The organism is Labrenzia sp. R5_0 (assembly GCF_017743835.1).
GTDB lineage: Bacteria > Pseudomonadota > Alphaproteobacteria > Rhizobiales > Stappiaceae > Roseibium > Roseibium algicola.
Window position 1 is genome coordinate 230,687 of record NZ_JAGHRK010000003.1, and the last position, 747,309, is coordinate 977,995.

At 59.8% G+C, this 747,309-nt stretch carries 690 protein-coding genes, 5 tRNA genes, 1 other RNA gene, 2 pseudogenes and 1 riboswitch (1 of these 699 running past the window's edge); of the genes and pseudogenes, 406 read left to right on the forward strand and 292 right to left on the reverse strand.

All coding sequences use genetic code 11. The features are described 5' to 3' along the window. The 7 genes from J7447_RS16405 to J7447_RS16435 all read left to right on the forward strand — a co-directional run. Positions 1-1,872: the 3' portion of a ParB/RepB/Spo0J family partition protein gene (locus tag J7447_RS16405; RefSeq protein WP_209170255.1), read on the forward strand. 186 nt of this gene lie to the left of the window's left edge; the window shows 1,872 of its 2,058 coding nt (coding positions 187-2,058); the start codon falls outside the window, past its left edge; the stop codon is at positions 1,870-1,872. A 94-nt stretch (positions 1,873-1,966) separates the two neighbouring features. Further along, a complete protein-coding gene (locus tag J7447_RS16410; RefSeq protein ID WP_209170256.1) occupies positions 1,967-3,007 on the forward strand; it encodes a toprim domain-containing protein in 1,041 nt (346 codons plus the stop codon). 355 nt (positions 3,008-3,362) lie between these two features. Then, positions 3,363-4,301 carry a DUF2493 domain-containing protein gene (locus tag J7447_RS16415; RefSeq protein WP_209170257.1) on the forward strand — a complete coding sequence of 313 codons (939 nt, stop codon included), beginning with the start codon at positions 3,363-3,365 and terminating at the stop codon, positions 4,299-4,301. 110 nt (positions 4,302-4,411) lie between these two features. Next, positions 4,412-4,879 carry a hypothetical protein gene (locus tag J7447_RS16420; protein ID WP_209170258.1) on the forward strand — a complete coding sequence of 156 codons (468 nt, stop codon included), beginning with the start codon at positions 4,412-4,414 and terminating at the stop codon, positions 4,877-4,879. Positions 4,880-5,421: 542 nt separating this feature from the next. Beyond that, positions 5,422-5,976, forward strand: a complete 555-nt coding sequence (locus J7447_RS16425) for a hypothetical protein (RefSeq protein WP_209170259.1) — start codon at positions 5,422-5,424, stop codon at positions 5,974-5,976. Between the two features lie 106 nt (positions 5,977-6,082). Next, entirely contained in the window at positions 6,083-7,861 is a 1,779-nt protein-coding gene (locus tag J7447_RS16430; protein ID WP_209170260.1) for an SIR2 family protein, read from the forward strand. Then, the gene (locus J7447_RS16435; protein ID WP_209170261.1) at positions 7,858-9,288 is read left to right on the forward strand and encodes a hypothetical protein; all 1,431 of its coding nucleotides are present in this window, start codon (positions 7,858-7,860) and stop codon (positions 9,286-9,288) included. Before J7447_RS16430 ends, J7447_RS16435 begins: the two co-directional genes overlap by 4 nt. A gap of 500 nt (positions 9,289-9,788) precedes the next feature. Here the strand turns inward: J7447_RS16435 and J7447_RS31335 are convergent, their stop codons facing one another. Continuing rightward, the gene (locus tag J7447_RS31335; protein ID WP_286189213.1) at positions 9,789-9,923 is read right to left on the reverse strand and encodes a hypothetical protein; all 135 of its coding nucleotides are present in this window, start codon (positions 9,921-9,923) and stop codon (positions 9,789-9,791) included. Between J7447_RS31335 and J7447_RS16440 the strand changes: the two genes are divergently transcribed. Then, positions 9,922-10,254, forward strand: coding sequence for a DUF736 domain-containing protein (locus J7447_RS16440; protein WP_209170262.1), 333 nt, complete (start codon positions 9,922-9,924; stop codon positions 10,252-10,254). The genes J7447_RS31335 and J7447_RS16440 overlap by 2 nt on opposite strands. Before the next feature lie 50 nt (positions 10,255-10,304). On the opposite strand, the gene J7447_RS16445 is transcribed toward J7447_RS16440, so the two are convergent. Beyond that, positions 10,305-10,523 (reverse strand): helix-turn-helix transcriptional regulator, encoded by a 219-nt coding sequence (locus tag J7447_RS16445; RefSeq protein ID WP_209170653.1) that lies wholly within the window; start codon positions 10,521-10,523, stop codon positions 10,305-10,307. A 173-nt stretch (positions 10,524-10,696) separates the two neighbouring features. Between J7447_RS16445 and J7447_RS16450 the strand changes: the two genes are divergently transcribed. The 12 genes and pseudogenes from J7447_RS16450 (at position 10,697) to J7447_RS16500 (ending at position 19,802) form a co-directional block, all read left to right on the forward strand. After that, entirely contained in the window at positions 10,697-10,972 is a 276-nt protein-coding gene (locus J7447_RS16450; protein ID WP_209170263.1) for a DUF2285 domain-containing protein, read from the forward strand. 129 nt (positions 10,973-11,101) lie between these two features. Then, positions 11,102-11,254: pseudogene (locus J7447_RS31540) on the forward strand (DUF6499 domain-containing protein); the annotation flags it as partial. 76 nt (positions 11,255-11,330) lie between these two features. Continuing rightward, positions 11,331-11,816, forward strand: a complete 486-nt coding sequence (locus J7447_RS16455) for a DUF2285 domain-containing protein (protein WP_209170264.1) — start codon at positions 11,331-11,333, stop codon at positions 11,814-11,816. 202 nt (positions 11,817-12,018) lie between these two features. Beyond that, a complete protein-coding gene (locus tag J7447_RS16460) occupies positions 12,019-12,738 on the forward strand; it encodes a hypothetical protein (protein ID WP_209170265.1) in 720 nt (239 codons plus the stop codon). A 157-nt stretch (positions 12,739-12,895) separates the two neighbouring features. Further along, the gene (locus J7447_RS16465) at positions 12,896-13,180 is read left to right on the forward strand and encodes a helix-turn-helix domain-containing protein (protein WP_209170266.1); all 285 of its coding nucleotides are present in this window, start codon (positions 12,896-12,898) and stop codon (positions 13,178-13,180) included. Next, positions 13,177-13,683 carry a DUF2840 domain-containing protein gene (locus J7447_RS16470; RefSeq protein WP_209170267.1) on the forward strand — a complete coding sequence of 169 codons (507 nt, stop codon included), beginning with the start codon at positions 13,177-13,179 and terminating at the stop codon, positions 13,681-13,683. The genes J7447_RS16465 and J7447_RS16470 overlap by 4 nt, the downstream gene beginning before the upstream one ends. Then, positions 13,680-14,258: a S26 family signal peptidase gene (locus J7447_RS16475; protein ID WP_209170268.1), complete on the forward strand. Its 579-nt coding sequence runs from the start codon at positions 13,680-13,682 to the stop codon at positions 14,256-14,258. Before J7447_RS16470 ends, J7447_RS16475 begins: the two co-directional genes overlap by 4 nt. A 12-nt stretch (positions 14,259-14,270) precedes the next feature. Next, positions 14,271-14,618 carry a DUF736 domain-containing protein gene (locus J7447_RS16480; RefSeq protein ID WP_209170269.1) on the forward strand — a complete coding sequence of 116 codons (348 nt, stop codon included), beginning with the start codon at positions 14,271-14,273 and terminating at the stop codon, positions 14,616-14,618. Then, positions 14,605-15,324, forward strand: a complete 720-nt coding sequence (locus J7447_RS16485; RefSeq protein WP_209170270.1) for a lytic transglycosylase domain-containing protein — start codon at positions 14,605-14,607, stop codon at positions 15,322-15,324. The genes J7447_RS16480 and J7447_RS16485 overlap by 14 nt, the downstream gene beginning before the upstream one ends. Before the next feature lie 247 nt (positions 15,325-15,571). Beyond that, positions 15,572-17,329 (forward strand): DUF3363 domain-containing protein, encoded by a 1,758-nt coding sequence (locus tag J7447_RS16490; RefSeq protein ID WP_209170271.1) that lies wholly within the window; start codon positions 15,572-15,574, stop codon positions 17,327-17,329. Positions 17,330-17,352: 23 nt separating this feature from the next. Then, positions 17,353-19,362: a conjugal transfer protein TraG gene (locus tag J7447_RS16495; RefSeq protein ID WP_209170272.1), complete on the forward strand. Its 2,010-nt coding sequence runs from the start codon at positions 17,353-17,355 to the stop codon at positions 19,360-19,362. Positions 19,363-19,370: 8 nt separating this feature from the next. Next, positions 19,371-19,802 (forward strand): CopG family transcriptional regulator, encoded by a 432-nt coding sequence (locus J7447_RS16500; RefSeq protein ID WP_209170273.1) that lies wholly within the window; start codon positions 19,371-19,373, stop codon positions 19,800-19,802. 63 nt (positions 19,803-19,865) lie between these two features. On the opposite strand, the gene J7447_RS16505 is transcribed toward J7447_RS16500, so the two are convergent. Continuing rightward, positions 19,866-20,657 carry a phytanoyl-CoA dioxygenase family protein gene (locus tag J7447_RS16505; protein ID WP_209170274.1) on the reverse strand — a complete coding sequence of 264 codons (792 nt, stop codon included), beginning with the start codon at positions 20,655-20,657 and terminating at the stop codon, positions 19,866-19,868. A 371-nt stretch (positions 20,658-21,028) separates the two neighbouring features. On the opposite strand from J7447_RS16505, the gene trbB reads away from it, so the two are divergent. From trbB to J7447_RS16560, 11 genes are read left to right on the forward strand one after another with little or no spacing between them, the layout of a single operon-like run. Continuing rightward, positions 21,029-22,012, forward strand: coding sequence for a P-type conjugative transfer ATPase TrbB (gene trbB / locus J7447_RS16510; protein ID WP_209170275.1), 984 nt, complete (start codon positions 21,029-21,031; stop codon positions 22,010-22,012). Beyond that, positions 22,009-22,338, forward strand: a complete 330-nt coding sequence (locus J7447_RS16515; RefSeq protein ID WP_014132718.1) for a TrbC/VirB2 family protein — start codon at positions 22,009-22,011, stop codon at positions 22,336-22,338. Before trbB ends, J7447_RS16515 begins: the two co-directional genes overlap by 4 nt. Then, positions 22,338-22,607, forward strand: a complete 270-nt coding sequence (locus J7447_RS16520) for a VirB3 family type IV secretion system protein (protein WP_209170276.1) — start codon at positions 22,338-22,340, stop codon at positions 22,605-22,607. Before J7447_RS16515 ends, J7447_RS16520 begins: the two co-directional genes overlap by 1 nt. Before the next feature lie 3 nt (positions 22,608-22,610). Continuing rightward, a complete protein-coding gene (gene trbE / locus J7447_RS16525) occupies positions 22,611-25,070 on the forward strand; it encodes a conjugal transfer protein TrbE (RefSeq protein WP_209170277.1) in 2,460 nt (819 codons plus the stop codon). Further along, positions 25,063-25,803 (forward strand): P-type conjugative transfer protein TrbJ, encoded by a 741-nt coding sequence (trbJ, locus tag J7447_RS16530; RefSeq protein ID WP_209170278.1) that lies wholly within the window; start codon positions 25,063-25,065, stop codon positions 25,801-25,803. Before trbE ends, trbJ begins: the two co-directional genes overlap by 8 nt. 4 nt (positions 25,804-25,807) lie before the next feature. Beyond that, on the forward strand, positions 25,808-26,080 hold the full coding sequence (gene trbK-alt / locus J7447_RS16535) for a putative entry exclusion protein TrbK-alt (RefSeq protein WP_209170279.1): 273 nt from the start codon (positions 25,808-25,810) through the stop codon (positions 26,078-26,080). 3 nt (positions 26,081-26,083) lie between these two features. Next, on the forward strand, positions 26,084-27,379 hold the full coding sequence (trbL, locus tag J7447_RS16540; RefSeq protein WP_209170280.1) for a P-type conjugative transfer protein TrbL: 1,296 nt from the start codon (positions 26,084-26,086) through the stop codon (positions 27,377-27,379). Next, positions 27,379-28,062, forward strand: coding sequence for a conjugal transfer protein TrbF (gene trbF, locus J7447_RS16545; protein ID WP_209170654.1), 684 nt, complete (start codon positions 27,379-27,381; stop codon positions 28,060-28,062). The genes trbL and trbF overlap by 1 nt, the downstream gene beginning before the upstream one ends. Further along, positions 28,059-29,090: a P-type conjugative transfer protein TrbG gene (gene trbG, locus J7447_RS16550; protein WP_209170281.1), complete on the forward strand. Its 1,032-nt coding sequence runs from the start codon at positions 28,059-28,061 to the stop codon at positions 29,088-29,090. The genes trbF and trbG overlap by 4 nt, the downstream gene beginning before the upstream one ends. Next, entirely contained in the window at positions 29,087-30,277 is a 1,191-nt protein-coding gene (locus J7447_RS16555; RefSeq protein WP_209170282.1) for a TrbI/VirB10 family protein, read from the forward strand. Before trbG ends, J7447_RS16555 begins: the two co-directional genes overlap by 4 nt. A gap of 3 nt (positions 30,278-30,280) precedes the next feature. Then, positions 30,281-30,547: a DUF2274 domain-containing protein gene (locus J7447_RS16560; protein WP_209170283.1), complete on the forward strand. Its 267-nt coding sequence runs from the start codon at positions 30,281-30,283 to the stop codon at positions 30,545-30,547. On the opposite strand, the gene J7447_RS16565 is transcribed toward J7447_RS16560, so the two are convergent. Genes J7447_RS16565 through J7447_RS16575 form a run of 3 tightly spaced genes read right to left on the reverse strand, consistent with a single transcriptional unit; the run spans position 30,527 to position 32,725 of the window. Continuing rightward, positions 30,527-31,540 carry a LysR family transcriptional regulator gene (locus tag J7447_RS16565; protein WP_286189215.1) on the reverse strand — a complete coding sequence of 338 codons (1,014 nt, stop codon included), beginning with the start codon at positions 31,538-31,540 and terminating at the stop codon, positions 30,527-30,529. The genes J7447_RS16560 and J7447_RS16565 overlap by 21 nt on opposite strands. 3 nt (positions 31,541-31,543) lie before the next feature. Continuing rightward, on the reverse strand, positions 31,544-31,765 hold the full coding sequence (locus J7447_RS16570) for a hypothetical protein (protein WP_209170284.1): 222 nt from the start codon (positions 31,763-31,765) through the stop codon (positions 31,544-31,546). A gap of 3 nt (positions 31,766-31,768) precedes the next feature. After that, positions 31,769-32,725 carry an EamA family transporter gene (locus J7447_RS16575; RefSeq protein ID WP_209170285.1) on the reverse strand — a complete coding sequence of 319 codons (957 nt, stop codon included), beginning with the start codon at positions 32,723-32,725 and terminating at the stop codon, positions 31,769-31,771. 79 nt (positions 32,726-32,804) lie between these two features. Between J7447_RS16575 and J7447_RS16580 the strand changes: the two genes are divergently transcribed. Further along, positions 32,805-34,199 carry a PLP-dependent aminotransferase family protein gene (locus tag J7447_RS16580; RefSeq protein WP_209170286.1) on the forward strand — a complete coding sequence of 465 codons (1,395 nt, stop codon included), beginning with the start codon at positions 32,805-32,807 and terminating at the stop codon, positions 34,197-34,199. Between the two features lie 124 nt (positions 34,200-34,323). Here J7447_RS16580 and J7447_RS16585 read toward each other — a convergent pair. Then, positions 34,324-34,400: transfer RNA gene (locus J7447_RS16585), tRNA-Arg, on the reverse strand. A gap of 487 nt (positions 34,401-34,887) precedes the next feature. Here J7447_RS16585 and J7447_RS16590 point away from each other — a divergent pair. Continuing rightward, the gene (locus J7447_RS16590) at positions 34,888-36,444 is read left to right on the forward strand and encodes a cryptochrome/photolyase family protein (RefSeq protein ID WP_209170287.1); all 1,557 of its coding nucleotides are present in this window, start codon (positions 34,888-34,890) and stop codon (positions 36,442-36,444) included. Between the two features lie 358 nt (positions 36,445-36,802). Here J7447_RS16590 and J7447_RS16595 read toward each other — a convergent pair whose 3' ends face one another. Then, on the reverse strand, positions 36,803-37,219 hold the full coding sequence (locus J7447_RS16595; protein WP_209170288.1) for a septal ring lytic transglycosylase RlpA family protein: 417 nt from the start codon (positions 37,217-37,219) through the stop codon (positions 36,803-36,805). Positions 37,220-37,560: 341 nt separating this feature from the next. Here J7447_RS16595 and J7447_RS16600 point away from each other — a divergent pair, with 341 nt between their 5' ends. Beyond that, positions 37,561-39,654: a GGDEF and EAL domain-containing protein gene (locus J7447_RS16600; protein WP_209170289.1), complete on the forward strand. Its 2,094-nt coding sequence runs from the start codon at positions 37,561-37,563 to the stop codon at positions 39,652-39,654. A gap of 63 nt (positions 39,655-39,717) precedes the next feature. Here the strand turns inward: J7447_RS16600 and gyrB are convergent, their stop codons facing one another. The 8 genes from gyrB to mutM form a co-directional block, all read right to left on the reverse strand. Next, the gene (gene gyrB / locus J7447_RS16605; RefSeq protein WP_168686551.1) at positions 39,718-42,171 is read right to left on the reverse strand and encodes a DNA topoisomerase (ATP-hydrolyzing) subunit B; all 2,454 of its coding nucleotides are present in this window, start codon (positions 42,169-42,171) and stop codon (positions 39,718-39,720) included. Positions 42,172-42,303: 132 nt separating this feature from the next. Then, complete coding sequence (gene recF, locus J7447_RS16610) at positions 42,304-43,452, reverse strand: DNA replication/repair protein RecF (protein WP_206908538.1); 1,149 nt, start codon at positions 43,450-43,452, stop codon at positions 42,304-42,306. 38 nt (positions 43,453-43,490) lie between these two features. After that, entirely contained in the window at positions 43,491-44,609 is a 1,119-nt protein-coding gene (gene dnaN, locus J7447_RS16615) for a DNA polymerase III subunit beta (RefSeq protein ID WP_022999149.1), read from the reverse strand. 260 nt (positions 44,610-44,869) lie between these two features. After that, positions 44,870-46,345 (reverse strand): chromosomal replication initiator protein DnaA, encoded by a 1,476-nt coding sequence (gene dnaA / locus J7447_RS16620; protein ID WP_022999148.1) that lies wholly within the window; start codon positions 46,343-46,345, stop codon positions 44,870-44,872. A gap of 154 nt (positions 46,346-46,499) precedes the next feature. Continuing rightward, entirely contained in the window at positions 46,500-46,910 is a 411-nt protein-coding gene (locus J7447_RS16625) for a rhodanese-like domain-containing protein (protein WP_152504881.1), read from the reverse strand. A gap of 674 nt (positions 46,911-47,584) precedes the next feature. Further along, on the reverse strand, positions 47,585-47,851 hold the full coding sequence (gene rpsT / locus J7447_RS16630; protein ID WP_022999146.1) for a 30S ribosomal protein S20: 267 nt from the start codon (positions 47,849-47,851) through the stop codon (positions 47,585-47,587). Positions 47,852-48,026: 175 nt separating this feature from the next. Further along, positions 48,027-48,800, reverse strand: a complete 774-nt coding sequence (locus J7447_RS16635) for an enoyl-CoA hydratase (RefSeq protein WP_022999145.1) — start codon at positions 48,798-48,800, stop codon at positions 48,027-48,029. Between the two features lie 155 nt (positions 48,801-48,955). Beyond that, on the reverse strand, positions 48,956-49,849 hold the full coding sequence (gene mutM / locus J7447_RS16640) for a bifunctional DNA-formamidopyrimidine glycosylase/DNA-(apurinic or apyrimidinic site) lyase (RefSeq protein WP_209170290.1): 894 nt from the start codon (positions 49,847-49,849) through the stop codon (positions 48,956-48,958). A 241-nt stretch (positions 49,850-50,090) separates the two neighbouring features. Between mutM and ubiE the strand changes: the two genes are divergently transcribed. Next, positions 50,091-50,894 carry a bifunctional demethylmenaquinone methyltransferase/2-methoxy-6-polyprenyl-1,4-benzoquinol methylase UbiE gene (gene ubiE / locus J7447_RS16645; protein ID WP_286189216.1) on the forward strand — a complete coding sequence of 268 codons (804 nt, stop codon included), beginning with the start codon at positions 50,091-50,093 and terminating at the stop codon, positions 50,892-50,894. A gap of 3 nt (positions 50,895-50,897) precedes the next feature. Further along, a complete protein-coding gene (ubiB, locus tag J7447_RS16650) occupies positions 50,898-52,478 on the forward strand; it encodes a 2-polyprenylphenol 6-hydroxylase (RefSeq protein ID WP_022999141.1) in 1,581 nt (526 codons plus the stop codon). A 23-nt stretch (positions 52,479-52,501) separates the two neighbouring features. Here the strand turns inward: ubiB and J7447_RS16655 are convergent, their stop codons facing one another. After that, a complete protein-coding gene (locus J7447_RS16655) occupies positions 52,502-53,122 on the reverse strand; it encodes a GntR family transcriptional regulator (protein ID WP_209170291.1) in 621 nt (206 codons plus the stop codon). 82 nt (positions 53,123-53,204) lie between these two features. On the opposite strand from J7447_RS16655, the gene J7447_RS16660 reads away from it, so the two are divergent. Continuing rightward, positions 53,205-53,675, forward strand: coding sequence for an OsmC family protein (locus tag J7447_RS16660; RefSeq protein WP_209170292.1), 471 nt, complete (start codon positions 53,205-53,207; stop codon positions 53,673-53,675). Positions 53,676-53,679: 4 nt separating this feature from the next. Here J7447_RS16660 and J7447_RS16665 read toward each other — a convergent pair whose 3' ends face one another. Both J7447_RS16665 and J7447_RS16670 read right to left on the reverse strand, forming a co-directional pair. Continuing rightward, a complete protein-coding gene (locus J7447_RS16665) occupies positions 53,680-54,303 on the reverse strand; it encodes an alpha-ketoglutarate-dependent dioxygenase AlkB (RefSeq protein ID WP_209170657.1) in 624 nt (207 codons plus the stop codon). A gap of 19 nt (positions 54,304-54,322) precedes the next feature. Continuing rightward, positions 54,323-55,156 (reverse strand): hypothetical protein, encoded by an 834-nt coding sequence (locus tag J7447_RS16670; RefSeq protein ID WP_209170293.1) that lies wholly within the window; start codon positions 55,154-55,156, stop codon positions 54,323-54,325. 355 nt (positions 55,157-55,511) lie between these two features. On the opposite strand from J7447_RS16670, the gene dnaK reads away from it, so the two are divergent. From dnaK to pnp, 30 genes are all read left to right on the forward strand, one after another. Next, the gene (gene dnaK, locus J7447_RS16675) at positions 55,512-57,434 is read left to right on the forward strand and encodes a molecular chaperone DnaK (protein WP_022999135.1); all 1,923 of its coding nucleotides are present in this window, start codon (positions 55,512-55,514) and stop codon (positions 57,432-57,434) included. Positions 57,435-57,596: 162 nt separating this feature from the next. After that, positions 57,597-58,727 carry a molecular chaperone DnaJ gene (gene dnaJ, locus J7447_RS16680; protein WP_022999133.1) on the forward strand — a complete coding sequence of 377 codons (1,131 nt, stop codon included), beginning with the start codon at positions 57,597-57,599 and terminating at the stop codon, positions 58,725-58,727. Positions 58,728-58,832: 105 nt separating this feature from the next. Further along, entirely contained in the window at positions 58,833-59,495 is a 663-nt protein-coding gene (locus tag J7447_RS16685; protein ID WP_083660359.1) for an rRNA adenine N-6-methyltransferase family protein, read from the forward strand. A gap of 125 nt (positions 59,496-59,620) precedes the next feature. Next, on the forward strand, positions 59,621-60,196 hold the full coding sequence (locus J7447_RS16690) for an NAD(P)H-dependent oxidoreductase (protein WP_209170294.1): 576 nt from the start codon (positions 59,621-59,623) through the stop codon (positions 60,194-60,196). A gap of 174 nt (positions 60,197-60,370) precedes the next feature. Beyond that, a complete protein-coding gene (hslV, locus tag J7447_RS16695; RefSeq protein WP_006935406.1) occupies positions 60,371-60,931 on the forward strand; it encodes an ATP-dependent protease subunit HslV in 561 nt (186 codons plus the stop codon). Between the two features lie 6 nt (positions 60,932-60,937). Next, positions 60,938-61,456, forward strand: a complete 519-nt coding sequence (locus tag J7447_RS16700) for a GNAT family N-acetyltransferase (protein ID WP_209170295.1) — start codon at positions 60,938-60,940, stop codon at positions 61,454-61,456. A 3-nt stretch (positions 61,457-61,459) separates the two neighbouring features. After that, entirely contained in the window at positions 61,460-62,764 is a 1,305-nt protein-coding gene (gene hslU, locus J7447_RS16705; RefSeq protein WP_022999128.1) for an ATP-dependent protease ATPase subunit HslU, read from the forward strand. Between the two features lie 89 nt (positions 62,765-62,853). Beyond that, on the forward strand, positions 62,854-63,348 hold the full coding sequence (locus J7447_RS16710) for a universal stress protein (protein ID WP_031268712.1): 495 nt from the start codon (positions 62,854-62,856) through the stop codon (positions 63,346-63,348). 190 nt (positions 63,349-63,538) lie between these two features. Beyond that, positions 63,539-64,096 carry a NifU family protein gene (locus J7447_RS16715; protein WP_031268711.1) on the forward strand — a complete coding sequence of 186 codons (558 nt, stop codon included), beginning with the start codon at positions 63,539-63,541 and terminating at the stop codon, positions 64,094-64,096. A gap of 180 nt (positions 64,097-64,276) precedes the next feature. Next, positions 64,277-64,954 carry a tRNA (adenosine(37)-N6)-threonylcarbamoyltransferase complex dimerization subunit type 1 TsaB gene (gene tsaB, locus J7447_RS16720; RefSeq protein WP_055659262.1) on the forward strand — a complete coding sequence of 226 codons (678 nt, stop codon included), beginning with the start codon at positions 64,277-64,279 and terminating at the stop codon, positions 64,952-64,954. Then, positions 64,951-65,439, forward strand: coding sequence for a ribosomal protein S18-alanine N-acetyltransferase (gene rimI, locus J7447_RS16725; RefSeq protein WP_022999124.1), 489 nt, complete (start codon positions 64,951-64,953; stop codon positions 65,437-65,439). The genes tsaB and rimI overlap by 4 nt, the downstream gene beginning before the upstream one ends. Positions 65,440-65,493: 54 nt before the next feature. After that, complete coding sequence (locus J7447_RS16730) at positions 65,494-65,943, forward strand: Fur family transcriptional regulator (protein ID WP_209170296.1); 450 nt, start codon at positions 65,494-65,496, stop codon at positions 65,941-65,943. Continuing rightward, a complete protein-coding gene (locus tag J7447_RS16735; RefSeq protein ID WP_209170297.1) occupies positions 65,936-66,802 on the forward strand; it encodes a lysophospholipid acyltransferase family protein in 867 nt (288 codons plus the stop codon). Before J7447_RS16730 ends, J7447_RS16735 begins: the two co-directional genes overlap by 8 nt. Before the next feature lie 234 nt (positions 66,803-67,036). Continuing rightward, positions 67,037-68,452 carry a tRNA (N6-isopentenyl adenosine(37)-C2)-methylthiotransferase MiaB gene (gene miaB, locus J7447_RS16740; RefSeq protein ID WP_286189366.1) on the forward strand — a complete coding sequence of 472 codons (1,416 nt, stop codon included), beginning with the start codon at positions 67,037-67,039 and terminating at the stop codon, positions 68,450-68,452. Between the two features lie 84 nt (positions 68,453-68,536). Then, positions 68,537-69,598: a PhoH family protein gene (locus J7447_RS16745; RefSeq protein WP_209170299.1), complete on the forward strand. Its 1,062-nt coding sequence runs from the start codon at positions 68,537-68,539 to the stop codon at positions 69,596-69,598. 16 nt (positions 69,599-69,614) lie between these two features. Then, a complete protein-coding gene (gene ybeY / locus J7447_RS16750; RefSeq protein WP_209170659.1) occupies positions 69,615-70,130 on the forward strand; it encodes an rRNA maturation RNase YbeY in 516 nt (171 codons plus the stop codon). Positions 70,131-70,165: 35 nt separating this feature from the next. Beyond that, the gene (locus J7447_RS16755) at positions 70,166-71,362 is read left to right on the forward strand and encodes a hemolysin family protein (protein ID WP_022999118.1); all 1,197 of its coding nucleotides are present in this window, start codon (positions 70,166-70,168) and stop codon (positions 71,360-71,362) included. Positions 71,363-71,519: 157 nt separating this feature from the next. Continuing rightward, positions 71,520-73,136, forward strand: a complete 1,617-nt coding sequence (gene lnt, locus J7447_RS16760) for an apolipoprotein N-acyltransferase (RefSeq protein WP_209170301.1) — start codon at positions 71,520-71,522, stop codon at positions 73,134-73,136. A gap of 190 nt (positions 73,137-73,326) precedes the next feature. Continuing rightward, positions 73,327-73,731 (forward strand): helix-turn-helix transcriptional regulator, encoded by a 405-nt coding sequence (locus J7447_RS16765; protein ID WP_023014432.1) that lies wholly within the window; start codon positions 73,327-73,329, stop codon positions 73,729-73,731. Positions 73,732-73,843: 112 nt separating this feature from the next. Next, the gene (gene metK / locus J7447_RS16770; RefSeq protein ID WP_022999115.1) at positions 73,844-75,016 is read left to right on the forward strand and encodes a methionine adenosyltransferase; all 1,173 of its coding nucleotides are present in this window, start codon (positions 73,844-73,846) and stop codon (positions 75,014-75,016) included. Positions 75,017-75,096: 80 nt separating this feature from the next. Then, positions 75,097-75,783, forward strand: a complete 687-nt coding sequence (locus J7447_RS16775) for a tRNA (guanine(46)-N(7))-methyltransferase TrmB (protein WP_022999114.1) — start codon at positions 75,097-75,099, stop codon at positions 75,781-75,783. A gap of 300 nt (positions 75,784-76,083) precedes the next feature. Further along, positions 76,084-76,677 (forward strand): ribosome maturation factor RimP, encoded by a 594-nt coding sequence (rimP, locus tag J7447_RS16780; protein ID WP_031268707.1) that lies wholly within the window; start codon positions 76,084-76,086, stop codon positions 76,675-76,677. A gap of 67 nt (positions 76,678-76,744) precedes the next feature. Then, positions 76,745-78,400 (forward strand): transcription termination factor NusA, encoded by a 1,656-nt coding sequence (gene nusA / locus J7447_RS16785; RefSeq protein ID WP_022999112.1) that lies wholly within the window; start codon positions 76,745-76,747, stop codon positions 78,398-78,400. A 140-nt stretch (positions 78,401-78,540) separates the two neighbouring features. Further along, entirely contained in the window at positions 78,541-79,176 is a 636-nt protein-coding gene (locus J7447_RS16790; protein ID WP_031268706.1) for an RNA-binding protein, read from the forward strand. A 29-nt stretch (positions 79,177-79,205) separates the two neighbouring features. Next, positions 79,206-81,938 carry a translation initiation factor IF-2 gene (gene infB, locus J7447_RS16795; protein WP_022999109.1) on the forward strand — a complete coding sequence of 911 codons (2,733 nt, stop codon included), beginning with the start codon at positions 79,206-79,208 and terminating at the stop codon, positions 81,936-81,938. A 243-nt stretch (positions 81,939-82,181) separates the two neighbouring features. Beyond that, the gene (rbfA, locus tag J7447_RS16800; RefSeq protein WP_055657070.1) at positions 82,182-82,607 is read left to right on the forward strand and encodes a 30S ribosome-binding factor RbfA; all 426 of its coding nucleotides are present in this window, start codon (positions 82,182-82,184) and stop codon (positions 82,605-82,607) included. A gap of 163 nt (positions 82,608-82,770) precedes the next feature. Then, complete coding sequence (locus J7447_RS16805; protein ID WP_209170302.1) at positions 82,771-83,247, forward strand: hypothetical protein; 477 nt, start codon at positions 82,771-82,773, stop codon at positions 83,245-83,247. Positions 83,248-83,355: 108 nt separating this feature from the next. Further along, on the forward strand, positions 83,356-84,300 hold the full coding sequence (gene truB, locus J7447_RS16810) for a tRNA pseudouridine(55) synthase TruB (RefSeq protein WP_209170305.1): 945 nt from the start codon (positions 83,356-83,358) through the stop codon (positions 84,298-84,300). Positions 84,301-84,509: 209 nt separating this feature from the next. Then, entirely contained in the window at positions 84,510-84,779 is a 270-nt protein-coding gene (gene rpsO / locus J7447_RS16815; RefSeq protein WP_006935430.1) for a 30S ribosomal protein S15, read from the forward strand. Between the two features lie 352 nt (positions 84,780-85,131). Further along, positions 85,132-87,261 (forward strand): polyribonucleotide nucleotidyltransferase, encoded by a 2,130-nt coding sequence (pnp, locus tag J7447_RS16820; protein WP_031268705.1) that lies wholly within the window; start codon positions 85,132-85,134, stop codon positions 87,259-87,261. A gap of 81 nt (positions 87,262-87,342) precedes the next feature. On the opposite strand, the gene J7447_RS16825 is transcribed toward pnp, so the two are convergent. Further along, positions 87,343-90,099, reverse strand: a complete 2,757-nt coding sequence (locus J7447_RS16825; RefSeq protein ID WP_209170307.1) for an EAL domain-containing protein — start codon at positions 90,097-90,099, stop codon at positions 87,343-87,345. A gap of 500 nt (positions 90,100-90,599) precedes the next feature. On the opposite strand from J7447_RS16825, the gene dapB reads away from it, so the two are divergent. Both dapB and J7447_RS16835 read left to right on the forward strand, forming a co-directional pair. Then, on the forward strand, positions 90,600-91,412 hold the full coding sequence (gene dapB / locus J7447_RS16830) for a 4-hydroxy-tetrahydrodipicolinate reductase (protein WP_200863749.1): 813 nt from the start codon (positions 90,600-90,602) through the stop codon (positions 91,410-91,412). 29 nt (positions 91,413-91,441) lie between these two features. After that, the gene (locus tag J7447_RS16835; protein ID WP_022999102.1) at positions 91,442-92,062 is read left to right on the forward strand and encodes a 2,3-bisphosphoglycerate-dependent phosphoglycerate mutase; all 621 of its coding nucleotides are present in this window, start codon (positions 91,442-91,444) and stop codon (positions 92,060-92,062) included. On the opposite strand, the gene J7447_RS16840 is transcribed toward J7447_RS16835, so the two are convergent. Then, the gene (locus J7447_RS16840; protein WP_209170308.1) at positions 92,059-92,259 is read right to left on the reverse strand and encodes a hypothetical protein; all 201 of its coding nucleotides are present in this window, start codon (positions 92,257-92,259) and stop codon (positions 92,059-92,061) included. The genes J7447_RS16835 and J7447_RS16840 overlap by 4 nt on opposite strands. Positions 92,260-92,344: 85 nt before the next feature. On the opposite strand from J7447_RS16840, the gene J7447_RS16845 reads away from it, so the two are divergent. The 4 genes from J7447_RS16845 (at position 92,345) to J7447_RS16860 (ending at position 96,467) form a co-directional block, all read left to right on the forward strand. Further along, complete coding sequence (locus J7447_RS16845; RefSeq protein WP_209170310.1) at positions 92,345-93,268, forward strand: hypothetical protein; 924 nt, start codon at positions 92,345-92,347, stop codon at positions 93,266-93,268. A gap of 14 nt (positions 93,269-93,282) precedes the next feature. Beyond that, positions 93,283-95,268 carry a VWA domain-containing protein gene (locus J7447_RS16850; protein ID WP_209170312.1) on the forward strand — a complete coding sequence of 662 codons (1,986 nt, stop codon included), beginning with the start codon at positions 93,283-93,285 and terminating at the stop codon, positions 95,266-95,268. After that, positions 95,265-95,942 carry a hypothetical protein gene (locus tag J7447_RS16855; protein ID WP_209170314.1) on the forward strand — a complete coding sequence of 226 codons (678 nt, stop codon included), beginning with the start codon at positions 95,265-95,267 and terminating at the stop codon, positions 95,940-95,942. Before J7447_RS16850 ends, J7447_RS16855 begins: the two co-directional genes overlap by 4 nt. 132 nt (positions 95,943-96,074) lie before the next feature. Then, complete coding sequence (locus J7447_RS16860) at positions 96,075-96,467, forward strand: hypothetical protein (RefSeq protein ID WP_022999097.1); 393 nt, start codon at positions 96,075-96,077, stop codon at positions 96,465-96,467. Positions 96,468-96,510: 43 nt separating this feature from the next. On the opposite strand, the gene J7447_RS16865 is transcribed toward J7447_RS16860, so the two are convergent. The 4 genes from J7447_RS16865 to J7447_RS16880 all read right to left on the reverse strand — a co-directional run bounded on the left by J7447_RS16865 (position 96,511) and on the right by J7447_RS16880 (position 100,892). Beyond that, the gene (locus J7447_RS16865; protein ID WP_353653798.1) at positions 96,511-98,457 is read right to left on the reverse strand and encodes an alpha/beta hydrolase; all 1,947 of its coding nucleotides are present in this window, start codon (positions 98,455-98,457) and stop codon (positions 96,511-96,513) included. Between the two features lie 11 nt (positions 98,458-98,468). Next, on the reverse strand, positions 98,469-99,488 hold the full coding sequence (locus tag J7447_RS16870; RefSeq protein WP_209170317.1) for a hypothetical protein: 1,020 nt from the start codon (positions 99,486-99,488) through the stop codon (positions 98,469-98,471). Beyond that, complete coding sequence (locus tag J7447_RS16875) at positions 99,485-100,060, reverse strand: LemA family protein (RefSeq protein ID WP_209170320.1); 576 nt, start codon at positions 100,058-100,060, stop codon at positions 99,485-99,487. The genes J7447_RS16870 and J7447_RS16875 overlap by 4 nt, the downstream gene beginning before the upstream one ends. A 121-nt stretch (positions 100,061-100,181) precedes the next feature. Continuing rightward, entirely contained in the window at positions 100,182-100,892 is a 711-nt protein-coding gene (locus tag J7447_RS16880; RefSeq protein ID WP_209170321.1) for a LuxR family transcriptional regulator, read from the reverse strand. Positions 100,893-101,040: 148 nt separating this feature from the next. Between J7447_RS16880 and J7447_RS16885 the strand changes: the two genes are divergently transcribed. Continuing rightward, positions 101,041-102,366 (forward strand): hypothetical protein, encoded by a 1,326-nt coding sequence (locus J7447_RS16885; protein ID WP_209170322.1) that lies wholly within the window; start codon positions 101,041-101,043, stop codon positions 102,364-102,366. A 114-nt stretch (positions 102,367-102,480) separates the two neighbouring features. Beyond that, positions 102,481-102,948, forward strand: coding sequence for a hypothetical protein (locus J7447_RS16890; RefSeq protein ID WP_209170323.1), 468 nt, complete (start codon positions 102,481-102,483; stop codon positions 102,946-102,948). Between the two features lie 163 nt (positions 102,949-103,111). Here J7447_RS16890 and J7447_RS16895 read toward each other — a convergent pair whose 3' ends face one another. The 4 genes from J7447_RS16895 to J7447_RS16910 form a co-directional block, all read right to left on the reverse strand. Continuing rightward, a complete protein-coding gene (locus J7447_RS16895; protein WP_209170324.1) occupies positions 103,112-105,358 on the reverse strand; it encodes a xanthine dehydrogenase family protein molybdopterin-binding subunit in 2,247 nt (748 codons plus the stop codon). A gap of 12 nt (positions 105,359-105,370) precedes the next feature. Next, positions 105,371-105,817, reverse strand: coding sequence for a (2Fe-2S)-binding protein (locus tag J7447_RS16900; RefSeq protein ID WP_152504859.1), 447 nt, complete (start codon positions 105,815-105,817; stop codon positions 105,371-105,373). A gap of 294 nt (positions 105,818-106,111) precedes the next feature. Next, entirely contained in the window at positions 106,112-107,479 is a 1,368-nt protein-coding gene (locus J7447_RS16905) for an MFS transporter (protein WP_209170325.1), read from the reverse strand. Next, positions 107,463-108,176, reverse strand: coding sequence for a dihydrofolate reductase family protein (locus tag J7447_RS16910; protein WP_209170326.1), 714 nt, complete (start codon positions 108,174-108,176; stop codon positions 107,463-107,465). The genes J7447_RS16905 and J7447_RS16910 overlap by 17 nt, the downstream gene beginning before the upstream one ends. 439 nt (positions 108,177-108,615) lie before the next feature. Between J7447_RS16910 and J7447_RS16915 the strand changes: the two genes are divergently transcribed. Then, complete coding sequence (locus J7447_RS16915) at positions 108,616-109,458, forward strand: alpha/beta hydrolase (RefSeq protein WP_286189368.1); 843 nt, start codon at positions 108,616-108,618, stop codon at positions 109,456-109,458. 48 nt (positions 109,459-109,506) lie between these two features. On the opposite strand, the gene J7447_RS16920 is transcribed toward J7447_RS16915, so the two are convergent. From J7447_RS16920 to J7447_RS16930, 3 genes are read right to left on the reverse strand one after another with little or no spacing between them, the layout of a single operon-like run. Continuing rightward, positions 109,507-111,603 (reverse strand): PAS domain S-box protein, encoded by a 2,097-nt coding sequence (locus tag J7447_RS16920; RefSeq protein ID WP_209170328.1) that lies wholly within the window; start codon positions 111,601-111,603, stop codon positions 109,507-109,509. A 14-nt stretch (positions 111,604-111,617) separates the two neighbouring features. Next, positions 111,618-111,989, reverse strand: a complete 372-nt coding sequence (locus J7447_RS16925; protein ID WP_022999083.1) for a response regulator — start codon at positions 111,987-111,989, stop codon at positions 111,618-111,620. After that, on the reverse strand, positions 111,979-112,641 hold the full coding sequence (locus J7447_RS16930) for a response regulator transcription factor (protein WP_022999082.1): 663 nt from the start codon (positions 112,639-112,641) through the stop codon (positions 111,979-111,981). The genes J7447_RS16925 and J7447_RS16930 overlap by 11 nt, the downstream gene beginning before the upstream one ends. 164 nt (positions 112,642-112,805) lie before the next feature. On the opposite strand from J7447_RS16930, the gene J7447_RS16935 reads away from it, so the two are divergent. The 6 genes from J7447_RS16935 to J7447_RS16960 all read left to right on the forward strand — a co-directional run bounded on the left by J7447_RS16935 (position 112,806) and on the right by J7447_RS16960 (position 121,147). Further along, a complete protein-coding gene (locus tag J7447_RS16935) occupies positions 112,806-113,666 on the forward strand; it encodes an alpha/beta hydrolase (protein ID WP_209170330.1) in 861 nt (286 codons plus the stop codon). A 228-nt stretch (positions 113,667-113,894) separates the two neighbouring features. Beyond that, complete coding sequence (locus J7447_RS16940; RefSeq protein WP_055657103.1) at positions 113,895-114,344, forward strand: DoxX family protein; 450 nt, start codon at positions 113,895-113,897, stop codon at positions 114,342-114,344. 117 nt (positions 114,345-114,461) lie between these two features. After that, complete coding sequence (locus tag J7447_RS16945) at positions 114,462-115,571, forward strand: alpha/beta fold hydrolase (protein ID WP_286189220.1); 1,110 nt, start codon at positions 114,462-114,464, stop codon at positions 115,569-115,571. A 102-nt stretch (positions 115,572-115,673) separates the two neighbouring features. After that, positions 115,674-116,561, forward strand: a complete 888-nt coding sequence (locus J7447_RS16950) for a DMT family transporter (RefSeq protein ID WP_209170332.1) — start codon at positions 115,674-115,676, stop codon at positions 116,559-116,561. Between the two features lie 308 nt (positions 116,562-116,869). After that, positions 116,870-117,964 (forward strand): efflux RND transporter periplasmic adaptor subunit, encoded by a 1,095-nt coding sequence (locus J7447_RS16955; RefSeq protein ID WP_209170334.1) that lies wholly within the window; start codon positions 116,870-116,872, stop codon positions 117,962-117,964. A gap of 15 nt (positions 117,965-117,979) precedes the next feature. Next, positions 117,980-121,147: an efflux RND transporter permease subunit gene (locus tag J7447_RS16960; RefSeq protein ID WP_209170336.1), complete on the forward strand. Its 3,168-nt coding sequence runs from the start codon at positions 117,980-117,982 to the stop codon at positions 121,145-121,147. A gap of 118 nt (positions 121,148-121,265) precedes the next feature. Here the strand turns inward: J7447_RS16960 and J7447_RS16965 are convergent, their stop codons facing one another. The 6 genes from J7447_RS16965 to J7447_RS16990 form a co-directional block, all read right to left on the reverse strand. After that, on the reverse strand, positions 121,266-121,661 hold the full coding sequence (locus J7447_RS16965; protein WP_022999075.1) for a cupin domain-containing protein: 396 nt from the start codon (positions 121,659-121,661) through the stop codon (positions 121,266-121,268). Positions 121,662-121,689: 28 nt separating this feature from the next. Beyond that, on the reverse strand, positions 121,690-122,328 hold the full coding sequence (locus tag J7447_RS16970) for an NAD(P)-binding domain-containing protein (protein WP_209170338.1): 639 nt from the start codon (positions 122,326-122,328) through the stop codon (positions 121,690-121,692). A 50-nt stretch (positions 122,329-122,378) separates the two neighbouring features. After that, complete coding sequence (locus tag J7447_RS16975) at positions 122,379-123,140, reverse strand: carboxymuconolactone decarboxylase family protein (RefSeq protein ID WP_209170340.1); 762 nt, start codon at positions 123,138-123,140, stop codon at positions 122,379-122,381. 112 nt (positions 123,141-123,252) lie between these two features. Continuing rightward, positions 123,253-124,149, reverse strand: a complete 897-nt coding sequence (locus tag J7447_RS16980; protein WP_055659269.1) for a LysR family transcriptional regulator — start codon at positions 124,147-124,149, stop codon at positions 123,253-123,255. Between the two features lie 87 nt (positions 124,150-124,236). Continuing rightward, positions 124,237-125,247, reverse strand: a complete 1,011-nt coding sequence (locus tag J7447_RS16985) for a PQQ-dependent sugar dehydrogenase (RefSeq protein ID WP_286189223.1) — start codon at positions 125,245-125,247, stop codon at positions 124,237-124,239. Continuing rightward, positions 125,237-125,692 (reverse strand): cupin domain-containing protein, encoded by a 456-nt coding sequence (locus J7447_RS16990; protein WP_152504849.1) that lies wholly within the window; start codon positions 125,690-125,692, stop codon positions 125,237-125,239. Before J7447_RS16990 ends, J7447_RS16985 begins: the two co-directional genes overlap by 11 nt. 379 nt (positions 125,693-126,071) lie before the next feature. Between J7447_RS16990 and J7447_RS16995 the strand changes: the two genes are divergently transcribed. Both J7447_RS16995 and J7447_RS17000 read left to right on the forward strand, forming a co-directional pair. Next, complete coding sequence (locus tag J7447_RS16995) at positions 126,072-126,425, forward strand: cyclophilin-like fold protein (RefSeq protein WP_209170342.1); 354 nt, start codon at positions 126,072-126,074, stop codon at positions 126,423-126,425. 185 nt (positions 126,426-126,610) lie between these two features. Beyond that, a complete protein-coding gene (locus tag J7447_RS17000) occupies positions 126,611-127,363 on the forward strand; it encodes an SDR family oxidoreductase (RefSeq protein ID WP_031268692.1) in 753 nt (250 codons plus the stop codon). 63 nt (positions 127,364-127,426) lie between these two features. Here the strand turns inward: J7447_RS17000 and J7447_RS17005 are convergent, their stop codons facing one another. After that, a complete protein-coding gene (locus tag J7447_RS17005) occupies positions 127,427-128,905 on the reverse strand; it encodes a winged helix-turn-helix domain-containing protein (protein WP_209170344.1) in 1,479 nt (492 codons plus the stop codon). A gap of 242 nt (positions 128,906-129,147) precedes the next feature. Here J7447_RS17005 and J7447_RS17010 point away from each other — a divergent pair, with 242 nt between their 5' ends. Continuing rightward, entirely contained in the window at positions 129,148-130,626 is a 1,479-nt protein-coding gene (locus tag J7447_RS17010; protein WP_209170345.1) for a pyridoxal-dependent decarboxylase, read from the forward strand. A gap of 154 nt (positions 130,627-130,780) precedes the next feature. Beyond that, on the forward strand, positions 130,781-132,133 hold the full coding sequence (locus J7447_RS17015) for an amidase family protein (RefSeq protein WP_209170346.1): 1,353 nt from the start codon (positions 130,781-130,783) through the stop codon (positions 132,131-132,133). A 49-nt stretch (positions 132,134-132,182) separates the two neighbouring features. On the opposite strand, the gene J7447_RS17020 is transcribed toward J7447_RS17015, so the two are convergent. Genes J7447_RS17020 through J7447_RS17030 form a run of 3 tightly spaced genes read right to left on the reverse strand, consistent with a single transcriptional unit; the run spans position 132,183 to position 134,883 of the window. Next, positions 132,183-133,184, reverse strand: coding sequence for an adenosine kinase (locus tag J7447_RS17020; RefSeq protein ID WP_209170349.1), 1,002 nt, complete (start codon positions 133,182-133,184; stop codon positions 132,183-132,185). 32 nt (positions 133,185-133,216) lie between these two features. After that, positions 133,217-134,107: a prephenate dehydratase gene (locus tag J7447_RS17025; protein WP_022999063.1), complete on the reverse strand. Its 891-nt coding sequence runs from the start codon at positions 134,105-134,107 to the stop codon at positions 133,217-133,219. A gap of 29 nt (positions 134,108-134,136) precedes the next feature. Next, positions 134,137-134,883, reverse strand: a complete 747-nt coding sequence (locus tag J7447_RS17030) for a 3-deoxy-manno-octulosonate cytidylyltransferase (RefSeq protein WP_209170350.1) — start codon at positions 134,881-134,883, stop codon at positions 134,137-134,139. A gap of 185 nt (positions 134,884-135,068) precedes the next feature. Here J7447_RS17030 and J7447_RS17035 point away from each other — a divergent pair, with 185 nt between their 5' ends. The 7 genes from J7447_RS17035 (at position 135,069) to J7447_RS17065 (ending at position 145,183) form a co-directional block, all read left to right on the forward strand. Further along, complete coding sequence (locus tag J7447_RS17035) at positions 135,069-135,620, forward strand: cytochrome c family protein (RefSeq protein ID WP_022999061.1); 552 nt, start codon at positions 135,069-135,071, stop codon at positions 135,618-135,620. Between the two features lie 157 nt (positions 135,621-135,777). Then, the gene (locus J7447_RS17040; RefSeq protein ID WP_209170351.1) at positions 135,778-137,199 is read left to right on the forward strand and encodes a diguanylate cyclase; all 1,422 of its coding nucleotides are present in this window, start codon (positions 135,778-135,780) and stop codon (positions 137,197-137,199) included. 109 nt (positions 137,200-137,308) lie between these two features. After that, entirely contained in the window at positions 137,309-139,189 is a 1,881-nt protein-coding gene (locus J7447_RS17045; protein WP_022999059.1) for an extracellular solute-binding protein, read from the forward strand. Continuing rightward, positions 139,186-141,081 carry an extracellular solute-binding protein gene (locus tag J7447_RS17050; RefSeq protein ID WP_209170352.1) on the forward strand — a complete coding sequence of 632 codons (1,896 nt, stop codon included), beginning with the start codon at positions 139,186-139,188 and terminating at the stop codon, positions 141,079-141,081. The genes J7447_RS17045 and J7447_RS17050 overlap by 4 nt, the downstream gene beginning before the upstream one ends. A gap of 63 nt (positions 141,082-141,144) precedes the next feature. Further along, entirely contained in the window at positions 141,145-142,269 is a 1,125-nt protein-coding gene (locus tag J7447_RS17055; protein WP_022999057.1) for a microcin C ABC transporter permease YejB, read from the forward strand. A 3-nt stretch (positions 142,270-142,272) separates the two neighbouring features. Beyond that, positions 142,273-143,541, forward strand: coding sequence for an ABC transporter permease (locus tag J7447_RS17060; RefSeq protein WP_022999056.1), 1,269 nt, complete (start codon positions 142,273-142,275; stop codon positions 143,539-143,541). Between the two features lie 10 nt (positions 143,542-143,551). Further along, positions 143,552-145,183 (forward strand): ABC transporter ATP-binding protein, encoded by a 1,632-nt coding sequence (locus J7447_RS17065; RefSeq protein ID WP_055659277.1) that lies wholly within the window; start codon positions 143,552-143,554, stop codon positions 145,181-145,183. 93 nt (positions 145,184-145,276) lie between these two features. Here J7447_RS17065 and J7447_RS17070 read toward each other — a convergent pair whose 3' ends face one another. The 7 genes from J7447_RS17070 to J7447_RS17100 form a co-directional block, all read right to left on the reverse strand. Beyond that, on the reverse strand, positions 145,277-145,915 hold the full coding sequence (locus J7447_RS17070; protein ID WP_209170356.1) for a hypothetical protein: 639 nt from the start codon (positions 145,913-145,915) through the stop codon (positions 145,277-145,279). A 90-nt stretch (positions 145,916-146,005) separates the two neighbouring features. After that, on the reverse strand, positions 146,006-146,620 hold the full coding sequence (locus J7447_RS17075) for a hypothetical protein (protein ID WP_209170358.1): 615 nt from the start codon (positions 146,618-146,620) through the stop codon (positions 146,006-146,008). 181 nt (positions 146,621-146,801) lie between these two features. Beyond that, the gene (locus tag J7447_RS17080) at positions 146,802-148,067 is read right to left on the reverse strand and encodes a SulP family inorganic anion transporter (protein ID WP_022999052.1); all 1,266 of its coding nucleotides are present in this window, start codon (positions 148,065-148,067) and stop codon (positions 146,802-146,804) included. Positions 148,068-148,247: 180 nt separating this feature from the next. Next, positions 148,248-149,462: a lytic murein transglycosylase gene (locus J7447_RS17085; protein WP_031268687.1), complete on the reverse strand. Its 1,215-nt coding sequence runs from the start codon at positions 149,460-149,462 to the stop codon at positions 148,248-148,250. Positions 149,463-149,528: 66 nt separating this feature from the next. Further along, positions 149,529-150,107: a histidine phosphatase family protein gene (locus tag J7447_RS17090; RefSeq protein ID WP_209170359.1), complete on the reverse strand. Its 579-nt coding sequence runs from the start codon at positions 150,105-150,107 to the stop codon at positions 149,529-149,531. Further along, positions 150,107-151,057 (reverse strand): NAD(+) diphosphatase, encoded by a 951-nt coding sequence (gene nudC / locus J7447_RS17095; RefSeq protein ID WP_168686514.1) that lies wholly within the window; start codon positions 151,055-151,057, stop codon positions 150,107-150,109. The genes J7447_RS17090 and nudC overlap by 1 nt, the downstream gene beginning before the upstream one ends. 162 nt (positions 151,058-151,219) lie before the next feature. Next, complete coding sequence (locus J7447_RS17100) at positions 151,220-151,639, reverse strand: HIT family protein (protein ID WP_022999048.1); 420 nt, start codon at positions 151,637-151,639, stop codon at positions 151,220-151,222. Positions 151,640-151,770: 131 nt separating this feature from the next. Between J7447_RS17100 and ffs the strand changes: the two genes are divergently transcribed. The 3 genes from ffs (at position 151,771) to J7447_RS17115 (ending at position 152,648) form a co-directional block, all read left to right on the forward strand. Beyond that, an RNA gene (gene ffs, locus J7447_RS17105) (signal recognition particle sRNA small type) lies at positions 151,771-151,868 on the forward strand. Positions 151,869-152,002: 134 nt separating this feature from the next. Beyond that, a complete protein-coding gene (locus J7447_RS17110; RefSeq protein ID WP_022999047.1) occupies positions 152,003-152,263 on the forward strand; it encodes a hypothetical protein in 261 nt (86 codons plus the stop codon). After that, positions 152,250-152,648: a hypothetical protein gene (locus J7447_RS17115; protein ID WP_209170361.1), complete on the forward strand. Its 399-nt coding sequence runs from the start codon at positions 152,250-152,252 to the stop codon at positions 152,646-152,648. The genes J7447_RS17110 and J7447_RS17115 overlap by 14 nt, the downstream gene beginning before the upstream one ends. A gap of 13 nt (positions 152,649-152,661) precedes the next feature. On the opposite strand, the gene J7447_RS17120 is transcribed toward J7447_RS17115, so the two are convergent. After that, a complete protein-coding gene (locus J7447_RS17120) occupies positions 152,662-152,982 on the reverse strand; it encodes a hypothetical protein (RefSeq protein WP_209170363.1) in 321 nt (106 codons plus the stop codon). A gap of 215 nt (positions 152,983-153,197) precedes the next feature. Here J7447_RS17120 and J7447_RS17125 point away from each other — a divergent pair, with 215 nt between their 5' ends. From J7447_RS17125 to recR, 3 genes are all read left to right on the forward strand, one after another. Then, positions 153,198-155,057 (forward strand): DNA polymerase III subunit gamma/tau, encoded by a 1,860-nt coding sequence (locus tag J7447_RS17125; RefSeq protein WP_209170663.1) that lies wholly within the window; start codon positions 153,198-153,200, stop codon positions 155,055-155,057. A gap of 89 nt (positions 155,058-155,146) precedes the next feature. Continuing rightward, positions 155,147-155,467, forward strand: coding sequence for a YbaB/EbfC family nucleoid-associated protein (locus J7447_RS17130; RefSeq protein ID WP_006935456.1), 321 nt, complete (start codon positions 155,147-155,149; stop codon positions 155,465-155,467). A gap of 152 nt (positions 155,468-155,619) precedes the next feature. Further along, the gene (gene recR, locus J7447_RS17135) at positions 155,620-156,228 is read left to right on the forward strand and encodes a recombination mediator RecR (RefSeq protein ID WP_209170365.1); all 609 of its coding nucleotides are present in this window, start codon (positions 155,620-155,622) and stop codon (positions 156,226-156,228) included. Between the two features lie 48 nt (positions 156,229-156,276). Here the strand turns inward: recR and J7447_RS17140 are convergent, their stop codons facing one another. Beyond that, positions 156,277-157,023, reverse strand: a complete 747-nt coding sequence (locus tag J7447_RS17140; RefSeq protein ID WP_209170367.1) for a class I SAM-dependent methyltransferase — start codon at positions 157,021-157,023, stop codon at positions 156,277-156,279. Between the two features lie 183 nt (positions 157,024-157,206). Here J7447_RS17140 and J7447_RS17145 point away from each other — a divergent pair, with 183 nt between their 5' ends. The 8 genes from J7447_RS17145 (at position 157,207) to J7447_RS17180 (ending at position 164,416) form a co-directional block, all read left to right on the forward strand. Continuing rightward, complete coding sequence (locus J7447_RS17145; RefSeq protein ID WP_022999041.1) at positions 157,207-157,887, forward strand: sulfate transporter family protein; 681 nt, start codon at positions 157,207-157,209, stop codon at positions 157,885-157,887. 130 nt (positions 157,888-158,017) lie between these two features. Continuing rightward, positions 158,018-158,953, forward strand: coding sequence for a glutaminase (locus J7447_RS17150; RefSeq protein WP_022999040.1), 936 nt, complete (start codon positions 158,018-158,020; stop codon positions 158,951-158,953). 277 nt (positions 158,954-159,230) lie between these two features. Next, positions 159,231-159,629, forward strand: a complete 399-nt coding sequence (gene sdhC, locus J7447_RS17155; RefSeq protein WP_055657171.1) for a succinate dehydrogenase, cytochrome b556 subunit — start codon at positions 159,231-159,233, stop codon at positions 159,627-159,629. Between the two features lie 10 nt (positions 159,630-159,639). Further along, the gene (gene sdhD / locus J7447_RS17160) at positions 159,640-160,023 is read left to right on the forward strand and encodes a succinate dehydrogenase, hydrophobic membrane anchor protein (protein WP_022999038.1); all 384 of its coding nucleotides are present in this window, start codon (positions 159,640-159,642) and stop codon (positions 160,021-160,023) included. A gap of 5 nt (positions 160,024-160,028) precedes the next feature. Next, positions 160,029-161,855 carry a succinate dehydrogenase flavoprotein subunit gene (gene sdhA, locus J7447_RS17165; protein WP_055657173.1) on the forward strand — a complete coding sequence of 609 codons (1,827 nt, stop codon included), beginning with the start codon at positions 160,029-160,031 and terminating at the stop codon, positions 161,853-161,855. 12 nt (positions 161,856-161,867) lie between these two features. Beyond that, entirely contained in the window at positions 161,868-162,713 is an 846-nt protein-coding gene (locus tag J7447_RS17170; RefSeq protein ID WP_031268686.1) for an FkbM family methyltransferase, read from the forward strand. A 59-nt stretch (positions 162,714-162,772) separates the two neighbouring features. Further along, positions 162,773-163,555, forward strand: coding sequence for a succinate dehydrogenase iron-sulfur subunit (locus J7447_RS17175; RefSeq protein ID WP_209170381.1), 783 nt, complete (start codon positions 162,773-162,775; stop codon positions 163,553-163,555). Positions 163,556-163,624: 69 nt separating this feature from the next. Then, positions 163,625-164,416 (forward strand): nucleotidyltransferase domain-containing protein, encoded by a 792-nt coding sequence (locus tag J7447_RS17180; protein ID WP_209170383.1) that lies wholly within the window; start codon positions 163,625-163,627, stop codon positions 164,414-164,416. Between the two features lie 27 nt (positions 164,417-164,443). Here J7447_RS17180 and J7447_RS17185 read toward each other — a convergent pair whose 3' ends face one another. Together J7447_RS17185 and J7447_RS17190 are read right to left on the reverse strand one after the other, a co-directional pair. Continuing rightward, positions 164,444-165,268, reverse strand: a complete 825-nt coding sequence (locus J7447_RS17185) for a methyltransferase domain-containing protein (protein WP_208997790.1) — start codon at positions 165,266-165,268, stop codon at positions 164,444-164,446. Beyond that, positions 165,229-166,419, reverse strand: coding sequence for a hypothetical protein (locus J7447_RS17190; protein WP_209170384.1), 1,191 nt, complete (start codon positions 166,417-166,419; stop codon positions 165,229-165,231). Before J7447_RS17190 ends, J7447_RS17185 begins: the two co-directional genes overlap by 40 nt. 249 nt (positions 166,420-166,668) lie before the next feature. Here J7447_RS17190 and creD point away from each other — a divergent pair, with 249 nt between their 5' ends. From creD to J7447_RS17215, 5 genes are all read left to right on the forward strand, one after another. Continuing rightward, the gene (gene creD, locus J7447_RS17195) at positions 166,669-168,135 is read left to right on the forward strand and encodes a cell envelope integrity protein CreD (protein WP_209170385.1); all 1,467 of its coding nucleotides are present in this window, start codon (positions 166,669-166,671) and stop codon (positions 168,133-168,135) included. Between the two features lie 178 nt (positions 168,136-168,313). Beyond that, a complete protein-coding gene (locus J7447_RS17200) occupies positions 168,314-168,697 on the forward strand; it encodes a VOC family protein (RefSeq protein WP_209170664.1) in 384 nt (127 codons plus the stop codon). Positions 168,698-168,731: 34 nt separating this feature from the next. Next, complete coding sequence (locus J7447_RS17205; RefSeq protein WP_075281688.1) at positions 168,732-169,109, forward strand: VOC family protein; 378 nt, start codon at positions 168,732-168,734, stop codon at positions 169,107-169,109. 354 nt (positions 169,110-169,463) lie between these two features. Then, complete coding sequence (gene msrA / locus J7447_RS17210) at positions 169,464-170,060, forward strand: peptide-methionine (S)-S-oxide reductase MsrA (protein WP_208984511.1); 597 nt, start codon at positions 169,464-169,466, stop codon at positions 170,058-170,060. A gap of 137 nt (positions 170,061-170,197) precedes the next feature. Next, a complete protein-coding gene (locus J7447_RS17215) occupies positions 170,198-170,719 on the forward strand; it encodes a hypothetical protein (protein WP_022999027.1) in 522 nt (173 codons plus the stop codon). A 29-nt stretch (positions 170,720-170,748) separates the two neighbouring features. Here J7447_RS17215 and recQ read toward each other — a convergent pair whose 3' ends face one another. The 3 genes from recQ to J7447_RS17230 all read right to left on the reverse strand — a co-directional run bounded on the left by recQ (position 170,749) and on the right by J7447_RS17230 (position 174,182). Then, positions 170,749-172,638 (reverse strand): DNA helicase RecQ, encoded by a 1,890-nt coding sequence (gene recQ / locus J7447_RS17220; RefSeq protein WP_022999026.1) that lies wholly within the window; start codon positions 172,636-172,638, stop codon positions 170,749-170,751. A 155-nt stretch (positions 172,639-172,793) separates the two neighbouring features. After that, a complete protein-coding gene (locus tag J7447_RS17225; RefSeq protein WP_022999025.1) occupies positions 172,794-173,687 on the reverse strand; it encodes a 1-acyl-sn-glycerol-3-phosphate acyltransferase in 894 nt (297 codons plus the stop codon). A 117-nt stretch (positions 173,688-173,804) separates the two neighbouring features. Then, the gene (locus J7447_RS17230) at positions 173,805-174,182 is read right to left on the reverse strand and encodes an MAPEG family protein (protein WP_022999024.1); all 378 of its coding nucleotides are present in this window, start codon (positions 174,180-174,182) and stop codon (positions 173,805-173,807) included. 234 nt (positions 174,183-174,416) lie between these two features. Between J7447_RS17230 and J7447_RS17235 the strand changes: the two genes are divergently transcribed. From J7447_RS17235 to J7447_RS17245, 3 genes are all read left to right on the forward strand, one after another. Beyond that, entirely contained in the window at positions 174,417-174,872 is a 456-nt protein-coding gene (locus tag J7447_RS17235; RefSeq protein ID WP_022999023.1) for a hypothetical protein, read from the forward strand. Positions 174,873-174,972: 100 nt separating this feature from the next. After that, complete coding sequence (locus J7447_RS17240) at positions 174,973-175,494, forward strand: protease inhibitor Inh/omp19 family protein (RefSeq protein WP_022999022.1); 522 nt, start codon at positions 174,973-174,975, stop codon at positions 175,492-175,494. A gap of 74 nt (positions 175,495-175,568) precedes the next feature. Beyond that, a complete protein-coding gene (locus tag J7447_RS17245; RefSeq protein WP_022999021.1) occupies positions 175,569-176,351 on the forward strand; it encodes a hypothetical protein in 783 nt (260 codons plus the stop codon). Between the two features lie 303 nt (positions 176,352-176,654). Here J7447_RS17245 and J7447_RS17250 read toward each other — a convergent pair whose 3' ends face one another. Further along, positions 176,655-177,212, reverse strand: coding sequence for a GrpB family protein (locus J7447_RS17250; RefSeq protein ID WP_209170388.1), 558 nt, complete (start codon positions 177,210-177,212; stop codon positions 176,655-176,657). A 172-nt stretch (positions 177,213-177,384) separates the two neighbouring features. Between J7447_RS17250 and zapE the strand changes: the two genes are divergently transcribed. The 12 genes from zapE to J7447_RS17310 all read left to right on the forward strand — a co-directional run bounded on the left by zapE (position 177,385) and on the right by J7447_RS17310 (position 193,439). Then, positions 177,385-178,542 (forward strand): cell division protein ZapE, encoded by a 1,158-nt coding sequence (gene zapE, locus J7447_RS17255; protein ID WP_031268680.1) that lies wholly within the window; start codon positions 177,385-177,387, stop codon positions 178,540-178,542. A gap of 173 nt (positions 178,543-178,715) precedes the next feature. Next, positions 178,716-179,678, forward strand: a complete 963-nt coding sequence (gene mdh / locus J7447_RS17260; protein WP_022999018.1) for a malate dehydrogenase — start codon at positions 178,716-178,718, stop codon at positions 179,676-179,678. Positions 179,679-179,753: 75 nt separating this feature from the next. Next, entirely contained in the window at positions 179,754-180,947 is a 1,194-nt protein-coding gene (gene sucC / locus J7447_RS17265) for an ADP-forming succinate--CoA ligase subunit beta (RefSeq protein WP_022999017.1), read from the forward strand. A 2-nt stretch (positions 180,948-180,949) separates the two neighbouring features. Then, positions 180,950-181,543, forward strand: a complete 594-nt coding sequence (locus J7447_RS17270; RefSeq protein ID WP_209170390.1) for a hypothetical protein — start codon at positions 180,950-180,952, stop codon at positions 181,541-181,543. Continuing rightward, positions 181,544-182,452, forward strand: a complete 909-nt coding sequence (gene sucD, locus J7447_RS17275) for a succinate--CoA ligase subunit alpha (RefSeq protein ID WP_022999015.1) — start codon at positions 181,544-181,546, stop codon at positions 182,450-182,452. It begins immediately after the preceding gene. A 206-nt stretch (positions 182,453-182,658) separates the two neighbouring features. After that, the gene (locus tag J7447_RS17280; protein ID WP_022999014.1) at positions 182,659-185,646 is read left to right on the forward strand and encodes a 2-oxoglutarate dehydrogenase E1 component; all 2,988 of its coding nucleotides are present in this window, start codon (positions 182,659-182,661) and stop codon (positions 185,644-185,646) included. Positions 185,647-185,710: 64 nt separating this feature from the next. Next, on the forward strand, positions 185,711-187,237 hold the full coding sequence (gene odhB, locus J7447_RS17285; protein WP_022999013.1) for a 2-oxoglutarate dehydrogenase complex dihydrolipoyllysine-residue succinyltransferase: 1,527 nt from the start codon (positions 185,711-185,713) through the stop codon (positions 187,235-187,237). Between the two features lie 136 nt (positions 187,238-187,373). Beyond that, positions 187,374-187,988, forward strand: a complete 615-nt coding sequence (locus J7447_RS17290; protein ID WP_022999012.1) for a LysE family translocator — start codon at positions 187,374-187,376, stop codon at positions 187,986-187,988. Between the two features lie 47 nt (positions 187,989-188,035). Next, a complete protein-coding gene (locus J7447_RS17295) occupies positions 188,036-189,454 on the forward strand; it encodes a caspase family protein (RefSeq protein ID WP_022999011.1) in 1,419 nt (472 codons plus the stop codon). A gap of 22 nt (positions 189,455-189,476) precedes the next feature. Continuing rightward, a complete protein-coding gene (locus J7447_RS17300; RefSeq protein WP_022999010.1) occupies positions 189,477-190,235 on the forward strand; it encodes an SDR family oxidoreductase in 759 nt (252 codons plus the stop codon). A 42-nt stretch (positions 190,236-190,277) separates the two neighbouring features. Further along, on the forward strand, positions 190,278-191,681 hold the full coding sequence (gene lpdA, locus J7447_RS17305; RefSeq protein WP_031268678.1) for a dihydrolipoyl dehydrogenase: 1,404 nt from the start codon (positions 190,278-190,280) through the stop codon (positions 191,679-191,681). Positions 191,682-191,978: 297 nt separating this feature from the next. Continuing rightward, positions 191,979-193,439: a hypothetical protein gene (locus tag J7447_RS17310; protein WP_209170392.1), complete on the forward strand. Its 1,461-nt coding sequence runs from the start codon at positions 191,979-191,981 to the stop codon at positions 193,437-193,439. A gap of 99 nt (positions 193,440-193,538) precedes the next feature. On the opposite strand, the gene J7447_RS17315 is transcribed toward J7447_RS17310, so the two are convergent. Continuing rightward, on the reverse strand, positions 193,539-193,958 hold the full coding sequence (locus J7447_RS17315; RefSeq protein WP_209170394.1) for a helix-turn-helix domain-containing protein: 420 nt from the start codon (positions 193,956-193,958) through the stop codon (positions 193,539-193,541). Between the two features lie 84 nt (positions 193,959-194,042). Between J7447_RS17315 and J7447_RS17320 the strand changes: the two genes are divergently transcribed. Then, on the forward strand, positions 194,043-194,681 hold the full coding sequence (locus J7447_RS17320; RefSeq protein ID WP_031268677.1) for a cation transporter: 639 nt from the start codon (positions 194,043-194,045) through the stop codon (positions 194,679-194,681). 22 nt (positions 194,682-194,703) lie between these two features. On the opposite strand, the gene J7447_RS17325 is transcribed toward J7447_RS17320, so the two are convergent. The 3 genes from J7447_RS17325 to J7447_RS17335 all read right to left on the reverse strand — a co-directional run bounded on the left by J7447_RS17325 (position 194,704) and on the right by J7447_RS17335 (position 196,587). After that, positions 194,704-195,657, reverse strand: coding sequence for a metallophosphoesterase (locus J7447_RS17325; RefSeq protein ID WP_209170401.1), 954 nt, complete (start codon positions 195,655-195,657; stop codon positions 194,704-194,706). Between the two features lie 173 nt (positions 195,658-195,830). Further along, positions 195,831-196,064, reverse strand: coding sequence for a hypothetical protein (locus tag J7447_RS17330; RefSeq protein WP_139314047.1), 234 nt, complete (start codon positions 196,062-196,064; stop codon positions 195,831-195,833). A 118-nt stretch (positions 196,065-196,182) separates the two neighbouring features. Next, entirely contained in the window at positions 196,183-196,587 is a 405-nt protein-coding gene (locus tag J7447_RS17335) for a hypothetical protein (RefSeq protein WP_055657199.1), read from the reverse strand. Positions 196,588-196,711: 124 nt separating this feature from the next. Here J7447_RS17335 and J7447_RS17340 point away from each other — a divergent pair, with 124 nt between their 5' ends. After that, positions 196,712-197,221 carry a GNAT family N-acetyltransferase gene (locus J7447_RS17340; RefSeq protein WP_209170403.1) on the forward strand — a complete coding sequence of 170 codons (510 nt, stop codon included), beginning with the start codon at positions 196,712-196,714 and terminating at the stop codon, positions 197,219-197,221. On the opposite strand, the gene J7447_RS17345 is transcribed toward J7447_RS17340, so the two are convergent. After that, complete coding sequence (locus tag J7447_RS17345) at positions 197,218-198,177, reverse strand: tyrosine recombinase XerC (RefSeq protein ID WP_206908642.1); 960 nt, start codon at positions 198,175-198,177, stop codon at positions 197,218-197,220. The two genes, J7447_RS17340 and J7447_RS17345, sit on opposite strands and share 4 nt — an antisense overlap. Before the next feature lie 263 nt (positions 198,178-198,440). Further along, positions 198,441-199,094, reverse strand: a complete 654-nt coding sequence (gene fsa, locus J7447_RS17350) for a fructose-6-phosphate aldolase (protein WP_022999000.1) — start codon at positions 199,092-199,094, stop codon at positions 198,441-198,443. Positions 199,095-199,371: 277 nt separating this feature from the next. Between fsa and J7447_RS17355 the strand changes: the two genes are divergently transcribed. From J7447_RS17355 to J7447_RS17380, 6 genes are all read left to right on the forward strand, one after another. Continuing rightward, complete coding sequence (locus tag J7447_RS17355; protein ID WP_209170405.1) at positions 199,372-201,567, forward strand: primosomal protein N'; 2,196 nt, start codon at positions 199,372-199,374, stop codon at positions 201,565-201,567. A 478-nt stretch (positions 201,568-202,045) separates the two neighbouring features. Next, positions 202,046-202,606 carry a F0F1 ATP synthase subunit delta gene (locus J7447_RS17360; protein ID WP_022998997.1) on the forward strand — a complete coding sequence of 187 codons (561 nt, stop codon included), beginning with the start codon at positions 202,046-202,048 and terminating at the stop codon, positions 202,604-202,606. After that, a complete protein-coding gene (gene atpA, locus J7447_RS17365) occupies positions 202,606-204,135 on the forward strand; it encodes a F0F1 ATP synthase subunit alpha (protein WP_022998996.1) in 1,530 nt (509 codons plus the stop codon). The genes J7447_RS17360 and atpA overlap by 1 nt, the downstream gene beginning before the upstream one ends. A 31-nt stretch (positions 204,136-204,166) precedes the next feature. Further along, positions 204,167-205,051 (forward strand): F0F1 ATP synthase subunit gamma, encoded by an 885-nt coding sequence (locus J7447_RS17370; RefSeq protein WP_023014438.1) that lies wholly within the window; start codon positions 204,167-204,169, stop codon positions 205,049-205,051. A gap of 16 nt (positions 205,052-205,067) precedes the next feature. Further along, on the forward strand, positions 205,068-206,501 hold the full coding sequence (gene atpD / locus J7447_RS17375; RefSeq protein ID WP_173013971.1) for a F0F1 ATP synthase subunit beta: 1,434 nt from the start codon (positions 205,068-205,070) through the stop codon (positions 206,499-206,501). A gap of 93 nt (positions 206,502-206,594) precedes the next feature. Next, positions 206,595-207,005: a F0F1 ATP synthase subunit epsilon gene (locus J7447_RS17380; RefSeq protein ID WP_022998993.1), complete on the forward strand. Its 411-nt coding sequence runs from the start codon at positions 206,595-206,597 to the stop codon at positions 207,003-207,005. 157 nt (positions 207,006-207,162) lie between these two features. Here J7447_RS17380 and J7447_RS17385 read toward each other — a convergent pair whose 3' ends face one another. The 7 genes from J7447_RS17385 to J7447_RS17415 all read right to left on the reverse strand — a co-directional run bounded on the left by J7447_RS17385 (position 207,163) and on the right by J7447_RS17415 (position 216,577). Beyond that, positions 207,163-210,537 (reverse strand): PAS-domain containing protein, encoded by a 3,375-nt coding sequence (locus J7447_RS17385; RefSeq protein ID WP_209170407.1) that lies wholly within the window; start codon positions 210,535-210,537, stop codon positions 207,163-207,165. Positions 210,538-210,932: 395 nt separating this feature from the next. Continuing rightward, on the reverse strand, positions 210,933-211,139 hold the full coding sequence (locus tag J7447_RS17390; RefSeq protein WP_022998990.1) for a hypothetical protein: 207 nt from the start codon (positions 211,137-211,139) through the stop codon (positions 210,933-210,935). A gap of 291 nt (positions 211,140-211,430) precedes the next feature. Continuing rightward, positions 211,431-213,047: a molybdopterin-binding/glycosyltransferase family 2 protein gene (locus J7447_RS17395; RefSeq protein WP_209170409.1), complete on the reverse strand. Its 1,617-nt coding sequence runs from the start codon at positions 213,045-213,047 to the stop codon at positions 211,431-211,433. Continuing rightward, positions 213,044-213,739: an XdhC family protein gene (locus tag J7447_RS17400; protein ID WP_209170411.1), complete on the reverse strand. Its 696-nt coding sequence runs from the start codon at positions 213,737-213,739 to the stop codon at positions 213,044-213,046. Before J7447_RS17400 ends, J7447_RS17395 begins: the two co-directional genes overlap by 4 nt. Positions 213,740-213,742: 3 nt before the next feature. Continuing rightward, positions 213,743-214,369: a LysE family translocator gene (locus J7447_RS17405; RefSeq protein ID WP_209170413.1), complete on the reverse strand. Its 627-nt coding sequence runs from the start codon at positions 214,367-214,369 to the stop codon at positions 213,743-213,745. A gap of 17 nt (positions 214,370-214,386) precedes the next feature. Beyond that, entirely contained in the window at positions 214,387-214,722 is a 336-nt protein-coding gene (locus tag J7447_RS17410) for an XdhC family protein (protein ID WP_022998985.1), read from the reverse strand. Between the two features lie 244 nt (positions 214,723-214,966). Then, the gene (locus tag J7447_RS17415) at positions 214,967-216,577 is read right to left on the reverse strand and encodes a phosphoenolpyruvate carboxykinase (protein WP_152508676.1); all 1,611 of its coding nucleotides are present in this window, start codon (positions 216,575-216,577) and stop codon (positions 214,967-214,969) included. A gap of 501 nt (positions 216,578-217,078) precedes the next feature. On the opposite strand from J7447_RS17415, the gene J7447_RS17420 reads away from it, so the two are divergent. The 15 genes from J7447_RS17420 to J7447_RS17490 all read left to right on the forward strand — a co-directional run bounded on the left by J7447_RS17420 (position 217,079) and on the right by J7447_RS17490 (position 237,826). Beyond that, complete coding sequence (locus J7447_RS17420; RefSeq protein ID WP_031268674.1) at positions 217,079-217,777, forward strand: response regulator transcription factor; 699 nt, start codon at positions 217,079-217,081, stop codon at positions 217,775-217,777. A 103-nt stretch (positions 217,778-217,880) separates the two neighbouring features. Next, positions 217,881-219,698: a sensor histidine kinase gene (locus J7447_RS17425; protein WP_209170415.1), complete on the forward strand. Its 1,818-nt coding sequence runs from the start codon at positions 217,881-217,883 to the stop codon at positions 219,696-219,698. Further along, on the forward strand, positions 219,695-220,162 hold the full coding sequence (locus tag J7447_RS17430) for a serine/threonine protein kinase (protein ID WP_209170419.1): 468 nt from the start codon (positions 219,695-219,697) through the stop codon (positions 220,160-220,162). The genes J7447_RS17425 and J7447_RS17430 overlap by 4 nt, the downstream gene beginning before the upstream one ends. A gap of 136 nt (positions 220,163-220,298) precedes the next feature. Next, positions 220,299-220,703, forward strand: a complete 405-nt coding sequence (locus tag J7447_RS17435; protein WP_022998980.1) for a PTS sugar transporter subunit IIA — start codon at positions 220,299-220,301, stop codon at positions 220,701-220,703. 7 nt (positions 220,704-220,710) lie between these two features. Beyond that, complete coding sequence (locus J7447_RS17440; RefSeq protein ID WP_022998979.1) at positions 220,711-220,995, forward strand: HPr family phosphocarrier protein; 285 nt, start codon at positions 220,711-220,713, stop codon at positions 220,993-220,995. 105 nt (positions 220,996-221,100) lie between these two features. After that, on the forward strand, positions 221,101-222,408 hold the full coding sequence (locus tag J7447_RS17445; protein ID WP_055657223.1) for a cyclopropane-fatty-acyl-phospholipid synthase family protein: 1,308 nt from the start codon (positions 221,101-221,103) through the stop codon (positions 222,406-222,408). A 205-nt stretch (positions 222,409-222,613) separates the two neighbouring features. Beyond that, the gene (gene ahcY / locus J7447_RS17450) at positions 222,614-224,002 is read left to right on the forward strand and encodes an adenosylhomocysteinase (RefSeq protein WP_022998977.1); all 1,389 of its coding nucleotides are present in this window, start codon (positions 222,614-222,616) and stop codon (positions 224,000-224,002) included. A gap of 312 nt (positions 224,003-224,314) precedes the next feature. Continuing rightward, positions 224,315-226,759: a PAS domain-containing sensor histidine kinase gene (locus tag J7447_RS17455; RefSeq protein WP_209170425.1), complete on the forward strand. Its 2,445-nt coding sequence runs from the start codon at positions 224,315-224,317 to the stop codon at positions 226,757-226,759. 8 nt (positions 226,760-226,767) lie between these two features. After that, a complete protein-coding gene (tsaE, locus tag J7447_RS17460; RefSeq protein ID WP_209170426.1) occupies positions 226,768-228,294 on the forward strand; it encodes a tRNA (adenosine(37)-N6)-threonylcarbamoyltransferase complex ATPase subunit type 1 TsaE in 1,527 nt (508 codons plus the stop codon). 39 nt (positions 228,295-228,333) lie between these two features. After that, positions 228,334-229,068, forward strand: coding sequence for a nucleotidyltransferase family protein (locus J7447_RS17465; protein ID WP_031268670.1), 735 nt, complete (start codon positions 228,334-228,336; stop codon positions 229,066-229,068). 2 nt (positions 229,069-229,070) lie between these two features. Beyond that, a complete protein-coding gene (gene addB / locus J7447_RS17470) occupies positions 229,071-232,217 on the forward strand; it encodes a double-strand break repair protein AddB (protein WP_209170429.1) in 3,147 nt (1,048 codons plus the stop codon). Further along, entirely contained in the window at positions 232,214-235,720 is a 3,507-nt protein-coding gene (gene addA / locus J7447_RS17475) for a double-strand break repair helicase AddA (RefSeq protein ID WP_209170431.1), read from the forward strand. Before addB ends, addA begins: the two co-directional genes overlap by 4 nt. A gap of 85 nt (positions 235,721-235,805) precedes the next feature. After that, positions 235,806-236,126: a thioredoxin gene (gene trxA / locus J7447_RS17480; RefSeq protein WP_152508668.1), complete on the forward strand. Its 321-nt coding sequence runs from the start codon at positions 235,806-235,808 to the stop codon at positions 236,124-236,126. 145 nt (positions 236,127-236,271) lie between these two features. Beyond that, positions 236,272-236,895: a nucleotide exchange factor GrpE gene (grpE, locus tag J7447_RS17485; RefSeq protein WP_022998970.1), complete on the forward strand. Its 624-nt coding sequence runs from the start codon at positions 236,272-236,274 to the stop codon at positions 236,893-236,895. A 310-nt stretch (positions 236,896-237,205) separates the two neighbouring features. Beyond that, entirely contained in the window at positions 237,206-237,826 is a 621-nt protein-coding gene (locus tag J7447_RS17490) for a trimeric intracellular cation channel family protein (RefSeq protein ID WP_209170665.1), read from the forward strand. Between the two features lie 413 nt (positions 237,827-238,239). Here J7447_RS17490 and J7447_RS17495 read toward each other — a convergent pair whose 3' ends face one another. The 5 genes from J7447_RS17495 to J7447_RS17515 form a co-directional block, all read right to left on the reverse strand. Continuing rightward, positions 238,240-239,148, reverse strand: coding sequence for an ornithine cyclodeaminase (locus J7447_RS17495; RefSeq protein WP_055657231.1), 909 nt, complete (start codon positions 239,146-239,148; stop codon positions 238,240-238,242). Between the two features lie 15 nt (positions 239,149-239,163). After that, the gene (locus J7447_RS17500) at positions 239,164-239,529 is read right to left on the reverse strand and encodes a lipopolysaccharide assembly protein LapA domain-containing protein (protein ID WP_022998966.1); all 366 of its coding nucleotides are present in this window, start codon (positions 239,527-239,529) and stop codon (positions 239,164-239,166) included. Positions 239,530-239,593: 64 nt separating this feature from the next. Then, positions 239,594-239,893: an integration host factor subunit beta gene (gene ihfB / locus J7447_RS17505; RefSeq protein ID WP_006940254.1), complete on the reverse strand. Its 300-nt coding sequence runs from the start codon at positions 239,891-239,893 to the stop codon at positions 239,594-239,596. 15 nt (positions 239,894-239,908) lie between these two features. Then, positions 239,909-240,895 (reverse strand): signal peptide peptidase SppA, encoded by a 987-nt coding sequence (gene sppA / locus J7447_RS17510; protein ID WP_062490767.1) that lies wholly within the window; start codon positions 240,893-240,895, stop codon positions 239,909-239,911. A 146-nt stretch (positions 240,896-241,041) separates the two neighbouring features. After that, entirely contained in the window at positions 241,042-241,965 is a 924-nt protein-coding gene (locus J7447_RS17515) for a MurR/RpiR family transcriptional regulator (RefSeq protein ID WP_055657235.1), read from the reverse strand. Between the two features lie 169 nt (positions 241,966-242,134). Between J7447_RS17515 and J7447_RS17520 the strand changes: the two genes are divergently transcribed. From J7447_RS17520 to J7447_RS17530, 3 genes are read left to right on the forward strand one after another with little or no spacing between them, the layout of a single operon-like run. Beyond that, positions 242,135-242,644, forward strand: a complete 510-nt coding sequence (locus J7447_RS17520) for a TRAP transporter small permease subunit (RefSeq protein ID WP_022998963.1) — start codon at positions 242,135-242,137, stop codon at positions 242,642-242,644. Then, positions 242,641-243,924: a TRAP transporter large permease gene (locus J7447_RS17525; protein WP_022998962.1), complete on the forward strand. Its 1,284-nt coding sequence runs from the start codon at positions 242,641-242,643 to the stop codon at positions 243,922-243,924. Before J7447_RS17520 ends, J7447_RS17525 begins: the two co-directional genes overlap by 4 nt. 35 nt (positions 243,925-243,959) lie before the next feature. Beyond that, positions 243,960-245,006: a DctP family TRAP transporter solute-binding subunit gene (locus J7447_RS17530; RefSeq protein WP_031268661.1), complete on the forward strand. Its 1,047-nt coding sequence runs from the start codon at positions 243,960-243,962 to the stop codon at positions 245,004-245,006. A gap of 166 nt (positions 245,007-245,172) precedes the next feature. Here J7447_RS17530 and J7447_RS17535 read toward each other — a convergent pair whose 3' ends face one another. The 6 genes from J7447_RS17535 to J7447_RS17560 form a co-directional block, all read right to left on the reverse strand. Next, positions 245,173-245,601 carry a peptidylprolyl isomerase gene (locus J7447_RS17535; protein ID WP_022998960.1) on the reverse strand — a complete coding sequence of 143 codons (429 nt, stop codon included), beginning with the start codon at positions 245,599-245,601 and terminating at the stop codon, positions 245,173-245,175. A gap of 235 nt (positions 245,602-245,836) precedes the next feature. Next, positions 245,837-246,835 (reverse strand): isopenicillin N synthase family oxygenase, encoded by a 999-nt coding sequence (locus J7447_RS17540; protein WP_209170433.1) that lies wholly within the window; start codon positions 246,833-246,835, stop codon positions 245,837-245,839. A 110-nt stretch (positions 246,836-246,945) separates the two neighbouring features. Beyond that, the gene (locus tag J7447_RS17545; protein ID WP_209170435.1) at positions 246,946-248,349 is read right to left on the reverse strand and encodes an amidohydrolase family protein; all 1,404 of its coding nucleotides are present in this window, start codon (positions 248,347-248,349) and stop codon (positions 246,946-246,948) included. Continuing rightward, positions 248,346-249,197, reverse strand: a complete 852-nt coding sequence (locus tag J7447_RS17550) for an ABC transporter permease (RefSeq protein WP_286189231.1) — start codon at positions 249,195-249,197, stop codon at positions 248,346-248,348. Before J7447_RS17550 ends, J7447_RS17545 begins: the two co-directional genes overlap by 4 nt. Then, positions 249,197-249,976, reverse strand: coding sequence for an ABC transporter ATP-binding protein (locus tag J7447_RS17555; protein WP_209170437.1), 780 nt, complete (start codon positions 249,974-249,976; stop codon positions 249,197-249,199). The genes J7447_RS17550 and J7447_RS17555 overlap by 1 nt, the downstream gene beginning before the upstream one ends. A 7-nt stretch (positions 249,977-249,983) precedes the next feature. Further along, positions 249,984-250,946, reverse strand: a complete 963-nt coding sequence (locus J7447_RS17560; protein ID WP_286189372.1) for an ABC transporter substrate-binding protein — start codon at positions 250,944-250,946, stop codon at positions 249,984-249,986. Positions 250,947-251,373: 427 nt separating this feature from the next. Between J7447_RS17560 and J7447_RS17565 the strand changes: the two genes are divergently transcribed. Then, a complete protein-coding gene (locus J7447_RS17565; protein WP_209170439.1) occupies positions 251,374-251,868 on the forward strand; it encodes a nucleoside deaminase in 495 nt (164 codons plus the stop codon). A gap of 43 nt (positions 251,869-251,911) precedes the next feature. Here J7447_RS17565 and J7447_RS17570 read toward each other — a convergent pair whose 3' ends face one another. Continuing rightward, positions 251,912-252,391, reverse strand: coding sequence for a MarR family transcriptional regulator (locus tag J7447_RS17570; protein WP_023014439.1), 480 nt, complete (start codon positions 252,389-252,391; stop codon positions 251,912-251,914). 268 nt (positions 252,392-252,659) lie between these two features. Here J7447_RS17570 and J7447_RS17575 point away from each other — a divergent pair, with 268 nt between their 5' ends. After that, positions 252,660-254,591, forward strand: a complete 1,932-nt coding sequence (locus J7447_RS17575) for an FAD-binding monooxygenase (protein ID WP_209170441.1) — start codon at positions 252,660-252,662, stop codon at positions 254,589-254,591. A 67-nt stretch (positions 254,592-254,658) separates the two neighbouring features. Here J7447_RS17575 and J7447_RS17580 read toward each other — a convergent pair whose 3' ends face one another. The 4 genes from J7447_RS17580 to aroA all read right to left on the reverse strand — a co-directional run bounded on the left by J7447_RS17580 (position 254,659) and on the right by aroA (position 259,088). Then, on the reverse strand, positions 254,659-254,955 hold the full coding sequence (locus tag J7447_RS17580; protein ID WP_022998951.1) for a hypothetical protein: 297 nt from the start codon (positions 254,953-254,955) through the stop codon (positions 254,659-254,661). Between the two features lie 184 nt (positions 254,956-255,139). Then, positions 255,140-256,837: a 30S ribosomal protein S1 gene (gene rpsA / locus J7447_RS17585; protein ID WP_031268654.1), complete on the reverse strand. Its 1,698-nt coding sequence runs from the start codon at positions 256,835-256,837 to the stop codon at positions 255,140-255,142. A gap of 272 nt (positions 256,838-257,109) precedes the next feature. Continuing rightward, on the reverse strand, positions 257,110-257,736 hold the full coding sequence (gene cmk, locus J7447_RS17590) for a (d)CMP kinase (RefSeq protein WP_022998949.1): 627 nt from the start codon (positions 257,734-257,736) through the stop codon (positions 257,110-257,112). Continuing rightward, positions 257,733-259,088, reverse strand: a complete 1,356-nt coding sequence (gene aroA / locus J7447_RS17595; protein WP_173017255.1) for a 3-phosphoshikimate 1-carboxyvinyltransferase — start codon at positions 259,086-259,088, stop codon at positions 257,733-257,735. The genes cmk and aroA overlap by 4 nt, the downstream gene beginning before the upstream one ends. A 324-nt stretch (positions 259,089-259,412) precedes the next feature. On the opposite strand from aroA, the gene J7447_RS17600 reads away from it, so the two are divergent. The 8 genes from J7447_RS17600 (at position 259,413) to J7447_RS17635 (ending at position 266,593) form a co-directional block, all read left to right on the forward strand. After that, complete coding sequence (locus J7447_RS17600; RefSeq protein ID WP_209170444.1) at positions 259,413-259,811, forward strand: TIGR02300 family protein; 399 nt, start codon at positions 259,413-259,415, stop codon at positions 259,809-259,811. A gap of 151 nt (positions 259,812-259,962) precedes the next feature. Then, positions 259,963-260,038: transfer RNA gene (locus tag J7447_RS17605), tRNA-Ala, on the forward strand. A 382-nt stretch (positions 260,039-260,420) separates the two neighbouring features. Beyond that, a complete protein-coding gene (locus J7447_RS17610; protein ID WP_055657252.1) occupies positions 260,421-260,954 on the forward strand; it encodes a GtrA family protein in 534 nt (177 codons plus the stop codon). Positions 260,955-260,964: 10 nt separating this feature from the next. Further along, positions 260,965-261,753, forward strand: coding sequence for a glycosyltransferase family 2 protein (locus tag J7447_RS17615; protein ID WP_209170446.1), 789 nt, complete (start codon positions 260,965-260,967; stop codon positions 261,751-261,753). Between the two features lie 10 nt (positions 261,754-261,763). Continuing rightward, positions 261,764-262,702 carry a lysylphosphatidylglycerol synthase domain-containing protein gene (locus tag J7447_RS17620; protein WP_209170448.1) on the forward strand — a complete coding sequence of 313 codons (939 nt, stop codon included), beginning with the start codon at positions 261,764-261,766 and terminating at the stop codon, positions 262,700-262,702. Beyond that, positions 262,699-264,171, forward strand: a complete 1,473-nt coding sequence (locus J7447_RS17625; protein WP_209170450.1) for a hypothetical protein — start codon at positions 262,699-262,701, stop codon at positions 264,169-264,171. Before J7447_RS17620 ends, J7447_RS17625 begins: the two co-directional genes overlap by 4 nt. After that, complete coding sequence (locus tag J7447_RS17630; protein ID WP_022998942.1) at positions 264,171-264,929, forward strand: glycosyltransferase family 2 protein; 759 nt, start codon at positions 264,171-264,173, stop codon at positions 264,927-264,929. The genes J7447_RS17625 and J7447_RS17630 overlap by 1 nt, the downstream gene beginning before the upstream one ends. Continuing rightward, positions 264,926-266,593 (forward strand): hypothetical protein, encoded by a 1,668-nt coding sequence (locus J7447_RS17635; RefSeq protein WP_209170451.1) that lies wholly within the window; start codon positions 264,926-264,928, stop codon positions 266,591-266,593. Before J7447_RS17630 ends, J7447_RS17635 begins: the two co-directional genes overlap by 4 nt. Before the next feature lie 70 nt (positions 266,594-266,663). Here J7447_RS17635 and J7447_RS17640 read toward each other — a convergent pair whose 3' ends face one another. Then, positions 266,664-267,191, reverse strand: coding sequence for an HAD hydrolase family protein (locus J7447_RS17640; protein WP_230057641.1), 528 nt, complete (start codon positions 267,189-267,191; stop codon positions 266,664-266,666). Positions 267,192-267,364: 173 nt separating this feature from the next. On the opposite strand from J7447_RS17640, the gene J7447_RS17645 reads away from it, so the two are divergent. The 7 genes from J7447_RS17645 (at position 267,365) to J7447_RS17675 (ending at position 275,507) form a co-directional block, all read left to right on the forward strand. Then, the gene (locus J7447_RS17645; protein WP_022998939.1) at positions 267,365-268,735 is read left to right on the forward strand and encodes an extracellular solute-binding protein; all 1,371 of its coding nucleotides are present in this window, start codon (positions 267,365-267,367) and stop codon (positions 268,733-268,735) included. Between the two features lie 65 nt (positions 268,736-268,800). Next, positions 268,801-270,108 carry a sugar ABC transporter permease gene (locus J7447_RS17650; protein WP_022998938.1) on the forward strand — a complete coding sequence of 436 codons (1,308 nt, stop codon included), beginning with the start codon at positions 268,801-268,803 and terminating at the stop codon, positions 270,106-270,108. A 13-nt stretch (positions 270,109-270,121) separates the two neighbouring features. Beyond that, positions 270,122-270,949, forward strand: coding sequence for a carbohydrate ABC transporter permease (locus J7447_RS17655; RefSeq protein ID WP_022998937.1), 828 nt, complete (start codon positions 270,122-270,124; stop codon positions 270,947-270,949). Further along, a complete protein-coding gene (locus tag J7447_RS17660; protein WP_055657263.1) occupies positions 270,949-272,007 on the forward strand; it encodes an ABC transporter ATP-binding protein in 1,059 nt (352 codons plus the stop codon). Before J7447_RS17655 ends, J7447_RS17660 begins: the two co-directional genes overlap by 1 nt. Continuing rightward, positions 272,007-273,488 carry a glycerophosphodiester phosphodiesterase family protein gene (locus tag J7447_RS17665; RefSeq protein ID WP_209170452.1) on the forward strand — a complete coding sequence of 494 codons (1,482 nt, stop codon included), beginning with the start codon at positions 272,007-272,009 and terminating at the stop codon, positions 273,486-273,488. Before J7447_RS17660 ends, J7447_RS17665 begins: the two co-directional genes overlap by 1 nt. Positions 273,489-273,499: 11 nt before the next feature. Then, complete coding sequence (locus J7447_RS17670; protein ID WP_209170453.1) at positions 273,500-274,528, forward strand: LacI family DNA-binding transcriptional regulator; 1,029 nt, start codon at positions 273,500-273,502, stop codon at positions 274,526-274,528. 148 nt (positions 274,529-274,676) lie between these two features. Continuing rightward, on the forward strand, positions 274,677-275,507 hold the full coding sequence (locus tag J7447_RS17675; protein WP_209170454.1) for a PD40 domain-containing protein: 831 nt from the start codon (positions 274,677-274,679) through the stop codon (positions 275,505-275,507). 19 nt (positions 275,508-275,526) lie between these two features. Here J7447_RS17675 and J7447_RS17680 read toward each other — a convergent pair whose 3' ends face one another. Then, complete coding sequence (locus J7447_RS17680) at positions 275,527-276,447, reverse strand: DMT family transporter (RefSeq protein ID WP_286189240.1); 921 nt, start codon at positions 276,445-276,447, stop codon at positions 275,527-275,529. A 147-nt stretch (positions 276,448-276,594) separates the two neighbouring features. Here J7447_RS17680 and J7447_RS17685 point away from each other — a divergent pair, with 147 nt between their 5' ends. After that, positions 276,595-277,446 carry a LysR substrate-binding domain-containing protein gene (locus J7447_RS17685; RefSeq protein ID WP_152504799.1) on the forward strand — a complete coding sequence of 284 codons (852 nt, stop codon included), beginning with the start codon at positions 276,595-276,597 and terminating at the stop codon, positions 277,444-277,446. 33 nt (positions 277,447-277,479) lie between these two features. On the opposite strand, the gene J7447_RS17690 is transcribed toward J7447_RS17685, so the two are convergent. The 7 genes from J7447_RS17690 to J7447_RS17720 form a co-directional block, all read right to left on the reverse strand. Continuing rightward, positions 277,480-277,830 carry a carboxymuconolactone decarboxylase family protein gene (locus J7447_RS17690; RefSeq protein WP_022998930.1) on the reverse strand — a complete coding sequence of 117 codons (351 nt, stop codon included), beginning with the start codon at positions 277,828-277,830 and terminating at the stop codon, positions 277,480-277,482. A gap of 209 nt (positions 277,831-278,039) precedes the next feature. Beyond that, positions 278,040-278,726, reverse strand: a complete 687-nt coding sequence (locus J7447_RS17695; RefSeq protein WP_209170455.1) for a metal-binding protein ZinT — start codon at positions 278,724-278,726, stop codon at positions 278,040-278,042. A 350-nt stretch (positions 278,727-279,076) separates the two neighbouring features. Further along, the gene (locus J7447_RS17700; protein ID WP_209170456.1) at positions 279,077-279,655 is read right to left on the reverse strand and encodes a glutathione peroxidase; all 579 of its coding nucleotides are present in this window, start codon (positions 279,653-279,655) and stop codon (positions 279,077-279,079) included. A 101-nt stretch (positions 279,656-279,756) separates the two neighbouring features. Then, on the reverse strand, positions 279,757-280,323 hold the full coding sequence (locus J7447_RS17705) for a DUF1190 domain-containing protein (protein WP_022998927.1): 567 nt from the start codon (positions 280,321-280,323) through the stop codon (positions 279,757-279,759). A 90-nt stretch (positions 280,324-280,413) separates the two neighbouring features. After that, positions 280,414-280,824, reverse strand: coding sequence for a DUF350 domain-containing protein (locus tag J7447_RS17710; protein ID WP_022998926.1), 411 nt, complete (start codon positions 280,822-280,824; stop codon positions 280,414-280,416). Positions 280,825-280,844: 20 nt separating this feature from the next. Beyond that, positions 280,845-281,492, reverse strand: a complete 648-nt coding sequence (locus tag J7447_RS17715; protein WP_022998925.1) for a DUF2491 family protein — start codon at positions 281,490-281,492, stop codon at positions 280,845-280,847. Next, positions 281,473-282,528 (reverse strand): ion channel, encoded by a 1,056-nt coding sequence (locus tag J7447_RS17720; protein ID WP_022998924.1) that lies wholly within the window; start codon positions 282,526-282,528, stop codon positions 281,473-281,475. The genes J7447_RS17715 and J7447_RS17720 overlap by 20 nt, the downstream gene beginning before the upstream one ends. Positions 282,529-282,691: 163 nt before the next feature. Between J7447_RS17720 and J7447_RS17725 the strand changes: the two genes are divergently transcribed. Genes J7447_RS17725 through J7447_RS17735 form a run of 3 tightly spaced genes read left to right on the forward strand, consistent with a single transcriptional unit; the run spans position 282,692 to position 285,019 of the window. Continuing rightward, the gene (locus J7447_RS17725; RefSeq protein ID WP_022998923.1) at positions 282,692-283,132 is read left to right on the forward strand and encodes a DUF2170 family protein; all 441 of its coding nucleotides are present in this window, start codon (positions 282,692-282,694) and stop codon (positions 283,130-283,132) included. 33 nt (positions 283,133-283,165) lie between these two features. Continuing rightward, the gene (locus tag J7447_RS17730) at positions 283,166-283,837 is read left to right on the forward strand and encodes a PspA/IM30 family protein (protein WP_055657285.1); all 672 of its coding nucleotides are present in this window, start codon (positions 283,166-283,168) and stop codon (positions 283,835-283,837) included. Between the two features lie 15 nt (positions 283,838-283,852). After that, complete coding sequence (locus J7447_RS17735) at positions 283,853-285,019, forward strand: glutathionylspermidine synthase family protein (protein WP_209170460.1); 1,167 nt, start codon at positions 283,853-283,855, stop codon at positions 285,017-285,019. Positions 285,020-285,182: 163 nt separating this feature from the next. On the opposite strand, the gene J7447_RS17740 is transcribed toward J7447_RS17735, so the two are convergent. The 3 genes from J7447_RS17740 to J7447_RS17750 all read right to left on the reverse strand — a co-directional run bounded on the left by J7447_RS17740 (position 285,183) and on the right by J7447_RS17750 (position 287,185). Beyond that, positions 285,183-285,365: a hypothetical protein gene (locus tag J7447_RS17740; RefSeq protein WP_022998920.1), complete on the reverse strand. Its 183-nt coding sequence runs from the start codon at positions 285,363-285,365 to the stop codon at positions 285,183-285,185. A gap of 243 nt (positions 285,366-285,608) precedes the next feature. Further along, on the reverse strand, positions 285,609-286,094 hold the full coding sequence (locus J7447_RS17745) for a flavin reductase family protein (RefSeq protein WP_075284360.1): 486 nt from the start codon (positions 286,092-286,094) through the stop codon (positions 285,609-285,611). Further along, a complete protein-coding gene (locus J7447_RS17750; protein ID WP_209170461.1) occupies positions 286,094-287,185 on the reverse strand; it encodes an LLM class flavin-dependent oxidoreductase in 1,092 nt (363 codons plus the stop codon). The genes J7447_RS17745 and J7447_RS17750 overlap by 1 nt, the downstream gene beginning before the upstream one ends. A gap of 121 nt (positions 287,186-287,306) precedes the next feature. On the opposite strand from J7447_RS17750, the gene J7447_RS17755 reads away from it, so the two are divergent. Then, positions 287,307-287,837 carry a winged helix DNA-binding protein gene (locus J7447_RS17755; protein WP_209170462.1) on the forward strand — a complete coding sequence of 177 codons (531 nt, stop codon included), beginning with the start codon at positions 287,307-287,309 and terminating at the stop codon, positions 287,835-287,837. A 37-nt stretch (positions 287,838-287,874) separates the two neighbouring features. On the opposite strand, the gene J7447_RS17760 is transcribed toward J7447_RS17755, so the two are convergent. Beyond that, positions 287,875-288,783, reverse strand: a complete 909-nt coding sequence (locus tag J7447_RS17760; RefSeq protein WP_209170464.1) for a LysR family transcriptional regulator — start codon at positions 288,781-288,783, stop codon at positions 287,875-287,877. A gap of 154 nt (positions 288,784-288,937) precedes the next feature. Here J7447_RS17760 and J7447_RS17765 point away from each other — a divergent pair, with 154 nt between their 5' ends. From J7447_RS17765 to J7447_RS17780, 4 genes are all read left to right on the forward strand, one after another. Then, complete coding sequence (locus J7447_RS17765) at positions 288,938-290,665, forward strand: adenine deaminase C-terminal domain-containing protein (protein ID WP_209170465.1); 1,728 nt, start codon at positions 288,938-288,940, stop codon at positions 290,663-290,665. 170 nt (positions 290,666-290,835) lie between these two features. Beyond that, complete coding sequence (locus tag J7447_RS17770) at positions 290,836-291,525, forward strand: DUF6198 family protein (RefSeq protein WP_152508631.1); 690 nt, start codon at positions 290,836-290,838, stop codon at positions 291,523-291,525. Between the two features lie 147 nt (positions 291,526-291,672). Beyond that, on the forward strand, positions 291,673-292,065 hold the full coding sequence (locus J7447_RS17775; protein WP_209170467.1) for a VOC family protein: 393 nt from the start codon (positions 291,673-291,675) through the stop codon (positions 292,063-292,065). A gap of 96 nt (positions 292,066-292,161) precedes the next feature. Then, positions 292,162-292,677: a GNAT family N-acetyltransferase gene (locus tag J7447_RS17780; protein WP_075284362.1), complete on the forward strand. Its 516-nt coding sequence runs from the start codon at positions 292,162-292,164 to the stop codon at positions 292,675-292,677. Here J7447_RS17780 and J7447_RS17785 read toward each other — a convergent pair. Together J7447_RS17785 and J7447_RS17790 are read right to left on the reverse strand one after the other, a co-directional pair. After that, entirely contained in the window at positions 292,661-293,941 is a 1,281-nt protein-coding gene (locus J7447_RS17785) for an MFS transporter (protein WP_077290955.1), read from the reverse strand. The two genes, J7447_RS17780 and J7447_RS17785, sit on opposite strands and share 17 nt — an antisense overlap. Further along, a complete protein-coding gene (locus J7447_RS17790) occupies positions 293,938-294,615 on the reverse strand; it encodes a FadR/GntR family transcriptional regulator (protein WP_022998913.1) in 678 nt (225 codons plus the stop codon). Before J7447_RS17790 ends, J7447_RS17785 begins: the two co-directional genes overlap by 4 nt. 372 nt (positions 294,616-294,987) lie before the next feature. Here J7447_RS17790 and J7447_RS17795 point away from each other — a divergent pair, with 372 nt between their 5' ends. Beyond that, positions 294,988-295,821: a hypothetical protein gene (locus tag J7447_RS17795; RefSeq protein ID WP_077290953.1), complete on the forward strand. Its 834-nt coding sequence runs from the start codon at positions 294,988-294,990 to the stop codon at positions 295,819-295,821. A 64-nt stretch (positions 295,822-295,885) separates the two neighbouring features. Here the strand turns inward: J7447_RS17795 and J7447_RS17800 are convergent, their stop codons facing one another. After that, positions 295,886-296,920, reverse strand: coding sequence for an aldo/keto reductase (locus tag J7447_RS17800; RefSeq protein WP_209170468.1), 1,035 nt, complete (start codon positions 296,918-296,920; stop codon positions 295,886-295,888). A gap of 16 nt (positions 296,921-296,936) precedes the next feature. Then, on the reverse strand, positions 296,937-298,124 hold the full coding sequence (locus J7447_RS17805; RefSeq protein WP_209170469.1) for an MFS transporter: 1,188 nt from the start codon (positions 298,122-298,124) through the stop codon (positions 296,937-296,939). Between the two features lie 100 nt (positions 298,125-298,224). On the opposite strand from J7447_RS17805, the gene J7447_RS17810 reads away from it, so the two are divergent. Continuing rightward, positions 298,225-299,130, forward strand: a complete 906-nt coding sequence (locus J7447_RS17810; RefSeq protein WP_075284367.1) for a LysR family transcriptional regulator — start codon at positions 298,225-298,227, stop codon at positions 299,128-299,130. Positions 299,131-299,150: 20 nt separating this feature from the next. On the opposite strand, the gene J7447_RS17815 is transcribed toward J7447_RS17810, so the two are convergent. After that, on the reverse strand, positions 299,151-300,698 hold the full coding sequence (locus J7447_RS17815) for a hypothetical protein (RefSeq protein WP_209170470.1): 1,548 nt from the start codon (positions 300,696-300,698) through the stop codon (positions 299,151-299,153). Between J7447_RS17815 and J7447_RS17820 the strand changes: the two genes are divergently transcribed. Beyond that, positions 300,697-300,924, forward strand: coding sequence for a hypothetical protein (locus tag J7447_RS17820; protein ID WP_209170471.1), 228 nt, complete (start codon positions 300,697-300,699; stop codon positions 300,922-300,924). The genes J7447_RS17815 and J7447_RS17820 overlap by 2 nt on opposite strands. Before the next feature lie 15 nt (positions 300,925-300,939). Here the strand turns inward: J7447_RS17820 and J7447_RS17825 are convergent, their stop codons facing one another. Continuing rightward, positions 300,940-301,560 (reverse strand): ferric reductase-like transmembrane domain-containing protein, encoded by a 621-nt coding sequence (locus J7447_RS17825; RefSeq protein ID WP_209170472.1) that lies wholly within the window; start codon positions 301,558-301,560, stop codon positions 300,940-300,942. A gap of 19 nt (positions 301,561-301,579) precedes the next feature. Next, entirely contained in the window at positions 301,580-302,068 is a 489-nt protein-coding gene (locus J7447_RS17830; RefSeq protein WP_209170473.1) for a twin-arginine translocation pathway signal, read from the reverse strand. Positions 302,069-302,615: 547 nt separating this feature from the next. Between J7447_RS17830 and J7447_RS17835 the strand changes: the two genes are divergently transcribed. The 3 genes from J7447_RS17835 to J7447_RS17845 all read left to right on the forward strand — a co-directional run bounded on the left by J7447_RS17835 (position 302,616) and on the right by J7447_RS17845 (position 304,889). Beyond that, positions 302,616-303,275, forward strand: coding sequence for a matrixin family metalloprotease (locus J7447_RS17835; RefSeq protein ID WP_152508623.1), 660 nt, complete (start codon positions 302,616-302,618; stop codon positions 303,273-303,275). Between the two features lie 193 nt (positions 303,276-303,468). After that, positions 303,469-304,017, forward strand: a complete 549-nt coding sequence (locus J7447_RS17840; RefSeq protein ID WP_209170474.1) for a PRC-barrel domain-containing protein — start codon at positions 303,469-303,471, stop codon at positions 304,015-304,017. Positions 304,018-304,214: 197 nt separating this feature from the next. Further along, positions 304,215-304,889 (forward strand): DUF2161 family putative PD-(D/E)XK-type phosphodiesterase, encoded by a 675-nt coding sequence (locus J7447_RS17845; protein ID WP_209170475.1) that lies wholly within the window; start codon positions 304,215-304,217, stop codon positions 304,887-304,889. A gap of 5 nt (positions 304,890-304,894) precedes the next feature. Here the strand turns inward: J7447_RS17845 and J7447_RS17850 are convergent, their stop codons facing one another. Next, on the reverse strand, positions 304,895-305,290 hold the full coding sequence (locus tag J7447_RS17850) for a VOC family protein (protein WP_209170476.1): 396 nt from the start codon (positions 305,288-305,290) through the stop codon (positions 304,895-304,897). A gap of 181 nt (positions 305,291-305,471) precedes the next feature. On the opposite strand from J7447_RS17850, the gene J7447_RS17855 reads away from it, so the two are divergent. Next, a complete protein-coding gene (locus J7447_RS17855; protein WP_209170477.1) occupies positions 305,472-306,179 on the forward strand; it encodes a YafY family protein in 708 nt (235 codons plus the stop codon). A gap of 11 nt (positions 306,180-306,190) precedes the next feature. On the opposite strand, the gene J7447_RS17860 is transcribed toward J7447_RS17855, so the two are convergent. Continuing rightward, a complete protein-coding gene (locus J7447_RS17860) occupies positions 306,191-306,910 on the reverse strand; it encodes a spermidine synthase (RefSeq protein WP_286189245.1) in 720 nt (239 codons plus the stop codon). A 1-nt stretch (position 306,911) separates the two neighbouring features. Further along, positions 306,912-307,910, reverse strand: coding sequence for an aldo/keto reductase (locus J7447_RS17865; RefSeq protein WP_209170478.1), 999 nt, complete (start codon positions 307,908-307,910; stop codon positions 306,912-306,914). A 322-nt stretch (positions 307,911-308,232) separates the two neighbouring features. Here J7447_RS17865 and J7447_RS17870 point away from each other — a divergent pair, with 322 nt between their 5' ends. The 3 genes from J7447_RS17870 (at position 308,233) to J7447_RS17880 (ending at position 311,294) form a co-directional block, all read left to right on the forward strand. Beyond that, positions 308,233-308,604 carry a hypothetical protein gene (locus tag J7447_RS17870; protein WP_209170479.1) on the forward strand — a complete coding sequence of 124 codons (372 nt, stop codon included), beginning with the start codon at positions 308,233-308,235 and terminating at the stop codon, positions 308,602-308,604. Positions 308,605-309,456: 852 nt separating this feature from the next. Then, a complete protein-coding gene (locus tag J7447_RS17875) occupies positions 309,457-310,083 on the forward strand; it encodes a hypothetical protein (protein ID WP_209170480.1) in 627 nt (208 codons plus the stop codon). Between the two features lie 200 nt (positions 310,084-310,283). Next, on the forward strand, positions 310,284-311,294 hold the full coding sequence (locus J7447_RS17880; protein ID WP_209170481.1) for a hypothetical protein: 1,011 nt from the start codon (positions 310,284-310,286) through the stop codon (positions 311,292-311,294). A 207-nt stretch (positions 311,295-311,501) separates the two neighbouring features. Here J7447_RS17880 and J7447_RS17885 read toward each other — a convergent pair whose 3' ends face one another. The 3 genes from J7447_RS17885 to J7447_RS17895 all read right to left on the reverse strand — a co-directional run bounded on the left by J7447_RS17885 (position 311,502) and on the right by J7447_RS17895 (position 317,284). Beyond that, positions 311,502-314,891, reverse strand: a complete 3,390-nt coding sequence (locus J7447_RS17885; protein ID WP_353653799.1) for an error-prone DNA polymerase — start codon at positions 314,889-314,891, stop codon at positions 311,502-311,504. Positions 314,892-315,267: 376 nt separating this feature from the next. After that, positions 315,268-316,734: a DNA polymerase Y family protein gene (locus J7447_RS17890; RefSeq protein ID WP_209170482.1), complete on the reverse strand. Its 1,467-nt coding sequence runs from the start codon at positions 316,732-316,734 to the stop codon at positions 315,268-315,270. After that, positions 316,688-317,284, reverse strand: a complete 597-nt coding sequence (locus tag J7447_RS17895; RefSeq protein ID WP_209170483.1) for a hypothetical protein — start codon at positions 317,282-317,284, stop codon at positions 316,688-316,690. The genes J7447_RS17890 and J7447_RS17895 overlap by 47 nt, the downstream gene beginning before the upstream one ends. Positions 317,285-317,434: 150 nt before the next feature. Here J7447_RS17895 and J7447_RS17900 point away from each other — a divergent pair, with 150 nt between their 5' ends. The 6 genes from J7447_RS17900 (at position 317,435) to J7447_RS17925 (ending at position 324,378) form a co-directional block, all read left to right on the forward strand. Further along, a complete protein-coding gene (locus J7447_RS17900; RefSeq protein ID WP_209170484.1) occupies positions 317,435-318,127 on the forward strand; it encodes a hypothetical protein in 693 nt (230 codons plus the stop codon). A 508-nt stretch (positions 318,128-318,635) separates the two neighbouring features. Continuing rightward, positions 318,636-319,946: an extracellular solute-binding protein gene (locus J7447_RS17905; protein WP_031268865.1), complete on the forward strand. Its 1,311-nt coding sequence runs from the start codon at positions 318,636-318,638 to the stop codon at positions 319,944-319,946. 270 nt (positions 319,947-320,216) lie between these two features. Continuing rightward, positions 320,217-321,098, forward strand: a complete 882-nt coding sequence (locus J7447_RS17910; RefSeq protein ID WP_055657334.1) for an ABC transporter permease subunit — start codon at positions 320,217-320,219, stop codon at positions 321,096-321,098. Positions 321,099-321,109: 11 nt separating this feature from the next. Further along, entirely contained in the window at positions 321,110-321,952 is an 843-nt protein-coding gene (ugpE, locus tag J7447_RS17915; protein WP_022999630.1) for a sn-glycerol-3-phosphate ABC transporter permease UgpE, read from the forward strand. A 13-nt stretch (positions 321,953-321,965) separates the two neighbouring features. Beyond that, the gene (locus J7447_RS17920; RefSeq protein ID WP_022999631.1) at positions 321,966-323,042 is read left to right on the forward strand and encodes a sn-glycerol-3-phosphate import ATP-binding protein UgpC; all 1,077 of its coding nucleotides are present in this window, start codon (positions 321,966-321,968) and stop codon (positions 323,040-323,042) included. Positions 323,043-323,241: 199 nt separating this feature from the next. Beyond that, the gene (locus J7447_RS17925) at positions 323,242-324,378 is read left to right on the forward strand and encodes a DNA alkylation repair protein (protein ID WP_209170485.1); all 1,137 of its coding nucleotides are present in this window, start codon (positions 323,242-323,244) and stop codon (positions 324,376-324,378) included. A gap of 7 nt (positions 324,379-324,385) precedes the next feature. On the opposite strand, the gene J7447_RS17930 is transcribed toward J7447_RS17925, so the two are convergent. Both J7447_RS17930 and J7447_RS17935 read right to left on the reverse strand, forming a co-directional pair. Then, complete coding sequence (locus tag J7447_RS17930) at positions 324,386-325,573, reverse strand: MFS transporter (protein ID WP_209170486.1); 1,188 nt, start codon at positions 325,571-325,573, stop codon at positions 324,386-324,388. Continuing rightward, positions 325,563-325,922, reverse strand: a complete 360-nt coding sequence (locus J7447_RS17935; RefSeq protein WP_168686457.1) for an MmcQ/YjbR family DNA-binding protein — start codon at positions 325,920-325,922, stop codon at positions 325,563-325,565. The genes J7447_RS17930 and J7447_RS17935 overlap by 11 nt, the downstream gene beginning before the upstream one ends. Before the next feature lie 167 nt (positions 325,923-326,089). On the opposite strand from J7447_RS17935, the gene J7447_RS17940 reads away from it, so the two are divergent. The 5 genes from J7447_RS17940 to J7447_RS17960 all read left to right on the forward strand — a co-directional run bounded on the left by J7447_RS17940 (position 326,090) and on the right by J7447_RS17960 (position 329,714). After that, positions 326,090-326,908, forward strand: a complete 819-nt coding sequence (locus J7447_RS17940; protein ID WP_209170487.1) for an RNA polymerase sigma factor — start codon at positions 326,090-326,092, stop codon at positions 326,906-326,908. Between the two features lie 93 nt (positions 326,909-327,001). Continuing rightward, the gene (locus J7447_RS17945) at positions 327,002-327,490 is read left to right on the forward strand and encodes a DUF4440 domain-containing protein (RefSeq protein ID WP_145903640.1); all 489 of its coding nucleotides are present in this window, start codon (positions 327,002-327,004) and stop codon (positions 327,488-327,490) included. Between the two features lie 457 nt (positions 327,491-327,947). After that, the gene (locus J7447_RS17950; protein ID WP_055657346.1) at positions 327,948-328,808 is read left to right on the forward strand and encodes a LysR family transcriptional regulator; all 861 of its coding nucleotides are present in this window, start codon (positions 327,948-327,950) and stop codon (positions 328,806-328,808) included. Between the two features lie 160 nt (positions 328,809-328,968). Then, positions 328,969-329,397, forward strand: a complete 429-nt coding sequence (locus J7447_RS17955; protein WP_006934007.1) for an Hsp20 family protein — start codon at positions 328,969-328,971, stop codon at positions 329,395-329,397. A 32-nt stretch (positions 329,398-329,429) separates the two neighbouring features. Continuing rightward, on the forward strand, positions 329,430-329,714 hold the full coding sequence (locus J7447_RS17960; protein ID WP_031268868.1) for a DUF1150 domain-containing protein: 285 nt from the start codon (positions 329,430-329,432) through the stop codon (positions 329,712-329,714). A 232-nt stretch (positions 329,715-329,946) separates the two neighbouring features. Here J7447_RS17960 and J7447_RS17965 read toward each other — a convergent pair whose 3' ends face one another. After that, positions 329,947-331,227, reverse strand: a complete 1,281-nt coding sequence (locus J7447_RS17965) for an OpgC domain-containing protein (RefSeq protein ID WP_208993848.1) — start codon at positions 331,225-331,227, stop codon at positions 329,947-329,949. A 43-nt stretch (positions 331,228-331,270) separates the two neighbouring features. Continuing rightward, positions 331,271-332,656: a tetratricopeptide repeat protein gene (locus J7447_RS17970; protein WP_209170488.1), complete on the reverse strand. Its 1,386-nt coding sequence runs from the start codon at positions 332,654-332,656 to the stop codon at positions 331,271-331,273. 243 nt (positions 332,657-332,899) lie between these two features. On the opposite strand from J7447_RS17970, the gene J7447_RS17975 reads away from it, so the two are divergent. Further along, positions 332,900-334,051 (forward strand): YeeE/YedE family protein, encoded by a 1,152-nt coding sequence (locus J7447_RS17975; protein ID WP_209170489.1) that lies wholly within the window; start codon positions 332,900-332,902, stop codon positions 334,049-334,051. 93 nt (positions 334,052-334,144) lie between these two features. Beyond that, positions 334,145-334,624 (forward strand): DUF302 domain-containing protein, encoded by a 480-nt coding sequence (locus J7447_RS17980; RefSeq protein WP_209170490.1) that lies wholly within the window; start codon positions 334,145-334,147, stop codon positions 334,622-334,624. A gap of 394 nt (positions 334,625-335,018) precedes the next feature. On the opposite strand, the gene J7447_RS17985 is transcribed toward J7447_RS17980, so the two are convergent. Beyond that, the gene (locus tag J7447_RS17985; protein ID WP_022999646.1) at positions 335,019-335,780 is read right to left on the reverse strand and encodes an SDR family oxidoreductase; all 762 of its coding nucleotides are present in this window, start codon (positions 335,778-335,780) and stop codon (positions 335,019-335,021) included. 281 nt (positions 335,781-336,061) lie between these two features. On the opposite strand from J7447_RS17985, the gene J7447_RS17990 reads away from it, so the two are divergent. The 4 genes from J7447_RS17990 (at position 336,062) to J7447_RS18005 (ending at position 341,150) form a co-directional block, all read left to right on the forward strand. Next, complete coding sequence (locus tag J7447_RS17990; RefSeq protein ID WP_209170491.1) at positions 336,062-336,847, forward strand: ion transporter; 786 nt, start codon at positions 336,062-336,064, stop codon at positions 336,845-336,847. A 123-nt stretch (positions 336,848-336,970) separates the two neighbouring features. Beyond that, complete coding sequence (locus J7447_RS17995; RefSeq protein ID WP_209170492.1) at positions 336,971-337,837, forward strand: hypothetical protein; 867 nt, start codon at positions 336,971-336,973, stop codon at positions 337,835-337,837. 407 nt (positions 337,838-338,244) lie between these two features. Continuing rightward, a complete protein-coding gene (locus J7447_RS18000) occupies positions 338,245-339,537 on the forward strand; it encodes a CoA transferase (protein WP_209170493.1) in 1,293 nt (430 codons plus the stop codon). Then, positions 339,534-341,150, forward strand: a complete 1,617-nt coding sequence (locus tag J7447_RS18005) for a thiamine pyrophosphate-binding protein (RefSeq protein WP_022999650.1) — start codon at positions 339,534-339,536, stop codon at positions 341,148-341,150. The genes J7447_RS18000 and J7447_RS18005 overlap by 4 nt, the downstream gene beginning before the upstream one ends. 43 nt (positions 341,151-341,193) lie before the next feature. Here J7447_RS18005 and J7447_RS18010 read toward each other — a convergent pair whose 3' ends face one another. Continuing rightward, the gene (locus J7447_RS18010) at positions 341,194-341,889 is read right to left on the reverse strand and encodes a DUF4336 domain-containing protein (RefSeq protein WP_209170494.1); all 696 of its coding nucleotides are present in this window, start codon (positions 341,887-341,889) and stop codon (positions 341,194-341,196) included. Between the two features lie 50 nt (positions 341,890-341,939). Here J7447_RS18010 and J7447_RS18015 point away from each other — a divergent pair, with 50 nt between their 5' ends. Continuing rightward, complete coding sequence (locus J7447_RS18015) at positions 341,940-342,518, forward strand: TetR/AcrR family transcriptional regulator (protein WP_209170495.1); 579 nt, start codon at positions 341,940-341,942, stop codon at positions 342,516-342,518. A 210-nt stretch (positions 342,519-342,728) separates the two neighbouring features. Continuing rightward, entirely contained in the window at positions 342,729-343,817 is a 1,089-nt protein-coding gene (locus tag J7447_RS18020) for a cache domain-containing protein (RefSeq protein WP_168686447.1), read from the forward strand. A gap of 12 nt (positions 343,818-343,829) precedes the next feature. On the opposite strand, the gene J7447_RS18025 is transcribed toward J7447_RS18020, so the two are convergent. The 3 genes from J7447_RS18025 to J7447_RS18035 all read right to left on the reverse strand — a co-directional run bounded on the left by J7447_RS18025 (position 343,830) and on the right by J7447_RS18035 (position 347,721). Further along, positions 343,830-345,809, reverse strand: a complete 1,980-nt coding sequence (locus tag J7447_RS18025) for a cellulose synthase catalytic subunit (protein WP_209170496.1) — start codon at positions 345,807-345,809, stop codon at positions 343,830-343,832. A gap of 1 nt (position 345,810) precedes the next feature. Continuing rightward, positions 345,811-347,004, reverse strand: coding sequence for an HlyD family efflux transporter periplasmic adaptor subunit (locus J7447_RS18030; RefSeq protein WP_209170497.1), 1,194 nt, complete (start codon positions 347,002-347,004; stop codon positions 345,811-345,813). 354 nt (positions 347,005-347,358) lie between these two features. Further along, the gene (locus J7447_RS18035; RefSeq protein ID WP_152504761.1) at positions 347,359-347,721 is read right to left on the reverse strand and encodes a helix-turn-helix domain-containing protein; all 363 of its coding nucleotides are present in this window, start codon (positions 347,719-347,721) and stop codon (positions 347,359-347,361) included. Positions 347,722-347,768: 47 nt separating this feature from the next. Here J7447_RS18035 and J7447_RS18040 point away from each other — a divergent pair, with 47 nt between their 5' ends. Both J7447_RS18040 and J7447_RS18045 read left to right on the forward strand, forming a co-directional pair. Next, positions 347,769-348,230, forward strand: a complete 462-nt coding sequence (locus tag J7447_RS18040) for a VOC family protein (RefSeq protein ID WP_209170498.1) — start codon at positions 347,769-347,771, stop codon at positions 348,228-348,230. A 138-nt stretch (positions 348,231-348,368) separates the two neighbouring features. Next, a complete protein-coding gene (locus J7447_RS18045) occupies positions 348,369-349,784 on the forward strand; it encodes a carotenoid oxygenase family protein (RefSeq protein WP_209170499.1) in 1,416 nt (471 codons plus the stop codon). Positions 349,785-349,803: 19 nt separating this feature from the next. Here the strand turns inward: J7447_RS18045 and J7447_RS18050 are convergent, their stop codons facing one another. Continuing rightward, the gene (locus J7447_RS18050; RefSeq protein ID WP_209170500.1) at positions 349,804-351,003 is read right to left on the reverse strand and encodes a hypothetical protein; all 1,200 of its coding nucleotides are present in this window, start codon (positions 351,001-351,003) and stop codon (positions 349,804-349,806) included. 266 nt (positions 351,004-351,269) lie between these two features. Between J7447_RS18050 and panC the strand changes: the two genes are divergently transcribed. The 3 genes from panC to J7447_RS18065 all read left to right on the forward strand — a co-directional run bounded on the left by panC (position 351,270) and on the right by J7447_RS18065 (position 354,281). Further along, complete coding sequence (gene panC / locus J7447_RS18055) at positions 351,270-352,121, forward strand: pantoate--beta-alanine ligase (RefSeq protein WP_209170671.1); 852 nt, start codon at positions 351,270-351,272, stop codon at positions 352,119-352,121. 36 nt (positions 352,122-352,157) lie between these two features. After that, positions 352,158-352,967 (forward strand): 3-methyl-2-oxobutanoate hydroxymethyltransferase, encoded by an 810-nt coding sequence (gene panB, locus J7447_RS18060; RefSeq protein WP_022999661.1) that lies wholly within the window; start codon positions 352,158-352,160, stop codon positions 352,965-352,967. Between the two features lie 249 nt (positions 352,968-353,216). Further along, complete coding sequence (locus J7447_RS18065) at positions 353,217-354,281, forward strand: trifunctional transcriptional activator/DNA repair protein Ada/methylated-DNA--[protein]-cysteine S-methyltransferase (protein ID WP_152504756.1); 1,065 nt, start codon at positions 353,217-353,219, stop codon at positions 354,279-354,281. 35 nt (positions 354,282-354,316) lie between these two features. Here J7447_RS18065 and J7447_RS18070 read toward each other — a convergent pair whose 3' ends face one another. Genes J7447_RS18070 through J7447_RS18090 form a run of 5 tightly spaced genes read right to left on the reverse strand, consistent with a single transcriptional unit; the run spans position 354,317 to position 357,418 of the window. Beyond that, the gene (locus J7447_RS18070; protein ID WP_209170501.1) at positions 354,317-355,435 is read right to left on the reverse strand and encodes an energy transducer TonB; all 1,119 of its coding nucleotides are present in this window, start codon (positions 355,433-355,435) and stop codon (positions 354,317-354,319) included. Then, positions 355,432-355,830 (reverse strand): biopolymer transporter ExbD, encoded by a 399-nt coding sequence (locus J7447_RS18075; RefSeq protein WP_075284450.1) that lies wholly within the window; start codon positions 355,828-355,830, stop codon positions 355,432-355,434. The genes J7447_RS18070 and J7447_RS18075 overlap by 4 nt, the downstream gene beginning before the upstream one ends. A gap of 8 nt (positions 355,831-355,838) precedes the next feature. Beyond that, positions 355,839-356,213 carry a biopolymer transporter ExbD gene (locus tag J7447_RS18080; RefSeq protein ID WP_209170502.1) on the reverse strand — a complete coding sequence of 125 codons (375 nt, stop codon included), beginning with the start codon at positions 356,211-356,213 and terminating at the stop codon, positions 355,839-355,841. Further along, positions 356,203-356,916 (reverse strand): MotA/TolQ/ExbB proton channel family protein, encoded by a 714-nt coding sequence (locus J7447_RS18085; protein WP_031268875.1) that lies wholly within the window; start codon positions 356,914-356,916, stop codon positions 356,203-356,205. Before J7447_RS18085 ends, J7447_RS18080 begins: the two co-directional genes overlap by 11 nt. A gap of 22 nt (positions 356,917-356,938) precedes the next feature. Then, positions 356,939-357,418 (reverse strand): hypothetical protein, encoded by a 480-nt coding sequence (locus tag J7447_RS18090; RefSeq protein ID WP_209170503.1) that lies wholly within the window; start codon positions 357,416-357,418, stop codon positions 356,939-356,941. 787 nt (positions 357,419-358,205) lie between these two features. On the opposite strand from J7447_RS18090, the gene J7447_RS18095 reads away from it, so the two are divergent. Together J7447_RS18095 and J7447_RS18100 are read left to right on the forward strand one after the other, a co-directional pair. Beyond that, on the forward strand, positions 358,206-359,342 hold the full coding sequence (locus J7447_RS18095) for an iron-containing alcohol dehydrogenase (RefSeq protein WP_055657394.1): 1,137 nt from the start codon (positions 358,206-358,208) through the stop codon (positions 359,340-359,342). Between the two features lie 329 nt (positions 359,343-359,671). Further along, entirely contained in the window at positions 359,672-360,529 is an 858-nt protein-coding gene (locus J7447_RS18100; protein WP_145903644.1) for a hypothetical protein, read from the forward strand. A gap of 284 nt (positions 360,530-360,813) precedes the next feature. Here J7447_RS18100 and J7447_RS18105 read toward each other — a convergent pair whose 3' ends face one another. Together J7447_RS18105 and J7447_RS18110 are read right to left on the reverse strand one after the other, a co-directional pair. After that, positions 360,814-361,401, reverse strand: a complete 588-nt coding sequence (locus J7447_RS18105; RefSeq protein ID WP_081713246.1) for a glutathione S-transferase family protein — start codon at positions 361,399-361,401, stop codon at positions 360,814-360,816. A 783-nt stretch (positions 361,402-362,184) separates the two neighbouring features. Continuing rightward, positions 362,185-362,274: transfer RNA gene (locus J7447_RS18110), tRNA-Ser, on the reverse strand. Positions 362,275-362,959: 685 nt separating this feature from the next. Between J7447_RS18110 and J7447_RS18115 the strand changes: the two genes are divergently transcribed. From J7447_RS18115 to pabB, 5 genes are all read left to right on the forward strand, one after another. After that, positions 362,960-363,274, forward strand: a complete 315-nt coding sequence (locus tag J7447_RS18115) for a hypothetical protein (RefSeq protein WP_145903647.1) — start codon at positions 362,960-362,962, stop codon at positions 363,272-363,274. A 181-nt stretch (positions 363,275-363,455) separates the two neighbouring features. Continuing rightward, positions 363,456-364,121: a peptide-methionine (S)-S-oxide reductase MsrA gene (gene msrA, locus J7447_RS18120; RefSeq protein ID WP_209170504.1), complete on the forward strand. Its 666-nt coding sequence runs from the start codon at positions 363,456-363,458 to the stop codon at positions 364,119-364,121. Positions 364,122-364,417: 296 nt separating this feature from the next. Beyond that, the gene (locus J7447_RS18125; RefSeq protein ID WP_022999673.1) at positions 364,418-364,741 is read left to right on the forward strand and encodes a hypothetical protein; all 324 of its coding nucleotides are present in this window, start codon (positions 364,418-364,420) and stop codon (positions 364,739-364,741) included. Continuing rightward, entirely contained in the window at positions 364,738-366,249 is a 1,512-nt protein-coding gene (locus tag J7447_RS18130; RefSeq protein WP_062490604.1) for a methyl-accepting chemotaxis protein, read from the forward strand. The genes J7447_RS18125 and J7447_RS18130 overlap by 4 nt, the downstream gene beginning before the upstream one ends. A gap of 202 nt (positions 366,250-366,451) precedes the next feature. Further along, the gene (gene pabB / locus J7447_RS18135) at positions 366,452-368,308 is read left to right on the forward strand and encodes an aminodeoxychorismate synthase component I (RefSeq protein ID WP_209170505.1); all 1,857 of its coding nucleotides are present in this window, start codon (positions 366,452-366,454) and stop codon (positions 368,306-368,308) included. Between the two features lie 33 nt (positions 368,309-368,341). Here the strand turns inward: pabB and J7447_RS18140 are convergent, their stop codons facing one another. Continuing rightward, positions 368,342-368,986 carry a nucleotidyltransferase family protein gene (locus J7447_RS18140; RefSeq protein ID WP_075284418.1) on the reverse strand — a complete coding sequence of 215 codons (645 nt, stop codon included), beginning with the start codon at positions 368,984-368,986 and terminating at the stop codon, positions 368,342-368,344. A gap of 135 nt (positions 368,987-369,121) precedes the next feature. Here J7447_RS18140 and J7447_RS18145 point away from each other — a divergent pair, with 135 nt between their 5' ends. The 3 genes from J7447_RS18145 to J7447_RS18155 all read left to right on the forward strand — a co-directional run bounded on the left by J7447_RS18145 (position 369,122) and on the right by J7447_RS18155 (position 370,408). Continuing rightward, the gene (locus J7447_RS18145; protein ID WP_286189256.1) at positions 369,122-369,496 is read left to right on the forward strand and encodes a hypothetical protein; all 375 of its coding nucleotides are present in this window, start codon (positions 369,122-369,124) and stop codon (positions 369,494-369,496) included. Between the two features lie 48 nt (positions 369,497-369,544). After that, positions 369,545-369,865, forward strand: a complete 321-nt coding sequence (locus J7447_RS18150) for a hypothetical protein (protein WP_353653800.1) — start codon at positions 369,545-369,547, stop codon at positions 369,863-369,865. A gap of 204 nt (positions 369,866-370,069) precedes the next feature. Next, the gene (locus J7447_RS18155) at positions 370,070-370,408 is read left to right on the forward strand and encodes a hypothetical protein (RefSeq protein ID WP_145915833.1); all 339 of its coding nucleotides are present in this window, start codon (positions 370,070-370,072) and stop codon (positions 370,406-370,408) included. Positions 370,409-370,465: 57 nt separating this feature from the next. On the opposite strand, the gene pheT is transcribed toward J7447_RS18155, so the two are convergent. Genes pheT through pheS form a run of 3 tightly spaced genes read right to left on the reverse strand, consistent with a single transcriptional unit; the run spans position 370,466 to position 374,702 of the window. Next, positions 370,466-372,883, reverse strand: a complete 2,418-nt coding sequence (gene pheT / locus J7447_RS18160) for a phenylalanine--tRNA ligase subunit beta (protein WP_022999680.1) — start codon at positions 372,881-372,883, stop codon at positions 370,466-370,468. Positions 372,884-372,941: 58 nt separating this feature from the next. After that, on the reverse strand, positions 372,942-373,595 hold the full coding sequence (locus J7447_RS18165; protein WP_022999681.1) for a hypothetical protein: 654 nt from the start codon (positions 373,593-373,595) through the stop codon (positions 372,942-372,944). A 24-nt stretch (positions 373,596-373,619) separates the two neighbouring features. After that, positions 373,620-374,702: a phenylalanine--tRNA ligase subunit alpha gene (pheS, locus tag J7447_RS18170; RefSeq protein ID WP_062490595.1), complete on the reverse strand. Its 1,083-nt coding sequence runs from the start codon at positions 374,700-374,702 to the stop codon at positions 373,620-373,622. A gap of 473 nt (positions 374,703-375,175) precedes the next feature. On the opposite strand from pheS, the gene J7447_RS18175 reads away from it, so the two are divergent. Beyond that, positions 375,176-376,129, forward strand: a complete 954-nt coding sequence (locus tag J7447_RS18175; RefSeq protein WP_031268882.1) for a YihY/virulence factor BrkB family protein — start codon at positions 375,176-375,178, stop codon at positions 376,127-376,129. Positions 376,130-376,153: 24 nt separating this feature from the next. Here the strand turns inward: J7447_RS18175 and J7447_RS18180 are convergent, their stop codons facing one another. After that, on the reverse strand, positions 376,154-377,071 hold the full coding sequence (locus J7447_RS18180; protein WP_209170506.1) for a LysR substrate-binding domain-containing protein: 918 nt from the start codon (positions 377,069-377,071) through the stop codon (positions 376,154-376,156). Between the two features lie 134 nt (positions 377,072-377,205). Here J7447_RS18180 and J7447_RS18185 point away from each other — a divergent pair, with 134 nt between their 5' ends. After that, entirely contained in the window at positions 377,206-377,343 is a 138-nt protein-coding gene (locus J7447_RS18185; RefSeq protein ID WP_167579506.1) for a hypothetical protein, read from the forward strand. A gap of 208 nt (positions 377,344-377,551) precedes the next feature. On the opposite strand, the gene J7447_RS18190 is transcribed toward J7447_RS18185, so the two are convergent. Next, entirely contained in the window at positions 377,552-377,956 is a 405-nt protein-coding gene (locus J7447_RS18190; protein WP_209170507.1) for a tautomerase family protein, read from the reverse strand. A gap of 102 nt (positions 377,957-378,058) precedes the next feature. Here J7447_RS18190 and J7447_RS18195 point away from each other — a divergent pair, with 102 nt between their 5' ends. Then, positions 378,059-378,898 carry a LysR family transcriptional regulator gene (locus J7447_RS18195; RefSeq protein ID WP_209170508.1) on the forward strand — a complete coding sequence of 280 codons (840 nt, stop codon included), beginning with the start codon at positions 378,059-378,061 and terminating at the stop codon, positions 378,896-378,898. Between the two features lie 42 nt (positions 378,899-378,940). On the opposite strand, the gene J7447_RS31340 is transcribed toward J7447_RS18195, so the two are convergent. Both J7447_RS31340 and lepA read right to left on the reverse strand, forming a co-directional pair. Next, on the reverse strand, positions 378,941-379,525 hold the full coding sequence (locus tag J7447_RS31340) for an alkylphosphonate utilization protein (protein ID WP_286189258.1): 585 nt from the start codon (positions 379,523-379,525) through the stop codon (positions 378,941-378,943). 43 nt (positions 379,526-379,568) lie between these two features. Then, a complete protein-coding gene (gene lepA / locus J7447_RS18205) occupies positions 379,569-381,374 on the reverse strand; it encodes a translation elongation factor 4 (RefSeq protein WP_022999689.1) in 1,806 nt (601 codons plus the stop codon). A 236-nt stretch (positions 381,375-381,610) separates the two neighbouring features. Between lepA and J7447_RS18210 the strand changes: the two genes are divergently transcribed. Beyond that, entirely contained in the window at positions 381,611-382,129 is a 519-nt protein-coding gene (locus tag J7447_RS18210) for a GNAT family N-acetyltransferase (RefSeq protein WP_286189259.1), read from the forward strand. Between the two features lie 17 nt (positions 382,130-382,146). Here the strand turns inward: J7447_RS18210 and mepA are convergent, their stop codons facing one another. The 3 genes from mepA to J7447_RS18225 form a co-directional block, all read right to left on the reverse strand. Beyond that, positions 382,147-383,178: a penicillin-insensitive murein endopeptidase gene (mepA, locus tag J7447_RS18215; protein WP_022999691.1), complete on the reverse strand. Its 1,032-nt coding sequence runs from the start codon at positions 383,176-383,178 to the stop codon at positions 382,147-382,149. A gap of 126 nt (positions 383,179-383,304) precedes the next feature. Then, entirely contained in the window at positions 383,305-384,390 is a 1,086-nt protein-coding gene (locus J7447_RS18220; protein ID WP_022999692.1) for a patatin-like phospholipase family protein, read from the reverse strand. 239 nt (positions 384,391-384,629) lie between these two features. After that, a complete protein-coding gene (locus tag J7447_RS18225) occupies positions 384,630-385,433 on the reverse strand; it encodes an alpha/beta hydrolase (protein ID WP_286189260.1) in 804 nt (267 codons plus the stop codon). A 219-nt stretch (positions 385,434-385,652) separates the two neighbouring features. On the opposite strand from J7447_RS18225, the gene J7447_RS18230 reads away from it, so the two are divergent. Then, a complete protein-coding gene (locus tag J7447_RS18230; RefSeq protein WP_022999695.1) occupies positions 385,653-386,696 on the forward strand; it encodes a M20/M25/M40 family metallo-hydrolase in 1,044 nt (347 codons plus the stop codon). A 143-nt stretch (positions 386,697-386,839) separates the two neighbouring features. Here J7447_RS18230 and J7447_RS18235 read toward each other — a convergent pair whose 3' ends face one another. The 7 genes from J7447_RS18235 to J7447_RS18265 all read right to left on the reverse strand — a co-directional run bounded on the left by J7447_RS18235 (position 386,840) and on the right by J7447_RS18265 (position 393,599). Beyond that, entirely contained in the window at positions 386,840-387,511 is a 672-nt protein-coding gene (locus J7447_RS18235) for a hypothetical protein (RefSeq protein ID WP_022999696.1), read from the reverse strand. A gap of 44 nt (positions 387,512-387,555) precedes the next feature. After that, entirely contained in the window at positions 387,556-388,236 is a 681-nt protein-coding gene (locus J7447_RS18240; protein ID WP_209170509.1) for a dienelactone hydrolase family protein, read from the reverse strand. A gap of 16 nt (positions 388,237-388,252) precedes the next feature. Beyond that, positions 388,253-389,518, reverse strand: coding sequence for a TCR/Tet family MFS transporter (locus J7447_RS18245; protein WP_206904013.1), 1,266 nt, complete (start codon positions 389,516-389,518; stop codon positions 388,253-388,255). 48 nt (positions 389,519-389,566) lie between these two features. Further along, a complete protein-coding gene (locus J7447_RS18250) occupies positions 389,567-391,168 on the reverse strand; it encodes a B12-binding domain-containing radical SAM protein (protein WP_055657417.1) in 1,602 nt (533 codons plus the stop codon). 120 nt (positions 391,169-391,288) lie between these two features. Next, positions 391,289-392,602, reverse strand: a complete 1,314-nt coding sequence (locus tag J7447_RS18255; protein ID WP_209170510.1) for a tetratricopeptide repeat protein — start codon at positions 392,600-392,602, stop codon at positions 391,289-391,291. A gap of 68 nt (positions 392,603-392,670) precedes the next feature. Beyond that, positions 392,671-392,871 (reverse strand): cold shock domain-containing protein, encoded by a 201-nt coding sequence (locus J7447_RS18260; RefSeq protein WP_031268890.1) that lies wholly within the window; start codon positions 392,869-392,871, stop codon positions 392,671-392,673. 269 nt (positions 392,872-393,140) lie between these two features. Continuing rightward, the gene (locus tag J7447_RS18265; RefSeq protein ID WP_022999702.1) at positions 393,141-393,599 is read right to left on the reverse strand and encodes a YtoQ family protein; all 459 of its coding nucleotides are present in this window, start codon (positions 393,597-393,599) and stop codon (positions 393,141-393,143) included. Positions 393,600-393,810: 211 nt separating this feature from the next. Between J7447_RS18265 and J7447_RS18270 the strand changes: the two genes are divergently transcribed. Beyond that, entirely contained in the window at positions 393,811-394,446 is a 636-nt protein-coding gene (locus J7447_RS18270) for a peroxiredoxin (RefSeq protein ID WP_022999703.1), read from the forward strand. A 91-nt stretch (positions 394,447-394,537) separates the two neighbouring features. On the opposite strand, the gene J7447_RS18275 is transcribed toward J7447_RS18270, so the two are convergent. From J7447_RS18275 to J7447_RS18295, 5 genes are all read right to left on the reverse strand, one after another. After that, positions 394,538-395,395, reverse strand: a complete 858-nt coding sequence (locus J7447_RS18275) for an SDR family NAD(P)-dependent oxidoreductase (RefSeq protein ID WP_168686422.1) — start codon at positions 395,393-395,395, stop codon at positions 394,538-394,540. A 5-nt stretch (positions 395,396-395,400) separates the two neighbouring features. Then, on the reverse strand, positions 395,401-396,228 hold the full coding sequence (locus tag J7447_RS18280; protein WP_209170511.1) for an RNA methyltransferase: 828 nt from the start codon (positions 396,226-396,228) through the stop codon (positions 395,401-395,403). Continuing rightward, a complete protein-coding gene (locus tag J7447_RS18285) occupies positions 396,225-397,178 on the reverse strand; it encodes a class I SAM-dependent methyltransferase (RefSeq protein WP_353653801.1) in 954 nt (317 codons plus the stop codon). The genes J7447_RS18280 and J7447_RS18285 overlap by 4 nt, the downstream gene beginning before the upstream one ends. A gap of 261 nt (positions 397,179-397,439) precedes the next feature. Beyond that, positions 397,440-399,875, reverse strand: coding sequence for a HAMP domain-containing methyl-accepting chemotaxis protein (locus J7447_RS18290; protein WP_209170512.1), 2,436 nt, complete (start codon positions 399,873-399,875; stop codon positions 397,440-397,442). 194 nt (positions 399,876-400,069) lie between these two features. Further along, a complete protein-coding gene (locus J7447_RS18295; RefSeq protein WP_209170513.1) occupies positions 400,070-400,828 on the reverse strand; it encodes an SDR family oxidoreductase in 759 nt (252 codons plus the stop codon). 125 nt (positions 400,829-400,953) lie between these two features. On the opposite strand from J7447_RS18295, the gene J7447_RS18300 reads away from it, so the two are divergent. Beyond that, entirely contained in the window at positions 400,954-401,196 is a 243-nt protein-coding gene (locus J7447_RS18300; protein WP_062490562.1) for a (2Fe-2S)-binding protein, read from the forward strand. Positions 401,197-401,311: 115 nt separating this feature from the next. Beyond that, complete coding sequence (gene bfr / locus J7447_RS18305) at positions 401,312-401,797, forward strand: bacterioferritin (protein ID WP_209170514.1); 486 nt, start codon at positions 401,312-401,314, stop codon at positions 401,795-401,797. 167 nt (positions 401,798-401,964) lie between these two features. Here bfr and J7447_RS18310 read toward each other — a convergent pair whose 3' ends face one another. The 4 genes from J7447_RS18310 to J7447_RS18325 form a co-directional block, all read right to left on the reverse strand. After that, complete coding sequence (locus J7447_RS18310; protein ID WP_209170515.1) at positions 401,965-402,642, reverse strand: ATP-binding cassette domain-containing protein; 678 nt, start codon at positions 402,640-402,642, stop codon at positions 401,965-401,967. An 8-nt stretch (positions 402,643-402,650) separates the two neighbouring features. Continuing rightward, a complete protein-coding gene (locus J7447_RS18315; RefSeq protein WP_353653802.1) occupies positions 402,651-404,354 on the reverse strand; it encodes an ABC transporter permease subunit in 1,704 nt (567 codons plus the stop codon). Between the two features lie 10 nt (positions 404,355-404,364). Next, positions 404,365-405,588, reverse strand: coding sequence for an ABC transporter substrate-binding protein (locus J7447_RS18320; protein ID WP_209170516.1), 1,224 nt, complete (start codon positions 405,586-405,588; stop codon positions 404,365-404,367). A gap of 120 nt (positions 405,589-405,708) precedes the next feature. After that, positions 405,709-406,164 carry a winged helix-turn-helix transcriptional regulator gene (locus J7447_RS18325; protein WP_022999714.1) on the reverse strand — a complete coding sequence of 152 codons (456 nt, stop codon included), beginning with the start codon at positions 406,162-406,164 and terminating at the stop codon, positions 405,709-405,711. A gap of 141 nt (positions 406,165-406,305) precedes the next feature. Between J7447_RS18325 and putA the strand changes: the two genes are divergently transcribed. Continuing rightward, on the forward strand, positions 406,306-409,446 hold the full coding sequence (putA, locus tag J7447_RS18330) for a bifunctional proline dehydrogenase/L-glutamate gamma-semialdehyde dehydrogenase PutA (protein WP_286189267.1): 3,141 nt from the start codon (positions 406,306-406,308) through the stop codon (positions 409,444-409,446). Positions 409,447-409,535: 89 nt separating this feature from the next. On the opposite strand, the gene J7447_RS18335 is transcribed toward putA, so the two are convergent. The 5 genes from J7447_RS18335 to J7447_RS18355 all read right to left on the reverse strand — a co-directional run bounded on the left by J7447_RS18335 (position 409,536) and on the right by J7447_RS18355 (position 415,620). Continuing rightward, complete coding sequence (locus J7447_RS18335) at positions 409,536-410,417, reverse strand: hypothetical protein (protein WP_209170517.1); 882 nt, start codon at positions 410,415-410,417, stop codon at positions 409,536-409,538. Between the two features lie 100 nt (positions 410,418-410,517). Further along, a complete protein-coding gene (gene hrpB, locus J7447_RS18340; protein WP_209170518.1) occupies positions 410,518-412,989 on the reverse strand; it encodes an ATP-dependent helicase HrpB in 2,472 nt (823 codons plus the stop codon). 12 nt (positions 412,990-413,001) lie between these two features. After that, positions 413,002-414,042, reverse strand: coding sequence for an ROK family protein (locus J7447_RS18345; RefSeq protein ID WP_152504732.1), 1,041 nt, complete (start codon positions 414,040-414,042; stop codon positions 413,002-413,004). After that, on the reverse strand, positions 414,039-414,470 hold the full coding sequence (locus tag J7447_RS18350; RefSeq protein WP_022999719.1) for a methylglyoxal synthase: 432 nt from the start codon (positions 414,468-414,470) through the stop codon (positions 414,039-414,041). Before J7447_RS18350 ends, J7447_RS18345 begins: the two co-directional genes overlap by 4 nt. Before the next feature lie 295 nt (positions 414,471-414,765). Then, complete coding sequence (locus J7447_RS18355) at positions 414,766-415,620, reverse strand: DUF1194 domain-containing protein (RefSeq protein WP_209170519.1); 855 nt, start codon at positions 415,618-415,620, stop codon at positions 414,766-414,768. Positions 415,621-416,547: 927 nt separating this feature from the next. Between J7447_RS18355 and J7447_RS18360 the strand changes: the two genes are divergently transcribed. From J7447_RS18360 to J7447_RS18415, 12 genes are all read left to right on the forward strand, one after another. Next, positions 416,548-417,531 carry a sugar-binding transcriptional regulator gene (locus J7447_RS18360; RefSeq protein WP_022999723.1) on the forward strand — a complete coding sequence of 328 codons (984 nt, stop codon included), beginning with the start codon at positions 416,548-416,550 and terminating at the stop codon, positions 417,529-417,531. A gap of 68 nt (positions 417,532-417,599) precedes the next feature. Then, on the forward strand, positions 417,600-418,601 hold the full coding sequence (locus tag J7447_RS18365; RefSeq protein ID WP_022999724.1) for a BMP family ABC transporter substrate-binding protein: 1,002 nt from the start codon (positions 417,600-417,602) through the stop codon (positions 418,599-418,601). 86 nt (positions 418,602-418,687) lie between these two features. Then, positions 418,688-419,680: a BMP family ABC transporter substrate-binding protein gene (locus J7447_RS18370; protein WP_022999725.1), complete on the forward strand. Its 993-nt coding sequence runs from the start codon at positions 418,688-418,690 to the stop codon at positions 419,678-419,680. Between the two features lie 72 nt (positions 419,681-419,752). Beyond that, entirely contained in the window at positions 419,753-421,309 is a 1,557-nt protein-coding gene (locus tag J7447_RS18375) for an ABC transporter ATP-binding protein (protein ID WP_209170520.1), read from the forward strand. Beyond that, on the forward strand, positions 421,306-422,412 hold the full coding sequence (locus J7447_RS18380; protein ID WP_055657446.1) for an ABC transporter permease: 1,107 nt from the start codon (positions 421,306-421,308) through the stop codon (positions 422,410-422,412). The genes J7447_RS18375 and J7447_RS18380 overlap by 4 nt, the downstream gene beginning before the upstream one ends. A 2-nt stretch (positions 422,413-422,414) precedes the next feature. After that, positions 422,415-423,383, forward strand: a complete 969-nt coding sequence (locus J7447_RS18385; RefSeq protein WP_031268896.1) for an ABC transporter permease — start codon at positions 422,415-422,417, stop codon at positions 423,381-423,383. Further along, the gene (cdd, locus tag J7447_RS18390; protein ID WP_022999729.1) at positions 423,380-423,778 is read left to right on the forward strand and encodes a cytidine deaminase; all 399 of its coding nucleotides are present in this window, start codon (positions 423,380-423,382) and stop codon (positions 423,776-423,778) included. The genes J7447_RS18385 and cdd overlap by 4 nt, the downstream gene beginning before the upstream one ends. 16 nt (positions 423,779-423,794) lie before the next feature. Further along, positions 423,795-424,604, forward strand: coding sequence for a purine-nucleoside phosphorylase (locus J7447_RS18395; protein ID WP_209170521.1), 810 nt, complete (start codon positions 423,795-423,797; stop codon positions 424,602-424,604). Then, positions 424,601-425,383 carry a deoxyribose-phosphate aldolase gene (gene deoC / locus J7447_RS18400; RefSeq protein WP_209170522.1) on the forward strand — a complete coding sequence of 261 codons (783 nt, stop codon included), beginning with the start codon at positions 424,601-424,603 and terminating at the stop codon, positions 425,381-425,383. Before J7447_RS18395 ends, deoC begins: the two co-directional genes overlap by 4 nt. Positions 425,384-425,406: 23 nt before the next feature. Beyond that, positions 425,407-426,723: a thymidine phosphorylase gene (gene deoA / locus J7447_RS18405; RefSeq protein ID WP_075283141.1), complete on the forward strand. Its 1,317-nt coding sequence runs from the start codon at positions 425,407-425,409 to the stop codon at positions 426,721-426,723. 84 nt (positions 426,724-426,807) lie between these two features. Next, a complete protein-coding gene (locus J7447_RS18410; RefSeq protein WP_209170523.1) occupies positions 426,808-428,028 on the forward strand; it encodes a phosphopentomutase in 1,221 nt (406 codons plus the stop codon). Positions 428,029-428,149: 121 nt separating this feature from the next. Then, positions 428,150-429,154: an adenosine deaminase gene (locus tag J7447_RS18415; RefSeq protein WP_022999734.1), complete on the forward strand. Its 1,005-nt coding sequence runs from the start codon at positions 428,150-428,152 to the stop codon at positions 429,152-429,154. Between the two features lie 376 nt (positions 429,155-429,530). Here the strand turns inward: J7447_RS18415 and J7447_RS18420 are convergent, their stop codons facing one another. After that, entirely contained in the window at positions 429,531-430,787 is a 1,257-nt protein-coding gene (locus J7447_RS18420; RefSeq protein WP_022999735.1) for an MFS transporter, read from the reverse strand. Positions 430,788-430,934: 147 nt separating this feature from the next. On the opposite strand from J7447_RS18420, the gene J7447_RS18425 reads away from it, so the two are divergent. The 7 genes from J7447_RS18425 (at position 430,935) to J7447_RS18455 (ending at position 438,177) form a co-directional block, all read left to right on the forward strand. Beyond that, positions 430,935-432,176 (forward strand): DUF1688 family protein, encoded by a 1,242-nt coding sequence (locus J7447_RS18425; protein WP_209170524.1) that lies wholly within the window; start codon positions 430,935-430,937, stop codon positions 432,174-432,176. Between the two features lie 65 nt (positions 432,177-432,241). Beyond that, positions 432,242-432,871, forward strand: coding sequence for a uracil phosphoribosyltransferase (gene upp, locus J7447_RS18430; RefSeq protein ID WP_022999737.1), 630 nt, complete (start codon positions 432,242-432,244; stop codon positions 432,869-432,871). 107 nt (positions 432,872-432,978) lie between these two features. Then, positions 432,979-433,878: a ribokinase gene (locus J7447_RS18435; RefSeq protein ID WP_209170525.1), complete on the forward strand. Its 900-nt coding sequence runs from the start codon at positions 432,979-432,981 to the stop codon at positions 433,876-433,878. A gap of 66 nt (positions 433,879-433,944) precedes the next feature. Next, complete coding sequence (locus tag J7447_RS18440; RefSeq protein ID WP_209170526.1) at positions 433,945-434,451, forward strand: TIGR02281 family clan AA aspartic protease; 507 nt, start codon at positions 433,945-433,947, stop codon at positions 434,449-434,451. A gap of 64 nt (positions 434,452-434,515) precedes the next feature. Beyond that, entirely contained in the window at positions 434,516-436,015 is a 1,500-nt protein-coding gene (locus J7447_RS18445; RefSeq protein ID WP_152504725.1) for a phosphomannomutase/phosphoglucomutase, read from the forward strand. A gap of 80 nt (positions 436,016-436,095) precedes the next feature. Further along, positions 436,096-437,094, forward strand: a complete 999-nt coding sequence (locus J7447_RS18450; RefSeq protein WP_209170527.1) for an aldose epimerase family protein — start codon at positions 436,096-436,098, stop codon at positions 437,092-437,094. A gap of 54 nt (positions 437,095-437,148) precedes the next feature. Further along, on the forward strand, positions 437,149-438,177 hold the full coding sequence (locus J7447_RS18455) for a histone deacetylase family protein (protein ID WP_022999743.1): 1,029 nt from the start codon (positions 437,149-437,151) through the stop codon (positions 438,175-438,177). Between the two features lie 84 nt (positions 438,178-438,261). On the opposite strand, the gene J7447_RS18460 is transcribed toward J7447_RS18455, so the two are convergent. After that, positions 438,262-438,882: an HAD family phosphatase gene (locus J7447_RS18460; protein WP_209170528.1), complete on the reverse strand. Its 621-nt coding sequence runs from the start codon at positions 438,880-438,882 to the stop codon at positions 438,262-438,264. A gap of 84 nt (positions 438,883-438,966) precedes the next feature. Here J7447_RS18460 and phnD point away from each other — a divergent pair, with 84 nt between their 5' ends. Then, the gene (gene phnD / locus J7447_RS18465) at positions 438,967-439,911 is read left to right on the forward strand and encodes a phosphate/phosphite/phosphonate ABC transporter substrate-binding protein (protein WP_209170529.1); all 945 of its coding nucleotides are present in this window, start codon (positions 438,967-438,969) and stop codon (positions 439,909-439,911) included. Between the two features lie 27 nt (positions 439,912-439,938). Here phnD and J7447_RS18470 read toward each other — a convergent pair whose 3' ends face one another. The 5 genes from J7447_RS18470 to J7447_RS18490 all read right to left on the reverse strand — a co-directional run bounded on the left by J7447_RS18470 (position 439,939) and on the right by J7447_RS18490 (position 444,371). Beyond that, a complete protein-coding gene (locus J7447_RS18470) occupies positions 439,939-441,123 on the reverse strand; it encodes an acetate/propionate family kinase (protein WP_209170676.1) in 1,185 nt (394 codons plus the stop codon). Between the two features lie 2 nt (positions 441,124-441,125). Beyond that, entirely contained in the window at positions 441,126-442,538 is a 1,413-nt protein-coding gene (locus J7447_RS18475) for a bifunctional enoyl-CoA hydratase/phosphate acetyltransferase (protein ID WP_022999747.1), read from the reverse strand. A 195-nt stretch (positions 442,539-442,733) separates the two neighbouring features. Continuing rightward, positions 442,734-443,231 carry a hypothetical protein gene (locus tag J7447_RS18480; RefSeq protein WP_209170530.1) on the reverse strand — a complete coding sequence of 166 codons (498 nt, stop codon included), beginning with the start codon at positions 443,229-443,231 and terminating at the stop codon, positions 442,734-442,736. A 94-nt stretch (positions 443,232-443,325) separates the two neighbouring features. Beyond that, on the reverse strand, positions 443,326-443,880 hold the full coding sequence (locus tag J7447_RS18485; protein ID WP_209170531.1) for a TadE/TadG family type IV pilus assembly protein: 555 nt from the start codon (positions 443,878-443,880) through the stop codon (positions 443,326-443,328). A 29-nt stretch (positions 443,881-443,909) separates the two neighbouring features. Beyond that, on the reverse strand, positions 443,910-444,371 hold the full coding sequence (locus J7447_RS18490; protein ID WP_152504718.1) for a pilus assembly protein N-terminal domain-containing protein: 462 nt from the start codon (positions 444,369-444,371) through the stop codon (positions 443,910-443,912). A 527-nt stretch (positions 444,372-444,898) separates the two neighbouring features. Here J7447_RS18490 and J7447_RS18495 point away from each other — a divergent pair. From J7447_RS18495 to J7447_RS18535, 9 genes are all read left to right on the forward strand, one after another. Further along, entirely contained in the window at positions 444,899-445,078 is a 180-nt protein-coding gene (locus tag J7447_RS18495) for a Flp family type IVb pilin (protein ID WP_152504717.1), read from the forward strand. Positions 445,079-445,232: 154 nt separating this feature from the next. Beyond that, a complete protein-coding gene (locus J7447_RS18500; protein ID WP_152504716.1) occupies positions 445,233-445,739 on the forward strand; it encodes a prepilin peptidase in 507 nt (168 codons plus the stop codon). Positions 445,740-446,131: 392 nt separating this feature from the next. Further along, a complete protein-coding gene (cpaB, locus tag J7447_RS18505) occupies positions 446,132-446,902 on the forward strand; it encodes a Flp pilus assembly protein CpaB (protein ID WP_031268903.1) in 771 nt (256 codons plus the stop codon). Between the two features lie 38 nt (positions 446,903-446,940). Next, the gene (locus J7447_RS18510) at positions 446,941-448,350 is read left to right on the forward strand and encodes a type II and III secretion system protein family protein (RefSeq protein WP_209170532.1); all 1,410 of its coding nucleotides are present in this window, start codon (positions 446,941-446,943) and stop codon (positions 448,348-448,350) included. Positions 448,351-448,366: 16 nt separating this feature from the next. Beyond that, positions 448,367-449,071 (forward strand): CpaD family pilus assembly protein, encoded by a 705-nt coding sequence (locus J7447_RS18515; RefSeq protein WP_209170533.1) that lies wholly within the window; start codon positions 448,367-448,369, stop codon positions 449,069-449,071. 9 nt (positions 449,072-449,080) lie between these two features. Then, the gene (locus J7447_RS18520; RefSeq protein ID WP_286189280.1) at positions 449,081-450,388 is read left to right on the forward strand and encodes a CpaE family protein; all 1,308 of its coding nucleotides are present in this window, start codon (positions 449,081-449,083) and stop codon (positions 450,386-450,388) included. Between the two features lie 31 nt (positions 450,389-450,419). Continuing rightward, positions 450,420-451,940 (forward strand): CpaF family protein, encoded by a 1,521-nt coding sequence (locus J7447_RS18525; RefSeq protein ID WP_209170534.1) that lies wholly within the window; start codon positions 450,420-450,422, stop codon positions 451,938-451,940. 7 nt (positions 451,941-451,947) lie between these two features. Further along, positions 451,948-452,967, forward strand: coding sequence for a type II secretion system F family protein (locus J7447_RS18530; protein ID WP_152504713.1), 1,020 nt, complete (start codon positions 451,948-451,950; stop codon positions 452,965-452,967). An 8-nt stretch (positions 452,968-452,975) separates the two neighbouring features. Further along, entirely contained in the window at positions 452,976-453,950 is a 975-nt protein-coding gene (locus J7447_RS18535) for a type II secretion system F family protein (protein WP_152504712.1), read from the forward strand. Between the two features lie 177 nt (positions 453,951-454,127). On the opposite strand, the gene J7447_RS18540 is transcribed toward J7447_RS18535, so the two are convergent. Continuing rightward, positions 454,128-454,904, reverse strand: coding sequence for a tetratricopeptide repeat protein (locus tag J7447_RS18540; protein WP_051990112.1), 777 nt, complete (start codon positions 454,902-454,904; stop codon positions 454,128-454,130). 188 nt (positions 454,905-455,092) lie between these two features. On the opposite strand from J7447_RS18540, the gene J7447_RS18545 reads away from it, so the two are divergent. The 3 genes from J7447_RS18545 (at position 455,093) to J7447_RS18555 (ending at position 457,810) form a co-directional block, all read left to right on the forward strand. Further along, on the forward strand, positions 455,093-456,481 hold the full coding sequence (locus J7447_RS18545; RefSeq protein ID WP_209170535.1) for a leucyl aminopeptidase family protein: 1,389 nt from the start codon (positions 455,093-455,095) through the stop codon (positions 456,479-456,481). Between the two features lie 72 nt (positions 456,482-456,553). Then, entirely contained in the window at positions 456,554-456,904 is a 351-nt protein-coding gene (locus tag J7447_RS18550; protein ID WP_006934185.1) for a MarR family transcriptional regulator, read from the forward strand. 33 nt (positions 456,905-456,937) lie between these two features. Then, positions 456,938-457,810, forward strand: coding sequence for an NlpC/P60 family protein (locus J7447_RS18555; protein WP_209170536.1), 873 nt, complete (start codon positions 456,938-456,940; stop codon positions 457,808-457,810). Positions 457,811-457,903: 93 nt separating this feature from the next. On the opposite strand, the gene J7447_RS18560 is transcribed toward J7447_RS18555, so the two are convergent. After that, positions 457,904-458,470: a hypothetical protein gene (locus J7447_RS18560; RefSeq protein ID WP_209170537.1), complete on the reverse strand. Its 567-nt coding sequence runs from the start codon at positions 458,468-458,470 to the stop codon at positions 457,904-457,906. Between the two features lie 78 nt (positions 458,471-458,548). Further along, a complete protein-coding gene (gene rmuC, locus J7447_RS18565; protein ID WP_209170538.1) occupies positions 458,549-459,736 on the reverse strand; it encodes a DNA recombination protein RmuC in 1,188 nt (395 codons plus the stop codon). 161 nt (positions 459,737-459,897) lie between these two features. Here rmuC and def point away from each other — a divergent pair, with 161 nt between their 5' ends. The 5 genes from def (at position 459,898) to truA (ending at position 463,575) form a co-directional block, all read left to right on the forward strand. After that, the gene (gene def, locus J7447_RS18570; RefSeq protein WP_031268905.1) at positions 459,898-460,416 is read left to right on the forward strand and encodes a peptide deformylase; all 519 of its coding nucleotides are present in this window, start codon (positions 459,898-459,900) and stop codon (positions 460,414-460,416) included. Positions 460,417-460,454: 38 nt separating this feature from the next. Then, positions 460,455-461,087, forward strand: coding sequence for an NAAT family transporter (locus tag J7447_RS18575; RefSeq protein WP_055657472.1), 633 nt, complete (start codon positions 460,455-460,457; stop codon positions 461,085-461,087). 157 nt (positions 461,088-461,244) lie between these two features. Next, positions 461,245-462,183 (forward strand): methionyl-tRNA formyltransferase, encoded by a 939-nt coding sequence (gene fmt, locus J7447_RS18580; protein ID WP_209170539.1) that lies wholly within the window; start codon positions 461,245-461,247, stop codon positions 462,181-462,183. A gap of 22 nt (positions 462,184-462,205) precedes the next feature. Beyond that, positions 462,206-462,745, forward strand: a complete 540-nt coding sequence (locus J7447_RS18585; RefSeq protein ID WP_152504708.1) for an N-acetyltransferase — start codon at positions 462,206-462,208, stop codon at positions 462,743-462,745. After that, entirely contained in the window at positions 462,745-463,575 is an 831-nt protein-coding gene (gene truA, locus J7447_RS18590) for a tRNA pseudouridine(38-40) synthase TruA (RefSeq protein ID WP_075283128.1), read from the forward strand. Before J7447_RS18585 ends, truA begins: the two co-directional genes overlap by 1 nt. Before the next feature lie 19 nt (positions 463,576-463,594). Here the strand turns inward: truA and J7447_RS18595 are convergent, their stop codons facing one another. Then, positions 463,595-464,359, reverse strand: coding sequence for a DUF2189 domain-containing protein (locus tag J7447_RS18595; RefSeq protein WP_022999770.1), 765 nt, complete (start codon positions 464,357-464,359; stop codon positions 463,595-463,597). A 439-nt stretch (positions 464,360-464,798) separates the two neighbouring features. Then, entirely contained in the window at positions 464,799-466,982 is a 2,184-nt protein-coding gene (locus tag J7447_RS18600) for a mechanosensitive ion channel family protein (protein WP_022999771.1), read from the reverse strand. Between the two features lie 295 nt (positions 466,983-467,277). On the opposite strand from J7447_RS18600, the gene J7447_RS18605 reads away from it, so the two are divergent. From J7447_RS18605 to J7447_RS18615, 3 genes are read left to right on the forward strand one after another with little or no spacing between them, the layout of a single operon-like run. Next, positions 467,278-467,703 (forward strand): DUF805 domain-containing protein, encoded by a 426-nt coding sequence (locus J7447_RS18605; protein ID WP_031268909.1) that lies wholly within the window; start codon positions 467,278-467,280, stop codon positions 467,701-467,703. A 43-nt stretch (positions 467,704-467,746) separates the two neighbouring features. Further along, positions 467,747-468,919 carry a succinyl-diaminopimelate desuccinylase gene (gene dapE, locus J7447_RS18610; RefSeq protein WP_209170540.1) on the forward strand — a complete coding sequence of 391 codons (1,173 nt, stop codon included), beginning with the start codon at positions 467,747-467,749 and terminating at the stop codon, positions 468,917-468,919. Beyond that, positions 468,916-469,509, forward strand: a complete 594-nt coding sequence (locus J7447_RS18615) for a hypothetical protein (RefSeq protein ID WP_022999774.1) — start codon at positions 468,916-468,918, stop codon at positions 469,507-469,509. Before dapE ends, J7447_RS18615 begins: the two co-directional genes overlap by 4 nt. 75 nt (positions 469,510-469,584) lie before the next feature. Here the strand turns inward: J7447_RS18615 and dapD are convergent, their stop codons facing one another. Further along, positions 469,585-470,439 carry a 2,3,4,5-tetrahydropyridine-2,6-dicarboxylate N-succinyltransferase gene (gene dapD, locus J7447_RS18620; protein ID WP_088665171.1) on the reverse strand — a complete coding sequence of 285 codons (855 nt, stop codon included), beginning with the start codon at positions 470,437-470,439 and terminating at the stop codon, positions 469,585-469,587. 262 nt (positions 470,440-470,701) lie between these two features. Here dapD and J7447_RS18625 point away from each other — a divergent pair, with 262 nt between their 5' ends. Together J7447_RS18625 and J7447_RS18630 are read left to right on the forward strand one after the other, a co-directional pair. Next, on the forward strand, positions 470,702-471,607 hold the full coding sequence (locus J7447_RS18625) for an EamA family transporter (protein WP_022999776.1): 906 nt from the start codon (positions 470,702-470,704) through the stop codon (positions 471,605-471,607). Between the two features lie 163 nt (positions 471,608-471,770). Then, positions 471,771-474,446, forward strand: a complete 2,676-nt coding sequence (locus J7447_RS18630; protein WP_075283123.1) for an EAL domain-containing protein — start codon at positions 471,771-471,773, stop codon at positions 474,444-474,446. Positions 474,447-474,481: 35 nt separating this feature from the next. Here J7447_RS18630 and dgoD read toward each other — a convergent pair whose 3' ends face one another. Together dgoD and J7447_RS18640 are read right to left on the reverse strand one after the other, a co-directional pair. Further along, the gene (gene dgoD / locus J7447_RS18635) at positions 474,482-475,630 is read right to left on the reverse strand and encodes a galactonate dehydratase (protein WP_209170541.1); all 1,149 of its coding nucleotides are present in this window, start codon (positions 475,628-475,630) and stop codon (positions 474,482-474,484) included. A gap of 52 nt (positions 475,631-475,682) precedes the next feature. Further along, positions 475,683-476,432, reverse strand: coding sequence for a FadR/GntR family transcriptional regulator (locus tag J7447_RS18640; protein ID WP_088665178.1), 750 nt, complete (start codon positions 476,430-476,432; stop codon positions 475,683-475,685). A 224-nt stretch (positions 476,433-476,656) separates the two neighbouring features. On the opposite strand from J7447_RS18640, the gene J7447_RS18645 reads away from it, so the two are divergent. The 10 genes from J7447_RS18645 (at position 476,657) to J7447_RS18690 (ending at position 486,323) form a co-directional block, all read left to right on the forward strand. After that, positions 476,657-477,640: an arabinose ABC transporter substrate-binding protein gene (locus tag J7447_RS18645; RefSeq protein WP_055657489.1), complete on the forward strand. Its 984-nt coding sequence runs from the start codon at positions 476,657-476,659 to the stop codon at positions 477,638-477,640. 68 nt (positions 477,641-477,708) lie between these two features. Further along, positions 477,709-479,214: an L-arabinose ABC transporter ATP-binding protein AraG gene (gene araG / locus J7447_RS18650; protein ID WP_209170542.1), complete on the forward strand. Its 1,506-nt coding sequence runs from the start codon at positions 477,709-477,711 to the stop codon at positions 479,212-479,214. A 15-nt stretch (positions 479,215-479,229) separates the two neighbouring features. Then, positions 479,230-480,171: an L-arabinose ABC transporter permease AraH gene (gene araH / locus J7447_RS18655; RefSeq protein ID WP_152508502.1), complete on the forward strand. Its 942-nt coding sequence runs from the start codon at positions 479,230-479,232 to the stop codon at positions 480,169-480,171. Continuing rightward, complete coding sequence (locus J7447_RS18660; RefSeq protein ID WP_209170543.1) at positions 480,171-481,064, forward strand: aldose 1-epimerase; 894 nt, start codon at positions 480,171-480,173, stop codon at positions 481,062-481,064. The genes araH and J7447_RS18660 overlap by 1 nt, the downstream gene beginning before the upstream one ends. After that, positions 481,057-481,836 carry an SDR family oxidoreductase gene (locus tag J7447_RS18665; protein ID WP_209170544.1) on the forward strand — a complete coding sequence of 260 codons (780 nt, stop codon included), beginning with the start codon at positions 481,057-481,059 and terminating at the stop codon, positions 481,834-481,836. Before J7447_RS18660 ends, J7447_RS18665 begins: the two co-directional genes overlap by 8 nt. 108 nt (positions 481,837-481,944) lie before the next feature. Next, entirely contained in the window at positions 481,945-482,718 is a 774-nt protein-coding gene (locus tag J7447_RS18670; RefSeq protein ID WP_022999785.1) for an SDR family oxidoreductase, read from the forward strand. Between the two features lie 167 nt (positions 482,719-482,885). After that, the gene (locus tag J7447_RS18675) at positions 482,886-483,356 is read left to right on the forward strand and encodes a MerR family transcriptional regulator (RefSeq protein WP_083660681.1); all 471 of its coding nucleotides are present in this window, start codon (positions 482,886-482,888) and stop codon (positions 483,354-483,356) included. Between the two features lie 90 nt (positions 483,357-483,446). Further along, positions 483,447-484,004, forward strand: a complete 558-nt coding sequence (locus tag J7447_RS18680) for a MarR family transcriptional regulator (protein ID WP_022999787.1) — start codon at positions 483,447-483,449, stop codon at positions 484,002-484,004. Positions 484,005-484,179: 175 nt separating this feature from the next. Next, positions 484,180-484,827: a DUF4166 domain-containing protein gene (locus tag J7447_RS18685; RefSeq protein WP_022999788.1), complete on the forward strand. Its 648-nt coding sequence runs from the start codon at positions 484,180-484,182 to the stop codon at positions 484,825-484,827. Positions 484,828-484,829: 2 nt separating this feature from the next. After that, positions 484,830-486,323 (forward strand): TIGR01777 family oxidoreductase, encoded by a 1,494-nt coding sequence (locus J7447_RS18690; RefSeq protein ID WP_209170545.1) that lies wholly within the window; start codon positions 484,830-484,832, stop codon positions 486,321-486,323. 316 nt (positions 486,324-486,639) lie between these two features. On the opposite strand, the gene J7447_RS18695 is transcribed toward J7447_RS18690, so the two are convergent. Beyond that, positions 486,640-487,398 carry an IclR family transcriptional regulator C-terminal domain-containing protein gene (locus J7447_RS18695; RefSeq protein WP_286189291.1) on the reverse strand — a complete coding sequence of 253 codons (759 nt, stop codon included), beginning with the start codon at positions 487,396-487,398 and terminating at the stop codon, positions 486,640-486,642. A gap of 204 nt (positions 487,399-487,602) precedes the next feature. On the opposite strand from J7447_RS18695, the gene J7447_RS18700 reads away from it, so the two are divergent. The 3 genes from J7447_RS18700 to pcaF are packed head-to-tail and all read left to right on the forward strand — an operon-like array spanning position 487,603 to position 490,208. Continuing rightward, on the forward strand, positions 487,603-488,334 hold the full coding sequence (locus J7447_RS18700) for a 3-oxoacid CoA-transferase subunit A (protein WP_209170546.1): 732 nt from the start codon (positions 487,603-487,605) through the stop codon (positions 488,332-488,334). A 1-nt stretch (position 488,335) separates the two neighbouring features. Continuing rightward, positions 488,336-489,004 (forward strand): 3-oxoacid CoA-transferase subunit B, encoded by a 669-nt coding sequence (locus J7447_RS18705; RefSeq protein ID WP_023002267.1) that lies wholly within the window; start codon positions 488,336-488,338, stop codon positions 489,002-489,004. Position 489,005: 1 nt separating this feature from the next. Beyond that, positions 489,006-490,208 carry a 3-oxoadipyl-CoA thiolase gene (gene pcaF, locus J7447_RS18710; RefSeq protein WP_209170547.1) on the forward strand — a complete coding sequence of 401 codons (1,203 nt, stop codon included), beginning with the start codon at positions 489,006-489,008 and terminating at the stop codon, positions 490,206-490,208. A 66-nt stretch (positions 490,209-490,274) separates the two neighbouring features. On the opposite strand, the gene J7447_RS18715 is transcribed toward pcaF, so the two are convergent. From J7447_RS18715 to rpmH, 12 genes are all read right to left on the reverse strand, one after another. Next, the gene (locus tag J7447_RS18715) at positions 490,275-490,655 is read right to left on the reverse strand and encodes a hypothetical protein (RefSeq protein WP_209170548.1); all 381 of its coding nucleotides are present in this window, start codon (positions 490,653-490,655) and stop codon (positions 490,275-490,277) included. A gap of 130 nt (positions 490,656-490,785) precedes the next feature. Next, entirely contained in the window at positions 490,786-491,649 is an 864-nt protein-coding gene (locus J7447_RS18720; protein ID WP_023002264.1) for a LysR substrate-binding domain-containing protein, read from the reverse strand. 63 nt (positions 491,650-491,712) lie between these two features. After that, positions 491,713-492,615 (reverse strand): DUF817 domain-containing protein, encoded by a 903-nt coding sequence (locus J7447_RS18725; protein WP_209170549.1) that lies wholly within the window; start codon positions 492,613-492,615, stop codon positions 491,713-491,715. A 133-nt stretch (positions 492,616-492,748) separates the two neighbouring features. Next, positions 492,749-493,492, reverse strand: a complete 744-nt coding sequence (locus tag J7447_RS18730; RefSeq protein WP_023002262.1) for a pyrimidine 5'-nucleotidase — start codon at positions 493,490-493,492, stop codon at positions 492,749-492,751. Next, a complete protein-coding gene (gene argB, locus J7447_RS18735) occupies positions 493,489-494,376 on the reverse strand; it encodes an acetylglutamate kinase (protein WP_023002261.1) in 888 nt (295 codons plus the stop codon). The genes J7447_RS18730 and argB overlap by 4 nt, the downstream gene beginning before the upstream one ends. Before the next feature lie 98 nt (positions 494,377-494,474). Beyond that, on the reverse strand, positions 494,475-495,122 hold the full coding sequence (gene yihA, locus J7447_RS18740) for a ribosome biogenesis GTP-binding protein YihA/YsxC (protein ID WP_023002260.1): 648 nt from the start codon (positions 495,120-495,122) through the stop codon (positions 494,475-494,477). 136 nt (positions 495,123-495,258) lie between these two features. Then, positions 495,259-495,939, reverse strand: coding sequence for a CatB-related O-acetyltransferase (locus tag J7447_RS18745; RefSeq protein WP_168686389.1), 681 nt, complete (start codon positions 495,937-495,939; stop codon positions 495,259-495,261). Positions 495,940-496,167: 228 nt separating this feature from the next. Beyond that, the gene (locus J7447_RS18750) at positions 496,168-496,827 is read right to left on the reverse strand and encodes a transglycosylase domain-containing protein (protein ID WP_023002258.1); all 660 of its coding nucleotides are present in this window, start codon (positions 496,825-496,827) and stop codon (positions 496,168-496,170) included. Between the two features lie 227 nt (positions 496,828-497,054). Beyond that, a complete protein-coding gene (locus tag J7447_RS18755; RefSeq protein WP_209170550.1) occupies positions 497,055-498,059 on the reverse strand; it encodes a hypothetical protein in 1,005 nt (334 codons plus the stop codon). Between the two features lie 465 nt (positions 498,060-498,524). Beyond that, the gene (gene yidC, locus J7447_RS18760) at positions 498,525-500,345 is read right to left on the reverse strand and encodes a membrane protein insertase YidC (protein ID WP_286189295.1); all 1,821 of its coding nucleotides are present in this window, start codon (positions 500,343-500,345) and stop codon (positions 498,525-498,527) included. Next, on the reverse strand, positions 500,342-500,752 hold the full coding sequence (gene rnpA / locus J7447_RS18765; protein ID WP_023002254.1) for a ribonuclease P protein component: 411 nt from the start codon (positions 500,750-500,752) through the stop codon (positions 500,342-500,344). Before rnpA ends, yidC begins: the two co-directional genes overlap by 4 nt. 59 nt (positions 500,753-500,811) lie before the next feature. Continuing rightward, a complete protein-coding gene (rpmH, locus tag J7447_RS18770; RefSeq protein ID WP_006934271.1) occupies positions 500,812-500,946 on the reverse strand; it encodes a 50S ribosomal protein L34 in 135 nt (44 codons plus the stop codon). Between the two features lie 325 nt (positions 500,947-501,271). Here rpmH and J7447_RS18775 point away from each other — a divergent pair, with 325 nt between their 5' ends. From J7447_RS18775 to J7447_RS18790, 4 genes are all read left to right on the forward strand, one after another. Further along, positions 501,272-502,093, forward strand: a complete 822-nt coding sequence (locus J7447_RS18775) for a TVP38/TMEM64 family protein (RefSeq protein ID WP_023002253.1) — start codon at positions 501,272-501,274, stop codon at positions 502,091-502,093. Positions 502,094-502,129: 36 nt separating this feature from the next. Then, positions 502,130-503,560, forward strand: coding sequence for an FAD-dependent oxidoreductase (locus J7447_RS18780; protein WP_209170551.1), 1,431 nt, complete (start codon positions 502,130-502,132; stop codon positions 503,558-503,560). Positions 503,561-503,642: 82 nt separating this feature from the next. Next, a complete protein-coding gene (locus J7447_RS18785) occupies positions 503,643-505,115 on the forward strand; it encodes a HAMP domain-containing sensor histidine kinase (protein ID WP_209170552.1) in 1,473 nt (490 codons plus the stop codon). Between the two features lie 215 nt (positions 505,116-505,330). Next, positions 505,331-505,407, forward strand: a tRNA-Arg gene (locus J7447_RS18790). 547 nt (positions 505,408-505,954) lie between these two features. Here J7447_RS18790 and J7447_RS31545 read toward each other — a convergent pair. The 4 genes and pseudogenes from J7447_RS31545 to J7447_RS18810 all read right to left on the reverse strand — a co-directional run. Continuing rightward, positions 505,955-506,920: pseudogene (locus J7447_RS31545) on the reverse strand (recombinase family protein); the annotation flags it as partial. After that, the gene (locus J7447_RS18805) at positions 506,917-507,252 is read right to left on the reverse strand and encodes a hypothetical protein (RefSeq protein ID WP_209170553.1); all 336 of its coding nucleotides are present in this window, start codon (positions 507,250-507,252) and stop codon (positions 506,917-506,919) included. The gene J7447_RS18805 and the pseudogene J7447_RS31545, both read right to left, overlap by 4 nt. Before the next feature lie 161 nt (positions 507,253-507,413). After that, positions 507,414-507,536, reverse strand: coding sequence for a hypothetical protein (locus tag J7447_RS31350; RefSeq protein ID WP_286189298.1), 123 nt, complete (start codon positions 507,534-507,536; stop codon positions 507,414-507,416). Between the two features lie 102 nt (positions 507,537-507,638). After that, a complete protein-coding gene (locus J7447_RS18810; RefSeq protein WP_209170554.1) occupies positions 507,639-508,415 on the reverse strand; it encodes a hypothetical protein in 777 nt (258 codons plus the stop codon). 598 nt (positions 508,416-509,013) lie between these two features. Between J7447_RS18810 and J7447_RS18815 the strand changes: the two genes are divergently transcribed. The 8 genes from J7447_RS18815 (at position 509,014) to J7447_RS18850 (ending at position 520,041) form a co-directional block, all read left to right on the forward strand. After that, on the forward strand, positions 509,014-509,748 hold the full coding sequence (locus tag J7447_RS18815) for a hypothetical protein (RefSeq protein ID WP_209170555.1): 735 nt from the start codon (positions 509,014-509,016) through the stop codon (positions 509,746-509,748). Beyond that, on the forward strand, positions 509,741-510,355 hold the full coding sequence (locus J7447_RS18820; protein WP_209170556.1) for a hypothetical protein: 615 nt from the start codon (positions 509,741-509,743) through the stop codon (positions 510,353-510,355). Before J7447_RS18815 ends, J7447_RS18820 begins: the two co-directional genes overlap by 8 nt. A gap of 76 nt (positions 510,356-510,431) precedes the next feature. After that, complete coding sequence (locus J7447_RS18825; protein WP_209170557.1) at positions 510,432-513,716, forward strand: UvrD-helicase domain-containing protein; 3,285 nt, start codon at positions 510,432-510,434, stop codon at positions 513,714-513,716. Between the two features lie 16 nt (positions 513,717-513,732). After that, positions 513,733-514,275 (forward strand): hypothetical protein, encoded by a 543-nt coding sequence (locus tag J7447_RS18830; RefSeq protein ID WP_209170558.1) that lies wholly within the window; start codon positions 513,733-513,735, stop codon positions 514,273-514,275. Beyond that, complete coding sequence (locus tag J7447_RS18835; protein ID WP_209170559.1) at positions 514,275-514,727, forward strand: hypothetical protein; 453 nt, start codon at positions 514,275-514,277, stop codon at positions 514,725-514,727. The genes J7447_RS18830 and J7447_RS18835 overlap by 1 nt, the downstream gene beginning before the upstream one ends. Next, a complete protein-coding gene (locus J7447_RS18840; protein ID WP_209170560.1) occupies positions 514,717-515,205 on the forward strand; it encodes a Mov34/MPN/PAD-1 family protein in 489 nt (162 codons plus the stop codon). Before J7447_RS18835 ends, J7447_RS18840 begins: the two co-directional genes overlap by 11 nt. Next, on the forward strand, positions 515,202-516,593 hold the full coding sequence (locus J7447_RS18845) for a hypothetical protein (protein ID WP_209170561.1): 1,392 nt from the start codon (positions 515,202-515,204) through the stop codon (positions 516,591-516,593). Before J7447_RS18840 ends, J7447_RS18845 begins: the two co-directional genes overlap by 4 nt. Positions 516,594-516,690: 97 nt before the next feature. Then, positions 516,691-520,041 (forward strand): DEAD/DEAH box helicase family protein, encoded by a 3,351-nt coding sequence (locus J7447_RS18850; RefSeq protein WP_209170562.1) that lies wholly within the window; start codon positions 516,691-516,693, stop codon positions 520,039-520,041. 302 nt (positions 520,042-520,343) lie between these two features. Here J7447_RS18850 and J7447_RS18855 read toward each other — a convergent pair whose 3' ends face one another. Genes J7447_RS18855 through J7447_RS18875 form a run of 5 tightly spaced genes read right to left on the reverse strand, consistent with a single transcriptional unit; the run spans position 520,344 to position 524,258 of the window. Beyond that, positions 520,344-521,810, reverse strand: a complete 1,467-nt coding sequence (locus J7447_RS18855; RefSeq protein WP_209170563.1) for a TraM recognition domain-containing protein — start codon at positions 521,808-521,810, stop codon at positions 520,344-520,346. Further along, positions 521,807-522,037, reverse strand: a complete 231-nt coding sequence (locus tag J7447_RS18860) for a hypothetical protein (RefSeq protein WP_209170564.1) — start codon at positions 522,035-522,037, stop codon at positions 521,807-521,809. Before J7447_RS18860 ends, J7447_RS18855 begins: the two co-directional genes overlap by 4 nt. Beyond that, a complete protein-coding gene (locus tag J7447_RS18865) occupies positions 522,034-522,555 on the reverse strand; it encodes a hypothetical protein (RefSeq protein WP_209170565.1) in 522 nt (173 codons plus the stop codon). Before J7447_RS18865 ends, J7447_RS18860 begins: the two co-directional genes overlap by 4 nt. Before the next feature lie 12 nt (positions 522,556-522,567). Continuing rightward, positions 522,568-523,839, reverse strand: coding sequence for a relaxase/mobilization nuclease domain-containing protein (locus J7447_RS18870; RefSeq protein WP_209170566.1), 1,272 nt, complete (start codon positions 523,837-523,839; stop codon positions 522,568-522,570). Next, positions 523,836-524,258 (reverse strand): hypothetical protein, encoded by a 423-nt coding sequence (locus J7447_RS18875; RefSeq protein WP_209170567.1) that lies wholly within the window; start codon positions 524,256-524,258, stop codon positions 523,836-523,838. Before J7447_RS18875 ends, J7447_RS18870 begins: the two co-directional genes overlap by 4 nt. 869 nt (positions 524,259-525,127) lie before the next feature. Here J7447_RS18875 and J7447_RS18880 point away from each other — a divergent pair. After that, positions 525,128-525,436 carry a hypothetical protein gene (locus J7447_RS18880; RefSeq protein ID WP_209170568.1) on the forward strand — a complete coding sequence of 103 codons (309 nt, stop codon included), beginning with the start codon at positions 525,128-525,130 and terminating at the stop codon, positions 525,434-525,436. Between the two features lie 82 nt (positions 525,437-525,518). After that, on the forward strand, positions 525,519-526,025 hold the full coding sequence (locus J7447_RS18885; RefSeq protein WP_209170569.1) for a GNAT family N-acetyltransferase: 507 nt from the start codon (positions 525,519-525,521) through the stop codon (positions 526,023-526,025). Between the two features lie 150 nt (positions 526,026-526,175). Here the strand turns inward: J7447_RS18885 and J7447_RS18890 are convergent, their stop codons facing one another. Together J7447_RS18890 and J7447_RS18895 are read right to left on the reverse strand one after the other, a co-directional pair. After that, positions 526,176-526,427, reverse strand: a complete 252-nt coding sequence (locus J7447_RS18890; protein ID WP_209170570.1) for a hypothetical protein — start codon at positions 526,425-526,427, stop codon at positions 526,176-526,178. Positions 526,428-526,554: 127 nt separating this feature from the next. Further along, positions 526,555-526,764 (reverse strand): cold-shock protein, encoded by a 210-nt coding sequence (locus J7447_RS18895; RefSeq protein ID WP_023002246.1) that lies wholly within the window; start codon positions 526,762-526,764, stop codon positions 526,555-526,557. A 449-nt stretch (positions 526,765-527,213) separates the two neighbouring features. On the opposite strand from J7447_RS18895, the gene J7447_RS18900 reads away from it, so the two are divergent. Continuing rightward, complete coding sequence (locus J7447_RS18900) at positions 527,214-528,785, forward strand: alpha/beta hydrolase (protein WP_209170571.1); 1,572 nt, start codon at positions 527,214-527,216, stop codon at positions 528,783-528,785. Between the two features lie 101 nt (positions 528,786-528,886). On the opposite strand, the gene J7447_RS31550 is transcribed toward J7447_RS18900, so the two are convergent. Further along, positions 528,887-529,153 (reverse strand): BA14K family protein, encoded by a 267-nt coding sequence (locus J7447_RS31550; protein WP_023002244.1) that lies wholly within the window; start codon positions 529,151-529,153, stop codon positions 528,887-528,889. A gap of 165 nt (positions 529,154-529,318) precedes the next feature. Next, positions 529,319-530,020 (reverse strand): Crp/Fnr family transcriptional regulator, encoded by a 702-nt coding sequence (locus tag J7447_RS18910; RefSeq protein WP_023002243.1) that lies wholly within the window; start codon positions 530,018-530,020, stop codon positions 529,319-529,321. A 124-nt stretch (positions 530,021-530,144) separates the two neighbouring features. Here J7447_RS18910 and J7447_RS18915 point away from each other — a divergent pair, with 124 nt between their 5' ends. The 5 genes from J7447_RS18915 (at position 530,145) to J7447_RS18935 (ending at position 536,101) form a co-directional block, all read left to right on the forward strand. Then, positions 530,145-530,663, forward strand: coding sequence for a FecR family protein (locus tag J7447_RS18915; protein WP_075284314.1), 519 nt, complete (start codon positions 530,145-530,147; stop codon positions 530,661-530,663). Next, on the forward strand, positions 530,660-532,531 hold the full coding sequence (locus J7447_RS18920; protein ID WP_209170572.1) for an adenylate/guanylate cyclase domain-containing protein: 1,872 nt from the start codon (positions 530,660-530,662) through the stop codon (positions 532,529-532,531). The genes J7447_RS18915 and J7447_RS18920 overlap by 4 nt, the downstream gene beginning before the upstream one ends. A gap of 381 nt (positions 532,532-532,912) precedes the next feature. Next, positions 532,913-534,265, forward strand: a complete 1,353-nt coding sequence (locus J7447_RS18925; RefSeq protein WP_023002240.1) for an aspartate aminotransferase family protein — start codon at positions 532,913-532,915, stop codon at positions 534,263-534,265. Next, positions 534,262-535,350: an anhydro-N-acetylmuramic acid kinase gene (locus J7447_RS18930; protein WP_209170573.1), complete on the forward strand. Its 1,089-nt coding sequence runs from the start codon at positions 534,262-534,264 to the stop codon at positions 535,348-535,350. The genes J7447_RS18925 and J7447_RS18930 overlap by 4 nt, the downstream gene beginning before the upstream one ends. A gap of 133 nt (positions 535,351-535,483) precedes the next feature. Then, entirely contained in the window at positions 535,484-536,101 is a 618-nt protein-coding gene (locus J7447_RS18935; protein ID WP_023002238.1) for a GntR family transcriptional regulator, read from the forward strand. Here the strand turns inward: J7447_RS18935 and J7447_RS18940 are convergent, their stop codons facing one another. Together J7447_RS18940 and J7447_RS18945 are read right to left on the reverse strand one after the other, a co-directional pair. Continuing rightward, positions 536,102-536,506, reverse strand: a complete 405-nt coding sequence (locus J7447_RS18940) for an MAPEG family protein (protein ID WP_209170574.1) — start codon at positions 536,504-536,506, stop codon at positions 536,102-536,104. It lies immediately after the preceding gene. 83 nt (positions 536,507-536,589) lie between these two features. Then, positions 536,590-537,984 (reverse strand): L-serine ammonia-lyase, encoded by a 1,395-nt coding sequence (locus J7447_RS18945; protein WP_031269831.1) that lies wholly within the window; start codon positions 537,982-537,984, stop codon positions 536,590-536,592. A gap of 249 nt (positions 537,985-538,233) precedes the next feature. Between J7447_RS18945 and kynU the strand changes: the two genes are divergently transcribed. After that, positions 538,234-539,454, forward strand: coding sequence for a kynureninase (gene kynU / locus J7447_RS18950; protein ID WP_209170575.1), 1,221 nt, complete (start codon positions 538,234-538,236; stop codon positions 539,452-539,454). Here the strand turns inward: kynU and J7447_RS18955 are convergent. Continuing rightward, entirely contained in the window at positions 539,447-541,525 is a 2,079-nt protein-coding gene (locus tag J7447_RS18955) for a bifunctional diguanylate cyclase/phosphodiesterase (RefSeq protein ID WP_077290832.1), read from the reverse strand. The genes kynU and J7447_RS18955 overlap by 8 nt on opposite strands. Positions 541,526-541,952: 427 nt before the next feature. On the opposite strand from J7447_RS18955, the gene kynB reads away from it, so the two are divergent. The 10 genes from kynB (at position 541,953) to J7447_RS19005 (ending at position 551,279) form a co-directional block, all read left to right on the forward strand. Continuing rightward, positions 541,953-542,582, forward strand: coding sequence for an arylformamidase (kynB, locus tag J7447_RS18960; protein WP_062491934.1), 630 nt, complete (start codon positions 541,953-541,955; stop codon positions 542,580-542,582). A gap of 69 nt (positions 542,583-542,651) precedes the next feature. Then, the gene (locus J7447_RS18965; protein WP_023002232.1) at positions 542,652-543,422 is read left to right on the forward strand and encodes an ABC transporter ATP-binding protein; all 771 of its coding nucleotides are present in this window, start codon (positions 542,652-542,654) and stop codon (positions 543,420-543,422) included. After that, positions 543,419-544,126: an ABC transporter ATP-binding protein gene (locus J7447_RS18970; RefSeq protein WP_023002231.1), complete on the forward strand. Its 708-nt coding sequence runs from the start codon at positions 543,419-543,421 to the stop codon at positions 544,124-544,126. The genes J7447_RS18965 and J7447_RS18970 overlap by 4 nt, the downstream gene beginning before the upstream one ends. Positions 544,127-544,131: 5 nt before the next feature. Beyond that, complete coding sequence (locus tag J7447_RS18975; protein ID WP_023002230.1) at positions 544,132-545,004, forward strand: branched-chain amino acid ABC transporter permease; 873 nt, start codon at positions 544,132-544,134, stop codon at positions 545,002-545,004. 15 nt (positions 545,005-545,019) lie between these two features. Further along, the gene (locus J7447_RS18980; protein WP_023002229.1) at positions 545,020-546,006 is read left to right on the forward strand and encodes a branched-chain amino acid ABC transporter permease; all 987 of its coding nucleotides are present in this window, start codon (positions 545,020-545,022) and stop codon (positions 546,004-546,006) included. A gap of 93 nt (positions 546,007-546,099) precedes the next feature. After that, entirely contained in the window at positions 546,100-547,305 is a 1,206-nt protein-coding gene (locus tag J7447_RS18985) for an ABC transporter substrate-binding protein (protein WP_055657548.1), read from the forward strand. A 320-nt stretch (positions 547,306-547,625) separates the two neighbouring features. Next, a complete protein-coding gene (locus tag J7447_RS18990; protein WP_209170576.1) occupies positions 547,626-548,804 on the forward strand; it encodes an NAD(P)/FAD-dependent oxidoreductase in 1,179 nt (392 codons plus the stop codon). 200 nt (positions 548,805-549,004) lie between these two features. Then, a complete protein-coding gene (locus J7447_RS18995) occupies positions 549,005-550,072 on the forward strand; it encodes a LacI family DNA-binding transcriptional regulator (protein WP_209170577.1) in 1,068 nt (355 codons plus the stop codon). Positions 550,073-550,173: 101 nt separating this feature from the next. Then, positions 550,174-550,638 carry an Rrf2 family transcriptional regulator gene (locus J7447_RS19000; RefSeq protein ID WP_075283567.1) on the forward strand — a complete coding sequence of 155 codons (465 nt, stop codon included), beginning with the start codon at positions 550,174-550,176 and terminating at the stop codon, positions 550,636-550,638. A 425-nt stretch (positions 550,639-551,063) separates the two neighbouring features. Next, a complete protein-coding gene (locus J7447_RS19005) occupies positions 551,064-551,279 on the forward strand; it encodes a hemin uptake protein HemP (RefSeq protein ID WP_031269825.1) in 216 nt (71 codons plus the stop codon). A 117-nt stretch (positions 551,280-551,396) separates the two neighbouring features. Here the strand turns inward: J7447_RS19005 and J7447_RS19010 are convergent, their stop codons facing one another. Next, positions 551,397-552,590 (reverse strand): HD domain-containing phosphohydrolase, encoded by a 1,194-nt coding sequence (locus J7447_RS19010; protein WP_055657554.1) that lies wholly within the window; start codon positions 552,588-552,590, stop codon positions 551,397-551,399. 176 nt (positions 552,591-552,766) lie between these two features. Here J7447_RS19010 and J7447_RS19015 point away from each other — a divergent pair, with 176 nt between their 5' ends. Both J7447_RS19015 and J7447_RS19020 read left to right on the forward strand, forming a co-directional pair. Continuing rightward, positions 552,767-554,020, forward strand: a complete 1,254-nt coding sequence (locus J7447_RS19015; RefSeq protein ID WP_023002222.1) for a TIGR03862 family flavoprotein — start codon at positions 552,767-552,769, stop codon at positions 554,018-554,020. Then, a complete protein-coding gene (locus tag J7447_RS19020) occupies positions 554,017-554,472 on the forward strand; it encodes a YaiI/YqxD family protein (protein WP_023002221.1) in 456 nt (151 codons plus the stop codon). Before J7447_RS19015 ends, J7447_RS19020 begins: the two co-directional genes overlap by 4 nt. A 34-nt stretch (positions 554,473-554,506) precedes the next feature. Here J7447_RS19020 and J7447_RS19025 read toward each other — a convergent pair whose 3' ends face one another. After that, complete coding sequence (locus J7447_RS19025) at positions 554,507-555,397, reverse strand: hypothetical protein (protein WP_023002220.1); 891 nt, start codon at positions 555,395-555,397, stop codon at positions 554,507-554,509. A gap of 309 nt (positions 555,398-555,706) precedes the next feature. Next, positions 555,707-556,072: a BA14K family protein gene (locus tag J7447_RS19030; RefSeq protein ID WP_023002219.1), complete on the reverse strand. Its 366-nt coding sequence runs from the start codon at positions 556,070-556,072 to the stop codon at positions 555,707-555,709. Positions 556,073-556,455: 383 nt separating this feature from the next. Here J7447_RS19030 and J7447_RS19035 point away from each other — a divergent pair, with 383 nt between their 5' ends. Continuing rightward, positions 556,456-556,668, forward strand: a complete 213-nt coding sequence (locus J7447_RS19035) for a cold-shock protein (RefSeq protein ID WP_006934329.1) — start codon at positions 556,456-556,458, stop codon at positions 556,666-556,668. A 289-nt stretch (positions 556,669-556,957) separates the two neighbouring features. Here J7447_RS19035 and choV read toward each other — a convergent pair whose 3' ends face one another. The 3 genes from choV to J7447_RS19050 all read right to left on the reverse strand — a co-directional run bounded on the left by choV (position 556,958) and on the right by J7447_RS19050 (position 559,868). Then, positions 556,958-558,001: a choline ABC transporter ATP-binding protein gene (gene choV / locus J7447_RS19040; protein ID WP_209170578.1), complete on the reverse strand. Its 1,044-nt coding sequence runs from the start codon at positions 557,999-558,001 to the stop codon at positions 556,958-556,960. Next, positions 557,998-558,840, reverse strand: coding sequence for a choline ABC transporter permease subunit (choW, locus tag J7447_RS19045; protein WP_055657561.1), 843 nt, complete (start codon positions 558,838-558,840; stop codon positions 557,998-558,000). Before choW ends, choV begins: the two co-directional genes overlap by 4 nt. 83 nt (positions 558,841-558,923) lie before the next feature. Continuing rightward, positions 558,924-559,868, reverse strand: a complete 945-nt coding sequence (locus J7447_RS19050) for a choline ABC transporter substrate-binding protein (protein ID WP_023002216.1) — start codon at positions 559,866-559,868, stop codon at positions 558,924-558,926. 364 nt (positions 559,869-560,232) lie between these two features. Here J7447_RS19050 and betI point away from each other — a divergent pair, with 364 nt between their 5' ends. The 4 genes from betI to J7447_RS19070 all read left to right on the forward strand — a co-directional run bounded on the left by betI (position 560,233) and on the right by J7447_RS19070 (position 565,607). After that, positions 560,233-560,835, forward strand: coding sequence for a transcriptional regulator BetI (betI, locus tag J7447_RS19055; RefSeq protein ID WP_023002215.1), 603 nt, complete (start codon positions 560,233-560,235; stop codon positions 560,833-560,835). Between the two features lie 15 nt (positions 560,836-560,850). Continuing rightward, positions 560,851-562,509 carry a choline dehydrogenase gene (gene betA / locus J7447_RS19060; protein ID WP_152504677.1) on the forward strand — a complete coding sequence of 553 codons (1,659 nt, stop codon included), beginning with the start codon at positions 560,851-560,853 and terminating at the stop codon, positions 562,507-562,509. A gap of 45 nt (positions 562,510-562,554) precedes the next feature. After that, positions 562,555-564,018, forward strand: a complete 1,464-nt coding sequence (betB, locus tag J7447_RS19065) for a betaine-aldehyde dehydrogenase (protein WP_023002213.1) — start codon at positions 562,555-562,557, stop codon at positions 564,016-564,018. 305 nt (positions 564,019-564,323) lie between these two features. After that, complete coding sequence (locus J7447_RS19070; RefSeq protein WP_023002212.1) at positions 564,324-565,607, forward strand: adenylate/guanylate cyclase domain-containing protein; 1,284 nt, start codon at positions 564,324-564,326, stop codon at positions 565,605-565,607. Between the two features lie 73 nt (positions 565,608-565,680). Here J7447_RS19070 and J7447_RS19075 read toward each other — a convergent pair whose 3' ends face one another. Continuing rightward, the gene (locus J7447_RS19075; protein ID WP_209170579.1) at positions 565,681-566,469 is read right to left on the reverse strand and encodes a glycosyltransferase family 2 protein; all 789 of its coding nucleotides are present in this window, start codon (positions 566,467-566,469) and stop codon (positions 565,681-565,683) included. Positions 566,470-566,554: 85 nt separating this feature from the next. Then, the gene (locus tag J7447_RS19080; RefSeq protein WP_031269821.1) at positions 566,555-568,225 is read right to left on the reverse strand and encodes an alpha-glucosidase family protein; all 1,671 of its coding nucleotides are present in this window, start codon (positions 568,223-568,225) and stop codon (positions 566,555-566,557) included. A gap of 582 nt (positions 568,226-568,807) precedes the next feature. Here J7447_RS19080 and J7447_RS19085 point away from each other — a divergent pair. Next, complete coding sequence (locus J7447_RS19085) at positions 568,808-569,974, forward strand: acetyl-CoA acetyltransferase (RefSeq protein ID WP_023002209.1); 1,167 nt, start codon at positions 568,808-568,810, stop codon at positions 569,972-569,974. Positions 569,975-570,191: 217 nt separating this feature from the next. Further along, positions 570,192-571,919 carry a HAMP domain-containing methyl-accepting chemotaxis protein gene (locus tag J7447_RS19090; RefSeq protein ID WP_209170580.1) on the forward strand — a complete coding sequence of 576 codons (1,728 nt, stop codon included), beginning with the start codon at positions 570,192-570,194 and terminating at the stop codon, positions 571,917-571,919. 168 nt (positions 571,920-572,087) lie between these two features. Here J7447_RS19090 and J7447_RS19095 read toward each other — a convergent pair whose 3' ends face one another. Beyond that, complete coding sequence (locus tag J7447_RS19095; protein ID WP_209170581.1) at positions 572,088-573,194, reverse strand: hypothetical protein; 1,107 nt, start codon at positions 573,192-573,194, stop codon at positions 572,088-572,090. Positions 573,195-573,556: 362 nt separating this feature from the next. Between J7447_RS19095 and cysG the strand changes: the two genes are divergently transcribed. From cysG to J7447_RS19130, 7 genes are all read left to right on the forward strand, one after another. Further along, the gene (cysG, locus tag J7447_RS19100) at positions 573,557-575,020 is read left to right on the forward strand and encodes a siroheme synthase CysG (RefSeq protein ID WP_209170582.1); all 1,464 of its coding nucleotides are present in this window, start codon (positions 573,557-573,559) and stop codon (positions 575,018-575,020) included. Between the two features lie 21 nt (positions 575,021-575,041). Further along, positions 575,042-575,341 carry a DUF2849 domain-containing protein gene (locus tag J7447_RS19105; protein ID WP_055657573.1) on the forward strand — a complete coding sequence of 100 codons (300 nt, stop codon included), beginning with the start codon at positions 575,042-575,044 and terminating at the stop codon, positions 575,339-575,341. A gap of 62 nt (positions 575,342-575,403) precedes the next feature. Further along, entirely contained in the window at positions 575,404-577,062 is a 1,659-nt protein-coding gene (locus J7447_RS19110) for a nitrite/sulfite reductase (protein ID WP_023002203.1), read from the forward strand. After that, entirely contained in the window at positions 577,049-577,810 is a 762-nt protein-coding gene (locus J7447_RS19115) for a phosphoadenylyl-sulfate reductase (RefSeq protein ID WP_023002202.1), read from the forward strand. The genes J7447_RS19110 and J7447_RS19115 overlap by 14 nt, the downstream gene beginning before the upstream one ends. 34 nt (positions 577,811-577,844) lie before the next feature. Next, on the forward strand, positions 577,845-578,378 hold the full coding sequence (locus J7447_RS19120) for a DUF934 domain-containing protein (protein ID WP_209170583.1): 534 nt from the start codon (positions 577,845-577,847) through the stop codon (positions 578,376-578,378). 472 nt (positions 578,379-578,850) lie between these two features. After that, positions 578,851-579,624 (forward strand): SDR family oxidoreductase, encoded by a 774-nt coding sequence (locus J7447_RS19125; RefSeq protein WP_023002200.1) that lies wholly within the window; start codon positions 578,851-578,853, stop codon positions 579,622-579,624. A gap of 299 nt (positions 579,625-579,923) precedes the next feature. Beyond that, positions 579,924-581,351, forward strand: coding sequence for a sensor domain-containing diguanylate cyclase (locus J7447_RS19130; RefSeq protein ID WP_209170584.1), 1,428 nt, complete (start codon positions 579,924-579,926; stop codon positions 581,349-581,351). A 20-nt stretch (positions 581,352-581,371) separates the two neighbouring features. On the opposite strand, the gene J7447_RS19135 is transcribed toward J7447_RS19130, so the two are convergent. Then, positions 581,372-581,998: a TetR/AcrR family transcriptional regulator gene (locus tag J7447_RS19135; protein ID WP_209170585.1), complete on the reverse strand. Its 627-nt coding sequence runs from the start codon at positions 581,996-581,998 to the stop codon at positions 581,372-581,374. Between the two features lie 94 nt (positions 581,999-582,092). Here J7447_RS19135 and J7447_RS19140 point away from each other — a divergent pair, with 94 nt between their 5' ends. Continuing rightward, complete coding sequence (locus J7447_RS19140; RefSeq protein WP_209170586.1) at positions 582,093-582,887, forward strand: MipA/OmpV family protein; 795 nt, start codon at positions 582,093-582,095, stop codon at positions 582,885-582,887. Between the two features lie 213 nt (positions 582,888-583,100). On the opposite strand, the gene J7447_RS19145 is transcribed toward J7447_RS19140, so the two are convergent. From J7447_RS19145 to J7447_RS19175, 7 genes are all read right to left on the reverse strand, one after another. Then, entirely contained in the window at positions 583,101-583,484 is a 384-nt protein-coding gene (locus tag J7447_RS19145) for a VOC family protein (protein ID WP_031269808.1), read from the reverse strand. A gap of 140 nt (positions 583,485-583,624) precedes the next feature. Continuing rightward, complete coding sequence (locus tag J7447_RS19150; protein ID WP_209170587.1) at positions 583,625-584,869, reverse strand: RNA polymerase sigma factor; 1,245 nt, start codon at positions 584,867-584,869, stop codon at positions 583,625-583,627. Next, positions 584,838-585,230 carry a YciI family protein gene (locus J7447_RS19155; RefSeq protein WP_023002194.1) on the reverse strand — a complete coding sequence of 131 codons (393 nt, stop codon included), beginning with the start codon at positions 585,228-585,230 and terminating at the stop codon, positions 584,838-584,840. The genes J7447_RS19150 and J7447_RS19155 overlap by 32 nt, the downstream gene beginning before the upstream one ends. Positions 585,231-585,397: 167 nt before the next feature. Continuing rightward, on the reverse strand, positions 585,398-586,381 hold the full coding sequence (gene mbfA, locus J7447_RS19160) for an iron exporter MbfA (RefSeq protein ID WP_023002193.1): 984 nt from the start codon (positions 586,379-586,381) through the stop codon (positions 585,398-585,400). Between the two features lie 184 nt (positions 586,382-586,565). After that, positions 586,566-587,960 (reverse strand): aspartate aminotransferase family protein, encoded by a 1,395-nt coding sequence (locus tag J7447_RS19165; protein WP_023002192.1) that lies wholly within the window; start codon positions 587,958-587,960, stop codon positions 586,566-586,568. 31 nt (positions 587,961-587,991) lie between these two features. Next, positions 587,992-589,398 (reverse strand): glutamine synthetase family protein, encoded by a 1,407-nt coding sequence (locus tag J7447_RS19170; RefSeq protein ID WP_031269805.1) that lies wholly within the window; start codon positions 589,396-589,398, stop codon positions 587,992-587,994. A 152-nt stretch (positions 589,399-589,550) separates the two neighbouring features. Next, entirely contained in the window at positions 589,551-590,228 is a 678-nt protein-coding gene (locus tag J7447_RS19175; protein ID WP_023002190.1) for a GntR family transcriptional regulator, read from the reverse strand. A 200-nt stretch (positions 590,229-590,428) separates the two neighbouring features. On the opposite strand from J7447_RS19175, the gene J7447_RS19180 reads away from it, so the two are divergent. From J7447_RS19180 to J7447_RS19210, 7 genes are all read left to right on the forward strand, one after another. Continuing rightward, on the forward strand, positions 590,429-591,817 hold the full coding sequence (locus J7447_RS19180; protein ID WP_023002189.1) for a glutamine synthetase family protein: 1,389 nt from the start codon (positions 590,429-590,431) through the stop codon (positions 591,815-591,817). A gap of 150 nt (positions 591,818-591,967) precedes the next feature. Then, positions 591,968-593,062, forward strand: a complete 1,095-nt coding sequence (locus J7447_RS19185) for a polyamine ABC transporter substrate-binding protein (RefSeq protein WP_031269801.1) — start codon at positions 591,968-591,970, stop codon at positions 593,060-593,062. A gap of 81 nt (positions 593,063-593,143) precedes the next feature. Continuing rightward, entirely contained in the window at positions 593,144-594,301 is a 1,158-nt protein-coding gene (locus J7447_RS19190) for an ABC transporter ATP-binding protein (RefSeq protein ID WP_152508445.1), read from the forward strand. A 9-nt stretch (positions 594,302-594,310) separates the two neighbouring features. Beyond that, positions 594,311-595,240: an ABC transporter permease subunit gene (locus J7447_RS19195; protein ID WP_209170588.1), complete on the forward strand. Its 930-nt coding sequence runs from the start codon at positions 594,311-594,313 to the stop codon at positions 595,238-595,240. After that, positions 595,237-596,061: an ABC transporter permease subunit gene (locus J7447_RS19200; protein WP_023002185.1), complete on the forward strand. Its 825-nt coding sequence runs from the start codon at positions 595,237-595,239 to the stop codon at positions 596,059-596,061. The genes J7447_RS19195 and J7447_RS19200 overlap by 4 nt, the downstream gene beginning before the upstream one ends. Positions 596,062-596,200: 139 nt before the next feature. Next, entirely contained in the window at positions 596,201-597,355 is a 1,155-nt protein-coding gene (locus tag J7447_RS19205; protein ID WP_209170589.1) for a GNAT family N-acetyltransferase, read from the forward strand. Between the two features lie 5 nt (positions 597,356-597,360). Next, on the forward strand, positions 597,361-598,515 hold the full coding sequence (locus tag J7447_RS19210; RefSeq protein ID WP_209170590.1) for a GNAT family N-acetyltransferase: 1,155 nt from the start codon (positions 597,361-597,363) through the stop codon (positions 598,513-598,515). Positions 598,516-598,525: 10 nt separating this feature from the next. On the opposite strand, the gene J7447_RS19215 is transcribed toward J7447_RS19210, so the two are convergent. Continuing rightward, positions 598,526-598,771, reverse strand: coding sequence for a DUF6460 domain-containing protein (locus tag J7447_RS19215; RefSeq protein ID WP_006940008.1), 246 nt, complete (start codon positions 598,769-598,771; stop codon positions 598,526-598,528). A gap of 298 nt (positions 598,772-599,069) precedes the next feature. On the opposite strand from J7447_RS19215, the gene J7447_RS19220 reads away from it, so the two are divergent. The 3 genes from J7447_RS19220 (at position 599,070) to J7447_RS19230 (ending at position 602,963) form a co-directional block, all read left to right on the forward strand. Further along, positions 599,070-599,765 carry a CoA transferase subunit A gene (locus J7447_RS19220; protein WP_209170591.1) on the forward strand — a complete coding sequence of 232 codons (696 nt, stop codon included), beginning with the start codon at positions 599,070-599,072 and terminating at the stop codon, positions 599,763-599,765. 13 nt (positions 599,766-599,778) lie between these two features. After that, positions 599,779-600,408 carry a CoA transferase subunit B gene (locus tag J7447_RS19225; protein ID WP_023002181.1) on the forward strand — a complete coding sequence of 210 codons (630 nt, stop codon included), beginning with the start codon at positions 599,779-599,781 and terminating at the stop codon, positions 600,406-600,408. 386 nt (positions 600,409-600,794) lie between these two features. After that, the gene (locus tag J7447_RS19230; RefSeq protein ID WP_209170592.1) at positions 600,795-602,963 is read left to right on the forward strand and encodes an EAL domain-containing protein; all 2,169 of its coding nucleotides are present in this window, start codon (positions 600,795-600,797) and stop codon (positions 602,961-602,963) included. A gap of 28 nt (positions 602,964-602,991) precedes the next feature. Here the strand turns inward: J7447_RS19230 and ftsH are convergent, their stop codons facing one another. The 5 genes from ftsH to J7447_RS19255 all read right to left on the reverse strand — a co-directional run bounded on the left by ftsH (position 602,992) and on the right by J7447_RS19255 (position 613,659). Further along, positions 602,992-604,818, reverse strand: a complete 1,827-nt coding sequence (ftsH, locus tag J7447_RS19235; RefSeq protein ID WP_023002178.1) for an ATP-dependent zinc metalloprotease FtsH — start codon at positions 604,816-604,818, stop codon at positions 602,992-602,994. A gap of 116 nt (positions 604,819-604,934) precedes the next feature. Then, complete coding sequence (locus tag J7447_RS19240; RefSeq protein WP_152504661.1) at positions 604,935-606,623, reverse strand: iron ABC transporter permease; 1,689 nt, start codon at positions 606,621-606,623, stop codon at positions 604,935-604,937. A gap of 285 nt (positions 606,624-606,908) precedes the next feature. Further along, positions 606,909-607,952 (reverse strand): Fe(3+) ABC transporter substrate-binding protein, encoded by a 1,044-nt coding sequence (locus J7447_RS19245; protein ID WP_055657594.1) that lies wholly within the window; start codon positions 607,950-607,952, stop codon positions 606,909-606,911. A 269-nt stretch (positions 607,953-608,221) separates the two neighbouring features. After that, positions 608,222-608,914 carry a DUF4336 domain-containing protein gene (locus tag J7447_RS19250; protein WP_286189320.1) on the reverse strand — a complete coding sequence of 231 codons (693 nt, stop codon included), beginning with the start codon at positions 608,912-608,914 and terminating at the stop codon, positions 608,222-608,224. Between the two features lie 26 nt (positions 608,915-608,940). Continuing rightward, a complete protein-coding gene (locus J7447_RS19255; RefSeq protein WP_209170594.1) occupies positions 608,941-613,659 on the reverse strand; it encodes an ATP-binding protein in 4,719 nt (1,572 codons plus the stop codon). 261 nt (positions 613,660-613,920) lie between these two features. Here J7447_RS19255 and J7447_RS19260 point away from each other — a divergent pair, with 261 nt between their 5' ends. The 6 genes from J7447_RS19260 (at position 613,921) to J7447_RS19285 (ending at position 618,684) form a co-directional block, all read left to right on the forward strand. Further along, entirely contained in the window at positions 613,921-614,307 is a 387-nt protein-coding gene (locus J7447_RS19260) for a phasin (protein WP_031269792.1), read from the forward strand. A 366-nt stretch (positions 614,308-614,673) separates the two neighbouring features. Next, positions 614,674-615,192, forward strand: coding sequence for a phasin (locus J7447_RS19265; RefSeq protein WP_023002171.1), 519 nt, complete (start codon positions 614,674-614,676; stop codon positions 615,190-615,192). A 226-nt stretch (positions 615,193-615,418) separates the two neighbouring features. Next, positions 615,419-615,495, forward strand: a tRNA-His gene (locus tag J7447_RS19270). A 350-nt stretch (positions 615,496-615,845) separates the two neighbouring features. Next, positions 615,846-616,604: an SDR family oxidoreductase gene (locus J7447_RS19275; protein WP_075284606.1), complete on the forward strand. Its 759-nt coding sequence runs from the start codon at positions 615,846-615,848 to the stop codon at positions 616,602-616,604. Between the two features lie 254 nt (positions 616,605-616,858). Next, a complete protein-coding gene (ada, locus tag J7447_RS19280; RefSeq protein ID WP_209170595.1) occupies positions 616,859-617,935 on the forward strand; it encodes a bifunctional DNA-binding transcriptional regulator/O6-methylguanine-DNA methyltransferase Ada in 1,077 nt (358 codons plus the stop codon). After that, the gene (locus tag J7447_RS19285) at positions 617,932-618,684 is read left to right on the forward strand and encodes a 2OG-Fe(II) oxygenase (protein ID WP_209170596.1); all 753 of its coding nucleotides are present in this window, start codon (positions 617,932-617,934) and stop codon (positions 618,682-618,684) included. The genes ada and J7447_RS19285 overlap by 4 nt, the downstream gene beginning before the upstream one ends. 77 nt (positions 618,685-618,761) lie before the next feature. Here J7447_RS19285 and J7447_RS19290 read toward each other — a convergent pair whose 3' ends face one another. Next, a complete protein-coding gene (locus J7447_RS19290; RefSeq protein WP_023002166.1) occupies positions 618,762-618,956 on the reverse strand; it encodes a hypothetical protein in 195 nt (64 codons plus the stop codon). Positions 618,957-619,204: 248 nt separating this feature from the next. On the opposite strand from J7447_RS19290, the gene J7447_RS19295 reads away from it, so the two are divergent. After that, complete coding sequence (locus tag J7447_RS19295) at positions 619,205-619,693, forward strand: hypothetical protein (protein WP_209170597.1); 489 nt, start codon at positions 619,205-619,207, stop codon at positions 619,691-619,693. Between the two features lie 16 nt (positions 619,694-619,709). Here the strand turns inward: J7447_RS19295 and J7447_RS19300 are convergent, their stop codons facing one another. The 3 genes from J7447_RS19300 to J7447_RS19310 all read right to left on the reverse strand — a co-directional run bounded on the left by J7447_RS19300 (position 619,710) and on the right by J7447_RS19310 (position 621,530). Continuing rightward, the gene (locus J7447_RS19300; protein ID WP_023002164.1) at positions 619,710-620,015 is read right to left on the reverse strand and encodes a GNAT family N-acetyltransferase; all 306 of its coding nucleotides are present in this window, start codon (positions 620,013-620,015) and stop codon (positions 619,710-619,712) included. 115 nt (positions 620,016-620,130) lie between these two features. Beyond that, positions 620,131-620,835 carry a pirin family protein gene (locus J7447_RS19305; protein WP_152508418.1) on the reverse strand — a complete coding sequence of 235 codons (705 nt, stop codon included), beginning with the start codon at positions 620,833-620,835 and terminating at the stop codon, positions 620,131-620,133. A 128-nt stretch (positions 620,836-620,963) separates the two neighbouring features. Continuing rightward, positions 620,964-621,530, reverse strand: a complete 567-nt coding sequence (locus J7447_RS19310) for a DUF3291 domain-containing protein (protein WP_062490375.1) — start codon at positions 621,528-621,530, stop codon at positions 620,964-620,966. 187 nt (positions 621,531-621,717) lie between these two features. On the opposite strand from J7447_RS19310, the gene J7447_RS19315 reads away from it, so the two are divergent. The 3 genes from J7447_RS19315 (at position 621,718) to J7447_RS19325 (ending at position 623,692) form a co-directional block, all read left to right on the forward strand. Next, the gene (locus J7447_RS19315) at positions 621,718-622,545 is read left to right on the forward strand and encodes a sulfite exporter TauE/SafE family protein (protein WP_023002161.1); all 828 of its coding nucleotides are present in this window, start codon (positions 621,718-621,720) and stop codon (positions 622,543-622,545) included. 132 nt (positions 622,546-622,677) lie between these two features. Further along, complete coding sequence (locus tag J7447_RS19320; protein ID WP_023002160.1) at positions 622,678-623,379, forward strand: AzlC family ABC transporter permease; 702 nt, start codon at positions 622,678-622,680, stop codon at positions 623,377-623,379. Continuing rightward, positions 623,372-623,692, forward strand: a complete 321-nt coding sequence (locus J7447_RS19325) for an AzlD domain-containing protein (RefSeq protein WP_023002159.1) — start codon at positions 623,372-623,374, stop codon at positions 623,690-623,692. Before J7447_RS19320 ends, J7447_RS19325 begins: the two co-directional genes overlap by 8 nt. A 1-nt stretch (position 623,693) precedes the next feature. Here J7447_RS19325 and J7447_RS19330 read toward each other — a convergent pair whose 3' ends face one another. Continuing rightward, the gene (locus J7447_RS19330; RefSeq protein WP_209170598.1) at positions 623,694-625,244 is read right to left on the reverse strand and encodes a bifunctional aminoglycoside phosphotransferase/ATP-binding protein; all 1,551 of its coding nucleotides are present in this window, start codon (positions 625,242-625,244) and stop codon (positions 623,694-623,696) included. A gap of 128 nt (positions 625,245-625,372) precedes the next feature. On the opposite strand from J7447_RS19330, the gene J7447_RS19335 reads away from it, so the two are divergent. Both J7447_RS19335 and J7447_RS19340 read left to right on the forward strand, forming a co-directional pair. Further along, positions 625,373-625,753: a hypothetical protein gene (locus J7447_RS19335; RefSeq protein WP_023002157.1), complete on the forward strand. Its 381-nt coding sequence runs from the start codon at positions 625,373-625,375 to the stop codon at positions 625,751-625,753. Between the two features lie 381 nt (positions 625,754-626,134). Then, the gene (locus tag J7447_RS19340) at positions 626,135-627,799 is read left to right on the forward strand and encodes a thiamine pyrophosphate-binding protein (RefSeq protein ID WP_209170599.1); all 1,665 of its coding nucleotides are present in this window, start codon (positions 626,135-626,137) and stop codon (positions 627,797-627,799) included. Positions 627,800-627,873: 74 nt separating this feature from the next. On the opposite strand, the gene J7447_RS19345 is transcribed toward J7447_RS19340, so the two are convergent. Genes J7447_RS19345 through J7447_RS19355 form a run of 3 tightly spaced genes read right to left on the reverse strand, consistent with a single transcriptional unit; the run spans position 627,874 to position 630,780 of the window. Next, positions 627,874-629,229 carry a TRAP transporter large permease subunit gene (locus J7447_RS19345; RefSeq protein WP_023002155.1) on the reverse strand — a complete coding sequence of 452 codons (1,356 nt, stop codon included), beginning with the start codon at positions 629,227-629,229 and terminating at the stop codon, positions 627,874-627,876. 1 nt (position 629,230) lies between these two features. Then, complete coding sequence (locus J7447_RS19350) at positions 629,231-629,746, reverse strand: TRAP transporter small permease subunit (protein ID WP_023002154.1); 516 nt, start codon at positions 629,744-629,746, stop codon at positions 629,231-629,233. Then, on the reverse strand, positions 629,746-630,780 hold the full coding sequence (locus J7447_RS19355) for a TRAP transporter substrate-binding protein (RefSeq protein ID WP_209170600.1): 1,035 nt from the start codon (positions 630,778-630,780) through the stop codon (positions 629,746-629,748). Before J7447_RS19355 ends, J7447_RS19350 begins: the two co-directional genes overlap by 1 nt. A gap of 384 nt (positions 630,781-631,164) precedes the next feature. Here J7447_RS19355 and J7447_RS19360 point away from each other — a divergent pair, with 384 nt between their 5' ends. Both J7447_RS19360 and J7447_RS19365 read left to right on the forward strand, forming a co-directional pair. Then, positions 631,165-632,880 carry a thiamine pyrophosphate-requiring protein gene (locus J7447_RS19360; protein WP_286189327.1) on the forward strand — a complete coding sequence of 572 codons (1,716 nt, stop codon included), beginning with the start codon at positions 631,165-631,167 and terminating at the stop codon, positions 632,878-632,880. A gap of 164 nt (positions 632,881-633,044) precedes the next feature. Continuing rightward, positions 633,045-633,920 carry a bifunctional allantoicase/(S)-ureidoglycine aminohydrolase gene (locus J7447_RS19365; RefSeq protein ID WP_209170682.1) on the forward strand — a complete coding sequence of 292 codons (876 nt, stop codon included), beginning with the start codon at positions 633,045-633,047 and terminating at the stop codon, positions 633,918-633,920. Positions 633,921-634,068: 148 nt separating this feature from the next. Here the strand turns inward: J7447_RS19365 and bhcR are convergent, their stop codons facing one another. Beyond that, positions 634,069-634,929 (reverse strand): HTH-type transcriptional regulator BhcR, encoded by an 861-nt coding sequence (gene bhcR, locus J7447_RS19370; protein ID WP_062491919.1) that lies wholly within the window; start codon positions 634,927-634,929, stop codon positions 634,069-634,071. 170 nt (positions 634,930-635,099) lie between these two features. On the opposite strand from bhcR, the gene bhcA reads away from it, so the two are divergent. The 5 genes from bhcA to J7447_RS19395 all read left to right on the forward strand — a co-directional run bounded on the left by bhcA (position 635,100) and on the right by J7447_RS19395 (position 640,811). Continuing rightward, positions 635,100-636,290 carry an L-aspartate--glyoxylate aminotransferase BhcA gene (gene bhcA / locus J7447_RS19375; RefSeq protein WP_209170601.1) on the forward strand — a complete coding sequence of 397 codons (1,191 nt, stop codon included), beginning with the start codon at positions 635,100-635,102 and terminating at the stop codon, positions 636,288-636,290. After that, the gene (gene bhcB, locus J7447_RS19380; protein ID WP_209170602.1) at positions 636,287-637,279 is read left to right on the forward strand and encodes a beta-hydroxyaspartate dehydratase BhcB; all 993 of its coding nucleotides are present in this window, start codon (positions 636,287-636,289) and stop codon (positions 637,277-637,279) included. The genes bhcA and bhcB overlap by 4 nt, the downstream gene beginning before the upstream one ends. Before the next feature lie 97 nt (positions 637,280-637,376). Continuing rightward, positions 637,377-638,540 carry a 3-hydroxy-D-aspartate aldolase BhcC gene (gene bhcC / locus J7447_RS19385; protein WP_209170603.1) on the forward strand — a complete coding sequence of 388 codons (1,164 nt, stop codon included), beginning with the start codon at positions 637,377-637,379 and terminating at the stop codon, positions 638,538-638,540. 307 nt (positions 638,541-638,847) lie between these two features. Beyond that, positions 638,848-639,813: an iminosuccinate reductase BhcD gene (gene bhcD, locus J7447_RS19390; RefSeq protein WP_209170604.1), complete on the forward strand. Its 966-nt coding sequence runs from the start codon at positions 638,848-638,850 to the stop codon at positions 639,811-639,813. Positions 639,814-639,827: 14 nt separating this feature from the next. Further along, a complete protein-coding gene (locus J7447_RS19395) occupies positions 639,828-640,811 on the forward strand; it encodes a glyceraldehyde 3-phosphate dehydrogenase NAD-binding domain-containing protein (RefSeq protein ID WP_209170605.1) in 984 nt (327 codons plus the stop codon). A gap of 422 nt (positions 640,812-641,233) precedes the next feature. Here the strand turns inward: J7447_RS19395 and J7447_RS19400 are convergent, their stop codons facing one another. From J7447_RS19400 to puuE, 3 genes are all read right to left on the reverse strand, one after another. Further along, positions 641,234-642,670 (reverse strand): nucleobase:cation symporter-2 family protein, encoded by a 1,437-nt coding sequence (locus tag J7447_RS19400; RefSeq protein ID WP_023002143.1) that lies wholly within the window; start codon positions 642,668-642,670, stop codon positions 641,234-641,236. Positions 642,671-642,742: 72 nt separating this feature from the next. Then, positions 642,743-643,240, reverse strand: a complete 498-nt coding sequence (locus tag J7447_RS19405; protein ID WP_023002142.1) for an ureidoglycolate lyase — start codon at positions 643,238-643,240, stop codon at positions 642,743-642,745. Next, positions 643,237-644,631: an allantoinase PuuE gene (gene puuE / locus J7447_RS19410; protein WP_209170683.1), complete on the reverse strand. Its 1,395-nt coding sequence runs from the start codon at positions 644,629-644,631 to the stop codon at positions 643,237-643,239. Before puuE ends, J7447_RS19405 begins: the two co-directional genes overlap by 4 nt. Positions 644,632-644,857: 226 nt before the next feature. Here puuE and uraH point away from each other — a divergent pair, with 226 nt between their 5' ends. Continuing rightward, positions 644,858-645,211: a hydroxyisourate hydrolase gene (gene uraH / locus J7447_RS19415; RefSeq protein ID WP_209170606.1), complete on the forward strand. Its 354-nt coding sequence runs from the start codon at positions 644,858-644,860 to the stop codon at positions 645,209-645,211. Positions 645,212-645,216: 5 nt separating this feature from the next. Here uraH and J7447_RS19420 read toward each other — a convergent pair whose 3' ends face one another. From J7447_RS19420 to J7447_RS19435, 4 genes are all read right to left on the reverse strand, one after another. Then, positions 645,217-645,630, reverse strand: coding sequence for a hypothetical protein (locus tag J7447_RS19420; RefSeq protein ID WP_209170607.1), 414 nt, complete (start codon positions 645,628-645,630; stop codon positions 645,217-645,219). Positions 645,631-645,684: 54 nt separating this feature from the next. After that, positions 645,685-647,013 carry a mechanosensitive ion channel domain-containing protein gene (locus J7447_RS19425; RefSeq protein ID WP_209170608.1) on the reverse strand — a complete coding sequence of 443 codons (1,329 nt, stop codon included), beginning with the start codon at positions 647,011-647,013 and terminating at the stop codon, positions 645,685-645,687. 140 nt (positions 647,014-647,153) lie between these two features. Continuing rightward, on the reverse strand, positions 647,154-647,924 hold the full coding sequence (locus J7447_RS19430) for a Stf0 family sulfotransferase (RefSeq protein WP_209170609.1): 771 nt from the start codon (positions 647,922-647,924) through the stop codon (positions 647,154-647,156). Positions 647,925-648,496: 572 nt separating this feature from the next. Further along, the gene (locus tag J7447_RS19435) at positions 648,497-648,784 is read right to left on the reverse strand and encodes a hypothetical protein (RefSeq protein WP_209170610.1); all 288 of its coding nucleotides are present in this window, start codon (positions 648,782-648,784) and stop codon (positions 648,497-648,499) included. A gap of 62 nt (positions 648,785-648,846) precedes the next feature. Between J7447_RS19435 and J7447_RS31360 the strand changes: the two genes are divergently transcribed. Then, positions 648,847-648,969, forward strand: a complete 123-nt coding sequence (locus tag J7447_RS31360; RefSeq protein ID WP_268257695.1) for a hypothetical protein — start codon at positions 648,847-648,849, stop codon at positions 648,967-648,969. A 31-nt stretch (positions 648,970-649,000) separates the two neighbouring features. On the opposite strand, the gene J7447_RS19440 is transcribed toward J7447_RS31360, so the two are convergent. Continuing rightward, positions 649,001-649,921, reverse strand: a complete 921-nt coding sequence (locus J7447_RS19440; protein WP_209170611.1) for a LysR family transcriptional regulator — start codon at positions 649,919-649,921, stop codon at positions 649,001-649,003. A 122-nt stretch (positions 649,922-650,043) separates the two neighbouring features. On the opposite strand from J7447_RS19440, the gene J7447_RS19445 reads away from it, so the two are divergent. After that, positions 650,044-651,306 carry a urate hydroxylase PuuD gene (locus tag J7447_RS19445; RefSeq protein WP_209170612.1) on the forward strand — a complete coding sequence of 421 codons (1,263 nt, stop codon included), beginning with the start codon at positions 650,044-650,046 and terminating at the stop codon, positions 651,304-651,306. Positions 651,307-651,431: 125 nt separating this feature from the next. Here J7447_RS19445 and J7447_RS19450 read toward each other — a convergent pair whose 3' ends face one another. Both J7447_RS19450 and J7447_RS19455 read right to left on the reverse strand, forming a co-directional pair. Next, positions 651,432-654,161, reverse strand: a complete 2,730-nt coding sequence (locus J7447_RS19450) for a GNAT family N-acetyltransferase (RefSeq protein WP_209170613.1) — start codon at positions 654,159-654,161, stop codon at positions 651,432-651,434. Positions 654,162-654,412: 251 nt separating this feature from the next. Beyond that, entirely contained in the window at positions 654,413-655,246 is an 834-nt protein-coding gene (locus J7447_RS19455) for a universal stress protein (RefSeq protein ID WP_055657672.1), read from the reverse strand. 155 nt (positions 655,247-655,401) lie between these two features. Between J7447_RS19455 and J7447_RS19460 the strand changes: the two genes are divergently transcribed. From J7447_RS19460 to J7447_RS19480, 5 genes are all read left to right on the forward strand, one after another. Further along, the gene (locus J7447_RS19460) at positions 655,402-657,222 is read left to right on the forward strand and encodes an ATP-binding protein (protein ID WP_209170614.1); all 1,821 of its coding nucleotides are present in this window, start codon (positions 655,402-655,404) and stop codon (positions 657,220-657,222) included. Then, positions 657,219-658,613 (forward strand): sigma-54 dependent transcriptional regulator, encoded by a 1,395-nt coding sequence (locus tag J7447_RS19465; protein WP_209170615.1) that lies wholly within the window; start codon positions 657,219-657,221, stop codon positions 658,611-658,613. The genes J7447_RS19460 and J7447_RS19465 overlap by 4 nt, the downstream gene beginning before the upstream one ends. 440 nt (positions 658,614-659,053) lie before the next feature. Beyond that, positions 659,054-660,070, forward strand: a complete 1,017-nt coding sequence (locus J7447_RS19470) for a C4-dicarboxylate TRAP transporter substrate-binding protein (protein ID WP_023002122.1) — start codon at positions 659,054-659,056, stop codon at positions 660,068-660,070. Positions 660,071-660,146: 76 nt separating this feature from the next. Then, entirely contained in the window at positions 660,147-660,791 is a 645-nt protein-coding gene (locus J7447_RS19475) for a TRAP transporter small permease (RefSeq protein WP_023002121.1), read from the forward strand. Next, positions 660,788-662,158: a TRAP transporter large permease gene (locus tag J7447_RS19480; protein WP_023002120.1), complete on the forward strand. Its 1,371-nt coding sequence runs from the start codon at positions 660,788-660,790 to the stop codon at positions 662,156-662,158. The genes J7447_RS19475 and J7447_RS19480 overlap by 4 nt, the downstream gene beginning before the upstream one ends. A 93-nt stretch (positions 662,159-662,251) precedes the next feature. Here the strand turns inward: J7447_RS19480 and J7447_RS19485 are convergent, their stop codons facing one another. Further along, a complete protein-coding gene (locus tag J7447_RS19485; protein WP_023002119.1) occupies positions 662,252-662,848 on the reverse strand; it encodes a DUF805 domain-containing protein in 597 nt (198 codons plus the stop codon). A gap of 120 nt (positions 662,849-662,968) precedes the next feature. Beyond that, complete coding sequence (gene xseA / locus J7447_RS19490) at positions 662,969-664,531, reverse strand: exodeoxyribonuclease VII large subunit (RefSeq protein ID WP_353653803.1); 1,563 nt, start codon at positions 664,529-664,531, stop codon at positions 662,969-662,971. Positions 664,532-664,729: 198 nt separating this feature from the next. Here xseA and J7447_RS19495 point away from each other — a divergent pair, with 198 nt between their 5' ends. The 3 genes from J7447_RS19495 (at position 664,730) to J7447_RS19505 (ending at position 668,126) form a co-directional block, all read left to right on the forward strand. Beyond that, the gene (locus tag J7447_RS19495; protein WP_209170616.1) at positions 664,730-665,488 is read left to right on the forward strand and encodes a 16S rRNA (uracil(1498)-N(3))-methyltransferase; all 759 of its coding nucleotides are present in this window, start codon (positions 664,730-664,732) and stop codon (positions 665,486-665,488) included. A gap of 344 nt (positions 665,489-665,832) precedes the next feature. Next, a complete protein-coding gene (locus J7447_RS19500) occupies positions 665,833-667,206 on the forward strand; it encodes a glutamate--cysteine ligase (RefSeq protein WP_023002115.1) in 1,374 nt (457 codons plus the stop codon). 146 nt (positions 667,207-667,352) lie between these two features. After that, entirely contained in the window at positions 667,353-668,126 is a 774-nt protein-coding gene (locus J7447_RS19505) for a DUF937 domain-containing protein (RefSeq protein WP_075284586.1), read from the forward strand. Positions 668,127-668,252: 126 nt separating this feature from the next. Here J7447_RS19505 and J7447_RS19510 read toward each other — a convergent pair whose 3' ends face one another. Next, the gene (locus J7447_RS19510) at positions 668,253-668,567 is read right to left on the reverse strand and encodes a DUF1127 domain-containing protein (protein WP_023002113.1); all 315 of its coding nucleotides are present in this window, start codon (positions 668,565-668,567) and stop codon (positions 668,253-668,255) included. A gap of 263 nt (positions 668,568-668,830) precedes the next feature. Here J7447_RS19510 and J7447_RS19515 point away from each other — a divergent pair, with 263 nt between their 5' ends. Continuing rightward, positions 668,831-669,706, forward strand: a complete 876-nt coding sequence (locus J7447_RS19515; RefSeq protein WP_006935582.1) for a LysR substrate-binding domain-containing protein — start codon at positions 668,831-668,833, stop codon at positions 669,704-669,706. Between the two features lie 171 nt (positions 669,707-669,877). Beyond that, entirely contained in the window at positions 669,878-670,768 is an 891-nt protein-coding gene (locus tag J7447_RS19520) for a LysR substrate-binding domain-containing protein (RefSeq protein ID WP_055657693.1), read from the forward strand. A gap of 39 nt (positions 670,769-670,807) precedes the next feature. Here the strand turns inward: J7447_RS19520 and J7447_RS19525 are convergent, their stop codons facing one another. Further along, positions 670,808-671,725 (reverse strand): DMT family transporter, encoded by a 918-nt coding sequence (locus tag J7447_RS19525; protein WP_023002111.1) that lies wholly within the window; start codon positions 671,723-671,725, stop codon positions 670,808-670,810. A 156-nt stretch (positions 671,726-671,881) separates the two neighbouring features. On the opposite strand from J7447_RS19525, the gene J7447_RS19530 reads away from it, so the two are divergent. Next, positions 671,882-672,580: a type 1 glutamine amidotransferase gene (locus J7447_RS19530; protein ID WP_209170617.1), complete on the forward strand. Its 699-nt coding sequence runs from the start codon at positions 671,882-671,884 to the stop codon at positions 672,578-672,580. A gap of 55 nt (positions 672,581-672,635) precedes the next feature. Here the strand turns inward: J7447_RS19530 and J7447_RS19535 are convergent, their stop codons facing one another. Continuing rightward, complete coding sequence (locus J7447_RS19535) at positions 672,636-673,613, reverse strand: threonine dehydratase (protein ID WP_209170618.1); 978 nt, start codon at positions 673,611-673,613, stop codon at positions 672,636-672,638. Positions 673,614-673,742: 129 nt separating this feature from the next. On the opposite strand from J7447_RS19535, the gene J7447_RS19540 reads away from it, so the two are divergent. Beyond that, positions 673,743-674,543, forward strand: coding sequence for a helix-turn-helix transcriptional regulator (locus J7447_RS19540; protein WP_209170619.1), 801 nt, complete (start codon positions 673,743-673,745; stop codon positions 674,541-674,543). A 4-nt stretch (positions 674,544-674,547) separates the two neighbouring features. Here J7447_RS19540 and J7447_RS19545 read toward each other — a convergent pair whose 3' ends face one another. Then, complete coding sequence (locus tag J7447_RS19545; protein ID WP_023002107.1) at positions 674,548-675,684, reverse strand: alpha-hydroxy acid oxidase; 1,137 nt, start codon at positions 675,682-675,684, stop codon at positions 674,548-674,550. 17 nt (positions 675,685-675,701) lie between these two features. Next, the gene (locus J7447_RS19550; RefSeq protein WP_023002106.1) at positions 675,702-676,469 is read right to left on the reverse strand and encodes a FadR/GntR family transcriptional regulator; all 768 of its coding nucleotides are present in this window, start codon (positions 676,467-676,469) and stop codon (positions 675,702-675,704) included. Between the two features lie 196 nt (positions 676,470-676,665). Between J7447_RS19550 and J7447_RS19555 the strand changes: the two genes are divergently transcribed. Beyond that, positions 676,666-677,964 (forward strand): DUF3422 domain-containing protein, encoded by a 1,299-nt coding sequence (locus tag J7447_RS19555; protein WP_062490338.1) that lies wholly within the window; start codon positions 676,666-676,668, stop codon positions 677,962-677,964. Positions 677,965-678,013: 49 nt separating this feature from the next. On the opposite strand, the gene J7447_RS19560 is transcribed toward J7447_RS19555, so the two are convergent. Beyond that, a complete protein-coding gene (locus J7447_RS19560; protein ID WP_235814916.1) occupies positions 678,014-678,652 on the reverse strand; it encodes a TetR family transcriptional regulator C-terminal domain-containing protein in 639 nt (212 codons plus the stop codon). 80 nt (positions 678,653-678,732) lie between these two features. Here J7447_RS19560 and J7447_RS19565 point away from each other — a divergent pair, with 80 nt between their 5' ends. Both J7447_RS19565 and J7447_RS19570 read left to right on the forward strand, forming a co-directional pair. Beyond that, on the forward strand, positions 678,733-680,091 hold the full coding sequence (locus J7447_RS19565; RefSeq protein WP_209170620.1) for a DHA2 family efflux MFS transporter permease subunit: 1,359 nt from the start codon (positions 678,733-678,735) through the stop codon (positions 680,089-680,091). 52 nt (positions 680,092-680,143) lie between these two features. Next, entirely contained in the window at positions 680,144-680,599 is a 456-nt protein-coding gene (locus J7447_RS19570) for a DUF2267 domain-containing protein (protein ID WP_055657704.1), read from the forward strand. A 143-nt stretch (positions 680,600-680,742) separates the two neighbouring features. Here the strand turns inward: J7447_RS19570 and J7447_RS19575 are convergent, their stop codons facing one another. Next, positions 680,743-681,138, reverse strand: coding sequence for a cytochrome c family protein (locus J7447_RS19575; RefSeq protein WP_055657706.1), 396 nt, complete (start codon positions 681,136-681,138; stop codon positions 680,743-680,745). A 140-nt stretch (positions 681,139-681,278) separates the two neighbouring features. Further along, complete coding sequence (locus tag J7447_RS19580; RefSeq protein WP_055657709.1) at positions 681,279-682,223, reverse strand: LysR family transcriptional regulator; 945 nt, start codon at positions 682,221-682,223, stop codon at positions 681,279-681,281. 155 nt (positions 682,224-682,378) lie between these two features. Here J7447_RS19580 and J7447_RS19585 point away from each other — a divergent pair, with 155 nt between their 5' ends. Genes J7447_RS19585 through J7447_RS19595 form a run of 3 tightly spaced genes read left to right on the forward strand, consistent with a single transcriptional unit; the run spans position 682,379 to position 685,480 of the window. Then, complete coding sequence (locus J7447_RS19585) at positions 682,379-683,875, forward strand: FAD-linked oxidase C-terminal domain-containing protein (RefSeq protein WP_209170621.1); 1,497 nt, start codon at positions 682,379-682,381, stop codon at positions 683,873-683,875. Between the two features lie 22 nt (positions 683,876-683,897). Then, a complete protein-coding gene (gene glcE / locus J7447_RS19590; protein ID WP_209170622.1) occupies positions 683,898-685,076 on the forward strand; it encodes a glycolate oxidase subunit GlcE in 1,179 nt (392 codons plus the stop codon). A gap of 44 nt (positions 685,077-685,120) precedes the next feature. Next, positions 685,121-685,480, forward strand: coding sequence for a DUF4870 domain-containing protein (locus J7447_RS19595; RefSeq protein WP_023002100.1), 360 nt, complete (start codon positions 685,121-685,123; stop codon positions 685,478-685,480). A 73-nt stretch (positions 685,481-685,553) separates the two neighbouring features. Here the strand turns inward: J7447_RS19595 and J7447_RS19600 are convergent, their stop codons facing one another. Further along, entirely contained in the window at positions 685,554-686,183 is a 630-nt protein-coding gene (locus J7447_RS19600; protein WP_209170623.1) for a hypothetical protein, read from the reverse strand. A gap of 268 nt (positions 686,184-686,451) precedes the next feature. Between J7447_RS19600 and glcF the strand changes: the two genes are divergently transcribed. Then, positions 686,452-687,789, forward strand: coding sequence for a glycolate oxidase subunit GlcF (glcF, locus tag J7447_RS19605; RefSeq protein ID WP_168691324.1), 1,338 nt, complete (start codon positions 686,452-686,454; stop codon positions 687,787-687,789). Between the two features lie 44 nt (positions 687,790-687,833). Here glcF and clcA read toward each other — a convergent pair whose 3' ends face one another. The 3 genes from clcA to J7447_RS19620 form a co-directional block, all read right to left on the reverse strand. Next, positions 687,834-689,195 carry a H(+)/Cl(-) exchange transporter ClcA gene (gene clcA / locus J7447_RS19610; RefSeq protein ID WP_209170624.1) on the reverse strand — a complete coding sequence of 454 codons (1,362 nt, stop codon included), beginning with the start codon at positions 689,193-689,195 and terminating at the stop codon, positions 687,834-687,836. Between the two features lie 155 nt (positions 689,196-689,350). Beyond that, the gene (locus J7447_RS19615; protein WP_286189341.1) at positions 689,351-690,148 is read right to left on the reverse strand and encodes a L,D-transpeptidase; all 798 of its coding nucleotides are present in this window, start codon (positions 690,146-690,148) and stop codon (positions 689,351-689,353) included. A 239-nt stretch (positions 690,149-690,387) separates the two neighbouring features. Continuing rightward, positions 690,388-691,113, reverse strand: a complete 726-nt coding sequence (locus J7447_RS19620) for a DUF2927 domain-containing protein (RefSeq protein ID WP_023002095.1) — start codon at positions 691,111-691,113, stop codon at positions 690,388-690,390. Positions 691,114-691,411: 298 nt separating this feature from the next. Between J7447_RS19620 and J7447_RS19625 the strand changes: the two genes are divergently transcribed. Further along, positions 691,412-692,116, forward strand: coding sequence for a protein phosphatase CheZ (locus J7447_RS19625; protein WP_208993393.1), 705 nt, complete (start codon positions 691,412-691,414; stop codon positions 692,114-692,116). Positions 692,117-692,260: 144 nt separating this feature from the next. Next, positions 692,261-692,941, forward strand: coding sequence for a DNA-3-methyladenine glycosylase I (locus J7447_RS19630; protein ID WP_023002093.1), 681 nt, complete (start codon positions 692,261-692,263; stop codon positions 692,939-692,941). Between the two features lie 249 nt (positions 692,942-693,190). Here J7447_RS19630 and hisG read toward each other — a convergent pair whose 3' ends face one another. The 3 genes from hisG to hisS are packed head-to-tail and all read right to left on the reverse strand — an operon-like array spanning position 693,191 to position 696,779. Then, entirely contained in the window at positions 693,191-694,159 is a 969-nt protein-coding gene (gene hisG, locus J7447_RS19635; RefSeq protein ID WP_055657728.1) for an ATP phosphoribosyltransferase, read from the reverse strand. Continuing rightward, a complete protein-coding gene (locus J7447_RS19640; protein ID WP_209170625.1) occupies positions 694,156-695,310 on the reverse strand; it encodes an ATP phosphoribosyltransferase regulatory subunit in 1,155 nt (384 codons plus the stop codon). The genes hisG and J7447_RS19640 overlap by 4 nt, the downstream gene beginning before the upstream one ends. Positions 695,311-695,312: 2 nt before the next feature. After that, entirely contained in the window at positions 695,313-696,779 is a 1,467-nt protein-coding gene (hisS, locus tag J7447_RS19645) for a histidine--tRNA ligase (RefSeq protein ID WP_152508370.1), read from the reverse strand. A 473-nt stretch (positions 696,780-697,252) separates the two neighbouring features. Between hisS and J7447_RS19650 the strand changes: the two genes are divergently transcribed. The 4 genes from J7447_RS19650 to J7447_RS19665 all read left to right on the forward strand — a co-directional run bounded on the left by J7447_RS19650 (position 697,253) and on the right by J7447_RS19665 (position 701,778). Further along, positions 697,253-698,389, forward strand: coding sequence for a glycosyltransferase family 2 protein (locus tag J7447_RS19650; RefSeq protein ID WP_209170685.1), 1,137 nt, complete (start codon positions 697,253-697,255; stop codon positions 698,387-698,389). A gap of 9 nt (positions 698,390-698,398) precedes the next feature. After that, positions 698,399-699,898, forward strand: a complete 1,500-nt coding sequence (locus tag J7447_RS19655) for a glycosyltransferase family 39 protein (RefSeq protein WP_209170626.1) — start codon at positions 698,399-698,401, stop codon at positions 699,896-699,898. A 108-nt stretch (positions 699,899-700,006) separates the two neighbouring features. After that, positions 700,007-700,804 (forward strand): ChbG/HpnK family deacetylase, encoded by a 798-nt coding sequence (locus J7447_RS19660; RefSeq protein WP_209170627.1) that lies wholly within the window; start codon positions 700,007-700,009, stop codon positions 700,802-700,804. Positions 700,805-701,088: 284 nt separating this feature from the next. Further along, a complete protein-coding gene (locus tag J7447_RS19665) occupies positions 701,089-701,778 on the forward strand; it encodes a Crp/Fnr family transcriptional regulator (RefSeq protein WP_023002086.1) in 690 nt (229 codons plus the stop codon). 56 nt (positions 701,779-701,834) lie between these two features. On the opposite strand, the gene J7447_RS19670 is transcribed toward J7447_RS19665, so the two are convergent. Further along, on the reverse strand, positions 701,835-702,266 hold the full coding sequence (locus J7447_RS19670) for an Rrf2 family transcriptional regulator (RefSeq protein ID WP_075284384.1): 432 nt from the start codon (positions 702,264-702,266) through the stop codon (positions 701,835-701,837). A gap of 97 nt (positions 702,267-702,363) precedes the next feature. Here J7447_RS19670 and J7447_RS19675 point away from each other — a divergent pair, with 97 nt between their 5' ends. The 3 genes from J7447_RS19675 to J7447_RS19685 all read left to right on the forward strand — a co-directional run bounded on the left by J7447_RS19675 (position 702,364) and on the right by J7447_RS19685 (position 703,689). Then, the gene (locus J7447_RS19675) at positions 702,364-702,867 is read left to right on the forward strand and encodes a group III truncated hemoglobin (RefSeq protein WP_209170628.1); all 504 of its coding nucleotides are present in this window, start codon (positions 702,364-702,366) and stop codon (positions 702,865-702,867) included. Then, complete coding sequence (locus J7447_RS19680; RefSeq protein ID WP_209170629.1) at positions 702,858-703,079, forward strand: hypothetical protein; 222 nt, start codon at positions 702,858-702,860, stop codon at positions 703,077-703,079. Before J7447_RS19675 ends, J7447_RS19680 begins: the two co-directional genes overlap by 10 nt. A 265-nt stretch (positions 703,080-703,344) precedes the next feature. After that, on the forward strand, positions 703,345-703,689 hold the full coding sequence (locus J7447_RS19685) for an acyl-CoA thioesterase (RefSeq protein ID WP_051990218.1): 345 nt from the start codon (positions 703,345-703,347) through the stop codon (positions 703,687-703,689). A 155-nt stretch (positions 703,690-703,844) separates the two neighbouring features. Here the strand turns inward: J7447_RS19685 and J7447_RS19690 are convergent, their stop codons facing one another. Further along, positions 703,845-704,144, reverse strand: coding sequence for a hypothetical protein (locus J7447_RS19690; RefSeq protein WP_139314296.1), 300 nt, complete (start codon positions 704,142-704,144; stop codon positions 703,845-703,847). 41 nt (positions 704,145-704,185) lie between these two features. After that, positions 704,186-704,310, reverse strand: a riboswitch (SAM-I-IV-variant riboswitch). Between the two features lie 97 nt (positions 704,311-704,407). Between J7447_RS19690 and J7447_RS19695 the strand changes: the two genes are divergently transcribed. Next, on the forward strand, positions 704,408-705,097 hold the full coding sequence (locus J7447_RS19695; protein ID WP_158514212.1) for a YoaK family protein: 690 nt from the start codon (positions 704,408-704,410) through the stop codon (positions 705,095-705,097). 28 nt (positions 705,098-705,125) lie between these two features. On the opposite strand, the gene J7447_RS19700 is transcribed toward J7447_RS19695, so the two are convergent. The 4 genes from J7447_RS19700 to J7447_RS19715 all read right to left on the reverse strand — a co-directional run bounded on the left by J7447_RS19700 (position 705,126) and on the right by J7447_RS19715 (position 708,476). Next, positions 705,126-705,875, reverse strand: coding sequence for an ABC transporter ATP-binding protein (locus tag J7447_RS19700; RefSeq protein ID WP_209170630.1), 750 nt, complete (start codon positions 705,873-705,875; stop codon positions 705,126-705,128). After that, the gene (locus J7447_RS19705; protein ID WP_209170686.1) at positions 705,872-707,110 is read right to left on the reverse strand and encodes an ABC transporter permease; all 1,239 of its coding nucleotides are present in this window, start codon (positions 707,108-707,110) and stop codon (positions 705,872-705,874) included. The genes J7447_RS19700 and J7447_RS19705 overlap by 4 nt, the downstream gene beginning before the upstream one ends. Further along, positions 707,107-708,120, reverse strand: a complete 1,014-nt coding sequence (locus J7447_RS19710; protein WP_209170631.1) for an efflux RND transporter periplasmic adaptor subunit — start codon at positions 708,118-708,120, stop codon at positions 707,107-707,109. The genes J7447_RS19705 and J7447_RS19710 overlap by 4 nt, the downstream gene beginning before the upstream one ends. Before the next feature lie 143 nt (positions 708,121-708,263). Then, entirely contained in the window at positions 708,264-708,476 is a 213-nt protein-coding gene (locus tag J7447_RS19715; RefSeq protein ID WP_023002075.1) for a SlyX family protein, read from the reverse strand. 200 nt (positions 708,477-708,676) lie between these two features. Here J7447_RS19715 and J7447_RS19720 point away from each other — a divergent pair, with 200 nt between their 5' ends. Beyond that, positions 708,677-709,381 carry a glutathione S-transferase N-terminal domain-containing protein gene (locus J7447_RS19720; RefSeq protein ID WP_209170632.1) on the forward strand — a complete coding sequence of 235 codons (705 nt, stop codon included), beginning with the start codon at positions 708,677-708,679 and terminating at the stop codon, positions 709,379-709,381. Positions 709,382-709,398: 17 nt separating this feature from the next. On the opposite strand, the gene J7447_RS19725 is transcribed toward J7447_RS19720, so the two are convergent. From J7447_RS19725 to J7447_RS19760, 8 genes are all read right to left on the reverse strand, one after another. After that, a complete protein-coding gene (locus tag J7447_RS19725) occupies positions 709,399-709,602 on the reverse strand; it encodes a hypothetical protein (protein ID WP_023002073.1) in 204 nt (67 codons plus the stop codon). A 103-nt stretch (positions 709,603-709,705) separates the two neighbouring features. Beyond that, positions 709,706-710,380, reverse strand: a complete 675-nt coding sequence (locus tag J7447_RS19730) for a YceI family protein (RefSeq protein WP_209170633.1) — start codon at positions 710,378-710,380, stop codon at positions 709,706-709,708. Positions 710,381-710,585: 205 nt separating this feature from the next. Next, the gene (locus tag J7447_RS19735) at positions 710,586-711,377 is read right to left on the reverse strand and encodes an isocitrate lyase/phosphoenolpyruvate mutase family protein (RefSeq protein ID WP_209170634.1); all 792 of its coding nucleotides are present in this window, start codon (positions 711,375-711,377) and stop codon (positions 710,586-710,588) included. 340 nt (positions 711,378-711,717) lie between these two features. After that, positions 711,718-713,358, reverse strand: coding sequence for a chaperonin GroEL (gene groL, locus J7447_RS19740; RefSeq protein WP_031269757.1), 1,641 nt, complete (start codon positions 713,356-713,358; stop codon positions 711,718-711,720). A gap of 54 nt (positions 713,359-713,412) precedes the next feature. Beyond that, positions 713,413-713,700, reverse strand: coding sequence for a co-chaperone GroES (gene groES / locus J7447_RS19745; protein ID WP_006935644.1), 288 nt, complete (start codon positions 713,698-713,700; stop codon positions 713,413-713,415). 278 nt (positions 713,701-713,978) lie between these two features. Continuing rightward, positions 713,979-714,545, reverse strand: a complete 567-nt coding sequence (locus J7447_RS19750) for a hypothetical protein (protein WP_209170635.1) — start codon at positions 714,543-714,545, stop codon at positions 713,979-713,981. Between the two features lie 181 nt (positions 714,546-714,726). Beyond that, positions 714,727-716,217, reverse strand: a complete 1,491-nt coding sequence (locus J7447_RS19755; protein ID WP_055657767.1) for a sigma-54 dependent transcriptional regulator — start codon at positions 716,215-716,217, stop codon at positions 714,727-714,729. A 214-nt stretch (positions 716,218-716,431) separates the two neighbouring features. Then, positions 716,432-717,238 carry a hypothetical protein gene (locus tag J7447_RS19760; protein WP_209170636.1) on the reverse strand — a complete coding sequence of 269 codons (807 nt, stop codon included), beginning with the start codon at positions 717,236-717,238 and terminating at the stop codon, positions 716,432-716,434. A 376-nt stretch (positions 717,239-717,614) separates the two neighbouring features. Between J7447_RS19760 and J7447_RS19765 the strand changes: the two genes are divergently transcribed. Beyond that, entirely contained in the window at positions 717,615-719,177 is a 1,563-nt protein-coding gene (locus J7447_RS19765; protein ID WP_209170637.1) for an EAL domain-containing protein, read from the forward strand. A 345-nt stretch (positions 719,178-719,522) separates the two neighbouring features. Here the strand turns inward: J7447_RS19765 and J7447_RS19770 are convergent, their stop codons facing one another. The 5 genes from J7447_RS19770 to ileS all read right to left on the reverse strand — a co-directional run bounded on the left by J7447_RS19770 (position 719,523) and on the right by ileS (position 726,827). Beyond that, a complete protein-coding gene (locus J7447_RS19770; protein ID WP_055657773.1) occupies positions 719,523-720,851 on the reverse strand; it encodes a pitrilysin family protein in 1,329 nt (442 codons plus the stop codon). A 2-nt stretch (positions 720,852-720,853) separates the two neighbouring features. After that, the gene (locus J7447_RS19775) at positions 720,854-722,329 is read right to left on the reverse strand and encodes a pitrilysin family protein (RefSeq protein WP_353653804.1); all 1,476 of its coding nucleotides are present in this window, start codon (positions 722,327-722,329) and stop codon (positions 720,854-720,856) included. A gap of 196 nt (positions 722,330-722,525) precedes the next feature. Next, positions 722,526-723,233: a hypothetical protein gene (locus tag J7447_RS19780; protein WP_161633267.1), complete on the reverse strand. Its 708-nt coding sequence runs from the start codon at positions 723,231-723,233 to the stop codon at positions 722,526-722,528. Between the two features lie 78 nt (positions 723,234-723,311). Then, the gene (gene lspA / locus J7447_RS19785; RefSeq protein ID WP_023002062.1) at positions 723,312-723,845 is read right to left on the reverse strand and encodes a signal peptidase II; all 534 of its coding nucleotides are present in this window, start codon (positions 723,843-723,845) and stop codon (positions 723,312-723,314) included. A gap of 21 nt (positions 723,846-723,866) precedes the next feature. Further along, the gene (gene ileS / locus J7447_RS19790; RefSeq protein WP_055659384.1) at positions 723,867-726,827 is read right to left on the reverse strand and encodes an isoleucine--tRNA ligase; all 2,961 of its coding nucleotides are present in this window, start codon (positions 726,825-726,827) and stop codon (positions 723,867-723,869) included. A gap of 380 nt (positions 726,828-727,207) precedes the next feature. On the opposite strand from ileS, the gene J7447_RS19795 reads away from it, so the two are divergent. After that, the gene (locus J7447_RS19795; protein WP_209170638.1) at positions 727,208-728,491 is read left to right on the forward strand and encodes a glycosyltransferase family 87 protein; all 1,284 of its coding nucleotides are present in this window, start codon (positions 727,208-727,210) and stop codon (positions 728,489-728,491) included. On the opposite strand, the gene J7447_RS19800 is transcribed toward J7447_RS19795, so the two are convergent. From J7447_RS19800 to J7447_RS19810, 3 genes are all read right to left on the reverse strand, one after another. Further along, positions 728,483-729,418, reverse strand: coding sequence for a DMT family transporter (locus tag J7447_RS19800; RefSeq protein WP_209170639.1), 936 nt, complete (start codon positions 729,416-729,418; stop codon positions 728,483-728,485). The genes J7447_RS19795 and J7447_RS19800 overlap by 9 nt on opposite strands. A 248-nt stretch (positions 729,419-729,666) precedes the next feature. Continuing rightward, the gene (locus tag J7447_RS19805; protein WP_209170640.1) at positions 729,667-730,665 is read right to left on the reverse strand and encodes a bifunctional riboflavin kinase/FAD synthetase; all 999 of its coding nucleotides are present in this window, start codon (positions 730,663-730,665) and stop codon (positions 729,667-729,669) included. Positions 730,666-730,850: 185 nt separating this feature from the next. Continuing rightward, on the reverse strand, positions 730,851-731,297 hold the full coding sequence (locus J7447_RS19810; RefSeq protein ID WP_023002057.1) for a MaoC family dehydratase: 447 nt from the start codon (positions 731,295-731,297) through the stop codon (positions 730,851-730,853). A gap of 250 nt (positions 731,298-731,547) precedes the next feature. On the opposite strand from J7447_RS19810, the gene J7447_RS19815 reads away from it, so the two are divergent. Both J7447_RS19815 and J7447_RS19820 read left to right on the forward strand, forming a co-directional pair. Next, entirely contained in the window at positions 731,548-731,931 is a 384-nt protein-coding gene (locus tag J7447_RS19815) for a response regulator (protein ID WP_006935666.1), read from the forward strand. Positions 731,932-732,104: 173 nt separating this feature from the next. After that, positions 732,105-732,797 carry a protein phosphatase CheZ gene (locus J7447_RS19820; protein WP_023002056.1) on the forward strand — a complete coding sequence of 231 codons (693 nt, stop codon included), beginning with the start codon at positions 732,105-732,107 and terminating at the stop codon, positions 732,795-732,797. A gap of 200 nt (positions 732,798-732,997) precedes the next feature. On the opposite strand, the gene J7447_RS19825 is transcribed toward J7447_RS19820, so the two are convergent. Then, positions 732,998-736,123: an efflux RND transporter permease subunit gene (locus J7447_RS19825; protein ID WP_209170641.1), complete on the reverse strand. Its 3,126-nt coding sequence runs from the start codon at positions 736,121-736,123 to the stop codon at positions 732,998-733,000. Beyond that, positions 736,120-737,493: a hypothetical protein gene (locus J7447_RS19830; protein WP_209170642.1), complete on the reverse strand. Its 1,374-nt coding sequence runs from the start codon at positions 737,491-737,493 to the stop codon at positions 736,120-736,122. Before J7447_RS19830 ends, J7447_RS19825 begins: the two co-directional genes overlap by 4 nt. A gap of 201 nt (positions 737,494-737,694) precedes the next feature. On the opposite strand from J7447_RS19830, the gene J7447_RS19835 reads away from it, so the two are divergent. Continuing rightward, positions 737,695-738,267 (forward strand): TetR/AcrR family transcriptional regulator, encoded by a 573-nt coding sequence (locus J7447_RS19835; RefSeq protein ID WP_158514211.1) that lies wholly within the window; start codon positions 737,695-737,697, stop codon positions 738,265-738,267. Between the two features lie 28 nt (positions 738,268-738,295). Here J7447_RS19835 and J7447_RS19840 read toward each other — a convergent pair whose 3' ends face one another. Then, positions 738,296-739,171, reverse strand: a complete 876-nt coding sequence (locus J7447_RS19840; RefSeq protein ID WP_023002052.1) for a TIGR01459 family HAD-type hydrolase — start codon at positions 739,169-739,171, stop codon at positions 738,296-738,298. A gap of 114 nt (positions 739,172-739,285) precedes the next feature. Between J7447_RS19840 and mutL the strand changes: the two genes are divergently transcribed. Together mutL and J7447_RS19850 are read left to right on the forward strand one after the other, a co-directional pair. Then, positions 739,286-741,178, forward strand: coding sequence for a DNA mismatch repair endonuclease MutL (mutL, locus tag J7447_RS19845; RefSeq protein WP_209170643.1), 1,893 nt, complete (start codon positions 739,286-739,288; stop codon positions 741,176-741,178). Between the two features lie 63 nt (positions 741,179-741,241). Beyond that, complete coding sequence (locus tag J7447_RS19850) at positions 741,242-742,120, forward strand: alpha/beta hydrolase (protein WP_209170644.1); 879 nt, start codon at positions 741,242-741,244, stop codon at positions 742,118-742,120. Positions 742,121-742,197: 77 nt separating this feature from the next. Here J7447_RS19850 and J7447_RS19855 read toward each other — a convergent pair whose 3' ends face one another. Beyond that, positions 742,198-743,382, reverse strand: a complete 1,185-nt coding sequence (locus J7447_RS19855; protein WP_055657792.1) for a porin — start codon at positions 743,380-743,382, stop codon at positions 742,198-742,200. A gap of 162 nt (positions 743,383-743,544) precedes the next feature. Beyond that, positions 743,545-744,006, reverse strand: a complete 462-nt coding sequence (locus tag J7447_RS19860; protein ID WP_286145704.1) for a nucleoside deaminase — start codon at positions 744,004-744,006, stop codon at positions 743,545-743,547. A 218-nt stretch (positions 744,007-744,224) separates the two neighbouring features. On the opposite strand from J7447_RS19860, the gene J7447_RS19865 reads away from it, so the two are divergent. Both J7447_RS19865 and rsmD read left to right on the forward strand, forming a co-directional pair. After that, positions 744,225-745,643 carry a pseudouridine synthase gene (locus J7447_RS19865; protein ID WP_208997775.1) on the forward strand — a complete coding sequence of 473 codons (1,419 nt, stop codon included), beginning with the start codon at positions 744,225-744,227 and terminating at the stop codon, positions 745,641-745,643. Continuing rightward, entirely contained in the window at positions 745,640-746,197 is a 558-nt protein-coding gene (rsmD, locus tag J7447_RS19870; protein ID WP_209170645.1) for a 16S rRNA (guanine(966)-N(2))-methyltransferase RsmD, read from the forward strand. The genes J7447_RS19865 and rsmD overlap by 4 nt, the downstream gene beginning before the upstream one ends. Before the next feature lie 57 nt (positions 746,198-746,254). Here the strand turns inward: rsmD and J7447_RS19875 are convergent, their stop codons facing one another. Beyond that, positions 746,255-747,115 carry an MBL fold metallo-hydrolase gene (locus J7447_RS19875; RefSeq protein ID WP_209170646.1) on the reverse strand — a complete coding sequence of 287 codons (861 nt, stop codon included), beginning with the start codon at positions 747,113-747,115 and terminating at the stop codon, positions 746,255-746,257. Positions 747,116-747,309 lie beyond the last annotated feature (194 nt).

Here is a 747,309-nt window from a genome sequence, read left to right on the forward strand (position 1 = left end):
GCGGAAACCGGCATGTTCGAGATCCCCGCCGGCGGACGCCGCTACCGAGCGCTCGAATTGCTGGTGAAACAGAAGCGGCTCAATCGCACGGCGCCCGTGCCCTGCATCGTGCGCACGGACGGCCTGGCTGAAGAAGACAGTCTCGCCGAGAATGTTCAGCGGGCGCCGCTCCATCCGCTCGACCAGTTCCGCGCCTTCCAGGCGATGCGGGAGAAGGGCAAGAGCGAGGAAGAGATCGCGGCGGCCTTCTTCGTCTCGGCGAATGTCGTCAAGCAGCGGCTGAAGCTCGCCGCCGTCGCGCCGTCGCTCCTCGACGCCTATGCCGAGGAGGAAATGACGCTCGACCAGCTCATGGCCTTCACGGTCAATCCCGATCATGAGCGGCAGGAACAGGTCTGGGAAACGATCAAGCGGACCTACGCGAAACAGCCCTATGAGATCCGTCGCATGCTGACCGAAGGTGCCGTGCGCGCCTCCGACCGGCGGGCGCAGTTCGTCGGGCTAGACGCCTATGAGGCGGCCGGCGGCGTCATCCTTCGCGACCTCTTCCAGTCCGATGATGGCGGCTGGCTGCAGGACGCAAGCCTGCTTGCGAAGCTCGTCGACGAAAAGCTCGAAACAGAGACGCAAGCGATCCGTGCCGAAGGCTGGAAATGGATCGAGATCGGCGCCGACTTCCCTTACGGCCACACCTACGGTCTGCGCCGGATTATCGGCGAGCCCGAGCCGATGAGCGACGAGGAGACGGCCAGCTTAGAAGCGCTCAAGGCTGAATACGATCGGCTCGAAGACGAGTACGCCGGCGCCGAGGAGGTCCCGGAAGAGATCGACATCCGGCTCGGCGAGATCGAAACGGCGATGGAAGCTTTGCAGGAGCGACCTGTCCGCTTCGAGCCGGACGAAATCGCCATGGCCGGCGTTTTCGTCAGCATCGGTCATGACGGCCGTTTGCGTGTCGAGCGCGGCTATGTCCGCCCGGAGGACGAGCCCCCGGTTGAGACCAATGGGCAGGATGAGGCCGATGGGATCGACGCCTCCGCCGACGAGGAGGTCGATCACACCACGGCCGCGGAGACCAGCGAGGAGACCGAAGAGGAAGAAGATGGCCTGAAGCCGCTATCCGACCGCCTCGTCATGGAGTTGACGGCGCATCGCACGCTTGCCCTGCGCGACACGCTGGCCAACGATCCGCAGACGGCTTTCCTTGCCGCTCTGCATGCAATGACGTTGCGGCTCTTCTACCACTATCCGCTGGATAGCTGCGTCGAGATCACGCCGCACAGCTCAAGTCTGGGTACTCAGGCGTCGGGTCTCGCCGACACAGCCTATGCGCTCAATATTGATGCTCGCACCGAAAGGTGGCTCACTGCGCTTCCCAAAGCGCCGGAGGATCTGTGGGAGGCACTGGTTGGCTTCGATAGTGATAGCCGCGAGGCTCTGTTCGCGCATTGCGTCGCCATGACCGTCAACGCCGTCCATGAACCCTACAACCGCCGGCCGCGGGCGCTCGCCCATGCGGACGTGCTGGCGGCAGCGCTCGGGCTCGACATGGCGGCGGCCGGCTGGACGCCGACGGGCGAGAGCTATCTCGCGCGCGTCACCAAGGCCCGCATTCTGGAGGCCGTGCGCGAAGCCAAGGGCGATGAAGCCGCCGACCGCATCGCGGGTCTCAAGAAGCCGGACATGGTCGCGGCGGCCGAAGAGCTCCTCAGCGCGAGCGGTTGGCTGCCCGAAGTGCTGCGCATGCCGGGCCTTCCCGAGGGCGAAGCGCAATCGGCGGAGAACGGCGGCGAAACGGCCATGGGCGATTCCGCCGTCATCGCCGATGATGAACCTGTCACCGGCAACGCCTTCGCCACCGCGGCCGAGTGACCGGGAGCCATTCCCCCGTGGCTCCCGCAGCCGCCCCTGGAGCCCGCCCATCGTGGCGGGCTCCTTCTTTCTTGCTGTCAGTATGGAGGCGTGGATGACCGATACAACATCCGACATCACGCGACGGCTCGCGCGCGAGGCGGAGGCCGTTTGTCGCCATTATCTCTCCAACGGACGCAGACAGGGCCGCTACTGGATCGTCGGCGACGCCCGAAACACGCCCGGGCGCAGTCTCTATGTGCGTCTGACAGGACCAACTCATGGTCCAGGCGCTGCCGGGAAATGGACCGACGCCGCCACGGGCGAACATGGCGATTTGCTCGACCTCATTGCTTCCGCACAGCAACTCCACACCTTCGGGGATACGCTCGATGAGGCGCGACGCTTCCTGAGTCTGCCGCGCACCGAACCGCCACGACGTGATAGCCAATCCGCACCCGCCGGATCATCGGAGGCGGCACGCCGTCTTATCGCTATGGGAAGGCCGGTCGGTGGAACGCTCGCCGAACGCTATCTCCATCGGCGTGGTCTTGCTCGACTTGGCGATGCGCCAGCGCTGCGGTTTCATCCGCATTGCTATTATTGGCGCGAAGGTCAGCCGAAAGAGGCGCTACCAGAGGCCTGGCCCGCATTGCTTGCGAAGGTCACGGACGGACACGGCAATCTCACCGGCGTCCATCGGACCTGGCTCGATCCGGCGACAGCACGCAAGGCGCCGCTCGACCCGCCGCGCAAGGCGATGGGGAATCTGCTCGGCCATGGCGTGCGGATCGGGGCCGCGAACGACATTCTTGCTGCCGGCGAAGGGTTGGAAAGCACGCTGTCACTGCGCATGGGGTTACCCGACCTGCCGGTCATCGCCGCGTTATCGGCCAACCATCTCGCCGCGATGATCCTACCGGCAGGGCTTCGGCGTCTCTATATCGCGGCCGACGCCGACGAAGCAGGCGCCATGGCGGCTGACAAACTGACGGAACGCGCAGATGCCGTCAGCATCGATACGATCCGGCTTTCTCCCATTGGCAATGACTTCAATGAGGACCTCCGCAAGCTCGGGCGGGACGGCCTACGGGCGCGTCTGGGGCGGCAACTGGCCACGGCCGATTTATCGCGGCTGCTTTCCTGCGACACCTGAGCAGTTGAACAGGACAGTCATCACTCTCACCTGCGTCATCACGGTGTCTCGCTATCCGAGAGCCACGCCTTCGGCCTTCCGAGAGGAGCGAGACGGAGCGGAGCCCGGCCGGGCCGGCAACGGCTGCGGCGGCGCTCTTTTCCGCCGCCGGGCCCACCCCACGCGTTTCGCGTGGGGACACAAACCATATCTGCGCCCGGCTTTGCAGCGCGAAACAAAAGAGCCCCGCCTCCGCCGTCCTCCGCCTTTGGCTCCGGCCGCCGGGATCGGCGGTGCAGTCCCGGCCAGCCCCCGCTTTTCCGTCGCTCGAGAAGGCCGCGAGACGCGCGGCTCATGCCGAACAGGAGACGATCCCATGACAGCCGAGACCACCGAACCAATGGCCAGTTCCGCAACCGCCATCGCGCTCGAAGAATTGCAGCTCTACGGCTACCGGTCTTTCGCCGACGAGCCCGATCCGAGGCCCTTACCTGAAGCCGATGCCCTCCTGGCTGCGATGGCCGAAATCTTCAACGCACTCGCCGCAACGCTGAGCGATACGCGTCTGGAACCGGACCTCGAAGACCTGCTCTGGTCCGTGACGAACCTGTTTCATCGCACGGCGGCCCGTATCGATCGCGAGCTCGACGACAACGAACAGGCCCAGAAACGCTCGCACAGCGAACAGGACGGATCGGAAGTGCGCTCTGTCGAGCTCGAAGCCCTGACGGCGCAGGGCGTCACGCTGATCGAGCGGCGCAATGCCTACGAACTCATGCGCGACATCGCCGCCGACCACTTCGAGACCCATATCGGCCAGCCCTGGCGTCCGCACTCGGGATCACGGATCAGTCGCCGCACGCTGACGGCCGCCATGATCGACAGCCGCGACTATCTGACAGCGAAGCGGCGCGCCGAGATCGAGCCTCTCCTGCCAACTGGCCCACGCGTGGCTTTCTCCGGCGGGCTCGACGTCACCGACCATCACGCCATCTGGGCGGCGCTCGACCGGGTGAAGACCAAGCACGCCGACATGGTGCTCCTGCATGGCGGATCGCCCAAAGGCGCCGAGAAGATCGCTGCTTGCTGGGCCGACGCCCGAAAATGCCAGCAGATCGTCTTCAAGCCCGACTGGAAACGCCATGGCAAGGCCGCCCCGTTCAAGCGCAACGACGCACTCCTGGAGGCGATGCCCATCGGGCTTATCCTCTTTCCGGGGTCCGGCATTACCGACAACCTGGCCGATAAAGCCAAAAAGCTCGGTGTACCGCTCTTCGATTTCCGGTCTCCGAAACGCACCACGCAGCCAGCGTGATGCATCGGATGCATCACCCGATGCGCGCGCCGGTAATTTCCGGCGCGCTGCTTTGCGTTATGCTTCAAATGGCGGCTGGCAGAGGCGCTCCGTCCACAAGGAGACCGCCCATGTTCCTGTCCGCGTTTTTGAGCATCATCGGGCTCGGTTTTCTGTGCTGGCTGCTGTTCAGCCTGGCCGTCTATGCGATGCCCATTTTTGTCGCCGTCACCGTCGGCATGCATGTCCATGACAGTGAGGCCGGTCTAGCCGCCGCCTTCGTCTCGGCCTTTCTCGCAGGCGGGGCGACACTCGTCGTGGGTCAGATCGCGTTCGCGACAATCAAGTCCAGCCTCGTCAAGCTCGCCATCGGCGCGCTCTACTCGGCACCTGCGGCCGTCTCCGGTTACCACGCCATCAAGGGCCTTTCCGAGATCGGCGGCGCGGGCGAGACTTGGACGCTAGTCTTCGCGTGGACCGGCGCCGTCATCGTTGGTGGCACGGCCTGGGTGCGGATCGCCTCGCTCGTAGGGCCGGACGACGGCGCGCCGGCAGCACACCACGCAATGACCGGCGAGCGCCCAGCCCACGACGGATGAGAGCCCGAGCCGCCAGAGTTAAGTGCCGAAACCATCGATAGCTGCACAAAGATCGAAACAGGTGGTTCGGCCCTGTGCCGCCCTTTTTCCGTCGTGCCCCACTGCTCAAAAAGCCGCTTTGATCGCTCGCCCCTGTCCCCCTGCACCCCAGGAGCACCGGGAGCACATTGAGAGCACGCGAGCACGGGATCACCAAGAGCACTGGCGGATTTCTGGCAACCCTTTGAAATGACGTCCTGTTTCAGCTTCATCGCGCGCGATCGCTATCCATACAATCATTGAATTGACAACAAATGTTGTCGACTGGCATCCTGAGTGCGCGCGGTTTATACGTTACTCGGAAAGGAAATATCTTATTAAGTCATTGTTTTTGCTGTTATTGTCGATCATATTCAAAGCATCGGAGGGTGGGGCTGGCAAGCGTGGGGTCCAAACCACGTCAAGCCAGCGCACCACACAACCGGCCAGGGCGGCGGCACACATCACTCTGAAGGGCCGGGGGTCCACACCTCGGCCCGCCCCCAACAAGGAAGGACTATACAATGGCTACTGCCAGTAAGAAACGCGTCAGCAAGATCGCCCGCCAGAAGCTTGCCCTTAGGGAAGAGCTCTGGCCTGGCCTGGATATGACCCGACTTTGGGATCGAGAGAAATCCGACGGCTGGCTCAGCGTGCCTCGCGCCATGCCGCTGCTCTTGCAGATCATGGACAGCCTGTCCAAAGGCAAGCCCGTCTCATCCACGTATTTGGATCTCTGGTGCCGGACGTATGACGATGCTTTCATCATCGCGAACAAGGAACGAGAGATGGCGTTCTTTTCAGGATTTACCGGCGAGCGTGCCGTGCGGACCTGGGCCTCGCGCATGCGCATCCTGAAGGATCTGGGGTTCATCGACATCAAAGAGGGACCCAGCGGCCCGATCAGTTACGTGCTGCTGTTCAACCCCTATCATGTGGTACGCGACCACTATGAGAATCGGCACGTGAACGAAGCCTTCTTTAATTCTCTCAAGCAACGCATGATCGAAATTGGCGCAAATGATCTTGATGCACCGCCTGTGACAAAGAAAAGAGCGAAACAAGCTGTCTCAAATTAAAGGAATGACCTTGAACACCGAATCTTGTGTGATCCTATGGAAATCAACTTGAAGTAGATACTTTATATTTAATGACCATAGAAACGAGATAAAGTAGGAATCCAGAATGCACGACGGCAAGCCGACAACCACGCGGGACGAGAACGCACACATGGATGTCGCCGCTTTTCTTCGTGCCTATCAGATGCGTGCCGGCAACGTTATGTGGCTTCTTGGCGCCGGTGCCTCACGAGCCGCCGGCATCAAAACAGCTGGCGACATGATCTGGGATTTTAAGCAGAACCTATATCGCTCGCAGAAGAAGCTGCCGCCGAATGCGATCACCGATGCCGGTGACCCGGCCGTGCGGCGCAAACTCCAGAGGTACTTTGACGACCTCCCGGGCTTCCCGGCCGATGGTGCGGCTGACGAGTACGCCCGTTTCTTCGAGGCGACGTACCCCAACGCGAACGATCGACGCGCCTATCTCGACAAGCTCATCAAGCTTGGAAAGCCAACCTACGGGCATCTGGCACTCGCGCTTCTGATGCGGGAGCAATGTTGCCGCATCGTCTGGACAACCAATTTCGACAAGACCGTCGAGGACGCCGCGGCCAAGATCTATGGTTCGACGAACGACCTTGTCGTGGCCGATCTTGGTGACTCGAAGAAGGTTGCCGATGCGCTGGATGCCAAACGCTTTCCAATCTACGGCAAGCTGCACGGCGACTACCACTCCGTCGAACTCAAGAATACCGACGACGAACTTCGGGAGCAGGACGCAGAGATGCGTCGGGCCCTGGTGCAGGCGTGCAAGGGCAATGGCCTCGCCGTCATCGGCTACAGCGGCCGCGATGCGTCGGTGATGGACGCTCTGCGGGAGGCGCTGGACGGCGGCCGCGGCTTCCCGAATGGACTCTTCTGGTTCAAGCGATCCGGTGAAGCATCGTTCGAGGCGGTAACCGAATTGATTGACGAGGCGCGCCGCCTCGGTGTGGACGCCCATATAGTCGACAACGAGACCTTTGACGAGTTGCTCTCGGATTTGGTGCGATTTCTGCCCGAGACCGCCAACAAGCTCGGAGATATCGAAGGGGCGAAGCCGCCGCGGCTCGGGACTAGACCGCTAAAGGCGCCGGGCGCAAAGGTGCCGTCGATCCGCACCAACGCATTGCCCATTATCTCACACCCCGTGATGTGCAAGCTGATCGATTGCGACATTGGTGGCTGGAAAGATATCCAGGCAGCAGTCGAAAAGGCCGGTGTCGATATCGTGGCAAGACGTACCAGGGATGGTGTCATCGCCTTTGGCCGAGATCCTCACGTTCGCGCGGCCTTTGAACCCTTCGGCATAAAGCGGTTCGACACGCGCGCCATTTCCGACACAAGCCTCACTTTCGAGAGCGAGGAACGCCGCCTCATCCGGGATGTGCTCATGCGCGCGCTCAGCGACCGGCCCGACATCGAGATACTTCGCCGAGGCTGGCGGGTCTTAGCCCTTCCGAACTCGCAAACCGTCAAGCCGAGTCACTTTAGGAACGAGAACATCAACCCTGTTGACCGGTTGAGCGGCATGGTGGGTAACACGGGTATTCGCTGGACCGAGTGCTGCGAATTGCGCCTCGACTACAAGCTCGATCGGCTCTGGCTCCTGATGGACCCGTGCATCCACCGAGATGTTCCTGAAGGGGCAACGGTCGAGCAAATCGACGAGTCCAAAGAGTTCGTGCGTGCCCGATTGGCAGGGCGCTTCAATCCAAAAGCCAACGCCATGTTAAGCGGATGGGCGCGGCTGCTTCTCGGCACTGATCGAACTGTCACGCTGAAGAGTTTCGGGATTTCCGATGGCATGGATGCGACCTTCGAAATGTCGACGATTACCGGATTCAGTGGGGTGAGCCGATGACCGAATCCCCCCAGCCTTTTCACTTGCCCGGCTACGCGGTGCTCCAAGAACAGGAGCTGCGCTTCGGCGCTGAGGATTCGAAAGCGGTCGATCCACACCCGTTACAGGGGTTGCTTCGATTTGGCCCGTATTCCCGAGACAAGCTGGCGGCGATCGCCGACCCGATCCGTGTCGCGATTATCGCGCCCGCCGGACAGGTTGAGCGGGTCAACGACCTCTTGCGGGAGCTTCAGCAGTCGCATCAGCCGCGCGAACGACGTCAGTATCTTCCCGGCTTTCCGGGCTTCTCAAAGGTCTTTCATGTGAACATGGGGCCGGCCGGCCCGCAGGCGAATGTGGAATTGCCCGCTGATCTGACCGAACAGATAAGGCGCGCCGAAAAACCCCACCTCAAGCTTGCCGAAGCGCTCCAACATGCGCTGCGCGCGCTCCGACATCAGCGCGACGCCTTCGATGTCGTCTACATCCTGTTGGACAAAGCATGGGAGCCTGGCTTCTTTGGCGGGGATGGGGACGATTTCAACCTCCATGACTACGTGAAGGCCATTGCCGCGTTCGATGGCATACCTACCCAGTTTCTCAACGAAGACCGTTCACTGGCTTACCATTGCCGCGCCAGCGTGATGTGGCGCCTAGGCATCGCCCTCTACACCAAGGCCGGCGGGGTGCCGTGGGTGTTGGCCAACATTGATCCGGGTACGGCGTACATCGGTATCGACTATGCGCTACGGCCGAACACAGACGCGGATTCCAAATTCGCGATCTGTTGCAGTCAGGTATTCGACGCTGAAGGCTCAGGGCTGGAGTTCGTCGCCTATGAGGCCAGTGGCGTGCGCATGTTCGGGAAGAACCCATTCCTGCATCGCGACCAGATGATGAAGGTCATGGCCCGCAGTCTGGCCGTCTATCAGCGCAAGCATAACGGGGCGGTTCCGTCCCGCATCGTCGTCCATAAGAACACGGAGTTTAAGCCCTATGAGATTGATGGGGTTTTTGACGCCTTCCCAAACACGGACAACATCGAGCTCGTTCACGTGCAGCAGAACAGCGGATGGCGTGGCGTTTACATCCCCAAGCCCCAGCAGCCGAATGGCTATCCGTGTCTACGAGGCAGCGCATTCCAGCTTGGCCAGCACACCTCTTTGCTGTGGACGCAAGGCGATCTTCCTGCTGTCGCCAATGGCAAGTCGTACTTCAAGGAAGGGAAGGGCACGCCCGAACCTCTTATCCTGAACCGCTATGCCGGGCGCGGTGCGATGGATGACCTGTGCAAAGAAACCCTCGCGCTCACCAAGATGGACTGGAACAACGACGGTCCCTATGACCGTATGCCTGTAACGCTCAACTTTGCTGGTTCCCTCGCATCCGTCGTTAAGCAAATGCCGAAACTCGAGCCGCATTCGTACCCTGTGCGATTGCTTATGTAGGAACGGTAAGGGGCCGCTCTTCCTCCCATCAGCAAATAATCTCTTAGTCGCGGGCGCGCAGCCAAAGATGGATAAGGTCGTCTTGCCCCCCTCTTTCTGCATGCTGACCGTTCGCCGTAATCTTCGTTAGGAAAGAGGGGCAGGTCGACGCTCGAGGTAACGTTGCGAATCGCCGTTCGAGCTTGGGAGCTGGTGAGCCAACGCCGCGCATCGGTCCGAAGGATCGGTCCGGGGCGCGATTCTGGTCTCCCACCCTCCTGACCGGGACGATATGTCTCCGCCAGTCTGCACGCCGCCGCCTGTCTTCGCACGACACCCGTTGCCGGGATATTGCCGGTCGCACGATGTGGCTGTCAGGTCTTCTCCCATGTCCCCATCACCCGCCTCCGTCACGGCCTCTCATGGGCTGATCTGGCCGGGGCCGGCTGACGCCTCGACCGCCTCGGCCGCAACGGCGGGGCCGGACTTTCTTCCCCTAGGCTTCGCCCATTCCTCGCGCGTCAAGAAACTCCGGCCCCGCCGTCCTCCGCATCCGCTCCGTGTCCATGGACTGCGTCGGCGGTCGCCCCGGCCTTGTCGATCGCCATCGAGGCCGCGACGGGCGCGGGCTCGAAAGCCAAAAGGAGAACTGACATGGCCACCATCGGAACCTTCAAGAAGACCGGCAACGAGTTCGTCGGCGAGATCGTCACCCTGAACGTTCAGGCGAAGAATGTCCGCATTGTCCCCGAAGAGGACCGCACGAACGACAAAGCTCCCTCTCACCGCGTCGTCGTCGGGAGCGCCGAGATCGGCGCCGCCTGGTCCAAGCGCTCGAACGAGGGCCGCGACTATCTGAGCCTCAAGCTCGATGATCCGAGCTTCTCCGCGCCGATCTACGCCAACCTCTTCGACGATACCGTCATCGAGGGTAGCGAAAGCTTCAGCCTCATCTGGTCGCGATCCCGCCGTCAGAACGGCGACTGACGCCTCCGGCGCTCCGCCCGAAAACCCGGGCGGGGCGTCTTTCATGGCTTTCAACCCTCCCGCTGATCGTCCAGAAGCGCCGCCGGTTTAACGTCAAGCGCTTCGGCCACATGCCAGAGCGTAATGATGGTGACGTTCTGCTGGCCGCGCTCCATGGCGCTTATGTGTGCGCGATCAACGCCCATCCTGTCTGCCAAGGCGGCTTGGCTGAGACCTGCTTTCTCTCGAAAAAACTGAAGGTTCGCGCCGAAAACTGTTCGAATATCCATCCGCAATGAAAATGCGGATCGCGTATTTTGATGCGACGTATTATAATACGCGGCCCCGAGGGTCACTCGGCCACGTGGCTGCGGTCAGTACCGCAATTTTCAACCGACCGGCGCTTGCGCGCATCGTGGTTTCCGGTTCATTAATAAAGTTGCTCGATCTGCGAGGAAGCTGAATGCCCGCCACCCAGCTAGAGATCGCCGATGCACCACCGGACAAACGGGCCGTGACGGCTTACGATCAGGATCATCTCAAGCTTTACATGCGGCTTCTCGACGCCGAAGCGGCTGGCGCCACGCTAGAAGAGGTGTCAGCGGTGCTGCTCGGTATCGACGCCAAGGCGGAGCCTGAACGTGCTCGCCGTGTCCACGAGAGTCATTTATCCCGTGCGCGTTGGATGACCGAGCACGGGTATCGCGACCTTCTCAAAAGTGGCTTTCCCGTCCGCTAAGCGGTGAGTGATGCATAAGATGCATCGCATGATGCATGCAGCCAAGCTATGCAATCACAGATTTACAGCGAAACATCCCAAGCAACTGGCGTCGTTATTTTTTCGGCGCCCTATTGGGAGAAGTTCGCCATGGCGGCCGATTGGCGCGACGATAACCAATACGCTCATTTCGACGAACTCGGCATCTCGGGCCTCGCCTGGGAATGCCTTCGGCGGAACACGCACTATCGCAAAGACTACGACATGATGCAGGAGGGCGGCGGCGCTCCAGCCGATTGGGGGTTGCGATTTCCCGGTAGACCCAGAGCTCAACGCGCTTGGCGCTCCCGTCTTCTGGCTGCCTTCCGCTGCACCCGCCGTGGTTCACCTGATCGCGTCTCTGCCCGACATCGGCCTGACCGCCGCCATTCCTACCGACAGCATCACAGAGCGCAGAACGGGCGCCGACGGACTGTCATGGATGCGACTGGAGAACGGCGCCAATCTTGTCGGCGATCAGGCCGATGATCAGCCCGTAGGTCTCCTTCTTCCTCTCGATGACGCCTGGCCCGTGCGGCTTGCCGCCGCTGACCGGCTGTATCGCCAACTCATCGACCGCGACGCCGATCCGCCGATTACGCCGCATCGGCGCGAGCGTCTGAAACGCGCCCTGCGCACGATCGATGGGCGACAGAGCGGCGCCAGCTATCGTACTATTGCTACGGCTTTCTTCGGCGCCGATCGCGTCGCCGCCGAACCGTGGAAGACCAGTTCGCTCAAGGCCCAGGTTGCACGCCTGGCCTCGTACGGCCGAATGATGATCGATCGCGGCTATCGCCAACTTCTTCAGGGCAAAGGCCGCTGAGGCCGCCAATACTTCACAGTGACTGTGCGCCACGGAGGGTTTTCGGTATGTTCATCGGATGACGCAGCCTTCGCAAGACCTTGATTCCAGCCTTCCCAGGATTATCGGACGCACGCGCCGGCTGCCGTCTCAGCAACGAGCTGTCTTTGACCAGATATTTCATAGTGGAGGCGGCTACGTTCTCGACTTCTCCGACCGAACGATGGCCGAGTGGTTCGAGGAAAATTTCGACATCCAGATCTTCCAGGAGCGCTTCCAGGTCGAAGGCGCGAGCAAGGGCAAGACACTCAGAGGCTTCGTCGAAGTCGCCGAACCGCGCCTCGTCGCTCAGGTTCTTCGCGTCTTGTGGACGTATCGCTGCAGTCTCGATGGCTACGTGGATGCGGACGCCGAGAAGGAAGAGCGCCTGAAAGCATGGCTTGAGCAGTTCACGAGTGAGCTTGAAAATGCGTCTACGCTGAACCTCGACGACGCCTTCAAGGACTTCTCGCGCGACACAACGCTTCCCAAACTGCGTGCGTCCATCGCTGCCGATCTTGTCGCAGAAAAACCGGATGTCGCACTGGATCGTGTGCATACCTACTGCGTCAAACGATTCCGCGATCTGCTCGCCTCGCGGAACCAGGCCGTCGATGCAAAGACTCCGCTCGACGCCATATTCGGCGCATACGGCAAGGCCTTACGTGATGAAGGCGCGGTGAGCGAATTCGCCCTGCCGACCCTCCGTGTTCAGCACAGACTGTTCGACAGCCTGAACCAGGCCCGCAACAAGCGCTCCTTCGCACACGACAATGAGCTTCTTGAGGTTTCGGAAGCGCAGTTCATCATCGATTGCGTCCTCGCCTCGCTTGCATTCATCAAGCGCATAGAAGCCTCGCGGCAGACACCGGCCGCCGATTTGGGTGACGAAATCCCGTTCTGATCGAGCCCGCTGCAGTGTCATTTACTGCCGTCATTTAGGGGGTGACGTTTTCGCTGTACGCTGATCGTCATCCCTCCCGGCGGCGCTTCTCCGCTTTTCTCGTCTCCGACAGTCCCGCGCATCCTGCAGCGGGACGGCCTAACCGGAGACGCGACCCATGCCAGACCCCAATGCCGGACTTCCCCCACGCTATCTGCGAACGCCCGAGGCGGCCCGTTTTCTCGGCCTGTCGGGCAGAACCCTCGAAAAGCACCGCACCTATGGCACGGGGCCGCGCTATTCGAAGATCGGCGGGCGTGTGGTCTATGCGATCGAGGATCTGCAGGCCTGGGTCAGCCGCGGCGAGAAGCATTCAACCTCGGATGACACGGGCCAAGAGGTTCTGCCCGCCAAGCGGCATTCCGCGATCTCGCCCGCTCATGTGCGGAAGGCCCGCTCATGAGTGGCGGCGCCGCAGTCGAACTCGTCTGGATCGAGAAGCGGATCGAGCACTGGATTCGCTTCGGTCGAATCGTGCGGACTACGATTCAGAGCCGCAGTCGCAGCACCGCCGCCTTCGGTGCCGGCGCCATCTTCGCCTTCGTCCGCTGGCAGGCAAATGACTTCGGCACCGCGGTAAGCCGGATCGACATCCTGAGCGCGCCCCGACCGGGTGAGCCCTATGCGACCGTGCCGCATGTGACGCCCGGCGGCGACAGTCTGCTGCGCCTGTCCGGCTGGCCCAAGGTCGAACGGGTACTCCAGATCGTCGATGCGATCGAAGCGCTCGGCATCGACCCGGCGGACGCCGCGCCGGACTACTGGCGCCACGTTCACAACAGACTGTCTGCGGGCCTGGAGCCCCGCAGTTACACAGCCGCTCAACATCGCGCCTGGCTGCTGCGCCAGACCTGTCCGCCCGATCCCCAGACTTTGCGCGCCGCATCGGCGGGGAGCGCGTCATGACCCGGCTCGGCTACGTCATGTCGACCTGTTTCTCAGTGCTTGCGATCGGCGGGCTGGCCTTCGTCCATGTCAGTCCGAGGCTGATCTGGAACGCCTCCGCGAGCGCGCCCATCGGGCTGTACGCCGTCGCTTCGGACGAAGATCTTTCCGCCGGCGATCTCGTCGTTGTCGATCCTCCCAGACCCCTTGCGAGTTACCTGGACGAGCGCGGCTATCTGCCCGACGGCGTGCCTCTCCTCAAGCATATCGCCGCGCTTCCCGGACAGTGCATTTGTCGTGACGGCGCTGTCGTCACGGTCGACGACATTAACATGGCGCAGGCGCAACCAAGCGACCGCTTCGGACGCGACCTGCCCGTATGGCAGGGATGCCATATCGTCGCCGAGACAGAATTCTTCCTCCTGAATCCCAACCATCCCGACAGCCTCGACGGTCGTTATTTCGGCGCGCTCCCGGCGGACGCCGTGATCGGACGTGCCGTCCCGATCCTCACCGATGAAGACGGTGACGGCCGTTATGTCTGGCGCACCGACCGCAACGCCGGCGCTCTTCCAAACTCTTCCGACCGCAAATGAAAGGAACCTCCCATGGCTCAGATCGGTCAATTCGCCCGCACGGAAACCGGTTTCGTCGGACAACTGCACACGCTCATTCTCTACCGCGAACTCACCCTCGTCCCGGCAGCGCCATCGGAAAGCGAGAACGCTCCCGACTATCGCATCCATCATGGTGGTGATGATGGGCCGGAGATCGGTGCCGGCTGGAAACGCACCGGCGAGAAGGCCGGCGAATATATCTCTCTGCAGATCGATGACCCGACATTCGCTCTGCCGATCCGCGCCAATCTCTTCGAGACGGACGCCGAGGACGGACATTGGGCGCTGCATTGGAACCGTCCCGCAAAGCGCCCCGAGAAGCGCGATGACCGCCGCTAAACCCTCTCGGTGCTGCGCGTTGGTGGCGCGAATAGTCCTCAGCGGTCTGCTCGCGGGCGCCGTCATTCCCGGCGTCGCGCTTGCAGAAACTGCGTCCTCCAGGACGACACAAAGCAGCAATCCCCATGCGGCCTATATCGCCGAAGCTGCGCAGCGGTTCGGCATCCCGGCGCACTGGGTCGCCGCCGTCATGCGCGTGGAAAGCGCCGGGGATGCGCACGCCGTCAGCGCGAAAGGCGCCATGGGGCTGATGCAGATCATGCCCGGCACCTGGGGTGAGCTGCGCGCGCGATACGAGCTGGGGCGCAATCCATTCGATCCGCGCGACAACATTCTCGCCGGCGCCGCTTACCTGCGTGAACTGCATGACCGCTTCGGGTCGCCGGGTTTTCTCGCTGCCTACAATGCGGGACCGACGCGCTATGCCGAGCACCTGGCGACCGGCCGCCCGCTACCCCGTGAGACCCGCGCCTATGTGGCGTTGCTCGAACCGCTCATCGGTCTTCCGGATGCAGCAGAACCACAACAGCAGAGCGCTGTCGTGGTCGTGGACTGGCGCGCGGCGCCACTCTTCGCCACGCATGCTGACCGACAAAACTCTGCCGATGCAACGCGCCCGAGCGGCGGTGCAGGCGTTTATCCTCCGCACACATCCGGTGCTTCGGACAGCCTGTTCCCGCCAAATGGAACCGGGGATCAGCAATGAGACCGCTGGTCGCATTCCAGCGCGGTCCGTCGCGCATCAGCGCGTTTCCGGAAGAAAGGACGGAGACGGACGGCGCAACAACGACGGGAGGGCGAGATAAAAGGCGCGGCACTGATGCGCGCTATGTCGTTGTTGTTGCTGGATATTTGGCCCGCCGCAGCCATGTACACAGTGCCACCCAACCGCCCAACCCCTTGTTTTCACGTGGGTTTCCCCGTGCCGCGCGCTTTCAGGCGGGCATTTTGTCATGAGCGACCGCGACAATGATCTGCGTATCCGGCCGGGGCGCATCCGCAATAAGGGGACGAGCTCTCGCAAAGTGCAGAGCTTCGTCGGCCAGGTCATGGGCGCCGCCCGTAAGGCGGGACACACGGGCTACAACCTCAGCGGATCGAAGGGTCGCGGACGGGGCTCGCAATTCGGACGCGGCCGGTTCGCCGGTGCAGCGCGCGGACTGTCACGCACCCAGCGGCGCGTCGTCGTCAAGGCGCGCGTCGTTCGCCATCGCGGTGCACGCTTTCGCTCCGCGCCGCTCGCCAAGCATATCGCCTATCTCAAACGCGAGGGCGTGACGCGCGACGGTCGTGATGCCGGTATGTTCAGTACCGGCGCGGACAGTGTCGATGATCGTGCCTTCGTCGGGCGATGCGAAGAGGATCGGCATTATTTCCGCTTCATCGTCTCGCCCGAAGACGCCGACCGTCTCGAGGATCTGCGCGCCCTCACACGCGACCTGATGAAACAGGCCGAGCGCGATCTCGGCACCCAGCTCGACTGGATCGGAGTCGATCATTGGAATACCGACAATCCGCATGTGCACGTGCTGGTGCGCGGCCGTGCCGAGAACGGAAAAGACCTCGTCATCTCTCGCGACTATATCAGCCGGGGTCTTCGCGGCCGCGCCGAGCAATTGGTCGAACTGGAGCTCGGTCCGCGCAACGAACGCGAAATTGCCGCGGGGCTTCAGGCCGAGGTCACGGCCGAGCGCTGGACAGGCCTCGATCGCGCGCTGCAGGGGCTTGCCGATGACGCCGCCGGCGTCGCCGATCTACGGCCCGGCGCACCGGAGCCGCGCGATCCGGAATTGCACAAACTGCTGATCGGCCGCGCACAGACACTGGAACGGCTCGGTCTCGCGGACAGGCTCGACCCCGCGGTCTGGTCACTGAAGCCTGGCGCAGAACAGACGCTGCGCGGTCTTGCCGAGCGTGGCGACATCATCAAGACCATGCACCGCGCCATGGGGGGTGGCCGCGAACGGGCGCAGGAGGATTTCGCGATCGAGGCTGCGCCGGACACTCCCGTGCTCGGTCGGCTGGTCGAACGCGGCCTTCATGACGAACTGAGCGGCGAAGCCTATGCCGTGATCGACGCCGTCGACGGCCGGGTCCATCATCTGCGGTTCCACGATCTCGACGCCACGGGCGACACGCCCGAAGGCGGCATAGTCGAAACGCGGGTCTGGCGTTCGGGCGGCAGCGGTCGCCAGCGCATGGCCCTGGTCGGCCGCTCCGATCTTAACCTCGAAGCACAGATCGGCGCCAGCGGCGCGACCTGGCTCGACCGCCTGCAACTCGCCAGGGAACGCGCGCCACTCAGCATGGGCGGGTTTGGCGCCGAAGTCCGCGAGGCGCTGGAGCGGCGCGGCGATCATCTCGTCGCCGAAGGGTTGGCGACCAGGAACGGCCGGCGCATCACCTTCGCCCGCGATCTTCTGCAGACGCTGCGCGAACGAGAGCTCGACGCGACGGCGGCGAGAATCGAAGCCGAGACGGGCCTGCCGCGCCGCAAATCCGCCGAGGGCGAGCGCATCGCCGGAACCTATCGCCAGCGCCTCGATCTCGCCTCGGGCCGTTTCGCCATGGTCGACGATGGCCTCGGCTTCGAACTGGTCCCCTGGAAGCCCCAGCTCGAACGCCATCTCGGTCAGACCGTGTCGGGGACGATGACACCCGGCGACGGGATCGACTGGAGCCTCGGTCGCAAGCGGGGTCTCAGCCTCTGAGCGCTGCACCGGAAGGAGAAGACATGCCGATCAAGACCCAGCAAACACAGGCCGCCAGAATCCTCTGGGGCCAGATCATCATCGTCACTCTGGTCGTGCTCAGTTTCATCTGGGTGGCAACACAGTGGACCGCATGGCGGCTCGGCTTCCAGCCGCAGCTTGGCGCGCCGATGACGGACATCCTCGGCTGGCCGGTCTATCCGCCCTGGAACTTCTTCGTCTGGTGGTATTTCTACGACGCCTATGCGTCGCGCGTGTTCGTCGAAGGCGCCATCATCGCCGGCAGCGGCGGGATCGCCGCGATCGCCGTCGCCATTTTCCTTTCCATCCTGCGCGCCCGCGAGACGCGGGACGTGACCACCTATGGCTCGGCCCGATGGGCGGAACGCAGGGATGTCGAGGCCTCCGGGCTGCTCGCTCCGGACGGCGTGGTGCTCGGCCGTTTCGAGAACCGCTATCTCCGTCACGACGGGCCCGAGCATGTGCTGTGTTTCGCGCCGACCCGCTCCGGCAAAGGCGTCGGGCTCGTGGTGCCGAGTCTTCTGACCTGGCCGGGATCAGCTATCGTCCATGATATCAAGGGCGAGAACTGGGATCTCACGGCCGGCTGGCGGTCGCGCTTTTCCCGCACCCTACTGTTCGATCCGACCGACGCGAAGAGCGCGGCCTACAATCCGCTGCTCGAAGTCCGGCGCGGCGACAGCGAGGTGCGCGACGTTCAGAACATAGCCGATATCCTGGTCGATCCCGAAGGCCTGCTCGAGCGCCGGAATCATTGGGAGAAGACCAGCCATTCGCTGCTTGTTGGCGCGATCCTCCATGTCCTCTATGCCGAGGCCGACAAGACGCTCGCCGGCGTCGCCGCCTTGCTCTCCGATCCAGGACGACCGGTCGAGTCGACGCTTGCGGCCATGATGCGCACACCCCATCTCGGCGACCGGCCGCACCCGGTCGTGGCGCAAGCCGCCCGCGAACTGCTCAACAAGGCCGAGAACGAGCGCTCGGGCGTGCTGTCGACCGCGATGAGCTTCCTCAGCCTCTATCGTGACCCGGTCGTCGCCAAGGTCACCAGCCGCTGCGATTGGCGGATCGAGGACCTTGTTTCTGGAGCCCAACCGACAACGCTCTATCTCGTCGTGCCGCCCTCCGACATCAGCCGCACCAAGCCGCTGGTCCGGCTCGTGCTCAACCAGATCGGGCGCAGACTGACCGAAGAACTGAACACCGATCGCAGGCGCCATCGCCTGTTGCTGATGCTCGACGAGTTTCCGGCGCTCGGACGACTCGACTTCTTCGAAAGCCAGCTCGCCTTCATGGCGGGATACGGCCTCAAGGCCTTCCTCATCGCCCAGTCCCTCAATCAGATCGAGAAAGCCTATGGCCAGAACAACGCCATCCTCGACAACTGCCATGTCCGGGTGAGTTTCGCGACCAATGACGAGCGAACCGCCAAGCGGGTCTCCGACGCCCTCGGCATGGCGACCGAGATGCGGGCCATGAAGAACTATGCCGGGCACAGATTGTCGCCCTGGCTCGGCCATCTCATGGTCTCGCGACAGGAAACAGCGCGCGCGCTGATGACTCCCGGAGAGATCATGCAATTGCCGCCAGACGATGAGATCGTCCTCGTATCCGGCGCACCGCCGATCCGGGGGAAGAAGGCGCGTTACTATACCGACCCGCAGTTCAAATCACGCATCGTCGAACCGCTGCACCTGGTTGCCGATCGTGCCGCGCCCGATAAACCGCGAACGGATGATTGGAGCGGAGGAGCTATTATCGCTGCACCCAAGGCCGGGAAGAAGGCCTTCCGCTACGGGAGTGAGGACAGTGACGGCGGCATCCGTCGCGAACCGGAACTGCCCGAGCATGAAGACATCGCACCGGAACGAACGGCGCCGGCACGGGAGGAATTCGCAGGTCTCGACGATGAGCCGGATGATGATGCGCAACGTGCCCGGAAGATGCAGGGGCGGTTTAAAAGCGTAGCGCGCCAAGCCTCGCTCGATCCCGATGACGGCATCGAGCTCTGAGGTTCGCCATGAAGAAGGACCGGCTCAATGTGTATTTCGACCCATCGCTGACAGCAGAGCTCGAAGCGTTGGCAGCACGCCGAAAGGTTTCCAAATCGCAGATCGTCGAAGCCGCGCTCGCGTCCTATCTCTCACCGGATGCCGCTGACCAGCGAGAGGCCGCCATCACCCGGCGTCTCGATCGCCTGACCCGCGCCGTCGAACGTTTGGAGCGCAACCAGACCATTACCACCGAAGCGCTGGCGCTCTTCGTCCGGTTCTGGCTCACCACGACTCCGCCGCTACCCGATACGATGCGCGAGGCGGCGCAAGCGAAAGGTCGAGAGCGTTATGAGGGCTTTGTGGAAACGCTCGGTCGGCGGCTCGCAAAGGGGAACACGCTGACCAAGGAAGTCTCGGAGGATGTTGCAGGTCTTCGATCGGAGCAATGGCGGCAGTGAGCCCTTCCATAACATTCGTGGCGAGGTTCCGGAACCGACCTGCGGTCCCTGAACCCCTTCACTTTATATCGTCAGACCGCACGCCTTCCGGATGGCGATCTGGACTGGCGACGGTGCCAGTTTCGGATCGAATTCCATGCTGGGCACCAGCGGCGGCTGGGCCATGAAGCGCGGCTCGCTCCCATGATGCGACTGTGCTGCGTGAACCACGAAGGGATGGCACAGGTAGACCGTCCCAGCCGCTCCGGTGGCGAGAGCGATCTCGCACTCTTGCGTGGAAGCGTAGCCCTCGGCCGAAAGCTGCCTGAGCGTCGCACCGGCCTTGCCGTAGGGCAGAAGCTCGCGGGCGATGGTGGTATGTGATCCCTTCCGTATCCGCGTGGGAGCATCATCAGGGCCTACATCCGAAAAAAGGAAGAGCATCAGCAGTGCCCTTCCGCTGCTCATGACGTTCGCCCGCCATTCCATGAAGTCGGGGGTCTCGGTCCCGAAGCTTACGTCTACATGCCAGCCATCATCCCCGGCGCTTTCGTTCGACGGAAAGCGGATCGGGAAGGTTCCGAGCCCCTGAGGGGCCAGCCACCGGTCTTCACCGACGAGAGTGTCATAGGCGGCATGCAGGCGCGGCGTATTGGCGGCAGCCACGAAAGATGGCGATGATTTCGAGCCAATACGAACGACCGGTTCGGTCCAGGTCTCGGGCCGATCCGGCGAGAGGCCCATATCGGCCCACAACTCGTCTCGGCAATCTTGGGCGAGGTCGCGGCTGAAGCCGTCCTCCACCTTCACGAAGCCGTCCTTGATGAAACTTTCGACCTGATGCGGAGTCAGGTCCAACCCTACGGGAATGGACATTTTACGTCCTCCTTATCGGCTGTCGCGATGCGAAGCCGTCACGATTCTATAAGCACTGGAGCGCCTGCGACGCGGGTCGCTCAGAATCGCGGGAAGAACGTGGACGTAAACATCATGAGCCTTGGCTACTGCTGCTACTCGGATATGTCAAGGTCGCCGTTCCCGATACCGCCGCGAGGCCGCTCCCGATTAGGCACCTTCATGACTGAACCAAGCGTCTGCTTCGTCCGCAAAGCCGCCTTCATTCAACCCTGCGACCTACGCGATTTCCTGCCTTCACACGCCCTTCTACTACTACGCCTTCTAGACTGTTGCCGATGACCAAATAACGGTCTTCTTGATGAGCCCCGTAACCAATTGCGGGACCGCGAATGACCGACCAACCTTTCAGAACCGAAGCGATCGAGCGCGGCTCCCGCATGCTTCGAACGGCGCTTGGGCCGCATGTCGCCACCTGGCTTGCGGACCCGGCCGTCGTCGAGGTGATGCTCAACCCCGACGGCCGCCTGTGGGTCGACCGGCTGAGCGAAGGGTTGGCCGATACGGGCGAAAAGCTTTCGGCGGCCGATGGCGAACGTATCGTGCGACTGGTCGCGCACCATGTCGGCGCGGAAGTTCATGCCGGAGCCCCGCGTGTATCCGCGGAGCTGCCAGGAACAGGGGAGCGGTTCGAGGGCCTGTTACCGCCCGTGGTCGCCGCGCCGGTCTTTGCGATCCGCAAACCGGCCGTCGCAGTCTTTACGCTCGAAGATTATGTCGGCGCCGGGATCATGCCGGACGATGCAGCGGCGGCATTGCGCGACGCCATCGCGTCGCGCGCCAATATCCTCGTCGCCGGAGGCACCTCGACCGGCAAGACTACGCTCACAAACGCCCTGCTGGCGGAAGTCGCCAAATCCTCCGACCGCGTCGTTCTGATCGAGGATACGCGCGAACTCCAATGCCTGACGCCAAACCTCGTCGCGCTGCGGACGAAGGACAGCATCGCGTCGCTTTCCGATCTTGTCCGCTCCTCGCTACGCCTTCGGCCCGACCGCATTCCGATCGGCGAGGTGCGTGGCGCCGAAGCGCTTGATCTTCTGAAAGCCTGGGGCACCGGCCATCCGGGCGGGATCGGCACCATCCACGCCGGCTCGGCCCTCGGCGCGCTGCGCCGCCTCGAACAGCTCATCCAGGAAGCCGTCATCACCGTGCCCCGCGCAATGATCGCCGAGACGATCGACCTGATCGCGGTCCTCTCGGGACGCGGCTCGGCGCGGCGATTGTCCGAACTCACCCGCGTCGAACGCCTCGATACGAGCGGCGACTATCGGCTCCAGCCCCTTCTTCACCCCAAAACAGGAGACCATCCATGACGAGAACCACCATTCTCTATCCACGCTGGCCGCTCTATGCGACGGCCCTCGCCGTCGGCGTTCTACTTGCTGCGCCCGCCCATGCAGCCGGGTCGGGCATGCCCTGGGAGGCGCCGCTGCAATCGATCCTGGAATCCATCGAAGGACCGGTCGCCAAGATCGTCGCCGTGATCATCATCATCATTACCGGTCTGACGCTCGCTTTCGGCGACTCGTCGGGCGGGTTCCGCCGGCTGGTGCAGATCGTCTTTGGCCTGTCGATCGCCTTCGCCGCGTCGAGCTTCTTCCTGTCCTTCTTCTCCTTCGGCGGCGGAGCGTTGATCTGATGGAGGGCGCGGCCGAAATCCCGGGCTTTTACGCGCCCGTTCACCGCGCGCTGATCGAGCCGATCATGCTCGGCGGCGCGCCGCGCGCGATCGCCATCGCCAATGGCACGCTCGCGGCCGCAGTCGGCCTTGGGCTCAGGCTCTGGGTGGTCGGGATCGCGCTCTGGCTCGTCGGCCATCTGCTCGCCGTCTGGGCTGCCAAGCGTGACGCCCAGATCGTCGACGTCGCCCGGCGGCATCTTCGTTTTCCAACCTGGTTCGGAGTCTGAGCGATGCTGCGCCTTGCCGAATACCGCTCCAAAGCCTCCTTGCTCGCCGACTTCCTGCCGTGGGCAGCGCTCATCGGGCCGGGCATCATCCTCAACAAGGACGGCAGCCTGCAGCGCACCGCGCGATTTCGCGGGCCGGACCTGGACTCCGCGACGCCGGCGGAGCTCGTCGCCGTCTCAGGAAGGCTGAACAATGCCCTGCGCCGGCTTGGCTCCGGCTGGGCTGTCTTCGTCGAAGCGCAACGACTGCCCGCCCGGGATTATCCGCTCTCGCACTTCCCCGATCCTGTTTCGGCTCTGGTCGATGCTGAGCGGCGGGCACAATTTGAGGAAGCTTCGAGCCATTTCGAGAGCGCCTATTTCCTGACCTTCGTCTGGATGCCGCCGGCGGACGACGCCAGCCGCGCCGGACGCTGGCTCTATGAGGACGCGCCGGACAAGGGTCTGAACCCGCAAGAGCATGTCGCAAGCTTTACCGCGCGCACGGATCGTCTGCTCGACCTGCTGGATGGCTTCATGCCGGAGGCGGCCTGGCTCTCCGACGAGGAGACGCTGACCTATCTCCATTCGACGATTTCAACCCGGCGCCAGCGCGTGCGCATCCCGGAAACGCCGATGCATCTCGATGCGCTCCTGGCCGACAGTGCGCTTGTCGGCGGGTTGGCGCCGAAATTGGGTGATGACCATCTCCGTACGCTGACCATTATCGGTTTCCCGACAGCCACATGGCCAGGCCTGCTCGATGAACTCAACGGCCAGGGCTTCGAATATCGCTGGGCGACCCGCGCTGTCTGCCTCGACAAAGCCGACGCGACCAAGCTCCTCACCCGCATTCGCCGACAGTGGTTCGCCAAGCGCAAATCCATCGCCGCGATCCTGAAGGAGGTGATGACCAACGAAGCCTCGACGTTGCTCGACTCCGACGCTTCGAACAAGGCCGCCGATGCTGACGAAGCCTTGCAGGAGCTCGGCGCGGACATGGCGGGCGCCGCCTATGTCACGGCCACGCTGACGGTCTGGGATGAAGATGAGGCCGTCGCCGAGGCGAAGCTGAAAGCGGCCGAGAAGGTCATACAGGGTCGCGATTTCACCTGCATGCCGGAAACCGTCAACGCGATCGAGGCCTGGCTCGGTTCGCTGCCCGGTCACCTCTACGCCAATGTCCGCCAGCCACCGGTCTCGACCCTCAATCTCGTGCACATGATCCCGATCTCGGCGGTGTGGGCGGGCCCGGCGCGCAACGATCATCTGGACGGCCCGCCGCTGTTCTATGCGGAGACGGAGGGCTCGACCCCGTTTCGCTTTTCACCTCATGTCGGTGATGTCGGCCATACGCTGGTCGTCGGCCCCACCGGCTCGGGCAAGTCGGTGCTGCTGGCGCTAATGGCTCTGCAGTTCCGCCGTTATGCGGGCGCGCAAGTATTTGCCTTCGATTTCGGCGGTTCGATCCGCTGCGCGACGGTTGCCTGCGGCGGCGACTGGCAGGATCTCGCCGGAGCGTTGTCTGAGGACGAGGCAGCGGTCCAGCTTCAGCCGCTCCGCAATATCGACGAGACGAGTGAGCGCGCCTGGGCGCAGGATTGGCTGTCCGGCCTGATCGCGCGCGAAGGCGTCACCGTCGACCCCGTGGCGCGGGATCATCTCTGGTCGGCGCTGACCTCGCTCGCTTCGGCGCCCGTCGAGGAGCGCACGCTGACGGGCCTTTCGGTCTTGTTGCAGTCGACCGCGCTCAAACAGGCGCTGGCGCCATTCTGTCTTGGCGGCCCCTTCGGACGGTTGCTGGACGCCGAGACCGAGGAACTGGGAACAGCCGACTTTCAGGCGTTCGAGACCGAAGGGCTGATCGGATCGGCCGCGACGCCAGCCGTGCTCGCATATCTGTTCCATCGGATCGAGGAGCGCCTCGATGGACGCCCGGGCCTGATCATCGTCGACGAAGGCTGGCTCGCGCTCGATGACGGCACCTTCGGCGGTCAGCTCCGCGAATGGCTGAAGACGCTGAGAAAGAAGAACGCCTCCGTCCTATTCGCCACGCAATCCCTCGCCGATATCGACAATTCCGCTATCGCGCCAGCCATCGTCGAGAGCTGCCCGACCAGGGTTTTTCTGCCGAACGAGCGCGCATTCGAGCCGCAAATAGCCAACATCTATCGCCGCTTCGGTCTCAACGAGCGCCAGATCGAGATCGTCGCGCGGGCCATGCCGAAGCGTGACTATTACTGCCAGTCGCGACGCGGCAATCGGCTCTTCTCGCTCGGTCTCGGCGAGGTGGCGCTGGCTTTCACCGCCGCATCGTCGAAGGCCGACCAGGCCGCCATCACCGACATCCTCGCCGAACACGGGCGGGACGGCTTCGCCGCCGCCTGGCTCACCCGGCTCGGACTTGACTGGGCCGTCGAACTGCTCGGCCCGGTCCCCGATCCAGATCCCTCATCTCAAATCCAGGAGAATACAGATGCGTAAAAAATTCGCCGCCCTCATGATGACCGGCGCCATCGCTTTCGCGCCGGTGCAACCGGCTCATGCACTGTTTGGCTTTGGCGACATCGTGTTCGATCCGTCAAACTATGCCGAGAACGTCCTGACCGCCGCGCGTACGCTCGAACAGATCAACAATCAGATCAAGCAGCTTCAGAACGAAGCGCAGATGTTGATCAATCAGGCGCGCAATCTTGCGAGCCTGCCGCAATCCTCGCTCGCCCAGCTTCAGACCACCATTGCGCGAACCCAGAACCTTCTAAACGAAGCCCAGAACATCGCGTATCAGGTCTCCGAGATCGAGACCGCATTCAACGAACAGTACGGCGAGGCGGCTGCGAGCGGTGAGTTCGCCGATATGATCGCAAGTGCCGAAGCGCGCTGGCACAACTCCGTGGCCGGATATGAGGACGCACTAAAAGTCCAAGCCGGCGTCGTCGACAACATCGAACGGACGCGCTCGGAGCTAAGCAATCTCGTCGCGCAGAGTCAGGGCGCGACGGGCGCCTTGCAGGCCGCGCAGGCCGGTAATCAGCTTCTCGCGCTGCAAAGCCAGCAGATGATGGATTTGACTGCCGCCATCGCCGCGCAGAACCGCGCACAGGCGCTGGACGCGGCTCGCCAAGCCTCCGCCGAGGCTCAGGCCCGCGAGAATCTGAACCGCTTCCTCGACTATGGAAGCGGCTACCGGCCGACCACCGTCACCATGTTCCGGTAGGCCGATGCGCCGCTCCCCCGACCATATTCTTCGGCTCATCGCCTTCGGCCTCGGCGGCCTTGCGGCGCTCTTCGCAGCCGTCGAGTTGGCGACCACTGCCGCACCAGAAGCGCCGGTGGAACCGTCGGCGGGCGATGATCCATTGCAGGAAGACCTGGCGCGGTGCCGGACGATGACCCCGGAAGATATGAACACCGACACGACCTGCCGCGCCGCTTGGGCCGAGCATCGTCGCCGCTTCCTCGGTCTGCCTGCCGACAATACCGAGGAGGAATAGACGATGGAGGGCGTGGGCGTCATCGACCGGTTCCTGCAGGTCTTCACCTCTTACATCGATAGCGGCTTCGGCCTGCTCGGCGGCGACGTCGCGTTCCTCGCAACGACGCTGATCGTGATCGACGTGACGCTCGCCGCGTTGTTCTGGGCCTGGGGCGCCGACGACGACATCCTCGCCCGGCTGATCAAGAAAACGCTCTTCGTCGGCGTCTTCGCCTACATCATCGGCAACTGGAACACGCTCGCCCGCATCGTATTCGAAAGCTTCGCGGGCCTCGGGCTGATCGCTTCGGGCGGCAGCCTGAGCGCCGGTGAACTTCTCCAGCCGGGCCGCATCGCCGAAATCGGGCTCGAAGCTGGCCGCCCCATCCTTGCGTCCATCGCCGACTTGATGGGCTTCGTGTCCTTCTTCGAGAATTTCCTACAGATCGTCATCCTGCTGTTCGCCTGGCTGGTCGTTCTCCTGTCCTTCTTCATTCTGGCGATCCAGCTCTTCGTCACCTTGATCGAGTTCAAGCTGGCGACACTGGCCGGCTTTATCCTCGTGCCCTTCGGTCTTTTCAACAAAACCGCCTTCATGGCCGAGCGGGTGCTGGGGCTGGTGATCTCGTCAGGCGTCAAGGTGCTGGTGCTCGCCGTGATCGTCGGCATCGGTTCGACCATTTTCGGCGAGTTCACCGCAGGCTTCACTGGTGAACCGACCATCGAGGACGCCATGGCGATCGTGCTGGCCGCGCTCTCCATGCTGGCGCTCGGCATTTTCGGCCCCGGCATCGCCAATGGGATCGTCTCCGGTGGTCCGCAACTCGGCGCCGGCGCCGCGGTCGGAACCGGTCTCGCCGCAGGCGGCATGGCAATGGGTGGCGTGGCGGGCACAAAGCTTGCCGCCGGTGCGGCAGGCGCTGGGGCTCGTGGCACCGCGGCGCTGGCCGGCGGGGCATCGACCGCCTACCGCGTGGGCAGTACGGCCGCTGGCGGCGGCGCTGCCGGTGTCGCGGCAGGCATAGCCGGCGTCGGACAGGCCGGTGTCGGTGCCGCGACGAGTCCGCTCCGCCGCTCGATGAGCGAGAGCTACCGGTCCGGTTCGCGCGCCGCCTTCGGGGCCACCGGCGGCAAGTTCCCCAACGCCCCCGAAAGGTCGGCGTCCGCGCCAGGATCATCAAGCGGGCCGCCCGCCTGGGCCCGTCGCATGAAACACCAGCAGACCCTTCACCACGGCGCCGCCACCGCCGCCCATGTCGTTCGCTCCGGCGACCATGGCGGCGGCGGGACCGCTGTCAGCCTTTCGGAGAAATCATGATGTTCCGTCGCCCGAGCGTTCGCTATTCCAAAACCCCCGAACCCGTCACGCCCTATCAGAAAGCCGCCCAGGCCTGGGATGAACGGATCGGTTCGGCGCGCGTCCAGGCCAGAAACTGGCGGCTGATGGCGTTCGGGTGCCTGCTGCTGTCGGCCGGGCTCGGCACAGCCTTGGCCTGGCAATCCACGCAAGGGACGATCACGCCCTATGTCGTCGAAGTGGACCGGCTCGGCGCGGCGCAAGCCGTGGCGCCCGCGACCGCAGACTACCGCCCGACAGACCCGCAGATCGCCTATCATCTGTCGCGCTTCATCGAGAATGTGCGCCAGATCCCCGCCGATCCGATCGTGCTGCGCCAGAACTGGCTGCGCGCCTATGACTTCACCACAGACAGAGGGGCGGTCGCCCTCAACGACTATGCCCGCGTGAACGACCCCTTCGCCAAGGTCGGCGAAACGCAGATCTCGGTCGAGGTCTCTAGCGTCATCCGCGCTTCGGAGAGCAGTTTCCGCATTGCCTGGATCGAGCGCCGTTACACGAACGGGCAACTCGCTGCGACCGAGCGCTGGACCGCCATTCTCACCATCGTCCTGCAACAGCCGCGCGACGCCGAGCGCCTGCGCAAGAACCCGCTCGGCATTTTCGTCAACGCCATCAACTGGTCCCGGGAGACTGCCCAATGACAAGAACACGTCCGCCTCGCAAGGCCTCCATCGCCGTCCTTTTGGCCGCCACCGCCTTGTCGGGATGCGCGACCTTCAAGCCGCCCGAAATCGCCTATGACGAACCTGCTATCGAAGCGACGCTTCTCCCGGAACCGGAACGTCCGGTGCGGATCGTCGAGCGAACCGAACCGCTGCCCCTTCCGGGACAGCTCAAGCCGGTTGATGGCGAAGAGGGAGAGCCGGAGCCCACCGATCCTGCCGAACGCGTGACCGAGGCGAACGCCGCCGCCCGAATGGAGCCGGTGCGCGACGGTTTCATCAATGCTGTCCAGCTCTATCCGTATAGCGCCGGCGCTCTTTATCAGGTCTATGCCTCGCCAGGGCAGATCACCGACATCGCTCTTCAGCCTGGCGAGAAGCTCGTCGGCACCGGTCCGATCGCCGCCGGTGACACGGCCCGCTGGATCATCGGTGACACGCTAAGCGGTTCGGGCGACAGCCAGCGTATCCATATCCTAGTCAAACCAACGCGGCCAGATCTTCAGACAAACCTCGTCATCAATACGGATCGGCGCACCTATCATCTCGAACTGAGGGCAAACCCGTCCGCCTATATGGCGTCGGTCTCCTGGACCTATGCCGAGGACGCGCTGATCGCCCTCAGACGCCGTAACGCCCAGGCTGAGGCTGCTCTGCCGATCGAACGCGACGTTGCGCTCGATTCTCTGCGCTTCCGCTACCGGATCGAAGGTGACCGCGCGCCTTGGCGGCCGCAGCGCGCTTTCGATGACGGGCGGCAGGTCTTCATCGAGTTTCCGCGCGGGATCGGTCAGGGCGAGATGCCGCCGCTTTTTGTCATCGGGCCCGAAGGCGAAGGCCAGCTCGTCAATTACCGCATCCGCCGCAACTACATGATCGTCGACCGGCTCTTCGCCGCCGCGGAGCTGCGCCTTGGCGACGAACAGAAGCGGGTACGGATCGTCCGCACCGATGGCGTGCGGCAGGCCGTAGCTGCACGGCATGCCTCCGGTGGAGGTCCCGAATGAGCGAGAAAACCGAAAAAGGGCCGGAGATCGAGGACGGGAAGGACATCGCTGCGTCGCTGAGACTGCGCGCCGATCCGCCACGTGTCATGCGGCTCTCACGCCGGACGCTCATGGTTCTGGGAACGGCTGGCGGTCTTGGGCTCGGCGCCATCCTGATCGTTGCCCTGCAGGACCGCGAACCAGTCGATGGTCCGCAAGAGCTCTATTCCACAGAGCGCATTCAGGAAGCCGAAGGCCTGTCGCGCCTGCCGGCGGATTACACGGATGTGCCGCCACTCGGGCCGCCGCTGCCTGGCGAACTCGGACGGCCGATCCTGTCGGCCCGGCAGCGCGGCGAGCCGGTCCCCTCGCCAGTTGTCACCACCCCGGCCGCCGACCCGGAAGAACAGCGGCGGGCCCAGGAAATGGAAGCAGCCCGCCTCAGTCAACTCTTCGCCGATGCCAACACCACCGTTCGGGAACCACCGCAAACCACGCAAGGGGCTGCGGCTCCGCCCACCGCCGAGTCATTCTTTCCCGCCGATGCGGCTTCCGCCGCGCCGGACGCGACGGAACGGCGCGAGGCCTTTCTCGATGAACCTGTCGATCGCCGCACGACGAGCACCGACCGGCTTACCGATCCGCCGAGCCCTTATGTTGTCCAAGCAGGCGCGGTTATTCCGGCGGCGCTTGTGACCGGCCTTCGTTCGGATCTTCCCGGCCAGATCACCGCCCAGGTGACGTCTCACGTCTATGACAGCCCGACCGGGCGTTTTCTGCTGATCCCGCAGGGATCGCGCCTCATCGGCGAATATGACAGCCGCGTCGCCTTCGGGCAGAGCCGCGTGCTGCTGACCTGGACGCGGCTGATTCTACCCAACGGCCGCTCCATCGTTCTCGAACGCCAACCCGGCGTCGACGAAGCCGGCTACGCCGGGCTCGAAGACGGCGTCGATCATCACTGGGGCAGCTTATTCATGGCGGCCGGTCTCGCCACCGTCCTGAATATTGGCGTGGAGCTTGGCGCCGATGATGAGAGTGATGTCGCCCGCGCCATTCGCGAGGGGACACAGGATACGGTCGGCCGCGCCGGCGACGAAATTGTCCGCCGTCAGATTTCAATCCCGCCAACCCTGACCGTTCGACCGGGCTTCCCGGTGCGCGTCATGGTCACCCGCGATCTTGTTCTTGAACCCTATCGGAGCTGATCAATGACCAAGCTGAAACTCGGGACAATTCCCGACGACAAACCCGTCAAACTGAACATCGAACTGCCCGCCGACATTCATCGCGATCTCGTTGCCTATGCCGAATTGCTGGCGCGCGAGACGGGGCAGAAGAACGAGCCGGTCAAACTCATTGCACCGATGCTGGCACGGTTCATGTCAACCGATCGCGGATTCGCTAAAGCGCGAAAGGAAGGCACTCATAGGAGTGCATCGCGTGATACAGTTCCCTCAAGAAGCGGCGTCGAATGACATCCGACGTGCCATGCTCAGGAGGCGACGGAGTGCGGGATTGTCGTTTTGAGGAGACCAGACGGCACTGAACGATAGAGCTTCGTTGTCGATAGGACGATAAACGATGCCGGGCATGCTGAAGGCGGTCGTTGCTTCACTTGTAAGCGTTACCCCATGTCCGCCCGCGACAAGAGACAGCAGATTATGGCAGCCGACCCTGAAGCGTCGGATATCTGGATTATGGCCGAGATCGGCGAGCCGTCGTATAAGGTAGTCATGGATTTCCGGGCCGGGCGCTTCTTCGCTGACAATGAAGTGCTCCCCTTGAAGATCGTGCCAGCGGATATCGGGTTTCGCCGTCAGCTTGTGGCCTTCTGGTATTGCGGCGAAGACCCGCTCAGACCAGAGAAGCTCAACATCGCAATCTGCCCACACCCGCATACCCGTGACAAAGGCGAGGTCTAGTTGCAGTCGGCGGATTGCAGCAACATGTTCGACCGCATCACCATCAAAAAAATCAAACTCGATGCCCGTGTGCTCATCGCTGAAGGCACGGAGCAAGTCAGCGAGGAACCCTGAAGCTAAAGAGGAAAGAACTCCGATTCTGATCCGGCCGGTTTCGCCGCGTCCAATCGCGCAAATCTCCCGAACACTGTCTTTGAGCTGCCGGAAGATAATTCGACTTCGTTTCAGGAAGCGTTGCCCCGCAACGGTCAGAGAGACACCGCCCACATGCCGATGAAAGAGTGAAGCGCCCAATTCATCCTCAAGGTCACGAATCGCACGGCTGATCGTCGATTCCTGAACATTGAGAGCAACACTAGCTTTTCGAAAGGTCCCGTGCTCTGCGGCCGCCAAGAAGTAGCGGAGCTGGCGCATGCTGATCGCAACCTCTTTCTGTTCAACACCGTCGACATTGTGCGCCGGGTGCGGACCTGCGGCGCACGATGCCTGAGTGACTGTTAGGCGGGATGAAACGGGCCTTTGGTGTATGGAATTGAACGGCAGCATTGATCAGGGCAAGTTTCGCAGGACTGGCGCAATGTTGACGCTTTGGCAGGTGCGGCTTTCCCTGTCTATTCGGGTGGCCTTATCCTCGACACTGCGATGCAGGCACCGGCAATCATCGTCGTCCTTGCCTTGCAGCACAGTGCCACTCATCGTTTTGACCGACCCTCTATCAAGTGGTTCGCAACGGCTGGCGATCATCAATGTGCGGGCGAGAATGTTGAGCATCACTTATGCCTCCGGTGCTGCCGGTTCCACCCGGCCCTTTCTCAGGCTGGCAAGTGTCAGGCCGTAGATGCACGCCACGACGATCATCAACGCCAAAACCTGATAGGGCGCGATATCATCGCCAAGGAATGGCACGGCGAGAACCATCGTCAGGGCAGGCCATGGCGTGGTGATCGAGCTGGCCAGCGACACGTCGATATGGCGTACGGCGTAGAACCAGACGATCAGCTCAAGGAAGTAGACCAAGCCCATGATCGCCGACATCGTTTGGAAGATTGCACCGACGCCCAAGGGAATTCCTGCCGGCACCACGACAGCCAGAATGACCAGAAGGAAAAGCGTCGAGATCGCAACTCGGAAGAACGTCACCTGCGCGGGCGTGATGGGCGTGTTGCTCAGTTCCTCCTTTATGATGACATGTGCAATGCTCCACAGTAGAGGCACCCCGAGCGAGACTAGGAACCACGGGGAAAGACCCGACATCATGAACGTGCCGCCCGTGCCGAGGTAGTAGAGCGAGCAGATCAACACAGTGGTCAGGGCCAGCTCGACGGCGGTCTTGCGGCGCTTGAGAAATAGGGATTCCCAGAGGATCGCGAACAACGGATAGGCCTGGATCGCGATGGCCGCGTTCGCCGCCCCGGCTTTTTCGACACCGAGGACGTAGAGATAGGTCGAGAGACCGAATAGTGTCCCCGTGAACAGCGCAACGAGGATCATCCGGCCCCGTTCGCGGCGAGATAGATCAAGGCCGAAAATCCCCTTGGTCCCGTTGCGCAGTTCCCCAACGAAAAGAGGTGCTGCGAACACGACCTGCCAGACGGACAGCGCAAAGGCGAAGCTGAGCGCTCCTACATCGGCGGCACGCAGGTTCGAAATGATCGGCATGAGGCCGAGCAGAATGAGGCTGATGAGGGAGAGGGCGATGCCTTTACCGGTTGACGGAGAGAAAAGCGCCATAACGGAGATCCATTAATTGCATTGACCAATACACGAATTGCATTCATGTATGTGTGAGTGCAATAGAAAGATTGATCTGATGGCAATTTGGGTGCCCGACCTGTCGAACCGAGACGGCCCGAAATATCTCCGGATCGTGGAGGCCATGGCGGAAGACATCGCGACGGGCCGATTGCCCGCCGGGACACGCCTTCCGCCGCACCGTGAGCTGGCATATCAGCTCGGCATATCGCCAAACACGACCAGCCGGGCTTACGCCGAGGCCGTGAAACGGGCGCTCCTGAAAGGCGAGGTTGGCCGAGGGACGTTCGTGCGGGCGATCAACGCCGATCCGGCACAAGCCGAACCGGAGACACTGCGCCGCACCGACAGCGGGCCAATTGACCTTTCCCGCAACCTGCCGATGCCGGGGTTTTCCGAGCCGCACATTCGTCGCGTAATGTCAGATATCGCGAGTGACGCAGGTTTGCGGTCCCTGCTGGACTACCAGACCGATACGGACCTCGCGCATCACCGCGAGGCCGGTCAGATGTGGCTTGCGACCTGCGGTGTGGATGCAGACCTCGAATGCGTCGTCCCTGTCGTCGGTGGGCAGCACGGCATTTTGAGCATCTTGATGGCGCTGTTGCAGCCTGGCGATCTGTTGCTGGCCGAGGCTCTGACCTACACGCCGGTTCTCGCCATGGCCGCGCGTCTCGACCTGCAAACGGGGGCCGTCGCGATGGACGCCGAGGGCGTGGTACCGGAGTCGTTCGAGGCATGGTGCCGGGAGGCAAACCCGAAGGCCTTTTATCTGACTCCGACCTTGCAGGCCCCTACGACGATAACGCTATCCGAGGCGCGACGGTTGAGGATCGCGGAAATCGCGGACCGATACGGCATAGTGCTGATCGAAGACGATGTGTTCGGACCGCTCAAGCGCGACAAGTCAGCACCTATCGCGCAAGCTGCACCGGACACGACCATCTACGTGACCAGTCTGTCCAAGACTGTCGCCCCCGGATTGCGGGTGGGCTTCTTGAAGGCCCCTGGAAAGTTTGCGCCCGCGCTGCATCAATCGGTCAACCTGAGCGTCTGGATGACGCCCCCGATGACCTTGGAGGTAGCCAGTCGGTTGATCAAGGACGGCAGGGCGGCCAAGCTCACCGAACATCAGCAGCGCACCGCGATGCACCGCCAGCAGATTGTGCAGCGCGTCCTGGGGGCCGACGCGATCCCGGACGTTTCAGAAGGCTTTCACGTCTGGATGCCGCTGCCGGAGGGATGGCGTGCCGATGTATTCAGCGCGGAGTGCGCGCGCCTGGGCGTTCGGGTCAGTGAGGGTCGCAGCTTTGCGATGAATGTGGGGGATGCACCGGAAGCCATCCGCATTTGCGTCAGTCACGAGCCGAATGAAGACCGCCTTAAACGCGGCCTCGCAATGATATCCAGCGTGTTGCAGCAAAAGCCGAGCGGAACGTCACTGGTGATCTAAACAGCGATTGGCGTAGGTGCAAAAACAGCAGTTCGCTGTGAAAGACTGCTTCGCATACATATGCAATTATGGTGAGCGCTATGACGGAAAGGCTGGCTTTGCTTGATGTTTGACTGTGGGGAAGTGGCGCACCCACCAGGATTCGAACCTGGGGCCTTCGCCTTCGGAGGGCGACGCTCTATCCAGCTGAGCTATGGGTGCTTACCGTATCGCAACTGCTTACGCAGTGCTTACGTGAACTTTTCGCGAGATGAAAGAAAAGAACGAGGGCCTCGCAAATCCTTGTTCTTACTACCTCTTTTCGTCTCCTCTTTGTAGCCTAGCCCCTTGACATCAGCCTTCGGAGGGCAGCGCTCTATCCAGCTGAGCTACGGGTGCTCTTCGCGCGCGCAATGGCTGCGCGGCGGATAGAGGGGTCTGATACAAGATCCGGCGATCCGGGGCAATCGCTTTCTGAAATTTTGGACAAGATATCGGCGGGGTTGTCGGGGCTGGATGAACGCTTGGTTATCTGCGCAGCTGCCGGTGGTTTTTGGGTGCTCGAGCCTGGCTGGTTAGGGAGAAACTGGCCGGACAGAATAGGGCGGGTCGCGTTTGATCCGGGAGCGCGAGGAAAAAATGGCCGCAGAGGTGATAGGGCGGCGGGGTTTGTGCGTAGGAAGGCCAGGACCGGAAAAAACAGAGCCCCATGACCGAGACCAACCACTGCCGTTCGCTTGTACTTGTGCTGGGAGACCAGCTGAGCCTTGACCTGTCCAGCCTGAAGCGGGCCGATCCGGCCCACGACAGGGTGCTGATGGTCGAGGTGATGGCGGAGGCCACCTATGTGCGCCATCACAAGAAGAAGATTGCCTTCCTGTTTTCCGCCATGCGCCACTTCGCCGAAGAGCTGAAGGAAGCCGGCTGGACGGTGGATTACGTCAAGCTGGATGACCCTGCCAACAGCGGCAGCTTCAAGGGCGAGGTGAAGCGGGCCTGCGAACGCCTGCGGCCACAGCGGATGGTGGTTACCGAACCCGGCGAGTGGCGGGTCTTGGAGGACATGCGCTCCTGGTCTGACGCTTTCAGCCTTCCGGTGGAGATCCTTACCGACACGCGGTTCTTCTCAACGCTGGCGGATTTCCGGGCGTGGGCGGACGGACGCAAGCAATTGCGCATGGAATATTTCTACCGCGAGATGCGCCGTTCCACCGGCCTGCTGATGGACGGTGACAAGCCTGCGGGGGGCAAATGGAACTATGATGCGGACAATCGCAAGCCCGCGCAGCCGGACCTGTTCATGCCAGAGCCGAAGCGCTTTGAGCCGGACGCAATCACACAAGAGGTGCTGGACCTGGTCGCCAGTCGATTTTCCGGGCACATGGGCGATCTTGAGCCATTCTGGTTCGCAGTGACCCGCAAGGACGCGGAAGAGGCCTGTGAGCACTTCCTGGTCGACATGCTGGCCGATTTCGGAACCTATCAGGATGCCATGCTGAGCGGCCGGAAGTTTCTGTTCCACTCGGTCCTGTCGGCCTATCTGAATGCCGGCCTGCTGGATGCCAAGGTGCTGTGCCGGAAGGTGGAAGTGGCATGGAAAGAGGACAAGGTTCCGCTCAATGCCGCCGAAGGATTCATCCGGCAGATCCTTGGCTGGCGGGAATATGTGCGCGGCATCTACTGGCTGAAGATGCCGGACTATGTCGACAGCAACGCACTTGGCGCCGACCATCCGTTGCCCGATTTCTACTGGACCGGACAGACACGCATGCGCTGCCTGTCGGAAGCGATCGGCCAGACCTTGGAAGAAGCCTATGCCCACCACATTCAAAGACTGATGGTGACAGGCAATTTCGCCCTGCTGGCGGGCGTCAGGCCGAAGGAAGTGCATGAATGGTATCTGATGGTCTATGCCGACGCCTATGAATGGGTGGAAGCGCCCAATACCATCGGCATGAGCCAGTTCGCCGACGGCGGGCTCCTCGGCTCCAAACCCTATGTATCGAGCGGCAACTATATCGACCGGATGTCGGACTATTGCGGCGCATGCTCTTATGACGTGAAGCAGAAGACCGGGCCGAAGGCCTGTCCGTTCAATGCGCTTTACTGGGACTTTCTGGACCGTAACAAGGAGGTGCTGAAGGGCAATCCACGGCTCGGTCAGCCTTACGCGTCCTGGGCCAGGATGGGGCCGGAAAAACAGCAGCTACTCAAGGAAAGTGCTGCGGACTTCCTGAAACGTCTGCTCGAGGGGGAGGAGGTCTGAAAGTGGCTCGTCCGCGTAAGCAAACGCAGAGGCTATCGAGGGCTGTTTCGAGCCGGTTACGGCGGGATGAGGAATGTTACAAAAAAAACGCGCAGCCGTTAGACTGCGCGAATAAAGTTACTGTGCACGTGGCCCCATCGACCACGGCGGCAACTCTAGCGGCATCTTTCTCGATTGTCATTACCGTAAAATATTTTATTTTTTGATTCACTGTAATGCGACTGATCGTTATTCATACTGAGTCATATATGAAATAATGTGTCGTACAAATTAATTCATTAAATTCAGCGCTTTAAATTTGTCATACAATTTGGAGGCGCCGTTGCGGCAAGGAAATATTGTCTTTCCTGCCGCAAATTTATTGGCAAATTTGCTTATATTCGGAAGAAATTTTCCCGGTTTTGCTGGAAAGTTTTACGCGCGTGATGCCTCTGCGGACAAAGCCGAGCTCTTTTGCTGCCGCCCAGGTCACATCTATAACACGGCCCTTGGCAAAGGGGCCCCGGTCGTTGATACGCACCGTGACGGTCTTTCCGTTTGCAAGATTGGTCACATCCACCAGCGTACCGAAGGGCAGGCTCCTGTGGGCTGCGGTCAGCCGATTGGGATTTGCACGTTCACCACTGGCGGTGGTGCCGCCGAGCTTGTACCAGGACGCTTTCCCGCATTGTTGATAGACGCCCGCCTGAGCACCGCTGACGACACCTGCTGCTGCAAGCAAGGCACCCGCCAAGGCAACGCGCGATAAATGCCGCGCGAAGATAATTCTCTTCATGATAGTCCCCCTGGGGCAAGTGAGCCCGCCCCGATCGATCTTGAACACAGTTTCGTGACGACGCTGGTAACATTCCGTAGCGGCGCCTTTACGTCGTGAGGGTGATCAAAATGTGGCAGTTTTCGGGGCAAATGAGGCGTTAGTATAAAATAAACATAAAATTTTAAATACCTTTGAAAGGGTCGCATTAATTTTTGATTTACTATAAAAATTCTAAGAGTTGTGGGTAGTTTTTCTGTTTCGGTTTTGCCAACTGAACTGTGTTAGTAATTTTTACATAGGAGCGGCGCATGTGTGTATTGATTAGCGCCATTTTAACGGCAATTTGAAAGGGCGGTCTGGTGCAAGTCAGCCATCGGTTCTTAAGCGACCGGCTGGAACAATCCGGTCGTGCGGAAAATAATAATCTTACAGGCTTCCACACGTCCCTGCTGGAGGTTCTTCCCCATGCTGCGGCCTACGTCGCGCAGGATGGCAGCGTCCTTGTTCACAACAAGCAGATGAAGGCGCTTTGCGCCGCAAAAGGTGTCTTTCCGGTGCCGGTCAGCCTGCCGTCGCTTTTGTCGGAAACCAGTTGGCGGCGGTGCGAGGCGGTTCTGTCGGCGGCCTTCAGCGGCGTTCCCGCGCAGGCGAGCGGGGCCATCGTGCTGCAGTCGGGCGAAACCTTCTGCCACCACATGATTTGCACATCCTTTGTCTCCCTCTCGGGCGAGCGCCAGGCCGTCCTGGTGCAGTTCGATCTGGAAGAACACGGCCAGGACGAGATCGTTACCCTGCCAGAGCCGGCCCGAAATGAAATCCGCTCCGCGAAGTCCGCAAGGGATCTCGATCTTCTGGAGCATTTTCCGGACGACGTTCTTGTGTTCGACGGTTCCGAAAGCCCCGACGAAATGGCGGGAAAGCTGCTGAAGCTGATCAACAGCGACTATGAAGTGGACCTCTTGGCCGAAGCCCTGGAAAATCTGGAAGGCGAACTGCCGCAGACCTTCTATATTCCGGAAAACCGAAGCTTCCAGGCAGCAGGTTACGTGGCTGATCGCCAGATGTGCGAAGTACGGCTCGTTCCCATTCCCGGTGCGGTGAAAAGTAAGCCGGGCATCGGTGCCTCCATGGCGGTTATCCGGCGCAATGTCGACTGCCCTCAGGAAACCGCCGAAAACAGGCGCCTGGCGTATCTCGATCCGCTGACGGGCCTGGAGAACCGCCGTGCCTTCACCAAGGCCTTGAAACGCGAACTGACCCGGCTTGCCGCAGAAGATGAAATCGGCCTTGCCGTTCTTTATATCGATCTCGACGAGTTCAAGAAGGTCAATGATCTTGGTGGCCACGACGCGGGTGACGACATGCTCCAGCGTGTCGCGGCTTGCCTGCGCCTGACCTTGGGTGAATTCGGTACAGCCGCCAGGATCGGCGGCGATGAATTTGCCGGCATGGTGCCGGTGGTCAACGAGGAAGCCGCTCTCGATATCGCCGAGGAAATTCTGGCCGGTTTTGACCGTATCCGCCTGGAGGTGGGGGACCGGGTGTTCACCATTGGCGGGTCCATCGGTGTGGCGTTCCTCGACAGCAACGTGAAGCTGCGTGAAGGTGATGCGGCAGCTCTTCTGGGGCTGGCCGACCGGGCATGTTTGCGCGGCAAGCGATTTGGCGGCCGTTCCGTGCAGGTTCATTCGGTGCAGCCGCAGGACTGCGAAGGAGCGGGGGGTGAGCTGGCGGATCTACCCGAGCCGGGAAGTTTCCGTGGCAACGAGCTGACGCTCTACGCGATGCCCATCGTCTGCCTGAAGCGGAACAGGGCCTGCGGTTCTGAAATCCTTCTGCGTCTGCAGGGGGATCGTGCCCGGGGCCTTTCGTCACGTGCCTGGATCTCGGCCGCCGAACGCTCCGGTTTCATTGCACAGGTGGATGCCTGGACGCTGGACAAGGTGCTGGACGCGGCAGAGCGCAATCCCGACCGTACCATCCTGACGATGAACGTCTCGGCTGAATCCGCCCGCGATCCGGTCTTCCGTGATGGGCTCTATCATCGTTTGTCGGTCAATCCGCTGCTGGCATCCAAGCTGTGCCTCGAAATCGCGGAAAAGGATTTTCTGCGGGAGCCAGCGAGCGTTCAGGCGTTTTTCAAGTTCGTGAACGAACTGGGGTGCCAGACCGCCATTGACGACTTTGCCGGACACTGGCCGGTTCTGTCGCGGTTGACCAACCTGCGTGTCGAATGGCTGAAGCTTGAATCGAGCCTCACTCAGCAGGTGGTGGAAGAGCCCGCCAAGGCGGCCATCCTGAACGGGCTGGTACGCGCCGCCCACGAGCTCGGCATCAAGGTGATCGCCAAACATGTGGAAACGGCGGAAGAGGCCAGTCTGCTGAGGGAGCTCGATATCGAGGCGGCACAGGGCTACTTCTTCGGTCGGCCAGAACCCTGGCCCGGCGGTTGAGCGAAACCTGAAACGTAAAAAAAGCGGCGCATAGCGCCGCTTTTTTGTTTGTTTGCCAAGGCCTTAGATGTCGAGGTTGGCCACGGCCAGGGCATTTTCCTGGATGAATTCGCGCCGTGGATCGACTTCGTCTCCCATCAGTTTGGTGAAGATGTCGTCGGCGTCGTCCGCCTCGCGCACCTTCACCTGCAGCAGGGAGCGGACATTCGGGTCGAGCGTCGTTTCCCAGAGCTGTTCCGGGTTCATCTCGCCGAGACCCTTGTAGCGCTGCAGCGAGATACCCTTCTGGCCGGCGGCGTAGATCTGGTTCAGCAAGGCGCGAGGCCCCCGAATTTCCGTCGAGATATCCTTGCGCCGCAAGACGGCGGCCTTGCCGTAGATCTCGTTCAGATGGGCTGCGTGTGCTGCAAGACGGCGTGCGTCCGTGGAGCCAAGCAGGGCAGCGTCAATCGTTGCGGCTTCCTGCACGCCGCGAACCATCCGTTTGAACACAAGGCTGCCGTCGTCCCGCGCTTCGCCGGTCCAGCCCCGTTCGAATTCGTCGGCCAGGATGTCCATCCGGCGGGCGATATAGGCGGCAGCTTCCTCAGCCTTGCCCTGATCGTCCAGGATCTCCGGTGTCAACGCACCCGCAATCGCGGCCTGTTCGACAACATCGCGGTTGTAGCGTGAATGCAACCCGTCGAAGATGTCGGAAATGGTCCGTGCGGTTTCGGCGACGGCACGAAGGTCCTGGCCGGTGCGAACCTCGCCGTTGGCAAGCGTCAGCGAAGCTTCGTCCAGACCCTGTCCGATCAGATAGTCTTCCAGCGCCTTCTGGTCTTTCAGGTACTGTTCGGACTGGCCGCGCTTGACCTTGTAGAGCGGTGGCTGAGCAATATAGATGTAGCCGTTTTCGATCAGCTCCGGCATCTGGCGGAAGAAGAACGTCAGCAGCAGGGTGCGAATGTGCGCGCCGTCCACGTCAGCATCGGTCATGATGATGATCTTGTGATAGCGCAGCTTCTCGACGTTGAATTCTTCCTTGCCGATGCCGGTTCCAAGCGCCGTGATCAGCGTGCCGATTTCGTTCGAGGACAGCATCTTGTCGAAGCGTGCCCGTTCCACGTTGAGGATCTTGCCGCGCAGCGGCAGCACGGCCTGGTTTTCGCGGTGACGGCCCTGTTTGGCCGAGCCACCTGCGGAATCACCCTCCACCAGGAAGAGTTCGGCCTTGGAGGCGTCGCGCTCCTGGCAATCGGCAAGCTTGCCGGGCAGGGAGGCGATGTCGAGGGCCCCCTTGCGGCGCGTCAGCTCGCGTGCCTTGCGGGCGGCTTCACGCGCGGACGCCGCTTCCACCACCTTGGAGACGATCGTCTTGGCCGGCGCGGGGTTTTCCTCAAGCCATTCGCTCAGGATCTGCGAGATCAGGTTTTCGACCACCGGACGCACTTCGGAGGAAACCAGCTTGTCCTTGGTCTGGGACGAGAATTTCGGATCCGGCACCTTGACGGAAAGAACGCAGGTCAGGCCTTCACGGCAGTCATCGCCGGAAAGGTTCACCTTTTCCTTTTTCATCAGTCCGGTTGCTTCCGCATAGCCGGTGACCTGCCTGGTCAGCGCAGCCCGGAAACCGGCAAGGTGAGTACCACCATCGCGCTGCGGAATGTTGTTGGTGAAGCACAGCACATGCTCATGATAGCTGTCGTTCCACCACATGGCGGCTTCGACCGTGATGCCGTCACGCTCGGCCCGCATGTTGATCGGCTCTTCGATCAACGGATGTTTGGCACGGTCCAGATAGCGCACGAACGCTTCCAGGCCACCTTCGTAGAACAGCTCCTCGACCTTGTCCTCAACGCCGCGCTTGTCCGTCAGGATGATGCGGACGCCGGAGTTCAGGAAGGCCAGCTCGCGCAGCCGGTGTTCAAGCGTGCTGAAATCGAACTCGGTCTTGGTGAAGGTTTCCGGTGACGGCAGGAAGGTCACCTCGGTCCCTTTTCTGCCGTTGGCCGGCCCAACCACCTTGAGCGGTGCCTGGGCATCGCCATGGGCGAAGGTCATGGAGTGTTCTTCGCCGTTGCGCCAGATGCGCAGTTCCAGCTTTGTCGACAGTGCATTGACCACGGATACGCCCACGCCGTGCAAACCGCCGGAGACCTTGTAGGAGTTCTGGTCGAACTTACCACCCGCGTGCAGCTGGGTCATGATGACCTCGGCAGCCGACACGCCTTCTTCCGGGTGCAGGTCCGTCGGAATTCCGCGGCCGTTATCGGATACCGTAACCGATCCGTCCGGGTTGAGCGTCACGGTCACATGGTCGGCGTGGCCGGCCAGCGCTTCGTCGATGGCGTTGTCGACCACCTCGTAGACCATGTGGTGCAGACCGGAGCCGTCATCGGTGTCGCCGATATACATGCCGGGCCGCTTGCGCACGGCATCGAGGCCCTTGAGGACCTTGATGCTGTCGGCGCCATATTCGGCACCGCCATTGGTTTCGGGGGTCGGGCTGCTCTCAGGCGTGGACGTGTCGCTCATGCGAATCAATCACCAATCGATTTATCTTTTCCACCCCCGTTATACGGGGTTCCGGCGGGGGTTCAACCACGTGCCGGCCATAGCCAAGCCAGCGAAGGGATTCTGGTGGAAAACCATAAGATTCCGGCGGATTTAAGGGGCCTCGCCTCGCTTCAGCAGGCGGCCCTGGTGCTCTCGGATCTCAAACACTTCGGCATCCGCCGGCAAAGCCTCGAAAAGGGCCTCGTCCGTACCGGTCATGAAGACCTGTCCGCCAAGGGAATCCAGCTTCGAAAACAGGGCAGAACGACGGTCGGGATCGAGATGCGCGGCGACTTCATCAAGCAGCAGGACAGGCGTCATTCCCGACACCTTTGCCGTCAGTTCGGCATGCGCAAGGATAAGGCCTATCAGCAGCGCTTTCTGTTCCCCGGTCGAGGATTGCGAAGCCGGCATCGCCTTGGCTGCGTGATGAACGGTGAGATCGCTCAGGTGCGGTCCGTTGAGCGTGCGCCCGGCGGCCCTGTCGCGGTGTCGACCGTCCTGCAGCATCTGGCGGTAGCGATCCTCCCGGTCGGAGGCGCTCAAACCGGCGGTTTCCGCCTCGAAGGCACCTTCGAGGGAAACCGAAGCATGGGGAAACGGCAGGTCCTGGGCTGCCTGGCCGGCAATCATGCGGCTGAGCAGGTCGACGGTCTCTGCCCTGGCGATGGAGACGGCGGTGCCGAGCTCGGCGACCTGCTGTTCCAGCGCGCTGAGAAAGGCATCGGAGCCGCCCTGATCGAGAAGGCGATTGCGTTGACGAAGGGCGTTTTCGAAGTCGCTGACCCGGCGGCCGTGGGTCGGGTCGATCGCCAGCGTCAGCCGGTCAAGAAAACGGCGACGGTCGGAGCCGGGGCCGGTGAACAGCCCGTCCATTGAAGGCACGAGCCAGAGCACCCGCATGTAGTCCAGAAGACTTTCCGAGCCGCGAACTTCCTCGCCGTCGATACGCACCTTGCGCCCGGAGGTGCCGGCCACCAAGCCTGTGCCGATTTTGGTTTCGAATCCATCCAAGAGAACTGTTGCGGCAACGCTCCAGCTGCCATCGCCGTCCTTGCGCGCAATGTCGGCAAGGGCCGCCCGGCGCAGGCCGCGGCCGGCAGTCAGAAAGGATATGGCTTCCAGAATATTGGTCTTGCCGGCGCCATTGGGGCCGACGAAAGCGACCATCCTGGCCGCCATCGGCAATGTCAGCGTGCTGTAGTTGCGGAAGCCGGTCAGCGACAGACGGGTCAGCCGCGCCGTCCGGTAATCTGTCATGACCCCACTTCCGCTACTGTTTGGGCGTGCCGGCTAGATCAGACCCGCATCGGCATGAGAACGAACAGGCAGTCGTCGACGGTGTTGTCCTGAATGAGGGTCGGCGAGCCGCTGTCCGCCAGACGGAACAGGGCCGTATCGCTCGACAGCTGGTTGGCAATGTCGAGCAGGTAGCGGGAGTTGAAACCGATTTCCAACGGATCGGCATCATATTCGACGGCAAGTTCTTCCGTCGCGCTGCCCGAATCCGGGTTGTTCACGGTCAGCACCAGGCGACCTTCGGTCAGCGACAGCTTGACGGCACGGCCACGTTCGGAAGAGATCGTCGACACGCGGTCGACAGCTTCCTTGAACTCGTCCCGGTCGACGCGCATTTCCTTGTCGTTGTTCTGCGGGATCACCCGGCCGTAGTCCGGGAAGGTGCCGTCAATCAGCTTGGACGTCAGGATGACGGAGCCGGTCGTGAGGCGGATCTTGGTATCGGAAAGCTCGACCTGGACATTGGCTTCCGGGTTCTCGAGCAGTTTCTGGATCTCGCCAACGGTCTTGCGCGGCACGATGATGCCCGGCATGCCGGCCGAACCGGAAGGCGCCGGCACTTCTGCCTGGGCCAGACGGTGGCCATCTGTGGCAACAGCGCGGAACTGGAGACCGGAGCCCGCGTCTACCGTGTGCAGGTAGATACCGTTCAGATAGTAACGGGTCTCTTCGGTCGAAATCGCGAACTGGGTCGCGTCGATCAGCTTGCGGATATCGGCGCCTGTCAGTGCGAAACCGTGACTGAAGTCGCCCGCGGTCAGGTCCGGGAAGTCGGTTTCCGGCAGCATCTGCAGGGTGAACTTCGAGCGACCGGCACGGATTTCCAGCGTGGCGTTGTCGCTGGTGGTTTCCAGAACCACCTGCGAGCCTTCCGGCAGCTTGCGAACTATGTCGTAGAACATGTGTGCCGGAACGGTGGTCGCACCCGGCAATTCAATCATGGCCGGAACGCTTTCGACGATTTCCAGATCGAGGTCCGTTGCCTTCAGGTTGATCGCGCCGCCATCGGCGCGCAGAAGAACGTTCGACAGGATCGGAATGGTATTCCGGCGTTCGACCACGCGGTGAACATGGGTCAAGGACTTGAGGAGGTCGGTCCGCTCGAGGGTCGCTTTCATACTCTCGTTCCGTACTCATGAAGCGCCTGGCTGAACTGCCGGGCTGATTGAATATTCTTGGCTCCGGTGTGGAGCGGGGTGGACGACACTGCCCTTAACCGGCTCCAAAAGCAAGGGGGCGTTCTGCCCGAACGCCCCCAATTTTGGTAGAATATCGTGTATTTTAACCTTGGTTTAGCGCGATCCGGGATCAGGCTGGCGGATGCCCGTATGAATTCAGGCAGGCATCCGCAAAAGGCCCGTTTCCGAAGCTTGCCGCCTCAGGCGTCAAGCATGCGCTTGAGCAGTTCCAGCTCCTGCGCCAGGGCATAGTCGGCACGCGCCATTTCCTCGATCTTGCGGACAGCGTGCAGAACCGTTGTGTGGTCCCGGTTGCCGAACCGGCGACCGATTTCCGGCAGCGAGCGCGGGGTCATCACCTTGGCAAGATACATGGCGATCTGGCGCGGGCGAACGATGGTCCGGGTACGCCGGGCCGACAGCAGATCCGCCTTGGTGACATTGTAGTGTTTGGAGACCACCCGCTGGATGTCCTCGATCTTCACCCGGCGCGGCTCGCTGGAGCGAACCAGGTCGCGCAGGGTCATCTCGGCCATTTCCTGCGTGATCGGCTGGTTGGTCAGCTGGTTGTGCGCGATCAGCCGGTTGAGCGCGCCTTCAAGGTCGCGGCCCGAGGAGGCAACATGGCGCGCGACGTAATCCAACACACCTTCCGGAACGTCGAACTGCGGGTAGGTCTTGCGGGCCGTATCGACGCGCGTGGCCAGGATGTTCCGGCGCAGTGCGAAATCCGGTTCCTGAATGCCGACCACCAGGCCGCCGGACAGGCGTGAGCGGACACGGTCATCGAGAGTATCAAGTTCGGACGGTGCGCGGTCTGCGGCCACGATCACCTGGCGGGCCCCGTCGATGAGGGCGTTGAGGGTGTGGCAGAACTCCTGCTGCACCTGCTTGCCGTGCAGGAACTGCATGTCGTCGATCAGCAGAAGATCGATCGTGCGCAGGTTCTCCTTGAAGGCCAGTGCGGACTGGGACTTCAGGGCGGCAACGAATTTGTACATGAAGTGCTCGGCCGTCAGGTAGAGCACCTTGCGACCGGACGCCCGTGCCTTTGCGGCCACGGCTTGCATCAGGTGGGTCTTGCCCAGACCGACGGAGGCATGCAGGTAAAGCGGATTGAATGTGACCGCGCCGCCGGCAGCAACCTGCCGGGCCGCAGCCAGGGCCAGATTGTTGGACTCGCCTTCGACAAAGGTCTCGAATGTGTATTTCGGATCGAGCGCCGCACCTTGCAGGACGTCACGAGCGTTGTCCGAGCTGGTCTCGCCTCGGCCGAGAGCCGCGGTTGCCGCCTGGGCCCGGGTTACCTGTGCCGCGTCGGAAAGTGCGTCGGAACGGGTTTCTGCAGCCGCCGGCTTGCTGCCCTGGGGGGCTGCGAGGCTTGGCTTGGCAATCGGGGTCTGACGTGGGCGGATTGCGCCGCGTACCGTCAGTTCGATGCGGTGAACGTTGTCACATTCACGCTGCCAGAGACCCATCAGCTGATCGTTGTAATTGTTCTGAATCCACTGCTTCAAAAACCGGGTCGGAACAGACAGACGAACGGTGCCGTCCTGATGTTCCTCGAGGTCTACACGTGCAAACCAGCTGGTAAAAACATCATCGCCCAATTCTGCGCGAAGCTGCTTCTTCACCCGTTTCCACTGTTCGGAGCCGCCTGCCTCCTGAACCTGCATGTCATCTGCCTCCTGTAAATGTGAAGAACAGTCCGCCACAGCCGTTCTTCGACGCCTTGCTGCTTTTGCAGCATTATAATGTCCCTTTTGGGACGGTTATTTATATGGCGAAGGAAAATCTCCCTTCACCTGACCCTGTCGATGGGCAGGGTAACTAACTTTGAATCCAGGGCAATCCGGCGGCCTTCCAGCCGGACTGGGTCCCACGGTGGCCATCCGGGCCGAGTGGGCCCTCGAAACCATCGGAGATATTGAAGCACTGCGTAAAGCCGGCCTGCGTCAGGGCGATCGCAGCTGCCTGGCTCCGTGCTCCGGAGCGGCACAAGAAATAGATTGGCGCGTTCCGGTCAAGTCCTTTTTTGACGAGAACATCAGAAACCGATTCCGCGAATGCCGGATTGGGTCCGGTCGACGGAAAGCTCTGCCATTCGGCCAGGATCGGCTCCTTGCCGAGCGGACGAAGGTCCGGCACCCCGACAAAGGACCATTCAGCCTGTGTGCGTACGTCGACAAGAGTTGCTTCCTGCTGCTCGGCAAGACCGTCAAAGGCCTCCTGCGCAGTCACATTTCCTGCATATCCACCCTGAAATTGCAAAGCCGCCCCCTTCAATAGCGTGACGCTATTGATCAAAAGTATTCTTCAAGATTTTCTTGAGAAAGAAGTAGGTTACTTCAGGCTAAATGCCCGAGTGTTCGAATACTCTAACGTATTCATTCCGTGAACTGGATTTGATGTGCTCAGCGATGGTCCGGTTTAACTTTTTCATTGTTTTCCAAGCACCGTCTTTAAGTTGGTCGCTGGTCTTACCCGCCAGCCGTATTGTTAATATACAGACCGCGACCGAAGGGGCAACAGCGGGTTTTTGCGAATGGCGGAAAGTGCCGGTTTCTCCCCCCGCGTCACTGTGTTTTTGGCCCCTGCTGGCGAGCGAGCAAATGTGTTTTGCCGCAATGACTTTTCGCTCTGAAGCGCCCTGTCACATTTCAAAAACAACAATTTCAAAAAAAATTTCGGAACTGATAGCTTGACTCGTATCGAATCCGGATTGATCGCCTTCTCTCAATGGTACATGTGCGTAAATATCTGAAAAATAAACGTTTTTCCTGACACTATTATACTCGGTAGAAATTGCAATATTGCGCGTATGAGTTGTCAAATTTCGTCATCCACAAAATTGCGTGGCTAAAAAAAACCCGGCACTGTGGCCGGGTCTTTTTAACGGTCGTATGACGGGTCGGTTACGCGCTGAGTGCCTTGATACGGGCATTGAGGCGGGAAACCTTCCGGGAGGCCGTGTTGGCATGCATCGTGCCTTTGCCGGCAGCGCGCATGATTTCCGGCTGCGCAACCTTGAAGGCTTCGTTTGCAGCGGCCTGATCGCCGGAAGCAATTGCTTCCTCAACCTTGCGCAGGAACGTGCGCACGCGGCTGCGACGGTCTTTGTTCGTGGCCGTCCGGCGGGCAATCTTGCGGGCCGCCTTCTTGGCCGATGGTGTGTTGGCCATGGGCTCTATCCTGATCGGTAATTGGGACTAGTGTCCGGTGGCGATCGGGACAAGGGAGCCAAAGCTGCAAGACCCGATCAAAAAACAACGGCGGCGGAAAACCGCCACCGATTGGGCGCTGCTTATAATCGCGCTTTCGGACGCCGTCAACGGCTTTATCGTTGAACGCCGTAGTTTATTTGTTCCGGAACTGCGGCGTACGTTTCTCGGTGAAGGCGCTCATGCCTTCGTTCTGGTCTTCCAGGGCAAACAGGGCCTGGAACACGCGCCGTTCGAAGCGGACGCCTTCCGACAGGGTGGTTTCATAGGCCCGGTCGACACTTTCCTTTGCCATCATGACGACAGGCAGAGAGAAATCGGCGATTTTTTCAGCGGCCTTCAGCGCCTCTTCAAGCAGGTCATCCGCCGGAACGATACGGCTGACGAGACCGCTGCGCTCGGCTTCTTCCGCGTCCATCATGCGGCCGGTCAGGACCATTTCCATGGCTTTGGACTTGCCGACGAACCGCGTCAGACGCTGAGTGCCGCCAGCGCCCGGAATAACGCCGAGCGTGATTTCCGGCTGGCCGAACTTGGCCGTGTCCGCGGCAATGATGAAGTCGCACAGCATGGCCAGCTCGCAGCCGCCGCCAAGCGCATAACCCGCCACGGCGGCGATGATCGGCTTGCGGTTGCGCGAAACCCGGTCGAAGGGCGTGATCAGGTCCGTCTGATAGGCGGACGAAAAATTGTGCGGCTGCATTTCCTTGATGTCGGCACCGGCGGCAAAGGCCTTTTCCGAGCCGGTGATGACGATACAGCCGATGCGCTCGTCCGCATCGAACCCGTCAAGCGCCGTGCCGAGTTCGGCAACCAGGGCCGAATTGAGTGCATTCAAGGCTTTCGGCCGGTCCAGAGTGATCAGACCGACTTTTCCGCGTTTTTCGACGCGGATGTTCTCATATCCCATGTTGCCCGCTCCCAGTGCTGGAAACCGCGGCGGGCCGGATGACCAGGTCTTTCTCAAGCCCGGCTCCTGGTGCCTGCGGTTTCCTGGACGTGTACTTCACCGGCAATGCCTACCCGAGGTCGGGCGGGTCTGGCAAGCTTGACCGATAGGACAAGTCAGCTCTGGCAGGCCGGGCAGTGGAAGGTTGACCGGTTGGACTGGACCAGCCGGGCGACGGTGCCCTTGCAGCCTGGTGTCCGGCAGGCCTGGCCTTCGCGGTCGTAGACGGCAAACGAGTGTTGAAAGTAGCCAAGTGTGCCGTCTGCCTGGGTGTGATCGCGCAGCGAGGACCCGCCCGCCCGGATGGCGTCTTCCAGGGTGGCGCGGATATTGGCGGCCAGTTCTTCCGCCTTTTTTGTCGGCTTGCCTGTTTTCGTCACCAGCGTGCCGGCAGCCCGTTCCGGGCTGAGCCCGGTGCGCCAGAGCGCTTCGCACACATATATGTTGCCGAGGCCCGCAATCAGTTTCTGGTTGAGCAGGGCCGCCTTCAGCGGCGTCTTCCGGCCATTGAAAAGCCGCGCCAGTGTTTCGCCGCCAAGATCGTTGCCGAGAGGCTCCAGGCCGAGCTCACGGAAAAAGGGATGGTCTGCAAGCACGGGACGGGCAATGAGATCCATGAAGCCGAACCGGCGCGGGTCGTTGTAGACGATCCGGGCTCGCCCGCTGTCAACGGTCTCCAGATGGAAGACGACGTGGTCGTGTTTCGGGTCCTTGCTGCGCGCATGGGCAAAGGCGCCTGGCGTATCCGCGGAAAGATCGTTTTCGATCCGGAACGATCCAGACATGCCAAGGTGCATAACCAGAACATCGCCGCTGTCGACATCGCCCAACAGGTATTTCGACCGGCGCGACAGCACGGTCAGCCTTCGTCCGGTCAATCGGTCGGCGAAACCGTCCGGAAAAGGAAAGCGCAGGTCCGGCCGGTTCTGGTCGACCTTGGCAATCAGAGCCCCTTCGAAAGTGGGGGCAAGGCCGCGCTTGACGGTTTCGACTTCCGGGAGTTCGGGCATGAGAGGTCTGGTATCCGCTGTCATGGCAGGCTATAGGCCTGCGGCATATGGTTTTTGGTGGCCGGCACAGATAGCGCTCGCCAATGGCTTGTACTATGGTCCGGCGCACTTTGAAGATAGTTTCGAAACGGCAATCCGCCAGCTCTTTCAACAGGTGGCTTGTCCAACGGGTAAGAAGTGATCGAACCCGCCGCCGCCCGGCAGTCTTGTCGCGGCGCGGGGTGATCTTGGAGGCGCTTTCATGACGCAACAGGCACAGGGGCATTCGGCCAGGTCGAACCGCGCACCGGAAGAAATGCCGACCAGTTTCGGCTTTACCAAGGTTGCCGAAGGGCAAAAGCAGGCACTGGTGGACGATGTGTTTCACAAGGTTGCCGAGCGCTACGACCTCATGAACGACCTCATGTCCGGCGGCCTTCACCGGGTCTGGAAGGATGCCATGGTTTCGTTCCTGGCACCGCCCAAGACAGCTGCCTCCAACTGGCGGCTGCTGGATGTGGCCGGCGGAACCGGCGACATCGCCACCCGCGTGGTTCGCCGGTCCAACGACACGGCCCGTGCCGTGGTGTGCGACATCAACGAAAGCATGCTCGGCGTCGGCCGCGACCGGGCCGAAAAAGCTGGTCTGTCGGATCTTATCACCTTCAGCCAGGGCAATGCCGAGGAGCTGCCGTTTCCCGACAAGAGTTTCGATGCCTATACGATCGCTTTCGGCATCCGCAACGTGCCGGACATTCCCAAGGCGCTGCGAGAAGCGCGCAGAGTCCTGAAGCGGGGTGGCCGCTTCATGTGCCTGGAGTTCTCCGAAGTCGACGTGCCGATGCTCGACAAGGTCTATGACACCTTTTCCTTCAACGCGATCCCGGCCATGGGCCGCTGGGTGACAGGGGACGGTGACCCTTACAAGTATCTGGTGGAATCGATCCGCAATTTCCCGAACCAGGAACGTTTTGCGGACATGATCCGCGAAGCCGGGTTCGAGCGTATCGGCTACCGCAACTACTCCGGCGGTATCGCCGCCCTGCATTACGGCTGGAAACTCTGATACATGGCCCTTCCCGTGATGCCTTTTCTCCGCCTGGCGCGGGCGGGTTTCGTGATGGCGCGCGAGGGCGTTTTCGGCCTCGTTTCGCTTCCGGACCTGCCGGCCGGGCCTCGGTTCGCCATTGCCATGGCGCGGCTTCTGGAGCGTCGGTCGGTTCGCAACAAGCGGGCAGACCTTCGCCTGTCCGACGCGCTGAACAAGCTTGGGCCGTCCTACGTGAAGCTTGGTCAGTTCCTGGCGACCCGGGCCGATGTGGTCGGCAAGGAAGCCGCACGCGAACTGTCAGCCCTTCAGGACCGGTTGCCGGCGTTCGATCATGATGCGGCCTGCGCCGCGGTAGCCGAGCAGCTCGGCAAGCCGCTCGATGAGGTCTTCGTGTCCTTCGGCGAAGCCGTTGCCGCTGCCTCGATTGCCCAGGTTCATCCGGCCGTGATCCTCGATCAGGACGGCACGGAGCGAAAGGTTGCGGTCAAGGTGCTGCGGCCGGGCGTTTCCCGCCGCTTCCAGCGCGATCTCGAAAGCTACTACCTCGTTGCCCGCCTGGCCGAACGGTTCCATCCGCCCTCGCGGCGCCTTCGGCCGGTTGCGGTCGTGGACACGCTGGCCCAGTCGGTCGCGATGGAAATGGACTTCCGTCTGGAGGCCGCGGCCCTGTCGGAAATGGCCGAGAATACCGCTGACGATCCGGGGTTCCGCGTTCCGGCTGTCGAGTGGTTGCGCACCGCCAAGGGCGTTTTGACCATGGAATGGATCGACGGCCGCAAGATGTCGGACGTCGAGGGCCTCAAGGAAGATGGCCATGACCTGGAAGCGCTGGGGGCTGCCGTCATCCAGAGCTTCCTGCGCCACACACTGCGCGACGGCTTCTTTCATGCAGACATGCACCAGGGCAATCTCTTCGTTGAGCCCGACGGCACCCTGGTTGCCGTCGACTTCGGCATCATCGGTCGTCTCAACAAGCGCGAACGCCGGTTCCTGGCAGAAATCCTGTTCGGCTTCATCACCCGCAACTACCGACGGGTGGCGGAGGTACATTTCGAGGCCGGCTATGTGCCCGCGCATCAGGATGTCGACATGTTCGCCCAGGCGATCCGTGCCATCGGCGAGCCGATCCACGGTCACGATGCCAGCGAAATCTCCATGGCCCGCCTGCTGACCCAGCTGTTCGAAGTGACGGAACTCTTCGAGATGAGCACCCAGACCCAGCTGATCATGTTGCAGAAGACCATGGTCGTGGTCGAAGGCGTGGCGCGTTCGCTCAATCCCAATCTGGACATGTGGCGGACGGCGGAACCCGTTGTCGGCACCTGGATCAAGGACAACCTTGGTCCGGTCGGCAAACTGCGTGACGCCGGTGATGCGCTGTCGGCACTGGCGCGCATTGCCAACGACATGCCGCTCTTTGCCGACAGGATCGGTCGGATGTCGGAAGAGCTGGAAAGGATGACACAGGGCGGCCTCAGGTTCGATGACGAGACCGCAGAAGCAATCGGCCGTGCAGAGGCACGTCACACCCGCTCGGGGCGGGCTGCCTTGTGGGTCATTGCCGCCTGTGCGGTCGTGGCGACCTACATGCTTTTCTGAGGCTCGGCTGGCACGCTGAAGGTTCAGCCGGGCATTGCGTCCAGCAATGTCTGTCGCGCGTCCGCGATATGGCGGGCCAGAATGTCTGCCGCCTGGTTTTCCGCGCGTGATTTCATCGCTGCCACCAGGTCTTCATGGTCCTTCAGCCACCAGTCGGTGAGTGTCGGCAGAACGCCGTAGCCGGCAATGTGAATGCGGCAGGTCCGCCGAAGATCCTCGATCATCGCCAGCTCTCTTGGCCGACTTGCAGGCATATAAAGGCTCTTGTGAAAGGCCCAGTCGCCGTCGGCCCACCGGTCGGTTGCCGCGTCTATGCTGGAGTGGGCAAGGGCTGCTTCGATCTTCACAAGATCGTCTGCTTCTAGCCGCCGGATTGATTGCCGCAGGCAATCGGTCTCCAGAAGCACGCGCAGATGGTAGACCTCATCAATCTCCGCGGGGGTAAGACTGATCACTCGAGCCCGTCGATTGCGCTCAAGGTCGATCAGGCCCCGGGCGGCCATCAGCTGCAGGGCATCGCGCACGGGAATGCGACTGACCGAAAAGCGGGCAGCAAGCTCTCCCTGTTTCAGTTCCTCACCCGGCCGGAAGATCCCGGAGATGATATCGGTTTCAAGCGTGGCTGCGATTTTTTCTGCGGACATGGCGCCTCCCGAAATTTCCAATAGAGCCTTGACAGCAGCCTGTAAATCAAAAATGTATAAATGTATACATTTTGGAGGAAGCATGAGCAAAGAGCACGGCTACACAACCCTCATCCACTGGACGGGAAACCGGGGCGAGGGGACGAGGACTTACAGGTCCTATGACCGAACCTGGGAGATACGAACACCTGGAAAGCCTCCGGTTTCCTGTTCGAACGACCCGCTACTGGGGGGAAATCCCGCGTTCCATAATCCGGAGGACTTGCTCCTGTCCTCCCTGGCGAGCTGCCATATGCTCTGGTACCTGCATCTGGCAAGCGATGCAGGCATTGCCGTCATGGGATACGAGGACGCGCCGGAAGCGACGGGGGAAACCGAGCCCTCGGGTGCTGGCCGTTTTCTGCGCGCTGTGCTGAAGCCGGTCATCACCGTGCCTAAGGGCACGGACCTGGCAACGGCCGATGCGATCCACCACGAGATCCACAAGGTCTGCTTCATCGCCCGCTCGGTGAATTTTCCGGTGAGCTTCGAGGCAACCTACGTGGAAACGTAGGAATTCAGGGCGGAGTGACGCGCCGAAGGGTCAGGTTGATCCGGCCGCCGTTTTTCAGAAGCGTCGAAGTTCCCTTCAACACGCGGTCGATACCGTGAAAGGCCAGTCGAGCCTCGCCGCCGAGTACGACGACGTCACCGGATTGAAGGCGGAAGGATTTGGTCGGATCCTTCCTGTTCACGCCGCCAACACGGAAGGTCGCAGTGTCTCCGAGGGAAACCGAGACGACCGGGGCTTCGAACATCTGTTCATCCCTGTCCTGGTGCAGACCCATGCGGGCGCTGGGATCATAGAAATTGATCAGGCAGGCTTCGGGTTGTGGCGCCGTTCCGGCAACGTCCTTCCACACGTGCGTCAAGGCATCCGGCATGGCCGGCCATGGCCGGCCGGTTTCGGGGTGCGCCGGCTGGTAGCGATAGCCTCGGATATCCGACACCCAGCCGAGCGGCCCGCAGTTGCTCATGCGCACCGAAAAGGGCTTTCCGGTTTTCGGCATTACCGGCTGGAACAAGGGCGCTTCGGCGACGATCGCGCGAATATCTGCCAGAAGCTGTTCCTGGCCCTCGCGGTCGAAATAACCCGGCAGATAATAAAGCCCGCTCAGGCCGTTTATGGGAATTTCCTGCATGGTCAATTGTCGCCGGTCGTCAGTCGCCCCCGCCGCAACCGCTGCAGCCGGAGCTGCCACCGCCGCCTCCGTCGCCGCTGCTGCTGGTGCCGCAGCCTGAGCTGCACCCGGAAGAATTTCCACCGGTCGATTTCTTGAAGAGGATGATCAGCACCACGGCGATGATAAACAGGGAAATCAGGAATTCGGCCGTGTGCATGGTGGCCCAGTGCCAGACCATGTTGCGCAGTCGCTCGATGAGAGTATCGCCTTGCGCCTCGCCATGGGCAAAGGCCAGCCTGGTGCCCAGAAGCAGTGACATGGCGGCCAGCAGGGCGCAGTGGACGGCGGTGGGCGCATTCGCAACCTTCCCGGCAAGTCTTGCGAGTTGGTTCGGCCAGCCCGGCTTGCGGATGATCCACACATCCTGCGCATTCACGCGGACAAAGCCCGGTGCCTTGCCGAACCGGAGTTCCTCCGGTGGCCAGATGTCCACAGGCGGGTCGCCGAATTCCGACCGGTAGAGCCGGAGCGTTCTTGCATAGGCCTGCCGGAACCGGACTTCCTGTTCCGGGCCGCCCTTTGTCGGCATGTGGTGCAGCGGACCATCGAGCGCTTCCTTGAATGGGCCCCAGTAATGTCTGGTGTAGGTCAGGTGCAGATGCCAGGCCTGGTCCACTTCGTCGCTCGGCGTCACGATGCCTTCACCAAGCCGGCTGAGATAGGCAAACCGCAGATATTCGACAACGACCCGTCCCGCAAAGCTTGTGCTCCAGCCATTGTCTCGGGCAAGGCGCGCGGAGAACGGGAAATCCGCTTCCACATCGTCCGGGTGGCAGGCTTTAAGCCGATTCCAGAGGCTGGGATCTTGCAATTCGGATCTCCTTTCCGCGTTGCCATTGCGGTGACGGGGCGATGTTAACCGTATTGTCCGCAAGGTTTGAGCAAAACCTCGTCTCCATGTGCCGATTGCATGTGGAATTCGCAAAGCTGACAATGCTGGTAACGATCTGGGAAGAAATATCGGCGAAGAACGGAAGGTCTGTGAAATGTCAGTGGACAGATGTCTTGCAGGCAAAGTTTCATCCACCTATATAGCGGTCAAGCTTCGCGCCAAATCATGAGCCTAGCGTTCTGGCGCGATGTCCGGGGGAACCCGGAACCCAACTGAGAGGAGCCGGAATGACGCCTTTTTGGGTCTATCCGGTTTGCTAGAAAGAGAGGCAGATATGGCAAAGGTCATTGGTATCGACCTCGGCACGACGAACTCGTGCGTCGCCGTCATGGACGGCAAGGATTCCAAGGTAATTGAAAACGCAGAAGGCGCCCGCACCACCCCGTCGATGGTGGCCTTCTCCGACGATGGCGAGCGTCTCGTCGGCCAGCCGGCAAAACGCCAGGCGGTCACGAACCCGACCAACACCCTTTTTGCAGTCAAGCGCCTGATCGGTCGCCGGTACAGCGATCCGACCGTCGACAAGGACAAGAAGCTTGTCCCGTTCGAAATCGTCAAGGCCGACAATGGCGACGCATGGGTGGAAGCCAACGGCGACAAATACTCCCCGTCCCAGGTGTCCGCTTTCATCCTTCAGAAGATGAAGGAAACCGCAGAGAGCTATCTCGGCGAAAAAGTGACCCAGGCGGTCATCACCGTTCCGGCATACTTCAACGACGCGCAGCGCCAGGCAACCAAGGATGCCGGCAAGATCGCGGGTCTTGAAGTCCTGCGCATCATCAACGAGCCGACGGCCGCAGCGCTTGCCTACGGTCTCGACAAGAACGACGGTAAAACCATCGCGGTCTACGACCTTGGTGGCGGTACGTTCGACGTCTCCGTCCTGGAAATCGGCGACGGTGTCTTCGAAGTGAAGTCCACCAACGGCGACACCTTCCTCGGCGGTGAAGACTTCGACATGGTTCTCGTCGACTACCTCGCGTCCGAGTTCAAGAAGGACCAGGGCATCGACCTGAAAAACGACAAGCTGGCCCTGCAGCGCCTGAAGGAAGCTGCGGAAAAGGCGAAGATCGAACTGTCGTCCTCTTCCCAGACCGAAATCAACCTGCCGTTCATCACGGCGGACGCTTCCGGTCCGAAGCACCTGACGCTGAAACTCACCCGCGCCAAGTTCGAGTCGCTGGTTGAAGATCTGGTCAAGCGCACCATCGAGCCGATGAAAGCCGCTCTGAAGGACGCAGGTCTTGCTCCCGGTGAAATCGACGAAGTGGTTCTGGTCGGCGGCATGACCCGCATGCCGAAGATCCAGGAAACCGTGAAGACCTTCTTCGGCAAGGACCCGCACAAGGGTGTGAACCCGGACGAAGTCGTGGCCATGGGCGCTGCGATCCAGGCCGGCGTTCTGCAGGGCGACGTCAAGGACGTTCTGCTGCTCGACGTGACCCCACTGTCGCTCGGCATCGAAACGCTTGGCGGTGTCTTCACCCGTCTGATCGATCGCAACACGACGATCCCGACCAAGAAGAGCCAGGTGTTCTCGACCGCTGAAGACAATCAGACGGCCGTGACCATCCGGGTCTTCCAGGGTGAGCGCGAAATGGCCGCGGACAACAAGATCCTCGGTCAGTTCGATCTGGTCGGCCTGCCGCCGGCACCGCGCGGCGTTCCGCAGATCGAAGTCACCTTCGACATCGACGCCAACGGTATCGTCAACGTGTCCGCGAAGGACAAGGGCACCGGCAAGGAACAGCAGATCCGCATCCAGGCCTCCGGCGGCCTCAGCGACAGCGACATCGACCAGATGATCAAGGACGCTGAATCCCACGCCGATGAGGACAAGAAGCGGAAGGAACTGGTGGAAGCCAAGAACCAGGGCGAATCCCTGGTCCATTCCACCGACAAGTCCCTGAAGGACTACGGCGACAAGGTTTCCGAGGACGACAAGTCCGCGATCGAGACCGCGCTTGCCTCCCTGAAGTCTGCTCTTGAAGGTGAAGACCTGGAAGACATCAAGGCCAAGACCCAGGCTCTGGCAGAAGCTTCCATGAAACTTGGCGAAGCCATGTATCAGGCAGCTCAGGCTGACGCCCAGGCAGAAGACGGCGAGGAAGCTGATCCGAAAGCCAAGGCCGAAGACGATGTCGTTGATGCGGATTTTGAAGAAGTCAAAGAAGACGACGACAAAAAATCCGCATAACCGAAAAATACCAGCCAGCCGTGTTCCGGCTGGCTGGTCCAATCCTGGCGCCGGTCGCTCGACTGCCTGATGAAAGGGCACTTGTGCGCGGCGCCTTCGCCGTAATTGGCGCCGGCATTTGCCAGGCCGCCAGCGGTGCAACAACAAGACCGGAAGATCTTGATGTCGAAACGTGATTTCTATGAGGTGCTGGGTGTTTCGCGTGAGGCGGACGAAAAAGCGCTGAAAAGCGCCTACCGCAAGATGGCCATGCAATTTCACCCGGACCGCAATCCGGGCGACGAGGCCGCTGAAGCCAAGTTCAAGGAAGTCAACGAGGCCTATGACACGCTGAAGGACAGCCAGAAGCGTGCAGCCTATGACCGTTTCGGCCATGCGGCCTTCGAAAACGGTGGTTTTGGCGGCGGCGGTGCCGGTGCCCACGACTTTTCCTCCACCATGTCCGATATCTTCGAGGAATTCTTCGGCATGGGTGGCGGCGGTGGCCGCCGGTCGGGCGGACGCGAACGTGGCGCGGACCTGCGCTACAATCTGGATATCACGCTGGAGGATGCCTTCACCGGAAAGACGGTGGAGATAGAGGTTCCCACCAGCGTTACCTGCGACGATTGCTCCGGTTCGGGCGCAAAGCCCGGGACCAGCCCGACGACCTGCCGCACCTGTGGCGGGGCAGGCCGCGTGCGTGCCGCGCAGGGCTTCTTCACGCTGGAACGCACCTGTCCGAGCTGTCAGGGACGCGGCCAGGTGATTACCGATCCGTGCGAAAGCTGTAGCGGCTCCGGACGCAAGACCCAGGAGCGCACGCTGTCGGTCAACATTCCGGCCGGTATCGAGGACGGAACCCGTATTCGGCTGGCAGGTGAAGGTGAAGCAGGCGTGCGCGGTGGCCCCGCGGGCGATCTCTATATCTTCCTCTCCATAAGGCCGCACGAGCTTTTCCAGCGCGATGGCGCCGATCTTTACTGCCGCGTGCCGATTTCCATGTCGACCGCGACCCTGGGTGGTCAGTTCGACGTGCCGACGGTCGAAGGGTCGACCAGCCGCGTGAAGGTGCCCGAAGGCACCCAGACCGGAAAGCAGTTCCGGTTGCGCGGCAAGGGCATGCCGATCATGCGTTCCAGCCAGCACGGCGACATGTATATTCAGGTCACGGTCGAAACACCGACCAATCTGACCAGGCGCCAACGTGAGCTTCTGGCGGAATTCGAGAAGGAATCCTCCGGTGAAAACCACCCGGAATCGGCTGGGTTTTTCTCCAAGGTGAAGGATTTCATCGATAATCTCGGTGCATAAGCAGTCTGCAAAGGGTGACGTATGCGTGCAATATGTGCGCTTGCCCATGGCATCTTATTGCAATCACTCCTATATTCCCCGCGTGGGGGATGTGAGTGAGGAAAGATGCTGAAACGCAATAGCTCGCGCCGGGAAGCTTTTCGGGAAAAGCTTGAGAAGGCAAGTGCCGTTCGGGCGAAGGTGCTCGATGAAGTCAAATTCATCCGTTCCTGGGCTCAGAACCCGCTTCGAACCGGTGCCGTCGCCCCTTCCGGGCCAGAGCTCGCCGCCAAGATGGCGTCCTTTCTGACACCCCGTCCCCATTCAAGGGTTGTGGAACTCGGGCCGGGAACCGGCGTCGTCACGAAGGCGATTCTGGACCGTGGATTTTCCTCCCAGCAGCTCAGGCTCATCGAGTATTGCCCGGAATTTTGCGAACTGCTGACCCGCAGATACCCCGGCCTGAAAATTGTCCAGGGTGATGCCTACGCCCTTGGCGCCACCCTCTCGCGCGCCGGCGATACGCTGTCGGCTGCGGAAGACCAGCGCCATTCGCTTGATGGCATCGTCTCGTCCCTGCCGCTGCTGACGCGACCGGAAACGGTCCGCAAGGCGCTGCTGGCGGAAGCTCTGGAAATTCTGAAACCGGGCGCGCCCTTCATCCAGTTTTCCTACGGGCTGGTCGCTCCGGTTAAGCCGGACAACCGCTCCGTCTCCGTCTTCAGTTCGGACTGGGTCTGGAAAAACCTGCCTCCGGCACGCGTCTGGGTTTACCGCAAGGCCCATTGAGGGCTCAGACGGCAGGGGACAGCGGGCAAGAAGCACTCCCATTTCCCGAAAAGCGCCCTAAACTTGCCCTCAGGCGGTTCACCGCGGTGCTACGCGCGAGCCGGACATTTGTAGGGTAGGTTCTGATGCGCAATCCGAAGATCCTCGTTTGCTCGGGCTCGGTCCGAAGCGGTTCCTTCAACGGCAGACTGACGGCGCTGGCCGCCAAGAAACTTGCGATCCTGGATGCTCAGGTGACGCATCTGTCGCTGAAGGACTATCCGTTGCCGATCTACGACGGCGATCTGGAGGACACGAATGGCGTTCCGGAAAATGCCAGGAAACTCAAACGCTTGTTCCTGGCGCAGGATGGTATTTTTCTGTCCTGTCCGGAATATAACGCCGGTGTCTCGCCGCTGCTGAAAAACACCCTGGACTGGATCAGCCGCGTGAAGGAACCGGGCGATCCCTACAAGACCAAGGTCTTTGCACTCGGTGCAGCTTCGACCGGCGCATTCGGTGGCATGCGCGGTCTGATCGGCATGCGCACCATTCTGGAAGTCGGCCTTGGAGCAATGGTCCTGCCGCAGATGGTGGCCGTACCCAAGGCGGCGGGCGCGTTTGACGACAAGGGCGAACTTTCCGATGAACGGGCAGGCGGCCAGCTCGACAAGCTGGTGGACGCACTTTTGCGGGCAACCCGGATCGAGATGTCGCACTGAGGTTTCGAATTGCCGGCAGAAATCGCCCTGAAAATGTGTGTCTTGAGCCGATTTCGGCCGGCTTCATAGCCGGGCTCAACAAGGCCGCATCCCATTGACTGCTTGGAAATACCGGATTTGCCGCCTACATAGGGCGGCAGACAAGATGACCATGAAGATTGCCAAGAGGATTGAATGAGCGAAACGCGCGAACCGGCCCAGTGGCACGGTACGACGATCATGATGGTGCGCAAGGGTGGCAAGGTGGTGATCGCCGGTGACGGCCAGGTCTCCCTCGGCCAAACCGTGATCAAGCACACCGCCCGCAAGGTACGCCTGCTGGCCAAGGGCGAGGTTATTGCCGGTTTTGCCGGTGCAACCGCCGATGCCTTCACCCTGTTCGAGCGCCTTGAAGCGAAGCTGGAACAGTATCCCGGCCAGCTGATGCGCGCCTGCGTGGAACTTGCCAAGGACTGGCGGACCGACCGCTATCTACGCCGACTGGAAGCGATGATGCTGGTGGCCGACAAGAACGTGTCGCTGGTGCTGACCGGTACCGGCGACGTCCTGGAACCCGAAGGGGGTGTCATGGGTATCGGTTCAGGCGGCAACTATGCACTTGCGGCCGGACGTGCCCTGGCAGATACCGACTATGACGCAGAAACCATAGCCCGCAAGGCGATGGCGGTTGCGGCGGAAATCTGCGTTTACACGAACGCCAGCGTGACGGTCGAGTCGCTGGATACGGCCGAGTAAGGGCCGATGATTTCGTTTCGCCCCGTCACCGCCGACGATTTGCCCATGCTGGCGAGTTGGTTGGCGCGGCCGCACTGGCGGCAATGGTGGGGCGATCCGGACGAAGAGTTGAGCAACATCCGGGACATGGTCGAAGGCAGGGATACGACCCGGCCTTTCATCTTTCAGGAAGACGGCACCGACAAGGGCTATATCCAGGTCTGGTGTGTCGGCGATCAGCAGGGAAGCGCATTTGCGGCGAATTATCCCTGGCTGGAGCGGCTGCCGGCAGAAGCTGTCGGTGTCGACCTCTCGATTGCATTCGAGGAAGATCTGTCCCGGGGACTTGGAACAAGAACTTTGCAGGCGTTTGTCCGCCAGTTGCGCGAGGAAGGTCACGAACGGATCATCATCGATCCGGATCCGGCCAATCTCAGGGCCCTGAAGGCCTATCGCAAGGCGGGCTTTCAGGAGATCGAAGCGCTTCTGGGACGCACCGGCGACTGCCTGCTGATGGAACTCATAAGTAAAGAAGGCGTGTCTTAAACAATGTCCGATTTTTCTCCGCGTGAGATCGTTTCCGAACTCGACCGCTACATCGTCGGCCAGAAAGATGCCAAGCGCGCGGTCGCAATTGCATTGCGTAACCGCTGGCGCCGCCAGCAGCTGCAAGGCCAGATGCGCGAGGAAGTTCTGCCGAAGAACATCCTGATGATCGGCCCGACCGGCGTCGGCAAGACCGAGATTTCCCGCCGTCTGGCAAAGCTGGCAAATGCCCCCTTCACCAAGGTGGAAGCCACCAAGTTCACAGAGGTCGGCTATGTCGGCCGCGACGTGGAGCAGATCGTCCGTGATCTGGTGGAAGCCGGCATTACGCTGGTGCGCGACCAGAAGCGCGAAGCGGTGAAGGCCAAGGCACACATGCTTGCCGAGGAACGCGTGCTGGATGCGCTGGTCGGCAAGAACGCAAGCCCGGCGACCCGGGACAGCTTCCGCACCAAGCTGCGCAATGGCGAGATGGACGAGAAGGAAATCGAGGTCGAGGTCCGGGCCCAGGCACAGATGCCGAGCTTTGATTTGCCGGGCATGCCGGGTGCCAGCGTCGGGGTGATGAATGTCTCCGACCTCTTGGGCAAGGCGTTCGGCGGCCAGACCAAGACCAAACGCACCACCGTTCGCGACAGCTACCAGCTCCTGATCAACGAGGAATCCGACAAGCTGCTCGACGACGACAAGGTGGTGGAAGAGGCAATTTCACTTGTCGAGAACTCCGGCATCGTCTTCCTGGACGAGATCGACAAGATCTGTGCCCGTGAAGGCCGTGCGGGAGCCGATGTCTCTCGTGAAGGCGTGCAGCGCGACCTGCTGCCGCTGATCGAAGGAACAGTCGTCTCCACCAAGCACGGACCGGTCAAGACCGACCATATCCTGTTCATCGCTTCCGGTGCATTCCACGTCGCAAAGCCTTCGGACCTTTTGCCGGAGCTGCAGGGCCGCCTGCCGATCCGGGTCGAGCTGCGTGCGCTCGACAAGGACGATTTCCGCGCGATCCTGACCGAACCGGAAGCCAGCCTCATCAAGCAGTATGTGGCGCTGATGGAAACGGAAAAGGTCACGCTGAACTTCACAGAGGACGCCATCGACGAGATCGCCTCGATTGCGGTTGATCTCAATGCCTCTGTCGAGAACATCGGTGCCCGCCGCCTGCAGACGGTGATGGAGCGCATTCTCGACGAGATTTCCTTCACGGCGCCGGACCGTCCGGGTGAAGAGGTGGAGATCACGGGCAAATTCGTTCGCGACAACATCGGCGACCTTGCCAAGAACGTCGACCTGTCGAAGTTCATCCTCTAGGAGGCATGCGGAAAGACACCGGTTGAGCGCTTCGTGCGCGGCGATTTCGCCGCTTGCGGAGTGCGCGGACCGGTGGCAGCATGCGGCCCATGGTAGCTATCAGAAAAAGCAACGAGGAAGGCCACCGCCGGAAGTTTCTGGTCGTGGTCGACGAGACGCCCGAATGTGACCGGGCGATCGTATATGCCGCGAAACGGGCGGCCCGGACCGGCGGCGTCGTGACGCTGGTCTTCATCATTGCGCCTGGCGACTTCCAGCATTGGCTGGGGGTTGAAGACATCATGCGGGCGGAAGCCCAGGAAGAAGCCGAGGCAGCGCTTGCGAAAGCCGCAGAGCGCGTGCGGTCCGTTGCCCGTACCGAACCGGAATCGGTGGTGCGGGAAGGGACAAAGGCCGAGGAGATCATGGAGCTGATCGAGGCGGATGCCGACATCGCGATCCTGATCCTGGCCGCCAGCACGGGCTCTGAAGGGCCGGGACCGCTGGTGTCGTCGATTGCCGGAAAATCCGCGGGAACCTTCCCCATTCCGGTGACGATCGTGCCGGGTAACCTGGATGATGATTCCATCGCCGCGCTGGCTTGACGAGCGATCGCAGGGCGGCCGGATTCAAGAAGACGGCTTGACCAGGCAGGATCTGCACCTATCTAGTTTTTAACGGTTCCAAACTGCCGAGAGATACGTTAGAAACATTCATCGGCGTTTTGCGATGGAGGTGAGGCGCAAAACGAAGCCGGCAACATGGGCGCGACCTGAAGCGCAAGGACGAGACAAGATGTTCATTCAAACCGAAGCCACTCCCAATCCGGCGACACTGAAATTCCTGCCGGGACGGGTTGTCCTGCCGGAGGGAACCTACGATTTCCGCTCCAGGACCGACGCCGGGGTGTCGCCTCTTGCACAGAAACTGTTCGACGTGCCGGGCGTGGTCGCGGTCTTCTTCGGCCACGACTTCGTGACCGTGACCAAGGACGAAACCGACTGGCAGCACATGAAACCCGCCATCCTGGGCGTGATCATGGAGCAGTTCATGTCCGGACAGCCGGTCATGGCCACCAGCGAAGCGGAAAATATCGAGGAAGGCGAATTCTTCGAGGCAGGGGACGCGGACACCGTCAGCACCATCAAGGAACTCCTGGAAACCCGGGTGCGTCCGGCTGTGGCGCAGGATGGTGGCGACATCACCTTCAAGGGCTTTAAGGAAGGCGTGGTCTATCTGTCCATGCGCGGTGCCTGCGCCGGCTGCCCGTCATCCACGGCAACACTGCAGCACGGCATTCAGAACCTGCTACGTCACTTCGTTCCGGAAGTCGAGGAAGTCCGCCCGATCTGATCGGAGCATTTCTGAAGAATTTCAAAGGCCCGGCCTCTTGTCCGGGCCTTTAATATTTTCGACTCCCATTCTTTGTGGAAGGCAAGCCCCCCTTTGGACTTAGGTCCAAAGCCCCGCTCGACTCGCGGGCCGGGGCGGGGTAGTGGCATGTGGGACACGAAAACCATGAGCCAAACCGGAATGCGCGTCCTCGCCATCGATACAGCCCTTGCCAATTGCGCCGCCGCCGTTCTCGACGACGGTGTCGAAACCGCGTGTTTCGAGGCGTGCGGCGAGGAGATCGGCCGCGGCCATGCCGAGAAGCTGATGGACATGATCGGTGAGGTCATGGCCGAGTCGTCCACCACCTTTTCCGAGCTTGACCGCGTTGCCGTGACCATCGGACCCGGCAGCTTTACCGGCCTTCGCGTCGGACTGGCGGTTGCCCGCGGCTTTGGTCTCGTGCTCGGGAAGCCGGTTGTCGGCGTAACGACCCTGGCAGCCATTGCCCGTTCCGCCGTGCCGGGAGATGATGGCGGTCCCGTGCTGGTGGCGCTGACGGGAAAGGCAGACGAGGTCTACTGCCAGCTTTATCATGCGTCCGGCACCGCTGCCGATGAAGCCGGTGTCCGCACCATCGCAGATCTTGCGGCGAACCTGCCCAAGGACATAAGATTGGCAGGATCGGCATCGGAAAAAATCGCGATGGAGCTTGGGCTTCCGGAAAGCGCGATATTGTCCCGCAGCACTTTCCCGGGTATTCGGGATGTCGCGGAACTGGGGATCTCCGCCGATCCTTCGAGGTCATCCCCTTCGCCACTCTATTTGCGGCCGCCCGATGCGACGCCGCAAACGAAGGGAAGGATAGAACGGCAATGAGTTTTTGGTGGTTCTGGACCCAGCCGCCGGTGATAGAAGAGGCGCTGGACGAGGATCTACCGAAGATTGCCGACATCCACGCGCTTTGTTTCAAGCACAAATGGAATACGGACGAGCTTGCGCGGATGAAAGCGCACGCCGGGACGATGTTTCTGGTGGCACGCCGGGCGAGCCCCTATGGCACGCGCGCACCGCTTGGTTTCCTGATCGTGCGCACCGTTGCCGACGAGGCCGAGGTCATCACCATTGCGGTTCACCCGCGCCAGCGCGGCCGTGGCATCGGCAAGAAGCTGATGGAAGCCGGCCTGTTTCGGCTCTACGGTGAACGTTGCAAACACCTTTTTCTGGAAGTGGACGCAGCCAACGAACCGGCTCTGCTGCTGTACCGGGCGCTCGGCTTCAAGGAAGTCGGCAGCCGCAAAGGCTATTACAGCGACAGTGGAGGAGACGGCACCGCGCTTGTCATGCGCGTCGATCTTGGTTAAGCGCTGTAGCGGAAACGGATACGGTATCGGAAACAGACAGCGGACGGCATCGCAATGGCGGAAGAGCGGCAATCAACGCTAGCGGACTTGTGCATCGAAAAAGGTATGCGCATGACCGAACAGCGTCGCGTCATTGCCTCCGTCATCGAAGCCGCGTCCGACGAGCACCCGGACGTCGAGGAACTCTACCGCCGCTCCGTGGCGATCGATCCCGGCATTTCCATTTCGACGGTCTATCGCACGGTGAAGCTGTTCGAGGACGCCGGCATGATCGAACGGCACGATTTTCGTGACGGCCGGTCGCGTTATGAAACCGTTCCGGACGAGCATCACGACCATCTGATCGATCTGCGCTCCGGCCAGGTCATCGAGTTCCGCAACGAGGAAATCGAGGCCTTGCAGGAATTCATCGCCAAGAAGCTGGGTTACCGTCTGGTCGATCACCGGCTGGAACTTTATGGCGTCCCACTCGATGTCCCGAAGGATAGTCAGGGCGATGGCTGAGCTTAAGGCCGGGGTTATCATTTTCCTTCTGACGCTGGTCTCGCTGGTGCTGATCCCGCTTCAGTGGCTGGCGGTGAAGCTCGGGCTTAAGATGCAGCGAAAACTGCCCCAGCTCTGGCACCGGATCGCCACCCGGCTTGTGGGTATCAAGATCGAGCAGATCGGGGTCCCTGCCGTGGACCGGCCGTTGCTGATCGCCTCCAACCACGCATCCTGGGTCGATATCACCGTGGTCGGCTCGCTGATGCCTCTCTCCTTCATCGCCAAGTCCGAGGTTTCAGGCTGGCCCATTTTCGGTCTGTTCGCCAAGCTTCAGCGCACGGTGTTCGTCAATCGCACCCGGCGCACGGAAACCGCCCAGGTTGCCGATGCCATCGCCGTTCGCATGGCTGCCGGCGACGCGATGGTCCTGTTTGCCGAAGGTACCTCCAACGACGGCAATTGCGTCCTGCCGTTTCGCTCGGCCCTACTGGGCGCCGCCACCCGTGCGGTCGGCGAGGACGAAACCTCGAAAGTCTGGGTGCAGCCGCTTTCGGTCGCCTATCAGGGCTTTTACGGCCTGCCGATGGGCCGGGCCCATCGGCCGCATGTCGCCTGGTATGGCGATATGGAACTCGCCGGCCATCTGTGGGGCATCTTTTCGCGCGGTGCACTCGACGTGGTGGTGCGCTGGGGCGAGCCGGTTCTGGTTGACCGGACAACGGACCGGAAAGCCCTGACCCGCCGTCTGGAAACGGAGGTTCGGGCGATGACGATAGCCTCGCTGCTGCAAAAGCCGGTCGACACCGAAGATTTCAGCGAAATCGAGACACTCGAGTTCTTCTCAAACGCGGAAAAAACCGCTAAAGCTGGCGCCTGAATTTGCAAGGTGCCGTCCGCCGCCGGTCTCAGGCGCGGGTCCCGGGCATGAAGGACGGATCGATCCTGTGCCTGTGCCGGGTGAACTGCCCGATGAAGGTACCGACATTCACGACATCCGGCCGCCTGAAAAAGGCCAGCGTATCAAGGCCATGAGGAGCCCCACGAGGAGCGAATGACAAGCCGCCCTGAACAAGACATGGAAACGAACGTCACCGCCGTTTCCGCCGCCGATATGACAGACGCCCGCAAGGGCGGAAACACCCGCAAGGTGTTCGTGCGTACCTATGGCTGCCAGATGAACGTCTACGACAGCGAGCGCATGACCGATGTGCTGGCACCGGAAGGATTCGAGGCGACGGACGATCTGGAAGACGCGGATCTTGTCATTCTGAACACCTGCCATATTCGTGAAAAGGCAGCCGAGAAAGTCTATTCGGAGCTTGGCCGCATCCGCAAGGTCAAGGAAGAGCGGGCAAAATCCGGCAAGGACATGATGGTGGGTGTCGCCGGCTGCGTTGCGCAGGCGGAGGGCGAGGAAATTTCTCGCCGGGCTCCGATTGTCGATCTTGTGGTGGGCCCGCAGAGCTATCATCAGCTGCCGTCCCTTCTGGAAAAGGCCCGCGCAGGCTCCAAGGTTGTCGAGACCGAGTTCGACATCGACGCCAAGTTCAATCACTTGTCGGAACGTGCCGAAAAGCAGGTTCTCAAACGCCCGCCATCCGCCTTCCTGACCGTGCAGGAAGGCTGCGACAAGTTCTGCACCTTCTGCGTCGTTCCCTACACGCGCGGCGCCGAAGTCTCCCGCTCTGTCGAACAGATCGTCAGCGAAGCCGAACGCATGGCCGCGGCCGGGGTACGCGAGGTCACGCTGCTGGGCCAGAACGTCAACGCGTATCACGGCACTTCGCCGGATGGTGCTGTCTGGGGTCTTGGCCGGTTGCTGCGTCGTCTGGCGGAAATCGACGGTCTGGACCGGCTGCGCTATACCACCAGCCATCCGCGCGACATGGATGATGACCTGATCGAGGCGCATCGGGACCTGAAAAGCCTGATGCCGTATCTGCACCTGCCGGTGCAGTCCGGGTCCGACAAGATCCTGAAGGCGATGAACCGCCGGCACACGCGCGATGAGTATTTCCGCCTGATCGACCGCATTCGCGAGGTCTCTCCCGACATTGCGCTCTCAGGCGATTTCATCGTCGGTTTCCCGGGCGAGAGCGACCAGGATTTCGAAGACACGATGGATCTGATTCGACAGGTCGGCTATGGCTCGGCCTTCTCGTTCAAATACAGTTCCAGGCCCGGTACGCCCGGCGCAACCATGGACGAACAGGTGCCGGAGGACGTCAAGTCCGCACGGCTGGCCGCGCTTCAGACGCTGGTTGCCGAGCAGCAGAAGGCGTTCAACGCCTCGCGTCTGGGCATGACCTGCGATGTGCTTCTGGAGAAGACCGGCCGCAATCCCGGACAGCTGGTCGGCAAGTCGCCGTGGTTGCAGCCGGTGCAACTGGATGCACCTGAAGACCTCATCGGGTCGATACAAGCGGTGGAAATCGTCGACATCGGGTCCAATTCCCTGTTCGGGCGGCTGATTGCGGGGCAAGATGATCTTGGAAGGTCCGGACGCATCCCGGCTCCGGCGGCCTAAAGGAGACGTCATTTGACGCGCGACAGCCACTCTTCATCCCGCAAGTCTTCGGTACAATCCTCTGCGGCCGGTTCGGCCTCCGACATGACCCATATTGTTCTTGCCTTTGAAGATAACCGGCTGATCGGAGATCTGTTTGGGCAATTCGACCAGAACCTTGCACTGATCGAGCAGCGTCTTGGCATCGATGCGATTGCCCGGGGCAACCAGGTGACACTGAAAGGCAGCCAGGTTAGCTGCGCCCAGGCGCGCACGGCTCTGGAAGCCATGTATCAGCGTTTGCTGCAGGGGCAGGAAATCCACCCGGGTGATGTCGACGGCGCGCTGCGCATGGCAGCGGCTGCGGAAGCGCAGCTGCCGTTGCCGACGCTGGAGCCGAAGTCCCGGCTGGCCTTCGCCCAGATCGCGACCCGCCGGAAAACGATCGTCGCCCGCACACCGACCCAGGATGCCTATATCCGGTCGATGGATCGGGCCGACCTGATTTTCGGAACTGGCCCGGCCGGTACCGGCAAGACCTTTCTGGCGGTTGCCTATGCAGCAGCTCTTCTGGAGCGCGGCGATGTGGCCCGACTGATCCTGTCCCGTCCTGCCGTGGAAGCCGGTGAGCGCCTCGGCTTCCTGCCGGGTGAAATGAAGGACAAGGTCGATCCGTACCTGCGGCCGATCTACGATGCGCTTTACGAGATGATGCCTGCCGAGAAGGTCGATCGTGGCTTGCAGTCCGGCATGATCGAAGTGGCGCCGCTCGCCTTCATGCGCGGCCGAACGCTCTCCAACGCGGTGGTGCTGCTCGACGAGGCGCAGAACACGACCTCCATGCAGATGAAGATGTTCCTGACGCGTCTTGGGGAAGGCTCGAAGATGATCGTCACCGGCGATCCGAGCCAGATCGACCTGCCGTCAGGGCAGATGTCCGGTCTGCGCGAAGCGCTGGGGCTTTTGACGGACATTCCGGAAGTTGCCCATATCCGCTTCAACGAGAAGGACGTTGTCCGTCACGAGCTGGTCGGACGGATCGTGACCGCTTACGACAACGCCTCTCGGGAAGAATCGGAAGCGCGCGAGCGCCGCTTTGCCGAGCGACAACGTGGTGCGGACCGCGACGGTGCCTCTACGCGCCCTCGTGAAGCCGCAAATTCCTGAAAAGCCCTTGCCGACGATGCCAGACCGATTGCCTGATAGTTTTCAGATAGACCTGTCGATAGAAGCAGGCGATTGGCCGGCGGAAAGCCAGTTGGAGGCAATAGCTGAAAAGGCAATCACCGCTGCCTTTGCGGGGGCGGATCTGGAAGTGCTGGAGGGAACCGAAGTCTCGCTGCTGTTTACCGATGACGCGTCGATCCGGCAGCTGAACGCGAAATGGCGCGACAAGGACAAGGCAACGAACGTCCTGTCCTTTCCCGGCAGCGATCCGCAAGGCGACGTTTATGGCCCCCTTCTGGGGGACATCGTTTTCGCCTATGAAACCGTCGCGGCGGAAGCTGCAGACCTTGGAATTGAATTTTCCGATCACCTTACCCATCTGACTGTTCACGGTTTGCTTCACCTTTTCGATTATGATCATCAGGAAAGTGAAGAGGCGGAACTGATGGAAAGCCTTGAGAAGTCCATTCTGGCGTCTCTTGGCATCGATGACCCTTACGCGGACAGGCCACTTGTGGCCGACGGCGGTTAAGTGGCATCATGGGATGTGATGTTCTTGATTGATGGATGATGAACTCAATTGAACCGCAAAGTCCGGCAACCGGGCAGAAGCCTGCCAGCACCGGACAGGACCAAGACGGGGAAGACCCGCAACAGCTGAAGCCGCAGAAACCTGCGGCCTTTCTCGATCTTCTCAAACGCTTCCTGCGCTTGGGCCGCCAGTCTTCGAGCTTGCGCGAGAACCTGGAGGACGAGCTTGCCCGCGAGGGTGGTGATGCTGCCTTCTCGCCGGAGGAGCGAATGCTCCTCGGCAACATTCTGAGACTGCGTGAATTGCGCGTCGACGACGTCATGATCCCGCGTGCGGATATCGACGCGGTCGATCTGGAAACCAGCCTGAGCCGCGTCATGGAACTGTTCCAGACGAGCGGGCATTCGCGCATGCCGGTTTACGAAGAGACGCTCGACGATCCGCGCGGCATGGTCCACATCAAGGATTTGATGGCCTATATCGCGGAACGTGGCGCTTCGAACCGTCCTGCAACTTCTGTGGACAATGAAAACGATACAACCGGCTTTCAACCGTCCAATTCGAATGCGCCTGCGCGGAACGGTCACAACATGCCCGACCTGGATCTGTCCTGTGTCGACCTGTCGGTCTCGCTGAAGGACACGGATCTGCTGCGCAATCTCTTGTTCGTGCCGCCGTCCATGCCGGCGACGGACCTGATGGCGAAAATGCAGGCCGATCGTATCCAGATGGCGCTGGTGATCGACGAATACGGCGGAACCGACGGACTTGTGTCGCTGGAAGATCTTGTCGAGGAAGTTGTCGGTGATATCGAAGACGAACACGACGAGGACGAGGAAGCCATGCTGGCTGCCGCCGGCGAGGGCGTGTGGATCGCAGATCCGCGTCTGCCGCTGGAGGAACTCGACGAAGCGCTCGGCACGCAGCTGAACGACGGCGAGATTTCCGAGGACGTCGATACGCTCGGTGGTCTGCTCTATGTCTCCGTTGGCCGCGTACCGGTCCGCGGCGAGCTGCTGCTGGTGCCGGATGAAGTGCCCGGGTTCGAATTCGAGATAATGGATGCGGATCCGCGCCGCATCAAGCGCCTGAAGATCCGCCGCCGCCGCGCCGACGCGCGCCCGCCGGACCTTCGCCGCCGTCCAAAGCGGACCGATTCCGTTTCCGGCGAGAGCAGCCAGGACAGCGAAAGCACCAAGACCAAGGTTGCTGCGTCCAGCGGAAACGGATGAGCGGCCGGACGCCGAAACCAGCCAAAAGGATGCTTGCCAACGGTGCCGATGGCCCGTCGTCTCGAAGCGACTTCTTCGCGCGCCGTTGGTATTAACCCTTGACCCCACTGCGGCGAGCCGACAAATCTCCTGACCGCAAGTATGGGGAAGCTCTTTGATGCAATGGTTGTCACACCGCCTGTCGGCCCTGCCAAATACCTTTCTTCTGGCATGGGGCTGGCAGCGCCGTCTCTTGTGCGTCGCCTGCGGTGCGCTGACGGCCTTTGCGCTTCCCCCTTATGACTTCACTTTCGTGCTTCTGGTCACGTTTCCCTGTCTGGTCTGGATGCTGGACGGAGCGGTCGATCCCGCACCCGGCAAGCGGGTTCAGCGGTTTCGCACGGGCTTCGTGCTCGGCTGGTTGTTCGGCTTCGGCTATTTTCTCTCGGGCCTTTGGTGGATCGGTGCGGCGTTTCTGGTGGAAGCGGAGCGCTTTGCCTGGCTGATGCCCTTTGCCGTGCTGGCAATGCCTGTCGGACTGGCGCTGTTCACGGGTCTTGGGGTGGGACTGGCCGCGATATTCTGGAGTGACCAGTTTCGCCGCATCCTGGTGCTTGCTGCCGGCCTGACCCTGACGGACTGGTTGCGCGGCCATGTCCTGACCGGGTTTCCCTGGAATGCCTTCGGTTATGGCGTGTCCGGATCGCTGAGCGTGTCGCAGGCGGCAAGTCTCGTCGGGCTCTATGGTCTCACCTTCTTCGTGGTTGCGGTCTTTTCGACGCCGGCCGTTCTGGCCGACGCTCGCCCGTTTCGCCAGCGTGCGACGGCCGTTGTCGTTGCGGCGGTTGCCTTGGCCGCGGTTGCAGGTTATGGCGCCGTCAGGCTCTGGCAGACGGCATTGCCCGTTGCCGATCTCGACATCCGAATCGTACAGCCATCGATCGATCAGAAAGACAAATGGCGGCCGGAGCTGCGCGACGAGATCTTTCAGACCTTCCTCGACATGACCGAAGCGCCGCTTGGCGGTGCCGCGCGCGTCGGACAGCCGCGCATGGTGGTCTGGCCGGAATCGGCCGTTCCCTTCCTGCTGACACAGGAGCCGGGAGCCTTGTTCCGGATCGGTCAGTCGCTCGGTGACAAGACCGAACTGGTGACCGGTGCCATCCGGGCCGAGCCCGGCATGAGAGGGGCTGATTACTTCAACAGCGTCTTCGTTATCGGCACCGAGGGCACCGTTCAGGGCATCTACGACAAGGTTCGGCTCGTGCCTTTCGGTGAATACGTTCCGTTTAAACCTCTGCTTGAATCACTGGGAATTTCTAACCTTGCGGGCCCCATGGATGGGTTCGAGGCCGGGTATCAACCGCGTGTACTGACCACCTCCGAAAGTTTTAGTTTTCTACCCATGATTTGCTATGAGGCAATTTTTCCGGGATCTCTGGACGGTGTTTCCAGAAGGCCGGACTTTCTGCTGAACGTTACCAACGACGCCTGGTTTGGCCGGACGCCCGGCCCTTATCAGCATCTCGCACAGGCTCGTTTACGTGCCATCGAAACTGGCCTGCCGCTGATTAGAGCTGCAAATACAGGCATTTCAGCGGTGATTGATGCCAAAGGTCAGGTGGTCGCGAAACTCGCGATATTCGAAAAAGGTCTGATCGATTCCAAGCTTCCGCAGAGACTAGACAATACTCTCTACGGCATTTTTGGCGATCTGCCCGTGCTCGTTATCTCGTTTCTTATCGTAGTATTTGCCGGGGTTTACCAATACAACCGCGATTCGCGTGTAAATTGATATTTTTTGTTTGAGTTGAGTGAAGAAACTGTGATACAACCGTGAAATAGCCGATTGAAGGCTGCTTCATGTACAAGTGAAAGGTTGCGGGCAAACTTCGGTCTCTTGAGCCTGTGGGGGGATGTCAGGAGAGCTTGTGCAAACGAAAACGAGCGGGCTTTTTCCGCGAGAAAAAGAAAGAGCGACACAGATGCCCAGTAAAAAGTCTCCGAATCCGATCGATATTCATGTTGGCAGCCGCGTTCGGCTTCGCCGCATGATGCTAGGCATGAGTCAGGAAAAGCTTGGCGAAAGTCTGGGCATCACCTTCCAGCAGATCCAGAAATACGAAAAAGGCACCAACCGTATCGGTGCCAGCCGGTTGCAACACATCGCAACCGTTCTGAAAGTCCCGGTTTCCTTTTTCTTCGAAGATGCGCCCGGTACGCCTGAAGAGGCGGAAGGTTTCGGCGAAACGCAGCCGACCTCTTATGTCGTCGACTTCCTGTCTTCTTCCGAAGGCCTGTCCCTGAACAAGGCATTCGTGCGGATTGAAGACCCGAAAGTACGCCGCCGGATCGTCGATCTGGTCCGGTCTCTGGCTGGCGACGACTGACAAAATTCACGCGCGCGCTTGACGCGGCGAAGAACTTCTAAGATTGATGCAGACGGAGCGGCGATGACAATCGCCGCTCCTGTCATATTCATTCCCAGAAGGACGATCGCCAATGGCACGTCAGAATTACCTGTTTACCTCCGAGTCCGTCTCCGAAGGGCATCCGGATAAAGTATGCGACCGTATTTCCGATGCGGTTGTAGATGCCTACCTCAAGGAAATGCCGGAAGCGCGCGTTGCCTGTGAAACCCTGGCAACGACCAACCGCATCGTGATCGCCGGCGAAACCCGCGGTCCGTCAACCATCACCAACGATTACATCGCTCATCTTGCCCGTATGGCCGTGAAAGATATCGGCTACGAGCAAGACGGTTTCCATTGGGAAAACTGCGATATCGCCGTTCACCTTCACGCGCAGTCCGCGCACATCGCCCAGGGCGTTGATGCTGCCGACAACAAGGACGAAGGTGCAGGCGATCAGGGCATCATGTTTGGTTACGCCTGCCGTGAAACCGAAGAATTGATGCCGGCTCCGATCCTCTTTTCGCACAAGATCCTGCGTCTTCTGGCCGACGTCCGCAAATCCGGTCAGGAGCCTGCGCTCGGTCCGGACGCGAAGAGCCAGGTAACCGTCCGCTACGTCGACGGCAAGCCGGTCGAGGCAACCTCGATCGTTCTGTCGACCCAGCATCTGGATCCGGCCCTGACCTCCTCCGACGTACGCGCCATTGTCGAGCCTTACATCCGCACTGCACTGCCGGAAGGCTTCATCACCGGCGACACCGTCTGGCACGTCAACCCGACCGGCGCCTTCGTCATCGGCGGCCCTGACGGCGATGCCGGCCTGACCGGCCGCAAGATCATTGTCGACACCTACGGTGGTGCGGCTCCGCATGGCGGCGGTGCATTCTCCGGCAAGGACCCGACCAAGGTGGACCGTTCGGCAGCCTATGCGGCGCGCTATCTTGCCAAGAACGTTGTTGCAGCCGATCTGTCCGACCGCTGCACCATTCAGCTTTCCTACGCCATCGGCGTTCCGGAGCCGCTGTCGGTCTACGTCGACCTGCATGGCACCGGCCGTTGCGATGAAGCCAAGCTGGAAAAAGCGTTGCGCGATGTCATGGGCCTCAGCCCGCGCGGCATTCGCCAGCACCTGAAGCTGAACAACCCGATCTATGAGCGTACCGCCGCTTACGGCCACTTCGGCCGCGAACCTGAGGCCGATGGCGGCTTCAGCTGGGAAAAGACGGATCTGGTTGACGCGCTGCGCCCGCTTGCGGGATAAGCTGCGCCTACGCTGAACATGGAAGAAGTGAAGCAGATCGCCGGTTCAGTGCCGGCGATCTGTCGTTTTGAAGTTGAATTATGACTGACCGCTACGAAGGTTCCTTTTACGGCCGCCGCAAGGGCAAGCCGTTGAGCCCGCGCCGTGAGGCGCTGATGGAAAACGAACTGCCGCGCCTGGCGCTGGACCTGGCAACACCCGCTCCGGAGGATCTGAAGACCCTCTTTGATGCGGATGTCGACGAGGTGTGTCTGGAGGTCGGCTTTGGTGGCGGTGAGCATCTGCTTCACCGGGCCAGAACCAATCCGCGTGTCGGCTTCATCGGCGTCGAACCTTTCGTCGGCAGCATGGCCAAGGCCGTGAATGCCGTCGTGGGGGAGGGGTTCCGCAATATCCGCCTTTACGATGATGATGCCGTCAATGTTCTGGACTGGTTGCCCGAGGCAAGTCTCGACCTGGCCTATCAGCTCTATCCGGATCCCTGGCCGAAAAAGCGCCATTGGAAGCGCCGGTTCATCAACGAACAGAATCTCGATCGCTATGCCCGGGCTATCAAGCCCGGCCACGAGTTCCGTTTTGCCAGCGACATCGATACCTACGTCGACTGGACACTGCGCCATTGCCGCGACCATGCGGCGTTCGAATGGGCGGCGGAAACGGCGTCCGACTGGAAAACACCCTGGGAAGGCTGGCCGAGTACACGTTACGAGGCGAAGGCCATCCGTGAGGGGCGTATCGGGCGCTACCTGACCTTCCGCAGGGTGTAGCGGCGCATCGGGAGAACGGCGCGTTTGCTGCCGTTTATCGGGGGATTCCGGACTGGCGCCAACTTCTTTGAGGAATTTGGCCCGGCCTCTTGCCTTTTTGCCCCCTTTGGCGTTATACAGCCCGTGTTTCACCTCAAACGGCTTATCTGAGCACTTTGAGAGTGGGCCCGCCGGGGACCCGCTCTTTTTTGCTTACATAACCGGAAACCAACGAGTTCGAGCAGGACTGCCCTATGTAAATCGACAATCAGGTGCATCTGATGCTCAAGAGCCGGTAACGGCCGCCAACAGGAGCCAAGTGTGAGCGCACACGAACCGAGAATTGTGACGGAACAGGGTCTTGATGCCCGTGTTGCCGCAATTGTGGAGCCGGTCATCGAGGACCTCGGCTACCGACTGGTGCGTACGAAGATCAGTGCTCAGAACGGCTGCACCCTGCAGATCATGGCGGAGCGCCCGGACGGCACCATGACGGTCGAGGACTGCGAAACCATCAGCCGGGCCGTGTCGCCTGCGCTCGACGTCGAAGACCCGATCAACCGGGCATATCATCTAGAAGTTTCATCTCCAGGTATCGACCGTCCGCTCGTGCGGGCCGGCGATTTCAATCGCTGGGCCGGCCATGAGCTGAAGGTCGAGATGGCCGTCATGCTGGATGGCCGCAAGCGATTCCGGGGCAAGCTCCTCGGCGCGGAAGACGGCAAGGCCAACCTTCGGCTGCCCGATGTGCGGGAAGGCGAAGAGGACACCGTGGCGCTGCCGCTGGAGAACATCGGCGAAGCCAAGCTGGTTCTGACCGATGACTTGATTACCGCAGCTCTTCAGGCGGAAAAGGCGGCGCTTGCCGCCCGTGGCCAGGATGACGAGCTGTCGCAGGACAACATGCCCAACTGAGCCACAGGCTCTAAGGGAAAGAAGAAGAACGCGCCCGAACCGATCCTTGGCGCAAGAGGAGTGGAATATGGCAATCAGCGCGAACCGGCTGGAACTGCTGCAAATCGCTGACGCGGTCGCACGGGAAAAATCCATCGACCGGATGATCGTCATCAATGCAATGGAAGACGCGATCCAGAAGGCAGCCCGCTCCCGCTATGGTACGGAAACGGAAGTCCGCGCCGAAATCAATCCGAAGACCGGCGAGATCCGTTTGCAGCGCCTGCTTCAGGTCGTTGACACTGTCGAGAACGTTTCCACCGACATCTCTCTTGATGATGCGCAGGCTCGCAATCCGGAAGCCAGCATCGGCGACTTCATTGCCGAGCCGCTGCCGCCGCTCGATTTCGGCCGTATCGCCGCCCAGTCCGCCAAGCAGGTTATCGTGCAGAAAGTGCGCGAAGCCGAGCGTGACCGTCAGTACGAAGAATTCAAGGACCGCGTCGGCGAAGTCGTCAACGGTGTCGTCAAGCGCGCCGAATACGGCAACGTCATCGTCGATCTTGGCCGCGGCGAAGGCATCGTCCGCCGCGACGAGCTGATCCCGCGCGAAATCTTCCGCACGGGCGACCGCATCCGCGCCATCATTTACGACGTTCGCCGCGAACAGCGCGGCCCGCAGATCTTCCTGTCGCGCACGCATCCGCAGTTCATGGCGAAGCTGTTTGCCCAGGAAGTTCCGGAAATCTACGACGGCGTCATCGAGATCAAGTCCGTTGCCCGTGACCCGGGTTCGCGTGCGAAGATCGCCGTGATCTCCAAGGACAGCTCCATCGACCCGGTCGGCGCCTGCGTGGGTATGCGCGGCAGCCGCGTCCAGGCCGTTGTTGGCGAACTCCAGGGCGAAAAGATCGACATCATCCCGTGGAACGAAGAAGCGGCAACCTTCATCGTCAACGCCCTGCAGCCGGCCGAAGTTGCCAAGGTTGTTCTGGACGAAGACGCCGAGCGTATTGAAGTTGTCGTTCCCGATGACCAACTATCACTGGCGATCGGCCGCCGCGGCCAGAACGTGCGTCTGGCCTCACAGCTGACCGGCTGGGCCATCGACATCATGACCGAGCAGGAAGAAAGCGACCGCCGCCAGAAGGAATTCCTGGAGCGCTCGCAGCTGTTCATGGAAGCCCTCAACGTGGACGAGATGGTCGGACAGTTGCTGGCGACCGAAGGCTTTACCTCGGTTGAGGAAGTTGCCTATGTGGAGCTCGACGAGATCTCCATGATCGAAGGCTTCGACGACGACACCGCCGTCGAAATCCAGGCACGTGCCCGGGATTACCTGGCCGAACTGGAAGCAAAACTCGACGAAGAGCGTATTTCGCTCGGTGTTGCCGACGACTTGAGGTCGATTGATGGCCTGACAACGGCTATGCTGGTTGCCTTGGGCAAGGACGACATCAAGACGATGGAAGACCTCGCCGGTTGCGCTGCTGACGATCTCGTCGGCTGGACCGAACGCAAGGACGGCGAAACCAAGCGCTTCGAAGGTGCTCTTTCGGAATTCGACATGTCCCGCGCTGAAGCGGAAAACGTCGTGATGGCCGCCCGTCTGGCCGCCGGCTGGATCACCGAGGAAGAACTCGCAGCTCAGGCTGAGGCAGAAGAAGCCGAAGAAGAAGACGAGGCCGAAATGGCCGAGACCGTTGGAGAAGAGCCGCAGGGCGGCGCGATCCTGAACGGGTAACGAGAGAGGCAAAAGCCTCCTGTATGAGGCTTCCGGTCTGGCCCCGGCCGATCGGCAGCTTCGAATTCGCAAGTTCGATCAACTTTTCTGCGCCGAAGGTGTTCGCACCGAAAAGCAGGTTGATCTAAAGGAGTGGCAGCGTGCCCAGGAAGAGTGAGCCGACCGAACGGCAATGTGCCGTGACCCGGGAGGTTCAGCCCGTCAGTGCGCTGATCCGGTTCGTCCTCGACCCGCAAGGCGAGGTGGTTCCGGATCTGAAGCGGGTTCTTCCAGGGCGTGGTGTTTGGATAACCGCCACGAAAGAAGTCGTGGCTGTTGCCGAAAAGGACCGGAAAAAGGTCTTCGGCAGGGGTTTTAAAGGGGAAGCCTCTGTCGAGCCGGGACTGGCGGATCGGGTTGATGCGCTCATGGAACGATCGGCGCTGCAAGCGCTCTCCATGACGCGCAAGGCCGGCGAGCTGGTAACGGGATATGCGAAAGTTGAAGCAGCTCTGCGGCAGGAAGATGTCGCCGGGCTGGTCCATGCCTCGGACGCTGCAGAAGACGGGGTAAGGAAGCTGGCGGCACTGGCTGCCGGCACTCAGGAACACGCAAACGGATGCCAAATCGTCCGTTTGTTCGATTCGGACCAATTGGATTTGGCATTGGGCCGGTCAAATGTGATACATGCTGCACTGCTTGCGGGGCAGGCGAGCGAAAACTTCCTGTCGCGGGTGCGTGACCTGGAGCGTTTTCGCAACTCCTCCGGGGCAAGCAGCGATAATGGCAACGCTTGAAAAGGCGGTTGCGCAGGACTGAAGGCAATATGAGCGATACGAAAAATCCAGGCGACAAGACAATCAGCGTTGAGCGTGGCAAAACGCTTGGCCTAAAGCGCGGCGGTGGCGATCAGGGAACTGTTCGGCAGTCCTTCTCGCATGGCCGGACCAAAGCCGTCGTCGTGGAAAAGAAGAAGCGTCGTGTTGTACTCCCGGGGCAGGAAGCGAAAGCAGAAGCTCCTGCGCCGACAACACAGCGCCTCGAGCGGCCGGCTGAAGCGCCGCGTACGCCGCCACAGCCAGATCCACAGGCGACCAAGCAGGCCCGCCGGTCTGCCTCCGGCCAGCGCCAGAAGGGCAACGGCAACGTTCTGCGCACCCTGACCAAGGAAGAAGCGGCAGCACGTGCGGCAGCCCTTCAGATGGCGAAGGTGCGCGACGAGGAAGACCGCAAGCGCCGCGAAGAAGAAGACAAGCGCCGGGCTGTTGAAGCCGCGCAGCGTCAGGCCGAAGAAGAGGCCCGCGCCAAGGTGGAAGCGGAAGAGCGCGCAAAGCGTGAAGCCGAAGAAGCTCTCCAGGCTGCGGAACAGGCCAAGGCCGAACCGAAGAGCGAACCTGTCGCCGAAGCGGCAACGGAAGCTGCTGCGCCTGTGCGCAAGGAAGCAACCGGTCGCACCGTGGTTCGCAAGCCGGCTCACGCCGACGGCGGCAAGCCGCCCAGCCTTGACGACATGGGCAAGCGCAAGGCGCCGGAAGCTCCGGCCGCACGTGCGAAACCCGAGCGCGGAGAATCCGAAGAAGACGATCGCAACAACAAGAGCGTTCGTGCGGTCAAGCGCCCGAAGCAGGCTCCGGCTCCCGCCGCGCGTCCGCGCACCGGCGACGACCGCCGCCGCTCCAAGCTGACCATCTCCGCCGCCACCGGTGGCGACGACGGCCAGCGTGCGCGGTCTCTGGCCTCCATGCGCCGTCGCCAGGAAAAGGCGAAGCGCGGGCAGCAGCAGGTCGTGCGTGAGAAGATCATGCGTGAAGTCGTTCTGCCGGAAGCCATCACGATCCAGGAACTCGCCAACCGTATGGCAGAGCGCGCCGTGGACGTGATCAAGCTTCTCATGAAGCAGGGCCAGATGCTCAAGATCAACGACGTTATCGACGCCGATACCGCCGAACTGATCGCCGAGGAAATGGGCCACACGGTCAAGCGCGTGTCTGAAGCAGACGTCGAAGAAGGTCTGTTCACCACGGAAGACGAACCGTCCACCCTGCTGCCGCGTCCTCCGGTCGTGACCATCATGGGTCACGTCGATCACGGCAAGACCTCGCTGCTCGATGCGATCCGCAAGTCGAAGGTTGTCACCGGCGAAGCCGGCGGCATTACCCAGCACATCGGCGCCTATCAGGTCGATCAGGACGGCAACAAGATCACCTTCATCGATACCCCGGGCCACGCTGCGTTCTCGCAGATGCGTGCTCGCGGCGCGAAGTCGACCGATATCGTGATCCTTGTTGTTGCTGCCGACGATGGCGTCATGCCGCAGACCAAGGAAGCCGTTGCACACGCCAAGGCTGCCGACGTGCCGATCATCGTGGCCATCAACAAGATGGACAAGCCGGAAGCCGATCCGAACCGCGTCCGTACCGAACTTCTCAGCGAGAGCCTCGTTGTGGAATCCATGGGCGGTGACGTGATCGATGTGGAAGTCTCGGCCAAGAGTGGCCAGGGCCTCGACAAGCTTCTGGAAATGATCCTGCTGCAGTCCGAAGTTCTGGAACTCCAGGCCAATCCGGACCGCAAGGCGGAAGGTATCGTCATCGAAGCGCAGCTCGACAAGGGCCGCGGTCCGGTTGCCACCGTTCTGGTGCAGAAGGGCACTCTCAAGCCGGGCGACATTCTTGTTGCCGGTGCCGAGTGGGGCCGCGTCCGCGCCATGCTCGACGAGAATGGCAACCAGGTGAAGGAAGCCGGTCCGGCCAAACCGGTCGAGGTTCTGGGCTTCCAGGGCACGCCGGAAGCCGGTGACATGGTTGCGGTCGTCGATAACGAAGCCCGCGCCCGTGAAATTACCGACTACCGTCAGCGCCAGATCCGCGAGAAGGCCTCCGTGGTCGCCTCCGGTACGCGTGGTTCGCTCGAGCAGATGATGAACCGTCTGCAGGAAACCGGCAAAAAAGAGTTCCCGCTGGTGCTCAAGGCCGACGTGCAGGGCTCCGCGGAAGCGATTGCCCATGCGCTCAACGAACTCGGCAACGAGGAAGTCGGCGCACGCATCCTGCTCTCCGGTGTCGGTGGCATCACCGAAAGCGACGTCACGCTGGCGCTCGCTTCCAAGGCTCCGATCATCGGCTTCAACGTGCGTGCCAACAAGCAGGCTCGTGAAGCGGCAAGCCGCGAAGGTATCGAGATCCGTTACTACAACGTGATCTACGACCTGGTCGACGACATCAAGGCGGCCCTGTCGGGCATGCTGTCGCCGGAGCGCCGCGAGACCTTCCTCGGCAATGCGGAGATCAAGGAAATCTTCCACATCTCCAAGGTCGGCAAGGTTGCAGGCTGTCTTGTCACCGAAGGTGTCGTGGAACGTGGCGCCAACGTTCGCCTCATTCGCGACGACGTGGTCATCCACGAAGGAGAACTGGGCACGCTCAAGCGCTTCAAGGACGAGGTCAAGTCTGTCGAGTCCGGTCAGGAATGCGGCATGAACTTCGTCAAGTACCAGGACATGCGTCCGGGCGACGTCATCGAGTGCTTCCGCGTCGAGCAGATCGCACGGACACTCTGATCGAAGTCAGAAATCTACTTGAAACTGATGTCAGCGGCTTATTCAATTAAGCCGCTGACGTCGTATCTGGTCGCAGGTAACGCCGTCATGCCAAGGCTTCGCCGTGGCAGCCGCGCCATCCGGGCAGTCTGGCCAATGTCTGTGCTTGGGGCACGGTAAAGGCGTGGATAGCCTGAAAAGGTCCGGCAACGGCACCCGAAACGTCGGGACGCATTGCGCTGCCAGAGATGCAGGAACAATAAAATGGCAAGACAACACGGACAGGACAGCCGCGGCCCCTCCCAGCGCCAGTTGCGCGTTGGCGAGACGGTTCGCAAGGAGCTGTCCGATATTCTGACCCGGGGACGGTTCTCCGACCCTGATCTCGACGGGGTGATCGTCACGATCCCCGAAGTGCGCATGACACCGGACCTGCGCCTGGCCACCTGCCTGGTGATGCCGCTTGGGGGTGTCAACGCTGAAAATGTCGAAAAGGCCCTGAACCGCAGCGCCAAATATCTGCGCGGCCAGGTGTCCCGCCGGCTGACCATGAAATACATGCCGGACCTGCGCTTCGTTCTCGACACCAGGTTCGACGACGACGACCGCATCGGCACGCTGCTGCATTCCCCGGAAGTCTCCCGCGATCTCGACGCGGACGAAGAGGACGGCGACCCAGCCAAGGACTGATTGCCGCGCTGAAACCACAATTCACGGTTCAATTTGAAATTGCGTGAATTCGAGTTCGTAGCCCTCGGTAATTGTAGCCTCGCCGGGAAATGGAAAACTGAATTTGTCTGGTCGGTCGACTTGAATGTGTGCCGTGTCTGCAAGTCACTTGATGTGAAAGAAGATGGCGCTCTTCAGAACTATCGCAGCAATCGCACTTGGTGCAGCGACCTCTGCATGTGTCGTGTTTCCCGTTCCACGCGTCCTCGCGCCTGAGGTTTCGGGCGTGCTGTTAAACGATGGTATGCCGGTTGCGAATGCAGAGATTGAGTTGGTGGCAGCATTGGCTCCATCAGACGCATCAAAAGATAACCCGCCAGGGTCAAGGCATGCAGTCACCAGAACGGATGCAGATGGCAAATTCAAAGTGGGGCCGCTGTCAGGAATCAAAACGGTTCATGTGTATGGCGACGAACTACTTGGGTACTATCTCGTTATCAGGGCTGGGAGCACCGAGTTGATAGGCTTCTCTGATAGTGGAACAGGAAGTGTCCCTTCAAAGATAAGTGGGGCATGCGACTTGGCGAAGGCGCATAAAGTTGGAAACCAGGTGACTTACTGTGACCACAACAGACTTGAAAAACTCAAGAATGATCGCTGACGAAAGCTGATGTCTTCAGGGTCTCGCTGTTGCGCATGGATGGTGGGGCCGACAGTCAGTGTTTCTTTTGTCGCCGTAAAACAATTGCAATCGTATTGAAACGCACTCATGGCACGCCAAAAACAATTCAAAAGAAAAAAGAACGCAATCAACGGATGGCTCGTGCTGGACAAGCCATATGGCATCTCCTCCAACGAGGCGCTTGGCAAGATCAAGCGGATCTTCTCGCCGGAAAAGGTCGGCCATGCCGGAACGCTTGATCCGCGCGCGTCCGGCCTCCTGCCGGTTGCCTTCGGCGAAGCCACGAAAACCGTGCCCTTCGTCATGGATGGCCGCAAGGTCTACCGTTTCGAGGTGACCTGGGGCGTGGAAACCAATACCGACGACACCGAAGGCGAGGCGGTTGCAACGTCCGACGTGCGGCCGAGTGCGGATGAAATCTCGGCCGTCCTTGGCGAGTTTGTCGGCACGATCATGCAGGTCCCGCCGAAATTCTCCGCCATCAAGGTTGCCGGTGAACGGGCGTATGATCTGGCGCGTGACGGTGAGGAAGTCGAACTGGAAGCCCGCCCGATCGACGTGCACCGACTGGATCTGGTTGAACGTCCGGATGAGAACCGCGCCGTCTTCGAGGCTGAATGCGGCAAGGGCACCTATGTGCGGGCCATCGCACGCGATCTCGGCCGCCGGCTCGGCAGCCGCGGTCACGTAACCGAACTGCGCCGTTTGCTGGTCGGTCCGTTCGGCGAAGAGGACCTGATCGGGCTGGACGAAATCCAGGAAGCATCCGAGGCGCTTGAGGAAGGCGCCGGCATTGGGGCTCTGGTCGAGGAGTTCGTCCTGCCGGTTCGCGAGGCGATGGACAATCTGATCGAGGTACCCGTGTCGCTCGATGACGCGGCCAAGATCCGCAAAGGCATGGCCGTGCTGCTGCGCGGCCGGGATGCTCCGCTCAACACGGAAGTCGCCTTTGCCAGCCACGCCAGCGTGCCGGTTGCCATCGGCTCAATTGACAAGGGCCGGTTCCAGCCGACCAGGGTGTTTCACCTGTAAATTCTGGTGTGGCGAAAAAACCTGAGAAACCTCTGGATTTTCGAAGGGTTTTCCGCCATATTCCGCCGCCATTGGGCACTGATGCCCAATTCGTCCGGAAGGATCCTTTGCTGAACGACATCTCGGCTCTGGAAACGTCCGGATCAGGCCGGTCTCCGGCATTTCAACGTGTCCGGTCAACGGACCCCACTCTTTGAAAGGAAAGAGCGATGTCGATTACTGCAGAGCGCAAAGCTGAGCTCATCAAGGAATACGCCATCAAAGAAGGCGACACCGGTTCCCCGGAAGTACAGGTCGCGATCCTCACCGAGCGGATCAACAACCTGACCGAACACTTCAAGGGTCATGGCAAGGATAACCATTCCCGCCGCGGTCTTCTGAAAATGGTTGCGCAGCGCCGGTCCCTTCTGGACTACACGCGCGGCAAGAGCGAAGAACGCTACAAGTCGCTGATCTCGCGTCTTGGCATTCGCCGCTAAGAACTCAGAACCTGAAAGCGCGGTGGGTGAGAACCCGCCGCGTTTTTGTATTGCGTGACGGCATTTGCCGGACGCAGCTCTTGCGGGCAAAACACTGATCCACTTCGGGTCTTTGTTCCGCGAAAGAGCTTTGAGTGTTTCAAATTCGAGTGGAACGCTCTATAGAGACCTCGTGACACGTCATGGGGCAGGATTGCCGGCTTCTTTCCGTCTTGAGCCGAAAGCAGCTCGTCGTCTTGCCCGTGACCTGTCCGCCGGTAACCGGCCCATACGGGGCCGACCGGGAATGTGTCTGCCATGACCGTGCTGTACCGAAAGCAGCCAAAGGCAGGCAAAGCTGTAAGGACAGATGATGTTTGATATTCATCGTGTAGAAGTCGAGTGGGGCGGACGCCCGCTCGTCCTCGAAACGGGCAAGGTTGCCCGTCAGGCCGACGGCGCCGTCATGGCGACCTATGGCGAAACGAAGGTTCTGGCGACGGTTGTTTCCGCCAAGTCTCCGAAGCCGGGCCAGGATTTTTTCCCGCTCACCGTGAACTACCAGGAAAAGGCATTTGCCGCTGGTAAGATCCCGGGTGGCTACTTCAAGCGTGAAGGCCGTCCGTCGGAGCACGAGACGCTGACGTCCCGCCTGATCGACCGTCCGATCCGCCCGCTGTTCGCAGACGGCTACAAGAACGACACCCAGGTGGTGATCACCGTTCTGTCGCACGATCTGGAAAACGCTCCGGACATCCTGGCGATGGTGGCTTCTTCCGCTGCTCTGACCCTGTCGGGCGTTCCCTTCATGGGTCCGATCGGCGGCGCGCGCGTTGGCTACATCAACGGCGAATACGTGCTGAACCCGCTGGTCGACGACATGCCGGAATCCTCGCTGGATCTGGTTGTTGCCGGTACCAATGACGCCGTTCTGATGGTTGAATCCGAAGCCAAGGAACTGAACGAAGACATCATGCTCGGCGCTGTGATGTTCGGCCACAAGGGCTTCCAGCCGGTGATCGACGCGATCATCAAACTGGCTGAAACCGCTGCCAAGGAACCGCGCGAGCTGGTCCTGCCGGATCATTCCGAGCTGTTCGGCAAGGTCAAGGCTCTGGCCGAAGCCGAGCTTGTTGCCGCTTACAAGATCACGTCCAAGACCGACCGCAAGAACGCAGTCGACGCTGCCAAGGCGAAGGTCGTTGAAGCGCTGATCACCAACGCTGCCGAAGGCGAAGCCGTCGAAAGCACCGTTCTGGGCGAGCAGTTCAAGAAACTGGAAGCTGAAATCGTTCGTGGCGCGATCCTCGACACCGGCACCCGTATCGACGGACGTGACCTGTCGACCGTCCGTGCGATCTCTTCAGAAGTCGGCATTCTGCCGCGTGCGCACGGTTCCGCACTCTTCACCCGTGGTGAAACCCAGGGCCTGGTCGTTGCCACCCTCGGCACCGGCGAAGACGAGCAGTTCATCGATCTTCTGGAAGGCACCGTGAAGTCTCACTTCATGCTGCACTACAACTTCCCGCCTTACTCCGTCGGTGAAACCGGCCGCATGGGCTCCCCGGGACGCCGCGAAATCGGTCACGGCAAGCTGGCATGGCGTGCAATCAACCCGATGATGCCTCCGCATCACGAGTTCCCGTACACCGTCCGCGTCGTTTCCGAAGTCACCGAATCCAACGGGTCGTCTTCCATGGCAACCGTCTGCGGCACTTCGCTGTCGCTTATGGATGCCGGTGTTCCGCTGAAGGCACCGGTTGCCGGTATCGCCATGGGCCTGATCAAGGACGGCGACCGTTTTGCGGTTCTGTCCGACATCCTGGGCGATGAAGATCACCTCGGCGACATGGACTTCAAGGTCGCCGGTACCCAGGACGGTATCACCTCGCTGCAGATGGACATCAAGATCGACGGTATCACCGAAGAGATCATGAAGGTCGCTCTGGGTCAGGCCAAGGACGGCCGTATCCACATCCTCGGCGAAATGTCCAAGGCCATCACCGAGGCTCGTGCCGAGCTCGGCGAACATGCTCCGCGCATCGAAGTGATGAAGATCCCGGTCGACAAGATCCGTGAAGTCATCGGTTCGGGCGGCAAGGTCATCCGCGAAATCGTGGAAAAGACCGGCGCGAAGGTCAACATCGAAGACGACGGCACCGTCAAGATCGCATCTGCCGACGGCAAGGCGATCAAGGCCGCCGTCAACTGGATCAACTCCATCGCCGCTGAGCCGGAAGTGGGCATGATCTACGAAGGCACCGTCGTCAAATGTGTTGATTTCGGCGCATTCGTGAACTTCTTCGGTGCGAAGGACGGTCTGGTCCACATCTCCCAGCTGGCTCCGAAGAAAGTTGCCAAGGTCACCGACGTGATCAAGGAAGGCGACAAGGTCTGGGTCAAGCTCATGGGCTTCGACGAGCGCGGCAAGGTCCGCCTGTCCATGAAGGTTGTCGACCAGGAAACCGGCAAGGAAATCGAAAAGAAGGAAGAAGCTGAATAAGCTTCCGCCCGACTGACGCAAGATATGAAACGGGGACCGAAAGGTCCCCGTTTTTGTTTGTCTTGAAGCGAGAAAGGCTGGTCAGCCGGCCCGGGCGGCAACTGAATCGACGCCGTTCATCTTGGCGAGATAGCGGTGGAAGTCGACGCCGGAAAGCGGGCGCGAAAAGCTGTACCCCTGGATGAGCGAGCAGCCGAAGGAATGGATCAGCTCACATTGTTCGTGCGTTTCGGCTCCCTCGCACACGACTTCGATATGCAGCGAGCCGGCCATTGAAATGATCGCCTGAACCAGTGCCTGGCCGTCCACATCCCGCTCCAGGCCCATGATGAAGGTCCGGTCGATCTTGAGCGTGTCGATCGGCAGGCGCTTCAGGTAGCTGAGCGACGAATAGCCGGTGCCGAAATCATCCAGGGAGATCTTGATGCCGAGGTTGCTGATGGCTTCCAGAATTTCGACCGGGTTGACGCGCTGGTCGTCGAACATCACGCTTTCGGTGACTTCCAGTTGCAGACGTGTCGGGTCCATGCCGGTCTCGTCGAGGATTTCTCTCAGCCGAGGCAGGAAATCTGCATCCCTGCACTGGCGCGGCGAGATGTTGACGCTGATCCCGTCGAGCTGCAGGCCGTTACGGTTGCAGGACTGGAAGAATTCGCAGGCCTCGCGCAGCACCTGTTCGCCAAGCGGCACGATGAGCCCACAGTCTTCGGCCACCTTGATGAATTCGGTCGGAGGGACAACGCCCAACTTGGGATCGGTCCAGCGGGCCAGGGTTTCGCAGCTCACCACGCGGTTCTTTTCATAGTCCACGATCGGCTGGAAATTCAGGTGCAGCTCACCCTTGTCGATGGCTTGCCGGAGGCAGATCTCGATCTGGCTTGCGCGGGCGGCCTGTTCATTCATGCGCGTGGCAAAGAACCTGTAACTGGCACCGCTATCGGCCTTGGCCTGCAGCATGCTGGTGTCGGCCTGCATCAGCAGCGCTTCCTCGTGTGTGCCGTCGTGCGGGCAGACGGTAATGCCGAGACTGCCGGCAAGCACGGCTTCATTGCCGTCTTCCAGTTCGATCGGGTCACCGATCGCCTTCAGAATGTCACGGGCGGTCTGCTCGATCTGCCAGCGGTCTTCCGGGTTCGACAGGATAATGGCGAATTCGTCGCCGCCCATGCGGGCCACGGTCTGGTCCGGGCCAAGGGTCCTGGTCAGACGCGCGGCTACGGTTTCGATGACCTTGTCCCCGGCCTTGGGACCATAGGTTTCGTTGACGGTCTTGAACCGGTCGAGGTCCAGGATCATCAGCGCCGTCAGGTCGCCCATATGCTTGCCGCGCTGGATCGCCTGGCGCAAACGGTCCATGAACAGGCGCCGGTTCGGCAGACCGGTCAGAATGTCGAAGTTGGCATTCTTGGTTGCCAGTTCTTCCTGGCGCTTGCGCTCGCTGATATCTGTGATGGTAGCGTAATAGGCGCGTTCCCCGCGCCATTCCGTCAACCGAACATGCTGCTCCAGCCATATGGTCTCTCCATCCTTGCGGATGCCCTTGACCTCATAGGCGCGCGGAGCGCCTTCGCCGTTTTCACGCATGTTGTAATAGCTGCGCAGCCGGCTGTGCTCTTCCGGCGCGTAGATCACCAGTGTGGGGGACTCGACAAGCTGCTCGGGTTCACCGGGGGCGTAACCGCACATTTTCAGCAGGGCGTCGTTCACATAAAGGATGCGATGATTGGCATGAACCAGCACGCCGTGCATCGAGCCGTCGATCATGTCCTTGAACTGGGCATCGCGGTCACGAACGGATTCAAACGCCGCCTGGAACATGGTCGCCAGTTTGTTGAATTCGAAGATCAGCCCGGGCGGCGGCGGCGACACCACCTTGTCCTGCCGCAGGCTCATCGCGTAGTTCAGCAGCCTGCCCAGGCCGGCCGTGGTGATGCGATTGACCAGAAGCGCGGCACCGATTGCCAGTATCGCCGTATAAAGCAGGAACGGTGTGAACAGCTGGCTGTAGGTTTCCTCGACCTTTTGCAGGGTGTCCACGGGCTGCTTGATCACGGTCGCAAGCATGTGGCCGTCCAGGCCCTGCATCAGCGGAGCAAAAACGAAAAGGTTCTCTCCGTTCAGCGCGTAATTGACGTCTTCAGGTGTAGCGTAGAGCCGTTCGGGAAGCACTTCCGTGGTCAGGTCACCCATGCCCGCCACAACATCCTCATGGTGATAGAAGGCGATATCTTCTACCCGTAACGCCTTGGCGAGGACACCCGGCAGGGAGAAGGAATCGGTGATAGTCGTCCCGCCATAAATCCTGCCGAGGACTCGGCCGGTATCGGGATCGAGAACCAGAACAGAGAGCGCTGCAGTGATCTGTATGGGATCGGAACCATGGTCCGCGTAAGTTACCCAGATGTCGGGCGGCATGGCCGTACGTATCTTCACCGGCAATTGATGGCTCAGGTCGATCAGGCCGAGACTGCCGTTTACCCAGCCGTTTTCACCTGGAAGATCGATCAGGAGAATGTCCAGAACCGCACTGGTCATACCTTCGGAAGCGCGTTCAATGATGACCTTGGCGGTCTCCTTGTCGTTGTCCAAAAGAGCCTGCCGGATATCCGGATTGGCCGCGACCGCGCGGATCTGCGTTTCGAGTTTGTCCAGATGCTGGGTGAAGACGAGCCTTGCGAGCGTTGCCTTGGATTTTGCGCTGCGGGCAATTTCATGTTCGGCAATCGACAGGCTGCCAAGGTACGTAATCCAGAAGAGTGCGATCGCCGTTCCCATGAGGCCGAACGCAAACAGAGCCATGACAAGGCGGCTGAAGGGAATGGAAAAGCTGGCCTTCAACGAAGCGCTCCTGAACCGGCGGGCATCATCTGACAGGATAATGGGACGTGACGGGAAGCAAGGCGGGGCGGGGTCCTTCTCGGTTGGAACAACAGGTTGTTGCTGGTCTTGCAAGTACAAGGCACCCGGCGGCAGGTGTGGACAGCTTCGGGAAAAGACAGCTTGTGACGAACCGATGCGTCCATAAGCACAGTATCATGAAACCTGGTCCTCGTTTTGCAATTGTAAGAAAAAACACTTGCAGACTTAAACGTAACTGCTCGAGGTTTACCTTTGGTGAATTGGAATGGTGAAGATGTTGCGACTTTATTGTCAATTTAACTTGCTGTTCATTAATAATGTCGCGGTTGAATATAGTAATATTTGACAGGAGCCATTTCTATTGAGCGCTGCTGTCCTCTCGCATGATCGGGCGTTTGCCTCCCCCGGCGAAACTGGTATACCCCCATCGTGAAGTGAATTGAGGTCGATTGACCTATTGCGGAAGACGGAGCCACTTGATGGGGCAGATGCGCTTGGTAGTCGTTGGAGCCGGTGGCCGAATGGGCCGGGCATTGACGCGGGCGGTCACGGAAACAACAGGTGCAACCGTCGTCGCGGCGATCGAACGCGAGGGCTCCGAGTTTCTTGGCAAGGATGTAGGCGACCTGGCAGGAACAGGTTCCTTGGGCGTTCCTGTCACCGACGATCCCTTGACCGCCTTTGCCGCCTCGGACGGTGTCCTGGATTTCACGGCTCCGGCGGCAAGCCTCTGGTTTGCCGAGCTGGCCGCGCAGGCTCGCATCGTCCATGTCATCGGCACCACCGGTTGGGCTGAAGGGCAGGACGAACCTCTGAAGGCGGCTGCCCGTCATGCCCGGATCGTCAAATCCGGAAACATGAGCCTGGGTGTCAATCTGCTGGCGAGCCTGGTGCGCAAGGCTGCCGCCGCGCTTGACGCGGATTTCGACATCGAGGTTCTGGAAATGCATCACAAGCACAAGGTGGATGCCCCCTCGGGCACGGCGCTTTTGCTTGGCGAAGCGGCTGCACAGGGCCGGGGCCTGGATCTGGCCGCCCATTCGGTCCGTTCGCGCGACGGTATCATGGACCCTCGCAAGACTGGCGACATAGGCTTTGCAACCCTGCGGGGCGGGTCGGTCATCGGGGAGCACTCAGTGATTTTTGCAGGTGAGGGCGAGCGCATCGAACTCACTCACCGGGCGGAAGACCGGCAACTGTTCGCCCGCGGGGCCGTCAAGGCGGCACTGTGGGGATTTGACCAGAAGCCCGGGTTTTATTCGATGGCCGATGTCCTCGGCCTGGATTCTTGAAGATACGCATTTAGCTTGAGGAGAATGGCATGGACCGCCTTCTTGTGCTTGTCCGTCACGGACAGAGCGACTGGAATTTGAAGAACCTGTTCACCGGCTGGAAAAACCCGGACCTGACCGAGCAGGGCGTGGCGGAGGCTCACAAGGCCGGCGAGCAGCTCAGGGATCTGAAGCTGTCCTTCGACGTTGCTTTCACCTCCGATCTGTCGCGTGCACAGAAGACGCTGGACATCATCCTGGAAGAACTGGGCCAGACCGGCCTTGAAACCTTCAAGGATCAGGCTCTCAACGAGCGTGACTACGGTGACATCACCGGCATGAACAAGGACGAAGCGCGCGAGAAATTCGGCGAAGAGCAGGTCCATATCTGGCGCCGCTCCTACGACATTCCGCCTCCGGGCGGTGAAAGCCTGAAGATGACCGCAGAGCGCGTTCTGCCTTACTACAAGTCGGAAATTCTGCCGCGCGTTCTGGCTGGCAGCCGCACGATCGTCGCCGCGCATGGCAACTCGCTGCGGTCGCTGATCATGGATCTGGAAGATCTTTCACCGGAAGAAATCCTGAAGCGTGAACTCGGCACCGGAACGCCGATCATCTATCGCCTCGATGAAAACGGCGGCGTGGTCAGCGTCCAGGATCTCGCCGACTAAGACCAGTCCGCATTGCCGAAATTCAAGTCCCGCTGCTTCCATGAGGCAGCGGGACTTGTTTTTGAAAGGCAGCTTGCAGTCCGCCAGGTGCCTGCGTTGCCCGGGGCGTAACCGAATGAGCCTTTGAAGCGGGCATGTACTGCCTGCAATCCATCGGCAATTTCTTTGCAAAAACAGTCCTGAATAATGATTTGCATTCGGTGTCTCTCCCATTTGAGGGAGGGCCGATCTGCCACGCCTCTATAGGCTTCCAGCCGTCGACCACGGTTGGAGCATTTATAGATGGCCGAATGCACGAAAGTTTCTTCCCGCTTGCAGAAGCTGGTGCGCAGATCCGAGAAATCGGGACGTTCGCTATTTCAGGCAACTGCAGTTTTTCTGCTCGGCGCGGTTTCGGCGCAGGCCCAGACAAACCTGACAGCTGAAGAACAGGCCAGGCTGGCCGCAGCCGACAGCGGCCAGGCACCGACTGCCACCGCGATCGAACTTCCCTTCGAGGAGCCGTTTGACGGCAAGGATCTGGCCGGGCACTGGCAGCTCCTGAATGCTGACAAGGACTCCTTCGTTGTAGAGAACGGCATCCTGCTTGCGCTCACGAGCGGCGGCAAGAACAGTCTGCGAAATGCGGATACGAGCAACATCTTCGAGCTGCAAGGCGTGCCGCCTGAGGGAGACTTCGATCTTGCTATCAAGGGCAAGCTCGATCCGAAAACCGGTTACGACGAAGTCTGGCTGGGACTTCGGGAAAGTCCGGACAATTTTATTGCAGCCCATCTTTATGTGCTCACCAAGGGGTGCGGTCCTGCACTGTTCCTGCGGACTGTCGCCAATCAGCCGGTAATGCCGGAAGGCGAGCCGGTTTTGACCGCCGCCAACCACAGCCTGTTTGACGGTCCCATCATCAAGTCTGTTTGCGACAAGGCCGGCCGGCCCCTCGGGGATCAGATCTTGTCGAACCTGTTTGCAGAAGGTTTTGAGCTGACCCTCTCCAGAAGAGGGTTGCGCTACCGGACCTCCCTGACATTGACCGTTCCGGACAGAGGGGCGCAAAAGCCCGCCGGTCTCGAGACCATTCACACCAACTGGATTGCCCGCATGGCGCCTTTCGGCAAACCGGTTTTCCTGCTTGGCCAGGGCAGCCGCGCCGGCAGCGGTGAAACGCTGGCCGAGTTCGACCACTTCAGCATCCGCCGTCCGCAACAATGAGCCCGGAGTTTCCCATGTCTGCTCTTCCCACTCGGGCGCGCGTACTGCGGCTCGTGGTTCCTTTCTCGCTCGCCCTTTGTGCAGCTTTACCTTCTCATGCTCAGCAAGGTGATGTCGCCGCCGCAGAGAACCTCGTGCGACTGTTTTATGCCGAACATTCCAAGCGGTTCAACGACGGCGATACGCCGCTCCTGAACGACGCTCCGGCCGCAAAGGAGTTCCTCGTCGACGGCCTCGTGCAAGGGGAGCTTCAGGGGATTTTGCAATTCGATCCGGTCTATGATGCACAGGACGCGAGCATTTCTAATCTCAGTATCCGGCCCGATCCGGACGCACCCCTCTTGCAGGGAGCTGCCCGGATAAACGTGACTTTTACCAACTTCGGAATGCCGATCCGGCACATCTACACGCTGATAACCGTGCCGGATGGTTCCTGGCAGATCAACGACATCTATTCCGAAACAAACGACTGGTCGTTGTCTGATCTCCTGCAGTCCGCCGGTGTGGACATCAGATCGGATCCAGGTTCCGAGATCACGCTCAAGGGCAGTTCAGCGGCCGGGTCCACTGTTGGATCGGGGCAGACACAAGCTGCAAATGGCGGAGACGCCGTGGTACCCGGCATGGAGGAAGGAGACCTTCCCGGAAACGGCCTGTCCTCTGAAGGGAGCGACCTTCTGTTCGTTCTGGACGGTTCAGGCTCCATGTGGGGTCAGGTCGACGGTGTTGCCAAGATCACCACCGCGAAGCAGGCGCTGACAGGTCTTATCGGTGACCTGCCGGCTCAGACCAATGTCGGCCTCATGGCCTACGGACACCGCCGGGAGGGGGATTGCGGAGACACCGAGATCCTGTATCCGGTTTCCAACTTCGATACCGAACGTCTGAAGCCGGTTATCGACGCGATTACGCCTCGTGGAAAAACCCCCATCGCAGCCGCCCTGCAACAGGCGGCTTCCGCCATGCCCGCCTCCAACCGGCCGGCAAACGTGCTTCTGATTTCAGACGGGCTGGAAACCTGCGGCGGTGACCCATGCGCCGCGGCGAAGGCATTGGCCGAGCGCGGTATCAACACCCGCGTCCATGTGGTCGGGTTTGACCTGACGCAGGAGGAGAATCAGGCCCTTCAGTGCATCGCCGAAAATGGCGGCGGCAACTATTACGCCGCCAACAATGCCGAAAGCTTCACCGAGGCCGTCAAGCAGGCTGTCGCGGACACAGGCAAGGCAGCGGAACCTCCCGCACCGGCGCCGGAAGCTGAAGAGGTCGTTCCGGCCAGCACCCTTGTGTTTGAAGAAACGTTTGACGGCCCGGAGCTGGCAGCCAGCTGGCAGACACTGAATGGAACCGACAGGCTGGCCAGGTTTACCGGAAGCGGCACCCTGTTTGTCTCCGCACTGGGGGGCGACACGATCTACGACAACAAGAACGCGCTGAACCGCCTCGTTCTTGACGAGCCGCTGCCTGACGGTGATTTCGACCTGAGTCTCAAGTTCAAGCTGCATGAACAAAGCGGTCATGAAAGCGTATCGTTGTCGCTGCTGGAGGATACGAACAACCAGATTGGCGCAATGGCCTGGATCTGGACAAAAGGCTGCGGTTCTTATCTGAACCTGTCCTTGACCCGCCTCTCCGGAGATCCCGAAGGCAAGCCTGAAGTCTCGCGTTTCGATGTCAATCTGTTCGGCAAGCAGATCGTCAAGACCGTGTGCGACAAGGCGGGCAGGGCCTATGGCAACAAGGTTCTGGAATCGCTTTCGACCGATGGTGCTCTGCTGCGTCTGAAACGGCGAGGGCGTGCGCTCTCCGCTGCCATCGAACTGGAATTGCCCGCTGCTGACGGTCAGGAGGGCGGCCCCTACGTTCTTGAGACCGATCCGGTTACCGTGCTGCGCCTTGCCGGCAAGCCGAGCGTGCTCGCCGGTCAGTGGAACAAGGCAAAGTCGCAAGAGAGCCATTTCGAGTTCGACAGGTTTGCAATCGAGCTGGTTTCGCAATGAGGATTCGTCCTCGCCGTGCTTGTCTGGCCTTTGTAATCCCCTGGTTCCTGTTGGAAGCGGTTTTCGCGCAAGTTCCCGGCGTCCAGGCCCCAGGTGTCGAAGACCTCGCTTGTGCGGCGGGATATGGCTGCCAAGGCGTTTCGTCTTCGCAATGCGACGTCCTGGCGATGCTGGGCTTGATGACGACGGGAGAGGCCCGGGACCTGTTCGCCCAGGCTTATCCCGCACGGTTTACGGAGGTGGCAAGAAACGTATCCTTGCCACCGTCCGAATGCCTGCAGGCTGCCGGTTCCGGTGTAGGCACCGGCGCGGGTAGCCTTTCAAGTTCGGGTGCCGAAGACACCGGCGCATCGCCGAATGGCAGCGGTGCACAAGTCTTGCCCGACTTCGCAAGTCTCGACGGATTTTCCGAGACACCATGTCCGGGTAATGTGTCTGTCGATCCGATCTTCGTGCAGGGGCAACCGGACATCCGGGTGCTCGCCTGTTTCAAGGGAGCGGACAATCGCTACAGTGAATGCGGCAAGGCACCCGCCCGTGCCTATTGTCTGAAATTCGGTCAGCCGGACGTTGCCTGTTTCGGCGACATCAACTTCGTCGGCAAGGCCGCCACTGTCGACGCCTATTGCGAAGCTGGCGGGTGTCCCGCTTTTGGTTTCATTGTCTGCAAATAAGCGTCATCCGGTGCCGGAACCGCATCGATGCTCACCCAAATGGGAGAGGCTTCAGCCGGATCGAAACGTCAGTCTTGCGTCATCGACATGTCTCGCCAACAAGACCGGAGACTGAAAATGCGGAAGATTTGGATGATACTTTTTCTGGCATTGGGGACGAGTTTCCTGCTGCCAACCTTTTCGGCGCAGGCCAAGACGATCTGCACGATCCAGGCGGAGAGCGCTTTCAGCAAGGGTCACAAGACCCGGGCAGGTGCCGAGGCAAGAGCCTGGGTAAACTGGCAAGGCAAGATGAGGAACAGCCATGGACGCCGGTTTGCCGTTTCCATGGCCCGGGTGACAAAAGGCTATCCCAAGTTCGATGGCACCCGGTTTAACCACAGGGTGGTGGTTCGCGCCCAGGGTTGCTACGTCAAAGGCGTTTCCTGCCTCACCGGCACGGGGATCACCCCTTCCTGCGAGTGCCAGAGCGACCGTCGCGCCGCCTTGAAGCAGGGATGTTCCGTCTACGCTGCTGGCAGGTGACAGGCGGTACGAAAACTTCCCGAATGGAATGCGTGCGGACGGTCTATTTCAACCAGCCGACAGGCCCGGCCATCAGCCGGGCCACAAGCTCCGACTGACTGTGCACGCCGATCTTCTGGAAACTCTTTTTAAGATGCCCGCGTGCCGTGCTGACCAGAATTCCCTGGTTGTCTGCAATCTGGTCCAGCGATCGTCCTTCGGCGATCTCGAGGGCAATCTCCGCTTCCTTGCCGGTCAGGCCATAGGCCAGTTCGATCAGGGTCTTTCGGGTTTCGGAGGTGTCTTCGCCGGTCTGCACCCTCAACAACAACAAGCTGGCAGGCCCGTGCCTCTGAAGGCTGGTCTGTTTGAGGGCGGCAGGAAAAAACTGAAAGCCGACAGGCTTGCCCTCATGGACAATCAGTCTTTCCCCGTTCTGGCGAGAAATGACTGCCGCTTCGTTTTCTGCCAGCAGCGACTTTACCCGCGCCTTCGCGGTTTCTTGAATTTGACAATCGTCGTCCTGCGGCAACAGGCCCGAGAGCGAAGTTTCGAAGGCGCCGTTGCAATGCAGGAGGTCGTTTTGCCTGTCCAGCAGGGCAACACCGATCTGCAGCCGCTCGATCACGCTTTCCAGAAGAACGCCGAGCGTCGCGCTCATCATGACCTGCTTGTTCAGGTTGAACGCCCGTTCCCAGTGCGGCATCAGCCGGCTGATGCGCTCGTGCAGTTCCTCCTCGTTGACGTTCCCGGAGAGTTCTGCCTCATGGATCATCCGGTAGATGATTTCCGTCCATCGGCTGTCGTCGTCGATGGCGTTGTAACAGAGCTCGACAAGTTCATCCGGCTCCAGCTGCCGTGCGCCGGTTTCGCTGATCCGGTTGAGGATGTCCGAGGCAAGCTCTTCCACGCCGACTTCCCTGATATCGGCCTCAGGGCGTCTGTTCTTCTGGACCCAGTCCAGGATCCGTCCGCTGATCGAGAATTTGTCCTCTTCCAGAAACAGCGCCGACCGGGCTCCGTCGACACGTTCGGAGGCAACGTCCTCAATGCCAATCCGCGACAGGAAGCGCTCGATGGGTGGCAGGAAACCGCCGTCGCGGAGCATTGCATCTTCGCCGCCGAAGACGACAAGGCACCGCGTGCCCGGTTTCATCTGAGCGTCACGCGGCCACGACCACGCACTGAGCATGCCTTCGAAAATCTGCTTCCAATATGCGGGTGTCGGTGTCGGCCAACCATGCGGGTCTTCCAGGACCTGCTGAATGACGCGGTGATCCGTACTCATGACATCGGCAAGGTGCCTGCGATCCTTCAGGTGTGCGCCAAGGAAGGAATAGAGATGGTGCAGGGTCTGTTCGTCGGGGGTATCCGCCCCTTTCAGGCGGATTCGAACCTCGGCAAAAGTCTTGCCGAAAAGGGCCAGCGTCTTCTGGTTGGGCGGCGGCGAGATGAACACGATGTGCCGGGCAAGGTCCGGCCAGGTCTTCATGACTTCCAGCGTCAGCAGGGCGGTGATATTGGGAACGACGATCAACCGGTCCTGCCAGGGCGTGTCCTCAAAGCTTCTCTCCAGCAGGTGCCGCATGTCTTCTACAGCGGATTTCCAGCCGTCTCGCGGATCCAGATGCCCGGCAACCGAGGTCTTGTCGAAACTCTTGCCGTGTCCCCGGATATCACCGGAGTGGACGTCCCAGCCGGAGGCGCGGAACCCGGCCGCGAGTGGCTGCAGCATTCCTGAATGCGTTGGTTGGCTGTGGCCCAGGAAAACGGTTCTTTTTCCCGAATAGAGACGGCGCGTCACGTTGACGGGCCAATGACGGTAATAAAGAGAAGGCCCGTCAGGTCTCGGTAGGTATTTTGCTTCCATGCGCAGATCTCGTCTCAGAACCACATCTGCCCAATGTGTCAAAAGTCCCCTTGCAGACGCCCGCCGCGAGACTGCAGCAGAAAGCCGCCGTTGCAAATCTATGAAAATCCATAGGGTCTGGCTGCATAAGCGGCGTTTCATGCCGAGTGCCCCTATTCGACGGTATTCTTGAGAGAGAACTTTGCAGCCTCGAACTCGGTCAGCAGGTCGGCGAGATGTGCATCGACCCGGTCCGGATGCGCGTTGGCACCGACAAGCTTGTCCTGCGCCAGAAAGAACAGGACATCGTCGTCAATCACGAAGCCGACGGTATGATACCGCTCAAGCAGATCGAGCAGGGTGGTCTGAGTAGCGGGTGTCAGGATGCTGAGAACGGCAAGGTCCGCATCCGCTCCGGCATCGTTTGAACAGGAAACATGGAATGCCTCGTTGAAGGCGATGGATTCCGTCTTGATGTCCCGATCCAGAGGGCCCTTGTGGAAGAGGTTCTCCGGTCGCACTGCGGCCCGGACGCCTGTCTTGCGGCCAAGTTTATAAGCACCCAGGAGGGAGTAGAACACGCCGAAGCCCCCTCTGCCGCCACGGGCGTCACGCCTCAGGGCAGGATTCGCCGCAAGGCCGGCTTCCATTTCCATGGCACCGATTGCGACCCAGAACGGCAATCCGTCGTTGCTGCTTGTGCCCCAGAATTCGCCATCGAATTGGGCACCGACAAAGGATCCGACCTGAAGCCTGGTCAGTTCGGGGACGCGGTCTTCCACGGCAAGCGCTCTTTCGGATTTGACCAGGTGCGTTCGGCGATCCGCGCCGTCCGATGTCATGACGGTGCCGAATTCGCGCACGCGCTCCATGAGCTTGCCGGTGTAGCTCCAGCCTTTCCTGCGTGCGAGTTCGACCCGGCGCTTCAGCTGTCGGCCGTCCCTGTTTTCAAGCTCCCCCGCCAGAAACATGAGCGCGAACATCACGGTCGTGACCGCAACAGGCACAAACGGAAAGCCGTCCGTCCAGAAGCCCTGCACCATGGTCCACAAAAGGGCAAGGATCGCCCCTATCGGCAGCATGCGCCGGACCGGAGCAGGCAGAACAACACCTGATCGGATGTCGGAGACGTCGGGAGTCTCAACGGAGATTTCACCCTTGATCGGGTCCCAGTGCGTGACGCGCCCACTCATGACGGCGCTCTTGTCAGGTCGATTGGCGGTACGGCTTCAGCGGATTTCAACTGGTCTGCATCGAGTGCGAAAAACGCTGCCCGCTCGAAGCCAAGGAGCGAGCCGACCCAACACGAAGGGATGGCATCCAGCAGCGTGTTGTAGCGATCCACATTGCCGTTATAGAGCCGACGTGCCGCACTGATCTGGTCCTCGGTTTCCTCCAGCTGTTTTTGCAGTTGAAGGATGTTTTCCGTCGAAGTCACATCAGGATGATGTTCCGTATAGCCAAGGAAAGTGCTCAGCCCCGCAGTCAGGTCGCCTTCGGCCCGTTCGATATCTTCCAGGCTGCCCTGCCGGACCGCAATCGCCTTCTTCCGCACGTCCAGAAGACGGTCGAAGACATGGTTTTCCTGACGGATGGCGGAGCGGACCGCACTCACCAGCCCGGGAACAAGGTCATGCCGCCGCTTGAGTTGAACCTGAATGCCCGAACGCCCGTTCGCAACGGCATTTCTGGCCGCTGCAAGGCGGTTCTGCAGGTAGACGAACCCGCCAAGGCTCATGATCAGTAGGATGAAAAGCGTCGTCATGCATGTCTCCGGAAAACCCATGTCCGGAAGACAACAGAACAGTTGGGGTGGTACGCGCCCTCTCCCATTTAAGGGAGCTTGAATACGTGAAAGGCACAGGACACCTTTCCCACATTCCTGACTAAGGGGAAATCAGCCCGTTGAGCAGCGCGATGGCAATTGCCTGTTCGCGGGTCGCGGCGCGAAGTTTTGTGCGGGCGTTCTTGAGATGAAGTTCGACGGTAACCGGCCGGAGGCCGAGCTTGTCTGCAATCTGCTTGCTGCGCAGGCCTTGCGCGACCCAAAGGAGGCATTCCTTTTCCCTCGGGCTCAGCGCGATGTCCCTGTGCTCGTTTTCCAACGCGGCCTGCAGGCGCTGGTGCGCAAAGAAGGCTGTCAGGCGGAGCAGGTCGGCATGTTCTGAAAATATCTTCTCGATTTCGTGGCGCGGCAGGCTTGATCCGAGGTTCCAGCCACCAGCTCCACCAGGGCTCGCTTGCCGCACGATACAGGACATGCCGGCACGCATGCCGGTTTCTCCAGCTTCCTGAATGAGTTGGCGCTGGGCGGCGCACAGATACGGATAGTCCGAAAGATAGTCGATGCCTGTCCCCATAGGAGTAGTCGAGGTGCAGCAGTAGGCAAAGAAGGGGTCGATCCGCTCATAGGCGGCGGCGCGGTAATGAGAGGTCCAGCTTTCCGGAAAGGTGGTGAACATCGAGAGACCCGCCATCGTGCGGTCGATGTAAATGAGCTTGTCGAAGCCAAAGGATTCGAAGAATTGCGCACTGGCTGTCCAGGCACTGTTGGAAGAAATTCCTTCAGGCAATTTCTCGATCAAACTGGGCGGCACTGCGTCTGTCCAAGCATAAACTATGGTTTTCCATATATTGGAGATCATAGGGTGCCGGGTTACATCGGACAACGGTTAGAGTTCACGGGGATTTTTACCTGACCAGGGCCCGTCGGACGGAACACGTTTTCGAGGGGCTGCTTCTGGCGTGACAGGCACGGGATCACAGACAATCGTCCTTGGAACGCTTCTGTTGGGACCGCTGGTTTACGCCTTCTGGCGCAGCCGCAAGGGGACGCGAGCCGACTACATTTTCAACTCGGGTCGCACGGGTTTGCTGGCTACCGTTGCCGGTATCATCTGCGGCAATATCGGCATCGGTACATTCGTTGCCCTGGTGCTGTTTTCCGCGGCAAGCCCGGTCATCGGCCTGTCGCTCGCGCTGGCCTATGGCACCGGGCTGATGATGTGTGCCCTTGTCGCTCCGGGTGTCCACAGGTTGTCGCAAAAATACGGGGTGAGGGGGCTGATCGACCTCATCGTGGTCACCCACAAGGTGCGGCACCCGATCCTGATATGGGTGCCGGTTGCCTTTGTCTTTCTTCTGCGGGCCTCGGTACAATTGATTGCCCTGGCCGTTATCCTGACGGCCGTCTTTCCAATTCCCCCTCTTGCGGCAATCGTGCTCGCAACATTCGTTGCAGGGGCCTATACGGCGATTGGCGGCTACAGGGTGGCAACGGAAACCGACATTCCGCAGGCCGTGGTCATTCTCGTCGGCATTGCGATCCTCGGGATGTGGAACATGGAAGCGCCTACGCGGGAGCTCGTGTTTTTCGACCTCGGTCCCTACCGCTTTCCGATCCTGATCGGCATCTGGCTGTTCATACCGGCAAGCGCTGTTCTGGCCGTCGACAACTGGCAGCGGATGGCGACCGCTCGGGAGCCGTCGGTCGCCCGGCGCGCATTCCTGCTCGGTGCCCCGATATGCCTCGCGGGATACCTCATTATCGTCTGGCTCGGGCTGCACAGCATGCCTGGCGGGGACGTGATGCAGATCCTGCACACGTCGGTGCCGCAGACCTGGACATGGCTTGTCGACCTGATGCTCATCGCCGTGGTGATGTCGACGATGGACACGTTCGTGATGCCGCTGATGGCCGGTCTGGAGCGGACAGAGCTGTCGCTGGGGAGATTGCAGCTGATCGTTGCCGCGCTGTTCACGTTGCTCGGTCTTTCAGCGGCCTTGTTCGCGGATGTCCTGAATTCGATCATTTCCGCCTTCAGTTCGCTGGCGGTGTTCTTGCCGGTTGTCTGGGCGTCGGTTCGCGGCCGGCGTGTGAGCGCGCCGGCGGCAATCGTGTCCCTGAACGTCGGGATCGCGGTCACCGTGCTGCTGACAACGGTGGACCTGAATTCCGCGGCGTTGGTCGGCTGTCTTCTGTCCTGGTTGCTGTATGAGACAGTGTCACGCTTTGCCCCGGGCCAGTCCCTGGCGCCTCGAAAGGTTGCTGGAAGAGACGCGAGAGCTTGATGCTTCGCCGCCTAAGTAACTGCGATTTCCGCTCAAGCTCTCCCATATGGGACATTTGCGGTCTGCAAGGATCGCCTACTCCTTGCCGAGTTTCGGCTCAAAGGAGACAATCTGATGAAATACGCCTACGCTCTTGCAGCTGGCCTTCTGCTGGGTCTGCCGGCAGAAATTGCGACAGCACAGTCGCGCTCCAATGAGGGAGTGACAGGTCAACCACAGGCCTGTCCGTTCAACCATCCTGTTGGTTGCTTCATCAAGACCGGTTCCAAGGGGCCGGTGAAGTCCGTCTACTTCTTCAACGACTACAAGCAAAACCGGTGCGGGGTTCATACGCAGGTTTGCCCGGAGGGGCGCAAGTGCTTCACGCGCATGGAGAAACTGAGCCTGAACACAGCGACGGGAGAATTCTATTCAAGCCGGATCAATGGAGCGGTCACCGTGACGAACAGTTACGGGTTCTCGACCAAGACGATTGGCGCCGATTACCCCGCCTTCATGCGGGCGAAGGTCAAATATGTCGGGAAAAGCGGCAAGGCGAGAACCAGCACATTGTCCTTCAAGGCGTCGTCTGAAGGGTGCTGACGAGCGTTCATGGTTCGCAGCAATCAGCTCCTGCCAGCTTGAAGGCCAAGGTCCTGTTTTTCAAGGAGCGCTTGTTGTCCCGAAAGGTCACCTCCCTGCGCAAAAGCGCAGGGAGCACCATAAATCATCAGCGAAATGCCGATGGCTGCAATAATCTTGCTGATCATCCGTCTGCTCCCGAAAAATCAAACCTGGAAAGCGGCAGGCTCCGGATCCGTTCGCCGGTGAGAACAGCTACGGCATTTGCGACTGCCGGCGGCACGCCTGGAAGCCCGGGTTCACCGACACCTCCCATCGGCGCACCGCTCTCCACGATACGGACATGAACGCGCGGCATGCGCTCAGGAGGCAGGATCGGATACATGTCGTAATTGCGGGCTTCGGGCATACCATCGGTGTAAACGACCTCTTCCAGTAATGCGGAAGAAAGACCGAGTGCCACGGCGGAGTTTACCTGGGCTTCGATAATCGCTGGATTGACGATGCTGCCCGGATCGATCGCAACCCAGACATCGTGAACGACCACTTCGCCGCCATCCAGAGAGACTTCTGCAATCGTTGCCACCTCGCTGCCGAAAGGAGAGGCCATGGCAACACCGCGGGCGCGCCGCGTTCCGTCTTCCGCCTCAAAGGGCCCTCTTTTCCAACCCCCGGACAAGTCACCAACCGTCTGCAACAGTGTCTTGTGGCGTGGGCTGTGGTCCAGCAACTTGAGACGCAGTTCAAAGGGATCCTGCTCGCCGGCATCAGCCATTTCGTCGAAAAAGGACTCATAGAAGAAATCATTCATCGAATGACCGACGGAACGCCAGAACCCGATAATGGCCGGATCATCGACATGGATCTGACCCACGCGCTTGTTTGCGATCGCGTAGGGCTTGCCGGCAATTCCCTCGACCGATGAGCTGTCGACCTTGTCCGGCTGACGACCGTACCAGCGTCCGGTAGGGCCTTCGCCGACGGCAACCGCATCGAAAGCCAGGGGATGGCCATCCGGGCCGATCGCAGCCCTGAACCGCACCGTGCCAATTGGCCGAAGAGCATCGCGCAGGAATTCTTCCTCGCGGCTCCAAAGGAGTTTTACCGGGCGGCCTGCCGCCTTGGACAGCAGGATCGCCTGCGGATAGGGATTTGCCGTCTGATAGAGGAAATGACGGCCGAAGAAGCCCCCGAGCATCGGGGAATGAACAATGACCTTGTCCGCAGATATCCCGGCCACCTTCGCGGCATCGGCCTGGAACATCTCGGGAGCCTGGTTCGGGACCCACATTTCCAGCGTGCCGTCGTCATTCCAGCGCACAAGTGCAGAGGGCGGCTCAAGCTGACCGTGCGCCAGATAGGGGGCGTCATAGGTGGCTTCGATCACCTTGGCGGAGGATGCTAGCGCGGCATCGGCATCGCCTTCGGCTTCAAACGCGATCCCTTGACCAGCTGTCGCCTTGAGCATCTCCTTGTGCGCTTCGGAGGAGAAGGTGTCCGGCATGGCGCGAGTGGTACCTGCGGGAGCTTCTGCCCACTCGACTTCCAGCTTCTCAACGGCCATCCGGGCGCGCCACCAGCTGTCGGCCAGAACCGCAACGGCACCGGGCAATTTGTGAAGGGAATGCACACCGGGCATCGCCGCGACGTCTGCCTCATTGGCGAATGCGCCAGGTTGCTGGCCAAGACGCGGTGCATGTTGTACCGCACCGTAGAGCATGCCATCGACCGAAAGATCGATCGCGTATTGCGCCTGTCCCGTGGATTTGTCGAGAACGTCCAGCCTGTCGTGCGGCTTTCCGATCCAGCGGAATTCATCCTTCGACCGCAATTCGACAGTTTCCGGCACCGGAAGGTCCGCCGCAGCTGTCGCAAGGTCTCCATAGGGGATCGATTGCCCGGAGGCCGGATGAACCACTTTCCCGGGCTCGGTCGTGAGGGTTTCAATCGGCACGCCAAGGCGCCCAGAAGCGGCTTGCAGCAGCATCTGACGGGCAGTCGCACCAAGCTTGCGCATGGCGTCATAGCTCATGCGCACGGACATGCTGCCGCCGGTAAAGCGAATTTGCCCGCCGATCAGCAGGTAGTCGGGTCCCGGGGGCGCCGTTTCAACTTGAAAGTTGCCCGGCTCGACATCCAGTTCCTCACCGACAATCTGGGCCATGGCGGTGTAGATACCTTGCCCGCCTTCCACAAAAGCGCTGCGGAATTTCACCGTGCTGTCGGCCAGAATTTCCAGGAAGGCATCGATCCGGGTACCCGGCGTGGTCTGGCCGGCCTGCGCAATCGCCCGCCCGGTTCCAGCAGGAAGAGATACGGTCAGAACCAGCGCGCTAATCGAACCGGCGAGAAAGCCACGGCGTGAGACGTTCAGCGGGCGCGCTGTGTTTATATCGGCGCGCGTGAAACCGGAATTTTCATCAATTTTCATGGGAGCGCCTCCTTAAGCTTCAGCAGCCTGACGCACGGCTTTCGAAATCGCATTGTAAGTGCCGCATCGGCACAGATTGGTCATTGCTGCGGCAATGTCGTCTTCCGATGGGCTGGCGTTTTCCTTGAGAAGGGACGTGGCAGCCATGACCTGGCCAGACTGGCAATAGCCGCATTGCGGCACCTGGTTTTCCACCCAGGCGTCGACCACTTTCCTGCCGATCGGATCTTGTTCAATTGCTTCGATGGTCGTGATCTCGGAACCGGCGACACTTTCTACCGGGGTGACACAGGTACGGGTCGCGTAACCGTCGACAAGCACCGTGCAGGCTCCGCATTGAGCAAGGCCACATCCGTATTTGGTGCCGGTCATTCCAAGCGTGTCCCGCAATACCCACAGCAACGGGGTGTCGGGTTCAACGTCAACCTCGTGCCGGGATCCATTGATGTTCAGTTCCATGGTGCCTCTCCTCGAGCTTTCATGAAGGCGTGCCGACGGCTGATTGCGCAACGCGGCAACATACTTGCGTCCGTATCGCTTCAGGCAGCGTCATGCCCGGCGCGTCACGGGTAATATGAAGTCATCAGGCCGGGGGATTAAGGCGCGTCTCTTGAAACGAGTTATGATCTGGCCTCATGAAACGAACCGGGCGAACCAAGTGGATGTCCCTGGCCTGCACACAGCGACAGCCCACTGACAAAGCAGGCAAGGTCTGGTCATTGAGCGATGTCGAGGGCGCTTCTGCCGCCGGCGTCACACTGTCGGTCGGGTAGCACGACGACTGACGAACAGCATGGCTGCAACGCCGATCAGGCTGCTGACGGTGCTGACAATGACCGCCCCATGCCAGCCGGCAAAAAAGCCCTCGACCGTCGGTTCTGCAATCAGAAGGGAGACAAGTGCAATGCCGATGGCCGAACCGAGGTAGCGGGCCGTGTTGTTGGCGGCGGACCCCATGGCACTGCGTTCTGGGGGGACCGTCTGCACAGCTTCGTGGCCCAGGGAAGCGTTCAGGACGCCATTGGCCAGCCCGGCGATGAACAGACCGGGAAGAACGGCTGCCCAGGTCGTATCGGCATCAGCGGCAATCATCAGGAACTGGGCAAGTGCACAACCGAGAATGGCCCAGATAACCCTTTGTCTAGAAGTGAACCGGTCCGGCAGCAGGCGTGCCGCAAGAGCGGCGATAACGGTGACCCCGGACCAGGCGACAAGAACAACGGCAGCAAACAGCGGTTCCATTCCAAGGCCGCGGACCAGAACAGTCGGAACCATGGACATAAGGGCAAGCACACCTGCGCCCGAGGCGAAGGCCGCAATTGTGGCTCCCACGAAATTGGCATCGCCGAAAAGATCCAGTGTCAGGATCGGATTTCTGACCCGTTTTTCGATCGCCACGAAAATCGCGATGAGTAGAAGACCGGAAGCCGAAAGGGTTACGACCGTCATCGCGGACCCGACCCGCGCCTCGGTCAATGCCGAAAGAAGGCATCCGAGCCCGGCCATCAGAACGACGCTTCCCGCCAGATCGACCTTCTGACCGCTGGGTTGGCTTTCCGGAAGGCGTGCCCGGGCCGCGAGGGCGAGCAGGGCCGAGGTCACCGCTATCAGCCAGTGTATCGCGGCCCAGCCCGAAACCCCGAGCAGGAGTGATGCGATGATCGGACCTGCGGCCACACCGCCGCCAAGTGCCGCCGCCCAGATCGCCGCTGCGTGCCGGCGAGCTTCGCCCTGGTAGATCTGTCCGAGCAATCCGAGGCCACAGGCCATGATGCCGGCACTTCCAAGGCCCTGTACGATGCGCATGAGGATTAAAAACAGGCCGCTGGTGGCAAGCGCTGCGGCAACCGACGACAGAACCGTGAGCCACAATCCGCCGGTGAACGTCATTCGCCGGCCGAATGTATCGCCGAGGGCCCCTGCGGTCAGCAGGCCGCAGGCCGCACCCAGTGGCATGCCGCCCATGACCCACGCCTGACCGGCCGACGACAGGTGCAGTTCACGTGTCATCGCTTCCAGCGTTGTCAGCGGCGCGGTGAAGACGACGAGTGCAAGGAACGTCGCGAAGGCTATGATGATCAGGGCCCCGGCAGGGGGATGAGATTCAGATGTCACTGTCATTCCGGTCTCGATGGGACGTGTCCCGGATCACCTTGTGGCGGATCCAGATGGTTCCGTCGTCGAATGTGCTGGAGGAGATGAGTTCGAGCCTGCGGGCATCACACGGTTGCGTATGCTCGTAAATGGATGGAATGCCGCTCTGTCCATCAATAACAGGGAAGACGAGTGTGCTGGTTTCATCGATCATGTCGGCTGCCAGAAACGCGCCGTTGAAAGTACCGCCGCCTTCCAGCAACAGACGCCGGCAATCGAAGGCTTCCGAAATCCTTGTCAGCGCACCGGACAGGTCGGTTCCCTCCGCACCGGCAAAGAAAACGGAAATGCCGCGGGCGTACAGATCCTGGACATGGTCATCCGCAACTCTTTCCGAGAGCACGATCACGAGATGATCGCCGTCGAGGTCTCCGGTTTCGGGGCGTAGACGCCCGGAGCGGTCAAAGCAGATTGCGACCTTGTTTCCAGAAGAGCCGGCTATGAGATCCGGACGCGGAACCGGACCTGTAGAGATGCAGGGTTCAGCTGAGGCAATGAAATCTTCCATTGTGCGCCGACCGACAATCCAGCCGTCACTGTCCAGACGTTCGGCAGCGCTTTCATAGGCTGTCATGACTTCTTCCTCGCTGGCCGGCCAGCGACCGGGAAGGAGGCGGCCGTCGAGAGAGGTGATCATGTGGCAGATGATGAAAGGTCGTTGCATTTGATGCGTTGCTTCCGGTTTCAAGGCACTTGGGAGGCAAGTCGAATTTGGAGCTGACACATTACCCCGCAGACCGGATGGAAAATATGCCCTGAGCCCAGCTTGCACTGATGAGAAGGACTCATGAAACAAGCCGGCTTTCGTTGACGAAATTGGCTCAACACCAGCTTCAATCAAACACGGGGCTCAATGCAACCATACCGATGTATGAGCGGTAAGACCTGCCGTACAATGGTTCCACGGTGCCCTTTCCCGCAGGCTGATGACGTCACCGCAGGCACCGCCTGCATCAGCTACGGGGAACAACATGTCCATGAAATCTGTCACGCGACGCTTCGTTCTTGAAGGACTGGCATCGGCCCCCGCGATCGGCGGGGCCGTATCCATCGTTATGCAACCGACCCCCGCCACGGCGGAAGAAATCAGGGGAACAAGCCAGATGACCGCGCAATTCGTTACCACCGCAGACGGCACCGAAATCTTTTACAAGGATTGGGGTCCGAAAAACGCCCAGCCGATCCTGTTTCACCATGGCTGGCCGCTTTCTGCCGATGACTGGGACGCCCAGATGATGTTCTTTCTGGCGAAGGGGTACCGGGTGCTGGCGCACGACCGGCGCGGCCACGGCCGTTCGACCCAGACCTTCGACGGCAACGAGATGGACACTTACGCCGATGACGTAAAGTCGCTGGTGGAAGCGTTGGACCTGCAAAACGTCATCCACGTCGGCCACAGCACCGGCGGTGGCGAGGTGGCCCGCTACCTCGGCCGTCACGGCACTGCCCGTGCTTCAAAGGCCGTGCTGCTTGGCGCTGTGCCGCCGCTGATGGTCAAGACGGCGGCCAACCCGGGCGGTCTGCCGCTGGAAGTGTTCGACGGTTTCCGGGAAACCTTTCTGGCCAACCGTTCGCAGTTCTTCCACGATATTCCGGCAGGCCCGTTTTACGGTTTCAACCGGCCGGGTGCCGTTGTCAGCAAGGGCATCGTCGACAATTGGTGGCGCCAGGGCATGATGGGGGGAGCAAAGGCTCATTACGACTGCATCAAGGCGTTTTCCCAGACCGACTTCACGGAAGACCTGAAAAAAATCGATATTCCGGTTCTGGTCATGCACGGCGACGACGACCAGATCGTCCCGATCGGGGCCTCGGCGCTGGAAAGCATCAAGCTGCTGCCGAAGGGCACGCTGAAGGTCTATGAGGGGTTGCCGCACGGCCTTGCAACGACCCATCCGGACATCGTCAATCCCGATCTTCTGGAGTTCTTCGTCCAGCCGGCGTGAGGACTTGGTTTCAGCCAGATAAACGGGAGGACGGCAGCGTCCTCCCGATCATGTTTGCACCGTTGCAGAGGCAACGGGCAGCTCCACCTGGAACCGTGCCCCGCCGAGCGGTGAACCGTCCGCCAGGATCCTGCCGCCATGACCTTCCACGATATTGCGGCAGATGGACAGGCCGATGCCAAGTCCGGTCTGTTTGGTGGTGTAGAAGCTTTCGAATATTCGCTCGCGCATCTCCGCCGGAATGCCGGCACCCGTATCTTCCACGCGGATGACAACCCTGTTGTCCACCTGCGAGGTCGTGACTTCGATCAGCGGGAAGGGAATGTTCTTGCGAGCAAGTTCCTGGACGGCGTTGAGAATGAGATTGACCACCACCTGCTGGATCTGCACCCGGTCGACGAGGACATCTGGCAGGCCGTCCTTCAGCGCGGTTCGTGTATTTGTGCCGTGGGCTTGCAGCTCGTGGGAAAGAAAAACCAGAGCCTCCTCGATGATCCGATTGACCGGTGCTGCGAACTGCTGAGTCTCCCGCTTGGTGGCCATGGAGCGGATCCGGGACACGATGTCGGCCGCGCGCCTAGCATCGCAGACCATCGCCTCGTTGATGGCCATCAGTTCCTCAAGATCGGGGTCGGGCCGCTTCAGCCAGCGGCCAGCTGCTGACCCGTTTGCGGCGATTGCCGCCAGCGGCTGGTTGACCTCATGGGCGATGGAGGCTGCCAGTTCCCCGAGCACCGAAAGCCGGGAAGCATGCGCGAATTCGGCCTGAAGCTTTTGCAAGGCGGACTTTGCCTCGACTTCATCCGTGATGTCGACGAGCCCGACAAGCGTCATCTTCCTTGCCCGCAGGATCGGCGAGGCATTGACCAGAAACATCGTGTCGAACTCGCTTCCGTCGAGGCGGCAGTTCCGGGCGCGGACTTCGAACGGGGTTGCCGAGGCGAAGCTGTGTTGAAGCACGGCCCGGAAGGCCTCTTCACCGGACGCAGGCCAGAAGCGGGATACTGTCTGGCCTACGAGGTCCTCTGCCGTTTCCGCGCCAAGTATCTTGAGAGCGGCTGCATTGACCTCAACGATGAGGCAACCGTCCATGGCGCGCCTGAGATCCTCCGGATGGTCGTCAAGATGAGCGCCCATGTCGGTAATGCCTCGGGCATGCAAGTCGTCATAGAAGCCAAGCAAGCCCGCAGTGTCGAGCTGGAACAAGGCCGTGGACATGGCCTGGAAAAGATCGCGAAAACGCAGTTCCGACTGTCTCAGTTCCTCTTCCGCCTTGACGCGGTCGGTAAGGTCAATGACACCGACCAGAACCGAGCCACGACCATGATGGCCCTCCGGCCAACACACGGTGAAGAGCGCATCGATCAGCTGCCCGTCGAGCGTCGACAGCCGGGTTTCAGTCTGCAGGTTGGGGTCACGCCGCAGGGCGGCCAGCAAGGATCGGGCATAGATGGTCCGGCTTTCCTGCGGCCAGAATGGCGAGATGTTCCGGCCGATCATGCCGTCCCGGTCCTTGCCCCCGAACAGCCGCACGGTCGCATCGTTGACATCCAGGATCGTCGTGCGGGCAATGGCCTCGTCGATAAACTCGGGATGGTTTTGAAAATAGGCCGCGAAATCGGTGACGCCGGATTGCAGCAGGCCGCCGATCATCTGGCGGACTTCGGTGAAGTCCAGTTCCCAGAACGAGGCGGCCATGGCCTGGAACACGTTCGTATACTGGTGGGTGAGTGTGCGGACGGAGATTTCCGCATCACTCAACGCGGTGATGTCGCGTCCGTATTCGATGATCCACTCGGACTGCCCGTCTGCCGCTGGCACCATCGCCCATGTCGTTTCGACGGTGAGAGTGTTGCCGGAGGCGGTGGCGCGTTCCAGATCACCGTCCCAGGCCCGGTGCGTTGCGAAAGTCTGCTGCAGGGCCTGGACTGGTTGGGGATGCCGACTTTGCAGCAGCGTGTTCAGCTCCTGTCCGAGTACTTGAGCCGATGTCCAGCCATAGAGCGTTTCGCTCGCCCGGTTCCAGTAGGCGATGCGCCAGTTTCCGTCGCACAGGACGACGCTTTGCGGGGCATGGTCCAGAAGGGCGGTTGCTGCTGCGTCAGGGCGCTGCAATTCAGAAAGAGGGATAGGTCCTTCCAGCATGCGGCATCTCCCGTTCAGTCGGCAAGGGCCTGCTCGATCGTGTTGAGTAAGTCGTCGGTATCGAAGGGTTTCCGGAATACCGAGTAGGCTCCCGAGGCCTCCGCCCGGTCAAGCAGATTCTGCTCGGTCTTGGCGGTGATCATGATCACGGGGACCTGGCAGTCCAGATCGTCGAGCCGGTCTTTCAACTCGATGCCGGACATGCCCGGCATGTGAATGTCTGTAATGATCAGATCGGTGTCGCCAAGCACCGCGCGGTTCAGGAAAAGGTCGGCGGTGGCAAAGGTTGAAACGCGCATTCCCACTGAACGCAGCAGCGACGAAATGGCGTTGCGCAGCGATTCATCGTCATCGATGACCGCCACGCAGGCTGCCTCAGAGGTCATGACTGTCGAGCCTCGCCAATCCGGAGGCATCCACATGAGGGTCTTTCAGACCGAGGATCTGGGCCATGCGCACAAGGTCGGCCAGGGTTCTGGCTCTCATTTTTTTCATCATCGTTCCACGGTGGATCTTTACTGTGATTTCGCTGAGGTCGAGATCCGCTGCGACCTGCTTGTTGAGGCGTCCGGCGCAGACACGCGTCATCACCTGACGTTCGCGCCGAGTCAGGCTTTCGTACAGAGCCTGCAACTGGTCTTTTTCCCGATTGTCGGTCCGATTGCGGCTGTCGCGTTCGATTGCAATTGCCACCGCATCCAGAAGGTCCTGGTCGCGGAAAGGCTTCGGCAAAAAGTCGACTGCACCCGCCTTCATCGCGCTGACGGACATCGGGATATCTCCGTGGCCGGTCATCATAATGGCCGGCATACGGATCCCGAGATCCTCCAGTTGGCGTTGAAAGTCGAGACCGCTCATGCCGGGCAGGCGCACATCGAGCAAAAGACACCCCGGAGTGTCGTTGTTGCCGGCCTCAAGAAAAGCCGCGACGGACACATAAGGCCTCGCCTCAAGACCAACTGACCGGAACAGCCGGACCAGGGCTTCGCGTAGCGAGGTGTCATCGTCGATGATGTGAACAATCGGATTGTCAGTCATGGCCAAGTCCTCGCATGGGCCTGCAGTCCGTTCAATCATACGCCAGTATGAGTGCAGCATCCCGGCAGATAATGGTTCCGGGACCCGTCTTGGCTCACCTTCTAGCCATCAGCCGGAAAGGCAAGCGATCCGGCGCTATTCGGCAAGGAGCAGAGGAGACGGACATGCTCGACAAGATTGCAGAAAATGATGCCCTGACGGCACCGACCCAATTCATCGAAACCGGTGGCAGAACTCTGGCTTACAGGTCCATCGGCAAAGGCAAGCCGATCCTGCTGGCAACGCGCTTTCGCGGCACTCTGGATCTCTGGGATCCGGCCTTCCTGAACGGGCTTGCCGAAAAAGGCTTTCGTGTCATCACCTTCGACTATTCCGGCCTTGGCCTGTCCACCGGCACACCCAGTTACAATCCCCTGGAGATGGCCGCAGATCCGCGTGATCTTATCCAGGCGCTGGGCCTGAAGGACGTGATCCTGCTCGGTTGGTCGATCGGCGGCATGGCGGTCCAGGTGGCGCTGACGCTTTATCCGCAGGAGATCAGCCACCTTGTGCTCTTGGGCTCCACACCTCCCGGCGATCTGGTGAAACCGGCAGAGCAGCTTTTTTACGACCTTGCCGGCAAGGACGTGAACGACTTCGAAGACGTGGTTGCCCTTTTCTTCGAACCGAAATCGGCTTCAAGCCGCGCGGCCGCAAGCCGGTCCCAGGCACGCATCGAAGCGCGTGAGGGCGATACCAGCCCGGCAGTTCCGATAGATTTTGCGCGGGCTCGCATTGCCGGTGGTCCGGCCAATCCGGCTTTCCCCGCTCCGCCGGTGATGGAGACGCTGAAGACGACCAGCGTGCCGATCCTGCATATCGGCGGAGATCACGACATCATCTTCCCGGTCGAGAACTGGTACGCGCTGAACGGGGTCCTGCCGACAGTCACACTGGTGACTTACCCCAGCGCAGGCCATGGGCCCCAGCATCAGCATCCTGAACTGACGGCGGACATCATCGCCAGTTTTGTCCGCAACGCCTGATGAAGGTTGAAACTTCGGCGCCGGCAGATTTCGGTTCGAAATTGCCGTCGCTGAATCTCCCGGGCGCACAGATCTCTTCCCGCCGCTTACGGCAGGTCGGATTGGATTGTTCAATATTAGATTACAATGTGATCCGATTTTGATGACTTATAATCATAAAAGTAGACGATATCTTTTAACCAGGCCCGGACGAATAAGGAAAGGTCCGGCAAAACAGGAGTACTGAAAATGGCAAATCTCGATGTATCGGCCGCACCTGAAGGCGGCTCCGCACTCACCCGCAGTCTGGACGGCGCCGTGCCGCTGGCCGCACGCCTGCTGATCGCCCCTTTGTTTCTGCTTTCCGGCATTTCCAAACTTGGGTCTGCAGAAGCTACCATCGCCTGGATCGATGCGGCAGGCCTGCCCTTCGCAACGCTCGCCTATATCGGCGCAGTTGCGGTTGAAATCATCGGCAGTCTTGCTCTGATCGCGGGTTATCAGACCCGTCTCGTTGCCGCAGTCATGGCACTCTTTACTGTGGCAGCAGCTCTGGCCTTCCACAATCAGCTCGGTGATCAGAACCAGTTCATCCACTTCTTCAAGAACATATCGATCGCCGGTGGACTGTTGCAGATCGTAGCCTATGGCGCCGGACGCTTTAGCGTCGATGCCCGGATCGGAACTCGACTGCAGTAATCGCGTCCCTGTAAAAACTGAAAAACGCTTCACGGCCTCCGCCCATCCCGGAGGCCGTGCGCGTTTGTGCCGGGTGCAAAATGAACAGCAATCGCGCCAAGGCAATACTGTGCCCCCATGCGAAGAGATGTCATACTCCTGCCCATGATGCGGCGTGGAGTTCCAAAACAAGACATCTTCTTTGTCACCGCCAAAGATGGTGCGCGCATTGCCTGCGCCTCGTCAGGGCGTGGGCCGACCATCGTTCGAGCCGCGCACTGGCTGACCCATATCTCCCGCGATCTTGACAGTCCCGTCTGGCAACACTGGCTTGCCGAGTTGACTGGCTACGGACGTCTCGTGCGATACGACCTTCGCGGCTGTGGTCTTTCTTCGCGAAACATCTCCGAGATCAGCTTCGAGGCCTGGCTGTCGGACCTGGAAGCCGTGACCGAAGCAATCGACGAACCCTTTACCCTGCTCGGCATGTCTCAAGGTGCCGCGCTTTCCATCGCTTACGCGCTTCGCCATCCGGACAAGGTGGAACGACTGGTCTTGATCGGCGGTTACGCGCGCGGACTGTTGGCTCGCGACACCAGCGACAGGGCAAGACTGGAAGCGGCCACGCTGACCAACCTGATGCGGCTGGGGTGGGGCAGGGACGATACTGCTTTCAATCAGGTTTTTACGCATCTCTTCATTCCGGACGGAACGCTTGCGCAGCACAAATGGTGGCGGTCTCTTGAACAAGACACCGCATCTGCAGACATTGCAGCCCGCACGATGGAAACGCTTCATCGTATCGACGTCCTGAATCTGGCTGCGCAATTGAAAGTGCCGACGCTGGTGCTGCATGCAAATGGCGACGCACGCGTTCCCTTCGCTCAGGGACGCGAGCTTGCCATGACCATCCCCGATGCCAAATTCGTGCCCCTGGACAGCAACAATCACGTATTGCTGGACACGGAACCTGCGTGGAACGTTCTTCTTTCTTCCTTGCAGGATTTCCTCGGAACCAGCGCCGACCTGGCGGTATCCGACACGGACTTCGGTCTCACCACCGCGGAGGAACAGGTGCTGACTTTGGTAGCGAAAGGGCTGAGCAATTCGGAAATTGCGGAGCTTCTGGACAAGAGCGAAAAGACCGTGAGAAATCAGGTCTCTTCGCTCTTCGACAAGGTTGGGGTGCACACCCGTTCCGAGTTGATCGTGCGCGTTCTGTCGGCACAGACGGGACAAACACCCTAGGCAATACGTCACTTTATCAAGCGCAGCGGGACATCGATCTCATGTGCGCCGGTCGGTTTTGGCGTCTGATCTCCACAGATCAAGCCGAAGGATGACCGAAAGATGAGACAAGCAATCCAAAAAGACACCACGGCGGCAATTGCCGCGCTCGTTTTTGCGACCCTGTTCTGGTCGGGAAACTTTATCGCCGGGCGTGCGATCCGCGGTGAGATCACGCCGCTGGAACTCAACACGATCCGATGGGGCCTTTGCCTGGCGATGATGCTGCCTTTCACGTTGCGAGGCCTGGTCTCCTATCGCCGGGAGCTTGTTGCCTCATGGCGCGTGGTCGCATTGCTTGGGATCACCGGCATCGCCGCGTTTCACACGATGGTCTACCAGGCGCTCTCGCAGACTGCCGCGGTGAACTGTCTCCTGATCCTGGCTCTGGCTCCGGTCGCGACTGTTGCCGGTGGAATGATCTGGAGCGGGTTCCGGCCGACCTTGTTCCAGATCGCGGGCCTGCTTGTGTCGCTGCTGGGTGCCTTGGTTCTGGTCCTGGCTGGCGGGAACGTCGGCGTGTCCGTTCTTCAGGTCGATACCGGCAAGGTCTGGATGCTCGGCGCGATTTTGATCTGGGCCTGGTATACGCTGTTGCTGCGCCACAAGCCGTCCGCCGTGCCGCAGAGCGTGACGCTGGTGGCAAGCATTCTGGTGGCGCTTTGCGTGATGGCGGCTTTCCTCCTCGTGCGCGGGGTGGAACGGCCTGAGTTCACCGAAGAGTCGCTGCTGGCTGTCGCCTATATTGCGGTTTTTGCGTCGGCGATCGGGTTTCTGCTCTGGTCCTACGGCATTGGCATCATCGGCCCGGAACGCGGCGGGCAATTTGTCCACCTGATGCCGATCTTCGGCAGCATCCTGGCAGTGCTCCTGCTAGGGGAGCAGCTGACTTTTTCACTTCTTGCAGGAGCGGCATTCGTCGTCGCCGGGATCGTACTTGTCAATCGATGAGTGACCCGGAACTTGGCGAAGTCCAGCCTTTGCAAGGTGATGTGGCACGCGGAAAGTGACCGATTTGAAGAAGCCGAAATTTGTCCTTGACCTCAACTTAGGTTGAGGTCTTAAGAAGGCGTCCGGGTCTGCGTCTACAGGCTCATCGGCGTGCCCAAACCTGCCGCCGGTACCTCGTACTCATTACCGGATAACCAATGCACGTCAGGCTCTTTCCCGACTTACTCCCGCTCCTTGCGGTTCTGATAATACTCAGTGGCTGCAGTCCTTCCGAAGAAACTTCGCATGCCAGTTTCCCGCCGCCGGCCGTGAAGACGATCACGGTGGCCGGCGAGGACATGCCGCTCAAGAAAGATTATCCGGGTCGACTGGTGCCCATTCGTCTGGCCGAAGTCAGGGCGCGGGTTTCCGGCATCGTACTGGAACGGCAATTCGAACAGGGTAGCGACGTCCACAAGGGCGACGTGCTGTTCGAAATCGACCCGGCCAAATTCGCGGCCGCCGTGGCTTCCGCAAAGGCGCAGCTTTCGCGGGCGGAAGCAGCGCTCAGCCTGGCGAACCAGCGGGCAGACCGGGTGAAGCGTCTGCTCGCGCGAAATGTCGCCAGCACGGAACAGCACGATGTTGCGCTGGCGGACCGCAAGCAGGCCCAGGCGGAAGTTGCCGTTGCCAAGGCCAATCTCCAGACCGCGGAACTTGAACTCAGCTATGCCTCGGTCCGCTCACCAATTGACGGTCATATTGGCGCTGCGCTGGTGTCCGAAGGCGCTCTGGTTCGCCAGGAGGACGGAACGCAAATGGCGATCGTGCGGGATATCAGTTCACTCTATGTGGACTTCATCGCGCCGCTCGCGGAATTGTCCAGGGTCCGCCGCGAAATCGATTCTGGCGACATGCAGCCGGTTGAAAGCAGCAATGCCATCGAGCTGATCCTTGACGACGGCAGCACCTATGAACATCCGGGCCGACTGCTGTTTTCATCCGCCGTGGTCGATGAAACCACGGGTCAGGTTCTGCTCCGTGCCGAGTTCGAAAATCCGCAGGGCAAACTGTTGCCAGGCACCTATGTCCGCGTCCGTGTGACGGAAGGCGTTGCTCACCAGGCGGTGCTCGTTCCGCAAAGGGCCGTCCAGTGGGACACGCTGGGCCAGGCGAGCGTGATGACAGTTAGGGACGGCAAGGCGGCCGCACAGCCTATCCTGACAAGTCGTTCCGTCGGCAACCGTTGGCTCGTCACCCAGGGACTGAAATCGGGCGATCAGGTGATCGTCGACGGCCTCGATCGTGCGATGCCCGGTCAGCCCGTCTCGGCCGCTCCGGCAAAGGCGGCTGCAGAAAAGGCCGCCGAACGCGGCACGGTATCAGACTGCAGTGCCGCAGAACCGTGCGATATCCCGAGCTAGAACAGGTCCTTTCAAATGCCGCAGTATTTCATCGAACGGCCCGTTTTTGCCTGGGTCATCGCACTTGCCATTGCCCTGGCAGGTGCGATCGCAATTCCGTTCCTGCCCATCTCCCAATATCCGAACGTGGCACCAACCACGATTGCGGTGACAACCAGCTATCCCGGCGCCACACCGGAAAATCTCTATGACAGTGTCACCAAGCTCATCGAACAGGAGATGAACGGCGCGACGGGGATGCTCTATTTCGATTCCGTCAGCGATGCGCAAGGCAGCGTGACCATCAACATCACGTTCGAAGCGGGCACTGATCCGCAGGTCGCGACCGTGGATGTGCAGAACCGGATCAGCCGTGTGGAGGCGCGCCTGCCGCCTTCGGTTCGCCAGCAAGGGGTGCGGGTCGAGGAAACCAGCAGCTCCTTTCTGCTCTTTGTCGGCCTTGTCTCGACGGATGGCCGTTTGAATGCTGTCGACCTGGGCGAATTCGCTGCCAGGAATGTCATTGATGAATTGCGACGTCTGCCTGGCGTCGGCAAGGCGCAACTGTTCGCAACAGAACGGGCGATGCGCGTCTGGATCGACACGAAAAAGCTCGTCGGCCTCAACCTGACAGCCAGGGACGTGACTGGCGCGATTGCTGGACAGAACGCCCAGGTGTCGTCCGGCAGCATTGGAGCCCAGCCGAGTGCGGCTGGCCAGGAAATTACGGCCACCGTCTCGACCACGGGTCAGTTGTCGACCACCGAGGAATTTGCGGAAATCGTACTGCGGGCCAACCCCGACGGATCCGTGGTGCGCCTCGGAGACGTGGCGCGCGTGGAATTCGGCGCGCAAAGTTATGCGATCTCCTCGAGTATCAACGGTCAGGAAGCCGCGATGATCGGCATCCAGCTGAATGCGAGTGGAAACGCGCTTGTGACCGCCGACGCTGTCAAATCGAGGATGGCGGAACTGGCGGCAAACTTTCCCCAGGGCGTCAGTTTCGAGATCCCTTATGACACCACGCCCTTTGTTTCGATTTCCATCGAGAAGGTCATTCACACGCTGATCGAGGCGGTGGTGCTGGTCTTCGTCATCATGTTCCTGTTCTTGCAGAACCTCCGCTACACGCTGATCCCGTCGCTTGTCGTGCCGATCGCCTTGCTGGGAACATGTGCCGCGCTGCAGCTATTCGGGTTCTCGATCAACGTGTTGACCATGTTCGCGATGGTGCTTGCGATCGGTATCCTGGTCGATGATGCGATCGTGGTTGTCGAAAACGTCGAGCGCATCATGGCCGAGGAAGGTCTTCCACCCAAGGAGGCCACCGTCAAGGCTATGAAGCAAATCACGGGTGCCGTCATCGGCATCACGGTCGTCCTGATTGCGGTGTTTGTGCCGATGGCATTCTTTCCCGGGGCCATCGGGATCATCTACAAGCAGTTCTCCGTGACGATCGTCATGTCGATGGTGTTTTCAGCCTTCATGGCTTTGACCCTTACGCCGGCGTTGTGCGCGACGATCCTGAAACCAATCCCCGAAGGCCATGCCCATCACAAGAACTGGTTCTTCCGTGGGTTCGACTGGTTGATCGGCAAGACGACGAATGGCTACGGCCGCGTCGTCGGCGGAGCCGTGAAACGCAATTACCGCATGATGGTGATCTACATGGCGATCCTGGCGGGCCTGGGTTACACCTATGTTCGCCTGCCTTCCGGCTTTCTGCCGGTGGAAGACCAGGGATACGCTATCGCCGCGACGCAATTGCCGGCCGGGTCTACCGCGCAGCGCACCGCCGGTGTTCTTGATCAGGTCGATGACTTCTTCATGAACAGGTCAGGCGTCAGGAAAATCGTCTCGATCCTTGGCTTCGGGTTCAATGGCAACGGCCAGAACGCGGGGATCTCCTTCGCAACCTACGAGGACTGGTCGGAAAGAGGACCGGGCGATTCTTCCGAAGCCATCGTCGGTTCGGCCCTGGGAGCACTTGCCGGCATTCCGGAAGGCTCAGTGTTCACCCTGACGCCGCCGCCCATTGCAGCGCTTGGCAATGCCAGCGGGTTCAGTTTCCGTTTGCAGGACCGTGCCAATCACGGAAATGACGCGCTTGTGCAGGCTGCCAACGCCCTGTTGGGCATGGCCTGGCAAAGCCCGATCCTGCAATACCCTTACATCGAAGGTCTGCCGCCTGCTCCGCAGATCATGCTCGATATCGATCGCCGGCAGGCGAACGCCTACGGGGTCGCCTTCGATGAAATCAATGCGGTGTTGTCCACGTCGATTGGATCGAGCTATGTCGCGGACTTTCCGAACGCTGGCCGGATGCAGCGTGTCATCGTTCAGGCAGAAGCGGCCGAGCGGATGGACGTTGCGAGCCTGCTTGACCTGAACGCCCGCAACAGCCGCGGCGAGATGGTGCCGCTCTCCGCCTTCGCGAGTGCGCGCTGGGAACTGGGGCCGACGCAAGTGGTCGGGTACAACGGTCTCCAGGCGATCAAGATCAGCGGCAGCCCTGCGCCCGGCCACACCAGTGGCGAGGCGATGGCAGAAATGGAACGGCTTTTCCAGTCTTTGCCGCATGGTTTCGGCTACGAATGGACGGGCTTGTCATACCAGGAAAAGGCTTCAGGCAACGCAGCTCCCTTCCTGCTCGGCCTGTCGCTCGTCTTCGTGTTCCTGTGCCTTGCCGCGCTCTACGAAAGCTGGTCGGTTCCAATCGCCGTGATGCTTGTCGTTCCGCTTGGCGCAGTCGGGGCCATCGTTGCGGTCACCATGCGAAACCTGCCCAACGACATCTATTTCACGGTGGGGCTGATCACGATCATCGGACTGTCTGCCAAGAACGCCATCCTGATCATCGAGTTTGCCCGGGATCTCAGGAACGAGGGGCGTTCCCTGCTGGAAGCAACGGTCGAAGCGTCGAAACTGCGCTTCCGGCCGATCCTGATGACGTCATTCGCCTTCATTCTCGGCGTGGTTCCGCTTGCTTTTGCGACGGGCGCCAGTTCGGCCAGCCAGCGAGCAATCGGTACGGGTGTTCTTGGAGGAATGATATCGGCAACGGTGCTTGCGGTGCTTCTGGTGCCGACATTCTACGTCGTCGTTTCGAAGCTCTTCGGCCGCAAGTCCAAGGTCGCCGATTCCACTCCCCGGAGTGCCGAAGACGAGGAATTGCCTGACGGGAACAGCCGGCAATCGGCGTGAATACGTGAACGTCCTCCGGCCGTTGGTGAACAGCACAGGGGACGTCAGTCGCAGGTGTCGGAAAACGGACATTCTCCGAGGCATGGCAGCCGGGCCTTTGGGCCCGGCTGGCGGTCGTTCAGCCGGTGTAATCTTCGTCCGAGACCTTCTCCATCCAGGTGACGGGGGAGCCGTCGATGCTTTCCTGAATGGCGATGTGGCTCATGGCTGTGTCGGGTGCGGCACCGTGCCAATGTTTTTCTCCTGCGGGAAACCAGACGACGTCACCCTGGGAAATCTCTTCCACGGGGCCGCCTTCGCGCTGAACCCGGCCACGGCCGAAGGTCACGATCAGTGTCTGTCCGGCCGGATGGGTGTGCCAGGCCGTGCGTGCGCCGGGCTCGAAGGTGACATGGGCACCGCCGGTCCGGCCGGGTTCTTCGGCCTGGAAAAGCGGGTCGATGCGCACAGTGCCAGTGAACCAGTCGTCTGGCCCCTTGACGGACGAAGCAGTCCCGGAACGGATGATTTTCATTTTCAACTCCCTGATGCTTGTTGCGCGGTCAGCCGCGCAGCTTTTCAAAACGGTAGGTTAGGGCAGGCCCCCCGGGTTGGCTGTAGGCCAACTCGGCGGTGACCATGGCAAAGGGCTCTGCGAAGCGGGCCGTGCGAAGTGGGCCGGCTTCAAGAGGATCGAAACCGATATCCCGGATCAGGAGACCGGCAACTTCCTTCGCACCGGCATCATCCCCATAAACCAGGACTTGCGGCCTTGGTGTCCGTTCCTTTTGCGAAAAAACCGGCATGAAAGCCTCGGAGGGAACCGTGTTGAAACAGGAAACCCAGCGGGCCTGCGGGCGCATGGCGGCCAGCTCTTCGGCTCCGGACGACTGGATACCGACCACCAGATCCGTGTTCGTCGGATCAAGGGGCACACAGCAGTTCAGGACCACGGCTCCGGATAGATCCCCGGCTTGCGCGAGGACGTCGTTCACCCGCGACCAGTGAACGGCCAGCAGCAGCGCGTCCGCGTTCTCGACTGCATCCGCCACCGACCCGTGCGAGGCGCCTGCCGCCTGGGCGAGACGTTCGAGCTTCGAGCGGCTGCGGGAATAGGCGAAGGTCACATCATGGCCGCAACGCGCCCAGAGCTGTCCGAGCTTGGCGCCCATCAGACCCGACCCCAGAATGCCTATCTTCATGTCTCAGTTCCGATCTTTCGTGCGGCAAGGCCGGCTCCGGCGGGAACCGGTTACTGCGCGCGTTTTTCGAATACGGCCTTGGCAACCGGCAATGCCGAAAACACCTTCGGCCAACCGGCATAGAATGCCAGGTGAGAAAGCATGGCACCGGCTTCTTCCTGTGTCAGACCATTGTCCATGGCGCGGTTGAGGTGAAATGTCATCTGTTCGGGCTGACCGGCTGCAATCAAGGCGGCCACCGTCACGAGGCTCCGGTCGCGGGGTGCGAGATCTGGACGCAGCCAGAGATCGCGGAACAGCAGTTCACGCGTGTTGTCCACGACACCCATGCTCACATCCGCATAGTTGCCGCGTACGAGGTTTTCACGGGCAGCTTCGGCCTCTTCGTTGAGCGACAGCAGGTCCGGGTCGGAGGCCGGCAGGTCTTCAATGGTGATCTCCCTTTCCTCAAACACCGGCGCGGCTGCTTCGGCGGCCGCGGTGGCATTGCCCCAGCCTGTATAGAAGGCGAGGTGGGTGATGGTTTCGGAGATCTCTGCCGGTGTAACGCCTGAATCGAGAGCCAACGACACATGGCTTGCAAGGTTTTCGGTCTCGTGCCGGGTCATGAGGGCGGCAAAGGTAACCAGTGCCCGGTCTCTCTTGGAAAGGCCTGCCCCGTTCCATTCCGCACCGAATAGATCGTCCTTCGCATAGGCTTCAAGTGCCGGGGCAACGCGGCCAACGGCTGCAGGCAAGGTTCCTGCCGCGTCCTGAGCGGCTGCAGTCGTGGCCATCAACGCCAGACCGGCTGCGGTGAGAATGGATTTCATCGGGAGCTCCCTTTCGGCAAGTGGGCAATTACCCTGCTAATCTGGAGCGCAAAAAACGTATCTTAATAACCGGGTCTTTCAAGCCACTCATGACGTCACCTCATGAGTGGGCTCAACCACGATCCCGCAGGGCATCCAGGACGACCTGGAAGGCGAACGAGGGCTTTTGCCGGCTGGGGTAATAAAGGTGAAAACCTGGAAACGACGGGCTGAAGTCATAAAGACATGTGCGCAAGGTTCCGGCCGCAAGATGTTCCTGCGCCAACCTTTCGGGAACCAGTGCCAGTCCATGACCGTCCACGGACGCACGCATGACCGGGTTGATCGTATTGAAGCAGGCTTGTCCCTTTACCTTCACCCGGATTTCGTTGCCGTCCTTGTCTTCGAACTCCCAGGCATAGAGTGCGCCATGGGTGGAAAGCCGCAGGTTGATGCAACTATGGTCCGCGAGATCCTGGGGTGTTTCCGGCTCGCCAACCCTGTCCAGATAGTCGGGTGATCCGACACAAACCATGCGCTCGTCCGGACCGATACGCATCGAGATCATGCCCTCGCTGACCTGTTCGCCATACCGCACACCTGCGTCACATTGGGAATCGGCAAGGTCCGTGTAACCGTAGTCCATGACGAATTCGACATTGACCAGCGGATGGGCCTTGAGAACCGGAGACAGCTTCGGCCAGAGGAGGCTTTCTATGGCGTATTCCGTCGCGACGATCCTCACTGTTCCTGTGGGCTGGTCACGTGCATCGTTGAGAGCCTGAAGCCTGGCTTCGATCTTTTCAAGGCATGGTGTCAGGGTAGCCAGAAGGTCTTCGCCTTCGATCGTGGGAGCGACCGAGCGGGTCGTCCGCGTCAAAAGCCTCAGGCCCAGGCGTTGCTCCAGTCCCTTGATCGTGTGGCTCAGGGCGGACTGAGACACGTTCAACCGCGCTGCGGCCCGCGTGAAACTGCGTTCCTCCGCAACAGCCGCAAGCGCGATGAGATCATTGATATTTTCTCGGAGCATGTGGGAGGTCCCGTTCTGATCATCCAGAATCATCACTGTCTCTCCCACATATATGTGCCGGGCTCATGAGGTCCATCGATTATGCAATCAGGGATCAAGCCGGATCAGCCTGTCTTCAGAAGCCCCTTCCCGCCGGGGAGACCGGTTTGTGGTGATTGCATAGATCACGCCATCCGACACAAGCACGTCCCGGATACGTTCTCCGGCCTGGTAGGCTTCGGATACCCGGCCATCGGTGGTCACTTCCAGAATGCCGTTCACTCTCAAGCCCGCAAGAAGCAGCCGGTCACCGTCCGAGGTCAGGCCTGAAGGCGCCCAGGTGCTCTGGCCCGAATGCGCCAGCGGTGCGAGCAGGCCGTCGCGGGTTTCATCGCCCTGGATCAGCGGCCAACCGTAGTTGCCGCCCCGCTCAATCCGGTTCACCTCGTCATGGCCGGACTGCCCGTGCTCGGCTGCGAAGAGCTGCCCGGAGGCGTCCCAGGCAAGGCCCTGGGGATTGCGATGGCCGAGCGACCAGACCGGTGAGCCCGCAAACGGATTGTCTGAAGGGATTTCGCCGTCCGGCGTCACGCGCAATATCTTCCCGGCAAGGCTGCCGAGGTCTTGCGGACGCTCCCTGTTTTCGGTCCAGCCGGTGGTGACATAAAGCATGCCGTCGGGACCGAAGGCCACGCGTCCGCCGTTGTAAAGCGGGTGGCCCGGAATGGCGTCGATAAGTACACGTGTCTCTTTCCATCGATCCCCGAGACGTTCGGCCTCGATGACACGGTTCATCCGGGCGTCCGGGGTGCCGTAGTGCTGGTAGAGCACGATGCGGCCAGTGTCCGGGAAGTCCGGGCTGATGGCAAGACCAAGCAGGCCGCCGCCGCGGTCATCCAGGATCGGCTGACTGGTCTCTACGGGAAGGCGCGTAAAGGAACCCTCGGCAAGAATGCCGACTGTTCCGCTCTTCTCCGTCACATAGATCTTGCCGCCATGGGCTTCGATATCCCAGGGATAGTCGAGGCCGTTCAGCACGGTGTCCGCTGCAGAGGCGGACACCGGTACCAGCATCGCAAACAAGACGCCACAAAAGTGGACGACAAGCTTACTGGCCATATTCTTCGTCCGTCACATGATCGCCCCAGGCAACGGCGGACCCGTCAACCGTCGCCTGAATTGCGTAATGTGAAACGGCCGTGGTGTCGGTCGCGCCGTGCCAATGCTCGACATCAGGCGGGCACCAGACCACATCACCGGCCTGCATGATCTGCTTATCCTGGCCGCGCTCCTGCACCCAGCCGGTCCCCGATGTCACGACCAGCATCTGGCCCGCAGGATGCGTGTGCCAGGCGGAGCGGGCTCCGGGCAGAAACGTGACGTGACCGGCGCTGACATCGTTCATGACAGGCGGGAAAACAGGGGCGACATAGGCAGTACCGGTAAAATAGTCGCCGCTTCCCAATTGGCCCGCCAGGGTTTCGGAGCGGGTTATTTCCATGGATTGTGCAAATGCAGCCGGAGCCGCAAGAACGAGTGCGAGCGTTGCAAGGGTGCGTTTCATCTCAGGTCGTCTCCATCAGTCGTGAGGCGGCCTTTCGGCCTTCCTCAAGAACGTAGGCAAGACGCACGCGTGGATAATGGTGGCTCTGTCGGAAGCAGTCATGAGGATCACTCATGAACCCGGTGGAGCTGTCCGTCTGTCCACGAGCTCCACTCCTTCCGGTGTGACCTGGGTGCGGATTAATGAGTGCTGCTCATGAGCGGCAGTACCTGGAGGGGGCTTAATCCTTGTCGGTCTGACGCCTAGATTGGAAGCAACAGAACGGAGGAACCCCGCAATGCCCGCTTTCAGGTCAAGATTGCTCTCGTTGGCAATGACACTGTTTTGCGCCGGGGCGGGGGCTTCCGGAAATGCAACCGAACCATCGAACGAGGCTCGCATGATCCGCATCAAGGTGATCGTTGAAGACGTGGTTCTTCCGGCGACGCTTGACGATACGCTCGCCGGCAGGGACTTCGCGGCCCTGTTGCCACTCGACCTGACCCTGACCGACTATCACGGGACAGAAAAGGTCGCGGACCTGCCACGCAAGCTCGATATCTCCGAAGCCCCGGCAAGCTACACGCCGCGAAAGGGCGACATCACGCACTACGCGCCCTGGGGAAACATCGCGATCTTCTACAAGCCGTTTCAGAATTCCCGCGGCCTCGTGAGGCTCGGCGCATTCGACGGGTCGATCGATACCCTTCTGGGTGATGGACCGCTTTCGGTCCGCATCGAAGCGGCCGACTGATACGGCCAAAGATCGGCAAATTCTGGAACAGGCTGTCCACCCGTCGGGATTGCCTGACTGCAGGTGTCTTCATTTTCGACACCTTCGAAAACGCTTTCGCTTCGGCAGAACGGATCTGTCTGGACCCGGTGAACCGGGCCATTCCTCTGCCTGAACAAGAACACTCAGAACCCAAGGAGACTATCATGTCCGACAACATCAAGGGAAAAGTCGTCATCATTACCGGAGCCTCCTCTGGCATCGGCGAAGCAACCGCAAAGCTGCTGGCCAGCAAGGGGGCGAAGATCGTGCTGGGTGCACGGCGCACCGACAAGCTGGAAACCATCGCGAACGAGATCAAGGCTGCTGGCGGCGAAGCCATCTATCAGGCGCTGGACGTCACCGTGCCGGCTGAAAACGAGGCTATCGTCAAACTGGCGAAGGACACTTACGGAAAACTCGACGTCATTTTCCTGAACGCGGGGCTCATGCCGTCCTCGCCGATTTCCGCACTCAAGACGAACGAGTGGGAGCAGATGGTCGACGTCAACGTCAAGGGCGTGCTGAACGGTGTTGCAGCCGTCATGCCCACCTTTGCCGAACAGAAGTCCGGCCATGTCATCGCGACCTCTTCCGTTGCAGGTCTGAAAGCTTATCCTGGCGGCGCGGTCTATTGCGGCACCAAGTGGTTCGTGCGCTCGTTCATGGAAGTCCTGCGGATGGAATCTGCCATGGAAGGCACCAACATCCGCACGGCAACCATCTACCCGGCGGCAATCAACACCGAACTTCTGAACACGATCAGCGACAAGGGCAGTTCCGAAGCGTTCCAGGCCCTTTACGACCAGTACGGCATCTCCGCCGACCGGATCGCGGCCGTCGTCGAGTTTGCAGTGTCGCTGCCGGAGGACACGACGGTCAACGAGTTCACCGTCGGTCCGGCCAATCAGCCCTGGTAAGACCCGGTGAAATGACCGGTGGTGGCGGCAAATTTACGCTGCCGTCACCGGTCTCATACGCGGTTAAAAACCATGCGCATCCAATGAGGCATCGATACGGGCACGCCATTGCGGATCCTTGAAGGGAAAAGCCTCCAGAAACATTTGCCTGGTCGCGTCGGCACGTCGGGACCGCACATCTTTCGCCCAACGCTCGGCCCGTTCGGTTTGTCCGGCCAGGGTTGCAAATGAAACGACGATCATGCTGACAAGGTAGTGGGCTCCCGGTGTCAGCGCACTGCGTTCGGCCATTTCGGCAGCCTCGGCAAGCCTGTGCTGATGCAGGAAACCCATGGCCTGCGTGCCGAATGTTCCGTAGGCCAGCGGGTCAAGAGGGCTCAGGCGGTAGGAAAGACGGCCGCGCGAAATCGCCTCTTCCGCGTTTCCCGACAACCCCTGAAGAAAGCCGAGCGCATAGTGTCCTTGCGCGTAATTCGGGTTGAGGGATACGGCACGCTCGATGTGCACGATGCCGGTATCCAGCTCACCATCCAGCCAGAATGTCCGTCCCCAGACATAATTCGAAAACGGATCGAAGGAATCCGCTTCCATCGCCTTTGCCGCATGGGCCTTGGCCTGTGTGAGGGCCGCCTCTCGGTCGCCGTCGTAGTGTGCAAATGCGTCCTGGAACCGGGTGAACGACAGGCCTGCATGCGCACGGGCGAACTTGGGGTCGAGTTCGACGGCCCTGCGGAAATGCGTTGCGGCAACCGCATTGGCATTCGCGTTGAAGCGGTACATCTGCTGCAGGCCGAGGTGATAGGACGACCAGGCGTCGAGCTGATCCGTCCCCGTTTTCTGGGCGTGGGCAGCTTCGAGCGCATGAATTCTGAGATCAATTTCCGCAGTGATCGCACTCGCGATGACAGCCCGCGCATGAAGAAGATCGTCTTTCGCAAGCAGGTACCGTTCCGCCCAGACGACGGTGTCGCAGTCCGTGTCGAGCAACTGAACCGTTGCCGCAAAGTGTGTACCGTCTCTTTCAAGCTGACCGAACAGAAGGTAGCGGGCATCCAGGGCTGCGCCGATCGTCTCCGCCTTTGCCTCCGGCAGGGACCGGAAGCGAAATGTCGTGCCACGTGAAATGACGGTCAGCCAGCGCAAGCGCGACAGCTGCAGGATGAGTTCGTGCGGCAAGGCTTCGGCCAGAAGCTGAAGGTCCGGATCCGGTTCGTAGGTCTGAAGCGGCAGGATGCCGATCGAGGGCGGGCCTCGCTCAGTGCGCGCGGGGCCTGCCTGCCCGAAAGTGACACGTCCCAGAAAGCGAAAACCTTTTCCGTGAACGGTGCGCACCAGCCGTTGTTCGCGCCCTGCATCACCGACAGCGGCACGCACGGCGCTGATGCGGCTGTCGATCGCGGCGTCGGAGATGGGCCGACCATCCCATATGCTTTCGACGATCTCGTCACGTGTCGTCAACCGATCGCCGTTGGACACCAGCAACAGAAGCAATTGGTAGACTTGCCGTTCCAGAGGCACAGCCGTGCCGTCGGATCTTCTCAACTCAACCCGATCCGTATCCAGTTCGAAAGTGTCAAAACGGAATAGCATCCCTCGAGATTATCAAAAAAACGGGGGTTCTAAAGTTTTTCTGAAGGTTCTCTCCAAGCTTCCAGGCCACGAAAGGCAGAAGGTCAAACGAGCAGCGCCGCCCGCGTTGAAAGACGCAGGCATCAGCTGGGCCGATGATCATCGCGGTCGCAATTCGCATTCCGTGCGTTCGTTCCAATCGAGGGAGAGAAGTAATGATAAACGAGGCTGGAGCCGTATCCCGCAAGGCCGAGGAAACGCTTGATCCCGATGATTGGGACCGGATGGAAGCCACGGCGCAAAACGTGCTTGCGTATTCGCTCGCGCATATCCGCAACGTTCGCTCCAGACCACTCTGGCGCCAGATGCCGCCCGAGGTGCGCGCCAGATTTACCGGAGGTGTGCCCCAAGCACCCGCGTCGCTCGACAACGTCCTGGAGGAACTCAAGGAAGACCTGCTTCCCTTCTCGATGGGGAACCTGCATCCGCGCTTTTGGATGTGGTTCATGGGATCGGGCAGCTTTACAGGTGCACTCGCGGACTTCCTGGCTGCTATCGACGGATCTAATCTTGGTGGCGGCGACACGGCGGCTGCCCTCGTCGACAGACAGGTCGTCGGTTGGCTCAAGCAGATGGTCGGGTTTCCCGAGGGTGCAAGTGGCACGATCGTCAGCGGTGGATCCATGGCGAACATGATCGGCCTGACCATTGCCCGCAACCAGATGGCGGGCGTGGATGTTCGAAGCGAAGGGGTGGCGGCAATCCCCTCGCAGTTGCGTTTCTACGCATCCGATCAGGTCCACTCTTGCCACCAGAAGTCGCTTGAAGCCTTGGGGCTTGGCAACAAGGCGCTGGTTCGTGTCGCAACCGGACCTGATGGAAACATTGATCTTTCAGCACTGGAAAAAGCGATAGCGCGCGATCGTTCCAGCGGGAGGAAGCCTGCTTGCGTGATCGCGACTGCAGGCACCGTAAACACGGGTGCCATTGATGACCTGAACGCAATCGGTGCCTTGTGCAAACGCGAGGGGCTCTGGTTTCATGTCGACGGCTGCATCGGGGCGCTGATCGCGATTGCTCCGGAAAATCGCGGGCTTGTTGCCGGACTGGAGACCGCGGATTCATTGGCGCTCGATCCGCACAAATGGCTGCATGTTCCGTTCACTGCAGGGTGCGCGCTGGTGCGCGATGCCCAGGCTCACCGAAAGGCCTTTGCCCTGTCGCCGGAATACCTGGAGGAGAAACCTCGCGGGATCGCCGGTGCGCCGTTTCTGCACGATCTCAACATGGGCACATCCGCGGGATTTGCAGCACTGAAGATCTGGATGGCGCTGAAGGAAAACGGCGTCGAAAAATTCGGACGCCTGATCGATCAGAACATCTCTCAGGCAAAAGAGCTCTCGGCAAGGATCGAAAACGAACCGCGGCTGCAGCTCATGGCCCCGACCGTGATCAATATCGTGAATTTTCGGTACGACCCGGGCGGAATGGGCGAAGCTTCGCTGAAAGCTCTGAATACGGAAATCATGCTTCGCCTTCAGGAGGAAGGCATTGCAGCGCTCTCGGATACCACTGTCAGGGGCCGTCATAGCCTTCGCGTCGCCATTTGCAACCACCGCACACGAAGCGAAGACCTCGAGTTGCTTGTCAGGGAAATTTTGCGCGTTACAGACGCGATTGAAGTTGCCGCCTAACCGGGTAGGCCAACTTCATTATTTTTGAGAACAGCAAGTGACAAAGGCTGCAAACCAGCGATGATACGAAGGTTTCGATGCTTGGGGTGAAACCGACATGGATTTTTTGCGGCTGACAGTTGTTGAAGCAGTGGAGATGTTTCGAGGCCGCAGAATGTCCTGCCGAGACTATGTCGAGGCGTTGATTGAAAGATCAGAACGGTTCGTTGACCTGAATGCCTTCACCCAGTTTGCCCCGGAAAATATCCGCAGCGCTGCGCGCAAGGCCGATGAGCACCAGGCGAACGGTGGACCTTTGGGGCCGCTGCATGGCATTCCCGTTGCCATCAAGGACTGCATCGACGTTGCCGGCATGGCGACGACTGCTGCAACGCCAAGCCTGAAAGATCACGTGGTCAACAGGACCGCATCGGTGGTCACGAAACTGGAAAACGCCGGGGCATTGGTCTTCGGCAAGACAAACATGTACGAGCTCGCCTTCGGCATCACCAGCAACAACGATCACACTGGCCCCGTTCGAAACCCGCACGATCCTTCTCGCTCAGCGGGGGGAAGCAGCAGTGGTTCTGCCGCTGCCGTGGCCGCGGGTCTGGTTCCGGCTGCTCTTGGCACGGACACGGCAGGTTCGGTGCGAATTCCGGCATCATTTTGCGGGGTTTTCGGCTTTCGCCCCACAAGTGGTCGCTACAAGACTGACGGTGTCATGCCCTTGTTTCCAACGCGCGATGTGCCTGGTTCATTTGCGCGATCTGCAGAAGATCTGCTGCTTCTGGATGCCGTTTTGTGTGAGCAGAGTGAGCGGCCTGCCATCGACCTTCGAAGCCTGCGGCTTGGCCTTCCCGGAAAGTATTTCCTGTCCGGCCTGGAAAGCGGCGTCGCCCAGGCGTTTGAGGAAACCGTTGACCAGCTTGTCTCTTGGGGTGTCACGGTCGTTGAGGCAGAGATGCCGGAGGTTTCAAGCTGGCTCGGCGAAATGTCGGAGCCAATCCGTGCGTGGGAGCTGGAAAGATCGCTGGAAGCGTACTTGTCGGTTTCTGGCGCTGCCGTCGATGTTCGGTCGCTCGTTGCCGGCATAGCCGGGCAATACGTTCGTGAGGAATTTGACGGGGCTTTGCGTGGTGCGGACGCCAAGGACCTGGCAGCACGATACGAGCATGTGATTTCCGTGTCGCTCCCCCGGTGTCGCAAGCAATACTGCGCGCATTTGGAGCAGTACAAACTTGACGCGATCATTTTTCCAACGACACCGATTGCGGCAACGGCACTGGGTGAAGAAGGGAGTGTCGTCGTTGACGGCAAGGAAGTGTCTGTCTGGAAGACCATGCGCAACACGGTACCGGCGACATTCTTTGGCGCCCCTGGCGTGAGTTTGCCAATGGCACGGAGTGTTCGCGGAGTACCCGCAGGCCTGGAAATCGATGGGCTGCCGGGGGCAGATCGAAAGGTGCTGGCAATCGCGGCAGCGATTGAAGCAATGCAATCGAAGGAACACGGCATGCGTCGGTAGCAGTTGCCGGTTCTGAAAAGGGCGGCCCGAAGGCCGCCCCTGAAAAGGTTCAGATCTCGAAGCCGCTCTGGCCGGCGATGTTTTTCAAGGCCCGTTCCGGCCGGGCGCCGACGTGGCTGATGACGCTCGCAGCGCACAGGCAACCAAGCTCGGTGGCTTCCGCGAGCTTGTAGTCGCGGGCAAGTCCGAACAGGAAGCCGGAGGCAAACAGGTCGCCGGCGCCTGTCAGGTCAACCACGTTGTCGACAGTCTGCGCGGGAACCTTGACGGTTTCCTCGCGGCTGATTGCCATCGCACCGTTCTCGCCGAGGGTCAGGGCGGTCAGGGCACCGGATTCCCGGGCCGCATTTACCGCACTGTCCAGATCCGATGTTTCGTAAAGGGCCTTCAGCTCATGCTCGTTGGCGAACATCAGGTCGACGACACCATCGGTCAGAAGGGCCTGAAATTCGCTGCGGTAGCGGTCGACACAGAACGAGTCGGACAGGGTAATCGCCACCTGACGCCCGTTTGCATGCGCGATTTCCGCAGCTTTCAGGAACGCCTTCTTGGCGTCTGCCGGGTCCCACAGATAGCCTTCCATGTAGGTGACGGCTGCGGCGGCAACGACTTCCTCGTCAACATCGGCGATGCCGAATTCGGTGCATGCACCCAGATAGGTGTTCATCGTGCGTTCGCCGTCCGGCGTGATCAGGATCATCGACCGGGCGGTCGGCTTGCCTTCCTTGAGGCGGGGCGTGTTGAAATAGACGCCGGTGCCGTTCATGTCGTGATAATAGCTGTCGCCCAGTTCGTCCTCGGCAACCTTGCCGAAATAGGCAGGGCGTCCGCCGAGCGAGGCAATGCCAGCCGCCGTGTTGCCGGCGCTGCCGCCGGAAATGCGGACGGTCTGTCCCATCTTGTCGAACAGGCGTACTGCCTCGTCGGTGTCGATCAGGCGCATGGAGCCTTTGACGAGGTTTTCCTGAAGCAGGAAATCCTCTTCGACATGGGCGAAGACGTCGCAAATGGCATTGCCGATGCACAGGGCATCAAATCTTGTTTCAGTCATAGAGTTCCTCTGGTGGTGTCGGGTAGCCGCCGTTACGAGTAGGGATTGGGCCGGAGAGCACGGTTGGATTCCGGCTCCCTGATCTTGTCCCTGAACGGGCTTGCCCGGTAGACGCCGAGCATGTTCAGCTCGGCACAGAAGAAGGCCAGCTCCTCGAGCGCCAGGGCCACCTTCGGATCTTCCGGATGGCCTTCGACGTCCGCATAGAACATCGACGCGAAAAACTGCCCTTCAAGCTGATAGGATTCCAGCTTGGTCATGTTGACCCCGTTGGTGGCAAATCCTCCCAGGGCCTTGTAGAGCGCTGCCGGAACGTTGCGAACCCGGAAGATGAAGGTCGTGATGACCGGCTGGCCGTTGTGCGCGGCCTCCATCTTGTCGCGCGAGAGAATGACAAAGCGGGTCGTGTTGTGCGCCTCATCCTCCACATCCCGGCGCAGAATGTCCAGACCGTAGATTTCGGCGGCCATTTCCGGCGCAAGAGCGCCGACGCTGGGATCACCCAGCTCGGCGATCTGCCGGGCGGAGCCCGCGGTATCGCCGCCGACGACGGCCGTCAGGCCGAGCTCACGGATCACGTTCCGGCACTGGCCAAGGGCATGCACATGGCTTTGCACCTTTTTCAGGTCTTCGATCTTTGCACCCTTGACCGCCATGAGCTGAAACCGGATCGGCATGAAATATTCGCCGATGATGTGCAGGTCAGATTTGGGCAGCAGATGATGAATGTCCGCGACGCGGCCGGCAACGGAGTTCTCGATCGGGATCATGGCAAGGTCTGCCGACCCGTCGGCCATGGCCGAAAAGCAGTCCTCGAAGGTGGCGCAGGGGATGGCTTCGTAATCGGGATAAACGCTCCGGCAGGCCATGTGCGAGTTGGCACCGGTTTCTCCCTGGAACACGATTCTTTTTCTGTCGGTCATATGTCTTTCCGCCTTTCGGCAGTCTTTCGTCAGTTTGTCTGATAGGCCGCCCGGGCTCGTTCCAGATCTTCGGGCGTGTTCACGTCCATCGGCGCGCTGTCGATGACGGAGGCATCAATCCGCATGCCCGCTTCCAGGGCCCGCAACTGCTCCAGCTTTTCACGCTGTTCCAGCGGCGAAGGCGGCAGCTGGACGAATTTCGCCAGGGCTGCCCTGCGGTAGGCATAGATGCCGATGTGGTGGTAGTACGGGCCGTCACCGTGCGGGGCGACGGCCCTGGTAAAGTAAAGCGCGCGATGATGGCCGTGGCCGTTGGGCGTGGTGACTGCCTTGACGAAATTCGGATCGTCCCGGAAGGCGGTATTGGTGAACTCGGTCATGATGGTACCCAGGTCGACATCGGCAATGGCGAGCGGTGCAAAGGCCGCCCGGATGGCTTCCGGTGCGATCAGCGGCACATCACCCTGCACGTTCAGGATGACATCGTGCTTTCTGTCCGGATCAATCAGTCCCGCTGCCTCGTGAATGCGATCGGATCCGGAAGCGTGGTCGGCACGCGTCATGACTGCCTTGCCGCCATGGTCCTGCACCGCTTCGAAAATGTCCTTGTCGTCACATGCAACGGCCACCGGGCCGATATCCGCGTTGCGGGCCTGTTCCAGAACACGCACGATCATGGGTTTTCCGCAGATGTCGGCAAGCGGTTTGCGCGGCAGTCGGGTGGCAGCGAGGCGGGCCGGGATAATCACAAGAGCAGCGGTCAATCGGGTCTCCATGGAGCCGGACGGGCGGAAGAAATGCAAAAAAACACGTGCCGCGTCCGTTTGTCGTATCAGATGCCCTTTTAAAGCTATGGACAGCAAGGTCAAAAAATTTGTAGGTTCCGGCAAAATTCGAAAAGCTGATAGGGGTCGCAGCGACGCTGCGGGCCCGGACGCGTATGAGCTTGGAGCCGGAGAGAATGGATTCCTTCACGCTGAACAAGGCCGCTGGTGCGGTACTGATGGTTCTGATTCTGACTATGGGTGTCGGCATTGTCTCCGACATCATCTTCCATCCGACGATCCCGGGTAAACCGGGTTATGAAATCGTCGTGGCGTCTGCAGAGGATAGCACCTCGGAAGTCGGCGCGGTTCCGGAAGTGGTGCCGATCTCCGAGCGTCTGGTCGAAGCATCTGCTGAAGACGGCGCGAAGGTGGCCAAGAAATGCGCCGCCTGCCACGACTTCACGCAGGGCGGCGCCAACAAGGTTGGCCCGGGTCTTTGGGATGTCGTCGGCCGCAAGCCTGGTTCCCACGAAGGTTTCGGCTATTCTTCCGCAATGACCGCATTCGGTGAAGAAAATCCGGAGTGGACCTACGAAGAGCTGGATCACTTCCTGGAGTCCCCGAAGAACTTCATCTCCGGCACCACGATGGGTTTTGCCGGTCTGCGTAAACCGGAAGACCGGGCAGACCTGATTGCCTACCTTCGTGAACAGGCCGATTCGCCTGCACCGCTGCCGACCGAGTAAAATCTCGTCGACATCGCAGACGTGACTTGAATTGTAGAGAAGCCGGGTTAACTACCCGGCTTTTTTATTTGATTTATAAGAAAAATTAACAAATCTTACGTTACGTAGTTCTGTTGAAAGTGGGCTAAGGTCGGGCAAGGACCCTATGGGCATCAACTTGACGAGGAATGTATTTTCTAAGTCGAATGGAACGTGGATCGCTTCCATCGTTGCTGCCGTCTGTTTTCTCGCTGGTATCGCCGTCACTGCGCACGTCGGTCAACTGGTTCGCAACGAACTTGTTTCCCAGCACAAACGTCAGGCCGTCGCCTCGCTCTCCGAAGCGCGGGCGCGCCTTGAAGGCGAAATCAACCGGACAGTGGCCCACGGTCTCGGGATCCGGGCCTATGTGTCCCAGTTCGTCGAACAGCCATTCGATATGGAAGACTACCGGGAAATCGCGGTCGAACTGATCGAGGAAAATCCGTCCATCCGCTCTATCGGCCTGGCACCCAACAACATTCTTCGCGCGGTGTTTCCGCTGGAGCCAAACCAGGCGGCGCTCGGTCTGAACTACCGCATGAACACGGCGCAGTGGCCCGCAATCCAGCAGGCGATGGTGACGCGTGAAGTCGTTATTGCAGGCCCACTGGAACTTGTGCAGGGGGGCAGGGCCCTCCTGATCCGAATTCCCATCTTTCCAGCCAGCTTCCTTGGGCAACCGCTCAAGGAGCGCAGTTACTGGGGTGTCGCCACCCTGGTGTTGGACGAAGAGGGCATGATGAAGACTGCCGGCATCACGGATGTCATCAACGGCATCCGCATCGGCCTTGTGAACCGGAGCGCGGTTGCCTCCAACAACATGATTTTCGGCAACCAGTCTCTCCTTGAAAAGGACCATGTGTCCCTGCCTCTGCATCTTCCCGGCGGTCTGAACTGGGAGCTTGTCGGCCTTCCGGAGGCCGGCTGGTCGAGCACGGGCAACCAGGTCTGGATCACGCAACTCGTCGGCAGCCTGATCTCGCTCGTCTTTGGCGCCATGGCGTTTCTGTTGATCAGCGAGGTCTACAAGGTTCGCTCCATGGCGCTGCATGACCCGCTGACAGGACTGGCGAACCGGCGCCTGCTGGAAGACCGCATGCACCAGCTTGCCGCCATGTGCGAGCGCAGTGGCGCGGGCTTCGAGATTTTTTACGTCGATCTGGATGCCTTCAAGCCGGTCAACGACAACTATGGTCACGCAGTTGGCGATCAGCTTCTGATCGAGGTCGGGCAGCGGCTGCAGAACCAGATCCGGCAGACGGATACCGTCGCCAGGGTCGGTGGCGACGAGTTCATCGTGTTGACGCCAGGCAACATGCGGCGCCAGGAGAAGGACACCTTTCTCAATCGACTTGGTGAGCGTGTGACCGAGGCTTTCGAGTATTCGGGTGCCCGTATCGACGTGAAGGCCAGTATTGGTTCTGCAAGCTATCCCGGCGATGCCGCTACGGTGGAAGATTTACTTAGGGTTGCTGACGGTAGAATGTACGCGCAAAAGGCAAAGTCCAAGAGAAATTCACAGGATATTCCCGGAAACGGCCTCCCCCAGACAGGTTAAATTTCTGTCATCTCGGCAGCCAGCAGGTGACGCAGGGCCAACAGGTCCCTACACTGATTCTCTAAACCCGTGATTTGGGTTCAGGAACCGGAAGGGGACGGAGAAGCCGATGGTGTTCAAATGGCATGTAGGGAAGCGGGCCGCAGCTGGGCTTGCACTGGCAAGTGTGGTGGTGATGTCGGGGATCGGATCCGTACCGGCTGTCGCGGCTGAACCGGAATGGCATCACGCGGCCGCCCTCAACGGAACACCCAAATACGGCGCCGATGCCAGGCATTTCGATTACGTCAATCCCGATGCCCCCAAGGGCGGCACGGTTCGGCTAGCCGCCAGCGGCGGTTTCGATACGTTCAACATTCTGGCGCAGAAGGGCAATATCGCCCCCGGCATCCTGAATATCTACGAAAGCCTAATGGAGCCTTCTCTGGACGAAGAGGACATCAGTGCCCAATACGGTGTCCTGGCCGAAGCGGTCCGCTTTCCCGACGACTATTCCTGGGTCGAATATAGGCTCAACCCGGATGCAAGGTGGCATGACGGCGAGCCGGTAACCGCCGACGATGTCATCTGGTCGTTTGAAAAGTCCATCGAGCTGGACCCGCAGCGCAAGTACTACTTCCAGAATGTCCAGAAGTCCGAGATTGTCGGCGATGGCACCGTGCGTTTCACCTTTGATGTCAGCGGAAACCGCGAGCTTCCCAAGATCATGGGCCAGCTGACTGTCCTGCCCAGACACTGGTGGGAAGGCACGAACAGCAAGGGAGAACAGCGTGACATCTCCCGCACCACTCTGGAGCCGCCACTCGGTTCCGGTGCCTACAAGATGAAAGAGTTCTCGCCCAACCGTCAGGTGATCTACGAGCGCGTGCCGGACTATTGGGGAAAGGACCTGCCGATCCGCGTCGGAACCGATAATTTCGAGGAGATCCGTTACATCTCCTTCCTCGATGATTCCGTGCAGTTCGAAGCCTTCAAGGGTGACCAGTACGACTTCCATACCGAGCGCAGCTCGAGCCAGTGGGCCAAGCGCTACGACTTCCCAGCCATCAAGGATGGCCGGGTGGTGAAGGAAATCTTCCCGGACAAGTCCAGGGGCGTCATGCAGGGCTTCTTCCTGAACCAGCGCCGTGAAAAATTCCAGAACCCTGATGTCCGTCAGGCATTGAACTATGCCTACGATTTCGAAACCACCAACGAGATCGTTTCCGCCAATCTTCTCAAGAGGGTCAATTCCTATTTCGCCGGCACGGAGCTGGCATCCAGCGGTCTGCCGCAGGGCAAGGAGTTGGAGATCCTGGAGGAAGTGCGGGACATGGTGCCGCCCGAAGTCTTCACGGAAGAATTCAAGAACCCGGTTGGCGGCAATCCGCAGAACGTGCGCGCGAACCTGCGTGAAGCCGTCAAGTTGCTCCGCAAGGCCGGCTATGAGCTGAAAGACCGCAAGATGGTCGATCCGAAAACCGGCGAACAGCTCAGCATCGAATTCCTCTACCGTGACAAGGCCAGCGAACGCACTCTTCTGCCGTATTCGCAGAACCTGGAAGCCATCGGTATCAAGCCGATCCTGCGTCTGGTCGATACCTCGCAGTTCGTCAATCGTGTCCGCAGCCGTGATTTCGACACCGTGGTCCTGGCGATCGGCCAGTCCCTGTCGCCCGGAAACGAGCAGCGGGAGTACTGGGGGTCTGAATCTGCTGATAACGAAAGTTCGGCCAATTATGCCGGCATCAAGAACCCCGCGATCGACAAGCTGATCGACAAGGTCATCTTTGCCGAAGACCGGGAAACGCTGGTGGCTGCCACCCGCGCGCTCGACCGCGTGTTGCTGTGGAACCATTATGTGGTGCCGCAGTTCTATTCCGACGAAACTCGCACGGCACGCTGGAACCGCTTCGGCCATCCGCAACAGATGCCGGAATACAGCACCGGGTTCCCGACCATCTGGTGGTACGACGAGGCCCTGGCCGCCAAGACGGGAGCCGCGCGATGAGTGGGGCTCTGACGACTTCCCGGCGCCGTTTCCTGCAAATGAGCAGCGCCGCGGCGTTTGCGTCGGCAGCGCCCTGGCCGGTGTCCACGGCCTTCGCGTCACAAACCGCCTATCCGGACGGCCCCGTTCACGGCCTGTCCGTGTTCGGCGACCTGAAATACGGACCGGATTTCACCCAGTTCGACTATGTTAACCGGCTGGCTCCGAAAGGCGGGACCTTCTCGTTTCAGGCGCCCTACTGGTACTTCAACCAGAATGTCCTGACCTACAACACTTTCAATGCCTTCATCCTGAAAGGCGATGCCCCGCCCCGCATGGAGCTGTGTTTCGACACCTTGATGGTGCGCGCTTACGATGAGCCGGACGCGGTCTACGGCTTGCTGGCGGAAACGGTCAAGGTGTCGGAGGACGGCAACGTCTTCACGTTCAGTCTGAGGCCTGAAGCCAGATTTCACGACGGCTCCAAACTGACTGCAGAAGACGTCGCCTTTTCGCTTCTGCTTCTGAAGGCCGACGGTCACCCCATGCTCAGCCAGCCGTTGTCGTCATTGAAGGACGCGGTCATTCTGGACGATCACAAGGTCGCGCTGCAGTTCGACGGCTCGCAGTCGCGCAACCTGCCGCTTGTCGTTGCAGCCGATTATCCGATCTTCTCGAAGCGCTATTACACCGCATACGATTTCAAGCAATCGACCCTGACACCGCCCCTGTCATCCGGTCCCTACAAGGTCGGAAAACATGCCGTCGGTCACTATGTCGAATACCACCAGGTCGAAAACTACTGGGCAAAGGATCTGCCGGTCAGGGTAGGGCACTGCAATTTCGCGGTTATACGGGTGGAGTTTTACCGTGAACGCCAGACGGCATTCGAAGCCTTCAAGAAGGGCGGGACGTTCTACCGCGAGGAATTCACGTCCAAGAACTGGGCGACGGAGTACAATTTTCCGGCTGTGGAAGAAGGCAAGGTAATCCGCCGCGAGTTTCCCGATGGCCGGCCGTCAGGGGCGCAGGGCTGGTTCATCAACACCCGGCTCGACAAGTTCAAGGACCCGCGCGTGCGCGAGGCTCTTGGATACGCCTTCGATTTCGAATGGTCGAACCAGAACCTGTTCTACGGGCTTTATACGAGAACCCAGTCCTTCTTCGAAAACTCCGACATGAAGGCGGAGGGGATGCCCTCGACCGCGGAACTTGCTTTGCTGGAGCCCTTCCGGGACCAGTTGCCGGAGGCTGTCTTCGGCGAAGCGGTGATACAGCCCGTCAGCGATGGATCCGGCAATGACCGCAAGCTGCTGAAACGGGCGAGCGAACTTCTGGCCGAAGCCGGGTTTACCCGGAAGGGGACCGACCTGATCGGCCCGGACGGAAATCAGTTGACGATCGAATTCCTGAACAACACCGCCGCTTACGAACGGATTGTCAATCCGATGATCAAGAACCTGGAACGGCTCGGCATCAAGGCGAGCCTGCGGATCGTGGATCCGGCGCAATATGAGGCCAGGCTCAACGACTACGACTTTGATATCGCCAGCCGCAGGCTCAGCCTTTCGCCGACACTGTCGGATACCATTCGCGAGATGTGGGGCTCCAAGGCGGCGACAATTCCGGGCACCTACAACACATCCGGCATATCCAGCCCGGTTGTCGATGCGCTGATCGACAAGGCTATCGCAGCGACAACGCGCGATGAGATGACCAACGCGGCGCGGGCTCTCGATCGCGTGTTGCGGGCCGGCCATTACTGGATCCCGCAATGGTTCAAGAACGTCCACACTGTTGCCATGTGGGATGTCTACGGCTTTCCCGAAGAAACTCCGCGCTACTTCTTCCCGGTTGAAGAACTGTGGTGGATAGACAAGGAAAAGGCGGAAAAACTCGGTAAAGCCGGGTAATATTTCCAGCGAAACCTCGGGCTCGCTCCAGAAGGCCAAGACAAAAGGGACTGCACACACTCCATGGGCGCCTACATCCTCCGCCGCTTGCTGCTGATGATACCGACGCTGGTCGGGATCATGGCAATCAACTTCGTCATCATCCAGTTTGCGCCAGGTGGTCCGGTCGAGCGGGTCATTGCCCAGTTGCAGGGAACGGATGTTTCGGCGACATCACGCATCAGCGGTGGTGGCAGCGACATGCTGGGGGGCGGCAACGACGCCTCCGGTGGCAGCGGTGGTGCAACTGCAGACTCGGCCAGTTCGAAATATCGCGGTGCCCAGGGGCTAGACCCGGAATTCATCAAGGAACTGGAAGCGCAGTTCGGTTTCGACAAGCCTCCGCTGGAACGCTTCCTGAAGATGCTGGGCGACTATGCCCGCTTCGATTTCGGCGAAAGCTATTTCCGCGACATCAAGATCATCGATCTGATTGCCGAAAAACTGCCGGTTTCAATCTCGCTCGGCCTCTGGATGACGTTGATATCCTATGCGGTGTCGATACCGCTCGGGATCCGCAAGGCCGTTTCGGACGGTTCGCGGTTCGACGTCTGGACCTCCGGTGTCATCGTCGTGGCTTACGCCATACCGGGCTTTCTCTTTGCGGTTCTCTTGATCGTGCTTTTCGCCGGCGGGTCCTTCTGGGATATCTTTCCCTTGCGGGGGCTGGTGTCTGACAATTGGGAACAGCTCTCGTGGCCAGCCCGGATCGCCGACTATTTCTGGCACCTTGCCCTGCCCTTGACGGCCATGGCCCTGTCCGCCTTTGCCACCACCACCTTGCTGACCAAGAACTCGTTCCTGGATGAAATCCGCAAGCAATACGTGATCACCGCAAGGGCAAAGGGACTGACGGAAAGCCAGGTGCTTTACGGACATGTGTTCCGCAACGCCATGCTGATCGTGGTGGCCGGTTTTCCGGGGGCCTTCATCTCGTCCTTCTTTGCCGGCTCGCTCCTCATCGAGACGATCTTCTCGCTCGATGGCCTGGGATTGCTCAGTTTTGAATCGGTGATCAATCGCGACTACGCGGTTGTTTTCGCAACCCTCTACATCTTCTCGCTCATGGGCCTTCTGGTGAACCTCATTTCCGACCTGACCTACACCTGGATCGATCCCCGGATCGACTTCGAAAGCAGGGAGGTCTGATCGATGGCGACCGATTCAGACAGTGATGCAGGAAGTGCAAACTACGAGACCGGCAGTGGCGGACATGAGGCTGGCGGATATGAAGCCGAAAGCCGCGAGCGGTCCAGGGCGGCCTACTTCGAGGCAGCTGTAACGGATGATCGCGAGGCGTTTGTCGTCCCGGCAAAGGGTTCCAAGGCACGCCTTTCACCGATAAACCAGCGGCGGCTGGTGAACTTCAAGGCCAACAGGCGCGGATACTGGTCGCTCTGGATCTTCCTGGTGCTGTTCGTCATGGCCATGCTGGCAGAATTCCTGACCAATGATCGGCCGATCCTTGTTTCCTACAACGGCGAATTGCTGGCGCCGGTCTTCGTCGATTACCCGGAAGAAAAGTTCGGCGGCTTCCTGGCGGTGACCGACTACCGCGATCCGTTCATCCAGGAAGAGATCAGCGCCAACGGCTGGATGCTGTGGCCGCCGGTGCGTTATTCCTACCGATCGGTCAACAATGACATTCCGGTCCCGGCACCTGCACCTCCCTCCTGGACGATGGACAAGGAAAAGCGTTGCTCGCGCTATCCGCTTGGCGCGGAAGACCCCAATTGCGTCATGGGCAACTGGAACTGGCTCGGTACGGACGACCAGGGCCGGGATGTGCTTGCGCGTCTCGTCTACGGCTTCCGGATTTCCGTGCTGTTCGGCCTGGCGCTGACGCTGGCATCCTCCGTCATCGGCATCGCGGCAGGGGCCGTGCAGGGCTATTATGGCGGCTGGACCGATCTCCTGTTCCAGCGTTTCATCGAGATCTGGACAGCGGTGCCGACGCTTTACCTCATCCTGATCGTGTCGTCGTTTCTGGTGCCCGGCTTCTGGACCCTTTTCACCATTCTGCTGGCATTTTCCTGGGTGGCGCTCGTGGGTGTCGTGCGCGCGGAATTCCTGCGCGGCCGGAACCTGGAATACATATCCGCAGCCCGGGCACTCGGCGTTTCCAATCCGGTGATCATGTGGCGGCACCTGCTTCCCAACGCCATGGTGGCGACGCTTACCTTCATGCCGTTCATTCTCAACGGTTCGATTTCCACCCTGACGGCGCTGGATTTCCTCGGCTTCGGCCTGCCGCCAGGGTCGGCATCACTTGGCGAACTGCTGGCGCAGGGCAAGAACAACCTTCAGGCGCCCTGGCTCGGGATCACCGGCTTCATGGTCATTTCACTGATGTTGAGCCTGTTGATCTTCATCGGCGAGGCGGTGCGTGATGCGTTCGACCCGCGCAAGAGTCTGGGGTGAGGAACACAAGATGACAAAAGAAACGCTCCTCTCCGTAGAAGACCTGTCCGTCGCCTTTTCCCAAGGCGGAAGCAAGAACCTTGCCGTCGACCGGATCACCTTCGACATCAAGAAGGGCGAGACCGTCGCACTGGTGGGGGAAAGCGGCTCGGGTAAGTCCGTAACCGCTCAGTCGGTCTTGCGGCTTCTGCCTTATCCCGCAGCCTCGCACCCCTCCGGCAGGATCCTGATGAATGGTCAGGATCTTCTGGCGGTTGAGGAAGCCGAACTGCGCAAGGTGCGCGGCAACGGCATCTCGATGATTTTCCAGGAACCGATGACCTCGCTCAATCCGCTGCACTCGGTGGAAAAGCAGGTTTCGGAAATTCTGAAGATCCACCGGGGCATGAGCGATACAAAGGCGCGTGAGCGCGTGCTGGAACTGCTCAACCAGGTGGGCATCCGCGATCCTGAAAAACGTCTCAACTCCTATCCCCACCAGCTTTCCGGCGGCCAGCGCCAGCGCGTGATGATTGCCATGTCGTTGGCCAACGAACCGGATCTGCTGATTGCCGACGAACCGACCACGGCGCTCGACGTCACAGTTCAGGCGCAGATCCTGGAGTTGCTGAAGGACCTTCAGCGCCGCCACGGCATGGCAATGCTGTTCATTACCCACGACCTTGGGATCGTGCGCAAGTTCGCCGACCGGGTCTGCGTGATGACCAAGGGCAAGATCGTCGAGCAGGGACCGGTTGCCGATATCTTCGACCGGCCGCAGCACGCCTACACCAAGCACCTTCTCACTGCTGAGCCCAAGGGCGAACCACCGGCGACGGACAAGAGCAAGCCGATTGTCGTTCAGGCAGACGATCTGAAGGTGTGGTTTCCGGTCAAGCGGGGCTTCCTGCGCAAGACCGTCGACCACATCAAGGCGGTGGACGGAATCGATGTGGAAGTGCGGCAGGGCCAGACGCTCGGGATCGTCGGCGAAAGCGGATCGGGCAAGACAACACTCGGGCTTGCGATCCTGCGCATGATTTCCTCCACCGGGCGGATTGCCTTCAACGGTGCCGAAATCCAGAAGAATTCCTGGAAGGAAATGCGCCCGCTGCGCCGGGACATGCAGATCGTGTTTCAGGATCCCTTTGGTGCGCTGAGCCCGCGCATGTCGGTGGCTGAAATCGTTGGTGAGGGACTGCAGGTGCATTTCCCCGGTATTTCGGCCGATGAGCGCGACCGCAAGGTCGCCAAGGCCCTGGAGGAAGTCGGGCTCGATGCGTCCACCCGGCATCGCTATCCGCATGAATTCTCAGGCGGCCAGCGTCAGCGCATCTCCATCGCACGGGCCATGGTTCTTGAGCCGAAGTTCGTCATGCTGGACGAGCCGACTTCAGCCCTCGACATGAGTGTCCAGGCCCAGGTGGTCGATCTGTTGCGAGATCTGCAGAAGGCGCACGGTCTTGCCTATCTGTTCATTTCCCACGACCTGAAGGTTGTCCGTGCCCTGGCCAACGAGGTTATCGTCATGCGGCAGGGCAAGGTGGTGGAACAGGGCGCCTCCGAACAGATCTTCGATGCGCCCCGGACCGATTACACCAAGGCCCTGATGGCCGCCGCCTTCCGCCTGGAAGCCGCACCGGAAGGTGTGGTGAGCGCGTAATCCTGACGGACCGGGCAGGGCACATGCGCTGCCTCGTCCAAAGGTGTGCCGTCTGCCGGTCTCGACGGACGGACAGTGCACTCGCTTGAGCCGTTATTCTTCAGTAGCGGCGCGGGCGTCCGTACAGCGCGGCAGGCTACCATCGACGCCGTTCTTGCCGTCAGCCATCTGTTCCTCAAGATCGACATCGCGCAGCAGTGGTATGTAGCCGCCCAGTTCATCCGCTTTCAGATAGGTGCTGACGAGGATACGCGCGGGCCGGTGCTCGAAAGCAAGGCAGCCGTCGACGCCGACTTCCATATTGCCTTCGATCTTGTCCCGTTCCGCCTTGTCCATTGTCAGAAGGTACGTCTGAAAGGCCTTGAAGGTGGGGATCCTGTCGTCCGGTAGCCGGTAGATCGCAATCCGCCGGCCTTCCTGCAGTTCGGCGCTCAGCTCCGCCCGCTCGGCTTTGGACGATACGCGGACGAAAGCAAGTTTCTCCTCCATAACCAGTTTGCCGGTCTTCTTGTCCTTCACCGTCAGCATCATGCGTGCTCCGCCTTCCGGGATACGGATGCTGGCCGGATATCTGACGGCAACCCGCAAGCCTGCCGGGTTGGTTTTCAGAAGGTCGAAGTTTGCCAGTTTGACCATGGTGGCAACTGGAACATGACTGCATGCAGCCAACAGAAACAGGGGCAGGCAAAGCATAACCGCATGCAGCGAGCGGCTTGAAAAAGTGGTCGGCATGGAAGTTGCGTTTCGATCCGAAGACAGGAGAGTGTGATTGTCCGTGGCAGGGGTGGGCAAGGTCTGGGGTGACCTTGCCCGCTTCCCCGGTCATGAACAGGGCGGGATCGAGCTCTCGAGGTCGTTGCGGCTTGAAGCCTGCGAGTTTCGCAGGTCGAAATTTTCCGCCAGAGCCACGAAGGTCTCCAGTTCCGATGTCTTGAGATAAGTCGAAATCAGCATTTCGCCGGTGTCGGCCGCATCGAGCTTGCAGCCGGTGACGTCGATCGACAGGGATCCGCCAATCGTTTGCTGACGAGACTGGGGCATGGCCAGATACTTGGCCTGCAGTGCTCGCAATTCAGCTACCTGTTTTGCCGGGATCCGATACACAGTCACCACGTTTTCCGGTGCCTCCGTACGCACTTCAGCTGCCTGTTCGCCGGTTGTGGTCCTTTGCAGCTCGATCCGCTTTTCCTGGACAACGCGCCCCGTTTCCTTGTCGGACAGGACAACATGAACCGTTGCGGCTCCATCCGGAACCTTCATTCTGTCGGGATGACGGACCGCGAGGCGGAAGAGGTCCGGGTCGGTCGTGGCGGGATTGAACCGGTCGAGTGGGGCCGCAAAGGACGATGCGGTGCCAAAGGCCATCAGAAAAAGAGCAATAAGAAGGGTTCTCGCGCGCACCCGAGGGTTCGCGCCGCAAGACGACAAAACAGACATGTGGAGTGGCTCCAATTTAAGTTGCAGCGATTAATTATCGTAAAACAATAAAAAATAAAAGCAAAAATATATGGTGCGCACACGGCATCAGGCCTTTGGCTGGTCGCAACCAAAGGGGAAATTGGGAATTCCAGCTGAAAACCTTGTGTTTTGAATGTCCTGCAGGCGGTGACCGGGCGTGTCAGCGTTCCGGCATCGACCAGTCGTCCGGCTGCTTCTTGCGTTCGCGCAGCCTGAGGGCAAGACCGATTGAAACGCCAACGCCGATGGCGACGGTCAGATCGATCAGGACCGTCAGGATCAGCGTGGTCAATAGCAACATGCGGTCGGCCATCGGGGCGCTCAGATAGGACTTCCACTTGTGCGGTTCGCTCATGCTCCAGGCTGTGAGAACCAGCAAGGCCGCCATGGCGGGCAAGGCAAGGTATCCGGCCAGGGGGGCGGCAACCAGCATGATCAGCAATATGGCAAGCGCATGCACCAGCCCGGATACCGGCGTCTTGCCACCGGCACGGACGTTTGTGGCCGTGCGGGCAATGGCACCGGTGGCCGGAAGGCCGCCAAAAAGGGCAGACGCGATATTGGCGGTTCCCTGTGCCAGCATCTCGGCGTTGGGGCGGTGGCTTCCTTCGATCATCCTGTCAGCCACCATCGCGGACAGAAGTGATTCCACGCCGGCAAGGAACGCGATCACGATGGCGGAGGGAAACAGCTCCACGACCCGCTCGACAGTGACGCTCGGCAGCGCCGGAAGTGGCAGTGTGTTGGGCAGGGCACCGAAGCGCGAGGCTATGGTCTCTACCGGCAGGGTGGCCAGAACGACAGCCAGCGAGGCCAGTGACACGGCAACGATCAGCCCCGGAAAGGCCGGAGCCATCCGGCGCAGGGTGACGATCATCACCAGCGTGACCAGGGCAAGTCCGCTGGCGGCCAGCGAGGCGGTGTCACGTGCCTCCCAGAGAACGGGAAGTTTTTCCAGAAAGTCCGCCGGTACCTCGGAGATCTGAAGGCCGAAGAAATCCTTGATCTGGCTGGAGGCGATGATGATCGCGATGCCGATGGTGAACCCGTTGACCACGGCTTCCGGCACATAGCGGATCAGCCTGCCGATCCGGAAATACCCGCCGATCAATAGCAGTATGCCTGCCATGAAGGTTGCCAGCACCAGCCCGTCGTACCCGTGATCGGCAATGACGCCGTAAACCACCACGATGAAAGCGCCGGTCGGCCCGCCAATCTGCACCCGGCTGCCGCCAAGAAGCGAGATGAAGAACCCACCGACAATCGCCGTCACCAGCCCTTTCGCAGGATCGGCCCCCGAAGCAATGGCGATCGCCAGGCTGAGCGGCAAGGCAACCATGGCAACGGTGATCCCGGCGACGAGGTCGGCACGGAAGAGCGGCAGGGAATAATCCTGCAATGTGGTAACGATCTTGGGGAGCCGCATGAAGGCACCGGAGAAGCAGTAAGGAAGGATGTGGACACAGTCTTCCGCACTGCACGTCCAAAATCAACTGTTTGTTGAAACGGGCATCCCGCGGCGCTTGGTCACGGGATACTTCTACCTGGAAACAGCAGTTTTGAGGGCATCTTGAAACACAACCCAGGAGAGCGGCCAGGGTGTGTTCTAGCCGACCCAGCAAGTCGCGAAGAAGCCGTTCTTCTCCTGGTCCTTGCCGATGGATCGACGGGTCTTGAAGCCGATCAGGCCATCGGCGCCTCCCACGTCATGCCCCAGCCCCTCAAGCCTCTGCTGAAGGTTCCGTACCGCGCCTCTGGTTGTTTCCTTCATCGGTTTCCAGTCGCCGACAAAACCGCTGTTGTTGCCGTACCTGTCCGCCAGGTGACCGACGAAGAGCGCATAGGTGTCGCTCTCGTTGTAGTCCTTGATGACGTAGAAGTTTTCCGTGGCAATGAAGGCTGGGCCGTAGCGGCCGGCAGGCAGCAGGATGTTCCCCGGCCGGTTGACCTCGTTGGCCGGAAAAGGCTTGCCGCTGACGCGCTTGACGCCTTCACGCACGAAGTCGGAAATCTTCTGGCGGTTGTCCGGACCTTCCCGCGTACATGAGACGTTGTCGGGAAGATGGACTTCATATCCCCAGTCGCGGTCAGCTACCCAGCCATGTGCCGAGAGATAATGGGCAATGGAGGCCATCGTGTCGATGTCGGAGGTCCAGATGTTGCGCTTGCCGTCACCGTCGAAATCGACCGCATACTTCCAGAAGGAAGACGGCAGGAATTGTGGTTGACCCATGGCTCCACCCCAGGAACTTTTCATGCCCTGCCTGGATACATCGCCATTTTGCAGGATCTTCAATCCGGCGATCAATTCGCCTTTGAAGAAGTCCGGCCTTTGGCCCATGAAGGCCTGCGTCGCCAGAACGCGGATCGCGTCATAGGGGATCTTGGCCCCGCCATAGCCCGATTCCCTTGCCCAGATGGCCAGGATGATCCGGCTGGGTACGCCGTATTTCGCTTCGATCCGCGACAGCACGGCCGCGTGTTTCTGCATCAGCGATCGCCCGCGCGGCACAAGGGCGTTGAATTGGCTGTCCCGGAAGTAGCGGCTTGGGGAACCGAACTCGGCCTGAAAGTTGATCTTGGGCGGCGTGCCCTTGCCGCCCGGCCCGACCAGCCCCGGCAGGGAGGTGTCGGGTGTCAGACCTTTCAGTTCCCGGTCGAGAGTTGCCTGGGAGATGCCTTGCTGGCGCGCCGCCGGAGCAACTTCTGAAGACAGGAACTGCCGGAATTGGGCATCATACTGGCCCGCGTTGGCGGGCAGGAATGTAACGGCGAGGCAGCTCAGGGTCGCAAGAACAAGCTTCGGCAAACGGCAGATCACATCGGGCTCCCGGATCACGACAGGTCGGGGCAGCCTAACATGTTCCGGGTCTTCCTCCGACCGTGCTTAAAGGACTGTCCAAGCCAAATTGCGCCCGGCCTGGCTCATCAGCCAGGATTTCTCGAAGCGGTACCAGCTGCCGCCGCGTCTCTGGTCGTGATGGCGGGAAATCGGTGCGGCCATCAGATGGCACATCAGCAAGGTGCCGACGGCGCCATGGCCGACGAACAGGACCGGGTCTTCCTCGGGAATGTGGCGCAGGGCACTTTTGACACCATTGACGATCCGGTCCTGGGCGTCGATCGCACGTTCCCAGCCGCGAACGGAATGATGCGGATCGGCAAAGAAAAGATCTGCGGTCCGCTCGAACTCTTCTGGTGGCAGAAAGCCGGTCGCACTCCGGTCATTCTCGTGCAGGAACGGAAGCGACCGCTGAAAGACGCGGAGGCGGCCGGAGAAGACCTGCGCGGTATCAAGCGCCTTCTTTTCGGCACTGGAGATTACCTGTCGGATGTCCTTGGCAAACGGCAGGACGGTGGCTTTCGCCGCACGCTCCCGGCCCGTATCCGACAGGCCCCACTCGGGAACAGGAACGTCCGGATCGATCAGGACTTCCGGATGGGTCAGGTAAGCGCACCAGGTCATCAGAGCGTTCCGTCGAGCCAGCCCATGATCAGTTCAAAGGCGATGGAAATCGAAGGCGGTATCTTGTGACCCTCGGGATGCGTATCGGCCAGCATTTGCCGCACTTCGTCCCGGCCGCACCACTTGCAGGCTTCAAGCTCGTCGTCCTCGATGGCGATGTCGAAGGAGGTCGCCTTGCCGATACAGCCGAGCATGAGGTTCGCCGGAAACGGCCAGGGCTGGTTGGCAATCAGACGGACGTCGCCAACAATGATCCCGCTTTCCTCCAGCGTTTCGCGCCGCACGGCCTGCTCGATTGTTTCTCCCGGTTCCATGAAGCCGGCAAGAGTGGTGTAAATGCCCTCCGGAAGTCGGGCCGGGCGGCCCAGCAGGGCCTTGTCTCCGCTCTCGTCGGTAATCAGCATGATCACACAGGGGTCTGTGCGCGGAAAATGCTGGCCGCCGCAGGATGGGCAATCCCGACGGTATCCGGCTTCGGACAGATGGCTTTTCTCGCCGCAGCGCGAGCAGAACTGATGCGTGCGATGCCAGTGGATCAGGGCGCGGGCCTGGGCAAGTGCGCCCATGTCCTGCGGTGCAAATGCGTTCTGCAGGGCAAGGGTGCGCAAGTCGATAAGCTGAAGGTCCGTGCGATCCGCAAGGTCTTCATCTGTCGCGGGCAAGGCCGTTGCGAACAGGGCCTCGCCGTTTTCCGGGCGCAGTCCCAGGAAAATCATCTCCTCCCGCACGGCCCCGAGCGAAAGGGCGACCTCCAGACGATGCCCGACGGCAAGGTTTTCGCCCGCGGCAAAGACCAATGTCCGGTCCGTCGACAGCACGATGCGCGTATCGGGCTTTTCCAGAAGACTTGCCAGATAGGCGGTATCGCCACGCCGTGTCGATTGCCGGTCAAGCGTGTTGCCGAGGAAACTCATTTCCATGGCCAGGGAACCGGCGGGGTTGGCGTTCATGTCAAAGTCCTTGGAAGAGAAAGGGGCGGGAGGTCAATAGATGCTGGTTCTTCACGTAGTGCATTTTCCAGCTTGGAGAAACCGCTTCCTGCCGATGCCGCCGATCACATCTGAATGCAGATTGAAACAGCTACGAGGCAGGATGTTGGACCGGTCCGGCAATCAGTCGTCGTCACCGGCAAGGGTATCCCGCAACTTCTCGATCAGGGTTTCCACCCTGTCGTGGGAATACTCCTGCGCCGGAACCGCACCCCAGACCGGCCCGGGCCAGGCCGGATCGTCCCGGTAACGGGCGATCACATGGACATGCAGTTGGGACACCTGATTGCCGAGAGCGCCGACATTCAGCTTCTCGCAGTCGGTCACTTCGCGCAGCACCCGGCTGGCCAGGGCGATTTCTCGCATCAACTGCATCTGGTCGGCCTCCTCCAGATCGATGATCTCGACGAGGTCTGACTGGCGCGGAATGAGCAGCAGCCAGGGATAGTTGGCATCTTTCAGCAGACGGACGGTGCACAGCGTCAGATCGCTGACGAAGTAGCTGTCGCCTTCGAGACGGGCATTGAGGGCAAAGGATGACATGAAACACTCCGGGCAGAATTTCCCGAAGGCTACACGCTTCGTGGCGGGTTTGGGAGTGTGATTTCCCGGCGAACAAAAAACCGTGTTGCCCTCTTGCCAAACCCCATCCTTCTTCTGATATAAGGCCCTCGGGAGGTTGGTGGTGGACGAGCCACTCGCCAACCGGGTCAGGTCCGGAAGGAAGCAGCCCTAACGAGCCTCGGCACGGGTCGCCGTGCCAGCCTCCCACCCTATCCAAAGCATCAGCTTTACCAAAAAGCACCGCCGGTTTTCCGCGGTGCTTTTTTGTTTTTAAGGCTCGGGCTCTCCGCATCTCAAATCGACAAGTTGACTTACCTGGTACATTGGTACCATGATAACAACATGGAAAAATCAGTTGAGCGCGTTCAAACCGGTGTGCGCCTGGAAAAACGGTTGCTGAAGGTCCTGAAAGGGCTCGCCGAACATCTGGACATCAGTCTTGGCGACCTGATCGAGGGCATGGCGCTGCATGCTTTTGAGAACAAGCCGCCGTTTTCGAAGGAGACACTGGACAAGATCCGGCAACTCAAGAGCGTTTACGACCTCGATCTGAGCGCGGCCGACAGCCACAAACTGAAGGACGAGACAAATGCCGGAGCTTAGGGATTACGCGCAGCTTTCCGATCGCTTCGAAGCTGGCCAGCTGGATGCAAAAGGCTTCAGCCACGTGGACCATATCGGCGTTGCCTGCCGGATGCTGCAGAAGTACGAGTTTCTGGAAGCGGCTTGCCGATATGGCAACGCCTTGCGTGGCCTTGCCTCCAGAGCAGGCGTGCCGGAGAAATACAACACCACCATCACCCTGGCCTTCCTGGGCATCCTGTCGGAGCGGATGGCCGAGACGCCGCATGAAACCTTCGGCGAATTTCTTGCCAAGAACCCGGATCTCAGCTCAAGGGCGTTGATGGCAACGTGGTATTCGGACGCGCGGCTTGGGTCGCCAGGCGCAAGGCAACGGTTTTTGTTGCCGGACAGATATCAGGGTTGAGGAAATCGGATAACTACCGCGGTTTCCTGCTCAGGCGCTTGGCGTTTGCGCGGACACGCTTCGCATAGGGCCGTGTGCCCTTTGCCGCGATTGATTGCCCACCCAGCCAGTACCGCTGAAACGACGTCATTCCATCACGTAGAAGCGCCCTGTTCATGGCAAGCGCGCTTTCCGTCGCAGCTGCAGCCTTTTCGCTTATCATCCGATGAAGCTCCGGATTGGTCCAGGCCGTGCCCGCCGCAAGGTTTGCGGTCCAGTTCTGGCAGCGCAGGGCGATGACGACAGGCGCCTGGAACCAGAGGCTGAACAGGTCGTGCGAGAGTTTTCCAGACATATCGTCTCCCTGATGAAAACCGGCTGAAAATAACGGCCGGCAGTTACTCAATGCGTGGCTTGGGCAAAGGGTTCCCTGAAGGTATTGCGGCCCGGGGCAGTCCGACGCACAAAAACTTTCAAAAGCCCGTCCCACTTTTCGAAAAAATGGTTATGGTGCGGCTCATGGATGAGACAGGCTTTTCCGAAAGTGACGGCGGGCAGACGCCGGGGTTGATGGCGGATCAGGGCGCGGTGAAACCGGCGACCGACGATGGTGCTTACCGCGTTCTTGCGCGCAAGTACCGGCCGAAGACGTTTGAGGATCTGGTCGGCCAGGAGCCGATGGTGCAGACGCTGGAAAATGCGTTTGAAACCGGGCGGATTGCGCAGGCCTGGATGCTGACCGGGGTGCGCGGTGTCGGCAAGACCACCACCGCCCGCATCCTCGCGCGGGGCCTCAATTACGAAGTGCCGGGCGTTGCCGACAAGCCGACGGTGAAGCTCACCCAGGAAGGCACGCACTGCAAGGCCATCATGGAAGGCCGCCATGTCGACGTCATCGAGATGGACGCCGCCTCCCACACCGGCATCAACGACATTCGCGAAATCATCGATGCGGCCCGCTACCGCCCGGCAACGGCGCGCTACAAGGTCTACATCATCGACGAAGTGCACATGCTTTCGAACGCCGCCTTCAACGGTCTGCTGAAGACCCTGGAAGAGCCGCCGGAGCACGTGAAGTTCATCTTCGCGACGACGGAGATCCGCAAGGTGCCGATCACGGTCCTGTCGCGCTGCCAGCGTTTCGACCTGCGCCGGATCGAACAATCCAAGCTGATCGGTCTGCTGCGCCGGATCTCCGATGCCGAGGGCATCCAGATTTCCGACGAAGCCCTGATGCTGATTGCCCGTGCGGGGGAGGGATCGGCGCGCGATTCCCTGTCCCTGCTCGATCAGGCCATGGCCCATGGCGCCGGCGCCATCGAGGCGGAAAACCTGCGTCAGATGCTGGGTCTTGCGGACCGTGCCCGGGTGATTGACCTCTTCGGCCACATCATGGCCGGCCGGATCGAGGACGCCCTGGGCGAACTGCAGGCGCAATATGAGGTCGGTGCGGATCCGGCCATCGTGCTGACGGACCTGGCGGACTTCACGCATCTTGTCACGCGCATGAAGGTTGCGCCGAAATCGGCTGACGAAGCGTCGGTAACCGAAGCTGAACGGGCGCGCGGCCGTGAGTTTGCAGAGCAGATTTCTGTTCGGCTTCTGTCCCGCGCCTGGCAGATCCTCTTGAAGGGTGTCCAGGAAGTTCAGGCCGCGTCCAAGCCACTGGCCGCTGCGGACATGGTGTTGGTGCGCCTTGCCTATGCCGCGGACCTGCCGGATCCGGGCGACCTGATGGCACAGATCAAGAATGGCCAGAACCCGTTTGGCGGTGCGGCACCATCTGGTGGTGGCGGAGCACCTGCCGGTGGTGGCGGTGGTACATCCGCCATGGCTGTCGGCATGAACTACGCGCCCGGCAGTTCGGGCGGTGGCCCGACCATGCAGGCAAGCGCCCGTCCTCAGCTCTCGGCCATCCAGGGTGGCAGGCCTGCGCCTCAGGGAGTGCCGCAAGCCGCGCCCGAACCGCAGGCTCAGCCGGCGTATAATCTCAAGAGCCTCTACGATTGCGCCGCCCTTGCTTCCGAGAAGGGCGACATTCCGTTCAAGGTCAAGATCCAGCGTCTCATGCGTCTGGTGAAATTCGAACCCGGCAAGATCGAGATCCAGCCGACGGACGACGCCCCGGCCGATATCGCCGGCGAGTTCGGCCGCAAACTGACCGAATGGACCGGACAGCGCTGGTTTGTCGTGGTTTCCCGCACTCAGGGACGCCCGACCATCCACGAGGAGCAGGAGGCCAACCAGCAGCAACTCCTGTCCGACGCGAAGTCGCACCCAACCGTTGCTGCCCTGCTGGCGCAGTTCCCGGGTGCCCGTGTTGTCGACGTGAAGGTTCAGGTTACCGAAGAAGACGACGCTGCTCTGGCCGACCCGATGGTCAGCGATCCGCTCCTGAGCGAAGCGCTCGGGGATGACGAAGACGATTGATCCGCGCTTCTTGTTCTTCTAAATGCAGTTCCCAGATAGGTAAGGTCGCGGAAATCCGCGCCATGTGAGGGTTTGGAAGGAGTCGTTCCATGGATTTCCTCAAGATGATGAAACAGGCCAAGCAAATGCAGGAGCAGATGGGCTCGCTGCAGGAGCAGATCGTTGAGATCGAGGCCGAAGGCTCGGCCGGTGGCGGCCTGGTCACCGTACGTCTCAACGGCAAGAGCGATCTGAAGTCGCTGTCGATCGATCCGTCTCTTCTGAAGGAAGAGGAAAAGGAGATCCTCGAGGATCTGCTGATTGCCGCCCACACCGAAGCCCGTGCCAAGGTCGAGCAGGCAATTCAGGAAAAGACCCAGGAACTGATGGGTGGTCTGGGCCTGCCCGCCGGCATGAAACTGCCGTTCTGATACCAACTGAAGTGCGTGGCGGCTGTAAGAGCCTCGCGCCATGCCTCGTAAGCCGGCCTCTTGGTTGCTTCCTGGAAATCAGGGGAGCGATCCGGCCGGTTTGACGCAGCAGGTCTTTCAGGTGGTCGTCAACGCGCGCTGAAGAGAAAACCATGGCACAGAAAAGTGTGGCAGGACCGGAAATCGAACGGCTGATCCAGCTCCTGGCGAAATTGCCGGGGCTTGGCCCGCGTTCGGCGCGCCGTGCCGCGCTGCATCTGATCAAGAAAAAGGATCAGCTGCTGGTACCGCTGGCGGACGCCATGGGCATTGCGGTTCGCGAAATCGGCATCTGCTCGACTTGTGGCACTGTCGATACGTCCGATCCCTGTACCATCTGTTCAGATCCGAAACGCGATCAGAGTGTTCTGGTGGTGGTCGAGGATGTTGCCGATCTTTGGGCGCTGGAACGTGCCGGTGCGGTCAATGCCCGGTATCACGTCCTGGGCGGTACCCTGTCGCCTCTCGACGGCGTCGGCCCGGAGGATCTCAATCTCGCCTCGCTGATCGACCGTTGCGGGTCGGAAGGCTTTTCGGAAGTCATTCTGGCGATCAACGCCACCGTCGAGGGGCAGACAACGGCCCACTACATCATGGACCAGCTGTCCCATCTTGAGGTCAATGTCACCCGCCTCGCCCATGGGGTGCCCGTCGGCGGCGAACTGGACTATCTGGACGAAGGCACGCTGGCGCAGGCGCTGCGCGCCCGGACGCGGTTCTAGAAACACGCTGGAAACCAGGCACCTGGCACACTGCCGAAACCGACAGCCTCACTTCTCATACAAAAACGCGGCGCAAAACAGATCGCCGGGAAACCGGAAGATCTCTCGGCTTGATGTAAAACCAGCTGTCTCGCCCATCGCCAACCAGTTTTCCGGGGTTTCGGGAAAGTCGTGCGTGCTGATGTGTTCCCAGAGGTGGTCGTATTCGGCGTCGGTTAGTGAACGAAACCGGTGGCGCAGTTCTTTCTGCCAGCGGCGTGTATAATCGGCTCGTGTTTCGCCGGGTAGGCACACAGGCTCCGCGCAGACGAAGACGCCGCCCGGCTTGAGCGCGTTGCGGATCGCTGACAGCATTTCCTGTTTTTGCGTGCGCTGAAGATGATGGATGGAATAACCGCACCATATGAAGTTGGCGCTGGCCGGACGGCTCACGATGCCTTCCACCATGTCCTCTTCGGCAAGTTCCACATCATACGGCACGTCCTTCATCACCCGGGCGGCACATTGCAGTGCCGGGCGTGACAGGTCGAGGCCCTCATAGGTCGCAACCTTGCTATCCTGAAGCACCGTCTGCGCAAGACTGGCGTCGCCGCAGGCCAGATCCAGAAAAGCGAAAGGCCTGTCAAAACGTCTGCCGATCTCGTCGCGCAAGAGCTGGCCGATTTCCCGGTGGTGCATTTCGTTGGCACGCACCAGCTTGTGATAGCTGTTCCACTCGAACTGGAACATTTTCAGGGCTTCGGGTGCCAGCCCCTTGGTGATGTCGGTGTCGGGGGCGAAATGAAGATGCAGCATCGTGCGGTCCGAACCTGGGGTGTAAAGTACCGGCAACGAACAACCGTTTGACAAACTCTAGTTTCAGAAGCGGGCATTCACAACATTAAGTTTAGTTTTCGGGCAGCTATCGTCTGCGGGCTTGCACATGATCGGCGCTGCACTTATGTCGAGGCGGTCGTTCACGAGAAATTTGAAGGTGTCATGTTCCAAGCTGCTTCCCGCGCCATGTCCGAGGTGTTCGAACCGCCGTTCCGGGCAATTTTCTGGAAGATGCTTGGCTTTACACTTGGCGTGCTGGTTGTCATCTGGATCGCCCTTCAGGGCGTGATCGCGGCCTTCGTCGCGCTGCCCTATGCCTGGATGGACACGGCAATTTCCGTTCTGACGGGCATTGGTGCAATTTTCGTACTCGGCTTCCTGATTGCGCCTATTTCAGCGCTTTTTGCCGGCCTCTTTCAGGACGAGATCGCGGATATCGTCGACAAGAAGGACTATCCGCACGACCAGCCGGGCCGCGCACTGCCGCTGTCGCAGTCGATCGTGCAGACAATTAAGTTCACCGGCGTCGTGATTTTAGGCAACTTGTTTGCCCTGGTGCTGCTGCTTGTGCCCGGTGTCAATCTGGTCGCCTTCTTCATCGTGAACGGTTACCTGCTCGGCCGGGAATTCTTCGAATTCGCCGCCATGCGGTTTCTTCCGGCGGCCGAGGCGAAGGCATTCCGCAAGGCACGGGGCGGAACCGTTTTTCTCGGTGGTCTCATCATCGCCGGCTTGCTTGCCGTGCCGATTCTCAACCTGGTGACGCCGATCTTTGCGACCATTTTCATGCTGCATCTTTTCAAGCTGCTGGCAGCGCAGCGACAGAATGTGGCGCGCGCCTGAAGACTGTCTCGCTCTTGCGGGGCGGGAGACGGCACCCTGCAATTGAGGCTGCCAGGATGGCGCCACGTCACCCGACACTTGCATATCCCATGGCAATCTGACCAAGTGCCCCTCCGAACCGGAGGAGCACATGCAGGAATTGCTGACGGAAATCGCGGAAGCCGCTGCGGCCAATCCCGACAAAGGCAATGTCGCGACCTATATTCCCGAACTGGCAGGCATCGATCCCAACCAGTTCGGCATAGCCGTCGCCCTGGCCGATGGCAGGGTATTCACAGCCGGCAATGCCGATGTGCCGTTCTCCATCCAGTCCGTCTCCAAGATTTTTGCCCTTGCTCTGGCGCTCGGCCGGGTCGGAGATCAGCTCTGGTACAGGGTTGGGCGCGAACCCTCCGGGCTGTCCTTCGATTCGATCCTGCTTCTGGAGCGGGAAGACGGCATTCCCCGCAATCCGTTCATCAATGCTGGGGCGCTGGTGACGACGGATACCTATCTGGCCGGATCAACGCCACGGGAAGCTCTGGGCGAACTGCTGCGCTTTATTCGCGCCGCCTGCGACGACGACAGCATCCACATGAACGAGAAGGTCGCGAAGTCGGAACTCGCCACCGGACACCGCAATTTCTCCCTTGCCCATTATCTGGCGTCCTACGGCAATCTGCGGGCTTCCGTCGACAAGGTGCTTGGCACCTACTGCCATCAATGCGCCATTGAGATGTCCTGCCGGCAGCTTGCGCTTGCCGGCCGTTTTCTGGTGGATGCGCCCCGGATGCCAGGCCTTGTTTCGATCGAGCGCCGGAGGCGGATCAATGCCCTCATGATGACTTGTGGCCATTACGACGGTTCGGGCGATTTCGCCTTTCGTGTCGGCATGCCGGGCAAAAGTGGTGTCGGCGGCGGCATTCTCGTGATTTCGCCAAGCCGGGCGTCTATCGCCGTCTGGTCGCCGGGGCTCAACAAGTACGGCAATTCCAAGCTGGGCACGGAAGCAATGGAGCATTTTGCTCACAAAACCGGCTGGTCGGTGTTCGGCGTTCCCCACGGGGGCGAAGGGGCTCACGTTTAGGTCACTTTCTGTCACCGGATGAATTTAAACGATATAGAAGTAGTTTCCTTGCAATTAGGCCTATAGGATATTTTGACCTTTTGAAGCGTTGGCGCTATTACGCACCTAGACAACGCTTTGATTTGCTTACGTTTGCGTAAACGTAAACTGGGGTGAGGTGAGTTGAGGTTGGGTCGTTTGGCCAGGAGGCTGCGCCGGTTCGTCCGGGGTCGGAACCAGGTTCAAACGGGTCATCTTAAGCGCATTTCGCTCTAGCGTCGTACGGGAGAGGAATTCCATGTCGAACGCCGATCTGCGGGGCAACCGCCCGCTGTCGCCCCATCTTCAGATTTACAAGCCCATTCTGACGATGGTCATGTCGATTCTGCACCGCATCACTGGCGCGGCGCTCTATTTCGGCACTGTCCTGCTGGCCTGGTGGCTGATCGCCGCTGCGGCGGGCCCCAGCTACTTCGATTTCGTCAACGGCATCTACGGCTCGATCATCGGCCGTCTGATCCTGTTCGGCTTCACCTGGGCGCTTGTGCATCACATGCTCGGCGGCCTGCGCCACTTCATCTGGGACATGGGTGCGGGCTTCGGCAAGGAAGCGCGCGAGTGGCTCGCCAAGGCGACCATCATCGGGTCCGTTGCCGTCACGCTGATCCTCTGGATCATCGGCTACGCGGTTCGCTAAGGAGAGTGTCATGACAGATATGCGCACACCCCTGAACAAGGTACGCGGCCTTGGATCTGCCAAGGAAGGCACCGATCACTTCTGGAAGCAGCGTCTGACCGCTGTCGCCAACGTGTTCCTGATCTCGTTCTTCGTGATCCTGGTGATCGCGATGCAGGGCTCCTCCCACGGCGACGTGGTCGAGACCCTCAAGAACCCGCTCGTTTCGATCATCCTGCTCCTGGTTATCCTCTCCGGCGTCTATCACATGAAGCTCGGCATGCAGGTGATCATCGAAGACTATGTGCATGGCGAAGGCATCAAGTTCCTCACGTTGATGGCGAACACCTTCTTCTGCGCCTTTATCGGTTTCGGCTGCGTCTTCGCAGTGCTCAAGATTGGCTTTGGAGGCTGACCCGAATGGCCAAGACCTATGAATTTGTCGACCACACCTATGATGTGGTGGTCGTCGGCGCCGGTGGCGCAGGCCTTCGGGCCACGCTCGGCATGGCCGAGCAGGGCCTGAGAACGGCCTGCATCACCAAGGTGTTCCCGACCCGCTCCCACACCGTTGCTGCCCAGGGCGGCATTGCCGCGTCGCTCAAGAACATGACGCCGGACTGCTGGGAATGGCACATGTACGACACGGTGAAGGGATCCGACTGGCTCGGTGACACCGACGCCATGGAATACCTGGCCCGTGAAGCGCCAAAGGCGGTCTACGAACTGGAACACTATGGTGTGCCGTTCTCGCGAACCGAAGACGGCCGCATCTATCAGCGCCCGTTCGGCGGTCACATGCAGAACTACGGCGAAGGTCCCCCCGTGCAGCGCACTTGCGCTGCAGCCGACCGGACCGGACACGCCATCCTGCACACGCTGTACGGCCAGTCCCTGCGCAACAATGCCGAATTCTACATCGAGTATTTCGCACTAGACCTGATCATGTCCGAAGACGGCGTGTGCCAGGGCGTGATCGCGTGGAACCTCGATGACGGCACCATGCACCGCTTTGCCGCCAAGATGGTGGTTCTGGCGACCGGCGGTTACGGCCGCGCCTTCTTCTCGGCAACCTCCGCCCACACCTGCACCGGTGATGGTGGCGGCATGGTGGCCCGTGCAGGCCTGCCGCTTCAGGACATGGAATTCGTCCAGTTCCACCCGACCGGCATCTACGGCTCCGGCTGCCTGATCACCGAAGGGGCACGCGGCGAAGGCGGTTATCTGGTCAACTCCGAGGGCGAACGCTTCATGGAGCGCTACGCACCGTCGGCCAAGGACCTTGCCTCCCGTGACGTGGTCTCGCGCTGCATGACCATGGAAATCCGTGAAGGCCGCGGCGTCGGCAAGGACAAGGACCACATCTTCCTGCACCTGGATCACCTCGATCCGGCTCTGCTGGCCGAACGTCTGCCGGGCATTTCCGAAAGCGCCCGCATCTTCGCCGGCGTGGATGTGACCAAGGATCCGATCCCGGTCCTGCCGACCGTTCACTACAACATGGGCGGCATTCCGACCAACTACTGGGGCGAAGTGCTGAACGCGGACGGCAACAACCCGAACCGCATCCAGGAAGGCCTGATGGCCGTCGGTGAAGCCGGCTGTGCATCGGTTCACGGTGCCAACCGTCTCGGCTCCAATTCGCTGATCGACCTTGTGGTCTTCGGCCGCGCGGCGGCGATCAAGGCTGGTGAGGTCGTCGATCCGAAATCGGCCGTGCCGGCGCCGAGCGAAGCTTCCTGTGAAAAGATCATGGACCGCTTCGACAAGCTGCGGAACGCTTCCGGTTCCATCCCGACCGCCGATCTTCGCGACAAGATGCAGCGCGCCATGCAGGAAGACGCCGCCGTCTTCCGGACCCAGGAAAGCCTGGAGCAGGGCTGCAAGCGTCTGACCGAGATCTGGGGCGAAATGAAGGACCTCAAGGTCTCCGACCGTTCGCTGATCTGGAACTCCGATCTGGTGGAAACACTGGAGCTGGAGAACCTGATGGCCAACGCCATCACCACGGTCTACGGCGCGGAAGCCCGCAAGGAAAGCCGCGGCGCCCATGCCCGCGAGGACTACAAGGACGGTCCGTTTGCCGGCCGTGATGACGAGAACTGGCGCAAGCACACGCTCTCGTGGGTCGACGAAGCCGGCAACGTCAAGCTGGACTACCGTCCGGTGGTGCTCGATCCGCTGACCACCCTTGAAGAGGGTGGCATCGATCCGAAGAAGATCGCGCCGAAAGCGCGCGTCTACTAAGGAGACGGCACGGTGAGCCAGGTGGCAACCCTTTTGGACACGAGAAGTCCGTTCGGCACATATCCCGCCGAGCGGATGGTCCGGGCTGCCTGGCGTCTTGCCGACCGGCACGACCTTTCCAAGGGCCTGCGCAAGCGTATCCGCTCCCTGGTGGCGCGGTTCTTCAAGGGCCCTTACGATCTGGAAGCCGACGGTCTGAAGTTCCGGATCTATCCGGGTGAAAACTATGACGACCGCAAGATCCTGGCCAAGGGCCGCCTGCCGGAGCGCGAAGAGCACAAGCTGATCGAACCGCATCTGGGCAAGGGCAAGGTGTTTGTCGATATCGGCGCCAACATCGGTTCCTATTCGATCTTTGCCGCCGGTCTCGGCGCGGAGGTTGTTGCGATCGAGGCCAACCCGCAGACGGCAACGAAGCTCGGTTTCAACGTACGTGCAAACGACCTGGACACCGTGACGGTGGTCAATTCAGCCGTTGGCCCGCGCGACGATACGCTGCCGCTGTGGCAGGAACCGAGCAACTGCGGCTTTGCCACCTTCGTGAAGGACCTGACCACCGGCGAATGGGCTGGCGACTGGACACCGACCTTCGTGAAGGTTCGTCCGCTGACGGCCATAGCCGACGATCAGGGCCTCACCCGGATCGATGTTTTGAAAGTTGATGTGGAAGGCTTCGAGGACCGTGTGGTCCTGCCTTTCCTGAGGCACGCGGACCGGAGCCTCTGGCCCCGCGTGATCCTGCTTGAAACCAATTGCCGGCCCTACTGGACCGAGGATTGCCTGAGTGAACTGGCAAACCGCGGCTACGGGGTAACCGGCCAGACGAATGACAACATGGTCTTTGAGCTCTCTGCCTGAGCGAAAGACGATTTGGCCCTGGACGCGAAACCAAGGGCCCAACGCGGAGCAGTAACGAGATGGTTCAGCTGACGCTTCCCCGGAACTCCCAGGTGACGGAAGGCAAGGTGTGGGACAAGCCGGAAGGCGCCACCAACCTGCGTGAATACCGCATCTATCGCTGGAACCCGGACGATGGCCGCCACCCGCGCGTCGATACCTATTTCATCAATGCGGACGATTGCGGGCCGATGGTGCTCGACGGCCTCATCTACATCAAGAACAAGATCGATCCGACACTGACCTTCCGCCGGTCCTGCCGCGAAGGTATCTGCGGGTCCTGCGCGATGAACATCGACGGCACCAATACTCTGGCCTGCACCAAGGGCATGGACGAGATTGCCGGCGACGTCGTCAAGATTTACCCGCTGCCGCACATGCCGGTGGTCAAGGACCTTGTGCCGGATCTGACCAATTTCTATGCCCAGCACCGCTCGATCGAGCCGTGGTTGAAGACAGTATCGCCAGCCCCGGAAAAGGAATGGCGCCAGTCGCATGAAGACCGGGTGAAGCTTGATGGCCTGTATGAATGCATTCTGTGCGCCTGCTGCTCCACCTCCTGCCCAAGTTACTGGTGGAACGGCGACCGCTATCTCGGCCCGGCCGTCCTTCTGCAGGCCTATCGCTGGCTGATCGACAGCCGTGACGAGGCCACCGGCGAGCGTCTGGACAATCTGGAAGATCCGTTCCGCCTCTATCGCTGCCACACCATCATGAACTGCTCGCAAGCCTGCCCGAAGGGTCTGAACCCGGCGAAGGCCATTGCCGAGATCAAGAAGATGATGGTCGAACGCCGGGTTTGATTGACCGGTCAGATTTGTTCTGCGATTTGGCCGCCCTCGGGCGGCCATTTCTTTGGGAGGACATGGTCCATGGATCCGCAAATTGTATCTGAAATTCAAGCTCGGCTGAAAGAGCTGGAGACTCGGGAGCGGATCACCATTCCGCTGGCCATCGAAAGCGGCAGCAGGGCATGGGGGTTTCCTTCAGCCGACAGTGACTATGACTGCCGCTTTGTCTACGTCCGCACAGTCGAGAAGACGGTGACACTGTTTCCGGTGCGCGACGTCATCGAGGAGCCGCTGACACCGGTCTTCGACATAAACGGCTGGGACCTGGCGAAGGCCCTGCGGCTCATGTATGTAGGCAATGCGGTGATTGTGGAGTGGTTGAAGTCGGTATTCGCCTATCAACTGCACGAACCTTTTCGCGACGCCGCGCTTGACCTAGCAGATGTCGTGTGTGACCGCAGACTAATCTGCAAGCACTACTATCATCTCGCCAAAGCACAGATCCATAGGCAGAATTTTTTCCAAGGCGATGTATCCCTGAAGAAGACGCTCTATTGCCTCAGGCCGCTCGCAGCGCTCATGTGGTTAAGTCACCATCCCGAGCGCGCGGTCGCACCGATGAATTTTCAGGATCTACGTCAGAACGCCGGTTTCCCCGATGTCGTTTCCCGCGAGATCGACATCTTGCTGGAACGCAAAGCGTTGAGTTCCGAAATGGGCTCCGAAAGGTTGAACCCTGTATTGTCTGGGTTCATTCTCGATACTTTCGACGGTTTCCAGTCCTTTGCCAACGCAGGCGAGCCCTGTGCGGTGCATCAGGGCCGAATAGATGATTTCTGGCGGCATTGGTCTGCCGAGCTTAGTCCTCGCTAGAGTGCAAGACCGGCTAGCCCTGAAAACTCACACCTTCGCCCGGCACACCAGAAGCGAGCTGTTGCACCAGCCCCTGAACCCGGGAACACGACCAAGCGTGCGGGTAAGGGCGATTTCAGCGGGTTTCAGCGGACCCCATTCGAAGGTCTTGCCGCGCAGGTGGTGGAACAGTTTCCCGTGGCGGTTGGTTTCCTCGTACCAGGGGCTGAGCATCGGCAGATAGGGCAGGCACGAGAGATAGCCGATGCCGTGCACCGACTCGATCGTGACCGCGCGGCCGATGATCTCCGACCATTCGTTCAAGGTCATGCGGACCTGGTGCTCGGCGTAGTGCAGGTGGCCCAGCTTCAGCCGGTCGAGGCGGTAAAGCTGCGGAACCACGGCTAGGATCAGTCCACCCGGCGCAATGACCTCACCACATTGACGCATCACGGACTCGATCGCCGGCCCACGACCTGGCAGATGCTCCAGCACGTCCAGAAGGGCGATCACATCCGGCTGCCAGGGCAGGTCGTCGCGGTGTTCGGAAAGACGGGTGGCGTCCAGCACGATGTCCGGTTCGAACGCCGCTTCATAATCGGCACCGCAATAGTCGAAATCCAGGCCGGTGTCGGCGAGATATTCTTTCGAAATCGAGGTCGAGCAACCAATATCGAGAATACGCGGCGGCCGACCAAGGTCTTGTGCCCAGTCCCGGATGGTGCGGGCGACAATGTCGAACTTCACCGTTCCGTACAGGTTCCTCTGGGCGTTCGCGAGCTTCTTGACCAGATACTGCGAATGGACCGTAACTTCGGATTGCTCATCATCCGCTAGGTCTGGTCTCTCTGTTCGATCCAGAGTTTGGTGCACACTGCCTCTCCTTCTGTCGCCAAGCGGTGAATGCCGGGTTCGTAGGTGTAGGTGGTCAGGTCGGCCATCAGCACGATCAGTTCGCCGAGGATCAGCTCGACCACTTCATCGGCAACGCTGCCGGAGCCGGGAATGAAATTGGCCGGGTAGCCGTCGTTGACGAGGCAGATCTGCTTGTCCGCCCCCTGTTGGCCGGGAAGCTGGAAAGCCTTGATTGACGGATGAATGTCGCAGGCTGGCGACTGTTCCAGAAAATCGACGTCGATTTCGATACGCCGGGAACTGGCGCTCGCCACCAGGCAGCCGTTGCGAAGCTGCTGCAGCACGTCCCGGGTTATCGACAAGCGCCCTGCCGCCCCGACAACCAGGTCGCATTGCTCGAGATCCGCGGGATGAAGGGTCGCCGGATAACCTGACAACCTTGCTTCTGCGATTTTCAGCGGGTCGACATCGATCAGCGAGACGATGACATCCAGCCGGCGCAGGGCCTTGGCCACGCCGAACCCGATCCAGCCCGCTCCGAAGACAGCAGCGCGCCGGCCGGCCAGGGAGTTGCCGAGATCGCGCATGAGCCCATCCAGGCACCGGGCAATGGTCTCGCCGCAACGTACCGCTTCCAGGCGCTTCAGCTCGCTGTCGGCACAGTGGAGCACAGGCACCCGCAGCCGTGTCTGCCCGGCCCGCCAGACGCCTTGCTTGGTGATCTCCACCACGCCTTCGACAAGGTGCAGCTGATCTTGAAACCGCTCGTGCAGCAATTCGACGGCATAACCGCCGACTTCCTGAATGACGAGCTTCTGGTCGGAGGCCCGGCAGGCATCCAGGCTCTTCTGCAAGGCGTTGGCCAGGACCTCTTTGAATTCTGGCTCGGTCTTCGGGCACTGGACCTTGTCGCCGTATACGGCCTGCCATTTCAGACGTGTCACATCACTGCCGGAGGAATACGGGATGCCGATGATTGCATCGAAATCCATGACTCCTTCCAGCGCATCGATCATGCGCCTTGTGTCGTCAAACAGATGCGCCACCAGCAGATACCGGTGCGCTTCACTCTTGAAGAGATCGAGCCGCTTGACCAGCGCCGGCAGATAGTCCGCACGTCGGGCATAGGCGGGCGCGGCCGCGGTAGATATGTCGCTTAATGGATGCATTGTTAGTTATTCCGAGGGTTCTGCCATTCTGGCACTGCGCCGCCGGTACGCACAAGTGCGAGTTGTGAAATAGACAGGAAAAATGAGGCAGCAATCCAACAACTTTTGAGCCACTGCACAGGAACTGCACAAACAATACTGAAAAGCCGCTCGGCCACGCCCTTTTGTGTCCTGTTCTGTCTTCAATGATCGCCCTGTTGACCGGGTGCCCGCCTGACGGGACATCCTTCTGGCAGAGGGTTGATTTGCATGACAAGCGATACTGAAAACGACACCGTTGAACAACCGCAGGAGCGACCTCAATTTTCGCAGCCCCGCTCACCCCGTGAACAGCCGGTGCGCCGAACGTCTTTTCTTGGGTCTCCGGCAGTCAAGTTCGTGATCATCGGAGTGTTGACCGTGATGCTGCTGGTGCCGAGCCTGTTCGTCTGGGTGCTGGTGGAAGAACGTGCCGAAAGGGCCCGGGATGTCGCTCAGGACATCGCCCGGTCGTGGGGTGGCGTCCAGGAGATCAACGGACCGTATCTGGTTGTTCCGTTCAGCGAGACCTTCACTGTTTCCACCGGAGAAAACGCCAAGACCGAAATTCGCTGGCACACTGCCATCCTGTTTCCGGAAAAGCTGGATGTGAGTGGCGACATTTCCGTTCAGGAGCGCAGGAAATCGATCTATTCGCTGCCCGTCTATCATGGCAGCGTGACATTGAAGGGCCGGTTCGCCGCAACGTCGTCCGAAAACTTTCAGCCGCAGTTCGGTGGGCAAATCGACATTGCCGGGGACAAGGCGGTTCTTGTGGTGGGCATCGGCGACATCGCAGCGCTGAAAAGCGAGGTCGCACTGGTCCTGAACGACAGTGGTTCCGTGCCGTTCGAGCCTGGGCTCGGGCCGCTGACAATGGAGCCGATACGGCGGTCTGTTGCCACGATCAACGCGTCCGGTATTAACGCACCTGTCGCTGCGGGTTTGTGGCGAAACGGGTTTTCTTTCGACATCCCGATGCAGCTGAACGGCTCCACCGCTTTCTACGTTGCCCCGGCCGGTCAAACAACCAGCGTATCCCTTCAATCCGACTGGCCGCATCCCGGCTTCACCGGCGCATTCCTGCCGGAAGCCCGAGAAATCGGCGATGCCGGTTTCAACGCATCCTGGACCATCCCCTATCTTGCCCGCGGCATTCCAAAACTGGTGCTCGGCCCGCAAATGCCGTTGCAAAACAAGGTTCTGGGAGTGCAGTTCGTTGAACCCGTCAATTTCTATCAGACCATTTCCAGGTCGTTGAAATACGCAGTCTGCTTCATCAGCCTGACCTTCCTGGCGGTCTTCGTTCTGGAAATGCGCTCCGGATGGCGGGTCCATTGGATCCAGTATGGCCTGGTCGGACTGTCCCTGATCGTCTTCTACGTCATGCTGCTCGCCTTTGCAGAGCACGTTGGCTACGGCTTGGCCTATCTTGTGGCCGCTGCCGCCGCGACGCTGCTGAATGCGCTCTATATCGGGACTTCGCTCAAGAGCCGTCTTGCCGGAAGCGTGATGCTTGCGGTCCTGGCTGCGATATTCGGCGTGCTTTATGCGCTCATGCAGGAGCAGGACTACGCGCTCCTGATCGGTTCGATGATCGGGTTCCTGTCACTTGCCGTTACCATGTTTGCCACCCAGCGGATCGACTGGTCCGGGCAACAACAGGTCGGCACGAGGCCGCAAGCCGAAGCGGTCTGACGGTCATTCTGTCATTCCGGTATGTCGCCAATCCGGTCGGCGGTGTGGCTTCGCTGCGCCGCCGATTTTGCTTGGCATTTGCTGGTTGAGCGCATCGCAGCTCTAAAACGAGGCTTGCAATTTCCCCTTGAATGTTCTTATTTTGTTCTATTGAGGTGAGTGGGAGGACGTGATGTCCATTCTTGATCATATCGGTTTTGCGGTCAGCGATTTTCCGGCGTCTCGTGCGTTCTACGAAAAGGCCCTGGCGCCACTTGACATCAAGGTGTTGATGGAAGTCACCGCTGAAATGACGGGTGGACCCGCCTATTGCGGTTTCGGCAAGGACAAGCCGGACTTCTGGATTGGTGAAGGCAAAGCCCCTGGAACACCGGTGCATGTCGCCTTTGCTGCTTCGAACCGGGCGCTCGTTGATGCCTTCTACGAGGCTGCGATCGCAGCCGGCGGCAAGGACAACGGCGCACCGGGCCTGCGGCCGCAGTATCATGAAAATTACTACGGTGCTTTCGTACTCGACCCGGATGGTCTGAATATCGAGGCGGTCTGTCACCTGCCTGAATAAGTCTTTGTTTCCTGATTTCAATTTGGAGAAAAAAATGCACAAGAGCCGGCTGGGAGATCTGGTGATCGACTGTGAAGGTGGCGATATCGACCGCCATGCGGAATTCTGGGCTGGTGCGCTCGGGCGCACTGTTGAAGCTGAGCCGAAAAATCCACGCTATCGCCGCCTGATCGGCACGGAAGATGAAATCGGCATCCTGCTCCAGTCGGTCGAGCATCCCTCCCGCGTGCACCTGGATATCGAAACCGACGATCCGGAAAAGGAAGTTGCCCGGCTTGAAGGTCTGGGCGCGACCATCGTTCAGAAACTGGACGGCTGGACAGTGATGCAGGCAACCAGCGGTCACCGGTTCTGCGTCGTCAAACCGCAACTCGCCGGATTTGAGGAGGCCGCCAAGGCCTGGGAGGCCTGAGAATGGCCTGATCAGTCATGGCTTTGGCTGCCCGAAATGAGGGGCCTCACGCCAGGCTCACGGGCATGTGCTGGTTTGGCGAGCGGAGTTGAGTTTGTCTCAGCCGCCGGGCGCGTTACCTCTTTCGGGTAGAATTCGAAATGCCTTCACGGGTCTTCCAACCCATGAAGCGTATTTCAAAGTCGAAGACCACAGCTCGAAACCCAAGCGCGCTGGTCGTCTTTCCGGTTGGGGTTTCGCCATCATCACCAGATTGGTGATCCCTCGGGAAAGATCAACCACAACCAGCTGCCCGGAGGACCTGACATGAAACGCCTGCTCCCGCTCACTTTCTTTGCCGCGCTCGTGGCGTCGATGCCACCGGGAACCGCACAGGCCGAAACCGCGGTGCTTGCCGGAGGATGCTTCTGGTGCGTTGAATCCGATCTTGAGAAACTTCCCGGCGTGCGCGATGTCGTTTCCGGCTATGCTGGCGGGGAGACTCAGAACCCTACCTACAAGGACTATGATCGTGCCGGTCACCGGGAGGTCGTCAAGGTCGATTTCGACGAGAACAAGATCAGTTACGCCGAACTTGTCGGGATCTTCCTGCGCACCGTCGATGTGACGGACGCCGGCGGTCAATTCTGCGACCGGGGACATGCCTATTCCACCGCCATCTATCCTCTGGACGAAACCCAGGCGAAACAGGCCAGGGCGGAAATCGCGAAGGCGGAAAAGGCACTCGGCGGAAAGATCGTAACGCCGGTAGAGGCTCCGGCCGTTTTCTGGCCCGCCGAGGACTACCACCAGGCCTATTACAAGAGCCAGGTTCGTACGCTTACCCGCTTCGGCTACGTCACCCGCGCCGACGCCTACAAAGGCTACAGGAAAGGGTGCGGCAGGGATGCGCAGGTCAAGGCCGTGTGGGGCAGCGAAGCCTTCAAGGGGTTGCCCAAGGCAGGGTCATAACATTCGAAAATGGGCCGTTTCCGCGGGGAGCGGCCCAAAAGAACAGCATTTTCGTCGAATTTTCAGGCATCAATTTGCCGTAGGGTAAGGTGTACACTACATACTTTCAGTGGGCTTACGTCTGAAAGGACGCTAACATGCTGAGCTTGTTTGGAAGTCGCGTTACAGCAGAGCCGGAATTTATTTCTGAATTGAGAGCCGTCGAGACGGAAGACCGCCTTCGAAGATCCACCGCCGCCATGCTGGAAGCAGCAGGGTTGGAGATCTGTGACACCAACACACCGACCGAATTTGCGGCAGCTGCCACCGTGTCGATCATGAAGCTCGTGCTGAAAGTGGTCGAGCGCGACTTTGACGAACTGTGCTTCGAAAACCGATTTGTCACCGGCCTGTTCGGGTTCCTGATTGCACACAACCTGACGCGGCGCACCAATGCTGATCTTGGTGTCGTGCTGGGTATTGCGGGTCTGGACCTCTTCTCGCATGAGGAAATCGAACAGATCTACAAGCTCGGCTCGTCCTACAGGCGTCTGCGCCAGCACCGGAACATGCATCTGGCGCTCAGGGATATCATCGACAGTTTCCTGTCCCATCCTGATGAAGAAACCTTGTCGGATCTTGCCGGGGTTTATCAGCTCTGCCTGCAGCAGGACGGTTGACCGGATTTCATCGGCAACCATCGTGGCGGTCATACGCCGGCTTCGAATGCCTCGACCAGCTCGAGGAACGCCTCGCCATATTTTTCAAGTTTGGACTGCCCGACACCGGAAACGGCCAGCAGCGCATCTTCGGTTACCGGGCGCGCAGCGGATATCCCGGCCAGCGTCGCATCCGTGAACACTACATAGGGCGGTACGCCCTGATCGCGGGCAATCTGGGTCCGCAGCCTGCGCAAGCGTTCGAACAGCAGCCTGTCTTCATGGTCCAGTTCATCTGCGATGGAGGCCGTACGTGAAGAACTCGTCCGTTTCAGGCCTGCCGCGCTCCGGTCCTTGCGCAAGGCGAGCTTCTCGTCACCGCGCAGGACGCTCCGCGCTTTTTCCGTCAGAACCAGAGCACCGAACTGGGCATGGTCGACATCGACGTAGCCCGCGGCGACAAGCTGACGGGCAATCGACTGCCAGGTCTTCTGCGGTACGTCCTGGCCAATTCCGAAAACCGACAGCGTGTCATGGCCGAAGCGGGTGCTTTTCTCGTTGGTCTTGCCCAGAAGCACATCGATGACATGCGCCGTGCCGAAACGTTGACCAGTACGATAGATCGCCGACATCAGCTTTTGGGCAGCTTCCGTGCCGTCCCAGGTCTCCACCGGGGACAGGCAGGTGTCGCAGTTGCCACAGGGTTTGGGGTAGGTCTCGCCGAAATGGGCCAGCAGGGCCTGACGACGGCAACCGGCCGTTTCGCAGATGCCGAGAAGCGCATTCAGCTTGGCATTTTCCGCGCGCTTGACCTCTTCGGGCGCATCGCCCTCGGCAATCATGCGTCGGCGCTGCACCAGATCGGCCATGCCGTAAGCCATGAAGGCTTCGGAGGGAGCGCCGTCGCGGCCTGCACGGCCGGTTTCCTGGTAATAGGCCTCGACCGAAGAGGGCAGATCCAGATGCGCGACATAGCGCACATCCGGCTTGTCGATACCCATGCCGAAGGCAACCGTCGCCACCAGGCACAGCCCTTCTTCCAGCAGAAACGCATCCTGGTTGGCGGAGCGCTGTTCCGCGGGCAATCCGGCGTGATAGGGCAGGGCCCTGATGCCCTTAGAGGTCAGCCATTCGGCGATATCCTCGACCTTTGCCCGCGACAGGCAATAGACGATGCCGCTCTCGCCGGAGTGCTTCTTCAGGAAATCCAGCAGCTGCTGGCGCTGGTTGGTGCGCTCGACAATCTCGTAGCGGATGTTGGGCCGGTCGAAGCTGGTGGAAAAGACGGCGGCGTCTTCCAGCTGCAGGCGGGCCAGAATGTCTTTTTGGGTGTGCGGGTCGGCAGTCGCGGTCAACGCCACACGCGGCACGCCCGGATAGCGGTCGCGCAGACAGGACAGCGACATGTACTCCGGACGGAAGTCATGTCCCCACTGGCTGACGCAATGCGCTTCATCGATGGCAAAAAGGGCAATCTGCAGCGTGTCCAGGAACTTGCGGAAGCTCTCGGTGCCCAGCCGCTCCGGTGTCACGTAGAGCAGGTCGATTTCACCGCGGCGCAGGGCACTGCGAATGCCGTCCTGTTCTTCAGGTGACAGCGTGGAATTGAGGGCCGCGGCCTGAACGCCAGCGGCGCGAAGCGCACCGACCTGGTCTTTCATCAGCGCGATCAGCGGCGAGACGACGATGCCCACCCCACGCCGGCACAGTGCCGGGATCTGGTAACAGAGCGACTTGCCTGCGCCGGTGGGAAACAGAACGACAGCGTCGTTGCCGTCCACAAGCGTTTCGATCACCGCCTGCTGCTTGCCCCTGAAGCTGCTGTAGCCGAAAACCTTCTGCAGAACCGCAAGCGGCTTCGGCTCCGGACGCACGGTCGGAGCAACGGCATGCTGCACTGGAATGACTTCCTCCGCGGCAACAGCGGGCGAAACGGGCATGGGTGAGACGGGTCCTTTGATTCTCCCGCACAATGTCTTATTCGCGGAGGAAGGGCAATGAAGGCGGAACCGCGCCTGTGGATGACGTGCAGGCCCTGGTCAGAGCATCAAAAAATCAGATGCTTAGGAGACGCGTGGAGGCGGTGCGTTGGCACCTAGAACTCGGCGTCCGGATCCGTCGCCAGCGTTTCGGCGCAGTGAATGCGCATCTGTTCGGTCAGATCGCCAAGGTCGCCTTCAAGTTTTTCCGGCCGGATCGGCTTGCCGAAATGCACGTTGAACTTGGCATGTTCCTTGTTGAGCAATTCGTTGAAGACCGTCATGTCGCGCAATTCGGTAGACACTCTCGCAAGGAAATAGAACAGACCGGAATTGCGCCCGCCCATGTGCATGGGAATGATCGGGGCCTTGTTCTTGCGTGCCAGCGCCAGGGCTGACGTCATCCAGGGCCGTTCTGTCAGCTTGCCGTCATGCCAATAGGCCAGGCGCCCGGAGGGAAACAGCACCACCACCCGCTCCTTGGCAAAGGCGGAGGAGGCGAGCTTGATCGTTTCCTTGGATTTTTCGCGGGTCTTGAAGTCAGCACGCCATTCGACCGGAATGATCATGTCGGCAAGGCGCGGGTTGATGCGGATGGCATCGCGGTTGGCAAAGATCGCAAGATCGTTCCGGCGGGACTTGATCGCATCATAAAGCACGATGCCGTCGGCAATGCCGGTCGGGTGGTTGGACACCAGAACGACGGGGCCTTCCTGCGGAACCCGTTCAAGGCCAAGCGTCGTGACGTCAAGCGACAGCAATCCGCTCAAATGGGCAAAAACCTCCAGCGCTTCCATCTGCGCAATGGTGTCGGCCATTTCGACCGCGGACTTGTAGCGAAGGATCTTGTGAGCGAAGGGTCTGATGAAGGGCCACCACGGGCTGGCCATCACCAGCTTGCCCCGTTCGGCAATCAGAAGGTCGACGATATGCTGCTCAGAAATCTGCCTCTGTGCCGCGGCCTGACGGCGCGTCGGCAAGGTGTCTGTCGTCTGGTCGGTCGTCCGCACAATGCACCTCTGCCCACGAGATTACTGCCTCACTCCGATGCATCGTTAACGAAATCAGCCTCTTGGTGCAAATGATCGTTGTACGAATTTCAGGATCGGAATCCGCCCACCGGCGGCTCAGCTCCATAGGGAACTGGTGAAAATTGCCAGCGATGTCAAGAAGGAGGCTGCCCAGGCAAGCGAGCGCGGCGAGGCGCGGTCGGCCCAGTAGCAGCCGATATAAATGATCCTCAGTAACACGAAAAGCACCGCGAGCCTGTCGATCCAGTGAGGGTCGCCGCCCTGGTTGAGGCCAACGAAAACGGCAACCGCAAACAGGGGAAATGCCTCGAAGCCATTCGCCTGTGCCCCCTGTGCGCGAGCGCGAAAACCGTCTCGCCAATAGTCCGGGTCACGTGGGCGGGCGTTGTCGAAGGACTTGTCCAGTTTTGCCGGAAAGACCGAAAGCAGCGGCAGGATGGCGGCGGCAAGGACACACCAGAAGGCGACGGGCATGTGGGCTCCTCAGGAACGTGTTGCAGGTCTTGCGCGCGAATACCCGGAATGAGGCTGCAGCGGGGTACCGGGCTGCACGCGAGCGTTTGTGCGCATATCTATCAGGCTCGTGGAAGATATCCTCATGATTTTCGATGTTGCCCCGGGTTTGTCATAAAGTCTTCCCGTCCCGGCGCTAGGGGGAGGCCGCCCATGACGTGATTGGCATGGGCCGCAGCCGCGAAGGAATGCCCCTTGTCGAAAACAACCGTTCTGTTCGTCTGTCCGGACAACAGCCTGCTGTCGCCCCTGGCCGAAGCCTATCTGAATTTTCGGGCAGGTGGTCTGATGCGGGCGTTCTCCGCAGGTGTGGCTCCTTCCCAGGAACTGAGCCGGCATGTGCGCCGGATACTGTCGGCACGGGGAATTGATGCCAAAGGGCTTGCGCCCAAGCCGATCGACATTTTCCTGATGCCGCATGCTGAAATTCCCGACAGGGTCGTCTATCTCGCTGACCAGGCGCCGGTGGCCTTGCCGCCGCAATGGAAGACCACGACATCGAGCCATTGGTGGAACATTGCCGCAAAACCGCCTTTTCCGGATGGTTTTGGTGCCTGCGCCACTTATTTCGAGAAGATTGCGGAGGCGATCGACAGGCTTGTGGAGCCGCCAAAAACAGCAGGCAAGGCCGTCTCGAACCGGGTTGCCTGAGCGATCAGAAAACGGTCGATTCTCAGGATTTTGGATTTTCGACAAATTGTGGGCTAAGAGTTGCTCCCATATTGGGACGAAGGTGAGGGATTGATTCGTCATGATGCGCGCGGGAAAGTTTGTTTTGATCGTCGGCCTGGTGGTCCTGGCAGCTGGTTGCCAGAGATTGTCCGGAGGCCGGAATTATGCCGAACCGCTGCCGGCGACCCCGACTACACCCGTAGGCTCGGGACAGCTTGCACCGCTTGATCCCAACGCGCCGGCCGGCGGTCTCAACGATCCGTCGGCTCAGCCGACCGACCTGGCCAGCAACCCGGTTGCAGCGCCTGCCGATGCCAAGGAAGTTGGCCGGACAGACCTTCTGGGTGGCTGGAAAATCACCTCCGCTGGCGACAACTGCATGGCCTTCATGACGCTGACAACATGGTCCGGCGGCTACCGTGCAAATACCAGAGGTTGTGCTTCGCCTGTATTGTCCGGGATCTCTGCATGGGATCTGAGTGGCAATCAGGTGGTTCTGAAGGACGGCACCGGCCTGATCGTTGCACAGCTTTACTCCAGCGCTTCCGGCCAGTTCAACGGTCAGACCTCTACCGGATCGCCGATCTCGCTGTACCGTTAAGGCCCCTCCGTATTTATGCTGGACAGCTCGCGCTATAGGTGTATATTTGCATAGCTACCGGAAAGGCTGTGCAAATGTCAAAATATGAACCACTGCGGGAACACTTGGCACGACTGGAAGATGTTGTCTGGGCGGCCAAGCTGAACGAAGTCGAAGATATCATAGGCTCGTCGCTGCCCAAGAGCGCCCGGGAACACCGGACATGGTGGGCAAATTCCGGCGGCAGTCTCGTTCACCAGAACGCCTGGCTTGATGCCGGCTGGCGGGTAGAGCGAACCGATCTCATGCGCGATGTCATCGTCTTCCGCCGGTTGCGCATCGGCGGAACCGTGGCCGGGGTGTCCGCCCGTATGGATCGGACCGCCAAGAATCCGCAGAAAACTGCAGAAAAGCGGCTCACCAAGGAAATGGCGGCCCTTCGTCAGCCTGCAACCGTAACGTTGCGCTCCGAATGGACCACGCTTGGCGATGTCCAGCGCACGCCCTGTTCCAATTCCATCATTCCGCAGGAGGGCGGCGTTGTGCGCTTTGCGGCCATGGAAGGCGACGAAGTCGTCACTGCCATCGTCGCAACCTTGTCGGTTCACAAGGCCTATCGCAGCCTGCGCATGGCGATGAAGGGTCTGGACGACGATACCGGCAGCCGTGTCGGCACGGAGCTGTTCAAGAAAGCCGGTTTCGATGCCGCCGCACCAATCGAATGCGATGTCGTCAAGTCCGGCAATGCCTGGCTGCTGACCGACGGTCGTGGCCGCAAGGCCAATCTGGACGACCAGTCCGAGTGTTATCTGGTTGCCCAGCTGCTCTATCTTCAGGAAGTTCAGAACGGTCGAAAGACAGCCCTTTACCTGCGCTAAGCGTTGTCTGAGTGCTTTTTGCGCTCAGCCGGGCACAGGCATGATGGCCGGGTCCAGTCAGGCCGAGCCGTTTGGGTGTTCATGATTGCGTTCCTCCCGCACAGGACCCCTCCCTGTGCCCTGCGCCCGTAACCCTCCCACCGGTTGCGGGCGCTGTTTGTTCAGAGGGCGTGCTGCCTTCCTGTTTCGAGTTCCTCAAGGCTTGGCCTGTGCTTTTCTGTCCCTAATCAGTGAATTTCGAACCGGGCTGCTGGGTGCAGTGTTCCGTTAAGTGGGGCAGTGATGGCGGCGCCGGAAGGAGCGTCATCGCTGGATCAGTCGCATACCTTCCGCTGAGAGCACGCCTTCGATGAAGGATGTCTTGCCGGAATTGTATGTTTCCCAGTCGGGGGTCGAACCGGCCTTGAGGGCAAGGCCCTGTTTCAATACGGCATAGCGCCCAGCAAGGCTGGCATCGCCGCGCAAGGCGTCGCGAAACTTGCGCCGCTGATCAGGTGAGGGGCAATCGGATGCACACAGACACAGCCGATGCGCGATAATCAGCTCGTGATTTTCCCTCTCGTTCGACCGGAGACCTGGTCCGGCTGGCCGGGTCATTTGCACTTCGTCTTCCCGAAAGCGGGCGCCGAGATCATGGTAGCAATACAGCAGGAGGTCGTTGCTGAGTGCAGCCGGTGAAAATCCGGGAGCCAGCGTTACATCGATATGAAGTTTGGGTTTGGCAATCAGCCCAGGGACGGCCGTGGACCCGACATGGTCCAGGCGCAGGGCCTTAGCTCCCAGGAGATGTCCGAGGTCGTCGATCAGCAGGTCAGCCTGGCGAAACCAGTCCGGATTATGTGGGAGCAACGGAATGGACATGAGGTCTGAAATCCTTAAATTTCAAACGGTTGAAAAACAAATCCGTAAGAATGTGTGATCGTATGCAACCATATCATGACTTGCATCTGCGACGTTTTGACCTTATTCCGCCGTGCAAATAGATACGTCCAAGACCCCATGAATTCTCATGGAGGGAGCAGCACCCTTGAAGATGGAACTGCCGGTCAACCGCGCCCTGAGCGCCCGCTACGACGCGCTCATCGCGTCGGGTGAGATCAAGGAAGACCCCGTGCAACGGGAGGCGGTGCGCCAGCTCGATCTCCTGAACACCCGTCTTGCCGAAACCCGCCTGGCCTCCAAGAAAAGTTCACTTGGCTGGCTGTTCGCCAACAAGAAGAACCAGCTCTGGGCCTCCGTACAGGGGCTGTACATGTGGGGCGGTGTCGGGCGCGGCAAGACGATGCTGATGGACCTCTTTTACGAGGTCACGGTCATCCGCCGCAAAAGGCGTGTGCATTTCCACGAATTCATGACCGATGTGCACGAGCGCATTCATGCCCACCGCCAGGCGCACAAGCGCGGCGAGGTCAAGGGTGACGATCCGATCCCGCCCGTGGCGAGCCAGATTGCCGAAGAAACGCGGCTGCTGCTGTTTGATGAGTTCTCGGTGACCGACATTGCCGATGCGATGATCCTCGGCCGCCTGTTCACCCAGCTTTTCGAGCGCGGCGTCATCGTTGTCGCCACGTCCAACGTCGAGCCGTCTCTCCTGTACAAGGACGGGCTCAATCGCCAGCTGTTCCTGCCCTTCATCAAGATGCTGACCTCCAAGGTGGAAGTGCTGCATCTGGACAGTCCGACGGATTACCGGCTGGAGAAGCTTGCTGGTGCGCCGGTCTATGTCACGCCTCTTGGCGAGAGTGCAAACGCCCAGATGGATGAGCTCTTTGCCAAGCTGACGCACGGCATGACACCGCATTCCGAAGAGCTGGAGAACAAGGGCCGCAAGATCGCCGTTCCCTGTGTCGCGGCCGGAGCGGCCAGGTTCACCTTCGACGACCTGTGCATGCAGCCGTTGGGGGCAAGTGATTATCTGCGCATCGCTCATGCCTTCGGCACGGTGTTTCTGGACAACGTGCCCGTGCTGTCCAAGGCGCGGCGCAACGAAGCCAAGCGCTTCATCAATCTGATCGATACGCTTTACGATAACGGCATCAAGCTGGTGGTATCGGCTGAGGCCGAGCCGCAGGATCTTTACGTCGGCGAGGACGGCACGGAAGCCTTTGAATTCGACCGGACAGCCTCCCGGTTGATCGAGATGCGGTCCGAGGCGTACCTTGCGGGAGAAAGACGACAAGTACACGCATAGGTCTGCATTCCCTATAGGTGAATTATGCAGGCGGGAAGATCTGAGAAAATTTGTCCGGCATCGCGCAATATTCTTTTGGCGAGGTTGCGCGGGCGGATCAAAGGGAGTAGTGCCATCCTCAGTCATCAGAGGATGGCATGGAGTTCCATCTTACGTAAAGGGAAACTTTCGAAATGGCGCGGAACAAGATTGCCTTGATCGGCTCTGGTCAGATCGGCGGCACGCTCGCACATCTGGCAGGTTTGAAGGAACTGGGAGACATCGTGCTCTTCGACATCGCGGAAGGTGTTCCGCAGGGTAAGGCGCTCGACCTGGCCGAGTCCTCCCCGGTCGATGGCTTCGATGCCAAAATGGCGGGTGCCAACAGCTACGAAGCCATCGAAGGCTCGGATGTTGTCATTGTGACCGCCGGTGTTCCGCGTAAACCCGGCATGAGCCGCGACGACCTTCTGGAAATCAACCTGAAGGTTATGGAGCAGGTTGGCGCCGGCATCGCAAAGTATGCCCCGAACGCATTCGTCATCTGCATCACCAACCCGCTCGACGCGATGGTCTGGGCCCTGCAGAAGTTCTCCGGTCTGCCGAAGAACAAGGTCGTCGGCATGGCAGGCGTACTGGATAGCGCCCGTTTCCGTTACTTCCTGGCAGACGAGTTCAACGTCTCCATCGAAGATGTGACCGCATTCGTTCTCGGCGGCCACGGCGACACCATGGTGCCGCTGACCCGCTACTCCACCGTTGCCGGCATCCCGCTCACCGATCTGGTCAAGATGGGCTGGTGCACCGCCGAGCGTCTGGAAGAAATCGTCCAGCGCACCCGTGACGGCGGCGCGGAGATCGTCGGCCTCCTGAAGACCGGCTCCGCTTTCTACGCACCTGCTGCTTCCGCCATCGCAATGGCCGAAAGCTACCTGAAGGACAAGAAGCGCGTTCTGCCGTGTGCAGCTGCTCTCGACGGTCAGTACGGCCTGAAGGACACCTATGTGGGCGTTCCGGTCGTGATCGGCGCCGATGGCGTCGAGCGCATCATCGAGATCGACCTGCAGGGCGACGAAAAGGCCAACTTCGACAAGTCTGTCGCTTCCGTCGACGGTCTGGTCGAGGCCTGCAAGAAAATTCAGCCGGCGCTCGCCTGAACCGGGCCCGCCTAAGGGAATTTGCGGCCGTTCTTCCTGCCGGGAAGAACGGTCCTCCGACAACGGGGGAAACACATGAACATTCATGAATACCAGGCCAAGGCCGTTCTGAAGGAATACGGTGCACCGGTGGCCGAAGGCGTTGCCATCTTCTCCGCCGACGAAGCCGAAGCAGCCGCCAAGAGCCTTCCGGGCCCGCTCTGGGTCGTGAAGTCGCAGATCCACGCTGGTGGCCGCGGCAAGGGCAAGTTCAAGGAACTGTCCGCTGATGCCAAGGGCGGTGTCCGTCTGGCTTTCTCGCTGGACGAAGTCACGTCCAACGCCAAGGAAATGCTCGGCAACACGCTGGTCACCAAACAGACCGGTGCCGCAGGCAAGGTAGTCAACCGTCTCTACATCGAAGACGGCGCCGACATCGAGCGTGAGCTTTACCTCTCCATTCTGGTCGACCGGACCGTTGGCCGCCCGGCTTTCGTTGTCTCCACCGAAGGTGGCATGGACATTGAAGCGGTTGCCGAAGAAACCCCTGAAAAGATCGTCACCCTGCCGATCGATCCGGAAACCGGTGTGACCGAAGCCGATGCCGCCAAGCTGTGCGACGCGCTGGAACTGACCGGTGCGGCACGCGAAGACGGCATGAAGCTGTTCCCGATCCTGCACACGGCTTTCGTCGAGAAGGACATGAGCCTTCTGGAAGTCAACCCGCTGATCGTCATGAAGGACGGCCGCCTGCGCGTACTGGACGCCAAGGTTTCCTTCGACGGCAACGCCCTGTTCCGTCATCCGGACATCATGGAGCTGCGCGACGTCACCGAGGAAGACGACAAGGAAATCGAGGCCTCCAAGTATGACCTCGCATATGTCGCTCTCGACGGTGACATCGGCTGCATGGTCAACGGTGCCGGCCTTGCCATGGCGACCATGGACATCATCAAGCTCTACGGCGCCGAGCCGGCCAACTTCCTCGATGTTGGCGGTGGCGCTTCCAAGGAGAAGGTGACGGCCGCGTTCAAGATCATCACGTCCGATCCGAACGTGAAGGGCATCCTGGTCAACATCTTCGGCGGCATCATGCGCTGCGACGTGATCGCGGAAGGCGTGGTTGCAGCCGTCAAGGAAGTCGGCCTGCAGGTTCCGCTCGTTGTTCGCCTGGAAGGCACCAACGTGGAACTCGGCAAGAAGATCATCAACGAAAGCGGTCTGAACGTGATCGCCGCTGACGATCTCGACGACGCCGCCCAGAAAATCGTGAAAGCCGTGAAGGGCTGAATGTGAAAACGGCAGCGCTCAAATTGCTTTGCTTAGCGGCTATTACGACCCTGGTTTCTGCCGGGGTGGCTGTTGCGCGCTGCCCGCTTGAGGACTTTGCCAAAGTCTGTCTCCATAATTCGAGCAAACAAGAACTGCTCACCTGGGTTGAAGCCAACGGCTGGAAGATCCTTGGTTCTGACGGTTCATTGTCAGGTGACGGATTCCTAAGACTACAATCTTCGGACGGACTGGTTTTCGTGTCGGATTTTGTGGATTTCGACCAAGTCGTTCACATGGAATGTTCGACAACGTTGGAAACTCCGGTGGGGTTCGAAAAGGGAATAGTCTCGGACAGTTCAGGTTTGGACGGGAAACAATTTGTTGTCGCACCACCGGCTTGGGGGGCTCCGACATTGCAATGCTTGAACATGAAAGATCAGCTTCAGGCTTTGCTTCCCACTGAAAGTGTCGTTTTGCAGGAAGCAGAAGGCGCTCTCAAATTACGGACCGAACTTGATGGAAACTATTTGATCGTTATCGCTTCTCAAGCGGCTCACAATGCCTCGCATTCCACTTTTACTGCGACCAAAATCATCTTTAGGGAAGGCAGCTAAATGTCCATCCTCGTCAATAAAGACACGAAAATCATCGTTCAGGGCCTGACCGGCAAGACCGGCACGTTCCACACGGAACAGGCACTTGAATATTACGGCACCAAGATGGTCGCCGGTGTGCACCCGAAAAAGGGTGGCGAAACCTGGTCTTCCGGTGTCGACAGCGCGGCCTCTCTGCCGATCTTTGCGAGCGTTGGCGAAGCCAGGGAAGCAACCGGTGCCGACGCCTCCGTGATCTACGTTCCGCCGGCAGGCGCGGGCGCCGCGATCATCGAGGCCATCGAAGCGGAAGTTCCGTTCATCGTCTGCATCACCGAAGGCATCCCGGTTGCCGACATGGTCAAGGTCAAGGCCAAGCTGGAGAAATCCAAGTCGCGCCTCCTCGGCCCGAACTGCCCCGGTATCCTGACCCCGGAAGAATGCAAGATCGGCATCATGCCGGGCTCCATCTTCAAGAAAGGCTCCGTCGGTGTTGTTTCCCGCTCCGGCACCCTTACTTATGAAGCTGTTTTCCAGACCACAAATGCCGGCCTCGGCCAGACGACGGCTGTCGGCATCGGCGGCGACCCGGTCAAGGGCACCGAGTTCATCGACGTCCTGGAAATGTTCCTGGCCGACGACGAAACCCAGTCGATCATCATGATCGGCGAAATCGGTGGCTCCGCGGAAGAAGACGCGGCGCAGTTCCTGAAGGACGAAGCCAAGCGCGGCCGGTCCAAGCCGATGGCTGGTTTCATCGCCGGACGAACAGCGCCTCCGGGCCGCACCATGGGCCACGCCGGTGCCGTTATTTCAGGCGGCAAGGGCGGTGCAGAAGACAAGATCGCTGCGATGGAAGCTGCTGGCATCAAGGTGTCACCGTCTCCTGCGAAGCTCGGCGAGACCCTTCTCGAAGTCTTGAAGGGCTGATTCTGCAAGAATCTTTAGCGATGGGGACGGAAACTGTTTACGTTTCCTGTCGCATGATGAAAGGATGGGTTCCGGCGCGGTTGACGTGCCGTAACCATTTTTCGAGGGGTCGGTGGAAACCATCGGCCATTGTAGGGAAACCGGCCGCGGGTCAATTTTTCGGGCCCGCCTAAACAAAAGGGCGGAGGATACCTCCGCTAAAGGACATGGCACGGCAGGAAGCGAACAACGTATTCGCACTGACGTCGTTGCTTTACGGCGCCAACGCAGCCTATATCGAAGACCTCTACGCACAGTACAAGACAGATCCGAGCTCGGTCGACGCCGAGTGGCAGGACTTCTTTGCGGCCTTCCAGGACGAGAAGGAAGCCGTGCTGAAAGAGGCTCGCGGGGCGACCTGGAAACGCAAGGACTGGCCGATCGAGGCCAATGGCGACCTCGTCAATGCATTCGACGGCAATTGGGGCCCGATTGAGCAGAAGCTCGGCGACAAACTGAAAAAGAAGGCTGAAGCCAAGGGCGAGCCGGTTTCGGATCAGGAAGTTCATCAGGCGACCCGCGATTCCGTTCGCGCCCTGATGATGATCCGCGCCTATCGCATGCGCGGCCATCTTCATGCAGATCTCGACCCCCTCGGCCTGGCCGGCAAGGGCGATCACGAGGAGCTGCATCCCTCCTCCTACGGCTTTACCGAAGCCGACTGGGACCACAAGATCTTCATCGACCACGTGCTGGGTCTGGAATACGCCACCATCCGCGAGATGATGGACATCCTGAAGCGGACCTATTGCTCGACGCTGGGTGTCGAGTTCATGCATATCTCCGATCCGGCGGCCAAGGCCTGGATCCAGGAGCGCATTGAAGGTCCGGACAAGCAGGTTGCCTTCACCACGGAAGGCAAGAAGGCGATCCTGAACAAGCTGGTCGAAGCCGAAGGTTTCGAAAAGTTTCTGGACGTCAAATACACCGGCACCAAGCGCTTCGGCCTGGATGGCGGTGAAGCGCTGATCCCGGCGCTGGAACAGATCATCAAACGCGGCGGCTCGATGGGCCTTAAGGAAATCGTGTTCGGCATGGCCCACCGCGGCCGCCTGAACGTGCTTTCCCAGGTGATGGCCAAGCCGCACCGGGCAATCTTCCACGAGTTCAAGGGCGGCTCCTACGCGCCGGACGATGTGGAAGGCTCCGGCGACGTGAAGTATCACCTCGGCGCGTCTTCCGACCGGACGTTCGACGGCAATGACGTGCACCTGTCGCTGACGGCAAACCCCTCGCACCTGGAAATCGTCAACCCGGTGGTTCTGGGCAAGGCGCGCGCCAAGCAGGATCAGCTGGCTGCCGACGAGAACGGCAATTTCGTCGATACGACCGAAATCGACCGCGGCACGGTTCTGCCGCTGCTGCTGCACGGCGACGCCGCATTCGCCGGCCAGGGCGTTGTTGCGGAATGCTTTGGCCTGTCCGCGCTGCGTGGCCACCGCACCGGCGGTTCGGTCCATGTGATCATCAACAACCAGATCGGCTTCACCACCAACCCGCGCTTCTCGCGGTCTTCGCCCTATCCGTCGGATATGGCGAAGGTGATCGAGGCACCGATCTTCCACGTCAACGCGGATGATCCGGAAGCCGTCGTCTTTGCGGCCAAGATCGCGATTGAATATCGCCAGACGTTCCATCGTCCGGTGGTCATCGACATGATCTGCTATCGCCGCTTCGGCCACAACGAGGGCGACGAGCCGGCGTTCACGCAGCCGATCATGTACCGCAAGATCCGCAAGCATGCGACGACGCTGCAGCTCTACTCCGAACGCCTGATCAAGGAAGGTGTTCTGACGCAGGACGAAGTCGAGCACATGAAAGCCGACTGGCGCAAGCATCTGGACGACGAGTTCGATGCCGGTCAGGCCTTCAAGCCGAACAAGGCCGACTGGCTGGACGGCAAGTGGGCAGGCATGAAACGGGCCGACGACGAGGACGATCCGCGTCGCGGTGAAACCGGTCTGCCAATGGATGAACTGAAGTCGATCGGCCGGGCTCTGACCCACGTGCCGGACGGTTTCAACATCCACCGCACGATCGCGCGCTTCATGAACCAGCGCGAGCGCATGATCGAGACCGGCGAAGGCATCGACTGGGCAACCGCTGAAGCGCTTGCCTTCGGTTCGCTGCTGAAGGAAGGCCACCCGGTGCGCCTGTCCGGTCAGGATTGCGAACGCGGCACGTTCTCGCAGCGCCATTCGGTTCTGTATGATCAGGAAGACGAGAGCCGGTACATTCCGCTCAACAACGTCTCTCCCGATCAGCAGCGCTACGAGGTCATCAACTCGATGCTCTCGGAAGAAGCCGTACTCGGCTTCGAATATGGCTACTCGCTGGCAGAGCCGCGTGCTCTGACACTCTGGGAAGCCCAGTTCGGCGATTTCGCCAACGGCGCCCAGGTGGTGTTCGACCAGTTCATCTCTTCGGGTGAGCGCAAGTGGCTGCGCATGTCCGGCCTCGTCTGCCTGCTGCCGCATGGCTACGAAGGTCAGGGACCTGAGCACTCTTCCGCCCGTCTGGAGCGTTACCTCCAGCTTTGCGCTGAAGACAACATGCAGGTTGCGAATTGTTCGACGCCGTCGAACTACTTCCACATCCTGCGTCGTCAGCTGCGCCGCGATATCCGCAAGCCGCTTATCCTCATGACGCCGAAATCCTTGCTGCGTCACAAGAAGGCGGTATCCACGCTGCAGGAACTCGGTCCGGAGTCCTCCTTCCACCGTCTGTTGTGGGACGACTGGGGCCCCAACCTGAATTCGGAAGGCAAGCTGGTTTCAGACGACAAGATCCGGCGCGTCGTGATGTGCTCGGGCAAGGTCTACTACGATCTGTTCGAAGAGCGCGAAAAGCGCGGCGTCAACGACGTCTACCTGCTCCGCGTCGAACAGCTCTATCCGTTCCCGAAAAAGGCGCTGATGCTGGAACTAGCGCGCTTCCCGCAGGCCGAAATGGTCTGGTGTCAGGAAGAGCCCAAGAACATGGGCAGCTGGTTCTTCGTCGAGTCCTACATCGAATGGGTCCTGGAGCAGATCGACGCCAAGCACAAGCGCCCGCGCTATGCTGGCCGCAATGCGATGGCATCGACCGCAACCGGCCTGATGTCCTCGCATCTGGCGCAGTTGCAGGCGTTCCTCGAAGAGGCTCTGGGAAGTTAGTCACAAGAGGGCCTTCGGGCCCTCTTTCAAAAATTTGGCCAGGTAATTTTAAGAGAAGGCGACCATGGCAACCGAAATTCGCGTCCCCACGCTGGGTGAATCCGTTTCCGAAGCGACTATTGCGCAGTGGTTCAAGAAACCGGGCGACGCCGTCAGCCAGGACGAGCCCCTTGTGGAACTGGAAACCGACAAGGTAACCGTCGAAGTTCCGGCACCGGCCGCGGGCACGCTGGAAAGCATCGTGGTCAAGGAAGGCGACACCGTTGAGGTCGGCGCCCTGCTCGGTCAGATCGCAGAAGGCGCCGGTGCTCCGGCCGCGAAGGCTGAAGCGGCTCCGGCAAAGGCTGACGCCAAGGCCGAAACCAAATCCGAAAAGGCTCAGCTGGTCGATGTCGTCACGCCGAGCGCGGGCGAATCCGTCACCGAGGCGGAAGTCGGCGAATGGAGCGTGAAGGTCGGTGATGTGGTCAAGGCCGACGACACGCTGGTGGAACTGGAAACCGACAAGGCGGCCCAGGAAGTTCCGGCCCCGGTTGCCGGCACCATCGTCAAGATCGCAGTCGAAACCGGTACGACCGTTGAGCCCGGCGTTCTGCTCTGCCAGATCGATCCGTCAGGCGAAGGTGCTGCCGCCGCTCCGGCAGCCGCTGCACCGGCCCCGGCTGCGTCCGCTCCGGCCGCAAGCGGCGGGTCTTCCATGCCGCCGGCTCCGTCTGCTCAGAAGATGATGGCTGAAAACAACCTTTCCGCCGACCAGGTTGCCGGGTCCGGCAAGCGTGGTCAGGTACTGAAGGAAGACGTCATCAACGCGATCGCCTCCGGTGCAACCTCTTCGTCGGCAGCCCCGTCGGCTGCTCCCGTTGCCCGTGGCCCGGTTGCCGCCCAGGACGAAATTCGCGAAGAACGCGTTCGCATGACCAAGCTGCGCCAGACCATTGCGCGCCGCCTGAAAGACGCACAGAACTCCGCGGCCATGCTTACCACCTACAACGAAGTGGACATGGGCCCGGTCATGGAACTGCGCAAGCAGTACAAGGACCTGTTTGAGAAGAAACACGGCGTCAAGCTCGGCTTCATGGGCTTCTTCACCAAGGCGGTGACCCATGCGCTGAAAGAGATCCCGGCAGTCAATGCCGAGATCGATGGCACTGACATCATCTACAAGAACTTCTGCCACATCGGCGTCGCCGTCGGCACGGACAAGGGCCTTGTGGTTCCGGTTGTGCGCGACGCGGACCAGATGTCCATCGCAGAGATCGAGCAGGAAATCGGCAATCTCGGCCGCAAGGCGCGCGACGGCAAGCTGGGCATGGCTGATATGTCCGGCGGCACCTTCACCATCTCCAATGGCGGGGTGTATGGTTCGCTGATGTCTTCGCCGATCCTGAACGCGCCGCAGTCCGGTATCCTGGGCATGCACAAGATCCAGGAACGTCCGATGGCTGTGAACGGCCAGGTGGTGATCCGCCCGATGATGTATCTGGCGCTCTCCTATGACCACCGGATTGTCGACGGCAAGGAAGCCGTGACCTTCCTGGTTCGCGTCAAGGAAAGCCTGGAAGATCCGCAGCGTCTGGTTCTGGATCTCTGATCCGGTTCAGTGCCTAGCTTGTGCCTTGCCGGGAACGCCCCGGCAGGGTACCCGGACATATTAAGGTTGCCTGGCCAGCGGCGTTCCAGCTCTCGCGGTTGAATGCCCGTCGGTCTGGCCCAGGAGGAGCCGCATTGTGAGCCTGGAATTTCTGATTACTGCTCTTGTCGTGGTGCTCGTTCCGGGCACCGGTGTTGTTTATACGGTTGCCGTCGGGCTTGGCAGAGGCCGTCAGGCATCCGTTGCCGCGGCCTTCGGCTGCACTCTCGGTATCATTCCCGCAATTCTGGCGTCCGTCGTGGGCCTGGCGGCGCTGATGCACACCAGTGCCCTGGTGTTCCAGGGCGTGAAATACGCCGGTGTCGCCTATCTTCTCTACCTTGCCTGGCAGACGCTGAAAGACAGCGGACCGATGGAACTGAAAGCCGACAGGGGATCGCGCAAGAGTTTCCTTGCAACGGCGCGCACCGGCTTCCTGATCAACATCCTCAATCCCAAGCTGACGGTATTCTTCCTCGCCTTCCTGCCGCAATTCGTCAGCCATGATGCCGTCAATCCAACGCTCGACATGCTGCTGATGGGCGGCGTCTTCATGGCAATGACCTTCGTTGTCTTTGTCATCTATGGCGCGTTTGCTTCACTGGTCGGCGAGAAAGTGTTGAAGAGCGATCGCGTGATGGTCTGGATGCGCCGGACCGTGGCTGCAACCTTTGCCGGGTTCGGCTTGCGGCTGGCTCTGGCGGAGCAATAATCGGATCATCGCCGACACGGTGTGAGACGGTCAGGAGGAACAGGAATATGAACGCCATAAAGCGTTATGCCCTTTCGGTTGTTCTTGTCGTCTGGACCGTCCTCGGACTGATAGTCGCTTCGCACGCAAGCGAGCAACGCACTGCGCTTGTGATCGGAAACGCGCAATATGGCTATGGCCCGCTCGCCAATCCGGTCAATGACGCTCTGGCCATCGCCCGCGCCCTCGACAAGGCGGGTTTCGAGGTCATCCTTCAGACTGACGCCAACCGTGATGCCATGGAACAGGCGATCCGGGCCTTCGGTGATCGGCTGAAAAAGGAGGGTGGCGTCGGCCTGTTCTATTACGCCGGCCACGGTATCCAGATTAAGGGCGAAAACTACCTGCTGCCTGTGGCAGGGGATGCGCCGGCGGACGAGGTCCTGCAGCAGCAGTCGGTCGCGGTCAGCGAGGCCGTGGAAGTAATGACGTCGTCCCATGACGGGCTCAACATCGTCGTGCTGGACGCTTGCCGCAACAATCCCCTCGGTGGGGCATCGTCCGGCCTGTCGCGGATCGACAGCAATGCGCGCCTGTTCGTCTCATATTCGACCTCACCTGGCTCCGTGGCTCTGGACGGGCAGGGCAGCAACAGCCCTTTCACCAAGCATCTGGCCAGCGCCATCGCGACCCCGGCGCTCAATCTGGAAGAAACCTTCAAGCGCACGCTGAAGGGTGTCTTCCAGGAAACGAACGGCCAGCAAACGCCCTGGATTTCCTCGTCCTTCTTCGGAGATTTCACCTTCGTTGACGGCGGCACGGATAATCCGGCAGGATCGGTGCCCAAGATGGCCGCTCTTGCGGCAATCGGAACCGCGCTCAAGGAGAGCACCGCGCGCACCGGTCCGGCCCGCCAGATCTCGGGTGTTTACCGGGTTGAGGGAACCAACCCGAACGGAACGACCTACGACGGCATGCTGGCAATCACGCCGGAAGACCGGAATGTGCGGCTCACCTGGTGGATCGGGACCGACGTTTTCACCGGCGTCGGCGAGTTCGCCGGCCGCATGCTGGTGGTCAACTGGGGAGACAAGCACCCTGTCGTCTATTCCTTCACTGGCGCGGAAACGCTGGACGGTGAATGGGCGGACGGCTCGGCCAGCGAAAAGCTGACGCTCTATTCGCGCACTGCACCGGTCGAGGCGGAAGGGCTGACTGGCAACTATTCGGTTGCCGGCCGAAACCCGGACGGCACGACATATGACGGTACGGTCGTGTTGACGCAGCAGGGCCGGACATTCACGCTGATCTGGACAGTCGGCACCGACAGCTATCGCGGCGTGGGCGAACTGGACGGCAACGTGCTGACAGTGGACTGGGGCGACAAGACGCCGGTGGTTTACGCGGTCATGGCGGACGGGCATTTGAAAGGCCTCTGGGCCGCGGGCCGCGGCGCTGAAGAACTGACGCGCATTCAAGGGCAATAGGAACGGGAGCCGGTGGGAATTCATGACTGACACGGTTGTATTGGTAACGGGCGGGAGCCGGGGGATCGGCGCTGCCGTCAGCCGCAAGGTTGCGGCGCTCGGTCACAAGGTGATCGTCAACTACACGCACAACCAGGCTGCCGCCGATGCTCTTGTCGAGGAAATCAAGGCGGCCGGCGGCGAGGCCGTGGCAGTTCAGGGGGACGTCCAGAACGAAGCCGACGTGCTGCATCTTTTCGCCGAAGCCGACAAGCTCGGCACCCTCAAGGGCCTGGTCAACAATGCCGGTGTTGTCGACTATTCCCAGCGCGTCGATGAAATGACCCTGGAACGTCTGACACGAATGTTCTCCATCAACGTGATCGGCGCCTTCCTGTGTGCCCGCGAAGCGGTCAGGCGCATGTCGACCAAGCATGGCGGCACCGGTGGTGTGATCGTCAATCTCGGGTCTGCAGCCTCCAAGCTGGGGTCACCTTCCCAATATGTCGACTACGCGGCCTCCAAGGGGGCGATCGATACCATGACTGTCGGATTGGCGCTGGAAGTTGCCGACGAAGGTGTTCGCGTCAACGGTATTCGCCCCGGCATTATCGACACCGATATCCACGCCTCGGGCGGCCATCCTGACCGGGTGGCCCAGCTCAGGTCCAAACTGCCGATGAAACGTGCCGGAACCGCCGACGAGGTGGCCGAAGCGATTCTGTGGCTTCTCTCCGACCAGTCCAGCTATACGACCGGTGCCATCCTCGATGTCTCCGGCGGCCGGGCAATCCTTCCCTAACCCCCATTCAAACCAGAAATGAAAGAGGCAAAGGCGACCAAAATGTCCCAATATGATCTCGTCGTCATCGGAACCGGTCCTGGCGGCTACGTCTGCGCGATCAAGGCTGCGCAGCTCGGCCTGAAAACGGCTGTCGTCGAAAAACGCGCAACGCTTGGCGGCACCTGCCTCAACATCGGCTGCATTCCGTCCAAGGCGCTGCTGCATGCCTCGGAAATGTTCGAGGAAGCCGGCCACGGTTTCGAAAAACTCGGCATCAAGGTCGCGAAGCCCAAGCTCGATCTGCCGGCCATGATGGAACACAAGACCGGTGTGGTCGATGCCAATGTGAACGGCGTTGCCTTCCTGATGAAGAAGAACAAGATCGACGTTCACACCGGTACCGGCAAGATCCTAGCCAAAGGCAAGGTCGAGGTTACCGATGCCGACGGCAAGGCAAGCGTACTGGAAACGAAGAACATCGTGATTGCCACCGGTTCCGACGTCATGCCGCTGCCGGGTGTCGAGATCGACGAGAAGCAGGTGGTCTCTTCCACCGGCGCTCTGGAACTGGACAAGGTGCCTGGCAAGCTGCTCGTCGTCGGTGGTGGTGTCATCGGCCTTGAACTCGGCTCCGTCTGGAACCGTCTCGGGTCGGAAGTGACCGTGGTGGAGTTCATGGACAAGATCCTCGGCCCGATGGACGGTGACGTTTCCAAGAACTTCCAGCGCATGCTGAAAAAGCAGGGCATGGAATTCAAGCTGTCCTCCAAGGTCACGGGCGTCGAAAAGAAAGGCAAGGGCCTTGCCGTGACTGTCGAGCCGGCAAAGGGTGGCGATGCGCAGGTTCTCGAGGCCGACATCGTTCTGGTTGCCATCGGTCGCCGTCCATACACGGAAGGCCTGGGCCTTGATGGGGCAGGTGTTGCCTTGGACGAGCGCGGCCGTGTCAAGATCGACACCCACTACAAGACCAATGTCGACGGCATCTACGCCATCGGCGATGTGGTCGTCGGTCCGATGCTGGCCCACAAAGCCGAGGACGAAGGCGTTGCCGTTGCCGAAATGCTGGCGGGCCAGGCTGGTCACGTGAACTATGATGTCATCCCGGGTGTTGTCTACACCCAGCCGGAAGTCGCTTCCGTCGGCAAGACCGAGGAAGAACTGAAGGCGGCCGGCGTCGAGTACAAGACCGGCAAATTTGTCTTCTCCGCAAACGGCCGCGCGCGCGCCATGAACAAGACCGACGGTTTTGCCAAGGTTCTGGCGGACGCAAAGACCGACCGCGTGCTTGGTGTTCACATCGTCGGCTTCGGTGCCGGTGAGATGATCCACGAAGCTGCTGTCCTTATGGAGTTCGGTGGATCTTCCGAAGACCTTGCACGCACCTGCCACGCCCACCCGACCATGTCGGAAGCGGTCAAGGAAGCAGCCCTCGGCGCATTTGCGAAGTCGATCCACGCGTAATCAACGCTTGAACGATGTCTTTTCGATATCGGTTCGGGGCATCCGGTCACCGGGTGCCCCGTAACATTTTTGTTGGATCTGCCGTCCTGCGGACCGGCAGACGCCATTCAAGTTTGAAGATCTGCAAGTAAACGTAAAAAATACCGCGCATCTGCAACTAATGCGCTAGAGTGTTGTCCTGTCAGGGGTGGTGCATTTCAACAAAAGGCAGGAGATGCTTTGCTTGAAAGGCAACGGGGCAACAATCAAAATCTGAATCTCACCCGCGGCTGGCTGCCAGTCGTTGCAGGGGGCGTATTGCCGTTGGTTTGCGGCCTGGTGTTTTTCTGGCCGGAGCGAACCATTCCCTACGTGGATGACCTCTTCTTTATTCCCTGGGCATCCGAATTTGCGCAAACGGGCCGTCACTTGAATCCGCTTCTTGCGGTCCAGTTCCCGGGGCTGGAATCCTATCATCTCCAGCCAAGGCTTCATTTCATTCTGTCCGGCTGGTTTTTGAAAGCCGCGGGGATCAGCACCGCGACAATCGTCCTGTACGAATTCCTCTGTTACGTGGCGACCAGCCTGGTCTTCGTGGTGTTCTGCCTCAGATTGAACCTTCGCACCGCTGCGCTTTTCACGCCGTTGATCTTTGCGCCCATGTATGTCGTTTCCGGCTTCCGGCTGGAACTGACGGGTTCATTCTTCTGGATGCTCGGGCTGCTGCTGGTCCTGCCGGTTGCAGTCAGGGCAGGTACGGGTGACACGCGGCAGACCGGTCTGGAAACTGTTTCCGCCGTTGCGGGTACCGCGCTTCTGGGAATTGCTCCGCTGACTGCACTGTCCATGCTTGCCTGGAGTGTTGGCGTCATTGCCGTTCTTCAGATCTGGAGGCTCAGGACGCGGCAGGCAAGCCTCGTTCGTGTGCTGAGTGAAGGCCTTGTCGCCCTCGCGATTGCCGTTGCCCTGTTTGCGGTCTCGGTGAACTTCGAGTTCGCCGAATTTTTCCGGCAGATCGCCTATCACTCCAGCCGGTCACATGGCTCCGGCAAGTTCAATGTGGAAGCGATCTTCCGGGCTGCCATGTTTGCAGGCGTATCTTGGGCTGTGTTCCGCAAGTCCCGCACCGCCGGGATGATCGGCTTTTGCCTTGCCGCTGGACAATTCTTCGGCGCCTTCGTGCATGACCGGCCGCTGATCCGGAATCTTGCGGCCGCAATGTTGTTTCTGCTGGCGGTCGACGTGCTGTTGAAAGACCGCTGGCACAGGGTGAAGCTTGGCCTTTGCGCCGCCTTGGTGCTGGCGCTTTCCTCCAACTTCATCGTTTTCTATGTGCTGTCGAAACCTTTGCCGAACAGGCAAGCTGTGGTCGAGGCCTACCGGCAGGATCTGGCGGATGGAAAGCGGGTCTTTATCGACGAAACGATGGCCCACCATTTTCTGGACCAGAAAACGTCCGGTGCCCTGTCCTGGACCTGGGGAGGCACATTTCCCAAGGGGCGGCCGACCAGTATGGGAGACCTGAAGGAAGGCGACGTCTGGTATGTCAGCGAATATACCCTGCTCGGCTACCTGAAGGGCAGGCATGACGTTGCTGAAAGGGTTTGGCCGAAGAACGACTATCCCCACGTCCTCCAGTTCTCCTGCATTCTGGGCCGTCATTCCTGTAATCTGCCTGCCAAACGCTGGACAATGATGCGCCTGGAAAGGCTAGGGGGAACGGTGATGGCAACGGAACTCGGCTCAGGCGCCGGACCAAGACCGATAGACGAAAGCTAGCAGCACAGTCCCTGGCGGCTGCCACCGGAACGAACATGCGTGCCGTAGGGGAGACACGGGACTGGACAATGCTTGCCTGAAGCCGGGCAAAAAGGCTTGTCAGTGCTCCTTCAGGCAGAGGCCATGGTCGCCGAAAGCCTTCAGAACGTTGCATTCGGTCACCGTGTGGTCGCCTTCGCAGCTTGTTGCGATGCGCTTCAACTCCGCCTCCAGTTTGCGCAGGTGGGCAATCCGCTGGCGCACTGCCTTCAACTGATCTTCGGCAATCCGGTTGGCGGTTTCGCAGGGTTTGTCCGGATGCTGGCTGAGGTCTATCAGATCGCGGATGGCCGGCATTGGCAGGCCGAGGTCGCGGCAATGCTTTATGAAGCCAAGCCTTTCCAGGTCGCAGGACCGGTAGCGCCTCTGGTTGCCCTCGCTGCGGATCGGCGCTTCCAGCAGGCCTTCCTTTTCGTAATAGCGAATCGTCGGAACCTTTACGCCGGTCCGTCTTGAAAGGTCACCAATTGAAAAATCCATAAAAAGCCTCTTGAAGCTCTAGTCGCTATAGCAATTACAAGGGACAGGAACCGAAAATCAAGCGACTCGAACAAGGAGTGCATCATGGGTGCCTGTTGCGGACATTCCCACGGAACATTTGACGGAATGTCGAAGGACTATCGCCGCCGGCTCTGGCTGGTGATCGCGTTGAACGGTGGCATGTTCATCGTCGAGATGATTGCCGGCCAGGCAGCCGGCTCAAAGGCACTGCAGGCCGACGCCCTCGATTTCTTCGGCGACGCGGTCACCTACGGCATATCATTGGCTGTCATTGGCGCATCGCTGAAGACCCGGGCCCTGGCCGCGCTTGCAAAGGGCACAAGCCTGTTTCTGATGGGCGTCTGGGTGGCTGCCACCACGCTTTATCAGGTGTTCGTGCTTGGCGTACCGCAGGCCGCGGTGATGGGCTCCATCGGCTTTCTGGCGCTGGCCGTAAACCTTGCCAGTGTCCTGCTGCTGGTCCGATACAAGGATGGTGATGCCAATGTGCGCTCCGTCTGGCTGTGTTCGCGCAACGATGCCATAGGCAACGTCGCCGTCATGCTGGCGGCCGCCGGTGTCTGGGGAACGGCAAGCGCCTGGCCGGACCTGATTGTCGCCGGTCTCATGGCGGCTCTCTTCGTCAGTTCCTCCGTCCAGATCCTGAGCCAGGCCATAAAGGAATACCGGCACAAGACGGAGCACGAAGTGGCGGCTGAATAATTCGCCCTTGCCAGAACATGACTCAAGCGGTGGTGCTTCCCAGATGCACCACCGTTATTTCCGGAGGAACACCGAATCGGACCGGCAGGATCGAGCAGCCAAGACCTCCGGAAACGATGAGGTGGCGGGGCTCCGTTTCAAGGCCCAGATGCCTTGCCAGCTTCGTCCCTTCCGTTTCAACGATGTGGCCATAGGCGTAGCTTTTGACGCTGCGTTTGGGAAAGGCCGGTTTGTAGCCGAAACAGTTGACCTGCCCGCCATGGGTGTGACCGCTGAGCGTCAGGCTGACGCGGCCCGGCACTTCGCGGATGATGTCGGGCTCATGTGCCATCAGCAGCACGGGCGCATCGTCCGTCACCTGAGCAAGCGTGCCGGTCAGGTCATCCAAACCTTTCCAGCGGTGCCGCTTGATCTTGCGGTGCGGTCTCAGCGCCAGCTGGTCGTCGATGCCGGCAAGCCAGAAAGCCTGGCCGTCCTTCTCGAACCGTTGAGCCCGGTTCTGGTAAAGGGGAATGCCGGCGTTCAGCAGCGCCTGGCCATATCTGGTCGGCCCACCGCCAGTCAGCTGCGCGTCCGCGTCGTCCCACCAGTCGTGATTGCCGAGAATGGCGTGGGTCCCGAGCGGGGCCGACAGATCACCGAAGAGATCAGCCCACGCCTGTGGCGGGATCGGGTCGTATTGCCATTTGTGGCTGGCCACATAGTCGCCCAGCATCAGGATGATGTCAGGCTTCAGCGCGTTGGTCTGCCGGACTATGGAGCGAACCCGCTCCAGCCCCATCCAGGGATCGCAGACATGCGGGTCGGCTATCAGCGCGGCTTTCAGTTTCAGCCCTCTGGGCCATCGTGGAGGCGTCAGGTGATAATGCTTCAGGCTGAGCCGAAAAGGCTCAACGCCAATCGCATAAGCAGGAGCAGAAACGGCACCCAGCATTGCGATGCCACAGGTTTGCAGGAAACGGCGTCTGGAAATCATGAGACTGTATCAACCGGTTCTTCAGGATAATCCCGAGTGAACCGGGCTATTGAGGCGTCGGTACGGCCCGATAAAGGCAGGTTTCAGCAGATTTCGTGCAGACGGTATTCAGCCGAAAAAAAGCCCGCTGCGGAGCAGCGGGTCTTGGTCTGGAGCTTGTTTACCGGTGGGGGTCACTCCGACACGGCTTCGCCGGTGGTCGGCTGAATTACGGTCTCGCTTACGATTGCATCGCTGAGATCGTTGGTGGCGATAGCCACATCCGAGTCGGTGTCCGGGAGGACGGGCGTTTCCGCCACTGTCATCTGTTTGGACTGGGCTGTCTTGTTCCAGCTGCATGCAGCGGCCGGTGCAATTGCAAACGCGGTTACGGCAAGGGCCGCAATGCCGGTGCTCAATAGGCGCATGTTACATCTCCGTCCGTTGGCCTGCGCTACACTTGCGCAGTCTTACGTAAGGTAAGGAAAAACGGAGGTCTGACAAGGAAAAAGCGAAAGGCGATTGTCGTCGCACTGCCCTGACCGGTTACTCGCGCTGGAGATTGTAGGTGGTCTCGGTTCGCGGTTCGGACAGATCGTTGACGACGTTGATCACGTGAACATCCAGAAGCTCGCCAAAGGCCCGCAATGTCAGTTGCTTGCTGCTCAAGAAACCGATCAGCAGCACCTGGATGGCACCATCTGAGCGCATTTCCCCTTTGGTCCAGCCCCACTTGCAGTCACGCGGGATGCAGGAGGTGAATGCGCGTACGCGCACATGCACCGCTTCATTCTCGCAGCGGCTTTCCACCTCGACGCGCGAGATCTCCTTCGGTTTGGCATTCGCATTGACCCAGACGCCGTCTTCGGGAAGTGGACAGTAGACGCGCTGCGCCAGCGAGGGCGCTGCCGACAGTAGAAGAAGACCGGCTGCGAGTAGTATCAGACGCATTCGTTATCTCCCGGCGAAACAGGCTGTTTCAGCAACCTAACCGTTTGTGGCGGAAGCGGCTACAACGGAGTTGGAACTAACATGGGAATCGAATGAAATTCCCCGCAAACAACAGAGACTTATCATGCAATCACTCGAAACGTCGCGGTTTCGTCTGCGCTTGCCGGAAGAACCGGACTATCCAGTCTACAAGGCGTTCTTCGAGAACGGCGAGGCCTCACACTTCTATGGTGGGCCGTTGCGCGCGGGCTCTGCCTGGCGCGTGCTGGCAAACCACCTCGGCCACTGGCAACTGCGCGGCTATGGCATGTGGGTTATCGAACCGAAAACGGGGGCAGATATCATCGGTGGTTGCGGCTTCGTTTGGCCCGAAGGCTGGCCAAGACGGGAGCTGACCTGGTGGCTGATGCCCCAGGCACGCGGCACCGGTGCAGCCGTGGAAGTCTCGCAGGCGGCAATCCGCCATGCTTACGAAGTGTATGGCTGGCCTCTGGTTGAAACGCATATGAAGGATGACAACGAGGCAGCAAGGGGACTGGTGCGCAAACTTGGCGGCGAGCCGATTGCGCGCGAGATGTTTCCTGATGGCAAGGAAAGGACAGTCTACGGATTTCCGAAACCTGACGGATCCTAACGGCGCGGATGAGCCTTGTCGTAGGCAGACAGGAGATGGGCGCTGTCGATTTCCGTATAGATCTGCGTTGAGGCAAGACTGGCGTGGCCGAGCAGTTCCTGGATAGTCCTGAGATCACCGCCGCCAGCCAGCAGATGTGTGGCAAAGGAATGGCGCAGGGCATGCGGGGTCGCGCTGTCCGGCAGGCCCAATGCACCGCGCAGGCGTGCCATGGCCAGCTGGATCATGCGCGGGTTCAGCGGACCGCCGCGGGCACCGAGAAACAGGGGGCCATCGGGCGAAATCGCATAAGGGCAAAGTTTCAGATAGTGCTCCACCGCCTGGCAGACCGCCGGCAGGATCGGGACAATCCGCTCCTTGCCGCCTTTGCCGACGACACGAAGTGTCTTCGTTCCGTTTTTGGGGGCCATGGCACCGGTCAGCGACAACGCTTCCGAAATCCGCAGGCCGCAGCCGTAGAGCAGGGTCAGGACGGCGGCGTTGCGGGCTTCCAGCCACGGCTCGCGTTCCATCGCCAGGTCACCGCTGGTCACGTCGATGGCGTCCTTGGAGGAGACGGGTTTCGGCAGGGATCGGGCCTGCCGTGGTGGCCGCACGGCGGAAGACGCCGCAGCGTTCACTTCGCCCCGCCGCTCCAGGTACCTGAGGAACGACCGGATCCCGGCAAGGCCGCGGGCGAGCGATCGGCTCTGGGCACCGTCACGGCGGCGGCTTGCCAGAAAACCTCGAAAGTCGGCCGGGCGGAGCGCCGCAATTTCCTTGAGGTCCGGTGCCCCGCCCAGATGGTTGGTCAGGAACCGCAGGAACTGGCGCAGGTCGCGTTCGTAGGCAAGCAGGGTCTTGTCGGAAAGGCGTCGCTCATCGGACAGGTGGTCAAGCCACTGGTCGATGCGGCGGTTGAGTTCCGGCCGGGCGGTGACGAGCAGCGATTCGGATTTGGAGGATGCGGCACACATGGTGCCAATGTGATGCCGGATCCCCAACGGTTCCGTTAACATCGCGCCACATGGCGGCTATTTTTCGTCAAACCGGCCGACAGATGGTCCTCCCCCACCAGGAGGTGAACAGGACCGTCGAGATCTCCGAGCCTGATCGACTTGTCCCCCAACACCAGGCAAAAAAGGAATTGGAGCGTCCTGTTGCCCTTGGCAGGCACTGGAAACGGCAAACAAAAACGGCCCGGAAATCCGGGCCGTTCGTTTGTCTGAAAGGTCGGTGATCAGAGAATGCTCTGGCCGGTCTTGGCCCAATCGGCCAGGAAAGCTTCAAGGCCCTTGTCGGTCAGCGGATGCTTGACCAGTGCCTTCAGCGTTGCCGGCGGTACGGTCGCGACGTCGGCGCCGATGATGGCGCAATCCTTCACGTGGTTCGGCGTGCGGATCGACGCAGCCAGAATTTCCGTGTCGAAGCCGTAGTTGTCGTAGATCACGCGGATTTCGCGGATCAGCTCAAGCCCGTCGGCATGAATATCATCCAGACGGCCGATGAACGGCGAAATGTAGGTTGCGCCGGCCTTGGCTGCGAGCAGGGCCTGGTTGGCCGAGAAGCACAGGGTGACGTTGGTCTTGGTGCCTTCTTCGGTCAGCTGCTTGCACGCCTTCAGGCCATCGAACGTCAACGGCAGCTTGATGACCACGTTGTTTGCGATCGCGCCAAGGACGTGCGCTTCCTTCATGATCGTGTCGAAATCGGTTGCGGCCACTTCGGCGGAAACATCGCCTTCGGTGATGGCGCAGATTTCTGCGATGACTTCCTTGAAGTCCCGACCGGACTTTGCGATCAGCGAGGGGTTGGTGGTGACACCGTCAAGGAGGCCGGTTGCTTCCAGTTCCTTGATTTCAGCCGTGTCGGCCGTATCGACGAAGAATTTCATCTGTCTTTACTCCATGTAGGGCTACCGGAGCGTCGCCGGAAACCTGGTCCCGGCTAGCGGGACAAAACGATTGCGTGGTCAGCTGGGCTCTCTTTACCCTAGGATGATGACAAGAAGAACCCCTGATTCTCTGGTGGACGAAATTTTTGCGGTACGTACCTCAAGAATGGCGAGGCTTGATCCCGGCGACCGGACGGGCAATGTCACGCCAGGGTTCGAGCCGTGCAAGGCGCATGGTTTCGCGGCCGTTCCCGGAGCGATGAGGACCTGACACCCAGTGCTGTTCGACGATCCAGACTTCCAGGAAACCATTGCCAGCGTGCTGGTGCCGGTCGCGGTTGCGGGGGCCTATACCTACAAGGTGCCGCCCGGCCAGTCCGTGGTTCCGGGCACCATCGTCAAGGTGCCGCTCGGCCCGCGCGAGGTGATCGGCGCTGTCTGGGATATCGAGCCGGACGCGGCCATCAATCCAAAGAAACTGAAGACCATTTCCCATGTCTACGACAAGACGCCGCCGCTTGATGATGATCTGCGCCGGTTCGTCGACTGGGTAGCGAACTGGACACTTGGCGCTCCGGGGATGGTGCTGCGCATGGTGTTGCGGTCCGAAGAAGCGCTGGAGCCGGAGGCACCCGTTCCCGGTGTCCGCCGTATCGAAGGTGCCGAGCCGGATCGTCTGACGCCGGCACGCGGGCGCGTTCTGGCGACCATGGAAGACGGCTTTGCCTGGACGAAAAGCGGCCTTGCCCATGCTGCCGGCGTGTCCGCTTCCGTCATCGACGGCCTGCTTCAGCAAGATGTCCTGGAAACCGTCCTGATGCCGGCGGCTCCTCCGCCGCCGAAACCGCAACTGGACTACGCGCAAAAACCGCTGACCCCGGCGCAGCAGGCCGCGGCAGACGGCCTGACGGCCTGTTTCGGCAAGGGTGGGGCCGTTGCCCTGATCGACGGTGTCACCGGCTCGGGCAAGACGGAAGTCTATTTCGAGGCGATTGCCGAAGCCTTGCGCCGGGGAAAGCAGGCGCTGGTGCTGCTGCCTGAAATCGCACTCACCGAACAGTTCCTGCGGCGCTTCGAACAACGCTTCGGGGTCTATCCGGCCGAGTGGCATTCCCAGATCACGGTCAAGAACCGCTCGCGGGTCTGGCGCGGGGTGGCCTCCGGAGATGTGCGGGTGGTGATAGGGGCCCGCTCCTCGCTGTTTCTGCCGTTCAAGGAACTGGGCCTGATCATCGTGGACGAAGAACACGATGCGGCCTTCAAGCAGGACGACCGGGTGCCTTACAGCGCACGCGACATGGCTGTTGTCCGCGGCCATCTCTCCGGCTTCCCTGTTGTATTGGCTTCGGCGACGCCATCCGTGGAAAGCATCGTCAACGCAGAGGTCGGCCGCTACAAGCTGTTCGAGCTGCCCGAACGGGCATCCGGTGCTGCCCTGCCGGACCTCATGGCCATCGATATGCGCCAGGACGGGCCGGAACGGGGACGCTGGCTGGCACCTGGCCTGGTCCACGGCATCGCCGGCACCTTCGCCGAAGGGGGGCAGTCGCTACTGTTTCTCAATCGGCGCGGTTATGCACCGCTGACCCTTTGCCGTACCTGCGGCCACAGGTTCCAATGCGCTCATTGCAGCGCCTGGCTGGTGGAGCATCGTTTTCAGAAAAAACTCGTCTGCCACCACTGCGGCCATCAGGAGCCGGTCCCCAAGGCCTGTCCGTCCTGCCAGTCGGTAGACAGTCTGGTTGCCTGCGGTCCCGGCGTGGAAAGAATCGCCGAGGAAGTGAGCGAGCTCTTTCCGCAGGCGCGTGTGCTCGTGCTTTCGTCGGATATTGCCGGCGGGCCGGATCGGCTGAAGCGCGAAATGAAGATTGTCGAGGAAGGCGGGGCCGACATCGTCATCGGCACGCAGCTGGTCGCCAAGGGGCATAACTTCCCGCTGATGAAACTGGTTGGCGTGGTGGATGCGGACCTTGGCCTTGCCCATGGCGATCCGAGAGCTGCGGAAAAAACCTTCCAGCTGCTTGCCCAGGTGACAGGCCGTGCGGGCCGCGTCACCGGCGGCGGCAAGGGTTTCCTGCAGACCTACAATGCCGATCACCCCGTCATCAAGGCGCTGCTTTCAAGTGACAAGAAGGCGTTCTATCAGGCCGAGATCGAGGCAAGGCGGGCAGCAGGTCTGCCGCCGTTCGGGCGTCTTGCCGCCGTCATCGTCTCCGGACCAGACAGAGGATTTGCGGAAGGCTTCTCAAGGGCCCTTGCCCGTGCCGCACCGCCGGATCAGGCCGTCACGCTCCTTGGGCCTGCGGAAGCCGCCCTTGCCATGGTGCGCGGACGCTATCGTTTCCGCCTGCTGGCAATGGCCCCCCGCCAGTACGATCTGCAGGCCTATCTGCGGCATTGGCTGAGCATCGGCCCGAAGCCCACGAAAGGGCTGCGCCTGCAAGTGGACATCGACCCGCAGCATTTTCTCTAGGTGGTTTTTGCGTTCATCGGGAAAAGCACCTGCCGTTCATACGAGTCATACGAGTTCGGCGTGGGAGAATCGGGTGGAACCGCAGGGGCATTGTTTGCAATTGTGGCAACGCTGCTGACGGCAATAATCCCGCCTTCCGCGCAGCTGCGGCAAAAACGCCCTCCTGGCTTGCCCCTTTCAGCCCTGTGCAAAGGCCTTTTCGCCTGCTCTGCAGAAAACCGTCTAAAGGTTTATGACGGTGCGGAGACGTTGATCTGAAACGTTTTTTATCGACCTTTGACAAAAAACACCGAGGAATCGGCAATAACAGTCTTTAGGCGAAGTTGCACACTGAGAAACCCTGTGCTAATTGAGGCGCGGCTTTGGGGGCAGCGGTTTAACCGTCATACCTTCTGACCTTGAAATCATTCATTTTTTCAATGCTTTGCGAGCGCTAGCCGTTTCGTGGGCATGAAAAACGTCAGAGAGCACGGACCTGGTGACTGACAACGTATCTCTCGTATCCGGCGTGGCACAGCGTTATGCGTCCGCCCTTCTCGACCTCGCCGAAGGCGAAGGTGTAACGGCTGACGTGGAGCGGGATCTGACAGCTTTCGAAGGCATGCTTGCCGAAAGCGAAGATCTCGTCCGTCTCGTGAAAAGCCCGGTATTCAGTGTGGAGGAGCAGCTTGCAGCGCTTACCGCACTTCTCGACAAGGCAGGCATCAAAGGCCTGGCTGCTAATTTCGTGAAGCTGGCAGCCCGTAACCGGCGCCTCTTCGTTCTTCCCGGCATGATCAAGGCATTCCGCACCCTGCTTGCGCAAAAGCGTGGTGAGGAAACGGCTGAGGTAACCTCCGCAGCTGCCCTTTCCGACGATCATGTCGCTGCCCTGAAAGAAGCTCTCTCGGCTTCCACGGGCAAATCTGTAAACATCGTGGCAAAGGTTGATCCTGCCCTGATCGGTGGCCTCGTGGTCAAGGTCGGCTCCCGCATGATCGACACATCGCTGCGTACCAAGCTCAATTCACTCAAGTTCGCGATGAAAGAGGTCGGCTGATGGATATTCGGGCCGCGGAAATCTCCGCAATCCTCAAGGACCAGATCAAGAGCTTTGGCCAGGAAGCCGAAGTTTCTGAAGTCGGTCAGGTGCTCTCCGTCGGTGACGGTATCGCCCGTGTTTATGGTCTGGACAAAGTCCAGGCTGGTGAAATGGTCGAATTCCCGGGTGGTATCAAGGGCATGGCCCTGAACCTGGAAACCGACAACGTTGGTGTCGTTATCTTCGGCTCCGACCGTGACATTAAAGAAGGCGACACCGTCAAGCGGACCGGCGCCATCGTGGAAGTGCCGGTCGGCAAGGGCCTCCTGGGCCGCGTTGTTGACCCGCTCGGCAACCCGATCGACGGCAAAGGCCCGATCGAGGCAACCGAAAAGCGCCGCGTGGACGTCAAGGCGCCGGGCATTCTGCCGCGCAAGTCCGTGCATGAGCCGATGTCTACCGGCCTGAAAGCCATCGACGCCCTGATCCCGGTTGGCCGTGGTCAGCGCGAGCTGGTCATCGGTGACCGTCAGACCGGCAAGACCGCGATCATTCTCGACACCTTCCTGAACCAGAAGCCGCTGCATGCTTCTGACGACGAAGACGCCAAGCTGTACTGCATCTACGTTGCTGTCGGCCAGAAGCGCTCCACCGTCGCTCAGTTCGTGAAGACCCTGGAAGACGCCGGCGCGCTGGAATACTCCATCGTCGTTGCAGCTACCGCTTCCGACGCTGCTCCGCTGCAGTTCCTGGCACCGTTTGCCGGCTGCGCGATGGGCGAGTTCTTCCGTGACAACTCCATGCACGCCGTGATCGGCTACGACGATCTGACCAAGCAGGCTGTGGCCTACCGTCAGATGTCCCTGCTGCTCCGTCGTCCGCCGGGACGTGAAGCTTTCCCGGGTGACGTTTTCTACCTGCACTCCCGTCTGCTGGAACGTGCTGCGAAGCTGAACGAAGACCATGGCAAGGGCTCTCTGACCGCACTGCCGGTTATTGAAACCCAGGGCAACGACGTGTCCGCGTTTATTCCGACCAACGTGATCTCGATCACCGACGGTCAGATCTTCCTGGAAACGGATCTGTTCTACCAGGGTATCCGCCCGGCCGTGAACGTTGGTCTGTCGGTGTCCCGCGTGGGTTCCTCCGCTCAGATCAAGGCGATGAAGCAGGTTGCCGGCCCGATTAAGGGTGAATTGGCTCAGTACCGCGAAATGGCGGCCTTTGCCCAGTTCGGCTCCGACCTCGACGCCACGACCCAGCGCCTCCTGAACCGTGGTGCACGTCTGACCGAACTTCTGAAGCAGCCGCAGTTCTCGCCGCTGAAGACCGAAGAACAGGTTGCAGTCATCTATGCCGGCGTGAACGGCTACCTGGATGCAATCCCGGTCAACCGCGTGAAGGACTTCGAAGAAGGCCTGCTTCTGTTCCTTCGTGGCGAGCACAAAGCGCTGCTCGACGCCATCTGGGAGAAGAAGGCACTCGACGACGAGCTGACTGGCAAGCTGAAAGCTGCCATCGACGCGTTCGCCAAGAACTTCGCTTAAGACCACGCCGGGATAAGGAGCAGGGGCGGCCATGCCGAGCCTGAAGGACTTACGAAACCGCATCGCTTCCGTTAAGGCGACGCAGAAAATCACCAAGGCCATGCAAATGGTGGCCGCGGCGAAGCTGCGTCGTGCTCAGGAAGCTGCGGAGGCCGCTCGCCCCTATGCGGAACGCATGGGTGCGGTGCTGGCCAACCTCGCGGTGGCCTTCGAGGGGCGCGACGACGCTCCGAAGCTCATGTCCGGCACCGGCAATGACCAGGTTCATCTCCTGCTCGTTGCCACGGCCGAACGTGGGCTGTGTGGGGGCTTCAACACCAACATTGCCAAGCTTGCGCGTGAAAAAGCGCGCAGCCTGCTGAAGCAGGGCAAGACGGTCAAGATCATCTGTGTCGGCAAGAAGGGCTACGACGCTCTGAAGCGCGAGCTCGGCCAGCACATCATCAAGACCATCGACCTGCGCAGTGTTAAGAACGTTGGCTTCAACAACGCGGACGACATCGGCCGCGAAGTGCTCTCCATGTACGACAATGGCGAGTTCGACGTTTGCACGCTGTTCTATTCGACTTTCAAATCCGTGATCGCGCAGGAACCGACTGCAACTCAGCTGATCCCGGCCCATTTCGAGGCTGGCAGCACTGATGCAGGCGCAGGTGCCAACGCGGTTTACGAATATGAACCGGAAGAGACAGAGATCCTTGCGGATCTGCTGCCGCGCAACATCTCCGTTCAGATTTTCCGGGCACTTCTGGAAAATGCTGCGTCTGAACAGGGTGCACGTATGTCCGCAATGGACAACGCGACCCGCAACGCCGGCGAGATGATCGACAAACTGACGATCAACTACAACCGCCAGCGCCAGGCTCAGATTACGACGGAACTGATTGAAATTATCTCGGGCGCGGAAGCGCTCTAACGGGATCGAGACGAGGATTAGGGATATGGCTGACAAAAAGGTCGGACGGATCACCCAGGTCATCGGCGCCGTTGTCGACGTCAAGTTCGATGACCACCTGCCGCTGATCCTGAACGCTCTTGAAGTTGACAACCAGGGCACGCGTCTTGTGCTTGAAGTTGCTCAGCACCTTGGCGAAAACACGGTACGTACCATCGCGATGGACTCCACCGAGGGTCTGGTGCGCGGTCAGGAAGTGGTCGACACCGATGCACCGATCGTGGTGCCGGTTGGCGACGGCACCCTGGGCCGTATCATGAACGTGATTGGCGAGCCGGTCGACGAAGCCGGTGAGATCCCGCACGAAAGCAAGCGTGCGATCCACCAGGACGCTCCGGAGTTCATCGAACAGTCCACCGAAGCTGAAATCCTTGTGACGGGCATCAAGGTCGTTGACCTTCTGGCTCCGTACGCAAAGGGCGGTAAGATCGGCCTGTTCGGCGGCGCCGGCGTGGGCAAGACCGTTCTCATCATGGAACTGATCAACAACGTCGCCAAGGCGCACGGCGGTTACTCCGTGTTCGCAGGTGTTGGCGAGCGTACTCGTGAAGGTAACGACCTTTACTGGGAAATGATCGAATCCGGCGTGAACAAGGAAGGCGGCGGAGAAGGCTCCAAGGCTGCGCTGGTTTACGGCCAGATGAACGAGCCCCCGGGAGCCCGTGCACGTGTTGCTCTGACCGGTCTGACCGTTGCAGAACACTTCCGTGACCAGGGCCAGGACGTGCTGTTCTTCGTGGACAACATCTTCCGCTTTACCCAGGCAGGTTCCGAAGTGTCCGCACTTCTCGGCCGTATCCCGTCCGCTGTGGGCTACCAGCCGACGCTGGCCACCGACATGGGCGGCATGCAGGAGCGCATCACCACCACGAACAAGGGCTCGATCACGTCCGTGCAGGCCGTGTACGTTCCGGCCGATGACTTGACCGACCCGGCACCGGCTTCGACCTTTGCTCACTTGGACGCAACGACGGTTCTTAACCGCTCGATCGCTGAAAAAGGCATCTACCCGGCTGTGGATCCGCTGGACTCCACTTCCCGTATGCTTGATGCCCGCATCATCGGTGAAGAGCACTACGAAACGGCTCGTGCGGTTCAGGTTACTCTGCAGCGCTACAAGGCTCTGCAGGACATCATCGCCATCCTGGGCATGGACGAACTGTCTGAAGAAGACAAACTCACCGTTGCCCGCGCACGTAAGATCGAGCGCTTCCTGTCCCAGCCGTTCTTCGTGGCTGAAGTCTTCACCGGTTCTCCGGGCAAGCTGGTTGCCCTCGAAGACACCATCAAGGGCTTCAAGGGTCTGGTCGAAGGCGAATACGACCACCTGCCGGAAGCTGCTTTCTACATGGTTGGCTCCATCGATGAAGCCATCGAGAAAGCACAGCGCCTGGCTGCTGAAGCCGCTTGATCGGCGAATTGACCGGACGCCCGTTATCGGGCGTCCGTCTTCTTCATGCTTGATGGCTTGCCATCAGAATTAGACTGACAAGGAAGACGCCAAATGGCTGAACTTTTCCAGTTTGAGTTGGTCTCGCCGGAGCGCCAGCTCCTCTCCGAACAGGTCGCAGAGGTCGTTGTACCGGGCGCCGAAGGCGAGTTTGGCGTTCTGAAGAACCATGCCCCGTTCATCTCCACCATCCTGCCGGGCATCCTGAAGGTGCGCAGCAGCGAAAATGGTGGCTGGGACGAATATTTCGTCCGCGGTGGTTTTGCCGATGTTGCAGCAGGCGGTCTCACCGTTCTCGCCGAACAGGCCGTTCCGGTTGGCGAGATCAGCCGTGAGCAGCTCGACCAGGCAATCCAGGATGCGCAGGAAGATGTTTCCGACGCCAAGGACGATGCCTCGCGGCAGAAAGCCGAAATGACACTGGCTCAGCTCAAGGACGTCGCAGAAGCCCTCACAAAGGCCTGATACGACCCCCTCAAGCTTCATTCAATGACGCGGTCCGGCAACGGGCCGCGTTTTTGTTTTTGGGGGTAGCGATCGGTCAAGTATGCAAGAGGCACGGTTCTGACGTGTCTGGCAGGCTACCTCTCAAACAGTCGGCTCTCGATCAGAAAGCCGAACGTCAGGCGCGAGCAAACCGCGCGACGTCCTCTTCTTCGAAGAACTTGAACCCGTTACGCCCGTTATGCTTGACCTCGTATAGCGCCATATCGGCGCGCTTTATCACTGGACGAGGATCCAGTTCCGTGCCCGTTATCGGAGAAATTCCGACGCTGACGCCAACCGAAATAATGTGATCCTGGACAGCGAACGGTGCCCCGATCTTGCGGACGATACGATCGGCGATCTCGGCCGTACTGGCGTTGCCGGAACCGGTTCCGGTCAGGATGATCCCGAATTCGTCGCCGCCGAGACGAGCGACCAGATCCGAGGACCGGACACACTCGCGCAGTCGCTGTGCGACTGTTTTAAGAAGTTCGTCACCGACATCATGACCGAAGCTGTCATTCACCGGCTTGAACTTGTCGAGATCAAGCAGCATCAGGTCGCCTGCAATGCCATTGGCCGATGCCGCATTCAGGGCTTCGTCCAGCTTTGCATTGAATAGCGTTCGGTTGGCGAGCCCGGTCAAGGTGTCATGGTGAGCGGCAAACTGGATCTTTTCAGCCGCCAGTTCACGGGACGTGACATCTTCATGCGTACCGATCCAGCCGCCCGCCGGCAAGGGCGCATGGACCGCGCTGACAATCCTGCCGTTGGGATGTTTGAACTTGGAACGGACCACTTCGCCTGCCGAAAGACGGATCATCAGATCCATGACGTGTTCCTGAACGTCGCCTTCGAATTCGCCGCGATCCTTCTCGGCCTGGATCAATTCGATGAGGCTGACACCCTCGTAAACATCGCCCTCAGGTTTGTTGAAGATTTCGATGTACTGCCGGTTCCACAATGACAGTCGGCCACGCGCATCGAAGACGCTGACCCCCTGGCGCATATTGGCGAGAATGGCTTCGAGTTCCTGCGAACGATGCCGTGCCAGCCGTTCGTTCGCGGCAAGTTGTTCTTCCAGGTTCTTGCGGTCGGTGATGTCGTAAAAATTATGGATCAGACCACCTGACGGCAGTGGCGTGCTCCGGGTTTCGATGTACGTGCCGTTTGCTGCACGCCGTTCGAACACCTGCGATTTTTTCAGGTCGTACTTCCGAAACCGCTCCAGAGCAAGAGCTTCTGGGTCACCAGGGCCATAGTCACCTCTTCGAGCGTTGAAGAGAAAGAAGTCGTAAAGATAAGGCCGATCTTCAATCAACTCATCAGAATATTCGAGAAGGTCACGGAACTGCTGATTGCTCGATGCGAGCCGGAGCGTTTCATCGTAGTGAACGATCCCGCCCGGAAAGTTGTCGAAGATGCTTTGCAGCGTGTCGGCCTGTTGCTTGGTCTCGGTAATGTCCGTCAGGGAGACGACGACACCATCCAGATCGAACTCCTGATCGTCGTCGATTGGCATGGCGCTCAGGCGAAGCCACTTCCTCGGATGCCCGTTGGTGGGGGAGAGACGGGCGATGACGTCCCTCAGTGATCCCGGATCGCGGGCAGCAAGCTCCAGCGGTGCATCGCACGGACCCTTGTCTTCAAGATCACAGCGAAGGCCAAAATCAATGTCGGTTACGTTCAACCCGACCAGCTCCCTGCCGGTCACGCCCAAGAGGTCGATCGCAGCAGGATTGGCTGACTGGATCTCGCCGGTATGTGTCAGCAGAAGAATACCTTCGCTGAGAGACTCGAGCGTTGTCCTTTGGACGGCCTCGGAATACCGCAAGACGTTCTCTGCCCGCTTGCGCTCCGAAATATCAAAGAAACTGGTGATAAGGCCGCCGCTCGGCAGAGGGATCCCACGGACTTCCAGATGTGTCCCATCGGGGCTGACGCGCTCGTAAATATGCGGTTTGGGATCATTGAAATACCTGAACCGTTCTTCCAGAAGCTTGTCCGGGTCTCCCGGACCGTAGTCTCCCCGCTTTGCCAGATATGTCGCCACCTCCAGCAACGGCGCCTTGCGATCAATAAATTCCTGCGGCAGTTGCAGAAGGCGCTGAAAATCCTTGTTGCAGACCGCAAGCCGTCTGTCGGGATCATAATAGACGAGGCCACCCGGCAGGTTGTCGAAAATGGCTTGCAGAGCGATGAGCTGCCGCTTGGTCGCGGTGACGTCGGTCAGGGAAAGGACAACGCCGTCGAGGCCATACGCATTGTCGTCGCCAATCGATTTCGCATTCAGCCGCAGCCAGACGGATTGGTCGGTCCCGCGACGGGTCACGTTTGCAACGACGTTACAAACCTTGTCCGGATTGACCGCTGCCTGTTGCAGGGGATTGCAGCCGGAAACGTGGCCGTCTTCTTCGCATTCGATATCGAGGTCGAGATCCTGAAGCTTTTGACCTTTCATTTCCCCGACGGTGTAGCCGAGCAAAGCAGCTGCTGCAGGATTGAAGGACTGGATCTGTCCGGCTCTGTTGACGAGGAGAATCCCTTCACTCAGGGATTCCAGGGTGGTGCGATGGACCGCTTCGGAATGAAGCACGGCCTGTTCGGATTGCTTGCGTTCGGTAATGTCCTGGAAGGCACCGATCAAACGGGTCGTGCGACCATCTTCGATGATGGGCCTGCCCGCGGTGCGAACCCAGATCTCACGCCCCCTGGCGGTCACGAACGGGAGTTCAAGATCCCAGGAAACACCTTCCTTGACACTTTTGATGACGGCATCCGAGATCTGGCGACGGCAATCCGGTGCGTAGAAGGAAAGCGCCATATCGACAGTCGGAACGAAGTCGTCATCCACTTCATGGATTTCGCAGGTTTTTTCCGTCCAGGTTACCGTGTCGGTATCAATATCCACTTCCCAGCCGCCAACACCGGAAACGGCCGTGATCTCTTCCAGCAGATCGCTCTTGCGCATCGCAAGTCGTTGCTGTTCTTCGGTCGCCCGAAGGGCAGATTGCGTTTCACTCTGGGCGCGATGAGACTTCATCAGACCGAGGACGATCGATCCCATACGCTGCAATTGGCGGAGCTGTGTTTCGCTTGGCTGTCGAGGTTTGGTATCGACAACGCAGAGTGTCCCAAGGATGTGCGTGCCATCCAGGCACAACGGCAAACCTGCATAAAAGCGTGTGTAGGGTGGACCGGCAACGAGGCTCGTATCGCGGAAGCGGGGGTCTTCAAGGGCGTTGGGAACGACCATCAACTCACGCGAGAGGATCGCCTGATCGCAAAAAGTGCCCTTTCTTGGAGTGCCGTCGACGTCTATGCCGATCTTGGCCTTGAACCAGAGGTCATCCTTCCCGACGATGGAAATGAAGGCCATCGGGGCATCGAAGATCGTGGCAAGGGTCTCCACGAGATCGTCATATTCCGGCAGGCGTTCAGAATTGAGAATCTGAAGGGTCGCCAGTGCGTCCAGGCGGTCCTGTTCGCTGTCTCCCTGCACAGGGGTCATGATGCACTGTGCCTCTCTGCCGAACGCGTCACTATCTCGGTTTTAGTTTGTTTACTCTTAGGTATAGAACTAAAACAAAGTATTAACTTTGCGAGATTGAATTAAATTGTCCATAAAGGCAGGGTTGTTTTGCGCGGTGAGGGTGATTGTATTTTAACGAAGAATCGCCTCTAGGTAATATTCAGTAAGAATATTTGCTTAGATCGAAAAAATCGCATGAAATCTTCTGTCACGCAGAGGTTGCTCGATGTTGACATGCCTTTCGTCCAGCCTTGCGGGCTTGAAATCCAGCACGGGAAAATCCGGGCAATAAAAAACCCGGCCTGAGGGCCGGGTTTCGAGGTACGTGGTGTTCCACGGAATATCTGCTTTTTTAGTTCAAGCAGCTTGTATTCTTATGCCGCGCGGCGGAAGGACAGGCTCATGCCACCACCGGAACGGTTGCGGCGGCGCTCTTCCGGCGGGATGTAGACGATGGCGCTATGTTCGGTGCAATAGGAGACACCTGCTTCGACGCGCGTGCTGCACGGGAAGATGTAGTTACCAGAATCACCTTCTGCCCATTTGCAGCAGCCCGGGCGCGGGAGAGACAAGTCAGCCATGACGTTTTCCTTCGTTCTTCTTTTAACCAAGCGACAAAAGCGCTCGAGCATCCTCGGGAGGGAGGATCCGAACAGCTTTCGACAGGAATCGGATGTAAGCGGCGCCCGGGACGTCATCCGTTGTCCAACCCAATTGGGTGCCCTTCAGCAAGCGCAGGCATTACATAAGCGGCATGTCACAAAATTGCAATAGAATAGCTGGCAATTCCGGCCTGCACTCAGTGCATACCGGGTTAATGTAATGTTATCGTTTGGCTTTATTGCTTCGGCTTACTTTACCAGGCCAAAGGTTTAGCCTTTTGGCTCAGGCAACTTGCCTCCAGCCTGCCGAAGCGCATCGGGTGTATCAAGATCCAGTCTTGCAGCGGATCCGATCTCGACCTCGGCCACGAACCCGGGGTTTTCGCCAATGATGTGGCGCGCTCCAACGTCGCCGCTCAAGGATTTCAGGGCTTCGAAGAAGCGCCGGTCCCACAAGACCGGATTGCCCCGTTTCCCATCCGCTGTTGCGGTGACGATCAGACTGTTGTCGTTTTCGCGGTAAGTGCCGATCAGCCTCTTCAGAACATCGCTGCCGATGCGTGGCATGTCGCCCAGAAGAACGATCACCGCATCGGTATCTGCGGAAAGAGCATTCATGCCGGTACGGATGGACCCGGCCATGCCGTCTGCAAAATCCGGGTTGTGCACCAGCGTCACGTCCAGATCTTCCACCTGCGCGCCGACCTCTTCAGCCAGATGCCCGGTTACCAGAACGGTCTGTGACAGACCGGCGCCGACGGCAGCTTCCGCGGCATGCCGGATCAGGGTCTTGCCGTCCAGCGTCGCAAGCAGCTTGTTCGGACCGCCCATGCGGGATGACTTGCCAGCGCCAAGGATCAGCGCCGCGATCCTGGCAGCTTCGCCCTTGCGTTTGCCTTCGCGGGGCTGCGGCCGTGTCCCGATTTCCATCAGAAGGCCTCCAACACCCATTGCGGTAATGTCGTCGGGGTGGACTTCCAGTCCGGCAAGCAGGCGGTCCAGAACCCAGTCGAAACCGTTCTCCTTCGGGCTTCGGGCGCAGCCCGGTGCGCCCAGCACGGGAATGCCGTCGAGACTTCCGAGCATCAGCAGGTTGCCGGGGTCCACCGGCATGCCCAGGTGGTGCACCGTCCCGCCGGCAAGATCCAGACCCGCAGGCAGCACGTCCTGCCTGTCGACAACGGCAGAAGCCCCGAACAGGATCAGAAAATCAGCGCCTTCTTCCTTCAGCGAGCGCAAGGCTTCGGCAACGGCCTCCCTGCTGTGGGCGACCCTGTGCTCGCTCAGGACGGTTGATCCGCTCGGCAACAGCCTGTCTTCCAGCACGCGGCGGGTCTTGTCCATGGTCGAGGGCTTGAGATGCGGCAGTTGCGTTGCGACAAGGCCAACCTTGCGCGGACTGAAGCCGGCAACGCGGACTGCGCCCCTGAGAGCGTTTTCGGCGGCTCCCAGTTGTTCTTCTGGAACGGCAAAGGAAATGATCTTCGCGGTTGCAACCATACGGCCGGCCAGAACCTTGCTGTAGTTCGGCAGCGTCGCGAAGGTAATGGCCGGATCAATCCGGTTGGCCGCGGTAACCGCATCCGCATCGACCACCAGGACGCCGTTGGTGGCGGCATAGAGGTTCATGCGCCCCGTAAAGGCGGTGTCGGTCTCAAGACCCGCACCTGCAGCAGCCATGGCGAGCTGCTCGGCCGCGGCATCCTCTCCGGTGTCGCCGGGTTCTATCCGGGCAACCATGAGGCTGTCGATACCGGCGGCGGCAATCTCGGCGCAGTCTTGTCCCGTCAGGCGGCGGCCTTTTTTCAGCACACGGTTCGGCAGGGCTGTCCGGTGCGCGAGAATACAGCCTTCGGCATCTTCCGGCGGACAAGGGCCGAATATCATGCGGCAGCTCCCGGAGCGGTCCGTAACGCCTTGATGATGGCGCCCAGCACGGCCACCGCAATTTCCTCCGGCGAAGCTGCTCCGATATCAAGGCCGATCGGAGCATCGATCCGGTCAAACAGCTCAGGTGCCAGGCCGGCTTCGGTAAAGCGTTCCAGACGCTTGCCGTGGGTCTTGCGGCTGCCGAGCGCCCCGACATAGAAACATCCCGTCTTCAGCGCTTCCATCAGGGGGAAGTTATCTATCTTCGGATCATGAGTGACAGCGGCAACGGCCGTGAAGGCATCAAGAGGCGCATCCTTCAAGACCTCTTCGGGCCAGTCCGCCTTGAGTGTGCTTCCGGGAAAGCGGTCTTCGGTGGCAAAGGCCGTGCGCGGATCAATGACGGTCACATCAAGCCCCGCAATCTCCGCCATCGGAACAAGCGCCTGGCTGATGTGCACTGCGCCGATGATGACCAGGCGCGGCGAAGGCAAAGATACGTTCAGGAAGACTTCGCCACTTTCTGCGGTGATCATGCCGGATTTACCTGAGCGGAAACGCCTTGCAAGTTCCTCAGCCAGGGGATCGCCGGAAAAATCGTCGGATTTGCGGACGAGGCGTTGCTGCCCGTCCACCATGTCGGTCACCAGGATCGCCGCACGGCGCGCGGCACGGTCCTTGTTGAGGTCACTTAGCAGGGAAAAGTCCATGGTCTATGCGCGGTCCGTTGCCAGTTTCAGTCCAAGTCCCACCAGAAGCGATCCTCCAAGCCAGCGCGTGAGGCTCTGGAACTTCGATGTCCTGGTCAGCCGCTTTTTCACTTGGCTTGCAAAAAGAACGGTGACGATATCTGCCGAGGTGAAAGCGAAGTTGACGAACGTTCCCAGGATCAGGAACTGCGCCCAGATCGGCAGGCCTGCGTCAGGGGTGACGAACTGGGGCAGGAAGGCGATGAAGAAGATGGCGACCTTGGGATTGAGAACCTCCACCAGCACGCTGTCTGCAAAGGCTCGCTTTTCGGATTTTTGGGGCAGATTGGGTGTCGGTCCGGCCACTACGCGGGTCCGGATCATCTGGATGCCGAGAAAGATCAGGTAAAGCCCGCCAACCAGCTTCAGCGCAAAATAGAGTGTCGGCACGACACTGAAGATCGCCGACAGGCCAAAGGCTGCGGCAAAGACATGCACATAACAGCCCAGGTGAATACCCGCGGCAGCCATGAAACCGGCCCGCTGTCCGCGGGCGATCGTCTGTGCGGCGGTATAAAGCAGGGCCGGGCCAGGCATATAGGCAAAAAGAGCCGTAGCGGCGACGAAGGCAAGCAGGGTTTCCGTGGTCATCGAAATCAGATCCGGGATCAGGTGACGGGTTCGACGTAGACGCGAATGCGGCCGCCGCACGAAAGACCGACACGCCAGGCTGTCTCATCGGCAACGCCAAATTCCAGCGTGGTCGGCTTGCCGGTCTCGATGACGTCGATTGCCTCGGACACCACCGCCCCTTCGACACAACCGCCGGAGACGGAGCCTTCGAAGTTGCCTTCGGCATCAATGACAAGATGGGACCCGACCGGGCGTGGCGCGGAACCCCAGGTCTCGACCACGGTCGCCAGTGCAACGGAACGTCCCGCACCGCGCCAGCTTTCGGCTGTCTTCAAAACGTCGGGAATGGAAGTCGTCTCTGTGGCCGTCATGAGGTCGCCCCTTCAAGGTAGGACCTTCAATATAGATCTTTCTGAATTTGATGAAAGAGAGCAGGCGAGGGAAAGCAAGCGCAGCATCACCCTGTGCTCCTCGCGCCAACGGCGGACGTTCTCAACGATCATCCATCCGGCGGGACTTCGTGATCGGGAAGCGCAAGAGCGTTGTCTACCCACGAAAAAACGGCTCCTCAAGGGGGAGGAGCCGTTCAGGTTTTGCGGGGTATTATTTTCGGGCTTATTCGGCAGCCATACGCACGGCGGGAGCTGCATTCAGCACCGCACCGTCGACATGGGCTTCAAAGGTCGCGAAGTTCTTGACGAACATTTGCACCAGCTTGGCGGCCTGAACGTCATAGGCATCCTTGTCCGTCCAGGTTTCGCGCGGGGTCAGGATCGTATCGTCGACACCTTCGACGGAAACCGGCACATCGAAGCCGAAGTTCGCATCGGTGCGGAACTCAGCGTCCTTCAGGCTGCCGTTCAGTGCGGAAGTGAGCAGCGTGCGGGTTGCCTTGATCGGCATGCGCTGCCCGGTACCGTATGCACCGCCGGTCCAGCCGGTGTTGACCAGCCAGCAATCCACATTGTGCTTGGCAATGAGGTCCTTCAACAGGTTGCCGTATTCGGACGGATGCCTCGGCAGGAACGGCGCGCCGAAGCAGGTTGAGAAGGTCGCCTGCGGCTCGGTAACACCCTTTTCGGTGCCGGCCACCTTGGCGGTGTACCCGGACAGGAAGTGATACATTGCCTGGGCCGGTGTCAGACGCGCGATCGGCGGCATGACGCCGAAGGCATCGGCCGTCAGCATGATGATGGTCTTCGGCATCGGCGCGCAGCCGGTGTCGCTGGCATTGGAAATGAAGTGGATCGGGTAGGCAGCACGGGTGTTTTCGGTTTTCGAACCGTCGTCGAAATCCGGCACCCGATTCTCGTCCAGAACCACATTTTCCAGAACAGTGCCGAAGCGCTGGGTGGTGGAGTAGATCTCCGGCTCGGCTTCCGCGGAAAGCTTGATGGTCTTGGCGTAGCAGCCGCCTTCGAAGTTGAAGACGCCGCTTTCGCCCCAGCCGTGCTCGTCGTCGCCGATCAGCGTGCGGGACGGGTCGGCGGAGAGCGTGGTCTTGCCGGTGCCGGACAGGCCAAAGAACACTGCGGTATCGCCTGCATCGCCCAAGTTCGCCGAGCAGTGCATGGACATGACGCCCTTTGCCGGCAGCAGGTGGTTCAGCATGGTGAAGACGGACTTCTTCATTTCGCCTGCATAGGAGGTTCCGCCGATCAGGACGATCTTGCGGGTCAGGTCGCAGGCGATCACGGTTTCTGTCCGGCAGCCGTAGCGTTCCGGATCCGCCTTGAAGCTTGGCAGATCGATGATTGTCATGTCCGGCGCAAAGCCTTCCAGCTCGGAAGTCTCGGGCCGGAGAAGGAGGTTGCGGATGAACAGCGAATGCCAGGCATATTCCGTATAGACGCGCACTGGCAGGCGATGGGTCTTGTCAGCGCCGCCGTAAAGGTCCTGTGCGAACAGCTCCATGCCCTCGGCGTGGGCAAGGAAATCGGACAGCAGCAGGTCGAAATTGGCTTTCGACATCTGGGCGTTGTTGTCCCACCACACTGTGTCGCGGGTCTCGTCGTCCAGAACCACGAACTTGTCTTTCGGCGAGCGGCCGGTGTGAACACCGGTTTCAGCAACAATCGCGCCGCCGGCAGCTAGCTGCGCTTCGCCGCGGGAGAGGGAATATTCATAAAGAGCAGGCTCGTTCTGGTTCCAATAGAGCGCTTTCAGGCCTTTGAAGCCGAAAGTTTCGCAACCAATTGAGGGATTCCTGACACCTACTTCTTGCATGTTCCCGCAGTCCTCGTGATGGGGGCTAGTTTTGTCACGGCCGGAGAAAGTTAAGAAAAGCTAAATCTGGCTGTGAGGGCTGCGAACGTAGTGGAATGACTAAACGGCAGCAAGACTACCAAAGGTGCTATGTAATTGTTTAATCGATTAAAAATCACCATTAAATTGCCAATGATTAATTTGGACGTCGAACTAAAATTCGAAACTTTCGGAATGTTCGAAATGTTGATTGAATCGAAAGAAAGTGCGTTCATTTCGCACGTGTAGTAGAGACTCGACTGAGCCCCGCCACCAATGTACGAGACTTGACGTTAAGTTGGTCTCTTGAAATCTTTTACAGTGATCCCCACCAATGCAGCCGGCTGGGCGGTCTTTGTGTCATGCAAGCATATCCGGAGGCGGATTGCCTTAATTTATGCGCATTTAGCAGGCCAAAGGCTGTGTGTTACATTAATGCCGATGCGCGCCATCGGTGCGTTGCCGGAAATGGAAAAACAAAGCATGCCGACAATTGCCCTGGTCGATGACGACCGCAACATTTTGACTTCGGTCTCTATCGCATTGGAAGCGGAAGGCTATCGCGTTCAAACCTACACCGACGGTACATCGGCGCTCGACGGCCTGCAGAGCGACCCGCCGGAACTCGCGATTTTCGATATCAAGATGCCACGTATGGACGGCATGGAACTGCTGCGCCGCCTGCGCCAGAACTCCGATCTGCCGGTAATCTTCCTGACCTCCAAGGATGACGAGATCGACGAACTCTTCGGCCTGAAGATGGGCGCCGACGATTTCATCCGCAAACCCTTTTCGCAGCGGCTTCTGGTCGAGCGTGTGCGCGCGGTGCTGCGCCGGGCGCAACCGCGTGACGCATCCACGCCGCGCGACGATGCCGACAAACTGCTGGAACGTGGCCAGCTTGTGATGGACCAGGAGCGTCACACCTGCACCTGGAACGGCAAACCTGTCACGCTGACCGTGACCGAATTCCTGATCCTGTCCGCGCTCGCGCAGCGGCCCGGTGTCGTCAAGAGCCGTAACGCGCTCATGGACGCGGCCTATGACGATCAGGTCTATGTGGATGACCGCACCATCGATAGCCACATCAAGCGGCTGCGCAAGAAGTTCAAGGTTGTTGATGACGACTTCGACATGATCGAAACCCTCTACGGCGTCGGGTATCGTTTCCGGGAAGTCTGAAACGGACCGGTAGAGCGACTGTCCCGGTAAAACCTGGAAACGATCTGCTTTTGGCTGTTCAGTCGGTTTCGATTGAACAGCCTTTGATCTAATGTGAGCCTGAATGGCGGTGGAAAGCGAGAGCGCGGAAGAGATTGGTGCCTCTGAACCTCAGAACGGTTCGGATCGCTCCCGTCTGCGCCGGCTTGGCAACAAGCGCATCCGTCGCCGTCTGCTCAGCCAGTTGGGCCGTATCTTCGGAACCTATGTTCTCTCGTCGCTGACGCGCCGGATCATCGCCATCAACCTCGTGGGTCTGCTGGCACTGGTGATCGGTATCCTGTACCTCAACCAGTTTCGCGCGGGTCTGATCGATGCACGGGTGCAGAGCCTTCTGACCCAGGGTGAAATCATTGCCGGCGCCATTGCCGCTTCCGCCACCGTCGATACGGGCACGATCACCGTCGACCCCGAACGCCTGTTGCAGTTGCAGGCGGGCGAAAGCATCACCCCGACCCAGGAAGATCTCGACAGTCTCGACTTTCCGATCAACCCGGAACGGGTCGGTCCCGTGCTGCGCCGCCTGATTTCGCCGACCAAGACCCGGGCGCGGATCTATGATCCGGAAGGCATTCTCATCCTCGACAGCCGCCACCTTTATACCAGCGCCCAGATCCTGCGCTTCGATCTGCCGCCTCCGACGGCGGAGGAGGAAGGCTTCTGGGATTCGACCTGGCAATGGGTCAAGCGCTGGCTGCGCCAGGGTGACCTGCCGATCTATCAGGACGTAGGCGGTGGCGATGGCCGTGCCTATCCGGAAGTGGAGGCGGCGCTTGCCGGATCCCCGGCCAGCGTGACGCGGATCTCGCAACGGGGCGAGCTGATCGTTTCCGTTGCCGTGCCGATCCAGCGGTTCCGCGCGGTCCTTGGGGCCTTGCTCCTGTCGACACAGGGCGGTGACATCGACGCCATCGTGCGGGCTGAACGTATCGCCATCATTCGCGTGTTCCTGTTTGCCGCCACAGTGACCATCCTTCTGTCGATCCTGCTGGCTGGGACGATTGCCGGTCCGGTCAGGCGCCTGGCGGCTGCCGCGGATCGGGTGCGGCGAGGCTCGACCTCTCGCGAGGAGATACCGGACTTTTCGGATCGGCAGGACGAGATCGGTCACCTGGCGCGTTCCTTCCGGGAAATGACCCACGCGCTCTACAACAAGATCGATGCGATCGAGCAGTTTGCCGCCGATGTCGCGCACGAATTGAAGAACCCGCTGACATCGCTGCGCAGCGCCGTGGAAACCCTGCCGCTGGCCAAGTCCAAGAATTCGCAGGACCGGTTGATGGAAGTGATCCAGCATGACGTGCGCCGCCTCGATCGTCTGATCAGTGACATCTCCGATGCTTCCCGCCTTGATGCGGAACTGGCCCGGATCCAGGCCGAGCCGATCGACCTGGCCGAACTGCTGCGCAACATGGCCGATGCCGCCAACCAGCGGTCCGGAGCGGAAGAGGCAAGTGTCAAGCTGGCCGTTGCAGATGCTCAGGGCAGCAAGCCTTATCAGATGCAAGGCCATGATATTCGTCTCGGACAGGTCGTCAGCAACCTTCTGGACAACGCCAGGTCCTTCTCGCCCGCCGGCGGAACGGTTCGGGTGGATCTCAGCCGGGACGGCCGGATGATCAAGATCATCGTGGATGATGACGGTCCCGGCATCCGTGCTGAAAACACCGAGCGTATTTTTGAACGCTTCTATACCGACAGGCCGGAAGGCGAAGGCTTCGGCAACAATTCCGGTCTGGGTCTGTCGATCTCCCGGCAGATTATCGAAGCCCATGGCGGGACCATAGTTGCCAGCAACCGGCTGGTGCCCGGTCGGGACGGCAAGCAGAAGATTGCAGGTGCTCGTTTCACCATCTATCTGCCGGCAGGGCGGAGCAAGTGACGCCTCCGGCGGTTCATGCCAACTGCGTGGTGGTGGGCACAGCCGGTCTTCTGATCCGGGGTGGTGCCGGAAGCGGCAAGACAACCCTTTCGGATATTCTCATCGAGGCGGCACGGGCCAAAGGCAATCTCGGCCTTCTGGTGGCTGACGACTACACGCATGTTGCTGCAGCCGATGGACGGCTTGAGGCGCATGCGCCGCGGACGATCGAAGGCCGCATGGAAGTCCGCGGTTTCGGTGTTGTCGAAACGCGCTTTCTGCCGCACGCGCAAGTGCATCTGTTGGTCGAACTGAAGCAGGCCGACGCCATCGAGAGGATGCCGGAGCAGGCTCTTGCGACAACCTGCCTTGAAGGCGTGCATTTACCGGTGGTTATGTGCCCGCAAAACGACCCTGAGCACAGCCTGCGCCTGATCCGTTGGGCGTTACGGCACCTTTTCTCCAAAGGACCGGATTATATTTGAGGCAGCAGGGGCGTTTTTTGCTTGCAACTGACGAAGCGGTTGAAGAGAGTGCATCAGACTGATAAACGCCCGGCTCTTTCCGGATCTCTTTTGGGATCCTGAGCTTAACGCACTCGATAATCAGGCTAACTGACGCATGATCGGACTTGTACTTGTTACGCACGGGCGCCTTGCTGAGGAATTCAAAGCGGCGCTGGAACATGTTGTCGGTCCACAGGAACAGGTTGAAACCATCTCCATTGGTCCGGATGACGACATGGAGCAGCGGCGCCAGGACATTCTGGCCGCTGTGGAAGCTGCCAATTCCGGCAAGGGTGTGGTGCTTCTGACGGACATGTTCGGTGGCACACCTTCCAACCTCGCAATTTCCGTGATGGACAGCAAATCCGTTGAAGTGGTGGCCGGTGTCAATCTGCCGATGCTGATCAAGCTTGCCAGCGTGCGCGCAGATCGCGAACTGGCCGATGCTGTCGATGAAGCCCGTCAGGCCGGCCAGAAATACATCTCGGTTGCCAGCCAGGTGCTGTCGGGACAGAACTAAAACAACAATGACAGCGCAGACCGTGTTGGAAAAAGACCTGACAATCGTCAACCGCCGTGGCCTGCATGCCAGGGCTTCCGCAAAGCTGGTGAAGCTGGTGGAGACGTTTGACGCGGACGTCCAGGTTTCCAAGGACGGCCAGACCGTCGGCGGAACGTCGATCATGGGTCTCATGATGCTCGCCGCCAGCCCGGGCTGCTTTATCACTGTCAGCGTCACCGGCTCTGACGCAGGAGACGCCATGGCGGCGATTGCCGAACTCGTCGAAAGCGGCTTTGGCGAAGAAGATTGATTTTGACATTTCGTGCCGCCACCCTGCGGTGCACATTCCTGCTGCGGTCGATCGAGTGAATTCCGGGCATCGGCCACACCCTTCCAAACCGAACCGGGGGCCGACATGGCGAGCCACACTCAGGACCGACTGATTTCCGCCGCACGCACTGCACTTACTCATGTCCATGAGGCGTTGGAACTTCAATTCGCGTTCGAACTCTGGGACGGTTCCCGGGTACCTGCCGATGCACCGGCGGACGGTCTGCGGCTTGCGCTTTCCGAAACGGCCCTGACGCGTCTTCTTCGCCGTCCCGGCATCAAGACGCTGATCGATCTCTATGCAAATGGCGACGTCGACCCGCGCGGTGGCAGCATTTTCGACTTTGCCGAAAAGCGGCCGACACTCAAAAGCCGGGAAATTCGCAAACGCCTCAACAAGACCCTGTTGCTGAAAACCGGATTTTCGCTCTGGCGCGGTTCTGGTCGCAAGGCTGAAGCCAACCCGGACGGGCTTGATGCCGGTCAGTCAGCGGACCGAAGCTCCGGCAGCCGCAAGGACGACATCGCGTTCCATTACGACGTTTCCAATGACTTCTATCGGCTCTTTCTCGACCCGGAGATGGTCTACACCTGCGCCTATTTCTCCGACTGGTCGAACGATCTGGCGACGGCGCAGAAAGACAAGCTCGACATGATCTGCCGCAAGCTGCGGCTGAAGCCGGGCGACCGGATGCTCGATATCGGTTGCGGCTGGGGCGCCCTGATTTGCCACGCCGCCGAACATTATGGCGTGACAGCCGTTGGGGTCACACTGGCGGAAGAACAGCTGAAGCTTGCCGAGGAGCGGATCAAGGCGCGTGGCCTTGAAGACAAGGTCTCGGTCAAGCTCATCGACTATCGCGACATGGACGGCAAGTTCGACAAGATCTCTTCCATCGGCATGTTCGAGGCGGTCGGGCTGGACAATTACGACAATTACTTCCAGAGCGTGCACCGCCTGCTGAAACCGCGGGGTGTCTACCTGCACCATGCGATCACCCGCCGCGGCAAAAAGGATCTGAAGGCGTTTCGCCGCAAGAAGCCGGAATACCAGGCGCTGGTACGCTACATCTTCCCGGGAGGGGAGGTCGACCACATTGGCTGGACGCTGACCAATCTGGAAGCGCACGGCTTCGAGGTGCACGACGTCGAAGCCTGGCGCGAGCACTATGCTCGCACGACACGGCTGTGGGCGGAAAACCTGATGAAGGTAAAGGACGCGGCTGTCGCGGAAATAGGCGAGCACAAATATCGTCTGTGGCTGGCTTATCTCATTGGCGTCTCGCTCGGCTTTGAACGCGGCTCCATCGGCATCTTCCAAACGGTCGCGACGCGTCGCACCAAGGGTCCGTCGGGCATGCCGCCATCACGCGCGGATCTCTACCGGACGTGATTGGGATATATGATATAAAGAATTCTTTATATCTTTATTGCGTGATGACCCTGCTGACGCTATAACCCCTTCCAACGATTTCCGGAGCCTTCCGGATTTCGGCTGTCGCCCGCCCCTGGTGCCGTTTTGGCACTGGTTCACGAGATGGCGGCGACACTCAAGGGGCCTTGCGCCAGAAGCTGGCTCAAAACAGCAGGACTTATTCATGACCGACTACATCGTTAAAGACATCGGGCTCGCAGACTGGGGCCGCACCGAAATCGAGATCGCCGAACACGAAATGCCGGGCCTGATGGCCTGCCGCGCCGAATTCGGTGACTCCAAGCCGCTCAAGGGCGCCCGCATTGCCGGTTCCCTGCACATGACCATTCAGACCGCCGTTCTGATCGAAACGCTGGTTGCACTGGGTGCGGAAGTCCGTTGGGCGTCCTGCAACATCTATTCCACGCAGGATCAGGCAGCCGCTGCGATTGCAGCTGCAGGCATTCCGGTTTTCGCAACCAAGGGCGAAACCCTGGAAGAATACTGGGATTATGCCGACAAGATCTTCGACTTCCCCGAAGGTGCGAACATGATCCTGGACGATGGCGGCGACGCCACGCTCTACATCCTGCTCGGTGCACGGGTCGAAGCCGGTGAAACCGGTCTGATCGATAACCCGAAGTCGGACGAGGAAGTGTGCCTGTTCGCGCAGATCAAGAAGCGCATGGCCGCCAACCCGGGCTGGTTCACCAAGCAGAAAGAGCTGATCCAGGGCGTTTCGGAAGAAACCACCACTGGCGTTCTGCGTCTTTATGAAATGCAGAAGAAGGGCGACCTGCCGTTCCCGGCGATCAACGTCAACGACAGCGTCACCAAGTCCAAGTTCGACAACCGTTATGGCTGCCGTGAATCCCTGGTCGACGGTATCCGTCGCGGCACCGACGTGATGATGTCCGGCAAGGTGGCCGTTGTCTGTGGTTACGGCGACGTCGGCAAAGGCTCCGCGCAGTCACTGGCTGGTGCCGGTGCCCGCGTGATCGTCACCGAAATTGACCCGATCTGCGCCCTGCAGGCTTCCATGGACGGTTTCGAGGTCAAGACCATCGAGCAGGCTCTTCCGGAAGGCGATATCTACGTCACCGCGACCGGCAACAAGGACATCATCACCTTCGACCACATGCGTGGCATGAAGGACATGGCGATCGTCTGTAACATCGGCCACTTCGACAACGAGATCCAGGTTGCTGCCCTCAAGAACACCAAGTGCCGCCCGGTCAAGGACCAGGTCGACATGTATGTGTTCCCGGATGGCAAGCGCATGATCCTGCTCTCGCAGGGCCGTCTGGTGAACCTCGGCAATGCGACCGGCCACCCGAGCTTCGTCATGTCCGCAAGCTTTACCAACCAGGTTCTGGCGCAGATCGAACTCTTCACCAAGGGCGATCAGTACAAGAACGAAGTCTACGTGCTGCCGAAGCATCTGGACGAGAAGGTTGCTCGCCTTCACCTGGAGAAGCTGGGCGTCACGTTAACCGAATTGTCGGACGAGCAATCTCAATATCTGGGGATTAATAAGGCTGGTCCGTTCAAGTCGGAACACTACAAATACTGATTCCGGCGAGGCGGCCCACTAGATGTGGTGATCGCCTCGATTCGGGTCTGTGAACAAAAAAATGCAGGACCCTTTAATTTTAAGGGTCCTGTTAACTTTTCAATAACGGACTCTTCTGCGTGATTCTCAAAAAGGTTATGGTTTAGGCGAATCAAAGGCCACGAGGCGGATGTCTTTGATTTGCTCCCAGAAACCGGGAGCTGCGGCCCGCAAGAACAGGGCAAGGCGGCACAAGGGGATCACAATATGCCGATAAGCGGCAGGAACGACGCGCGGCCACGCGCGGCGTGGCGAGATTGGAGTCTGAAATCGGTGAAGCTCGGCGGAACGGCGCTGGCAGGCTGGAGCCTGTCTTGCGGTTCAGCGGCAGCCGACATGCTCGCCGACACGACTGCTGCCATTTCCCCCGATAACATGATTCTTTTTGGTGCGTTAGGCGGAATGTGCGCCTTTGCCGTCACCGCATCTGTCGCTCTCGTGCGTCATCGCAAACAATCCGGATTGCTGACCGACGCGCTGGAAAAGGAAAAGAGCGATCTCAAATTCCGGGTCGACCGCCTGGAGGCGATGCTCAATACCGACGAGCAACGCGTCATCGTCTGGACCGGTAACGGCGCCATGCCACAGATCTGGGGCATTCTTCCCGAAAAATCTGGTGTGCCGCGGCCCCCGGCGCAACTGCTTGCGTTCGGCAGCTGGCTGACGGCGAAATGCGCCGGCGACCTGGAACGTCATCTGGACATGCTGTTCCGTACCGGCGAAGCCTTCACCACCACCTTGAAGACCCGCGCCGGAACCTATGTGGAAGCGCTGGGGCGCACCACCGGCGGTGCTGTGGTCCTGCGTCTGCGCGATCTGACCGGCGAACGTCAGATGCAGGCGGAACTTGCTGCCCGCAATGCCAAGATCTCGGGCGAGTTGCATATGCTGCACGCGCTGCTGGATGCGATGCCGGCACCGGCCTGGCAGCGCGATGCGGAAGGAAATCTCATCTGGGCCAACCAGGCCTATGCGGAAGCGGTCGACATGACCGACGCAGATCTTGCGATCAAGGAAGGGGCAACCTTCCTCGACGCTGCTGCGCGCACCGCCATGGCTGTCCAGCGTAACGAAGACGGCTGTTTCAACGCACGTATTCCCATCGTTGCCTCCGGTGAACGCCGGGTGTTCGAAGTGACCGATGTCAATGCCAATGTCGGCGGAGCCGGCATTGCCGTGGACATCAGCGAACTGGAACAGGCCCAGAAGGAACTTGGCCGCGCCGAGGACTTCCACGGCCGCACGCTGGACCAGCTGGCAGCTGCGGTTGCCATCTACAGCGCCGATCGCAAGCTACAATTCTACAACGCGGCCTTCCGCCAGTTGTGGGATCTCGATCCCGCTTTCCTGGAAAGCCGGCCGGAAGACAGCGCGGTTCTGGATGCCTTGCGCGCGGCGCGCAAGATCCCGGAACAGGCGGACTATCGCGTCTGGCGCAACAAGATGATGGAGAGCTACCAGTCTCTGGAAGCTCGCGAAAGCTGGTGGCATCTTCCCGATGGCCGCACCCTGCGCGTCATTGCCAATCCGCACCCGCAAGGCGGCGTCACCTATATCTATGAAAACGTCACCGAGCAGCTCGATCTGGAAAGCCGCTACAACGCGCTGACCCGCGTCCAGGGGGAAACCCTCGACAATCTGTCGGAAGCCGTTGCCGTGTTCGGGTCCGACGGGCGCCTGCGCCTTTGGAACCCTGCTTTCGGTCGTATCTGGGGTCTGGAAGAGGATCAGCTTTCCGAACTGCCGCACGTCAAGGAAGTCGTCTCCGCCTGCACGCTCAATGAAACCGAGCGCGATGCCTGGGAACAGCTTGCCGGCAACGTGACGGGACTTCTCGACAACCGCACCCAGAAGGTCAGCCGTCTGGAACGCCACAACGGCGATGTCGTCGACTATGCCACTGTTCCGCTGCCCGACGGCGGTACGCTGGTGACCTTTGTCGACGTAACGGATAGCGTCAACGTCGAGCGGGCGCTTCTGGAAAAGAACGAGGCGCTGGAACAGGCCGACCAGATCAAGAACGCCTTCATCCAGCATGTTTCCTATGAGCTGCGCTCGCCGCTGACCAACATCATCGGCTTCGCCCAGTTGCTGGCAGATCCGAAATTCGGAGAACTCTCCGACAAGCAGAGCGAATATGCGGACTACATCCAGTCGTCCTCCTCGGCGTTGCTTGCCATCATCAACGACATTCTGGATCTGGCAACGTTGGATGCCGGCATCATGGAACTGGACCTGGGTGAAGTCGACGTCGCACCGACCGTTGCCGCCGCCGTCGAAGGGCTGAAGGACCGGATCGCCGAAGCACGCATCAACCTGCGGACCCATGTGCCGGGTGATGTCGGCATGATGGTTGCCGACGAAAAACGCCTGCGCCAGGTCCTGTTCAACCTCATCTCCAATGCCGTGCGCTATTCCGAGCCCGACGGCGTGGTCGATGTCAGCTGCAGCCGCGAAGACGACAAGGTGACCTTCGTCGTTCAGGATCATGGCTATGGCATTCCCGCTGAAATCCTCACCCAGGTCTTCAACCGCTTTGTCGGGCATGACACAGGATCGCGCCGTCAGGGTGCAGGTCTCGGCCTTGCCATCGTCAAGAGCTTTGTCGAACTCCATGGCGGCACGGTCGACATTCAGTCCGCCGAAGGCAAGGGCACGACGGTGACCTGCGTTTTCCCCGCACGGCCCGAACTGGCGGACCAGGCGGCGGCCGAGTAGGACGCCGGATGGCAGACCACCAGCTGCAAGCCCTGTCGAGCGCCTTTCAGACAATCGAAATTGCCGACGAACACGGCACGCGGCGACTTGCCAACGACATCGCGATGGTCCTGAAGCCCGGCGATGTCATTTGCCTGTCGGGCGATCTGGGCGCCGGGAAGTCCACGTTCACCAGGGCACTGATCCGGGCCTTTGCCGGTGAGCCGGACCTGGAAGTGCCGAGCCCGACCTTCACGCTCGTGCAGACCTACGAATTGCCGCGTTTCGACCTGTCCCACTTCGATCTTTACCGGCTTGAAGAGCCCGAAGAACTGGAAGAGCTCGGGCTGGATGACCTTCTGGAAACGGGAGCCGCGCTGATCGAATGGCCGGAGAAGGCGAACGAGCTGCTGCCCGGCAATGCCCTCTGGATCCAGATCACCCAGCCGACTGACAGCGATGACCATCGCCGGTTCAGCCTCTATTCGGACGCCCCGCACTGGCAGAACCGGATCGGGCAATCGCTGGCAACGCGGTCCTTTCTGGAGACCGCTGGTCTGCCGGATGCCGAGCGTCGTTTCCTGGCAGGCGATGCCTCCCTGCGAACGTTCGAGACGGTTGCAACAGGGTCTTCGACAGCTGTTCTGATGCGCTGGCCTTTCCAGGGGGACGCGGTGCCGGAAGCTGTCCGCGCCTACATGGAAAAGGTGCATCTGGCGCGCGACTGCCGGGCGATTGTCGCGGTGGGAACAGAACTCAGGAACCATGGTCTTTGCGCGCCCGATCTTATGGCGAGCGACCTGGAAAACGGGCTGATCCTCTCGTCCGATCTTGGCCGGGATACCATCGTGGTAGACGGCAAACCGGTGCGCGAAAGATATTTTGCCGCCGTCGATGTCCTGGCGAAGATGCATGGTGAGGCCTGGCCAAAAACGGTCTCGCTCGCTGATGGTGGGCTGTATCGGGTCCCCGACTATTCAGCGGACGCGCTTGTTGCCGAAGCGGCGCTGTTTCTGGACTGGTATGTCCCGAAGGTGTCCGGAAATCCGGCCGACGAGAGCACGCGCTCGGAATTCGAACGGCTATGGCGCGAGGCACTTGAAGATATAAGCGAGGCCCAGACAAGTTGGGTGCTGCGCGATTTTCATTCGCCGAACCTCCTTTGGCAGGCGGGTGCTGAAGGAACCGACAGGATCGGCCTGATCGATTTCCAGGATACGGTCTATGGCCCGGTTGCCTATGATGTTGCTTCCCTGCTGCTGGACGCCCGCACGGACATGGACGAAGCTCTGGAAACGGCGCTCTACGATGCTTATCTCTCGGCAAGAAAAATGCAGTCCGCAGAGTTCGATGAAGTTGGTTTTTCGAAAGCCTATGCGGTCATGGCGGCGCAGCGGATCTCCAAGATCCTCGGCATCTTCGTCCGTCTGGCCGAGCGCGATGGTAAGCCGGCTTACTTGAGCCATTTGCCGCGCATGCTAGGCTATCTCGACCGGGTGCTTGACAGGCCGTTCCTGTCGGATTTGAAAGACTGGTACGCACGCTACCGGCACTGAACGCGCCGCGTTCAACCGGCCGCACATTTGAGACAGATGATGACAGACAAGCGGTTTCGCCCTTCCAAAGCCATGATCCTGGCCGCAGGCCTCGGCAAGCGCATGCGCCCGCTGACGGCAACGACGCCTAAACCGCTGATCGAGGTCAACGGTCAGGCCCTGATCGACCATGGCATGGACCGGCTCGCAGCAGCCGGCGTGAAGACCTGTGTGGTCAACGTGCATTACCTTGCCGATCTGGTGGAGGTTCATGTCCGTCGCCGCCCTGATATGGAAATCCTGATTTCCGACGAACGCGATCAGCTTCTGGAAACCGGGGGCGGTATCAAGAAAGCGCTGCCGCTATTGGGCGAAGAGCCGTTCTTTCAGCTCAATGCCGACACCTGCTACTGGATCGAAGGCGTCAAACCCAACCTGGAACACATGATCGAAGCCTGGGACGAGAGCCGCATGGACGCCCTGCTTCTGGTTGCCGAAACCGTGAAAGCGGTCGGCTATTCCGGCCGTGGTGATTTCGACATGGCAAAGGACGGCGCGTTGACCCGGCGGCAGGAAAAGGGTGTGACGCCCTTTGCCTATGCAGGAGCAACCATTTTGCACCCGCGCCTGTTCGAAGATGCCCCGGACGGGCCGTTCTCCATGAACAGGCTTTTCGACAGGGCGATTGAAGCCGGGCGTCTCTACGGCGTTCAGATGGAAGGCCTGTGGCTGCATATCGGTACCCCGGAAGCCATCCGTGCCGCCGAATATGCCGTTCGCGAGAGTGCCGCCTGAGGATGGCCCGCAGCGCGCGCCTCTGGTCTGTCCCGCCGTCCGTCCCTTTCCTGAAAACGCTGGTCGACACACTGGTCGACGGCACCCTGATCCCCGGCTTTCGCCCGCTGGACGATCCACTGCTGCTGCCGTCGGTCACGCTGTATCTGCCGACGCGCCGCGCTGCGCGCCTGCTGCCGGAGCTTTTCCAGCAGCGGTTTGGTGGCCGGCCGGTTCTCCTGCCTGCCATCCGCCCGGTGGGCGATGCCGACGAGGATGCGCAGAGCCTGACCGCCAATGCGGATCTGGAACCTCTGCCGCCGGCAATGCCCCTTCTGGAACGTCATCTTGCGATGACGCGGCTGGTAAAGGCCTGGAAAGGCATGCTGCGCCGGGAAGCGCTCAGTCTCAGGTCCGACGAACCTCTCGGCCTTCCGGCGTCGACGGCCGATGCAGCCTGGTTGGCGGCAGACCTGCTGACGCTGATGGACGAGGTCGAGACGGAAGAAGCCGACTGGACGGAACTGTCCGGTCTGGTGCCGGAGGACCATGCCCGGTACTGGCAGATCACGCTCGATTTCCTGCAGATCGTGCGGGAGGCCTGGCCCGCGCATCTGGCCGAACTGAAAATGATGGACCCGAAGGCACGCCGCTCGGCCCTTATCCGGCGCGAGGCCGAGCGTCTGGAGCGGACACCTCCTCGTGGCCCGGTCATTGTTGCGGGTGTCACCGGCTCGGTTCCGGCCACCGCCGAATTGCTGAAGGTTGTCTCCCGACTGGAAGCCGGTGTCGTCGTGCTGCCTGGACTGGACCGCTATCTGGACAGCCGCTCCTGGGCCGTATTGGGAGAAAAGACGGGCAAGGCCTCGACCCGCAAGGGGGTGATGCAGAAAGACGCGGCAACCCTGCCTTCACATCCGCAGTATTCGCTGAAGCAGTTGCTTGATCGGCTGGGTGCCGGGCGGGAAGAGGTCGTAACACTCGGGCCAAACCCGGACCGGGGGCTCCTGCTGCGTGAGGAACTGGTCTCCGAGGCCCTGCGTCCCGCCGATACCTCCGATGGCTGGACAGCCTATCTGGACGCCCGTCCCGAAACGGACAGGGCAGAGGCATTGGATGGTGTCTCGATCATGACTGCCCGCAACGAGGCGGATGAAGCCTTGAGCGTGGCGATTGCCTTGCGCGAAGCGATCGAGCGGCAGGAAAGTGCGGCCCTCATTTCGCCGGACCGCATGTTGACGCGCCGGGTTGCGGCAGAGCTTGCCCGCTGGAACATCCAGGTGGACGACAGTGCCGGCCGCCCGCTCGACCAGACCGCACCGGCCATTCTGGCGATCCTGGCTGCGAAACTCGCCCTTGGTGGCTGCGAGCCGATCGATCTTCTGGCGCTGCTGAAGCATCCGCTGACACGGTTGGGCCTGCCGGTGAAGGACATCCGGTCTACCGCCCGCGCGCTGGAGCGTGGCGTGGTTCGCGGACCGCGTGCTCGGCCGGGAACGGCAGGTTTGCAGCTGGCTGTCGAGGCGAGCCGGGAAGATGCGGACAAGGCACATACGCCACGCTGGAAAAAGATCCACGATGAAGACTGGGATGTGATTGCAAACCTGGTCGACCGTCTGGCTAACGCACTGAAATCGCTGGAAGAACTTGCCGCAGAAGGCGGCACGATCCTTCTGACCGACCTCGCACGGCGTCATGTCGATGTGATCGAGGCGATCTCGATCGATCACGAAGGTTCGGTGGCAGAACTTTACGCCGGTGAGGCGGGCGAGGCGCTGGCCCAGTTCCTGACCGGTCTTCTGGAAGCAAGCTCCAGCGGACTGGAAATTCCGCCCGGTGAATGGCCGTCGGTACTGCCCGCGCTGATGTCCGGTCAGGCCGTACGGCGTAGGCTGCCGGGCGACCAGCGGGTGCAGATCCTCGGCCCCATGGAAGCACGGCTTCAGGCCTTTGATTTCGCGATCCTGGGTGGCCTCAATGAGGGCGTCTGGCCTCAACGCACGCGCAATGATCCGTGGCTGAACCGGCCGATGAAGCGCGACATGGGGCTGGAACCCCCGGAGCGCCGGCTCGGTGCGGCCGCACATGACTTTGCGCAAGGCATGGGTGCACGGCGGGTCCTTCTGTCGCGTGCCGCACGCTCCGACGGCGCTCCCACTGTCGCATCGCGCTGGCTGCAGCGCCTGACCACGCTTGCCGGGCCTGACCTGACGAAGAAACTGGAAGCGCAAGGGGCGGTATATTCCGCCCTTGCAGCACAGCTCGACCGGCCGGAAGGCGCGGTGCGGCCCGCGTCCCGGCCTCACCCTCGTCCGCCCTTGGCAGCGCGCCCGAAATCGCTCTCCATCACCGAAATCGAACGCTTGATCCGCGATCCCTACGCGATCTTTGCCCGTCATGTGCTCGAGCTGCAGCCGGTCGACCCGATCGGCGGCGAACCCGGTGCGGCCGACAAGGGCAACCTCATTCACGATGCACTGGCAGATTTCCTGCTGACCTGGACCGGCGCATTCGACGACAGTGCCGTAAAGGCCCTGACAGAGATCGGCGAGGAGCTGTTTGAGCCTCTTGATGCGTTTCCGGCGATCCGGGCGCTCTGGTGGCCGCGTTTCCAGAAAATTGCGGCTGGCTTCGTTGCCTACGAAGCGAGGCGGTCGCAACACGTCAGTCAGCGGTTCCTGGAAATCGGGGGCGGTGTGGAATTGAAGTTGCCCGGCTTCGATTTCCGCCTGCGCGGCCGGGCAGACCGGATCGACCTTCTGAGTGGCGGCGGGCTGTCCGTGGTCGATTACAAGACAGGGCAGGTGCCCTCGCAAAAGCAGGTCGATGCGCTCCTGTCGCCGCAATTGCCGCTGGAGGCCGCGATGGTCCGGCGGTTCGGGTTCAAGGATGTGCCGGCTGACGCGCCCATATCCGAGCTATTGTATCTGCAGCTGAAGGGCGGCAGCGAACCGGTGATCGAAGCGCCGCGAAACCCGAAGGACACGCCGCTGGAAGATCTGGTGGAAGACGCCTGGGCGCGGCTGGAACAGTTGATCGCCCACTATGTCAGAGAAGACATTGGTTACCTGTCCCGTGCCCGCGTCATGCGTGAGCGGCAGATGGGCGGTGACTATGATCATCTTGCCAGAACGCAGGAATGGGCACTTGGATCGGAGGAGCCTTCATGAGCTTTCAGATCCCTGAAGTGACCAGGCAACGGCAGGACCTTGCCTCCCGCCCACGGGCCTCGGCCTGGGTGAGTGCCAATGCCGGATCGGGCAAGACCTTCGTTCTGTCCCGCAGGGTGGTGCGGCTGCTGCTGGATGGCACCGATCCCTCTCGTATTCTTGCGCTGACCTTCACCAAGGCCGCCGCTGCCGAAATGGCGACCCGCGTTTTCAAGATCCTCGGCGAATGGGTCACCAAGGATGATGCCGCACTCGCGGCCGAATTGCAGGATATTGAAGGCCGCAAACCAGATGCCGCGCGCCTGGCGATGGCGCGTCGCCTCTTTGCCCGGGCACTGGAAACACCGGGCGGGTTGAAGATCCAGACCATTCACGGTTTCTGCGAATCCCTGCTGCACCAGTTTCCGCTGGAAGCAAACGTCGCGGGCCATTTTGCCGTACTCGACGACCGGGTGGCAGCGGAACTCATGGCGGCCTCGCGCGCGACCGTGCTGCATGTTGCCGAAACCGAGCCGGAAAGCGCCTTTGGCAGGGCACTGGCATCTGTCATTGATCTGATGAGCGATGGCGGCGCCCAGAAGGCGCTGGACGAGTTGATCCAGAGCCGTGACGCCTTCCGCCGCTGGACGGTTGATGCCGGCGATCTGGAAACCGCGCTTGCCGAGCTTGCCGATCTTCTGGAAACCGACCCGGCCCTTCGGCTGGCGGATTTCGACGAGCAGTTTCGGTCCGCATGCCCGTTTGATCTGAACACCTGTCTTGCCTATGCCGAGGCACTGCGAACCGGCACCAAGACCGATAAGGCGCGTGCGGACGATCTGGTTACCGCCGCGAAGCTCACGGACATAACCGCTTTCCGCGAGGCCTGGCAGGCAATTTTCCTGACAGCCAAGCTTGAGCCGCGAAAGTCGCTCGCCACCAAGAAGGTCGCTGAAACGTTCCCCCAGATGCTTGAGGCGCTGGAGGCGGAACAACATCGCCTGCTGGAGCTGCTGGACCAGCGCCGGAAGGTGGCGACCTATGAGGGAACCACAGCCCTGCTGCGTCTCGCCGACGCGGTGATCGGTCATTATGAGCGCGCCAAGACCGCCCGCGGGTATCTCGATTTCGAGGATCTGGTGGTCAAGACGGCAACACTGCTGCAGAAGTCCGATGCGGCGCTCTGGGTGCAATACAAGCTCGACCAGGGGCTCGACCATATCCTTGTTGATGAGGCTCAGGACACCAGCCCGCGCCAATGGGAAGTGGTGACTTCGCTTGCCTCTGAATTTTTCGCCGGGACCGGAGCAAGAGACCGGGTCCGCACGCTGTTTGCGGTGGGCGACGAAAAACAGTCGATCTACTCGTTCCAGGGCGCTGTGCCGGCCTATTTCGATGCCATGCGCCGTGCCTTTTCCGGAAAGGCCGAGGCGGCCGAGCTTGAGTTTCATTCCGTCAATCTGCAGCTCTCCTTCCGCTCCACGCCGGATGTTCTTGGAGCGGTCGACAAGGTGTTTCACGACGAAAGCGCCCACAAAGGCCTGTCGCAGGACGTGAAAGCGCCGGTCCATGAAGCCATTCGGCGCGATCCGGGGATCGTTGATCTGTGGCCCCTGGAGGCCGAGGCGGAGATCGAGGAGCCGGACGACTGGCGCCAGCCGATCGACCACGTCGGTTCGGGCAGCCCGATGCTGAAGGTGGCCAGGCGTATTGCTGCTGAAATTGCCCAGTGGATGCGCGATGGCACGGCAAATCCCGGCGATGTGATGATCCTCGTGCGCAAGCGCGGGCCTTTTGTCGAAGCGCTCAATCGGGAACTGAAGGAGCTGGACATCCCGGCTGCCGGCAGTGACCGCCTTGTTCTGACGGACCATATCGCTGTTCAGGATCTTGCCGCTCTCGGCAGGTTCCTGTTGCTGCCGGAAGACGACCTGTCGCTTGCCTGCGTGCTGAAGAGCCCGCTGTTCGACCTGACGGACGACGACCTGCTGGAGGTTGCCCGGGAAACGCCGGAAAAGGTGCGCCCCGGAACGCTGTGGCAGATGCTGGTGAAACGGTCGGACAGTTCGGACAAATGGAAGGCCGTGCGCGCAAGGCTGGAAGACTGGCGCGCGCGCGCCGACTTCGTGCCGCCTTACGAATTCTATGCCCGGCTGCTGGGGGCTGATGGTGGCCGGAAAGCTTTTCGCGCTCGCCTCGGCGTGGAAGTCGATGACGTTCTGGACGAGTTCCTGGCGCTCACCATTGCCTATGAGCAATCCGGCACGCCGGGCCTGGAAGGATTCCTTGCCTGGATGGCAGCGGCACCGACCGAGATCAAGCGTGAGTTGACCAATACCAAGGGCATGGTCCGCATCATGACCGTGCATGGTTCCAAGGGGCTGGAAGCGCGGATCGTCGTTCTGGTCGATCCGGGGGCAGCCCCCGTCAGCGCAATCCACGATCCGGCCTTCCTGCCGCGCAAGCGTCTGGAAAACGATCTTCTGCCACCGGCTCTGGTCTGGCTGCCGCCCAAGGCGGACCGGACGCCCTGGCACGACGCGGCGGTGGAAGCCCTGCGGGACGCGCAGGAGGAAGAATACCGGCGCCTGTTGTACGTGGCTCTGACCCGCGCCGAAGACCGGCTGATTGTCTGCGGTTGGGAACCGAAACGCGGTGCCCACGAGAACTGCTGGTATTCGATGGTCTCGCGGGCGTTGAAGCCCGAGGCGCGTGAACTGACAGCGACGGATGGATCCGTCTCCGCCTGGCGCTGGCAGAAGGACGGCGTCATCGCCGAGCCCGAGGCAGGCGCGGCGCCGCATACCTCCGCAGAGCCGCGCAGCGAAGAACTGCCGTTGCCGGACTGGCTCTCCAGTCCCGTCCGTCCGCTTGCCAGGAAGAAACGCCTTCAGCCCTCACGGGCATTCGAGGCGATGGAGGAAAAGGACGGCATCGAACCGGTGCCTGCGGTATCTCGCCTGCAGGCGGGCAGGGATCTTGCTTCCTGGCCCCTGGAGCGCGGTCGCCTGATTCACCGGCTTCTGGAGCTGTTGCCGGACTTGGCTGAAGACGCCCGCATGGCAGCGTCGGAAGCCTACCTCAAGCAGGCCCTCAAGCCGGAATTTGCCGAGCGCATGCCTCACCTTCTGCGCGAAGTGGCTGCGATTCTCGAGATGCCGGAATTCGAGACGTTGTTTTGCGGCCATGCCCGCGCCGAAGTTCCGCTGGTCGGGACGATTCGGGCAAGCGACGGCACGGAAGTCGAGATATCCGGACAGATCGACCGGCTGGTGGTTGAGGATAACCGGGTGGTGATTGTGGATTACAAGACCAATTTCCATCCGCCGGCATCAGTTGCCGAAATCCCGCTCGAGTACCGCGCACAGCTTTGTGTTTACAGGGAAATGCTGAAGCAGATTTATCCGGACAGGGAAATTTCCGCCCAGCTTCTGTGGACCGCGGTGCCGAGCCTGATGGAAATCCCCGAAAAGGTGCTGGAAGAAACCTTCGCCGGACTGCGTCCTGACGGCACATCGGCTTGACGGCAGGCCCTCGGCTTCCTACGTTCTTGCCAACTGATGCGCTTACATCGGGTAGGCGCGATCCTGAGACCTACGAGATCTAGTTATGGCTACCACACAAGTTACCGACTCTTCGTTTGAATCCGAAGTCCTGAAATCCGACGGCCCGGTCGTGGTCGACTTCTGGGCCGAATGGTGCGGTCCGTGTAAGATGATCGCTCCGGCTCTTGAAGAAATCTCCGAAGAGATGAACGGCCAGGTGAAGATCACCAAGCTCAACATCGACGAGAACCAGGACATGGCCATGAAATACGGCGTTCGGTCCATTCCGATGCTGATCCTGTTCAAGGACGGCGAGCCGATGGCAACCCAGATCGGTGCAGCGCCGAAGGGCAAACTCTCCGATTGGATCAAGAGCGCCCTTTAATTCCGAAATATATCTGCGGCTGACCGGCTGCGGTTCATATGAGCGCATCCGGCGGGTAAGCGAAAGCCTATCCGCCGATGCTCTTTGAAAAAACGCCAACCGGTCGTATAAGCACCCGCAAACAGTCTGAGCAAACGGATCATTCATGAGCGACGAAAACAAAACCCCGGAAGAGCAGCCGGCAGAAGCAACGCCGGAAACCGCAGCAGCGGAACAGCCGGAAGCTGTCGAGGCGGCCGGTGTCGATCCGATCGAAGTTCTGAAAGCCGAAAACGCGGATCTGAAGGATCGCGCGCTTCGCGTCATGGCGGAAATGGAAAACCTTCGCCGCCGCACGGAAAAGGAAGTCAAGGACGCCCGCCAGTACGCCGTGTCAGGTTTTGCCCGTGACATGCTGACGGTTTCCGACAACCTGCGCCGCGCACTTGAGGCGTTGCCGGAAGATGACCGCAAGAACGCCGATGCGGGTGTTGCTTCGCTGATCGAAGGCGTCGAGATGATCGAGCGCGATCTGCTCAACCAGCTTGAAAAGAATGGCGTCAAGAAACTGGACCCGGAAGGCCAGAAGTTCGACCCGAACTTCCACCAGGCCATGTTCGAGGTGCCGAACACCGCAGTGCCGAACAACACGGTTGTACAGGTCATGCAGGCCGGCTACGTCATTGGCGACCGCGTGCTGCGCCCGGCCATGGTCGGCGTTTCCAAGGGTGGCCCGAAGGATGTTGCGGCGTCGGCTGAAGCCGGACAGACAGTCGACAAGAACGCCTGAGTTCAACCGACCCTAGAGCTTCGAAGGGGCTGCCCCGCATCCAGCGGAGTGGCCCCTTTTCTTTGGGGCAACCCTTTCGTCAACACAGCTGACGGGAGCCAGTCCTGCCGCCGACGCGACGCGAGAGGACGACAGCCGGGAACGATCAGTGGTTTTCCAGAAAGCGGTCTGGTCGGACTTCCCTAATCCCTTGAGCGAGATATGCAGGCCCTCAGACGTAGGGCCGAGCGCCGGCATGGCATGCTACGGGATGACAAAGACCCGGACCTCAGGTACTGCCTTCGGAAAGAAAGTGGCCATGGGGGACGGAATGCTGCTGCAAATGCTGGACTATCTCGGGGTGGCGGTATTCGCCATTACCGGCGGCATCGTCGCTTCGCGCAAGCAGCTGGATATCGTTGCCCTGCTGTTCTTTGCCACGCTGACGGGGATCGGTGGTGGTACCCTGCGTGACCTTTTGCTGGGTGTACCGGTCTTCTGGGTGGAGAACGAATGGTATCTGCTGGTGTGCTTCGTCGTCAGCGCGCTGGTCTGGTATTTTGCCGAGTGGATCGAAAAGCTCAGCAAACCCTTGAGATGGGCCGATGCCATCGGTATTGCGGCCTATTCTGTCATGGGAGCTGCCAAGGCCCTGACTGTCGGCGACACGATCCTGGTGGCGATCCTGATGGGTGTCTCGACGGCAACTTTCGGCGGCATCCTGCGGGACACCATCGCCCGTGAACCTTCCTCCATCGTGAAGCCGGAAATCTATGTCGGTGCGGCCTTTGCCGGTGCGGGTGGATTTGTTGTGCTGGTGCAATTGGGCGCGCCGCAAATCCTTGCCGCGATCCTTGTCGCAAGCTGTGCGCTGATCTTGCGCGGCGGAGCGATCCTGCGTGGCTGGACCTTGCCCGGACACCGTTTTGGAACAGGTTCAGATCCCGGCTAAGCCGGGATGGCTTTCCGTCCCTTGGCCTCAGCGAACAGTCCGGGAACGACAAAAGCCGGCCCACGGGGAACCGGCTTCACGATTATCGTATGACGGGTTTGGCGCGATCGGCTGAACGTGCCAAACCCTTGGAGGCAGCCGGTCTCGCCCGTAGGGTCGAACGGCCAGGGTGCCATCAAGGCACTAGTAGACAAGCCCCGAGCAGGCCGACACATAGTACATCAGCCCAATTGCGATTGCCGGAAGGCTTGCCGAATAGGCAAGCGTCGTCAGCATGATTTGCTCCTTCAAGATACCAATGAGAAACCCACGGCGGCCAAGCCGTCATCCGGGCGACCCTTTTCGGGTGCTCGCTTTCATGGGTTCCCCCTGCTGTTCCGGGATATGGTGTGCGCAGGCACGAGTTCCAGAGGTCACGTCCTCAAAAAAACGTGTGCAGCCAGTGCGTAGTCTGCGAGCCCGGTGCGCGGGGCCGGCAAAAACAGCGTGCGCTGGCCGTAGTAACGCCGGCCAGCTTTCGTGCCCTGTGTGAGGTCTTTCAGGTCGGCAGCCCATTCAAGATCCGGCCGCGGCGGTTCGCTCAGGTCGGTGGTGAACAGCCGTGCTTCCTGCAGCAGTTCTGTCGGCAATTGTGCTTCCGGATCCAGCACATCTACGTGACAGCCCGCAGGAGGATCCAGGTAGGTGAGGGCGTGATGGGTGCCTGTTTCGTTTTCCGGACCGGCAATACAGATCATGTCCGCGCCTTCCTGCGCGGCATAGATCTCGTTCGTGATGCCGACATTGACCCCCTTGAGCGCGGGCAAGGCGGCGATCCTTTTCTGGATTTCCGGCGACACGCCGGCCAGAAGGATCGACGTCAGGTTGCGCACGGCCGCATAACCGCACACAAGCCGGGGCAATCTCGGGTCGTCGCCGATGACCAGCAGGCGGGACGTGTCTTCGCGGGACAGGTAACTTGCCCCGAGCGCATGCAGACCGGCCGTGCGCCAGACTGTAAGGCGCATGCCATCCAGAAGGGCGATCGGTTGTCCGCCGGAACCGGAAAACAATAGGTAGAGACTTGAGGACAGGCCCGTTTGTTCGGGTAGATCCAGCGCCAGGGAGCAGCCGATATAGCCGCGCTTGACGTCGCCTTGTTGGGTAAAGTCAGTCCAGGCCGGCTGTACGGTGAGCGCGCCTTGCTGCTGGTTCAGCCGGCCGATGGGCAAGGGGGATGCCTTGGGGGCGACTGTGCTGGAGCGATAGGCCCGGCGCAGCGTTTCAAGAACGGCCCTGTCTTCCAGGCAGGCATCGATCTCGTCGCTGGAGATAATACGCATGGTAATGTCGGCCGGTCAGGCGGCGTTGCGGTTGCCCGGTCCTGCCAGTCCCTTGAGATTGGATGCCGGCTGACCTGCGGTGTTCATTTCCCGCAGCTGGTCGGCTTCCTTGTGCCATTTCGCGGCTTCCCGGCGCTTCACGCGTGCTTCCTTGCGCCAGCGGCCCTGTTTGGCCCATGCGCCAAGTCCACCGACGATGATGCCGACGCCCAGACTTGCGAAGATAATCCAGAACAGCGGAATGTCCGGGATCGTCAGGCGCGGGTCCTGCGGGTCGAGGGGATTGAGCGACAGGGAGACCGTGTGCCGGTTCGCCACCGACAACGGGATCAGGACAACCGCGATAACGAACAAGATCACGTTCTTGAGGAAACGGGTCACTGGGTTCTCCCGGTTTTGGCCAGATCAGAAGTCGATTTTAAATGGCGTGCCGTGGCAAACGCAATCAGTCGTCGCCGTGGTCCACACCATCGTTCAACCGTATACGCATTTCCTTGCCGGTTTTGAAGAAGGGCACGAACTTTTCGTCCACTTCCACCTTTTGACCGGTTCGCGGATTGCGGCCGACGCGCGCGGGGCGGTTCTTGACGGAAAACGCGCCGAAGCCGCGCAACTCCACCCGGTCGCCGCGCATGAGCGCTTCGGTAACCTCATCCAAGATGGCGTTGACGATGTTCTCAACGTCCCGCTGATAGAGATGCGGATTTTGTTCGGCGATATGCTGAACCAGCTCAGATTTGATCATGAAGTGCCCCCTCGCTTACGGATTATTGTCTGCCGCGTCAGAAGCCTGCCAAACGGATACGAGCCCGTCAAGCGTAAGCCCTCGTGGAATCAGCCCCTTAGCTTCACTAACCGGCTCCAGAAGGGCCGATCCGATGCCTTTTCCGAACTCTCGCGAGACCCGGGAGGAAAACGGCAGCTCTTCCAGATTTTCGTTGGCGCTCCAGGTGACGACTGGAAGATCTTTCGGAACGCCCTTCTCGCTAACTAGCCAGTCGATTGCGACATCTTCGCCGCCAATGGCATCGATCAGCTTTTCCGTCTGGGCATCGTGGCCCGTCAGAATGCGGCCGTCTGCAAGTTCCTTGGCCCTGGGCATGTCGAGAGATCGCCGCTCGGCGACCAGTGAAACGAACCAGTCATAGGAATTGTCGACGAGCTTTTGCAGCATGGCGCGTGCCTCGGGGCTCGTCTGGGAATAGAAGTCGGGCTCGGCCTTCAGCGGTGCGCTCTTGACCGCATCCATTTCCACGCCGACCGTTTCCATCAGTTTGCTGATATTGCCGAACTGGAACAGCACGCCGATGGAGCCGGTGATGGAATTGTATCTCGCGACGATGTGATCGGAGGCAAGGGCGATCATGTAGCCCGCGGAGGTTCCGATGGTGCGGATTTCGGCGACCACCGGCTTCTTTTCGGAAAGCTTGCGCAGCGCTTCATACAGCGCTTCGCCGCCGGTTGTGCTGCCACCGGGAGAATTGATGGAGATCACCACGCCCTTGACCGCATCGGACTTGCCGATCTTCTCGATCATCTGCAGGGTCTTGCGGCTTTCGAGGATGACGCCTTCGATCGGGATGCGCGCGATATGCGCCGTCCGCTTGGACAATTCCGAAGCGCCGGAGACGTAGATAAGCCCCCCGATCAGTGCCGCGGCGATGACGACAAAAGTCGCGATCCGCCAGAAGGTCACTTTGCGTCTGAGGCGCCGTCTGTCTACCAGCGCGTCAACATCTACCGACATGAATACGATGTCCCCGACAAGAGCTTATGAAAACCAATAACATACATAGGGTGACCGTTGTAAGAAATGCAATCGGCTTCTCTCAGTTTCACATCAGATTGCGGCGGTTTCTGGCAAGCCGGCGCAGTTTCGTGTGTTCATGAGGCTCAATCGCCCAGAGGTTGAGGTCCGGTGCGGCCATGGAAGGCGGTCAGCGAAGAGCGGATCCGGCGCAGGTTTTCGCTTGTGGTGGCGGCCCGGACCTGCGCGACCGTCATGGCGATGGCGTCGACAATCACCAGGTGCGCGTATCGCGAGGCGGTGGGCTTGAAGATGTCCGGGTCCTCGGGAAGATCGACCAGGATGGGGATCTTGGAAATCATTGCAAGGCGGGAGCCTTTCGGTGCAATCGCGATCGTGGTGGCCCCATAGCCGCCGGCAATCTCGGCCGCGCTGACCAGTTCATCCGCTTCGCCGCTGGCGGAGACACAAAGCAGAACGTCTTCGGGCCCGAGCGTCGCCGCGCGCATCTGCAGGAGGTAGCTGTCGTGCAGGGCGACGGACGGGATACCAAGGCGGAAAAAGCGGCTCGCCGCTTCACCGGCCACCATCGTCGACCCACCGCCGATCCCGGCGGTGAGAAGCTGCCGGCATTTGGCGATCTTTTCGACGGCCCGCTCGATAACGGCCGGATCGACCTGCTGCCGCATGACATTGGCGGTCGCATAAAGCGCGCCCAGAACGCGGTCGATCGCCGTTTCGCTGGCAACCTGTTCGGTGGTCGATGGCGCGGAAATATACTGCAGGCTGACGGCCAGATTTTGCGCCAGACGCAGCTTGAATTCCCGGAAACCGTCACAGCCGAGTGTCCTGCAAAAGCGAACGACGGTCGGTGTGCTGACGCCGCAGGCTTTTGCCAGTTCAGCGATCGTCATGTCCGAAATCGCGGACAGATGCTTTTGCACGTAGTCCGCAACCTTTTGTTCCCGCGCCGGAAACTGGCCGGCGTGATCGCGGAGTGCGGAAATGAGATCGATAGCGGCATGGCCGTTTGTATTGTCGCCGGTCGGGGTTCGGATCTTTGCCTGCACACATGTCTCCCTGGTTGCGGGATTTGTAATTTGATTACACAAAATCGTCAATCAGCGCCTGATCATAGCCTCATTTACGCGAGAAATGTAATTTAAAAACAAAATACGCTTGACGAAACGCAATTTCTGCTCTGAAAATGTAATTAAGGTACATTTCGGTGGAGGGATTATGCGCGAGTGGGCTGCCAGAACCAGTGCCAGGCTGAATACGGGCGTCGAGGCTGTAATAGCCTTGCTGATGGCACTGCTTGTGCTTGATGTCTGGCTCGGCGTGGTTGATCGCTACTTCTTTCATTGGCAGTTGCCCTGGCCGGAGATCCTTGCGCGCTACCTGATGATCTGGGCAGCAATGCTGGCCGTCTCATCCGGCATCGCCAGACGGGACCATATCGGACTGACGGCTGCCATCATGCGCGTGCCGGTGTCGTTGCGCCGCATTGTGCTGATGGCGATTGATCTCTGCGTTCTGGCACTGTTTCTCTACGTGCTGTGGTACGGGCTCGGTTTCGCGCAAAGCGGCGCCAAGCGGCAGGCCATGATCTTCGGTATCAGTCTGCAGCCGTTCTATGCGGCAATCCCGGCTGCCGCAGCCCTTGCCTCGATCCAGACCGTTCTGGCGATGATCCGGGACAACGGCACCCATCTCGACAATCCTCCGTTTGCGGAGGCCGCAGCATGATCGTTGCCGCTGTCTTCATCGGATTTGTCCTGCTCGGCATGCCTATCGGCTTTGCCATTGGCGCGGCCGGCGTCATCGGCCTCATTCATATGGGCGGTGACCAGTTCCTGGCCATCGGGCCGAGCCGTATCTTCAACGGGTTGAACATCTTCCCCTTTCTGGCGATGCCGTTCTTCATTCTGGCCGGCGAAATCATGAACCAGACGGGTATTACCGACCGGTTGGTGAAGCTGGCCCAGGTGCTGGTCGGCCATTTCCGGGGTGGGCTGGCCCACACAAATATGCTCGCCTCGGTGTTCTTTGCGGGGCTAACGGGCTCGGCAACGGCGGATGCGGCGGCCTTCGGGCGCACATTGGTGCCCGCCATGGTCAAGGAAGGCTACAAGCGCGATTACGCGTGCGCCGTAACGGCGGCCGGTTCGATCATCGGACCGACCATCCCGCCGTCCGGTCTGATGGTTGTCTACGGCTCGCTCATGGGCGTTTCCATTGGTGGGTTGTTCGCCGCAGGCATTCTGCCGGGTCTCGTCATCTGTGGTGTCTGCATGGCCGTCATTACCCTTGGTGCGGCCCGCAACAGCCTGCCCAAGGCGGAGCGCCGGGCCAACCTGAAGGAAATCTGGCAGGTCTTCGTTTCCTCAATTACCGCACTGCTGATGCCGGTGATCATCCTGGGAGGTATTCTCGGCGGTGTCGTCACGCCGACGGAAGCTGCTTCCATTGCAGTCGCCTATGCACTCTTCATCGGTGCATTCGTCTACCGCACGCTGACCTTGCCCGCGCTTTACCAGATGCTCGTGCGCACAGCGCGCATCACCGGCGTGATCTTCGTCATCATCGCCTTTGCCGGCATCCTCGGCTGGTGGATGAGCTTTGAAAAAATCCCCCAGATGCTGGCCGAGACCATCCTGGGTCTGGCCGACAACCGCTATGCGGTCATCGCCATCATCATCGGACTTCTGCTGATCGTCGGCATGGTCATGGATATCACCGCCATCCTGATCATCCTGGCACCGGTTCTTGTTCCGCTCACCGCTCAGGTGGGTCTGGAGCCGATCCATGCGGGGATCATCTTCGTTCTGGCACTCAACATCTCGCTGATGACGCCGCCTGTCGGCGCGTGCCTGTTCGTTCTCTCATCGGTCACCGGTGAGAAACTGGAACGGATTGCCATCAAGCTGGGGCCGTTCCTGGTCGCAGAGGTGGCTGTGCTGTTCCTGTTCGCCTTCTGGGAAAGCGCGGCGATGATGCTGCCGCGTGCTCTCGGGTTTGCCCAATAACAAAAAAACAACCTGACAGAGGAATGGAGAAAATCATGAAGAAGTTCGCAAAGGGACTGGCGGTCGGGCTGACCGCTGCGCTTATGGCCGGCAGCGCGCTGGCAGATGGAAAGGTGTTGAAGTTCGGACACGACAACAAGACCGATCCATTTGAAAATCCGGCTCATGCCTGCACCGCGGTGTTCTCCAACATCGTCAACGCAGACACCAACGGTGCCGTCGAAGTGGAGGTCTTCGGTTCCAACCAGCTCGGTTCGGCTGCCGAGCATGTGCAGCATGTGCGCGACGGCATCATCCAGGCAACACTGACGTCCACCGGCGCGCTGGCCAGCTACTACCCACGCATCGACGTTTTGAACCTGCCGTTCGCCTTCGCCGACAACGCCGCCACCTACGCGGTTTTCGACGGTGATTTCGGCAAGGCTCTGGCTGCCGATATCGAGGAAGCCCTTGGAGATGTTGTGGTGCTCGGTTTCCCGGACACGGGCGGGTTCTTCGCTGTTACCAATTCCAAGCACCCGATCGCGTCGCTCGACGATTTTGACGGCATCCGCATCCGCACCATGACGCTGCCGTCTCATCAGACCATCATTCAGGCGCTTGGCGCGCAGGCCTATCCGCTATCCTGGGGCGAGGTCTATTCCGGCCTTCAGACCGGCGTCATCGACGGTCAGATGAACCCGGTGCCGATCATTTCCTTCGCGAACTTCTCTGAAGTTCAGAAGTACATGACGCTGACCAACCACCTGTTCTCGCCCTACACGTTCATGGTCAACCGGGACTTCTTCGAAGGATTGAGCGAAGAGCAGCAGAAGACTCTGCGCTATGCTGCGGAAAGCTGCGTAACCGCCAGCCGTGGCCTGTCGCGCATCATCGAAGCCTCCGACAGGGGATTGGCAGGCCTGATGGACAAGATGGAAGTGACCGCTCTCACCGCCGACCAGCGCGCGTCCATGGCTGCAGCGGCCCAGCCGGCTTTCGAAACGCACGTGGCTGAAAACCTCGACCCGAAAGCCAACGAACTGCTCGGCCTGTTCAAGACCGAAGTCCAGAAAGCCAACGACAGCGTCTATATGGACTGAAGCATGGTCTGACATTTTCGCGCGCCGGCTTGCAGCGCCGGTGCGTGAAAAAAGAAGCCCCGCGGCGAACCGCGGGGCTTTTGTCTTTTCAGCGTTCAGACCTCATCAGGGAGCCGAAATCGGCTTCTGACTTTGCCACCGCCAGCCAAACCGGAACCGGTGGGCCTCAGTTGATCCCCGTCAGCTGGATCTCGAACGTCAGCACCTTGCCGGCCAACGGGTGGTTGGCGTCCAGAATGACTTCGTTTTCGGAAATCTCGATCACGGTCACGGTCATCATCTGGCCGTTCTCTGTCTGCGCCTGCAGCTGCATGCCGACTTCCAGCGGGATGTTGGCCGGAATGTTGGTCCGCGGAACAGCCTGGCGTGCGGCCGGATTGTGGGGACCGTAGGCGCTGTCGGGTTCGATGCGGACCGTCTTCTCGTCGCCAACCTTCATGCCGGGAATGGCCTGGTCGAGACCCGGAATGATCTGGCCGGATCCAACGGTGAATTCCAGCGGGTCGCGTCCTTCGGAGCTGTCGAAGACGGAGCCGTCGTCCAGCGTGCCCTTATAATGAAGACGAACCGTGTCGCCGCTTTTGGCTTCGGTCATGGAGCATTTCGCAATTCTGTCTGTTGGGTGAGTTTTGAGGCCGCGTTTCGTTGGCGGGTGCTCGTCGTGAAACCAAGCCTAAAGGACGGGCAGCAAAAGTAAAGTCTGCCGGATCGTCAGCTTCTGGATAGTTTCGCGGACAAATCATGGCTGAAATGGTGCAGCCACGACGCCGATCGTTTCAAACGATGGCCCCGGCGCCGTGGTTCTTCTTTGTCGGATGGCGATTGCGCCGCTATTTCCTGCCGAAATTCGCACCTAGCCGCATCTGGATATAGTCATGCGCCGTCATCGGCTCATACTTGCCTTCCGGCCCTGCAAGCACCGTATCCATGTTGGCCTGGGCGAAATAGGCCATGGAGTAGCGAGGACCGAGATATTCCTCCGGCTTGGGCATGCGCACCCGGTGAAGGTTTGACAGAAGCTTGTCGTCCGACCAGCGCATCAGCATGTCGCCGATGTTGCAGGTGATAACGCCTTCCAGCGGGGGCACGTCGGTCCAGGCAATCGCCCGGCCCTGGCTGTCCTTGCCCGGGCAAAGCTGTAGCCCGCCCTGGCCTGCCTTCTGGTGCAGCAGTGTCAGGCAGTCGAAGTCGGTGTGAGCTCCGGCCCGCCAGAACTTGAAGTCCTCTGGCTTGGCATCTTCCATGCCCAGATAATGGATCAGCCGGAGGGTCGACTGGTATTCCGGTGTCAGCGGGTCGTGCCCGTCGGTGAAGAAGTCCGGCGGAAACTGCAGCTTGTCGGCAAAGCAGGACAGAACCTTCATCGCCAGCGCCCAGTTGTGCCGCTCGAATGCCAGCATGGTCGCCTTGAAGCCGGACAGTTCTTCGCCGGTCGGCCAGAGACCTGTCATGCGCGGCAGGGTGATCTGGTAGCTTTCCTTCTGGTCAGCAGTACCGGTTGAAGGGCGAACCTGCGCCTTGAATTCCCAGCCTGCATTGGTTCCGGGCCGAAGCGGATATTGTTCTTTCGTCTCGGCCGGCAGATCGAAGAAGCCGGCTGACAGTCGAAAAGCCTCGTCGATCAGTTCCTGCGGGATGCCGTGGTTGCTCAGCTGGAAAAAGCCGATGTCCGTCGCGGCAGCCCACAGATCCTCGGTGATCTCTGCCTTGCGCGAAAAGAAGTCCGACATGTCGACCTGGGGAATTGACCGGTCGACCGTCTCACCGACGCCGCCGAAGCCTTTTTCCTTTTCCAGTTCAACGAGACCATAAGATGCAGAGGTGCTCATATTTCCGTTCTCCTTGAGAAAGAGGTCCGGGAGCAATGACCCGTGCTCATGGGCACTGACAGCTTCTACTCCACATAAGAATGTGCCTGCCCGATGCAGGCGATTTGCCATCAGGCCTGGGCGGCGCGGACCCGGTGAGGCGCCGTCATTTCCTTTCTGCGTTCGATCAGTTGCCGGGTAACACGCCTTGCGTCCGAACCGAGCCCTGCCAGGTCCTGTCCGGGGATGGAACCGTCCTGGACGATCTGCTGCCCGCCGACAAAGCTGTGGCGCAGGCTTGCGGCACCCGTCAGCACGGGAGCAAGGGCCGGATCGTGAAGACCCATGTTGCGAGGGGCGGAAATGTCGAAAACGGCAATGTCGGCGATCATGCCGGGACGCAGCACGCCGATCTCCTCAAAGCCGAGCACCTTGGCGCCGCCTTCGGTTGCCCAGTTGAGCAGGCTTTCGGCTTGCAATGCCTGCACGCCCTTTGTCGCTCGGTGCAGTGCGAAGGCACTGTAGAGGGCAGCGCCCATGTCGGCGGCCTCGTTCGCACCCGCGCCATCTACCGCCAGCGAAACTCTGCCGCCGAGGTCGTGCAGGGCGTCAGCTGGAGCAATGCCTGAGCCAAGCCTTGCATTTGCTTGCGGACAGTGCGCCATCCCGGTTCCGGTTTCTGCGAGCATGCGCACCTCGTCCCGGTCGCATTCCACCAGATGGGCAAACCAGACATCCGGCCCGAGCCACTGCTGCTCGGCAAGCCAATCAACCGGTCGCTTGCCGTATTTCGCCAGGGTGAAGTCGACGTAGGTCCGATTTTCCGAAAGATGCGAATGAAGGCGCAGGCCCTTACTGCGGGCAAATCGGGCGATGTCGGCAAGCTCTCCCGCATCGACGTTGAACGTCGGCGTGGTCGGTGCGACGACTACCCGCCTGCTGGAACTTGGGGAGGGGTCATGCCAGCGGTTTGCAGTCCGCTCGATGCTTGCCAGAAATTTGTCCAGTGGCTCGCTTGGTGACGGTGGCAGGCTCGGATCGGGAAAAGACCGGCCTTTCGTTCCACCACCCCGGGCCAGGACGAAACGGATGCCAAGCGCTTCCGCCTCTTCAAAAAGCACGTCCGCCGGATCGTAGTCATAGTGGTCGGAATAGACGTAGTGATGATCGCAGACAGTTGTCGTTCCGGTGAGAAGCAGTTCTGCCAGTCCGATCCTGGCCGATACGCGAAGGGTTTCCTCGTCGATCAGCGGCCAGTAGCTGTAGGGAACGTTCATGAGCCAGTCGTCAAGTGGCGCGTTCATGCCTTCCGGCACGGCCTTCAGGACAGACTGGAATAGATGGTGATGGGTGTTCACCAGACCCGGTGTGACCACGCATCCGCTTGCATCGACAATCCGTTCGCCTTCCCGGGGTTGCAAGTGACCGATTTCCACAATCTTGCCGTCGTGAACGCGGATAGCACCACTGAGGCGGTCTCCCTCCCGGGTTCCGGTGAGGCCGTAGTCAATGTTGTTGATCAGGAAGCTCGTCATTTCTGTCCTTTCGGCAGCGACCAGGGAAAGAAGATCCGCTGCGCGAGGCTGACAAGCTGGAACAGGACCAGCGACATGATCACGAGGATGACCAGTCCAGCCCAGGCCTGGGGCAGTTTGAACATCGACGTGGAGAACTGGATGAAGTAGCCGATGCCTTTTTCGGCGGCGACGAATTCGGAAACGACAGCGCCGATGACCGAAAGCGTGATCGAAATCTTCATGCCCGAGAAGATGTAAGGCGTCGCATAGGGCAAGCGGATCTGCGTGATCTCCCGGAAGGACGGCGCGCGCAGCGACCTGGACAATTCGATCAGTTCAGGCGGCGTGGCGGCCAGACCCGTCGTCATGGAAACGACCAGCGGAAAGAACGAGATCATGAAGGTGATCACGACGCGTGGTGCATCACCGGTGCCCAGCACCACGATGATGATCGGGGCAACGGCGACCACCGGAACGGACTGGATGACCACCAGCAACGGGTAGAATGCCCCCGAAAGCAGACGCGACTTTGCCAGGCCGACGGCAATCGGAAGCGAGATGACAAACGAAACGGCATAGCCGATGAGGGCGACCCGAAGCGTTGCCCAGATATGCTCCATCCAGCGTCCGGCTGTAACGCTCTCAAATCCGCCCAGAATGCGGGAAGGGGCGGGCAACACGAAAGAGGGAACGGAAAACAGCCGTGTCCCGGCTTCCCAGATGACCAGGATCAGGAAAAAGGTGATCAGGGGAAGTACGACAGGCATCCGGAGCAGCTTTTCGGAAACCGGCAACGGCCGTTCCAGACGCTCGGGCTTTGGTGTGGTCTTCGCCGCGGCAGTGTCCTGTGTTTCGCTGACAGTCATCAGGCGGCCTCCTTTCTGATCAGCAGCGAGCGGAGTTCGGCCGAGAAATCCTGCATCTCCGGCGTTCTCAGCGCGCTTTCGTCTCTCGGACGGGCGGTCGGCACCTGCAGGTCCGCGATGATGCGGCCGGGGCGCTCGCTGAGCACAAGGATCCTGTCGGCCAGCAGCGCGGCTTCCGGAATCGAGTGGGTGATGAAAAGGACTGTCTTCGGACTTGCTTGCCACAACCGAAGAAGTTCAAAGCCCATGGCATCGCGGGTCAGGGCATCAAGCGCTGAAAACGGTTCGTCCATCAGAAGAATGTCCGGATTGAGAAACAGAGCCCGGGCAATGCCGACCCGTTGCTGCATGCCGCCGGAAAGTTCCAACGGCAGCCGCTTTTCAAATCCTTTCAGGCCGACGGTCTCGATGATGGCGCGGGCCTGTTCGCGGTCCTCCGTCGTCACCCGTCCGTATTTGTGGCGAACCGGAAAGACGACGTTGTCCTCTACGTTCGCCCAGGGAAGCAATGTCGGTTTCTGGAAGACGATGCCGACATCGTCCCTCGGCATCGTCACCTCTTTGCCGAAGACACTCACCGTTCCCTTTGAAGGTTTCATCAGTCCGGCGGTCAGCCTCAGCAAGGTCGATTTTCCGCATCCGGATGGACCGAGCACTGCTACAAACTCATGCTGCGCAATGGTGACGGTGACCCCGTCCAGGGCGGTGACGGATCCCGAGCCGGTCAGAAATGTCTGACCGACCGAGGAAAAGCTGATCGCGTTGTTGGTGAGTGCCACTTGAGGGTTACTCCGCTGCCGGCAGGAACGAGCGGTTGACAGCGTCTTCAGGTTTCAGGGATGCCGGGTCCAGATCCTGCGCCGCTGCAACGCGGGTCCATGTCGCCGCCAGCCTGTCGGCATCGATTGTGCCGAGCGGGAATTTTTCAGTGACATCGTTGAATGCGAGCTTGGACGCATCCAGCCAGGATCCCTTGACGTCTTCCGCCGAAAGTTCCGGCACCTGTGCGGAAACAGCTGCGGCTGCCTTGTCCGGGTTTTCATAGGCAAATTCGAGGGACTTCTTGAAGGCCGCAACGAAGCGCTTGGCGACGTCCGGGCGCTCCTCCAGGAACGTGTCGCCTGCAACGAGCGATGCGGAATAAAGCTCAAGACCCGCGTCAGCCCAGGGCAGCACGACCAGTTCCTTGCCGGCCTCCGCCGCCTGGCCGGAATAGCGCGAGACATCGGTCAGCCAGGCGATGATCGCGTCCGACTGGCCGGTCATCAGCAGCGGCCCCAACGCGCCAGGGTCGGATTTGGTCAGGGTGATATCTTCTTCCGACAATCCGTTGTCGGCCAGAACCAGAGGTAGGAACACGTTGGAAGAGGTGAAGGGCGAAGTCGCGATCTTCTTGCCTTTGACATCCTTGATCGAGGCGATGCCGCTGTCCTTGGTGGTGTAGAAGGCGTGCGGTCCCATGTTGAAGATGGTCATGACCGCGGTCACCGGCACGCCTTCGGTCGCCTTGGCTGCCATCAGGGCGCCCATGCCCGCGGAACCGATGTCCGATGCCCCCGTGGCGATCTTGGTGATGGCCTCGGAAGACCCGCGCCCCGGTTCGATCTTGATCTCGAGACCGGCTTCTTCGCAGAAGCCTTCCTGAATGCAGACATAGATCGGCGCCTTGTCACCGCCGGGCAACCAGTCGAGCTGATAGGTCACGAGATCGGCCGCAGCCGCCGGAAACGACCCAACCATTGCCGTCATGGCAACAACCAACGACTTACCGTCAAACATGCGCATCGGCACACCCTTTCGCTGTACTTTCTCTGGAAGGTTTTCGAGTGGCGGGAGCGTTTTGTTGTCTTCGGCCGGCATTCTCATCTCCTGGTCTTGGATGCGGGCGCGTTCGTGCCGGGCATCGTCGATCAACTGAAAGATGAGCAATGTCGGAACCGTTGGGCTCCACCGCTTCTACTCGACCTCTACGGGAAACCGGTGCGCGATTTTTGTCAAGAAAGCCTCAAGATGAAACCGCGAGAATAGTGATCAAGAGGCCAATATTTCAGCAGTTGCCTTTTAAAACGCCAGTCTTTTGATGTGTTTCTGTTCAACGTGACTGACTGATTGCAAAGTCTTGCGGGGTGCGCGTGTTCATGCTCCCTTCAGGGGGAAGAAATCAAAGGAGCCTTGCGTGACTGATACTCATGACGACAAAGATATCGCGCTGTTGCGCCGGGCATTCGAAATCGCGCGGCAGGCGCGGGAAACGGGCGATCACCCATTTGGCTGCCTGCTGGCAGGTCCGGACGGTGAGGTTCTGATGGAGCAGGGTAACGGTTATTCCGCCGAAGGGCAGGACATGACCGCCCATGCAGAAAGGCTGCTGGCGACACGGGCAAGCAAGCGCTGGCGCCCGGATTTTCTGGAAAGCTGCACCATGTACACGTCGGCAGAGCCGTGCGCCATGTGCTCCGGCGCTGTCTACTGGGCGGGCATTGGTCGGGTCGTCTTTGGCCAGACCGAAAAGTCCCTGAAGGAACAGACCGGCGATCACGAGGAAAATCCGACACTCGATCTGCCCTGCAGGACGGTGTTTGCGGCGGGGCAACGCAAGGTGGAGGTTGTCGGTCCGCTTCTGGAAGAGGAAGCGGCCGGCCTGCAGGCGGATTTCTGGGAAGGGAAATAGTCACCGCTTGTTGCGGTCTTGATGCTGAACCTTCGCAGGCCAGTCAGTCTTTTTCCGCAGCCTTTGAACCGGAACGCAGTGGCGCGCGGCTGAGGTCGTTAACCGCCTCTGTTGCCTTTTGCAAGAGCCGCATGAAATCGTCAGCCTCTTGGCGGTCGAGCCCGCTTAGCATCACCTGTTGCGCCTTTTCCACCGCAGGGCCAAGCCGCGACAGCGCATCGGTTCCGGCGTCTGTCATGTGAAGCACCTTTGCGCGCCTGTCCTTTTCGCTCACGGCGCGTGACAGGAAGCCCTTCTGCACCAGCCGGTCGACAACGCCGGCTATCGTGGTCCGGTCATAGGCAATCAGGCCTGCCAGCGTTATCTGATCGATGCCCGGGTTTTCCGCCACCCGGACCAGCGCTGCGAATTGCACCGGCGTCATGTCGAATCCGACGGCATCCACTTCCGTATGAAACACCGCCACTGCGATCTGCTGCAAACGGCGGATCAGGTGTCCGGGCATCTGTTCAAGGTTTCGCATCGCCGCCTCCAGGGATTTCAAAAAAGGAAGTATGCTGATTATATTTGACAGCATGCTGATAATCAGTATGCTTTCTAATTAATCCGTTGTCGATGTTTGTTTGGACATCGCGGCGGAATTGTCAAACGCGAAAGACCCGCAATGCGGCAAGGAAGTCCGGGCTTGAACACCGGCAGCTTTCGCGTGGCCCCATCATGCTGGCGCCGGCCTTTCCCAAGAAGGAGGGCCTGTTGCCAAACTGCCGGAAAGTGGCGGAGGAGACGGTTTCATGCAATTTCATCTCGACGGCTTTAAGACCGGTGATCCGGTCATTCATGAACCTAATGCCGACGCCACTGCCCTGGCCAACACAGACAGCCTGCCGGAAGAAGTCGATGTCCTCATTGTCGGTTGCGGTCCCGCGGGCCTGACGCTTGCCGCGCAACTTGCGGCTTTCCCGGACATCCGAACCCGTATCGTGGAGCAGAAAGCCGGCCCCCTGAAGCTTGGCCAGGCGGATGGTGTCGCCTGTCGGACAATGGAAATGTTCGAGGCGTTCGGCTTTGCCGAGCGACTGGAAAAGGAAGCTTACTGGGTCAACGAGACCACTTTCTGGAAACCGGACCCGGCGTCTCCGGACACGATCGCCCGCAGCGGCAGGGTTCAGGATGTCGAGGACGGTCTGTCCGAGTTTCCGCATGTCATTTTGAACCAGGCACGCGTTCACGACTTTTATCTCGAGATCATGCGCAATTCGCCAAACAGGTTGGAGCCCAACTACTCCCGCCGGCTGATCGATCTGGATATGGCGGCCGAAGCAGGGCAGGAGTGGCCGGTTACGGTTCAGCTGGAACGCATGGACCCCGGACACGAAGGTGAAACGGAAACGGTACGCGCAAAATACGTGGTCGGTTGCGACGGCGCCCGCAGTTCCGTGCGCAGGGCGCTGGGCCGCGAGTTGAAGGGCGACAGTGCCAATCAGGCCTGGGGCGTGATGGACGTTCTTGCCGTGACGGACTTCCCGGATATCCGCTTCAAGGCGTTGGTGCAGTCGGCCAGTGAAGGCAGCATCCTGATCATTCCGCGTGAAGGCGGATATCTGGTCCGCATCTATGTCGAACTCGACAAGCTGCGGCCGGACGAACGGGTCGCGAACCGGAACATTACGGTCGATCATCTGATCGCCGCAGCTGGACGCATCCTTCATCCCTATTCTCTCGACGTGAAGGAAGTCGCCTGGTGGTCGGTCTACGAAATCGGTCAGCGGCTTTGCGAAAAGTTCGATGATGTTCCGGCAGAAGGCGCCCCGGGCCGCTTGCCTCACGTTTTTATTGCAGGCGATGCCTGCCACACGCACAGCCCGAAGGCAGGGCAGGGCATGAACGTCTCCATGCAGGACACGTTCAATCTTGGCTGGAAACTCGCACACGTACTGAAGGGATTGAGCGAACCGCAGCTGCTTGCCAGCTACTCGGCCGAACGCCAGGCCATTGCACAGAACCTGATCGATTTTGACCGGGAATGGGCAAAGCTCGTCAGCGCACCGGTAAAGTCGGACAGCAATCCGGATGGCGTCGATCCGGCTGAAGTTCAAAAGTACTTCGTGCAGCACGGTCGCTACACGGCCGGTACAGCCTCACGCTACCTGCCATCCGTCCTGACCGGCGGCGGTGCGCATCAGCACCTCGCCGAAGGCTTTCAGATCGGCATGCGGTTCCATTCAGCCCCTGTCGTTCGTCTTGCCGACGCCAAGCCGGTACAGCTGGGCCATGTCGTAAAGGCAGACGGTCGCTGGCGGATCTTCGCATTTGCCGATAAAGGCGACCCGGCAGCGGAAACGTCGGCCATCCGTCGTCTATGCAACTTTCTGCAAGACGATCTGGCCTCACCGGTTTTGCGTCATACGGCGGCGGGTGAAGATATCGATGCGGTTATGGATCTTCGCGCAGTCTTCCAGCAAAACCATCGCGATCTGACCCTTGAACGCATGCCGTCACTGCTGCTACCGGCAAAAGGCCGCTACGGGTTGAGGGACTATGAAAAGATGTTCTGCCCGGATCTCAATAGCGGCAACGACATTTTCGAAATGCGTGGCATTGACCGGGATAAAGGCTGTTTGGTCATCGTCCGGCCGGATCAATACGTCGCCGAGGTATTGCCGCTGGATGCCCATGAAGCATTGTCGGGCTATTTCCAGGGCATTCTGAAAGAGCGGCGCTAAGTCTGCGTTTCCCAGCATAGGCGCAACGCGCCAGGCCGGTTTGACGTCACCCGTGTGGAACCTGGTATCAACGTGCGCCGATACGCCAGGCGACGGCCATGGACTTGAGCGCGGCGAGAACGGCGAAATAGGGCATGATGACCAGAGGCTCGGCAAACGAGCCCAGTGCGAAGGCCATCACGAGATAGAACAGGGAAACGATTGTCGCAAAGAGGCTGGCTGAAACAGCCTTGAACCCGCCGCCGCGGGCCTGGACGAACACGACCACCGCCCAGACAATGGCAATTGCGAAGGCAATGCCGACGAATATGCTGACGATCAGATTGTCTTCCAGGAAATTACGCAGGTCATACCAGTCGAACATGCTCTTGCTCCAGATGGTGGCATGACCGGAAGCTAGTGCACGTCGGAGCTGGCCGCATTCCCCATTTGGGGCGTAAGTTGGAGGGCGCGTTGCCTACACTAACCCCCCTCGCAACGCAGAAACAAAAAGCCCGGCATTGCTGCCGGGCTTTTCGCTTTCAACTCTCGTGAGAGAGACGAAAATCTTAGTCTTCGGACTGCTGCTTCAGAGCTGCACCGAGGATGTCGCCGAGGGACGCACCGCTGTCGGAAGAGCCGTACTGAGCGACTGCTTCCTTTTCTTCTGCGATCTCGAGAGCCTTGATCGACACGGTGACCCGACGGGTCTTCTTGTCGAACTGGGTGATGCGGGCATCGAACTTGTCGCCAACGGAGTAACGCTCCGGACGCTGTTCCTCGCGATCGCGGGACAGGTCGGCGCGACGGATGAAGGCAGTCAGGTCGCTGTCTGCGATCTTGACGTCCAGGCCGCCGTCTTTGATTTCGATGACTTCACAGGTCACGACGGAGTTCTTGCGCAGTTCGCCAGCTGCACCCGATTCCATCGGATCGCCGGAAAGCTGCTTGATGCCGAGGGAGATACGCTCCTTGTCGACGTCAACATCCAGAACGACGGCCTTGACCATGTCGCCCTTCTTGAACTCTTCGATAACCTGCTCGCCCGGGCGGTTCCAGTCGAGGTCGGAGAGGTGAACCATGCCGTCCACGTCGCCGTCGAGGCCGATGAACAGGCCGAATTCGGTCTTGTTCTTGACTTCGCCTTCAACTTCGGTGCCGATCGGGAACTGCTCGGCAAATGCATCCCACGGGTTCTGCAGGGTCTGCTTGAGGCCCAGGGAGATGCGGCGCTTGACCGGGTCGACTTCCAGGATCATCACTTCGACTTCCTGAGAAGTGGAAACGATCTTGCCCGGATGGACGTTCTTCTTGGTCCAGGACATTTCGGAAACGTGGATCAGGCCTTCGATGCCCGGCTCCAGTTCCACGAATGCGCCGTAGTCGGTGATGTTGGTCACGCGGCCAGTGAACTTGGCTTCGATCGGGTACTTGGCTTCGATGCCATCCCACGGATCGGTTTCAAGCTGCTTCATGCCGAGGCTGATGCGATGCGTGTCCTGGTTGACGCGGATGATCTGCACCTTGACGGTCTGGCCGATGGTGAGAACTTCCGACGGATGGTTGATGCGGCGCCACGCGATGTCGGTGACGTGCAGCAGGCCATCGATACCGCCGAGGTCGACGAACGCACCGTAATCGGTGATGTTCTTGACCACACCTTCCACGGTATGACCTTCTTCCAGGCTCTGGACCAGTTCCGAACGCTGTTCGGCGCGGGTTTCTTCCAGAACGACACGGCGAGACACGACGATGTTGCCGCGGCGCTTGTCCATCTTCAGGATCTGGAACGGCTGCGGGGTGTGCATCAGCGGGGTCACGTCGCGAACCGGACGGATATCGACCTGCGAACGCGGCAGGAAGGCAACTGCGCCATCCAGATCGACGGTGAAACCACCCTTGACCTGGTTGAAGATCTGGCCGTTGACCTTTTCGTTTGCTTCGAAAGCAACTTCCAGGCGGACCCAGCTTTCTTCGCGGCGAGCTTTTTCGCGCGACAGAACAGCTTCGCCAAGAGCGTTTTCAACGCGCTCCAGGTAAACCTCGACTTCGTCGCCGACCTTCATTTCGCCGTCACGGCCTTTTGCGCCGAATTCCTTCAGCGGCACGCGGCCTTCGACCTTCAGACCGACGTCGATGACTGCCAGGTCTTTTTCGATCGCGACGACGGTGCCCTTTACGACGGCACCTTCATACAGGTCGTTCTGAACGAAGGACTCTTCGAGAAGAGCGGAGAAATCCTCCATGGAGGGATTGTAATCAGACATATATGCTCCTGGCGCCTTCAGGCGCGCCGCCGGCGGGTTGGTGTTGCACTCCGGATCTGTCCTTCTCCCGGGATCGCGGTTTCCGCTGATCCTGCCGCTATCGAAAGCGGGCCGGCGGGGCGAGAGGCGGAAAATCCGGTCTCGTCACAGGTCGCCGGAAAAGGCGCCCTGCCGAAATTCTCTGGTCGTTCCGTAAAGAACTGATGGCCTGAGGCCACATGCGTTCCGGATGCACAAACAGGGGCGCACCGGTGGTGAACCCCTTGTCCTTATCAGGCACCCCTGGCGCGGGAGATGATATCCACAGCCGCCTGGAACGCGGTCTCTATATCCATTTCTGTCGTATCAAGCAAGACCGCATCGTCCGCCTGGCGCATTGGAGCCACGGTTCGCTTGGAATCGCGCTCGTCCCGGCGCTTGAGATCCTCCAGAACGGCGGCATATTGCGCGTCCTGCCCCTTGGAGACCATCTCGTCCGTCCGGCGCTTTGCGCGGGCCTCGGGAGAGGCGGTTACGAACAGCTTCACTGTTGCATCGGGGCACACCACCGTGCCGATATCGCGACCGTCGAGAACGGCGCCGGGAGGCGTCTGGGCGAAACGCCGCTGCAGCTTCACCAATTCGTCGCGAAGGCCGCCGAGAACCGCGATGCGTGACGCCGCTTCGCCGATCTCGTGAGCCGACAGGACGGACTTGTCCATCTGGGCCAGATCGAGGTTATGGGCAATCTCGATGGCAACACCTTCGTCGCCAAGCGGCAGGCCATTGGCCAGAAGCGCGGCCGCAACCGCGCGATAGGTCAGCCCGGTGTCCAGGTGCCGCAGTCCGAAATGATCTGCCAGCCGGCGGGAGAGGGTCCCCTTGCCGGAAGCCGCCGGTCCGTCGATTGCGATGATCATGCGGCCTCGCTGGTGTTTGCGGAAATCTTAGCGCCAAGGCCGTCGAAGAGACCGGTGAAGGTCGGAAAGCTGGTCGCGATCACAGCGCCGTCGTCAACCGTCACCGGCTTGTGGGCAGCCATGCCCAGCACCAGGAAGGACATGGCGATGCGGTGGTCGAGATGGGTCACCACCGTGCCGCCACCGATCGCATCGGCACCACCGGTCACGGTCAGCGTGTCGTCGGTTTCAACACAAGGGATGCCGTTGGCTTCCAGCCCGCGGGCAACAGCGGCCAGGCGGTCGGATTCCTTCACGCGCAGCTCCTCGAGCCCCGGCATGAACGTATCGCCTTCGGCAAATGCGGCAGCAATGGCCAGCACCGGATATTCGTCGATCATCGACGGCGCCCGGTCGGCCGGAACAGTGATGCCCTTCAGCTTGCTGGCCTTCACGTGCAGATCGCCCACTTCCTCGCCGCCCGTCTCGCGGCGATTGACGATCGAGATGTCGCCGCCCATTTCGATCAGGGTGGTGATGAGACCGGTGCGGTGCTCGTTCAGGAGAACGTTTTCGATGACGACGTCCGAACCCGGCACGATCAATGCCGCCACCAGGGGGAAGCCCGCCGAGGAAGGATCGCCAGGCACATCAATGTCCTGCGGCTTCAGTTCAGGCTGGCCCTGCAGCTTGATCACGCGCTCGCCGGCCTCGTTCACGGTTACGGAAATGTCGGCGCCGAAACCCTTCAGCATCTTTTCCGTGTGGTCGCGTGTCGGGATCGGTTCGATGACGGTGGTTTCGCCAGCGGCATTGAGGCCGGCCAGCAGAACGGCCGATTTGACCTGCGCCGAAGGCATGGGCACCCGATAGGTGATCGGCAGTGCCTGCTCCGGGCCGCGGATGGACGCCGGCAGACGGTCGCCGTCGCGGGCAATCACGTTGGTACCCATGTCGCGCAGCGGATTGAGCACACGGCCCATCGGCCGTTTGGAAAGGGAAGCGTCGCCGACAAATGTAGCGGCGATGTTGTGGCTTCCGAAGATGCCCATCGTCAGGCGCACGCCCGTGCCGGCATTGCCGAAGTCGATGACATGCTCCGGCTCAAGCAGGCTGCCGAGGCCGATCCCGTCGACGGTATAGCTGCCGTCCTCGAGCTTGGTGATGGTTGCGCCGACAGCACGCATGGCGTCAGCCGTGGCCAGCACGTCTTCCGATTCAAGCAGACCCTTCACGGTGGTACGGCCGACGGCAAGCGCGCCGAACATCAGGGATCTGTGGGAGATGGACTTGTCGCCGGGCACGCGGATCGTGCCGGTCAAGGGGCTGCCCAGGCTGGAAGTCAGAGGCTTGGGCGCAGAATCGTGTGACATTTTCAATGTCCGCAAATTGGATCGGTTGTCAAAAGGTGACACGTCCTATCATGTGGATGCGCCTGCGTCATCCGTTCAGACCGCCCGAATCCGAACTTCGCAAAATTTCCCGGCATTGGCAGAACGGCAAGCAGATTCAAACGCGTGCCGGTCTGCAGGGCGTGTGGGTAACGCGGTCAGGTGCTTGAAATTTGAGTCACAACGTGCAGAACAATAATCCGAAGAATGTTTTTCGATTGATTTGCCTTTGACACCGGAACGGCTTGAGGCTATGGGGCGGCCCACGAATTCAAGTCGATTGCATAACGAAGAAGGGTGAGCACAGTGGCAAAACCTGAACTTGGCACAAAGCGGCTCTGCCCGAGCTGCGGCGCCAAATACTACGATCTCAACCGGGACCCGGTCACCTGCCCGAAATGCGGCACGGTGTTCGAGGCGGTCATGACCTCCCGTGCCGCGAAGGCTGCGAAGGTCGAAGAGACGCCGGAAGACGATGAAGAAGAAGACGACGTCGCAGCTCCGGAAATCGTGACCTTGGAAGAGGCCGATGCGGAAGCGGAAGGCGGCGACGACGATGTGCCGGATCTGGAAGATACGGACGTCGATCTCGACGACGACGAAAATAGTGACGACGACGACGACGTCTTTATCGACGATGAAGATGAAGACGAAGAATCCGTCCCGGGCATCCGCGTCGAAATCGACGAAGATACGGATCGCTAAGCTATTGTCCGGACAGGCTTTTCAGTCTGTCCGGGCTTTTCCACAAGCGGCAGAAAAGATCCTGATATTTTCTGCTTGATCTTGTGTGGAGGTGTGACTATAACCCGCCTCCATCGACGCCGGCACCCAAACCGGCTCTCATATGGAACATGGGGCCATAGCTCAGTTGGGAGAGCGCTACAATGGCATTGTAGAGGTCAGGGGTTCGATTCCCCTTGGCTCCACCATTCCAGTCCTTCTTCGAAAAATTTGCATTTTGAGCCGACCAGACAGTAGGCCGTGTGCGGTTTGTCTTTGCCGCGAGCGATCGCCGATTGACTGTTCTGCTGCCACCGGGAAGCTGTTCCCGAACCCTTGCATGGCGTCCCAGCGGGCGTTGGCACGGACACCTTCCACATATCCAGATCCATTGTCAGATTCGCCGATTAACGGCATTGAAACAATTCACCGCTAGTGTTTCCCGGCATGAGATAAGGTCGTTTCGGTCAGACAGTTCGACGGAAACGGCTTCTTTGTTTTCAGGATGTGAACAGGTTTTCCCGATGCCGGCCGAGCGGAATTTCAGCATATGGATCGACCGTCTTTCCAGCGGTTGCTGACGGTGGTTTCATGAAGGACGCCGGGAGCGCATCTACTGTCGTGGAACGCGACGGCAAACAAAAGTCAGGGTCGTCTTCCTTGAACCGTTACAATGCGATTGCAAAGCGCTTCTCGGGATTTGCCCTGATCTCCGGCATAGGCTGGTGCCTGGATTTCCTGACCATGGCAACGCTCACGCAAAGTGGCCTGCCCGTGTTCTGGGCAAACTTCATCGGTGCCTTCTGCGGCGTGACCTTCGTTTTCTTCGTTGCCGGCAAGCACATCTTCGAGAAGGCCGGCAACAGGTCGACGACAGTGCTCCTGGCGCTCTACTGGATCTGGCAGCTTGTCGCGGTAACCGCCGCCTCGGCTCTGACGGCCGGGTTGAGCTGGGCTTTGATGTCGTTGCTGGTCACAGTTGACGGCACTGCCTTCGTTGCCGGTCTGGGACTGAAGCCAGTGACCTTGTGCGGGGTCACGGCCAAGATGCTGGTCACGCCTTTCACCCTTGTCGCGAATTTCTTTTTCATGCGGTTTCTGCTCGAACACCGCAAGTCAGATTGAGGTGGCCTTCATGACCGGCCGGGTTCTCGTTTTCATTCCCTGCTACAATTGCGAAGCGCAGATCCCGCGTGTGCTGAAGCAACTGGAGGCACCGGAGGTTCAGGCTGTCGTTGATGGTGTCCTGTGTGTCGACAACCGGTCGACGGACGGCACGCGCGAGGCGGCACAAGCGGGGTTGGCGAAACTCGGATACGCCGAAACGGCCTTGCTGCACAACGACGACAATTACGGTCTCGGCGGTTCGCACAAGGTCGCGATCAATTTCGCGATGGTGAACGGCTACGACTATCTTGTGGTGCTGCATGGTGACGATCAGGGCGCGATTGCCGATCTCGTGCCGCATATCGCGGCCGGCCGTCACAAGGATCTCGATTTCCTGATGGGCGCGCGCTTCATGAAAGGCTCCAAGCTGGAGGGTTATTCCTTGCTGCGCACGGCGGCCAACCACACCTTCAACCTGATCTTTTCGGCAATCAGCGGCCAGCGCCTTTTCGACCTCGGCTCCGGACTGAACTTGTTCAAGGTTGAGGCCTTCAAGTCCGGCTTTCACCTGAAATACGCCGACGACCTGACGTTCAACTATTACCTGATCCTGGGTGTTGTCCGGAACCGGTTCCGGCTGGGGTTCTTTCCGCTCACCTGGCGTGAAGACGACCAGATATCCAATGCCAAGCTGAGCAAGATGGGCTTTCAGCTTCTGCGCATTGTCAGCTTCCGTTTGTTCAAGCCGGCCGCTTTCTTTGCGACCGATCACCGGCAGACACCGCGCTCCGCCTATCCCTCGACACGGATTGCCTGAGGTGAGGTCTGTGCGGACATCCTCACACTTGCGGCAGGCCAGGTTGCCGGCCGGCCTTGCCCTGCATTACGCGGTCCTGTTCCTGCCGTTTGGTCTGGCGGTCTGGTGGCTGGCCGAGCAGGGGCTGGGTGAGCTTGCGGGCAAGCCGTGGCAGGCGCTCCTTGTTGCAGGCGGCATCTATCTCGGCTCGCATTGTGTGCGGGCTGTTCGTCTTGCAATCATGGCCTCGCGGCTGCTCGGCATTTCCGGGCGCTCCAGCGCGCTGCTGCATCTGGTGACCAGCCCGGGTGCCCTCGTCATTCCCTTCAAGCTTGGCGAGATCCTGAGGCTGCACCAGCTCTGGTATCTGGGCAAAAGCTTTCCCGGCGCGCTGATCATCATCCTTCTGGAGCGGTTTTTCGACGGATTGATGATCCTCGTCCTGCTCGTCGTCGTTTATGCCTACCACGGTCCGCTGGCCACCGGGCCGATGGTCCTTCTGGCCGTCACCAGCCTTGCAGTGCTGGCGGGCCTTGTCGTCTTCGTGCTTGGCCCCGGCATCCTGCGGGCGGTGCAACATTATGTGGTTCTGAACCACCGGAACCCGAATTCCCTGCGGCACCTGGGTCAGCTGGACGGATTGCGTCAGATCACGACACGAGGGGCCGATCTTTTCCGCGTACAGGGACCGGTGCTGCTGGTCATGTCCATGGTCATCTGGGGCCTGGAAGCCCTGGCGGCGACTGTGCTGGCATACACCTCCGCCAATTTTGTCGAAACCAGCGGGATCGTGCTTCTGGCCGAGCGGGTGTTCGAGGGGCCAGTTGCCAGTTTCCAGGGCGCCATCGGCGCCTGGAGCAGCCTGTGTCTTCTGTCCCTTGCGCTGGTCTGGCCGCTCGCCATGTGGATCTATCTTCCGCGAGTGCGCAACGAACCGCTACGTGCCCAGAACAGGACCGGTGCCTTATGACGAAAGCACTTTCCGTAATCCTAGACGACCGGGATCCGCCGGCAGAAAGCGTGCGGGCCGCGCTTGGCGAAGTCCGGTTCTCCGACATCATGCGCCGCCGCCAGACACTGGCGAAAGAACTGACGGCCATGTCCCTGGAGGCCGGCGCGGAAACGGTGGAACACCTGATGTCGCCTGAAAGCGGTGTCGAGCTTGCAGACCGCATCCGCGACCGGGGCGACGCCGCAATCTATCTGCGCGTGCCGCTCTGTCTGCCGCCGCTCGATCCGGAAGGCTTTTCGGTGCTGGTGCGCAAGGCCGGATACGCCTTGAAGACCATGCTCGCCAGCCCGGTCATCGACGATGAGGCCGTCGCCGTTCTGTTCCATGCCGAAGCCGCGTCGCTTCTATGCGCGGAAACACCTGAGGCCCGCCGTCTCCTGCTGCTGTCGTTGCGCGATCGTACCGAGATCATCACGGACCACGCCCGCTTCATCGATATCCGCGAGCCGCGCAACTTGATGCTGTTTCTGTCCGGTGCGACGGAACTTCGGCATTTCAATTCCGCTCGTTCGGAAGACAACGTCTTTCACAAGCAGTCCACCGACATTGCAAAAATGCGTGCCGAGCACGGCTTCTTCCATGCCGCACCGCCTGAACTGCAACGTTTCCTGCTGCCCACGTTCGGGTTCTGGGAAGACGGCAAGAAGGCCGGCTACCAGATGGAGCATCTGGCGATCCCGGATGCGGCGTTGCAATGGGTGCATCACTCGTTCACGGAAGGTGATTTCAAGGTCCTGCTCGATCAGATCTTCAATTACCTGAATGCAAGAACGCCGGGAAAGAAAGACCGGGCGCGGGCCGAAACCCAGATCCTGGAAAAACTGGACAAGCGGCTTGCGGGGTTCCTGGAGACGGAGCGCGGCAGACAGACCAACCAGATTCTGGAAAAAGCCGGTCCGCGCGGTGGTTTGCCCGACATGCTGGAGCAGGCACGCCCCTTCATTCGAAAGGCGGTTGGCACGACGGATCAGCTGGTGTTTTCCCACGGCGATCCGTGCTTTTCCAACGTCCTGTTCGACAGGCGGATCGGGCTGATGCGGCTGATCGATCCGCGGGGAGCGTTGTCCGCGGATGATGCGATGATGCATCCGCTTTATGATGTCGCCAAGATCAGTCACTCCATTCTGGGCTGCTATGACTACGTCAACAACGGCCTGTTCCGCGTCTATCTGAACAAGGAACTGCGGTTGGAACTCGACTGGACGATCGCGCCTCCCGCGGATTGGGCCGAGCGGCACTTCTGCGACAGGCTGGAGGCGGAAGGCCTCGACATCGCCCATGTGCGTGCGGTCGAACTGTCACTGTTCCTGTCGATGCTGCCGCTTCACACCGACCACCCCGACAAACTCGTCGGCTTTGCGCTGATCGCGGCCTCGATCCTCGATCAGCTTGAAAGCGGACAGAAACGGCAGAGAAAGGCCAGCTGATGAGCGGCGTAGTAGCGATTACGATGGCCGGGATGGGCAGCCGTTTCACCAAGGCGGGCTACGACCGTCCGAAGTATGAAATCGAGGCGCTCGGCCGACCCCTGTTCGACTGGTCCATGCTCTCGATGGAGGCCTACCGCGAGGCGGGCTGGTCGTTCTGCTTTGCCGTGCGCAGCGGATTGAACGCGCCGGAGTTCCTGACAGCCCGCTGCAAGGCGCTCGGCATTCAGGTTGACGGCATCGTCGAGCTTGACGAACTCACCGACGGCCAGGCGACAACAGCTCTGGAACTGGTTGCCACGGCTTCGGAAAACCAGCCACTCGCCATCTTCAACATCGACACTTACGTGGCGCCGGGTGCGATGAAGCCGGCAGACCCGGCGGTTTGTGCCGGGCATGTCCCGTGTTTTCCCGGACCGGGTAACGGCTGGTCCTTCGCACGCACCGATGCGGATGGACGTGTGGTGGAGCTTCGCGAAAAGCAACGCATTTCCGATCATGCGACCGTCGGCCTCTACTGGTTCGACAGCGTCGCCCGCTACCGGGACGTCTATGCCCGCTTCTTCCGCAACAGTGGCGAGGAGAAGGGCGAGCGCTACATCGCGCCGATGTACAACCAGATCATCGCGGACGGGGCGGCTGTCTCCATCAGTCAGCTGGCGTTCGAGGATGTCGGAATGCTCGGTACGCCGGAGCAACTGGAAGCGTTCATCGCCTCTCCGCCGCCTTCCGCAGCAAAGTGGACGATTGCCAAATGATTGCCCTTTCGACTTATGCCTTTGCCATCTTGCTGTTTCCGGTGCTTGTCGCAGTCTGGTATTTGCGAAAGGACCATGCCTCCGGCTTTATCGGCTTGCTTGGCCTGTTGGCCGCCGGTGTGCTGATTGCCGTCAGCGCGACGCTGCCGCACCTGTTCTTTGATCACGAGCGTTACCTGCACGACCTTTGGACCGCCTTCGATACGGCAAACAAATCTGCCTATGGTCAGGCCTCCAGCGTCGATTATTTCAGTCCGATCGGACCGGTCTATGACTGGGTTTTCCGGATTGCTGTCGAGCTGCGCCCGCAGGATGCGACTTCGGTTCCCCTGGCAAGTGCCATATTCGGGCTTGGAACCTTCGTTCTGGCGATTCTCACTCTGACGCGACAGGTGAGTTTCGGCACGCTTGGCCTCGTTCTGCTGGTCGCGGTCGCGACAGTTGTGACACCGCGCGAACCGGACATGATCTTTGCCCAGACCAGCATGAGCTGGCTTGCCCCCTATAACCGTTGGGCGGCGGCCCTTGCAGCTGTTGTAACCGTGGCCTTTTGCTGTCCTCCGGGGCGCAGGGGTGTGCCGGAGGCTTTTCTGCTGGGCTTTTCGATTGCCGTCGTCTTTCTGATCAAGGTCACATTCGGCGCCGCCCTCGTGGGCTTGCTGGTCGCGGCAACGGTGTTCCGGAACGTCTCGATCAAGCATGCTGTTGTGGTCTTGATCGGCCTTGCGGCGTCGCTTGCGGCCGCAGAGCTGGTGACGGGCCAGGTCAGCGCGAACCTTGCGGACATCAAGACCGTCTCCGGATTTGCCAAGGAAACCTGGCGCATCATCAAGCTGATTACCCAGCTTGGGGAGGCTGCGGTCTGGGCCATCGGCAGCGCTGTGCTTTATCTCCTGCTGTGCGAAAACAGCGCTGAACCCAAACGCTTCACACCCGTGGTCCTGATCCTGGTCGCCGCTGCCATGGCCTGCGTCATTCTCATGCAGAACCATTGGCTGTCGGAAAGCCCGGTCTATGCCATGCTTCCGATCATCGCCGCACAGTGGGCCGGACTTTTCCGCAAGGGGGAAACAGCGGCGGTCTCCGTCGAAAGACAGTCGAAGGCCCTGACGCTGAAGATCCTGTCGGTCCTCACCATTGCAATCGCCCTCATCTATCCGGCCCGTGATGGCGGTGCCATGGTCGCGCAATTCCTGCAAAGCCGGCAGTATCCGGCAGACGAACGGCTGGCCAATACCGGGCAGGCAGGCTTCGTGCTGCATCCGCGCTGGCTCGAGCAGCCTGATGAGGAAGTAACCGTCGACTACAACAGGATGCTGGATGGTTTCAGCCTGCTGCAGGAAGTCGGGGCTGCAGATCCGGATGCCGGGCCGGTACTGGCACTCAACTTCGCCAATCCGTTTCCGGCCCTTCTCAACAAGCCTTCACCCGCCAGGGTGCCGATCTGGTTCCACAATGGCAGAACCTTCTCCAAAGAGATCCACCAGCCGGAAGAAGAGTTCTTCTCCGATGCGGAGTTCGTGATCCTGGGTCATGGCGACCCGTCCGGAGAAGCGCTTTGGGAAATCTACCGGCCGTATGTACAGGAGCACTACGAAGAAGCTGCCAGCAGCCCTTCCTGGACCGTCTACCGAAAGAAAGTTCAGGACGGTCAGAACCTGTAACACCGATAAATCGGCCGGCTAAAAGATAGACAGGCTTCGCGGTCAGCCGGCTGCGAAGCCTGTTTTGACGTCAGTTTTTCGGTGCGTTGTCGAGCAGGGTGTCGATCTCCGATTTTGACATGCGGACGAACTCGTCCGGCCGGATGGCGCGGTCGTCTACATAAAATCCTTCATGTCCGCACCAGGGCTTGCCGACGAAGATCTCGTCGTAGGGAATGTCGTGCTTTTGCAGCCACTCGATGATGATCGGCACCGTGTGCGCCGTGATCTTGCCGACATTGTTCTCATGAGTCCGCATGTTGCGTGCGGTCTGGATCACGATCTCGAAGCCCTGTTCCTTGTACTCCCGCAGCTTCTCGATGAGGGGCAGGTTCGGTGAGACGTTCCTGTAGTCGGACGTGTCTGCCAGGGTCAGGGTTCCGTCCAAATCGATAACAAGGCGCTTTATGGGTTCAACTCCCCGCTGGTCCGGCTTCTCAGAAGCCGGAAGGTCATGAAAATTGTTGTTCGGGGTGTTGCTATATCCAAAAATCATCAAGGCCGAGTAAAGCGCCCCTCCGTCTGTCGTCTCGCCGTCGTGATCGGCTTTTATGATCAAGATGAAGCCAGGGTTGTCGCATTGTCCGGCTCCTGAAATTAGCAACGCTGTCACATGCCCGTAATACCCGCCCGCTAGAACCCGCTTTGCACACGTGTGCAAAACATGTTTATTCTTTCCACATGGCACTTCCGGGAGGGAGGTGTCGCAACACAGACAGCAGGCGAAATACGATGAGCATTCTCGTTTCCAAACTGCGCCAGTCCACAGCGGCTGCCGTCCTGGCTCTCACCACCGCGGCTTTTGCCGGAGACGCCCTGGCAAAAGACCTCACCATCACCGTCTGGGCAGGCGGTTCCAATGACAGCGACGTCTACCGTCTCGATGCTATCGAGATGGCGGCGGACATCCTGTCCCGCGAATATGCGATTGCTGGTGAAGACCTGAACATTACTGTCGAAAAGAAGCGTGACTTTGCCGGTTGGGAGGAATTCAAGCAGGCCGTGACCCTGGCCGCTGAAGCCGGCAGCGCCCCGAATATTGTTGTGACCAGCCACCTGGATATCGCTCCCTGGAGCCAGTCCGGCCTGATCGTTCCCGTCGAGGATTATGTCGACATGGACACCTGGCCGATCAACAACATCTACGAAAACCTGCTCGATATCACGACCTACAACGGCGTCGTCTACGGTCTGCCGCAGGATGCCGAAAGCCGTCCGTTCTTCTTCTGGCGCGAAACCATGAAGAAGATCGGTTACACGGATGAAGAGATCGACGCGCTTCCGGCCAAGGTCGAAGCCGGCGAATATACGCTCCAGAACGTACTGGAAGACGCCAAGAAAGCTGTCGACATGGAAATCGTCGAAGAAGGCTACGGCTTTTATCCGCGCGTTTCCAACGGTCCGGATTATGCCCAGTTTTACCAGTCCTTCGGCGGCGAACTGATGGACAGCGAAACCGGCAAACTGATCCTCGACAAACAGGCGATGACCGATTTCTACCAGTTCTTCGTGGACGCTGTCGAAGCGAAGGTGACCCGCAAGAACCACATCGGCACCGAGTGGGACCAGTGGTATGCGGAAGTGGCATCCGGCAAGGCGGCCCTGTGGCACGGCGGCACCTGGCACTATGCCCGCTACACCGGTAAGGAAGGCCTGGACGATTTCTTCGGCAACATCCAGTTCTCGCTCATTCCGGCAGGCAATGAAAACGGCCAGGCCAACACCATCACCCATCCGCTGGCCTATCTGCTCACCAAGCAGGATGACGAAGACGATATCGAGATCGCCGCACAGCTGATCAAGATCGCGTCCGAACCGCGCATCAACACGCTGCACGCGATTAAGTCTGCACACCTGGGCATTGCCCGGGAGCAGTCCAACATCGAGCTTTACGCCAATGACCGTTGGGCAGCCGAAGCGACCCGTCGCCTGCTGCCGCACGCCAATGCCCAGCCGAACAACCCGAACTACGGCAAGTTCTCGGAGATCATGTTCAAGGGTCTGGAAACAGCCTGGACCGGCACGAAGTCTCCGGCTGACGCAGTTGCCGAAGTGGAAGCGGAAATGACCGCCGTGCTCGGCGACGACCTGATCGTCCGCTAAGCCATCCATCCTCCATCTGCCTTGCCGGGCGGTCCGCCGCCCGGCTCACATTTCAAGGGGACAAGATGCGACGCGCGCACCTGCTCGGGCTGGGGTTCATGGCCCCTGCGCTCTTCATCATTGTGTTTCTGTTTCTGGCGCCGGTGGCGCTGACAATGATGTTTTCCTTCACCAGCATGAGTTCCGGTACCGGCATTTCCTCCGGCGGTGCCTATGAGGTTACGGAACGCACGATCCGGATGCTCAAGGACCAGGGGTTTCCGGAAGCCACGGCAGATCGTCTGGCCGAGGACACCTACAAGATCGACGCGGCCGGTATCGCAGCCGTCGAAGCCGAATACGGCAAGGCATTCGCGCATGAGATCGAAGCCAGTTTGTCCGGCAAGAGTTTTGCCGGCCGGCGTGACCTGGAGCGCGAACTGAAGCGCCTGAAGGAACGCCCGCGCTCGACACGCGATCTGAAGAAAGCCGCCGATCTCTTCAAGCGCTCGATCCTCAACACGCGTTTTGAAACGGAAGAAGCCTTCATGACGGGCATTGGCGAGCTGGGGCTCGGCCTTCCGGAAAGCGAAACCGATCAGCTTGCCAGGACCGCCTACACCGGCTGGGTCTGGACGACGGAAAACTACAGCCTGATCGCCTCGCTGCCGTCTTCGCTCCGGGCGGCCGGCAACACGCTGATCTACGTATCGCTGACGCTGTCCTTCAACATCGGATTCGGTCTCTTCCTGGCTGTGACGACCTTCTATCTGCCAGCCGCGGCCGCAACCACATTCCGGACGATCTGGTTCCTGCCGCGCATCCTGCCGCCCGTCATCTACGTGATGATGTGGAAGTGGATGGCCTGGGACACCGGTTTCCTGTCCAGCTTTCTGGCCAATTTCGGCGTACCGCCGCGAAACTGGATGCTGCATTCGGACATCAATGCCTGGGTGGTTGTCATCCTCATCAACGGTTTCGTCGGGGCGTCGCTCGGCATGATCCTGTTTTCCAGCGCCATCAAGGCGATCCCCGAAACCATGCTGCATGCAAGCGAGGTGGATGGCGCCAATCGCCTCCAGCAGATCCGCTACATCATCCTGCCGCAGCTCAGATGGCCGATCCTGTTCACCACCGCCTATCAGACGCTCTCGTTGCTGACGTCCTTCGACTACATCTACCTGTCGACGGACGGCGGACCGGGCAAGGCAACCGAAGTGTGGGCGCTCTACACCTTCCACACCGCGCTGAACAACTATGGCGGTGTTCTGCAATACGGTCTCGGGGCTGCGCTGGCGATGGTCCTGGTGGTCATCGGCATTGCCGCATCGCTGATCTATCTGCGCCTCTTCAATTTCAACGAACTCGTGGCCAAGCCGCGAATCGAGCAATAGGGGAGAGACGGACATGAGACCCAACTTCCGCGTCTGGCCTGTCCTGGTGCTGCTCAGCATCCTGTCGCTGCCACTGGTGCTAATGTATTTCTACCTGGTGGTGGACACGTTCACCGACACCACGGCAGGTTCACTCCTGCCGGACAGCTTCACCCTCGAACACTGGAAATTCCTGTTCGAAACGCCTGAAACCGGACGGGCAAGCATCTGGCCGGTCACGGCCAACACCTTCCTGTTTGCCGGTTCCACCAGCCTGATCGTGGTGATGGTGTCGCTGACGGCAGGCTACGCTCTGTCCCGATTGAACATGCCGTTCCGCAAGTTCTTCCTTGGCGGCGTCCTGACCCTGCACGCCTTCCCGACAGTGACCCTGATCATCGCCATCTTCCTGATGCTGCAGATGAGCGGCCTCTACAACACGCTGATCGGTGTGATCCTGGTGAAGACGGCTCTGGAGCTGCCGCTCGGCATCTGGATCATGAAGGGCTTTTACGACACCGTGCCTTGGGAAATCGAAATGGCGGGCATCACCGACGGCGCCAGCCGTTTCACCGTGTGGTGGAAACTGGTTCTGCCCCAGGTGCAGCCCGGCATCGCTGCTCTGGCGCTGTTCTCCTTCCTGGAAGCCTGGAAGGAATTCATCCTGCCGCAGGTTCTGGCCCCCAGTGGTGCGTCGCAGGTGCTGGCGACCTATCTCCAGAACATCATCGCGGACGACCGCAAGCCGGACTTCAACCTCTTCAAGTCCATCGGGCTGTTCTACGCCCTTCCGGTCATTTTCATCTACGTGGTTTTCAACCGCAAACTCATGAACATCTACGGCGGAGGCACGAAAGGCTGATGCGTATCGCACTTGAAAACTTCACCAAGAAATTTGGTGAGACCACCGTCATCGACAACATGTCCCTGACGATCGACAGCGGCGAGATGCTGGCCCTGCTCGGCCCTTCCGGCTGCGGCAAATCCACGACGCTGTTTGCCGTGTGCGGCATTCACCGCATGGACGGTGGCCGTCTTCTGTTTGGCGAACGGGACGTCACGACCGTTCCCTCGCAGCAACGCAACGTCGGCGTCGTATTCCAGAACTATGCGCTCTATCCGCACATGACCGTCCACGAGAATATCGCGTTTCCGCTGAAGGTGCGCCGGGAGAACAAGGCCGATATTGACCGCAAGGTCCAGGAGATCGCCAGTCTCGTCCAGATCGGAGAGTTGATGGCGCGCCGCCCCGTGCAGCTGTCCGGTGGACAGCAGCAGCGCGTGGCCCTGGCACGGGCACTGGTCCGTGAGCCTGACATTCTGTTGCTCGACGAGCCTCTGGCAAACCTCGATGCGAAACTGCGTCTGGAAATGCGCTCGGAGATCCGGCGCATTCAGCAGGAAACCGGCATTACCGCGGTGCTGGTCACCCACGATCAGGTCGAAGCCATGTCCATGTGCGACCGGATCGCGATCATGAAGAAGGGCGAGATCGTCCAACTTTCCAGCCCTTCGGAAATGTATGACAACCCCTCGTCGGACTTCGTCGCAGGCTTCCTTGGCAATCCGCCGATCGCGTTTCTGGACGGAGCCACGGAAGATGGTGGTTTCCGCCTGGCAAACTCGAAGGTCAAACTGCCGATCCCGTCCGGCATTGCAGCCCCCGGTCACGGCGCGCCGATGCGTCTCGGCATTCGTCCGGAGTTCTTTCAGCCGGACCACCCGCTGAAGGTGACCGGAAAGGTCAGCTTCGTCGAGATCCAGGGCCGGGAAGAGCTTTACGACGTCACCCTGGAAAACGGTGCCGTGCTGCGGTCGATCCAGCCGCATGGTGGCAATTACAAGCTGGGTGACGAGGTCACCTGGGGCATTGCGGAAGACCGCATTCTTGCCTTTGGTCCGGACGGCGGCAGGCTCTGATGGAAACGGCATTGCAAGCTTTCAAGCCGGGCCGCGCCTGGCTCGGCGAACCGAGATCCGTTCCGCTTTCCATCGCCCACCGAGGTGCCAGCGCCTATGCCTTCGACAACACGTTGCGGGCATATGAAATCGCCCATGAGCTTGGGGCGGACATGTGGGAAGTTGATGTTCGGCTGACCGTGGACAGGATCCCGGTTGCCTTTCACGATGAAGACCTCAAGGCAATCTGCGGACTTGACCTCAAGGTTGCCGACGTGACCGCCGCCCGGCTGCAGGCTCTGACCGCCGAGTCTGGCCGTGAAGCCCCCCTGTTCTCGCAGATTGCCGGGCTTGCAGCCCGTCTTGGCGCGGGCATCTATCTGGATGCCAAGGAAGGCGAGGCGGCCTCGCTGGCCATCGCGGAGCTTCTGGCCCAACGGATCGAGCGGGTGATCGTTGGCGCAAACACGCCTGACTATGCATCCGAACTGATCGCTGGCGGCTGTCCCTATCCCGTGTCCATCCTGGTCGGGGTGGGCACGGATCCTTTTCCGATTGCCGATCAGTGCGGCGCCGAAATCGTCCATCCCTGCTGGGAGCGCGCGGGGCAACGGCCGGACCGTTTGCTGGATGAAGCGTTCTTTGCCAGGGCAAGAGAGCGCGGACTGCCGGTCGTGACCTGGCATGAAGAGCGTGTCGATGTGGTCGAAGCTCTGGTGAAGATGCCGATCCTCGGTATCTGTTCGGATCAGCCGGAAATGGTCGCAAGGTTCGCCCGCTCGGCTGTCACAAGCCCGGAAATCGTCTGCCATCGGGGGGCCTGCAAGGTGGCTCCGGAAAACACGCTGGCTTCGGCAAAGGCAGCCTGGGCAGCAGGCTTCGACTATGTCGAGATCGATGTCCAGGAAACGGCGGACGGACAGCTTGTTGTCCATCATGACGCTACGCTGGACCGAACCACCAGTGGCAGTGGTGCAATCACGGAAAAGACGGGTGCGGAGTTGGCATTGCTGGATGCCGGCCGCAAGTTCGATCCGTTTTTCGAAGGAGAAAGCATCCCGCCCCTGTGTGCGGTTCTGGAAACGGCACTGCGAATGGGCGGCAAGCTCTATGTCGAGCTGAAACAGGCGGATCCGCACCATACGGTGTCCAAGGTACTGCGAATGATGGCGGCCGAGGACGTGTTCTTCTGGGCTCATGATGTCGGGAGACTGCGAGCCATTCACGATGCCTTTCCGCAAGCGAAACTGATGGTGCGGGCGGAGGATTTCGAGTCCCTCGACACGTGCCTCTCCACCTTCCGTTCCGGGATTGTCGAATTCAATGCGACGAATGCCGGTCCGGCAGCCTTTGACGCGGTGAGGGCGGCCGGGCGCAAGGCGATGATCGCCTACATGGGCAACGACCCTTCCGAGATCAAACGCCTGCTGGCCTTGAAGCCGGATCTCTTCAACGTGAATGAGCCCTTTCTCGTCGCCCGGATGCTCGGTAAAAGCATATAAACGGAAGAAACATGCCTGACGTTCCTGGTCACAAGAAAACAGTCAATTCCTTCGACGTCGCTCGCCTGGCGGGCGTGTCACGTTCGGCTGTTTCCAGAACCTTCACCGACGGTGCCAGCGTCTCCAAGGAAACCCGGGACAAGGTGATCGCAGCCGCGCGTCAACTCGGTTATCGGGTCAACGTGCTGGCCCGCTCGCTGCACAAGCAGAAGTCCGACCTGGTGGGCGTCGTCGCGGCCGATCTCGACAATCCGTTCCGCTCGGAGCAGATAGACCTTCTGTCCAAGGGGCTGCTGGAATGCGGGTTCAGGCCGATCCTGCTGCGGGGAGAAAAATCGACGGATGTTGCCGACCTGATCGGGTCCCTGCTGCAATACAGTGTCGCCGGGGTCATCGTCACGTCCGATACTCCGCCGGAAGAGATCTGCATCGAATGTCTCGAAAACGGTGTGCCTCTGGTGGTGGTCAACAAGCGTGACCCGGGAGCACCGGTCGACCGGGTCGTGACCGCTTTCGAGGACGGTGGCCGGAAAGCGTATGAACACCTGATCGCAAGCGGGTGCCGAAAGCTGGCGGTCGTCACGCCGGAACGCTCGTCCTTCTCCATCAACGGCCGCGCGCTCGCATTCGAACAGGCGGCCAATGACGGTGGTGTGCCGGTGATACGGATCGCCTGGGGCGCACAGACCTATGACGGCGGACTGGCGGCCGCGGAATTCGTTCACCGGGTGCGCAGCGAGGTCGACGGCGTCTTTTGTACAGCTGACTACCTGGCGCTTGGGGTACTTGATGGCCTGCGCCACATCCACGGGCTGCGCGTGCCACAGGACATTCAGGTGGTCGGCTACGACGACATTCCCCAAGCCGCGTGGAAGGCTTACGACCTGACCACCTTCTCCCAGAGCCGTCATGACCTGTGTGAAGCGACGCTCGATCTGCTGATGCAACGTCTGGAAAACCCTGACCTGCCGCAGCAGGTCAGGGTATGCGATGTACATCTCGTTCAGCGGGCAACCTCCCGGGGGCCAGCTGGCGATTGAGCGAGGTGCTTGTTCAGGGGTACCAATCGAACTGCTGCTGCCCAACAGCATGTTGGATTAGCAGCGCCGGTCAGCTGATGGGCGCCATATCCGGCCTTTCTCCGAAGGGCTGTCCCGTGCCAAGCTCCGGAGAAATCTGGAGCATATGATGAAAAGCATTCTTGCAACGATCGATATTGAAACCGGGACGGAAACCGTTTTGTACGAAACGGACCGCCATCTGGAAGCGCCCAACTGGACGCCTGACGGGTCCGCACTGATTGTGAACGGTGGTGGCCGGCTCTACCGCTTCCCGCTCGACAATCCGGCGTTGATCGAGATCGACACAGGCTTTGCCAAAGCCCTCAACAATGACCACGGCCTGTCACCGGATGGAACGATGCTGGCGGTCAGTGACGGGACAGGGACAGGGGAAAGCTGCATCTACACGTTACCGGTAACGGGTGGCGTGCCACGGCGGATTACTTCGCAGACACCATCCTACTGGCATGGCTGGTCACCGGACGGAGCGACACTTGCCTACGTCGGCAAAAGGCCGGAAACCGGCGACACCTTCCAGGTTTTCACGGTTGGCCTGAACGGTGGCGCGGAAAAACAGGTCACCCGTGACTTCGACCATTGCGACGGACCGGACTATACGCCTGACGGCAAGTGGATCTGGTTCAACGGTGAAAGATCGGGATCTGTTCAGCTCTGGCGCATCAGGCCGGACGGCAGCGACTTGCAGCAGATGACAAGCGACGAGCGGGTCAACTGGTTTCCGCATCCTTCGCCCGACGGCAGGTTTGTTGCCTATCTTGCCTATGAGGCTGGCACGGCGGGACACCCTGCCAATCGGCCGGTCGAGCTTCGCCTGATGTCTGCCGACGGTGGTACTCCGCGTATCCTGCGGTCACTCTTCGGCGGGCAGGGAACGCTCAATGTTCCCTCTTGGGCCCCGGACAGCAGGCGCTTTGCCTATGTGAAATACGAGCCGTGACGGGACAGGTGCGCGAGCGCTAGCGGGAGGTGGGCGGCACAAGCTGTGCATCGGCGGCTGTGGTCAGTCTCCGGACGCCCCACCGCAGCGTAACCGCAAGGCTGGACAGGATGATGAGCCCCAGGCCGACAAGTTGCAGTGCGCTGATCAGATGGCCGTAGGCAAGAGCATCCACCAGCACCGCACTGGCCGGATAAAGGAACAGCAGCACGGCAATGACTGGCGTCGTCAGTTTCGGCAAGGCCTTGTAGAGTACGACATAAACACCGCCTGTATGAACGAGGCCGATGATCGCCAGCCATCCCCATTGGTCTGCCGACAAGGTCAGTGGACCGGCAGGGCTGAAGGCTGCCAGCATCAAGGTGCCGGTGGCAAACTGAACGGTGGCAAGTTGTGGAGCGGAAATTCCCGTCAGTCCCTTGGCGATGATTGTCACGCTGGCATAAAGAAATGCGGCCGCCAGGGTTGCGGCGAGGCCAAGGAGATAGGACCGGTCTGCCGTCAGTTCCATTCCGCTCAGCCCGGTGGCCAGTGCAAGGCCGATCAGAGCGAGACCGATCCACAGGAGAGTGACCGCCTGTAGCCTTTCCCGAAAGACGAAGGCGCCCAGAACCACCACGAGAAACGGCTGGATGTGGAACGTGATGGTGGCAACGGCAATGCCGGTTCTCTGAATACCTTCGAAGAACAACACCCAATTGCCTGCCATCAGAACGCCGCTGGCAACAGCCATGGCCAGGATGCGTGGCGATAGTCTGGCAAGCCGGGCAAGATCACCCCGATACCAGCAGTAGAAAGCCAGGGCCAGGCCTCCGATCGCACATCGATAGAAGGCAACGGTAACGGGGGCCGCACCACTTTCCAGAACACACAATCCGATTGTACCAAGCAGGGTCTGCGCCGCGATAAGACCGATCATGCCTTCCATCTGTCTGGTCATGGGACGTGTCCTGACTGGCGGCGATTGCACACCGCAAACTGATACAACATCGACGCATTTCCGCCGCTGGTCTGTAAATTGAGGCCTCTTTCATTGTTTGGTCAAACGATATAATCTGAATATACTTGTTGAAAATATTGAAGAATAATGCAGCTCGATCACGCTCTTCTGCGAACCTTTCTCGCCTGTGTCGACGCGATGAGCTTCTCTCGCGCGGCAACGCGCGTGCACAAGTCACCTGCGACCGTGTCCATGCAGATCCAGCGACTGGAAGACCGTATCGGCAAGCTGCTGTTTGTGCGCGATACACGCAACCTAGCGCTCACGCGTGCTGGAGAGGAGCTGGAAGGTTACGCCAGACGGATCCTGCGCCTGCATGATGAGGCGGTGGAAGCCTTTCGCAGGCCCGACATGGAAGGCACGGTCACCATCGGTGCGCCGGACGATTACATTGCCGCCATGCTGCCGGATGTTTTGCGACGGTTCGCAAGCTTGTTTCCACGTGTAGAGCTGAATGTCGTCTGTGCCCAGTCGACGGCACTGCTGCCGCAGGTCGATGACGGCAAGATCGACCTGGCGATCGTTACGCGTACGGGCGGCACGGAAGGGCGTCTGATCCGCCGGGAGCCGATGGTCTGGATCAGCTCTCGCGATGGTCAGGCGCTGGAGCGAGACCCGCTTCCCGTAGCCCTTTACGAGCCTGGCAGCCAGGCTCGGACAGTGACCCTGGCGGCGCTGGGCCGCAGCGGCCTGCGATATCGCTCCGCCTATTCCAGTTTCAGCCATTCCGCGCTGGTCACGCTTGTCGAGGCGGGCCTTGCCGTTGCCGCCGTCGTGCAGATGGCGGTTCCCCCAACAGTGGAACATGTCGATCAGGACCGAGGTCTGCCGCCACTGGAGCCTCTGGACATCATCCTGGTACGCAGCAAACGGGCTGAATCCAGAGCATGTGAAGCCCTGGCAACAGCCCTCCTGGAAGGGGAGGTGAAAACGAGATGAACGGATGTCCTGAAAGTACAGGACAGGCATCGATCAATCGTCGTCCTTCAGCCCGTCAAAAGCCGCCAACGCTTCAGCGCCGTAGATCATGGACGGACCTCCGCCCATATAGACCGAGACGCCGATTACTTCGAGGATCTCGTCCCTGTTCGCGCCGAGGCGTGCTGCGGCACGAGCGTGATAGGCAAGGCAGCCGTCGCAGCGCGCGGTAATGCCGATGGCCAGCGCGATCAGTTCCTTGGTTTTTGCGTCGAGCGCGCCGGGAGCAGTCGCGGCTTTCGCCAGGGATCCGAAGCCTTTTGCGACCTCCGGAATGCCTTTGCGCACGGCGGCCATGCGTTCATCGGTTTGTGCAACGAATTCGTTCCAGTCGGAAACGGCCATACATCATCTCCATGTTGCCGGAAATCACGTCAGGCAGCCTAGGCGCGGACCACAATACAGGCGTTGATGTGGCTCAAGCTTTGGTTGGCAGAGGATGACTTTGTCAGCCAGACAGCAAACGCCGCCCGAAACCGGGACGAAGCGATGGGCGCGGAGCCGATGTTGGTGACCAGACGGCGCCCATCGTCAATTTCAGCTCGTCTGCAGTCTCAGTGAGCCGTCATTTCATGAACGATCTCGTCTCCGTTCAATGCCGCTGGATAATAGGTCGGCCAGTTGGTCAGTTCCTTGAGGATTTGCTGCCGGTCTTCACCCCAGTAAAGATGATAGTGATCGGACTTCGACGGTGCGATCCGGTGATCGCTGAACTGGATGAAGGCCGGGGCACTGTCATCACCTGCGGTTTTCCTGAAAATGAAGCGGACGCCGCGATTGCCTTTTTTGTAGTTCAGGATCTCGAAGCCATCGGCAATGTACTGCCCTTCGAAGGCGCCGGCTTCGGTCTGGAAGGTCACGCTGTCCGCACCGATCACGATCCGGTCGACATCGGTGCGATAGCCCGTCTCGTAGTAGGCTTTGTACTCTTCAGCCGACTTGCTGCCGTGTTCGGCCTTGTGGGCCATGACAGGATCGAGCGTTCCATCCTGAAGGTATGGATAGACGGATTGCCATTCGCCTTGCCAATCGGTGAGTTGACGCGGCTGGATCTGGCTGTCCTCGAAGTACCCCTTGTAAATCTGCCGCTCGGCATCACTCGAGTGATCATGTGAATGCTTGTGCGAATGGTCGTGTTTAGCCGAGTTGTCCTTGGCTTCCTGCGCCTGGATGGGAGCGGCCACGAGAAACGACGCTATGAGCGCACATGCGCCCGCCAGTCTGCCAAACCGAGATTGCATGGATCTGATCCTCTGCTGATTGGGGGAGGGAAAGTATCAAAATGATTCGTAATGTTATTACATTACTAAAACTGCCTAACGCAATCCACGTGGCCTGGCAATGTCAAAGTTACAATTTCCAGCCAGCCAGCCAGCCAGCCAGCCAGCCAGCCAGCCAGCCAGCTAGCCAGCCAACCAGACAGACAAGCAGCCACACCGAGGAGTGGGAGATAATCAGATGGGGGAAAGAGCGGGGTGTTCTTCTTGGGAAGACGCGCCTTCTGAAGGACAGCCGTCCGCAAGAGGGCCTACACGCCTGATTGCGAGTTGTTCGCTTCGTTTGAAAAGGTGCTGTCGATCGCTTCCGGGGATCAGGATCCGGGCAAGGCCTTCTCGATCGCGGCGGTCACGTCCGATGAAGTCGGCGGCACAGGCGTCGGGAACCAGGCAAGGATGCTGCCGTCCGGCCCGACGAGATACTTGTGGAAGTTCCAGTAGGGGCGTGCCGCGGGGCCAAGCTCGCTTGCGGCCCATCGATAAAAAGGATGGGCCTTTTCGCCTTTCACGACCGTCTTGGCGGCAAGTGGAAATTCGGCGCCGTACTTGGCTTCGCAGAACTTTGCGATGTCGCCGTCGGCGCGCGGTTCCTGGCCGCCGAAATCGTTGGACGGAACCCCGAGCACAAGCAAGCCGCGGTCCGAATAGGTTTCATGCAGCTTCTGCAAGCCGGCCAGTTGCCCGCTGAAGCCGCATTCCGTTGCCGTGTTGACGATCAGAATGGCCTTGCCGGCATAATCCTTGAGCGCAATCGGTTCGCCATAGGGCATTTCGAAGGTGAAGGCATGGGCCGACTGAGCTGCTTCGCTTTGGCCCTCAAGGTCCTTGGCTTGAGCAACGGCACAAAGGCACGTTGCCGCCAGACACCAGACGAAAGAAAGAAGCCGGTACATTTCAACACCCTCACGCTTTGGCAATGATACGCGCCGGGGCTGGCAACAGATCACCGCGTGTGTGCCGCAGTACCTGAATGCCGGTTGCCTTCTGTCGGCCGTTACCCGCCGCGGAACCCGGAACTCGACCGACTGCCGAAACCGCCACGTGAAGCGACGGAAGTCCTTGTCTGGACTTTTGCCGGCTTGGGCGGTGTCTTCACCGCATCGTCATAGGTACGCCAGCTGCCGCCGCCATAACTGCCGACGTAATAGCCGCCGGATGTGTAGTAGCGTTTGCTGCCGCGTTCCGGATAGACCGGGCGCACGTTGCTCTGGATCAGTTGGTTGGTAACGGCGCCGGTCAGTGCCCCTGCCAGGAAATAACCTGCCGGAAACGGCGTGTAGTAGGAAGAGCCGTCGGTGGCACTGTCGTAGGCGCAAACGTTGTTGCCGTGTTGCTCGTTACACAGGTTGACGGTGTCATAGCGTGGTCCGGAGGCCTTGTGGATTGACTTGCCGGCGGTAATTGCCTCGACACAAACCTCGTCCGGGACGTAGCTGTCGGCGACACATTCCGCCTCGGTCTTGTAGACCCGGCCATCCAGCGTCGGTTCGTCCGAGCAGCCTGCAATGGTCACGGTCGTCGTTGCCATGACCACCAGTTTGATCGACTTGGAGCGTTTCATGAATTTTCTCCCGACCTTCAAACGGTCTGATGAAATGCTTTGCGTGATACGGTTCGGGGCATCAGCGCAGGGCGGCCCGTACCGCCTCGGTCAGTAGGTGATGCAGGCGGCGTTCAGCAGGCCGACCGTCAATGAAATGGCAGCAAGATTGGTGCTGATCGCCATTTCACCACCCTTGATCCGGTCCGTGACCTTCGGGAAGAACCGGCGGAAGACCTGGTAGACCACAAGCTGTGCGGCACAGGCGATGATGCCCCAGATGATGAAGTCGATGATGCTCACGGAATTCGCCGCGGCGCTGGCCAGCGGCAGCGAAAAGCCGAGGAAGGCCGCGCTGAAGACCACCGAAGCGGCAACGTTGTTTTCCTTGATCAACGCCATTTCGTCATGCGGGGTCATGACGGTATAGATTTTCATGAAAATCAGCAGCATGACGATGGCTGTAATGAAATAGGCAATAAAAGGAACGATGCCTGAAAGGGACGCCTGAAGGTCTGCCATATTGGTCTCCACTATTCAGTTCAGACAGAAAAATTGTGCCGCTCAAGCGGGAAGCCTAGCATGAACGCGACGCTGCGTTCCGCATTTTCCGGCTCTTCCATGTTGACGAGCAGCATTTCGTCCCGGCCGTCCTGCAGGGGGCGGGCAAAAAGCATGGCGGTCTGGAAGATCTTGCGCCTTCCGCGGCCTTCGCGGTCGTCGCACACTTCCTCCCAGTAGGTCATCGGATCTTCCGGCGCAGTCGACGTATCGAACCAGGCCCGCTCGAAACGGTAGTCGCGATCTTCGCCCGGCAGTGAAAAGCTCGTCTGGCGGATCGCGGATTTCACCCGGTTCCACTCGGTGTCGCCGGTCGGGTACTGCACGTCGTAGAAGTACCACAGCATGATCTCGTCGACCCGCTCGTCGTTCTTGCCGTCGCCGCCCTGAAACTGGATCAGGAAGCGGTCGTCGTCAGGATAGAAACGATGCATGTGCGATTGTTCGCCAAGGTCGCAATGCCCCTGGGCGGTGATCATCAGAGTGGTGTCGGGACGTTCGATCAGACTGTCGGCAGGCAGCAGGCGAAGCGCGATCGGATCAAAGGAAATGCCTCTGCCGATGGTCAGACCGAGAACTTCCGGCGGCTGCCAGCCTTTGTCCTTCTTGTTAAACAGTGATCCGAACATCAGCTCCCCCCAGACCGGCCGTGATCTCGCCCGCCGCGAGACGTTTGTTGGCGAGATAATAGATCGAGCCGCCAGTCTTCAACGTCTTGGGGAAAGGTCTGAACAGGAAATCCGGATCGTCCGGCTGGGAAACCGCGATCAGCGTACCTTCAGCGCCTGAAAGGGCCTGTTCCAGTTTGTCGGTTTCAGTGCCGCCCCCGCTTTGGACGATGGCCGAATAAATGGTCGCGCCGAGGCCCGCTGTGGAAAGGGCCATCAGGATCTGACCCGCGCCGGGGTCCTGCGCAGCGCGTACCAGTGCTTCGCAGGCGTTCGACACCACCGGTTCGATTCGCGCAAGGTTGCCTGCGCGCCGGGCGGTGTCACGGTCCTCGAAATAGGCCGCAATGTGAACGGTCTCGTTAAGTTCGCGAATGGCAAGGCAGGTGTTGAAGGTTTCTGCATCCGAGCCGGCGTAGACCAGCACTTTCTGCGCGCCTGGAATGGCCGCACGGCGCAGCGACTGCAGGGCGTCCATGCGTTCGGCCCGGATCAGCCGCACGCCCTCCGGCACTTCCACGTTCTTGGAGTCCGCAAGCAGAATGATCTTGTCGTCTCCGTCCTGGCCGGCAACCAGGTTCTCCACCATCAAGGGTGTCTTGTCCCGGTGATAGCCGACAATCACCGTGGCGTTCTGCACGCGCTCATAGTTTCCGTTGCCGTCAGCCATACGCCTCACTCCTTCCACAAGGACACCCGTCAACCGGCCCAGGACGGCCGAGAAAATCAGCAACGCACCCGGGAAGAACCAGAAGGCGGCCACCATCCGGCCTGCTTCCGTCGACGGAGACAGGTCGCCGTAACCGACCGTCGAGGCGGTTGTCGCGGCAAAATAGATGAAGGTCAGCGGATTGCCCGTCAGGCCTGTTTCACCAGCCAGGAAAAACAGGATCCACGAGATCACCATATAGGCGCATATCAGCGTCGCAAGCAGCCAGAGCTTGAGCTCGAGGACGTGTTGGTAGAGCCGAGAAATGATGAGTTGCAGGATTGGCACCGCTGAAATTTGCCCCCTGTTTCGGTCGCCGGCTACTCTGACCAGAGCCCGCCCTATTGTCAATTCGGCATAGCTTTCCGAATAATCGCTTGAAACGGCTAGACGGGGCTTCTACTTGTTCGAGGCCGGATCCCGGCACCGGATTTGAAATGGAGGGCTTTGGATGAGTACGCGGCAATCTCCCTGGACACTTGCGGAGCTGAAGGAAGCTCTGGAGCAATCGGATTCCTTCGCGGCAGGTGAAATCAGCTGCACGGTGAGTTCCGATCAGGCCGGCGTGCTGGAAGTCCAGCTTCACTCGGCCGGTGAAATCACACTGTTCATGGTTGTCGGCGAAACCCAGATCCTGACGTCCACGGTTCTGTGGCCTTGCGATGCCCAGGAGGACCCGGCCTCCTTCGAGGCGATGATGCTGCGCAATCACAAGAAGCTGCTGCCGCTCTGCGCCCTGTCCATCGATATGATCGACGGACGCGAATATTACGAGCTCTTCGGCGCCATGTCCGTGCGCTCGACACTGGATTCGGTCGAGACGGAATTGCGCACCATCGCCAACAGCGCTCTGGAGCTGGCCGCCGACGTCGGTCCCAAGGCCGCTGCCTGATCCCGCCGCCAATTTGAAGAAGGACATTTGAAAATGAGTGTTTGGGGCAAATTGATTACGGCGTTCAAGGGCCACGCCCACAATGCCGCGGAATCCGTTCAGGACGCCAACCTGATGACGATCCTGGAACAGGAAATCCGCGAAGCAAAACAGGCGATCGGTGCAGCCAAGGACGAAAAGGCGCGCATGGCGGCCAACCGCAAGCTGAAGGAAAAATCCGTTGCCGAACTGATGAGCGAAATCGAGCGGCGCACGGAAGCAGCCCGCAATGCCAAGGCACAGGGCGACGAGCCGCTGGCCATCGAGATCATCGAGAGCGTGCTGAAACTGCGGGACAAGGCGGAAGCCGACCAGGCTCTGTTCGATCAGTACAAGTCCACCGAAGAGCGCATGGACAGCACCATTCGCCAGTCGATGAACAAGATCGAGACCCTGCAGCGCAAGATGGAAAGCGCAAAGGCCAACGAAGCGTTGATCAAGGCCCAGAAGGCGGCGTCCACCAACACCACGGCTTCCGACGGCCGGCTGGCCAGTGCGGTCGACAGCCTCGCACGCCTGGAACAGCGTCAGGCGGAACAGCAGGCCATGCTGGAAGCGGCTGAGGAAGACGCTCGCCTGGAAAGCGGCGCCGATCTGGAAGCCAAGATCAAGGCCCTGGAGAACCCGGCCCGCAACGACGTGCAGGCTCTTCTGGCGAAGCTCTGACGTCCCGCTTGCACCATGAAGCGGATCGCAGTTCCTGAAAGACCGGGGTGGAAGGAAGAAGCCGAGCGCCTCGGCTTCGGCTTTCACACCATGTACGGCGCACCGTACTGGGACGAGACCCACGCCTATCAGTTTACTCTGCGCGAGATTGAGGACGACCTCGAGGATCCCTCGCAGGAGCTCTACGGCATGTGCCTCGATCTGGTTGATCGGGCTGTCCGTGACGACAGTCTCATGGACAAGATGGCGATCCCGCAAAAGTACCGCTCCTGGATCCGCAATTCCTGGGAGCAGCAACAGCCCTCGCTTTATGGCCGCTTCGATTTCTTCTACGACGGCAACGGGCCAGCAAAGCTCCTCGAATTCAATGCCGATACGCCGACAGCGCTTTACGAAACCGGCTTCTTTCAGTGGATCTGGCTGGAGCAGCAGATGGCGGCTGGCGTTCTGCCGACCGACAGCGATCAGTTCAACTCCGTTCAGGATCGCCTGATCGAGCGGTTCGCTGCCATGTTCGCGCCCGGCTATCACATTCACTTCGCCTCATCGAAGGATCACGACGAAGATCGTGCAACCGTGCGCTATCTGGAAGACTGCGCGCGGCAGGCGGGGCTGATACCGCATTTTGTTGCTGTGGAAGAGATCGGGCTCGACGGCGAGAGCCGGTTTGCCGACGCCGACAGTTTCGTGATCGACGCCCTGTTCAAGCTGTATCCCTACGAAGACATGCTGCGCGAGGATTACGGCCCCTATCTACCCGATGCGCCGATACAGTTGCTTGAGCCACCCTGGAAGGCTGTGCTGTCGAACAAGGCAATCCTGCCGCTGCTCTGGCAGATGTTTCCGGACCATCCGAACCTGCTGCCGTCCTATTTCGAGGGGGAGGCGGATGAGGCATTCCTGAAGGGGCCGCATGTGCGCAAACCGTTTTTCAGTCGGGAGGGTGCCAACATCACGGTGCGCGGTCTCGGATCTGAAGAACTCAGCACGCCCGGCGGGTATGGCGCGGAAGGCCACATCCTGCAGGCCTATGCGGAACCGCCGAAATTCGGTGACGACTACGTCATGATCGGTTCATGGGTTATTGGCGGCCAGGCATCGGGCATTTGCCTGCGCGAGGACAAGGCACCGGTGACGCAAGACCTGTCGCGGTTTGTGCCGCATGTCATTCTGGAAAGCTGATTGCCGAAAACGCGCTGGTGGACGGGGTATGGTTGGATGTGAAACCGACCCGGCGGCCGGGCGCGACCGTTTTTTATGGGTCGTTCTTGTTTTCGTGCGCCTCACGGCCGCCGGTCGGTTCACAGGCAGGCTGTGTCAGCCCGCCCTGAAGTGAAACCCGGTATCAGGACCGGCCGGCTGCAACTGATCTCGGCGGTGCCATGCCGTCATCCTGTTCCTGTCCGAAAAACGTTCCACCAAGCTGTCCGCCGGCGTTGGACTTGTCAGCGACCCGCTTGATCTTTTCTGCCTCCTGTTCGGCTTCCTTGCGAAGCTTCGGGCTGAGGTCGTTCATGGAAAGGTCCATCTGGTCCTCCTGTGTTGGTTATGGGTCCATGGAATAAACGGAGCGCACACAGGATGGTTCCTTCTCCAGCCTGGATAGGGGAGCGGCGGAACGGATTTCTGGACGGACAGAAACTCTGTAAATCGCGAAAAAGCGGGCTGTCTGGACGGTTCGTGTTCCAGGCAAATTTTTTGCGGAAAATTTAAGTCGCGGGATGGAGAGACGCAGCTCCTCAAGAAGCTGCGTCTCTCGGCAAAAGGCCGTTTACAACGGTTGGAACGCTCCGTTCCAGTAAACCAGCGCGCCCGATGACTGGCTTTGCCGGATTGCACGCACCTTGCCGATGACAATCGAATGGGTCGCCCGGTCGATCATCTCCTCGACCTCGCAATCGAAAGCGGCCGGAGCATCTTCCAGCAGAAGAGCCCCGGTTTCCGCCGTGCGCCATGTGGCTCCGGCATAACGTTCCGCTCCCTTGACGCCGCCGAACCCCGAAAAGTTTTCGGCAACCTTGCGGTGCTCGGGCCCAAGCGAAGACCAGCCGAATTTCGGATACTTCTTCAGCAAGGGCCAACTGGAGGAAGCCTTGTTGACGCAGGCAAGCACCAGCGGTGGATCGGCGCTGAGAGACATTGCCGATGTGACGAGGAGGCCTGAAATGTCCTCTCCCTCACCGACCGTGATGACGGAACAATTGCCCACCAACGCCCGCATGGCGTTGGTGAATTCTCTGGACGGTACGGGGTCCATCACCGGATACCGGCTTCCGCAAGCAGCGGCAGTACATTGTCGCGGAAATACGGGAACTCCTCGACATAGTCGACAAAGGAGAGCGTCGTTCCGGCAAAGCCTGTTTCGTGCAGTTTGAGGATGCCGTCGGCCACCTGCCGCGGAGTTCCAACCAGCGGGAAACCGCCGTGGCCCATGGCGAACAGGTTCTTGATCTGGGCCAGCAGGTCGTGCGGAAACGACTGCGCATGCGCGAACTGCAGATTGACCAGATTGTCCACCGCTTCCCAGTCTGCCAGATCGCCCATCAGCCGGTCTCGGAGGGCGGTCGCCTCTTCCTCAGTTTCCCGGCAGATGACGTGGCTGAAGGTCAGAACACCCACATCGCGCCCCTTCTCCGCCGCCTGCGCTTTCAGTTCCTTGATTTCGTCGACGGACCGGTTGAGATCGATGGCCGGCGTGAACAGGTAGTCCGCGTTGTCGGTGGCAAAGGTCCGCCCGGTTGCCGAACCTGCCGCGTTCAGGATCGGTGGCCGGCCATTGACGGGCTTGGGGTCGCCGGCAACGTGCTTCAGGTTGAAGTATTTGCCCTCCCAGTCGAAATACTCCTTCGAGGTCCAGAGCTTCTCGACCACATCGAACCATTCCTGGGCGTAGCCGTAACGGGTTTCGTGATCGTCGGGCAGGGTCAGGCCCAGGGCTTCGTATTCCGGCTTGTTCCAGCCCGCGACAATGTTCAGACCCGCGCGGCCATTGCCCACCTGATCCATCGTGGCAATCTGCTTGGCGACGACCACCGGATTGTTTGCAGCTGTATGCACCGTGGCGAACACAGTGATGTTTTTCGTTGAGGCCAGCAGCGCGGTTGCCCAGGTGACCGTTTCCAGCACGCTGCCGTGAAAGTCCGTCTCGCCGCCGTAACCGATCCAGCGGGCGATCGGCAGCATGAAGTCGATGCCGGCATCATCCAGCATCTGGCCGAGTTTCAGGTTGTTTTCCCAGCTATTGAACCATCTGGACGGCGATTTGGTAACCGTCATCCCGGACGAGCAATTGGACGAAAACGTCCCGAGTTTGAAGCCGTTCTTGTCTTTCATCATGTTGGTAGGCATGAATCCCCTCCATTTAGAATAGATTTTCAATTGTATTTTTTATTTAAAACTATGTGCAAAAACGCCCTTACGTCAAACTGAATCGCAGCTATATTCGATCTGAAAAAACGAAGAGGGACCGATGACCGGCAAGTCGGACGATCAGAAGCTCAACTATCACTGGCACCTTTCGGAGAACGATGCGGAGGTCGTCTGCACCGAACTGGAATTCGCGTTGATGCGCTGTTGCGAGGCGTTCGGGCGATGGCAGACAGAATGCCTGGCGTCTGTCAGCGACGTTGGGGCGACCGGCCCGGAAAACGCACTGCTGCATATCGTGCGCATGAACGACCGGGCAAAAAGCATCAAGGAACTGGCCCGGCTTACCAACCGCGACGATATTCCGAACATCCAGTATTCGATGCGAAAACTCGTGGCGGCGGGGCTGATTGAAAAGCAGGGCTCGGGCCGCACGGGCGTGACCTATCAGGCGACACCGGAAGGCAAGAAGATCACCGATGATTACGGCGCTGTGCGCAAACGGCTGCTGATTGAGCAGATCTCAAGTCTGCCCGAATTTGACAAGCGTCTGAAAGAAGCAGGGCAAAGCCTCAATATCCTGGCGGGCATCTACGAAGAGATATCCCGCATCGCTGCGACCTACCGCCGGTAACGGCGTTCCTTGCGCGACGACAAGTAGCGTTCGTTTGTCAGCCGCTTTTGCTGCATGCCTGCAACGCCCGCACCAGGTCTTCGGCGAGCATTGTTGCTGCCAGGCTGTGGCTGGGTTTGTCGCGCTGAACCAGCGACAGCACGTTCTTGCCAAAGGTCTGCTCACGAATGGGCACGAAGGTCAGTGCCCCATTGCGCTGCTCCTCGGCTATGTCGAACCGGCTCAGAAACGCGATGCCGTCACCGGATCCGGCCAGGCATTTCATGGCCTCTATGGAATTGGCGAGGTAGGCAGGTTCCACTTCCAGGCCTGCGGCGACGAAGGCATCCGCAACAATCCCATGAATGAGCATCGAGCGGTCTGCGAAGATCAGCGGATAGGGCTGGCAAGCGGTCAATGAGATGCTGTCCTGCCGGGCCAGGGGGTGCTCCGGTGAGAGCACGGCTCCCAGACGCGTGTTCATCGTCCAAAGCGTTTCAAGTTGCGCCACCGGCGGCAGGTTGAAGGCAAGTCCGATGTCTGCCTGACCGTCCAGCACGGCGTTGGCGATGTCATGGGCAAACATCACCCGGACTGTGATCTTGAGGCGCGGGTGACGGGCGCCGAGCCTTGCGGCTGTTTTGGGAACGATACCCCCGGCAAGGCCGCTCATGGTCGCAATGATGACCTCGCCGCTCTGCAGAGCCTTCATGCCGCGAATGTCCGCCTCGACCTGGCTGTATTCGCGGATCGTCTTTCGCACATGCGCTACCAGCACCTCTCCAGCCGGTGTCAGCCGAAGGCCTCGTGGCAGGCGTTCGAACAAAGGTTCGCCGATGTCTTCCTCGAGTTGCAGGATGTGCTTGTTGATGGCGGACGGGGCAACGTTCAGCCGGTCGCCGGCGGCACGGATCGAACCGCGACGGGCGACCTCGTCGATATACCGCAAGACCCGCGAATGCAGCATCAATACCCCTTTTTGCGTTCTCGAAAAGTGCACGCTCCGCGCAGAAAATACTGCTTTTCGGAAGCGGTTCAATCCCTTTTTATCTTCCTCGGCACTGGCGCAGGCCCCATCGCGGACCGCCAGCGAAATGCCAATCATGATGAGGAGGAACGACTTGAACGCTTCGGAAGCAGCGCATTATGACAAGGTGCGTGCGATATTTGATATTCTGGAAGGCCGGCGCGAGGCCGATCTTCTTCTGAAGAACCTCAACATCCTCGATGTGCATGGCGAGACCGTCTACCAGGGTTCCATTCTCGTCTATGACAAGCGCATCGTCGCACTCAATCCGGACGAGGAGGTGCTGAAGGTCCGGGAGGTGTTTGACGGCCAGGGGCTTTATGCGATTCCCGGCCTCATTGATGCCCACATCCATTTCGAATCCCAGCTCGCACATCCCGTTGCCCTTGGCGAGGCAATGGTTCCTTGCGGCACCACGACGATTTTTTCCGAATGTCTCGATCTGCTGAGTGCGGCCGGTGCGGAAGGTGTCGAGGCGGCGGAGAACCTTTTCCGAGGCCACGACGAGTTGCCTTACCGTCTGTTCGCTTTCGCGCCAGGCAAGAAGACGGATGCGCGTGTCACCGAAGCGGTTCTGAAAATGGATCCCGTCATCGGCCTCGGTGAGTTCGAACATTTCACCTACAGCTCCGGCAACGACGACGATTTCCGAAAGGCTGCCTGGGTGCGTGCTCGTGGTGGTTTCATGAACGGCCATTGGGGCGTGACCGCTCTTTCAGACATGATCCTGAACTATCTTCCGGCAATTGGAGTGTCGAACAACCACGATGTCTGGAACGAACAGGATATCGAAAAAAGCATCCGCTACGGCTTTCCGACCCATATCAAGTTCGGTGTCGGCAGCGCCGAGGTCATCAAGGTGCTTCTGCGCGCCATCGTCGACCGGAAATGGCCGACGGACAATTTCATGCTGTGTACCGACAACATCTCGGTGGAGCGTCTGCTGCACCAGGGCCATATGGACTGGATCATCTCGCTGTGTGCGGAGATGGGCATCAACCCGATCCATGCAATCAAGATGGCGACGCTCAACACCGCGCGTTCCTTTCATATGGAAGATCGCATCGGTTCTCTTGCTCCGGGGCGGTTTGCCGACATCGTTCTGACACCAAGCCTGTCAGCCATCGAACCACTTTACGTTTTCAAGGACGGCGCGCTGGTGGCCGAGCGAGGCAAGTTGCTGACCAACGCGGACAACGACTATTCGCTCATGTGCAAGAAAGGCGTTCCGGGCCTGGACGACCTGACGGCGGATCAACTCGACATCGAACCGCTGGAAGTGTCCGAAGATGGTACCAAAGCCAAGGTCTATCTGTTCGACGTTTACGGCCGGGGTCACGCGAAATTCTACCGCGAGGTCTGGGTACCGTTGAAAGACGGCAAGGTTGTTCCGGAGCTGGATGGCGAGAGGCTTAGCCGGCTTTCGGTTGTGCAGCGCTACGCCAACGGCGAGCGGCACATCGTCAACGGCCTGTTCACTGGCGTTCACTTGGAAAGAGGCGCGGTTGCGACCTTCTGGCCAGCACCAAAACCCTATTTCGTCGCTGTCGGCCAGGACAGCGTCGAAATGTGTGGCTGCCTCAAACGGGTCGATGCCCATGCCGGGGCCTGTATCGTTACGGAGAATGGTGCGGAAAAGGCTGCAATGCCGCTCGAGATCTATGGCGTTATGGCGAACATGAGCGTTGCTGAGTTGACGGCTGCAGCCGGTGCAATCGATGCCGCGCTGGAGGATCTTGGCAACCGCAACGAAGGTGAGCCGGTGGTGAACAAGCTGCTGAGCCTGTTCATCTCGCTGCACCGCTTCCGCTTCATGGCCTGAAGCTTCACGACGAAGACGACCCGGCAGGCGTGAATGTCTGCCGGCAAGGGGAGGGCATGGACCAGAGACGTTGGGAAGCGGCTTTACATCCATGCAGAACACATGCGACAGCGCGGTTGGCTGCAAGGCCGGTTAAGGCCAGGCCCCGCGCGACACTTCTGGAGGAAAGCATGGCGCATAACGCAGCCGAAGCGGAGATCATCGATACCGGTAGCCTTGTCCGGCGCTGGATCATGTACATAGCCGGAATTTACATCCTGACCTTCGGGGTCAGCCTGGCAATTCGGGCGGGCATCGGGATCTCACCTCAGAGCAGCCTGACACGCACGATGACTTTGGTGTTTCCACCACTCAGCCAGGGCACCTACAACTTCATTCTCGAACTGGTCATGCTTTTCCTGACGTTTCTGGTGTTGCCCAAGGAATTCAAGCTCAGGAACTTCGCCTCGCTCATTCCTGCCTTCGTGTTGGCAGTGTGCCTGGATCTCAATCTAAAGCTGACCGGCTTCATTCAGCTTGATGACTATGCCCTGAAGGTCGCTCTGCTGGCGTTCGGCGATGCCGCTCTTGCCTTCGGACTGTTTCTGATGATCCGCGCCAATCTGGTGCTGATGCCGGTCGATATGTTCGTCAACACGATCTTCCAGCGCACTGGATGGAAGTGGGGTAACATCAAGACCGCTTTTGACCTGACATTACTGCTGACCTCCGCGCTCGTCGGATTGGCGTTCCTGGGGGAAGTCAAGTTCATCCGCGAGGGAACGATCCTCAACGCGATCTTCGTTGGTCAATACATCCGGCTCTATTTTTTCCTGTACAAGAGGATGAAACCGAAGGATGAGGCCTCCGCCGCAGCTTGAGCCGTAACCAGTGATGACATACGTACAGGCGGCTTTCGGGTCGCCTGTTGCGTTACGGCTCTGGCAAGCGGGAGGAACTGTGATATGAGCAGGCCAGACGGCCTGGCCGAGACGGGCCACACCTTCAGCGCGGGTTAATTTTCAAAAATGTTGTCAGGGGTTTGTATCGGCGCCAACGATCTTTCGGCTGCCGGCCTGTTTTACGACGAAGTGCTTGCGACAATTGGCATGAAGCGGGTTTTTTCCGATCCCCGCGAGCTTGGCTATGCAGGTGCCGATGGCCGTATATCGCTGTTTGTCTTGTTGCCGTTTGACGGGCGGGCGGCCACATCGGGCAATGGTACGCAGGTCATGTTCTATGCGCCGGATGCCGAGGCCGTCAGGGCGTTTCATGCTGCCGCACTGCGGTGCGGTGGACGTGATGAAGGCGCACCCGGCCCTCGTTCCTATCACCCGGATTATTTCGGCGCTTATGTGCGTGATCTCGACGGTAACAAGCTGAATGTCTCCGTCAGCCTGGAAAACAGCAGTAGCGCCTGAACACGCAGTGTTGATCATCGGGCAAAGGAGTTGTCTTGATCGGGCCGGCCATTTTGGGTGCAAGAAGCGCTGGCCAGTTTCAGGAGATGCCAGCCCATGCCCAGATCAAGTCAGCCGATAATCGAGTTTGTGCGCTTGCCGGATATTCCGCAGGAAGAGCTGGTCGCGCATATGTCCGACCCGCGTGTCGGCACCCACATGCCGCTTCTGACCTTCTCATGGGATCTCGAGATGGCTGCGAAGTTCGTCGCGGCCAAGGAAGCTTGCTGGCAACGCGACGGGCTTGGCCACTGGGCCTTTCTGGCAGACGGCCGCTATGTCGGCTGGGGTGGTTTTCAGAAAGAAGGCGAGGAGTGGGATTTCGGGCTGGTGCTTCACCCGGCAGCCTTTGGCCTCGGCATGCCGATCACCAGAAAGGCGCTGGCCTTTGCCAGTGAAGACCCGCGCATTCCATTCGTCACCTTCCTGCTGCCGCCGTCCCGACGGAACCTCGGTGCACTGCGTCGGATGGGGGCACGTTTCATCGGCGAGACCGATTATGACGGCACGCGTTTCCTGAAATACCGGCTGGAAACATCAGGCCCCGTTGGCGCGGTCAGCCGGACAGCTTGACCGTCTCCACATTGACGTGACTTGCCTTTCCGGCGAACCAGCCGTTGATGGCGGCGCCAAGGCCAAGCGCCACGAACAGCACCGCACTCCAGGCAAAGCTTCCCGTCCAGCTTCGGATGAGGCCGACGATCAGTGGGCCGATGGCGGCAAGCGTATAGCCGACGCATTGGGCCATGCCCGAAAGCTGCGCAGCCGAATGGGAATCCTGTGTCCGCAACACGATGACCGTAAGCGCCACCGCAATCAGTCCGCCCTGGCCGATGCCCTGCAGCACCGCCCAGATCCAGACGGTGGACAGTGGCGCGAATTGCAGGCCGAGCAGGGCTATAACCGCTATGGCGCAAAGTGCGACGTTGATCAGCCGCTGGTCCTTGCCGCGAACGGCAAGATGCGGTGCTATCAGGCAGGCGGCAGCCTGCACCATCACCGACACCGACACGATTGCGCCGGCAGTGACGCCGTCCAGCCCGCGGGCGCGGAGGATCGGTACCAGCCAGCCGAAGACGCAATAGGCAAGTGCGGATTGCAGACCCATGAACAGGGTCACGTGCCAGGCCAGCCTGTCACCCCACATACCCTTCACCACATAAGTCGGGCCCTTGGGACGTTTGCGCGTCGCCATGACCTGCGGAAACCACAGGACGGCCACCACGAGTGCCGGCACGGCCCAGATCGCAAGTGCGCCCTCGATAGAACCACCGAGGGCCGCTTCAAACGGAATGGTCAATCCCGCACCGGCGGCAGCGCCCGCGCAAAGTGCCATGGTGTACCACCCGGTCACCAGTGCGGCCTTGTCGGGGAAATCGCGCTTGACGAGCCCCGGCAGCAGTACGTTGCCAACCGCGATACAGGCACCCGCCAACGCTGTTCCAAGAAACAGCAACGGCACGGAGGACGTTCCTCGTGCTGCCGTTCCAATGGCCAGCAAAACCACGACAGCAAGCAATGTGCGTTCCGTGCCGATGCGGCGGGCAAGGCGTGGAGCCAGCGGGGAGAACAGGCCGAGGCACACAACGGGCAATGTCGTCAGAAGGCTTGCGCCCGTTGGCGACAGGCCAAAATTTTCGCGGATTTCCAGAAGCAGCGCCGACGCGCTGGAAAAGACCGGACGCAGGTTGAAGGCGATCAGTACCAGGCTTGCGCCCAGCAGAAACCGCACCAGTCCGCTCTGCGTCGCCGGCTGGGATTGCTCAGCGGAAACGTCAATGTCTTCGGCATCGATCAGTTCGATCGAGCCGGGATCGATTTCAGATGCCTGTGTCATGAGCCGAGCAGTCGCTCCAGGTCTCTCAGGACAGGGGCCATGAACCGGCGGACAGCGGCCTCGGCCAGTTCCGGGTCGCCTGTCTCGATGGCATCGACAATGGCCGCGTGGGCCGCCATATCGGGTTCCTGCAGGTCTTTTCCAAGCGTAGCCTCGATGGTCTCGCCGATCAGACTGGAGAAGAATTCGTACATGTTGACCAGAACGGAGTTTTGCGAGGCCGCGACAACAGCCCGGTGAAAGGCAAGGTCGCGCTCCACGAAACCGGCCTTGTCGTGACCATCGTAGTTTCCGCGCTCCGTGAGCAAGCGGCGCAGCTCCGAAATCACCTCTGGTGTCTGGCGATGAGCGGCCAGCCTGGCGGCCTCCGCATCCAGCGCCAGTCTGGCCTCGAACTGGTCACGCAGGGTCGCGCGACGCGCCATGGTCAATGGCCCGATGGCATCGACGACCGACAGCACATAGGTGCCCGAGCCCTGCCGGGTTTCCAGGTAGCCTTGCGAAACAAGCACGCGCACGGCTTCGCGCACGGTGCCGCGGCTGATGGAAAGCTGCGCCGAGAGCTGAGCCTCGTTGGGCAGCTTTTCCCCCACGGACCAGCGATTGCCCACGATTTCCGCCCGGATCGCCTCGGCTGCGCTGTCAACCAGGCTCGTTTTTGCCAGAGATTGCATTTGAAGTCACCAAATCATCAGATGACTTGATCATAAGGGTGATGACGCGGCTTGTCCATCGGCGAAATCGCGTGAGGGAAAGACGCCTTTTCAGGTGTTGTCCGGTCAAACAGCTCATGTGCGGGGTCTCGGGTTTGTCAGGGCATCAGTCGCCTCGCACAGGGCGCATCGCCTTGATCGCATCTTGCTGGTCGAGATCCCTCAAAAGGTGTGATGCTGCGCATTGCAACAATGACAAATAATGTGACGTGGAAGACAGACGCATTCGCCGGGGACGTGGCTATTTGGCTGCACCGGCAAGCCTACGAAAGACGCCGATTACGCATACAGCTTCAGGGGCCATTGAGGGGGCCTAACCAAGGGAGAGTGAATGTGGCCGAGTCTTTTTTTCTGCCTTACGAATACGTCGACGTTCTGACAAATCCTGGCCTGCAGACCAGCGCTGGCCGGGTCAAGCTTACGCAGTATCTTTGCAAGGACCGTGGTAACGGCGGCAACGACAGCGCAACCAGTTTTTTCAAGAATTTCCGTTGGATCAAGGATCCCCACGGCATCACGCTGAACCAGCATGTCGGCGGCCGCGAGATCGACCTGGCGCTGAAAGGCCAGGGAAACGACAAGACATTCGTCAAGATCTGGAACTTCATGCTGAAGAACAAGGATCTTTTGGACAAGTACAAGGTTGAGGTCTGCGGCCGTGCGAACAAGGACGGCTCCAAGGATGTCGAGCAGACCGGCAAGATCAAGAAACTCTACTTCGACAAGATGTCCGATCAGGCGGCACTGCAACAGATGGTGCAAGACCGCTTTTTCGGTATGGACTGCATAGGCTTTATCGCCAATTTCCTCATATTCACTGGTGAGTGGGACAAGTATTACGGTGTTTCACCCCGGCGGTATCCGGATCATGTTGCCAAGACCAACATCGACGACATCAACGAGGTCAAGCCACTCGATTTCATGGTCTGGAACGGACATGTGGCGATGATCGACTGGGTCTGGGAAGTTCTGGACGAGAAACGCGCGCGCATCGACATGTGCCAGAGCTCCAGCGGTGGTCCGCAATGCAACGAATACGTGATCCTGCGCCGTACCGGTGGCAAGGGTCTCAAGGGCGGTTGCGAATTCACGATCGACGGCGGCACCCCGGCCCCACCTGTGCGTGGCCATTTCACCATCTGGCGGCGGGAAGGGTTCTGGTATTGAGCACCAAGGTCCATTGGCGCGACAGGTTCATGTTGTCACCTGCCGCGCCGTTCAGGCTTGCCCGTCAGACCAGGGATGGGTTGAGCTGTGCGAAAGCCTCCTGCCTCTGATAGGGAAAATGCGGATAGGGAGCAGTCCGCGCGCTCGAAGCATCAAGACGGGCAATCTGCTCGTCCGTCAGTGCCCAACCCGTTGCTCCCAGATTGTCGCGAAGTTGCGCTTCGTTGCGCGCCCCGATGATGACCGACGCGACAGTGGGGCGTTGAAGCAGCCAGTTGATCGCCACTTGCGGGACTGTCTTGCCGGTTTCTTCGGCAATCGCATCCAGAACGTCGACGACCGAATAGAGCAGATCGTCCTCCACGGGAGGTCCGAAACTTGCCGTCTCATGCAGTCGGCTGCCCTCGGGGATCGGATTGTTCCTGCGGATCTTGCCGGTCAGCCGACCCCAGCCAAGCGGGCTCCACACCATGGCGCCCAGGCCTTGGTCTGCGCCGAGAGGCATCAGGTCCCACTCGTAGTCCCGTCCGACGAGAGAATAATAAACCTGGTTTGCGACATAGCGCGGCCAGCCGTGTTTCTCCGCAACGGCCAGCGATTTCATGATCTGCCATCCGGAGAAGTTGGAAACGCCGATATAGCGGATTTTCCCGTCGCGGACGAGCTGATCGAGCGTGGACAGCACCTCTTCCACCGGGGTGAAGGCGTCGAATGCGTGCAGTTGCAGAAGATCGATATGGTCCGTTCCAAGGCGCTTGAGTGCAGCCTCGACACCCCTGATCAGCCTGAAGCGTGAAGACCCTGCCTCATTGGGGCCATCCCCCAGGGGGAGGCTCATTTTCGTGGAGAGCAGGACCGCGTCGCGGCGGCCCTTGATTGCTTCACCGAGCACTTCTTCCGAAGCGCCTTCGGAGTAGTTGTCCGCGGTGTCGAACAGGTTGACGCCAGCCTCGAGGCAGATGTCGACAAGGCGGCGCGCTTCTGCGACGTCCGTTGTGCCCCAATGACTGAAGAGTGAGCCGGAGCCGCCGAATGTGCCGGCACCGAAGCTGAGGGCGGGAACCTTGAGCCCGGAGTTTCCAAGATAGCGGTAGTCCATGTCGGTGATGTCCTTTCTAGCTGGCAGTCTGGTGAGTGGAGATCGGGGAGGGCACGCGCCGCCGCTCAATCGCGAAGGAGGCAAGCGCGACCACGATGGCGAGGAGGGGAAAGCCCGCGGCGACCAGAGGCAGGTTTTCAAGTCCTGGCCCATGGGAGATGGCCAGGCCGCCGGCCCAGGCCCCAAGTGCGTTGCCGAGATTGAAGGCGGCAATGTTCAGGCTGGACGCAAGGCTTTCTCCGGCGCCAACGGCCTTCGACAGAACCCAGGACTGAAGCGGAGGAACCGTTGCGAAACCCGCCACGCCGAGCAGTCCCGTCAGCACCACGGCCGCGGTCTGGTTTCCAAAGGCGGCAGACATGACTGCCAGCACGAGTGCAAGGGCTGCCATGCTGCCGATGAGCGCGGTCTTCAGTCTGATGTCGGCAAGTTTTCCGCCCAGGAGATTTCCGGCAACCAGTCCCCCGCCGAAGATCAACAGGATCGGGGATACCGCCGTGTCGGCAAATCCACTGACCTGCGTCAGCAACGGGGCGATGTAGGTGAACAGGGTGAAAACGCCTGCAAACCCCAGGACCGTGGTCAGGAAACCGAGAAGGACGGAGGCGCGCGACACGGCCTTCAGATCGGCCCGCCAGCCGGATTGTGCGGCGCGCGAACGATCCGTCGGCACAAGCAGAATGAGCACGGCCAATGCGGCCAGGCCGATCAGCGTGACGGCCCAGAAGGTCATGCGCCAGCTGAATTGCTGGCCAAGCCAGGTTCCGGCCGGCACGCCGAGGATGTTGGCAAGCGTCAGCCCTGTAAACATGATGGCAATTGCGGACGCCTGCTTGTCCTTGCCGACCATGGAGGCGGCGAAGACCGAGCCGACACCGAAGTAGGTTCCATGAGCGAGGGCCGTGAGGATACGGGCTGCCATCAGCAGGTCGTAGCTGGGCGCAAGTGCGCAAGCGGAGTTCCCGATGATGAAGATCACCATCAGGCCGATCAGCACGCGCTTCCTGTTCCAGGTCGCGGTGAAGACGGTCAGGATGGGCGCACCGACCACGACCCCGAGGGCGTAGCCGGAGATGAGCATTCCTGCTGCAGCGACCGAGACACCAAGATCGCGGCTGACCTCTAGCAGAAGGCCCATGATGACGAATTCTGTGACGCCGATGCCGAAGGCTCCGGCCGCCAGTGCATAAAGAGCAAGGGGCATTTTGGATTCGGTCCATGAAATTTCGATGGACGGAACCTAGGCAGTGCTCATATCATGAACTATACGCCCGAAATGAATATAATAAGTGAATTGAAGTCATATGTCGCGCGCCAGCATAAACCGCAGCGGTGAGATGGAGGTCTTTGTTCAGGTTGTTGAACTGGGCGGGTTTTCCCACGCAGCCAGGCACCTGGGGATGACCCAGTCTGCAGTCAGCAAGCTTATTTCCCGGCTCGAGACACGGCTTGGTGCACGGCTCTTCAACCGGTCCACCCGGCGTCTGGATCTGACGGCTGAAGGATGTGTCTTTTACGAGCGTGCGCGAGAAATTCTCTCAAGCATCGATGAAGCGGAACGGCAGGCAGGGTTGGGCGAGCAGCCGGTCGGCCGCATTCGGCTGAACACCAGCGCCTCCTATGCGACCCACATTCTTGAGCCCGTCCTGCCTGTGTTCCTCGAGCAGTACCCAGACATCTCTCTCGAAATCGTTCTGACCGACGCCTTGATCGACCTTCTCGCGGAGCGGACGGATGTTGTGGTGCGGGCAGGGCCGCTCAAGGACTCCAGCCTGGTAGCACGCAAGCTCGGCGAAACGCCGATGCTGATCGTCGCCTCGCCTGACTATCTTCAACGTGTCGGAGAACCTGCCTGCGTCGCGGATCTGGAGGGGCACAGGAAAATCGGGTTCAACTATCCGCGGGAAGTCGATACCTGGCGCTTTCTGCGAGACGACGAACCGATAGCAGTCTGCCCGCCCGGGCGCGTTCAGGCCAGCGACGGCGAGGCCATCCGCCGGCTGGCGATCAACGGCCTTGGGCTGGCGCGTCTGGCCGCCTTTACAGTCCGTGCTGACATCGTCGCGGGACGTCTGAAGCCGGTTCTTGAAAAGTGTTATGCAGACGACAGCGAAGCCTTCCACGCGGTCTACACCGGCCAGGGCGGCCCTTTGCCGGCTCGTGTCCGCGTGCTCCTGAACTTTCTCGCCGAACATGGCGCCGTGTCCTGACGCGCGGCTTTCGAACCGCCTTACTTGAAACACCCCAGATGAACGCCTTCGAAATCGCTTGAGCAGGCCACCAGGCTCATAAGGGATTTCTGGGCGTTGGTGAGGCCTGCTGCCGGAACGGGCGCTTCAACGCGAATGGTGGCGGCCCGGTTGCCGGAGCGAAGGGCGAGCCAGTAGTAGGAGGTGCCGGTTTCGGTGTCCTCGCCGGACCGTACCAGAGTGTCCGGCTTGTCCTGGCTATAGAGAATGCTGGTTCCTTCCGCCTGCTCGGCCAGCTCTTCAAAGAGCCTTGCCGGGCCGGTCTGTTCGACAATCGTCAGTCCTTCGCCAAGGTAGCTGCGCGACCATTGTGTGGCAGCCAGGGTTTCCACGGGCCAGGGGCGGCTGTGGCTCGGCAGGTGCGGGTTGGCGACCCGGCCTTTGGCGGCTTCTATTTCTTCCCAAACCGCGCGTGGCAGGTCGTCCAGCTTTTCGTCCGGAGCCATCAGCACATGGTTGAGCGGCCCCAGCTTGATGAAAGCGTCCGTTGCCCGTCCTCCCCGATAACCAAGCGACGACCAGCCGCCGTCTTTCGAATTGTGAAACGATAATAGCGGCTCGAAGATTTCGCCGTCGCTGACCAGCCGGTAGAGAGACATGGTATCGATGGTGCCGGACTGCTTGTCACGCGGAACGCCGCAGCCAGCAACGTTGAGCGGCCGGTCGGCAAGGTCGTAGAGCCTGATCCTGTCGCCCTCCGGTGTGCGGCCGTCGTTGGTATCTTCCAGCAGCGACGCATCGAGCAGGCCCAGGGGTTGCTCGTAGTGCAGCGCGGCCAGACGGCTGCACACGTTCAGGATCTGGTTCTCGAACGGGATGTTCAAAAGGGCCGGGTCGAAGCTGGGCAGTTGCGCCCTGATCGCAAAGAGCGCGGCGGGTGTATCGACTTCATAAAATCCTTCCGGGCCCATGCTGATGATCCGGTCCAGCACATGTTGACTGACCGAGTAGCGTGTCAGGTTCTTGACGATGTCGGCAATCGCAAGCCGGGTCAGCTCGAGCAACTGACCCAATTGACCGCTGCGGACGGCGGCAACCGCAGTCTCTTCGGTAAAATAGGGCGAGTGGAAACCGACCCTTGCGCCCGGTTCGATGGTGCGGTCGATGAAGGTGCCGATGCCGCCGGTCGGCCAGAAGGACGAGCCGCCCAGAAACGCCATGGCACAGGCCGAAACGCAGCTGTCTCCGGCTTCGACCACTGTTGCGATGGTGTTGTTTCTGAAGAAATCCGCCAGCTTTACCCCGGCTGAATAGGACCCGCCGGGGCTCGACAGCGAGACGACGGCACGCGGCCCGCCAAAATCGTTGTTGCAGGCCGCACCTGAGCAGCGCGCCAGCTGCGCGAAGGCCTCCTCCACGCGCTCACCGTCCTCCGCCCGTATTTCCCCTTCCAGCCGCAGATGCACCACCGGCGCAGCATTGCTGTAGCGGAAGGAGACAAGTGTCAACTCAGCGGATGAGGCGTTCTGAGTGCTCAGCAGCAGCGTGGCAAGAAAGAAAAAGGGCCGGGCAGGAAAACGGAAGGGCATGGCAAATCAAGCTTTCGAAATGTCACCAGGCTACACCTGCCACCAGGAGAGAAGTTCGCATTTCCCGAACAGTCAAAAACTGGAAAATTCCGCGGTGGAGGCAATAGGTGTGCTGCCATTTGGCGTGAACAGAAATCGGGAAAACCATAGCATGGGTTCTTCCGCGCTCACATCGCAAGATATGAAACCTGTCCTTTTAAGGCAGTTCTGTGCGGCGACTGCTTGAAGCCCTGCAGGGCGATCAGGAGTCGGTCTTTTTCTGGCGCGGTCTCATCGTCCAGATTTTCAGGTCGATGAGCACTTTCACCGTCGCGGCCACTGCCAAAGCACAGAGCGCGGCCTTGGACAGTGTCTCCATCGTGCCTTCGATCAACAGCGCATGGGCGGCGCTGCCGATAACGATCATCATGGCAAGCAGGGTGTGGAGGCGGCGCCAAAGACGCGGGGGGATTGGCAGGCGCCGTCGGACCGCGGCGAGCAATGCCGCAGCGAATACGGCCCACATGGCAAGCACGCCCCAGACGGAAAAGGGTGTCGGTGATCTGAAGAGAAGGGCGTCGATGACATCCGGCGGACTGGTGATCCAGAGCCCGCCGACATGAAGGATGATTGCCAGCACCAGCAACGAACCGCTCCAGCGGTGCAGGCGCCTGCCCCGGAAGCCTTCAGCGCCAGGGAGATAGCCTCCGGCCAGCAAGGGCTGCAACAAGAGCAGCGCCATCGCTGTAATGCCGGCAAAGCCTGCCGCGATATAGACCGGTTGGCGCCATTGCAGCAGCGGGCTTGCCGCAGCCGCAAGCATCGGCACAGCAAGGATCGTTGCCAGGATGGCCCATATCAGAAGAGCGCGAAGGCGGTTCATGCCGTCGGGCAAGTCCGGGTCAAGCAGGCTGCAGCACGAAATGTGCTTCCAGGCTGGTGTCGGCCGAGCTTCTCATCACCGGTCGCAGAAAGACGGTTTCGAACTCTCCGCTGTCATAAGCCAGATGCCCGTGGGGCTGGCCGAAGGCCGGAACGATCTGCGGCATTTCCAGGCGGAAGACGCCATTGGCATCGGTGAGCGTCGCGCCATGGCTGCGCTGGTCGCGTTCGTTCCCCTCGGTCGTATGTGCCCAGATCTGAATGCGCTGGCCTTCCAGAGGGGCACCGTCACCTGCGCGTCGCACGGTTCCGCTCATCCAGAAACCGCCACCGCCGATCCTGTCGACAATGGGTGCACCGGGTCGATAGTTGTTGGACCCGCCCCGCATCGACGCAGTCGGCGCCACGCCTTTGGCCTGTGCGGGAACACTCAACCCGGATGCACCCGACACCAGCAGGGCGGTTCCGGTGACAAGCAGGTTTCGGCGGGTAATGAGACCGGATGTCATGAGTAATCTCCTGTCGGGCGTTTGGGCCCGGCTCCTTGTGGGCCCGGGCGCGTCCGATGTTCAAGTATAGGGTGTTTCCGGGCATTTCCGAGGCATCGGGACGTTTCATTCGGCCGATCGTGCTCACACCTGCGTGAGCAAACGGCATCGCTTTCGGGCGGTTGGACTGTTGCAATTTTTCAATCGCTTGAAATTTTCTCGGGATTTCGCGTCTGCAAGGGATTTTTCCGGATTTTCTTCGCCGGCAATGTGACGTAACGTTCGGCGCAGATGCAAGAAGCCGAGAGTTGCCTTGGTGTTGGCTCTTGGATGCAGGCCTGAGGGCCTTCGCAAGGCGCGGTAAAACTGCCGCATTGTAAACTGATCCAGGACGCGGCCTTGGCGTTACGGTCAGCAGTCTTACCCGACCCTTGAACGACCAAAGAGTGAGACATTGAAGACCGGCTTCATTTTCCTCATCGCTGCAATTGTGACTTTTTGTTCATTGGTTCCTTCACTGGCAGGCAACGCCGCAGGTTTTGCCCCGCTCAAGCTGGAAGGACATCTCGTGAAATGGGGAAAGACGGAGCTCGGCACGCCGGCTCACGTCACCTATGCTTTCGTGCAGCAGCCCATCGTGCAGGAGAAAGCACGAAATTGCGGGGCGATGGACAGCCTTGCGCGCCTTGCGCGCTTGAGTTCCCTGGGCCTTGAGGACGTGCGGCGCCAGGCGTCGCTCGCTTTCCAGCTTTGGCAAAATGTCAGCGGGCTCACCTTCGAAGAGATCGCGGACGTGAACGCGGCAGATATTCTGCTGGGCGTGCAGTCCATTCCAAGGGGATTTGCGTTCACCAACGTCAGGTTTCAGTCCGACTTTGCAGATCGTCCGAAGTCGAATGTGACCGACGTTTCGGACCGGGGTCTCGGAAAACCCGGCCGGCAACCGGAAGCACGGTCAGGTGCCACGGCGGCAGCCAAGCTTGCCCGCATCACCCGGTCTGCCGTTTGTCTCAATCCGGTCCACAAATGGAAGATCGGCTTCGACGGCGATTTGAAGACCTACGATTTGCAGTACACCTTTGCCCATGAAATCGGTCATGCGATCGGCCTCGATCACTACCTTCGCAAGAGCTCGATCATGCACTTCAAGTACCGGGAAACCTTCGAGGGTCTGCAGCCGAGCGATATCGAGGGAGTGCGGTGGCTATACGGTGCCCGTATAGATTGAATCGATCATCAAATTGACACGTTTTGCGGGTATGTCCCGTCACGCGTCAATGGGTAACCTGCTGATATTTAATAACTAATTTTATCAGGCCTTTGCCCGAAAAGGCCAATTTTGCTTCCTATCTGTTTGTCTACGCATCGGTGAGGGCGAACGGGTTGTCTGCTCTGCCGGCGCGGCAACAAGGGAGTGAATCATGAAGTGCAACATCGTTCCGGCCACAATCGCCGCCCTGGCGCTGTCGCTCAGTCCCGCGCTGGCGCAGGAGACCTCTCAACCCCGCGAAGCTGACCCGATGATCCAGGAAACTATGCCCGAGGGCGATGCGCCTGAGATCACGTTCGAAGGCGTGACCCCGTTTCTTGCCCAGCAGGAATCCGGCCATTGGCTTTCCAGCAACCTGATCGGGCAGGAAGTCACCAATCCGGCTGGTGACACGATTGGCGAGGTGGCCGCGCTTGAAATCGATGGCGAAGGCAAGGTCGTTGGTGTCGTGATCGAGGCAGGAGGCTTTCTGGGTCTCGGCACCAAGCTGATCGGCGTTCCCTATGATGCGGTCGAGCACAGCAAGGTGGAGCCGGGTGACCAGAAGCTGGTGATCAAGGCCTCTCTGGACGAGGTTGATGCAGCTCCTGCGTTTCTGACGTCTCTGCAGATACGCCAGGCGGAAGAAGCTGCAAAGGCACGGCAGGAGGCCGAGCAGCTGAATGCCCCCGCAGTGGGCGAACCTCAGACGGCGCAGTAACCATGGCTGCCTGCGTTCTCATCTGGAACGCTAAAGGATGGATCGGACCGGGTCACGCAATGTGGTCCGGTCTTTTTTGAAAGTGTCGGCTTCCGGCTCCGTCCCTAAAGCGCCACAGTGGATCTATTCCTTGGATTTCGGCCGGCAGCCCCGGCCGGAAGATTGCCCGCCCATGGCATCGCACGTAGGATACGGGCATGGGGCGCATTCTGGAAACCGAGCTCTATCCGCCGGTCAAAGCTTTTCTTGTTGAGCAGGGATACGAGGTGAAGGCCGAAGTCGGTTCGGCCGATATCGTCGCGTGCCGCGAGGGTGCGGAGCCGGTGATTGTCGAACTCAAGACAGGGTTCACCTTGAGCCTGTTTCATCAGGCAGTCGTGCGCCAGTCGGTGACCGACGCAGTCTATGTCGCGGTCGTCCGGGGCAAGGGCCGGCAGTTCCTCCAGTCCCTGAAGAAGAACCTGCAGCTTGCCCGAAGGCTGGGCCTTGGCGTGATCACGGTCAGGCTGCCGGATGGCGTTGTCGAGGTGCACCTGGACCCGGCGCCTTTCACCCCGCGCAAGTCCAGGGCGCGCAAGGACCGGCTCCTGCGGGAGTTCGCCCGCCGTGTCGGTGACCCGAACACCGGCGGTTCGACGCGCACCACGCTCGTGACGGCCTATCGGCAGGACGCGATCCGCTGCGCAGAACATCTTTCCACCAACGGCCCCAGCCGCGGTGCGGATGTCGCCAGGGCAACCGGCGTTGCCACCGCAACCCGCATGATGGCCGACGATCACTACGGCTGGTTCGAGCGGGTGGAAAGAGGCATCTATGCCCTGACGCCCAAGGGGGCAGCGTCTCTGCGCACGCCGGACGAAGCCGCCGGATAGCTGTTCTAAAGCCCGTCGATCGGCGTGTTAAGCGCATAATACTCGAGGATGTTGCCATCCGGATCGGTGAACTTGAACAGGCTGATCGGCCCTTCGCTGATCAGGCCGGGCGCTTTTAGCGCATCGGGGGCGATTGTCTCGACATGCTGCAAGGCCGCCTCAATATCGTCGACCTTCAGATAGGGCACAGCGTTGCCGCCAAGCTTGGCATCCGGCGCGAAGGTCTGTTTTGAAATGACGGCGAAGAGGCCCCCCGCCACATCGAAGCCCATGAAGACATCCGTCTCCACTTTTGGCGCTGTGCCGAAGATGGCTCCATAGAACTCCCTGGAGCGTTTCAGGTCGCTGGACAGCACATAGACGCCAAGTCGTTGAAAGGCTGGTGCTTGTGAATTTGTCATGTCTGTCTCCTGCGCGTGAAGCGCGGTTCCGCTTGTCAGAAAAAGGATCGCAAGGATCGTCAAAAGGTGTTTTGTCAGGTTTCGGGTCATGGTCTCCGGACACTTCCAACTCTGGTGTCAGGGTCCTATAAAGCCCCCCTGCTGACACCGTGTTGGCAGCATCGTGCCGGGGAGACGGGCCATGCGGCGCGCGGACAGACTGTTTGAAATCATCCAGATCCTGCGCCGGGTGCGCCAGCCGGTGTCGGCGCAGACGATCGCGGACGAGCTGGAGGTTTCCAAGCGCTCGGTCTATCGCGACATCGCCACCTTGACGGCACAGCGCGTGCCGATCCGGGGCGAGGCCGGTGTCGGCTATGTTCTGGAAGAGGGCTTCGACATGCCGCCCCTGATGCTGACGGCCGAGGAAATCGATGCCGCGGTTCTGGGCGCCTTGTGGGTTTCCACCCGCGCCGAGCCGGAGCTCGCCAGGGCTGCGGAGAACCTGATCGCCAAGATAGAGGCCATCACGCCCGGGCCCTTGCGCCGCCACATTGCGGCAGCCGCGATGAGCGTGCGGCCTGTCAGCCCGGCATCAGAGGACAAGGTCGATGCGGCCATGCTGCGGCAGGCCATTCTGGAAGGCAGGAAGGTGTCGCTGGGCTACCGCGACGGCGATGGCAAGGAGAGTAAGCGCGTGGTCTGGCCCGTGTTGCTGGGCTACCGGGACGAAGGCCGCATCCTTGCGGCCTGGTGCGAGCTGCGCCAGGGCTTCCGCTATTTCCGAACCGACCGCATGACCTTTGCCGAAGAGCTGGATCAACGCTATCCGGAAAGCCGCGGCTCTTTAAAGGACCGCTGGCGGAAAGCCATGGATGCCGAGCGGGAAAGCTATTTCCCGCGCGCCTGAGCGCAAGCAACTCACCCCTTGCGCCCCAGATAGACGGCCTGGGTCACCTCGCGCCCGTCCTGTAAGGGATTTGCGAACACCACCGGTTCGGCCCAGGCCGCGTCAAATGCCTGGCCAAGCAAGGCCGTGATGGCCTCGTCCGGGGCTTCATCCGACCACAGCCCGACGATCCCGCCGGGCTTCACGAAACGCTGCACGGCGCGCAGGCCCTCGGGCGTGTAAAAGCCTTTTGACCCGCCATGCAACAGCCGTTCCGGCGTGTGGTCGATGTCGATCAGCAGAGCGTCATACTGGCGGCCGGGCTGGTCTCTATCAAAACCGTCTTCCGAGGCCGCCATGGCGAAGAAATCGCCCTGCACCAGCCGGCAGCGCGGGTTGTCGGCAAGCTCGGTTTTCATCGGCACGAGACCTTCCTCATGCCAGCGAATGACAGGTGCCAGGAGGTCAACCACGATAAGGTCGGCAACGCTCTCATGCGCCAGGACGGCCTGCGCGGTATAGCCAAGCCCAAGTCCGCCCACCAGCACGTCCAGCTTGTCACCGTCGAGGGCCGCAAGCCCCTTGTCCGCCAGCGCGATTTCCGACGCGGTAAAAAGACTCGACATCAGGTGTTCCTCGCCAAGGAGGATTTCGAAGACGTCGGTCTTCAGCGCCAGGATATGCCGGCGGCGCAGGGAAATCGCGCCGATCGGTGTCGGCGCGTAGTCCAGTTCTTCAAACAGCCTGCTCATCTCAGCAAAACCGCTCCGGCCCGATGCTTTGCACGTCCGAGTAGCGGTCGCCGTGGGCCCAGCCGACAGGCAGCACAGCCTCAATACGCTCCAGATCCGCTGCCGTCAGGTTTAGCGCCGCGCCCGAGACGCATTCCCGCAGGTGCTCCACGGAGCGCGTTCCCGGGATCGGGATCACATGCGGTCCGCGGGTCAGCAGCCAGGCATTCGCCAGCCCCGCCGCCGTCGTGCCCATCTCCGCCGCAAGCTTGCGGAAGCCTTCCATGATGCGCAGGTTCTCCGTCAGGTTCGGCTCCATGAACCGCGGGTTGGTGCTGAGGAACGGCAGCTCGGCGATCCGCTCGCGCGGGATCGGATGGTCCGTCAGCAGTGACCGGCCGACGGGCGAAAAGGCCACCATGGCAACACCAAGCTCGGCGCAGGCCTGCACCAGCCCGAGGTCTGGCGCGCGCGTGGAAAGCGAATATTCCGATTGAACGGCCGCGACAGGAAACACCTTCATGGCCCGCCGCAGGGTCGACGGTGCAATTTCCGACAGGCCGATGGCGCGGGTCTTGCCCTTTTCAACCAGCCGGCCGAGATTGGCCGCCGTTTCTTCCGGCGTGAAGCGCGGGTCGCGGCGATGGGCGTAGAACAGGTCCACGCACTCCACGCCAAGCCGCTGCAGAGACTTGTCCAGCTCGGCTTCAAGGTGCTCCGCGGAATTGTCGAAGCTGCGGTTGCCGTCCGCATCGGTGGTGATCGTGGCCTTTGTCGCGATCACGAATTCGTCCCGCGCACCCGGATTGGCTTTCAGATAGCTGCCGAGGGCGCTTTCCGATTTGCCCATGCCGTAGACATTGGCCGTGTCCAGATGCGTGACACCCAGATCGCGGCAGGCATTCAGAATGGCGTGGCTTTCCGCTTCGTTCGTCGGCCCGTACATGTCGGAGAAGGACATCGCCCCATAGCCGATGGCACCCACTTCCGGCCCGTTGGCGCCCAATCTGCGTTGTTCCATGTGTCCCCTCTATGCGCTGGAAAAGCTGAAGAGTTCTTTTCTTAAGCCATTGTCCCGGGCGCTGAAAGGGTGGAAGTGGCAGCTCAGTGGGTGTTGGTTTTCTGGTTAGGCGCGGCGAGGACTTAGAGGGCAGCCTTCTGCTTTTGGTTCGGAGCCGACTTCCGGACCAACCTGAAAAGCGCCTGTTTTGCGCAGCTTTCACCGAAGCGGCCAATTATGCAGGATGCAGAATTAAAGACGGTTGAGTGACTGCAACGCGCGACAGATAAGCATCTCCAGTGGAGATAATGCGTTTGAGTTCGAAGACGAAGGATGATGATTGATGCGTGCACTCGGACTGGTGTTGGCGGGCGTGCTGCTTGGTGGGGGAATAACGTATCTTGTCACGGAAGGGTCAGATCAACTGGACAAAGGCATTTCGCACACCTACCGGTGCGACCAACTGGCTCGAGAGGCTGATGCCCTGAAAAGTTCCGAGAAGCTTTTACAGCAATTCCTGCGTGATAAGTCTTTGTCGGATTTGGAAGCCATGATTTCAGCTTCCGGACTTGACAGCAGTAACTTCGAAAAAGGTGACTACACCGTCGTCGTCGTCGGCAATAGCCCTCAGACAATGGCACTAGAATTCGAAGTGTCCCAGACAGGAGAAATTGCGCTCGGCCCAATTCCCGGAAGCAAACCATGTGCTCCGTAATGAACCGGGTGGCGGCGCGGCGGCCTAATGCTGCCTTTAGCTGGTGCTTGGTGGACACAAACGGCCCAGAGTGGGCATTCACTCACTGATACGCTGCTGTGGTGTAGCCCGCCGAAGCCTAGCTAAAGCAACCGAGAGCAAATGCCTTTGTACAACTTGAAATTTCGATTATCATTTTTTAATGGTAGATAAATTCCTGATTGCACTAACGGTTGTGACTAGTCTCACCGCATTAGCTGGTTCCTTTGAGAACTACACCAATGCTCCGTTAGGTATTCGTTTTATAATTATCGCAATCGCGGGAGCTTTGTTAGTCTATGAATTGACCAGATTCTTTGCGCGCTGGATAGAAGTTCGCATTCCCGCAAGACCTCCAACTCAGCCCGCGAGGACTTACATCGGTAAATTCCGAATGGTCTGTTCTATATTTTGCTTAGCAGCCTTGATTGTGTTGTTTAATGGACTTGCTCGATGGAATATCGATCGGTATGTGCTTGAAGTAACGCCTACCATAAGTAATGGAGAGATTAGCAAAGTAATTTATCGCGCGCCCATTAAATTAGTGAATAGTGTTCAAATTGACGCTCCCAATGCAGACCAGAAAGGCTGCATTTTCGAGGATGGGAACAAGAACTCACTTCCATCTCTGCAATTCGACCAACATGCATGGAGCACAGCAAAAGGCAAAATACGGTTAGCGCGATTTGTCTGGCCTCAAATTGCTGTAGTTAAGTGTCAGTCGTCATTCGTCTCATATCGACAGATTCATACGGATCCTAGCGGAATACATATCGCTTCTAACGAAACGACCTCGACCTATAAAACCGCAAGCTTTCTGATAGGAGTTTTACTATGGCTCGGTTCCACCGCTTTTCTTGTATCGCGATTTTGGCGCTAGTGCTTGGCCCATCGCCTTTCGTTGTTGAAGCTTCAAAGGCACAGTCAACCGAAACATTGCATTCCGGCGAGGTCGGAGACGCACAGACGAAAGCTTCCATTCAAAATGTTGTTGTCTCAGCTTGGGGGAAAATGGATAAACTCCCGAATAATCTGAGTTGCCCAGATTATGATGAGCGCTTGGCTAATACTACATCAAGAGCAAATGGAAAATTTGAATTTAAAATTACGCCAAGCAAAAAATATTTTTCAGTGCAATATTGCCATGAAAAATACTACACTAGAAATGACCCAGTACAAGTTAACGAAATTGAAAAGTTAAGCCCTAGCCCAGCATTACTACTTCCCAGAGAAAATATTAACAGCGAAGATGAATTGAAATCCACATACGACAATGAAGTAAGAAGTAGTGTATTGGATTTTTTGAACTCCATGTCATATCTTTGGGTATCCAATCCGGAATTATTCCAAATCACTGTCAAGCGATTTACAGACGATCTTAAAGAAAATGGTGAAGCTCAACGAGCAGAACTAGTTCAAGCGGTTTCGGAAGTGACTGAAAAGTGGCTTCAACCAAACTAACTTTCAACCGATGCCTCGCTTGCGCCAAAAAACCATCGCTTTTGCCCCTATCAAGAGGCGATGCTACACTCCATAAGTGCGCGGCGCTTGCTCAGCAGCGGATAGATCAATCAAAGTTAAATCGATGAATTGTTGCACTTTATCTCCACAAAAATATGCATAACTCTTTTCTACCCGCGCTGAAATGAAGGTGAGCTTTCTTGACCTATGCAATAGGAATGGTGGTAGACGAAGGCATAGCTTTCATGTCCGATACTCGCACAAGTGCGGGGATCGATAACATCTCAATCCACGGCAAAATGCACGTTTGGGAGGAAGCAGATAGTTATTGTCTGACGCTCATGGCTGCAGGGAACTTAGCCACACATCAAGAAGTACGTGAGCGATTTTCCGAACTCGTTGCAACAGAAAATTTCTCAGACGAACATCAGTCGATGTTTAGAGTGGCAAATTCGCTCGGTAAAATTATAAAATTAACGATCAAGGAGCGAGCAGAACAGGAAGATCACCCAGGTAGTACCTTCTTCGTGTCCGCAATACTTGGCGGTCAAGTTCAAGGTGGACCGCCAAGAATATTTTTGATCTACCCTGAAGGAAATTTCATCGAAGCGTCCGAACATAATCCGTACTTAGCTATCGGTGAGCACAAGTATGGCAAGCCGATCATTACTGCGCGTTATGAAAAGAGTTTGAACGAAGCGGAAGCATATGACCTTTTAATCAAGTCCATGGAGTTGACTGCGGCTAACAATCTCGCTGTCGGCCCCCCAATTGATTTTCATTTCTATCGACGTGACAGCTTTGAGAAGGGATCGGTGTCTCGAACGGATCACTTCGATCCGCTCAACTCCGCAATAAGAGAGCTCTCGCAAAGCGCAAAAAAGCAAATCCCTAACCCGGCGCTTGATGAAAGTGACGGAGATTTCTACGATCAACTTCGTGAACTCAAATCCGTTACCACCAAGCTTTCAAGCCACATTCGATCCATTAATGATCCGAACATGGCCACAGCCGACGTGAGGGCAGTACGAGCATACATTGACGCGTTTCAAGAGTTCATCGACCTAGACGGTAGCAACAGACCCGACGCGATTCCTCAATCTATTAGAGACGAAACAGAAAACAGTATTAGGCGTGTTGACTGGCTGAAGGTTTCCGACAGCGCGAACAAATGGGCCAAGGCCATCTTGGAGTTCTTGAAGTTGTTCTAACTTGGGCTCGAAAGAGCGAACATGTTTCTTTTTGTGTCATGGTCGACCGTAATTTTAGCATGATTTTGTGCGTCAACGACTGTTTTGGCCCCACATCTAAAAGCAGCCGTTGAAGCTAGCATAGCTAATGGCAGTTTCCTCCGCTCTGCTACTGCCAGTTCAAAGCGCAGCAAATGTCCACTCCCCACCCATCTCACGCACCACCCCTCAATGAAAATCCCGGCTCGGGAACAGGCGCTTGGCCTGTTCGCGCGGGTGCATGGCCCGGGTGCGTTGTGCGTCTGATTTCAGATGCACCGGCACGTCGTCGGTCTTGGTGGTCGTCTGGCCCAGAACGTCGTCGTTGGGGTGGCCGAGAAGCGACAGGTCGCGGGAGCGGTCTTCGATGTGGTCGGCGATCAGGTGAACGACCATGCCTTCGCGCTCCAGCCGGCCGGTGACCTTCAGCAGCCGTCCGCCGAGAACGGCGGGCCGGAATTTTTCGTACATCTTCGGCCAGACGACCACGTTGGAAACGCCGGTCTCGTCCTCCAGCGTCAGGAAGATCACGCCCGAGGCCGTGCCCGGGCGCTGGCGGGTGATTACCAGTCCGCAGACGGAAACGCGGCGCGCCTCGCGCGGGGTCAGCGCTGCCAGCCGGTCATGCGGGGTCAGATGCGGGATATGCGGGCGCAGCAGCTCCATCGGGTGGGCGCGCAAGGTCAGCCGGGTGGACAGGTAATCCTCCACCACTTCCTGCCCCAGATGCATGGTGGGCAGGAGGACATCCGGCTCGAAGATCGCCTCGCCGTCGATGGGGTCGTTGAAGAGCGGCAGCGGTTTGGGGCTGCGGATGGTCTTCACCTGCCACAGCGCCGCCCGGCGGCTCAGCCCCATGCCGGCAAAGGCATCGGCTTCGGCCAGCCGCTCCAGCGTGGCCGGCATGACGCCGGTGCGCAGCCACAGGGTTTCCGTGTCCGGATAGCCGTTGCCGCGGGCCGCGACGATCCAGGCCGCGTCCTCCTCGCGCAGACCCTTGATCTGGCGAAACCCCAGGCGCAGTGCCAGCGCGCCGTCGCTGCGCCGCTCCAGGGTGTTGTCCCACAGGCTGGTGTTGACGCACACGGGGCGCACCTCCACCTGGTGTTCGCGGGCATCGCGCACGATCTGCGCCGGGGCATAAAAGCCCATCGGCTGGGCGTTCAGCAGCGCGCAGGCGAACTCGGCCGGGAAGTGGCATTTCAGATAGGCCGAGACATAGGCCAGCATGGCAAAGGCGGCGGCATGGCTTTCCGGAAAGCCGTATTCGCCGAACCCCTCGATCTGGCCGAAGCAGTTCTGGGCGAATTCCAGCTCGTAGCCGCGCTCCAGCATGCCGGAGATGAACTTGTCCTTCAGCTGCCCGATGGTGCCCATGCGCCGGAAGGTGGCCATGGAGCGGCGCAGCTTGTCGGCTTCCGACGGTGTGAACCCGGCGGCGACCACGGCAATCTGCATCGCCTGTTCCTGGAACAGCGGCACGCCAAGCGTCTTGCCCAGCACCTCCTCCAGCGCCTTTGAGGGGAAGGTGACCTTCTCCCGGCCCTGGCGGCGGTTGATGTAAGGGTGCACCATGCCGCCCTGGATCGGGCCGGGGCGCACGATCGCCACCTCGATGACGAGGTCGTAGAACTGGCGCGGGCGCATGCGCGGCAGGAAGTTCATCTGCGCCCGGCTTTCCACCTGAAAGACGCCGATGGCATCGGCCACGCACAGCATGTCATAGGTCTTCCTGTCGGCCTGGGGCACGGTGCCGAGTGTCAGTTCCTGGCCATGATGGGTGTCGATCAGCTCGAAGCACTTGCGGATGCAGGTCAGCATGCCGAGGCTCAGCAGATCCACCTTCAGGATGCCGAGCGCGTCGATATCGTCCTTGTCCCATTCGATCACCGTGCGGTTTTCCATGGCCGCGTTCTCGATCGGGCAGAGCGCGTCGAGCCGCCCCTGCGTGATCACGAACCCGCCGACATGCTGACTGAGATGGCGCGGAAAGCCGATGATTTCGCGGATCAGCTCGATGGTCTGGCGGACGCGCGGATTGTCGAGATCAAGCCCGATCTCCTTCATCCGCGTTTCTTCCGGCCCCTTGCTGGAACTGCCCCAGATCTGCCCGGCCAGCGCGGCGGTCACATCCGCATTCAGGCCCATCACCTTGCCGACCTCGCGGATCGCCGCGCGGGTGCGGAAGTGGATCACCGTGGCGCAGAGCCCGGCGCGGTGGCGGCCGTATTTTTCATAGACATACTGGATCACCTCCTCGCGGCGCTCATGCTCGAAATCGACGTCGATGTCCGGCGGCTCGCCCCGGTGCTCGGAGATGAAGCGCTCCGACACCATGGTGATGGTTTCCGGCCCCACATCGGTGATGCCGAGCGCATAGCAGATAATGGAATTGGCCGCCGAGCCGCGCCCCTGGCACAGGATGTTCTTGCTGCGGGCAAAGCGGATGATGTCATGCACGGTCAGGAAATAGGCGGCGAAGGCAAGTTTGCGGATCAGCTTCAGTTCCTTTTCCGCCAGCGCCAGCGCATGGTCCGGCACGCCCGCGGGATACCGCCTCTCCAGCCCCTCGTAGGTCAGCCGTTCCAGCCGCTCCTGGGGCGGTTCGTTGCCCGTGATCTCGTCCGGATATTGGTAGGAGAGTTCGGAAAGATCGAAGCTGCAGCGGGTGGCGATCTCAAGCGTCCGGCGCAGGGCTGCCGGATGGTGGCGGAACAGCCTGGCCATGTCCTCCGGCGCCTTCAGCCGGCGTTCGCCATTGGGCAGGGCCCGTGTGCCGATATCGTCGATGGTGCAGCCTTCGCGCAGGCACGTCAGCACATCGGCCAGCCGGCGCCGGCCGGCATGGTGCATCATCACATCGCCGACGGCGACCATCGGCGCGGCAAGCGAATGCGCCGCGCGGGCGCAGGTGCGGAACCAGGCCTGGTCGGTGCCGTCATAGCGGGGTGCCGCGCCCAGAAAGACATGCCCCGGCGCTTCCTGGCGCAGGCGGCGAATGTGATCCTTAGCCGTCTCACAAATTGTCTCGCGCGCCATCTCCGGCTGCGGCAGGGCAATCAGGATCATGCCCTTGCAGGCGTTCATCAGGTCGGTGAAATTCAGGTGACACTCGCCCTTTTCCGCACGCCGCTTGCCGAGGGTAAGCAACTGGCTCAGCCGCTCATAGGCGGCGCGGTCGGTCGGCAGCGCCACCCAGTGCAGCGGGCTGTCCTGCAGGCAAAGCCGCGCGCCGACGATCAGCCGCGGCAGCTTCAGCGTCTGCGGGGCAGGCAGGGGCGGGCTCGTGTTCGTCTCCTTGCGGGAGGAGGTGTCGATCTGCGAATGCGAGCGGATCTGAACGCCTTCCTCGGCCGCCGCCCGCTTGATCTCCTTCAGCGCCGAATAGGCCCGGACAACCCCGGCCAGCGAATTGCGGTCGGTAATGGCAACCGCATCGAGATTGAGCATCGCGGCACGGGTCACCAGCTCCTCCGGATGGGAGGCCCCCCGCAGGAACGAAAAATTCGACGTCACGGCCAGCTCCGCATAGCGGACCGGCTCGGGCCGGAAATCGTCAGGCGACGGAAGCACGCTCACCGGCAGGCCTCCCTGTTCTTTCCAAAGCTGTCCTTGCAGGACAGATGCGCGGGATCCCCGTGTCCCCGCGTGCCGTCCTGGCGAAGCAAAAGCGCAAAGCCGGGTCTCAACCGCCGGTCCGCTTGCCTTGCTGGCACCGGAAGTCCCTGACGGCACCGCTCTACAAATGAGTGCACCCCGGATCTCGCGATGCCCGTCCGGGAGGGCACCGGGCAAGGGGCGGGGAGAGCCGGAACAACAACCGTCCTCTCCGCCGTCATCCCGGACGCAGCGCAGCGGAGATCCGGGACCGGGGAGCCCAGGATCTGCGAGCCCAGGATCGGGGAGCCCAGGACCGGAAAGGCGATAGAGGCGGGGCGCAAACTGCGGAAGCCCATCAGCCGAACTCCCCTTGCACGAACCAGGCCGGGTGCTGGGGCGTGTGGAACAGCCACAGGCGCTGGCCCTGGTGGGTGGCGATGCGCCAGTAGTCGCGCAGGCCCTTGGCCCAGCTGTCGTCCAGGTCCCACCAGGCGGGGGTGATCCGTTCCGGCCCCTCGGCCTCGAACACGGTCAGGGCCCGGCCGCGCCAGCGGAAGCGCCGGGGCGGTTCGAAGCCGGTGCCGGAAATCGGCTCGGGCGCGAACAGGCGGATCGGCCGCGGCCGGTTGGCGGGCCAGGCTTGCGCCGGACGGCTGTAGGCGGCCGGCACCAGCTTGAAGCTGCGCTCGGGAATGTGGCTGTCGACCGGCTGGAACCGCAGGATGTTGTCGAGGCCCACCCGGTTGCCGAGCTGGGTGATGAGATCATCTAACCCGTCTTTCTCCAGGCCCTCGGTGCGGTCCAGCTGGCGCATGCCGAGCGGTTCCACCTCGGTTGCCTCCAGGCGGATCATGTCGATGCCATAGCCCGCATCGACCGCGCTGACCCCGCGCTCGAACAGGGCCAGGACCCGTTCCGGATCGCGCATCGGCCGGGCGAGCTTCAGTTCCACCGCCTGGTTTTCCTGATCGACCCGGCGAAAGGTCAGCTTCAGGCTGCGGGCGCCCTTCTGCGCGGTGTCGAGCCGCTGGCACAGATGCGCGGTCAGCCGGCGTGCGGCGGCCATGACATCGTCCAGAAGGCCGATCGGGTCGGGCAGGGTCATGCGCACGGCAAAGCCCGGCTCCTCGCCAAGGGGGGAAATCTGCTCGGGCAGTGCCCCCAGCGCCTGGTCGAGGCGGCGCAGCACGTCGGGCTCGTACCGCCGGGCAACAGTGGCGCGCGGCAGATTGTAGAGCTGCGAAACCGTGGCGATGCCGAGCCGTTCCAGACTGGTGCAGGTCTGGTCGGACAGCCGCAGGGCCGACAAGGGCAGCGGGCCGATGCGGGCAAGGGTCTCGCCGGTCCCGGCAATGCCTTCGGCAAACCGGGACAGCGCCCAGGCCGTTCCCGGGGTATCGGCAAGGCCGAGCCGGGCGGTCAGCCCCGCCCGGGCCAGCCGGGCGCGGATATCGTCCAGCAGCGGTTCCTCGCCGCCAAGCAGGTGAGCCGAGCCGGTGATATCGAGAAAGAGGCCGTTGCGCCCGTCAAGGCCGACCCATGGGCAGTAACGGGTCGCCCACCGGGCCAGCAGCCTCAGGAAACGCTGGTCGGCGGCCGGGTCCGCCGGGCGGGTCAGCAGACCGGGGCAGAAGCTGCGCGCGTGAACCAGCGTCATGCCGCGGTTGAGACCGAAGCTTTCGGCACGCGGGCACAGGTCGTAAAGGCGTTCGGAATTGCGGTCGAAGAGGCTCAGCGCAAAGGGTGCGTCGACGGGCCGGGCACGCAGGGAGCGCTCAGCCGCCAGCCTCGGAAACCACAATGACACGATGCGCCGCTGCATCCCAACGTACTACCCATTCCGATAATGTTCCTATTTTGTTCTTTATAAGCGACCAGCGCCAATGAGTCGAGTCGTGACCATTTTGACGAGGCTCCGGTGCAAGACCGGAAGACGGGCCGGATTGAGCCGGAAGACAGGTGCTGCGCCAGCGGGTTTCGGCCGCATTGCTGCCCGCGCCTTCCGGGATCAGCAGGATGGCCGTGGTGCGTCCGGCCTCGGCCGCCAGCTGCAGCCGGCGGCCTTCCGTCAGTCCGACGGTGCCGGAAAGTTCAGCCACCACCAGCCCGGCCGCGCCGGACCTGAGCGCGGTTTCCGCACTTGCCAGAGCAGTCAGCTGGTTGCCGGCGCGGGTCAGAAGCAGCCGGCCCGGATCGCAGTAGGCCGCAAGGCCTTCCGGGTTCACCGTCGGGCGCCAGTCTTCCGAAATCCACACGACGGCCCCCTTGGCCATTCCGGCGGCGATCGCGGCAAAGCTCAACGCGCTGTCGCCGCACACTTCGTGCGCGCGGGCGTGTTTCAACGGAAAGACGGAGGAGAATTTCAAGGACATGCAAGGATCGTCTGTAGCAATCGGTTGAGCAAAGCCTAACTCATGGAAGCTGTTTGCGGAACCGGATACGGTCAGTATCCATTCCAAACAGCCGTTGCCGGGCACGAGCCGGGTTGCTATACGCCCGGCACAACAGGCAGGAAAGCACCAATGACCAGCAGCCTTCTGGACGGCCGGAAGATCAGGACGATTTCCATCGTCGGCAACGGACCGATTTCCGAGGCCGATGCGCCGGAAATCGACAAGGCGGACCTGGTGCTGCGCTTCAACAGTGCGCCGGCCCTCGGGGTTGCGGGCCAGCGGATCGACGTTCTGATGCTCAACCGGGCCCGGGTCTATATGTCGAAGCGGATCAACCCGCTTGCCCTGGAACGCGCGCCGGAAGTCTGGGTGAACGACATAAAGGAGAACGGCGAGGTCGACTGGCTGTTCGCGCGCGAATGCAAGCCGCGTTATCTCGGGTTCGGCCCAACGAACAAGGCGCGGGAACACCTGAAGAGATTCGATCCGTTCGACCGCAGCAACCCGACATCGGGTGCGTCCATCATCGCCGAATTCCTGGATGTTCTGCCGGACGCCGAAATTCACCTCTTCGGCTTCACCCATCAGGGCAAGCAGCACACCCACGACTGGGATGCGGAAAAGCAGTGGGTCCAGCAGCTCTGCGACGAGGGGCGGATCCACAAACACCTGACACCAGGGCCGAAGCCCCGGCGGAGCCTCAAGGGCAAGCTGGAATACGCCGTCCGGTTTCTGGAGAAGCGGGCCAAGCATTATCTCCACAACAAGATCCTGCATTCTTCCGAAAGCACGAAACGCCGGATCTTCGGACAGGACGCCTGAGGCGCCAAAAGCATCATAAAGGTATCTGACAAGCACCCGCAAAGTGCCTTGCCGGGTCCGCAGCTCCGGCTTCGGGCCTGCAGGCGATTGAAAAAATCTGCACTTTCCACAGGCCGGTGAATGTCACCAAGAGTTCATATGAACGACTGAACAGTTTCATATGAGCCAACTAAATTCTGCAAAAAGTCCAGCATTAGCCGGGATTGCGGCAAGGGTGGAGCCGTCTCCGGAGGCACGCTTTTACTGTCGGACGAGAACTTGGCTTCCGCCGGAAATGCAGCCCTGGATCCCATCAAGGGTCGGGATTCTTCAAATTTCCTGCGTTCCCTCTTGCGGACGCGGTCAAGGCGTCTTTTAATGTTCATATGAGCGTCATATAACGTTCATATGAAAACAATACGAAACGCAGGCGTTATCGTTTCGGGTGCCGATGAAGCCATTTCGGCACCGAGAGAGAACCAACTGCTGACCGGGGCAAAGACGCCCTGCTAGATGGGAGCAAATGAACATGGCTTATCGCAAGACCGTCGCCAGCCTCGTGGCTGCGGCCGCCCTCCTGGGCACGTCCTCCGCTTCTTATGCGGCCACTGACATCACCTGGTGGCACGCCATGGGCGGCAAGCTCGGCGAAGTGGTTGTCGAAATTTCCAACGGCTACAACGGATCCCAGGACGCCTGCCAGATCACGCCGGTATTCAAGGGCACCTACGAAGAAACCCTGACCGCCGGTATCGCAGCGTTCCGCGCTGGCGAACAGCCGAACATCCTGCAGGTGTTCGACGCTGGCGCCGCCACCATCATCGGTGCCAAGGGTGCTGTCGTTCCGGTTGAAGACCTGCTCAACGAGAGCGGTGCCGAGTTCAACATCGAAGATTACATCGCCGGTGTCCGTTATTTCTATGCCGACAGCAACGGCAAGATGATCGGCATGCCGTTCAACTCCTCCGCTCCGATCCTCTACATCAACGACGATGCGATGAAGAAGGCCGGTGTCGAAGCTCCGAAGACCTACGAAGAGTTCGAAGCAATTGCTCCGAAGCTGAAGGAAGCCGGTTACGTGCCGCTCGTTCAGTCGCACCTGCCGTGGGAATTCGTCGAGAACTTCAAGTCCCGTCATAACCTGCAGTTCGCAACCAACAACAACGGTTACGACGGCGCAGAAGGCACCGAGCTGGTCTTCGGCGAGCCGATCAAGAACCACTTCAAGGCTGCCAAGAAGTGGCTCGACGAAGGTCTGTTCGGCTACTACGGCACCGGCTGGGGTGACAACCAGACCCCGTTCAACGAAGGCAAAGTGGCTCTGTGGATCGGTTCTTCCGGGTCCTTCGGCGGCATCGCCGACACGGTCGACTTCCCGTTCTCCGCAACCTACCTGCCTTACTGGGAAGCAGTTGAAGGCGCCAACAAGGCTTCCTTCATCGGTGGCGCGGCTCTGTTTGCAATGTCCGGCAAGCCGGCCGAAGAAAACAACTGCGTTGCATCGTTCTTCGAATACCTGACCTCTCCGGAAGTCCAGTACATGTGGCACAAGGAAACCGGTTACGTGCCGGTCACCGAAGCTGCCTATGAGCTGGCCAAGAAGGACGGCCACTACGAGCGCACTCCGGCAGCTGAAGTCGGCATCCAGCAGCTTTCCCTGGAAGGCGGCGAGTGGACCAAGGGCTACCGCATGGGCTTCTACGTCCAGATCCGCGACGTCATGAACCGCGAACTCGGCAAGGTTTTCTCCGGTGAGACCAGCGTCGACGACGCATTCGCGACCATCAAGGCCGACGGCGACAAGCTCCTTGAGCGTTTCGCCAAGACCACCAGCAACTAAGCTCGACTTAGTCGCCAGACCGATAGGGGCGCCTTGCGCCCCTATCGACCTTTGAGCGTGGCTGTATACGCATACCAATTCAGCCGAATATCATGCGTTTATGGCCCGGATCGACCGACATTCAGCCAGAGGGGTCTGGGTGGTCGGATGTCGATCCGCAGCGAAATGAATGAAGCCTCCGGCATTAGATCCAATGCCTGATGTTTCGGGCAGGTCGTCCCACAAGGGGAGGCCGGCGCCAATCGTTCCCGGTGGTCGAGAAACGAAATAATGAAAAAAGTCCAGTTTCAGTCTCCGTGGCTGCCTTACCTGCTGCTTCTGCCGCAGCTCGGCATCGTGACGGTTTTCTTCCTGTGGCCGGCCGCGCAAGCGATCCAGTCCTCCTTCTATCTCGAAGATCCGTTCGGTTTCGGCTCGACCTACGTCGGGCTCGATAATTTCAAGGACATGATCACCTCGACCGACTACGGCCGGGTGGCGCGGTTCACGGCGGTCTTCACCTTCTTCGTAACGTTCCTGTCGCTCGGGCTTGCTCTTCTGCTGGCGGTCAAGGCAGACAAGGTTCTGCGCGGTGCGTCTTCCTACAAGACCCTGCTGATGTGGGTCTATGCGGTTGCGCCGCCCGTCGCCGGCCTGATCGGCGTGCTTCTGTTCGACCAGCATGTCGGCCCCATCGTTGACTTGTTCGCCCTGTTCGGCTGGAAGATGCAGATCGGCGTAAGCTATTTCGACACCAGCTTCGCCATGATCGTCACTGCCGTCTGGAAGCAGATCCCGGTGAATTTCATCTTCTTCCTGTCCGGACTGCAGGGCATTTCCAAATCCGTTCAGGAAGCCGCCAGCATCGACTGCCGGTCCGGGTTCCGGCGTTTCTGGACCGTTACCTTCCCGCTGCTGGCACCCACCGGCTTCTTCCTGCTGATCATCAACATCACCTACGCCTTCTTCGACACGTTCGGCATCATCGACGTCATCGTGAAGAACGAGCCCGGCAACAACCCGGTGACCCTGGTTTACAAGGTCTACCTTGACGGCTTCCGCGGCAACGACCTCGGCGGGTCCTCGGCCCAGTCCGTGATCCTGATGCTGATGGTGTTCATCCTGACAATCATCCAGTTCCGCCTGATCGAGCGGCGCGTGCACTACACATAAGGGAGGCGACGATGAAAAAACTGCAGATCTCGGATCACGTCATTCTTCTTCTCGGCGTCTTCTTCATGGTCACTCCGGTCGTGCTGGCGTTTCTGACCAGCACCCATGATGCGATTACCATCTACAAGGAAGGCATCCAGTTCACGCCGGGTGGCAAGTTCTTCGAGAACTATCAGACGGTCCTGTTCGAGGCCGGTGGCTTCACCAAGGAAGTCGACGGCTTCGTCATGCTTAAGAACTCGATGATCCTCGGCCTTGGCTTTGCCATCGGCAAGATCGTCATCTCCATGCTTGCGGCCTATGCCATCGTCTATTTCCGCTTTCCGATGGCAACTCTCTGCTTCTGGGTGATCTTCGCAACGCTCCTGCTGCCGCTGGAAGTGCGCATTTTGCCGTCTTACGAAATCGTCCAGTCCCTCGGCATGGTGAACACCTATTCAGGCTTGATCGTGCCGCTCATCGCTTCGGCAACCGGCACCTTCTTCTTCCGGCAGTTCTTCATGTCGGTACCGGACGAACTTCTGGAAGCCGCCCGCATCGACGGGGCCGGTCCCTGGAAGTTCTTCAAGGACATCCTGGTACCGCTGTCGCAGACCATGATCGCGGCAATCTTCATCATCATGTTCGTCTATGGCTGGAACCAGTACCTCTGGCCGACGCTGATCACCACCGACGAGAGCCTGTTTACCCTGGTTCGCGGCATCAAGCAGATCCTGCAGGTCTGGGTCGGAGCCCAGATCCCGGACTTCAACGAGGCCATGGCACTGGCGATCCTCGCCATCGTGCCGCCGGTGCTCATCGTGGTGATTTTCCAGAGCTGGTTCGTCAAAGGGCTCGTCGAGAGCGACAAGTGAGGTTTTTAGATAAATGGCAACGATAACTCTCGACAAGGTCCGCAAGGTCTACGGCGGCAGTGTGGAAGCGGTCAAAGGCGTTTCCATCGACATCGCGGACGGTGAATTCATCGTCCTGGTCGGTCCGTCCGGCTGCGGCAAGTCCACACTGCTGCGCATGATGGCAGGCCTTGAGGAAATCACCACCGGCGACATCAAGATCGGCGACCGCGTCGTCAACAACGTCGATCCGGCGGATCGCGACATCGCGATGGTGTTCCAGAACTACGCGCTCTATCCGCACATGTCGGTCTACAACAACCTTGCCTACGGCCTCAAAAACCGCGGCATGGCCAAGGACGAGATCGATCGCCGGGTCAAGGAAGCCGCGCGCATCCTGGAAATCGGCGACTACCTGGAGCGCAAGCCGCGCGCACTTTCCGGCGGCCAGCGCCAGCGCGTTGCCATGGGCCGAGCCATCGTGCGCGAACCGGCGGCCTTTCTCTTCGATGAACCGCTGTCCAACCTTGATGCCAAGCTGCGTGTGCAGATGCGCGTCGAGATCAAGCGCCTGCAGCGCTCGCTCGGCACCACCAGCGTCTACGTCACCCACGACCAGCTGGAAGCGATGACACTGGCAGACCGGCTCGTGGTTCTGAACGGCGGCAACATTGAGCAGATCGGTGCGCCGATCGATGTCTACGACAAGCCGGCCTCCACTTTTGTGGCCAGCTTCATCGGTTCGCCGGCCATGAACCTGCTGAAGGTCAAGGCGGATGGGAACGGTCTTGCTCTTGCAACCGGCACCGGCCTCAAGGGGGCCAATGCAAAGGGCCGTGATGCCTACACCATCGGTATTCGGCCGGAGCATCTCGAAGTGGTGACTGCACCCGGTGAAGGCGAAGGCCTTCATCTGGAAGCCAGCGTCAACGTGCTCGAGCCGGTCGGCGCGGAAAGCTATCTCTATTCGAGCTTTGCCGATGGCGGCGACGAGATCCTGGTTCGCGTGTCGAGCCATGCCCGTCATGAGCCGGGCGAGAAGCTTTATCTGCGGGCGGCTCCGGAAAACGTTCACTACTTCGACGCTGAAACCGGACGGCGGATCGACTGATCAGGAAACGTCAGGCGAGGCGGTTTAACGAGGGCCGCCGGACCAGGACAGAGCCACCCCGGGCAACCGGGGTGGCTTTTTTGTTTTTGGCCATTCGAACATCCTCCTGACGGTGCTTGTCAGGAGAGCGGCAGGAGATGTCTGGAACTCCTTCGGAAGCTCTGGCAAACACCTCGAAAACCGCTTCAGGGAGAAACCTTTGGAACCCTTCAAGAACAACATTTCACCGGATCTGGTGCGCTGCATCGGCGGCCATGTCGCGCAACATCATGCCGGTTTTGACCGGTTGGGCTTTGAAGCGGATATCCTGGAAGAGCTGGACCGCCTGGAACTCAAGCAGCGTGCCGCCCTGATCGCGAGGCATCTGGATCATCATCTGCCACGGGAGCTGCCTGCCCGCTTTTCCATCCTGCAGGCCATGCTCCATCCGATGACGGAGGTCGCCTTCGACAGGGGCAGCGACGAGCAGGGTATCCGAGGTTGGGGCATGATGCCGCTCGGCATGGTCGTCGCGGCAAGTGGCCTGGAGGATTTCGAGGCTTCGTTCGTGCTGCTGAAGGAAATGACCAAGCGGGCGACGGCCGAATTCGACGTGCGCCCCTTCCTGGCCAGGGACCAGGACCAGGCACTCGCCATCATGGCGCCCTGGGTGAAGGACGAAAGCGTCCATGTCCGCCGGCTGGTTTCCGAAGGAACCCGGCCGCGCCTGCCGTGGGGCATGCGGCTCCAGGCTCTGGTTGCAGACCCCACACCCACTCTGCCGCTTCTGGAAGCCCTGAAGGACGACCCGGAGGACTATGTTCGCCGGTCCGTAGCCAATCACCTCAATGATATCGCCAAGGACCATCCTGAACTGGTGGCCGATATCGCGAAACGTTGGCTGAAGGGGGCGGACAGGAACCGTGAAAAACTCGTACGTCACGCCTGCCGGTCGCTGATCAAGCAGGGCCACACGGCAACACTGGAAGCCTTCGGGCTCAATCCGCCGGAGATCCGGGTCGAAGGCCCGCAGGTCCTGACGGCCGAGGTTGCTTATGGAGACGCCGTCGGCTTCAACATCGAGCTGGTTTCGACCAGCAGTAAAACGCAGGATCTGGTGATCGACTACCTGATCCATTTCAAGAAGGCCAACGGCACGCTGGCGCCCAAGGTGTTCAAATGGACCAAGCTGACACTGGCTCCGGGGGAACGGCTGACCCTGTCCCGCAGCCACGCCATCCGGCCGATCACAACGCGGGTCTATTACGGAGGCACACAGGCGGTCAGCCTCAGGATCAACGGTCAGGATTTCGGATTTTCCGAGTTCGAGCTGGAAATTCCGACGGCAATGAACTGATCGCGGTTCAGGAAAGCCGCTTAAGCCTGAGCATCCCCAAAATTCCGAGCGCCGGGCCGATGGCCATCAGGACAAACACGCCGGGCCAGCCGATCAGCTCAGCGCCAAGCGGTGTCAGTTGCACCGTGAAGAAAGTCAGCGCGAAGCCGAGGGCGGTCTGGAAGCTCATCAGGCTGCCGGCCTGGTCGGGCGGAGCGTAGTCGGCGACAAGGGCAGAGAACTGGGCCGAATCCGGCAGGATGGAGGCACCCCAGATGAGGACGCACAGGATTGTCAGCCAGACGGGGCCGCCGAAGGTGAGGGCCGAGGCGAGCGCGGCGGTGCCACTGATGACCATGGCGGCAATCGCGATGTTCGCCTTGCCGATGCGGTCGGCCATGATCCCCGCGACAACGCAGGCAGCACCACCCGCTGCAATGGTCAGAAACGCGATCAGGCGAGACAGCGGGATCGCGGTTTCTGCAGGCATATGGGCCGAGAAGGAAACGGCAAGGGCAACGCCGATCCAGGCCCACATGGCGTAAAGCTCCCACATGTGGCCGAGATAGCCTGCATAGGCATAGCGGATCTTTGGGTTTGTCCACGCGGTGAAGATGGCCTTCATCTTCATGCGGGGCGCCTTGGCATGAAACGGCCCGAGGCCGGCAAAAAGGCACAGCACGCCACCTGCAGCGGACGCAAGTGAGGCAACGCTCAGGCTCCAGCGCCAGTCGGTGCCACCAAGCAAGGCCAGAAGATGAGGGGCGGCGGACCCGAAGGTGAGCGCGCCGACAAGCGTACCGACCAGAAACCCGCGATCCTTCTGGCCCCAGCCGACGGCGATCTTCATGCCGACCGGATAGACGCCAGCCAGCAGGACGCCGGTTGCAAAACGCGCAAGGATAGAGGTCAGCCCACCCGGCTCGACCACCAGCAGGCTTGCGTTGAACAGGGCAGCGGTGATCGCGCTGAAAGCGAAGAACCGCCGAGGGTCGATCCTGTCGGCGAGGCCAAGAAAGGCCGACGCGACGGCGCCGAACACGAAGCCAATTTGGACGGCGCTGGAGAGAGCGGCCTGGGCAAAGTCGGATATGGGAAATTCACGGGTCAGATCGGGCAGGATCGCTGCGGACATGAACCACAGGCTCATGGCGGCGATCTCCGCCAGCATCAGCAGGCCGAGTGATCGCCATTTGCCCGCCATCTCACCCGGCAAGACCCAGTTCCTTCTGCTGCTTCCTGGTCAGCTTGGCCGCGATGATCTTGTGCGCGGCTTCGATATAGGCCTTCAGGTCCGCATCGGACAGCGCGCCTTCTTCTTCCATCTGCACCCATTTGGCACGGGCAAGATAAGGCGCGGGGATCATTCCTTCCTGCTGAGTGAGCAGGGAATAGGAAATATCGGAGCATTTGAAGCTGAACCGTGGAAAATCGCCTTCCCCCCAACCAGAGCAGATGGCGAAGATCTTGCCGCCAACCTTCCAGACCGATGCATTGCCCCATTGGATAACATGCGTGGTTGCCGGAAGCTTTTTGCAGAAGGCGTCAAAGTCGTCGCGGGTCATTGGCGTGCTCGTAAAGTCGTGGGACCGGAAACGGGGTCCGTCGGCAGGAGCGGCAGAGTGGCTTTTCCAGCTGAATCACGCAAGCTGCATCGCAATGAAAAAAACGTGTCACACATTCCAGCCCCGCGCTCTCTAACATTACGAGACACCAAGAGACGGAACACGACATGACGGCAATCAGCGTAAAAACGGAAACGGTCCAGGCGGCCCAGGAAGGTGACAGGATTGCTCTGGAACGGGTTCTGGAGGGCGTACAGGACCAGATCCATCATCTGGCCCGCCGCATTCTGGTCAATCCGGAAGATGCGCGCGAGGCGACGCAGGAAATTCTCATCCTGATCCTGACCAAACTTTCAACCTTCAAGGGCGAGAGCCGGTTTTCGACCTGGGTTTACCGCGTGGCCGTTCGCTACCTGGTGAGCGCCAAGAAGGTTCGCGACCGGGATCTCGGACTGACATTCGATGCCTTTGCCGCCGATCTGGAAGACGGCCTGGTGTCAGAGCCGCCCAAGGCGCCGGACGATGTGCTTCTGCTGAATGAACTCAGGATTTCCTGCACCATGGCCATGCTGCTTTGTCTGACCATGGACCTGAGACTGGCCTATGTGCTGGGCGATATCCTGGAACTGGAACACGGCGAAGCTTCCAGCATTCTGGAAATTGCTCCTGCGGCCTACCGCAAGCGGTTGTCGCGGGCGCGGGAAGAAGTGATGGCGTTTACCTCGCGCCACTGCGGCATCGTTTCGGCAAAGGCGAAATGCATTTGTCCGAAGCGGCTTCCTGCAGCCGTCGCTTCCGGCCGAATTCAACCCGGATCCTATCCCAATTCCGCCGGAGGGGCGCAAACCTATCACGACGCCCGGCGGCAGGTCGGATCGGTGATCGAAGGTCTGAAGGCCTTTGAACTTCAGAATGCGGTTCCCCGGCAACGTTGCCCTGAAGACATCCGCGTTCAGCTGACCGAGATCCTGTCCCCCGGCCACTGACGCAACCAGACCCGCCAGTAATCGCAAAATGCATCAACCAGCCCGGCAACGGGCGGGACTGGCACCGCCTTGCCGATCGAAAGGAAGACCTCCGTGACCCAGTTGAAACACCTCGCAGCCATGGCAGCCACCGTTGCCGTCGTCACCTTTTCCCAACCCAGCCTCGCAGAAGGAACGAAAGACATGAGCCCGGAACAACAGAACGTCATCACCCTTATCGAAAAAATGACGACCTCCTTTGAAAAGGGAGACATCGATACGGTGATGCAGACCTATGAACCAAGCCAGAGCATTGCGTTCGAGCCCGGAAACCCGGTGTCCGACAGCACCCTGGCGCGCGAACTGTTTCACCAGTTCCGCTCCGTTTCGCCGAAATTCACCTATTCCGGCCACGAAGTGATCGTGGAAGGCGATCTTGCTGTCCACATTGCGCCCTGGACGATGACCGGCACCGATCCGGAAGGAAAACCGGTGGCCGGCGAAGGCCTTTCCATCGCCGTGTTGCGGCGGCAGCCCGATGGCAGCTGGAAGATGGTGATCGACAATCCTTATGGCAGCCGCCTGATCCCGGTCGCGAACTGAGCCGCGTCAGGTAGCCGGTACTGCCGGAGAAACGGTGACACGGGCCTGGCCTGCGCAACCGCGATCTGTTGCGCGCTTGCCAGGCGGGTCGCCGCAAGGGGCCTCGGAGATACTCCGGGGCCTCTTCCGTTTGTGGGGATGACCAAGGCACATCCTCAGGAATCTCATCACGGCCAGCCGGCGTCGTTTACGGGCCAGCCTCTTTCCGAGTTTGAGCAGCCGGACATGTTCCGGGATCTGCTGCGGCCAGAATTCCGCATGATGCGGATAGAGTGATCTGACTGGATCGTCCCAGGCGGGCAGGCGGCTCACGCAGTGTTTTTTTCGCAATGGCAAGGAATAGGGAATGAGCATCTGCTGCTCCCTTCAATTTTGATTTTGTTGAAGAGGTATTTGCAGATAGTCTCACGAGACGCGCCTATTCCCATGTTTTCTAATTGAAAACGAGATTTCAAAAATGAAACGAAATATCGATTGGGAAGATCTTCGACTGTTCCTGGCTGTCGCGAAAGCAGGCGGCCTTGCCGGAGCGGCTGACAAGACCGGCGTCAGTTCCGCAACGCTCGGTCGCCGGGTTGCCGCTCTGGAGAAAAGCCTCGACGTTCGCCTCGTGGAGCGCGAGGCGCGAGGTTACCAGCTGACCGCTGCCGCACATGATCTCCTACGCTACCTGGAAGACATGGACCAGACTGCCCGCAGCATCGATGCGTGGAAAGAAGGAGAAGGCCTGCGCCGGAGGATCCGGATATCGGCGGGTGACTGGACCGCGCGGCTGCTCATCGACAACCTGTCGTCCTTCTGGACCCCTGACGCCGGCTGGCTGCCGGAAATCCTTGCGGATCTCAGAAACCGGGACATAGCCCGCCGGCAGATCGATATCGGTATCCGCAACAGCCGGCCCAAACAGGCCTGGTTGGCAGGACAGAAGGTTGGAAAGGTCCAATATGCCGCCTATCAGGCTGCAAAGGTTGCAAAGGGTGCGGAGCTTGGTTGGGTCGGGCTGGTGGAAGACGATGCCCATTCGCCGACGGGCCTCTGGTTGAAGGAGAACCATGGCACTGATGCGGTAATCACCGTCAACAAGGCCTCGCTTGCTCTTTCACTCGTACGAAAAGGCAATGCCCGCATGCTGTTGCCGACCTTTGTCGGCGATGCCTATCCCGATCTGATGCGCATCGAAGGCCCGTTCGACACCATGGAAACCGAGCGGTGGCTGGTCATGCATCAGGACGAGCGTCATGAACCAACAGTTCGCCAGGCCGTATCCGCTCTGACGAAGTTCTTGAAACAAAACCCGATTTTGTCTTCGTTCTCCTGAATAATTCACAGAACAGTGAAAGCAAAAATGGGTGAAAGCCTGGCTCCTTGAATCAATTTTAACGAAGCTCCATATTTAATCATGAAAGGAACCGGTTGGTTCCGGTCCGGATGCCTTGAAAGGGTCCGGGCGCAAGGTCGCTTCGACAAGGACTTTGAGGATGTCACGCATGTCAGCGTTTTCTAGCCCGTTCATGCTCGGGTTCGACGATATCGAGCGCGTGCTCGATCGCGTCTCCAAGGCCGCCAACGACGGTTATCCGCCCTATAACATCGAGAGACTTCCGAAAACAGAAGATCAAGGCGATGTCATTCGGATCACCCTGGCGGTGGCAGGGTTCACACGAGAGCAGCTTGAAGTCTCGGTAGAAGAGAGTCAGCTGGTCATCCGGGGTCGTCAGGTAGACGACAAGACCCGGCAGTATCTGCATCGCGGCATTGCCGCCCGTCAGTTCCAGCGGGCCTTTGTCCTGGCCGAGGGGATCGAGATCCTCGGAGCCGACTTGAAAGATGGGCTCCTGTCCATCGACCTGGCACGCCCGGAACCGGAGCGTGTTATCAGAAAAATAGAAATCTCCAGCGGCGAATGAACGCTCGTCGGCCAACATATGGAGAATGACTGATGCAAAACCCCAATAGCCCGTCATGGGCAGACCGCACGCTACTTTCCGAATTCATGTCGGTCGATGAACTGACCGAACTGGGCACCGGAGATGTCGCCTATATCAAGCCGATCAAGGCTCGGGATCTGAAGGAAATGTTTCCGGATGTCCCGCCGCTGCACGACAACATGACGCTTTACGCGCTTCTCAACGCGGACGGTACGCCGATCCTGCTGGCAGACAGCCGCGAAGCTGCCGTTGCCAATGCCTTTGAAGCAGAACTGGAAATGGCGTCACTGCACTGACGTCAACTGACAAGACTGCAAAACGAATGCGACACCGGCCATCTGGCCGGTGTTTTTGTTTTTGCGGCCCTGTATTGAGCTGGGCCGGGTCTCATTGCTTCACAGGTGAGTGCTTCCAAATGGTGAAGCTCGGGGCCTTTGGTTATCGAATGAAGGTATTTCCCACAAAAGAAACGCCCGCAGAAGCAGGACTTCTGCGGGCGCTCTTGTGTCGGGCAGGAGGCCGGCCTGATCAGGTGAGGGCCGGTTCCCGGGTTTCGGCCTTTGCCTTGGCTGCGGGTTCACCGCCATCTGCCGGAGGTGTCTTCGGTCGTTCGGACGGTCCGGTGGAGGAGGTCGCAGGCGGTTTGCGCCAGGGCTGGCTCTTGTACCAGCCAGCCACATAGGCAACGGCAATCAGTGCCACGAAACCGAGCAGGTTCGACAGGATCTGCGGAAGCCATTCGCCGCGGCCCCAGACCATGTCGCGCAGGATGCCCGCAGCCTGGGCAATGACCAGGCTTGCCATGAACACGGGCAGTGACTGCTGTCCGACCTTCTGGACAACGCGCACGAAGCGGCCCCAGATCTCGCCATGTCCGAGCAGGCGTCTGCCGTGCTCGCCCGCGGCAACCCAGGCCAGATAGGCAAGGGCAAGGAAGTGCAGGTAGCGGAACAGGCCGAATTCCGTCTTGATCCAGAGCGGCTTGATGATCTCGCGGATTTCGCGGGCCCAGACCAGGTTCAGGTGATTTTCCTGATAGGCGCGGAAGTAGGCGAAGGGAACCGTGGCAACAAGCACCACCGCGCAAAGCACGATCAAGGTCTTGCTGACGGGAGGTGCCGGTATCCAGCCGCGCATGAACGCAAAGCCGGTGAAGAACAGCATCTGCCAGGCAAAGGGATTGAAGAACCATTCCCGGTCCGACCAGGGCTCGGCCGGCAGGCTCAGAAGGTCGAACTGGGCAGCCAGCCACAGGCCGATCGACAATGCGAAAGCGCCCGGCACCGAGTAGCGGGCGACAAGCATGATCGCCGGGATCAGCGACAGGATCACCACATACATCGGCAGAATGTCGAAGTAGTTGGGCACCCAGGTCATCGTCAGCAAGCCGGGCAGGGCCATTTCGGCGTTGTCATAGAGATGCAGGAGGTTGAGCGAGGCGACATAATTTTCTTCCAGGCCGCAGCACTCAGCCAGGTAACCGCTGTTCTGAAGCATGACAAGGCCGACGGCGAGGACCAGGAACTGGCCGATATGCGCCCAGTACACCTGCCACATGCGGTGCAGGATGCGTGCTGCCCCCATGCCCCAGCCATGAACGTCGAAGATCTTGCCGAAGGCGAGCGCGGAGGCCATGCCCGAACAGAAGACGAAGATTTCAGTCGCATCGGAAAACCCGAACCGGGCGGGAATCCAGAGCGTCCACCAGTTCCAGGGCAGGTGGGCAACGTAGATAATGAACATTCCAAGGCCGCGGAAGAAATCTAGCCGCGGATCGCGTGGGCGTTTCGTTTGTGTGTGAGCGTTCACGTTGGGTCCAGAGATAATTGGTCAGTCGAGTGCCGGCAGTGGGTCAGACCGAGCCGGTAGCCCTGAGTTTTTGGTCTTCCATCACTCGGTGGGCGCGGTGCATTTTGTCGCATATTTCAAGACGTTGTTCGGCGAATCTGTCCAGCGCACCGCGTTTGTGCGTCCGGCTGTTGAGCAGCCGTTCCGCATCTTCCGGCATGCCTGCCCGCAGGGCTGCATCGATTGTGATTCGCTCGAAGACATCGCGCTGAGCGTGCGAGCCGCCGACCATGTATAGATTGTCTCTCGCCGAGTCCAGCAGGGCAAACGCGGAGGCATAATTGCCCTTCCGGTACTGTTCCAGGCCGAGGCCGGTCGGCAGTCCGGTTTCCGTGGTGATCCGGCCAAGATCCGTTTCGGTTTGCGCCCGTTCCTTCAGTCCGGTCAGCAACCGCTCGGCACCCATGCGGCGGCCACCGTTCAATAGGGCCAGCAGGTAATGCAGGTCGGCGAAGACATTGCAGCCGTCTTCGGCGCGCTTGTCGGACAAAAGCGCCAGCTCGTCCCAGCGAGGGCCGGTATCGACCCCTTCAAGCTCCAGGCGAACAAGCAGCGAGGCCGCATTGGAAATGTCCCGGTAGTCGTCGGTCTTGTCCTTGCGGATGTCGGTGTCATAGAGCGCTAGTGCCTTGTCGGCCTGGCCCTGGTCCAGATACATCAACGCCAGGTGCCACCAAACGTGATAGCCGAAGTTGTTGCAGTGGGCCCAGCCTTCCGGCTGTGTTTCCAGCCAGCCGGCCCCTTCTTCGGAGCGACCGGTCATGTCGTGCACATGGGCGACGGCGTGAAGGCCCCAGGCATCATCGCGGGCAAATTCCAGCCCTTTGCGGCCGGCAGCTTCTGCCAGGCGGTAGTCGCCGGTTTCTTCCAGAGAAAACGCCCGGCAGCCAAGCATGTAGCCATAGGCCGGGTGGGTTTCGCCATAGGCCGCATGCACCCGCTCGATCGACTGGCGCATGCCCGTGGCATCGCCCAGCACGAAGCGGATCGCGTGAACCAGTTTCATGATCAGGGCATCTTCGGGAACCGTTACCAGCACGGTATCTAGAAGGTCGGCAGATCTTGTGGGATATCCCTGCAACCAGGACCCGAGGGCGTCGACCACGGCAAGTTCGCGTGCCGTGACCGGCGTATGTTGGACCGAGGTTCTGGCAATCGCCAGGCATTCCTGTGCCGTCGCGGTCAGTTCCTTTCGGCCAAGCAGCAGGCAGAAAATCCCGCGTGCTGCATGCCCAAGCGCAAAGTCCGGCGCCAGGGCGAGGCATGTCTCGAGATGTTGGGGAGTAGTCCTGCCATGCGCCAGAAAGGCTTTCACGGTCTCGTTCCAGGCGGTCAAGGCTTCCTTGTCCGACAGGGTAAGCTCATATCCGAATTGATCAGTTAGACGCATAACAGGCCTTTTTGTTTCTCATTCCGGTCCTCTGAAACCGGGTCCCGCCAACTGCGGCTGTAAATGGCCGGATGGCTGAATATTCCTATCCAAAATCCGCAGGCGGCACTTGAACTGCAAAACACAAAAAGGTGTTGGCAATGTGTAGGTGAAGAAAAGATACCTTCGTTGCGAAATTAAGGCGGGAAGTGCAAGTCTTCGTATCGGGGTTTTAAAGTCGGATCTGCGCGGGAGCAGGAACACATGGCCTTGGCCATCGGGAAAACTCAAGCAGCCGTCGTCGCCATTGCGGGCGGCCTTCTGGCCATGGTCGCACTGGGGGCCTATGGCGAAGCCGGACCGCGCCAGGCAGTGGCGGTCCTGATCGGCGGTCTCGCAGGCCTGTCGCTCTATCATGCAAGCTTTGGTTTCACGGCCGCCTGGCGACGGATCGTGACCGAAAAACGCGGCGGGGGGCTCAGGGCGCAATTCGTTCTCATTCTTCTGACCAGTGCGGTTTCCTTTCCCCTGATTGCCTGGGGGCATGCGCTTGGCTGGCCCACGGGCGGCTTCGTCTTTCCCTTCGGGGTGGCGGCTGCCTTCGGTGCCTTCCTGTTCGGTCTCGGCATGCAACTGGGCGGCGGCTGCGGATCCGGCACGCTGTTTACCGCCGGTGGCGGTTCCACCCGCATGATGATTACCCTGGCGTGCTTTGTCCTCGGGTCAGTGGCTGCCACGGCGCATCTGCATCTCTGGGGCCGCTTGCCCAAATTGCCGCCGATGTCCCTCATCCGGGAATTCGGCCCGCATGGCGCTTTTCTTCTGACCGCGCTCATCCTCGGCCTGTTGGCAATTGCAACCATCATCATAGAGCGGCGCGCTCATGGCTCGATTGCCCAACCGAAGCCGACAGTTTCGTTTCTCAGCGGTCCGTGGTCTCCCATGATGGGTGCGGTGATGCTGGCGATCGTCGGCATTGCCACATTCGTGGTGATCGGACGTCCCTGGGGCATCACCTCTGCCTTTGCGCTTTGGGGCGGTAAGCTTTTTCACGCGGCAGGCGTGCCGGTGGACAGCTGGCCCTACTGGACCTGGCAGCGCGGAGCTTTGGAAAACCCCGTGCTGCGCGACACGACCTCCGTCATGGACTTCGGCATCATTCTGGGTGCAATGGCGGCAGCGGGCCTCGCCGGACGCTTTGCTCCGGTCTGGCGTCTGAACCGCCGCGACGTGCTGACGGCGATCGCGGGCGGGCTGATGATGGGCTACGGCGCCCGCCTGGCGTATGGCTGCAATATCGGTGCTTACCTGGGGGGGCTGGCGTCGGGCTCGCTGCACGGCTGGCTATGGCTGGTCTTTGGCTTCCTCGGCAGTCTTGCCGGAACCCGCGTGCGCTTGCGGCTTGGCATGGACTGAAGACGTCCTGAAGCACACCGCATTGTGACGCGTTCGTGAGGCAGGCCCCGCTAGAGTGCGCGGCATTGCAACATCGCCTGCGGGAGAAAGAAAATGCGTCTGTTTGCCCTGGTTGTCGTCACAAGCCTGTTTGCCGTCGGATTGGCCAGAGCGGACAGCCTGACCGATCGCGAAGGCTGGCAGGTCCTGCCCACGACCAAAAGTTACCCTGCGCTGGTTGATGATCTCAAAAGTGCGATCGAGGGAGAAGGCATGCTGCTGGTGACCCAGGCCAGTGCCTCGGACGGTGCGAAGGGCAGGGGAATTACCATTCCCGGCAACCGCATCATTGGCGTCTATCGCAATGATTATGCCGTCCGGATGCTGGAAGCTTCCGTTGCCGCGGGTATCGAAGCACCGATCCGGTTCTATGTTACCGAAAACCCCGATGGCACCGCAACGCTTTCCTGGAAAACGCCCGGTTTTGTCTTCGCACCCTACATGGACGAGGGCGGCTCGGCCTTGCAAGAACTTGCAAGGGAACTCGATCAGGTCTTCACCTCTATCGCCGACAAGGCTGTTGCCGCACAGTGACAGTCCTGTGAATTGCGTAATCGATTGGCAACCACGCCTTGTTTTTGGGCTTGTGAAACTGTCTGGGCGACCCCACACTCTTAGTGTGTTCAACAACTGAAAGGAGGTGTGCCCATGTCTAATGAGTATCGGTGCGTGGCCCAAGTGTCTGGGCGGAATCGAACGGTGCTGGAGCAGCCTCTGGTAGTGAGAGATTTCGCTGGGATCTGATCCGGGACTTGTGTCACGTCGATCTCATGGGAGGGCCGCTAGCGCGGCCCTCTTTTGTTTTTGAAGCCTCGTTGGCCTGTTGAGGGCCTACCTCGTTCCATATTTCAGACGGTCATCCTGGACGCAGCGCAGCGGAGATCCGGGATCTTGGGGGCTGGACAGCCGACCAGCGTGCTGACGGAACTCAGATCAGGCCGACAGACTTGCGTACATCCTCGTCGCGCAGCGAGCAATCCACACCACGGTAGGCATCGCCCGCGGGCGTGCACAGCCAGCAAATGGCTTCACCGACCCAACTGGCCGGAATATGCACCGACGGATCCAGCTGGCTGACCGGGTTCAGTCCGGAGGCCTTGATATCGACCTGCATCTGCGTTGCGACCGTGCCCGGGCTGAGGCCGACGATGCGCAGGCCCTTGTCACCGAATTCCTTGTCCGCACAGCGGGTGAGGGAAAGCGCAGCCGCCTTGGAAGCACAGTAATGGCTCCAGCCTTCCAGCGCACTGACCGCAGCTCCCGAGCTGATGTTGACAACGGTACCGGCGCCCTTGGCCAACATATGCGGCGCCACGGCACGCAGGCCGTAGTAGACGCCCTTCACATTGATATCGATGACCTTGCCCCACTCCGCCGGATCGCTGTCCTCGATCCGGGAAATCGGTTCGATCACGCCGGCATTGTTCACCAGGATGTCGAGGCCACCATAGGTGTCGATGGCCGTCTGTACTGCCTTGACCACCTCGTCATAATCCGCGACGTCGCAAACGACTGCCGTCGCATCGCGGCCTTCCGCGCGGATTTCGCCGGCAATGCGTTCGATATCTGTGCCCGAGCGTGCCGCCAGAAGGACCTTGGCACCATATTTCGCCAGGCTGCGGGCGGCAGCTTCTCCAATGCCTCGGCTCGCGCCCGTCACCAGGGCAACTTGTCCCGACAAATCAAACATGTAACGTTCCCGTTCTGGATGGGCCTTTACGGCCTCTGGACCTGCCGGTATTCGCGGACGTTTGCACAAACGTCGGAATGCGGGCGGGTTCTGACAAATGTTCGAGCGTCCTGCATTCAGCGGAATTCAGGAGGCTCTGGTTGATCGACAGCGGACATTAGTGCGGTCGGCCGTGAGAATAAACAGCTTGTTTGCAACAGCATCGTGCGGCATCTGCACGAATGATCCAGCCAGCGCGCACAGCGTATGCCGGTCAGTTCGCAAGGAAACAGGGGAAGCCGATGGCGGACACGAAGCGGAGTTTGCAGACGATCCTGCGCCAGCTCTATTTTGGCGACACGGTCGGGTCGCGGGCGTTCCGGTATGCGCTTTTGCTGTTCGACCTGGTCACCATCGGCTATTTCATCGTCTCGTCGATGATCGACAAGGACCGCATCCATCATGAGCTGGATTATGCGATCGCCGCGGTTCTTGCGCTCGACTATGTTGCGCGTCTGATCGCCGAAAGACGGCGGACCAAATACCTCTTCAGCTTCACATCGCTTGCTGATCTTGTGGTGATCGTCTCTCTGGTCGCTCCGGCCTTCTTCGAGAATTTCGCCTTCCTGCGCGTTGTGCGCATGCTGCGGCTGATGCGCTCCTATCACCTGCTGAAGGAGCTGCGTCAGGCGTCGAAATGGTTCCGCCGCAACGAGGAGATTTTTCAGTCGGGCATCAACCTGATCGTCTTCATTTTTGTCGTGACGGCCCTCGTCTTCGTGGTCGAGAACGACCGCAACGCCAACATCAACAATTATCTCGACGCGCTCTATTTCACCGTAACCACGCTGACGACAACCGGCTTCGGCGACATCACCATGACCGACAGCGTCGGCCGGCTGATGACGGTGGTGATCATGATCTTCGGCGTCGCCCTGTTCCTGCGACTGGTGCAGACGATCTTCCGCCCGGCAAAGGTCAATCTGTCGTGCCCCGATTGCGGTCTCAACAGGCACGATCCGGATGCGGTGCACTGCAAGCATTGTGGCCGGGTTCTCAATATTCCGACTGAAGGCACATGGGACTAGCCACCTTGCAGGCCTGAAGCCCTCTCGCCGATTTGTGAAGACGAACCGCTGGACAAAAGCCGTCCGGAAGCCATCCTTACCGGCGGAGCGGGGCAATGGTTTTTACCGTGCAAGGAGCACTTCATGTCATTGGCGACAGTTACCGGTTTTTCCAGACGCTTCGGCCTGCTGGCGGGCATCGTGGTTCTGGCTCTGGGCGCGTTCGGCGCACCATCGCAGGCGGCAGGCACCGCGGCCTGCGGCGAGGAAAAACCCTGCGACGTCACGAACGGCGAATATTTCATCCACCTGCCGGAGAACCGGCCGGCCGACAAGCCTCTGGGTGCAATCTTCTTCCTGCATGGCCATCGCGGCAAGGCGATCAACGAAATCCGCAACCAGAGCTTCCGCAAGATGGCGGACGATCTGGGTGTTGCCTTCGTTGCGGTTCAGGGCATGAACGGCACCTGGTCTTTCCCGACAGCGCCGCGCAACCTGCGGAACGAACCGGCGTTCTTCGACAGCGTCCTTCAGGATCTGTCCGACCGCTTCGGCATCGACCGAAGCCGCACCATGCTGTCCGGCTTTTCCTCCGGCGGTTTCATGACCTGGTACATGGCCTGCGAGGATTCCGGCATGTTTGCAGGATATGCGCCGATCGCGGGCGCCTTCTGGGAACCTTTGCCGCAGTCCTGCGTGACGGAGACCCCCTATCTCTTCCACGTGCATGGCACCTCAGACACCGTTGTGCCGCTCGAGGGACGCTGGCTTGGCGGGGGCAAGTGGAAACAGGGGGACGTTTTCAAGAGTTTCGACGTCTGGCGCCGCAAGGACGGTCTCTCTGAAACCGCGCCGAAGACCCATACCGAAGGCAACCTCACCTGTGAAACCTGGCAGCCGAAACACGGCTTCCTGGAGCTCTGCCTCCACGACGGTGGCCACAGCGTGAGCGCCAGCTGGATCAAACGCGCCTGGAACGAGCTTGCCGAGATGAAGGGCTGGACGACCTAGGCAAGAACGAGGCGTGCGCTGAGCCCAGTTGGATTTCAAGGCATGACGATGTGGATGAGGGCACCAAAGATGGTTGGATATTCATAGAGTTGGAAACTGACCTGCCGCAAGAAAACCCTCTCCGTCGTCCTCCCGGGCGAGCACCGCGAGTCCCGGGGCCTACTCGTTTCCAAGACATCAATTGTCTCGCAACCGCTTCTCCTGGCACTTAGGTGCGTTGATCCCGACACTCCCTTTGCCCGGTCTGGGCCATTCCTCTGCCTGCCAGACGTTCTTTTCCGAACGCCCCTCCTTCCCGTTTTCTAACGAGAAAGTGAGGCGGCTTGTCCGGGGGGCTGATGCTGGCTTGTTGACGGCGCCCATCAGCCTGTGGCCTTTACCGGGAAACGTCATTTTGAAGGTGAGCCTTGTCCCAGCCGTCTCCTGCCGCATCCGGCGCCTTGTCCGGCCTTGTTGTCCTCGACCTTTCCCGCATTCTCGCCGGACCGACCTGCACCCAGATCCTGGGCGATCTCGGTGCGGAGGTGATCAAGATCGAACGGCCGGGCCGGGGGGACGACACGCGCGGTTGGGGACCGCCCTTCCTGAAAGATGGTGAGGGCAGGGAGACCGGCGAAAGCGCCTACTACCTTTCCTCCAATCGCAACAAGGCGTCCGTCGCCATTGATCTCGCCAGCCCCGAAGGGCAGCAGCTGATTGCCGATCTGGCGGCAAAGGCCGACATCCTGGTGGAGAACTTCAAGGTCGGTGACCTGAAGCGACGTGGGCTTGACTATGACACGCTGAAGGTCCGCAACCCGCGCCTGATATACTGTTCCATAACCGGCTTCGGACAAACCGGCCCCTACGCGCAGCGGGCAGGATATGATTTCCTGATCCAGGGCATGGGCGGGATCATGTCGCTGACGGGCTTTGCGGATGAGGACGGCGGCACGGAAACCAAATGCGGCGTCGGCATCGCCGACGTCATGTGCGGGATGTATGCGACCGTCTCCATCCTCGCTGCACTCAACCACCGCAACAGCACCGGAGAAGGTCAGTCCATCGATATCTCGCTGCTGGATGCTCAGGTCTCCTGGCTGATCAACCAGGGTGTGGCCTATCTTACCTCCGGCAAGGTGCCGGGCCGCCTCGGCAACGGCCATCCCACCATCGTTCCCTACGAGACGTTTCCGGCAAGCGACCAGTCCTTCATTCTGGCGGTTGGCAATGACAGCCAGTTCGGCAAGTTCTGCAAGGTTGCCGGTGCGCCGGAACTGGCCGAAGATCCGCGTTATGCCAGAAATGCCGACCGGGTGCGCAACCGTGCGGAGCTGGTCCCGAAGATCCGGCGTCTGACAATCGAGAAGGCCGCGGCAGAGTGGATAGCCGAGCTTGAAGCTGAAGGCGTTCCCTGCGGCCCGGTGAACGATCTGGAACAGGTTTTTGCCGACCCGCAGGTGCTGGCACGCCAGATGCGGATCACCCTGCCGCATCCACTTGGCGGCGAAGTCGACCTGATCGGCTCGCCCATCAACCTGGAAAAGACGCCGGTTGCCTACCGCAGCGCGCCACCGCTTGTGGGAGCGGATACTGCGGATGTTCTGACCCGGCTGCTCGGACTTGGTACAGACACCCTTTCCGATCTTGCCGGCAGAGGCATTCTCGACCTCGGCCCAACCCCGCCAGACACGGCGACTGAAGGACACAGCAGCAAATGACCACCGGTGCGGATATCATTGCAGGCAAACTTCACGCGGCAGGCTGCCGTCACGCCTTCGGCATTCCGGGCGGCGAGGTGCTTGCCCTCATGCAGGCGCTGGACGAGGCAGGCCTCAACTTCGTGCTGGTGAAGCACGAGAACGCGGGTGGCTTCATGGCCGAAGGCGGCTGGCATGCCGACGGCGCGCCAGGCGTGCTTCTGGCAACGCTCGGGCCGGGAGCGGCCAATGCGGTCAACGTCGTTGCCAATGCCTGGCAGGACCGGGTGCCGCTGATCTTCCTCACCGGGTGTGTCGACCACGGAGAGGCGGAAAGCTACACCCACCAGGTGTTCGATCATCAACAGTTGCTGCGCCCCATCGTCAAGGCCAGCTTCTCTGCTCGCCTGGGGGCGCTGGACGTGATGATGGAAAAGGCACTGGCCATTGCGCTCGACGGCCAGCCTGGCCCGGTGCACATCGACGTACCGATCCGTGTTGCCGAGGGGCACACACAGGAAGCCTGGAGCCGTGTGTTCCAGTCTTCACCGGTCGCAACCGCACCGGTGCCCGGCCCGGATCTCGACACTGCGCTGGACCTTTTCAGAAAGGCCGAACGGCCGATTGCGATCGCCGGTGTCGATGCCGTCAACGAGGCAGCTTCGGCTGCAATTTCCGAATTCTGCGAAGCGTTTCAAATCCCCCTTGTCACCAGCTACAAGGGCAAGGGCCTGCTTGACGAAAACAATCCGCTTGCCCTTGGCGGAGCCGGCCTCTCACCCAAGGCCGATGGCCTGCTGCTGCCGCTCATCAACAAGAGCGACTGCATTTTGCTGCTCGGCTACGACCCCATCGAGATGCGCATCAACTGGCGCAATCCGTGGGATGCCGACGCGCCTGTGGTCGACATCACCCCGGTGCTGCGCACCCATGGCATGCACAGTGTACGGTCAACGCTGCGCAGCGCAGTGCAGCCGGCGCTTGATCTATTGGGCGCCGCGCGCCAGCCGGCAAAGCCCTCCTGGCCGGAAGGAGAGCCCGCCGCCGTCCGGGCCGAGCTGGACAAGGCCTTCGCACCGGAAGCGTCCGGCTGGGGCCCGGGCACGGTCTTCCACACGCTGCGCGCGGCCTTGCCGGCCGACACGGTGGCAACTGCCGACAGCGGTGCTCACCGCATTCTTGTCAGCCAGATCTGGCGCTGTCCGATGCCTCGCCAGATGCTGCAGTCTTCCGCGCTCTGCACCATGGGCTGCGCCGTGCCGCTGGCCATGGGCCACCGCGTGGTTGAAGGGGCATCCCCGGTAATTGCCTTTGTTGGCGACGCAGGTCTGGAAATGTGCCTGGGTGAACTTTCCACCCTGCGTGACCTCAAGATCCCCGTCATCATCTGTGTGCTGGTCGACACAAGCCTGTCGCTGATCGAACTCAAGCAGCGCTCCAGCCAACGCCCGAATGTGGGGGTCGATTTCGGCGAAACCGACTTCCCGGCCGTCGCCAGGGCCTATGGCGGCCACGGGGTGTGGGTGGAGGATGCAGAAACTTTGCACCGTGAGGCTGAGGACGCGCTCACCCGCGAAGGTTTCACCCTGCTGGCCTGCCGGATTGAGCGGCGGGCATATGATGGGACGTTTTAGAGAGGGCTAGACCCAGCTGAGTTTTGCGCAATGTCTCTGGACGTCACGATTTGATCAGCCAGCGGAAGGCATCCCGGAGAAAGGCCTGGCCGTTTTCGGACACCGGGGTGCCGTGCGCAATCAGAACCTTCTTGCTGGGCCAGTCCAGAATTTGCCGCACGGCAAACCGGGCGGCATCCCGGTTCGTGAAAGCGAGCCGGAATTTCCGGGGAACGGAAGGCGTTTGCCTTGTCATCAGGTCGAGGCGGGCTACCAGGGCACGCCATCCCTTGAACCAGCCCGGTGAAAACTGCTGCAGCAGATCCGCGAAGATAGCCGTGCCGCTGGCCCGGTGGAACAGTACGGCTTCGCAGGTAATCCGGTTTCCTGGAACCACCACGACATCAATCTCCGCCTGCCAGCCGGGCACCGTGATGCCGGCGAGCTCGCCAGCGAAGACAAGATCAGGTCGCTTTTTTCGCAGACCCGGTGGTGCGAGAATTTCGGCGTCGGGATAGGCCTGCTGCCATTCGGCAAGGAAGGTGTCATGCAGACTGTTCGGCGGAACGATATAGCGGACCGTGCCGAGCGCATCGACGGCAGAACCGAGCTCCGGAGAAAAGGCAACGGGCGACCAGACGACTAACCCTTCGCTGGAAAGGCGGATGATCGCCATGCGCGTGGGATAGTGAAATCCGGCAGCGGCTCTCACTGTCGGGCCTTCCGCAATCCAGATTTCCGGTCCGAATTCCTCGAGCATCGCCTGGCTCCATTATTTACACGAGTATAAAATTACACTAGAGTATAAAAATGACAAGTCTGAAACGCACCGAGCGCTCGCGCGCACTCATTCTCGATGCTGCGGAAATCGCGTTTCGCGAACTTGGGTTCGAAGGGGCTACGGTTCATGTGATTGCCGAGCGCGCAGGGCTGACGCGCAAGACCGTCTATAATCTCTTCGGGTCGAAGGAAGACATTGCTCTCAGCCTCATAGCGCGGGTGGAAGCCCGAGACACAGACTATCGTGACCGCATGGCCGAGGGGCAGCATGCGGTAACGTTGCTCGAAGCGGTGTTGATAGACAGTGCCCATTGGTGCATGGCCAACCCCGCAGTGGCGCGGCTTGCACTGGTGCCGGTTCAAAGACCTTCCCTCGAGCCACCGTCAGACCGCCCCTCGTTTCAGGGGCTCGTGCGGGACATCCTGGCTCTCGGCCAGGCCCAGGGGTTGATCCGCAAGGATGAAGGACCGGAATTCATGGCCCTGATCGTGCTGGGTGTCTATGGACAAGCCATGCTGAACGGTTTGCAGGCTGGCGTGGTTCCAGAGGCAGACATTCGCAAGATTGTGCGTCTTGTGGTGGAAGGCATTGGCGGAATGACTGCCTGATGCATCCATGTGTAGCGACGCTGCCATTATTACCTAGTTCGCCAGCCTTCAAGACGTTTTGAATTTTAATCAGTCTGGCAAGAAACCCTTAACCATCGAGCCTGAAACCGCCTGCCAAGCATTGTTACCCACTATCGGTGGTCGTGGGTGTCACACAATTTCCCCTATTCGCTGTGTCTGATTCACTTTCTGTGGGATGAGGAGTGATTGATGACGGAGAAGCGTGCCAGAACTGGCTACCCCTCTTTGGTGGTGGCCATATGTGGTTTTGTTGCACTTGGAGGTGTGATCGCGGTCCTCAGTGCCTGGTCTTTCGTCGGCCAGCGGCTGAAGGAAAGCCGCGACGCTGCACTTGCGGAAGCCGTCTCGGTCAGGGCCAGGGGTGTAGGGCTGGATTTTGCCCGGGAACTTCACCAGGATTGGCGCAATCTTCGGCTTGTTGCGGTTGAGATGACAGGGCGCGGCGAGCCTGCCGTCAGAACAGCATTGGATCTGATCGTCGCCGAAAAGGAGCGTATCTCCTGGGCCGGTCTTGCGTCGGTCGATGGAAAGGTCCTGACGGCCTCATCCGGCATGCTGGAAGGGGCTGATGTTTCCTCGCGCCCCTGGTTCACGAATGGACTTGGAGGAGATTTCGCCGGGGATGTTCATCCAGCCGTTCTTCTGGCGGAGCTGCTGCCACCCATTGGAAACGAGCCGAGGCGCTTTCTCGATATGGCAACGCCTGTAACGGATGAATTCGGGTCGGTCGAAGGGGTGTTGGCCTTCCATATCAATCACCACTGGGTCGAGCAGTATCTGTCTGAAACCGCCCATTCCATGGGGCTGGATGTCTATGTGATCGACCGGACAGGGAACATTGTTGCACGAACAGATGGCCTTTCCGAGCCGATCGACAAGCTGCAGAGTTTTCGGTCCGCAATGACCGGTGCCCGGCAAACCGGGGTGGAGAAATGGCCGGATGGCGCAACTTACTTCACGACAGTGATCCCGGTGCTCGGCTATGCGGACCTGCCCGCATTCGGCTGGAGCATGATCGCGCGCATCAACAACACTGCGCACCCCATCGGCGAATTTACGAGCCTTTTCATCGTCTACTTCGTGACCCTCGGCATCGTCCTTGCCGCTCTTACGGCCTTGTTCATCCTGATTTTCGTTCGACCTTTTCGCAAACTGGCAAAAACCGCCAGGGCAGTCATGCGCGGTGAGGACATCTATCCCTATGAAGCAAGGACCACGGCGGAAGCGAGCGTCCTGAGCGCGGCTGTTGCGCGGTTACAAAACAAGATGCAGCCGTAAGATCTTGTGCTGTCAGCGTTGTGGCGCTGACAGTCTTTGTGCAAGGTCGCCAAGCAACGCGCGGTAACGCGTTTTGGTTACGCCAGGGGCTTCTCCCGTGGTGTAGAAGCGGCGTAGCAGGGCTTCATGCTGTTCCGGTTGCGGCTCCAGCAGGAGGCGGGCGCCGTCGTCGTCCGGCATCGTCACAATGGCATTGACGATGCCAACACCGTCGATTTCGATCCGGACCGGGGTATCGTCGTGTATGGCCGCACCTCGGATCCTCACGGAGTTCTGCGTCAATCCCACGATCCAGACCCGGGTTCTGCCAGTGTCTGAATGAAGAATGGCTCGTTCGGGTTTGTCCTGGAAATGGATCTCGCGCCTGGGAAGTTCCACGCAGACTATCATCGTCACGCCGAGGACAATCAGGTTGTAGAACGTCCAGAACATGATCACGAGCTTGCCATCGCCCGCGTCATTATACGCAAAGTGGTCGGAGATGATGCCGAGCAGCAAGCCGATAATGGTCAGCAGGAAGAATGCACCGAAGAGGGCAATCAAGCGCCACTGAACGACCACCCGGCTTCTGTCGCCGCCTTTTGCGGTCACCGAGAAGGGATGTCCCTTCGGAAAGAACAGTCCCGTGAAGGCGGCCCTGGTAATCGGCACTGCGCCGAGCAGCTGGCTGATGTCGTTGACGATCGGAACGACCAGGCCTCCGGACACAAAGTTCAAGGTGATCAGGATCCAGAGGTAATAGGTGCCGAAATAGCGCAGCACTTCCTGCAAGGTCGCATCGACGACCATGATGTTGAAGTACCAGTAGAGCAGCGGGTAGACGAGGATTGCGATCCGGAACGGAAAGTTCGTCGTCCAGTAAAGCACGCTGTCGATCACGCTCCATCGGTCGGCAAGCCCCAAGCGATTGTCGGAAAAGGGGCCGAACCGGCTGCGGGCGATCTGCATCATGCCGAGACACCATCTGGCGCGCTGGCTGATGTATTCCTTGAGACCTTCCGGTGCGAGGCCTTCGGAAAGAGCTTCATTCAGGTAGACCGTGTTATAACCGGCGTCCTTCAGGCAAAGCGTCAGAAGGAAATCTTCGGTGATGCTTTCCGTCGAAAACCATCCGATCTTCTGAAGCGCGGTCCAGCGGATGACGGAAGAGGTTCCGCAACAAAAGGCAATGCCCCAGGCATCGCGCGACGGCTGCAGGTAGTCGAAGAAAAAGCGCTGTTCGTCCGGATAGGACCGGCTGAGGCCGAGATTGTGCTGGATCGGATCCGAGTTGAAGAAATGTTGCGGCGTTTGAACCAGTCCAACCTTTTCATCCTTGAGAAGAGCGACCGTTCTTTTCAGGAAATTGCTGTGTGGAACGAAGTCTGCATCGAGGACGGCAATGAAGCTGGGCGCTGTATCTTCTTCGGCCATTTGGCGAAGCGCATGGTTCATGTTGCCTGCCTTGGCCCCCGTGTTTTCGGGCCGGCTGACATATGTAACCCCTTGCGTAACACAGTAGTCCTTCAGCCAGTCGCGCCTGCTGTCATCAAGCACATGGACGCTGAAGTCCGGATAATCGAGGGCAAGTGCTCCAACGATCGTCCGTTCCAGAACGTCCCGCTCTTCGTTGTAGGTGGGAATGAGAACCGCCACCTTTGGAGCGGGCTCCGGTTCCCACCAGTCTTGCTGTCGGTCCGCCTCCTGCTTGCGGTCGCGGTGCCTCGACAGGATGAGAAACGCACTCAGCGAAGACAGGCACGCTGCGCATTCGATCGCGAAGAAGGACCAGCTTGCGAGGCAGTCGAAGGTCAGATCCAGCGGTGCAAGCGTGTAGGCGGCGCGCCAATACAGATATCGCGCTGTCAGTACGGCGCAGACTGTAAAGAGCAGGGCTCTGTGCCAGGTTTTTTCCCGGGACAGAAGCAAAGGAACAAGCATTCCAAGCGCCAGCACCAGGTTGAGCTGCACGATACTGGAAACGGTGTCGCTTAGGTAAAGGACCGGAAACATCTCAGAGCCAGAGCGTGCGCAGGAAATCGAGAGGTCTTGCTTCGAAGAAAACCCGGCCCGTTCTCCCGATCGCACAGGCGAGTGCCGGATCTTCGCGGATTGCGGGTACGACAAGCGTCACGTCGAAGCGCTGCAGGTGTCTTTCGCTGGGCGCAACGGCAAGGTTTCGGTAAATCGTCTCTGCCCCGGAACCGGCCAGACGCGTGATCGTACCCTCCAGAACCTTCTGGTCGTTGCTCACGCGAAACTTGGCAAGGTCTCCGATCTTGAGGCGGTTATAGACGGATTCCGCGACACTCAAGGTGATGATCGTGGAGGTGCAATTCACCAGGCGCATCAATGGCTCGCCTCGTTCAACCGTCTCGCCGTTTGCCGTCAGCACTTCCCAAACGGTTCCGTCGACGTTCGAAATGAGTTTCGAGGAGGCTAGCCGGTTCACTCTCAGCCGCTCGACATTGATGCGATTGTCCAACGCCTTTGCCTTTTCCTTTTCCGCATTGAGCAAGGCCTGGTTTTCGGACTGGTCCAGTGTCAGTTCCGAAATGCGTTGTTCGGAGTAAGGGGCATCATTGTAACCATCGCCCAGAAACGTTCCGTCTTGAGCCGCCTGCAGTTCGATCTCGACAACGGCCGCCCGCTGGCGCGCACTTTCCAGATCCTGCGCTGCAACCCTTTGCGTCGCTCTGATCCGTTCGAAGGAGGCCGAAGCCTCCAGGCCGCGATCTGTCAGCTGTTTGGAGCGCTGGAAAGCTGCCTCCGCCTCATCCCCCCTGGCTTCGGCGGCACCGATTTCGAAGGTCAAGGCACGCAGCTCCGCTTGAAGCTGCAGGATCCGCTGCTGCTGATAGCGCTCCGATCTCGCCTGCAAATCGCTGACGGACTGTTCGATCGCGGCTATCACGCTCGACAGTCGGTCGACCTCGGCTGAAGCAAACGCCTTTTCGCGGATCATGTCGTTGAGGTAGATGTTGTCGACAAGGGGATCATCGATCGACCCCAGTTGTTCGCCCTCTGCAACAGACGATCCGAGCAGCCGGTGCTCCAGCGTCAGTTGTCCGGCTGTCGGCGCCCGTACCGTTGTGAGCCTTGCATTGATAACCGCATCTGCGCTGGTGCCTGACAACTGCTCCCCTGCAATCACAAACCCGGCGGCGACGATGACCAGGCCTGCAAGCAACAATCTCAGAATCCGCATCTGACCTCTCAAATGAGTCTGTCGAGAATGAATGCCCCCAGCGCAAACTCCCGTATCGCGTGAAGCGTGTAAAGGGAGCTTCTTTGCATTAGTTAATATCCCGGGCCTGTGGAAAGAATGCCAATCTATTCAATCGACAAGGAGACTTAGGCGAATTCGATCAAAGGTTGTGGAGGGAGGGAAATCGAAGCACTCCTGCATCCCGTGGCGCAGGGGCGAGGCGCGTCCTGATCCCGAAGGACAGTTTCGCAGATCCTTCAAGCCGACCTGACTTCACAGGTTTTCTGGCAATTGCAGCGGTTTAAGACGCAGGGCAGTTCAAGCGTCAATTCATTGAGTATCGACTTCTTGTAATCAGCCCGCCCGTGCGGCGTTCCAATCCGCAAGGTGCCGCAGGATTGGCACCAGGGCGAGGCCATCGCGTGTCAATGAATAGCCGGTTGCAACATGTGCCGATCGGGACACCAACCCATCTTTTTCAAGTTCGCGCATCGCTCGAACGAGCACACGACGGCTTGCAAATTCAAGGCGGCGCTGAATGTCCGGTAGGCCGCTATCCTTCTCGGACAGCACAATCAGGATCGACGCTTTCCACTGTCCGCTCACGGTCTGGAGGCCGGCTGCAAGATCACACCATCCGTGGAGGTTCCCTCGGTTTCGCTCCTGGATCGTCGACCAGGTCCGGCGGGCTGTGTCAAAATTGTCAGACTGGTCCATGCGCGGGAAACTCCGATAGGTGTCTCCCGAAACATGGAGACCACGCGATGTCAGTACAAGTTTTCACCGGATTTCATCACTCTGCGATCCGCTCCCCGGACCTTCAGCGTTCCGTTTCCTTTTATGAGGAAATCGGTTTCCATCAGGTGCACGACTGGAGACTGCCGAGCTATGGCATCGATCGCGCGATAATGATGCAGGCACCCGACAGGAAAAGCTGGATCGAATTGTTCGACCTGAAGGCCGAGATCCCGATGCAAGGTGTTGGTGCGCAACAGGGGCAAAAGGTTTCGACAGGTGCGCTCGCACACCTCTGCTTGAGCGTGACGGATCTTGATCAGGCTTGCGTGCGGATTGTCGAAGCCGGTGCGAGGCATCTGTACGGTCCGGAAGCACTGACACTGGGCCAACCCGAAGTGCGGGTTCGCAACGCAATCTTTGAAGGGCCGGCTGGCGAGATCATCGAACTCTTGCAGCCGGTCCGCTTCCCTGGCGACCAGCCGGCCTAGGGAAAATCAGAAATTTCCACGACAGCATTTTGCCCCGCGCGTGTGGACAGCGGGTCCGCCGCAGTTGACCCCCATGATGGTTCCGGCAATCCTTCATCCTGACGCGGGGATTTTCGCTGCGGTGAGGGGGAGATGTGCATGAGCCGGGAACGCATCACGGAAACAATCGCCTGGCAGTCGGCCGATCCGCATCTGACCGGCAATTTTGCGCCAATCGGCAGCGAGATCGATGCGGAGGGGCTGGAAGTGATCTCCGGGCGCATTCCGGAAGATCTGCTGGGAACATATATCCGCAACGGCCCCAACCCTCGCTATGAGCCCGTCTCCTACAATTATCCGCTGGAAGGCGACGGCATGTTGCACGCGATCCGCTTTGAAGGCGGAAAGGCGAGCTACCGCAATCGCTATGTGCGCACCCGCGGTTTCGAGATCGAGCATCAGGCAGGTCACGCGGTCTTCGGCGGCGTGATGACGCCGCGCCCTGTTGATCCTGCCTTGCTGGGGCCGGAGGACGATCCGGACAATCCTTTCAAGGCGTCCGCCTTCATTGGCGTGATGCAGCACGGCGGCCAGTTGCTCGCCCTTGGCGAGTGCGAACCGGCCTGGGAGATCGGCCCGGATCTGGAAACGCGCGGCCCCTGGACGGCAGGCACCGATGCGCCGATCCTTATGGGGGCACACAACAGGGTTCATCCGGTTACCGGCGATCTCTATGCCCTCAGTTACGACTTCGCCTCGCCCACGGTCACGCTGCATCACGTTGGCCGCGACGGCAAGCTGCGCCGAAGCTTCGACATTACCCTGGCAGCACCGAGCATGATCCACGACTTCGTGCTGACCGAGCGCCATCTGGTGCTGCTGATCGGCCCGCTGGTTTTCGACATGGAAGCGATGATGTCCGGCGGATCCATGCTGCAATGGAAGCCGGAGATGGGAACGCGCATTGCCGTGCAACCGCTGGATGGTGGTGCTGTGACCTGGTACGAGGCCGAGCCGTTTTTCGTCTTCCACTTTGCCAACGGTTTCGAGCGCGGCAGCGACATCGTCATCGACTATGTGCGTCACCAGAAACTCTATCTTGGGTATGGCGAACCCAACACCCAGCCGCCGACACTTCAGCGCCTGGTGCTGGACACGGGAACGGGCCGGGTGCGTGAGCAGGCCTGGTTCGACAAGGTGGCGGAGTTCCCGAGGATCGATGACCGCAGGAATGCGCTTGCTGCACGCTATGTCTATTCCCCGACCCTGACCGACACGTTAACCGGCGGAAACGGCGCATCAGCGACATTCAACTGCCTGTTGCGGATCGATACGGAAACCGGGGACGTCAGCGCTCATGACTTCGGCAACCGCATTGCCGGTGAAGCTGTGTTCATTCCGCGTGGTGAGGCCGAAACCGCCGGCTGGCTGGCAACCTATCTCTATGATCCCGAAACGCAGACGAGTGAATTCGTGCTCCTGGACGCTGACGGGGTCGGCGATGAACCGGTCGTCCGACTGCGTTTGCCACAACGGGTGCCGCAGGGCCTGCACGGAACCTGGGTCCCGGGCTAGGCGCGCGCGTCGAGGCCTGTTAATCCCGCCCCTTGTCCCAGGCCTTGAGCTGGTCTACGGCCCGTTTGGGGCCAAGGGTCAAGCGGTAGAAGTCGAAAAGACCCGGACGCACCGAGGCGAAAAAGTAATTGAAGTGAAGCGCAAAGAAGCGAAAGCGCAGGTAGCGGAACCTCTTTGCGGTCATTCGGTCTGGAATGCACACGCTGTACCTTCTGGGTTCCGGCAATGTCTCGCCCGATTTGTTCTGCTGCGCATAACGCGCCACGGGCGTGGTGCGGCCACCGCAGAGCGGGTCATGCGGACCGTAAAGATCTGTCCAGTCGACACCGGACCGTGCCACCGCCGTCATGGCATCACCAAAGCCGTCTTGCGCCCCGAACCCGCCGAGGCAATCGAACGCCGGTCCCATCGTGACAAAAGAGAAGCCGCCTGGGCGTCGAACGATGTCCGGCTGCCGGCGCAGGACAGCTGCAAGAATGTAGATCGCCACGAACGTTCCACAGCTGTGCGACACGAACACCAGGTCGGTATCTTCGTCCGCTTCTGCGGCCGCGGCAACGATGAGGTCGGCGCTTTCTTCGATACGGGCGAGCATTTCGGGGTGGTTGTTCCGGGCAAGCCGGGCCATGAAGTGCCAGCTGTTGACCAGGTACCGGAAGTAGGACTTGGGTTCCAGCCAGGTCATGAGGAGGTAAACCGCGAGCATCCACGCCGCGCTGCCTCCCAGCAACACGGACCAGGCGATTTCTTCGGCATGGCCTTGCCGAACCGCCGCGCCCACATTGCGCAGAATGACCGGTGCCAGAAGAATGGGTGGCAGCAGGCTGGCAAGGAAATAGAGAAGAAGTCCAACGGGGGGATAAAGACAGAAGACCCCATGTGCCCAGTTGCTTTTCAATGCAGCCCGATATCCGCCCGCCTGGGCGATCATCATGAAGGACCGGATGGCATCTGCAATCGTGCGTGGCCAGGAGCGTCGAAAATCGGCCTTGATGACGTCCCGCCAGCCAAGCTGCACAAACGTTGTCTCGACACGGCTGTCCGGCCAGTCGACATGCCCGCTCCAACTGGCCGTGGTGCCGCCAGGATCAAGACCTTCGCTGAGCTGGGAAAGGGCACCGTTCACCTTCCGGATCTTCAGGAAGGTTTCGAACTCCTTGCGGAGCAACGGGAAGCAGTAGCGGGCCGGACGCAAATCATAGCCAGGAAAATAGATCACCAGTCGGTTCAGGCGGTTCTTTATTTTTCTCTCCTGACAATACTGCTCGTTTAGCCGGTCTTTGCGAGCCGGCTATTATTCTTGTTCGGACAGGCTCCATCGACTTCCCCAGCCTGCGGATCCAGCATGCACCAAACGACATGGAGGCGGCACCTGGCAAGGTCTGTTCCCCTCTTTGCCCACTGGACTTTCGTTTCGCCGTCATTATGCTGCACCTGCGAAAAGAAACCCCGGGCGGGAAACGGGGTCGCGGGAGGATGAAACAGATGATCATCTGCCGGACGAAGGCGGAGATGCGCGAAGCCGTGCGAGGCTGGAAACGCGCGGGTGAAACCGTCGGGGTGGTGCCGACAATGGGCTATCTGCATGAGGGCCATCTCGGCCTCGTGCGCATGGCGCGGCAAAAGGCAGACCGCGTGGTTGCCACCATTTTCGTCAACCCCACCCAGTTTGGCGCCAATGAGGATCTGTCGACCTATCCGCGTGATGAAGCGCGTGATCTGGCGCTTCTGGAGGCGGAAGGCACCGACGCCGTGTTTCTGCCGAGCGTTGAGGAAATGTACGGCGCCGGCGGAGATACCTTCGTCGAGGTTCCGGGCCTCTCCGCCATTTTGCAGGGCGCTCTCAGGCCCGGTCATTTCCGGGGTGTCTCTACGGTCGTCACCAAGCTCTTCAACATTGTCACGCCGGATTTCGCCGTTTTCGGCGAGAAGGACTATCAGCAGCTCACCTTGATCCGGCAGATGGTCCGTGATCTCGACATGCCGCTGGAAATCGTGCCGCACAAGACGGTGCGTGAGGCAGATGGGCTCGCGATGTCGTCACGCAACGTTCGCCTGACGGCGGCGCACCGGGCCGACGCTGTTCAACTCAGCCGGTCGCTCAGCGTTGCGGAGGAACTCGCGAAATCGGCCCCGGCAATTTCGGTGCTGGAAGCTGCTGTCCGCAAAAGCCTTGGGGAAGCGCCCTCGGGAAAGGTGGAAAGCGTCGACATTCGCGATGCGGAAACCCTTGAAGAGCTATCCGGCATGCTTGACCGCCCGGCCGTGGTGCTGCTGGCCGTGCGCTTCGGCACCGTTCTCCTGATCGACCAGCGGGTGATTGCACCCGCCGCCTGATAATCCGTCTCAAGCCCCTTATCGAAAGGACGCCGCATGAGCACCCAAAAACCTGTTCGCCGCATCACTGCTCCGCAGATCACCCGCCGCAAGGGCGGAGACCCCATCGTCTCGCTGACCTCCTATCACGCGCATACGGCGGCCATCGTCGACAAATACGCCGATTTCATCCTGGTGGGCGACAGCCTCGGCATGGTCATGCACGGCATGGAATCCACCGTCGGTGTCTCGCTGGAACTGATGATCATGCATGGCAAGGCCGTGGTGCGCGGCACCAGCCGGGCGCTGGTAGTGGTCGATATGCCGTTTGGCACCTATGAGGAAAGCCCATCGGTGGCCTTCCGCAACGCTGCCCGCGTGATGAAGGAAACCCAGTGCGGGGCCGTAAAGCTTGAAGGCGGCGCCCGCATGGCCGAAACCATCCGCTTCCTGAGCGAGCGGGGCATTCCGGTGATGGCCCACATCGGTCTGACGCCGCAATCGGTCAACGTCATGGGCGGTTTCAAGACGCAAGGGCGCGACGAGGACAGCTGGGCCAGCCACGAGGAAGATGCAAGAGCCGTTGCCGAGGCGGGGGCTTTCGCGCTGGTTCTGGAAGGTATGGTCGAGCCGCTGGCGGCGAGGATCACCAAACAGATCGCGATACCGACCATCGGCATCGGAGCGTCCGCGGAGTGCGACGGTCAGATCCTGGTGCTGGAGGACATGCTCGGCCTTAATCCGACGCCCCCGAAATTCGTCAAGGTCTATGGCAATCTCGGTGGCCAGATCGAGGCAGCGGTGAAAGCCTATTCGGAAGAGGTCAAGGACCGCAGCTTCCCCGGTGAGAGCGAGGTTTACCGGTAGAGGCCAGTTTCTCACCTCTCGGCTTGTCATCCCGGTCACAGTGAAACGGAGATTCGGGATCGTGGCGCCCGTGCCTTGTCTTGTGAACGCGTGCCCGTGTCGTCCGCCGGTGGCTCTCCGATCCTGGCTCGGGCTGACACTTGGCTGGGATGACGATGGAAAGGTTTGTTTTCCGGCGCTATCCGATGGAATGAAATTAACGCCCGATTTCCGGCTGCAATGAATTCTCGCCGGGCGTAAGGTCGGGTCATGCTTATGACCCGACCCAGTTTCGACACGCTCTACGAAGCGCTTCTGAACCGTGATCCCTCCTACGACGGGCGTGTTTTTGTCTGTGTAGCTTCTACCGGAATTTTCTGCCGGCTGACCTGCCCGGCGCGCAAGCCGAAGCGGGAGAACTGCACCTTCCATGACACCGTGTCCGAATGTTTTGACGCCGGCTTCCGCCCTTGCAAGCGCTGCCGTCCAACCACGCCGGAGGCCACTGCCGACCCGGTGGTGAAGCCGTTGATCGAGGCACTGGAAAAGCGTCCATCCTACCGCTGGGGTGAACCGGATCTCGTGCGCATGGGGTTCGACCCTTCAACGGTGCGCCGGGCCTTCAAGCGGCATTTCGGCATGACCTTTCTGGAAATGGCGCGCCAGCGGCGCCTGCAGGAAGGGTTCTCGACGCTAGCCGACGGCGGCAAGGTGATCGATGCGCAGATCACGGCCGGGTTCGACTCGCCGAGCGCGTTTCGCGAAGCCTTCGCCAGGATTCTCGGCCAGTCTCCCGGGGTCTTTTCCGCCAAGCCCCTGCTTTTCGCCGACTGGGTGGCATCGCCGCTCGGTCCGCTGATTGCCGTCACCGACAGGACCCAGCTGCATCTGTTGGAATTTCTCGACCGAAAGGCCTTTCCGACAGAGTTCAGGAAGCTGCAGACCTACGCCAAGGGTGAGATCGGCTTTGGGCGAACGGAGGTCACCGACCAGATCCAGGGAGAACTCGATCGTTTCTTTGCCGGAACCGGCGGTCAATTCCAGACAAGGCTTGCCCTTCACGGTTCTGCCTTCACGCGGGATGTCTGGCGCGAACTGCTGACCATTCCGCCTGGCGAGACACGCAGCTATTCCGAACTGGCAAGGGCGCTGGGGAGGCCGGAAGCTGTGCGAGCGGTTGCCCGGGCCAATGGCGCCAACCAACTGGCTCTCGTCGTGCCGTGCCACCGAGTCATCGGGGCGGACGGCTCCCTCACCGGGTATGGTGGGGGGCTCTGGCGCAAGCAACGCCTGATCGAACTGGAGCAGAGCTACCGGCAGACCCCTGCTGCTTGACGGTGCTTGCCTTGCCCTCGTTTTGGTTCGGCGTGTTAGCGGTCGAAGCGGACTGGCACCTGCATGTTCATGCGCGCAACGCGAATATCACCCGGAAACTTTGGCATGGGCGAAGCCCTGCGCACCATGTCGAGCGCGGCCTGGTCCAGCACCGGGTGCCCGGAAGACCGGGTCACGCGAATGCCGGAAACAGCGCCGTTGGATGAAATCGTGAAGCCGACACTCACCGTTCCCTCCAGTCTCTGACGTTTCGCTTCACGGGGATAACGTTTTGCGCGGCGCAGTTTGGCCACCACCTTGCCCTGATAATTGGACGTTGCTTTGGTGCCGCCATCCTTGGTACGGGCATCCGCCCGGCCATTGGTGTTGGATTTCGCGCTCTGGCTGGTGACGCGTTCACCACCCTTTCGGGCGCTGGTTTCCGCACCCTTCCTCTGCGCTTTCACAACCTTCTTGGGTTTTTCCTGCTCTTCGACCTTGGGAGCTTCCGCATTTCGCACTGGCGGCTTGGGCTTGCGGTTCGGTGTCTGCGTGACCTCGGCCAGCGGATCGGCAACTGGCTGTTGCACTTCGGTTTGCGTGTCCACCGGCTGAACTGTTTCAACCGGTGCGGCTGGCTCCACCCGTGCAACTTCGACAGGTTTTTGCTCCGGTGCCGGCTCGACTGGGTCGACCGGCTTGACCGGTTCCGGTGTGACACTGCCCTGCAACGTTTCTGATACCGTCGCCACCTCCGGCGTTGTCGCCGGCGCTTTCACCGGATCCAATGAAGTAACGCCTGCGACCATCGGAACGGACGGAACAGGTTCTGAAGCTGGCGTGTCAGGCACTGCCTCGGCGACGGCCGGGCTTGGCTGCACTTCTACCGGTTTCACCGGCGTGCTGGACCGCACCTCGGGCTTTGCGGTGTTCACCTGTACTTCTTCGATTGGCTTTACGTCCGGCTTCACGTCTTCGACAGGCTGAGGATCGGCTACGGCATCCACTTGTGCTCCGGCTACAAGATCCTCGATGGACCCGATCACCGAAACGCCGCCGCCTTCAGAAGCTGCAATGGAGATCTCATTCGGATCTTTCGCGAAAAAGGCAGCGCCGGTGCCGTGCAGCACCAGAGAAAGGATGGCCCCGGCAGCCAGGAAACGCGCGAAACTCACTTCGAGCCTCTTCTTGTTATGAGCACGATGTCGGTGCGTCCGGCATCCTTCAGCTCGCGTAGCACCTTTTCCAGGGCGTCCGCCTTCAGCGTGCCGTCCGCAGCCACCTTGATCGGACCGTCTGTGCCGCCTGGCTCTTCCTGCTGCGCAAGCCAGTCGGCAACGCCGACTTCGGCCTCTCCGGCAAAGGTGCGGCCTTGCGGGTCAACAATAAGTGCGCCGGTGGACCGGATGGTCTCGTCTTCCAGTATGTTCAGCGGCGGTTCGATTTTCCTGGCATCGTCCCGGGCAACCGACCCTGCAAACAGGAAGAAGATCAGCATCAGGAAAACGACGTTGATCAGCGGAATGGTGTTTTCCGGCGGTTCGCGGCGCTGTGGGGATTTCATGCGCATGAGGTCACCTATTGTCCCGTCACCAGAACGCTCTTCAGCCCGCTTCTGCGAACCTCGGACATGACATCAACCACGTCCTGGACGTTTGCATCCGGGCCGGACCAGATCGCGACGACACTGTTTTCCTTGAGCGCGGAAAACAGTTCCGCCATGTCCGCCTTCATCAGGGGGCGGCCATTCAGGTCCAGCTTTTCCGAGGTGTAAATACGCAGGTAGGCGGGCCTTTGCGCCGCGCCGCCACCTTCAGCACCGCTGGAAATGTCCAGCGACTGGTACCGTGTGAAGCTGGACGCCAGCATGAAGAACAGCAGCAGCAGGAAGATGACGTCGATCAGCGAGGTCAGGCCGACGGGCTTGCGCCGCACTCTTGCTTTAAACTGCATGCCTCGTCTCCGAAGCCTCCAGGGCCACGATCCGGGCCGCACCGCGTTCGGCGATCGCCCCGGTGAAGAACGCCGTGACCAGCGCTTCCATCTCGGATTGCTCCGCCTCGATACGGCTGTCAAACCAGCCGACAATGGCCGACACGGGTATTGCGACCGAAAGGCCGACGGCGGTTGTCAGCAAGGCTACCCAGATTCCACCGGCGAGAACGGAAGGGTCCACCGCCGCGCCGGCGCCCTGCATGGCCTGAAAGGCCTCGATCATGCCGAGTACGGTCCCCAGAAGGCCGATCAGCGGTGCTGTCTGCGCGATCATGTCGAGCGGGCGAAGGTATGCCCTCAGCGTGTTGATCCGCTGGATACAGATCCGCTCGACGTCCTCTTTCAGAAGCTCGGTCCTGGTGTTGCCGCAAGCGCTGCCCTGCACGAGCTTCAGCATGATGTCGGCAACCACGGATTTTCCACCGGCCGCCATCGTTTTCGCTTCCTGAGGCCGGCCGTCCAGCCAAAGGTCCAGCGCCCTGCGGGCAGTACCGAAACGCCCGACACCCAGATACAGGAACTGCAAAAGCTTGGCGGCAATCAGCGCTGCCGCCACCAGGGAAAGGGCAAGCAGGAACAACACCACCGGGCCGCCCTGATCGACGAGGCCGGTCAACGGAGACAGGAAGTGCGGCAGGGCCGCGGTAGGGACATCAGGCATTTTGATCACGCTTGGGTTTTCATCAGAGGATCAGGTCGATTTCCGACCGTGAGTCGATCCGCAGCAGCGGCAGGCAGTCCTGTTGGGCGGTGTCCTGAAGGTCACAGGCGCGCACCTCGTTCACAAGGACGCGAGAGATGCCGGTACAGTCTCCCTTGGCAACGTCATATTGCCGGACACGCGTCTTGCCGGTGGGGAGATCGCCGAAGTCGATAGCCGCATAGCCGGAAACGCCGTCGGACGTGTCGAACATCACCAGGTCGAGGCCAAGGGCGTCTACGGGAGTTGGCAAGGTGTTGCGGATGACGAAGGTCAACCGGCAGGACCCGTCGACCGTCTCCGCATCGTTCAACTGGACGGAGATCGCTTCGCTTGTCTTGGAGGCGGTTTGGGACGCTGCCTGAGACGCCGATTGCGCGTTGGCTGCGGCAGCAAACTGACTGCTCAGCATCAAGGCGAGCGCAACCGCCCGAACCGGCGCCGAAACCAAAGATCTCTTCATCCCTTCGCTCTCCCGTAGCGGCTCGCGGCCTGGTTCCTGATAAGAACCTCGGCCGCGCGCCATTCGAGTTAAAGACTTGTCTCCAGGGCAGCACGTGGGTGGCATCGGCGAAGCCGGATGGGGGTATCAATCCGCGAAAAGGGCTGTCCTGTCGGGACGCACGAAACGCACGATTGGCTTTCAGAACTGCTGGAGATTTTTGAAGGCTGAGGCGGTCTGCGCGATCATCATCAAGACCGTCGCTGCCCTGGCTAATCGATCTTTACACCGAAAGCAGCGGGTGAGGGAACCGGTCCGGATTAAAAAAGTTGAATTTTTAATTCAGAATTTAAACAGGTCACCGGCGATGCCGGGACACAGACCATTTCAGCGCCCGCCAGGCGAGCCCGCAGGCCGCAGACTTGCCGTCCTGAAGTACCTTTCAGAGCACTCGTCAGAAGACAGGTAAGATGAAGGTCATTGGAATGGAGAGCGCTTGTGGGCGCAGCTAAACCCGATCGAAGCACGCAAGCCGCCAGTTCGCTGCTGACCCTTGGCGGATGAGCCGTTGCCAGTCGTCCGTTGCCATCGATCGCCGAAATGACAGAAAGCAAACCAAGTCTGTCTCTGTCGAGAGAAACGGCATTGCGGTAAGCGTCAATTCTCTTCTCGTTATACCCAAATTGAAAGAGAGTGGATTTACAGGTCACATTTAGAGTTTATCTTGCGGCGAACCAAAAATATTCGCCCAAATGGCCTGCGTTCAATCCGGGTCGGTTTCAATGGGCATATCAGCAAAGGGAGCGGCATGCCTCTGATCAATTACGTAACCCGGGTCCAGTTCGGTTTTGGCGAGCTTGCCACGTTGAAAGAGGAACTGGCGCTCGCCGGAATTTCGCGCCCGCTCGTTGTGACGGACAAGGGCGTGCGCGGGCTCGGATTTCTCGACAAGATTGAAGCCGTCCTCGGCAAGGAGCTGGCAGGCGTCTACGACGAGACCCCCGGAAATCCGAATGAGGCGGCCGTTCGTGTCGCGACTGACTTGTTCAAAGAGGTTGAAGCCGACGGAATTATCGCCATTGGTGGCGGATCGGCGATCGATCTTGCAAAGGCGGTTGCCATCCTCGCCGCACATGGTGGCGCCCTGAAGACCTATGCGGTCATCGAGGGTGGCCTGCAAAAAATCACGGCCAAGACCTGGCCGACCATCGCCATTCCGACAACGTCAGGCACAGGTAGCGAAGTTGGACGCGGGGCGATTGTGATACTGGATGATGGCCGAAAAGTCGGCTTGCTGTCTCCATTCCTTGTTCCGAAAGCTGCGATTGTCGATCCGGAATTGACCATGACGCTGCCGCCCGTTTTGACTGCAGCCACTGGAATGGACGCGATCTCGCACTGCATCGAGACCTATCTTGCCCCGTCATTCAATCCGCCGGCAGACGGCATCGCACTTGAAGGACTGCGCCGCGCCTGGGCGAATATCCGCAAGGCGACGGAAACACCGGATGACAAGGACGCCCGCGCCAACATGGCAATCGCCGCAACCATGGGCGCCATGGCCTTCCAAAAAGGGCTGGGCTGTGTGCACAGCCTCAGTCATGCGCTCGGCGGGCTCAATCCGAAACTGCACCACGGCACCTTGAACGCGGTGTTCATGCCTGCGGTTCTGGAATTCAACAAGGCGGCCCCGACATCCGTCAACGAGAACAAGTATGCCCGGATGGCCGATGCCATGGGGCTGGCAACCGGAACGGATATCGGAGCGGCCATCAAGGAGATGACGGCGGCCATCGGGTTGCCCGTCAGCCTGTCGGAGCTGGGTGTTTCCGAAAATCTCTTCGACCGCATCATTCAGGGTGCCTTGGCCGACCACAGCCACAAGACCAACCCCATTGACGCAACCGCCGACGACTATCTCAGGATGCTGCAAGCTTCTTATTGACGGGACCGTCTCTGAAACTCCCTTGAGCGCTCTCCGGACCACAGCACCACCCAGAATCGCCCAGAAACGCGGTGTCGGTATTTATGGAAGCTGGTGGTCCGGAATGCGTCCCCATTTTGGTCGTTCGTCGGCTTTCCGTTTGCTCCCAAAAGCCATCATTCATCGCATACGGATTGACCGTTCATTTCGCGTCGGGTGAAGGTGCTATGGGTAGGACCTTCTAAACCTTACCAGGTGCGCTATTTTCAAAGGCAGGGAGTTACCGACAATGCGCGGATCACATATATTGGTCTGAAGCATGAGCGACCAGAAAGAGACCGGAGACTGATGTGTCACCAAGTAAGGGCCGCGTTGAAAGACTGATTGACAGGATAGGCGCTGAATTTCAGTCTCATCTCATCGACTTGCGGAACACCTCCACAGTCTTTGATATTCAAGACGGCGCCGTTCAAAAGATGATCTCACGCGAAGCGCCATTTGGTGTCATTGGGATCAAGATCCTGGTGCGCAATCCCGGAGACGTAAATCGTCTTTTTGAGCACCAATGGAATTTCAGTATTGGGATCACCGGATGTGAATTCACGCTTTTGGACGTCGATTACCAGAACGACGTTTTGGTTGGTGATGCGAATTCAGCCGAATTCGTTGGGCACGAACACATTGCCTACAAGTCGGTTGAACACATGATTGCCTTTCATGGCGATGAGTTCGGCATAGGAAAGGTCTTCATCGAAAAAATTGGCACTTTCTGCCCCAGCCTGCTTGAAAAGCCACCATTGTTTTTTCGAATGCCGCGCAGGGCAGCACCCGCCTACAGATACACAGAAGCACCCCAGGCCATTCGCGAGGAGGTGGGCCTATCGCTTGATGGCGGCATGCTTCTGATTGAGGCGATGATCAAAGAACATGGGATTGCCCCTTATACGATCCTTCTGTCCTTCCATTCTGACGAAAACTTCTGGCTGGTTGACCTCCCAGAAACGCTTGTCGACCGGTACCAGCACGGCCTCATTGATCCGAGCCTTGGTGAACACCATTCAAATCTTGAGGTTGGGGTATCCATTACAGCGGAAGCCCTGAGGAACAGGGTTCGGCAGAAGCCAAACAGCGCTGAGCGTGATAATGGCGTCTTTTTCTCCATGTCCGGAAGCGGTTCTGCGTCAGGTTATTTGAGCGGACTGAATTGACTTTCCGTTGGCTGGGGTCATCTCTGTTGCAGTGAGAAGGCGCGCAATTCCCGACAACCTATTCTCTGACACGATCTGGACCTTGGCTGCGTGGCGCACCAATGTCCGCTTCGCTTATCGCTGCGGCCATTACCCGACGGTCCGCTGCCGTTCATCGGTGGAACTGCATGCTGCGCGCCGGCCCGCCACACCACCCATCCACTGCTGCGTTATCTACCTCACTTCCAAGGCCCACTTAGGGGACTTGGCTGCCATCTACATTGTCGCGGGCAACGTCTGCTTTCTCACTTCGACGAGGCTTGCTGGAACACCTCGTACTGTGCGTCGAATGCTCGCTTGTAGGCGGGTCGCTCTGCCGCACGCGCGATGTAATCCATAAAGATTGGATACTCTTCCAGTATGCCCGATCCCTCTAACCTGCGGATCGCGTGAACCATAAGGATATCGGCTGCGCTGAAAGGTCCGGCCAACCAGGTCGGCTCTCCCAAGGCGGCGGCGAGTTGATCCAGCCGTGTTCGGATGCGGTCATCGACCATGGCGAACCGTTCCGCTTGCCAACTCTTATCGGCCTCGAAATACTTGACGTAGTCGCGCTCGACGATCGGAGGCTCAACCGTGTTCAGGGCAGCGAACATCCAGCTTATCGCCCGTGCGCGTCCTGCTCCATCGCCGGGCAGCAGGCCAGCGTGACGCTCCGCGATGTGGAACACGATGGCCCCAGATTCGAACAAAGCCACGTCACCGTCTTCATAGGTTGGTATCTGACCGAAGGGCTGGAGGGCGAGGTGCGCTGGCTGCTTCAATTCTTTGAAAGTCACCAGTCGCACATCATAGGACTGGCCGGCTTCCTCAAGCGCCCAACGGACACGCATATCACGCGCAAGGCCGACACCTTTGTCGGGAGATGATTTGAATGCGGTGATGGTGGGCACGGGTTCTCCAACGCGAATTTTGGATGGGTGCGTTTAAGAAAAGTCTCTTACAAAGCTGACTTTGCTGCAAAATGCAGCATTGGTCAAAGCGGGCTCCAGGCAGCCTTTCGCCGTCGTGACGCGCCTATCCCTACCTCGTGGTGCTGGTCGACACAAACGGCCGAATCCGGACATTCACCTTCGATTGGTTCAATGGCGGCTTCGCGGCCCCACATAGGTCGTTTAGTTCCGTATGCAAGTTTCCCTGAAGCAGACATAGGCAGCGCGACTCCTGTCGGGAATTGATTTGAATTCCAGCAGCTAACATTCGATGTCTTTTAAGAGGTAAGCCACTTAGGAAGTGTTGTACCTCGAACCATTGAACAATACGCCGTTCGTGTATTTGAGGCCGCTGTCACAAGCGACTGTAACGACGGTCGCGGTCGGTCCGAGTTCTTTGGCGAGCTCGATTGCTGCCAGCACGTTTATTCCAGTCGACGTTCTCTTCGCTCGCCAGACGCTGACATACAACGCGGGCCTGGCCTCCGGCACGCTGCGTGCGTCTTGGTTGCCACCTACGCCTCAAGCGATAAGCAGCGATGCTTCAGGTTGCAGCGGAAATAGCGAGGCATGAGCATAATTTGGACAGATTGTGGAATGACCGGGCCTGCCATGGCCAGAATGATGGGTTGAGCGATAGGCCAACCTTAAAAACAAAAAATTTCAATGTCTTGGAAAGAGAAATGGCGGACAGAGAGGGATTCGAACCCTCGATACGGTTGCCCGTATACACGCGTTCCAGGCGTGCGCCTTCAACCACTCGGCCACCTGTCCGTCGCAAGCGTCACCCGCTTGAGTGGGGCGCAATATACCCATGGCGCGATCAAGTGCAAGCACTTGAACAAGTTTTTTTTTCGGTGCCTCGCCGCTGTGGATTGTCGAGGGGTTGCGGGGCTCGGACGAGCTGCAAAAAACGGCTGTAACGTGCCATGCAGCCGGCAATGCCTGGGCCGAAAAAATCTTTCCTGTCGTGGCAGTACCAAGGCGGTTTGTCTGCGGCTGGAGGCTGGCCGGGCGCATGTATGGCCGCGCAGAATCAGCGTCTGGTGTTTTCGAAGGTCGAGAGACGTCTCGCAGGCAAGGTCATGGCACGGATTAGTCTCTGTGCGGGAAGATAACCTCGCTTGGGGTTCGGCGTTGCGATAGGCCGGGGAGACGAGGCGGCCACGGTGTGACACAGGTCTGAGCAGGCGGCTTTGTGCTTGCGTATTGGGGAAATGCTGCACTGCAACTAACGCGCTGCCTGAATTTATTTCGAAGCATTTGAAACGAAAACACTTGCGAAAGCCGGGAACCAAAGTCACAAGAATGTGTTGAATATCAAATCTTGTTCCTGCGCGGGGTGATATTACCCTAAAGGAATGCTCAACATCCGGCGGCTAATATTTGAAGGCCTGACTGGAGCGAGCGCTCCGTTTAATATTTTGGCAAAGCTGAAAGCAAAGCGATGATCAGTGTTTTGAAGTTTTTATTCCGCATCCTCGGCTACGGCTTTGTCGCCGTCGCGATTATTGCCGGCATTTCCGATGCAAGTTCTTCCATTGCCCTGTCCGAAATCCGTCTGGCCCAGCTTGGCCAGGTCTGGCAGAACCTGTCGCCTGCCTCTCTCGAAATGGCGGAAGCCCACATCGTGGCGTCTTTCGACCCGACGGTCTGGCAGACCCTGAAAGAGACTGTCCTGACCTGGCCGGTCTGGGCGGTCTTCGCTCCGATCGGCCTGGCGCTGCTTTGGCTGGGAGCCAAGCGCCGCAGCCAGCGTGCGCTTTACGCCTGACGCGGTTTCTTGCAGCACCAGACGAGGTGTCGCAAAACGGCAGTTTCCGCTCACACGCGAACACCGTTGCGTGACGGGCCTCTTGGAAAGCGGGCGCAGCTGCGCCACATTAGCTCCTGAAATAAGCCGACTGCTTCTCGGGAACCTCGAGAGGCCTTGTCGGCATGTGTGGGAGAAAGCCATGTCGTTCATGACGATGCTGACCAAGAAATTTTCGCTGCCGGCCAAGGACGAGGCCCTGCCGGGGCGTTCCGAGGCGATCCGGCCGGCCGAGCCGCATTTCGTCAACGGACGGCCGCTCGCAGGCCCCTATCCGGACAAAATGAAAACCCTTGTGGTCGGAATGGGCTGCTTCTGGGGCGCTGAACGCCTGTTCTGGCAGCTGCCCGGTGTCTATGTCACCGCGGTCGGCTACGCGGGTGGATATACGCCTAACCCGACCTACCATGAAACCTGCACCGGGCGCACGGGCCACACGGAAGTGGTCCTGGTCGTTTATGACCCGGCAGAGATTTCCCTCGGAGATCTTCTGAAGGTCTTCTGGGAAAATCACGACCCGACCCAGGGCATGCGCCAGGGCAATGATACCGGTACCCAGTATCGCTCGGCCGTCTACGTGAGCGAAGGCGACGACCTTGCCGGTGCCGAACAGTCGAGGCAAGCCTATCAGGCTGCCCTGAAGGCCGGTGGCGTGGCAAGCTCCATCACGACGGAAATCCGGGAGCTGGATACCTTCTATTTCGCCGAGGATTACCATCAGCAGTATCTGGCCAAGAACCCGGCCGGCTATTGCGGGATCGGCGGCACGGGCATCTCGTGCCCGGTCGGGCTGGGCCAGACCGCCTGAAGGCTGTCCGATCGCTAGCTTGGTTCCGGTTGAATTCAAGACGGGGCAGTGCCAGTGACGGCGCTGCCCCGTCTTTTTGCATTCTCCGGCGCCTGAAGCCGGCAGTGTTTCAACCGTTTCCCTGCCGAGGTTGGCCATATTGAAAGTCAGCTGGCGCGGGTCAAGAAAGTCAGGATCTAAATAAGTACAATTTCGTACATAGCTTATATCTTTCAATACTCTAGGGAAGTTTCAGGCTTTTTTAAATTTGCGCTGCGAGGATTGACCTGACGCATGGGCGTTTAAGGATCGACTTCGTGAGCCGTTCGGCAAAAATTTTTGCAACCGGATACTTCCTGGCCAGCTGCCTGTTGATGCTGGTCGGCTCGTTGATGCCAGCGCGCGAAGGGCCGGTCGCGGTATTCGCATGGCCCTGGGGTGAAAGCGCGGTCAGTGTCATCGCCAGATCGGGTGGCCCGGTACTGTTCGTCGGGGACAGAAGCTGGGTGGCGCTCACCGAAGCCGGTGAACAACAGTCCATCGCAAATCTTTACCGGTCAGGCGCCGGTTTTGTGGCGTCTTCCTTCATCGCGCAAGCCTGTGCGCGATTGAGCGGTGTCTCCCTGGAGCAGTTGAAATGAACGGTGTGGAAATGTCTCAAGCGGATCAGATGTCGGGTCAGCTTTCCGGTCTGGACCAGTTCCGGCAGAAGTTTGCGCGGATGCTGATCCATTTTATTTGGGTGAATGTCTTCCTGGTCATGGGAACGGCCTGGTGGGTAGGCTATGTTTCGCTCGTGGCGGTTTGCGGGGCAGCCTTGCTCCTGGGTGTTGCGGCCACCGGTACATGGATCAAGTTCGGAGCCGGCGTCGAAACGCGTCTTGCCACCTCCATGTCCCTTGCCGGGCTGGTTGCCCTGTTCGTGGCCGCTCTGGCGACGCCGGATGGCCAGATCACCTATCAGCTCGACGCGCATATGTATTTCTTCGCCGTTCTGGCGATCCTGGCCAGCTGGGTCGACTGGCGGGCGCTGGTTGCCTATGCAGCCGTCGTCGCCGTGCACCACCTTGTCCTGAATTTCGCCATGCCCTGGGCCGTTTTCCCCGGTGGGGCGGATTTCAGCCGCGTGGTCTTTCATGCGCTTGTCGTGGTTGCGGAAGTCGGCGCACTCTGGTGGATGACCGACAGCCTGGCACGAGCGTTCGCCGCTTCCGACAAGGCACGCGAGGAGGCCGAGGCCGCTCGCGCCCAGGCAATGGTGCTGCAGCACCGGACCGCTGAAAATGACGAGATGGAGCGCGCCAAGCAGAAGGTCATCAACGAACGCATCATGGCGTTTGAAAGTGATATCGCTGCCAAGCTGGACGGTGTCGGCCTGAAAGTGCGCGAAATGCGGGATGCCGCAACCGAGCTGGGCACCGTTGCCGAAAACACCTCGTCGCGTGCAGGCTCCGTATCGGATGCGTCCGAAACGGCGTCCTCAAACGTGCAAATGGTTGCTTCCGCCGCAGAAGAGCTGTCGTCCTCGATCGCGGAGATTTCGCGCCAGGTCGAACAGACCACCGGCATCGTCAACCGGGCGACGGAAAATGCGCAAACCAGCAACAGCAAGGTCGCGGGCCTTGCGAATGCGGCCAATCGGATCGGCGAGGTCGTCACGCTGATCCAGGCGATTGCCGAACAGACCAACCTTCTGGCTCTCAACGCCACCATAGAGGCGGCCCGCGCGGGCGAAGCTGGCAGGGGCTTTGCGGTTGTTGCTGCCGAAGTGAAGGAACTGGCGACACAGACGTCCAAGGCAACGGAAGAAATCGGCGCCCAGATCGCGGCGATCCAGGCGGAAACCAAGGACGCGGTGGAATCCATCGGAGTGATTGCGACGACGATGGACGAGGTCAACAGCTATACGGCCGCCATTGCTGCCGCTGTTGGTGAACAAGGCGCGGCGACCCAGGAAATCTCGCGCAATGTGGCGGAAGCCGCGGACGGCACGGGACGGGTTGCCAACAACATCGACGGTGTGCGGGAATCTGTCGAACGCACCAGCCACTCGGTCGGTTCCATGGTCGAGGCGGCCGAGACCCTCGATCTGGAGACCCAGGACATGCGCCGTGCAATCACCGCCTTCCTGAAGGATGTCGCGGCCTGAGAGTACGGCCGCAACAGATCGTGATCTTCTGAAACCGGCGGCCAGTCCGCCGGTTTTTTCGTTCTTGGGGTGCTCTCCTGTCCTGCATGCTTGACCTGATGTCGCTTGAATGCCATGAGCCGCCCCTAACGAACCAGCGTAGCGAATGAAAACGTGCCACGCTGGCAGCATTCTTCACCCTTGCGGACACTGACGCCAAACGATGCCTGCATCCTCCTTCGCGCCTGGAACGGTCCTGCTGCTGGACCTGTTGAAGCAGCGGTCTGCGCTGTTGTTTCAGGCGCCGGATGAGGTGATCACCTGCTCCCGGCTCGAGGAGGTTCAGGGCTGCCTCGAACAGCTTGAGGCCGCCCAGGCGGACGGGCGCCATGCGGCAGGCTACCTTGCCTATGAACTGGGTTTTGCCTTCGAGGAAAAGCTGCGGCAACGGTTTCATCAAACAGAAGAGCCGTTGCTCTGGTTCGGGCTGTATGGCGCGCCGGAGGAACTGGGTCTCGACGAAGCCAAAGCTATGCTGGAAAGCGTGGCTGGCGACGGCGAGGCTGCCATCGGCAAGCCGGAGTTCGATATGGACAGGGCCGCTTACGATACGGCCTTTGCCCGCGTCCGCGACCATCTGGCGAAGGGCGACATCTATCAGGTCAACCTGACCATGCGCGCGCGGTTCCGGCACCAGGGGGCTCCTGAACGGATCTTCCAGACCCTTCTGCGTCGCCAGCCGGTGGAATTTGCCGCTTTCCTGCGCCTTGAAGACCGGACGATCCTGTCTCTCTCGCCGGAACTCTTCCTGGAGCGCCGGGGCACCTGCCTGCGGACCAAACCCATGAAGGGCACCGCGCCCCGAGGGCGTTACGCTTCCGAGGACGCCACGATTGCACGCACGCTCTCAAGCGATCCCAAGCAGCGGTCCGAAAACACCATGATCGTCGATCTGATGCGCAATGACCTGTCGCGCATCGCCGACACCGGCACGGTCAAGGTGACCAGGCTGTGCGAGGTGGAGCGCTACCAAAGCCTTCACCAGATGACCTCGACGGTCGAAGCTGAAGTTCCTGATGACGTCGGCTTTGCACGCATCGCCGAACATCTCTTCCCCTGCGGTTCGATCACGGGAGCGCCGAAACTCAGCGCCATGCAGATTGCCCAGGATCTGGAAACCGGCCCGCGTGGCGTCTACACCGGTTCGATCGGCTATCTCGCGCCTGGAGGCGATTTCCGGCTGAATGTCGCCATCCGGACGCTGGTGCTGCGAAACGACGGCAGCGGCGAAGCCGGAAGCGGGTCCGGCGTGATCTTCGACAGTGGCGCGTCTCCCGAATACGACGAATGCGCCTTGAAACTGAGGTTCATGAGTGAAGACACGCCCGGCTTCGATCTGATCGAGACGCTGGCTTATCACCCGGGCGACGGCTACCTGCTTCTGGAACGGCACATGCAGCGCCTGCAGGCCTCATCTGCCTATTTCGGCTTTCCTTACCGCGAAGAAGACGTGCGTGAGGAGCTTCTGCAGCATGTTCGCATCTTTGCCGGTTCAAGGCGTGTGCGGCTGTTGCTGTCGGCGGATGGCGGCATTTCGGTCACGTCGACGGATCTTCCGCCGGCCGGTCAGGAGGCCGTTTTCAATCTGGTGATTGCGCAAGAAACCACGTGGTCAACCGACAGATTCCTGTTCCACAAGACCACCAACCGGGCCTTCTACGATGACACGCGCCAACGGTATCAGGCGGAAACCGGTTGCCAGGAGGTGCTGTTCCTGAACGAGAACGGCTATCTCACCGAGGGCAGCTACACCACTCTTTTCGTGAAACGGAACGGCAGCTTGCTGACGCCTGCGCTTCGTCACGGGCTTCTCCCCGGCATCTTCCGGGCGGGGCTTCTGGAGCGTGGTCTCGCAAGCGAGGCAGACCTTGCGCTTCAGGATCTGCAAGAGGCCGAGGAAGTCTACGTCGGCAATTCCGTGCGCGGTCTGATACGCGCTCGCCTGCTTTCGGAACAAGCGAGTGGTTCGTGGCACATGGAAGCCGGGCAACACAAAGAAGCCACCCGCAAGGCAGGGTGATAACCGTTACGCTAAGAGAGCAGCGCTGACATCTCAGGCATTGTCCCAGGGAATGACTGTCAGCTCCGGCCAGAGGGCCTTCATCCGCGCCGCCTTTTCCGCATAGGTTTCCGGGTTCGGCTGTGTGTAATTGGGCACCAGCCGCATGCCGAACAGATTGGCAAGGCCGAAAGGCGCATGCAACACCATGCGCCCGTCCTCTTCGAGCCGTGCCGCCACCGAATGGGTGCGCGAGGCATAGGTCGTCAGCGAATCCATGGCACAGTCGAGAGGGCGGTAGGGCCTGCCGAAACGGCTCTCGTACCACAGGTGGACACGAGCCTGATTTCTTACTTCCAGAAGGCTCGCCAAGTCGGGCAGGGCCTGGTTGACCTTGCCGATAACATCGTCCTCAGCCTCATAGGATAGATCGGTTCCGTCGAAATAGATGATGTCGAAATCCTTGATGCCGTGCAGCAGGGGGCGGTTGGTGAGGACGTTCCAGACAGTCTGGTAGATACCGCCCGACACCAGCCAGGCATCAGGAAGGGCAAGGTTGCGGACGGTGGTCAGGATTTCCATTACATGAGGCACGGTCCTGAGGATCTGCTCAAGACCTGCCAGCCGCGTCTCCTCACTGGCGGCATAGGGATCGCCCAGCCTTGCGTCGCGTACATCCATCTGCAAATCGGCGGTCATTTCCGGATCCTCTTTTCGCGAAGGGGCAACCTATCCGATTCTCAACGTATCGCGAGCCGTGCATGATGAGGACCATGCACGCGAATGTGTCCTCCGCAGATACGCGCGCTACCGGATGAGGGGCACCGACTTGACATGAAGCAGGTAGGCGCCATCTCCTTCGGAGACGTTTGGTTTTTTCAGGAATTGCCGATGTACCTCTTGCCACGCACACAAATGATTGCCGCACTGGCTGCTTGCGGGGCGGTGCTTGTCACCGCTCTGCCATCCGCGGCCCAATCCGGACGGCCGAATTCCACCGCCATGTCCTGCGGGCAGGTCCAGTCCATGATCAATCAGCGTGGGGCCGTCGTGCTCAGCACCGGGCGCTATACGTTCGACCGGTATGTGGCCAACCGGAGCTACTGCCAGCATGGCGAGGTCACGCGCCGGGACTACATTCCAACGAAGGACAATGCGAAATGCTACGTGCTTCGCTGTATCAATCCCCAACCCTGGCGGTATGACTGAGCCGTATCCGGGGCGGTTGCCCTCCCGGACTTCAACAGGAGACGTCATGTGAACCGACTTTCCAGAAACGCATGTTTCGGCTTCCTGGCGTTTACCTGGCTCGGGGGCACTGCCGCCGTAGAACCGGCCATGGCCCAGGCCGGGCGTCCGGACACGCGTTCGATGACATGTGCCCAGGCTCAGGAACTGGTCAGGAAAAGTGGCAGCATCGTCCTGACGACCGGCCAGTCGACCTTTGACCGCTTCGTTGCAAACGGCAGCTATTGCCGGCCGCAAACGGGGCAGGTCCGTGCGAAATTTGCTCCCACGCGAGACAATCCGCAGTGCTCCGTCGGCTACAGGTGTTTCCAGAACCGGACGCAGCGGTAAACGGGATCCTTCTGCAAAAACAGGATAAAGAGGCACAAGTCTTAACCGCCTTGCAGGCTTTTCTTGCTATTTCATGCGCGGACGGGGCAGCGCTGTGTTGCATTTGGAAACCGTTTCACAAATATGAAATACGGATTACCTACTGCTGGAAATCATAGCCATTTAATACATGACTTCGCCTGAATACTCAGGAAAGGCCTTGCGATGAACGAGAATAATACAAGAAAACAACTGTTAATTGCGAAGTCCGCACTTCAGGCAGGCCTGTTTATGTGTGCGGCTCTTGTCCCTGTGCTGCAGGCGGAAGCGCAAACCAGGCGTCAGCCCGATACCACGCAACTGACTTGTGACCAGACGCAGGACCTGATCAAGAGATTCGGGGGCATCAATCTGAAATCAGGCCCTTACAAGTTCGACCGGTTCGTCGTCGGCCGGAACCAGTGTTTCTCGGGCCAGACGGTGCGGCCGACATTCGTGCCGACCAAGGACAACCCGAAATGTTCCGTCCTTGTCTGTGCAGAGATGGGGCAGGCCCGCCAGTAAAAAGGCCGCGCGATGGTGTTCGCGCAGCCCCTTTTTCCAGTCTTGCGAAACGCCGGTTCAGCCTCTCAGCGTGCCACCGGTGGCCTTCTCGACATTGGCAATGATCTTCTTTGCCACGGCGTCGATTTCCTCGTCCGTAAGGGTCTTCTGACGCGGCTGCAGTGTCACGTCGATGGCGACTGACTTCTGGCCTTCCGGCACACCCTGACCTTCGTAAATGTCGAATAGCGTGACATCGCTGATCAGCGTCTTTTCCGCGCCACGAGCCGCTTTGAGCAATGCCTCGGCCGAAATGTCCTTGCCGACAAGGAACGCGAAGTCGCGTTGAACCGGCATGAGGCCACTGACATTGAGGGCACCCTTCGAACGGCCACCCTTGCCCTTGGGTTCGGGCAGCGCATCGAGGAAGATCTCGAATGCGACCAGCGGTCCTTCGATGTCGAGCAGCTGCAGCGTGCGCGGATGAACTTCGCCGAACACCGCCAGAACGTTTTTCGGGCCAAGCTTGAGACAGCCGGACCGGCCCGGGTGGAACGTTGCCGGGGCATCTGCAGACACCATCAGTTTGTCTACCGGTGCGCCGATGGCCGCCAGCGCTGCTTCGGCGTCCGCCTTGGCGTCGAACACGTCAACGGCCTGGGAAACACCCGACCAGTGCCGGCCGGAACCCTGAAGCTTCGCAGACCCGCGGCGCACGCCGGTTGCGACCATCTTCTGGCCTTCCGGAGTATCGTTCTCGAACACCTGACCGACTTCGAACAGGGCGACGTTGCCATAGCCCCGGTCTGCATTGCGCTGTGCCGCCAGCAAAAGGCCCGGAAGCAGGCTCGGGCGCATGTCGGACATCTCGCTGGAAATCGGATTGGCCAGCGCAAGCGCAGCGCTGCCGCCACCGAAGAGTTCAGCGTGATCCTTGGCAATGAACGACCAGGTAACCGCTTCATTGAAGCCACGGGCGGCCAGTGCCCGGCGCGCCTTGTTGCGGCGGATCTGTCCGGTGGTCAGCACCTTCTGGCCGACGGTGCCGGTGCGCGGCAGTGGTGTGAACGGAACACGCTCCAGACCGATGATGCGCACCACCTCTTCCACGAGGTCGGCCTTGCCTTCGATGTCCGGCCGCCAGCTGGGCGCGGCCACCTTGACCGTGTCACCGGCGCCGGAGATCCAGAAACCGAGCGACTTCAGGGTGACGTTTGCTTCAGCGGGCAGAACATCGACGCCAGACAGGCGCCTGATTTCCGAATAGGGGAAATCGATGATGTTGCTGGTATCCGGTACGGAACCGGCCTGCACCGTTTCGGACGGCTCGCCGCCGCACAGGTCCATGACCATGCGCGTGGCATATTCCAGACCCGGCATCATGTAGTTGGGATCGACACCACGTTCGAAACGATAGCGTGCGTCCGTATTGACGCCGAGCTTGCGCCCGGTGGCGGCAATGTCGTCCTCGTCCCAAAGGGCGGATTCGATCAGCACGTTGACAGTCTCTTCCGTGCAGCCGGAAGGCTCGCCACCCAGGATGCCGCCGAGACTTTCAACGCCGTTGTCGTCGGAAATGACGCAGATCGTGTCATCGAGCTCGTAGCTCTTGCCGTTGAGGCCGTCGATCTTCTCGCCCTGCTTGCCGCGGCGGACAACCAGATTGCCGTGAACCTTGTCGGCGTCGAACACGTGCAGCGGCCGGCCCTGATCGAAGGTGATGTAGTTGGTCATGTCGACGAGGGCGTTGATCGGGCGCAAGCCGATGGCGGTCAGGCGGTCCTGCAGCCATTTCGGCGAGGGGCCGTTCTTCACGCCCTTGACCAGACGCAGGCCGAAGGCCTTGCACATCGGCTTGGTGTCGCCGAAATCGAGCGTCACATCGACCGGGCAGGGGAAGCTGCCGCGAACCTGTTCGTTGCTGCGTTCCTTCAGCTTGCCGAGGCCGGCTGCGGCAAGATCACGGGCAATGCCGTATACGCCGGTGCAGTCCGGGCGGTTCGGCGTCAGGCCGATTTCGATGACCGGCTCATCCAGGCCGGCCCATTCGGCATAGGCCATGCCAACCGGCGCATCCGCCGGCAGATCGATGATGCCGTCATGTTCGTTGGAAAGTTCCAGCTCGCGCTCCGAGCACATCATGCCGAAGCTTTCCACGTCGCGGATCTTGCCGACGGAAAGCGTGACATCAAGGCCGGGAACATAGTCGCCCGGCTTGCCGAGTACGCCGACAAGGCCGGCGCGGGCATTCGGCGCACCGCACACAACCTGCACCGGGTCGCCCTCGCCGGTGTCAACCTTCAGGACGCGCAGCCGGTCGGCATTCGGGTGCTGTTCGGCTTCCAGAACCTTTGCGATTCTGAACGGCTTCAGGCGGTCGGCGCGGTTGGTGACTTCCTCGACTTCCAGTCCGATCAGGGTGAGACGTTCAACGATCTCTTCCAGGCTGGCGTCGGTTTCCAGATGCTCCTTGAGCCAGGAAAGGGTGAATTTCATCTTTCGATCTCTTCAAACTTGGTGCGGTCTCAGGACCGCGAAACGGGACGTGGAGGCTTCAGTTGCCGAGCCGGTCCACTTCGGGAATGATGGTCGCAGCGCCGTAGTTTTCGGCAAAGCGGCGGCCGATGTCGGAAAAGTCGCGGGTCCAGCCGCGCACGATCTCCGGCGTGATCTGCTGTTTGGTGGCAATCGCCTGGGCAGCTTCCGTCTCGATCCGGTCCCGCAGGATGCCGAGTTCGACCTGGGCCGCATATTCGGCCCGGTACTTGCCGAGCCAGCCCATGGCGACAATCAGCACCATCACCAGAAGGGCCGCGGTGCTGGTCAAGCCGGCCCACTTGGCGGTACCGCCGATCCGCCGGTCGCTGGCGATCAGCACGATCGAAGCAATGGTCAGGAACGCCACGATATAGATTGCCTGCAGGAAGCTCTGGTACTTCTCGGCCGAGCTTGCCTCGTGGCCGGCACGCAGACGCGTGATCCGGTCACGGAGGTAAAGCAGCGCGTCGGCTTCGGTGCCCAGCTTCTCCCGGAAATAGGTGTCGCAGAACCGCAGCCGGCCCCGGTTCTCGATCTTGTCCGCGCAGGCCTCGAGGAACGAGGTCGGTGTCGCGACGCGTGTTTCCTGGTCGCTGGTCTGCGCGGCTGCCGGCAACAGGGCGGCAACGGTCAGCATGGCGGCAAGAACGATGCGGATCAGCAATGACATGATGGCGCCCCCAAATTCAGGCGGTTAACTGGACAGACCGCCGAACAGTGTCGGCAGGTCGAGTGGGCGGAAGCCGTAATGCTGGATCCAGCGGACGTCGGCGTCGAAGAAGGCGCGCAGGTCCGGCATGCCGTATTTCAGCATCGCGATGCGGTCGATCCCCATGCCCCAGGCAAAACCCTGGTAGACATCCGGGTCGAGGCCGCAGTTGCGGATGACGTTCGGATGAACCATGCCGCAGCCGAGAATTTCCAGCCAGTCTTCGCCCTGGCCGATCTTCACTTCGCCGCCGGACCGGTCACACTGGATGTCGACTTCCATGGACGGTTCGGTGAACGGGAAGAAGCTCGGGCGGAAGCGCATCTTGATGTCGTCGACTTCGAAGAAGGACTTGCAGAATTCCCGCAACACCCATTTCAGATGACCGAAATGGCTGTCCTTGTCGATCACGAGGCCTTCCACCTGGTGGAACATCGGCGTGTGGGTCTGGTCACTGTCGCAACGATAGGTCCGGCCCGGAATGATGACGCGGATCGGTGGTTCCTGATTGCGCATGGTCCGGATCTGCACCGGCGAGGTGTGCGTGCGCAGCAGCAACCGTTCGCCGTCTTCCTTGGGATTGAAGAAAAACGTGTCGTGCATCTCGCGCGCCGGGTGGCCTTCAGGAAAGTTCAGCGCGGTGAAGTTCAGCTCGTCGGTCTCGATGTCCGGGCCTTCCGCAATGGAAAAGCCCATGTCGGCGAAAATCGCCGTCAGTTCGTCGATGACCTGGCTGACCGGGTGAATACGGCCGGTCTCCGCCGGTGTTGCGCGCAGCGGCAGGGTGATATCCACCTTCTCGCTGGCCAGCCGTGCTTCCAGGGCCGCTTCCGCCAGCACATCCTTGCGGGCGGCGATGGCGTCGGTGACCTTCGCCTTGAGGCCGTTGAGGGCAGGGCCCATCACCTGGCGCTCTTCAGGCGTCATCTTGCCGAGCGTTTTCATCTGCTCGGAAATTGAGCCCTTCTTGCCAAGGGCGGCAACGCGGATGTCTTCCAGGGCGGCTTCGGTCCCGGCGCCTTCGATGGCGGCCAGAAGATCGGATTCAAGTGTGTCGAGGTTGGACATGCGTACTCGGTCGTCGGTTCGCGCGGTGCGCGCGGAGGTGTCGAAACAGAAAGTCGGGGTCTTTTAGCGAATAATGGCGGTGATTGCCACGGCCTCATGCGCATTATTGCGTGAGTTCCCGAAGAGAAGAAAAGCGCCGGAATTAAAGCGCGTTAGCGCGTAAATCGACCGCAGGCGGGGCCCTGCAGCTCGATGAGGCGCACGTCGATCCCGGAAAGAGGCTGAGAGCCACTGCAAAGGCCGGAACGGCGGATATGTGCGGTAAGGTCGCTCATGGGGCGTCAATGTAGCGAAAGGCGAGGCGTTGGCAAGCGGAAAAGGAGAGGCAGCCTTGCGCCTCAATCTGGCCAACGCGTAGCGGCGAGCCCCAGGCACAGGAACTCAATCGCCACCCGGGCGTTTACCTTAGAACTCCCTGCTGTTTGCCAACGTCCGTGGACAGAAGGGCGTGGGTAGGCAACTGAGGGGGTAACATGGCACGTGGAAGAGATGCGGGCAGTCCGGAAAAGATCCCGCCAATGGGCTGGTTGGATATCAGCTACCGGGTGTGGAACGCGGTCCAGCGCGACCACATCGACCTGATCGCCGCCGGCGTTGCCTTCTACGGTCTTCTTGCGATCTTCCCGACCATAACTGCGTTCACGGCGCTGTCAGGGCTTGTGGTTGAACCTGTCGAGGTCAGCCGTCAGCTTGAAATGATCGAGAACTTTCTGCCGAAGGAAGCGTCGCAAATCATTCTGGCGCAGGCCGCAGATGTAGCAGGCAGCGAGAATGCGGGGCTCGGATTTGCCTTCGTCATCGGTCTGGGCATCGCGCTCTATTCCACCTCCAAGGGCATGGCCAGCCTCATGGAAGGACTTAACATTGCCTATGACGAGGTTGAGAAGCGGGGCTTTATTGCACTGAAAGCCCGAACCTTCGTGATGACGATCCTGCTTGTTTTCGCTCTGGTGCTGGGGTTGGTGTCCGCGCTTCTGCTGCCGGTTGTCTTCAGTTATCTCGCCTTGCCGGACTGGTTGGAGAAGGTCCTGTCATCGGCCCGCTGGATCATTCTGGGATTTCTGACCGTCACCGGTCTTTCCTTCGTTTACAGGTTTGGGCCGTCTCGAACCGATGCCAAATGGAAATGGATCACGCCCGGTGCGGTCATCGCCTGCCTCCTGTGGCTTGCCGCGTCCTACGGATTCTCGGTCTATGTGGCGAACTTTGCCAGCTACAACAAAACGTTCGGCAGCCTTGCCGGCGTCATCATCCTGCTGATGTGGCTCTGGATTTCGGCGTATATCATCTTGCTCGGGGCCGAATTGAATGGCGAGATGGAAGCGCAGACCCGCCGCGACAGCACCGTTGGTCCGGACCGGCCAATGGGCACACGTGGTGCCGTGAAGGCCGACATACTGGGAAAATCCATTGCAGGTGCTGAGTAGAGGTGCGCGACGAGCGAAAAACGCTCACGCTTCCACCATATCGGCTCCTTTCGGTCTGCCGATGGAGCCTTGCAGCTCCTCCCGCAGCCAGTCGCCGAAAGCCTTCTTGGCCTTTGTCTGAGGGGCGTTTTTACCGCTGACCAGCCAATAGGCGCTGCCCGTGGCGGGGCGCTCGGGGAAGGGGGCAATCACCTGGCCGGACTTCACTGCATAAACCGCAAGCGTTTCCCAGGCCAGAAACACCCCGTGGCCGGCGATTGCCGCATCCAGGCACAGCGAACCGTCTGAAAAGGTCGGGCCATCCTGCAGGATGCTCTCATCGAGGCCGAAGAGATCAAGCCAGGTTTTCCAGGTAAACATTTGTCCGGGGTCACGGATGATCGGCAGCTTGCCGATGTCCTTCGGCTCCTTGATCTGTCTGGCCAGCGCCGGGCTGCAGACGGGAAACACCCGCTGGTGCAGCAACTGCTCTGCCTTGACGCCCGGATAGGGTCCCTTGCCGACACGGATACACAAATCGACATCGCTCATGTCCGGATCGACCAGGTCCACCGTCGCTTCCACCCGAACCCGGATACCTGGATGCATCTTGTTGAAGTTCTTGAGATGCCAAACCAGCCATTTTCCGGCGAAGACCGGGGCAACCGAAATCGTCAACGCATCTTCCCGTCCGCGCTGGGTGGTGGCGATCGCGGTCGAAAGCGAGGACATGGCGCTGGTCAGATGTGGTTGCATTGCAAGCACATGAGCGGTTGGCAACAGCAAACGGTTCTGCCGCTCGAACAGTTGCACGCCAAGCTGGGCCTCGGTCTTGTGAACCTGCTGGCTGACGGCGCCGACAGTAACGCCAAGTTCGTCCGCGGCCGCCTTGACAGAGCCCAGCCGGGCGACGGCTTCCACGGCACGAAGGCCGGAGAGGTGAAAGCGATTGAGGTTTTTCATTTTAGAAAAGCTAAACTGAAAACCAGAATAAGTCGATTTTTTTTAGCGAGTAGTGGCGTCTATATAAGGAGCATAGCTAAATTCAAAGAAGGAATTTGGCCATGCAAAAAACAATAATAAGGAGAATGAAACTCATGATGAAACTGTTTATGCGCCGACACCTGACGGCTCGTCCGGCTTCCGCATATGACCGCACCGACCCGATGTCCCATCCGGCAATCGTGCGCATGTCCCAGCGTGAACTGGCCGACCTTCCGCTCAACCGGCGCTAAGGCTGAAGACCGGCTGAAAGGCCGGTCCCCAAACCTTCCGATCGACCCTCCGCAAGGACAGGCCGGTTGGACAAGACTTCCAAACCAGAAAACGGCGCCTGGGCGGCAAGCCCGGCGCCGTTTCTGTCTTTGGGAGGCAATCCCGCATTTTAGTGCGTTCGCTATTTTGCCTGGTGATCAGGTCGACCGGCTTCCTGTCCGGTTCGGATCAAACGGCGACCGGTTGCCTGTCGGCATATTGCGCGACGCCATGGCCGAACGACCAGTTCTCGAGCCTTGTCTCGACCAGGTTGATGAAGATGTCTTCGGAACGGATGCCGACTTCGCGGGCCAGGCCCTTTGCGATCCGGGCAAACAGCGCTTTCTTCTGGTCGATGCTGCGGGTATCGCTGACCGTCAGCTGGATGATGATCAGGTCGTCCGACCGGTCGATATTCATGAAGTGGCGGCCGAACAGGAAATCTTCGCGTGGATGTTCGGTGATCATCATGAACTTGTCGTCCTGCGGCACGCCGAAGGTCTCGCGCATTGCCTGATAGATCTCGTCCAGGATTGCTGATTTCTGCGCAGCGGTCCTGGAGCCTTTCAGCAGGGAAACATTGGTAAGCGGCATCTTGTCCTCCGTCATTCGGTGATACGGCCAACCTTATTGCGGCAACAAAGATAACAGAAACAAATCTTTGATATTTCAAAAATGATAAATTAGAATGATTGCATGACCGATCTCGACATGGATCTCTTGCGCGCTTTTGTTCGAGTTGCCGAAACAGGCAGCTTTACCCGGGCAGGGCAGATGACGGGGGCAAGCCAGTCTGCTGTCAGCGTCAAGATCAAGAAACTGGAAGTCCGTCTCGGCAGCGCCTTGCTCAGCCGATCGCCCCGGTCCGTCCGGTTGACGAGCTTCGGTGCTCGTTTTTTAAGTGACGCCCGCAGTCTGATCGACCTGCATGACAGGGTAACGGCCCGCGTTTCAGGTCCTTCCGTTCAAAAGCGGCTTCGGTGCGGGATCAGCGATCACGCAGCGGGCGGCCGCCTCCCGGAGATTATCGCCTCCCTCAGCAAGGCCTTGCCGGAACATCGTCTCCATGTTGCGGTCGGTTATTCCGATACGCTGTACAACGACTTCAAGGCAGGTCTGTTCAGCGCGATCATGGTGCGCTCCGAGGACGTCGAGGGCACGGGTCACGTGGCTTTCGAGGAAAATCTCGTCTGGACAGCCGCCAGGGATTTCACCTGGGAAACCGGTACCCCCTTCCCCTTGGTGGCGCTTTCGGAAACCTGCGCCCTCCGGCGCCTGGCAACTGGCACGCTCAAGGATGCGGGGATCGCTTTTGAAGACGCCTTCACCGGCACCGGTGTCGGCGCCATACAGGGGGCGGTCAGCGCAGGGCTCGGCATTGCCTGTCTCGACCGGCGAAATATTCCGGAGGGATGCCGCGAAGTCGGGGAACTCTATCGGCTGCCCGAATTGCCGAAAACAAGGATGACGCTCTTCTGCCGGGAAGACCCGACAATTGTTTCGGCTATCCTTCAGGTCTTCCGGGAGGCGGCGTAAGCGCTCTTCCGGGGCGTGTTGATCAGCTTGGAAACGAGCTGATCAGGCCTTCTTCACGAACTCCGTCAGGATGACGATCCGCTGATCGTTCACGCGGCCTTCGATCTGGGAGGCATTGTCCGCAACAAGGGAGATGTTGCGCACGGCGGTGCCGCGCTTGGCGGTGAAGTTGGCGCCCTTGACCTTGAGATCCTTGATCAATGTCACCGTGTCGCCAGCGGCAAGAACAGCGCCGTGCGTATCCTTGTGGACCACGCCGTCGTCACCTTCGCCCGCGCTGCCGCCAAGGCCGGCCTTGGCCCAGGCAAGCGTTTCGTCGTCCAGATACAGCATGTCCAGAAGATCGCGCGCCCAGCTCTCGTCCCGCATTCTGGAAAGCATGCGGTAGGCGACAACTTGAACCGGGGGAACCTGGCTCCAGGCGGCTTCGTTGAGGCAGAGCCAATGCTTCGGGTCGATATCGGCGGCACCTGAAATCTGGTCGGCACATGTGGCGCAAGCCAGAACCGCCATATCCGCTGTGCCATCCGTATCGGGGCCGACATCCAGCGGCCGCAGCGCTTCGGTAGCGCCGCAGAACTCGCAAACGTTGCCGGCGCGGTCGGAAAGGGTCTGTTCAATACTCATGGCAAGGCCTTGCTGGGATTGGCGTGGCGCGCCAATCGGTTTCTCACTCGTCCATCTTCAGGGCCTGGATAAAGGCTTCCTGCGGGATCTCGACCTTGCCGAACTGACGCATCTTCTTCTTGCCGGCCTTCTGCTTCTCAAGCAGCTTGCGCTTACGGGTGGCGTCGCCGCCGTAACACTTGGCAGTCACGTCCTTGCGCAGGGCGGAGATGGTCTCGCGGGCGATCACGCGGCCGCCGATGGCTGCCTGGATCGGAATCTTGAACATGTGCCGCGGGATCAGCTCTTTCAGCTTTTCGCACATGGCGCGGCCACGGCGTTCCGCCTGGCTGCGGTGCACGAGCACGGAAAGCGCATCCACCGGCTCTTCGTTGACCAGGATCGACATCCTGACCAGATCGCCGGCCCGGTAGTCCGAAATCTGATAGTCGAACGATGCGTAGCCCTTGGAGATCGATTTCAGGCGATCGTAGAAGTCGAACACGACTTCATTGAGCGGCAGGTCGTAGGTTACCATCGCGCGGGAGCCGACATAAGACAGGTCGATCTGAAGACCGCGCCGTTCCTGGCACAGTTTCAGGATGCCGCCCAGATACTCGTCCGGCGTCATGATGGTTGCGCGGATCCAGGGCTCGCGGATTTCGGAAATCTTCACCACATCCGGCATGTCAGCCGGGTTGTGAAGTTCGACTTCCGCACCGTCCGTCAGGGACATCTGGTAGACCACCGACGGCGCGGTCGCGATCAGGTCGAGGTCGAATTCGCGGTAGAGCCGTTCCTGGATGATTTCCAGGTGCAGCAGACCGAGGAAGCCGCAGCGGAAGCCGAAGCCGAGAGCTGCGGATGTTTCCATTTCAAACGAGAACGAGGCATCGTTGAGGCGCAGCTTGCCCATGGCAGCGCGCAGATCCTCGAAGTCGTTCGCGTCGACCGGGAAGAGACCGCAGAACACGACCGGCTGAGCCGGCTTGAAGCCCGGAAGGGCTTCCGTGCAGGGTTTCTTTTCCAGGGTGATGGTATCACCGACACGGGTGTCGGCCACTTCCTTGATGGACCCGGTGATGACGCCGATCTCGCCGGCCTTCAGCTCGTCCACTTGAAGGAATTTCGGGGTCATGACGCCGACGCGGTCGACATCATAGGCCGCGCCCGTACCCATCATCTTGATCTTCTGGCCCCGCTTCAGGGAGCCGTCGATGACACGGACGAGCACCATCACGCCGAGATAGGTGTCGTACCAGCTGTCGACCAGCATCGCCTTCAGTGTCGCTTCGGGGTCACCTTCCGGAGGCGGCAGCTTGGAAACGATCGCTTCCAGCACGTCGTCGACACCAAGACCGGTCTTGGCGGAGATCATGCAGGCTTCGGATGCATCGATGCCGATCACGTCCTCGATCTGTTCCTTGATGCGGTCCGGTTCGGCCGCAGGCAGGTCGATCTTGTTGAGGACGGTCACGATCTCATGATCGTTGTCGATGGCCTGATAGACGTTGGCGAGCGTCTGGGCTTCCACACCCTGAGAGGCGTCGACCACCAGCAGCGAGCCTTCACAGGCTGCCAGCGAGCGGGACACTTCATAGGCAAAGTCCACGTGGCCCGGCGTGTCGATCAGGTTCAGCGTATATTGTTCGCCGTCCTTGGCATTGTAGATCAGTCGCACTGTTTGCGCCTTGATCGTGATGCCGCGCTCGCGTTCGATGTCCATCGAATCGAGCACCTGCTCGGTCATTTCGCGGTCGGTCAGCGTGCCGGTCATCTGGATCAGGCGGTCGGCCAGGGTCGACTTGCCGTGATCGATATGAGCCACGATGGAAAAGTTGCGGATGTTGGAAAGCTTCTTCGTCGTCATGGCCGCCCCTTTACCATTGCAATTCGATTTCGCCTAGTAGATTGAAGCCTTCGGGCGTTGAATTCCGGTGCTTTTTTGCACCCTCGGGCGAATGCCGGGTTTCACCGCTCCGACAGGGATATGGCGCCTCCGGCAAATGACGTAGCCCGCAGGTGACATTTGTCGTGGCAAATCAACCTCAAAGTGTGATCTAGATTGCATCGGCACTGATGTGTCGAGCAGCCTGACAAGAGAGCATGATGTTGATCCGTAATGCAGAACCGAAGGATGTCCCGTCGATCCTGGCGCTTTATAACCAGGCTGTGCGCGAGACGACGGCCGCCTGGACAAATCGTGAGGAAACGCTGGACGACAGGCTGACCTGGTACGAAGGCCGGGTGAAGCAGGGGCTGCCGGTTCTGGTGGCCGTGGACGATGCAGATACTGTTCTCGGGTTCGCCAGCTTCGGGCCGTTCCGGCCTCGCGAAGGGTATCGTCTGACGGCGGAACATTCCGTCTATGTCGAACCGGCGGCACAGCGGCGCGGCATTGGGAAGGCGCTTCTGGAGCGGTTGGTCGACATTGCCGCCGACATGAAATTACATGTGCTGGTCGGCGTCATCGACGGGGACAATTCTGCCTCCATCGCCCTTCACGAGAAACTTGGTTTTCATGTTGCCGGCCGTCTGCCGGAAGCCGGCACCAAGTTCGGCCGCTGGCTGGATCTGGTCTTCGTTGCCAGGGTTCTGGGGCCGATGCAATCGCCGAACGCCTAGGCGTCACCCAGCCGGTCTCAATTGGCCGTCAGCACCGACCGGCAGTCATTCGGCAGGGCTGCCAGGGCCATGGGCCGTTTCTTGACCACTTTCGGAGGTTCTCCGGGCTTGGGGGGATTTTTGGGAACCCAGGGTTCGTCGGACAGCCAATAGGCAAGGTCCGCGCCACAGCCATCGCCCGGGGGCGGCGGGTTCTGGTTCTTGCAGCCGGCACTGCCTGCAGGGCAGGAAAGGCGTACGTGGAAGTGATAGTGATGTCCCCACCACGGTCGTACCTTGCGCAACCAGGCGCGGTTGCCGCCCTTCTCGAAATCGCACAGAGCCTTCTTGATCGTCGGGCTGACGAAGATGCGTGCAACACGCTGGTCGGATGCGGCGCGCCGGATCAGCCGAGCATGGTCATCTGACCATTTCCTGGGGTCGACACGCCGGTCTGCACCCTTGACGTCCATCGGACCGATCAGCATCGAAATAGCGGAGATGTCTTCGCGTTCCTGAGCGGTCAGGCGCCGGTTCGGCATTTCCGTCAGCCAGATATCGGCATCGAGGCCAATCTGATGGCTGGCATGGCCGGATGTCATCGGCCCGCCGCGCGGCTGCGCGATATCGCCGACAAGCAGACCGTTCCAGCCGACCTTGGGGGCATCGCTGGCCAGATCCTTGAGATAGTCGATCAGGACAGGATGGCCCCAATTGCGATTGCGCGACAGGCGCATTGCCTGCCAGGTGGGGCCGTCCGTCGGCAGTTCCGCTCCGCCTGCGAGGCAACCCTTGGCGTAGGATCCGATCGAGCGGGCTTTCAGTTGAGCTGGTCCGGTGGCGGCGCCGAAATAGTCTCGTGCTGGCTGGTCCCCATAAAGCACCAGCTTGGGCTTGTTCGCGACATAGCCTTCCGGCACATCGCGTTTCTTTACCGGGACAGGCACACCGGCCACCAGTTCGACGGTCGGCGAATAGTCCTCGGAGACAGGATCGGCCGGTTTGGCTGTCGGTACCGGCGCGGCTGACGCAACGAGACAGGATACCTGGAACGCGGCTGCAAATGCCATGAAGCCGGACACCGAAGGTGCCCAGCGATTTCGCTTGCCTGTTTTCCCCGTTCTCACGTCGAAACCTCGTGCGCCAGTCTGGGTGTTCCGCCGTCGTTGCTCCCGCCGCGACGATCACCTCACTCGTCAGGCAGCATGCACCAAATCGGGTGCTTCCGCATCCGATTCGCTATTATCCACATGCGCCGCGATCATGTCGGCGAACGCGTCGAGGAAAACCGTGTTGTCGCGGATCACCCTGTCTGCAGCACCATTCAGCGTGATGATGTTGCCGGGACGGGCGTTGTCGATGTCTTCGGCTTCCGGTGGAAGATCGGCGTCGAGCCTGTGATAGGTCACGTTCGGCAGTTCTGCAAAGAGCTGCCGTGCCTGATCGGAGGTCGTCTGGCTTTGCGCGTCGGCCAGGATCGACATCAGCGGCGCGCCCTTGGAGGGCTGCAGCCAGCCGAGGGCACCCCAACCAACGGCGTCCTTGTAAAGGAACGACCGTGCCGGTGCCCTGCCGGTGCCAAGCGAAAGGATGACGATCTCGTCGTCGCCCCAGCCAAGATTGCGGGCTTCCAGATACGCTGCCACTGTCGGGTCTTTCATGAAGACCGTTCCATCGATCAGGGCTTCCTCGCGCCGGCGGCTGAGATTTTCAACGCGTGCCGGTTCGAAATACGAGGGAGTGGCGGTGGTCGCACGCACAGCTTGCCAGAAGTAATAGTCGTCCGGCCGACCGCTGCTGGCTTCAAGGCCGTTTGTCAGGAACACAGGCTTGCGCTGTTCCAAATCGTAGGCGGTCAGGACAAGGTGGGTCAGGCCGCTGGCCATGGAGGTCCAGCCGAAGCGTTCCTTCAGCAGCTTTTCCAGCGGCCGCGGATCGTAGGTTTCGTCGAACAGGCCAAGCGAACTGGTGACGGTTCTGGCCAGTCGTGCCGAGATTGATGATTTGAAGATTTCCCGCGCGTCGCGTTCGAAGAAACTGCGCAGCTCATCAATGGTCGCGGCAGGTGCGCCGGCGGTGCCGCCTGGGCGTGGTGCGGATAGGCCTGCAGCAATCAGGCCGCCTGTAGAAGAACCGGCCATCAGATCGAAAACCTGGTGCAGCGGCTCGCTAACGCCGCGCTGGCTCAATCGGCTTTCAAGTGTCTCAAGCAGCCGAAGCGGAATGAGGCCACGAATGCCGCCGCCGTCAATGGAAAGAATAAAACGTTTTTTCTGGGTCATGGGATTCCCCGGGATCGTCGCAATGGAAGGCGCTACATCTCTCCGAGAAGACGGGAGACGCTTTTTGCTTACCTTTAGAATGTTGTCATCAATTGCGACACTGCAATGGCAAAGCGAAAAACAGGTGGACGATTTTTCGAAATTGGCGAGCAAGAAGTTAAACCGACTTCGCTAATCTGCGAAGACCGACCGCAGTTTTCCTTTTCTTGCGACGGCCAGCAGCCTGCCCGGGTGCCGGATCACGAAACATTCACCAGGAAACTGGAAATGGTTTCAACCAGCAGGTCCGGGCATTCCCTGTGAGGCGTGTGCCCTCTTCCTTCCAGGATGACCTTCTGTCCGCCGGTGCTATTGGCGATGTGTTCCGGGTGGTGGATTGATCCGTATTCGTCCAGTGCGCCGTGGATCGCAAGGGTGCTGCAGCGGACACCGGCAAGGGCATCGTCAAGGGACCAATGGGCGAAGGCGGGCGAAAGCCATGATTCCGTCCAGGCATCCAGCACCCAGCGCGCCTTGTCGCCGTGATAGAGCGCAAGTCTGTCGAAGGCGCCGGGATCGGCAAACGCGGTGCGGGCTTCGCGGACACCTTCCAGGGTGCGGTCCTCGATAAGCGCCTGAGCGGCAATCGTGACCAGGGCCGTGACCTTGTCGGGATGCTGTGCGGCGGTATGCACCGCCATGCCGCCACCGACGCTGTGCCCACAGGCAACAAATCGCGTGAGGTTCAGCTGCTCGCACAGCGCGGGCACAACCGTTCTGCCTTCATCCGCGATGAAGCTTGCGGGCAGGATGTCTTCGCGCACCGACGACTGGCCGAAGCCGGGCCTGTCATAAGCAATCACGGCCCGTCCGCTGGCAACGGCAAGGCGTTCGGGAAAATCACGCCAGAGGGCTATACAGCCAAGCGAGTCGTGAAACAGGAGCACCGGCACCTTGCCGGGCAAACGATCTTCAGGTGTCCAGCAGCGAACGTGAACGGTGGAGTTGCCGACCGTGACGGCGCGCGTTTCGACATGGACGGTGCCGGACAAGAGAGTGGTCAAAGAAGAAAACCTTTCCATTCGCATTGAAGGGCTGTGCCGGAAAACGGCGGAACGGTCTGTCAGGATTCGCATGGGGGATGCGGTTTCCTGCCGAGGCTTATCGCAGGCCATGCACCTGCAACAAGCCTCTCTTTTCGAACTAATCTGTCTTGGCTCTTTATCCCGCGCGGTCTTTCGGACTAGGATCGTGCCGATTTTCCAACCTTCACAGGAAGTTCCATGAATATCGATCTGCTTCGCCGACTTTGCGAAACGCCGGGTGTACCGGGTCACGAACACCGGGTCCGCGACCTGATTCAGGCGGAAATCAAGGGCTTGTTCGACGAGGTTACCGTCGATCCGATGGGTTCGCTGCTTTGCCGCCGCGACAGCCGCAAGGCTTCCAAGAAGGGAACCCCGAAGAAGGTCATGCTTCTGTGCCACATGGATGAGATCGGCTTCCTGGTCTCACATGTCACGGACAAGGGCTTCGTTCACGTGCAGCCCGTTGGTGGCTTCGATGCCCGCAACCTGTTCTCCCGCCGCGTGCTGGTGTCTACCGATGAAGGCGACTTCAAGGGGGTGATGAACCCGGGCGGCAAGCCGATCCACATCTCTTCTCCGGAAGAGCGCAAGAAGGTGCCTGAGCCCAAGGAATTCGTCATCGACATGGGCCTTGGCGAAAAGACCAAGGAGATCGTCAAGGTCGGCGACATGGTGACCATGGACGAGCCGCTGATCGAGATCGGCGACAAGGTCGTCTCCAAGGCACTCGACAACCGCATCGCCTGCTGGCTCGGCATCGAGGCGATCAGGGGTCTGGGCAAGGCCAAGCATGATTGCGAAATTCATGTCGCCTTCACCTGCCAGGAAGAAGTCGGCCTGCGCGGCGCGCGCACCGCGTCCTTTGCCATTGCGCCGGACATCGGGCTTGGCATCGATACCACGCTTGCCTGCGACACGCCGGGCGTTCCCGAGCAGGACCGCACCACGGTGCAGGGCGAAGGCTTCGGTCTGCACGTCAAGGATTCCAGCTTCATCGCGGACCGCGATCTGGTGAAGGAAATCGAAGCCATTGCGGTCAAGGAAAAGATCCCGTTCCAGCGCACCATGCTGGCGGCTGGTGGCCAGGACGGCGCGGCTGCCCAGCAGGCGGCTGCCGGTGCCAAGGCAATCGGCATCGTCGTCGGCACCCGCTACATCCACACGGTCACTGAAATGATCGACAAGGGTGACCTTCAGGCGGCTCTGGACATCATCGTCGCCTACCTGAAAAAGGCGTAAGGCATGGAAAAGGGGAGCTTCGGCTCCCCTTTTTAAGTCAGGTGTCAGATCTGGCTTTTTCTACCTGCTTCATTGCCGGACTTGATCCGGCAGTCCGGTCCAGCCCACGTCCCAACCGGAGCGTACGCGGAAGGGCTGCCTGCTCAGGCTACCAGGCCGAGGAGGTTCGAGACCTGGTCGCCGGTGCCTGCATAAAGCTCGCTGACGGCAGCGCTCTGGTAGCTGAAGGAGCCGTTGTCGAAGTTGCCTTCGATGGAAGAGGCGTTTGCGGAGCGGACGGACAGCCCGGTTTCGCTGTCGTAGGACACCCGCTCGAAGGATACGAACTGCGCGGAAACGGTTTCACCACCGATTTCGGCTTCAATAGTGGTCGTTGAAATCGTCGCGCTTTCATAGGCGACATTCGCCGAAGCGCCGCTTTCCTCTTCACCAAGAGCCACCTTCAGTTTGCCGGCGGTCTTCTGATAGTCCTCGACGGTCGCCAGCGCGCCGTCCTTTTCCTTGTCGTCGTCCTTGCCTTTGCCTTTTTCGACCGCATCCTGAAGGGCGGCGATCACGACCGCGTCTTCCTCGGCCTGTTTGCTGGCTGCTTCCAGAGCATTGACGGCGGGGGACTTGTCGTGGCCATTCCGCTGGCCGATCTCGTGGCCGTAGGCGTTGCCCTTGGGATCGTTCTTCTGGCCTTCAGCGCCGCCATTCGAAAAGGAAGCCGTAAAAAGGCTCGCGCTTTGCGTGGTGGTTTCGATGGAAATCTGCATGGCTTCGGATCCCGGCTTGTCCGGCCCTTTCTGGTCCGGCACAGTTGCAGAAAGCATCCTGCAAAACCGTTAACAGGCTATTAACCAATGCAAGGCCGTCTTCAGACCGGCATTGCCGGGCCAAATGCCTTTTCCAGAAACCGCCCGCCCAGCACCATGCCGCGCTCGTCAATCGAATGGCCGAGGCCGGCCAAAAGGTGCAGGCTTGAGGAAACCCCGGCATCGTCAAGCGCCTTTTGTGCTGCCTGGGCATGATAGCTGGCAACGACATCGTCTTCCTCGCCATGAACAATCAGCACCGGGCTTTGCGTGTTGACCGGACCCAGCTGGCCGGCTCCCGGCAACAGTCCGGAAAAACCGATCAGGGCCGCTGGCGGAGACGGGCGGCGCAGGCCGCATTGAAAGGTCATCATGGCTCCCTGGCTGAAGCCGACCAGTGCCAACGCGCTGCCATCCAGCGAATGGCGGGCCAGTTCGTCGTCCAGAAACCGGTCGAGCACCGGTTGGGCGGCCTGCGCGCCGAGGCGGTATTCATTGGGATCGCGCTCCTGGAGCGCAAACCATTGCCGTCCGCCGAGCGCTTCGAAGGGAAGGGGTTCAGGAGCGTTCGGCGCAACAAAAGCCGCATCGGGAAGCTGTCCCTGCCAGGCGCGCCCGAGGTCGATCAGGTCAAGGCCATCCGCGCCGTAGCCATGCAGGATCACAACCAGCTGACGAGCGGGTTTGCCGGAGGCCGGTGCAAGACGTGGACCGTCGAGAAGAGGAGGAAAGGTGCCTGTCACTTTTGGGGAAACCCGATTATTCGGCTGGTGTCTTCCGGTCTGCCGCCTCGGAAGGTGACGGCAGTCTTTCCTGAAGACGCATGAAGGGAAGGGCGATCAGCATGGCGGCGAGGATCAGCACGCCTGCCAGGGCAAACGGCGCGCCGGGAAAGGAAATCGCCGCCTCAGGACCTGAAAACGTGGCAAAGACCTGGGTCATCACCAGCGGGCTCACCACCATGGAAAGGCCGGCGGCACTGGCAATCAGGCCCTGCAATTCGCCTTGCGCATTGTCCGGGACACGGACCGACATCAGACCGGTGAAGGCAGGCGTCGCCATCGCACCAAGCGCCGCGAACGAGATCAGCAGATAGGCCATCCAGCCGGTATCGGCGACGGCGAGACCGGCAAAGGCCACGAGATTGGCGGCCAGCCCGATGAAGAGTGTCCGGCCGGGCCCGAGTTTCGGTTCCAGGACACGGATCAGGTATCCCTGAACGAAGGCAAATCCGACACCGACGGCCGCAAGTGACAGACCGATGTCTCCGGGGCTCCAGGCGAAGACCTCCTCCGCATAGTAGCTCCAGACGGACGGGTAGACGTAATGGGCGATGTCGAACAGGAAGATGGCCAGAAGCAGCGTGCGCACCGCCGGATAGGCGGCGATCTGCTTGAAGGCCCCGAATGGATTGGCCCGTTTCCAGTCAAAATCTCTTCTGTTTTCGTCCTTCAGCGTTTCCGGCAGCATGAAATAGCCGAAGAGGAAATTGACGAAGGAAAGGCCTGCGGCAGCATAAAAGGGCGCACGCGGTCCGTATTCGCCGAGGTAACCGCCGATCATCGGCCCGAGTACAAAGCCGACACCAAATCCGGCCCCGACAAGACCGAAGTTCTTCGCCCTGTCCTCCTTGGACGACACGTCGGCAATGAAGGCTGATGCGGCCGAGAAGGTTGCTCCGGCAACACCCGACAGGGTTCTGCCGATGAACAGCACGGCCAGATGCCAGGAGAAGGCCATGATCAGGTAGTCGACAGCCATGGCGAACATGGACACCAGCAGCACCGGACGGCGGCCAAAGCGGTCGGACAGATTGCCGAGCGTCGGACCGAAGGCGAACTGCATCAAGGCGTAGACGACGCTCAGTGCACCGCCCCAGCGGGCGGCTTCGCTCACAGGCAGCGAGGTGAGTTCGGTCAGGAGCGAGGGCATGACCGGCATCATCAGGCCGATGCCCATGGAATTGAGAACCAGCGTGACCAGGATGAACCCCAGCGCGCTGCGTTTGGAGATACCGGACCGCAACTCTTTTCCCGCCAATCCCGTCAGCTGAAGGAGGGTGACCTTATCCGATTACTCGGCGGCCACCAGCGCCGGCTGTTCCCAGTTGCCTTTTTCGATATCGGCAATCTGCTTGTCGATCTGGGCAACCACGAACCGGGAGAACGGCCCCAGGTGCACATAGAGCGCAAGCATCATCATGACCGGCTTGATCGCCCTGAAATTGGTGAAGGCGGTCTTGATCAGAGTTTTCCAGAAGGGCCCGCGATAGGTGGTTTCCTTGAAGGTCATTGCCAGGATAAGACGGCCGAACAGCTTGATATCGTGGAAGAACCCGGCGCCGAAGATCGAGCCGTTTGCGCCGCTCATGTCGAGCATGGAAGCCACCTTCTGAACGCGGCCGAAGTAGGCTTCCGGACCATAGACCCGGTCGATGACCTGCTTGAAGTCTTCCAGGATCTGCGCGCGCGGGCGCACTGTGGTGAAGTTGAGCCCGGCGGTGCACTGATCGCCATGTTCCGTATCCGGATCATCGGTGGCGAAATCCGCATGCAGACGGCCTTCCTTGGCGAGCCGGCGCGTCAGCTGAGTGTTCGGCAGGGCATAGAGCAGACCGGTCATCGCAACAGGGATTGCGGCCTCCTCGATCAGTGCCGAGATCTCGTCCGCCACCTTGTCGCTTTCCTCGTCGAAGCCGACAATGAAGCCGGCCAGCACGAAGATGCCGGCATCGTAGATCTTGTGCACGCTCTTGGCGATGTCGCGGCGTGTGTTCTGTTTCTTGCGTGTCGCGACCAGAACGTCCGGGTCCGGGCTTTCGATGCCGATGAAGACCGAGAAATATCCGGCCTGCTGCATCATCTTCAACAAGGCTTCGTCGTCCGCCAGGTTGAGGGAAGCCTCGGTCGACATTTCGAACGGGTAGCTGCGTTCCTTCTGCCATTTCGCCAGTTCGGGAAGGAAGCCCTTCACGGCCTTCTTGTTGCCGATGAGGTTGTCATCGACGAAGTCGACGTGACCCCGGTAGCCAAGTTCGTACAGCCGGTCGAGTTCGGCCAGCATCTGGTCGTTGGTCTTGGTGCGCGGCACGCGGCCATACAGCTCGATGATGTCGCAGAATTCGCAAGTAAACGGGCAGCCGCGCGAATATTGCACGCCGATCTGGACATAATCGTCGAATCTCAGAAGGTCAAAGCGCGGTACGGGGCTGGAGGAAACGTCAGCCTTGAATTTCTCGGCCGAGAAACGGCCGTTGCGGACCCCTTCCTTCCAGGCGTCGACAAAGGTGGTGAGAATGCCTTCGGCTTCTCCAAGGACCAGGAAGTCGGCCGCTTCATAAACTTCCGGAGAAGAGGTTGCATCCGGACCGCCGACCACGACGGGAACATTCTTTTCCTGCGAACGGCGGATGACGGCGAGGCAATCGGCCTGCTGGGGCAGCATGCCGCCAGTCATCACCATGTCGGCCCAGGCAAGATCGTCGTTCGTCAAGGCGCCGGTGTTGCGGTCGATCAGGCGGACATTCCAGTTCTCCGGCAGCATTGCCGCAACTGTGATCAGGCCGAGAGGAGGAGCGGGATATTTGGCGCCGACCATTTCGCAGGTCGCACCATAGTTCCAGAATGATCCGGCATTGAAGCGCGGATACACCAGCAGAACATTGCATTCCGACATTAACGGTCCCTCCAAACGGACACTCGTTCCCAACGGCGACACCGTAACAACTTTACGCCCCGGCACAACCGCTTTGAATGTCCTTGCACGAATTCACTTGCCGTCCGCGCGGACAGACTGTCACGTCTGGCTGGCGCCTGGCTTGCGGATGTGAAAAACGAGCCCATTCACATCCTTGCCGAGTTCCTTGCGCAGAATATCCCGTTTTTCCCGCGCATAGAGAAGGCCCGCGGCCTCCGCGCAGCGCTTTAGATATTCCGGCCGGTGGGCGTAGCGCCCCGTAGCATCCACGCGGTAGTCCGGCCCGTCCGACGTATCGAGATGCTCGACGCTCGCGACGAGCATACCGCCCGGGGCAAGGGCTCCTGCAAGCGCCTGCATGAAAGGCTCCAGGTCGCCGAGATAACACAGCGTGTCGACACAGACTGCCAGATCGAATTGGGCCGGCAGGTCGGAGGACAGAAATCCAACGAGCTCACCCTCGACCAGGAAGTCGTAGACCTTCAGCGCAGCGGCCTTGCGCAGCATGCCCGGTGACAGGTCGATGCCGGTGAGCCGGGCACAGTGGTCGCGGATCAGTGGTCCGCAAAGGCCGGTCCCGCAGCCAAGGTCGACCACATGGGCAAACGGCAAGTCGCGCTCCCTGGCCAGCTCCGCGACTTCCTCGGCAACAAGCTTCGGCGCCTGGTAGCCGAGCCCGTTCAGGACGTCGTCAAAGCTTTCCGAAAAGCTGTCGAAATGATCCCGGACATAGTCCGCGGGGGCAAGCGACAGGTCTTCTCCGCGGATCGCAGCAAACTGATAGCGGATGACCGGGTCGTCCGGGTAGGTTGCGACAAGCATCTCCATATGCCGTGTGGCGACTTCGGCCCGTCCAAGCGCGCACAGTACGCGCGGATGCCAGCCCTTGTCGCTCCAGACGTCTGGCGGGAACTGCAGACACCGTTCGAAAGCGTCTGCCGCTTCCTCTCTTTTGCCGGCAAGCATCAGCGATATGCCGAAGTTGTGCCAGCCGCTGTGATTGTTCGGGTCGAGGCGCACGACTTCTCGCAGCATGGGCAGAAGCTCGTCGTTGTTGCTGGCTTCCTGCAGCATCATCGAGATGTTCTTCCAGGCTTCCTCGTGGCGGACTTCAATTTCTACTGCGCGCAAATAGGCTTTCAAGGCTTCGTCCTTGTCGCCTGAAAGCTTCAGGATGTTGCCGAGGTTGTTCCAGGCGGAGAAATTGCGCGGGTTCCTTTCCAGGGAGGCATGGATAAGCGCAACCGCATTGTCCGCCTTGCCGGCATCGAAATGCAGCAACCCCAGGAAGTGCAGGCCGTCCGCATGGTCTGGATCTTCTGATAGCACATCCTTGTAGGCGCTGAGGGCGGCTTCCAGATTGCCGCTGCGGTGGGCGGAGATGCCCTGTTGTAATCTCTCGTCAATTTGCATCTGAAAAAAATCCAATAAAAAAGGGCGGTCGAACCGCCCTTGTACCCGGTAATGACCTGTAAGTGACCTTACAGGACTTTCAGGTCTTCGGCCACCATTTGACCGCGGCGCCACTCCAGGTCGAATGCCACAAGCTGGCCTTCCTTCAGAGTGTCAATACCGGACCGGCGCAGGGCCGAGATGTCGACAAGGATGTCCTCGCCGTCCTGCGGTTCGATCGTGCCGATACCCCGGCGCTGATCAAACCATTTCACGTTTCCATGTAGCATGGAGTCTTCTTTCCAATTCTTGGCATCTTGGCATACGACGGCTTCCATAGCTGCCTTTTTCAACGCCTTGATGACAGTGTTGATGATAATACTAAAGTACTTTTCAGACCCTGCTCGGAACTGGACATCGACGTGCGCAGTCTTTTCGCGACTGCCTCACTTCAAGAAGCCGTTCCATTTGGCGGAGGTCTGGTTGCCCGGTAAAAACACCCGGGCTTTTCCATAGTGTCTATTAGTATGGTAATGAAATTGTTAATTTCAAGACCTGCTCACCGATCGAGCTTCCCAAGTATAACATATTTGAGGATATCGACGACTTGTTCGGAGGTCTCGGCGACCGCAAGAGCAGCTGCGTCAACTTCCTTGAGCGGGTGGGTCAGCGACGGGTCATGAACGACAATCAGAGACTTGCCGAGCGCGGCAGCATAGCCGGCATCGAAGGCTGCGTTCCATTGCTTGTATTTATCGCCGAAGCGGACCACGACGATGTCGGCTTTTTCCAGCAGCGTCCGTGTGCGGATCGCGTTCACCTTTGCGCCCTTGTGGTCGTACCAGAACTTGTTGTCCTCACCACCCAGGATGGTCGCGCCGCAATCGTCGCTGGCATCGTGATCCGTTACGGGAGAGGAAAATTCCACCGGCAACTTGAGTGCGGATGTGCCTTCCATGATCCTGTCACGCCAGTCGGTATGGATTTCGCCGGATAAGTAGACGCGCCAGGTGGTCATAAGGTTCTCCCATGCAAGCTTTTGAATTATGTGGCGAAAATCCCCGCCTTGTTGTGATCCGAAACTGGGGGCTGAACCAGGCAACGTCAACCCCTGCGTTCATTTGCCCCTTGGTGGAAGGGGCCGGGAGACTCGACAAGTCTGCGCAAAAACTGAAGGGTAAACCGCCGCAAAACTGAGATTGCGGTCCGTAATTTTAAGGAGCTCATTCATGTCTGCACTTTTGCTCGGAGACGAGGCACCGGATTTCGAAGCCGACAGCACGGATGGTCCGATCCGTTTTCATGAGGCGATCGAAGGGTCCTGGGCGGTTCTGTTTTCCCACCCCAAGGATTTCACGCCGGTCTGCACCACCGAACTGGGAATGACCGCCAAGCTCAAGGACAAGTTCGCAGCCCGTGGCGTCAAGGTTTTCGGCGTTTCGGTCGATCCCATCGAGGATCACCATGCCTGGGTTGGTGACATCGCCGATACGCAAGGCGTTGCCCTGAACTTCCCGCTGATTGCCGATCCGGATCGTAAAGTGGCCACCGCATACGGCATGATTCATCCCAATGCCAATGACACGCTGACCGTGCGGTCGCTGTTCGTTATCGGCCCGGACAAGAAGATCAAGCTCAAGATCGAATACCCGGCCTCCACGGGCAGAAACTTCGATGAAGTCATCCGCGTGATCGACAGTCTGCAGCTCACCTCCGCCCACAAGGTCGCCACCCCGGCCAACTGGGTGTCCGGTGAGGATGTCATCATCGTCCCGGCGGTGAGCGATGAAGAGGCGAAGGAGAAATTCCCTGAAGGCTGGAAGACCCTGAAGCCTTATCTGCGCGTCGTGCCGCAGCCCAAATAACGGCTGAAATGAATGGATGAAACGGCTGGCGGCGCATGAAAAAAGGCGCCGCCGTGTCAGGGTCTGGTCAGGGCAGGGACCTGCGACGGGATCACACCGTCTCCAACAAGGCCTTCAGGGCAACACGGTAGTCCGGATAGCGGAATGTAAACCCAAGCTCGTCCTTGAGGCGCTGGTTGGAAACCCGCTTGTTTTCGCCGTAGAAGGACCTGGCCATCGGTGTGAGATCCGCGGTTTCGAACGGGATCTCGGGCGGGGCTTCGACGCCGAGCAGCTCCGCGGCAAAGGCCACCACATCTTGCGGAGGGGCCGGTTCATCGTCCGTGACGTTGAAAACCCGCGTCGATGGCTTTGCCATGGCAGCCTTCAATGCGCCCGCAATATCGGCAACGTGAATGCGGTTGAAGACCTGACCCGGCTTCACCAGCCGCCGCGCCGTGCCCTTCCTGAAATTCTCGAATGCATTCCGGCCCGGGCCATAAATGCCCGAAAGGCGGAAAATCTGCACCGGCAGGTCATTCTGTTCGGCAAATGCCAACCAGGCCTCTTCTGCCGCGACACGCTGGACGGAGCGTTTGGAAACGGGGTGGAGCGGAGTGTCCTCATCGACCCAGGCACCGTCGTGATTGCCGTAGACACCGACTGTGGAGAGGTATCCTATCCAGCGCGGTTTCGCGCCGGCAATCTCATTGGCGTACTGGTTCAGCACCGGGTCGCCGGCTTCATTCGGAGCAATCGAGACCAGTATATGCGTCGCTTGCTTCAGTGCCTCGGCAACGCCGTCGCCTTGGGAACTACCGTCGAAGAGAAACGGTTCGACACCCAGTGTCCGGAGCGCCTCCATCTTGTCCGAAGAACGCGTTGTGCCGCCGATCCAGTCGAACTGGTCACGCACTTCTTCCACGAACGCCTTGGAGGAAAACCCGGTGCCAAAGATAAACAGACGCATAGGTTCTAAAGCTCCAGATGCTGGCGGCGGATTTCATAAAGCGCAACGCCCGTGGCAACGGCCAGGTTCAGGCTGTCGGCCTGTCCGACTTGCGGAATGCGGATCAAGGTACGGCAGGCGGCTGCCATGTCGTCTTCCAGGCCCTTCTGCTCGTTGCCCATGACCAGCAGAACCGGCTCGGCATAGTCGGGCGTGCGATAGTCGACCGATCCCTTCAGGTGAGTGGCCGCGACGGTGCCGGGCCATCTTTCGGCCAGTGACTTGAATTCGTCCTTGCCGAGTTTGGCCAGCGGCACATGAAACAGCGAGCCCATGGTGGCGCGCACCGCTTCAACCGCGAAGGGATCCGTGCAATCGCCGACCAGCATGACACCTGCGCCACCGACCGCATCGACCGTGCGGATGATCGTGCCGAGGTTGCCCGGATCGCGCACCCGGTCGAGTGCGACCCAGAGCGTGGTGCCGGCGGGATCAATGTCGCGGGCTCCCAGAAGCTTCTGCTCGTAAACACCGACAACCATCTGCGGATTGTCCTTGCGCGTCATGGCGGACATGACGGCGGTCGATGCTTCCAGGATCAGGGCGCCGCGTGCCTTCGCGGCAGCAGCGGCCTTCTGCGCGACAGGATTGTCCCGCGCTTCAGGCCCGAGCGCGAGATAACGCACGCCCCAGCCGGCTTCCAGCGCATCGGTGGCCAGCTTCAGGCCTTCGGCCACGAACAGGCCCGACTGGCTGCGGTGCTTGCGCTGCGCGACGAGCCCCTTGATTTCCTTGACGATCGGGTTGGAATGGCTGGTGATCTGTTTCACCGCCCCCTGGCGTTTTTCGATCATCTGCTGCTCCAGCGTGAAAAGAGCGACGTGGACAGTGCGCGCTTGCCGTCCTCCTCGCGGATGACCAGTTCGCCGGATTCCAGCAGGCCGCCTTCGGTGTCCAGGGTTTCTGCCATGAGTTCGTGAATGGACACGAAACTGGAGCGGATCGCATAGGCGGTCAGGATCATGAACAATGCGTCCTTGTCCAGAAGCTGCTTCAGATCCGCGAGCATGCCGGGCAGGCTGGTGTAGATGTCCCAGACCTCGCCCTTCGGGCCGCGGCCGTATTTCGGTGGGTCGAGAATGATGCCGTCATAGGTGTTGCCGCGCCGCACTTCGCGGGCAACAAATTTCGAAGCGTCCTCGCAGATCCATCGGATCGGCAGATCTTCGAGACCTGACATCTCCTGGTTCTCGCGGGCATAACCGATCGCCTTCTTGGAGGCGTCCACATGGGTCACCTGCGCCCCTTCCGTCGCCGGCAGTAACGAGGCAAGGCCGGTATAGCCGAAAAGGTTCAGGATCTTCAGCGGCTTTTCCGGTGCGCGCTCGCGTTCAGCGCGGATCTTGCCGTTGACCCAGTCCCAATGGGCGGCCTGTTCGGGGAAGACGCCGACGTGGCGGAACGACATGAAGCGACCGTTGTAGCGAACAGGGCCGTATGACATCGGCCAGGTTTCCGGCACGCTTCCGGAAAACTTCCAGCGGCCCGGGCCTTCTTCTTCCGTGTCGCCGGAAAAGACGGCATCGGCACGGTTCCAGACACTTTCCTTCTGCCGCCGGGCCCCCATGGCCTGCGGTTCCGGACGCACGATGGTGAAACGGCCATAACGCTCCAGCTTCTCGCCCTGGCCCATGTCCAGAAGCCGATAGTCCTTCCAGCCCTTGGTTTCCAGGATCACCGGCCAGCTCTGGTGTGCAGGCTCGCCGGACGGGGAATAGGTGGAGGCACTGGTCTGATCCGCCACGGGTCTCACTCGTTTTCTGTCAGGTTTGAAGTTGTTCCGCCATAGAACATCCTGCCTTCTTTTGAAAGTAGATTAGACGTTCCTTTGTGGTCGAAAAGGTTTCCTGGCCGGCTTTTGAACCCCTCCGCTCCGGAGGTTTCGTGACCGGCCACAACAGCACCGCAAAGGCAATTTCCTGCTGTCGTCGGCGATCCTGTCGAGTGCAAAAGAAAAGGGCGGGGAGCCGAAGCTCACCCGCCCTCTTCGGTTAGATGTGTGCGATCAGGCCGCGGCAACCTCGGAGAGGAACTGCTCGACTTCACGCTTCAGTTCGTGGGTCTTCTGGGTCAGTTCTCCGGAAGCCGACAGCACCATGTCCGCAGACGAGGAGGTCTGGTCAACGGCCTGCGAAAGCTGCGACATGGAAGAGGACACGGCACCGGTTCCTTCCGCCGCGCGCTGCACGTTCTGCGAAATCTCCGCGGTGGCGGCGCCCTGCTGTTCGACGGCCGATGCGATGGCCGTGGTGTAGGTGTTCACCTCGGTCATGGTCTCCGCGATCTCGCCAATGGCAACGACGGATTCCTTGGTCGCGTTCTGGATCTCGGTGATCTGGCTGGAGATCTCCTCTGTTGCCTTGGAGGTCTGGGTGGCCAGCTCCTTCACCTCGGCAGCAACAACCGCGAAACCTCTTCCGGCTTCTCCGGCGCGTGCCGCTTCGATGGTGGCGTTGAGGGCCAGAAGGTTGGTCTGTTCGGCAATCGCCTGGATGAGGGTCACCACTTCGCCGATCTTTGTGGCGGCTTCCGCCAGCCCTTCGACCTTCTGGTTGGTGATCCGTGTTCCGGTGGTGGCCCGGTCGACGATTTCTGTTGTCTGGGCAACCTGGCGGGAGATCTCGCCGATCGAAGCCGCCAGTTCTTCGGCGGCGCTTGCCACGGTCTGAACGTTGTTGGTGGTCTCGTTGGACGATGCCTGGGTTTCGCTGGCGTAGCCTGCGCTATCCCGGGCGATTTCCGTCAGGGCCTGTGCGGTGTTGTCGAGGCCGCCCGCGGTGGTTTCCACGGAGCCGAGCGCTTCTTCCGCCTTGGTGCGGAAAGAATGGATCAGACTGTCGATACGGGCCTGGCGTTCCTGACGGGAGGCTTCCTCGCGGGCATTCTGCTCCTGCAGCTGAGCGCGTTCGACAGCGTTGTCGCGGAACACCTGCACGGTGCGGCTCATGTCGCCGATCTCGTCGCCGCGATCGATGCCCGGGATCACAACTTCATTGTTGCCGTTTGCCAGGCGGTCCATGACGCCGGTGATCGTGCGGATCGGACGCGTGATGGCCAGGTTGAGAATGAAGGCAAGACCGATGCCGCCCAGGATGGCGAGCAGGATCGTGACGGCAATCTGGACCTTTGCAGCCGTGGCGGCGGAATTGGCGGCCTGCGACTGTGCAGCGGAGATGGACGTGATGTCGGCGCTGACCTTGCGGGTCAGATCGTCAAGGTCCACTCGTTTGGCGGCCAGATCAGCCTTGGTGACAAGCATCTCGCGGAAAGACTTGTCGAGCGTTGCAACGGATTCAGGGATGGCGTTGATTGCGTCTGCGGCGGAGGGAAGGATCATGGCGTATTTGACCATGTCCTTTTCCAGGCCCTGCAGATTGGCAATCTGTTCTTCCACGGCCGACTGGTCGCTGACACCAAAAGCGCCGAAGAGGTAGAGTGTTTCCGCACGGGCGGCCAGCGCCATCTCATTCAGGCTGGTCGCTTTCTCGGCAATGGAGCGTACCGTTGCAAGGCGGGTGGAGGCGGTCAGTGCGTCGGTTTTTGCCTTGGAAACGACCGGGTGGACTTGCCCGAGAATTTCTTCTGTAAAGCCGTTCATCCCGTCGATGGCATTGCCGACGGCCTGGCGTGCTTCATAGGCTTCGGAAAAGCCGAGATCCTTGGTGAGGTTCTCCAGAGCCGCGTTGAGCTTGTTCGCCTGCGAGGCCAGCTTGCTCACGGTCTTGCGGTCGATACCGTCGATCTGCTTGTACTTCATCTGCTTCGTGGAAGAGACGAGGTTGCGTGCGGTGTCGATGGCTGAGGTAAGATCTTCACCGTCAATGTTGCCGCTGCCCTTCAGGTAAAGCATGTGAACCTTGACGACTTCGTCTTTCAGTTCGAACACGGTTCTCTGAAGCTGGTTGGCATCGTCCAGCTGGCTGTTCGCCGCGAAAGCTTCGGCGCTGATGCGTTTTTCTTCCGTCAGAACGGCGTCACTGATGTTGGTCGCCAGTGCTTCCAGATCATTGGTGCTTTTCTGAAGTGTCGCGATACGCTCGGCCTGCTGCACCGTCTGCTCGGCGACCTGATCGAAAGTGGTCGAGAAACTGGAGACCGCGTCCTTGGCCCCCGCAACCTGAGCTTCAGAGGCGGTGTCGCCCGCAATCTCGTTGGTCAGGAGGTCCAGTTCGCCTTGCAGCGTCGCCACACCTTCAAGCACGGAATTGCGAAGGTCTGCCGAAGGATTGTTGAGATAGTCTTCACGAAGCAGGGACGTTGCCTGGACCTGTCCGGCAACCTTGGCCGCCTGATCGGCAACGACGAACCGCGCGGACAGACCATGGATGGCCAGAAATCCCACGCCACCTACGACTGCCGTCAGCAGCAAGACAGCCAGAAAACCGCCGCCGACCTTGAAGCCAAATTTCAAGTCGGTCAGAACTTTCAATATTCGTTTCATTTTATCCCCGCACAGCCGGAACAACTGCATTGTCGTTCTGTCAGTATTGCGGAGCGCAATGAACATTAGGTAAATCACGCATTTTTAGCTTCAGGTAATATTTAGCTGAAGAAGAAATGCGTCATTTTGAAAGTCTGGTTTAGGTGCCGCAAATATATCGGCAAGCTAGAAGAAGTTCGGGTTGTATAATTGATTTATACATGCTGGCCGCCGTTGATGTGAATTTCTGCTCCACTGACGTAGGAAGACTTCTCGGAGCACAAGTAATAGATCGTGTCGGCAACTTCATTCGGCAGGCCAAGGCGGCGGAGCGGAATGTCTTCGATCATCTTTTCGGTGCCAGGTGACAGGATGGATGTATCGATTTCGCCCGGTGCGATTGCATTGACGCGAATGCCGTGCGGACCGAAGTCGGCTGCCATCTCCCGCGTAAGCGATGCGAGGGCCGCCTTCGAGGTGGAATAGGCGGTACCGGCGAAGGGATGCACCTTCATGCCGGCGATCGACGTCACGTTGACGACCGAACCCTTGGCATTCTTCAGTTCCTTGAAAAGGCCCCGACCGAGCAGGATGGGGGCAAAGAAGTTGACCTGAAAAACGGTTCGCCATTCGTGCATGGCCGTTGTCAGCGAATCCAGTCGTTCCCCGTCGGGGCCCTTGGGGCTGATCCCCGCATTGTTGACCAGCGCATGAAGGCGCGAACCGTTGGGCTCCAGACGCTTGCGGATTTCCTGGGTGGCAAACCCGAGGTTTTCCGGATCGGAAAGATCCACCTGGATATGGTCCTCAGGCCCCATCGGCCATGGACACTTGTCCGAAAACGCCTGCCGGGAGCAGGTGATCACCCGCCAGCCTTCCGCGGAAAACCGCTTGACGGTGGCATGTCCGATGCCGCGGCTCGCGCCTGTCAGCACGAGTGTCGGACGCTCGTCGGGGATACCCTTGCCGGTCATGTTATTTCCCTGCTGGCGTGCAAAAGTCGTGGAAAAAGTTGACTCTTGCAGTCGAGTTTCGTTATTGCGCTGGAATTCGTCAATGCCAATATGTTCGCATATGAGGACGCGCGCCGGATCCTACAATGATCATTTGCTCCTGTAACGTACTGTCTGACAAGCAACTTCGCGAAGCCGCGGAAGAAATGCGTGCAGACCCGAATGGCAAGGTGCCAACGCCCGGAGCGGTGTTCCGTCATCTGGGGTGCAGGCCGCGTTGCGGAAGCTGTTTTCCGTCGGTCATTGACATCATTCACGAAAAAAGTTCTGAAGAGCAACCAAAGTCGGAAGAGTCGCCTGCAGAATTGAAGCAGGCTTCAAACCGCTAGGACTTACCGGCCCCTGCCAGAGAAATGGCTTGGTCCGGAACATGGATTTCGATCTACATCCGGGCACATGTCCAAGTGACAGAGCACCCCGGAGGGATCTCGCAGGGAGAGGGTCATGAAGGGCGAAGCGCGCGTAATCGAGTATCTCAACAAGGCCCTGCGGCACGAGTTGACGGCAGTGAACCAGTATTGGGTCCATGCCCGGCTGCTGGCCGACTGGGGCTTCGGCAAGCTGGCCGACAAGGAACTGGCGGAAGCTGACGAAGAGCGTCAGCATGCACAGGATCTGATGGACCGGATCATCTTCCTGGAAGGTCTGCCCAATCTTCAGACCCTGGACCCGCTGCGGATCGGCCAGTCGGTCAAGGAATGCCTTGAAGGCGACCTTGCAGCGGAATACGTCGCGCGGGCCCTTTACCACGAAGCCCGCGAAGTCTGCCGCGAGCTCGGCGACTATGTTTCCATGGCGCTGTTTGAACAGCTTCTGAGCGACGAGGAAAGCCACATCGATTTCCTCGAAACGCAGCTTGAACTGATCGAACGGATCGGCATCGACAACTACTCCCTGCTGCAGGCCAAGTCTGCGGACACCGCCGAATAAGCACCAGGGTTCACAAACCTGATTTCCGTCTGCCGTCGTCGGAGCGAACCCGGCAACGGCAGACATCTTCTGTCTGCTATCAGAAGACTATTTAGGCGGCTCAGTTCTTCCGAACGTTTTGGCCGTACGCCCTGTTCGCCGACAATTGCCCCTATGTGACCTCCTTCTCAGGCGCAGCCGTTGCCTGATCCGCTTTCATCAAGAAAATGTACCTTGCCACCGGCTGCCACAGCGTCTTCCTCGTCGTGCGTGACAAGCAGGACGGGCAAGCCCTTTTGTCTGGCTGCGTCGAAGACCAATGCCCGGATGTCAGCTCGCCGGGCCTTGTCGAGACTTGAGAAAGGTTCGTCCAGTAGCAGCGCATGCGGCTCGGCAAGAAGCGTTCGCATCAAGGCGACGCGGGTCTGCTGACCACCGGACAGCGTCGCAGGGTCCCGGCTGCCGAAGCCGGAAAGCCCGACATCGGCGAGGGCCTGTTGAGCCATGTCCCGCCGGAGGGATCTTTTGCGGATTGCAGCGGGAATGGCGAACATCAGGTTCTGCAGCACGGACATATGCGGGAACAACAGCGGCGTCTGGAACATCAGGCCGATATGGCGCTCCTGTGCGGGCAGAGGTGTGAGATCCTTGCCATCAAGCATCACCGTGCCGCTCGCCTTGAAATCCGGCCGGAGGAAACCGGCAATGAAGTCGAGCAGGCTGGATTTGCCGCTGCCGCTTTCGCCCATCACGGTGAGTACTGTTCCCGGTTCTATCCGGCAGTCGATCCCAAGCAGGGGCACTCCGTCCAGGAGGAGGGTGACGTCCTGAAGAACCAGGCCCAATGGCTCGTTTGGGATTTGCATTGCTTGCCTCACCTTTCCAGCCGCATGGCGGCCCGGTTGCGATGAAGCAACGCCGGTAACAGTGCGGCCAGCGTAAATCCGGCCAGTGGTATGCCAAGTTGCAACAGGGCCAACAGCGCAGTTGCCTGCCGGCTGCCTCCGCTGGCCAAGGCGACACTCTCGGTCGTGACCGTGGCGATCCGTCCAGCACCGATCATCAAGGTCGGCAGATACTGGCCGACGGAAACCGCGGCTGCCACGGCAAGCGTTACCAGAACTGGCCGCAGCAGCAATGGCAAACGGATCTGCCAGAAGATGCGGGCACGCGACGCACCGATGGAGGCTGCGGCCTTGGCAAAGCGCGGATCGAGCCGGGCCCAGGGATCGCTCAAGGCCAGGAAGGCGTAGGGCAGGACGAAAACCAGGTGGGCCAGCAAAACAGCGGAGAATGTGCCGCTGAAATCCGCTGACAGGAAAAGCAGCTGCAGACCGAACAGAAAGCTGATCTGCGGCAGCAGCAGCGGCAGGAAGACGAGTGTCTTGAGACGGCGCGAAGAGGTCGACTTGCGGTGATCGCGCGCTTCCAGAACCCAAAGTGTCAGGGCTGTTGCAACAAACGCGGAGGCACAGGCCAGAGCGACAGTTGTTCTGAGTAGCCCGAGGCTCATGCCGAGGGTGTCGGTCATTTGCATGACATTCCAGGCCTGCGGCAGAACGGAGGGAAACCACCACGAGCGGGCGGCAGACCAGATCCCGAGCAGAAGCAGCGAGAGGATCATGGCGACGATGATGATTACCATCACCAGAAGTCCGCCATACCTTGCCGCTCGCTCGCGCAAGTGACGATGCCCGGTGACGAGACGGCGCCTGGAGGCCGAGGCGACCAGCCGTTCGCCTGCCAGATAGGTGGCCAGAGCAGTCGTGCTGACGGCAAGTTGCAGCAACGCCCCGGCAGATGCCATCAGACGTTTGGTCAGATCCGGGTCGTTCATCCAGCTGACGAGACGCGGGGCGAGCGGAGCCGGTGTCGTTGGCCCAAGGATGGCGGCGACATCAACGACGGATGTGGCATAGGCGACCACTGCCAGCACCGGCAGGCGGATGAGCGGGTAGATCTGCGGCAGAACGATCTTGAAGAAGGTTGCGACACGGCCATAGCCAAGGCTGGCACCTGCCTTGAAATACTCCTGAACGTGAGGGCGGTTTAGCGCGGCGAGCGTCATCAGGAACAGAAAAGGCACTTCCTTGGCGACAAGACCAACCGTCATGGCGATGCCGAACGGATCGTTGAGGATCAGAACGTCGGGTGGCCTGGTCCAGCCAGTCGCCCAGGGCGAAACGAGGCGAACCAGAAAGCCCGACGGCGCAATCAGAAAAGCAAGACCGATGGCCGCCGCCGCGTGTGGTACCGAAAGCAGTGGCGACAGAAACCGGGTCAGGCGCCGGAACGCCGCCGTTCCGGACCAGCCTGCCACGAACAGGAGCACGATCGCCAGCGACGCGACGGAGGCCGTCAGGCCGGTGGCAACACTAAGCCAAACGGAAGTCAGCAGACCGGGTTGTTGGAACAGGTGCCGGACAGGTTCAAGGGTGAAGCTGGTTTGGCCCAGCGCGGGCAGGTAACCGAAGGCAGGCAGGATCGTACCCGCCAGGCCAGCAAGAACCGGCCCGGCCAGAAGAACCGACACAAGGATGATCGGAATGGCCGGAACGGCTTTCGGCTGGGTTGCCACGTACTCCGGCTCACTCGGCGCCGTAGCGGGTGGTCCAGGCCTCTTCAAGCGCACTGACCCAGCTCGGATGCGGTTCCGGCAGGACCGGGCCGAGCTGTTCGGGCGTCAAGGTCGCAGGCCCAAGGTCGAGCGTATCGAAGAGAACCTTTTCGGTTTCAGGCAGTCCGGCAACGTTCAGAACCGTCGGGTCGCCCCAGATACCGGGATCCTGCTTGCGAGCCTGTGCCGCGGGTGACAACAGGAAGTTGGCGAAGACCTTGGCGCCTGCCTGGCTGGAACTGTTGAACGGAATTGCAACGAAGTGGGTGTTGCCGATGGTGCCGCCATCCAGAACGAAGGTGCGCACGCTGGGCGGCAGTTCGCCGTTGGCAATTGCGCTCGAGGCATCGGACGGATTGAAGGAAAATGCAATATCCAGTTCTCCGTCGGCAAGCAGCTGGCGCATATGCGCTGCATCCTTCGGGAAAGCGCGGCCCTGGCGCCAGAGCGAACCGTTCAATGCGTCCAGATAGGCAAACAACGGTGCGGTCATTTCTTCGAAGCGGGCTTCATCCACCGGTTTCGTCAGAGCGGCCTTGTCCGGAACCGTGCTGACGAGAACCTGTTTCAGAAAGGTCGTGCCATAGAAATTGGGCGGTTGCGGATAGGCAAATCGGCCCGGGTTCGCCTTGGCGTAGCTCAGTAGCGCATCGAGTGTCGCGGGTGGGGTGTCGAGGCGGGCACTGTCATACATGAACACGAGCTTGGCCATCCCCCACGGGCTTTCCTGGCCATCCGTAGGCACGGTGAAATCCTGGGCGACCGTCGGCTTGTTTTCCACGTCGACGTAATCCCAGTTCGGCAACGTCTGCGCCCATCCAGGTGCTGCCAGCAAGCCCTGTTCCTTCATGGCCGCGAAATTTTCGCCGTTGATCCAGACCAGATCGACCGCGCCGCCAGAGACCTTGCCAACCGATTTTTCGGCAAGCACCTGTGAGACCACAGATGCCGTATCGCTCACCTTCACCTGAAGCACGCGAACGGCAAATTCATTTGCCACTTCCCGGGCAGCCCAGGCGATATAGGCGTTGATGCGCGGCTCGCCGCCCCAGGCGTGGAAATAAACGGTCTCGCCTCTGGCCTCATCCAGCACTGCCTGCCACGCCGGATCATTGGCCGCCTCCTGTGCAGAAGCAGCCACCGGTGCCATCAGTGATCCGAGAAGACCAAGCGTTGCGGCAAGCATGCGTTTCATCAGAATTTCCCCTGTTGCGGATCGTGTCCGGTCCTCGTTCCCTCGCGCAAGGCGCATGGCACGGTCAAGACAAGGCTTTGTGAACGATGAGTGTTCGTGCCCGTTTGATCTCCGCGCAAATCAGACCGGCAGGATATGGGTGTCCTTGATCTCTTCCATGACGGCGTAAGTATGTGTTTCACGCACGCCCGGCAGCGCCAAAACCACATCAGACAGGAAGGCCCGATAGGCTTCCATGTCCTTGACGCGGCTTTTCATGAGGTAGTCGAAGCCGCCTGCCACCATGTGACATTCCATGATGTCGGTCGAGCGTTCGACGGCAATCTTGAAGGCGTCGAAAATTTCCGGTGAGGTGCGGTCAAGCCGGATTTCGACGAAGACCAGCAAGCCCCGGTCCACCATCTTCGGATTGAGGCTGGCGGAGAAGTGCTCGATGTACCCTTCGCGTACCAGCCGCTTCATGCGTTCGGCGGTCGCGGTTGCCGAAAGATGCACCCGTTCGGCAAGGTCCGTATTGGTAATGCGGCCGTCCTGTTGGAGAACCTTCAGAATCCTCCGGTCTGTTGCATCAAGCATGGCGAATTTCCCTAGAAAAAAGAAATTTGCAGAGAAATACACGGAGATTGGCTTCAAAAACAGCGAAAAGCGGACTTCGATTCAAGATATTTTGGAGGCATCTAGTGACCTGGCCCCGCGGGGCCCCTTTGGGAGGCTCTCATGACCGCAACTGTTGCAGCCATGAAGACAATCAATTCGACCGAACTCGAGCCGTTTCGCCCGGCGTACGCCCCCGATGACAAGACGCTTGTCGAAGCGCTTCTGAAGGAAGCCAACACCGACCCCGTGGTGGAGAAACTGATCGACCAGCGCGCCCGCGGTTATATTCAGGACATGCGCTCGGTCCAGGTCGGTCTCGGCGGCGTGGAAGACTTCATGCGCGAATTTGGTCTGACCACCCGTGAAGGTCTGGCCATGATGGTGCTGGCGGAAGCTCTGCTGCGCGTTCCGGACGCAAAGACCGCGGACAAGCTGATCGAAGACAAGCTGGCGGCAGCCCGCTTCGATGATCCCTCAGGCCCGAAATCCGACACATGGCTTGTCTCCGCCTCTTCCTGGGCGCTGGGCGTCACCTCTCGTCTGCTGCATCCGGGCGACACGCCCCAGTCGATCCTGTCGAGCCTCGTCAAGCGCATGGGCATGCCGACCGTGCGCATGGCAACCCGCAAGGCAATGCGCCTGCTCGGTCATCAGTTCGTGCTTGGTGAAACCATCCAGAAGGCTCTGGAACGCGCCAGGACCCAGGAAGCGAAGGGCTATCGCTATTCCTATGACATGCTGGGCGAGGGAGCGCGCACCCAGAAGGATGCAGAGCGTTACTTCCAGTCCTATGCCAAGGCGATTGCCGCCATTGGCAAGGCTGCCGGTGACAAGCAGCTGCCGGACCGTCCGGGTATTTCGGTGAAGCTTTCCGCGCTGCATCCGCGCTATCAGGCCGTCAACGGCGAACGTGTGCGCGACGAACTCCTGCCGAAGCTGCGCGAACTGGCGCAGCTGGCCAAGGACCACAACCTCAACTTCACCGTCGACGCTGAAGAAGCCGACCGGCTGGAGATCTCTCTGGATATCATCGCGGCCATGCTGACCGATCCGGTCACCGAGGGCTGGGATGGCTTTGGACTGGCGGTTCAGGCCTATCAGAAGCGCGGAATTCACGTGATCGACTGGCTTGTCAACGCAGCCCGCAAGACCAACCGCAAACTGATGGTGCGTCTCGTAAAGGGCGCCTATTGGGATACGGAAATCAAGCACGCTCAGGAAGGCGGGGCGGAAGGCTATCCGGTGTTCTCGCGCAAGGCGGCGACGGATCTGTCCTATCTGTGCTGCGCCAAGCGGATGCTGGCGGCACGGGATGTGCTCTACCCGCAGTTCGCCACCCACAACGCACTGACAGTTGCCCAGATCATCGAACTCTCCGGTGGCAAGGCGGAAGGGTACGAGTTCCAGCGCCTGCATGGCATGGGCGAAAGCCTTTACAAATCCGTTGTCGAGCGCGACGGCTTCCCGTGCCGGATCTATGCCCCGGTCGGTGGTCACAAGGACCTCTTGGCCTATCTCGTCCGCCGCCTTCTGGAAAACGGTGCCAACTCCTCCTTCGTCACCATCGTGGGCGATGCCTCCGTGCCGGTTGAAAAGATGCTCAAGCGGCCGAAGGAACTGCTGGATAGCGGCCACCATTCCATCAACCGGTCGATCCCGCTGCCGAAGGACCTTTACGGTGATAGCCGGCAAAATTCCGACGGCGTGGAATTCGGCTGTGCGGCAGAACGCAACCTGCTGACGTCCGGCATGGCGAAAACCACAGCACCGTTCACCGAGGCCGCCCCGCTTGGAGCGGGGCTGAAACCGTCGGGCGACGCCAATCCGGTGTTTGCCCCGATGGACGGCTCGACCAAGGTCGGCACGGTGCGCTTCGCGGACAGCGAAACGGCCCGCCTTGCTGTCGAAAATGCCCAGAAGGGGTTCGAGAAATGGTCGCGCAGACCGGTTGAAGAGCGGGCGGCTGCCATCGACAAGGTAGGCGATCTGCTGGAGGCCAACCGGGACCGTCTGATGACGATCCTCTCATTGGAAGCCGGCAAGTGCCTGACCGATGGCATTGCCGAAATCCGCGAGGCAGTCGACTTCTGCCGCTACTACGCGGCCGAAGCCAGAAACCTTTTCGGTGAAGGCAAGCTGATGCCCGGACCGACAGGCGAGGAAAACCGCTACCGCTATCGTGGCCGCGGCGTCTTCGTCTGCATTTCTCCCTGGAACTTCCCGCTGGCGATCTTCCTCGGTCAGATCAGCGCAGCTTTGATGGCGGGCAACGCCGTCGTCGCCAAGCCCGCGGAACAGACACCGCTGATCGCTTATGAAACAGCCAGGCTGATGTATCAGGCCGGTGTCCCGGAAGATGTCTTCTACCTGCTCCCGGGAGAAGGCGATGTCGGTGCGGCGCTGACGTCCCATCCGGCTGTTGCCGGGGTGGCCTTTACCGGATCGACCGAAACCGCCTGGCTGATCAACGGCACGCTGGCCGCAAAACGCGGCCCGATCGTTCCGCTCGTTGCCGAAACGGGCGGCATCAACGCGATGATCGTAGATGCGACGGCCCTGCCGGAACAGGTCTGCGATGACGTTATGATGTCCGCCTTCCGCTCCGCCGGTCAGCGCTGCTCGGCACTGCGTTTGCTTTATGTGCAGGAAGACGTCGCCGATCATCTATTGGAGATGCTGGAAGGCGCTGCCAGGGAACTCAGCCTGGGTGACCCCCGGCTGCCATCCACCGATATCGGCCCGGTTATCGATGAGGAAGCGCGCGACAACATTCTCTCCCATGTCGATGACATGAAGGAGAGTCAGAAACTGCGCTATGCAGGCAAGACACCGCACGGCAAGCTGGCCAACGGCTCCTGGGTGGCCCCGCACATCATCGAGTTGGACAAGGCTGAGGCCCTGACGCGGGAAGTCTTCGGACCGGTGCTGCACGTGGTCCGCTACAAGGCTGGCGACCTGGACAAGGTGCTGGACCAGATCGCAGGCACCGGCTACGGCCTGACGCTCGGTGTTCACAGCCGTATCGATGCAACGGTGAAGAAGGTTGTCGACCGGTTGTCCGTCGGCAACGTCTATGTCAACCGCAACACCATCGGTGCAGTCGTCGGCACCCAGCCCTTCGGCGGCTCCGGCCTGTCCGGCACCGGCCCCAAGGCCGGTGGCCCGGCCTACCTGACCCGGTTTGCCCTGGAACAGGTGGTGTCCATCAACACCGCGGCCGCCGGTGGCAACGCAAGCCTGGTGGCTGCATCGGACGATTGATTAGCCAACTCGTGGTCTGAGAGATGGCTCCCTTACCGCCTCGCGTTTGAAGGGAGCCATTTCCGGAGATTGATATACAAGAGTTCGTTTTACTTATCGGACAATGCCGCTTCGCATTCCGCGAACTTCGTGACCAAGCGGTTCAATGACCTGTCGTGTAGGAGGCCGGGAATATCGCGTGCCAAAAAAAAGGAGTATTTATCAACAAGTTGCATAAATGATCCCTGCATTGTTCGGCACGCGCCAAACGCGCGCACCTCGTTCCGGTATTCTTCCGAACGCAAGCTTAACCCAGATGTGATGGCGTATAGGCTATAAAGCTCCCAACTATTTTCCGAGTAAAGACGCCAATAAATCTTTTCCTTGAACCTGAACCATTCGTACTGATCCCCTCTTGTTTCCGCTAGAAAGCCAGGGTCGTCCAGATCTTTCATCTCGCGGAGAGTACGCTCCATAACTCGCAGATAAGCCTGAAATACTTTCGCAGGTGTGTCGAGCTCTGCAGATGGTTCTTTGCCGAGCTGATAGCGACAGTCTTCACTTTTGCTCAAGAAATCGAAGTAGGTTTTCTGAACCCGGGTAGGGGAACGAAAACGAACTTCAGGTTGGACGACAATGTCCGAGAAAGTAACTAGGACCGCGACGGCTTTCTGACACTTCCAGAGGTCTTTCAGATGCGACCTTCTCGTAAAAGATGAGCTTTCCTGTGGTTGAGTTTCGATACTCTGCAGTGCTGTCTGATACGGAACTTGAATTTCTTCGAGTTCTTCTCTGATCCTCTCCAACTCTGGTTGACGCTCTGTTGGGTCTTGCAGTTCGAGAATCTCCATCAAGCGTTCATGAAGTTGCTCAAGTTGCAACATCATTTCGGAAGTGATTCTTTCGGCGTCTTTGTCGCTCAGTGGAGTAGAACTACTGGCGGCGCAGACATGGCTAAAAATAAAAACAAAAAAGAGAAAGATCAGTTTCATCGGATTTCTTTTAAATTTCGTGTTTAAGCCCTTCTTGGAAACGCATATGGCAGGCTCAAGTCAAGAGCTTATCTGAATTCGAATGTGATTTACGGGAGAATCAGCTCCCTCGCGGTTTTGCCCTTCTCGTCGCCTCCGCTTCGATCGGATCGTCCGGCCACGGATGCCGCGGATAGCGGCCCTTCATGTCGGCTTTCACATCCGCCCAGGAACCCTGCCAGAAGCCGGGGAGATCCTTCGTGATCTGGATCGGGCGCTGTGCCGGGGAGAGAAGTTCCAGGATCAGCGGCAGTCTGCCGTCACAGACACTCGGATGATCCTTGAGGCCGAAGAGTTCCTGCACGCGAATGGAAAGCGTCGGACCTGCGGCCGCACCATAGTCGATCGGCACCTTGCTGCCTGTCGGCGCGGTGAAGTGCGAGGGGGCAAGGTTGTCCAGCCGTGCAGATGCATCATAGGGCAGGAGCGCCGCAAGCGCGTTGCCCAGCACGGCGGTATCGATTGCGGCAAGGCTCGTGCAGCCGGCGAGATAGGGCTGCAGCCAGGTTTCCAGGGTTTCCGTCAAGGTGCCGTCGGAAAGGTCCGGCTGATCCTGCGCGCCGTTCTCCCGGGCATAGGCGACACGTTTCTTCAGACGTTCCTGATCCTTGCTCCAGGGCAGGCGGGAGACGCCGCGCCGGCGGATCTCGGCAATCAGGGCCCGTTCGACAGCTGCCGGATCTGCTGACTGGATCTGGACGGACTTCAGTTCAACCGCCTTGTAGCGGGTGACACGCCGCGCCTTCAGCGCACCATCTCCTGTCAACTGGACTTCATCCTGCTCGACGATGTCTGCAGCAAACAGGTCTTCGATATCGGCCTTGGAAATTGGCGCGCAAAGCTGAATGCGCCCGCTTGCCGCCTTGCCCTGAATATCGGCAACAGTCAGGAAGGCGTGCCGGGAAAGGGCATGTTCCGCCTCCAACTCCGCGCCACGGCCGTTCGCAAGGCGGAAGCGTCCTGTCTGCCCGCGCTGCTGGGCCACCCGGTCAGGATAGGCAAGGGCGAGCAGAAGTCCGGCGCTTTCCGGATCTATCTCCCTGCCTGTGCCGCCTGCCTGCTTCAGCCAGCGCTCGGCAAGTTGGCGGCCGTCTTTTACACGTTGGCTCTTGTCGTGGCGCAAAGCCTGCAAACGCGCACGCAGGTCGGGATCCCGGCCGCCAAGACCCGGTTCGGACAGCACCAGCGCGATCATCGCGGCGGTAAAGCCGAGATCGCGGGCAACGCCTTCGATCACCATATGCGCGAGGCGCGGATGCAGCGGGAGCTTCGCCAGTGCCTTGCCGTCATTGGTCAGACGTCCGTGGTCATCCAGAGCGTGCAGATCCTGAAGCAGAGCCTTTGCTTCGCGCCAGGCCGCAAGTGGGGGCTGGTCGGCAAAGGCGAGGGCTGCCGGATCGAGCGTCCCCCAAGCCGCCAGGTCCAGCACCAGGCCGGTGAGATCCGCTTCCAGGATTTCCGGAGCCTCTGCCTGTGGCAGGGCCACGGTCTGGGCTTCGTCCCAGAGCCTGTAGCAGACACCGGGCTCGGTACGTCCGGCGCGGCCTCGCCGTTGATCAGCGGAAGCGCGGGAGACGCGCACGGTTTCCAGCCGGGTCAGTCCGGTCTGCGGTTCATATTTCGGCACCCGTGCCAGACCGCTGTCGATAACGACACGCACACCTTCGATGGTCAGCGAGGTCTGGGCGATGGCACTGGCCAGCACGATCTTGCGGCTGCCGGCATCGGCCGGCCGGATGGCTGCGTCCTGCGCTTTGGCGTCCAGTCCGCCGTAAAGTGGTTCCACCTGGCAGCCTGCCGGGAGCTTGCCCTCCAGCATCTCAGCGGTGCGGCGGATTTCGCCCTGGCCTGGCAGAAACACCAGAATGGAACCTCTTTCTTCCACGAGGGCTTGCCGGATTGCCCTCACCATCTGCGGCTCCACGCGCTCTTTGGGTGTTCGCCCCAGGTAACGCGTTTCGACCGGGTAGCTGCGCCCCGTGCTTTCGATGACGGGCGCGTCGCCAAGCAGGCGTGAAATTCCGGCAGCATCGAGCGTTGCGGACATCGGCAGCAGACGCAGGTCGTCGCGCAGTGCTGCCTGCACATCCAGCGCCAGCGCCAGCCCGAGATCGCCGTCAAGCGAGCGTTCGTGAAATTCGTCAAAGAGAATGGCGGCAACGCCCGTCAGTTCCGGATCGTCCAGGATCAGCCGGGTGAAAACACCTTCCGTTATGACCTCGATCCGGGTACGGGCGCTGACTTTCGTTTCCATGCGCACACGGTAGCCGACGGTCTCGCCGGGCTTTTCGCCAAGTTCGGCTGCCATCCGGCGTGCAGCGGCACGGGCAGCTAGACGCCTCGGTTCCAGCACCAGGATCTTGCCGTCGCCGCGCCAGGTCGCGTTCAGAAGAGCCAGCGGCACGCGGGTCGTCTTGCCCGCGCCCGGTTCGGCAACAAGAACCGCGTTCAGCCCTGTATCAAGCGTTGCCAGAAGCTCCGGCAGGACACCGTCGATCGGCAGTGGTGCCGCGAAGGCTGGGGCAGAGGACATGACGGGCCCGGGTCAGCTCGCGCCCGATGCGGCGCCTGCGGTCCATTGCCGTCCTTGCATGTCGACGGCAAAGGCTTCCGGCGCGCGTGCGAAGGAGGCAAGGCCTTCCAGGGCCGGATCGGGATGCCGGACGATGAAGGTCGGTATCTTGGCCATCAGGGCCTCGTGGGGCGCCTTGGCCTCAAAGGCGGCGCGGAAGCCGCCGTCCGTGAGGAAGCGTGTGATCCGCGACGTGACACCGCCAGTCAGATAGACGCCGCCCCGTGCCAGAACCGCGAGGGCAAAATCACCGGCCACACGGCCAAGGGCCCTGGCAAAGACCTCCAGCGTCTTCACCGCTACCGGATCGTTTTCCTCTGCGGCCGTTGTGATGCTTGCCGCCGTTGTGAAGTCGCGGTCAGCGCCCATATAGGCGGCAACACCGCGGGCAAGGCGGGGCAAGCCGGTGCCGCTAAGGATCTGTTCGGCGCCAAGCCGTCCACCGACGAGTTCGATATGCGGCCAGATGGCAACGTCTTCCGGGGTTACCGGCCCGAGTTCCACATGGCCACCTTCGCCCGGAACGGGAACCCAGGTCTGGGCGGCATAGATCATCGCGGCGGCGCCGAGGCCCGTGCCCGGACCGAGGACGAACTTGGCGCTCTCTTCGCGGATCGTGCCGGAGCCGACCTGTTCGATATCGCTGCCGCTATATCCTGGCAAGGCCAGGGCCTGCGCTTCGAAATCGTTGAGCACGATGACTTCGTCCAGACCGAGGTCGGCGATCATCTTCAGCGGCTCGATCACCCAGGCCGCGTTGGTGAGGGGGATCCTGTCACCGGTGACGGGACCGGCAACCGCGATGATTGCCGTGCGTGGTTTCGGATCGGTTTCCGGCAGCACCACTTCGCGGATCGCGGAAGAAATGTCGGGATGATCCGCGGTCGCCGTCTTGCCGCACATGCGGGTGGGCGCCTCAGCGTCGTCAACCAGAGCGAAACGGGCGTTGGTGCCGCCGATATCGGCAACCAGAACCGGATAGGCAAAGGATTTGGTGTTCTTGGAAAAACTCATGAGGACAGGGAGCCAACTTCAGGTGTCGCGGATGTGGTCTTGAGGCCCTGCAGGCGGGCGGAGCGCAGCAGGATATCCGCGGTCGACGGATTGAGCGCCATCGGCATGTCATAGACCACTGCAAGGCGCATCAGGGCTTTCACATCAACATCATGCGGCATGGGCGACAGCGGATCGACGAAGAAGAACAGGCCCTGGAGCTTGCCTTCGGCAATCATCGCGCCGATCTGCTGGTCGCCGCCCAGCGGGCCGCTTTTCAGCCTTGTGACCTTGAGATCCGGACAGGCTTCCAGAATGCGGCCGCCCGTGGTGCCTGTGCTGACAAGTTCGAAAACCGCGAGTTTGTCCTGGTGCCGTCTGGCGAACTCGACCATGGCGTCTTTTTTGGCGTCATGCGCGACAAGCGCAAGAGTGGGCGTGGCAGGCATCAGCGGTCCTCTGGGGTCTATGCAATCCGGATCGATTGAATAGCCGAAAGCTGATCGAAACCAAAGTCCCGGGAGACCAGTTCGTCCCCGGAGGGAACCGGACGAAAAGGCACCCTGGCAGGAAGCGACAGCGGCGGGGAAGTGTTTAGCCGTTCAAAGCGCTTTAGGCAAAGGAAGATGAACGGGCGGGCGCAGAACCTGTTCCCGGTTGGCAGATCATCGGCAGGGAGCAAAAGAAAATGCCGCGTCCCGGCCCGGAACGCGGCAGGCAATAAGGAGAATGGAGACGTGGCGATCAGTCGAACAGATTGCAGCGGATCGGTTCGCGGCCGGCAACGCGCTGGAAGTAGGGATCGGGTTCCGGCAGATGCAGCCCGGCGATCTCCATCACCAGCTTCATGCGGATCGCGTCTGCAAAGCCTTCCTGACTGCGAACGGGGATGGCGAAGGAGCCCGGGCCGCCGATCACACAATCCTCGTAATAGTGGTCGAGGTTGAGCATCGCCTGCCAGGTGTTCTTGTTCGACTTCATCATCAGAGGCAAGCCGTTGATGGTCACGCCAGAGGCAACCATGCGATCACGCATGGCAGTTACGGAGCCGCCCTGGTTGTTCGGGCCGTCACCGGAAATGTCGATTACGCGGCGCAGGCCTTCATACTGGTTGTTCTGAACCAGAAAGACCGACTTTTCGAGCGCCGAGGCGATGGAGGTGCGCTGGACCTGCCGAAGCGGGGCCTCGGCAATCTTGGAAGCGAAGTGTGCTGCCGAGCTTGCATCCTGGATCACCGTCCAGTCGGCGACGATGAAATGCTCATCAACCCCGCCCCATTCCATGTAGGTCACGGCAACGCGGCCGATCGGACCGACCTGAATGGCGTCAAGAAATTCCCTGGAGGTGAGAGCGGCAACATACCCGGCGCGCTGCACTTCCTGTTCTTCTGTATCCATGGATTGGGAGATGTCGACGGCCAGGACAAGTTCGACGTCCACTTCGTTGGCCGGATCATAGCTGTATTGTGAAGAAGCCATCAGAGCCGGACGGTAGTCTCGGGCTGCGGCTGGGGCGGCGAAAAGAAGTGCCGCACAAATAAGTGACAGTAAACTTGTAACCGTCAGTGCACAGTCTGTTTTGGTTATGTCGAGACGCATGGTTTTTCTCCTTACTTCAGCCTTGCGGCTGGGTGGCCACGTCTCCCCTGTTTATTTTGTCGTTGAATTCCTTATCTTTCCGTTTCTCGTGATTCCTAACAAGGCATTGGCTGAATGCCTTGGATGAGCTTGGAAATTTACTTAGCAAGCTACATGCCAAACGTAGCGTAATATTCCTTGGCTGGCAAAAGTAATGTGCACGGAGTGCATGTTCTATCCACAGGCGCGGGATATCTTCCGGATTTGCTAGGCAAATTTTTCATCCGTGGATACGCGTTGGGCTTTACGTATAGGTAAGGTGGTGATTTCTTGAGTTATTTCAATCCGCCTTATCGGTCACATTTTTGCGCGAAACTGTGAGAAACTCGGGCGAGAGAACCTGTTTGAGACCCAAAACAGCCGACGTTTCAGCAACTTCTGAAGCGCCTGACATGCGCGTTCCGATTAGCTGTTTTTCGGTCGGAAAGACGCAGGTTTTCAAAGTGGGGGACAAATCCACCGGCAATTATTGCCGTGCAGCTAGGCAAATTTTGCCGGGTTGTTTCTGAAAATCGGCAGCTTTGGGCAGAATTTGCCGCCGTTCAGAAGTGGTACTCGGCGCTGATTGCTGCCCAGAAATGCAGCAATCAGCCAGAAAATTGGCAGTTTTTTTAGTTGACGGCAAAGGCAAGGCTGGTCATGATCTGAAGAAATTCTCACTTGGTGAAGAATTTTTCGGCCGGCCTTCGCGGCCCCGGAAAACAAAAGCTCCGAAGAGAGCAGGGCATAGCCGGACCGTTGCGGTCAACCGCTTCGCATGGCTGGACAGGCGGGTGTTTCATCTTGCGGGATGCAATTCCATCAAGCCGGGCGTTTTGAGAGTGGTTGAGTATCCTGTCCGCCGGAAGGCGTGCGCAAGGGCTCTGGAGGGGAAGGTTTCGACGCGGAATGCAGACACGCGACGACGACTGGACATCATATATGGCCATCCGGGCGGCCTGGCTGTCCTTTGTTGGAGGCCGTACGCAGGGCGAAATCGCCTCGCAGCTCGGCGTTTCGCCTGCCAAGGTGCATCGCCTGATCGCTCATGCGCAGAAAGCCGGTTTCGTCAAATTCCAGGTCGATGGTCGCCCGATGGAATGCCTCCAGCTTGAAAAGGAGCTGACGGAGCATTTCGGCCTGACGAACTGCATCATTGCTCCCGATCTTGGTGGCGGCGACGACGACAGCGCCCTCAGGGCCGTCGCGGTGTCCGCGGCACAATTCCTGTCCGGGATGCTTGGTGGGTCAAACGTCACGCGTCTGGGCGTTGGCATGGGCCGCACGCTGACCGCGGCTGTCGAAGCGTTGCCGAAAGTGGCAAGAACCGATCTCGAAATCATGTCGATCTGCGGATCGCTGACGCGCACGCTTGCTGCCAACCCCTACGACATCGTCCAGAAGATGCAGGAACGCACAGGCGGCATCGGCTATTATCTGCCGGTTCCCTATTTTGCCGAAAACCAGGACGAAAAGGCGATGTTCCTGACCCAGCGCAGCGTGCAGGACCTGATGGATCGCGCGCGCCAGTCGGATGCCTTTCTCATCGGCATCGGTTCGGTCGAGAACGAGGGCCATCTTGTCCAGCGCGGCATGATTTCCAAAAAAGAACAGGAAGATTTGCTGTCGGGCGGCGCCGTCTGTGATTTGATGGGGCGCTTTCTGACGATCGAGGGAAAATTGGCCCCGGATCCGCTCGGCGATTGTGCCGTGGGTCTGCATTTCGACGAAGTGCGCGGGCGCCGCGTGATTGCGCTGGTAGGTGGGGAGAGCAAGGTGGATGCCACGCTCGCGGCCCTGCGTACCGGTGTCATTACCGACCTTGTGGCAGACGAGACCCTTGCGAGGGCTCTGACGGCACGGGCCGGATTGCAGCTGGCACAGTCCGCATGATGCGGCTGGGTCACGAGGGGAAACGGGCCGGCCAAAAGGCAGGCCCCCGCATGTCGGAGGACATATAAGTGAAAAAGCTTCTTACCATCGGCACCGCGCTTGCCGGCCTGGCCTTTACCGCCGTGGGCGCATTGGCAGCCGATATCAAGCCGGCAGTGCTTTACGATCTGGGCGGCCGTTTCGACAAGTCGTTCAACGAAGGCGCATACAACGGTGCTGAAAAGTTCAAGGAAGACACCGGCGTCGAATACCGCGATTTCGAAATCCAGAACGACAGCCAGCGCGAGCAGGCTCTGCGCAACTTTGCCAAGCGCGGCATGAACCCGATCGTCGCTATCGGCTTCTCCCAGGCCAACGCCGTGGAAAAGGTTGCCAAGGAATTCCCGGATACGCAGTTCGCGATCGTTGACATGGTCGTCGACCTGCCGAACGTGCGCTCCATCCTGTTCAAGGAGCAGGAAGGCTCCTACATCGTCGGCATGCTGGCTGCGATGGCGTCCGAAACCGGCAAGGTCGGCTTTGTCGGCGGCATGGACATTCCGCTTATCCGCAAGTTCTCCTGTGGTTACAAGCAGGGCGTGATGGCTGCAAACCCGAAGGCGGAAGTCTTCGAGAACATGACCGGCACCACCGGTGCGGCCTGGAACGATCCGGTCAAGGGTGGCGAACTCGCCAAATCCCAGTTCGACCGTGGCGCTGACGTTGTCTATCACGCTGCCGGCGGCACCGGCATCGGTGTTCTGCAGGCTGCTGCTGACGCCGGCAAGCTCGGCATTGGCGTCGACAGCAACCAGAACAACCTGCATCCGGGTTCCGTCCTGACCTCCATGCTGAAGCGCGTCGACATTGCCGTCTACCAGGCGTTCGAAGATGCGGCCAACGACAGCTGGTCTTCCGGCTTCGAAGTCCTCGGCCTCAAGGAAGGCGGCGTCGACTGGGCGCTGGACGACAACAACGCCGAACTCGTCAACGACGAGATGAAAGCAAAGGTCGAAGAAGCGACCCAGAAGATCATCTCCGGCGAGATCGAAGTTCACGACTACATGGCCGATCAGTCCTGCCCGATGTAAGGCAGTCGTTTTGGACCTCCGCGCGATACCGTGCGGAGGTCCACCTGTATTTCTAGCGTGCCCAACCCGTTTTTTCGGAGGACAGGATGCTCCGTCTCACATCAGGCGTCATTGCTGCGGCCTGCGCTGTCTTCATGACAACAACCGCAACTCTGGCCGAACCGGCCATCGTTTATTCCGTCGGCGGCAAGTTCGACGGGTCTTTCAACGAAAGCGCCTTTGCCGGCGTGAAACGGTTTCAGGACCAGGGCGGCGACGTCAGGGAATTCGAGTTGGAGCGTGATGCGCAAAGCCTGCAGGCACTGCGGAACTTTGCCAGCCGGGGCGCGTCCCCCGTTGTCGCAATCGGTTTCAACCAGGCCAACGCGCTTGGCCAGGTGGCTCCCAATTTTCCAAAGACGGATTTTGCCATCGTCGACATGGTGGTCGATCAGCCGAACGTGCGCTCCTATGTCTTCAAGGAACACGAGGGTGCCTATATCGGCGGTCTGCTGGCCGGCATGGCCTCCAAGAGCGGCACCATCGGTTTTGTCGGCGGCATGGATATCCCGATCATCCAGCGGTTTCTGTGCGGCTACAAGCAGGGCGGCCAGGCCGCAAGGGCGGATATCAGGGTTCTGTCCAACATGACGGGCGATACGCCGGCGGCTTTCGCGGATCCTGTTCGCGGCGGAGAACTTGCCATCGGCCAGATCAATCAGGGCGCCGATGTGATCATTCAGGCAGCGGGCGGAACCGGCATTGGTGTGCTGCAGGCAGCTGCCGACAAGGGCGTGCTCGGCATGGGCACCGACAGCAACCAGAACGGCCTGCACCCGGGCAAGGTCTTGACCTCTATCCGCAAGCGCGTGGACAACGCCGTCTACGACAGCTTTCAGGCGGCGAAGGACGGCACCTTCGAACCCGGCATCAAGGTGCTGGGCGTCGCGGACGGCGGCATGGACTGGGTGCTGGACGAAAACAACAAGGACCTGATCACGCCGGACATGAAAGCGGCGGCAGATGCCGCCGTTGCGGCCATCTCCGACGGCACAGTCAAGGTTCATGACGTCGTCACCGACGGAGCATGTCCTTTCTGATCGGGACACCGCGAGGCAGCGGCGAGGGGCAATAACAATGACAAAGAAAAACAGTCAGGCCTGGGGGAACGCATGAGCGATACGCCGGCAATCGAACTGCGCAAGATCAACAAGCGCTTTGGCCCGGTTCACGCCAACAAGGACATTGACCTTGTGGTGAAGAAGGGCTCCATCCACGGTATCATCGGAGAGAACGGGGCGGGCAAGTCGACGCTCATGTCCATTCTCTACGGTTTCTATCAGGCCGATGACGGCGACATCCTGGTGGACGGCAAGAAGGTCACGATTTCGGACTCGAAAGCCGCCATCGGCATGGGCATCGGCATGGTGCATCAGCATTTCATGCTGGTCGACAATTTCTCGGTTCTGGAGAACGTGGTTCTGGGCGCCGAGGACAGCGCGCTCCTGTCCGGCGGCATCAATCGCGCCAAGACAGAACTCAAGCGGCTGGAAGAAGAATACGAACTGCGAGTCGATCCGGACGCCCTGATCCAGGATCTGCCGGTCGGTCTGCAGCAGCGGGTGGAGATCCTGAAGGCGCTCTACCGCAGCGCGGAGGTTCTGATCCTTGACGAGCCGACAGGTGTTCTGACGCCGGCCGAAGCCGATCACCTGTTCAAGATCCTCGAAGTTCTGAAGAACGAAGGCAAGACGGTTCTCCTGATCACGCACAAGCTGCGCGAGATCATGGCCGCGACCGATACCGTTTCGGTGATGCGCCGCGGCGAGATGGTGGCGACGCGCGAAACCGCGAACACCTCGATGGAAGAACTCGCCGAGCTTATGGTCGGCCGCAGCGTGCTGCTGCGTGTCGACAAGAAACCGGCGCAACCCAAGGCTCCGGTGATGGAGGTCGAGAACCTCACGGTGACAGACAGCCGCGGCGTGCAGGTGGTCAAGGACGTTTCCTTCAATGTGCGTGCGGGAGAGATTGTCGGCATCGCCGGTGTCTCCGGCAACGGCCAGTCGGAACTGCTGGAAACGCTCGCAGGCATTCGCCGCGCCACCAGAGGTACGCTGAAGATCAACGGCGAGACGATCGATCTGGGAACGAGCACGCTCGACGCTGCCGACATGCGCACCAAGAACATGGGCCACGTGCCGGAAGACCGGCACCGGATGGGCCTGATCAATTCCTTCTCCGAATACGAGAATTCGATCCTTGGCTACCACCGCGACCCGGCCTACTCCCGGGGCCTTCTGATGGATCTTGCCGCCATCAAGAAAAACGCCGTGGCCGAGATCGAGAAATACGACATCCGCCCGCCCAACCCGATGCTGAAGACCGCCAATTTCTCGGGCGGCAACCAGCAGAAGATCGTGCTGGCGCGCGAGATCGAGCGCGATCCGGAAGTGCTTCTGGTCGGTCAGCCGACGCGCGGCGTCGATATCGGCGCCATCGAGTTCATCCACCGCCGGATCGTGGAAATGCGCGATGCCGGCAAGGGCATTTTGCTGGTGTCGGTGGAACTCGACGAAATCCGGGCGTTGTCCGACCGGGTGCTGGTGATGTTCGACGGCAAGATCGTCGGTGAACGCGGCGGCGATGCGGAAGAAGGCGAACTTGGCCTGCTGATGGCCGGTGTGGAAGATAACAACAATATGGCTGTTGAAGGAGGCGCCCGATGAGTGCCGGTCAGCTCCCGCGCTGGGTCGATTACGGCCTGATCCCGTTCCTGAACCTGGCCGCCGCCTTCCTGGTGTCCGGCCTCGTCGTTGTCCTGATCGGGGAAAACCCGCTGGACGCTGTGCAGCTCCTGGTCTGGGGCTCCATTGGCTATGGCGAAGGCATCGGCTTCACGCTGTTCTATGCCACCAACTTCATCTTCACCGGCCTGGCCGTGGCCGTTGCCTTTCATGCCGGGTTGTTCAACATCGGCGGTGAGGGCCAGGCCTATATCGGTGGTCTCGGGGTCGCCATAGCCTGTCTGGCGCTGGACCACATCGTGCCGTGGTACATCACCTTGCCTTTTGCCATCATCGGCTCGGCGCTGATGGGGGCCGCCTGGGCGTTCATTCCGGCCTGGCTGCAGGCCACCCGCGGCAGCCACGTGGTGATCACCACCATCATGTTCAACTTCATCGCCTCGTCGCTGATGGTCTATCTGCTCAACAACGCGTTGAAGAAGCCAGGCTCGATGCAGCCGGAAACGCGAACCTTCGAAGATGGTGGCCGTCTGCCGTTCCTGAACGACATATTCCCGTCCTTCGGCTTCGGCTATGCGCCGGTCAACCTGTCGCTCTTCGTGGCGCTGGCGGCTTGTGTTCTGGTCTGGTTCCTGATCTGGCGCACAAAGCTCGGTTTCGAGATCCGGTCCTTCGGTGCCAACGCCACAGCCGCGGTCTATGCCGGCATCTCGCCGGTGCGCACCATCGTCATCACCATGCTCATATCCGGTGGTCTTGCAGGCATGATGGCGATCAACGAGATCATGGGGTCACAGCACCGTCTGCTGATCGATTTCGTGACCGGCTACGGCTTCGTCGGTATCGCGGTTGCCCTCATGGGGCGGGCGCATCCGGTCGGCATCGTTCTGGCATCGATCCTGTTCGGCATGCTCTATCAGGGCGGCGCGGAACTTTCGTTCGAAATGCCCAACATCACGCGAGACATGATCATCGTCATCCAGGGCCTTGTGATCCTGTTTGCCGGTGCGCTTGAGCACATGTTCCGCCCGACCATCATCAAGCTGTTCACGCCCTCCCGGGCTCTTGCCGAGAAGGAGGCGTGATCATGTTCGAGATCGTGATCCTGACACTTGATTCCACAGTCCGCCTGTCGACACCGCTTCTGCTGGCCTGTCTGGCGGGGCTTTACTCTGAACGCTCCGGCGTGGTCGATATCGGCCTGGAAGGGAAGATGCTCGGCGCTGCCTTTGGGGCGGGTGCGGTCGCCTACATGACCGGAAACGCCTGGATCGGCCTTCTGGCGGGCATGGCGGTTTCGATCGGCCTGGCGCTGATCCACGGCTTTGCCTCCATTACCAACCGCGGCAACCAGATCGTTTCCGGCGTCGCCATCAATTTCCTGGCAGCGGGCCTGACCGCGCTGCTCGGGCAGACATGGTTCCGCCAGGGCGGTCGTACACCCTCACTGCCGGAAGGCGGACGGTTTAGGGACATCGTCTGGCCCTACGCGGAAGAACTGCGCGATGTTCCGATCATTGGCGGCATCTACAGCGAACTGCTCTCAGGCCACAACATCCTGGTCTATGCGGCTTTCGTGGCTGTGCCGCTGACCTGGTGGGTGCTGTTCCGCACCCGTTTCGGGCTGCGCCTGCGTGCGGTCGGGGAAAACCCGGCGGCCGTTGACACGGCCGGCATCTCCGTCACCTGGCTGCGCTACCGGGCGGTCATCGCCTGCGGTGCCCTGTGCGGTGTTGCCGGAGCATATCTTTCCATCGCCCAGTCCTCCGGCTTCATCAAGGACATGACGGCGGGCAAGGGCTTCATCGCGCTGGCAGCCCTGATTTTCGCCAAGTGGAAACCGGCCAACGCCATGTTGGCCTGCCTGTTGTTCGGCTTCCTCGATGCTGTCGCCATCCGGATGCAGGGTCAGAAATTACCCGGTATCGGCGAAATTCCGGTGCAGTTCTTCCAGGCACTGCCCTATATTCTGACCGTGATCCTGCTTGCAGGTTTCATCGGCAAGGCAATCCCGCCGAAGGCGGCTGGCATTCCGTATCTCAAGGAGCGTTCATGAGCGATCTGGACGCGTTGTTCGAGGCCGCAAAAGCGGTTCGTGAAAACGCATATGCACCCTATTCAAACTTCCTGGTCGGCGCGGCCTTGCGCGCACCGGACGGCACTGTTTTCATCGGCTGCAATGTGGAGAACGCTTCCTACCCGGTGAGCGTTTGTGCAGAAGGTGGGGCGGTCAGTGCCATGATTGCCGCCGGTTACCGCGAAATTGCGGAAGCCGTCGTCATTGGCGATGCGGCCTTGTGCACGCCGTGCGGCATGTGCCGCCAGCGTCTGAAGGAATTCGGCACGGACGATCTGGTCGTCCATGTCGCGGATCTCGACGGTATCCGGCGCAGCTTCACGATGGATGAGCTGCTGCCTGCCGCCTTCGAACTGGAATACACGTCAAAATAAGAAGGACTGACCCACAATGAGTGGTTTCGGCCGTGAATGCGCGGAGATCGTCCGCGCAGCCCGGGAGGGCTCGTACAAGATTGGCATGATCCTCGGCTCCGGCCTCGGCGCGCTCGCCGAGGAAGTCGAGGACGCTGTTCGCATTCCCTATTCGCACCTGACCGAATTTCCGGTCTCCACCGTCACGTCCCATTCCAGCGAGCTGGTTGCCGGCACGCTCTCCGGGGTGCCGGTGGTGATCCTGTCGGGCCGGGCCCATTATTACGAGGGCGGTGATCCGACGGTCATGCGCACGCCGGTGGAAACGCTGAAGGAGCTCGGCTGCGAGATCCTGCTGGCAACCAATGCGGCTGGTTCCCTGCGCCAGGAAGTTGCTCCCGGCTCGCCCATGCTGATTTCCGACCACATCAACTGGTCGGGCATGAACCCGCTGATCGGTGAAGAGGACGAAAAGCGCTTCCTCGACATGAGCACCGCCTATGATGCGGACCTGCGTGCGGCGATGAAGAAGGTTGCCGAGGAAACCGGCGATCCGGTCGCCGAGGGCGTTTACATGTGGTTCTCCGGCCCGTCTTTCGAGACGCCCGCCGAAATCCGCATGGCCAAGTCACTGGGTGCGGATGCGGTTGGCATGTCAACCGTGCCGGAAGTCATCATGGCCAGATTCCTGGGCATGCGCGTCGCGGCCATGTCGATTATCACCAATTACGGCGCAGGCATGCAGACGCACGCGCTGTCTCACGACGAAACCAAGTCCGTTGCCTTGCAGGGCATGGAACGCATGAAACAGCTGGTGCGGGCATTCGTGAAGGAGATTGGCCAATGACTGACATGATCGAACACGCCAAACGGGCCCTCGGGCTCGTTGACCTGACCAACCTCAACGACGACTGCACGGCGGCGGATATTTCCAAGCTGACCGGACGGACCGTGACGGATCACGGGTCGGTTGCGGCTGTCTGTGTCTGGCCGCGGTTCGTGGCGCAGGCCGCGCAGGAACTGACCGGCACGGGCGTGAAGGTGGCGACCGTGGTCAACTTCCCTGAAGGTGGCGAAGATACGGAAGCTGTCCTGGCCGAGACGAAACAGGCACTTGCCGATGGAGCCGACGAGATCGATCTGGTGATGCCCTACAAGGCTTTCTCCGCTGGCCGCAAGGGTTTTGCGGAAGAGCAGATCATCCGCGTGAAGGCTGCCATTCCGGAACCGGCATTGCTCAAGGTCATCCTGGAAACGGGTGAAATCAAGGATCCGTTGCTGATCCACGCAGCCTCCAACATTGCCATTGGGGCAGGTGCGGACTTCATCAAGACTTCGACCGGCAAGGTTGCCGTCAATGCAACGCTGGAAGCAGCCGAAATCATGCTGACCGCGATCGAGGAGGCCCGCCGCGACAACGCCGAGCGTGTGATCGGCTTCAAGCCGGCCGGTGGTATCCGCACCGCCGAGGATGCGGCTGCCTACCTGGCGCTTGCCGACAAGATCATGGGCCAGAACTGGGTATCGGCACACACGTTCCGCTTTGGTGCCAGTGGTCTTCTGGATGCCCTGATCTCGACGATCGAGGGCCAGGAAATCGTGGACCATTCCCACCACGGCTATTGAGACGGCTTCAAGAAGGACAACAAATGCTGCCGCAAGAACTCATCAGAAAGAAGCGCGACGGTGGAACGCTGGACGCGGCGGAGATCCAGTTCTTCGTCAAGGGCCTGGCAGACGGCTCGGTCACGGAAGGCCAGGTGGCTGCGCTCGCCATGGCTGTCTTCTTCAAGGGGCTGACCGTCGATGAACGGGTGGCTCTGACGCTCGCCATGCGCGACAGTGGCGATGTCATGGACTGGTCGGGCATCGACGCGCCGATCCTGGACAAGCATTCCACCGGCGGTGTTGGCGACAACGTCTCCTTGATGCTGGCGCCGGCGCTTGCCGCCTGTGGCGCTGCAGTACCGATGATCTCCGGTCGTGGCCTGGGTCACACGGGCGGCACGCTCGACAAGTTCGACAGCATCCCGGGTTATCAGACGCAACCGGACAATCTGCTGTTCAAGAAGGTGGTCAAGGAGATCGGGTGTGCCGTCATCGGCCAGACCGGAAACCTGGCCCCGGCCGACAAGCGCTTTTATGCCATCCGCGATGTGACCGGCACGGTGGAGAGCATCGACCTGATCACCGCGTCGATCCTGTCCAAGAAGCTGGCAGCCGGTCTGCAGGGACTGGTGCTGGACGTGAAGTGGGGCACGGGCGCTTTCATGGCAACACTTGAAGATGCTCGTGCGCTTGCCGAAAGCCTGGTGCTGGTCGCGAACGGGGCGGGTTTGAAAACGACGGCTCTCCTGACCGACATGAACGAGCCGCTGGCGTCTGCCGCCGGCAACGCGGTTGAAATGCAGAACGCTGTCGACTTTCTGAAAGGCACGGCAATCGACAACCGCCTTTGGGATGTCACCGTGGCACAAGGCGGCGAACTGCTTGCCTCGGGTGGCATTGCCGCTGATGCAGAGGCCGGTGCCGGCATGATGCGTGAAGCGTTTCAGAGCGGCAAGGCGGCAGAGAAGTTCGCCCAGATGGTTCATGCGCTTGGCGGACCTGCCGACTTCATGGAAAAGGCGGAACTTTATCTCGCCAAGGCGCCGGTGGAAGCGCCGGTCTACGCCGAACAAGACGGCGTCGTTACGGGTGTGGATGCCCGGGCAGTGGGCGTTGCGGTCGTCGCGCTTGGCGGTGGACGCCGGGCGGCGGCAGACGTGATCGATCCGTCCGTCGGCCTGACCAGCCTTGCCGGTGTCGGCAACACGGTGGACGCGGATGCGCCCTTGGCGATTGTCCATGCCAGAACCGAGGCAGAGGCCGAAGAAGCAGCCGTCGCGGTGCGCAAAGCCTACACCATCGGCTCCGCAGCCGATGTCATCGACAGGCCGAGCGTCGTCGAGCGCATCGCGCCCTGACCGGGAAAATGCGTGCCGGGCGAATGGTCGCCCGGAACCTCTCCGGCCGAACCGGCCGGCAATGATAAATTTGAGGAGATGTCCATGCCTCGTGCAATTCTGTGCGTTCTGGACAGTTTCGGTATCGGCGGTGCCGCGGATGCGGAAGCCTTTGGTGATGCCGGGGCCGACACTTTGGGCCACATCGCGGCGCGTTGTGCAGCCGGTGAGGGCGACAAGGACGGTCTGCGCTCCGGCCCCTTGAACGTTCCCAACATGGACCGGCTCGGCCTGGGCGCGGCAGGGCGTCTGTCCACCGGCAAGGACGTGCCGGGCCTGGATTTCGATGGCGAGCCGGAAGGCCTGTGGGGCTATGCTGCCGAAGTTTCCAACGGCAAGGACACGCCGTCCGGCCATTGGGAAATCGCCGGTGTACCTGTGCGCTTCGACTGGGGCTATTTTCCGGAAACGATCCCGACCTTCCCGGAAGAGCTGATTGCAAAGATCAGCAAGAAGGCAGGCCTCAACGGCATCCTGGGTGACAAACACGCCTCCGGCACGGTGATCATTGCCGAACTTGGCGAAGAGCACATTCGCACGGGCAAGCCGATTTTCTATACGTCGGCGGATTCCGTCATCCAGATCGCCGCCCACGAAGAACACTATGGTTTGGAGAAGCTGTACGAACTTTGCGAGATCGCGCGTGAATTTGCCGATCCCTACAACATCGGCCGGGTCATCGCGCGGCCCTTCGTCGGCGAAACTTCGGACACTTTCCAGCGCACCGCCAACCGGCGTGACTATTCGGTGCTACCGCCGGAGCCGACCTTGCTCGACCGTCTGACAGAGGCAGGACGCACGGTCTATGGCGTCGGCAAGATATCCGACATCTTCGCGCATCAGGGCGTTGCCAGGGTACTGAAGGGCGCAGGCAATGACCAGCTGTTCGACAAGACGCTGGAGGCCATGGACCAGGCTGCCGATGGCGACCTGATCTTCGCCAATTTCATCGATTTCGACTCCCTCTACGGTCACCGCCGGGATGTTCCGGGATATGCAGCCGCACTGGAGCATTTCGACCGCCGCTTACCGGAAATGATTGCCAGGATGAAGGACGGTGATCTCCTGATCCTCACGGCCGATCACGGCTGCGATCCGACCTGGCGTGGCACGGACCACACCCGCGAACATGTCCCGGTGATCGCAACCGGTCCGGGTCTCGAAGGCAGAAGCGTCGGTGGTCGCAAGACCTATGCCGATATCGGTGAAAGTATCGCCGATCATCTGGGCATCGCGGTCGGTCCGAACGGCACGAGTTTTCTGTAACCGCATCCGCATTCCGGCAATCCGGTGAATCGGGCACAATAACCGCGGGCCACTCGTCCGTCCTTTCTGCGGAAAGACGGAAAACCGGCCCGCCACACACTCGAATGAGGACCCGCGGGACATGAGCGACGCCATCACGGTACCGAAGGCGGAATTGCATTGTCATATCGAAGGTGCCGCGCCACCGACCTTGGTCAAGCGCCTTGCCGACAAGCGCGGCGAGGATGTTTCGGCCGTCCTCGACGGTAACGGCAAATACATCTGGTCCGACTTCACCACCTTCCTGAAAGCCTATGACGTTGCAAGTTCGGTGTTCCGGACACCGGCGGACTATGCCCTGCTTGCGGAAACCTATTTCCGCATGCTGGCGGCGGAAGGGGCAATTTACGGCGAGATCTTCATCTCGCCAGACCACGCTCAGGCCGCCGGCCTGTCCTACCGCTCCTATGTCGAGGGACTGGCCGCCGGGATCGAGCGTGCCAAGACAGACACTGCCATCGAAGGCCGGATGATCGCGATCGGCGTACGCCATTTCGGTTCGGCCTCCGTCGAACGGGTCATCAAGGAAGTGATCGGCAATCCGCATCCTCTGGTCACGGGCTTCGGCCTGGCCGGGGATGAACGCTCCGGCCACCCGGCCAATTTCGCGAAGGCCTTCCGCATGGCGGCGGATGCGGGGCTGGGCACGACGGCTCATGCGGGCGAGTTCGGCGGTCCGGACAGTGTGACCGCGGCACTCGAATTCCTGCGTGTGAAACGTCTTGGCCACGGCGTGCGGGCGATCGAGGACAAGGATCTGGTCAAGCGCCTTGTCGACGAGGAGATCGTGCTGGAGGTCTGCCCCGGGTCGAACATCGCTCTGGGCGTCTACACTCACCTGCGCTTCCACCCGGTCAACATGCTGCGCAAGGAGGGCGTGAAGATCACGCTCAACTCCGACGACCCGCCCTTTTTCGGCACCACGCTCGGCAAGGAATATTCATCGGTCACCGAAACCTTCGGATGGAGTTTCGATGATCAGATGGAAGTCACCCGCACGGCCATCGAAGCCGCCTTCTGTGATGAGCCCACACGCAAAAGGCTCCTTGTACGACTGGAAAGCGCAAAGCAGGCGCCGACGGGTTGAGGCAGGTCTTCTGCAACATGCCGGATGCGCTGCACGCTGAGTGCACGCCAGATTTTTTCAGGCGAGGTCGCTTCGCTCACGCTGATGTCTGGTTTCCGGACCGGCGCACAGCTTGGCAGTGCTTGTCCGGTATGACGCCGGTCATAGGCGCGGCTGCTTTGCATTGGCTTGGTTCAGCAAGAACTCTAGTGAGCTTTCTCGCCTCTCGCCCTCTCATCCCCCAAACCTCATCCTGAGGAGGACCGACAGGTCCGTCTCGAAGGATGGGCGGCATACTCCGGAACAAGCGGCCCATCCTGCAAGACGCCGCTGAAGCGGCTCCTCAGAATGAGGGGAGAAGGGCGATGAATGCCGAAGGTAATGGCTTCAAGCCCCCTCAGATTTCCCCGCCGGTCTCGTCCACTTCCGTGCGCGGATCGAGGCTTACCGTTTCCGGGGTGGTAATCTGCGCGGTCGAGACCGCCATCACGAAATCGGACTTGTCTTCCTGCGGAAGCGAAGCACGCTGACGCATGCGCCAGAGGGCAAAGAGCATCATGGAAAGATGCGCTGCCGCCGTCACCTGGAAGAGTGCGCCCGGATAAGTGAAGGTCATCAAGCCCGAAGCGAGCAACGGTCCAAGCATTGTACCAGCCCCGAAGATAAGCAGAAGACCGCCGCTGATCCTGAGAAAGTCACCCGGCTCTGCGTGGTCGCTCGCGTGGGCGACGATCACCGGATACATGGAATAGACCACGCCGCCGAAACCTGCGATCAGAAGAACCGTGAGGGTCGGATCGGTGCCGCCGAAGAACGACAGGCTGGACCCGAAACTCATGGCGGTTACGGCGAGACCGACCAGCACGAGGCGCCGGTCGAGCCTGTCGGACAGCATGCCGACCGGGATCTGCACCACTGCGCCGGCCAAAAGCGCCAAACTCATCATGATGGCAATCTCCGGTACGTCCAGTCCGATGCGAAGTCCATAAACCGCACCCAAGGTGCCGAAGGACCCGTTTGAAATGCCGACCATGAAAACCGCTACGACTGCGATCGGTGAATTGCGCCAGAGTTTTTTCGGATCCAGCCGCGCCTGTGTCAGGGGCTGGGGCGATGCGGCGGTGGACAACGCTGTCGGCAGCAGCGACAGCGAGTAGATGATCGAACCGAGAACGAAGAAGAAGAAGCCGGTCGGATCGCCAAGCGTCAGCAACATCTGTCCGGCGGTCGTCGCCCCCAGGTTGATCATCGTGTAGATGCCGAAGATCCGCCCGCGCGTTTCGCTGGTCGAGCGTTCGTTCAGCCAGCTTTCCACGATCATGGCAGCGCCGGAAAAGCAGAAGCCTGTGATCGCCCGCAGCACGATCCAGACAGCGGCATCCATGAACAGGAGGTTCAGGAGAACCGAGATGCCCGCCAGCGAGGCAAGCGCCCCGAAGGCCCGTACATGGCCCACACGCTTCACGATGACCGGCACGGCCAGACAGCCGCTGACATATCCGACTGCCCAGCCGGTGCCGAGCAGACCGAGCGAGGCATCGGAAAAGCCGTTGGCGAGACCGGCGAGCGGCAACAGGAGGCCGTGAAGGCCGCCGGCGAGCAAAAGCAGTCCGGATCCGACGAGAAGGGCGGCGATTGAGACAACGGCAGACATGAAACTTCCGGTGTGGGGTGGTTGAAAGGCTTGGGTTCAAATCACACAGATGATGACCAATGACGAACCGGTTTGACAAGGTTATGGTGGGCAGATAGGCGAGGGCAGCGTCTTTTCACACAATCCTTTCCAGATCCGGCGATTTCCATGACCGATACCCAACCAGCCTTGTCCCTGTTCCGGCCGCAGCATGTTCGGGAAAAAGCCTATGAGCTTTTGAAGCTTGCCACAGATGGCAAACTCGCCCATGTCGAAGCGGTTCCGGACCTGCTCGAAACAGCCCTGGCCAAGGTGCTTGAAACAACTCGGGAAAATTATCCGGATTTTCACATTCCACCCTACGGCATCTGGCGGAATTACGAGGCCGGCGGCATCGACCGCTGGGGTGCGCTGGCAAATGCGCGCGGGTTTGAAACCGCCGAAGAAATGCTTGCCGCTGCAGCCGACCTTGCCATCCTGGGTACCTACATGAAAACCCGTCACCCCGAGGGCTGGGTTTTCGAGGACAGGATGACTGAGACCGAGGCGACCGGTCAGGAGGCTTCGGCACTGGCCGCCTTTCACATGTTCGCGGCAGGTTCCTTTTCCGGCGAAATGACCGATCCCTACCGCGTCGACGCGCAGACGCTCGTGCAGATGGACCGGATGGAACTCTCCGAAGGCCTGCAGTGGGACGCAAGGGAGGATGACGACCTGCTTGAGGCGATGCAGCGCCATTTGAAACGCTTCGGTGAAGCGCTTGCCCTGCGGCCGGATCTTTTCGGGGAAGGGGACGAGACCCGTCCAGGCCGTCTTGCAGTTCGGATGGCAAAGGAAAGCGATGGCGTGGTTTCGGCAAGGGATCTGCTTGACCGCGTGCTGGAATCGCTTTGTCCGCTCTGGGACGGTGGTGCCAGCGAAGGAAGCATGGTCTATGGCGACAGCTTCGAGCATTACCAGCGGGGCGCGGTTTCCGAGAGAACTGTTGTGCCGTTCCATCAGGCTGCCCAGGAGATGGTCTATTCACTGATCGAACCTCTTGCCTGGGCCGGGTTTGAAGTCTCCGGACTGGAGGCGCTGACGCCGCCGGCCGATCCTGCCCACGCGGCCCTGTTCCTCGACGCCGGTGTCCTGAAAATTCTCGAACCGGACACGGTGCTGTCAGCAGAGGCCGAACGCGACCGGATGGTCGAAATCCGCGCTGTGGCGCTTGCCCTGACCGACAGGCTGGCCGAACTGCTGCGGCACGAGCTCAAGGTTCATCAGGATCAGTTGCCGCTCACCTGCATCCTGGAAGGCGGAACCAGCCGGGCTGGCGGCATTTATTTGCAAGGACACCCGCAGGAAGCGAAAAAACTCGGGCACTTCATGAACCCGGGGTCTGTTTTTTGGTTGCCGTTCGGGGCATAGGTCCCGAACATAAAAAATCATGAGACCGGGCCGGTGTTATGGCCCCATTGAGAAGAGAGGCAGATATGTCCGGAGCCACTGTCATCAGCCACCCGCTGGTTCAGCACAAACTGAGCATCATGCGCGACAAGGGAACGTCCACCCAGGGGTTCCGGCGCTTGCTGCGGGAAATCTCCACGCTGCTCTGCTATGAGGTCACCCGCGACCTGCCGCTCGTCTACCAGACCATCGAGACGCCGCTTGCCGAAATGCAGGCGCCGACCCTGGCCGGCAAGAAGCTGGTATTCGCTTCCGTTCTGCGCGCGGGCAACGGACTTCTGGAAGGCATGCTGGATCTGGTTCCGTCGGCGCGCGTGGCGCACATCGGGCTTTACCGCGATCCGCAGACCCTTCAGCCGGTGGAGTATTACTTCAAGGCTCCGGAAGACCTGAACGAGCGTCTGGTGATCGTGGTCGATCCGATGCTGGCTACCGCCAACTCGGCGATTGCAGCGGTTCAGAAGCTCAAGGAGCGCGGAGCCAACAACATCCGCTTCCTCTGCCTGCTCGCGGCACCTGAGGGCGTCAAGAATTTCACCGAGAACCACCCGGACGTGCCGGTCTACACCGCCTCCATCGACGAGAAGCTGAACGAGAAGGGCTATATCGTTCCGGGCCTTGGCGACGCCGGCGACCGTATGTACGGCACGAAGTAACCGGCCGACAGAACAGACGGCTGAAAGCGCGGAGGGAAACTTCCGCGCTTTTTTGTTGCGCTTGGGCGTGCGGTGTCTAACCTTTTGTAAAAAAAGGGGGAGGCGACATGATTACGGTCTTTGGTTCCATCAATCTGGATCTGGTCGTTGCCGTGCCCCGCTTGCCGACTGCCGGCGAAACGGTGAGCGGTCGCGATCACCAGACATTTCCAGGTGGGAAAGGCGCCAACCAGGCATTGGCTGCCAGGCGGGCAGGGGCCGAGGTTCGTTTCATCGGCGCGGTTGGACAGGACAGCTTTGCCGAACTCGCGCTGCTTAATCTGCGCGAAGCCGGCGTCGATCTTTCAGGCGTTCGCACCATGGCCGGGTCGACCGGCCTTGCCCTGATCGGCATCGATCCGGCAGGGGAAAACCAGATCATCGTCGCCAGCGGCACCAATGCGCGTGTCGAAGCCTCCTGGCTGGAAGGCGGTTTTGGGCCTGGTCAGACACTGCTCGTTCAGGGAGAGGTGCCTCTGGTTGAGGTGATCGAAGGTGCCAGGCTTGCCCGGGATGCGGCAGGCACGGTCATCTGGAACCCGGCTCCTGTGCCTGAGGGCGACCTGAGTGCCTGTCTGGATGTTGCCGGTACGATTGTGGTCAATGTGAGCGAGGCGGCAGAGATCGGAGGTCGTCTCGGCATTGCCGGTGACACGGAAACATTCGCGCTGAAGCTGGCGGAAGGTGGCCGGAACGTCATCGTCACCCTTGGTGCGGACGGTGTTCTCGCTCGCACGCCAACCGCCCGCTATCGCTTCGCTTCTCCTGCCGTCAACGCGGTGGATACGACCGGTGCGGGCGATGCCTTTTGCGGCGCCCTGGCTGCCGCTCTCGATCGCAAGACGTCCTTCGAACGTGCCTTGAAGGAAGGTGCCGCCGCCGGTGCGCTTGCCTGCACCGTGACAGGGGCCCAGTCCAGTGCACCGCATCTGGAGGACATTGCCCGGCTGGCCGACACGATTGCCTGATGCTGTTTTACAGGCCGCTAAGGAAACCGTGATAATCAGGGGGTTCACGCAACGTCGAGACCCTGCATGTCGCGCTTTGTCATCATCTTTCTGGCCTGCATGGCAATCGTTCCGCTTGCGGCGTATCTGCTGGAAAGCAGGCTTGAAGTGCTGGTGAGCAGCGACCCGGTTGCCGAAGATCAGGACGTGGACGAGGCCGGCGAGCGAAGCCACCGAATATCGGCCAACAGGCAGGGGCATTTCGTTGCGGATGCCTATCTGAACGGCCGTGCGGTGGACATGCTGGTCGACACCGGTGCAACCGTCACCGTTTTGCCGGAATCGCTTGCCGAGAGCATTGGCATCTTCCTGAATTCGGCCGACTACAAATACGCGATCCAGACGGCAAACGGCACAGTTCGTGGCGCTAGGGCGACCATTGACAATTTGCGCATTGGAAAGATCCGGCTACGCAATGTCGACACACTTGTGTTGAAAGATCAAAGCCTCGGGGAACCCCTGCTCGGCATGTCCGTTCTCAACCAAATGAAGCGGTTTGACATCTCCGATGGCACGCTTGTACTGGTGCAGTGAATTGTCATACCGTGTTTAGGTAATTACCCAGTTCCGTTCTTCTTCCTTGCTTTGAGAGGCATTGATGTTTCCGAAACCGCGTCCGAAATTGGTTCCGAACACTTTTGAATATGAATCCTTTCCAATGGTGAAGCCCACGGGTTTCCGTGAATACGATGCGCGTTGGCTTTTCGAAAAGGAAATCAATCTGATGGGCATGCAGGCGCTCGGTATGGGCATCGGCACGCTCATTCACGAACGTGGCGTGCGCCCGGACATCGTGGTGGGTCATGATTTCCGGGGTTATTCCTCCTCCATCAAGATGGCGGTGATCAACGGCCTTCTGGCAGCCGGCATCAACGTGCACGACATTGGCCTGGCCTTGTCGCCGATGGCCTATTTTGCGCAGTTCGCGCTCGATGTTCCGGCGGTCGCCATGATTACGGCATCGCACAACGACAACGGCTGGACCGGCGTCAAGATGGGCATCGACCGTCCGCTGACCTTTGGTCCCGATGAAATGGGCCGGCTGAAGGACATCGTTCTGGAAGCGGCCTTCGACCTGAAGGGCGGCGGCAGCTACCGCTTCGTCGACGGTTTCCCGGATGTCTATTTCAAGGATCTCACCGACCGGGCCAAGCTGAAGCGCCCGATCAAGGTGGTTGCGGCATGCGGCAACGGCACTGCCGGTGCCTTCGCGCCGAAGATCCTGGAAGCGCTCGGCGCCGAAGTCATTCCGCTCGACGCCGAGCTGGATCACACCTTCCCGCGCTATAATCCGAACCCGGAAGACATGAAGATGCTTCACGCGCTTCGTGACAAGGTGCTGGAAGTCGGTGCGGATGTCGGCCTCGGCTTCGATGGCGATGGCGACCGTTGCGGTGTCGTCGACAACGAAGGTGAAGAGATCTTCGCCGACAAGGTCGGCGTGATGCTGGCGCGCGATATCTCCGCGCTTCATCCCGGTGCCCAGTTCGTGGTCGATGTGAAATCCACCGGCCTGTTCCACACGGATCCCGTGCTGAAGGCCAACGGTGCCAAGACCGACTACTTCAAGACCGGCCACTCCTACATCAAGCGCCGTGTCACCGAGCTGAATGCCATGGTCGGGTTCGAGAAATCCGGCCACTATTTCTTCAACAAACCGATTGGCCGCGGTTATGATGACGGGCTCGTTTCGGCCATTGCCATCCTCGACATGCTTGACCGTAACCCGGACAAGACGATGGCAGACCTGCGCCGGGATCTTCCCAAGACCTGGGGGTCGCCAACCATGGCTCCCAAGTGCGACGACGAAATCAAGTACGACGTCGTCGACCGGGTTGTCGCCCGTTTCCAGGATATGAAAGCCAAGGGCGAAACGGTTGCCGGACAGTCGATCACCGACCTGATCACCGTCAACGGCGTTCGCGTCGTCAGTGAAGACGGAACCTGGGGTCTTGTGCGTGCCTCCTCCAACAAGCCGGAGCTGGTGGTCGTGGTCGAGAGCCCGGTTTCGGAGGACCGGCTCCACGCCATGTTCAAGGCTGTTGACGGCGTTCTGCGCGAGAACTCGGAAGTGGGCGACTACAACCAGACGCTCTGACCACTTGACCGATTGACGAAAGGCGGCGGATAGTTCCGCCGCCTTTTGCGCATCCTGCCGCCTTCTCGCCGGAGACTTTCATGATCAAGGAATTTGGGGTTCTGCCAGACGGGACCGTTGTCCAGGAAATTACGCTGGCAAAAGGGTCTCTGGCTGCCTCCATTCTCACCCTTGGAGCGATTATCCGCGACCTCAAGGTCGATGGTGAGACGGTGGTGCTGGGCTTTGACGATCTCCAGAGCTATCTGGATCATTCGCCCTATTTCGGCGTGATTGCCGGGCGCTGCGCCAACCGGATCGGCGGTGGCCGGATGACGATAGACGGGGTCACCTATCAACTCGACCAGAACGAACGGGGTATCAACCACCTTCACGGTGGTTCGCTCGGCTTCTCCAGCAGGGTCTGGCAGGTAGAGCAGCACGACAAGGCCAGTGTCCTGCTGAAGTTTGTCTCCGAAGACGGCGATATGGGGTATCCGGGCCGGGTGGAAGTGCTTGCCCGCTATACGTTGACCGGCACCGGTGCGCTGCGTCTGAAAATCACCGCAACCACCGACAAGACGACGCCGGTCAATCTGACCCAGCACGCCTATTTCAATCTGGATGGCAGCAGCAATATTCTGGACCATACGCTGGAAATCGCAGCGGAGACCTATCTGCCCGTGGACGAGGCGCTGATCCCGACCGGTGAGATCCGCAACGTGGCCTGGACGCCATACGACTTCCGCGACGGGCGCAAACTGCGGCGCAAGGCGGGTGAGGAGAACGTGGTCTTCGATCACAACTTCTGCCTTGCGGATGCACCACGCGAGGGCGTGGAATTCGCTGCTGCCCTTGAAGACAGTTCCGGCAATCGCCGCATGGAAGTCTGGACGAGTGAACCCGGCCTGCAGCTTTATGATGCGCAGCGGATCTCGGTGACGGTTCCCGGGCTGGACGGCAGGCACTATGGGGCCCATGCCGGGCTTTGCCTTGAAGCGCAGCGATGGCCGGACAGCGTCAATCACGACGGGTTCACACCGGTTTTGTTACAGCCCTCAGAGACTTATACTCATGTTACGGAATTCCGTTTTTCCTGAAATGGGTTACATTAGCGCTGCTGTGTGAGACAACAGGGGACTTGGGGGCAACTCGTGAAGACGGTTTTTTCAAACACCCAGCTCGCGCATGCACCGGCGCAGGAAATATCAGACGGCGAACTGAAGCCTGCTGTCGAGATCCCGAGCCGCGCTGAAATCGTGCTCAAGACCGTGCGGGAGCGCAATGTCGGTGAAATCGTTGCGCCGGAGGAATTTCCCGTCCGTCCGCTGCACCGGGTGCACGCCCCCGAATACGTTTCGTTTCTGGAGAGCTTCTGGGAAAAATGGACAGCCGCAGGGCGGTCGCGGGAAGCCTTTCCCTTCGTCTGGCCTATCCGCAGCCTGCGTCAGGATGTTCAGGTCGAACATATCGACGGCCTGCTCGGACGGTACTCGATGGATGCCGGTACGCCGCTCGGCGAAAACACCTACAAGGCGGCTCGGGCGTCAGCCGACACGGCCCTGACTGCGGCCCGCCTGCTTCTCGATGGCGAGAAATCGGCTTTCGCGCTTTGCCGGCCACCGGGACACCACGCGGGCTATGACTTCTTCGGTGGATACTGCTTTTTCAACAACGCTGCTGTCGCGGCGCAGTATCTTCGGGACTACGGACTGCATCGCATCGCAATCCTGGATGTCGACTACCACCATGGCAATGGCACCCAGGCGCTGTTCTATGACCGGCCGGACATCCTGTTCCTGTCGATCCATGCCGACCCTAAACACGAATATCCCTATTTTCTCGGGTTTGCTGACGAGACCGGCGAACATGCCGGTACCGGGTTCACCCGTAACTGGCCTTTGCCGCTCGGCACCGATTGGGACAGCTACACACCGGCACTCGAGGAAGCCTGCCGTTGGCTGCTGGTTTACAAGCCAGAAGCGTTGATCGTCTCACTTGGCATGGATTGCTACGAGAACGATCCGATCTCCGGCTTCAAGTTCAAGAGTGAAGACTACATCCGGCTTGGCCAGAGGCTCGCCAAGGTCGGCGTTCCGACCATCTTCCTGATGGAAGGCGGCTATGCGGTCGACGCACTGGGCACCAATTGCGTCAATGTGCTTGAAGGCTTCGAGGGGTAAGACCTCTTCGCCCGGACTTGAGTGCGACGGATCCCGAGAGGCGGCCTTGCCGCCTCCCTGATATTGGCCGCTTCCTCGTGGCAATTACCCGTTCAGCAGACCAAGCTGTTTCAGTTCCGCGCGCAGACCCTCAGCCCCCTTGAAGTGATGGGCTGACATGCCGGCTTCTCTGGCAGCCTCGACATTGCGCTCGCTGTCATCGATGAAGAGGCATTGCGCGGCAGTCAGTCCGTTTCGCTCCAGCAGGATTTCGTAGATGCGCAGGCCGGGCTTGATCTCCTTTTCAGCGCCGGAGACGACGATGTCGCGGAAGCTGGTCTTCAAAAACGGAAAACGTTCCTGGGCCTGGACAAACTTGTCTTCTGAAAAATTGGTAATTGCATAAAGGGGCGTCCCCTGAGCCTTGAGCTCTGCAAGCATGTCAGGCGTACCGGGAATTTCGCCGGGCACCATGTCGTGCCAACGTTCGCTGTAGGCGGCAATAAGCTCGGCCTTGTCCGGATGCTGGCGGGACAGAACATCGACGGCGTCCGCCCAGGGTCGGCCAAGATCCTGCTGCAGGTTCCACTCCATTGTGCAGACCGTCGTCAGGAAGTCTTCGCGTGCATCGTCATCGGGAATGAGCTCGCGATAGAGATATTCGGGATTCCATTCGATCAGGACATTCCCTATATCGAAGACGACGGTCGTGATAGCATCGTTCATGTGGTCGATCCGGTTTTCTGGCGGAAGTTGTTCAAAAGGCGAGATAAAATTTTGCAAGTTTCATCAGAAGGTTATGTCGGCAATATGGCACTTGTAAATCTCCTGTTCCGCTGGCTGGCCCCCATTCTCGCGGCAGTCTTTCTCACCGCTACCACCGCCAGTGCACAGGACCCGGAGACCATGCCCGATCGGCTGCGCCTCGGTGTTGTCGTGGCGGCAGATGAAGGGGCCCGCGACCGGGTGGAGCCTTTCCGCCTTGCGCTTGAGGAAATTGCCGACCTGCCGGTTGACCTCTTTCTGATGGATACCATGGCCGATGCTGTTGAGGCGCTTGCTTCCGGAAAGATCGACTATGCTCGCCTTTCACCATCCGCTTATGCTGCCGTGCATCAGCTCTGCAGTTGCGTTGAGCCGTTGGTCACCGCCGCTCCGGATGATTTTCCGGCGCGCTTTTATGCCCTTCTGATCGCGAAGCGCGGCGCAGAGCAGGGAACCCTGGCGGACCTCAAGGGGAAGCGCCTTGCTGTCGGTGGTACCGACTCCGTGACCGGTTATCGTGTTCCGCTCGCCAATCTGGCGGCTGACGGTGTCGACGCGCGCGCGCATTTCAGCGCTCTTGTTGAGGTGAAGGACCCTGTTGAGGGCCTCCGCGCCGTTCTGGACGGCCGGGTCGATGCGACCCTTGGCTGGTCGTCATTGGCGGGGGAGGCAAAGAATGGCTATACGGCCGGAACACTCAATGATTTTTATGTTTCGGGAGAACGCGGTTTCAAGGATCTGGAAATCGTCTGGCGCTCGCCGCCGATCCCCTATTCCGCTCACAGTGTGCGCAAGGATTTGCCTGACGCGTTGAAACGGCGTCTCAGGGCCGGGTTGATGGACATGCGCCGGGAAGCACCCGACGCCTATCTGGCCATAGAACCAGACCTGCCGGGCGGTTTCGAGCCTGTGGTGCATGCCGACTACCGTCCGGTGCTGCGCACTTACGAGGACGATTACGCCACGCTGCTGGATCCAGCAGGCCGCTGAAGAGACCCTGCACCGGTTGAACGAACATCAGGCACCAGCGGCGACGCTGCCCAGAAGCCGTTCGGTGTGGCGCCGGATCATTGCTTCTTCGTCGGTCGGAATGACCAGTACATTGATACTGGAGGTCTCGGTGGAGATCATTTCCACTCCTGCCTCGTTCCTGACCGGGTCGATTTCAAGACCGAGCCATTCCTGACCGGCACAGACCTTCTCACGGACCAGGGCAGCGTTCTCGCCGATCCCACCGGTAAAGACCACGGTGTCGAGGCCGCTCAGAACGGCGGCCATGCCTCCGAGTTCCCGCCGGATGCGGAAGACGAAATAATCGATGGCTTCGGCGGCTTTCGGATCGTCGCTCTGCGTCAAGGTGCGCATGTCCTGGCTGATGCCGGAAAGCCCCTTGAGCCCGGACTGCTTGTACAGCAGGTCGGAGACCGCATCGGGGCTCATGCCCTTTGTCGTCAGCAGATACAGCACCACGCCCGGATCGAGCTGGCCGCAGCGCGTGCCCATCGGCAAGCCGTCAAGCGCGGTGAAGCCCATCGTCGACCCGATGCTCTGGCCTTCTCGAATAGCGCACATGGAGGCGCCGTTGCCGAGGTGAGCGACGACTAACCGGCCTTTATAGAGTTCAGGATGAGCCTGCTTCAGATAGGAGCATATGTACTCGTAGGACAGGCCGTGAAAGCCGTAGCGGCGTACACCTTCGTCATAGAGAGGCCGGGGCAGGGCGAAGGTATCGTTGACCCAAGGGTGGCTGCGATGGAAGGCGGTATCGAAGCAGGCGACCTGCATGGCCTCTGGAAAGGCTTCCCTGGCTGCGGTGATCCCTGCCAGATTATGCGGCTGATGCAGGGGCGCAAGCGGTTCGAGCGCCTTTAGGTCCTCAAGGATCTCAGCCGTCAGGCGAACCGGTTCGGTGTGGGTGACACCGCCGTGGACGACCCGATGACCTACTGCATCGACACTGCGTCCACCAAGCTCCTGTTCCAGAACCGGCAGGAGCGCTGCAAGCGAAGCCCCGTGGCTTCTGCCCTCGTCCGCGGACAGTTGCCGGTCCACCCTTGTGTCGGAAACCCTTGAGGCAAGGGAGATATGCGGCTGGGCACCCAGTCCGGAAATCTGCCCCTTGAGTTGAACGGTGTCACCGGAATAGAGGGTGAACTTGATCGAGGATGAGCCCGAATTAAGGACAAGAATGACCGGGTCCATGGTCACTCGCCGTCCCGGTCGAGGATACCTGCCGGATTGCCGGTTGCCTGCCAGTGCATGTAGAGCAGGGCGAGGGCACAGGAGGCGAGGCGGGCCCGGCTGTCGTCGGCTCTGCTCGTCAGCATGATGGGGACCTTCGCTCCGATCACCAGCCCGGCCGCTTCCGCATGGGCGATAAAGGTCAATTCCTTCGCGAGCATGTTGCCCGATTCCAGGTTCGGTACGATCAGGACCTCTGCATGTCCGGCAACCAGCGAGGTGATGCCCTTGGTCCGGGCTGCCTGCACATCGACCGCATTGTCCATTGCCAGGGGACCGTCGACGATCGCACCGGTGATCTGTCCACGTTCGGCCATCTTGGAAAGAACCGCCGCATCGAGACTGGACGGGATCGCCGGGTTTACGGTTTCGATGGCGGACAGGACTCCGACACGCGGCATTTCCAGGCCGAGAGACAGGGCGGCGTCAATGGCGTTCTGGGTGATGTCGACCTTGGTGTTGAGGTCGGGCGTGATGTTGATTGCAGCATCCGAAATCAGGACCGGGGTCTTGCGGCCCGGGATGTCCATCACGAAGACATGGCTGATACGCCGCTTGGTTCTGAGCCCGCCATCGCGTTTGACCACGTGGTGCAGAAGATGGTCGGTGTGAAGGTGGCCCTTCATCACGGCCTTGACCCGGCCTTCATGGACCAGCGCAACGGCACGGCCGGCTGCTTCCATTTCATCTTCGATATCGATCAGCTCATACGGACCGAGATCTTCATCAAGTTCTTTGGCTGCAGCTTCAATCCGGCTCTTCGCGCCAATCAGAATCGGCATGATCAACCCCTCGCGGGCGGCCATCAAGGCACCTTCCAGCGAGTTGGGATCGTCTGGCGCTGCCACCGCGGTCGGCAAGGCAGGCAGTGTCTTTGCCAGTTCGATCATCCGGTTGAAGTGCCGGTGGCGCTGCACCAGGATCGCCGGAATGTCGCTGGAATCGAATTCGATAAGCTCTGTCGGCGCGGCGACTTCGGCAACGCCTTCAACAAGGCGGGTACCGTCTCCCCGTGTTACCGACATGTCGAACAGGACAATGTTGTCCGGACGTTTTTCGGTTGCCGTGACCCTGACATGCAGTTTGTCGCCGACCGCAGCTCCGCTCAGAAAGCGGAACGACTGCGCCTTGTAGATCGTGCCGGGTCCAGGAAGGATGTTGCCGAGCACCGCGGAGGCAAGCCCCCCGACCCACATGGCCGGTGCAACCGGTTTGTCGACCAGGCCATCGCCGGTCCAGTCCGTGTCGGGAAGATGTATCGGATTGTGATTGCCGGAAGCGTGCGCGAAAACCAGAAGGTCGTTGGAGGAGCATTCGCGGACGATTTCTGCGGTATCGCCGACCTTGATCTGATCGTAAGTCTTGTTTGTCGCCATCGGTTCAAAAATCCCATACTTAAAAGTGCATATTGCGACGCAGCATTCCGGAGCAGATTAGCCGGAATGTGCGACGTTACAAATACGGGAGTTAGCGTAGGCGCGTGTCCGACCGATTGAAACGGGATCAGGTAACGTGAAACAGACACGTTCTGGCGCTGCAAAGCCCGTTTCCAAGACCTTGGGCGTTTATCTTCAGCAGGCCGGACACTTGACGGTATCGGTCAATCGCGGGCGCAGATAATAGGTGTCGCTCAGGTCGATCGAGGATGCCCGGGAAAAATACTCGGTAAAAAGGCCGGAGAACGTCGGCACATAGTTCAGGTTGGCCTGCGTCACGACGATGGAGGAGTTCGGGACGGCCACTGTTTCTGGTAGTTCAATCGGTGGTGTGGACCCTTCCGCCCACGGGCTGCCGCCTTTGGACGAGTAGCTCCAGTCGACAGCAGGATCACCGTCTTCGTCAAAGGTTACACTGGCGACGATCGTTTCCAGGTTGGTGTCCGGATAAGGATCCAGGATCTTGCCGCCCAGAGCCATCATGGCGCTCAGGTCGGCAGGGGTAATTGTCTGCGCCTGGGCCACAAGATCGGCGACCGAGTTGGCAATACGGCTGACCTTACGGTCATGGTTCAGGGTGCCAGAGACTTCCTCCATGCCGATCAAAAGCACCAGCAAGAACGGGAGGATCATAGCAAATTCTATGGTGGAGATGGCCCGTTTGTCAGCGCTGAAAGCTCTGAATCTGCCTAGCCGGTGCCTGACCTTTTTGAAATGAAGACGCATCTTAGCTCCAGGGTTCATTTCGAAACACCAATGTAGAGGTGAGATAGCGTTCGCTGCCATGATCGGCGAGGTTGAGCGACAGAAGCGACGTGATCATCGGCCACCTGTAGATGACGTTGACCACGACGATCTCGCCCGCACCGGCGTCTTCGTAGTTGGACTCTTCCTTCAGATTGCCGTCTTCATCGTAAAGACTTTCGCCTGCGGACTTGGCCAAGGCAAAGCTTTCTACCTTGTCGACGTCGACTACCAGTCGATCCAGGGAACAGAGAAAGTCTGGCAGGTTGCTGCAGATTCGCGTCTTGAACGTATTTGAGTCATATCCGCCTTCGTGGGCCTGACCCGTACGGATTTCACGTGCAGCCGTGATTACAGCATTGTCAACCATTCGGTTCGCGAAATGGGACAGTCCGACTTCAATGATCCCGAAAATAACGGTAAAGAATGGCAATGCAATCATTGCGAATTCGACGGCTGTCGCCCCGCTGTTGTCCTTGCCAAACGAGGTAAAACCTCTTCTCCGTCGCGAGACGATCAGCCGTTTCAACAAGCGCATTCGGTGATTACTCCGTTGGGAATGCGATACTACAGCCCGCCGGCTGCTTTAGTCGCCAAATCGTTGCGTGCGCTTGCCTGATCTGCGGTTTCCTTGAAGGCCTCAATCGAGTCTCCGAGTCGCAGGACCGGTTCGCATGCCGGATTGCAGGACAGCGATTCCCGCGAAGCCTTCCTGTATACGGAGACGACGTCATCATCCGAAGCCTTCACCGTGATGACTTCATCAACGATCGGCTTGTTGTCGCCATCAAGGATCACGAGGTTCGTTGTGCCGTAGCTCTTGCCGGTAATGACAACGGTGTTCTGATCGAACATCGCGACATCCGCGATAAAGGGATTGCCGACAATAACCGCTGCGGCGCCGTCCTCGATCCGAAAGACCTTGGCGCGATCGACCGTAACAAGCACAGGACCATCCTGTGCGACCGCAACGGTCGCGCCAAAGGCAACGGCGAAAAGGCTTGTCCATCTGATTAGCTGCGCAAACATGCCTATGGATACTCCAATTGTGCATTTCCATAGAAGATCATGCGTCAAACGTGGTGAACGATCTGCTAACGACCCGGCGAAGGAAGTGTAAATGGATTTTCTTTTGCTTTTTCAGGAACGATTCTACGTTTGTTTTGTCTTTATTCGTGGATGCGTGGATATTCTTCTCCCTCGGTAAAATTTCAGAGGCGGGAAGAAAAATAGAAGTTCGGGGAATTAGCGTATAAGGCCGATCAGTCCCAAAATAAAATCTAAGAAACAAACTGGATAAATCGCGTGAGTATCTATATAATTCTGTATTTTATTGAATTATGCGCGTTTATATTAAAGTTTTTTGATCGTATTAACTGATTTTTATCTATACGTCTTGTTAACTATAGTAATAATTGCCAGCATTCTTTTTGGTTGGGATGGTAAATTTAACTGCTTGGAAAGCTCTCTGTCCTAGGGTGAGCCTATGTCCAATCGGACACAAAAGATCCGACGGACTTGAAGCTGTCAATTCAGTGGTACTTGGAGCAAAACACATGAAATCTCTTATCAACCGTTTCGTAAAAGACGAATCTGGCGCAACTGCAATCGAATACGGCCTCATCGCTGGCCTGCTGTCCATCGTCATCATCGGCGCACTCGCAGCAACTGGTACTTCGTTGACTGCGGTGTTCACCAACATTCAGACGCGCCTGACTTCTGCTGCTGGCAGCTAATCTAACGCGCTTAAGCAATTCGCCAGGTTGATGACCTGAATGAGAAAACGGGCAGTTTACTGCCCGTTTTTTCGTTTTTTAGTCAGTTAGCTGCGAAGTGTTAACTCTCTACTGGTAATGAAATGCTCTGTGTTTGAGTTTGATTGAGGGTCCAATGATAGAGGCCGCAATTCTTGTCATTTTTCCGATGCTGGTCGCCTTTGGCGGCGCATCTGATCTGCTGACAATGACTATCCAGAACCGGGTTTCCCTGCTGCTGATCGCAGGGTTTGCCATCCTGGCAGTCGCGACAGGCTTGCCATTGCAAGCCTGGGGAATGCATGCACTCGCCTTTGCGGTCGTCTTTGCCCCCTGTTTCCTGTTCTTCGCCTTCGGATGGATGGGCGGAGGCGATGTCAAGTTCATCAGTGCCATCGCGCTCTGGATTGGTTTTTCGCAAGAACTGCTGATGTTCGTTCTCTTTGTTGCTGTCTACGGCATGTTTCTGACGTTGGGGCTTTTGGCCTTACGGCAGAATGCGGTGGTGCCGTCCGTGCTTTATAGGCAGGAATGGTTCGCTCGTCTGCATGACAGCAAAAGCGGCATTCCCTATGGCATCGCAATCGCGATTGCCGGTCTTCAGGTCTATTCCTCTACTTATTGGTTCGACCTCATTCGTTGAGGTCTTGTCCTGATGGGCTTTGGCTGCCGGGTCGAATCGCGCCTGGCCGAAGACCTGTTGGTGTTCGACTACCGTTATGGATCATCACTTTGAGGTGAGTCACTTACCCCTGGTTGGCAAATGCTAGCCGGCGAACGGATTTTTCTGCTTCAGGGCGCGATATCCAATTTGTTTGCCGGCGTTTCTGACAAGCAAAAACACTGTCTTTGAAGCTGTGAGACGGTGTTGTAGCGCAGTATTCGTTGCAGAATGCATCAATTTAATAAAGTGTTCAGTAAAGTTAACGAATATTAACCGAAAACATCCATATCTGATTAACCATGTTTTGACCAATTACCCCTCATCCTAGTCGGGAACAGCGCATGTGCGCATTGGAATATTGGGTTTTGGTCATGAAAATCGCGCGAATTTTCGTCCTGGCAATTGCTGTAGCGGCAGGCATCATCGCCTTCCGCATGGTCATGATGTCGGGCAACAAGCCAGCAGAGCCTCAGATCGTACAGGCACCTGCCGCCGAGCAGACCAAAACGCAGGTTTTGGTTGCCCAAAGGGATATTCCGCTCGGTGCCAAACTCACGGCGGACGACATGAGCTGGGCGAAATGGCCTGAAGATGCCGTTCCCTTCGGAGCCGTGACGAAAGAAGCCTCGCCTCTGGCCAACGAGGAATATGAAGGCCGAATCGCCCGGGCACCGATTTTTGCAGGTGAGCCCGTTCGCCCCGAGCGTCTTATTAATACCGACAAGGGCTTCATGGCGGCGATCCTGCCCAAAGGCAAACGCGCTATCGCCGTCAGCGTGGAAGCGGAAACAACGGCAGGCGGTTTCATTCTGCCGGGCGACAAGGTCGACCTGATCCTGACCCGCAAGTCGGATACGGGCGCTCTCAGCGAAACGATCCTGGAAAACATCCGCGTCCTGGCAATCGATAGCACGACCGCAGGCGAGCAGGACCAGAAGAACCTGTCACCAAAGCGCACGGCCACGCTGGAACTGACCCTGCCTCAGTCCGAGGTGGTCGCTCAGTCGCAGCAGATCGGCACGATCGCGCTTGCCTTGCGCAGTGCCCAGGATTCCGCCGATGACGCGGACGATGAGGGCGGTCGCCGCCGAGGTGTCAGCTACGTGAAATATGGCGTGACGAGCCAGGCAGGTGCGCAATGAGCCCGGTTGAAAACAGAACGTCCAGCAAGAGGGGCGCGATGAAAAACTATCTTCACAAGCTGGCTGCTTCGGCTGTTTTGCTCGGAGGGTTGATGGGCGTGTCGGCTCCGGCAGCGCAGGCGGAAGGCAACTTCCCGAGCCAGGTCCATATCGCCGCCGGCGAACGGGCAACGGGGCGCATCCTGAACGTTGGCGTCGGCCGGTCGGTGGTGGTCAATCTCGCGGAAGACGCAGCCGATGTGCTGGTGTCCAACCCGGAAATCGCGGATGCCGTCCTCAGAACACCGCGCCGCATCTTCGTGATCGGCAACACCGCGGGTCAGTCTCGACTGGTTCTTTTCAGTCGCAGCGGCAGGGAGTTGGCAAGCTTCGACGTCCGTGTCGAAAAGGATACATCCGATATTACCCGGATCATCCGGAAGCTTATTCCCGGTTCCAACATTTCCGCAGAATCGATCAACGGCAGTGTTGTGCTCAGCGGGACGACCAAAAGCACGCTGGAAGCCCAGCAGGCAGCGGATATCGCGGCGAAGTTTCAAGGTGCCAAGGGCGCAAGCGAAGTCATCAACCTGATTTCCGTCGCTGGCAAGGATCAGGTTCACCTGAAGGTCACGGTCGCAGAAGTCGAGCGTTCGATCATCAAGCAGCTCGGAGTCCAGTTCCAGGGCACTATCGGCGTTGGCAATTTCACGCCCTTCATGTCCAGCCTGCCGAACTTCACCGTGAACCCTTCCATCGTGAACCAGGCAGTTGGCGGTACGCAGCTGTCTGCGGGAGCGACGAGCATCACCGCACAGGTGGAGGCCCTGCAGCGTGAGGGGGTCATCCGCACACTGGCTGAGCCGACCCTGACCGCGATTTCCGGCGAAAACGCAAGTTTCCTCGCAGGTGGCGAATTCCCGATCCCGATTTCCCAGCAGGACGGCGAGATCAGCGTCGAGTTCAAGAAGTTCGGTGTCGGTCTCGACTTTACGCCCGTGGTTCTGTCCGAAGGTCGGATCAGTCTACGTGTGAAGACCGAGGTCAGCGAACTGAGCAATGATGGCGCGGTCTCCGCAGGTGGGATCACCATTTCCGCCCTGAAGGTACGCCGTGCGGAATCAACCATGGAACTGCCGTCCGGCGGCACGCTGGTGATGGCCGGCCTTCTGCAGGAATCCTATCAGCAGGCGATCGAAGGTGTCCCGGGTCTGATGCAGATCCCGATCCTGGGCGCGCTGTTCAAGAGCCGCGACTTCCTGCGTGAGCAGACGGAACTGGCGGTCTTCGTGACGCCCTACGTGGTTCAACCGGTTGCAGTCAGCAAGCTGCAGCGCCCGGACAAGAACCTGATGGCGCCGTCGGATGCCGAGACGATTTTCCTGAACCGGCTTAACAAGATCTACAACCCGACCGGAGCCGCCGCCGAAGGCATCTATCACGGTCAGGTTGGCTTTATCTACAAGTGAGAACGGACGGATGAACATGTCAAACACGGTCCGCAGCAAGACGCTCTCGCAAACCGCACTTGTGGTCTTTGGGTGCCTGATCGCAGCCAGCTGCCAGAACCAGTCGCAGAGCCAGCTTCTGGCATCTCACGACTACAGGCTGATGCATCCGATCGTGATCACCGAAGAGCCGGAAACGCTGGATCTCCCTGTTGGACGCAACACGCGTAACATCAACGGGCCGATCGAAAGCACCATTGCCGCCTTTGGCCAACAGTCCCGGCAAAAGGGCGACGGATCCGTCGAGATCCTGGTGCCGTCTGGTGGGGCCAACGAGGCAGCGGTTCATTCCATCACGCCGAAGATCCGTCAGGCATTGCAGCGCGGGGGCGTTTCAAGGAACAGGATCAGCACTCGAACCTACTCGGTGGGTGATCCCGGCGCGGATGCACCGATCCGCCTGTCCTATGCGCGCATGCAGGCCACTGCGGGCGAGTGTGGGGCCTGGCCGAAAAACATCGGCGGCGGCTTCGGCGAAAACTTCAACTACGAGAACTTCGGATGTGCCAGTCAGGCGAACCTGGCGGCAATGGTCGACAATCCGTCCGACCTGATCACGCCGAGAGCATCCGACCCGTCTGATCAGGGCCGGCGAGCTGTGGTCATAGAAAAATACCGGAAGGGCGAAGTCACCGCGGGTGACTTCACCGAAGGTGTCGGCGCCGAAGTTGCCGAGGACTAGGGGATAGCTATGAGTGCCAACCCAGACTTGAAAGATATGTCCGCCTACATGGATCCCATTTCCGAGCCTGCGGATAACAACTATGCGGGCAGCGACGATGGTCTCCATATCGGCTCCATCCCGCGCATCACGGTGCACGGCTTCTGCCTGACCGACGCCACCATGCGGGTGGCCGAGGCAGCCATGGAAGACCGGCGCATGGCAAAGGCGCACCTGAAGCTGGATATGGGCGGTATCCCGGCGGCGATCGACACCTTCGAACAGGCTCCGACACCGAACCTGATCATCGTTGAGACGTCCGGCAGGCGGGAAGACCTTCTGTCGAGCCTCGATCATCTGGCTGAATATTGTGACGCCGGTACAAAGGTGATCGTCATCGGCGATGTCAACGATGTCATGCTGTATCGCGATCTGATTTCCCGCGGCGTCAGCGAGTATTTGATCACGCCTGTCAGCGTGTTCCAGCTGATCGGCTCAATTGCCAACCTTTATGCCGATCCCGAGGCTGAGCCGCTTGGCCGGACCATCGCGTTCTTTGGCGTAAAGGGGGGCTGCGGTGCTTCGACTATCGCTCACAACGGGGCCTGGGCACTTGGCCGCGTGTTCCAAAGTGAGGTCGTGGTGGCAGATCTGGATCTGCCATTCGGCACTGCCGGGCTGGATTACAATCAGGATCCACTCCAGGGCGTTTTCGAGGCCGTGTCTTCTCCGGAGCGGCTGGACGAAACGTATCTCGATCGCATCCTGTCCAAGTGCAATGAGCATCTGAGTTTGCTGGCCGCACCGGCAACGCTCGAACGCACCTACGACTACAGCGAGAAGTCCTTCGACCTGCTGGTTGACACATTGCGCGCTGGGGTCCCAAGTGTTGTTCTGGACGTGCCGCATTCCTGGAATGCCTGGGTCAAGAACACGTTGCTTGGCGTCGACGAGATCGTGCTTGTCGCGGAGCCGGACCTTGCCAACCTGCGCAATGCCAAGAACGTTGTAGACATGTTGAAGCAGCTGCGGCCGAACGACCGCCCGCCGCATCTCATCATGAACAAGGTCAACGTTCCCAAACGCCCCGAAATCAAGCCGGAAGAATTTGCCGGAGCACTCGGCCTGTCGGTTCACGCGATAATCCCGTTTGAGCCGCAACTGTTTGGAACGGCAGCCAACAACGGACAGATGATTGGTGAGATTGACGGCAAACACGCAATTGCGCGCGCGTTTGATGATCTGGCACACGCCGTCTCCGGTAAGGCCCAGCCCGTCAGGGCGTCCAGGTCGAGCCTCGGTGGTTTGCTTTCGAAACTGAAGCGGAAGGCCGGCTAGGCCGGCCTGAGAGCGGAGCAGATAGTTCGTTATGTTTGGTAGACGTGGCAGCTCATCGTCTGGAACCCAGACCCTTCGGCCAGGTGGCATACCCGGGTTGCAGGACACACCTGCGCCGGCGGAACAGGCTAAACAGCCGGAACAACCGGCGCCGCAGAAGATCCAGACCGAGCCTTCCCAGCCGGCGACCGCACCGACACCTCCGCCACCGCCTCCGCCGCCCGAGCCCCAGCCGGCTGCCCCTGTAGCGCGCAAGAAGAACAGCGAATATTACGAGACCAAGGCCCAGATCTTCAATGCGCTGGTCGAGGCGATCGACCTGTCACAGCTGGCTCGTCTCGATGCCGAAGATGCTCGTGACGAGATCCGCGATGTCGTGAATGACATCATCGCGCTTAAGAACGTGGTGATGTCCATTTCAGAGCAGGAAGACCTGCTGGAAGACATCTGCAACGACGTACTTGGTTATGGTCCGCTTGAGCCTCTGCTGGCTCGTGACGACATCGCCGACATCATGGTCAATGGCGCGCACACGGTCTATATCGAAACCTCCGGTAAGGTTGAGCAGACCGGTGTGACATTCCGCGACAACGCGCAGTTGATGAACATCTGCCAGCGCATCGTGAGCCAGGTCGGCCGCCGCGTTGATGACAGCAGCCCGATCTGTGACGCCCGTCTTCCCGACGGTTCCCGTGTCAACGTTATCGCGCCACCGCTCGCCATCGATGGCCCGGCCCTCACCATTCGTAAGTTCAAACGCGACAAGCTGACTCTTGACCAGTTGACCAAGTTCGGCTCGATCACGCCGGAAGGGGCGACGATCCTGCAGATCATCGGCCGTTCACGCTGTAACGTGCTGATTTCCGGCGGTACCGGTTCGGGCAAGACGACACTGCTCAACTGTCTGACTGCCTATATCGAGAGCACCGAACGCATCATTACCTGCGAAGATTCGGCCGAACTGCAGCTGCAGCAGCCGCATGTGGTGCGCCTGGAGACGCGTCCGCCCAACCTGGAAGGGGAAGGCGAGATCACCATGCGCGATCTCGTCAAGAACTGTCTGCGTATGCGTCCTGAGCGGATCATCGTGGGCGAAGTGCGTGGCCCGGAGGCATTCGACCTCCTGCAGGCCATGAACACAGGTCACGACGGCTCCATGGGAACCCTGCACGCCAACTCCCCGCGTGAAGCCCTGTCCCGTCTGGAATCCATGATCACCATGGGCGGTTTCTCCCTTCCGTCCAGAACCCTGCGCGAGATGATCGTTTCGTCCATCGACGTGGTGGTTCAGGCGGCGCGTCTTCGCGACGGTTCCCGCCGCATCACCCATGTGACGGAAGTAATGGGCATGGAAGGCGACATCATCACCACCCAGGATGTCTTCCTCTACGACATTGTCGGCGAAGACCCGAACGGCAAGATCATCGGCCGCCACCGCTCCACCGGAATCGGTCGTCCGAAATTCTGGGAGCGGGCGAGATACTTCGGCGAAGAAGCCCGTCTGGCACAGGCATTGGATGCTGCCGAGATGCCTGAATATGTAGCTGATTGAGGACCCCATGTCCGGACTTGAAGAGTTTCTCACGCCTGAAATCACCGGCCTGGCCGTCGCCGCCCTGGTGATGCTTGCCGTTGGCGGCATCATCTTCAGCCTGTTTCAGCCTGCTCTGTCCGGCTCGAAGCGGCGTGATCAGCGCGTGAACGCGGTCGCAGCGCGGCCCCAGAGCGAAAATCAGCGCAAGGCCCTTCGCGATGTCGATCGGCGCAAGCGGTCGATCCAGGATCAGCTGAAGGAATTCGAGGTACGGCAGAAAGCCAAGCAGGACAAGCAGCAGAAGGTCTCGCTGAAGGTCAAGATCGAGCAGGCCGGTCTGGACTGGGAGACCCGTCATTTCGTCATCTTCAGTATCGTTGCCGGTCTGGTCTTTCTGATCCTTGGATTGATCTTCAGCGGAAATCTGCTCATTGCGGCAGCCTTCGGTTTTGCTGGCACTCTGGGCTTCCCCCGCTGGTACGTTTCCAGCAAGCGCAAGCGCCGCTTCAACGCATTTCTCGAGGAGTTGCCGAACGGCGTCGACATCATCGTGCGCGGCGTCAAGTCCGGTCTGCCACTCAGCGACTGCATCAAGGTGGTTGCCCGTGAATCCCGCGAACCTGTCGCGACCGAGTTTCGCAAGATCACCGAGACCCAGATCATGGGGATTTCGCTTGCCGAAGCGGTTGGCAAGTTGCCCGAACGTGTTCCTCTGGCCGAAGCCAACTTCTTTGCCATCGTGGTTGCCATTCAGCAGAAGGCAGGTGGGGGCCTGGCCGAGGCATTGAACAACCTGTCCAAGGTGCTGCGCGGCCGCAAGGCCATGAAACGCAAGATCAAGGCTCTTAGTGCAGAGGCGAAATCTTCAGCAGCCATTATCGGTTCACTGCCGTTCTTCGTTGGCGGCATCATGTATGTGATCGCTCCAAACTACATTCTGACACTGTTCGAGACCACAGCCGGAAACATCATCATCGCAGGCTGCCTGTTCTGGATGTTCTGCGGCATCATGGTGATGCGCGCGATGATCAACTTCGATTTCTAGGAGACGACATGGATATCGATACCATCGCATCCAGTCAGTTTCTGGCAGCTGTTCTGGCCATGGTGGCGGTCACGGGAACTATCTTTTCCCTGGTGATGCCACTTCTGTCCCGTGACACGTTGAAATCGCGGATGAAATCGGTCGCGATCGAGCGCAACAAGCTGCGTGCCAAGGAGAGGGCCCGTCTTCAGGCAGCCCAGGCAGACGCCAAGGCATCCCTGCGCAACCAGCCCAAGGCGCAGATGAAAAGCCTCGTCGACCGGCTGAATCTGAAGGAAGCGCTTTCCGATGAGAGCACGGTCGAAAATCTCAGAATGGCCGGCTACCGCGGCTCCGCACCGCTTTACTACTTCCTGGTCGCGCGCATAGCGTTACCTGGCGGTGTCTTCGCCTTCACGGTGGCTTACGCGTTTCTCGTGTTGCCCGATGACCTCCCGGCATTGTCTAAGCTCTGTTTCTGTCTGGGTCTTGCCGGCCTCGGCGCTTTCATGCCGAACCTCTATCTGAAGAACAAGATAGCCAAGCGCAAGCTGACCATCCAACGGGCCTGGCCGGATGCACTGGATCTCATGCTGATCTGCGTGGAATCGGGCATGTCCATTGAAGAAGGCTTCAAGCGCGTTGCGGAAGAAGTCGGTGTTCAGTCGGTTGAACTGGCAGAAGAATTATCGCTCACGACGGCCGAACTTTCTTACCTGAGCGACCGCCGCATCGCCTATGAAAACCTGTCGAAACGCACAGGTGTCGAAGGTGTGAAGAACGTGATGATGGCGCTTATCCAGGCCGAGCGTTACGGTACGCCTGTCGGCACGGCCTTGCGCACGATGGCGGACGACACCCGCGAACAGCGCATGCAGATGGCCGAACAGAAGGCGGCATCTCTGCCGCCGAAGCTGACGGTGCCGATGATTCTGTTCTTTCTGCCGGTTCTGTTTTTTATCATCATGGGACCAGCTGTCATTCAGGTAATGGCACAGCTATAAAGTCAGGAATTCTCTGAGGGTTCTCGTCTACAATCCGGTCAAAATGAGCTTGTGAAGCAGAACTGTGGAATGGGAAAAGGCGGTATCCGGATGCTGTCCGGATACCGCCTTTCGTTCGATACTATATTGGGCCCGCATACATTGCGCGAGCTTTAGCCTGGGCTTGAGAAATTCGCCTCAGCCCTGCTGGCGCTTCTGCATCATGGTGCGCAGATAGGCTATGTTGGCCTGGGCCTGCTGCGGATCGATCTCGGACTGGGCCACCTGGATGGCTTCGTCAAACTTGCCCTGGATGCCAAGCACCAGGGCCAGGTTCTGGCGAACGCGGCTGTCTGCGCCGGGCAGGGTGGCTGCCTTGCGCAGGGTATATTCCGCGTCGGGCAGATCATTGGACAGCAGATATGACAGGCCCAGGTTGTTCAGGAGACTGGGATCGTTTGGCGCGATGATAAGCGCCTGCTTGTAGAGGCTGCGGGCCTTGTCGTGGTTGCCGGTCTGATCATAGATCGCCGCTTCAGCGGACATCAGCCTCCAGTCCGGCGTGTCCGGCCTCTGGGCACCACGAATGACGTTCAGCGCTTCGTCGAAACGGCCGTTCATCGCCAGAACCTTGCCATAGGCGGAAGAGATTTCCCGGTCCTTGGGATGTGCGATCACGCCGGACCGAAGAACAGCCATGGCCTGCGGAATTTGTCCGTTCTGGCTGAGAGCGCTGGAATAGCCAAGAATGGCGCTGCGGTCTTTGCGATCGCGCTCATAGGCCTTGGACCATTTGGACACCTGTGCCAGCGCCTGCGAGGAGCCCGGCGAAGTGTAGCCGGAGGCAGGGGAGTGCGTGCCGGTGTTGGCGCGGTTGGAAGCACAGCCAGTGACAACGACAAGCGCCGACATGGCCAGCAGCGTCGTGGCGAGACGAGTGCGACGGCGAACGGAACCGGTTCTGGGCGATTGCATTTCCAACATCCTTGTTGTCGGCGGCTTTCAGGTTTCCTTATGAGAAATAGATAATTAACCCTAATGCTTGGTTAAGCACCGTTGCGAAATGCGAGAAGCGGTGCGCATCGACGCGCACCATATTGCGTCCGAACGCCGGGCATCCTAGGTCTTGAAGATCGAATCCAATCTCCAACGGAGGTCCTCCCGTGCGCGAAAGCCTAGTCCGCAAGAGCGATGTTTCCAGCTCCACGCCCATCCACGCCATCACCGAGGCAAGCCTGCCCCAAGTTCTGGACGGGCTCGGATCAGCAGCATTGAACTGGTGCAAGGTCAACGATTTTGCAGGCAAGCCCGCAACATCCCTGCTTGTCCCGGGAGCAGACGGTGCCGCGGTGCTGTTCGGCGTAGAGGATGGCGGTCTGTCGCATCCGCTGGCACTAGGCGGCCTCGTCGCGGGACTGCCGGAAGGCGATTACCATCTTGCCGAGGGGTTTCCGGATCCCGAACAGGCAGCGCTCGGCTTTGCCCTCTCCACCTATTCCTTTACCCGCTACCTGAAAAACGAAGGCAAGACCCGCCGACTTGCCGTTGACGAGACCGTCGACCTGGATCGACTCGGAACGATTCTCGACGGGGTCCAGCTGGCGCGTGATCTCATCAATACGCCCGCGAACGATCTTGGACCGGGGGAACTGTCCCAGGCCGTTGTCGCCCTTTTCAAGCAGCATGGCGGCACCGGGCGTATCGTCATCGGGGAAGACCTTCTGGAAGAAAACTTCCCGATGGTGCACGCAGTCGGCAAGGCCAGCAGCCGGGCGCCGCGCCTGGCAGACTTCACCTGGGGTGACGAATCCGCGCCCAAGGTCACTTTGGTGGGCAAGGGCGTCATCTTCGATACCGGCGGTCTCAACCTGAAACCGGGCTCCTCCATGGCGCTGATGAAAAAGGACATGGGTGGGGCGGCCAATGTGCTGGGCCTTGCGTCCATGATCATGGCGTCAAAGCTTCCTGTTCGCCTGCGGGTCATCGTTCCCTGTGTCGAAAACGCTGTTGCCGGAAACGCCTTCCGGCCGGGAGACATCCTGCCGAGCCGCAAGGGGCTGACCGTCGAAATCGGCAACACCGATGCCGAAGGCCGGTTGATCCTCGCCGATGCCCTGGCGCTTGCAGACGAGGAGAGCCCGGAAATCCTGATCGATATGGCAACGCTCACCGGTGCTGCCCGCGTTGCTCTGGGGCCGGATCTGCCGCCTTACTACACGGACGACGAGGAACTTGCCGAGGATATCGCGGTCATGGCCGAGGCTGCCGCCGACCCGCTGTGGCGCATGCCGCTGTGGCAGCCCTATCTGAAATATCTCGACAGCAAGGTTGCCGATATCAATCACATCAATACATCCGGTGCCGGATTCGCTGGGTCGATCACGGCGGCGCTGTTCCTGTCCCGCTTTGTCGAGAACACCGGCAGCTGGGTTCACTTCGATATTTTCGGCTGGACCCCGATGGAAAAGCCCGGAAAACCGATGGGTGGGGAAGCCCAGGGCATTCGTGGTCTGTTCGATGTCCTCTCGGAGCGTTTTGCGGGCGCACAATAACGGCTCCGAAACGTTTTCGTGCTTCGATGGTCATGGAGATGGATGGGGGAAAAGGATGGGACCCTGTAACTCATGGCCGTCGAATTGCGCGCCTCGCAGGCGCTGAAACTGATGCACGAGGTCAATCTGGCGCTTGTTCGCGATAGCGAACAGGATCTTTCCGCGCGCCAGTTGACGATCCTGATGACAGTCTATCTGGAGCCGCCGCCGCATACGGTGCGCGGGTTGGCTGCCAAGTTGAATGTCACCAAACCTGCCATCACCCGGGCGCTTGACACTCTGGGCGGTATGCGGCTTTTGTCGCGCAAGCGCGATGAAGCCGACAAACGCAATGTGATCATCACTCGCACGGTGGAAGGCGCGCTTTATCTGGAGCAGCTTGGCGATCTCGTGGTGGAAAAGGCCCGGGAACTGCCGCGCTGACAGTCCAATCCATTTCGGGATCGACTATCGACCATGACCGAGACCTTCGACCGCCGCCGCCATCCGGTCCGTGCCGACCTTGCCGCCATCGACTATGAAGGCCGGGCAGCCGCTAGCCGTTTCGCCGAGGGCGAGGTGTTTCAGGTCATTGCCGACCAGCTGCCGATCAGGCCTGAACCGCGTCAGGACCGGCCGATCGACACCGAAGCCCTCAGCGGCGAGTGGGTGACCGTTTACGAGCAGACACCGGAAGGCTGGGCCTGGGGACAGCTCGACACGGACGGCTACGTCGGCTGGTTCTCCTCCGACGACCTTGGGCCGGTGAAGCCGGCTACCCACCGGGTGCGCGCCCTTCGGACCTACAGTTACCCGGTTGCCGACCTCAAGTTTCCGCCACTCGGGCTCCTGTCCATTGGCTCGCTGGTCACGGTTATCGGTGAAACCGAAACGCGTGGGCTGGCCTATGCGCTCCTCAGCGATGGTTCGGCGGTTGTTGCCAAACATCTTGTGCCGCTGGACGCCGTTGAGGACGACTGGGTGGCTGTCGCCGAAGAGCTGATCGGCACGCCCTACCGCTGGGGTGGACGCTCGAGCCTGGGTCTCGATTGCTCAGCGTTGGTGCAACTTGCGGCGCAGACAGGCGGGCACGACCTGCCGCGCGACAGTGACATGCAGGAAGCGGAAGCCGGCGAAGCCGTTCCGCATGATGATCCGACCACATTGAAACGTGGTGATCTGCTGTTCTGGAAAGGCCATGTCGGCATCATCGCGGGCGAGAACCGCCTTTTGCACGCCAACGGCTTCACGATGACCGTCGCCTATGAGCCACTGGACAAGGCAATTGATCGCATCGCGGCAACGGAATGGGGCGCGATCACGAAGGCGCGGCGCCTGCCAGAGTTGTAAGTGGACAAGAGGTAGCAGTGCCCCGGGCATTCAAGTGCTCGCCCGGGGTCTTGTCGGCTGTGGTCTTGTGTTTGTCTAATCTACGCGAATTTCTCAGCCGGGGAACGTCTGGACGCCAATGGATTCGAGTGCGCCGGACTTCGGGTTCTTGACCAGGCAAAGCTGGCTTTCAGTTCCCTGAATGGAGCAGACCATGGGACGCTCTTCCTGGCGGGCCCGCTCATAGATCTCCCGTGTCACGCCTTCTTCTGCATAAAACGGAAATTCGCCAGCCTGCGGGCCTTCAGCACCTTCCGGCCAAACCGGCAGCTTGGCGGATGTTGCGACATCGGTATAGCCGCTGATCCAGTCCAGCAGGGCTGCCTGCATGTCGGTGAGGGTTTCGATGCCGTAAAAACCGAACAGGTCATTCTGATCAAAGGTAGCCTGATATTCAATGCCACCGGACTGATTGAAGACCGCGAGCGAGACTTCCGCAGACCCGCATTCGCCCTGTGCATCTGCTTCAACCGAATAGGTGTCCAGCCAGACCGCTTCAACGGACTGTGAGCACTCTTCCGCTGCTGCATTCTGGCTCAGCGGGAACGCGAGCCCCCCAAGCACCACGCCGGTGATTGCGATGTTAAGTGTCTTGGAAAAAAGGAAATTCCGGAACGACATACCTGCCTCCAAATCGACTCGGATCGAGCCGGCCGGACTGTAGACCCGAGGTAGAACAGCAGCAACAGATTTGCTGCGTCACCCCTTCGGTGTCATCGCCAGCTGGGGTTCGGCACTGGAAGTGTCCTTTGCCACGCTTTCGAGTTCTCCCAGCTCGAGATCCTCGATCCGGCGGCTTCGCTTGGAGATCTTGTCGGAGGAAATCAGGATCTGGTCGATATCCTTGTTCGCCTGGGCGAAATGGGCCTGAAGCTTGCCGACGCGGTCGTTCAACCGGCTGACATCGGCAACCAGGTGGCCGACTTCCGCCTGGATCAGATGGGCCTGCTCGCGCATCTTGGCATCGCGCAGCACCGACTGGATCACCTGGATCGACAACATCAGCAGCGAGGGCGAGACGATCACCACCCGGGTACGGTGCGCCTTCTGGATAAGGTCCTCGAAGCTCTCGTTGAGTTCTGCAAACACGCTTTCCGATGGCACGAACAGGAACGCGGTATCCTGCGTCTCGCCGGGCAGAAGGTATTTCTCGCCGATGTCCTGAATGTGTTTGGTGAAGTCGCGGCGAAACTGGGCCTGGGCATATTTCAGCTGGTCGTCGGTTTCCGCATTGCGCAGCAGGTTGAAGGCTTCCAGCGGAAACTTGGCGTCGATGGCCAGCGGCGGCGCACCGTTCGGCATGTGGATCAGGCAGTCCGGGCGGCTGTTGTTCGACAGCGTTGCCTGGAAGGAATAGGTGCTGGGCGCCATCTGGTCCTGGACAATCGCTTCCATCCGGCCCTGACCGAAGGCGCCGCGGGTCTGCTTGTTGGACAGGATTGCCTGCAACTGGCCAACCTGGCCGGAGAGATCGGTAATCGTGCGCTGCGCCCGGTCGATCACCGCCAGCCGCTCGTGCAGGTGCCTGAGGCCGTCCTGCGTGCGCTTGCTAGTATCTGCCATCGAAAGGTTCAGCTTGTGGCCCATGCCATCCAGGCGCTCGTTGACGGCGCGCATCATGTCGGACTGCCGCGAGCCGAACACTTCCGCCATGGTCTGCATGCGGCCGGTCATTTCCCCCTGAGATTTCAGAAGTTGCGAGAGATGGCTTTCCAGCTCGTGAATACGCTCGCTGGCCACTGCGTCCGATTCGGCACGCAAACGGATCTCCCGCATGGTCTTCAGGACCAGCCAGACAATCAACGCCAGAAGAAACAGGCCGCCGGCGATGGCAGCTTCCAGAACCGTCACCGGACGGCCACTCAAATCGAACAGGATCTCATTCATGAAACAAACATAGAACGATTCGGGGCGAAGGCCCATCCGCGCGGCAGGAGAGAGCTGTAGACTTCTACCAGGTAGCAGGTCCGGTCGAAGGCGTTGAAAACGGGAGGCTGCCGCGCTATTTCCGCGTTGACCGGAGCGCTCCGATTTCTTATGTCAGGCGCATGACAATACGCCCGATCATCACCATTCCCGATCCGGTCCTGCGCGAGGTGTGTGCACCTATCGTGACCGTCGACGACGACGTCCGCAAACTGGCCGACGATATGCTGGAAACCATGTACGATGCCCCCGGTATCGGACTTGCTGCCAGCCAGATCGGGCTGCTGCAACGCATCTTCGTGCTGGACGTCGCCAAGGAAGACGCGCCGAAAGAGCCGATGGTGTTCATCAATCCGAAGATCGTCTGGTCGAGCGAGGACCTGTCCGTCTATCAGGAAGGTTGCCTGTCGATCCCCGATTACTACGAGGAGGTCGAGCGGCCTGCCGAAGTAACGGTCCAGTTTCTCAACCGGGAAGGCGCCGAACAGGAGATCAAGGCCGACGGGCTTCTGGCAACCTGTATTCAGCACGAGCTTGACCATCTCAACGGGAAGCTGTTCATTGACTACCTGTCGAAGCTGAAGCGCGAACGCGTTGTCAAGAAATTCACCAAGCAGGCAAAGCTGGCCGGAAAACTCTGATCCGCTGCTGCCTGGCTGAAACCGGGGGGGCGGCATAAATGGATCAGGTCCTGTTCCTGAAACTCTTCGCTGCGCTCTTTGCAATCATGAACCCGATTGCAAACCTGCCGGTGTTCTTGTCGCTCACCGCCGACAAAGGGCCGGGGTTTGAGCGCAAGGTTGCCCTGACGGTGCTGATTGGCCTTGCCCTTGGCTCCGCATTCATCGGCCTCACGGGCGATGCCATTCTCAAGGTCTTCGGCATCAGTCTGGATGCGTTTCGGCTTGCCGGTGGTTTCCTCATTCTCCTGATCGCGCTCAACCTCATCTCCGGTGAGAAGAGCAAGGCGCATCATGGGACGGACGAGGAACAGGAACATCATTCCGAACAGGACAATCCTGCAATCTATCCGCTGACCGTACCGATCCTGCTCGGACCGGGAACGATCTCGACCATGATTATCTACCGTGGCCAGGTCACGGATCTTTCCCACGAAATTGCGTATATCGCTGCCATCGCCGCCTCCATCGCCGTTCTCGTAGGCACGTTCTTCGCCGCCCCGTTCCTGTCGAAGTTCCTCGGCCAGACCGCAACCAGCGTCATGAGCCGCCTGATGGGGATGATCCTGGCGGCCATTGCGATGGAAATGATGGTCGGAAGCCTAAAGGTCCTGCTACCTGGCCTGGCTTGAAGCGAGCTGACGCCACGCGGCAGGCCTGATCGATTTCGCACTTCCGGGAAGGAGTAGCCCTGGGTGCAGGGGCGCCAAACAACGCACGCTGCCCCCTTGCAACACCCGCCGCGAGACGCAATAAGGGCGCAGATCTTCAAAACCCCTCAGGAGCCTCATGTCCTTACGCGTCATCTTCATGGGCACCCCGGATTTCTCGGTGCCGACCCTCATGGAAATCGTCGGCCAGGGCCACGACGTGGTCGCCTGCTATTCGCAGCCGCCGCGTCCTGCGGGCCGGGGCATGGACCTGAAGAAATCGCCGGTTCATGAGGCCGCTGAATCTTTCGGTATTCCGGTGTTCACGCCGCAGAGCCTCAAAGGGGCAGAAGAGCAGGAGGCCTTTGCGGCCTTGAATGCAGATGTCGCGGTGGTGGTTGCCTACGGCCTTCTCCTGCCGAAACCGATCCTGGAAGCGCCGGAATACGGTTGTCTCAACCTTCATGCTTCCATGTTGCCGCGCTGGCGCGGCGCAGCGCCCATCAACAGGGCGATCATGGCCGGTGACAAAGAAACAGCCGTTCAGGTGATGCGCATGGAAGAGGGGCTCGATACCGGCCCCGTCTGCATGTCGGAAACCGTTGCCATCGGCGAGAACATGACGGCCGGTGACCTTCACGACAAGCTGTCTTCGCTCGGCGGGGATCTGATGGTTCGGGCGCTGGCGGCCTTGTCGCGCGGGGCGCTTGGAGACCAGACCCAGGCAGAAGACGGTGTCACCTACGCGGCCAAGCTCTCCAAGCTGGAAACCCGGATCGACTGGTCGAAACCGGCTGCGGAGGTTCACAATCACATTCGCGGCCTGTCACCCTTTCCCGGTGCCTGGTGCGAAATGCCGCTCGGCGGCAAGATAGAACGGGTCAAGGTCCTGCGCAGCACGCTTGGCGAAGGCTCCGGCACGCCGGGATCCGTCCAGACCGGTGGGGATGTGCCGGTGATTTCCTGCGGTGCGGGTGCCGTACGTCTGGAACAGGTTCAGCGGGCCGGCAAGAAGCCGATGAGCGGCGCGGAATTCCTGCGCGGAGCATCGCTTTCTGACGGCACGGTTCTGGACTAACCTGAGGTTCGAGGAGACCGACATGACCCAAGCTGCCGAAGCTGCCGGCCTTGCCATCAGAAACGTGACTTCTGACGATGAAGCTTCCGTCAGGGAGCTGGTCACCGCTGCCTTTCCGTCCGACATGGAAGCCCGCCTCGTGCACACGCTGCGTCATTGCGGCGCTCTGGTGCTGGAACAGGTCGCGGTCGATGCCGACGGCCGGATCGTCGGACATATCGCCTACAGCCGTGTCACCCCGGCTGCCATCGGTCCGGGGCAGGGCATGCAGGTTGTCTGCCTTGCGCCTGTTTCCGTCTGGCCGGACCTGCAGAAGACCGGCATCGGTTCGGCGCTGATCAAGGCCTCTCTGGAAAGCCTGAAGGATCTGGGAGAGGACCTTGTTCTGGTACTCGGCCCGCCGTCCTATTATCCGCGCTTCGGTTTCGATCCCGTGCTGGCACGCAAGGTGCAGGGACCTTATGCGGGCGATGCCTTCATGGCGCTTGCGCTGACGGAAGCCGGATCGCGGGACCTGCCAATCGAGGTGGCCTTCGCCACACCCTTTGAAGAATTCGAGTAATGCCCCGCTACAAACTGACGGTGGAATATGACGGCAGGCCGTTCAGCGGCTGGCAGCGCCAGGCGAACGCGCCGTCCGTCCAGGCGGTGATCGAACGTGCCGTCAAGGCATTCTCCGGTGAGGAGGTGACCATCGGCGGCGCCGGTCGCACCGACACCGGCGTCCACGCCACCGGGCAGGTCTGCCATGTGGATCTTTCGAAGGACTGGGACGCAAGAACGGTCATGGGGGCGCTGAATTTCCATTGCCAGCCCCATCCGGTGGTGATCCTGGATGCCGCGGAAATGCACGAGGGCTTCGACGCGCGCTTTTCCGCGATCCGCCGCTCCTACCGCTATCGCATTCAAAACCGGCTGCCGCCGCTCACCCACCAGCTTGGGCTTGCCTGGCATGTGAAGGTGCATCTCGATGCGGACGCCATGCACGCGGCCGCGCAGGAATTCGTCGGTCATCACGACTTCACCACCTTCCGTCACACGCGCTGCCAGGCAAAAAGCCCGGAAAAGACGCTGGAGGAATTCCGGGTATACCGCGAGGGCGAGTTCGTCATTGCCGAATGCGCCTCACGGTCGTTCCTCCACAATCAGGTGCGCTCGATGGTCGGCTCCCTGCGGCTGGTCGGTGAGGGCAAATGGGGACCGGGTGATGTCACCAAGGCCCTGCAAGCCCGCGACCGGAACGCCTGCGGCCCGGTGGCGCCGGCAGACGGGCTTTACCTGACCCGTGTCGACTACCGTTCGGCGGAAATGGACATCGAACTCAAGAAGGACTGGCAGTCCCGCAAAGCCGTGTTGGCTGCCGGAGAAGGCGAAGAAGACGGCGACGCGTGAGAGGATACTCTTTAGCCCGTCACAACGTCTCCTCAGGTATCTCCACGCACTTCTTGTAGAGATGCCAGGTCGTATGACCGAGGATCGGCAGGGACACGACCAGACCCAGGAACGCCGGTGCCATCGAGACGATCAGAACCGCGGTTACGACAAAGGCCCAGCCGATCATCGGGACGGGTGATGTGAACACGGCCCGCACGCTGGTGATCATGGCTGTGATGAAGTCCCGGTCCTCCTCCATCAGCAACGGGAAAGACACCACGGTCAACGAGAACAGGATCAGCGACAGGATTGCACCCACCACGTGGCCAACGGCCAGGAACATCAGGCCTTCCGGGGTGGAGATGACCTGGGTCAGAAACTCGTCGAAGGAAGCAAACGACCGGAAGCCGAGGAACAGCGCGAGCAGCAGGCGCACCTGATACATCCACATGATCTGGATGAACAGAACCACGAAGGCCATCCAGGAAAGTTCCCGCCCCTTTTGGGCCCACATGGTGCCGAAGATGCGTGACCAGGAAAGCTCCTCACCATTTTGGAGACGCCGGCTGACCTCGTAGAGACCAACCGCAGCGAATGGCCCGATCAAGACGAAACCGGCCGCTGCCGGATAGGACAGGTAACTCATGTTGAGGGCGGCCGCGCTCAAGACGACAAACAGGCCCCCAAGAGCGAAAAACGCGCCGATCGCCAGGCCGTAGACCGGCGCCCTGCGGAAATCGGCCAGACCCGCAGCGAACGCGTCGATCACGTCGTTGACGGTAATCTTGTTGACCTTTGGCATGGGCCGCAATCCAGTTGTTGCGGATGCCCCGCTATCGTGAGGGGTTGACGTGTTGTCACTCATCAGGCGGCTTCCTCCCAAAAGCATATTGCCCGCCCGCCTCCCGCGGACAGGCAATCTTAGGCACGGAACGGTGTCCGGCTCAATCGGGAGAAGGGCTTATGCGCCGGTTAAATCCGACGTGAAGCGCGGGCAGACCTGCGTGCCATGTTATCCAGTCGTGAAAATGGGGAGCAGGGCTTTGGGCCCATCCTTCGAGACGGCCTGGCGGCCTCTTCAGGATGCTGCTGCGGTTTGCTGAAGCCTTTCTTCCCCGTATCGCCTCATCTTGAGGAGCCGCGGTAGCGGCGTCTCGAAGGATGGGCAAAAAACGCTGTGCCCACCGCTCTCACAGGCAAAGCGGCAGGCCGGTCAGTTGCAGGCGATGCAAGGCAGGGCCTCACTCGGTCGCCGGCTTCTTGTCCATGTCGGCGGCTGCGGCAGCCGCAGCTGCTGTGACGGCTTCCTTTTGCTTGTCGTCCAGCTTCGCGGTGTCGGGAATGTTGACCCGCACCTCCTTGCGCGCGAACTGGATGCCGTTTTCCTCGAACGCTTGTTGAACGCGCTTGTAGATTTCCTTGCGGATGCCGAACTGCTTGCCGGGTTTGGTGGTGTACTTGCCGCGCACCACGATGCCGACGTCGTCAACATCGGCAACGCCCTGTCCCTTGAACGGGGCCAGAATGTCGTCCTTGAACTCTTCCATCTCCATGATTTCCTGGCCGATCCGCTTGAAGAGCTTGCGAACCTTCTCGACATCCGTGTCGAAAGGAACGGTGAACTTCAGCTTCATGATCACCCAGTCACGGGACAGGTTGGTGAGCTTCGGAATTTCGCCATAGGGGACGATATGAACGGCACCACGCGTGCCGCGCAGCTGCAGGGACCTTATCGAGATTTTCTCGATAGTGCCCTGTGTACCGCCCGCATCGATGAATTCACCCAGACGGAAGGCATCGTCCATCAGGAAGAAGATGCCTGAGACCACGTCGCGCACCAGGGTCTGCGCCCCGAAGCCGACTGCCAGGCCAACGACACCGGCACCGGCCAGAAGCGGCGTGATGTTGATGCCCAGCTGGCTGAGGGCGAGCAGTGTGGTCAGGGTCAGGATCGTGATCTGCACGACGACGCGGATCAACGGCAGGATCGTTGCCAGGCGCGACTTGCCGGCCCCGCCCATCTCCGCGTCTTCATCTTCGTTGGAAGGCGGCGGCGAATCCTTGGCGAGCTGGTGGGCAACCCAGAGATTGGTGATTTCCCAGGCAAGGTAACCGGCGGCCAGAATAAGCAGGAAGATAACCGTATGCCGGGCGACCGAGGACCCGTCTTCCGCGCCGAGCGCGAGCAGATTGAGACCATAGATCCTGCCGACCATCAGCACCAGGAAGGCAAGCAGGGCCACGCGGGCAATGCGCACGTAGCTGTGCCGGGTCTGCATATGGGCAGCTTCCGCAACCGGACCTTCCCCGCGCATGGGCGGAACGATGTGGGAGACGATGCCGCGTACCATCGTGTCGAGAAACGGCGCGAACACGACCAACGCAATCACGGCGAGAGAGCGTCCCGCGGTCAGCGCTTCGATGCCCATGCTGGTTGTTATCTGAACCAGCAGCCAGTTGAAGGCGATGAAGGCAATCGAGAAATAGGGCCAGAACCGGGCCATGCGTTCCAGGCCGCTGGTTGGCTGGTGCTCATCACCCAGAATGATGCTCGTCAGGCCATGACGGGCGTTCCAGATGACCATGGCGATCCAGAGATTGACGCCAAAGCCGATGAAGAAGCGGAAGGTTTCGGCAACATCTCCGTCGCCGGCCTCGATCATGATGTTACGCAGGAAGAACGTGACGCCAACAAAGGCGAAGAGGCTCGTGAAGCTGCGGTAAAGCGACTTGGCGGTGGTGTCGTCCGCGGTGACGAGGCGCAGCTCGCTCCGATGCGGGGCCAGGGCAAAGCGCAGCAGGGCTGCGACGATGCGTGGCAGGAAAACGATCCAGTATACCGCCTGAAAGGCAAAGGCTCTGGCGACAGGATCGAAGATCGCGATCTTGCCGACAGCGAAGGCGACGATTGCAAAAACAATCAGCCCGCCAAGATCAAGCGCGGCACGTGTGGAGACCAGTTTGACAGTCTCAAAGAGGCTGTGGGGCGCATGGCTCTGGATCTTTTCCCGGCGGGAAGCGAAAAGCCGGTTGACCAGGAATTCGGCGGCAAACCCGGCTGCCAGGATGAGGGCGATGGCACCAATGAAGATATGCACCGGTCCTGCGACCGTTCCCGCAAACAGTGCGCCGATACTGGAGAAAAGGCTGCTGAAGAGCTCCGGCAAGGTTCTGAAATTGTTGGCAATCAGCGCGCCGAACTGATCGGCTGCGGTCTGCACCTTCTCGATCAGTTCGACTTCTTCTGACGGAGGCGGGGTCTGCGCGCCCTTGGCTGCGGCACCTTGCTGCAGCAGGGTCATCAGGTCGGTCAGCGCCTTCACCTGTTCCGGATCGAGATCGGAGACAAGCTTTTCCATGGCTTCGGGCTGAAGTTGCGACGGAAGGTTTTTTCCGGTGTCCTGTGCGTTGGCCGGCAGTGCCATAGTGGACAAGAACGCCAGAAATACTGAGAATGCACAGGCAGTTAGTCTAGTCTTCCAGGCACCGGTCATCAGCGAGCCCCCTCGTCGGCAGTGAACCTTCAAAATTAGGATTGGCACGCCGAACGTGCAAAATCCATTAAAATTACCCAAGGTAATAGGGGTGCAAACTATACGACTGGCACAATTCGCATGATTACGCACTGGCCAAGGCCGGTGCGACTGTGTAACAGACCTTGATCCGGCCCGCGTATGCGTCTACCTCCTTGCCAGATCAATCGAACCTGAGCTGGATGGAATGACAACGCCCCCACAGAGCGCGAATACTGCCCCGGGGCCGATCTGGGCCCTTTTGAGCCCTATCGGTCGTATGGGCCGGGAACCCTATTGGCTGTGTTTCCTTGTCAGCTGGATCATATTCGGCATTGCGCTGCGGATATGGTGGCTTTCCTCCGCTGAAACGCCGACGCCTGAATCCATGATTTCCGGCGACTACATCGGCACGAATCCGCTGTTTCCGGTTCTGTTCTTCGTTCTGCAGTGGGTGGAACTGGCACTGGTCGTCAAGCGGCTGCAGGACATCGGTCAGAGCGGGTTCCTCGCACTTTTGATCTTCGTTCCGATTCTGAATGTGATCATGCTGATCTTTCTCGGCGTTGTGCCGAGCCAGGGCCAGCCGAACCGCCATGGCCCGATGCCAAATAGCTACTGGCGCAAGCGCTGAACGCGCGTGAGCCTTGCATACGACTAACCAAAGAGACTGTTTCATGCCCACTTCCGCCGTCGCAATCGCACAGGACCTGATCCGTTGCCCGTCCGTGACCCCTGCCGAAGGCGGCGCGCTGGCTTCGCTGGAAGCGTTGCTCGGCAAGGCCGGGTTTGCCGTGTCGCGCGTCACGTTCCAGGACGAGGACACGCCGGACGTGGAGAACCTGTTTGCCTCCATCGGCAGCGGTGCACCGCATTTCGTCTTTGCAGGCCACACGGATGTGGTTCCGGCCGGTGCCGAGAGCGACTGGCGGCACGGCCCGTTTGAGGGGACCATCGACAACGGCATACTGTTTGGCCGGGGCGCAGTCGACATGAAAGGCGGCATCGCGGCCTTTGCAGCAGCAGCGCTTGATTACGTTGCCGAAAAGGGCCCGGATTTTGGCGGCACGATTTCCTTTCTCATCACCGGCGACGAGGAAGGCCCGGCAGTCAACGGCACCGTCAAGCTGCTTCAGTGGGCCAGGGAACAAGGGCATGTGTTCGATGCCTGCATCGTCGGCGAGCCGACCAATCCGGATGTGCTCGGCGATGCCATCAAGGTCGGGCGGCGCGGATCGCTGTCCGGCACCATCACGGTCCGGGGTGTCCAGGGCCATGCCGCCTATCCGCATCTGGCCGACAACCCGATCCCGGGCCTGGTTCGCCTTCTGGCCGCGCTTGACGCGCTGGAACTGGACAAGGGCAACGAACGCTTTCAGCCGTCCAATCTGGAGATTGTCTCCGCCGATGTCGGTAATCCGGCCTTCAACGTCATTCCGGCGCGGGCAGAAGCCCGTTTCAACATTCGCTACAATGACGAATGGACGCTGGAGAGCCTCAAGGCCCGCATCACCGAGACGCTTGAAGCGGTAGACCTTGGAAAACTAGCGCTTGGGCTGGAGTTCAAGCGCGATGCCAGCGAATCCTTCCTGACGCGGGACGAAGTCCTGATCGAAGCCCTGAGCAAGGCTGTGGAAGCGGAAACCGGCCGGGTTCCGGAGCTTTCAACGGGCGGAGGAACATCAGACGCCCGCTTCATAAAGAACTACTGCCCTGTCGTGGAATTTGGCCTTGTCGGCCAGACGATGCACAAGGTGGACGAATGTGTCGCGGTTGAGGACCTTGACCGGCTGGCAGCAATCTACAAAAAATTCCTCTTCAGCTATTTTTCCGGAGCAGACGGGAATTGATCAGCAAGGTCGAAATTCGCGCGGCATTGGACGGGTCCTGGTTGCTTCTGCGCAACCGTCCGGAAGGAATGGCGTTTTTCGACCAGTCCATTCAGGGGTTCTGGCGTTCGTTCTCCGTCATCTTTCTGCTGGTGCCGGTTTATGTGGTCAGTTGCCTTGCGGAAAAGCGGCTCTTTTTCGCCGAGAACCTCTACCATCCCGATGCCTTTCCGAACGGTAGCTACTGGTTTGCCCAGTTCCTGGGAATGGGCGTCGACTGGCTGGCACTACCGTTGTTGCTGGCGTTGCTGGCAGCGCCGATAGGCATTTCGAACCGCTACGTGTCTTTCATTGTCGTACGCAACTGGACAAGCCTGCTCGCGTCGGTGCCGTATCTCTTTACCTACATCCTGTTTCTTCTGGACGTTATCTCGCCTGGCATCGTTGTCTTGTTGTCGCTGACCTGCCTCTTTGTCGTGATCTGGTATCGCTACCAGGTCGCCCGCATCGCGCTTCAGACAACCGTGAGCCTGACCATCGGCGTCGTCGTCCTGGATGTGTTGCTCACGCTCGTGATTTCCCAGGTGGTCGGGCTTTTGTGGGGCGCATGAAAAACCCCGCCGGGTTAGGGCGGGGCTTTCCGGATTTCCAGATATCAAGGCGCTCGTTGCGCTCCCTGGTCTGCGTCAGTCGCGCAGAAGTTCGTTGATGCCGGTCTTGGAGCGGGTCTTTTCGTCAACCGTCTTCACGATTACGGCGCAGTAAAGGTTCGGAGCGGCTTCGCCGTTGCCCATCACGCTGGACGTCGGCATGGAACCTGCGACAACCACGGAGTAGGGCGGTACTTCGCCGTAGGTGATCTCGCCGGTCATGCGGTTGACGATGCGGGTGGACTGGCCAATGAAGACACCCATGCCGAGCACGGAACCTTCACGCACGATGCAGCCTTCGACGACTTCGGAGCGTGCGCCGATAAAGCAATTGTCTTCGATGATCACCGGACCGGCCTGAAGCGGTTCCAGAACGCCGCCGATGCCGACGCCGCCGGACAGGTGGACGTTCTTGCCGATCTGGGCGCAGGAGCCGACGGTCGCCCATGTGTCGACCATTGTGCCTTCGTCAACAAAAGCACCGAGATTGACGAAGGACGGCATCAGGACCACGCCCTTGCCGATAAAGGCAGAGCGGCGAACGATGCAGTTCGGCACGGCGCGGAAACCGGCGTTTTCAAAATCCATGCCGCGCCAGCCGTCGAACTTGGACGGCACCTTGTCCCACCAGGTGGCGTCGCCGGGGCCGCCCTTGATGATGTCCATCGGGTTCAGGCGGAACGACAGCAGAACAGCCTTCTTGGCCCACTGGTTGACCGCCCAGTCGCCATCCTTCTTCTCCGCAACGCGCAGCTTGCCACGGTCGAGCAGGTTCAAAGTTTCCTCGACCGCGTCCCGGACTTCACCGGTGGTCGTGGTGTCGATGGCGGCACGGTCTTCGAAGGCGGCGTCGATGATCTTGGACAGGGAAGCGAGATCGTGGGTCATCAGGCAGATGGTCTCCGGGCGTTAACATTTCTGGCGCGGACCTAAGCCGCCCGGCAAGGTGCTGTCAAGCACGGGAGGGTCGGCAGATGTCCTGTAGCCGTCAAACAAGCAGCCATTCTCGGGGGAATGCTGGCTGGATTACACCTGCCGTCCAGGTCGATGAGTTGAGAAAAAATAAAATGTTGGTTGCGATCACGGCAGTTTAAAGCGGCGACCAAATCGCTAGGGTGAAATCAATTCAACAAAATCGACAAGAGTACGTTCCGTGGAATTATGGATCCCGATCACCATTGCAGCAGCGTTCTGCCAGAACCTGCGCACGGCCCTCCAGAAACACCTGAAAGGTCAGCTTGGCACCACCGGGGCAACATTTGTGCGGTTCGGCTACGGCGTGCCTTTTGCGATCGCCTATGCTGCCGTGCTGCACGTCGTGTTCAAGTTCCCGCTGCCTGAACCGACACCAACGCTTTTGATTGCCGGGGCGCTGGGCGGTCTGGCGCAGATCCTCGGCACGTTTCTGCTGATCCACCTGTTCTCCTTCCGCAACTTTGCCGTCGGGACCGCCTATTCCAAGACAGAACCGATCCAGGCGGCGCTCTTCGGCTTCGTCGTTCTCGGCGAACACATTTCCCTGGCGGCTGGACTGTGCATTCTGGTCGGCGTCATCGGTGTGGTCGTCATCTCCCTGGCACGGGTTCCGTTGACACTGGCTGCCATCCGCACGTCGCTAGTAGGACGTCCTGCATTGATCGGCCTTGCCTCGGCTGCCTTTTTCGGAGCGTCCGCCGTCGCCTACCGCACGGCTTCGCTGTCGTTGGAAGGCACCGGGGTGCCGATGCAGGCCGCCTATGCGCTGGTTTATGCAACGGCTTTCCAGACAATCGTTATGGCAAGCTGGATGGTGCTGCGTGAACCCGACCAGTTGCGTGCCAGCCTTCGCGCCTGGCGAGCAGCCGTCTGGGTTGGCGCTTCCGGCGTGGCCGGGTCTGTCGGCTGGTTCACGGCAATGACGCTGCAAAACGTTGCCTATGTGCGCGCACTGGCCCAGGTCGAACTCGTGTTCACCTTTCTGGTGTCATGGCTGGTATTCAAGGAAGCGATCGCCCGGTCCGAGATTTTCGGCTGCATGCTCATCGTTGCGGCGGTCGTGGGGGTTATCCTGCTGCGTTAGAACAGCCCAAAAGCTCTGAAGCAATATCGCTCAATCCCTTCAGTCAAACTGTAAAGTGACCTTTAGGCATTTGTTTCGTTTTTAAGGTTATTCTGAGATAAGCTCCAAGACTGCGGTGTCCTGATCGTTGGCCATTGGAGATTTCTCGACCTAACGAGATGAGATGCCGAAGACATTTTTTTCCCGAATTGGAGCCAGTCATATTCTGACACGGCCCAGCCTGGCCAGCGTTGCGGCGATCGGCATTGCCCTTGCCGTGACAATTGCTGCCGGAATATTCGCGGAAGTTCAGAACCGGTCCGTGCATCTGCAAAGTGCGCGCGCGAATGTCGCCGAGCAACTCGGCATTGTCCGTGCCCGGCTGGAAGGCAACATCAACAGCAACCTGCAGCTTGTCCGGGGGCTTGTTGCGCTGATTGCGACACAGCCGGATATTGATCAGGACCAGTTCGGCCGGATTTCCAGTGGTCTCATCGGCAATCACTCGCAGCTTCGCAATGTCGCCGGCGCACCGGATCTTGTCGTCAGGCTGATGTATCCGATGACCGGCAACGAAAAGGCCATCGGGCTCGATTACCGGAAAAACGAGCAGCAGCGTGATGCGGCCCTTCGGGCGGTGAATTCAGGCGAGATGGTGCTCGCCGGGCCCGTCGATCTTTTGCAGGGGGGCAAGGGGTTCGTCGGACGCTTCCCTGTCTTTACCGAAAATGATGATGGCACTAGGCGCCTTTGGGGGCTGGTTGCTGCTGTCGTCGACGCCGACAGGCTTTATGCGGACAGCGGCTTGCTGGACGCCGCGCTCCCGGTGGAAATCGCGATCATGGGCCGAGATGCGACCATGGCGGACAAGTCGGTTTTCTTTGGGGACGAGAACATTCTGTCCCAGAACCCGGTGTTGTCCGAGGTGGTTCTGCCGACCGGGCGTTGGCGGATTGCGGCGATCCCGCGTGGTGGTTGGTCGGCAATGCCGGACAACGCCTGGAAAGTTCGGCTGTTGATGCTGGCCGGAGGGCTGCTGGTTCTGTTGCCGATCTTCATCGCCGGACAGCTGTACGATCAGCGGCGCGGGCATATCCGCGAACTGAGACGCCGCCAGGTGCAGATGGAAGGTCTGTCTCAGCGCCTGAAGCTGGCCCTCGATACCTCCAAGATAGGCATCTGGGAACTGAACCTGGATACCGGTGTGTTGACCTGGGACAGCCGGATGCGGGAACTTTACGATATCCCGGAGTGGCGCGACACGTCGCAATACGATGTCTGGTCCGAGTGCCTGCACCCGGAGGATCTGAAGCGCGCCGAAAAGGAATATTGGGACGCGATCGACACCGGCGGAACTTATCATTCCGACTTCCGTGTGATCCTTCAGGACGGCTCCACCCGCTGGATCCGGGCCATCGGCGCAGTTCACACCAACACTCGCGGCCAACGTTACATTCTGGGCGTCAACTGGGATGTTTCCCGGGACTTCCAGCTCAAGACCCGTTTGCTCAACGCCAAGCAGAACGCCGAAGACCGGAACCGCGAACTCGAAGATGCCCGTGCGCTGATGGAGCACCATTCGCTGCACGACAGTCTGACCGGTCTCCCGAACCGCCGGTTCCTGGACCGGCAGCTGTTGGACGAGCAGGCCCCGCACAAGCCGACGGCGCTGCTGCATATCGATCTCGATCGCTTCAAGCATATCAACGACACACTTGGCCACGCTGCCGGCGACTCGATGCTTACCCATGCCGCGTCGGTGCTGATGGAAAACGTCAGTTCCAGCGAATTCGTCGCCCGCATCGGCGGTGACGAGTTCGTCATTGCCATCACCGAGCCGACCGACGAGAAAAGCCTGGCCGCCCTTGCTGAAAAGATCATCGAGCAGATGCGTCAGCCGGTGACTTTCGAAAATCATCAATGCCGCTTCGGCGTGTCCATCGGCATTGCCATGGCCGACACGACCTTGAGCGACTACGGTCGGCACCTGCTGGTCGATGCGGACATCGCGCTCTACCGGGCCAAGAGCAACGGCCGCAACCGGTTCGAATTCTTCTCCGACACGCTGAAGTCGGAAATCGTTCGCAACAAGCAGGTTGCCGACGACATCCTGTGTGCATTGGAGCGTCAGGAATTCCTGCCGTACTTCCAGCCGCAGTTCGATGCGAGAACGCTGGCGATCACCGGTGTCGAGGCACTGGCGCGCTGGAACCATCCCACCGAAGGCATCCTGACACCGGACGTGTTCCTGAAAACGGCCGACGAGCTTAATGTGGTGCCCCTGATCGACCGGATTATTCTGGAACAGACCCTGTGGCAGTCCGCGCGCTGGAAAGCAGCCGGGATCCACATTCCGAAAATGTCGGTCAACGTGTCGGCTGGCAGGCTCAACGACGCCAACCTGATGCAGAGCCTCGACGGTCTTGCCTTCGAACCCGGGTCACTGTCCTTCGAACTTCTGGAATCCATCTTCCTGGACGACAAGAACGATCTTATCGCCGCCAATTTCGAACACCTGCGGGACATGGGCATCGACATCGAGATCGATGATTTCGGCACGGGCTATGCCTCCATCGTCAGCCTCATTCACCTGCGTCCGAAACGGCTGAAGATCGATCGTCAGCTGGTCATCCCGATCACCCATTCGGAAGGCCAGCGCCGCCTGGTGGCATCGATCATCGAAATCGGACAGTCGCTCGGCATCAAGGTTGTCGCCGAAGGCGTGGAAACCATGGAGCATGCCAGGATCCTGCGTGATCTCGGCTGCGATGCCCTGCAGGGCTATGCCTTTGCACCGGCGATGCCCTCGGACAGGCTGATCGAGTTCGTTCGCGAGGAGCGCTGGCGCGAGGCGTCCTGAGACGCCCCGTCAGGGTTCATTCAAGGTCGCTCAGGTCACCACTCGGCGAGACTTCCGTCTTCATGACGCCATATCGGACTGCGCCAGCGGTGGCCTTCCTTGGCGCGCTCGACGACATAATCCTCGTTCACTTCGATACCGAGGCCTGGTCCCCGCGGGATGGCGGCAAAGCCGTCCGCATAGGCGAAGACATCGGCATTGGTGATGTAGTCCAGCAGGTCGTTGGACTTGTTGTAATGGATACCGAGGCTCTGTTCCTGAATGAAGGCATTGTAGGACACCGCATCGACCTGGAGGCAGGCGGCAAGGGCGATGGGGCCAAGCGGGCAATGAGGCGCGAGTGCAACATCGTAAGCTTCGGCCATCGCGGCGATCTTCCGGCATTCCGTGATCCCGCCCGCGTGTGACAGATCCGGCTGGATGATGTCCACATAGCCGTCGGACAAAACCGACTTGAAGTCCCAGCGGGAATAAAGCCTTTCGCCAAGGGCAATCGGCGTCGAGGTGTGATTGACGATATCGCGCAGGGCTTCCTTGTTTTCGGAAAGCACCGGTTCTTCAATGAACATCAGTTTGTAGGGGTCAAGTTCCCGCGCCAGGACCTTGGCCATGGGCTTGTGCACCCGCCCGTGGAAGTCCACAGCAATGCCGATGTCCGGACCAACGGCCTCGCGCACACTCGCGATCGCCTCCACAGCCTTGTTCAGCCGTGAGTTGCTGTCGACGATCTGGAGCTCGGCGCAACCGTTCATTTTGAGCGCCTTGAAGCCGCGCTCGACCACCTGCCTGGCGTTGTCTGCCAGCTCCGAAGGCCTGTCGCCACCGATCCAGGAATACACCTTGATCCTGTCCCGTACCTGGCCGCCAAGCAGCGAGTGAACCGGCTGGCCGAGAGCCTTTCCCTTGATGTCCCACAAGGCCTGGTCGATGCCCGCAAGGGCGCTCATGTGTATCGCGCCGCCCCGGTAAAATCCGCCTCGATAAAGCACCGTCCAATGGTCCTCGATCAAGAAGGGATCCTTGCCGATGAGATAGTCGGAAAGTTCATGGACAGCCGCTTCCGTGGTCAGGGCACGGCCTTCGACCACGGGTTCGCCCCAGCCGGTGACGCCTTCATCGGTTTCGATCTTCAGGAAAAGCCAGCGCGGCGGCACGATATAGGTCGTGAGTTTGGTGATCTTCATTCTTTAAGTTTCCGGCAAAGGCGACGTCATCGGGCGGCAGGCGAAGGGGTGGTCAGAGATCGACACGCCCTGCAGCAGCCTGGGCCGCAGTCAGGTCATGCTCGGCCAGGTCCAGCATCCGGTTCGAGGCTTCCCGGGCCCGCGGGGCGTCGCGCAGACGCAGGGCATCCACAAGTTCGCCATGCAGTTCGATGGCAAGGTCCCGGCTCTCCACCGCGGTGTTGGACGCATGCAGCGTATAATGCAGGGCCGTATGAATGGCACTGGAAAGACGCCGAAACACCTGATTGTGGCTGGCGGCCATAAGCACGCTATGGAAATCGACGTCCGCCTCGGTGAAGGCTTCAGGGTCGGAATTTGAGTCGCGCATCCGCATCCAGGCCGCTTCCAGCGCCGCAATTTCCTGCAAGGTGGCGCGTTTGGCCGCAAATTCCGCTGCTGCCGGCTCAATCGTGCGCCGGGCTTCCAGGATGCATCCAAGCAGGTCGAACTCATGGATGAAGGGGCCGATCCAATCGAGCACTTCCCCATCCAGTATGTTCCAGTCCTCCCGGTCGGTCACCACGGTTCCCACGCGAGGCTTCACCCGCAGCATGCCTTTGGATTCCAGAACCTTGATGGATTCGCGAATGACCGTGCGGCTGACGCCATAGATTTCGCACAGGTCGTTTTCCCGGGGGAGCTGAGCGCCGACCGGATATTTTTCAGAGCAGATGTCTTCCGCCAGAGCAGCCGTCACATTCTTTCGCACGCGAGGGCGCTTGCCACTGTTCTGATCAGCGGTCGCTGTCTCCTCCCTCAACGTTTCCAATGGCCTGCTCCCTGTTTGTGGCGGAATGAGATCCCGCATTTTTAGCGGATTTTTTGCTCTGCGCGAACTGCGCGTTTCACTGTCCGCCATCGAAAGTCGGGCAACCTTATCCGATACATCATACAAAGGCAATTGACTGGTATGATGATTCACAGTAGGTCTGTTGAAGCGCCCCGGGAGGCTGGGCGCCTCGAAATGAATTGGGAGGTTCTGCAATGCGTGTGTTGAAGAAAGCCGTTCTGACCGGAGTGATGGCCCTTGCCCTCGTCGGTTCTGCCCATGCCGCTGACGTGAAAATCGGTTTCGTCGTCAAGCAGCCGGAGGAGCCCTGGTTCCAGGACGAGTGGAAGTTTGCCCAGAAGGCTGCCGAGGAAAAAGGGTTCACCCTTGTTGAAATCGGTGCACCGGATGGAGAGAAGGTTCAGGCGGCAATCGATAACCTGGGTGCGCAGGGCGCGCAGGGCTTCATCATCTGCGTGCCGGATGTGAAGCTCGGACCGGGGATCGTGGCCAAGGCAGCCGCCAACGACCTGAAGCTGATGACCGTGGATGACCGACTTGTCGGCGCTGATGGCGAACCCATCGAAAGCGTGCCGCACATGGGCATTTCCGCGGTAAAGATCGGCGAGACCGTCGGTCAGTCCATTGCGGCCGAGATCGAGGCGCGCGGCTGGGACATGTCCGAAGTGGGCGCGATCCGCGTTTCCTACGACCAGCTTCCGACGGCCGTCGATCGGGTCGAAGGCGCTATCGCAGCTCTGACGGCTGCCGGCTTCCCCGCGGAAAACATCTATGACGCGCCCCAGGCCAAGACCGATACCGAAGCGGCCCTGAACGCTGCCACCACCGTGCTCAACCAGCACGCGGACGTGAAGAAGTGGATTGCCTTCGGCCTGAACGACGAAGCCGTTCTCGGCGCGGTCCGGGCCACGGAATCGGTCGGTATCCCGGCTGAGAACGTCATTGGCGTTGGCATCGGAGGTGCTGAATCGGCCATCAACGAGTTCAAGAAACCGAGCGCGACCGGTTTCTACGGTACGGTCATTATCTCGCCGAAGCGCCACGGTTATGAAACCGCACTCAACATGTACGAGTGGATTGCCAACAACAAGGCACCGGAGCCGCTCATCCTGACGTCCGGCTCGCTGGCCCTGCGCGACACCTATGTGGACGTGCGCAAGGACCTGGGCATCGAGTGATCCGTCCCGACTGACACCTGATCCGGCGACCGGTCTTGCGGTCGCCGGGGAACTGTTGCGCGAGCGTCATGTCTTATCTGTCAGTACAAAACATATCCAAGAGCTACCCGGGCGTTCAGGCCCTGTCGGACATCTCCTTCTCGGTGGAGAAGGGAGCCGTACATGGGTTGATGGGCGAGAACGGTGCCGGCAAGTCCACCCTGATCCGGGTGCTTTCCGGCGACCAGTCTGCGGACAGCGGATCCATCTCCATCGACGGAATCGAGCAGAACTACGGGTCTGTGCGCGATGCCTTTGAGGCCGGAGTGATCGTGATCCACCAGGAACTTCAGCTGGTGCCGGAGCTGACGGTGGCGGAAAATCTCTGGCTGGGCCGGTTTCCCAACCGGGGTGGCGTCCTCGAAGGCCGGCAATTGGTCGAGACCGTGCGCAACCGACTTGAGGAGATCGGCGTCGATGTCGATCCCAATGCAAAGGTCGCTTCGCTGTCCATCGGTGCGCGCCAGATGGTGGAAATCGCCAAGGCCGTGATGATGGAGGCCCGGGTCATCGCACTGGACGAGCCGACGTCATCCCTGTCCTCCAGGGAAAGCGAGATCCTGTTCAAGCTGATCGCCCGGTTGAAGGCCAAGGGCACGGTGATCCTCTATGTGTCTCACCGGCTGGAGGAAATCTTCCACCTCTGCGACAGCCTGACGGTTTTGCGGGATGGCCGTCTTGCAGCCCATCACCCCGACATTGCCAATGTGACCCGCGACCAGATCATCGCCGAGATGGTCGGGCGTGAAATCGGCAACATCTGGGGCTGGCGTGAGCGGTCGTTCGGGCCGGTGCGGCTGGAAGTGTCCGGCATGTGCGGCGAAAAGCTTCCCGGACCGGCCGAATTCTCGGTTCGGCAGGGCGAAATCCTGGGCTTCTTCGGCCTGATTGGCGCCGGACGCAGCGAGTTGATGCGCCTTGTCTATGGTGCGGACACGCGGCGCGGCGGCACGGTCTCCATCGACGGCAAGGAAGTGCCTGCAGACAATCCGCGCGGTGCCATCAATGCAGGGCTCGTGTTGTGTCCGGAAGACCGGAAACACGACGGCATCATCCAGGGGCGGTCCATCGAGGAAAACATAGCCATTTCCTCTCGCAGGCACATGTCCTCCTTCGGCATTCTCCAGCTTGGCAAGGAAGCAGCTCTTGCGGATCGCTTCATCGCCCGGCTCAAGGTGCGCACGCCATCGCGGAAGCAGGACATCGTCAATCTCTCCGGCGGCAATCAGCAGAAGGTCATTTTGGGCCGCTGGCTGTCGGAACAGGGTGTGAAGGTGCTGATTGTCGACGAGCCGACACGCGGCATCGACGTCGGCGCCAAGTCGGAGATCTACGACATCCTCTACGAGCTTGCGGAAGGCGGTATGGCCATCGTGGTCGTTTCCAGCGAGCTGCCCGAAGTGATGGGTATTTCCGACCGCATCATCGTCATGTGCGAAGGCCGCATGGTCGGCCAATTCGCGCGGGAAACCTTTGAAGAGCGCAACATTCTGACCCTGGCCTTGCCGGACAGAAATGCTGCCCACACGGTGTGAACGGGGCCGTTTCAGATGAATTCTCTCAAGAAAATTTTGCTCGGAGACCAGGGCCTGGTCGTCATCTTCGCGGTGGCCTTCGCAATCGTTTCCCTGACCGTTCCCAACTTTCTCACCGAGCGCAACATCCTCGGCCTGCTGCAGTCGGTGGTGACAATCGGCATTGTCGCCTGCACGATGATGTTCTGCCTCGCTTCGCGCGATTTCGACCTTTCGGTCGGATCGACGGTCGCATTCACCGGCATGATCGCCGTCATTGCTTCCAACATGACCGGCTCCATCGTTATGGGGCTCATCATAGCTTTGCTTAGCGGTGCGTTGGTGGGTGCGGTCAACGGCTTCGTCATCGCCTGTTTCCGCATCAACGCGCTGATCACGACCCTGGCCACCATGCAGATCGTCCGGGGACTGGCGCTGATCGTGTCCGACGGCCGGGCCGTCGGCATCAACGACCCCGGGTTCTACCAGCTCGCCCTGTCCCGCTTCCTGGGCATCCCCACGCCGATCTGGGTCATGGGTGCGCTTTTCATCGCTTTCGGTTTTCTGCTGAACCGCACGGTCTTCGGCAAGAACACGCTGGCGATTGGCGGTAATCCGGAAGCGGCCCGTCTTGCCGGGGTGAATGTGGTGTCCATGCGGATCTGGATCTTTGCCTTGCAGGGCCTGATCTGCGCTGTCGCAGGCATCATGCTTGCCTCCCGCATCACATCCGGCCAACCGAATGCAGCCACCGGCCTTGAACTCTCGGTGATTTCCGCCTGTGTCCTCGGCGGAGTCTCCCTGGCCGGTGGCCGCGCCGCCATGACGGGTGTCATTGTCGGCGTCATGATCATGGGCATTGCCGAAAATGTCATGAACCTCCTGAACATTCAGGCCTTCTACCAGTATGTCGTGCGTGGCCTGATCCTGCTCATCGCGGTCCTTCTCGACAACCTGCGCTCTTCAGCAAGCCGCTGATGTCCGTGGAGGCCGGGCAGGACTGGACGCTCGCGCAAGGGGATCTGGTGGTCACCGCCAGCCCTGAGGGAGGTTCAATTGTCCAGGCCGCGTGGCGAGGCACGCCGATCCTGCAAGCTGCCGGTGGACCGGAGAGGAAGGCAGCCTGTTTTCCCCTGGTGCCCTTCGGAAATCGGATCGCCGGCAATCGCTTCACCTTCCGGAGGGAGAGCTTCACACTTCAGCCCAACACCGACGAACCGCTTGTTCTGCATGGCGACGGCTGGCTGGATACCTGGAACCTGACGGAAAAGACCGACAATTCACTTGAGCTGGACCTGGTCAGGGAGCACCCCTCCCATAGTCCCTATGCCTTCAAGGCGCACCAGAAGGTTCATCTGGAAGAGGACTGCCTGTCCCTGAGCCTTCGCGTGACGAACCTTGGCAATAAGGCCCTGCCGTTCGGCATCGGGTTTCATCCGTTTTTCCGGCGAGCGCCCGACATGACCCTGCAGACGAAGGTGCAAAACATGTGGCGGGAAGGCGAGGGACATCTTCCGGACGGTCTGCAGCACATTCCTTCCGAACTCGATTTTTCGATGCCGCGGATCGTGCCGCCACGCTGGATCAACAATGCCTTCGGCGGTTTTTCCGGCAAGGCCCGGCTACACTGGCCGGATATTGAGCTCGCTCTTGATCTCAGCTGCGATCCGGTGTTCGACGTGATGATGATCTTTGCCCCGCAGGCACCTGCAGACTTTGTCTGTCTGGAACCCATGAGCCATCTGCCGAACGGTCACAATTTGCCGGATCTCGGTGGCCTGAGCGTTCTGGAGCCGGGGGAGGAACTGGCGGGAACGATAAAGATGACATTTCTGCATGTGTCGGAGACCAGGGAGAAGAACAATGGCTGATCGGCTTTCAGGAAAGCGTATCCTGATCACTGGCGCCGCACAGGGCATTGGTCTTGCCATCGTACGAGCCTGTCTCGGCGAAGGCGCTGCCGTGGTTCTGATGGACCGGGACGCAGCACTTCTTGCCCGCAGTGTAGCGGATCGGGGCGGGGAAAGAGAGTATCTGACGGCTCTTGCCGGGGACATCACGAACACGGATGACGTCGCCGCTGTGGTCGCTCGCGCGCAGGAGACCATCGGTCCGTTGAACGCGCTCATCAACAATGCCGGGATAAATGTCTTCGACGAGCCTTTGTCCCTGAGCGATGAAGACTGGAACCGCTGCTTCGACGTCAACCTGAAGGGGGCGTGGAATTGCGCGCGCGCCGTGTTGCCGGGTCTGCTTGAACAGGGTGGCGGGGTCATTCTCAATATCGCCTCCACGCATGCTTTCACCATCATCCCGCACACCTTTCCCTACCCGCTGGCCAAACACGCCCTGCTGGGGCTCACCAAGTCCCTTGCGCTGGAATATGCCGCACGGAATGTCCGGGTGAATGCCTTGGCGCCGGGCTATGTCCAGACCCAGAAGGTGGTCGATTACTGGAACAGTTTTCCCGATCCAGAGGCTGCCCGGCAGGAGACCTTGCGACTGCATCCGGGTGGGCGTATCGCCACGCCGGAAGAGATCGCCAGGGCGGCTGTCTTCATGATTTCAGACGAATGCCCCTTCATGAACGCCGCCTGCCTGACTGTCGATGGCGGCCTCAGCGTCCAGCAGCACCCAGCCTGACGCGGGTATTTTTTCAATAAATCGGGCTTGACCCTGACACTAACGTCAACCGGCTAACACCGGCTTGGCGCGCAATGCGCAGGTGTTAATTCAGGAAAGCAAGCCAAGATGAATGAACGGACAAACTGGCAGGGCAAGGTTGCCATCGTAACAGGCGGAAGCTCCGGAATTGGAGAGGCCACCGCGCTGGCGTTGACCGGGCAGGGGGCGAATGTTGTCATCACCGGACGTGATGCTTCAAAGCTTGCCGGCGTTGCCGGCAAGAGCGAGGCAATCGAGGCCGTGCAAGCCGACAGTGCCGACCCGGCCGGCAGCCGGCGCGCTGTCGAGGCGGCACTGGGACGATGGGGCCGCCTGGACCTTGTCGTCAACAATGCGGGCGCGGGCAAGCCGCTGCCCATCGAGGCCTATGATGCCGAAACGCTTTCGGAAATCTGTGCGGTGAATATCGTTGCGCCGTCTCTTCTGTTGAAGGAAGCCCAGTCGGCCCTGCGGGACAGCAAGGGGGCTGTCGTCAACATCGGAACGGCCGTCTCCCAGAATGCGGCGCCGGGCCTGGCGCACTATGCGGCCACAAAGGCGGCGCTTGAGCATCTGACACGGTCCTGGGCCATCGAGCTTGCAGGCGACGGAGTACGGGTGAACGCCGTCTCTCCCGGTCCCGTCAAGAGCGGCGCTCTCACGGGCATGATGGGCCTGCCGCCGGAAGTCGCGCAAACCATCGAGGAAACAGAAGCAGCTCAGGTTCCGATGGGACGGCGCGGACTGACGTCCGATCTTGTGCCGTGGATCTTGCAGCTCGGCAGCTCCGCCAACGAGTGGCTCACCGCACAGGTGATCACGATTGACGGTGGCTGGTCGCTTCGGGGCCAGGCAGGCTGAGCATTTGTGACCAAGGGCAAATATGGGCATCCTCCCCTTGATGGGGAGGGTGCCCCTCGCCACTTGAAGGCCTGAAGCGAGCACTTCCGGGAAAACAGGGCTTGACCCTGACACTAGTGTCAAGGTGCTAGGGTCCGCACCCTAGTCCGGTGTTGAAAGGGGTCGACATGCAGATCAAGGAAGCAGCCGAACGGCTTGGCATTACGGAACGGATGCTGCGCCACTATGAAAAGTCGGGCCTGATGGAAGCTCGCCGTTCGGAAAATGGCTATCGCAGCTATAGTGCCGCGGACTTGCGCCGTGCCGCCCGGATCCGCGATTTCATTGCCACGGGTTTTTCGACGCGCGAAGTTCGTGCGATGGCCGCCTGTCTGTCGGACGAAGGATCCGGGCCTTGCGAAGGCGGTATTCCGCAGCTTCTGAAAAAGCTTGAGCACATCGACCGGCTCAGCGCCGATCTTGAAGCGAAACGCGAAGCCATTCTCGACCGCCTGGCCGTGCTGGAAGAAGCTCTCTCGGTGAGTGCGGATGAGAAAGATGGCGCCGGATCCGGGATGAATGCCCCTGTTCCAGGCCGGGGTTCTGGCACGCCCGGCAGGGGCCTTGCCGACCTGGAGCCTCACGCAAGCGGGCGCTGACGGGCTGACTTGCTGAGTTTTTGACACGCGCCGCATCCCCTGGCGAACTTCGCCATTGACATCAATCGATTTTCGTCACAAATTTCTGTCATGACAGAAATTACCGACAAAGCCGATCCGTCGGCAAAAGAGAAGTTCATCCTCTATTGGGGGGACATGGGCAGCCAGTGGAGCGTCAACCGTTCGGTAGCGCAGATCCATGCATTGCTGTTCCTGAGCCCGGTGCCGATGAATGCGGAGCAGATTTCCGAGGAACTGGGCATTGCCCGGTCCAATGTCTCCAACTCCCTGAAGGAACTTGTCGGATGGCGGCTGATCCAGAGAGTGCCCGTCGCGGGGGATCGCCGGGAGCACTTCGTGGCCGAGACCGACGTCTGGGAAATGGCGCTGCTGATTGCGAAAGGCCGCAAGGAACGGGAGATCGATCCGGCGATCCGCGCCATCGATGTCTGTGTGCGCCAGGCGGAAAAGGAGAAGACGCTTGATCCCGTTGCTCTGGAGCGGATGCAGGAGATGCACCAGTTTCTGACCACCGCCGATCGCTGGTCGGAGCAGATGCTGAGCGTGCCGAAGTCGAAACTCGCCAGCTTGATGAAGATGGGCGACAAGGTTCTCTCGCTGCTGAAGATCGGCGGCAAGAAGGGCTGACAGCTGGGGCGAGTCAGGTTTTCGCCTTACCAGGCAGCTCCCATGGAAGTGCCGGACAGCGAGATAAGATCGGGTGAGAGGCCAGTAGGCTTGCCGCTCGAATTCAGGCTCAAAATTTTTTGCCAAATAATTTCTCTTTATACAGAAATAACCGACATAACAGGAGGGAATGGAAATGCGAAACGCAAGCGCCACTCTGGAGCGGCCCGAAGCTGGCGATCGCCGTTTTCGCGATCTTCTGGGAGAAGCCGCCTGGCATGGCCTGCCAGCGGCCGTCCGCCGCCGGTTCGGCAAACGTCTGAGCGGCGGGGCAAGTGTCGTCTATCAAGGCCTGGTCGTGACCATGCGGATGAACCTTGCCGGAAGCATTCTGGCGCAGCTCGCGCGGCTTGTCGGCGGTCCACTCCCCTTTGACAGATCCTCTTTCAACCAGCCTGCCGTTGTCACCGTCACAGAAGATATCGCGAGCGATGGCCAGTTCTGGATCCGCCAATACGGGCGTAGCTCTGGCTTTCCGCAGGTGATCCACAGTTCCAAGCGGTTCGAGGGCCCGACCGGCATTGAGGAATATATCGGTGCGGGGATTGGCATGGCACTGCGGGTGAATGCCCTGACAGACGGCCTCAGTTTCGAAAGCGACCACTATTTTCTGCAGGCCGGACGGTGGCGGTTGCGGCTGCCCGCCTGGCTCCGGCCCGGAGCGTTGACGATCACACACCGGGATCTCGGCAAGGACCGTTTCCTGTTCACCCTTTCCCTCAAGAGCCGCGTCTTCGGTGAACTGGTTCACCAGGACGCACTCTTTCATGACATGGAGACTTGATCATGGATAATCCCGTTCTCTGGACGTTGATCTCCATCCAGATTTTCATGGGCGCATTCGATACGCTCGTGCACCATGAAGGCAGCGAACGCCTGGCTTGGCGTCCGTCGCAGAAAACCGAACTGCGGTTGCACGGTGTGCGCAATTTCTTCTACGCGGTGATCTTCCTCTGCTTCGGCTGGCTGGAACCGCATGGGGTCTTCACCATGCTGTTGACGGCAATCCTTGTCGCCGAGGTGCTGATCACGCTTTGGGATTTTGTCGAAGAAGACATGACCCGAAAGCTGCCATGGACCGAAAGGATCAACCACACGCTGCTGGCCTTGAACTATGGTGCGATCCTGGTCCTGGCCGCGCCGGTTCTGTGGCAATGGTCGTTCCTCCCCAGCGCGCTGGTGCCCGTCAGCTACGGCTGGTGGAGTGTGCTTTCCACGGTTTCGGCGCTTGGTGTCGGGCTCTTCAGCGCGCGGGACCTGCTTGCTGCAGCGCGCAGCGACAGGCTTGGTGGTCCAGATCCGGCGGGACTGGTTGCAGCCCTGCCACCGCGCCGGCATATCCTTGTGACGGGCGGCACCGGGTTCATAGGTCAGCGGCTGGTGGAAGCGCTGGTGAGAGGGGGGCATTTCGTCACGGTTCTCACGCGAGACCTGCGCAAGGCGGATGAGCTGGAACACCCTGTCCGTGTGATCACAAGTCTTGACCGGATCCACAATGCCGAGCGCTTCGATGCCATCGTCAACCTGGCAGGAGACCCGATCGCGAGTGGCTTGTGGACGAGCCGCAAACGCGACCGGATCATCGGCTCCCGTGTTGAAATGACCGAAGCATTGCGGGCGCTGATCGAGCGCCTCGACACGAAACCAGCCTGCCTGATCAACGGGTCTGCCATCGGCTGGTACGGTCTGCGCGGTGATGAAACCCTGACCGAAGACGCAAACTTCGAACCTGCCTTCGTCCACGAAGTTTGCGAGCGCTGGGAACAGGCGGCCCAAAAGGTGGAGCGGGACGGAGTGCGAGTCGTGATCTTGCGGATCGGTCTCGTTCTCGGAGTCGAGGGTGGCATTCTGGCAAAGCTGCTGACACCGTTTGAATTCGGTGGTGGCGGGGCGATGGGGTCTGGCCGCCAGTGGATGTCCTGGATCGAGCAGGACGACTTGGTCCGTATCATTGCCCGCACGGTGGCAGATGAAACTCTGTCCGGCCCCGTCAACGCCACGGCACCCGTGCCGGTTCGAAATGCGGAATTCACGATGGCTCTGGCCAAGGCGCTTCACCGCCCCGCATTCTTGCGCCTGCCTTCCTGGTTGTTGTCGACGGCGCTCGGCGACATGGGCCGGGAGACGATGCTGGCGGGCCAGCGTGTGGTGCCGGCGAAACTGGTCGCCGCAGGTTTCAGGTTTCGCCACCCGGAACTTGCCCCGATGCTGCAGGCGATTACGGGCGCAAGGGCAGGAGCAGCGCGGGGTGAAGAACAAGAGGCCCGGTCATTGGCTTGAATGGGGCTGAAATGACAAAGTGGTCATGCGCTGCGATCAAAAAGGGGGTGCCGGCAGACGTCGGCTTCCTCAGCTCAGGATTCCCTCTCCATCGTCATCCCGGACGAAGCGCAGCGAAGATCCGGGATCGGGGCGCGGAGACCGTTCGTTTTGCGGACAAAGAAGTAATCGCAGGGGCTCCCCGGTCCCGGCTCGCGCTTCACTTGGCCGGGATGACGACGGAGAGGGTGAGGGGTAAGTGCCAAGCTCGGGGACAGTCCGACAGGGAGGGGGAGGTTTCGCAGACACACTCCCATGTCCTGCACTCAAATACACCTCACGTCAGCAGCGGGCGCAGCTCCGTCTGGATGTTCAGCAGGGCAGGGAGGAACTTTGTTTTTGCCGTTTCCGGTGCGGCTGACGTGCTGGCATAACCGACATTGAGCGCGGCAATCGTGTGGCCGTGGGAATTTTGAACCGGAACCGCGATGGAACACAGTCCTGGTTCGACCTCCTGATCGATCGTCGCGAAACCCTGGCTTCTGATGGTCGCAAGTTCGGCCAGAATGGCGTCCACCCGCGTGAGGGTTTTTGGTGTCAGCGCCGTCAGGGTCATGGCCTCCAGCCGCGCCTTGGATTCGCTCTCCGGCAGGGCGGCCAGCATGACGCGGCCCATGGAGGAGCAATGAGCCGGCAACCGCGAGCCCGGCATCAGCGCGATCGACATGACTTTCGTTCGGGCGGCCCGTGCCACATAGACGATCTCGTCACCGTCGAGGATCGACACCGACGAGCTTTCGCCGATCTGCTCCGATAGGTGATCGAGCAGAGGCTGCACCACACGGGGCAAGGGCATGGTGGCAAGGCAGGCGGTCCCCAGCCGCAGCACCTGCGGGGTCAGCGTGAAGAACTTGCCGTCCCAGTTGGCATATCCCAGATGCGCCAGTGTCAGCAGGCAGCGGCGGGAGGTTGCCCGGTCAAGGCCGGATGCATTCGCAACCTCGGAGATCGACTGACGCGGCCGGTCGGCGGTGAAGGTCTCGATGACCTGTAGCCCCTTGGCAAGGCCCCCCATGATGTCCCGTTCCGCAATCATGTGATTTGTCTCATCTGATGTCGATTTGTGCGATATGTAAACAAATGAAGCATATCGCACAAATCAGTTGGACGAAAGACACCTGCCGTCGCTATCTCCTTTGGCACTGCAAAGCCTGTTGGCGGGCTGGCCCAGAGTTCAGGAGACAGCCTGTCCTCTTGCAAGCGCCGGCCGCTTCAGGCGTTGCCCGAAAAGGAGACAAAGATGGACAAGACGGTTTCCGACCTTGCCACCGCCGTGGCGGGGATCGAGGACGGCATGACGGTGATGATCGGCGGCTTCGGCGGTTCCGGATCTCCTATCGAGCTGATCCATGCGCTGATCGACCGCTATCGCGAAACGGGGCATCCGAAGGACCTCGTCATCATCAACAATAATGCCGGCAACGGTCATGTGGGCCTGGCCGCACTTATTGAAGCGGGCATGGTCCGCAAGTTGATCTGTTCTTTCCCGCGCTCTGCCGATCCGGTGGTCTTTACCGAGATGTATCTTGCGGGCGGCATCGAGCTGGAGCTGGTGCCCCAGGGCACGCTCGCGGAGCGGATCCGCGCGGGCGGAGCAGGTATTCCCGCCTTCTACACACCGTCGTCCTACGGAACGGATCTGGCAAGGGACAAGCCCGTCGGCGAATTCGACGGCCGCATGTACGTGCAGGAACGCTGGCTGAAGGCCGATGTTGCGCTGGTGAAAGCCGAAACAGCGGATACCTTTGGCAACCTGACCTATCGCATGGCAGCCCGTAACTTCAATCCGCTGATGTGCATGGCTGCCGCGGAGGCCATCGTGCAGGCAAGCCGGATCGTCGAAGCGGGCGGGATCGACCCCGAAGTCGTCGTCACACCGGGTATCTTCGTACAAAAGATCGTTGAGGTGGCAAATCCGCTGCAGGAAGAAGACCTCAACCGCGCCAATGCCGCCTATCCGCTGGAGGCCTGAGATGGAAAAGCTTTCAAACAACCAGATTGCCTGGCGCGCGGCACAGGATATTGCCGACGGCGCCTATGTGAACCTCGGCATCGGCTTCCCGGAAAAGGTCGCCCAGTTTCAGCCAGAGGGACGCGAGGCGATCTTTCACACCGAGAACGGACTTCTCGGCTTCGGCCAGGCCCCGGAGCCGGGTTCGGAGGACTGGGACCTGATCAACGCCGGCAAGAAAGCCGTCACGCTGAAGCCAGGCGCGGCCTTTTTCCACCATGCCGACAGCTTCGCGATGGTGCGCGGCGGTCATCTGGATGTGGCCATTCTGGGCGCTTATGAAATTGCCGAAAACGGCGACCTCGCCAACTGGTCGACCGGCCCCAAGGGTGTGCCTGCAGTCGGCGGGGCGATGGATCTCGTGCATGGTGCCAAGCGGGTTGCCGTCATCACCGACCACGTCACCAAGAACGGCCAGCCGAAACTGGTCAAGCGCTGTTCGCTGCCGCTCACCGGTGTCGGCTGCGTGACTCGCGTTTATACCAGCCTTGCGGTGATCGATATCGAGAACGGCCGCTTCGTGTTGCGTGAAAAACTGCCCGGCCTGTCGCTTGAAGATCTTCAGGCGGTGACCGGTGCTGAGCTTCTTGTTCCCGGCGCTGTCGCCGATCTTGTTGTTCCCGAGGTGTGAAATGGCTGAAGCCTTTATCTGCGACTATATCCGTACGCCCATCGGCCGCTTCGGCGGGGCGCTGTCCTCCGTCCGCGCCGATGACCTTGGCGCCATTCCGCTGAAAGCGCTGATGGAGCGTAATCAGGACATGGACTGGGCGGCGGTCGAGGAAGTCTTTTTCGGCTGCGCCAACCAGGCTGGTGAAGACAACCGCAACGTGGCGCGCATGAGCCTGCTGCTTGCCGGGCTGCCGGAAACCGTGCCCGGCACCACGTTGAACCGCCTGTGCGGTTCGGGCATGGATGCGGTCATCAGTGCGGCTCGGGCCATCAAGGCGGGTGAAATGGAGCTGGCGATTGCCGGCGGCGTGGAATCCATGTCCCGCGCTCCCTTCGTCATGCCCAAGGCGGAAACAGCGTTTTCACGCCAGAACGAGATTTTCGACACCACCATCGGTTGGCGTTTCGTCAATCCGCTGATGAAGAAGCAATACGGCATCGATTCAATGCCTGAAACCGGCGAGAATGTTGCCGAAGACTATGCCGTCTCCCGCGAGGACCAGGACGCGTTTGCCCTGCGCTCGCAAGAAAAGGCGGCGGCAGCACAGGAAAACGGACGCCTGGCACGGGAAATCACTCCGGTGACTATTCCCCAGCGCAAGGGCGACCCGATTGTCGTCGACAGGGACGAACATCCGCGCGCAACCTCGCTGGAAGCTCTGGCCAAACTGCGGGCACCCTTCCGCGAAGGCGGCAGCGTCACCGCGGGCAACGCGTCCGGCGTCAATGACGGTGCGGCAGCCCTGATCGTTGCGTCCGAGGCAGCGATCCGCAAGTATGGTCTGACGCCGATCGCCCGCATTTCCGGCGGTGCGACGGCAGGTGTCGAACCGCGCATCATGGGCATCGGCCCGGCACCGGCAACCAAAAAGCTGTGCGAACGGCTTGGCATCAAGCCGACTGATTTCGATGTCGTCGAACTCAACGAAGCCTTCGCAAGCCAGGGCATTGCCGTCCTGCGCCAGCTCGGAATTGCCGAGGATGCACCCCACGTCAATCCGAACGGCGGCGCCATCGCACTCGGGCACCCGCTCGGCATGTCGGGCGCACGTATTGCCGGCACGGCTGCACTGGAGCTGCAGCAGCGCGGCGCAAAGCGCGCCCTTGCAACCATGTGCATCGGTGTCGGCCAGGGTATCGCGATCGCGCTCGAAAGCGTCTGATCGTCGGTCGGCAATTGTCAGGTGGAACGGCCGGGCATCATGCCTGGCCGTTTCGCTATCTGCTCCTCAAGGATTGAGGACGATCACCTTGGTCTGACCGCCATTGCAGGTGTAGCAGCAGTTGGAACAGCGATTGCGGTTCTTGTAGCCCACGCCCCAGTAGAGATTGTTGCGATTGCGCACCCAGGCGCCATAGCAGACCTTTTCGCCGCGCTGGCAGGATATGTTGATCGTCTTAGTCGAAAAGTCGTCGAGCACGTAGATCTTCTTGTTGCCCGGCCAGACGTGTCCGCGGCGGGTATCGGAATAGAGTTCCACATCGACAATGTTCGGGTGTTTGCTTTCAAACCGCCAGTGCAGTGTTTCCGCTGATGCCGGCAAGGCAGCGGCGGTAAAATAAACAAATGAGAACGCCAACAAGACGGCGCTCAAAAGCCCCTTACGCATAATACTTCCCCCAAAGTATCCCCATGAAAAGCTGCGCCGGACCATTGTGTTGAATGGTTATCTGGCAGCTCGCGCAAATAATGAGGCCTTTTTGAAGAAGATGGCAAGCAGGCGTTGCCAATTGCAGTGTTCAGACAGTGGTTTGCAGCCAGTCCCGAAAGGCGGCAACGGGGCGGGTCAAGGTGCGGGCGGGCGAGCGCACAAACCAGTATCCGGTCTCCAGTTCAACCAGTTTCCAGTCCGGCATGATCAGGTGCCCCGCCTCCAGTTCCTGGGAGACGAAGCGTCTGTCGATCACGATCGCGCCCATGCCTGCTATGGCAGCCTGGATGGCGAGATCCCGGCTCTGCAGCACGGTTCCCGATTTCGTGTCGGAATGGCTGAGCCCGGCCTCCTCCAGCCAGCGCACCCAGTCGCCACGCCGCGAGGCGCTGTGCAGAAGCCTGAGGCCGCTCAGAACGGATGTGTCGGTGGCATCCTTGCCACGCAGCAGACCGGGTGCCAGGGCCACCGCCAGGTGTTCCTTCCACAACAGGTGGCTCTCGACACTCGGCCAGTTTCCGGTGCCCAGCCGTATGGCGCAATCGTAGTTTTCGCGATCGAGATCAACCATGCGAGTGGAGGCGGACAACAGCAGTTCCACATCCGGCTGGCTCGCCTGGAAATCCGGCAAGCGGGGGATCAGCCAGCGGGTGGCAAAGGTCGAGACGGTGCTGATCCTCAGCTCCGTCCGGCCGCGCCGACGGAAGCTGTCGACAGCCTCTTCGATGCGGTCGAAGGCATCGCCCATGCTCAGGGCCAGGCGCTGTCCTTCTTCTGTCAGGGTGAGCCCGCGACCATCCCGGTTGACCAGCGTCGCACCAAGCTCGTTTTCCAGCTTGCGCATCAGGTGGGACAGCGCCGAAGGCGAAACCCCGAGCTTTTCGGCCGCAAGCGACGCACGCCCGTGGCGGGCCAGCAGGGAAAAGGCATGTAGCGCACGCAGGGACGCCATGGTCGATCTCCGGAAAGTTGAATATTCTTCAATAATGAACCCCGGAGACCCTGTCGAGATCGGTCAGGCCTTTTCGGCGGAACTTTCCCTTTTCGGCCTGTTCACAAGGGTGACCAGTACGAAGGAAATGATCATCAGAAGCACCCATGCATTCAACTTTGCGATTGAAACCAGTGTCCATGCATCGGCCTGGTCGGGATACTGCCAGGCGCGGGCGAAAGTGCCGATATTCTCCGCAATCCAGATGAACAGGGCGACCAGAAAAAAGCCCAGCACCAGCGGCATCTTGTGCCTGTAGCGGAACACCGAATAATGGACCCAGGTTCGTCCAAAGAGCAAAAACAGCAAGACGAAAAGGCCAAGCCGCAGGTCGATGATGAAATGGTGGCTGAAGAAGTTCACGTAGATCGCGAGCGCGAACAGCCATGTGGTCCACAACGGCGGATAACCGCTATAGGCGAAGTGGAAGATCCGGGAAACGCGGGCGAGATAGCTGCCGACGGAGGCATACATGAACCCGGTGAACAGGGGCACGTCACCGGTGCGGAACAGGCTTTCCTCCGGATAGACCCAGGACCCGGCGGAGGTCTTGAAAATCTCCATGACCGTGCCGACCACATGAAAGATCAGGATGATCCTGGCTTCGTCCAGCGTTTCCAGACGCGTGGCCAGCATTGCGATCTGAAGACCGAGGGCCGCGAGAAACAGGAAGTCGTAGCGACTGAGCGCGGCGTCTTCCGGATAGACGAACCGCGTCAGAAGGATGATTGCGAGCAACAGGCCGCCGAAGATGCAGGCATAGGCCTGCTTCAGGCCGAAGGCGAGAAACTCCGTCGCCGCCAGACCGAACAAGCCCTTGCCGAAGACCGGACGCAGCCTGTGCAGGAGGTGATTGATGAGCCTTTCCGTTCCGGAGCCTGGACGGGAGGGGGCTTGTAGAGGTTGGACGATCCCGGTGGGTAACATGTAACGCCTCAGCTGAAGATACCGGCCGGTCCGCAAGCGGCCGGCAGGTCTTCTATGCATCTGGCGATGTGCAGGAACTGTGCAGTGCCTTCACAGTTTTCTGCAATATTGCGGGCTGACCTGCGGTCGGGCGCTAGCTGATGGCGCCAAGAACGGCCTTCAGGAACCCGGTCAGTTCATCGGTGACGAAATCCACATGCGGATAGGGTTCGCCTTCCATGTCCCAGGTCTCCTGGAACACGTCCCGCGTGCCGGTCGGCAGGATCAACGTCGTGCACATGCCAAGTGCATGCGGCACGCTCAGGTTCTTGGCCAGGTCCTCAAACATGGCAGCACGTGCCGGCGCGACGCCGGTATGTGCCAGGAAACGTTCGTAGGTGACCTTGTTGGGCTTGGGCACAAGATCCGCCGAGACGATGTCGAAGATATCCTCGAAATGATCCGCGATGCCGAGCGCAGCCGCCGTGCGTTCCGCATGTGGGCGGTCGCCGTTGGTGAAGATGAACTTCCGGCCCGGCAAGGCCTCGATCGCGGCTGCAAGGTCCGGATCGGGTTTCAGGGTCGAGTAGTCGATATCATGGACGAAACGCAGGTAGTCGTCCGGGTCGATGGCGTGGTTGGTCATCAGCCCGCGCAGGGTCGTACCGAACTCGTGGTAGAGCTCCTTCTGATGCGCCATTGCCTCATCGGGCGGCAGGTTCAGGATCTTCTGCACATAGCGCGAGATCTGTTCGTTGATCTGCGGGAACAGGTCGCTCTCGTGCGGGTAGAGCGTATTGTCCAGATCGAAGACCCAGGCTTCGACGCCTTTGAAGATCCTCAGGTCGCGGCGATGAGCCTGCGGGCCCTCGTGGGGCAGGGGGCGTTTTCCTGTCACGGGCGGATCAACGTCCCTGCGCCGCCGTCGGTGAACAGTTCCAGCAGTACCGCGTGCGGCACCTTGCCGTTCAGGATGACGACGCCTTCAACGCCGCGGTCCAAAGCTTCGATACAGGTTTCGACCTTGGGGATCATGCCGCCGGAAATGGTGCCGTCGGCAATCAGCTCATGCGCCTTGGCAACGGTGAGCTGCTTGATCAGGTTGCCGTCCTTGTCCAGAACGCCGGGCACGTCCGTCAGGAACAGCAGCCGTTTGGCGTTGAGCGAGCCTGCAATGGCGCCGGCAGCGGTGTCGGCGTTGATGTTGTAGGTCTCGCCGTCTTCGCCCGGGGCGACCGGGGCGACAACCGGAATGATGTCTTCCTTGAGCACCAGCTTCAAAACGGTCGGGTCGACCTTGTCCGGTTCGCCGACGAAGCCGAGATCGAGAACGCTTTCGATGTTGCTGTCCGGATCAACCACGGTCCGGGTCAGCTTGCGGGCGGTCACCAGGTTGCCGTCCTTGCCGCACAGTCCGACCGCGCGGCCGCCTTCGGCATTGATCAGCTGGACGATTTCCTTGTTGATCGAACCGGCAAGAACCATCTCGACCACTTCGACGGTGGCCCTGTCGGTGACGCGCAGACCACCCTTGAACTCGCTGACGATGTTCAGCCGCTGCAGCATCTTGCCGATCTGCGGCCCGCCGCCATGAACCACCACCGGATTGACACCGGACTGGCGCAGCAGCGTGATGTCGCGTGCGAAGGCCTGGCCGAGTTCCGGATCGCCCATGGCATGGCCACCGTATTTCACGACAACGGTCTTGTTGTCGTAGCGCTGCATGTAAGGCAGGGCATGGGCAATGATGTTGGCGCGTGTGGCGGTGTCAGGCGTGGTCATGGAACGGAAATACTCACCGTGGCTGGGAAAACGTCTCGCGAAAGTCCCCTGCTATAGCCGGTTTGAAGTGGCTTCACAATCGGCGCAGGAGTGACGGGTCACTGGGTGGCCAGAAGAAACAGCTCCGCCCGCAGTTCGTCGACACCGCGGTTCTTTTCCGAGGACGTGGCCAGAATCTCCGGATGGGCGGCGACCCGTTTGCGCAGGATTGCCTTCGTGTCCTCGATGAGGCGAACGAGTTGCGGCGGTTTGATCTTGTCGGCTTTGGTCAGCACGACCTGATAGACGACGGCTGCCTTGTCGAGCAGTTCCATCGCTTCGAGATCGTTCTTCTTGATGCCGTGACGGCTGTCGATCAGAAGGATCACGCGGCGCAGGTTCGGCCGACCGCGCAGATAGGAAAACACCAGCTGGGTCCAGGCTTCCACCAGTTCCTTGGGCGCCTGCGCATAGCCGTATCCCGGCATGTCGACGATCGTCAGCGGCGTCTCGGGAGCAATGAAGAAGTTCAGCATCTGTGTCCGGCCCGGGGTTGCCGAAGTCCGGGCAAGGTCCTTGCGCCCGGTCAGCGCGTTGATCAGGCTGGACTTGCCGACGTTCGACCGCCCCGCAAAGGCGATCTCCGCTCCGGCCGCTTCCGGCAGGTTGGCCATGTCGGTGACGCTGGTGAGAAAATCCCACGGACGGCAGAACATCAGCCGGCCGGCTTCGAGGTCTTCATCGGAATATTTTTGTTCTTCGCTCATAAGCGCCTTCTACCCTGCCTGAAAGCAACCGTCACTAGTTTTGGCGTGCCGGTTCAAGCCTGCAACCCCGCAACGCGCACCCATTTGAAAGGGACGCCTTGCAGGTCTTTTGGTCCGCACGGCCAGACCGTTCGGATCAGGCGCTGTTTCGTTTGGCATCACACTCACCGCCCAACCCTGTCGCGGCCGCCTCCAGGGCCTCGATATCCGCGCCGCGGATCGCATTGAGGTTCCGGGAGATCGTCTCGGCCGGCCAATCCCACCAGGCGATTTCAAGCAGCCGTTCGATAGTGGCTTCATCAAACCGGAGTTTTACCACCCGGGCAGGATTGCCGACCACCACCGCATAGGGCGGGACGTCGGACGCGACCACCGCGTGCGCGCCGATGATTGCCCCGGAGCAGATGGTGACACCGGGCATCACTGTTGCATTGGTTCCGAACCAGACATCATGACCGACAATGGTATCTCCCTTCAGGTGGTCGAAAATGGTCGCAGGATCGAAGCCCTGTTCCCAACCGTTTTGGAAGATGTTGAAAGGGTAGGTCGAAAAACCCGTCATGGCATGGTTGGCACCACTCATGATGAACGTCGTTCCCTGCGCCAGCGCGCAGAACTTCCCGATCTTCAGCCGGTCGCCGACAAAGTCGAAGTGATAGCGCACATTGCGGCTTTCAAACTCCGCTGCGTGGTTTTCATCGTTGTAATAGGTGAAGTCGCCCACTTCGATGGTAGGGCGGGTGATCACGTTTTTCAGGTAAACCGTGTGCGGTTCGCCGTTGAAGGGATAGAGCGTATCGGGGGACGGGCCGTGCATGGGGCCTCCTTAAAAGCAAGAAAACAAGGGAAACTGGAAAACGCGTGTTGGACGCGGTTGACCTGCCGGTGAGCGGCTTCGCCTTGCGGATCAGGTCTTGCTTTATCGGATCATTGGTCCAGGCACTCCAAACGGGATCGGTTGAAAGACGCGAGAGCCTCGCGTCAAGGGTCGGGATAAAAACACGAGGTTCCGGCGCCGGTCAAGGTGGAACCTTTTCGGGCTTGTCTATTTGTCGCGGCAGCCTTCCAGCCAGACGTCGCCATTGTCCAGCGGTGTGCAACTGCCGGCAACCAGGCGTTCGATCCGCGCAACCCGGTCTTCAAGTTTCGGATCGTCTTTTCCAAGATGGTATGTGGACGGGGCGATAAGGACCGCGACAAGGGAGAGAAATTCCCTCTCGGAAAGCTCTGCCGGAGCTTTCCCGTAAATGGCATTGCTTGCCCTGAAGAACCCGGTCATCCAACCGTCGGGCCCATGGCCCATTTCCAGGGTGTCGAGCCAGAGAGCCAGAATTTCCTGCTTGGTAAGCTCATGTTCCAGCCCGATTGCGTAACCGGTCTGCCGGATCTTGGCGATACCGGGCTGGAATGTTTCGAAACCGACGCGTTTGGCAAGCGATTGGGTAATTGTGGTGAGACCGCCTCCGGCGCTGGATAGATCAACACCGGAATGGTCCACAAAGCCGGGATCCTCGACCTGCAGCAATTTCGCAAGTTGCCTTGGCCCAAGATCGACACCGCCTCGGCCGCCGGCAATCAGCCTGTCGGCGCGCGCGGACAGGCGAAAGGCATCGGCTCGGGCATCGAGATAACCGGCAAATCCGTAAACAAAGGCGGCGGCAGTCAGAAGCAGGACGAGGGCGGAAAGGATTTTGAGTACGCGCAAGGGACACCTCCGGAAATATATCTCGAACCGTGTCGGGCAAAGCGGGCACTGTCATGATGGAAACGAGGCCTAAAGACGGCACTTGCCTGCGTTTTTCACATCGAGGGCTGCGGAGATGTGTGGTAGGCGACGACTCGAAAAAACCTGCGTGAGTGGGGTTCTTCGGGTCGGTCAAGAACCCCGTCGAAAGTGGACCGGACAGGTGGTGCCGGTTTCTGGAGTCGTGTTCAGGTGGGAATGCGAACCCGGGCTTCGACACGCCTTTCACCATAAGCCCTGTCCTGCGGCATTTGGACTGCCCTCGGGTCGTTGAACAGGAATTCGGAGATTCTCGACATCAACCTGATACGTGTGTGTCTGTTGCCTTCGTGAAATCCGATATCATTAAGCCCTCTCACATAGGCTTGGAATGTCGGGTCCGGGGCGTTGTCCTGCGGTGGCTTGAAATAGAGCTCACCTTGTCCGAACGCAGGCTGATAGCCGAAAAACGCCAGGCCAAGCAGTTCGCGCGCCAGCACACGCGGGTTCTGGAATGATGCTTTCCTGTTGGTTTGTCTGTCCGTGTACTGTCCGAAGGTCCAGAACATGCCGGCGTTCCGGTTCATGAACTCCTTCCAGTGGTTCTTTTGATAGTCCACGGTTCCCTTCACAAGGTGCTCTGCATTTCTCCGGTTGGTCACATGCGGCAGAATCTTCTGCAGTTTCGGGACCTCTTCGTCCAGCAAATCCTCGCCGCATTGGCGAAAAAGGCCGGCCTCAGCGGTTTCCAGCGTCAGACTGAAGGTCTTGTGGGCAGTGATCGCACCGATGATGAGTGCATCGTTGAGAAGAGGCGTCCACTTCTTTTCACTCAGGATGGCGCCTCCTGTGACGGGCACGGGAGGGATGATATTGTTGTCCGCGTCCGTGTGCGTGCCTTTGCCATCGTTGCGGGCTCTTTGTTCCGTCCGGACATGCTTCCTGGTTACGTCTTCCTGGATGCCGCTGGCAGCCGTCACACCGAAGTTTGCGATCAGGTTTTTGCACATTCGGATACCGGTGCCGCCAAGCAAGGTATATGGCATTCGGTTATTTGCGGCAGCCCTGTACAGATTGTAAGCAGCCTGGCAAAACTGGTCCATTTTGTCCCGATCCTGCCAGTTGGACCAGTTTTGAACCCACGCGTTGTCGTCCCAGTAACGCTGCCAGTGAGGTTCAACCGCTGCTTTGAAGGCGTCGTAGTCTGCGTACATGTTCACGTTCTCCACGATGTGGCCATGCTTGCGGCCGCACAAAAGGGATCAGGCGCACGCTTTGCTGTGTGCCGGTTTCTGTTTCAGGTGTTGGCTGGCTTGCTTGTGTCACCGGGTATTGAGCAGGCGCTTTCGGCTGCGAGCACCCGGCCGCACAAGCTGTTGCGTCTCTGGCAGACAATTTGATGAAAGAAGGGCCAAATGGCCAGTGACGCCCGTCACTGCGCTCGCATGGGCCTTGAAGTGGTCAACGCTGGGTCTTGTCGAGAAATGGCGAACTCTTGCCGGTCATTTCCATACCGAACATTCACTCGACAGGCGGAGCGGGACAAGGTCGGCAATGTCCTGCCGACGGAAGCCAGGGGGGGGCGTCATAAGAACATCAAAAGGTTCGATGACCGGCCTCTCAATGAATAAGCCCCACCGGTTGGCGGGGCTTATTGTTTTCAGGCAACTGCCAGAGGACTAACTCTTGTCGTCGGGAGCTGGCTTCTTGCGTTTGAAGAGCGCCCCCAGATTGTCCCAGAGCTCCACCTTGGCTCCCTGACGGCGCATGATCACATACTGCTGCGTCACGGACAGGGTGTTGTTCCATGCCCAGTAGATCACCAGACCGGCCGGGAAAGAGGCCAGCATGAAGGTGAAGATCACGGGCATCCAGGTGAAGATCATCTGCTGGGTCGGATCGGGCGGAGCCGGGTTCATCTTCATCTGGATGAACATGGTGATCCCCATGATCAGCGGCCAGACGCCCAGCATCAGCATCTGCGGCGGATCCCAGGGGATCAGGCCGAACAGGTTGAAGATGGTGGTCGGGTCCGGTGCCGAAAGATCCTGGATCCAGCCGAAGAACGGTGCGTGGCGCATTTCGATGGTGACGTACAGCACCTTGTAGAGTGCGAAGAACACCGGGATCTGCACCAGGATCGGCAGACAGCCGGCCAGCGGGTTGATCTTCTCTTTCTTGTAGAGCTCCATCAACGCCTGCTGCTGCTTCTGCCGGTCGTCGGAATATTTCTCCCGAATTTCCGTCATTTGCGGCTGCACGAGCTTCATCTTGCTCATGGAGACGTAGGACTTGTTGGCCAGCGGGAAGAAGATCAGCTTGACGATAACGGTGACAACCAGGATGGCGAAACCGAAGTTGCCGAACAGGTGGAAGAACCAGTCGATCGCGAAGAACATCGGTTTGGTGAGGAAGTAGAACCAGCCCCAGTCGATGAGGAGTTCGAACCGTTCGATGCCGAGCGCTTCCTCGTAACCGTCGAGAACCTTGGTTTCCTTGGCACCGGCAAACAGATACGAGCTGCTTTCGCCGGTCGAACCGCCTGCAATGGTCACACCGTTGCCGAGATAGTCGGCCTGAAAGACGTCGGTGGTGGCGGAGTGGCTGAAGCCCGGCTGGAATTCCTGACCCGGGGTCGGGATGAGCGTCGCGGCCCAGTACTTGTCGGTGATGCCGAGCCAGCCCTGGTCGACCTTGGCCGGCCGGATGGAGCTTTCTTCCATCAGATCGTCGTAATCGACTTCCTTGAGGCCTTCCGCGCCGAAGACGCCGAGCAGACCTTCATGGAGAATATAGATACCCTTGGTTTCCGGCATGCCCTTTCGAGCGATCAGGCCGTAGGGATAAAGCGTTACCGCGTCGGCGCCAGTGTTTTCGACCGCCTGATTGACGGTGAACATGTAGTTGTCGTCGACGGAGAAGGTGCGCTTGAAAGTGAGGCCCGCACCATTGTCCCAGGACAGTGTCACGGGGGTTGACGGGGTCAGTGTTGTCTCGCCGTCGATGGACCAGATGGTATCCGGGCCGGGCAGGGCGATGTTCGAACCCGGATCGCCGACCCAGCCGTAATCAGCGTAGTAGGGCTTGGGGCTGCCGGACGGTGAGAACAGCACGATGGTCGGGCTGCTCTTGTCGACGGTCTCGTGATAGTCCTTCAGCCGGATATCGTCGAGGCGGCCGCCTTTCAGATTGAGCGACCCTTCAAGGCTGGGCGTATCGATGGTCACGCGCTGGGAAGCGGCAAGCGCAGTATCCCGGTTGGCTAAGGCGGCCTGTTGCCCGGCCGCCGGTGCCGCGGTGTTGGCGCCCTGCGAACCGGTTGGTTGCGGTGCATCCGGGTTCGTTGTGCCGGTCGCGGCCTTTTGAGCGGCCTCCTGCTGGGCCTGAAGTTCGGCCTGCTGGCGTTCCAACTGAGGCGCGGCAACGAAATATTGCCAGCCGAGCAGAACAATCAGGGACAGAACGATCGCGAGAATCGTGTTGCGGTTTTCAGAAATCAACTGGATTTACCCCTGTTTCCTGCGCTGTTTCGATTGGGCTGCGAGCCCTGCCGGCGCGGTTTTCCCCGTCCGCGCGGCGTTTGCGGATCCAGCACCTGGCTCAGGCCAGACTTAAGGTCTGCAACGATTTTTTCAAAGGGAAGAGTGAGTGCGCTGTCGCGAGCGACAAGCACGAAATCCGCCTTTTGCGGGATATCTTCGGGCGCAAGTTCGGCCACGGCGGCTCGAAGCCTCCGCTTTATGCGGCTGCGCATAACCGAATTGCCGGTTTTCTTGGTAACCGTGTAGCCAACCCGCGACGCGTCGTCGCTGTCGCGGTTCAAGCCCTGAACGACAAAAGCGCGCCGGCCCAGCCGGCCGCCTTTGGCGACCGCCAGGAATTCGGAGCGCTTTTTCAAAGTGTCCATAGCGGCGGATTGGTGTTGGCAGTCGCCGCCAACCCGGCGCACTGCGGGCTGGTCGCCGATTAGGCGCTGAGGCTCTTGCGACCCTTCGCGCGGCGACGAGCAAGCACCTGACGGCCATTCTTGGTGGCCATACGTGCGCGGAAGCCGTGGCGACGCTTGCGGACAAGACGGCTCGGTTGATACGTACGCTTCATTGTTCTTCCCCGCGCGGCTAAGAGCGCGGCCCTTGTTCATTTTTTAAATTCTTTGGAGGAAGCACCCGAAGCGCCATGAAGAGCGCGGCTTTTCCAGCCTTGGGTCCGAATGCATGTCCCGGTCGAGCGCGCTTATAAGGGCCATGCCGCCTCAAGTCAACTTTGCACGCCTAAGATTCTGCGTTTTCCTTTCGATCACGCACAGGTGAACCTGAAACGGGCAAGCGTCACTTATCAGTGAAGCACAGTTCTTTTTACGAGGTTTAAGGTACATCTGCCTATCAGAACAAAAAAGCAGGGCGCCCCTGCGACAAGAAGCGAGCTGATGGAAGAGTGGATGCTGGGTGACGAGGCCAACAGGATGACGCCGCCGAAGGACACGGGGCAGACCGGCGGAAAGACGCAGGAACGCACGGCAGCCGAAAGGCTCAGAAAGTGGCTGCCACTGGCGGTTCTCGCAGGACTGATGGTGCTCGGATTCGCGCTTGGCCTGCACAAGCAGCTGACCTTGTCGAACCTCATCATGCAGCGGCAGGACCTTGCCGGTTATGTCGAGCAGAACCTGGTGCTCGCCATTCTCGCCTATGTGGCCATCTATACCGTGGCGGTCGCTCTGTCGTTTCCCGGGGCATCCTTGCTGACCATCGCGGGCGGTTTTCTGTTTGGCTGGGTAATTGGCGGTGTCGCAACGGTTCTGGGCGCGACGATCGGCGCCTGCGCCGTCTTTCTTGTCGCAAGATCCTCCTTCGGTGAGGTGCTCACCAATCGGGCCGGCCCCTTCCTTGCCCGTCTGGCCGAAGGGTTTCGCAAGGATGCGTTTCACTACCTCCTGTTTCTGCGGCTGACGCCGGTATTCCCTTTCTGGCTGGTCAACATCGCCCCGGCAATCTTCAAGATGCCGTTGCCCTCCTACACGCTTGCCACGTTTGTCGGCATCATTCCGGGCACCTTTGCCTTCACCTTCATCGGTTCCGGCCTCGACAGTGTCATCGCGGCACAGGAAGCTGCCAACCCCGGCTGCGCGGCGTCCGGAACCTGCCAGATCGACGTTGCTGCCCTGGTAACACCGCAGCTGCTGGCGGCGTTTTTTGCGCTCGGAATCGCCAGCCTCATTCCGGTGATCTTGAAAAAAGTCCGCAATCGTTAAACTTTCCGCCAGTTTCCTGCCGAATCGGAGCCCGTCATGGCCAATTTGCTGACCCCGGACATTTGCGTGATTGGCGCAGGCTCCGCCGGCCTGTCCGTTGCCGCGGCCGCGGCGGCCTTTGGCGTCGAGGTGGTGCTGATCGAAAAGGGGCTCATGGGCGGCGATTGCCTCAACTACGGCTGTGTGCCCTCCAAGGCGCTTCTGGCCGCCGCCAAGGCCGCGCACACGCAGGAAGCGGCGAGCCGGTTCGGAGTACATGGCGACAAGCCGAAAGTCGATTTTGCCGAAGCGAACGATCATGTCCGCAAGGTCATCGCCGCGATCGAGCCACATGATTCCCAGGAACGCTTCGAAGGCCTCGGCGTCACCGTCCTGCGCGAGCCGGCAAGGTTCACCGGACCCGATGAGGTGTTGGCCGGTACGGTCCGTATCAAGGCCCGGCGTTTTGTCATCGCAACGGGTTCCTCCGCTTTCGTTCCGCCTATTCCGGGCCTCGAGGACGTTCCCTATCTCACCAACGAAACCCTGTTCCAGTTGCGCGATCGACCGGAGCATCTGGCAATTATCGGCGGCGGACCAATCGGTCTTGAAATGGCGCAGGCCCACCGGCGTCTCGGTTCGAAAGTCACCGTGTTCGAAGCCCAGAAGGCTCTTGGCAAGGACGATCCGGAACTGGCGGGGGTGGTGCTGGATACCCTGCGTGCCGAAGGCATAGACATTCTGGAACAGACGGCGGTCGAAAAGGTCGGGCGATCCGGTGCGGGGCTTGTGATCAGTGCGAAGGGGGCGAACGGAAAGCCGGTCACGGTGGAGGCCTCTCATCTGCTGGTGGCGACCGGCCGTGCGCCCAACGTCGACGGGCTTGGTCTGAAAGAAGCCGGCATCGATCATGACCGCAAAGGCATTGCGGTCGACAAGGGTTTGCGAACGAGCAACCGGCGCGTCTATGCCATTGGCGACGTTGCCGGCGGTCTGCAGTTTACGCATGTCGCCGGCTATCAGGCAGGTCTTGCGATTCGCTCCATCCTGTTCCGGCTGCCGGTCTCCATGACCAGCGACATTGTGCCCTGGGTTACCTACACATCGCCGGAACTTGGTCATGTCGGCCTGAGCGAAGCCGAGGCCCGCTCGCGCTATGGCCACAAGGTCAAGGTGCTGACGGCGGACTATTCCGGCAATGACAGAGCGCAGGCAGAAGGCCTCACGAAGGGCCGCCTGAAGCTGATTGCCGGCCCGCGCGGCAGGCTGCTTGGCGCGGATATCGCAGGTGCCCAGGCCGGGGAGGTCATCAATCTTCTGTCGCTCGCCCTGTCGAAGAAGATGACCATGAAGGACCTTGCCGGGTTCATCGCGCCCTATCCGACACTGGGTGAACTCGTGCGCCGTGCGGCAATTTCTTACTATGCGGAAGCGCCCAAAAATGCTTGGCTGCGCAAAGCGATCGGTTTCCTGCGCTTGTTCGGGTGACCGCGGGTGCCATCTGTTTTAGAGAAGCTGTGGTACCATCGCTGATGCGGGGCCGGGGCCTTGGGATTTGGAAAGACGTGACATGAAACATGAGGGCGCGCCGCAAGGATCGGCTGTCCCGCAAGAACCCGCCGCCACGCCCGCTTCTCCCGGCGATGGCTTCGGGCATTATCGATTTGGTGGCCTGTCGGGCAAACTGCTGTTGATGACGGTGCTTTTCGTGATGCTCGCGGAAATCCTCATCTATGTGCCCTCGATCGCCAATTTTCGAAACACCTGGCTCACGGACCGGCTGACCACGGCAGGTGTCGCGGCTTCTGTGCTTGTGGAAACCAACACCATCGCCCCGCGTCTTCAGGAAGAATTGCTGCGCACGACCGGTGCGCTCGCGATTTCCCTCGACGAAGGCTCGCGGCGCAGCCTGATCGCCATGAGCAATGTGCCGGGCGAGATGGACTTCGTTGTCGACATGGCCGAAGTCACCCCCTGGTCGGCCATCCTGCACAGTTTCGAGATCCTCACCTATCGTGGCGACGGCGCCATGCGCATCATCGGTGTCGGCCAGATGGGCCATACCGAGCATGTCGATGTGGTCCTGCCCGTACGCCTTCTGCAACAGGACATGCTGGCCTTCTCCGGCCGCATTCTTGCACTGTCGCTGGTGATCTCGATCATCACCGCCAGCCTTGTCTACATCACCCTCAGGGCATTGTTCATCCGGCCGCTGCGCCGCCTGACACGCTCCATGGAACGGTTTGCCGAAAGCCCGGAAGATACCTCGCGTATCATGTCGATTTCCGGCCGCCGCGACGAGCTCGGCGACGCCGAAATCCGTCTGGCCGGCATGGAGGAGGCTCTTTCAAGGGCGCTTCATCAAAAGCAGAGGCTTGCTGACCTCGGTCTGGCCGTTTCCAAGATCAATCACGACCTCCGCAACCTGCTGGCCTCTGCACAGCTGTTTCTGGAGCGCCTGGAGCATGTGCCGGACCCGACGGTCAAGCGCCTTGCCCCCAAGATCCTGGCAACGCTCGACAGGGCGGTCGGTTACACGCAGGCGGTGATGTCCTACGGCAAGGCCCAGGAACGGGCACCACAACGCCGTCTGTTGGCGCTGAAGCGTGTCGGTGACGACGTGGCGGACGTGCTGGGTCTCGTGGATCATGCCACGGTGCGTTTCGACAACAAGGTCCCGGTGGAAATCGAGATCGACGCCGATCCGGAACAGATCTTCCGTGTGATGCTCAATCTCGTCCGCAATGCCTTTCAGGCGCTGGAGGCGGAAAAGGACGAAACGCTGGTCCGGCGGATCACCATCGAGGCCGAGCGTGAGGGCACATGTGTCCGCGTCCGGGTTTCCGACACGGGTCCGGGCATTCCGGAGAATATCCGCAAGGCACTGTTCAGGGCTTTCCACAGCGGCTCAAAAAACGGCGGCGTCGGTCTCGGGCTGGCGATTGTCGCCGAATTGCTCAAGGCGCATGGCGGATCGGTGCGGCTGGAAGACAACCGGACCGGCACGTGTTTCTGTTTCGAGGTTCCCGACCGCAAGCCATGAGCGGGAAGGGCGATCTTATTCACCGCTAAGTCTCGAGGAGTTCTGCGGCTTTCCGAACTGTGTGACAGTTCTTTGAAAAAAAGTTCAAAAAGGTTCTTGCAATCCCCATCGGACCGCAGTAGGTAAGCGCCCTGTCCGGGGCACACGACACGCCCCGCAGCGCCAAGACCGGTCATCGGCAGGTTCAACCGAGATGACAAGATCTTCGCAAATACGCACCGGTAGCTCAGCTGGATAGAGCACCAGACTACGAATCTGGGGGTCGGGGGTTCGAATCCTCCCCGGTGCGCCATCTCACCATCACATCCAAAAATCTGACCTAAGACCTTGAAGGGTAAGCTAAAATTTGCCGTTCTAAATCCCTCTTTGCGGGAGTATGCCAGCCGCTTGCTAAAAGCCAGTTTTAGCAGCGCATGACGGTCTTCAATTCTCTCCGAACGCCAGAGAATCAAAGGGTTTTTCAGAAATTCAAACGCCGTTCTAAGTGACTCGTCGAAGGTGCTCGCTGGCTTGGCGCTATAAGCGATGTTTTCCTTGAGCGTTTGCTTCTCAATTTCAAGCTGACGAACCTTATCCTCGTAAGCCTTTATGACACTTGGTACGGAAGCGTCGAGAATGCGTTCCAGCAGCTTCGAGAGCTGGCCCTCAATTTTAACGAGCTTCGCGCCCATGGCCTTCGCATTCGTTTCGGCCTGCGCGCCCTGGTACTCCCAGAGTTCCCTGAACATAGACTTGCCCACTTTAAAGAGGGCATCGCTCGGCGTTGCTTGACCGATCAAAGCCTCAAATTCGCCTTCGATCTTATCGCGGCGAATTGACTTGCCGTAGCTAGCGCAGCCGCGTTTCGGGCACAGGTAGTACGGATATTTTTTATTGGAGCCTTTAGACCAGCAGGCCGTCAAAGGCGTTCCGCAGTCGCTACACACGACATGACCACGCAGCGGGAAGTCCTCTTTCAAATCGGACTGACGCGGCGCGTAGAAGCCGCCCTTGAGGCGTTCTTGAATGCGCTGATAGGTCTGCGAAGAAATAATTGGTTCATGCTGACCAACGCGCATTTCAACGCCCCAGTTGGGCGCTTCGACATATCCGGCATACGCGGCTTGATTCAGCAACACCGAGACGCGCTGATGACGAACCTCACCGCGCGAGTCTTTTGGGAAGAGGGGATTGTTCAGTAAGAAGCGCTGAACGTCCGCCTGGCTGTCAAAGCGCCCAGAGGCATAGCCTTCCAGGGCCTCTTGAATGACAGAGGCGAGAGGCTCATCGCGAACAATCATTTTGCCGCGCCCAGAGACACGCTCATATTTGTAGCCCGCAGGAGCTTGAAAGACCCAATAGCCATTTTGGACGCGGGCCTTCATTCGGTTCTTGGTTTGCTCGCCATTCTTCTGGCGCTGATGCTGGGAGACGCTGGCGAGCAAGTTCTCGACCAGGATTGAATCCGGGTCTTCACCAAATTCAATAGAGGGAGATTCTAAAACCCCGCCAGCTTCGGCGATATCTCGGCGCAATTCCAAATGCGCATCCAGACCACGGGCTAGACGCGAGACATCGTCGATAATAATGCGAGTGCCTTTCACCTTTTGCTTGCGGACAAAAGAAAGCATCGAAATCATTCCGGGGCGTGCGGTAGTGCTACCGGACATATCGTCACTGAACACGCCAATCACCTGATAACCCTTGAGCCGCGCGAAGTCGCGGCAGCGGGTTTCCTGTGATTTTAGACCATCACCAACCTTGGTTTGCTTGGTGCTGGAAACGCGGCAATAGATTGCCGCTGGATATAAGTGAGTGTCACTCATGGCGATGCGTCCTCCCGTTTTTTGCTCGATGGCTTCTCCTCATTGTCTGAATGAGAAGAGTCTATCGCGTCGGGATTGCCCTGAGTCTCTAGAGTGAAGTTTTCAAAAATCTGCCCACAATTTTTGACGTCGAAGCCTAGTCTTACGAAGGAATACATCACCGACCATAGAACCTCTAAAAGCTCAATCTTTTCAGCTTCGCTCAGATCAAAGTCTTCCAACTCAGACATATAACGCGACGGATCGAGTTCCGGCGCTAAGACAGGAAGAGGGCGGTCTTCTATTTTGTCCGACGCGCTCCGATTGAAGTTCATCAAATCACCTTTTTGCATGATGCACCTCCTTTCTTGGTCGCGTCACAAAAAAGAATTCACTATACAGAACATATCAAGAACATTCAAGGAATAGATTCCTATTGAGGAAAGTATATTCCCAGTAGAATAAAGGTATTTGAGTGAAAAATAGGCGGCGGCGCAGCCGCCGCCATTCGTCATTATTTCTGCTTGCGATTTGCAGAGTCAGCCACTTTTTCCCAGTGGGCAGCAGTTGCGGACGGTTTTGCTCCGCCGTTTGCGGCGTTCGTTGCGACGCCTGAATAGGTCTTCTTGTCAGCCATGATTAGCTCCTCCTATTCGCACCGTCAGAAGTGACGGGCTATCAGGAAAGCAAAGAAAGTTAATTATGTCAAATAAAAGTTCTGATTTTTCGCGCCTCAATTTTATGGGCTTCTGCGGCGCTTTGTTTTGTAGACTGTAGACGCTGCTGCAAGCTGTCTTTCTGTGAAGCCTGCCGTGATCTGATCAATCTTCTGAGATGCGGTCGGGAGATTGAGTTCTTCGAGCGGCACTTTTCGAACCCTGGTCTCATAACTTCCAAGAGCGTTGTGCGCCTTTGTGTCCAGCTGGGAGAGTTCTTTGCGGCCAAATGAAATGCCGTCCATGTAGGGGCCGTATACCCGATTTAGAAAATCGATGATCTCACCGGATGTCTTTTTGTCGATGTATAGCTCTGGTGCTTTTTCCAGGGGCGGGACGTCTTCAGCCGCCAGTGCTTTCACGTAGGCCGAAAGCAACTGTCTTTTGTTGGGGCTTAAGCCCTTGATCTGTTTTTCTAACTCAGACAAGTAAAACTGATAATTATTATTCTTTAATTTTTCATATAAACTAGATAATTTGTCGTAATTATTCAATATATTTATTTCATTTACAGATAAATCCGCAAAGTAAGACAGATCAACATCCTCTAATTCAAGGGGTATTACTTGAAATAAGGGCTTAGTGTTGACCACACTAAAAATGCGGCCTTTGAGCCGCATCGTGAGTGTGTCCGCAATCTCTATATCAACATCGAGAGCCTTGCGGAGGCTAAACCGATTGGCTTCACCGCGCTCAGCACCGAGATAAAATTCACAGGCTTTAAACTCCAAAACACGGTCGTTGTAATTCTCGACCTCTGGCTTAGAAGCCGGAGACGGCTTCGATATCTTTTCTTCCATCAGGCTCTCCTGGGAATATTCTCTCCATATTTATCGGATCATATTTTTAACAGCAAGATATCTAGAGCGGGAAATTGACGCGCAGCTTCTCGATTGAAGCAGCGAGGCGTATGTTTCTGGGAGTAGGGTTCACGATGCGCCGATGAACCGACACAGCTTTTTTGGAAGAGGGGCATTTAGGCGAATAACGTTAAGTGCAAGATGTGCGGGGTAGTACCCGCAATCTTGGCAAGGGAGACGCTGCGCTCTCCCGTTGCATCCCTCTCGCCCTTGGCTCTTTCAGGGCATCGTGCCCGTTTCAAAGCCATCCAACCCGTATCGCCGGATTGAGCCACTCGCGGGAGATTTCGCTCTCCCTGCACGCATCGACTAAAGAGCCTCCGTGCCCCTTGGAGCCACTCTCATCATTGTAATTATAGGTTGAATTTAGTAAGGTAGGCACTTGCTATCGATGGCGTAAAGTAACGGTTTTCTAGTCACTTAGCGCTCGTAAACCCAGTTGCATTAAAGTCTGCAGATTTTTTTTAATTTTTCCGGACGTTTTTTCTAAGCGCTGCGGATTAACAACATGACACGGCTGAATCCGGAGCTCTAAAAGATGGATGATAAATCCGAACCGCCTAAATTTGTGCACCCACAGAAGGTTGAGAAAGCCCTTCTGTGGGCAAACTCGCTTAGTGAAGAACAACTAATTGCTCGCGCTAAAACTAGGTCTTTTCCTGCTCAGGCTATAGTTCGGTTGGTCCGTAGATTCCGCCTCGAAGAAAGGCAAAACTTAAGTGATGCGCTTGCCGGTATCGTTTACAACCGAGCGATATTGTTTCTGTCCAAGCAATTCTCTGGAGTTCCTGAATCATTCCGCGATCAAATCATTACAGATGCAGTATCCTCATTTGTTCGAGATTTGGTAGAGCAAGACGCAGTAGATTTTTGGGAAATAGATTTTTTTGGGCGTCTTAAAAATCGAGCAAACGATTCTTATCAGAAAATCAAAATAAGATATGAAAACGAAATTACTTCAGAAGATCTTGCAGGACTAAATCGTGATGATTCAAAGTTGTCAAAAGAGGACTTAAGAGAACATTTTTGTATTATAGATAACTTCGAGGATGAGGCATTGCTAAAAGCATTATCCAGAAGAAAGCTAACAGAAGACGAGCTTGCGCTTCTCTTTGCCGCGCTGGCACACAAAGGTGTACCGGTTAGCAGCAAAAAGGCGGCAATAGATCTGGTCAGAATTACCGGTTTTTCCCGCACAAAAGTCTTTGAGCTCTGGGACAGCATCGTGTCAACGCTTAACCCGATCAAAGAGAAAGTGACGAACCATGACTAGTACTGACTTACAAATTGAGAACTTGGTCGATGACCTTCTGGATAAGGGAGTGACCGCTGAAAACGTCGCATTGGCAATAAATTCAATCAAAGCCGAAATTCAGCCGAAACTGCTTGCAAGGATCGCCGAAAAAATTGAGGAACGTCGCTTGGAAGAAGAGGCACAACAACATCCAGACGATATACGTCACCTCAAAAGTAAAATGGACAGCATATATCAGAATGAGCTTTACAAACGTCAGATCGAAACAAAGAGCCAAGATGGGACTAATTTACTTAGACAGCCTTCTGCGTGGAAACAAATGGTACCTATTTTCGGGGGAGATTTTGCATTTGTAATGAAGTTGGCACAGCGGACATTGGAGGCTCCGTTTCCCAGGTCTTTTGTTCAATTTCTAGCCGATAATTGGGGAACATCATTTCCCGAAGTAGAGCAATTTCTGTCTGGCTCGGCGAGAACTATTCAGGCTGAATACAGCTCAAGAACTAAACCGAAGTCCCCTCACAAAGAGAACTTCGTGGATGCTTTGGAAAGGTCAAGTGTCCCCGAACACCTGAAGCAGGAATGGCTTGAGGATGCTCGTAAGCTAAGTAAACAGGGGAGATAGTCGCCTGCTGGACTCATTCAAACTTGTCAAAGAAGCCGCTAGGGCCAGCCGCAAAGCTGCAAGCCCGGATCAAGACTTGCGTCCATTTGATCTGATACAGGCAGCACTGAAAGGCAAGGGAGTCAGCGTACAATTCGTCTCTCCAGATGAGCCTCAGCTTGATGGCGGCGACGCAAAATACGTGCCTATATTCGGCTGTATTCTAGTGCGCAATGATGTGAGTTTAGGCCGTAAAGCTGAACTTCTCGCACATGAGTTTGGTCATATCATCGTTCATCAATCTGAACATGTCTGTGAAGTCGATTCAATTGACATCACCGCGCAGGAAGAAGGAGCACTTGCGCGAGCTAATGCTTACGGTCCGCGAGAACGCCGGGAGCTTCAAGCCAATGTCTTTGCGCGTGAATTTCTTCTTCCAAGAGAGTTTGCGCGAGAGCTGTTCCTGTTTCGAGGGCTGACAGCTGAAGAAATAGCGAGGCAGTTGGAAATCGAGCCCTCTATTGTTCGGCTGCAGCTGGTTGATGCTCTACTGACAAATGAGCCGGTCGAAAATAAGGCTGCAAATGAAACGGTGCCTGTTCAGCCTCAGGCACTAATTGAAGATAAGAGTCAGGATCGTGCGGCGGAGCAAAGTGGGCAAGCTTTCTTGTTGGAAGCCGGCCCGGGATCTGGAAAAACGAGAACGCTCGTTAAACGAGTTAACTGGTTGCTTTCCCAGGATATTCCTTCACACCAGATCTTGGCTCTTACTTTTTCGAATAAGGCCGCGGCTGAGCTTTCCAACCGAATTGCCCAAAAGGATCCACAAGCAGCCTTGCAGTTGTGGAGCGGAACATTCCATGCATTTGGCTATGAGCTAATCAAGAGACATTATGATGTGTTGGGATTACCGCCGAGTCCCCGCCTCATTGGGAAAACAGAGGCGCTTGAACTGCTTGAAGACCGTCTTCCGGTTATGGATCTGTCCCATTTTCATGATCTTCGCTCGCCAGCATCACAACTTGACGAGATTCTAAATGCCATCTCAAGAGCTAAGGATGAACTGGTAGAAGTGCCGCAATTTCAGAAGCTTGCGCAGAACGCATTGTTAGCAGATCCGGACAATGTTCCTGCTCAGCGCGCTGATGAGGCCGGATGTGTGTATGAGGAATACGAACGCGCAAAACGAGATCTGGGTCTGGTGGATTTTGGCGATCTTGTCATGGTGCCCACGTTATTGCTGATGCGGAACGATGAAATCCGGAAATCAGAAGCGGAGCGATACAGAGAAGTGTTGGTTGACGAATACCAGGATGTCAACCGAGCAAGTGCGGAGATGCTAAAAGCGTTCTTTCGCGAAGGTTCACGCTTGTGGGTAGTCGGTGATGCTCGGCAGTCCATCTATCGATTCAGAGGTGCTTCTTCTCGCAATATGGAATTGTTTGAGGAAGACTTTCCCGGCGGCACGAGGAAGCCGCTCAATTTCAACTATCGTTCGTCAGAACCGGTTGTTGAGGTTTGCCGGGCATTTGCATCGGATATGCAGGCGGGGCATGAAAAAAGCCTGCCTTACACAGCAGTGTCACACGGGCCTCAATCCTCGGACATGCCATACGCGCTTGTGACAGATAGTACCGGCGATGTCGGCGATGCTGTTGCAACTGAAATTTTCGCGCTAGTGGAGCAAGGTGTAAAATTTACAGAGCAGGTAATACTTTCTCCTACAAATGACCGTCTTGATGAAGTCGCAGCGAATTTGGCAAGTGCAGGAATTCCGACTGTTCACTTGGGCAGCTTTTTTGAGCGAGAAGAAGTGCGTGACTTGCTGTCGTTACTTTCTATCGTTGCGGAACCAGCTGGCACTGGCTTGGCAAGGATTGGCAAAATTGCGGGAACGCAGTTGAGTTCCGAAGACATTCGAAATTGCCTGAGAGCTTCGCAGGAAGCTGAAAAACCATTAGTAGAACTGCTATCCGACCTTTCGCAGGTAAAAGGAATTTCTGAAACTGGCAAGAAATCTCTCGATACTATTCGCCATCAAATCAAAGGTTTCTCAAAAGACTCCAACGCCTACGATCTGATTTTGACTTGGCTGCTTGATAGGACTGACTATTTAGGAACGCTTGCCGCCCAAAATGATGTGGTATCTAGCCTCAGCAAGTCGGCAATACTTAAGTTGTTGGAAGTTATTAGAGACAGGGATCTTCTGGGTAGGCCTTTAACCGCGTCTGGTGTTCTTGAACGCATCCGTTCAATTATGATCTTAAAAGAGGATAAGAGCTTTAAGGAAGCGCCCATTGATGATGGTGTTGATGCTGTACGCTTAATGACAATTCATGGCGCAAAGGGGTTGGAATTTAAAGCGGTTCACATTTTGGACATGAACGAGGAAACGTTTCCCGGCAAAGCCAAATCCGACAAGAAACCTCTTCCATCGGGTATCGATGATGAAAAGGAACCGAACGCCTCGCATCTTGAAGAAAGAGAGTGCCAGTTCTTCGTCGCTATTTCCCGTGCAGAACAGTATCTCCGCCTTTATCGGTCAAATAAGGTGAACACTTCTACTCGGACGCGATCCCGCTTCCTTGATCGTATTGGGTGTCCTGAACGCTTTGTTGAGGCGTCTGAAAGACCTGTTCTTGCTCCAAGATCGAAGCCTATCTGTGAAACAGTAGAGGCGCTTTCTGCCCAAGATTTGCGAGAGTATGAGCAGTGCCCGCTAAAAATTGTTTATCGGCGGAGTATGGGGATTCGGACACGTCGTCACGAGAGCCCATTCCTGCGTACGACCTCTGTCGTTTATGGGGTAATCGACGAATTACCCTCGATTTTATCACAAAGTGACGTCGAAGCAGCGTTGACTGATGTCACCAACGATATGTGGTCAAAACGGGGGCCTGTTGGGCATTCACTCGAAGCGAGCTATCGCACACTTGCAAGTCGTCACATTACTTCCCTTCAGCGCCTCGTAACCGGATTTCAGTACCTGCACGACAGTGACCTAATTGTTGAGCTACCAGGTGGGCAGTTTAAAGTTCGTCCGCCTCTGGTCACAACTGGAGGCGGCGGAAAAACCATTGCGCGTTTTATTGAAGCTGGTTCTGCTAGCAGTAAATCCGGAGACTATCATGCCGACCGCATGAAGAAGCTTGCCGCTCATGAATCTTATGGCGCCTCTGCTGTCATTGAGATCGCCCATGTTTCAGACGGCGGAATTGTATCACGCAACACACGCGCTTCAACACTCCAGAAAGCGAGAGAACTCGCCGGGAAAGTGCTTGAAGACATGAAAATAGGGAACCTGCACCCCAAGCCTAGCAGGCATGTTTGTATCCGGTGTCCGTACTTCTTTGCATGTCCGGGTACAGGTCACGAAAAATAATTACGGACGTTTTTTCGTGCATTTCAGGATTACCCAAATAGAGGCTGATGAGATCAGTCAGGAAAATGGAGTAATTGAAATGCAGAAAATTGAAATTTTTATCAAACGCGGCGGTTCTCATGAAGTCGATCATCTAAAGATCGATGCCGATACTACGGTGGCAGAACTAACTCAATATTTGGATGACAGCGAAGACATTCTCTTCTTTGACGAAGATGCTGATGATCCGCTAGATCATAACCATAAAATTGGTTGCCACGGTCATCATGCCCGGTTCATTCATCGGAACCGGTGCAGGCATGTGTCCGTTTTGGTCAACTATAGTGGACATCAGGTCGAGCATAGCTTTGGTCCAGGCGCAACGCTGACACGCATTCAAAAGTGGACTGAAAAAGAACTCGGGATTTGTGATGAAGATGCAATCGAACTTGGTCTTCAGATTACGGGTAGCGATGAGAAGCCTGATCCGTCTACGCATGTCGGCAGCCTTGTAAACTGTCCTGATTGCAAGATTGAATTTGATCTAGTGCCTACTGATAGAATTAACGGAGACAGCTAATGGCTCCGGATCAGGCACAGTTTGAACGCGATATTGGCCATGCGTCTTTTGTTGAAGGCGTGGCCCGCCAAAGATGGCGTTTGGTTTCAAAAATGTGGCCAAACGCTGTCTTTGCCATCAAAGCGAGGGATGAAACGGAGTTTGGATTTCGTCTCGATCTCTCAGGTTATCCGCAGGCTTCTCCAACGGCCAGATTGTGGTCCCTTGAACAAAATCAGGCTCCGCAACCTAAAGAATGGCCAAAAGGTAGTGCAAGTTTTCTAAGCGTTTTTAACCCCAACTGGAAAAACGGTTCCGCGCTTTACCATCCGTTTGATCGTATCTCGCGTGAAGGACACGGGAATTGGTCGACGCAGTACCCGCACCTTGTGTGGGACTCCGCCAAAACCTTCGTTCAGTACCTCTCTGAAATACACAGGCTCCTCAACGGACGAGGATACCATGGAAAATAGTAAATCGATCAAATGCTCACTGTGGCGTTGGTGGTGCATATGCCGCCAACTTAAAAAACGCGGACACGGCACACATGAGAGTGGTGCGTTTCTCTTGGGCAAAGAAACAGGTAGTTCCAAATGCATCACTTCCGCTGTCTATTATGACGACATCGACCCAAAGGCACTTTCGACCGGAATTGTTCGCCTCCGCGGCGGTGCGACAAGCGAGGTTTGGCGCATTTGCCGTGAAAACGGCCTGCAAGTCATCGCCGACGTACACACTCATCCCGGCGGAGCTGGCCAAAGCAATTCTGACAAGAAGCACCCGATGGTTTCGATGGACGGGCACGTTGCATTGATATTACCGCACTTTGCTGAAGCGCCGTTCACTTTTTCCAAGGTGGGGGTCTATCGATATTGCGGCGCAAAAACATGGTCAAGTTGCCCTTCGCCAAAACTTCGTTGGTTCACTGTTTGGTTTGAGGTGATGTCATGAACTCTAACGAATTCAACAATCAACTCGACAATTTGAATCGGACGGCAAAACTTTTTCTTGATCAGCAAGAAGCAACCTCCTTCGAGGAATCACACCAAAAGCTTCGGCAGTATCGATTGCATGCAGAGTATCGCGCCAACAGTGCAGCAAATCAGATAGGTCTGCTGACTTTGATCAATACCGCTAGTCGTTTTGCACTCGGTGGAGTGACCGTCAGCGGCGATTTAAACGTGCCTATGCAAGTGCCATATCCTCGTTTCCAAACTCTGGGAGAAGCGGCAATTGCCCTGGGGGCAGCTCCAGCGGAACCCGATATGCTCATTCCAACCGTAATTTTCGGCGAAGGGAAAAAAGAAGATCCTGAACGCATGATACGAGCAATTGCGACTGGTTGGTCCGGCGGGATTGCACCAGTCAGCGCATCTTTGCCAAATGCAACCAGACCTGCGATTGCACCGGCGGCGATTTTAAGTGGGGCTATGGCCGCTGCGGAGGGGTTCGCCCTTTTGTCTGGAAACGAGCCAATAGCAGGCAGACGTATTGCTGGCATGTCGTTGTGGGAACCAGAAAGAATTCACAATTGGTTTTCTGATGACGTTGTTGGGCCTGACCTTATCGCATTACCTAGTGATTTTTGGCTATTGGGATTAGGACATCTTGGTCAAGCTTTTCTATGGACTATCCTAATGTCGCCGTATCAGAATCCGGAAGACGTTCATGTCCTCCTTCAGGATTTTGACGACATCACAGGCTCGACGATCAGTACTTCAATTCTGTCATCTGCGGATATGGTCGGCGTGCGAAAAACGCGGGCTATGGCTCGTATATTAGACGACGCTGGCTTTCGCACAACGGTTCTTGAGCGCCGGTTTGATGGAAACTTCAAAAGGTTACCAGATGACCCTGCTGTACTTATTTGCTGTGTCGATAATAAAAAAGCTCGTAAAGTGATGGAGCGGCCCGGATTCCCATTGATATTAGAAGCGGGAATTGGGCAAACGAAAGATGATTTTCGTTCACTTAGGTTTCACAGCTTTCCTGCAAAGCGGCGTGCGCATGATCTTTGGAGAGATGAACGCCAAAAATCCGGAGAGATAACCAATCGCTATACCGAACTTAGCTCTCAAGGGCTGGATCCCTGTGGTTTAGCCAGACTAGCAAACACCGCTGTCGGAGCGCCTTTTGTGGGGGCTGTGGCCGGGCCAGTGATTTTTTCTCAGTTGCTACGGGCTCTTCATGGTCGTTCCATTCATGCGGCAATTGATCTGGATCTTAAGACCGTCACTAGTAGACGAATGATTCCGAAGCCCTCCGAAAATTCTATGCGGCTGGGTTTTGTAAGGCCGGTTACTCATGCAGAGTTGGGCATACAACCGATGCTTTCTTGAGTTGCTATAAGATGTTACGATTCAATCTTAAGGAGAAGATTTCATAAATCAGCCTTGGAAAGCTGAAAATTTTTTAAATATAAGGCAAAGTATAAAAGTGAATTTGAAAGAACTTATTGCCGACTATCGAACTTCTATAGCCGAGGATGCTGTTGATTCTCGAGCCTATCGGCAAACAATACAACATCTGCGAGGTTATACTTATTGGGATGGCGCGGAAGGCACACCGCACCTGTGGGAACACCAGAAAGCAGCAATCTCCACTGTTGTCGCTTACCTGAACGGCAACAAGACTATCCCTGAGCGGCCAGAACAGAAAGAAGCGGCTTTGCTCAAGCTTCCAACGGGCACCGGAAAGTCAGGTATCGTAGCGGTACTGACGCGCTGCCTTCCGGACGTTCGCCGCGTCCTCGTGCTCACGCCTCGCACAGCTCTAACAGAGCAATTGATAGCCGATGTACGCTATCGTTTCTGGGGTCATATGGGCTTTGAGATAGATAGCAAGGCGCTTTTCACAGGCGTTTCCGACATCATGGGGCAGGCACTAGAAGAAGTCTACGTCGAGCATTTGCTTCCGAGCAACGCCTCCCAGATTCTCCAGAATCTGGAAGACGCTGATGTTGATCGTTCCGTATTGGTCGGTACGCACCAAGCTCTAAGTTTTATCAGAAAAGCAGCGCTCAATCCCGACGATGCCAATTCTGAAGTCTGCCAGAACCTCCTGGAATTGATACGCAATAATTTTGACTTCGTTGTAGTTGACGAAGGCCACTATGAACCTGCCATCTCGTGGTCACGTGGAGTACGAGAGTTCAATCTTCCAACGTTATTGCTTAGCGCTACGCCCTACCGGAACGACTATAAGTCATTCCGCGTTCGTGGTCGTTATCTGTTTAATTTTCCTTATGCAGAATCCGTTGAAAGAAAGATCATTCGCCCTGTCGAGATTATCGTGCCTGCAGGGAACTCGGCGCAAAACCGTCAAGCCGCGGTTACACAGTTTGTCGGAATTTTGCGAGACGAGCTGCCGGATCGCTTGGACCAGGCGAGACACTGGTTCAGGGATGGCACCGAACCCAAGGTTATGGTGCGCGGTGACGACCTTGAAACGCTAAAGGCGTTGCAGCAAGAGATCAATCAGGTCTTCGAAACGCACGCCGTATTGATTCATGACAGGGCAAAGAAGACTCCGGATAATCAAGACCGTTTTACAAGCGTCGCTTCTGCTAAATTCAACCGACCGGACGCGACCTTTTGGATTCACCAGAATAAGTTGATGGAGGGTATCGATGACCCTTCATTCGTTGCAGTTGGCATATTCGATTTCATGGGAAATGCCCGGCAACTCGTGCAGCAAATCGGACGTGTTACACGGCATTCAAAAGGAGACCGCAGGTACAAGCAGACGGGTTGGGTGCTTGGTTCACCAAGCAATGCGGCGCGAATTCAGACTGCTTGGAAGCGCTACAAAGGCTATGAAGATTACGCGGCGCGGAACACAACGCATATCGTAAACAATGAGGTAACGCTCCCCGACCGATTGCTCGAGTATATGGCCGAGTACCAGTACATCAGTGGCGAGTTTCGAGGGCGCTTTGAAATTGAGCGACCGCTTGCGGCCGGTGACATCCAACTGCCGCGAACAGCAGCTGTACTGCGGACGGCTGAGCCGTTAGCCGACATCGGCGAATTTGGTAACGTGATCGAAGAGGCCATCATGGATAAGGACCGCTTCAAGATCACACCGGTCGCTGACATGCCAGCCAATGCGATGGGTTTCTCGTACTACGCTTGGCGTAATTCCCCGTATTTGATTGACCGTTTCTTTTCGGAGTGGAAACTCGGTATCTTCATAGCTGTCCAGCATGGTGATTTCGTATTTATGCACGACACCGAGGGGCTGGTGGTAGATATCGCGGGCCTTAAGCTCAAGCGTGCAGGCCGTTCACTAATGGAAAAGGCTTTTCCGGACGAGGATGAAGCGAATTCATCGCGCCTCTCCCGGATGTCCTTTTCCTCACTTGATATGTCCCAACACGCCATTCGTGGTATGGCGATGAGAACGCGATCCTTTGCAGATGTTTTCACCGATCTGCTTGATCCGTCTCTTGTGCCCGCGACAGCGTCGGGCTTTGTCAACGGCAGCGCTCGCTATATAGGCTTTGCTCGTTCACGTTTGCGGGATGCCTCAGAAGGTTATGTCCCGATCGCCGAGTACATAGACTGGACGGCAGAAGTTGTTCGTGAACTCGATGACGGTGACCGTTCGCGCAGCCGTGTTTTTGATCGCTATGCTACCGTGGTGGAGGATGTAGACCCAGATGACGCGCAGCCGGTATCGATCCTTCTCGATCCGTCTCTTGATGATATGCGTGACGACGAAATTGGCGGTGCCGCTTTTGTCCTGCACGAGGACATCAACTACTTTGACCTTTGTGCCGATGTAGATGAAGCCGATGGCAGCTTTGTCATTGAAATAGATGATCAGGAATATCACTGCTCCGTTGAGTTCATTCAAGAGACGGGAAAATACCGAGTCGAAAGTGACGCTCTGAACGCCCGCTTTCCGACTCCTGCGCGCGAAGACCGTCGGCAAGGACAGACGTTGGTTCAACGATTGAACCAGCGGCAGGCGTTTCGCATCCTCACCAATCTTGAGGGCGTAATCTACTCTGAAGGAAGCTTCTACGAGCCGCGTATTCGATGGGTGCTTGAAGACGGCAGCAAGCCAATCCTCGGCAACGTGTTCGCTTCACCATCGCTCGATCCTGTAGATTCCGAAAAGGGCGAGAACTACTTCGCCCCCAACAGGCAAGTTTGGCACCGGCGGTCGATCTTCGGCGTCTTCTCAGCCTGCTGTGAGGGCCAGCGAGACGCTGCAGGTATTGCTGAGGATGAACTCACAAGAGCTATCGAAGACATTCCGATTTGGTTGTGTGATGATGATGGCCAAGAAGTAGCTGACTTTATTGGCATCGACCCGGCTCTCAAGAAGTTCGTCCTGGTTCACGCAAAGGTTGGTTCCCAAGGGCCCAACGGACGGGGCTTCAATGTCGGCGGGCTTCAGGTTGTGGGCCGCCAGGCGCTTGCGAGCCTTGGTTTCATTTCTATAGGAAGGCCTTCGCCGGTTTGGACATCGGAGCGGTGGCGTGATGATGTTCAAGCGAATGCGGCGACGCTCAACGGTCGCAACCGCATGTTCAGTCGTCCAGCGGGTATGACGGCTGATGATCTCAATGACGCCCTCCATTCGGCATGTCGCAATTCGTCCTATGACAAAGAGATCTGGATCGTAGGCGCGCAGATGGCCCGGCGTGAGACGCTAGAAGACGGTCTCGACCAAAACCCTCACCAAAATCGGCTTCGTCAGTTCCTAATGCACTGGGACGCAATGCAGACGGCCTGTGCTCGCGCAAATGCGAGATTGAAGTTCTTCTGCTCTGATTAGGTTTACTCTTTGGGTCGAGCTGTTGTGAGCTGGTCCCGGTCTTGCCGGTATTGACCATTCTATGTCCACTGCTCGCACAATTTGGACCGTTCTGCACCAATTCGGATCGATTTCAATTAGTAGAGACATTAAGTATCTGGTCCAATTACTAGGGGCTTTGCCCCTGGCGCGCTGCAAGAGTCTTCCGCCCAGCTTCATGTCGCTTCGCTCATTGCAGCAGGGTCCCCGCGAAGGCTCTTTCCGCTTGCCCCCCATTCTCGCCGAAGGGCAAGGTTCGATGGGATCGAACCCGCCTTAATGAATTACAGATCGGATCGCGCTTCTTCCAGAATGCTGAGTAGGTCTCTATCGGTAGGAGGGGGCTTGCTTTCAACGGCCATGGCTATGGATTTTCGGAGCCACTCATAACAATCCGGCTTTTCGCGAACATCGCGCAAATAGCCATCCATTTCCGGGCGTTCCCAGAAGTTCGGCATATCGACAACGAAATACCCCAGGTCACGGGATTCGAGCAGAGCGGTTTCGCCTCCTGTTGCCGCGCGAATATCTTCGACTTGAAGCAGCGGGCGCGATTGTTCGGAGAGGCTATCGCCAGAGCCGTTGACCTGGTTCTGATTGACGTTGAAACCGCGAACCATGACGCTTGTTTTACCGGAGCGATGTTCAATTTCTTTCAGCGTGTCGTTTTCTGGTAAGCCGCGATAGAGCATATGCGCGACAGCCTTCTTCCAAATCCGCGCGGTCTCTTTGCCGTACTTGGTTTCAATCTGCGCAGCAGCATTTTGAAATACGCCCAGGAAGTTGATACCGCCCTGGCGATAGAGCGTGAGAATTTCATAGAAATTGGAGACGTAAAGCTGGCCCCATTCTTCACCAACGACAAGCGCGCGAAGCGGGCCATGCGCTTCGACAAAGCGTTCAACGATGGCCGCTGTCATCGCGCCGACGAAGTTGCGGCTTGTTTCACTGCGGGCAGAGCCGAGAATAAAAAGCGCTGTGCGCTCATTCTTCATATCGGCGGGATCGAAGGAGCTTGTTTCGGTTGCGTAACGCCCGGTAGAACCCGGCTGAAACCCTTGCAGCCGTTCCATAAAAAGGGATGCATAGGCGTTCCACTGATCGCGGGATTCGGTAAAGCTGGCTATTTGGCGGCACATACCCGCATCATCTTGCAGGCGGGGATCAAGCGACCATTCCAGCAGATCAAGCTCTATTTCATCGGGGCTACGCGCATAAAAATCCCATAGACCGCCGGGATTACAAGGCCACTTGTCGGACGGGTAAAGCGCCGTGATTTTGTAATAGAGCGCAGAGGCAGAGCGGACGCCTTGCCCAATCCAACGATGGGCTGGGTTCGGGTCAATCGGAATGAGATAGCTGGCGGCGTCATAGGCGGTTTCGCCGACGAGCGAGCGAAGCCGAGGCTCAGAAGCGATCTCCAAGAGCCGTGTGTTGAGATTGTAAGTTTCGCCCGGATAGCCGTAGAGTTGGCCGGGATTGATGAAGCGGACGCGGTAGCCTTGCCGCTCTAAGGTCTTCCAAGATACCCAGGCAAGTTCGGCGTCTTTTGGGTCAGGAATGATCTTGGTGAGATGCGCCGTTCGCGGGGAAACCAGATTGACGCCCAGAAATCGCGTGAGCTTTCCTTTGCCCGCCTGCGCATCAATGGCAACAGGTTCAGTGCCGTTATAGATCACAGGCTGACCGTCAATGAAGCCCAATTCAATTCCTTGCCGGATGCGGCGGTAAGAGGGCGCAAGTGCGTTCATAGCAAACCCTCTTTTTTAAGTGCTTCGATGTCATTGAGTTTGGAATGGCCGAGCGCGCCGCTTGGGTTGGCATCCAGCATCGCTTGAAGCTGAATCGCGGCGGCTTCTTCCGCCTTAAGCCTGGCAATGCGCGCTTGCCTTGCATCATCCCAGGCGAGACGTTGCTGCGAATGAGATTTGAACATCCACCATGTCTGATAGAGGCTCATAAAGAGACGAATGCTCACCGAAACTCCTCTTCATCGTCCCAGCTTGCATAGCGCGGCTTATTCGGAGGCGGCGGCAGATATTCTTGTTTAGGCTGGGCTGGAAGGCTCCGGTAGTGCTGCGGCGGCGCGTCGTAATAGACATGCGGGATATTGACGCGGCCAGCGAACAAATACCCAAGGCCAACTGAGAGCAGCGTATAGCCAAGCACCATGTAAAGGTGCAGATATTGCCAGTGAATTTTGACGTCTAAAACGGCATCGGCAAACAGCAGGAAACCCGGCAGGATGATTGCGCCGTAAATGCCGCGCAGGATGAAGGCGCGGGCGCTTTCGCTATCCAGATAGATTGGCCCGAGGCGAAACGGAAAGAACCAGGCAATCAGGCAGACAAACGTCCAGGCAAAAGCGACAAAGGCCGCAAAGATTGCCAGAAAGAAAAGCAGATAAATTGCGACTATGAGAGCGATATAAACCGCAAACGCACCAGCGACGAGCATTAGCAGCGCCGCCGCGAACTCGTTTCCGTTGTTGTTCATTGCAAAGTCCTCCTATCGTGAGAGCTTGAGGCCAGGCGAAACGCCCCGGCTGCGCGCGGGGGCAGGTGGAGCTTTTGAAAGGGTGAGGAAGCGGGCGACGTCCTGACGTAAGCTTCGAAGCTGGTCCGCTTGGGCTTTGCGCAAGCCTTTAATGCGTTCTTGCAGGACGGCGCGCTGGCTTAACTGTTTTTCGATTAATTCTTGCCGCTGATCCGCATGACGCAGCCGCGTTGAACTGGCCTCAATTTCATTTGCCTGCCGGATTTCCTGGTACTTGCCAGTGAGGCGATGCCACAAACCGCGAAGGCCGCGCGGCAATCGCTCTGCGCGCCGCAGGTTTTCCGCGTCCCATTCCTTGCGCTGGCGTTCTTCCAGCTTGGAACGGGCCTGGCGATGAAGGGCGGTAAGTTCGGATTTGTATTTGGCAAGCTTGGCCGCTTCGTCTTTGTACTTTTCGCGCGCCTCGTTGATGTGGGCGCGGATTGCAGGCGTCATGCGTTTGCTGATGATTGCCCGGGCCTCTTCGACGCTTGAAAGCTTGTCGGGTTTACCGAGCCGCGCATTCACCTCTTTATTTTTCAGGCTCAGAAGGCGGGCGAGCGCGTAAACCTCGCCGTTATGATCGAGCGCGACGAAGCCGCGCCGATCACCCCTGGCAAGGAAAAGCCCGTTATCACGCATAGCGTGGGCAAAAGCTTTGCCACCGTCCGAGCGTTGCCAGGCATCTTGCGCCACTTGTTTCAGCCAGCGCGGATCAATGCCTTGCCGCTTGGCTTGCTGCCATTCGGCCAAATTGAAGTTTGTCGGGTCACGTTCGGACGGGCTTTTTAAGCCGTTCGGCAGATTCCAGCCGTTTTCCAGGTAAAGGTCACGCGAGACTGATTGCAGCTTGTTCTTGAAAAACGAGAGCTGCTTGGCCGTCATGGTTTCAGCGTCAATGCGGGACCACACGCAATGCGCATGACGGCGGCCTTCTTTTTCATGGAAGACAATCGCGCGCGGCTGATCTTGAAGGCCGAGACGTTCTTCGATCTGACCTATCGCGCCTTCGAAGGTCTCGACAGGGACGCTTTCACCCGCAGGCGGGTTTAGGCTCAGCGAGAAAAGATACTGGCGGCAATTGGTGCCACGACTTATCGCTTCACTTTCTTTGAAAGCGCCTTTCAAATTGTCGGAGGCAAAGCCGCGAAGCTCATGGACAAGTACATGCTCGTTATCATCGACGCGCATGAGATGAGCGGCCAGGTCTTGCCCGCCGCCACGTTGGGAGGCTTTTAAGATCATTCATTCGCCTCCTGTAATCCCAAGGCGAGAACGAGAAGGCGGCGCAGTTCGCAAACGGCCCTAAGCGAGCGGGAAAGCGTTTCTTCTGTTTCCGGGGTGACGGGGAGAACGCCGACATCAACCGCACGGGCTATCTGATTGAGCGAGGGAGTGAGGTTGCTCTTGCCTAACAGGGCGAGCGCCTGAGCAAGTGCTTTGCGGTCCTCGACGGAGAGGCCGGAGCGGCGCAGACGGACAGGTGCAACGCCGAGCGCCTTGGCTTTGATATAGGTGCTTAAAGGCTGGCCCTTGGCTTCACGGACAAGCTGAGCGCGTTCGGCATCATTCAATCGAATGCTGAGCGGCGCGGGACGCTTGCGCTTGGGGGCGCTGTTAGGTGTTTTGTTGGCCGATGCCTCAAATCGCGATACTATGGGCATGGCGGCACCGGAGGATCATTCGATCTCAGGTGCTCTAATTGGGTGTTCCAGTCGGCCAGGACTTCAAACAATTCGTTCGAAGTATCGCCATCTAGGCGCGCCATTTTTCCTGCACCATCAGTATTTGATCTGCTTGCACCTGTGTGCATTGCGCTGAAGCGTTCTCGGCCTGTCTGGACAGTTTCCAGGAAGTAACTTCAGCATTTGCCGTCTCTGCAATAGCTACATTCGTGCGTTGGATTCCTGCTTTCCATGCGATGGATCGGACAGGTTATTGGGGGCGCCAATCTCGTTTGAAGGCCTGGTTGTCAGCGGGTGATTTGCCGAATCCCAACGTGCCTGATCCGGGAAATCGGATCTTGTTTCCGATGACACATGCCGGATGTTCTTGGGCAGGTGATTACGGTCGCCCGGCTTGGATGGTCCCTATAAGAAGGGGTCGTATCGGGTCGTTCCAAAAGAATTGGAAGAAATAAAATCTCAAAATATTTTGATGTTTGATTATTATTGTAAAATGTGTATGCTGAAAATTAGAAAAATAAGCGCGAAACAAAATAAAAATTAATCTTACCGCCTGTTTTGTCATGAAAATTCAAAGTACATGAGTGTATTTTTTCCTTGTCAGGGTGCTGCTTAAGCCTGCGCCCTCCCTGGATAAGTGTGCCCGCGAAACCGGTCATGACACGTTCGGCGGCGCAGAGGTTTACCGCTTTCCGTCATGCATTTTGCCTCGTTGGATCAAGAGCAGTTCACGGAAGCGGCCACCGTATGCCGGTTGAACAGGCCGATGCACGTATCTGTCGATAGCATAGCGTCACTTGGCGGATCTCAGCCGGCGAATTCTTCAAATCAAAGGATACCCAGTTATCATGACCAGGAAAACGGTCACAAATACCAGCCAGGGAAGAGCCACGGGTGGCTCTTCGGACCACAGTTTCAGGATAGGGCAGGCCGTCCGCCTGAAAAACGTATTCGGTGGCAAGGGTTTGTCCGGCCTGACGTATCGTGTGACAGGCAGGTTGCCTGCTCGCGATGGCGTGCCGCAGTATCGCATACAGTCCGATGGGGAAGCGTACGAGCGCATGACCACGCAGGATCAACTTGAAGCGGTTGGCGAAGGTGCTTCAGGTTCCAATTCGACGCTGCTTGAAAAAACATTCGGTTCAAGCCACCGTTAGGTTGCTGGAGAACCTGTTCCGCCCATCAGCGAGAAGAGGTGTTCCTCGTCTGTCAGTGCCTGATGAACCAGGAACAGGAAACGTGGTGGAGCTGGTCGAATTTGCGTCTGATGGCGAACTATCAGACGGCCTGCCCAGATCCCGTCTCAGGGCTTTTCTTGTAACGTGCTGGCGCGAAACCTACCAGGAGCAATTGGGCAGCGACATTGCCACTGCGATGGTCGAATCCCTTGCCGGAGACGATCTGGGTGGCATTCTGCCTGCGACGGATGAACGGGTGGTCCTCGCGTTTCATGACGATCGGATCGTCGGAAGCTGCGTCTACGCAGCTCGTGGGGAAACTGTCTATGTCTGGGGCTGTTACATCAGGCGAGCGTTCCAGAGATCGGGGACCGGACGCAGATTGATCCTGCATGTTCAACGTGAAGGTTTGAGCGCAAGGCGGCTTCAGGTCACGGTGCTATGCGCCAGCGCGGGTGCAATCGCCTTTTACGGATCTTTGGGATTTGCAGTTGTGGAACGCGTAGAATACGAGCTCTTGCCCGGTTGCAGGGAGCCGGCGCTGGTCATGGAACTGGCGACTGCCTGACGGTGTGCCATGGTTCCGAGGCTTTGGGCGGAAAAGCATAAGCGAACGCCGAACGGCAATCAGGGGCGGTCCATATTGAATGCCCGTTTCACTCGCCTTGCCGACAGTGCTCGCAAGAAGCCCCTGGAAAAAGAGGAATGAAACCTGGCGTCAGGTCTTGGGCACAATGTGTTTGCGGGGTTTTGCCGGGGCTGACTTGCCCTTGGCGGTATTCGTGGCGGCGGCTGCCTGCTTGTCCTGGTTCGCCAGTCTTGCAGCTTTCAGCCGGGCCGTCTTGGCGTCGCGGGCAGATGTCTCGGCCTCATTGATTTCACGCGCGACCCGGCGGGTTGTTTCCGCCTTGCTTTCCGCAGTTTCCCGTCGTGTGCGAAGCGGGCTTTCATTATCCTTGGACGAAGTCATCTGCACGTCTGCAACCGTTCACTGGTGGTAGTTGCAAAAAAGGCCGGGAGTTACCCCGGCCTTTTCCATTCATCCTGCTGCCCGGTGCCAGTACATCCGTGGTCACCGAACAGAGTTGGATGCAGAATTAGACTTCCTGAAGGTTGTCAGCAGCGGACTTGCCGGAACGGCGGTCCTGGACAACTTCAAAGCTGACCTTCTGGCCTTCGACCAGGCTGCGCATGCCTGCGCGCTCTACAGCGGAGATGTGCACGAACACGTCGGCAGCGCCATCTTCCGGCTGAATGAAGCCAAAGCCTTTGGTGGTGTTGAAGAATTTTACGGTACCTACTGGCATAACGATTTCCTTTCAATCGGTCATGGTAGTTTGCGCGCCTCACGGTATGCGGGGCGGCGCGGTTAGGTCGACGTTGATGGGAAGATCGTTCAGAACACGGAAAACCGCGCAGTCACAAAGTTCGACAAACAATATCGATGTCCATTACCTAAGTTGAAACCGTGTCCAAAACAAGGCGCATTTCCTGTTTCTTTGAAAAGAATTTTTGCGGCGATGAAACTTAGCAATAATAATTCGTTTTGATCCGATTTCAGGATCGTTTTGGCGGGTGATGGGTCATCTCGGCTGGATGCAGGCCCAGGGGTAATAACGGAATTCCGGTTAATGGACGTAGAACCTGGCAATTGGCGAAGGCGCAGGCGGTAGTTCTGACAGGTTTGTTTTACCAGCCTTCTTTTAGGTGCTACAAAGACGCGAAGTGTTTTTCCAAAGTGAGTTCAGAGACATACATGTCCCAGGCGCTGGAAATTTCGCTCCTTGGGGAACTGCGCGTCAGGGCCATGGGGCAGGAAATTGTTCTGCCGGCCTCCAAGAAGGCACGGGCGCTTCTGGCGTTTCTGGTTGCGACGGGGCGGCCGCATCGGCGTGAGCGATTGTGTGAGCTGTTCTGGGACCTTCCGGACGATCCGAAAGCGGCGCTGCGCTGGGCACTCAGCAAGCTGCGGCGGGCGGTCGATACGCCGGACCGGTTGCGCATCATAGCCGACCGCGAACGCGTCCAGTTCGATGCTGAAGGCATCGGTGTCGACATTCTCGATATTCACGCAAGGCTTCGGAACCAGGCAGGGATGCTTGGCGTCATCGAGCTTGAGGACATGGCCACGCGGCTCGGGAACATGTTGCTGGACGGCCTGGACGGTGCCGGGGACGAGGCTTTCGATGCCTGGCTGACGGCTGAACGCGAAGACGTCCATCTGGCGCAGGTGGAAGTTTACATGCGTCTGGCGACCCACAGGGATGTTGGCCCGGCTGCCAGTCGGAAGTGGCAGCGACTGTGGCTGGAAGCCGACCCGGAAGGCGCAGAGGCGCACCAGCGGATGCGAAGTGATACGTCGCCGGCAGGCCTTCAGCGGATCACATCACCCCCAGGTCTTTTGTCTGACCACGTCGTGCTTGCCGAGACGAGTTCGGCCGACCCGGCAGACAGGGTTCGCAAGGCCCGTGCCCATGCGCTCAGAGCGCAGAATATCGGATTTTGCGACGTGGCAGACGGCACCAGGATCGCCTATGCCAGCATCGGGTCCGGCCCACCTATTTTGAAGGCGGCCAATTGGCTGAACCACCTGGAGTTCGACTGGTCGAGCCCGATCTGGGGCAGAAGCTTTGCAGAGCTTTCCCGCGGCCGCACGTTGATCCGCTACGACGAGAGAGGCTGCGGTCTGTCAGATTGGGACGTGGACGATCTCGGGTTCGACGCCTTTGTCGAGGATCTTGAGGTCGTTGCCGATACCCTGGGGCTGGAACGGTTTCCGCTGGTGGGTATTTCTCAGGGCTGTGCCGTGTCGGTTGAATACGCCGTGCGTCATCCCGAGCGCGTTTCCGGACTGATCCTGATCAGTGGGTATGCTGCCGGCTGGCGATTTCTCGCCTCACCGGAGGAACAGGCCCGGCGCGAAGCGGTGATCACGCTGACGGAACTTGGCTGGGGAACGGATAATCCGGCCTACCGGCATATTTTCACGCAAACATTCATGCCGGATGCCAGCGCGGAAACCCTGGACTGGTTCGACGATTTTCAGCGTCAGACAACCTCGCCGAAAAACGCGGCGCGGTTTCAGGAAGCCTTCGGCCGTATCGATGTCCGCCACCGCCTTGGGCAGGTAAAGGCGCCGACAATCGTTTTGCACTCCAGATACGATCAGCGCATTCCGCTGGAACTCGGCCAGGCTGTTGCGGCAGGCATCCCGGGGGCGCAATTCGTGGCGCTGGAAAGCCGAAATCACATTCTGGTCGATCAGGAGCCTGCCTGGCAGGTGTGCCTTGGTGCCATCCATCGCTTTCTTGAAGAGAACGGCATCTGATTTTAGCTTTTGCCGGAGGCGCATTCCGGCGGGGCAGAACCGGGATATGATCTCCGTGCTCTGCCCGCTTTGCCGGCAAATGTATCCTGTCAGGCGAATGGTCAGCGGCTAATGAACGGAGAGGAGCACTGCAGGCGAGAGCCTTGCCCGGACTGGAACGTGTTGTCGGAAACACGATAGGAGTTGTAGCGGCCAAAGCACCAGTCGATATGCCGTGTCACAACCGCATCGCGAGCGCCAAAAGCCCACTGGTGCTGATAGCCCTTGTGGTTGCTTTTTCCATAGCCCCCGGCAAAGGCGGCAGGGGCGAAGGTCGTGGTTGCCAGGGCAGCGGCGGCAACGGCGGTGAAGATGGTTTTCCTGAACATCTGGATCTTCCTTTGGCTTGGTGAAGGCGAAGTGGTGTTCGCCTGTCCCTCTTACCTAGGAGAGATCATTCGCCGGGGCCTGTGACGCGCGACACTGCCCCGACATCGGCTGTCTGATGACAGCCAGCGCGTCCCGAGTTCTGGTAAAAACGGCTCTCGTGTTCCTCACACGAAGTCCGCAACGTCCTCCAGGCCTTCCCGGTTGCGGATGATCAGCCAGCCTTCCTTGAGGTCGATCAGGTCTGCTTTCTGGAACTTGCGCAGGCACCGGTTCACTGTCTCTCGCGTATTGCCGATCATCTCTGCGATTTCCGACTGGGAGAGCGACAGTTTGGTCAGCGGCTTTTCTTCAGTGCCGGGAGCGGTCACGGTGATGCGGAGCAGCAGGCGGGCGAGACGTTCCGGCAGACCGAGAAAACCGATTTCCATCATCCGTTCGTCCGACCGGCGAACGCGCTGGCAAAGCAGCTCGATCAGCCGGATGGAAAGAGCCGGATCGCGATTGAGCACTTCAAGCAGAGACCTCCGTTCGACCACGACCAGCTTGCAGTTGGTCAAGGCGCGCACGTTTGCTGACCTCTCGCCGCCATCGAGCAGGGCAATTTCGCCGAAGATGTCGCCGGGATGCAGTTCCGACAAGGTAACATCGCGGGCGCTGGGCGTCGGCATGCTGACGCGCACCGAGCCTTCCGCAATTGCCATCATGCTTTGCCCCGGCGTTCCCATGTCGAAAATGATATCGCCTGCGGTGTAGCGTTTGACATGTGCGAAAGCGGCCAGATCCTTGCGGCTCTCGTCATCCAGCGCTTCGAAAATAAAGCTCTGTCCCAGGAGCTTTTCCTTATTCAAACTCTCTTCGGTAGCCATATTCTCTCTTTCTCGTGTGATGCGAGCACCAGTACAACGGTGGTTACAACGGTTGTTGTGTCATACCATGGTGGTATCTCACGGCGATGCCTTACCTAAAATTGACAAGCCTATCGGGATTGCAATGTCAACAAGACGATTGAAATTGGCCGGAACCCTGATCGGGTTGATGCTCGCAGCGTCCTCCACGGCCATGGCGCAAAATGTGAACGGCTGCGAACGCACACAGGTCCAGGATCCGCCCAGGACTGTGTTTCAGTGCGCGAACGGTCTCGTGATCGAAGCAGAAGCAGCCAGTGCTTTCAACATCGACACCGCCGCAGGCGCCACGCGCCCGGAAGACGTCGATCTCGAAACCGATGCGATGCTGATCGAGGTCGAGCCGGGCAGTGGCCCGTTCCAGGTGCGAACACCTCACGCCATTGCCGCCGTTCGCGGCACGATCTACGCAGTGGATGTCGGGCCGGAGCGCACGTCAGTCTTCGTTTTGCGCGGTCACGTGTCGGTGTCCCGGCCGGATGGCAGCGACACGGTGCTGCTCGCAGCCGGTGAAGGAGCGGACGTCGCCCCGGGCCTTCCCTTCGCACCGGCCACATGGTCAGCGGAAAGGGCCGCAGGGCTTATGTCCCGTTTCGGTCAATGAAACTGAAGCTCTACGTCTGTCTCGTGGTCCTGGCGATGATCGTCGGGGCCGTTTGGGCAGGCTCCCTGGCGTTGGGCCATGTTGCCGGGCGGGCAAGCGTGCTTGACCGGCTGGAAACGGTGCTTCTCGATCTTCGTATCCATATCAAGGGACCGCGCGAAGCGCCGCAGGATGTGGTGATCGTGGCCATTGACGATCAGACGGTGGCCGCAGCCGGTCACTATCCGGTCGACAGGGTGTTTCTGACCGAGCTGGTTGACCGGATCCGGGACGCAGGCGCCAAGGCCCTGGCCATCGATATTCTGCTGATGGGGAAATCGAACGAGGCAGCAGACACCGGCCTTGCGACGGCGCTTGCTTCTCTGCCTACGGTGATTGCGGCCGGTGGCCAGTTCCCGCTTGAAAGGGCTGCGGCGGTACTGGTGCCGGCTCCCGAAACCGAGTTGCGACCGTTTGAAGCCTTTGCGGAAGCAGCCAGCGTCGGCCTCGTCAATGTCTCGACCGATGCCGGCGGCACACCGCGCCATATCCCTCTTATTTTCAAGACCGACCAGGGACTGGCTCCCTCGTTTGGCATGCTGGCTGTTGCCGGGTTCCTGGGTGCGCCTCCATCGGTGACCGCGGAAGGTATCCGGATTTCCGGGCGAGTGCAGTCGCTGGATCTGCAGTGGCAGCAACCGCTGAACTATTATGGCAAGGGCGGCACCATCAGAACCGTCAGCGCGCAATCGCTTCTTCAGGACGCCGCAGCCGCCAAGGCAGCTATTGGCGGTCGTCTGGTGCTTCTTGGTGTCACCGCGTCGGCTGTTGGTGACCGGTTTTCATCTCCGTTCGACCCTATCCTGCCTGGGGTGGAGGTCCTGTCGACGGGGATTGCCAACCTGCTGGACGGATCGGTTCTGCTACGCGACAGCCGGGTCCGCAGTTTCGATGCACTCGCTGCCGTTTCCATTACGCTACTGGGCATGGCCGTTGTCGTGTTCCTGCCGCTGGCCAGCGCAACCATCGTTTACCTACTGCTATTGCTGGGTTGGCTGACTGTCGTCGTCATCTGTTTCAACCAGGGCATCTGGCTCAACGCGGCATTGCCGATTGCGGCAAGCGTGCCGCCGGTTGTCGCGCTTGCTGTGCTGAGGGAAGGTTTCGAATGGTTCAGGGTGCGCCGGCTGGTGGCGGCCCGGGAGGCTCTCAGCCGGTTTCAGGCGCCGGATCTTGCCCGGCGTATTGCCGATGATCCCGGCTTTCTGCTGGTCCCGCGGGAGCAGCCGGTTGCGATCCTGTTCATTGATCTGGCCGGATACACCGCCCTTTCGGAAAAACTGGGTCCTGCGCGAACCCGGGATGTTCTGAAGGCCTTTCATACGCTGGTCGTCAATGAGGCCGCGCGCAACAAGGGGCTGGTACTGGATTTCATGGGAGACGGGGCGATGATCGGATTCGGCATTCCGGACGCCGGACCAAAGGATGCCGCTGACGCCTGTCGCTGTGCCTTTGATCTCGTCGTTGCCGTGCGTGGCTGGATCCTTGCCTCCGGGCTCGACGCCGAAATTCGCGACGTACGCCTTGGCGGCCATTTTGGTCCGGTGGTGCTGTCGCGTCTGGGGCATGAGAACCAGCAGCAGATCGCGGCAACCGGCGACTGCGTGAATGTGGCCAGCAGGCTGATGGAGGTCGGCAAGTCACGTGGCGCTTCGATCGTCCTTTCCACCGCCCTGACGAAAGCCGCCGAGGTTGGTGGTGAGATGTTGGGAATGCCGCCACGCAGGGAAGCCGTCGCAATCAGGGGGCGCGTGCAGGAGCTAGAAGTTGCGCTCTGGACAGCGGACGAAGCCATGCCGGAGCGGCGCACGCTTTCTGCGACAAATTGAATGTGCGGTAGGCGATCCCGGGTTGGCCGAAAAGCGGACGGGCGGAAGCTTTCTGCCTCCGCCCGTTTGCTCCACCGGCCATCTGCTTGAGGGTTGCTCCTGCCAGTGGTGTGTCCGTTTCTGCGGACAAGATGTAAATAGCCCGACTGAGCCCCGGAGACATGTGACGGCCCTCACAGGCAAACGGTCTTCAGCCAAAGATCGCGACTTGCGATGCCTCGCACGTGGCTCCGGCCTTTCGAGGTTCGTTTGCAGGAAAAATCGTCCCAAGCAATCTCTTCAATTTTGTCAGGCTATGGCCTACCGTGTGCCCCACCGCGCAGGAACCTTTGAGTCGCCTGCGGCCGGATCTTTCCAACCGCATTTGAGACGAGACCCTTCATGGCACAGCTGCCGAATTCCCTTGAAGCCCGCGACACGGCATTCCAGCTCCATTCATACGCCGACGCCCGCCGTCAGGAAGAGACAGGCGCATTGGTGATCGAGAAGGGCGAAGGCATCTATGTGGAGGATATCAACGGCAAGCGTTACATCGAAGGCATGGCCGGTCTCTGGAGCGTTGCCGTCGGCTTCGGTGAAAAGCGCCTGGTCGATGCGGCCGCCCGGCAGATGGAGAAGCTGCCCTACTACCACACCTTCACCTACAAGAGCCATGGACCGTCGATCGAGCTGGCGGAAAAGCTGGTCGAGATGGCACCCGTGCCGATGTCGAAGGCCTATTTCACCAACTCCGGGTCTGAGGCCAACGATACGGCAATCAAGCTGATCTGGTACCGGTCGAATGCGCTTGGCCAGCCGGAGCGCAAGAAGATCATTTCGCGCGTCCGCGGTTACCACGGTGTCACCATCGCCTCGGCCAGTCTCACGGGCCTGCCCAACAACCACCGCTCTTTCGACCTGCCGCTGCCGCAGATCCTGCACACCACCTGCCCGCACTACCGGACCATGAAAAAGGACGGTGAAAGCGAGGCGGATTTCGCCAAGCGCTGTGCGCAGGATCTGGAAGACCTGATCCTGGCCGAAGGCCCGGAAACGATCGCGGCCTTCTTTGCGGAGCCGGTGATGGGCGCCGGCGGCGTGGTCGTGCCGCCGGACGGATACTGGGAAGCAGTTCAGCCGGTTCTGAAGAAATATGACATTCTCTTCGTCGCCGATGAGGTGATCTGTGGATTTGGCCGGACCGGCAACATGTTCGGCACGGAAACCTACAATCTGCAGCCGGACATGATGACCCTCTCCAAGGCTTTGTCGTCCTCCTACCAGCCGATCTCCGCGCTGCTGATCAACGACACGGTCTATCAGCCGATCGCGGACGAAAGCCACAAGATCGGCGTGCTTGGTCATGGTTACACCGGTAGCGGGCACCCGGTTGCAGCAGCTGTCGCGCTTGAAAACCTGAAGATCATCGAGGAGCGCGATCTGGTTGGTCATGTCAGAGCCATCGCACCGACTTTCCAGAAACGCCTTGCCGGCCTTGCGGAAAATCCGCTGGTAATCGAGACGCGCGGCATCGGGCTGATCGGTGCCGCGGAACTGTCGCATGAGGCGCTTGCGGCAACGCCCGGCGCGCTCGGCGCGAAAACCAATGCAATGTTCCACGACAAGGGCCTGATTTCGCGCAACATGCTGGACGCCATGGCCTTCTGTCCGCCACTGATCATTACCGAAGCCCAGGTGAACGAGTTGTTCGACATCGCAGAAGCCGGTCTCAAGGCAGTTCAGGAAAGCCTGTGAGCGATCACTACTCCATCCTTGGGACAATCTCGGGCACTTCGGCCGACGGTATAGATCTGGCGTGGATCGAAACCGACGGCCGGACGGTTGCCCGGTTCGGCCCTGCGGAAACGGCAAGCTACCGGCCAGAGACAAAGCGCCGGGTGCTGGAAGCTGCTGCGCGCAAGGGAACCGGACGCGACGACTGGCCGGAAATCGCCGCTGCGGTAACGCGCGACCATGCCGAGGCGATCCTGGGGTTTCTGGCAACGCACGGTCTCGCGCCGGATGCCGTGGTTTTTCACGGCCAAACGGTCTGGCACGATCCGGCCAAGGGCGAAACGGTTCAGCTGGGTGATCCGCAGTCTCTTGCAACGGATCTCAACGTTCCGGTGATCGGCGACGTTCGCCTGGCAGATATGGTGGCAGGCGGGCAGGGAGCCCCTTTGGTCCCTGTCTATCATCAGGCGCTCGCCAAGACACTGGTTGGCGAAGACAAGGAGCCCTTGTGTTTCCTCAATATCGGAGGGGTTTCCAATCTTACCTATATTGAAGGCGACAAGCTGCTGGCGTTCGATATCGGACCGGGCAATGCCTTCCTGGACGATTGGGTCCGCAAGCACGGTGCCGGCGACTATGACGCGGGCGGGGCGATTGCGGCAAAGGGCACGGTCGATGAAGGTCGTCTTCAGGCAGCGCTCACCCATCCGTTCCTGACCGAGCCGGGTCCGAAGTCCCTCGACCGCTACAGTTTCTCCGGCGAATTTGCTGAAGGTCTTGGCCTGGAGGATGGCGCTGCCACCTTGCTCGCTTTCACGGCAGCCGCCATTGCCAGCGCGGAAAAGCTTTTGCCGCGGGTTCCTCGGCTTTGGCTGGTTTGCGGCGGCGGACGGCACAATCCGGTTCTGATGAAAGCCTTGGCGAAGCTTCTTGCGGGAGATGTTGTGTCGGCTGACGACTACCGGATCGACGGCGATGCCCTGGAAGCCCAGGCAATGGCTTTCCTGGGCGCGCGTTTGAAGGCCGGTCTGCCAACCACCTTTCCAGGCACGACCGGTGTCAGCAAGCCGGTTGTCGGCGGCAAACTGTTTACGCCCGGCACCTGAGCGTGCGTAGACAGGCGCGGCTCCCGGTAATCGCAAAAACGCTTCTCTACCGGAAGACAGTGTTTCGGAAGGTCAAGCGACCCGAAAGCTGCAATTGCTTGCGCGAACCCCAGCTTGCCGCTAACCAGACATCATGAACGGATCTGAAATTTACCACCGGCTGATCGGCCTTATTGAAGAGCGGGTCTTGAAACCCGGCGACCGATTGCGCGAGGCAGACCTGGCGGAAGAATTCGGCGTCTCCAGAACGCCGATCCGCGAAGGCCTGAAACGGCTTGAGGCCCAGGGCCTCGCCGTGCACGAGCCCAACCGTGGCATGGTGGTGCCGACCCTTGATCATGGCCAGATCAACGAAGTCTACTTCATGCGGGAAGTTCTGGAAGGAACGGCCGCCGGACTTGCCGCCAAGCATGCGTCAAAGCCGGAAGTGGAGATCCTGCAGGATCTGGTCAGCGCCGATCGCAAGCGCATTGCGGATAAGGACAGCCTAGTGCGCTCGAACCGGGAGTTTCACCGCCGCCTATGCCTGGCCTCGCACAATCGCTATCTGGTCGACCAGATCGACCACCTGCGCCTGTCGCTCATCCTGATGGCGGGCACGACGCTGGATACGCCGGAAAGGCGCGAAACGGCGGTCGAGGAACATGCCGCAATCGTAGACGCGATTTCACGGGGCGACTGTGCCGCAGCAGAAGCTGCTGCCCGGCTTCACATTGCGCACGCACACAAGACCCGGCTGCAGCAGATCTGATCAGCCGGTCAGCAGGCCGTTTGCCGAGCGCGTTAACAACATCAGTGCCGCGACAACCAGAACGGTGAATGTGAGAGCCATGCCTGCAATCCGGAAGCTGAGCGGCTCCGGTTCCTGGCTGACGCTGTAGGCGTGCAGGGCCCTGCCGGTGAAAAGACCCACACCCAGAGCCCAGAGCAGCCAAGGCGTGGCGCCCGTCAGCTCCAGAAGCAGCATGAGTATCAGCCCCAGCGGGGTATATTCTGCAAAGTTGCCGTGGGCGCGCATGCGTCTTTGCAAACCGCCATGGCCGCCATCGCCGAGGCCGATGCGTTCGCTCTTGCGCACGCCGATCACCCGAACACTCAGGAAAATGTAAAGCAGCGTCAGCAGGCCCGCGAAAAGCGGGGTGATGTAAAGCGCCATGTCGGCCCCTTGAAAGAGAGAGCCGGCGGCGCAGGTTCTGGCCGCCGGGGATGATCAGCTTACGACGGGCGGGAAAAGGCGGATCAGCATTCCACGATATTGACGGCCAGCCCGCCCTTCGAGGTTTCCTTGTACTGCTCCATCATGTCCATTCCGGTCTGGCGCATGGTCTCGATGCAGCCGTCCAGCGGCACGAAATGCGAACCGTCGCCACGAAGCGCCAGAGAGGCGGCAGTAACAGCCTTGACCGCACCAAGAGCATTACGCTCGATGCAAGGGACCTGCACCAGGCCTGCAATCGGATCGCAGGTCATGCCGAGATGGTGTTCCAGGGCGATTTCCGCCGCATTCTCGATCTGCTCGTTGGTGCCGCCAAGCGCTGCGCACAAACCGGCAGCCGCCATGGCAGAGGCCGAGCCGACTTCGCCCTGACAGCCAACTTCGGCACCTGAGATCGAGGCGTTTGCCTTAATGATGCCGCCGACGGCTGCGGCCGTCAGCAGGAAGGTCCTGATGCCGGCCTGGTCCGCGCCGGGGCAATGATCGAGGTAATAGCGGGTCACCGCCGGAATGACCCCGGCAGCACCATTGGTCGGTGCCGTTACGACACGGCCCCCGGCAGCGTTTTCCTCGTTGACGGCCATGGCGTAAACGCCGAGCCAGTCGACCACGTTGTGCTCGAAAGGCGGGTTCGTGCGGCCTTCGCGAATGAGCTTTTGGTAGATATCTGCGGCGCGGCGTTTCACTTTCAAGCCGCCGGGCAGAATGCCGGTCTGGGAAATGCCGCGGTTGATGCACGAATCCATTGCCGACCAAAGACGGTCGATGCCTTCTTCCACTTCAGCCTGAGGCTTGTCGCTGCATTCGTTGCGCAGCTTCATCTCGGCAATGGAAAGCTCGGCTTCCCGGCCCATCTCCAGCATCTGTTTGGCGTTGGCAAAGGGAAATGGCACATCCTGCTTGGCAAGCTCGTTGACCGGTTCGTTGCTGGTCTTGCGCAATTCGGATTCGCTGACCACGAAACCGCCGCCGATGGAATAATAGACAAAGGTGTCGATGACGGCGCCGGCAGCATCCAGCAGATGGAAGGTCATGCCATTGGCGTGGAGCGCCAGCGGAGGGCCATAGTCGAAGATAACATCCCGGGACGGTTCGAAATGCAGCTCCGGCAGGCCGTCTATTTTCAGCTTCCTGGTCTGCTCCAGCTCTTCCAGCATCGGGTCGACCTTGTCCGGATCGATGGAATCGGGCCTGGCTCCCAGCAGGCCGAGACACACGGCCTTGTCCGTGGCGTGGCCCTTGCCGGTGAAGGCAAGCGAGCCATGCAGGGTGACGGTCAGCCGTGTCGCACGGTTTTCCGCGCCGGACAGGCCCCGCACCCGGTCAAGGTAACGGTGAACGGCAACCATCGGGCCAACCGTATGAGAACTGGACGGCCCGATGCCGATTTTGAAAATGTCGAAGACGCTGATGAACATCTCTTGAACCGCATATGTCAGATGCACCGGCCCTGCCGGCGCTTTGAGGTCACGCTAACAGATAGCGCCCGGATGTCCTCCATTCAAACGGGCATTTTTGTGTTATTTGCGACATGCGGCTGAAACAGACGTTTTCCCGTGCGGGTTAGAACCGGATCAAACGGTTCGCGGAAACAGTTGTTTGCGAAATGCCCCTTTGATAGCGTGCCGCTTCCTTTCAAATGCAACTATCCGACACAAGAGCTACTCATGACCTCGCAGCACCCGGCCGACACGGCAGATGTTCTGGCTTCCAAAAAACAGGCGTTTCAAATCCCCGACGGGGTCATCTATCTGGATGGCAATTCGCTTGGTGTGCTGCCGAAACACGTGCCTGCCCGCATTGCGCAGGTAATCAACGAGGAATGGGGCAACAGCCTGATCCGGGCCTGGAACACCCACAGCTGGATCGACCTTCCCGCCCGCACAGGTGACCGCATCGGCAAGTTGATCGGCGCGCCGGCCGGGACGGTCGTCGCCTGCGACAGCACCTCTGTCAATGTGTTCAAGGTCCTTTCCGCAGCCCTGGCGCTGCGGCCGAAGCGCAAGGTCATCCTATCCGACAACGGCAACTTCCCGACCGATCTTTATGTCGCCTCGGGCCTGAAACAATTGCTCGACAAGGGACATGAACTGAAGGTTGTCGATCCGGAAGCGGTGAAGGACGCCATTGGTGAAGACGTGGCGGTGGTGATGCTGACGCAGGTCGACTACCGCACCGGCCGGGTTCATGACATGGCGGATATCACCCGCGCGGCCCATGAAGCAGGTGCCCTGGCGATGTGGGACCTTGCCCACTCTGCCGGTGCGATCCCGGTCGATCTTCACGGGGCTGGAGCGGATTTTGCCGTTGGTTGCGGATACAAGTATCTGAATGGAGGCCCGGGTGCTCCGGCATTTCTCTATGTTGCGCCCGAGCACCAGGACAAGGTCACCTCGCCGCTGACCGGCTGGATGGGGCATGAGGCCCCCTTCGCGTTCGATCTCGACTACAGGCCGGTTTCCGGCATCAGCCGGATGACGGTCGGCACGCCCGCCATTCTTGCGCTTTCGAGCCTTCATGCGGCCCTTGATGTCTTTGAGGATGTCGACATGGCGGACATCCGCCGCAAGTCCGTTTCACTCAGCGAGTTGTTCATCGCTGAAGTCGAGGCCAAGTGCCCGCAACTGGAACTGGCCAGCCCGCGGGATCCGAATGCCCGCGGCAGCCAGGTCTCGTTCCGCTTCAAGGAAGGTTACGCCGTCATGCAGGCGCTGATCGACCGAGGCGTGATCGGTGATTTCCGGGCGCCTGACGTAATGCGCTTCGGCTTCACGCCGCTGTACCTGTCGCATCAGGACATTGTCGACGCGGTTGAGATCCTGAAGGATATTCTGGATACGGAAAGCTGGAACCGGCCGGAGTTCAAGACCCGCGCAAAGGTCACATAGCCGCGACGCGAACCTGGGCCTGCAGCATGTCGATAAACTGCTGTTCGGGCACTGGTTTGGAATAGAGGAAGCCCTGGAAACGGTTGCAGCCGTTTTCAGACAGCCAGGCCCGCTGTTCAACGGTTTCCACCCCTTCGGCGACAACGCTGGCATCAAGCGCTGATGCCAGCGACAGGATCAGCTTCACGATGGCGCCGCCGGTGGCAATGTCGTTCATGAACATCCGGTCGATCTTGATACCGTCGATCGGATAGTTGTGCAGATAGGCCAGGTTGGAATAGCCGGTGCCGAAATCGTCGATAACGATCCGGTAGCCGGCGGCTTTCAGCTTCGTCAGGGATTCGTAGGCATGCGGAATATCGCCAAGCAGAACGCTTTCGGTGATTTCCAGCGAGATGTCGTTCGCATTGCAGCCGGTTTCCTTCGGCAGGCTCTGCATGCGTGCAACAAAGGTGGGGTCCGAAAGCTGCTTGGGTGAAACATTCATCGACAGCGGTACGGAAACGTTCAGCAGCTTGAGCCCGGACTGCATGTAGGCAACATTCCGGCTGACCCAGGTGCCGATCTCGTTGATGAGGCCCGTTTCCTCGGCAACCGGCACGAAGTCGTCGGGACTGACCAGGCCTTTTTCGGGGTGCTGCCAGCGCAACAGGGCCTCGGCGCCGACAACACGTTGGGTGCGGGTGCAGGCAATCGGCTGGTAATACAGCAGGAATTCATTCTCGCGGATTGCCCGTTCGAGATCCTTCTTCAGGGACATGTGCTTGTCCCGGAGTTTGCGCATGTATTCCTTGTAACGGACGCATTTGTTCTTCCGCTCCGACTTGGCCTGGTAAAGCGCAAGGTCCGCATGACGCATGAGCTGGTCGATGTCCGTACCGTCGGCCGGATAATGGGCATAACCGATGCTCAGCCCGACATGACGAGGCTTGCCCTCAATCAGATGCGGACTGGTAAAGGCCTGCAGCAGCGCCTGTCCGAACCAGTCCGGTCGCGGGCTTTCGGGCGAGGAAAGGTGGCAGATCAGAAATTCGTCGCCGCCAAGACGGGCGACAATGTCGTTGTTTCCGGCCAGATCCTTCAGTTTGGATGCAACAAGCTGCAGAAGATGGTCGCCTGCAGCATGGCCAAGCGTGTCGTTGACCATCTTGAAGTCGTCCAGATCCACGAGATAAAGCGTTGCGATCAGGTTGTTGTCCTTCGCAGTCTGCCTCACATGCGACAGGCGTTCCTTCAGATAGGTCCGGTTCGACAGCCCTGTCAGCGCATCATGGCTCGCAAGATACTGGGCGCGTTCCTTGGTCTGGTGAAGCTCCGTGACATCGATCTCGCTCAGCAGAAAGGCAGGCTTTCCTGTTACGGCGTCATGGCAGCGGCGTATGGTGATTTCGTGCCAGCGCAGGCCGTCGCTCGTCCGGACCTCCGCCACGAACTTGGTCGTGGCTTTTTCCGTGAGGACGCCCATCACGTTCTTGGCGAGCACCTGATCGATGAAATGATCCCACAAGGTGCACGCAAGATCGGTGCAGGCTGCCCTCGCGGCCGTGTTGCGGTAAAGAGGTTGCCCGTCTTCGGAAAACAGCGAGATCATCACCGTGGTGTGCATCAGCGCTTCGGCGCTTCGGAGCGTTTCCGGCTGTTGCTCGTGATGCGGACGGCCTTCGCACAGCAGCGCCATACGACCGTCATTCAGCCGGATGCCGCTCATGACAACCTGCAGGACCTGAGCCTTGCCATTCGGATAGAGTGTCCAGATCTCCGAAAAGCTCACGTCGTGCTTGGTGAAATCCTGCTGGTACTGCCGCAGGCGCTGTTCCACCGAATGGGACATGTCCGAGCCCATGTCGCGTGCCCGCAGCTCTTCCAGCGATTCGGCATCGGTAATCTCAAGCGCCTTGCGATTGGCCCACACAATGCATTTCTCGTCGAAATCGAAAATCCAGATACCGGTGTCGAGACGATCGTAAATCGAAAAGATCAGCTCCTGATCCACCCTGCCGTCATCGAGTGTAAAAGGCAGGGACGCTTTCCTTTTTTCGGTTGCCCGCTGCGTCTGGGAAAGATCGGACATGTGTGACAGGGTCGTTCTCCGGGATGAACGCATTCGAAATCAAAAATCATGACGGACGAAGCCGCCAGTTCGTGTCTGGCAACGCAAATTTGCAACTTTGCAGAAGTGTAAGGAACGTGAATATATCATTCAATTTAAAATCGGGAAAACCGCTGACAAACTTAACGAGATCTGGTGATACTTTCAGTTTCTGAATTTAGAATAGTGCCGATAGATAAAACTTGCATCAAACGCCAACAGATTGTTGTGCGACACCTTGGATGCCGGATTTGAGCTTTCCCCGATTGCAAAAGGCCGTATCGCGCTGGTTTTGCGCCAGCTGACTGCCTGTCGCCGGCGTGTCTGCTCAGCTTTACAACACTTGCCAGCCATGGTTGTTTCAAACTGTCTGAAACGCGGCAATTGCCCTTCAGCAGGATATTTCAAGATGACGGATCTGTTCGACATCACGCCGCCCGTGCGGCCGGGTATAGCGGTCTATCCCGGCGACGCGCCTTATCGCAGCTCCTGGACGGCGACGATCTCAGAGGACTGCCCGGTGAATGTCGGCGAGTTTTCCATGTCGAGCCATTGCGGAGCCCATGCCGATGCACCCCTGCACTACGACCCGGACGGTCTGACGATCGATCAGCTTGATCTGCATGATTTCGTCGGACCGGCCCGGCTGATCGATGCACGCGGTACCGGTCCGCTTTGCCAGCCCGGAGAGCTGGAAGCGTTCCTTGAAGGCTGCCCGCCCCGAGTGCTTGTGCGGCTTGCCGAAGAACGAGACGTTACGGTCTGGCCGGCAGGCTACAGGGCTCTGGCACCGGAAACCATGAGCCTGCTGGCGGACGCCGGTGTTAAGTTGGTCGGCGTGGATGTGCCCTCCGTCGACCCGGATCCTTCCGAAACCCTGCCCAGTCACGGGATCGCCCGTTCCCGTGACATGCTGATTCTGGAAAATCTTGCTCTTTCTGCGGTGGAACCCGGTGATTATGAGTTGATTGCGCTGCCAATGAAGTTAGAAGGGCTGGACGCCGCGCCGGTTCGGGCCATTTTGCGCCCGCTCCGCTAATTCCGGGAAACGGGAAAGCGCGGCCGGAATAAGAAAAAGACTGACCGTTGGGAGCGGCAAGGAGCGTGAATGCTGGAGCTTGATCAGCTCGTTATGGATTTCAGCGGATTCCGGGCGGTGAATGGCTGCTCGTTCCGCGTCGAGGAAGGCAGTATCACCGGATTGATCGGCCCGAACGGGGCTGGCAAGACGACGCTTTTCAACCTGATCGCAGGGGCACTGCAACCGACAAGCGGACGCATCCGGTTTCTGGGCGAGGACGTCACCAGCCTGGCCAGCCATGAGCTGTTTCACAAGGGACTGGTGCGGACATTCCAGATCCCGCATGAATTTCACAAGCTGACGGCGCTGGAAAACCTGATGATGGTGCCGCCGTCTCAGCCGGGCGAAAGCCTGTTTTCCAATTGGCTCGCCTGGGGTCGGGTGAAGGCTGCCGAGGCCGAGGTCGAGAAAAAGGCCTATGAGACCCTGGCGTTCCTGGAGCTGACCCACGTGGCGCACGAGCCGGCCGGCAACCTTTCCGGTGGCCAGAAGAAGCTTCTGGAACTGGGCCGCACCATGATGACCGATGCCAGACTTGTGCTGCTCGACGAACCGGCGGCAGGCGTCAATCGCACCCTGCTGCGCAAGCTCGAGACCAAGATCGAGATCCTGAACAAGGAGCGCGGCTACACGTTCATCCTGATCGAGCATGACATGGAAATGATCGAGAAACTCTGCGATCCCGTTGTGTGCATGGCCGAGGGCAGGGTGTTGATCCAGGGCGATTTCCAGACCGTGCGGTCCAATCCTCAGGTGCTGGAAGCTTATCTGGGCGAAACCACGGGAGATGCCGCATGACAGCGCTTCTTTCCATGGACGGCATCACCGGAGGCTATGGTGACGCCGACATCCTTCAGGACGTCTCCATGCATGTGGATGCGGACGAGATCGTCGTCATCGTCGGCCCGAATGGTGCCGGCAAGTCCACAGCCATGAAATCCGTTTTCGGTCTCCTGACCATCCGCGGCGGTCGCATGCTGTTCGACGGCGACGACATCACCAGTTGGGCTCCCAACCGCATCGTCCAGCGCGGCATCTGCTATGTCCCGCAGGTCGACAACATTTTCCGCGAGATGTCGATCCACGAGAACCTGGAGATGGGCGGCTTCCTGAAGAAGGGTGACCTCAGCGCTGCCTATGACCGGGTCTACACCCTGTTTCCGGACCTGAAGGAACGCCGCAAGACGCTTGCAGGGTCCCTGTCGGGCGGGCAGCGGCAGATGGTGGCGATGGGCCGGGCGCTGATGCTCGATCCGAAGCTTCTGCTTCTCGACGAACCGACCGCCGGGCTTTCGCCCAAATACATGGAACAGATCTTCCAGATCTGCCGGGACGTGCGCGACACCGGTGTCGCCATTCTCCTGGTGGAGCAGCACGCCAAGCAGGCGCTTGCCTTTGCCGACCGGGGCTATGTCCTGGCCGCCGGCAAGAACCGCCACGAAGGCAGCGGTGCCGACCTCTTGGCCGACCGTGAAGTCGCTGAAATGTTCCTGGGGGGCTGAGCGGTATGGATTTTCTTGAGCTCATCAATTTCTACGTCATTCCGGGCATCGTGCTCGGCTCGATCTATGCACTTGGCGCCGTTGGCATCACGCTGATCTTCGCCATCCTGCGCTATGCACATCTGGCGCATGGTGATCTGGCGACGCTTGGTGCCTTCATTGCGCTGGCGGTTGTCACCGGTCTTGGCGTCTCGCCGCTTCTGGCCCTGCCGATCGCCATCATCGCGACCGCCGCCGTTGCCGTCGGCATCGACAAGGTGTTCTATGAACATCTGCGCGAGCGGCCGAAAATCGTCACTGTGATGGCCTCGCTCGGCATAGCGCTGATGATCCGCGCCGTGGTGCAGGTGGTCTGGGGTGTCGATACGGAAACCTATTCCCGCGGCATCGTCCGTCCGGAAAATTATTTCGGCCTGCGCATCCGTGACCGCGAAATCCTGACGGTCATCGCTATGCTCGCGCTTGTCGGCGGACTGCAGCTGTTCCTGACCCGCTCCAAGTGGGGCAAGGCCATGCGCGCAATGTCGGACAACCCCAATCTGGCTTTGCTCTCTGGCATCGACAACAAGAAGGTCGTGATGCTGACCTGGGTGATCGCAGGTGGTCTGTGTGCCGCCTCCGGTGTCTTCCTCGGCCTCAACACGGAACTGAAGTCGCTGATGGGCTGGCAGATGCTGCTGCCGATGTTCGCTGCCGCCATTCTGGGCGGGGTCGGCCGGATCGAGGGGGCCGTGCTTGGCGGGTTGATCGTCGGCATTGCCGAGGAGTTGTCGGTTCTGGTGATCCCGAGCGAATACAAGGCCGCAATGGCCTTCGCCATCCTGTTGTTCATGCTGCTTGTGCGCCCGACCGGGCTGCTCAAGGGCAAAGTGCTATAAGGGGAGGGAGAGAAAATGGAATATCTCGGTCTTCTCAACTACGCCCTCTTCATGGCGATCTTCATCGGCATCTACGCGCTGCTGGCGCTGGGGCTCAACATTCAGTGGGGCTTTGCCGGTCTGTTCAACGCCGGCATCGCCGGGTTCTTCGCAGTTGGCGCCTATACCTCCGCGATTCTGACGACAGAACATGCCGACGGCCGTATCGGCGGCTTTGACATGCCGTTCTTCGTCGGCTGGATCGGAGCGATGCTTGCCGCAGCTCTGGTGGCCTGGCCCATCGGCAAGATCTGTCTGCGGTTCCGCTCCGACTATCTGGCGATTGCCTCCATCGGGATTGCGGAAATCATTCGCCTTGTGGTCAAGTCCGAACCGGTGCTGACCAATGGCGCCCGCGGTATTTCCGGTATTCCGCGCCCGGCGGCGGAGTTTCCGTCACTGGCGCAGGAAAGCGCCTACATGGCGTCTCAGGCTGCCTATCTTGCCATTGTCATCGTCGTTCTGATTGCGGCTTACCTGCTGGTCGAGCGTCAGTTCAACGCGCCCTGGGGCCGCATGATGCGCGCCATCCGCGATAATGAAGGCGCCGCCAAGGCCATGGGCAAGGATGTCGAGTTCCGCCGCCTGCAAGCCTTCATTTTCGGCTCGGCCCTGATGGGGCTGGGCGGCGCGCTGTTCGCGCATTTCAACCGCTCGATCACCCCGGAAGCCATCGACCCGATGGTCGCGACCTTCCTGGTCTGGATCATGCTGATCCTTGGAGGCTCCGGCAACAACCGCGGCGCCATTCTGGGAGCTGCGGTGGTCTGGATCATCTGGTCGATGTCGGAAATCGCAACTGACCGCCTGCCGACGGAATATGCCATCCAGGCCAAATATATTCGCCTGTTCCTGATCGGCCTGATGCTGCAGCTGGTGCTGCGCTTCCGGCCGGAAGGCCTGCTGCCGGAACCGCTGAGAGGCGACCGGCGTGCAACAAGATCCGGTGCGGATCACACTTAGATCCGTTCCTCAGGCTAGCTTCCCGGTATCGGGAGGCGGAGCCTCGAAAATCCAAAGTCCCGGCGAAGACCGGAATAATGAGGAGGTACTTTGATGAAAACCAAGATTCTCGCGCTTGCAGCCGGTCTGATGACCGCAACCGCGCTGGCATCCGTGCCGGCAAAGGCCGATGTCAAGATCGGATTGCTCGGTGGCATCTCCGGCCCGATCGCAGCCATGGCTCCGGCCATGATCGACGCCGCACAGCTGGCCTTTCAGCAGGTCAACGAGCAGGGCGGCATCGGCGATGGCGAAAAGCTGGTCGGTGTTGTCGGCGACAGCGCCTGCAATCCGCAGAACGGCACTGACGCCGCAACCAAGGCCGTGAACATCGAAGGCGTCATCGGCGTCGTCGGTCCGCATTGCTCGGGCGCGGTTCTGGCTGCAGCCGGTTCCGTTACCATTCCGGCTGGTATCACCATGATCACGCCGTCCGGCACCTCGCCGGAAATCTCCACCCTCGACGACAAGGGCACCGTGTTCCGCACCGTGCCGTCCGACGACTATCAGGGCCGTGCGCTGGCCCGTACCCTGAAGGAGCAGGGCTACGAGAAGGTCGCCGTCGCTTACCTCAACAACGACTACGGCACCGGTCTTGCCAATGCGTTCAAGGCGGAATTCGTCGATGAACTCAGCGGTGAAATCACCCAGTTCGCAGCGCATGAGGAAGGCAAGGCCTCCTACCGTTCCAACCTTGCCGAACTCGCCAAGGGCGGCGCGGACACGCTGGTGATCTTCGACTACGGCGACGGCACCGGCCTCACCATCCTGCGTCAGGCTCTCGAAAACGGCTTCTTCGACAAGTTCGTCGGCGGCGACGGCATGAAGTCCGAAGCAGTCATCAACGAGCTGGGTGCCGAAAACCTGGCCACCTTTGTTTCGTCCTCGCCGGTTGGCGAACAGTCCGAATCCCTCGACATCTTCAACGAAGCCTTCAAGGGCATCGGCGGCGATCCGGATGCGATCTTTGCCACCACGTCCTATGACGCGGCGTTCCTGCTGGCACTGGCGGTCGAAAAGGCCGGCGGCAAGAAGGAAGACGTTGCAGCGGCAATGGCCGAAGTCTCCAACGGCGAAGGTGAAGCGATCCGTCCGGGCGAGTGGAAGAAGGCCAAGGAACTGATCGCAGCCGGCACGGCCATCGACTACAAGGGCGCAGCCGGCGACCACAACTTCGATGAAAAGGGCGACGTTCCGGGCACCTACGCCCTTTGGGAAGTCGGTGCGAATGGCTTCGAAGTCCTGACCGAAATGAAATAAGCGACTTCGCAAGAAGCGTTTTTAAGAGACCGGCGACCTGAAAGGGCCGCCGGTTTTTCTGTTTCCATCGCTTCGATTCCCCGTCATTCCGGACAAGTGAGGCAAAGCCGAACGCAGATCCGGAAACCAGACTTATTTCGCGCGCACGCGCGGCGGCTTCCTTTTCTGTCAAATAAGTGTTCGCTCATGTTCACGCTTACGCACTGGGTTCCGGATCGGCGCGCAGCATTGGCTGCGCTTGTCCGGAAAGACGGAGGGGCAGAGAAAACAAGCTCACATCTCCCTTACCCCCTCCCGAAATTCCCGCTATACACCCCGCCATGCGTGATCTGGATGTTCTTGTGCTTGGTGGCGGTGCCGCGGGGCTGATGTGTGCGATTGAGGCGGCAAAGCGCGGGCGCAAGGTGCTCGTGCTCGACCATGCCAAAAACCCGGCGGAGAAAATTCGCATTTCCGGCGGGGGGCGCTGCAACTTCACGAATATTCATTGTTCGCCGGCTAATTTTCTCTCCCAGAACCCGAGGTTCTGTGTGTCGGCGCTGAAGCGCTATACCCAGCAGGACTTCCTGAAACTGGTCGAAAAGCACCGCATTTCCTGGCACGAGAAGACACTCGGCCAGCTCTTTTGCGACAACAGCGCCAAGGACATCATCCGGATGCTGCTGTCCGAGCTGGAAGCGGCCGGAGGCACGTTGCAGCTGGAAACGGACATTGAGGCGATTGAAAAACCCGACGACCGGTTTTCCGTGTCAACGTCCAAGGGGCAGTTGCGGGCGGCATCGCTAGTTGTGGCGACAGGCGGACCGTCGATCCCCAAGATGGGCGCGACCGGCTTCGGCTATGATCTGGCCAAGCGCTTCGGCCACAACGTGATTGCCCCGCGCGCGGCGCTGGTGCCGCTGACCTTTTCCGATACCAACAAGGAACTGTGCGGCCGGCTTGCCGGTGTCTCGGTGGATGCGATCGTTTCGTTCCAGAAGACGTCGTTTCGCGAAGGCCTGCTCTTCACGCATAGGGGTCTGTCCGGTCCGTCGGTGCTGCAGATTTCGTCCTACTGGCAGGAAGGCAAGCCCATCTCGGTGAACCTGTCTCCCGAGGCCGACGTCTTCGAAGCCCTGCGGCAAGCCCGCCAGGACAACCCGAAACAGGACCTGAAGACCGCGCTGGGGGGACTGCTGCCCAACAGGCTGGCTGACGAACTTTCGCAGGCGTTTGCCCTGAAAGGCCGTCTGGCCGACCAGTCGGACAAGGTCCTGCGCCGGGCGGCAGAACAGTTGAACCGCTGGCAGCTGACGCCGGTTGGCACCGAAGGCTACCGCACGGCGGAAGTCACGCTTGGTGGCGTGGACACGAAGGAACTCTCCTCCAAGACCATGGAAAGCACGAAGGTGCCGGGCCTCTATTTCATCGGTGAGGTGGTCGATGTCACCGGCCATCTCGGCGGCTTCAATTTCCAGTGGGCCTGGTCGTCCGGTCATGCCGCCGGGCAGGTGGCCTGAGTTTCGTAATCATCAATTGGTAGAAGACTTTGCGCGGCGCAGCATTTTTTGATGATCGCCCCTCAAAGCTGGTTATAGTGGCTTGAAAGAAGGCTTGGAACCAAGCCGCTCTTTCACCGTTGCCTTGAGTGTCCTCTTCCCGCGGAAAAGGTCTGTGCCGGTGCGAAGTAACGGCAAATGGCTGACGTCCGGGGGGATGAATGAAGCGCGTAACGATCCACGATGTGGCCGAAACAGCGGGTGTCAGCCTGGCAACGGTTGATCGTGTCCTCAACGGGCGGCCGGGTGTCCGGAAGGTCACCATCGAAAAGGTCAAGCAGGCCGTCGAGGCGCTGAACTACAAACCGGATGTCTTTGCCGCCGGCCTTGCCAAGAAACGGGTCTACCGCCTGCACTTCCTCATTCCAAATGGCCCGAACGCCTTCATGGAAGACCTGACCCGCGAAGCTCTGTCCCACGCCGAAACCATGAGCGGTGACCGCATGCATGTGCATGTCGAGCCCATCGACGCCTTCGACGGGCACAGGGTGGCCGGTACGCTTGCGATCCTCGACCGCTCGCAGTGCGACGGTGTCGCGGTGGTCGCGCCCGCGTTCCCGGAGGTTCAGGCAGCCATCGACCGGCTGCAGGACAGGGGGGTGCCCGTCGTGACGCTGGTCTCCGATCATCCTTCCTCCAGCCGCCAGCATTTTGTCGGCATCGACAACGTCGCCGCCGGGCGCACCGCCGGACGGTTGCTCGGTCGCTTCCTGCCCAGATCCCCGGCCAAAGTCGCCATCATTGCCGGATCGCTCGGCCTTCGCGATCATGCGGAGCGCTATCAGGGCTGCCGGGCGGTCATCGAGCAGAACTATCCCCATCTGGACTTACTGAAGGTGCGTGAGGGGAGGGACGACAACGCCCGCAATGCGGACCTGATGCGAAAGCTTCTTGCGGAACATCCCGATCTTGCCGGGCTCTACAATATCGGCGCGGGCAACCGCGGCACGATTGCGGCCCTGAAGGAAAGCGGCCGCAGCCAGGGCATCGTCTTTGTCGGACACGAACTGACGCCCTACACGCGCGAAGCGCTTCAGGACGACGTGCTGGATGCGGTGATCGCGCAGGACCCGGGTCACGAGATCCGCAGCGCCATCCGCGTCCTGAAAGCGCTTTGTGATGGTGTGCCGATCATCGAAGGGCAGGAACGTATCGGCATCGATGTGTTCCTGAAGGACAATCTGCCCGGGGATCTGGAGCCATCAGACACCGCCGGACGACCTGTCTGATCCCGGCAACGGGGCGTCTTTCCGGCATTCCTGCCAAAAAGTCGCCTCTCACACTCAAATTTTGAATTGACCTTTCAGATCGCGCACCTCATATCTATGGCATGCGTTTGACACAACAGACAAACTATGCCGTGCGCGCGCTGATGTACTGCGCCGTCAACCCGGACAAACCAAGCAAGGTCGCTGATATCGCGGCCAGCTTCGACATGTCCGAAACCCACCTGTTCAAGATCATGAAGGTTCTGGTCGATGCAAATCTGATCAAGACCATTCGTGGCCGGAACGGCGGGGTCATGCTGGCGCGTCCGGCAGAGAATATTTCGGTTGGCGAAGTTGTCCGCGCCGCCGAGGAAAGCTTCCTTCTTGCCGAATGTTTCGACAGTGGCCGCAAGGATTGCCCGCTCATCATGTCCTGCGGCTTCAATGGCCTGCTGCATGAAGCGCTGGAAGCATTCATGGAAGTTCTGGACGGCAAGTCGATTGCCGACCTTTCGGAAGACCGCTTCGGCATGCGCGATCTCCTGAAGATCGAAATGACCAAGGCTCCGATCGCGGCCAACGCGTAAGGTTTTATCGACATAAAAAGTTTCGAAGGCGCCACCATTCGGTCGGCGCCTTTTTCGTTTCGTATGTCTCGAACATGTGACGATTGGTCGGGAAAAGGAAAGGCATGCCACGCGACTTGCGCGGGCGCTCTCAAAGAAAAGGCCGGGCTGGCTTGCCGCTGAGGGAGAGGAGAGGGCGGTTGGCTGGCCTGGCATTTGTCACTCCGGTTGCCCGGAGGTCCTGTCTAATCCGAAACCAGAGGACGCGATTTCCGGTTCCGTTTCGATCAGGCATTGCCTTGATAGGAAAACTTGAGTATGAGTGTCAAGTATAAAGTTGAGTTTGAAACTCACCTTTTGATTCCGATGTCCCACCGCTCCGCTAAGAAACTGATTTTTTGAACAGTTTCAGGAGCAACACAAAGGCCAAGGACCGATTGCGCGCAATGACACCGACCGCCAACAGCCAGAAGCACCGCCTCTCCCTGGGTTCCAGCAGCCGCGCTACGCGCGCCTTTGCGGCAACACCGCCGCGTGAGCATAAATCGGAGCTCGACACGCGCGACCTGTTCAGCGGCCAGCGCCAGATCCAGATCCGCCACAACGACGAAACCTACCGTCTGTCGATCACCAAACAGGGCAAGCTGATCCTAACGAAATGATATTGCCGGGCTGACATCCCTTCCCTTTTGCGGGGAAGGGGTGCGGCAAAGGGAACGCCCTCTCTATAGACTGCGATATGCCCGGGCGCTCTCACCACAGCCTTTCGTTCTCCACCTTCAAGCCGTATCGATCAGAGCTTCTTCGGGTGCCGAATGGCGTTCGACGCGGATGGGTTGGCGCACGCCTGCGGCCTGGTGGAAATGTTCCAGCCGGCGGATGGTGGTGGGTGTCAGCATATGGCCGCGGGACAGAACCAGTTCGTGACCGGTTTCGGTCAAGGCGTCGTCGATCAGCACATCACCCGGCCGCAGAGAGCGTATGTAGCATTCGGCAACAAGTCTTTTGCGCTCCTCCGGCACGTCGTCCATCAGCGTTTCCTTGGCCAACTCCAGCAGCATCGGATCATATTTGCGCTTGTTGATGGTAAGCGCCTCGAAGGCCGCTGCATCCGGTCCGCTTTCCGGGCTTGCGTACCACAGATCCGTCAAGAGCTTGAGGATGCGGGCAATCATCGGGATTTCCTTGCCCGTCGGCCCGTCCTTTGGGAAACCCGAGCCGTCGAAACCTCGGCCGGATAGAAACAGGTATTCGGAAACTTTCTCCAGTTGCGGTATGTTCTTCAAAAGATCCCGGGTCTGGTCCGGTGCCCGATCCAGGATATTACGCTCCTGCTCGGTCAGGCCGCGTGCGGCCCGGTAGCGGGCAAGGATCTGTTTCGGCAGCAACGCCTCGCCAAGCGGTGACAACATCACCGACATTTCCAGTTCCCAGGTTTTCTTCATCCCCAGGCGTTTGGCCAGCCGCAGGGCCTGTTTGCGAACCGTGCTCGTGCGCCGGAACGCTTCCGGATGGAAGAGCGCCAGCATGTCGATCAGCAGCTTGACGGATCCGGCAAGCGTCCGCTCCAGCAGCGCGCGGTCCTTGGCGAGCTGAAAATGATGGGAAAGAGCTGTTTCCATGGCGCTGGCCAGATCTGTCGATTGACAGGGCTTCTCCAGATACATGAAGGCATGGGCCTCATTGAGCGTCTTTTTGATCGCATCTGCCGAGTTTTCCCGGGTCAGCATGACCCGCGCGGCTTGAGGCGCAATGGTCTCCGCTGCTCGCAGAAAGGCCGTTCCGCCACGGCCCGGCAGATTGAAACAGGAAAAAATGACGGCTGTGCCATGGTTCTGCTTCAGAAACTGCAATGCAGCTTCCGTTTCGGAAAAGCAGGCAACCCTCATGTGACTGCCGAACAGGCGTTCAAAGCCTGCCTGAACGTCCTTGTCCGGATCGGCAACGACTACCAGGTCCGTGCCTTTTTCCATTCACGGCTCCTTTCACAGGAAGCAGACCCGCCGGGAAAACTTCCGCAGGTACACCCCCTGGATGATATTCTCATGAGACTGATAACAAATACTTGCAATAATTCTCGACATACCAACACTGGCTCTGATGAAAATCGATGGTGGTCTTTGCAGCCCGCCTTGAACTATAAGGCCGCATGTTCGACGTCCTGATTGCCGGTGCCGGTCCGGCCGGTCTCTTTGCTGCGGAGCGCCTGTCCGAAAACGGGTATAGCGTTGTGGTTATCGACCGCATGCCCTCGCCAGCGCGCAAGTTCCTGATGGCTGGCCGCGGCGGCCTGAACCTGACCCACAGCGAAGACCTGACCGCGTTCCTCGCGCGCTACCGGCAGGCCGAACCCTTTTTGGCGCCCTTGATCCAGGAATTTCCGCCCGAAACGCTGCGGCGCTGGTGCGAAGACCTTGGCGAAGAAACCTTTGTCGGCAGTAGCGGACGTGTCTTCCCGAAATCCATGAAGGCCTCCCCCTTGCTGCGCGCCTGGCTGCGCCGGCTGGATGCCAATGGCGTCCGCCTCCTGACCCGGCACGCACTTTGTGCCATTGAAGGAGACGGACCGCTTCAACTCAGGACACGGGATGAAACTGCCGCCGAAGACACTGCAGGTGAAGGCGCCCTGCAATCCCTCACTGCACGTGCCTGCCTTCTGACCATGGGTGGTGCAAGCTGGCCGAAGCTCGGTTCCAACGCCGCGTGGGTGCCGATGCTGGAAGAACGCGGTGTTCGCATCAACCGGTTCCAGCCGGCAAATTGCGGCTTTCAGACCGGCTGGAGCGATTTCCTGAAAGAGCGGTTTGCCGGTACGCCGCTCAAACGTATAGCCCTGTCCCATGGCGGGAAAAGGGTGCAGGGGGAGGCGGTCTTGACGGCTCAGGGCCTTGAAGGTGGTGCCGTCTACGCCTTGTCCGCCGAACTGCGCGAAACAATCAACGAAACCGGTTCGGCGACACTGCACATCGATCTGCGGCCGCAGGCCGGAGTTGACGAGCTGGCAGCGAAACTCTCAAGACCCCGAGGCAAGCAGTCTGCAGCCACGTTTCTCAAGAAGGTCCTTCGGCTGAGCCCCGTTGAAATGGCGCTGCTGCGCGAAGCCGGCGATGTCCCTTCCGATCCGGAAAGCCTCGCGCGCTGCATCAAGGCCGTTCCCGTTGTTCTGGACGCGCCCTATTCCATCGACCGGGCGATCTCTTCCGCCGGAGGCATCGCGCTGGACGAACTGGACGAAGGCATGATGCTCAAGAAGATGCCGGGCATCTTTGCCGCGGGTGAAATGCTGGACTGGGAAGCGCCGACAGGCGGCTATTTGCTGCAGGCGTGTTTTGCGACAGGTGCCCGGGCAGCAACCGGCATCGCGGCCTTTCTCCAAAGCTCGAAAGGAGAGCAAACAACATGACCGTGCTCTACATCGACGCCGATGCCTGTCCGGTCAAGGACGAAGCCGTTCGCGTGGGCGAGCGCCACAATGTTGAGATCAAGTTCGTTTCCAACAGCTGGATGCGGCTTCCCGAAGGCGATCTGATCGAGCGGGTTGTCGTTCCTGAAGGGCCGGACGAAGCCGACAACTGGATCGCGGAACGTGCGGTGGCGGGTGATGTGGTCGTGACGGCCGATGTGCCGCTTGCGGCACGCTGTGTGAAGGCGGGCGCTCTTGTCATCGGTCCGACAGGCAAGCCGTTTCGCGAGGATGCCATCGGCATGCGCCTTGCCATGCGGGATCTTAACACGCATCTTCGTGAAATCGGGGAGATCCGCGAAAGCGGGCCTGGCTTCACGAAGGCCGACAGATCGCGCTTTCTGAACCAGCTTGAGACCACCATGCGCGCGGCAAAGCGAATGTTGACCTGATGCCGGCCGTGCCGGTTTTTGCTTGCCGGAGGCCCTATTGAGGTAAACTAAGTATTTGCAGAGACGGAGGCGTCCCGTTAGGTTGCTGTGTCGGATTGTCCTTGTGCTGTTTGAACTTCATGATCGCACCCAGGGAAAAACCGAGACCTCCCAGTGTCATCACATTAGCGATCGGGGGATCATCCTCCCGGTGGCGACGGATAAGGGACTTGGACTTGCCGCCGAAATAGATGCTGACGCCTGCAAGTGCGTAGGCTTCGCCGCCTTCGCGCAGGGCCGCGCGTGCAAACAGGCTGGGTTGAAGCTGCGTATCACGTAGAGGTGCCCATTCGACGCCGAGCCCCCCGGATGCATCACCACCCGACACCCTGCCAGACACAGACAGAGCCAGGTTCTCGTCAGGATACCAGGTGAGTTTCGAGCCGGCCACGAACGTGGCATCGAGATCATATCTGAATTGACTGCGTCCGTTGGTTTCGATCGCGCGGCTGCCATCGGTCACCCCGACGACGCCCCCGAGTGTGATTGGACCCCAGTATCGCTCGGCCTCGATGCCAGCGGAAAACACGTCGACACCCTGGTAAGCGTCGAGATGGGAATACGAACCTTCAAGGCCGATCATGCCGGTTGACGGATCTCGCCAGAACAGATGTGCCCCGGCGCCGTAATAGGCGGATTGTCCTGCAAAGGGTTCATCGTAGCCACCGACACCGGCATCAAGCTGCAGGCCGAATCTGTGTCCAAGCGGCATCGTGATTGCGCCTTCCACACCTCCAACCGCGCTTCCGTCGGAACTGCCGCCATTGACGGACATCTTGCCGCTGATCCCGTCTACGGCAGGTAGCGTTTGTTGTGAGTTTGCGGGCGTAATCGTCATGCACAGCGCAGTGAGCGGCAGCAGCACACCAAGGTATTTTGCAATCATGTGGTTCCCCCAGCCCGATCGGAAGAGATGTAGCGGAAGCGCCGAGGACATCTGGATGATCGGAAGGTATTTCTCCGTTCTAGGAAGATGGAGAAGACTTACAAAGCACAAGTAATTGCAATTTAAGGTGATGTAAAACGCTCAATTATGACCAATTCTTTCAGAGGGTCGGCGTTCCAGCAAATAAGGATTCTAGTTATTGATCGTATTCAAACAAAAAACTCCCTGCAAGGAGGGGAGGAAACCCTTGCAGGGAGTGGCCGGTGGCCTTTTCAGGCCGGTTATGGCCCGGCGAAGTTGGAAACTGCCTTACTGGCAGAAGCGGTACTGTCCGGAATAGGACAGGAAGTAGCCGGTGTTCGGATTGAACGAACGATACTTGCGGCTGCAGTAGTTGTACCAGGCCGGGCTCCACGGAGCCGGACGGTAGATGACCGGGGCCGGAGCCGGTGCCGGATAGTAGGCTGGCGGAGCCGGATAGTAGGCCGGGGGCGGAGCGACATAACGCGGCTGGGAAAGTGCTGACCCGAGGATCGCGCCGGCGGCAAGGCCGCTGGCGACGCCGACACCGACCTGCCAGCCCTTGGCGGCATGTGCGGGTGTGGCCTGAGAGGTCAGTGTGACGCCGGCAACAAGAGCCAGCGCAGAGGCGGTAACTGCAAACTTCTTGAACATGACGGTGTCCCTTCCAGTGTCGTGAGGCCCTGCTGTCCGCCTCAACTCATGAGACGAAACTAACCCGCCCCCCGGTCGGGCTCTGTGACTGGTGTCACAAGCTGTCACTTTGCCACCGGAACAGGATTTATCGGCTTTGTGGCCTCGGTTTGACCACTGCAAAAATCTTTCGCTTGCCGTAAGCGCCGCCTGGACCTACATTATTCTTCATCGGTACGCGTTGTGCCGTACGGGACTGACGAAAGACCCGGTGAGACTGACTTCGGCAGGGCTCCATCAAGCGCTGCTCTGAATTTCCAAGCTTTCCGTTTCTTGTTGACTTCTCGTTTATCCGCGCCTGCCGGAAACGGGATGGCGCATCCAACCAGCGGAAAGGTTTCTCCATGCGCGAGAACGGCACCATTAAATTCTTCAACCATGACCGTGGCTTTGGCTTCATCACTCCGGAAAACGGTTCCAAGGACGTTTTCGTCCACATCACCGCATTCGAGCAGGCCGGTATCGGAACGCCCGTCGAAGGCGCGAAGATCTCCTTCGTTGCTGAAGACGACCGTCGCGGCCGCGGCAAGCAGGCTGCTCAGCTCGAGCTGCTCTAAGGTTTCAGGCTGCAGCCTCCGTCCGGGGACGGCTGGCGCGGATTGAACAACGAAAAACGGGACCGAAAGGTCCCGTTTTTTGTTTGTTTTTGAGGATGAAACCAGCCTCGTATCTTCACCCACTCAGCGCGGCCGATTTGTTCATCCTCATCCTGAGGAAGCGCAAGAGCGCTGTCTCGAGGGATGGGCGGCAACCTCCTGAACAAGTGGCCCATCCTTCGAGACGGACCTGGCGGTCCTCCTCAGGATGAGGCTCAATGTGCAGAAAAACTCCAAATCACCGCACGCCTTACGCCATGCAGTCCAGCAGTTCCTTCTCGCCAATGACACCGACGATTGAGCCGCTTGCTTTCACGACGACCGGATCCTTGCTGGACTTTTTCAGCTGTGCGACTTCACGCACCGAAGCGTCGGCATCGCAGGTCAGGGCGCTGGCGAGCGAGCCCGGCAAGCTGCCCGGAGGCACCATGATGTCGCGCGCGCGCAGCACGTTCAGCGGGTTCATGTGGCTGACGAATTCAGCCACATAGTCGGTTGCCGGCGACTTGACGATTTCCTGCGACGTGCCCAGCTGGATCACCCGTCCACCTTCCATGATTGCGATGCGCGAGCCGATCTTGGCGGCTTCATCGAGATCGTGGCTGACGAAGATGATGGTCCGGTTGAGTTCCTTCTGCAGGTCGAGCAACTCGTCCTGCAGCTTGTCGCGGATGAGCGGGTCGAGAGCCGAGAACGGTTCGTCCATCAGCAGAAGCGGCGCGTCGGTCGCAAAGGCGCGAGCGAGGCCAACGCGCTGCTGCATGCCGCCCGATAGCTCGTGTACGTGCTTTTCGCCCCAGCCGTTCAGGCCAACCAGCTTGAGCTGCGCCTCTACCTTTGCGGCTCGCTCCTTTGCGGGCATGCCGGCAAGCTCCAGGCCAAAGCCGACGTTTTCCGCCACCGTGCGCCAGGGCAGAAGACCGAACTGCTGGAAAACCATGCCGATCCGGTGCCGGCGCAAATCCCTCAGATCGTTCTCAGAGCAGGTTTCCGGATTGACGTAACGCTTGCCGTCATGGACCTGCACCTCACCCCGGATGACCGGGTTAAGACCGTTGACGGCCCTGAGCAGCGTCGACTTGCCGGAGCCCGAAAGCCCCATCAGCACGATGACTTCGCCTTCGTAGATGTCGAAGGTCGCACCGGCGACACCGAGGATCTGGCCGGTTTCTGCCTGGATTTCCTGCCGGGTCTTGCCGGCATCGATCATGGGCAGAGCCGTGTGAGGCTTTTCGCCGAAAACGATGTCGACGTCCTTGAAGGAAACGACGGCCGATTTGTTGGTCTCGCTCATCGTTTGCCTCCCTCTTCGGCGCGGAAGAAGCGGTCAAGCACGATGGCGATCAGGACGATACAGACTCCAACTTCGAAACCTTGGGCGATATTCACCGTGTTCAGGGCGCGCAACGTCGGCACGCCGAGGCCGTCCGCACCGACAAGAGCGGCAATCACGACCATCGACAGCGACAGCATGATCGTCTGCGTCAGGCCAGCCATGATCTGCGGCAGGGCGTAGGGCAGCTCGATCTTCCAGAGCAGCTGCGATTTGGTTGCTCCAAAGGCTTTTCCGGCTTCGATCAGTGCGGTCGGCGTCGAGGAAACGCCAAGCTGCGTCAAACGGATCGGTGCGGGAATGGCAAAGATGACGGTCGCGATGAGACCGGGCACCATGCCGAGACCGAATAGGATCAGTGCCGGGATCAGGTAAACGAAGGTCGGGATGGTTTGCATCAGATCCAGCACGGGACGAAGTGCGGCGTAAAAGCGGGGGCGATGCGCGGCCAGCACACCGACAGGCACGCCGACCACCATACAGACCACGGACGCGGCAACCACCAGCGCCAGGGTTTCCGTCGTTTCTTCCCAGTAGCCCTGGTTGATAATCAGCAGCAGGGAAATTGCCACGAAAGCCGCAAAGGATATGGTCCTGTGGACCAGGTAGCCGATGGCGACGGCGACAACAACGATGACCAATGGATGCGGCGTCTGCAGCAACCAGAGGATTCCGTCTATCAGCGTTTCGAGAATTGCCGAGATTCCGTCAAACACCCAATAGGCGTTGTCGGTGAGCCAATCGACCAAGGTGCGCGCCCACGGCCCGATCGGCAGCTTGTGTTCTGTGAGCCAGTCCACGCCACTGCTCCGGTATTATTGTTCTTGGAAAACCAGTGGCGCCGGGCAGGAGACCCGCACCGGCGCCAGATTTTGGTCAGCGATCAGAGACCGAGAGCCCCTTTGACGGCCGCGAAACTGTCGCCGCCATCAAAAGTCTTCACGCCGACGAGCCAGTTTTCGAAGGTTGCCGGATGCTCCTTCAACCAGGCGGCTGCCGCCTTGTTGGGATCCTCACCCTCGATCAGGATGGCACCCATGATCTCGTTTTCCATGGGCAGCGAGAATTCCAGGTTTTCAAGCAGCTTGCCGACGTTCGGGCATTCCTTGACATAGCCGGCACGCACGTTGGTGTAGACGGTGGCTCCGCCATAGTTCGGGCCGAAAATGTCGTCGCCGCCTTCAAGATACTTCATCTTGAAATTGGCGTTCATCGGGTGCGGTTCCCAGCCGAGGAAGACGATGTCCGCCTCGCGGCGGTTTGCACGGGCGACCTGCGCCAGCATGCCCTGCTCGGAGGATTCCACCACTTCGAAGCCTTCCAGTTCGAAGAGGTTTTCATCGATCATGCCGATGATCAGGCGGTTGCCGTCATTGCCCGGCTCGATGCCGTAGATCTTGCCGTCGAGATCGTCCTTGAACTTGGCGATGTCCTGGAAGCTCTTCAGGCCTTTTTCGTAGGTGTATTCCGGAACGGCAAGCGTGTACTTCGCGCCTTCCAGATTGGCCCGGACCGTTTCCACGGAGCCGTCTTCGCGATAGGCCTTGATGTCACCTTCCATGGTCGGCATCCAGTTGCCGAGGAAGATGTCGATGTCCTTGTTCTTCAGCGACGCATAGGTCACCGGAACGGACAGGATTTTAACTTCCGGCTTGTAGCCGAGCGCTTCCAGGACGACCGAGGTTGCGGCGGTGGTTGCCGTGATGTCAGTCCAGCCGACGTCGGAGAAGCGAACCGTCTGGCAGCTTTCCGGATCGTTTGCCAGGGCGGTTCCCGTGAGCATCAGCCCGAGCGCCAGGCCTCCAGCGAGTTTCGCTGCTACTTTCATATGTATACCTCCTATGGAAAGTCTGTTTTCTTGTTTTTCTGCAGGGCATGGGGTGTCAGTGTGGTTCTAACGCCCTCAGTTTCCTCTGCCCACAGCCTGCCTAACCTAGATCCAAACATCCACGGGAAAAAAATGCAAGTTTTCATTGATTGACTGATCAATTAAAAATAAAACTTGGATGTGAGACGAACGCGGCAAGGCGCATTCAGAGGCTCTTGGGAAGGCTTTTCCTTCTCCTTGACGCTGCTGCACCATGATCGTGACGATCGGTAACCGGACTTGTTCTTGTCCGGATGTGCCGCCGTCTGGTCATCGCCAGAAACGCTGAGCCGAATTCTTCTCTCGCCCTGTGTCGGAGGTTGAAATGCCCAAGGTCGGAATGGAAGCGGAACGGCGGCGCAGTCTGATTGACGCGACGGTCGATGCCATACACGAACGCGGCTACAGCGACGTGACCATGGCGCAGATCGCAAAGCGCGCAGGCGTTTCCGGCGGTCTCGTGCATCACTATTTCGGCTCAAAGGACCAGTTGCTTGCCGCCACCATGCGCCATCTCCTGACCGAACTCGGCCGGGCGATCCGCGAGAGCCTGGAAAAGGCGGAGACCCCGCGCGAGCGTATTTCGGCAATCATTGCCGGCAACTTTGCAGTCGACCAGTTTCAGCCCGCCGTGATCGCGGCCTGGCTCGCCTTCTACGTTCAGTCGCGTACCACCGACAGCAACAATCGTCTTCTGAATATCTATTCGGCAAGGCTTGCCTCGAACCTGACCCACAATCTGAGGGCCTTCATGCCTCAGGACGAAGCACGCCGGATTGCCGAAGGCACGGCGTCGATGATTGACGGCGTCTGGATCCGGCAAGCCCTGCGCGACGGCAAGACCGACCGGCCGGCCGCGATCGAGCTGGTCGAGGACTATGTGGAAACCCAGATTGCCGTCCACCTGGCGCGCAACACCAAGAATTGAGCAGCTAGGATCAACATGAGCGACCAGTTCGACTTCATCATCGTCGGAGCCGGATCCGCCGGCTGTGCGATGGCCTACCGCCTGTCGGAAGACCCGAGCAACAGGGTGCTTGTGCTGGAATTCGGCGGCACCGATGTCGGTCCGCTGATCCAGATGCCGGCTGCCCTGTCCTACCCGATGAACATGCCGCTGTATGACTGGGGGTACACCAGCGAACCGGAACCGCATCTGGAGGGCCGGCGCCTGGCCACACCGCGTGGCAAGGTGATCGGTGGATCGTCCTCCATCAACGGCATGGTTTATGTGCGTGGCCATGCCTGTGATTTCGACACCTGGGAAGAGATGGGTGCGAGTGGCTGGGGATATCGCCATGTGCTGCCGTACTACAAGCGCCAGGAGCACAGCCATGGCGGCCAGGACGGCTGGCGCGGCACCAACGGTCCGCTGCATGTCCAGCGCGGTACCAAGTGGAACCCGCTGTTCGACGCCTTCAAGACAGCCGGCGAGCAGGCGGGCTATGGCGTGACCGCCGACTACAATGGCGAGCGTCAGGAAGGCTTCGGCGACATGGAAATGACGGTCCATCGGGGCCGTCGCTGGTCTGCCGCAAACGCCTATCTGAAGCCGGCACTGAAGCGCGGTAACCTGACCCTGATCAAGGGGGCTCTCGTGCGCCGGATCCTGATCGAGGACAAGCGCGCGGTCGGTGTGGAATTCGAAACCGGCGGTGAGGTCCGCGAGGCAAAAGCTGCCCGCGAAGTGATCCTGTCGGCGTCTTCCATCAATTCGCCGAAGATCCTGATGCAGTCCGGCATCGGCCCGGCGGCGCATCTTGCCGAAATGGGGATCGACGTCGTGGCCGACCGGCCGGGTGTCGGTGCCAACCTGCAGGACCATCTGGAGCTATATCTTCAGCAGGCCTGCACCCAGCCGATCACGCTCTACAAGCACTGGAACCTGTTCTCCAAGGCGGTGATCGGGGCTCAGTGGCTGTTCCTGAAGCAGGGACTCGGTGCATCGAACCAGTTCGAAAGCTGCGCTTTCATTCGCTCCAGGGCGGGCGTGAAATATCCTGATATCCAGTATCACTTCCTGCCTTTCGCCGTGCGTTACGACGGACAGGCAGCAGCCGAAGGTCATGGCTTCCAGGCCCATGTCGGACCAATGCGCTCCAAATCGCGCGGCCGTATCAAGCTGACCTCCAGCGATCCGAAGGCCAAGCCGTCGATCCTGTTCAACTACATGTCCCACGAAGACGACTGGGAAGACTTCCGCACCTGTATCCGCCTGACCCGCGAGATCTTCGGCCAGGAGGCGTTTGCCCCCTATCGCGGCAAGGAGATCCAGCCGGGAGACAGTGTGCAGAGCGACGAGGACCTGAACGGCTTCATCCGCGAACACGTGGAAAGCGCCTATCACCCATGCGGCACTTGCCGGATGGGGGCGAAGGATGATGCCATGGCCGTGGTCGACCCTGAATGCCGGGTAATCGGCGTTGACGGGCTTCGTGTTGCCGACAGTTCCATCTTTCCGCAAATCACCAATGGCAATCTGAATGCCCCCTCGATTATGGTCGGGGAGAAGGCATCGGACCATATTCTCGGCAAGACCCCGCTGCCCGCGGCCAACCAGGAACCGTGGATCCACCCGGACTGGCAATCCAGCCAGCGATGATCCCCGGCAGTCCAACGGCAGACACACAGACCAAGGAGCCAACCCATGCGCGCCCAACCGCAAGCGTCCCATTATGTCGGCGGCTCATATGTCGAGAGCCAGAGCGGCACTCCCTTTGACTCGCTGTATCCCGCAACCGGAGAAGTCATCGCGCAGATCCGCGCGGCCGACGATGCCGTGATCGAGGCGGCAATCCGCTCTGCCCAGGAAGGCCAGAAGGTCTGGGCGGCAACACCAGCAGCCGAACGCGGCCGCGTGCTGCGCCGGGCGGCCGAGATCCTGCGTGAAAAGAACCGGGAACTCTCCATTCTGGAAACGCTCGACACCGGCAAGCCCTTGCAGGAAACCTTGATTGCCGATGCTGCGTCCGGCGCCGACTGCCTGGAATACTTCGGTGGTCTGGCCGCAACGCTTACCGGCGAACATATCGATCTGGGCGGCTCCTTCGCCTACACCAAGCGCGAACCGCTCGGCATCTGTTTCGGCATCGGCGCCTGGAACTATCCGATCCAGATCGCCTGCTGGAAGTCTGCTCCCGCACTCGTTTGCGGCAATGCCATGATCTTCAAACCCTCGGAAGTCACCCCGCTGAGCGCCTTGAAACTGGCGGAGGCCTTTACCGAGGCCGGTCTGCCCGCTGGTGTCTTCAACGTGCTTCAGGGCTTTGGTGATGTCGGTGCAAAGCTGGTCGCTCATCCGGCCATTGCCAAGGTTTCGCTGACCGGCTCTGTCCCGACCGGCGCCAAAGTGGCAGCCCTTGCGGGTGAGCATCTGAAGAAGACAACGCTGGAACTTGGCGGCAAGTCCCCGCTGATCGTGTTCGAGGACGCTGACATTGAAAACGCGGTGTCCGCCGCGATCAATGCCAACTTCTATTCCACCGGGCAGATTTGCTCCAACGGGACGCGTGTGTTCGTTCATGAAGCGATCAAGGAAGCCTTTGTGGCACGGCTGGCTGAACGCACCGCCAAGGCGGTTCTGGGCGATCCGCTGGACGAGGCAACCAATATTGGTCCGCTTGTGTCCAAACAGCAGCTCGACAAGGTGCTCCACTACATGCAGATCGGTCAGGATGAGGGCGCCCGGCTGGTGTGCGGCGGTGGTTCAGCCTCTGTCGCCAGCTTCCCGGACGGCTATTTCGTGCAGCCGACCGTCTTTGCCGACGTGAAGGACGACATGCGCATTGCCCGCGAGGAAATCTTCGGCCCGGTGCTGAGCGTGCTCGACTTCACCGATGAGGACGACGTCATCGCCCGAGCCAACGACACCGACTTCGGCCTTGCCGCGGGCGTTTTCACCAGGGACATTCAACGGGCGCACCGGGTGATCGACCAGTTGCAGGCAGGCACCTGCTGGATCAACACCTACAATCTGACTCCGATCGAAATGCCTTTCGGCGGCTACAAGAAGTCGGGCATCGGCCGCGAGAACGGCCATGCCGCGATCGAGTATTATAGCCAGACCAAAAGCGTTTATGTGGAAATGGGCGGTGTAGAGGCGGCGTTTTAAGGCGCTGCTTCTCGTTCCACCTAGAACAGGTTGACCAACCTTCGAGGCGGCGTTTCCTGCTTCTTCAGGACAGGGTTGGCGTGTGTGGTGCGTGCAAGCTGCCTGTCACTCCATGCGTCTTTATCCTGAGAAGCCGCGCAAGCGGCGTCTCGAGGGTTGGGCCGGTTGTCCTCGATGCCCAGTTGCCCTTGGGTCGATGTTTCCCTTGGGCCAATTGAGGGCATTTCCTACCATTCGGTTTTTTGCCGATTGAAGTTTGATCTCCGGCGCCCGAGATATTAGCCAGAGCGTTTCACGGAGCCCCGATGAACAAAGCCTTTCTTGACCCAGCCCCGCGCACATACGCGCCTCATGTCTATCTGCTTGCCCGTTCCAGCAGAGGCCCTTCCTGTGCGCCGGAGACACTCAGCATCGACCAGCTGAATTCGTGGCTCTTGCATGAAGCGACGCGGATCGATGATGTCATGCTGATGTTCGAGGAGTTCATGTGGCGCTGCAAGGCTGCAGGCCTCGCAATCGACCGGGCAACGCTGCATATCGGTACCCTGCATCCGCGCGTCATCGGTTTTTCCTGGGTCTGGAACAGTCAGGATTATTTCTGCGACGAGGTTGCCGCAGATGCCAACGCGACCAAATCGGAAGCCTTTACCCGCAATCCGCTTTTCCACGTCATCAACGAAGGCCAGACCATCAAGGTCGATCTGGAAAGCGAGGAAGGCGCCAATTCCGCTCCGCTGATGCGCGAACTTGCCGATCAGGGATACACGACCTATGTCGCCCTGCCGCTCAGTTCCTCACACGAAAAGCGGAATGCCATGACCTTGGCAACCCGCAAACCCGGTGGGTTTCCTCCGGCGGAAAAAGACCTGATCCGCAATCTGATCGACCTTTTGGCGCTGCACATCGAGCGCCACATCGTTCAGCGGATTGCCCGCAACGTTGCCGACACCTATCTCGGGCCGATCGCCGGACAGCGCGTGCTGGACGGCGAGATCAAGCGCGGTGATGGCGAGGCCATCAAGGCAGTGGTCTTCATGGCCGACATGCGCGGCTTCACTCAACTCGCCGACAGGCTGAGCGGACCGGAAGTGACGGCTATCCTCAACGCCTATTTCGACAGGATCTCGGATGCCGTGCTCAACCACGGCGGCGATATCCTGAAGTTCATGGGCGACGGCATTCTGGCCGTGTTCGATCAGAAGACATTTGGTGAAACAGCGGCGGCGAATGCCGCCGTGAAGGCCGCCAAGGCTGCACTGGAGGCCATTGACGAGCTGAACCGCAATCCACCCGAGGATCTTCCCGACCCGATCCACTGGCACCCCCTGAAGATCGGTATCGGCCTTCACCGGGGTGAAGTCTTCTTCGGCAATGTCGGTGGTGAGGAACGGCTCGACTTCACGGTGATCGGCCGCGCCGTCAACGAGACCAGCCGGGTGGAATCCCTGTGCAAACCCCTCGGCCGCGCCTTGCTCCTGACAGAGCCGGTACGCGCTGCTCTTTCCGGAGACCTCCAGACCGGCCTCAATGCCATGGGCGAACATGCCCTGCGCGGCGTCGGCAAACCGGTTGCCATTTTTGCGGCCTAGTATGGAACGGCTCAGCAAGACCGATGCAAGTCCGGTGAGGGGGCTGCGACAACGGTAATGCGAAGCTCGTGCCTCAGTCCGTTTTGGTCCTGTCCAGCAACTCGGCCTCATAGGCCTTGGCGACGCGCAGGAAGCGGGCGTGGGCGTAGTTCATGGCCAGGATAAAGCCCCACCAGCCGTATTTGCGGTACTTGCGCACGAAATAGGCCTTTAAGAAGCTCACCGGGAATTCGGTCAGGAGGCGGCTTTTCGGCAGCTTGCGGCCGCGGGCGCGCATGTCGTCCACCTGCATGCCGGAGTAGCGATTGTATTTGCCGACCTGAAAATCCAGTGACCGGATGGACCGGTGCGCCATGATGCCGGAAAGGTTCGAGATGCGCGCGCCTTCCTCGGGCCGGACCGTGTCATGAACCGTCGAGGCAGAGAACCGGCCCTTGCGCCGGTCATAGAGGCGGATCTGGTGATATCCGTAGGCCCAGGGGGCAGGGGCGGTTTCATGGGCGTAAAGATCGCGGATCATGATGCGCCAGCCATCAGCATCCGCGTAACTGCCGTCTGCGAATTTGGCTTTGATTTCCGCGGCGAGGCCCGGCGTCACCTCTTCGTCGGCATCCAGATTGAGCAGCCAGTCGTTGCGGCACTGATCTTCGCCGAAACGCTTTTGCGGACCGTAGCCAGGCCAATCGTTGCGGATGACCCGCGCGCCAAGTTGTTCGGCCACGGAGACAGTCTCGTCCGTTGATCCGCTGTCGATGACGATGACCTCATCCACCCAGCCAATGACACTTTCGATCGGTCGGGCGATCCGGTCGGCCTCGTCACGGGCGATGATGAAAACGGAAAGAGGCAGGCGGTCGGTCATGAAAGTTCCGGCGTTGGGTTGCTCGGCCGGAAATGCTCCGGCGCGACTATTTAGCCGTGCCGGAGCCTGAATTGAAGGCGCGAAATCAGGATTTCACGCGAGCAAACAGCGCGTCGAGACCCTGGAGGACAATCGTGGCGCCCTCCAGCGTGCCGTTGAAGCCGGGCGCATTGAGGTTTTCCAGCTCAAGTCCGTTCAAGGTGACGGTGGCCGGTTCGGTGCCAAGGTTGAAGGCACACAGCACGGTCTCACCCTGATGGCTGCGGGTGAAGACCAGCGTGTTGGCCTGGCTGTCCAGAAACACCATGTCGCCCTTCTTCAGGGGCTCCTGAGCCTGCCGCCAGGCATAGAAGGCCCGGTTCCGGTTCAGGATGGAGCTTTCGTCCTTGTCCTGTTCGAAGGCGGCAAGCGCCAGATGATCCTGCGCGACCGGAAGCCAGGGCTCGGCTTCGGAGAAACCGGCGTTGCTGTTGTCTTTCACCCAGGGCATCGGTGTCCGGCAGCCGTCGCGGCCCTTGTATTCCGGCCAGAAGCGAATGCCGTAGGGATCCTGCAGCTTTTCAAAAGGAACTTCAGCCTGCGGCAGGCCGAGTTCCTCGCCCTGGTAAAGGCAGGGGGTGCCGCGCAGCGAGGCGCAGAGGGCGGTTTCAAGCGGTGCAAAGCGGGCAATGTCCAGATCCTCGCCCCAGCGGCTGGCGACCCGCTTCACGTCGTGGTTCGACAGCGCCCAGGAAGCCCAGCCGGAGCCGATGCCGGCGTTCATCTCCTCCACGATCTTTCGGATGTAGGGCGCCGAATGTTGAGGCGTCAGCAGGTCGAAGCTGTAGGCCATGTGAATGCGCTTGCCGGCTTCCGTATAGGACGCCGTCAGTTCCACGGCCTGTCCGTCCGCACCGATTTCACCGACGGACGTCGTGCCCGGATATTTGTCCAGGAGCGCGCGCAGCTTCTCAAGAAACAACAGGTTTTCCGGTTGGGTCTTATCGTAAAGGTGATCCTGATAGCCGTAGGGGTTGGTCGGATCGACGGTGGACGGCATTTCAGTCGCGCTCAGGGGTGGGTTGTCCCGGAGCTGCTTGTCGTGGAAATAGAAGTTCACCGTGTCGAGACGGAACCCGTCGACACCGCGGTCGAGCCAGAACCTGGCGGCACCCAGAACCGCGTCCTGAACCTCAGGGTTATGGAAGTTCAGATCCGGCTGGCTGGTCAGGAAATTGTGCATGTAATACTGGCGCCGGCGGCTGTCCCATTCCCAGGCCGGGCCGCCGAAGATCGAAAGCCAGTTGGTCGGCACCGTGCCGTCCGGCTTGGCGTCGGCCCACACGAACCAGTCGGCCTTGGCATTGTCGCGTGACGAACGGCTTTCGACAAACCAGGGATGCTGGTCGGAGGTGTGCGAAATCACCAGGTCGATGATCACCTTCAGGCCGCGCGCATGAGCGGCAGCCAGCATGCGGTCGAAATCGGCAAGCGTGCCGAACATCGGGTCGACATCTTCATAGTCGGAGACATCGTAACCGAAATCATCCATCGGCGAGGTGAAGAAAGGCGACAGCCAGATGGCATCGACGCCCAACGAGGCAATGTAGTCCATGCGTTCGCTGACGCCGTTGAGGTCGCCTATGCCATCACCATTGGTGTCGTTGAAGGAGCGCGGATAGATCTGGTAGATCACCGCTCCACGCCACCAATCCGGGTCATTCTTCATGTCTGACGGCACATCAGCCTCCAGGCCCGTTTCGGCTTCTTCGAACATTGCCGGTTGTCTCCGTTCCGCTTCTGAGGCGGTCTTAATGGGTTTCAAAGCGCTTTGAATGGCTATATCCAGCGCCTTCTCAGGTCAAGTGAACAGTGTTGAAAAAGTCGTTCGGCAATTGCTTTCGGTAAGCGATGTGTGAATTGCGTCGCACATGTGGAACGGGGAGGATGAGCACATGCAAAAACCGGCCCTGCGAGGCAGGACCGGTGGAGCTACTGAAAAGGAACGAAACACGATTTTGTCCGGAACGGGCTTTTCCTACATGGCTTAAGTGACAGGGGTGTGACCATCTCAATCGGTTTGCCTGCCGCGGACCTCGCCGAAGACGGAAGCCTCCGACATGCTGCGCCTGCGTGGCCAACGCGTGTTATCTCTTTGGACTATCTTATTTAAGTAACTGAAATAAAACATGGAAAAATATTGTTATGACGTTTAGGTCAGTTTCTTCTTGCAAAGCAACATGGAAGCTGGAACTGTCCCCGCACACAGAACTTACGTAAGATGGAGCCCCCCGCACGGACAAGAGATCCGGCGGAAATCGGGTTTCATCTTGCGGGCAAAAAACCTGGAGGAAGTGTCATGACGGCAGCCATGGTGGGTTGGGCACACATGCCCTTCGGCAAGCATTCGGAAGAGACGGTTGAAAGCATGATCGTCAAGGTGGCGGTCGATGCCATCAAGGACGCAGGTATCGAGCCGGGAGATGTCGACGAGATCCTGCTCGGTCATTTCAATGCCGGTTTCTCGGCACAGGATTTCACCGCTTCGCTGGTGCTGCAGGCCGATCCGGCGCTGCGTTTCAAACCGGCAACCCGTGTCGAAAACGCCTGCGCCACCGGCTCTGCGGCGGTGCATCAGGGCGTGCGCGCCATTGCTTCGGGCGACGCCCGCTTTGTGCTGGTCGTCGGTGTCGAGCAGATGACCACGACGCCTGGTCCGGAAATCGGCAAGAACCTGCTCAAGGCCTCCTATCTGAAGGAAGAAGGCGATATCCCGGCAGGCTTCGCCGGTGTCTTCGGCAAGATCGCCGACGCCTACTTCCAGAAGTACGGCGACCAGTCCGATGCCCTGGCCAAGATTGCGTCGAAGAACCACAAGAATGGTGTCGGCAACCCCTACGCCCAGATGCGCAAAGACCTCGGATTCGACTTCTGCCGCGCGGAATCGGAAAAGAATCCGTTTGTCGCCGGTCCGCTAAAGCGCACCGACTGTTCGCTGGTGTCCGACGGTGCCGCCGCACTCGTCCTGACCGATCCTGCAACGGCGCTCGGCATGAAGAAGGCGGTTGCCTTCCGCGCGCTTGCCCATGTGCAGGATTTCCTGCCGATGTCGAAGCGCGACATCCTGAAGTTCGAAGGCTGTTCCAAGGCCTGGGGTCAGGCACTCGGCGATGCCAATCTGGCGCTGGACGATCTGTCTTTCGTCGAGACCCACGACTGTTTCACCATTGCCGAGCTGATCGAATATGAAGCCATGGGCCTCACCAAAGAAGGTGAGGGCGCTCGCGCCGTGCTGGAAGGCTGGACGGAAATGGGTGGCAAGCTGCCGGTGAACCCGTCTGGTGGTCTGAAGGCCAAAGGGCATCCGATTGGCGCTACCGGTGTCTCCATGCACGTGCTCACTGCCATGCAGCTGACAGGCACTGCGGGTGAGATCCAGGTCAAGAACGCCGAGATCGGCGGCATCTTCAACATGGGTGGTGCCGCGGTGGCCAACTTCGTGTCCGTGATGCAGGCGATGAAGTAATCGGCAAAAACTGCCTTTAAGTAAGATTTAAAAGAGGGCGAGAAATCGTCCTCTTTTCGTTTTTGTTGAAGATGAAAGTAGTTTTTGTCTAAATACATACTCGTGAAAAGTTCCTAAGTGTTCACCTAAATTAATTTTTTAAAAATCTTATAAAATCAGATTGTTGCCCAGAGTAACGCATCGGCAGGGGGCAGGTGCGACATAAGCTGGGTTAACCATGTCCGTCTTTCAAAGTCTGAAATCCAAAATGATCGCCATGCTGGCTGTACTGTTCGTTGTTGCGACAGCGCTGAGCCTTGGCACGATACGCAATCTTGGCGTGCTCGAAGAAAACGCGGGGCATCTCCGCGAAGGGGCGGAAACCTTTGCCACCGACGGCGTGAACCTGGCCATTTCACTGCAGAAAATGCAGTTCGACATCGTTCAGGTGCAGCAATGGCTGACAGACATTTCCGCAACAAGAGGTCTTGATGGCCTGAACGACGGTTTTGATCTTGCGGTTTCCTTCTCCGACAATTTCAAGAGCGAGAGCACCGCGGCAATCGATCTCGCCGAAAAGCTCGGTTATGCGGATCTTGTTGAAAAGATCAGGAACGTTCAGGCGAAATTCCCTTCATACTACGACACCGGAAAAGCCATGGCGGAGGCCTATGTTGCCGGTGGACCGGAGCAGGGCAACAAGCTCATGGGGGCATTCGACGGCGAAGCTGAAAGCCTGACGACGGCGCTGGAAGCAGCCCTTGATCTTCATCACCAGCATCTGGAAACGGAACGCGCCGAGCTGGCCGTTGAGGTGGCGAGCTATCAGAGTGCGGCCCGGAACGCTGACGTCATGACCTACGCTAACCTCGGGCTCGTCGTCCTTGCCCTTGCAATGGCCGGTTTCTTCATCATGCGTGCGGTCATTCTGCCGCTCGGGTCCTTTGCCGAGGCAGTCGCCCGGCTTTCGAAGGGCGACTATGGCATTCACCTTGCCGAATGCGAACGGGCCGACGAAATCGGACAGCTCGCAAATGCGATCAATGTCCTGCGCGACGGCGCTTCGGAGCGCGAGGAGCTGGTCAAGGCGCAAAAGGCGGAAGACGAGGCGCGCATTCGGCGCATGCGGCAGCGCGAAGAGCTGACTGCTTCCTTCCGCAGCAGCGTATCGTCCCTCATCGTGGATGTGACCGGCACCATGTCGCAGCTGGAAGACACAGCAACTGTGCTGATCGGTGTTGCAGATGACACCACGACACACGCTGAAGGAGCGGCCTATTCATCCAATTCGGCTCTGGGTAATGTCGAGGCCGTCGCTTCCGCCGCAGAAGAGCTTTCGGTTTCCATCGAGGAAATCAACCAGCGTGTGGCTTCCACCTCCGCGGTTGTCTCGGAAGCTGCCGAAACCACCAGCCTGACCAATGAAAAGGTCGCGACCCTTTCCTCTGCGGCCCAGGAAATCGGTGAAGTCGTCCAGCTGATCCAGACCATCGCCGAACAGACCAATCTTCTGGCTCTCAACGCAACTATCGAGGCTGCTCGTGCTGGTGAAGCCGGCAAGGGCTTTGCTGTCGTTGCTGCGGAAGTCAAGGAGTTGGCCAATCAGACAGCGAAAGCCACGGAAAGCATCACCCAGCAGATCATCGCCATTCAGGAAGCGACCACCGATGCAGCCCACTCGATCCAGCAGATCACCGACATCATGGGCAATGTAACGGCGGAAACAACGGCAATCGCATCGGCGGTTACCGAGCAGAGCGCAGCGACTGGCGAAATTGCCCGTGGCGTCAACGAGGCCTCCACCAGCACCCAGACGGCAAGCGATAGCGTGTCCGGCATGAAGGAAAACGCGGTCCGCTCCAAGGATGCGGCAGGTGAAGTCCGCCAGGCGGTCAACCTGGTTGCAGAACGCACTCAGACGCTGACCCAGCAGATCGAGGACTTCATCAAGTCCTTTGCGGCCTGATGTCAACCGAGACCAGCTCCGAAAAGCCGGCGGTTTCCGCCGGCTTTTTTGTTTCCCGGTTTTGACAATCCTCCAAGTGACGATGAGGCGGCGAACGGAAAAAAAGCCGACCTGCTACTCAGGTGAACAGCCGACTTGTGGTCGGTGATCTGGGCTGCTCGTTTTGCCTTACTCCGCAGCGTTTGCGATTGCCGAGTAGAGATCCGGATCCGTTAGTTCAGGCGGAGAAACCGGTGCGCCACCGCCTTCGCCGACGTAAGTATCCGCCACGCCGTAAATGAAGACCCCGCCCGCCTTGCGCTTTGCGATGGCGACCCGCTCGATCAACTGGAAGTCGCCCGTTTCGCAGTTGGCGTAACTTGTATAGATCGGTTTGCCGTTTTCGTTGATCCGTTCGGAACCTGAGGTGAATTTGCCTTCCGCGCATTTCTTCTGGCTGTCGGCAACAATAAGCGACATCAGTTCTTCTTCCGACTGGTAGCTACCCGCCGGAAAAATGTGCGCCACAATCGTGCGTGCGTCGTTGGTGGCAACGGCATGAAGGCCGTTCAGGTCTTCTTCGCGCTGTCCGTCGGGAACAAGCTTTAGCCCGGAAAGACCTGCGCTGCCCATCAGGTTGAACAGGGCCTGGGTCGCTTCGATGGCAAGTTGCGGGTCGGTCGCCGAACTGGACGCCGCCGCTTCGTCCTTGGTGGGGGCGGAATGTCCGAGGCCACCTTGAGAGCTGGCGCCTGCAGCGCCGGCAATGGGTACCGCACCGTACCGTGCGATGTTCTGCTCCACGCATTTGGCAAGACGTGCCATCAGGCGAGAGGTGCCTGTCAGGCGGAATTCGTAATTGTAGGTGCCATCTCGAACGTAAAGTGTCCGTCCGCGGCGAAATCGGGTGATGATGTAGCCGCCTCTCGGCATTTGCATGCGCGCCAGATTCTTCGACGTCGCCTTGGCAACGCCGCTCTGCCAGGCGCCCCGGTCGATGCGATACTGAAGCGCAATATCCGCGCCGACCTTCATGTTCCACTGAAGCGCCGAAAAGCCGATGGCCCAGTTGTAGTTGGTGTCGAGCTGGACATATAGCGTGATGCCGCTGTGGTAGCTCACGGACGCGACACAGGTCGAAAATGCGCCGGTCTGATCATCAGTGAAGGCACTGCCATTCCAGCCGCCGCTTTGGAAGTTTTCAACAACGGCTGTATGGCTAGTTCCGAAGCTCCCGAAGAGCAAAAGACCTGCGGAAACCCCGGCGGCAACCAATGAATAAACAAGACGCATCATACCCCCTCTGATGCCACAGCGGCCGTGTCCCAGCCGTCTGGAAAGGCTAAGTGATTTCCTTTGCGGCATCAAGAATGACGCACGCTTGCCCGGAAGGTTGAATGCCGTCGCAAACGACGGCTGAACGGGGTGTTCACTGCCCGTTGGAACAGGAGAAAAACTCTTTCAATCGGACCAGGCCCGTTGGAAATTTTTCCTCGCAAAAATCACTCTGACCGGCCGCCGGGAATTGAAATTGGCCAAATCAGAGGATTGCAAAAAACTATTCCGCTTCTGTTTCCAGCTTTGAAATCCGGTGCCCGGCGCAGGCATGGGCTGCCGATTACATTAGACCCATCAAACTGGGACTGGAGACCCTGACGATGACTAGCCGTGGTGGCGATACTCTGAAAACACTGAAAAAGCCGGAAGACCGGCTCGACGTGTTTCCGGCCTTTATGAAGGTTGCCGGCCGGCGTGTGCTCGTTGTCGGGCACGGCGGTGAAGCTGCTGCAAAGGTTCGTCTCCTGGGGGAAACCAACGCCCGGATCGTCGTCGTTTCCAAAATTGTCGAACCGGATCTGCAGGAGGCTATTGACCTCTTCGAGACCGAGCATCTTGCCGAGGATTTCCAGCCTGGTCATCTGAAGGACGCCGCTCTGGTCTTTTCCGCGCGCGAAGACTGGGACCTCGACAAGGCTGTTGTCGATGCGGCACGGGCGCAGGGCGTTCCGGTCAATGCGGTCGACAAGCCGGAACTGTGCGACTTCTACACCGGTGCGCTGGTCAATCGCGCGCCGATCGCCGTTGCGATAACCTCGACCGGTGTCGGTCCTGTCCTGTCGCGCCACATCCGCGCGCGCATTGAAGCCATGCTGCCGCGTTCGACCGGCGAGCTGGCGCGTCTTGCCGAAAGTTTCCGCGATGCCGCAACCAAGGTGATCCGCGACGGGGGGCTGCGCCGCAGTTTCTGGGCGCGCTTCTTCTCCGGTTCGGTCGCAACCAATCTCTATGCAGGCAAGGCTGATGTCGCCCGTTCCGAGGCACAGCGGTTGTTGAATTCGATGGCGGACGAGCCCGGTTTTGTCTGGCTTGTCGGTGCCGGGCCGGGCGCGGAAGACCTGTTGACCCTGCGCGCGCAGCGTCTGCTGCAGGAAGCCGACGTCATCGTTCACGATGCGCTGGTGCCGGCAAATGTCGTTGCCATGGGCCGCCGCGATGCGGAGCGCATTTCCGTGGGCAAGCGTAAGTGCGCTCATTCCGTGCCGCAGTCCGAAATTTCCGAGCTCCTGGTCGAGCTTGGCCGCAAGGGCTTGAAAGTCGTGCGTCTGAAAGCTGGAGATCCGATGATCTTTGGCCGTGCGGCGGAAGAAATGGAAGCGCTTCGCGAAGCTGGTATCGGCTTTGAAATTGTTCCAGGCGTCACGGCAGCCTTCGCCGCTGCAGCGTCAGCCCAGATCCCGCTCACGTTGCGCGGTGTCGCCTCCAACCTGGTTTTCGCTACCGGCCACAATGCCAAGTCCGAAACCCTGCCGGATTGGGCTGGGCTGGCACTCAAGGGCGCGACGGTGGCTGTCTACATGGGTCGAACCGTGGCGGCTGCCGTTGCCGAGAAGATGATCGGCGCGGGCCTGAAACCTGAAACACCGGTTGCCGTGATCGAGAATGCGGCACACCCGGACGAACGCCAATTTGCCGGAACCCTGTCCGAACTCGCGGTGCTGTCGAACCGCGCGGAGATCGACGGACCGGTTCTGATCGTGATCGGCGAGGCCGTGGGCCATGCCGCAATGGACAAGGCCGAACCCCTGGCGCCGCAGCTCGCCGCCCGGGTTGTAGCCGCCTGAACTTGAAGAGAGTGGACGCACATGAAAGTCATCACCGCCAACCGCCTTTTGAACGGCGATGTTGTCTGGCTCGCGGAAAACGGTTCCTGGGTCGAGCGCATTACGCTGGCTAAGGTTTATGACGGCAAGGACGCGGTCGCGGCAGCCCTGGCCGAAGGTCTTGAGGCCGAGAAGAACCAGAAAGTCGTTGGTGTCTACGAGATGGACGTTACCGTGGAAGAGGGCGTCATCGTACCGGTGCGCCTGCGCGAAAAGATCCGGGCAACCGGCCCGACCACCCACCCGGAACTGGGCAAGCAGGCCCAGGCGGTTTCCGCCTGAAACAACAATGAAGGGCAGGGCAGCGCCTTCCATGGCAGCGCCCGCTGAGGAGAGATTGAGACATGTACCGTTACGACGAATTTGACGCGAGCTTCGTGAACCAGCGTACCGAGCAGTTCAAGGACCAGGTCCGCCGCCGTCTGGCTGGCGAACTTTCCGAGGACGAGTTCAAGCCGCTGCGCCTGATGAACGGTCTCTATCTGCAGCTCCATGCCTACATGCTGCGCGTTGCCATTCCCTATGGCACGCTCAACGGCCGGCAGATGCGCAAGCTTGCCCATATCGCCCGCACGTACGACCAGAGCTACGGCCACTTCACCACGCGCCAGAACATCCAGTTCAACTGGCCGAAACTGGAAGATACGCCGAAGATTCTGGAAGAGCTGGCAGAAGTCGAGATGCATGCCATCCAGACGTCGGGCAACTGCATTCGAAACGTGACCGCGGATCACTTCGCCGGCGCTGCCGCCGACGAGATCGCCGACCCGCGCCCCTATGCGGAAATCCTGCGCCAGTGGTCATCGCTGCATCCGGAGTTCTCGTTCCTGCCGCGCAAGTTCAAGATCGCCATCACAGGCGCACCGAACGACCGTGCTGCCGTCCAGGTTCACGATATCGGTCTGCAGCTCGCACGCAACGATGCCGGTGAGATCGGGTTCGTGGTCTTCGTCGGCGGCGGACTTGGCCGTACGCCGATGATCGGCCGCAAGGTGCGCGACTTCCTTCCCGAGGAAGATCTGCTTGCCTACTCGGAAGCGATCCTGCGCGTCTATAACCGCTACGGCCGCCGCGACAACAAGTACAAGGCCCGCATCAAGATCCTGGTCCATGAAACCGGGCTGGACGAACTGAAGGCGGATATCGAGGCCGAATTCGAAAAGATCCGCTTCGGGGTCCTGCGCCTGCCGGATGAGGAGGTGCGCCGCATCGAGGCCTATTTCGCTCCGCCTCCGCTGGAAGTGGGCAATGCGACCTCGGCTGCCGTTGAAACACGCAAGGCGGCGGATGCAGCGTTTGCCCAGTTCACGGCGCATAACCTCAACCCGCACCGGGTGCCTGGCTATACCTCCGTCACATTGTCCATGAAGCCGATCGGTGGCATCCCCGGTGATGCGTCGGATGAGCAGATGGATGTGATCGCGAACCTTGCCGAGAAATACGGTCATGACGAGATCCGCATCAGTCACGAGCAGAACGTGATCCTGCCGCATGTGAAGCTGGACGACCTGCCGGCGCTGTTCGACGAGTTGGTGGCCGCGCGTATCGCGGAAGGCAATGCCGGTCTGATCACCGATATCATCGCCTGCCCGGGCATGGACTATTGCGCCCTGGCAACCGCCCGCTCCATTCCGGTTGCGCAGCGGATCTCCGAACGCTTCGGTGCTGCGGAACGGCAGGCCGAGATCGGTGAGCTGAAGATCAAGATCTCCGGCTGCATCAACGCCTGTGGTCACCACCATGTCGGCCACATCGGCATTCTCGGCCTGGAGAAGAAGGGCGAGGAATTCTATCAGGTGACGCTTGGCGGCTCCGCCAACGAAAACGCGTCCATTGGTGAAATCGTCGGCCGCGGCTTCTCGTCTGAAGAAGTGGTCGATGCCATCGAGAAGTTGGTCGATACCTATCTCGGCCTGCGGAACGGCAAAGAAGAGACCTTCCTGGAAGCCTATCGCCGGGTTGGGGAGGATCCCTTCAAGGAGGCCCTTTATGGCGCTGCATGAGACATTCAGCCTAGGTGTTGACCCGGAGCTGGGCTTGCAGGCGGAAGTCGCCGCACTCAATGCCCAGTTCGAGGATGCAACCGCGGACGACGTCCTGAGGGCGGCCATCCGCCACCAGTTCGCCGGTGGCATTGCCATGGTCTCCAGCTTCGGGGCCGATTCCGCAGTGCTCCTGCATATGGTTGCCCAGATCGACCCGTCGACGCCGGTCGTTTTCGTGGACACGGTCAAACTGTTTCCGGCCACGCTGCTCTATCGTGATGAGCTGATCGAGAAGCTCGGCCTGACCGATGTCCGCACCCAGAAGCCGAACAAGGACGATCTCTCCAGGGAAGATCCCGCGGGCATGCTCTGGATGAGCGATACCGACGCCTGCTGCCATATCCGCAAGGTGGTGCCGCTGGCCGAGGCCTTGAACGGGTTCGAAGCCTGGATTTCCGGCCGCAAGCGGTTCCAGAGCGCAAGTCGCTCCAGCCTGGAGTTCTTCGAAATCGACGAAGGCCGGGTGAAGGTCAATCCGCTGGCGGACTGGACGGCTGCCGAAATTCTGGATTATGCCAAGACCCATGATCTGCCGCCGCATCCGCTGGTGGCGCAAGGCTACCCCTCGATTGGCTGCCTGCCCTGCACCAGCAAGGTTGCCCCCGGCGAGGACCCCCGGGCTGGACGTTGGCGTGGCCAGGACAAGACGGAGTGCGGCATTCACTGGCCGACCCATGGCAAGGAAGTTGACGGCAGCGGTATCTGACCGCTGCCGATAGAGGATTTTGAGGACGCAAAGAATGGCAACGATTTTCAAGGACGGCGATTTCGTCGAGGAAAGCTGGGTGCGGACAGATGCCGAAACCGGCACTGCTGTCGAAGGCGATGCGCTTGTACCGATGACCGTGTTTCTCATCGACCCGGATGCATATCTGGCACGAGACGGCAAAACCGCCGTCATCGTCGAGGCTGGTGACGATGTCGAGCTGATCGAAAATTATCTCGACCGGCTGGCACTGGTTGCCGTCGACTTTCCGAGCTTTTCCGATGGCCGCGGCTTTTCCGCAGCCCGCATCCTGCGTGAGCAGATCGGCTACAAGGGTGATATCCGCGCGCTCGGGAAATACATTCTCGACCAGGTGCCGCTGGCACGCCGCTGCGGTGTGTCGACGTTCGAGATCTCCAAGCCGGAAGTGCTGAAAGCTCTGAAGGCCGGTGAATGGCCCGAAGTAACCAAATATCTGCAGCCGGTCGGCACGGTCGATGAAATCCCGGAAGGAACACGCCCGTGGGCGCGCCGCTCCCACCGGGATCTGGCGGTCGCCGCGGAGTAAGCGGATCGGGCCTGCCCGTCTTGCGACAATGGTCATAGGCCGGCCGCACAAAATTCGAACGAGCGTTTCAGGGGACCTCGCAAGGCGGGGTCCCTATTTGTTTGCGATCGGCGATCCTTGCAAGAGGCCGTCGGCATCGCCAAAGACTACAAGTGCTTGCCCAAGGTCATTTGCTGTCGAAGGAAAAGGTGAAACCGAACCACGGCAAGCGTTTTGCCCGTCCAGTTTGTGTCAGCAACCGGAATGCAGTTCGTCAGTGGATTGAAACATCCGGTTACAGGCTGTGAATCGCATTGTCACAAGACTGACTTATTATACGTCATATGGTCTGGCGGCAAAGTGATTTGCCGGCGAACCGGCACTGGCGCACGAGGCAATGTGGCGTCGAAACGGGGATACCGGGGCATTGCCAATTGTTTCCCGAAATCCAATACCGCAGGCCGGTTCCGGTCCTCAGCAGGAATGTCGCTCAATGGCCGTCACTCGCACCCTCGAAACGCTCTTCGATCTGAGGAAGCCCGCAGTAAAGACCAACAAGGTGCTTGTGGTCGGGGTCAGTTCAAAGCGATCGCTCGGCCTGGCAATCGGCGAGCACATGTATCAGAACGGTTGGGAAACCGTGCTGACGTCGCGCCGGCCGGAAAAGCTGTCTGCCAAAACGCCACATCACGACATCCGCTTCCTGGACTATCCGCAGTCCATCGACGCGATTGACGATCTGACCGACCTGACCGGCATGGTGTTCTGCCTGGCCAAGACCGACATCGGCGAAGCCGGACAGAACGGTCTGCTGGGGACGAGCGAAGAGAACTTTCTGAAGACGATCAGCACCAGCTGTTATGCCTTCATAGCCCTGGTGCGGGAGGTGCAGCGGCGCAACCCGAACCTCAGATCCGTTGTTGCCCTGACTTTTCTGGGCGGTGAGCGCGTGGTGCCCGGCTACGAGGTCCTGGGTGTCGCAAAGGCTGCCCTGGAACACTCCGTGCGGGCGCTTGCGGCGGAACTTGGCCATGAGAATGTCCGTGTGAACGGTGTTTCCGCCGGCGCGGTCCCGACCACGTCATCGCGCGTCCTGCCCGACTTCCGCAAGGTTCATGAAGTTCTCTCGCGGCAGTCGTTCCTGCGCCGCGGTGTCACTGCAGAGGAAGTTGCCGGAGCTGCTGCCTATTTGCTCAGTGATCTTTCCGGCGGAATGACGGGTGAGATCCTGCAAGTCAACGGCGGTCTGCGGCACACGGTTCTCTAAGCCGGTGGCTGGTATGGCGTCGTGGTCTTTTCGTGATGCCGCACGTCGTTCAGCCTAATCCAAGTCAACGCTCCACGTGAACTTAATGCAAAACATCCGTGCTCCGGAAGTTAATGCATACTTTGTGCTTGTGTTTTTATTGGTTCGTTAGATAAACACCCTCACCATGCCTCAGAGGGATCAACGGATTCGGTTGCCGAAACCTTCCGAAACCAGGGACGCACTTCGGGAAATTGCGGAACGTCCGACGGCGAATGCCTGAATTATCTTAATTCGAGCTGTCGCAGATGGAGAGAAAATTGGTCGCAAATTTATACGGAAAGGGTGGTGTCCTGGACCGGGTCGCAAGGCCTGAAATGCGCGTACCGTTCTTGCTGGGTCTGGTGGTGTTCCTGGCTTGCATCTTCGGCATTCTTACCCGGCCGACCGGGTTCCTGGCAGCAGTCTGGCCGGCCAACGCAATCCTCCTCGGACTGCTGGTCCGTGTGCCGAAATCGGGTTGTTGGCAGAGCTGGGTTGCTGCTGCCGTAGGCTATCTGGCAGCTGATCTTCTGACAGGGGCGACACTCGAAAAGGCCATGCTGCTGAATGCGGCCAACATGGTTGGGGTGGCTGCCGGGTATCAGGTCTATAAGTACTTGCCTGCTTCCTCCGTTCGGCTGCAACAACCCTTGGCCCTTCTCCATCTTGCGGTGGCTTCGGCTATCGCCGCTTCCCTGGCAGGGGTTGTCGGGGGCATCGCAAATCCGATCCTCTTCGGCGGGGGGGGCATTCCCGGCTGGATATTCTGGTCGACGACCGAGCTGGTCAACTACATCTCCTTTCTGCCGGTTATCCTGTCGGCACCGAAGCTGGAAGGAACGTTGCCGGACTTTTCCGGTCTGCTGGCCCGGTTGAGGCAGGAAAAACGCGCACCGCTGATCCTGCTGCTGATCTCCTGTATTGCTGGAGCAGTCGTCGGAGGACCTGGCGCCATTGCGTTTCCGGTTCCGGCGCTCTTGTGGTGTGGTGTCGTCTATCCGGTCTTTCCGACAGCGATACTGACGCTGTGCATTGGCGTGTGGGGTCTCGTCATCCTGTCAAACGGGCTTGGTGACAGCAGCTCCCTGCAACTCGACGTGATGACGCTCATTTCCATCCGGCTCGGCATTTCCCTTGTTGCACTGGCGCCTATCATGTTGTCCTGCGTCACGCAGAGCCGGAATGCGTTGCTGGTCCGTCTGCAATATCTTGCCACGCACGACCAACTGACCGACGTGCTCAACCGCAACGCCTTCCGCGAGGAGGTCTCCCGCAGTCTCTCCCTTGGCATGAACGGCTTTGCCCTGCTGATGGTCGACCTCGATCATTTCAAGTCGGTCAACGACACCTACGGACACGCCGCCGGTGATACCGTACTGGTCAGCTTCGTGCGTCGTGTGCAAGGCACGTTGCGGCCAGGCAGTCTTCTGGGTCGTATGGGCGGCGAGGAATTCGCCATCATGATTCCGAACAGCCAGATCATGGACGCAGTGGCGGAAGCCGAGAAAATTCGGCAAAGCGTCTGCAGTGAGCCGGTTGCCGCAGGAGACGGAAAACTGGTTCGGGTCACGGCAAGCCTCGGCGTCGTCGCTGTCGAACACGACAATGCAGCCTGTCTTGATACCCTGTTGGCGGAAGCAGACCGGCTTTGCTACCAGGCGAAGGAGCGCGGCCGGAACCGCGTGGAGCACTGCGGAGCGGTATAGGGTTTTCGGACAGGCGGCCGTCAGACTTCCTTATGTCTGGTCAGGTAAAGCAGTTGAGGGAAGATTTCCTCCAGCGCCGGGTCACGTCCGGTTTCCGCATTGGCCGTATAGAACTGCCGATTTGCCTTCAGATTGGCATACCCGTGAATGAACGCCCACAGCATGGTTTCAACGGAAGTCCGGTGAACGGGGTTCTCGCAATTCTCCGGTGAAAGTCCTTCGGAGACCTCCCTTAGAACCGCATAGGCTTCGCGGCTGGCCGGCTGAAGCTCCGGATAGATGTCGATCTGTCGTTCCATGGAGAACATCAGCCGGAACAGATGCGGGTTCTCTTCAACAAAGGCGATGTAACCGCGGGCGCTTGCGAGTATCTGTTCACGGGCGTCGTTGGACGCATCCGCCATATGCCGGCGCATCGTGCCCGCAAACTGCCGGAAGCCTTCCGTCGCGATGGCTGCCTGCAGGACGGCAAGATTGGCAAAGTGGTTCTTCGGCGCTCCATGGGAAACGCCGGCACGGGCGGCGCACGCCCGCAGCGAAAGGGCCTCAAGTCCATCTTCGCGCAGAATGTCCAGCCCTGCCTGGATCAGGGCCTCTTTCAGATTGCCGTGGTGATATTTCAGGTCGCTCAGGCCTGTTTCCTCCATAAGTAGACACTGTCAACATTTTCGTTGACGGCTGAAAATTCCGCATATAGACAGTGACAACATTGCTGGGGTCGCAATGCAGAAGGGTTGTCTTATGTCGTCTAAGTGTTATGTGCGGGCTACCGTCCTTGCAAGTCTCGCGCTTGTCGCATGTCCTGCCATGGGGGAGGAACAGAAGGACTGGAGCGTGTTGGTTGGCGCTGGTCCCTTCTTCGGTCCGGAGTATCTGGGCTCCAAGGACTACGGTTTCGTTCCCGGCATCATCGCGTCTGTGCAAAAGGGGCCTTATTTCGTCAAGTTCAACGGATTGACGGCGACAGCCAACGTGCTGCCTTTCGACAGCTTTTACGCCGGGCCGCTTATTGGCTACGGCACGGGCCGCAAGGATGTGTCCGACAATGTTGTCGACAAGCTGCCCGATGTTGACGAGGAGCTCTGGGTTGGTGCCACAGCAGGCGGTGGCTACGCCGGTTTGCTGCTTGATCGCGATTCACTTGGTGCCAGTGTCGAGATTGCCCATGACGTTATCGGCGATAGCGGCACAACGGCCACATTCAGCCTGGGTTACGAAATCAACGCGACCCAGCGTCTGGCTATCGGCCTTGATGTCTCCACGACCTTTGTCGACGGCACCTATGCTGACGCCTACTATTCCGTGACCGCAAAAGGCGCGGCCGCAAGCGGTCTCAAGGAATACAAGGCCGACGCAGGCTTCAGGGATGTGAGCGTGGATGTTTCGTCAAGATTTGCCGTAACCGAAAACTGGGGCGTCGGTGGCCTCGTCGGCGGGTCGGTGCTTCTCGGCGGCATGGCTGATAGCCCGATCGTTGAAGACCGGGGAGAGGCGGTCAACGGCCATGGCGGTCTGTTTCTCTGGTACAAGTTCTGATTTGCGGTCTGCACGGAAAGCTGCTCTGACGCGGAAAAACTGTGCCGGAACCTTTCCCGGTAAAACCACGAAGCGCACCAGCGCCAGAACGGTCATCGGTTGCATCAGTGGCTCCGTCAGCCAGAATTTTTGAAAGATTATCGCGGGCCGCATTCCACCAGGCGTGCCCCGGCACAAGGCCGGGGCTGCTGAAGGTTCAAGCGGCAGGCGCAATCACGCGTCTGTCGGCTCTTCGTATGTGATCATCGCGATCACGCCTCCGAGCGGGTCGACGATCGTTGCCATGCGGCCGACGTTTGGAATGCTCATCGGTTCCATTGCAATCGTTGCGCCAAGCGCACGGGCCTTTTCGACACGCGCATCGACACTGTCGACAGTCACATAGGGCAGCCAACGGGGACTTTCAGTTTCCATGGATGGGAAGCCGCCGATCATGTTTTCATTGTTCATGATCATGGTGTAGGGGCCTACGCCCACATCCACGGTTTTTGTGCCCCAGCCGAGCAGGTCGGAATAGAAGGCCTGCGCCTTGGCACCGTCAGCGCAATGAAGTTCCATCCAGCTGAACGCGCCATGTGTTTGCGACGGAGTGCTCATGTCTTTCATCCTCTGTGTTGAAAACAATTGCCTGGCAGTGCCAGGTGATCAGAGGACGGCGGGCGACAGGCAGAGCCGACAGGGGGGTAAAAAATATTTTGGTCTGGCAGGATCTGAACAAGACGAGGCTCGAAACAGGCCTATTGTCCGCCAGAAACCTTCATCTTCCGGCGGATATGGTCGCGGTCGACATCGGTTCCCGCAAATTCCAGCGCTTTGCGGTAAGCGGCCTGAGCCTCTTCGATCAGGCCCAGTTCTTCCATAAAGGTAGCGCGGACAACGTGAAAGTTCGGGTAGCGCTCCAGAGAGCCAGCCAGTTGCTCCAGGCGGCACAAGCCGGCCTGTGCCCCGTTCAGCTTTGCCTGGACCACGGCGCGGTTGAGCGCCACAACCGGTGATGGCCGGATATGTTCCAGGGCACGGTAGAGCCGGTCGATCTCGACCCAGTCGGTGATTGCGTAGGTCGCAGCCTGGGTGTGGGTCGAGGCAATGGCTGCCTCGATCTGAAAGGGGCCGGGCCGCGCCTTGCGCAAGGCGGCCTCAAGCAGAATGTTGCCTTCGGCGATCAGTTTCCGGTCCCAAAGCGAACGGTCCTGGTCTTCCAGCGTTACGGCAACGCCGCTCCGGCTCAGCCGGGCCTTGCGGCGGGAATGCTGGATCAGGCAAAGGGCCAGCAAGCCGCGCAGTTCCGGTTCTTCGGGAAACAGCCGAACGATCAGGCGGGCCAGGCGGATCGCTTCCTCACACAGGGGCTCGCGGATCAGTTCTTCACCCTGTGACGCGGCATAGCCTTCGTTGAAGATCAGATAGATGGCATTGGCTACGGCGGAAAGTCGCTCGGCACGGGCGGTTCTGTCCGGCTCCTCATAGCTCAGTTTGGCCGCCTGCAGCCGTTTCTTGGCGCGCGTGATGCGCTGTTCCATGGTCTTGGCCTGTACCAGAAATGCACGGGCAATCTCCTCCACAGCAAGACCAGCGACAATTTTCAGGGAAAGGGCAATCTGCTGGTCCCGGCGCAGCACCGGGTGGCAGCAGGTAAACAGAAGACGCAGGATGTCGTCCCGGTAGACGGCATGATCCAGCGATTGGGTCAGCTCGTCTTCCGGGTGCGGGCCTTCGGGAAGAGGCTCGAGATCATCCGGTGCGGTGAGGGTTTCCTTTTTGCGTTTCCGCAGCGTATCGATGCCGGCATTGCGTCCGGCTATGATCAGCCAGGCAACCGGATCCGCCGGCATCCGGTCGGGTGACCACGCCTTGAGCGCTTTCAACGAGGCGTCCTGAAACGCATCCTCGGCAAGGTCAATGTCGCCGAAGACGCGGTTTAGCGCTGCCAGGACGCGCGGGCGGGCAGCCCTAAGATGCGCTGATAACCAGGCGCTCGGCATTCTTGAAATCGGCTCCCTCGAAGAATTCCACCGGACGAATTTCTATGCGGCCATGATCCAGCGGCAGGATCTTCACCGCCTCGATGGCGTCCTCCAGTGTCGGGCAGTCGATAACGTAGAAGCCCATGAACTGCTCTTTCGTTTCGGCAAAAGGCCCGTCGGTGACAATAAAGTCGTCCTTGTCCTTGTTGATCGTGACCGACGTTCCCGTCGACATCAACTTGGTTGCAACGGCGAAGGAGTTGTTTGTCTTGGTGTGTTCGTGAAAGGCGCCGTGTTTCTGATAAACGGTGGCAAGCTCTTCCGGTGGCAGAGCGTCAATGAAATCTTCGCTGGCGTAAATCAAAACGGAAAAAAGCATGTGGGTCCCTCCGGTTGCTTGGATTGATACCCAAGGAACGTGCAGGCGCGAGCTTATCCGACAGCCGACCGAAAAAAAGTGAAAACTTGCCTGCGATCAGGGCATGACCTGGCCGAAAGGGAGAGTTGCCGGCCGTTAAGCCGGGCAACTCCGATCCGTGTGATCTGCTAGGCGTTGCCGATGAGAACGCCTGCCGCGAAGACCAGCGAACCACCGAGGACAACCTGGAAGGCCGCCCGCAGAAACGGTGTTTCCATGTAGCGGTTCTGGATCCATGCGATCGCCCACAATTCGATGAAAACGATGAATGCGGCGACAGTTGTCGCTGTCCAGAATTCGGGAATGAGATAGGGCAGGGCGTGACCAAGGCCGCCGAGGGCGGTCATGATGCCCGAGGCGAGGCCGCGCTTCAGTGGTGATCCGCGTCCCGAGAGCACGCCGTCGTCATGGGCCGCTTCCGTAAAGCCCATGGAAATGCCCGCCCCGACGGAGGCCGACAGGCCGACCAGGAAGGTCTGCCAGGTATCCTGCGTCGCAAAGGCGGCGGCAAAGATCGGGGCCAGCGTTGATACCGAGCCGTCCATCAAACCGGCGAGGCCCGGCTGGACGTAGGTCAGGATGAATTGCCGACGTTCGGTCTGGCGCTCCTGTTCCTGCACGTCGTCGGGCGTGTGTTTGGCTCCAAGGCGCTGGGCGAGACTCTCGTGGCCTTTCTCGGCAATCGCAAGATCGCCCAGTAGCTTGCGGGTTCCTGCGTCCGAGGTGCGCTTGGCAGCTTCGGTGTAGAAGCGATAGGCCTGCGCCTCCATTTCCTCGGCCATGGCACGGACCTTCTCAAGTCCGAGGGGGCGCACCAGCCAGTCGGGCTTGCGGTCGTAATAGCCGCGCACATGTTCCCGGCGTATGAGAGGGATCGTTTCGCCGAATCGCGCCCGGTGCTGTTCGATCAGTCTCCGCCGGTGCTGGTTTTCCTCTGCGGCCATGTCGTCGAAGACCTTGGCCGATTGCGGATACTGGTCACGCAGACCATCGGCATAAGCCTTGTAGATGCGGGCATCGTCCTCCTCGGAGGAAATCGCAAGCGCCAGGATTTCCTGTTCGGAAAGGGATGAGAAATCCCGCTTTCCCAGTCTGAAAACACGTCCGAACATCAATGCCTCTCACCCAGAATTACCATTTTGCAGGTGGACCGCCTTCAGGCAGGCAGTACGCCAACCCCGAGCCGGTTCGATCACCGATCAGGTTATATTCGGATGTTAGCAAATTAAGAGAAGCCGAACCGATGCCAAGATGACGCATGTTTCATCGTCCCCGCAACCGGTTCGGCTGTCGGTGTCAGCCTATCCAGCCGTCACGCTTCAGGACCTGATAGGTCTCGTCGAGGGTTTTCTCGGCGGTCTTCACCAGAATATCCGCCTCCTCGTGGGTCAGGACCAGCGGCGGCGAAATGATCAGGCTGTCGCGCACCGCGCGCATGACCATGCCGTTGCCGAAGGAAATGTCGCGGCAGATGGTGCCGGCCGTGCCGACGTCCTTGAACGGTCGGTGCGGATTTTTCTTGTCCGGCACCAGTTCCAGTGCACCGACAAGGCCGGTCATGCGGGCTTCGCCGATCAGAGGGTGATCGCCCAGCTTCAGCCAGCGTTCCTTGAGATAGGGACCGATATCGGTCTTGACGCGCTCGACCAGGCCTTCGCGCTCGATGATCTCCAGGTTGGCGAGTGCAGCCGCGGCGCAGGCCGGGTGACCGGAATAGGTGTAGCCGTGGTAGAACTCTTCACCCGAAAGCATCAGGCCTTCGGCCACGCGATCGGAAACCATGACACCGCCCATCGGCAGATAGCCGGACGTCAGGCCCTTGGCGATGGGCATCAGGTCCGGCTTCATGCCGTAGTGGGTCGAACCGAACCATTCGCCGAGACGGCCGAAGCCGCAGATGACCTCGTCGGAAACGAAGAGGATATCCCTTTCGTCGAGAATACGGCGGATTTCCGGCCAATAGGTCTCCGGCGGAATGATGACACCACCGGCGCCCTGGATCGGTTCGGCGATGAAGGCCGCAACCTTGTCCTCGCCGATCTCGTCAATGGCTTCTTCCAGTTTGCGCGCGGCAAAGACGCCGAACTCTTCCGGGCTCATTTCATGGCCTTCACCGAACCAGTAGGGCTGGTCGATGTGATGCACGCCCGGAACCGGAAGGCCGCCCTGCTGGTGCATGCCTTTCATGCCGCCGAGGCTGGTGCCGGCAAGCGTCGAGCCGTGATAGCCGTTCCAGCGGCCGATGATCACCTTCTTGTCCGGCTTGCCCATCTTGTCCCAATAGGTGCGGACCATGCGGAACACGGTGTCGTTGGCCTCGGACCCGGACGAGCAGTAGAACACCCTGTTGATGTGATCGGGTGCCAGTTTCGCCAGCTTTTCAGACAAGGCAATTGCGGGCGGATGGGTCGTCTTGAAGAACGTGTTGTAATAGGACAGCTCGTTCATCTGCTTGTAGACCGCATCCGCAATCTCCTTGCGGCCATGGCCAACCTGCACGCACCACAGACCGGCCATGCCGTCGAGGATCCGGTTGCCTTCCGAATCCGTCAGCCAGATACCGTCGGCATGGGTAATCACCCGGCTGCCTTCCTGGTTCAGCGACTTCATGTCGGAAAAAGGATGCCAGTGATGGGCGGCATCGAGCTCCTGAAGGGCCTTGGTCGGATAGATGTTGGAATGGGCCGTCATTGGCGAACGCTCCGGATAGTGACAGACGGGATCAGACGTTGAGCAGCAGGTATTCCCGCTCCCAGGGGCTGATCACGGACATGAAGGTTTCAAATTCCTCGTATTTGATCGCGCGGTAGGTGGCGACGAACTGTTCGCCGAACACCTCGATCATCTCGTCGGATTTTTCGAACTTTGCCAGCGCCTCTGGCAGACCTCGCGGCAGGGACTTGGACCGTTCCGAGCAGTCGTCGGATTTCGGCGAATCCGGCTTGAGCCCGTGGACCATTCCCAGGTACCCGCAGGCAAGGCTTGCGGCGATCGCGAGATACGGGTTGACGTCGGACCCCGGTACCCGGTTTTCCAGACGACGTGCCTGGGCGTTGGAATAAGGCACACGCAAACCCACCGTACGGTTGTCGTAGCCCCAGTAGACATTCACCGGTGCGGTCGAGGTCTTGGAGAACCGGCGATAGGAATTTACGAAAGGCGCCATGATGCAGGTGACCCGCGGAAGAAACCGCTGGTGACCGGCGATGAACGAAAGGAACGCCTGTGTTTCCTCGCCGTTTTCATCCGCGAAGATGTTGAGGCCGGTTTCCTTGTCGACCACCGACTGGTGAATATGCATCGCCGAACCGGGCTGGTTCGACATCGGCTTCGACATGAAGGTGGCATACATTTCGTGACGCAGCGCGGCCTCACGGATGGTGCGCTTGAACAGGAACACCTGGTCGGCCAGGGCCAGCGGTTGGCCATGGCGCAGGTTGATTTCCATCTGCGCTGCGCCTTCCTCGTGGATCATCGTGTCGATCTCGAGGCCCTGCTGTTCCGACAGGTCGTAGATGTCGTCGATCAGGTCGTCGAATTCGTTCAGCGCGGAAATCGAATAGGACTGTCGGCCGACTTCCGGACGGCCGGACCGGCCCCGCGGCGGCTCAAGCGGATAGTCAGGATCCGTGTTCGGACGGACGAGGTAAAACTCGATTTCCGGCGCCACGACAGGCTCCCAGCCCTTGTCCTCGTAGAGTTTGAGAACACGCTTCAAGACATTGCGCGGGGCGGTCTCGACCGGTGCACCCTGCCGGGTGACGGCGTCGTGGATCAGCTGCGCGGTCGGGTCGCTTTCCCAGGGCACGGTGGTAAGGGTGCTGTAGTCGGGCTTGAAATAGAGATCGCCGTCGATGGGGTTGTGCTGAAACCAGTCGTCGTCGTCCGGATAATCGCCCGAGATCGTCTGCGCGAAGATCGAAGCAGGCATCGTCATCACCGGGCCGGAGAAAAACTTGCCAGTCGGCATCATCTTGCCGCGGGCAACACCGGCAAGGTCCGGAACGATGCATTCGATATCCTGGATGTTGCGCGCGTTGAGCCAGTCACGGGCCGCATCGACATCGGGAACGCCGCGCAGGCTGTCGATCGGATTTTCGCTTTCGCTGGCAGGCGTTTCAGCAGTCACAAGAAGCTCCAATGGTTTTGGCACTTTGGCCGGGGCAGGGAAGGCCATTTGGACGGCAAACAGGGGCGTTATCAAGTGCCTGTCTGCATGGGGCTGTCCCGGGTCGGAGAAATCATTTTGTGATCACAAAATGACATGGCTTTCAAAAAGGATCAACCGCCTGATGCATTTGACAGGATTTCCTTGCCGAGAAGCCCCATGCCGTCGGCAATATCGGCCGCGATCGCGGCCCGCAGTGCAGGGCCGTCCTGATCTTCGATCGCGCGGATGGCTTCCTTGTGACGGTCCTCAAGACTGGCAGTGCCGACCCGTCCGTAAACCGTGCGCATGAATGGCGCGAACTGTAGCCAGAGACTGTCGATCAGCGGCAGCAGAACCTTGGATCCGGACGCCCTGTAAATGCGGAAGTGAAAGGCGTGGTTGAGCCGCATGTAGGCTTCTGCATCGCCACTTGTGAGCCGCTCGTCGATGTCGTCATCGATCGATTGAAGGTCCTTTGCATCCTTGGATGTCAGATGCGGCAGGGCCAGTTCGGCCAGTTCCGGTTCCAGAAGCAGCCTTGCTTTCAGCACCTCGTCGAAGCGGGCCGGGGTCATGTCCGGTATCTGTACCCGGCCGTTCGGTTTCACCTCGAGAGCGTTTTCTGCCGCAAGCCGTTGCAACACTTCGCGCACTGGCATCGGGCTGACGCCAAGTTCTGCGGCAAGCCCCCGGATTGTCACGGCTTTTCCAGGTATGAACCGGCCTGTAAGCAGCCCGGACCGGACGGCATTGTCGACCTGCCCACGGGTTGCACCACGGGACGTGGAAGGGCCGCTGGCCTCCTTCACGGGGCCGGATTGCAAAGCGGATTGCCGAAGGGCCAAAGACGTCCTCCCGAAAAAGTCAAACGGTCAATTTATGCGATCCCGCTTGACAGCGTTTTCCGAAAGTGATCACATTTTTGAAAAGGACGCAAACAAAAGCTGCCGGCTGCCGCAGGAGTGCGGACGGCTCAGTCCAGCAAGACGCAGGGGCGTAAAAACTCTAAATGAACGAGCTTCCCCACCAGATCCTCGAGCATCCGGCGCTGCCCGGCTGGAAGACGGACTTCGAGGCCTTCATGGCCGCCCATCCCGATCTTGATACGCTCGAGGTCATTCTGCCCGACACCAATGGCGTGCTGCGCGGCAAGTGGTTGCCGGGCAAGGCGCTCGAAAAGGTGTTCGAGGGCGGCGTGGCCTTTCCCTATTCGCTTTACGGGCTTGATGTCTGGGGGCGCGAGGTCGAGGCCACCGGCATGCATCTGGAAACGGGTGACAAGGACGGTGTCTGCTGGCCGATCCCCGAAACGCTGAAGCTTGTTCCCTGGACCGACCGCAAGACCGCCCAGGTGCTTTTGTCCATGTACGATCGGGACGGCGATCCGTTCCTGGCAGACCCGCGTCACGTTCTGGAAAACATGGTCGACCGGCTGAAGGACGAATTCGGCGTGACCGCCACCTGCGCCTTCGAGTTGGAATTCTATCTGTTCGAGGAAAGTGACGGCGACTGGACGGAGCAGCCCAAGCCGTTGTTCTCCACCCATCTCGGCCCTGCCCGCCAGAACATGTACGCGCTGTCCGACCTGGAGGCCTTGCTGCCGGTGGTGGACGATCTGCGGAAGGCCTGCGAGGTTCAGGGCATTCCGGCGGACGCTGCGGTTTCCGAAGCCGCGCCCGGCCAGTTCGAACTCAATCTGCACCATCGTCGCAACCCGCTCCTTGCGGCCGATGACGTTGTCATGCTGCGCCGCCTGGTGGCAGGTGTCGCCCGCAAGCACGAACTCAAGGCGTCCTTCATGGCCAAGCCTTTCGTGGAATGGCCCGGCAACGGCATGCATGTGCATGTGTCCATGGAAGACGATAACGGCAATTTGTTCGCGGATCCGGAAACCGGCGCAGACCGGCTCGGATATGCCATCAACGGTCTTTTGAAGACCATGCCGGAAGCTCTGTTGCTTTTCATTTCCACCTTCAACGGTTTCCGCCGGATGCAGCCGGGCTCCTATGCCCCGGCCTCCATCTGCTGGGGCTACGACAACCGCTCCGTGGCATTGCGGGTTCCTGCCTCGACACCGGAAGCTGCCCGTGTCGAACACCGGATCGCAGGCGCCGACGCCAACCCCTATCTTGTGCTGACGGGCATTCTCGCCGGCATGATGGAAGGCCTCAGGCTGAAAAAGGATCCGCCTGCGCCCGTGACCGGCAATGCGTATGAGAAACGCAAGAAGCGACTGACCCCCTGGATGGACGAAGCCATTGATGCTTTTGAAGCCTCCAAGCTGATGAAACAGGCGGTCGGAAAGGAAATGCACAAGGTACTTACCGAGATCAAACGGGAGGAACTGAACGAATTTGGGCGGGAGATCTCATCGCTTGAGCGACAGACGTATTTGTGATCGGCTGCTGCCCAAAATCGACGCTGGACAAAAACCGGCGCCATAGCCAATCTGCGGGACAGACAAGACGCAAACAGCGCAAATGTCCATTTGCATTCAGGCACTAGGCCATCAAAGGGCCACTGACAAAACTCTGAGGGGAGTTCTCAAATGACGTTTAAATCCATGTTGACCGGGGTCGCCGTTCTCAGCCTGATGAGCGGTGCTGCATTCGCCCAGGACAAGGTCGTGAATGTCTACAACTGGTCCGACTACATCGACGAGACCATCCTGGAAGACTTCACCAAGGAAACCGGCATCAAGGTTGTCTACGACGTGTTTGACAGCAACGAAGTGCTGGAAACCAAGCTGCTGGCAGGCGGTACCGGCTACGATGTCGTCGTTCCGACCGGAACCTTCCTGGCCCGCCAGATTCAGGCCGGTGTTTTCTCTGAACTCGACAAGTCCAAGCTGACCAACCTGTCCAACATGTGGAAGGACATCGAGGCACGCGTCGACAAGTATGATCCGGGCAACAAGCACTCGATCAACTACATGTGGGGCACCACCGGCTTCGGCTACAATGTCGACAAGGTGAAGGCCGCGCTCGGCGACAACCCGCCGGTGGACAGCTGGGATCTCCTGTTCAAGAAGGAGAACATCGAGAAGCTGAAGGATTGCGGCGTGTTCATCCTGGACGCTCCGACCGAGCTGATCCCGGCTGCCCTCAACTATCTGGGTCTCGATCCGGACAGCAAGGACCCGGCGGAAATCGAAAAGGCCGGTGAGCTCCTGATGTCGGTTCGCCCGTACATCCAGAAGTTCCATTCTTCCGAATACATCAACGCTCTTGCCAATGGCGATATCTGCCTTGCGGTTGGCTGGTCCGGTGACGTTCTGCAGGCGCGCGACCGTGCGGCGGAAGCCGACAACGGTGTGACCGTCGAATATTCGATCCCGAAAGAGGGCGCGCTGATGTGGTTCGACCAGATGGCGATCCCGGCCGATGCTCCGCACAAGGAAGAGGCGCACGAGTTCCTGAACTACATCATGCGTCCTGAAGTGATGGCGAAGGCTTCCAACGTCGTCTACTACGCCAACGGCAACAAGGCGTCGCAGGAATTCCTCAACGAGGACGTGATCGGGGATCCGGCGATCTACCCGACCGAGGAAGCGGTGAAGAACCTCTACACCGTCACCCCCTATCCTCCGAAGGTGAACCGGGTCGTGACCCGCACCTGGACCTCGGTCAAGAGCGGCCAGTAAGCGAACACGAACACCGCCGGGCCCTTTCCAAGGGTCCGGCGATTTAGTCTTGGGAAGGTCTCTTAGGGGTGGGAGATTGTTTTGGCGAAGAAATCGATTGGACCGGTGCGTCGGGCCTACAGCCCGTGGGACGATCCGGACAAGGCACCATTTATCGAATTCCGGAATGTCACAAAGAAGTTCGGTGATTTCACCGCGGTCAAAGACCTGTCCCTGAAAATCTACGAGCGCGAGTTTTTCGCGCTGCTTGGTGGCTCAGGCTGTGGCAAGACCACCTTGATGCGCATGCTGGCGGGTTTCGAGACGCCGACTTCAGGGCAGATCTTTCTGGATGGCCAGGACCTGGCCGGAATTCCGCCCTTCAAGCGTCCCTCCAACATGATGTTCCAGTCCTACGCGCTGTTTCCGCACATGAGTGTCGAGAAGAACATTGCCTTCGGTCTGAAGCAGGACAAGTTGCCGGCCTCGGAAGTTGATGCGCGCGTGTCCGAAATGCTGCGACTGACCAAGCTGGAACAATTCGCAAAACGTCGTCCGCACCAGCTTTCCGGCGGTCAGCGCCAGCGCGTCGCGCTGGCTCGCTCGCTCGCCAAGCGCCCCAAGGTGCTGCTGCTGGATGAACCGCTCGGCGCGCTTGACCGCAAGCTGCGTGAGGAAACCCAGTTCGAGCTGATGAACATTCAGGAAGAACTGAAAATGACCTTCCTGATCGTGACCCACGACCAGGAAGAAGCCATGACAGTGGCCGATCGTATTGCCGTCATGGACAAGGGCGAGCTTGTGCAGGTTGCAACCCCGGCCGAAATCTACGAAGCGCCCAATTCCAAGTTCGTTGCCGACTTCATCGGCGACATCAACCTGATCGAAGCCAACGTCATCGAGAAGTCGGACGCCGGTACGAAGCTGCGTTCGGTCGCGGACAACTTCTCCATCGAAAGTGATCAGGTGACCGACGCCGCCGTCGGCGATCGGGTCTGGTATGCCATTCGTCCGGAAAAGGTCCGCATTGCCCAGGGGCGCCGCGAAAAGGGCGTCCCCAACAGGATCGACGGCGTTGTCTGGGACATCGCCTACCTGGGGGACATGTCGATCATCCATTCGAAAGTCGGCGACGACGACGGCGATACGTTGCGCGCGACCTTCGCCAATGTCTCGCGCATGGTCGAAAACCCGATCACCTGGGATGACGAGGTCGTCATGTCCTTCGACCGGGACGCCGGCGTCATTCTAAAAGGGTAGGAGGAAACGATGTCCGAAGTACACGTTCCCGCTCAACCCAAACGGACGCTCGGCGGCTGGCTGCTGATTTCGGTGCCATACATCTGGCTGCTGATCTTTTTTCTGGCGCCGTTCCTGATCGTCTTCAAGATTTCCCTTTCGCAGGTGGCCGTCGCCATTCCACCCTATGTACCAACCTTCGATCTGGCAGAAGGCTGGAACGGTATCTGGGAAAGCGTCTCGGAATTCTCCTTCGAGAATTATGTCTGGCTGACAGAAGACGATCTCTACTGGAAATCCTATCTGTCGTCGGTTGTTATCGCGGCTATTTCAACGCTTCTGACGCTCATCATTGGCTATCCGATCGCCTATGGCATGGCACGCAGTCCGCAATCCTTGCGTCCGACGCTGCTGATGCTGGTGATCCTGCCGTTCTGGACCAGCTTCCTGATCCGCGTCTACGCCTGGATCGGTATCCTGAAAAACGAAGGCCTGCTCAACCAGCTTCTCCTGATGCTCGGCATCATCGACGAACCGCTGGTGATCATGAATACCAACATCGCGGTCTTTATCGGCATCGTCTATTCCTACCTGCCGTTCCTGGTTCTGCCGCTCTATGCCAGCCTGGAGCGGCTGGACGGCAGCCTTTTGGAAGCCGCCGAAGACCTTGGATGCCCACCCTGGAAGGCCTTCTGGAAAATCACCGTGCCGTTGTCGCTGCCCGGTGTCATCGCGGGGTGTTTCCTGGTGTTCATTCCCGCCGTCGGTGAATTCGTCATCCCGGATCTTCTTGGTGGGTCCAACACCCTGATGATCGGCAAGACGCTTTGGGTCGAGTTCTTCAACAACCGCGACTGGCCGGTGTCTTCTGCGGTTGCCGTGATCCTTCTGATGATCCTGGTGGTTCCGATCGTGCTCTTCCAGAACCAGCAGCAGAAAATGTCGGAGAGAGACGGATGACGCGCGGCCCGACCTGGTTCAACATCACCTCGCTGGTGGTAGGCTTTTCGTTCCTTTACCTGCCCATCGTGCTGCTGGTGATCTACTCTTTCAACGAGAGCCGTCTGGTGACGGTCTGGGGCGGGTTCTCCACCAAGTGGTACGCGTCGCTGCTGCAGAATGATCAGTTGCTCGATGCGGCCTGGGTGACCCTGCGGGTTGCCTTTGCGTCGGCCACACTGGCAACGATCATCGGCACCATTGCTGCACTTGTGCTGGTACGGTCCGGACGCTTCGTCGGCCGGTCTCTGTTTTCCGGCATGATCTTCGCGCCGCTTGTGATGCCGGAAGTGATCCTCGGCCTGTCGCTGCTGCTGCTGTTCGTGGCCATGGACTATACGCGCGGATTCTGGACCGTGATGCTGGCGCATACCACCTTCGCCAGCTGTTATGTGGCCGTTGTCGTCCAGTCGCGTCTGGTCGGCTTCGACAAGTCGATCGAGGAAGCCGCAGAAGACCTCGGCTGCCCGCCGGTGAAAACCTTCTTCCTGATCACCTTGCCGATCATCCTGCCAGGGGTCATTGCCGGCTGGATGCTGGCCTTCACCTTGTCTCTGGACGATCTGGTGATCGCCAGCTTCACCACGGGACCAGGCGCCACCACGCTGCCAATGAAGATCTACTCACAGGTGCGCCTTGGCGTGACACCGGAGATCAATGCGGTCTGTACCATTCTCGTTGCTCTGGTCACCATGGGCGTGATTGCCGCCTCCATTGCGACCAAGCGGCAACAGGCGCAAAAGGAGCGGGACGAACGGGCGGCCTTTGGCGCGGAAGGGTGATGATTTCCGAAGCTTCCAGAAGTCGGTGATATTGTGTAGGCAATACTGAATTTTAACAAAACCATGCCTATTTTACGGCCGGGCGGTACACTTCATTGGTGTGTCCGGGCCGATGGTTTTTATTGGGGTATTGCGAGTGATGGCATTGCGGGAAACAGAGCATCTACTGGCTCTGGAAAGCAGCGCTATTTCCCGGATAAAGGTTCGTGAACTCGAAGCTCCAACGCTTTCGGATATGAGCGGTCTTTGGTCTTCGTTGAAGGGCGGCGTCGTATCGACGCCGTTTCAGACACCAGAGTTTCTTGCAGCTTTGCAGGAAACCAAACTGAAGACAGGTGATTACCGATTTTCAGTGGGCGTTTTCGCGGAGCAAGGCGAGGAAGCCTCTCCCTGTATGCTGTTGCCGCTGGTGCGGTTCCAGCGTGGCCCAATCCGGGTCGTTGGCATGCCGGATTTTGGTCTCGCCGATCAGAATGCACCGGTTCTAGGTGCAGGATGCCGGGCCTCCAGAGAGTGCCGGGTTGCAATGATCCGGGCATTTTTTGAGCGTCTCCACGATGCGGATATCGTTGACATACATAAACTGCATGGCCGGATCGACGCCCGGGAAAACCCATTGAACTTCATGCCGGAAACCATTTCCCAGAACAGTTCCCTTCTCCTCGATCTTCGCGACGGAGAGGGATCGGACAATTGGTGCGGCAAGTCCATCTACAAGAAGACCAGATCCAAATTTCGCAGGCTCGTGAAGGAAGGTGTCAGCCTGGTTGAGGCTGAAACGCCTGAAGAGCGAACTGAATTGTTCAAGACACTTGCGGCGCAGCGCAGCGACAGGTTCCGACAGCTCGGGCGGAAAGACAGTCTGGAACGTGAAGACCGTGCTGACTTCTACATCCGCCTTGCGCAGATGGAAGCTTCATCCTCGCCTTTCAGGGCCATCGCGCTGAAGTGCGGAGAAGAGACCGTTGCGGCCATGGTGTTGATGATGTCTGGTTCCCAGGCGACCGCCGTGCTGGTGTCTATCGGGGATCCGCGGTGGCACGCCTTTTCGCCGGGCATGGTGTTGTTTGCCAAGGCGATACAGTACGCTGCGCAAACCGGTGTTCGCTGGTTCAGCTTCGGCACAGGACAACAGGAATACAAGCAACGGTTCGGTGGGGTCGAGCAACCTTCCCGACGTCTTCTTATGCCACTCAGCACGCGCGGACGGCTCTTTGTCGGCGCCCGTGAAGCGCATCGTGCCGCTCAGGATATGCTTCAGATCGCGTTGCGCAGGAATGGGGTGGATACGTGACGGAGATGTCGGACGTGGCAGGACAGGAGACCTTCCGCGGGCAGGTGGCTGGGCAGAAGCTTCATGTTGTCTGGCATGAGAAGCCCGGCGCGGACCTTTTGCGCTCGCTTTGGGCTTCACTACCCGGCGGAGCCATATGTTCGGCGTTTCAGGCACCGCGGTTCGTCGAGTGCTTTTTTCAGGAAATGGCACCTGCTGCCTGCGACACTTTCGGAGTGCTTGCCGCTTATCGCGCCGGTTTGCAGGACCCGCTTGCATTGCTGCCGTTAATCCGTTTCAGGAAAGGTCCGGTTCGCATCGCATCCACTCCCGACCTCGGCGTGGCAGACCAGAACGGCCCGGTATTGAGCGAAGCGCTCGCAAGCGAAGGCGCTGAAACGGTTCAGGCGGTCATGTCCGCAATGATCGAGGCCATCCCGGATGCCGATGTGGTGGACATCAAGAAACTGCACGTATCGATAGGCAGCGCTGATAATCCCTTCTTTGTGCATCCAAATGCGAGCCCGGAAAGCAGCAGCCTCTTTCTGGAAACTGACGCCCTGCTCGCCGCCGGGGCCAAGTCCGGGATAAGTATCTACAAGAAGGCAAGGGTCAACTTTCGCAAGCTTCAAAGCGAAGACGTTCAGTTGGTCGAAGCAACGACCCCTGAAGAGCGTGTGAAAATTCTCGAAGCTCTGATCGTCTCCAAGGAGGAGCGTTTCAAAGCACTTGGCCGCGCCAATTCCATGAAACAGGACAACCGGGAAAACTTCTATCGCGCCCTGGCGGCCCAAGCGGGGCTGGAAAACCCCCTGAAGGTTCTGGCGTTGAGGTCCGGTCACGACGCTATCGCCGTGGTTGCGATGTTGGTGGAAGATGGCTACGCCACCCTTATTCTGATTTCGATCGGGGCAGAGCAATGGCACCGGTTTTCACCTGGCATGGTGGCACTGGTCCAATCGATCTACTGGGCGCGGGACAATAACATTCGGGTCTATGGTTTCGGTACGGGTCACCAGGGTTACAAAAGCAGGTTCGGCGCCACGGAACAGCCGACACGACGCCTGCTTTTGCCGCTTACGGTCAAAGGCCACGCGGCGATCACTGCCCTGAAGGCAAAACGGAGTTTCCAGGAAACCGTTGATCGCTGGAAACATCGGAAAACCGCTCAGACAGCCTGATCGGGAAATGTTATCCCGCTCGCGGTGGCCGGATCAGGTAGATGACCAGCCAGATCGGCACGACGATGAAGGCGCCCAGGATCATGTTGGGAATGGCCCAGTCCCGAAACTCCAGCAGATAGATCCAGAGCTCCAGAGGACTCATGCCGACGGAGCCCAGAATGTCCTGCGCGGTGATGTTCACGAAGGAAAGACCCGCGCCGACGAGCAGCGAGATGACCGCGATCTTGAAGAATGTCGACAGAAACGGGAACACGGTGCGTAGTGTCTCTCAGTAGGCTCAAGGTATCCGGTGCGCTGGAGAGTGGCTGTAACGCTCCGCGAACGGTGCCCAATTCTTGCCGTTAAGGATTTACAAACCATAAACAACTTGCCGGAAACCGCCCAAACCCGCGCTGCAACGGCAGTTTGGCGTCGGGCAAAGTGACGCAAATCGATTAAGTGACGGGCCATTCATGTTTTTCGCTGCAACGCGGGAAAGAGCTCTTGACCCGGTCGAACCAAGCGGCGAATGTGCGCCTCACGCATGTAGCGGTCTTAAACGGGAGTGAAACATGAACAAAATTTATCCGGACGCAAAGGCCGCCCTCGAGGGACTGACCTTTGACGGCATGACGGTGATGGCCGGCGGGTTCGGCCTCTGCGGCATTCCGGAAAATCTGATCGTGGCGCTCCGGGATTCCGGAGCCACGGACATTACGGCCATATCCAACAACGCCGGTGTCGATGACTTTGGCCTCGGTCTTCTGCTGCAGACCCGCCAGATCAAGAAGATGGTGTCGTCCTACGTGGGTGAAAACGCGACCTTTGAAAAGCAGTACCTGAACGGCGAGCTTGAGCTTGAATTCAACCCTCAGGGCACGCTGGCCGAACGCATTCGCGCTGGTGGCGCGGGCATTCCGGGCTTCTACACCAAGACCGGCGTCGGTACGCTGATTGCCGAAGGCAAGGAGCACAAGGACTTCAACGGCGAGACATACATCATGGAAACCGGCCTCGTGGCCGATGTGTCGCTGGTCAAGGCCTGGAAGGCCGACAAGGAAGGCAACCTGATCTACCGCAAGACCGCGCGTAACTTCAATCCGATGATGGCAACCGCCGGCAAGACCTGTGTCGTGGAAGTCGAGGAGATTGTCGAGATCGGTGAACTCGATCCGGACAACATCCACACCGCCGGCATCTTCGTCGACCGTATCATCGTCGGCAGCCACGAAAAACGTATCGAAAAGCGCACCACGCGCGCAGCCTGAGGGAGAAAACATCATGGCCTGGACTCGTGATGACATGGCAAAGCGTGCCGCGCAGGAACTGGAAGACGGCTTCTATGTGAACCTGGGCATCGGCATTCCGACGCTGGTATCCAACTACATTCCGGAAGGTGTCCATGTGACCCTCCAGTCGGAAAACGGCATGCTCGGCATGGGCCCGTTCCCGACTGACGACGAGGTTGATGCAGACCTCATCAACGCCGGCAAGCAGACCATCACCGAATTGCCGCAGACCAGCTACTTCTCGTCTGCCGACAGCTTCGGCATGATCCGCGGCGGTCATATCGACCTGTCGATCCTGGGTGCTATGGAAGTGTCCGAGGGCGGCGATCTCGCCAACTGGATGATCCCTGGCAAGATGGTCAAGGGCATGGGCGGCGCGATGGATCTCGTCGCCGGCGTCAAGCGCGTGGTGGTGATCATGGATCACACCTCCAAGGCTGGCGACCCCAAGCTTCTGAAAGAATGCTCGCTACCGCTTACCGGCGTGAAATGCGTTGATCGCGTGATCACCAATTTCGGTGTCTTCGATGTTGTCGAAGGCGGCCTGAAAGTGGTTGAACTCGCTGACGGCGTAACGCTGGATGAGGTCAAGGAAAAGACCCAGGCAACGCTTCAGTCATAAGGCAGGATGCGCGCTTCGACGTCGTTTTAAATCAAGGTGCCTGCGGTCCCGCAGGCACCTTTTTTCGTGGTTGCTTCAGCCAGCTCGTCGTTTATTTCAATAAAAAAAGACTGTTTGAACGTGTCGCAGGCGCAATTTGTCCCGAATTGGAACCAATTCGTAGAATTGCCGAGGAAATTTCCAAATTCGTTAATAGATCGAATTGCGAATAACCCGCATAAATCAAGCATAGATAACCCGTTATCCTTTAAAAGCCGGGAAAGTCGATTTCCCGGCTAAAGAACAGATCAGTGTTTACGCGATCTGGTCACCCGCATTTACCTTCTTCAATCCACCTTCAAGACTTGTTCTGTATGGTGTTCAGGTATTCGCAAGGGGTGTTTGGCGTGCCTGGAACGCATGGGGCTGTCTCAAAGCTGATAAAAGTCCTGTCGACCTGGCTGCCCAGCCTGCGCACCCGCTTTGTCTTGCTGGTGGCCGGCCTGTTTCTAGCGCTCTCGGTCGTGATGATCATGGTGGCGAGCTACCTGGACCTGCGGGACGAGGAGCAAAGGGTGGTTTCGGACGCGCGAGCCATCGGGGCGACCGTCAGCCGACTGGCCGTACCGCATCTGACCAACCACCACTATCTGATCCTTGAACAGGAACTGGAAAGCATTGCCGGCAGCGGCGTGGTCGACCTGGCGCAAGTTCACGATCCCGCGCGTGCGGTCACTATCGACAGCGATCCGGACACGAGCTACTTCGACGAAATGGACCTGCATCCGCTGATCACGCTGTCGCTGCAAACCGGGCTCGATCAGATCCGCCAGACCGGAGACAGGATCGAAATAGCCTTGCCGGTGCGCGAGACGGCAGACAGTCCGGTTCTGGGGGTTGCGCTGGTGTCGGTCAAACGGCTTCAGGCCAACGGCATGCTGTTCGCCATCTGGGGACGGAACATCGTCATCACCCTGGTGCTCCTGATATTCTGTGTTCCGGTGACGTTTCATTTTGCGGAAAATTTCGTCCGGCCGATCAAGGCGCTTACCCAGACCGCCCACACGGTAAGCGCCGGCAATTTTGACGCGCCTTTCCCGGTCGAACGAACCGATGAGATCGGTGTTCTCGCCCGCGCCTATCGAGACATGGTCGGAACCATTCGGAACAACATGGCCCGCATTCACGAGCTTGCCTATGTGGACCCGGTCACGCGGCTGCCGAACCGGGAAAGCTTCCGTCAGCATTTCAATTCAAACATGCAGCTTGCGGACGGCACGCCGGTCCGGATGGCCGTTCTGTTTATTGACCTTGATCGCTTCAAGCGTGTGAATGACAGCTACGGACACGATCATGGCGACGCACTGTTGAAGGAAGTGGCGGCGCGGCTGCAACGCTTGCTGAACTCCTCGGACAAGGTTGCGGCAGGCAAGACGGCTTTTTCACCACTTGTCGCCAGGCTCGGCGGCGATGAGTTTGCCATCGTCCTGCCTGCTGAAAAGCCCATGTCCAACGTCTACACACTCGCGGATCAACTGGTGCAATGCGTCGAGCAACCGCTGGAAATCAACGGTCTGACAATGGCCGTTGGGGCCAGTATCGGCGTCTCGACCTATCCGGATGACGGCGAGGACTACACCGCCATCCTGAAGAACGCGGACATTGCCATGTATGCGGCCAAGCGAACCGGCGGCAACCGTGCATGCTTCTTCAACGAGATCGAGCGCGATTCCCGCTCTCACGAACGCATTCGTCTGGAAGCGGAACTGAAACGGGCCCTTCTGGCGGACGAGATCACCATCGCCTTTCAGCCCAAGATCGACTGCGCCACGTTGAGGGTGATTGGTGCTGAAGTGCTGGCCAGGTGGGACCATCCCGAACGTGGCCTGTTGGCACCGGGGTGTTTCATCGATGTTGCCGAAGAAAGCGATCTGATCACGCGCCTGGGTGACAGGGTGCTGGAACTGGCCTGCCGCCAGGGTCGGGTCTGGCTCGATCACGGTCAACGTCTGCCGCTGGCGGTGAATGTTTCCATTCGCCAGCTTGAAAAGCCGGGCTTCACCGCCCGCGTCCTCGACATTCTGGAAATCACGGGCTTCCCGGCCGAGCTGTTGCAGCTCGAGGTGACGGAGACCGTTGCCATGGGGGATCCGGAGCGAATCTCGGAGGCGGCAAAGCCGCTTCTGGAAGCCGGCATTACCTTTGCGATAGACGATTTCGGCACCGGCTATTCAAGTCTGGCGCATCTTCAGCGTCTGCCGTTCAACACCTTCAAGATCGACCGAAGCTTCATCAGTGGTCTTGCCGATGACCATCACAGCCGCTCGATCGTTCAAACCATTCTGGCAATGGCGAAAAGCCTCAGTTACGAGGTTGTCGCCGAAGGCGTCGAAACGGAAGAACAACACGTTTTCCTGTCTGAGAACGGCTGCACGACTGCGCAAGGTTTCCTGTTCGCGCGGCCGATGCCGGCAGAACATTTCGAAGCCTGGTCGAAGGCATTTCTGATGGATGGCAACCATTCGCACCTGGCCGCCGGAGCACAGCCGAAAGGTGGCAGCACGTTCGCCGCGTGAGGCAATTCGACGTTGACACGAGCCGGCCTTACTCCGCCGCCTCGGTCTTGCGGCGTTCGGCAAGGGGGCGGATTGCGGGGAAGTCCTGATCGGTCAGCGTTTCCTTCGCGAGCAGCAATGAAGCCCCTTCGTCCAGTTCGCCGCGATGGCTGTTCAGGAGCGCCTTGGCGCGCTGGAAGGCAGCTTCCACCCTTTGCTTGATGGCAAGGTCGATCTCCCGCTGGGTCTGTTCGGAAACCTCGGCAACGTCTCCGGCAGGCTGGCCGAGAAAGTTCTGGCGCTGGGTGGCATAGGCGCGATTGCCGAGGTCGGGATCCATGCCGTATCGCATGACCATGTCGCGGGCGACTTCGGTCACTTTCTGCAGGTCGTCGGAAGCGCCGGTAGAGATCTCGTTGAAGACAATCTCCTCAGCCGCCCGGCCGCCCATCAGGACAGCCATGCGGTTTTCCAGGTCGAGAGAGGACAACAGGAAACGATCCTCGGTCGGCCGCTGCATCGTGTAGCCGAGCGCGCCGATGCCGCGCGGGATGATCGAGATCTTGTGCACCGGATCACAGCCTTCCAGGTTGGCGGCAACCAGGGCATGGCCCATTTCGTGGAAAGCGACGGTTTTTCGTTCCTTGTCCGACAGGATCCGGCTGCGCTTTTCCAGTCCCGCAATCACCCTCTCCACTGCCTCGTTGAAGTCCAGCAGGGTAACGGCATCCGCCTGCCGACGTGTTGCCAAAAGGGCCGCCTCGTTGACCAGCGTTGCAAGGTCGGCGCCGGAAAACCCTGCTGTCAGCTGGGCCACCTGATCGAGGTCGATATCTGCGGCCAGCTTGATCTTTTTCACGTGGACATCGAGGATCGCGCGCCGGCCGATCTTGTCCGGCCGGTCGACCAGCACCTGCCGGTCGAAGCGCCCGGCGCGCAGGAGGGCTGGATCGAGGATCTCCGGCCGGTTCGTCGCTGCCAGCAGGATGATGCCGCTGGACGGATCAAACCCGTCGAGCTCGGTCAAAAGCTGGTTGAGCGTCTGTTCTTTCTCGTCGTTGGTGCCCATCGGGCCGGCTGCACGCGCCCGGCCCAGTGCGTCCAGCTCGTCGATGAAGATGATGGCAGGAGCGGCCTTTCGGGCCTGCTCGAAGAGGTCGCGCACTCGTGCGGCGCCGACGCCGACGAACATCTCCACGAATTCGGAGCCGGAGATCGAGAAGAACGGCACACCGGCTTCACCGGCCACGGCGCGCGCCAGAAGCGTCTTGCCTGTGCCCGGAGGGCCAACCAGCAGGATGCCCTTGGGCACATGCGCCCCCAGACGGCCATAGGAAGCTGGTTCCTTCAGGAAATCGACAATCTCCTTCAGTTCCCGTTTGGCTTCATCCACTCCGGCGACATTCTGAAAAGTGACTTTCACGTCCTTTTCGACAAATACCTTCGCCTTTGACTTGCCGACCGTCATCATGCCGCCAAGACCCTGTTTTTCGGCAAACCGGCGGATGAAGAACATCCAGAGGCCGAACAGCAGCAGGACCGGCAGCACCCAGGAGAGGATGTCGCGAATGAAGGTGTTCTGGACGACGCCGGTGTATTTGACGTCGTACTTGCTGAGTTCGTCGGCGAGCGGAACCTCGACGCGCGTAGTGACGAAATACTGCTTGCCGTCCTTCAGTTCCGCCTTGAACTTGCCTTCGATGAAGTTCTCCTTGACGGCGATCTCCTCGATCTTTCCGTCCTTGAGGTACTGCTCGAACTGGCTGTAGGGGATCTGCTCGACGGTCTTGTAGGTGGTCCACCAGCTTTGGAACATCAGCACCAGCATCATGGCAATGAAGGCGTACCAAAGGTTTATCTGGTGTTTCTTTTCCATCGTGAAACTGTCCCGGCAATTGTCTGAACTATGCCGCCATTGACGCGGTTCGCCCGGAGGCTGTCAAGGCACGAGGTGGGCACGAGGTGGGCACGAGGTGGCATGGCTGCCCTGGTTCAGACGACCGGCTCCAGTTGCCGCTTGGACGTTTGCGTGCGGAAGGACGAGGCGCTGGAACGGGCGAGGTAGATGACCGGGATGAGACCGACCAGAACGATGGCAAGCGAGGGCAGGGCCGCTTCGCCAAAGGCTTCGCGCGAGGCGGCCTCGAACACGGTCGTTGCCAGGGTTTCGAAATTGAACGGGCGCAGGAGAACCGTTGCCGGCAGCTCTTTCATGCAATCGACGAAGCTGAGCAGGGCTGCGGACAACAGCACCGGCTTCAGGATCGGCAGGTGGATCTGCGTCAGGGTCTGACCGCTGTTGCGGCCGAGCGTGCGCGCCGCCATGTCGAGATGTGGTGTGATCCGGCCGAAGCCACCTTCAACCTGGCCGTAGGAAACTGCAAGGAAGCGAACCACATAGGCAAACACAAGGCCGGTGCCGCTCCCCAGCAGTAGCAGGCCGGTGTTGATACCGAACCAGGCTTCCATGCGGGCATCCAGGAAATTGTCGAAGCCGGCCAACGGCACCAGAATGCCGATGGCGAGAACGGTGCCCGGAATGGCGTAACCGATCGAGGCAAGCCGGACGGCAAACTTCAATGGGCCCCTGGGGTTGAGACGCAGGGCATAGGCCAGGGCAACGGAAATGAGCACGGTGATCAGCGCTGCAATGGCAGCGAGGCTGAGGCTGTTCCAGACGGCATCCAGAAATCCGCTGTCCCAAAAACCTTCCAGGCGCCGGCTGGCCAGGTCTGCAAGCAGCAGGCCGGGAACCACAAAGCCGACAAAGACCGGCGTCAGGCATAACAGCAACGCAAGCGCAGCCTGCCAGCGTCCAAGTTCGAAGCGTGTCGGTGGCCGGTGCTTGGAGCCACCGCCGCTGTCGAAGCGCTGTTTGCGCCGCCCGAACCGTTCCAGCCACAATAGCAGGAACACCATCACCAGCATGGCCAGCGCGAGCTGGGCTGCGCCACCGAGGCTGGAACGGTGCAGCCAGGTGTCATAGACGGAAAAGGTCAGGGTCTTCACGCCGAAGAATGTCACCGCGCCGATATCGTTGAGGCACTCCATCAAGGCAAGCGAAATGCCGATGACGATGGCGGGACGCGCCAATGGCAGGGCGACACGAAAGAACAGCCCGTAAGGCGAAGCGCCAAGGGTACGCGAGACATCCAGCGTCGAGGCGGACTGGATCAGAAAGCTCGCCCGGGTCGTCAGATAGACATAAGGGTAAAGCACTGCCCCCATGACGAATATGGCGCCGCCCAGTGAGCGAATTTCGGGAAACCAGTAGTCTCTGGACGTCTTGAAACCAAAAAGCGTGCGGATCAGGCTCTGAACCGGCCCGGTATAATCGAGCACTTCGACATAGGCGAAGGCGACGATATAGGTCGGCACCGCAAGGGGCACCAGAAGAGCCCAGTCGAGGACCTTTCTTCCCGGGAAATTGCACATCGTCACGAGCCAGGCCGTGGCAACGCCGGTGATGCCTGTGGTCAGGCCGACCCCGAGCATCAGCAAAACCGTCGTCTGCAGGGAGCCGGGCAGAACCGTTGTCAGAAGATGGCCCCAGACTTCGCCCGTCGGCGTCAGCGCGATCCACACGATCGCCGCCAGTGGCAACAGCACCAGCGTGGCAATCGCCAGAGATGCAATTTGCCAGAAACGGTCAGCAAAAGTGAGGGTGGGCGTGCGCAGCAAGGCCAGTCATTTCTTTGAGAATGGTTCGCAGGAAGCTCTATAGGCAAAACCCGGAAAATGCAAAAGCCAAGAGACCCCGAGGTGTGACCTGAATTTTTGCGGTGGCTTTCTTTTCGTCATGCCATGGCTCGACCATGGCATCCATGCCGTTGAGGATCGGATCGACGTCACCTCTGAATTTTGTCGACAGGGAATGGCATGGATTGCCGGATCAAGTCCGCCTTCCTTGCTCTCAACAGAAAAGCGCCGCAAAATGCGGCGCCCGTCCTTTTTGTCGATATGGCCTCAGGAGGCCGGGCCGTCATCAAAGCCCACTTCGTCGATCAGCTCGCTGGCGGTCTTGCGGTTCTTGGCAATGTCGGCGAGTGACAGGGTGTCTTTCTTGAACTCGCCCCAGCTTGCAACACGCTCGGAAACCGCGACGCCCGGCTTGACCGGATATTCATGGTTGGTTTCGGCGTAGATCTGCTGCGCTTCATCGGAAGACAGGAACTCGATCAGCTTGACCGCATTGTCCTGGTTCGGTGCGTTCTTCGTCAGGATGACGCCGGCAACGTTCACGTGGCTGCCACGGTCGTCAGTGTTCGGGAACAGGATGCGGACGCTGTCGGCCCAGGTCTGCTGTTCCGGTTCCTTCTCGTTGGTCTGCATCAGGCCCATGTAATAGGTGTTGCCGAGTGCGATGTCGCATTCGCCGGCGAAGATGGCCTTGACCTGGGCGCGGTCGTTGCCGGCAGGCTTGCGGGCCAGGTTGTCGCGAACGCCTTCAAGCCACTTTTCGGTTTCTTCCGCACCATGATGGGCGACCATCGAGGCGACCAGTCCGACGGTGTAGACATGCTGACCGGAGCGGGTGCAAAGACGGCCCTTCCACTTCGGATCGGCAAGTTCCTCATAGGTGATGCTGTCCTGGTCGACGCGTTCCTTGGAAGCGTAGATCACGCGGGCACGGTTGGTCAGGCCGATCCAGTGGCCTTCCGGGTCGCGGAATTCTGCCGGAACGTTTGCATTGACGATTTCAGAAACAACCGGCTGTGAAATGCCGAGCTGTTTGGCACCGTCCAGGCGCCCGATGTCGACGGTCAAGAGAACGTCGGCCGGAGAGTTGGCGCCTTCTGCCGCAATACGCTCGCCCAGGCCCTCAGCCGCAAAGACCACGTTGGTCTTGATGCCGGTTTCCTTGGTGAATGCGTCGAGCAGCGGCTCGATGAGGTAAGGCTGGCGATAGGAGTAGATGTTCACTTCCCCGTCGGCAAATGCGGGTGCAGCGGTAAGGGTTGCCGAAGACAGCAGGGCAGCGCCTGCCAGGATGCGGAAAGTGGAATTCATGTAACTCTCCCGTTGATATGGTTCTTGTTGCTCGGACGCAGGGTCCGAAGCTTGCCGGGAATATGTCGTTAGCAGGGCCTCAAGTCAATAAATCTAGCAAAATCAATACTTTAGAATGATTCAAAACTAACTGGAGGATTGCATTCCACTATTTTACCGAAAACCGGTGAGAATACAGGAGTTTAAGACTCGACTTTAGGTCTGATGGTCATTGAAGCTTGCTTTGAGAGACTGATCACGAACGCGTTATCGGCTGGCGTGAAAAACTGTCACACCCAGGCAAACGCCTGCCGCAGGAAGGCTGTGCCATTGCCTGGCTGCCAGACGCCGTGCGCCATGATCACCCTTTCCGGTGACCAGGCAAGTATCCTGTCCCGGCAGGTTCGGGCCTTTCGGCGGTCGAAAAAGCTCAGCCGCCATTCCAAGGGCGCATAGCCCTTGCCTTCGACAATACCCCATAGACCGGCAATCCAGCGCTGCCAGGGTTTCCAGTGCCGGTGCAAAAAACCTTGCGAGAAATGCTCGCTGAGATCGGCCAGGATGACCGTTGCCGAGGGCCGGTGCAGAAACACCAACTCGTCCATCACCGGAGAACCGGAAAAGCGCACCATGTCGATGGCGCCTTCGAATGCATCTGGCACCGCATCGTCCAGCGACGGTTCGAAGGCGAGGTCCGTACGCTTGGCAATGGTGCTCTGTGGTCCCCAGAGCCTGGCTTCCGGCCACGCCGCCTTCCAGTCCTGCAGAAAGAGATGGTGGATCTTGTTGGGACTGACGAGATGTGTCGGGGTTCCAAGGGCATCGATCTGCTGCCGAACCGCCGGCGTCAAGGCGATGGGTGACCAGACCCACAGCTTGCCGGACGGCAGGCGAATGATCACACAGCGGGTCGGGTAACAAAATCCGTAAAAGGAGACAGTGTCCCCTTCAAGGATCCAGATATTGCTGTCGACTTCAACCAAGGCGCTCTCCTGTCGGGAGCCCGGCATTACTCCGAAAGCACCCGCTGTGTCGGGAAGATGATTTCCACCAGGGTGCCCTGATCCGGCGTGGAATCGATATGGAAGCTGGCCCGGTTGGCTTCCACCAGTGCCTTGGTCAGCGGCAGGCCAAGCCCGGTTCCACCGCCGCGGCTGGAGGTATGCAGCTGCCGGAACGGTTCAAGCGCCGCAGCCAGTTGCTTGGCTGTCATGCCGGTGCCGGTATCGCGAACCCGCAGCGCGACTTCGCCGTTGCTTTCCAGCGCTGTCGACAGGATCACCTGCCCACCGGACTTGTTGTATTTGATCGCGTTGGACAGAAGGTTCAGCACGATCTGTCGCAGAGACCGCGGATCAGCCACGACATCGGGCACGGATTCCGGCAGGCTGGCACGGATGATGACACGCTCCCGGTTGGCCTGCGGCTGCATCAGGGCAACGCATTCGTTGATGACGTCGTTGGTCGAGACGGCGGAGAACTTCAAATCCAGCTTGCCCGCCTCGATCTTGGACAGGTCCAGGAGATCGTTGATCAGGCTCATGATGTGCGAGCCGGATGTGCGGATATCCTTGAGATAGTCCTTGTAGCGGTCATTGCCGATCGGGCCGAAGCGCTCTTCCATCATGACTTCCGAAAAGCCGATGATCGCGTTCAGCGGGGTGCGGATTTCATGGCTGATCTTCGCCAGGAAATCGGACTTCTGAGAGCTGGCGTTTTCAGCCTGGCGCTTGGCCTGGGTCAGCTCTTCTTCTGCCGTCTTCCATTGGGTGATGTCGCGCAGCACCGCACAGTATTTGGCGTCGTCCTTGTTGCCGCTGATCCGGCCGATGGTCATGAACAGCGGGATGAGCCCGCCGGTCGGAACCTTGCCGAGCACTTCGCGGCCATCGTTCAGGATCGAGGCAACGCCGTTGCGCGACAATCCGTCCAGGTAGTCGGCCGCCGCCCGGTGGCTTTCGGGCGCCAGGAAATCCGTGAAGGGCGCTCCGATCATGTCGGACCGGTTGGCGCTGAAGAGCGCCTCCGCGGAGCCGTTCACTTTCAGGATCGTGCCGTTCTGATCAAGCACGAGAACGCCGTCGGTCGCCGTTTCCAGAATGGTGTCCATTTCGGCGATCTGGTTGCGCGCGCTATCAAGTTCCGAGCGCACTTCCGCAAAGAAGTTCGGCGAAGACGGAGCAGCGGTCGCAGGTGTCGGCTTGGCCTTGCGTTCGGTGATGGAAATCATCAGACCGCGCGTGCCGTTCCACGGAACGGAATGCATATGAGCGTCGACGTTGAGGACACCGCCATCCGACAGGCGCATCTTCATGGTCTCGTCGACTTCACCATCCATGCCTTCGGCGTCCGGCAGCTCTTCCGCATCGTCGATGAAGAGTGCTTCCAACCCGCCAGCCTCTGAGAGCGCGGTGATCGACTTGTAGCCAAGCATGCTCAGCAGCGCCTTGTTGGCGTAGAGAACTTCCCGGTCATGGGCAATAGCGATGCCGATGGGCAGGCGGTCCAGGAGGCTCGGGTCGATAGGGCCGGCTTCCGGAACTTCGGGTGGCAGCTCTTCGACCGGTTCCACCGGATCGGGCGCATCGAAATCTTCAAGGTCGCCCTCCAGCCGTGCTCCAAGGGCTTCGGCGATCTTGCGAAAGGCCTGACGTTCGGGCCGGGAAAGACCGGAGGTATCCACCGGAACAACGCGCGGTTTCACCGTTGCCAGCGGGATGACCTGGCCTGTCGGTTTCGGTTCGGCCGGCTCGTCGGCGTCGGCGGTTTCGGCAGCCTTGTCCTCGCTCTCGAAGGCAGCGGTTTCTTCGAAGAACTCGCGCTCTTCAGCCGCATCGTCCGTTTCCAATGACGCAGCCACGGCTTCGATCTCGCGGTCTTCCTCCTCAACAAGATCGAAATGGGTGTCTTCAAAGGCAGGCTCGGGCTCGAACAGATCTTCGTCGCCAGCCGAAGCCTCATCGGTTCCCGTTTGCTGGTCCTCGTCACTTTCGGCAGTTGCGACGGCTGTGGACGACATGTCGTCGTCTTCCGGGGCTGTGGGGTCTTCTTCTTCCTCAAAGAGGTCGCGAGACTTCTTTTCCGCCTCTTTGTAAGCCTTGGCGAGTGACTTGACCGCGCTTTCGATTTCAGCCGGTTTCAGCGCCGCTGGCCCGGAGATACCGGTTGGTTCGGCACTCGCTGGAGTGGGCATTGCAACCGCTGTAGTAGTGTCCCCTGTCTCTTCACCGGTCAGCTCGTCGCTCGCAGCATAGTTCTCACTGTCGGCGTCCGCTTCGTCTTCGTCTGCCAGTTCAGTGTCGTCATCATCGATGGCGGTGTCTTCGCTTGCTGTGTCGCTGACCTCGTCTTCAGGGTCTTCGTCATCAGCTACTGCATCGGCGTCATCGACGACTGCTTCCGCCGCGTCGTCCGTTTCGTCGGTTGCAGTTCCGGTGTCCGCAGCGCTTTCACTGTCCTGAGGAACGGTTTCATCGCTGCCGGAGACGGGCTGGTCTTCGGCAGTCTCCGGAACGTCGCTTTCCTCGGGAAGAGTTTCGTCTTCCGGTGCATCTTGCAGACCGGATTCCAGGGCCTTGAACTTGCTGTCGAGAGCTGCGCCGGGCAGATCGTCGAAATCCTTGTCGGCATCCGGGGCAACGTCCTCTGGAGACGTGTCGGTTTCAAGGTGTCGGGTATCCGCCTTGGCGGGCTCGTCTGCCTTTACCGGCGGGTCTGCCGGGCGCTGCGGGGCCTTGCCGGTGAACTTTGCCAGGGAGCCGACGAGAGCAGCCGCACTTGCGCCAAGAAAGGTCTTGCCCGCGAAAGAATCCGGTTTTGCCGGCTTCAATTCCGCAAGCTTGGCTGCTGCCTCCGCGGTTGCCTGCTGCTCTGCTGCGTCTGGTGAACCAGCTTCATCGGTACCAGCCTCACCAGTCGATGTATCTGTCGTTTCATCACCTGTTTCAGAGCGGACGTTTTCAGGTCCGTTGTCATCGCCCGCGGTGGCAATGTCACCTTCCACCTCTGGCGTCACGGGCACGTCGGCAGCTTCGGCACCGGGCGCGTCTTCCTGCAGCGTTTTTGCGGCGTGGGTGGCTTCGTCTTCCGCAAGTGTGTCGCGTCCGGTTTCGTCCCTGTCAATGTCAATGTCAGTGTCGGACGCCCCGACAACGGCCAGCGTCGGGCCGGAGGGCTGGCTGCCATGCTCCGGTACGGCATCCGCGGTCCGGCAAACTCCGAAGCCGCGATAGCCTTCGAATTTACGGTTCCGGTCGAAGGCGGGCAGGGCGGCCATGTCGACAGGTACGCGCAGGTCCGCACCGGAGACCGGCCAGTCGATTGTCTTTCCGCTCCAGGTGTCGCGTCGGTCAAGTGCCCGCGCAATATGGCCACGGGGATCGAGATCGAAGGCGTCGGACACTTCCTTCCAGGTCAGACCAATAATGTCGGTTGAGGAAGGGCCAAGAACTTCGGCAAACTCGTCGGACAGAAAGGTGAAGCGCTGGTCGATGTCCATCTTCCAGGCAAAGCGCACAGGTCTGCGCCGTGGCTGAAAGACAAAGCCGTCCCCACCTTCCGTCGCAGCGTCGTCAGAGTTGTCTTCGGCCACGACTTTGGCGGTCGTCTCCTCAAGGACACTTTCCTCGAGGTCGAGTTCTTCGAGGCCGTCGTCCTCTTCAGCATCGGCCAAGACGTCTTCTGCCGTCTCGCCGTCGTCGTCTTCAATCTCTTCCAGGTCGGACAACGCGGCTTCAAGGTCCGCCTCTCCGGCATCCATCGGGGAGATGTCGTCTGAGGTTACAACACCACCGGCAATGGATTGCTCACTGGCAGCCAGGTCGTCGAGGTCTTCCGCAACAGGTTCTTCAACGGGTGGGGCAGGGGCGGCCTGCGTTGCGGCCATATCGTCAGCGGTTTCAAACTCGTCTTCGTCGGCCCGTACCCAACCGGCGTCGTCCTCACCGATCTGGGAAACTGTTTCCTCGTCCGCGGACGAAGTGTCAGCGGCAACTGCAGCTCCGGCGGCAACGCCTGCGGCCAACAGCCCGGCTTCAATTGCGGAGGTGTCCGCTTCTTGCGTGCTTGCGGGGCTGTCTTCCCCGGCTTCAGTGCCGGGATCCGCCAGAGGCAGGTTTTCCAGGACCACCAGCTTCTGGCGGTCCGTCACCTTCAGAACAACGCCCTCATGAAAGTCACCATCGAGTTCCAGAGGACCGAAAAGCGCCGTCTGTCCGTCCGGCAGGTCAAGGTCTTCCGGTGTTCCTTTCAGTTCGCCAAAGCAGCCTTCCACCGAACCGGCATCCGTTACGAACACGGTGGCATCATCGGCACGCAGTATCTGTGCAAAAGCCGGCACCGGGTCTTTCGTCATGGACAGACCCTTGTCACCGCACACAATCAGGGCAGCGGCTTCACCGTTTTCCAGCTCGATACGCATGCACTGACAGGTCAGCAGCATGACCCTGAGACCCCGGTAAAACCGCAGCCGGTCGATGCTGAACTTGTCTGTAGGGCCGGATTCGGCAATGCGGGCGATATGCGGACGGGCGGGTGAGCGCTCGAGCGACGTCAGGTTGGCCAGGTCGGCTACGGACTGTGCGGAAAAAAAGGAAGCACCGGCAGCGTTCGCCCATAGAATACGCGCCCCGTCGGCCGACCAGAGCCAGGCTGCCCTTTTGTCGGCGACAAGCTGAACCAGATCATCCATGGCAGTCAGTTCCAGGAATGATAGGGTTTGTTCGTCCATGGCTCTGCTCCAAACTGGTCTGCAACACCGGTTGACGGGTGCGTGGCGGCCGGATTTGCCCAAAGTGGTAAACACTCCGTTAATACAAGCAATCTCCAACACAGTCCACGTAAAGCAAGGTTGCTAAAGGGGTTACATGAAGGCGTGGTTAATCCGACCGGACAAGTTTGCCGGAATGCCATCGTCGTGTTACGAATTTTTGGCATGGAAGGATTTCAGGATACCCGCCTGACATCTTTCGTCGACCTGAGGAGCGCCGACATGAGCACAGACAAGACCGGTTTTGAAATTCCCGACCAGATGCGCGATTTCGCGGAAAAGAGCGTCGACCAGGCCCGCAAGGCCTTTGACGACTTCATGGGCGCGACCCACAAGGCTGTCAGCAATGCGGAAGACAGCGCGAATGCGGTTCAGGCCGGTGCTGCGGATGTGAACAAGAAGGCGCTGAACTATGCCGAAGAGCATGTCGACGCGGCTTTCAAGTTTGCGCAGGAACTGGTCAAGGCGCAAAATGTCGAGGACATGATGAAGCTGCAGCAGGACTATCTGCGCCGGCAGATGGAATCCCTCGGCGAACAGGCGCGCGAGTTTTCCAACTCGGCAACGAAGGCCGTTCAGGACGCGGCCAAGGCCACCCAGAAAAAATAATCCGGCCGGCATTTTTCCTTGCGCAGGGCGCCAGAGCCCCGCGCAAGGTGTCACAAGTGTTTCATTGAATATTTCCTGCTTTGGTTGTAATGTTTTTCCGGTCCTGATTGCCTGTTTTCGTCTTCCCTTGTCCAGCCAATGGCTTACCGACAAAGGGCTGCAGTCCGCTCCGCTTTTTGCAGAACGGAACAGACGAAACACCAGAAATCCCCGACGGCAAGTTTGTTGTGCAGTGCAAAAAAATGTTGCAATGCAGCACGGCATGCACTATGTAGTGTTTGCGGATGACGACAGGGTCCGCCGGCACACGTATCGGCGGAATGAACTTGCACCAATGATCGCATCCGGACTCAAGGAGATGAGATCATGACTGACACCACAACCACTGCTCCGGCAAAGCCGGCGCCGAAAGCTCGCACCACCAAAGCCAAAACCGCTGCTGCTGGTGTAGCTTTCCCTGACTTCGAGGCTTTTGCTATGCCGAAAATGGAAGTTCCGGCCATGTTCCGTGAAGCAACCGAAAAAGGCATCGAGAACGCTCGCGAAGCCTATGCAAAAGTGAAAAACGCTGCTGAAGACGCAACCGACCTGATGGAAGACACTTTCGAGACTTCCCGCCAGGGCGTTGTCGAATTCAACCACAAGGCCGTTGATGCTGCCAAAGCCAACGCCGACGCAACTTTCACTTTCGTGAAGGACATCATGTCTGCGAAGAGCCTGGCTGAAGCTATCGAGCTGCAGTCCACGTTTGCTCGCCAGCAGTTTGACGCTCTGAGCGCCCAGTCCAAGGAAATGCACGAACTGGCTACCAAGCTCGGTACCGACGTTTCCGCACCGGTCAAGGAAGCGTTCGAGAAGTCCTTCAAGGACATCAAGGTCAACTAATCCGGCATCCTGCCGTCCGCAGTCACCTGATTGCGGTTCGGCAGGGCCATGCCGATGACATCGGCAAACGGTTGTTATGCCCGGGGCAACGCTCCGGGCATTTGCTTTTCAACAGCTCGAAAATTTCCGCAAATTCCCGCTTGCGGGTTGGAAAAAACGAGTTTAGAAGACGCCCTTGCAAATGGCGGCACGGGTCAGTATGGTCCGCGTCACCTCACGCCTTTAAGCAGACGTAGCTCAGTTGGTTAGAGCGTCGGATTGTGGCTCCGAAGGTCGGTGGTTCGAATCCACTCGTCTGTACCATTCCCCCCTTCATTCGTTTTGAAACAGAATTTGGACCCGCGCAGGGCTCCCTTGCGGCCGGCGACATGATTTTCTGTATTGGGTATGTCGCAGCCGGATTGTCCGAAGCTGTTGAGACATAATCCTTCACCATCAAATTCAGAACCGCCGGCAGGTAGACTGTAACCGGGCAGCAATCTCTGTTGTCTGCAAGCCGATCTCCAATGGAGCACACAGGCTGTCCTTGACCTACAGGGACGGGTTCTCGGATTTGACAACAAGAAACGGATAGTTCGGCTCGGCCCGATCATGACACCTGTCGCTCGGACCCTGGCTCAGGCCGGGGCCAATGACAGACAGGAGAAAACGTCATGGAACTCGAAAACAAGTCGATCATCATCACCGGGGCAAGCAGCGGGATCGGGGCTGCTGCAGCGACCCTTTTTGCGGCCGAAGGAGCGAATGTCATCCTCGGTGCCAGGCGTTCCGCGGAACTTGAGGCTGTAGCGTCCAAAATCCGTGAAGCCGGCGGCACGGCCGTTTTCCTGGAGGGCGATGTGAAGGACGAAGGTTATGCCGCGGCACTGGTCGACCTCGCCCTGAAGGAGTTCGGGCGACTGGACGGTGCCTTCAACAATGCAGGCATTGTCGGGGCCATGGAGCCGGTCCCGGACATGGGTATCGGCAACTGGAACGAGGTCCTGACTGTCAACCTGACAGCGGCGTTTCTGGCTGCAAAAGCGCAGATACCGGTCATGAAGAAAACCGGCGGTGGCTCGATCGTCTTCACATCGTCATTTGTTGGTTTCAGCAACGCGGGCATGCCCGGCATGGGCGCTTATGCGGCTTCCAAGGCCGGTCTCAACGGCTTGGTGCAATCACTTGCCTCCGACCACGCCGCTGAGGGTATTCGGGCTCATGCCTTGATGCCGGGTGGCACAATTACACCGGCCGGCGGCGAAGGAAATCCGGACGTCTTGGCGTTCATTGCAGGTTTGCACCCCATGAAACGCATGGCCGACGCAAGGGAGATCGCACAGGCAGCGCTTTTCCTGCTGTCCGACCGCGCAAGTTTCATGACGGGCAGCCCGACGATTGTCGATGGCGGCATGTCCATTCGGCTGACCTGACCGGACGCTTTGCCATAAGGCGGAGCGCCGCCTTGTGGCAAATCCCGGACCGCCTGTTTCAGGCAATAGCGCCTTTTCAACAGACTTGAACGGAGCCTCCGCTCCGTTCCTTGCCTTGAAATTCAATTATGCCAGCAGCTCGGAAAACGGGTCGCTGAAGGTCCCGATTTGAAGGTAAGGACCGGAGTGCACGGTTGTGAAGCCGGTGACAGGATTGGCGAAGTTGACGACAACAATTTCGGGAAGACGCACCAATGGAAGCCTTGAATGACAATCAGACCAAGCTGCCCCTGGCAGAGGACCCTCGATGGGCGCGCATAGCAGCCCGTGACAAGACCGCAGACGGCCAGTTCTGGTATTCGGTGTCGACGACCGGTGTCTATTGTCGCCCGTCGTGCCCTTCGCGCCTGGCCAATCCGAAAAACGTACAGCTTCACACCACGCTCGAAAGTGCCCGGGCGACCGGCTTCAGGGCGTGCAAGCGCTGCAAGCCGGAAGGCTTGCCTGCCGGTGCCGAGAATGCAGCAATTGTCGCAAAGGCCTGCCGCATCATTGAAGGCAGCGAAGAAGAGCCGTCACTGGATGATCTTGCTCGCTCCGTCGGTCGTAGCCCCAGCTACTTTCACCGGGTGTTCAAGGCGGCGACCGGGCTCACGCCAAAAGACTATGCGTCAGCGCATCGGGCCAACAAGGTCCGTGATGGACTTGGTTCCGGCATAACGGTGACCGAGGCAATCTATGACGCAGGCTTCAATTCCAGCGGACGGTTCTATGAAAAATCCACCGGGATGCTGGGTATGACACCCACGCAATACCGTGCCGGCGGAGCCGACGAGGAGATCAGGTTCGCGGTCGGCCAGACGACGCTTGGTGCCATTCTGGTCGCGTCCAGCAAGAAGGGCGTTGTATCGATTCTTCTCGGAAGTGACCCGGGGGATTTGGTCCGGGATCTGCAGGACCGGTTTCCCAAGGCAACACTGCTCGGGGCGGATCGCGACTATGAAGGTCTGGTGGCCCGGGTGGTGGGCTTCGTCGAATGTCCAAAGATCGGTCTGGACCTGCCTTTGGATGTCCGCGGAACCGTCTTTCAACAACGGGTATGGCAAGCTCTTCAGGAAATCCCTGCCGGAGAAACGGTCTCCTATGCCGAGATTGCCCGGCGTATCAAGGCACCCAAGGCATCACGGGCTGTTGCCCGGGCTTGTGCTGCCAACAAGCTCGCAGTGGCAATCCCCTGCCACCGCGTGGTTCGAACCAGCGGCGCACTTTCCGGCTACGCATGGGGTGTGGAGCGCAAGAGCGATCTCATCGAGAGGGAGAAACGGGCATGAGAAAGCTTACCGCCAACGAGGATCGTCCGGATGCTTTGGCGACCTCTTTAGAGGCTCGGGTTGCCGGTTATGATTGGGCTGCTATCCACCAAGAGCTGAACGGTTTCGGCTGTGCCACGCTGCCTCGGCTCTTGTCGCCCGGGGAATGTCGTGCCCTTTCGTCGCTTTATACCGAGGAAGAGCATTTCCGAAGCCATGTCGTCATGGCGCGGCACGGCTTCGGCAAGGGGGAATACCGTTATTTCAAATATCCGCTGCCGGATATTCTGGGTGGATTGCGGACCGCCCTTTATCCCCGCTTCGCCGGTCTTGCCAACACGTGGAACGAGGCCATGGGCTTCGATCAACGATTTCCGGCTACTCACGACGCGTATCTGGAGCAATGCCACAAGGCGGGCCAGCTCCGGCCGACCCCTTTGTTGCTGCAGTATGGCGCCGGCGACTTCAACTGCCTTCACCAGGATCTGTACGGCGATCTGGTGTTTCCGATTCAAGTCGCGATTCTGCTATCGGAACCGGGCAAGGATTTCTCGGGTGGCGAATTCTGCATGACCGAACAGCGCCCGCGCATGCAGAGCCGCGTTGAGGTTGTCAGCCTGCGCCAGGGAGATGCCGTGGCCTTTGCCGTTTACAACAGGCCTGTCCAGGGAAAGAGAGGTAGTTACCGCGTGAACCTGCGCCACGGCGTGAGCCGCGTGCGCTCCGGCACGAGACACACCGCAGGGATCATCTTTCACGACGCGAAATAGACATCTGCTCCGTGCTTGGCGAGCCGCCTTGAAGTTTGATGGTACCTGGCAGCAGGTTGATAGCTGCCGAAGCGCGATCATGTCTTCCTGAAAGACTTGATGAGCAGGACAATGGCGCTGCAGCCGAGAAGGACGCCGGCGATGAAACACATCAATGGAGCCAGCAGGCCAAAGTCCGCCTTGAGTGCCTCGTAGTTCTGGTTGCCGTACTTGAAGAGGGCGGACGTCATCCAGAGGAACAATATTGCTGTGATCAGGCGGCCGTAGTTCATCCGTGCCCTATCGGTGTTTTGAATGGGAACGGAGTAACCCTTTTTCCGTTAAAGGTAAGTGTCGTTTCCCGGATAAAGTGTAGGCTGGGCTACAGGCAGAAGATGCCAGGGGCTCTGATACGGTGAACGGATGGTCGGTTGGTTCTCCCAAGAAATCAGGTCTTTCTGACGGTTCACGGCTCGGGGGCCGTTGTGTGTCATGCGGGACTCTGTCTGAATGAGAGCACCTGATCTCTAAGGAGCATGCAATGTCCTATCACGATGCCCCCGGCCTTGGCCGCCGTCTGGTCCGTTTGCCCGGCCAGTTGCTTCTGGCGCTCGTGAATGCGACGGCGCTGCTTGTCATTGCAGCCTGCGTGCTGTCGCTCCTTGTGTTGAACAGGGTCGATACAGCGGGCGAACGTATCGCCGGCAATGTGACAGAAGCCGCGCTCGCCCGGTTGCAGGTCTCTCCGGGCGAATTCAAGTCCCGGATCGAAGCGCTCGACGGCAAGATTACCACGCTTGCTGCGCAACTCTCTGATCCCGACCTCCGGGATCATTGGGAAGTGGCGCAGCAACTGAAGGAGCTCAATCGGAACCTTGCCGACATCAGGCTGGCGGCAGTTGGTCTGAGCGCTGCCGGTCCGGAAATCACCGACACCGCTTTCGAACAGGCCGGCGACATGCTGACCAGTGCGCTCTACACCTTGCGGGGGTGCGAAACGGCGGTAGAGGACAGCAAGCCTTCGAGCTGAGCATGTTTCTTTTCGCCTAGGCCTGAAACACATCCGCCCATTCGGGGTGCTTGCGCCGCTGCGCATTCACATAAGGACACAGCGGCACGATCTTCACCTGCTTGCGACGGGCGTCATCAACAAGCCTTTCCACCAGTGCCTTGCCAACCCCCATGCCACGCATGCTGTCCGGCACACCGGTGTGATCGGCAATGATCAGGTGTTCGTTGACAATGGAAAAGGTCAGTTCGGCCGGCTCGGTGATCCCGCCTACCTTCGCCACATAGCGGCCTTTGCTGCCATCCTGTTCCAGGGTGATGTCGGGGGAAGTTGTCTCTACCATTGTCGGTCTCCTGAAGTGGATGAAAGCAATTGCTCTGATCCTGTGTTCAATCTGTCTGTTCGTTTCCAGGGAAGTACATGGGGATGGGGCGGGAACAATCCCGCCCCAATTCGGATCAGGCTGCCAGGTCGAACAGCAGGAATTCGGCATTCTCACTGGCTGTCAGCGAGATTGCGCCTGTCTGAAGCAGACCAAGACCGTCGCCTGCGGAAAGCGGCTGGTCGTTGACGCTGATCTTGCCTTTCACCAGCTGCAGCCAGACCTTCCTGCCGGGACGGATGTCGAAGGCCAGGCTGCGATCGGCGGTCAGAAGCGACGCATAGAGATCGACATCCTGATGAATGGTAACGGATCCGTCCCGCCCGTCGCGCGATCCGATCAGGCGCAGCGCATCGCGGCGGCCGTCTTCCGGAAAGGCCTTCTGCTCGTAGCTTGGCGAGATCCCGTCAGCTTCCGGAACGATCCAGATCTGCAGGAAGTGGACCGGATCCGTGTCCGAGTGATTGTACTCACTGTGGCGGACACCGGTGCCGGCGCTCATGCGCTGCAGTTCTCCCGGCCGGATGACGGAGCCCGTACCGAGCGAATCCTTGTGTTCCAGACCACCGGAAACGACATAGGAGATGATCTCCATGTTCTGGTGCGGGTGGGTCGGGAAGCCGGCGCTGGGGGCAACACGGTCTTCGTTAATCACCCGCAGGGCACCGAAACCGATGTGGTTCGGGTCAAAATAGGACCCGAAGGAGAACGTGTGCTTGCTCTTCAACCAGCCGAAATCGGCATCGCCGCGAGCATCCGAAGGACGGAGTATCTGGTTCATGGTTCAATCCTTTCCCAATCTCTGGCACCGGAATGTCCGTGCGCTGTTGGACCTAAGATTGCCATTGGGGGAATGTTTTACAATTCTGCCAAATCTGGACAATTAGTCATCGATTTTTGAACAATTCCCTATTGAACAGCCTTGGGAGCTTCGGTCCGGGTCCGGTTTCGTTCCGCGATCTGTTTCGATACGCCGCCGTTCACTGTTGTGGGCTTTCCGGAAGGATCGAAAGCGGATTTGAATGTGAAGGCCGCAGGCGTGGGGCCCGCGTCGCCCAGGCGCTCGAAGCGGTCGATCGCTTCCACCCAGTCCGGTTGGTGGCCTTCCGGCACCCACCACAGGGCATAGGCGGGGTAGGCGTGGTCTTCCCGCATGAAGTCCGGGCCCTTTTTCAGGATTTCGGCGTGCGGCCCTCGGTAGACAGCGGCAAGCGCTGATTCCAGGTCTTGCCAAAGCGAGATGGTGGAGGGTGCCCAACCGTCGCCATTGTCCTGCCAGTACCTGGGAAAAACCTGCTCGCCCCAGCTGTCCGGTCCCGGTTCGTCTTCGTAGCCGGAGCGGGCGACGAAACCCTCGGCGCGTTCCATCGCAGCCCACACAAGCGGCTCGGCCTGGTGAAAGGGTTCCACAACCGGGTGGTCCGCCCGCGTACGGAATTGGCCGAATGTATAGAGCGCAAGCCAGTGACCGTTCATGCTTCCTCGCCGCTGAATGACACCCGGCAGAGACTGGCTCCAATTCACCCGTGTCGCAAGAGGTTGCAAGCGTCGCAAAACAGATAGTCCACGCATGCGGCTGGAAAAATTCGCGCAGCTGGTCTAAGCGCTGGAAGAAGACTTTGGTGGCCGGCATGAGCCCGGCACCGGCAACGAGGATAATCGCGTGGAAGATCTCAGCCTTTTCTCCCTTGGCCTTCTGGCTGTTGCACTGCTGGCAACCGGGCTTGTGGCCGGGATCATTGCAGGCCTGCTCGGTGTCGGTGGCGGCATCGTCATCGTGCCGGTGCTCTATTACATGTTCACCGCCCTGAAGATCGACCCGTCGGTTCTCATGCATGTGGCCGTGGGAACGTCGCTCGCCACCATTCTGGCGACCGGCACGTCGTCGGCGCGCGCCCACTACAATCGTGGCAGCGTCGACATGGATCTCCTGAAACGCTGGTGGTGGGCGATCGCTCTTGGTGTCATCGCCGGGGGAACGCTCGCGGGGAACATTTCGGGTGGCGCACTGACGCTGGTCTTCGGGATTGTCGCTCTGGCCGTGTCGGCCAACATGATGTTCCGCAAGGATGGCTCCCATCTGGCCGACAAGCTTCCCGGGTCTCCGATCAAGGAAACACTGGGTTTCCTGATTGGCGGCATCTCGGTGATGATGGGCATTGGCGGTGGAACGCTCGGCGTTCCGACATTGACCCTTTTCAATTATCCGATCCGCAAGGCGGTTGGCACCGCGGCGGCCATCGGCCTCATCATTGCCGTTCCGGGCACCCTGCTGTCGATCTTCTTCGGCTGGGGCGAGGAGGGGCGCCCGCCGTTCTCGCTCGGATATGTCAACCTGATCGGCTTCTTCCTGATCATTCCGGCCAGCACCCTTGCTGCACCCTGGGGCGCGAAGATCGCCCATGCGATCGATCCGTCGAAGCTCAAGCTCGTGTTCGCGCTGTTCCTCGGTTTTACCGGCCTGCGCATGATCTACGGCGTCGTGTTCTGACCGGTGGCCTGGTCCCGGCTACAGGATCGCTGATGGGTAAATCAAAAGGTTTCATTGGTTCTGAGGCGATTTATCAGCAATACTGACCTTTCTTTGCGGGGGCTGCCCGCCGCCTGACACTCTTGGACAGACATGTTGAACAAAAATGTGACCCTCAGCCTGCAAGGCTGCGTGCGGGGCGCCACGATGTGCATTCCGGTATCCCCGGGCATCATCGCGCTTGGACTGGTCTTCGGAACGGTCGCAGCGCAAAAGGGGCTGACCTTCCTCGAAACGATCATGATCAACTCGCTGGTCTTCGCCGGCGCCAGCCAGTTTGTCGCGATGGAAGTCTACAGCGATCCGCTCAATTATGCTCTCGTCGTGGCCATGATCGGGGTTACCGCTGCCGTCAACATGCGCATGCTGCTGATCGGCGCGAGCCTGCGGCCCTGGCTTGGCCAGGTGCCGGCCTGGCAGACCTATCCTTCCCTGTTTCTGCTGACGGACCTCAACTGGTTGCTGGCCTTGTCGGAATACGACAAGGGCACGCGCGACTGGGGGATCTATCTCGGCAGCGGTCTTTTCACCTGGTCGGTCTGGTCGCTTTCCGTCGTTCCGGGCTATTTCGCAGGCAGTCTCGTGTCGGACCCGAAGGTCTATGGCCTCGACGTGGTTCTGCCGGCTTTCTTCGCTGCACTGCTCGTGCCGCTCTGGAAGGGCAAGCGCCAGACAGTCAGCTGGCTGTTCGCAGGCGGTATCGCCGCGCTGACCTGGTATCTGGTCGGGGGCTACTGGAGCATTTTCACCGGTGCCATCGCCGGTGCTTTCGCGGGGGCCTATCTCGATGACTGAGGGAGCATTCACCGCCGACCCGATCTTTGTCCTAGCCGTGCTTGGCATGACGGCGGTCACTTATGCCCTGAGGGCGGGCGGATACTGGGTCATGGGCCGGCTGCCCATCACGCCGCGGGTGCGCCGCGGTCTGGAGGCCTTGCCGGGCGCGATCATCGTTTCCACCATCCTGCCTATCGTGTTGAAGGGCGGGCTGGCCGTGGCGCTGTGCCTTGTCGTTGCTGCAGCGGCGCAGGTGACCCTGCGCAAGGAATATGTCGCCGTCTTCTGTGCAGCCGGAGCCGCGGCAGCCCTCAGGGCTGCCGGACTGTAGTCTACTGGCGGTTCAGGATTTTCCGCACCTGTCCGGCGGTTTCGTCGACATTGCTGCCCGCGTCGATTTCCACCCAGTTCATCTGGCCGAGGTCGTAGCCAAGCTGGGTATCGACAACGTCAGCGTTTGCGTCCGAGGCATCGTCCCCGCGCGCGGAGACCCGCGCTTTCAGGATGTTTGCCGGCGCAGTGAGCCACAGGCCACAGAAACCGCATTCAACATTGTTGGCGATGGCCACGATACGGTCCCGTTCGCTCTCGGCGGCAAAAACCGCATCGAAGATTGCCGAGTGACCCGCTGCGAGGACGGTCTGAATGGTGTCGTCCAGCGCGTGGTAGACCTTCTGGGAAGCCTCCAGTGTATAGGCTTCCGCCGGCGCCTTTTCCGTTTCTTCAATGCCCAGCAGGCGCTTTCGCATGACGTCCGTGCGCAGCACGCGCGCGCCGGGTGCCCGGCCGATGCCGGGGGCAATTTCGTAAGCAAGCGTGGTCTTGCCGGTGCCGGAAAGTCCGCCGATGGCAACCAGTTGCGGGCGTGAGGGATCCAGAAAGTCCAACGCGTGGCGGAAATAGGCCTGGGCCTGGTCGCGCTCACGTTGTTTCTGGTTCGGGTCCGACTGGTTGAGAGCGGAGCTGGCCGCGATCTTGGAGCGGATCGCCGCGCGCATCATCAGGTAGAAGGGCAGGGCTGCCAGGCCCTCCGAATGCGTGTCCAGGCGGCTCTTGTCCATGTAGCGGTTGAACACCCGGTTGGCCGCACGCTGTTGACCCCGGTCCCACAGGTCCATCAGCAGGAAGGCGAGATCGTAAAGAACGTCGCCGGTAGCAATCGCATCTGAAAATTCAACCGCATCGAACAGGACCGGGGTGTCATCAACCATGACGATGTTGCGAAGGTGGGCGTCGCCGTGGCAACGACGGACAAGACCCTGTTCGCCCCGGCGCAAGATCAGCTCGTGCAGAGCCGACAAGACAGTGCGGGAAGTCTCGGTCAGATGCCGGACCGCCTCGGCTTCGAACAGATCGGGGTGCTCGCGAAAGGCGGCGTCGTTCTGCTCCACATAGCTTGCAAGCTCCGCGTAGAAGCCGTTGCCCTGCCGCAGTGGCGCGACGTCATGAGCAGTCACCATCATGTCCGCCAGACTGTCCGTCAGGGTGTCCGGAAGCGGGCTGGTTCCAGCGACGGAGTCCAGTTCGTGCTGTCGCTCGAACCGGTTCATTTCAACTGCCCATTCGATGGGCTCTCCAGTGCCGCCAAGATCCAGCGTGCCATCTGCCTCCCGCGTCACAGGCAAGGCCTGCCGGTAGATCTGAGGTGCGTTCGGCTGGTTGTAGGTTATTTCCGCCTTGCAGGCTTCTTCGCGCAAGGGCAACGTCGAATAATCGAGAAAGGGAAACTTGACCGACCGTTTGACCTTGTAGGCCTTGCTGCCCACCAGAAAGACGATATTGGCATGGGTGTCGATCCGCTTCACCTCGGGCCGCGCCGGATCGTCGGACGGAAGGCTGCCGAGGAACTCGAGCGCCTGGTTCTGGGTTTCGGCCTGATCCATCTTCCGTCCCTTTTGCTGACACGTGGCAATACATGCCTCACATGCAAACGACCCGGTTTGATCCTTCTCAATGTGAGGTGCCCCGGATGTGGCACAAATAAACCGGATTGTCAGTAAAGGAGGGCCCCATGAGCGACTATCCGACTTTGAAGAAGATCAGGTTGAACCTGGCCAGAACCAAGGATTTCCCGCAAGGTTCGGCGAACCACGGTTATGAATTCACCGCTCCGCTTGACGAAACCGGCCATATCGACGCCGGTCTTTGGAAGAAGCAGCGCGACCATTGCCGTGTGCGGCGATTCTGGGGCGCCGAGGAAGAGGAAGTCGGCCACCTCATCCACCGTCCGGGTGGCTCCTGGGCATTCCATTACGATATCGACGGCGAGGACGACGACGAGGCGGGCTACCGTTTCGGCGCTCATGCCTTCAACCCGGGTGAATACGTCTCCATCAAGGACGAGGATGGCGAGATGCACACCTTCCAGGTGGTGACGGTTCAGTCGATCTGAGATCAGCTTCCCATAACAAGACATAACAACGAATGGGGGCAGGGGTGCCGGGAAACCGGTGCCCCTTTTTGTTTGCAGCGCTGATGCTTACCGGCAAGGCCTACCATGACATGAGGCCCATCCTTCGAGACAGCGCTTCGCGCTTCCTCAGGATAAGGACTGTGTGTGGCACAATCAGGCGGCCTTACAACACGTTCAACCTCATCCTGAGGAGCGCGCTTGGGCGCTTCTCGAAGGATGGGCTACAAGTCCGTTATCGGAGATATATTATTCTAAATCGGAATGACCCTATTGCCAATTAATCTGATTTTCGCCTCTAACAGGCGGGATTTTCATACGCTATAGAATGAACAGATCATCTTTCTCGTAAGGACCCGGAACATGGACCAGAAGACCGGCGGTGAATTGTTGGTGGAGGCGCTGGAGCGCCACGGGGCAGAGCGTGTGTTCTGTGTGCCCGGCGAAAGTTACCTTGCCGTGCTCGATGCGCTTTACGATGCGTCGATCCCGGTCACGGTCTGCCGCCAGGAAGGCGGGGCTGCAATAATGGCCGATGCCTGGGGCAAGCTCACCGGCAAGCCGGGCGTCTGCATGGTGACCCGCGGTCCCGGGGCCACCAACGCTTCTGCCGGTGTCCACGTGGCGGCGCAGGATTCCACGCCGATGATCCTGTTCATCGGACAGATCGAGCGTGGCATGCGCGAGCGTGAAGCGTTCCAGGAAATCGACTACCGCCAAATGTTCGGTGGCATCGCCAAATGGGTTGCGGAGATCGATCACGCGGATCGCGTACCGGAGTTCATTTCGCGCGCCTACCATGTTGCCACGTCCGGCCGTCCGGGACCGGTGGTTCTGGCGCTACCGGAAGACATGCTGGTCGAAAAGGCGGATGCCCCGCAGCCGCCTGCGTGGACCCAGGTCGAAACGCATCCGGGCCTCACCCAGATGGCGGACCTGCAGAAGCGCCTTTGGGCGGCCGAGCGGCCGATCGCCATTCTGGGCGGCAGCCGCTGGTCGGAAGAGGCCGTCGCCGGCTTTACCCGCTTTGCAGAGCGTTTCGACCTGCCGGTTGCCTGCTCGTTCCGCCGCCAGATGCTGTTCGATAATCTGCATCCGAACTATGCCGGCGATGTGGGCATCGGCATCAATCCGAAGCTGCTGGCACGGGTCAAGTCCTCCGATCTGATCCTGCTTGTCGGTGGCCGCTTGTCGGAAATGCCGAGCCAGTCCTATTCGCTGCTCGACATTCCCTCGCCCACGCAGCAACTGGTTCATGTCCATCCGGATGCCGAGGAACTCGGCCGGGTCTACCGGCCGGCGCAGGCGATTCATGCCAGCCCGACTGCCTTCTGCAAGGCGGCCGAAGGCCTTCAGCCGCCGTCCGAACTGAAAGGCGCAGGCGAAGCGGCCAAGGCCCATCAGGATTATCTGGAATGGTCTGGTGCCCGGCCACAGGTACCCGGTAACCTCCAGATGGCCGGCGTCATGGAATGGCTGGAAGCCAACCTGCCGGAAGATGCGGTCTGCACCAATGGTGCCGGCAACTACGCCACCTGGCTGCACCGCTTCCACCGGTTCCGTCGCTACGCCACCCAGGCAGCGCCGACGAGCGGCTCCATGGGGTATGGCCTGCCGGCTGCCGTTTCCGCCAAGCTTGCCTTTCCGGAGCGCGAAGTCGTCTGTTTTGCAGGCGATGGCTGCCTGCAGATGACCATGCAGGAGTTTGGCACCGCCTGTCAGGACTGCGCCAACATCATCGTGCTTGTGATCGACAACGGCATGTACGGCACCATCCGCATGCATCAGGAACGCACCTATCCCGGTCGCCCGTCGGCAACCAAGCTGGTCAATCCGGATTTCGCAGCGCTTGCCCGCAGCTATGGTGCCTTCGGTGAGACGGTCGAGACGACAGACGCTTTCGGTCCTGCATACGAACGTGCCCGTGCCGCCGGCACACCCGCAATCCTGCATCTGAAGCTGGACCCGGAAGCCATCACCCCGGCCGCCAGCCTCAGCCAGATCCGCGCGGCGGCACAGGGAAAGTAAAAGCCCAGCCTTGAACGAAAAAAGCACGCCCGTTACCCGGGCGTGCTTTTTCATTTATAGGGTGTTTTCGATGCCTACCTCAGCACCTGCGGCAGCCACAGGGTGATGATTGGAAAACAGACCAGCAGGATTACGCGCAGGATCTCGGCACAGAAGAACGGCGCAACTCCCTTGAAGGTCTCGATCATCGGCGTTTCCCGATCGAGCGAGGAGATGACGAAGACATTCATGCCAACCGGTGGCGTGATCAGGCCGAGTTCGACCACGATCAGGGCGAGTACGCCGAACCAGATCTTCAGGTCCTCCGTGCTCATGCCGAAGCCTGCCCCTTCCGCTCCCTGGTAGATGCCGCCGTTGATCTCGACCAGAACCGGCCAGAAGAACGGGATCACCAGCAGGATCATCGACAGGCTGTCCATCAGGCAGCCGAGCAGGATGAGCGCGATCAGCAGCAGGATCAGCACCGTCATCGGTTCGAGTCCGGAATTGGCGATCCAGGAAGCGGTTTCCTGAGGCAGGCCAACGCGGGACATGAAGATCTTGAGGAGTTCCGCCCCAAGGATGATCAGATAGATCATGCCTGAAGTGGACGCGGTTTCCTTGAGCGCCTGAATGAAGTCGTGGCCGGACAGCTTGCGCTGCAACAGCCCGAACAGCAGGACCAGAAAAACGCCGACGGCGGCTGCCGGTGTCGGGTTGAAGAACCCGAAGTAGATGCCGCCGATGACCAGCCCGAAGATGATCAGCACCGGGATCATGCCGGCAGTCGCCTCCAGGAATTCCTTGCGGTCGGCAACACCTCCCTTGGGCCCGGCTTCCGGCTTGATGGTGACATAGAGGGCGATGGTCAGAAGGAAGAGAACCACTGCCAGCAGGCCTGGCAGAAATGCTGCCATGAACATGGTGACGATGTTTGCTTCCACGATGATGGCATAGATGATCAGGACGACCGAGGGCGGGATCAGGATGCCGAGCACGCCGCCCGCGGCGAGCGTTCCCGTCGCCAGCGCACCGGAATAATTGTAGCGCTTGAGTTCCGGCAGGGCGACCTTGCCCATGGTGGAGGCGGTTGCAAGCGACGAGCCGCAGACCGCACCGAACCCGGCGCAGCCGGCGATGGCCGCCATGGCCGTGCCGCCGCGCAGCCAGCCGAGCCAGGCATTCGCCCCCCGGAACAAAGCCTGGCTCAGGCCGGTCTTCGAGGCGATCGCCCCCATCAGGACGAACATCGGCACGACGGAAAGGTCGTAGATGGAGAACTGGCCGTAGGCGAGGGTCTTCAGCTGGCTGAGGACGAGGGCGGGGCCGTTCAACATCATGGTGCCGACACCGCCGACAAGGATCATCGCATAGGCAATGGGCATGCGGATCGCGATCAGGGCGATCAGCACCACGAGAGCGCCAAGCCCGAGGACAAGTGCGTCCGTCATTCTAGTGGTGTCCTCTCGACAGCGCGGTCATGTCCTGCAGCAGCGTGACCAGCGCGGCCAGTGCCAGCAGCGCAAGCGATATCAGGATCGGCACGAAGGCCATCCAGTGCGGGATCTGCAGGATGGTGGTGGTGTAGTCGTAGTCCTTCTGGTCCAGCATGCCGTAATACATGCGCCAGATCAGCAGCAGCGCGAACACAAGGGCAACCAGTGACCCGAGCAGGGTGAAGAAGGCAATCACCCGTCTGGACGCGCCGGCGGTGAAGATGTCTGCCGAGACGTTTGCACCGACCAACTGGCAATAGGGCAGGAACGCGAAGACCGCGATGGCCACGCCCATTTCGGTCAGCTCGAAATCGCCCGGAAACGGTGTGCCGAAAACCGAGCCGATGATCGACAGCATGTTGACAGCGACGACCAGTAACAGCACGCCGCCGCCAAGGAGGGCCCAGAGCGTTATCAGGCGGCTGGCAGCCCCGGTGAACCCGGAGCTGCTGGCTTTGAGAGTGTTCGACATCAGTTGGCCGAGTGGCTGGCCACCGCTGCGCGGGCCTTTTCAACCAGCGCGGCACCGTCGATACCCTTTGCGGAGACTTCCTCGACCCAGCGGTCGGCAACGGGTGCCAGTGCCTGACGGAAAGCTTCGGTCTCTTCCTCGGTCAAGGTGATGTGCGTGTTGCCCGCCTTGGTGGCCAGACCGATCCCGAAATCATCCGATGCAGCCCAGATTTCGCCAACCTTCACGATCCACTCGGGACCGGAAGCATCACGAAAGGCCTTCTGAATGTCTTCCGGCAGACCATTCCAGCGTTCCTGGTTCATGGAAACCTGGAAGGTGGTGGTGCCGAAACGCTCCTTGTCGACGCCTTCGATCTGGTACTCGGTCTGCTCCTGGATCTTCAGCGGCGGAATGATTTCCCACGGAATGAACGCGCCGTCGATAACACCCTTCTGCAGCGCAGGCGGCAGTTCCGGAACCGGCATGGCGACCGGCGAAGCGCCGAGTGCCTCGATCACCCAGGCACCTGTTCGGGTCGGGATGCGGATCTTCTTGCCGGCGAGGTCTGCCGGGGAGTGAACTTCCGTGTCGCGCATGTGAATGGCCTGGCCGGCGTGCACATGCAGGAACATTACTTCAATGCCCTTGTACTCGTCCTTCAGGTCCGTTTCGTACAGATCCATCAGCGCCTGGTTTGTGGCCGCCGGATCGTTGGTGTGAATGCCCGGAAGTTCGAACACCTCGGTGCGCGGGAAGAGGCCCGGCGTATAGCCGTTCACGGTCCAGACCAGATCGACCACGCCGTCACGCACCTGGTTGATCAGTTCGGGCGGACGGCCGCCAAGCGTCATGGCCGGATAGATTTCGATATGGACCTTGCCACCGGAATTTTCTTCCACCTGCTTGGCCCACGGCACCAGCATCTGTGTGTGCGCAGGGGCTTTCTCGCCCAGGAAGTGGTGCAGCTTGAATTCGTAATCGGCCGCGGCTGCGGACGATGCGCCGGCGGCGATCATGGCAGCGGCCAGAAACGCGTTCTTGAGAATGCTCATGTTGTCTCCTCCCATCGGAAGCTCTTGTCGACTCCCGGTCTGTAACTTGCTGGCCAACCTTCAATGTGTGCGATCGTGGAACGCCCTTCAACGAAGTCGGAAGACCTTTCGGGCACACCTCTTGCAGATTTGCGGCCAGCAGGGAACGTAGCTCCGCGATCATCTTCACTAATTAGTTTGGTAATGTAAAATGAGATAATAGCCATTATACTTTCCAATTTTGGAAAGAAAATTCCTTGTTCCCATTGCCGTTTTTTATCGTCTAGGGTGCGCGTCAAAGCAGATGCGAAGGCGGCGGTTCGCTGAGGGGCTCCTCTCCCGCAAGAGACTGAATTGCCTCGCAATTTCTGCATTCTGCATCCAAAAGGAACATGGGAGGACGGCATGGCCGACAGGATGGACAGCACCACGATTACCGCGGGTGGAGCGGTGTTCGGCAAGTTGAAGGCGCTCGGTGTCGACTATGTCTTCGCAAATTCCGGCACAGATTTTCCACCGATCATCGAGGGACTGATCGAGGCAACACAGAACGGGCTCGACCTTCCGGTGCCGATCACGGTGCCGCACGAACATGTTGCCGTCGGTATGGCACACGGCTTTTACCAGATCTCAGGCAGGATCCAGTCCGTCATGCTGCACACCAACGTGGGGCTCTCCAACGGCATTACCGGCGCCATCAACGCCTGGTGCGATCAGATTCCCGTGCTGATGATGTCCGGTCGCACGCCGGTGATGGAAGCCGGCCGCTTTGGCGCGCGCACGGTGCCGATCGGCTGGGGACAGGAAATGTTCGACCAGACCGCGCTGATCCGCGAAGTCACCAAGTGGGACTACGAGTTGCGTTTTCCCGAGCAGATCGCGGATCTCTTCGACCGGGGCTGGGCGATTGCCAATTCCACGCCCAAGGGGCCCGTCTATCTCAGCCTGCCGCGTGAAGTTCTGTGCGAGCAAACTCCGCCGGACGGCCTTGATACCCCGTCGAAACAGTCACCGGTCATCGCAGCACCGGAACCCTCGTCCCTGAGGCGCGCGGCAGACCTGCTGGCGCAGGCCAAAAGCCCGCTGATCATCAGTCAGCGAGGAGCCGGATCGGAAGAGGCCTTTGCAGCTCTCGGACGGTTCCTGACGGACTGGGCCATGCCGCTGTCGCACTATTGGGCAAACCAGCTTTCCGTGCCCCTGTCGCATCCGATGCAGGTCGGTGCGTCGCCGGAAGCCCTGCTTGCCGAGGCGGACGTGGTGCTGGTGATAAACTCTCTGGCGCCCTGGTGGCCGGACAAGGTCGCCCTTCGCGATGATGTCACCGTGATCCAGCTGGGGCCGGATCCCCTGTTCACCCGCACGCCGATCCGGAACTTCCAGGCGGATGTGACCCTGGCAGGAGAAACCGCGCAAACGCTGCTGGCCCTGATTGCCGAAATGCAGAGCCGTCCGCGTGACGAAGCCGTTTTGAACGCCCGCAGACATCGTATTGCCGAACTGTCGTCCGCCAATCGTGCGGAGGTTGTCGCCCGGGCCAAGCGCGGCAATGCCGGCCCGATGAGCAAGGACTGGGTCAGTCTTTGCCTTGGCCGCGCCATCAAGGGGCGGAAGGCCACAATCTTCCATGAGCTTGGTTGTCCGCTCGAGCCGCTCGACCTGGAGCAGCCGAACAGCTACTTCCAGGAACCGCATTCCGGGGGGCTAGGATGGGGTCTCGCGGCGGCGCTTGGCGCACAGCTTGCCGACCGCGACCGTCTGGTTTTCGCAACCATCGGCGACGGCAGCTACATGTTCGCCAACCCGACGGCCTGCCACATGGTTGCCGAGGCGCATGAGTTGCCGGTGATCACGCTTGTGCTGAACAACGAGGAGTGGGGCGCAGTGCGTCACTCCGTGGTGGGCACTTACAAGGATGGCCTTGCCAGCAAGGCCAACGATGTGCCGCTGACGTCCCTTCGGCCAAGCCCGGATTTCACCAGAACCGCGGAGGCCAGCCGCGCCTACACCGAAACGGTGATGGAAGGCGACGCGCTGCCGGCAGCGCTGGAACGTGCCATCAAGGTGGCGACGGAGGAAAAGCGGCAAGTTCTGCTCAACATCGCCATTGCGCGGGCTTGAAGCGCGGGTTCAATTGATCGGAAGAATAAGAAAATCAAGGGACGATTATCTTGTTTTTCCGAAAGGAGCTCTTCGGACATGCCCCGTGGTCCGGCCTCGAAAGGCAGGCCATAGTTCCCGGCAACTGGTTTTTTTGAAGAAGAAGGTTGGCCGTGTCCCAGTCCATGCCCCCAAGATCCTATTACGCGCCGACCGGCGGTCATCCCGGTCAGGAAACACTCCTGACAGACCGGGCTGTCTTTACCGATGCCTATGCGGTCATCCCGAAAGGCACCATGCGTGACATCGTCACCAGCTATCTGCCGTTCTGGGACAAGACCCGCCTGTGGGTGCTGTCGCGCCCATTGTCAGGTTTTGCCGAAACCTTCTCTCAATACATCGTTGAGGTGTCGCCGGGCGGTGGGTCTGACCGGCCGGAGACAGACCCTTCCGCCGAAGGCGTGCTGTTCGTTGTCGAAGGTGAGGCTGTTCTGACAGCCGACGGACAGCGATACGACCTGAGGCCCGGAAGCTACGCCTTCCTGCCGCCGCAAACCGACTGGAGCCTGAAGAACACAGGCAGTGACCCGGTGCGGTTCCACTGGGTCCGCAAGGCGTTCGAGCCTGTTGAGGGCCTGGAGCGACCGACACTTTTCGTCACCCACGAAAACGACATCGAACCGCGGGCAATGCCCGGCACGGACGGCAAATGGGCGACGACCCGCTTCGTCGATCCGGAAGACGTGCGCCACGACATGCATGTCAACATCGTCACCTTCCAGCCGGGTGCCGTCATCCCGTTTGCGGAAACCCATGTGATGGAGCACGGGCTTTATGTCCTGGAAGGCAAGGCGGTCTATCGCCTCAACCAGGACTGGGTCGAGGTGGAAGCCGGCGACTACATGTGGCTACGCGCCTTCTGCCCGCAGGCCTGCTATGCCGGTGGCCCGGGCCCGTTCCGCTACCTCCTTTACAAGGACGTCAATCGCCACATGAAGCTGCAGGCGGCAGGCCGTTTCGAGGCCGGTGCCCGGCAGAGCTTCCGCAGCGCCGCGGAGTAAAGAGAAAAGCCCCTTCTTCCTTGCACCCTCATCCTTCGAGACGGACCTGACGGTCCTCCTCAGGATGAGGGAGAGGGTGGGATTGGCCGCTTCAGGGCGTGGGTGTAACGAACTCCTCTGGATCGGGTCGGGAGTGAAGCAAGCGTTCTCATTCCACGGTCTTCGTTTGCGGCGGAGCGATTTCGCCGCCGAGGGCGGCGGTCAGTGCAGCGGCCGCCGCCTTCACTGCTTCTGCGAAAGGCGCGATTCTGTCCGGGCTGACCCGGCTGGTCGGTCCCGAGACGGACAGCCCGGCGACAGCCTCGCCATAGTGATTGAACACGGGTGCCGCGATGCAGCGCATGCCTAGGTTCTTTTCTTCCCCGTCGATCGAGAACCCGCGTGCACGGATCGCTTCCAGGTCCGCGGCCAGCAGGCCCGCGTCACACAATGTGTGCTCGGTGAAGCGTTCCCGGTCGGTCTGCTTCAGGATACGCTTGCATTGATCCTCGTCCATGAAAGCCAGGAGCGCCTTGCCGATGCCGGAGGCATGCAGCGGCGACAAGGTGCCGGGCGGGAAGAAGGCACGAATGCTTTCGTGGGTTTCGACCTGGCTGACAAACAGCACCTGGTCCGCCTGTGCCACACCAAGATTGGCCGTTTCCCCTGTCTGCTCCATCAGGGAGCGCAGGACAGGACGCGCCCGTTCCACCAGACTGGTACGCCTTAAAAATCGAGCGCCGATGATGAAGGCGCCCGGACCTATGTGCCAGAGCTGCTGCGCCTGGTCGAATTCCACCAGGCCACGTGTCTCCAGCGTGAACAGGATGCGATAGAGCGTTGCCGTGGATTCTCCAAGCTGATCCGACAGGGCTGAAAGAGAGACGCCGGACTGGGTGCTCAGATGCTCGAACACCGCCATCGCCCGGTCGAGCGACTTGATGGTGTTCTGTTCGGTCTTGTCGTCCCAGGCACGCGGTCGCCCACGGGCGCGTCTGGTGGCGGAACTATCGGATTTGAGATCTGTCATCAGCTTATTTTTTCGAAATTTGAAAAATCAATTCACCATATGAAAAATATAACATACTGACAAGATTGGCAATTTATACAAAATCTATTTTTGAAAAAATATTTTAAAAAAATTGCGGAGCTCCGCCCCTGCACGGTACCGTTTCTCAAAATTCATAAGAGGAAACGGCCATGAGCTTCCAAAATCCTGTTTTCATTCCCGGCCCCACCAACATGCCGGAAGCGCTTCGCAGAGCGTGCGACATGCCGACCCTGGACCATCGCTCGCCGCTGTTCGGACAGATCCTGCAGCCCGCGCTTGCAGGCGTCAAAAAGGTGCTGAAGACGGAAAGCGCCGAGGTGTTCCTGTTTCCGTCGACCGGAACCGGCGGCTGGGAAACCGCGATCACCAACTGCTTGAGCCCCGGCGACAAGATCCTGGCTGCCCGCAACGGCATGTTCAGCCATCGCTGGATCGACATGTGCCAGCGCCACGGCCTGAAGGTTGAGGTTGTCGAGGCAGCCTGGGGCACAGGGCTGCCGGCAGACCGCTACGAGGAAATACTCGCCGCGGACACAAACCACGAGATCAAGGCGGTGCTGGCAACCCACAACGAAACCGCGACCGGCGTCAAATCCGACATTGCCGCGGTACGCCGCGCCCTGAATGCCGCGAAGCACCCGGCGCTGCTCTTTGTCGATGGCGTCAGCTCGATTGCCTCGATGGATTTCCGCATGGACGAATGGGGTGTCGATGCCGCGGTCACGGGCTCCCAGAAAGGCTTCATGTTGCCACCGGGGCTCGCCATCATCGCCCTGTCGCCAAAGGCACAGGCCGCCGTTGAAAGCGCCCGGTTGCCGCGCACCTTCTTCGATGTTCGCGACATGATGAAAGCCTACGCCAACAACGCCTATCCCTATACGCCGGCCGTCGGTCTGATGAACGGGTTGAAGCAGAGCTGCGACATGCTGCTGGCAGAGGGCCTCGACAATGTCTTTGCCCGGCACCACCGCATTGCAGAAGGCGTGCGCGCCGCGGTCCGGGCCTGGGGCCTGGAGCTTTGCGCGCAGACACCGGACGTCTATTCGGATTCGGTCAGCGCGATCCGTACGCCTGAAGGTTTCAACGCCACCGGCATCGTTACCCACGCCGCCGCGAAATACGGCGTCGCCTTCGGTGTCGGCCTCGGAGAGGTCGCAGGCAAGGTGTTCCGTATCGGCCACCTGGGCAGCCTGACCGACGTCATGATGCTGTCGGGGCTGGCGACTGCCGAAATGGTCATGGCCGATCTCGGCCTCGACATCCAACTGGGCTCCGGTGTTGCGGCCGCCCAGGAAGTCTATCGCAGTGACAGCGCCATTGCCTCGAAGGAAGCCGCATGAAAACCGACGCCCTGACCCAGTACATCCCGACGCTCGAGGACATGCTCGTCGCTCATGAGCGCATCAAGCCGCATATCCACCGGACGCCGGTTCTGACCTCCTCGTTCCTGAACGAGGTGACCGGTGCGGAACTGTTCTTCAAATGCGAGAACTTCCAGAAGGCAGGTGCCTTCAAGGTGCGCGGTGCATCCAACGCCGTCTTCGGTCTGGACGAGGAAACCGCCAAGGCCGGTGTGGCGACCCATTCCTCCGGCAACCACGCACTCAGCCTGTCTTATGCGGCTGGCCGGCGGGGCATTCCGTGCCACGTGGTCATGCCGAGAACGGCGCCACAGGCCAAGAAGGATGCCGTTCGTGGGTACGGCGGCATCATCACTGAGTGTGAACCGTCCACCTCCAGCCGCGAAGCGGTCTTTGCGGAGGTCGAGGCCCGGACCGGAGCGGAATTCGTTCATCCCTACAATGACCCGCGTGTCATCGCCGGTCAGGGCACCTGTTCCAAGGAATTGATGGAGCAGACAGATGGTCTTGATGCGGTGGTCGCACCGATCGGCGGTGGCGGCATGGTGTCAGGTACCTGCCTGACCCTGTCGAACCTGGCGCCCGAAGTGAAGATCTTTGCTGCCGAACCGGAGCAGGCAGATGATGCTGCCCGCAGTTTCAGGGCGGGTCACATCATTGCCGACGACGCTCCGGAAACTGTTGCCGACGGGCTGAAGGTGCCGCTCAAGGAGCTGACCTGGCACTTCGTCTCGAACCACGTCACCGACATCCTGACCGCGTCGGAACAGGAAATCGTCGACGCTATGCGCCTGATCTGGGCGCGGATGAAGATCGTCATGGAACCGTCTTCCGCCGTGCCGCTGGCAACCATCCTGAAGAACAGGGACGTCTTTGCCGGCAAACGTGTCGGCATCATCATCACCGGCGGCAATGTCGATCTCGGCAAATTACCCTGGAGCATCCTGCGTTCCGAGGACCGCAGCTAAGATGCTCCATCGCTCTAAAAACGATCAACTTTTCAGCTTTCGGATGAATTCCGAAAGCTGGTTGATCTGGAATGCCTGAGCCATTTGGAGAAGAAAAATGAACGCACAAACCGGATTTGAAAAGCTCGAAGTCGGCTTCGACATTCCCGCCCTTCCAGGCATGGACGAGGCCGATATCCAGACGCCTTGCCTGGTGCTCGATCTCGATGCACTGGAGCGCAACATCAAGAAGATGGGCGACTACGCCAAGGTCCACGGCATGCGTCACCGGGTGCATGGGAAGATGCACAAGTCGGTCGATGTCGCAAAGCTGCAGGAACGGCTCGGCGGTGCTGTCGGCGTCTGCTGCCAGAAGGTTTCGGAAGCCGAGGTCTTTGCCCGTGGCGGTATCAAGGACATCCTGGTGTCGAACCAGGTTCGCGACAAGGCCAAGATCGATCGTCTGGCCCGGCTGCCTAAATTTGGCTGCCGCACCATCGTCTGTGTCGATGATCTTTCCAATGTTGCCGATCTGTCTGAAGCCGCTGCCAAGCACGGCACCACGCTGGAAGTCTTCATCGAGATCGATTGCGGTGCCGGTCGTTGCGGCGTGACCACGAGCGAGGCGGTTGTCGAAATCGCCAAGGCAGTGGACGCGGCAAGGAACCTGAAGTTCAGCGGCATCCAGGCCTACCAGGGCGCCATGCAGCACATCGACAGCTATGAAGCCCGCAAGGACAAGCTCGACATTGCCATTGCGATGGTCAAGGACGCCGTCGAGGCGTTGAAGAAGGAAGGCCTGGAGCCGGAACTCGTTTCAGGTGGCGGCACGGGCTCCTACTATTTTGAATCCAATTCGGGCGTCTACAACGAGCTGCAATGCGGTTCCTATGCCTTCATGGATGCAGACTACGGCCGCATTCTCGATAAGGACGGCAAGCGCATCGACCAGGGGGAATGGGAAAACGCCTTCTTCATCCTGACCCAGGTGATGAGCCACGCGAAAGCCGACAAGGCGATCTGTGATGCGGGCCTCAAAGCCCAGTCTGTCGATAGCGGTCTGCCGTTCATCTACGGCCGCAACGATGTCGACTATATCAAGTGCTCGGACGAGCACGGTGTCATTGCCGACCCGAAGGGTGTTCTGCAGGTGGGCGAGAAGCTGAAGCTGGTGCCCGGCCACTGCGACCCGACCGCCAACGTCCACGACTGGTATGTCGGCGTGCGGGGCGGCAAGGTTGAGACGGTCTGGCCGGTCTCGGCCCGCGGCAAGGCCTATTGAGGACAACGAGCTCCCAACTGTTCGTCATTGCCGGGCTCGTCCCGGCAATCCATGCCGTGACCTTTCCACACATCGAAGCTTTTCGAACGGATGGGGAGCGGTATGGATGCCATGGTCAAGCCATGGCATGACGACGGTGGGGTTTGCCGCGTAAACAACCACCATCCCCCTCATCCTGAGGAAGACCACAGGTCTGTCTCGAAGGATGGGCCAAACACTCCGAGTGAGCCGTCCATCCTTCGAGATGGTGCGTTGCGGCTCCTCAGGATGAGGTCGGGGGGAAGACGATGTTTTGCTGGAGACACACATGATCATTGTTCCTGAAAAGGAAATCGCCGGCCTGATCGGCCGCCAGGAATCCTTTGACGCTGTCGAAAGCGTCTTTGCCGCCATGGCGGGCGGGGCGGCCTATAATTTTCCGGTTATTCGCGAGGCAATCGGTCATGCCGATGCGCTATACGGGTTCAAGTCCGGCTTCGACCGGTCCTCGCTGGCACTCGGCCTGAAATCCGGCGGATACTGGCCGGGCAACATGGCAAAGGGCCTGACCAACCACCAGTCGACAGTGTTCCTGTTCGATGCCGATACCGGCAAGGCGAAGGCCGTAGTCGGCGGCAACCTGCTGACCGCCCTCAGAACAGCGGCAGCATCTGCGGTTTCCATCAAGCATCTGGCACGCAAGGACGCGAAGGTGCTTGGCATGATCGGAGCCGGCCACCAGTCCGCATTCCAGATGCGGGCCGCCGCCGAACAGCGCGATTTCGAGAAGGTCCTCGGCTGGAACCTTCATCCGGAGATGCTGGTGCGTCTGGAGGAAACCGCAAATGAACTCGGTCTGCCTTACGAATCTGTCGATCTGGCCAGGCTGGGTGCGGAAGCCGACGTGATCATCTCGATCACCTCCAGCTTCGATCCGATCCTGATGGATGAGCATGTTTCACCGGGCACGCACATCGCGTGCATGGGCACCGATACCAAGGGCAAACAGGAAGTCGATGTTGCGCTTGTTGCCAAGGCAAAGCTCTTCACGGATGAAGTCGCTCAGTCAGCGACGATCGGTGAATGCCAGCATGCGGTGGCCAGCGGAATTGTCTCTGAGGACAATATAATTGAGATCGGCGCGGTCATTAATGGTAATCATCCAGGCAGGACGTCGCAGAGCGATATCACCCTCTTCGACGGTACCGGCGTCGGCCTTCAGGATCTTGCCGTGGCATCCGCCGCGGTCGATCTGGCAATCCAGAAGGGCGTCGCGATCGAAGTGGATTTCTAGACGGACCGTGGAAAATGCGGATTGTGATCAACGGGTTCGGCCGGATCGGCCGGACCCTCTTGCGTCAAGTGCTGAAGCTTCCGGAAACGGAACGCATCGAGGTGGTGCGGATCAACGATATCGCACCGCTTGAGACCTGTGCCTATCTCTTCAAGTATGACAGCGTCTTTGGCCCGTGGCCGGGCGAAGTAACAGCGGGCGAGGGCACCTTGACGGTAGACGGACGCGAGATCGTCTTCTCCGCCGAACCCGATTTGTCTCTCCTTGATCTTTCCCAGGTGGACGTGGTGCTGGAATGCACCGGCAAGGCCGACACGCGTGAGATTGCGGAACGTGGCCTGAAAGCCGGCGCTGCCAACGTGTTGATTTCAGGCCCCTCCAGGGCAGCCGATATCACCCTGGTGCTTGGTGCCAACGAAGACCAGCTCGGCGACCACCGCATCGTGTCCAACGGTTCCTGCACCACCAATGCCCTTGCTCCGCTGCTACGCGCTCTTGATGATGCTATCGGCATCAAGAGCGGGCACATGACCACCATCCATTGCTACACCGGCAGTCAGCCGATGGTGGACGCCCCGAGGGGGCCGCTGGAGCGCAGTCGTGCCGGCGGCGTCTCCATGGTGCCCACAACCACCAGCGCCACCAAGCTTGTTGGCAAGGTTCTGCCACAGCTTGAGGGCAAGATCAGTGGTGCCGCCGTCCGGGTCCCTGCGATCAGCGTGTCCGCCGTCGATCTGACGGTGACGCTGGCACAGCCCGTCAAGGCTCCCTTCAATGATAGACTGCTCGAGATCTTTTCCGGCAATCCTGTGATCGGCTTCGTACGGGACCGGGTGGTATCGACGGACATGCGTGCGCGACCTGAATCCCTCGTCATACACCTGCCCGAAACGCTCGAGGCCAATGACTACCAGGTGCGCATCTTCGGCTGGTACGACAACGAATGGGGCTTCTCCGCCCGCATGATCGACATGGCACGGCTGATGGCGGGGCGGTAGGGACACAATTTCTCCTCCCCCGTCATTGCGCACAAGTACAGCTTGGCTGCACGCAGATCCGGAACCCAGCGCATCAGTGTGAGCAAAGCGAACACCTCTCAAAAATAGAGGCGCTTTTTCAGCGCGAAATATGTCTGGGTTCCGGATCTGCGTCCGGCTGCGCCTCCCTTGTCCGGAATGACGGAGGGGGAAATTTCCAACTGCTGAAACGCCTGAAATTCTTCCCTGCAGACCCCCTCCATCGTCATCCCGGCCAAACGAAGTGCGAGCCGGGATCGGGGCCCCACAGGACCGGGGTCTTTTACGATGCAAATCGAATAGCCTCGGCACCCGGTCAGGAATGTTCGCGTCCAGGAGGACGGGTGACAGATCAAAAAAAGGGCCGCTCACGCGGCCCTTTCTCATACAGGTGTGGCTTGTCCTTACGCGGTTTCTTCCTTCGGCAGGGAGCCGCGTCCGTGGCCCGAGAGACCGCCGGAGACCTCTTCGGTGGATTCGTCGGAGAGTTCTTCCGGTAGGACCAGGTTGAGGACGATGGCGATCAGGGCTGCCGGCAGCAGGCCACTGGTCAGAAGGATACGTGCGGTGTCCGGCATGTGCTGCAGGGCGCCCGGTTCCAGCTGCAGGCCGAGACCGATTGAAAGCGAAATGGCGAAGATCACCATGTTGCGCCGGTTCCAGTTCACATCCGACAGCATCGAGATACCGGCGGCAACAACCATGCCGAACATCACGATGACACCCCCGCCGAGAACCTCGATCGGAACGGTGCGGATGACCGCGCCGACCTTCGGGATCAGGCCGCAGACGATCAGGAAGATCGCGCCGATGGTCACCACATGGCGGCTCATGACGCCGGTCATGGCGATGAGGCCGACGTTCTGGCTGAAAGAGGTGTTCGGGAAACCGCCGAAGAAACCTGCGACAGCCGTGCCGAGACCGTCGGCAAAGGTCGCACCGGCGATTTCCTTGTCGGTCGCTTCCCGGCCGGCGCCGCCCTTGGTGATGCCGGATACATCGCCCACGGTTTCCACCGCGGAAACGAAGGCCATCAGGCAGAAGCCGAGCACGGCCGCGAACGAGAATTCGAAGCCGTATTTGAACGGCTGCGGCAGGGCAAAGACAGCCGCACGGTCCCAGGACGTGGAGACGGCTTCAAAGGTCAGCATGCCGGTGGCAAGGGCGAAGATGTAACCGGCGATCAGACCGAGCAGAACCGCGGAGACCGACATCATGCCCCTGCCGAAGAACTTCAGCCCGAGTGTCACCACGATCACCACAAGAGCGGCCGCCCAGTTGAGCAGTGAGCCGTATTCCGGCGTGCCGATGGCGGGGACACCGCCGGCGGCATACTGGATGCCCACCTGAACCAGCGCGAGACCGATCATCGTCACCACAAGTCCTGTCACCAGGGGAGGCAGGGCGAAGCGGATCTTGCCGATGACGAGGCCAAGGCACGCATGGAAGAAACCGCCGATGATCACGCCCCCGAACAGAGCCGCGAGACCGTCGACCCCCTTGCCGGCAACAAGCGGGATCATGATCGGCAGGAAGGCAAAGGATGTGCCTTGAACGATCGGCAATGCCGCACCCACGGGGCCGAGGGTGATCGTCTGCAACAGGGTCGCGACGCCGGCAAAGACCATCGACATCTGGATGAGATAAAGCAGTTCGGGAAAGTCGGGAGAATTGGACCCGAAGCCGAACCCGGCTGCACCGGCCACGATGATGGCAGGTGTGACGTTGGAGACGAACATGGCCAGGACATGCTGGATGCCGAGCGGGATCGCCTTGTAAAGCGGTGGCGTGTAATTGGGATCCCGGAGCTGCTCCGGAGATCCGATCGATGAATTAGACATTTCTGCTCCTCTGAAGGTCGTGTGAACGTCTCCGCCTCGTTGAGCGGGCAGGGATCGTTCTGAAAGGGAGGCTTATTCCTTGTTGTCGGCCTCCACTGTCCAAGGGTCGGGAAACCAGTGTTCCTCCAGGTTGGTTCCTTCCCCGATGCGGTCCACGACCGCGTAGCGGCCCGCTTGCCAGAGCGGGGCCAAAACACCGTGCCAGGTGCCGCGATACAGGTTGATCGCCTGTCCGGGCTGGCTGATGAATGCCTTCAGGTTGACCGGCTGGCCATTCTCGTCGTCAGCGACGACAACCAGCATCGGCACACCGTCCAGCGGTATGAAGGCCTGACTGCCTTCCGGGTGTCGCTCGACCATGTCGACGACATAGGGAAACGACCGGGCCTTGGCATCGAACAGGCTGATGCCTGCCCGGCCTTCGCCGAAGTCGAGCTTCGCCCGGTCATGATGACGGCCGCACATGCCCTGATTTATGATTTTGTCGGGTGCGCCCGCCACCTCGAGAACATCGCCATAGGGGGCGAAGGCCTCTGCGGTCAGGATCGATGGGGCAATGAGACGGCTCACGGCAGCAGGTCCTTGAGCCGGAACTGGGCAATCCGTTCCACCTGGCGACAGGCTTCCTCGAATTCCGTCGCCCGGTCGTTGTCGATCCGGCGCTGGAAGGCAGCCATGATCGAGGCCTTGTCATGATCGCGCACTGCGATAATGAACGGGAAGCCGTGTTTTTCGACGTAGGTATTGTTCAGCCGGGTAAAGGTCTCGCGTTCCTCGTCGGTCAGCATGTCGAGACCGGCGCTGGCCTGCTCGTTGGTGCTTTCCGCCGTCAGGCGGCCTGCCTGTGCCAGCTTTCCGGCCAGATCCGGGTGGGCAGTCAGAACGCCGAGGCGCTCTTCCTCGCTTGCGGAGCGGAACATGCGGCACAGCGCGTTGTGAACACCGGCGGCACAGTCATGAGCCGGGCCGAGTTCCAGCTCGAAGGCACGTTCGGCGATCCAGGGGGAGTGCTCGAAGATGCCGCCGAAGGTTTTGACGAACTCGGCTTTTTCCATGCGGCTGGGGCGAAGACCCTTCTGCGGCGGGTGCGTCTTGGCCCAATGGTCCGCGATCTCGATGCGGCGCGGACACCAGACGCCTTCATGAGCCTGGATATGATCGATGAACTTCTTCAGCGCCATGATCTTGCCCGGACGGCCGACGAGGCGGCAATGCAGGCCGATGGACATCATCTTCGGCGTGTCCGTCGTGCCTTCCTCATAAAGCATGTCAAAGGCGTTCTTCAGATAGAGGAAGAAATCCTCTCCATCCGTCCATCCCGGTGCCGTCGCGAAGCGCATGTCGTTGGCTTCCAGCGTATAGGGAATGATCAGCTGATCACGGCCATCGGAATCCAGCCAATAGGGCAGATCATCATCATAGGTGTCTGAAATATAGGCAAAGCCGCCTTCCTCGGCGACGAGGCGAACGGTGTTTTCCGAGCAGCGGCCCGTGTACCAGCCGAGCGGGCGACTGCCGACCACTTCGGTGTGCAGGCGGATCGCCTCGGAAATGGCCGCACGTTCCTCGGCTTCGGGCATATCCTTGTGTTCGACCCACTTCAGGCCATGGCTGGCGATTTCCCAACCGGCGTCCTTCATGGCCTGCACCTGTTCCGGGCTGCGGGCCAAAGCGGAAGCGACACCATAGATGGTCAGCGGAATATCAGCCCGCGTAAACAGCCGGTGCAGGCGCCAGAAACCGGCGCGGGCGCCGTATTCATAGATGGATTCCATGTTCCAGTGACGCTTGCCCTGCCACTGGGCGGCACCCGGAATATCGGACAGGAACGCCTCGGACGCGGCATCGCCATGCAGCACGCAATTCTCGCCGCCTTCCTCGTAATTCAACACGAACTGGACAGCGACCCTGGCCCCGCCTGGCCACTTTGGATCCGGCGGGTTCTGACCATAGCCACGCATGTTCCGGGAATAGCGATTCAAGACGGACCTCCTCGTGATACCAACGTGTTTTGAACCAAGCAAAGACTATGCCTCATTCAAGGGCTGGCATGTTGTCTTCTTATAAAACAGAATAATGGACATGACTTTCTCGTCTTTTTAGAAAGTGCTTCCTGTGAACCACGGGTGCCCTTCGATTGAGGCCCACAGCATCATGCGCGCAAACTGACATTTGGAGGAGGCCAAGATGGCCGGTTACCTGACGACTCACGTGCTCGACACCGCCCAGGGTTGCCCTGGAAAAGGCATCAAGATCGATCTTTATGCAATTGATGGTGACAACAGGACCTACGTCCGCAGCCTGGAAACCAACGACGACGGCCGCACCGACAGCCCGATCCTGCCGAAAGACGAATTCAAGACCGGAACCTACGAGCTGGTGTTCCATGTCGGTGCCTATTTCGACGCCGCAGGAATCGCTTTGCCGGAACCGAAGTTTCTCGACACGGTGCCGCTGCGGTTCGGCATGTCGGAAGAAGCCCACTACCACGTGCCGCTTCTGGTCTCGCCGTTCAGCTATTCGACCTATCGGGGCAGCTGAGGCTTCTATTTAAAGAAGCTCTGCAGGAAACGTGTCGTTTCAGCGCTCAAGCCAACCACCTTGTTGGTCGCCTGCCGGTAAAACTTGAAATTGAGTTCGGTTTCCGGCCGGCCGTCCTTCCAGTCGTTGAAGGGACGTAAATGAGCCCGACCGAGCGGACGTTGCGCTGTTGCGTCCCGGTTGACCTCCAAATTCACGCGTGGGACCTGACGGTCCACATTCTCCAGCCTCGGCACTGCTTCGACGGCGGATACAACACCTCGAGCGATCAGACCCGGTCCGCCTTCATTCTCACTCGCAAAGACGAAGATCACGTCGCCGACAGAAATGTTCTTGCCGCCATACATGGTTTTCTGCCGCGGCAGACTGAAACGAACTGCATCGAGATCTCGAATTTCCACCTTCACCGCGTAAGCCATTCACCGACCTTTTTGGTACCGACGCCAACGCCCGCGGCAATACGGGCGACCCATTCAATCGGCTGGAGAGCGCTCTGGATTGACACGTGCGGCAGACATTTCGCCCTCGTCATTCTTCATGATGATTTCCCGATGCGGATACGGGATGCCGACGTTGTTTTCCTTGAAGGTGTCCCAAAGCGCCAGCAACACCTTGCCGCGTACGTTGGTGAGGCCCTGTTGCGGATCGCGGATCCAGAAGCGCAGGACGAAGTCGAGCGAACTGTCGCCGAAGCCCGTCAGCCAGCAGACCGGACGGCGGGAGCCTTCCACCCGGCCGACCGTCATTGCCGCTTCGATGGCAAGCTTCGAAACTTCATGCGGGTCGGCGTCGTAGGAGACGCCGAAATTGACGTCGAGGCGGACAAGTTCGTCGCTGAAGGACCAGTTGATCACACGGTGGGTGATGAAGTCCTCGTTCGGGATCAGATATTCGCGTCCGTCCCGCGTTACCACGGAAACGAAGCGGGCGCGCAACTCGCGGATCCAGCCGAAGGTGCCTTCGAGCGAGATGGTGTCGCCGGGTTTGATCGACTTGTCGAGCAGGATGATGATGCCGGAAATGAAGTTGGAAATGACCTTCTGCAGGCCGAACCCGAGACCGAGGCCGACCGCCCCGGTAAAGACGGTAAAGGCAGAGAGATCGATACCGACCGAGGAAAGCGCAATCGTTCCGGCCACCAGGATCAGCCCGAACTTGGCGACCTTGCCGATCAACACGCGGATCGACGGGGTCAGCTCATCCGACTTTTGTACCTGCTCATCGAAATAGCGCCCGAGGACCACCGCGACCCAGACGGTTGCAAACAGCAAGAGAACCGCCTTCAGGATCAGCAGCAAGGACAACCGCATCTCGCCGAGTGGCAACGCCAGACTGTCGAGGAAGGTGCCGGCCTCGTCATCAAATCCCAGAATGACCAGCGCAACATAGATCCAGGCAAGCCAGCTGAGCGTTCTTGCCACCAGCCGGTTGCGGATAACCCTCGACAGAACCGAGACAAACAGCCAGGCGAGCGACAGCGACAGGGCGATCGCTATGAAATGGCTCCGGCTCGGCCAGGTGACGCTGCGCATCACCGTAAGCGCAATGAACAGGAACAGGCTGAAGAAGATCCACTCGATCCGCCGGAGCAGGGCCACCACCACACGAAGCAGGCCCGGATGGCCTCTGATTTCCCGTGCACGGGCTTCAAGCCTCGGCTCGACGCGAAGGCTCAGCAGCTTGGCCAGGCCGAACAGAACTACGATGATGGCGAGCTGATAGGCAAACCAGGGCGCAGTCAGGTAGCTGAGAGCCAGCGTGGCCCAGGATTGAAGTTCGGCAACGAAACTTTCGAGGTTCATCAAACCACCCGTCCGTCTGTTTCCCATCGAAGCATCAACAGCTTAACAGCATTCCTGGCCCGCGGCCAAGGCGGCTGCAAAACGCGTGCTTCTTCGAGAAGGATACGGCGCGGCCGCGTAGGTGGTTCACACAGGCGGCTTTAGCTGGCGCTGTCGATCTCAAGCTCAGCGCGGAAACGGGACACCCAGTCGGCATTGGTGGCATCTGCCAGTTTGGCAACGCCGGGCACGACACCCTCCGCTGCTGACACTTCCAGGCCGAGCCGTTGAAGTACCAGTCTCAGCGTGGCCTGCGGATCTGCCGAAAGCGCGTCATAGGTAATCCGAAGTGGGGAAATGCCCTGGATTTCGAACCAGGCTTGCCAGTCGCGGTCAAACCGGGTGAAGCGATCGTGACAGGCGCGGATTTCAGCGGCGTCATATTGCAATTCGCGCGGTTCCGACAATCGCTCGAGCTCGGTGCCGTCCGGAGCCCTGTGCCAGAGGCCGGATTGCTCGGCGCGAACGAAGGAAACCGCCTGGTCGACCTTGTCAGCACGGGTCAGGTGAATGAACAGCGTCTTGCCGAAGGCTGCTTCAAGACGTGCAAGATCGCTTTCATGAGCCGGATGCAGGATGGCCAGCTGTTTCATGAAGAAATCGAAGCTGTGCCGCTGCAGCCGCAGACCAAAAAGACCTTTGCCCCGCGTGCCCTTTTCGATAGCTGCCGCAAAGATGCGGCGCAGCGTTGCCTGCTCGTTTTCCCCCGGCACAACATCGACATTCAGGTCTTCAAGCCAATCCTCTTGGGACGGCTCGTGAAAATAGGAGCCCGGGTGCCCGGAAACACCCGTCGCCGCCAGAAGCTTGCAGAGCAGCGTGCTGCCGCTACGGGGGGAGGTGCACAGGATGTAGGACGAGTAGCCGATCATGGGGTGTTCATTTCAAGGATCGGTGACAGGTGCAAGACAGCTGAAGCAAAGCGAGGGGATTGCACCGGACACAGGCTTGAATTTGCGACGGATTTTGATCAAGGGGTGTCCGGCAGGCAACACTCTGTCCGTGAATTTGCCAGAGAGGATCGCTCATCCCGAGGTTGGCCGATGCCTCGAACTAGTGTCGGCAAATCCGGAGCAAGCGGCCCATCCTTCGAGACAGCGCTGCGCGCTTCCTCAGGATGAGGGGGCTGGGGGCTGGGGGGCTGGAAGATCGTCTCTGTTGCCGGACAGGCTTTGGGATACCTTGCCAACCGCGCAGACGTTTCGTTTGCCATGGCCGGCAGCGCCGTTTTCGTTCAGGCCCCGCCCCCCAAGGCCGTCACCCCGGACAAGCGCAGCGCAGATCCGGGGCCTACTCGCAGAGGCAGCTCGCTGAAGCGGTTGCATTGAGAACCACGCCTGAATTCTGGAAAAGAGCAGACCCCGAGTCTCGCGTTGCTCGCAGGGTTTACTTCAAGGGATGAACACCGGCGTATGTTTGCGTCTGAGGTCTTGCTGGCTAGCACTCAAGTTACGCCAGGCGACGGCAGCAGCACCGTTGCACTCTCCAGCCTGTGGCTTCTACCTCCGAATGTGAATCTTATGGTTTCGGCCTGCGTCTTGCCTCCAACGGCAATTGCCGATGCGCCGGTGTAGCGGGGAACGCCCGCCTTGCGGGTTTCTGCGAGTAGTCCCAACCCCTTAGCAAGCAGCCGCCAGCCGCGCAGCGCTCCGGTCAAATGCCGCAGCGATGCCTGGCTGTCGGCGAATGTCAGTGTTTCCACCTGAGCCAGTGTAGCGTATCTGCCCGGCACATCTGGTCGGCGACCAGAACAGCCTGGTCTTCCGGCCTTTCAAGCCGGAGTGCTTTCTCAACATGTCGCTGCTTACCCCGGCCAACCGGCCGCTTTCCCTTCTGGTGGAAAGCTTTGCTGAGGTTTTGCGTGCCGAGATCAAGGCACTTGTGGAGAGAGCCGCCGGTCTCCGCGATCTTCCATGAAGTCTTGGTGAAGAGGTGAGACGGCTAACCCTCAGTGGGCGTTCGCCAACTCCGCAAGTGACTTTTGGATATGCGCCACCATGAAATCCAGGAACAGGCGTACTTTCGGGTCCTGGCGGCGGCGGTGCGTGTAAAGGCAGGCCATCTGCACCGGGATTGGCGGTTCGTTTTCCAGCACCGGCACCAGTTTGCCCGAAGCCAGATAATCGGCAACTTCAAACGCCGGTTTCAGCACGATGCCGTGGCCTTCCAGCGCCCAGCCGGTCAGGACATCGCCATGGTCGGATTCGAACGGGCCGGACACCGCGACGCGCTTGACGCCATTTTCCGTCTGCAGCGGCCACTGGAATTCCGGCGCACCGGGATAACGCATGTTGAGGCAGTCATGGCGGCCGGCGGCAAGCTCGTCGCTTGTTTTCGGGCTGCCCTTGCGGGCAAGATACTCCGGAGAGGCGCAAAGCAGCCGGTCGCAATCGGCGATCTTGCGGATCTTGAGATTGGAATCTTCCGGCAGCCCAAGGAAGAAAGCAGCATCGAGACCTTCGCCCGTCAGGTCGACCTTGCGGTCGGACAGGCGCAGGCGAATGTCGATCAGCGGATTGGCTTCCTTGAATTTCGGGATCGCCGGGGCGATCAGCCGCTGGCCCATGCCGATGGGGGCGGCAACAAACAGCGTGCCGCGCGGTGAACGGGTGACATTGCTGATCTCCGCTTCTGCTTCTTCCACCGCCTCGATTATTTTTGTTGCACCGCGATAGAACAAGTTGCCATGCTCTGTCGGGCTGAGGGCTCGGGTGGTTCGCTGGAACAGGCGGACGTTCAGGTGCTCTTCCAGTTGGGACACCCGCGACGACGCGACGGCGGAGGAAATCCGCAGATCGCGTGCGGCGGCGGACATGTTGCCCAGCTCGTAAACGCGCAGAAAGGTTCGGATGTTTTCCAGATACGCCATGAGGATGTCCAACCGGGCCGGTTTATTGTTCCGATTTTTTTGAAACTGCTCGGAATTATCCCGAGATACCAGAAAATTCTTGCTTGAGCTAGCTTGGGTCAAACGAATTTGGAGGGGAAGCAATGCTGGACATTGCCATCATTTGGGACTGGATCGCCTTTGCGGTTCGCTGGCTGCACGTGATTACGGCGATGGCCTGGATCGGCTCGTCGTTCTATTTCGTCGCGCTGGACCTTGGCCTGAAGAAAGCCCCGGACCTGCCCAAGGGGGCCCATGGCGAGGAATGGCAAGTCCACGGCGGCGGCTTCTATCACATCCGCAAGTTCCTGGTGGCCCCGGAAAACATGCCGGAACACCTGGTCTGGTTCAAATGGGAAAGCTATTCCACGTGGCTGTCCGGCGCAGCTCTCCTGATGGTCGTCTACTGGGTCGGCGGCGAGCTTTATCTGATCGATCCGGCAAAGGCCGATCTTGCCCTGTGGCAGGGTATCCTGATTTCCGCCGGGTCTCTGACCATCGGCTGGCTGGTCTATGACCGGTTGTGCAAGTCGAAGCTCGGCGAAAGCCCGACGCTGCTGATGCTGCTGCTGTTCGCGCTGCTGGTGGCCATGGGATACGGGTACAACGAGATCTTCACCGGTCGCGCCACCATGCTGCATCTCGGTGCCTTCACCGCGACGATCATGACCGCGAACGTGTTCTTCATCATCATTCCGAACCAGAAGATCGTGGTGGCGGACCTGAAGGCAGGGCGTACCCCGGATGCAAAATACGGCAAGATCGCAAAGCTGCGCTCCACCCACAACAACTACCTGACCCTGCCGGTCGTGTTCCTTATGCTGAGCAACCACTACCCGCTCGCGTTCGCCTCGGAATACAACTGGCTGATTGCTGCCCTTGTCTTCCTGATGGGTGTCACCATCCGGCATTACTTCAACACAAAGCACACGGGTGCTCCGGCACCGACCTGGACCTGGCTGGCAACGGCGATCCTGTTCGTCGCCATCATCCAGCTGTCCATGGCACCGCTCCAGCAGGATACCTGGGAAGCGTCGGATGCCCGTCCGTTGACGCAGACCGAACAGGTATTCGCCAGTGCGGAAGGCATCGATGATGTCATGAACATCATTCCCGGCCGCTGCGGCATGTGCCACGCCCGCGAACCCTTCTATGAAGGCATCCACTGGGCACCCAAGGGCCTGCATCTGGAAACCAAGGCAGACGTCGTGCGCGCCGCAAAGCAGATCTACCTCCAGGCCGGCGTCACCAACGCCATGCCGCCCGCCAACGTCTCCTTTATGGAAGAAGACGAGCGCAAGAAGATCATCGAATGGTACAAGAACGCCCGTGGACAGCTGTCTTTCGGTATGGCCGCAACGCACTGAGCATCTACAGATGATCCACCCGGGACGCTCCTCCTCGCGGGGTGCGTTTTTGTTTGGGGCAACGTCCATGTGGGCGTGCTGACAGGCAAACGGAAATCAGATGCGTTGCGGACTGCGCAACGCGTTCAGATCTGTTCCGGCACTTCCGCCACAGGCAGCGTCACGAGGGCTATGCCGGGATCGTCAGGTGAAGTGCCGACGGAAAAGCCGAGCGACTGGCACATGGAGATCATCGAGGTGTTTTCCTTCAGAACCTCGCCCTTGATGACCTCGATGCCGTCTTCCCTGGCGTAGCGAATGAGCAGTTTCATCAAGGTCCAGCCGAGGCCCTGTCCCTTCAGGTCGGAGCGGACCATGATCGCGTATTCGCCGGTTTGATGGTCGGGATCCGCATGCAGGCGGACGACGCCGAGCAAGCTGCCGTCTTTGGGTTCGATGGCAGCAAAGGCGATTGCGCGGGCATAGTCGAGCTGCGTCAGCCGGGACAGGAACCTGTGGCTGAAATCGCGCACAGGTGCGAAGAACCTTAGGCGCAGGTCTTCGGGTGTTACCTGCTCGAAAAACGTCTTGAACAGGTCCTCGTCCTCCGGGCGCACGGGCCGGATGAAGATCTTGTGCCCATCCTTCAACTCAAGTGTCTGTTCCCATTCCTGGGGATAGGGGGCGATGGCCAGGCGGGAACTGCCGGCACGTCCCGGTCGCTTTTCCGGATGGCACAACGTCATGCGGGCATCGAGCCCGATAAGCCCGCTCGGCAGGGCAACCAGCGGATTGATGTCGAGCTCCTGTATCTCGGGAATATCAATGGTGATCTGGGAGAGTTTTACCAGCGCCTGGGCAAGGGCTGCCTTGTCGAGGGCCGGGCGCGCCGGTCCGCCGTCCAGAAGCCTGGCAATTCGTGTGCGGGAAATCAGGGCTTCTGCCAGATTGAGATCCAGCGGCGGCAATTCCAGCGCGACGTCTTCGCTTTCCTCGATTGCGGTACCTCCATGGCCGAACACCAGGACCGGGCCGAAGTCCTGTGTTTCGGCAACACCCATATAAAGTTCCAGCCCGTGCCGGTCTTCCAGCATCGGATGAATGGAGAGCCCGGCGATCCGGGCGTCCGGGTAGTCCCGTCTGGTCTTTTCGATCAGTTCTTCTGCCGCGTGACGGACGGCTTCAGGGCTTTCCAGCCCCAGCCGTACACCATCGATGCGCGACTTGAACGGCAGATCCGGCGAAATCAGCTTGGCAACGCAATGAGCCGCGGTCTTGAAGAAAGGCTCCGACAGCTGGCCGGCTTCCTCTGGCGTTGTCGCCATGGCGGTTGCCATGATCGGCAGATCATATGCTTCCAGAACGGAGACCACTTCCGGCGGGCTGAGCCAGGTGCGGTCTTCCTGAAGCGCCGCTGTGACAATGCCGCGTGCCCGCGCAACATCGGGTGAAAACGTGCTGGGCAGGCTGGCCGGGGCCGCCATAAGGAATTCGCGCGCCTGCGCATCATGCGCCAGATGCATCAGGCTGCGGGCGGCCTCTGCCGGGCTGGCATAGTTCGGGATGCGCGCTTCGGAAAGGGCTGCCCGCGTTGCCCCATCACCACCGATAAGACCGGCGACAAGGGCCTTGCGCCGCCCGGTGCGCCGCCTGTCCAGCACCGCCGCATCGGCAATTGCCTTTGCGATGGCCGACAGGGGCTGGAAGGCACTGGCAGCCTGAAGCACGACGGCGCCATCCACATTCGGGTCTTTCAACACCGTGACGATTGCCTCGGTAATCTGTTCCGGCGTCACGTTCTCCTTCAGGATTACCGAACCATCGGCAGCGGGTGTCACCGACAGGCCGGCGTGGCTCCGGCTGGTGTCTTCAAGAGCTGTGCGAGTTTCGGTGCCAAGCTCGGCGAAGGAGCCACCCAGATCCATCAGCCTGTCGACGGCAAGACTGGCAAGACTGCGACCGTTCGCAATGACGGCAAGCTTGTCGCAGCGGGGAACGCGAATGTGGGAGAGGGTTTCCAGTGCCTCGAACATTTCGTCAAGATCATGCACCCGCAAAAGGCCGGTGCGGCGAAACACGGTCTCATAGACCCTGTCAGTCCGTGCGAGTCGCCCGGCGTGGGTTCTGCCTGAGCCGCCTGTATCCCGGCTCTTGCCTGAGCGGATCACGATCACCGGCTTGCTGCGGGCAGCTGCCCTGGCGGCGGAAATGAATTTTCGCGGGACCGCGATGCCTTCCAGGTGAAGCACGATCGCACGGGTATGATAGTCCTGCGCGAAATAGTCGATCAGGTCGCTGATATCGACATCCATCCGCGCGCCGAGAGAAACGACAGCGGAAAATCCGGTATTGTGGGTCTTCGCCCAGGAAAGCGTTGCATTGAGCACGGCACCGGAACGAGCGAAAAACGCGACTTCCCCCTTTTCGGGGCGCTCCGCGCTGAGGAGTGCGTTAAGTCCCCTGGCGGGAACGGCAAGGCCAAGCGTGCCTGGTCCGATAAGTCGCAAGTTCGTCGCCTGCGCGGCTTCGCGGCACTCCTGAAGCAACTCTTCAGGCCAGGTTTCAAATCCGGGCGAAGGGATAAGCACGGCCTTCGTCCCGCCAGCAGCAAGGATCCGGATCTTTTCCGGCAGCGCTTCCGCTTTGGCGAGATAAATTGCCAGATCCGGCATTTTCTCCAGATCGGCCAGCCGAGCGACCTTTCGTCCCTTGAAAGGGACATCCTCGTCGATCCCGACGAGCGTTACCGGATGGCCGGCCTCGATATCCTGCAGGCAGGAAATCAACTTGCTGGTCAGGACGCCCGGATGCCTGCAAGGGCCGATAATGGCTATCGATCCTGGCGCAAAGAAACCGTCGAGGTTGCGAATGGTCATGAGATCGATCCTTTGAAAAGCTCCGCAAGGAACGAGGCGTCTGAAACGAACCTAGGTCGCGCGTCACAAAATTCACGAACAAGAAGCGAAAAACAACAGGGTGGTTGCAGACGAGCGTCCGGCCTTGCCGGTGTTTCGAGCCTGCAGTTTCATCATGTTTTCCGGTCAAAAAAAGCCCGCGGACCGGAGTGTGTCAGGTTCGCGGGCTTCATGCATCGCAAAATCTCGGCGATCGAGTGTGCGCCGATGGCTTAATGGGCCATCAGAACCGGTACGGTCATGGCTTCCAGGATTTCCCGGGTTGCCCCGCCGAACAGGAATTCACGCATGCGGCTGTGGCCGTAACCGCCCATCACGACCAGATCGTTGCTGTTGTCGGAGACATGGTTGAGCACCGTGTCGGCAATGCCGGCTTGCGGGTTGGTGACAACCTCGACGGTGACATCCATGTTGTGGCGCGCCAGATAGTTGGCGACGTCGGCACCCGGTTGGCCGGTTGCTTTGGTGGCTTTCTTCTCGACAACCAGGACCGTGATCTTCTCGGCCTTTTCCAGAACGGGCAGAGCCGCATGGATGGCCCGTGTCGCGGTGGAGCTGCCGTCCCAGCCAACCAGCACATTCTTCGGCTGGAAGGATTTGCTGCCGATATATGGCACAAGCAGAACCGGTACGCCGCTTTCAAACAGGACGGTCTCGATCAAGAGTTCACGCATCGGCTCCGGCTTGTCCGGATTGGCCTGACCGATGACCACCAGGTCTGTCGGGCGGCAATGAACCAGCACGTTTTCCAGTGGGCCGCCGGTGAGGATTTCCGCGAGCCTGCTTTCGCTCTTCACACCTGCCAGACGGGCCAGCTCGTCGAATTCCTTCTTGGCCTCGGTGGCCGCGGCAACCGCCTGTTCGTGCGCTGCCTGCAAATAGTCGACCGGCATCGGCGCGGCCGCGAATGCGGGAACGACCGGCTCGAACGACACTGCCAGTCCGGTGACATGGGCATCGTAGTTTCGGCCGAATTCCAGGGCGTATTTGGCGGCCGGCTGGTCACCTGCGAGATCCAGAACGGTCAAAATATCTTTGATAGGCATATATCCCTCCTGCGGCCGGTATCATGTCATCGAACCAGCCTCGTTAAAAATCTATAGGTCTGAATGTGGTGAGTCCTTGACGCGCATCAATGTCACCATCTTGTTCTGATCGCCGGCCGGGTGGCGAGAATGAAAAAAATGCGCAATATGGAGCCATGTCAAACCGCTGGCTCTATCTGGCCCTGCCACCGTTCCTGCTCGTGGCTGTCGCCTTCATGCTGGTTCAGCTCTTCATGGAGCTGGATGAGGACAGCGTTGACAGGAAGGCCGCCGAGCGGCTGACGCTTTATCGCCAGACGATTTTGGGCGAATATCAGAAGTACCGCTATCTGCCTTATATGATTGCGCGGGATCCCCGCGCAACGTCAGCGCTGGGCCTTGGCCAGCCATCGGAAAGCGCCAATCGGTTCCTGCAGGAAATGGCCGAAAATTCCGGCGTGGATCTGCTCTATGTCATGAATGCCGAAGGCACGACCCTGGCGTCCAGCAACTGGCAGGAAGACCTGTCGCTGGTCGGCCGAAACTACGGTTTCCGGCCTTATTTCTCAGCCGCCATTGAAGGTGAAGAAGGTCGCTTCTTTGCAATCGGCGCGACCTCGGACGAGCCGGGCCTGTTCCTGGCACGGCCGACGCCGGTCAGCGGCAAGCCGGTTGGTGTGGCTGTGGTCAAGGTGGACATGGGCCCTCTGGAAGAAGCCTGGGCCGAAGGTGGTGAGACCGTTTTTGCCTCTGATGCAAATGGCGTGATTTTTCTGTCGAGCCAGCCCGATTGGCGCTACCGGACGCTGACGGCGCTGCCGCAGGAGGTGCGCCAGATGATCGAGGCAACGCGCCAGTATGCCGGCCGGGAATTGTCCCCGGTCAGCGATAGTCTGGATCAGGAAAGACAGCAGCTCGTCATCGACGGCAAGAACTACCGGCACAATTCGGCGGATGTCGGCCTGCTTGGCTGGACCCTGCATTTCCTGGTCCCGGTGGAGGAGACCCGCAAGAGCGTGCTGCCGATCTGGGCGGCAACCATTTCGCTCTGCCTTGTCTATGCGGTCATTGTCCTTGTGCTGCGCGGTCGGCGTCTGCGCAAGGCCTCTGCGTTGCTGCGTCAGGAATCGGCCGGACTGAAAGAGCTGAACACCCGTCTGGTGGAGGAGATTCAGGAGCGGCGACGTGTCGAGAAAGAGCTTCTGGAAGCACAGCGCGGCCTTGCCCGCTCCAGCCGTCTGGCGGCTGTGGGCGAGATGTCCGCGGCAGTCGTGCACGAACTCAGCCAGCCGCTCGCGGCCTTGCGCATGTTCGTTGCCGGAACACGCAAATTCCTGGAAAAGGGCGACACGGAAACCGCCTCGGAAAACCTTGACGAAATCGATTCCCTGCAGATGCGGATGGCCAGCCTCACGCAGGAACTGAAGCGCTTTGCACGGCCCGGTGAAAGCCGTATCGAGAAGATTGACCTGACAGAAAGTGTCCGGACCGCCGAAAAGATCGTGCGGCCCCGGTTTGAAGAGACCGGCTGCCTTTTGAAACTGGACCTTCCGCCCGATCCGCTGGAGGCGGAAACCGCACCGCTCAGGATCGAGCAGATCCTGGTCAATCTCTTGCGCAACGGTGCCGATGCAACGGCGGGCGAAGAGGCCGGTGAAGTCAAACTGCACGCGGAACGGCAAGGGACAGAGCTGGTGCTGGCAATTTCCGATAACGGCCCCGGCATCCCGGAGGACCTGAAGGAACGGATCTTCGACCCGTTCTTTTCCACCAAGACCAGCAGCGGGGGCATGGGGCTCGGCCTTGCCATATCCATGCGGCTGGCGGAGGACCTTGGCGGCAGCTTGTCAGTGCGCGCAAACACCCCCAAGGGTGCGATATTCGAATTGCGTCTGCCTGCCTTGTCCGGCGAGAAAGCCAGTGAAAGAGCCAGTGACAGCGCCGGTGACAGGGCCTCCGGCACCAGGACCGAACGGGAACCAGAAGCCGCAGAATGACCGACCTTTCCCAGAAGATTCCAGTTCTCATCGTCGACGACGATCCGTCCATGCGCGCGGCCCTGCGGCAATGGATAAGACTTGCAGGTTTTGAAACCCATGAAGTTGCAACGGTAGGTCAGGCGCTTGCCAGATTGTCCGCCGAATTCCGGGGTTGCGTCGTTTCGGATGTGATGCTGGACGGGGAAGACGGCGTCTCGCTTCTGCGCAAGATCGGGGCGCTCGACGCGGATCTTCCAGTGGTGCTGATTACCGGTCACGGCGATGTGCCGATGGCGGTCGAGGCGATGCGGGCCGGGGCCTATGACTTTGTCGAAAAGCCGTTCGATCCAGATTTGATTGCCGACGTGGTTCGCCGAGCGTGCGACAGGCGTGCGCTTGTTCTGGAGAACCGTTCGCTGCGCACGCAATTGCTCGATAGCGCGGGGCTGGAAAGCCGCCTGATCGGCAATAGCCCCGCCATGCAGGCCCTGCGCCAGCAGATCCTGCATTTTGCTGCAACGGATGCGGCGGTTCTCATTACCGGTGAAACCGGCACAGGCAAGGAAGTGATTGCCCAGGCATTGCATGATTTCAGCCCGCGCAAGGACGGGCCTTTCATGGCGATCAACGCGGCAGCCCTGCCGGAGGCCATGGTGGAAGCGGAGCTGTTCGGCCATGAGGCCGGCGCTTTCACCGGTGCAGACAAGCAAAGGACAGGAAGGATCGAGGCGGCAAGTGGCGGCGTCCTGTTTCTGGACGAGATCGTCTCCATGCCGCTGGCGTTGCAGCCGAAGCTGTTGCGCGTGCTGCAGGAGAAAAAGGTAGACCGTATCGGCGGCACAAGACCCGTCGATGTCGATATCCGTCTGGTCAGCGCCGCCAATGTCGACCCCAGGGAAGCAGTGCGCAGCGGGCGGCTGCGCGAGGACCTGCTCTTCCGGCTGAATACGATTGAGCTGCGAGTACCGCCACTGCGCGAGCGAGGCCGTGATGCGCTCCTGCTGTTCGACACGTTCCTGAACCGCTTCGCCGTCCAGTATGGTCTGGATGCCCCGGCCACAAGCGCCCGCGACGAGGCTTTCCTTCAAACCTATGGCTGGCCGGGAAACGTCCGGGAGTTGCGCAATGCCGCCGAGCGCTTCGTGCTCAACGCACCGGTTACGCCGCAGCCGCTGGAAGAACTGGTGACCGGCAAGCGGGAAACGGGACCGGTTCCCGTTGGAGGTGGCCTGAAGGAACTGATGGACGCCTATGAGCGCAACCTGATCGAAGGTGCCTTGCGTCGTCACGGTGGGCGGATGGCCGACGTGATGCAGGAACTCAACCTGCCGCGGCGAACGCTCAACGAAAAAATGACCCGCCTCGGCCTCAGCCGCGATCAGGCGAATGCCGAAACTGTCGAGGGATAGGCATTCCTGAGAGCATTCACCCGAGCGATGCCCCAACATCCAGCCTCATCCTGAGGAAGCGCGTAAGCGTTTTCTCGAAGGACGGGCCGCTGGCTCCCGAGTGTGCTGCGCATCCTTCGATACGGACCTGATGGTCCTCCTCAGGATGGAGGTAATCGGGAAATGAGACGGCGGTCTGAAGCTGGCAGACAAGCTCCCCACATCAACCCGAACCGGCGGAAATCCGCCGAGGGTATCGGGCTATCGGCAAGATATTGCCGAGCTGCACTGCAGCAATTCGAGGGTGGGGCGGAAAGAAGCATCGATTTCCTGCCGGAAAGTGTTGCCAGCAAGAACTGGCACGGGTCATGCTACAGGCTCATCGACTTGGCACGGGCTTGTGCGCGGAGGTGTTCAGGCCGAGCTGTCAAGGAAATGAGCAAACGTCTTGGGAGGATTGCATGCTCTTTTCACTGAAATCCGCAACCGCTGTATCCGCGGCTGCGCTGTCTCTGGTATTCGCCACCGAAACCTTCGCCGCCGACGTAACCTGGAACGTGTCGCTCTGGGGCAAGCGCCGTGCGTTTACCGAGCATGTCGAAAAGCTGGCCGAAGAAGTGGCCGCAAAGACCGACGGCAAGTTCGAAATCAAACTGCAGTACGGTGAAGCCCTGTCGAAATCTCGCGAGAATCTCGACGGCATTTCCTTCGGTGCGTTCGAAATGGCGCAGATCTGCGCCTCCTATCACCCGGACAAGAACCCGAGCTTGACGGTTCTGGAACTGCCGTTCCTGGGCGTGAAGGACCTTGACCAGGAAATCAAGGTATCGATGAAGCTCTATGAGCATCCCGCCGTGAAGGAAGACCTTGGCCGCTGGAACGCTCAGGCTCTGATGCCTTCGCCGATGCCGCAGTACAACTTTGCTGGCAAGGGCGATGTGCCGAGCTCGATTTCCGACTTTGACGGCATGCGCGTGCGTGCCCTTGGCGGCATCGGCCAGTTGATGGAATCTGTCGGCGCGGTGCCGACCTCCGTGACCGCTTCGGAAACCTATCAGGCGATTGATTCCGGCACGGTGGCGGCTGCCAGCTTCGCACCGCATGCGCATCTGTCGTTCAAGGTGGTTGAAGTCGCCAACTGGTGGACCAAGAACCTGAACCCGGGAACCGTGCAGTGCCCGGTGATCGTGAACATCGACGCTTACAACGCTCTTCCGGACGACTTCAAGGCAGCTCTCGACAGCTCGGTTGAGCCGGCCCTGGCGCATTACCTGGAGACCTATGACAAGGTCTACGAAAAGTGGTGGCCGGAACTGGAAAGCCGCGGTGTGACACAGGTTGAGTTCTCCGATGCCGAACTGGCTGCCTTTGCCGAAAAGGCCGGTCCGATCCAGGCCGCCTGGGTGGAAGAGCAGTCCGCTAACGGTCTGCCGGCGCAGGACATCCTGGACATGGTCAAGTCGACCCTCGCGGAATAAGCCCGGCAAGCCTGGACTGTTTCACACTCTTCCCGGCGCGACCTGCGCCGGGAAGCCAATGCTCGGGGCTTAACTCATGAACACAATCGATCCCGGAGGACGTTCCGTTTCGGAGCGCCCGGTCACCTATATCCGCTTTGACGGCTGGCTCGCTCACGTCGAGAATGCCTTCAACCTGTTTGCCGCAGGAGCCATCCTGGCTTTGATGCTGCTGGCCGTCCTTCAGGTCGTCGGTCGCCTGGGCTTCAATACCCCGGTACCCGGCTTCATTGACATCACCGAACAGGCAATGGCCATCTTCGCCTTCGCCGGTATTGCCTATTGCCAACGCGTCGGGGGCCATATCCGCATGGAGATCGTGCTCGGCCGGCTCAGCGGCCGGACGCTTTACATCTGCGAAATGCTGGGTGTCATCCTGATCGCCTTCACGGTCGCGCTCCTGATCTGGGGCTCCTGGTACCATTTCGACCGGTCCTGGACGATCGGCGACAGCACCATGGATATCCGCCTGCCGACCTGGCCGTCCAAGCTGATGGTTCCGGTCGCGCTCAGTCTCCTGTTCCTGCGCCTGTGCATGCAGATCTACGGGTACGCCCGTCTGGTCGTGAACCCGTCTCGTGAAGCCTATTGCGTGCCGATGATCGAGGGTGTCGAGGAACACGCCAAACACGAGATCGAAGAAGCCTTTGGCGATGACGTGGAAGAAGGAGGCGCGCGATGACGCCGTTTGAAGTTGGCCTCCTGATGACCGGCGTCCTGCTGGTCCTCGTCGTCCTGGGTGTGCGTGTGGCTTTTGCCGCGGCCTTTACGGGACTGGTGGGCCTTATCGTGCTGTTCTCCCTGAAAATGGGGTTCTCGAAAGGCTTCTTCGTGGCCTTGCAGATGGCCGGCACGATCCCGCATTCCAAGTCGGTCACCTATGCCCTGTCGGTGCTGCCGACATTCATTCTGATCGGCTTCCTGGCTTTCTACGCCGGGTTTACCAAGCAGCTTTTCGAAGCGGCAAAGCGCTGGCTGGGCTGGCTGCCGGGCGGCATGGCCGTGGGCACGGTGTTCTCCACTGCCGGTTTCGCAGCCGTATCAGGTGCATCGGTGGCAACAGCCGCGGTCTTTGCGCGTGTCGCCATTCCCGAAATGCTGGCCGCCGGATATTCCAAACGACTGTCGGCTGCCGTCGTTGCCGCCGGTGGCACGCTGGCCTCGCTCATCCCGCCGTCCGCAATTCTGGTGATCTACGCCATTCTGGTGGAACAGTCGGTCGGCAAGCTCTTGATCGCCGGTTTCCTGCCGGGCGTGTTCTCGGCATTGATCTACGTCGGCATCATCGTGGCCGTTGCCGCCTGGCGCGGCGATGCACCACCGGTCGGCGGCTTTACCTGGAAAGAGCGCTTTGAAAGCGTGCCCGGAACCCTGCCGATCATCGCCGTCGTCGCGATCATCTTCTGTTCGTTCTTCTTCGGTCTGGCCACCCCGACCGAAGCCGGTTCGCTCGGAGCCTTCGTGGTGCTGGTCGTTGCGTTCATGAAAGGAATGCGCACCAAGCAATTGGGTCAGGCCTTGCACGAGACCGCGAAACTGACGGTGATGATCTTCACCCTGATCTGGGGCGTGCTTGTCTACGTGCGGTTTCTGGGTTTTGCCGGCCTGCCGGACGCCTTCAAGGACTTCATCGTCGCCCTGGATTATTCGCCCTGGGTGGTGATGGTCTGCATCCTCCTGGCTTACGCCGTTCTCGGCATGTTCATGGATGCGATCGGCATGCTCATCCTCACGCTGCCAGTGGTCTATCCTGCGGTGATGGCGCTGAACGGCGGTGAAGGCGTGTCGGCTGCCGACAGTGCGTTCGGCATGTCGGGTGAGGCCTGCTCGATCTGGTTCGGCATTCTGGTGGTGAAGATGGCGGAACTCTGTCTGATCACACCACCGATCGGGTTGAACTGTTTCGTTGTCTCGGGAGTGCGGCCGGATATTCCGGTGCAGGAAGTCTTCCGCGGCTGCGTACCGTTCTTCGTCGCGGACGTCCTGACCATCGCAGGCCTCTTGGCATTCCCTTCGATCATCACCATCCTGCCCGAGCTGATGGCCTGACGGGAAAGCCGAATTCAAGAAAACAAAACGCCGCCGGAAGGTTTTTCCGGCGGCGTTTTTTGTTGCTGGCCGGGGAATTGCCCCGGGTTCGGGTTAATCGAAGATGTGAGCCTGGCTCTGCGGCGTATCGAACCGGTTGGGTCCCTGTGTGCCGGAGAAGAACATGTTGGCGAACCCCTGACAGAGGGCGAAAAGACTGCCGACAATCGGTATGAACCAGACGAGCAGCCAATAGCCCGACACATCCCTGTCGTGGAACCGGCGAACCTGAACGGAGAGGTTCGAAATGGAGAACGGCAGGATCAGCAACCACATGGTCAGTCCACTTCCGCTTGCCAGCAGTTCGTCCGCGTTTGCGTAGTATTGAATCTCGTTCTCGATCGCGGTGAAATAGGCAAAGATGACCGCGACCATCATGATCAGGTTGAATGTGCCGATACCCCAGTAACCGAGCCTGCCGATGCGGCCGTTGAAGCTGAAAAAGAAACCAAGGAACTGCATCACCGCATCGATGATGGAAAGACTGCTGTCGCCGGCAACCTGAACGGCGGCGCCCCCGGCGCGCGCATACCCGCCGGCGCTCGAAGCATAGGCATTGTTGCCCGAATAGCCGTTCTGGCTCGGGCCCCACTGGCCCTGACCTTGCGGGTCCAGTCCACGTTTTCCAAATTGCTTGCGCTGCACAGGCATGAGTATCCCCCGTCCGAAAATTTCTTGTCAGAACGAAGGTAACCTTACGCGAGCCGGCTTAAGATTGACGTAAGGGACGTGGTTAAATCTTGGTGAAATTGCGGAGGGTTTTCTACCCGTTCAGAACAGGCTGCCCTGGTTGGTTGCCGGTCCCTTGCCGGTTGCCGGTTTTTTCACTTTGGCAGGCTTAGGGCCGGCACTGTCGCTGAGCGCGACGGCGTCAACCGTACCGTCCGCCAGTTCGATGGAAAGGGCTGCACCAGACGCGATCGCTGCTGCCGAGCGCACCGGCTGGCCGCTGTCGTCGCGCACCACGGCATACCCGCGTGCAAGCACATCCTTGTAGGAAAGCGACTTCAGAAGTTTCTGCAAACCGTCAAGGCGCGCCTTTTCCTGCGACAGGCGGGCAAGATAGGCCCGGTCAAGCCGGTCACCCAGACCGGACAGGCGCTCGGTTCCGAGCGTCGTCTGCTGGGCGAGCCGGGCCGGTGTCAGCCGCACGGCCAGGGCTTCGAAGGCATGCCGCTTTTGCGAGACCGCGACTTGCAGCGCGCGTTGCTTGCGTTCGCTCGCCTGGACAAGATCCTGCCGGGCTTTCGTGCTCAGGCGGGACAGGAGCAACGGTGACAGGCGCCCGGCAAAATTCTGGTAATGGGTCCGGTGCGTTCTGGTGCTCACGATCAGTGCGCGTTCCAGGCTGCTGGCCAGTGTGTCGAATTTCTGGCGCGGCAGGGCGAGAAGGTCTTGCGGCGCGGGCAGGGCTGCGCTGGCGGCACGCAGTTCTGTTCGCCGGGAGGTCACGAACCGCACCAGGCCCGAATTGAGCCTGCGGGAACGGTCGTCGACCATGGCCATAAGCTCGGCCTTCACCGGCACGGCAAATTCGGCTGCGCCTGTCGGCGTCGGGGCACGCAGGTCGGCGGCAAGGTCGATCAGCGTCCAGTCGGTTTCATGGCCGACGGCCGAGATCAGCGGGATCTGGCTGTCTGCGGCTGCACGGACGACGGCTTCCTCGTTGAAGCCCCACAGGTCCTCGATGCTGCCGCCTCCGCGGGCTACGATCAGGACGTCCGGCCGCGGGATCGGTCCGCCGGGTTGCAGGGCGTTGAAGCCGCGAATGCCGTTGGCGACTTCCGCACCCGAGGTCTCGCCCTGGACGCGGACCGGCCAGACCAGCACATGCAGCGGAAAGCGGTCGGCGATTCGGTGCAGGATATCGCGGATGACGGCACCGGTCGGGGACGTGACCACGCCGATGACACTCGGCAAGGGCGGCAGAGGGCGCTTGCGCTCCTCGGCGAAGAGGCCTTCCGCGGCAAGTTTCTTCTTGCGCTCTTCCAGAAGCGCCATCAGGGCGCCAGCTCCTGCTGGTTCCAGGGAGTCGATCACCATCTGGTATTTCGACTGGCCCGGGAACGTGGTGATCTTGCCGGTGGCAATCACCTCCAACCCCTGTTCAGGCTGGATCTTCAGCTTGGAGGCTGCCCCGCGCCAGATAACACCGGACAGGACCGAGCGGTCGTCTTTCAGGTCCAGATAAATGTGACCGGACCCCGGCCGCGAAATCCGGCCCAGCTCGCCGCGCACACGCACGTAACCGAAAGCATCCTCCATCGTACGCTTGATGGAGAAGGAAATTTCGGAGACTGAGAATTCGGCGACGTTGGACTGGGTTTCGCTCACGCAGGTGATTCCTCTTCTGCCCCGAAAGTGGCCGTTCGGGGAGGCAGGGTCAAGGACCGTGCGGACCGCCTTTGCCCAAGGCTTGGGAAAAGAAGATACGGCTTAAGCAGGCGCGTAAGAATCGAATAGGCTGTGGAAGCTTCCACAGCCATCCGAACCGCCTTGAAACCCTCACAATCGAGCGCATACCTAAGCACCATGGCCAAATACGAGTTCAATATGCAACGACTGTTCCTGCGACATATCCTTGCCGATGGCGCACGCATAGATGCGGACCGCAGCCAGGCGAACTATCTGCTGAACGTTCTGCGCCTCAAGGATGGCGACTACGTGCTTGTCTTCAACGGCAATGACGGTGAATGGCTGGCCAAGATCGTCAGCAATGGCCGGCGCAACTGCACTTTGCAGCTGATGGAACGCACCCGCGAGCAAACCTCGGCAAATGACCTGATGTATATGTTCGCGCCGCTCAAGCACGCCCGGCTGGACTATATGGTGCAAAAGGCCGTGGAGATGGGAGCTGGCAGTCTGAAGCCGGTGCTGACCCAGCATACCCAGGCCAGCCGAATCAATCTTGAGCGGATGGAAGCAAACGTGATCGAAGCGGCCGAGCAATGCGGTGTGCTGGCCGTGCCGGAAGTTCTTGCGCCCCAGCCGCTGGCGGATGTGCTTGCGGTCTGGAACGAAGCACAGCCCGGCCGCAGGTTGCTGTTCTGCGATGAAGCGGAAGGGACAAACAATCCGCTTTTGACCCTGGCCCAGATGAAGGAAAGCGGTCCGAAGCCGCTCGCCATACTGATCGGCCCGGAAGGCGGGTTTTCCGATGAGGAGCGGTCTCTTCTGCGCAGTCTCGACTTTGTCACGCCAATTCCCCTGGGCCCACGTATCCTGCGTGCCGACACGGCAGCTGTCGCGGCCCTGGCGGTTCTGCAGGCAACGGTGGGCGACTGGAGGTAGGCGGCTGTCCGGCTGCACGGAACCGTTATTCATGTTCAGGATCGCGTGACAGCGTTGGGGGAAGGGGCCTTGCTTGAGCTGGTATCGCTCCTCTGCGAGGTCAGGGCAATGCTGGGATCGGCACCGTTGCAGAAGCCGGTTGCACATTCCCCGACGAACGGCTTGCGTTCCTGAAACGGACCGGCATGATCACCACGCACACTTCGGTGTCGTTTCCTTGCTTGCATTCTTGTTTCAAGAAACCTAAATCACCGAGGCTCAAAAGCGTTCCTCCCGGAACGCGCCGGATCACTGCGGTTTGTAGGGGGCAGCCTGACGGGCCGCGCAGTTTTTAGGACGCTTTCATGGCCCGCGATACGGTCGACTCCACCCCGATTGAAACGGTTGCGGACCTTGCCGCGACGCTCGAGGAGGGCTGTAAGCCGGAAGAGAAGTTTCTCATCGGCACCGAGCACGAAAAATTCGGCTTCTGCCTGAACGAACTGACGCCAATTCCCTATGGCGGTGAAAAGGGCGTCGAGGCCATCCTGACCGGCATGGAAAAGCTGATCAACTGGGAGCGGATCGAGGACGCAGGCAAGATCATCGGTCTGGCCGACGACCGCGGCGGCGGCGCGATTTCCATCGAGCCGGGCGGTCAGTTCGAACTTTCTGGCGCGCCGCTCGACAACCTTCACCTGACCTGCCGCGAAGCCAACCAGCACCTTGCCGATGTGCGCCGCGTGGCCGAACCGCTCGGCATCGGCTTCCTTGGCATCGGCATGACCCCGACATGGTCGCGTGCCGACATGCCGCGTATGCCCAAATCCCGCTATGACATCATGACCAACTACATGCCGAAGGTCGGCTCGCTTGGTCTCGACATGATGTACCGGACCTCCACCATCCAGGTGAACCTCGATTTCTCGTCCGAAGCGGATATGGCCCTCAAGATGCGCGTCGGCCTGGCTCTGCAGCCGATCGCGACCGCCATTTTCGCCAATTCGCCCTTCACGGAAGGCAAGCCGAACGGCTTCAAATCCTTCCGCGCCCAGATCTGGACCGACACCGACCACGACCGCACCGGCGACATGCCCTTCGCTTTCGAGGAAGGCTTCGGTTTCGAGCGTTATGTGGAATGGGCAATTGATGTGCCGATGTATTTCGTCAAGCGCGGCTCGACCTACTACGACGTTACGGGCACCACTTTCCGCCAGTTCATGAACGGCGCGCTGGAAGGCAAGGTTCCGGACGCAACGCCAAATATCGGTGACTGGAACAACCACCTGTCCACGCTTTTCCCGGATGTCCGGTTGAAGAAATACATCGAGATGCGCGGCGCCGACGGTGGCCCGTGGCGGCGCATCTGCGCTCTGCCGGCGCTCTGGGTCGGCCTGCTTTACGACAAGGGCGTGCTCGATCAGGCCTGGGAACTGGTCAAGGACTGGACCCAGGAAGAACGCGCGGCTCTTCGTGCAGGCGTTCCCAAAACCGCCCTGCAGACACCTTTCCGCTCAGGCACCGTTCTGGATGTCGCCAAACAGGTGCTTGCCCTGTCCCAGGAAGGTCTCAAGCGTCGCAATCGCCTGAGCGATGGCGATCTGGACGAGCGCGTGCATCTGGCTCCGATCGAGGAAGGCCTGGCCTCCGGCATGTGCCCGGCAGACGTTCTGTTGCAGCGCTATAACGGTTCCTGGAAGGGCGATATCAGCCAGGTCTTCCGCGACTACGCCTACTGAATAAACTTCGCCCGCAGCATCAAGTTGTGGGCGACCGGCGCTGTCCGCAAAAGGCCTGAATTGACCTGAGGCCCGCGAAGCGTCACTCTGTCTGTGATCGGTCTTTTTTCTCAAGGCCTTGCAACAGCGTGAGCGGAGCGACGCAAATGACTGGCAGCGAGACGGGAGCTCCTCCCTTCGACATCTTTTCCTTGTCGGAAGATGTGCGCAACCGCTTCGGCTGGTCGAATGAAGACCTGAGCCGGGTGATGGAGCAGCTCCTGCCTGCCGCGCTCAACGGTTTCCGCTACTTCGGCAGCACGGTACCGGGCTTTTCGGAGTTCCTCGGGCAGACGTCGCCGCTTGGCACAGTCGCGCAAAACCCCTTTGCCGGCTACGCAGGTCTGTTCCAGAGTCCGTCCGATGCGGCCCTGACACCCTTTTTCGGGCCTGAAGCTGTTCAAAAGGCGCTTGCCAGCCAGATTTCCGGCCTCACAGGCCTTCAGCGCGATGCCATCCAGGAAATGATGCCCGTGGCGGCAACGCTTGCCATGGGGCAGATCGCCAGGCCCTTTGTCCACGGTGAAGCTCGTAACCTGCTTGACGCCTATCTGCGCGGCTTTGCCAGAGGCCGGCCGAAACCGCAACCGACCCCGGTCGACTACCTGCAAGGCTATGCCGAGGCGATGCAATCCTTCTGGGGCGCGTTCCTGCAACCGGCCAGCATCGTTACGAAATCCGCCTCGCCAGAGCCTGAGCCCGAGCCGCAGGAAGAAGAATTGCCCCCGGACGACGAGCCGGAAGGCCCTGAGGGCAATGCGTCCGAGTTTGAGGAAATGGTGTCGAGCTGGATGTCCGCCGGCCGTGATTTCCAGTCCAACCAGTTCAAGGCTTTCGACAGTTTCTTCGAAAAGGCCGCCAAGGATTTCCGCGACGTTTGAGACGTCTTCAGGCTTTGGTCACCCTTAACGCTTTTTGCAAAAAAAAGACCCGCCGGGGAGGCGGGTCAGGTTCGTCAGCAAGGCTTGCCGACAGGGGCTGCAAATGAGGGGAGGTCAGTCGAAAGGTCAGGCCGCCAGCTGGCGGGTCTTGCTTTCGGTCACGAGTGTCATCATCGGCTTGTCCTGCGCCGAATTGGCGGCGCTATAGCCGATGGTCTCGCGGAGCGCTGAAGATCCGTTCACCAGGGATGTCGGATCGGTATAGAACGGTTGGGCCAATGCGCGTCGAACGTCGCTCCGCGTCAGGCCGATGTCCTTCAACTGCTCGTCGGACCAGTCATTCAGTTCCGCGAACTGACGACGGTTTTTGGACACACGCCATACACGGGCAACCATCTGCCCGAAGAGAGCGAAGAACGGGGTGCTTGCTGTATGTGTCATGGCAAAATTCTCCTGTTGGCGGACGGAGGGATTCCGACTGCCTGTTCCGAGCCTGATTTGGCGTCGCTTGTTGTGGAACATCCCCTATGTGGACTGTTTGCTGCTATTAATCCAACGAATGTTTGTGATTGAAATTATCACTTTCTGTGAAGTCAAAATCCCCAAAGCGCTTCGATTGAAGCAATGCCGTCGCTTCGCGAAATCATTTCCCCTTTAAATGGATGCCATGTTAAATATGAGCATCCTTTATCAGTGAGGCGCTCATGCTCGACCTGGATCAGCTCCGGACCTTTGTGGCCATTGCCGAAAGCGGCAGCTTCACCAAGGCGGCGGACAATGTGCACAAGACACAGTCGGCGGTGTCGATGCAGATGCGCCGTCTGGAGGAGCGGATCGGCAAACCGCTCTTTGTCCGGGTTGGCCGGCAGTCCCGCCTGACCGAACATGGCGAGCGTCTGCTTCACTACGCGCGCCGGCTCGTGCAATTGAACGACGAGACGCTTGCCGCTTTCGATGACACGGAACTTGCCGGGCTCGTGCGTCTGGGCACACCGGACGACTACGCCGATCGGTTCCTGCCGGAAATTCTGGCGCGCTTTTCCAGGTCCAACCCCAAGGCGGAGGTCAGCGTCGTCTGCGCCCCGACACCCAATCTGGCCGACATGATCGCCGAGGGTGAGCTGGATGTCGCCATCATCACCCACGTACAGAAGCGTGGTCGCAAGAACGTTGATCTGGTACGGCGGGAACCTTTGCTCTGGGTTGTCTCGGCCCGCCACGCGGTGGAAAACGAGTCGCCCCTGCCTCTGGCGCTGGGGCGCGCTACCTGCGACTGGCGCCGGGCTGCGATCAATGCGCTCAGCGATCAGATGCGCGAACATCGCCTGCTTTATTCAAGCTGGAACTCTACGGCAGTCGGCGCCGCCGTCCTGGCCGGGCTTGCCATTTCCGTTCTGCCGGAATCTGCGCTTCGGTCCGGCATGCGGGTTCTGACGGAAGCCGAGGGTTTCCCGAAATTGCCCGATTGCGAAATAGGTATCATGCGGTCCTGGCATAACAATTCCCGGGTCACGGATGCCCTGGTCGAGCACATTGTTTCATCGCTCGACAACCTTTCGGTTCCACTCGCGGCCGAATAGTTGCAGGCGAACGGAATTCCCGGAACGATTTCAAAATCTTACCTAGAGTATTGATTTGTCCTGCTGGCCAAATATCGATTGAAGTGTAAGAAGTTGTGATGTATCTTTAGTAAATCAATTCGAATCTCAAATTTCACCACCGGTTTGTGGCTCATTTCATAGGGTCCTTGCATGCATCACGCACTGGACATCGACCAACTTCGAACGTTTTTGGCGATCGCGGAGTTGGGAAGCTTCACCAAGGCTGGTGAGGCTGTGCACAAGACGCAGTCGGCAGTCTCCATGCAGATGCGGCGGCTGGAAGAGCGTGTTGGTCAGCCGATCTTCATCAAGGACGGGCGCCAGTCCCGGCTGACGGAAAACGGCCTGCGGCTGGTCGAGTTCGCCCGCCGGATGATCATGTTGAACGACGAGACCCTGTCTGCCTTCAATGGCCAGAAGGAAGTCGGCCATGTGAAGCTGGGCGTGCCGGACGATTATGCCGACCGGCTGTTGCCGCAGGTGCTGGCGGCCTTCAACCGGCTCAATCCTTCCATTGAAGTGCAGGTGGAATGCCTGTCCAGTGCCCGGCTGACGGATGCGATCCGGGAAGGGACGCTCGACGTTGCCATCACGACCTCCCAGGATACGATGGACCTGCGCGGTGAAATCATTCGCCGTGAACCGCTCTACTGGGTTACGTCTAACCAACATTGCGCCCACACACAGGACGTTGTCCGGTTGGCACTCGGACCGGTCACCTGTGGCTGGCGCCGGATTTCGATGGATGCGCTCGACCGGGCGGGACGCCCCTACCGGGTCTCCTACACAAGCTCCAGCGCGGCGGCTCTCGTCGGTGCGGTTCAGGCCGGACTTGCCGTGACGGTGTTTCCTGAAAGCGCGATTCGAGACGGCATGCGTATTCTGGACGAGAAGGACGGCTTTCCGACGCTGCCCTATTGCGACATCGCCCTGCTGCGCTCGGATACGGCACGCGAAACCATGCACGATACGTTGTGCAACCACCTGGTGGCAGCCATCGGCAACGTTGGCAGCGGCACAACGCAACTGGCGGCGGAATAAACCTCCGCCGTCCGGTTTCTTCTCATGTCAGGGATAGACCTATCGGGCGCGCAGCATCATCAGGTTGCCACCAATGACACAGGCCAGACCGGCGGCGGCCACTGGCGTCCACTGATAGCCTTCGAAAATGGTCGACAGAGTGAGAGCGACCACCGGGAACATCACGGTGGCATAGCCTGCCCGCGCCGAGCCGATACGGCCGAGCAGGGTCAGGTAGGAAGCAAAGGCGATGACCGAGGCGACAACAGCCAGATAGATCAGGCTTCCGAAATAGTTCACGGACCATTCGACGGAAAAACTCTGGCCGCGCAGGGCCGAGAACACCCCCAGGAAAAGCATGCCGTAAACCATACCCCAGGCAGTGGCCGGTGTAACGCCGATGCCGCGCCGCTGGGTGTCAGCCGACAGCATGTTGCCCAGGCAGAAGGACAACGTGCCGCCGACACACATGGCGAGGCCAATGGCAGCTTCGTCGTTGAACTCTGCCCCGGCCAGCTTCGGCCAGAACATCAGGCCGATACCCAGAAAGCCGAGCAGCCCGGCACCGAGAGCGATCGGGCTTGGTCGTTGGCCGAACAGGATCAGTCCCAGAAACAGGTTGAAGATCGAGGCGGTCGAGAAGATCACCGCCAGCAAACCGGACGGCAAAATGGCCGCGCCGTAGTAGAACAGCGTGAAGTTGGTGGAAAACAGAAACACGCCAAGTCCGGCAAACCGCAGGTGATCCTGAAGGCCGAAGGCAAGATGGTGTCCGCGAAAGCGTGCCCACGCCATCATGATCGACGCTGCCAGCACAAAGCGCCAGAAGACAGACACTTCAGGCGCGACTGTTGCCACCTGGCCCTTCATCGCAATCCAGCTGAAGCCCCAGGCAAGAACCGTTGCCGCGTAAAGACCATAGTCCGTTGCACTGAAGCCGGCAGAGCCGGGCCGGAGGCTGGGGGATGCAACGCTCATGAATGAACCGATCTTTATGGGGATGTTGTTCCTAAGATTGGCGGTCAGGACACTTCAATGCAAATGATTGTTTTTGATGTTTTCATCAAGGTTGCGCATGGATAAAGTCCTGCCGGAATTGAAGCGGTAAGGCTCGTGAGCAGGTTAGAGGACAACATGCATTTTCTCGTCGTTGAGAACTATCAGCATACGGAACTAGGCGTTCTCGGCCGTGTCGCTACGCAGGAAGGTCACAGCTGGCACACCGTCAAGGCATTTGAAGGCGAGCCGCTTCCCCAAGGCACCGATGCGTTTGCCGGCTTGGTCGTGCTGGGCGGAGCCCAGGATGCGCTGGCGGACGAAGCCTATCCGCATCTGCCGAAGGTCTGCGACCTGATCCGTGCCTTTGACGATGCCGGCAAGCCCGTGCTCGGCATTTGTCTGGGCTCGCAGCTGATTGCCCGCGCCTTTGGTGGAGAGAACATTCTGGGCTTGCCCGTTGAATTCGGCTGGCGCGACGTGACACCGACCGACGCAGGGCTGGAAGACCCCGTGGTCGGCAAGCTCGGGGCCGGTGCTCCTCAGTTCCACTGGCATTCCGACACCGTAACGCTGCCGGACGGGGCGGTGCTTCTGGCGAGCAGCGACATGACACCGGTCCAGGCCTTCCGCATGGGCGATTTGACCTACGCAATCCAGTTCCATTTCGAAACCGGCCTGCCGGAAGTACGTAACTGGAGCGAAGCCTTCAGTGACGACATTCGTGCGCATACGCCGGACTGGCACAGCCGTTTCGACACCGAAGCGTCCCGCCATGCAGCAAAGGCCGACGAGACCGGAGCCGCAATTGCAAAGGCCTGGCTGTCGTTGCTTTGAGACTTATCGCACTTCTGGTTCCAGGGTTGTGTCCCGGGGTATTATCATCCGGTATTCAGACCACCGGTGTTCCACCGGTCAGAACTGTCTGCATTGCCGTTTCGTCCAGGTTGCCTCCTGACAGAATGATACCGGCCTTCCTGCCTTGAAGCTTCGGCGCATCCTGCATCAATGCGGCGAGGGCGGCAGCACCGGCACCTTCGGCGAGATTATGCGTATCTGCAAACAGGACGCGGATGGCGGCAGCGATCTCGTCATCCGTAACCGTTGCGATCCGGTTGGAGCCGGTCTGCAGGATATCAAGCGCCGCCTGTACCGGCTCCCGGCAGGCCATGCCGTCGGCGAAAGTGGCTGCGGTTTCCGTGATCACGATTTTTCCCGCCTCGACGGACAGGCGGTAGGCAGGGGCGTTTTCCGTGACGACAGGCACGATCTCGGTTTTAAGCCCCAGAAGGTCGCGCACCGTGATCAGTCCGCAGGCGCCGGAGCCCATGCCAACGGGGACATAGACCACGTCGAGATCGTCATGCGCCCTGAAAAACTCCAGCGCGTAGGTCGCAACGCCAAGGACAATGTTCCTGTGAAAGCTCGGCACCATCAGGAAACCGCTTTCACGGGACAGCCGCTCGGCAGTGCGCCGGGAAATGTCGAAGTCGCGACCGTCGATCACGAGATCAGCACCAAAGGCCTTCATCGCCCGGTTCTTGCCCTCCGCATTTCCTTCCGGCACCACGATGGTGGCGGGCAGGCCAAGTGTTCGGGCGGCCAGCGCCATGGACTGGCCGTGGTTTCCGCGGGTGGCCGTAACGACGCCGCTGGGGCGGCCGTGTTCTTCGATATGTTTCTGGATGTAGACGATGGAGCTGCGCGCCTTGAAGGCGCCGATCGGGGTGTGGTTCTCGTGTTTGACCGCGATTTCCAGGCCGAACCGCTCCTTCAGGAGTGGCCAGGCATAACTTGGCGTTTCCGGTACAAGCTGGCGCACGATCGGAAAAGCGGCTTCAAGGTCGTCCAGGGTGAAGAGAGCGGTCATGGGCGTGGTCAGGTCCGGTTTCTGGTGTGGGTCGGCCGCGAGTATATCCGCGTGGTCCGCACTGTCTTTCAGGATCCTGAACCTATTCGGACTTGCGCGACCCCTGTTCCTGCGTCAGGTTTGCGCGCCATGCAAACGGACACTGTTCATACCCAGCCTGGATCTGTGCCCATCCACCGGGAGGTCGCCGGATATGGGCTCTGCCTTTTGCCGGCCGCCGGTTACGATGTCGGTTTCGTGGCAGATACGGGAACCATCGGCTTTGCGTTTGACTGTCAGGCGGGCAGCCATGCCATCGCTTCGGACAGGCGAGAAGATTTCGTTCGCTTGCCCAACACGCTGGCTTTGACACCCAGCGGCTGCGACATCCGCTCCCGGTCAGAAATGGGCGGTGAATATCTTCTGGTCAGCGGTCGCGAAATCCGTCTGACTGAGGGGTGTTACCGCACCAACATCCTGTCGAAATCTGCTTCCATGGCCGCAGGCAGACTGCGCAAGTGGCTGTTGTCGGATACGCCTCCGGATAACCTGGAAACCGAAGCATGCATCAACGCACTTGCAGAGGCGGGGCTGAAGCCGCAGCGCCCTGGCAAGGCTGCCAGATGGATGACAGGCAATCGGTTTCGGAAAGTGGCGGACAGGATCGAGGCCGATCTCGGGTCAAATCTGTCCGTTGCCGTTCTGGCGCAGGAAATCGGCGTTTCGGCCAGTTTTCTGAGCCGTGCCTTCTCGGCTTACTGTGGGCAGTCGCCCTACGACTATATCGTCAGCCGGCGGCTGCAGCGCGCCCGGGCGCTCATCGTTTCCACCGGCAAGCCGCTTTCGGAAATCGCTCTCAGGTCGGGCTTTTCCTCGCAAAGCCACATGACGGCGAGTTTCCGGACGCGCCTCGGGGTCAGTCCCTCCAAGTTCGCGCGCCCGGATCGGTGACCCGTCAGAGCACCAGGTTGTGGCGGCCGACCTTTTTGATGTCGGTTTCACCGCAAAGGCCCATGGTGACGTCCAGTTCCTTGTGCATCATTTGCAGCACCTTCGAGACCCCTTCCTTGCCCATGGCGCCGAGACCATAGATGAAGGCGCGGCCGATGTAGGTGCTCTTGGCTCCCATTGCGACCGCCTTGAAGACATCCTGGCCGGACCGGATGCCGCTGTCGAAATGCACTTCGATCTTGTCGCCGACCGCATCGACGATGTCCTGAAGCACCTCATAGGACGCAAGAGCTCCGTCAAGCTGACGGCCGCCATGGTTGGAGACGACGATCGCATCGGCCCCAACGTCCGCCGCGATCTTCGCATCCTCCACATCGTTGATGCCCTTCAGAATGAGTTTGCGCTTCCAGTGGGACTTCACCCATTCCACCGAGGACCAGTCGAGGGTCGGGTCGAACTGGCTGTTGGTCCATTCGGCAAGCGAGGTCATGTCGCCAACACCGGACACGTGGCCATGGATGTTGCCGAACTGGCGCCGCTTGGTCTGCAGCATGTGCCAGCACCAGCGCGGCTTGAACGCAAGATCCAGCAGAACGTGCGGTTTGGGCTTCGGCGGCGTGGACAGGCCGTTTTTCAGATCCTTGTGCCGCTGGCCCAGAACCTGAAGATCAAGCGTCAGAACGAGTGCCGAACAGCCGGCAGCCGTTGCACGCTGCATCAGGTTTTCCGAAAAGCCCCTGTCGCGCATGACGTAGAGCTGGAACCAGAACGGGTTCTTGGTGTTCTCGGCGACATCCTCGATCGAGCAGACGCTCATGGTGGACAGGGTGAAAGGGACACCGAATTCTTCTGCTGCCTGGGCCGCGAGAATTTCACCGTCGGCGCGCTGCATCCCGGTCAGGCCGACAGGGGCAAGGGCAACCGGCATCGTTACGTCCTGGCCGATCATGGTGGTCTTGACCGAGCGGTTGTCTATGTTGCAGGCCACGCGCTGGCGCAGCTTCTGGCGCTGCAGCGCCGCTTCGTTCTCCCGGTAGGTGCTCTGCGTCCACGAACCGGTATCCGCATAGTCGTAAAACATCTTCGGTACCCGGCGCCGGGCCAGGGCCTGCATGTCGGCAACATCGGTCACAACAGTCATCGATTTCCTCCTGAGGCTCACGCGCGAGCCGGTTTTCGGGTCCGTCTCAGGCCGGCCAGCTGCTCGCGCCGGTCCAGATCCTTCGTTTCGGCAAGGGTGCCGCGCACGTAGTCGATATGGTTTTCCGAGGCCTGCCTCGCGCGGTCGGCATCCCCGGTCTGAATGGCGTCGGCAATGGCCTTGTGCTGCTGCAGCAGCTCGATCCGTGCCGACGGGTGGTGGTAAAGGCGCCCGCGATTGTAGAAGACGCCGTTTTCCAGAAGCCGGTAACAGGACCTGAGAGTGTGCAGCATCACCACATTGTGGGCTGCTTCACCGACCGCGTGATGAAAGGCAACGTCCAGCCGGCTTTCGGCAGGCAGGTCCTCGCTGTCATGCGCTTCCTGCATCTGGCGGACAATGTCCTGCAGCCGGGCAAGGTCGGATGGGGCGGCCCGTGCGGCTGCAAGGGCTGCCGCCTGGCTCTCGATGCCCCGCCGGAATTCGAAATAGTCGTTTACCGCGCCCGGGTGCCGGGCAATCAGCTGCACCACTGCTTCGGAAAAGATCGGGCCGATCAGCTCGGCAACATAGGTGCCGCCACCCCGGCGCGACGAAATCAGCTCGCGGTCCTCAAGCGTCTTCAAGGCATCGCGAAGCACGGGACGGGAGACGTTCATCTGGTCGGCAAGGTCGCGCTCGGCAGGCAGCCTGTCGCCGGACTGCAGCACGCCCTTCAGGATCAGATCTTCGATCTGCTCCACCACGGCATTTGCCGTTTTCTGATGATCGACCGGCTGAAACATGCCGCTCCCGCTCCAATTGTTGGCGCGGAAAATAGCGCCGCTTTCAAAATTGGTCAATTTTTTTGTCCAATTATTTGTTGCTGAAATGTCGCTCCGGAACCCCAATTGTCTGCTGCGGCAAAAATGCGGATTGGTTTCGGTGGTGCCTTAGCGGAATGTAGAATTGACAGAACATTTCCAAAGTCGGGGTTGCTCCTTGGATCAGGGATCAGAAAACGGGTCCACCTTTCCTGCCTTTCGCACATCTCCCTTGCGGGAAAAGGTGCTGGGGGAGGTTCATGCGCGGCCGTTTCGTCCGCTGCCCTGTCCGCGGACGGTGCTCCACTACGCTTTCCTGACAGATGCAGAGGAAGCCGCCAGAGATCATGCCTGGCTGTCAGAGTTCTGCATTTCCCGCGGCGGCCACGGCCCTGCGCCCGGAGCCCGTCATCACACCGTCAATTTCGGCGGCGGCACCTTGAGCTGGGAACAGCACGCGGAATTCACCACCTACACCTGGGATGGTAGCGCCCACGAACAAACGATTTTCGGGCAGGTGCCGATCAAGCACCCCTTTGGCGCTGCGTTTCGGGCGCCCGGCGATCTGCTGGTCGCCGTCCGGCTGGAATTGCGCGGTGGTGATGAAGGCAAGGAATGGCGAAGCCAGTTCGATGAAGCCAGCCTGACGGTTTCCAACCTTGAAGACGGCGCTGCCATGGTGGCGACCGACTTTCGGCAGGATGGTGATGGTCTTACACGGCTCCTGGTCTGCAACCGGACCTTGAGCGACGTTCAGTCCGGCGCCGTTGTCCAGCGGCTTCTCGAGGTTGAGACCTATCGAACGCTGGCCATGCTGGGCCTGTTCGAGGCAACCAGACTTCAGCCGGATATCAGGCGTTTCGAGATCGAGCTTGCGGAACTGACCGGCCAGATGCAGGAGACCTCCGCGCTCGGCGCCAACCAGGAGCTTCTGGACAAACTGAGCGGCCTTGCCGCTGCTCTGGAAGCAGGTGCAACCGCCAGCACGTTCCGGTTCGGCGCGAGCCGCGCATATGACCAGATCGTCCGGGCACGGCTGGAAACCTTGCGTGAAGAGGCTGCCCCCGGCGAACTTTCAATGGCGTCCTTCCTCGTCCGCCGGCTTGCCCCGGCCATGCGCACCTGCCAGGCGATCGAAGACCGTCAGGCGATGCTCTCGCGCAAACTGGCGCGGGCAACCACGCTCTTGCGCACGCGGGTCGACGTCGAACTGGAAGAGCAGAACCGTTCGCTGCTGGAATCCATGAACCGGCGTGCCCATCTGCAACTCCGCCTGCAGCAGACCGTCGAAGGCCTGTCCGTTGCCGCGGTGAGCTACTACGTCGTCGGCCTGATTTCCTATCTGGCGAAAGCCGCCAAGGAAACCGGCTTGCCTCTGCCTGACTCCAACCTGATGACCGGCATATCCGTGCCGCTGGTCGTGCTGGTGATCTGGTGGACCGTCAAGCGCATCCGTCAGCAACACGGAGAGCATTGAAGCCGTCAAGACAATGTACCAGGAAGCCGGTGCGGAAAGATCGACCCGATTAATTTCGAGGCGAGGACCGTTTCCCTGGACTATCTCCCATTTGGGCGAGCCGATCGAGATAGTGTGACAAGTGGGACAAGGCTGTCTCCCCGGACTGTTGGCCAATCAGGACAGCTGTTCCCAAGCCGTGTAACAGCCCGATAAGGATTGCCGCTTCGGCTTCTGCATCCAATTCGGAACGAAAGTCACCGGTTCCAATCCCCTGTTTCACTATTTCTGAAATGCGCCCCTTCAGCTTGTTCGGACTGTCGATGAACGCACGACCGGAAATTTCGTCACTGGTCAGCGCAAGGACTGTGTAAGACATCCATAGAAGATGGAATTCACGGCTTTTCCGGTCTGTTGGCATCGCTTCTTCAAACAGTGTCAGCAATGCCGCGCGTGGCGAAGTCTGGTCCGAGCAGCCGTCGAGCCGCGCAGTCCAGCGAATATTGCTTTGCGCCTCCAGAAAGCTGAGCCCAGCCTGCATCAAGCCGGATTTGGTTTCGAAATAATACTGCACCAGCCGCAAGGAAACGCCTGCGGCTGACGCGACATCGCGAAGCGAGACGGCATGCAGTCCTTTCGCCAGAGCAACTTCGACAAAGGCCGTCAAGATCATCGATTTGCGTTCGTCATGGTCAACGGTTCGCGGCATGGGCGCTGTCTCTGGAGCGATGAAATTTTTTATGATACAAGTGTACCATAAAAAATTCGGAAGGGTCCATTGTTATCGTCATGAAACCCGAAATATTGCGCATACCACCAAGACTTTGGGCCGTTGCAACTGTGACCGGGGCTGGAGCTTTCATGGCCATGCTCGATACCTCCGTGGCAAACCTTGCGCTTCTCCCGCTTCAGGAAAATTTCAGAACGTCTTTGGGGGGCGTGCAGTGGGTGGTGACCGGCTATCTGATCGCTCTGGCCGTTTCGATGCCGATGACGGGTTGGCTGTGCAGGCGGTTTGGGCACGGCCGCGTTTGGCAAATGAGCATGACAGGATTTGTTGCGGCATCTGCGCTGTGCGCACTTTCCGAAACGTCTTTGATGCTGAGCCTCGCGCGCGGACTGCAAGGGCTTGCCGCCGGGATAATGGTGCCTTCAGGCCAAGCGGTGCTGGCAAGTGTTTCAGAGCGCCGGCAATTGGGCCGTCTGATGGGGACCGTCGGATTTGCGGTGGCCTTGGGACCAGCCCTTGGGCCTGGGGTAGGCGGTGTTCTGATCGAAACGGTTTCGTGGCGCGGTTTGTTCTGGATGAACGTACCGATCGGGGCCGTGGCAATTGTCGCCGGTAGATATCTTGTCCCGGCTGGTGATGGAAAGCCGTCAAGCAGGCTGGACGCCAAGGGGTTGCTTCTGTGTGCCGTGGGTTTTCCGCTGGTGCTGTTCGGGCTTGCCGAAATCAGCACCGCCAATATCAATTGGCAGGCACTGGTCAACGTTTTTCTTGGCGGCGTATTTCTGAACTGGGCACTACGGCACTTTCGCCATGTGGACGCGCCTCTCATCAATCTTGCACTGTTCAGTCGTCCCGGTTTTGCCGGAGCCGCCGCCACGGCAGGACTTACGGGAGCTGCAATGTATTCCGGACTCCTGCTGTTTCCAATCTATCTGCAGGTAGAGCTGAACTTTGGAGATATCGAAACAGGCGGGATGTTGCTGGTGATGGGGCTCGGAGCCGCGATTGCACTGCCGTTCGCCGGATACCTGACGGACCGATACGGACCTGCCGCGGTCTCCGGTTCGGGGGCCGTGCTCCTGTTGCTTGGCACGTTGCCTTTCGGCGTCTGGCCGATATGGGCAGCAAGTCCGATTGCGGCCTTGTTGTGCCTGCGAGGTATCGGTCTTGCATTAGCTCAAATGCCTGCGATGACAGCGGCGTTCACCGTGGTGCAGGAAATGGAAACCGGAGATGCCGCAACGCTGGTTAACGTGGTGCAACGCGTTGGCGGCGCCTTGGGAGCGACTGCCATGGTGCTGGTGATCGAACTGGGTGGAACAACACAGAACGGTGCACTGGCCTTCCCGCTACTGATCTTGCTTGCAGCGGGACCGGTATTGACGTCTTTCTGGCTCAGGCCTGCCGGCAGGACGTAAGACCAGTGGACGCTTGCTTTCCCCTGAAAAGACTTTCTCAGGACCCAACACAATGATCCCATGGACTTATCGATACGCTTCCAGAGACTTCGGCTCCTTTTTGTCGGACGCAAAGCAGCGAATGGATCTTGTATCCGACAATTCCACCTACACGGCGGTCGATGCAGTCTTTCAGGTATTCAGGCGGCGGCTCACGGTTGAACAAGGTTTGGCTTTCGCCGGCGCTCTGCCTTCTGTTCTTTGCGCGATCTTCATTAGGGAATGGGACGTGACCCGAAAGCCTGTGCCATTCTCAAGCAGAGAAGTAATGTCCAGGGAGGCGCAGCAGGTTCGAAAGCACCATAACCTCACGCCAGACAATGCGATTGAAGCAACCGCATGGGCTCTAAGGCGGCATGTCGATCAACGGGATCTCGACCGGGTTCTTGAAACTTTGCCCCTTGCGGCTAGGGAGTACTGGCACGTGGATGTCGCCGATCCTGCGGAGCTGCAACAACGCATCTTCTGAGCACGGGCCGATTGTCAGACGCCACCTTGGAAACGATTGCCAACAGATGCTGAAAAGCCAATTGGCCCGCCAGGGTTCCCCGGCGGGCCAATTGGTTGGTCTGGCAGCCAGTGGCGGCCGTCAATGTGACGCGCAAGCAGTGCTTACTTGCTGGAACCGTCTTCGTTGTACTGGTTCAAATAGGCGATCACGTTGGCGCGGTCGTCTTCCTTCTTGAGACCTGCGAAGGCCATCTTGCCTTTCGGGATCAGATCCTTCGGCTTGGTCAGGTAAACGTCAAGCGTCTCCTCGTCCCAAACTTTGCCATCGGCCAATTCGAGCAGGTTGGCGGAATACTTGTAGCCGTCAACCGCGCCCCATGCCCGGCCGACAATGCCGTTCAGTTCCGGACCGACCTTGTTTTTGGCTTCGGGTCCAACCGCATGGCAAGCGGCGCATTTCTTGAATACTTTCTCACCCTTGGCAGGGTCGCCTTCGGCGCTTGCCTGAACGGTCAGGGCCAGAAGCGCGGTTCCGGCGATCATCAGCAGTCGCTGCATGTATATCTCCCTCGGTTTGGGTGTTTAAAACCCCCGTCAACAGAACAGGATGTCAGGCCTTGATGCAAGTGACGGACCGTCGCATCCCGCATGCCAAGCTGCGATCGCCGACTGGGATCGTTTGGCGTCCGGGTGGAAGGTCAGCCTGCGCGGGCGTTGCTCGGCAGGCGTAACCAGTCCTCAAGCCCATGGTCCCAATAGGGGGATGAGCCATAGAGCCCGGCAAGGAAGTCGATAAAGACACGCACCTTGGCCGGCAGAAACTGGCGGCTGGGGTAAACGGCATAAAGTCCGACATCCTTCGAGGCCCGGTACTCGGGCAGGAGAATTTGCAGTTTACCTTCACGCAACTCCGGGCCGACGTCCCAGGTCGATCGAAGCGCAACGCCGACGCCGGACAACAGGCATTCGCGCACGACCTCGTTGGAGTTGGTCTTGACCGGCGCCTGCGTGCGGACGGTCTCGATCCCGTCCGGACCGGCGAGCCGCCAAGGGTCCTGGTTGGTTGCGGCAATGGTCACATGGTTTGCGACAAGATCCTCGATGCTTTGCGGAGTGCCGTATTTTTCGAGATAGGTCGGGCTTGCGCACAGGACGCGGTGGACCGGTGCCAGGCGCCGCGCGACGAGGCTGGAATCGGAGAGCTCCGCAATGCGGATGGCAAGGTCATAGCCGTCACCGACGATGTCGACAAAATCGTCGGACAGATCGAGATTGACCGAAAGATCGGTGTTTTCAGCCAGGAACTTGCCAAGGTGCGGAGCAATGTGAAGCCGGCCGAAGGACGTCGGAACGGCCACCTTCAGGTTGCCGCGTGCCTTGGCCGAGCCGCGCGAGACAAATGATTCGGCTTCTTCAACGGAGGCAAGAATGGCCACAACGCGCTCGTAAAAGCCCTGTCCGGCCTCCGTCATGGCGATCTGGCGAGTGGTCCGTTGCAGCAGTCTGGTACCGAGTTTTTCTTCCAGACGCCGGATGCGTTTGGAGACGACTGCGGGCGACAGGCTCATTTCGCGGCCGGCTGCCGACATGCTGCCGGCGCTTACCACCCTTGCGAAAATCTCCATGTCGGTCAGATTGCTCATTTTCAATCTCTCAGAAAGACAATTAGTATTTGCCGGTCGTTTTCCTCGGGCGCGAACCTTGCCACACTTAAGCAAGGGTAATTCACTGCCATCTTATGTTACGTAGGACCAATTCAACTGGATCAACGTATTAAAAAGTAGAAGGAGTTCATTTCGTGACCGCCATTGCGATGCCCGCGCCAGATCAGGCCGTATTGGCCCGCCGCCAGGAAATCCTGAGCGCGCTTCAGGCGATTGTGCCCGGAGAAGGGGTGATCCATGACGAACGCGAGATGCGCGCCTATGAGACCGATGCGCTGACGGCTTATCGCCAGTTGCCACTGATCGTCGTCCTGCCGGAAACGGTCGAGCAGGTATCGAAGGTTCTGAAATACTGTCATGACAATGACGTGAAGGTCGTGCCACGCGGGGCGGGCACCTCGCTTTCCGGCGGCGCGCTGCCTCTGGAAGACGGCGTTCTGCTGTCGATGATGAAGTTCAACCGCGTGCTCGATATCGACTATGGCAACCGGGCCGTGGTCGTTCAGCCGGGTGTCACCAATCTGGGCATTACACGTGCGGTCGAGCACGAGGGCTTCTACTACGCGCCGGATCCCTCGTCGCAAATCGCCTGTTCCATCGGTGGCAACATCGCTGAGAACTCCGGTGGTGTGCACTGCCTGAAATACGGCCTGACCACCAACAACGTTCTCGGCCTTGAAATGGTGCTTGTCACCGGCGAGGTCATTCGCCTCGGCGGAAAGCACCTGGACAGCGAGGGATATGACCTGCTGGCGTTGATGACCGGTTCGGAAGGCCTGCTCGGCGTCGTCACCGAAGTCACCGTGCGGATCCTGCAAAAGCCTGAAACGGCGCGGGCGCTCCTGATCGGCTTTCCGACCAGCGAGGACGGGGGGCGCTGTGTGGCCGATATTATCGCCGCCGGCATCATTCCAGGCGGAATGGAGATGATGGACAAGCCCGCCATCCACGCCGCCGAGGATTTCGTCAACGCAGGTTATCCGCGTGATGTCGAGGCCTTGCTGATCGTGGAACTGGATGGGCCGGAGCGCGAGGTCGATTACCTGATCGGCCGTGTCGAGGAAATCGCCAGGGCCAACCAGGCCAGCCACGTGCGCATTTCCGAAAGCGAGGAAGAGCGCATGACCTTCTGGGCCGGCCGCAAGGCCGCGTTCCCGGCGGTGGGCCGCATTTCCCCGGATTACCTGTGCATGGACGGCACCATCCCGCGCCGCGAACTGCCGAAGGTGCTGGCCCGCATGCGGGAGCTGGCCGAAAAACACGGGTTGGGCGTTGCCAATGTCTTTCACGCCGGTGATGGCAACCTGCACCCGCTCATCCTTTACGACGCCAACAAGCCGGGTGAACTCGATGCGGCGGAGGCCTTTGGAGCCGATATTCTTCGGCTTTGCGTTGAGGTTGGCGGCGTTCTGACTGGCGAACACGGTGTCGGCATCGAAAAACGCGATCTGATGACAGACATGTTCTCCGAAGCGGACCTGAAGCAGCAGCAACGGGTCAAATGCGCTTTCGACCAGAAGCATCTTCTCAATCCGGGCAAGGTTTTTCCGGTGCTGCACCGCTGCGCCGAGCTTGGCAAGATGCATGTACACAAGGGCCAGTTGCCCTTTCCAGATATTCCGCGGTTCTGAGGGTAGGGGCATGGACGCGACAATGAAACCGCGAAACACCGGCGACGTGGAAAAGGTGGTGGCCTGGGCCGCTGCCGAAGACCAGCCGCTGGAAATCATCGGTCAGGGCTCGAAGCGAACGCTCGGACGCCCTGTGCAGGCCGCTCATGTGCTGGACCTGTCGGGTTTGACCGGGGTTGAGAGCTATGAACCTGCGGAACTGGTGCTGACCGTAAAGGCCGGTACGCCAATTGCCGAAGTGGAAAAGCTGGTCGACGACAACGGTCAGGAGCTTTCGTTCGAGCCGATGGACTTCGGCCCGCTCCTTGGCGTTACACCGGCACAGGGGACAATCGGCGGCGTGCTTGCAGCCAACCTTTCCGGCCCCCGCCGGATCAAGGCCGGGGCCGCTCGCGATCATGTGCTTGGCATGGAGGCGGTGTCCGGGCGCGGCGAGATCTTCAATTCCGGCGGCAAGGTGGTTAAGAACGTCACCGGTTATGACCTGCCGCGGGCTCTGTGCGGCGCATATGGCACGCTTGCCGTTGCAACGACCGTGACGCTGAAGGTCAATCCCAAGCCGGAGACCTCTGCAACATTCGTGCTTTCCGGGCTCGATGACGACGATGGCATCAAGGCATTGTGCCAGGCCATGGGATCGTCGGCGGAAGTGTCCGGCGCGGCCCATTTGCCTGCGGGGGTGAACGGCGGCAGCAGCTCAACCGTATTGCGCCTGGAAGGCTTCTCGACCTCGGTGGATTATCGCTTCAAGACCCTGCAGGCCTTGCTTGGCACCTATGGCACACCGTCGCGACTGGAGGCATCGGATACAGGAGCTCTCTGGCAGACGATCCGGGATGTCAAACCCTACGCGGGTGGTGAAACCCCGGTCTGGCGGCTTTCCGTTGCCCCGACCGCAGGGCCGCAACTGGTTGCCAGGCTGAGGGAGACGTTCGAGCTTCAGGCCTATTACGACTGGAGCGGCGGCCTTGTCTGGCTGTCGTGTCTGGATGGCAGCCTGCATGAGGCGGAAATCAGGGCTGCGGTCGATGCCGTCGGCGGCGGTCACGCGACACTTGTGCGGGCCGATGCGTCCCAGCGGTCCAATGTGCCGGTGTTTCACCCGCAGCCTGCTCCGCTCGCGGCACTGTCTCGCCGCCTGAAGGAACAGTTCGACCCGAAAGGCATTCTAAATCCTGGAAAAATGGTCAGTGGTGTGTAGTGTGAAGCCATAATTGTCACACGCATTTCCAACGGAGTGCCTTCATGGATCAACAGTCCGACGTTTCAGGCTACATGGAGCCAGGCGGCAAGAACGCCACGCTCATCTATATTCTTTATCTGGCAAATATCATCGTGCCGTTCACCGCCATTGTCGGCGTCATCTTTGCCTATCTCAATCGGGGCAAGGGCTCGGCCTGGGTTGATAGTCACTACACCTATCAGATCCGCACTTTCTGGATCGGGCTGCTGTTCGGCATCGTCAGTGGTCTTTTGACCCTGATCCTGATCGGCTTCCTGATGCTGATTGCCGTACTGATCTGGATGATCGTCCGCTGCATCAAGGGGCTTCAGCTTGCAGGCCGTAACGAGCCTGTGCCCAACCCGGAAACCTGGATGTTCTGACAAGAGGGCAAGGCCCGTCCGCAGGTCGCGGCACGGGCCATGAACCTTCACCAGGCTGCCGATGCGGCGAATGTCACTGCGCCGGCAGGCACTTTACCGTCACGTCGTAACCATAACCGTCGCGCTGATGCGTGGTGTTTTTGAACGACCACTTGTTCTTTTCGGCCTTGTTGTTCTTCGCTGCCACAGCGTCCAGCTCGAAATAGGCCTTGGCCGACACCGTCCAGGTCTTGCTGAGCGCGACCGACTTCTTCATGCCGCTTTTTAGAACCTTGTCCAGGTTGAGCGAGCAGGCCTGGACCGGATCCCAGCCCTGCCACTTGACCTTGGCCATCGGGATAACCGGCGTGTAGGAAATGGAAACCGAGCGCTTCGTGCCCGCGCCGACGTCGCGGTTCTGGAAGCTCTTGCTCCAAAGGTTGCCGTCCCCTTCGAAGTAAAGCACGTTCTTGAAGGAACCCACCTTCATGGCAACAATCCGCGCGCCATTTGTCGCCTTTGCCGACAGGCGCAGCAGAAACCGGTGATTGCCGGACTTGATCTTGGTGTAATTGTAGGCGTTGGCCTTCACCTCGACGGGAATGACGTCGATGCCGTCGCGCTTGACTTCCACTTTCTCGATCCAGTCCTTGGCCATGGCTCCGGTTGCGACACTGGCGAGAACAGCGGTCAGAACGGCAGTTTTTGAAATCGTCTTAATCATCAAATCAATTCCTTGGTTGGCATTTCTTTCGCCCACGCTTCGGAACTTAGGCAGACCCGGTTGAACCGGTTCTGAGTGCACTGTTTATCCCGGGTTCATGTTCCATCTGTCCGTTCAGGGAAGGAGGAGGTGGTGAGGCAGAAAGTCCGTGCCGGCAAAACCGTTGTGCCACAAAGGTGCCTTGTGCCGCTTTCCTTCTGACCGTACGATCCGCCTCGCTCGGAAGGAGAAACCCGCAACGACGGGTCATTGAAGGATACGGGGAGCAATGCAGACAAATTTCACCGCAGAGCAGCTCAAGGACAGTCACGTTGCAGCGTCGGAGAAGATCCTGCGCAAATGCGTGCACTGCGGTTTCTGTACGGCCACGTGTCCGACCTTCACACTGCTTGGAGATGAGCTCGACAGCCCTCGAGGCCGGATTTACCTGATCAAGGACATGCTGGAAAACGACCGTCCAGCAGACAAAACCATCGTCAAGCATATCGACAGATGCCTGTCCTGCCTTGCCTGCATGACCACCTGTCCGTCCGGCGTGCACTACATGCATCTGGTCGATCACGCACGCATCCACATCGAGAAGACCTACAAGCGACCGTTTGCCGACCGCCTGATGCGCTCGGTCCTTGCGTTTGTCTTGCCCTATCCGAAACGGTTCCGGCTGGCGCTGATCGGCGCCTATTTCGGCCGACCCTTCGCCGGGCTGCTGAAGATGATGGGCGGCCCGCTTGCCCGGATGGGCGCCATGCTGGAACTGGCCCCGGCAAAGGCGCCGGGCCGCGGCCAGCTGGAAGGACCGGGGGTCTTTGCGGCCGAAAGCCCCAAACGCAAGGGGCGTGTTGCACTCCTCAGCGGCTGCGCCCAGCCTGTGCTCAACCCCGGCATCAACGATGCGACCATCCGGCTCTTGCGCAGGGCCGGGTACGAGATCGTGATGCCGAAGGGGGAAGTCTGCTGCGGCGCGCTTGTTCATCACATGGGCAAGGAAGAAGCGTCGCTGGAAAACGCCCGTCGCAACGTCGATGTCTGGATGAAGGAAGCCGAGGGCGAAGGGCTGGATGCCGTCCTGATCACGGCATCCGGTTGCGGCACCACAATCAAGGACTACGGCTTCATGCTGAAGGACGATCCGGCCTATGCCGAAAAGGCGGCGCGGGTGTCAGCCCTTGCGAAGGACGTGACCGAGTTCCTGACCGGTGTCGATCTGGGTGAGCCGCTGATGAAGCCCGGCCTGACGGTTGCCTATCACTCCGCCTGTTCCATGCAGCACGGCCAGAAGATCACCCGGCAGCCGAAGGATCTCCTGAAGGCTGCAGGCTTTGCCGTCAAGGACGTTCCCGAAGGCCACCTTTGCTGCGGCTCTGCCGGCACCTACAACATTCTCCAGCCGGAGATCGCGCGCCGCCTGCGAGACCGCAAGGTTGCCAATATCGAAAAGACCCGGCCGGACGTGATCGCAACCGGCAACATCGGTTGCATGACGCAAATCGGTCTTGGCACGGAAATTCCGATCCTGCACACGGCGGAACTGCTCGACTGGGTCTATGGCGGCCCTCAGCCCGACAGCTTGACGCCGGTACTTCAGCAGCGCCAGGCTGCGGAATAGCCGGACAACGTGACAACTTGGCTCGCGGGCTTGTTTGCAGCCCGTCAGCTCTCCCGTGTGCCCAGCTGAACCGGTGTCTTGTCTCCGTCCGGAGGGCAGTCCACAGGCTGTCCGGCCAGCCGTAGCGTGCGTTCCAGCAATTCCTCGTAGATGGGTCGACCACCCATGTGATGTGCCGTCAGTGATGCTGTCGTACAGGTGATCAATACCGGCATGATCAGCGAATAGGCGCCGGTCAGTTCCATGACCAGCACAACACCGACAAGTGGTGCGCGCACAGAGGCTGCGAAGAAGCCGCCCATGGCGGCAACGGCACAGGCGCTGCGGAAATCGTCTTCCACCGGCAGGAATTCGGCCGACGCGACACCGAAGGCGAGGCCGGCACAGGTCGCGATGGACAGCATCGGCGCAAAGATGCCGCCGGGAACACCGGACGCGTAGGAAAACAGCACCCCGCCGAAACGCAGGAGCGTCAGCACCAGCAACGTGATCACGCCATAGTTCGACAGAATGAGGTTGTGGACCAGTTCTTCGCCGCCGCCGGTCGCCGCGGGAAGCGCGTTGAGCAACAGGCCTGTTACCGCACCGATGACAAGCGCCGGGACCCAGCGCAAGCCGGAGGGGATCTTCAGGAAGAGATCCATGACCGTGATCAGCGCCCGGTTGAAGAACACGCCAAGCGCGCCGAGGAAAACCCCCAGAACCGCCAGCAGCGCGAAGCTCCAGACCGGAACATAGCCGACATCCACCTGCAGGGGCGGGCCGATATGGGTCAGCTGTTCGGTGATGGCCGCACTCAGGATCGATGCGATGATGACGGCCATGTAGGTGCGATAGCCGAAGGGAAACTGTCGGCGGGTTTCCTCGACAATGAACAGGATCGCGGCCAGGGGGGCATTGAAAGCGGCGGCCAGTCCCGCGGCTGCGCCGGCCGCCAGCAGACCCTTGTGATCATCGGGCGAAAGGTCCTGCGACCGCGACAGGGCCTCGGCGGTCATCGCACCCATGTGGATGGTGGGGCCTTCCCGGCCGAGCACAAGCCCAGACCCAAGCGCCAGCAGACCGCCGAAAAACTTGGCGAACAGGACGCGCGGCCAATGCAGCGGCCGCTTGTCTTCCATGGCCCCTTCGATTTCCTGGATCCCGCTTCCTGCCGCTTCCGGGGCAACCCGCCTGATGAGCAGAAAGGCTCCCGTGACGCAGGCTGCCGAAATGGCCATGGATACGACATAAGGCATGTATCCCGGGCCAAGAGCCAGCCGCAGTGCCGCATAACGGGAGAATAGGAAATCGAGTCCGGTGTGAAATCCGGTTGCCAGACCGCCAACCAGAATGCCGACCAGCGTCGCCTTGAGAAAATAGGCGGCATCCGATCGAACCGAAAAGGAGATGTGGGGGGCTTTCATGCCGCGGTCCTGAAAGAGGCTTTAAGGAGACTGCTCTAGGCCGGCGATTCGACCTGTCGTGACGTCAGACTGCAAAGAAAAGCAGGTGCCGGCAACAAAAACGCGCGGCAGAGCCGCGCGTCTGTGTTCCGTTTGCCGGAAAGCGGAAAACTTCGTCAGATCACGTGCACCGTGGTGCCGACCTTGACCCGTTCGTAGAGATCCATGACGTCTTCGTTGCGCATGCGGATGCAGCCGGAGGAGACCGCGTGGCCGATGGTCCAGGGCTGGTTGGAGCCGTGGATGCGGTAAAGGGTGGACCCGAGATACATGGCACGTGCGCCGAGCGGGTTGTCCGGTCCGCCGGCCATGAAGGTCGGCAGGTCGGGACGACGCTTGCGCATTTCCGCTGGCGGGCGCCAGTCCGGCCACTCCGCCTTGCGGGTGACCTTGTGGGTGCCCGCCCATTCGAAACCGGGCTTGCCGACGCCGACACCATAGCGCCGCGCGGTGCCGTCGCTCTGAACCAGATAGAGGAAGCGTTCGTTGGTATCGATCACGATCGTACCGGCCTTGTGCGGGCCGTCATAGTTCACGATGGTCGGCAGGAACTGCGGTGCAATCTGCCGCGACTGCGGGGCTCGTGCCTGGCGTTGCGGCTGCTGACGGACCGGCTGCTGGCGGGGAGACCACCAGTTGGCGCGGCGCACCTGCGGCTGTTGCTGCTGGACACGTGGCCGTTGCACACGTTGCTGCTTGAACTGGTAGCGCTGCGCCGTCGAACGCCGCTGGACCTGAGGCTGCAGTTGCAGCATCCAGGGCTCTGTCAGGTTCGGGCTGAGCACGAGCGGCGGTGGCGAGACCTGGCCCGCGGTTGCCGGAGTGCCGGAAAGGCCGGTGGAAAGAACCAGGACACCGGCAAACGCGAGAGCCTTGGGAAACATATTTTGCAGCAGGAACATGGCAGTACTCATCAACTTGTCATCGACCACGTTCAGCGGCCTTTTACAGCCGCCGGTTAACGGATTGGCAAGGATGATAAGCAGCTCAGGCTGTTGCAAAGATGAATCCGGCGCACGGAAATCAGGTAATCTTTTCTTATGGTTAGTTGTTGGTTGAGGAACAGGCTTAATGAAATCCTAGGCGCTTCGGTCGTCGCCGGATTAACCTTTGAAGGTGGTTTGAAAAGACAAAGCTTTCCGCGATTCCTTGGTTAACGCACGCGCCTTCTGGCATCGCGCGCCACCAGCGGCAGGATCGGCCGGGTCTGCTGCATCGACATGCCCGGTTTGATACGCGGATCGTAAAGCATGTTCAAAATGATCTGGTCGAACACCGTAAAGCGGCTGTGGCGCGAGGAATCGTTAAACACCGAATGGGTGAGCTGCTCGTCGTCGTTCATCGGCCCCAGCCCCTGCAGAAGTTCCTCGACAAGACAACGCTTGAAAAGAAATTCGCCTTCGTCGGAAACGATGACTGCCGCCGAGCGCTTGATGCCCTTGCGGCCGGAAACGACACGAACAAGGCATCTGCCTGGAACCCGGGCATGTTCGTTCTTGTAGATGTCCTTCTTCACCACCGGTTCGTACTGAGCCCGGTCGACCACATAGATCTCGAAATTCGCCTTGGCCGGATCGTTCGTAACGCCGGTCGTCAATCCGCCAATGCGGTTGTCGATTTCCTTTATGAAGCGATGGACCGTCTGTGTCCTGTCGCGGGCGGACAGGTTATGGACGTAGAACAGGACCGGGGTGGTGAACTTCTTGACCAGATAGGGACGCCAGCTCCAGCTGCGGTACTCGAGCCCGAATACGGTCTTCTCGAACCCTTCCAGCAGCTCTTCCGTTGAAAAGGAATCGTTTGCTGCCGAAGGGGAACTCAGCGTGACGGGGGCCGTAAGAAAGAGCAGGCAGGTCAAAAGGATGCGCAGGAAATTCATCTAGGTCAAAGCACCGTTTGCAGCCACATTGGCCTGAGGGTCATGCCTGATCATGCGCGCAGCAGTTCGTTGTCAATCTGCGCGAGGATAACCAAAGCGCCGCCGCGAGGAAAGCCAAGAAACCGTTACCAAACACCAAATTATGCCGTAAGGCGCGCCAAGCATTGAAAAAACAATTCTTTAAACTTCCCGCGCTATAAGGGTCGGTATTGCGATTTAAGAAAGCCTGCAGGGGCGGGGAACGGGAGTAGGCATGGCCGCGGTGAAAAGATCCTTTCGAGCGGAAAGCTTGATACGCATGAATTCCGGGGCAAACGAGAACCCCGCCTATGCCGAAGAACGTCGTCACCAGGAAGTCCTGGCAGAGATCGCCAGCCTCAAATCCATGCTGAAAAGCGGACCGGACCAACAGGCACCGCTTGATCCGGAAGCCATGAGCGCAAAGTTCATGGCCGAATTCCGCAAGGAACTGTCCGAGGCCGCCAAGCTGAAGGTTGAACTCGACGCCATCTACGAGGCAATCGCCCAGACAAAGCGCGAGATCGCGACGCTGCATCACACCACTGGTTCCAAGGGCGAGGAGATGACCCGGGTCACCAACGAGCTTGACGCCGTGGTGATCGGAACGGAAGGGGCGACCGAAACGATCCTGGCGTCTGCCGAGTTCATCGACGAGACCGCCAACACGCTGTCCGCGCGACTTGGCAAGGAAGACGCCGAACTTGCAAACGACATCCAGGACAAGGTCATCCAGATCTTCGAAGCCTGTAACTTCCAGGATCTGACCGGCCAGCGCATCACCAAGGTGGTCTCGACGCTGCGGTTCGTCGAAGACCGCATCATGCAGATGATGGATATCTGGGGTGGCATCGAAACCTTCAAGGATATCGAAGTCGAACAGCGCGAACTGAAGGAGGGCGACGCTGCCCTTCTCAATGGTCCCGCGCTGGAAAGCGACATCGATGTGGCGACCCAGGACGATATCGACGCTCTGTTTGCCTGAGAAAGGTCTCTAGCCTTTAAAATTCGAAACCCGGCCGGCTTGGCCGGGTTTTTTGTTTTTGAAGCCGGGCTCGCATTTCGGGTTGCTTCAAGGTATCGGGGAGGGTACCAAGATGGGAACAAACAGTGAATATCAAGGTGGCGTATGGCAGAGCAGAAACCGGCGGAAACGGCAAAAGCGGAACGCGATCCGGTAACAGGTCTGCTGCTGGGCGAGGACGACAGGAACCGCTGCTGGTGGCATGGCGGTCTGGAGGACTACCAGCGCTATCACGATACGGAGTGGGGCTGGCCGGTTGACGAGGACAGGCGTCTTTTTGAGAAAATCTGCCTGGAAGGATTTCAGTCGGGTCTGTCCTGGCTGACCATCCTGCGCAAGCGCGACGCCTTCCGGGCAGCTTTCGCCAATTTCGAATTTGAACGGGTGGCAGAGTTTACCGAGGCGGATGTCGAACGCTGTCTTCAGGACAGCGGCATCGTCCGTCACCGCCGCAAGATCGAATCCACCATCAACAACGCCCGGCGGGCACTGGAGCTGAGGCAGGAGTTCGGCACGCTTGCCGCATACTTCTGGTCATTCGAGCCGAAACCGGAAAACCGGCCTGAGAAGCTGGACTTCGCCACGGCAAAGACCCTGGGCAAGACGGCCGAAAGCACCGAACTCTCCAAGGATCTCAAGAAACGTGGCTGGAGCTTTGTCGGCCCGACCACCGTCTATGCCTTCATGCAATCCATGGGCATGGTCAACGACCACCTGGAAGGCTGCTGCTGCCGGGAAAGCGTTGAAGCCGCACGCACGGCATTCAAGCGCCCTGTAAGGCGCTGAAGGCGCTCCGGTCTTGACGAGGTGCAAGGCATGATTTCCAACCTCTATCCACGAACGTTTTGGTTCGTTCACCGATATGAGGGTGGGGGTCACACCCTGCCAACCTCGGTAGGAAACGCAGAGCTATGAACTCGCTCGGCTGGATTCCCTTCCCCCATGTGGGGAAGGGTTAGGGAAGGGGATATTCGGCGAAGCCGAAAAAACAACGTCCGCAATCATGTCACGCGGCTCGGAAACGCTGCTGTGTGTTTACCCGTTCACCTTCGCCTTCAGCGGCGAAAACAGGCGGTTTTCCTTGGAGAATACATAGTCGAGCGTTTCGACGGTAACCGTTTCCGCGCCTTCTTCGATCAACAGTTGGGCACAGTCGGCAACCGCATCCCTGGGGCACAAGACGCTGACGTGGTGCAGGTCGTCGACTTCGGAAAAACGCTGAAGAGCGCCAACCTTGCTGACAGATCGAAGGGCCTGTGTGCGGTCGGCAACCACGGCCTTGACCAGCTTGACGTTGCGGGCTGCTTCTTCCGCGGCCACGCGGTCGAGGATCGCCCGGGCAGCGCCAAGGGCGGTGGCGGACCAGTCGGCGTTGAGGGAGGCTACCAGATTGGCCTGGCTTTTCAGCATCACACCATCTGAAAGGATTTTCAGGTTGTTGGCCTGCAGCGTCGAGCCGGTCGTGGTGATGTCCACGATAAGTTCCGCGGATCCGGCTGCCGGAGCGCCCTCAGTCGCCCCCGCGCTTTCCACGATGCGGTAGTCGGCAATGCCGTGACCGGCGAAGAACGAGCGCGTGAGATTGACGTATTTGGTCGCAACGCGCAGGCGGCGGCCATGGCGATTGCGGAAATCGGAAGCGACATCGGAAAGATCCGCCATCGTTTCAACGTCGATCCAGGCTTTTGGCACGGCAACCACCACGTCCGCCGGACCAAAGCCAAGCGGCGTGACGATGTGAACGGTGCTTTCCGGGTTGGCGATGTTTTCATGCACCAGATCCAGACCCGTAATCCCGAAATGGACCGTGCCGTCGGAAAGTTCCCGTGCGATTTCGGAAGCCGACAGGAACGCGATCTCGACGTTCGGCAGACCCTTGATGGCGCCGCGATAGTTCCGCGCGCCGCCGGGCTGCACCACCTTCAGTCCTGCGCGGCCGAAGAATTCGTGCGTGTTTTCCTGCAGACGGCCCTTGGAGGGAATGGCGATAATCAGTTTGCTCATGACCTAACACTCGCTGCAATCCGGTCGAGCCACATGGAAAAGCCGATGGCCGGTACGTCGTCTTCGGCCCCAAGAAGGGTCACCAGCTTGTCGTAGCGCCCGCCGCCGACCAGCGGTCCTTCTACTGGTGGACTGACTGCGTGGATCTCGAAGACAAAGCCGGAATAGTAATCAAGACGCCGACCGAACTCGGCTGAGAATGTCAGCCGGGCGGGATCGATGCCCTTGGCTTCAAGGGCCGCAAGGCGCTGTTCGAAGGCGGCGATGGGCGTATCCAGGCCAAGGCCGAAATCGCGGGAGAAATCGCGCAGCATTCCGGCGGCGCTGGCGCCATCCGCCTTCAGGGCCAGATAGGCGGAAAGTGTTTCCGCCGCCTTGTCATGGCCGCGGGCACCGCTGGCAAGGGCGGCCTGTTCCAGGAACCTGTCTGCGATTTCGCTGGGCGTGCGTCCGCCGACGGCGGAAATTCCGGCAATCGACAGAAGATCCTCGACGACCGCATGGGCAGCCTCCGGATCAGCCCCTTCCAGCGCAGACAGGAAACCGAGGCGGACGTCGCGGCTGTCATCGTCGGAGGAAGAGGCTCCGGCCATGCGGGTGATCGCAGCGGTCAGACGGTCGGTCTCGCCAAAGAGATCACGTAGCCGGCGGCGCCAGACGGTCGGCAGGTCAAGCCCTTCCAGCACGGCGGCAAACAGGGTCTCGTCGCCAATTCGGATGACGATGTCCGACAGGCCGAATTCCTCCAGGGCCTTGACGGAAAGCGCAAGCAGGTCCGCATCCGCTTCGGCCGTGTCCGTACGGCCGAGGCTTTCCGCGCCGAGCTGCGGGATTTCGCCCAAGCCGTCCGGTCGCTGGCGGAACACCGGGCCGTTGTAGCAATAGGCGGCCGGAAGCTTGACGGCGTCCTGCGCCAGATGATGACGGCAGACCGGAATGGTGAAGTCGGGGCGCAGGCACAGGTCCAGCCCGTCGGTACCGCTGGTCAGATAGAGCCGACGTCGGATGTCCTCGCCGGTGAGATCCAGAAAGACGTCCGCCGGTTGCAGGATCGGCGGGCTGACCTCGTCATGGCCCGCGGCCTTGAAGAGGCCAAGAACCTTCTCGATCTTCTCCGGAGCCAGTCCGGTCACCTGTGCCGCCCCACTCATGATCAGCCCTCGTTCTGGCGCTGGCGGTCTTCCGCCTGCCCGTCCAGGATGCCGCGCACGGTCGCAAGGAGTTCCGTCTCCTTGACGGTGACCTGCGCCGGACGGCTTTCACGCCAGGTAATGTTGTCGGTTATCTCTTCGGAAAGCCGCTTGCCCTCGATCAGGTCCTTGACCTGGATTTCACCGGCTTCCCGCTCGTCAGAACCCTGGATGATGGCGATCGGGCAGTTACGCCGGTCGGCATATTTCAGCTGGTTGCCGAACTTCTTCCAGTTGCCCTGGTACATCTCTGCGCGGATACCGGCCTCGCGCAGGTCCTGTACCATCTTCTGGTAGCGTCCGAGCGCGGCAACGTCGCCGTCCATCACGGTGACCAGCACCGGCGCGACAACGTCGGACGTGCCGAGTTTGCCGAGGTTCTTCAGCGCCGTCATAAGGCGCGAAACGCCGATGGAAAAGCCGGTCGCTGGCACGTCGCGGCCAGTGAAGCGTTTGACCAGCCCGTCATAACGGCCGCCGCCGCCGACAGAACCGAACTGGACCACTTCGCCCTTTTCGTTGGTCACGTCGAACAGGAGTTCGGCTTCGAACACCGTACCGGTGTAATATTCCAGACCGCGGACGACGGACGGGTCGATCTTGATCCGGTCTTCGCCATAACCACAGGCCGAGAAGATTTCCGCCATGGTGTTGAGCTCGGTGATGCCTTCGTTCTCAAGCGTGCCCGTTCCCGAGACGAAGGCAACGATGCTGTCGATGGCAGCCGGGTCTAGTTCCGCACCCTTGGTGAAGTCGCCGCTCTCGTCCTTGCGTCCGTCGCCCAGCAGCAGACGAACGCCTTCAATCCCGAACTTGTCGAGCTTGTCGATCGCTCTCAGCACCGTCAGCCGGCGTTCTTCGTGCTCTTCACCGCCAAGGCCGATGCTTTCCAGCACGCCGTCCAGGACCTTTCGGTTGTTGACGCGGATCACATACTGCCCGCGCGCGATGCCGAGCGCTTCCATCGTGTCGGACATCATCATGCACATTTCGGCATCCGCCTGGACACCGGGTGCGCCGACGGTGTCGGCGTCAAACTGCATGAACTGGCGGAAGCGGCCCGGCCCGGGCTTTTCGTTCCGGAACACCCAGCCGGCACGGTAGGTGCGATAGGGCAGCTGGATCTCGTTGATGTTTTCCGAAACATGGCGGGCCAGCGGTGCGGTCAGGTCGTAGCGCAGGCTCATCCACTGCTCGTCTTCGTCCTGTACGGAAAAGACGCCGGCATTGGGCCGGTCGGTGTCTGGCAGGAACTTGCCGAGGCAATCGGTATATTCAAAGGCAGGGGTTTCGACGGGATCGAAACCGTAACGCTCATAGACAGCGCGGATCTTCGCCAGCATCTCGTCGGTGGCGCGGATGTCCTCGGCAGAGCGGTCAACGAAGCCGCGCGGCAGGCGGGCTTTCAGCTTGTTCGGTTTTTTGGCCATAAAGGTCTTGAATCCTGGCGAGTTCCCGGCCGGACGCGCCCAAGGAAACCTCTCGCATCCGGCTGTCTGATATTGCGGCTGTCGTAGACGAAACAAGGCGCAAGGGCAAGGCGGTGCAACATCCTGCCAGTTCGTTCGATAGGAGTTGGAAGAAAGCCGGTGGTTCTGGCCGCGAACCAATGAATGTCGTGCGGGACCAGCGACAGGGAAGCAATTCTGCAGTCCGTGCCTTGTTTGCATCACAGTTCGCGGTAAAAGGGCGCTTCAGGAACAGTGGAAGTGCAGCTGCGAAAGACAGGTGAAGCACAATGGGCCGGTAAATCGGCCGGGCAGTGCGGGCATCCATTGTCTTTTCTTGTATTTAATCTCTGCCGGGCTATGGTCCGCGCGGATCGGGTGAAAAGGGCCGTCCCGGTGCTGCAAGGAAGGCACGGGACCGGCGGACAGGGCTCAGTATGGACAGTGCGGTGCGCATGGCGGACGGGAATGCCGGCGAAGTTGGGGCCGAGGCTCTGAAAGGGCCGAAGGCCGCTGAACTCAGTGTCATCCTGCCGAGTTTCAACGAAGCTGCGAACATTCCAATCCTGATCGGCCTCCTGGACGAGGAGCTCGCCGGGATTGCCTGGGAAGCGATCGTCGTCGACGACAATTCGCCCGATGGAACCACCGAGGTTGCCCGCGAGATTGCCCGGACCGATGCGCGCGTCCGGGTCATCCGCCGTATTGGCCGCCGGGGCCTGTCGGGGGCCTGTATTGAGGGCATCCTGGCGTCCTCCGCCCCATTTGTCGCCATCATGGATGCGGACCTGCAGCACGACGAGACCATGCTGCCGAAGATGCTGGCCGCCCTGAAGGCAGACGAGACGGACCTGGTCGTCGCAAGCCGCAAGGTCGATGGCGGCACCATTGGCGAAGGCCTGTCGTCCTTTCGCGCCTGGGGCTCCAACCTCGCCAACGGCCTCGCTCAGAAGCTGCTGAACGTCACCCTCAAGGATCCGATGAGCGGGTTCTTCATGATCCGCCGGGACAAGGCCGAAGCTCTCGCACCGAAACTCTCGCCCCAGGGTTTCAAGATCCTGCTCGACCTGGTCTCAAGTGCGGGTGGTACCTTGAAGATCAAGGAACTGCCGTTCACCTTCCGCGAGCGCCAGCACGGCGAAAGCAAGCTGGATACGCTGGTCACGCTCGACTATTTCGGACTGCTGCTCGCGAAATATTTCGGCAACATCGTTTCGGTCCGTTTCCTGATGTTCGGCCTCGTGGGAGCAAGCGGCCTCTTCGTCCATCTGGCGGCGCTGCGCGTGTTCCTGCTGAGCGACATGGAATTCAACCTCGCCCAGACGGCGGCGTCCTTCGTCGCAATGACTTCGAACTTCTTTCTCAACAACCAGCTGACCTATCGCGACCGCCGCTTGAACGGCATGAGGGCGCTGGTCGGCCTCCTGACTTTCTACGCGGTCTGTTCGGTCGGCGTGCTGGCCAACGTCGGTGTCGCCAACCTGATCTACGCCGATCCATCCTACTGGTGGTTCGCCGGTACGGCGGGGGCGATCATGGGGGCTGTCTGGAACTACGCGGCCAGCTCCGCCCTGACCTGGCGCAAGTCGTAAAGGCCCGTTGTGACCGCTGAAGCTCAGACCGGATCCTTGCCTTTCTACCTGCGGCCCGCAGGCCTGATCCTGATTGTCGGCCTGTTGACGGCGTTGAAAATCTTTGCCGCCAGCCACTCGCATTTTGTCGAGGACGAAGCCTATTACCGCCTCTGGGGGCTTTCGCCGGCGCTCAGCTATTACGACCATCCGCCGATGATCGGCTGGTGGATCGGCATCGGTCAGGCACTGTTCGGTGACACGGTCTTCGCGGTTCGCGCCCTTGTCATCGCTTCAGGCGTGATCGGTTCCCTGGCGCTGTGGCGCACAGCCTCCCTTTTGTTCGGACGCACTGCCGCGGCCTGGTCCGTCCTGTTCCTCAACGCCAGCCTGCTGGTGGGCATCGGCGGCATTCTGGCAACGCCCGACGCACCGTCAGTGCTGTTCTGGGGCCTCAGCCTGTGGGCGTTGACAGAACTGTCAACGTCCAGAAACGCCAACTGGTGGTTCGTGGTCGGGCTAATGGCCGGTTGCGGTCTGGTTGCCAAATATTCGGTCCTGTTTCTGGGCGCGGGCATCGTCCTGTGGCTGATCTGGGTGCCGGATGCCCGCCGCTGGTGGCGATGCTGGCAACTCTGGGCCGGTGGACTGATCGCGCTGCTCTGCTTTTCGCCGGTGCTTTACTGGAACCACGTCCACGAATGGGTCAGCTTCTACAAGCAGTTCGGCCGGGCAGGCACCGGCGGTTACACGGCAAGATATATTCCTGAGTTCCTGGGCGCACTGGTCGGGCTGATGAACCCGCTGATCGCTGTTTTGGCGATTGCTGGTGCCACCAGGCTTTTCAAAGGGCTTCGGGCGCGGGAAAACGCGGCGTCTCTCCTTCTCCTGACCGTTTTGCCGTTCCTGCTCTATCTCGGGTATCACTCTTTGCATTCGCGTGTGCAGGCCAATTGGCCGGCACCGCTTTTTCCCGCTTTTGCCATGATGGCTGCGGTCTTTGTCACCAGCCGGCCTGCCAGCCCAGCCCTGTGGCAGCGTCTGGCGCAAGCCGGTGTCGTCCTTGGCCTTGCAGTTGCCGTCGTGGTGCAATTGCACGCAGTCTGGCCGCTGACGGGTACCTTTGCCCGCAAGGACCCGACCTTCCAGTTACGCGGTTGGCCGGAGATCGGACAGGAAGTGAAGGAACTGGCAGAAAGGGAGGGGGCCGGCTTCGTGGCAACGACCAGCTACGGCCTCAATGGCCAGCTCGATTTCCTGATGAAAGACGACCTGCCGGTGTTCCAACTGACCGAGCGTATCCGCTATGTCATGCAGCCTGCACCTGACATGTCGCTGTTCGACAGGCCGGGGCTCTATGTTGCTGAAAAGCGCCGGAACCGGGAGGGCGACCTGCGGCAGTCCTTTGCCAACGTCGAGGAAGTTGCCGAGCTGACGCGCAAGGTTAAAGATGTGCCTCTGGAAAAGCTTGTCGTCTACAAGGTTGAGGGGCGTATCGGCCCGGTGTTCGAGCCGGTTGACCCAAATTGAACCGGCAGGAGATGTCGGCTCCACCCAACATCCGACTTGATTTGCTTGGCTGAATGACGCAGGGATGTGGCTTAATATTCACATTGTCCGGTCCGCCTGCGGAATTTCATGAAGCGAATTACACTTGGAGCGTTGGACTACGGCCTTGCCTTCGGGGTCGATCGCGCATTGCGTGAACTTGTGGAGCGGGGGCGCCTGAGCGCTCTCGGGGCCATGGTTGCCACCGAGCTGTGGCCACGCGAATTCCGTCCGCTGCAGGAAACCGCGGAGAAGGTCGGCAAACGGGCACTCTTCGGGGTGACCTTGGCCTTCAGTGGTGACCGTGTTTCGCCGGTCAGCGCTCGCATGCAGGAGATCTATGGCGACCGGATGTTCACGCGCGAACAACTGCAGCGCCGTGCCTTGCTGCGGCTTCTGCCGGACCAGATTCTGCAGGAGGAAGCTCAGGCTCAGCTTGCCCGCTACAGCGTGTTGATGAAACGTCAGCCGGATTTCGTGGCGGTGCGTGAAGGTCTGTTGGAGCGCACGTCCCTTGCGCGGATCGTTCTGAAGGCGATCGAGCATGCCGATTATCCCGATCCGCCACTGCTGATTTCGCCGGTGCAATCAGGTCTCAAGGCTGTCCGCCTGGCACGGCTTGCCAAGGCGCACGGCCTGAAGCTGCTTCCCAAGGCGGATCCCTTGCCGGAGACCGAGGATCAGGAAGCGCTGCACGCTCTTTTGCATAACCATTTTGACGGCATGAGCGATCTCAGTTTCGTGGCTGCTATTCCCGGCCGTTCGGACGATCGCCTGCGGCGGGACGAACCGCGCCGGAAGATTGCGATACGCGAATGCCAGTTTGAGGTTCTTTCCAGCCAGAGGTTCTTTCAGACGCTGGAGAAGAAGGACGTTTTTCTGAACTGACACCGAACTTTCGCTTAAGGTGCTGGCAGTCAGGCTTTTGTGAGGTTTGTTTCCGACTTGCGAATTCGGATCGGCTGGTGAGCCTAACGAAGTGGTGAAACGAAAAAACGGCCCTGCGGGGTACAGGGCCGTTTTTCGTGGAGGTCCGGAAGAGGGGAGGGGCGGCCCCGCTTCCATGTCCTTAGATATAGGGTTATTTTGCTGGAATGCACGTGATGGGCATCACAAGATGGCGTTTGATCTTGTAATTTCGCGGGCAGCAGCGCTTTTGGCAGGGGTAAGGTGTGGCTGAAATCAAGGATTTTTTAAAAAATAGCTTTTCGCTTGAAGGGCTTGACCCGGAACTGGCTGTCGGCCTGTCGCGCCTTGCAAGGCCGATGAAAATATCGGCTGGCACCATTCTCTTCGAAAATGGCGATCCCGGAAACGGCTGTTACGCGGTTCTGGAGGGCTCGCTCAAGGTATCGCTTTTGTCCGTTGAAGGCGACGAGCAGCTGCTTGCAGTGCTCGGCCCTGGCGATCTTGTCGGCGAACTGGCCCTGCTTGATGGCCGTCCGCGGTCGGCAACGGTCATCTCCCTGAAGGAAGCCCAGCTAGCCTTCATCGACAAGGCCGCCTTCCAGCGGTTTGCCGACGAGAACCCGGCCGTCTACCGGCATATGCTGTCGATCGTCGGCAAGCGGCTGCGCCATGCCAATGATGTGCTGGCGGCACGCTCGTTCCTGCCCTTGCCGGGAAGGGTCGCCCAGACCCTGCTGCAGTTGGCGGAAACCTTCGGCAAGCCGCTCGACGATGGCCGGTTGCTGATCCACTACAAGCTCAGCCAGGCAGATATCGCCAACATGGCAGGTGCCGCGCGCGAAAACGTCAGCCGCGTCCTCAACGACTGGAAGAGGGCAGGCACCATCAGCCGGATTTCCGGCTACTACTGCCTGGAGCAGATGGACTTCCTGGAAAAGGCTTCGACGCTCTAGGAAAACCAGGATCGAAACGGATGGTCCCCGTCTGCCTCGTTGCAGCCGGGGTTGCCTCAGGCGCTGGTTTCGACCGGCAATGCCATCTGTGTTCCGGCCAGAATGGATGCCAGCGTTTCGGTATTGAGGCTTTCCAGAAAGGCTTCCGAGGCTCGCGCCATTGCGCCTTTCAGCGCACACCGGGGCAGGAAGGCGCAGACTGTGGGCTCGGGCTTCAGGCAGGCGACGACGCCAAGGTCCGGCTCGATCAGCCGTACCACATCCCCCAGGCGGATCATGTCCGGTGTTTTCGCCAGCCGTATCCCGCCGCCACGCCCGCGCGTCGTCTCCAGATAGCCACCTTTGGCGAGATGAGCGACGATTTTCATGACATGTGATTTGGCAAGGCCAAGCTGCCGCGAAAGCTTGTCGACGGTCTGCGGGTCGTCGGATTGGCCGGTCGCCATCAGAATTCTCAAGGCAAAATCGCTGGCCTGACTGAGGCGCATGGCTGGGTCTCTTTAAACATTCATCTTATATGTTGATTTTAGCGGGTTGTTGTGCCATTTAAAAGATGCATCTTAAATGAATGTTATGGAGGCGGCTATGGAAGCCCCTAACTCCAGTACCAACAGATACAAGCTGAAGAGACGCGAAACGCCGGACCAGGGCGACCGGCTCCGTCGCTACGAGAAGGTCGATGAACAGGCGATCCATGTGATGGTGCATACCTTCTATGGCTGCATTCGCCAGCATCCACGGCTCGGAGGCATCTTCGAACGCCGTCTGGCTGGCCGTTGGGAAGAGCACATGCCGAAAATGGAAGCCTTCTGGCAATCCGTCCTGATGAAGAACGGCGCCTACAAGGGCAAGCCCGTGCCGGCTCACCTGAAGCAGAAGGAGCTGGTAAGCACGGATTATGGCGAATGGCTCAGTGTCTTCCGGCCCGTGATCCGTGAATTGTTCGTACCGGACCTTGCAGACGAGATTGTGGCCATTGCCGAACGCATCGCACAGAGCCTGTGGCTGGCCACCTTCGGAACCCCTGGAGCCAATCCGCCTGCTGAACTGACATCGCAACCCTCTGAATGGAGCGGATCATGCTGGTAACGATTGTCCTGATAGCGGAAGCGCTGGTGTTCGTCTGGTTCACCGTCTTTTCGCTGATGCTTCTGTCCATGTATCTGGATTCGCGCGGCATGCCGCTGCCGAAACTGGATGTCGCCGGCCGCACACTCATCGGCAGCGCGAAACTGGCCTTCATCACCGGCATCGTCGCCCTTTCGGCGATGACAGTCCTTGAAATCCAGGCCTTCAGCTAGAAAGCAACCGAAATGAATACCTCCAACCTTCTGCATCGCGGCCTGCCGATCCTGCTGATCTGGGTCGCTGCCCCCATGCCGTTGTGGATCATGGCAATCCTGATGTTTGTCCTTTGACGCTGGACTTGATCCGCAGTTCCTTCTGAGGCCCTCCGATCAACCACTTCTATTCTTGCAGGTGATGACCTAGTCTTCTTGCGAGAATCAGCGGAGGGGCTCAGGCGTGTACGACGAAAAGCCGACAGGCGATCTGACATTGCGCACCATGGCAATGCCTGCCGACACCAATGCCTCGGGAGATATTTTCGGGGGCTGGGTGTTGTCGCAGATGGACCTGGCAGGCGGTATCGCAGCCGGTCAACGGGCCGAGGGACGTGTCGTGACCATCGCGGTCGACAAGATGAAATTCATCCGGCCTGTCCATGTGGGCGACGTGCTGTGCGTTTATGCCGAAGTCCTTCGTGTCGGCAACTCGTCGATGGAAATCAAGCTTGAATCCTGGGCCCTGCGCCATCGCTACGGCCATCGTGAAAAGGTGACCGAAGCGGTCTTCACCATGGTGGCCGTCGATGACGGCGGCAAGCCGCGCCCGGTCCCCAAGAGGGACTGAGCGCCGCGATCTCATCCGGCTTGGTTCCCCAAAAAAACTCATCCTTCGAGACAGGCCTTCGGCCTTCCTCAGGATGAGGCGAGTTGCTGCAGCACGCCTGTATCAAAGAAATTGGCAGAGTGCAGACGTTGTGCACCACACGGGGGCACGCCCCGTCAGTGCCTGACGGGTCCGTGCCGGTTGAGAATATCGGCAAAGAGGTCTTCATCGACAGCGCAGGTGCAGCCGTTCGCCCACAGTTGAAGCAGTGTTTTCAAACGCTCGGTGCGGGCGGTCTGGCTGAGCGGCGCCTTGTGCCGTGGTAGGCCACCCAGGATGCGCAGGGATTTGATCCGCGCCAGAACGCAGTCTTCAGCGGCCTGGCACCAGATATCCGTTCCGGCAAGCTTGGAGCTCGCCGCCACATGGTTCTCGATCAGATCTGCCGCACGTCCGGCAAAAGGGTCCTGAGACAAAAAATCCTCCATCGGTTGCCCGAGGAGGACTGGCGCATGCAAATTAACCGCTTAGTTGCCGGAAAGCCTCGGTTGAGGGTCTGACCAGCCGCATCCCTGTTGCGGAAACCACCTTGCCCGGAATGGCAGGTTGGCGAGGGCGCCAGCCCTTCTCTTGATGATGGCGCGCTTATGCCATGTCCAATCCGGCTTGGCAAGTCCGCCAGTGCATGGCACATCTTCCTGAAAGGACTAGCTCGGGAGCTCCACAATTGGACCGATCCATGTTGCATCACAGTCGGCCGTTGGTGCCGATTCTGCTCGCCTTTTGTGCCTGCTTCATCGATGTGGTCTGTATTCTCGGCCTGTTTCACACCTTCACGGCATTCATTACCGGAACGCTTGTCGTCTTGTGCACGGAGGTGTTTCACCAGGGGCAAAACGCGGCCCTGAAGGTTTTCGTGCTCGCGGTATTCTTCGGTTCGACTCTCTTCTGGTTCGTTTCGGTCACTGCGCTGGTGCGCAAAAACAGGATTGCCGTCCGGCATCTGTTCGCGCTCGAAGCTTTGCTGGTGGCGGGCTTCATGTTCGTCGCCGGTCTTGGAGATCCTTCCGCCGGAGGGCCGTTGTCCGCCGTCACTCTGACGGCTGTCGGCTTCTCCACCGTGGCCATGTCGTTGCAGAACGTCATCATGCTGACCCTGCTCAACAGGCATGTTCCCACGACCATCATGACCGGCAATACGCTGAAGCTTGTGCTCGGCATCGCCGACTATTTCACGCATCCCGAAACGCGGCCCGACAGCCGCTCCCGGATCCGTCACCAGGCCTTCGTCCTGATGGCCTTCGCGGCCGGAGGCCTCCTGGCGAGTTTCCTGATGACCGTTATGGGGTTCTGGGCGCTTGCGATACCTGTTGCGCTCCTGATGCTGCTGGCGATAGTCCAGCCGGTGCATGAGCCTCAAGTCGCCTGAAACCGGTGCCATCTACTCAGGCCGCAAATTATGCGCCCAAGCCGGGTGCTTCTTCCCTTTGGTGGTGCCGGTCGTAATCGATGCGGCCGTCGACCAGGTGGATACGCCGGTCCATCCTGTCGGCGAGATCGATATCATGGGTAACGGCGACGACGGTGGTCCTTTCGGTCTTCACAATGGCCTGAAGACTTTCAAACACCTGTTCCGTCGATGCACTGTCGAGACTGCCGGTCGGTTCATCAGCAAGGATCAACTGCGGTGAATTGGCAAGTGCCCGGGCGACAGCGACGCGCTGTCGCTGGCCGCCGGACAATTGCTCCGGGCGGCGGTGAAGAAACTCTTCCAGACCCAGCGCCGCCAGAAGCTCCGTCGCATGGTCGAGTTGGGCCTTGGGGCTGCGTTTGCCGAGCCGCTGCATCGGTATCATCACGTTTTCCAGTGCGGTAAACTCCGGCAGCAGGAAATGAAACTGGAAGACGAAGCCGAGTTTTTCCAGGCGAAGATGCGCCATTTCGGCAGACGTCAGCGCATGAGTGGGAAGGCCGTCTATCCGGACCTCGCCGGAGGTCGGCCTGTCGAGAAGGCCAAGCAGATATAGAAGCGACGATTTCCCGGAACCGGACGGACCGGTAATGGCAACGAACTCCGCCTCGCCAACCTGAAAGCTGACGTCCTGCACCAGTGTCACCGGCACGATGGCCGGCAGGATGCGGGTGAGGTTGCTCGCTTCCAGCAGAACGTGGCCGGGAGCCGTCTGTTTTTCCGGGGAAGGGGTCATGTCGCCCCTCGGATAATGTCGACAGGATTGAGCCGGGCGGCTTTCCTGGCGGGAATGTAGCCGGCGATCCCGGATGAAAACAGCGCCAACAGGCAGGCTATGATGTAGTGCAGGGCGGAAAAATAGATCGGCAGGTGGGTCATCTCCACGTCCTGGGTGAATTCGAATTTGACAGACGCGAGATAGCTCGACAGTCCGAAGCCGAGCGCTGAACCTGCAATAGCGCCCAGGATGCCGATCACCAGCCCTTCAAGCACGAAGATCTGCTGAATATCGACTTCCGGAAATCCGAGCGACTTCAGGATCGCGATATCACGCGCCTTTTCGTGCACGATCGTCGAGACGATGTTGAAGATGCCGAAGCCGGCTACCACCAGAATGGCCCCGACAACCGTGTACATGATCACGTTGCGTACGAAGAAGGCTTCCATCAGCCCCTCGTTGGCCTCTTCCCAGGAAACCGCCTTGTAGCCGAGCTGCCGCTCGGCCCGTGCGGCAACCGCGTTGGCTTCGGCGATGGAATTGAGGTGGATTGCGATCGAATTGATGACGTCCGGTTTTTCCAGAAGGATCTGCACGGCCTTCAGCGGCGCATAGGCAAGCCCTTCGTCGCTGGTGGTGATGCCGCTGTGGAACAGACCGACGATCTTGAAGCGCTTGGCGACACCGTTTGCGGATGTCAGGGTCACGGTATCGCCCAGGTCCGCCCCCAGCCGTTCCGCGGCCTTGTCGCCGATAACGAGGCCATTTGACGTCGTATCCAGGTCCTCGAAGGAGCCCTGGCGCATATCCTCGCCGATCATGGAGACGGTCAGTTCGCGCTTTGGTTCCACACCGACCAGGGTCATGCCGATGTCCTGTCCAGCATAGCGCAGCACCGCCTGGCCGCTCAGGCGCTGCGCCATCGATCCGTTCACCCAGTCGCGTAACGAGGCAAGCGCTTCGGTCGGGTTGCGGATGCCGCGAAGGTCTTCCTTCGGCCTGAGACCATGATAGGTGACAGCGTCATAGACTGCACTGGCCGGTTGTTCCGCCGGTGCGCGTTGCTCGTCCAGGATCTCCACATGGGGGATGGCGTCGATCAGTGTTGCGGTAAAATCCCGCTGAGACCCTTCCATGAGGCTCGCCATCGCCACCGAAAATCCGACACCAAGTGCGACGCCAAGCGTTGAGACGATGGTCTGGCGCAAGCGGTTGCGAATGTGGGTGGATGCGATGCGCAGGAGAAGCATTATTTGCCGTCTCCGGGAATCGGCCTGACCTTCTGTCCTTCTGCCAGATCCGGGTTATAGGGAAAGACGACCCGGCTATCTCCCGTGATCCCCTTCAGCACTTCCGTGGCGCGGGTGCCCTTGATCCCGGTTTCGACCTCCAGCAGAACGATTTTGTTATCCCCATCCAGCGTCAGCAATTTCGAGCCGTCGAAGGCCGCGGTCGGCAGAAGCAGCGCGTCGTCCTTCTCCGAGGTGACGATATTGATCTCGGCTGTCATGCCGATGCGCAGCGGGGTGTCTTCCGGGAGATCGAGATAGACCCGGTAGTTCTTCAGCACCGGATCGCCTTTCGGAGTGATGCTGGCAACTTCCGCTGTCAGTTCCTTGCCTGGAAAGGCGTCTGCACGGATCAGGGCCTTGTGACCCTTGGCGACCTTGGGAATATCCTCCTCGTTGACTTCCGCCACCAGTTGAAGGGGAGAAGGCTGACCGATCCAGAAGAGAATTTCACCGGGTTCGGCGACTTCCCCCACCGACCCGTCCGCCCTCAGAACCATGCCGTCCATGGGGGCCACGATGACATAGTCGCGCAGCCGTTCCTTCTGGGCCGCGGTGATGGCGTTGATGCGGATCAGTTCGTTCTGGGCCTTGTCGTAAACCTGCTGGCTGACGACACGGCGTTCCAGCAGTTGCAGCGCACGTTCCTTGTCGGATTGTGCCAGCTCCTGGCGGGCTTCCAGTTCGGCAAGCGTCGCACGGGCATCGCCGCTGTCCAGCTCCGCCAGCTGGTCGCCTTTCTGGACCTGGTCACCCTCGCAGCCGCACAGCGAGACGATCCGCTCGCGGATGATGCTGGTAACCTTCGCCCATCGGACGGGTTCAACGACTGCGGTGGCATAGACCACTTCCGCCGCCCGCCCGGTCGTCGGCATCACGGTCTGCACTTCCGGCGGTTTCTTGAACCACCAAAGTGAGCCCGCGATAGCTCCCGCGATCAGCAGAACAAATATCAAAAGTTTTAAAAAGCGCATGGCACACCCTTGCCGGATCTGCCGCCACAATAACGTTTCGAGCGAGGAACGCCATGGCCTGGATCAAATGAGGATGCCTGCGCGCAAAGGCTGGCCGGACGTGTGCCTCAAGAGCGCGATCAGGTAGCGCCCTTCGTCGAAGATCAGTAATGCGGCGGCTTTTCGATCTGGTGGCCGGGCAGAACGTTCTCCATCAGTTCCGTGACCTGGTCCGTCATGTTGGTGACGAGCCGGTTGAGCCTGTCCAGCTGGCGTCCCTGATCGAAGACGACCGTATTCAGTTCATCAATGGTGTTGAGCGCATGAGCGAGATCGATCTCGAGCTTCTCGATTCGGGCTTCTTTGTCGTCCGCCATGGGTGTCTCCTGCGTCGTCCTGGGGCAATGTGGCTTCTTTCGGCACCCGCCCGATGTCTGTCGAGGCAGGTATATTGCGGCGGCGGCGAAACACCAACTCTCATTGTCGGCGGACTGTGAGTTTGCGCCCGGCGAAGCTGCGCTATATCTATGCGTAATCCTGACAGGGGTCGGGACCTGCAATCCCTAACGAGGGCTCCATGACCGATCTGTCTGACTTCGAGATCTCCCGCAAATGGCCTGCCAAACACGCCGACCGTATTCAGCTCTATTCGCTGCCGACGCCCAACGGCATCAAGGTTTCGGCAATGCTGGAAGAAACGGGCCTGCCATATGAGCCGCATGTGGTCGATTTCGGCAGCAATGACCAGTTGAGCCCGGAATTCCTGAAGCTCAATCCGAACAACAAGATCCCGGCAATCATCGATCCGCACGGTCCAGGCGGCGAGCCGTTGCCTTTGTGGGAATCCGGCGCGATCCTGATTTATCTGGCGGAAAAGTCGGGCAAGTTCCTGCCGCAGGAGCCGGCAAGGCGCGCCGAAACGCTGCAGTGGCTGATGTGGCAGATGGGTGGCTTTGGCCCGATGGCGGGTCAGTTGGGCTTCTTCCACAAGTTCGCGGGCCGGGACTATGAAGACCGTCGGCCTTTCGAGCGATACCGGGACGAGACGAAACGCCTGCTTGGCGTTCTGGATCGGCAGCTGGATGGGCGCGATTTCATCATGGGGAGCGACTATTCCATCGCAGACATGGCCTGCTGGCCCTGGGCGCGAAATCTCAACGGCTTCTACGAGGCCGGCGAGGTGACCGACTTCGCGTCCCACACCAATGTGGTTCGCTGGGTCGACACCTGCATGAGCCGTCCGGCAAGCCAGAAGGCGGTCAACATTCCCTCGCGCGACTAAACGTGAAACGGTGTCGATCAGGCCAGGAAGACGACCGAAGTCAGCAATGCCAGCAGCAGGATGATCACCGCTGCGACCCGCCAGATGGTGCCATATCTGGAAACCGGGGGAACCTGGGATTCCAGTTCCTGATCCGTCTGGGCATCCTGGGCGATCGTCCTGTTGAGTTGATCGGCATTCTCATACTGGTCTGACGCAGTCTGTCGCATACTCTGTGCCATCGGTCTCTCCATGGTTCAATTCTAGGAAGAAAACCGTCAGAGGCGGCTAAGGTTCCGAAAACCGTGTAAGACGGTCACGCATGAGGAACGGATGCTGACCGGATTACTGCGCTTCAGCCTCTTTCAGTGGTGGGCCGCTGAACTCCGTTTCGATCACGAACTCAACATCATCCCCCACCCCGAGGTTGGAGCCTTCTGGCGGAAGTCCGTAGGACATGCCGAAATCGGACCTTCTCAGCGTACCTGTTGCGGAAAATCCGATCCGAGCCTGTGGGTCGTAAACCGCCAGGCCCGGATAACCGCCGTTGAAACGCACGTCGAGCTCAACTGGCCGCGTTTCTCCCCTGAATGATAGGTCGCCTGTCACGACGGCAGTTTCAGCGCCGGTCAGTTCAATGCTGGTCGAGCGATAGGTGATCTTCGGGTGATCTCTTGCATTCAGCCAGTCCGGGCCAAGCAGCATGTCGCGAAAGCCATCGGGTGGCGTTGCCGTCAGATGCAGGGATGCGACGTTTATGTCGACGCTCAGGCTGGCGTTGGCCGGATCAGCGGGATCGAGTTCCAGTGCGGCGTCAAAGTCAGCAAAGGACGCGCTGTAGTACGAAAAGCCGAGGTGATTTGCCCGGAAGACGAGCGTCGAATGGAATTTGTCGATCTTGTAACTGCCTGCCGGTAGAGCCGTCGCGGCGTCACCAGCATTTGCAGCAAGTGATGGCAACAGCACCGCTGCGACACCGCAAAGGGCGGACAGAAAACGAAGTCCCGGGGACAGTGGCATAGTGGTTCCTCTATTGACCGGAAGTTGGAAACAGCGGTGTGTTCAGGCCGATTTCAGGTGCAGCCGTGGCTGATTTTCCTGTGGCCATAGCCAGTGGTCTTGCCGATCGGCCATCAGGCAATCAAAAGATACCGACCAGTTGGTATGTTGTCAATCTTGCGGCCCTGATCTGTCGCCGGGCGAAGAGGGTGTTGGGCTTTGGCATCTAACAAAGCCTTGACCAGGCGGGAGCAGCATCAAGGTTGGTAAAATCTCCCGCGGCGATGGTTTGACCCAGTATATTGATCGCATTGAGAGCCGCGCGGGTAAATGATCCGCCAAGACTGATCCGCCGCACGCCAGCGTCTGCGAGCTGGTCGAAGGACAGGCCCGTTGCGCCTTGCCCGATGACATGGTTGACCGGAACAGGTACCGATGCGCAGACCGTCCGTATGGCTTCAAGATCAGGTAGGCCCGGGGCGTAGACGACGTCTGCCCCTGCTTCGGCAAAAGCGGACAGACGGCGAAGAACCTCATCGAGGTCATAGGCTCTCTTGCTGAGACCATCGGCGCGAGCCGTCAGGACGATCCCGGATTTCCGGGCCTCCAAGACAGCGGCGTCAACGCGCTCGAGAGCTTCGGAATATGGTCTTATACGACCGGGATTGGACGTGTCGCGATCTTCTATCGAGATGCCGGCAAGCCCGGCTTTCGCGGCACGTGCGACCGTCTCCGCGACACCTTCCGGTGTGTCTGCAAAACAGTCTTCGCCGTCCAGCGTGACGGGAAGGCCAGTTGCACGGGACAATGCCGATGCGTGGTCGATCGCTTCCTGCCTGGAAATTTGCCGGGAACTATCGCGCCGGCCTGTCGTGAAGGCATATCCCGACGACGTGGTGGCCAGAGCCTTGAAGCCGCAGTGCGCCAACAGCTTGGCGGATACGACATCCCACGGGTTGGGCACGATAAAGCACCCGGTCTCGTGCAGTTCTCGAAAGACATTGGCTAGGCTGGACATTTGAAGGATGCGCGAAGAGGAGGGCTATCTTGGACCGATATGAAAACACAGAGGTAGCAAGAAGGGCAAGTGCGCTGCTTGGTTGAGCTGCTGTTCAATTTTCTGAAAACCACCGCCGCCTCCCGTGCCGCAAGGTGGCACAAGCGCGAGATGATGGGTGGCCAAGAAAAAGGGCAGTCCGAAGACCGCCCTTTCTGTAAAGCTTGTGAGCTTTGGGCTTCTTGGAAGCACGTGCCGCCCCCCGTGCCGCGAGGCGGCACAAGCATGAGATGATGGGCGGCCAAGAAAAAGGGCGGTCCGAAGACCGCCCTTTCTGCAAAGCTTGTGAGCTTTGGGCTTCTTAGAAGCCCATGCCGCCCATGCCGCCCATGTCGCCGCCCGGCATTGCCGGAGCGTCTTTCTTCGGCAGTTCAGCAACCATGGCTTCGGTGGTGATCAGCAGACCAGCGACGGAAGCTGCGTCCTGCAGAGCAGTACGGACAACCTTGGTCGGGTCGATGATGCCAGCTTCGATCATGTTGACGAACTGTTCGGTCTGAGCGTTGAAGCCGAAGGACGGGTCGTCGTTTTCCTGGATCTTGCCAACAACGATGGAGCCTTCGACACCAGCGTTTTCAGCGATCTGACGGATCGGAGCTTCCAGAGCGCGCAGGACGATCTTGATACCAGCTGCGATGTCGGCGTTGTCGGAGGCCAGGCCTTCGACTGCCTTCTTGGCGCGCAGCAGAGCGGTACCGCCACCCGGGACGATGCCTTCTTCAACGGCAGCGCGGGTTGCGTTCAGAGCGTCGTCGACGCGGTCTTTTTTCTCTTTCACTTCGATTTCGGTCGCACCGCCAACGCGGATAACGGCAACGCCGCCTGCGAGCTTTGCAAGACGCTCCTGGAGCTTCTCACGGTCGTAATCGGAAGTGGTTTCTTCGATCTGAGCCTTGATCTGGGAAACGCGGCCGTTGATGTCGTCCTTGGAGCCAGCACCGTCAACGATGGTGGTGTTTTCCTTGGTGATGGACACCTTCTCGGCGGTGCCGAGCATGTCGAGGGTCACGTTTTCCAGCTTGATGCCGAGATCTTCGGAGATAACGGTGCCGCCGGTCAGGATCGCGATGTCTTCCAGCATGGCCTTGCGGCGGTCGCCGAAGCCCGGAGCCTTGACAGCAGCAATCTTCAGGCCGCCACGCAGCTTGTTGACGACGAGGGTAGCAAGTGCTTCGCCTTCAACGTCTTCAGCAATGATCAGCAGCGGACGGGAAGACTGAACAACAGCTTCCAGGATCGGCAGCATGGCCTGCAGGTTGGAAAGCTTCTTCTCGTGCAGCAGGATGTACGGCTTTTCCAGGTCAGCCATCATCTTGTCAGCATTGGTGACGAAGTAAGGAGACAGGTAGCCGCGGTCGAACTGCATGCCTTCAACGACTTCGAGTTCGGTTTCGAGGGACTTTGCTTCCTCGACGGTGATCACGCCTTCGTTGCCGACTTTCTGCATGGCTTCGGCAATGTCCTTGCCGACCTGCTCGTCGCCGTTAGCGGAGATCGTGCCGACCTGTGCAACTTCACCAGAGGTGGTGATGGTCTTGGAAGCAGCGGTCAGAGCCTTGACGGCTTCAGCAGCAGCAAGATCAACGCCGCGCTTCAGGTCCATCGGGTTCATGCCGGCTGCAACAGCCTTGGCACCTTCCTTGACGATGGCCTGAGCCAGAACGGTCGCGGTGGTGGTGCCGTCGCCAGCGATGTCGTTGGTCTTGGAAGCCACTTCGCGCACCATCTGGGCGCCCATGTTTTCGAACTTGTCTTCCAGTTCGATTTCCTTGGCAACAGACACACCGTCCTTGGTGATGCGCGGTGCGCCGAAAGCCTTGTCGAGAACGACGTTACGGCCTTTCGGGCCGAGGGTCACCTTGACGGCGTTTGCGAGGGTGTCGACACCACGCAGCATGCGCTCACGTGCGTCGGAGGAGAATTTTACTTCTTTAGCAGACATGTGATCGTCTCACTTTTTTGGAACAGGTTGAAATCAGAAGCGGTTCGCGGCTGGTTACGCGATCACGCCCATGATGTCGGATTCCTTCATGATCAGGAGGTCTTCACCGTCGATCTTGACTTCGGTGCCGGACCACTTGCCGAACAGAACGCGGTCACCAGCCTTGACGTCGAGCGGAACGATCTCGCCGTTGTCCTTGCGGGCGCCGGTGCCGATGGCGATGATTTCGCCTTCCTGCGGCTTTTCCTTAGCGGTGTCCGGAATGATGATGCCGCCAGCAGTCTTTGCTTCAGAATCTACGCGGCGAACGACGACACGGTCGTGCAGTGGACGAAATGCCATAACACTGTTTCCTCTCATGAGCGCGCCCCACGCAATAGGCAGCGCGCGAGACATGAACATTGGGTTGCGTTGCACGGAAGGAAATTGCCTCCCGTCACCAATTAGCACTCCTTAACAGCGAGTGCTAACAGCGCCATGGATTTATGTAGCTGTGCTCAGCTTGTCAATGCTTTGTGACGAGAATTTAATCGCAATCGGTCGCGTTGCGCCTATGGGGTAGTCAACAGACCGGGGAGGCGGAATTATGGCGTCGCTGTTACGGTGTCAGCGAGCCCGGCTCAATTCGCGCCGGAAACGCTGAAAGGCAGTGTAAAGGCGCTCGTTTTGCCACCGATTTCGTCGGTGAAGCTCGTTTCCAGCTGGTAGTCGCCGACCGGCAGGCCGCTGAACTGAAACGTGAGGGCCGCGGAAAGTTCACGCTGCTTGGACCGGCCGCTGCCGGAAAAGGTCGCGAAGTTCTCCTGTTCGGCCAGAACCTGGCCGGATTTGGTCAGCAATTTGTAGTCCGCGGTCAGCTCATAGGCATAACCGCCTTCGGTTTCCTGAAAGCCGTAACCGACCGGTTCCGCGTAGACAGACAGCGCTTCACCATCGGCAAACGTTGCATCAGCGCGCGGCGTATACTCGCCATATCCGGTGCTCGGGCTGGAAGCGAAGGTTGCGGCCGTGAACGAAAGACCGGCGGCCGTCCATGCCTGGTCATAGGCGGCAAGTGCGTTCTGGAAAGCTTCAGGAGGGCTGGCGGGGGATTGGGCCTGCGCGGACAGCTGTCCAGCAGACAGTCCGGTTGCAATCAGAACAGCAGACACCGTCTGCCGAAAAGCACATTTTCCCACCAGCATCATCTATATCCCCGCACGCCTTTAAATCTTGTCGTTTTCAGCGATTTTGCCGATATAAACCGACTTGTCCGATTAAACAAGGCAATGTGTGCGGCGCGGTAAACGCCGGATTTAGCTGTGCTCTACTCGTTATCCGCGAAAGTAGAAAACCCGATTGCGGTTAACGTGTCGCCTGTCCGGGCATTTACATGCTGCGGGCTGTCCAGGACTGGCGCTTTCGGTAGATAGTGGAAGGGCTGATCTCAAGGGCTGCTGCCGCCATGGCGATGTTGCCGTCAAAGGCATCAAGAGCGTCTTCGATGATACGCCGCTCCTGGGCCCAAAGCGGCTCGATGGTTCCGAACGGCCGGCTTGGCGGCGCCACGCGCGATCGCTCGCGGGACAGGTCGATCAAGGTGCCCGGCCGGCTGCTCTGGTCACGAATGATCAGCGGCAGCATGTCGTAGGTGACCGCGGCACCGTCATTCATGACAACGATCTGCCGGATGGTGTTCTCAAGCTGGCGGACGTTGCCCGGCCAGGGATAGGAAATGATCCGCGCTTCCGCGTCCGCATCAAATCCTCTGAAACCGCGCCGTTCTTCCGCCGAATAGCGTTCAAGGAAGGTTTCGGCGAGCGGCAGGATATCGTCACGGCGCTCTCTGAGAGGCGGCATGTGGATCGGCAGCACGTGCAGCCGGTAGTAAAGGTCTTCGCGGAAGCGGCCGGCGGATATTTCCTGAACCGGGTTCCGGTTTGTGGCGCAGATGATGCGCGCGTCCACCTTGCGGGTATGTGTGTCGCCGAGGCGCTGGAACGTCCCTGTCTGCAGGAAGCGCAACAGCTTGCTCTGCAGGAGAAGGTCCATCTCGCCGATCTCGTCCAGGAACAGCGTGCCGCCATCGGCCTGTTCGGCCGCGCCCGCACGGTTGTCTGCAGCTCCGGTAAAGGCGCCGCGCACGTATCCGAAGATCTCGCTTTCAATGAGGTCTCGCGGAATGGCCGCGCAGTTCAAGGTGACGAAACGGTTGGACCGGCGCTCGGATAATTCGTGAACCGCAGCAGCGCACAGTTCCTTGCCCGTTCCGGACTCTCCGGTAATGAAGACCGGAGCCTGCGACGGCGCCATGCGACCGATCTGGTCGTGGATGTCGCGCATCTGGGCGGAGGTGCCCACCAGGCGGTTCGTTCCGGAGCTTTCGGTTCTGATGTGTGCCGCGCGAAGCGGAGGTGCGGATAGCTCCGGCATTGAAACGACAGGCTGGACACTCTGCGGTGCTGCGGGAGCAACCGGTTGAACGGGCCTTCTTTGTTTCAGCTGGAAGGAAATCTTGGACGCAAGCGCATCGAGCGAGAAGGGCTTGGTCAGGAAATCATGGGCTCCGGCGCGCATTGCACTGACGGCCCGCGAGACAGACCCCTTGGCCGATACCGCGATGATGACTGCCTTGGGACAGCGGACCGCATAGGCTTCCAGGGCTTCGTCGCCACCGATGGTTTCCAGATCAATGATCAGAATGTCGGTGGTCTTGTCTGCAAGGTCCTGCAGGCAGGACGAGGATTCCGTGTACAGGATGGGGTCCGTACAGGCATGAGACAGCTTGGCGCAGACCGCAGAGGTGCGGGCAGCCTCGGAGGCCGTTGCGTCAAGTACGCGTACTATAACAGGCAGCTCTTTGCCCTCATTACTCCCCATTGCTGGGTAACTCCCATCGCTGGATACGGGTCATTCGAATATCGAAAGATTCGTCAATTTGATAATTCTCCGAACAGGGTAAACAAAGCGTTGTCAGATGACGCAAATTGCAGGCGATCTTCGCTTTCGGCACAGAAAAGGGCCGAAGTGAGCAAAATATTCCAGCTCAGGCGGTGTGTGGTGGATATGTCGAAGACCGGTCAGACCTGAGAAATCAAAGGCCGGCCGAAAGGTATCCTGCCAGGAAACTGGCAAGGCAGAGGGCGAACACCAGCCAAAGGTCAACGGGATGTGCCAATGCGCGTTGCAGCTTTCGCAAGACTTCCGGAAGGCCGGTTTTACCCGGTGCATTGGTTCCGGTGCGCACGGCGCGCGCCGGCGGCCGGAAGGCATCATGCTCGTCCACGGTTCCCGACACCCCACCTGTTTCGAGGTGCGGATGAGCCATCGTTTCCGGCGCGAAGTGTTTACCGGCCAATTCCCCGTCTGGCACGTCTTTGGCGGCAAGGTCTGCTGCACAATCCGGCAACGACCCGGCGTGCGCCGGTTGAAACTCCGGCGCGTAGCTGCCTTTGGGAATGGTGATGCGCACCGGGTCGTTTGCACCGGACCCGGCATAGTACTTCTCTAGCCTGCGCCGCAGCCGGGCGGCCTCGACACGTACGATAGGGTCCGTCACCGGATTGAAGTCTTCCGGCCGCCCGAGCGCTTCGACCGCGATCGTATAGCCTTTGATCTTTTCCTGTTGTCTGTTCAACGTGGCATGCACGACAAACCCCAGGAAGGCGCGCAGTTGGGGCGCGGACTGGAATTCGGAGCTTTTCAGGGTGTTGATGAGCGCGGCCTTGATCTGCTCGTCGCAGGGAAGCTGCTCCTGCACTGTGTTCGGGGCCGCCGCTTCACCTGACTTGAGAGAAGTTGAGGCCTCGGGTGCGGGGCGGTCCTTGGCAGGCTGGTCTATCTTCGCATCCGGCGCATTGTCGCGCGGTGCCCGATATGTCGTTTGTTCGGCTGCATGCATATCAGCCCCCTGCTAGACCTGTTGACTGATCCGCCGTGAAGTAGCTTCCCTTACGTAAATTTAGACGAAGTACTACCGAATGCAACGGTCAAAAAGTCATGGGGACGTCATTGCCCGGTGCGTCCAGCGGGTGAGTGGGAGACTTGTGGTTGTGAGCTGTTTGAGACACTGTGAACGCTGCGTGAGGAGCGAAAAACGCCGAAATACCGTGACGCATCAACCATAGTCGGGGACAAGTCACGGATTCCATACCGCAAGGCGGTTGTAGATTCGGCCACGCATGGTTCTTAAGGCATGATTAACCAGTAACTTTTGATTCGCGTTGGAACTTTCGAATACCATGGGGCGGACAGGGACCATATTCGTAGCAATTTGCATGGCCGTGATCGCGCTGTCGTCTGCGACAGTTCTGGTCTTCCAGTTCGGACGGCCGTTCGGCGAAGCTGTTTCCCTGTCGCTTGCGCTCATGTGCACCATGATCCTGATCCACCTGCTGATCGGTCGTGCACGCGACCGCGGCGCGGTGAGTGAGGCGGTCGACCGTCTTGAAGAGCGCATGGCGGATCTGGACGAGGATGTCGGCAATCTCGAAGGCAGGCTCACGGGCATGGAACACACCATGCCGCGCCGTACCCGCGCCGAAATCGACCCTCTGTTTGCTGAAGTTGAAGTTCTGGGCACCTTGGTCAAGCAGATGGCCGAGGCCATGTCCGACCTTGAAGCGAGGGTCGAGGACCAGCAGGCCATCGCACCGCCGCCGCAGATGCCAAGCTTGCCACGTTATCAGCAGCCGCAGGAGACCTACCAGGAAGAACGCCGGTCCACCTATCAGGCGCCGCAGAACTGGCCTCCGGTTCAGCAGCCTGCGCAGGCCCCGCAGCGCCAGCAGCACGCCCCGGCGTCCTTTTCTCATGAAGCGGACAACGGCATGCAGGAGCCCTATGCGCCAGCGGCTGCACCGCGCCGGGACATGAACGATTTCGATCGACGCTATGGTGTGCACGCGCCGCGTCTCGAGGATAAGCTGGGTCATGTTCCGGTCAAGGAACAGCCGAACCACCAGCAGCAGGATTACGCATTCGAACTGCCGAATGAACCCGACCAGCGCCTTGCCGCACGTACCGCGATGCCGGCCGAAAAGCCGAAGCCGAACATGGCCATGCGTGAACTGATCACGTCGGCACTCAATGCCAACAGGGTGGAGCTCCACCTGCAGCCGATCGTGACACTGCCGCAGCGCCAGGTGAAATACTATGAAGCCTTCACTCGACTGCGTGATAACGGTGGCAACCTGATCGAAGCATCGGCTTTTATTCCGGAAGCGGTTCTCTCGGGCCAGATAGCCCGGATCGACAATCTGCTGCTGTTCCGCTCCATCCAGGTCGTGCGCCGCCTGACCTCGCGCAATCGCAATGCCATCCTGTTCTGCAATATCTCGTCGCAGTCGCTGGTTGACGAAACTTTCTTCCCCGGCTTCCTGGAATTCGTGAAGGCGAACCAGGATCTGGCCGATGTACTTGTGTTCGAATTCTCCCAGGACGATGTCGCCCAGATGGGCGGGATGGAGCTGGAAAGCCTGAGTTCGCTGTTCGAAGCCGGGTTCCGCTTCTCCGTCGACCAGATCGCGGACATGAAGATGGACTTCAACTCTCTGGCGGGCCGGGGTTTCAAATACGGCAAGCTGCACGCCGACTATCTCATCGGGCGCCGCGAAGCCAAACACGGCCACATCCATCCGTCCGATTTCGGCGACCTGCTTCATCGCTATGGCATGCAGCTGATCACTGATCATGTGGAAACGGAATCCCAGGTGCTGGAGTTGCTCGACTACGACGTCAGGCTTGCTCAGGGCAACCTGTTCTCGCCGCCGCGCCCGGTGCGTGCGGAAGTGCTGCAGGGCGCACCTGCACCTGGCCCGAGGCGGTCTGCAGCCGGTTAATCCGCGCAAGGCGCTTCCGCGTTCCCGAAACGATAACCTGCTTCGACATTTCAGCCGCTGCAAACCGACGAAGCAGCCATGACAGTGGTCTGCCGCCATATGGCAAAAGCAGGCGGCTTACGGTTTTTTTCCGCTCGGCCTTATTCGAGTGCCGACCTGGAGCGCCCTGTGTCACTCCGGACAAGCGGATCGCAATGCCTGTCTCGAATGCACGTTTACTTCCTTGAAGGCTGTTCCCAGGCTCGAGCAGTGATGATCGCACTTCAGTCTGGCAGGCAAAATCAAAAACGCCCCGGTTTGAGCCGGGGCGTTTGTCATTGAGGCAGTGTCGTTGGTGGTTTGGGGCTACCCCTGTTTCGGGCCGACGGTCACCACTGTCGGAGCCTTGTCGGCCAGCAGGCGTTTGGCCACCCGTTTGACGTCGTCCAGTGAAATAGCCTCGATCTCGCTGTTGCGGCGGTCGAAATAATCGATCCCGAGTTCCGCATTCTGCAGAGCGACCAACTGCCGGGCAATCTTGCCGGAACTGTCGAAGCGCAGAGGGTAAGAGCCGGTCAGATACTGTTTGGCAGACTGTAATTCGTCTTCGCTCGGTCCGGTTTCGGCCATGCGACTGATCTGTTCCAACATGATCTTCACAGTCTCGTCCGCCCGGTCCGCCTTGGTCGCGGCATTGGCGATCAGAAGACCCGTGTGTGCGTAAGGAGAAAGAGATGTGCCGGCGCCATAGGAAAGTCCGCGCTTTTCCCGCACTTCTTCATACATCCAGGAGGTGAAGGTGCCGCCACCCAGAATGTGGTTCATCACAAACGCGGCCTGATAGTCGGGATCGTCACGTGTCAGCCCGGGAAGGCCGAGCAGGATCGTGGTTTGCGGTACCGCCAGCTGCTGGTTTACTCCGGTTCCGAATTCCGGTTCGAAATCGGCAATCTGCACCAGCTGACCTTCCTCCTGCAGAGGTGCAAAGACCTTGTCGAGAATTCCGGCGAGGGTTTCAGCATCGATCGCACCGACGACACCGATGATCAGCCCCTTGCGGGCGAGAAGCTTGCCCTTCTGGTTTGCAAGGTCATCCGCGTTCAGGCCGGCCAGTGTTTCGGCAGTGCCAAGCGTTGGCCGGGCGTAGGGGTGATCACCGAACATGGCTTCGGCAAGGGCTCTTCCGGCAATCGCATCCGGATCGCTTTCGTTGCGTCTCGCCCTTTGCGACAGCTGGGCCTTCATCCGCTCCACCGGGGCTTCGTCGAAGCGCGGCTCGTTCACGGCGAGGGCCAGAAGGTCACTGGCCTCGTCAAGGGTCGGCGTCAGGGTCCGCAAGCTGCCGTAGAACCGGTCCTTGCCGGTGCTGAAGTTGATGCTGATGGCAAGTTCTTCCAGCTTGGCCTGGAAGGTCTCGGAATCCATTTCACCCGCGCCTTCGTCCAGAGTCGCGGCAAGCAGGCGCGTCAGGCCTTCCTTTCCGACAGGGTCCTGCGCGGAGCCGCCGTCGAAGGAAAAATCGAGCGCAATGATAGGCACGGTATGGTCTTCTACCAGCCAGGCAGTGATGCCTTTGGGGCTGGTGACTTCCTGGATCTCGACGGCCTGCGCCAGCCTCATCAGGCCAAGCAGGGCGACAAGCGACAAAGCGAGTGCGGAGACCGGACCGCGCAGGGAGAAGAGGGTGTGTGCCATGATCAGGACTTGTCCTTCGTCTGGGGCGCATCGGATTGGGCGGCATCCGGCACGACGGGCGGTTCCATGCGCAACTCTCCGACCACGGGGAGGCCGGCGAGATAGGTGCGGGCCGCATCCAGGACATCTTCAGGGGTGACAGCCTGCACCTGCGAAGGCCAGGTCTGGACGTTTTCGATCGTTTGCCCAGTTGTCAGGGCACCGCCGAAAAGGCGTGCCAGGCCGGATTGGCTGTCCTGGGCGTAGATCGCGCTGGCGACCATGCTGTTTCGGGCGCGTTCGACTTCTTCTTCCGTAACGCCGGTCTCGAGCAGTTTCTGAAGTTCGGTTGCTATCAGCCGCTCCATGTCTTCCAGCGTGTAGCCGGGGCGCGGCACGGCGTAGAGACCGAAGCGGCCGTTATCAAGGGCGCTGCCCTGATAATAGGCGCCGGCGCTGAGGGCCGCTTCCTGGTCGAGAACCAGTGCCTTGTGCAGGCGGCTGGAGGGCCCTTCGCCCAGAATGTACGACAGTATGTCCAGCGCCTCGGGCGTGCGGCCTTCCCCGGTGGTCTGGCTCGGCACGATCCATATTTGCGACAGGGACTCCTGGCGCACCCGCGGATCGGAAACGGCAATGCGTCTTTCACCCGCAAGCGGCGGTTCGGCCGGCCGGAGGCGTTCTCCAGGCTCTGCGCGCCGGGCAACCTTGCCGTAGGTTTCCTGCGCAAGCTTGCGAACCGCATCAACGTCCACATCACCGGCAATTACCACCACCGCGTTGTTGGGCGTGTAGAACCGGTCGTAGAAGGCGATCGCAGCTTCCTTGTTGAGCGCTTCGATTTCGCTCTGCCAGCCGATGACGGGTGAGCCGTAGGGGTGATTGACGAAGGTGATGGAATTCAGCGCCTCCTGCAGCCGGGAACCGGGTTCACTGTCGACCCGCATGCGCCGCTCTTCCAGAACCACGTCCCGTTCCGGCGTCACGACTTCGTCGCTCAGAACCAGGTTCTCCATCCGGTCGGCTTCCAGCTTCATCATGAGCGGCAGATGCTGCTTGGCGACTTTCTGGAAATAGGCAGTGTAGTCGGTGCTGGTGAAGGCGTTCTCCTGGCCACCACGATCGGCAACCATCTTGGAGAATTCTCCGTTGGGATGGTCGTGAGTGCCCTTGAACATCAAATGTTCGAGAAAATGCGCAACACCAGACTGACCTTCCGGTTCATCGGCGGAACCGACCTTGTACCAGATCATGTGGGTGACAACCGGCGCCCGGCGGTCCGGGATGACCACTACCTGCAAACCGTTATCAAGCGTGAAGCTTTCAAGGTTCGGCGCAATCACGAGGTTTCCTGCCGTTGCCGGCGCGGAAAAGGCACTTCCCGGCACAAGGGCCATGCCGCCGCCCAGCAGGAGCGCAGGCATCAGCACAAGGCCGATGGAACGCTTCAACCGCCGCACGGGGGATGTCTTGTCGTGCTTCGAGGACGATGGGTTCACGTGCAACTCCCGTTCTTTGTCGTTCGAACAGCATGCGCTTCAACCAGGTGCGGGAAAAGCGCAAAGCCGGGCAATTTCATGGTGGCCAACAAAAAAGACCTCCGGACCTATCCTCCATATAGGAGGTGCGGTCCGGAGGTCCCGTTACAATTTTGTCATCTGCCTTTCGGACCCTGAAGTCCGGTCACTGAAGAGATCAGTTACAGAAGTTCTGGTCGCCTTCCAGGCAGCGCGGATCGAGCGGCTTGGAGTCGTACTCGTCGTAATTCGTCGGCTTGCGCTTTTTCTTCACCACTTCCGGCATCGGTGCATCCGGAGAAGGCGTGCTGTAGCCGGTGGGCGGATCGGTCAGGTAGCGGCGTGCGGACAGGCCATTCTGCTCGATACCTGCCTGCTGGGACCGCAGCTGCTGCAGGCGCTCCCATTCGGCCCGCTGCTCTTCACGTGTCAGCTTGCCGCCTTCGGTAATCTCGTTGAAGCGGCGCTCCGCGTCGAGATCGCGATTCTGACCGGTGACACCGGTAATCTTGAAGCCGCGCATCTGTTCCGGGGTCAGCGCTTCGCTGTTCATGCTGCCGGTCTTGCCGGAGCTGGCATAAAGCTGCTTCAGCTCGGTCAGCTGTTCGTTTTCACGCTGCTTCGGCCAGTTCTGATCGTTCACACCGGCAACATTCGTTTCCGGTTCGGGAAGGTTCGTCGGCTCTGCGGGCATGGCCAGCGGTCCACGAGGTTTGTACTCGATCTGCTTTTCGTTCGGATCGACGGCGCCAAGGCCTTTCATCACGGTGTCGACAAGGGCGACATCCGGTGCCTGGCTCGTGCCATCCGCTGCCTGGCATGCGGCCAAACCGGCCAGAAGCACCAGCACTGCAGAATTCTTTACAAACCCAACTAACGTCCGCACTGCGCAGACCCCTCGATTTCTCATAAAAAACAGCCGGCAGCACTCCGCCCGCGATCAGTCGTTGTCCAGCCTAAACCATTATTTTGCGGCTGAATTAGGACCATCTCGGAAACTGTCATACAGGAGACCGACGACGCCCGCAACGATCCACACATCTGCCAGGTTGAACACGTACCAGGAGAACGTGCCGACGTGGAAATGGACGAAGTCGACGACGGCGCCATAGGTCAGTCTGTCGATCCCGTTTCCGATCGCCCCGCCAATGACCAGCGCCAGGGCGAGGGCCACCAGGCGTGACTGGCAACGCGCCGACCAGACCCAAAGGCCAATCGTGACTGCAATCGTCACGCCGGCCAGAAGCCAGCGGCCCAGGTCGCTGTTCTGCTGGAACAGGCCATAGGAAATACCCCGGTTCCAGACCAGAACGATCTCGAGAACCGGCAAAAGGTCGACCGGCCCGTTGCGTGCAAGATCAAAGCCGTAAACCAGCCAGAGCTTGCTGCCCTGGTCGATGACAACGCCGACAAGCGCGATCAGAAGCACAAATGTGCTGAAACGGCCCCAGAGAAGGGGCCGTTTCGTATTGTTGGAAGATGTATCCTGTTGCGTCATCGTGACCGGGAACCCTGCCGCTCAGGCTGCGGCATGGGCAGCGTCCCATTCACGCAGGGCAGCAGCATCGCGCAAGGTCACATCCGGATAATCCGGATCGGAGCCTACTTCCGGCAGGATCTTCCAGGAGCGGGCGCATTTGGTACCCTCGGCAAGGCCGGGCACGACAGCCACACCCTTGGTGTCGCCGAGCGTGAACGCGCCTTCCGGTGCCGGTTCGCTGCTGAGCGTCAACTGGCTGGTGATGGCGATGTCCGCCATGTCCTTGCCCTTGAGCGCGTCCATCAGTTCCGCATCGGTGACATGCACGACCGGGTGAGCTTCCAGCGAGGAGCCGATCCGCTTTTCACGGCGCTCGATTTCCAGCGCGCCGGTGATCACGCGGCGAACCGTCTTGATCTTCGCCCACTTGGCGGCCAGTGCATCGTCACGCCATTCGGCCGGTACGGTCGGGAACTGCTCCAGGTGAACGCAGGCATCCTCGCCGTAACGGGAGGTCCAGGTTTCGTCCATGGTGAACGGCATCATTGGTGCGAGCCAGGTCACCAGGCAATCGAACAGCTTGTCGATCACGAAAAGCGACGCCTTGCGGCGCACGGACGAAGCCGCATCGCAATAAAGCGCGTCCTTGCGGATGTCGAAATAGAAGGCCGACAGTTCCACCGTCATGAAAGTGAACAGCTGGTGGAAGACCTTCTTGTAGTCGAACTCCCAGTAGGCTTCACGGATCATCTTGTCGAGTTCGACCAGCCTGTGCAGCATCAGCCGCTCCAGCTCAGGCATGTCGGCCAGCGCGACTTCTTCACCGGTGGCATGGCCAAGCGAGCCCAGCATCCAGCGCAGCGTGTTGCGCAGCTTGCGGTAGCTGTCGACGCTGGTCTTGATGATCTCCGGCCCGAGGCGCTGGTCTTCCCAATAGTCGGTGGAGGCCACCCACAGGCGCAGGATGTCGGCGCCATACTGCTTGATGACGTCCTGCGGGAACACCTGGTTGCCGAGAGACTTTGACATCTTGCGGCCGTCTTCTGCCATGGTGAAGCCATGTGTCAGAACGGCGTCGTAAGGTGCATGACCGCGTGTACCGCAGCTTTCCAGCAGCGAGGAATGGAACCAGCCGCGATGCTGGTCGGAGCCTTCAAGGTAAAGGACATAGTCCTTGCCGCCGTCGGTCTTGCGCTTGGGGGCGAGATCTTCGCGCTGTTCCAGAACGAAGGCATGTGTGGACCCACTGTCGAACCAGACATCCAGGATGTCACGGACCATGTCCCACTCGTCTGCCTTGTAGTCGTTGCCCAGGAAACGTTCCTTGGCGCCGTCCGCAAACCAGGCGTCGGCCCCCTCCGCCACGAAGGCATCGAAGATGCGCTTGTTGACGTTTTCGTCCTTCAGGACTTCAGAAGTTTCCTTGTGGATGAACACGGTGATCGGCACACCCCAGGCGCGCTGGCGCGACAGAACCCAGTCCGGCCGGTTCTCGATCATGGAGCGCAGACGGTTCTGGCCGGCCCCCGGCACGAAGCGTGTCTCGTCAATGGCGTTCAGTGCCCGCGTGCGCAGCGTGTCGCCTTCGCCGGACAGCTGCTTGTCCATGTAGACGAACCACTGCGGCGTGTTGCGGAAGATCACCGGCTTCTTGGAACGCCAGGAATGCGGATAGGAATGTTTCAACCGGCCGAGGCCGATCAGGTTGCCGCTTTCCTTCAGCTTTTCGATCACGGCCTTGTTGGCCTTGCCCTTCTCGCCCTTGTGCGTGATGACTTCGCAACCTTCGAAGCCAGGGGCATCCTTGGTATAGAAGCCGTCATCGGCCACAGTGAAGGGGATCGCGGTGTTGATGCCGCGTGCTTCCAGATCGGCCCGTTTGGTCATCCAGATTTCAAAGTCGTCCGTGCCGTGGCCGGGTGCCGTGTGCACGAAGCCGGTACCGGCATCGTCGGTGACATGGTCACCGTCCAGCAGCGGCACGTCGAATTCGTAACCGCCGAGATCGAGCCCTGCCAGCGGATGAGCACAGGTCAGTGTTTCCAGCTCGTCGTTGCTGACGGACCGGACACGCGCAAAATCGGTGATACGGGCGTTCTTGAACACTTCGTCGGCAAGGGCATCCGCCAGGATCAGCTTGTCGCCCTTCTGGACCCAGTTGTCGTCCGGCAGTCCGTCCTGCGTAACCTCGTAGAGGCTGTAGTCGATGCGCGAGGAATAGCTGATGGCGCGGTTGCCCGGGATGGTCCAGGGCGTGGTCGTCCAGATCACAACCGAAGCGTCCAGCAGTTCCTCGACAGCCGCTTCATCGCGTCCGCCGGCACTTTCGACCGGGAACTTCACCCAGATCATGTCGGACTGGTAGTCCTGATACTCGATCTCTGCTTCGGCAAGCGCGGTCTTTTCGACCACCGACCACATCACCGGCTTGGAACCGCGGTAAAGCTGGCCGGAGGTTGCGAACTTCATCAGTTCCCGGGCAATCACGGCTTCGCTCTCGAAGCGCATCGTCAGGTAAGGGTTGTCCCAGTCGCCCTCGATGCCGAGGCGCTTGAATTCCTTGCGCTGGACGTCGATCCAGTGCTCGGCGAATTCGCGGCACTCGCGGCGAAATTCGTTGATCGGCACCTCGTCCTTGTTCTTGCCCTTGGCGCGGTACTGTTCCTCGATCTTCCATTCGATCGGCAGGCCGTGGCAGTCCCAACCCGGAACGTAGTTGCTCTCGAAGCCCGTCATCTGCATGGAGCGCGTGACGATGTCTTTCAGCGTCTTGTTCAGCGCATGGCCGATATGGATGTTGCCGTTGGCATAGGGAGGTCCGTCATGCAGCACGAACTTGTTGCGGCCCTTGCCCTGTTCGCGCAGCTTTTTGTAGACGTTCATCTGCTCCCAGCGAGCGAGGATTTCCGGCTCTTTCTTGGGAAGGCCGGCGCGCATCGGGAATTCGGTCTGCGGCAGGTTCAGCGTTTCGGAATAGTCGCGTTTATCTGTCTCGGTCATCGTCACGTCGATCCGGTCGTTCGGGCCCTGGGCCCGCGTCATATGTCAGGATGATTGCCGGCCCGTTTCGGGCAGCAACATGAAATCAGGAAGTCCCGGTCCCTGGCGCCGCATTGCCGCGTCAGCCGAAGGCCGGGCAAGTAATTCGCGTAATCGCGATCGTCGGTCTGGCGACGACTATGAGAGCCTTGTGTTGCATGGCAAGGGACATAGCAGCACTTCGGCGATGAATAAAGATGTTCCGGCAATTCCTGTGTTGTTTGTCTGTCCGGCAAACGTACAACTTCCGAAAATCGGCTTCGGGTAACCGAATATGAATGTCTTTCGGTCATGGATAGGCCCGGGTTGAGACGGGTGAGCGACGGACAGACCGGCAGAAAATGGCCAATCAGGTGAAACAGGCGGCAAATGGGTCGCAGGCGGGCGTAGACAAGGCAAGTCTCTGGTCTCGCGGTGTCGTGACAGGCGACTGGCTGAGCTGGGACCGGATCGGCTTTGCATGTCTGTGTTCGGCGATCGGTTTCACGCTGGGCCTGTTGTGGATGCTGGTGGTGCCCAATACTTATGGCGCGCCCAACGGCACGTTGCTGATGGATTACCTCAGCTTCTGGATGGCAGGGGGCCAGGCTCTCAACGGAACGCCGGAAGTGGCATACAGTCCCGCTGCGTTTTCCGCCCTCCAGCAGCAGCACACCGGAACAGACACCGTCTTCGGTTTCTTCTATCCTCCCACGTTCCTGATGTTGCAGATGCCGTTTGCGCTTCTGCCCTACAAGATTGCGTTTGCCGTCTTTATCGGGATCACCACGGGTCTGTTGTGTCTGGCCTGCCGCCTGATTGCGGGCAACTGGCTGCTGGCCGCCTGCCTGATCCTTGTACCGGCCTGCGCGAACAACGCTTTCCATGGCCAGAATGCAGCGTTGACCGCAGCGCTCTACGGTTTCTTTCTTGTCGGGATCGAACGGCGGCAGATGGTGTGGGCGGGCATCGCTCTGGGTCTTCTGACTATCAAGCCGCAGTTGGGCATCCTGGTTCCTCTGGCCCTTGTTGCCAGCTTCAATTGGCGGACCTTCCTGAGTGCATCCGTCTCGACGCTGGTGTTCGCCGCGCTCGGCGTTGCGGTACTCGGCTTTGGCACCTGGCAGGCCTTCTGGATTCAGGCGCCGGTTGCCTCCGCCATGATGGAGCTGGGCGGCGTTGAATGGGTCAAAATGATTTCGGTTTACGGTGCAGGCAGGGTGCTGGGGCTCGGTCATCTGCCGGCGATGATGGTGCAGGCGGTCTTTGCCCTTGCTGCTGCCGTTTGCGTGTGGCGTGTCTGGCGGCGGACGGACGCCATGTCGGTACGGGCTCCGGTCCTGGTCGGCGGCACCTTGCTGGTCACACCCTTTGCCCTTTCCTACGACCTGACGCTGATCATCATCCCTTGTGCCTTCCTGATCCGCGAGGGCCTCAGAAACGGCTTCTTGCCTTACGAGAAAGTAGCGCTCTTCATCATCATCGGCCTATCTGCATCCACCAGCCCGTTTGCGATCTGGCTCGGCATGCCGATCGCACCCGTCCTGCCGGTGATGCTCGTCTGGCTGGGGCTGCGCAGACTGCAGTTGCACGCCGCACATCCGAAACGTGAGCGCCTCGACGGCGCGATTGCCGGATCAGCTTGAGGCCGCCTGCCGCAGCTTGCGCTCGCGGTGGGTGATGTAGAGCCCGCTCGAGATGATCAGGGCAATGCCCAGCCATGTCGGTCCGTCCGGAAAATTGGAAAAGACCAGATACCCGAACAGGGTGGCGCTGACGATTTCGATATATTGCAGCGGTGCCAGCATACTGGCGCTGCCGCGTTGAAACGCGGAAACGACAAGACCGTGGCCGGCGAAGGAAATGAGCCCGATCAAGGCCAGCAAGCCGGACTGGGGTGCGTCCGGCATGACGAATTCCATGCCTTCGATCCCGGTCAGATATCCGATCACGAGACCTGTCCCAAGCAACAGTGAACCGGACAGGCCCGCGCTGAACTGGATGGTCAGAAGATCGTCGCGAACGGGGTAGAGCCTGTTGAGCAGCAGGTAGAAGGAAAACAGAACGGCGGTTGCGACCGGCAGCAGGCTGACGAGACCAATCTCCGCCAGCGTCGGCCGCAGCACGATTATGGCCCCCAGCAGGCCAACGAGAATGGCGCCGATCCGCCGCGGGCCGACCTGTTCCTTCAAAAGCACTGCCGCCAGGATGGTAAGGACCATGGGCTCAACAAAGAAGATCGAGATCGCGGTCGCCACCGACATGTACTTCACCGCAGTGAAGAAACAGAGCGATGCCGTGCCCAGAAGAATGCCGCGCAGGTAGTTCACGACCGGTTGCTTGCCCCTCAGGTGCATGAGTCGGCCGGTGACCAATGCAATGGCAAGGCTGATCAGAAGCTGAAAGAAAAAGCGGCCGAATGTGACTTCAAGCGTCGGCAGCTCCGCGGAGAGATATTTTGCGGTGATATCCATCACCGGCAGCAGCAGCATGGCCGACGTCATCAGGAAAATCGCCATGAGCGGGTTCTGCTCGACATCCCCGGAACGCGAGGAAATGGATTGACGCTTCATCGTGCTGCAACCTCCGGAGCGTCTTCATCACTGAAAACCACACGCGAACAGGGATTTCGCCGACTTTCCGGCGATGGGCAATCGCTTGGGAGAAGGACCGGCAACAAGGAAAGGGCCGGGCAAAAATCTCTGCGGTCGCTGGCCGCAGCAGGATTGCCGATCCATATTCCTTTTGAAGTTGAACGTCTCCCGGAGCAAGCCGGCAAACGCCAAGTTCGTCAGAAAAGAGAAAATATTTTGAAGGCTGCTCAGGCGGAAAGATCGAGCAGTTTCATGTCGAGTTCGGAAAGCGGCTGTAGCGAGCCGAGCGCGGCGCGGGCTTCTTCGCTGTCCCGGTCCATCTGGGCAATCAGTGCCTCGACCGAGTCGAATTTTTCCTCGCCGCGCAGATAGGACACCAGGTGCACGCGCAGCGTCTTGCCGTAGAGATCGCCAGCAAAGTCGAACAGGAACACTTCAAACAGTGCGGCGCCATTGTCGAAGGTCGGGCGGCGACCATAGCTGGCGACGCCGTCATGCCAGGCCCCGTCGACACGGACCTTGACCGCATAGATGCCCTGCTTCAGCGGGCAATCCTCGGTAAGGCTCATGTTGGCGGTCGGATAGCCGAGGTCGCGGCCGCGCTTGTCTCCGTGGCGCACGTCCGCCTCGAAGAACCAGCGATAGCCAAGGAGACCGTTTGCCTGGGCGATATCCCCCCGTGAGAGGCTGTCGCGGATACGGGTGGAAGAAATGACTTCAGCGCCTTCGTCTTCCTCGCGCTGGACGATGGTCACGCCGAAGCCGTGATCGGCACCGGCGGAACGCAAATAGTCTGGGGTGCCCTGTCTGGCCCGGCCGAAGTGGAAGTCATAACCGGTGACCGCGTGGGAGATGCCGAGCGTGTCGATGAGAATGTCCTGAACGAAGGCATTCGCTTCGATGCCGGCAAACTCCCGGGTGAACGGAAGGATGAGCGCGCCGTCGAGACCGCACAGGCGCAGCAGGTCGAGTTTCTGCTGTGGCGGGGTCAGACGGAAAATGGGTTTGGACGGGTTGAAGACCGTGCGCGGATGCGGCTCGAAGCTCATGGCATAGACGGGATGATGCGTGCCGTGGCCAAGACCGAGCGCGGCGTCGAGCACGGCACGGTGGCCCCTGTGAACGCCGTCGAAGTTGCCGATGGCAACAATGCCGCCTTTCAGGTCCGCCGGAAAGGCATCCAGGCTTTCGATGATCGGAAAGCTGGAGGGATCAGTGGAGCTCATGCGGCAAACCTTCGCGCAACGATACGTCACAACGGTCCGGTGTGCCGGCCCGTCCTGCAGGAACACGTCAAACAAGGCGCTCCGGGTGGAGCAGCCCTGCCGACTTTGGCGTGGAACCTGCCGTCAAGCAAAGCAAAGGTCAAGATGGGGATGTGCCGAAGACTTGCCTTTGCAGTCGCTGCCCGTCAAAGACCGGATTGATCCTCGTCCCGGCCGGGAACCTTCACCAGTGCCTCGCCTTCCAGAACCACGGTGTCGTCGACACTGCAGATACAGGAAAGGCGGGCACGGTTGCCGCGCTCCATCAGTTCCTCGACGGTGACAGTCACCTTGACGTCATCGCCGATCCTGACCGGGGCCTTGAAATTGAGCGTTTGCGACAGATAGATCGCGCCGGGGCCGGGAAGGCGGGTGCCGAGCACGGCCGAGATCAGGCTGGCCGTATAGAGGCCATGGGCGATTCTCGTCTTGAAGGGCGTGCGGGCGGCAAAATGTTCGGACAGATGAATCGGGTTCCGGTCACCGGATACTTCCGCAAAGCCGACCACGTCGGAAGAACTTACATGCTTCACGAGTACTTCGCTCATACCCACGGAAAGATCTTCGAAGCAGAGTTTTTGCAGTTCCAACATTACGGTTTCCGCCCTGATTTGTCTTGATTTGAAGTAGGCGGACGCTAGGCGGTGCAAGGTTTTCTGGCAATTGTGCTTTGGGCGAAGAAAAAAGCGCCTGTTATTAACGGTCTTTTCAGGGGCGGCGGGTAGATTGCGTTGAGTGTGGGGAGGTGAGGACACAATAATGTGTCGCTCTCCTTCGAAGTCATAACGCGTTTCCACCGGCCCACGGCCAGGGGCCGCGCAAATTGACAGTATGGAGTAGACAATGGCCCTTGATCTTCAGATGCCGGTCCTCGTGGTCGATGACTACAAAACGATGATTCGCATCATTCGGAACCTGCTCAAGCAACTCGGTTTCGAAGACATCGACGATGCTGCGGACGGCACCGAAGCTTTGGAAAAAATGAAACAGCGCCGTTATGGCCTGGTGATTTCCGACTGGAACATGGAGCCGATGACCGGATACGAGCTGCTGAAGCAGGTTCGTGCCGACGGCAGCCTCAGCAAGACGCCTTTCATCATGGTGACTGCTGAATCCAAGACGGAAAACGTCATCGCCGCCAAGAAAGCCGGCGTGAACAACTACATCGTGAAGCCTTTCAATGCTCAGACGCTGAAAGGCAAGATCGAGGCGGTCTTCTCCGATTGATTTCTTGCACTTGGCGGGGAGCTGCGTTGGGGCGCACCTCCGCCAGTGCCAGACGGATGTACAGGATCGGCGCGGTCTTGCTGGGCAGGCAGGCCGGGTCAGCTTTGCTGCATCCGAAAAGTTATAGCGGTTCCTGAGACTTCCGGATCCGCGCTTCGGAGGATGCTTTCAAAATGGAAAGGCTCGACCTGGTGGCCAGTATGAAACAGGAAAACATTGCCCGAGTCATAGACTTCCTGCAGGAAAACAAGAACAGGCAAGGTGAAGTTTCCCTGACCGACGTGATGCATCTTGCAGAAGTCATGTCGGGTTCGATGCACGACTTTCTGTCGACCGTACAACCGGCCGTCACGGAAGAACTGACCGTCATCGCCAAGGAAATCAGGCGCATGAAGGAGGAAATCTCCCAACTGCGCGCCAATGACATGACTGGCAGCAAGATCCCGGACGCCGGACGGGAACTGGACGCCATCGTTGAGGCGACGGAAGAAGCCACCAACACCATCATGGAAGCGGCCGAAGAGATCATGGGCGCCGACGCCAGCGACCAGGAAGCCTATCAGGAGCTGGTCAGCAACAAGATGATCAGCATCTTCGAGGCTTGCACCTTCCAGGATATTACCGGCCAGAGAATTTCCAAGGTGGTCGCAACACTGCGTTACATCGACGAGCGTGTGACTTCCTTCATCGAACAACTGCGTATTCCGGAAGATCTCGATGCGACGCTCGTCGAGACAGAGTCGGAGCGCCGCAAGCGCGAGCTGATCCTCCATGGTCCGCAGCATTCAGGCGAAGGTGTTTCGCAGGATGATATCGATGCCCTTCTGGGCGGCGCACAGGCGGATATCGACAAGCTGTTCGACTGATCCGGACTGAAAAAAACGATTTCGAAGGGCTCTCCATTGGAGGGCCCTTTTTGGTTCTGAACTTTCTCTCCATCGTCATCCCATGGCTTGGCCATGGGATCCATGCCGTTTGGTCTCCAGTCGGATTGGCCTTGTTCGGGACAAGGCAACGGCTTGGACTGCAGGGAAAGCCCTGCAGCGACGAAGTCGGAGAGGTGCATCTATTCGGCGGCCACCAGCTTCTCCCGATGCGCCTTGCGTTCCCGGGCGAGCGAGGTCAGGTCGAAATCGTCGAGGATGGTATAGAACGCCGGAACCACGAAGACGATCATGAGTGTCGTGCCGATCAGTCCGAAGGAGATCGAAGTCACCAGCGGGATCAATACCTGTGCCTGGGGGCTTGTTTCGAACAGCAGCGGCAGCAGACCGACGATTGTGGTCACCGACGTCAGCAGGATCGCACGGAACCTGGCCTTGGCACCCAGTGGAGCGATCTCTGCAACGCTTTCCAGCGATGGCTCGTGCTCGTCCTTGATGAACTGGACCAGCAGGATTGAATCGTTGACCACGATCCCGGCTAGCGAAATGAAGCCCAGCATGCTTGGCATCGCAAAGTCGATGCCCATCAGGAAGTGCCCCCAGACCGCGCCAATCAACGCCATGGGGATGAGCGTCATCACCACGACCGGTTCGCTGTAGCTGCGGAACTGGAAACTCAGCAGGATGAACACGAAGATCAGGCCGGTGCCGAGTGCCTTGACCATGGACGCCTGCGTCTTGGCGCCTTCTGCATTCTGCCCCTCGGTCGAAGTGCTCAATCCGGGGTATTTTTCCAGGAGTTGCGGCAGGTATCTCGTTTCCGTGTCCTTGACGACTTCGTTGGCATTGGCAACACCGAGAAGAACGTCGCCGGTGACCGTCACGGTCGGTACCCGGTCAATACGATTGATCCGCGTGAAGCTGCGGTCGGATCGGATGTCGGCGACGGAGCCGAGCGGCACCCGGTGACCAGAAGGGGTCTCCACGGTGAAGAGTTCGAAATCGCCAAGGCTGTTGCGGTCGCTGCCGGCAAGGCGGACATCGACCTCGAAGCTTTCCGAACCGACTTGCACCTCATCGGCGGTAATGCCGTTGTAGGCCCCTCTCAGCTGGTCGGCGATCGCCTTGGCATCAAGGCCTACCGCCCCGGCTCCGTCCTTGAGAGACAGGGCCAGTTCCGGTTTTCCGAGGCTGAGATCGTCGGAAATGTTGTAGACGCCGTCATAGCCCTTGAGCCAGGCCTGAAGCTCTTCAGAAGCCTGGTCGAGCAATTGCAGGTCATTGTGGGCCAGGCGCAATTCGATGGCGCGTCCCGCCGGACCGATGCTGGATTCGGTGAGAATGATGCGCCGGACGTCGAGCGTTTCGGGCAGTTCCTGGCGCCAGACTTTCAGGATCTCCTGGTTGCCTGCGTCACGAAGGGGTCCGTCCAGCAAATCAATGTCGATGGTCGCCAGATGTGCTCCGCTGGTGCCGGCATCGCTGTTTTCGTTGAACCGCACCAGTATGTTCTTGAGGAGGGATGTTCCATCCGGATTGCGCGGCGACAGCGCCGCATCGGTGCGTTCCAGCGCACTGATTGCCTCTGTCACGACCTTGCGCGTGTCGGCGAGCGTCGCACTTGCCGGCAATTCGATCCGCGCTTCGATCTGGTCGCCTTCCACGTTCGGAAAGGCCTGGAATTTCACGACGCCGCCGGCCAGCAGCGAGACCGAAGCCAGGAAAAGCATGAAGCAGGCACCGATGACGAAATAGCGGTTCCGCACAGACCATGTGGCACAAGGACCGATCACATGCTCCCGCGCCCAACCGACACCGCTTTCCGCCTTGCGGGTTACCCAGTTCGGGGTGTCGCGCGTAGCACCATGGGACAGGTGGTTGGGCAAAATCAGAAAAGCTTCGACCAGCGACACGGCCAGAACCAGCAACATGACCATCGGGATCACGCGCAACAGGTCGCCAAGGTCGCCCTCGATAAAAGCAAGTGCACCGAAAATGGCGGTGGTCGTGGCAAACGAAGACAGCACACCCGGGGCGACCTGCCGCGTTCCCTGCACGGCGGCCTCCAGGGGACCGAGCCCTTTCTGGCGCCGTGTCGCGATGTTTTCGGAAATCACGATGGCGTCGTCCATCATGATGCCGACCACGATCAGCATGGCCACCATCGACAGCATGTTGATCGTCAGCCCCAGAATGGACATTGCGGCGAGCGCGCCCAGAAAGGATACCGGCAGGCCCATGCCGATCCAGAATGCCTGTCGCCCGCCGAAGAAGATCCACATGGCCGCAACGACAAGCGCCAGCCCCTGAAGAGAATTGTTGACCAGCATCCACAGGCGATCCTTCAGGATGATCGAGCCGTCGTTGATGATGGTCAGGGTGATGCCTGGGGCAGTTCGGGCCTGTTCCTGGTCGACGAATTCCTGCACCCGCTCCACCACCTTGATCAGGTCGTCACTGCGGGTCATGGAAATGTCGAGAACAGCGGCCAACCTGCCGTTCAGCCGGGTTTCGACCTCTTCGTCCTCGAAGAGATCACTGATCGTGGCAATGTCGCCCAGCTTGATCTGGCCGCCTTGCGGGGAAGAGGCGACAATCACCGACGCATAGGCATCCGCCGCAAGGCGCTCGTCGGCGAAACGCAGCAGGATCGAGCCGCCTACAGTCGTGATCTCTCCGGAGGGAGCGCTGACATTCTGCCTGGTGAGGGTATTTGCGATTTCCGAGAGGGTTAGCCCAACTTCACGCGCGGCGGCGTCGCGCACCTCGATGCGGAACTGCCGGTCAGAGAAGCCGGAAATCTCGACCTGGGGTATGCCGCCGAACTTCAGCATGCGGTCCTTCACCGCTTCGGCGTAGTTCTTCAGCTGCGGCTTGTCGTCAATTCCGGTGATGACGACGGAGGTCGCCTCGCTCAGTCGGCCCGCCTCTTCGATGATCGGGTCTTCAACGCCCTCGGGAAAATCATCGATCGCGTTGATCTCGCGGTCGATATCCAGCATCAGCTGGTCGATGTCCTTGCCTTCCATGATCTTGACGGTCGCAAGTGCGAGGTTTTCCCGGGAATCGCATTTGAGTTCGTCGATGTTCTCGATCCCGTCGAGCGCGTCCTCGATGCGCCGGCAAACGGTGCGTTCGACATCGGCTGAGGTTGCTCCGGGATAGGCGACTGTCACGGTAATCCGTTTTATCGGGATCTGCGGAAAGGTTTCCAGCAGAAGACCCGGAAGGTTGAGCAGTCCGAGAATGATGAAACCGGCCATCAACAGATTGGCGGCGGTTGGGTGCTGGGCGAAGTAGCGGATCATGGCTGTTCCTCACCGTTGAGAGCATCCGTGCTCGCCATTCGCTTCAAACCTGCCTTCACGGCTTCGTCTTCGACCGGCTTCAGCAACATGCCTTCGATCACCGGGGACACATCGCTGACGATGACCTTGCTTCCAGCTGGCAGATCCGTTCCCAGAACGACGATATCATCGAAGCGGAAGGCGATTTCGACCGGCACCGTGACCAGTCGGCTGTCGGGCGAGACAGTCATGATCCTGCCACTGTGGACCGCGTTGCGCGGCAACACGATCTGATCGGCCACCGGCGGTGCGGACAGCTCAACCTCGGTAAACATGCCTTTGACCAATGGCGGCTTTATTCCCGGCCGGATGGTGTCATAGGGCTTGTCCACGCTGACGATCAGTCCGATGGAGCGGGTGTCCGGATCCACCGTGTCGCTGACCCGCTTGACGTGCGCATCCCAGACGGCGGTCTCTCCGACAGATCCGACCCTTACCTTGGCCTTCAGCCGGTCAAGCGAATGCCGTGCCCGGATGACACCTTCTTCCGTTTCCAATTGTCCGGGAAAGGCCAGATTGGCAAATCCGGCCATGTTGCCAGGACTGATCTGAACGTCGATGTCGGCTGCGTCGATGCCGTCAAGTTCACCGATGGAGCTGCCGGCACCGACATACTGGTCGATCTCTACACTGACCTTCGAAACCCTGGCATCGAAGGGAACACGGATCGTGGTGCGGGCAAGGTTCAGCTTTGCGGTTTCCAGACGAACCTCGTTCTTGGCCTTTACCTGCTCCAGTGCCTTGCGCTTCACCGGGTTGAGCGCAATCTCGTTCTCAAGGTCCTGAACCCGCGACTTTTGCTGAAGCACCGTGCCTTCCTGGTTTTCGACCAGCTGATCGGACGCGACCTTGCGCTCCTGCAGCGTTTTCAGCCGGGCCAGCTCACGCTGTTCCAGGTCGAGGACCGATTTGGCAATCGCCAGGGATTGTTTCTGTGTATCCAGGGTAACGGCCAGCTCTTCGATATCCACCTCGGCACTGGCGATATCGCTCTGCGCCTCGGCAATCTCCAGCTCGTAGTCTTCCGGTGCGAGTGTCACCAGAATCTTGCCTTCCGGGATGAATTCACCGCGTTTGAAATCCGGATTGATGTAGGTGACCCGGCCGGACACCTGCGCGATGGCATCAAGTGTATGGGCCGGATCGACCGTCCCGTACCCGGTTACGCGCGGCACGAAGTCCTGAGGCTCGACCGTGACGACACGCACGAGCGTCGTTGTTTCCCCGATGTCGGTGCGCTTGGGTGCTTCGCGCCCGCTCACCGCATAAACCAGCACTGCCGCACCGGCGATCACGGGGGGAAGGATCAGGGCTTTTTGCAACAGCGACACGGCGGCTCTCCTGGCAATGTTCGCTCGGCGGGCTGCAGACCTCCGCCGACCATAATTCTTTTAATGCAAGTCCAAACTTGCAAATAGTGACAGTTCAATTTTATTGCAAGCGATTGCTTGCATTTGCATCCTGTTTGGCATTAGGTGCGACGGAATGTCTTCCGGAAAATTGAGGGCGCGCCCGGCGCGTTTGGCGGCCAAGTGCCTAGAAATGTAGATGTTTCAGAAATCTATTCCGCAACAGTTGCACTGTTTTGCGAGCGCGGGTTCAGCGGAACCACCACCAAGGAAATAGCGGACAGGGCAGGGGTGAACGAAGTCACGCTGTTTCGCCGTTTCGGGTCGAAGGCAGGTTTGATCGAAGCCGCCATCGGCGACACGCTATCCGACGTCTCGTTCGGCAAGATGTTGCCGGGGGAAGACGTTAAGGCCGATCTTCTGGAAATCGTGCGCAATTATCTGGAGACCTACCGCAAGCACAGCGGGCTTGCCCTGACGCTGTTTGCGCAGGTGCCCCAGCATCCTGAACTGCGAGCGGTGACACCCTTCCTGCTGAAAAACCTGCAGGGCGTAGCCCGCACATTGGCAAAGCATCAGAGCAGCGGGCGGCTCAAGCCGGGCGATCCGGTCAGCTTCGCCGTTGCGCTCATCGCGCCGCTGGCCGTCATGGGCTTCATGAAGGAGATGGGTCTGGGGACAGGTCACGAAGGTCTGGACGTGGAAAATTACGTCCAGACCTATTTGCAGGGGCATGGCCCCGATACGGGACGTTAAATGAGCCCGCTAGCAATATTGCGCGCGCTTACCACCAAAGACGCGGCAGGGCAGCACGTGCGCGCAGGCCTTCTTCGGCCAGACGGCGGCGGATCAGATGTTCGTCCGGCGCGTCGCTCGGACCGAAGTCGGAGGCATGGATGCCAGCGGTGATGAACAGAACGTCGAGATCCTGAGACACCGCACCGCGGATATCGGTCGGCAGACCGTCGCCGATGGCCAGGACGTCTTCCTTGGCGACGTCTTCGCCCGCCAGCGTCGCGAGGCGCTTCATTGCTGCGTCGTAGATGGGGGCATGCGGTTTGCCGAGAATGGCCACTTCGCCGCCGAGATCTTCATAGAGACGGGCAAGGGCACCGGCGCACCAGATCAGGCGCTCGCCGCGCTCCACCACGATGTCGGGGTTGGCGCAGATCATCGGCAGGCCGCGTTCGGCCAGCTTCTGCAGCCGGTCGCGGTAATCGTCGGGCGTTTCGACCTCGTCGTCTTCCAGCCCGGTGCAGCTGATGCCTTCCGCTTCCTCGTCATTGGTGGTGAAGGTGGCTTCAAGGCCGTGATACAGCGGCTGGTCCCGGTGCGGACCGATGTGCAGGAGCGTCTTTTTGCCCTGAGCCACAAGGACCTCGCGGGTCACGTCGCCGGAGGTGACGATGTCGTCGTAGGTTCCGTCCGGCACACCAAGAGCGGCCAGCATTTCGCCAACCTGCTTTGCAGGGCGCGGGGCATTGGTGATGAGGACCACCTTGCCACCGGCTTCCTCGCGAAAGGCCTTGAGGGCTTTGTGCGCGCCTTCAAAAGCCGATACACCGTTGTGCAGCACGCCCCACACGTCACACAGGATGCCCTTGTAGGACGGGGCGAGGGTGCGGAGCCCCTCAACAAGAAGCGGTGCAGAAACTGTCATGGCGGGTCACTCGGATCTGGGTAGGTCTGATAAGCTTTGCTGAAGAATCGACGCAAACTCGGCGCGGACCATATAGGAACATGGCGCGGTGCGAAACCGAGTAGAGGGAGTTTCATGAAGGTCAGGCAACTTGGCGAACAGGTGATCAACCAGATTGCGGCCGGCGAGGTCATCGAAAGACCCGCCAGCGTGATCAAGGAGTTGGTGGAAAACGCCGTCGACGCCGGGGCAAAACAGGTCGAGATCGTTACCGCCGCCGGTGGCAAGACGCTCATGCGTGTTGCCGACGACGGCGAGGGCATGCGCCAGGAGGATCTGCAACTGGCAATCCGCCGGCACTGCACCTCCAAGATTTCCGACGACGACCTGTTCGACATCCGCACGCTCGGGTTTCGCGGTGAAGCGCTGCCGTCCATCGGCTCCGTCGCCCGGCTGGCGATCCAGACCCGTCACAAGGACGAGGACCACGCCTGGGCCATCGCCGTCGAGGGCGGCAGGGAGCAGCCGCTTGTGCCCGCAGCCCGTACAAAAGGCACCCAGGTTGAAGTGCGTGACCTTTTCTTCGCGACACCTGCCCGGCTGAAATTCCTGAAATCGGATCGTGCGGAAGCGGCCGCCATCACCGAAATCGTCAAGCGGATCGCGCTCGCCTATCCGGAGATCGGCTTTTCCCTCGGTGGCGCCGACCGGCAGTCGCAGAGCTGGCCAGCAGCACGCGGCGGTGAACCGCATCTTGCTCGGATCGCGCAGATTCTCGGCCAGGATTTTGTCGACAACGCCATGGAAATCGACGCTGCCCGGGAAGGCGTGCGTCTCACCGGTTTTGCAGGCTTGCCGACACACCACCGTGGCAATGCGCAGAACCAGTTCTTCTTCGTCAACGGCCGCCCGGTGAAGGACAAGCTGCTGCTATCCGGATTGCGCGGAGCCTATGCCGATGTGCTGGCCCGTGACCGGCATCCGGTTGTGGTCCTGTTCATCGATCTCGACCCGGCATTGGTCGATGTCAACGTGCACCCGGCCAAGGCCGATGTGCGCTTCCGGGACAGCCAGCTTGTGCGCGGGCTTCTGGTGGGTGCCATCAAGCATGCACTGGTTCAGTCCGGACACCGGTCATCGACCTCGAACGCGGCCGTTGCCCTGGACGCCATCAGGGCACAGTCGGCGGGGTTCTCTCAACCGGGTCACACACCGTCTTCTCCAACAGGATCCGGCGGATATGGCGGTGGTTCCTACACCCGCACGTCTGCTGCGCCTCATTGGGCGCCGGAAGCGTTTCGCCCGCTCCAGATGGAGGAAGCGCACGCAACAGGCTTTGCCGAAGCAGCACAGCCGGCCTTCGAACGGCAGAACGGTTTTGCCGACTTTGCCAGACCGTCGGCGGATGCCCGCGCGAATGACGTCCCGGTCGAAACCGAAAAGACCCGCCTTCCGCTGGGGGCCGCCCGTGCGCAGGTTCATGAAACCTATATCATCGCCCAGACCGAGGACGGTGTCGTCATCGTTGACCAGCACGCCGCCCACGAGCGCCTTGTCTACGAACGTCTGAAGGAAGCGTTGGCCAAGAAGGATGTCGCACGCCAGATGCTGCTCATCCCCGAGATCGTCGAGTTGCCGGAAGAAGATGCAATCCGGCTGGCTGATCGCGCGGAGGATCTCGAAAAAGTCGGCCTGTCCCTGGAAGCCTTCGGCCCGGGTGCCATCGCCGTCAGGGAGACCCCCGCTATCCTCGGCGACATGGATATCCAGGGCATGGTCCGGAACCTGGCCGACGAGCTTGCCGAATGGGACACTGCCGAAGGTCTCAAGGAAAAGCTGGACCATGTTGCCGCCACGATGGCCTGCCACGGTTCGGTGCGTGCAGGCAGGCGCATGCGTCCCGAGGAAATGGATGCGCTCTTGCGCGACATGGAAGCCACGCCGCTTTCCGGACAGTGTAATCACGGCCGGCCAACCTGGGTGGAGCTGAAACTCGGCGATATCGAGAAGCTGTTCGGCCGCAAATAACCCGGCAATCTGATCGACCTCCCGATGCGGATCGTAGACGTCGGAGCAATGGGAGACAGTCAGATGACACAAACCGGCTCCGGCAGCGCGGAACAGGCATTGAACAAGACCGGCAGACCTGGGCGCACGCTTTGGAAGGCCGTCTCGCGTGTGGTTGTCATTGCCGGCATCGCCTACGCCATGGCGGCCGGTTACATGTATTTCAACCAGCGCAGCTTCATATTCGTTCCAACCGGAGAGTTGAGTACGCCGGATGAAAAGGGGCTCTCAGGTGTCACCGTTGAAACAGCGGCGATGGCTGACGGTACAAAGGTGTCCGTCTGGCACGTGCCACCTGCTGCTGAAGGCGCTCCCACGGTACTCTATTTTCACGGCAATTCAGCCAATGTCTCCTCCCGCTGGAAGCGGTTCAAGCAGATCCTGGACAGCGGTTTCGGTCTCTATGCGCCCAGCTACCGGGGATATGCCGGAAGTGAGGGGAGCCCGTCGGAAGAGGCGTTGATTTCGGACGGCCTTGAACATTTCGACCGGATGGCAGCTTCGGGCACGCCGGTCATCGTCCATGGAGAAAGTCTTGGCTCGGGTGTTGCGGCCGCAGTGGCGGCAGAGCGTCCGCAAACGAACCTTGTGGTGCTGGAAGCGCCCTATACGGCGCTGATCGACATGGCCTGGGACAGGTATCCCTGGTTGCCGGTGGGCCTCATGATGAGCGACCCGATGGCGACACGGGATCGCGTCGGCAAGATCGCCGCGCCGGTCCTGATCGTGCACGGGACGGAAGACCGGGTCATCCCGGTGGAACACGGCAGGCGTCTTTATGAATTTGCGAAAGACCCCAGGCAGCTTGTGATTGTCGAAGGTGGCGGTCACAGCAATCTGTGGTCAAACGGGATGTGGGACTTCGTTCTCGCCGCCTGGGTGAAATGGCACGAAGGCTCTTGAACCATCTGCCGTGTTGCGCCTGAAACAGAAAACCCCGGGCGACGTGCCCGGGGTTTTCCTTTGCCGGGGTTACGGCATCAGAATGTGCGCTGCAGGCGGAAGGTCCCGTAGAGCTCGTAGGTGTCGTTCAGGCCGGAGGAGCGGCTGTAGTCGACATCACGATACTGGAATTCCGGGCCCATCAGGAAGCCGGAGACCGGTTCCCAGACCACGTTTGCGGTCGCGTCCCACTGGGTGAAGTCATAGGCGCTGGTGCCGCCGTCCACATCATGGTAGCCGCCTTCGACATTCACCTGAACGGTGTCGGTTACACCGAGCGTCACGCCGCCAAAGATGTTCAGCGTCTTGGTGGTCTCGGTGCTGCTGCCATTCCAGACTGCATCGGTGATGCGGCTGTTCCAGCCCGTGGACCCGTATCCGCTGGCGCCATCGGTATAGACGGCCTGCAGGGAGACCGCACCGCCCTTGGCAAAGCCACCGAAGTTCACGGTCACGCCGGCACCAGCTGCCCAGCCGAGTTCGTCTTCCGTCCGGCCTGCAAGACCGTTGTAGGCAGCGCTCGGATAGACCTGGTGCAGGGCACCCATTATCTGGGCCTGGCCCCAGCCCTGGTTGACGCCCAGTGCCGCGACGAAGTCCGGAGCGCGGGTGCCGCCATAGCTCTGGTTGGTGCCGTTGAACGCGATATTCTCTTCGCGGCCCGAACGGTCTTCCAGCGCGACAGTCGCATTGAAGCCGTTGCCGAAGGCCATCGTATAGGCGACCTGATTCAGCTTGCGATCGGAATAGCTTTCGATCTGCGCGTTGAAGGCATATCCGGTGAAGAAGTCGAAGTTCGAACCGTTGTGACCGGCCAGCAGGCCGCCCCACTGGATATAGGCTTTGTCCAGCGTGGTCGAAGTCGATGCGTTGGTCAGCGTGATGTAGGATTCGATAAAGGCACGCAGTGTGCCGAATTCGGTCGCGGTACGTGCATCAAGGTAGAGATACCCGCGCGAACGCCACTGGTAACCGTCGGTGTCCCGGTCGCCCCAGGCGTTTTCGGCCTCGCCGAAGTTGCGGACGCGGAATTCGGTCCGGACACGACCGCCTACGCGCAGGCAGGTTTCGGTGCCGGGAATGTAATAGAAGCGCGCGCCGTAGGCGTCACAGATCCGGACATAGTCGACAGGTTCCGGAGCCACTGGCAGGTCGGCCGAAAGCGCCGGACTTGCGGCCGCGAAGAAACCGGCAATTGCCCCGAGAACAACATTACGAGTCATTTGATACTCCGATGAAGTGCGGAAATACCCCCACGCACATTATGCCGTTCGTAGATGTCAGTTTCAGCCTCCCGGAGAGGTGAAATCAGCAGATATGAGCGATTGGTTGATGTTGTTGCTTTTGAGCAACGGGCAATCCGGTCAATTTAACTTGAAAACCGTTTAGCGCTTTGCCTGAAAGAACGATCTGAGCAACTCCGCCGCGCGTGTCGCGCCTATGCCGGAATAGACATCCGGTGTGTGATGACACGTCGGCTGGCAGAAAAAGCGGGTGCCATGATCGACCGCGCCGCCCTTTTCATCTCCCGCGCCATAGTAAAGCCGGCGGACCCGCGCGAAGGAGATCGCTCCCGCACACATGGGACACGGTTCGAGCGTCACGTAGAGATCGCAGTCCGGAAGGCGTTGCGAAGCTGCCCGTTCGCATGCGGAGCGGATCACGAGAATTTCTGCGTGAGCTGTCGGGTCGTTGAGCTCCAGCGTCCGGTTCCCGTCTCGAGCGATCACTTCACCATCGCGAACGAGCACCGCACCGACCGGCACTTCACCGCGTGCCGCCGCTTTCTCGGCCTCTTCGAGCGCGAGATCCATGAACGATGTCTGATTGGCGGAAGTGGTAAGCATCGAGCAGGGTGAGTCGGAGCGTAAGTGTAGGGTTCAGCCTCGATTTGAGAGGCTGTCGGCTTTGTTCTGTTTACCCGTTATTATGCCGGTCGTCAGCCCCGGACAGGGGCTTAGCGGAGGCGTCAGGCCGCTGCCATGCATCCGGAGCACGGCGCCTCTGCGGTTTATGCAGAAAACAAGCGATTCCCGAAAGGCTCAAGCTCTGCTATGACGCGCGCATGACGACAAGAAAATTCTCTTCCGAGCGCCCGGGTCCCGCAAAAGGCCGGGGACGCGATAAACGTGCACCGGAAAAGCGCCGGTCCGCACCGAACGACAAATCGAAAGCCGGCCCCAAAAAGGGCGACTTCGAAAAACGGGCGCCGAGACCGGCGACTGCACCGCTGGCAGACGAAGCCAATGATCGTGGCGAACGCATTGCCAAGGTCATGGCGCGCGTAGGCCTGTGTTCTCGCCGAGAGGCGGAAGTGTGGATCGAAAACGGCAGGGTTGAGCTCAACGGCAAGCTGTTGACCACGCCTGCGGTAACAGTGACAGCAGACGACAAGGTGCTGGTGGACGGGGAACCGTTGCCGATGCGCGAGCGCACCCGGCTCTGGCTCTACCACAAGCCACGGGGTCTGGTGACGACCAACAAGGATCCGGAAGGCCGTCCGACGGTGTTCCAGCGCTTGCCCGATGATCTCCCGCGCGTCCTGACCGTGGGCCGGCTCGACATCAACACTGAAGGCTTGCTGCTCCTGACCAATGATGGCGGTCTGGCGCGCGTTCTGGAATTGCCGGCCACCGGCTGGTTGCGCCGCTACCGCGTGCGCGCCTTCGGCAAGGTGACCCAGGCGGATCTCGACACATTGAAGGACGGTATCGCGATCGATGGCGTGCTCTACGGCGCGATCGAGGCGACGCTCGACAAGGAGCAAGGCAACAACGTCTGGATGACGGTCGGCTTGCGCGAAGGCAAGAACCGTGAGGTCAAGCGGGTTCTGGAACATCTCGGCCTTGCCGTGAACCGCCTGATCCGCCTGTCCTATGGCCCGTTCCAGCTGATGGATCTGCCGGAAGGCGACGTCCGTGAAATCCGGGGCCGCGTTTTGCGTGACCAGTTGGGCGATACGCTGGCCGAGGAAGCCGGTGCGGATTTTGACGCTCCGATCTTTCATGCCCCCAAGCCGGAAGCGGAAAAGAAGTCCGCAGGCGCCAAGCGTGGCGGTGGCCGGGAAGGTGGCGGCCGGGAAAGTAGCGGCAGGGATGGCGGCAAGCGTGAAGCCAGCCAGGGTCGCTGGATGACCGCGCGCGAAGGCCGTAGTGAGACCGATCGCAAGCGCGCAGCCAAGACTGAACGCAACGAAAAGCGTGAAGATCGCAAGAAGGCATCCGGCCAGGGGCCGCGCAAGAATGCCGGGCCGCGCCAGGAAAAAGTAAAAGTCTCGCCGCGCTCCCGTTTCCGCCTGACGTCCGAACCGAAACCACGCAAGGATTTCGGTGAAGAGCGTTTCACACCGCCGCCGCGCCGCATCTGGGGCGAGGAAGGCGTGGTCGAAGACAAGCAGCAGGAACGCCGCTCCAGCCGTGACAAGGACGACCGGCGCGGGCCTCCGAAAGGTGGACGTCCGCCGCGTCGCGGAGATCGTTCGTGAGAATAGTCGCCGGGCGTTTCAAGGGCGCGGCTCTGGCCGCGCCGAAATCGCACGACACACGGCCGACCAGCGACCGATTGCGAGAAACCATTTTCAACATCCTGGCTCATGGCCTGGATGTTGATCTTGAAGATGCAAGGGTCCTGGATCTTTTTGCCGGCACGGGCGCGCTGGGCTTCGAGGCGATCAGCCGGGGCGCCCGACATTGCACTTTCATTGAAGAAGGGACGGAAGCGCGCGGCATCATTCGCCGGAACATGGAGGCCCTGGGCCTCAATGGCGCTGCCAAGATCTTCCGGCGCGATGCTACCCGCCTTGGCAGTGCAGGCACCATCGAGCCTTTCGATCTGGTGTTTGCCGACCCTCCCTATGACAAGAAGCTGGGTGAAAAGGCCCTTGCTTCGGCAGCGGGCGGAGACTGGCTGAAAAAGGGCGCCTTGTGCGTGCTTGAAGAGAGATCTTCAGCTCACATCGATGTTCCCGCAGGCTTCGAGGAGCTCGACCGCCGCCAGGCAGGCGATAGCCAGGTCGTGTTCCTGCGATATGGCGGCTGAAGTCTCTTCCGGCCCGCCATCAACCCTCTCGTCTCGCTATGGGATTTCCTTCGTCCGTCAGGCGCCGCCCGGCATCATGATGTAGGCGGTTTTCCGCGTTGGCAGGCTGGAACGGCTGACGATCAGGGCCGGCGTTTGCGCCCGCACGATGTCATACCCTGCCTCCTGTGCTCGCCCGACAAAGGCCTGAAGCGCTCCGGAAAAATGGAAGTGCATCGGCACGACCATCGCAGGGCCGATGCTTTCCAGAACGTCCATCAGGCTGTCCAGCCGAAGCGTCGAGGAATTGTCTATGGCCGCAAATACGACGTCGATCTGACCAAGGCGGACGAGATCTTCCTGCGTAAGCCGGTGATGCAGGTGGCCGAGATGCGCAATGCACATGTCGGCGACCTCGAAGATGAAGATCGAATTGCCGAGCCGGCGTTCTTCCCCGTCCCAGCCACGGATGTTGGTCTGGATATTGCGGATGCGGACATCATCAACAGTGATGTCATGGTCCAGCGGCCCGCCCTTCGGGTTCCAGCCGTACAGAAGATGTTCGATGTTCGGATCCGGGCTGATGGAGTAATGCGTGCTGTGAGCCCCGTTCATCGTGGCTACATCCGGCGGCAGAAGCGGGCGGACACTGTCGTTGTAGTCGGTTGCGATCCGCACACCCTTGGGCGTTTCAAGTTCAAAGGTGGAATGGCCGATGTAGCGGATCTGGACTTCATTTGCCTGAAGTGACGCGCGCCAGATACGCATTTCGTCCGGCCCGGGTGCTCGGTAGGGGGCGTCAGCAACCAGTTGACAGACCGCGAATGCGGGTCCTGCAACAACAGCTGTAACCAGAAGGCCGAGCAGCACCGGAACCAGCCGGAACAATCCGCCGGCCTTCTGTCGCCGTCCGTGAATGGGGAAAAAGCACATCGCCATGTCAGTCCATCCCGAAAACCACACCTGAGCAAAATACTAGGGGGCAGACCGCCAACGGCAAGGCATGTCGAGGTGTGCGCTGCCCGTTTGCCTGAAACTTGAGACGTTTTGGAAGGGGATGCCAAAAGAAAAGGCAACCGGCCTGCGCTTGTAGCTGCAAAGGCGGTTGCCTTTTCTTTTGGCATCCCCTTCCA

What these genes read in the sequence shown, in the direction of transcription:
- J7447_RS19300 (WP_023002164.1), bottom strand. Translation starts at nt 620,015, where the DNA reads ATGGTAGAGACAACTTCCCCCGACATCACCCTGGAACAGGATGGCAGC.
- J7447_RS18700 (WP_209170546.1), top strand. Translation starts at nt 487,603, where the DNA reads ATGGACAAGACGGTTTCCGACCTTGCCACCGCCGTGGCGGGGATCGAG.
- J7447_RS16590 (WP_209170287.1), top strand. Translation starts at nt 34,888, where the DNA reads ATGACCGAGACCAACCACTGCCGTTCGCTTGTACTTGTGCTGGGAGAC.
- J7447_RS19500 (WP_023002115.1), top strand. Translation starts at nt 665,833, where the DNA reads ATGGCCCGCGATACGGTCGACTCCACCCCGATTGAAACGGTTGCGGAC.
- trxA (WP_152508668.1), top strand. Translation starts at nt 235,806, where the DNA reads ATGGCTACCACACAAGTTACCGACTCTTCGTTTGAATCCGAAGTCCTG.
- J7447_RS31550 (WP_023002244.1), bottom strand. Translation starts at nt 529,153, where the DNA reads ATGTTCAGGAAAACCATCTTCACCGCCGTTGCCGCCGCTGCCCTGGCA.
- J7447_RS17520 (WP_022998963.1), top strand. Translation starts at nt 242,135, where the DNA reads ATGCGCGAGTGGGCTGCCAGAACCAGTGCCAGGCTGAATACGGGCGTC.
- J7447_RS17020 (WP_209170349.1), bottom strand. Translation starts at nt 133,184, where the DNA reads ATGACTGAAACAAGATTTGATGCCCTGTGCATCGGCAATGCCATTTGC.
- J7447_RS19220 (WP_209170591.1), top strand. Translation starts at nt 599,070, where the DNA reads ATGAACAAAATTTATCCGGACGCAAAGGCCGCCCTCGAGGGACTGACC.
- J7447_RS19675 (WP_209170628.1), top strand. Translation starts at nt 702,364, where the DNA reads ATGGAAGCCCCTAACTCCAGTACCAACAGATACAAGCTGAAGAGACGC.
- J7447_RS17845 (WP_209170475.1), top strand. Translation starts at nt 304,215, where the DNA reads ATGGGGCGCATTCTGGAAACCGAGCTCTATCCGCCGGTCAAAGCTTTT.
- J7447_RS16775 (WP_022999114.1), top strand. Translation starts at nt 75,097, where the DNA reads ATGACTGACCGCTACGAAGGTTCCTTTTACGGCCGCCGCAAGGGCAAG.
- J7447_RS17570 (WP_023014439.1), bottom strand. Translation starts at nt 252,391, where the DNA reads ATGCGAAACCTTGAACAGATGCCCGGACACCTGATCCGCCGTTTGCAG.
- J7447_RS17425 (WP_209170415.1), top strand. Translation starts at nt 217,881, where the DNA reads ATGGCGGTGGAAAGCGAGAGCGCGGAAGAGATTGGTGCCTCTGAACCT.
- lepA (WP_022999689.1), bottom strand. Translation starts at nt 381,374, where the DNA reads ATGACGACGAAGAAGCTTTCCAACATCCGCAACTTTTCCATCGTGGCT.
- J7447_RS17390 (WP_022998990.1), bottom strand. Translation starts at nt 211,139, where the DNA reads ATGGCTGACTTGTCTCTCCCGCGCCCGGGCTGCTGCAAATGGGCAGAA.
- J7447_RS19320 (WP_023002160.1), top strand. Translation starts at nt 622,678, where the DNA reads ATGTTGAACAAAAATGTGACCCTCAGCCTGCAAGGCTGCGTGCGGGGC.
- J7447_RS17215 (WP_022999027.1), top strand. Translation starts at nt 170,198, where the DNA reads ATGCTGAGCTTGTTTGGAAGTCGCGTTACAGCAGAGCCGGAATTTATT.
- J7447_RS18525 (WP_209170534.1), top strand. Translation starts at nt 450,420, where the DNA reads ATGTTTGGTAGACGTGGCAGCTCATCGTCTGGAACCCAGACCCTTCGG.
- J7447_RS19770 (WP_055657773.1), bottom strand. Translation starts at nt 720,851, where the DNA reads ATGGCACACACCCTCTTCTCCCTGCGCGGTCCGGTCTCCGCACTCGCT.
- J7447_RS19825 (WP_209170641.1), bottom strand. Translation starts at nt 736,123, where the DNA reads ATGATCCGCTACTTCGCCCAGCACCCAACCGCCGCCAATCTGTTGATG.
- J7447_RS16450 (WP_209170263.1), top strand. Translation starts at nt 10,697, where the DNA reads ATGCCCGCCACCCAGCTAGAGATCGCCGATGCACCACCGGACAAACGG.
- betB (WP_023002213.1), top strand. Translation starts at nt 562,555, where the DNA reads ATGCGCGCCCAACCGCAAGCGTCCCATTATGTCGGCGGCTCATATGTC.
- J7447_RS17745 (WP_075284360.1), bottom strand. Translation starts at nt 286,094, where the DNA reads ATGGACCCCGTACCGTCCAGAGAATTCACCAACGCCATGCGGGCGTTG.
- ileS (WP_055659384.1), bottom strand. Translation starts at nt 726,827, where the DNA reads ATGACCGAGACAGATAAACGCGACTATTCCGAAACGCTGAACCTGCCG.
- J7447_RS16500 (WP_209170273.1), top strand. Translation starts at nt 19,371, where the DNA reads ATGAAGAAGGACCGGCTCAATGTGTATTTCGACCCATCGCTGACAGCA.
- J7447_RS19400 (WP_023002143.1), bottom strand. Translation starts at nt 642,670, where the DNA reads ATGTCTAATTCATCGATCGGATCTCCGGAGCAGCTCCGGGATCCCAAT.
- J7447_RS18775 (WP_023002253.1), top strand. Translation starts at nt 501,272, where the DNA reads ATGGAAGAGTGGATGCTGGGTGACGAGGCCAACAGGATGACGCCGCCG.
- J7447_RS19225 (WP_023002181.1), top strand. Translation starts at nt 599,779, where the DNA reads ATGGCCTGGACTCGTGATGACATGGCAAAGCGTGCCGCGCAGGAACTG.
- J7447_RS18485 (WP_209170531.1), bottom strand. Translation starts at nt 443,880, where the DNA reads ATGCGCTTGTTGAAACGGCTGATCGTCTCGCGACGGAGAAGAGGTTTT.
- J7447_RS19090 (WP_209170580.1), top strand. Translation starts at nt 570,192, where the DNA reads ATGTCCGTCTTTCAAAGTCTGAAATCCAAAATGATCGCCATGCTGGCT.
- trbG (WP_209170281.1), top strand. Translation starts at nt 28,059, where the DNA reads ATGACAAGAACACGTCCGCCTCGCAAGGCCTCCATCGCCGTCCTTTTG.
- dgoD (WP_209170541.1), bottom strand. Translation starts at nt 475,630, where the DNA reads ATGAAGATCACCAAACTCACGACCTATATCGTGCCGCCGCGCTGGCTT.
- J7447_RS16840 (WP_209170308.1), bottom strand. Translation starts at nt 92,259, where the DNA reads ATGCAAATCATTATTCAGGACTGTTTTTGCAAAGAAATTGCCGATGGA.
- cmk (WP_022998949.1), bottom strand. Translation starts at nt 257,736, where the DNA reads ATGATCATCGCAATCGACGGACCGGCGGCTTCCGGCAAGGGGACCCTC.
- J7447_RS19260 (WP_031269792.1), top strand. Translation starts at nt 613,921, where the DNA reads ATGAGCACAGACAAGACCGGTTTTGAAATTCCCGACCAGATGCGCGAT.
- J7447_RS18030 (WP_209170497.1), bottom strand. Translation starts at nt 347,004, where the DNA reads ATGCGGATTCTGAGATTGTTGCTTGCAGGCCTGGTCATCGTCGCCGCC.
- J7447_RS17905 (WP_031268865.1), top strand. Translation starts at nt 318,636, where the DNA reads ATGGCTTATCGCAAGACCGTCGCCAGCCTCGTGGCTGCGGCCGCCCTC.
- J7447_RS18720 (WP_023002264.1), bottom strand. Translation starts at nt 491,649, where the DNA reads ATGGCGTCCCTGCGTGCGCTACATGCCTTTTCCCTGCTGGCCCGCCAC.
- J7447_RS19510 (WP_023002113.1), bottom strand. Translation starts at nt 668,567, where the DNA reads ATGACACATACAGCAAGCACCCCGTTCTTCGCTCTCTTCGGGCAGATG.
- J7447_RS19810 (WP_023002057.1), bottom strand. Translation starts at nt 731,297, where the DNA reads ATGTTGGAACTGCAAAAACTCTGCTTCGAAGATCTTTCCGTGGGTATG.
- J7447_RS19730 (WP_209170633.1), bottom strand. Translation starts at nt 710,380, where the DNA reads ATGCCACTGTCCCCGGGACTTCGTTTTCTGTCCGCCCTTTGCGGTGTC.
- J7447_RS19580 (WP_055657709.1), bottom strand. Translation starts at nt 682,223, where the DNA reads ATGAGCAATCTGACCGACATGGAGATTTTCGCAAGGGTGGTAAGCGCC.
- ubiB (WP_022999141.1), top strand. Translation starts at nt 50,898, where the DNA reads ATGGCCCTTCCCGTGATGCCTTTTCTCCGCCTGGCGCGGGCGGGTTTC.
- J7447_RS18460 (WP_209170528.1), bottom strand. Translation starts at nt 438,882, where the DNA reads ATGAACGATGCTATCACGACCGTCGTCTTCGATATAGGGAATGTCCTG.
- J7447_RS17250 (WP_209170388.1), bottom strand. Translation starts at nt 177,212, where the DNA reads ATGTCCATTCCGTTGCTCCCACATAATCCGGACTGGTTTCGCCAGGCT.
- J7447_RS16745 (WP_209170299.1), top strand. Translation starts at nt 68,537, where the DNA reads ATGACCCATATTGTTCTTGCCTTTGAAGATAACCGGCTGATCGGAGAT.
- J7447_RS16595 (WP_209170288.1), bottom strand. Translation starts at nt 37,219, where the DNA reads ATGAAGAGAATTATCTTCGCGCGGCATTTATCGCGCGTTGCCTTGGCG.
- recR (WP_209170365.1), top strand. Translation starts at nt 155,620, where the DNA reads ATGGCACAGAAAAGTGTGGCAGGACCGGAAATCGAACGGCTGATCCAG.
- J7447_RS19095 (WP_209170581.1), bottom strand. Translation starts at nt 573,194, where the DNA reads ATGATGCGTCTTGTTTATTCATTGGTTGCCGCCGGGGTTTCCGCAGGT.
- deoC (WP_209170522.1), top strand. Translation starts at nt 424,601, where the DNA reads ATGACTGACATGATCGAACACGCCAAACGGGCCCTCGGGCTCGTTGAC.
- J7447_RS18725 (WP_209170549.1), bottom strand. Translation starts at nt 492,615, where the DNA reads ATGTTACCCACCGGGATCGTCCAACCTCTACAAGCCCCCTCCCGTCCA.
- J7447_RS17865 (WP_209170478.1), bottom strand. Translation starts at nt 307,910, where the DNA reads ATGGAACAACGCAGATTGGGCGCCAACGGGCCGGAAGTGGGTGCCATC.
- J7447_RS18890 (WP_209170570.1), bottom strand. Translation starts at nt 526,427, where the DNA reads ATGACTTCGTCCAAGGATAATGAAAGCCCGCTTCGCACACGACGGGAA.
- J7447_RS16930 (WP_022999082.1), bottom strand. Translation starts at nt 112,641, where the DNA reads ATGACTGACAATCCGATTGTTCACATCATCGACGATGACACCTCGCTA.
- ubiE (WP_286189216.1), top strand. Translation starts at nt 50,091, where the DNA reads ATGACGCAACAGGCACAGGGGCATTCGGCCAGGTCGAACCGCGCACCG.
- J7447_RS17940 (WP_209170487.1), top strand. Translation starts at nt 326,090, where the DNA reads ATGACGGCAATCAGCGTAAAAACGGAAACGGTCCAGGCGGCCCAGGAA.
- J7447_RS17800 (WP_209170468.1), bottom strand. Translation starts at nt 296,920, where the DNA reads ATGGACTACCGCTATCTTGGAAACTCCGGGCTCAAGGTTCCCGCCCTC.
- J7447_RS18675 (WP_083660681.1), top strand. Translation starts at nt 482,886, where the DNA reads ATGCAGATCAAGGAAGCAGCCGAACGGCTTGGCATTACGGAACGGATG.
- J7447_RS18665 (WP_209170544.1), top strand. Translation starts at nt 481,057, where the DNA reads ATGGCTGATCGGCTTTCAGGAAAGCGTATCCTGATCACTGGCGCCGCA.
- betI (WP_023002215.1), top strand. Translation starts at nt 560,233, where the DNA reads ATGCCCAAGGTCGGAATGGAAGCGGAACGGCGGCGCAGTCTGATTGAC.
- J7447_RS19760 (WP_209170636.1), bottom strand. Translation starts at nt 717,238, where the DNA reads ATGCATGCAGCCGAACAAACGACATATCGGGCACCGCGCGACAATGCG.
- J7447_RS16730 (WP_209170296.1), top strand. Translation starts at nt 65,494, where the DNA reads ATGGCGGAAGAGCGGCAATCAACGCTAGCGGACTTGTGCATCGAAAAA.
- J7447_RS31350 (WP_286189298.1), bottom strand. Translation starts at nt 507,536, where the DNA reads ATGGCTGACAAGAAGACCTATTCAGGCGTCGCAACGAACGCCGCAAAC.
- J7447_RS17465 (WP_031268670.1), top strand. Translation starts at nt 228,334, where the DNA reads ATGACAGACAAGCGGTTTCGCCCTTCCAAAGCCATGATCCTGGCCGCA.
- J7447_RS18300 (WP_062490562.1), top strand. Translation starts at nt 400,954, where the DNA reads ATGATCATTTGCTCCTGTAACGTACTGTCTGACAAGCAACTTCGCGAA.
- J7447_RS18870 (WP_209170566.1), bottom strand. Translation starts at nt 523,839, where the DNA reads ATGATCTTAAAAGCCTCCCAACGTGGCGGCGGGCAAGACCTGGCCGCT.
- J7447_RS19025 (WP_023002220.1), bottom strand. Translation starts at nt 555,397, where the DNA reads ATGATTGCAAAATACCTTGGTGTGCTGCTGCCGCTCACTGCGCTGTGC.
- J7447_RS17740 (WP_022998920.1), bottom strand. Translation starts at nt 285,365, where the DNA reads ATGGACCTTTCCATGAACGACCTCAGCCCGAAGCTTCGCAAGGAAGCC.
- J7447_RS17860 (WP_286189245.1), bottom strand. Translation starts at nt 306,910, where the DNA reads ATGAGCAGGCTGTTTGAAGAACTGGACTACGCGCCGACACCGATCGGC.
- J7447_RS16445 (WP_209170653.1), bottom strand. Translation starts at nt 10,523, where the DNA reads ATGGATATTCGAACAGTTTTCGGCGCGAACCTTCAGTTTTTTCGAGAG.
- J7447_RS17400 (WP_209170411.1), bottom strand. Translation starts at nt 213,739, where the DNA reads ATGGACTTTTCCCTGCTAAGTGACCTCAACAAGGACCGTGCCGCGCGC.
- J7447_RS18875 (WP_209170567.1), bottom strand. Translation starts at nt 524,258, where the DNA reads ATGCCCATAGTATCGCGATTTGAGGCATCGGCCAACAAAACACCTAAC.
- sdhA (WP_055657173.1), top strand. Translation starts at nt 160,029, where the DNA reads ATGGCCAAGACCTATGAATTTGTCGACCACACCTATGATGTGGTGGTC.
- J7447_RS16690 (WP_209170294.1), top strand. Translation starts at nt 59,621, where the DNA reads ATGCGCAATCCGAAGATCCTCGTTTGCTCGGGCTCGGTCCGAAGCGGT.
- J7447_RS17110 (WP_022999047.1), top strand. Translation starts at nt 152,003, where the DNA reads ATGGAAAAATCAGTTGAGCGCGTTCAAACCGGTGTGCGCCTGGAAAAA.
- J7447_RS18265 (WP_022999702.1), bottom strand. Translation starts at nt 393,599, where the DNA reads ATGACCACCTGGCGCGTCTACTTATCCGGCGAAATCCATACCGACTGG.
- J7447_RS18445 (WP_152504725.1), top strand. Translation starts at nt 434,516, where the DNA reads ATGTTTCCGAAACCGCGTCCGAAATTGGTTCCGAACACTTTTGAATAT.
- J7447_RS18600 (WP_022999771.1), bottom strand. Translation starts at nt 466,982, where the DNA reads ATGGCACTGCCGGCCAACGCACAGGACACCGGAAAAAACCTTCCGTCG.
- J7447_RS16900 (WP_152504859.1), bottom strand. Translation starts at nt 105,817, where the DNA reads ATGGAACTGAACATCAATGGATCCCGGCACGAGGTTGACGTTGAACCC.
- J7447_RS17635 (WP_209170451.1), top strand. Translation starts at nt 264,926, where the DNA reads ATGATTGCCCTTTCGACTTATGCCTTTGCCATCTTGCTGTTTCCGGTG.
- J7447_RS17700 (WP_209170456.1), bottom strand. Translation starts at nt 279,655, where the DNA reads ATGTACCGGCTTCTTTCTTTCGTCTGGTGTCTGGCGGCAACGTGCCTT.
- J7447_RS18185 (WP_167579506.1), top strand. Translation starts at nt 377,206, where the DNA reads ATGATGAAACTGTTTATGCGCCGACACCTGACGGCTCGTCCGGCTTCC.
- rbfA (WP_055657070.1), top strand. Translation starts at nt 82,182, where the DNA reads ATGGCAAGACAACACGGACAGGACAGCCGCGGCCCCTCCCAGCGCCAG.
- J7447_RS19290 (WP_023002166.1), bottom strand. Translation starts at nt 618,956, where the DNA reads ATGAACTACGGCCGCCTGATCACAGCAATATTGTTCCTCTGGATGACG.
- J7447_RS17330 (WP_139314047.1), bottom strand. Translation starts at nt 196,064, where the DNA reads ATGCGCCTATTGAGCACCGGCATTGCGGCCCTTGCCGTAACCGCGTTT.
- J7447_RS19440 (WP_209170611.1), bottom strand. Translation starts at nt 649,921, where the DNA reads ATGGCGTATCTGGAAAACATCCGAACCTTTCTGCGCGTTTACGAGCTG.
- J7447_RS18925 (WP_023002240.1), top strand. Translation starts at nt 532,913, where the DNA reads ATGGCACAGCTGCCGAATTCCCTTGAAGCCCGCGACACGGCATTCCAG.
- J7447_RS19560 (WP_235814916.1), bottom strand. Translation starts at nt 678,652, where the DNA reads ATGCCGCGAACCGTTGACCATGACGAACGCAAATCGATGATCTTGACG.
- J7447_RS18550 (WP_006934185.1), top strand. Translation starts at nt 456,554, where the DNA reads ATGGCCGTCGAATTGCGCGCCTCGCAGGCGCTGAAACTGATGCACGAG.
- J7447_RS17975 (WP_209170489.1), top strand. Translation starts at nt 332,900, where the DNA reads ATGGCCTTGGCCATCGGGAAAACTCAAGCAGCCGTCGTCGCCATTGCG.
- J7447_RS19565 (WP_209170620.1), top strand. Translation starts at nt 678,733, where the DNA reads ATGAAACCCGAAATATTGCGCATACCACCAAGACTTTGGGCCGTTGCA.
- J7447_RS17990 (WP_209170491.1), top strand. Translation starts at nt 336,062, where the DNA reads ATGGCGGACACGAAGCGGAGTTTGCAGACGATCCTGCGCCAGCTCTAT.
- J7447_RS18835 (WP_209170559.1), top strand. Translation starts at nt 514,275, where the DNA reads ATGGCTCCGGATCAGGCACAGTTTGAACGCGATATTGGCCATGCGTCT.
- J7447_RS16505 (WP_209170274.1), bottom strand. Translation starts at nt 20,657, where the DNA reads ATGTCCATTCCCGTAGGGTTGGACCTGACTCCGCATCAGGTCGAAAGT.
- J7447_RS19725 (WP_023002073.1), bottom strand. Translation starts at nt 709,602, where the DNA reads ATGGCACAGAGTATGCGACAGACTGCGTCAGACCAGTATGAGAATGCC.
- J7447_RS19660 (WP_209170627.1), top strand. Translation starts at nt 700,007, where the DNA reads ATGAAGCGAATTACACTTGGAGCGTTGGACTACGGCCTTGCCTTCGGG.
- J7447_RS17670 (WP_209170453.1), top strand. Translation starts at nt 273,500, where the DNA reads ATGCCTGACGTTCCTGGTCACAAGAAAACAGTCAATTCCTTCGACGTC.
- putA (WP_286189267.1), top strand. Translation starts at nt 406,306, where the DNA reads ATGACCGCAACTGTTGCAGCCATGAAGACAATCAATTCGACCGAACTC.
- J7447_RS17755 (WP_209170462.1), top strand. Translation starts at nt 287,307, where the DNA reads ATGACCGGCAAGTCGGACGATCAGAAGCTCAACTATCACTGGCACCTT.
- J7447_RS18695 (WP_286189291.1), bottom strand. Translation starts at nt 487,398, where the DNA reads ATGATTGCGGAACGGGACATCATGGGGGGCCTTGCCAAGGGGCTACAG.
- creD (WP_209170385.1), top strand. Translation starts at nt 166,669, where the DNA reads ATGACAAGCGATACTGAAAACGACACCGTTGAACAACCGCAGGAGCGA.
- J7447_RS17145 (WP_022999041.1), top strand. Translation starts at nt 157,207, where the DNA reads ATGTTCCAAGCTGCTTCCCGCGCCATGTCCGAGGTGTTCGAACCGCCG.
- J7447_RS18235 (WP_022999696.1), bottom strand. Translation starts at nt 387,511, where the DNA reads ATGCTTTCTGCAACTGTGCCGGACCAGAAAGGGCCGGACAAGCCGGGA.
- J7447_RS18130 (WP_062490604.1), top strand. Translation starts at nt 364,738, where the DNA reads ATGAACGGTGTGGAAATGTCTCAAGCGGATCAGATGTCGGGTCAGCTT.
- J7447_RS16875 (WP_209170320.1), bottom strand. Translation starts at nt 100,060, where the DNA reads ATGACGACGCTTTTCATCCTACTGATCATGAGCCTTGGCGGGTTCGTC.
- J7447_RS18670 (WP_022999785.1), top strand. Translation starts at nt 481,945, where the DNA reads ATGAATGAACGGACAAACTGGCAGGGCAAGGTTGCCATCGTAACAGGC.
- J7447_RS17045 (WP_022999059.1), top strand. Translation starts at nt 137,309, where the DNA reads ATGGTGTTCAAATGGCATGTAGGGAAGCGGGCCGCAGCTGGGCTTGCA.
- J7447_RS17025 (WP_022999063.1), bottom strand. Translation starts at nt 134,107, where the DNA reads ATGACCGACAGAAAAAGAATCGTGTTCCAGGGAGAAACCGGTGCCAAC.
- dnaN (WP_022999149.1), bottom strand. Translation starts at nt 44,609, where the DNA reads ATGAAAGCGACCCTCGAGCGGACCGACCTCCTCAAGTCCTTGACCCAT.
- J7447_RS17645 (WP_022998939.1), top strand. Translation starts at nt 267,365, where the DNA reads ATGAGCATTCTCGTTTCCAAACTGCGCCAGTCCACAGCGGCTGCCGTC.
- J7447_RS17850 (WP_209170476.1), bottom strand. Translation starts at nt 305,290, where the DNA reads ATGACAAATTCACAAGCACCAGCCTTTCAACGACTTGGCGTCTATGTG.
- J7447_RS16700 (WP_209170295.1), top strand. Translation starts at nt 60,938, where the DNA reads ATGATTTCGTTTCGCCCCGTCACCGCCGACGATTTGCCCATGCTGGCG.
- betA (WP_152504677.1), top strand. Translation starts at nt 560,851, where the DNA reads ATGAGCGACCAGTTCGACTTCATCATCGTCGGAGCCGGATCCGCCGGC.
- ugpE (WP_022999630.1), top strand. Translation starts at nt 321,110, where the DNA reads ATGAAAAAACTGCAGATCTCGGATCACGTCATTCTTCTTCTCGGCGTC.
- J7447_RS16945 (WP_286189220.1), top strand. Translation starts at nt 114,462, where the DNA reads ATGCGAAGAGATGTCATACTCCTGCCCATGATGCGGCGTGGAGTTCCA.
- J7447_RS17855 (WP_209170477.1), top strand. Translation starts at nt 305,472, where the DNA reads ATGCGGCGCGCGGACAGACTGTTTGAAATCATCCAGATCCTGCGCCGG.
- J7447_RS18310 (WP_209170515.1), bottom strand. Translation starts at nt 402,642, where the DNA reads ATGCAAATCCCAAACGAGCCATTGGGCCTGGTTCTTCAGGACGTCACC.
- J7447_RS16975 (WP_209170340.1), bottom strand. Translation starts at nt 123,140, where the DNA reads ATGAAATCCATTCTCACCGCAGCCGGTCTGGCGTTGATGGCCACGACT.
- J7447_RS19080 (WP_031269821.1), bottom strand. Translation starts at nt 568,225, where the DNA reads ATGTTCGAAGAAGCCGAAACGGGCCTGGAGGCTGATGTGCCGTCAGAC.
- J7447_RS19305 (WP_152508418.1), bottom strand. Translation starts at nt 620,835, where the DNA reads ATGAACCAGATACTCCGTCCTTCGGATGCTCGCGGCGATGCCGATTTC.
- J7447_RS19615 (WP_286189341.1), bottom strand. Translation starts at nt 690,148, where the DNA reads ATGAGTACTGCCATGTTCCTGCTGCAAAATATGTTTCCCAAGGCTCTC.
- groES (WP_006935644.1), bottom strand. Translation starts at nt 713,700, where the DNA reads ATGGCATTTCGTCCACTGCACGACCGTGTCGTCGTTCGCCGCGTAGAT.
- J7447_RS19840 (WP_023002052.1), bottom strand. Translation starts at nt 739,171, where the DNA reads ATGACAGTTTCTGCACCGCTTCTTGTTGAGGGGCTCCGCACCCTCGCC.
- phnD (WP_209170529.1), top strand. Translation starts at nt 438,967, where the DNA reads ATGGCACTTGTAAATCTCCTGTTCCGCTGGCTGGCCCCCATTCTCGCG.
- J7447_RS18320 (WP_209170516.1), bottom strand. Translation starts at nt 405,588, where the DNA reads ATGAAACGCATGCTTGCCGCAACGCTTGGTCTTCTCGGATCACTGATG.
- J7447_RS18595 (WP_022999770.1), bottom strand. Translation starts at nt 464,359, where the DNA reads ATGCCAAAGGTCAACAAGATTACCGTCAACGACGTGATCGACGCGTTC.
- J7447_RS17335 (WP_055657199.1), bottom strand. Translation starts at nt 196,587, where the DNA reads ATGCGTCTGATACTACTCGCAGCCGGTCTTCTTCTACTGTCGGCAGCG.
- J7447_RS19450 (WP_209170613.1), bottom strand. Translation starts at nt 654,161, where the DNA reads ATGACCATTCGCAACCTCGACGGTTTCTTTGCGCCAGGATCGATAGCC.
- J7447_RS18915 (WP_075284314.1), top strand. Translation starts at nt 530,145, where the DNA reads ATGTCAACAAGACGATTGAAATTGGCCGGAACCCTGATCGGGTTGATG.
- J7447_RS19470 (WP_023002122.1), top strand. Translation starts at nt 659,054, where the DNA reads ATGCTCTTTTCACTGAAATCCGCAACCGCTGTATCCGCGGCTGCGCTG.
- J7447_RS17035 (WP_022999061.1), top strand. Translation starts at nt 135,069, where the DNA reads ATGGATTCCTTCACGCTGAACAAGGCCGCTGGTGCGGTACTGATGGTT.
- J7447_RS17125 (WP_209170663.1), top strand. Translation starts at nt 153,198, where the DNA reads ATGGCGGATCAGGGCGCGGTGAAACCGGCGACCGACGATGGTGCTTAC.
- nusA (WP_022999112.1), top strand. Translation starts at nt 76,745, where the DNA reads ATGGCAATCAGCGCGAACCGGCTGGAACTGCTGCAAATCGCTGACGCG.
- J7447_RS18970 (WP_023002231.1), top strand. Translation starts at nt 543,419, where the DNA reads ATGACAGCGCTTCTTTCCATGGACGGCATCACCGGAGGCTATGGTGAC.
- dnaJ (WP_022999133.1), top strand. Translation starts at nt 57,597, where the DNA reads ATGTCGAAACGTGATTTCTATGAGGTGCTGGGTGTTTCGCGTGAGGCG.
- J7447_RS19180 (WP_023002189.1), top strand. Translation starts at nt 590,429, where the DNA reads ATGAACGAGCTTCCCCACCAGATCCTCGAGCATCCGGCGCTGCCCGGC.
- J7447_RS17405 (WP_209170413.1), bottom strand. Translation starts at nt 214,369, where the DNA reads ATGACCACGGAAACCCTGCTTGCCTTCGTCGCCGCTACGGCTCTTTTT.
- J7447_RS18410 (WP_209170523.1), top strand. Translation starts at nt 426,808, where the DNA reads ATGCCTCGTGCAATTCTGTGCGTTCTGGACAGTTTCGGTATCGGCGGT.
- J7447_RS17785 (WP_077290955.1), bottom strand. Translation starts at nt 293,941, where the DNA reads ATGACACAGGCATCTGAAATCGATCCCGGCTCGATCGAACTGATCGAT.
- J7447_RS19145 (WP_031269808.1), bottom strand. Translation starts at nt 583,484, where the DNA reads ATGAGCACTCCGTCGCAAACACATGGCGCGTTCAGCTGGATGGAACTT.
- J7447_RS17580 (WP_022998951.1), bottom strand. Translation starts at nt 254,955, where the DNA reads ATGTTCGACTGGTATGACCTGCGTAATTTCCTGGAAGACAATCTGATC.
- J7447_RS17820 (WP_209170471.1), top strand. Translation starts at nt 300,697, where the DNA reads ATGGCAAATCAAGCTTTCGAAATGTCACCAGGCTACACCTGCCACCAG.
- J7447_RS17230 (WP_022999024.1), bottom strand. Translation starts at nt 174,182, where the DNA reads ATGCCCGTCGCCTTCTGGTGTGTCCTTGCCGCCGCCATCCTGCCGCTG.
- pnp (WP_031268705.1), top strand. Translation starts at nt 85,132, where the DNA reads ATGTTTGATATTCATCGTGTAGAAGTCGAGTGGGGCGGACGCCCGCTC.
- J7447_RS19685 (WP_051990218.1), top strand. Translation starts at nt 703,345, where the DNA reads ATGGCAATGCCTGCCGACACCAATGCCTCGGGAGATATTTTCGGGGGC.
- mepA (WP_022999691.1), bottom strand. Translation starts at nt 383,178, where the DNA reads ATGGCATTTGCAGCCGCGTTCCAGGTATCCTGTCTCGTTGCGTCAGCC.
- J7447_RS18705 (WP_023002267.1), top strand. Translation starts at nt 488,336, where the DNA reads ATGGAAAAGCTTTCAAACAACCAGATTGCCTGGCGCGCGGCACAGGAT.
- J7447_RS18380 (WP_055657446.1), top strand. Translation starts at nt 421,306, where the DNA reads ATGAGTGCCGGTCAGCTCCCGCGCTGGGTCGATTACGGCCTGATCCCG.
- pheT (WP_022999680.1), bottom strand. Translation starts at nt 372,883, where the DNA reads ATGAAATTCACCCTTTCCTGGCTCAAGGAGCATCTGGAAACCGACGCC.
- trbE (WP_209170277.1), top strand. Translation starts at nt 22,611, where the DNA reads ATGCTGCGCCTTGCCGAATACCGCTCCAAAGCCTCCTTGCTCGCCGAC.
- yihA (WP_023002260.1), bottom strand. Translation starts at nt 495,122, where the DNA reads ATGAGCGAAGAACAAAAATATTCCGATGAAGACCTCGAAGCCGGCCGG.
- trbF (WP_209170654.1), top strand. Translation starts at nt 27,379, where the DNA reads ATGTTCCGTCGCCCGAGCGTTCGCTATTCCAAAACCCCCGAACCCGTC.
- J7447_RS18575 (WP_055657472.1), top strand. Translation starts at nt 460,455, where the DNA reads ATGGATCAGGTCCTGTTCCTGAAACTCTTCGCTGCGCTCTTTGCAATC.
- J7447_RS18490 (WP_152504718.1), bottom strand. Translation starts at nt 444,371, where the DNA reads ATGTTTGCGCAGCTAATCAGATGGACAAGCCTTTTCGCCGTTGCCTTT.
- J7447_RS16470 (WP_209170267.1), top strand. Translation starts at nt 13,177, where the DNA reads ATGAGTGGCGGCGCCGCAGTCGAACTCGTCTGGATCGAGAAGCGGATC.
- mbfA (WP_023002193.1), bottom strand. Translation starts at nt 586,381, where the DNA reads ATGTTCGGACGTGTTTTCAGACTGGGAAAGCGGGATTTCTCATCCCTT.
- J7447_RS19005 (WP_031269825.1), top strand. Translation starts at nt 551,064, where the DNA reads ATGACACCGACCGCCAACAGCCAGAAGCACCGCCTCTCCCTGGGTTCC.
- J7447_RS17950 (WP_055657346.1), top strand. Translation starts at nt 327,948, where the DNA reads ATGAAACGAAATATCGATTGGGAAGATCTTCGACTGTTCCTGGCTGTC.
- J7447_RS18820 (WP_209170556.1), top strand. Translation starts at nt 509,741, where the DNA reads ATGACTAGTACTGACTTACAAATTGAGAACTTGGTCGATGACCTTCTG.
- J7447_RS18995 (WP_209170577.1), top strand. Translation starts at nt 549,005, where the DNA reads ATGAAGCGCGTAACGATCCACGATGTGGCCGAAACAGCGGGTGTCAGC.
- J7447_RS19035 (WP_006934329.1), top strand. Translation starts at nt 556,456, where the DNA reads ATGCGCGAGAACGGCACCATTAAATTCTTCAACCATGACCGTGGCTTT.
- J7447_RS17840 (WP_209170474.1), top strand. Translation starts at nt 303,469, where the DNA reads ATGAAGTGCAACATCGTTCCGGCCACAATCGCCGCCCTGGCGCTGTCG.
- J7447_RS16710 (WP_031268712.1), top strand. Translation starts at nt 62,854, where the DNA reads ATGGTAGCTATCAGAAAAAGCAACGAGGAAGGCCACCGCCGGAAGTTT.
- J7447_RS16665 (WP_209170657.1), bottom strand. Translation starts at nt 54,303, where the DNA reads ATGCAGGAAATTCCCATAAACGGCCTGAGCGGGCTTTATTATCTGCCG.
- J7447_RS17320 (WP_031268677.1), top strand. Translation starts at nt 194,043, where the DNA reads ATGGGTGCCTGTTGCGGACATTCCCACGGAACATTTGACGGAATGTCG.
- J7447_RS17175 (WP_209170381.1), top strand. Translation starts at nt 162,773, where the DNA reads ATGGTTCAGCTGACGCTTCCCCGGAACTCCCAGGTGACGGAAGGCAAG.
- nudC (WP_168686514.1), bottom strand. Translation starts at nt 151,057, where the DNA reads ATGAACGCCAACCCCGCCGGTTCCCTGGCCATGGAAATGAGTTTCCTC.
- J7447_RS19650 (WP_209170685.1), top strand. Translation starts at nt 697,253, where the DNA reads ATGGCGGACGGGAATGCCGGCGAAGTTGGGGCCGAGGCTCTGAAAGGG.
- J7447_RS18500 (WP_152504716.1), top strand. Translation starts at nt 445,233, where the DNA reads ATGATAGAGGCCGCAATTCTTGTCATTTTTCCGATGCTGGTCGCCTTT.
- J7447_RS19755 (WP_055657767.1), bottom strand. Translation starts at nt 716,217, where the DNA reads ATGGGGAGTAATGAGGGCAAAGAGCTGCCTGTTATAGTACGCGTACTT.
- J7447_RS19335 (WP_023002157.1), top strand. Translation starts at nt 625,373, where the DNA reads ATGAGCGACTATCCGACTTTGAAGAAGATCAGGTTGAACCTGGCCAGA.
- rimI (WP_022999124.1), top strand. Translation starts at nt 64,951, where the DNA reads ATGAGTTTTTGGTGGTTCTGGACCCAGCCGCCGGTGATAGAAGAGGCG.
- J7447_RS19630 (WP_023002093.1), top strand. Translation starts at nt 692,261, where the DNA reads ATGGCAGAGCAGAAACCGGCGGAAACGGCAAAAGCGGAACGCGATCCG.
- J7447_RS17115 (WP_209170361.1), top strand. Translation starts at nt 152,250, where the DNA reads ATGCCGGAGCTTAGGGATTACGCGCAGCTTTCCGATCGCTTCGAAGCT.
- panC (WP_209170671.1), top strand. Translation starts at nt 351,270, where the DNA reads ATGATCATCTGCCGGACGAAGGCGGAGATGCGCGAAGCCGTGCGAGGC.
- J7447_RS19140 (WP_209170586.1), top strand. Translation starts at nt 582,093, where the DNA reads ATGTCGTCTAAGTGTTATGTGCGGGCTACCGTCCTTGCAAGTCTCGCG.
- J7447_RS16475 (WP_209170268.1), top strand. Translation starts at nt 13,680, where the DNA reads ATGACCCGGCTCGGCTACGTCATGTCGACCTGTTTCTCAGTGCTTGCG.
- J7447_RS17280 (WP_022999014.1), top strand. Translation starts at nt 182,659, where the DNA reads ATGGCACGGCAGGAAGCGAACAACGTATTCGCACTGACGTCGTTGCTT.
- J7447_RS17495 (WP_055657231.1), bottom strand. Translation starts at nt 239,148, where the DNA reads ATGCGTATTATCTCCAGCGACGAGATCGATGCCTGCCTGGAAGACAGG.
- J7447_RS19455 (WP_055657672.1), bottom strand. Translation starts at nt 655,246, where the DNA reads ATGCCTATCAAAGATATTTTGACCGTTCTGGATCTCGCAGGTGACCAG.
- J7447_RS19680 (WP_209170629.1), top strand. Translation starts at nt 702,858, where the DNA reads ATGCTGGTAACGATTGTCCTGATAGCGGAAGCGCTGGTGTTCGTCTGG.
- J7447_RS18755 (WP_209170550.1), bottom strand. Translation starts at nt 498,059, where the DNA reads ATGTACGCAGACTACGACGCCTTCAAAGCAGCGGTTGAACCTCACTGG.
- J7447_RS19365 (WP_209170682.1), top strand. Translation starts at nt 633,045, where the DNA reads ATGCCCCCAAGATCCTATTACGCGCCGACCGGCGGTCATCCCGGTCAG.
- araH (WP_152508502.1), top strand. Translation starts at nt 479,230, where the DNA reads ATGAATTCTCTCAAGAAAATTTTGCTCGGAGACCAGGGCCTGGTCGTC.
- J7447_RS31340 (WP_286189258.1), bottom strand. Translation starts at nt 379,525, where the DNA reads ATGAGTATTGAACAGACCCTTTCCGACCGCGCCGGCAACGTTTGCGAG.
- kynU (WP_209170575.1), top strand. Translation starts at nt 538,234, where the DNA reads ATGACCTCGCAGCACCCGGCCGACACGGCAGATGTTCTGGCTTCCAAA.
- J7447_RS17055 (WP_022999057.1), top strand. Translation starts at nt 141,145, where the DNA reads ATGGGCGCCTACATCCTCCGCCGCTTGCTGCTGATGATACCGACGCTG.
- J7447_RS16870 (WP_209170317.1), bottom strand. Translation starts at nt 99,488, where the DNA reads ATGAGTGGGCGCGTCACGCACTGGGACCCGATCAAGGGTGAAATCTCC.
- J7447_RS19330 (WP_209170598.1), bottom strand. Translation starts at nt 625,244, where the DNA reads ATGGATCAGGCCGAAACCCAGAACCAGGCGCTCGAGTTCCTCGGCAGC.
- pcaF (WP_209170547.1), top strand. Translation starts at nt 489,006, where the DNA reads ATGGCTGAAGCCTTTATCTGCGACTATATCCGTACGCCCATCGGCCGC.
- J7447_RS17295 (WP_022999011.1), top strand. Translation starts at nt 188,036, where the DNA reads ATGAACGCCATAAAGCGTTATGCCCTTTCGGTTGTTCTTGTCGTCTGG.
- J7447_RS19720 (WP_209170632.1), top strand. Translation starts at nt 708,677, where the DNA reads ATGACCGATCTGTCTGACTTCGAGATCTCCCGCAAATGGCCTGCCAAA.
- J7447_RS19340 (WP_209170599.1), top strand. Translation starts at nt 626,135, where the DNA reads ATGGACCAGAAGACCGGCGGTGAATTGTTGGTGGAGGCGCTGGAGCGC.
- J7447_RS19595 (WP_023002100.1), top strand. Translation starts at nt 685,121, where the DNA reads ATGGATCAACAGTCCGACGTTTCAGGCTACATGGAGCCAGGCGGCAAG.
- J7447_RS19285 (WP_209170596.1), top strand. Translation starts at nt 617,932, where the DNA reads ATGAGAAAGCTTACCGCCAACGAGGATCGTCCGGATGCTTTGGCGACC.
- sucC (WP_022999017.1), top strand. Translation starts at nt 179,754, where the DNA reads ATGAACATTCATGAATACCAGGCCAAGGCCGTTCTGAAGGAATACGGT.
- araG (WP_209170542.1), top strand. Translation starts at nt 477,709, where the DNA reads ATGTCTTATCTGTCAGTACAAAACATATCCAAGAGCTACCCGGGCGTT.
- J7447_RS19505 (WP_075284586.1), top strand. Translation starts at nt 667,353, where the DNA reads ATGACTGGCAGCGAGACGGGAGCTCCTCCCTTCGACATCTTTTCCTTG.
- J7447_RS17985 (WP_022999646.1), bottom strand. Translation starts at nt 335,780, where the DNA reads ATGTTTGATTTGTCGGGACAAGTTGCCCTGGTGACGGGCGCGAGCCGA.
- J7447_RS19425 (WP_209170608.1), bottom strand. Translation starts at nt 647,013, where the DNA reads ATGAACCTCGAAAGTTTCGTTGCCGAACTTCAATCCTGGGCCACGCTG.
- bhcC (WP_209170603.1), top strand. Translation starts at nt 637,377, where the DNA reads ATGAACGCACAAACCGGATTTGAAAAGCTCGAAGTCGGCTTCGACATT.
- bhcB (WP_209170602.1), top strand. Translation starts at nt 636,287, where the DNA reads ATGAAAACCGACGCCCTGACCCAGTACATCCCGACGCTCGAGGACATG.
- J7447_RS18845 (WP_209170561.1), top strand. Translation starts at nt 515,202, where the DNA reads ATGAACTCTAACGAATTCAACAATCAACTCGACAATTTGAATCGGACG.
- J7447_RS17695 (WP_209170455.1), bottom strand. Translation starts at nt 278,726, where the DNA reads ATGCAATCTCGGTTTGGCAGACTGGCGGGCGCATGTGCGCTCATAGCG.
- J7447_RS19030 (WP_023002219.1), bottom strand. Translation starts at nt 556,072, where the DNA reads ATGTTCAAGAAGTTTGCAGTTACCGCCTCTGCGCTGGCTCTTGTTGCC.
- trbK-alt (WP_209170279.1), top strand. Translation starts at nt 25,808, where the DNA reads ATGCGCCGCTCCCCCGACCATATTCTTCGGCTCATCGCCTTCGGCCTC.
- J7447_RS17890 (WP_209170482.1), bottom strand. Translation starts at nt 316,734, where the DNA reads ATGCAGCGGCGCATCGTGTCATTGTGGTTTCCGAGGCTGGCGGCTGAG.
- J7447_RS16985 (WP_286189223.1), bottom strand. Translation starts at nt 125,247, where the DNA reads ATGGCCAGTAAGCTTGTCGTCCACTTTTGTGGCGTCTTGTTTGCGATG.
- kynB (WP_062491934.1), top strand. Translation starts at nt 541,953, where the DNA reads ATGACGGATCTGTTCGACATCACGCCGCCCGTGCGGCCGGGTATAGCG.
- J7447_RS19150 (WP_209170587.1), bottom strand. Translation starts at nt 584,869, where the DNA reads ATGCCGAGCGCCTGGTTATCAGCGCATCTTAGGGCTGCCCGCCCGCGC.
- J7447_RS18815 (WP_209170555.1), top strand. Translation starts at nt 509,014, where the DNA reads ATGGATGATAAATCCGAACCGCCTAAATTTGTGCACCCACAGAAGGTT.
- J7447_RS17545 (WP_209170435.1), bottom strand. Translation starts at nt 248,349, where the DNA reads ATGACGAGCTTCCTGATCAACAACATTGACTACGGCCTCACCGGAACC.
- J7447_RS17530 (WP_031268661.1), top strand. Translation starts at nt 243,960, where the DNA reads ATGAAGAAGTTCGCAAAGGGACTGGCGGTCGGGCTGACCGCTGCGCTT.
- J7447_RS18025 (WP_209170496.1), bottom strand. Translation starts at nt 345,809, where the DNA reads ATGTTTCCGGTCCTTTACCTAAGCGACACCGTTTCCAGTATCGTGCAG.
- J7447_RS19575 (WP_055657706.1), bottom strand. Translation starts at nt 681,138, where the DNA reads ATGCAGCGACTGCTGATGATCGCCGGAACCGCGCTTCTGGCCCTGACC.
- J7447_RS17780 (WP_075284362.1), top strand. Translation starts at nt 292,162, where the DNA reads ATGCCCAGATCAAGTCAGCCGATAATCGAGTTTGTGCGCTTGCCGGAT.
- trbB (WP_209170275.1), top strand. Translation starts at nt 21,029, where the DNA reads ATGACCGACCAACCTTTCAGAACCGAAGCGATCGAGCGCGGCTCCCGC.
- J7447_RS19525 (WP_023002111.1), bottom strand. Translation starts at nt 671,725, where the DNA reads ATGAGCGTTGCATCCCCCAGCCTCCGGCCCGGCTCTGCCGGCTTCAGT.
- J7447_RS16420 (WP_209170258.1), top strand. Translation starts at nt 4,412, where the DNA reads ATGTTCCTGTCCGCGTTTTTGAGCATCATCGGGCTCGGTTTTCTGTGC.
- J7447_RS17900 (WP_209170484.1), top strand. Translation starts at nt 317,435, where the DNA reads ATGACCAGCAGCCTTCTGGACGGCCGGAAGATCAGGACGATTTCCATC.
- bhcA (WP_209170601.1), top strand. Translation starts at nt 635,100, where the DNA reads ATGAGCTTCCAAAATCCTGTTTTCATTCCCGGCCCCACCAACATGCCG.
- J7447_RS18195 (WP_209170508.1), top strand. Translation starts at nt 378,059, where the DNA reads ATGACCGATCTCGACATGGATCTCTTGCGCGCTTTTGTTCGAGTTGCC.
- J7447_RS16920 (WP_209170328.1), bottom strand. Translation starts at nt 111,603, where the DNA reads ATGCTGGAAGGACCTATCCCTCTTTCTGAATTGCAGCGCCCTGACGCA.
- J7447_RS16515 (WP_014132718.1), top strand. Translation starts at nt 22,009, where the DNA reads ATGACGAGAACCACCATTCTCTATCCACGCTGGCCGCTCTATGCGACG.
- J7447_RS19275 (WP_075284606.1), top strand. Translation starts at nt 615,846, where the DNA reads ATGGAACTCGAAAACAAGTCGATCATCATCACCGGGGCAAGCAGCGGG.
- J7447_RS19395 (WP_209170605.1), top strand. Translation starts at nt 639,828, where the DNA reads ATGCGGATTGTGATCAACGGGTTCGGCCGGATCGGCCGGACCCTCTTG.
- J7447_RS18325 (WP_022999714.1), bottom strand. Translation starts at nt 406,164, where the DNA reads ATGCTTGATGCAACAGACCGGAGGATTCTGAAGGTTCTCCAACAGGAC.
- trbJ (WP_209170278.1), top strand. Translation starts at nt 25,063, where the DNA reads ATGCGTAAAAAATTCGCCGCCCTCATGATGACCGGCGCCATCGCTTTC.
- J7447_RS17805 (WP_209170469.1), bottom strand. Translation starts at nt 298,124, where the DNA reads ATGCCCCTTGCTCTTTATGCACTGGCGGCCGGAGCCTTCGGCATCGGC.
- J7447_RS19195 (WP_209170588.1), top strand. Translation starts at nt 594,311, where the DNA reads ATGTCCGAAGTACACGTTCCCGCTCAACCCAAACGGACGCTCGGCGGC.
- J7447_RS18415 (WP_022999734.1), top strand. Translation starts at nt 428,150, where the DNA reads ATGAGCGACGCCATCACGGTACCGAAGGCGGAATTGCATTGTCATATC.
- ahcY (WP_022998977.1), top strand. Translation starts at nt 222,614, where the DNA reads ATGACCGACTACATCGTTAAAGACATCGGGCTCGCAGACTGGGGCCGC.
- J7447_RS19050 (WP_023002216.1), bottom strand. Translation starts at nt 559,868, where the DNA reads ATGAAAGTAGCAGCGAAACTCGCTGGAGGCCTGGCGCTCGGGCTGATG.
- J7447_RS18090 (WP_209170503.1), bottom strand. Translation starts at nt 357,418, where the DNA reads ATGAAGAGATCTTTGGTTTCGGCGCCGGTTCGGGCGGTTGCGCTCGCC.
- J7447_RS19420 (WP_209170607.1), bottom strand. Translation starts at nt 645,630, where the DNA reads ATGGCTTACGCGGTGAAGGTGGAAATTCGAGATCTCGATGCAGTTCGT.
- J7447_RS19460 (WP_209170614.1), top strand. Translation starts at nt 655,402, where the DNA reads ATGTCAAACCGCTGGCTCTATCTGGCCCTGCCACCGTTCCTGCTCGTG.
- glcE (WP_209170622.1), top strand. Translation starts at nt 683,898, where the DNA reads ATGAAACCGCGAAACACCGGCGACGTGGAAAAGGTGGTGGCCTGGGCC.
- J7447_RS16435 (WP_209170261.1), top strand. Translation starts at nt 7,858, where the DNA reads ATGACCGAATCCCCCCAGCCTTTTCACTTGCCCGGCTACGCGGTGCTC.
- dnaK (WP_022999135.1), top strand. Translation starts at nt 55,512, where the DNA reads ATGGCAAAGGTCATTGGTATCGACCTCGGCACGACGAACTCGTGCGTC.
- hslU (WP_022999128.1), top strand. Translation starts at nt 61,460, where the DNA reads ATGTCCGATTTTTCTCCGCGTGAGATCGTTTCCGAACTCGACCGCTAC.
- J7447_RS19855 (WP_055657792.1), bottom strand. Translation starts at nt 743,382, where the DNA reads ATGACTCGTAATGTTGTTCTCGGGGCAATTGCCGGTTTCTTCGCGGCC.
- J7447_RS17790 (WP_022998913.1), bottom strand. Translation starts at nt 294,615, where the DNA reads ATGCAATCTCTGGCAAAAACGAGCCTGGTTGACAGCGCAGCCGAGGCG.
- J7447_RS17325 (WP_209170401.1), bottom strand. Translation starts at nt 195,657, where the DNA reads ATGATTTCCAGACGCCGTTTCCTGCAAACCTGTGGCATCGCAATGCTG.
- J7447_RS17240 (WP_022999022.1), top strand. Translation starts at nt 174,973, where the DNA reads ATGATGCGCGCGGGAAAGTTTGTTTTGATCGTCGGCCTGGTGGTCCTG.
- groL (WP_031269757.1), bottom strand. Translation starts at nt 713,358, where the DNA reads ATGTCTGCTAAAGAAGTAAAATTCTCCTCCGACGCACGTGAGCGCATG.
- truA (WP_075283128.1), top strand. Translation starts at nt 462,745, where the DNA reads ATGCCCCGCTACAAACTGACGGTGGAATATGACGGCAGGCCGTTCAGC.
- metK (WP_022999115.1), top strand. Translation starts at nt 73,844, where the DNA reads ATGGCACGTCAGAATTACCTGTTTACCTCCGAGTCCGTCTCCGAAGGG.
- J7447_RS16980 (WP_055659269.1), bottom strand. Translation starts at nt 124,149, where the DNA reads ATGCTCCGAGAAAATATCAATGATCTCATCGCGCTTGCGGCTGTTGCG.
- J7447_RS18535 (WP_152504712.1), top strand. Translation starts at nt 452,976, where the DNA reads ATGGATATCGATACCATCGCATCCAGTCAGTTTCTGGCAGCTGTTCTG.
- J7447_RS18840 (WP_209170560.1), top strand. Translation starts at nt 514,717, where the DNA reads ATGGAAAATAGTAAATCGATCAAATGCTCACTGTGGCGTTGGTGGTGC.
- lpdA (WP_031268678.1), top strand. Translation starts at nt 190,278, where the DNA reads ATGTCCCAATATGATCTCGTCGTCATCGGAACCGGTCCTGGCGGCTAC.
- J7447_RS19765 (WP_209170637.1), top strand. Translation starts at nt 717,615, where the DNA reads ATGGCCGTGATCGCGCTGTCGTCTGCGACAGTTCTGGTCTTCCAGTTC.
- J7447_RS18010 (WP_209170494.1), bottom strand. Translation starts at nt 341,889, where the DNA reads ATGCTCGAGGAATTCGGACCGGAAATCTGGATTGCGGAAGGCCCGACA.
- J7447_RS19620 (WP_023002095.1), bottom strand. Translation starts at nt 691,113, where the DNA reads ATGAATTTCCTGCGCATCCTTTTGACCTGCCTGCTCTTTCTTACGGCC.
- J7447_RS18745 (WP_168686389.1), bottom strand. Translation starts at nt 495,939, where the DNA reads ATGCACGGCCCGTCCCCCGATACGCTCTATCCCTTCAACGGCGAACCG.
- J7447_RS16440 (WP_209170262.1), top strand. Translation starts at nt 9,922, where the DNA reads ATGGCCACCATCGGAACCTTCAAGAAGACCGGCAACGAGTTCGTCGGC.
- J7447_RS19360 (WP_286189327.1), top strand. Translation starts at nt 631,165, where the DNA reads ATGGCCGACAGGATGGACAGCACCACGATTACCGCGGGTGGAGCGGTG.
- rpsT (WP_022999146.1), bottom strand. Translation starts at nt 47,851, where the DNA reads ATGGCCAACACACCATCGGCCAAGAAGGCGGCCCGCAAGATTGCCCGC.
- J7447_RS18855 (WP_209170563.1), bottom strand. Translation starts at nt 521,810, where the DNA reads ATGAACGCACTTGCGCCCTCTTACCGCCGCATCCGGCAAGGAATTGAA.
- J7447_RS17345 (WP_206908642.1), bottom strand. Translation starts at nt 198,177, where the DNA reads ATGTGTGCCGCATCCTCCAAATCCGAATCGCTGCTCGTCACCGCCCGG.
- odhB (WP_022999013.1), top strand. Translation starts at nt 185,711, where the DNA reads ATGGCAACCGAAATTCGCGTCCCCACGCTGGGTGAATCCGTTTCCGAA.
- J7447_RS17575 (WP_209170441.1), top strand. Translation starts at nt 252,660, where the DNA reads ATGCAATTTCATCTCGACGGCTTTAAGACCGGTGATCCGGTCATTCAT.
- J7447_RS18910 (WP_023002243.1), bottom strand. Translation starts at nt 530,020, where the DNA reads ATGGCTACCGAAGAGAGTTTGAATAAGGAAAAGCTCCTGGGACAGAGC.
- J7447_RS18955 (WP_077290832.1), bottom strand. Translation starts at nt 541,525, where the DNA reads ATGTCCGATCTTTCCCAGACGCAGCGGGCAACCGAAAAAAGGAAAGCG.
- bfr (WP_209170514.1), top strand. Translation starts at nt 401,312, where the DNA reads ATGAAGGGCGAAGCGCGCGTAATCGAGTATCTCAACAAGGCCCTGCGG.
- J7447_RS19120 (WP_209170583.1), top strand. Translation starts at nt 577,845, where the DNA reads ATGGCAACGATTTTCAAGGACGGCGATTTCGTCGAGGAAAGCTGGGTG.
- J7447_RS16835 (WP_022999102.1), top strand. Translation starts at nt 91,442, where the DNA reads ATGGACCGCCTTCTTGTGCTTGTCCGTCACGGACAGAGCGACTGGAAT.
- J7447_RS18295 (WP_209170513.1), bottom strand. Translation starts at nt 400,828, where the DNA reads ATGACCGGCAAGGGTATCCCCGACGAGCGTCCGACACTCGTGCTGACA.
- sdhC (WP_055657171.1), top strand. Translation starts at nt 159,231, where the DNA reads ATGTCGAACGCCGATCTGCGGGGCAACCGCCCGCTGTCGCCCCATCTT.
- J7447_RS18810 (WP_209170554.1), bottom strand. Translation starts at nt 508,415, where the DNA reads ATGGAAGAAAAGATATCGAAGCCGTCTCCGGCTTCTAAGCCAGAGGTC.
- J7447_RS18680 (WP_022999787.1), top strand. Translation starts at nt 483,447, where the DNA reads ATGACAGAAATTACCGACAAAGCCGATCCGTCGGCAAAAGAGAAGTTC.
- puuE (WP_209170683.1), bottom strand. Translation starts at nt 644,631, where the DNA reads ATGCGTGGCTATGGTCAGAACCCGCCGGATCCAAAGTGGCCAGGCGGG.
- J7447_RS31335 (WP_286189213.1), bottom strand. Translation starts at nt 9,923, where the DNA reads ATGTCAGTTCTCCTTTTGGCTTTCGAGCCCGCGCCCGTCGCGGCCTCG.
- J7447_RS19115 (WP_023002202.1), top strand. Translation starts at nt 577,049, where the DNA reads ATGGCGCTGCATGAGACATTCAGCCTAGGTGTTGACCCGGAGCTGGGC.
- J7447_RS19535 (WP_209170618.1), bottom strand. Translation starts at nt 673,613, where the DNA reads ATGACCGCTCTCTTCACCCTGGACGACCTTGAAGCCGCTTTTCCGATC.
- J7447_RS17955 (WP_006934007.1), top strand. Translation starts at nt 328,969, where the DNA reads ATGTCACGCATGTCAGCGTTTTCTAGCCCGTTCATGCTCGGGTTCGAC.
- msrA (WP_209170504.1), top strand. Translation starts at nt 363,456, where the DNA reads ATGTCGTTCATGACGATGCTGACCAAGAAATTTTCGCTGCCGGCCAAG.
- J7447_RS18660 (WP_209170543.1), top strand. Translation starts at nt 480,171, where the DNA reads ATGTCCGTGGAGGCCGGGCAGGACTGGACGCTCGCGCAAGGGGATCTG.
- J7447_RS16570 (WP_209170284.1), bottom strand. Translation starts at nt 31,765, where the DNA reads ATGCTCAACATTCTCGCCCGCACATTGATGATCGCCAGCCGTTGCGAA.
- J7447_RS18080 (WP_209170502.1), bottom strand. Translation starts at nt 356,213, where the DNA reads ATGCAGTTTAAAGCAAGAGTGCGGCGCAAGCCCGTCGGCCTGACCTCG.
- rnpA (WP_023002254.1), bottom strand. Translation starts at nt 500,752, where the DNA reads ATGGACACTTTGAAAAAGCGCTCCGAATTCCTGGCGGTCGCCAAAGGC.
- hrpB (WP_209170518.1), bottom strand. Translation starts at nt 412,989, where the DNA reads ATGTCCTCTGCCCCAGCCTTCGCGGCACCACTGCCGATCGACGGTGTC.
- J7447_RS19000 (WP_075283567.1), top strand. Translation starts at nt 550,174, where the DNA reads ATGCGTTTGACACAACAGACAAACTATGCCGTGCGCGCGCTGATGTAC.
- J7447_RS19355 (WP_209170600.1), bottom strand. Translation starts at nt 630,780, where the DNA reads ATGAGCATTCTCAAGAACGCGTTTCTGGCCGCTGCCATGATCGCCGCC.
- J7447_RS18530 (WP_152504713.1), top strand. Translation starts at nt 451,948, where the DNA reads ATGTCCGGACTTGAAGAGTTTCTCACGCCTGAAATCACCGGCCTGGCC.
- J7447_RS16655 (WP_209170291.1), bottom strand. Translation starts at nt 53,122, where the DNA reads ATGTCCGCAGAAAAAATCGCAGCCACGCTTGAAACCGATATCATCTCC.
- J7447_RS18230 (WP_022999695.1), top strand. Translation starts at nt 385,653, where the DNA reads ATGAATATCGATCTGCTTCGCCGACTTTGCGAAACGCCGGGTGTACCG.
- J7447_RS17130 (WP_006935456.1), top strand. Translation starts at nt 155,147, where the DNA reads ATGGATTTCCTCAAGATGATGAAACAGGCCAAGCAAATGCAGGAGCAG.
- J7447_RS18005 (WP_022999650.1), top strand. Translation starts at nt 339,534, where the DNA reads ATGACCACCGGTGCGGATATCATTGCAGGCAAACTTCACGCGGCAGGC.
- J7447_RS16895 (WP_209170324.1), bottom strand. Translation starts at nt 105,358, where the DNA reads ATGAAAATTGATGAAAATTCCGGTTTCACGCGCGCCGATATAAACACA.
- J7447_RS18645 (WP_055657489.1), top strand. Translation starts at nt 476,657, where the DNA reads ATGCGTGTGTTGAAGAAAGCCGTTCTGACCGGAGTGATGGCCCTTGCC.
- J7447_RS18475 (WP_022999747.1), bottom strand. Translation starts at nt 442,538, where the DNA reads ATGGCGACAAACAAGACTTACGATCAGATCAAGGTCGGCGATACCGCA.
- J7447_RS17540 (WP_209170433.1), bottom strand. Translation starts at nt 246,835, where the DNA reads ATGAGCACCTCTGCATCTTATGGTCTCGTTGAACTGGAAAAGGAAAAA.
- cysG (WP_209170582.1), top strand. Translation starts at nt 573,557, where the DNA reads ATGACTAGCCGTGGTGGCGATACTCTGAAAACACTGAAAAAGCCGGAA.
- J7447_RS19185 (WP_031269801.1), top strand. Translation starts at nt 591,968, where the DNA reads ATGACGTTTAAATCCATGTTGACCGGGGTCGCCGTTCTCAGCCTGATG.
- J7447_RS19850 (WP_209170644.1), top strand. Translation starts at nt 741,242, where the DNA reads ATGACACAAACCGGCTCCGGCAGCGCGGAACAGGCATTGAACAAGACC.
- J7447_RS19465 (WP_209170615.1), top strand. Translation starts at nt 657,219, where the DNA reads ATGACCGACCTTTCCCAGAAGATTCCAGTTCTCATCGTCGACGACGAT.
- J7447_RS19070 (WP_023002212.1), top strand. Translation starts at nt 564,324, where the DNA reads ATGAACAAAGCCTTTCTTGACCCAGCCCCGCGCACATACGCGCCTCAT.
- J7447_RS19020 (WP_023002221.1), top strand. Translation starts at nt 554,017, where the DNA reads ATGACCGTGCTCTACATCGACGCCGATGCCTGTCCGGTCAAGGACGAA.
- J7447_RS18145 (WP_286189256.1), top strand. Translation starts at nt 369,122, where the DNA reads ATGAAGCAGGTAGGCGCCATCTCCTTCGGAGACGTTTGGTTTTTTCAG.
- J7447_RS17070 (WP_209170356.1), bottom strand. Translation starts at nt 145,915, where the DNA reads ATGCCGACCACTTTTTCAAGCCGCTCGCTGCATGCGGTTATGCTTTGC.
- J7447_RS18425 (WP_209170524.1), top strand. Translation starts at nt 430,935, where the DNA reads ATGACCGATACCCAACCAGCCTTGTCCCTGTTCCGGCCGCAGCATGTT.
- J7447_RS16560 (WP_209170283.1), top strand. Translation starts at nt 30,281, where the DNA reads ATGACCAAGCTGAAACTCGGGACAATTCCCGACGACAAACCCGTCAAA.
- J7447_RS17690 (WP_022998930.1), bottom strand. Translation starts at nt 277,830, where the DNA reads ATGGCCGTTTCCGACTGGAACGAATTCGTTGCACAAACCGATGAACGC.
- J7447_RS17445 (WP_055657223.1), top strand. Translation starts at nt 221,101, where the DNA reads ATGGCGAGCCACACTCAGGACCGACTGATTTCCGCCGCACGCACTGCA.
- cdd (WP_022999729.1), top strand. Translation starts at nt 423,380, where the DNA reads ATGAGCGATCTGGACGCGTTGTTCGAGGCCGCAAAAGCGGTTCGTGAA.
- J7447_RS17960 (WP_031268868.1), top strand. Translation starts at nt 329,430, where the DNA reads ATGCAAAACCCCAATAGCCCGTCATGGGCAGACCGCACGCTACTTTCC.
- J7447_RS18605 (WP_031268909.1), top strand. Translation starts at nt 467,278, where the DNA reads ATGACAACGCCCCCACAGAGCGCGAATACTGCCCCGGGGCCGATCTGG.
- J7447_RS17120 (WP_209170363.1), bottom strand. Translation starts at nt 152,982, where the DNA reads ATGTCTGGAAAACTCTCGCACGACCTGTTCAGCCTCTGGTTCCAGGCG.
- fmt (WP_209170539.1), top strand. Translation starts at nt 461,245, where the DNA reads ATGTCCTTACGCGTCATCTTCATGGGCACCCCGGATTTCTCGGTGCCG.
- J7447_RS19480 (WP_023002120.1), top strand. Translation starts at nt 660,788, where the DNA reads ATGACGCCGTTTGAAGTTGGCCTCCTGATGACCGGCGTCCTGCTGGTC.
- J7447_RS18715 (WP_209170548.1), bottom strand. Translation starts at nt 490,655, where the DNA reads ATGCGTAAGGGGCTTTTGAGCGCCGTCTTGTTGGCGTTCTCATTTGTT.
- J7447_RS19125 (WP_023002200.1), top strand. Translation starts at nt 578,851, where the DNA reads ATGGCCGTCACTCGCACCCTCGAAACGCTCTTCGATCTGAGGAAGCCC.
- J7447_RS17995 (WP_209170492.1), top strand. Translation starts at nt 336,971, where the DNA reads ATGTCATTGGCGACAGTTACCGGTTTTTCCAGACGCTTCGGCCTGCTG.
- J7447_RS16520 (WP_209170276.1), top strand. Translation starts at nt 22,338, where the DNA reads ATGGAGGGCGCGGCCGAAATCCCGGGCTTTTACGCGCCCGTTCACCGC.
- J7447_RS16480 (WP_209170269.1), top strand. Translation starts at nt 14,271, where the DNA reads ATGGCTCAGATCGGTCAATTCGCCCGCACGGAAACCGGTTTCGTCGGA.
- J7447_RS18180 (WP_209170506.1), bottom strand. Translation starts at nt 377,071, where the DNA reads ATGAAAAACCTCAATCGCTTTCACCTCTCCGGCCTTCGTGCCGTGGAA.
- upp (WP_022999737.1), top strand. Translation starts at nt 432,242, where the DNA reads ATGTCCGGAGCCACTGTCATCAGCCACCCGCTGGTTCAGCACAAACTG.
- J7447_RS16910 (WP_209170326.1), bottom strand. Translation starts at nt 108,176, where the DNA reads ATGCAACGACCTTTCATCATCTGCCACATGATCACCTCTCTCGACGGC.
- J7447_RS31360 (WP_268257695.1), top strand. Translation starts at nt 648,847, where the DNA reads ATGTCGCTGCTTACCCCGGCCAACCGGCCGCTTTCCCTTCTGGTGGAA.
- infB (WP_022999109.1), top strand. Translation starts at nt 79,206, where the DNA reads ATGAGCGATACGAAAAATCCAGGCGACAAGACAATCAGCGTTGAGCGT.
- J7447_RS17810 (WP_075284367.1), top strand. Translation starts at nt 298,225, where the DNA reads ATGTCGCGCGCCAGCATAAACCGCAGCGGTGAGATGGAGGTCTTTGTT.
- J7447_RS17000 (WP_031268692.1), top strand. Translation starts at nt 126,611, where the DNA reads ATGTCCGACAACATCAAGGGAAAAGTCGTCATCATTACCGGAGCCTCC.
- J7447_RS17750 (WP_209170461.1), bottom strand. Translation starts at nt 287,185, where the DNA reads ATGCCTACCAACATGATGAAAGACAAGAACGGCTTCAAACTCGGGACG.
- J7447_RS16430 (WP_209170260.1), top strand. Translation starts at nt 6,083, where the DNA reads ATGCACGACGGCAAGCCGACAACCACGCGGGACGAGAACGCACACATG.
- J7447_RS18975 (WP_023002230.1), top strand. Translation starts at nt 544,132, where the DNA reads ATGGATTTTCTTGAGCTCATCAATTTCTACGTCATTCCGGGCATCGTG.
- J7447_RS16935 (WP_209170330.1), top strand. Translation starts at nt 112,806, where the DNA reads ATGCTCGACAAGATTGCAGAAAATGATGCCCTGACGGCACCGACCCAA.
- J7447_RS18940 (WP_209170574.1), bottom strand. Translation starts at nt 536,506, where the DNA reads ATGGCGCTTTACATCACCCCGCTTTTCGCGGGCCTGCTGACGCTGCTT.
- mdh (WP_022999018.1), top strand. Translation starts at nt 178,716, where the DNA reads ATGGCGCGGAACAAGATTGCCTTGATCGGCTCTGGTCAGATCGGCGGC.
- J7447_RS17075 (WP_209170358.1), bottom strand. Translation starts at nt 146,620, where the DNA reads ATGTCTGTTTTGTCGTCTTGCGGCGCGAACCCTCGGGTGCGCGCGAGA.
- J7447_RS19570 (WP_055657704.1), top strand. Translation starts at nt 680,144, where the DNA reads ATGATCCCATGGACTTATCGATACGCTTCCAGAGACTTCGGCTCCTTT.
- J7447_RS19715 (WP_023002075.1), bottom strand. Translation starts at nt 708,476, where the DNA reads ATGGCGGACGACAAAGAAGCCCGAATCGAGAAGCTCGAGATCGATCTC.
- sdhD (WP_022999038.1), top strand. Translation starts at nt 159,640, where the DNA reads ATGACAGATATGCGCACACCCCTGAACAAGGTACGCGGCCTTGGATCT.
- J7447_RS16580 (WP_209170286.1), top strand. Translation starts at nt 32,805, where the DNA reads ATGGCAATTTGGGTGCCCGACCTGTCGAACCGAGACGGCCCGAAATAT.
- bhcR (WP_062491919.1), bottom strand. Translation starts at nt 634,929, where the DNA reads ATGACAGATCTCAAATCCGATAGTTCCGCCACCAGACGCGCCCGTGGG.
- J7447_RS19520 (WP_055657693.1), top strand. Translation starts at nt 669,878, where the DNA reads ATGCATCACGCACTGGACATCGACCAACTTCGAACGTTTTTGGCGATC.
- J7447_RS18260 (WP_031268890.1), bottom strand. Translation starts at nt 392,871, where the DNA reads ATGCTACATGGAAACGTGAAATGGTTTGATCAGCGCCGGGGTATCGGC.
- J7447_RS18515 (WP_209170533.1), top strand. Translation starts at nt 448,367, where the DNA reads ATGTCAAACACGGTCCGCAGCAAGACGCTCTCGCAAACCGCACTTGTG.
- J7447_RS18165 (WP_022999681.1), bottom strand. Translation starts at nt 373,595, where the DNA reads ATGTCATTGCTGATCCGCATCGTTCTTGCCGCCATGCTGACCGTTGCC.
- J7447_RS17315 (WP_209170394.1), bottom strand. Translation starts at nt 193,958, where the DNA reads ATGGATTTTTCAATTGGTGACCTTTCAAGACGGACCGGCGTAAAGGTT.
- J7447_RS19345 (WP_023002155.1), bottom strand. Translation starts at nt 629,229, where the DNA reads ATGACGGACGCACTTGTCCTCGGGCTTGGCGCTCTCGTGGTGCTGATC.
- J7447_RS17205 (WP_075281688.1), top strand. Translation starts at nt 168,732, where the DNA reads ATGCACAAGAGCCGGCTGGGAGATCTGGTGATCGACTGTGAAGGTGGC.
- J7447_RS18555 (WP_209170536.1), top strand. Translation starts at nt 456,938, where the DNA reads ATGACCGAGACCTTCGACCGCCGCCGCCATCCGGTCCGTGCCGACCTT.
- J7447_RS19625 (WP_208993393.1), top strand. Translation starts at nt 691,412, where the DNA reads ATGAATTCCGGGGCAAACGAGAACCCCGCCTATGCCGAAGAACGTCGT.
- J7447_RS18450 (WP_209170527.1), top strand. Translation starts at nt 436,096, where the DNA reads ATGATCAAGGAATTTGGGGTTCTGCCAGACGGGACCGTTGTCCAGGAA.
- J7447_RS19075 (WP_209170579.1), bottom strand. Translation starts at nt 566,469, where the DNA reads ATGACCGACCGCCTGCCTCTTTCCGTTTTCATCATCGCCCGTGACGAG.
- J7447_RS19515 (WP_006935582.1), top strand. Translation starts at nt 668,831, where the DNA reads ATGCTCGACCTGGATCAGCTCCGGACCTTTGTGGCCATTGCCGAAAGC.
- panB (WP_022999661.1), top strand. Translation starts at nt 352,158, where the DNA reads ATGAGCACCCAAAAACCTGTTCGCCGCATCACTGCTCCGCAGATCACC.
- J7447_RS16860 (WP_022999097.1), top strand. Translation starts at nt 96,075, where the DNA reads ATGATACTTTTTCTGGCATTGGGGACGAGTTTCCTGCTGCCAACCTTT.
- J7447_RS16410 (WP_209170256.1), top strand. Translation starts at nt 1,967, where the DNA reads ATGACCGATACAACATCCGACATCACGCGACGGCTCGCGCGCGAGGCG.
- J7447_RS17655 (WP_022998937.1), top strand. Translation starts at nt 270,122, where the DNA reads ATGAGACCCAACTTCCGCGTCTGGCCTGTCCTGGTGCTGCTCAGCATC.
- J7447_RS17615 (WP_209170446.1), top strand. Translation starts at nt 260,965, where the DNA reads ATGACCGGCCGGGTTCTCGTTTTCATTCCCTGCTACAATTGCGAAGCG.
- J7447_RS18290 (WP_209170512.1), bottom strand. Translation starts at nt 399,875, where the DNA reads ATGAAACGAATATTGAAAGTTCTGACCGACTTGAAATTTGGCTTCAAG.
- J7447_RS18190 (WP_209170507.1), bottom strand. Translation starts at nt 377,956, where the DNA reads ATGCCGCTTACCAATGTTTCCCTGCTGAAAGGCTCCAGGACCGCTGCG.
- J7447_RS18280 (WP_209170511.1), bottom strand. Translation starts at nt 396,228, where the DNA reads ATGATCGAAAAACGCCAGGGGGCGGTGAAACAGATCACCAGCCATTCC.
- J7447_RS17030 (WP_209170350.1), bottom strand. Translation starts at nt 134,883, where the DNA reads ATGGAGACCCGATTGACCGCTGCTCTTGTGATTATCCCGGCCCGCCTC.
- J7447_RS17830 (WP_209170473.1), bottom strand. Translation starts at nt 302,068, where the DNA reads ATGACATCCGGTCTCATTACCCGCCGAAACCTGCTTGTCACCGGAACC.
- J7447_RS19110 (WP_023002203.1), top strand. Translation starts at nt 575,404, where the DNA reads ATGTACCGTTACGACGAATTTGACGCGAGCTTCGTGAACCAGCGTACC.
- J7447_RS19085 (WP_023002209.1), top strand. Translation starts at nt 568,808, where the DNA reads ATGACGGCAGCCATGGTGGGTTGGGCACACATGCCCTTCGGCAAGCAT.
- trbL (WP_209170280.1), top strand. Translation starts at nt 26,084, where the DNA reads ATGGAGGGCGTGGGCGTCATCGACCGGTTCCTGCAGGTCTTCACCTCT.
- J7447_RS18035 (WP_152504761.1), bottom strand. Translation starts at nt 347,721, where the DNA reads ATGGACCAGTCTGACAATTTTGACACAGCCCGCCGGACCTGGTCGACG.
- J7447_RS17675 (WP_209170454.1), top strand. Translation starts at nt 274,677, where the DNA reads ATGAAAAGCATTCTTGCAACGATCGATATTGAAACCGGGACGGAAACC.
- J7447_RS17560 (WP_286189372.1), bottom strand. Translation starts at nt 250,946, where the DNA reads ATGACGGCAATGGTTGGGTCGTTTCCGGCGGCTGCGGCCGATCTCGTG.
- J7447_RS16845 (WP_209170310.1), top strand. Translation starts at nt 92,345, where the DNA reads ATGGCCGAATGCACGAAAGTTTCTTCCCGCTTGCAGAAGCTGGTGCGC.
- J7447_RS19795 (WP_209170638.1), top strand. Translation starts at nt 727,208, where the DNA reads ATGGCCAATCAGGTGAAACAGGCGGCAAATGGGTCGCAGGCGGGCGTA.
- J7447_RS18140 (WP_075284418.1), bottom strand. Translation starts at nt 368,986, where the DNA reads ATGACCGCCGATTTGCAGATGGATGTACGCGACGCAAGGCTGGGCGAT.
- hisS (WP_152508370.1), bottom strand. Translation starts at nt 696,779, where the DNA reads ATGGCCAAAAAACCGAACAAGCTGAAAGCCCGCCTGCCGCGCGGCTTC.
- miaB (WP_286189366.1), top strand. Translation starts at nt 67,037, where the DNA reads ATGACAGACGCCCGCAAGGGCGGAAACACCCGCAAGGTGTTCGTGCGT.
- J7447_RS19485 (WP_023002119.1), bottom strand. Translation starts at nt 662,848, where the DNA reads ATGCCTGTGCAGCGCAAGCAATTTGGAAAACGTGGACTGGACCCGCAA.
- zapE (WP_031268680.1), top strand. Translation starts at nt 177,385, where the DNA reads ATGGAACTGCCGGTCAACCGCGCCCTGAGCGCCCGCTACGACGCGCTC.
- J7447_RS17395 (WP_209170409.1), bottom strand. Translation starts at nt 213,047, where the DNA reads ATGATATTCGGCCCTTGTCCGCCGGAAGATGCCGAAGGCTGTATTCTC.
- J7447_RS19700 (WP_209170630.1), bottom strand. Translation starts at nt 705,875, where the DNA reads ATGACCCCTTCCCCGGAAAAACAGACGGCTCCCGGCCACGTTCTGCTG.
- J7447_RS19325 (WP_023002159.1), top strand. Translation starts at nt 623,372, where the DNA reads ATGACTGAGGGAGCATTCACCGCCGACCCGATCTTTGTCCTAGCCGTG.
- pabB (WP_209170505.1), top strand. Translation starts at nt 366,452, where the DNA reads ATGCCTGCATCCTCCTTCGCGCCTGGAACGGTCCTGCTGCTGGACCTG.
- J7447_RS18345 (WP_152504732.1), bottom strand. Translation starts at nt 414,042, where the DNA reads ATGAGTTTTTCCAAGAACACCAAATCCTTTGCCTATCCGGTTCTGGTT.
- J7447_RS18900 (WP_209170571.1), top strand. Translation starts at nt 527,214, where the DNA reads ATGTCCCAGGCGCTGGAAATTTCGCTCCTTGGGGAACTGCGCGTCAGG.
- J7447_RS16990 (WP_152504849.1), bottom strand. Translation starts at nt 125,692, where the DNA reads ATGAAACGCACCCTTGCAACGCTCGCACTCGTTCTTGCGGCTCCGGCT.
- cpaB (WP_031268903.1), top strand. Translation starts at nt 446,132, where the DNA reads ATGAAAATCGCGCGAATTTTCGTCCTGGCAATTGCTGTAGCGGCAGGC.
- J7447_RS17380 (WP_022998993.1), top strand. Translation starts at nt 206,595, where the DNA reads ATGGCTGAACTTTTCCAGTTTGAGTTGGTCTCGCCGGAGCGCCAGCTC.
- J7447_RS18985 (WP_055657548.1), top strand. Translation starts at nt 546,100, where the DNA reads ATGAAAACCAAGATTCTCGCGCTTGCAGCCGGTCTGATGACCGCAACC.
- J7447_RS16965 (WP_022999075.1), bottom strand. Translation starts at nt 121,661, where the DNA reads ATGAAAATCATCCGTTCCGGGACTGCTTCGTCCGTCAAGGGGCCAGAC.
- J7447_RS19015 (WP_023002222.1), top strand. Translation starts at nt 552,767, where the DNA reads ATGTTCGACGTCCTGATTGCCGGTGCCGGTCCGGCCGGTCTCTTTGCT.
- dapE (WP_209170540.1), top strand. Translation starts at nt 467,747, where the DNA reads ATGCCCACTTCCGCCGTCGCAATCGCACAGGACCTGATCCGTTGCCCG.
- J7447_RS18020 (WP_168686447.1), top strand. Translation starts at nt 342,729, where the DNA reads ATGACGGAGAAGCGTGCCAGAACTGGCTACCCCTCTTTGGTGGTGGCC.
- J7447_RS18355 (WP_209170519.1), bottom strand. Translation starts at nt 415,620, where the DNA reads ATGCGTCTCGACATAACCAAAACAGACTGTGCACTGACGGTTACAAGT.
- J7447_RS18560 (WP_209170537.1), bottom strand. Translation starts at nt 458,470, where the DNA reads ATGTCGTTCCGGAATTTCCTTTTTTCCAAGACACTTAACATCGCAATC.
- J7447_RS19540 (WP_209170619.1), top strand. Translation starts at nt 673,743, where the DNA reads ATGCAAACGGACACTGTTCATACCCAGCCTGGATCTGTGCCCATCCAC.
- J7447_RS18785 (WP_209170552.1), top strand. Translation starts at nt 503,643, where the DNA reads ATGAAACATGAGGGCGCGCCGCAAGGATCGGCTGTCCCGCAAGAACCC.
- J7447_RS19875 (WP_209170646.1), bottom strand. Translation starts at nt 747,115, where the DNA reads ATGGCGATGTGCTTTTTCCCCATTCACGGACGGCGACAGAAGGCCGGC.
- hisG (WP_055657728.1), bottom strand. Translation starts at nt 694,159, where the DNA reads ATGAGCAAACTGATTATCGCCATTCCCTCCAAGGGCCGTCTGCAGGAA.
- J7447_RS18040 (WP_209170498.1), top strand. Translation starts at nt 347,769, where the DNA reads ATGTCAGTACAAGTTTTCACCGGATTTCATCACTCTGCGATCCGCTCC.
- J7447_RS16485 (WP_209170270.1), top strand. Translation starts at nt 14,605, where the DNA reads ATGACCGCCGCTAAACCCTCTCGGTGCTGCGCGTTGGTGGCGCGAATA.
- J7447_RS17415 (WP_152508676.1), bottom strand. Translation starts at nt 216,577, where the DNA reads ATGCAAGAAGTAGGTGTCAGGAATCCCTCAATTGGTTGCGAAACTTTC.
- J7447_RS16850 (WP_209170312.1), top strand. Translation starts at nt 93,283, where the DNA reads ATGTCTGCTCTTCCCACTCGGGCGCGCGTACTGCGGCTCGTGGTTCCT.
- J7447_RS16635 (WP_022999145.1), bottom strand. Translation starts at nt 48,800, where the DNA reads ATGGGATATGAGAACATCCGCGTCGAAAAACGCGGAAAAGTCGGTCTG.
- J7447_RS18585 (WP_152504708.1), top strand. Translation starts at nt 462,206, where the DNA reads ATGACCCAAGCTGCCGAAGCTGCCGGCCTTGCCATCAGAAACGTGACT.
- aroA (WP_173017255.1), bottom strand. Translation starts at nt 259,088, where the DNA reads ATGTCACACGATTCTGCGCCCAAGCCTCTGACTTCCAGCCTGGGCAGC.
- J7447_RS16685 (WP_083660359.1), top strand. Translation starts at nt 58,833, where the DNA reads ATGCTGAAACGCAATAGCTCGCGCCGGGAAGCTTTTCGGGAAAAGCTT.
- J7447_RS19820 (WP_023002056.1), top strand. Translation starts at nt 732,105, where the DNA reads ATGGAAAGGCTCGACCTGGTGGCCAGTATGAAACAGGAAAACATTGCC.
- J7447_RS17710 (WP_022998926.1), bottom strand. Translation starts at nt 280,824, where the DNA reads ATGGCAGACCTTCAGGCGTCCCTTTCAGGCATCGTTCCTTTTATTGCC.
- J7447_RS16995 (WP_209170342.1), top strand. Translation starts at nt 126,072, where the DNA reads ATGATCCGCATCAAGGTGATCGTTGAAGACGTGGTTCTTCCGGCGACG.
- J7447_RS18220 (WP_022999692.1), bottom strand. Translation starts at nt 384,390, where the DNA reads ATGACCCAGAAAAAACGTTTTATTCTTTCCATTGACGGCGGCGGCATT.
- J7447_RS16555 (WP_209170282.1), top strand. Translation starts at nt 29,087, where the DNA reads ATGAGCGAGAAAACCGAAAAAGGGCCGGAGATCGAGGACGGGAAGGAC.
- ihfB (WP_006940254.1), bottom strand. Translation starts at nt 239,893, where the DNA reads ATGATCAAATCTGAGCTGGTTCAGCATATCGCCGAACAAAATCCGCAT.
- J7447_RS18095 (WP_055657394.1), top strand. Translation starts at nt 358,206, where the DNA reads ATGCCTCTGATCAATTACGTAACCCGGGTCCAGTTCGGTTTTGGCGAG.
- fsa (WP_022999000.1), bottom strand. Translation starts at nt 199,094, where the DNA reads ATGAAATTCTTCGTCGATACGGCCGACACGGCTGAAATCAAGGAACTG.
- J7447_RS18920 (WP_209170572.1), top strand. Translation starts at nt 530,660, where the DNA reads ATGAAACTGAAGCTCTACGTCTGTCTCGTGGTCCTGGCGATGATCGTC.
- J7447_RS17815 (WP_209170470.1), bottom strand. Translation starts at nt 300,698, where the DNA reads ATGCCCTTCCGTTTTCCTGCCCGGCCCTTTTTCTTTCTTGCCACGCTG.
- def (WP_031268905.1), top strand. Translation starts at nt 459,898, where the DNA reads ATGACAATACGCCCGATCATCACCATTCCCGATCCGGTCCTGCGCGAG.
- deoA (WP_075283141.1), top strand. Translation starts at nt 425,407, where the DNA reads ATGCTGCCGCAAGAACTCATCAGAAAGAAGCGCGACGGTGGAACGCTG.
- J7447_RS19735 (WP_209170634.1), bottom strand. Translation starts at nt 711,377, where the DNA reads ATGTCCAGCCTAGCCAATGTCTTTCGAGAACTGCACGAGACCGGGTGC.
- pheS (WP_062490595.1), bottom strand. Translation starts at nt 374,702, where the DNA reads ATGTCCAACCTCGACACACTTGAATCCGATCTTCTGGCCGCCATCGAA.
- J7447_RS18980 (WP_023002229.1), top strand. Translation starts at nt 545,020, where the DNA reads ATGGAATATCTCGGTCTTCTCAACTACGCCCTCTTCATGGCGATCTTC.
- J7447_RS19105 (WP_055657573.1), top strand. Translation starts at nt 575,042, where the DNA reads ATGAAAGTCATCACCGCCAACCGCCTTTTGAACGGCGATGTTGTCTGG.
- recF (WP_206908538.1), bottom strand. Translation starts at nt 43,452, where the DNA reads ATGACAGATTACCGGACGGCGCGGCTGACCCGTCTGTCGCTGACCGGC.
- J7447_RS17680 (WP_286189240.1), bottom strand. Translation starts at nt 276,447, where the DNA reads ATGACCAGACAGATGGAAGGCATGATCGGTCTTATCGCGGCGCAGACC.
- J7447_RS17760 (WP_209170464.1), bottom strand. Translation starts at nt 288,783, where the DNA reads ATGCTGCATTCGCGGGTCTTGCGGTATATCGACGAGGTCGCCCGTCGC.
- J7447_RS17435 (WP_022998980.1), top strand. Translation starts at nt 220,299, where the DNA reads ATGATCGGACTTGTACTTGTTACGCACGGGCGCCTTGCTGAGGAATTC.
- J7447_RS19155 (WP_023002194.1), bottom strand. Translation starts at nt 585,230, where the DNA reads ATGCTTTTTTCCGTTTTGATTTACGCCAGCGAAGATTTCATTGACGCT.
- J7447_RS18250 (WP_055657417.1), bottom strand. Translation starts at nt 391,168, where the DNA reads ATGTCGGAATGCAATGTTCTGCTGGTGTATCCGCGCTTCAATGCCGGA.
- J7447_RS17535 (WP_022998960.1), bottom strand. Translation starts at nt 245,601, where the DNA reads ATGACCGAAGCCAAAAGCGGCGACACGGTTCGTCTTCATTATAAGGGC.
- J7447_RS19165 (WP_023002192.1), bottom strand. Translation starts at nt 587,960, where the DNA reads ATGACGGCCCATTCCAACATCTATCCGACCAAGGCCCTTCAGGAGCTC.
- J7447_RS17100 (WP_022999048.1), bottom strand. Translation starts at nt 151,639, where the DNA reads ATGTCATCCTTTGCCCTCAATGCCCGTCTCGAAGGCGACAGCTACTTC.
- J7447_RS18175 (WP_031268882.1), top strand. Translation starts at nt 375,176, where the DNA reads ATGGCACGTGGAAGAGATGCGGGCAGTCCGGAAAAGATCCCGCCAATG.
- J7447_RS17770 (WP_152508631.1), top strand. Translation starts at nt 290,836, where the DNA reads ATGGCGCATAACGCAGCCGAAGCGGAGATCATCGATACCGGTAGCCTT.
- J7447_RS19205 (WP_209170589.1), top strand. Translation starts at nt 596,201, where the DNA reads ATGGCATTGCGGGAAACAGAGCATCTACTGGCTCTGGAAAGCAGCGCT.
- J7447_RS18085 (WP_031268875.1), bottom strand. Translation starts at nt 356,916, where the DNA reads ATGCCTGATGTCCCTACCGCGGCCCTGCCGCACTTCCTGTCTCCGTTG.
- addB (WP_209170429.1), top strand. Translation starts at nt 229,071, where the DNA reads ATGGCCCGCAGCGCGCGCCTCTGGTCTGTCCCGCCGTCCGTCCCTTTC.
- J7447_RS17490 (WP_209170665.1), top strand. Translation starts at nt 237,206, where the DNA reads ATGCTGCTGCAAATGCTGGACTATCTCGGGGTGGCGGTATTCGCCATT.
- tsaE (WP_209170426.1), top strand. Translation starts at nt 226,768, where the DNA reads ATGGCAGACCACCAGCTGCAAGCCCTGTCGAGCGCCTTTCAGACAATC.
- sppA (WP_062490767.1), bottom strand. Translation starts at nt 240,895, where the DNA reads ATGTCGGTAGATGTTGACGCGCTGGTAGACAGACGGCGCCTCAGACGC.
- J7447_RS19475 (WP_023002121.1), top strand. Translation starts at nt 660,147, where the DNA reads ATGAACACAATCGATCCCGGAGGACGTTCCGTTTCGGAGCGCCCGGTC.
- J7447_RS16940 (WP_055657103.1), top strand. Translation starts at nt 113,895, where the DNA reads ATGGCAAATCTCGATGTATCGGCCGCACCTGAAGGCGGCTCCGCACTC.
- clcA (WP_209170624.1), bottom strand. Translation starts at nt 689,195, where the DNA reads ATGAAAGCCCCCCACATCTCCTTTTCGGTTCGATCGGATGCCGCCTAT.
- J7447_RS18045 (WP_209170499.1), top strand. Translation starts at nt 348,369, where the DNA reads ATGAGCCGGGAACGCATCACGGAAACAATCGCCTGGCAGTCGGCCGAT.
- ftsH (WP_023002178.1), bottom strand. Translation starts at nt 604,818, where the DNA reads ATGGAAAAGAAACACCAGATAAACCTTTGGTACGCCTTCATTGCCATG.
- dapB (WP_200863749.1), top strand. Translation starts at nt 90,600, where the DNA reads ATGGGGCAGATGCGCTTGGTAGTCGTTGGAGCCGGTGGCCGAATGGGC.
- J7447_RS18945 (WP_031269831.1), bottom strand. Translation starts at nt 537,984, where the DNA reads ATGTTCATCAGCGTCTTCGACATTTTCAAAATCGGCATCGGGCCGTCC.
- J7447_RS18335 (WP_209170517.1), bottom strand. Translation starts at nt 410,417, where the DNA reads ATGAAACTGATCTTTCTCTTTTTTGTTTTTATTTTTAGCCATGTCTGC.
- J7447_RS18630 (WP_075283123.1), top strand. Translation starts at nt 471,771, where the DNA reads ATGCCGAAGACATTTTTTTCCCGAATTGGAGCCAGTCATATTCTGACA.
- J7447_RS18965 (WP_023002232.1), top strand. Translation starts at nt 542,652, where the DNA reads ATGCTGGAGCTTGATCAGCTCGTTATGGATTTCAGCGGATTCCGGGCG.
- J7447_RS19135 (WP_209170585.1), bottom strand. Translation starts at nt 581,998, where the DNA reads ATGGAGGAAACAGGCCTGAGCGACCTGAAATATCACCACGGCAATCTG.
- J7447_RS17725 (WP_022998923.1), top strand. Translation starts at nt 282,692, where the DNA reads ATGAGTACGCGGCAATCTCCCTGGACACTTGCGGAGCTGAAGGAAGCT.
- J7447_RS16575 (WP_209170285.1), bottom strand. Translation starts at nt 32,725, where the DNA reads ATGGCGCTTTTCTCTCCGTCAACCGGTAAAGGCATCGCCCTCTCCCTC.
- J7447_RS17970 (WP_209170488.1), bottom strand. Translation starts at nt 332,656, where the DNA reads ATGCGTCTAACTGATCAATTCGGATATGAGCTTACCCTGTCGGACAAG.
- J7447_RS18440 (WP_209170526.1), top strand. Translation starts at nt 433,945, where the DNA reads ATGTCGCGCTTTGTCATCATCTTTCTGGCCTGCATGGCAATCGTTCCG.
- J7447_RS17015 (WP_209170346.1), top strand. Translation starts at nt 130,781, where the DNA reads ATGTCCTGCCGAGACTATGTCGAGGCGTTGATTGAAAGATCAGAACGG.
- atpA (WP_022998996.1), top strand. Translation starts at nt 202,606, where the DNA reads ATGGATATTCGGGCCGCGGAAATCTCCGCAATCCTCAAGGACCAGATC.
- J7447_RS18395 (WP_209170521.1), top strand. Translation starts at nt 423,795, where the DNA reads ATGAGTGGTTTCGGCCGTGAATGCGCGGAGATCGTCCGCGCAGCCCGG.
- J7447_RS19495 (WP_209170616.1), top strand. Translation starts at nt 664,730, where the DNA reads ATGGCCAAATACGAGTTCAATATGCAACGACTGTTCCTGCGACATATC.
- J7447_RS17440 (WP_022998979.1), top strand. Translation starts at nt 220,711, where the DNA reads ATGACAGCGCAGACCGTGTTGGAAAAAGACCTGACAATCGTCAACCGC.
- grpE (WP_022998970.1), top strand. Translation starts at nt 236,272, where the DNA reads ATGAGCGACGAAAACAAAACCCCGGAAGAGCAGCCGGCAGAAGCAACG.
- J7447_RS17625 (WP_209170450.1), top strand. Translation starts at nt 262,699, where the DNA reads ATGACGAAAGCACTTTCCGTAATCCTAGACGACCGGGATCCGCCGGCA.
- J7447_RS18880 (WP_209170568.1), top strand. Translation starts at nt 525,128, where the DNA reads ATGACCAGGAAAACGGTCACAAATACCAGCCAGGGAAGAGCCACGGGT.
- choV (WP_209170578.1), bottom strand. Translation starts at nt 558,001, where the DNA reads ATGAGCGAGACCAACAAATCGGCCGTCGTTTCCTTCAAGGACGTCGAC.
- J7447_RS18360 (WP_022999723.1), top strand. Translation starts at nt 416,548, where the DNA reads ATGCAGACACGCGACGACGACTGGACATCATATATGGCCATCCGGGCG.
- J7447_RS19710 (WP_209170631.1), bottom strand. Translation starts at nt 708,120, where the DNA reads ATGCGCTTTTTAAAACTTTTGATATTTGTTCTGCTGATCGCGGGAGCT.
- J7447_RS18895 (WP_023002246.1), bottom strand. Translation starts at nt 526,764, where the DNA reads ATGCCAGTAGGTACCGTAAAATTCTTCAACACCACCAAAGGCTTTGGC.
- J7447_RS17775 (WP_209170467.1), top strand. Translation starts at nt 291,673, where the DNA reads ATGTTGTCAGGGGTTTGTATCGGCGCCAACGATCTTTCGGCTGCCGGC.
- J7447_RS17920 (WP_022999631.1), top strand. Translation starts at nt 321,966, where the DNA reads ATGGCAACGATAACTCTCGACAAGGTCCGCAAGGTCTACGGCGGCAGT.
- J7447_RS17150 (WP_022999040.1), top strand. Translation starts at nt 158,018, where the DNA reads ATGCAGGAATTGCTGACGGAAATCGCGGAAGCCGCTGCGGCCAATCCC.
- J7447_RS19310 (WP_062490375.1), bottom strand. Translation starts at nt 621,530, where the DNA reads ATGAACGGTCACTGGCTTGCGCTCTATACATTCGGCCAATTCCGTACG.
- addA (WP_209170431.1), top strand. Translation starts at nt 232,214, where the DNA reads ATGAGCTTTCAGATCCCTGAAGTGACCAGGCAACGGCAGGACCTTGCC.
- J7447_RS18805 (WP_209170553.1), bottom strand. Translation starts at nt 507,252, where the DNA reads ATGCAAAAAGGTGATTTGATGAACTTCAATCGGAGCGCGTCGGACAAA.
- J7447_RS16460 (WP_209170265.1), top strand. Translation starts at nt 12,019, where the DNA reads ATGGCCGAGTGGTTCGAGGAAAATTTCGACATCCAGATCTTCCAGGAG.
- J7447_RS17090 (WP_209170359.1), bottom strand. Translation starts at nt 150,107, where the DNA reads ATGACCTGGTGCGCTTACCTGACCCATCCGGAAGTCCTGATCGATCCG.
- J7447_RS18275 (WP_168686422.1), bottom strand. Translation starts at nt 395,395, where the DNA reads ATGCGTCTGTTTATCTTTGGCACCGGGTTTTCCTCCAAGGCGTTCGTG.
- J7447_RS19800 (WP_209170639.1), bottom strand. Translation starts at nt 729,418, where the DNA reads ATGAAGCGTCAATCCATTTCCTCGCGTTCCGGGGATGTCGAGCAGAAC.
- J7447_RS16755 (WP_022999118.1), top strand. Translation starts at nt 70,166, where the DNA reads ATGATGAACTCAATTGAACCGCAAAGTCCGGCAACCGGGCAGAAGCCT.
- J7447_RS16960 (WP_209170336.1), top strand. Translation starts at nt 117,980, where the DNA reads ATGCCGCAGTATTTCATCGAACGGCCCGTTTTTGCCTGGGTCATCGCA.
- J7447_RS17065 (WP_055659277.1), top strand. Translation starts at nt 143,552, where the DNA reads ATGACAAAAGAAACGCTCCTCTCCGTAGAAGACCTGTCCGTCGCCTTT.
- J7447_RS17245 (WP_022999021.1), top strand. Translation starts at nt 175,569, where the DNA reads ATGTCAAAATATGAACCACTGCGGGAACACTTGGCACGACTGGAAGAT.
- sucD (WP_022999015.1), top strand. Translation starts at nt 181,544, where the DNA reads ATGTCCATCCTCGTCAATAAAGACACGAAAATCATCGTTCAGGGCCTG.
- J7447_RS19245 (WP_055657594.1), bottom strand. Translation starts at nt 607,952, where the DNA reads ATGAATTCCACTTTCCGCATCCTGGCAGGCGCTGCCCTGCTGTCTTCG.
- J7447_RS19530 (WP_209170617.1), top strand. Translation starts at nt 671,882, where the DNA reads ATGCATTTTCTCGTCGTTGAGAACTATCAGCATACGGAACTAGGCGTT.
- J7447_RS16925 (WP_022999083.1), bottom strand. Translation starts at nt 111,989, where the DNA reads ATGACCTCTGAGGCAGCCTGCGTGGCGGTCATCGATGACGATGAATCG.
- J7447_RS19670 (WP_075284384.1), bottom strand. Translation starts at nt 702,266, where the DNA reads ATGCGCCTCAGTCAGGCCAGCGATTTTGCCTTGAGAATTCTGATGGCG.
- J7447_RS17875 (WP_209170480.1), top strand. Translation starts at nt 309,457, where the DNA reads ATGGCTCGGTTCCACCGCTTTTCTTGTATCGCGATTTTGGCGCTAGTG.
- J7447_RS17080 (WP_022999052.1), bottom strand. Translation starts at nt 148,067, where the DNA reads ATGCGGCTCCCCAAGATCGTTACCACATTGCAGGATTATTCCCTGCCG.
- J7447_RS16915 (WP_286189368.1), top strand. Translation starts at nt 108,616, where the DNA reads ATGACCGCGCAATTCGTTACCACCGCAGACGGCACCGAAATCTTTTAC.
- J7447_RS17715 (WP_022998925.1), bottom strand. Translation starts at nt 281,492, where the DNA reads ATGTTCGGATCACTGTTTAACAAGAAGGACAAAGGCTGGCAGCCGCCG.
- J7447_RS19010 (WP_055657554.1), bottom strand. Translation starts at nt 552,590, where the DNA reads ATGGAAAAAGGCACGGACCTGGTAGTCGTTGCCGATCCGGACAAGGAC.
- J7447_RS17550 (WP_286189231.1), bottom strand. Translation starts at nt 249,197, where the DNA reads ATGACTGTCAGCGAAACACAGGACACTGCCGCGGCGAAGACCACACCA.
- J7447_RS18420 (WP_022999735.1), bottom strand. Translation starts at nt 430,787, where the DNA reads ATGTCTGCCGTTGTCTCAATCGCCGCCCTTCTCGTCGGATCCGGACTG.
- J7447_RS18015 (WP_209170495.1), top strand. Translation starts at nt 341,940, where the DNA reads ATGACAAGTCTGAAACGCACCGAGCGCTCGCGCGCACTCATTCTCGAT.
- J7447_RS18480 (WP_209170530.1), bottom strand. Translation starts at nt 443,231, where the DNA reads ATGATCCTCCCGTTCTTGCTGGTGCTTTTGATCGGCATGGAGGAAGTC.
- J7447_RS18690 (WP_209170545.1), top strand. Translation starts at nt 484,830, where the DNA reads ATGGATAATCCCGTTCTCTGGACGTTGATCTCCATCCAGATTTTCATG.
- J7447_RS17610 (WP_055657252.1), top strand. Translation starts at nt 260,421, where the DNA reads ATGAAGGACGCCGGGAGCGCATCTACTGTCGTGGAACGCGACGGCAAA.
- J7447_RS16465 (WP_209170266.1), top strand. Translation starts at nt 12,896, where the DNA reads ATGCCAGACCCCAATGCCGGACTTCCCCCACGCTATCTGCGAACGCCC.
- J7447_RS17420 (WP_031268674.1), top strand. Translation starts at nt 217,079, where the DNA reads ATGCCGACAATTGCCCTGGTCGATGACGACCGCAACATTTTGACTTCG.
- J7447_RS18865 (WP_209170565.1), bottom strand. Translation starts at nt 522,555, where the DNA reads ATGAACAACAACGGAAACGAGTTCGCGGCGGCGCTGCTAATGCTCGTC.
- J7447_RS17630 (WP_022998942.1), top strand. Translation starts at nt 264,171, where the DNA reads ATGAGCGGCGTAGTAGCGATTACGATGGCCGGGATGGGCAGCCGTTTC.
- J7447_RS17060 (WP_022999056.1), top strand. Translation starts at nt 142,273, where the DNA reads ATGGCGACCGATTCAGACAGTGATGCAGGAAGTGCAAACTACGAGACC.
- J7447_RS16765 (WP_023014432.1), top strand. Translation starts at nt 73,327, where the DNA reads ATGCCCAGTAAAAAGTCTCCGAATCCGATCGATATTCATGTTGGCAGC.
- J7447_RS16905 (WP_209170325.1), bottom strand. Translation starts at nt 107,479, where the DNA reads ATGACAGTGACATCTGAATCTCATCCCCCTGCCGGGGCCCTGATCATC.
- J7447_RS19430 (WP_209170609.1), bottom strand. Translation starts at nt 647,924, where the DNA reads ATGATCGGCTACTCGTCCTACATCCTGTGCACCTCCCCCCGTAGCGGC.
- J7447_RS17870 (WP_209170479.1), top strand. Translation starts at nt 308,233, where the DNA reads ATGCGTGCACTCGGACTGGTGTTGGCGGGCGTGCTGCTTGGTGGGGGA.
- J7447_RS18470 (WP_209170676.1), bottom strand. Translation starts at nt 441,123, where the DNA reads ATGGACCCGGTCATTCTTGTCCTTAATTCGGGCTCATCCTCGATCAAG.
- glcF (WP_168691324.1), top strand. Translation starts at nt 686,452, where the DNA reads ATGCAGACAAATTTCACCGCAGAGCAGCTCAAGGACAGTCACGTTGCA.
- J7447_RS17340 (WP_209170403.1), top strand. Translation starts at nt 196,712, where the DNA reads ATGCAATCACTCGAAACGTCGCGGTTTCGTCTGCGCTTGCCGGAAGAA.
- J7447_RS18990 (WP_209170576.1), top strand. Translation starts at nt 547,626, where the DNA reads ATGCGTGATCTGGATGTTCTTGTGCTTGGTGGCGGTGCCGCGGGGCTG.
- J7447_RS18495 (WP_152504717.1), top strand. Translation starts at nt 444,899, where the DNA reads ATGAAATCTCTTATCAACCGTTTCGTAAAAGACGAATCTGGCGCAACT.
- J7447_RS19550 (WP_023002106.1), bottom strand. Translation starts at nt 676,469, where the DNA reads ATGTTTCAGCCGGTCGATCATCAGAAAACGGCAAATGCCGTGGTGGAG.
- J7447_RS19815 (WP_006935666.1), top strand. Translation starts at nt 731,548, where the DNA reads ATGGCCCTTGATCTTCAGATGCCGGTCCTCGTGGTCGATGACTACAAA.
- J7447_RS19805 (WP_209170640.1), bottom strand. Translation starts at nt 730,665, where the DNA reads ATGAGCTCCACTGATCCCTCCAGCTTTCCGATCATCGAAAGCCTGGAT.
- J7447_RS18350 (WP_022999719.1), bottom strand. Translation starts at nt 414,470, where the DNA reads ATGCCTGCCACGCCCACTCTTGCGCTTGTCGCGCATGACGCCAAAAAA.
- J7447_RS18255 (WP_209170510.1), bottom strand. Translation starts at nt 392,602, where the DNA reads ATGCAAATTGACGAGAGATTACAACAGGGCATCTCCGCCCACCGCAGC.
- dnaA (WP_022999148.1), bottom strand. Translation starts at nt 46,345, where the DNA reads ATGCAGGTTCAGGAGGCAGGCGGCTCCGAACAGTGGAAACGGGTGAAG.
- J7447_RS17385 (WP_209170407.1), bottom strand. Translation starts at nt 210,537, where the DNA reads ATGACCCCTGTGCAGGGAGACAGCGAACAGGACCGCCTGGACGCACTG.
- J7447_RS16415 (WP_209170257.1), top strand. Translation starts at nt 3,363, where the DNA reads ATGACAGCCGAGACCACCGAACCAATGGCCAGTTCCGCAACCGCCATC.
- gyrB (WP_168686551.1), bottom strand. Translation starts at nt 42,171, where the DNA reads ATGAGCGACACGTCCACGCCTGAGAGCAGCCCGACCCCCGAAACCAAT.
- J7447_RS16715 (WP_031268711.1), top strand. Translation starts at nt 63,539, where the DNA reads ATGTTCATTCAAACCGAAGCCACTCCCAATCCGGCGACACTGAAATTC.
- J7447_RS17180 (WP_209170383.1), top strand. Translation starts at nt 163,625, where the DNA reads ATGGATCCGCAAATTGTATCTGAAATTCAAGCTCGGCTGAAAGAGCTG.
- mutM (WP_209170290.1), bottom strand. Translation starts at nt 49,849, where the DNA reads ATGCCCGAACTCCCGGAAGTCGAAACCGTCAAGCGCGGCCTTGCCCCC.
- J7447_RS17190 (WP_209170384.1), bottom strand. Translation starts at nt 166,419, where the DNA reads ATGCATCCATTAAGCGACATATCTACCGCGGCCGCGCCCGCCTATGCC.
- J7447_RS18210 (WP_286189259.1), top strand. Translation starts at nt 381,611, where the DNA reads ATGATGTTGATCCGTAATGCAGAACCGAAGGATGTCCCGTCGATCCTG.
- J7447_RS18075 (WP_075284450.1), bottom strand. Translation starts at nt 355,830, where the DNA reads ATGCGCATGAAATCCCCACAGCGCCGCGAACCGCCGGAAAACACCATT.
- J7447_RS17010 (WP_209170345.1), top strand. Translation starts at nt 129,148, where the DNA reads ATGATAAACGAGGCTGGAGCCGTATCCCGCAAGGCCGAGGAAACGCTT.
- rpmH (WP_006934271.1), bottom strand. Translation starts at nt 500,946, where the DNA reads ATGAAGCGTACGTATCAACCGAGCCGTCTTGTCCGCAAGCGTCGCCAC.
- J7447_RS17685 (WP_152504799.1), top strand. Translation starts at nt 276,595, where the DNA reads ATGCAGCTCGATCACGCTCTTCTGCGAACCTTTCTCGCCTGTGTCGAC.
- J7447_RS18520 (WP_286189280.1), top strand. Translation starts at nt 449,081, where the DNA reads ATGAGTGCCAACCCAGACTTGAAAGATATGTCCGCCTACATGGATCCC.
- J7447_RS17300 (WP_022999010.1), top strand. Translation starts at nt 189,477, where the DNA reads ATGACTGACACGGTTGTATTGGTAACGGGCGGGAGCCGGGGGATCGGC.
- J7447_RS19695 (WP_158514212.1), top strand. Translation starts at nt 704,408, where the DNA reads ATGTTGCATCACAGTCGGCCGTTGGTGCCGATTCTGCTCGCCTTTTGT.
- J7447_RS18435 (WP_209170525.1), top strand. Translation starts at nt 432,979, where the DNA reads ATGATTACGGTCTTTGGTTCCATCAATCTGGATCTGGTCGTTGCCGTG.
- rpsO (WP_006935430.1), top strand. Translation starts at nt 84,510, where the DNA reads ATGTCGATTACTGCAGAGCGCAAAGCTGAGCTCATCAAGGAATACGCC.
- J7447_RS16490 (WP_209170271.1), top strand. Translation starts at nt 15,572, where the DNA reads ATGAGCGACCGCGACAATGATCTGCGTATCCGGCCGGGGCGCATCCGC.
- J7447_RS17370 (WP_023014438.1), top strand. Translation starts at nt 204,167, where the DNA reads ATGCCGAGCCTGAAGGACTTACGAAACCGCATCGCTTCCGTTAAGGCG.
- J7447_RS19865 (WP_208997775.1), top strand. Translation starts at nt 744,225, where the DNA reads ATGACGACAAGAAAATTCTCTTCCGAGCGCCCGGGTCCCGCAAAAGGC.
- J7447_RS17050 (WP_209170352.1), top strand. Translation starts at nt 139,186, where the DNA reads ATGAGTGGGGCTCTGACGACTTCCCGGCGCCGTTTCCTGCAAATGAGC.
- J7447_RS19265 (WP_023002171.1), top strand. Translation starts at nt 614,674, where the DNA reads ATGACTGACACCACAACCACTGCTCCGGCAAAGCCGGCGCCGAAAGCT.
- J7447_RS19750 (WP_209170635.1), bottom strand. Translation starts at nt 714,545, where the DNA reads ATGATGCTGGTGGGAAAATGTGCTTTTCGGCAGACGGTGTCTGCTGTT.
- J7447_RS17410 (WP_022998985.1), bottom strand. Translation starts at nt 214,722, where the DNA reads ATGACGGCCACAGAGACGACTTCCATTCCCGACGTTTTGAAGACAGCC.
- J7447_RS19350 (WP_023002154.1), bottom strand. Translation starts at nt 629,746, where the DNA reads ATGTCGAACACTCTCAAAGCCAGCAGCTCCGGGTTCACCGGGGCTGCC.
- J7447_RS18510 (WP_209170532.1), top strand. Translation starts at nt 446,941, where the DNA reads ATGAAAAACTATCTTCACAAGCTGGCTGCTTCGGCTGTTTTGCTCGGA.
- J7447_RS17735 (WP_209170460.1), top strand. Translation starts at nt 283,853, where the DNA reads ATGAAGCGGATCGCAGTTCCTGAAAGACCGGGGTGGAAGGAAGAAGCC.
- J7447_RS18780 (WP_209170551.1), top strand. Translation starts at nt 502,130, where the DNA reads ATGGCCAATTTGCTGACCCCGGACATTTGCGTGATTGGCGCAGGCTCC.
- J7447_RS18375 (WP_209170520.1), top strand. Translation starts at nt 419,753, where the DNA reads ATGAGCGATACGCCGGCAATCGAACTGCGCAAGATCAACAAGCGCTTT.
- J7447_RS17935 (WP_168686457.1), bottom strand. Translation starts at nt 325,922, where the DNA reads ATGACCCGCGACGACTTTGACGCCTTCTGCAAAAAGCTTCCGGCAACC.
- J7447_RS16855 (WP_209170314.1), top strand. Translation starts at nt 95,265, where the DNA reads ATGAGGATTCGTCCTCGCCGTGCTTGTCTGGCCTTTGTAATCCCCTGG.
- J7447_RS19545 (WP_023002107.1), bottom strand. Translation starts at nt 675,684, where the DNA reads ATGACTGTTGTGACCGATGTTGCCGACATGCAGGCCCTGGCCCGGCGC.
- J7447_RS16565 (WP_286189215.1), bottom strand. Translation starts at nt 31,540, where the DNA reads ATGCTGCCGTTCAATTCCATACACCAAAGGCCCGTTTCATCCCGCCTA.
- J7447_RS16495 (WP_209170272.1), top strand. Translation starts at nt 17,353, where the DNA reads ATGCCGATCAAGACCCAGCAAACACAGGCCGCCAGAATCCTCTGGGGC.
- J7447_RS16660 (WP_209170292.1), top strand. Translation starts at nt 53,205, where the DNA reads ATGAGCAAAGAGCACGGCTACACAACCCTCATCCACTGGACGGGAAAC.
- msrA (WP_208984511.1), top strand. Translation starts at nt 169,464, where the DNA reads ATGCCACCGGGAACCGCACAGGCCGAAACCGCGGTGCTTGCCGGAGGA.
- J7447_RS17730 (WP_055657285.1), top strand. Translation starts at nt 283,166, where the DNA reads ATGAGTGTTTGGGGCAAATTGATTACGGCGTTCAAGGGCCACGCCCAC.
- J7447_RS19640 (WP_209170625.1), bottom strand. Translation starts at nt 695,310, where the DNA reads ATGAGTGGGGCGGCACAGGTGACCGGACTGGCTCCGGAGAAGATCGAG.
- J7447_RS17140 (WP_209170367.1), bottom strand. Translation starts at nt 157,023, where the DNA reads ATGCTGCATCTTCATTTCGCCCCCGACACCGACATCACCAAGGGGCTG.
- J7447_RS18685 (WP_022999788.1), top strand. Translation starts at nt 484,180, where the DNA reads ATGCGAAACGCAAGCGCCACTCTGGAGCGGCCCGAAGCTGGCGATCGC.
- J7447_RS17825 (WP_209170472.1), bottom strand. Translation starts at nt 301,560, where the DNA reads ATGAACCGCCTTCGCGCTCTTCTGATATGGGCCATCCTGGCAACGATC.
- uraH (WP_209170606.1), top strand. Translation starts at nt 644,858, where the DNA reads ATGGCCGGTTACCTGACGACTCACGTGCTCGACACCGCCCAGGGTTGC.
- J7447_RS18065 (WP_152504756.1), top strand. Translation starts at nt 353,217, where the DNA reads ATGCTTATGACCCGACCCAGTTTCGACACGCTCTACGAAGCGCTTCTG.
- tsaB (WP_055659262.1), top strand. Translation starts at nt 64,277, where the DNA reads ATGCGCGTCCTCGCCATCGATACAGCCCTTGCCAATTGCGCCGCCGCC.
- J7447_RS17705 (WP_022998927.1), bottom strand. Translation starts at nt 280,323, where the DNA reads ATGAAACGCTCCAAGTCGATCAAACTGGTGGTCATGGCAACGACGACC.
- J7447_RS18370 (WP_022999725.1), top strand. Translation starts at nt 418,688, where the DNA reads ATGCTCCGTCTCACATCAGGCGTCATTGCTGCGGCCTGCGCTGTCTTC.
- J7447_RS16950 (WP_209170332.1), top strand. Translation starts at nt 115,674, where the DNA reads ATGAGACAAGCAATCCAAAAAGACACCACGGCGGCAATTGCCGCGCTC.
- truB (WP_209170305.1), top strand. Translation starts at nt 83,356, where the DNA reads ATGGCACGCCAAAAACAATTCAAAAGAAAAAAGAACGCAATCAACGGA.
- J7447_RS18540 (WP_051990112.1), bottom strand. Translation starts at nt 454,904, where the DNA reads ATGCAATCGCCCAGAACCGGTTCCGTTCGCCGTCGCACTCGTCTCGCC.
- rpsA (WP_031268654.1), bottom strand. Translation starts at nt 256,837, where the DNA reads ATGTCTGATTACAATCCCTCCATGGAGGATTTCTCCGCTCTTCTCGAA.
- J7447_RS17895 (WP_209170483.1), bottom strand. Translation starts at nt 317,284, where the DNA reads ATGTCCTTGAAATTCTCCTCCGTCTTTCCGTTGAAACACGCCCGCGCG.
- mutL (WP_209170643.1), top strand. Translation starts at nt 739,286, where the DNA reads ATGAAGGTCAGGCAACTTGGCGAACAGGTGATCAACCAGATTGCGGCC.
- argB (WP_023002261.1), bottom strand. Translation starts at nt 494,376, where the DNA reads ATGACCACGCCTGACACCGCCACACGCGCCAACATCATTGCCCATGCC.
- J7447_RS18935 (WP_023002238.1), top strand. Translation starts at nt 535,484, where the DNA reads ATGAACGGATCTGAAATTTACCACCGGCTGATCGGCCTTATTGAAGAG.
- ybeY (WP_209170659.1), top strand. Translation starts at nt 69,615, where the DNA reads ATGCCAGACCGATTGCCTGATAGTTTTCAGATAGACCTGTCGATAGAA.
- J7447_RS19295 (WP_209170597.1), top strand. Translation starts at nt 619,205, where the DNA reads ATGTCCTATCACGATGCCCCCGGCCTTGGCCGCCGTCTGGTCCGTTTG.
- lnt (WP_209170301.1), top strand. Translation starts at nt 71,520, where the DNA reads ATGCAATGGTTGTCACACCGCCTGTCGGCCCTGCCAAATACCTTTCTT.
- J7447_RS16735 (WP_209170297.1), top strand. Translation starts at nt 65,936, where the DNA reads ATGGCTGAGCTTAAGGCCGGGGTTATCATTTTCCTTCTGACGCTGGTC.
- J7447_RS19255 (WP_209170594.1), bottom strand. Translation starts at nt 613,659, where the DNA reads ATGGACGAACAAACCCTATCATTCCTGGAACTGACTGCCATGGATGAT.
- J7447_RS18385 (WP_031268896.1), top strand. Translation starts at nt 422,415, where the DNA reads ATGTTCGAGATCGTGATCCTGACACTTGATTCCACAGTCCGCCTGTCG.
- J7447_RS16890 (WP_209170323.1), top strand. Translation starts at nt 102,481, where the DNA reads ATGAAATACGCCTACGCTCTTGCAGCTGGCCTTCTGCTGGGTCTGCCG.
- J7447_RS19210 (WP_209170590.1), top strand. Translation starts at nt 597,361, where the DNA reads ATGTCGGACGTGGCAGGACAGGAGACCTTCCGCGGGCAGGTGGCTGGG.
- J7447_RS17665 (WP_209170452.1), top strand. Translation starts at nt 272,007, where the DNA reads ATGGAAACGGCATTGCAAGCTTTCAAGCCGGGCCGCGCCTGGCTCGGC.
- J7447_RS17650 (WP_022998938.1), top strand. Translation starts at nt 268,801, where the DNA reads ATGCGACGCGCGCACCTGCTCGGGCTGGGGTTCATGGCCCCTGCGCTC.
- J7447_RS16865 (WP_353653798.1), bottom strand. Translation starts at nt 98,457, where the DNA reads ATGAAACGCCGCTTATGCAGCCAGACCCTATGGATTTTCATAGATTTG.
- J7447_RS18105 (WP_081713246.1), bottom strand. Translation starts at nt 361,401, where the DNA reads ATGCGTGTCCGTTGGGCGCTTGAGGAAGCCGGCCAGTCCTATGATGTG.
- rmuC (WP_209170538.1), bottom strand. Translation starts at nt 459,736, where the DNA reads ATGAATGAGATCCTGTTCGATTTGAGTGGCCGTCCGGTGACGGTTCTG.
- J7447_RS19860 (WP_286145704.1), bottom strand. Translation starts at nt 744,006, where the DNA reads ATGCTTACCACTTCCGCCAATCAGACATCGTTCATGGATCTCGCGCTC.
- J7447_RS17910 (WP_055657334.1), top strand. Translation starts at nt 320,217, where the DNA reads ATGAAAAAAGTCCAGTTTCAGTCTCCGTGGCTGCCTTACCTGCTGCTT.
- J7447_RS19200 (WP_023002185.1), top strand. Translation starts at nt 595,237, where the DNA reads ATGACGCGCGGCCCGACCTGGTTCAACATCACCTCGCTGGTGGTAGGC.
- J7447_RS18155 (WP_145915833.1), top strand. Translation starts at nt 370,070, where the DNA reads ATGAACGAGAATAATACAAGAAAACAACTGTTAATTGCGAAGTCCGCA.
- J7447_RS17980 (WP_209170490.1), top strand. Translation starts at nt 334,145, where the DNA reads ATGCGTCTGTTTGCCCTGGTTGTCGTCACAAGCCTGTTTGCCGTCGGA.
- ada (WP_209170595.1), top strand. Translation starts at nt 616,859, where the DNA reads ATGGAAGCCTTGAATGACAATCAGACCAAGCTGCCCCTGGCAGAGGAC.
- J7447_RS16970 (WP_209170338.1), bottom strand. Translation starts at nt 122,328, where the DNA reads ATGAAGATAGGCATTCTGGGGTCGGGTCTGATGGGCGCCAAGCTCGGA.
- J7447_RS17525 (WP_022998962.1), top strand. Translation starts at nt 242,641, where the DNA reads ATGATCGTTGCCGCTGTCTTCATCGGATTTGTCCTGCTCGGCATGCCT.
- lspA (WP_023002062.1), bottom strand. Translation starts at nt 723,845, where the DNA reads ATGACGCAACAGGATACATCTTCCAACAATACGAAACGGCCCCTTCTC.
- hslV (WP_006935406.1), top strand. Translation starts at nt 60,371, where the DNA reads ATGAGCGAAACGCGCGAACCGGCCCAGTGGCACGGTACGACGATCATG.
- J7447_RS16805 (WP_209170302.1), top strand. Translation starts at nt 82,771, where the DNA reads ATGGCGCTCTTCAGAACTATCGCAGCAATCGCACTTGGTGCAGCGACC.
- recQ (WP_022999026.1), bottom strand. Translation starts at nt 172,638, where the DNA reads ATGCCCGTTTCGCCCGCTGTTGCCGCGGAGGAAGTCATTCCAGTGCAG.
- bhcD (WP_209170604.1), top strand. Translation starts at nt 638,848, where the DNA reads ATGATCATTGTTCCTGAAAAGGAAATCGCCGGCCTGATCGGCCGCCAG.
- J7447_RS19600 (WP_209170623.1), bottom strand. Translation starts at nt 686,183, where the DNA reads ATGATTAAGACGATTTCAAAAACTGCCGTTCTGACCGCTGTTCTCGCC.
- J7447_RS18270 (WP_022999703.1), top strand. Translation starts at nt 393,811, where the DNA reads ATGTCTGCACTTTTGCTCGGAGACGAGGCACCGGATTTCGAAGCCGAC.
- J7447_RS16425 (WP_209170259.1), top strand. Translation starts at nt 5,422, where the DNA reads ATGGCTACTGCCAGTAAGAAACGCGTCAGCAAGATCGCCCGCCAGAAG.
- J7447_RS19445 (WP_209170612.1), top strand. Translation starts at nt 650,044, where the DNA reads ATGCTGGACATTGCCATCATTTGGGACTGGATCGCCTTTGCGGTTCGC.
- J7447_RS17660 (WP_055657263.1), top strand. Translation starts at nt 270,949, where the DNA reads ATGCGTATCGCACTTGAAAACTTCACCAAGAAATTTGGTGAGACCACC.